This is a genomic window from Acinetobacter baumannii, from assembly GCF_009759685.1.
GTDB classification, from domain to species: Bacteria; Pseudomonadota; Gammaproteobacteria; order Pseudomonadales; family Moraxellaceae; genus Acinetobacter; species Acinetobacter baumannii.
The window spans coordinates 2,881,510-3,804,255 of sequence record NZ_CP046654.1 but is presented as its reverse complement, the minus strand read 5'-3'; the positions used below and the strand labels follow the sequence as shown (position 1 = coordinate 3,804,255).

General features: G+C 38.2%; 853 protein-coding genes, 1 tRNA gene, 1 other RNA gene, 17 pseudogenes and 1 riboswitch (1 of these 873 only partly in view). Of the genes and pseudogenes, 412 read left to right on the top strand and 460 right to left on the bottom strand.

Annotated elements, in window-relative coordinates:
• Positions 1 to 304: 304 nt before the first annotated feature.
• The 3 genes from GO593_RS18150 to GO593_RS18140 all read left to right on the top strand — a co-directional run bounded on the left by GO593_RS18150 (position 305) and on the right by GO593_RS18140 (position 1,803).
• Entirely contained in the window at positions 305 to 775 is a 471-nt protein-coding gene (locus GO593_RS18150) for a hypothetical protein (RefSeq protein ID WP_001123846.1), read from the top strand.
• A gap of 188 nt (positions 776 to 963) precedes the next feature.
• Complete coding sequence (locus GO593_RS18145) at positions 964 to 1,245, top strand: hypothetical protein (RefSeq protein WP_000650375.1); 282 nt, start codon at positions 964 to 966, stop codon at positions 1,243 to 1,245.
• Positions 1,246 to 1,419: 174 nt separating this feature from the next.
• The gene (locus GO593_RS18140; protein ID WP_000825555.1) at positions 1,420 to 1,803 is read left to right on the top strand and encodes a hypothetical protein; all 384 of its coding nucleotides are present in this window, start codon (positions 1,420 to 1,422) and stop codon (positions 1,801 to 1,803) included.
• Between the two features lie 32 nt (positions 1,804 to 1,835).
• On the opposite strand, the gene GO593_RS18135 is transcribed toward GO593_RS18140, so the two are convergent.
• Entirely contained in the window at positions 1,836 to 2,342 is a 507-nt protein-coding gene (locus tag GO593_RS18135; RefSeq protein ID WP_001019945.1) for a GNAT family N-acetyltransferase, read from the bottom strand.
• Between the two features lie 192 nt (positions 2,343 to 2,534).
• Between GO593_RS18135 and GO593_RS18130 the strand changes: the two genes are divergently transcribed.
• The 4 genes from GO593_RS18130 (at position 2,535) to GO593_RS18115 (ending at position 7,266) form a co-directional block, all read left to right on the top strand.
• Positions 2,535 to 4,691: a TonB-dependent siderophore receptor gene (locus tag GO593_RS18130; RefSeq protein ID WP_001189915.1), complete on the top strand. Its 2,157-nt coding sequence runs from the start codon at positions 2,535 to 2,537 to the stop codon at positions 4,689 to 4,691.
• 304 nt (positions 4,692 to 4,995) lie between these two features.
• Positions 4,996 to 6,108 carry an OmpW/AlkL family protein gene (locus tag GO593_RS18125; RefSeq protein WP_001983686.1) on the top strand — a complete coding sequence of 371 codons (1,113 nt, stop codon included), beginning with the start codon at positions 4,996 to 4,998 and terminating at the stop codon, positions 6,106 to 6,108.
• Between the two features lie 179 nt (positions 6,109 to 6,287).
• On the top strand, positions 6,288 to 6,419 hold the full coding sequence (locus tag GO593_RS18120) for a hypothetical protein (protein ID WP_000161254.1): 132 nt from the start codon (positions 6,288 to 6,290) through the stop codon (positions 6,417 to 6,419).
• 421 nt (positions 6,420 to 6,840) lie between these two features.
• Positions 6,841 to 7,266 carry a hypothetical protein gene (locus tag GO593_RS18115; RefSeq protein ID WP_000720291.1) on the top strand — a complete coding sequence of 142 codons (426 nt, stop codon included), beginning with the start codon at positions 6,841 to 6,843 and terminating at the stop codon, positions 7,264 to 7,266.
• A gap of 73 nt (positions 7,267 to 7,339) precedes the next feature.
• Here the strand turns inward: GO593_RS18115 and GO593_RS18110 are convergent, their stop codons facing one another.
• Positions 7,340 to 8,923 carry an ATP-binding cassette domain-containing protein gene (locus GO593_RS18110; protein ID WP_000194049.1) on the bottom strand — a complete coding sequence of 528 codons (1,584 nt, stop codon included), beginning with the start codon at positions 8,921 to 8,923 and terminating at the stop codon, positions 7,340 to 7,342.
• A 258-nt stretch (positions 8,924 to 9,181) separates the two neighbouring features.
• Entirely contained in the window at positions 9,182 to 9,625 is a 444-nt protein-coding gene (locus GO593_RS18105) for a universal stress protein (protein WP_001109442.1), read from the bottom strand.
• A 289-nt stretch (positions 9,626 to 9,914) separates the two neighbouring features.
• Between GO593_RS18105 and GO593_RS18100 the strand changes: the two genes are divergently transcribed.
• The 6 genes from GO593_RS18100 to GO593_RS18085 all read left to right on the top strand — a co-directional run bounded on the left by GO593_RS18100 (position 9,915) and on the right by GO593_RS18085 (position 15,264).
• Positions 9,915 to 10,142 carry a hypothetical protein gene (locus GO593_RS18100; RefSeq protein WP_000774579.1) on the top strand — a complete coding sequence of 76 codons (228 nt, stop codon included), beginning with the start codon at positions 9,915 to 9,917 and terminating at the stop codon, positions 10,140 to 10,142.
• Between the two features lie 178 nt (positions 10,143 to 10,320).
• Positions 10,321 to 10,494, top strand: coding sequence for a hypothetical protein (locus tag GO593_RS19115; RefSeq protein ID WP_001139332.1), 174 nt, complete (start codon positions 10,321 to 10,323; stop codon positions 10,492 to 10,494).
• Between the two features lie 271 nt (positions 10,495 to 10,765).
• Positions 10,766 to 11,209, top strand: coding sequence for an RDD family protein (locus tag GO593_RS18095; RefSeq protein ID WP_000221476.1), 444 nt, complete (start codon positions 10,766 to 10,768; stop codon positions 11,207 to 11,209).
• A 301-nt stretch (positions 11,210 to 11,510) separates the two neighbouring features.
• Positions 11,511 to 11,672: a hypothetical protein gene (locus GO593_RS19110; protein WP_001983688.1), complete on the top strand. Its 162-nt coding sequence runs from the start codon at positions 11,511 to 11,513 to the stop codon at positions 11,670 to 11,672.
• Positions 11,673 to 11,772: 100 nt separating this feature from the next.
• A complete protein-coding gene (gene mgtA / locus GO593_RS18090) occupies positions 11,773 to 14,529 on the top strand; it encodes a magnesium-translocating P-type ATPase (RefSeq protein ID WP_000675132.1) in 2,757 nt (918 codons plus the stop codon).
• A gap of 15 nt (positions 14,530 to 14,544) precedes the next feature.
• Positions 14,545 to 15,264: an MgtC/SapB family protein gene (locus GO593_RS18085; RefSeq protein ID WP_000775740.1), complete on the top strand. Its 720-nt coding sequence runs from the start codon at positions 14,545 to 14,547 to the stop codon at positions 15,262 to 15,264.
• Between the two features lie 73 nt (positions 15,265 to 15,337).
• On the opposite strand, the gene GO593_RS18080 is transcribed toward GO593_RS18085, so the two are convergent.
• Positions 15,338 to 16,510 (bottom strand): benzoate/H(+) symporter BenE family transporter, encoded by a 1,173-nt coding sequence (locus tag GO593_RS18080; protein ID WP_001169535.1) that lies wholly within the window; start codon positions 16,508 to 16,510, stop codon positions 15,338 to 15,340.
• 186 nt (positions 16,511 to 16,696) lie between these two features.
• Between GO593_RS18080 and GO593_RS18075 the strand changes: the two genes are divergently transcribed.
• A complete protein-coding gene (locus GO593_RS18075; protein WP_000344220.1) occupies positions 16,697 to 17,170 on the top strand; it encodes an Lrp/AsnC family transcriptional regulator in 474 nt (157 codons plus the stop codon).
• 36 nt (positions 17,171 to 17,206) lie between these two features.
• On the opposite strand, the gene leuE is transcribed toward GO593_RS18075, so the two are convergent.
• The 3 genes from leuE to aceR all read right to left on the bottom strand — a co-directional run bounded on the left by leuE (position 17,207) and on the right by aceR (position 19,943).
• Positions 17,207 to 17,857 (bottom strand): leucine efflux protein LeuE, encoded by a 651-nt coding sequence (gene leuE, locus GO593_RS18070; RefSeq protein ID WP_000467074.1) that lies wholly within the window; start codon positions 17,855 to 17,857, stop codon positions 17,207 to 17,209.
• A 72-nt stretch (positions 17,858 to 17,929) separates the two neighbouring features.
• Positions 17,930 to 18,919 (bottom strand): transaldolase, encoded by a 990-nt coding sequence (tal, locus tag GO593_RS18065; protein ID WP_000149851.1) that lies wholly within the window; start codon positions 18,917 to 18,919, stop codon positions 17,930 to 17,932.
• A gap of 130 nt (positions 18,920 to 19,049) precedes the next feature.
• On the bottom strand, positions 19,050 to 19,943 hold the full coding sequence (gene aceR / locus GO593_RS18060; RefSeq protein ID WP_001102208.1) for an HTH-type transcriptional regulator AceR: 894 nt from the start codon (positions 19,941 to 19,943) through the stop codon (positions 19,050 to 19,052).
• 90 nt (positions 19,944 to 20,033) lie between these two features.
• On the opposite strand from aceR, the gene aceI reads away from it, so the two are divergent.
• Positions 20,034 to 20,468, top strand: coding sequence for a chlorhexidine efflux PACE transporter AceI (aceI, locus tag GO593_RS18055; RefSeq protein ID WP_002010078.1), 435 nt, complete (start codon positions 20,034 to 20,036; stop codon positions 20,466 to 20,468).
• A 66-nt stretch (positions 20,469 to 20,534) separates the two neighbouring features.
• Here the strand turns inward: aceI and GO593_RS18050 are convergent, their stop codons facing one another.
• Complete coding sequence (locus tag GO593_RS18050; protein ID WP_000047938.1) at positions 20,535 to 22,103, bottom strand: acetyl-CoA C-acetyltransferase; 1,569 nt, start codon at positions 22,101 to 22,103, stop codon at positions 20,535 to 20,537.
• Positions 22,104 to 22,338: 235 nt separating this feature from the next.
• Between GO593_RS18050 and GO593_RS18045 the strand changes: the two genes are divergently transcribed.
• The 3 genes from GO593_RS18045 (at position 22,339) to GO593_RS18035 (ending at position 25,991) form a co-directional block, all read left to right on the top strand.
• Positions 22,339 to 23,730, top strand: a complete 1,392-nt coding sequence (locus tag GO593_RS18045; RefSeq protein WP_000132122.1) for a 3-oxoacyl-ACP reductase — start codon at positions 22,339 to 22,341, stop codon at positions 23,728 to 23,730.
• Positions 23,731 to 23,805: 75 nt separating this feature from the next.
• Entirely contained in the window at positions 23,806 to 24,660 is an 855-nt protein-coding gene (locus GO593_RS18040; RefSeq protein ID WP_001097356.1) for a MaoC family dehydratase, read from the top strand.
• A 71-nt stretch (positions 24,661 to 24,731) separates the two neighbouring features.
• A complete protein-coding gene (locus GO593_RS18035; RefSeq protein ID WP_000588770.1) occupies positions 24,732 to 25,991 on the top strand; it encodes a serine hydrolase domain-containing protein in 1,260 nt (419 codons plus the stop codon).
• 47 nt (positions 25,992 to 26,038) lie between these two features.
• On the opposite strand, the gene GO593_RS18030 is transcribed toward GO593_RS18035, so the two are convergent.
• A complete protein-coding gene (locus tag GO593_RS18030) occupies positions 26,039 to 26,617 on the bottom strand; it encodes a TetR family transcriptional regulator (protein ID WP_000323804.1) in 579 nt (192 codons plus the stop codon).
• Positions 26,618 to 26,741: 124 nt separating this feature from the next.
• Here GO593_RS18030 and amvA point away from each other — a divergent pair, with 124 nt between their 5' ends.
• From amvA to GO593_RS18015, 4 genes are all read left to right on the top strand, one after another.
• Positions 26,742 to 28,220: a multidrug efflux MFS transporter AmvA gene (amvA, locus tag GO593_RS18025; RefSeq protein WP_001170309.1), complete on the top strand. Its 1,479-nt coding sequence runs from the start codon at positions 26,742 to 26,744 to the stop codon at positions 28,218 to 28,220.
• 173 nt (positions 28,221 to 28,393) lie between these two features.
• Entirely contained in the window at positions 28,394 to 30,502 is a 2,109-nt protein-coding gene (locus GO593_RS18020; RefSeq protein WP_000285249.1) for a DNA polymerase III subunit gamma/tau, read from the top strand.
• Positions 30,503 to 30,646: 144 nt separating this feature from the next.
• Complete coding sequence (locus GO593_RS19105; RefSeq protein WP_002011867.1) at positions 30,647 to 30,799, top strand: hypothetical protein; 153 nt, start codon at positions 30,647 to 30,649, stop codon at positions 30,797 to 30,799.
• A gap of 26 nt (positions 30,800 to 30,825) precedes the next feature.
• Complete coding sequence (locus GO593_RS18015) at positions 30,826 to 33,054, top strand: phosphocholine-specific phospholipase C (protein ID WP_000632985.1); 2,229 nt, start codon at positions 30,826 to 30,828, stop codon at positions 33,052 to 33,054.
• A 48-nt stretch (positions 33,055 to 33,102) separates the two neighbouring features.
• On the opposite strand, the gene GO593_RS18010 is transcribed toward GO593_RS18015, so the two are convergent.
• Positions 33,103 to 33,537, bottom strand: coding sequence for an acyl-CoA thioesterase (locus GO593_RS18010; RefSeq protein ID WP_000165801.1), 435 nt, complete (start codon positions 33,535 to 33,537; stop codon positions 33,103 to 33,105).
• Positions 33,537 to 34,694, bottom strand: coding sequence for an iron-containing alcohol dehydrogenase (locus tag GO593_RS18005; RefSeq protein ID WP_000017875.1), 1,158 nt, complete (start codon positions 34,692 to 34,694; stop codon positions 33,537 to 33,539). Before GO593_RS18005 ends, GO593_RS18010 begins: the two co-directional genes overlap by 1 nt.
• Before the next feature lie 225 nt (positions 34,695 to 34,919).
• On the opposite strand from GO593_RS18005, the gene GO593_RS18000 reads away from it, so the two are divergent.
• From GO593_RS18000 to GO593_RS17980, 5 genes are all read left to right on the top strand, one after another.
• On the top strand, positions 34,920 to 36,164 hold the full coding sequence (locus GO593_RS18000) for a lactonase family protein (RefSeq protein WP_002134657.1): 1,245 nt from the start codon (positions 34,920 to 34,922) through the stop codon (positions 36,162 to 36,164).
• Positions 36,165 to 36,464: 300 nt separating this feature from the next.
• Positions 36,465 to 36,968 (top strand): low molecular weight protein-tyrosine-phosphatase, encoded by a 504-nt coding sequence (locus GO593_RS17995; protein WP_000388070.1) that lies wholly within the window; start codon positions 36,465 to 36,467, stop codon positions 36,966 to 36,968.
• Between the two features lie 19 nt (positions 36,969 to 36,987).
• A complete protein-coding gene (gene murB / locus GO593_RS17990; RefSeq protein ID WP_002134661.1) occupies positions 36,988 to 38,022 on the top strand; it encodes a UDP-N-acetylmuramate dehydrogenase in 1,035 nt (344 codons plus the stop codon).
• A 4-nt stretch (positions 38,023 to 38,026) separates the two neighbouring features.
• Entirely contained in the window at positions 38,027 to 39,157 is a 1,131-nt protein-coding gene (locus tag GO593_RS17985; protein ID WP_001127151.1) for a YdcF family protein, read from the top strand.
• Positions 39,157 to 40,185: an alpha/beta hydrolase gene (locus tag GO593_RS17980; RefSeq protein ID WP_001290023.1), complete on the top strand. Its 1,029-nt coding sequence runs from the start codon at positions 39,157 to 39,159 to the stop codon at positions 40,183 to 40,185. The genes GO593_RS17985 and GO593_RS17980 overlap by 1 nt, the downstream gene beginning before the upstream one ends.
• Positions 40,186 to 40,226: 41 nt before the next feature.
• Here the strand turns inward: GO593_RS17980 and GO593_RS17975 are convergent, their stop codons facing one another.
• The 3 genes from GO593_RS17975 to GO593_RS17965 all read right to left on the bottom strand — a co-directional run bounded on the left by GO593_RS17975 (position 40,227) and on the right by GO593_RS17965 (position 44,588).
• The gene (locus GO593_RS17975) at positions 40,227 to 41,900 is read right to left on the bottom strand and encodes an FMN-binding glutamate synthase family protein (protein ID WP_000157981.1); all 1,674 of its coding nucleotides are present in this window, start codon (positions 41,898 to 41,900) and stop codon (positions 40,227 to 40,229) included.
• A gap of 164 nt (positions 41,901 to 42,064) precedes the next feature.
• The gene (locus GO593_RS17970; protein WP_000075471.1) at positions 42,065 to 43,405 is read right to left on the bottom strand and encodes a PepSY-associated TM helix domain-containing protein; all 1,341 of its coding nucleotides are present in this window, start codon (positions 43,403 to 43,405) and stop codon (positions 42,065 to 42,067) included.
• Between the two features lie 610 nt (positions 43,406 to 44,015).
• Entirely contained in the window at positions 44,016 to 44,588 is a 573-nt protein-coding gene (locus GO593_RS17965) for a TetR/AcrR family transcriptional regulator (protein WP_000043929.1), read from the bottom strand.
• A 323-nt stretch (positions 44,589 to 44,911) separates the two neighbouring features.
• On the opposite strand from GO593_RS17965, the gene GO593_RS17960 reads away from it, so the two are divergent.
• The 3 genes from GO593_RS17960 to GO593_RS17950 all read left to right on the top strand — a co-directional run bounded on the left by GO593_RS17960 (position 44,912) and on the right by GO593_RS17950 (position 47,877).
• Complete coding sequence (locus GO593_RS17960) at positions 44,912 to 45,775, top strand: heme oxygenase-like domain-containing protein (protein ID WP_000037356.1); 864 nt, start codon at positions 44,912 to 44,914, stop codon at positions 45,773 to 45,775.
• A 284-nt stretch (positions 45,776 to 46,059) separates the two neighbouring features.
• Complete coding sequence (locus GO593_RS17955) at positions 46,060 to 47,226, top strand: MFS transporter (RefSeq protein WP_001983694.1); 1,167 nt, start codon at positions 46,060 to 46,062, stop codon at positions 47,224 to 47,226.
• 147 nt (positions 47,227 to 47,373) lie between these two features.
• Positions 47,374 to 47,877, top strand: coding sequence for a hypothetical protein (locus GO593_RS17950; protein WP_001238660.1), 504 nt, complete (start codon positions 47,374 to 47,376; stop codon positions 47,875 to 47,877).
• Positions 47,878 to 47,931: 54 nt separating this feature from the next.
• Here GO593_RS17950 and accC read toward each other — a convergent pair whose 3' ends face one another.
• The 4 genes from accC to GO593_RS17930 all read right to left on the bottom strand — a co-directional run bounded on the left by accC (position 47,932) and on the right by GO593_RS17930 (position 51,775).
• Positions 47,932 to 49,302 carry an acetyl-CoA carboxylase biotin carboxylase subunit gene (accC, locus tag GO593_RS17945; protein WP_000939648.1) on the bottom strand — a complete coding sequence of 457 codons (1,371 nt, stop codon included), beginning with the start codon at positions 49,300 to 49,302 and terminating at the stop codon, positions 47,932 to 47,934.
• A gap of 16 nt (positions 49,303 to 49,318) precedes the next feature.
• A complete protein-coding gene (gene accB / locus GO593_RS17940; RefSeq protein ID WP_000354610.1) occupies positions 49,319 to 49,738 on the bottom strand; it encodes an acetyl-CoA carboxylase biotin carboxyl carrier protein in 420 nt (139 codons plus the stop codon).
• 17 nt (positions 49,739 to 49,755) lie between these two features.
• On the bottom strand, positions 49,756 to 50,211 hold the full coding sequence (gene aroQ, locus GO593_RS17935) for a type II 3-dehydroquinate dehydratase (RefSeq protein ID WP_000099412.1): 456 nt from the start codon (positions 50,209 to 50,211) through the stop codon (positions 49,756 to 49,758).
• 235 nt (positions 50,212 to 50,446) lie between these two features.
• Positions 50,447 to 51,775 carry a Y-family DNA polymerase gene (locus GO593_RS17930; RefSeq protein ID WP_000652027.1) on the bottom strand — a complete coding sequence of 443 codons (1,329 nt, stop codon included), beginning with the start codon at positions 51,773 to 51,775 and terminating at the stop codon, positions 50,447 to 50,449.
• 216 nt (positions 51,776 to 51,991) lie between these two features.
• Between GO593_RS17930 and GO593_RS17925 the strand changes: the two are divergent.
• Positions 51,992 to 52,092: pseudogene (locus GO593_RS17925) on the top strand (hypothetical protein).
• 16 nt (positions 52,093 to 52,108) lie between these two features.
• On the opposite strand, the gene GO593_RS17920 reads toward GO593_RS17925, so the two are convergent.
• Positions 52,109 to 53,119, bottom strand: coding sequence for an ABC transporter substrate-binding protein (locus tag GO593_RS17920; protein WP_000039916.1), 1,011 nt, complete (start codon positions 53,117 to 53,119; stop codon positions 52,109 to 52,111).
• A complete protein-coding gene (locus GO593_RS17915) occupies positions 53,120 to 53,710 on the bottom strand; it encodes an ANTAR domain-containing response regulator (RefSeq protein WP_001125253.1) in 591 nt (196 codons plus the stop codon). It abuts the gene before it with no gap.
• 384 nt (positions 53,711 to 54,094) lie between these two features.
• Here GO593_RS17915 and GO593_RS17910 point away from each other — a divergent pair, with 384 nt between their 5' ends.
• The 12 genes and pseudogenes from GO593_RS17910 (at position 54,095) to GO593_RS17855 (ending at position 69,364) form a co-directional block, all read left to right on the top strand.
• Entirely contained in the window at positions 54,095 to 54,436 is a 342-nt protein-coding gene (locus tag GO593_RS17910; RefSeq protein ID WP_000114563.1) for a hypothetical protein, read from the top strand.
• A gap of 11 nt (positions 54,437 to 54,447) precedes the next feature.
• On the top strand, positions 54,448 to 56,994 hold the full coding sequence (gene nirB / locus GO593_RS17905) for a nitrite reductase large subunit NirB (RefSeq protein ID WP_000780171.1): 2,547 nt from the start codon (positions 54,448 to 54,450) through the stop codon (positions 56,992 to 56,994).
• A gap of 12 nt (positions 56,995 to 57,006) precedes the next feature.
• The gene (nirD, locus tag GO593_RS17900) at positions 57,007 to 58,629 is read left to right on the top strand and encodes a nitrite reductase small subunit NirD (protein ID WP_001028489.1); all 1,623 of its coding nucleotides are present in this window, start codon (positions 57,007 to 57,009) and stop codon (positions 58,627 to 58,629) included.
• Between the two features lie 18 nt (positions 58,630 to 58,647).
• On the top strand, positions 58,648 to 61,428 hold the full coding sequence (locus tag GO593_RS17895) for a nitrate reductase (RefSeq protein WP_001084808.1): 2,781 nt from the start codon (positions 58,648 to 58,650) through the stop codon (positions 61,426 to 61,428).
• Entirely contained in the window at positions 61,425 to 62,054 is a 630-nt protein-coding gene (mobA, locus tag GO593_RS17890) for a molybdenum cofactor guanylyltransferase (protein WP_001032654.1), read from the top strand. The genes GO593_RS17895 and mobA overlap by 4 nt, the downstream gene beginning before the upstream one ends.
• Positions 62,055 to 62,204: 150 nt before the next feature.
• Positions 62,205 to 64,477, top strand: a pseudogene (locus GO593_RS17885) (molybdopterin-dependent oxidoreductase).
• Positions 64,478 to 64,703: 226 nt separating this feature from the next.
• Positions 64,704 to 65,744, top strand: a complete 1,041-nt coding sequence (gene moaA, locus GO593_RS17880) for a GTP 3',8-cyclase MoaA (RefSeq protein ID WP_001983700.1) — start codon at positions 64,704 to 64,706, stop codon at positions 65,742 to 65,744.
• Entirely contained in the window at positions 65,745 to 65,999 is a 255-nt protein-coding gene (locus tag GO593_RS17875; RefSeq protein WP_001187658.1) for a MoaD/ThiS family protein, read from the top strand. It begins immediately after the preceding gene.
• Between the two features lie 3 nt (positions 66,000 to 66,002).
• Positions 66,003 to 66,491, top strand: a complete 489-nt coding sequence (locus GO593_RS17870) for a molybdenum cofactor biosynthesis protein MoaE (RefSeq protein ID WP_000657202.1) — start codon at positions 66,003 to 66,005, stop codon at positions 66,489 to 66,491.
• Positions 66,492 to 66,514: 23 nt separating this feature from the next.
• Positions 66,515 to 67,438, top strand: coding sequence for a bifunctional molybdenum cofactor biosynthesis protein MoaC/MoaB (gene moaCB / locus GO593_RS17865; protein WP_000799981.1), 924 nt, complete (start codon positions 66,515 to 66,517; stop codon positions 67,436 to 67,438).
• The gene (locus GO593_RS17860; RefSeq protein ID WP_000012059.1) at positions 67,438 to 68,673 is read left to right on the top strand and encodes a molybdopterin molybdotransferase MoeA; all 1,236 of its coding nucleotides are present in this window, start codon (positions 67,438 to 67,440) and stop codon (positions 68,671 to 68,673) included. Before moaCB ends, GO593_RS17860 begins: the two co-directional genes overlap by 1 nt.
• A gap of 208 nt (positions 68,674 to 68,881) precedes the next feature.
• Entirely contained in the window at positions 68,882 to 69,364 is a 483-nt protein-coding gene (locus GO593_RS17855) for a winged helix-turn-helix transcriptional regulator (RefSeq protein ID WP_000870673.1), read from the top strand.
• On the opposite strand, the gene GO593_RS17850 is transcribed toward GO593_RS17855, so the two are convergent.
• Entirely contained in the window at positions 69,361 to 70,764 is a 1,404-nt protein-coding gene (locus tag GO593_RS17850; RefSeq protein ID WP_001076965.1) for an aminotransferase-like domain-containing protein, read from the bottom strand. The two genes, GO593_RS17855 and GO593_RS17850, sit on opposite strands and share 4 nt — an antisense overlap.
• Positions 70,765 to 70,886: 122 nt before the next feature.
• Between GO593_RS17850 and GO593_RS17845 the strand changes: the two genes are divergently transcribed.
• Positions 70,887 to 71,750, top strand: coding sequence for a DMT family transporter (locus tag GO593_RS17845; RefSeq protein ID WP_001168995.1), 864 nt, complete (start codon positions 70,887 to 70,889; stop codon positions 71,748 to 71,750).
• A gap of 4 nt (positions 71,751 to 71,754) precedes the next feature.
• Here GO593_RS17845 and GO593_RS17840 read toward each other — a convergent pair whose 3' ends face one another.
• From GO593_RS17840 to tusD, 4 genes are read right to left on the bottom strand one after another with little or no spacing between them, the layout of a single operon-like run.
• Complete coding sequence (locus tag GO593_RS17840) at positions 71,755 to 72,066, bottom strand: TusE/DsrC/DsvC family sulfur relay protein (RefSeq protein ID WP_001047539.1); 312 nt, start codon at positions 72,064 to 72,066, stop codon at positions 71,755 to 71,757.
• A gap of 19 nt (positions 72,067 to 72,085) precedes the next feature.
• Positions 72,086 to 72,370 carry a hypothetical protein gene (locus GO593_RS17835; RefSeq protein ID WP_000194631.1) on the bottom strand — a complete coding sequence of 95 codons (285 nt, stop codon included), beginning with the start codon at positions 72,368 to 72,370 and terminating at the stop codon, positions 72,086 to 72,088.
• A 17-nt stretch (positions 72,371 to 72,387) separates the two neighbouring features.
• Positions 72,388 to 72,738, bottom strand: coding sequence for a hypothetical protein (locus GO593_RS17830; protein WP_000859770.1), 351 nt, complete (start codon positions 72,736 to 72,738; stop codon positions 72,388 to 72,390).
• Between the two features lie 44 nt (positions 72,739 to 72,782).
• Positions 72,783 to 73,151 (bottom strand): sulfurtransferase complex subunit TusD, encoded by a 369-nt coding sequence (gene tusD, locus GO593_RS17825; RefSeq protein WP_000105718.1) that lies wholly within the window; start codon positions 73,149 to 73,151, stop codon positions 72,783 to 72,785.
• A gap of 65 nt (positions 73,152 to 73,216) precedes the next feature.
• Here tusD and galE point away from each other — a divergent pair, with 65 nt between their 5' ends.
• Both galE and fumC read left to right on the top strand, forming a co-directional pair.
• A complete protein-coding gene (gene galE / locus GO593_RS17820; protein ID WP_000604788.1) occupies positions 73,217 to 74,224 on the top strand; it encodes a UDP-glucose 4-epimerase GalE in 1,008 nt (335 codons plus the stop codon).
• 114 nt (positions 74,225 to 74,338) lie between these two features.
• Positions 74,339 to 75,733 (top strand): class II fumarate hydratase, encoded by a 1,395-nt coding sequence (gene fumC / locus GO593_RS17815; RefSeq protein ID WP_001194770.1) that lies wholly within the window; start codon positions 74,339 to 74,341, stop codon positions 75,731 to 75,733.
• 133 nt (positions 75,734 to 75,866) lie between these two features.
• On the opposite strand, the gene GO593_RS17810 is transcribed toward fumC, so the two are convergent.
• Together GO593_RS17810 and GO593_RS17805 are read right to left on the bottom strand one after the other, a co-directional pair.
• The gene (locus GO593_RS17810) at positions 75,867 to 76,163 is read right to left on the bottom strand and encodes a hypothetical protein (RefSeq protein WP_000701849.1); all 297 of its coding nucleotides are present in this window, start codon (positions 76,161 to 76,163) and stop codon (positions 75,867 to 75,869) included.
• A 181-nt stretch (positions 76,164 to 76,344) separates the two neighbouring features.
• A complete protein-coding gene (locus GO593_RS17805; protein ID WP_001081038.1) occupies positions 76,345 to 76,806 on the bottom strand; it encodes a hypothetical protein in 462 nt (153 codons plus the stop codon).
• Between the two features lie 310 nt (positions 76,807 to 77,116).
• Here GO593_RS17805 and GO593_RS17800 point away from each other — a divergent pair, with 310 nt between their 5' ends.
• Both GO593_RS17800 and GO593_RS17795 read left to right on the top strand, forming a co-directional pair.
• Positions 77,117 to 77,608: a hypothetical protein gene (locus GO593_RS17800; protein ID WP_000949168.1), complete on the top strand. Its 492-nt coding sequence runs from the start codon at positions 77,117 to 77,119 to the stop codon at positions 77,606 to 77,608.
• A 145-nt stretch (positions 77,609 to 77,753) separates the two neighbouring features.
• Positions 77,754 to 77,841: riboswitch (glycine riboswitch) on the top strand.
• Between the two features lie 177 nt (positions 77,842 to 78,018).
• Positions 78,019 to 79,263: a D-amino acid dehydrogenase gene (locus GO593_RS17795; RefSeq protein ID WP_001120919.1), complete on the top strand. Its 1,245-nt coding sequence runs from the start codon at positions 78,019 to 78,021 to the stop codon at positions 79,261 to 79,263.
• A gap of 46 nt (positions 79,264 to 79,309) precedes the next feature.
• Here the strand turns inward: GO593_RS17795 and GO593_RS17790 are convergent, their stop codons facing one another.
• A complete protein-coding gene (locus GO593_RS17790) occupies positions 79,310 to 79,954 on the bottom strand; it encodes an A1S_1983 family putative colistin resistance protein (RefSeq protein WP_001139838.1) in 645 nt (214 codons plus the stop codon).
• Positions 79,955 to 80,057: 103 nt separating this feature from the next.
• Here GO593_RS17790 and ispF point away from each other — a divergent pair, with 103 nt between their 5' ends.
• The gene (ispF, locus tag GO593_RS17785; RefSeq protein ID WP_000226512.1) at positions 80,058 to 80,540 is read left to right on the top strand and encodes a 2-C-methyl-D-erythritol 2,4-cyclodiphosphate synthase; all 483 of its coding nucleotides are present in this window, start codon (positions 80,058 to 80,060) and stop codon (positions 80,538 to 80,540) included.
• Here ispF and GO593_RS17780 read toward each other — a convergent pair.
• From GO593_RS17780 to GO593_RS19380, 6 genes are all read right to left on the bottom strand, one after another.
• Complete coding sequence (locus GO593_RS17780; protein ID WP_000153730.1) at positions 80,537 to 81,061, bottom strand: protein tyrosine phosphatase family protein; 525 nt, start codon at positions 81,059 to 81,061, stop codon at positions 80,537 to 80,539. The genes ispF and GO593_RS17780 overlap by 4 nt on opposite strands.
• A gap of 193 nt (positions 81,062 to 81,254) precedes the next feature.
• Positions 81,255 to 82,175 carry an ornithine carbamoyltransferase gene (gene argF, locus GO593_RS17775; protein WP_001207983.1) on the bottom strand — a complete coding sequence of 307 codons (921 nt, stop codon included), beginning with the start codon at positions 82,173 to 82,175 and terminating at the stop codon, positions 81,255 to 81,257.
• Positions 82,176 to 82,287: 112 nt separating this feature from the next.
• Positions 82,288 to 82,941: a multidrug efflux transcriptional repressor AdeN gene (gene adeN, locus GO593_RS17770; protein WP_000543877.1), complete on the bottom strand. Its 654-nt coding sequence runs from the start codon at positions 82,939 to 82,941 to the stop codon at positions 82,288 to 82,290.
• Between the two features lie 275 nt (positions 82,942 to 83,216).
• Positions 83,217 to 84,710: a nitrogen regulation protein NR(I) gene (gene glnG / locus GO593_RS17765; RefSeq protein ID WP_000089273.1), complete on the bottom strand. Its 1,494-nt coding sequence runs from the start codon at positions 84,708 to 84,710 to the stop codon at positions 83,217 to 83,219.
• Entirely contained in the window at positions 84,697 to 85,806 is a 1,110-nt protein-coding gene (gene glnL, locus GO593_RS17760) for a nitrogen regulation protein NR(II) (RefSeq protein ID WP_000371970.1), read from the bottom strand. The genes glnG and glnL overlap by 14 nt, the downstream gene beginning before the upstream one ends.
• Positions 85,807 to 85,929: 123 nt before the next feature.
• The gene (locus GO593_RS19380) at positions 85,930 to 86,115 is read right to left on the bottom strand and encodes a hypothetical protein (protein WP_079377932.1); all 186 of its coding nucleotides are present in this window, start codon (positions 86,113 to 86,115) and stop codon (positions 85,930 to 85,932) included.
• Positions 86,116 to 86,147: 32 nt separating this feature from the next.
• Here GO593_RS19380 and rimO point away from each other — a divergent pair, with 32 nt between their 5' ends.
• The 12 genes from rimO to lpxA all read left to right on the top strand — a co-directional run bounded on the left by rimO (position 86,148) and on the right by lpxA (position 98,507).
• Positions 86,148 to 87,491 carry a 30S ribosomal protein S12 methylthiotransferase RimO gene (gene rimO / locus GO593_RS17750; protein ID WP_000856682.1) on the top strand — a complete coding sequence of 448 codons (1,344 nt, stop codon included), beginning with the start codon at positions 86,148 to 86,150 and terminating at the stop codon, positions 87,489 to 87,491.
• A 51-nt stretch (positions 87,492 to 87,542) separates the two neighbouring features.
• Entirely contained in the window at positions 87,543 to 88,271 is a 729-nt protein-coding gene (gene pyrH, locus GO593_RS17745; RefSeq protein WP_000852257.1) for a UMP kinase, read from the top strand.
• Positions 88,272 to 88,356: 85 nt separating this feature from the next.
• A complete protein-coding gene (gene frr, locus GO593_RS17740; RefSeq protein WP_000606428.1) occupies positions 88,357 to 88,911 on the top strand; it encodes a ribosome recycling factor in 555 nt (184 codons plus the stop codon).
• Between the two features lie 5 nt (positions 88,912 to 88,916).
• Positions 88,917 to 89,669 (top strand): polyprenyl diphosphate synthase, encoded by a 753-nt coding sequence (gene uppS, locus GO593_RS17735; RefSeq protein WP_000132219.1) that lies wholly within the window; start codon positions 88,917 to 88,919, stop codon positions 89,667 to 89,669.
• Entirely contained in the window at positions 89,669 to 90,493 is an 825-nt protein-coding gene (locus GO593_RS17730) for a phosphatidate cytidylyltransferase (protein WP_000893489.1), read from the top strand. Before uppS ends, GO593_RS17730 begins: the two co-directional genes overlap by 1 nt.
• Positions 90,494 to 91,690, top strand: a complete 1,197-nt coding sequence (gene ispC, locus GO593_RS17725) for a 1-deoxy-D-xylulose-5-phosphate reductoisomerase (protein ID WP_000194640.1) — start codon at positions 90,494 to 90,496, stop codon at positions 91,688 to 91,690.
• 1 nt (position 91,691) lies between these two features.
• Complete coding sequence (rseP, locus tag GO593_RS17720) at positions 91,692 to 93,047, top strand: RIP metalloprotease RseP (protein ID WP_000992580.1); 1,356 nt, start codon at positions 91,692 to 91,694, stop codon at positions 93,045 to 93,047.
• A 37-nt stretch (positions 93,048 to 93,084) separates the two neighbouring features.
• Entirely contained in the window at positions 93,085 to 95,610 is a 2,526-nt protein-coding gene (gene bamA, locus GO593_RS17715) for an outer membrane protein assembly factor BamA (protein ID WP_001983709.1), read from the top strand.
• A gap of 41 nt (positions 95,611 to 95,651) precedes the next feature.
• On the top strand, positions 95,652 to 96,155 hold the full coding sequence (locus GO593_RS17710; RefSeq protein WP_001037943.1) for an OmpH/Skp family outer membrane protein: 504 nt from the start codon (positions 95,652 to 95,654) through the stop codon (positions 96,153 to 96,155).
• Between the two features lie 4 nt (positions 96,156 to 96,159).
• Positions 96,160 to 97,230, top strand: coding sequence for a UDP-3-O-(3-hydroxymyristoyl)glucosamine N-acyltransferase (gene lpxD, locus GO593_RS17705; protein ID WP_000868103.1), 1,071 nt, complete (start codon positions 96,160 to 96,162; stop codon positions 97,228 to 97,230).
• A gap of 6 nt (positions 97,231 to 97,236) precedes the next feature.
• A complete protein-coding gene (fabZ, locus tag GO593_RS17700; protein WP_000140523.1) occupies positions 97,237 to 97,722 on the top strand; it encodes a 3-hydroxyacyl-ACP dehydratase FabZ in 486 nt (161 codons plus the stop codon).
• Positions 97,719 to 98,507 (top strand): acyl-ACP--UDP-N-acetylglucosamine O-acyltransferase, encoded by a 789-nt coding sequence (gene lpxA / locus GO593_RS17695; protein ID WP_000064875.1) that lies wholly within the window; start codon positions 97,719 to 97,721, stop codon positions 98,505 to 98,507. The genes fabZ and lpxA overlap by 4 nt, the downstream gene beginning before the upstream one ends.
• A gap of 56 nt (positions 98,508 to 98,563) precedes the next feature.
• On the opposite strand, the gene GO593_RS17690 is transcribed toward lpxA, so the two are convergent.
• Positions 98,564 to 99,448: a YbgF trimerization domain-containing protein gene (locus GO593_RS17690; RefSeq protein ID WP_001178075.1), complete on the bottom strand. Its 885-nt coding sequence runs from the start codon at positions 99,446 to 99,448 to the stop codon at positions 98,564 to 98,566.
• Between the two features lie 316 nt (positions 99,449 to 99,764).
• Here GO593_RS17690 and ffs point away from each other — a divergent pair.
• Positions 99,765 to 99,861, top strand: an RNA gene (gene ffs, locus GO593_RS17685) — signal recognition particle sRNA small type.
• Positions 99,862 to 99,875: 14 nt separating this feature from the next.
• Here ffs and GO593_RS17680 read toward each other — a convergent pair.
• The 4 genes from GO593_RS17680 to GO593_RS17665 form a co-directional block, all read right to left on the bottom strand.
• Positions 99,876 to 100,358 (bottom strand): regulatory protein RecX, encoded by a 483-nt coding sequence (locus GO593_RS17680; protein WP_000476756.1) that lies wholly within the window; start codon positions 100,356 to 100,358, stop codon positions 99,876 to 99,878.
• A gap of 53 nt (positions 100,359 to 100,411) precedes the next feature.
• Positions 100,412 to 101,461 carry a recombinase RecA gene (gene recA, locus GO593_RS17675; RefSeq protein WP_000344169.1) on the bottom strand — a complete coding sequence of 350 codons (1,050 nt, stop codon included), beginning with the start codon at positions 101,459 to 101,461 and terminating at the stop codon, positions 100,412 to 100,414.
• A 145-nt stretch (positions 101,462 to 101,606) separates the two neighbouring features.
• A complete protein-coding gene (locus tag GO593_RS17670) occupies positions 101,607 to 102,047 on the bottom strand; it encodes an RNA-binding S4 domain-containing protein (RefSeq protein ID WP_000040959.1) in 441 nt (146 codons plus the stop codon).
• Positions 102,031 to 102,717: an HAD-IA family hydrolase gene (locus GO593_RS17665; RefSeq protein WP_001045476.1), complete on the bottom strand. Its 687-nt coding sequence runs from the start codon at positions 102,715 to 102,717 to the stop codon at positions 102,031 to 102,033. The genes GO593_RS17670 and GO593_RS17665 overlap by 17 nt, the downstream gene beginning before the upstream one ends.
• Before the next feature lie 171 nt (positions 102,718 to 102,888).
• On the opposite strand from GO593_RS17665, the gene GO593_RS17660 reads away from it, so the two are divergent.
• From GO593_RS17660 to GO593_RS17650, 3 genes are all read left to right on the top strand, one after another.
• A complete protein-coding gene (locus GO593_RS17660; RefSeq protein ID WP_000798357.1) occupies positions 102,889 to 103,248 on the top strand; it encodes a YcgJ family protein in 360 nt (119 codons plus the stop codon).
• 98 nt (positions 103,249 to 103,346) lie between these two features.
• Positions 103,347 to 103,583, top strand: coding sequence for a hypothetical protein (locus GO593_RS17655; RefSeq protein WP_000525041.1), 237 nt, complete (start codon positions 103,347 to 103,349; stop codon positions 103,581 to 103,583).
• A 114-nt stretch (positions 103,584 to 103,697) separates the two neighbouring features.
• The gene (locus GO593_RS17650; RefSeq protein WP_000689661.1) at positions 103,698 to 103,991 is read left to right on the top strand and encodes a hypothetical protein; all 294 of its coding nucleotides are present in this window, start codon (positions 103,698 to 103,700) and stop codon (positions 103,989 to 103,991) included.
• Positions 103,992 to 104,042: 51 nt separating this feature from the next.
• On the opposite strand, the gene GO593_RS17645 is transcribed toward GO593_RS17650, so the two are convergent.
• Complete coding sequence (locus GO593_RS17645) at positions 104,043 to 104,579, bottom strand: GNAT family N-acetyltransferase (protein WP_000573220.1); 537 nt, start codon at positions 104,577 to 104,579, stop codon at positions 104,043 to 104,045.
• A gap of 45 nt (positions 104,580 to 104,624) precedes the next feature.
• Positions 104,625 to 105,074, bottom strand: a complete 450-nt coding sequence (gigD, locus tag GO593_RS17640; RefSeq protein ID WP_001099948.1) for an Lrp/AsnC family transcriptional regulator GigD — start codon at positions 105,072 to 105,074, stop codon at positions 104,625 to 104,627.
• A gap of 146 nt (positions 105,075 to 105,220) precedes the next feature.
• On the opposite strand from gigD, the gene kynU reads away from it, so the two are divergent.
• From kynU to GO593_RS17620, 5 genes are all read left to right on the top strand, one after another.
• The gene (gene kynU / locus GO593_RS17635) at positions 105,221 to 106,471 is read left to right on the top strand and encodes a kynureninase (protein WP_000632791.1); all 1,251 of its coding nucleotides are present in this window, start codon (positions 105,221 to 105,223) and stop codon (positions 106,469 to 106,471) included.
• Between the two features lie 40 nt (positions 106,472 to 106,511).
• Complete coding sequence (locus GO593_RS17630) at positions 106,512 to 107,918, top strand: amino acid permease (protein WP_000093790.1); 1,407 nt, start codon at positions 106,512 to 106,514, stop codon at positions 107,916 to 107,918.
• Between the two features lie 7 nt (positions 107,919 to 107,925).
• A complete protein-coding gene (locus GO593_RS17625) occupies positions 107,926 to 108,672 on the top strand; it encodes an alpha/beta hydrolase (protein ID WP_001983712.1) in 747 nt (248 codons plus the stop codon).
• A gap of 884 nt (positions 108,673 to 109,556) precedes the next feature.
• The gene (locus GO593_RS19290) at positions 109,557 to 109,670 is read left to right on the top strand and encodes a hypothetical protein (protein ID WP_085916944.1); all 114 of its coding nucleotides are present in this window, start codon (positions 109,557 to 109,559) and stop codon (positions 109,668 to 109,670) included.
• 232 nt (positions 109,671 to 109,902) lie between these two features.
• Positions 109,903 to 111,081, top strand: a complete 1,179-nt coding sequence (locus GO593_RS17620) for a S8 family peptidase (RefSeq protein WP_001026389.1) — start codon at positions 109,903 to 109,905, stop codon at positions 111,079 to 111,081.
• 47 nt (positions 111,082 to 111,128) lie between these two features.
• Here the strand turns inward: GO593_RS17620 and GO593_RS17615 are convergent, their stop codons facing one another.
• Together GO593_RS17615 and GO593_RS17610 are read right to left on the bottom strand one after the other, a co-directional pair.
• A complete protein-coding gene (locus GO593_RS17615) occupies positions 111,129 to 112,583 on the bottom strand; it encodes a SulP family inorganic anion transporter (protein WP_000957164.1) in 1,455 nt (484 codons plus the stop codon).
• Between the two features lie 246 nt (positions 112,584 to 112,829).
• A complete protein-coding gene (locus GO593_RS17610; RefSeq protein WP_000332533.1) occupies positions 112,830 to 113,459 on the bottom strand; it encodes an SOS response-associated peptidase family protein in 630 nt (209 codons plus the stop codon).
• A gap of 354 nt (positions 113,460 to 113,813) precedes the next feature.
• On the opposite strand from GO593_RS17610, the gene GO593_RS17605 reads away from it, so the two are divergent.
• The gene (locus GO593_RS17605) at positions 113,814 to 115,256 is read left to right on the top strand and encodes a glucose/sorbosone family PQQ-dependent dehydrogenase (RefSeq protein WP_001032867.1); all 1,443 of its coding nucleotides are present in this window, start codon (positions 113,814 to 113,816) and stop codon (positions 115,254 to 115,256) included.
• Positions 115,257 to 115,310: 54 nt separating this feature from the next.
• Here the strand turns inward: GO593_RS17605 and GO593_RS17600 are convergent, their stop codons facing one another.
• From GO593_RS17600 to GO593_RS17585, 4 genes are all read right to left on the bottom strand, one after another.
• A complete protein-coding gene (locus GO593_RS17600) occupies positions 115,311 to 115,754 on the bottom strand; it encodes a universal stress protein (RefSeq protein WP_000120225.1) in 444 nt (147 codons plus the stop codon).
• A 125-nt stretch (positions 115,755 to 115,879) separates the two neighbouring features.
• Complete coding sequence (locus GO593_RS17595; protein WP_000203152.1) at positions 115,880 to 117,973, bottom strand: GGDEF domain-containing protein; 2,094 nt, start codon at positions 117,971 to 117,973, stop codon at positions 115,880 to 115,882.
• 606 nt (positions 117,974 to 118,579) lie between these two features.
• Positions 118,580 to 118,795, bottom strand: a complete 216-nt coding sequence (locus GO593_RS17590) for a hypothetical protein (RefSeq protein ID WP_001129188.1) — start codon at positions 118,793 to 118,795, stop codon at positions 118,580 to 118,582.
• 190 nt (positions 118,796 to 118,985) lie between these two features.
• Entirely contained in the window at positions 118,986 to 119,450 is a 465-nt protein-coding gene (locus GO593_RS17585; RefSeq protein ID WP_000163427.1) for a MarR family winged helix-turn-helix transcriptional regulator, read from the bottom strand.
• Positions 119,451 to 120,081: 631 nt separating this feature from the next.
• Between GO593_RS17585 and GO593_RS17580 the strand changes: the two genes are divergently transcribed.
• Complete coding sequence (locus GO593_RS17580; protein ID WP_000734807.1) at positions 120,082 to 120,588, top strand: peptidase associated/transthyretin-like domain-containing protein; 507 nt, start codon at positions 120,082 to 120,084, stop codon at positions 120,586 to 120,588.
• Between the two features lie 45 nt (positions 120,589 to 120,633).
• Here the strand turns inward: GO593_RS17580 and GO593_RS17575 are convergent, their stop codons facing one another.
• The 4 genes from GO593_RS17575 to GO593_RS17560 form a co-directional block, all read right to left on the bottom strand.
• Positions 120,634 to 122,352 carry a fructose-specific PTS transporter subunit EIIC gene (locus GO593_RS17575; RefSeq protein ID WP_001192471.1) on the bottom strand — a complete coding sequence of 573 codons (1,719 nt, stop codon included), beginning with the start codon at positions 122,350 to 122,352 and terminating at the stop codon, positions 120,634 to 120,636.
• Positions 122,339 to 123,286, bottom strand: a complete 948-nt coding sequence (pfkB, locus tag GO593_RS17570) for a 1-phosphofructokinase (protein ID WP_001062804.1) — start codon at positions 123,284 to 123,286, stop codon at positions 122,339 to 122,341. Before pfkB ends, GO593_RS17575 begins: the two co-directional genes overlap by 14 nt.
• Positions 123,287 to 123,300: 14 nt before the next feature.
• Entirely contained in the window at positions 123,301 to 126,159 is a 2,859-nt protein-coding gene (gene ptsP / locus GO593_RS17565) for a phosphoenolpyruvate--protein phosphotransferase (RefSeq protein WP_000880352.1), read from the bottom strand.
• Between the two features lie 224 nt (positions 126,160 to 126,383).
• Positions 126,384 to 127,244 (bottom strand): alpha/beta hydrolase family protein, encoded by an 861-nt coding sequence (locus GO593_RS17560; protein ID WP_000361720.1) that lies wholly within the window; start codon positions 127,242 to 127,244, stop codon positions 126,384 to 126,386.
• 137 nt (positions 127,245 to 127,381) lie between these two features.
• Here GO593_RS17560 and GO593_RS17555 point away from each other — a divergent pair, with 137 nt between their 5' ends.
• A complete protein-coding gene (locus tag GO593_RS17555) occupies positions 127,382 to 127,837 on the top strand; it encodes a hypothetical protein (protein ID WP_000365974.1) in 456 nt (151 codons plus the stop codon).
• A gap of 33 nt (positions 127,838 to 127,870) precedes the next feature.
• Here GO593_RS17555 and GO593_RS17550 read toward each other — a convergent pair whose 3' ends face one another.
• The 3 genes from GO593_RS17550 to brnQ all read right to left on the bottom strand — a co-directional run bounded on the left by GO593_RS17550 (position 127,871) and on the right by brnQ (position 130,286).
• Positions 127,871 to 128,116 carry a hypothetical protein gene (locus GO593_RS17550; RefSeq protein ID WP_000949688.1) on the bottom strand — a complete coding sequence of 82 codons (246 nt, stop codon included), beginning with the start codon at positions 128,114 to 128,116 and terminating at the stop codon, positions 127,871 to 127,873.
• A gap of 257 nt (positions 128,117 to 128,373) precedes the next feature.
• A complete protein-coding gene (locus GO593_RS17545) occupies positions 128,374 to 128,793 on the bottom strand; it encodes a GlcG/HbpS family heme-binding protein (protein ID WP_000838064.1) in 420 nt (139 codons plus the stop codon).
• 191 nt (positions 128,794 to 128,984) lie between these two features.
• Positions 128,985 to 130,286 (bottom strand): branched-chain amino acid transport system II carrier protein, encoded by a 1,302-nt coding sequence (gene brnQ, locus GO593_RS17540; protein ID WP_001186685.1) that lies wholly within the window; start codon positions 130,284 to 130,286, stop codon positions 128,985 to 128,987.
• A gap of 352 nt (positions 130,287 to 130,638) precedes the next feature.
• Here brnQ and map point away from each other — a divergent pair, with 352 nt between their 5' ends.
• Complete coding sequence (map, locus tag GO593_RS17535; RefSeq protein WP_001202772.1) at positions 130,639 to 131,433, top strand: type I methionyl aminopeptidase; 795 nt, start codon at positions 130,639 to 130,641, stop codon at positions 131,431 to 131,433.
• Between the two features lie 53 nt (positions 131,434 to 131,486).
• Here the strand turns inward: map and GO593_RS17530 are convergent, their stop codons facing one another.
• Complete coding sequence (locus tag GO593_RS17530; protein ID WP_000954523.1) at positions 131,487 to 132,389, bottom strand: LysR family transcriptional regulator; 903 nt, start codon at positions 132,387 to 132,389, stop codon at positions 131,487 to 131,489.
• Positions 132,390 to 132,632: 243 nt separating this feature from the next.
• Between GO593_RS17530 and GO593_RS17525 the strand changes: the two genes are divergently transcribed.
• Positions 132,633 to 132,956, top strand: coding sequence for a hypothetical protein (locus tag GO593_RS17525; RefSeq protein WP_000121846.1), 324 nt, complete (start codon positions 132,633 to 132,635; stop codon positions 132,954 to 132,956).
• Positions 132,957 to 133,002: 46 nt separating this feature from the next.
• Here GO593_RS17525 and grxD read toward each other — a convergent pair whose 3' ends face one another.
• Complete coding sequence (grxD, locus tag GO593_RS17520; RefSeq protein WP_000138830.1) at positions 133,003 to 133,344, bottom strand: Grx4 family monothiol glutaredoxin; 342 nt, start codon at positions 133,342 to 133,344, stop codon at positions 133,003 to 133,005.
• A gap of 227 nt (positions 133,345 to 133,571) precedes the next feature.
• Between grxD and GO593_RS17515 the strand changes: the two genes are divergently transcribed.
• Positions 133,572 to 134,780, top strand: a complete 1,209-nt coding sequence (locus GO593_RS17515) for an aspartate aminotransferase family protein (protein ID WP_000129948.1) — start codon at positions 133,572 to 133,574, stop codon at positions 134,778 to 134,780.
• Between the two features lie 50 nt (positions 134,781 to 134,830).
• Here the strand turns inward: GO593_RS17515 and GO593_RS17510 are convergent, their stop codons facing one another.
• The 3 genes from GO593_RS17510 to GO593_RS17500 all read right to left on the bottom strand — a co-directional run bounded on the left by GO593_RS17510 (position 134,831) and on the right by GO593_RS17500 (position 136,248).
• Positions 134,831 to 135,262, bottom strand: a complete 432-nt coding sequence (locus tag GO593_RS17510; protein ID WP_000156920.1) for a CBS domain-containing protein — start codon at positions 135,260 to 135,262, stop codon at positions 134,831 to 134,833.
• Positions 135,263 to 135,402: 140 nt separating this feature from the next.
• Positions 135,403 to 135,777: a DUF2750 domain-containing protein gene (locus GO593_RS17505; protein ID WP_001087274.1), complete on the bottom strand. Its 375-nt coding sequence runs from the start codon at positions 135,775 to 135,777 to the stop codon at positions 135,403 to 135,405.
• A 237-nt stretch (positions 135,778 to 136,014) separates the two neighbouring features.
• Positions 136,015 to 136,248 (bottom strand): SEL1-like repeat protein, encoded by a 234-nt coding sequence (locus tag GO593_RS17500; RefSeq protein WP_000616034.1) that lies wholly within the window; start codon positions 136,246 to 136,248, stop codon positions 136,015 to 136,017.
• Between the two features lie 215 nt (positions 136,249 to 136,463).
• Between GO593_RS17500 and GO593_RS17495 the strand changes: the two genes are divergently transcribed.
• The 5 genes from GO593_RS17495 (at position 136,464) to GO593_RS17475 (ending at position 140,144) form a co-directional block, all read left to right on the top strand.
• Positions 136,464 to 136,823 (top strand): hypothetical protein, encoded by a 360-nt coding sequence (locus tag GO593_RS17495; RefSeq protein WP_000185571.1) that lies wholly within the window; start codon positions 136,464 to 136,466, stop codon positions 136,821 to 136,823.
• Positions 136,824 to 136,923: 100 nt separating this feature from the next.
• Positions 136,924 to 137,250 (top strand): hypothetical protein, encoded by a 327-nt coding sequence (locus tag GO593_RS17490; RefSeq protein WP_000955082.1) that lies wholly within the window; start codon positions 136,924 to 136,926, stop codon positions 137,248 to 137,250.
• A 107-nt stretch (positions 137,251 to 137,357) separates the two neighbouring features.
• Positions 137,358 to 138,464 (top strand): signal recognition particle-docking protein FtsY, encoded by a 1,107-nt coding sequence (gene ftsY, locus GO593_RS17485; protein ID WP_001187342.1) that lies wholly within the window; start codon positions 137,358 to 137,360, stop codon positions 138,462 to 138,464.
• A 188-nt stretch (positions 138,465 to 138,652) separates the two neighbouring features.
• On the top strand, positions 138,653 to 139,249 hold the full coding sequence (locus tag GO593_RS17480; RefSeq protein ID WP_000102943.1) for a nitroreductase family protein: 597 nt from the start codon (positions 138,653 to 138,655) through the stop codon (positions 139,247 to 139,249).
• 223 nt (positions 139,250 to 139,472) lie between these two features.
• Positions 139,473 to 140,144 carry a YccT family protein gene (locus GO593_RS17475; RefSeq protein ID WP_000175347.1) on the top strand — a complete coding sequence of 224 codons (672 nt, stop codon included), beginning with the start codon at positions 139,473 to 139,475 and terminating at the stop codon, positions 140,142 to 140,144.
• Positions 140,145 to 140,201: 57 nt separating this feature from the next.
• Here the strand turns inward: GO593_RS17475 and GO593_RS17470 are convergent, their stop codons facing one another.
• The 8 genes from GO593_RS17470 to GO593_RS17435 all read right to left on the bottom strand — a co-directional run bounded on the left by GO593_RS17470 (position 140,202) and on the right by GO593_RS17435 (position 145,885).
• Positions 140,202 to 140,501 carry a cyd operon YbgE family protein gene (locus GO593_RS17470; protein ID WP_086221468.1) on the bottom strand — a complete coding sequence of 100 codons (300 nt, stop codon included), beginning with the start codon at positions 140,499 to 140,501 and terminating at the stop codon, positions 140,202 to 140,204.
• A complete protein-coding gene (cydX, locus tag GO593_RS17465; protein ID WP_000270276.1) occupies positions 140,502 to 140,603 on the bottom strand; it encodes a cytochrome bd-I oxidase subunit CydX in 102 nt (33 codons plus the stop codon).
• 13 nt (positions 140,604 to 140,616) lie between these two features.
• Positions 140,617 to 141,762 carry a cytochrome d ubiquinol oxidase subunit II gene (cydB, locus tag GO593_RS17460; protein WP_000575167.1) on the bottom strand — a complete coding sequence of 382 codons (1,146 nt, stop codon included), beginning with the start codon at positions 141,760 to 141,762 and terminating at the stop codon, positions 140,617 to 140,619.
• The gene (locus GO593_RS17455) at positions 141,759 to 143,345 is read right to left on the bottom strand and encodes a cytochrome ubiquinol oxidase subunit I (protein ID WP_000622648.1); all 1,587 of its coding nucleotides are present in this window, start codon (positions 143,343 to 143,345) and stop codon (positions 141,759 to 141,761) included. The genes cydB (GO593_RS17460) and GO593_RS17455 overlap by 4 nt, the downstream gene beginning before the upstream one ends.
• Positions 143,345 to 143,539: a cytochrome oxidase putative small subunit CydP gene (cydP, locus tag GO593_RS17450; RefSeq protein WP_000053889.1), complete on the bottom strand. Its 195-nt coding sequence runs from the start codon at positions 143,537 to 143,539 to the stop codon at positions 143,345 to 143,347. The genes GO593_RS17455 and cydP overlap by 1 nt, the downstream gene beginning before the upstream one ends.
• 382 nt (positions 143,540 to 143,921) lie before the next feature.
• Complete coding sequence (locus GO593_RS17445) at positions 143,922 to 144,530, bottom strand: OB-fold-containig protein (RefSeq protein WP_000753032.1); 609 nt, start codon at positions 144,528 to 144,530, stop codon at positions 143,922 to 143,924.
• A 25-nt stretch (positions 144,531 to 144,555) separates the two neighbouring features.
• Positions 144,556 to 144,864: a Rieske (2Fe-2S) protein gene (locus GO593_RS17440; RefSeq protein WP_000134203.1), complete on the bottom strand. Its 309-nt coding sequence runs from the start codon at positions 144,862 to 144,864 to the stop codon at positions 144,556 to 144,558.
• A 16-nt stretch (positions 144,865 to 144,880) separates the two neighbouring features.
• Positions 144,881 to 145,885 carry an adenosine kinase gene (locus tag GO593_RS17435; protein WP_000246666.1) on the bottom strand — a complete coding sequence of 335 codons (1,005 nt, stop codon included), beginning with the start codon at positions 145,883 to 145,885 and terminating at the stop codon, positions 144,881 to 144,883.
• 237 nt (positions 145,886 to 146,122) lie between these two features.
• On the opposite strand from GO593_RS17435, the gene GO593_RS17430 reads away from it, so the two are divergent.
• The 3 genes from GO593_RS17430 (at position 146,123) to GO593_RS17420 (ending at position 152,583) form a co-directional block, all read left to right on the top strand.
• Positions 146,123 to 148,219 (top strand): TonB-dependent receptor, encoded by a 2,097-nt coding sequence (locus GO593_RS17430; RefSeq protein ID WP_000831231.1) that lies wholly within the window; start codon positions 146,123 to 146,125, stop codon positions 148,217 to 148,219.
• Positions 148,220 to 148,471: 252 nt separating this feature from the next.
• Entirely contained in the window at positions 148,472 to 151,411 is a 2,940-nt protein-coding gene (locus tag GO593_RS17425; protein WP_000215277.1) for an insulinase family protein, read from the top strand.
• Between the two features lie 20 nt (positions 151,412 to 151,431).
• A complete protein-coding gene (locus tag GO593_RS17420) occupies positions 151,432 to 152,583 on the top strand; it encodes a phospholipase A (RefSeq protein ID WP_000885657.1) in 1,152 nt (383 codons plus the stop codon).
• Between the two features lie 41 nt (positions 152,584 to 152,624).
• On the opposite strand, the gene GO593_RS17415 is transcribed toward GO593_RS17420, so the two are convergent.
• From GO593_RS17415 to ilvA, 3 genes are all read right to left on the bottom strand, one after another.
• Entirely contained in the window at positions 152,625 to 153,962 is a 1,338-nt protein-coding gene (locus GO593_RS17415; RefSeq protein WP_000053917.1) for a TrkH family potassium uptake protein, read from the bottom strand.
• A gap of 18 nt (positions 153,963 to 153,980) precedes the next feature.
• Positions 153,981 to 154,631 carry a potassium channel family protein gene (locus GO593_RS17410; protein WP_001983728.1) on the bottom strand — a complete coding sequence of 217 codons (651 nt, stop codon included), beginning with the start codon at positions 154,629 to 154,631 and terminating at the stop codon, positions 153,981 to 153,983.
• A gap of 144 nt (positions 154,632 to 154,775) precedes the next feature.
• Positions 154,776 to 156,323, bottom strand: a complete 1,548-nt coding sequence (ilvA, locus tag GO593_RS17405) for a threonine ammonia-lyase, biosynthetic (RefSeq protein WP_001983729.1) — start codon at positions 156,321 to 156,323, stop codon at positions 154,776 to 154,778.
• Positions 156,324 to 156,424: 101 nt separating this feature from the next.
• Here ilvA and rpiA point away from each other — a divergent pair, with 101 nt between their 5' ends.
• Positions 156,425 to 157,096: a ribose-5-phosphate isomerase RpiA gene (gene rpiA / locus GO593_RS17400; protein ID WP_000061056.1), complete on the top strand. Its 672-nt coding sequence runs from the start codon at positions 156,425 to 156,427 to the stop codon at positions 157,094 to 157,096.
• Complete coding sequence (locus tag GO593_RS17395) at positions 157,096 to 157,776, top strand: YgjP family zinc-dependent metalloprotease (RefSeq protein WP_000257634.1); 681 nt, start codon at positions 157,096 to 157,098, stop codon at positions 157,774 to 157,776. The genes rpiA and GO593_RS17395 overlap by 1 nt, the downstream gene beginning before the upstream one ends.
• On the opposite strand, the gene GO593_RS17390 is transcribed toward GO593_RS17395, so the two are convergent.
• Positions 157,773 to 159,293: a hypothetical protein gene (locus GO593_RS17390; RefSeq protein ID WP_000886860.1), complete on the bottom strand. Its 1,521-nt coding sequence runs from the start codon at positions 159,291 to 159,293 to the stop codon at positions 157,773 to 157,775. The two genes, GO593_RS17395 and GO593_RS17390, sit on opposite strands and share 4 nt — an antisense overlap.
• Positions 159,294 to 159,475: 182 nt before the next feature.
• Between GO593_RS17390 and argC the strand changes: the two genes are divergently transcribed.
• From argC to GO593_RS17360, 6 genes are all read left to right on the top strand, one after another.
• Complete coding sequence (gene argC, locus GO593_RS17385) at positions 159,476 to 160,531, top strand: N-acetyl-gamma-glutamyl-phosphate reductase (RefSeq protein WP_000558177.1); 1,056 nt, start codon at positions 159,476 to 159,478, stop codon at positions 160,529 to 160,531.
• Between the two features lie 75 nt (positions 160,532 to 160,606).
• Positions 160,607 to 161,365, top strand: coding sequence for a DUF6776 family protein (locus GO593_RS17380; RefSeq protein ID WP_085940527.1), 759 nt, complete (start codon positions 160,607 to 160,609; stop codon positions 161,363 to 161,365).
• Between the two features lie 9 nt (positions 161,366 to 161,374).
• Positions 161,375 to 161,788 (top strand): ATP-dependent Clp protease adapter ClpS, encoded by a 414-nt coding sequence (clpS, locus tag GO593_RS17375; RefSeq protein WP_001260033.1) that lies wholly within the window; start codon positions 161,375 to 161,377, stop codon positions 161,786 to 161,788.
• 9 nt (positions 161,789 to 161,797) lie between these two features.
• Positions 161,798 to 164,074 (top strand): ATP-dependent Clp protease ATP-binding subunit ClpA, encoded by a 2,277-nt coding sequence (gene clpA / locus GO593_RS17370; protein WP_000952702.1) that lies wholly within the window; start codon positions 161,798 to 161,800, stop codon positions 164,072 to 164,074.
• A 3-nt stretch (positions 164,075 to 164,077) separates the two neighbouring features.
• Positions 164,078 to 164,440, top strand: coding sequence for a YnfA family protein (locus tag GO593_RS17365; protein ID WP_001983733.1), 363 nt, complete (start codon positions 164,078 to 164,080; stop codon positions 164,438 to 164,440).
• 427 nt (positions 164,441 to 164,867) lie between these two features.
• Positions 164,868 to 165,923 (top strand): 3-deoxy-7-phosphoheptulonate synthase, encoded by a 1,056-nt coding sequence (locus GO593_RS17360; RefSeq protein ID WP_000993018.1) that lies wholly within the window; start codon positions 164,868 to 164,870, stop codon positions 165,921 to 165,923.
• Positions 165,924 to 165,970: 47 nt separating this feature from the next.
• Here the strand turns inward: GO593_RS17360 and GO593_RS17355 are convergent, their stop codons facing one another.
• On the bottom strand, positions 165,971 to 166,888 hold the full coding sequence (locus tag GO593_RS17355) for an alpha/beta fold hydrolase (RefSeq protein ID WP_001147226.1): 918 nt from the start codon (positions 166,886 to 166,888) through the stop codon (positions 165,971 to 165,973).
• Between the two features lie 2 nt (positions 166,889 to 166,890).
• Positions 166,891 to 167,451 (bottom strand): PadR family transcriptional regulator, encoded by a 561-nt coding sequence (locus GO593_RS17350; RefSeq protein ID WP_000056571.1) that lies wholly within the window; start codon positions 167,449 to 167,451, stop codon positions 166,891 to 166,893.
• Between the two features lie 135 nt (positions 167,452 to 167,586).
• On the opposite strand from GO593_RS17350, the gene GO593_RS17345 reads away from it, so the two are divergent.
• From GO593_RS17345 to GO593_RS17330, 4 genes are all read left to right on the top strand, one after another.
• Entirely contained in the window at positions 167,587 to 169,611 is a 2,025-nt protein-coding gene (locus GO593_RS17345; RefSeq protein ID WP_000061175.1) for an NADPH-dependent 2,4-dienoyl-CoA reductase, read from the top strand.
• Between the two features lie 70 nt (positions 169,612 to 169,681).
• A complete protein-coding gene (locus GO593_RS17340; protein WP_000171434.1) occupies positions 169,682 to 170,089 on the top strand; it encodes a nuclear transport factor 2 family protein in 408 nt (135 codons plus the stop codon).
• A 38-nt stretch (positions 170,090 to 170,127) separates the two neighbouring features.
• Positions 170,128 to 170,844, top strand: coding sequence for an SGNH/GDSL hydrolase family protein (locus GO593_RS17335; protein ID WP_000266303.1), 717 nt, complete (start codon positions 170,128 to 170,130; stop codon positions 170,842 to 170,844).
• Between the two features lie 19 nt (positions 170,845 to 170,863).
• Positions 170,864 to 171,958, top strand: coding sequence for a YheT family hydrolase (locus tag GO593_RS17330; protein ID WP_000513044.1), 1,095 nt, complete (start codon positions 170,864 to 170,866; stop codon positions 171,956 to 171,958).
• A 52-nt stretch (positions 171,959 to 172,010) separates the two neighbouring features.
• Here GO593_RS17330 and GO593_RS17325 read toward each other — a convergent pair whose 3' ends face one another.
• Together GO593_RS17325 and GO593_RS17320 are read right to left on the bottom strand one after the other, a co-directional pair.
• Positions 172,011 to 172,856, bottom strand: a complete 846-nt coding sequence (locus tag GO593_RS17325) for a metal-dependent hydrolase (protein WP_000844947.1) — start codon at positions 172,854 to 172,856, stop codon at positions 172,011 to 172,013.
• A 235-nt stretch (positions 172,857 to 173,091) separates the two neighbouring features.
• Entirely contained in the window at positions 173,092 to 173,580 is a 489-nt protein-coding gene (locus tag GO593_RS17320; RefSeq protein WP_001284535.1) for a hypothetical protein, read from the bottom strand.
• 223 nt (positions 173,581 to 173,803) lie between these two features.
• Here GO593_RS17320 and GO593_RS17315 point away from each other — a divergent pair, with 223 nt between their 5' ends.
• Genes GO593_RS17315 through eno form a run of 3 tightly spaced genes read left to right on the top strand, consistent with a single transcriptional unit; the run spans position 173,804 to position 177,665 of the window.
• Positions 173,804 to 175,441, top strand: coding sequence for a CTP synthase (locus GO593_RS17315; protein ID WP_000148660.1), 1,638 nt, complete (start codon positions 173,804 to 173,806; stop codon positions 175,439 to 175,441).
• Between the two features lie 31 nt (positions 175,442 to 175,472).
• Positions 175,473 to 176,330 carry a 3-deoxy-8-phosphooctulonate synthase gene (gene kdsA / locus GO593_RS17310; protein ID WP_000080538.1) on the top strand — a complete coding sequence of 286 codons (858 nt, stop codon included), beginning with the start codon at positions 175,473 to 175,475 and terminating at the stop codon, positions 176,328 to 176,330.
• Positions 176,331 to 176,375: 45 nt separating this feature from the next.
• Positions 176,376 to 177,665, top strand: a complete 1,290-nt coding sequence (eno, locus tag GO593_RS17305; RefSeq protein ID WP_000078452.1) for a phosphopyruvate hydratase — start codon at positions 176,376 to 176,378, stop codon at positions 177,663 to 177,665.
• Between the two features lie 96 nt (positions 177,666 to 177,761).
• Here the strand turns inward: eno and GO593_RS17300 are convergent, their stop codons facing one another.
• Positions 177,762 to 178,439 (bottom strand): DUF421 domain-containing protein, encoded by a 678-nt coding sequence (locus GO593_RS17300; protein ID WP_000366082.1) that lies wholly within the window; start codon positions 178,437 to 178,439, stop codon positions 177,762 to 177,764.
• Positions 178,440 to 179,065: 626 nt separating this feature from the next.
• Between GO593_RS17300 and ftsB the strand changes: the two genes are divergently transcribed.
• The 19 genes from ftsB (at position 179,066) to GO593_RS17205 (ending at position 197,608) form a co-directional block, all read left to right on the top strand.
• Positions 179,066 to 179,455: a cell division protein FtsB gene (gene ftsB / locus GO593_RS17295; protein WP_000895054.1), complete on the top strand. Its 390-nt coding sequence runs from the start codon at positions 179,066 to 179,068 to the stop codon at positions 179,453 to 179,455.
• Positions 179,421 to 180,137, top strand: a complete 717-nt coding sequence (ispD, locus tag GO593_RS17290) for a 2-C-methyl-D-erythritol 4-phosphate cytidylyltransferase (RefSeq protein ID WP_001216218.1) — start codon at positions 179,421 to 179,423, stop codon at positions 180,135 to 180,137. The genes ftsB and ispD overlap by 35 nt, the downstream gene beginning before the upstream one ends.
• 349 nt (positions 180,138 to 180,486) lie before the next feature.
• The gene (locus GO593_RS17285; protein WP_000566012.1) at positions 180,487 to 181,158 is read left to right on the top strand and encodes a 3-oxoacid CoA-transferase subunit A; all 672 of its coding nucleotides are present in this window, start codon (positions 180,487 to 180,489) and stop codon (positions 181,156 to 181,158) included.
• A gap of 18 nt (positions 181,159 to 181,176) precedes the next feature.
• Positions 181,177 to 181,830, top strand: coding sequence for a 3-oxoacid CoA-transferase subunit B (locus GO593_RS17280; protein ID WP_000121755.1), 654 nt, complete (start codon positions 181,177 to 181,179; stop codon positions 181,828 to 181,830).
• 12 nt (positions 181,831 to 181,842) lie between these two features.
• On the top strand, positions 181,843 to 183,054 hold the full coding sequence (pcaF, locus tag GO593_RS17275) for a 3-oxoadipyl-CoA thiolase (protein ID WP_000172911.1): 1,212 nt from the start codon (positions 181,843 to 181,845) through the stop codon (positions 183,052 to 183,054).
• A gap of 2 nt (positions 183,055 to 183,056) precedes the next feature.
• Entirely contained in the window at positions 183,057 to 184,412 is a 1,356-nt protein-coding gene (locus GO593_RS17270; RefSeq protein WP_000080990.1) for a 3-carboxy-cis,cis-muconate cycloisomerase, read from the top strand.
• A complete protein-coding gene (gene pcaD / locus GO593_RS17265) occupies positions 184,409 to 185,194 on the top strand; it encodes a 3-oxoadipate enol-lactonase (RefSeq protein ID WP_000814791.1) in 786 nt (261 codons plus the stop codon). Before GO593_RS17270 ends, pcaD (GO593_RS17265) begins: the two co-directional genes overlap by 4 nt.
• Before the next feature lie 42 nt (positions 185,195 to 185,236).
• Positions 185,237 to 186,592: an MFS transporter gene (locus GO593_RS17260; protein WP_000168126.1), complete on the top strand. Its 1,356-nt coding sequence runs from the start codon at positions 185,237 to 185,239 to the stop codon at positions 186,590 to 186,592.
• Between the two features lie 15 nt (positions 186,593 to 186,607).
• Positions 186,608 to 187,021 carry a 4-carboxymuconolactone decarboxylase gene (pcaC, locus tag GO593_RS17255; RefSeq protein ID WP_000997506.1) on the top strand — a complete coding sequence of 138 codons (414 nt, stop codon included), beginning with the start codon at positions 186,608 to 186,610 and terminating at the stop codon, positions 187,019 to 187,021.
• 10 nt (positions 187,022 to 187,031) lie between these two features.
• Positions 187,032 to 187,757, top strand: a complete 726-nt coding sequence (gene pcaH, locus GO593_RS17250) for a protocatechuate 3,4-dioxygenase subunit beta (protein WP_000077911.1) — start codon at positions 187,032 to 187,034, stop codon at positions 187,755 to 187,757.
• A gap of 14 nt (positions 187,758 to 187,771) precedes the next feature.
• On the top strand, positions 187,772 to 188,401 hold the full coding sequence (gene pcaG / locus GO593_RS17245) for a protocatechuate 3,4-dioxygenase subunit alpha (protein WP_001067206.1): 630 nt from the start codon (positions 187,772 to 187,774) through the stop codon (positions 188,399 to 188,401).
• A gap of 68 nt (positions 188,402 to 188,469) precedes the next feature.
• The gene (gene aroD / locus GO593_RS17240) at positions 188,470 to 189,297 is read left to right on the top strand and encodes a type I 3-dehydroquinate dehydratase (RefSeq protein WP_100223326.1); all 828 of its coding nucleotides are present in this window, start codon (positions 188,470 to 188,472) and stop codon (positions 189,295 to 189,297) included.
• Positions 189,298 to 189,316: 19 nt separating this feature from the next.
• Positions 189,317 to 190,771: a right-handed parallel beta-helix repeat-containing protein gene (locus tag GO593_RS17235; protein ID WP_001094694.1), complete on the top strand. Its 1,455-nt coding sequence runs from the start codon at positions 189,317 to 189,319 to the stop codon at positions 190,769 to 190,771.
• 69 nt (positions 190,772 to 190,840) lie between these two features.
• Positions 190,841 to 192,160 carry a carbohydrate porin gene (locus tag GO593_RS17230; protein ID WP_001133187.1) on the top strand — a complete coding sequence of 440 codons (1,320 nt, stop codon included), beginning with the start codon at positions 190,841 to 190,843 and terminating at the stop codon, positions 192,158 to 192,160.
• An 82-nt stretch (positions 192,161 to 192,242) separates the two neighbouring features.
• Positions 192,243 to 194,672 carry a glucose/quinate/shikimate family membrane-bound PQQ-dependent dehydrogenase gene (locus tag GO593_RS17225; protein ID WP_000004235.1) on the top strand — a complete coding sequence of 810 codons (2,430 nt, stop codon included), beginning with the start codon at positions 192,243 to 192,245 and terminating at the stop codon, positions 194,670 to 194,672.
• 630 nt (positions 194,673 to 195,302) lie between these two features.
• The gene (locus tag GO593_RS17220) at positions 195,303 to 195,770 is read left to right on the top strand and encodes a DUF6438 domain-containing protein (RefSeq protein WP_001211836.1); all 468 of its coding nucleotides are present in this window, start codon (positions 195,303 to 195,305) and stop codon (positions 195,768 to 195,770) included.
• 135 nt (positions 195,771 to 195,905) lie between these two features.
• Complete coding sequence (locus GO593_RS17215) at positions 195,906 to 196,319, top strand: YeeE/YedE family protein (protein ID WP_000095338.1); 414 nt, start codon at positions 195,906 to 195,908, stop codon at positions 196,317 to 196,319.
• Between the two features lie 4 nt (positions 196,320 to 196,323).
• Positions 196,324 to 196,737, top strand: coding sequence for a DUF6691 family protein (locus tag GO593_RS17210; protein WP_000789130.1), 414 nt, complete (start codon positions 196,324 to 196,326; stop codon positions 196,735 to 196,737).
• 4 nt (positions 196,738 to 196,741) lie between these two features.
• Positions 196,742 to 197,608: an MBL fold metallo-hydrolase gene (locus tag GO593_RS17205; RefSeq protein WP_001187029.1), complete on the top strand. Its 867-nt coding sequence runs from the start codon at positions 196,742 to 196,744 to the stop codon at positions 197,606 to 197,608.
• A 92-nt stretch (positions 197,609 to 197,700) separates the two neighbouring features.
• On the opposite strand, the gene pcaU is transcribed toward GO593_RS17205, so the two are convergent.
• Both pcaU and GO593_RS17195 read right to left on the bottom strand, forming a co-directional pair.
• Entirely contained in the window at positions 197,701 to 198,513 is an 813-nt protein-coding gene (gene pcaU, locus GO593_RS17200) for an IclR family transcriptional regulator PcaU (RefSeq protein ID WP_000030961.1), read from the bottom strand.
• A gap of 42 nt (positions 198,514 to 198,555) precedes the next feature.
• Positions 198,556 to 199,476, bottom strand: a complete 921-nt coding sequence (locus GO593_RS17195) for a LysR family transcriptional regulator (RefSeq protein WP_001059568.1) — start codon at positions 199,474 to 199,476, stop codon at positions 198,556 to 198,558.
• Between the two features lie 88 nt (positions 199,477 to 199,564).
• Between GO593_RS17195 and GO593_RS17190 the strand changes: the two genes are divergently transcribed.
• From GO593_RS17190 to GO593_RS17175, 4 genes are read left to right on the top strand one after another with little or no spacing between them, the layout of a single operon-like run.
• A complete protein-coding gene (locus GO593_RS17190) occupies positions 199,565 to 200,806 on the top strand; it encodes an acyl-CoA dehydrogenase family protein (RefSeq protein ID WP_000462456.1) in 1,242 nt (413 codons plus the stop codon).
• A gap of 17 nt (positions 200,807 to 200,823) precedes the next feature.
• Complete coding sequence (locus GO593_RS17185; protein ID WP_000110890.1) at positions 200,824 to 201,945, top strand: phosphotransferase family protein; 1,122 nt, start codon at positions 200,824 to 200,826, stop codon at positions 201,943 to 201,945.
• Positions 201,942 to 202,640, top strand: a complete 699-nt coding sequence (locus tag GO593_RS17180) for a histidine phosphatase family protein (protein ID WP_000208316.1) — start codon at positions 201,942 to 201,944, stop codon at positions 202,638 to 202,640. Before GO593_RS17185 ends, GO593_RS17180 begins: the two co-directional genes overlap by 4 nt.
• Positions 202,641 to 202,655: 15 nt before the next feature.
• Complete coding sequence (locus GO593_RS17175) at positions 202,656 to 203,399, top strand: SDR family oxidoreductase (RefSeq protein ID WP_001140449.1); 744 nt, start codon at positions 202,656 to 202,658, stop codon at positions 203,397 to 203,399.
• Between the two features lie 35 nt (positions 203,400 to 203,434).
• Here the strand turns inward: GO593_RS17175 and GO593_RS17170 are convergent, their stop codons facing one another.
• From GO593_RS17170 to GO593_RS17160, 3 genes are all read right to left on the bottom strand, one after another.
• Entirely contained in the window at positions 203,435 to 204,691 is a 1,257-nt protein-coding gene (locus GO593_RS17170; protein ID WP_000418528.1) for an OprD family outer membrane porin, read from the bottom strand.
• A gap of 116 nt (positions 204,692 to 204,807) precedes the next feature.
• A complete protein-coding gene (locus GO593_RS17165) occupies positions 204,808 to 206,157 on the bottom strand; it encodes a spinster family MFS transporter (protein ID WP_001076616.1) in 1,350 nt (449 codons plus the stop codon).
• Between the two features lie 412 nt (positions 206,158 to 206,569).
• The gene (locus GO593_RS17160; protein ID WP_002036546.1) at positions 206,570 to 207,037 is read right to left on the bottom strand and encodes a MarR family winged helix-turn-helix transcriptional regulator; all 468 of its coding nucleotides are present in this window, start codon (positions 207,035 to 207,037) and stop codon (positions 206,570 to 206,572) included.
• Positions 207,038 to 207,186: 149 nt separating this feature from the next.
• Here GO593_RS17160 and GO593_RS17155 point away from each other — a divergent pair, with 149 nt between their 5' ends.
• The 13 genes from GO593_RS17155 to GO593_RS17095 all read left to right on the top strand — a co-directional run bounded on the left by GO593_RS17155 (position 207,187) and on the right by GO593_RS17095 (position 221,466).
• Positions 207,187 to 208,296, top strand: a complete 1,110-nt coding sequence (locus GO593_RS17155; protein WP_001021603.1) for an amidase — start codon at positions 207,187 to 207,189, stop codon at positions 208,294 to 208,296.
• A 36-nt stretch (positions 208,297 to 208,332) separates the two neighbouring features.
• Positions 208,333 to 209,481: an acyl-CoA dehydrogenase family protein gene (locus GO593_RS17150; protein ID WP_100223325.1), complete on the top strand. Its 1,149-nt coding sequence runs from the start codon at positions 208,333 to 208,335 to the stop codon at positions 209,479 to 209,481.
• Between the two features lie 28 nt (positions 209,482 to 209,509).
• A complete protein-coding gene (locus GO593_RS17145) occupies positions 209,510 to 209,869 on the top strand; it encodes a hypothetical protein (RefSeq protein ID WP_000387550.1) in 360 nt (119 codons plus the stop codon).
• A 10-nt stretch (positions 209,870 to 209,879) separates the two neighbouring features.
• Positions 209,880 to 210,407 carry a nuclear transport factor 2 family protein gene (locus tag GO593_RS17140; RefSeq protein ID WP_000130500.1) on the top strand — a complete coding sequence of 176 codons (528 nt, stop codon included), beginning with the start codon at positions 209,880 to 209,882 and terminating at the stop codon, positions 210,405 to 210,407.
• A 29-nt stretch (positions 210,408 to 210,436) separates the two neighbouring features.
• Positions 210,437 to 211,714 (top strand): aromatic ring-hydroxylating oxygenase subunit alpha, encoded by a 1,278-nt coding sequence (locus GO593_RS17135; RefSeq protein WP_001084470.1) that lies wholly within the window; start codon positions 210,437 to 210,439, stop codon positions 211,712 to 211,714.
• 10 nt (positions 211,715 to 211,724) lie between these two features.
• Complete coding sequence (locus GO593_RS17130) at positions 211,725 to 212,210, top strand: aromatic-ring-hydroxylating dioxygenase subunit beta (RefSeq protein WP_001056936.1); 486 nt, start codon at positions 211,725 to 211,727, stop codon at positions 212,208 to 212,210.
• 10 nt (positions 212,211 to 212,220) lie between these two features.
• Positions 212,221 to 212,958, top strand: a complete 738-nt coding sequence (locus GO593_RS17125; RefSeq protein ID WP_000815907.1) for an SDR family NAD(P)-dependent oxidoreductase — start codon at positions 212,221 to 212,223, stop codon at positions 212,956 to 212,958.
• 34 nt (positions 212,959 to 212,992) lie between these two features.
• Positions 212,993 to 213,946 (top strand): PDR/VanB family oxidoreductase, encoded by a 954-nt coding sequence (locus GO593_RS17120; protein ID WP_000210290.1) that lies wholly within the window; start codon positions 212,993 to 212,995, stop codon positions 213,944 to 213,946.
• Positions 213,947 to 213,991: 45 nt separating this feature from the next.
• Positions 213,992 to 214,948 carry a p-hydroxyphenylacetate 3-hydroxylase reductase component gene (locus GO593_RS17115; protein ID WP_001983767.1) on the top strand — a complete coding sequence of 319 codons (957 nt, stop codon included), beginning with the start codon at positions 213,992 to 213,994 and terminating at the stop codon, positions 214,946 to 214,948.
• Positions 214,949 to 215,143: 195 nt separating this feature from the next.
• Positions 215,144 to 216,058 (top strand): transcriptional regulator FeaR, encoded by a 915-nt coding sequence (gene feaR / locus GO593_RS17110; protein ID WP_001077868.1) that lies wholly within the window; start codon positions 215,144 to 215,146, stop codon positions 216,056 to 216,058.
• 209 nt (positions 216,059 to 216,267) lie between these two features.
• Positions 216,268 to 218,583, top strand: coding sequence for a primary-amine oxidase (tynA, locus tag GO593_RS17105; protein WP_100223322.1), 2,316 nt, complete (start codon positions 216,268 to 216,270; stop codon positions 218,581 to 218,583).
• Positions 218,584 to 218,726: 143 nt separating this feature from the next.
• The gene (locus tag GO593_RS17100) at positions 218,727 to 219,944 is read left to right on the top strand and encodes a hypothetical protein (protein ID WP_100223324.1); all 1,218 of its coding nucleotides are present in this window, start codon (positions 218,727 to 218,729) and stop codon (positions 219,942 to 219,944) included.
• Positions 219,945 to 219,978: 34 nt separating this feature from the next.
• Positions 219,979 to 221,466, top strand: coding sequence for an NAD-dependent phenylacetaldehyde dehydrogenase (locus GO593_RS17095; protein WP_000005612.1), 1,488 nt, complete (start codon positions 219,979 to 219,981; stop codon positions 221,464 to 221,466).
• Positions 221,467 to 221,537: 71 nt separating this feature from the next.
• On the opposite strand, the pseudogene GO593_RS17090 reads toward GO593_RS17095, so the two are convergent.
• The 8 genes and pseudogenes from GO593_RS17090 to GO593_RS17055 all read right to left on the bottom strand — a co-directional run bounded on the left by GO593_RS17090 (position 221,538) and on the right by GO593_RS17055 (position 230,665).
• A pseudogene (locus GO593_RS17090) lies at positions 221,538 to 224,001 on the bottom strand (penicillin acylase family protein).
• A 260-nt stretch (positions 224,002 to 224,261) separates the two neighbouring features.
• On the bottom strand, positions 224,262 to 225,041 hold the full coding sequence (gene pcaD / locus GO593_RS17085; RefSeq protein WP_001138980.1) for a 3-oxoadipate enol-lactonase: 780 nt from the start codon (positions 225,039 to 225,041) through the stop codon (positions 224,262 to 224,264).
• A 10-nt stretch (positions 225,042 to 225,051) separates the two neighbouring features.
• On the bottom strand, positions 225,052 to 226,266 hold the full coding sequence (gene pcaF / locus GO593_RS17080; RefSeq protein ID WP_000786448.1) for a 3-oxoadipyl-CoA thiolase: 1,215 nt from the start codon (positions 226,264 to 226,266) through the stop codon (positions 225,052 to 225,054).
• 419 nt (positions 226,267 to 226,685) lie between these two features.
• The gene (locus GO593_RS17075) at positions 226,686 to 227,339 is read right to left on the bottom strand and encodes a 3-oxoacid CoA-transferase subunit B (protein WP_000121757.1); all 654 of its coding nucleotides are present in this window, start codon (positions 227,337 to 227,339) and stop codon (positions 226,686 to 226,688) included.
• 18 nt (positions 227,340 to 227,357) lie between these two features.
• Positions 227,358 to 228,029 (bottom strand): 3-oxoacid CoA-transferase subunit A, encoded by a 672-nt coding sequence (locus GO593_RS17070; RefSeq protein ID WP_000565989.1) that lies wholly within the window; start codon positions 228,027 to 228,029, stop codon positions 227,358 to 227,360.
• 134 nt (positions 228,030 to 228,163) lie between these two features.
• Positions 228,164 to 229,084, bottom strand: coding sequence for a catechol 1,2-dioxygenase (gene catA, locus GO593_RS17065; RefSeq protein WP_001081618.1), 921 nt, complete (start codon positions 229,082 to 229,084; stop codon positions 228,164 to 228,166).
• A 160-nt stretch (positions 229,085 to 229,244) separates the two neighbouring features.
• The gene (catC, locus tag GO593_RS17060) at positions 229,245 to 229,535 is read right to left on the bottom strand and encodes a muconolactone Delta-isomerase (protein WP_000897236.1); all 291 of its coding nucleotides are present in this window, start codon (positions 229,533 to 229,535) and stop codon (positions 229,245 to 229,247) included.
• Positions 229,536 to 229,558: 23 nt separating this feature from the next.
• The gene (locus GO593_RS17055; protein WP_001983775.1) at positions 229,559 to 230,665 is read right to left on the bottom strand and encodes a muconate/chloromuconate family cycloisomerase; all 1,107 of its coding nucleotides are present in this window, start codon (positions 230,663 to 230,665) and stop codon (positions 229,559 to 229,561) included.
• A gap of 100 nt (positions 230,666 to 230,765) precedes the next feature.
• On the opposite strand from GO593_RS17055, the gene GO593_RS17050 reads away from it, so the two are divergent.
• Both GO593_RS17050 and GO593_RS17045 read left to right on the top strand, forming a co-directional pair.
• A complete protein-coding gene (locus tag GO593_RS17050; RefSeq protein ID WP_000423293.1) occupies positions 230,766 to 231,680 on the top strand; it encodes a LysR family transcriptional regulator in 915 nt (304 codons plus the stop codon).
• A gap of 81 nt (positions 231,681 to 231,761) precedes the next feature.
• The gene (locus tag GO593_RS17045; RefSeq protein WP_001226561.1) at positions 231,762 to 232,556 is read left to right on the top strand and encodes a TorF family putative porin; all 795 of its coding nucleotides are present in this window, start codon (positions 231,762 to 231,764) and stop codon (positions 232,554 to 232,556) included.
• Between the two features lie 67 nt (positions 232,557 to 232,623).
• On the opposite strand, the gene GO593_RS17040 is transcribed toward GO593_RS17045, so the two are convergent.
• Both GO593_RS17040 and GO593_RS17035 read right to left on the bottom strand, forming a co-directional pair.
• Positions 232,624 to 233,340, bottom strand: coding sequence for a FadR/GntR family transcriptional regulator (locus GO593_RS17040; protein ID WP_000029959.1), 717 nt, complete (start codon positions 233,338 to 233,340; stop codon positions 232,624 to 232,626).
• 83 nt (positions 233,341 to 233,423) lie between these two features.
• On the bottom strand, positions 233,424 to 235,157 hold the full coding sequence (locus GO593_RS17035; protein WP_001058535.1) for an IlvD/Edd family dehydratase: 1,734 nt from the start codon (positions 235,155 to 235,157) through the stop codon (positions 233,424 to 233,426).
• A gap of 169 nt (positions 235,158 to 235,326) precedes the next feature.
• On the opposite strand from GO593_RS17035, the gene abaQ reads away from it, so the two are divergent.
• Genes abaQ through GO593_RS17020 form a run of 3 tightly spaced genes read left to right on the top strand, consistent with a single transcriptional unit; the run spans position 235,327 to position 239,226 of the window.
• Positions 235,327 to 236,631 carry a multidrug efflux MFS transporter AbaQ gene (abaQ, locus tag GO593_RS17030; protein WP_000345073.1) on the top strand — a complete coding sequence of 435 codons (1,305 nt, stop codon included), beginning with the start codon at positions 235,327 to 235,329 and terminating at the stop codon, positions 236,629 to 236,631.
• A gap of 10 nt (positions 236,632 to 236,641) precedes the next feature.
• Positions 236,642 to 237,640: an AraD1 family protein gene (gene araD1 / locus GO593_RS17025; RefSeq protein WP_001165791.1), complete on the top strand. Its 999-nt coding sequence runs from the start codon at positions 236,642 to 236,644 to the stop codon at positions 237,638 to 237,640.
• A gap of 11 nt (positions 237,641 to 237,651) precedes the next feature.
• Positions 237,652 to 239,226 carry an aldehyde dehydrogenase (NADP(+)) gene (locus GO593_RS17020; RefSeq protein WP_000234419.1) on the top strand — a complete coding sequence of 525 codons (1,575 nt, stop codon included), beginning with the start codon at positions 237,652 to 237,654 and terminating at the stop codon, positions 239,224 to 239,226.
• 51 nt (positions 239,227 to 239,277) lie between these two features.
• On the opposite strand, the gene GO593_RS17015 is transcribed toward GO593_RS17020, so the two are convergent.
• The gene (locus GO593_RS17015) at positions 239,278 to 240,174 is read right to left on the bottom strand and encodes a hypothetical protein (protein WP_001022500.1); all 897 of its coding nucleotides are present in this window, start codon (positions 240,172 to 240,174) and stop codon (positions 239,278 to 239,280) included.
• 329 nt (positions 240,175 to 240,503) lie between these two features.
• On the opposite strand from GO593_RS17015, the gene GO593_RS17010 reads away from it, so the two are divergent.
• The 3 genes from GO593_RS17010 (at position 240,504) to GO593_RS17000 (ending at position 243,814) form a co-directional block, all read left to right on the top strand.
• Positions 240,504 to 241,334, top strand: coding sequence for an alpha/beta fold hydrolase (locus GO593_RS17010; protein ID WP_000542611.1), 831 nt, complete (start codon positions 240,504 to 240,506; stop codon positions 241,332 to 241,334).
• A gap of 158 nt (positions 241,335 to 241,492) precedes the next feature.
• Positions 241,493 to 242,731 carry an NADH:flavin oxidoreductase/NADH oxidase family protein gene (locus tag GO593_RS17005; protein ID WP_000862288.1) on the top strand — a complete coding sequence of 413 codons (1,239 nt, stop codon included), beginning with the start codon at positions 241,493 to 241,495 and terminating at the stop codon, positions 242,729 to 242,731.
• A gap of 15 nt (positions 242,732 to 242,746) precedes the next feature.
• Positions 242,747 to 243,814, top strand: coding sequence for a saccharopine dehydrogenase family protein (locus GO593_RS17000; RefSeq protein WP_000184209.1), 1,068 nt, complete (start codon positions 242,747 to 242,749; stop codon positions 243,812 to 243,814).
• Positions 243,815 to 243,875: 61 nt separating this feature from the next.
• Here GO593_RS17000 and GO593_RS16995 read toward each other — a convergent pair whose 3' ends face one another.
• Positions 243,876 to 244,682, bottom strand: a complete 807-nt coding sequence (locus GO593_RS16995; protein WP_000477544.1) for a type 1 glutamine amidotransferase domain-containing protein — start codon at positions 244,680 to 244,682, stop codon at positions 243,876 to 243,878.
• 75 nt (positions 244,683 to 244,757) lie between these two features.
• Positions 244,758 to 245,174 (bottom strand): MerR family transcriptional regulator, encoded by a 417-nt coding sequence (locus GO593_RS16990; RefSeq protein ID WP_001026795.1) that lies wholly within the window; start codon positions 245,172 to 245,174, stop codon positions 244,758 to 244,760.
• 154 nt (positions 245,175 to 245,328) lie between these two features.
• Between GO593_RS16990 and GO593_RS16985 the strand changes: the two genes are divergently transcribed.
• Positions 245,329 to 246,021, top strand: coding sequence for a type 1 glutamine amidotransferase domain-containing protein (locus tag GO593_RS16985; protein WP_000044224.1), 693 nt, complete (start codon positions 245,329 to 245,331; stop codon positions 246,019 to 246,021).
• 93 nt (positions 246,022 to 246,114) lie between these two features.
• Here the strand turns inward: GO593_RS16985 and GO593_RS16980 are convergent, their stop codons facing one another.
• The 5 genes from GO593_RS16980 to GO593_RS16960 form a co-directional block, all read right to left on the bottom strand.
• Complete coding sequence (locus tag GO593_RS16980; RefSeq protein ID WP_000044144.1) at positions 246,115 to 247,320, bottom strand: NAD(P)/FAD-dependent oxidoreductase; 1,206 nt, start codon at positions 247,318 to 247,320, stop codon at positions 246,115 to 246,117.
• Between the two features lie 158 nt (positions 247,321 to 247,478).
• Positions 247,479 to 248,027, bottom strand: coding sequence for an RrF2 family transcriptional regulator (locus GO593_RS16975; RefSeq protein ID WP_000323486.1), 549 nt, complete (start codon positions 248,025 to 248,027; stop codon positions 247,479 to 247,481).
• A 198-nt stretch (positions 248,028 to 248,225) separates the two neighbouring features.
• A complete protein-coding gene (locus GO593_RS16970) occupies positions 248,226 to 249,245 on the bottom strand; it encodes an MBL fold metallo-hydrolase (RefSeq protein ID WP_000155956.1) in 1,020 nt (339 codons plus the stop codon).
• A 140-nt stretch (positions 249,246 to 249,385) separates the two neighbouring features.
• Positions 249,386 to 249,955 (bottom strand): TetR/AcrR family transcriptional regulator, encoded by a 570-nt coding sequence (locus GO593_RS16965; protein ID WP_000113707.1) that lies wholly within the window; start codon positions 249,953 to 249,955, stop codon positions 249,386 to 249,388.
• Between the two features lie 93 nt (positions 249,956 to 250,048).
• On the bottom strand, positions 250,049 to 250,984 hold the full coding sequence (locus GO593_RS16960; RefSeq protein ID WP_001004594.1) for a LysR family transcriptional regulator: 936 nt from the start codon (positions 250,982 to 250,984) through the stop codon (positions 250,049 to 250,051).
• A 178-nt stretch (positions 250,985 to 251,162) separates the two neighbouring features.
• On the opposite strand from GO593_RS16960, the gene GO593_RS16955 reads away from it, so the two are divergent.
• The 15 genes from GO593_RS16955 (at position 251,163) to GO593_RS16890 (ending at position 271,380) form a co-directional block, all read left to right on the top strand.
• On the top strand, positions 251,163 to 251,927 hold the full coding sequence (locus GO593_RS16955) for an SDR family oxidoreductase (RefSeq protein WP_000190710.1): 765 nt from the start codon (positions 251,163 to 251,165) through the stop codon (positions 251,925 to 251,927).
• A gap of 12 nt (positions 251,928 to 251,939) precedes the next feature.
• Complete coding sequence (locus GO593_RS16950; RefSeq protein WP_000272929.1) at positions 251,940 to 252,695, top strand: SDR family NAD(P)-dependent oxidoreductase; 756 nt, start codon at positions 251,940 to 251,942, stop codon at positions 252,693 to 252,695.
• A 44-nt stretch (positions 252,696 to 252,739) separates the two neighbouring features.
• On the top strand, positions 252,740 to 253,651 hold the full coding sequence (locus GO593_RS16945; protein ID WP_000154577.1) for an SDR family NAD(P)-dependent oxidoreductase: 912 nt from the start codon (positions 252,740 to 252,742) through the stop codon (positions 253,649 to 253,651).
• A gap of 2 nt (positions 253,652 to 253,653) precedes the next feature.
• A complete protein-coding gene (locus GO593_RS16940; RefSeq protein WP_000164988.1) occupies positions 253,654 to 254,115 on the top strand; it encodes a MaoC family dehydratase in 462 nt (153 codons plus the stop codon).
• A gap of 9 nt (positions 254,116 to 254,124) precedes the next feature.
• Positions 254,125 to 255,948, top strand: a complete 1,824-nt coding sequence (locus tag GO593_RS16935) for an acyl-CoA dehydrogenase (RefSeq protein ID WP_000064136.1) — start codon at positions 254,125 to 254,127, stop codon at positions 255,946 to 255,948.
• Positions 255,949 to 256,105: 157 nt separating this feature from the next.
• On the top strand, positions 256,106 to 257,479 hold the full coding sequence (locus tag GO593_RS16930) for an outer membrane protein transport protein (RefSeq protein ID WP_000730716.1): 1,374 nt from the start codon (positions 256,106 to 256,108) through the stop codon (positions 257,477 to 257,479).
• A 137-nt stretch (positions 257,480 to 257,616) separates the two neighbouring features.
• Positions 257,617 to 259,257, top strand: a complete 1,641-nt coding sequence (locus GO593_RS16925) for an AMP-binding protein (protein ID WP_000166093.1) — start codon at positions 257,617 to 257,619, stop codon at positions 259,255 to 259,257.
• A gap of 74 nt (positions 259,258 to 259,331) precedes the next feature.
• Positions 259,332 to 260,234 (top strand): bile acid:sodium symporter family protein, encoded by a 903-nt coding sequence (locus GO593_RS16920; RefSeq protein ID WP_000534578.1) that lies wholly within the window; start codon positions 259,332 to 259,334, stop codon positions 260,232 to 260,234.
• 365 nt (positions 260,235 to 260,599) lie between these two features.
• Positions 260,600 to 260,761, top strand: coding sequence for a hypothetical protein (locus GO593_RS19100; protein WP_153300538.1), 162 nt, complete (start codon positions 260,600 to 260,602; stop codon positions 260,759 to 260,761).
• A gap of 236 nt (positions 260,762 to 260,997) precedes the next feature.
• On the top strand, positions 260,998 to 261,546 hold the full coding sequence (locus GO593_RS16915) for a TetR/AcrR family transcriptional regulator (protein WP_001180453.1): 549 nt from the start codon (positions 260,998 to 261,000) through the stop codon (positions 261,544 to 261,546).
• A gap of 239 nt (positions 261,547 to 261,785) precedes the next feature.
• Complete coding sequence (locus GO593_RS16910) at positions 261,786 to 263,525, top strand: ShlB/FhaC/HecB family hemolysin secretion/activation protein (RefSeq protein ID WP_000956370.1); 1,740 nt, start codon at positions 261,786 to 261,788, stop codon at positions 263,523 to 263,525.
• 24 nt (positions 263,526 to 263,549) lie between these two features.
• Entirely contained in the window at positions 263,550 to 269,735 is a 6,186-nt protein-coding gene (locus GO593_RS16905) for a two-partner secretion domain-containing protein (protein ID WP_002134361.1), read from the top strand.
• Between the two features lie 11 nt (positions 269,736 to 269,746).
• The gene (locus GO593_RS16900) at positions 269,747 to 270,166 is read left to right on the top strand and encodes a DUF596 domain-containing protein (protein ID WP_000482554.1); all 420 of its coding nucleotides are present in this window, start codon (positions 269,747 to 269,749) and stop codon (positions 270,164 to 270,166) included.
• Positions 270,166 to 270,462: a hypothetical protein gene (locus tag GO593_RS16895; RefSeq protein ID WP_000608625.1), complete on the top strand. Its 297-nt coding sequence runs from the start codon at positions 270,166 to 270,168 to the stop codon at positions 270,460 to 270,462. Before GO593_RS16900 ends, GO593_RS16895 begins: the two co-directional genes overlap by 1 nt.
• Positions 270,463 to 271,239: 777 nt before the next feature.
• On the top strand, positions 271,240 to 271,380 hold the full coding sequence (locus GO593_RS16890; RefSeq protein ID WP_000770268.1) for a hypothetical protein: 141 nt from the start codon (positions 271,240 to 271,242) through the stop codon (positions 271,378 to 271,380).
• Positions 271,381 to 271,574: 194 nt separating this feature from the next.
• Here GO593_RS16890 and GO593_RS16885 read toward each other — a convergent pair whose 3' ends face one another.
• From GO593_RS16885 to GO593_RS16875, 3 genes are read right to left on the bottom strand one after another with little or no spacing between them, the layout of a single operon-like run.
• Positions 271,575 to 272,915, bottom strand: coding sequence for an MFS transporter (locus GO593_RS16885; protein ID WP_000786782.1), 1,341 nt, complete (start codon positions 272,913 to 272,915; stop codon positions 271,575 to 271,577).
• Between the two features lie 9 nt (positions 272,916 to 272,924).
• Positions 272,925 to 273,737 carry an amidohydrolase family protein gene (locus GO593_RS16880; RefSeq protein WP_000995631.1) on the bottom strand — a complete coding sequence of 271 codons (813 nt, stop codon included), beginning with the start codon at positions 273,735 to 273,737 and terminating at the stop codon, positions 272,925 to 272,927.
• A gap of 7 nt (positions 273,738 to 273,744) precedes the next feature.
• A complete protein-coding gene (locus GO593_RS16875) occupies positions 273,745 to 275,034 on the bottom strand; it encodes an SLC13 family permease (RefSeq protein WP_000126040.1) in 1,290 nt (429 codons plus the stop codon).
• Positions 275,035 to 275,145: 111 nt separating this feature from the next.
• Here GO593_RS16875 and GO593_RS16870 point away from each other — a divergent pair, with 111 nt between their 5' ends.
• Positions 275,146 to 275,877: a GntR family transcriptional regulator gene (locus tag GO593_RS16870; protein WP_000883501.1), complete on the top strand. Its 732-nt coding sequence runs from the start codon at positions 275,146 to 275,148 to the stop codon at positions 275,875 to 275,877.
• Between the two features lie 93 nt (positions 275,878 to 275,970).
• On the opposite strand, the gene GO593_RS16865 is transcribed toward GO593_RS16870, so the two are convergent.
• The gene (locus tag GO593_RS16865; RefSeq protein WP_000404165.1) at positions 275,971 to 276,849 is read right to left on the bottom strand and encodes an SMP-30/gluconolactonase/LRE family protein; all 879 of its coding nucleotides are present in this window, start codon (positions 276,847 to 276,849) and stop codon (positions 275,971 to 275,973) included.
• A 296-nt stretch (positions 276,850 to 277,145) separates the two neighbouring features.
• Between GO593_RS16865 and GO593_RS16860 the strand changes: the two genes are divergently transcribed.
• Positions 277,146 to 278,489, top strand: coding sequence for an MFS transporter (locus GO593_RS16860; RefSeq protein WP_000053789.1), 1,344 nt, complete (start codon positions 277,146 to 277,148; stop codon positions 278,487 to 278,489).
• A gap of 100 nt (positions 278,490 to 278,589) precedes the next feature.
• On the opposite strand, the gene GO593_RS16855 is transcribed toward GO593_RS16860, so the two are convergent.
• Positions 278,590 to 279,522 (bottom strand): LysR family transcriptional regulator, encoded by a 933-nt coding sequence (locus tag GO593_RS16855; protein ID WP_000366423.1) that lies wholly within the window; start codon positions 279,520 to 279,522, stop codon positions 278,590 to 278,592.
• A gap of 99 nt (positions 279,523 to 279,621) precedes the next feature.
• On the opposite strand from GO593_RS16855, the gene GO593_RS16850 reads away from it, so the two are divergent.
• Complete coding sequence (locus tag GO593_RS16850) at positions 279,622 to 280,056, top strand: DMT family transporter (RefSeq protein ID WP_001166491.1); 435 nt, start codon at positions 279,622 to 279,624, stop codon at positions 280,054 to 280,056.
• Positions 280,057 to 280,065: 9 nt separating this feature from the next.
• A complete protein-coding gene (locus GO593_RS16845) occupies positions 280,066 to 280,524 on the top strand; it encodes a DMT family transporter (RefSeq protein ID WP_000584779.1) in 459 nt (152 codons plus the stop codon).
• 99 nt (positions 280,525 to 280,623) lie between these two features.
• Here GO593_RS16845 and GO593_RS16840 read toward each other — a convergent pair whose 3' ends face one another.
• On the bottom strand, positions 280,624 to 281,709 hold the full coding sequence (locus GO593_RS16840; RefSeq protein ID WP_000105384.1) for an HlyD family secretion protein: 1,086 nt from the start codon (positions 281,707 to 281,709) through the stop codon (positions 280,624 to 280,626).
• A complete protein-coding gene (locus GO593_RS16835; RefSeq protein WP_001026286.1) occupies positions 281,706 to 283,283 on the bottom strand; it encodes an MFS transporter in 1,578 nt (525 codons plus the stop codon). The genes GO593_RS16840 and GO593_RS16835 overlap by 4 nt, the downstream gene beginning before the upstream one ends.
• A gap of 166 nt (positions 283,284 to 283,449) precedes the next feature.
• Here GO593_RS16835 and GO593_RS16830 point away from each other — a divergent pair, with 166 nt between their 5' ends.
• Positions 283,450 to 284,070 (top strand): TetR/AcrR family transcriptional regulator, encoded by a 621-nt coding sequence (locus GO593_RS16830; protein WP_001278399.1) that lies wholly within the window; start codon positions 283,450 to 283,452, stop codon positions 284,068 to 284,070.
• 77 nt (positions 284,071 to 284,147) lie between these two features.
• Here the strand turns inward: GO593_RS16830 and GO593_RS16825 are convergent, their stop codons facing one another.
• The 3 genes from GO593_RS16825 to GO593_RS16815 form a co-directional block, all read right to left on the bottom strand.
• Positions 284,148 to 285,725 (bottom strand): aldehyde dehydrogenase (NADP(+)), encoded by a 1,578-nt coding sequence (locus GO593_RS16825; RefSeq protein ID WP_000152487.1) that lies wholly within the window; start codon positions 285,723 to 285,725, stop codon positions 284,148 to 284,150.
• A gap of 16 nt (positions 285,726 to 285,741) precedes the next feature.
• The gene (locus GO593_RS16820) at positions 285,742 to 287,529 is read right to left on the bottom strand and encodes an IlvD/Edd family dehydratase (RefSeq protein ID WP_000999643.1); all 1,788 of its coding nucleotides are present in this window, start codon (positions 287,527 to 287,529) and stop codon (positions 285,742 to 285,744) included.
• A gap of 88 nt (positions 287,530 to 287,617) precedes the next feature.
• Entirely contained in the window at positions 287,618 to 288,793 is a 1,176-nt protein-coding gene (locus GO593_RS16815) for a fumarylacetoacetate hydrolase family protein (RefSeq protein WP_001011878.1), read from the bottom strand.
• A 111-nt stretch (positions 288,794 to 288,904) separates the two neighbouring features.
• On the opposite strand from GO593_RS16815, the gene GO593_RS16810 reads away from it, so the two are divergent.
• The 4 genes from GO593_RS16810 to GO593_RS16795 all read left to right on the top strand — a co-directional run bounded on the left by GO593_RS16810 (position 288,905) and on the right by GO593_RS16795 (position 293,304).
• On the top strand, positions 288,905 to 289,840 hold the full coding sequence (locus GO593_RS16810) for a LysR family transcriptional regulator (protein ID WP_000774594.1): 936 nt from the start codon (positions 288,905 to 288,907) through the stop codon (positions 289,838 to 289,840).
• Between the two features lie 210 nt (positions 289,841 to 290,050).
• Positions 290,051 to 291,022 (top strand): D-erythronate dehydrogenase, encoded by a 972-nt coding sequence (denD, locus tag GO593_RS16805; protein ID WP_001101643.1) that lies wholly within the window; start codon positions 290,051 to 290,053, stop codon positions 291,020 to 291,022.
• 33 nt (positions 291,023 to 291,055) lie between these two features.
• Positions 291,056 to 292,432: an MFS transporter gene (locus tag GO593_RS16800; protein ID WP_000389451.1), complete on the top strand. Its 1,377-nt coding sequence runs from the start codon at positions 291,056 to 291,058 to the stop codon at positions 292,430 to 292,432.
• Positions 292,432 to 293,304, top strand: coding sequence for an NAD(P)-dependent oxidoreductase (locus GO593_RS16795; protein ID WP_000090985.1), 873 nt, complete (start codon positions 292,432 to 292,434; stop codon positions 293,302 to 293,304). Before GO593_RS16800 ends, GO593_RS16795 begins: the two co-directional genes overlap by 1 nt.
• Positions 293,305 to 293,399: 95 nt before the next feature.
• On the opposite strand, the gene GO593_RS16790 is transcribed toward GO593_RS16795, so the two are convergent.
• Entirely contained in the window at positions 293,400 to 294,284 is an 885-nt protein-coding gene (locus GO593_RS16790) for an AraC family transcriptional regulator (RefSeq protein WP_000013631.1), read from the bottom strand.
• A 208-nt stretch (positions 294,285 to 294,492) separates the two neighbouring features.
• Here GO593_RS16790 and GO593_RS16785 point away from each other — a divergent pair, with 208 nt between their 5' ends.
• The 3 genes from GO593_RS16785 to GO593_RS16775 all read left to right on the top strand — a co-directional run bounded on the left by GO593_RS16785 (position 294,493) and on the right by GO593_RS16775 (position 296,846).
• Positions 294,493 to 294,987: a (R)-mandelonitrile lyase gene (locus GO593_RS16785; protein ID WP_001989396.1), complete on the top strand. Its 495-nt coding sequence runs from the start codon at positions 294,493 to 294,495 to the stop codon at positions 294,985 to 294,987.
• 112 nt (positions 294,988 to 295,099) lie between these two features.
• Entirely contained in the window at positions 295,100 to 295,738 is a 639-nt protein-coding gene (locus GO593_RS16780) for a carboxymuconolactone decarboxylase family protein (RefSeq protein ID WP_001181581.1), read from the top strand.
• Between the two features lie 55 nt (positions 295,739 to 295,793).
• Positions 295,794 to 296,846, top strand: a complete 1,053-nt coding sequence (locus tag GO593_RS16775) for an NAD(P)-dependent alcohol dehydrogenase (RefSeq protein WP_000206303.1) — start codon at positions 295,794 to 295,796, stop codon at positions 296,844 to 296,846.
• A gap of 71 nt (positions 296,847 to 296,917) precedes the next feature.
• Here the strand turns inward: GO593_RS16775 and GO593_RS19350 are convergent.
• Positions 296,918 to 297,019 (bottom strand): annotated as a pseudogene (locus GO593_RS19350) (hypothetical protein); the annotation flags it as partial.
• A 256-nt stretch (positions 297,020 to 297,275) separates the two neighbouring features.
• On the opposite strand from GO593_RS19350, the gene GO593_RS16770 reads away from it, so the two are divergent.
• From GO593_RS16770 to GO593_RS16755, 4 genes are read left to right on the top strand one after another with little or no spacing between them, the layout of a single operon-like run.
• Positions 297,276 to 298,295, top strand: a complete 1,020-nt coding sequence (locus GO593_RS16770; RefSeq protein WP_000770275.1) for an ABC transporter substrate-binding protein — start codon at positions 297,276 to 297,278, stop codon at positions 298,293 to 298,295.
• 2 nt (positions 298,296 to 298,297) lie between these two features.
• Positions 298,298 to 299,308 carry a FecCD family ABC transporter permease gene (locus GO593_RS16765; protein WP_000413224.1) on the top strand — a complete coding sequence of 337 codons (1,011 nt, stop codon included), beginning with the start codon at positions 298,298 to 298,300 and terminating at the stop codon, positions 299,306 to 299,308.
• On the top strand, positions 299,305 to 300,069 hold the full coding sequence (locus GO593_RS16760) for an ABC transporter ATP-binding protein (protein WP_000614439.1): 765 nt from the start codon (positions 299,305 to 299,307) through the stop codon (positions 300,067 to 300,069). The genes GO593_RS16765 and GO593_RS16760 overlap by 4 nt, the downstream gene beginning before the upstream one ends.
• On the top strand, positions 300,066 to 300,557 hold the full coding sequence (locus GO593_RS16755) for a GNAT family N-acetyltransferase (protein WP_001983797.1): 492 nt from the start codon (positions 300,066 to 300,068) through the stop codon (positions 300,555 to 300,557). Before GO593_RS16760 ends, GO593_RS16755 begins: the two co-directional genes overlap by 4 nt.
• On the opposite strand, the gene GO593_RS16750 is transcribed toward GO593_RS16755, so the two are convergent.
• Complete coding sequence (locus GO593_RS16750) at positions 300,552 to 301,340, bottom strand: AraC family transcriptional regulator (RefSeq protein WP_001244455.1); 789 nt, start codon at positions 301,338 to 301,340, stop codon at positions 300,552 to 300,554. The genes GO593_RS16755 and GO593_RS16750 overlap by 6 nt on opposite strands.
• A 98-nt stretch (positions 301,341 to 301,438) precedes the next feature.
• Here GO593_RS16750 and GO593_RS16745 point away from each other — a divergent pair, with 98 nt between their 5' ends.
• The 10 genes and pseudogenes from GO593_RS16745 to GO593_RS16705 all read left to right on the top strand — a co-directional run bounded on the left by GO593_RS16745 (position 301,439) and on the right by GO593_RS16705 (position 309,524).
• A complete protein-coding gene (locus GO593_RS16745; protein WP_000965116.1) occupies positions 301,439 to 302,242 on the top strand; it encodes a sulfite exporter TauE/SafE family protein in 804 nt (267 codons plus the stop codon).
• 181 nt (positions 302,243 to 302,423) lie between these two features.
• Positions 302,424 to 303,308: a phosphoribosyltransferase family protein gene (locus tag GO593_RS16740; protein WP_001007512.1), complete on the top strand. Its 885-nt coding sequence runs from the start codon at positions 302,424 to 302,426 to the stop codon at positions 303,306 to 303,308.
• An 11-nt stretch (positions 303,309 to 303,319) separates the two neighbouring features.
• Positions 303,320 to 304,813 (top strand): nicotinate phosphoribosyltransferase, encoded by a 1,494-nt coding sequence (locus GO593_RS16735; RefSeq protein ID WP_000152968.1) that lies wholly within the window; start codon positions 303,320 to 303,322, stop codon positions 304,811 to 304,813.
• Between the two features lie 60 nt (positions 304,814 to 304,873).
• Positions 304,874 to 305,641: an ADPR responsive transcriptional repressor NtrR gene (gene ntrR, locus GO593_RS16730; protein ID WP_000155309.1), complete on the top strand. Its 768-nt coding sequence runs from the start codon at positions 304,874 to 304,876 to the stop codon at positions 305,639 to 305,641.
• 73 nt (positions 305,642 to 305,714) lie between these two features.
• Entirely contained in the window at positions 305,715 to 307,109 is a 1,395-nt protein-coding gene (locus tag GO593_RS16725; protein WP_000020061.1) for a methylenetetrahydrofolate reductase C-terminal domain-containing protein, read from the top strand.
• A 167-nt stretch (positions 307,110 to 307,276) separates the two neighbouring features.
• The gene (locus tag GO593_RS19335) at positions 307,277 to 307,399 is read left to right on the top strand and encodes a hypothetical protein (RefSeq protein WP_000737386.1); all 123 of its coding nucleotides are present in this window, start codon (positions 307,277 to 307,279) and stop codon (positions 307,397 to 307,399) included.
• Between the two features lie 117 nt (positions 307,400 to 307,516).
• A pseudogene (locus GO593_RS16720) lies at positions 307,517 to 307,885 on the top strand (hypothetical protein); the annotation flags it as partial.
• A gap of 100 nt (positions 307,886 to 307,985) precedes the next feature.
• Positions 307,986 to 308,333 (top strand): hypothetical protein, encoded by a 348-nt coding sequence (locus GO593_RS16715; protein WP_223291474.1) that lies wholly within the window; start codon positions 307,986 to 307,988, stop codon positions 308,331 to 308,333.
• Positions 308,334 to 308,393: 60 nt separating this feature from the next.
• A complete protein-coding gene (locus GO593_RS16710) occupies positions 308,394 to 308,786 on the top strand; it encodes a hypothetical protein (RefSeq protein ID WP_000787582.1) in 393 nt (130 codons plus the stop codon).
• 126 nt (positions 308,787 to 308,912) lie between these two features.
• Complete coding sequence (locus GO593_RS16705) at positions 308,913 to 309,524, top strand: hypothetical protein (RefSeq protein ID WP_000021852.1); 612 nt, start codon at positions 308,913 to 308,915, stop codon at positions 309,522 to 309,524.
• Between the two features lie 4 nt (positions 309,525 to 309,528).
• On the opposite strand, the gene GO593_RS16700 is transcribed toward GO593_RS16705, so the two are convergent.
• The gene (locus GO593_RS16700; RefSeq protein WP_000858237.1) at positions 309,529 to 310,791 is read right to left on the bottom strand and encodes an LlaJI family restriction endonuclease; all 1,263 of its coding nucleotides are present in this window, start codon (positions 310,789 to 310,791) and stop codon (positions 309,529 to 309,531) included.
• Positions 310,781 to 312,454: an McrB family protein gene (locus tag GO593_RS16695; protein ID WP_000064438.1), complete on the bottom strand. Its 1,674-nt coding sequence runs from the start codon at positions 312,452 to 312,454 to the stop codon at positions 310,781 to 310,783. The genes GO593_RS16700 and GO593_RS16695 overlap by 11 nt, the downstream gene beginning before the upstream one ends.
• Positions 312,455 to 312,527: 73 nt before the next feature.
• Between GO593_RS16695 and dcm the strand changes: the two genes are divergently transcribed.
• Positions 312,528 to 313,820, top strand: a complete 1,293-nt coding sequence (gene dcm, locus GO593_RS16690; protein WP_002134917.1) for a DNA (cytosine-5-)-methyltransferase — start codon at positions 312,528 to 312,530, stop codon at positions 313,818 to 313,820.
• Here the strand turns inward: dcm and GO593_RS16685 are convergent, their stop codons facing one another.
• Positions 313,821 to 314,345 (bottom strand): very short patch repair endonuclease, encoded by a 525-nt coding sequence (locus GO593_RS16685; RefSeq protein ID WP_000227709.1) that lies wholly within the window; start codon positions 314,343 to 314,345, stop codon positions 313,821 to 313,823.
• Positions 314,346 to 314,699: 354 nt separating this feature from the next.
• On the opposite strand from GO593_RS16685, the gene GO593_RS16680 reads away from it, so the two are divergent.
• From GO593_RS16680 to GO593_RS16620, 13 genes and pseudogenes are all read left to right on the top strand, one after another.
• Entirely contained in the window at positions 314,700 to 315,932 is a 1,233-nt protein-coding gene (locus GO593_RS16680; protein ID WP_000392838.1) for a DUF262 domain-containing protein, read from the top strand.
• Complete coding sequence (locus GO593_RS16675; RefSeq protein ID WP_001983808.1) at positions 315,929 to 316,744, top strand: AAA family ATPase; 816 nt, start codon at positions 315,929 to 315,931, stop codon at positions 316,742 to 316,744. Before GO593_RS16680 ends, GO593_RS16675 begins: the two co-directional genes overlap by 4 nt.
• Positions 316,729 to 317,004 carry a DUF3696 domain-containing protein gene (locus GO593_RS16670; protein WP_002134912.1) on the top strand — a complete coding sequence of 92 codons (276 nt, stop codon included), beginning with the start codon at positions 316,729 to 316,731 and terminating at the stop codon, positions 317,002 to 317,004. Before GO593_RS16675 ends, GO593_RS16670 begins: the two co-directional genes overlap by 16 nt.
• Before the next feature lies 1 nt (position 317,005).
• Entirely contained in the window at positions 317,006 to 317,890 is an 885-nt protein-coding gene (locus GO593_RS16665) for a type II toxin-antitoxin system RelE/ParE family toxin (protein ID WP_000350112.1), read from the top strand.
• Between the two features lie 411 nt (positions 317,891 to 318,301).
• A pseudogene (locus GO593_RS16660) lies at positions 318,302 to 319,713 on the top strand (amidase family protein).
• Between the two features lie 680 nt (positions 319,714 to 320,393).
• A complete protein-coding gene (locus GO593_RS16655; protein WP_000370768.1) occupies positions 320,394 to 321,455 on the top strand; it encodes an HlyD family secretion protein in 1,062 nt (353 codons plus the stop codon).
• Positions 321,456 to 321,480: 25 nt separating this feature from the next.
• On the top strand, positions 321,481 to 323,028 hold the full coding sequence (locus GO593_RS16650) for a DHA2 family efflux MFS transporter permease subunit (protein ID WP_001032984.1): 1,548 nt from the start codon (positions 321,481 to 321,483) through the stop codon (positions 323,026 to 323,028).
• Positions 323,029 to 323,215: 187 nt separating this feature from the next.
• Positions 323,216 to 324,004: a hypothetical protein gene (locus tag GO593_RS16645; protein WP_075874782.1), complete on the top strand. Its 789-nt coding sequence runs from the start codon at positions 323,216 to 323,218 to the stop codon at positions 324,002 to 324,004.
• Positions 324,001 to 325,587 carry a GH3 family domain-containing protein gene (locus GO593_RS16640; RefSeq protein WP_000841514.1) on the top strand — a complete coding sequence of 529 codons (1,587 nt, stop codon included), beginning with the start codon at positions 324,001 to 324,003 and terminating at the stop codon, positions 325,585 to 325,587. Before GO593_RS16645 ends, GO593_RS16640 begins: the two co-directional genes overlap by 4 nt.
• Entirely contained in the window at positions 325,584 to 326,912 is a 1,329-nt protein-coding gene (locus GO593_RS16635; RefSeq protein ID WP_000677750.1) for a TolC family protein, read from the top strand. Before GO593_RS16640 ends, GO593_RS16635 begins: the two co-directional genes overlap by 4 nt.
• Positions 326,905 to 328,068 (top strand): hypothetical protein, encoded by a 1,164-nt coding sequence (locus GO593_RS16630; protein ID WP_001044483.1) that lies wholly within the window; start codon positions 326,905 to 326,907, stop codon positions 328,066 to 328,068. The genes GO593_RS16635 and GO593_RS16630 overlap by 8 nt, the downstream gene beginning before the upstream one ends.
• 126 nt (positions 328,069 to 328,194) lie before the next feature.
• On the top strand, positions 328,195 to 329,166 hold the full coding sequence (gene surE / locus GO593_RS16625) for a 5'/3'-nucleotidase SurE (RefSeq protein WP_100244294.1): 972 nt from the start codon (positions 328,195 to 328,197) through the stop codon (positions 329,164 to 329,166).
• An 11-nt stretch (positions 329,167 to 329,177) separates the two neighbouring features.
• A complete protein-coding gene (locus GO593_RS16620) occupies positions 329,178 to 329,822 on the top strand; it encodes a hypothetical protein (protein ID WP_000817317.1) in 645 nt (214 codons plus the stop codon).
• A gap of 34 nt (positions 329,823 to 329,856) precedes the next feature.
• Here GO593_RS16620 and GO593_RS16615 read toward each other — a convergent pair whose 3' ends face one another.
• Positions 329,857 to 330,297 carry an HD domain-containing protein gene (locus GO593_RS16615; RefSeq protein ID WP_000193134.1) on the bottom strand — a complete coding sequence of 147 codons (441 nt, stop codon included), beginning with the start codon at positions 330,295 to 330,297 and terminating at the stop codon, positions 329,857 to 329,859.
• A gap of 295 nt (positions 330,298 to 330,592) precedes the next feature.
• On the opposite strand from GO593_RS16615, the gene GO593_RS16610 reads away from it, so the two are divergent.
• Positions 330,593 to 330,904 carry a helix-turn-helix domain-containing protein gene (locus GO593_RS16610; RefSeq protein ID WP_000737064.1) on the top strand — a complete coding sequence of 104 codons (312 nt, stop codon included), beginning with the start codon at positions 330,593 to 330,595 and terminating at the stop codon, positions 330,902 to 330,904.
• A gap of 722 nt (positions 330,905 to 331,626) precedes the next feature.
• Positions 331,627 to 332,178 (top strand): TetR/AcrR family transcriptional regulator, encoded by a 552-nt coding sequence (locus GO593_RS16605; RefSeq protein WP_002134901.1) that lies wholly within the window; start codon positions 331,627 to 331,629, stop codon positions 332,176 to 332,178.
• A 55-nt stretch (positions 332,179 to 332,233) separates the two neighbouring features.
• Here GO593_RS16605 and GO593_RS16600 read toward each other — a convergent pair whose 3' ends face one another.
• Complete coding sequence (locus tag GO593_RS16600) at positions 332,234 to 332,491, bottom strand: hypothetical protein (protein WP_000733606.1); 258 nt, start codon at positions 332,489 to 332,491, stop codon at positions 332,234 to 332,236.
• Between the two features lie 199 nt (positions 332,492 to 332,690).
• Here GO593_RS16600 and GO593_RS16595 point away from each other — a divergent pair, with 199 nt between their 5' ends.
• From GO593_RS16595 to GO593_RS16585, 4 genes and pseudogenes are all read left to right on the top strand, one after another.
• Positions 332,691 to 335,768, top strand: a complete 3,078-nt coding sequence (locus GO593_RS16595; protein WP_000627233.1) for a DEAD/DEAH box helicase — start codon at positions 332,691 to 332,693, stop codon at positions 335,766 to 335,768.
• 108 nt (positions 335,769 to 335,876) lie between these two features.
• Positions 335,877 to 336,395, top strand: coding sequence for a GNAT family N-acetyltransferase (locus tag GO593_RS16590; RefSeq protein ID WP_000789095.1), 519 nt, complete (start codon positions 335,877 to 335,879; stop codon positions 336,393 to 336,395).
• A gap of 4 nt (positions 336,396 to 336,399) precedes the next feature.
• Positions 336,400 to 336,477: pseudogene (locus tag GO593_RS19190) on the top strand (TetR/AcrR family transcriptional regulator); the annotation flags it as partial.
• Positions 336,478 to 336,647: 170 nt separating this feature from the next.
• Positions 336,648 to 337,235 carry a hypothetical protein gene (locus GO593_RS16585; RefSeq protein WP_001133593.1) on the top strand — a complete coding sequence of 196 codons (588 nt, stop codon included), beginning with the start codon at positions 336,648 to 336,650 and terminating at the stop codon, positions 337,233 to 337,235.
• A gap of 24 nt (positions 337,236 to 337,259) precedes the next feature.
• On the opposite strand, the gene GO593_RS16580 is transcribed toward GO593_RS16585, so the two are convergent.
• Entirely contained in the window at positions 337,260 to 337,802 is a 543-nt protein-coding gene (locus tag GO593_RS16580; RefSeq protein ID WP_001002974.1) for an RNA 2'-phosphotransferase, read from the bottom strand.
• Between the two features lie 171 nt (positions 337,803 to 337,973).
• Between GO593_RS16580 and GO593_RS16575 the strand changes: the two genes are divergently transcribed.
• Positions 337,974 to 338,501: a hypothetical protein gene (locus GO593_RS16575; RefSeq protein WP_001016251.1), complete on the top strand. Its 528-nt coding sequence runs from the start codon at positions 337,974 to 337,976 to the stop codon at positions 338,499 to 338,501.
• A gap of 52 nt (positions 338,502 to 338,553) precedes the next feature.
• On the opposite strand, the gene GO593_RS16570 is transcribed toward GO593_RS16575, so the two are convergent.
• From GO593_RS16570 to GO593_RS16555, 4 genes are all read right to left on the bottom strand, one after another.
• On the bottom strand, positions 338,554 to 339,438 hold the full coding sequence (locus GO593_RS16570; RefSeq protein ID WP_000937049.1) for an alpha/beta hydrolase family protein: 885 nt from the start codon (positions 339,436 to 339,438) through the stop codon (positions 338,554 to 338,556).
• Between the two features lie 123 nt (positions 339,439 to 339,561).
• Positions 339,562 to 340,404 carry an SDR family NAD(P)-dependent oxidoreductase gene (locus GO593_RS16565; RefSeq protein ID WP_000049718.1) on the bottom strand — a complete coding sequence of 281 codons (843 nt, stop codon included), beginning with the start codon at positions 340,402 to 340,404 and terminating at the stop codon, positions 339,562 to 339,564.
• A gap of 45 nt (positions 340,405 to 340,449) precedes the next feature.
• Positions 340,450 to 341,310: an SDR family NAD(P)-dependent oxidoreductase gene (locus GO593_RS16560; RefSeq protein WP_000872847.1), complete on the bottom strand. Its 861-nt coding sequence runs from the start codon at positions 341,308 to 341,310 to the stop codon at positions 340,450 to 340,452.
• A gap of 30 nt (positions 341,311 to 341,340) precedes the next feature.
• Entirely contained in the window at positions 341,341 to 342,255 is a 915-nt protein-coding gene (locus tag GO593_RS16555) for an alpha/beta hydrolase (protein ID WP_025079730.1), read from the bottom strand.
• A gap of 191 nt (positions 342,256 to 342,446) precedes the next feature.
• On the opposite strand from GO593_RS16555, the gene GO593_RS16550 reads away from it, so the two are divergent.
• A complete protein-coding gene (locus GO593_RS16550) occupies positions 342,447 to 343,472 on the top strand; it encodes an AraC family transcriptional regulator (protein WP_001013802.1) in 1,026 nt (341 codons plus the stop codon).
• 73 nt (positions 343,473 to 343,545) lie between these two features.
• Here the strand turns inward: GO593_RS16550 and adeT1 are convergent, their stop codons facing one another.
• The 3 genes from adeT1 to adeR form a co-directional block, all read right to left on the bottom strand.
• Positions 343,546 to 344,541: a putative multidrug efflux protein AdeT1 gene (gene adeT1, locus GO593_RS16545; RefSeq protein ID WP_000373596.1), complete on the bottom strand. Its 996-nt coding sequence runs from the start codon at positions 344,539 to 344,541 to the stop codon at positions 343,546 to 343,548.
• Between the two features lie 123 nt (positions 344,542 to 344,664).
• Entirely contained in the window at positions 344,665 to 345,738 is a 1,074-nt protein-coding gene (gene adeS, locus GO593_RS16540) for a two-component sensor histidine kinase AdeS (RefSeq protein WP_000837455.1), read from the bottom strand.
• Between the two features lie 31 nt (positions 345,739 to 345,769).
• Positions 345,770 to 346,513, bottom strand: a complete 744-nt coding sequence (adeR, locus tag GO593_RS16535) for an efflux system response regulator transcription factor AdeR (RefSeq protein ID WP_000459547.1) — start codon at positions 346,511 to 346,513, stop codon at positions 345,770 to 345,772.
• Between the two features lie 145 nt (positions 346,514 to 346,658).
• On the opposite strand from adeR, the gene adeA reads away from it, so the two are divergent.
• Positions 346,659 to 347,849: a multidrug efflux RND transporter periplasmic adaptor subunit AdeA gene (gene adeA, locus GO593_RS16530; protein WP_001169091.1), complete on the top strand. Its 1,191-nt coding sequence runs from the start codon at positions 346,659 to 346,661 to the stop codon at positions 347,847 to 347,849.
• Positions 347,846 to 350,956: a multidrug efflux RND transporter permease subunit AdeB gene (gene adeB / locus GO593_RS16525; protein WP_000987607.1), complete on the top strand. Its 3,111-nt coding sequence runs from the start codon at positions 347,846 to 347,848 to the stop codon at positions 350,954 to 350,956. The genes adeA and adeB overlap by 4 nt, the downstream gene beginning before the upstream one ends.
• 147 nt (positions 350,957 to 351,103) lie before the next feature.
• Here adeB and GO593_RS16520 read toward each other — a convergent pair whose 3' ends face one another.
• A complete protein-coding gene (locus tag GO593_RS16520) occupies positions 351,104 to 353,365 on the bottom strand; it encodes an ATP-binding cassette domain-containing protein (protein WP_000166999.1) in 2,262 nt (753 codons plus the stop codon).
• Positions 353,366 to 354,673: 1,308 nt separating this feature from the next.
• Here GO593_RS16520 and GO593_RS16515 point away from each other — a divergent pair.
• From GO593_RS16515 to GO593_RS16490, 6 genes and pseudogenes are all read left to right on the top strand, one after another.
• Positions 354,674 to 354,964 (top strand): hypothetical protein, encoded by a 291-nt coding sequence (locus tag GO593_RS16515; RefSeq protein ID WP_000794351.1) that lies wholly within the window; start codon positions 354,674 to 354,676, stop codon positions 354,962 to 354,964.
• Positions 354,965 to 355,453: 489 nt separating this feature from the next.
• Positions 355,454 to 355,979 (top strand): annotated as a pseudogene (locus tag GO593_RS16510) (fimbrial protein).
• Positions 355,980 to 356,067: 88 nt separating this feature from the next.
• On the top strand, positions 356,068 to 356,802 hold the full coding sequence (locus tag GO593_RS16505; RefSeq protein ID WP_000774086.1) for a fimbrial biogenesis chaperone: 735 nt from the start codon (positions 356,068 to 356,070) through the stop codon (positions 356,800 to 356,802).
• A 57-nt stretch (positions 356,803 to 356,859) separates the two neighbouring features.
• Positions 356,860 to 359,418: a fimbria/pilus outer membrane usher protein gene (locus GO593_RS16500; protein ID WP_001124962.1), complete on the top strand. Its 2,559-nt coding sequence runs from the start codon at positions 356,860 to 356,862 to the stop codon at positions 359,416 to 359,418.
• Complete coding sequence (locus tag GO593_RS16495; protein WP_000821732.1) at positions 359,415 to 360,425, top strand: fimbrial protein; 1,011 nt, start codon at positions 359,415 to 359,417, stop codon at positions 360,423 to 360,425. The genes GO593_RS16500 and GO593_RS16495 overlap by 4 nt, the downstream gene beginning before the upstream one ends.
• A 112-nt stretch (positions 360,426 to 360,537) precedes the next feature.
• A complete protein-coding gene (locus GO593_RS16490; RefSeq protein ID WP_000821115.1) occupies positions 360,538 to 361,512 on the top strand; it encodes a DUF4882 family protein in 975 nt (324 codons plus the stop codon).
• Positions 361,513 to 361,568: 56 nt separating this feature from the next.
• On the opposite strand, the gene GO593_RS16485 is transcribed toward GO593_RS16490, so the two are convergent.
• A complete protein-coding gene (locus tag GO593_RS16485) occupies positions 361,569 to 362,678 on the bottom strand; it encodes an S-(hydroxymethyl)glutathione dehydrogenase/class III alcohol dehydrogenase (RefSeq protein WP_000842127.1) in 1,110 nt (369 codons plus the stop codon).
• Between the two features lie 229 nt (positions 362,679 to 362,907).
• Positions 362,908 to 364,779 (bottom strand): non-contractile tail sheath protein, encoded by a 1,872-nt coding sequence (locus tag GO593_RS16480; RefSeq protein WP_000632250.1) that lies wholly within the window; start codon positions 364,777 to 364,779, stop codon positions 362,908 to 362,910.
• 182 nt (positions 364,780 to 364,961) lie between these two features.
• Here GO593_RS16480 and GO593_RS16475 point away from each other — a divergent pair, with 182 nt between their 5' ends.
• Positions 364,962 to 366,125: a catalase family protein gene (locus tag GO593_RS16475; protein ID WP_000032771.1), complete on the top strand. Its 1,164-nt coding sequence runs from the start codon at positions 364,962 to 364,964 to the stop codon at positions 366,123 to 366,125.
• Positions 366,126 to 366,202: 77 nt separating this feature from the next.
• On the opposite strand, the gene GO593_RS16470 is transcribed toward GO593_RS16475, so the two are convergent.
• Positions 366,203 to 366,568, bottom strand: coding sequence for a hypothetical protein (locus GO593_RS16470; RefSeq protein WP_001127339.1), 366 nt, complete (start codon positions 366,566 to 366,568; stop codon positions 366,203 to 366,205).
• Between the two features lie 811 nt (positions 366,569 to 367,379).
• Positions 367,380 to 367,847, bottom strand: a complete 468-nt coding sequence (locus GO593_RS16465; RefSeq protein WP_001136791.1) for a hypothetical protein — start codon at positions 367,845 to 367,847, stop codon at positions 367,380 to 367,382.
• A 432-nt stretch (positions 367,848 to 368,279) separates the two neighbouring features.
• Here GO593_RS16465 and GO593_RS16460 point away from each other — a divergent pair, with 432 nt between their 5' ends.
• Positions 368,280 to 369,839, top strand: coding sequence for a phospholipase D family protein (locus tag GO593_RS16460; protein WP_031945367.1), 1,560 nt, complete (start codon positions 368,280 to 368,282; stop codon positions 369,837 to 369,839).
• A gap of 8 nt (positions 369,840 to 369,847) precedes the next feature.
• Here GO593_RS16460 and GO593_RS16455 read toward each other — a convergent pair whose 3' ends face one another.
• The 9 genes from GO593_RS16455 to ppk1 form a co-directional block, all read right to left on the bottom strand.
• A complete protein-coding gene (locus GO593_RS16455) occupies positions 369,848 to 370,435 on the bottom strand; it encodes a uracil-DNA glycosylase family protein (RefSeq protein WP_000582739.1) in 588 nt (195 codons plus the stop codon).
• Between the two features lie 166 nt (positions 370,436 to 370,601).
• Complete coding sequence (locus GO593_RS16450) at positions 370,602 to 370,838, bottom strand: hypothetical protein (RefSeq protein ID WP_000044010.1); 237 nt, start codon at positions 370,836 to 370,838, stop codon at positions 370,602 to 370,604.
• A gap of 1,010 nt (positions 370,839 to 371,848) precedes the next feature.
• Positions 371,849 to 372,901: a dipeptidase gene (locus tag GO593_RS16440; protein ID WP_001015437.1), complete on the bottom strand. Its 1,053-nt coding sequence runs from the start codon at positions 372,899 to 372,901 to the stop codon at positions 371,849 to 371,851.
• A gap of 16 nt (positions 372,902 to 372,917) precedes the next feature.
• Positions 372,918 to 374,072 carry a pyrroloquinoline quinone biosynthesis protein PqqE gene (pqqE, locus tag GO593_RS16435; RefSeq protein ID WP_000134716.1) on the bottom strand — a complete coding sequence of 385 codons (1,155 nt, stop codon included), beginning with the start codon at positions 374,070 to 374,072 and terminating at the stop codon, positions 372,918 to 372,920.
• A complete protein-coding gene (gene pqqD / locus GO593_RS16430; protein ID WP_001031358.1) occupies positions 374,069 to 374,353 on the bottom strand; it encodes a pyrroloquinoline quinone biosynthesis peptide chaperone PqqD in 285 nt (94 codons plus the stop codon). The genes pqqE and pqqD overlap by 4 nt, the downstream gene beginning before the upstream one ends.
• Positions 374,350 to 375,108 carry a pyrroloquinoline-quinone synthase PqqC gene (gene pqqC / locus GO593_RS16425; RefSeq protein WP_000195110.1) on the bottom strand — a complete coding sequence of 253 codons (759 nt, stop codon included), beginning with the start codon at positions 375,106 to 375,108 and terminating at the stop codon, positions 374,350 to 374,352. The genes pqqD and pqqC overlap by 4 nt, the downstream gene beginning before the upstream one ends.
• Before the next feature lie 8 nt (positions 375,109 to 375,116).
• Positions 375,117 to 376,028, bottom strand: coding sequence for a pyrroloquinoline quinone biosynthesis protein PqqB (pqqB, locus tag GO593_RS16420; RefSeq protein ID WP_000548477.1), 912 nt, complete (start codon positions 376,026 to 376,028; stop codon positions 375,117 to 375,119).
• Positions 376,029 to 376,103: 75 nt separating this feature from the next.
• The gene (gene pqqA, locus GO593_RS16415; RefSeq protein WP_001982218.1) at positions 376,104 to 376,178 is read right to left on the bottom strand and encodes a pyrroloquinoline quinone precursor peptide PqqA; all 75 of its coding nucleotides are present in this window, start codon (positions 376,176 to 376,178) and stop codon (positions 376,104 to 376,106) included.
• Between the two features lie 223 nt (positions 376,179 to 376,401).
• A complete protein-coding gene (gene ppk1 / locus GO593_RS16410; RefSeq protein ID WP_000202710.1) occupies positions 376,402 to 378,477 on the bottom strand; it encodes a polyphosphate kinase 1 in 2,076 nt (691 codons plus the stop codon).
• A 306-nt stretch (positions 378,478 to 378,783) separates the two neighbouring features.
• Here ppk1 and GO593_RS16405 point away from each other — a divergent pair, with 306 nt between their 5' ends.
• Entirely contained in the window at positions 378,784 to 380,574 is a 1,791-nt protein-coding gene (locus GO593_RS16405) for a bifunctional metallophosphatase/5'-nucleotidase (protein WP_031945368.1), read from the top strand.
• 67 nt (positions 380,575 to 380,641) lie between these two features.
• Here GO593_RS16405 and GO593_RS16400 read toward each other — a convergent pair whose 3' ends face one another.
• From GO593_RS16400 to GO593_RS16370, 7 genes are all read right to left on the bottom strand, one after another.
• Positions 380,642 to 381,043, bottom strand: coding sequence for a transcriptional repressor (locus GO593_RS16400; protein WP_000207884.1), 402 nt, complete (start codon positions 381,041 to 381,043; stop codon positions 380,642 to 380,644).
• Between the two features lie 527 nt (positions 381,044 to 381,570).
• On the bottom strand, positions 381,571 to 382,212 hold the full coding sequence (locus tag GO593_RS16395; protein WP_000026861.1) for an isochorismatase family protein: 642 nt from the start codon (positions 382,210 to 382,212) through the stop codon (positions 381,571 to 381,573).
• A gap of 72 nt (positions 382,213 to 382,284) precedes the next feature.
• A complete protein-coding gene (locus tag GO593_RS16390; protein ID WP_001257946.1) occupies positions 382,285 to 383,055 on the bottom strand; it encodes an SDR family oxidoreductase in 771 nt (256 codons plus the stop codon).
• Between the two features lie 359 nt (positions 383,056 to 383,414).
• Positions 383,415 to 384,035: an ATP-binding cassette domain-containing protein gene (locus tag GO593_RS16385; protein ID WP_000904332.1), complete on the bottom strand. Its 621-nt coding sequence runs from the start codon at positions 384,033 to 384,035 to the stop codon at positions 383,415 to 383,417.
• Between the two features lie 4 nt (positions 384,036 to 384,039).
• Positions 384,040 to 384,732 carry a molybdate ABC transporter permease subunit gene (gene modB / locus GO593_RS16380; protein ID WP_000971578.1) on the bottom strand — a complete coding sequence of 231 codons (693 nt, stop codon included), beginning with the start codon at positions 384,730 to 384,732 and terminating at the stop codon, positions 384,040 to 384,042.
• Entirely contained in the window at positions 384,729 to 385,514 is a 786-nt protein-coding gene (modA, locus tag GO593_RS16375) for a molybdate ABC transporter substrate-binding protein (RefSeq protein ID WP_000253147.1), read from the bottom strand. Before modA ends, modB begins: the two co-directional genes overlap by 4 nt.
• A 190-nt stretch (positions 385,515 to 385,704) precedes the next feature.
• Positions 385,705 to 386,055, bottom strand: coding sequence for a winged helix-turn-helix domain-containing protein (locus GO593_RS16370; protein ID WP_000664113.1), 351 nt, complete (start codon positions 386,053 to 386,055; stop codon positions 385,705 to 385,707).
• Positions 386,056 to 386,277: 222 nt separating this feature from the next.
• Between GO593_RS16370 and antA the strand changes: the two genes are divergently transcribed.
• The 4 genes from antA (at position 386,278) to GO593_RS16350 (ending at position 390,752) form a co-directional block, all read left to right on the top strand.
• Positions 386,278 to 387,693 carry an anthranilate 1,2-dioxygenase large subunit gene (gene antA, locus GO593_RS16365; RefSeq protein ID WP_000204401.1) on the top strand — a complete coding sequence of 472 codons (1,416 nt, stop codon included), beginning with the start codon at positions 386,278 to 386,280 and terminating at the stop codon, positions 387,691 to 387,693.
• Between the two features lie 2 nt (positions 387,694 to 387,695).
• On the top strand, positions 387,696 to 388,187 hold the full coding sequence (gene antB / locus GO593_RS16360; protein ID WP_000076809.1) for an anthranilate 1,2-dioxygenase small subunit: 492 nt from the start codon (positions 387,696 to 387,698) through the stop codon (positions 388,185 to 388,187).
• A 5-nt stretch (positions 388,188 to 388,192) separates the two neighbouring features.
• Positions 388,193 to 389,227 (top strand): anthranilate 1,2-dioxygenase electron transfer component AntC, encoded by a 1,035-nt coding sequence (gene antC / locus GO593_RS16355; RefSeq protein WP_100223321.1) that lies wholly within the window; start codon positions 388,193 to 388,195, stop codon positions 389,225 to 389,227.
• A 466-nt stretch (positions 389,228 to 389,693) separates the two neighbouring features.
• Complete coding sequence (locus tag GO593_RS16350) at positions 389,694 to 390,752, top strand: AraC family transcriptional regulator (RefSeq protein ID WP_001070629.1); 1,059 nt, start codon at positions 389,694 to 389,696, stop codon at positions 390,750 to 390,752.
• A gap of 57 nt (positions 390,753 to 390,809) precedes the next feature.
• Here the strand turns inward: GO593_RS16350 and GO593_RS16345 are convergent, their stop codons facing one another.
• From GO593_RS16345 to GO593_RS16325, 5 genes are read right to left on the bottom strand one after another with little or no spacing between them, the layout of a single operon-like run.
• Positions 390,810 to 391,757: a SphA family protein gene (locus GO593_RS16345; RefSeq protein WP_000843225.1), complete on the bottom strand. Its 948-nt coding sequence runs from the start codon at positions 391,755 to 391,757 to the stop codon at positions 390,810 to 390,812.
• 53 nt (positions 391,758 to 391,810) lie between these two features.
• Entirely contained in the window at positions 391,811 to 392,341 is a 531-nt protein-coding gene (locus GO593_RS16340; RefSeq protein ID WP_000379654.1) for a flavin reductase family protein, read from the bottom strand.
• Between the two features lie 28 nt (positions 392,342 to 392,369).
• Positions 392,370 to 393,608, bottom strand: coding sequence for a styrene monooxygenase/indole monooxygenase family protein (locus GO593_RS16335; RefSeq protein WP_001252590.1), 1,239 nt, complete (start codon positions 393,606 to 393,608; stop codon positions 392,370 to 392,372).
• A gap of 43 nt (positions 393,609 to 393,651) precedes the next feature.
• Positions 393,652 to 394,437 carry an SDR family oxidoreductase gene (locus GO593_RS16330; RefSeq protein ID WP_001024688.1) on the bottom strand — a complete coding sequence of 262 codons (786 nt, stop codon included), beginning with the start codon at positions 394,435 to 394,437 and terminating at the stop codon, positions 393,652 to 393,654.
• A gap of 12 nt (positions 394,438 to 394,449) precedes the next feature.
• Complete coding sequence (locus tag GO593_RS16325; protein WP_000918653.1) at positions 394,450 to 395,700, bottom strand: dienelactone hydrolase family protein; 1,251 nt, start codon at positions 395,698 to 395,700, stop codon at positions 394,450 to 394,452.
• Between the two features lie 327 nt (positions 395,701 to 396,027).
• Between GO593_RS16325 and GO593_RS16320 the strand changes: the two genes are divergently transcribed.
• Positions 396,028 to 397,371: an MFS transporter gene (locus GO593_RS16320; protein WP_000848252.1), complete on the top strand. Its 1,344-nt coding sequence runs from the start codon at positions 396,028 to 396,030 to the stop codon at positions 397,369 to 397,371.
• Between the two features lie 67 nt (positions 397,372 to 397,438).
• Here the strand turns inward: GO593_RS16320 and GO593_RS16315 are convergent, their stop codons facing one another.
• The 5 genes from GO593_RS16315 to GO593_RS16295 all read right to left on the bottom strand — a co-directional run bounded on the left by GO593_RS16315 (position 397,439) and on the right by GO593_RS16295 (position 402,587).
• Positions 397,439 to 398,425, bottom strand: coding sequence for an AraC family transcriptional regulator (locus GO593_RS16315; RefSeq protein ID WP_001983827.1), 987 nt, complete (start codon positions 398,423 to 398,425; stop codon positions 397,439 to 397,441).
• Positions 398,426 to 398,747: 322 nt separating this feature from the next.
• Complete coding sequence (locus GO593_RS16310) at positions 398,748 to 399,533, bottom strand: 3-hydroxybutyrate dehydrogenase (RefSeq protein WP_000163857.1); 786 nt, start codon at positions 399,531 to 399,533, stop codon at positions 398,748 to 398,750.
• A 33-nt stretch (positions 399,534 to 399,566) separates the two neighbouring features.
• On the bottom strand, positions 399,567 to 400,988 hold the full coding sequence (locus GO593_RS16305; RefSeq protein WP_000263722.1) for a GntP family permease: 1,422 nt from the start codon (positions 400,986 to 400,988) through the stop codon (positions 399,567 to 399,569).
• 466 nt (positions 400,989 to 401,454) lie between these two features.
• Complete coding sequence (locus GO593_RS16300; RefSeq protein ID WP_000739328.1) at positions 401,455 to 401,871, bottom strand: hypothetical protein; 417 nt, start codon at positions 401,869 to 401,871, stop codon at positions 401,455 to 401,457.
• A 101-nt stretch (positions 401,872 to 401,972) separates the two neighbouring features.
• Positions 401,973 to 402,587 (bottom strand): TetR/AcrR family transcriptional regulator, encoded by a 615-nt coding sequence (locus tag GO593_RS16295; RefSeq protein ID WP_000622632.1) that lies wholly within the window; start codon positions 402,585 to 402,587, stop codon positions 401,973 to 401,975.
• A gap of 109 nt (positions 402,588 to 402,696) precedes the next feature.
• Here GO593_RS16295 and GO593_RS16290 point away from each other — a divergent pair, with 109 nt between their 5' ends.
• On the top strand, positions 402,697 to 403,098 hold the full coding sequence (locus GO593_RS16290; RefSeq protein ID WP_000157576.1) for a DoxX family protein: 402 nt from the start codon (positions 402,697 to 402,699) through the stop codon (positions 403,096 to 403,098).
• Positions 403,099 to 403,300: 202 nt separating this feature from the next.
• On the opposite strand, the gene GO593_RS16285 is transcribed toward GO593_RS16290, so the two are convergent.
• Positions 403,301 to 404,128: an RsiV family protein gene (locus tag GO593_RS16285; RefSeq protein WP_001044076.1), complete on the bottom strand. Its 828-nt coding sequence runs from the start codon at positions 404,126 to 404,128 to the stop codon at positions 403,301 to 403,303.
• Between the two features lie 197 nt (positions 404,129 to 404,325).
• On the opposite strand from GO593_RS16285, the gene GO593_RS19185 reads away from it, so the two are divergent.
• The 6 genes from GO593_RS19185 (at position 404,326) to GO593_RS16255 (ending at position 410,101) form a co-directional block, all read left to right on the top strand.
• Positions 404,326 to 404,715, top strand: a complete 390-nt coding sequence (locus GO593_RS19185; protein WP_000989978.1) for a hypothetical protein — start codon at positions 404,326 to 404,328, stop codon at positions 404,713 to 404,715.
• Positions 404,716 to 404,862: 147 nt separating this feature from the next.
• On the top strand, positions 404,863 to 405,744 hold the full coding sequence (locus GO593_RS16275; protein WP_000172956.1) for a LysR family transcriptional regulator: 882 nt from the start codon (positions 404,863 to 404,865) through the stop codon (positions 405,742 to 405,744).
• A 245-nt stretch (positions 405,745 to 405,989) separates the two neighbouring features.
• On the top strand, positions 405,990 to 406,694 hold the full coding sequence (locus GO593_RS16270; RefSeq protein WP_001045563.1) for a CoA transferase subunit A: 705 nt from the start codon (positions 405,990 to 405,992) through the stop codon (positions 406,692 to 406,694).
• Between the two features lies 1 nt (position 406,695).
• Positions 406,696 to 407,337 (top strand): 3-oxoacid CoA-transferase subunit B, encoded by a 642-nt coding sequence (locus GO593_RS16265; RefSeq protein WP_000312583.1) that lies wholly within the window; start codon positions 406,696 to 406,698, stop codon positions 407,335 to 407,337.
• A 116-nt stretch (positions 407,338 to 407,453) separates the two neighbouring features.
• Positions 407,454 to 408,863, top strand: a complete 1,410-nt coding sequence (locus GO593_RS16260) for a short-chain fatty acid transporter (protein ID WP_000414929.1) — start codon at positions 407,454 to 407,456, stop codon at positions 408,861 to 408,863.
• Positions 408,864 to 408,928: 65 nt separating this feature from the next.
• On the top strand, positions 408,929 to 410,101 hold the full coding sequence (locus GO593_RS16255) for a thiolase family protein (protein WP_000095308.1): 1,173 nt from the start codon (positions 408,929 to 408,931) through the stop codon (positions 410,099 to 410,101).
• 60 nt (positions 410,102 to 410,161) lie between these two features.
• Here the strand turns inward: GO593_RS16255 and GO593_RS16250 are convergent, their stop codons facing one another.
• The 4 genes from GO593_RS16250 to GO593_RS16235 form a co-directional block, all read right to left on the bottom strand.
• Positions 410,162 to 411,058 carry a LysR family transcriptional regulator gene (locus GO593_RS16250; protein WP_001983834.1) on the bottom strand — a complete coding sequence of 299 codons (897 nt, stop codon included), beginning with the start codon at positions 411,056 to 411,058 and terminating at the stop codon, positions 410,162 to 410,164.
• 237 nt (positions 411,059 to 411,295) lie between these two features.
• Positions 411,296 to 412,192 carry a LysR substrate-binding domain-containing protein gene (locus tag GO593_RS16245; protein ID WP_001047848.1) on the bottom strand — a complete coding sequence of 299 codons (897 nt, stop codon included), beginning with the start codon at positions 412,190 to 412,192 and terminating at the stop codon, positions 411,296 to 411,298.
• A gap of 778 nt (positions 412,193 to 412,970) precedes the next feature.
• Entirely contained in the window at positions 412,971 to 413,192 is a 222-nt protein-coding gene (locus GO593_RS16240) for a hypothetical protein (RefSeq protein ID WP_000668585.1), read from the bottom strand.
• A gap of 91 nt (positions 413,193 to 413,283) precedes the next feature.
• Positions 413,284 to 413,469, bottom strand: coding sequence for a hypothetical protein (locus GO593_RS16235; RefSeq protein WP_000922092.1), 186 nt, complete (start codon positions 413,467 to 413,469; stop codon positions 413,284 to 413,286).
• 413 nt (positions 413,470 to 413,882) lie between these two features.
• Between GO593_RS16235 and GO593_RS16230 the strand changes: the two genes are divergently transcribed.
• Positions 413,883 to 415,301: an aspartate ammonia-lyase gene (locus tag GO593_RS16230; protein WP_000980438.1), complete on the top strand. Its 1,419-nt coding sequence runs from the start codon at positions 413,883 to 413,885 to the stop codon at positions 415,299 to 415,301.
• Between the two features lie 55 nt (positions 415,302 to 415,356).
• On the opposite strand, the gene GO593_RS16225 is transcribed toward GO593_RS16230, so the two are convergent.
• Positions 415,357 to 417,564 (bottom strand): TonB-dependent siderophore receptor, encoded by a 2,208-nt coding sequence (locus tag GO593_RS16225; protein ID WP_000546108.1) that lies wholly within the window; start codon positions 417,562 to 417,564, stop codon positions 415,357 to 415,359.
• A 518-nt stretch (positions 417,565 to 418,082) separates the two neighbouring features.
• Between GO593_RS16225 and GO593_RS16220 the strand changes: the two genes are divergently transcribed.
• A complete protein-coding gene (locus tag GO593_RS16220; protein ID WP_000222728.1) occupies positions 418,083 to 419,369 on the top strand; it encodes an MFS transporter in 1,287 nt (428 codons plus the stop codon).
• 39 nt (positions 419,370 to 419,408) lie between these two features.
• Here GO593_RS16220 and GO593_RS16215 read toward each other — a convergent pair whose 3' ends face one another.
• The 8 genes from GO593_RS16215 to GO593_RS16180 are packed head-to-tail and all read right to left on the bottom strand — an operon-like array spanning position 419,409 to position 426,620.
• Positions 419,409 to 419,690: a DUF971 domain-containing protein gene (locus GO593_RS16215; RefSeq protein WP_001167095.1), complete on the bottom strand. Its 282-nt coding sequence runs from the start codon at positions 419,688 to 419,690 to the stop codon at positions 419,409 to 419,411.
• Positions 419,674 to 420,672, bottom strand: a complete 999-nt coding sequence (locus GO593_RS16210; protein WP_000011855.1) for a HEAT repeat domain-containing protein — start codon at positions 420,670 to 420,672, stop codon at positions 419,674 to 419,676. The genes GO593_RS16215 and GO593_RS16210 overlap by 17 nt, the downstream gene beginning before the upstream one ends.
• Positions 420,669 to 421,508 carry an ABC transporter ATP-binding protein gene (locus GO593_RS16205; RefSeq protein WP_000029003.1) on the bottom strand — a complete coding sequence of 280 codons (840 nt, stop codon included), beginning with the start codon at positions 421,506 to 421,508 and terminating at the stop codon, positions 420,669 to 420,671. Before GO593_RS16205 ends, GO593_RS16210 begins: the two co-directional genes overlap by 4 nt.
• A 1-nt stretch (position 421,509) precedes the next feature.
• Entirely contained in the window at positions 421,510 to 422,364 is an 855-nt protein-coding gene (locus tag GO593_RS16200; RefSeq protein WP_000096307.1) for an ABC transporter permease, read from the bottom strand.
• A 34-nt stretch (positions 422,365 to 422,398) separates the two neighbouring features.
• Entirely contained in the window at positions 422,399 to 423,829 is a 1,431-nt protein-coding gene (locus tag GO593_RS16195; RefSeq protein WP_001249641.1) for an ABC transporter substrate-binding protein, read from the bottom strand.
• 19 nt (positions 423,830 to 423,848) lie between these two features.
• Positions 423,849 to 424,094: a 4Fe-4S dicluster domain-containing protein gene (locus GO593_RS16190; protein ID WP_000864073.1), complete on the bottom strand. Its 246-nt coding sequence runs from the start codon at positions 424,092 to 424,094 to the stop codon at positions 423,849 to 423,851.
• A gap of 20 nt (positions 424,095 to 424,114) precedes the next feature.
• Positions 424,115 to 425,848 carry a fumarate reductase/succinate dehydrogenase flavoprotein subunit gene (locus GO593_RS16185; RefSeq protein WP_000448784.1) on the bottom strand — a complete coding sequence of 578 codons (1,734 nt, stop codon included), beginning with the start codon at positions 425,846 to 425,848 and terminating at the stop codon, positions 424,115 to 424,117.
• A gap of 28 nt (positions 425,849 to 425,876) precedes the next feature.
• Positions 425,877 to 426,620 (bottom strand): GntR family transcriptional regulator, encoded by a 744-nt coding sequence (locus tag GO593_RS16180; protein WP_000080816.1) that lies wholly within the window; start codon positions 426,618 to 426,620, stop codon positions 425,877 to 425,879.
• A gap of 241 nt (positions 426,621 to 426,861) precedes the next feature.
• Here GO593_RS16180 and chrA point away from each other — a divergent pair, with 241 nt between their 5' ends.
• A complete protein-coding gene (gene chrA, locus GO593_RS16175) occupies positions 426,862 to 428,211 on the top strand; it encodes a chromate efflux transporter (RefSeq protein ID WP_001186384.1) in 1,350 nt (449 codons plus the stop codon).
• An 83-nt stretch (positions 428,212 to 428,294) separates the two neighbouring features.
• On the opposite strand, the gene GO593_RS16170 is transcribed toward chrA, so the two are convergent.
• A complete protein-coding gene (locus GO593_RS16170) occupies positions 428,295 to 428,903 on the bottom strand; it encodes an FMN-dependent NADH-azoreductase (protein ID WP_000771641.1) in 609 nt (202 codons plus the stop codon).
• Positions 428,904 to 428,998: 95 nt separating this feature from the next.
• Here GO593_RS16170 and GO593_RS16165 point away from each other — a divergent pair, with 95 nt between their 5' ends.
• Positions 428,999 to 429,394 carry a winged helix-turn-helix transcriptional regulator gene (locus GO593_RS16165; protein WP_001983845.1) on the top strand — a complete coding sequence of 132 codons (396 nt, stop codon included), beginning with the start codon at positions 428,999 to 429,001 and terminating at the stop codon, positions 429,392 to 429,394.
• On the opposite strand, the gene GO593_RS16160 is transcribed toward GO593_RS16165, so the two are convergent.
• Positions 429,391 to 430,245 (bottom strand): helix-turn-helix domain-containing protein, encoded by an 855-nt coding sequence (locus GO593_RS16160; RefSeq protein ID WP_000331402.1) that lies wholly within the window; start codon positions 430,243 to 430,245, stop codon positions 429,391 to 429,393. The genes GO593_RS16165 and GO593_RS16160 overlap by 4 nt on opposite strands.
• A 166-nt stretch (positions 430,246 to 430,411) precedes the next feature.
• On the opposite strand from GO593_RS16160, the gene GO593_RS16155 reads away from it, so the two are divergent.
• Positions 430,412 to 431,329 carry a DMT family transporter gene (locus GO593_RS16155; RefSeq protein ID WP_001023744.1) on the top strand — a complete coding sequence of 306 codons (918 nt, stop codon included), beginning with the start codon at positions 430,412 to 430,414 and terminating at the stop codon, positions 431,327 to 431,329.
• A gap of 31 nt (positions 431,330 to 431,360) precedes the next feature.
• On the opposite strand, the gene GO593_RS16150 is transcribed toward GO593_RS16155, so the two are convergent.
• From GO593_RS16150 to GO593_RS16135, 4 genes are all read right to left on the bottom strand, one after another.
• Positions 431,361 to 432,365 carry a homoserine dehydrogenase gene (locus tag GO593_RS16150; protein WP_000822392.1) on the bottom strand — a complete coding sequence of 335 codons (1,005 nt, stop codon included), beginning with the start codon at positions 432,363 to 432,365 and terminating at the stop codon, positions 431,361 to 431,363.
• Between the two features lie 109 nt (positions 432,366 to 432,474).
• A complete protein-coding gene (locus tag GO593_RS16145; RefSeq protein WP_000925660.1) occupies positions 432,475 to 433,266 on the bottom strand; it encodes a sulfite exporter TauE/SafE family protein in 792 nt (263 codons plus the stop codon).
• Between the two features lie 253 nt (positions 433,267 to 433,519).
• The gene (locus tag GO593_RS16140; protein WP_000421155.1) at positions 433,520 to 435,175 is read right to left on the bottom strand and encodes a bifunctional protein tyrosine phosphatase family protein/NAD(P)/FAD-dependent oxidoreductase; all 1,656 of its coding nucleotides are present in this window, start codon (positions 435,173 to 435,175) and stop codon (positions 433,520 to 433,522) included.
• 9 nt (positions 435,176 to 435,184) lie between these two features.
• Positions 435,185 to 435,880 (bottom strand): MBL fold metallo-hydrolase, encoded by a 696-nt coding sequence (locus tag GO593_RS16135; protein WP_000465439.1) that lies wholly within the window; start codon positions 435,878 to 435,880, stop codon positions 435,185 to 435,187.
• Positions 435,881 to 436,071: 191 nt separating this feature from the next.
• Between GO593_RS16135 and GO593_RS16130 the strand changes: the two genes are divergently transcribed.
• Together GO593_RS16130 and GO593_RS16125 are read left to right on the top strand one after the other, a co-directional pair.
• Entirely contained in the window at positions 436,072 to 437,343 is a 1,272-nt protein-coding gene (locus GO593_RS16130) for a sigma-54 interaction domain-containing protein (RefSeq protein WP_001096444.1), read from the top strand.
• A gap of 69 nt (positions 437,344 to 437,412) precedes the next feature.
• Positions 437,413 to 438,324, top strand: a complete 912-nt coding sequence (locus GO593_RS16125) for a bestrophin family protein (RefSeq protein ID WP_000636999.1) — start codon at positions 437,413 to 437,415, stop codon at positions 438,322 to 438,324.
• Positions 438,325 to 438,371: 47 nt separating this feature from the next.
• On the opposite strand, the gene GO593_RS16120 is transcribed toward GO593_RS16125, so the two are convergent.
• From GO593_RS16120 to GO593_RS16095, 6 genes are read right to left on the bottom strand one after another with little or no spacing between them, the layout of a single operon-like run.
• Entirely contained in the window at positions 438,372 to 439,430 is a 1,059-nt protein-coding gene (locus GO593_RS16120; protein ID WP_000642305.1) for a 2,3-butanediol dehydrogenase, read from the bottom strand.
• A gap of 29 nt (positions 439,431 to 439,459) precedes the next feature.
• Positions 439,460 to 440,245 (bottom strand): acetoin reductase, encoded by a 786-nt coding sequence (locus GO593_RS16115; protein ID WP_000238432.1) that lies wholly within the window; start codon positions 440,243 to 440,245, stop codon positions 439,460 to 439,462.
• 26 nt (positions 440,246 to 440,271) lie between these two features.
• Entirely contained in the window at positions 440,272 to 441,675 is a 1,404-nt protein-coding gene (gene lpdA, locus GO593_RS16110) for a dihydrolipoyl dehydrogenase (protein WP_001271396.1), read from the bottom strand.
• Positions 441,676 to 441,685: 10 nt separating this feature from the next.
• Positions 441,686 to 443,221, bottom strand: a complete 1,536-nt coding sequence (locus tag GO593_RS16105; protein WP_001289735.1) for a 2-oxo acid dehydrogenase subunit E2 — start codon at positions 443,219 to 443,221, stop codon at positions 441,686 to 441,688.
• A 1-nt stretch (position 443,222) separates the two neighbouring features.
• A complete protein-coding gene (locus GO593_RS16100) occupies positions 443,223 to 444,242 on the bottom strand; it encodes an alpha-ketoacid dehydrogenase subunit beta (RefSeq protein ID WP_001133053.1) in 1,020 nt (339 codons plus the stop codon).
• A 13-nt stretch (positions 444,243 to 444,255) separates the two neighbouring features.
• A complete protein-coding gene (locus GO593_RS16095; protein WP_001177517.1) occupies positions 444,256 to 445,218 on the bottom strand; it encodes a thiamine pyrophosphate-dependent dehydrogenase E1 component subunit alpha in 963 nt (320 codons plus the stop codon).
• A gap of 364 nt (positions 445,219 to 445,582) precedes the next feature.
• On the opposite strand from GO593_RS16095, the gene lipA reads away from it, so the two are divergent.
• Positions 445,583 to 446,569 (top strand): lipoyl synthase, encoded by a 987-nt coding sequence (gene lipA / locus GO593_RS16090; RefSeq protein WP_000364554.1) that lies wholly within the window; start codon positions 445,583 to 445,585, stop codon positions 446,567 to 446,569.
• A 157-nt stretch (positions 446,570 to 446,726) separates the two neighbouring features.
• Positions 446,727 to 447,866 carry a helix-turn-helix domain-containing protein gene (locus tag GO593_RS16085; protein WP_000367580.1) on the top strand — a complete coding sequence of 380 codons (1,140 nt, stop codon included), beginning with the start codon at positions 446,727 to 446,729 and terminating at the stop codon, positions 447,864 to 447,866.
• A 46-nt stretch (positions 447,867 to 447,912) separates the two neighbouring features.
• Here the strand turns inward: GO593_RS16085 and GO593_RS16080 are convergent, their stop codons facing one another.
• Positions 447,913 to 448,665: a TenA family transcriptional regulator gene (locus tag GO593_RS16080; RefSeq protein WP_000126110.1), complete on the bottom strand. Its 753-nt coding sequence runs from the start codon at positions 448,663 to 448,665 to the stop codon at positions 447,913 to 447,915.
• A 320-nt stretch (positions 448,666 to 448,985) separates the two neighbouring features.
• Between GO593_RS16080 and GO593_RS16075 the strand changes: the two genes are divergently transcribed.
• The gene (locus tag GO593_RS16075; RefSeq protein ID WP_000775755.1) at positions 448,986 to 450,215 is read left to right on the top strand and encodes a GGDEF domain-containing protein; all 1,230 of its coding nucleotides are present in this window, start codon (positions 448,986 to 448,988) and stop codon (positions 450,213 to 450,215) included.
• Between the two features lie 96 nt (positions 450,216 to 450,311).
• On the opposite strand, the gene aroC is transcribed toward GO593_RS16075, so the two are convergent.
• The 7 genes and pseudogenes from aroC to GO593_RS16040 all read right to left on the bottom strand — a co-directional run bounded on the left by aroC (position 450,312) and on the right by GO593_RS16040 (position 456,249).
• Positions 450,312 to 451,403, bottom strand: a complete 1,092-nt coding sequence (gene aroC / locus GO593_RS16070) for a chorismate synthase (RefSeq protein WP_000918444.1) — start codon at positions 451,401 to 451,403, stop codon at positions 450,312 to 450,314.
• A 12-nt stretch (positions 451,404 to 451,415) separates the two neighbouring features.
• Complete coding sequence (gene prmB, locus GO593_RS16065) at positions 451,416 to 452,420, bottom strand: 50S ribosomal protein L3 N(5)-glutamine methyltransferase (RefSeq protein ID WP_000441019.1); 1,005 nt, start codon at positions 452,418 to 452,420, stop codon at positions 451,416 to 451,418.
• Between the two features lie 13 nt (positions 452,421 to 452,433).
• Positions 452,434 to 453,141, bottom strand: a pseudogene (locus tag GO593_RS16060) (ribonuclease D); the annotation flags it as partial.
• 305 nt (positions 453,142 to 453,446) lie between these two features.
• Entirely contained in the window at positions 453,447 to 454,043 is a 597-nt protein-coding gene (recR, locus tag GO593_RS16055; RefSeq protein WP_000490551.1) for a recombination mediator RecR, read from the bottom strand.
• Positions 454,044 to 454,052: 9 nt separating this feature from the next.
• Positions 454,053 to 454,382 carry a YbaB/EbfC family nucleoid-associated protein gene (locus GO593_RS16050; RefSeq protein ID WP_001024697.1) on the bottom strand — a complete coding sequence of 110 codons (330 nt, stop codon included), beginning with the start codon at positions 454,380 to 454,382 and terminating at the stop codon, positions 454,053 to 454,055.
• A gap of 265 nt (positions 454,383 to 454,647) precedes the next feature.
• The gene (locus tag GO593_RS16045) at positions 454,648 to 454,884 is read right to left on the bottom strand and encodes a hypothetical protein (RefSeq protein WP_000917295.1); all 237 of its coding nucleotides are present in this window, start codon (positions 454,882 to 454,884) and stop codon (positions 454,648 to 454,650) included.
• 177 nt (positions 454,885 to 455,061) lie between these two features.
• Positions 455,062 to 456,249, bottom strand: a complete 1,188-nt coding sequence (locus tag GO593_RS16040) for an O-succinylhomoserine sulfhydrylase (protein WP_001076388.1) — start codon at positions 456,247 to 456,249, stop codon at positions 455,062 to 455,064.
• Positions 456,250 to 456,382: 133 nt separating this feature from the next.
• Here GO593_RS16040 and GO593_RS16035 point away from each other — a divergent pair, with 133 nt between their 5' ends.
• Positions 456,383 to 457,468: an alpha/beta fold hydrolase gene (locus GO593_RS16035; RefSeq protein ID WP_000825836.1), complete on the top strand. Its 1,086-nt coding sequence runs from the start codon at positions 456,383 to 456,385 to the stop codon at positions 457,466 to 457,468.
• Between the two features lie 80 nt (positions 457,469 to 457,548).
• Here GO593_RS16035 and GO593_RS16030 read toward each other — a convergent pair whose 3' ends face one another.
• The 5 genes from GO593_RS16030 to GO593_RS16010 all read right to left on the bottom strand — a co-directional run bounded on the left by GO593_RS16030 (position 457,549) and on the right by GO593_RS16010 (position 460,522).
• Positions 457,549 to 458,316: a class I SAM-dependent methyltransferase gene (locus GO593_RS16030; RefSeq protein ID WP_000934183.1), complete on the bottom strand. Its 768-nt coding sequence runs from the start codon at positions 458,314 to 458,316 to the stop codon at positions 457,549 to 457,551.
• A gap of 172 nt (positions 458,317 to 458,488) precedes the next feature.
• Positions 458,489 to 458,863 carry a TonB C-terminal domain-containing protein gene (locus GO593_RS16025; protein ID WP_000800035.1) on the bottom strand — a complete coding sequence of 125 codons (375 nt, stop codon included), beginning with the start codon at positions 458,861 to 458,863 and terminating at the stop codon, positions 458,489 to 458,491.
• A gap of 178 nt (positions 458,864 to 459,041) precedes the next feature.
• Positions 459,042 to 459,266, bottom strand: coding sequence for a hypothetical protein (locus GO593_RS16020; RefSeq protein WP_000826151.1), 225 nt, complete (start codon positions 459,264 to 459,266; stop codon positions 459,042 to 459,044).
• Positions 459,267 to 459,765: 499 nt separating this feature from the next.
• On the bottom strand, positions 459,766 to 459,966 hold the full coding sequence (locus GO593_RS16015; RefSeq protein ID WP_000564581.1) for a hypothetical protein: 201 nt from the start codon (positions 459,964 to 459,966) through the stop codon (positions 459,766 to 459,768).
• A gap of 130 nt (positions 459,967 to 460,096) precedes the next feature.
• Positions 460,097 to 460,522 (bottom strand): GFA family protein, encoded by a 426-nt coding sequence (locus GO593_RS16010; RefSeq protein ID WP_000608152.1) that lies wholly within the window; start codon positions 460,520 to 460,522, stop codon positions 460,097 to 460,099.
• Between the two features lie 264 nt (positions 460,523 to 460,786).
• Here GO593_RS16010 and GO593_RS16005 point away from each other — a divergent pair, with 264 nt between their 5' ends.
• The 3 genes from GO593_RS16005 (at position 460,787) to GO593_RS15995 (ending at position 462,850) form a co-directional block, all read left to right on the top strand.
• Positions 460,787 to 461,056, top strand: coding sequence for a YARHG domain-containing protein (locus GO593_RS16005; protein ID WP_001037927.1), 270 nt, complete (start codon positions 460,787 to 460,789; stop codon positions 461,054 to 461,056).
• An 18-nt stretch (positions 461,057 to 461,074) separates the two neighbouring features.
• A complete protein-coding gene (locus GO593_RS16000; protein WP_000312752.1) occupies positions 461,075 to 461,488 on the top strand; it encodes an HIT family protein in 414 nt (137 codons plus the stop codon).
• A gap of 255 nt (positions 461,489 to 461,743) precedes the next feature.
• Entirely contained in the window at positions 461,744 to 462,850 is a 1,107-nt protein-coding gene (locus GO593_RS15995; RefSeq protein WP_000734917.1) for a porin, read from the top strand.
• 109 nt (positions 462,851 to 462,959) lie between these two features.
• Here GO593_RS15995 and GO593_RS15990 read toward each other — a convergent pair whose 3' ends face one another.
• On the bottom strand, positions 462,960 to 463,550 hold the full coding sequence (locus tag GO593_RS15990) for a YidB family protein (RefSeq protein WP_000183448.1): 591 nt from the start codon (positions 463,548 to 463,550) through the stop codon (positions 462,960 to 462,962).
• A gap of 99 nt (positions 463,551 to 463,649) precedes the next feature.
• Positions 463,650 to 464,111, bottom strand: coding sequence for a DUF6231 family protein (locus GO593_RS15985; protein WP_000840536.1), 462 nt, complete (start codon positions 464,109 to 464,111; stop codon positions 463,650 to 463,652).
• 39 nt (positions 464,112 to 464,150) lie between these two features.
• On the opposite strand from GO593_RS15985, the gene GO593_RS15980 reads away from it, so the two are divergent.
• Positions 464,151 to 465,020, top strand: a complete 870-nt coding sequence (locus GO593_RS15980) for a DUF2797 domain-containing protein (protein ID WP_000422834.1) — start codon at positions 464,151 to 464,153, stop codon at positions 465,018 to 465,020.
• 50 nt (positions 465,021 to 465,070) lie between these two features.
• Here the strand turns inward: GO593_RS15980 and GO593_RS15975 are convergent, their stop codons facing one another.
• The 4 genes from GO593_RS15975 to GO593_RS15960 are packed head-to-tail and all read right to left on the bottom strand — an operon-like array spanning position 465,071 to position 470,101.
• On the bottom strand, positions 465,071 to 466,189 hold the full coding sequence (locus GO593_RS15975) for an ABC transporter permease (protein WP_000267841.1): 1,119 nt from the start codon (positions 466,187 to 466,189) through the stop codon (positions 465,071 to 465,073).
• Positions 466,190 to 466,193: 4 nt separating this feature from the next.
• Positions 466,194 to 467,318 (bottom strand): ABC transporter permease, encoded by a 1,125-nt coding sequence (locus tag GO593_RS15970; RefSeq protein ID WP_000006384.1) that lies wholly within the window; start codon positions 467,316 to 467,318, stop codon positions 466,194 to 466,196.
• Between the two features lie 10 nt (positions 467,319 to 467,328).
• Complete coding sequence (locus GO593_RS15965) at positions 467,329 to 469,086, bottom strand: ATP-binding cassette domain-containing protein (protein ID WP_000567301.1); 1,758 nt, start codon at positions 469,084 to 469,086, stop codon at positions 467,329 to 467,331.
• Complete coding sequence (locus GO593_RS15960; protein ID WP_001036884.1) at positions 469,079 to 470,101, bottom strand: HlyD family efflux transporter periplasmic adaptor subunit; 1,023 nt, start codon at positions 470,099 to 470,101, stop codon at positions 469,079 to 469,081. The genes GO593_RS15965 and GO593_RS15960 overlap by 8 nt, the downstream gene beginning before the upstream one ends.
• A 118-nt stretch (positions 470,102 to 470,219) precedes the next feature.
• Between GO593_RS15960 and GO593_RS15955 the strand changes: the two genes are divergently transcribed.
• Positions 470,220 to 470,867 carry an error-prone polymerase regulator EppR gene (locus GO593_RS15955; protein ID WP_000091623.1) on the top strand — a complete coding sequence of 216 codons (648 nt, stop codon included), beginning with the start codon at positions 470,220 to 470,222 and terminating at the stop codon, positions 470,865 to 470,867.
• Here GO593_RS15955 and lpxB read toward each other — a convergent pair.
• Positions 470,864 to 472,039: a lipid-A-disaccharide synthase gene (gene lpxB / locus GO593_RS15950; protein ID WP_000013436.1), complete on the bottom strand. Its 1,176-nt coding sequence runs from the start codon at positions 472,037 to 472,039 to the stop codon at positions 470,864 to 470,866. The two genes, GO593_RS15955 and lpxB, sit on opposite strands and share 4 nt — an antisense overlap.
• 220 nt (positions 472,040 to 472,259) lie before the next feature.
• Here lpxB and GO593_RS15945 point away from each other — a divergent pair, with 220 nt between their 5' ends.
• The 6 genes from GO593_RS15945 (at position 472,260) to GO593_RS15920 (ending at position 478,831) form a co-directional block, all read left to right on the top strand.
• Positions 472,260 to 474,395, top strand: a complete 2,136-nt coding sequence (locus GO593_RS15945; protein ID WP_001025140.1) for a TonB-dependent siderophore receptor — start codon at positions 472,260 to 472,262, stop codon at positions 474,393 to 474,395.
• 62 nt (positions 474,396 to 474,457) lie between these two features.
• On the top strand, positions 474,458 to 474,757 hold the full coding sequence (locus GO593_RS15940; RefSeq protein WP_000047695.1) for a hypothetical protein: 300 nt from the start codon (positions 474,458 to 474,460) through the stop codon (positions 474,755 to 474,757).
• A complete protein-coding gene (locus tag GO593_RS15935; protein ID WP_000548738.1) occupies positions 474,750 to 476,306 on the top strand; it encodes a PepSY-associated TM helix domain-containing protein in 1,557 nt (518 codons plus the stop codon). Before GO593_RS15940 ends, GO593_RS15935 begins: the two co-directional genes overlap by 8 nt.
• A complete protein-coding gene (locus GO593_RS15930; protein WP_000971118.1) occupies positions 476,303 to 476,599 on the top strand; it encodes a hypothetical protein in 297 nt (98 codons plus the stop codon). The genes GO593_RS15935 and GO593_RS15930 overlap by 4 nt, the downstream gene beginning before the upstream one ends.
• A gap of 138 nt (positions 476,600 to 476,737) precedes the next feature.
• Positions 476,738 to 477,625, top strand: coding sequence for a sulfite exporter TauE/SafE family protein (locus GO593_RS15925; RefSeq protein ID WP_000011876.1), 888 nt, complete (start codon positions 476,738 to 476,740; stop codon positions 477,623 to 477,625).
• 96 nt (positions 477,626 to 477,721) lie between these two features.
• Entirely contained in the window at positions 477,722 to 478,831 is a 1,110-nt protein-coding gene (locus GO593_RS15920) for a 3-deoxy-7-phosphoheptulonate synthase (RefSeq protein ID WP_000572396.1), read from the top strand.
• 76 nt (positions 478,832 to 478,907) lie between these two features.
• On the opposite strand, the gene GO593_RS15915 is transcribed toward GO593_RS15920, so the two are convergent.
• The 20 genes from GO593_RS15915 to ybaK all read right to left on the bottom strand — a co-directional run bounded on the left by GO593_RS15915 (position 478,908) and on the right by ybaK (position 502,881).
• Positions 478,908 to 479,651 carry an adenosylcobinamide-GDP ribazoletransferase gene (locus GO593_RS15915; RefSeq protein ID WP_000187515.1) on the bottom strand — a complete coding sequence of 248 codons (744 nt, stop codon included), beginning with the start codon at positions 479,649 to 479,651 and terminating at the stop codon, positions 478,908 to 478,910.
• A 106-nt stretch (positions 479,652 to 479,757) separates the two neighbouring features.
• Entirely contained in the window at positions 479,758 to 481,326 is a 1,569-nt protein-coding gene (locus GO593_RS15910) for a histidine-type phosphatase (protein WP_001023029.1), read from the bottom strand.
• Between the two features lie 124 nt (positions 481,327 to 481,450).
• Positions 481,451 to 482,050: a histidine phosphatase family protein gene (locus GO593_RS15905; protein ID WP_001051583.1), complete on the bottom strand. Its 600-nt coding sequence runs from the start codon at positions 482,048 to 482,050 to the stop codon at positions 481,451 to 481,453.
• Entirely contained in the window at positions 482,043 to 483,098 is a 1,056-nt protein-coding gene (gene cobT / locus GO593_RS15900) for a nicotinate-nucleotide--dimethylbenzimidazole phosphoribosyltransferase (RefSeq protein WP_001104733.1), read from the bottom strand. Before cobT ends, GO593_RS15905 begins: the two co-directional genes overlap by 8 nt.
• A 2-nt stretch (positions 483,099 to 483,100) precedes the next feature.
• Positions 483,101 to 483,619 (bottom strand): bifunctional adenosylcobinamide kinase/adenosylcobinamide-phosphate guanylyltransferase, encoded by a 519-nt coding sequence (gene cobU / locus GO593_RS15895; RefSeq protein WP_000939717.1) that lies wholly within the window; start codon positions 483,617 to 483,619, stop codon positions 483,101 to 483,103.
• On the bottom strand, positions 483,607 to 484,233 hold the full coding sequence (locus GO593_RS15890; protein ID WP_005144038.1) for a 2'-5' RNA ligase family protein: 627 nt from the start codon (positions 484,231 to 484,233) through the stop codon (positions 483,607 to 483,609). The genes cobU and GO593_RS15890 overlap by 13 nt, the downstream gene beginning before the upstream one ends.
• A gap of 104 nt (positions 484,234 to 484,337) precedes the next feature.
• Positions 484,338 to 486,485: a bifunctional mannitol-1-phosphate dehydrogenase/phosphatase gene (gene mtlD / locus GO593_RS15885; protein WP_001983874.1), complete on the bottom strand. Its 2,148-nt coding sequence runs from the start codon at positions 486,483 to 486,485 to the stop codon at positions 484,338 to 484,340.
• A gap of 331 nt (positions 486,486 to 486,816) precedes the next feature.
• Positions 486,817 to 487,437, bottom strand: coding sequence for a GNAT family N-acetyltransferase (locus GO593_RS15880; RefSeq protein WP_000956976.1), 621 nt, complete (start codon positions 487,435 to 487,437; stop codon positions 486,817 to 486,819).
• Between the two features lie 134 nt (positions 487,438 to 487,571).
• Positions 487,572 to 487,910, bottom strand: a complete 339-nt coding sequence (locus tag GO593_RS15875; RefSeq protein WP_000006577.1) for a hypothetical protein — start codon at positions 487,908 to 487,910, stop codon at positions 487,572 to 487,574.
• On the bottom strand, positions 487,907 to 489,430 hold the full coding sequence (locus tag GO593_RS15870) for a PepSY-associated TM helix domain-containing protein (RefSeq protein ID WP_001011335.1): 1,524 nt from the start codon (positions 489,428 to 489,430) through the stop codon (positions 487,907 to 487,909). The genes GO593_RS15875 and GO593_RS15870 overlap by 4 nt, the downstream gene beginning before the upstream one ends.
• Complete coding sequence (locus GO593_RS15865) at positions 489,431 to 489,724, bottom strand: hypothetical protein (protein ID WP_000018791.1); 294 nt, start codon at positions 489,722 to 489,724, stop codon at positions 489,431 to 489,433.
• Positions 489,725 to 489,808: 84 nt separating this feature from the next.
• Complete coding sequence (locus tag GO593_RS15860; RefSeq protein ID WP_000413999.1) at positions 489,809 to 492,127, bottom strand: TonB-dependent receptor; 2,319 nt, start codon at positions 492,125 to 492,127, stop codon at positions 489,809 to 489,811.
• Positions 492,128 to 492,212: 85 nt separating this feature from the next.
• Complete coding sequence (locus GO593_RS15855) at positions 492,213 to 492,830, bottom strand: RraA family protein (RefSeq protein WP_001071703.1); 618 nt, start codon at positions 492,828 to 492,830, stop codon at positions 492,213 to 492,215.
• Positions 492,817 to 493,587, bottom strand: coding sequence for a (2Fe-2S)-binding protein (locus GO593_RS15850; RefSeq protein WP_001057317.1), 771 nt, complete (start codon positions 493,585 to 493,587; stop codon positions 492,817 to 492,819). The genes GO593_RS15855 and GO593_RS15850 overlap by 14 nt, the downstream gene beginning before the upstream one ends.
• 12 nt (positions 493,588 to 493,599) lie before the next feature.
• Positions 493,600 to 495,510 (bottom strand): IucA/IucC family protein, encoded by a 1,911-nt coding sequence (locus tag GO593_RS15845; RefSeq protein WP_000993045.1) that lies wholly within the window; start codon positions 495,508 to 495,510, stop codon positions 493,600 to 493,602.
• 9 nt (positions 495,511 to 495,519) lie between these two features.
• A complete protein-coding gene (locus GO593_RS15840; protein WP_000531130.1) occupies positions 495,520 to 497,361 on the bottom strand; it encodes an IucA/IucC family protein in 1,842 nt (613 codons plus the stop codon).
• 11 nt (positions 497,362 to 497,372) lie between these two features.
• Positions 497,373 to 498,812, bottom strand: a complete 1,440-nt coding sequence (locus GO593_RS15835) for a DHA2 family efflux MFS transporter permease subunit (RefSeq protein ID WP_000442390.1) — start codon at positions 498,810 to 498,812, stop codon at positions 497,373 to 497,375.
• Positions 498,813 to 498,832: 20 nt separating this feature from the next.
• Positions 498,833 to 500,266 (bottom strand): lysine N(6)-hydroxylase/L-ornithine N(5)-oxygenase family protein, encoded by a 1,434-nt coding sequence (locus GO593_RS15830; RefSeq protein WP_000883669.1) that lies wholly within the window; start codon positions 500,264 to 500,266, stop codon positions 498,833 to 498,835.
• Positions 500,259 to 502,043: an IucA/IucC family protein gene (locus GO593_RS15825; RefSeq protein WP_001156893.1), complete on the bottom strand. Its 1,785-nt coding sequence runs from the start codon at positions 502,041 to 502,043 to the stop codon at positions 500,259 to 500,261. Before GO593_RS15825 ends, GO593_RS15830 begins: the two co-directional genes overlap by 8 nt.
• Before the next feature lie 373 nt (positions 502,044 to 502,416).
• Positions 502,417 to 502,881: a Cys-tRNA(Pro) deacylase gene (gene ybaK / locus GO593_RS15820; RefSeq protein ID WP_000186525.1), complete on the bottom strand. Its 465-nt coding sequence runs from the start codon at positions 502,879 to 502,881 to the stop codon at positions 502,417 to 502,419.
• A 190-nt stretch (positions 502,882 to 503,071) separates the two neighbouring features.
• On the opposite strand from ybaK, the gene GO593_RS15815 reads away from it, so the two are divergent.
• The 4 genes from GO593_RS15815 (at position 503,072) to GO593_RS15800 (ending at position 507,724) form a co-directional block, all read left to right on the top strand.
• Positions 503,072 to 503,374, top strand: a complete 303-nt coding sequence (locus GO593_RS15815) for a hypothetical protein (RefSeq protein ID WP_001983881.1) — start codon at positions 503,072 to 503,074, stop codon at positions 503,372 to 503,374.
• Between the two features lie 236 nt (positions 503,375 to 503,610).
• Positions 503,611 to 504,984 carry an ABC1 kinase family protein gene (locus tag GO593_RS15810; protein WP_000070798.1) on the top strand — a complete coding sequence of 458 codons (1,374 nt, stop codon included), beginning with the start codon at positions 503,611 to 503,613 and terminating at the stop codon, positions 504,982 to 504,984.
• A 229-nt stretch (positions 504,985 to 505,213) separates the two neighbouring features.
• Complete coding sequence (locus tag GO593_RS15805; protein WP_170825911.1) at positions 505,214 to 506,497, top strand: acyl-CoA dehydrogenase family protein; 1,284 nt, start codon at positions 505,214 to 505,216, stop codon at positions 506,495 to 506,497.
• 21 nt (positions 506,498 to 506,518) lie between these two features.
• Positions 506,519 to 507,724, top strand: coding sequence for an acyl-CoA dehydrogenase family protein (locus tag GO593_RS15800; protein ID WP_001053241.1), 1,206 nt, complete (start codon positions 506,519 to 506,521; stop codon positions 507,722 to 507,724).
• A 119-nt stretch (positions 507,725 to 507,843) separates the two neighbouring features.
• On the opposite strand, the gene GO593_RS15795 is transcribed toward GO593_RS15800, so the two are convergent.
• Positions 507,844 to 509,067: an alkane 1-monooxygenase gene (locus GO593_RS15795; RefSeq protein WP_000993539.1), complete on the bottom strand. Its 1,224-nt coding sequence runs from the start codon at positions 509,065 to 509,067 to the stop codon at positions 507,844 to 507,846.
• Between the two features lie 189 nt (positions 509,068 to 509,256).
• Here GO593_RS15795 and GO593_RS15790 point away from each other — a divergent pair, with 189 nt between their 5' ends.
• Positions 509,257 to 510,204, top strand: coding sequence for an AraC family transcriptional regulator (locus GO593_RS15790; protein ID WP_000339570.1), 948 nt, complete (start codon positions 509,257 to 509,259; stop codon positions 510,202 to 510,204).
• A gap of 39 nt (positions 510,205 to 510,243) precedes the next feature.
• Here GO593_RS15790 and GO593_RS15785 read toward each other — a convergent pair whose 3' ends face one another.
• The 3 genes from GO593_RS15785 to GO593_RS15775 all read right to left on the bottom strand — a co-directional run bounded on the left by GO593_RS15785 (position 510,244) and on the right by GO593_RS15775 (position 513,138).
• Positions 510,244 to 512,109: a SurA N-terminal domain-containing protein gene (locus GO593_RS15785; protein ID WP_000443428.1), complete on the bottom strand. Its 1,866-nt coding sequence runs from the start codon at positions 512,107 to 512,109 to the stop codon at positions 510,244 to 510,246.
• 131 nt (positions 512,110 to 512,240) lie between these two features.
• The gene (locus GO593_RS15780; protein WP_001043034.1) at positions 512,241 to 512,513 is read right to left on the bottom strand and encodes an HU family DNA-binding protein; all 273 of its coding nucleotides are present in this window, start codon (positions 512,511 to 512,513) and stop codon (positions 512,241 to 512,243) included.
• A 169-nt stretch (positions 512,514 to 512,682) separates the two neighbouring features.
• The gene (locus GO593_RS15775; protein ID WP_000368000.1) at positions 512,683 to 513,138 is read right to left on the bottom strand and encodes a phasin family protein; all 456 of its coding nucleotides are present in this window, start codon (positions 513,136 to 513,138) and stop codon (positions 512,683 to 512,685) included.
• A 210-nt stretch (positions 513,139 to 513,348) separates the two neighbouring features.
• Between GO593_RS15775 and GO593_RS15770 the strand changes: the two genes are divergently transcribed.
• From GO593_RS15770 to fdx, 8 genes are all read left to right on the top strand, one after another.
• Complete coding sequence (locus GO593_RS15770) at positions 513,349 to 513,996, top strand: hypothetical protein (RefSeq protein ID WP_000005343.1); 648 nt, start codon at positions 513,349 to 513,351, stop codon at positions 513,994 to 513,996.
• 110 nt (positions 513,997 to 514,106) lie between these two features.
• Positions 514,107 to 514,580, top strand: a complete 474-nt coding sequence (locus GO593_RS15765; protein WP_001241480.1) for an Rrf2 family transcriptional regulator — start codon at positions 514,107 to 514,109, stop codon at positions 514,578 to 514,580.
• Position 514,581: 1 nt separating this feature from the next.
• Complete coding sequence (locus GO593_RS15760; RefSeq protein WP_000828390.1) at positions 514,582 to 515,799, top strand: IscS subfamily cysteine desulfurase; 1,218 nt, start codon at positions 514,582 to 514,584, stop codon at positions 515,797 to 515,799.
• 66 nt (positions 515,800 to 515,865) lie between these two features.
• The gene (gene iscU, locus GO593_RS15755) at positions 515,866 to 516,252 is read left to right on the top strand and encodes a Fe-S cluster assembly scaffold IscU (RefSeq protein ID WP_000331712.1); all 387 of its coding nucleotides are present in this window, start codon (positions 515,866 to 515,868) and stop codon (positions 516,250 to 516,252) included.
• A 30-nt stretch (positions 516,253 to 516,282) separates the two neighbouring features.
• Positions 516,283 to 516,603 (top strand): iron-sulfur cluster assembly protein IscA, encoded by a 321-nt coding sequence (gene iscA / locus GO593_RS15750; protein WP_000581597.1) that lies wholly within the window; start codon positions 516,283 to 516,285, stop codon positions 516,601 to 516,603.
• 85 nt (positions 516,604 to 516,688) lie between these two features.
• On the top strand, positions 516,689 to 517,207 hold the full coding sequence (gene hscB, locus GO593_RS15745; protein WP_001015254.1) for a Fe-S protein assembly co-chaperone HscB: 519 nt from the start codon (positions 516,689 to 516,691) through the stop codon (positions 517,205 to 517,207).
• A gap of 38 nt (positions 517,208 to 517,245) precedes the next feature.
• On the top strand, positions 517,246 to 519,105 hold the full coding sequence (gene hscA / locus GO593_RS15740) for a Fe-S protein assembly chaperone HscA (protein ID WP_001196569.1): 1,860 nt from the start codon (positions 517,246 to 517,248) through the stop codon (positions 519,103 to 519,105).
• Positions 519,106 to 519,123: 18 nt separating this feature from the next.
• Positions 519,124 to 519,462, top strand: coding sequence for an ISC system 2Fe-2S type ferredoxin (gene fdx / locus GO593_RS15735; RefSeq protein WP_001137383.1), 339 nt, complete (start codon positions 519,124 to 519,126; stop codon positions 519,460 to 519,462).
• Between the two features lie 48 nt (positions 519,463 to 519,510).
• Here fdx and GO593_RS15730 read toward each other — a convergent pair whose 3' ends face one another.
• The 8 genes from GO593_RS15730 to GO593_RS15695 form a co-directional block, all read right to left on the bottom strand.
• Entirely contained in the window at positions 519,511 to 520,980 is a 1,470-nt protein-coding gene (locus GO593_RS15730) for an adenylate/guanylate cyclase domain-containing protein (RefSeq protein WP_001175677.1), read from the bottom strand.
• Between the two features lie 52 nt (positions 520,981 to 521,032).
• On the bottom strand, positions 521,033 to 521,467 hold the full coding sequence (locus GO593_RS15725) for an HIT domain-containing protein (RefSeq protein ID WP_000492048.1): 435 nt from the start codon (positions 521,465 to 521,467) through the stop codon (positions 521,033 to 521,035).
• Between the two features lie 200 nt (positions 521,468 to 521,667).
• Complete coding sequence (gene mfd / locus GO593_RS15720; protein ID WP_000487575.1) at positions 521,668 to 525,129, bottom strand: transcription-repair coupling factor; 3,462 nt, start codon at positions 525,127 to 525,129, stop codon at positions 521,668 to 521,670.
• Positions 525,130 to 525,263: 134 nt separating this feature from the next.
• Positions 525,264 to 525,620: a hypothetical protein gene (locus GO593_RS15715; RefSeq protein WP_000473795.1), complete on the bottom strand. Its 357-nt coding sequence runs from the start codon at positions 525,618 to 525,620 to the stop codon at positions 525,264 to 525,266.
• A 79-nt stretch (positions 525,621 to 525,699) separates the two neighbouring features.
• On the bottom strand, positions 525,700 to 526,632 hold the full coding sequence (locus tag GO593_RS15710) for a Dyp-type peroxidase (protein ID WP_001222570.1): 933 nt from the start codon (positions 526,630 to 526,632) through the stop codon (positions 525,700 to 525,702).
• A 153-nt stretch (positions 526,633 to 526,785) separates the two neighbouring features.
• Positions 526,786 to 527,568, bottom strand: a complete 783-nt coding sequence (locus GO593_RS15705) for a glutathione S-transferase N-terminal domain-containing protein (RefSeq protein ID WP_098713177.1) — start codon at positions 527,566 to 527,568, stop codon at positions 526,786 to 526,788.
• Between the two features lie 24 nt (positions 527,569 to 527,592).
• Positions 527,593 to 528,099, bottom strand: coding sequence for a ribonuclease E activity regulator RraA (gene rraA / locus GO593_RS15700; protein WP_000108827.1), 507 nt, complete (start codon positions 528,097 to 528,099; stop codon positions 527,593 to 527,595).
• Between the two features lie 12 nt (positions 528,100 to 528,111).
• On the bottom strand, positions 528,112 to 528,777 hold the full coding sequence (locus GO593_RS15695; protein WP_000156071.1) for a Rossmann-fold NAD(P)-binding domain-containing protein: 666 nt from the start codon (positions 528,775 to 528,777) through the stop codon (positions 528,112 to 528,114).
• Positions 528,778 to 528,989: 212 nt separating this feature from the next.
• Between GO593_RS15695 and rpsT the strand changes: the two genes are divergently transcribed.
• Positions 528,990 to 529,256 carry a 30S ribosomal protein S20 gene (gene rpsT / locus GO593_RS15690; protein ID WP_000013652.1) on the top strand — a complete coding sequence of 89 codons (267 nt, stop codon included), beginning with the start codon at positions 528,990 to 528,992 and terminating at the stop codon, positions 529,254 to 529,256.
• A gap of 56 nt (positions 529,257 to 529,312) precedes the next feature.
• Here the strand turns inward: rpsT and GO593_RS15685 are convergent, their stop codons facing one another.
• Complete coding sequence (locus tag GO593_RS15685) at positions 529,313 to 530,047, bottom strand: histidine phosphatase family protein (protein WP_001162376.1); 735 nt, start codon at positions 530,045 to 530,047, stop codon at positions 529,313 to 529,315.
• A gap of 57 nt (positions 530,048 to 530,104) precedes the next feature.
• Positions 530,105 to 530,962, bottom strand: a complete 858-nt coding sequence (locus GO593_RS15680) for a 3'(2'),5'-bisphosphate nucleotidase CysQ family protein (protein ID WP_000471052.1) — start codon at positions 530,960 to 530,962, stop codon at positions 530,105 to 530,107.
• 309 nt (positions 530,963 to 531,271) lie between these two features.
• On the opposite strand from GO593_RS15680, the gene GO593_RS15675 reads away from it, so the two are divergent.
• A complete protein-coding gene (locus GO593_RS15675) occupies positions 531,272 to 531,640 on the top strand; it encodes a hypothetical protein (protein ID WP_000979740.1) in 369 nt (122 codons plus the stop codon).
• A 53-nt stretch (positions 531,641 to 531,693) separates the two neighbouring features.
• On the opposite strand, the gene GO593_RS15670 is transcribed toward GO593_RS15675, so the two are convergent.
• From GO593_RS15670 to GO593_RS15640, 7 genes and pseudogenes are all read right to left on the bottom strand, one after another.
• The gene (locus tag GO593_RS15670; RefSeq protein ID WP_000332555.1) at positions 531,694 to 532,353 is read right to left on the bottom strand and encodes an SOS response-associated peptidase family protein; all 660 of its coding nucleotides are present in this window, start codon (positions 532,351 to 532,353) and stop codon (positions 531,694 to 531,696) included.
• A 107-nt stretch (positions 532,354 to 532,460) separates the two neighbouring features.
• Positions 532,461 to 534,190: pseudogene (locus GO593_RS15665) on the bottom strand (ABC transporter ATP-binding protein).
• Positions 534,191 to 534,202: 12 nt separating this feature from the next.
• Positions 534,203 to 535,345: an ABC transporter permease gene (locus GO593_RS15660; protein WP_000953842.1), complete on the bottom strand. Its 1,143-nt coding sequence runs from the start codon at positions 535,343 to 535,345 to the stop codon at positions 534,203 to 534,205.
• A 7-nt stretch (positions 535,346 to 535,352) separates the two neighbouring features.
• Positions 535,353 to 536,291 carry an ABC transporter permease gene (locus tag GO593_RS15655; protein WP_000881924.1) on the bottom strand — a complete coding sequence of 313 codons (939 nt, stop codon included), beginning with the start codon at positions 536,289 to 536,291 and terminating at the stop codon, positions 535,353 to 535,355.
• A gap of 12 nt (positions 536,292 to 536,303) precedes the next feature.
• On the bottom strand, positions 536,304 to 538,337 hold the full coding sequence (locus GO593_RS15650) for a M3 family metallopeptidase (RefSeq protein WP_001983894.1): 2,034 nt from the start codon (positions 538,335 to 538,337) through the stop codon (positions 536,304 to 536,306).
• Positions 538,338 to 540,161: an ABC transporter substrate-binding protein gene (locus tag GO593_RS15645; protein ID WP_085941292.1), complete on the bottom strand. Its 1,824-nt coding sequence runs from the start codon at positions 540,159 to 540,161 to the stop codon at positions 538,338 to 538,340.
• Between the two features lie 15 nt (positions 540,162 to 540,176).
• Positions 540,177 to 541,967: an ABC transporter substrate-binding protein gene (locus tag GO593_RS15640; RefSeq protein ID WP_001983896.1), complete on the bottom strand. Its 1,791-nt coding sequence runs from the start codon at positions 541,965 to 541,967 to the stop codon at positions 540,177 to 540,179.
• Between the two features lie 162 nt (positions 541,968 to 542,129).
• Here GO593_RS15640 and GO593_RS15635 point away from each other — a divergent pair.
• From GO593_RS15635 to GO593_RS15610, 6 genes and pseudogenes are all read left to right on the top strand, one after another.
• Positions 542,130 to 542,222, top strand: a pseudogene (locus GO593_RS15635) (hypothetical protein); the annotation flags it as partial.
• A 520-nt stretch (positions 542,223 to 542,742) separates the two neighbouring features.
• Positions 542,743 to 545,412: a TonB-dependent receptor gene (locus GO593_RS15630; RefSeq protein WP_000731488.1), complete on the top strand. Its 2,670-nt coding sequence runs from the start codon at positions 542,743 to 542,745 to the stop codon at positions 545,410 to 545,412.
• 109 nt (positions 545,413 to 545,521) lie between these two features.
• Complete coding sequence (locus GO593_RS15625) at positions 545,522 to 546,238, top strand: energy transducer TonB (RefSeq protein WP_000525879.1); 717 nt, start codon at positions 545,522 to 545,524, stop codon at positions 546,236 to 546,238.
• A 40-nt stretch (positions 546,239 to 546,278) separates the two neighbouring features.
• Positions 546,279 to 547,160 carry a MotA/TolQ/ExbB proton channel family protein gene (locus GO593_RS15620; RefSeq protein WP_001983904.1) on the top strand — a complete coding sequence of 294 codons (882 nt, stop codon included), beginning with the start codon at positions 546,279 to 546,281 and terminating at the stop codon, positions 547,158 to 547,160.
• Between the two features lie 15 nt (positions 547,161 to 547,175).
• Entirely contained in the window at positions 547,176 to 547,598 is a 423-nt protein-coding gene (locus GO593_RS15615) for an ExbD/TolR family protein (protein WP_000525862.1), read from the top strand.
• A 19-nt stretch (positions 547,599 to 547,617) separates the two neighbouring features.
• Positions 547,618 to 548,031 (top strand): ExbD/TolR family protein, encoded by a 414-nt coding sequence (locus tag GO593_RS15610; RefSeq protein WP_000525674.1) that lies wholly within the window; start codon positions 547,618 to 547,620, stop codon positions 548,029 to 548,031.
• A 69-nt stretch (positions 548,032 to 548,100) separates the two neighbouring features.
• Here the strand turns inward: GO593_RS15610 and GO593_RS15605 are convergent.
• The 4 genes and pseudogenes from GO593_RS15605 to GO593_RS15590 all read right to left on the bottom strand — a co-directional run.
• Positions 548,101 to 548,232: pseudogene (locus GO593_RS15605) on the bottom strand (GNAT family N-acetyltransferase); the annotation flags it as partial.
• Between the two features lie 102 nt (positions 548,233 to 548,334).
• Positions 548,335 to 550,500, bottom strand: coding sequence for a malate synthase G (locus GO593_RS15600; protein WP_000126961.1), 2,166 nt, complete (start codon positions 550,498 to 550,500; stop codon positions 548,335 to 548,337).
• Between the two features lie 370 nt (positions 550,501 to 550,870).
• A complete protein-coding gene (gene zapE, locus GO593_RS15595; protein ID WP_000933387.1) occupies positions 550,871 to 552,013 on the bottom strand; it encodes a cell division protein ZapE in 1,143 nt (380 codons plus the stop codon).
• Positions 552,014 to 552,096: 83 nt separating this feature from the next.
• Positions 552,097 to 553,116, bottom strand: a complete 1,020-nt coding sequence (locus tag GO593_RS15590; RefSeq protein ID WP_000830348.1) for a helix-turn-helix domain-containing protein — start codon at positions 553,114 to 553,116, stop codon at positions 552,097 to 552,099.
• 121 nt (positions 553,117 to 553,237) lie between these two features.
• Here GO593_RS15590 and GO593_RS15585 point away from each other — a divergent pair, with 121 nt between their 5' ends.
• The gene (locus tag GO593_RS15585) at positions 553,238 to 554,785 is read left to right on the top strand and encodes a flavin-containing monooxygenase (protein WP_100223320.1); all 1,548 of its coding nucleotides are present in this window, start codon (positions 553,238 to 553,240) and stop codon (positions 554,783 to 554,785) included.
• 49 nt (positions 554,786 to 554,834) lie between these two features.
• A complete protein-coding gene (locus tag GO593_RS15580; protein WP_001192280.1) occupies positions 554,835 to 555,746 on the top strand; it encodes a LysO family transporter in 912 nt (303 codons plus the stop codon).
• On the opposite strand, the gene pyrF is transcribed toward GO593_RS15580, so the two are convergent.
• From pyrF to GO593_RS15440, 28 genes are all read right to left on the bottom strand, one after another.
• The gene (gene pyrF, locus GO593_RS15575; protein ID WP_000392933.1) at positions 555,743 to 556,441 is read right to left on the bottom strand and encodes an orotidine-5'-phosphate decarboxylase; all 699 of its coding nucleotides are present in this window, start codon (positions 556,439 to 556,441) and stop codon (positions 555,743 to 555,745) included. The genes GO593_RS15580 and pyrF overlap by 4 nt on opposite strands.
• Positions 556,442 to 556,607: 166 nt before the next feature.
• Positions 556,608 to 556,973, bottom strand: coding sequence for a lipopolysaccharide assembly protein LapA domain-containing protein (locus GO593_RS15570; RefSeq protein WP_001269278.1), 366 nt, complete (start codon positions 556,971 to 556,973; stop codon positions 556,608 to 556,610).
• Between the two features lie 24 nt (positions 556,974 to 556,997).
• Positions 556,998 to 557,300, bottom strand: coding sequence for an integration host factor subunit beta (locus tag GO593_RS15565; protein WP_000205997.1), 303 nt, complete (start codon positions 557,298 to 557,300; stop codon positions 556,998 to 557,000).
• Positions 557,301 to 557,456: 156 nt separating this feature from the next.
• Positions 557,457 to 559,130, bottom strand: coding sequence for a 30S ribosomal protein S1 (gene rpsA / locus GO593_RS15560; protein WP_000140309.1), 1,674 nt, complete (start codon positions 559,128 to 559,130; stop codon positions 557,457 to 557,459).
• A gap of 104 nt (positions 559,131 to 559,234) precedes the next feature.
• Positions 559,235 to 559,921, bottom strand: coding sequence for a (d)CMP kinase (gene cmk / locus GO593_RS15555; protein WP_000218018.1), 687 nt, complete (start codon positions 559,919 to 559,921; stop codon positions 559,235 to 559,237).
• Between the two features lie 7 nt (positions 559,922 to 559,928).
• Positions 559,929 to 560,372 (bottom strand): SRPBCC family protein, encoded by a 444-nt coding sequence (locus GO593_RS15550; protein ID WP_001246675.1) that lies wholly within the window; start codon positions 560,370 to 560,372, stop codon positions 559,929 to 559,931.
• A gap of 69 nt (positions 560,373 to 560,441) precedes the next feature.
• Positions 560,442 to 560,945 (bottom strand): tRNA adenosine(34) deaminase TadA, encoded by a 504-nt coding sequence (gene tadA / locus GO593_RS15545; protein WP_000033177.1) that lies wholly within the window; start codon positions 560,943 to 560,945, stop codon positions 560,442 to 560,444.
• Positions 560,946 to 560,951: 6 nt separating this feature from the next.
• Positions 560,952 to 562,076 (bottom strand): enoyl-CoA hydratase/isomerase family protein, encoded by a 1,125-nt coding sequence (locus GO593_RS15540; RefSeq protein ID WP_001983908.1) that lies wholly within the window; start codon positions 562,074 to 562,076, stop codon positions 560,952 to 560,954.
• On the bottom strand, positions 562,073 to 562,786 hold the full coding sequence (gene ung / locus GO593_RS15535; protein ID WP_001177525.1) for a uracil-DNA glycosylase: 714 nt from the start codon (positions 562,784 to 562,786) through the stop codon (positions 562,073 to 562,075). Before ung ends, GO593_RS15540 begins: the two co-directional genes overlap by 4 nt.
• A gap of 50 nt (positions 562,787 to 562,836) precedes the next feature.
• Positions 562,837 to 563,433, bottom strand: a complete 597-nt coding sequence (locus GO593_RS15530; RefSeq protein ID WP_000908453.1) for a 6-pyruvoyl trahydropterin synthase family protein — start codon at positions 563,431 to 563,433, stop codon at positions 562,837 to 562,839.
• Between the two features lie 229 nt (positions 563,434 to 563,662).
• The gene (gene gspK, locus GO593_RS15525; RefSeq protein WP_000301461.1) at positions 563,663 to 564,622 is read right to left on the bottom strand and encodes a type II secretion system minor pseudopilin GspK; all 960 of its coding nucleotides are present in this window, start codon (positions 564,620 to 564,622) and stop codon (positions 563,663 to 563,665) included.
• A complete protein-coding gene (gene gspJ / locus GO593_RS15520) occupies positions 564,622 to 565,323 on the bottom strand; it encodes a type II secretion system minor pseudopilin GspJ (protein WP_000594572.1) in 702 nt (233 codons plus the stop codon). Before gspJ ends, gspK begins: the two co-directional genes overlap by 1 nt.
• Positions 565,323 to 565,703 (bottom strand): type II secretion system minor pseudopilin GspI, encoded by a 381-nt coding sequence (gene gspI, locus GO593_RS15515; RefSeq protein ID WP_000836911.1) that lies wholly within the window; start codon positions 565,701 to 565,703, stop codon positions 565,323 to 565,325. Before gspI ends, gspJ begins: the two co-directional genes overlap by 1 nt.
• On the bottom strand, positions 565,693 to 566,247 hold the full coding sequence (locus tag GO593_RS15510) for a type II secretion system protein (RefSeq protein WP_000841370.1): 555 nt from the start codon (positions 566,245 to 566,247) through the stop codon (positions 565,693 to 565,695). Before GO593_RS15510 ends, gspI begins: the two co-directional genes overlap by 11 nt.
• 9 nt (positions 566,248 to 566,256) lie before the next feature.
• Complete coding sequence (locus tag GO593_RS15505; protein ID WP_000375838.1) at positions 566,257 to 566,865, bottom strand: TetR/AcrR family transcriptional regulator; 609 nt, start codon at positions 566,863 to 566,865, stop codon at positions 566,257 to 566,259.
• A gap of 37 nt (positions 566,866 to 566,902) precedes the next feature.
• Positions 566,903 to 567,676 (bottom strand): TatD family hydrolase, encoded by a 774-nt coding sequence (locus GO593_RS15500; protein ID WP_000497298.1) that lies wholly within the window; start codon positions 567,674 to 567,676, stop codon positions 566,903 to 566,905.
• A gap of 17 nt (positions 567,677 to 567,693) precedes the next feature.
• Complete coding sequence (locus GO593_RS15495) at positions 567,694 to 568,035, bottom strand: PilZ domain-containing protein (RefSeq protein ID WP_001183024.1); 342 nt, start codon at positions 568,033 to 568,035, stop codon at positions 567,694 to 567,696.
• Positions 568,036 to 568,046: 11 nt separating this feature from the next.
• Complete coding sequence (locus GO593_RS15490; RefSeq protein ID WP_001075416.1) at positions 568,047 to 569,027, bottom strand: DNA polymerase III subunit delta'; 981 nt, start codon at positions 569,025 to 569,027, stop codon at positions 568,047 to 568,049.
• A gap of 11 nt (positions 569,028 to 569,038) precedes the next feature.
• Positions 569,039 to 569,800, bottom strand: coding sequence for a 3-deoxy-manno-octulosonate cytidylyltransferase (kdsB, locus tag GO593_RS15485; RefSeq protein WP_000680698.1), 762 nt, complete (start codon positions 569,798 to 569,800; stop codon positions 569,039 to 569,041).
• A gap of 9 nt (positions 569,801 to 569,809) precedes the next feature.
• Positions 569,810 to 570,820, bottom strand: coding sequence for a tetraacyldisaccharide 4'-kinase (gene lpxK, locus GO593_RS15480; RefSeq protein ID WP_000050456.1), 1,011 nt, complete (start codon positions 570,818 to 570,820; stop codon positions 569,810 to 569,812).
• A gap of 2 nt (positions 570,821 to 570,822) precedes the next feature.
• Complete coding sequence (gene msbA, locus GO593_RS15475; protein WP_001070730.1) at positions 570,823 to 572,550, bottom strand: lipid A export permease/ATP-binding protein MsbA; 1,728 nt, start codon at positions 572,548 to 572,550, stop codon at positions 570,823 to 570,825.
• A complete protein-coding gene (locus GO593_RS15470; protein WP_000669683.1) occupies positions 572,547 to 572,975 on the bottom strand; it encodes an ExbD/TolR family protein in 429 nt (142 codons plus the stop codon). The genes msbA and GO593_RS15470 overlap by 4 nt, the downstream gene beginning before the upstream one ends.
• Positions 572,976 to 572,990: 15 nt before the next feature.
• Positions 572,991 to 573,626 (bottom strand): MotA/TolQ/ExbB proton channel family protein, encoded by a 636-nt coding sequence (locus GO593_RS15465; RefSeq protein ID WP_000264037.1) that lies wholly within the window; start codon positions 573,624 to 573,626, stop codon positions 572,991 to 572,993.
• 49 nt (positions 573,627 to 573,675) lie between these two features.
• The gene (locus GO593_RS15460; RefSeq protein WP_000023429.1) at positions 573,676 to 574,563 is read right to left on the bottom strand and encodes a ParB/RepB/Spo0J family partition protein; all 888 of its coding nucleotides are present in this window, start codon (positions 574,561 to 574,563) and stop codon (positions 573,676 to 573,678) included.
• The gene (locus tag GO593_RS15455) at positions 574,560 to 575,342 is read right to left on the bottom strand and encodes a ParA family protein (RefSeq protein WP_000057216.1); all 783 of its coding nucleotides are present in this window, start codon (positions 575,340 to 575,342) and stop codon (positions 574,560 to 574,562) included. Before GO593_RS15455 ends, GO593_RS15460 begins: the two co-directional genes overlap by 4 nt.
• Before the next feature lie 21 nt (positions 575,343 to 575,363).
• Positions 575,364 to 575,996 (bottom strand): 16S rRNA (guanine(527)-N(7))-methyltransferase RsmG, encoded by a 633-nt coding sequence (gene rsmG, locus GO593_RS15450; protein WP_000553193.1) that lies wholly within the window; start codon positions 575,994 to 575,996, stop codon positions 575,364 to 575,366.
• An 87-nt stretch (positions 575,997 to 576,083) separates the two neighbouring features.
• Positions 576,084 to 576,773: an N-acetylmuramate alpha-1-phosphate uridylyltransferase MurU gene (gene murU / locus GO593_RS15445; RefSeq protein WP_000646456.1), complete on the bottom strand. Its 690-nt coding sequence runs from the start codon at positions 576,771 to 576,773 to the stop codon at positions 576,084 to 576,086.
• Positions 576,773 to 577,786 (bottom strand): aminoglycoside phosphotransferase family protein, encoded by a 1,014-nt coding sequence (locus tag GO593_RS15440; protein ID WP_001096107.1) that lies wholly within the window; start codon positions 577,784 to 577,786, stop codon positions 576,773 to 576,775. The genes murU and GO593_RS15440 overlap by 1 nt, the downstream gene beginning before the upstream one ends.
• A 120-nt stretch (positions 577,787 to 577,906) precedes the next feature.
• Here GO593_RS15440 and GO593_RS15435 point away from each other — a divergent pair, with 120 nt between their 5' ends.
• Positions 577,907 to 580,348: an LPS-assembly protein LptD gene (locus tag GO593_RS15435; protein ID WP_000682624.1), complete on the top strand. Its 2,442-nt coding sequence runs from the start codon at positions 577,907 to 577,909 to the stop codon at positions 580,346 to 580,348.
• A complete protein-coding gene (locus GO593_RS15430) occupies positions 580,348 to 581,658 on the top strand; it encodes a peptidylprolyl isomerase (protein WP_000850091.1) in 1,311 nt (436 codons plus the stop codon). The genes GO593_RS15435 and GO593_RS15430 overlap by 1 nt, the downstream gene beginning before the upstream one ends.
• Before the next feature lie 118 nt (positions 581,659 to 581,776).
• On the opposite strand, the gene fba is transcribed toward GO593_RS15430, so the two are convergent.
• The 3 genes from fba to GO593_RS15415 form a co-directional block, all read right to left on the bottom strand.
• On the bottom strand, positions 581,777 to 582,814 hold the full coding sequence (gene fba / locus GO593_RS15425) for a class II fructose-bisphosphate aldolase (protein WP_001174011.1): 1,038 nt from the start codon (positions 582,812 to 582,814) through the stop codon (positions 581,777 to 581,779).
• A gap of 121 nt (positions 582,815 to 582,935) precedes the next feature.
• Positions 582,936 to 583,178, bottom strand: coding sequence for a hypothetical protein (locus GO593_RS15420; protein WP_001049818.1), 243 nt, complete (start codon positions 583,176 to 583,178; stop codon positions 582,936 to 582,938).
• A gap of 124 nt (positions 583,179 to 583,302) precedes the next feature.
• Positions 583,303 to 584,490, bottom strand: a complete 1,188-nt coding sequence (locus GO593_RS15415) for a phosphoglycerate kinase (protein WP_001011093.1) — start codon at positions 584,488 to 584,490, stop codon at positions 583,303 to 583,305.
• Positions 584,491 to 584,628: 138 nt separating this feature from the next.
• Between GO593_RS15415 and GO593_RS15410 the strand changes: the two genes are divergently transcribed.
• The 14 genes from GO593_RS15410 to putP all read left to right on the top strand — a co-directional run bounded on the left by GO593_RS15410 (position 584,629) and on the right by putP (position 598,244).
• Positions 584,629 to 585,012, top strand: a complete 384-nt coding sequence (locus GO593_RS15410) for a DUF2237 family protein (protein WP_000022187.1) — start codon at positions 584,629 to 584,631, stop codon at positions 585,010 to 585,012.
• A complete protein-coding gene (locus GO593_RS15405; protein ID WP_000812866.1) occupies positions 585,012 to 585,605 on the top strand; it encodes a Maf family protein in 594 nt (197 codons plus the stop codon). Before GO593_RS15410 ends, GO593_RS15405 begins: the two co-directional genes overlap by 1 nt.
• 30 nt (positions 585,606 to 585,635) lie before the next feature.
• Positions 585,636 to 586,799, top strand: a complete 1,164-nt coding sequence (locus tag GO593_RS15400) for a ribosomal protein uL16 3-hydroxylase (protein ID WP_000133499.1) — start codon at positions 585,636 to 585,638, stop codon at positions 586,797 to 586,799.
• A gap of 337 nt (positions 586,800 to 587,136) precedes the next feature.
• Positions 587,137 to 587,703, top strand: a complete 567-nt coding sequence (locus tag GO593_RS15395; RefSeq protein ID WP_000037059.1) for a TetR/AcrR family transcriptional regulator — start codon at positions 587,137 to 587,139, stop codon at positions 587,701 to 587,703.
• 475 nt (positions 587,704 to 588,178) lie between these two features.
• Positions 588,179 to 588,487 carry an ArsR/SmtB family transcription factor gene (locus GO593_RS15390; RefSeq protein ID WP_000651464.1) on the top strand — a complete coding sequence of 103 codons (309 nt, stop codon included), beginning with the start codon at positions 588,179 to 588,181 and terminating at the stop codon, positions 588,485 to 588,487.
• 421 nt (positions 588,488 to 588,908) lie between these two features.
• Entirely contained in the window at positions 588,909 to 590,111 is a 1,203-nt protein-coding gene (gene sstT / locus GO593_RS15385; protein ID WP_000889007.1) for a serine/threonine transporter SstT, read from the top strand.
• 5 nt (positions 590,112 to 590,116) lie between these two features.
• The gene (locus GO593_RS15380) at positions 590,117 to 590,797 is read left to right on the top strand and encodes a YoaK family protein (protein WP_001116532.1); all 681 of its coding nucleotides are present in this window, start codon (positions 590,117 to 590,119) and stop codon (positions 590,795 to 590,797) included.
• Positions 590,798 to 590,800: 3 nt separating this feature from the next.
• Positions 590,801 to 591,337, top strand: a complete 537-nt coding sequence (locus GO593_RS15375; protein WP_000240310.1) for a DUF2058 domain-containing protein — start codon at positions 590,801 to 590,803, stop codon at positions 591,335 to 591,337.
• Positions 591,338 to 591,711: 374 nt separating this feature from the next.
• Entirely contained in the window at positions 591,712 to 593,559 is a 1,848-nt protein-coding gene (locus GO593_RS15370; RefSeq protein ID WP_000922244.1) for an ABC transporter ATP-binding protein, read from the top strand.
• On the top strand, positions 593,559 to 593,999 hold the full coding sequence (locus tag GO593_RS15365; RefSeq protein ID WP_000966086.1) for a MaoC family dehydratase: 441 nt from the start codon (positions 593,559 to 593,561) through the stop codon (positions 593,997 to 593,999). The genes GO593_RS15370 and GO593_RS15365 overlap by 1 nt, the downstream gene beginning before the upstream one ends.
• Positions 594,000 to 594,107: 108 nt before the next feature.
• A complete protein-coding gene (locus GO593_RS15360) occupies positions 594,108 to 595,133 on the top strand; it encodes an AraC family transcriptional regulator (RefSeq protein WP_000705523.1) in 1,026 nt (341 codons plus the stop codon).
• 38 nt (positions 595,134 to 595,171) lie between these two features.
• On the top strand, positions 595,172 to 595,546 hold the full coding sequence (gene gcvH, locus GO593_RS15355) for a glycine cleavage system protein GcvH (RefSeq protein ID WP_001016343.1): 375 nt from the start codon (positions 595,172 to 595,174) through the stop codon (positions 595,544 to 595,546).
• 93 nt (positions 595,547 to 595,639) lie between these two features.
• Positions 595,640 to 596,347, top strand: coding sequence for an SIR2 family NAD-dependent protein deacylase (locus tag GO593_RS15350; protein WP_100223319.1), 708 nt, complete (start codon positions 595,640 to 595,642; stop codon positions 596,345 to 596,347).
• Between the two features lie 406 nt (positions 596,348 to 596,753).
• Positions 596,754 to 598,244 (top strand): sodium/proline symporter PutP, encoded by a 1,491-nt coding sequence (gene putP / locus GO593_RS15345; protein WP_000119795.1) that lies wholly within the window; start codon positions 596,754 to 596,756, stop codon positions 598,242 to 598,244.
• 33 nt (positions 598,245 to 598,277) lie between these two features.
• Here putP and GO593_RS15340 read toward each other — a convergent pair whose 3' ends face one another.
• Positions 598,278 to 598,766, bottom strand: coding sequence for an Lrp/AsnC ligand binding domain-containing protein (locus tag GO593_RS15340; protein WP_001014233.1), 489 nt, complete (start codon positions 598,764 to 598,766; stop codon positions 598,278 to 598,280).
• 124 nt (positions 598,767 to 598,890) lie between these two features.
• Here GO593_RS15340 and putA point away from each other — a divergent pair, with 124 nt between their 5' ends.
• From putA to GO593_RS15320, 4 genes are all read left to right on the top strand, one after another.
• Complete coding sequence (putA, locus tag GO593_RS15335) at positions 598,891 to 602,643, top strand: trifunctional transcriptional regulator/proline dehydrogenase/L-glutamate gamma-semialdehyde dehydrogenase (RefSeq protein WP_001094965.1); 3,753 nt, start codon at positions 598,891 to 598,893, stop codon at positions 602,641 to 602,643.
• Between the two features lie 105 nt (positions 602,644 to 602,748).
• The gene (locus tag GO593_RS15330; protein ID WP_000575823.1) at positions 602,749 to 603,222 is read left to right on the top strand and encodes a GrpB family protein; all 474 of its coding nucleotides are present in this window, start codon (positions 602,749 to 602,751) and stop codon (positions 603,220 to 603,222) included.
• Between the two features lie 103 nt (positions 603,223 to 603,325).
• Complete coding sequence (trmA, locus tag GO593_RS15325) at positions 603,326 to 604,411, top strand: tRNA (uridine(54)-C5)-methyltransferase TrmA (protein ID WP_000204686.1); 1,086 nt, start codon at positions 603,326 to 603,328, stop codon at positions 604,409 to 604,411.
• 248 nt (positions 604,412 to 604,659) lie between these two features.
• The gene (locus tag GO593_RS15320; protein WP_000011679.1) at positions 604,660 to 604,890 is read left to right on the top strand and encodes a hypothetical protein; all 231 of its coding nucleotides are present in this window, start codon (positions 604,660 to 604,662) and stop codon (positions 604,888 to 604,890) included.
• A 35-nt stretch (positions 604,891 to 604,925) separates the two neighbouring features.
• Here the strand turns inward: GO593_RS15320 and GO593_RS15315 are convergent, their stop codons facing one another.
• Entirely contained in the window at positions 604,926 to 605,672 is a 747-nt protein-coding gene (locus tag GO593_RS15315; protein ID WP_000699313.1) for a phosphodiester glycosidase family protein, read from the bottom strand.
• Between the two features lie 185 nt (positions 605,673 to 605,857).
• Between GO593_RS15315 and GO593_RS15310 the strand changes: the two genes are divergently transcribed.
• Positions 605,858 to 606,448: a lecithin retinol acyltransferase family protein gene (locus GO593_RS15310; protein ID WP_001187976.1), complete on the top strand. Its 591-nt coding sequence runs from the start codon at positions 605,858 to 605,860 to the stop codon at positions 606,446 to 606,448.
• Between the two features lie 45 nt (positions 606,449 to 606,493).
• On the opposite strand, the gene GO593_RS15305 is transcribed toward GO593_RS15310, so the two are convergent.
• Entirely contained in the window at positions 606,494 to 607,084 is a 591-nt protein-coding gene (locus GO593_RS15305) for a YceI family protein (RefSeq protein WP_000550331.1), read from the bottom strand.
• Between the two features lie 214 nt (positions 607,085 to 607,298).
• Between GO593_RS15305 and GO593_RS15300 the strand changes: the two genes are divergently transcribed.
• Complete coding sequence (locus GO593_RS15300; protein WP_000248285.1) at positions 607,299 to 607,706, top strand: OsmC family protein; 408 nt, start codon at positions 607,299 to 607,301, stop codon at positions 607,704 to 607,706.
• 54 nt (positions 607,707 to 607,760) lie between these two features.
• Here the strand turns inward: GO593_RS15300 and tkt are convergent, their stop codons facing one another.
• A complete protein-coding gene (gene tkt / locus GO593_RS15295; RefSeq protein WP_000211068.1) occupies positions 607,761 to 609,749 on the bottom strand; it encodes a transketolase in 1,989 nt (662 codons plus the stop codon).
• A 524-nt stretch (positions 609,750 to 610,273) separates the two neighbouring features.
• On the opposite strand from tkt, the gene metK reads away from it, so the two are divergent.
• A complete protein-coding gene (metK, locus tag GO593_RS15290) occupies positions 610,274 to 611,440 on the top strand; it encodes a methionine adenosyltransferase (RefSeq protein ID WP_001209544.1) in 1,167 nt (388 codons plus the stop codon).
• A 123-nt stretch (positions 611,441 to 611,563) separates the two neighbouring features.
• On the opposite strand, the gene GO593_RS19180 is transcribed toward metK, so the two are convergent.
• Positions 611,564 to 611,812 (bottom strand): hypothetical protein, encoded by a 249-nt coding sequence (locus GO593_RS19180; protein ID WP_000966850.1) that lies wholly within the window; start codon positions 611,810 to 611,812, stop codon positions 611,564 to 611,566.
• 258 nt (positions 611,813 to 612,070) lie between these two features.
• On the opposite strand from GO593_RS19180, the gene GO593_RS15280 reads away from it, so the two are divergent.
• Positions 612,071 to 612,256, top strand: coding sequence for a hypothetical protein (locus GO593_RS15280; protein ID WP_000192619.1), 186 nt, complete (start codon positions 612,071 to 612,073; stop codon positions 612,254 to 612,256).
• 63 nt (positions 612,257 to 612,319) lie between these two features.
• Here the strand turns inward: GO593_RS15280 and GO593_RS15275 are convergent, their stop codons facing one another.
• The gene (locus GO593_RS15275) at positions 612,320 to 612,880 is read right to left on the bottom strand and encodes an FxsA family protein (protein ID WP_001050729.1); all 561 of its coding nucleotides are present in this window, start codon (positions 612,878 to 612,880) and stop codon (positions 612,320 to 612,322) included.
• Between the two features lie 398 nt (positions 612,881 to 613,278).
• On the opposite strand from GO593_RS15275, the gene GO593_RS15270 reads away from it, so the two are divergent.
• Entirely contained in the window at positions 613,279 to 614,103 is an 825-nt protein-coding gene (locus tag GO593_RS15270; protein WP_001021777.1) for an OXA-51 family carbapenem-hydrolyzing class D beta-lactamase OXA-98, read from the top strand.
• 69 nt (positions 614,104 to 614,172) lie between these two features.
• Here GO593_RS15270 and GO593_RS15265 read toward each other — a convergent pair whose 3' ends face one another.
• Both GO593_RS15265 and GO593_RS15260 read right to left on the bottom strand, forming a co-directional pair.
• Complete coding sequence (locus GO593_RS15265; protein ID WP_001109739.1) at positions 614,173 to 614,718, bottom strand: GNAT family N-acetyltransferase; 546 nt, start codon at positions 614,716 to 614,718, stop codon at positions 614,173 to 614,175.
• Positions 614,715 to 615,308, bottom strand: coding sequence for a helix-turn-helix domain-containing protein (locus GO593_RS15260; protein WP_000340962.1), 594 nt, complete (start codon positions 615,306 to 615,308; stop codon positions 614,715 to 614,717). The genes GO593_RS15265 and GO593_RS15260 overlap by 4 nt, the downstream gene beginning before the upstream one ends.
• A 229-nt stretch (positions 615,309 to 615,537) precedes the next feature.
• Between GO593_RS15260 and ruvC the strand changes: the two genes are divergently transcribed.
• Positions 615,538 to 616,083 (top strand): crossover junction endodeoxyribonuclease RuvC, encoded by a 546-nt coding sequence (gene ruvC, locus GO593_RS15255; protein ID WP_001128330.1) that lies wholly within the window; start codon positions 615,538 to 615,540, stop codon positions 616,081 to 616,083.
• Between the two features lie 4 nt (positions 616,084 to 616,087).
• Here ruvC and GO593_RS15250 read toward each other — a convergent pair whose 3' ends face one another.
• Positions 616,088 to 617,548, bottom strand: coding sequence for a bifunctional ADP-dependent NAD(P)H-hydrate dehydratase/NAD(P)H-hydrate epimerase (locus tag GO593_RS15250; RefSeq protein WP_001149476.1), 1,461 nt, complete (start codon positions 617,546 to 617,548; stop codon positions 616,088 to 616,090).
• A gap of 28 nt (positions 617,549 to 617,576) precedes the next feature.
• Between GO593_RS15250 and queG the strand changes: the two genes are divergently transcribed.
• Together queG and bioB are read left to right on the top strand one after the other, a co-directional pair.
• Complete coding sequence (queG, locus tag GO593_RS15245; RefSeq protein ID WP_000204457.1) at positions 617,577 to 618,665, top strand: tRNA epoxyqueuosine(34) reductase QueG; 1,089 nt, start codon at positions 617,577 to 617,579, stop codon at positions 618,663 to 618,665.
• Between the two features lie 99 nt (positions 618,666 to 618,764).
• Positions 618,765 to 619,754 carry a biotin synthase BioB gene (gene bioB, locus GO593_RS15240; protein WP_000175362.1) on the top strand — a complete coding sequence of 330 codons (990 nt, stop codon included), beginning with the start codon at positions 618,765 to 618,767 and terminating at the stop codon, positions 619,752 to 619,754.
• Between the two features lie 45 nt (positions 619,755 to 619,799).
• On the opposite strand, the gene GO593_RS15235 is transcribed toward bioB, so the two are convergent.
• Positions 619,800 to 620,012 carry a hypothetical protein gene (locus GO593_RS15235; protein ID WP_000030993.1) on the bottom strand — a complete coding sequence of 71 codons (213 nt, stop codon included), beginning with the start codon at positions 620,010 to 620,012 and terminating at the stop codon, positions 619,800 to 619,802.
• Positions 620,013 to 620,075: 63 nt separating this feature from the next.
• Positions 620,076 to 620,426: a hypothetical protein gene (locus tag GO593_RS15230; protein WP_001061891.1), complete on the bottom strand. Its 351-nt coding sequence runs from the start codon at positions 620,424 to 620,426 to the stop codon at positions 620,076 to 620,078.
• Positions 620,427 to 620,871: 445 nt separating this feature from the next.
• Between GO593_RS15230 and GO593_RS15225 the strand changes: the two genes are divergently transcribed.
• The 5 genes from GO593_RS15225 to GO593_RS15205 all read left to right on the top strand — a co-directional run bounded on the left by GO593_RS15225 (position 620,872) and on the right by GO593_RS15205 (position 626,580).
• Complete coding sequence (locus GO593_RS15225; protein ID WP_000713424.1) at positions 620,872 to 621,408, top strand: fimbrial protein; 537 nt, start codon at positions 620,872 to 620,874, stop codon at positions 621,406 to 621,408.
• A gap of 70 nt (positions 621,409 to 621,478) precedes the next feature.
• Entirely contained in the window at positions 621,479 to 622,219 is a 741-nt protein-coding gene (locus tag GO593_RS15220) for a fimbrial biogenesis chaperone (RefSeq protein WP_000898886.1), read from the top strand.
• Between the two features lie 51 nt (positions 622,220 to 622,270).
• On the top strand, positions 622,271 to 624,808 hold the full coding sequence (locus tag GO593_RS15215) for a fimbria/pilus outer membrane usher protein (protein WP_005144067.1): 2,538 nt from the start codon (positions 622,271 to 622,273) through the stop codon (positions 624,806 to 624,808).
• Positions 624,805 to 625,824: a fimbrial protein gene (locus GO593_RS15210; protein WP_000738483.1), complete on the top strand. Its 1,020-nt coding sequence runs from the start codon at positions 624,805 to 624,807 to the stop codon at positions 625,822 to 625,824. Before GO593_RS15215 ends, GO593_RS15210 begins: the two co-directional genes overlap by 4 nt.
• A 576-nt stretch (positions 625,825 to 626,400) precedes the next feature.
• On the top strand, positions 626,401 to 626,580 hold the full coding sequence (locus tag GO593_RS15205) for a hypothetical protein (protein ID WP_000905609.1): 180 nt from the start codon (positions 626,401 to 626,403) through the stop codon (positions 626,578 to 626,580).
• Between the two features lie 39 nt (positions 626,581 to 626,619).
• Here GO593_RS15205 and GO593_RS15200 read toward each other — a convergent pair whose 3' ends face one another.
• The gene (locus GO593_RS15200; RefSeq protein ID WP_000568098.1) at positions 626,620 to 627,471 is read right to left on the bottom strand and encodes a LysR family transcriptional regulator; all 852 of its coding nucleotides are present in this window, start codon (positions 627,469 to 627,471) and stop codon (positions 626,620 to 626,622) included.
• Positions 627,472 to 627,565: 94 nt separating this feature from the next.
• On the opposite strand from GO593_RS15200, the gene GO593_RS15195 reads away from it, so the two are divergent.
• The 3 genes from GO593_RS15195 to GO593_RS15185 all read left to right on the top strand — a co-directional run bounded on the left by GO593_RS15195 (position 627,566) and on the right by GO593_RS15185 (position 630,741).
• Positions 627,566 to 628,495, top strand: coding sequence for a DMT family transporter (locus tag GO593_RS15195; protein WP_001043465.1), 930 nt, complete (start codon positions 627,566 to 627,568; stop codon positions 628,493 to 628,495).
• Between the two features lie 112 nt (positions 628,496 to 628,607).
• Complete coding sequence (locus GO593_RS15190) at positions 628,608 to 629,072, top strand: hypothetical protein (RefSeq protein ID WP_001046931.1); 465 nt, start codon at positions 628,608 to 628,610, stop codon at positions 629,070 to 629,072.
• 253 nt (positions 629,073 to 629,325) lie between these two features.
• Positions 629,326 to 630,741: a purine-cytosine permease family protein gene (locus GO593_RS15185; RefSeq protein ID WP_000378375.1), complete on the top strand. Its 1,416-nt coding sequence runs from the start codon at positions 629,326 to 629,328 to the stop codon at positions 630,739 to 630,741.
• Positions 630,742 to 630,798: 57 nt separating this feature from the next.
• Here the strand turns inward: GO593_RS15185 and GO593_RS15180 are convergent, their stop codons facing one another.
• Positions 630,799 to 631,236, bottom strand: coding sequence for a PACE efflux transporter (locus tag GO593_RS15180; protein WP_001161759.1), 438 nt, complete (start codon positions 631,234 to 631,236; stop codon positions 630,799 to 630,801).
• An 89-nt stretch (positions 631,237 to 631,325) separates the two neighbouring features.
• On the opposite strand from GO593_RS15180, the gene GO593_RS15175 reads away from it, so the two are divergent.
• Positions 631,326 to 632,225: a LysR family transcriptional regulator gene (locus GO593_RS15175; RefSeq protein ID WP_001010546.1), complete on the top strand. Its 900-nt coding sequence runs from the start codon at positions 631,326 to 631,328 to the stop codon at positions 632,223 to 632,225.
• 583 nt (positions 632,226 to 632,808) lie between these two features.
• Here the strand turns inward: GO593_RS15175 and GO593_RS15170 are convergent.
• Entirely contained in the window at positions 632,809 to 634,041 is a 1,233-nt protein-coding gene (locus GO593_RS15170) for an integrase family protein (RefSeq protein ID WP_000108023.1), read from the bottom strand.
• Positions 634,042 to 634,198: 157 nt separating this feature from the next.
• On the opposite strand from GO593_RS15170, the gene GO593_RS15165 reads away from it, so the two are divergent.
• Positions 634,199 to 634,275 (top strand) — tRNA-Ile (locus tag GO593_RS15165).
• Positions 634,276 to 634,472: 197 nt separating this feature from the next.
• On the opposite strand, the pseudogene GO593_RS15160 reads toward GO593_RS15165, so the two are convergent.
• The 8 genes and pseudogenes from GO593_RS15160 to GO593_RS15125 form a co-directional block, all read right to left on the bottom strand.
• A pseudogene (locus tag GO593_RS15160) lies at positions 634,473 to 635,197 on the bottom strand (hypothetical protein); the annotation flags it as partial.
• 81 nt (positions 635,198 to 635,278) lie between these two features.
• Complete coding sequence (locus GO593_RS15155; RefSeq protein ID WP_002134405.1) at positions 635,279 to 637,354, bottom strand: ATP-binding protein; 2,076 nt, start codon at positions 637,352 to 637,354, stop codon at positions 635,279 to 635,281.
• 2 nt (positions 637,355 to 637,356) lie between these two features.
• Positions 637,357 to 638,712, bottom strand: coding sequence for an SIR2 family protein (locus tag GO593_RS15150; RefSeq protein WP_000608175.1), 1,356 nt, complete (start codon positions 638,710 to 638,712; stop codon positions 637,357 to 637,359).
• 21 nt (positions 638,713 to 638,733) lie between these two features.
• On the bottom strand, positions 638,734 to 639,648 hold the full coding sequence (locus tag GO593_RS15145) for a GIY-YIG nuclease family protein (protein ID WP_002134408.1): 915 nt from the start codon (positions 639,646 to 639,648) through the stop codon (positions 638,734 to 638,736).
• A gap of 4 nt (positions 639,649 to 639,652) precedes the next feature.
• Positions 639,653 to 639,940, bottom strand: coding sequence for a hypothetical protein (locus GO593_RS15140; protein WP_001983938.1), 288 nt, complete (start codon positions 639,938 to 639,940; stop codon positions 639,653 to 639,655).
• A gap of 3 nt (positions 639,941 to 639,943) precedes the next feature.
• Entirely contained in the window at positions 639,944 to 641,875 is a 1,932-nt protein-coding gene (locus GO593_RS15135; protein ID WP_000789362.1) for a DEAD/DEAH box helicase, read from the bottom strand.
• A gap of 1 nt (position 641,876) precedes the next feature.
• Positions 641,877 to 644,576 carry a class I SAM-dependent DNA methyltransferase gene (locus GO593_RS15130; RefSeq protein WP_002134412.1) on the bottom strand — a complete coding sequence of 900 codons (2,700 nt, stop codon included), beginning with the start codon at positions 644,574 to 644,576 and terminating at the stop codon, positions 641,877 to 641,879.
• A gap of 99 nt (positions 644,577 to 644,675) precedes the next feature.
• Positions 644,676 to 645,689 carry an Arc family DNA-binding protein gene (locus GO593_RS15125; protein WP_002134415.1) on the bottom strand — a complete coding sequence of 338 codons (1,014 nt, stop codon included), beginning with the start codon at positions 645,687 to 645,689 and terminating at the stop codon, positions 644,676 to 644,678.
• Positions 645,690 to 645,807: 118 nt separating this feature from the next.
• Here GO593_RS15125 and GO593_RS15120 point away from each other — a divergent pair, with 118 nt between their 5' ends.
• The 6 genes and pseudogenes from GO593_RS15120 to GO593_RS15090 all read left to right on the top strand — a co-directional run bounded on the left by GO593_RS15120 (position 645,808) and on the right by GO593_RS15090 (position 651,150).
• On the top strand, positions 645,808 to 645,960 hold the full coding sequence (locus GO593_RS15120; protein ID WP_001260886.1) for an Arc family DNA-binding protein: 153 nt from the start codon (positions 645,808 to 645,810) through the stop codon (positions 645,958 to 645,960).
• Between the two features lie 177 nt (positions 645,961 to 646,137).
• A complete protein-coding gene (gene istA, locus GO593_RS15115) occupies positions 646,138 to 647,682 on the top strand; it encodes an IS21 family transposase (protein ID WP_000701381.1) in 1,545 nt (514 codons plus the stop codon).
• Entirely contained in the window at positions 647,679 to 648,425 is a 747-nt protein-coding gene (locus tag GO593_RS15110; RefSeq protein ID WP_000208885.1) for an ATP-binding protein, read from the top strand. The genes istA and GO593_RS15110 overlap by 4 nt, the downstream gene beginning before the upstream one ends.
• A gap of 522 nt (positions 648,426 to 648,947) precedes the next feature.
• The gene (locus GO593_RS15100) at positions 648,948 to 649,508 is read left to right on the top strand and encodes a TetR/AcrR family transcriptional regulator (protein ID WP_000037166.1); all 561 of its coding nucleotides are present in this window, start codon (positions 648,948 to 648,950) and stop codon (positions 649,506 to 649,508) included.
• 185 nt (positions 649,509 to 649,693) lie between these two features.
• Positions 649,694 to 650,238 (top strand): annotated as a pseudogene (locus GO593_RS15095) (1-acyl-sn-glycerol-3-phosphate acyltransferase).
• Between the two features lie 162 nt (positions 650,239 to 650,400).
• Complete coding sequence (locus tag GO593_RS15090) at positions 650,401 to 651,150, top strand: YebC/PmpR family DNA-binding transcriptional regulator (RefSeq protein WP_000907230.1); 750 nt, start codon at positions 650,401 to 650,403, stop codon at positions 651,148 to 651,150.
• A gap of 30 nt (positions 651,151 to 651,180) precedes the next feature.
• Here the strand turns inward: GO593_RS15090 and GO593_RS15085 are convergent, their stop codons facing one another.
• Positions 651,181 to 651,651 (bottom strand): Lrp/AsnC family transcriptional regulator, encoded by a 471-nt coding sequence (locus GO593_RS15085; RefSeq protein ID WP_000418050.1) that lies wholly within the window; start codon positions 651,649 to 651,651, stop codon positions 651,181 to 651,183.
• A gap of 346 nt (positions 651,652 to 651,997) precedes the next feature.
• On the opposite strand from GO593_RS15085, the gene GO593_RS15080 reads away from it, so the two are divergent.
• Positions 651,998 to 653,314 carry a DcaP family trimeric outer membrane transporter gene (locus GO593_RS15080; RefSeq protein ID WP_185218769.1) on the top strand — a complete coding sequence of 439 codons (1,317 nt, stop codon included), beginning with the start codon at positions 651,998 to 652,000 and terminating at the stop codon, positions 653,312 to 653,314.
• Between the two features lie 51 nt (positions 653,315 to 653,365).
• Here the strand turns inward: GO593_RS15080 and GO593_RS15075 are convergent, their stop codons facing one another.
• From GO593_RS15075 to GO593_RS15055, 5 genes are all read right to left on the bottom strand, one after another.
• Positions 653,366 to 654,109 carry an amino acid ABC transporter ATP-binding protein gene (locus GO593_RS15075; protein WP_001132006.1) on the bottom strand — a complete coding sequence of 248 codons (744 nt, stop codon included), beginning with the start codon at positions 654,107 to 654,109 and terminating at the stop codon, positions 653,366 to 653,368.
• A 13-nt stretch (positions 654,110 to 654,122) separates the two neighbouring features.
• Complete coding sequence (locus GO593_RS15070; protein WP_000347804.1) at positions 654,123 to 654,800, bottom strand: amino acid ABC transporter permease; 678 nt, start codon at positions 654,798 to 654,800, stop codon at positions 654,123 to 654,125.
• Between the two features lie 2 nt (positions 654,801 to 654,802).
• Positions 654,803 to 655,645 carry an amino acid ABC transporter permease gene (locus tag GO593_RS15065; RefSeq protein ID WP_000110648.1) on the bottom strand — a complete coding sequence of 281 codons (843 nt, stop codon included), beginning with the start codon at positions 655,643 to 655,645 and terminating at the stop codon, positions 654,803 to 654,805.
• Positions 655,646 to 655,739: 94 nt separating this feature from the next.
• Complete coding sequence (locus tag GO593_RS15060; protein WP_000830363.1) at positions 655,740 to 656,633, bottom strand: amino acid ABC transporter substrate-binding protein; 894 nt, start codon at positions 656,631 to 656,633, stop codon at positions 655,740 to 655,742.
• A 536-nt stretch (positions 656,634 to 657,169) separates the two neighbouring features.
• The gene (locus tag GO593_RS15055) at positions 657,170 to 657,934 is read right to left on the bottom strand and encodes a glutathione S-transferase family protein (RefSeq protein WP_001265503.1); all 765 of its coding nucleotides are present in this window, start codon (positions 657,932 to 657,934) and stop codon (positions 657,170 to 657,172) included.
• Positions 657,935 to 658,279: 345 nt separating this feature from the next.
• Between GO593_RS15055 and GO593_RS15050 the strand changes: the two genes are divergently transcribed.
• From GO593_RS15050 to ychF, 8 genes are all read left to right on the top strand, one after another.
• On the top strand, positions 658,280 to 659,515 hold the full coding sequence (locus GO593_RS15050; RefSeq protein WP_002134419.1) for an SfnB family sulfur acquisition oxidoreductase: 1,236 nt from the start codon (positions 658,280 to 658,282) through the stop codon (positions 659,513 to 659,515).
• A gap of 12 nt (positions 659,516 to 659,527) precedes the next feature.
• Positions 659,528 to 660,751, top strand: a complete 1,224-nt coding sequence (locus GO593_RS15045) for an SfnB family sulfur acquisition oxidoreductase (RefSeq protein ID WP_000205193.1) — start codon at positions 659,528 to 659,530, stop codon at positions 660,749 to 660,751.
• A complete protein-coding gene (locus GO593_RS15040) occupies positions 660,751 to 662,163 on the top strand; it encodes an LLM class flavin-dependent oxidoreductase (RefSeq protein ID WP_000753098.1) in 1,413 nt (470 codons plus the stop codon). Before GO593_RS15045 ends, GO593_RS15040 begins: the two co-directional genes overlap by 1 nt.
• 14 nt (positions 662,164 to 662,177) lie before the next feature.
• Entirely contained in the window at positions 662,178 to 663,008 is an 831-nt protein-coding gene (locus tag GO593_RS15035; protein WP_000079421.1) for a MetQ/NlpA family ABC transporter substrate-binding protein, read from the top strand.
• A 13-nt stretch (positions 663,009 to 663,021) separates the two neighbouring features.
• Positions 663,022 to 663,855, top strand: a complete 834-nt coding sequence (locus tag GO593_RS15030) for a MetQ/NlpA family ABC transporter substrate-binding protein (RefSeq protein ID WP_001007366.1) — start codon at positions 663,022 to 663,024, stop codon at positions 663,853 to 663,855.
• Positions 663,856 to 663,860: 5 nt separating this feature from the next.
• Positions 663,861 to 664,937 (top strand): methionine ABC transporter ATP-binding protein, encoded by a 1,077-nt coding sequence (locus tag GO593_RS15025; protein WP_085941321.1) that lies wholly within the window; start codon positions 663,861 to 663,863, stop codon positions 664,935 to 664,937.
• On the top strand, positions 664,918 to 665,577 hold the full coding sequence (locus tag GO593_RS15020) for a methionine ABC transporter permease (protein ID WP_001153959.1): 660 nt from the start codon (positions 664,918 to 664,920) through the stop codon (positions 665,575 to 665,577). The genes GO593_RS15025 and GO593_RS15020 overlap by 20 nt, the downstream gene beginning before the upstream one ends.
• 93 nt (positions 665,578 to 665,670) lie before the next feature.
• The gene (gene ychF, locus GO593_RS15015; RefSeq protein WP_000506572.1) at positions 665,671 to 666,762 is read left to right on the top strand and encodes a redox-regulated ATPase YchF; all 1,092 of its coding nucleotides are present in this window, start codon (positions 665,671 to 665,673) and stop codon (positions 666,760 to 666,762) included.
• Positions 666,763 to 666,808: 46 nt separating this feature from the next.
• Here the strand turns inward: ychF and GO593_RS15010 are convergent, their stop codons facing one another.
• Positions 666,809 to 667,330, bottom strand: a complete 522-nt coding sequence (locus tag GO593_RS15010) for an Mpo1 family 2-hydroxy fatty acid dioxygenase (RefSeq protein WP_000067184.1) — start codon at positions 667,328 to 667,330, stop codon at positions 666,809 to 666,811.
• A gap of 92 nt (positions 667,331 to 667,422) precedes the next feature.
• On the opposite strand from GO593_RS15010, the gene GO593_RS15005 reads away from it, so the two are divergent.
• Together GO593_RS15005 and GO593_RS15000 are read left to right on the top strand one after the other, a co-directional pair.
• Entirely contained in the window at positions 667,423 to 668,130 is a 708-nt protein-coding gene (locus GO593_RS15005; protein WP_000342695.1) for a Crp/Fnr family transcriptional regulator, read from the top strand.
• Positions 668,131 to 668,302: 172 nt separating this feature from the next.
• Positions 668,303 to 668,638 (top strand): hypothetical protein, encoded by a 336-nt coding sequence (locus tag GO593_RS15000; protein WP_000736703.1) that lies wholly within the window; start codon positions 668,303 to 668,305, stop codon positions 668,636 to 668,638.
• A 72-nt stretch (positions 668,639 to 668,710) separates the two neighbouring features.
• Here the strand turns inward: GO593_RS15000 and GO593_RS14995 are convergent, their stop codons facing one another.
• Positions 668,711 to 669,181 (bottom strand): hypothetical protein, encoded by a 471-nt coding sequence (locus GO593_RS14995; RefSeq protein WP_000477056.1) that lies wholly within the window; start codon positions 669,179 to 669,181, stop codon positions 668,711 to 668,713.
• Between the two features lie 119 nt (positions 669,182 to 669,300).
• On the opposite strand from GO593_RS14995, the gene GO593_RS14990 reads away from it, so the two are divergent.
• The 6 genes from GO593_RS14990 to dapC all read left to right on the top strand — a co-directional run bounded on the left by GO593_RS14990 (position 669,301) and on the right by dapC (position 676,090).
• Positions 669,301 to 670,023, top strand: coding sequence for an AzlC family ABC transporter permease (locus GO593_RS14990; protein WP_085940569.1), 723 nt, complete (start codon positions 669,301 to 669,303; stop codon positions 670,021 to 670,023).
• 1 nt (position 670,024) lies between these two features.
• Entirely contained in the window at positions 670,025 to 670,366 is a 342-nt protein-coding gene (gene ygaH, locus GO593_RS14985; RefSeq protein WP_001047284.1) for an L-valine transporter subunit YgaH, read from the top strand.
• A gap of 128 nt (positions 670,367 to 670,494) precedes the next feature.
• On the top strand, positions 670,495 to 670,884 hold the full coding sequence (locus tag GO593_RS14980) for a tautomerase family protein (RefSeq protein WP_000084505.1): 390 nt from the start codon (positions 670,495 to 670,497) through the stop codon (positions 670,882 to 670,884).
• A gap of 102 nt (positions 670,885 to 670,986) precedes the next feature.
• Positions 670,987 to 672,204: a formate-dependent phosphoribosylglycinamide formyltransferase gene (gene purT, locus GO593_RS14975; protein ID WP_085940543.1), complete on the top strand. Its 1,218-nt coding sequence runs from the start codon at positions 670,987 to 670,989 to the stop codon at positions 672,202 to 672,204.
• A 27-nt stretch (positions 672,205 to 672,231) separates the two neighbouring features.
• On the top strand, positions 672,232 to 674,895 hold the full coding sequence (gene glnD / locus GO593_RS14970; protein ID WP_000611178.1) for a [protein-PII] uridylyltransferase: 2,664 nt from the start codon (positions 672,232 to 672,234) through the stop codon (positions 674,893 to 674,895).
• A gap of 25 nt (positions 674,896 to 674,920) precedes the next feature.
• Positions 674,921 to 676,090, top strand: a complete 1,170-nt coding sequence (gene dapC, locus GO593_RS14965) for a succinyldiaminopimelate transaminase (RefSeq protein WP_001983957.1) — start codon at positions 674,921 to 674,923, stop codon at positions 676,088 to 676,090.
• A gap of 57 nt (positions 676,091 to 676,147) precedes the next feature.
• Here dapC and GO593_RS14960 read toward each other — a convergent pair whose 3' ends face one another.
• From GO593_RS14960 to msrB, 4 genes are all read right to left on the bottom strand, one after another.
• The gene (locus GO593_RS14960; RefSeq protein WP_000451657.1) at positions 676,148 to 676,780 is read right to left on the bottom strand and encodes a LysE family translocator; all 633 of its coding nucleotides are present in this window, start codon (positions 676,778 to 676,780) and stop codon (positions 676,148 to 676,150) included.
• 64 nt (positions 676,781 to 676,844) lie between these two features.
• The gene (locus GO593_RS14955; RefSeq protein ID WP_000535301.1) at positions 676,845 to 677,690 is read right to left on the bottom strand and encodes an AraC family transcriptional regulator; all 846 of its coding nucleotides are present in this window, start codon (positions 677,688 to 677,690) and stop codon (positions 676,845 to 676,847) included.
• Positions 677,690 to 678,175: a glutathione peroxidase gene (locus tag GO593_RS14950; protein WP_000066032.1), complete on the bottom strand. Its 486-nt coding sequence runs from the start codon at positions 678,173 to 678,175 to the stop codon at positions 677,690 to 677,692. The genes GO593_RS14955 and GO593_RS14950 overlap by 1 nt, the downstream gene beginning before the upstream one ends.
• Positions 678,172 to 678,591, bottom strand: coding sequence for a peptide-methionine (R)-S-oxide reductase MsrB (gene msrB / locus GO593_RS14945; RefSeq protein ID WP_000521160.1), 420 nt, complete (start codon positions 678,589 to 678,591; stop codon positions 678,172 to 678,174). Before msrB ends, GO593_RS14950 begins: the two co-directional genes overlap by 4 nt.
• 240 nt (positions 678,592 to 678,831) lie before the next feature.
• Here msrB and GO593_RS14940 point away from each other — a divergent pair, with 240 nt between their 5' ends.
• The 8 genes from GO593_RS14940 to GO593_RS14905 all read left to right on the top strand — a co-directional run bounded on the left by GO593_RS14940 (position 678,832) and on the right by GO593_RS14905 (position 692,394).
• On the top strand, positions 678,832 to 680,262 hold the full coding sequence (locus GO593_RS14940; RefSeq protein WP_000078702.1) for a pyridoxal phosphate-dependent aminotransferase: 1,431 nt from the start codon (positions 678,832 to 678,834) through the stop codon (positions 680,260 to 680,262).
• A gap of 465 nt (positions 680,263 to 680,727) precedes the next feature.
• Positions 680,728 to 682,035, top strand: coding sequence for a dicarboxylate/amino acid:cation symporter (locus GO593_RS14935; protein WP_000810596.1), 1,308 nt, complete (start codon positions 680,728 to 680,730; stop codon positions 682,033 to 682,035).
• A 683-nt stretch (positions 682,036 to 682,718) separates the two neighbouring features.
• Complete coding sequence (locus GO593_RS14930) at positions 682,719 to 683,786, top strand: type II asparaginase (RefSeq protein ID WP_000956445.1); 1,068 nt, start codon at positions 682,719 to 682,721, stop codon at positions 683,784 to 683,786.
• A gap of 214 nt (positions 683,787 to 684,000) precedes the next feature.
• On the top strand, positions 684,001 to 687,564 hold the full coding sequence (dnaE, locus tag GO593_RS14925; RefSeq protein WP_001160984.1) for a DNA polymerase III subunit alpha: 3,564 nt from the start codon (positions 684,001 to 684,003) through the stop codon (positions 687,562 to 687,564).
• A gap of 14 nt (positions 687,565 to 687,578) precedes the next feature.
• Positions 687,579 to 688,418, top strand: coding sequence for an RNA methyltransferase (locus GO593_RS14920; protein ID WP_000051394.1), 840 nt, complete (start codon positions 687,579 to 687,581; stop codon positions 688,416 to 688,418).
• On the top strand, positions 688,411 to 689,226 hold the full coding sequence (cysE, locus tag GO593_RS14915) for a serine O-acetyltransferase (protein WP_000917698.1): 816 nt from the start codon (positions 688,411 to 688,413) through the stop codon (positions 689,224 to 689,226). Before GO593_RS14920 ends, cysE begins: the two co-directional genes overlap by 8 nt.
• Before the next feature lie 103 nt (positions 689,227 to 689,329).
• Entirely contained in the window at positions 689,330 to 690,271 is a 942-nt protein-coding gene (locus GO593_RS14910) for an ABUW_2363 family tetratricopeptide repeat lipoprotein (protein WP_001009738.1), read from the top strand.
• A gap of 116 nt (positions 690,272 to 690,387) precedes the next feature.
• On the top strand, positions 690,388 to 692,394 hold the full coding sequence (locus GO593_RS14905) for an esterase/lipase family protein (RefSeq protein WP_000498044.1): 2,007 nt from the start codon (positions 690,388 to 690,390) through the stop codon (positions 692,392 to 692,394).
• Positions 692,395 to 692,447: 53 nt separating this feature from the next.
• Here the strand turns inward: GO593_RS14905 and ahpF are convergent, their stop codons facing one another.
• From ahpF to GO593_RS14890, 3 genes are all read right to left on the bottom strand, one after another.
• The gene (gene ahpF / locus GO593_RS14900; protein ID WP_000886807.1) at positions 692,448 to 694,013 is read right to left on the bottom strand and encodes an alkyl hydroperoxide reductase subunit F; all 1,566 of its coding nucleotides are present in this window, start codon (positions 694,011 to 694,013) and stop codon (positions 692,448 to 692,450) included.
• 177 nt (positions 694,014 to 694,190) lie between these two features.
• Positions 694,191 to 694,712: a chromate transporter gene (locus GO593_RS14895; protein WP_000501457.1), complete on the bottom strand. Its 522-nt coding sequence runs from the start codon at positions 694,710 to 694,712 to the stop codon at positions 694,191 to 694,193.
• Positions 694,712 to 695,272, bottom strand: a complete 561-nt coding sequence (locus tag GO593_RS14890; protein ID WP_001017019.1) for a chromate transporter — start codon at positions 695,270 to 695,272, stop codon at positions 694,712 to 694,714. Before GO593_RS14890 ends, GO593_RS14895 begins: the two co-directional genes overlap by 1 nt.
• Before the next feature lie 101 nt (positions 695,273 to 695,373).
• Between GO593_RS14890 and GO593_RS14885 the strand changes: the two genes are divergently transcribed.
• Positions 695,374 to 696,276: a LysR family transcriptional regulator gene (locus tag GO593_RS14885; RefSeq protein ID WP_000886383.1), complete on the top strand. Its 903-nt coding sequence runs from the start codon at positions 695,374 to 695,376 to the stop codon at positions 696,274 to 696,276.
• Positions 696,277 to 696,367: 91 nt separating this feature from the next.
• Here the strand turns inward: GO593_RS14885 and arsB are convergent, their stop codons facing one another.
• Together arsB and GO593_RS14875 are read right to left on the bottom strand one after the other, a co-directional pair.
• Complete coding sequence (arsB, locus tag GO593_RS14880; RefSeq protein WP_001983963.1) at positions 696,368 to 697,402, bottom strand: ACR3 family arsenite efflux transporter; 1,035 nt, start codon at positions 697,400 to 697,402, stop codon at positions 696,368 to 696,370.
• A gap of 98 nt (positions 697,403 to 697,500) precedes the next feature.
• Entirely contained in the window at positions 697,501 to 697,830 is a 330-nt protein-coding gene (locus GO593_RS14875) for an ArsR/SmtB family transcription factor (RefSeq protein ID WP_000610149.1), read from the bottom strand.
• An 84-nt stretch (positions 697,831 to 697,914) separates the two neighbouring features.
• On the opposite strand from GO593_RS14875, the gene arsC reads away from it, so the two are divergent.
• A complete protein-coding gene (gene arsC / locus GO593_RS14870) occupies positions 697,915 to 698,343 on the top strand; it encodes an arsenate reductase (glutaredoxin) (RefSeq protein WP_000138016.1) in 429 nt (142 codons plus the stop codon).
• Between the two features lie 69 nt (positions 698,344 to 698,412).
• Here the strand turns inward: arsC and GO593_RS14865 are convergent, their stop codons facing one another.
• From GO593_RS14865 to GO593_RS14855, 3 genes are all read right to left on the bottom strand, one after another.
• Entirely contained in the window at positions 698,413 to 698,574 is a 162-nt protein-coding gene (locus GO593_RS14865; RefSeq protein WP_000784882.1) for a DUF1427 family protein, read from the bottom strand.
• Between the two features lie 56 nt (positions 698,575 to 698,630).
• On the bottom strand, positions 698,631 to 700,505 hold the full coding sequence (locus GO593_RS14860) for an amidohydrolase (protein ID WP_000129808.1): 1,875 nt from the start codon (positions 700,503 to 700,505) through the stop codon (positions 698,631 to 698,633).
• Positions 700,506 to 700,615: 110 nt separating this feature from the next.
• The gene (locus tag GO593_RS14855; RefSeq protein ID WP_001043290.1) at positions 700,616 to 701,302 is read right to left on the bottom strand and encodes a hydrolase; all 687 of its coding nucleotides are present in this window, start codon (positions 701,300 to 701,302) and stop codon (positions 700,616 to 700,618) included.
• Positions 701,303 to 701,497: 195 nt separating this feature from the next.
• Here GO593_RS14855 and GO593_RS14850 point away from each other — a divergent pair, with 195 nt between their 5' ends.
• Entirely contained in the window at positions 701,498 to 702,388 is an 891-nt protein-coding gene (locus tag GO593_RS14850; RefSeq protein ID WP_000375416.1) for a LysR family transcriptional regulator, read from the top strand.
• Positions 702,389 to 702,426: 38 nt separating this feature from the next.
• Here the strand turns inward: GO593_RS14850 and GO593_RS14845 are convergent, their stop codons facing one another.
• Positions 702,427 to 703,176, bottom strand: a complete 750-nt coding sequence (locus GO593_RS14845) for a GntR family transcriptional regulator (protein ID WP_001983966.1) — start codon at positions 703,174 to 703,176, stop codon at positions 702,427 to 702,429.
• A 397-nt stretch (positions 703,177 to 703,573) separates the two neighbouring features.
• Between GO593_RS14845 and GO593_RS14840 the strand changes: the two genes are divergently transcribed.
• Entirely contained in the window at positions 703,574 to 705,043 is a 1,470-nt protein-coding gene (locus GO593_RS14840) for an NCS1 family nucleobase:cation symporter-1 (RefSeq protein WP_001066257.1), read from the top strand.
• Positions 705,040 to 705,774: an aspartate/glutamate racemase family protein gene (locus GO593_RS14835; protein WP_000694020.1), complete on the top strand. Its 735-nt coding sequence runs from the start codon at positions 705,040 to 705,042 to the stop codon at positions 705,772 to 705,774. Before GO593_RS14840 ends, GO593_RS14835 begins: the two co-directional genes overlap by 4 nt.
• Before the next feature lie 67 nt (positions 705,775 to 705,841).
• Here the strand turns inward: GO593_RS14835 and tauD are convergent, their stop codons facing one another.
• From tauD to tauA, 4 genes are read right to left on the bottom strand one after another with little or no spacing between them, the layout of a single operon-like run.
• Positions 705,842 to 706,723 carry a taurine dioxygenase gene (tauD, locus tag GO593_RS14830; RefSeq protein WP_001099246.1) on the bottom strand — a complete coding sequence of 294 codons (882 nt, stop codon included), beginning with the start codon at positions 706,721 to 706,723 and terminating at the stop codon, positions 705,842 to 705,844.
• A gap of 8 nt (positions 706,724 to 706,731) precedes the next feature.
• Complete coding sequence (tauC, locus tag GO593_RS14825) at positions 706,732 to 707,601, bottom strand: taurine ABC transporter permease TauC (RefSeq protein WP_001092657.1); 870 nt, start codon at positions 707,599 to 707,601, stop codon at positions 706,732 to 706,734.
• Positions 707,598 to 708,392, bottom strand: coding sequence for a taurine ABC transporter ATP-binding protein (locus GO593_RS14820; protein WP_000114479.1), 795 nt, complete (start codon positions 708,390 to 708,392; stop codon positions 707,598 to 707,600). Before GO593_RS14820 ends, tauC begins: the two co-directional genes overlap by 4 nt.
• A 9-nt stretch (positions 708,393 to 708,401) precedes the next feature.
• Positions 708,402 to 709,442, bottom strand: coding sequence for a taurine ABC transporter substrate-binding protein (gene tauA / locus GO593_RS14815; protein ID WP_001983969.1), 1,041 nt, complete (start codon positions 709,440 to 709,442; stop codon positions 708,402 to 708,404).
• Positions 709,443 to 709,885: 443 nt separating this feature from the next.
• Here tauA and GO593_RS14810 point away from each other — a divergent pair, with 443 nt between their 5' ends.
• The gene (locus GO593_RS14810) at positions 709,886 to 711,070 is read left to right on the top strand and encodes a hypothetical protein (protein ID WP_000472503.1); all 1,185 of its coding nucleotides are present in this window, start codon (positions 709,886 to 709,888) and stop codon (positions 711,068 to 711,070) included.
• A gap of 61 nt (positions 711,071 to 711,131) precedes the next feature.
• On the opposite strand, the gene GO593_RS14805 is transcribed toward GO593_RS14810, so the two are convergent.
• The 4 genes from GO593_RS14805 to GO593_RS14790 form a co-directional block, all read right to left on the bottom strand.
• Positions 711,132 to 712,598, bottom strand: coding sequence for an MFS transporter (locus GO593_RS14805; protein ID WP_000107062.1), 1,467 nt, complete (start codon positions 712,596 to 712,598; stop codon positions 711,132 to 711,134).
• A gap of 193 nt (positions 712,599 to 712,791) precedes the next feature.
• Positions 712,792 to 714,183, bottom strand: a complete 1,392-nt coding sequence (locus GO593_RS14800; protein ID WP_002134432.1) for an LLM class flavin-dependent oxidoreductase — start codon at positions 714,181 to 714,183, stop codon at positions 712,792 to 712,794.
• 177 nt (positions 714,184 to 714,360) lie between these two features.
• Positions 714,361 to 715,656, bottom strand: a complete 1,296-nt coding sequence (locus GO593_RS14795; RefSeq protein ID WP_000183258.1) for an acyl-CoA dehydrogenase family protein — start codon at positions 715,654 to 715,656, stop codon at positions 714,361 to 714,363.
• Between the two features lie 118 nt (positions 715,657 to 715,774).
• Entirely contained in the window at positions 715,775 to 716,593 is an 819-nt protein-coding gene (locus tag GO593_RS14790; RefSeq protein ID WP_000471018.1) for a hypothetical protein, read from the bottom strand.
• Between the two features lie 653 nt (positions 716,594 to 717,246).
• Between GO593_RS14790 and GO593_RS14785 the strand changes: the two genes are divergently transcribed.
• The 5 genes from GO593_RS14785 to GO593_RS14765 all read left to right on the top strand — a co-directional run bounded on the left by GO593_RS14785 (position 717,247) and on the right by GO593_RS14765 (position 722,370).
• Positions 717,247 to 718,692 carry a cytochrome ubiquinol oxidase subunit I gene (locus GO593_RS14785; protein WP_000051999.1) on the top strand — a complete coding sequence of 482 codons (1,446 nt, stop codon included), beginning with the start codon at positions 717,247 to 717,249 and terminating at the stop codon, positions 718,690 to 718,692.
• Positions 718,685 to 719,689 carry a cytochrome d ubiquinol oxidase subunit II gene (gene cydB, locus GO593_RS14780; RefSeq protein ID WP_000566431.1) on the top strand — a complete coding sequence of 335 codons (1,005 nt, stop codon included), beginning with the start codon at positions 718,685 to 718,687 and terminating at the stop codon, positions 719,687 to 719,689. Before GO593_RS14785 ends, cydB (GO593_RS14780) begins: the two co-directional genes overlap by 8 nt.
• 14 nt (positions 719,690 to 719,703) lie before the next feature.
• Complete coding sequence (locus tag GO593_RS14775; protein ID WP_000749814.1) at positions 719,704 to 719,838, top strand: hypothetical protein; 135 nt, start codon at positions 719,704 to 719,706, stop codon at positions 719,836 to 719,838.
• Positions 719,839 to 719,936: 98 nt separating this feature from the next.
• Positions 719,937 to 721,355, top strand: coding sequence for an aminotransferase-like domain-containing protein (locus GO593_RS14770; RefSeq protein WP_000278276.1), 1,419 nt, complete (start codon positions 719,937 to 719,939; stop codon positions 721,353 to 721,355).
• A 97-nt stretch (positions 721,356 to 721,452) separates the two neighbouring features.
• Positions 721,453 to 722,370, top strand: a complete 918-nt coding sequence (locus tag GO593_RS14765; protein WP_000401807.1) for a LysR family transcriptional regulator — start codon at positions 721,453 to 721,455, stop codon at positions 722,368 to 722,370.
• 49 nt (positions 722,371 to 722,419) lie between these two features.
• Here the strand turns inward: GO593_RS14765 and madM are convergent, their stop codons facing one another.
• The 10 genes and pseudogenes from madM to gcvA form a co-directional block, all read right to left on the bottom strand.
• Entirely contained in the window at positions 722,420 to 723,184 is a 765-nt protein-coding gene (madM, locus tag GO593_RS14760) for a malonate transporter subunit MadM (RefSeq protein ID WP_000229914.1), read from the bottom strand.
• Positions 723,177 to 723,593, bottom strand: a complete 417-nt coding sequence (madL, locus tag GO593_RS14755; RefSeq protein ID WP_000587905.1) for a malonate transporter subunit MadL — start codon at positions 723,591 to 723,593, stop codon at positions 723,177 to 723,179. The genes madM and madL overlap by 8 nt, the downstream gene beginning before the upstream one ends.
• 48 nt (positions 723,594 to 723,641) lie before the next feature.
• Positions 723,642 to 724,580: a malonate decarboxylase subunit epsilon gene (gene mdcH / locus GO593_RS14750; RefSeq protein WP_000146915.1), complete on the bottom strand. Its 939-nt coding sequence runs from the start codon at positions 724,578 to 724,580 to the stop codon at positions 723,642 to 723,644.
• A 12-nt stretch (positions 724,581 to 724,592) separates the two neighbouring features.
• On the bottom strand, positions 724,593 to 725,201 hold the full coding sequence (locus tag GO593_RS14745; protein WP_000245151.1) for a malonate decarboxylase holo-ACP synthase: 609 nt from the start codon (positions 725,199 to 725,201) through the stop codon (positions 724,593 to 724,595).
• Positions 725,192 to 726,019: a biotin-independent malonate decarboxylase subunit gamma gene (gene mdcE / locus GO593_RS14740; protein WP_001017583.1), complete on the bottom strand. Its 828-nt coding sequence runs from the start codon at positions 726,017 to 726,019 to the stop codon at positions 725,192 to 725,194. Before mdcE ends, GO593_RS14745 begins: the two co-directional genes overlap by 10 nt.
• Positions 726,016 to 726,867, bottom strand: a complete 852-nt coding sequence (locus tag GO593_RS14735) for a biotin-independent malonate decarboxylase subunit beta (RefSeq protein ID WP_000129619.1) — start codon at positions 726,865 to 726,867, stop codon at positions 726,016 to 726,018. Before GO593_RS14735 ends, mdcE begins: the two co-directional genes overlap by 4 nt.
• Positions 726,860 to 727,159 (bottom strand): malonate decarboxylase subunit delta, encoded by a 300-nt coding sequence (locus GO593_RS14730; protein WP_000448951.1) that lies wholly within the window; start codon positions 727,157 to 727,159, stop codon positions 726,860 to 726,862. Before GO593_RS14730 ends, GO593_RS14735 begins: the two co-directional genes overlap by 8 nt.
• Before the next feature lie 2 nt (positions 727,160 to 727,161).
• Positions 727,162 to 728,047, bottom strand: a pseudogene (locus tag GO593_RS14725) (triphosphoribosyl-dephospho-CoA synthase).
• Positions 728,047 to 729,726 carry a malonate decarboxylase subunit alpha gene (gene mdcA / locus GO593_RS14720; protein ID WP_000399236.1) on the bottom strand — a complete coding sequence of 560 codons (1,680 nt, stop codon included), beginning with the start codon at positions 729,724 to 729,726 and terminating at the stop codon, positions 728,047 to 728,049. The pseudogene GO593_RS14725 and the gene mdcA overlap by 1 nt, the downstream one beginning before the upstream one ends.
• Before the next feature lie 109 nt (positions 729,727 to 729,835).
• A complete protein-coding gene (gcvA, locus tag GO593_RS14715) occupies positions 729,836 to 730,750 on the bottom strand; it encodes a transcriptional regulator GcvA (protein WP_001087992.1) in 915 nt (304 codons plus the stop codon).
• A 184-nt stretch (positions 730,751 to 730,934) separates the two neighbouring features.
• Here gcvA and GO593_RS14710 point away from each other — a divergent pair, with 184 nt between their 5' ends.
• Positions 730,935 to 731,609, top strand: coding sequence for a cupin domain-containing protein (locus tag GO593_RS14710; RefSeq protein WP_000905127.1), 675 nt, complete (start codon positions 730,935 to 730,937; stop codon positions 731,607 to 731,609).
• A 9-nt stretch (positions 731,610 to 731,618) separates the two neighbouring features.
• Positions 731,619 to 732,806 (top strand): MFS transporter, encoded by a 1,188-nt coding sequence (locus GO593_RS14705; protein ID WP_000941180.1) that lies wholly within the window; start codon positions 731,619 to 731,621, stop codon positions 732,804 to 732,806.
• Between the two features lie 7 nt (positions 732,807 to 732,813).
• On the opposite strand, the gene GO593_RS14700 is transcribed toward GO593_RS14705, so the two are convergent.
• Entirely contained in the window at positions 732,814 to 733,407 is a 594-nt protein-coding gene (locus tag GO593_RS14700) for a GNAT family N-acetyltransferase (RefSeq protein ID WP_000060345.1), read from the bottom strand.
• 42 nt (positions 733,408 to 733,449) lie between these two features.
• On the bottom strand, positions 733,450 to 734,085 hold the full coding sequence (locus GO593_RS14695) for an FMN-binding negative transcriptional regulator (RefSeq protein WP_000275754.1): 636 nt from the start codon (positions 734,083 to 734,085) through the stop codon (positions 733,450 to 733,452).
• A gap of 115 nt (positions 734,086 to 734,200) precedes the next feature.
• Here GO593_RS14695 and pdxR point away from each other — a divergent pair, with 115 nt between their 5' ends.
• Positions 734,201 to 735,691: a MocR-like pyridoxine biosynthesis transcription factor PdxR gene (gene pdxR, locus GO593_RS14690; RefSeq protein WP_000113400.1), complete on the top strand. Its 1,491-nt coding sequence runs from the start codon at positions 734,201 to 734,203 to the stop codon at positions 735,689 to 735,691.
• 7 nt (positions 735,692 to 735,698) lie between these two features.
• Here the strand turns inward: pdxR and GO593_RS14685 are convergent, their stop codons facing one another.
• On the bottom strand, positions 735,699 to 736,388 hold the full coding sequence (locus GO593_RS14685) for an LrgB family protein (RefSeq protein WP_001028715.1): 690 nt from the start codon (positions 736,386 to 736,388) through the stop codon (positions 735,699 to 735,701).
• Between the two features lie 13 nt (positions 736,389 to 736,401).
• Positions 736,402 to 736,833 carry a CidA/LrgA family protein gene (locus GO593_RS14680; protein WP_000102767.1) on the bottom strand — a complete coding sequence of 144 codons (432 nt, stop codon included), beginning with the start codon at positions 736,831 to 736,833 and terminating at the stop codon, positions 736,402 to 736,404.
• Between the two features lie 110 nt (positions 736,834 to 736,943).
• Here GO593_RS14680 and GO593_RS14675 point away from each other — a divergent pair, with 110 nt between their 5' ends.
• The 3 genes from GO593_RS14675 (at position 736,944) to yghU (ending at position 739,489) form a co-directional block, all read left to right on the top strand.
• Positions 736,944 to 737,849 carry a LysR family transcriptional regulator gene (locus GO593_RS14675; protein ID WP_000949923.1) on the top strand — a complete coding sequence of 302 codons (906 nt, stop codon included), beginning with the start codon at positions 736,944 to 736,946 and terminating at the stop codon, positions 737,847 to 737,849.
• Between the two features lie 119 nt (positions 737,850 to 737,968).
• Positions 737,969 to 738,595, top strand: a complete 627-nt coding sequence (gene yfcF, locus GO593_RS14670) for a glutathione transferase (RefSeq protein ID WP_001058349.1) — start codon at positions 737,969 to 737,971, stop codon at positions 738,593 to 738,595.
• A 33-nt stretch (positions 738,596 to 738,628) separates the two neighbouring features.
• Positions 738,629 to 739,489: a glutathione-dependent disulfide-bond oxidoreductase gene (gene yghU, locus GO593_RS14665; protein WP_001285216.1), complete on the top strand. Its 861-nt coding sequence runs from the start codon at positions 738,629 to 738,631 to the stop codon at positions 739,487 to 739,489.
• Between the two features lie 37 nt (positions 739,490 to 739,526).
• On the opposite strand, the gene GO593_RS14660 is transcribed toward yghU, so the two are convergent.
• Complete coding sequence (locus tag GO593_RS14660) at positions 739,527 to 740,447, bottom strand: LysR family transcriptional regulator (protein ID WP_000357083.1); 921 nt, start codon at positions 740,445 to 740,447, stop codon at positions 739,527 to 739,529.
• A gap of 125 nt (positions 740,448 to 740,572) precedes the next feature.
• Between GO593_RS14660 and GO593_RS14655 the strand changes: the two genes are divergently transcribed.
• The 5 genes from GO593_RS14655 to GO593_RS14635 all read left to right on the top strand — a co-directional run bounded on the left by GO593_RS14655 (position 740,573) and on the right by GO593_RS14635 (position 746,127).
• Entirely contained in the window at positions 740,573 to 741,310 is a 738-nt protein-coding gene (locus tag GO593_RS14655; RefSeq protein WP_001027017.1) for an SDR family oxidoreductase, read from the top strand.
• A 238-nt stretch (positions 741,311 to 741,548) separates the two neighbouring features.
• Positions 741,549 to 742,058 carry a rhodanese-like domain-containing protein gene (locus tag GO593_RS14650; protein WP_000992248.1) on the top strand — a complete coding sequence of 170 codons (510 nt, stop codon included), beginning with the start codon at positions 741,549 to 741,551 and terminating at the stop codon, positions 742,056 to 742,058.
• A gap of 18 nt (positions 742,059 to 742,076) precedes the next feature.
• Complete coding sequence (gene epsC / locus GO593_RS14645; RefSeq protein WP_100223331.1) at positions 742,077 to 743,018, top strand: serine O-acetyltransferase EpsC; 942 nt, start codon at positions 742,077 to 742,079, stop codon at positions 743,016 to 743,018.
• A 240-nt stretch (positions 743,019 to 743,258) separates the two neighbouring features.
• Entirely contained in the window at positions 743,259 to 744,191 is a 933-nt protein-coding gene (locus tag GO593_RS14640) for a family 2A encapsulin nanocompartment shell protein (RefSeq protein ID WP_001107596.1), read from the top strand.
• A complete protein-coding gene (locus tag GO593_RS14635; RefSeq protein WP_000211588.1) occupies positions 744,166 to 746,127 on the top strand; it encodes a family 2A encapsulin nanocompartment cargo protein cysteine desulfurase in 1,962 nt (653 codons plus the stop codon). Before GO593_RS14640 ends, GO593_RS14635 begins: the two co-directional genes overlap by 26 nt.
• Before the next feature lie 467 nt (positions 746,128 to 746,594).
• Here the strand turns inward: GO593_RS14635 and GO593_RS14630 are convergent, their stop codons facing one another.
• Complete coding sequence (locus GO593_RS14630; protein ID WP_000267775.1) at positions 746,595 to 747,233, bottom strand: LysE family translocator; 639 nt, start codon at positions 747,231 to 747,233, stop codon at positions 746,595 to 746,597.
• A gap of 91 nt (positions 747,234 to 747,324) precedes the next feature.
• On the opposite strand from GO593_RS14630, the gene GO593_RS14625 reads away from it, so the two are divergent.
• Positions 747,325 to 748,260 carry a LysR family transcriptional regulator gene (locus GO593_RS14625; RefSeq protein WP_001983985.1) on the top strand — a complete coding sequence of 312 codons (936 nt, stop codon included), beginning with the start codon at positions 747,325 to 747,327 and terminating at the stop codon, positions 748,258 to 748,260.
• A gap of 245 nt (positions 748,261 to 748,505) precedes the next feature.
• Here the strand turns inward: GO593_RS14625 and GO593_RS14615 are convergent, their stop codons facing one another.
• The 5 genes from GO593_RS14615 to GO593_RS14595 form a co-directional block, all read right to left on the bottom strand.
• On the bottom strand, positions 748,506 to 749,372 hold the full coding sequence (locus tag GO593_RS14615; protein WP_000209982.1) for a cysteine ABC transporter substrate-binding protein: 867 nt from the start codon (positions 749,370 to 749,372) through the stop codon (positions 748,506 to 748,508).
• An 83-nt stretch (positions 749,373 to 749,455) separates the two neighbouring features.
• Positions 749,456 to 750,316, bottom strand: a complete 861-nt coding sequence (locus GO593_RS14610; protein ID WP_000476779.1) for a transporter substrate-binding domain-containing protein — start codon at positions 750,314 to 750,316, stop codon at positions 749,456 to 749,458.
• A gap of 30 nt (positions 750,317 to 750,346) precedes the next feature.
• The gene (locus GO593_RS14605; protein ID WP_001130358.1) at positions 750,347 to 751,078 is read right to left on the bottom strand and encodes an amino acid ABC transporter ATP-binding protein; all 732 of its coding nucleotides are present in this window, start codon (positions 751,076 to 751,078) and stop codon (positions 750,347 to 750,349) included.
• Positions 751,079 to 751,080: 2 nt separating this feature from the next.
• The gene (locus GO593_RS14600; protein WP_000418073.1) at positions 751,081 to 751,746 is read right to left on the bottom strand and encodes an amino acid ABC transporter permease; all 666 of its coding nucleotides are present in this window, start codon (positions 751,744 to 751,746) and stop codon (positions 751,081 to 751,083) included.
• A complete protein-coding gene (locus GO593_RS14595) occupies positions 751,736 to 752,395 on the bottom strand; it encodes an amino acid ABC transporter permease (RefSeq protein WP_001104473.1) in 660 nt (219 codons plus the stop codon). Before GO593_RS14595 ends, GO593_RS14600 begins: the two co-directional genes overlap by 11 nt.
• A gap of 64 nt (positions 752,396 to 752,459) precedes the next feature.
• Here GO593_RS14595 and GO593_RS14590 point away from each other — a divergent pair, with 64 nt between their 5' ends.
• Positions 752,460 to 752,573: a hypothetical protein gene (locus GO593_RS14590; protein ID WP_002017921.1), complete on the top strand. Its 114-nt coding sequence runs from the start codon at positions 752,460 to 752,462 to the stop codon at positions 752,571 to 752,573.
• Positions 752,574 to 752,678: 105 nt separating this feature from the next.
• Here GO593_RS14590 and GO593_RS14585 read toward each other — a convergent pair whose 3' ends face one another.
• The 3 genes from GO593_RS14585 to GO593_RS14575 form a co-directional block, all read right to left on the bottom strand.
• Positions 752,679 to 752,963: a GNAT family N-acetyltransferase gene (locus GO593_RS14585; RefSeq protein WP_001025680.1), complete on the bottom strand. Its 285-nt coding sequence runs from the start codon at positions 752,961 to 752,963 to the stop codon at positions 752,679 to 752,681.
• 142 nt (positions 752,964 to 753,105) lie between these two features.
• Positions 753,106 to 754,065, bottom strand: coding sequence for a response regulator transcription factor (locus GO593_RS14580; RefSeq protein ID WP_000107129.1), 960 nt, complete (start codon positions 754,063 to 754,065; stop codon positions 753,106 to 753,108).
• Positions 754,062 to 757,535, bottom strand: coding sequence for a hybrid sensor histidine kinase/response regulator (locus GO593_RS14575; RefSeq protein WP_001983993.1), 3,474 nt, complete (start codon positions 757,533 to 757,535; stop codon positions 754,062 to 754,064). Before GO593_RS14575 ends, GO593_RS14580 begins: the two co-directional genes overlap by 4 nt.
• Before the next feature lie 195 nt (positions 757,536 to 757,730).
• Between GO593_RS14575 and GO593_RS14570 the strand changes: the two genes are divergently transcribed.
• A complete protein-coding gene (locus GO593_RS14570; protein WP_000116430.1) occupies positions 757,731 to 759,347 on the top strand; it encodes a purine-cytosine permease family protein in 1,617 nt (538 codons plus the stop codon).
• A gap of 56 nt (positions 759,348 to 759,403) precedes the next feature.
• On the opposite strand, the gene GO593_RS14565 is transcribed toward GO593_RS14570, so the two are convergent.
• Complete coding sequence (locus GO593_RS14565) at positions 759,404 to 759,859, bottom strand: Lrp/AsnC family transcriptional regulator (protein WP_000373858.1); 456 nt, start codon at positions 759,857 to 759,859, stop codon at positions 759,404 to 759,406.
• Between the two features lie 156 nt (positions 759,860 to 760,015).
• Here GO593_RS14565 and GO593_RS14560 point away from each other — a divergent pair, with 156 nt between their 5' ends.
• The gene (locus GO593_RS14560; RefSeq protein WP_000885238.1) at positions 760,016 to 760,627 is read left to right on the top strand and encodes a LysE family translocator; all 612 of its coding nucleotides are present in this window, start codon (positions 760,016 to 760,018) and stop codon (positions 760,625 to 760,627) included.
• 70 nt (positions 760,628 to 760,697) lie between these two features.
• Here GO593_RS14560 and GO593_RS14555 read toward each other — a convergent pair whose 3' ends face one another.
• Positions 760,698 to 761,309, bottom strand: a complete 612-nt coding sequence (locus GO593_RS14555) for a LexA family protein (protein ID WP_001124839.1) — start codon at positions 761,307 to 761,309, stop codon at positions 760,698 to 760,700.
• A gap of 282 nt (positions 761,310 to 761,591) precedes the next feature.
• On the opposite strand from GO593_RS14555, the gene GO593_RS14550 reads away from it, so the two are divergent.
• Positions 761,592 to 761,828 carry a hypothetical protein gene (locus GO593_RS14550; RefSeq protein WP_000795915.1) on the top strand — a complete coding sequence of 79 codons (237 nt, stop codon included), beginning with the start codon at positions 761,592 to 761,594 and terminating at the stop codon, positions 761,826 to 761,828.
• 60 nt (positions 761,829 to 761,888) lie between these two features.
• Here the strand turns inward: GO593_RS14550 and GO593_RS19330 are convergent, their stop codons facing one another.
• Positions 761,889 to 763,118: a KGG domain-containing protein gene (locus tag GO593_RS19330; protein ID WP_085762531.1), complete on the bottom strand. Its 1,230-nt coding sequence runs from the start codon at positions 763,116 to 763,118 to the stop codon at positions 761,889 to 761,891.
• 484 nt (positions 763,119 to 763,602) lie between these two features.
• Here GO593_RS19330 and GO593_RS14540 point away from each other — a divergent pair, with 484 nt between their 5' ends.
• Entirely contained in the window at positions 763,603 to 764,016 is a 414-nt protein-coding gene (locus GO593_RS14540) for a DUF6367 family protein (RefSeq protein ID WP_000983539.1), read from the top strand.
• A 141-nt stretch (positions 764,017 to 764,157) separates the two neighbouring features.
• Positions 764,158 to 765,036, top strand: coding sequence for an SDR family oxidoreductase (locus GO593_RS14535; RefSeq protein ID WP_000432325.1), 879 nt, complete (start codon positions 764,158 to 764,160; stop codon positions 765,034 to 765,036).
• Between the two features lie 55 nt (positions 765,037 to 765,091).
• Here GO593_RS14535 and katE read toward each other — a convergent pair whose 3' ends face one another.
• Together katE and GO593_RS14525 are read right to left on the bottom strand one after the other, a co-directional pair.
• On the bottom strand, positions 765,092 to 767,239 hold the full coding sequence (gene katE / locus GO593_RS14530) for a catalase HPII (RefSeq protein ID WP_100223334.1): 2,148 nt from the start codon (positions 767,237 to 767,239) through the stop codon (positions 765,092 to 765,094).
• A gap of 54 nt (positions 767,240 to 767,293) precedes the next feature.
• The gene (locus GO593_RS14525) at positions 767,294 to 768,703 is read right to left on the bottom strand and encodes an iron-containing redox enzyme family protein (protein WP_001145673.1); all 1,410 of its coding nucleotides are present in this window, start codon (positions 768,701 to 768,703) and stop codon (positions 767,294 to 767,296) included.
• 315 nt (positions 768,704 to 769,018) lie between these two features.
• On the opposite strand from GO593_RS14525, the gene GO593_RS14520 reads away from it, so the two are divergent.
• The 3 genes from GO593_RS14520 (at position 769,019) to surA1 (ending at position 770,427) form a co-directional block, all read left to right on the top strand.
• Entirely contained in the window at positions 769,019 to 769,498 is a 480-nt protein-coding gene (locus GO593_RS14520) for a CinA family protein (RefSeq protein ID WP_000482091.1), read from the top strand.
• Positions 769,499 to 769,782: 284 nt separating this feature from the next.
• Positions 769,783 to 770,004 (top strand): hypothetical protein, encoded by a 222-nt coding sequence (locus tag GO593_RS14515; RefSeq protein ID WP_000108365.1) that lies wholly within the window; start codon positions 769,783 to 769,785, stop codon positions 770,002 to 770,004.
• Between the two features lie 105 nt (positions 770,005 to 770,109).
• Positions 770,110 to 770,427 (top strand): surface antigen protein 1, encoded by a 318-nt coding sequence (gene surA1, locus GO593_RS14510; RefSeq protein WP_000132045.1) that lies wholly within the window; start codon positions 770,110 to 770,112, stop codon positions 770,425 to 770,427.
• Between the two features lie 84 nt (positions 770,428 to 770,511).
• Here surA1 and GO593_RS14505 read toward each other — a convergent pair whose 3' ends face one another.
• From GO593_RS14505 to GO593_RS19085, 3 genes are all read right to left on the bottom strand, one after another.
• Complete coding sequence (locus tag GO593_RS14505) at positions 770,512 to 770,733, bottom strand: hypothetical protein (RefSeq protein WP_000498477.1); 222 nt, start codon at positions 770,731 to 770,733, stop codon at positions 770,512 to 770,514.
• A gap of 86 nt (positions 770,734 to 770,819) precedes the next feature.
• Positions 770,820 to 771,248 (bottom strand): hypothetical protein, encoded by a 429-nt coding sequence (locus GO593_RS14500; protein WP_001136761.1) that lies wholly within the window; start codon positions 771,246 to 771,248, stop codon positions 770,820 to 770,822.
• A gap of 269 nt (positions 771,249 to 771,517) precedes the next feature.
• Positions 771,518 to 771,661: a hypothetical protein gene (locus GO593_RS19085; RefSeq protein WP_000251637.1), complete on the bottom strand. Its 144-nt coding sequence runs from the start codon at positions 771,659 to 771,661 to the stop codon at positions 771,518 to 771,520.
• Between the two features lie 968 nt (positions 771,662 to 772,629).
• Here GO593_RS19085 and GO593_RS14495 point away from each other — a divergent pair.
• Positions 772,630 to 772,920, top strand: a complete 291-nt coding sequence (locus tag GO593_RS14495; RefSeq protein WP_001984002.1) for a hypothetical protein — start codon at positions 772,630 to 772,632, stop codon at positions 772,918 to 772,920.
• A gap of 1 nt (position 772,921) precedes the next feature.
• Here the strand turns inward: GO593_RS14495 and GO593_RS14490 are convergent, their stop codons facing one another.
• The gene (locus GO593_RS14490; RefSeq protein ID WP_000119777.1) at positions 772,922 to 773,827 is read right to left on the bottom strand and encodes a LysR family transcriptional regulator; all 906 of its coding nucleotides are present in this window, start codon (positions 773,825 to 773,827) and stop codon (positions 772,922 to 772,924) included.
• A gap of 111 nt (positions 773,828 to 773,938) precedes the next feature.
• Between GO593_RS14490 and GO593_RS14485 the strand changes: the two genes are divergently transcribed.
• Entirely contained in the window at positions 773,939 to 775,177 is a 1,239-nt protein-coding gene (locus GO593_RS14485) for an SGNH/GDSL hydrolase family protein (protein WP_000781122.1), read from the top strand.
• A gap of 45 nt (positions 775,178 to 775,222) precedes the next feature.
• On the opposite strand, the gene GO593_RS14480 is transcribed toward GO593_RS14485, so the two are convergent.
• From GO593_RS14480 to GO593_RS14465, 4 genes are all read right to left on the bottom strand, one after another.
• Positions 775,223 to 776,506: a DcaP family trimeric outer membrane transporter gene (locus GO593_RS14480; RefSeq protein WP_100223337.1), complete on the bottom strand. Its 1,284-nt coding sequence runs from the start codon at positions 776,504 to 776,506 to the stop codon at positions 775,223 to 775,225.
• Positions 776,507 to 776,750: 244 nt separating this feature from the next.
• Positions 776,751 to 777,422, bottom strand: coding sequence for a class I SAM-dependent methyltransferase (locus tag GO593_RS14475; protein ID WP_001029913.1), 672 nt, complete (start codon positions 777,420 to 777,422; stop codon positions 776,751 to 776,753).
• A gap of 70 nt (positions 777,423 to 777,492) precedes the next feature.
• Positions 777,493 to 779,187 carry an AMP-binding protein gene (locus GO593_RS14470; RefSeq protein WP_001183739.1) on the bottom strand — a complete coding sequence of 565 codons (1,695 nt, stop codon included), beginning with the start codon at positions 779,185 to 779,187 and terminating at the stop codon, positions 777,493 to 777,495.
• Positions 779,188 to 779,298: 111 nt separating this feature from the next.
• Entirely contained in the window at positions 779,299 to 779,916 is a 618-nt protein-coding gene (locus tag GO593_RS14465) for a TetR/AcrR family transcriptional regulator (RefSeq protein ID WP_000120692.1), read from the bottom strand.
• A 144-nt stretch (positions 779,917 to 780,060) separates the two neighbouring features.
• On the opposite strand from GO593_RS14465, the gene GO593_RS14460 reads away from it, so the two are divergent.
• From GO593_RS14460 to GO593_RS14440, 5 genes are read left to right on the top strand one after another with little or no spacing between them, the layout of a single operon-like run.
• A complete protein-coding gene (locus GO593_RS14460; protein WP_001053637.1) occupies positions 780,061 to 781,233 on the top strand; it encodes an isovaleryl-CoA dehydrogenase in 1,173 nt (390 codons plus the stop codon).
• Positions 781,234 to 781,257: 24 nt separating this feature from the next.
• Positions 781,258 to 782,859, top strand: coding sequence for a carboxyl transferase domain-containing protein (locus GO593_RS14455; protein WP_001072760.1), 1,602 nt, complete (start codon positions 781,258 to 781,260; stop codon positions 782,857 to 782,859).
• 9 nt (positions 782,860 to 782,868) lie between these two features.
• Entirely contained in the window at positions 782,869 to 783,672 is an 804-nt protein-coding gene (locus GO593_RS14450) for an enoyl-CoA hydratase/isomerase family protein (RefSeq protein WP_000121724.1), read from the top strand.
• 11 nt (positions 783,673 to 783,683) lie between these two features.
• Positions 783,684 to 785,675, top strand: a complete 1,992-nt coding sequence (locus GO593_RS14445) for an acetyl/propionyl/methylcrotonyl-CoA carboxylase subunit alpha (protein WP_000461799.1) — start codon at positions 783,684 to 783,686, stop codon at positions 785,673 to 785,675.
• Entirely contained in the window at positions 785,672 to 786,574 is a 903-nt protein-coding gene (locus GO593_RS14440) for a hydroxymethylglutaryl-CoA lyase (RefSeq protein ID WP_001288898.1), read from the top strand. The genes GO593_RS14445 and GO593_RS14440 overlap by 4 nt, the downstream gene beginning before the upstream one ends.
• A gap of 250 nt (positions 786,575 to 786,824) precedes the next feature.
• Here the strand turns inward: GO593_RS14440 and GO593_RS14435 are convergent, their stop codons facing one another.
• Positions 786,825 to 787,766 carry a LysR family transcriptional regulator gene (locus GO593_RS14435; protein WP_001230727.1) on the bottom strand — a complete coding sequence of 314 codons (942 nt, stop codon included), beginning with the start codon at positions 787,764 to 787,766 and terminating at the stop codon, positions 786,825 to 786,827.
• 204 nt (positions 787,767 to 787,970) lie between these two features.
• On the opposite strand from GO593_RS14435, the gene GO593_RS14430 reads away from it, so the two are divergent.
• Complete coding sequence (locus tag GO593_RS14430) at positions 787,971 to 791,453, top strand: indolepyruvate ferredoxin oxidoreductase family protein (RefSeq protein ID WP_001017554.1); 3,483 nt, start codon at positions 787,971 to 787,973, stop codon at positions 791,451 to 791,453.
• 60 nt (positions 791,454 to 791,513) lie between these two features.
• Here GO593_RS14430 and GO593_RS14425 read toward each other — a convergent pair whose 3' ends face one another.
• Positions 791,514 to 792,317, bottom strand: a complete 804-nt coding sequence (locus GO593_RS14425; RefSeq protein WP_000995505.1) for a thioesterase family protein — start codon at positions 792,315 to 792,317, stop codon at positions 791,514 to 791,516.
• Positions 792,318 to 792,513: 196 nt separating this feature from the next.
• On the bottom strand, positions 792,514 to 794,316 hold the full coding sequence (locus GO593_RS14420) for an acyl-CoA dehydrogenase C-terminal domain-containing protein (protein WP_001131922.1): 1,803 nt from the start codon (positions 794,314 to 794,316) through the stop codon (positions 792,514 to 792,516).
• A gap of 305 nt (positions 794,317 to 794,621) precedes the next feature.
• On the opposite strand from GO593_RS14420, the gene GO593_RS14415 reads away from it, so the two are divergent.
• The gene (locus GO593_RS14415) at positions 794,622 to 795,071 is read left to right on the top strand and encodes a PaaI family thioesterase (protein ID WP_001984007.1); all 450 of its coding nucleotides are present in this window, start codon (positions 794,622 to 794,624) and stop codon (positions 795,069 to 795,071) included.
• 20 nt (positions 795,072 to 795,091) lie between these two features.
• On the opposite strand, the gene GO593_RS14410 is transcribed toward GO593_RS14415, so the two are convergent.
• Genes GO593_RS14410 through GO593_RS14385 form a run of 6 tightly spaced genes read right to left on the bottom strand, consistent with a single transcriptional unit; the run spans position 795,092 to position 801,546 of the window.
• Positions 795,092 to 796,309, bottom strand: a complete 1,218-nt coding sequence (locus GO593_RS14410) for an MFS transporter (RefSeq protein WP_000411826.1) — start codon at positions 796,307 to 796,309, stop codon at positions 795,092 to 795,094.
• A gap of 18 nt (positions 796,310 to 796,327) precedes the next feature.
• Positions 796,328 to 797,644, bottom strand: a complete 1,317-nt coding sequence (dcaP, locus tag GO593_RS14405; protein ID WP_000733488.1) for an outer membrane trimeric porin-like protein DcaP — start codon at positions 797,642 to 797,644, stop codon at positions 796,328 to 796,330.
• Between the two features lie 36 nt (positions 797,645 to 797,680).
• Complete coding sequence (locus GO593_RS14400; RefSeq protein ID WP_000116039.1) at positions 797,681 to 798,334, bottom strand: 3-oxoacid CoA-transferase subunit B; 654 nt, start codon at positions 798,332 to 798,334, stop codon at positions 797,681 to 797,683.
• The gene (locus tag GO593_RS14395; protein ID WP_000608703.1) at positions 798,334 to 799,002 is read right to left on the bottom strand and encodes a 3-oxoacid CoA-transferase subunit A; all 669 of its coding nucleotides are present in this window, start codon (positions 799,000 to 799,002) and stop codon (positions 798,334 to 798,336) included. Before GO593_RS14395 ends, GO593_RS14400 begins: the two co-directional genes overlap by 1 nt.
• A gap of 47 nt (positions 799,003 to 799,049) precedes the next feature.
• A complete protein-coding gene (locus GO593_RS14390; RefSeq protein ID WP_002060634.1) occupies positions 799,050 to 800,333 on the bottom strand; it encodes an MFS transporter in 1,284 nt (427 codons plus the stop codon).
• Between the two features lie 58 nt (positions 800,334 to 800,391).
• A complete protein-coding gene (locus GO593_RS14385) occupies positions 800,392 to 801,546 on the bottom strand; it encodes an acyl-CoA dehydrogenase family protein (protein ID WP_000617390.1) in 1,155 nt (384 codons plus the stop codon).
• Between the two features lie 311 nt (positions 801,547 to 801,857).
• On the opposite strand from GO593_RS14385, the gene GO593_RS14380 reads away from it, so the two are divergent.
• The 6 genes from GO593_RS14380 (at position 801,858) to GO593_RS14355 (ending at position 808,431) form a co-directional block, all read left to right on the top strand.
• Positions 801,858 to 802,646 (top strand): enoyl-CoA hydratase, encoded by a 789-nt coding sequence (locus GO593_RS14380; protein WP_000116913.1) that lies wholly within the window; start codon positions 801,858 to 801,860, stop codon positions 802,644 to 802,646.
• Positions 802,647 to 802,675: 29 nt separating this feature from the next.
• Positions 802,676 to 803,437, top strand: coding sequence for an SDR family oxidoreductase (locus GO593_RS14375; RefSeq protein WP_000101935.1), 762 nt, complete (start codon positions 802,676 to 802,678; stop codon positions 803,435 to 803,437).
• A 61-nt stretch (positions 803,438 to 803,498) separates the two neighbouring features.
• Positions 803,499 to 805,022: a 3-hydroxyacyl-CoA dehydrogenase gene (locus GO593_RS14370; protein ID WP_000220488.1), complete on the top strand. Its 1,524-nt coding sequence runs from the start codon at positions 803,499 to 803,501 to the stop codon at positions 805,020 to 805,022.
• 14 nt (positions 805,023 to 805,036) lie between these two features.
• Entirely contained in the window at positions 805,037 to 806,242 is a 1,206-nt protein-coding gene (locus GO593_RS14365; RefSeq protein ID WP_000930805.1) for a 3-oxoadipyl-CoA thiolase, read from the top strand.
• A 109-nt stretch (positions 806,243 to 806,351) separates the two neighbouring features.
• Positions 806,352 to 807,194 (top strand): IclR family transcriptional regulator, encoded by an 843-nt coding sequence (locus GO593_RS14360; RefSeq protein ID WP_000081480.1) that lies wholly within the window; start codon positions 806,352 to 806,354, stop codon positions 807,192 to 807,194.
• Between the two features lie 64 nt (positions 807,195 to 807,258).
• Complete coding sequence (locus GO593_RS14355) at positions 807,259 to 808,431, top strand: MFS transporter (RefSeq protein WP_000977188.1); 1,173 nt, start codon at positions 807,259 to 807,261, stop codon at positions 808,429 to 808,431.
• 38 nt (positions 808,432 to 808,469) lie between these two features.
• On the opposite strand, the gene GO593_RS14350 is transcribed toward GO593_RS14355, so the two are convergent.
• Positions 808,470 to 809,441 carry an NAD(P)H-dependent flavin oxidoreductase gene (locus GO593_RS14350; protein ID WP_000850357.1) on the bottom strand — a complete coding sequence of 324 codons (972 nt, stop codon included), beginning with the start codon at positions 809,439 to 809,441 and terminating at the stop codon, positions 808,470 to 808,472.
• Between the two features lie 221 nt (positions 809,442 to 809,662).
• On the opposite strand from GO593_RS14350, the gene GO593_RS14345 reads away from it, so the two are divergent.
• The gene (locus tag GO593_RS14345; protein WP_001186963.1) at positions 809,663 to 810,472 is read left to right on the top strand and encodes an enoyl-CoA hydratase; all 810 of its coding nucleotides are present in this window, start codon (positions 809,663 to 809,665) and stop codon (positions 810,470 to 810,472) included.
• A gap of 67 nt (positions 810,473 to 810,539) precedes the next feature.
• On the opposite strand, the gene GO593_RS14340 is transcribed toward GO593_RS14345, so the two are convergent.
• On the bottom strand, positions 810,540 to 811,385 hold the full coding sequence (locus GO593_RS14340) for an IclR family transcriptional regulator (RefSeq protein WP_000996083.1): 846 nt from the start codon (positions 811,383 to 811,385) through the stop codon (positions 810,540 to 810,542).
• A gap of 186 nt (positions 811,386 to 811,571) precedes the next feature.
• A complete protein-coding gene (locus tag GO593_RS14335; RefSeq protein ID WP_000501102.1) occupies positions 811,572 to 812,789 on the bottom strand; it encodes a CaiB/BaiF CoA transferase family protein in 1,218 nt (405 codons plus the stop codon).
• Positions 812,790 to 813,120: 331 nt separating this feature from the next.
• Between GO593_RS14335 and GO593_RS14330 the strand changes: the two genes are divergently transcribed.
• Together GO593_RS14330 and GO593_RS14325 are read left to right on the top strand one after the other, a co-directional pair.
• The gene (locus GO593_RS14330; RefSeq protein WP_000617414.1) at positions 813,121 to 814,272 is read left to right on the top strand and encodes an acyl-CoA dehydrogenase family protein; all 1,152 of its coding nucleotides are present in this window, start codon (positions 813,121 to 813,123) and stop codon (positions 814,270 to 814,272) included.
• A 61-nt stretch (positions 814,273 to 814,333) separates the two neighbouring features.
• Positions 814,334 to 815,584, top strand: a complete 1,251-nt coding sequence (locus GO593_RS14325; protein WP_000224811.1) for an MFS transporter — start codon at positions 814,334 to 814,336, stop codon at positions 815,582 to 815,584.
• 222 nt (positions 815,585 to 815,806) lie between these two features.
• On the opposite strand, the gene phnX is transcribed toward GO593_RS14325, so the two are convergent.
• The 8 genes from phnX to pobA form a co-directional block, all read right to left on the bottom strand.
• A complete protein-coding gene (gene phnX / locus GO593_RS14320; protein WP_000210530.1) occupies positions 815,807 to 816,622 on the bottom strand; it encodes a phosphonoacetaldehyde hydrolase in 816 nt (271 codons plus the stop codon).
• 26 nt (positions 816,623 to 816,648) lie between these two features.
• Positions 816,649 to 817,836, bottom strand: coding sequence for a 2-aminoethylphosphonate--pyruvate transaminase (gene phnW, locus GO593_RS14315; RefSeq protein WP_002134457.1), 1,188 nt, complete (start codon positions 817,834 to 817,836; stop codon positions 816,649 to 816,651).
• Positions 817,837 to 817,862: 26 nt separating this feature from the next.
• A complete protein-coding gene (locus tag GO593_RS14310) occupies positions 817,863 to 819,017 on the bottom strand; it encodes a TIGR03364 family FAD-dependent oxidoreductase (RefSeq protein WP_001057857.1) in 1,155 nt (384 codons plus the stop codon).
• Positions 819,018 to 819,118: 101 nt separating this feature from the next.
• Positions 819,119 to 820,828, bottom strand: a complete 1,710-nt coding sequence (locus tag GO593_RS14305; RefSeq protein WP_000930927.1) for a putative 2-aminoethylphosphonate ABC transporter permease subunit — start codon at positions 820,826 to 820,828, stop codon at positions 819,119 to 819,121.
• Positions 820,822 to 822,024, bottom strand: a complete 1,203-nt coding sequence (locus GO593_RS14300; RefSeq protein ID WP_001984018.1) for an ABC transporter ATP-binding protein — start codon at positions 822,022 to 822,024, stop codon at positions 820,822 to 820,824. The genes GO593_RS14305 and GO593_RS14300 overlap by 7 nt, the downstream gene beginning before the upstream one ends.
• 22 nt (positions 822,025 to 822,046) lie before the next feature.
• Positions 822,047 to 823,084: a putative 2-aminoethylphosphonate ABC transporter substrate-binding protein gene (locus GO593_RS14295; protein WP_000816408.1), complete on the bottom strand. Its 1,038-nt coding sequence runs from the start codon at positions 823,082 to 823,084 to the stop codon at positions 822,047 to 822,049.
• Positions 823,085 to 823,175: 91 nt separating this feature from the next.
• Positions 823,176 to 823,898 (bottom strand): UTRA domain-containing protein, encoded by a 723-nt coding sequence (locus GO593_RS14290; RefSeq protein WP_000434319.1) that lies wholly within the window; start codon positions 823,896 to 823,898, stop codon positions 823,176 to 823,178.
• Positions 823,899 to 824,073: 175 nt separating this feature from the next.
• Entirely contained in the window at positions 824,074 to 825,288 is a 1,215-nt protein-coding gene (pobA, locus tag GO593_RS14285; RefSeq protein ID WP_000353515.1) for a 4-hydroxybenzoate 3-monooxygenase, read from the bottom strand.
• A gap of 141 nt (positions 825,289 to 825,429) precedes the next feature.
• Here pobA and pobR point away from each other — a divergent pair, with 141 nt between their 5' ends.
• Positions 825,430 to 826,245, top strand: a complete 816-nt coding sequence (gene pobR, locus GO593_RS14280; RefSeq protein WP_001139490.1) for an IclR family transcriptional regulator PobR — start codon at positions 825,430 to 825,432, stop codon at positions 826,243 to 826,245.
• 56 nt (positions 826,246 to 826,301) lie between these two features.
• Here the strand turns inward: pobR and GO593_RS14275 are convergent, their stop codons facing one another.
• Positions 826,302 to 826,898, bottom strand: coding sequence for an NAD(P)H-dependent oxidoreductase (locus GO593_RS14275; RefSeq protein ID WP_001062890.1), 597 nt, complete (start codon positions 826,896 to 826,898; stop codon positions 826,302 to 826,304).
• Positions 826,899 to 826,996: 98 nt separating this feature from the next.
• Here GO593_RS14275 and GO593_RS14270 point away from each other — a divergent pair, with 98 nt between their 5' ends.
• The gene (locus GO593_RS14270; RefSeq protein ID WP_001163452.1) at positions 826,997 to 827,908 is read left to right on the top strand and encodes a LysR family transcriptional regulator; all 912 of its coding nucleotides are present in this window, start codon (positions 826,997 to 826,999) and stop codon (positions 827,906 to 827,908) included.
• A 56-nt stretch (positions 827,909 to 827,964) separates the two neighbouring features.
• Here the strand turns inward: GO593_RS14270 and GO593_RS14265 are convergent, their stop codons facing one another.
• The 10 genes from GO593_RS14265 to GO593_RS14220 all read right to left on the bottom strand — a co-directional run bounded on the left by GO593_RS14265 (position 827,965) and on the right by GO593_RS14220 (position 837,694).
• The gene (locus tag GO593_RS14265) at positions 827,965 to 828,348 is read right to left on the bottom strand and encodes a carboxymuconolactone decarboxylase family protein (protein WP_000064100.1); all 384 of its coding nucleotides are present in this window, start codon (positions 828,346 to 828,348) and stop codon (positions 827,965 to 827,967) included.
• Complete coding sequence (locus tag GO593_RS14260; RefSeq protein ID WP_001176547.1) at positions 828,345 to 829,802, bottom strand: NAD-dependent succinate-semialdehyde dehydrogenase; 1,458 nt, start codon at positions 829,800 to 829,802, stop codon at positions 828,345 to 828,347. The genes GO593_RS14265 and GO593_RS14260 overlap by 4 nt, the downstream gene beginning before the upstream one ends.
• Positions 829,803 to 829,941: 139 nt before the next feature.
• The gene (locus GO593_RS14255; RefSeq protein WP_000750380.1) at positions 829,942 to 831,111 is read right to left on the bottom strand and encodes a hypothetical protein; all 1,170 of its coding nucleotides are present in this window, start codon (positions 831,109 to 831,111) and stop codon (positions 829,942 to 829,944) included.
• Positions 831,112 to 831,136: 25 nt separating this feature from the next.
• Positions 831,137 to 832,543, bottom strand: a complete 1,407-nt coding sequence (locus tag GO593_RS14250) for a purine-cytosine permease family protein (RefSeq protein ID WP_000081159.1) — start codon at positions 832,541 to 832,543, stop codon at positions 831,137 to 831,139.
• Positions 832,544 to 832,581: 38 nt separating this feature from the next.
• Positions 832,582 to 832,725 (bottom strand): hypothetical protein, encoded by a 144-nt coding sequence (locus tag GO593_RS14245; RefSeq protein WP_000934372.1) that lies wholly within the window; start codon positions 832,723 to 832,725, stop codon positions 832,582 to 832,584.
• A 122-nt stretch (positions 832,726 to 832,847) separates the two neighbouring features.
• Positions 832,848 to 834,317: a (Z)-2-((N-methylformamido)methylene)-5-hydroxybutyrolactone dehydrogenase gene (gene tgnC, locus GO593_RS14240; protein WP_000123062.1), complete on the bottom strand. Its 1,470-nt coding sequence runs from the start codon at positions 834,315 to 834,317 to the stop codon at positions 832,848 to 832,850.
• 11 nt (positions 834,318 to 834,328) lie between these two features.
• Entirely contained in the window at positions 834,329 to 835,366 is a 1,038-nt protein-coding gene (gene tgnB, locus GO593_RS14235; RefSeq protein WP_001212558.1) for a flavin-dependent trigonelline monooxygenase oxygenase component, read from the bottom strand.
• Between the two features lie 2 nt (positions 835,367 to 835,368).
• Positions 835,369 to 836,301 (bottom strand): flavin-dependent trigonelline monooxygenase reductase component, encoded by a 933-nt coding sequence (tgnA, locus tag GO593_RS14230; RefSeq protein ID WP_001293249.1) that lies wholly within the window; start codon positions 836,299 to 836,301, stop codon positions 835,369 to 835,371.
• 30 nt (positions 836,302 to 836,331) lie between these two features.
• Positions 836,332 to 837,123, bottom strand: coding sequence for an alpha/beta fold hydrolase (locus tag GO593_RS14225; protein WP_000987209.1), 792 nt, complete (start codon positions 837,121 to 837,123; stop codon positions 836,332 to 836,334).
• Complete coding sequence (locus tag GO593_RS14220; protein ID WP_000420415.1) at positions 837,092 to 837,694, bottom strand: amino acid synthesis family protein; 603 nt, start codon at positions 837,692 to 837,694, stop codon at positions 837,092 to 837,094. The genes GO593_RS14225 and GO593_RS14220 overlap by 32 nt, the downstream gene beginning before the upstream one ends.
• Positions 837,695 to 837,846: 152 nt before the next feature.
• Here GO593_RS14220 and GO593_RS14215 point away from each other — a divergent pair, with 152 nt between their 5' ends.
• The gene (locus GO593_RS14215; RefSeq protein ID WP_001049495.1) at positions 837,847 to 838,509 is read left to right on the top strand and encodes a GntR family transcriptional regulator; all 663 of its coding nucleotides are present in this window, start codon (positions 837,847 to 837,849) and stop codon (positions 838,507 to 838,509) included.
• A gap of 62 nt (positions 838,510 to 838,571) precedes the next feature.
• Positions 838,572 to 838,856 (top strand): DUF1330 domain-containing protein, encoded by a 285-nt coding sequence (locus tag GO593_RS14210; protein ID WP_001277471.1) that lies wholly within the window; start codon positions 838,572 to 838,574, stop codon positions 838,854 to 838,856.
• Positions 838,857 to 838,995: 139 nt separating this feature from the next.
• Here GO593_RS14210 and GO593_RS14205 read toward each other — a convergent pair whose 3' ends face one another.
• The 7 genes from GO593_RS14205 to GO593_RS14175 form a co-directional block, all read right to left on the bottom strand.
• A complete protein-coding gene (locus GO593_RS14205) occupies positions 838,996 to 839,568 on the bottom strand; it encodes a cytochrome b (protein ID WP_001180301.1) in 573 nt (190 codons plus the stop codon).
• A 12-nt stretch (positions 839,569 to 839,580) separates the two neighbouring features.
• Positions 839,581 to 840,645 carry a catalase family peroxidase gene (locus tag GO593_RS14200; RefSeq protein WP_001061486.1) on the bottom strand — a complete coding sequence of 355 codons (1,065 nt, stop codon included), beginning with the start codon at positions 840,643 to 840,645 and terminating at the stop codon, positions 839,581 to 839,583.
• A 398-nt stretch (positions 840,646 to 841,043) separates the two neighbouring features.
• Positions 841,044 to 842,360 (bottom strand): MFS transporter, encoded by a 1,317-nt coding sequence (locus GO593_RS14195; RefSeq protein WP_000060068.1) that lies wholly within the window; start codon positions 842,358 to 842,360, stop codon positions 841,044 to 841,046.
• A gap of 113 nt (positions 842,361 to 842,473) precedes the next feature.
• Positions 842,474 to 843,412 carry a hydroxymethylglutaryl-CoA lyase gene (locus tag GO593_RS14190; RefSeq protein ID WP_000123656.1) on the bottom strand — a complete coding sequence of 313 codons (939 nt, stop codon included), beginning with the start codon at positions 843,410 to 843,412 and terminating at the stop codon, positions 842,474 to 842,476.
• Positions 843,409 to 844,602 carry a CaiB/BaiF CoA transferase family protein gene (locus GO593_RS14185; RefSeq protein ID WP_000050378.1) on the bottom strand — a complete coding sequence of 398 codons (1,194 nt, stop codon included), beginning with the start codon at positions 844,600 to 844,602 and terminating at the stop codon, positions 843,409 to 843,411. The genes GO593_RS14190 and GO593_RS14185 overlap by 4 nt, the downstream gene beginning before the upstream one ends.
• A gap of 111 nt (positions 844,603 to 844,713) precedes the next feature.
• Positions 844,714 to 845,640: a LysR family transcriptional regulator gene (locus GO593_RS14180; RefSeq protein WP_000546789.1), complete on the bottom strand. Its 927-nt coding sequence runs from the start codon at positions 845,638 to 845,640 to the stop codon at positions 844,714 to 844,716.
• 289 nt (positions 845,641 to 845,929) lie between these two features.
• Entirely contained in the window at positions 845,930 to 846,625 is a 696-nt protein-coding gene (locus tag GO593_RS14175; RefSeq protein WP_000066757.1) for an alpha/beta hydrolase, read from the bottom strand.
• Between the two features lie 199 nt (positions 846,626 to 846,824).
• Here GO593_RS14175 and GO593_RS14170 point away from each other — a divergent pair, with 199 nt between their 5' ends.
• Positions 846,825 to 847,712, top strand: a complete 888-nt coding sequence (locus GO593_RS14170; protein WP_000426820.1) for an AraC family transcriptional regulator — start codon at positions 846,825 to 846,827, stop codon at positions 847,710 to 847,712.
• 130 nt (positions 847,713 to 847,842) lie between these two features.
• Here GO593_RS14170 and GO593_RS14165 read toward each other — a convergent pair whose 3' ends face one another.
• The 3 genes from GO593_RS14165 to GO593_RS14155 all read right to left on the bottom strand — a co-directional run bounded on the left by GO593_RS14165 (position 847,843) and on the right by GO593_RS14155 (position 851,807).
• Positions 847,843 to 848,469 (bottom strand): hypothetical protein, encoded by a 627-nt coding sequence (locus GO593_RS14165; protein WP_000670322.1) that lies wholly within the window; start codon positions 848,467 to 848,469, stop codon positions 847,843 to 847,845.
• Positions 848,470 to 848,669: 200 nt separating this feature from the next.
• On the bottom strand, positions 848,670 to 849,272 hold the full coding sequence (locus GO593_RS14160) for a TetR/AcrR family transcriptional regulator (RefSeq protein ID WP_001133277.1): 603 nt from the start codon (positions 849,270 to 849,272) through the stop codon (positions 848,670 to 848,672).
• A 678-nt stretch (positions 849,273 to 849,950) separates the two neighbouring features.
• Positions 849,951 to 851,807 carry an ATP-dependent nuclease gene (locus GO593_RS14155; RefSeq protein ID WP_000948262.1) on the bottom strand — a complete coding sequence of 619 codons (1,857 nt, stop codon included), beginning with the start codon at positions 851,805 to 851,807 and terminating at the stop codon, positions 849,951 to 849,953.
• Between the two features lie 228 nt (positions 851,808 to 852,035).
• Between GO593_RS14155 and GO593_RS14150 the strand changes: the two genes are divergently transcribed.
• On the top strand, positions 852,036 to 852,458 hold the full coding sequence (locus GO593_RS14150) for a hypothetical protein (protein WP_000333042.1): 423 nt from the start codon (positions 852,036 to 852,038) through the stop codon (positions 852,456 to 852,458).
• A gap of 70 nt (positions 852,459 to 852,528) precedes the next feature.
• Here GO593_RS14150 and GO593_RS14145 read toward each other — a convergent pair whose 3' ends face one another.
• The 16 genes from GO593_RS14145 to paaA form a co-directional block, all read right to left on the bottom strand.
• On the bottom strand, positions 852,529 to 853,164 hold the full coding sequence (locus GO593_RS14145; RefSeq protein ID WP_000896282.1) for a tetratricopeptide repeat protein: 636 nt from the start codon (positions 853,162 to 853,164) through the stop codon (positions 852,529 to 852,531).
• Between the two features lie 208 nt (positions 853,165 to 853,372).
• Positions 853,373 to 854,161 carry a suppressor of fused domain protein gene (locus GO593_RS14140; RefSeq protein ID WP_000932817.1) on the bottom strand — a complete coding sequence of 263 codons (789 nt, stop codon included), beginning with the start codon at positions 854,159 to 854,161 and terminating at the stop codon, positions 853,373 to 853,375.
• Between the two features lie 260 nt (positions 854,162 to 854,421).
• Entirely contained in the window at positions 854,422 to 855,129 is a 708-nt protein-coding gene (locus GO593_RS14135) for a hypothetical protein (protein ID WP_001984035.1), read from the bottom strand.
• Between the two features lie 215 nt (positions 855,130 to 855,344).
• A complete protein-coding gene (locus GO593_RS14130; RefSeq protein ID WP_001984036.1) occupies positions 855,345 to 855,728 on the bottom strand; it encodes a PaaI family thioesterase in 384 nt (127 codons plus the stop codon).
• Positions 855,729 to 855,805: 77 nt separating this feature from the next.
• Positions 855,806 to 856,411: a DapH/DapD/GlmU-related protein gene (locus GO593_RS14125; protein WP_001112258.1), complete on the bottom strand. Its 606-nt coding sequence runs from the start codon at positions 856,409 to 856,411 to the stop codon at positions 855,806 to 855,808.
• Positions 856,398 to 857,363 (bottom strand): phenylacetic acid degradation operon negative regulatory protein PaaX, encoded by a 966-nt coding sequence (paaX, locus tag GO593_RS14120; RefSeq protein ID WP_000062822.1) that lies wholly within the window; start codon positions 857,361 to 857,363, stop codon positions 856,398 to 856,400. The genes GO593_RS14125 and paaX overlap by 14 nt, the downstream gene beginning before the upstream one ends.
• A 53-nt stretch (positions 857,364 to 857,416) precedes the next feature.
• Positions 857,417 to 858,706 (bottom strand): phenylacetate--CoA ligase PaaK, encoded by a 1,290-nt coding sequence (gene paaK, locus GO593_RS14115; protein ID WP_000377865.1) that lies wholly within the window; start codon positions 858,704 to 858,706, stop codon positions 857,417 to 857,419.
• 40 nt (positions 858,707 to 858,746) lie between these two features.
• On the bottom strand, positions 858,747 to 859,955 hold the full coding sequence (gene pcaF, locus GO593_RS14110) for a 3-oxoadipyl-CoA thiolase (RefSeq protein WP_000390396.1): 1,209 nt from the start codon (positions 859,953 to 859,955) through the stop codon (positions 858,747 to 858,749).
• Between the two features lie 12 nt (positions 859,956 to 859,967).
• The gene (locus GO593_RS14105; protein ID WP_000130573.1) at positions 859,968 to 861,506 is read right to left on the bottom strand and encodes a 3-hydroxyacyl-CoA dehydrogenase; all 1,539 of its coding nucleotides are present in this window, start codon (positions 861,504 to 861,506) and stop codon (positions 859,968 to 859,970) included.
• Between the two features lie 2 nt (positions 861,507 to 861,508).
• On the bottom strand, positions 861,509 to 862,300 hold the full coding sequence (paaG, locus tag GO593_RS14100; RefSeq protein ID WP_000386297.1) for a 2-(1,2-epoxy-1,2-dihydrophenyl)acetyl-CoA isomerase PaaG: 792 nt from the start codon (positions 862,298 to 862,300) through the stop codon (positions 861,509 to 861,511).
• Positions 862,300 to 863,073, bottom strand: coding sequence for an enoyl-CoA hydratase-related protein (locus tag GO593_RS14095; protein WP_001156945.1), 774 nt, complete (start codon positions 863,071 to 863,073; stop codon positions 862,300 to 862,302). Before GO593_RS14095 ends, paaG begins: the two co-directional genes overlap by 1 nt.
• Before the next feature lie 8 nt (positions 863,074 to 863,081).
• Positions 863,082 to 864,143 carry a 1,2-phenylacetyl-CoA epoxidase subunit PaaE gene (gene paaE / locus GO593_RS14090; protein ID WP_000077460.1) on the bottom strand — a complete coding sequence of 354 codons (1,062 nt, stop codon included), beginning with the start codon at positions 864,141 to 864,143 and terminating at the stop codon, positions 863,082 to 863,084.
• 23 nt (positions 864,144 to 864,166) lie between these two features.
• Positions 864,167 to 864,667, bottom strand: a complete 501-nt coding sequence (gene paaD, locus GO593_RS14085) for a 1,2-phenylacetyl-CoA epoxidase subunit PaaD (protein ID WP_001177938.1) — start codon at positions 864,665 to 864,667, stop codon at positions 864,167 to 864,169.
• A gap of 16 nt (positions 864,668 to 864,683) precedes the next feature.
• The gene (gene paaC / locus GO593_RS14080) at positions 864,684 to 865,439 is read right to left on the bottom strand and encodes a 1,2-phenylacetyl-CoA epoxidase subunit PaaC (RefSeq protein WP_001016793.1); all 756 of its coding nucleotides are present in this window, start codon (positions 865,437 to 865,439) and stop codon (positions 864,684 to 864,686) included.
• Between the two features lie 12 nt (positions 865,440 to 865,451).
• Positions 865,452 to 865,742, bottom strand: coding sequence for a 1,2-phenylacetyl-CoA epoxidase subunit PaaB (gene paaB, locus GO593_RS14075; protein ID WP_000389648.1), 291 nt, complete (start codon positions 865,740 to 865,742; stop codon positions 865,452 to 865,454).
• 32 nt (positions 865,743 to 865,774) lie between these two features.
• Positions 865,775 to 866,713, bottom strand: a complete 939-nt coding sequence (gene paaA / locus GO593_RS14070) for a 1,2-phenylacetyl-CoA epoxidase subunit PaaA (protein WP_000431128.1) — start codon at positions 866,711 to 866,713, stop codon at positions 865,775 to 865,777.
• A 265-nt stretch (positions 866,714 to 866,978) separates the two neighbouring features.
• Between paaA and paaZ the strand changes: the two genes are divergently transcribed.
• Positions 866,979 to 869,081: a phenylacetic acid degradation bifunctional protein PaaZ gene (gene paaZ / locus GO593_RS14065; protein ID WP_000892950.1), complete on the top strand. Its 2,103-nt coding sequence runs from the start codon at positions 866,979 to 866,981 to the stop codon at positions 869,079 to 869,081.
• A gap of 43 nt (positions 869,082 to 869,124) precedes the next feature.
• Here the strand turns inward: paaZ and GO593_RS14060 are convergent, their stop codons facing one another.
• On the bottom strand, positions 869,125 to 870,504 hold the full coding sequence (locus tag GO593_RS14060) for an L-serine ammonia-lyase (RefSeq protein WP_000470943.1): 1,380 nt from the start codon (positions 870,502 to 870,504) through the stop codon (positions 869,125 to 869,127).
• Positions 870,505 to 870,953: 449 nt separating this feature from the next.
• Between GO593_RS14060 and GO593_RS14055 the strand changes: the two genes are divergently transcribed.
• From GO593_RS14055 to abaF, 3 genes are all read left to right on the top strand, one after another.
• On the top strand, positions 870,954 to 872,525 hold the full coding sequence (locus GO593_RS14055) for an APC family permease (protein ID WP_000203771.1): 1,572 nt from the start codon (positions 870,954 to 870,956) through the stop codon (positions 872,523 to 872,525).
• A gap of 152 nt (positions 872,526 to 872,677) precedes the next feature.
• On the top strand, positions 872,678 to 874,258 hold the full coding sequence (locus GO593_RS14050) for an aldehyde dehydrogenase (NADP(+)) (RefSeq protein ID WP_000932301.1): 1,581 nt from the start codon (positions 872,678 to 872,680) through the stop codon (positions 874,256 to 874,258).
• A 157-nt stretch (positions 874,259 to 874,415) separates the two neighbouring features.
• On the top strand, positions 874,416 to 875,705 hold the full coding sequence (gene abaF / locus GO593_RS14045) for a fosfomycin efflux MFS transporter AbaF (RefSeq protein WP_000214022.1): 1,290 nt from the start codon (positions 874,416 to 874,418) through the stop codon (positions 875,703 to 875,705).
• 65 nt (positions 875,706 to 875,770) lie between these two features.
• On the opposite strand, the gene GO593_RS14040 is transcribed toward abaF, so the two are convergent.
• From GO593_RS14040 to GO593_RS14015, 6 genes are all read right to left on the bottom strand, one after another.
• On the bottom strand, positions 875,771 to 876,523 hold the full coding sequence (locus GO593_RS14040) for an AraC family transcriptional regulator (RefSeq protein WP_000177084.1): 753 nt from the start codon (positions 876,521 to 876,523) through the stop codon (positions 875,771 to 875,773).
• Positions 876,524 to 876,567: 44 nt separating this feature from the next.
• Positions 876,568 to 877,830, bottom strand: a complete 1,263-nt coding sequence (locus GO593_RS14035) for an NAD(P)/FAD-dependent oxidoreductase (RefSeq protein WP_000415232.1) — start codon at positions 877,828 to 877,830, stop codon at positions 876,568 to 876,570.
• A complete protein-coding gene (locus tag GO593_RS14030; protein ID WP_000615330.1) occupies positions 877,830 to 878,060 on the bottom strand; it encodes a (2Fe-2S)-binding protein in 231 nt (76 codons plus the stop codon). The genes GO593_RS14035 and GO593_RS14030 overlap by 1 nt, the downstream gene beginning before the upstream one ends.
• Complete coding sequence (locus GO593_RS14025) at positions 878,061 to 879,164, bottom strand: NAD(P)/FAD-dependent oxidoreductase (RefSeq protein ID WP_001258344.1); 1,104 nt, start codon at positions 879,162 to 879,164, stop codon at positions 878,061 to 878,063.
• Positions 879,161 to 880,093: a 4-hydroxyproline epimerase gene (locus GO593_RS14020; protein WP_000859583.1), complete on the bottom strand. Its 933-nt coding sequence runs from the start codon at positions 880,091 to 880,093 to the stop codon at positions 879,161 to 879,163. Before GO593_RS14020 ends, GO593_RS14025 begins: the two co-directional genes overlap by 4 nt.
• 168 nt (positions 880,094 to 880,261) lie before the next feature.
• Positions 880,262 to 880,945 (bottom strand): GntR family transcriptional regulator, encoded by a 684-nt coding sequence (locus tag GO593_RS14015; RefSeq protein ID WP_000174668.1) that lies wholly within the window; start codon positions 880,943 to 880,945, stop codon positions 880,262 to 880,264.
• 417 nt (positions 880,946 to 881,362) lie between these two features.
• Between GO593_RS14015 and GO593_RS14010 the strand changes: the two genes are divergently transcribed.
• Positions 881,363 to 882,271, top strand: coding sequence for a DMT family transporter (locus GO593_RS14010; RefSeq protein WP_000106979.1), 909 nt, complete (start codon positions 881,363 to 881,365; stop codon positions 882,269 to 882,271).
• Between the two features lie 56 nt (positions 882,272 to 882,327).
• On the opposite strand, the gene GO593_RS14005 is transcribed toward GO593_RS14010, so the two are convergent.
• From GO593_RS14005 to GO593_RS13990, 4 genes and pseudogenes are all read right to left on the bottom strand, one after another.
• A complete protein-coding gene (locus GO593_RS14005) occupies positions 882,328 to 883,263 on the bottom strand; it encodes a dihydrodipicolinate synthase family protein (RefSeq protein WP_001984060.1) in 936 nt (311 codons plus the stop codon).
• Between the two features lie 860 nt (positions 883,264 to 884,123).
• Positions 884,124 to 884,558 (bottom strand): I78 family peptidase inhibitor, encoded by a 435-nt coding sequence (locus GO593_RS14000; protein WP_000720060.1) that lies wholly within the window; start codon positions 884,556 to 884,558, stop codon positions 884,124 to 884,126.
• Positions 884,559 to 884,719: 161 nt separating this feature from the next.
• Positions 884,720 to 885,172 (bottom strand): annotated as a pseudogene (gene soxR / locus GO593_RS13995) (redox-sensitive transcriptional activator SoxR).
• A gap of 188 nt (positions 885,173 to 885,360) precedes the next feature.
• Positions 885,361 to 885,648: a hypothetical protein gene (locus GO593_RS13990; protein ID WP_000342965.1), complete on the bottom strand. Its 288-nt coding sequence runs from the start codon at positions 885,646 to 885,648 to the stop codon at positions 885,361 to 885,363.
• Positions 885,649 to 886,074: 426 nt separating this feature from the next.
• Here GO593_RS13990 and GO593_RS13985 point away from each other — a divergent pair, with 426 nt between their 5' ends.
• Positions 886,075 to 886,734: an epoxyqueuosine reductase QueH gene (locus GO593_RS13985; RefSeq protein WP_001007559.1), complete on the top strand. Its 660-nt coding sequence runs from the start codon at positions 886,075 to 886,077 to the stop codon at positions 886,732 to 886,734.
• Between the two features lie 311 nt (positions 886,735 to 887,045).
• On the top strand, positions 887,046 to 887,504 hold the full coding sequence (locus GO593_RS13980; RefSeq protein WP_000615572.1) for a GNAT family N-acetyltransferase: 459 nt from the start codon (positions 887,046 to 887,048) through the stop codon (positions 887,502 to 887,504).
• A gap of 78 nt (positions 887,505 to 887,582) precedes the next feature.
• Here GO593_RS13980 and GO593_RS13975 read toward each other — a convergent pair whose 3' ends face one another.
• The 4 genes from GO593_RS13975 to GO593_RS13960 all read right to left on the bottom strand — a co-directional run bounded on the left by GO593_RS13975 (position 887,583) and on the right by GO593_RS13960 (position 891,218).
• Positions 887,583 to 888,740 (bottom strand): winged helix-turn-helix domain-containing protein, encoded by a 1,158-nt coding sequence (locus GO593_RS13975; protein ID WP_000204296.1) that lies wholly within the window; start codon positions 888,738 to 888,740, stop codon positions 887,583 to 887,585.
• Positions 888,741 to 888,873: 133 nt separating this feature from the next.
• Positions 888,874 to 890,052 (bottom strand): cyanate transporter, encoded by a 1,179-nt coding sequence (locus GO593_RS13970; RefSeq protein ID WP_000814588.1) that lies wholly within the window; start codon positions 890,050 to 890,052, stop codon positions 888,874 to 888,876.
• Entirely contained in the window at positions 890,052 to 890,534 is a 483-nt protein-coding gene (locus tag GO593_RS13965; protein WP_000646730.1) for a nucleoside deaminase, read from the bottom strand. Before GO593_RS13965 ends, GO593_RS13970 begins: the two co-directional genes overlap by 1 nt.
• Positions 890,535 to 890,549: 15 nt before the next feature.
• Entirely contained in the window at positions 890,550 to 891,218 is a 669-nt protein-coding gene (locus tag GO593_RS13960; protein WP_001232204.1) for an ankyrin repeat domain-containing protein, read from the bottom strand.
• A 151-nt stretch (positions 891,219 to 891,369) separates the two neighbouring features.
• On the opposite strand from GO593_RS13960, the gene GO593_RS13955 reads away from it, so the two are divergent.
• Positions 891,370 to 892,221, top strand: coding sequence for a LysR family transcriptional regulator (locus GO593_RS13955; protein WP_000460191.1), 852 nt, complete (start codon positions 891,370 to 891,372; stop codon positions 892,219 to 892,221).
• A gap of 2 nt (positions 892,222 to 892,223) precedes the next feature.
• Here the strand turns inward: GO593_RS13955 and GO593_RS13950 are convergent, their stop codons facing one another.
• The 18 genes from GO593_RS13950 to GO593_RS13865 form a co-directional block, all read right to left on the bottom strand.
• Positions 892,224 to 893,177 carry a M15 family metallopeptidase gene (locus GO593_RS13950; protein WP_000972583.1) on the bottom strand — a complete coding sequence of 318 codons (954 nt, stop codon included), beginning with the start codon at positions 893,175 to 893,177 and terminating at the stop codon, positions 892,224 to 892,226.
• Between the two features lie 7 nt (positions 893,178 to 893,184).
• Entirely contained in the window at positions 893,185 to 893,787 is a 603-nt protein-coding gene (locus GO593_RS13945; protein WP_000046452.1) for a hypothetical protein, read from the bottom strand.
• Positions 893,788 to 893,799: 12 nt separating this feature from the next.
• Positions 893,800 to 894,606: a type IVB secretion system protein IcmH/DotU gene (icmH, locus tag GO593_RS13940; protein WP_000083629.1), complete on the bottom strand. Its 807-nt coding sequence runs from the start codon at positions 894,604 to 894,606 to the stop codon at positions 893,800 to 893,802.
• A gap of 17 nt (positions 894,607 to 894,623) precedes the next feature.
• Positions 894,624 to 895,988 carry a type VI secretion system baseplate subunit TssK gene (gene tssK / locus GO593_RS13935; RefSeq protein WP_000471448.1) on the bottom strand — a complete coding sequence of 455 codons (1,365 nt, stop codon included), beginning with the start codon at positions 895,986 to 895,988 and terminating at the stop codon, positions 894,624 to 894,626.
• 16 nt (positions 895,989 to 896,004) lie between these two features.
• Positions 896,005 to 897,099 carry a type VI secretion system protein TssA gene (gene tssA / locus GO593_RS13930; RefSeq protein WP_000020709.1) on the bottom strand — a complete coding sequence of 365 codons (1,095 nt, stop codon included), beginning with the start codon at positions 897,097 to 897,099 and terminating at the stop codon, positions 896,005 to 896,007.
• Positions 897,100 to 897,122: 23 nt separating this feature from the next.
• Complete coding sequence (gene tssH / locus GO593_RS13925; RefSeq protein WP_100223335.1) at positions 897,123 to 899,804, bottom strand: type VI secretion system ATPase TssH; 2,682 nt, start codon at positions 899,802 to 899,804, stop codon at positions 897,123 to 897,125.
• A gap of 219 nt (positions 899,805 to 900,023) precedes the next feature.
• Positions 900,024 to 900,287 carry a PAAR domain-containing protein gene (locus tag GO593_RS13920; RefSeq protein WP_000168111.1) on the bottom strand — a complete coding sequence of 88 codons (264 nt, stop codon included), beginning with the start codon at positions 900,285 to 900,287 and terminating at the stop codon, positions 900,024 to 900,026.
• 16 nt (positions 900,288 to 900,303) lie between these two features.
• Entirely contained in the window at positions 900,304 to 901,071 is a 768-nt protein-coding gene (locus GO593_RS13915) for an OmpA family protein (protein WP_001072402.1), read from the bottom strand.
• A 2-nt stretch (positions 901,072 to 901,073) separates the two neighbouring features.
• On the bottom strand, positions 901,074 to 902,033 hold the full coding sequence (gene tagF / locus GO593_RS13910) for a type VI secretion system-associated protein TagF (protein ID WP_000557241.1): 960 nt from the start codon (positions 902,031 to 902,033) through the stop codon (positions 901,074 to 901,076).
• 37 nt (positions 902,034 to 902,070) lie between these two features.
• Positions 902,071 to 905,895 (bottom strand): type VI secretion system membrane subunit TssM, encoded by a 3,825-nt coding sequence (gene tssM, locus GO593_RS13905; RefSeq protein ID WP_000556919.1) that lies wholly within the window; start codon positions 905,893 to 905,895, stop codon positions 902,071 to 902,073.
• A 30-nt stretch (positions 905,896 to 905,925) separates the two neighbouring features.
• The gene (locus tag GO593_RS13900) at positions 905,926 to 907,338 is read right to left on the bottom strand and encodes a hypothetical protein (RefSeq protein ID WP_000591866.1); all 1,413 of its coding nucleotides are present in this window, start codon (positions 907,336 to 907,338) and stop codon (positions 905,926 to 905,928) included.
• The gene (gene tssG, locus GO593_RS13895) at positions 907,335 to 908,333 is read right to left on the bottom strand and encodes a type VI secretion system baseplate subunit TssG (RefSeq protein ID WP_001190390.1); all 999 of its coding nucleotides are present in this window, start codon (positions 908,331 to 908,333) and stop codon (positions 907,335 to 907,337) included. The genes GO593_RS13900 and tssG overlap by 4 nt, the downstream gene beginning before the upstream one ends.
• Positions 908,297 to 910,108 (bottom strand): type VI secretion system baseplate subunit TssF, encoded by a 1,812-nt coding sequence (gene tssF / locus GO593_RS13890; RefSeq protein ID WP_000568820.1) that lies wholly within the window; start codon positions 910,106 to 910,108, stop codon positions 908,297 to 908,299. The genes tssG and tssF overlap by 37 nt, the downstream gene beginning before the upstream one ends.
• Positions 910,109 to 910,124: 16 nt before the next feature.
• Positions 910,125 to 910,601 carry a type VI secretion system baseplate subunit TssE gene (gene tssE, locus GO593_RS13885; protein WP_001047031.1) on the bottom strand — a complete coding sequence of 159 codons (477 nt, stop codon included), beginning with the start codon at positions 910,599 to 910,601 and terminating at the stop codon, positions 910,125 to 910,127.
• 79 nt (positions 910,602 to 910,680) lie between these two features.
• Entirely contained in the window at positions 910,681 to 911,184 is a 504-nt protein-coding gene (locus GO593_RS13880; protein ID WP_000653195.1) for an Hcp family type VI secretion system effector, read from the bottom strand.
• A 49-nt stretch (positions 911,185 to 911,233) separates the two neighbouring features.
• Positions 911,234 to 912,715, bottom strand: a complete 1,482-nt coding sequence (tssC, locus tag GO593_RS13875; RefSeq protein ID WP_001066523.1) for a type VI secretion system contractile sheath large subunit — start codon at positions 912,713 to 912,715, stop codon at positions 911,234 to 911,236.
• A complete protein-coding gene (gene tssB / locus GO593_RS13870; RefSeq protein WP_001119042.1) occupies positions 912,708 to 913,211 on the bottom strand; it encodes a type VI secretion system contractile sheath small subunit in 504 nt (167 codons plus the stop codon). Before tssB ends, tssC begins: the two co-directional genes overlap by 8 nt.
• A 16-nt stretch (positions 913,212 to 913,227) precedes the next feature.
• The gene (locus tag GO593_RS13865; protein ID WP_002135231.1) at positions 913,228 to 913,920 is read right to left on the bottom strand and encodes a hypothetical protein; all 693 of its coding nucleotides are present in this window, start codon (positions 913,918 to 913,920) and stop codon (positions 913,228 to 913,230) included.
• Positions 913,921 to 915,006: 1,086 nt separating this feature from the next.
• On the opposite strand from GO593_RS13865, the gene GO593_RS13860 reads away from it, so the two are divergent.
• The 3 genes from GO593_RS13860 to GO593_RS13850 all read left to right on the top strand — a co-directional run bounded on the left by GO593_RS13860 (position 915,007) and on the right by GO593_RS13850 (position 917,329).
• On the top strand, positions 915,007 to 915,408 hold the full coding sequence (locus GO593_RS13860) for a hypothetical protein (RefSeq protein ID WP_000043352.1): 402 nt from the start codon (positions 915,007 to 915,009) through the stop codon (positions 915,406 to 915,408).
• A gap of 95 nt (positions 915,409 to 915,503) precedes the next feature.
• Positions 915,504 to 916,448 (top strand): ABC transporter permease, encoded by a 945-nt coding sequence (locus GO593_RS13855; protein WP_000542522.1) that lies wholly within the window; start codon positions 915,504 to 915,506, stop codon positions 916,446 to 916,448.
• A complete protein-coding gene (locus GO593_RS13850) occupies positions 916,448 to 917,329 on the top strand; it encodes an ABC transporter ATP-binding protein (RefSeq protein ID WP_001000098.1) in 882 nt (293 codons plus the stop codon). Before GO593_RS13855 ends, GO593_RS13850 begins: the two co-directional genes overlap by 1 nt.
• 51 nt (positions 917,330 to 917,380) lie before the next feature.
• On the opposite strand, the gene GO593_RS13845 is transcribed toward GO593_RS13850, so the two are convergent.
• The 4 genes from GO593_RS13845 to GO593_RS13830 are packed head-to-tail and all read right to left on the bottom strand — an operon-like array spanning position 917,381 to position 920,788.
• Positions 917,381 to 918,403: an ABC transporter substrate-binding protein gene (locus GO593_RS13845; protein ID WP_000591245.1), complete on the bottom strand. Its 1,023-nt coding sequence runs from the start codon at positions 918,401 to 918,403 to the stop codon at positions 917,381 to 917,383.
• The gene (atzF, locus tag GO593_RS13840) at positions 918,400 to 920,211 is read right to left on the bottom strand and encodes an allophanate hydrolase (RefSeq protein ID WP_000916843.1); all 1,812 of its coding nucleotides are present in this window, start codon (positions 920,209 to 920,211) and stop codon (positions 918,400 to 918,402) included. Before atzF ends, GO593_RS13845 begins: the two co-directional genes overlap by 4 nt.
• Positions 920,212 to 920,223: 12 nt before the next feature.
• Positions 920,224 to 920,658 (bottom strand): CopG family ribbon-helix-helix protein, encoded by a 435-nt coding sequence (locus GO593_RS13835; protein ID WP_001126090.1) that lies wholly within the window; start codon positions 920,656 to 920,658, stop codon positions 920,224 to 920,226.
• 4 nt (positions 920,659 to 920,662) lie between these two features.
• The gene (locus GO593_RS13830) at positions 920,663 to 920,788 is read right to left on the bottom strand and encodes a hypothetical protein (protein WP_001000624.1); all 126 of its coding nucleotides are present in this window, start codon (positions 920,786 to 920,788) and stop codon (positions 920,663 to 920,665) included.
• 292 nt (positions 920,789 to 921,080) lie between these two features.
• Here GO593_RS13830 and GO593_RS13825 point away from each other — a divergent pair.
• Positions 921,081 to 922,746: pseudogene (locus tag GO593_RS13825) on the top strand (ATP-dependent nuclease); it runs 205 nt beyond the window's last position.

Here is a 922,746-nt window from a genome sequence, read left to right as displayed (position 1 = left end):
TAATTCAAATATTTCTATATTCTATTTTTTACTCAAAAAAAACCAAAAAATACCGGTCAAATAATATTATTGATGAGCTTAATTTTTTTAGAAAATTATTACTAACTATAAAAATTTTTCGGATTGAAAATGTGATGGATTTTACATTTTTATTCATTGCTGTGGTTCGTTATGGAAGTCAGTTTCAGAACACTCTTATAGATTACATTTGGTATTTCAACACTTACATATTGCAATAATATATTCATCATACTTCCCTAAAAGTCTGATCAATCGCGATGGTCAATATAAGAGGAAAGGAAATATGCCAAAATTTCTAATAATTGCCGAGAAGGTTTATAAAAAACTAGAAGAAGATAAATTGTTTTCAGATAACCTGATCGAACAACTAAATAACTTGGTCAGTATTATTCGTAAAGAGATAAAGGGAACTCCCTGTAAACTCAAATACAATTTTATCGATTTTGAAGAATGCCTAAGTAAACCCTTAAGTGAATGCACGATTAAACTCGACATGAGTTTAATGCCTAAATATAAGAATAAGGGTGAATATATTATGTGGCTAGCGAGCTTTATTGAAAGAATCACGGTTGGCGGGCAGCCAAAATTACCACCACTTTCAAGTATTGTGCCAGCCGACTTTAACGTAAAAAAAGAAGCTCAGACGGTAGTTGAAAATAAAAAAGCAGTATCGGAAGAAAATGCAAAGATGATTGTGAATTATTTTAATTCTGAAGAATATCAGAAAAATAATAAAAAAATAAATCTGGTTTAAAACCATATAAAAGTGTGTGTCCACCGCACTTTTATAATCGCTGGAAAATTTCAGCAACCGCCTTCTGGGGCGGTTTTCTTTTGCCATATACATACTTAAACAATTACATCATAAAAAATTCCATAACTTATCTGTATAGCATGTTAAGTTTTTCTACACATCTATAAAAATTACGGAAGGGTTTAAACATGAAATGTTCATATCAAGATCTAGATGGAAATATAGTCGAATTAACTTGTGAAAGTTATATACATATACCGTCAGGTGCCAGTGGAAACAAATTGGGAATAGATAATAGGGCGGAAGACTTAATACATATCACTGAAGATTTTAGTTTTTTTAAGAAAACAGAGGCAGATTCAATACCACTCTATCGATTCGCTGTAGATGCTAATTACAATGTTTTTAATAGTGATGAGCTACCAGCTTTGGCGCAAATTGGAACCGATTGGAAAGTGCTTAATGAATAACTTTGCGATTGTTAGGTAGCCTATAAGCTAATGCTTTAATATTTTGTAAAATTTATCGAATAGTAAATATTTAACTTATCTTAATACAGGTATTATAAATAGCGAACTGAAAATATAGTCTAAATATTTATAGGCAGTTTTAGACTAGATGTTGATTATATAGAGAGAAAGAACATGAAGCGCCTTATTATATTATTTCTATTAGCTTATGCTACAAGCTCCTTTGCTCAAGTGCCATTCGAAGTCAGTAAAAGTTGTTTTGTAGTGAATGGTAGAAATATTACTGAGCCTTGCTTACTTTCTTCTACAAATAACTCGACATCTAACTTTGAAAGATTAACTTTTGCTAATACAAAAGTTTTTATTAAAGAATCAAATATTTGTTCAAATAATGATTCATGTGTTTCTGTAGGAAGTAATTTGTCGAATTTAAAAGATGCGACTATTTATTATCGTGATTTAAAATCTAAAAAAATTATTGAAAAACCGGAAAAAGATTCATGGACCTGTTTTAAGCAACCAATTGATAAATTAGACTTTTGTATTTCTTATAATTAATAAAATCTATTTTTAATAAAGAAAATTCTAAATTAGTCTTGGGCATTAAATGCTTCATGGTAGCTTACATCACCTTTAGGAACATAATTTTGAAAACTTAAGGCTTGGAAGTATTCAGGGGGCACTCCAGCTAGTTTTAGGTCAGGGTATGCTTTAAAACCAAAGCGACTGTAATACTTTGGATCACCTAATAAAACACAACCTTTTGCGCCTAATTTTTTTAATTTTTCTAAAGAGCTATTCATAAGCAATGATCCAATGCCTTGTCCTTGCTTATTCGGCGCGACAGAAATAGGTCCTAAGCCATACCAATTCTTTTCACCTGATGAAATTTGCACTGGTGAAATTGCCACATGTCCAACAATAGTATTATCTTCAACCGCAACTAAAGAGACTGTAAGTTGTTTGTGCTTTCTTAAATTATTAACAATAAAGTGTTCAGTATGGCTCGTATGTTCAGCATTTAGAAATGCCGCTTTAGTCAATTCTTCAATTTCTTTAATATCTTCTTCTCGCTCATCGCGAATAAAAATATTCATCTTAAGTTTGATCCGTTTTTCTCAGCTACTCTTTTATTTTTAGCATCAATCGGCTTAGTTAGGCATAAATTTCAATCATAAAAACTTGTATAATTCATAAATAAAATAAATGAAAGTAATATTGATAATCAGTATCAAATGATAATTATTCTTTGTATTATTCATGTAATTTTTTAAAGCTACTTAAAGATTATGCAAAGGACTACGAAACACTTTCAAATTAATGCATTAGCACTTGCAATAGCAATGAGCACAATTTCAGCGCATGCAGAGACTGATCAGCAGACTTCGGAATATGGAACTCTTCCTACCATTAAAGTAAAAGCTGGAAGTGGCCAAGAAAATGAAAAAAGTTATATAGCAGGGAAAACAGATACAGCGGTTCCACTGGGTTTATCTGTTCGTGAGGTTCCACAATCTGTTTCTGTCATTACTCAACAGCGTTTACAAGACCAGCAATTGTCAACTTTGGTTGAGGTCGCCGAAAATGTTACAGGGGTAAGTGTCAACCGTTATGAAACCAACCGAGGTGGAATCTATTCACGTGGTTTTGTAGTAGATAACTATATTATTGATGGTATTCCCACCACATATAGCTTGCCTTGGTCTTCAGGTGAAATTTTCTCAAGTATGGCCTTATATGATCATATTGATGTAGTTCGAGGGGCAACAGGTCTTACATTTGGTGCTGGAAACCCATCTGCTGCGATTAATATGGTTCGTAAGCGTGCTACGAGTACAGAGCCAACAGCTAACGTAGAAGTGAGTGCAGGGAGTTGGGATAATTACCGTGTTATGGGTGATATTGCCAACTCCCTTAATCAATCAGGGACAGTACGTGGACGAGCAGTGGCCCAATATGAACAAGGCGACAGCTATACCGACTTGTTGTCTAAAGAAAAGCTATCTTTACTGTTAAGTGCTGAAGCGGATTTATCTGAAAATACCCTTTTATCGGGTGGGGTAACTTATCAGGAAGATGATCCGCGTGGACCAATGTGGGGAGGTTTACCTGTCTGGTTTAGTGATGGCACAAAAACGAACTGGTCTAAAAATACCACTACAAGTGCTGACTGGACACGCTGGAATGTTAAATATACCAACCTATTTGCAGATTTAACTCATAAATTTAATGACAACTGGTCAGCTAAACTATCTTATTTTCATGGTAAGCGTGATGCTAATTCTAAGCTTTTATATGTTTCAGGTAGTGTAGATAAAAATACTGGTCTAGGGCTATCTCCTTATGCATCAGCGTATGACCTTGAGGTAGAGCAAGATAATGCTTCTTTGCAGCTCAATGGTAGTTTTGATTTGTGGGGCTTAGAACAAAAGGTTGTTTTGGGTTATCAATATTCCAATCAGGACTTTACAGCATATGCTCGTTCAACTGATACAAAAATGGAAATTGGCAATTTCTTTGAATGGAACGGCAGCATGCCTGAGCCAGTGTGGAATGCACCTACACTCAATGAGAAATATAATATTGAACAAAATGCACTATTCGCTGCGACTTATTTAAATCCGATTGAGCCTCTAAAATTTATTTTAGGTGGACGTTTTACAAATTATGAAAAGAATATATATGGTCGTAGTTCATCCATAAAATATGACCACGAATTTGTTCCTTATGCAGGGGTTATCTATGATTTCAATGATGTTTATACTGCTTATGCAAGTTATACCAGTATTTTTCAGCCTCAAGATAATAAAGACTTTGATGGAAACTATTTAGACCCGGTTGAAGGAAACAGTACTGAAGTAGGCTTAAAATCTGCATGGTTTGATGGACGTTTGAATGGTACTTTAGCGCTTTATCATATTAAGCAAGACAATTTAGCTCAGGAAGCAGGACAAGTTACTCGTAACGGGGTAAAAGAAACCTATTATCGGGCAGCAAAAGGTGCGACGAGTGAAGGTTTCGAAGTTGAAGTAAGTGGACAAATCACACCAGACTGGAATATTACAGCAGGTTATAGCCAGTTCTCTGCCAAAGATGCAAATGATGCCGATGTTAATACCCAACTTCCTCGCAAGATGATTCAGTCATTTACCACCTATAAATTACCGGGCAAATTAGAAAACATAACCGTGGGTGGCGGGGTAAATTGGCAAAGCAGTACTTATGTTAATGCTAAGAATCCGAAGAAAGTTATTGAGAAAGTTGAGCAAGGAGGTTATGCACTTGTAAACCTTATGGCTCGTTATCAAATTACAAAAGATTTTTCGGCTCAGCTTAATATTAACAACGTATTTAATAAAAAATATTACGGTGTTTTCCCGGCGTATGGCCAAATTACTTTAGGTGCCCCTCGAAATGCGGCGCTAACACTACAATATAAGTTTTAATGAAGTTATTTTTTAAGAGCACCTACGGGTGCTTTTTTTATAATTCTAAAAAGAGCTAAGTATCAAAAGAGTACTGGTTTTTATCTCTATTTTTTACCATTTGATAAAATTATTTTTAACTAAAATTTTACCGTTCGTCTGCTAATTAAGATAACTAAGTCATGAATTTATATATGAAAATGTGATGAATTTAACTTAAATTTATTTGTTTAAAAATTATACTAATTGATAAAAAATATAACTTGGCTATATTCCAAGAACATATTGCAGAGTTAGCAATATGCATTTCTAGGATGGAATAAAAATGAAAATAAAATTATCGAAAATAGTAATAGCCAGCTCATTATTGATATTTGCAAATATGAGTTATGCAGAGGGAGTAAAACGGTTTTCTGTCTCGGCAGGTTGGTTACATGTAATGCCTCAAGGTAAAGCTAATCCATTTAATATCAATACAAGTGTTAAAAATGGAACAGTTGCTAAAGTTGGAAGCATTTCGCCGACCAGTTTCTTAAACTCCGTTGATCCTAATGCTACAGAGGTAGATGTAGGCGGTGAACCTTTTAATCAAAAAGAGTTTCTTGAACTCGCTTTAAATGATGACTTTTTAAAAGGGCTCTTACTTGATGAAGAAGGCAATATAAAACCTGAGGTAGCAGGTGAGGCAACGATTCAAGGGTTAGAGCAGTGGCATCAAAATGATGCCGGCCTTGAAGTAGATGACACAGACACATTAGGGCTTATGTTTAACTATTACCTCAATGACAATGTGTCTTTACAATTTATTGGAGGCATTCCCCCTAAAGTCGATATTAAAGGCCAAGGTGAAATCTTGGCACCATTAAGCGGTGTCGCGTTGTCACCAAATGAATTAGTTAAAATTCTTTTTCCGAACGGCATTACCTTAGGTCAAGCGGTCCCGATTACCAATTTAGGCAATAAACCTAAAGCAGCTAGTGTTCGTGCCTGGACACCTGCAATTGAAGCACAATATCAATTTGGGAAGAGTGGGGTGAACAAGTTTAGACCCTATTTAGGTGTGGGATTAATGTATGCTCATTTTAATGATATTAAGCTAAATGACGAAATTCGTTCTGACCTGATCTCTGCAGGCCATATGATTCAAAATGTGTTAGATGGTAAGGCTGGGGCTGCCTTGGATCGTAAAGAGTCGAGTGGAAATATGGTGGTTAAAGTAGATGCAGATGATGCGATTGCGCCTATATTTACTGCCGGTTTTACTTATGATTTTAATGATTCTTGGTATACGGTTGCCTCAATATCTTATGCAAAACTAAATAATCGAACACAAATTGATGTCATTAACCAAAATACGGGCGCTCGCTTAATTCATGGGTCAACTAAAGTTGATATTGACCCGATCATTACATATTTAGGGGTGGGCTACAGATTTTAATTTTTTAATCATTTGAAGCAGTATCCTGAAGATGAATTCAATAAATTAAAATCTTTGGGATACTTTCTCATTTTACATTTCTTTGTGAACACTACAAAAAAGTCTATAAATCTATGCTGATCGTAATATTGATAGCCAGTATTTATAAGCTAATCAATTAAAACTGTATGAGGTGAGATATGACTAAAATTATCGCTACCCTAGGTTTAGCAGCAATCGTTTCGCTTTCTGTGGCGGCTTGCCAAGGTGAGAATGATACTAAACAGCAAGATAAAACCACGACTCCACACTCAATGGATAAAGACTCCTAATTTTTATAAATTTTAAAGCCTATCGTTAGATGGGCTTTAAAATAACTTTGCTGTGTCTTGCTATTCCTAGCTATTGTTAGGGATCAAACTCATCTTGCGTTAATAAGACAGCCCTAAAGAAAAAATATGAATCTTCTTTTATATGTGCCACTTGGTTTCCATAACTTGCATTGAATTAAATACGGTTTTTATATGGCATGTACTTAAGCCACTTTTATAAAATGACTCATTATGGCCATTACCATAAATTTCGGCTGTAAAATTTAAAGGGCTGATAAGTTAAGTTTAATGATACTTACTTTTGAATAGCGATGAAATAACTTACAAATCCAAACGCTACTCATCAAATCTATACATAAAGTTAAATTTAATAAAAATTATCTTTCTTATAATAATTTAAAAATAATTTTGAGGGCTAAAAATGAAAAAAATCATTAAAATTTTATTATTATCTAGTTTGATTTTATCTATACCATTATCTGTAGTTGCTAAAAATGTTGAGACTAAAGTAAGCTTTTTAAAAGGTTCTTCTCAAACTACGTTAACCGGAAAGTTTCAAGGTTATGATGATGTAAGATATCGAGTTTTTGCAAAAAGTGGACAGATTTTAAAATTTAATATTAATAGTTATGGTAATTTAGCTTATATTAATATTTTCGCTCCAGGTCAAAAGCCTGGTAAAGATAAGCCATTATTCGTGGGTTCGACTGTAGGTTTTTCAGGTGAAGTAACGCTACCTGTTGATGGTGATTATATTGTTCAAGTTTATCAAATGAAAAAAAGCGCACAAAGAAATAGAGCAGTTTCTTTTAATCTAGATCTACAAATATTAGATAATAAAAAATAAAATGATAATTAAAAGATTTATATAAAAGCTCTAATAGTTAGAGCTTTTATATAGGCATAAAAATAGCGTAGTGTTAATTTAAATAAATTGAATCAACAATCCCGCATTTTTCAACAAAACTTAAATCATGTGAAACTAATAGCACAGCACCTTCATAACTAGAAATAGCATTTGCAAATAGATCTCTTGACTCGATATCTAAGTGGTTTTCTGGTTCATCAAGTAGTAAAAGTTCAGGCATAGGCTGAGCATGGCTCAAACCTAGTAAAGCAACTTTTAACTTCTCACCACCACTGAGTTGAGCTAAGGGATATGTGCTTTTATCACCACGAATCCGAAGCTGACCTAATAAATTTCTCCACTCTAACTCAGTAATATTTGGGTTAATATTTCTTAAGTTTTCAACAGCAGAGAGATGGTCTAATAAAAAGCTAAAGTTCTGATCGAGATAAAAGCAATTTACAAACAGTTTAATTTCATCTGTAGCAGTTACAGCTGATTGATCAATCTGTTTCAGCAAAGTTGATTTCCCAATACCATTTCGGCCAACCAAATGAATCTTTTGACAAGCTCTTAAGGCGAGATGAATTGGTTGTTGTGTCCCATAGTTGAGTTTTAAGTTCTCAATTCTAAGAATTTCTCCTGTTCTTTTGTTAAAAGAGGGGAATATAAATTGTTGGGGCTTAACAGTTTCTAGAAGTACTTTTTTACTCTTCAAGTCTTGCTGGTTTTGATCGATTTGACGCTGATGTTGAGAATGAATTGCTCCTAGGCTTTGCCCAGCCTGTTCTTTTTTAAAATCGAGCAAAATTTTAGCTTGCGAGTTTGAGTCACGAAGTTTGTTGCCAGCACGCTCACGTTTTTGGGCTTTCATTAAAACTTCATGCTGCTTTTGCTTCATGTGCTTAACTTCACGTTGATGCTGATGTACTGACTGTTCTAAAGCCTCGATTTGGGACTGATATTGCTCATAAAATTTTTCATAATTTCCTGTAGTATGCTGTAGGCCATGCTCATTTAAGTGATAAATATGGTCGACTTCATTTAGCAAAGTCAGATCATGACTAATAATCAGAGCGCCTACTGGATGTTTCTTTAACTGAGCAATTAACCACTGTCTAGCTTCTTGATCGAGATGGTTGCTTGGCTCATCAAGTAATAGGTAATGATCAGTTTTTAAAAATAATGCGGATAAGGCTAACTTGGTTTTTTGGCCTTCGCTCAACTGCTTAACAGGAAAGTCTAAATCGGTTGGTAGCTGAGCAGATCGTAGTAAAGCTTCCCAAATATTAGGAAGATCCCAATGTCCTTCTAACAAATCATAATCATCGTATTCAGCTTCGCCTTTTTCCACTCTTTGAAAAGCGTTGTAAAGATGGTTGACCTCTAAAGCTTCTGCAATTGTGTCTGATTGGAGACGAGTGAGCTGAGATAAATATGCATACTTGGTTTGCCAGTTTATTTGGCCACTGATATGCATTTCTGTAGTGGGTGAAATCTTGTGAAGCAATTGCATAAGTAAAGACTTACCTTGACCATTGCGGCCAATTAAGGCTGATACTTGATGATGCTCAAGTGAGAAATTCAATTCTTTAAACATCACTTTTGAAGGAAACTCCAAAGTGAGTTGTGATATTACACATACCTGCTGAGTCATAAGAACCTCATAAATACAGGATGTACAAAATAGGAATGTAAAGCTTTAAATAAAGACGCTAAGTCACTAAAGAATAGTCTATTTTGCACATCAAAAAAGAGAAAATTGATGAGAAAAAGACTTACTTCATTGGCGTGACTCACAAAATAGAGGGAAAGAGAACAATAGTGTATAACGGTTTTTAAGCTGTGTAAAACTTATGCATTTTTTACGATAAAAAGCCTAATCAATGGATTAGGCTTTTAGTCGACTCAGCAATTATTCTTTTACCACCAAAACTTGGATTTTAGTGCTGTTTAGAACATCTTGCGCAAAACTACCCAAAATAAGTTTTTGGAAACCTTTACGACCATGTGAACCAATAACAATCAGGTCTGAACCCAACTCTTCTACAGCTTTAAGAATGCCATCAGATGAGATTTCACCTTGAATAATTTGTGTTTCAATATCAACACCTTCTTCAGCGCATAGGGCTTTTACTTTCGCAAGTGTTTTTTCTGCATTAGCACGCGCTTCAACAAAATAATCTTTTACAACAGGAGAGATGTAATAGAAATCGACACCACTAAACGGGTCCACTGCAACCAGACTAATTGCTGTAAGTTTACTACCAAAAGCTTTAGCGATATGGGCCGCTTGTCGTGCTGCTGCCAAAGAAATCTCAGAACCATCTACAGGTACAATAATATGTCGGTAATTCATAATGTTATTCCTCTTATTTACAAGTTGTTATATGTATGAAGCTTTTCTTACTTAAAGATTAACACATTTGTTTAAAGGTAGAAATCAATTCAATTCACTTGTAGTTAAATTAAATGGTGTTTAATTATATATTTGATTTTTAATGATTTTATTGGAGGTTGATAAATAGGGAGTTGAGACTATGCCAAATTTAATTTTTTAGAAGAACTTTACAATAAATTACCTTTCATATTTTTGTCACACAGAAATCGTATAACCGAATCATATGTAAGGGGGGAAGTAGTAAGATATGGCCGATTTAACAGCAAAGAAAGTCAGTAAACTTATCGAGGAATTTCGCCAAACTGGTAAAGAGCCAGAAAAGCTAGTGATTGGATATAAAACTTATGCAAGACTCATGGCAGATGATAAGTTTGCAGAAAAAGTTGTTCCTTCGTTAGAAAACTCAAAAGATCGATTATATAAAAATCTAAAAATAAAACTTATTACTGAAAAACATTATTTTGAAGTTAATTAAAATATAAATGTGATATTTATCACATTTATATTTTTGTTGTTTACATTTAGTAGGAATTATTAACATATTGTTTTTAAGTTGATACAAATATGGGGTGTAATCAACATTTGAAAACAGCATTCCTTTACAGACTCGATAGAATAAATTGCTTTTATTTTTAAGTAGTGGAATAAATTGAATGCCAAGTATTAGTGTAATTTTATTTTATATTTTAGCTATTTTAGGCTTTTGCTCTGCTGTGGGAGGATTATTAAGTTTAAGTATGTTTTTAATCATCATCGGTATTGGGCTTATTTGTGCAGCTTTTTTGCTAAAAAAAGAATTTAAAATTGATGTTTTATTCTGGAAATAACCATTGGTTATAAATGATTAAATTAATAAATATAATTAGTTTTCACCTCATACAAATGAGGTGTAATCTAAATATTTTAATATGATATATATTATTTTAACTTAAATTGATATGGCTTTTATTTTCAAAAATCTTATTACAATTCTAAATAAAACCGGAAATTAAAAAATACATTAAGTATTTAAAAATAAAAAGATTTCAATTACGATGAAAGACGAATAAATTAGTTACTGTGGCATTAGGTAAAAAATAACAAAAGCGAGGTGAACACATGACCTATAAATATGAATATGCAGGGTTTTGGTTAAGATTTGGCGCAATGATCATTGATACTCTTATTCTTTTTTTAGCAATTATTCCAGCCGCATGGATCTTTTATCATGGAGATTACGATCTCATATTTGCTACAGGTATGAGTAGTAAACCGCAAAACTATTGGTTTGATATGATCGTAAATTATGCATTTCCATTTTTATATACTGTTTTGTGTTGGATCTACTTTGCAGGGACTCCAGGAAAACGTCTAATGCGTTTAAAAGTTCTCGATGAAAAGACAGGTAATAAGTTAACTTTCGTACAATCTCTCATTCGCTATATCGGATATATTCCATCTATTTTAGTGTTTTGTATCGGTCTTATTTGGGTCGCATTTGATGCTAAAAAACAAGGATGGCATGACAAGATGGCGAAAACAGTGGTGGTTAGAGAACTGTGATTTATAGTCACTGATGAATTAATAAAAAATTACAAAAAAAATCTTGTGCCTTGTAGAGTAAAACCTATACTTGCCGCGAGTTTATTTAACGGAGATCCTAAATGGGTAGTTGTTCGAGGTTCGAGTTTAATTATCAATTAAACCAAAGCCAATACTGAGCAAGGTAACCTTTAGGAGAGGCTATCTTGCAATGAGATAGCTTTGTTAAAAATTAGATTAAACCTATACAAATTACTTGATTTGTAATCATTCACTTCAGCATTTATCTGTTTAGTTTCTCGCTAGAAATGGGGAGAAGCCAATGTTTTTATACGCTTCCATACACGACCGTTATATCTACCAGATTTTAATCTTGGTAAACAATTCGTCTCATGCGATTCAAAGCATTCGGACCATGTTCAGTTATGTGACATTCCGTCAACGTTGGTCTGGCTTTGGGCTAATTTTCTCTTCTTCATCGTAAGTCTACGATCTCCTATTCCTTTCTAAATTAAAAAATTTAAAAGACTTTATTTTCAATAAGGTCGAGAGCTTTGTACGCCTAAAAAATGGAGGATTTCGTGATGAAATTCTGGCAACGACTCTTCACATCATTTTTACAAAGATTTCATTTGATGCGTTTTTTCGGTCGTAATCGATCTTTTAAAGAGCTACATCAATCTAGTTATGCTCAAGAAATTAGCAAAAATTTATCTAAGCGTTTGCTTAATGCATCAAGAGATCAAACGAATGATCTATTAAAACAATTCGATACTCATTTGACGGGGCTTACAGAAGAGCAAGCGCATAGCCAACAAATGACGGTGGGTCTTAATGAAGTTACTCATGAAAAGCCATTAACTTGGTGGCAACACCTTTGGTATTGCTACCGTAATCCGTTCAATATTTTACTTAGCCTGTTGGCATTGATTGCTTTTTTTACCGATGATCTAACAGGTTCAACCATTATTAGTGTGATGGTAATTCTTTCAACACTACTTCGTTACTGGCAAGAAGCAAAGTCAAATCAAGCTGCGGATGCCTTAAAGGCAATGGTGAGTAATAATGCTACTGTATTGCGCCATCAAGTCAGTGCAGAAGATTTAGAACTTATGCATGAGCGTTATAGCATTGATACTAAAAACCAAACCACTCACCAATTTGAGATACCAATTCAGTATTTAGTGCCGGGTGATGTAATTTTATTATCTGCGGGTGACATGATTCCTGCGGATTGTAGAATTTTGTCTGCTAAAGATTTGTTTGTCTCTCAAGCTGCAATGACTGGTGAATCAATGCCTGTCGAGAAATTTCCGTTGCAGAAAAATCTTGAAGAAACCAGCGCTTTAGAGCTAGATAATATTGTATTCATGGGGACCAATATTGTTTCTGGTTCAGCTCAGGCAGTGGTTTTAAGTACGGGTATTCAAACATATTTCGGTGCATTGGCTCATCGAGTTACGGCTACTGATCGGAGCACGACTGCATTTCAAATGGGTGTCAACAAAGTAAGTTGGTTGCTCATTCGCTTTATGTTGGTGATGGCACCTGTTGTACTTTTCATTAATGGCTTCACCAAAGGCGATTGGGCCGAAGCATTTTTATTCGCATTATCTGTAGCTGTCGGTCTTACTCCAGAAATGCTACCGATGATTGTGACTTCAACTTTGGCAAAGGGCGCGGTTTTCTTATCTAAAAAGAAAGTGATTGTTAAACGTCTAGATGCGATACAGAACTTTGGTGCCATGGATGTTCTATGTACCGATAAAACTGGAACTCTGACTCAAGACAAAATCTTTTTATCCCAACATATTGATGTTCAAGGTGAGAAATCAGACTTTGTACTCATGCAGGCATTTTTAAATAGTTATTATCAAACAGGCCTAAAAAATTTGCTTGATGTGGCTGTTTTAGAAGCTGTTGATGATCAGATCAAAATACAGAAGTTACGTTACAAGAAGTTAGATGAAGTTCCTTTTGATTTTGATCGCCGCCGTATGTCAGTCGTGGTACAAACGCCTCAACAAAAAGCCCGTATGATTACCAAAGGTGCAGTTGAGGAAATGTTAAAGGTTTGCCGTTATGTCGAGGTAAATGGCAAAGTAGAGCCTTTAACAAAGCAACGTGAAGTAGCAATTGAGGCATTAACTCAACGCTATAACCGAGATGGTTTAAGAGTGGTGGCAGTAGCGTATCGTGAGTTTAAAAATCATCAGGAAAATTATTCAGTTGTTGACGAAAGTGATCTGATTTTAATAGGTTATATTACTTTTCTTGATCCACCTAAAGAGTCTGCCAAAGAAGCTGTACAGAGTTTACATGCCCATGGTGTAACGGTAAAAGTGCTAACTGGGGATAATGAGTTTGTCACCCAAAAAGTGTGCCGAGAAATTGGCCTGAATTATGATCAAGTTTTATTGGGCGGTGTAATTGAAACCTTAACTGATCAACAACTCAAAAGAGCAGTAGAGCAATACCACATTTTTGCGAAATTAAGTCCGGTTCACAAAGAACGTATTGTTGAGCAGTTAAAAGCAAATGGTCACGTGGTTGGTTTCTTAGGAGACGGTATTAACGATGCCGCTGCTATACGTGCTGCCGATATTGGTATTTCAGTAGATACCGCAGTAGATATCGCTAAAGAGTCTGCAGATTTAATCTTGCTTGAAAAAAGCCTGATGGTTCTTGAAAAAGGTGTGATTGAAGGCCGTAGAACTTTTGCCAATATGCTGAAGTATATCAAAATGACGGCGAGTTCAAATTTTGGTAACGTTTTTTCGGTACTTATTGCGAGTGCTTTTATTCCATTTTTACCAATGCTGCCTATTCACTTACTCATTCAAAACTTACTTTATGATGTTTCACAAATTGTGATTCCTTTTGACAATGTGGATGAAGAGCTAATTGCAAAACCACAGCGTTGGCAACCTGAAGAAGTTGGCCGCTTTATGGTGGTGTTTGGACCGATTAGCTCCATTTTTGACATGATTACTTTTGGGTTAATGTGGTTTGTATTTTCAGCAAATACTCCTGAACATCAGACGCTATTCCAATCAGGCTGGTTTGTGGTGGGTTTACTTACCCAGACATTAATTGTCCATATGATCCGTACAGCTCAAATTCCATTTATTCAGAGTCGTGCCGCGACTCCATTATTAATAATGACAGCGGTGATTATGTGTATCGGGATTTTCTTACCAATGGGTCCTTTAGCAAGCTATTTAAAACTACAAGCTTTACCTTTAAGTTATTTCTTATATTTACCTTTAATTTTAGGTGCTTATATGTGTGTTACTCAATGGGTAAAGAAAATCTATATCCGCCGTTATGGCTGGCAATAAAACAATAGGTGCAAAATGAAATTGCAATTTCTACAACATACAGACTTATCAAATATTATTGATACTTTAATTAGTCTCTCGGCTGCTTTTATTTTAGGGGCGTTAATTGGGTTCGAACGTCAGTATAGGCAACGTACAGCTGGTCTTCGAACAAATGTTCTAGTTGCGGTAGGTGCAGCAATTTTTGTAGATATTGCAATTAATCTTACTGGAGCAGATGGAGCTGTTCGGGTAATTGCCTATGTTGTTTCGGGTATTGGTTTTTTGGGTGCGGGTGTCATTATGCGCCAAGAAGGCAACATCCACGGTTTAAATACCGCAGCGACTTTATGGTGTTCTGCGGCAGTAGGTGCTGCCGCGGGTGCTGATTTAATTATTGAAGCAATATTGGCGACAGCCTTTATTTTATCTGCCAATACACTATTAAGACCGATTGTCCATATCATTGACCGTCGTCCGTTAGACGATGACACAGAAGTTTTACATGTAATTTACATTATATGTGACCGAAGTCAGAGCAAGGTCGTTATGGATGAATTAAACCTAACCTTAAAGCATCATAATTATCCTGCTAAAGATATTGATGTCACACCTTTTGGAGAAAAAGAGGTTGAAATAGAAGTAACACTAATTGCAACTTCAATCGAAGCAGAAGAAGCACAACACATCATTAATCACTTAAATGCTATGCCACAAATACGGCAGGCTTTTTGGGATAAAAACACAATTAACTAATTTAACGAGAGTTTGCGCTTAATTTTTTATGAATTTCTCTAAATGATGAAGCGCAAACTCTTTCGTTTAAGCCTTATTTTTTAGCTTTAAATTTAAGGACTATAAATACAACAATACCGACAACCAGTCCCCAGAAAGCTGAACCAACACCGAAAAATTGGATACCTGACGCACTACATAAAAAGGTAAATAATGCCGCTTCGCGGTCTTCAACTGGACCAAACGCAAGCGCAATGTTGTGACTAATCGTACCAAGTAAGGCAATGCCTGCTAAAGCTACAATAAAAATATGAGGAAAAGACATCAGTAAGCTTGTGAGGGTTGCAGCAAATAGCCCCATCAACACATAAAAAAAGCCACAGCTTATACCCGCAATATAACGTTTGCTTGGGTCAGGATGAACTTGGTCGTCTAAGCTTACGGCAGCACTTATCGCAGCAATATTAACGCTGTAACATCCAAAAGGTGCAAGCACAACTTGGGTTAGACCTGTCCAGCCAATCAGTTGATTAACATGCGGTTTATAGCCATAACTCTTGATCATGGCTATACCGGGTAGATATTGCGATGCCATGCTAATCACAAAAAGTGGTAATGCTAAGCCTAAAAGTGCTGACCAGCTAAATTCAGGACTAATCCAAACGGGTTTAGCCAAGGACCACTCAAGAGTAGGCATATGAAAGTCTAAAAAGACAGGGCAGAGGGCAATACCAGCCAGTGCGGTAAATACAATGCTGTAACGCGGCCATAATCTTTTTGTAATGACATAAATAGCGAGTAAAGATAAAACAAATGTCCAATCATTTTGCAAGCTCGCGAAAAGCGAAATCCCAAACTTAAGCAAAACTCCGGCAAGCATGGCACTGGTTAAGCTTTGTGGTATATAGGAAAGCGCTTTTTGGAATATACCTGAAAAGCCTAAAATCGCAGTAAGTAAACCACCTACTAAAAAAGCGCCAATTGCTTCATTTAAACTATAGCCACTACCTGTTGCCATAATTAAAGCGAGGCCCGCAGTTGACCAAGCTGTTGCTACGGGATATTTAAATTTCCAAGAAAGGATGAGTCCTGATAAACCAATACCTAAGCCTAAAGCCCAAAACCATGAGGTGATTTGTTCAGATGACGCACCTAAAGCTTGAGCAGCCTGAATCACTAAAATAGCCGAAACACTAATACCAATAAGAAAGGTAATAAAACCAGCAAATACGGCTGGTATTGAGAAATCTTGAAGAATCTTTTGCATAGCTAAATGTTCTAAGTCCCTGAAAAATTAATATGTTTCTGCCTATGTTTTCAGCTAGGTAAATTTAACAATTTTTTTTAAGAAGGTGCTTTCTATTTTTGGCTTTAAAATGAAAGAATATTTTTTAAATAGCCAATAATGATATTATTTATTTCATAACAAACGGGGAATTTGGGATATTGTTTTATGGATGAACAGGCTGAAAATCTATCACCTCTTGAATTGAAAATTATGCGCTGTTTACAAGAGAATGGACGTTTAAGTAATGCTGAACTGGCAAAACTTGTTGGCATTAGTACTTCGTCATGTTGGAACCATACTCAGCGTCTTTTTAAGATTGGGGCCATCTTGGATGTGCGTGCTCGAATCAATCCGGGTATGGTGCAACGTGAGACCATTGTTTTGGTCGGAGTAGTGCTGGATCGCTCGACACCTGATAGCTTTCAGGCATTTGAACAAGCAGCAGGTGATTTGGAGAATGTTCTAGAATGTTACTTGGTTGCTGGAGAAGTCGATTACTTTCTAAAAATTCGTGTTAAAGATTTGGCTGCTTTTAACCGTTTTCATAGTGAAAAAATTATTGCCTTACCTGGGGTAAGACAGGTGAGGACATTTTTTGTGCTCAATGAAGTTAAAACAGATGGCATGCTGGCATTTTAACAACCTAATAGATTCAGACTTTCTTGACTCGGCAGCTTACATTGTTGAAGTTGCCAGCTTTAAGCCAAATCCGAAAAATAAAATGCCAACTAAGAAAATTCCGCTTGCTGCAATTTTATGGTTTTGTTTGAAAAAAGTTGAAAGTTTAATTCCAGAGAAAATAAGCGCAGTTAAATAACTGAAGCTAATAATTTGTAAAATCACCGCTAAAATTAAAAAGCTTAAAGCTGGATAGGCATAATCCGGTTCAACAAACTGCACAAAGAAAGACAGGAAAAATAAAATCGCTTTAGGGTTGAGTAAACTAATACTTAAGGCTGTTTTATAAGGGTGAACTTTATCTAAAGCAGGTAAATCAGCCATTTCTGCTTGGGGTTGATTACGTAATTTCCAACGCTGAATGCTGCCTTGTAAAAGCTTAAAACCTAAATAAGACAAGTAAAGTGCGCCGACGAGTTTAAGTACAATAAAAACCCAAGGGAATGCTTTTAGTAAAGAAGCTGCACCAAGTACGGTACAGAGCATTAAAATTAAGTCACCTGTAAAAATACCAAGTGCCCCCATATATCCGGTTTTAATACCATAGCGTGAAGCAATCGACATCACATAAAGAGAATTGGGCCCTGGCAATAACACAATTAGGAATGTACCAATAATATATGTTGTTAAGTCTGTTATGCCGAACACGAGAAACCCAATAAAAAACCGATTTTTGTCATGATAACAAAAATCGGTAATTTTGTATGAAAAGTGCAGTTTTTAAGATTTAATTTCTGCATCAATTCCAAAAGATTGACGTAATAAAAGACTTAATTGATCTCGCGCTTTAATAAAGCCATCAACACCACCTTGTAAAAGTTGGAATGCCATTAAGTCATGGTTAAGTTCATCTTTAAAACTTTGCTCATCTTGAGCTGGTCTAACAATCGCTTCTGCCTGTTTTGCTTTGTTTGCATCAAGTGCTGCATCGACTGTACGCGTATCTTGTTCAAGCTGTGTTAGCAAGCTTGGAGAGATCGTAAGCAAATCACATCCTGCAAGGCCTAGCACTTGGTCGATGCTACGGAAGCTCGCACCCATGACTTGAGTTGGAATATTTTGCTGCTTGTAGTAAGTGTAGATTTTCTTAACTGAAACCACACCTGGATCTTTCTCGATTGGGTAAGAATCTACACCTTCAGCTTTTTTGTACCAGTCTAAAATACGGCCTACAAAAGGTGAGATTAAAGTAACTTTGGCATCTGCACACGCTTGGGCTTGATGTAAACCGAAAAGGAGAGTGAGGTTGCAGGCAATACCTTCAGCTTCAAGCACTTTAGCCGCTTGAATACCTTCCCAAGTCGATGCAATTTTAATAAGAATACGTGACTGATCGATCCCATACCCTTTATAAAGCTCACATAATTCATGCGCTTTTTGAATGGTCGCTTCGGTGTCATATGAAAGTGCAGCATCGACTTCTGTAGAAACACGGCCTTCAATGAGTTTTAAAATTTCTACACCAAATTTTACGGTTAAAATATCAATGGTTCTTTCAATCAGTTCATCATTTTTATAGCCTTCTTCTTTAGCTTGATAATAAGCATCTTCAATGAGCTCTTTACTTTCTGGTTGTTCTGCCGCAGCGGTAATTAACGAAGGATTCGTTGTAGCATCTAAGGGACGAAATTTACGAATTGCTTCAAGGTCGCTACTGTCAGCAACAACGGTCGTTAATGTTTTTAATTGGTCAAGTGCTGTATGAGTCATTGATATTCAACATCTTCAATAAAAAATCTTATGTTTTCTTTATAGCACAAACTCTATCCATACTGTCGATATATCAATTGTTATGTTTCAAAGAAAAACGTTTAGGTTCTGCATCTAAATTGAAATGATTTTAAGGAGCCAGTTGCATTCGCTTATTACGAATATAGTCAATCAAAAACCGTGCAGCAGCACCGAGTTCACTTTCGCGGCTCCAGACCAAATCAACGTAATATTCAAATCGAGGCGTAAAATCAAATACATCTAATGCTTTAAGCTTGTTGTTTAACTCGGGATTTTCTTTAAACATCTCTTGTGGCAGTACACCCCAACCTAAATTACGTAAAATCATTAAGCAAGCAGAGTGGTGGTTATCTGTACGCCAGTAATGTTTTGAAAATAATAATTCGGGTTTTAATGTTTCATCTCGACTTGCCACCACAATTTGTCTTGTACCCAAAATCTGCTCATATGAGACATGCTCTTGGCTTGCGAGCGGATGGGTTTTTGAAATAACAGGAATTAAGGCTTCACGTTTGAGTTCAACAAACTGTTCTCTATTATCTAAATGCTCACGTTCAAACATAAGGGCCAGTTGGGCAGATCCATCTAACAACATTTGAAGCGCATCTTCTTGAGGGGCCGACACAATATTAATTTGTAGATCGGGAAAGCGACTTTCTAGCAGGCAAACATAGTCGGTCCAATTGGTATGTAGCAGCTCAGACACCACAACAATAGTAAGATTAGGTTCCAGCCCAGTACTTAATGCATGCGCGTGCTGTTTCCATTGATTCATTTCAATCAATAGTTGCGCCGTTTTTTCATATAGCACTCGTGCTTCGGCTGTAGGAGTAGGTTCGCGGCCTTTACGTTCAAATAAAGTCAGGTTCAAATCGATTTCTAAATTAGCAATCGACATACTCACAGCAGAGGGGACTTTACCGAGTTTCCTTGCTGCTGCTGAAAATGAACCTGTTTCCATAACGGCTTGGAACATGAGTAGTTGTTCTTGATTAACATTCATCTGTCAAAAAAATTGAAAGAACCTAATTGGATTAATCAAAATTATAAAAATAAAATGCACATTATCCAAGTTATTATTGAGTATTTAAAAATGTTGATTTCCAAGAGAAGACTCATTCATGCAATCAGTTATGAAGGAATTTTGTTGGTCATCATTGCGATTGCATTAAGTTTTATTTTTGACATGCCGATGGAAGTGACCGGAACACTTGGTGTGTTTATGGCAGTGGTTTCAGTTTTCTGGAATATGATTTTTAACCACTATTTCGAAAAAGTAGAGCATAAATTTAATTGGGAAAGAACGATCCCTGTGCGGATTTTACATGCGATTGGTTTTGAGGGTGGTTTGCTGATTGCGACTGTTCCAATGATTGCATATATGATGCAGATGACAGTGATTGATGCATTTATTTTAGATATAGGTTTGACCTTATGTATTTTGGTTTATACCTTTATTTTCCAGTGGTGTTATGACCATATTGAAGATAAGTTTTTCCCAAATGCTAAAGCAGCATCACTTCACTAATTCACATAGATTGAAATGAAATAAGCACCCAGATGGGTGCTTATTTTTTTGGTCGATAAATAGAAATTATTTTTCTACAATCGCAACCACACCTTCACCGCCTGCTGTACAGATCGAGATTAATGCGCGGCCTGAACCTTTTTCATTAATTAATTTAGCTGCAGTAGCCAAGATACGGCCACCAGTTGCAGCAAATGGGTGACCTGCACCTAAAGATGAACCATTTACGTTCAGTTTAGAGCGGTCAATTGAACCCAATGGTGCATCTAAGCCAAGACGTTCTTTACAGAATTTTTCATCTTCCCAAGCTTTTAAGGTAGAGAGTACTTGAGATGCAAATGCTTCATGGATTTCGTAGAAATCGAAGTCTTGAAGCTTAAGGTTAGCACGCTTAAGCATACGAGGTACTGCATAAGCAGGAGCCATCAATAAGCCTTCTTTAGGACCGTTCTTGCCAATGAAGTCAACAGCTGCTGTTTCAGAGAAAGAAAGATAAGCTAAAACTTCATGTCCGTTTTCTTTTGCCCATTCTTCAGAAGCAAGCAATACCACAGAAGCACCATCAGTCAACGGAGTTGAGTTACCCGCTGTCATTGTTGCAGTTTCGCCTTTACCGAAAACTGGTTTTAACTTAGCAAGTTTTTCAACTGTACTGTCAGGACGTAAGTTGTTGTCACGGTTAAGACCTAAGAATGGAGTCATTAAGTCATCAAAGAAACCACGCTCATAAGCAGCAGCAAGTTTTTGATGGCTGCTTGCAGCTAATTCGTCTTGTGCTTCGCGAGTGATACCCCATTCTAAAGCAGTGATTGCTTGGTGCTCACCCATTGAAAGGCCAGTACGCGGTTCACCATTGCTTGGTGCATCAAGAAGCTTTTTAAAATCAATTTTTGTGAGTGCTTTAAGGCGGTCTTTACCCGTTTTAGCAACATTAAGCTCAAGTAAAACCTTACGTAAACCATCACCTACAGCAATCGGTGCGTCAGAAGTTGTATCTACGCCACCTGCAATACCTACGTCGATTTGACCAAGCGCAATTTTGTTAGCAACAACAAAAGCTGCTTGTAAACCTGTACCACAAGCAATTTGAATGTCATAAGCAGGGGTTTCAGGAGCAAGATCTGTGCTCAATACAACTTCACGAGTCATATTAAAGTCACGGCTGTGTTTTAAAACAGCACCAGCAACGACTTCACCAATACGCTTACCTTGTAAGTTAAAGCGTTCAACCAAACCATTCAATGCTGCTGTCAGCATGTCAGAATTAGACGCTTTGAAATAAGCAGTATTTGAACGTGCAAATGGAATACGGTTGCCACCAATAATTGCAACGCGGCGAACAGTGTTTTGACTCATGGTTTTATCCTGTTGAACAGAAGTTTTGGTTTTTGTTGCTTTTGGTGCTGCAGCTACATTTGAAGATGTAGACGGGGTTGCTGAAGCAGCGCTCTTACTACGAGGGCTACGTGCAGGTGCAGTCGTTGAACGAGTACGTGTCGTTTTTGGTGTATTAGTTGCTGCTTTAGGAGTAGTGCTGTTACGCTTAGCCGTGTTAGAAGCCGACTTTGATGTATTTGACACTTTTTCCTGAGCAGAATTCTCGACTGCTGGATTTTCTTGAGTTGTTTTGCTCATAAGGCTTTTCCAAGCATAATAACGATATTCTTGTTAGCTACCTTAACACAATTCAAATAGACCTGTATTGACTAGAATGACATTGTAGATAGCATTCAGGTCAAGACATCCAAAGATGAACTCAAGTATGATTTGGAGTAACTCTAATGAACGACTGCTTTCATATTGTTTCTATCCATCTCATAACATAATGAAGCCTGTCGTAGAAAATTCATTTCTTTGAGAGATAATAATCATGACTGATCAATACCAAGCATTTACGCAATCTCCTATTGGTAAATTCGTTGTTAAAAATCTGGGTTTACCTTCGCCTGTTGTATTAGAGCGTTTTGAAAGTGCTCAGCCAGTAGTGAAAGGTGCAGTATTGGTTGGCGCGGCGCCGTCAAGCGTTTTGTCTGGTGTGATTGCACAAGTACTTAGCAATATTCATGCAGATAGCTATGTAGGCAATAATGTTGCATTACAACAAGAAGCTGCAAAAGTTGGTTTAAATTTACGTCCATTCAATGCAGGCGATAAAGAATCAAAATTTAAGGCTGTTGTATTTGATGCATCTGGTATTCAAAACTCAGAACAGTTAAACGAACTTTATAAATTCTTTAACCCGATTGCACGTCAAGTTGCGACTTCTGGTCGAGTGATTGTTATTGGTACAACGCCTGAAACTGCGAAAACTGTAAAACAAGCGATTGCTCAGCGTGCACTTGAAGGTTTTATCAAATCTGTAGGTAAAGAATTTAAAAAGGGTATTACTGCTCAAGTTGTGTATGTAGACGAAGGTGCTGCTGCAAACCTTGAATCAACATTACGTTTCTTGCTTTCACCACGTTCAGCTTATGTATCTGGTCAAGTGATTCGTGTTTCTAAAGCAGATGTGGTTGATGTTGATTGGGCAAAACCGCTTGCTGGAAAAACTGCGTTAGTAACTGGTGCAAGCCGTGGTATCGGTGAGGCAATTGCACATGTGTTGGCACGTGACGGTGCGCATGTTATTTGTTTAGACGTACCACAACAACAAGCTGATCTTGACCGTGTAGCTGCTGATATTGGCGGTTCTACATTGGCAATTGACATTACAGCTGCTGATGCGGGCGAAAAAATTAAAGCTGCTGCGACAAAACAAGGCGGTTTAGATATTATCGTTCATAACGCAGGTATTACACGTGACAAAACTTTGGCAAACATGAAGCCAGAGCTTTGGGACTTGGTCATTAACATTAATTTGTCTGCTGCTGAACGCGTAAACGACTACTTGTTAGAAAACGATGGTCTAAATGCAAATGGCCGTATTGTTTGTGTATCATCTATTAGTGGTATTGCTGGTAACCTTGGTCAAACCAACTATGCTGCATCTAAAGCTGGTGTGATTGGTCTAGTTAAATTTACTGCGCCTATTCTAAAAAATGGTATTACCATTAACGCAGTAGCACCTGGCTTTATCGAGACTCAAATGACTGCTGCGATTCCATTTGCAATTCGTGAAGCTGGTCGCCGTATGAACTCAATGCAACAAGGCGGTTTACCTGTTGATGTGGCAGAAACAATTGCATGGTTTGCATCAACTGCTTCTACAGGCGTAAATGGCAACGTTGTACGCGTGTGCGGTCAAAGCTTGTTGGGCGCTTAAGCACTTTTAGCTAAAGAGGGGGTGCTTGTGCATCCCTTTTTTATTCAAGAATCTATAAATTATAAAAGGTTAGGTATGAATACTCGTCATTTTAGCCAGCTACCAAAAGCGGCATTGGCTTATCCAAAAGTAGTACAAGGTTTAATTTTTAAAAAACCGAAAGGTCCAAAAATATTACCGCAAGTTGAATATGTGGTAGATACTTTAGAAATTGATCAGAACCATCTCAAAGCTTATAACGAAGTATGTGGCTTTCAAAATAATGGCTTTGTACCTGCAATTTATTTAGCGGTACTTTCTCAAAGCTTGCAAATGCACATGATGACAGCAGAAGCCTTCCCATTTCCAATTTTAGGTTTAGTGCATATTCGTAACCAGATTAAACAGACCAGACCGATTGGCGTAACTGAAAAACTCACTCTGTCATGTAAATTTGGGGAACTAAAACCACATGATAAAGGCGTTCAGTTTGACTTTATTACCACGGCAAAAGTTGGCAATGAAGTGGTGATGGAAGGCTTAACGACTTATTTATCTCGCCAAAAAGTCGAGAAAAGAGTGGGTGAGAAAGCCAAAGAAGAACAAGTACCAACTTATGTGCCAGAGGCAGAGTGGAATATTTTAGAAAACACTGGTCGCCGTTACGCGAAAGTGTCTGGTGATTTTAACTTAATTCATATTCATGCTATTACAGCAAAAGCTTTTGGCTTTAAACAAGCAATTGCGCATGGCATGTGGAGTAAAGCGAAAGCACTAGCGAACCTTGAATTACCAAATGCTTATGAAGCAGATGTGTGGTTTAAGCTGCCAATGTTCTTACCGTCAAAAGTTGAGTTTTTAACGGCAAATGCAGATAAAAAGACAGATTTCTTGATTCGTAATGCCAAATCACAAAAACCGCATGTTGCAGGAACTATAAAAGCATTATAAAAATAGCAGCAGCCTGAACAGAGGTTTGGGCTGCTTTTGAGCAAAATAACAAAAAATGCAAGGAACTTCATGTGATTAAAGAGATTTTACTGGCCGATACCCATAACTATCACGGTATTTTAGATGAACGTTTTATTGATTTAGCTCACCAGTTTAGCCGTCTTCAAGATGCTAGAACAGGACAAGGTGGAGCTGCTTTAGCGGTTTATTTTAGAGGCCAAAAAGTTGTAGATATCTACACCGGTCTAAAATCACAAAATGAAACTTGGCAACCTGATACCTTGGCTGTTTGCTACTCTACGGGTAAAGGTGTACTTGCAACTTTAGCGCATATTTTAGTAAGTGAAGGTTTTTTAGAATACGACAAACCGATTGCGACCTATTGGTCTGAGTTTGCTCAAAATGGAAAAGAGCAAATGACTTTGCGTCATGTGTTAAGCCATCAAAGCGGCATGTTTGATGTTCGAAATATCATCGAAAGTGCGAGAGAAATGCTCGACTGGTCACATATGTTAGATGTGGTCGCGGCGACTAAGCCAAGATTCCTTGCAGGAGAGGGTAATGCTTATCAAGCTTTAACATTTGGTTGGCTTGTCGGTGGCGTACTTGAAAAAGCAACTGGTCAATCTCTAGATCAGCTCATGCAAAAATATCTTGTTGAGCCATTACAGTTAGATGGTGCTTATTTTGGAACGCCTGCAAATGAGTTGGATCGTGTAGCACGTTTAATTATTCAACCAAAACCAGAAAAACCAGCATCTACTCAAGTTGAAAAACCTAAAAAGCCAAAGACGCGTAAGAGTTCACTCTCTGAAAAAGTGATTACATGGACGGGTCAAGACCCGCAAGACTTTCAGGATGCGATGATTCCAAAAGGAATGAAAAATTTTAGTTTTTTTAGTGATGAGGGACTGCAAGCAGTCATTCCGGCAGCGAACGGGACATTTACTGCAAATAGCCTTGCTAAAATTTATGCGATGCTAGCAAATCAAGGTGAATGGGATGGACAGCAATTGATTCGCCCAGAAGTATTTAAAGAACTTAGTACTATTCAAAGTTATGCACGTGATCGTGTCATGCCAATACCGATGAATTGGCGCTTAGGATATCACCGTATTATTACTATGGGTAAACGTGCAAAAAATGGCTTTGGACATATTGGTTACAATGGTTCAGGAGCGTGGTGTGATCCTGAGCGTGACCTCAGCTTTGCTTATACTCATAACTTCCAGATTGGTTCAATCACAGGCGATTATCGTTTGTGGGGGCTGACCCAAGAAGCTTTACGTTGCACAGACCAAATTTTAAAAGGCCGTAAAGGTTGGTTCTAATTTTAGTATTTTAAAGCTGGTATTTTTAAGCAATGCCAGCTCAACATTTATAATAATTCTAGGCGAATAATTGCTTCGGTATGACGCTTAAAATCTTCTTCAACTAAACCTTGTAAACCAAGTTTATAAATCCCTTCTAATCCACACACAAAGGCAATGAGTCGCCACGCAATATCTGTGGAATTAGACCTATTTTTAAATTCACCTTCTTTTTGACCGCATTCGATCGATTGCACAATAGCTTGATGCCAACTTTGCATGGCGAGGTTATACGCTTTTTGTATTTCAATATCTTGTTCAATCAAGAGTTCAGCTTCATTCCATAAACGTAAGTAGGGGTGAAGTCTGTCGATATTTTCTGCGCCTAATAAGATGAAAAGTCTTTGAAATTGGCTAGTTGTTTGGAGAGTTTGTTCAATTTCATCAAGCTGTTCCATCAGCTTTAAAAAAGCTTCAGCTTTTAAATGAGATGCCGAAGAAAAATGATGATGGACTTGTCCGGTAGAGGTTTGTGCTTCTGTTGCGATTCTACGTACCGTCATGGCTGTAAAACCTTCAGCCAAAGCAATTTGCATGGCAGCTTGCAGAATCATTTCTCTGCGTTGATCGCGATTAAGATAGGCCATGTTTTTTTACCTGACTGAATTCGACACAAATTACATTAAAACTAAAAGTTGGACAAGTGTCCAGTTGTGTATATAATAACCATGATTTGAACACATGTCCAAGTTTTGGATATTGAAGAGCGTTATGCAAAAAAAATGGTTAATCCTGACAATTATCGTCCTCATTTATTTACCAGTTACGATTGATGCAACGGTAATGCATGTTGCAACACCATCTTTAAGTGCAGCATTGAATTTAACTGCCAATCAGCTTTTATGGATTATTGATATTTATTCACTGATTATGGCGGGTTTGATTTTGCCGATGGGTGCACTTGGTGATCGTATTGGCTTTAAAAAATTATTATTTATTGGAACCGCAGTTTTTGGTGTGGGTTCGTTAGCTGCGGCTTTTTCTCCAACTGCCTATGCCTTAATTGCTTCTCGTGCTGTCTTAGGTCTAGGGGCAGCTATGCTTATTCCTGCCACTTTATCCGGTATCCGTAATGCCTTTACCGAAGAAAAGCAGAGAAATTTTGCACTTGGTCTTTGGTCTACAGTAGGGGGAGGCGGAGCAGCTTTTGGTCCATTAGTCGGTGGTTTTGTATTAGAGCATTTCCACTGGGGAGCTGTATTCCTCATTAATATCCCGATTATTTTAGCCGTTCTAGTTATGATCGTGATGATCATTCCTAAACAACAAGAGAAAACTGATCAGCCAATTAACTTAGGGCAAGCTTTAGTTTTGGTTGTAGCAATTTTAAGCCTCATCTATTCAATTAAATCGGCTATGTATAACTTCTCGGTGCTCACGGTTGTGATGTTTGTGGTGGGTATAAGCACATTAATTCACTTCATTCGAAGCCAAAAAAGAGCTACGACACCAATGATTGATCTGGAATTATTTAAACATCCAGTGATTTCTACCAGTATTGTTATGGCAGTTGTGTCCATGATTGCTTTGGTTGGCTTTGAATTACTTTTGTCTCAAGAGTTGCAGTTTGTACACGGGTTTTCTCCATTACAGGCGGCGATGTTTATTATTCCATTTATGATTGCAATTAGTTTAGGTGGTCCATTAGCAGGTATTTGTTTAAATAAATGGGGTTTACGTAGAGTATCGAGCCTAGGTATTTTAGTGAGCGCGCTCAGTTTATGGGGGCTTGCTCAGCTTAATTTTTCAACCGACCACTTTTTAGCATGGACATGTATGGTCTTTTTGGGCTTTAGCATTGAGATTGCCTTACTGGCCTCAACTGCTGCCATTATGTCATCTGTGCCCCCTCAAAAGGCGAGTGCAGCAGGTGCCATTGAGGGAATGGCCTATGAACTTGGCGCTGGCTTAGGTGTCGCTATTTTTGGTTTAATGTTGTCTTGGTTTTATAGCCGCTCAATTATTTTGCCAGCCGAGCTTCCGTCAGACTTAATTGAAAAAGCGAGTATCTCGATTGGAGAAACCATGCAATTAGCCTCTAATCTTGAAAATCCTTTAGGAGGGCAATTAGTTGTAGTGGCGCAGCAAGCTTTTAGCTATGCACATAGTTGGGTGCTTACCCTCTCAGCGATCTGTTTCTTCCTTTTAACTGTATTTGTCTGGTTTAGTTTTCCGAAGAAAGTAGATTAATATTTTTCACAGTATTTAAAGTTTCGGTAGAGAACCTTTTCTTCGAAACTTTAAAATTCACTGATAGTCCAGACAAATGATGTAGTTCGCAGTTTATCTGTACGGATATGAGCTTTATACGTTCACACTCTTTTAAAAACAAAGTATGCTTATGCCTGTAACAAGGAGCATACATGTATCAAGTACTTGCTAGAAAATACCGTCCACGTAATTTCAATGAGTTAGTGGGACAAAACCATGTTTCTCGTGCATTAAGTAGTGCATTGGAACGCGGTCGTCTTCACCATGCTTATTTATTTACAGGAACGCGTGGTGTAGGTAAAACTACAATTGCACGTATTTTAGCCAAGTGTTTGAACTGTGAAACAGGTGTGACTTCTACGCCATGTGAAGTTTGTGCCACTTGTAAGGCGGTAAATGAAGGCCGCTTTATTGACCTAATCGAAATCGATGCTGCTTCAAGAACAAAAGTAGAAGATACGCGTGAACTTTTAGACAACGTTCCTTATGCACCAACTCAAGGCCGTTTTAAAGTTTACCTGATTGACGAAGTACATATGCTCTCTACGCATTCTTTTAATGCGTTATTAAAAACACTAGAAGAACCACCAGAACACGTTAAGTTTTTGTTTGCTACGACAGACCCACAAAAGTTACCGATTACGGTCATTTCACGTTGTTTGCAATTTACTCTACGACCTTTAGCTGTCGATGAAATTACCAAGCACCTCGGTGCTATTCTTGAAAAAGAACAGATTGCTGCTGACCAAGATGCAATCTGGCAAATTGCTGAATCTGCACAAGGTTCATTACGTGATGCATTATCTTTAACTGACCAAGCGATTGCTTATGGGCAGGGTGCTGTACATCATCAAGATGTTAAAGAAATGCTTGGCTTGATTGACCGTACGATCATATATGATTTGATTTTAGCGGTTCATCAAAACCAACGTGAAAAAGTGAGCCAATTACTACTCCAATTTAGATATCAGGCCTTAGATGTCTCGTTAGTACTGGATCAGCTCATTTCAACATTGCATGAGTTGGCTTTATTACAATATTTACCAGAGCTCGGCTTAAAGTACAGTGAAGAAATTAATGCCAAAATTCTTCAGCTTTCTAAACTGATTTCGGCTCAAGATTTGCAGCTTTACTACCAAATCGCATGTAAAGGCCGTTCAGACTTGCAGCTTGCCGTAACGCAAGAGCAAGGTTTTGAAATGTGCGTTTTACGATTATTGGCATTCCGTCCTTTAGCACCAAATGAAATTTTAGTTTCAGAGCCTGTTCAACAAAATGGGCAAGCAGAAGTAGGCCTAAATTCACAAGCTCAAACAGCCCAAGTGATTGCTCCTGTAAGTGCTGTTCAGCCTATTGAAGTTATTAGCCAACCCGCTATGGTTGAACCTGAACCTGAACCTGAACCTGAACCTGAACCTGAACCTGAACCTGAACCTGAACCTGAACCTGAACCTGAACCTGAACCTGAACCTGAACCTCAGCCTAATCAGGACTTAATGGTATTTGACCCAAATCATCATGAGTTGATTGGACTTGAGTCAGCAGTTGTTCAAGAGACTGTTAGTGTTCTTGAGGAAGATTTCATTCCGGTACCAGAACAAAAGTTAGTACAAGTTCAGGCTGAAACCCAAGTCAAACAAATCGAACCTGAACCAGCTTCTACTGCTGAGCCTATAGGTTTATTTGAAGCATCGAGTGCTGAATTTTCACTTGCTCAAGATACGTCAGCTTATGACTTGGTTTCTGAACCTGTTATTGAACAACAGTCATTGGTGCAAGTTGAAATTGTTGAAACAGTTGCGGTGGTAAAAGAGCCTAACGCAACAGATAACAGCCAGCTGATGCCACAAGATATTTTAAAGTTGCCATCACAAACTTTGGAAGGTGAGTGGACACTTGAAAAGTGGGAGTTTTGGTTTAGAAATAGCCAGCTTTCTCCAGCCGTTCAAGAACTTGCTCAACATGGTGTGATGACTGGGGAAATTGGTGGCAACACGGTTTTCCATATTCCTCAAGAATATGAAAATATGTTGACTCAGCTACAACAAGCCCTAATTGAAGCTTTAAAGCAGCAGTGGCCAAATACACAATTTACGGTCGAGTATGGTGCAGTCAATACTGCTACACCGTATGTTATGCAAAGCGTTCGTAAAGAAAAAGCTTTCCATCGGGCTACAGAACTATTACAGCAACAACCCGTTATTAAAAGCCTCATAGAGACTTTTGATGGTGAGCTGCAAAATATTCAATTAAAGCCTTAAGTTCAATTGAGTTTTGATCTGGTGAGAAACTTGAAAAAATAGAATTTTCATAGTTTTCACTGGATTGAAATATTCAGGTCACGCCACTGTCATTGTACTTTTCTATGTTAGCCATTTTAGATTTTAAATGGACTATATATCGTCATGAAAAGGCAATACACAGGAACAATTTCCTTTAAATATTCTTATTTTTTATTAATCGGTGCCATTCTGCTGAGTGGTTGTAACGACTCGGCAAATGATAATTCGAATACACCCGACACAGGTAAAAAGCCTGTCATGCGCTGTGCTCCATAAACTTAAATAATAAAAAGAATTTGATCATGATTACACGTCGTAAATTTTTAAATTACTCTTTAAATATGGGCTTTGGCGCTGCAGCGTTGGCGGCTTTCCCATCGAGTATTCAAAAAGCTCTAGCAATTCCTGCAAATAATAAAACGGGTACTATTCAGGATGTTGAACATGTCATCATCTTAATGCAGGAAAACCGATCTTTTGACCATTATTTTGGTACGTTAAAGGGCGTTCGAGGCTTTGCTGACCGTTTTACGATCCCTCTGCCAAATGGTCGCCGTGTCTGGGAACAGCTGAGAAGTAATGGTCAGGTTTTAACGCCTTTTCATTTGGATGGGACGGCCAATAATGCACAGCGTGCAGATGGTACGCCTCATACGTGGGATGACAGTCAGTTGGCGTGGGACAATGGACGTATGGCAAACTGGCCAACTCATAAAACCGATATATCTATGGGCTATTTTAAAGAAAAAGAAATCCCATATCAGTTTGCACTTGCCAATGCCTTTACGATTTGTGATGCCTACCATTGTTCCATGCACACCGGAACAGATGCGAACCGCTCTTTTCATTTAACTGGTACCAATGGTGCAACACCGACCAAGCGTTCATTTGTAAATAATGAATGGGACTGGATTGATGGTAACCCAGCGACGGCAGACCGTGGTTACACTTGGAAAACCTATGCCGAAAGATTAGAAGAAGCAGGGATAAGCTGGATTTGTTATCAGAATATGCCAGATGAATGGGGCGATAATATGTTGGGTGCATTCCGTTCTTTTAGAAAGGCCAACATTGCATCCGGTTATCCCGTTTCAAGCGGTGGGGAGCCGAATAAACCATATGCCGATACGGGTCAAAAACTACCGTATAAAGCCTATGATGCGGCTACTGATAATGCCAAAAATCCACTCTATAAAGGCATTGCAAATACGCTACCGGGCAATAAACCAGAAGAGTATCTCGACGCTTTTAAAAGAGACATTCGTGAAGGTAAATTACCTCAAGTGTCTTGGATTAATGCACCATCAATTTATTGTGAACATCCGGACCCTTCAAGCCCAGTTCAAGGAGCTTGGTTTATCCAAGAAATTATTGATGCATTAACTGCTGTACCAGAGGTGTGGAGTAAAACGGCTCTGCTCATCAATTTTGATGAAAATGATGGTTACTTTGACCATATGCCATCGCCATCAGCACCATCTCGACTCAAAAACGGCCAGTACGCAGGTAAATCGACACTAAGCAATGCTGATATGCAAGATGAATATTTTGATCATGCTGCACCTGAGGGGAGCCATTCACAGCCTACACCTGATGGACGAGTTTATGGTCCGGGTCCTCGTGTTCCTTTATATGTGATTTCTCCATGGAGTCGTGGCGGTTGGGTCAACTCACAAGTTTTTGATCATACTTCCGTGCTCATGTTTTTAGAAAAACGTTTTGGTGTAAAAGAGCTGAATATCAGTCCATACCGCCGTGCAGTGTGTGGTGATTTAACCAGTGCATTTAACTTTAAAACACCAAATGCAGATGTTTTACCGCAGCTGAGTGGTAAACAAACACGTGTGCAGGCAGATGCGCTAAGGGAAAACCAAGAAGCTTTGCCAGCTGTTCCTGTACCCACGGATATTAAGTTACCCATTCAGCAAAGTGGGATCCGTCTATCACGGGCGCTACCTTATGAGTTGCATACTAGTGCGCGTTGTAAAGCAGATGGTAAGGTGCAATTGATTTTTTCTAATACGGGTAAGCAAGCAGCGGTTTTCCACGTATATGATAAGCTCAATTTAGACCGTATTCCAAAGCGTTATATTGTCGAGCCGAATAAAACTTTAGATGATGAGTGGGATACTTTAAACGATAACTTAGGCCGTTATGACCTATGGGTACTTGGTCCAAATGGCTACCATCGTCATTTTAAAGGGGATACTCAACGTATTATCGATAGTGGTGTTAAACCTGAAATTCGAGTGTGCTATGACATTGCTAATGGTGATGTTTATGTCGAACTCATGAATGAGGGAACCAAGGATACAATATTGACAGTAAAACCTTGTGCATATCGACAAGATGCGCCATTGCAACTGACCGTAAAAGCGGGACAAGTTGTTAAGCAACATTGGTCGTTGGCTGATGTTGGGCATTGGTATGATTTTGAAGTTGCGAGCCAGAGTGATCAGTATTATTACCGACGTTTTGCTGGCCGAGTCGAAACAGGTGAGGACTCCTTTAGTGATCCCGCAATGATCTAAGTTAGGATGAGGCAAAAAGAGGAACTTATTTTCTTTTTGCCTCATTTTTTATAATAAAAAATTCTCTAAAACTTCACGGACTGACTCGGATATTGGAACAGTCTTGCGTGTTTCACGATCAACAAACACATGCACAAAATGTCCTTGAGCTGATGCTTGGTCTTGACCTTGTTTAAAGATTGCCAATTCATAGCGTAAAGATGTCGTACCAATTTTACCAATCGCAACGCCTACCTGAATAACTTCTGGAAATGATAACTCTTGAAAAAAGCTACAAGCTGAGTCGACGACTAAACCAATTGATTTTGCTTCATGAATATCAAAACCTGTTTTCTGGATGAGCAAAGCATTGGCTGCCGTATCAAAATAGCTATAGTAGGTCACATTATTCACATGACCGTAAATATCGTTATCTGCCCAGCGCGTTTGAATATCTAAAAAGAATTTAAATTGATCACGAGTTTTTAAAACGGGTTTAGTCATTAATAAATCGCCTGATAAATTGCTAAAGCAGCTGCTTCTGTCATGTCACGTGGATTATTTTGTAGTAATCGAGTTTGCAACATGGCATCTTGAGCAAGTCTTGGTAAGCTAGACTCTTCAATACCTAAATCACTAAGTTTTAAAGTCAAACCACTACGGTCTAAGTGATTTTGCATATGGTCAATAAACAGATCACACAACCCATCGGTGCTGCCATTACTATATGGATCAAGCCATTGCATAAGTTCTGCATAGTATTGTTTGGCATAAGGCGCATTAAATTTCAGTACTTCAACGAGCACCAAAGCATTGGTATGTCCATGCGACAAGTGAAAATGCCCACCCAATGGATAGGCTAAAGCATGCACGGCAGCAACAGGTGAGTTTGCAAATGCCTGACCTGCAAGCATTGAGCCGAACAGCATGTTCTGACGTGCCTCTAAATCATTACCGTTTTTAAGAACTTTCGGTAAGTTATGGTTCAGCAGCTTCAAAGCGTGTTTCGCTAAAATATCGGTATAAATATTTTTCTTATGTTTAGAGGTATATGCCTCAATGGCATGGACCATCGCATCAATACCTGTGGCAGCCGTAATATGGGCAGGGAGATTTTGAGTAAAAGTTGCATCAAGAATTGCTGTATCGGCATAGAGTACCGGAGAGACAATTCCCATTTTTGTCGTTTCACCTGTAGTCACTATTGATATGGGCGTCACTTCCGAGCCAGTACCGGCTGTAGTGGGAATTAAAATAAGTGGAAGTCGGGCTGTTTTGACCTGATTTACCCCATACATTTCTTGTAGGTTTTGAGTTTGGTTAGGATGTGCGAGTAAGGCAATCACTTTGGCTACATCTAAAGAACTTCCGCCTCCAAAGCCGACAATAACATCTACATTTTGCTGTTTAGCATAATTCGCTGCATCTAATACCACTTGCTCTGGTGGGTCGGCCTGAACATCAGCATAAATGACATGTTCAATTTTAAGAGTATCTAAAATTTGAAGAATAGGCCGGTGTAACTGATTTTTAATCATACCTGCATCTGTTACCAGTAATAACTTGCGGTAAGTTTTTGATGCCAACACATTCTGTAATTCTTGTATAGAACCGAGTCCTGAAATAATGTTGGGAACGGTCTGAAACTGAAAATGGCTCATATACATTATTTCCTTATTTTTGAAAATTATTATAGATGCATTCTATAGGATTCATTCTGCAAATTCTCTTAAAAGTAGCTGTGCTTTTAAGCTGCATTTAGTTAAAGAAAATTCACTTGAAAATTGGCATTTTATAAACTAATTTTCAAAATCATTAAATGAAATTAGATTGTGAATACCTTATTGGTAAATGCAAATAAGGTAAATTTTTTTAAGGATATGCATGTGAAAATAGATACTGATGTCAAAACTGGATATGGCAAGGATACCGACAAAAATGGATATGCAAATATTAAGTATCGTGAGCTAATTCAAAAATTAACAGCAACATTATCATTGACGCTTTTGTCATTTGGATGGGGCTCTACAGTAAACGCAGCACAACAACAAATCGCTTTAGTAGGAACCTGGACATCTATCCCAGATGCACCGCTTGTGCAAAAACCAGAAAAAGCCAGTGAAGGTTTGTACCAGCTACAAGTTAATGCTGACGGGACCTTAACTCCTGTTAAGGTATTGCAAATGAAAAGTCCATCTTGGGTTGTAAAATCGAAAGATGGCCGTTTTGCATATACCACTAATGAAGAAAATGAAGGGGCGGTAACGGCATTATCGATTCAAAACGGAAAGGTAGAGGTATTGAACACGGTAAATAGTCATGGCGGGCATCCAACACATGCATCCATCAGTTTAGATGGTAAATTCCTATTTGTGTCGAATTATTCTGCATTTGATAAAGGACGTGGCGGTGTCGCTGTTTTGCCAATTTTACCAAATGGACATTTGGGTGAAATGGTACAAAATATTGTTTTTTCGGAGGGTTCTGGTCATGTTAAAGGACGTCAGGATAGTGGCCATGCCCATTCGACAACTTTTAGCCCAGATGGTAAGTATTTATATGCAAGTGATCTTGGAAATGACAAAGTCTATGCTTTTCGTTACAACCCAAGTAAGCCTCAACCACTTGAAGCGGACAAGAGCCGAGATGTGAGTTTTAAGCATGGTTCTGGTCCACGTCATATGGTCTTTTCACCAAATGGTAAACAGGCATACATTACCGCGGAAATGCGAAGTGAAATTGTGACGTTTAACGTACAAGATGGCCATTTGAAAAAAGTCGCTGAGCTAAAACTAGTTCACGAAGATAAAACACCTGAATTCAAGAGCGCAAGTGGAATTATTCTTAGTCCAAATGGTAAGTATGTGATCGCTGCAAATCGTGGTGCGGATAACAAACTTTTGGTATTTAAAATCCAACAGAATGGGCTGTTAGGTCAACCGCAAGTTTATAAGGCCAATGGTATTGAACCACGTGCTTTTTCATTTGATGAGTCAGGTAAATATCTGTATGTGACGAATGTTTATAGTAATAACATTAGCTTATTCCGTTTTGATACCAAAAATGGCTCATTAAAACCTTTAGGCGATGCAGCTAAAATATCGACTCCAACTGATATCAAATTCTTTTAATAATTTTTCCTCACACTGATCCTGCAATATTTATAAGCTATTAGATTTTTCAGTGTTCATTGCTACAGATACTCAATCTTGAAAGACAATCAAGATTGAGTTGAGGATTGAGCACATAGAAAATTCCTTTAAAATCTCTTATTTTACTTTTCAAGCCGCGTGAGTTTTGAGAAAATGAGAGCTTGTCACAATGGTCAATTCAAACCTGATAATAATGGATAATTTTGTCGGGTTTTTGCAGATTTTTGCGTGTAAAATACTTATTTATTTTTTAGTTTAAGTGGTTGGAATAAATTTCTAATGGAAGCACAGTATAAGGTGTTATGTGTCTGTTTAGGAAATATTTGCCGTTCTCCCACGGCTGAAGTGGTTTTTAGACATTATTGTGATCAGCATCAACTCAATATCATTGTCGATTCAGCTGGAACAAGTAACTATCATCCAAATAAAGCACCTGATCAGCGTAGCCAATTGCATGCAAAAAAAAGAGGTTATGACTTATCTTCTTTGCGGGCAAGACAACTTTCAACTCAAGACTTTTTAGATTTTGATTTGATTTTGGCAATGGATCATCAAAACTTTGATGATATTCACGACTTGCTACAAAGAGCTATCTTCCAATTTGGCAGTCATCAAATTCGGGCAAAAGTGGCATTAATGAGTGAACATGATCCTCAATATCCACAACAAGCTCTGCCTGACCCTTACTATGGTGGAGATGAGGGCTTTGAACGTGTACTCGACCAATGTGAATCAAGTGCGTTGGCGTGGATTAATATCCTAAAAAAACAATTGAATGTTTAAAAACAGGTTTTTCAATACAATGCAAATTCAAAATCAAGTACAGCTTAAGCCATTCAATACTTTAAGTTTAGATGTTACAGCTTCTCATTACACTAAGGTCAAATCTATTGAAGATATTGAAGAAGCTTTAGCTTTTGCTAAAGAGCATGAGCTAAATGTACTTGTATTATCTGGCGGTAGTAACATGCTATTACCGCAACAAATTAATGCTTTAGTTATTCATCTTGATATTCAGGGTATAGACGTTTTATCTGAAGATCAGGATTTTATTCGAGTTAAAGTCGGTGCAGGGCAGGTTTGGCACGATTTCGTTTTATATAGTACAAAGCAGAATTGGTTTGGCTTGCAGAACTTGGCACTTATTCCGGGCTTGGTTGGTGCTTCACCAGTGCAAAATATTGGTGCTTATGGTGTTGAGGTTGGTGAGTTTATTGAGTCGGTACAAGTCTATGACCGTCTATTAAAACAAACCAGATCAATTTCGGCAGCAGATTGTCATTTTTCTTACCGTCATAGCATTTTTAAAGATGACCCAGCTCGTTACATCATTACTCATGTCACCTTTAAGCTGCTTAAACAAGCCAATCTAAAGCTAAATTACGGCGATTTAAAACAGGCAGTAGGAGATAACCTGACTGCTGAAAATTTACAAAATCAGGTCATTCATATTCGTCAAAGTAAATTACCTGATCCAAAAGAATATCCGAATGTAGGAAGTTTCTTTAAAAATCCGATTGTAAATACTCAAGAATTTGAGCGATTAATCGCACAATTCTCAACAATTCCACATTATCCTCAGGCTAATGGTAACGTTAAAATTGCTGCTGGTTGGTTAATTGATCAGGCTGGATGGAAAGGTAAACAGCTCGGTGTAGTGGGAATGTTCCATAAGCAAGCCTTGGTTTTGGTGAATTATGCCAATGCATCTCTTGCGGATGTAAAGAAAACTTATCAAGCTGTACAACATGATGTTGAACAGCGTTTCCAAATTATGTTAGAACCAGAGCCTGTGCTTTATAACAATTTAGGTTTAATTGAAAATCATACGGAATAGTTTTATGCCAAAAGTACACTTGATGGTACGTTTTGTACAAGTAGTTACTGTACTATTTGTACTATTAGGCTGTTTCGTGATTTTTTTATATTCGCCGTTTTATTCAAAACTTATTGTAGCTGGACTTAACTATTTTGTTCCGGTAGATGTTAATGAGGTGGCTGCGGAAAGCCAGCGAAAAGCAGCATTAAGTGAACATGATAACTTAGAGCCAGGGTCAAATTTATGGATTGCTCGTCAGGCTTATTTGAAGTTAACAGAAGATGCTTTACGTGAAAATAAGACAGCAGATTTGGGTTACATACAAGAAAACTATAAGGCTTTGCAGCAAATTATTCTTTTAGAAGAAAAAGAACAAGAACTACAGGAAGAGAAAGAAACGACGGCTGTGAGTGTTCCTTTGGTTGCGAAAAACTCAGAAATTGATGCGGCCGATGAAGCAAGTAGTCCTATCGATGCAGCACTTTCTATTAATAGTTCTGAAAATAAAGCCCTTACAGAGCAATATACGGAGTTTTTAGCAAGAAAACCTGTAGTGCCAGAGCATCAAAAAGCGGCGAGTGAGCCTGAGCAGAAAGTTGAATATGTTCGTAAAAACCCTCTGCCTGCTCAACCTAAAAAGTTATCAGAACCTTATGCGATTGTAGTATTGGGCGGTGGTTTAACTTTAGATAAAAATGGCAAAGATATTGTAGTTAACAGCTATACGCGGTTAAGACTAGAAAAAACCTTAGAAGTTGAAAAGAAAAACCATCTACCTATCGTACTAAGTGGTGTTGAAGCTCCTTATATGCAAGCATGGTTGAAAGCGCGTGGGGTAGATGCAAAATTATTAGAAAAGCGCAGTATGAATACCTGTGAGAATACTCGCTTTAGTTCATTGTTACTTCAAAAGAAAGGTGGTGCGCCTACAGTTATGCTGGTCACAGATGAATATCATATGCCACGTACGCGCCGTTTATTTGCTTTAAATGGGATAGAAACTATTCCTGTTACTGCTCCAATGCCAACCCCGCTTACACGTTGGCAACCGAGTATACAAAACTACGATCATAGTCGTCGTGCAAATTATGAATTACTTGCGACAATTCGTGACATGTTATTTGGTTCAAGTGATTGTCGAGAGGTGCCTTAATGTCTGAGATTCCATTTCTCAATCCTGCCGTATTAAAACAATTAGATTTACCGGTTCCGAACCGTGAACTCACTCCGCAAGTTTTAAGCCCACTCAATTTAAATACCTTAGAAGAGCCTTCTCGCGAGCTTTTAGCATATCGTAAATTATACGGTTTACATTTACTGGACTGTGAGCATTGGCAAGGCTATGTCCAAATGCCTTTATTTCGTCTGCATGTTCAAGTTTTTAAACCTAAATTAGACAAAATCCAAGGAACCGTATGTTTATTGCATGGTTATCTGGAGCATAGCGGAATTTATCAACCCATTATTCGCGAAATACTCGAACAAGGTTTTAGTGTTATTACCTACGACTTACCTGGTCATGGTTTGAGTAATGGTTCACCTGCAAGTATTCAAAATTTTGACCATTATCAACAAGTTTTGATGGCGGTTTATCAATATGTCAAACATGCTGATCAATTACCGAAACCATGGGTAGGTATTGGTCAAAGTACGGGTGGGGCAATCTGGATGCATCACTTGCTTGAGTATGCAGAAAAAAGACAAGATCCAATCGTCGATAGGGTTTTATTGCTTTCACCATTAATTCGACCTGCTAAAACGGCATGGTGGCATAATCCGGTAGGTCTAGGCATTATTCGTCGTATTAAGCGTCAAGTGCCTCGACACTTTAGACGGAATAACCATAATCCTGAATTTTTAAGATTTATTCGTTTAAAAGATCCATTGCAGCCACGCATGATGGGCATGGACTGGATTTTGGCAATGTCAAAATGGATGCAGGAAATGGAAGAGCGACCTGCTTGTCGTATTCCTGTCTGGCTTGCACAAGGGGCATTAGATCAAACAGTAGACTGGCGTTACAACATCGAGTTTATTCGCCGTAAGTTTAGGCTTCAAACCTTATTGATGCTAGAAGAGGGTTCTCATCAATTAATTAACGAACGTGCAGATATTCGTGCGGCTTTAACAGGTTTAATTCCAGCCTTTTTGCATGCAAAGCCGAAACATTTTTATTATTAAAGTTTGAAGCTGCCTCTATAGGCAGCTCCAGTTTTAACTATTTAAAAATGATTGGCGTCAGCCATATTCCACATACGATAATAGAAATTATCATCATCATTTTTCAGTTCAGATTGTAAAAGCTCACCTTCTTTTAAGAAGAAGTGTAATTGAGCATAGTTTTTAATTTCACGGTCATTAATCCGTTGAGCTAAATGATGAGCTTTAATATCCGATGGATGACGTAAACCTGCCGCAGCAATCATTTCTGATAATGCATGTAATGTATTTTTATGGAAATTAAATACACGTTCTGCTTTGGTCGGTACATGAAGTGCTTTCTGGCGATCTTTATCTTGGGTTGCAACGCCTACAGGACATTGGTTTGTATGGCAACTTTGCGCTTGAATACATCCAACTGCAAACATAAAACCACGTGCTGAGTTCACCCAATCTGCACCGAGAGCAAATGTGCTGGCAATATCAAATGCACTAATAATTTTACCGCTTGCACCAATTTTAACTTGATCTCTTAGGCCAGCACCTACAAGTGTATTATGAACAAAACGTAGGCCTTCACGTAATGGTGTTCCGATATAGTCACTAAACTCAATAGGGGCTGCGCCAGTACCACCTTCAGAACCATCAACTACAATAAAATCAGGCACAATTTTTGTTTCAAGCATTGCTTTTACAATACTCATAAACTGCCAAGGTTGACCAATACACAGTTTGAAACCTACCGGTTTGCCACCAGATAAAGTCCGTAACTTCTGTAAGAAATGCATCATTTCAATTGGTGTCGAAAAGCTTGAATGCTTGGCAGGAGAGATACAATCATGGTCACGGGAAACACCACGGATTTCGGCAATTTCAGCAGTAATCTTATGTTTAGGTAAAATACCGCCATGGCCCGGTTTAGCCCCTTGCGAAAGCTTAAGCTCAATCATTTTGATTTGTGGCAATTGAGACTGCTTAGCAAACTTCTGTTCATCAAATTTTCCGTCTAAAGTTCGGCAGCCAAAATATCCACTGGCAATTTGCCAAACAATATCACCACCATTTTCTAAATGATAAGGGCTGAGACTACCTTCACCGGTATCGTGATAAAAACCGCCTAATTGTGCTCCTTTGTTTAATGCACGTATTGCATTCGCACTTAAACTACCAAAGCTCATGGCAGAGATATTCATAATGGATGCACTATAAGGTTGAAGGCATTGGGCATTACCAATTTGAATACGGAAACTCTTAGGATCCGCTGGTGGACATGGACTAATGGAATGAACAATAAAGCGATAATCTTCTTGGTAGACATCAATAATTGATCCAAAAGGTTTATCTGCATTCTCATTTTTAGCACGTTGATAAACCAAACTTCTTTGCATACGTGAGAAAGGAAGGGCATCTTGATCCGCTTCAATAAAGTATTGGCGAATTTCAGGGCGTATATCTTCAAATAAAAAACGGAAATGGCCCATAATCGGGTAATTTCTTAAGATTGAATGTCTATTTTGTAAGACATCATATAGACCTAATAAGCTTAATGCGCCACTGACGACCCATAAACCGTTGAGTAAAGTATCCGAAATAAAATAATAAATACTATGAGGTGTATATACGGTTCTAAACCACGTGATTGTGAGTGCAGTAAAAATACACAAGAACCAAATAGAGTGGCGTGAAAAGAATGTATTGAGAAATTTATGTCGAATGATTTGTGCCGGACTCGCCATATGTGAACAAATTCCTAATGTTTTACTGGCACATACCTTGCCAAGAAGCAGCCAAAACTACAAGTAGGGAATTGTTTAACCGGTATTTTATTCATTTAATCTTTTACCAACTGATCATCTCCCTAATACGAGAAGCTGATGAGTTGGCAAAGACCAGAGCTTTATTAAGCTTTAAGAGGGAGCTGTTTTTTTATGAGCAAAATAAATAAGGTGATGACTAAGCTAAATCCAAAAATAGGTAAACTCAGCCCTAGAGCAGCAAGCATTAATATCGTAATTATTCTTTGTTGTGTAGTTGCATGTTTCCATACGAACAAAGTTTGGTTAATAAAATGATGGGTCGTAAGTTTTACATTGGAGGTTTTAAACCAAGCTTTATACGCATAAACAATCATTACACATAGCCCGAGCGCATACAGAACCAGAATCAATTGATTGACCCAACCGAATAGTACCCCAATATGTGCATCAACTCCCCAGCGTGTAAGTTTTGCAACTAATGAATAATCTTTAAAAGCGAGTTTATCGATTACCTTGTGTTCATGCATATCAATCGCAATACTATCTGCTTGTGTGGGCCATTTACGCTGTATTTCCGCAACAGTCCAAGCTTGGTTCTCAGCAACTGGCGGTTTGATTTGTATTTCTGTTGAATTAATCCCATTTGCTCGAGCAATTGCTAATACAGCATCGAATTCAGCTGGCATGATGTCTAAATTTGGCGTTTCCATGATCATTTCGTGATGTTCATGATGAGCCATTTCTGGCAATGAAATCTGATTTAGTGAGGTGGTCAATGTTGGTGTTTGCCAGTTTAACCATTGACGGGCAATACGAATATTATCACCAGCCCATTGAGACCATGTAAGACCAGTAATCGCAATGAACAATAAAAGTGGTAGTAAAGCTAACCCAATAGAACTATGCCATTTTAATAAGTGATTTTTATTTGTTTGTCTGTTTTTGAAGTTTGAGCGACGCTTCCACCAACTGTATAGCCCACTTAAAGTTAAAAAACCAAGCCAACTTGCAGCAAGTTCACTATAAAAACGTCCCCATTTTCCTAATAATAAATTGCTGTGTAATTGATCTAAGAATGTACGTAACGGTAATACGCCACTGGTTCCATACACAGCAAGTTGTCCTTTTACAGAAAGCGTATAAGGATCAATAAAAATGGCTTCATTATTTAGATGGTGTGTATGATCGGAAAAAATAACCCGCGTAGTTTGCACAGGGCTTGGTGATGGTCTGACTTCTGTAATTTTTGCAGTTGCAGGCATGACCTCTCTTGCGCTTTCAATCTGCTGGCTTAGGGGGTGTATCTCCTTATTTAAAGGCTGAACGTATAATACATCTTTATAGATGAATTGCTCTAGCTGAGGCGTAATTGCATATAGTAAGCCAGTAAATGCGGCAACAAATATAAATGGGGCAATAAAAATACCAGCATAAATATGTATGAGACGGAAGAGACTACGCCAAAAGCTAGAAGTAGGGGACATTTTAAAGTGATATCGAGCAAACTTTGTCGTGAAGTATATCTACTTTAAATTGTATTTTGAAATTGCACTTTTCATTGGTTAGCTTGATTGTAGATTTTCTAAAGTATCATTGTGCTGAATTACTAGCAATGCTGTTGCTTGGTGTTATGAAATATCTCGTAAATTTTGCTCTCTAAATACACAGCTCATATGATCAATACAATATTTAGTATAGATATTTATGAAAAAGCACTTTATAGAAAAATTTTTATTGTTAAGTTTGTTTTAAATATTATTCTTTTAATTTATCTAGAGAAACTAAATTATCTATGATTTATTTGTTAGTATTATAATTCCGTAATTTATTCTAGTACCAATAGATTTATGATGTTGGTTTGAATGAGTGCAGCTAATGAGTAAGAACTCTTTTAGAGATATTAAGAGTGTATGTATAAGCTTTTTAATAAAATTTTATATTGTTACTAATTCTATTGGTTAATATTTTAAGAAAAATTATCTTATTAATTTTTATAATATTTAGTGCTTAATAAAATTTTTAAATGAAACTTCTAGACTAAAAAACAAAAGTATACTCACTTGCTTTTTAGTCTAGTATTTCAATATTATTAAATTAAATAGCGACTAATTCCTCAATTTTCTCAAGATCGATTATTTTTTTAATATAAGACCAAGTTTTTTCAGCATTAATTAAATTTTTATCAATTGTTCCATCATTAATAACCCCATCGAGGATATTAAGAAATAGATTGGTTAATGCAGCGGCGTCCTCTACCTGAATTTTAATTAAGATAGAAAAAACAAGCTCATAGAGCCATTCTCTATATTCATTAATAGGATTTTTAACGGATGGGTAAAGTTGTACTACTTCCATAGTTGCCTTTTTAAATAAGCATCCATTAAATTCTTCTGTGTAAATCCAGTCAATATACCAATTAAATAAGCTTCTGAGTTGAACTAAAGGTAGGTCATTGGTATTGATTCTTTCTAATATAGCAGACTGTATATCAGAGTTCCTTTTGTAAAGACATGATTCTATTAACTTTTCCTTTGAAGGAAAATACTTGTAGAATGTCATCTTTGCAACATTAGATTCAGCAATAATTCTGTCCACTCCAATAGAGTTATAGCTTTTTTCATTAAAAAGGGCAGTTGCTGTTTTTATAATAGTGTCTCTTTTTGACATCGATTTCCCCGTAGTAAATCTTTTGAAATCCGTTTCTTTTTTAAGGCTAGTGCTCTGGCAAAAGTCAGTTTAATCATATTGAAAACGCTAATGTAATACAACATGTGAGAGCCTAAAAAAATAGTATTTTTCGATATTAATTGTTATTTGATTCATTAAAAAAATTCATTAAATTATCCATTGATTTGTAGTAATAATAAACCTAATATCAAATTGTTTAGGGATGAGTATACAATTTTATTTAGTAGCAAATGAATGCACGATTAAAATAATGGGGAACTCATAACCTAACTATAAGAATTAATTTGTTATTGAGAATGATTATGTCAAAAAAATTTGAAGATTTCGATAATCCAAGACAAAAGGCATTACTGGGGATGAAGAATAGTATTCCTACAGAACAGTGGGAAGAAAATCTAAAATTTCTCAAACAATTAAGAGCGAGAATTGCTGAATTACCAGTATGTAAACATCCGGCGATCGAAGTTTTAAATAATGGATTGCTTGATAAATTCACTTTAACAAGAATTCATTTAGAATATCGTCATGCGATTGTTCAGATCTTTACTGATGCCTTATTAATGGCCCAGTTCCAGACAAAACAATTGGAGCCTAAACTCCATTCTGGAGCTAAAATGTTTCCACGCGTTTTATTAAGTTTAAATGTACTTGATGAATTTGGTTTTAGACCAGGAACAGACCCGGACAATTATTATCTAGGTAATCCGGAGTATGCACATTATCCTTTATATGAAGATTTATTGAATGATTATGGTTTGAGTGAGAAGGACCGTAGAGAGTATCAACCTTCAAAAATTGCAGATCAGGTAAGAAATTTTCTAGAATCATCTTATGATAGTTATATTAAAGTAGTTGCTTTACTTGCAGTGGCCGAAGAAGAAGTGATTCTTTTTAGCCCACCACTTCGTGAAGCGACTAAGGCTATTGGTGTAGATGTTGAAGGTGGCGGCTATTACCATGTTCATGGGGTATCTACTGACGAAACCTCAGAAGCAGCAGATGATGATCATGAAGATGATCTCTGGTTTGCGTTAGCGCAAGCAATAACTAAAGAAGACTATGAGAGCTTAACAACGCTTTGTATGGATTATTGTGCTTTATGGAATGAGTTTTGGGATGCACAAATTGCTGATATTCACTACTTAGAAGCAAAGAAGTTAGCATAACTTGTATTCATAGTAAGACGAATAATTGATAAAAACTAAAAAGCCTATTTACATATGAATAGGCTTTTTTAATACTTTAAATCCAGCCCATCTATAAACTAATAACCTGAAGTATTTCATTTAATACATTATTTGCATCTGTGGGAAATGATAGAATTACGAAAGTCAGTAAGTTGATATGTATGTGGTTTAAAAACATGCATCCTATAAGTGTGAGCAAATGAATACATTCATATACAGCTACCTGAAATTTTTAACCTATTGAAAGTACAAAGGTTTAAGTCTTGTTCCAACCATTTACAATCCAAACCAGATTAGGTGGATTCTACTTTTTCTATTATTCCATTGTTGGCACATTTATGCCGTATTGGAATTTATATCTCCAAGATCAGGGGTTTAATTATCAAGAGATAGGTATTTTATCTTCTATTGCTATTGTGACGCGCTTCTTTGCCCCTTTGGTTTGGGGCTGGATCGCCGATAAATCCGGTAAAAGAATGCTATTAGTGCGTATTGCCACATGGATGGAGGCATGTATATGGTTGGCTATTTTTATAATTCCTAATACTTTTCAGTCAGTTGCTTTACTGATGCTTATTTTTAGTTTTTTCCAAAATGCTATTTTAGCTCAATTTGAAGGAGTAACTTTATTTTGGTTAGGAGACCAAAGGGCGAAACTTTATGGCAAGATTCGAAAATGGGGATCAGTTGGGTTTATTGTAGGTGTATTTACAATAGGGGCAATTTTAGAAATCATTCCGATTTCAATGTTGCCTATATTATTGCTTATCATTGCCTCCTTAGCATTTATTTGGGCATTTACGATACGTGAACCAGAAGGGGCCCCAACTTCACAAAAGCATTTAGAACCTTTATTGCCTGTGCTGAAACGTCCTGAAGTTGCTGCTTTTTTCACAATTGAGTTTATTCTTCTTTTTTCACATGCACCTTTTTATAGCTTCTATAGCAATTTTCTGAAATCGTTAAATTTTAGTACAACGGAAATTGGTTTTTTATGGGCTATGGGCGTGGTTTCTGAAATTGTGATGTTTGCATATGCAACTACGTTTTTTAAATATTTTTCTTGGCGTAGCCTTGTAGCAGTATGTTTGATTTTGACAAGTATACGCTGGTTATTAGTTGCTATTTTCTCTCACTATTTCATAGGTCAGTTATTTGCACAGTGCCTACACGCTTTTAGTTTTGGCTTATTTCATCTCATCGCAATGCGGCTTATCTTTCAAAACTTTTCAATAGGGCAACAAGGTCGAGGTCAGGCTTTTTATAGCACCATGTGGGGGCTTGGAGTGGCGTTTGGGAGCATTTTGGCTGGTCATTACTGGAAAATTCTTACGGGTGAGTATATTTTTATGATCGCTGCTTTAGTGGTTCTATTTGGTTTGTGCTTTGTCTATTGGTTACCTAAACAAATCGAAAAGTCAGTTTCTTAGATTAAATAGTGATAAAAATTGTTAGGAATACCGAGTTAAAGATAGAAATTGTTTGATGAGAAGTATTGGTTCGTTACGGTTGAAAAATATTGTTTTTATATGGTTATGAAACAATGTTTTTCTAAAAAAATGTGCTAACTTAAACCCATGCGTTTAATGATTAATAAATCTATGAAAAATATTTATATTATGGGATTATTATTGGCTTGTTCTGGTTTTGCTATGGCTGAGACAGCGACTCAACAGCCAACAGCACAACCTGTTCGCACTGCAAGTAATCCTAATGCTATACGTATTGTTACGCGTCCTGAAATTATGGGATTATGGGGAATGGAGATTCCAAATAATAAAAAATGTGTAGAGTATTATAATTTCCGCAGTAGTAACGATGTGGTGATTAAAAGTGGTGAAGAGTGGTCATACGGTATTTATGAATATCAGCCATCTGATGACCCTAAAGAGCAGCTATCGGCTTTAGTAATGCAAATTAAGTTTGATAATAATAAAGTAGATTGTTCTGGTCAGAAGCAAGATCAGACAGGTGATATTTCTCAATATTTCGTGCAATGGAAAAATGACCATACTATTAATTTCTGCTCAACGGCTAAGGGTGAGCAATGTTTCGCAACTTTACGCCGAATGTTGCCATAAACAAGTAGATATAAAAAAGCCTCTTATTTAAGAGGCTTTTTTATATGAAGCATATTATGCAGTTTCAGCTTTCTTTTCTTCTTCCACTTGCTTTAACAAGTGTTTTTCAAGGTAATGGATGTCCATTGCTTGAGAACAGAAGTTTTTATCCTGCAAAATAAGATCTTTATGTAAAGGAATATTGGTTTTAATTCCTGTAAGAATCATTTCATCTAACGCTTGACGCATGCGGGCAAGTGAAGTTTCACGATCTTTACCATGAGCAATCAATTTTGCAATCATTGAATCGTAATATGGCGGAATGCTATATCCAGGATAGATATGAGAATCTAAACGAATACCCGCACCACCTGGTGCATAGAAACTTTCAATTTTACCTGGTGAAGGTAAGAATGTTGTTGGATCTTCGGCATTGATACGACATTCAATGGCATGACCACGAACTTCAATATCTTCTTGTTGAAGCTCTAAGCCTAAACCAGCTGCAATACGTAATTGCTGCTCAATAATGTCAACACCAGTCACCATTTCAGTTACAGGGTGCTCAACCTGAACACGAGTATTCATTTCAATGAAGAAGAATTCACCATCTTCAAATAAGAATTCAAACGTACCAGCACCACGATATTGCATTAACTGACATGCGTGTACACAGGCTTGTAAAATATCAGCACGTGCTTGTTCCGGTAGATTTGGCGCAGGAGCTTCTTCTAACACTTTTTGGTGACGACGTTGTAATGAACAGTCACGGTCATATAAATGAATCGCGTGACCATTACCATCACCCAAAACTTGAACTTCGACATGGCGAGGTTTTTGTAAGAAGCGTTCCATGTATACGGTATCATCGCCGAACCACATTTCTGCATCACGTTGAGCCGCTTGAACTGACTCAAGTAGTGTGTCTACACGTTCAACAATACGCATACCACGACCACCGCCACCAGCTGCCGCTTTAACAATAAGCGGGAAACCGATTTCTTTCGCTTCAGCTAATGCGTTATGGATAGTTACAGCATGGTCACAGCCAGGTACCGTAGGTACGCCAGCTTTTTTCATTGCAACAATTGCAGAAACCTTGTTACCCATTAAACGGATATGTTCTGGGCGAGGGCCAATAAATGTGAAACCTGAGCTTTCTACAATTTCAGCAAACTCGGCATTTTCCGAAAGGAAGCCATAACCTGGATGAATTGCATCGGCACCAGTAATTTCTGCAGCAGTAATAATTGCCGGGATGTTTAAATAGCTGTCACTACTTGCACCCGGACCAATACATACTGCTTCATCAACGAAACGTAAATGCATCAAATCTTTATCGGCATCTGAATAGATACCAACAGTTTTGATTCCTAATGTTTTGCAAGCCCGGGTAATTCGTAAAGCGATTTCACCACGGTTTGCAATTAAAACTTTTTGCAACATAGATGTCCCCGGGGTATTACGCGCGATAACGGAATAAAGGTTGACCGAATTGGATCACTTCACCATTTTTCACTAAAATTTCTTCAATCACACCGCTTTGAGTTGCTTCAATCGGGTTCATGATTTTCATTGCTTCAATAATACCCAAAGTCTCACCAGCAGATACTGTTTGACCTACTTTAACAAATGGTGCTTCGCCTGGGCTTGGAGCAGCATAGAACACACCAACCATAGGAGAAGTTTCAACTGCTCCACGTGGTGTTTTTGCAACAGGTGCTTCAGCAACAGGAGCTGCCGGATGTGCTACACCAGCCGCAGCAACGACAGGATTGCGACGAGTTAAAGCGATCGATTGATCACCTTCTTTAACTTCAATCGCTTGCAAGTCAGACTCAATCATTAAATCGATGAGTTTCTTAATTTTGCGGATATCCATGGGCGACTATTCCTGAACTAGTTTGGGTTAGATGGTTGAATTTTTTCAATAGCGTAATCGAGCGCAAAGCTATAACCTTTTGCGCCTAGACCACAAATCACGCCAATTGCTTTGTCTGATAAATAAGAATGATGTCTGAAAGCTTCACGTGCGTGAACATTTGATAAATGTACTTCAATAAAGGGAATGGCAACGCCAAGTAAGGCATCGCGTAAAGCAACTGAAGTGTGGGTGAGGGCAGCAGGGTTAATAATAATCAGTTTTACGCCTTCTGTTTGTGCCTGATGAATACGGTCAACAATGGCACCTTCCCAGTTGCTTTGAAAAGTATCTAGTGTAATTGAGGCTTGTTCAGCTTGAGCAATAAGTTGTTGGTTGATATTGTCTAGGGTAAGATGACCATATACTTCTGGTTCGCGTTTTCCCAGCAAATTCAAATTCGGTCCATGAATTACCAAAATGGTCGAACTCATTCAGATTGCTCCAGCTCTAAAGTTGCAAATAATCTTTGCAAGATGTCTGCAAAGTTTGCTTATTATGGCATATGTTTCTACAAGTTTTTTATAATTTCTTTTAATTGTCGCAGAAAGGGTACACCAAATTCGGCTTATATATTGTAAATTTTGCGACGAATTAGCAATGTTAAAAAATGACAAAATTTCAAGTAATTTAACGGAGCTTATTTTAAACCGAATTGACAAAAACAGTTCATGTATTTTGTGTAACGGGGGTATAAGCATCTTCAATCGTTAACATTTCATTCCAGCGAGTTAGGTAATTTTTTGAGCGATGACATTGTTTCATTTGCCAAGATGGATTACGTGAGTGATATCCAACTTGTAAATAGTGGCTACCAAAGCGCTTACGGACTGTACCTAAAGTTTCCATCAATTGTTGTCTTTGATGAATAAGTTCCAGAGGCTGCCATAAATCATCAATATGTTGCTGACGTGCGTGTAGAGCACAAAATAATACTCCAATTTTTATGTAACTTTTATTTTCTTTATATAAAACATCAATTTGCTGCATAGCTGCTTTAGTAAGTATGCATAAATCATCTGTTGCATAATGAAGACCAATTGCTTGAGATGTGGCTTTTTTATAGGGCGGTTTGTCGGTTTTTTCATAAAGCATAACTTGAACACAGGCACAAAGTTGTTCTTGTTTCATTAAACGGCGATGTGCCCGGTTAAGGTGAAAGATAAGTGCTTGTTTAATAATCTCAATACTGGATAAAGCTTGAGCAAAACTTCGTGATGCTAAAATCCGTTTCGTTGGAATAGCTGGATCATCAAGTTGAATACAGGATTGGCCTTTTAGCTCACGAATGGTGCGTGCCATGACCACAGAAAATGCCTTTGCCATATGGTGTTCATTGGCAAAAGTTAAGTCTAGGCATGTGTACACCTCATAACTTTGTAGCTGTTTGACTAATTGATAGCCGATTCCCCATACCTCTTTGACTGATGTCTGTTGCATGAGGTCTTCCATAATTAATGGATCTAAGGTGATGAAATTACATACTCCTTTAAAACTTTTAATTTTCTTAGCATAGTGATTGGCAAGTTTTGCTTGTGTCTTTGAATATCCAATTCCAATGCAACAAGGTAAGCCTAACCATTTTAGGAGAGTGTTTCTCACTTTGTTGCAGTAGTCAGAGATATCGATAGATTGGAGGTAAGGGGTGAGATGAATAAAGCATTCATCTATAGAGTAGGCTTCTAAATCATCTGGAGAAAAAAACTCACCGAGGACAGCAAAAAAACGACGGGACATCTCGGCATATAAAGTATAGTTGCTTGAATAGACGTGAACACCTGCTTGTAAAGCATCTTTTTCAATTTGGAACCACGGTACGCCCATTTTAATCCCTAAAACTTTTGCCTCTTCACTACGTGAGACCACACAGCCATCGTTATTAGATAAAACAACTACAGGTTTATCATTGAGTTTAGGGTTGAAAAGACGCTCACAGCTAACATAGCAATTATTAATATCAACCAGTGCATAAACTTCACGGTGTGAGATATCTTTCATGATTTCATCCCTTTACTCATTAACTGAAATCTGCATTTTGAATTTGTAACATAATCAAGTTAACAAAATTACGGGCTGATATCTAGGGGAGTTTCAGTTGTTCGTCGAAATTATAGGTAGGAGATAAAGTCTATGAAATGTCAGTTATTGATATGGAAATGTCTGAAAATGATAAGTTTTTATTGGTTATGATCGGAAACATAAGAGCTATATTTAATGGATGAGTTGAGTCTTTTAAATGTAGTAATGCGTATAACGCATTTGTCTTATGGGTCTTTCAAGCTGTCTTTGTTAATAAAGACAGCTTTTTTTTATAATGTGCTTAAGTATTTTTTAGAGTTTGGCTTGATTGTAGCAATCGAGATTAATGCATTGTGCACTCAGTTCTATGATTTGATCAGGGGCTAATTGAAGTTTTTCCCATTTTTGCATTTGCTGAAATAACCAATGGAAATCTTCAGGTTGGGGAGCCGCATTTTCTTTAACCAAGTGTTTTACAATATTTTGAATCATATAATATTTATCGACATGCACTTCTTCAGAACAGTGAAATCGGACAATCCCAAACTCGACCAATAACTTTAAGACAGGTGCAAAATCTTTTAAATTACTCAATTCTTTTTGAGCTTTCATAATTGCCGTTGTAAGGGCAACTAAGGTTTGAGGATGTTGTTCAGCCCATTCTTGAGTTACTGCGAGAACTTTATCTGCCACATTGGGAATAATGTCTTGACTTGAGCAGACGATTTTACTTAAACCTAAAAGTTCACCTTGAGTATTCCAAGGCTCTCCCACACAAAAACCATCAATCACATGGTTATCTAAAGCTTCGACCATATACGGTGGGGGAAGTGCTTTGAGTTTGAGCGTTTGAGCTATTCTAGAGTCTGCCAAAGCAAGCCATTCTCTTAAACAATAATGATGGATTGAATGTTTAAATACATGGGCTAGAGAAAGAGTATGATCTTGCTCAATGTATTGAATAACTTTTTGGGCGGTAGTTTGTGCATTATCGGTTTCTTTAATAGCTAGTTGATGAATTAATTTTTGGCTTAAGCTGATAAAAGCACGGTTTTTACTTAAAACGAGCGGGGTTTGCAGTGCAATACCAATTTGGTCTGCACCCATTGCTGCTGCAGGGAGCATCGCAGATAAACAATGTGCAGCATCTAATAAACCAAAAGCTAAACGGTCGCGTAGACTTGCCCATGATGCTTCTTTGACTAAGGTAACATCTAAATCGACTTCTTCGAAGAAACCTTGCTGCTTTGCCCAAAGTAAAGCGATGCAATCAAGTAAAGGAATATAGCCGAGTTGCAATTGAGTCTTTTCTAATTTGCTCATTTATTCATCCTTTAGTTGATCATTTAGTAATTTTTGAGCGTCAAGTAAACGCCGTGCCATTTCTCCAATCGTTATACGGTGACTCATGGCATTTTTTCTGAGTAATTGAAAAGCTGTGTCTTCAGGTAAGCCATGCAGTTGCATGAGTAGCACTTTGGCCTTTTCAACATCTTTACGATCGGCCAGTTTGGTTTGAGCTTCTTTTAAGTCACCTTCAAGCTTTTTATGTTTTTTATATTGCTCAATTGAAATCTCTAAAATGGTATGTAAGCGGGCGGGGTCTATGCCATCTACAATATAAGCCGTTACGCCTGCATCTATAGCTTGTTTGATGGTGTCTTTATCTGAATTTTTAGTGAATAGAACAGTTGGTAGGTCATAGCTACTCACACAACTTTCAATAATGTCACGATGGGGATGATCCATATCGAGCAAGATGACATCGGCTTGTAAATCTTCAAGACGAAAAATATTTAAGTGGTCCAAAGTAAGGCAGGCAACCACTTCAAAGTCATTTTCAAGCAGACTATTTTTTATATAGTCGGCCCGCGCATGATCATCATCGATAAGAGCTATTTTGAGTTTTGGCATAAGTTCAGAAAATCAGGCTAAGAAAATGCGCCAATTCGACGCGTTTTTTGTTATCAATTTTTAAGCAAGATTAGTGCCATCCAAATTTAAACAAAAAATCAGGCATGAGTGGTCCTTTACTATGCTAATGCATTGTTTTGATCAATATTGGTGCAAAAAAGCGATTCATTTTGTGGCAAGACTTATTTTTGTTTAAACCATATAAACGAGCAGCAATAGTGCAGGGAAAATTAAATATTCTTTTGGGATGAAAATGGGTTTTATTTTAAGTATTTGAAAATAATAATAAAAAATTATTAATATTAATTTTAAAAAGAATTGGCATGCAAAATGCTTGGTTAATTACAGGTCGAAGACGACCATAAGTTTTAAAGACGGCCAACGATGTCCGTTCTGATCGAATTTGTGAGTGCAACTGTACACACAGAAAATTTACGTTCAGTCGGAGTGAAGGTTATGTCTTTATTTTTATTGCATAAAAAAGTTACATCTAAATTAACTAATTTTTCAGTTTCAGCGATGCGAGCCTTCCGTATGAGGGGGCTCGCTTTTTTTATTTGTTTTTATAACTTTGCTATGCATTGGGTGTCGTCAACGAGTGGAAAAAATGGGTTCCAAGCAGCTATACGCTTTGTGATGTTGATACGTTTCTCGGTAGAGCACAAGGCAAAACAACAATGTCTATTTGAGAACGCAAGAACGCAGCTTAAAAGCAACGTGATTTGAGGAGAAACACTATGAAATTGGTAATGATTGGTCATGGTATGGTGGGCCACAAATTCATCGAAGCCATTTTAGAAAAAGCAGATGATGAACTGGAAATCACGATTCTTGCAGAAGAACCTCGTATCGCATATGACCGCGTACATTTGACTGAATACTTCTCAGGGAAATCGGCAAAAGATTTATCTTTAGCACGCTTTGATTTTGCTGATGCGTATGGCATTGACCTGCGTTTAAATACTAAAGCAGTGGCGATTGATACAGCTGCACAAACCGTAACAACCAATCATGGTGATGTGATTAGCTATGACAAGTTGGTGCTGGCGACTGGTTCATATGCATTTGTTCCGCCAATTCCGGGTAATGACCGCGAGAACTGTTTTGTTTACCGTACCATTGAAGATCTAGATGCCATTCGTGCAGCAAGTTTAAAGGCTAAAACAGGCGTAGTAATTGGCGGTGGTTTACTTGGACTTGAGGCAGCCAAAGCATTACGTGATTTAGATTTAGAAACACACGTTGTTGAGTTTGCACCACGTTTGATGGCAGTTCAAATTGATGACTTAGGGGGCAAGGTTTTACGCCGTAAAATTGAAGATTTAGGTGTAAAAGTCCATACACAAAAAGCGACTCAGTCTATTGAGTCTGGGGTAAATACCACTCATGTGATGAAGTTTGCCGACGGTAGTGAACTCGAAACTGATGTGATTTTATTCTCTGCGGGGATTCGCCCACGTGATGAGCTTGCGCGCAACAGTGGGCTTGCGATTGGTGAGCGTGGCGGTATTGTAATTAATGATTATTGCCAAACATCAGATCAAAACATTTATGCCATTGGTGAATGTGCGCTTTGGCAAAATAAAATTTATGGCTTGGTTGCACCGGGCTATGACATGGCGCGTATTGCAGCAAAACACATTTTAGATGAAGAGTGTCATTGCTTCGCTGGCGCAGACATGAGCACCAAGTTGAAGTTGATGGGCGTTGATGTTGCTTCTGTTGGTGATGCACATGCCATGACCCCAGGTGCATTAAGCTATTTCTATGCAGATGAACATGCACTGGTTTATAAAAAGATTGTTGTAAATGCCGACAAAACCAAATTGCTTGGCGCGGTTTTAGTGGGTGATGCCAAAGAATACAACGACCTTTTACAAATGATGTTGAATGGTCTGGCTTTACCGGAAGTGCCTGAAAGTTTAATCATGCCGGGTTTTGAGCAATCAGCAGCAAAATCTGGTGGTAGCGGAGTCGATTTGCTGCCAGACAGCGCGACTATTTGTTCATGTAACAATGTATCAAAAGCAGACATCTGCCAAGCAATTAGCGATGGTTCGACTTCTTTAGGTGCATTAAAGAAATGCACCAAAGCAGCAACAGCATGTGGTGGTTGTGCACCATTAGTGACTCAAGTATTGAAGTCAGAGTTACAACGTCAAGGTGTGACTGTTAACAATCACATTTGCGAACACTTCCCGTACTCGCGTCAAGAGTTGTATCACTTGGTTCGTGTCAATGAAATCAAGACATTTGATGATTTAATTCATCAACATGGTCATGGTTTAGGTTGTGATATTTGTAAACCGGCAGCAGCAAATATTTTGGCATCTTGCTGGAATGATTTCGTACTTAAGCCAAGTCATGCAGGCCTACAAGACAGTAACGATTACTACTTGGGTAACATTCAAAAAGATGGCTCTTACTCCATTGTACCGCGTATGGCAGGTGGGGAAGTCACTCCGGATGGCTTAATTGCGATTGGCCAAATTGCGAAGAAATATAACTTATACACCAAAATTACTGGTGGTCAACGTGTTGATATGTTTGGTGCGCAAGTTCATGAACTTCCATTTATTTGGGAAGAGTTAAATGCTGCGGGCTTCGAGTCTGGTCATGCCTATGGTAAGTCGTTACGTACAGTGAAATCTTGTGTGGGTAGCACTTGGTGTCGTTACGGAGTAGATAACTCGGTTGGTTTAGCGATTGAACTTGAAAACCGCTACAAAGGTTTGCGTTCACCGCATAAATTGAAAATGGCAGTGTCTGGCTGTACACGTGAGTGTGCGGAAGCGCAAGGTAAAGATGTAGGCGTGATTGCCACTGAAAAGGGTTGGAACCTTTATGTATGTGGTAACGGTGGTATGAAACCGCGTCATGCAGAATTACTTGCATCTGACCTCGATAAAGAAACACTTATTCGTTATATCGACCGTTTCTTTATGTTCTACATTCAAACGGCAGACCGTTTACAACGTACCAGTGTATGGCGTGACAACATGGAAGGCGGTCTAGACTACCTTAAATCTGTGATCGTTGATGACTCTCTTGGTTTAGCTGCCGAGCTTGAGCGCCGTATGGAACACATTATTGGTACATATCAAGACGAGTGGCGTACAGCTGTCGAAAACCCTGAGGTGCGTAAACGCTTCCAGACCTATATCAATGCAGGAGCGAATGAACAAGCTGATCCGCACATTCAATTTACAACTGAACGTGGTCAAATCCGTCCATTAACCGAAGCTGAACGTTCAGAAGACCGTATTCCAATGGTTGAAGCATAAAGGAGAACTTATATGAATATTGTACAAGACAAAAATATGCTTCCTGATGATCAGTGGATTGACGTTTGTGCCCTCGATGATTTAACCCCAAACACGGGTGCAGGAGCGCTAGTGGGCGGTCAAGCGGTTGCAATCTTCCGTGTGGGGCATGAAAAACGTGTTTATGTACTGAGCAATAAAGATCCGTTTAGCCAAGCGAATGTGATGAGCCGCGGGATTATTGGTGATTTACAAGGCGAACGCGTCGTTGCATCACCAATTTATAAACAACATTTCAGTTTAGCTACGGGCCGTTGTTTAGAAGATAAAGACCAAAAATTGGCGGTTTACCCGAGCAAAATTGTTGATGGCCGTGTTTGGGTCAATGCGGTGCCGCAAAAAACTTATATTACCAATACAGGTGTATCACAAGACAAACTTAAACTGGTGCTGATCGGAAATGGTTTGGCAGGGATGCGTTGTCTAGAAGATTTACTTGATATGGCGCCAGATCGTTATGAAGTTACGGTGATTGGTGAAGAACCATGGGGGAACTATAACCGTATTATGTTGTCTCCGGTTTTATCGGGTGAAAAAACCATTGAAGACATTATGTTGCATCCACCAAAGTGGTATGACGATAAAGGCATTAAATTTATTGCCGGTGATAAAGCCGTAAAAATTGATCGCCCACGTAAAGTGGTTTACACCGAAAAAGGTCAGACAGTTGATTATGATCGTTTGATTCTGGCAACAGGTTCGGCGCCATTTATTCCACCAGTTCAAGGTGTTGACTTAAAGGGTGTGTTAACTTTCCGCGATATTTATGACGTCAACACCATGATTGAATACTGCGATTCAAAAACCAATGCAGTGGTGATTGGTGGCGGTTTACTCGGTTTAGAGGCGGCGTACGGCCTAAAACAACGCGGTATGAATGTCACAGTATTGCATTTGATGGACCGTATTATGGAACGTCAACTTGATGGGCGTGCAAGTCAGTTACTTCGTCATAGTATTGAGCAAAAAGGCATTCATATTATTACCGAAGCCAATACAGAGGCGTTAATTGGTGATGAAAATGGTCATGTCAAACAAATCCGTTTGAAAGATGGCACAGTGTTAGATGCTGACCTTGTGGTGTTTGCTGTAGGTATCCGTCCGAATATTGCTTTGGCGCAAAGTGCAGGATTACGTTGTAACCGTGGTGTATTGGTGAATGACACCATGCAAACATTTGACCCAAGTATTTATGCCGTGGGTGAGTGTATCGAACACCGTGGTCAAACTTTCGGTTTGGTTGAACCACTGTGGGGCCAAGCTTTTATTTGCGCGACCCATTTAGCAGAGCACGGCAGCTTAACTTTTAAAGCGCCAACCGTACCGACTCAGTTAAAGGTGAGTGGAGTCGATGTATTCTCTGCGGGCAATTTTGAACCGAAAGATGATTATGAAGACATTATTCTGAACGATGAAAAACGCCAGATTTATAAACGCATTATCATTCAAAACGATCGGGTAATCGGTGCAGTACTGTTCGGTGATACTGAAGATGGCATGTGGTATGCAGAGTTAATTGCAGATCAAACTCCTGTTTCTTCATTTAGAAATAAGCTGCTATTTGGTCGAGATTTTGCATTAAAAAATGCAGGCTAAATAGGGAAAGGAGCAGTTATGAATAGTATTCCAAGCGTTGAAATCGATAGCTCCGACCATGTTGCAAAAACAACTAAAACAACATGTCCATATTGCGGTGTAGGTTGTGGTGTTAGTGTAAACGTTCAACAAAAACCTCAAGGACCTGTGGTGCAAGTTGAGGGGGATGCTGAGCACCCTTCCAACTTTGGGCGCTTATGTATTAAAGGTAGCCGACTTGCGGATACTTTGGGGTTAGAAACACGCGTACTTCAACCTATGTTTGGTCGTAAGCTACATCGGACTGTAACCACATGGGATGCAGCAATCAATAAAATTGCCGATAAATTCCAGTCTTGTATCGACAAATATGGTCGTGACAGCATTGCATTTTATGTTTCAGGTCAGCTTTTGACTGAAGACTATTATGTGGTGAACAAGTTTGTAAAAGGCTATTTGGGCACTGCAAATATCGATACCAACTCACGCCTTTGCATGTCATCTGCAGTGGCAGGTCACAAACGTAGTTTCGGTGAAGACCTTGTGCCAGCAAGTTATGAAGATTTTGAACATACAGATATGGTGGTTTTGGTCGGTTCCAATACCGCATGGTGCCATCCTGTGCTGTATCAGCGGATTATGCAGGCTAAAAGCCACAATCCAGATATGTTTGTTGTGGTGATTGACCCACGTTTTACCAGTACTTGTGAGCAAGCGGATTTACATTTACCGATTTTACCGGGCCAAGATGTCGCATTGTTTAACGGACTATTCCAATATCTATATCAAAATGGTCATGCCGATCAGGCCTTTGTGGATGCCTATACTGAAGGTTTGCAAGAGGTTTTGGTAAGTAGTCAGCAAGAAACGGATATTGCCTATGTTGCCAAACGCAGTGGTATTTCTTTAGACAAATTACAGCAATTCTTTGAGAAGTTTGCGCAGACTGAAAAGGTAATCACGCTATTTTCAATGGGTGTGAATCAATCAAGTCAGGGTGTGAATAAGGCCAACAGCATTATTAACTGTCATTTATTAACAGGCAAAATTGGAAAGCTCGGCGCTGCACCATTTTCAATGACAGGCCAGCCCAATGCTATGGGTGGTCGAGAGGTGGGTGGCTTAGCTAATATGCTGGCTGCCCATATGGATTTAGATAATCCCTTGCACCAAAAAGTAGTGCAAACCTTTTGGGACAGCCCATTTATTGCAACTCAAGCTGGCTTAAAAGCTGTTGATTTGTTCCGTGCTGTTGAAGCTGGAAAAATTAAAGCCATCTGGATTATGGCAACCAATCCGGTGGTAAGTTTACCAGATGCCGATCAGGTGAAACGTGCTTTAGAGAAATGTGAGTTGGTTGTGGTGTCAGATATCTGTGCCGATACCGATACTACAGCTTACGCCGATATTTTGCTTCCAGCTTTAGGTTGGGGTGAAAAAGATGGAACTGTTACTAACTCTGAGCGTCGTATTTCACGTCAACGTGCTTTTTTACCTGCGCCGGGTGAAGCAAAGGCGGATTGGTGGTCAGTGAGTCAAGTTGCGAAAAAATTAGGCTTTAAAGGTTTTGACTTTAATAGTGCTGTTGATATTTTCAATGAACATGCGGCTTTGTCAGCACAAGATAATGCGGACATCAATACACGTGAGCAAACTGATACGTTTCGTTATTTCAATTTAAAAGGTTTAATGAGCCTAAGTAATGCTGAGTACGACGCTCTGCAACCAGTACAATGGCCAGTCTGGAGTAAAAACCAAGACGCTAAAGCCGTTCAACAACTGTTTGGCAAGGGCCAGTTTAGTCACAAAAATGCTAAGGCAAAATTGATTCCTACTGTTGCAATTAATCCGGTACATGCAATTTCAGAAGATTATCCGCTCATTTTGAACACGGGGCGTATTCGTGATCAATGGCATACCATGACCCGTACTGGTTTGTCGCCAAATTTAACCAGTCATCGTGCTGAACCATTCTGTGAGATTCATCCGAGTGATGCATTGAAGTTTGGTGTGCGTGATCAAGGCTTGGTCGAAGTTCGTTCGAAATGGGGCAGTTGTGTACTGCGCGTGACATTCTCATCAGGTGTCCGTCGTGGGCAAATTTTTGCACCGATTCACTGGACTGAACAGGTCGCATCCGACGCCCGTATTGGTAAAGTCGTGAATCCGGAAGTTGATGCAATTTCAGGTGAGCCCGAGTTCAAACATACGCCTGTAGCTATTCAGCCGTTCTATACCACTTGGCAAGGTGTGCTCTATATTCGTGAAGGATACGATTCGCATATTCAAGAATCGCTACATCACTGTGCATGGTGGACTAAAGTCAAAATGGTGAAAACCAATCGCTATGAACTTGCAGACCGCCAAACTTTTCATGATACTCAAAAGAATCTGAAAAGCTTTTTGCCATTTGCCGATGAAACCTTTGAATGGTTAAGCATAGAAGATATTTCTTCACAACTGAGCCATAGTATTATTTTGAAAGATGGCATTGTAATTGCAAGTCTATATATTGCACCGCCAGATTTATTGCCAGACCGTGACTGGGTAGCAAGTCTGTTTAAAAGAGAACGTTTGAGCGCCTTGCACCGTAAAGCTTTACTAGCAGGTATGCCAATGTCGGCTACCAATAATGATGGGCCTTTGGTGTGTAGTTGTTTTAAAGTAGGTAAGAATAAAATTATCGAAGCAATAAAAACACAAAACATTACCCATGAAAAACAGGTCACTGCTTGTTTAAAAGCTGGTGGCAATTGTGGATCATGTTTACCTGAAATCCGTGGCTTAATTAAAGCTTGCCAGCAAGAGGTAGAAGTGTGAATAAGGGATATCCCATAACTGATCTGGTCATTCTGGCGGGTGGACAAGCCCGCCGTATGAATGGTTTAAATAAGCTGTTGCAGCAATTCGATGGCGATACGCAACTTCTTAAGATTCACCAAAAGCTAAAATCTTCAGTATCTGAAATTTGGGTGAATAGTCATCGAGACTATTCAATCTATCAAAGTATTGTGCCCGATATTAAATGTTTTCAAGATGATGCTTCAGGTTTTTTCGGCCCGCTTATGGGGATGAAAAGTGCATGGTCTCATGTACGAGCAGATTATGTTTTGTTTATTCCTTGTGATGTGACCTACATACCTACGCAAGTCGTTGCGAAATTACACAGTGCACTTCGCAAAAATAAACAGGCTCAGGCAGCTTACGTTTCAATTAACGGAGATGCTTTATACCCATTTTGTTTGTTAAAACGTGAAAGTCTAGAGGTTTTAGAGCAGCAAATTGATAAGCAACAATTGAGTTTAAAAAATTGCTTTAAACTTTTACATGCACAAGTAGCCATTTTTCAAAAGCAGAACTTATTTTTCCATAGCATTAATTCTTTAGATGAACTTCAACAATACAAACAAATTAAAGCATTTAAAGAGATTTTTTCGACAAATTAGAACTTCAATTATATCGATTTAAAATTTACATTGATAATCTGAAATCATTTTTTAAATTTTGAGTTATTGACTGTTTAGAATTTAAGTTCTATTTTGGAACTTGTTATTTTCATTCTAGCCAGATGTATAAAAATAAACGGAGCCAGAAAAATGATGGACGCAGCTCAGCAAAGTAAAACAGATGTGACCGCATGTATTTTATGTTCAAGAAACTGCGGTTTGAGCGTAGAAATTAAAGATAACCAATTTGTCAAAATTAAAGGTAATCCTGAGCATCCATTTTCTCAAGGTTACATTTGCCAAAAAGCCGCAAGATTACAGCATTACCAGAAACATGCAGACCGTTTGACCGCACCTTTAAAACGCCAACCAGATGGTTCATTTAAAGAAATTAGTTGGGATGTAGCGATACAAGAAATTGCCGATCAATTGGTTCAGATTAGAGATAAATTTGGTGGTACTGCTTTTGCTTCAGTTGGGGGCGGTGGTCAGGGTAACCACCTCGGCGCAGCTTATGGCCGACAACTTTTATTGGCTATGAAAAGTTATTATGCATATAACTCACTTGCCCAAGAAAAAACAGGCGATTTCTGGCTCAATGGACGTTTATTCGGTAGTCAGGCCTGCCATACTACAGAAGATGTTGAATACGCAGATTACGTACTTTTTATTGGAACGAACCCGTTTCAGGCACATGGTATTCCCAACGCACGAGACACGCTAAAACATATTAAGAAAGATCCGAACCGAACCATGGTGGTGTTCGACCCGCGTGTTACCGAAACGGCAAAACAAGCAGACATTCACTTGCAGCTAAAACCGGGAACAGATGCTTTTTTAATGTCGGCCATGATTGCAATCATTATTAAAGAAAAGCTTTATGATGCAGCGTTTATTGAGCAGCATACACATGGGTTTGAAGAAGTAAAAGCTGCATTTAATCATGTCCCGATTGAAGACTATATTGCTAAAGCTGATGTACCTGTCGATTTGATTTATCAGGTTGTTCGAGATTTTTCAAAGGCAAAAAGAGGCTGTGTACGTATCGATTTAGGTATTCAACATACTTTGAATACAACATTAAATGGTTATTTAGAAAAGCTTTTATACTTACTGACAGGGAACTTTGGAAAACAGGGTACCAATAATTTGCATACCATGTTTATTCCAATTTTGACCGATACGGATGAAAGAAAACCAAAATATCGACGTAGCGTTTATCATAAAATGTTCCCGATTTCCGGGTTTTTCCCACCTAATATTTTACCCGATGAAATCCTTAAAGCAGGGGAAAAGCGAATTCGTGCTGTGTTTGTAGATAGTTGTAATCCACTATTAACTTACCCTGACACACCTGCCTTTGAGGAAGCCTTTAAAGCCTTAGATTTGCTGGTGGTAGTTGATGTTGCGATGACAGAAACCGCGAGACTCGCCGACTATATTTTGCCTGCTCATACTCAGTTTGAAAAATGGGAATTTACTGGTTTTAACTTGGAATTTCCTAAGAATGGTTTTCACCTGCGTCATCCCGTATTGGCTGCTCAAGCAAACACTTTACCGGAAGCCGAAATTTATACTCGATTACTGGAAGCTATGAATGCTATTCCGAAGAATTTTCCAATTCTAGAAAAATAGCTGCGGTCGACTCGAAAAAAACAGCCTATTTACCGTACTTGTCGGCGCTAGGACTTACCTTGGCACGCCATAAAAAATATATCCCTTTTGCTGCCTCTATTATTTATCGAACTCTTGGCAAACGACTTGGCAATTCAGCAGATTCAGTTGCTTTTTTATTGCCGCTATCTATTCAATATGCTGTATTACATACCAAAGCAGTACGCCGTGCAGGTTATAAAGGTAATCCGTTAACACAAGGTGTCAAACTATTTGAGCAGATATTAAAGCAACGTTCAGGTATGGTTTTATCGCAACATGAATATGACGAAGTCTGGAAACTGGTAGCTTATAAAGATAAGAAAATACGTCTTGCAATTCCCGAGATGTTAAGTGAACTCGCAAGATTGAAAAGCCATAACGTTAATGTTGAAGAGTTTCCTTTCATCCTTTTGTCAGGTGAACGCCGTAGTTACAATGCCAACCAAATTTACCGTGACCCTGCTTGGCGAAAAGTAGATGCAGAAGGTGCACTGCGTATTCATCCTGAAGATGCAAGACACTTAAATGTAGATGCAGGAGGGCAGCTTAAATGTATCTCAGCGCATGGAGAAATTCAGGTAGCTATTGAGTTGGATGATGGGATGAGAAGAGGTGTCGTATCACTTCCACATGGCTATGGTATGCGATTTCAAAATGGTGAACCAATTGGACCACAATTAAACTTACTTATTTCTGCTGAACATTGTGATCCATTGTCGAAAACGCCGTACCATAAATATGTACCCATCCGTTTAGAAAAGTGTTAGAAATAGAATCAAGTAAAACATAGATTTTACCGCGCTAACTCGAGATTTATTTTTAAATTGTTCTCGAGAAGGCGCGGTGAAAAACCGATAAAAAGTTAAATATTATGGAAGATAAGTAGAGCTGGAACAAATTTTGCATAAAAAGCAAAGCACTATTTAGGCGCAATTTTTTGTATTTGATTGTTCATAATCGGTGCTCGCAATATTTGAACTGTTCTCGATATGAGTGCAAATGATGAAACAATATCACTCTGAAACTGCGCCAAGCCTTCTGCAAGATCAATATGGGCGTATCAAGCGTAAGTTACGAATTTCTGTAACTGATCGCTGTAATTTTAAGTGTGTATATTGCATGCCTGAGCATCCAGAATGGTTAAATAAACAAGATTTGCTTAGTTTTGAAGCGCTCTTTCAATTTTGTCATTTTATGGTGCAGCAAGGTATCGAAAGTATTCGCATTACGGGTGGTGAACCATTAATGCGTCAAGGTATTGTTCATTTCATTCGAGATCTACAGTCTTTAAAAAGTTTAGGTTTAAAACGTATATCGATGACTACCAATGGTCATTACCTTGCTAAACATGCCAAGCAGCTAAAAGACGCTGGATTAGATGATTTAAACATTAGTTTAGATAGTTTAGATCCTGTTCAGTTTAAAGAGTTGACCAAGAAAAAATTGGAGCCTGTTTTAGAGGGGATACAAGCTGCAAAAGAAGTAGGATTACCTTTTAAAATTAACTGCGTGTTAATGAAAGATAGAAATGATGATCAAATCTTACCTATGGTGAAATGGTCAATTGCTCATCATATTCCTTTGCGTTTTATCGAGTTTATGCCGCTTGATGGTGATGCACTTTGGTCAAATAAAGATGTGGTAAGTGAGGCTGAAATTTTACAGGTATTGCAACAGTATTATTCGGTACAAGTCATCGAGCAGCAACATGAGCCAGCGCGTCAATATCTAATTAACGGTAGCTACCATTTAGGAATTATTTCCACAATTACACATTCATTTTGCCACCAATGTGACCGTATACGGCTTACCGCAAAAGGCGAACTATATAACTGTTTATTTGCGCCACAAGGCTTAAATATTAAGCCTCAGCTTCAAACGCTAGTAAGCAAACAACATACTCCAGAATACGGTATGTATATCCAAAAATTAAAGAATCTGGTTCATCCTTATATCTGGCATAAAGCCAAAGGTTTCCATGCCTTACAACATCAACAAACCCGTAAAATCAGCATGCATATGCTTGGGGGATAAATGCAACAATCTATCCAAATTAAAGTCGAAGCATTTGGTGCAATTGAAAAATTGCTTCCTGAAAATCTTTTGTTAGTTTGTCCTAGCCATAGTCTAGTTAAAGATGTATTAGATGAAATTGTTTTATTACATCCGGAATCTACAAAAGCCATGGAAAAATGTGCATGTGCGATTGGTGATAATGTCATAACCAGACAAACTGTCTTAAGTGAGCCATGCACTTTGGTTTTATTATCACCCGTTGCCGGAGGATGAGTCATGAAAGAGTTCGCAAGAATACAAGAGCAGGCTTTAAGCTTGGATACTTTTGATCCGATTCAGTCTTTTCCTGAATGTGGCGGTATCGATATTTTTATGGGTACGGTTCGTAATCACCACGAAGGTAAAGCGGTAAAGGCGCTGAAATATACATCGTATAAACCGCTTGCAGAAAAAATGATACGTGAAATTGAACTAGAAATTGAGAAAAAGTATCAGGTATCTTATGTGCGAGTGGTTCATCGAATTGGATATCTGGATGTCGGTGAAACAGCCATTATTGCGATTGCGTATGCAGCCCATCGCCGTGAAGCTTTTCAGGCATGTGAGGAAGCGGTCGAACGGGTAAAGCATGAAGTACCTGTCTTTAAAGAAGAGTTTTTTACAGATGGCACAAGTCATTATGTAGAGGGCTGTTGTATTCGTAAGGATGCACCGCACGACCACAAACATCACCATCATCATGCCGGCCATGAGCACTCACACTGAAATATGTAATACTAGGATAAATAATGAAAAACGTAGGAATGAAGCCGGAAAGTTATCGTGTTGCTGAAGCACAAGCGATTTTATATGCACCACCGCACTGTATTGAACTATTAAGACAAGGAAACACGGAAAAAGGTGATGCATTAAAAACAGCACGTGTTGCAGGAATTTTGGCAGCAAAACGAACTGATGAGCTGATTCCACTATGTCATCCGCTACCGATTTATCGGGCAGATGTAGAATATGAATTGGAACATGACTTTGTAAAAATTATTGCTGTCGTTGAGACCATTGGACCAACTGGTGTAGAAATGGAAGCTTTAACGGCGGCAAGCCTTGCAGGTTTAACTATTTACGATATGTTAAAGCCTCATTGTGAACCAGAAGAACTCTGGATGGATCAATGTAAACTACTTAAGAAAAAAGGCGGAAAATCCCATTTTAAACGGGTATTGCGTCAACCTGTTTCGGCTGCTGTTATTGTCTTGTCAGACACCGTAGCAGCGGGTAGAAAGCCGGATACTGCCGGAAAATCTGTGGTTGAAACTTTAACTGAAGCTGGATTTGATCCGATCCATTATCAAATTTTGCCTGATGAAGCAGATGATCTCAAAGAATTGGTCCTAGAACTCACCAAATCGTATGCTTGTATTATGACCGTGGGTGGGACAGGAATTGGTAAGCGTGATATTACGGTTGATACGCTAGAGCCTCTTTTAGAACGTAAATTAGATGGCTTAATGGAAGCTGCTCGCTCATTTGGACAAAAACGCACGCCATACGCTGCTATGTCACGCGGAGTAGCAGGGTTTATTGACCGTTCGTTAGTAGTGACGTTACCGGGAAGCCGTGGTGGAGCAAGCGAATCAATGGCCGCTATTTTACCCGCATTAGTCCATATTTTTGATGTTTGCCGTGATTTACCACATCCGGGAGGCTATGAATAATGTCAGGTTGTGGTGCTGAGCGTGGATTAATCAGTATAGATGAAGCGCTAGATTTAGTTATTAATAAGCCTAAAAACTTAAGCTCTATTCAAAAGACTCTAATAAATAGCCTAAGTAGCTATGTTGCGAAAGAGATTTACTCTGAAATTAATTTACCAAGTTTTTCTCAAAGTGCGGTAGACGGTTATGCACTTTGTAGCCATGCAGAAGACTTAAATAATCAAAAGTTCCAAGTCACAGGTGAGATTCGTGCCGGAAGCGAGAGTCATGACATACTTGGTGAAGGTCAGGCGATTCGTATATTTACGGGCGGCAAAATTCCTGAAGGGACAACGCATGTAGCACGGCAAGAAATCGTATCGGTTATTTCGGCCCAAGAAATTTGTTTAACGGAACATATACGCCCTCAAGCCGATATCCGCTTTACCGGAGAAGAAATCCAGCAAGGGCAGTTACTTGCTCAAGTAGGTCAGTTTCTAAATATTGGAAGCTTGGCTGCTTTAAGTATGGCAGGTGTGCAAACCCTTGAAGTCTATCGTGCACCGAAAGTCGCTGTTTTGATCACGGGTGATGAAGTTGCCGAAACAGCAGAAGATTTAATCGATGGAAAAGTCTTTGATGCAAATGGCCCATTACTAAAAGCTTGGTTTGAAGATTATGGTTTAGATGTTGAACTCATTCATGTGGCAGATGAAGCAGAGCAGGTCACCCATTACTTTAACCAGCTAAAAGACAGCCATGATGTTGTTATAACGACTGGCGGAGTTTCGGTAGGAGACTACGACTTTGTTCGGCCCTGTGCTTTCGAAGTTGGATTTGAACAAATCTTTTGGAAAGTTAAACAAAAACCGGGTAAACCTTTATTCTTTGCCGAATACCATAATTCACAAGCTATCCATTCTTGCTATTTGCTAGGTTTGCCGGGCAATCCGGCTGCGGTATATGTCGCAATGCAAGTTTACGGTAAATCTTTGCTTGATGCATTGCAGGGCAATAGACAGGGACCAGAATGGTTTACCGCAATTTTAGAGCATGATTTAAAAGAAGATGCACGTGAGCGTTTTTTACGAATGTATGCTTATTTTGATGCAGGGCAACTTAAAGTAAAAAGTTTGGCCAAGCAGCAGTCCCATATGCTGAGTAACCTTATGCAAGCCAATAGTTTAGTCCGTATTCCTGCGAATACAAAACTAGCATCAGGAACGGTGCTAAAGGGACTCTTTATTTCAAATTAACTTATAAATAAGCTGTATATAATTAATCCATACTGATGGATTAATTATATTTTATAACTATTTTTAGTGACTGTTATTTTAAAAAATAACCTTTATAAATATACTAAAAACTTATTTCTAAGCTGAATATTGCATATAACATATTAAGTGGTTTAGGGTATAAATAATAAGGCAAGTAGGCCAGTTTTATATTGAGGAAAGCATAAAGATGAAATGGGATGACATCGGTGATCAGCCTTGTTCTGTTGCCCGTATGCTATCAGTGATTGGTGATCGATGGACGATGCTAATATTACGTAATGCTTTTATGGGAATTCGTCGTTTTGATGATTTTCAAAAATCATTAGGTGTCACTCGTCATGTCCTTTCTGATCGCTTAAAACGGTTGGTTGAATACGAAATTTTAGTGAAAGCGCCTTATTTTGACCGTCAGGAACGCTTTGAATATCGTCTCACGCATAAAGGCCTTGAGCTTTATCCAATTATCTTATCTATGGCGAACTGGGCAGATAAATGGATGGACCAAGGTTTAGGTAAACCTTTGGAATATCGACACAAAGCATGTGGACATAAGTTTGAACCTGTTATGGTGTGTTCAGTATGTCGTGAACCATTACATGCAAAACAAGTTCAGGTTTCGGCTGGGCCGGGCTATTTTGCTTATATGGAACAAAAGCAAAAACAGGCTTAAACTTGTTTCTCTAACGACCCTTGTAGAAGCGCTTCTGCAAGGGTCTTATAAATATAATCATGATTTGATTGTGTAATATTAAAACGGATAAATTGACCTGCCGATTGTGCTTGGCTAAAGGCATTACCCGGGGCGAGAATCACTTGCCGATTCAGGCAAAACTGAGCAATCTTCGCTGCATCTACACCTTCCGGTAGATGACACCACACAAAAATTCCAGCCTTGGGCTCAATCCACGGTTCTATCCCAATCGATTTAAGCTTCGCGATAGTTTCTTGCATGGCTTGAGCTAAACGAACTTTTAATAAATCTAGATGCTTACGATATGAACCATCGGTTAAAGCTGTGTGTAAAATCTTGGCTGAGAGTCCATTGTGAGAAAAACTGGTGGCTATTTTTAAATCGGTAATTTGATCAATCCATTCTGGTTTCGCAACAATATAGCCGCACCGAATAGAAGCAGAGAGCGTTTTAGAAAAACTTCCAATAAAAATCACGCGTGAAAGGTTGTCTAGGGCTGCAAGTCGTGGAGCGGGAGTATATTCAAAATCTGAGAAGATATCGTCTTCAATCACAATTAAATTAGACTGATCAATCAACTTTAATAATTGATGAGCTGTCGAGAGTGAGAGTGTTGCACCAGTTGGGTTGTGTATTCCGGAATTTGTAATATAAAGCCGAGGGTTATAGCTCTCGATAGCTTCTTTAAATGCCTCTAAGTCCGGGCCATTTGGAGTGTAGGGAATACCAACAACTTTAACTTGATGAACTTTAAGTAGAGCATGAAAGTTAAAGTAGCAAGGGTCATCAATTAGAACTACATCATCTGGTTTAAGTAAAAAACGACAAACCAGATCAATAGCTTGAGTGCCTGAATCGGTTAGAAGAACTTGATTAAGGTTTGCCTCTATACCTTTACTTTGTGCCCGTCTAGCCAGTAGATCTCTTAATGCGGGCAGCCCCAACGGTGAAGAATAACCCAATAAACTATCGTCTTCGCTACGTGTGGCTGACCTTAATGCTTTGCGGATACTTTCAAGTGGCATCCAATCATTTGGTAACCAACCACAACCGGGTTTAAACGCATTAGGTTCTGCTTCTAAAGACTGACGTGAAATCCATAACGGATCTATAGAGCGATCTAATTTGGGTCCTAATTCACTTAAGGCTAAAGGTGCAAGGGGTGCTACTACATAAAAGCCGGAACCACTACGTGATTCAATTTTACCTAGGGCAATTAATCGCTCATAAGCTTCGACAATAGTAGAAACAGAAAAACCTAAATCTTTGGCTAATTTACGTACAGAGGGAAGTCGGGTTCCTGGAGTTAAAGAACGATTCTTAATTTGTTGTTCAATCTGTGAAATAACAAACTCGATTTTTGTTTTGGTCTGGTTCACACTAATTATCTCTAACTGTACTGTTTGTTTATACATAACAGTTTTTTAAAATTGTACTGCTTTGTATCTGGTTTTGACACCATATCACAGCTTAAATTCTTCGTATAGTTGCGGAGAATAATATGCAAAAGTTTATGAACGGTTGGGTGAATGGTTTTATTGGGGTTGCAATTTTTGCCGGTTCATTACCGGCTACCCGTGTTGCGGTAACAGGTTTTGAGCCTGGTTTTCTAACAGCAGCAAGAGCTGTCATTGCAGGAGTTTTGGGTTTAATTCTTATCTTTTTGCTTAAGGAAAAAAAGCCTGCTAAACAAGATTGGTGGCCACTCGCTATTGTGGCTTTAGGCGTTGTAGTTGGGTTTCCCTTATTTACTGCGCTTGCTCTACAGTATATGAACGCAGCCCACTCGATTGTCTTTGTTAGCCTTCTACCGCTCGCTACTGCCATATTTGCAGTAGTGAGAGGTGGAGAAAAGCCAAATTTATTTTTTTGGATATTTGCAATTTTAGGCAGTTTGGTTGTTTTTACCTATATGTTTTTCTTATCGGGTGAAGCTTCTTTTGGCATCGGCGATTTATACATGCTTATTGCAATTATTCTATGTGGATTTGGTTATGCAGAAGGCGGAGTACTTTCGAAAAAAATAGGTGGATGGCAGGTGATCTGTTGGGCGCTTATTTTAGCTTTGCCGATTATGCTGCTTGCTACTCTTTTTTATATGCCCGTTTCCTTTCAAGATGTATCTACATCAGCGGTAGCAGGGCTGGTTTACGTATCTTTATTTAGTATGCTCATCGGGTTCTTTTTTTGGTACAAAGGGCTTGCACAAGGTGGTATTGCTGCAATTAGCCAGCTACAGCTTTTACAGCCCTTAATGGGACTTGCGATTGCCGCACTTTTATTACATGAACACGTAAGTTGGTCGATGTTAATGGTAACGGCAGTAACAATTTTATGTGTCGCTGCCGCTAAAAAATTCGCATAAAAACTTATAAACAATTTGCCGGTTTAGGAATACCTGCCAAGCGACTGAGATGGCGAGCAACTAAACCGGTATTAAATTTTTGCTGTAAAACAGCATTATTAATATCTGGACTGACGGTTTTCATTAAAAACTTAATCAAAGGACGTGTTGCAGGAGAATGCCCAAATTGCTGATAAAATTGGCGAACCGCAGCTAAAACTTCAAAATGCCAATCTGTTAATTCAAGATCGAGAGATTTGGCGAGTTCCTGTGCTACTTCGGGATTCCAAATCGTATAGTCGACTAAATGACCATCTTGATCTAATTCTAAATTCATAAAAATGAGCCTAACTATATTATTTCAAAGAAATGCAACGATTAAATTGTAAAACCAGATCCGCAAACTGGTCATAGTTCAATACCTTAACGTGAGCCAAGGTTTCTGCATCAATTAAATCTTTTTCATGAGACAAACAAGAAACTGAGCGAAACTGCTGACAAATATTTACCGAAAGTTGAGCAGTTGAGTCACCCATAAAAACAATTTGATCATCTTTATGAAATAGCTTTGCAAGTTCTTCAATAATGCGAGGAGTATGGTGATAAGAAGCTTGCACAAGATAAAGAGTTGATTGCGTCATTAAAATTACACCTTTATCTACCAATATAAGACATGATCGAAAGACTGGATGAGTTCAGTATCTAACTGAACAAATTCTAGTTCCTGCTCGCTGTTTTGAACAAATGGATGCTGTTTGTTTTTTGCTTCAATAAGGATTGGACTTAAGTCATAAAACTCAAAGCTATCCACCATGTTTGAAGCAATTTTAAAAGCATGCTGCAATTGGTCGAAGTTACCTTCATTTTGTAAAAGACTAAGAGCTGCATCTTTTAATAATACTTTGACTGGTGAGCCAAAGGTTGCTAAAACCATAGTAGCGGCGAGGCTTTCATTGACTTGTAGGCTGATTAAATTGGCTTGGGTCAAAATAACGAGTACAGTTTTCACACAATATACCTTTTAAAAGCAACAATCTAAGTTAACAAAGTAACTTAAAATTGAAGAAGACGAGAGGCTGACTGTACTGCATCAGCAAGTTCACCTAGACCAACCAACTCAAAGTTGTTCGCTAGGTTGTGATGACTAAGTTGATGGCGACTCGCATTTTCTGCATCGGTAATGCCGCGTGCAAGAGCAGCGCTAACGCAAACAGGAAGTCTGATCGCGAGCTTTTGCCATTCATGCGTTAAATTACGCTGGTCGTCAGGAACCCACTGAAAATCATTCGCAACTTGAACGCCATCTTGGTAAAAGAATACACGAAAGTCTTCATTTTTACTTTTGAGTGCCTGAGCTAGGCCCAGCGCATGCCAAGCATGGATCGAAGTAGGAGCAGAGGTTATTAGTAGTAATGTACTCATTGAGAATTCACTATGGTCATACGTCTAAATGGGCGTAGATACATTAAGAGAAAGGTAAGTATACAATGATTTTAGTGACAGGTGGTTTAGGCTTTATCGGTTCACATATTGCATTGAGTCTCATGGCTCAAGGCCAAGAAGTGGTTCTTGTCGATAATTTGGCTAACTCGACCTTGCAAACGCTTGAGCGGTTAGAATACATCTCTGGTATGTACGTTCCGTTTGTTAAACTTGATGTACGTAACACGCCTGCATTGAACAAAGTATTTGAACAGTACTCAATTGATGCAGTCATTCATACGGCTGGTTTTAAATCTATTGAAGAGTCTAATTTAAAACCGCTTGAATATTATAATGATAATGTCAGTTGTATCATGAGCCTATTGCGTGCAATGCAACGTACAGGCGTCCGTCATTTTATTCATTTATCTAGTTTGGCAGTCTATGGAAAATCTGGTTCACAGTTAAGCGAAACAGATGATTTCAACTATGCTTATCCTAACCCTTATATTAAGTCGCAACAGATGATTGAAGAAATCATCCGTGATACTTACAAAATTGATCATGAATGGAAAATTGCAATTTTACGTCTATCAAATATTGTAGGTGCTTTTGAGCATGGCGTATTAGGCGAGTATGTAGCACAGCTCCCTAAAAATATTGTACCGCTTGCCATGCAAGTTGCAGCGATGCAACGTGATTTAATTGAGTTACAAGATCAGTCTTCTACCGAGGACCATACCGTGGAACGTAGCTTTTTACATGTATTAGATGTATGTGAGGCAGTAAGCTCAACTTTACATTGGTTACGTGATCAAAGCCATTGCTGTGAAGCTTTTAATATTGCTCATGAGCAAGTGCATTCGATTCGTCAATTATTAGATGAAATTTCACAGGTTACCCAAGCCGAAATTCCGACACAATCTGCGATTTATAAGCATGAAGAGTTAGCACAGATTGGTGCAAATATAGGAAAAGCAAAAACTTTATTACAATGGGCACCTAAGCGAACTTTAAAACAAATGATTGAAGATGAATGGAGATTTTATCAAAATACATTAAATGGAAGATAAGATAATGATTCTTATTTACAATAATGGAATGCTTGAGTACGATACTAAAATTAACTAGCCAAAGCATAAATTGCTTCAGCCCGTGAGTTCTTTAACCAGATAACCGAGGTTTCTATGCAAACACGAATTGAACATGACACAATGGGTGAGATTGAAGTTCCGAATGAAGCGCTGTGGGGTGCACAAACCCAACGTAGCTTACAGAACTTTAAAATCGGGCAGGAGCGTTTACCCCGTGCCATGATTCGAGCGATGGGCTTGGTAAAAAAAGCAGCGGCAATAACCAATGCAGAGTTAGGCCAGTTACCACAAGATTTGAGCCAATATATTGTGGGGGCAGCCGAGGAAGTGATTGCAGGGAAATGGGACTCTCAGTTTCCACTTGTGGTTTGGCAAACAGGTTCTGGTACGCAAAGTAATATGAACTGTAATGAGGTGATTGCAAATATTGCAAATCAAAAGCTAGGCCAAACGCTTGGAGCACAAAAGCCGGTACATCCGAACGATCATGTTAACCGCGCACAATCTACTAATGACTCATTCCCAACGGCTATTCATGTTGCGGCAAGTTTGCAAATTAATGAATTACTGATTCCAGCCGTAGAACAGCTTAAAGCGACTTTGCAAAAAAAGTCGGACGAATTCCAAGATATTGTTAAAATTGGCCGTACCCATTTACAAGACGCGACGCCACTGACACTTGGCCAAGAGTTTAGCGGTTATGTTTCTCAGCTCGAGCATGGTTTAGTACGTTTACAGCAAGCTTTAAGTGGTCTGTATGAGTTACCATTAGGTGGCACAGCGGTAGGAACTGGGTTAAATGCTCATCCTGACTATGCTGTTAAGGCGGCAGCTCAGCTTGCAGCTTTAACGGGTTTGCCATTTGTTACCGCTCCTAATAAATTTGAAGCACTTGCAGGACGTGATGCTGCTGTTTTTGCATCAGGCGCATTAAAAACTCTAGCGGTAAGCTTGAACAAGATTGCCAATGATATTCGTTGGTTAGCAAGTGGCCCACGTTGTGGCTTCGGCGAAATCCGTATTCCTGAAAATGAACCTGGTTCAAGTATTATGCCAGGTAAAGTGAACCCGACTCAAAGTGAAGCAATGACCATGGTTGTTGCTCAAGTGCTTGGCAACGATACCACTATTAATGTCGCTGGTGCTTCGGGTAATTTCGAGCTCAATGTATTTATGCCAGTGATTGCTTATAACTTACTGCAATCTATTCAGTTGCTTGGTGATGCATGTAATAGTTTTAATGATCACTGTGCAGTAGGGATTGAGCCGAATCGTGAGAAAATTGATCATTTCTTGCATAATTCTCTTATGTTAGTTACGGCATTAAATCCGGTTATTGGTTATGAAAACTCTGCAAAAGTGGCGAAAACTGCTTATAAAGAGAATAAAACTTTAAAACAAGTTGCTGTAGAGCTAGGACTTGTTACAGCAGAGCAATTTGATGAAGTAGTTAAACCTGAAAAAATGGTTTCGCCAAATAGTAAATAAACGATTTAACAATAGCCATCAGCAGTATATTTTATATCGAGTTTACAAACTCTTAACTACTGATGGCTATTATGCTTAAGATGTTAAAGTTAGGGCCATTCATTTACCCTAAGTTATTTATTAAAAATAAGAGCTATACCAATAGATCTTCTATATATTCCCAGCCATTAGCTTTCATCTCTTCAAACTTTCTTTTTAATTCTTCTTTTGTATATTCATGTGAGTCTTTAGCTAAAAGAATATGATAAGAATTAGATGCTGGATCTATAGTGACCTCATTAATTTCTACTGGCTGAATCACACCATTTTCGGTCAAACCAAGATCAGTAAAGCACATTCCTTTTACCGGAATAACACTGCATTCATACTCTTTAGAAATAAAATAATTATTTGAATAAGTTGAATAGGTACGTGAAGCGCGAATCTTCATTGCTATCTCCTTTATTCGTAGAGAAGATTTGAGTAGTGTGGCGCGTTTTAAAAGCTAAAACTGTTTACTTTTTATTGTTTGTTTACTATGAATCTTTGTTATTTAAAATATTTTTAACAATCTATATCAAAATTAACTGTAGAAGCCTCCTTTTTAAAAGAAGGCTTCAATATAGATAAGCTTATCTTGAGATTTTGTAAACTTTATTTTTATATTCATCACGAGAAATGACACCTTTATCATATTGTTGTTTTAATGATCTATATTGTTGATAACGAACATCTCTTTGAAGGCCCATATTGTCATGATTTCTAATGTAATAGAGACTTCGTTCATGATCACTCATATTTACAGTATGGTCAGGAGAGTGAGAATAAGTGTTTTGTGGTTGCTCTTCTTGGTAGTGTTTTGCAATCTCAAAAAAATCTACGTTTTGTTTGTTTGAGTCAGAGCGGAAAGGATTGTGTTGTGATTCGTTAATTTTATGATCTGAACTATTATTTACCTCAAGCATACTCTTATGGCGTTTTGACTCTTGTCCATAAAATTCATATTTGGTTGGGGAGATAGTTGTTTCAGAAAATACAAAAGGAGAAAAAGTAGCAGTACTTAAAACTAATAAAATTAATTGTAATCTATTCATTTCTTTGGAAGCCCAGATGAAAGTGAGTAAATCACTGTATTATAACACTAAATTTAATAGTAAGCTAAAAAATAATATATCTAAAATATACATATTTTTAATTTTCAAAGTTGTATAAGGTTTATTTGCAAGTTTCTAGGTTGTAATTATTCCTTATTAAGCTTTATCAAACCAACTTGGTGTTGAATAAGCTGCCATAATTGTTAAAATGCCCACCTTATCCTGTTTTTATATTATTTTTTAATTGCTTTTGTTCTTGCAATTTTTAAATTAATTATGAAAAACAGTAGTTTAGCTAAGGATTTTTTGAATGCTCTCTATTTATTTAACAGATACTCAACAACATGTGCAATTTAATGATTACCCAAGTGATCAGCCTGTTAAATTTCTGTTAAATCTTAAAAAGATTTTTCCAAGTACTGGTGATTTATTATTGCCTGTTTTACCTGAAGATAATGATCTGGAAAATGTAACTTGGGAATCAACCTCAAAAGACTTTGAAATCTTCAAAAAGTTATTGGCAGGTTGGGGGGTGATTGAGCTTCGTTTAAATGCCATTACCGCTTATAAAGATAAAAATTTTGCAAACGAGTTGATCAAACAAGCTCAAGCGAAACGTAAAAAAGTAACACAAAAAAATCATCAACTTTCACTAGTTGCATTGGATTATATTTTTATGCACGAAATTCATGCACTCATTGATGCTGAACTGTTCACAATAGGCGAGAAATTTTATTTGCCAACCTTGCGGGAGCAATGGAAAGGTACCGTTTCGGACCAAGTGCTTAATGGAAAGCTCTAATGAATACCAAAAGGTGAATTCTTATAATTCACCTTTTTTATAATTAAATCAAAAATTTGCGTGTTTTTTTGGTGGGTTGTACAAAAGTTTACAAGAAAAGAATGCGTTTTTTTAAAAGTGGCAGATACATTGCTTATATAAATACAAAATTATTGCGGGAGAGAGGTTCTTAAGAACCCGCCGAAGGAGCAACAGGCCCGGAAACTCTCAGGCAAAAGGACTGTAATAATTAAAAAATCTGGAGAGCAGCTTAAGATTTATAAGCATGGAAAATAAAAACTTATAAGTCATAAACTCACCGAAGGGGAAGATCGAAATACTAAAAGGTAGTATTTAGGTCGAAACTCTCAGGTACAAATGACAGATGGGCTGTACTGATGAAATGTTTTTGCATTTCAGAGAAGTCTGTTATGCCACATGTTATTGTGATTGGTGCAGGAATCACAGGGGTTACTTCAGCCTATGAATTATCTCAATTAGGTTACCAAGTCACAGTGATTGATCGCCATCTTTATCCAGCCATGGAAACATCATTTGCAAATGGAGGGCAATTATCTGCTTGTAATGCAGAAGTCTGGAACCAGAAAGCGACCGTTATAAAAGGTTTTAAATGGATGAGGCAAAAAGATGCTCCTTTATTATTGAATCCTTCCTTTAGCCTACATAAATATAGTTGGTTGGTTGAGTTTTTGTCTCATATTAAAAATTATGAAGCCAATACAATAGAAACCGTTCGCTTGGCATTGCTTGCCCGTAAGCGCTTGTTTGACGTAGCTGAAAAAGAGCAGCTTCAATTTGATTTGGAGAAACGCGGTATTCTTCATATGTATCATACTAAGGATGATTATGACATCGCTAAGCGAGTTAATGATGTTTTAAATAAAGGGACTTTAGAACGTTACTCGGTTTCACCTGAGGAAATGAAATCAATTGAACCTTCTTTAACGGGTGAGTACTTTGGTGGCTATTACACACCAAGCGATGCAACCGGTGATATCCATAAATATTCAACCTCTTTAGCTGAAAAGACTAAACAATATGGGGTTCAGTATAAATTTGGACTGGAAGTCACTGATATTAAGTGTCATGCAGATAAAGTGGTACTGAATTGTCAGCCAAGTGCTGAGCATCCGCATCTTTCCCAAACAGACAGCTTTCAATTAGAAGGTGATGTTTTGGTGGTGTGTGGTGGTGTAGGAAGTTATCAGTTAGCTGATATGATTGGTGAACGTGTAAATGTTTATCCGGTCAAAGGTTATTCAATTACCGTCCAATTAAAAGATGAAAAAAGTATAAAAAATGCACCGTGGGTGAGTTTGTTGGATGAGAGCGCTAAAATTGTAACGTCTCGTTTAGGACCAGATCGTTTACGTGTAGCAGGTACGGCCGAGTTTAATGGTTATAATCGAGATATTCGAGCCGACCGTATTCAACCTTTGGTAAATTGGGTAAACCGCAATTTTGACATTTCAACTGAGCATGTTGTGCCTTGGGCGGGTTTAAGACCAATGATGCCTAATATGTTGCCAGTTGTGAAACAGTCTAAACAGTCTCGAGTTTTCTATAATACGGGGCATGGTCATCTAGGCTGGACTTTGTCAGCAGCTACAGCTGTTTTGGTGAGTCAGGATATTCAACAAAAGTATCCAGCATAAAAAGAAAAGCCAGTGTCTATGCACTGGCTTTTTTATTTTATATTCACTAGTCGTACAGGCGATAAATTCCTGTGAAGCGCTCACAACCTTTTTGCTGGGTTTTTACGATGAGCAGTGCTTTCTGAAAGTCAAATTTATATTTACAGTTATGTTCATTATCTAAAATTTCACTTTTCTGTTCAGGAGAGCTGTAAGCCATAAGTGAAACCGTTTGGGTTTCTTTTCGGTTATTCGGATTACGGTAAGCTAAACCTTCAATTTTGATTTTATCTTTAGCAAGTTGATGTATTTGTAAATGAACGGGCTGAGATGCAATATGTCCATTTTCAAATTTAAGATAATGCTGAGTTAGGGTTTGTTTAAGTGAAGCATAAAAATTTAAATCATCACCACGTACATCAAACTGTTGTTGAATACATGAATTGGTTTTGCATTGTTGTGTTTGTCTAAGCCACAATGTTTGAGTATCTTGTAGAAGCTGCAGGGGGGCATCTGTGACCAAGTATGCAGAAAGATATTTATTGTTGAGCTGCTTTCGTGCTTCGCTAAAGGTTTTTGAACAGATTTTTAGCTCTGCTTTTGAGTTGGAGCAGTCGATAGACTCTGCAAAAACAAGCGATGAGCATAAACAACTCAATGTCACGACAAAACTTAATCTTTTCAATTGATTCATATCAGTATTCGACGGCATGATCGCTTATACTTTCAGTCTACTTTGCTAAGTGTACTATAGCGAAACACGACGGTTGAATACAAGATTTCTTAAGCTTTTATAATAGAAGGGAAGAGTTTATATGGTTGCTCAAATTCGTATTGGACAAGGAATGGATGTGCATGCCTTTGAAGAGGGTAACTTCGTAACCTTAGCTGGCGTTCAAATTCCGCATACGCATGGTTTGAAGGCACATTCTGATGGCGATGTCGTGCTACATGCATTATGCGATGCCTTACTAGGTGCTCTAGCACTTGGTGATATTGGTCAGCATTTTCCGGATACAGATCCAGAATTTAAAGGAGCGGATAGCCGTGTTCTACTTAAACATGTTTATCAATTAATATTAGACCGAGGTTATCATTTAAATAATGCTGATATTACGGTAGCTTGTGAGCGTCCTAAATTAGCCAAATACAATTTGGAAATGCGTCAAAGCATTGCAGATGTTTTAAATGTAGATTTAAATCAAATTAGTATCAAAGCGACCACAACCGAAAAACTTGGATTTACTGGTCGCCAAGAAGGAATTTTAGCAACAGCGACGGTGTTAATATCTCATTAAACTAAATCATTGGTTTGTTGCAAAGACTGTTGAAGTTCTAAGGTAGCCTTACGGCCTTGAAGCTGTAAGGTAATACTATGAATGAGTCCTGTCCATGTTTCATTTGGCTCCCAAATCTCATGAAGCAAATCCTGACAGGTTGGCATATCCATATTCATATAAAATTGTCTGTAGACATACATAAGACAACTTACGCGTTTATTTTTGGCACAATGTAACCAAACAATTTCATTCTGCACTAAATGATCAATCAAATCTAAAACTAATAAGCATTGGTCAGAAGAGGGTGTTTCCCAGTCAATTGGAATATGAATATAATTTAAACCATATTCAAGACAGACCCGATCTTCATTTTTAATACTATCTGGTGAATTCGATAAAGCTAAATTTATAACAGTGCTACAACCATACTCTTTAATGAGCTTAAGTTGTTCGATAGAAGGTTGCGCTGAACTAAATAAATGTTCATGAATGATCGAAAATGCAGGGATTTCAGATAATGATTGTTCAAGGATTGTCATAATCGCACTCTACACGAGTAGGCTTGGCTTATTGTGTAGAATGTTATACACGATTATGTGTGACAGTTGAAATATAGACTGTTTATATATTGGGCAACATCATAAAAATTTTTAAAATAATAAATGAGGGGAATAGGGAACTTATAAAAATAAAAAAACAGCACCTTAACGATGCTGTTTTTTGAATTAGAAATTAAGCTTTTTTCAAATTTTCGTTGAGTAAAAATTCCATTAAAGCTTTTTGTGCATGCAGACGGTTTTCTGCTTCGTCCCATACTACGGCATTTTTATGGTCGAGCATGGTTTCAGAAATTTCTTCACCACGATGAGCAGGTAAGCAGTGCATGAATAAACAGTCCGGATGTGCAAGTCCCATTAATTTCTCGTTAACCTGAAAATCAGCAAAGGCTTTTTCACGAAGTTTCTGTTCTTCTTCTTGTCCCATGCTTGCCCATACATCTGTAACGATAAGATCAGCATTTACAGCCGCATCTTCCGCATTATCAAAAAGTTCAACACAATGCCCAAACTCTGCTAAAAACTCAGGTTTAGGTTCATAACCTTTTGGTGATGCAATCTTGAGTTTGAAACCCATCATGTGTGCAGCTTCAATGTATGAATTACACATATTATTGCCATCACCAATCCAAGCTACGGTTTTGCCTTCAATACTGCCGCGATGTTCAATATAAGTTTGTAAATCTGCAAGTAACTGACAAGGATGGTGATCATCAGTTAAGCCATTGATAACGGGAACTTTTGAATAAGATGCAAAACGTTCAACAATATCGTGACCAAAAGTACGAATCATTACGATATCAAGCATGCTTGAAATAACACGTGCTGAATCTTCAATCGGTTCACCACGGCCTAATTGAGTATCACGAGGTGATAAGAAGATGGCACTACCACCAAATTGATTAATACCGGCTTCAAAAGAAATACGAGTGCGTGTGCTCGATTTTTCAAAAATCATTCCCAATACTTTACCAACAAAAGGTTGATATACCTTATTGCTTTGCTGCATTTTCTTAAGTTCGCTTGCGCGTTCTAAAATGCGATTAAGTTCTAGAGTGGATAGATCACGTAAAGTCAGGAAATGTCTTAGAGCCATGTAGCTACTCCATAATAATTGTTTTGAATTACAACAATTATCTGTTGTTGGCTGGGTGGAAGTGGGAAAAAAGAAGTCTACTATACTATAAGCATTTCAAAATGCAAAAGAATTAGACTTTATGATGCCCCTTTAAGAAAATATCAACACAATAGTTAATATAATCAATAACTTCCATTTCATTGGGTGGAAGAGGCATTCCCATAATCATTCGCCATTCAATATCACGTAAAATTCCAAAATACATAAGAGAGGAATGATCAGGAGATGTACAGGTAATTTCACCTGATTGATGAGATATGAGTAAGGCTTGAGCAATTGTATTTTGGACATCCAGAGCACATTTTTCATATAAGTATTGGCTCAAAGTTGCATTACATTGAGTTTGTTCAATAACCAAACGTAAAAAGGCAATGTGTTCAGGTTGAATAATGTGCTTATAAAAACGGATGAGAGTTTGGATTAAATAATCTTTTAAAGAAGTTTGCTCTGGTTGAAATGCAATGCAGATATCTTTAAAAAACATTTCACGGCGATAATCGCAGATTGCAGTAAATAAGCCATCTTTATTACCAAAGTATTTATAAATAGAGGTTTTTGAACCACCAGCATGATTAACGATGTCGTCAAGAGAGACAGCATCATATCCTTTTTCCAAAAACAGCTCGGTTGCGCTTAGCAATAGAGCTAAACGACGTTCTATACCGCGGCGTGTTTGGGGTTTCTCACATACGAGATGATGTGACTCAAGGACTGGATCATGCATAAAATTTAATAACGACGGCTAACACTGCTTATCTAGTATAGCAAATCTATCTTTAACGATGGTCATTGGTATGTTTTTAGGTCATCTGGTAAACAATAAGTAGAGCATAGTTTCAGGTAAAATATATAAAATATAATGATTTATGTGGAAATTTAGAATTTTTTGATCATGTAACTGTATGTTCACATTTTAGTTTGGCAGTTAATTCCGATTTAAATAGTCATAAAGAAAAGCGGCTAAATTAAATTAGCCGCTTTTTGATTTTTGCTTCGGTTTTAAGCTTCTGACAAAGTTGCTTTATGTTCGTCTTCATCATCGTCATCAGCAGAATCCATGCCTAGCTCTTTTAACTTTCTGGTTAGGGTGTTACGACCCCAACCTAACAGTTCGGCTGCATGACGTTTGCGCCCACGAGTTTGCTGTAGTGCTGCATTAATTAAGGTGCGCTCAAACATTGGAGTAGCAATGTCTAAAATCTTCATTTCACCATTTTTAAGTTTTTGAATTGCCCATTGGCTTAGTAGCTCATCCCAATGGTGCAAAGAAATACGTTCAAAAGATGGTGCTGGTTGACTAGTCTCACTACTTTTTTGGAGTGGAACCTGTTTAAGCTCAGAAGGTAAATCTTCCGGATAAACCTCACGACCAGTAATCATGACGGTTAACCAACGGCAGGTATTTTCAAGCTGACGAACATTACCAGGCCATGGTAATTGTTGCATATAGTCCGTTGTTTCAGTGCGTAAAATTTTTGGACTTACGCCTAGCTCTTTACCCGCGCGAGCCAAGAAATGTTGAGCCAGCATCGGGATGTCTTCACTGCGATGTGCAAGCTTAGGAATATGAATGCGAATTACATTTAAGCGATGATATAAGTCTTCACGAAAACGACCTTCATTCACCAGTTTTTCTAAGTCTTGATGGGTTGCCGCGACAATTCTGACATCAACTTTAACTGGAATGTGTCCACCTACACGATAGAACTCACCATCAGCGAGTACGCGCAGTAGTCGAGTTTGCGTTTCAAAGGGCATGTCACCAATTTCATCAAGGAATAGTGTTCCGCCATTTGCTTGTTCAAAGCGGCCTTGATGTTGGGTGTTTGCACCCGTGAAAGCACCTTTTTCATGACCAAATAATTCCGTTTCGATTAAATCTTTAGGAATTGCTGCCATGTTTAAAGCAATAAAAGGCTTAGCGCGTCGTGGAGAATGTTTATGTAAAGCATGCGCAACCAGTTCTTTACCTGTGCCTGATTCACCATTAATTAAAACGGTAATATGCGACTGAGATAAACGACCAATCGCTCGGAAAACCTCTTGCATAGCAGGAGATTCGCCAATAATTTCTGTTGATTGTAGTGGTGAAGCTGTTTTTGTCGCTTCTTGCTGCTGCAACTTATTGATATGCAAAATTGCTCGATTGACTAAAGCTAAAGCTTCATCAATATCGAATGGTTTTGGTAAATACTCAAATGCACCAGTCTGGTAGCTTGATACAGCAGACTCTAAGTCCGAATGCGCTGTCATAATGATAACAGGCAAGTCGGGGTGAGAGTTTTTCACTTTAGATAAGAAAGTTAACCCATCAATACCTGGCATACGAATGTCAGTTAAGATGACATCGGGCGCATCATGATGTAAACGTTCAAGTGCTGTTTGAGCTTCTTCAAAATTGGTGACGTCAAATCCTTCTTCTTTAAAGGTCTTTTCAAGTACCCATCGCATGGCGCGATCGTCATCAATAACCCATATTTTATTTCGCGACACGGTCTGACTCCCAAGGTAAATATAAGCTAAACATTGTTTTTCCAGGAACTGATTGGCATTCAATCATTCCGTTATGTTGATGCATGATGTTCTGTGCAATACTCAGGCCAAGCCCTGTGCCTTTTGCTCGTCCTGTAACCAAAGGATAGAACACAGACTCTAAAATGCTTTCGGGAATACCCGGTCCATTGTCTTCAATATCGACTCGTACAGCAGAGCGGTTGAGTACTCCATTAATAGTGACTAGACGTTGAATACGGGTACGTAAAATTAATTCAGGCTCTTGATCTGTAAAAAATGATTTATTTTCTGTAATAGCTTGAATCGCATTAACGCTAATATTAAGCATGACCTGAATGAGCTGATCTCGATCGGCTTTTACATCGGGTAGAGACAAATCATAATCACGAGTAATTTTGATTTTTTTCTTGGTCTGATTTGCGATTAAAGAGCGTACCCGTTCTAGAGGTTCATGCACATTTACATTTTCATAACTTGGCAGTTGTCTTGAGCCCAACATGGTGTCGGCCAAATTGGTGAGACGATCTACCTCGTTAATAATGATATCCGTAAATTCAGCATAGCTCTCGTCATTTAAACTACGAGCAAGTAACTGAGTTGCCCCCCGAATACCAGCCAGAGGGTTTTTAATTTCGTGAGCAACGCCTCGAACCAGTTGTCTAGCCACTTGATGTTGTTGAATTAAGTTTTCTTCCTTAGAAATTTTCAACATACGATCAATAGGATTTAACTCAATAAGTAAGAGCGGGTGGTAGCTTTTACCTGCATTTAATTGCGAGACCGTATAATCCACATGTAAATCTTTAAAATTGACATTAATGATGGCTTCACGACGTGTATAAGGTTGTCCCGTTTTTAACGTGTTCAATAGGGCTTCATGCGTATTAAAGGTATCATCAGGTGCATGAAGTAAATTTAAAACCGGTTGTCCAGAAGCGCGAAGCAAACTAATGTCAAAAAGTGCTTCACAAGCGGAATTCAAATAAAAAATATTAAAGTTACTATCGATTAATAAAATCGCAGTAGTTAAATTGTCTACCAATAGGCGATAGTCGATAGGTGTGTGTTGATCCATTAGCGAATCGTTCCTGTCTTAAAATGGCGCAATGGCATCTTCATTGGTTATCGGTTTTCACCGTTATAGAACATGATTGATGCAAAATGTACGCCAACTTTGTTTATGGTTTATTTTAAGGTTTTAAGCGTAGTTAAAGCGCTCTAAAATCGTTCTTAATATCTTTTGGTCAAAAATATAGATGTATGCACCAATAATATCATGATCCAACTTGGTGCAATATTGAGTTTTGGTGCAAATATTGGTTGTATTTTGGTGCATTACACAAAGAGTAGGGTTTCCACCTATGCTTGAGACGAGAAAAGACATACAATACGCGCATTCAAGTGGAGCGCAGATTCATGAAGACCCCCAAAGTCGGTTTTGTTTCTTTAGGTTGTCCTAAGGCATTGGTAGATTCTGAACGAATTTTAACTCAGTTAAAGACTGAAGGTTATCAAGTTGCATCAGATTATGATGGTGCTGATTTAGTTGTTGTTAATACCTGTGGTTTTATTGAATCTGCAGTACAAGAATCTTTAGATGCAATTGGCGAAGCCATGAGTGAAAATGGCCGAGTTATTGTGACGGGCTGTTTAGGTAAAGACGAAGATAAAATTCGTCAAATGCACCCTAATGTTCTAAAAGTTACTGGTGCAGCAGCTTATCAAGACGTTATGGAAGCTGTACATGAATATGTGCCAGCACCGCCTAAACATAATCCGTTTATTGACCTTGTTCCTGAGCAAGGTATCCGTTTAACACCGAAACATTATGCTTATTTAAAAATATCTGAAGGCTGTAACCACCGTTGTACCTTCTGTATTATCCCGAGCATGCGCGGTGATTTAGTATCACGTCCGGTTGGAAGCGTATTAGAAGAAGCTGCTGCGTTAAAACGGGCAGGTGTAAAAGAAATCTTGGTCATTTCCCAAGATACCTCAGCTTATGGCGTAGATACCAAATATAAGCTCGATTTCTGGAACGGACAGCCCGTAAAAACCAAATTCTTTGACATGTGTGAAGCACTTGGTCAGCTTGGAATTTGGGTTCGCTTACATTATGTATATCCATATCCACATGTTGATGCAGTAATCGATTTGATGTCTCAAGGTAAAATCTTGCCATACCTCGATATTCCATTCCAACATGCAAGCCCACGCGTTCTTAAATTAATGAAACGTCCGGCGCATAGTGAAAATACACTAGAAAAAATTAAATTATGGCGCGAAAAATGCCCGGATCTTGTGATCCGTTCTACTTTTGTGGTTGGCTTTCCAGGCGAAACTGAAGAAGACTTCCAGATTTTGCTCGATTGGTTGGTTGAAGCTCAACTTGATCGTGTAGGCTGCTTTACCTATTCACCAGTAGAAGGCGCTACGGCAAATGATTTACCAGATCATGTGCCAGAAGAAATTAAGCAAGAGCGTTACGAGCGCTTTATGCAAGTGCAGCAACAAATCTCTGCTGCCAAATTACAAAAACGTATTGGTCAAACGATGACTGTATTGGTCGATAGTTTGGAAGATGAATATCCTGTTGCTGTTGCACGTTCTTATGCCGATGCTCCGGAAATTGACGGTAATGTCTTTGTAGAAGATATCGATAAGAGCACTATTCAACCAGGCGATATGTTGGAAGTCGAAATTACCGATGCGGATGAATACGACTTATTTGCAAAGTTAATTAAAATTAAATCGGTCTAATCGAATCACGATTCAAAAAGCATTCAGTTTAAGAGGTCTTGGAGCAAAATCATGGCGGAAACAATCAGCCCCCGTTATTCACGAATTTTATTAAAATTATCTGGTGAAGCTTTATCAGGTAATAAAGATATGGGTATTGATGCTCAAGTTTTAGATCAGATGTCACTTTCTATTGCACATTTGGTTGGCTTGGGTGTGCAAGTAGGTATCGTTGTGGGTGGCGGTAACTTATATCGTGGTAGCCAGTTACAAAAAGACGGTTTGGTTGGCCGTGTAACAGGTGATCAGATGGGGATGCTTGCAACTGTTATGAATGGTTTGGCAATGCGTGACGCATTGGTGCGCCGTAACATCAGAACTCGTCTTATGTCAGCGCTACCAATCGGTACTGTTGTAGAGTCTTACTCAAGTCGTGATGCGATTCGTCATTTAAGCCAAGGCGAAGTGTGTGTTTTCGTAGCAGGAACAGGAAATCCATTCTTTACAACTGATACAGCAGCTTGTTTACGTGGTATTGAAATTGAAGCGAATTTAATTTTGAAAGCGACCAAAGTAGACGGTGTTTATAATAAAGATCCGAGTAAATACGAAGATGCAGTGAAATATGACCATTTAACATTTGACCAAGTGTTAGATGAAAAACTGGGTGTTATGGATTTAACGGCAATTTGCTTATGTCGTGACCATAATGTTCCATTACAAGTATTTGATATGAATAAATCTGGTGCGCTATTGTCAGTGGTAATGGGTGAAAAAGAGGGTACACGCGTTACTAAATAATGTACGTGTGCCTTAAAGCTCTTTATACTAGCGCTAAATTAAATTTGTTATATACATCCTTGAATAAATAAGTAAGGAAGATCATATGATTAACGATCTGAAAAAAGACAGCGAACAGCGTATGTTAAAAACTCTTGAGTCTTTGGAACAAGGGTTTGCTAAAGTTCGTACCGGCCGTGCACACCCATCAATTTTAAATGGGGTAATGGTTCCTTACTATGGTTCTGATGTGCCTTTAAACCAAGTAGCGAACGTTGGTGTTGAAGATTCTCGTACGCTTATCGTTCAACCATTTGAACGTACGATGGTTGCTGCAATTGATAAAGCAATTCGTGAAAGTGATTTAGGTTTAAATCCTATTACTGCTGATTCAATCCGTGTACCATTACCAGCTTTAACTGAAGAAACACGTCGTGATATGCAGAAAATCGCTCGCAGTGAAGCTGAAAATGCGAAAGTTGCTATCCGTAATATTCGTCGTGATGTATTAGGTGATATCAAGGCATTGTTAAAAGAGAAAGAAATTTCTGAAGATGATGAGCGTCGTGCAGGCGATGATATCCAAAAAATCACTGATAAATATGTTGCAGAAGTAGACAAACGTCTAGCAGCGAAAGAAGCAGAATTGATGAAGGTCTAATTTTTATGACCGATTCAGAAGAGTATCATCTTCCTCAGCATGTTGCCATCATCATGGATGGCAACAATCGCTTTGCAAAGAAAAATCAAATGCAAAAAGGCGATGGGCACAGAGAGGGTAAAAATGTTCTTGACCCTATTGTTGAACATTGTGTTAAAACTGGCGTTCGTGCTTTAACTGTTTTTGCATTTTCGAGTGAAAATTGGAATCGACCACAATATGAAGTCGATCTGCTTATGAAGCTTCTTGAAGAAACGATTCATGAGCAAATACCTCGCATGAAGAAATTCAATATTGCTTTGCGCTTTATAGGGGATCGTTCCCGATTACCTTCACATTTAGTTGCCTTAATGGAAGATGCAGAGCAACAAACAGCACATCATGACGCCATGACATTAACTATTGCAGTAAGCTATGGTGGTATGTGGGATATTGCAAATGCAGCTAAGCAGGTTGCTCAAGCAGTTTCCCGTGGCGAAATTGACGCTGATCAAATAAATGTTGATTTGTTCGAAAAATATGTCAGTCTAAACGATCTGCCAGCTGTGGACTTGTTGATCCGTACAGGTGGAGATTTCCGTATATCTAACTTCTTGTTATGGCAAGCGGCTTATGCGGAGCTATATTTTACGGATACTTTGTGGCCGGAATTTACAGTGGAAGAATTCGACCATGCATTGAATGTCTTTTCAGGGCGTGAACGTCGTTTCGGTAAAACATCTGAACAAATTCAGCAAGAGAAAATCGAGAAATTATAATGTTAGAGCGGATTGTTACCGCATTGGTACTTGTTGCAGTTGTTTTGGGCTGTATGTTTGCTACGCAATCACATTATCCAATGTTGGTACTTATGATTGTAGCAGCAGGAGTTGCGGGGTATGAATGGTATAAGTTAATGCCTCGGGAAGTTGGTGCAGTAGTAAAACCTAAAGCTTGGGGTTATGGTCTACTTGTTGCTTTTGTTTCTGGCGTTGCCTTATTCTTTCATGACATTGCTTTACTGTTATGGTCTGCTTCAATTTTAACTTGGCTCGTTAGTGTTTATTGGGTCAAGTCTTTTCCTGAATTCGATGGGTGGTATAACGCGACCCTGTATGTCATTGGTTTGATTCTTATCTGTGCAGCAGTGACTGCAATCTTTGTAGTATGGCAAAGCTCACCATGGTGGTTGATGTATTTGTTCTTGCTTGTGTGGGGTGCAGATAGTGGAGCTTACTTTGTAGGCCGTAAATTCGGTAAAAGAAAATTGGCGCCTACAGTAAGTCCTAATAAATCAGTAGAAGGTTTATATGGCGGTATTCTCACTACAATTATTGTAATGCTTGTGGTGCAATATCAATATTTAAACCTAACTTGGGTTCAACAACTTCTATTCTTGATTTTGTCTTTAATTACAGTGTTCGGTTCAGTATTAGGTGATTTATTTGAATCAATGATCAAACGCCGTGCTGGTATTAAAGACTCTGGCCGTGTTTTGCCAGGTCATGGTGGTGTATTGGACCGTATTGATTCTTTACTCGCAGCAGCCCCGATTTTTGCAACGGGAATGTATATATTAAAGCTTATTGGTGTAGATTTATAGATGACACAATCTGTTTGCATATTGGGTGTAACCGGTTCTATTGGACGAAGTACCTTAAAAATTTTAGGTCAACATCCAGATAAGTATTCAGTCTTTGCAGTTTCGGCGCATAGTCGAATTTCTGAACTTGTTGAAATCTGCAAACAGTTTCGACCTAAAGTTGTTGTTGTTCCTGAACAGAAAATAGCTGAACTAAAAACACTATTTGCTCAGCAAAATATATCGGATATTGATGTTTTAGCTGGGCAAGAGGGTTTAGTCGATATCGCATCTCATACAGATGTGGATATTGTTATGGCTGCAATTGTAGGGGCAGCTGGGCTGTTGCCAACTTTAGCGGCTGTTAAGGCAGGTAAACGAGTACTACTTGCCAATAAAGAAGCATTAGTTATGTCTGGTGAAATCATGATGCAAGCTGCTCGTGATCATCAGGCATTGTTATTGCCAGTTGATTCTGAACATAATGCAATTTTCCAATCATTACCTCATAATTATTTACAAGCAGATAGAACAGGGCAACCACAGCTAGGTGTATCTAAAATATTGCTTACAGCATCTGGTGGTCCCTTTTTAAATCACTCCTTAGAACAATTGACTCATGTAACGCCGCAACAAGCATGTAAACATCCAAACTGGTCAATGGGACAAAAAATTTCGGTTGACTCAGCTACTCTTATGAATAAAGGGTTAGAGTTAATAGAGGCTTGTCATTTATTTTCAATATCTGAACATTTTGTTACAGTTGTTGTTCATCCACAAAGTATCATTCACTCTATGGTGCAGTATGTTGATGGTTCAACATTAGCACAAATGGGTAACCCGGATATGTGTACTCCGATTGCACATGCATTGGCATGGCCTGAGCGTTTACAAACTAATGTTCCTGCTTTAGATTTATTTGAGTATTCTCAACTTAATTTTCAGGCACCGGATACCCAAAAATTTCTTGCATTAAATTTGGCTAGACAAGCAATGCGTGCGGGAGGTTTGGCACCAACCATTTTGAATGCAGCTAATGAAATTGCAGTTGAAGCATTCTTAATGGAAAGGATTGGATTTACAAGTATTCCGCAAGTGGTAGAGCATACTTTGGAAAAATTAGAGAATGCAGCGGCTGAAAGCATCGAGTGCATTTTAGATAAAGATAAAGTGGCCCGATCTGTAGCTCAGCAATATATATCAAGTATTGGAGGCTGAAATGAATGCACTGTTTATGATTGCAGCGGCAGCTCTTTTACTTGGGCCTCTAATTGCAATCCATGAGTTTGGCCATTACTGGGTTGCGCGAAAACTTGGTGTTAAAGTTTTAGTTTACTCAATTGGGTTTGGACCAATTTTACTGAAATGGACGTCTAAGAAGTCTGGTATTAAATATCAGCTTTCTGCCTTACCTTTAGGCGGCTATGTCAAAATGTTGGACGAGCGAGAAGGTAATGTGGCAGAACAAGATCTACCATATGCTTTTAACCGGCAAAAACCGTGGAAACGTATAGCGATTGTTGCTGCTGGACCATTAATTAACTTGATTTTTGCCGTACTCCTCTTTTGGATTTTGTTTTTACCAGCCCAAGAACAATTAAATACTAAAATTGGCAAAATTATTCCAAACTCTCCAGCTGCAGCAGCCCAGTTACATGTAGGTGACAAAATTATTGCTGTTGATGGGAAAGAGACAACAACATGGGAAAAGCTAAACTTTGCTTTGATTGATCGAGTTGGGGAAACAGGTACTGTAAATATTGATGTGGACCGTGCTGGTTCCGAAAAAAATTTTGTATTACCAATTAAAGATTTTTTAAAAAATCAAAATGAATCTGCACTGGACGTATTAGGTTTCTTACCTTATCGACCTGTGATTCCTGCTGTTGTAACAGAGTTAACGGAAGATGGTGCGGCGATTCGTCAAGGGATGAAAGTGGGCGATCGTATTGTTGCGATTGATGGCCAGCCTATGAAAGATTGGTTCGACGTGGTAGAAGTTGTCCAGCGTTCCCCAGAAAAGTTACTTAAGATTGATGTCTTACGTCATGAACAACTAGTACATTTACAAGTTATGCCACAAGGTAAGCGTGATAGCATGGGGCAGGTAAATGGAGTACTTGGTGTAAAAAGTGATGCTGGAAAAATTACAATTCCTGACGAATATAAGCAAACAATTCAATATACTCCAATACAAGCTTTTGAAATGGCACTTGATAAAACTGGCCAAATCTCTAGCATGATTTTGAATTCAATAGTAAAAATGGTTAAGGGACTAATTGGATTAGAAAATCTTTCTGGGCCAATTACCATTGCAAAAGTAGCTGGCCAAAGTGCAGAAATGGGTTGGGAAACCTTTATCTCTTTTATGGCTTTAATGAGTGTAAGTCTTGGAATTTTAAACTTATTACCAATTCCAATGTTAGATGGTGGTCATCTAGTGTATTACATTATTGAAGCTATTCGTGGGAAGCCTGTTTCTGAACAAATACAAATGTTTGGTCTAAAAATTGGTATGGTACTGCTCGGTAGTATGATGCTTTTAGCTTTATTTAATGACTTTATGCGTTTGTAAACGTATATGGATTTATAACTTACTGGAAAAAACTGGCATGCGGCACACACATTTTTTAATGCCTTTGGCACTTGTTAGCGCTATGGCAGCGGTACAACAAGCATATGCAGCTGATGATTTCGTTGTTAGAGATATTCGTGTAAACGGGTTGGTCCGTCTTACCCCTGCAAATGTTTATACCATGTTGCCAATCAACAGTGGCGATCGCGTTAATGAACCGATGATCGCCGAAGCAATTCGAACATTGTATGCCACTGGACTTTTTGATGATATTAAAGCATCAAAAGAAAATGATACTTTGGTTTTTAATGTTATTGAGCGCCCAATTATTTCAAAGCTTGAATTTAAGGGTAATAAACTTATTCCCAAAGAGGCTTTAGAACAAGGCCTTAAAAAAATGGGTATTGCTGAGGGTGAGGTTTTTAAGAAATCTGCTTTGCAAACCATTGAGACAGAATTAGAGCAACAATATACTCAACAAGGCCGTTACGATGCTGATGTTACAGTTGATACAGTTGCTCGTCCAAATAACCGCGTTGAATTAAAAATTAATTTTAATGAAGGAACGCCGGCAAAAGTCTTTGATATTAATGTAATTGGTAATACTGTTTTTAAAGACAGTGAAATTAAACAAGCATTTGCAGTTAAAGAAAGTGGTTGGGCTTCTGTAGTCACACGTAATGACCGTTATGCACGTGAAAAAATGGCTGCAAGCCTTGAAGCTTTACGTGCCATGTACCTTAACAAAGGCTATATTAATTTTAATATTAATAATTCCCAACTCAATATTAGTGAAGATAAAAAGCATATCTTTATTGAGGTTGCTGTTGATGAAGGTAGCCAATTTAAATTTGGTCAAACTAAATTCTTAGGTGATGCACTTTATAAGCCTGAAGAATTACAAGCATTAAAAATTTATAAAGATGGTGATACCTATTCACAAGAAAAAGTAAATGCAGTTAAGCAATTACTTTTACGTAAGTATGGTAATGCAGGTTATTACTTTGCAGATGTAAATATTGTGCCGCAGATTAATAATGAAACTGGCGTTGTTGACTTAAATTATTATGTGAATCCAGGTCAACAAGTTACCGTACGTCGTATTAATTTTACTGGTAATAGCAAAACTTCTGATGAAGTATTACGTCGTGAAATGCGTCAGATGGAAGGTGCATTAGCGAGCAATGAAAAAATTGACTTATCTAAAGTTCGTTTAGAGCGTACAGGTTTCTTTAAAACCGTTGATATTAAACCTGCTCGTATTCCAAACTCTCCAGACCAAGTTGACTTAAACGTAAATGTTGAAGAACAACATTCAGGTACTACTACATTAGCGGTCGGTTATTCGCAAAGTGGTGGTATTACGTTCCAAGCAGGACTTAGTCAAACTAACTTTATGGGTACAGGTAACCGAGTTGCAATTGACTTATCTCGTTCTGAAACTCAAGACTATTATAACTTAAGTGTTACTGACCCTTACTTTACCATTGATGGAGTAAGCCGCGGTTATAACGTCTATTATCGTAAAACGAAGCTAAATGATGACTATAACGTTAACAACTATGTAACGGATAGTTTCGGTGGTAGTTTAAGTTTTGGTTACCCAATTGACGAAAATCAAAGTTTAAGTGCTTCGGTGGGCGTTGATAACACTAAAGTAACCACAGGTCCTTATGTTTCTACATATGTACGTGATTACTTATTGGCAAATGGTGGTAAGGCAACTAGTAAAGGTACATATTGCCCAACAGATGCAAATGGTGATTCTCAATATGATACCGAGAAGGGGGAATGTAAGGTCCCCGAAGAAACATATGATAATGCTTTTGAAGGGGAATTCTTTACTTATAACTTGAACTTGGGTTGGTCTTATAACACTTTAAACAGACCAATTTTCCCAACGTCAGGTATGTCTCATCGTGTAGGTCTTGAAATTGGTTTACCAGGTAGCGATGTTGATTATCAAAAAGTAACTTATGATACTCAAGCATTTTTCCCTATCGGCAGTACCGGCTTTGTACTTCGTGGTTATGGTAAGTTAGGTTATGGTAATGATTTGCCATTCTATAAAAACTTCTATGCAGGCGGTTACGGTTCTGTTCGAGGCTATGACAACAGTACCCTAGGACCTAAATATCCAAGTGTAAATCTACAAGAAACTAAGCAAAATGATAGTTCTCCTGAAGAAGTAGGTGGCAATGCTCTGGTCCAATTTGGTACAGAGTTGGTTTTACCAATGCCATTTAAAGGTGACTGGACTCGACAAGTACGTCCTGTTCTTTTTGCCGAAGGCGGTCAGGTTTTTGATACTAAATGTAATATTGATAACTCTGTTTATGGCAACAAAGGTATGAAGATTAATGGCCAGACCATTACGGATGTTAGAAAATATTGTGAAGATAATTATGGATTTGATTTAGGTAACTTACGTTATAGTGTGGGTGTTGGTGTAACCTGGATTACCATGATTGGTCCATTGTCACTTAGCTATGCATTCCCGTTAAATGATAAACCGGGTGATGAAACTAAAGAAATTCAGTTTGAAATTGGTCGTACTTTCTAAGTACGATCTTTTTGCATAACGAAATAAGGAAAGAGATTTACATGAATAAATTAAATAAATTAATGTTAGGGTTAGGCCTGACAGTAGCTTCAGTAGCAGCTAATGCAGCTGGTTATGGGGTAATTGATCTTGCTAAAGTTGTTGAAAGTAGTACTTATTTGAAACAGCAAAATGCAAGCTTAAACCAGTCTGTGAAACCAACTACAACTAAGCTTGAGCAATTAGGTAAAGAGTTAGAAGGACTTCAACGTCAAGCGCAGACTCAAGGCCAAAAAATGAAAGAAGATGAGATTAAAAAATTACAATCTCAGTATCAATCGAAATTAAATGAGTTTAATTCAACACAGCAAGGCTTACAGTCAAGAGTTCAAACGAGTTTACAAAGTATGAATACAACTTTTGAGACTAGAGTTAAGCAAGCTGCTGAGCAATTACGAAAAGAAAATAATCTTGACTTTATTTTGAATAAAAATTCGACTGTTGCCTATGACGCTAAGTATGATTTAACTGATAAAATGATACAAAAGGTTAATTCAATGAAATAAATTAATGAAAGTGCAACAATATCGTTTAGATGAATTAGCTCACCTTGTTAAAGGTGAGCTAATTGGTGAAGGTAGTCTTCAATTTTCAAACTTGGCGAGTTTGGAAAATGCAGAGGTTAACCATCTTACTTTTGTGAATGGTGAGAAACATCTTGATCAAGCTAAAGTAAGTCGTGCGGGCGCTTACATTGTTACCGCAGCTTTAAAAGAACATCTTCCTGAAAAAGATAATTTTATTATTGTTGATAATCCCTATCTTGCGTTTGCAATCCTTACCCATGTATTTGATAAAAAGATTAGCTCAACAGGCATAGAAAGCACTGCCCAAATTCATCCATCTGCTGTTATTTCCGAAACTGCTTATATTGGTCACTATGTGGTTATTGGTGAGAATTGTGTAGTTGGCGATAATACCGTCATTCAGTCACATACCAAACTTGATGATAATGTAGAAGTTGGAAAAGACTGTTTTATTGATTCTCATGTCACTATTACAGGTGGTTCTAAATTACGAGATCGCGTCCGTATTCATTCAAGTACTGTCATTGGTGGAGAAGGTTTTGGTTTTGCTCCATATCAAGGAAAGTGGCATCGTATTGCTCAATTAGGTTCAGTTTTAATTGGAAATGATGTCCGAATTGGATCAAATTGTAGTATTGATAGAGGCGCACTTGATAATACAATTTTGGAAGATGGGGTTATTATTGATAACCTTGTGCAAATTGCACATAACGTCCATATTGGTTCAAATACTGCTATTGCAGCGAAGTGCGGTATTGCCGGAAGTACAAAAATTGGCAAAAACTGTATTCTAGCTGGGGCGTGTGGAGTGGCAGGACACCTTTCAATTGCTGATAATGTGACTTTGACTGGAATGTCAATGGTCACAAAAAATATTTCTGAAGCTGGAACTTACTCTTCGGGAACCGGATTATTTGAAAATAATCATTGGAAAAAGACGATTGTACGCTTGCGACAATTAGCAGATGTGCCATTGACCCAAATCACTAAACGACTTGATCATATACAAGCTCAAATAGAGTCTCTTGAATCAACTTTTAATTTGCGTAAATAGAATATTATGACCGAGTCTACTACACCTAAATTTGCCATCCCTGAATTACCAATGCAGATTCAAACGATTCGTCAATATTTGCCGCATCGTTACCCATTCTTATTGGTTGATCGTGTGACTGAAGTTACTGACAATAGTATTGTTGGTTATAAAAATGTTTCTATCAATGAAGAGTTCCTACAAGGGCATTTCCCAGAATATCCAATTATGCCTGGTGTTCTCATTGTTGAAGCATTAGCTCAAGTTTCAGGCGTTCTTGGTTTTATTATGAACAATGAAACGCCAAAACCAGGTTCATTATTCCTGTTTGCTGGTGCAGAAAGAGTTAGATTTAAAAAACAAGTAGTTGCAGGTGATCAACTTGTATTAAAATCTGAGTTGGTAATGCAGAAGCGCGGTATCTACAAATACAATTGTACAGCTAGCGTTGACGGCATTGTAGCAGCAACCGCTGAGATTATGATTTCACACCAAAAAACAGAGCAGGCATGAGCAATCACGATTTAATCCATTCTACCGCCATTATTGATCCATCTGCAGTGATTGCTTCAGATGTTCAAATAGGACCTTATTGTATTATTGGTCCCCAAGTGACTATTGGTGCTGGTACTAAATTACATTCTCATGTGGTTGTAGGTGGTTTTACCAGAATTGGCCAAAATAACGAAATCTTTCAATTTGCAAGTGTTGGCGAAGTTTGCCAAGACCTCAAATATAAAGGTGAAGAAACGTGGCTTGAAATTGGTAACAATAATCTAATTCGCGAACATTGCAGCTTACATAGAGGTACGGTGCAAGATAATGCATTAACCAAGATAGGTAGTCATAACCTATTAATGGTAAATACACATATTGCACATGATTGTATCGTAGGTGACCATAATATCTTTGCTAATAATGTAGGTGTCGCTGGACATGTACATATTGGTGATCACGTTATTGTAGGTGGTAATTCTGGAATTCATCAATTCTGTAAGATCGATTCTTATAGCATGATTGGTGGGGCTTCTTTGATCCTTAAAGATGTTCCAGCCTATGTGATGGCGTCTGGTAACCCTGCACATGCGTTTGGTATAAATATTGAAGGTATGCGAAGAAAAGGTTGGTCTAAAAATACAATTCAAGGCTTAAGAGAAGCTTATAAATTGATATTTAAATCTGGATTAACTTCTGTTCAAGCTATTGACCAAATTAAAAGTGAAATTTTACCTTCAGTTCCAGAAGCTCAACTCTTGATTGATTCTCTTGAACAATCAGAGCGTGGAATTGTGCGCTAATCAAGAAGACATAAAAAAAGACACTGTTTTAACAGTGTCTTTTTTTTATGTCTAAATTATTTGTTAAAGAATTTTGCTTCTTCAGACTTTGAATATTGGCTAAGTAACTTATTCTTGTATTGATTTGCTGACACAGTATTCTTATCAACATCTTTAGCGATACTATAAAGTTGGTACAATGCTCGAGGTGCTTTACTTGAATTTGGGTATTGGTTCGCTACGACATTATAGTTTTTCTTTGCTTCATTATAATTTACTGGATCTGTGGCTAAATGAAACTCGGCTAACCAAAAATAAGCATTACCTGTATAGATACTATTAGGATGGTTTTTTATAAAGTTTTGCATTGGAGCAATTGCTTTTTTAGCACCACCTTGTTTATATGCATCTAAAGCTACAGTATAAGCAGCTTTTTCTAATTCGAGGGAATTTGACTGGTTTTGCGCAGCAGCTGGTGCTGGTTGAGTAGTGGTTGTTAGTGCGCTAGGCTGCTGCTCAGAAGTTTGTGTGGCTGGTACTGCAGCTACTTTATTACTCTCTGTGGTTTGAGGGGCTGGTGCACTAGCAGGAGTAGTGTTATCGGACGTTGTATTTGAACTATCGTCTTGTGTAGCACTGTCAGGGTCAACTTTTTGGTGTAATAATTCTAAACGTTGATCTAAATCGGTATATCGGTTTGCTAGATCTTTCTTTAATTGCTCAATATCATTAGCTTGTTCTTCAAGCTGACCTCTTAATGTACGAATATCATTTTCTAATTGTTGGTTTTTTTGCATGAGTTCCCAGTTTAAATTTGTAGGAACTGAAATATTGCTTGAAGAAGTATTAGATGCACTACCATCATTTTGACTTAAACCACGAGACTCGATAGGGATATTTGCGTATAGAGAAGTGGTGCTCATTAAGGCAATAAATAATAAAGAATGCTTCTTCATTTGCATGTGTATAAATCCATAATTTTATATAAAAGCCACCTTGACACAGGAATATAAAAAACAATTCTCTAAATATCTAAGGTTTTTCATTGATCAATGCAATTAAAGCAGTTAACAGTTTAAATGCAAGGATAGTTTACAATCTTCAAGCATATTTTATGCAAAATAAGAAAAGAGCATAAGCTCAAGAAATTACATTTTTGGGGTTTAAAGCTATTTTTGCTGAGGAATTAATCAATCGAAACAGAAACTTGCCGAAAAAGGCAGAGAAGGGTTGCAACTCTTTTAAAAATCTCTATACTTTGTTTTGCAATGGTAGCCCCGCTGGTGGCTTCGCAATTGTACTCTGTGAACCCCGCCAGGACCGGAAGGTAGCAACGGTAGCAGATCTATGATGTGCCGAAGTTTTGCTAGTGGGGTTGCCACCATTCTTTTAATCCAATTTTCTTTGGATTGCTTTTAAAATTACATCTAAATCAAATCCTCTATATTGTAAGAATCTGATCTGTTTTGCTTTAAGTTTTGGATCTTTCTCTACAGCTTCTCCAAATTTTTTAACTTTAAGTTGATAAGCCTGTTCTACCCAATCAATTTCTTGAATTTCATCTGCAATTAAATCATTTTCAATTTGTTTAGTTTTTAAAGCTTGTTGAATTCGTTTCGGCCCTTTACCTTTACGAATTTGGCTTGCTAGCATTTGCTCAGCAACACGTTGATCACTCTGGTAATTTTGTTCAGATAACTCCTCAACCAGTTGTTTTACTTCTTCTATATTTTGTGCATAACGAGCTAATTTCTCGATAAGCTCTGCTTTAGAGTAATCTCGGCGAGTGAGTAAAGCAAAAGCATATGAGCGTAAACGTTGGCCAGTAAGAGGAGGGCGCTGCTGAGATTGCTCATCGTTTCTTTTGAACATATAAAATTCCTTGTAAAAAACGCCCCGAAGGGCGTTTTATGACTCATGTATAATTACGATTCTAATAAAAGATCTGGCTCTTCTTCATCTTCAATTTGAACTGCACCATTTGTGCCTGTAGTCAGCAATTGTTCACGGATATTACGTTCAATTTCTTCAGCTATTTGAGTATTTTCTTCAAAATAGCGAATTACATTGTTTTTACCTTGGCCAATTTTATTGCCTTGATATGAATACCATGCACCAGCTTTTTGTACGATATCCTGTTGTACAGCTAAATCTACAAGTTCACCTAGTTGGTTAGTACCTTTACCGTATAGAATTTGGAAAATAGCTTCTTTAAACGGAGGAGCCATTTTGTTCTTAACGACTTTAACTTTAGTTTCTGAACCAACAATTTCATCGCCTTCTTTTACTTGACCGATACGACGAATATCTAAACGAACTGAAGCGTAGAATTTAAGAGCGTTACCACCAGTGGTAGTTTCTGGGCTACCAAACATAACACCAATTTTCATACGAATCTGGTTAATGAAGATAACCATACAGTTTGAACGTTTAGCATTACCCGTAATTTTACGAAGTGCCTGGCTCATAAGACGCGCTTGTAGACCCATATGAGAGTCACCCATCTCACCTTCGATTTCTGCTTTAGGTGTAAGTGCAGCCACCGAGTCCACAACGATTAAATCAATTGCGCCTGAACGGACAAGCATGTCAGCAATTTCAAGTGCTTGCTCACCATTGTCGGGTTGTGAAACAAGTAGGTTATCAATATCTACACCAAGTTTGCGTGCATATTGAGGGTCTAGGGCGTGCTCAGCATCAATGAAGGCACATGTACCACCAGATTTTTGACATTGAGCAATTGCTTGCAATGTCATTGTGGTTTTACCAGAAGATTCAGGACCATAAATCTCGATAATACGGCCTTTTGGTAAACCACCAATCCCCAATGCGATGTCTAAAGTTAAAGAACCTGTAGATACGGCTTCAACTGCTTGAACAGTGTTATCACCAAGACGCATAACCGTATTTTTACCAAATTGCTTCTCAATTTGGCTCAAAGCGGCTTGTAATGCTTTGCTTTTATTCTCATCCATCTCAAAAACCTCAATACTCTATGTTCATCACGTTTAACCCAAGTGGATGCATTGAATCTCAACTTGTTTCACAGGGCTAATAGTGACAGATTTTTTCTCTAGCTTCTATATATTGTATATGTGAGTGCGACACAACTCGACGTTTTTATTCATCATTATAAGACCAGTGATCTTCATAATGTTGATCATTATCCTGTTTAAACCGATTGATTTGTCGCCGATCTTTCTTGCTTGGTCTATGGTCAGGTCGTGCTAGATTATGCAATTTTCGTTGGGAAGCAATCAACTCCCGTCTTGCAATACTTACTTCTGTTTCTTCATAAAGTTGTTGTGCAACAGGGGCCGGTCCTCGGGTATTGGAGAGCGCTTTAACAACAACTGTTTTTTTATCGAAACCTTGTTGAACAACGAGCTCCATACCGACACGAATTTCTTTAGAAACTTTTACACGTTCATTATTGTGATGTACTTTACCCCCTTCAATTGCAGCTTTAGCAATAGAACGGGTTTTAAAAAAACGTGCTGCCCACAACCATTTGTCGACACGCATGGTTTCTACAGCATCGTCTTCACGCAATTTTGACATCATTATCCTTTCTATCAATTTGATTCAAAATAGACAGTAGCTCTGTAAGCTGACCTAGAGCTTTATACTCTAAATCTTGTGGCTGTCTTATACTCTTAAGACTTGAGGGCTGTAAGATAGTAAACAAGTGTCTTATACCAAATTTTTCTGCAGTTTTTAAAACAGGAAGAGTGTCATCTAAAAAAATAGTGCTTTCTGGCGCAAAATGATGCAAGCGTTGCAACTCTTTCCAGAATTGGATGTCTTCTTTTGCGTAACCAATTTGTTCGCTAGATACGATGACTTCAAAAAAATCTTGGATAGGAACGTTATCAAGCTTTAATTTTAGGCTTGCACAGTCAGCATTGGTGACTAGCCAACATTGATAATCTTGTGCTTTTAAAGCGCTGAGCAGCTCCATGCATCCTGGTCTCGCTTTAATTTTATGCTCAAATTCTTGCTGGAGCTTTAAAACATCCACGCCAGTTGTTTGTGTCCAGAAGTTTGATGAGTACCAAGCAAGCGTATGTTTATGGCTGCGATAAAACTGGTTTAATATTTCTTGACTCTCAGTTAAAGATAGATGATGTGTTTCAGAATGTCTTTTAGGTAAGCATTCGTTCCAGATAAAGTCATCAAAAGCTAAATCTAGTAAAGTTCCATCCATGTCAAACAGCACTACCTTATTCATGTTGCGAACGCTCCAGCTTTAAATATACATGGAAGAAATTAGCTTAAGATTATAAACATTAAAGCCTCAAAAACAGATTGATTTGTTGTTATCTCATCATTTTAAAGTTCTAAAGATATTTTACTTTTGATATATTATTTCCATAATTAATGATAATGAGTGAATTAAAAAATGAAAAATTCTAATTTCTTTGTTGTTTTTATCGGTTCTATTTGTTTTGCGTTTAGTGCAAATACATTGGCACAAAATACAGCTGCAGTTTTTTCACCTAAAAGAGGTGTAGTCTGTGATAAATATATTTGTGCAGATAAAAAGGGCGTTTCCAAATCCTTAACTAATCAATATTTAGGTGCAAAAAAAGCAAAACAAGCTTTTTCACAAGGTGACTTTGATACATCTGCTTTTACTTTTTCTAATGGTGTATTTTGTGATACCACTACTAAATTGTGCCATGTGAATAAATTTTTTGAAAATGGGCATAGAAGTAGAGTAGATAAAAAAATGACTGATAAAATTTTTAAAAATAGGTAGTTGTATGAGTTGTAAATTAGTTTTTTGATACTTTTTTGCGTTTCTATACTTTATATGAAATTATCATTATTTAAATATTATTAAAAGTTGGAATAAAAGTGGGATTATATACAATTAGATATGGTTATCGTAACAACAGTTTTTTTATTGCTTCAAACACGGCTGGGCAGTTTATTGTGATTGATGCATTAGGAGCAGATTTCCAAATTGGTCATCAAATTTCTTATGAAGGGAGCAAAATAATAAACGAAACATTAAATGATGAAACGGATGCAAAAGTTCATCTTGAGAGCAACGAAAAAGAAGCTTATGAGTATTTACGGACAATGAAATAATCATCTCGTTATTTTGATTTACATAGGATACGTATTGGCAAACATTTTATAAATTGAACTCTACTTATTTAAAGTTATATTAAAAATCATTTGAATAACAATTTAGAGTAGGCGATGAAAATTGGATTTATTGGAGGAGCCAATGATGGCATTGTTATCAATGCTGCCAATGGCATTGATACTTATAAACTTGAATGGCATTACAAGGCTGAGAAGCATTGTGAAGAACAGCCATCATTAGGGCTAAATGGCCCTGAATATGACTATTACAATTTATTAATTTTGAGAAAAAATAAAGAGGCAAAACTTTTCTACGTTTTAACTACCATGGACAAAGAAGATATAGCGAATAAGATTAATGAGTATTGGGAGCACTCCACCTCTGTAGGTTATGATTTTGATGAGTAGTAACCATTTTAACTCATTGAAATATTTTATTTATATCAGTATTTAACTGAATTATAACTCAAGCTTAGGATGATATATTTCATAAAGAACATGCTTTTGTAAGGCATGTTCATCTGGAAGCTTGGGATGATTAAAGTATTTAACTTTGCGCATTCCTAGTCTTTCCATCACGGCTTGAGATGGCTTATTCACTGTTGCTGTGAAAGAAACCACTTTATCTTTATTGAGAATATTAAAGGCATAGTCCAATGCTGCTTTTGCTCCTTCAGTGGCATAACCTTTTTTCCAGTGTTCTGTAGCAATTCTCCATCCAATTTCAATGCAGGGAGAAAAATCAAATTGTTCTGGTTGATTTTGTAAGCCAATAAAGCCTATAAATTCTTGAGTTTCTTTTAATTCTACCGCCCAAAATCCCCAGCCATTTTCATCAATAAGAGCTGATATTCTTTGAATTAAACTTATACTTTCAGTAGCAGATAAAAGCTTTGGGAAAAAACGCATAACATCTTCGTCTAAACCCATTTTGATAAATGGCTCTGAATCAGACTCTTTCCATTTTCTTAAGATTAAACGTTCAGTTTCGATCATAGTAAAAATTCTTTAACGAGAGTTTTTTAATTTTAGCTAAATATTCTACAGCGGCTTTTGTATAATTTTCTGTAAGATAATTTTTGAGTTAATGCTTACCACACCTTTAATTTTATTGAGTGTATTAATAACAAAATGAGAAAAAGAGTTTAGATCTTTAGTGGCAACGTGCAGTACATAATTAGATTCACCTGTAATGATATAGGCATTGATGACTTCATCAAAATTCTTGATTTGGCTTAAAAAAAAGTTGTGGTCATTTTCGGTGAGTTGAGCAAGTTTTATTTCAACTATCGCCTCAATTTTTATACCTAATTTTTCATAATTAACTTTTGCTTGATATTTTTCAATGATTCCATTGGTTTCTAAAATTTTGACGCGTCTGTGACAAGCAGATGCTGAAAGATTAACAAGATCAGCAAGTTCTTGGTTGCTTAAACGGGCATTGTCTTGTAAATACTTCAAAATTTTTAGATCGATTGCATCTACATTCATTTTCGAATTTCATCCATATTTTTTAATTTTAATTAGAATTTTATACGAAAATAGCTATTTTTGATCAAATATTATCGAATAAATCGTACAAATTGACGTGATAAAATTCAAATACAAAGGAAATGTAGAAATAGGAGCAATACCAAATGATTACTCGTGAACAGTGTTTGTATTGGGATCAGGAAGATGAACTCAAAAAATTTAAAGATGAATTTGCATTGCCAGAAGGCGTCATTTATTTAGATGGTAACTCTTTAGGTGCTAGACCAAAGAAATCTTTGGCTGTCGCTCAGCATATTATTTCCCAAGAATGGGGAGAAGATCTGATCAATAGCTGGAATAAGGCAGACTGGTGGGGGTTACCAACACGGCTGGGTGACAAAGTCGCTAAACTGATTGGTGCGGAACAAGGTGAAGTTGTTATTTCAGATTCAACTACACTGAACTTATTTAAAGTTTTATCTGCAGCGGTAAAAATTCAGGCTGATAAATTCCCTGAACACAAAATTATTGTGGCAGAAAAAGATGCTTTTCCAACAGATATTTACATTATTGAAGGTTTCATTGACTTAATTCAAAAGGGCTATCAGGTTGAATTAATTGATGGCGTAGAAGACTTATCTCGTGCTTTAGAGAAAGATGTTGCTGTAGTGGTACTTTCCCATGTGAATTACCGCACTGGTTATTTTTATGATATGGCATCTATTAATGAACAAATTCACTCTAAAGATGCTTTGGTGATTTGGGATTTATGTCACTCAGTTGGTGCGGTTCCTATGCACCTTAATCAAACTGATAGTGATTTTGCGATTGGTTGTACCTATAAATATTTAAATGGTGGTCCTGGTTCTCCTGCATTGCTCTGGGTCAATGAAAAGCACCGTGATCAGTTCTGGCAGCCTTTATCTGGTTGGTGGAGTCATAAAAAACCATTTGATATGGCACAGCATTATGAGCCAGCGAATAGTATCCGCCGATATTTATGTGGAACTCAGCCGGTTATTTCTATGAGTCTGATTGAATGCGGAGTGGATATTTTCCTGCATGCCGATATGCAAAAAATCCGTGAGAAATCGTTGAAATTAACTGATTTATTCATTCAATTGGTACAGCAAGAATGTTCTGAATTCGGATTTGAGTTAATTACGCCTTTAGGTCATAAGTATCGTGGTAGTCATGTTAGTTATCGTCATGAATTCGGTTATGAAATTATTCAGGCGCTTATCGCACGTGGTGTGATTGGTGATTATCGGGAACCTGCAGTCTTGAGATTTGGTATTACACCTTTGTATCTGGGCTTTGAAGATATTTGGAATGCAGTACAGCACTTAAAAGAAACCATGCTGAATAGTGAATGGAAAAACAAACAGTATTTAGTTCGCGGTGAAGTGACCTGATTTTAAGGAATCAAAATAAAACAAATGGCTAGGAGGGCCTATGAGTAGTTTTGATGAAATACAAAATAGAGAAGCTGGGCTGCATAAAAAGTTATCTGCAAAACAGATGGGGATGATTGCGATTGGTGGAGCAATTGGAACCGGATTGTTTATGGGAAGTAAATTTGCAATTAGTTTTGCAGGTCCCGCAGTCATAGTCAGCTATGCGATTGGTGGTTTAATTGCTTTTGCACTTATGGCTTGTTTGGCTGAAATGACAGTTCAGCATCCTACTTCAGGTTCATTTGGTGCATATGCAGAACATTATATAAGTCCACTTGCCGGCTTCTTAGTTCGCTACTGTTATTGGGCTTGTATTGTACTGGCGGTAGGTACAGAGATTACCGCCGTTGCTGATTATATGAAGCTCTGGTTCCCGAATGTAGGCTCTTGGGTCTGGATTGGATTTTTTTCACTGACCTTACTTGTTGTAAATGCCTATAGTGTTAAAGCTTTTGGACTAGTGGAATACTGGTTTTCCACAATTAAAGTTTTTGCCATTATCGTGTTTATTCTTTTGTCTATTGGTATCTTGACGCAAAGCAATCAGGGAATGACGCAAGTTGTAACTCATTTATCAGGACATGGGGGCTTTTTTCCAAATGGTTTTAGTGGGGTATGGATTGGTGTCATTATTTCAATATTTAGTTATTTAAGTATAGAAATGATTGCTGTCGCGGCTGGCGAAGCTAAAGACCCAGAAAAGGCAGTTAAAAAAGCATTCAAAAGCACAGCACTTCGACTCATTTTGTTTTATTTATTGTCCTTATTCCTAATCGTTACTTTGGTGCCGTGGACTGTTTTGATTGGAGCAGATGCAACAAGCCCTTTTGTTATGGTCATGAAGATTGTCGGTATCCAGTATGCGGATAGCATTTTAAACTTTATTGTAATTGTAGCTGCCTTATCAGCCATGAATAGCATGCTTTATATTTCAACTCGTATGCTGTTTAGCTTGTCACGTGCAGGTGATGCTCCAAAAGTCTTTGGTCGAATTAGTAGTAATGGTGTACCGGTAAATGCGCTGTTGTTATCTGCGGTAGGGATTGGTATTGCTAGTATTGTTTATACGATTAATCCAGCTTCCGCATTTCCAATTATGATTGCGCTATCCATGTTTGGTGCGTTGTTCACGTGGGGAAGTATATTTGTGACTCATATGTTTTTTAGAAGACATATGGTTCAGCAAAATATACAACTAAAATTTAAAATTCCTGCTAGTCGATTTATCTCTTTGTTTGGGTTTATTGCGATTTTAAGCATTACAGTGACTACCTGGTTTACCAGTGAATTTAAGTCTACTTTACAATTTGGCGTACCTTTAGTTCTGGTTCTTATATTTTTCTATTATTTGAAACGTTCTACCGTAAAGTTAAATCTCAACTCTAGTGAAGAAACATTGAAGTGATGGGTATATGAGAAGGTATGACAATGCTACAACGGTAGAGAATGAAGGTGAAATACTAGCAGGCTTCCAATACAGAAGCTTGCTGAGTTATCGGGCCTATCATCATATAAAAGATATAAAGTATGGTTCGAAGAACCGATCAACGCTGGATTTTTTTCCTTTAGAACATGCCAATAAAACCGTAATTTTTATACATGGGGGATATTGGCAGTGGTGTGATAAATCGGACTTTGCCTTTATAGCGCCGTACATATTAGCAAAAGGAGCACAGTGTGTACTTTTAGAATATGACTTGGCTCCTCAAAGTCATATTTCACAAATCGTTGCTCAAACTCAACAAGCGCTTGATTTTATCGCTGAACAAAATTGGAAAACAGACGAAGTAGTAGTGGTCGGCCATTCAGCAGGTGCTCATCTTGGTGCTTTATGTTTAAACCATCCGTTATTATCCAAGGCAACTTTATTAAGTGGGATTTATGATTTATTACCTATACAAGAGACTCATTTAAATCACGCTTTAAACTTATCGCAAGAGGATATTTTGAAATATGGTCCTATTCATCAGCAGGAACAGATCAATATTCCTTGTACGATTTTGTGTGGTGGGTTAGAACTTAGTGAATTAAAATGGCAAAGTCAAAATTATTTTGAGTATCGACTTAGTCAAGGTGACGATATGATTTCTTTTGAAATTATTCCTGAGATTAACCATTACTCTATTTTAGAGCACTATTTTAAATTTATATTTAAGTGAGAAATTAAGTTTGAGTTAGCCTTGGTAAACATAGGGTAAGTTGATTTAAATATTATAGAAACAATAGGTGGTGGGAAAATCATGAAAAGCTATCTTATTTATAATATTAAGTTCAGCTAATAAAATATTTCAGTACAAGAGCAATTAGTATGATAAATAACCAAGTTAAACAATATATAAATTGATATATTTTTTTATTAAAATTAAATAAATATATTGATTTTTGCTTAATCAATAAGAAAATGTAGAGCGCGTCACACTTCTTTGAGTTTTTTGCTGCTGTATACTATTTTAAGTTGACCTAAACTAATATCTCGATTAGATTAAAAAGATAGTGTTTTCTCTCTAATCGACAAACTGTTTAGCTGTTGCTTAGATGAGTTTATAGTCCGTAGCTTCCCAAGATGCGGACTTTTTTATTTTTGTACAATTCGTTAACGATACAAAGATCCGCGCATTAAAAAGACAGTTAATAGTAAATTCGGTTCAATTCAAGTGAAAAACTTAAAGAAGTATTGTAAATATATCTTTAAAGGTATATATTTATATATGCATATACTGCGTCTGTAAAGTTGTTTGTTTTTTAATACCCACATATTTTTAAGATATGTGGGTATTTTTTATTAAAAATGTTTATTTAAAAAATATTTTTAAACTGGCTAAGTTTTATATAAGGGATTTATTTTAGTTAGATAAAAAAATTCAAATAATTTGTTTTGCATAATTTATTTCTAATAAGCTTAATTAATAAAAAATAGGAAATATATATTTATACATTTATTGTACATATTAATCACAGTTAAAGAAATTGTTAATTTTTTATAGTTGTATGAACTTTTATATTTTGAAATAATTGTCTATAACCTGTTAATTATCATATTGTTATGGATATTTTGAAGTTTCTGAGAAGTTTTAATACTGTTGGTACTTACTTAGCAATGGCTACTATAGTTCTTATCATAATGGTTATTTTCTTTTATATTATTGAACCCAAATAGAGTGATATTTTAATTATAAAAAAATAAAATATTTAAATTATAAGTAGATGGATGTCACATTTTTCTATAAAAAAGTGGATTGATATTGTTTAACCTAAAAAATTATGAAAATATGGTTGGGGTTTAAAAGCAGATAAAACTCCTCAAAGTTCTCATCTAAAATTTTAATCCTGAAGTAAAAAAGTTATTAATTATCATAAAAATACCTGAAATATAATATATGGAGATAGTCATGAATATTCGCCAAGTGTCTGCTATTTGTCTTTCAATAGCAGCTACTCATTTTGTGTATGCCGCTTCAAATGTTGCAAATCCTGTAAATGATTCTTCCCAAGCAAAAGGAATTATTAAAAATCAATATATTGTTATATTAAATAAGGATGCAGGTCCTTCTAAAGATTTCGCACAAAATATTGCTAAACAACATGCTGGTAAAGTTTTACAAAGCTACGATACTGTTCTTAAAGGCTTTGCAATTTATTTACCTGATACAGCAGGGGTAGCCTTTATTGAAGCGATGAAAAAGAACCCTCATGTTCTTTCAGTAGAAAGCGATACAATAGTAAATATTGATGCAACTACTCAAAGTAATCCAGATTGGGGACTAGATCGTATAGACCAGAAAGCTTTACCATTAAATTCGACTTATTCTTATTTACAGACCGGTTCAGGTACTACGGCTTATATCGTGGATACTGGTATATTATCTAGCCACCAAGAGTTTTCAGGACGTGTGTTAAGCGGTTATACCGCAATATCTGATGGCAATGGTACAACCGACTGTAATGGACATGGGACCCATGTTGCTGGAACAGTAGGTGGTACGACCTATGGTGTTGCCAAAAATGTCAATTTAGTTCCAATCCGGATTTTGGGATGTGATGGGTCAGGGGCCTCAAGTAATGTTATTGCTGGTTTAGACTGGATATTGAAAAATGGTAAAAAACCTGCAGTTGTAAATATGTCTTTAGGTGGGGCAACAAGTTCTTCTTTAGATAGTGCAGTGGAAAATTTATATAATAATGGTTATGTCATGGTCGTAGCCGCTGGCAATTCAAATACAGATGCATGTACATCTTCTCCAGCAAGAGTAAGTAAGGCCATTACAGTGGCTGCGACAGATAATACCGATACTCGGGCAAGCTATTCTAATTATGGAAGCTGTGTTGATATTTTTGCACCGGGTAGCCAAATTAATTCTTCTTGGATTGGAAGTAATACAGCTACCAAGATATTAAATGGTACTTCAATGGCAACCCCGCATGTTGCTGGTGTAGTTGCTGAAATGCTTCAAAGTACACCTACGGCTTCACCTCAAACGATCTCTACCAATCTTTTAAATCAAGCGAGCAGTAACGTAGTAAAAAACCCTTCAGGTAGCCCAAACCGCTTGTTATATAAATCTCCTTAATAAAAATATAATTCTCTATGATTGAAAAGGTCCCGAAGGACCTTTTTTTAAATTTTTGCATGTGTACTATACTTGTCAATCATGATTGAACTGGCTTCATTTAAACCACGTACAGTAACGTGTATGCCATTCTTTTGGAACTTTTCTACTGCTGAATCAAGCATTGCAACCGAAGTGACATCCCATATATGTGAATGAGTCAGATCAATAATGACTTCTTTTACGTCTTCTTTAAAGTTAAAGCCTTGCATGAATCTATCTGAAGAACTAAAAAAGATTTGTCCTCTTAAATCATATAAACGAGCGTTGCCTTCTAATGAACTTATTACCTGTATATCATTTTCAAGTTTATTGGCTAAGAAAAGCGCGGAGAGTAGTACACCTGTCAATACGCCTAATGCTAGATTGTGAGTAGCTACAACTACAACAACCGTTGCAATCATAACGGTATTGCTACTTTTAGGATTAGTTTTAAATTGGGTAAGTGAACGCCACTCAAAAGTACTTATTGATACCATAATCATGACAGCAACAAGCGCAGCCATAGGAATAACTTTCAACCAATCACTTAAAAATACTACTAAAATCAGCAAGAATATGCCTGCGCATAAAGTAGATAAGCGTGTGCGACCACCTGATTTAACATTAATCATTGATTGCCCAATCATGGCACATCCAGCCATCCCACCCATAAAACCCGAGGCAATATTGGCAATACCTTGACCTTTACATTCCTTAAATTTATTACTCGGGCTATCCGTCATTTCATCAACAATTGTGGCTGTCATCATCGACTCAAGTAAGCCAACTGCAGCTAACGCCAATGAATAAGGAAGAATGATAAGAAGTGTATCTAAATTAAGAGGAATAGCTGGAATTAAAAAAATAGGTAGAGTATTTGGTAATGCTCCCATATCGCCAACTGTTCGCACATCAAGGCCTAAAAAGAAAGCAAGTAATGTGACTATAACAATACATATAAGGGGAGATGGAAAAATTTTTCCAAGCTTTGGTACATAAGGGAATAGATAAATAATTGCTAAACCAATAGCGACTAATAGATAGACGTACCAACTTACATTGACTAGTTCTGGAAGCTGGGCCATAAAAATGAGTATGGCGAGAGCATTTACAAAACCAATCACAACCGATTTAGAGACAAAGCGCATGAGCTTAGCAAGCTTAAGATATCCTACTATAATTTGTATGACACCCGTCAAAATAGTAGCTGCGAATAAATACTGAAGACCATGTTCTTTCACTAGGGTCGTCATGACTAAGGCCATAGCACCGGTTGCTGCCGAAATCATGGCAGGACGGCCACCTACAAAAGAAATAATAACCGCAATACAAAAAGACGCATATAAACCGATTTGGGGATCTACACCTGCAATAATTGAAAAGGCAATCGCTTCTGGAATTAAAGCCAGACCAACAACAAGCCCAGAAAGAATATCTGCACGGACATTAGAGAACCATTGTTCTCGAAGATTCGTTAACATGGAAATAGCCTAGAATTTTAAATTTTAGAAAGGCTAGTGATGTGATATACCAACACACAAGCGACTACACCACATCACTAGACAGTGATGAGTTATTTACAAAGGAGAAGGGTAAATAAACTTAAGGTGGCGTAAGTGTCATGGATAATGAAAATTTGAAGTTTTAAAGAGGTGCGAAGGATAACATAAGTTTTTAGGGGGAGCTATTTAAGCTTGCTACTTTCACTTATTAGGCATCTAACTATTTTATGATTTGTTCATTTCTGCTTTAGGCAGAGACGTAAATTCATTTAATGGCATATCTAAGAAAAAGTCAGGAGCGTCAGTGTGTTTGCAATTTAACCAATCGTTTCTAAGATGGTCAGGTATTACAATAATTGAACGTTTTTCATCGTCAGGTTTATGAAACTGTTTCATAAAAGAATGTCGATCTGCATTGATTGTTAATAGTGACATTGTTCTAACTTTCTGCTCATCAATTATGGTTTCTTCATAAATTGCTGCAAGCGTAAATGGCTTCCCATCTTGACGAAAGATGCCATACCAATGTGCTTTACCATTGATATATTTCGGTTCATAAATAGCTTCAACAGGAACTAGGCCAAATTGATCATTTGACCAGGCATGTTTAAATGAACGTTTGTGATCAACCGTTTCAGTTCTTGCATTATAAGTTGCATATTTAAATGAAATTTCTTTCGCATATGGTGGCAACATTCCAAATTTAACTTTTCGCCATTCCCATTCATTTTGATGAGATAAGATTATTGGGCAATCATCACTTGGATAGACATCTGATTTGTAATCAAAGGTGGGTTCAAGTAAGTCTAATTGATAAGAATGCTCTTTCTTAAGGGGTTTAAAATTTGCACACATAACGAAATTCGATTTGTAAGGATCCTTAACCTTTAGCTTGGATCTTTTAACTATGTGGTATGTATATTTTTATAGATTGAATTGTCTATTTGAGTATTAAATTTTACTTTTCAATTACTTTGTTAAAGCTTTCTTTCAATTTATTTATCTTAAAAATGAGATCAATGATTTATAAGGCAACTTATAAGATATTCACTTGTTTTGAATAGCTACTTTTATGCAACAGAGCCTTGCAGAAATTTGGATTTTAATAAATGAGCTAATCATCATAATACAAAAGATATAGAGAACGTATACAAACCAATGTTTTCAGCGGTTTAAGTAACTCTTTAGAAAACTTTATAAGGTGGAACTATGAATAAACATTTATTAGCAAAAATCACTCTTTTAGGTGCTGCACAACTATTTACGTTTCATACGGCATTTGCAGATATACCTCTGACACCTGCTCAGTTCGCAAAAGCGAAAACAGAAAATTTTGATAAAAAAGTGATTCTGTCCAATTTAAATAAACCACATGCTTTGTTATGGGGGCCAGATAATCAAATTTGGTTAACCGAACGTGCAACTGGCAAAATTTTAAGAGTAAATCCTGTATCTGGTAGCGCGAAAACAGTATTTCAGGTTCCTGAAATTGTGAGTGATGCTGATGGGCAAAATGGTTTGTTAGGTTTTGCTTTTCATCCTGACTTTAAACATAACCCTTATATCTATATTTCAGGCACTTTTAAAAATCCAAAATCTACAGATAAAGAGTTACCTAATCAGACAATTATTCGTAGATATACCTATAATAAAACTACAGATACATTTGAAAAGCCTATTGATTTGATTGCAGGTTTACCGTCATCAAAAGATCATCAGTCTGGTCGTCTCGTTATTGGTCCAGACCAAAAAATCTACTATACGATTGGTGACCAAGGTCGTAATCAGTTAGCTTATCTATTCTTATCGAATCAGGCACAGCATACTCCGACTCAGCAAGAGCTCAATAGTAAAGACTACCATACATATATGGGTAAAGTATTACGCTTAAATCTGGACGGCAGTATACCTAAAGACAACCCAAGCTTTAACGGCGTAGTGAGTCATATCTACACTTTAGGGCACCGTAATCCACAAGGTTTAGCATTTGCCCCAAATGGAAAGCTTTTACAATCTGAGCAAGGACCAAATTCTGATGATGAAATTAACCTTGTATTAAAAGGTGGTAACTATGGCTGGCCAAATGTAGCTGGTTATAAAGATGACAGTGGTTATGCCTATGCAAACTATTCGGCAGCAACCAATAAATCACAAATTAAAGATTTAGCTCAAAACGGGATAAAAGTAGCAACAGGTGTTCCTGTGACTAAAGAGTCTGAATGGACTGGTAAAAACTTTGTGCCACCTTTGAAAACTTTATATACGGTACAAGATACCTATAACTATAATGACCCTACTTGTGGTGAGATGGCATATATTTGCTGGCCAACGGTTGCACCGTCATCGGCATATGTATATACGGGAGGCAAAAAAGCGATTCCAGGGTGGGAAAATACATTATTGGTCCCATCTTTAAAACGTGGGGTGATTTTCCGTATTAAATTGGACCCGACATATAGCACGACTTTGGATGATGCTATCCCAATGTTTAAAAGCAATAACCGTTATCGTGATGTCATCGCTAGTCCAGAAGGTAATACCTTATATGTGCTGACTGATACAGCGGGAAATGTACAAAAAGATGATGGTTCAGTCACTCATACTTTAGAGAATCCCGGTTCTCTCATTAAATTTACATATAACGGTAAGTAACTTATTTCAAAAAACCCAGCTATATAGCTGGGTTTTTTATATAAAGGTTTAGATTTATTCAGTTACGACCAATACTGGCACATGAATTTCTCCTAAGAGTGCTTGAGTTACACTTCCTAAGAAGAACTTTTTAAAACCTTTTCGCCCATGAGAACCAATCACTAATAAATCAGCTTTTAGCTCAGTTGCTGCTTTGATGATTTCTGTATGAATTGTTTGACCTTCAACAATTTTGGTTTCAACAGAAATTCCATGTTGGCTAAATTGTTCTTTAGCTTGATCTAAAATGCTCTGAATCGAAGCTCTCGCTTTATTAAAATAATCTTGCGCAATTTCTGTACTATCAATAATTTCAACTGAAATAAATGGATCAATAGTGAGCGCATATACCAAAGTAACTTTACTACTAAAGGCTTTAGCAAGACTTGCAGCATGATTAACAGCAATAAGTGAAGTAGGAGAACCATCGACCGGAACTAAAATATGGTGATAACTCATATATTGCTCCTTATTGTCTTGTGACAATATTTATTGTTGAAGAACCTAAACTTGTTATCGTTATGGTTATATTATCGCCAATTTTATAATTTTTATTGTTTGTTTTTAGTGTGTAAGGTAAATGATTAATTCATAGAATAGTGACTTTCTAGATAAGCCTGACCCTGTTTAAGAATAGAGATCACCTGATTAGCATCAATAGCTGATTCAAATAAAAAACCTTGCCCTATGTTGTATCCAAATTGAAGAAGTAATTCTTCTTGTTCTGGTGTTTCAATACCTTCTGCAATTAATCCGAGTGAGAGATTTGGAGCAAGTAAGCCAATTGCCTGAACAATTGCATAAATGGATGGATCATGTTGCATCTTTTGTATAAAGCTACAATCAACTTTTAAGCAATCAATAGGATAGTCTCTTATATGTGTTAAAGAAGAGAAACCTGTTCCGAAGTCATCTAAAGCAATGCGTACCCCATGCTGTTTTAGTTTATTGAGCGCGCGAATAACATATTCAGAACCACGGTCACCCAGCATATGTTCAGTAACTTCTATTTCAATTAAATGGGTAGGAATTTCAAGTTGATTAATCTTTTTTAATAAACGTTCAGCATAGTTATCTCTTAAGAACTCAACTGGTGCGGCATTTAGAGAAACAGGAAGCGGCTCAAAACCTAATTTTATCCATTTAGCAATATCATGCAAAACTTGTTGTTGCATGATTTCACCAATTTTACTGGCTAAATCGTAGTCTTTAAAAGCTTCAGCAATCTGAGAAGGCAAACCTCTTTGGGCCGAAGTCGTATGCCAGCGGAGTAATGCTTCAAAGCCCACTACAGCATGAGTTTTTAGATCGACTTTGGGTTGATAGTAGGGCTGAATGGTATGATGACGAATAAGCTGGCGAGCAATGTTGAGTTGAGAGGCGATTGCCTCGGTTAACTGCATCATACTTGGGTTATACATACGTATGCCGCCACGACCACGGGCTTTTAAGTCATGTAATGCCATATCGGCACAACTTAATAAGCTCGATTGATCAACTGCATCTTGAGGATAAATGGCGCAGCCAATGCTCATGCCGCCGTTAAGCACATTCCCAGCATATGTAATGGGTTGATTGAGTTGTTGAAGCAATACTTCAGCAAGTTCACGAACATTATTCTCATTTTCTAAATGGCTAACAATAACTGCGAACTCATCGCCACCCAACCGAGCGACAGAACATCGTTCATGGTCTACGCACTGATTAAAACGTTTAGACAGGATTTTTAATAAGTGATCACCAGCACTATGACCTATAGTGTCATTAATATGCTTGAAATGATCTAGATCAATTAAAAGTAGCCCTACACTGGTTTGGGTTTCTCTTGAGTAGGCTAGGGTGCGTTTTAGTTGTAGCTTAAATGAACGTCTATTAAATAATCCTGTGAGTTCATCTCTCTCGCTAATATCCCTTAGACGGTTTTCGGTAAGATACTGTTGAGTGACATTACGCGAAACACACAATATCTGAATAATTTCGCCGTTTGTATGTTGAATTGGGGTGAGCATATTATCCCAATACTCAGGCTCTTGATTTGGTAAACAACTCATGCCGGCGAATCGGGCTACTTTACCTTGCAGGGCTTTTTTTAAAGCAACTCTTCCACGTTTACGAATATGAGGAGGTAAAAGATCTAACCATCTCATGCCAAATTTTTTTTCATCTACAGGTATGCCTAATGCAAGGCATCCTGATTTATTCATATGAGATACAGTGCCATCTGTATTTAAAACCTTAATACAATCGACACTGATATCGAGCATTTGATTTTGTATATCGATATCTTTTCGTAAGCTTTGCTGCTCTTGTATATCTTGGTCAATATCTAGAAAACTAATAAACCATTCATTTTCTTGAGAAGATTCATGGTATTTCGACAATTGAATAGAAATTTTGCACCATCGATAATAATGGGTTTTATGCAAAAGACGGCATTTAAATTCAATTCTTGATCGGAGTCGTATCGCATCTAACCATTTGTTTTTAACTTCTTCTAAATCGGCAGGGTACACGAAATCTAGCCATTGTTGAAACAATGGAGGAGAAGTATCGCGCCAGTACTTTGTACACTCCGTATTGCAGTATAAAATTAAGCCTTTTTCATCACTGACCCAAGTCGGTAAAGGAAACTGCTCAACAATAAAATGCTTTTGGGTAGTGTTCGACATTGAAGTCATAACATGCCTAAAACTGCTGAAGAGTTAAACTATTTATAAACTGTATTGTAATAGTTGTGTCGTCACCACAAAAGCTATAAAAAATTAATATTTGATGTTTTTTTCGTCTCGAATAAAGGTTTTTTTAAAATAAAAATTTTATTAATCATCTATGCATATGTTATTTATTAACTTTTAATCTCCTAAAGATTATGAAATGTAGAATTTTAACTTGAAAAAATTATGCGTATTTTTGTAAAAAACTTGTTAAAACAGTTGTTTATAAAATTCAAATAGCGTTTTTTATAAAAAACTCAAACATCAAAAACATTTTAACTCGTGAAGAGTTAATTAATTTAAATATTTATGAGAAAAAATTTATAAAGAAAAAGCATTTAAGTTATTAGAGGTTAATACAATAAATACTATTAACTTTACAAAAGTAATATAAAATAAGGTCTTATATTATCGTAGAATTCTTTTCATCAAAAAGGATATATAATTCCTTTTTGTGCATTTTATAGCCTACATTTTCCCCAAGATGTAGGTTTTTTTTATGTCAAAATTTTATTATTTTAATTTTATTTAACTTATTAAATTATAAATAAAAAAAGCCATGGAGGCTTTTTATACGGTTTCCGGTTTTTTCAACTGTTGTTGAATGTAGAGGTTCATATAATACTGCTCTATATAATCGTCAGCATAATTGTTAGCTAATGTCTTAGTAGCTACCTGTTCATGCTTGCTGTAACAGTTAGTTTCTAAATCTTTTTCAAGTACCCACCATTGACGGTTAATACGACGTACTTGAAACTTATCACTCTTATATTTTCTTTTAGCCATTTTTTCCTAAAATTACGTTAGAGATATTAAGAGAGAGTTTCTACTGGAGTTGAAGGAACAAGTCAACAAGCATAGTGTTTAATTGATTACTTTATGAAGTCTATATTCCTGTAAACATAAGAGAAAATAATAAAAAAGCTCTCATGAGAGAGCTTGAGAATTAATCGTTTTAAAATGTTGAAAACAACAATTATCGAGAAAGATTTTTTAAAAGCAATTTTAAGCTTTCCATCATTTTTTCTAGTTGAAGAGGGGTGATACCTTCGAATGATTGTTCAAGTACTACACTCGTTAGATCATTAATTTTATTAATCATTTCTGTACCACGTTCGGTAAGATATACACGTGTAATACGACCATCTGATTGACAAGAATAGGTTTCAACTAAGCCTTCATCTTTTAAGCGATAAACAATTTTAGTGGTAGTCGACATTTTTGAAATAATCATATCAGATAGCTCTGATACGCTAGCGTGAGGTTTACTACTTAGCGCAAGCATAATACGACGACGTGAATTATCTAGGCCATATTTTTTGAGGGCATTATCAATATTTTGTACATATTGAGCATGGACCTGAGTAATCCAATAATATGGAAAATCTTCAAGAGTGAAAGATTCTGTTGTAGGTAAAAAACGCGCATACTTCTTTGTCATTGACTTTTCCCCATACCTTGGTGGATCGCATTTTATGAAACTTATTTTAATAGTGGAAAAATATAGTTTCACTAAGCAAGTTATATCAGGACTTTAAGTCATGAGCAAAATTTATATTGTTTGATTAACAAGGACAAACTATAAATTTTCCTCTTCTAATAAAACTTATTCCTTACCGTTTATTTGAACTTGGCTACTCGCTTGGTCGTAAAATGAACGATATTTGTTAGCATGAGAATCGTAGAAAAAAAAACTCGTTTTGAACGTGACATTTCTATCAAAATTTTTTGTCTACAAAGTCATAACTTAAAAAAATAAATCCATTCAATAGGTAAATATTTAAATTAATCATATGTTTAATTGATTTTTTGAAGATGAAAATTTACCATATATTTAACATGATTGATCAAATATTAAAGAAAATTAACTAATAAATGGATTTATGTTATTGAATTTACTAAATTTTTAAATATTAATTTTACTGTTCAAAAGAATCATGATTTACGAATGTATTTTAATTAAGGAATTGTTTAATTGTTAATCTTTTGAATTGTATGTTAATTGTTATTTTTTGTTTATTTTAATATAGTGCATTTTCAAATAACGATAGATAAATTCTTCTGGATTAATGATGAAAAAATTACTAATTACTTCTATGGTAGCTTTAACGATAGGGTTAAATGGCTGTGCAAGCATCATTACAGGTTCTTCACAAACACTTACTTTTACAAGTGTGCCTGAGTCAGCAACTATTGAGATTAAAAATCGTAATGGGGTAAAAGTCCATACGGGGCAAACACCTGCTACCGTTAGCTTAAAAAAAGGTGCCGGTTATTTTAAACCAGAAAGTTATCAAGTATCTTTCAGTAAACCTGGTTATCAAACTAAAACGGTAGAAGTTACAGGTACTCTTAGTGGCTGGTATTTAGGTAATATTATTTTTGGTGGTTTAATTGGGCTTTTAATTGTGGATCCAGCTACTGGAGCAATGTATAAGTTGGCACCAAAAGATATAAATACAGTATTAGAAGCTCAAAATTTAGTAGGAGAAGCTAAGCAAAAGCCCACGCTAACAGTGATGCTGGCTCAAGATATTCCTGAGCAAATGATGGCCCGTGCAGTACAAATTAATAAATAAAAAATAGTAATAAAAAAGGGAGAATTTATATTCTCCCTTTTTAAATTATGAGTTTGTTAATAATTTTTCTTCTTGATTCTTTTTAATGATGGCATAACTTACTCCCGTTACGATACTTCCAGCCGCAATTGCTGCAAGATACAACCACGCATGATTGATTGCATTTGGAATCAGTAGTACAAATACACCGCCGTGTGGAGTCACAAGCTCACAGTGAAATAAAGCAACTAATGCACCAGTTACTGCGCCACCTAGAATACAGGTTGGAATAACGCGCATTGGATCTTTTGCTGCAAATGGAATTGCACCTTCTGAAATAAAGCATAAACCAAGCACAAACGCAGCTTTACCTGCATCTTTTTCACCAGTACTAAATTTATTTCTAGCGAGGAAGGTTGCAATTGCCATCCCAATTGCAGGAACCATACCGCCTGCCATCGTGGCTGCCATTGGCATATAGGTATTGGTGGTAAGTAGTCCAACTGTAAAAGCATAAGCAGCTTTATTAATTGGTCCGCCCAAATCAATACACATCATACTTGCCAGAATAATTCCCATTAATACAGCATTTGTTGTGCCCATGTTGTTGAGGAAATCTTTCATTAACTCAAAAATATGCGCTACAGGTTGACCTACCACATAGAACATAATCAGCCCAACAGATAATGTTCCTAGTAATGGAATAATCAAAATGGGCTTAAGGGACTCTAAGCTAGTTGGGAGCTTAACTTTTTTAGCAATAAATAATGCGATATAACCTGCAAGGAAGCCAGAAACAATACCGCCTAAAAATCCTGCTTGTAACTGTGCTGCCAATAAACCCCCGATTAAACCGGGTGCAAGACCAGGGCGATCTGCAATGGAATATGCAATATAACCCGACAGCATGGGTACCATGAGGGTAAATGCTGCTGCGCCAATCTGTTTTAATATGGCTGGCAGACTACCAGCTTGTTCTGCTGCATTTAGGCCAAAACATAAAGAAAGTGCAATTAGCAAGCCACCCGCAACAACCATAGGCAGCATATAAGAAACACCAGTTAATAAGTGTTTATATACACCAACTTTTTCAGTTTTATCCTTATTTTCCGTTGTTGCTTGCTGTTTACCTTGTTCTAAAACCTGAGCATTAGCAATTGCCTCAGCAAAAGCCTTGTCGGTTTGTTTTAAAGCAAAACCAGTGCTACATCTATAGACACGTTTACCTACAAAGCGGTCAGTGTTGACTTCAATGTCAGTAGCAAGAATAACAATATCGGCATCAGCAATCGCTTGAGGTGATAAAATATTCTTCGCACCTACAGAACCTTGAGTTTCTACATCGATTTGATACCCAAGTCTTTCTGCACCTTGTTGTAACGCTTCAGCTGCCATAAATGTATGGGCAACTCCAGTTGGGCAAGCAGTAATGGCAACAAAATGAGTTGCGGTATTTGAAGCTTGCTTAGGTTTTTGTTCCCACTTATTTGCTGGTTTTGAGTGTTCAAGTGCCGTTAAAAGTGCTTTGTCTGCATCATCTTTAATATCTTCAATAGAAACTAAAGATAAAGCGTTTTGACCAAAAATATTTAGATTTTTAGGTTGCTGTCCAATAATAATGACATGATCAAAATGATCGCTTGATTCAAACTCATCGAGTGAAATGACACTATGTTTATAGCCGTGTTGGGTTGCGACTAAAGCAAGTTTACGAGCCAAGATTAAAGCATTGACTTGCTGTTGCGGACCATTAGTGACAAATAATAAATGTTTAGCAGTTTGCATCAGATTCACTCAATGAATTGATAATAGTTTGTGCTTTTAATTGGTTTAGAACCTCAGAAGTAGGGATTCGAAAACCAATTTGTGTTACAGCATGGCTTGCAATGGCTGTCGCAGTTTTTAAAGTCTCTTCAGGAGGTAGTTGGTTAACAAGTCCATGGATCATGCCGGCTAAGAGTGAATCACCAGCGCCTACTGTACTTTTTACAATAACCTTTGGTGCTTGAGCGTGTAAGGGGTGAGTGGCGTGTAACCAATTTACGCCATCTTCACCCATTGAGATAACCACATGCTCAATATTGGTTAAGCTATCAAAAAGTTTTCTTTGTTCAGCATAGCTTGTTGCAGGACGTTGATAACTTTCAACCAACTCATCGGTATTCGGTTTGATCATCCAAGGTTGACACTCAATTGCAGCAACCAATGCTTTACCACTGGTATCTAGGGCAACTTTCTTATTATTTTTTTTGATCAGTTGAATAAGTTGTTGTAACTCATCAATACTAAAACCTTGCGGGAGGCTACCAGCTATTGCAACGACCTCGACTTGTGGTAACAGAGCTTCAATCTTATTAAATAGGCTTTGTTTGTCTGTTTCAGAAACAAAGAAACCTTTGCCGTTTAAATCGGTCATCCGCCCAGAATGCTCAGCAATTTTTATATTTTGACGGGTTTCACCATCAATATAAATAAACTCGGGTTGAAATTGAGCTTGTGCAAAATGTGTATCGAAAATTTGTCGATTATGCTCACCTAAAAAGCCGGTTACGATTACATCGTGACCTAAGTCTTTTAATACTTGAGCAACATTAAGGCCTTTGCCAGCCGCATGAATTTCTACCGACTCTTGTCGGTTCACTTCTCCTACTAATAACTCATTCAGTTGAATGGTTACATCAATTGCAGGGTTTAAAGTAATTGTTAAAATTTTAGCCATTACTATTCCCAATCTTATAAGTCTTGTTCAGATAGCTGGCGCACAGCAGGGGCGCTATCGCATAGTAAAGCTTGTTGCGCAAGCTTTTGAGCATGGCTATAGCTTAGTGTGCGGATTTGAGCTTTTACTAAAGGAATGCTATTTGGGGACATACTCAGTTCGTCTACGCCTAATCCCATGAGAATAGGGACAGCTTTCGGGTCTGCTGCAAGCTCACCACAGATTCCTACCCATTTGCCATGTTTGTGAGCAGCTTTCACTGTTTGATCAATCAAATTAAGAATACTTGGATGTAATCCGTCTGCTTCCGCTGAGAGTATTGGGTGGCCTCGGTCAATCGCTAAAGTATATTGGGTCAGGTCATTTGTACCGATACTGAAAAAGTCGACTTCTTGTGCAAGAACCGGTGCAAGTAAAGCAGCAGACGGAACCTCAATCATAATGCCAACTTGTAAATTGTCACATGGATGTTGGGCTCTTACTTCGTCAAGAATTGCTTTGGCTGCACGCCATTCTTCAACGCGTCCAATCATAGGGAACATAATTCGTAACGGACGATTATCAGATGCTTTTAGTAGAGCGGTTAATTGCTGTTTTAAAAGCTCAGGGCGTCTTAAAGTTAAACGGATTCCTCTTAAACCTAAGAATGGGTTTTCTTCTTCAGCAATTGGTAAGTAAGGTAAAGGTTTATCACCACCTACATCTAATGTACGTACCACAAGCGGGCGACCTGCAAGTGCATCTAATACAACTCGGTAATCAGCTTCTTGAACAGCCTCGTTAGGTGCACTGCTATGAGACATAAAAACAAGTTCGGTTCTAAGTAGGCCAATTGCTTCAGCACCACATTCTACTGCTTGTGCTGTCGCTTGAACTTTACCCAAATTGGCTGCAATTTCGATTTGATGTTGATCTAAGGTAATTGCTGGCTCGTGGCTATGACGTTCAGCTTCTTCACGAATTTGACGCTGTTGCTCACGCTCTTGCTTGGCTTGTTCGATTTGTGCCGCATCTGGATCTAAAACAAAAGTTCCCGTATCACCATTAATAAGTAAAGTGCTTTTCGGATCAATTTCTAGGACTTGTTCACCAGCACCAACAATAGCTGGAATGCCTAAAGCACGTGCGACAATTGCACTATGCGCACTTGCACCGCCTATAGCAGTTAAAATACCTGCGACACGGTCTTTGTTGAGACGAGCGACATCACTTGGCCCCACGTCATGCATGATTAGAATATAAGGCTCTTTAGGCTCTTCAATAACCACTTCACCACATAATTGGGTTAAAACTCTGTCACCAATGTCACGTAGATCTGTTGCGCGTTCAGCGAGTAAACGATCTGGTAGTGCTTCCTGTGCTTTAGCTGCAGCTTCAATATGTTCATGCCACGCAGCTGGTGCTGATAAATTTTGATAAATTTTTTGATATACACCATTAATTAAATCAGGATCATCAAGCATTTCTAGGTGAGCTCGAAAGATTTGTTTAATTTCAGAGGCATCAGCTTTGGCTATGACTTGGTGAATATTGTTTTTTACAGCATGTAGGGCAATATCTAAATTTTCTTTCTCGACTTTTACGCCTGAACCCATACGTTCATATTGATAAACCTTTGGTTTAATCACATGGACGGGTCCAAAAGCTAAGCCACTTGATGCTGCAATGCCCGTATTGTTACCTAATGTCGTAGCATTTGATATTGCAGTTTGAGCAGGGAGCTGGTCAGGAGTTTCACTGGTTACAGGTAGCGCTTCAACTTCTTCACCTAAGCCTTGCTGCACTGCCAAAATAACTTGATCTAAAGCCTCTACGGCATCGGTTTCTGGCTCAGCGATAAAACGTAGAGTTTGGCCACGCTTACAACCTAATGCTAAAAGACGAGTTAAACTTTTGGCAGAAACAAAGCTACCATCGTCTACTGCAACTTGGATGTCGCCTTGAAAGGTTTTTGTAAGATTGACAAGGTGTGTAGCTGGTCGGGCATGTAAGCCGTGTGCATTTGCCAGCACTACTGAACGTTGAGGCCAGTCAGGAACAACGTCAGCTCCAATAATTTTTGCAATTTCGTTTGGAGTTTGAGTTTTATCTAGCTCGGCAACTTGCTCAGGGTTAAATAAAATATCAATTAAACGATTAAATCTTTCATTATCGAGTTGGTCATTGGCTGCTATACAAACGAGGGTGTTCAGCTTTTTACCATTTAGCTCTAAAGCCTGTGATGGTTTAGTAATGCTAATAGCTGGTTGCTGAACAAAGTGATTGCTAGAAATGGACCAGATTTGATCTTGCAGTTGAATAGCTTGTTCTGGATCAAGTGAGCTTAGAAAACCACATTTTACAAAATTATGTTTTTTGAGTGTTTGAGAAGCTGCCCAAAATAAATCTTCGATATCTTGTGCATCGATTTCGGTTTGAATAAGATTTTCATGAAGTGCTAAAGATAATGGCTGAGCTTGTAGTAATTCGATAATCTGCTCAGGTTTGGAAGCATTCTTTACTTGTTCGCTGACGTCATGCATTAATGCACGAGTAAGAATTTGCAAAACTTGCAAATGTTCATCAGATTTTGCTGCAATCACTACAGCTAAATAAATTTTATTTTCTCCATCCCAGATCACACCTTCGGGGAAATGGGCTAAGCGGATACCTGTTTTTAAAATATATTCACGTGATTGAGGAGTACCGTGAGGAATGGCAATGCCTTGGCCTAAATAAGTCGCGCTTTGTTGTTCACGATTGATGAGTCCCGTTATATATTCAGGCGTAACTAACCCATCTTTTTCTAATATATCTACTAGACACTTTAATGCATGTGTTTTATCAACAGCATGTTGATTCATATGAATATGTTGAGGCTCTAGTGCTAGCATAATTATCCTTGAACAATTTCTTTGGCTTTAGCTAAAACAGAGAAAAAGAAGCTGTTTGCATTAAACAAGTAAATATACCTGTTTTTTGACAACAGCTTCAGATGAATTACCTTAGCAGAACTTTAACGGTATATCGACGCATTTAAGTAAAAAGCTGCTCGTTTTTAATACAAAAAAACCTCTAAGCCGGATTACTGACTTAGAGGCGAAAATAAAAGCAGTGATTAATGTTTAATTTCTTGTTCTAAAATAGACCAAAGTTTTTGATGTGATTTTTTAAATAACAGCATATGGCCAATTGATTTATAGCCTAAATCTTTTGGGCTAAGTTCAATCATTTTTTTATTCGCATTTGGATATAAACTTAATAATTCTTGTACGTTACGTTTGGTTGCAATCTCATCATCATCAGCCCAAATAGCAGTAATTGGACATTGAATATCTAAATGAAAATCATGAAAAATTGTCTTGCCTATGGCGTTTTTTACATATCCGGGACGGCTACAAAACTCTCGCCATTGTTGAGCAACTTTTTTAGGTAGGTTTTCTCCCATACCAATGAATTGAGTTGCTCCATAACCTTTAACAAGACTAGAAATAGGGAAGATAAGATTAAACATAACTGGCGCTAAAACCTTGGTTTTTCCTTTAAGGCCTTTAATATGTCCAGTTGAACCTGCAACCGTTATCACTTTTGCGACTTTATTATAGTTAGGTACGACTCCTAGTAGTTGTCCGCCAGCACTATGTCCAATAAGAATAACTTGATTTGCTTTCGTTTTTATTAATAAGGCATCAATTGCAGCAGGAATATCTAGTGTTCCCCAGTCGGTAATACTTGCGGTACTTTGTTTTAAAGCTCCATGTAGGGATTCGCCAATACCACGGAAGTCAAAACTCAATACATCATAGCCTTGTTGGCTTAACCACGTTGCGAAAGAGTGATAAAAGTTTTTAGTTATACCTGTTGCTGGACAAATCAGGATAGGGTATTCAGCTTTCTTTTCTTGAGCAGGATAAAATTGAGCTGCAAGCTGATAACCATCTTTACAGGTAATCCAAAAAGATTCAAAAGTCTTATCCATAGATTTAAAGTTAATTGGCTAATCATTTATCTTAATGTACATGAGTTCTGAAAAGGTACTTGATTAAAATGTGACTATAAAGTCAAGATTTATGTTATATAGCTCATCAAATTTTAATAAAACGAATAACGGAAATTATGGATTTATCAAAAGCTGTACAGCTGGCTATTGTTTTTAGTGGCGTCTTTTTATGGATAGGAATGTTAACTGGAGTATGGAAATATTGGCAAATTCGCCGTTCCGAATTAAGCCGCGCACATTATTATGTAGATATTGCACATAGAAGCAGTTTGCTTTATGCAGCAGCCACACTTATTCTGGCTGTATTGAGCTATTTCACGATTTTAAATGAAGATATTGCTTTATGGTGTGTATTGGCAAATATACTGTTTTTTAGTTTCTCAATTTTAGTTTATATCATCCACGGATTTTTGCAGGATACGACGAATCAGTTTAAACAACCTCATAGGTTAGGGCATTTTAGTTTACCTACATGGTTGATGACGTTTATGATGTTCGCTTTAATTATTACTGAGCTGTTAGCAACTGCTATTTTAGTGATGGGGACAATTTTATTGTTTTTAAGCAAATAAAAATGGATGATCGCTCATCCATTTTTAGAATTCTTATTTCTGTTGACTAAGTCGTCTTTTAGCTAATTTTCGCATTTTGTGGTCGACAAAGGCCCATACACAAAATACAAAAGAAACAACCATGGCATACATAAAGTATTCTGGTTTCAGATTCCCTTTAATCATACCTTGAAACAGTAAAGTCAGCATAAGAGCAAGCGTCGTTACTCCATAAACAACTGAATCTTTGCTGTTCAGAGTGTTAATGAAGACTTGTTTGTTGAAATGTAATGATAACATCTCCATCCCTCCTTGTGGTTGCGCTAAAACCGAATGTTTTAGTCAAGAATAAGTTTAATGTTGTACTTGTATTTTTAGCTTAATTCAATAGTCAATAGAAAATTTTTTGAACAGTTTTATAAAAACTTCTATGTTTATAAATGGTTAAGGTATTAAAAAAGTAAATATTAAACATTTTTGTATAAAATAATTACTTTTTTAGAAAAGAGAAATTATTTAAATGAAAAGTATAATAATTTCTCTTCTTTAAATTTGCTTTAGCTACTTTGTTTTTGTAAAAAAACATCAATAGCGTGTTGAGCAATTTCAGCATCTTCAAAAGATTGAACACCTGAAACACCAATCGCGCCTAAAATCTGGCCTTCATAAATAATCGCTTTTCCGCCTTCTAGCATACCTTTAGCACTTGGCATACTCAAGAAACCAAGACGACCATTTTGAAGAAGCTCTTCGTAAAATTTAGAAGGACGACCGCTCATTGATGAGCATTTAGCTTTTTCTAAGCAAAGATGTGTGGTGAGAGGAGAAGCGCCATCTAGACGTTTCATAAGTAATAAAGAGCTTGTTTCATCAACAATGGCTATACTGACTTTAAAGTTGTGTTCAATTGCATATTTCTGAGCTTCTTCCATTAAAAACTCAGCATCTGCTAATGTTAAATAATATTTACTTTTCATTTATGCTCTTCTTTCCTGAGTAAGCTAAAAATTATTTTAGTGTAATATTACAGTAAAAATTAATTATATCTATAGTTGAATTGTCACTAAATGCTGATGTTAGAAATAAAATGCTGGTTGGGTAAACGCAGCATTTTATTCAATATATAAAATCATGTTTGGGTAAAACTCGATTTCAAAAAAACATCAGATTAAATGCTTTTATGTTTAACTTTGTCGATAAGAGTGGTCACTACAAGAACAACTAAAGATGGGATCAACCATGCCAAGTTTTGTTCATTTAACGGTAAGTGTTGAAGGAAATTAGGAAGGTAATCACCAAAGCCTGCAACCTTAAGCCCGTCAATAATTCCGAAAATTAAAGCAATGCTTGTTACTGAGCCGACAATAAAAGAGGGTTTATGCCAAAATTTCCAGAAGAAACTGAGCATAATAACTACAATTGCAGGTGGATAAATTGCACTCAAGACAGGTACTGATACGGCAATTAGCTTAGTCAATCCAAGGTTGGAAATAATGAAAGAGAAACCAACTAAGATGAAAACTAAAAGCTTATATGGCAATTTGGTGAGTTGAGCGAAATATTCAGCACATGCACAAGTTAAGCCAATTGCAGTAACCATACATGCTAAGAAAATGAGGCCTGTTAAGAAGAGTGAACCCATATTCCCAAAAGCATGTTGAACATATGCATGTAGGATTACAGCACCATTTGCTGCATTAGGAGCGACCTCATGACTACCCAAACCTAATTTAAATAAGCTTAAGTAAACTAAAGTAAGCCCTACTCCAGAAATAAGGCTGGCAATAATTGCATACTTGGTCACTAGTTTGTTGTCAGTAACACCACGCGAGTAGATCGCTTGAATAATGACGATACCAAATACTAAGGCACCTAAAGTATCCATGGTGAGATAACCATTTACGAAACCTTCTGAAACAGGAGAGTTAACGTAATGATTAATTGGAGCAGGAACATAACCCGCAGGAATCATAACCGCTGCAATACCTAAAATTGCTAAAGCGATAATTTTCAGAGGAGCTAGAACATGTCCAACTGTGTCTAAAAGCTTGTTTGGATATAAAGAAACGACAGTTACAAATGCGAAGTAAATTGCACTGTAAATTAAAAGGCTACTGCTAGACGTTCCAAAATAAGATGAGAAACCAATTTCATAAGAAACTGTTGCGGTGCGTGGTGTAGCAAATAAAGGGCCAACTGATAGATAACAAACTACAGTTAAGATCAGACTTGCGATACGACCTAGCGGTGAACTAATAATTTCAATGGAACCCTGCATACGAGAGAGGGCCATAATGGTAATTACAGGTAAGCCAACGGCAGTAATCAAAAAACCTATGGCAGCTAGCCATACATGATCACCAGCTTGTTGAGCGACAATGGGAGGAAAGATAATATTACCAGCCCCAATAAAGAGGGCAAAGGTCATAAAACCTAAGGCAATAATATCTCCGGTACGAAGCTGTTGCATAAATTAAATTTAACAAAAAAGAAAGAATTTTAGAGCAAAAGAGATCATGATCAAGCGCTATTTTATGTGAAAAAGCTTTTTTTTAGGCCGTATCAATCATCCAGAGATATTAAAAATATCAACTGGTTAAGTTATCTACTTGAAAACTCATTGAAAGAAATAAAGAAAACATTTTTTAGGTCTGACTTTTTAAAGAAATTGTGTAAAAATGAAAATATAAATTTCTATTATGAATGTTGAATATTTGGACATTTAAAGCTTTCCGCCTATCCTATATCCATTCTAAAATATTCTAAATTAACTAACATTTTTGTAGGCGTGGTAAAAGCAGTGCCTACGAGGATAAAATTGAATGAGAGCTTCTACTGTTACAATTAAAACTGAACAAGATCTAGAAAAATTAAGAGTTTCTGGGCGTTTGGCTGCACAAGTTTTAGAAATGATAGGGGAGTATGTCAAGCCAGGTGTAACAACTGAATATTTAGACAATATTTGTAATGATTACATCGTAAATACTTTAAAAGTTATACCGGCTAATGTGGGTTATCATGGATTCACAAAAACAATATGTACTTCAGTCAATGAAGTGGTATGTCACGGTATCCCTTCTCAAAATAAAATTTTAAAAGATGGCGATATTATTAATATTGATGTAGCAATTATTAAAGATGGCTATTTTGGTGATACGAGCCGTATGTACTATGTCGGTAACGTAAATCCACATGCTAAAAAATTAGTTGAAACTACTTATGAAGCAATGGTCGCTGGTATACATGCAGTTAAACCAGGGGCGACTTTAGGGGATATTGGTTACGCTATTCAATCGGTCGCTCATCGCGAAGGATATAGCATTGTTCGTGAATATTGCGGGCATGGCATTGGTAAAGTTTATCATGAACAGCCTAATATTCTACATTATGGACAACGCGGCCAAGGTCTTGTTTTGAAAAAAGGGATGGTCTTTACAATTGAACCTATGGTTAATGCAGGCAAACCTCAGGTAAAAGAGCTAAATGACGGCTGGACCGTAATTGCCCAAGATCATTCGTTATCTGCTCAATGGGAACATATGGTTGCTGTTACAGATACAGGATTTGAATTATTAACGCCGTGGCCCGAAGGTGTGGGAAATTATCCAGAAATTTAATATGCATAAAAAAAGTTCGATAATCTATCGAACTTTTTTTATGCGGCTTTGATTTATGGATGTTCTGAAAGATGTTCTACCAAATAATCAATAAATACACGTACAGCTGGCAGTAAACCTCTTCGTGACGGATAAACAGCATGGAATATACCGTGGGCTGCTTTCCAGTCTGGCAAGATTTGTACAAGTTGACCTGATTTTACAAAATCCTCAGCTGCTGTGTCAGGTAGCAAGGCAATACCACAATTTTGACTTGCAAGTTGGGCAAGCATATAAATATTTGTTCCCATGATAGTTGGGCTAACTTTCACTTTCTTCAGTTGGTTGTCTGGGCCATGTAATATAAATTGTTGATCTAAATGTTCTTCAGACAAGCTTAAAATACGATGATCACTTAACTCATCAGGTGACTTAATATTACCAAACTCATTTAAATAAGCTTGGCTTGCAAAGAGACTTTGTTCTATGAGTGCAAACTGTCTTAGTACCAGACTAGGGTCATCATCTAGTTTAGATCTGACCCGTAGAGCAATATCAATCCCTTCATTAATTACATCAACGCGTCGATTACTTACAATAAGTTGTAAACGAATTTCAGGATATTTTTTTAAAAATGCCGGTAAAATTTTGGGTAGCTGATTTTGTGCTATGTCTACAGGAACGCTTACTTTGACTACCCCCCTAGGTTGAATACTTAAGTGATCAACCAAATCATGAGCTGCTTGTGCGGCATTCATCATGACTTGGGCGTGTCTATAAATATCCATACCAATATCGGTAACTGCAAAATGACGAGAACTGCGCTGAATTAAGCGAACCCCTAAATTTTCCTCTAAGTTATAAACACGACGACTTAATTTTGATTTTGGAATATCCGTAACACGTTCGGCGGCACTAAATCCACCATGCTCAACAACAAGGGCAAAACAATAAAAATCATCAAGATCTGTGAGCATTAAAATATCCTATTTATGCAACACTAAAGATTTTACATTATTACTTTTGCAACGATAAAGTTTGATTTTAATTTTTTGTAAAAAGCTTATAAATAAACCATAAAAGAGAGAACTAAATAATTTGAAATCTCATTGTAATTACATTGAAATTATTTTGTAATTTATTTTCTTAAATTAATAAGCAAATATGGCGCTTATAGGCTAATTCTCCTAAAATATATTTTTCTCAATTTTTTAAATAATATGTCTTACCAGTTAGTTGAATTAGAGAACGCAACCGCTAATATTATTTGCCCGATTTGTAAGCTTGCCGTTATTGATTGGACACAAGAGCAATATGTTCAACCTTGTGAACATACAGTATTTATTGCAATGGACTTAGGATTTGAGTTTGTTGCTGACCGTTTTGAAGAAGTTATGAATCAAAACGTAGATGAGTTACATGAAGATCCGAATATGAATATTTTTGATGCGATAACGACTACACCATATAAAAATTTAACTATTTTAAAAGCAGATCTTGGTGTAGATGGACTATTTCGTTATGTCGGTATAAGTGATTGTTAAATTTATAAGTATAAAAAAGCCAATCTTTCGATTGGCTTTTTTATTATTAAGCTTCTGGAGCTGCGCTGTATTGTTCGATTAATGGTTTTAATTCGCCATTTTGGAACATTTCAAGCATGATATCGCTACCACCAATAAGCTCGCCGTTTACCCATAATTGTGGGAAAGTAGGCCAGTTTGCAATTTTTGGTAAAGTTGCACGAATATCAGGGTTTTCTAAGATGTTCACATATGCAAATGGACGACCAATTTGACTGAGCGCCTCTACTGCACGTGCAGAGAAACCACATTGTGGAAACTGTGGAGTGCCTTTCATGTAAAGTAAAACGGGATGCTTCGCAATTTGATCGCGAATTAACGCTTCAGTATCACGTGCTTGTTCAGTCATAAATAGATCCTCAACTAATCTTGCAGCATTATAGGGGGTGTTCACATCGCTTTGCAAACCGCCTTGTTGCTTAAAGTTGCACAGAATATTCAATATTTTATTGTATAAACCGAAGCGATAGCAAAAAGCAGACGAAATTTTAGATAAATGAATGATGAGACTTTTCATCAGTGCAAGTTTTTGTTTATATAAACCCTTCTTAAAACCTCATACAGACAGAGTTCGTGATGACTGATATTACCCTAGCTCCAGTACAACCTGATCAACCAACACATTTAATGGCTACTTATGGTCGCCAAGCGATCAGTTTTGTTCGAGGCCGAGGGGCGTATCTTTATACACAAGATGGTACAGAATATTTAGATGCACTCACTGGTATTGCTGTATGTGGTTTAGGGCACGCTCATCCAGCTATTGCAGAAGCCATTGCAGAGCAAGCAGCTACACTCGTGCATACGAGTAATTTGTTTGAAATTCCTTGGCAAACTGCGGCTGCTCAAAAGCTTGCTCAAGTTTCAGGTATGGAAGAAATTTTCTTTTCAAACAGTGGCGCCGAGTCAAATGAAGGAGCAATTAAAATTGCTCGTAAATTTGGTACTCAACAAGGTATAAGCTTGCCAAAGATTATTGTTGCTGAGCAGTCATTTCATGGTCGTACTTTGGCGACACTGTCAGCAACTGGTAACAAGAAAGTACAAGACGGTTTTGCACCTTTAGTGGAAGGTTTTATTCGAGTGCCATTTGGTGATATTGAAGCGATTCAAGAGGCTGCCTTACAGCATCCAGATATCGTTGCTATTTTAATTGAACCAATTCAAGGTGAAGGTGGTATTAATACTGCACCACAAGGATTTAGCTATTTAGAAGAAGTTCGCCAAATTTGTAACCAACATAACTGGTTAATGATGCTAGATGAAATTCAAACTGGTAATGGCCGTACTGGTAAATACTTTGCGTATCAACATACGAATATTATTCCGGATGTTTTGACCACAGCAAAAGGTTTGGGTAACGGTTTTCCGGTGGGTGCTGTAATGACTCAAGGTAAAGCAGTAGGCTTGTTAGGGCCTGGCAGTCATGGTTCTACTTATGGTGGTACAGTATTGGGTTCTCGTGTGGTTTACACGGTAATTGATACGATCCAGAAGGAGAATGCAGTAGAGAATGCAGCAGTAGTGGGTAATTATATTGTTGACCAATTACGTGCTCAATTGTCGGATAAGAATGTGCAAGTACGTGGTTTCGGTATGATGATTGGTATCCAATTACCTAAAGATTGTGCTGAGCTCGTTGCGATTGCTCGTGATGAATACAAACTTATTATTAACGTTACGGCAGGTTCGGTGGTGCGTTTATTACCGCCAATTAACATAACACAAGCTCAAGCTGATATTTTGCTAGAGCGTTTAGTCGCATTAATTACGAATTATCTTTAAGTTTAAGGACAATAAAAATGGGCGTTAATCGCCCATTTTTATTTTTGTATTTAGCCTGAAATATATTGTTTTAATTGTTCAATCAAAACCTTCTGGTCTTCCATAGCGGCTTTAACCAAGTCACCAATTGAAATGAAACCAACCAATTTTCCATTATCTAATACAGGTAAGTGACGTAAATGACGATCGGTCATAAGCTGTAAACATTCTTCAACCGTATTATTTAAACCTACCGTAATCACTTTTGCTGTCATAATTTCAGCTACTGTAGTGCTATAAGATGAGCGCTCCATAAGCGTTACTTTTCGTGTGTAATCGCGTTCAGATAATATTCCAACAACTTGTTCACCTTCTGCTACGACTAAAGCACCAATACCTTTTTCGGCCATAATCGTAATTGCTTCGAGGACAGTTGCTTCGGGTGAAATTGTAAAAATGGCTTGTTCAGATTTGTTCTTAATTACTTGTGCAACGATAGTCATTTCTTCTGTCCTGTTGTTTTATCATTTTGATTTAAATTAGCTCGATTTTTGAAAAATGCAAAGACTTGCCAGTCATTCAAATATAAGTTTTATGTTCAAGCGTTCAAAAAGCACGCTATATTGGGTAGCTCAAAGAAACTTTAAGCTACCTGCCATTTTGGATGATTAAAAAAGAAATGATGCATTTGCTGTGTAGATAACTTCAACTTGCGATGAGATGAGTTAAATAAAGCAGGAGTGACTTTTAACCGTGTTAAAGTAGGTAATAAAGATTCATGAAAGTCTTTTGGGGTAATCTTTCTTGGCTTGTAATTGGGCCAGTGAGTTTTGGCGTATCGATGTGCTTGTACTCCATTTAGCCAGAACGGAAAAATAAAATCTTCCTGATCTGATTTAATGGCCCAGCCTTCATCAAATAGTCCCCACAGAACCCCGCAGTACATCATGGTTCTTAAAATATAAATCTTGATCATCAAGTCTTTAGAAACCGGTTGTAGATTACTTAAACTGTTCATTTTAAATTTAAAGGTTTTCAACTTGTCCTGCTTATTATAAGAGAACCACATGACATTTCAGTTTAAACAGGTGTCAAATCGTAAACAAATATTGATGAGTAGAAATATCTATACAAATAAATGCTGGATAAGGGGTACTTTCTAAGTCACGACTGAAGTGGCGAAGTAAAGCTTTAGGCAAATAGGTAATTTTGGTTTTGTATAGGTATAAAAAAACGCCACCTAAGTGACGTTTCTTTATGCTTGCATCGTGGCTAGCTTCTGCCAGTATTGTGCTTTCATGGAATCACGTTCAACACGGAAACCTTGGTAGTATAGTTCTGCTAAGAACAAAGCAGCTTTACCGTGACCAGCACGAGCAACTTCTTCTAACTGTGCAACTGCATCTTGGAAATTCATTTGAGACTGAATTGTGTTAACCGCAGTTGCGTATACATGTTCTAAATCATGATGAGAGATACGTTGAATCATATAAAACTCCTTATTGTAATTATGATTACTTTTTCTAAAGGCCACTGCCTTTGAACTAATTTAACTTAGAATTGTTAAACTAATATTACAAATTAATGGATTTGTCAACTATTAAGAAGCACCAATTAGTTCACTATTAGGATACATGATTAAACATTATTCACAAATAATTTTGAGTAAAATCAATATGAGAATAAAAGACAAGGAGAATAACTATGACAAATACTATTGATGGCTTTGTTTTTGATAATCCTCCTAAAGAGGAGCAAATCATAGAACTTGCCCATTACCATCGTAAATTATTAGACGAAGCAATTTTCCATCAAGAAATACATTTAGGGGATTATTGTCTAGCACAAAGGAAACGGGTTTTCGACTATGCTCGTCAATTAGACCCTAATCAAAAAGCTTGGTTCTATCAAGTTTATGATGGTGAACTTAGAAAAATTGCAGATGAAGATGAATTGCACCCAGCAGATGCAGAAGAAGGTTTAAGTATTTTTGCTATGCTATTAGTATTAGTTATTATTGCTGCAATTTTATACTTCTCTGTAATTCGTTCCTTAATGGGCTAGCAATTGTCATCCAGTAAGGTTAAAGAATAATAGCCTTACTGGATTTTGACCTTGTGCTGAAGTGCATTGAACCCTACACTACATTCATTAGAGGTAGGTCATGCTCACATTCAAAGAAAATTTTCTTAAATTAAAGTCTGAGTTAAAGGCAGATCAATGTTTTAATCTGGTTGTGATTATTATCATTGGCTGTATTTTTATGCTGTCTTATTTGGCATTACTACGTCCTGTGAATTCAGAACAGTATCAACGAATTGTGCAACTTTCTCGACAGGCTACTTATCCAAGAACTCAAGATATGGCCGAGTTGATTATGGCTCAATCAGAAATTCATAGAGCAGAGTATTTAAAGTTAATGCATGCTTATCAGTTTGAACATGATCACATCAAGCAATATCCTGCATTAGCGCAAGAAGATACTCAATAAGTATTGTCTTTATTTCAAAAAGGTTTTGCACGCTATTGAAGCAGGCAAAAATTTGAATTTATGCTAAACTTTCCGTTTTTTAACACGCTGCTTTTCAAGGAATCGGCATGCAACAACAATCGAATATGCAAAATAAATTCTTGATAGATGCTGAGATCGGGGATGACGATGTCACATTGCCTAATTTACCTGCTATCGATGTTCCTATCGTTGAGTCACCTGTTAAGCAAGAAGTAAAAGCTGAAGAAGTTGTCGAGGCTGCACCTTCTACAGAACCTGAGCAACCAAAATCTGGTTTCTTTGGACGAATGAAAGAAGGCTTGAGCAAAACTCGCCGTAATTTCACCGATGGGATGGTTAATATCTTAATTGGTGGGAAAGAAATTGATGATGAGTTGCTTGAAGAAGTCGAAGAGCAATTATTAGTTGCAGATATTGGTGTTGATGCAACAAAAACGATTATTACCAACTTAACTGAACGTACTGCTCGTGGTGATTTGATCTATTCACATTCACTTTATAAAGCTTTGCAAGAAGAGTTGGTTGCTTTGCTTGCTCCACGTGTGAAGCCTTTGCATATTGACCCTAATAAATCACCTTATGTGATTTTAATGGTTGGGGTAAATGGTGTTGGAAAAACAACAACAATTGGTAAATTAGCGAAGCGTTTACAAGGTGAAGGCAAAAAAGTGATGTTGGCGGCAGGTGATACATTCCGTGCTGCTGCTACTGAACAATTGCAAATCTGGGGTGAGCGTAACGATATTGCTGTAGTTGCTCAAGGTCATGGTGCCGATAGTGCATCAGTTATTTTTGATGCTTTTGAAAGTGCGCGAGCTAAAGGTATTGATGTACTGATTGCAGATACTGCGGGCCGTTTGCATAACAAAAGTAATTTGATGGAAGAGCTTAAGAAAGTTAAGCGTGTTATGCAAAAAATTGATGCAACAGCGCCTCATGAAATTATGTTGGTTGTAGATGCGGGTACTGGACAAAATGCAATCAACCAAGTACAAGAATTTGACCAGGCTGTTGGTTTAACAGGTATTACCATTACTAAGTTGGATGGTACAGCAAAAGGCGGAGTATTATTTAATATTGCTAGTCGTACTCATGTGCCAATTCGTTTCATTGGTGTGGGTGAAAAAATTGATGATTTAAGACCATTCTCGGCGAAATCGTTTGTTGCAGCACTATTTGAAACTGAAAAATAATTTTTAGCCAAGACTTAAAAAAACCTCACAAAATAGTGAGGTTTTTTTATATCCATATCTTTTTTTATTGTTGCGAAAATAAAACGAACTGTCATATTTTTAATGCTGATTATAAGAAATGAGTTCCATAGACTATATTCATTCCCAAACAACGGCCCATGGTCAATTAAATAGGTAGGAAATAAAAAATGTCTACTTTCTTAGATAAAATTAAAAACCGTCGTACTATTTATGCAATTGGTAAAAATGTTGCATTAGATCGCACAAAAATTGAAGAAACTATTCGTGAAGCGGTTAAACATAGCCCATCAGCGTTCAACTCTCAATCTTCACGTGTTGTTACTCTTTATGGTGAATCACATGCTAAATTCTGGAATTTAGTTCGTGAAGCATTACGTAAAATTGTTCCTGCAGATGCCTTTGCCGGTACAAATGCAAAGATTGATAGCTTCGTTGCTGGTGTTGGTACAGTACTATTTTATGAAGATCAAGCTGTTGTTAAAAGCTTACAAGAACAATTTGAGTTATATGCAGACAACTTCCCAGTTTGGTCTGAACATTCAAGTGCAATTGCTCAGTTTGCGACTTGGACTGCGCTTTCAGAACTTGGTTTAGGCGCATCGTTACAGCATTATAACCCGATTGTTGATGCTGATGCTGCTGAAGCATTTGATGTTCCAGCAACTTGGAAATTACGTGCTCAACTTGTATTTGGTTCTGTTGAAGCACCAGCTGGTGAAAAAGCATTTATTAGCGATGAAGATCGTTTTAAAACATTCAACTAAATTGAGTGGATGAAAAGAGTACCTAGAGGGTACTCTTTTTTATGCTTTTAAAGTTAGTTAGAAATTAATGATCAATAAAGTAGATGTTTATTAGAACTCAAAAAATATTTTAAAAGCTTGAGAGGCAGCTTCGTAAACAGGAGGTTGTCATAAAATCGTCATAATCATATTGCATATTGCTCATGTTTTTACAAACTATTAAATATTACAGAGACGTGAACAGATGACTTTAAGATTAAGTGTCGCTGCGATGGGTTTATTACTCAGCGGTTCAGTATTTTCAGCAGTTACAATTACAGCGCCAGAGGAAATCGTAATCCTTGCGGTGAATGGTCAGGAAGTCAACTCTGGATTATTCCGTTCTTCTAAAAATAATTATAAAGTCGATGCTGGTGAGACAAGCCTAAGTGTACGTTATCAAGAATATTTTGAGCATTTAAGTGGCGAACACGATATTGTTAAGTCAGGAGTGGTTACCATTCAAACTCCAGCGCTCAAAGATGGTCAAACTTATAAGCTTGCAATGGTAGATGCTCCAAAACAATTTGAACAAGCCAAAAAATATGCTGAGCAACCTACAGTGGCTTTATATAATTCAAATAATGAGTTAATTGTTCAACAAACTGGTGCTAATAATGAGGCAAGACCATGGTTTGCATCGGGATTGCTAGGGAAGGTTACTGATTTCACGACTAAATCATCTAAACAACAACCTGACGCTGTGTATGCTGCGGCAAAACCTACCACGACTCAAGCTAATGCGCCTGTTGCAACAACCATGCCTGCTACTGGTGTAGCACAAACTAATGATCAGCGTTTGGCAGAAATTTGGAAAAAATCTTCTAAAGCAGAACGTCAAAAGTTTATGGCTTGGTTAGCTGAGCAGTCGAATTAATTATTATCTATTAAACTAATTGAAATGAAAAAGGACCTCAAATGAGGTCCTTTTTGTTTAGGTTAGAAACCAGATGTAATAGCCTAAAAGCATGAGAGGCCAAGCTATCCATGGACTAAACAACCATTTCCATAACCAGAAGTGCGGCACAAAACCCACCCCATAAATGAAGCCCCCGGAAATACCCACCATCACCAGCATAAGCTGGCTATGATTGTAGTGTCCGTTTGCATCTAACATGAGGGAAGGATGCACCAGTAAAATTACAGCAAGCGGCAATGCCAACAGAAATGAAATGGCCATTGCGAATGCTTGAGCTTTTCGTTGACTTGATGCTGTCATTGCGGTTGCCATGATTTATTCCTCATCTAAATTTTGATGATGTTCGATATAAAGAGCGCTCAATACACCCGCGAAACATGCCATCAAAATTCCAAGAATCCATGCGAAATACCACATTTGCTTCTCCTTATTAGTACAGGCTATGCGAGTTTGACTCGATATGTTTATTAGTAATAACGCCCCACATTTTGTAATACGACCAACTGGTGTAGATCAAAATGATTGGAACGAATATGCATGCTGCAACAGTCATAACCCCTAAAGTACGATGACTTGATACAGCATCCCACATTGTTAAGCTAGAGTTTGGATTAACACTCGATGGCAATAAAAATGGGAAGAGTGCAAAACCGGCAGTTAAAATCGCACCTACAATCATTAAGCTTGTGCCAGCAAAACTTAAACCTGCTTTGGCTTTTGATGCTGTAAAGAAGGCAATAATTGCCCCTAAAATTGCCAGTACAGGAGCTACTTTTGTAATCGGATAGCTGCTGTAGTTATTCATCCAGCCTGGGTTGTTGTTTGTGACTACTTCTTTGGCTAAAGGGTTAAGTGCTGCGTTTGGATCAACTGCAGTAGCATAGCTATAACCTGGGACTTGGCCGAAGTACAACCATGCCCCAATTACAAGGAAACAAACTAAAAATATGGCTGCCATAATTTGAGTTGCTTTAGCAGAGCGTTGTTTCAAGGCACCGTCTGTGCGTAGCATAAGCCAAGCGCCGCCATGAGCACACAACATAGAAAGGCTGACAATACCGCAAACTAAAGCAAATGGGTTAAGAAGAGCAAAGAAGCTACCTGAATATTCCGAGCGTAATGTACTGTCTAAACTAAAAGGAATACCTAAGAATAAATTACCAAAGGCAACACCAAAAACAAGCGCTGGTACGGCACCACCAATACAAAGTCCCCAGTCCCAAGAGTTGCGCCATTGGGTATTTTCAAGTTTAGAACGATAGTCAAAACCTACAGGACGTAAGAACAGGGCAAATAGCACAAGTAATAAGGCCCAATACATTCCGGAAAATGCGACCGAGTATACCATTGGCCAAGCTGCAAATAGCGCGCCACCAGCAGTGATAAACCAGACCTGATTACCATCCCAATGGGGTGCGATCGTATTAATAGCAGCACGGCGTTCGTTATCAGTTTTACCAACAAAAGGCATGAGTGCCATTGAGCCCATATCGAAACCATCGGTTAGGGCAAATCCAATGAGTAGGACTCCAACTAACACCCACCATATGATTTTTAGGAGTTCATATTCAATCATGATAAAGCCTCCCCATTAACAGCTGTTTTTGGCTCTTGTTTTTCAAAATGGTATTTACCAGTGTGAAGTGAGCTTGGGCCTAAGCGAGCAAACTTAATCATTAAGTACATTTCAATAATCAAAAGTACGGTATAGAACGCTGCTAGAGCGAGAATTGAGCCCCACACATCGCCCGTACTTAAACTTGAAGCTGATAAGTGCGTAGGTAAAATTTCACCAATAGACCACGGCTGACGGCCGCCCTCTGCTACATACCAACCAGTTTGTGCAGCAATCCACGGAAGTGGTAAGGCAAATAATGCATATTTAAGTAGCCAAGGTTTATTCTCAGCATTTCTTTTCGCTACTGCCCAAGTTGCTAAAATGAAAAGAAGCAGCATTAAGAAGCCAGAAGCAACCATTGCACGGAAAGAGAAAAACAGAGCTGTAACATTCGGAATAGTATCTTTTACCGCCGCTTGAATGTGCTGCTCGCTTGCATCGACTACATTCGGAGCATATTTCTTAAGAAGTAGACCATAGCCTAAGTCTTTTTGATTTTTCTCAAATGAAGCTAATAACTCTGGTGAGCGATCACCAGCACGTAATTTTTCAAGCTCAGCATAAGCAAGCATACCGTTACGAATACGAACTTCGTGCTGTTGCATTAAGTCTTTCAAACCAGTGACTTCTTTCGTAGTTGAACGAGTGGCGATGAGGCCTAATGCGTATGGAATTTTAACTGCATAATCTGTTCGCATTTCTTCATGGTTTGGTACACCAAACAAAGTAAACGGAGCAGGAGCAGGATGAGTATCCCATTCGGCTTCAATTGCAGCGAGTTTAGTTTTTTGAACATCACCTAACTCATAACCCGACTCGTCACCTAGTAAAATTACAGAAAGTGTAGAAGCAAGGCCAAAAATGGCAGCAATTGCAAATGAACGACGTGCGAAAGGAAGGTCACGTTTTTTGAGTAGATAGTAACTTGAAATGGCGAGTACGAAAATCGCACCTGTTACATATCCGGCGGAAACAGTATGTACAAATTTAACCTGTGCAACCGGGTTGAAAATAAGTGCACCGAAATCAACAAGCTCCATACGCATGGTTTCGAAGTTAAATGCTGCACCTACAGGGTTTTGCATCCAGCCATTCGCAACTAAAATCCAGAGCGCTGACATGTTAGAACCTAGGGCAACTAACCAAGTTACTCCTAGATGTTGAACTTTACTTAAGCGGTCCCATCCAAAAAAGAATAGACCGATAAATGTAGACTCAAGGAAGAATGCCATTAAACCTTCAATTGCTAATGGCGCACCGAATATATCACCTACATAATGAGAGTAATATGCCCAGTTTGTTCCGAATTGGAACTCCATGGTTAAGCCTGTAGTTACGCCTAAGGCAAAGTTAATACCAAATAGTTTTCCCCAAAACTTAGTCATATCCTTGTAAATCTCTTTACCAGATATAACGTAAGTGGTTTCCATAATAGCCAGAATAAACGCAAGGCCTAGGGTCAAAGGTACGAAAAGAAAGTGATACATTGCGGTCATGGCAAATTGGAACCGCGAAAGATCAACCACGCTTTCAGAAATCATCAACGTGTCTCCTTAATGTGGGAAGAGTTATCGCCTGCAATATGCTCGGCGACCTGATTGTCAAAATTTTTGGGGATAGTGGGAGCGTCAAACCAAATATGTTTGATTGTTAAGAGAAGCGCGACTTTAATTATTAGAATAATTGCGATTTCTCTAATTAATCGGGAGTTAATATCTAGATTTTTAAGGCTCATAAAATAAACCTCGATACATATTAATTTTATTATTAATCAAAATATATTAAAAATAAACAATAAATATATTTTAAATTAAAACTTAATTATTTTTTCAATAAAAATCATGTGGTTAATAATTTAAAAATTATTGATAAAATATCTGACTAAAATAGTTTGAATTAATTATTAAATCCAACTAAAACACTTGTAAATAAATATATTAAGCTGATTAAAATATTTTGATTTATATTTAATTCTGATTAAAAAGGTTGGATATAATAAAGTGTTTTTTTATTTCTAACTAAAATGGTTGGTTTAATATTCAATTAAAATAACAGTAAAATAAAGGCAATAATAAAACTTTTTAAAAGCAATAAAAGACGAGAAGAATTATTAATAATTAATCAGGCGCGAAAAGGTCATTCGAAACAGAAATTTTCTTGGCAACATAATGGCTTTTATGCACTTTGATAAGAATGACTTGTGAATATAGTTCTAACTCACCATACTCAGGTTCAACTTGGACATAGTGCAGTTGTCCGAACTCATCACGTACACGAGCTTGCGCTGAAAAACCAGGTCTTGCACTACCACTGGAAATAGTTGCTAGACGCCCTAAAAGGTTATAGTTGGTATGTGTAAGCTTGGGTTTAATGACTTGATCAAGGCAGTGAATCATAAATACGGTAAAGAAAATTGCGATGACCAGTGCAGGGATGATTAAGTAAAACGGAGTGATAAAGTAATGCTGTATAGCAAAGAAAGAAAGCTGTAAAAAATAACCGGCAAAACTGAAATTGATGAGTAAAAAAACAAAAATTAGAGCTTTAGAAAATTTAACATTGAGCAAAGGGGAATTGGTAAGCCAAATTGGCGCAATTTTTTTTAATAGCTGGCTTGGTCGTAAACCAACATACATACCAATAGTTTCTACCACGCTGAGCAATATCAAAGCCACAACACTTAAATGAAATGGCATAAGATAATAATTAAAAAAGAAATCAGCCATGGTAGAAACTCTAATGTTGATGATCTCAGTCTACGATATAAATACCGCCATCTGAATGTACCTTAATCTCAACTTTATTTAGAAACTCACCTAAACAAGGACCTGAAATACATTCACCAGTCTCCACGTTAAATAAAGCACCGTGGGTTGAGCATTGGATATATTCTTGGTCTTGATCTAGAAATTGGTTTTCTAGATATTCAAGTTCGGTTTGCAAATGTGGGCATAAATTCTGATAGGCGTAGAAAGAGCCATCACGCTGTGTAATGAAAATAGTAGTTCCTTGTAAAGTGTCAAAAGCTCTAGCTTCACGCTCAGGAACTTCTTCCGTCATACAGATCCTTTCCATTTCAAGCACATTCCTTCTGAAAATTTTCGAGAAGTTTAGCATAGTCATTAATGGCTAAACGAGGACCAAATTGAGACACGACTTCACTTGAAATTAAGATGGCTAACTGTGCAGCAGCAGTTAAATCTTCATGATGGTTTAATGCGTAGAGGAAGGCACCTGCAAAAGCATCACCCGCACCATTTGTATCTACAGCTTCAACATGACGGCCTGCAACGTGAAAATGGTGAGTTGGATTTGCAACTAGAGCACCTTTTGCACTTTGTGTAATTACAACAGTATGGTTTTTAAAACGTAATTGAGTAAGTGCATCTTCAACAGTAGTGGTATTGGTATACATTAAGGCTTCTTGTTCATTACAGAACAATAAATCCACACCATCATCCATAAGCTCTTCTAGGCCTTCACGAGCGTATTGAACCATTGCAGGATCTGATAAAGATAGGGCAATTTTAACGCCGTGAGCTTTTGCAATTTCTCTAGCTTGTTTTACCGCTTTACGTGCTGTTTCACTTGTAGAAAGATAGCCTTCAATATAAAGCCATTTTGCTGTTTTTAATGGTTCAAAATCGATTTGGTCTTGAGAGAGCTCAGCGGTAATACCTAAATAGGTATGCATAGTACGCTCAGAATCTGGGCTAATCAGGACCATACAGGTACCGGTCACCCCTTCACTGATGGACTTTGGTGTAGTCTGGATGCCTGCATCATTTAACCCTTGCAGGTAAATTCCACCTAATTCATCATGACCAACGCGGCAACCATAAAATGCGCTACCACCTAATGCACTAAACGCTACAGTTGTATTTGCAGCAGAGCCGCCACTTGCTTGACCTTTGTAATCTTGAGTTTGTTTTAATTTTTCATAAAGGGCAGATTGTGTTTCACCATCAGACAACTGCATGGTGCCTTTTTGTAAGCCTTGCTGACTAAGAAAATCATCAGAAACTTTAAATTCTTGGTCGATTAATGCATTACCAATTGCAAAAAGATCTACAGTTGCCATATGTGTTGTCACAGAATAAAAAATCAGATCGATAAGTTTACACCATTGCTCACATTTGCTGTAGTTTGTTGAATAAAATTCAGGTTATTCAGCGGCTAGCAGAGTTTTATTGTTTGCCTAAGCAATTGAAATAATCTTTTTAATAAATATTATCAATTAATAATGATTCTTGCTAATATTTACAAATCTATACTGTTTCATTGAAACTTCGCCTGAAATTTTTCGTAGCGAACTTATATGAAGCGTTCAGTTTTATTTATTTCATCAGTTGGGGTTATGACAAGCCATGTATATGCTCTAGAAGCAGATCAACAGGCGGTAACCAACCTTCCAACAATTTCAGTTAAAGCTGATAAGGAAATCAGTTTAAAACAAGAAGTGGGGCAAGCATCAAGTGCAACTAAAGGACTTATGCAATTAAAAGATGTCCCTCAAATTGTAAACGTTGTACCCAAACAAGTTTTAAGAGAACAGACAGTTACCTCTATGCAAGGTGCCTTGCAAAATGTTGCAGGTTTAAGCTTTAGTGTAGGAGATGGACAACGTGATCAGGTCATGATTCGTGGTTTCTCTGCAATCACCGATAACTATGTAGATGGTATTCGCGATGACGCATTGTATTTTCGCGATATGTCGAATGTAGAGCGGATCGAAGTTTTAAAAGGACCTGCTTCGGTATTATATGGGCGTGGTTCGGCAGGTGGTTTAGTTAACAAGATTAATAAAAAACCAATCGATCAATCTTTGCGTGAAGTGAGCCTGATTGGTAGTACAACAGGACAACGCCGCGCAGAAGTCGATGTAAATGAAAAAGTCGCAGAGAATGTTAAGGTTCGTTTAACTGGTGCAGTTGAAGACTCAGATGGTTACCGTGATCAGGCTTTTTTAAAACGTCAAGCGGTTGCTCCATCTGTACAGTGGGATATTACTGATAAGACCAAACTTTTACTTCAGGCTGACTATTTGCATGATAACCGTTTGGCAGATCAAGGTTTCCCGACAGACCCGATTACAGGTAAACCTGTTAAAACAAATCCTAAAACTTTTTATGGCGCTTTAAATGGTAAAGAGGTTGGGGATGTTGATACTGAAATCTCAAGCCAAACTATCAGCTTAGACCATGAGTTTAATGATAATTTTAAGTATCATGGTGCAGTTCGCCACTATAACTACTCACTTGATCGTCAATATAGTGTAGATTCACATCCAGCTGCTGATAAGTCAAAAATTACTTTAACCCAGAATAAACGCTTACGTAATGAAGATGGTGTGTATGTTCAACAAGAGTTGAGCGCTTTATTTAATACAGGTTTTTTAAAGCACAATACCTTAATTGGTGCTGAATATAGCAAGCAGCATAAAGATGAGATACTTTGGCAAGGTGCTAAAACAACTACTGATTTATATAATCCTAAATTAGAGTATTGGGCGCCTATTAATACAGGAACTACAACTGCACGTAATAACAATAGCAATACTTTTGAAAACTACGGCGTGTATCTGCAAGATCTAATGACAGTGACAGATCAGCTTAAAGTTTTAGTGGGTTTACGTTATGACAATCTATCGCAAGATCGTGATGATAAAACGAGTACGAATTTAGATTTAAACCGTACTGACAATACTTATTCTCCACGAATTGGAGTGGTCTACCAGCCAGTAAATAATATCTCACTTTACACTTCTTATAACCGCTCTTTCCAACCTTTGGCTGATTCATTTGTTTTTTATCAAAACAGTGATGACTTAAGGCCCACAAAAACTGAAAACTATGAAATTGGTGCAAAGTGGGATGTAAATGATCAGTTGAATGTAACCTTGGCTTTGTTTGAGATGAGCCAAACTAATATTCAAAACCAAGATCCAGCAAACCCAAATCAAGCATTGTTGGCAGGTGAGCAAAAAACCAAAGGTGTTGAACTTTCATTAACAGGTCAGTTGACCGATCAATTGTCAGTATTGGCTGGTTATTCGTATATGGATGGTAAGATTGAAAAATCGACTATTGGTTTTACAGGCAATCATTCTGCGCTCACGCCAAACAATACTGCTAACTTATGGTTAAAATATCAAATTAATGATTATTGGTATGCAGCTGTGGGTGGTCGTGGTGAATCATCACGTTTTAGTGCGCCAGACAACAAAAACGTTTTACCGGGATATGCAGTTGTAAATGCGGCGTTAGGTTATCAAAGTGAACGTTATGATGTGAATTTAAACCTAAATAACTTGTTTGATCGCGATTATTTTGTGTCAGGTCATAGTGGAGCAAATGATTCGAACATGATGGGCGATCCTTTAAATGCTCAAGTTGCACTTCGCTATCGTTTTTAATTAAAAAAAACTCTAAAAAGCTCATCATTTCGATGAGCTTTTTTATTTGTCGTGTAGGATATAGATGGTATTAAAAGGTTTTGTTCTGATAGGATACAACGACGCGGGCTATGTGCTTGATATTAAAGCTATGGCTATGAAAACTAATACTTAACAAAAACATAGTGTTTTGCTTGGCTTTTATTCGCCATTCTCAAGCCGACTCAGGCTATAATGAGACTTATTCACTTATCCGATATGTTAGGAGATCACATGACTGTAGATGTCACTGAAACCATTTCTCAAACTGTTCACCCTGCGTTTCAGTTGCTACGTCAGCACCATGTTGAAGCATTAGATATTTTAGTGTCTGAATATAAGCATAAAGTCACAGGTGCGGTGCATTATCACTTGGCAACTGATTATGATGAAAATGTATTTCTTGTTGCGTTCAGAACACAACCTATGGACTCTAAAGGAACTGCACATATTTTAGAGCATACTGCTTTATGTGGTTCTGAAAAGTTTCCTGTTCGTGATCCATTCTTCTTAATGATACGCCGTTCATTAAATACTTTTATGAACGCGTTTACAGCAGCAGATTGGACTGCATATCCATTTGCAACTCAAAATAAGAAAGATTTCCAAAACTTATTATCTGTTTATCTTGATGCTGCTTTCTCGGCAAATTTGAATCCTCTGGATTTTGCTCAGGAAGGTATCCGTATTGAACTTGAAAATGGTCAGCCTGTATACAAAGGCGTAGTCTTCAATGAAATGAAAGGTGCAATGAGTGCGCCTTCTGATCAGCTTTATCATCAGTTGGCTCATCATCTATTCCCTGAAACCACTTATCACTACAACTCAGGCGGTGATCCAAAAGATATTCCTGACTTAACGTATGAACAATTGGTTGAATTTTATAAAACCCATTATCATCCGAGTAATGCGGTATTTATGACTTTTGGTAACCAAACCGCCTATGAATTACAAGAGCAATTTGAAAAATTGGCTCTACATAAGTTCACTGCTGGTACAACTTTATATTCGAAACCAGAAAAACGCTTAACGGCACCTGTTGAAGTTACTGAAACTTATGCTGTTGATGGCGATGAGTTAAAAGACAAAACTTACCATGTATTGTCGTGGTTATTACCTCAGGCGAGTGACATTAAACTTCGTCTGGGTATGCGATTAGTAGAAGGCGTTTTACTCGAAAACTCAGCTTCACCACTTCGTCATTATTTAGAAACTTGTGGCTATGCTCAGTCGACTGGTCCTTTAATGGGGGTAGACGATAGTAACTTTGAAATGACGTTCTATTGTGGTGTTCAAGGTTCAAATCCAGAGCATGCAGAGAGCTTTAGAGATGGTGTTTTAAACGTTTTACGTGAAGTAGCTGCAAAACCAATTGACTCATCGTTAGTTGATGCAATTTTGCATCAAATCGAGTTACACCAACGTGAAATTAATGGTGATGGTACACCATATGGCTTAAGCCTAATTTTAAATGGTTTAAGTGGTGCGATTCACCATAACGATCCGATTCAAATTTGGGATGTTGATAGTGCCATTGCTCAGGTTAAAGAAGAACTCCAAGACCCAATGTGGTTATCTAACCTGATTCAAACGCATTTATTAGATAATCCGCACCGCGTGCAAATGACTTTAGTACCGGATGCAACCAAGTCAGCGAAAGAGCAAGAAGCTGAAAAAGCACGTTTAGCTGCAATTGGTGAAAAGCTAACTGAAGAAGATAAAGCAGAGATCATCGCTAAAACCAAGGCATTGCAAGAGCGTCAAGATACACCAGATAATCTTGAACTGTTGCCAAAAGTAGGTCTAGAAGACGTACCGGCTGACTTGCATATTGTACAAGGTCAATTGCGTGAAATTATCTGTAATCGAATGGATACGCCGTTGAATTTGTATCATGCCGGAACCAATGGTATTTACTATCAACAAGTACTTATTCAAATTCCAGATGATGTGGTTAAATCACCATACTTCAATTTGCTCTCTATTTTAATGGGTGAAGTTGGTGCAGGTGAGTATGACTACCTTGAACTCCAGAACTTACAAACAGCTGTAAGTGGTGGTTTGGGAATGGGTGCTTCGTTACGCAGTAAGGTTGATGATAAAGACAAAATTAGTGCTTGGTTAACTTTAACAACTAAATCTTTAACTCAGAAGTTCGATGCGATTCATTTATTAAAATTAGCATTTGAACAACTTCGTTTTGATGAAAAAGAGCGAATCATTGAGTTATTGCAGCAACGTAAGACACGCTGGCAGTCTCGTTTATCTGGTGCTGGTCATAGTTATGCAATGCAGATTGCTTCTCGTAATATGAGTGCATTAGCTCAACGCGACTATCAAAACACTGGCTTAGGTGCGTTGAACTGGTTAGGCGAGCTTGTTAATAAAATTACCCAAGATGATGCTGCTTATGATGCGCTTATTGCTGAATTGAAGCATATTCATACAAAATTATTGCAAGCACCTAAACAGTTCCTGCTCGTATGTGAAGAGCATCAGTCAGAGCGTTTAGTTGAAGAAATACAAAATGTTTGGGATAAATTAAACGTTGATACAGCAGCGACTGAGTTAACCCAAGTTGAGCAAGAAAATGATAATGAACATGAAGCTTGGTTAATTCAAACCAATGTTCAGTTCTGTGCCTCTGCATATCAAGCTGTGGAAGTATCTCATCCAGATGCGGCACCTCTAATGGTATTGGCAGCTTACTTGCGTAATGGTTTCTTGCACAGTGCTATCCGTGAAAAAGGTGGTGCTTATGGTGGTGGTGCTAGTTATGACGGAAATGCATGTTCATTCCGTTTCTTTAGTTACCGTGACCCACGCTTAGCTGAGACTTTTAAAGATTTTGAAGCGAGCGTGCAATGGTTGTTAAACACAGAGCAACAACCTCATCAGCTTGAAGAAGCAATTCTTGGTCTGGTGGCAAGTATGGACAAACCTGGTTCACCAGCAGGTGAAGCAATAACAGCGTGTTATGCATTGTTGCATGCAAGAACTCCGACTTTCCGTCGTACATTACGTGAAAGATTATTGCATGTAACTTTAGAAGATTTAAAACGTGTTGCACGTCAATATTTAATTGAACAAACACCTGTAAAAGCTGTCGTTGCACCTTTTGCAAAACGTGATGAATTGCAACAACTGGGCTTTACGATCAAACAAGTTAATTAAAATAAAAATTGGAGATGAACATGGCGTTCAGACAATTTGAACGCACATCTTTACAGCTAAGTATGGGAACCCTGCTTAGCTGTTTATGTGCGTCGGTGGCATATGCCGACACCTTAGCCCCTGTAAAACCTGCGAGTGTAGATGCATGTGTTGCCCTTGCTTCGAATGCTGATCGCCTAGCTTGTTATGATGCTGTGTTTAAACCATCGGCCTTACCAGTAGTTCAAGCCGCAGTAGTACCAGAGCCTGTTAAAAAAATTGATAAACCTGTTGTTCAACCTGAAACATTTAAAGAAAAGGTTGTAGATAAGGTAAGTAATATCAAAGTAATTGGTAAGGCACCTACACTTGAACCTACTACATCTTTACTAGATCAACGTTGGGAGTTGTCTGAAAAAAGTAAACTGGGTGTTTGGAATATTCGTGCTTATCAACCTGTTTATTTGCTACCAGTTTTCTGGACGAGCGATAAAAATGAGCTACCTACTAGTCCAAACCCTAATAATGTAGAACATACAGCCCAGAATCTTAAATCAACTGAAAGTAAATTTCAGATTTCTTTGAAAACGAAAGCTTGGGAAAATATTTTTGGTAACAATGGTGACTTGTGGGTAGGTTATACTCAATCTTCACGTTGGCAGACCTTTAATGCTGAAGAGTCTCGACCATTCCGTGAAACGAACTATGAGCCAGAAGCAAGTTTAATGTTTAGAACAAACTATGAGTTGCTTGGCTTAGATGGTCGTTTGCTTGGGGTAACTTTAAATCACCAATCAAATGGACGTTCAGATCCTTTATCTCGTAGCTGGAACCGTGTCATCTTTAATGTGGGTTTAGAACGCGGTAACTTTGCTTTAATGCTTCGTCCATGGATACGCATTGAAGAAGACAGCAAAGATGATAACAATCCAGATATTGAAGATTATGTGGGGCGTGGTGATTTAACTGCTTTTTATAAGTGGAAGCAAAATGACTTCTCATTAATGCTACGTCACTCTTTAAAAGGTGGTGATGATTCTCATGGTGCTGTTCAGTTTGACTGGGCTTTCCCGATTAGTGGCAAGCTGCGCGGACACTTCCAATTATTTAATGGTTATGGTGAAAGCTTAATTGACTATAACCATCGTGCAACTTATGCCGGCTTGGGTGTTTCACTCATGAACTGGTACTAAGTTTGACCTATAAAAATGCCGCTTTTACAGCGGCTTTTTTATTAACCAATTTGAATATTGGCTTGAGGGTGTTTGAGACGGCTTTTTTTAGGAGTAGCAATTAAATAGGCGAGTGTTAAGGGGCCTAAACGGCCTGCAAACATAAGTAGGCTTAAAATAAATAAACTACCATTGTGTAAATCTGGCGTGATACCGCGAGAAAGGCCTACCGTACAGGCTGCTGAAACCACTTCAAATAATAAGTTCATAAAGTCTGCTTTAGGTTCTAAAAGTAAAAGTATAAAGAACCCGATAAATATGAGAATACTGGTAATTGCGGTGACAGCTAAGGCTTTATAAGTAGTTTCGTGAGAAACGGAGTGATTGAAAACCCTGATTTCATCGGTACGTCTTAAAAAGGAAAGTACACTTAAAACTAATATGACAAAGGTGCCGACTTTTATACCTCCAGCAGTACTGAGTGAACCTCCACCGATGAACATGAGTAGCATCATAAGTAAAGAACTACTGTTGGTCATTGCTCCAGTATCAATAGTATTGAACCCTGAAGAACGTGGAACAGTCGCTTGAAACCATGCATTTAAAGCTTGATCACCTACATTGAGCAGACCTAAGGTATGAGGATTTTGTGCTTCCAAAACCCAAATTAATACAAACGCAACCAAATTAATAATCGCAATAGTTGTTAGGATGAGTTTGCTATTTGGGCTGAGTTTTTTCCATTTTTTATTTTGTTTGATATCCATGAGGACTAAAAAACCCAGTCCACCTAATGTATAGAGCAAACTAATCGTAATACATATAAGGTAGTTGCTTTGGAAGTTAACTAAACTGTTGCTAAATAGTGAAAAACCCGCATTGTTAAATGATGAGATACTATAGAAAACTGCATAATACAGTCCCCGAGCAAAGCCATAAATGGGTGTAAATGCGGTAGTTAAGATCACTGTTCCAATCAGTTCAAAAAGAAGTGTGTAAGTAACAACACCTTTTGCCACAAAAGTAACCTTTGAAAGACTAGTCTGCCCAAGGCTATCTTGAGCCATCATTTGCTGTTTAAGGCCAACTTTAGGAGATAAACTTAATGCTGCCAAAATGGCAAAAGTCATAAAGCCTAAACCACCTGACTGAATCAATAATAAAATAATGACCTGTCCGAAAAGTGTAAAAGATTCATGAATATTTAAAACGGATAGACCTGTAATAGTGACTGCCGAGGTCGCCGTAAATAGAGCATCCATCCAACTAACATGTCCGTTATTGGCAATAGGAAGTTTAAGCAATAATGTGCCAAAGACAATAAAGCCCAGAAAGCCCAGTGCTAACAGAGAAGGTGGGCTTAAATTTAGTGTTTTATGCGGTTTAGGCTTAAGAGACATATTTTCTGGTTCGTTTTCTTATATGAAACAATTTGAGAGTTTTTTTAGCTGCTGTAAATGACCTTCTAAAATAAGAATATCATGCGTTTGTAAAGTAAAAGTCTCTTCGGTTTCAAATAAAATCTGCTGTTGTCTTTTTACAAGAAGCGTTTTTACTTGAGGGGCTTGCTGCATAATTCCGTACAAATTAATGCCGTTTAACTTCTCTGGAATATCAATTTTTACAATATAGTGCTCATCATCTAAAGACATATAACGGCTCACCATTGGGTAGTTTAGTGCTTGAGCAACACGTACCCCCATGTCTTCTTCAGGATGAATGATTTTATTGATATTTAGATGAGATAAGATTGTATGATGTGCTTTGGTTTTTGCTTTTACCCAAATTTTATCAATGCCCAGATTTTTTAAATTCAACACACATAAAATACTGGCTTCAATATCTTCACCAATTGCTACAACCACTGCATCACAATTTTGAATGTTTAATTCATCCAATACATGTTCATCTGTAGCATCAGCAATGACAGCATGAGTTAAAACATCGGCAAGGTTCTCAACATTCTTTTTGACTGTATCAATACCAATAACATCATGGTTTAATCTCGTAAGTTCCTGAGCAACAGTTGCCCCAAAACTTCCCAAGCCGATGACCGCGAACTGTGCCATAGTTGTCCTTTTATACTTAGTTAGGGCTTTATTTTTAATGATATTTTCTTTGAGATAAAGAGAAGCAATGTAAATATAAAAAATAATAAGCTTAAATGATAAAAAAGCCGACATATTTGCCGGCTTTTTTATCAAAATGAAAGGTTACTTCAAGAAACGTTTATAGCCCACATTGTCTGTAATTTCTGCATATGGATAGCTAATTTGCTCCAGAGTTTCAATTAAACCATCTGGGTTTTGTTTAGCATCTGTTGCTTGTAAGCCAACTAGTACACGACCTTCGGCAGCGCCGTGGTTACGATAATGGAATAGCGTAATATTGTGGGTTGGACCTAAACGAGTTAAGAAGGTGAGTAAGGCACCCGGACGTTCCGGAAACTCAACACGGAACAATCTTTCGTCATCCAGATTGGCATGACCACCAATCAAGTAACGAATATGCAATTTGGCAACTTCATCATCAGATAAATCATCTACAACATAATTTTGCTGTTTAAGTTGTTCTAAAATTTCATGACGTTCAGTGTCACCACCTTTTAAGCTAATACCCACAAATACTTGTGCTTCTTCTGTGTTATTTGCACGGTAGTTAAACTCGGTAATGTTACGGCCCTGTAGAGCACGGCAGAAGCCTAAGAATGCGCCTTTTTCTTCAGAAAGAGTAACTGCATAAATTGCTTCACGTTGTTCACCCAATTCGGTGCGCTCTGCAATGTAACGTAAGCGGTCAAAGTTCATGTTGGCGCCGCAAACAATCGATACCATGTTTTTGCCGCTAATTTTATGCTCGGCAACATATTTTTTGATACCAGCTAGGGCCATTGCACCTGACGGTTCAACGATGCTGCGGTTTTCATCAAAAGTATCTTTAATTGCAGCACAGATCTCATCTGTATTTACAGTAACAATGTCTGGTTCAACAATTGGTCCAGAGTTATCTGACTTGCGTAGACGAACGATATCAAAAGGTAAAGCACCAATTTGAGCGACTGCTGTACCATCAGCAAATAAGCCTACATGGGGTAGGACTACACGTTCATTTGCTTCTAGCGCTGCTTTTAAACAAGCTGACTCTTCATATTCAACACCGATGACTTTGACATGCGGTGCAACATCACCCAAGTAAGCTGCTACACCAGCAATTAAGCCACCACCACCAACAGCAACGAAAACATATTCTACATCACGCCATTGGCGTAAAATTTCATTCGCAATTGTGCCTTGGCCCGCAATAACCAACTCGTCGTCATAAGGTGGAATAAAAACTAATCCTTCAGCTTCGGCACGTTGCTGAGCGTATTTGTTTGCAATATCAAAACTATCGCCATGTAATACAACTTGGCCACCCAAACGCTTCACTGCCTGAACTTTAATGTCAGGGGTAGTACTTGGCATAACAATAATTGCAGGAATACCTAAACGTTGACCAGACAACGCTACACCTTGCGCATGGTTGCCGGCAGATGCGCAAATGACGCCACGTTCAAGTTGTTCTTTCGGTAATTGGCTAATACGGTTATAGGCACCGCGTAATTTAAAAGAAAAAACCGGTTGTAAATCTTCACGCTTAAAACGAATTGTGTTGTTTAATTTTTGACTAATTCGTGGAGCTGCTTCGAGAGGTGTTTCAATTGCAACATCATAAACCGTTGCTTGTAAAATTTGTCGTACCACACGAGACAGCATGTTCATCTTCCCTATAACAGTTTAAAATAGGAAATTATTGTAGCAAACCCTTGTGCATTTGCGCCGTTTATTGGCGCATAAATGTCAAAAAATAGTTGAGTGATGTAATGAGCCTATATGCAACCCAAGATGAAAAGAAACAAGCTGCTGCGAAAGCTGCTTTAAAACACTTACCCAAAGGTGGCATTTTGGGGGTAGGAACTGGAAGTACTGTAAATTTCCTGATTGATTTATTGCCTGAACTACAATTAGAAGCAGCAGTAGCAAGTTCTCAAGCAACAGCAGATCGTCTTAAAAAATTAGGCATAGAAGTGGTTGATATGAACCATGTGGGTAACCTTGATGCTTATGTTGATGGTGCAGATGAGATTGATCGTCATATGCATATGATTAAAGGCGGCGGCGCAGCATTAACTCGTGAAAAAATTGTAGCCTCAATTGCTAAAAAGTTTGTATGTATCGTTGATGATTCGAAATGGGTTGATCAACTTGGTCGTGATTTCCCATTACCAGTAGAAGTTATTCCAATGGCGCGTTCTGCTGTAGCTCGTAAATTGGTAAGCTTAGGGGGTGATCCGGTTTATCGTGAAGGTGTGGTAACAGATAACGGAAACGTTATTTTAGATGTATTTAATTTGAACATCTTAAATGCAATTGATTTGGAAAAGACAATTAATAATATTCCGGGCGTTGTGACTAACGGTATTTTTGCGTTAAATCCAGCAACGATTGCAATTGTTGCAACAAATGATGGTATTGAAGAGCGTACTGCACAGTAATGGCTGTGGAAATGCCAGAAATTAAAATTGTTCGTCACGTAAGGGCAAGAAAATTGCGCTTACGTGTTGAGCCTGCGTCTATACGACTTACTGTGCCGTTATTTTGTAGTAAGAAACAAATTCAGCAGTTTTTAGCTCAGTCTGAACAATGGTTAATCGAGACGTGGAATAAACAGCACCACGTTCGATCCACTTCGTTTGAAATTCCTTCAGAAATTTCTTTTTTTAATAGAGAACAGCCTTTTCAAATTGTTGTGCAGAAGCAACATCGCATTTTTCAATTTGATTGGGAAAATAGTTATTTATTTATTAAAGATCAACAACCCTATCAAGCTTTACAAAACGCTGTTATTGCTTATGCAAAACAAGAGTTACCAGTACTTTTGTCAGAGCTTAGCCAAAAAACTCGGCTGAGTTATGCAGAGTGTGCAATCCGGCGTCCTAAAACTCGTTGGGGAAGTTGCAGTAGTCAACATAATATTATGCTGCATGCAGGTCTGGTTCTTATGCCTGCTCAAATTACCCGTTATGTTTGCATTCATGAATTAGCACACACCAAACACTTCGACCATAGTCCTGCATTTTGGGCCGAAGTTGCAAAGTTCGACCCTAACTATATGCAGCATCGCAGACAATTAAAAGGTAATCCATTGCCTGCATGGTGGTATGTTACAGCTTAGCTAAAGCTACACTCTAATTGTGTTGTTTGTAAGACATCTGGTGCTTTGCGGCTATCAAGGCCTGCTTGAGCACTAACAATCTTGTTCGCTTTAATATGTAGCTGTATAAAATTATATTGCTGTGTTGAATTGTTAGGTTCGGATGAACTTGAGTTAAGTAAATAACTATAACTTGCAGCGTCGGTTTGCAATAAGTTATCTGTACTATCTGCGCTTAAGGCAGAGCGATAGCTTTGAGAGCCTTTAATTAATTCAATTTGACCATTAGCACGGAAGTTAAGTTGGCAGCCTGTTGTACTATCTTCATAATGGCCGACTAAATAGTCTGTAGCTGGTAGTTTTGGGTCAGAAATATTGATACTAGTTAAACCTTGTTTACACGGATAAGCCGAACCATTGCAGGTCGCTGTAATACCACTAAAGCCAACAGCACGTCGGTAATCTCCCGCACCATCTATACGGAAAAATTCAGACGTATTACCAGAAGGTATAATCCCCGAATATTGTTTCTTGTTCAGTAGATCATAACCTATTGGGTCTAGATGGGATTGATCTTGCAAATCTGCTAGTTTAAAGGTGGCTGCTCTTAGATTGGTGGCAAAATAATCACGTGTTACCTTTTGATTAGCTGCGATATCTAAAAGTGTATTTTTTGCTGGATCAATATTATCAGGGGCTGAGGTGAAGATAGGGGTAAAAGATGTTTTGTCCCCAATAAGTTTTTTGCCGTCTAAATATCCATCTTTTAAATCTGTAGCGAGACTTTGGGTAAGATCTTGATAAGGTGAATTCGTATTATGGATGCTTGACCAATATTGAAGATAACCAAAGCTTAGATAACTATCCACATAAGTACTTGGCTTTGTGGTTGAGTATTTCAATAAATTTAAAATTGTAAGCGTACTTGCCGGACTTAAACTTGGAATATTGGTATCTTTAAACGCATTAAGAAGAGATCTGTAGACATCTTGAGAGGCTAAGTCAACATGTAATTGTTCAATACTGGTTGGGATAATTGTCTCATTAGGCAACTGACCTGAACGAATCACAGCACGTTGATAAATTGCTTCTGAACTTGGGCTGATCAATTGTGTTTTATTGCTTATCGAGCTTGGGGTAATAAAAGCGTGATAAACACCAGAAATATTTTGATATTCAGATTTGGTTGGATCAAATACTTGAGATGAGCCTTGGGTCGTGACTTCAACACGATAAAGACGATTTAGTTTTGTGCTTGGAAGTTTAATATCGTAACTCGTTAAACTGGCAACTTGGGTATCAATCAAAATACTATTGTCGGTATTATCATATACCTTGAGTTGAACATTGCGCATTTCGACAGGGGTTTTAAGCGTAATATCCGTCATGACTTCAGGAGAGGGTTCAGATGGTTTAGGCGTGTTAGATGAACCTCCGCTACTGCTACCACCACCACACCCAACAAGGGCTACACTTAAAATTAAAGTGGTGAGGCCGAGATAAGTGCACACTTTTATTTCTTTTGATTGATCAAGCATCCTAGCTCTCCAAAAATAAATTTGGTATTTATTTACTGATATTTGTTTGGTACTGACAGGCCGGCAAGTGCTATGTAATTATCGTTTAAAATAAAAAAATTAAAATTACCAAGCATGAAATGGTTTTGTAAGCCTAGACATCCTGTCATACTACCGCAAGTATAGATTCAAAATTTGAGGTAATGCACGTGATTTCTGTCGGAATTGTTGGTGGAACTGGTTATACAGGCGTTGAACTATTACGTATTTTATTACGACATCCAAAAGCGCAGGTTCGAGTTCTGACTTCACGTACAGAAGCGGGCAAACCAGTTGCTGATATGTTCCCAAACTTACGTGGGCATACAGATCTTCAATTTTCAGATTTAAACATTGATGCATTAAAAGAGTGTGACGTCGTATTTTTTGCAACTCCTCATGGTGTTGCGATGCAACATGCGAAAGATTTGATTGCAGCAGGCACCAAAGTTATTGATTTAGCTGCTGACTTTCGTTTACAGAATCTTGAGCAATTTGAAAAGTGGTATGGTATGGAGCATGCTTGCCCAGATGTACTAAAAGATTCTGTTTATGGTTTAACCGAGTTAAATCGTGAAAAAATTAAGCAAGCTCAAGTCATTGGTAATCCGGGTTGTTACCCAACGACTGTTCAACTGGGCTTGGCTCCACTTTTAAAATCGGCACAAGCATTGATTGAAACAAAGAATATTATTATTGATGCAAAATCCGGTGTTTCTGGTGCTGGTCGTAAAGCAAGTTTGGGCATGATTTACAGTGAAAATGCGGATAACTTTAAAGCTTATGGTGTTGCAGGCCATCGCCACCATCCAGAGATTGTAGAGGCTTTGGAAAATATTGCAGGTAAGAAAGATGTTTTTGAAGGTCTTTTATTTGTTCCGCACCTAGTACCGATGATTCGCGGTATGTTAAGTACAATTTATGTAGACTTGACAGAAGCGGGTAAACAAACAGACTTACAAGCTTTGTATGAAAACTTCTATGCAAATGAAAAATTTGTAGATGTCATGCCTGCAAATAGTTCACCTGAAACTCGCAGCGTGCGTGGAGCAAATGAATTACGTATTGCTTTGTATAAACCACAACCAAATAAACTCATTATTTTGGCGGCTCAAGATAACCTTGTAAAAGGTGCATCTGGTCAGGCTGTACAAAATATGAACCTTATGTTTGGCTTTAGTGAAGATGAAGGCTTACAAGGGATTGGTTTATTACCATAAAAAACTCTTTTTTGCTTCACACACATTTAAATTTCGATTTAAATGTGTGTCTTGACTCTGATCTTAAACACTGAGATGACGATGCAAAACTCGGAACAGACGACTTCTGTAGAAAGTTCGTTGCAAAAGAAAAAATTTTTAAACACCAATAAACCATTATTTATTGGTGCCGCTATTTTAATGAGTGGTTGTTTTGCGCTCGGCTATACAATTGGGCACCGTCAAGGTTTAACTGTTGTTGGTTACGATGCAGATGCAGAGCAATTGGTTGAGGTAGTGCAAAAACAAAAAACAGCATTAGATGCAGTTAACAAAAGTTTGAATGCGGCTGTACAAGAGCGTGATGTTGCTGTTACAAATGCCAATGATTTGTTTGAAGCACTTAATCAAGCCAATGCTGATAAAACGCAGCAAGAAGGTATGAGTAACATCTACCGTGAAATTTTAAGACAACGTGGTGGTTTAAGCTTAACAATTCAGAATTTGGCGATAAAACCGTTACCGGAAAATGCTTATGAATATCAGCTTGATCTGGTACAAGTTAGCCCGAGTAAACGCCGTGCTGCAGGTTCAGTTGAAATAAGACTGATTAAAGATACAGAAGTTTTAGTGGTACCACTTGAAGATAAGAACTTTAACTTCACTGATTTTGAGCGTTTGACTGGCCGATGGACGATGCCTAAGGGGTTCACACCTCAATTTATTGAAGTGCGTCTAACAGGCGGTTCTGATACACCGGTTATTAAGCGTTTTAGTTGGCAGCGTGGTAAACCTGTCGAAACACCTTCTGCTTTTGTTGCAGAAATTCCTCAAGCTGAAGCAAATTCACAATAGTAACATCATATGCGAACAAATAAGCGTCAAACAAATTTAAAAGATATTAAGGCTTCTTTTCAGCAGTCTGGCTATGTCGATTGGCACTTCAATCCACGCTTAAGTGATTCGCAAAACGAAGATCATGACGGAGAGGTTGTTGTGCAAACAGCACCTCCCGAACTCAAGCGTCCTCCCTTGTATGCAGTGGTATTATTGAATGACGATTACACGCCAATGGACTTTGTAATTGAAATTTTACAACAATACTTTGCAATGAATCTTGACCAAGCAACTCAAGTAATGCTAACAGTACACTATGAAGGTAAAGGTACTGCCGGGGTATATCCAAGAGACATCGCGGAAACCAAGGCAAACCTTGTTAATAATTACGCTCGATCGCAAGGTCATCCATTACTTTGCCAGATTGAGCCTAAAGCATAAGGGGGTCACATGCTCAGTCGTCAATTAGAAGTATCATTACGTTTGGCTGTTAGCATGGCTCGTCAAAAGAGACATGAGTTTCTTACAGTTGAACATTTACTATTAGCCTTACTCGATAACGATTCGGCTGTGAATGCATTAAAAGCATGCGGAGCTGATATTGTTTCTTTACGTAAAGAATTAGAAGAATATGTAGAACAACATACTCCTAAGCTTGGCGAAAATAGCGAGCAAGCTCCACATCCAACAGAAAGTTTCGACCGCATTTTGCAACGTGCAATTTTCCACGTTCAATCGAGTGGTGGTGACCGTACTGTTGAAGGTGCGGATGTTTTGGTCGCAATGTATTCAGAGCGTGATTCTTTTGCTGTTTATCTGCTTAAACGTCATCAAATTAATCGATTGACTTTAACTCAATACTTGTCTCATGGGACACGTAAAGACGAAGTTCAGGTTGAAGAAGAAGTTGAAGACATTGAGGGTGAAAGCAATTCAGGCAATGCCGGACCATTAGAACTTTATACGCTCAATTTAAATGTTGAAGCGCAAAAAGGTAAAACTGATCCACTCATTGGTCGTGAGAAAGAAATTGAGCGTACAGCACAAATTCTTTGCCGTCGTCGTAAAAACAATCCATTGTTGGTAGGCGACCCGGGTGTAGGTAAAACTTCAATTGCAGAAGGCCTTGCATGGCTCATTGTAAATGGTAAAGCACCAAAACCGCTAAGCCATGCAGAAATTTACAGCCTTGATATTGGTGCATTGGTTGCGGGTACAAAATATCGTGGTGACTTTGAAAAACGTTTAAAACAATTGTTAAACGCTTTGAAGAAAAATCCGAATGCGATTTTATTCATTGATGAAATTCATATGATCATTGGTGCAGGCTCTAGTATGGGCAGTACGATGGATGCTTCGAATCTCATCAAACCAGCTTTAGCAAATGGTACTTTACGCTGCATTGGATCAACAACGTTCCAAGAATATCGTCAGGTATTTGAAAAGGATCATGCGTTATCTCGTCGTTTCCAAAAAATTGATGTAAATGAACCGAGCATTTCTGAAACTATTGATATTTTACGTGGCTTGAAAACGAAGTTTGAAGATTTCCACCATGTACAGTATGACGACAAAGCTTTGGTTTCTGCGGTTGAGCTTTCTGCGAAATTTATTAATGATCGTTTCTTGCCAGATAAAGCGATTGATGTCATTGATGAAGCAGGTGCACAGCGCCGTCTAAAAGCAGAAAGTGAAGACAGCTTAATTACTGTAGAGAACATCGAAGATATCGTTTCTAAGATTGCGCGTATTCCGCCTAAAACTGTATCTAAAGATGATAAATCTGTACTTGAAAATCTTGAGCGTGACCTAAAACGTGTTGTATTTGGTCAAGATGAAGCAATTACTGCACTAGCTTCTGCAATCAAGTTGTCACGTGCTGGTTTGAAATCGCCGGATAAACCAGTTGGTAGCTTTGTGTTTGCTGGTCCTACCGGTGTAGGTAAAACTGAGGTTACGAAGCAATTAGCAAAACTTTTAGGTGTAGAGCTTGTTCGTTTCGATATGTCTGAGTATATGGAGCGTCACGCTGTTTCTCGCTTAATTGGTGCTCCTCCAGGCTATGTAGGTTATGACCAAGGTGGCTTACTCACAGATGCGATTCATAAAAATCCACACTGTGTATTGTTACTGGATGAAATTGAGAAAGCACATCCTGATGTGTTTAACCTGTTGTTGCAAATCATGGATCATGGTGCATTAACAGACAATAATGGTCGTAAGTCAGACTTTAGAAATGTCATTATTGTGTTGACGACGAACATTGGTGCAGAAAGTATTTCTCGTGCAAGCATTGGATTTACAGAGCAAGACCATAGTTCGGACAACCAAGAAGCCATGAAACGTGCATTCTCACCTGAATTCCGTAACCGTCTAGATGGTGTTATTCAATTCAAAGCTTTACCAACCACAGTGATTGAATCTGTAGTTGATAAGTTCTTGACAGAATTGCAAGCGCAGCTAGATGAAAAACGCGTAGTTTTAGATGTCGATCAAAGTGCACGCGACTGGTTAGCGACAAATGGTTATGATCGTTTAATGGGCGCTCGACCAATGCAACGACTCATTCAAGAACACTTGAAGAAACCATTAGCTGAAATGATTTTGTTTGGTGAACTTGCAGATCATGGCGGTAATGTGGCGGTATCAGTGAAGAAAGAAGATGGTAAAGCAGTGGGTCTAAAACTTGAAGTGTTTGAAGATCACCATACGGCAGAACCAGCTTAATTTATGTTAATTGATAGTCTTTCTATAACCCGAATATTTAGTGTGTTCGGGTTATTTATTATTACTGCAATTGCTGAGATTTTGGGTTGTTACTTTCCTTATCTTATTTTAAAAGAAGGGAAGTCTGCGTGGCTATGGTTACCTGCAGCTCTGAGTTTGGCCGTGTTTGTCTGGTTACTGACATTGCATCCTGCAGCTTCTGGACGGATTTATGCAGCCTATGGCGGTATTTATATTTTTACTGCGCTTATGTGGCTTCGTTTTGTAGATCAAGTCGTTTTAACCAGATGGGATATCTTAGGTGGTTTAATCGTGCTTTGCGGAGCAGGTTTAATTATTTTACAGCCCCAAGGATTAATCCGTTAATTCTGAAAGTGTTCAATTAAATTTTAAGTGAAAAAATAAGCAATTTTTTTTGCAAAAAATACTTGTCAAAGTCATCAACAATGCGTATTTTAGATTTAAGGAACATTTTTTAATATTTGAGATAAAGATGTTAAATCAATCTGTGAATTCTAACGCTTACTTTTATTTCTGGCAATTTAGATAGTTGCCTGAGCGTATTCGGGCACGAGAGTTGCCCATCACAGTTAATACCTGATCGGCAACCCCGATCAGGTTTTTTTATGCTTTATCTTTTTCAAATCGAGGACTTCAAAATGAACAACATGACTTATTCATACTTTAGCAACTTTTATTGGTTTTACTTTTGCCTACCTTTGCCAACGAATAGATCCAAAACGCTCAAATAAATGATCGGACTGATTAGGTTTCAGTCCAAAGGAAAAGACCAATGAATGCCTTAAATACTTTACTAACTCAAAGCAATACAAAAGAAACACCAGTTAGTTTACCTGTTCAGTTAAAAGCTAAATACCCGCTTGTGCAGACCTTCGCACGACAAATTGCAGAACATCGTCAAATTATTCAAAATATTCTTGCTGGCAAAGATCAGCGCTTAATGGTTATTACAGGACCATGTTCAATTCATGACCCAGTTGCTGTACTTGAATACGCAGATAGATTGCAAAAATTACAAGAAAAAGTAAAAAATCAAATCTTCATTGTGATGCGTGCTTATATTGAAAAGCCGCGTACAACAGTAGGTTGGAAAGGGTTTATGTATGACCCAAATCTTGATGGTTCATCTAATCTACAATTAGGTTTAGAAAAATCGCGTGAGCTATATTTACAAATTATTGAAAAAGGCTTGCCGATTGCGAGCGAAATTTTAAGCCCAATGGCAACAGGCTATTTTGATGATTTATTGGCTTGGGGTGCAATTGGAGCTCGTACTAGTGAGTCCCAGATTCACCGTGAAATCTCAAGTCATATGCCATACAGTATTGGCTTCAAGAATGGTACGGATGGCTCAATTCAAATTGCTTTAGATGCTATTCAGTCTGCACAAAATGAGCATCAATTTTTAGGTATGAATCAGCAAGGTTTGCCTTCAGTGATTCAGAGTTCTGGAAATCCATTGCCACACTTGATTTTACGTGGAGCCAATCACGGTCCTAATTATGATTTGGCTTCAATTCAGGCAATTAGAGAAAAGCACAAACAAAACCTACCTGCCTTAGTTATTGACTGTAGTCATGGCAACAGTGGTAAAGATCCTTTACGTCAGCCAGAAGTTTTACAGCAAATCGTTGCTGAACGTCTAAAAACTCAGGTAAAGGGTGTCATGATTGAAAGCCATTTAGTTGATGGTAACCAGAAGATTTCATGTGAAATGACTTATGGACAGTCGGTAACGGACGGTTGTTTAGGGTGGGATAAAACTGAACAGCTTTTGTTAAATGTTGCTAAACAATTAAAAGCAAGTGAATTAGCTCATTCGGCTTAATGATGTAAACATTTAAAAAGGGATCTGTTTTAGCAGATCCCTTTTTTTTAAGAAGCATGTTTAAGTTCGGATAAAAAAGTAGTGATTTCATGCCCGAATTTTTTTGGCTCGGTTAATAATGGCGTGTGGCCTGAGCGTTCAAAATAAATTGTTTTTGCATGTTCGACACTATGTGCAATCAGGGTTTGGCCCGTTTCTGGATAGAGTGTCGAATTGCGTCCAATAAAGAAAGTTGTTGGGCACTGTAATTGCTGAAGTGCTTCACGATAATCCTCGTTGTGGAAAAGATAATTTTCGACATACCAAAATAAGTAGTCTAAACGTTGAATCGGAAGAAGATATTTTTGTAAAAAGGGCTGTTTTAATGCCGTTTTAAAAACAAAAGGGCTAAATGGATTGCTGCTTTGCAATTCAATAAAATCTACCCACAACCGCACCAACTTTTGACGGTCCGGAAGTGATAATTCATAAAGATATTTAGCATTTTTATGGATTGATAATAACTGATAAATATCATTGAGTAATTGTTTAAATTGGGCATGTAATGGCCCAAATAACCCATATTGCCATGTAGCATCTACTGAAATTTTAGGGGTTTGATCGATATGTAAATAGGCCTTTAACTGCTGAGCGAGATGAGCATGCTTCATGCCATGCATTGCAGTGGTGGCTCCCATTGAGTAGCCCATTAAAATAAATTTATCTAACTTTAATTGCTCAATTAAGTGAGCAACATCTTGCCAGTGGCTTGATATGGCATCTTGCTCGGGAATTGCACAGTTTTTTGAACCGCCAAAGCCCCGCCAGTCGGGAATAATAAACTCGTATTTTTTACGATTTGCATAGATAAAAGGTAGCCATTGCCAACTTTGCATACCTAAACCGGATAAAACTAATACCGGTTCACCACGACCAACACGGCGTACAAATAAACTTTCCTGATCGGGCATGGTGTAATAAGGCATGATTATTCTCCAGATACATTATCTTGAGCAAAGAGTTTTAATTGCGGGATGACTTGTTCCAACCATTTGATCCACTCAGTTTCCATAGTAATGCCGAGTTCTAAGATCATTTTATGAATATATAACACTCGATTATTCAAATCATCGCTATCTTTAAAATCTTTATCGTAAATAGTTTGGTAAAGCTTAAGCTTTTCTTGGTGTAGACCAAGATGTCGTAACAGTTCGGGTAATATTTGATTATTGCCCAATTGCGCCTCAGCGCGCAATCTTACCATTAGGTCATCTCTAAGCTGTGCCGGTTCGCTTTGCTGCGTCATCCATGAAGCGAGTTCAATACGGCCAAGCTGTTCGACTTGATAAGTTTTTTTTCGGCCACTATCCATCTCATTTTCTAAAGTGGAAACCCAGCCTTTTTTAAGCATGTTATTGAGTTCACGATAAATTTGCTGATGTGTGGCATTCCAGAAAAAGCCCATAGATCGGTCAAAACGGCGGGCGAGTTCAAAGCCCGTGCTTGGCCGTTCTAGTAAACTGGTCAATAAAACATGAGGAAGTGACATGGCAATCCGTTTGTAAGCAAAAGTAAAGTGTGACTCATTAGATTATGCAACATGTTGCATAAAAGTCAAAATTTGATTATAAATTTGTGCAACAAGTTGCATTAAGCAAGCAGATTAGCAAGCCAAGGAGTTGTTATGTCGTTATATCCACATTTATTAAAACCATTAGATTTAGGTTTTACGACATTAAAAAATCGCGTATTGATGGGGTCTATGCATGTTGGTCTAGAAGAAGCGCCTGGTGGTTATGAGCGTATGGCAGCTTTTTATGCAGAACGTGCTAAAGGTGATGTTGGGCTCATTGTTACTGGCGGTATTGCACCTAATCAGGCAGGTTTAACCTTTGCTCATGCTTCTAAGTTAGATAGCACAGAAGAAGCCGAAAAACATAAAGTCATTACCGAAGCTGTACATTCTGCTGGTGGGAAGATTGCATTACAAATATTACATACGGGCCGATATTCTTATCAGCCAGAGATTGTTGCGCCTTCGGCAATTCAGGCACCTATTAATCCGATTAAGCCTAAAGCAATGACTTCTGCTGAGGTTCAACAAACGATTGATGATTTTGCAAACTGTGCGAAGCTTGCTCAATACGCTGGATATGACGGCGTTGAGATTATGGGTTCAGAAGGTTATTTAATTAACGAGTTTATTGCAGCCAGAACAAACCATCGTGATGATGAATGGGGTGGTAGCTATGAAAACCGTATTCGTTTTCCTGTTGAGATCGTAAAACGCACACGTGAGATAGTGGGTGAAAACTTTATTATTATTTACCGTTTATCGATGCTTGATCTGGTTGAAGGTGGTTCTACTTTAGAAGAAGTTATTCAACTTGCTAAAGCGATTGAAAAAGCTGGGGCTACGATCATTAATACGGGTATTGGCTGGCATGAAGCTCGTATTCCAACAATTGCCACCAAAGTTCCAAGAGCTGCATTTACTTGGGTCACTGAAAAATTAAAAGGTGAAGTTTCAGTTCCATTAATTACATCGAACCGTATTAATACACCAGAAATGGCTGAACATGTATTAGCGTCGGGTCATGCGGATATGGTTTCAATGGCACGTCCAATGCTTGCAGATCCTGAGTTTGTTTTAAAAGCAAGTGAAGGCCGTAGCGATGAAATTAATACGTGTATTGGCTGTAACCAAGCTTGTCTCGACCACATTTTCTCTATGAAAATTGCAACATGTTTGGTTAATCCTCGAGCATGTTATGAAACAGAACTAATCTTTAAAGAAGCACATAATCAGAAAAATATTGCCGTCATTGGGGCCGGGCCAGCAGGTTTAAGTTTTGCTGTATATGCGGCAGATCGTGGACACCAAGTTAAAATCTTTGAAGCAAGTCATCAAATTGGTGGTCAGTTTAATATCGCTAAAACTGTGCCAGGCAAAGAAGAGTTCTACGAAACATTGCGTTATTTCAATCGTCAAATTGAATTACGCCCGAACATTGAACTTGTATTAAACCATCCAGCCACTTATGAAGAGTTAAGCCAATCAGACTTTGATGAAATCGTAGTTGCAACTGGTGTAACGCCTCGTCAATTGCAATTTGAAGGTATTGATCATCCAAAAGTGTTGAGCTACTTACAGGTGCTTAAAGAGCGTGTAGCAGTAGGTCAGCGTGTTGCCATTATTGGTGCGGGTGGTATTGGTTTTGATACGGCTGAGTACCTAACCCATGAAGGTGAAAGTGGCAGTTTAAATCCAGAAAAATTTTATGAAGAGTGGGGTATTGATACTCACTATGAACATGTCGGAGGTTTAAAGCAGCCAAAAGTTGAAGCTTCTGAACGAGAAATCTATTTGTTGCAGCGTAAAGCTTCCTCAGTAGGCGCAGGGCTGGGTAAAACGACTGGTTGGATTCACCGTACCGGGCTTAAGAACAGAAACGTGAAAATGTTAGCAGGTGTGCAATACGACAAAGTAGATGATCAAGGGCTTCATATTACTGTTGATGGCAAACCAACGGTACTTGAGGTTGATAATGTTGTGATTTGCGCGGGCCAAGAATCATTTACTGCGATGTATGACCAATTAAAAGCAGATGGTAAGAATGTTCATTTGATTGGTGGTGCTAAAGAAGCAGGTGAGTTGGACGCTAAACGTGCTATTCGTCAAGGTGCTGAACTAGCAGCGATTCTTTAATGACTTAAATGAGCATTGTCTTGGGTAAGAAAATGCTCATTACTAAAACCTATTTGAAGGAAAAATAAAAATGACACTCGAAATAACTAAACAGTCATTAGAAAAATGGCATTACATGATTCAGTCAAATGACTTATCGAACTTAAATGATTTGCTGGCAGATGAAGTCGTTTTCCGTTCACCGGTTGCTTATAAACCTTATGAGGGAAGACAAGTTGTTTTCTTTATTCTCACCAATGTAATTCAGGTATTTCAGAATTTTACCTATCATCGAGAATTTTACACGGAAGATGGTGAAAATGTAGTGCTAGAGTTTAGTGCGGATGTAGGAGATAAATCATTAAAAGGTATTGATATGATTCGTTTTAATGAGCAGGGTAAAATTGTTGATTTTGAAGTAATGATTCGTCCAATGAGCGGTTTAGCTGCATTAGCTGAGCAAATGGGCATACGAATAGCTCAATTTAAACCTCAATAATTTTGTTAAATAGCCTAAGAATATTGAGGTATATAAAAATGTGGTTAAAACTTTCAACATTGTTTTTATTACCAGTATTATTCATACAAGGCCATAAAGTTCGAAAGAACACACCACGTTTAGCAGAAGCTAAAGGTGAACGAGAAGGTAGAGCTGGTCAAGGTAAATCTTTATCTCTGCTTATTTTGGGGGATTCTGCCGCAGCAGGTGTTGGTGTAGAAAATCAGAAAGATGCCTTGTCTGGTGCTATTATTCAAGAACTGCAAAATGAATTTTCCCTACAGTGGAAACTTCATGCTAAAACTGGTGATACAACTCGACAAGTTTTTAATGCTTTGCAGCATTTAGAAGAGCAGAAGTATGATGTGATTGTGACATCTATTGGTGTAAATGATGTCACAAAGTTGACCTCTGCTAAATCATGGATTAAACAACAGAAGCAATTATTTGAGCATATACAGAAACGTTTTCAGCCAAAGTTGATTATCGTTTCTGGTGTGCCTCCAATGCAACATTTCCCGGCTTTACCGAATCCACTAGCTTGGTTGTTTGGGCAATATGCAGTGCAAATGAATCAAAAATTACAACAATGGTTAGCACCACAAAGCCATTTTAAGTTTCTTGAATATGATATTGAAACTTTTCAAGCCATGAACTTGCCTATGGCAAGCGACGGTTTTCATCCAAGTAAAGAAGTTTACGCAGTTTGGGGACGGCAGGTTGCAGCCTTAGTGCGGCAATCATTTAACTCATAGTCATAGGTAGTTATTGGATATGGGCATATCTGTTTTTAATAAAATTAAAGATTTCGGTTCGGAGCTGTTCGATTTAGTGTTGGGCGCTGAGCACCCAAAAGTCTATTATCATCCTCAAGGAAAAATAAAAGATATTTTGGATAAGTTGCCACAACTTAAACAGAAATATCGTCCTACGCCTTGGCTCACAAATAGTCATGTTCACTTACTTTATTTTGATCTTATTAGAAAACAGACCATAAAGTTGGCATATGATCGAATTGATCAACTCACTATGAGTGATGGTGGTATTACCGCAATTGCTTGGTATGGCTATAACTTACCGCCAGATACACCAACAGTTGTAATTATGCATACCATTACAGGTACACCTGAGAGTATGCGTGAATTGGTACGCGATTTAAATCAATACACAGGCTGGCGAATTGCATTATGCCTGCGCCGTGGTCACGCAGGTTTGCCAATGCCTGTGCCGCAAATTTCTCTTTTTGGTTCTACGAGTGATTTAAAGGAACAACTTAACCATATTCAAAGTTTATTTCCGGCATCGGATTTATATGCGGTAGGTTCTTCGGCCGGTACGGGGCTGCTAGTTCGTTATTTGGGTGAACAAGGCGAAGATACACCTTTTAAAGCTGCTTTTGCGATGTGTCCGGGCTATAACACAGAAATTGGTTTTAAAAATGTCCATCCTTTTTACAGTAAAATGATGACTAAGAAGCTCTTCAAGTATTTTATTTATCCGTACCAAAATACATGGAGTCAGATTGCATCTTTAGAGAAAGTTTTATCAGCAACCAATTTAGAAGAATTTGAAAAAGAATATTTCGAGATGGCGGGTTTTGAAGATTATGAAACTTACTGTAAATCTATTAACCCGATTTATGTGTTCGAAAATATTAAAATTCCTTTAATGATTTTGAATGCTGAAGATGACCCTGTATGTTCTATTAAAAATTTAGAGCCATATAAAGAGCCAATTCAGCAGATGAGCAATGTTGCTGTGGTGACAACGAAAAAAGGAAGTCATTGTGCATTTTATGAGGGATGGCGCAGTACATCGTGGGCAGCACGTCTCATGGCTGATTATTTTTTAATTGAACATAATAAATAGATAATCTTTGAATATAAATAAAGCCCAGATCTTGGGCTTTATTTTTTATACCTTAAGATAAGAGGAGTGATCTATCATTTATTCCAAGTTTTACTTTTGTAGCGGCAACTAAAGCTTTTTCATCTGTTTGATTAGGGTGAAAATCAAAACGGTAGTATTCAAGAAATTTAGGAATCAACACTTTATATTGTTTGCTCGCAAACTTAAAAAAGTTGCGCCAAGTTTTGAAATTGGTCAGTTGCTTATCTCGTTTCATTAAAACAATATGGTAAATAGTTGAAAAGGCTGTAATCAAAACTAAACTGAATGTAAAAATTCCAACACGTGGAATATATGCATCTAATCCGTTGCCATATAGATGTTGATATAAATCGAATGCAACAGCTTTATGCTCGGTTTCTTCTACACTGTGCCATAACCATAGGTTGCGAATAGTGTTGTCGGTCATAAGCTCATTTACGGATTGCATCATGCTGACTACCAGAACAGCTGTATAGTGTTCTAATCCAACAGTTACCAATAAATTCCATTTTTTACTAAAAACTTTCTCAATAGCTTTAAGAACAATACCTGTAGCTTTCTCTAGTGATTCTGGGTTTAAACCATATTGTTGTGCACTGACATGGAAAGCATGATGTTCTTTAGAATGCATTGCTTCTTGACCAATAAATGCGCCTATTTCTCTGTCTAGAATTTCATTCTCTTTAGCTTTAGCTCGTAAAGCACGGACAGATCTAACAAAGTATGATTCACCTTCAGGAAATAAAGTCGAAAGCCCCGTGAAATAGTGGGTGAGAGAAGGCTCATGATTGCACCAATAGCGCGGAGTATCTTCAAAATTGTAGTCCATGCGGCGGACAGGAAAAGAGGCTGGTGTACGGTTTAAAGCTGTTTTCATTTTCTTGCTCCAATCTTCTTTTAGATTAGGTTCCAAAAAGGAACTTGTTAATAAAAATTATAAGCAGACTAGATTGGAGTCAATAAATTTCGAATGATTGAAAATAGATTGTCCTAAAATGATAGACAGGAGAGCTTTAAAGACAAAAAGTAATAAAATTAAATTTATTTGTATTATGACTATTTATATAAATGCCCAAATTAAAAAAATAATTTGGGCATTCTTGAACAGAAGCTTAGTTCTTAAGTGCTGGTGTTGCAGCAGCAATAGCAGCAGCAACGGCATCATCTTCTGTGTTCGCAGGTTCAGTTGCCTTAGCAGCTGGTTTTGACTGAGCTTTTTCCGGTTTAGGTTCAGCTTTAGGCTCAGGTTTTTTTTCTGGTTTAGGTTCTACTTTTGGTGTCTCAGATTTAGGTTGTTCAGCAACTTGTGTCTGTGAAGATTCATCAGAACGCGCAGGACGAGTTTCACGGCGAATTTCAGTTGTCGTGTTAGCAGTTTCTTCACGATGAACTTCAACTTGTGGTTGCTCTTGAACTTGAGCTTCTTGAGTATCTACACTCTCTAAAGATTCAAATTTTGCAGGCTTCTGTGGTTGAGGTTCTGAAACAGCAGTTTCAACCTTGTCTTGCTCTTCTTCTTTCGGTGTCTCTTTTTTAACGCATGCGGTTAACAATAGTCCAGCCGCAATTGCAGCACAGATTAAAAGTTTTTTATTTGCCATTGCCCTAAACAACATTTAATTGAGGAATTGGCATTATAACAGTAAATAGCTATGAAAAAATCATGTCAGATTGAGCTAATTTTTTATTAAAAATGCTGATAGAATAACCAGTTGTTTATTGTTCTTTGAATTGATGCGGTTTGACTTTGCTTTATAGGGGCAGAGTACAGTAAAATTGCCAAACATTGTAGGCCGATTTCGGCTTGATTGTACGAGAAACTTAATGACCCATTTTATTTTTGTCACTGGTGGTGTGGTTTCATCGCTAGGTAAAGGTATTTCTGCTGCTTCTGTTGCTGCACTTTTGGAAGCTCGTGGCTTAAAAGTCACAATGGTTAAAATGGATCCTTATATTAATGTCGATCCAGGGACAATGAGCCCATTCCAGCATGGTGAAGTTTTTGTTACCGAAGATGGTGCAGAAACAGATCTGGATCTGGGTTATTACGAACGTTTCTTACGTCGCGCGAAAATGACCAAACTAAACAACTTTACGAGTGGTCGTGTATATCAAGACGTTTTAAATAAAGAGCGTCGTGGTGATTACTTAGGTGGTACAGTTCAGGTTATTCCTCATATTACCGACAATATTAAAGAACGTGTACTCCGCGCGGGCGAAGGTTATGATGTTGCTATTGTAGAGATCGGTGGTACCGTAGGTGATATCGAATCTTTACCGTTTATGGAGTCGGTTCGTCAGTTAATGGTTGAGCTGGGTCATAAACGTACCATGCTTATGCATTTAACTTTGTTGCCATATATTAAGTCAGCAGCGGAGTTAAAAACAAAACCAACTCAGCACTCTGTAAAAGAGTTACTTTCAATCGGTATTCAGCCAGATATTCTTATCTGTCGTACTGAGTATGATGTTGATGCTGACACTAAACGTAAGATCGCGTTATTCACGAACGTAGAAGCTCGTGCGGTTGTCGTGTGTAAAGATGCGAAAACGATCTATCAAATTCCACGTGGCTTCTATGAGCAAAATGTAGATGACCTGATTTGTGAACGTTTTGGTTTTACTGATTTGCCGGAAGCTGACTTAACTGATTGGGATAATGTTGTAGAAGCATTACTTAACCCAGAATATACAGTACGTGTAGCAATGGTCGGTAAGTATGTTGAATTACCGGATGCTTATAAGTCCGTAAACGAAGCATTGTTACATGCTGGTATTAAAAATCGCGTAAAAGTACAAATTGATTATGTCAATGCTGAAGAGCTTGAAAGTCAAGATGTTTCTATTTTGAAAACAGCTGATGCGATTTTAGTTCCTGGTGGTTTTGGTGAGCGTGGTACTGAAGGCAAAATGAAAGCTATTCAATACGCACGTGAAAATAGTATTCCTTTCTTGGGAATCTGTTTGGGTATGCAGTTGGCTGTTATTGAATATGCTCGCCATGTTGCAGGTATGCCAGAAGCTTCTTCTACAGAATTTAACCGTTCTACAAAATATCCATTGATTGGTTTAATTACCGAATGGTTAGATGAGCGCGGTGAATTACAACAGCGTAGCCTTGAGTCTGACTTAGGCGGAACAATGCGTTTAGGTGCACAAAAATCAGAATTGGTTGAAGGCACAAAAACTCGTGAAGTTTACGGAAAAGCTGAGATTACCGAACGTCATCGTCACCGTTATGAAATGAATAATCGTTTCATTGAAGCGATTGAACAAGCGGGCATGAAGATTTCTGGTTATTCTTCAGCGCAACATTTAGTTGAAACTGTAGAAATTCCTGAACATCCTTGGTTTATTGCTGTACAATTCCACCCGGAATTTACAAGTTCACCACGTGATGGACATCCATTATTTGCTAGTTTTATTGACGCTGCAAAAACACAGCATCAAAAAAGTAAGTAATGCGATTTTAAAATAAACTGGGAAAGTTTAAATGTCACAATTAAAACCACAAGAAGTTGTACGTTTAGGCGATATACAAATGGCAAATCATTTGCCATTTGTATTATTTGGCGGAATGAACGTACTCGAGTCAAAAGATTTAGCTTTTGAAATTGCTGAAACTTATATTGATATTTGTAAACGCCTGGATATTCCTTATGTATTTAAGGCGAGTTTTGATAAAGCAAACCGTTCTAGTTTGCATTCATTCCGTGGTCCTGGACTTGAAAAAGGTATTGAATGGTTAGGCGACATTAAAAAACATTTTAATGTACCAATTATTACCGACGTTCACGAACCATATCAGGCAGCGCCAGTTGCCGAAGTCGCTGATATTATCCAGCTTCCTGCTTTCTTAAGCCGTCAAACTGATCTTGTTGAAGCAATGGCGAAAACCCAAGCTATTATCAACATTAAAAAAGCACAGTTCTTGGCTCCTCATGAAATGCGCCATATTTTGCATAAATGTTTAGAAGCGGGAAATGACAAACTTATTCTTTGTGAGCGTGGCTCAGCATTTGGCTATAACAATTTAGTTGTAGACATGCTTGGCTTTGACATCATGAAAGAAATGAATGTACCTGTATTCTTTGACGTGACTCATGCTTTACAAACTCCAGGTGGTCGTTCAGATTCAGCTGGTGGCCGCCGTGCTCAAATTACAACTTTAGCGCGCGCAGGTATGGCAACAGGTTTAGCGGGATTATTCCTAGAGTCTCATCCAGATCCAGATAAAGCGAAATGTGATGGACCATCTGCATTGCGCTTGTCACAGCTTGAGCCATTCTTGGCACAACTAAAAGAATTGGATACTTTAGTTAAAGGATTCAAAAAGTTAGATACTCATTGATGCAGGAATTTGCATCGCGTTATTCATTCAACTGAGGAATTGTTCATGAGCCAAATCGTTGACATTCGTGCACGTGAAATTTTGGACTCTCGTGGTAACCCAACCATCGAAGCAGACGTCATCTTAGAATCTGGGGTGGTTGGTCGTGCATGTGCACCATCTGGTGCTTCAACTGGTTCTCGTGAAGCTTTAGAACTTCGTGACGGCGACAAATCTCGTTACTTAGGTAAAGGCGTTCGTACTGCTGTTCAGAATGTAAATAGCTCAATTCATGAATTGCTTGTTGGTCAAAGTGTTTTTGAACAAAAAGCGCTTGATGAAAAAATGATTGCTTTTGATGGCACTGAAAACAAATCTAAATTAGGTGCTAATGCAACTTTGGCGGTATCTTTAGCAGCAGCTCACGCAGCAGCAGCTGAACAAAAACTTCCATTGTTCCAATACATTGCTAACTTACGTGGTCAAACTACTTTGACTATGCCTGTACCAATGATGAACATTTTGAACGGTGGTGCTCACGCAGATAACACTGTTGATATTCAAGAGTTCATGATTGAGCCAGTTGGGTTCACTTCATTCGCTGAAGCATTACGTGCTGGTGCAGAAGTATTCCATTCTTTGAAATCAGTTCTTAAGAAACAAGGTTTGAACACAGCTGTAGGTGATGAAGGTGGTTTTGCGCCTAACCTTCGTTCAAATGAAGAAGCGATTACAGTAATTCTTCAAGCAATTGAGCAAACTGGTTATAAAGCTGGTTCAGATATTATGCTTGCACTTGACTGTGCATCTTCAGAATTCTACAAGAATGGTCAATATATTCTTGAAGGTGAAGGCAACAAGTCTTTTACAAGCAATCAATTTGCTGATTACTTAGCTGGTCTTGTTAAGCAGTATCCAATTATCTCTATTGAAGATGGTTTGGATGAGTCTGACTGGGAAGGCTGGAGTTACTTAACTTCAATTCTTGGTGATAAAATCCAATTGGTTGGTGACGATTTATTCGTAACTAATCCTAAGATTTTACAACGTGGTATTGATGAAAAAGTTGGTAACTCAATTTTGATCAAATATAACCAGATTGGTACATTGACTGAAACTTTAGATGCAATCTACCTTGCTAAAGCAAATGGTTACACTACTGTTATTTCTCACCGTTCTGGTGAAACAGAAGATTCAACTATTGCTGATTTAGCAGTAGGTACAGCAGCAGGTCAAATTAAGACTGGTTCACTTTGCCGTTCTGACCGTGTTTCTAAATATAACCAATTGCTTCGTATTGAAGAGTTAACTAAAGCGGTTTACCGCGGTAAAGCTGAATTCAAAGGTTTAAACTAATCTTTTGAATAAAGTTTTATTTATTTAAATATTGATGAAAAATTAATATTTAAATATAAGTGCTATTTCTAAGTGTTAGAAATAGCACTTTTTTATTTACCCTAAGCGCCGGGTTTTTAAAGATTCAGCCCAACTGTGGTGATGACAACGAGAGCATTCTTGATCTAGCTTATTTAAAATTTTAGTTTCGCCACATTTCATACAGGAATAAAAAGTATTAATTTTAAGAACTTCTGCTTTACGATAAGCATCAGGGAATAAGGGAAGTCCCCATTTGACATCTTCATCTTCATAATAAAGCAAGCTCAGAATACCATCCGATTCAAGTAGGGCTGTTCTGACTTGGCCTAAATGTTCAACGTTTTGTTGGCGCATTTCCGAAAAAAACTCATCATGAGAATAGGTCTGTTTTTGGAAATCTTTGTAGACTAAAAGGCCTTCTTTAACGACACAGAGCGCTTTTCCTTCTAATAAGTCTTCAATTTTTTTATGTTTTACCATACCCCAAGTGACAAGACGATATAGAGAAAGAATAGCGATAAAAGCTATCAATGCATGGGCAATCGGTAAATCTTTAGTAAACATAGGATCGCCAGCAGCAGAACCTAAACATAAAATAATGGCAAGTTCAAATAAGGAGAGTTGCCGAATACCACGTTTACCAGATAGCCTTAGAAAACTAATGATAATGATAAACATGATGGTACAACGGACCAAAATTTCTAAAACAAAGGACCACGTTGTGTCACCTATAAGAATATTAGAAAGATCCATCTTTTTCTCACTTGTTTAAATATGTATAAAAAATACATTTAAAATTCATATCAGAATAAAATTAAAAAAAATATACTTTTTAAGTGGTTATTGGTTAAAAAATTGATATATGTGTATTGTTATATGAAATTAAAAGATATAAATCTCATATATAGAATAGAAGGGCCGAGCTTGAAAAAATGATGATACAGCTATTAAATTTTAAAAAAATTCTGTTTTATTAATTTATCATCTTGAATAAAACTACGGCCGGAATCAAGCATTGTAAGTAATACAATATTTAAACTTTGCTCATTGGTAGTAAGAAGATAGTCTTTATATTCAGAGAATCTATTTCTCTATATCTTTCAGGAGAGCTTTTTTATATTTATTGAGACACTTTTTTTGTTAATTAGAAGTATTTTTATATGCATAGATTGATTTATAAGCAGTTGTGTTCATAAACATTATTTTCCTTTCCAATTGAGTTGAATTTTGACAAAATGAAACATGTCACAATGGTCAATTTAAAGTAATATGACCATTCATCGTTTTGCAGGAACTTTGCAGGAATTTTGCATGCTGCTTGTAAATTGTCATACAATACAAAAACTTAATCAAAGTTTTTAATTAAAGCTCTTAATGCTATGTTAGAAGTATTTCGTTCCACTTCAAGCAAACTTATATTGCTACTGGTTATTGTTTTAGTGGCTATATTGCAATATCAGTTTTGGTTAGGTGAGGGTGGTTATTTTCCTCATCAAGCGCTTATGCAGCAGATTCAACAACAAGCCGAAGTAAATGACGAGCTTAAAGAGCGAAACCGTATTTTGGCAGCTGAAGTTTTCGACCTAAAGAATGGTACGGAGGCGATAGAAGAGCATGCTCGCCTAGATCTAGGTTTGGTTAAGCCACATGAGACATTTGTTCAAATGAGTACAATTAGTACCCATTACAAACCTATTTATATTGACCCGAACGCTAAAGTAGATTTGGAAACTAATGAGACACCTCCATCACCAGACATCCCAGACTAAATTATGGGCAGTTATCCCTGCCGCTGGTTCAGGAAGTCGGTTTTCCAAAACTGAATTAAAGCAATACCAATATATTCAAGATGCTACTGTTATAGAACATACGGTTAAGCGTTTAAGTCAGCTTCCGCTGACGGGTTATGTCTTGGCAATTGGAAAACAGGATACTTTTGCCTCAACTTTATCTTTTCAAGATAAGCATAAAGCGCATTTTTGTAATGGTGGCGTTGAACGTGTGCATTCGGTATTAAATGCGCTGAATTATCTATCACAGATTGCGGATGAGGATGATTGGGTATTAGTACATGATGCAGCAAGGCCTTGCGTGACTTTCGAATGCTTGAATACTCTTGTTAAAAATGCAATTGAGACTAACCAGAGTGCTATTTTGGCAATTCCGGTACGCGATACGCTAAAACAAGTGAATCAGGAACAGCAAATTGACAAAACAGTGAGTCGAGAGCTGTTGTGGCAAGCTCAAACTCCTCAAATTGCTAAAATTGGAATTCTTAAAAAAGCGATAGAAACAGCGCTAAAAAATAATTTGACTATTACTGATGAGGCGAGTGCACTTGAATCTATAGGAGAGAGTGTACAGGTGGTCATGGGGCGTTCTGATAATATAAAAATTACTTACCCCGATGATTTAGAACTTGCTCGCTTGATTTTACAATCACAAAATTAAGATTTTATATACAGGATAGGTGGTAATTTTTACCTATAAAATAGCCTAAGTGAATATGGTATTTCTACATATCTATTCAAAATAATTAGTATTTTTTTACAACTTGTATTTGTAAGATTGAATAAGTAATTTACTTAGATAATGTTCGATAGTCGCACAAAAAAATCCTAAATCGAACAAAACTATATATAGCTGACTAGATCAAAATCTGAAAATTATCAAAAATGTTTAAAAGGGAAATCTAAGGGAAACACTCGGGATTGAGTGAAATATTTATCTATTCTTCTCACCTCAGTGTGCCTAAATCTCTTACCTCTCTCTTCTTCAATGAGCACAATGGAGTTGTCTAATGATTGACAAAAGTAAGTCCTCACTAAGCGAGGTTTTATCGCAGATTAAAGATGGTGCAACCATTCTGATTGGTGGTTTTGGTACCGCAGGACAACCCGCTGAACTCATTGACGGCCTGATTGAACTTGGCGTTAAGGACCTGACCATTGTGAGCAACAATGCCGGTAATGGGGATTATGGTCTGGCTAAACTGCTCAAAGCCGGTTCTATTAAAAAAGTGATTTGCTCTTTCCCACGTCAGTCGGACTCTTATGTGTTTGATGAACTGTACCGTGCCGGAAAGGTTGAACTTGAACTGGTACCGCAAGGCAATCTGGCGTGCCGTATTCAGGCAGCAGGTATGGGTCTCGGGGCGGTGTTTACCCCAACTGGCTTTGGAACACTTTTAGCCGAAGGCAAAGAAACCCGTCATATTGATGGTAAAGATTATGTGCTTGAGTATCCGATCAAGGCTGACTTTGCCCTGATTAAAGCCTACAAGGGCGACCGCTGGGGCAATCTGGTTTACCGTAAATCTGCACGTAACTTTGGCCCGATCATGGCCATGGCTGCTGATGTCACCATTGCCCAGGTTTCTGAAGTGGTTGAACTGGGTGGATTAGACCCGGAACACATCATTACCCCAGGTATCTTTGTACAGCACGTTGTACAAGTACAGCCCGCACAGTAAGCAATAAGGAGAAATAACATGAGCTACCAGAAACTCAGCCGTGACCAGATTGCAAAGCGTGTGGCACAAGATATTCCCGATGGCGCCTATGTGAACTTGGGTATTGGCTTACCGACCAAGATTGCCAGCTACTTACCTGCTGACAAAGATGTCTTCCTACATTCTGAAAATGGCCTGTTGGCTTTTGGCCCACCACCAGCTGCAGGTGAAGAAGACCCTGAACTGATTAATGCGGGTAAAGAGTTTGTGACCATGCTTGAAGGCGGCAGCTTTTTCCACCATGGCGATTCATTTGCGATGATGCGTGGTGGTCATCTTGATATTGCAGTGCTTGGGGCATTTCAGGTTGCTGCGAATGGTGACTTGGCCAACTGGCACACGGGTGCACCAGATGCAATTCCTGCTGTTGGTGGTGCGATGGATTTGGCGGTTGGTGCCAAGAAAGTATTTATCACTACAGACCACGTCACCAAGCAAGGTGAACCGAAGATTGTGGCTGAGCTAACTTATCCGGTAACGGGTAAGCACTGTGTGGATCGTATTTACACTGACCTGTGTGTGATTGATGTGACCAAAGATGGTTTAAAGGTGATTGAGAAAGTTGAAGGTCTTAGCTTTGATGAGTTACAGGCTTTAACGGGTGCAACTTTGATTGATGCGACTCAAGGGTAAGGAAGTAGGGAAATGACATTAAAAAACGCTTATATCATCGATGCCATCCGTACTCCATTTGGCCGTTACGCCGGTGGCCTTGCACCCGTCCGTGCCGATGACCTTGGCGCTGTGCCGATTAAAGCACTCATGCAGCGTAACCCAAATGTAGACTGGGAACAGGTCGATGATGTGATTTATGGCTGTGCGAATCAAGCCGGTGAAGATAACCGTAACGTCGGCCGTATGTCAGCATTACTTGCTGGTTTACCTTATCAAGTGCCAGCAACCACCATTAACCGTTTATGCGGTTCATCACTCGATGCCATTGCCATTGCTGCCCGTGCTATTAAAGCAGGTGAAGCGAATCTGGTGATTGCTGGTGGTGTGGAAAGCATGAGCCGTGCACCTTATGTAATGGGTAAGTCTGACTGTGCCTTTGGCCGTAGCCAGAAGATTGAAGACACCACCATGGGCTGGCGTTTCATTAACCCTAAACTTAAAGAATTGTATGGTGTAGACACCATGCCCCAGACTGCCGAAAACGTCGCTGAACAGTTCAACGTGAATCGTGCAGATCAGGACCAGTTTGCCTTGGTGAGCCAACAACGCACCGCAAGCGCGCAAGCCAAAGGCTTTTTTTCTAAAGAAATCGTGGCAGTTGAAATCCCTCAGCGTAAGGGTGATGCGGTGGTGATTGATACCGATGAGCATCCTCGTGCATCAACCACACTTGAAGGTTTAAGCAAACTTAAACCTGTGGTTAAAGCAGATGGCACAGTTACTGCGGGGAATGCTTCAGGCATTAACGATGGTGCAGCGGCTCTGCTGATAGCTTCTGATGATGCAGTTCAGGCTTACAACCTAAAACCACGTGCCAAGATCATTGCTTCGACAGCTGTAGGTGTAGAACCACGCATTATGGGTTTTGCTCCAGCACCAGCCATTAAAAAATTACTTAAACAAGCCAACCTGACTTTAGATCAGATGGATGTAATTGAGCTCAATGAAGCCTTTGCTGCACAGGCTTTGGCAGTGACCCGTGATTTAGGCTTACCAGACAACTCTGACAAGGTAAACCCAAATGGTGGTGCCATTGCTTTAGGTCATCCACTTGGTGCATCAGGTGCACGTCTTGTGACGACAGCTTTAAACCAGCTTGAACAAACAGGTGGCCGTTATGCCTTGTGTTCAATGTGTATTGGGGTAGGTCAAGGTATCGCATTGATTATTGAGAGAGTCTAATCATGAGCCAGTTATATGCCAGCTTGTTTTACCAAAAAGACGTCACTGAAATCTTTAGTGATTCATCTTTAATCACCTACATGATTCAGGTTGAAGTTGCGTTAGCCCAAGCGCAGGCACAAGTTGGCGTGATTCCTCAAAATGCAGCAAATACCATTGCCCAAGTAGCTGAACAGGCGTTAGAAAAGTTTGACTTTTCGGCTTTGGCGGTAGCAACTGGCTTAGCTGGGAATATCGCAATTCCATTTGTAAAACAGCTTACGGCAATTGTTAAAGATACTGATGAAGATGCTTCGCGTTATGTGCATTGGGGAGCAACCAGTCAGGATATTTTAGACACAGCTTGTATTTTGCAATGCCGTGATGCGTTGAATATTGTGGAAGGTCAACTTCAACAGTGCTACACCACAGCATTACAACAAGCTAAACAATATCGCCATCAAGTCATGATTGGGCGTACATGGTTACAGCAAGCTTTACCTATTACTTTAGGGCATAAGCTTGCTCGTTGGGCTTCTGCATTTAAACGTGATTTAGATCGTATACAAGCTATGAAGTCACGTGTGCTCACTGCTCAGTTAGGCGGTGCTGTGGGTTCGTTGGCTTCATTGCAAGACCAAGGTTCGCTTGTGGTCAGCGCATTTGCGAAGCAACTGAATCTGACTGTACCAACAAGTACATGGCATGGTGAGCGTGATCGTATTGTAGAAATTGCAAGTGTGCTTGGCATGATTGTCGGGAATACGGGCAAGATGGCACGGGATTGGTCACTCATGATGCAAACTGAAATTGCAGAGTTGTTTGAGCCAACCGCAAAGGGTCGTGGTGGTTCATCGACCATGCCTCATAAGCGTAATCCAGTTGCGGCAGCATCCGTATTGGCCGCGGCGAATCGTGTACCAGCACTGATGTCTAGCATTTATCAAAGTATGGTGCAGGAACATGAGCGTAGCTTAGGCGCATGGCATGCAGAATGGTTAGCAATCCCTGAAATTTTTCAGCTTTGTGCTGGATCATTAAGCCGTACTGGCGAAGTTCTACAAGGTTTCGAAGTGAATGCTGAACATATGCAACAGAATCTTGAGTGTACGAATGGATTGATTATGGCAGAAGCTGTGATGATGGCACTTGCTCCTAAAATTGGTCGTTTAAATGCTCATCATTTAGTTGAAGCTGCATGTAAAACAGCAGTAGCACAAAACCTGCATTTGTTTGATGTTGTTAGCCAATTAGACGAAGTGAAAGGGCAGTTTAGCCAACCAGAAATACAAGATATTTTTAAACCAAAAAACTATTTAGGCAATATTCAGCAACAGATTGATGCAGTTTTGCAAGAAGCACAAGGAGAGTCAAAGTGAAACAGACTATTAGCAATCGCCAAGGAAAACAGCTAGCTGTTTATACCGAAGGCTTAAAAGATGCTCCTGTGCTTATGTTTTCTAATTCATTAGGAACAGACCATGGTATGTGGCAACCTCAGCTGAATGAATTAAAAAGTCATTTTAATGTCATTACATACGACACACGTGGTCATGGCGAAAGTGATGTAATTAGTGACACCACATTGCAAAACTTAGCTGAAGATGTTGTTGATATTTTAGATGCCTTGAATATTGAAAAAGCTCATTTTTGCGGCATTTCAATGGGCGGAATTACAGGGCTGTGGTTGGGTATTCATCATCCAAATCGTTTTAATAGCATTACAGTTGCAAACTCAGCAGCCAAAATTGGTCAAACCGAGGCTTGGTTGAGTCGTGCTGAATCGGTAGAAAAAAATGGTTTAGCCGAGCTAGTTAAAACTACCCATACCCGCTGGTTCAGTGAAAAATTTGATTATCAGCATAATGTGGTTGCACAGACAACGATTCAAAGTCTCGCAAACACGCCAGCACAAGGTTATGCCAATGCATGTCGCGCTTTAGCGTATGCCGATTTGAGAGATGAAATTGCACAAATCCAAATTCCAGCGCTACTGATTGCAGGAACAGAAGATCCGGTAACCACAGTAGCAGATGCCGAATTTATGCAGAAGGCGATTAATAACAGTCAGCTTGCAAAACTCGAAGCATCTCATCTTTCTAATATTGAGCAACCACAAAGATTTACTCAGGAATTGACTAGATTTATTCAGCAAATCTAATCGCTTAGTAATTTAAAAGGAATTGGCCTTAAGGAGGCAAATATGGCGTCTCAGGATTACGCTACACCAAGCAAAAGCATCGATGCTCAAGCACTGATTAATGATGCTCCACTTAGTAAATATCAATGGATGATCGCAATCATCTGTTTCTTAATTATTTTTACTGATGGTATCGATACAGCTGCAATGGGTTTTATCGCTCCAGCATTGGCTCAGGACTGGGGCGTTGACCGTTCTCAGTTAGGACCAGTGATGAGTGCTGCACTTGGTGGGATGATTATTGGAGCTTTAGTTTCTGGCCCGACAGCTGACCGTTTTGGTCGCAAAATCGTTTTAGCTTTTTCGATGCTTGTATTTGGTGGGTTCACCTTGGCATCTGCTTATGCAACCAACTTAGATAGCCTTGTCGTTTTACGGTTTTTGACAGGTATTGGTTTGGGTGCAGCGATGCCAAATGCGACCACTTTATTTTCTGAATACTGTCCAACACGCATTCGTTCATTACTCGTGACATGTATGTTCTGTGGCTACAACTTGGGTATGGCGACAGGCGGTTTTATTAGTAGCTGGCTCATCCCGACCTACGGTTGGCACAGCCTATTTTTACTTGGTGGCTGGTCACCTTTGATCTTAATGGTTTTAGTGATTTTGGTATTACCTGAGTCTTACCGCTTTTTAATTGTGAAAGGTAAGAATCCTGAAAAAGTACGCAAAATCTTAAATCATATCGCGCCAGCTCAGATCGAAAATGCGACTGCATTTCACGTACCTGAAGAGAAAACTGAAACAGCTCAAAAGAAAAATGTCTTTGGAATTATGTTTTCTAAACCATATGCCAAAGGAACACTTTTACTTTGGTTGACCTATTTCATGGGACTCGTGGTTGTTTACTTGCTTACAAGCTGGTTACCAACGCTTATGCGTGAAACAGGGGCTTCCATGGAGCGTGCCGCATTTATTGGTGGATTGTTCCAGTTCGGTGGTGTAGTGAGTGCGCTGTTCATTGGTTGGGCGATGGACAAATTTAACCCGAACCGAGTCATCGCCATTTTCTACTTTGCCGCAGGTCTATTTGCAATTGCTGTCGGTCAAAGCTTAGGCAACTCAACCTTACTTGCAGTATTGGTGCTTTGTGCGGGTATCGCCATTAATGGTGCGCAATCTTCGATGCCGGCGTTAAGTGCACGCTTCTATCCAACTCAGTGCCGTGCAACAGGCGTGTCTTGGATGACGGGTATTGGGCGTTTTGGTGCTGTATTTGGTGCGTGGATTGGAGCTGTGTTACTCGGTAATGATTGGTCGTTTACCGCCATTCTTAGTTTATTACTCATTCCAGCGACCGCTGCTGCTGTTGCGGTATTTATTAAATCAATTGTTGCGCATACCGATGCAACTTAATAGAGGTCTATCACAATGAATGATGAACAACGCTATAAACAAGGCATTGAGGTGCGGACTGAAGTTTTGGGTGAAAAACATGTTGGTCGGTCTTTGCAGAACCTAAATGACTTTAACCAGGATTTCCAAAATTTTATTAGCCGTTATGCATGGGGCGAAGTGTGGTCTCGCCCAGGCTTACCACGTCATACCCGTAGTTTAGTGACTATCGCAATTTTATTGGCACTGGGCCGCGAAGATGAACTACGCATGCATTTACGTGCTTGTTTCAACAACAGTGTAACTAAAGAAGATTTAAAAGAGCTGATCTTACACAGTTCACTCTATGCGGGTTTACCTGCTGCAAACGCTGCAATGCATATGGCTGAAGAAGTCTTTAAAGAGTTGGGGATAGAAGTAAACCCAATTGCAGCGAAAGAACAGGATTAAGGAGATAAAGATGTCACAACATAGCTGGGGTGCTTACGCCCAACGTAATACAGATGATCATCCACCAGCGTATACGCCAGGTTATAAAACAAGTGTATTACGTTCGCCAAAAAATGCATTGATCTCAATTAATGAGACTTTAACTGAAGTCACTGCGCCGCATTTTTCTTCAAATTTGTTTGGCCCAAAAGATAACGATTTGATTTTGAACTATGCCAAAGATGGTTTGCCAATTGGTGAGCGTGTCATTGTTCATGGCTATGTTCGTGATCAATTTGGTCGTCCTGTAAAAAATGCACTTCTAGAAGTATGGCAAGCCAATGCTTCTGGTCGTTACCGCCATCCAAACGATAAGTTTATTGGTGCAATAGACCCTAACTTTGGTGGTTGTGGTCGTACCTTAACTGATGAAAACGGTTTTTATATTTTCCGTACCATTAAACCGGGTCCGTACCCATGGCGTAACCGTATTAATGAATGGCGTCCTGCTCATATTCATTTCTCTTTAATTGCTGATGGTTGGGCTCAGCGTCTGATTTCGCAGTTTTATTTTGAGGGCGATACGCTCATTGATACTTGCCCGATCTTAAAAACGATCCCTTCTGAAGATCAACGTCGTGCCTTGATTGCACTAGAAGATAAAAACAACTTTATCGAAGCAGATAGCCGTTGTTACCGTTTTGACATCACTTTACGTGGACGTCGAGCGACTTACTTCGAAAATGATTTGACTTAATCGGGAGCACGAGCATGAACAACTGGAATTTTCAGGAATTAAAAGAAACTCCATCTCAAACAGGTGGTCCTTACGTTCACATTGGCTTATTGCCACAACAGGCCGGTATTGAAGTTTTTGAAAACAACTTTAATAACCAGTTAGTTCAAGACCAGACAAAAGGTGAGCGTATTCGTCTTGAAGGTCAAGTGTTTGACGGATTAGGTTTACCGCTACGTGATGTACTCATTGAGATTTGGCAGGCTGATGCGAACGGTATTTATCCAAGTCAGGCAGATACGCGTGAGCAAAAAGCTGACCCGGCATTTCAGGGTTGGGGCCGTACAGGTGCCGATTTTGAAACAGGCGTTTGGAGTTTCAATACGATTAAACCGGGCGCGACAGCAGGTCGTAAGGGTTCAACTCAAGCTCCACATATTGCGTTAGTTATTTTCGCTCGCGGTATTAACTTGGGTCTTCATACACGTGTTTATTTTGAAGATGAAGCAGAGGCAAATGCTAACGATCCAATTCTAAATAGCATTGAATGGGCCCCACGTCGCCAAACTCTTATTGCAAAACGTTTTGAAGAAAATGGTGAAGTTGTTTACCGCTTTGATATTCGTATTCAAGGCGATGACGAAACTGTATTTTTTGATATTTAAGAAACACCTAAGGCTACACCTGATTATTCAAGGATGCGTGTAGCCTTTTTAAGGATGAACATATGAACATGAAAACATTATTAAGCCTAAGTTTGCTTGCACTCCCATTTTTTACTGCACAGGTAAATGCTGAACCTGTTGCTTTAGCTGCTCAGACACAACCTGCCGCTACAGCCGTTCAAACGATTGTTCCGATTACTGCAAAAACCAAAGAACAAGCTTTGGCACAAGCTCAAGTCATTGCAAATACAGCAGATGCTGATTTGGCAGAGTTTCGTATCGATTTACTTAGTTTTGCGAGTGATACAAAACAAGTGATTGCCTTGGGCCATGAGTTGAAAAAGATTTTGGGCAATAAGCCAATGATTGCCACCATTCGTACAAAAAACGAAGGCGGCCAGCTTGAAATTAGTGATGTGGATTATGGTAAAACTTATCAGGCTTACTTAAAGAATCCGTTCATGGACTGGTTAGATGTTGAAATGTTCCGTGATCAAAAAGTAGTTTCAGAAATTGTTCAAAAAGCACATCAAAAGAAAGTGCTAATTGTCATGTCTAACCATGACTTCCAAAAAACACCAAGCCAAGATGAAATTGAAAAACGCTTGTTAAAACAAGATCAAATGGGCGCAGATATTCTCAAAATTGCTGTAATGCCTAAATCTAAACAAGATGTTTTCACTTTAATGAACGCAACTTTAAAAGTAAGTCAGCAAACCACTAAGCCTTTATTAACGATGTCGATGGGGCAATTAGGTACGATTTCTCGTGTTGCGACTGCCAATATGGGCGGAAGTTATAGCTTTGGCATGATTGGTCAGGCTTCTGCACCGGGTCAAATTGATGTGACCAAGCTCAAACAGATTTTACAAACAGTTCAACCAACAAACCCATAAATCATAAGGATATGATGAAATGAATACATTACGTTTAACTACTCTTGCATTAGGTTTGATGGTTTCAGGCATAGCTGCGGCTCAAACTTATGTGGTTGACCGTTATCAAGACGATAGCAATAAAGGCTCTTTACGCTGGGCAATTGAACAAGCCAATGCAAACCCAAGCGAAGCTAGCGACATTTTGATTCAAGCAGTAGGTAAAGCGCCTTATGCGATTAAATTAAATAGTGCACTTCCTGAAATTAAAGCACCTGTCAAAATCATTGGTACAGAGTGGGATAAAACTGGCGAATACATCGCAATTGATGGTTCAAATTATATTAAAGGCGAAGGTGCAAAAGCTTGTCCTGGTGCAAACCCTGAACAGTACGGCACCAATGTACGTACGATGACTTTACCGGGATTGGTACTGCGTGACGTCAACAATGTCACTTTAAAAGGTTTAGACATTCATCGCTTCTGTATTGGGGTATTGATTAACCGTTCAAGCAATAACCTTATTCAACACAACCGTATTAGTAATAACTACGGTGGTGCTGGTGTTATGTTGACGGGTGATGATGGTCAAGGTAACCCAACTGCAACCACCACCAATAACAACAAAGTTTTAGACAACATTTTCCAAGACAATGGTGATGGTCTAGAGCTGACACGTGGTGCTGCGTTTAACTTAATTGCTAATAATCATTTTGTTTCAACCAAAGCAAATCCTGAACCATCACAAGGTATTGAAATCTTGTGGGGTAATGATAATGCCGTAGTTGGTAATAAATTCGAAAACTACTCCGATGGCTTACAGATTAACTGGGGTAAGCGTAACTATATCGCTTACAACGAAATGACCAATAACTCGATTGGTTTCAACATGACAGGCGATGGCAACATTCTTGATAGCAATAAAGTACATGGTAACCGTATTGGTGTAGCCATCCGTTCTGAAAAAGATGCAAATGCAAGAATTACATTGACTAAAAACCTGATTTGGGACAATGGTAAAGATATTAAACGCTGTGAAGCGGGTGGTTCATGTGTACCAGATCAGCGTTTGGGTGCAATTGTATTTGCTGTGCCTGCACTTGAGCATGCCGGATTTGTCGGTTCTCGTGGTGGTGGTGTGATTGTCGACCCATCTAAGCAACAAAAAACATGTACTCAGCCAAATGAACAAGGCTGTAATGCTCAACCTAATCAGGGCATTAAAGCGCCTAAATTAACTGCAAATAAAGGTTTAGTTGCGGTAGAAGTCAATGGCTTACCAAATCAACGCTATCAAGTTGAGTTTTTTGGCAACCAAAATGCGGCATCAAAAGAAGCTGAGCAATATTTAGGAGCAATAACTGTTGCTACAGATGCACAAGGGATCGCAAAAGCAAATTGGAAGCCGTCTGTAAAAGTTGCCTCAATTACAGCGAATATTACTGATCGTTTTGGAGCTACGTCTGAACTTAGTTCGGCCGTACAAACTAAATAATAACAATAAGGAAAGCGCCTCAAACCGAGGCACAGCATAGAAATATAGAAATGATAAAAGGGACTTGAAATGCCAAATTTAATGAAATTGAGTGCTTTAACGCTCGCTGTACTAGGTAGCCAATTTACGCTTGCGAATGAGCCGTGGTCACAAGACCGTCAATGGTTGCTAGGCGACTGGAATGGAAAACGCCAGCAATTAGAGCAGCAGGGCTATAAATTTACAGCTTCCATTATGAGCCAAAGTGCCACAAATTTAGACGGCGGTTATAACGACAGCAATACTTTTGAAAATGCTGCACAACTTTCTTTAGGTGCCAACTTCGATTTAGAAAAAATTGCTGGATGGAAAGATACAACAGCGAGCCTAGTCGTGACTAAACGTGACGGCAATGCACTAACTCTCGAGCGTATTAAAGACCCACGTTCTAGCCAATTGGGCAATGCTCAAGAAATTTACGGACGCGGTAAAATCTGGCGTCTGTCTCAAGCGTGGGTGAAGAAGGGCTTTGTTGATAATACTGTACAGGTCAAATTTGGTCGTATGGGAATGTCAGAGGACTTTAATAGTTCTCAATGTGAGTTTCAGAACTTATTGCTTTGCGGTGGGCAGTTAGGAAAATCAATTGGTTCAATTTGGTATAACTCACCAGTCGGTGTTTGGGCTACAAACGTTAAATATCAGTTTGCACCTGAGTGGACTTTAGGTGTTGGTGTGTATGAGGTCAATCCAGACAATATTAAAACCGAATCAAATAGTGATGGTTTTAATCTGGATATGAATAACGTCAAGGGTGCTACCATACCAGTTGAACTTGCATGGAAACCAAAACTTGCTGCTTTTAATGGTTTACCGGGTGAATATAAAGTAGGTGCGCTGTACTCAACCGCAGAAGCAAATGATATTAAAACTGCGGGTAAAGTGCATGACGGAAAACAAAGCTTCTGGATTAATGCACAGCAACAACTTAGCCATGCCGGCCAAGATCCGAAACGCGGTTTATATGTCAGTTTTAATGGCGTTGTAAATGATAAAGCAACGACTTTTGTTCAAAGTACGCAACAGCTTGCTCTTTGGTATAAGGGACCGTTTGATAGCCGTCCAAACGATTCGATTGGCTTTGGTATTGCCAATTATGTAGTCAATGATCGTGCTAAAGATAAACAGATCGCGACAAACGAAAGCCGCGGATACTATAGCTATGATCCGATTGCATCTGACTATATTCCAATTCAAGACGACGAGTTAAATGTCGAGTTGAACTATACCTATCAATGGTCTCCGGCCGTCATGTTACGTCCAAACATTCAATATATCCATCAACCTGCTGGTGTGAAAGAAGTCGATGATGCTTGGGTGGCAGGTCTGAGTGTAAAAGTTAATTTTTAATAATATTGATGGCTGGTTAGACATAGTTTAACTGGCCCAAATGCTTGAACTATTCGGGTTCAGTATATGTGGAGTAGGATCTATGTCTGAGTCAGATTCTAAGTTTCATATCTTATTCAAAATATGGTGTTTTATTTTAGGTTTAGCTTTATTGGCTACTGGTATTTTTTATATCGTGGGCGGTGGAAAGCTAGTATCTCTCGGTGGTTCTTGGTATTTCCTTATCTCAGGACTGTTTATAACCATTTCAGCAATTAGTATTTTCCGAAAAAAAGCGCTGGGCGTCTGGATTTTTGCGGCTGTTTTTGTTGGTACCGTAATTTGGTCACTCATTGATGCTGGATGGGAGTTTTGGCCGTTATTCTCGCGCTTAATGTTTCCTGCTGGTCTTTTTGCTGCGTTGTTATTTACCTTACCTTCAATTCGACGCTACCAATTTCAAACTAGTTTGGCATCTTCAGCCTATGCAGTAGGTGGCTTAGTCGTTGTGGGTATGTTGATTGCGCTCTATCAAATGTTCCAACCGCATCCAACAGTAGCAAGCTCAGGTGAAAAACTACCTTTAGTACCAGTTGACCCATCTAAAAAACAGGTGAATTGGGAAAATTATGGAAATGATGCGGGTGGTAGTCGCTTTGTTGCTCTCGATCAAATTAACCGAGATAACGTTCATAAACTAAAAGAAGCTTGGCGCTTTAGAACAGGTGATTTTACAACGGGTAGCGGTAATGGTGCCGAAGACCAAATGACGCCGCTACAAGTTGGAAATAAAGTCTTTTTATGTACGCCACATAACAACATTTTTGCAATAGATGCCGACTCGGGCAAACAACTCTGGAAAGCTGAGGTGAACTCTACAGCCGATGCTTGGGAACGCTGCCGTGGTGTTGCATACTTCGATTCAACTAAACCACTAGTGCAACCAACTTTAGCTGGTGCAACTCCGGTCACTACTGTTGCTAGCAACACAGCCTGTCCACGCCGTGTATATACCAATACGCCAGATGGCCGTTTAATTGCAGTTAATGCAGATAATGGTCAGCGCTGTGCAGACTTTGGTGTAAATGGAACAGTTGATCTACTCGAAGGCTTAGGCGGTGGGACTAAGGCTCCACGTTTTGAAGTGACTTCTGCACCAACTATTGCCGGAACAACTATTGTGGTGGGTAGCCGTATTGCAGACAACGTGGCAGCAGATATGCCGGGTGGTGTAATACGTGGTTATGACGTGATCACGGGTAAACTTCGCTGGGCATTTGACCCGCGTAATCCAGATCCTAACTATGTTCTTAAACCGGGTGAAACCTATAAACGTAGTTCGGCAAACTCTTGGGCTGCAATGTCATATGATCCACAAATGAATACGGTGTTTTTACCGATGGGTAGTTCATCTGTCGACATTTGGGGTGGTAACCGTAATCCGTTAGATCACAAATACAATACTTCTGTTTTGGCACTTGATGCGACAACGGGTAAAGAAAAGTGGGTATATCAAACTGTTCATAACGATTTATGGGACTTTGACTTACCAATGCAACCAAGTCTAGTCGACTTTCCATTAAAAGATGGTACGACTAAGCCAGCTGTTGTGATTGGAACCAAATCAGGTCAATTCTTTGTCCTTGACCGCATAACTGGTAAACCGCTAACTAAAGTAATTGAACAGCCAGTGAAAGCGGCAAATATTCCGGGTGAGCAATACAGTTTAACTCAACCACGTTCTGTTGAAATGCCTCAAATTGGTAATCAGACTTTAACTGAGTCAGATATGTGGGGTGCAACGCCGTTTGATCAGCTCATGTGTCGTATTAACTTTAAGTCAATGCGTTACGAAGGTTTATTTACTGCACCGGGTACTGATGTTTCATTAAGCTTCCCTGGTTCTTTAGGTGGCATGAACTGGGGTAGTATTGCTTTTGACCCGACACATCGTTACATGTTCGTAAACGATATGCGTCTTGGTTTATGGGTTCAACTCATTAAACAAACACCTGAAGATATTAAGATTCAGGCGAGTGGTGGCGAAAAAGTAAATACAGGTATGGGTGCTGTACCAATGAAAGGTACACCATATAAAGTGAATAAAAACCGCTTTATGTCCGCTTTAAGTATTCCTTGTCAAAAACCACCGTTTGGTACCATGACAGCAATTGACATGAAAACTCGTCAGATTGCATGGCAAGTACCACTTGGTACAGTTGAGGACACTGGACCACTTGGTATTAAGATGGGCTTGAAAGCACCGATTGGTATGCCAACTATTGGTGGGCCAATGGCAACTCAAGGTGGTTTAGTTTTCTTTGCTGCAACTCAAGATTATTACTTGCGTGCTTTTGATTCATCTACAGGTAAAGAGCTGTGGAAGTCACGTATGCCAGTAGGTAGTCAAGGTACACCAATCAGCTATGTTTCACCTAAAACAGGTAAACAATATGTAGTGGTTACCGCGGGTGGTGCACGACAGTCCCCAGACCATGGTGATTATGTGATCGCATATAGTTTAGAGAAATAATGAAAGAGGGCAAAAGGTTAAATTTTCTTTTGCCCTTATTTTTTTAATATCTTTTTTCTATTAGAGTGTTTGCGTAAATTCTGTAATTTTAGTGAGATAGCTTTACCAAATAGTAAAAAAGTGCTTGAAGTTATTGCTAAACTTAAAATATTCCTATAATTGATTCATCCTGAACACTAGATATAGCCGAACTATTAAGCATTTTTTTATAATGTTTTACCTATAAATAAAATTTCAAAATTTATTAAGTTTTGTTTAACTTAAAGTTGTGAATTTTAATTAAAAATAAACATTATTGAGTTTTTAACTCTAAAAAACAGGTTTTTTTTGTTGGAAAAACGAGCGTAAATATATACTTATATTATATTTAAATAATGTATTGCATTAAGATAGAATGGTCGGCGCAGGTTATTACTACCCAGTAATAATTTGTATTTCAGGAATTTAAGCTTTAATTGGCTTAAGGCTCATCTAACGATGGGCCTTTTTTTATGTGCTTTATATTTTAATTTTCTTAATAACTAAAAATAGCCTAAGTAATAGCAAATAATACTATGAAAAATGAGTCTTTAATGACAATTTGCATATGATTTGTTAGATTAATGCCACTTGATAATAATAGGTGATGTAATGAGATTTTTAGTTCTTGCAACTTTATCCGGTTTGGCTTTAATGGGTTGTGCTTCTGTTCAACAAGCACCTAATACACAAGAAACCATTCGTTATGCTTCTAGTCCATGTTTCGGCGCATGCCCAATTTACTCAGTAGAAGTAACACCTACAGGTTTAATTCGTTTTGAAGGTAAGCAATATACAAAAGCAATTGGTGTTAAAGAAATTCAAGGTAGCGTAAAAGATTATCAAAAACTTGCTGATGAATTAAAAACTTATCGTCCGCAAACAGGAACCCAATCTAAAACTGCAGGTTGTCAGCAAACTGCGACCGATATGTCTAGCTATTACATCACCTGGATTCAACCAAATGGTACAGAAACAAAATTAAGCCATTACACAGGTTGTATCTCTCCAGCAAATAATAGATTAAATAAAGTTATGGAAAAATTACCTGAACAATTAGGCATTAAAGATCTAATTTAATGATAAAAGCCCCAAAATCTTGGGGCTTTTTCTTGTTAAGAAGAATTATAAACTTAAAAGTTTTATATTAAGTATTTCTAAAAGAATCAGCGTATAATACAGATTATAAAAACATATATTGTTAAGAGTGCTTATATGTCAAGTATTGTCTATGCCTTTGTGGGTGGTTTATTACTCGGTATCGCAACAGTTGGGTATTTATATATAAATGGTCGTATAGCTGGAATTAGTGGTTTACTTGCTCAATTCATTAGCCCATCTAGAGATATATTTAAAAGTTCTGCATTCTGGTTCATTGCAGGACTCGTGATTACACCTTTCATATATGGTTATTTCTATCAGCCTGAAATCGAAATTAAAGCCAATTCATTTGTACTTATTCTAGCAGGGTTACTTGTTGGTTTTGGTACTCGACTTGGATCAGGCTGTACAAGTGGGCATGGTATTTGTGGTATGAGCAGGCTATCAAAACGCTCAATAATAGCGACCGCAATTTTTATGTTTGCTGGCATGCTGACTGTTTATATTATTCGCCATGTGTTGGGGTAATCTTATGAAAAATATCTTTGCTTTTATATTTGGTGGTTTGTTTTCATTGGGGTTAATGATTTCTGGTATGTCTAACCCTGCAAAGGTTTTAGGGTTTCTAGATATTTTTGGGCAATGGGATATTAGCTTAATGTTTGTGATGCTAGGTGCTATTGCTGTGGCATTTATTCCGTTTCAAAGGGCCATTAAAAAACCAAAAACGATTTTTAATGAACAAATTCAATTACCAACAAATACACAGATTGACCAAAGGTTAATTGTAGGCGCTTTTATTTTCGGTATAGGCTGGGGAATAGCAGGTATATGTCCAGCGCCCGCTTTAACTCTTATTGGATTAGGGTATTTTGAAGCACTTTATTTTATTGTCGCGATGTTAGTAGGAATGTTTATTTACCGAATTTTAAATAAAGGAAATTAAAGCTATGCAACAACCTCTAGTAAAAGATTTTTTTGATGAAAATACCAATACTTTTAGCTATGTTGTTGCGGATTTAGCGACTCGTCAATGCGCAATTATTGATAGTGTGCTTGACTATGATGCTGCTTCGGCCACTACAAAAACAACTAATGCTGATCTGATCGTCGATTATGTCTTGGCGCAAAACTTCAAAGTACAATGGATTTTAGAAACCCATGTACATGCGGACCATATGACTGCGGCTCAATATTTAAAATCTAAATTAGGCGGTACAATTGCGATTAGTCAAAAAATCTCGGTAGTACAAGAAACATTTTCGGCTATTTATAATTTTGATTTTAAGAAATTCAATGAAAATCAGTCTTTTGATTATTTATTTGGAGATTATGAACATTTCAAAATAGGGGAGGTAGAAGCCTATAACATTCCTACACCAGGGCATACACCTGCTTGCTTAAGCTATGTGATTGGTAATGCTGTTTTTGTAGGTGATACTTTATTTATGCCTGATTATGGTTCGGCCAGATGCGACTTTCCTAAAGGAAGTGCTGCTGAGCTTTATGATTCGGTACAAAAACTTTATACACTTCCTGACGACATGCGTATGTTCTTATGCCATGACTATAAGCCCGAAGGTCGTGATGAATATATCTGTCAAACAGATATAAAAACTCAAAAGCAAAGCAATATCCATTTAAATCGACGAGTTTCCAAAGAATCATTCATAAAAATGCGTCAAGAAAGAGATGCTACTTTGGCAATGCCAAAATTAATTCTGCCTTCAATTCAAATTAATATGAACGGTGGAAATTTTCCGGAACCTGAAGCGAATGGCATCCGCTATTTAAAAATCCCATTTAATTACTTTTAGAAATAGCCTAAGCGTATATTCCAACTATTTTATTTATTCAAATAGCCTAAGCAAAAATAAAATTAATCTTATGGAAATAGCCTAAGCAAGATTTAAAGAACTTGTCTTAAATCCCGCGCAGTCTCTTGCAATAGCGGCAAAATATGTTGAATTAAATATTCTTCAGTTGTTCTCATGGTTGGAGAAACAATGTTTAAAGCAGCAACCACTTTAAAGTCTTGTCCATAAATCGGTACGGCGAGCGCATGGACACCTAATTCGTGCTCTTCACGTGAATAACACCAATCTTGTTCTCGGATTTCTTTTAGTAACTCTAAAAATTTATCATTTTCGACATGCGTATATTTAGTTAAACGCTGAAGCGGATATTTTTGGAGCCAGTCCAATTGTTCTTCTTGGCTTAAATGTGCCAGTAAAATTTTACCCGCTGAAGTTGCATGAGCAGGTAAGCGATTACCCAAATGCAAACCATATGGATTTACACGGTCAGTTTGTTGGTGGGCAGCACTACGGGCAATCGTAATGGCTTCATAACCATCAAGTACCATCACCGAATAAATGAGAGAGGTTTGGTTAGTTAGAAGATTTAATAAAGGTTGAGATACTTTTGGAAGCTGAGCTGCACCTAAATAAGCTCCTGAAAATTTGAGTACTTTAGGGGTTAAATAGTAATAGTGGCCATCTGACTCAAGATACCCTAAATATTCTAAAGTTAATAAATGGCGTCTTGCTGCTGCTCGGGTGAGCCCGGTTTTTTCAGCCGCCATAGAAATGTTTAAACGATGTTGATTACTACTAAAGCTATCTAAAATCGCCATGCCTTTACCAATGCCAGCAATGTAATCTTCATGACGAATCGTTTTTTTGTTGTCCTGATTCTGGATTATCCGTTCATCTTTACTCATTACTGGTCCTTGTACGATAGAAGCTTAATAGATCAATTCGCTTTACTGAAAAAGTTTAATAATTTCATGTCGCAAAAATTGATGCCTTAAATTATCCCTTAAATCTTCGTGCCAAAACATACCCATTTTAATATTGGTCATTTCAAAGGGTAGAGAATGTAACCGAATCTTAGGGCTATAAGATAAATGCTGCAAAATCATACGGGGCATGGTGAGTATTGCGTCGGCTTGGGCTCCCAAAACTTGTAATGCCGTTGAGTAGTTTTGACAGCGCATAAATACATTTCTAGAGATTTTTTGGTGTTGGTTTAAATAAATATCTTCAAGTAAAGCGCCCGTACGGCGTGACGAAACACCAATGTGACGACCACTAATATAACTAGCTAAATCGACTTCTTTAAGTTGGCTGCAAATTACAAATTCATCTGTCACCAAATGATCAAAGGTAATTTTTGGAGATAAGTATTGTTCTAGGTCAATCACGAAATCGAGCTGCTGTGTCGCCAAGTCAGTCATAATATGTTTTCGATCGAGTTTCATACTCACAAACTGCAAATCTAAATTAAGATTTTGAAAGTGTTGAGCCAATCTTGGAAGAATAATTGGCTCAATTTCGTCATGCACGGCGATTTTTAAGCTTTTTAAACTTGTTGGGTCGAACACATGCTTCTGTTGGCTAATGGTTTGAATGGTTAAAAGTGCTTGCTTAACAGTTGGATAAATCTGCTCGGCAAAAGGAGTAGCAGACATTTTATTACCTACACGTATAAATACATCATCTTCAAGTTGCTGCCGTAAACGCTGCAAAGCATGACTTGCTGCTGACTGCGTAATATTGAGACTACTTGCCGCATTTGAAATACTTTTTTGCTCATAAATCGCGATAAAAAGCGGATATAAATTGATATCAATTCGGTGAAAAAAACTTAAGTCTAGGCCATGTAGGTTATGAATATTATTCATGATGCATTATTTAATAAAATCATTTCATTCATATTAAGTTTCAAGTTATGTTGATGTAAAGACCAGATAATGATGTAAAGGAAAAAGAATGTTTGAACTCTCCAAGAAAGCTCAAGATTTTGCTGAGCGAACTAAAAAATTTATTTTAGAAGAAATAGAACCTGTCGAAGCAAAATTTTGGGAAGAAGTTCATGAGTTAAATCCAGATGGAAACTGGAAAAAATGGCAGTGGCCCGAACTTTTAGAAACTCTAAAATCTAAAGCCAAACAGGCAGGTCTTTGGAATATGTTTTTACCCGATGAAAAACTCGGTGCAGGGTTAACTGTTCAAGAATATGCGCATATTGCTGAATTAACCGGTCGTAGTTTATTGGCGCCCACGGTTTTTAACTGTAATGCACCAGATACGGGAAATATGGAAGTGTTATGGCGCTATGGCAGTGAGCAGCAGAAACAGCAATGGTTAGAGCCTTTATTGGACGGAAAAATTCGTTCGGTTTTTTGCATGACTGAACCTGATGTTGCGTCAAGCGATGCAACCAACATGCAAGCAACTGCACTCATTGACGGTAATGAAATTGTTTTAAATGGCAAAAAATGGTGGTCGTCTGGTTTAGGTGATCCAAATGCTAAAGTCATTATTTTTATGGCCCATACTCCAGATGAAACTAAAGACCGCCACCATCAACACTCTATGGTTTTAGTACCGATTGATACGGCGGGTGTAGAAATTCAACGGATGTTACCTGTGTTTGGTGACTATGATGCGCCGCATGGACATGGTGAGGTTCATTTTAATAATGTTCGAGTACCTCTTGAAAACTTTATTGGTGGAGCGGGGCAAGGTTTTGAAATTGCACAAGGTCGTTTAGGGCCGGGGCGTATTCATCATTGTATGCGCTGTATCGGAGCTGCTGAAAAAGTACTAGAGCTTATGATTGATAGAGGTATGTCTAGAACGGCGTTTGGCAAAGAAATTCTAAAACTCGGTGGAAACCTAGAGCGTGTAGCCGATGCTCGAGTAGCCATAGATCAAGCTAGACTTTTAACCTTGTATGCTGCTTATAAAATGGATACTTTAGGAAACATGGCCGCTTTAACAGAAATATCTGCAATTAAAGTAGTCGCTCCAAGCGTATTAGAAAAAGTAGTCGACATGGCAATTCAGCTACATGGCGGTGCGGGCGTTTCAAGAGATACGCCATTAACGGGTTTCTTTGCCCAAGCACGCAGTTTACGTTTAGCTGATGGCCCAGATGAAGTACATAAAGGCATGATTGCCAAATTAGAGTTGGCCAAACGTGGTTATGGTCGTCATAAGAAAGTATAAGTTTAAAGGAAGTGAATATGTCGGTAATTGATGTAGGCGGTGAAGTACGTGAAGGTGAAGAGCTTGATATTGGGGCAGTTGAAAACTGGTTAAAAAGCCAAGGTGTTGAGTTGGTTGGCCCAGCGGTCGTTACTCAATATACGGGCGGAGCGTCGAATTGGACTTATCGTTTAAAATATGAAAATACCGATTTAATTTTACGGCGTCCCCCAAAAGGAACAAAAGCGAAGTCAGCCCACGATATGGCCCGTGAATATATGGTGCAGAAAAATCTTGCGCCTTATTATCCAGTACTCCCTAAAATGGTGGCACTTTGTCAGGATGAGTCGGTCATTGGCTGTGATTTTTATGTCATGGAACGCATTGAAGGTATTATTCCTCGTGCAAAACTACCGCCTGAGCTTGGCTTTACTGAAGAAGATGTCCATCAACTTTGTGTAAATGTTATTGATAAGCTGATTGAGTTACATCAAGTTCCTTATGAGAACACGCCTTTAGCTGAACTAGGTAAAGGTACAGGATATTGCCGTAGACAAGTTGAAGGTTGGGATAAACGCTATGAAAAAGTCCGCACAATCAATGTTCCTTCATTTAAATATGTTCGAAAATGGCTAAACGATAATATCCCTCAAGATTCTACAACTTGTATCATTCACAATGATTGGCGTTTTGATAACGTGATTTTAGATCCAAAACATCCAACTGAAGTGATTGGGGTGTTGGATTGGGAAATGGCGACCTTGGGTGATCCATTAATGGATTTGGGCAGTGCTTTGGCCTATTGGGTTGAGCCTACGGATAATATGATTTTTAGATCGACACGTCGTCAGCCTACTCACTTAAAGGGAATGTTCTCTCGCAAAGAAGTTGTTGACTATTATTTGCAAAAAACTGGTCTGGAGCCTCAAAACTGGACTTTTTATGAAGTGTTTGGTGTATTCCGTTTAGCAGTGATTGCCCAGCAAATCTATTATCGTTATTACCATAAACAAACCCGAAACCCTGCTTTTAAAGATTTCTGGATTGTCATTCATGCACTACATATCAGAGCTTTAAAACTTATCGCCCAGCAAAAATTGCAAGAATCGGAATTTGCTCAGCAATCTCTACAGAAAATACAGGGTATTTTAAGAAGATGACCACAATTTATCTGGTAAGGCATGGACAGGCATCGTTTGGTAAAAGTAACTATGATGAGTTGTCTGAAAATGGTGAAGCTCAAGCGACTTTATTAGGCCAATATTTTAAGAAAATATTGAAAGAACAACCTTATGTAGTTGCAGGAACTATGCAGCGCCATGAACAAACTGCACAGCTTGCACTAAAAGAATGTTTTCCAGATGCGGTAATTCATCATAATAATTTATGGAATGAGTTTAACCATCAACAGGTTTTTGCCCGTTATGAGCCACGTTTTGAACAGCCTGAACTGTTAAAAGCCGATGTCGCAAAAGAGCATAACCCTCGCGCGTATCTTGCCAAAATCTTTGAAGGTGCGATTGAACGATGGACCGATGGCGATTTTCATCATGAATATGATGAGTCTTGGCCGCATTTTAAAAATAGAGTCGAAACGGCGCTACAGCAACTTTGTGATGAGTTGGCAAAAACCAAACCTCGTTATGCAGTCGTTTTTACCTCGGGTGGTGTGATTTCGGTAGCAATTGGCAAGCTGCTTGAACTGAGCCCTAATCGAACTTTTGCTTTGAATTGGGCAATTACCAATACAAGCCTCACGACTTTACGTTTAGTTGGAAATGAAGCTCAGGTTTTAAGTTTAAATGAACACCATTTTATAAAAGCTGAGCGTCCAGATTTACTGACATGGATTTAAAATAAGGATAAAAGCATGGCGAAGACAATTTTAATTACAGGCGCAAGTTCTGGTTTAGGCGCAGGTATGGCGCATGAATTTGCAGCAAAAGGTTATAACTTGGCGATTTGTGCACGCCGTTTAGACCGATTAGAGACTTTAAAAACCGAACTAGAACATCAGTACGGTATTAAAGTCATTGCGAAAAGTCTGGACGTTACCAATTACGATCAGGTTTTTGAAGTTTTTCGTGCCTTTAAACAAGAATTTGGCTATTTAGACCGAATTATTGTAAATGCCGGAGTCGGAAATGGTCGCCGTATTGGTAAAGGTAATTTTGAAATTAACAGAGCCACGGCCGAAACAAACTTTATCTCTGCTTTAGCACAGTGTGAGGCAGCGATTGAAATTTTTAGAGCGCAAAATGCAGGTCATTTGGTGGTCATGTCGTCTATGAGTGCGATGCGCGGATTACCAAAACATTTATCGACCTATGCGGCAAGTAAAGCTGCAGTTGCTCACTTGGCCGAGGGTATTCGTGCTGAATTACTTGATACCCCAATTAAAGTCTCAACCATTTTCCCAGGTTACATCCGAACTGAAATGAATGAAGGTGCTAAACATTTACCTTTTGAAGTCGACGCCAAAACAGGGTGTAAAGCTTTAGTCAAAGCGATCGAAAAACAACCTGTAAAAGCTTATGTACCGCAGTGGCCGTGGTTACCAATGAGTATTGCCATGAAGGTTTTACCTTTGAGATTGGTTAATAAATTAGGATAAAAATTACCCCCTAAATTTTAGGGGGTAATTTTTATTTAGAATTTTTTGGTGTAATTGACGAATAAACGGTCTTCGCCAAAGTCATTGCCGTGTTTAACGTTGTAGTCAATACGAATATATTGCAGGGCAAAGCCTTTTAAGAAAGGCTGTTGAAACGTATAGTTTAAAATCACATTTGACTCAGTTTCGTGGTTTTTCTCACCATTAGCTGCTTTAAAGTCATGACCGTAAACATATTTCACCATTGCGTTTAAGCCTGGAACGTAATCTTTAAAGTCATAGCCATACATGACATGGTAAGACTTTTCATTTTCTTTGAAAAAGCCTGTGGCATTCCAGTTAATGAAATAAGTTTCTGGTAAGAAGCCATCTGGTAATGGGTAAGCCGACTCTCCAATAATTTGTTGGTAACCCAAACCAAAGGTATGGTTTTTTACTTTGACGGTTTCAAGTAAACCAATGTTCTGGGCATCAATATCAAAGGTATTACCGTCATCTTTCGCATTGAAGTATTTAAATTTGGAAGTTAGAGCAAAAGTTGGTTGTTTCCACGTATGCTCAAGCCCTACATAGTGTTTATTGTAGAGATCTTCTAAATTACCAAAATAATATTCGCCCTTCAAAGACGGCGTAAACTGATAGCGCAGGTCAATATAATTTAAGCCATCAGATTCTTTGGTAATTCCATTTGCTGTGAACGAAAACTTTTTAAAATCTTCTTCATTTCGTGGCGAGACTTTTTCAACTCGACCAATTTCGACATAAAGTTGATCTGAAAGTTGTGACTTAAGATTGGTCCCCCAATACGAAGTGAGTAACTGGCGGCTAGCATCAACAGCCGTTACAGGTAACTCTAGCCAGAGTTCACCGACACTTAAAAGTGTTTTGTCATAACCTAGTTTTAAAGTCGCGCCGTATTTTAGATAATCAGATGCTTGAGATTGCGTTTCTTTATTAAAAGGCAAAACAGTATCTGCGACATGTTTGTCTGAACTCAAACGTACGGCGTATTGAACGGAAGCGTCAGCTCCAATGGTGATAGGTTTATCTGCTATGACTAGTGGAGTGTCATGCATTTTCGATTTATAAAATAAAGATGCTGCCTGAGACCAACTACCGGTATCTTTAAGGGCGTCATTATCAAAATCACGATTGATATAGGCATTTTTTAAAGTGAATTTCCACTCATCTTCAGTTTGCTGATTTGGATTTGCAGCCCAAGAACTGCTGCACATAATAAATAAAGTGGCAAAAGCTAAAGTGTGTGGTTTAAAACGGTGAAATAATTCCATAATCCATTTCCAAGATATATGCCAGTCCTCGGCATTACGTATTGTGAAATATTGGTGTGGTGTTCCCTAAATTGTTTAAAGGGAACTCCTGTTTTTATAAGTGGCTGTTGCTTCAATTAACGTAATTTTTCAAGCTTCATGCTTTCACTAAAGGATTTACAGCCTTTGAAAAGTAGAGCCAAAGCCAGTACACAGGACAAACCACCCACAATAGATAAAGAAGACCCCACCATTAATGGATTGCCAAAAACCTTATCTGTAATAATTGCCACTAATGTTGTACCAACACCTAGTCCAATTAAGTTACTTGCCAAAAGGAATAGGGCAGAAAGGCGTGCTCTAAATTGGTTGGGTGCTAACATTTGCAATGCTGTTGCCGAAATCACAAGTGGGAAGGAGGCAAAGAACATTGCAGGAATGAGCAAAGTTACTGAAAGCCAGAGTTGATCTGTCTGGGTAAAAAATGCAATTGGAATAATCAGGCCAACAATACCAATCACACCCGTGAACATCGGTGCATCTTGGCGTCCTTTTTTAATAAACCAGTCGTTTAGCCATCCTGCGCAAAACACGCCTAAAGTATTTGCAACTAGCAATATAGTGCCGAGCATATAGCCTGTTTCAGTCGGAGCAAGTTGAAACTTTCGAATATAAAATGCAGGTGTCCAGCTAGTTAGGCTATAGAGTGCCATTGCATAAAAGGTAAAACCTAAATAATGACAAGCAAAAGTTTTTGCATGTTTCTTGATAAACTGAAGGCACTGCGTGAATTTAACTTGGTCAACTTGTCCGCTTTGGTTGAGCTGCTGTCCTTTACGTGCAGGATCTTTAACTGTCAAAATAAATAGCAAACCTATAATAATGCCGGGTAACCCCACCACTAAAAAGGCAATTTGCCATGCCTTGAGTGCACCTAATAAAGGAACTTCAATGAGTGTCACGCCTTTAAGCAGGTTAATCACGTAACCGCCAACTAAAAAGGCGATACCTCCACCTAAGAAAGCACCAATTGAATAGATCCCGACCGCGCGGCCTAGTTTGTCTTTACTGAACATGTCACTAAACATTGAATAGGCAGCTGGAGATAAAGCTGCTTCACCAACGCCCACAGCCATACGGCTTAGGAATAGTTGAATAAAGTTTTTACTTAAACCGCAAGTTGCTGTTGCTAAGCTCCAGACAATAATCCCGATTGAAATCAGTTTTGGTCGGGAAAAACGGTCGGCAATATAGGCTAATGGTAAGCCCATCACAGCGTAGAATAGTGAAAAGGCAAGGCCATGTAACAAGCTAAATTGAGTATCTGAAAGTTGAAGGTCTGCTTTGATGGGTTCAATCATCAAGGCCAGAATTTGACGGTCAATAAATGAAAAAATATAGGCCAACATACAAAGTATGACCACATACCATGCATATGCATTGGTTTTCTTTTGTGTCCTTTCAACAGCGATATTACTTTGGTTCATACACTTAATCCTTATGTATAAAACGCTTTAAAGAAATTGATCTCTAGCTTCTATTCATCCTCAAAATTTTTGATACGTCCCCATTTGAAATGAATTATGAAACGGCTAGAAATGATTGAATTTGGTTTGGTAAGGGGCCTTGAAGAAGGTGACTTAACACAAACAGAAATAGTAATGCTGACTAGATTATTGAATTATTATTTTCTTTTTATATGTAAAATTCCATTACTTGTTGAGTATGTTTAGATACCTAAAAAGTATGTTAAGTGAGCTATTAGGAGGGTTTAATTATTATAAATATTTGAATTTAATAAATTTTACTATTTGTGGCAGATTTTTTATAGTGAGCAGCTAAAGAAAGACTAGCTTTAACTGCTCTAGAGCCCAGTTAATTTAATGTCGATGGAAATAATTAACTTGATGGCATGAGATCAAATAACTTTTTTAACTGATGATTTAGATTATGCAGTTCATCTTCTGAAAAAGCATTGAGGATCCCCGCTAAGGTAACCACACTAATTTGGTTAATCTGCTCAACAAGCTCAACACCTTTGGCCGTTAATTTCACCATCGAAATCCGTTCATCAGTGGTGGAAGAGTAGACTTCCACAATGCCATCTTCTACCAATCGATATACAGCCTTTGTTGCTGTTGTGAGTTTTAAAGTAGAAAGATTGGCAATGTCAGTGATACTGGCTTCCCCAAGCGCATTGGTACTTAAAATAATTTTGCGGCGAGTATTATCAATGCCAAGTTTCTTTATAGATTTTTCAATAAGTTGTGAATATTTACCATTAACTTGGGAAATCCAGAAAAAGGGGAAGTTTTGAATACTCGACGGTTCTTTATTGGGAAGAAATTGTTCTAAATGATCAAGCATAGCTAAGCAATAACTTAGTAAAAAAAGGGTAATTCTATTATAAACAAAATTTTGCATATTTCCTTGAACGCACATTAGAAAAATTACTTGACAATTCCATTAAATTTTCTGATATTTTAATTAATGGATAAAAATACATGGAAAAGTGAATGAATATTATTAGCCAAAGTGTGCAAAAAGGAAGCGGCAAAATTAAGGTGATGGTGAAGGACACTATAGATATTCAAGGTCTAAAAACCATTGCTGGCAGTAGAGCTTTATTAGAAGTTGAACCCGCACATGATGATGCAGAGGTGGTTAAAAACATCTTAAAAGCTGATTGCGAAATTATTGGCAAGACAAATTTGCACGAATTGGCTTTTGGAATTACGGGCATTAACCATGCTTTTGGTACACCTATTAACCCTAAATATCCTGAACTTATTCCGGGTGGCTCTTCAAGTGGTTCAGCCGCAGCAGTTGCAGCTAAACAAGCTGACTTTACTCTAGGCACTGACACGGGTGGCTCTATCCGTATGCCCGCTGCGTGCTGCGGAGTTTTTGGTTTAAAACCGACTTTTGGTCGGGTAAGTCGCGAAGGCGTATACCCGCCGTCAAGTTCTTTAGATTGCGTTGGTCCTTTTGCAAATTCAGTCGAGATGATTGAAAAAGCTATGCAAATTATTGATCCAACTTTTAAGCCGGCTGAATGCACTCGTACACCAAAACTTGCGCTGCTCAATGTCAAAGCAGATGAGGTTGTTTGGAACTGTATTTATCAAGCACTTCAAAAAGCGAATTTAGAGACCGTTTTAGAAAAAGTTGAACATTTTGAAGCAGCTTATGATGCAGGCATGCAGATTATTAACTATGAAAACTGGCAAGCTTTTGGTGAGTTAACTCAAACAGGCTTAATTGGTTCTGATGTAAATAATCGTTTATTAAAAGCAGCCCACACCACTTTAGAGCAAGTAAAGCAAGCAGAAGTTGTGAAAGCGCAGTTGACCCAAGAACTCGATGCTTTATTAGAAAAATATGATGCATTGGTTCTACCGACACTTCCACAAATTCCACCAAAAGTTTCTGAAGCTGAAAACACAGTCGCTTTTTTGAACCTAACCGGTTTAGTTCGACCATTTAATTTATCAGGACATCCAGCTATTTCAGTGCCACTTGAAACCAGTGAAGGCTTGCCTGTGGGCTTACAGTTCGTATCAAAGCATCAAAAAGATGAGCAATTATGTGCAATAGCTAAATTTTGTGTTGATGCAATGCAATAAATTACAAGGAGTTAGATGATGAATAAGTTGTCTAAAATGGAGTTTGCTGCTCAAGACAAAGCAGTTGACTTAGATGCTTTGTGCCAAGAAATTCGTGAGCGTGCCTGTGCAGGTGAGTTTGATAATCAGGCCTATGTAAGCCAAGACATTATCGAAAAACTTAAAAAAATTGGTGTTTACCGTGCTTTGGTGCCTAAACGTTTTGGTGGTGAAGAATGGTCACCACGGCAATTTTGTGAGTTGATCGAGACTTTATCTAAAGCTGATGGTTCAGTGGGTTGGGTAGCAAGTTTCGGTATGAGTCCTGCGTATTTAGGAAGTTTGCCGGAAGAAACGCTGAAAGAGTTATACCAAAACGGGCCAGATGTCGTATTTGCCGGAGGTATTTTCCCACCTCAGCCTGCCGAAATTACCGATGAAGGTGTGGTGGTGCGCGGACGTTGGAAATTTTCAAGCGGCTGTATGGGCGCTGACATTGTTGGTGTGGGAATTTCACCCCTTAAAAATAATGAAATGCAAGGTTTACCACGTATGGCCGTGATGCCTGCCAACAAAGCCAAAATTGAAATGACATGGGACACTGTTGGCCTAAAAGGTACCGGAAGTCATGATTTGGTGGTTGAAGATGTATTGGTCGAAAAGAAATGGACCTTTGTACGTGGCGAACCTTCAAAACTTAGCGAGCCATTTTTTAAATATCCATCACTGTCTTTAGCGACTCAAGTATTAACCGTGGTGGGTATTGGGGTTGCAGCTGCCGCATTAGAAGAATTTGAAAAATTAGCACCAGGTAAAGCATCTATTACAGGTGGGTCAGAAATTGCAAACCGACCAGTGACTCAATATGAGTTTGCTCAAGCTGATGCAGAGTTTCAGGCGGCAAAGTCTTGGTTTTATCAAACCATGGATATTGTCTGGAATGAAATTATTGCTGGTCGTGAAGCAACTGCTGAACAGATTAGTGATATGCGTCTGGCATGTACACATGCAGCTCGCGTTTGCGCCAAAGTGACCCGAAAAATGCAAATGCTTGCGGGTATGACAGCGATTTATACCAACAATCCATTTAGCCGTTTTGTAAATGATACCAACGTGGTGACCCAGCATGCCTTTATGGGTGATGCAACTTTACAAAATGCAGGTTTAGTCAGTTTCGGGTTAAAGCCAGCCCCAGGTTATCTATAAGTTTAAATTTTAAAAAAGGAATATTGAGATGGAAGCTAAAAAACCATTACGCGTGTTGTTTTGCATGGGTATTAACCAGAACTTTTTTGATGCAGAACCTGCTGAAGCAAAAGCGGTTTGGGCAGCATTTGGTGAAATGTGGAATGGCATTCATGACCTACCTGGTGTGCATGTTTTTGGGAATCTTGATGATGACCAAAGCATGGTGGGTGCAAGTACGGGCTGGCCTTGGACCACTTATTTGCTTGCAGATGTTCCGGATATTGAGACAGTACATGCAGCTTGTAACTTATTTAGAACGACCGTGGTGGGTGAAGGGCCATACAAACTTTGGAAATATTGCAAAGTTGAAGCTCGTGTTGGGCGTGAATTGATTATTCAACGTTAAGGCGACCGCAATGACTGACAAAGTGAATATTGCAGAAATTATAGAACGGCTAGAACAGTTGGAAGCACACAATGCCATTCGTAACTGCATAAACCGTTATATGGAAATCTGCGACGAGCTCAATGCAAATACAGATCTTTATGAGTTGATGAATCTTTTTGATCAAGACTGTATTTGGGAAGGTATTGGTGAGAAATATGCCAAATCTTTTGGCCGTTATGATTCTTGGCAGTCGATTTACGACATGTTCAAACGCTATACACAAAAAGAATCTCACTTTGTCATGAATGCACACTTTGTAAATTCAGAACAAATTTATGTAAATCAAAATGATGCAAATGCTTCATGGCTGATGTTGCAAACTTCAACTTTTCAAGATGGCCGTAGTCATCTAAATGCAGCAAAGCTCAAGGTGAAGTTTCAGAAGCAAGCAGATGGAACATGGAAAATTAAACATTTCCAAACACAGAATATTTTCAGTCGTCCGGTATCGCATTGGCACAGTGAAGCCGAGTTGCCGGTACCTTCCCAGGAATGACCCAGGACATATTTAAAAGGACTATTGATATGAACAGTATTATCCCAACGCATAACATTGGCATTGATTATGATGCTTTAGTTAAAAGTGACCGTGCCCATACCTCTCTTTATAAAGATGAACGCATTTTTGATGAAGAGATGGAAAAAATCTTTTATAGCACTTGGGTGTGGGTTGCGCATGCCAGCGAAATTCCAGAAGGCGGAAGCTATAAAACCATTAATATCGGTAAACAGCCTGTTGTAGTGGTGCGTGACCGTAAAAAGAAAGTCCATGTACTTTTAAACCGTTGCCGTCACCGTGCAGCAACCGTATGTGAACATAAAAAAGGAAAAACTAACAGTTTTGTATGCCCATATCACGGTTGGAGTTATGCACTTGATGGCAGTTTACGTGGCGTGCCATCTCCGGAAAGTTACGGCGATTGTTTAGATAAGTCAGAATTACCGCTGGTGAGTCTACGGGTAGAAGAATATAACGGCATGATCTTCGCTTCATTTAAAGAAGACATTCAACCGCTTGAAGAGTTCCTTGGGCCAGCAAAAAAATGGATTGATCTGTTTATGAAACAAGGCGCGGGTTATCCAATTAAAGTGTTGGGTGAACACCGTTTCCGTTTCCCGGGTAACTGGAAAATCCAGCTTGAAAATACCACCGATGCATATCACTTCCCGTTGGTACACAAGTCATTCTTAAGTTCTGTCGATGAAAAAACCGAAGAACTCTTTAACTTCGAAAACCAGCCGGGCTTTGTTGAAGACTTAGGAAACGGTCACAGTGTCATGGTGATGATTCCTGAACTGGTCGATTTAGAAGAAGACTTAATGGAGCGACCAATTCAAGAGCGTTTCGAAGACTTGGCTCAAGCTTTGCGTGACGAAGGGCATGAAGAGTTAGAAGTACGCCGTATTGTTCGAGCAGTTGGTGGTTCTGGCTTTAACTTAAATTTATTTCCGAATATTGCATGCTCAATGGCGTTCTTCCGTGTGTTACAGCCAATTTCAGTTGCTGAAACAGAAATTCATCACTCGGTGATTACGATGGACGGCGGTCCACAAATTGCCAATCAATATCGCTTACGTTTACATGAACATTTCCAAGGCCCATTTGGTTTTGGTACGCCAGATGACTCCGAGGCTTGGGAACGCGTACAACATGGTGCCAATGCCGGTAATGACTTATGGATCATGCTCAACCGCGGTTTACCGGGTGAAGTTAAAACTGAAGATGGCTTAAAAAGTGATGTCAGTGCTGAAACAGGTATGCGTGCAGCATATCAGCAGTGGAAAAAGATGATGACAGCTTAAGGAGAGAGCAATGAATATGAATCTGCAATTATTAAATGAAGTCACTGCTTTCATCTGGGCTGAAGCAGATATGTTAGACCACAGTGAATACCGTGAATGGCTCAATTTATGGAATGAAAAGGGCATTTATATCATTCCGATTGACCCGAATCTCACAGACTACGAAAACAACTTAAATTATGCCTATGACGATAATCATATGCGTAAGTTACGGGTAGAGCGTCTTGAAAATGGTGAGGCAATTTCTACAGCACCAAAGGCGAATACGGTACGCAGTATTTCGCGAGTACGAGTGATTCAAGATCAAGATGATGAAATCGTTTTACGTTGTGCTCAAAATTTACGTGAATTCCGTAAAGAAAACCTCAAGCATTACACGGCCGATATTACATACCATCTAACTCGTGATGCTGATACTGGTTTTAAGATTAACCGTAAAATCATTAACTTGGTTAACTCAACCGATACCTTGGCTGGTATTAGCTACATTCTTTAGGAGCGGTAACATGAAACAGGTTGTTTTAGTGACAGGTGCTGCTTCTGGACTCGGTAATGTCATTGCTGAATATTTTGCGAGCCAAGGCCATCAAGTGATTTTGTCGGCAAGTACGCTTGAAAAAGCCGAAAATGCTAAGGCACAAAGTCAGTATGCCCAAAATATGTTTCCTTTAAAGCTGGATATTTCGGTTGAGGCAGATTTTCATGCAGCGGTGCAATGGATTGAAGAGAAATTTTCTAAACTTGATGTGTTGATTAACAATGCCACCGTCACCAAAGCAACACCTGTATTAGAAATTACCGCAGCCGATTTTGATTGGGTAACCCAAGTTAACCAACGCGGCACCTTTCAAGCTTGTCAAATTATTGGCCAATATATGGCGAATAAAGGTTATGGACGCATCATTAATATGGCGTCTTTAGCGGGACAAAACGGCGGTACTGCAACGGGTGCACACTACGCGGCAACCAAAGGGGCCATTGTGACGTTAACCAAAATTTTTGCCAAAGAGTTTGCGGCAAAAGGTGTTACGGTCAATGCGATTGCACCGGGACCGATGGAGTCACCGATCGTTCATAGTGTGGTGCCAGACGAAAAAATGGAACAGTTCATCCAGAATATTCCGGTTAAAGCCTTAGGAAGTATGCATTTTATTGCTGAAACTTGTGGGTTGCTTGCGAGTCCAAATGCGAGTTTTGTGACTGGTGCAACATGGGATATTAACGGTGGTTTATTCATGCGCTAAGCCACAAGCTTAGGCATGAAAAGGGAGTTAAATCATGACTACACTTTATGATGTTGTCGTTAAAAATCGCCATGTGGAAGGTGGAAATATTGCAGTTATGGAGTTTGAATCTGCAACTTCTGCTGCATTACCAAAGGTTGAACCCGGTGCACATATTGATGTGCACTTACCGAATGGTATGGTGCGCCAATATTCGCTTTGCCAAAATCCAAATGACGAAGGAAAGTTTCGCCTTGGAATCTTACGTGACCCTGAATCACGTGGTGGCTCGATTTCTGCATTTGATGAAATTAAAGATGGGATGCAAATTCAGGTCAGTGAGCCAAAAAATTTATTTCCACTTTTAAAAGCCAAGCACAGTGTATTGATTGGCGGTGGAATCGGGATTACGCCGTTAATTACGATGGCATATCAACTTGCACATGAAGGTGCATCATTTGAGCTTCACTACTGTGGTGCTAGCCCTGAAAAATGTGCTTTTGTTGATGAAATTAAAAATGGTGTGTTAGCACAATACACAACTTTCCATTTTAAATCCGAAGGCGCAAGCCACAGAGCATTTTTTGAATCTGCCATTAAAGATATTGATTCTGAAAGTCATATTTATACCTGTGGTCCAGTCGGTTTCATGGATTGGGTGATTAACCTCGCCACGACTCACGATTTTCCTGAGCAGCAAATCCACAAAGAGTATTTCCAAGTCGAAACCGACACATCGGGAGATTCATTTGAAGTGGTGGCTGAGCGTAGCGGAAAAATCATTATGGTCGAAGCTGGCGAAACCATTTTGCAGGCTTTGGCTAAAGAAGGCATCGAGATTGAAATGTCTTGCGAGCAAGGCGTATGTGGAACCTGCATGTGCGATGTGATTGAAGGTGAACCTGATCATCGAGATGTTTATTTTACTGATGAAGAAAAAGCCAGCAATGAACAAATATTGGTGTGCTGTTCGCGCTCTAAAACACCGAGACTAGTTTTAGATATCTAATGCTCTCGCGATTTATATGGATGTAAGTGAAGGTTTAGGAGAAAGATGATGAATGTATTACAACAAATAGATGAGTTTACGGTCGATCCACTACAGTTCCGACGAGCATTAGGAAATTTTGCAACAGGCGTTACCATTGTTACTGCACAAAATGCACAAGGTGAGAAAGTCGGTGTAACCGCAAATAGTTTTAACTCGGTGTCACTCGATCCACCACTTATTTTGTGGAGCATTGATAAAAAATCGTCAAGTTTTTCAGTATTTGAAGAAGCAACACATTTTGCAGTCAATATTTTATCGGGCACGCAAATTGAGCTGTCTAATAAGTTTTCGAGACGCAATATTGATAAATTTGCCGACACAAATTTTCAACTTGGCGCAGGACGCGCACCCATTTTAGAAAATTGTTCTGCGGTGTTTGAGTGCGAACGTTATCAGGTTATTGAAGGTGGGGACCACTGGATTATTATTGGTAAAGTGGTTCGTTTCCATGATCAAGGCCGAAGCCCACTGGTTTACCATCAAGGTGCATATTCTTGTGTCATGCCGCATCCAAGCCTTCAAGTTAAGCAAACTGAACAGAGCGGCGTAGACCAAACACATTATGGGCACTTATATAATAATGTCTGCTACTTAATGAGCCGTGCTTTCAAAGCTTATCAAACCGACTATATTCCAAAGCAAATGGCTTCGGGTTTTCGTACCAGTGAATCACGGCTCTTACTTGTTTTGGCGAGTGGTACTGCTTCTAGTAAAGAAGATTTACCGCGAGATATTGCTATGCCAATGCAAGAAGTGGAAAGATCGGCTGAAATCTTAAAATTTGAAGGGTTATTGGTCGATCACGATAATTTGTACGCCCTGACCGAGAAAGGTAAACAAACAGCGCAGTATTTGTTTGATATTGCCGATAGCCACCAAAATGAGGTGTTTAAAAAATATTCTGATGAGCAAAAGGATATTTTTATAACCATGCTGCGAGATTTTGCAGGAGTAGCATAAGCCCCATTAAGCTGATAAATTGAATTGATTTATCAGCTTTTTTACATCTAGCTGACTATCATCAAAACAATTCCACGGATAAGGAATTTTTGGCACACAATTTGTTTATCAATAAAACATGATTGCAAATATGCCAAGACAGTGCACCACAAACACAAAATTTTGAGCGGTGGCACATGTATAGAGAGGTAAGGGATGAACCAATATGTAAGTGATGCATTACTCACATGGACGCACCATATTAAAAATGTGTGCGGCAATTTTGAAACCGATTTTGATGGAACCCGTAATTTATTCATTGGTGAAGTTCAGTGCTTTTTATTGGGTGATACCGAAATTGCTTTTATTAAAAATAATGCCAATAAAATTGTCCGAAAAGCCGATGAAATTGATCGAGTAAATAATCGTTTTTGTTTTTTGATTTTACAGTATTCGGGAAAAATGCTGCTCGAGTATAAGAATGAAACCTTAAGCCTAAATGAAGGCGATATTGTGTTGGTGGACCCGGTCGAAACAATTTCAATGTATCCGCAAGGTTTGGTAAGTCAGATTTCCGTACACCTGTCGCGTGAAAAGTTACTTAAAGAAAATATTAGTACCGAATATTTTGGAAAACTGATTACGCAAAATATGAGTGGTTTTTTACTCAAGAATATTTTGAAAAATATGTCTGCTGAAAACATCAAACTTTGGTATGCAACGGAAGATGGTAATGCTTTTGAAGATGCGCTGATTGCTTTAATCAAACCCACAATCAATTATAAAAATGTTCATAGCTCCAATAACCTGATGGAAAAAGCCGAGCGTTTTATTATAGAGAACTTAGCAAAACCAGATTTAACACCTAAATTAATTGCAGAGCATATTGGGGTATCACTACGACATCTCTACCGTTTGTTCCTTCAAGAAAATTTATCTATTAACAAATATATACAGCTTAAGCGTCTAGAAAAAGTCAAAGCGGATTTACTTGATAAAAAGAACAAACAGAGTTCAATTACCCAAATTGCCTTGAAGTGGGGTTTCTGGGACGGTGCTCATTTTTCAAAGATCTTTAAAAAGACCTATGGTATCTCTCCTAAAGAGTTTAGAGAGGGTATGTCGGTTTAAATATTTCTTCTTTTAATGTCATTTTTAGACAAATCCGACGTCATTCTTGAACAAGCTAGCCCTATGTAACTGTGTTGAAATTAAATTCATTAGAGCAGGTTAGATAAGCTTAATAACCATAGAACTATTAAGTTAGTCTAATGAATTTCACTCACAGGAAAGTGCATTTTAACTGTCTGATTCAGATAGTTCAGGGATAGATGAAAAGGATGAAACCCATGCGTAAACAACGATTATTGAATGACATACAAAAAATACTGGCACTTAACCTATCAATCGCTGCAAGCTTTTGGGGACTCAATACTCAAGCGTTTGCTCATGGTGGAAAGGCCGACATGGTCTCACTTTATCAGAACATGAGTGAGCAAGGTGCTAAAGTTGTTAAAGATGACTTTACCAATACCTATACAATTACCAAAGGCTCTATAGTGGTGAGAGCCAAGCCAAACTCAAATCAGGTTTTAGTGAATGGCAAACCTTTAAAACTCAGTGTCCCGTTATTAATCAAAGAGGGTAAGCCTGTTATTGGAAAAGATTTTTTTAACGAAGTCTTCCAGTCGGGGTTAGATCAAACTTTCAAAATTGAAAATACCTTTCACCCGCTCAATAGCTTAAATTCTGACGAAATCAAAAAGACATTTGATGTGATTAACCGCTCGAAATACGCTTATAAAAATATGCGTTTTGCCGAGTTAAAGCTTAAAGAACCTGAAAAAGCCAAAGTATGGGATTACTTTATTAATCATAAAGATTTTAAAGAAGATCGTATTGCCTCATTTATTTTATTAAAGGGCAATCAAGCGATTGAAGGTGAAGTTAATCTTAATACTCAACAAGTCACAAAATGGAATGTACTTAAAGATACTCACGGTATGGTTTTGCTTGATAATTTTGAAGCCGTACAGCGCGTAATTGAGACGAGTAAAGAATATCAAGATGCGTTACGCAAACGCGGTATTACCGATGTGAAGAAAGTGATCGCTACTCCGCTAACTGTTGGATATTTTGGCGGTAAAGATGGTCTGGATAAACAACTCAATATATTAAAAGTCGTTGCTTACCTCGATGTTGGGGATGGTAACTACTGGGCGCATCCAATTGAAAATTTAGTTGCTGTAGTCGATTTAGATAAAGAAAAAATTATCAAGATTGAAGAAGGTGCGATCATTCCTGTGCCGATGGCAAATCGACCTTATATGTCGAATAAGCCCGTAGCAAGTAAGTTAAAACCACTCAATATTACTGAACCTGAGGGTAAGAACTTTAGCATTACCGGTCAAACCATACATTGGGGCAACTGGTGTTTGCATGTGGCGTTAGATTCTCGTGTTGGCTTACAGCTTTCAACAGTGACCTATAAAGATAAAGGTGTGAAGCGTAAAGTCATGTATGAAGGTAACTTAGGTGGAATGGTAGTTCCATATGGTGACCCTGATATCGGTTGGTACTTCAAATCTTATTTGGACTCTGGCGAATATGGTATGGGAACACTTACCTCATCTATTCTTTCGGGAACAGATGCACCCGACAATGCAGTTTTACTTGATGCCGTGATTGCAGACTACAAAGGCCAGCCACAAGTAATTCCAAATGCCATTGCTGTATTTGAACGTTATGCAGGACCTGAATATAAACATCACGAAATTTTTGGCAATCAGGATGCCAGTGAAGCCCGCCGTGAACTTGTCATCCGCTGGATTAGTACGGTTGGAAACTACGATTATATGTTTGACTGGGTATTTGCCCAAAATGGTGTAATTGGAATTAATGCGGGTGCAACGGGTATTGAGGCGGTTAAAGGTGTTAAATCACGCACTATGCATGACAGTACCGCTAAAGAAGACACCAAATATGGAACTTTAATTGACCATAATATTGTGGGTACAACGCATCAGCACATCTATAACTTCCGCTTAGATATGGATGTAGATGGGGAAAACAACAGCTTTATGCATATGGACCCTGTGGTGAAAGCCAATGACAAAGGTGGTGTTCGTACAAGCTCAATGCAAATCGATAGTAAAGTCATTACGAATGAGCAAAATGCAGCTGAAAAATTTGATCCATCCACTATTCGTTTACTCACGAATTTCAACAAGGAAAATAAATTAGGTAATCCGGTTTCTTATCAACTCATTCCTTTTGCAGGTGGAACACACCCTGTGGCGAAAGGAGCCAATTTTTCTAAAGATGAATGGTTATTTAAACGTTTGAACTTTATGGATAAACAAATTTGGGTGACTCAGTACAATCCAGACGAACGCTACCCTGAAGGGAAATATTCAAACCGTTCAACTCATGATACAGGGTTAGGACAATTCATTGGCAACAATGAAAATATTGAAAATAAAGACCTTGTGGTGTGGATGACAACAGGCACAACCCATGTGGCACGTGCTGAAGAGTGGCCAATCATGCCGACAGAGTGGGTGAATACACTCATCAAACCTTGGAACTTCTTTGACAACACCCCGACTTTAAACTTGGGTGAAGAAGAGCAAAACACGCAGCACGACCATCACTAAACGGGTGCATGATCTAGGGTGGGTAACGAATAGGTTACCCATATCTGAGCACGGTTAGGCCGTTCGCAAAAAGGAATTTCTCAATGAAAAATTTATTTTCTCAGGTTATGAGAGGGACTTTCTTTGTCTCATTTTTTTCAACTGTGCATGCTAGTGAGCTAGAAATTAAGCCAACATTTGAAGCAACTTTTGGAGCTTTTAGTAGTGGTAAAAGCTATAACGGCGAAAACCTACATGATGAAAGAATCAATTGGCAAGAAGGCCATCTTAAATATGGAGCGAAAGGACAATACACCTTTAAAAACAATCATCTCTATGCAAGCTTGAGCGGTATTAGTTCGGCAACATTTGGTGATGGTGATGCAGGCCAAAATAGTAATGGTAAAGAACGCAAAACAGATATAAATGAATGGGTCATTGGTTTTAAAGACGGTACAAACAAAGATGAGTTAACGACCTATGATTTAAGTATCGGTCGACAAAATATCATGATTGGTGATGGGTTCTTTATTGCGGGTGATGCGTTAAACCTCGGTAAAGCGCCTGCGGATGGCACACTAGATCGGGGTGGCGCATATTATCTGGCAGCTCGTCGAAGCTTTGATTTTACAAGTTTGCTTCAATATAAACCGCAAGAGAATACAACACTAAAGCTGGCTTATTTAAAATCAAATAACAAAGCACAATTTTACCCAGAACTCTTTGTGACTGATCTGATGTATCAGCTTAAAGATAAGGGCGTTGGGTTTACCTATTTAAATGTATTAGACCTTGAAGATGCTGAACACGTTTCAGGGCGCGAAGATCTTAAAAATTATGCTTTACGTTTGAATTATCAACCTTTACCAGAACTGCAAGTTAAAACTGAGTTTGTAGTTCAAGATAAAAAAGATGGCCAAGAAAATGCTGGCTACTTAGCGCTGAACTATAACTTTTTATCTTCAAAATATACGCCTTCATTAGGCTACCGTTTTAGTCATTTTTCAGACCAATACGACCCTATGTTTTATGGAAATACGGTCGGCTTTGGTACATGGTTTCAGGGTGAAGTTGCGGGAAACTATGCTGGACCATTCAATAAAAATGCAAATATTCATCAAGTTTCTTACATGATGAACTTGAAAGAAAATTTTATGTTGGGTGCTTTAGCCTATAAGTTCAAAACAGTAAATAAGTCTTTAACTAATGTAGATGGACATGAGCTGGATGTGTTTTCGGTCTGGTCAGTTAATAAAAAATTCAACGTGATTCCTTTGGTGGGGCTTTATAAACCAAAACACGATATCCATAGTGGCGGTACTCAAAACTACGATGACAAAACCAATGTCTATGCGCAGTTAATTTTGCAATACATCTATTAATAAATCCTTTTAAATGAATTGAGAGAAATAAAAAATGAGTGAAGTTAAGATTTTACAAAGCGTACAGCAATTTATGGCACGTCAACATGGACATTTTATTGATGGAAAGTTAGTTGTTGCCGAGCTTTTAGATAAAGTGGATATAGTGAATCCATCTACTGAACAAGTGGTTGCTCAAATTAGTATTGGTAGTCAACACGATGTCGAAAGCGCCGTCAAAAGTGCTGAACATGCTTTTCAAAATGCTTGGGCTGAAACTACACCGTATGAACGTGGCGTTAAACTAAATAAGTTGGCAGATTTAATTGAACAACATGGTGAAGAACTTGCACAGCTCGAGACGTTGTCTACCGGAAAACTCATTAATATTTCCCGCCATCTTGAAGTTGCACAATCCGTTATTTTCTTAAGATATTTTGCAGGGTGGGCAACCAAAATTAATGGTCAAACCATGCAACCCTCTATTCCTTCTATGCAAGGTGAAAAATATACGGCTTTTACTTTAAGGCAACCAGTAGGTGTAGTCGCAGGGATTGTGCCTTGGAATTTTTCACTCATGATTGGCGTTTGGAAAATTGGCTCAGCTTTAACAACTGGCTGTACCATTGTGCTTAAACCAAGTGAGTTTGCCAGCTTATCTTTATTACGTTTAGCTGAACTTGCAATTGAGGCAGGTATTCCAGCGGGTGTAATTAATGTGGTTACGGGTAAGGGGGAGACAGGGCAATATTTAATTGAGTCACCACTGGTTAAGAAAGTCTCGTTTACGGGTTCAGTACCAACAGGTATTGCCATCGGTAAACTTGCGATGAGCAGTGATTTAACTCGGGTAAGTCTGGAGCTGGGTGGTAAAAATGCCATAGCTGTTTTGGCAGATGCAAATATTGATGAGATTTTACCGACTTTATTGCAAGCAACTTTTGTGCATCAAGGTCAAGTTTGTGCATCCCCAGAGCGTTTTTTTGTACACCATACAAAACATGATGAACTAGTCGAGAAGCTCTCGAAAGCACTTTTGCAGTTTAAAATTGGATCAGCTATGGATGAAGGAAGTATGTTTGGTCCACTTTCTAACCAGCCACACTTTCATAAAGTGAAACATTATTTAGATATGGCTAAAGCCAACAACCAGATTATTGCTGGAGGTGAGGCTTTAGATCAGACCGGATATTTTGTACAACCGACTTTAATTTCCTTTAAAAATACGGATGATCCTTTATTTTCAGAAGAAACTTTTGGTCCAGTGGTTGGTGTAATGCCATTCGAAACTGATGAAGAGCTCATTCAACTGATGAATCAGTCACGCTTTGGTTTAACCGCAAGTATTTGGACAAATGATTTGTCTAAAGCTTTGCGTTTAATTCCTAAAATTGAAGCAGGTACCTTGTGGGTCAATATGCATACGTTCTTAGACCCATCAGTGCCATTTGGTGGGGTGAAAGCTTCAGGAATTGGCAGAGAGTTTTCAGATGCATTTATCGAAGATTACACCGAATTAAAATCGGTGATGATTCAGTATTAAACTAATAAAGAGGTTTGTCATTTTATAAATAACAAACCTCAGTCTTTTAACATAAAAATTGGGCTAAAAAGTTAGTAGTTTAAAGTGATGCTTTGTTGAGTTGATTGGTCGATTTCTTTTTGACTCACCGCATCATCTTTACATTTATAACTTTCAAATAAAGAGAGCTGATCTGCAAAGTGGGCATCAGGTTTTCCATTTTGATTGATAAAACCACTTTGTCCTGGGGCCAAAATCGAACACATGGTGACTTGATTTGGATTTAAGACCACTCTAAAAGTAGCACTTCCTGTATTTCCATAAGTACTAAGGTGTTGTTCATGTGATGGATCAGCCCAAGGAATGCCTACCGAATTTTTGCTGGAAAAACCCATGGTTGCCACCGGAATTTTCCAGTCGTTCGGGTCGGTAGAGTGATATTGATTTGAAAGTTCAGTCAGCGCATTTTCTAAAGCTTTTAATACGACTTCATCTGCTGTTTGTCCTTTTAAGAAATCAACATTCTGAGGAACGCTTGCCTGTTTTCCTTGCAGGGCATTCCAGATTAATTTCGATGCACTCGCTGGCTGTGCACTACGCGGATCATTATTTACCGGATAAAGCGTATCGGTATAACGCTTATAAATATTTTCTGAAAGGTTTGGTTTGAGTACCAGTTCAATCATTTGATTAAGCCATGTACGCGTAATTGCTGGTGCTGCACCTTGATAATATTTCGCCTCGCTATCAGGGCGTAATCTAAGATCCCAACTGGCAAGTAAGGGAGCGACTTTTTTAGCTAACGGTGTTGCCTTAGGACTTTGTGCAGCTTTGACCATATAAGGAACAAAATAACGCGCATTTAAATCAGACCATGCAGCCGTTTTATTAATTTCCCAAATTTCTTGCTGACTCAGTTTTGCTTGACTTTCTAAAGGTTCAATTAGTTCATTCACCCGATCTACATAAGAAAAGTTTGACGAATCTGAGCGTAAACCTGCATAGGCTTTGTTATTCCAGCTTGTGACATAACCTTTTTGCGGATTGTATTCTTTAGGGTTGTGTGAGAAGTCATAAAAACCTTGCCACTCCATTGAACCATCACCTTTAGCTGGAAGCTGAATATGCTGGTTTTCAGGGCGAATAGGTAAACGGCCTAAAGCAGCCACACCAATATTATCTTTAGTATCGGCATAGAACCAAGTGATAGAGGCCGCGACACGTTTGGCTTGAGCAAGAAACTCATCCCAATTTGAGGCTTTGGCTGCATTTGCCCATCCTAATAAGGTTTCAATTTCTACACCTTCCCAGCTACGTTTTTGTGCATATGCCGTATGGTTATTTTCATCCCATGTACTTACAAAGCCTTGTTTACTCTTATAAACATCTAAAAACATGGTCGGCCTGATTCTTAACTTTTATTTTTACTTGCTTGTGTTCAAATGGAATATAAATCCCTTTATATAAATATTCTTTTGAATTACTTGGATTTAGGGTGAGTTGATAAACATCGTTAGTATCGAGTGAACCTACCGTCGAACCCCATGCGATTTTGCCATTAGTTCCAAATAAAATTGCAGGCAAGCCAACTGGAGTTATACCTGTCAAATTATAGCCAGCCCCATGTAAACCAATACTGTAAGTAATTGCAGGTGTATACCATCCTTGCTGTGGGCCATTATATAAAACTGCTTGGCCTTCAATGGTCTTATCACCTTTTAAGACCCATGCATTACTGGCGGTAGGTACACCGTCTATCACACTTTTGCCTAAAGCAATGCGAGCTTGAGCTAAATAGGTTTTGGCTGCTTTGTTTGAAATAGGGCTAATGTCTTTAAGTATTTGCTGTTGATGCGCTATAAGCTGTGGTTTTTGTGCAGATTGAATAATAGTTGGGGCACTTGGGTCATCTAGCCAACGTAATTGTTGATAGACTTTAAGGCCTTCTTCTTGACCTTTTTCTTTTTGCAATTGCGTGAGTAAATCTAAATTTGATACTTCCGAACTTGCTGAAAAGAAGCGATTTAAAATTAAACCCACCCAAACCATAGCAATATCTTCTGGTTGCCATGTTGATGGTTTAAAACCATGATCTGTGAACTCTTTAGGCATAAGAGCTGGATCTGCTAAAACCTCTTTAACGCGCTTATTAAAACCTGCGGCATAACCTTCAAAAATTGCTCGGTCTTCTGGTGAGAGCGCGGCGAGTTGTTGCTTAATATTTTCTGGGTCAAAACGGCTATGTGTTGCAATATCATATTGAAGATAGTCGGGACCGAGCACATCGGCCACTGTACCTTGTCCTGTACGTTTCGACATTTCCATCTGGAATAATCGATCGGTCGCTACCGAATAGCCATAACCGTAGAAAAGTCCATAGGTATTATTTGCATATACATGTGGTGTACCGAATTTATCGCGCTTAATTGTGATCTGCTTTTGCGTCGGTGTGGGGTCTAAACTTGATGAGGAATTACAACCCGCTAAAAGCGCACCTAAAAGTAATGTTCCATATTTAATTAAAGGGCGTGTAGGGTGAGGCCGAGAGTTCAGCATAAATATATTCAATTTAGATATCCTTACTTTCATTATGAATAGAAGTGAACGATTTAAGAATCTTCTTAGATTCACGTCACGAATGAACAAGCCCTGTTCATTAATTTAAAATACTGTTATTTATCCATGTAATTTTCCATTACATTTGAGGTATATATTTATACCTTCTCGAACAAGTTATTTTCGATTTTTATTGTGAGTTAACAAAAAAGGCCGTTATAGGCCTTTTTTTGAAATGAATAATTTTATAGAAGACGAATTTAGCCCAATAAAAAATCTTTTAAGATTTTATTAAAAGCTTCGGGTTGCTCGACATTAGAAATATGAGAGGCATCTATTTCTTCAAGATGTGATTGTGGAATGCGCTGCTGCATAAATTGACTATCTGCAACGGTTGTTACAGGGTCTTGGGTTCCAGCAATCACTAATACTGGAATTTTGATGTCTTTTAACTGCTCACGGACATCCGCTTTAGCCAAAGCCTCACAACAATTGGCATAACCCATTGCGCTGCCAGCACTTAAGTCGTTACACAGGTTGTTGACAATAGAAGGATGACTTTGGATAAAGGGATCTGTAAACCATCGCGAAGCTGCTGTGGCTGCGATTGGCTTTAAACCTTGCTCACGTACTAATTTTGCACGGTCAAGCCATGCTTGTTCTTGTCCAATTTTAGCAGCAGTATTTGCCACAATGACATGACTAAAACGGTTAGGGTAGTGAATCGCAAGCCATTGACCTGTTAAACCACCCATTGAAATACCACAAAAAGCAGCTTTACTAATATTCAGATGATCCAGTAAACGGACTACATCTTCACCTAATTGCTCTACAGTGTATGGGCCGTTAGGCGTAGATGATGAACCGTGACCACGAGTGTCATAGCAGATCACAAAAAATTGATCTTTTAGCTCATTAAACTGTTTTTGCCACATACCATAATTGGTGCCCAAAGAGTTGGAAAACACCAGAGCAGGGGAAGATGGCTCACCAAAGGTTTGATAGTTAATTTGTGCATCGGCAGATTGAAAAGATGGCATTTCTTTCTCCTTAAAGTGCTTGAACACGTTCAATAATCAATGCGATGCCTTGACCCACACCAATACACATTGAACATAAGGCATAACGACCACCTGTTTCTTCAAGCTGGTTTAAAGCTGTCGTCACAAGGCGTGCACCTGATGCACCAAGCGGATGGCCTAAAGCAATGGCACCACCATTTGGATTTACCTTGTCAGAGTTGTCTGGTAAGCCTAAGTCACGGGTCACTGCCAAAGCTTGTGCAGCAAAGGCTTCATTGAGCTCAATCACATCCATCTGATCTAAAGTCAGGTTGGCTTGTTTAAGTAATTTTTTAATGGCTGGCGCTGGAGCAAAGCCCATAATGCGTGGTTCTACACCTACAGCTGTTGAAGCAATGATCTTGGCACGCGGTTTTAGGTTGTAAGCCTGAACTGCATCATCAGAAGCAATCAGTAGAGCCGCTGCACCATCATTAATGCCTGAAGCATTCCCCGCAGTGACTGTGCCATCTGCTTTCACAACAGGTTTAAGTTTGCTTAAGCCTTCAAGCGTAGTCGATGCACGTGGATGCTCATCGGTATCAATCACAACAGCATCACCCTTACGCTGAGGGATTTCAACTGCCACGATTTCTTTAGAAAAAAAGCCTTTAGCTTGCGCGCTTGCGGTGCGTTGTTGGCTCACCAAGGCAAACTGGTCCTGATCTGCACGATTCACGTTGAACTGTTCAGCGACGTTTTCGGCAGTCTGGGGCATGGTGTCTACACCATACAATTCTTTAAGTTTAGGGTTAATGAAACGCCAGCCCATGGTGGTGTCTTCAATCTTCTGGCTACGGCCAAAAGCACTGTCAGACTTACCCATCACATAGGGCGCACGGCTCATACTTTCCACACCACCAGCAATCACCAAGTTCGCTTCGCCGGCTTTAATGGCACGGGCAGCAATGGCAATGGCATCAAGTGAAGAACCACACAAACGGTTAATGGTGGTTGCCGGTACCTGATACGGCAAACCAGCAAGTAGTGCTGACATACGGCCGACGTTACGGTTATCTTCACCGGCTTGGTTGGCACAGCCGTAGATCACATCATCGACCTGTTCCCAATCTACATTTGGGTTACGCTGCATGAGTGCTTTAATCGGCACAGCGCCAAGGTCATCGGCACGGACAGGTGCAAGGCCACCGGCATAACGGCCGAATGGAGTACGGATGGCATCGATGATATAAGCGTTTTTCATTCTAACTTTTGTCCTTTACTTCAGGCCTTTTTAGCCATTCTCCGTAAGTATTTCGCAGTGGCGACATGGATGTCGCCTTGTTGCTCAGCACAACAGGGAGGTTGTGTCTGAGTAACAAAGGTTTTTGGTTACTTTTTTAAAAAAGTGACACGAATTAGCTGGTGGTACCTGTCTTAAACAGATAAGACTCCGTTGTGATGCTTTATAAATTTTCATATCAACGAATAACATCACAGCTGTAATTTATTGTGATATCCATAGGTCTGTTGTATAAGCGATACCTTACTTTTGAAAGGTCAAAAGTAACAAAAACCTTTGTTGAACAGAGGAGGCTTCCATGCCTCCCTGTCCAACGGGCGACATCCATGTCGCCTGTCACGATAGTGAATGCTGTGTAATAGGTGTTTGTTGTGTAAATCTTACCCTTGAGTCGCATCAATCAAAGTTGCACCGGTTAAAGCCTGTAACTCATCAAAGCTAAGACCTTCAACTTTCTCAATCACCTTTAAACCATCTTTGGTCACATCAATTACACACAGGTCAGTGTAAATACGGTCAACACAGTGTTTACCCGTTACCGGATAGGTCAGCTCAGCCACAATCTTCGGCTCACCTTGTTTGGTCACATGGTCTGTAGTGATAAATACTTTCTTGGCACCAACCGCCAAATCCATCGCACCACCTACGGCAGGAATCGCATTCGGTGCACCCGTGTGCCAGTTGGCCAAGTCACCATTGGCTGCAACCTGAAATGCACCAAGCACCGCAATATCAAGATGACCACCACGCATCATGGCAAATGAATCGCCATGGTGGAAAAAGCTGCCGCCTTCAAGCATGGTCACAAACTCTTTACCCGCATTAATCAGTTCAGGGTCTTCTTCACCTGCCGCTGGCGGAGGGCCAAAAGCCAACAGGCCATTTTCAGAATGTAGGAAGACATCTTTGTCAGCAGGTAAGTAGCTGGCAATCTTGGTCGGTAAGCCAATACCCAAGTTCACATAGGCGCCATCGGGAATATCTTGTGCCACACGCTTTGCAATCTGGTCACGGCTGAGTTTCTGGTAGCTCATGTTATTTCTCCTTATTGCTTACTGTGCGGGCTGTACTTGTACAACATGCTGTACAAAGATACCTGGGGTAATGATGTGTTCCGGGTCTAATCCACCCAGTTCAACCACTTCAGAGACCTGAGCAATGGTGACATCAGCAGCCATGGCCATGATCGGGCCAAAGTTACGTGCAGATTTACGGTAAACCAGATTGCCCCAGCGGTCGCCCTTATAGGCTTTAATCAGGGCAAAGTCAGCCTTGATCGGATACTCAAGCACGTAATCTTTACCATCAATATGACGGGTTTCTTTGCCTTCGGCCAAAAGTGTTCCAAAGCCCGTTGGGGTAAACACCGCCCCAAGGCCCATACCTGCTGCCTGAATACGGCACGCCAGATTGCCTTGCGGTACCAGTTCAAGTTCAACCTTTCCGGCACGGTACAGTTCATCAAACACATAAGAGTCCGACTGACGTGGGAAAGAGCAAATCACTTTTTTAATAGAACCGGCTTTGAGCAGTTTAGCCAGACCATAATCCCCATTACCGGCATTGTTGCTCACAATGGTCAGGTCCTTAACGCCAAGATCAATCAGACCGTCAATGAGTTCAGCGGGTTGTCCTGCGGTACCAAAACCACCAATCAGAATGGTTGCACCATCTTTAATTTGCGATAAAACCTCGCTTAGTGAGGACTTACTTTTGTCAATCATGTGAGAAACCTTAGAGCATGAGGTAACGTGATGTATTACTACCGCTAAAAATTTATTGAAATTCTTAATGGTAGTAATAAATGGAGTAAATTTTGTGAGTCAAAAGCGAACTTTTAACTCACATACATTTTCAATTAAGCACTAGCGCGACGGCGTTCAACTTCAGTTGAAGGAGCAGCAGCGGCTTCTTTAACCAGTTCAATGTTAAATGTGATGTGTTTGAAAGCGTGATCTAAACCACGGCGTTGAATTTCAGCAGGGTCTGTTACATCTACTGCTGTTGCCACTAAACCGTCACGAGTAGCGAAGGCAAAGTCATCCCATAAGTACTCATCACCCTCAATGTTGAATTGAGTAGTCAGCTTGCGGTAACCCGGTGCAGAAACGAAGTAGTGAACGTGAGATGGACGGTTACCATGACGGCCTAACTTGTTAAGAAGAGCCTGTGTTGTACCTTCAGGAGGGCATCCATAACCAACTGGCATAGTGGTTAACGCTACATATTTACCATCTGCATCAGTGAAAATGGTACGGCGTAAGTTAAAGTCAGATTGTGACTTATCAAAGAATGAATAGTTACCTAAACTGTTGGCATGCCATACTTCAACTTTGGCATTTTCAATAATATTGCCATCAGTGTCGGTTACCGTACCTTCAATAATTAAGGTATCGATTTTGCCAGTCTCAGTTCCGTCATCCATACGTGCAAAGCCAACTGATTCAGGTGCGCCAGCAACATAAAGTGGACCTTCGATGGTACGAGGTGTACCGCCTGTAATACCAGCTTTGGCATCTGCTTCATCTGCACGTAAGTCAAGGTAATGTTCAAGACCTAAGCCTGCTGCCAAAAGACCAAGTTCATTTGCTTGACCTGCATCGGTAAAATATTCCAAACCTTTCCAAACTTCAGAAGGTTGGATGTCTAAATCTTCGATGGCTTGAAATAAATCCCCAAGAAGGCGCACTACAATTTGTTGAACACGTGCATCAACTTCGCCTTTTGCAGTGTCGACATTCATTTGTTTTACAAGCGCATCAATTTGTTGACGGTTCATACTAAAACTCCTTAAGTATGCAATACGGTTTTGGGTGGCAGCGCTGCGGGCATTTTGTTTTGCTAGCGAATAATTGCCGCCACGTTCCTTGTTACCTTCTGAATAATCTGCTTGGTTTTTAAATGGACTTCAGAGATCGCATTTAAAAAATTCTTTCTATTTACGAATCATCATCACGGACAGAAGATGGATGACGGTTAAGTGCCATCACTTCAATGTTCATATATGGATAGAGAGGTAAACCTTGTAAAATGTTGTGCAATTCTTCATTGCTCTCTACATCAAAAATACTGATGTTCGAGTACTGACCTGTAATTCGCCAGATATGACGCCATTTACCTTGGCGTTGTAAGTCTTGCGAATAAGCCTTTTCAACGGCCTTAATTTCATTTGCTTTGTCGGCTGGCATATCAAGTGGAATATGCACATCCATACGTACATGAAATAACATGGGAAACTCCTTATCCTGTTGCCTTAACGACGTAATTTCTCAATCTTATCTTCATCAATTTCAATGCCTAGGCCCGGAGCTGTCGGCAAATGCAATTCAAAGTTTTCGTAACGTAGCGGCTCTTTTAAAATTTCTTCGGTAAGTAATAACGGACCAAATAATTCTGTGCCGAATGCTAACGTTTCAAAAGTTGCAAATACATGGGCCGATGCAATACTTCCTACAGGACCTTCAAGCATAGTGCCGCCATATAGGTCGATACCAGCCAAACCAGCAATTTTGCCAACTTCACATGCTTCGATCAGGCCACCAGATTGTTCAATTTTTACGGCAAATACATCTGCACCGTGATTTTTTGCAATACGGTATGCGCTGTCAGGTCCAGTTAAAGCCTCATCAGCCATAATGGCTACATCAAAACGTTGGGTGAGGCGAGCAAGTGCTTCGGTATTTTGAATGGCACATGGCTGTTCGATTAAATCGATTCCACCATCTTGGAGCTGTTGAATACCATGAATACACTCAAGTTCTGACCATGCACGGTTTACATCTACACGTACACTAACATCAGCACCTAATGCTTTTTTAATTGCAATCACATGATCAACATCGTGTTGCAAAGGGCGTGAGCCGATTTTGAGTTTGAACGTGTTATGACGTTTCAACTCAATCATTTTTCGAGCTTCAGCAATATCTTTTTCTGTGTCACCAGACGCGAGCGTCCAAAGTACAGGTAAACTATCACGCAAACGGCCACCTAAAACTTCACTTAATGGCACGCTTAAACGTTTTGCCTGAATATCAAGTAGAGCGGTCTGAATGGCACATTTCGCAAAACGGTTACCATTAATATTCTTACGAATCAGTTTTAGTGTTTGAGCCACATTTAAATCTTTAACTGATGCGAGTAATGGTGCAAAGTAAGTATCAATATTGGCTTTGACACTTTCAGGACTTTCTTCACCATAGTTCAGTCCACCAATGGTGGTCGCTTCACCCCAACCGACAATACCATCCGTGGTCGTAATTTTAACGAGCACCAAAGTCTGAGTACGCATGGTAGTCACAGACAACTGGTGAGGACGGATAGTTGGAATATCCACAAGTATGGTTTCTATGGTTCTATACATGAAGTTTCAACTATTTCAAACTTGTTTACATACCATAGAAGAATGTAATAGCCTAAAATAGATATAGAACGGTATTTTAAGATACTAAAAAGGTATATTAATGGAATTAAGACATCTACGTTATTTTGTTACCGTTGTTGAAGAACAGAGTCTGACGAAAGCTGCAGAAAAGCTTTTTATTGCTCAGCCACCTTTAACACGCCAAATCAAAAAACTAGAAGAAGAATTAGGGATCGATTTATTCGAAAAAGGCTCTCGTCCATTAAAAGTAACGGAAGCAGGGCTATTTTTTTACCAGCATGCGGTACAAATTTTGACGCATACCGCTCAAGCTGCTTCGATGGCTAAAAAAATGAAGCTGGTCGAGAATGTTGTTAAAGTTGGTTATGTGAGTTCGCTTCTTTATGGGCGATTACCGCAGGTCATTTATCTATTTAGGCAAAAAAATCCTGACATTCATGTCGAGCTTATTGAATGTGGTACACGAGATCAGGTGGAAGCATTAAAACTCGGTAAAATTGATTTAGGTTTTGGTCGATTACCAATTAGTGATCCAGCCATTAAGCGACTTTTACTCAGAAAAGAAAAATTAAAACTCGCAATCCATAAAAAACACCCATTAAGTGATTTCCAAGAGTCAGGAATTTATTTATCTCAAATTATCAATGAGACAATTTTCTCTTACCCAACTACACCTAAACCAAATTTTTCGACCACTATTCAAGCTTTATTTACCAAATTAGGTCTTGTTCCAGCCAAGCTGACTGAAGTACGAGAAATTCATATGGCACTTGGCTTAGTGGCATCCGGAGAGGGTATTTGTATTATTCCGGAAAGCGCCTGCGACATTGGAATGAAGAATCTAACTTATTTAAATATCTTAGACTTAGAAGCCTATAGTCCCATCTCTCTATCCATGCGCAACATGGACCAAAGTTCCTATATTCCTAAAATCTTAGATTGTATTGAAGAGATCTATAGCGAAGAAGAAGTATCCAGAAATTTGAATTTATAAATTTTTAATACGCTTTAAATTGAATTATCATGTTATTTTAAAACTTTAAACCTATAGGTAATATGTAAAAGGAATTATTAAATGAGAAAAATTTTAGGTGTAGCTTCTCTCATTATGTCTACAGGTGTTGTACATGCTGAACAATTAAATGAACAAGAACAAATTTCTCCGTATAGTGCGAATGTGACTTTTGCAAGTCAATATATTTCGCGTGGTTTTCAACAAACTTGGGGTAAGCCTGCACTACAAATTGGTTTCGACTATGCAAATCCGAATGGGCTATTTGTGGGTACTTGGGCATCCAATGTAAGTTCTAACTATCTCCGTGATGCTTCAGTTGAATGGGACTTTTATGCAGGTTATTTAAAAACCATCGATAAATTCTCAATTGGAATGTCTGTTTTTTATTATTATTACCCAGGTGCAAAAAGTACGGCTGAAACGGGGAGTACAAGCTATAACTATGGCGAAATTGTGCCTCAAATTGGCTATGGTCCTTTAAGTCTCAAATATTTTATTACTTATACCCCAGATTACGCAGGTTATAACTCAAATACGATGGGTGGACCGGAAGGTAAACGTTCACGAGGAACAACCTATTTAGACCTCAACTTTACACAGCCGATCAATGAAAGTTGGACTTTTGGTGCCCACTATGGCTATGAAAGAATTAAAAACTTCTCAGAAGCTAATTTTCAGGATATGAAAGTCGAACTTATTAAAGATTTAGGTGATGGCTGGACTACAGGGTTAGCTTATACCAAAGCATGGGACAAAGACGGATACTATAGAAATTATAGTAATGGTGAATCAGATGCACCAATTTCAAATCCGATTGATTCGACCTTTACAGTAGCTGTAAAAAAGGTGTTCTAATTTATACATAAAAAGCCTGATCACTTTAATTTGGAGTCAGCAGGCTTTTTCTAATACATAGAGAAAATTATTTTTTAATTAAATCATAAGCCATTTTAGTATCGTCTAGCTGAACCAGTGAAGCATGGCGAGCAGAGAGCGGATCTTTATTTTCAATTGCTGTTAAAATCGCTTTATGTCTTGGTAATGAATGACCTTGTAAATTTGGGCGTAGACTGGTGACTTGAATCGATTGCTGCAAAGGTAAAACCAGCATTTTTGACATATAAGCCAGCAAGTCATTATGCGTTGCTTTGGCAATTGCTAAGTGAAACTGAATATCGGGTTCTATAAACTCTTCAACTGTTGTTGCCTTTTCCATGCCTTCATAGGCTTGCTTAATACGCTCAATATCCTCTTCATTTGCTGTACTTGCCGCAATATAAGCTAACTCCGGTTCTAAAACTCGTCGTACAGTAGAAAGTGTTTTAAAAAACTCATGTTCAGGCGTCGTTTGAATTAGCCAAAACAGTACATCTGGGTCGAGTAAATGCCATTCGTCTTTAGGTCTAACCACCGTTCCGATTTTGGGTCTTGAGTAAGTTAAGCCTTTAGCGTTTAAAACACGGATTGCTTCGCGAAAGACCGGGCGGCTGACTTTATATTCCTCACATAAATCTACTTCACTTGGGAGCTTTTCATTTTCTGAAATTTCTCCAGAAACAATTTTTAATCCCAATTGTTGAACAATTAACGCATGTTGGCTTTTGCTTGGAATAGGATTTTTATAGTCAGCTTTACTCATATTTCACTATTACGACATGTTGAATATCCTATGGTATAGATGACCTTGTGTTTTAACAAGATCATCTTTTTCAAGAATAAATATTAATGAGAATGACGTGGGACTTCTGAGCCGCGGCAACCGACCAAGAAATCAAAATCACAACCCTCATCGGCTTGTAAAACATGTTCTACATAGAGCTTACGGTAACCGCCAATAAAACTTGGTGGAGCTGGTGGTGCTAAATTTTCAAGACGTTGCTTAAGTTCTTCATCACTCACTTCTAGGTGAAGTTTTCCAGCATAGGCATCAAGTTCGATAAAGTCACCATTTTGAACTACGGCCAAAGGCCCACCTGCCATAGCTTCAGGGGCAACATGTAAAACGACAGTGCCATACGCTGTTCCACTCATACGTGCGTCGGAAATACGAACCATGTCGGTAATGCCTTTGGCTAAAATTTTTGGTGGTAGGCCCATATTTCCAACCTCGGCCATGCCCGGATAGCCTTTAGGGCCAGCATTTTTCATCACAAGAATACAAGTTTCATCGACATCTAGATCTGGGTCATTAATGCGGGCTTTATAATCATCGAAGTTTTCAAATACGACTGCACGACCACGGTGTTTCATCAACTCCGGTGTGGCAGCAGATGGTTTAAGCACCGCACCTTTAGGCGCTAAATTTCCGCGCAAAATACACATACCGCCATCTTGTCGAATTGGGTTATCTATTTTTCGAATCACTTCATCGTTATAAATAGGTGATTGTTGGCAGTTTTCCCAAATGGTTTGACCGTTTACGGTTAAAGCTTGAGGATGTGGTAAGAGATTGGCTTCACCCATGCGACGAATCACGGCTGGCAAGCCGCCGCTATAATAGAACTCTTCCATTAAAAAACGACCCGAAGGCTGTAAGTCGACAATGGTTGGCATGCCGCGGCCAACACGGTTCCAGTCATCAAGTTGTAAATCAACCCCAATACGTCCGGCAATTGCTTTTAGGTGAATCACGGCATTGGTTGAACCACCAATAGCTGCATTGACTTTAATGGCATTTTCGAAAGCTTCTTTGGTTAAAATTTTAGAAAGGCGTAAATCTTCATGAACCATATCAACAATACGCATACCAGAAAGATGAGCCAACACATAACGTCGAGAATCTACCGCTGGAATGGCCGCATTGTGGGGTAAGGAAGTGCCTAGGGCTTCAGCCATACAGGCCATTGTAGAAGCAGTGCCCATGGTGTTACATGTACCAGCCGAGCGTGACATACCAGACTCGGCAGATAGAAATTCATTTAAATCAATTTTGCCTGCTTTTAACTCTTCATGCATTTGCCAAACGATGGTACCTGCACCAATGTCTTTACCTTTGTGTTTACCATTCAGCATTGGTCCACCAGTCACTACAATGGCTGGAATATCACAGCTTGCAGCTCCCATTAATAATGCAGGGGTGGTTTTATCACAACCTGTCAGTAACACCACACCGTCAATAGGGTTACCACGAATCGCTTCTTCGACATCCATACTGGCTAAGTTACGGGTAAACATGGCGGTAGGACGTAAATTCGACTCACCATTTGAAAATACAGGAAACTCAACAGGGTAGCCGCCCGCTTCTAAAATCCCTTTTTTTACGTGTTCGGCAATTTTTCGAAAATGCGCATTACATGGGGTGAGTTCAGACCACGTATTACAAATCCCAATGATAGGCTTGCCTTGAAACTCATGATCTGGAATTCCTTGGTTCTTCATCCAGCTACGATACATAAAGCCATTTTTATCCGTTGTACCAAACCAGGCAGCCGAACGAAGAACTTGTTCATTATTCATACAAATTTCCCTATATAGTATTACTATTAGAATTAATTAATTTAAAAATACACCATAAATTTTATTTTTAAAAGGTTTGAAATTTAAATAGTATTACTATATTTTAAATTGAAAGGATAATTTACGAGCAAGATGCTCTATAAGTAAATAATAGGAAATGGAGTCGAAGATGGATTTCGAAAAGGATGTAATACGGACGGTCACGTTTAAGCTGATACCTGCATTAGTCATACTATATCTGGTGGCATACATTGATCGGGCCGCTGTCGGGTTCGCTCATTTGCATATGGGGGCCGATGTAGGAATTGGTGATGCTGCCTATGGTCTAGGAGCTGGCTTATTTTTTATTGGATATTTTCTTTTTGAAGTTCCAAGTAATTTGCTTTTAGACAAATTTGGTGCTCGTAAATGGTTTACCCGCATTTTATTAACATGGGGCCTCATCACCATGGCCATGGCGCTTATTCAAGGCCCTAAAAGTTTTTATCTCTTACGGTTTTTACTCGGTGTAGCAGAGGCGGGTTTTTTCCCTGGTGTTTTATACCTAATTACGCAGTGGTATCCGGTGCGGCATCGCGGAAAAATCATGGGAATGTTTGTGCTTTCACAACCGATTGCCATGATGATTGCAGGGCCTTTAGCTGGTCTATTACTTGGAATGGATGGCATTGCAAATTTACACGGCTGGCAATGGTTGTTTGTTGCAGTTGGCTTGCCCGCAGTTTTATTGGCTTTACCTACATTTTTGTGGCTGCCCGATAACATTGAAAAAGTGAAATGGTTAAGCATTGAACAAAAACAATGGCTTAAAAATGAACTCGTTAAAGATGAAGCCGAATATGACCAAACCCGACATGCCAATCCACTACATGCTTTAAAAGACAAACGCGTACTTTTATTAGCACTTTACTACTTACCGGTAACTTTAAGTATTTATGGTTTAAATCTCTGGCTTCCTACCATTATTAAGCAATTTGGCGGAGGTAGTGATATTCAAATTGGGTTCTTATCTAGCATTCCCTATATTTTTGGAATTATTGGATTATTAATCATTCCACGTAGTACTGACCGTTTAAATGACCGCTATGGACATTTAAGTTTTCTCTACGCCCTAGGCGCTTGCGCAATGTTTTTGAGTGGTTGGCTAAATTCTCCAGCCATGCAATTAGCTGCTTTGGCCGTGGTTGCGTTCTGCCTATTTTCATCAACTGCTGTGTTTTGGACATTACCGGGCCGTTTCTTAACAGGCGCAAGTGCAGCGGCTGGCATTGCTTTAATTAATTCTGTCGGAAATTTAGGTGGCTATGTCGGGCCATTTGGCATCGGACTTTTAAAAGAATACACAGGAAATATGGCTGCTGGTTTGTATTTCTTATCTATCGTTATGCTTTTTGGCCTGATTTTGACTTACATCGTCTATGCCAAGCTCGAACGTCAAAAAACACAAACAGTGAATATTCAAAAGCCTTTGTAAGGAATAAAACATGCAAATTATTCAATTTGAAAATCGTGTAAATCAACGTGCTGTTGCCAAAGTAGAAGGCAACATGGCATATCCGGTTAAAAATATTCAATCGGTTCGTGATTTAGCACTTTTGGCAATCCGCAATAAAGTTTCGTTGGAGCAACAAGTTGAGGCGCTAGGGTTTGAAGCGGAGACTTATGATTATTCATCTTTATTAGCAGATTTAAAGGTACTGCCGCCTTTAGACCATCCAGATCCAACGCACTGTTTAGTTTCCGGTACAGGTTTAACTCATTTAGGTTCTGCATCTGCACGCGACAAAATGCATCAGCAAAATTTAAGCGATGACAGCTCAGTGACCGACACCATGCGAATATTTCAGTGGGGACTACAAAAGGGTCGTCCACCAGAAGGCCAGATCGGGGCACAGCCAGAATGGTTTTATAAAGGCGATGGTTCAATTGTGGTGAGACCGGGAGCAGAGTTGCCTTTACCTCCATTTGCCGAAGACGGCGGCGAAGAACCTGAAATCGCAGGACTCTATGTTATTGGAGAAGACCTAAAGCCTTACCGAATCGGGTTTGCGCTGGGCAATGAATATTCTGATCACGTGATGGAGCGCCGTAACTATTTATATCTGGCCCATTCAAAATTGCGTTTTTGCAGTTTTGGTCCAGCTTTACGGACAGGCGAGTTACCAAAACATTTAGTGGGAACCAGCCGCTTGCGCCGTAATGGACAAATCATTTGGGAAAAAGAGTTTTTGTCGGGTGAAGACAATATGTGTCATAGCTTGGCAAATCTGGAATATCACCACTTTAAGTATCAACAATTTTTAAAAGCAGGGGATGTTCATATCCATTATTTCGGTACAGCGACTCTATCTTTTGCCGATGGTATTCAAGCGCAAGTTAATGATGAGTTTGAAATAGAAATGAAAGAGTTCGGACATCCACTCAAAAACAAACTTGCTCATACACAACCAGAGCTACCGATTGGTTCAGTTATTACTCTCTAAGGAATATAAAAATGGTCATTGGACACAACTTTATTGGCGGTTCACGCAGCGCACAAGGTACAACCTTATTAAAAAGTATTCATGCTACGACTGGTGAAGCTTTGCCTTATGAGTTTCATCATGCAACCGAGCAAGAGATTAATCAGGCTTGTGAAGCCGCCAGTCAAGCGTTTAAGACTTACCGCCATACCACACCTGAACAGCGTGCTGTTTTTTTAGAAAATATTGCCGATGAGCTCGATGCTTTGGGTACAGATTTTCTTGAAATCGTCTCACAAGAAACCGCTTTGCCACTTGCACGCTTACAAGGTGAACGTGCCCGGACCAGTGGGCAAATGCGTTTATTTGCCAAAGTGCTGCGCCGTGGTGATTTTTTAGGTGCCCGTATTGATACCGCTTTGCCTGAGCGCCAGCCTTTACCTCGCCCAGACTTGCGTCAGATTAAAATCGGTGTTGGCCCTGTGGCAGTCTTTGGGGCAAGTAACTTTCCTTTAGCATTCTCAACTGCGGGTGGAGACACTGCTTCGGCACTGGCGGCTGGATGTTCGGTGGTAGTAAAAGCCCATAGTGGGCATATGGCGACAGCAGATTTTGTAGCTCAGGCAATTGAGCGTGCCGTAGAAAAATCAAATATGCCAAAAGGTGTATTTAACATGATCTACGGTAATGGTGTGGGCGAGCCTTTAGTGAAGCATCCTTTAATTCAGGCTGTGGGTTTTACAGGTTCATTACGTGGTGGTCGTGCTTTATGTGATATGGCCGCAGCCCGTCCACAACCGATTCCTGTGTTTGCTGAAATGAGCAGTATTAACCCGATGTTGATGTTGCCAGAAGCCTTAAAAAACCGTGGTGAAAAAATTGCACAGGACTTGGCTGATTCAGTGGTTTTAGGCTGTGGTCAGTTCTGTACTAATCCGGGTTTGATTTTGGGAATTAAATCAGCTGAATTTAGTCAGCTCATTAGCAACCTGACTGAAATTATGGGGGCTAAGCCTGCGCAGACTATGCTCAATGCTGGCACCTTAAAAAGTTATACCGCTGGTCTTGAGCACTTAACCCAGCATCAAGGCATCAAGCATTTGGCAGGTCAAACTCAACAAGGTAATCAGGCTCAGCCACAACTGTTTAAAGCTGATGTTGAATTATTGCTGGCAGGTGACCAGCTTTTACAAGAAGAAATCTTTGGGCCAACCACAGTCATCATTGAAGTTGAAGATAAAGCCCAACTCATTCAGGCCTTACAAAGTATGAATGGGCAACTGACTGCGACTTTAATTGCCGATGAAGCTGACTTAACCGAGTTTGCAGATGTGGTTCCTGTATTAGAAGAAAAAGCCGGTAGATTACTTATAAATGGCTACCCAACAGGTGTTGAGGTCTGTGATGCGATGGTGCACGGCGGGCCATACCCGGCAACTTCAGATGCACGAGGTACTTCAGTTGGAACCTTGGCCATTGACCGTTACTTGCGCCCTGTGTGTTACCAGAACTATCCGCAAAGTTTATTGCCAGAGGCTTTAAAAGATAGCAACCCGTTGCAGATTTTAAGACTGGTTAATGGTGAGATGACTAGAAACGCGATCTAAAAATAAAAAGAGACCACGAGTTGGTCTCTTTTTATATCTCGAAGAATAAATTTATAACGGAGTAGGCAAATTAAGCACGACTTGAGCATCTTCGATAACATCTAAGCGGAGAATTTTTGAAGCGCCAAGTTCATTTAGCAGCTTTGTCAAAGGCCCCTCATCTTTCTCGAGTTGAATATTCTTTGGAAAAAGTTTTTGCGCAAAAGAAAGAACGTTTGATTGAACGTCTGTTTGGTGCCATTTCCCGTCAACAATATGTAGCATGGTTGCTTTATTAATATGTGTTTCAGAATTGACACGTTTTAAAGTAGGAACAGCAGTTTTTAAACTTAAATCTAATTTTCCATTAACATCGAAAATTTTGGCTTGAACCTCTTTTGAACTAATACCGATATCAATTTTTGTTAACCATTTTGGTAACTGGTAACCATATACACCCCGTACTCGGGCGATTTCAGTATCGACAGGTAAAGCTAAAACATGTGCATGAAAGTGGCGTTGACGCATCGATTTCATTAACTCTACGATATGTGGCCCACGAGCCTTGGGTTTGCGTACAACAATCGCAATCGACACCTCGTTATACGGGTCATTGTCACAAACCGAATAGCTAAAGAACGTAACTGCGACCAATCCATAACCCGGAAATGGTTGTAAGGGCGTTAAAGCATCAGGAAGTTTTGCCTTAATATGTTGAATGGGAGCAAGCATTAATAGCTGAACATTTGCACTACGATAATAAAAGTTCGGTGCCCAAACAGGTCCAACTCTTGATTCAACTAATTTTTTAGGAATATGACGGAAAAAGTCGATATTGCCAGCAGCAGGGTCTTGAGCGACTTCATCTAAATCGGGATTCATTCTAAAACGGTCATAATAACCACCTTTGGGTACTTTGATTTTTTGTTGTCCAAATTCAACCTCAGTAAATTGTTGTTTTATATTCATTGGAGTTCACCTTTACATTAATTGACCGCGTAGCTACCGTTGTCTTTATCAAGACGTGTTAATTTATAGCCAATGTCGGCACTATAAGGTTAAAGTTCACTTTAAAGTCAAGACTTTAATTTCTAGCTGTAAAGTCTTTGACATTTAAAAGAAATAAAATAAAAAACAATTAAATATTAAAAAGATACAGAGTACAGTAGAGTCTTCATATAAATTTTATTTTAACAATAAGATTGAGACTATTGACCTTAAAGCTAACTTTAATCTTACGATAAATATTCATACCTTTATAACGAATCTAGAAGCAGATTTTCAGCAGGAGTACAAAGATGGGATATGTAACCACAAAAGATGGCGTAGACATTTTCTATAAAGACTGGGGGCCACGCGATGCCCAAGTTTTATTTTTTCATCACGGTTGGCCTTTAAGTTCAGATGATTGGGACACACAATTGCTTTTTTTCCTTAAAGAAGGTTTCCGCGTAGTTGCTCATGACAGACGTGGGCACGGGCGCTCAAGTCAAGTGTGGGATGGTCATGATATGGACCACTATGCAGATGACGTTGCAGAAGTGGTTAAACATCTGAACATTAAAAATGCAATTCATATTGGACACTCAACTGGTGGTGGCGAGGTAGTCCGCTATATTGCACGTCATGGTCAGGAAAACGTTGCAAAAGCAGTCCTTGTCAGTGCAGTACCCCCACTAATGGTTCAAACTGAAAATAATCCTGAAGGTTTACCAAAAGAAGTTTTTGATGACCTTCAAAATCAAGTACTCACAAACCGTGCGCAATTTTTCCGTGACCTGCCATCTGGTCCATTCTATGGTTTTAACCGTCCTGATGCGAAACCATCTGAAGGTATCATTTCGAACTGGTGGCGTCAGGGTATGACGGGTAGTGCAAAAGCACATTACGATGGTATCGTGGCATTCTCACAAACTGACTTCACCGAAGATTTAAAGAAAATCACGGTTCCTGTTTTGGTGTTGCATGGTGACGACGACCAGATCGTGCCGTATAAAACTTCTGGCGTAAAATCTGCTGAATTACTTCAAAATAGCCAACTCAAAATCTATCCAGGTTTTTCTCACGGCATGTTAACTGTAAACCATGAAGTGATTAATGCTGATTTATTGGCCTTTATACGTGAATAATTAAAAACATTCAAACTTTAAAAAAGAGGCGTTAAGTGCCTCTTTTTTATTTATAACCCAATGAAATTAAAAGTAATAAAGAGAGGAATAATAAAGGGTATTGACATTAAAGTTAGCTTTAACCTTAAAGTAAAGCCATACTGAATGAGGTCATTCCAATGAAAGTGTTCGAAAAATTAGTATTCCCAAATGGCTCATATGTTCCTAACCGTATTGCTAAAGCAGCAATGGAAGAAAACATGGCTGATTTAAACCATGCACCATCAGAAGAATTAATGCGTTTATATCAGGCTTGGGCAAATGGTGGCGTAGGTTTAATTATTACCGGAAATGTAATGGTAGACCGCCGAGCGATGACTGGACCGGGCGGCGTAGTGCTTGAAGATGAAAAGCATCTAGATACTTTTAAAAAATGGGCACAAATTGGGCGCTCAAAAGGCGCTCAGATGTGGCTTCAAATTAACCATCCGGGTCGCCAGATGCAAGCTAATCTTGGTCAGCAGACGTGGGCACCATCGGCTATTTCACTTGATCTTGGCAAAATGTCAAATCGCTTTAATACACCAATTGAAATGACTGAATCTATGATTGCAGAGGTGATTCAGCGTTTTGCAAACACGGCGCGTTTAGGTGAAAAAGCAGGATTTACAGGTGTAGAAATTCATGCAGCGCATGGTTATTTATTAAGCCAGTTTCTTTCTCCACTGAGTAATAAACGCCAAGATCAATGGGGTGGTTCTTTAGAAAACCGCGCTCGCATTTTAATTGAGATTGTGGAAGCCGTTCGTAAAGTGGTTTCGCCTCAGTTTACTGTTGCAGTGAAACTAAATTCAGCCGATTTCCAACGTGGTGGGTTTAGCGCTGAAGATGCCCAACAAGTGGTTAAAATGCTAAATGAACATGCAGTTGATTTGGTTGAACTTTCAGGCGGTAGCTATGAAGCGCCTGCAATGCAAGGTCAAGCGCGCGATGGCCGAACACTTGCTCGTGAAGGTTACTTTTTAGAATTTGCACAAGAAATTCGTAAAGTTGCCAAAATGCCTGTTATGGTGACAGGTGGCATACGCCGTAAACAAGTGGCAGAGCAAGTGGTTGAAAGTGGTGTAGATATGGTCGGTATTGCCACAGCTTTAGCAATTGAACCTAATTTGCCAAATGCTTGGAAACAAGGCCAGAATCTTACTCCTGAGTTAAAACCAATTACCTGGAAGAACAAAACACTTGCTTCACTTGCCAATATGGCTGTGGTCAAATTCCAGTTACGTAATTTAAGCGCAGGTAAAAAAACAAAACCAAATGTTTCACCAGCTTGGGCTTTAATTTTGCAACAATCAGCTATGTCATGCCGTACTCGCCAATACAAAAAAGGCATGCGTGACTATTCATTTGCTTCTTAATAAGTGAGTTGTGTTATGACAAATCCGAATGATTCAAACTGGATAATTTATGGAGCAAATGGTTACACGGGCGAGTTAATCGCTCGTGAAGCTGTACGCCTAGGTCTAAAACCAACTTTGGCTGGTCGTAACAGAGCTAAGGTTGAAGCACTTGCTCAAGAGTTGGGGCTTGGTTATAAGGCTTTTGGGCTAGATAACGTGGATGCGGTAAGTAAACAACTCCAAGGCTTTAAACTGGTCATGCACTGTGCAGGGCCATTTTCCGCGACATCGAAACCCATGATGGAAGCTTGTATAAAGGCAGGTGCTCACTATCTAGATATTACGGGCGAAATCGCCGTATTTGAATTGGCACAGTCACTTAACAGCCAAGCCGAAAAAGCCTATGTTGTGCTTTGTCCAGGTGTTGGTTTTGATGTGATTCCGACAGATTGCGTTGCCGCTGCGCTCAAAGAAGCACTGCCAGATGCGACCTATTTGGCGCTTGGTTTTGATTCAAAAACAGGGCTTTCACCGGGTACTGCAAAAACAAGTACAGAAGGTATGGCCGAAGATGGCAAAATTCGTAAAAACGGAAAAATTACCACTGTTCCATTAGCACATTATGTCCGGACCATTGATTTTGGTGATGGTAAAAAAAGTGCTATGAGCGTTCCATGGGGAGATGTATCTACAGCTTTCTATACAACAGGTATTCCAAATATTGAAGTATTTGTACCCGCATTTCCCAAAATGATTATGGGCGCCAAAATGATGAACTATTTACGCCCAGTATTAAAAATTAATGCTGTGCAGAAGTTTATTAAGTCGCGTATTGAAAAAACGGTTGTGGGACCAAATGAGGAACTTCGCGCGAAAGTACCTACCTATGTTTGGGGTGAAGTAAGAAACGCGCGTGGAGAAATAAAAACCGCCCGTATCCAAACGGAAAACGCTTATAGTCTCACGGTAAACGGTTCACTGACTGTAGTGAATTATTTACTCAAAAATACCGTTAAAGGTGGTACATATACACCTGCAAAACTGATGGGTTATAAGCTAGTGACTGAGCTGCCGGGTTCAGGTCCACTGGTTATTACTTAAAAGAAAAGCCAATTAGAGAGTTAATCTGTAATTGGCTTTTTAATATGAATATTTTATCAATTTATTGAATGCTACTTAAACGCTTAACGACTGCTTCTGCAATTTCTTTACTCGACTGTGGGTTTTGTCCAGTAATAATTCTGTCGTCTGAAACCACATACGAGGTAAATGGAATAAATGCTTGTTTGTAGTTTGCTCCACGTTCAATGAGTTCATTCTGTAAAGAAAAAGGAACTTGAGACTTAATACCAGATAAAGTTTCTTCGATATTTGCGAAACCAGTAACAGTTCTACCCGCAATTAGTGGTTTACCATTTTCATTCTGTAGAGGTAATAAACCACCTACGCCATGACAGACCGCTGAAACAACCCCACCTTGGCGATAGATCTGTTCGCTAATGTTTTGCAAAGCTTTATTGTTTGGGAAATCCCACATGGTACCGTGTCCACCCGTATAGTAAATGGCTTTGTACTGGGTAGGATTAATCGTGTTCGGAGCCAATGTCGTTTTCAACTTCTGCATAAATGCTGGGTCAGCTAAACGCTGACGAGCGGATTTGTCTAAGTAAATAGACTTTAAACTACGCTCATCTAACGGCACTTGACTGCCTAAAGGACTTACAAAATCCATTTCATAGCCAGCAGCTGATGCAACATCATAAAAATGGATGAGTTCAGTCAACCACAGCCCTGTTTTATCCGAACGAGAAGGGTAAGCCGAGTGATTAGTCATGACGACTAAAATTTTTCCATTTATTTTTGCAGGGCTTTGAGCTTTATCTGAACCTGCGGCATAAACCGCATTTGTAGATAAAAGAATGGCAAAAATAATGCTTAAACAACGTTGAAAGTTCCACACTTTAAACATGACAGGTCCTCATTTATCACCTGTAATCAATCGTATGTTTAAAGCACACTTTAAGGTCAATATACCTTTAAGGAATTACGGAGTTTTTGATTTATCGTAATAGAGATTCATGAGACGTTCGGCATTTTCTTCACAGGTAATTTCATCGGGTTTGTTATTAATTGCTTCAACCATAGTACGTAAGTTTTGCTTACTGACTTTTAGCTTTTGTTCTAAAAGCTCTATTTCCTGAATTTTAGATTCAAGTGTTTGGATGAGTGCGTCATGGTTCCAAGTAGTTACCTTTGACGGTAAAAATGATTTAATTTCTGCTAAAGAAAAGCCAACTTGCTGGGCTTGCTGAATTAAAGAAAGTTGTTTCAAATCATTATCAGTATATTCACGGTAGCCATTCGATTTCCTTTTTGCTTTAGGCAAGAGTTTGATTTGCTCATAATAACGAATTGTAGGGGTACTTAAACCACTTAGTTTTGATAACTCGCTAATATTCATAGCCACATACTCTATTGACATTAAAGTTAACTTTAGACTTATAGTAATGTAAAAGCAAGTTCATAACTTTACTAAGCGCACACTTTCAGTAACAGCTTTCTATGTTTTGATAGATAAAAGATAGAATTATAAATATGAAGAATGAGGTGAGAAAATGTCTAAACGCATATTACATGTCGTGACCAATGTTTCAAGCTATAAGAATGTCGATGAACCAACAGGGCTGTGGTTAGGGGAGCTCACCCATGCTTATGATGAGTTTGAAAAGCAAGGCTATATACAAGATATTGTGAGTCCAAATGGTGGAAAAACTCCGATTGAACCTAAATCGCTTGTGCCTTTAGTGGCAGATAAATCTGTTAAAGACCGAGAAAAAGATCAAGCTTTTATTACGCTGCTGGAAAATACTTTTAAGCCTTCCGACATTAATTGGCAAGATTATGACGTGATCTACTATACGGGTGGTCATGGTGTGATGTGGGATTTTCTAGATAACCCTGAACTGCAAGAAATCACCAAAAATATTTATGAAAAAGGCGGTATTGTTTCGAGTGTTTGTCATGGCTATTGTGGCTTGCTCAATGTCAGACTTTCCAATGGCGAAAGACTTATAAAAGGCAAAAAGTTAACAGGCTTTGCATGGAGTGAAGAAGTTTTGGCAGGGGTGGCAAAAAAAGTGCCATATAATGCCGAAGAGTTAGCGAAAGAATATGGCGCTCGTTATGAAAAGGCTTTTATTCCTTTTGCGCCGTATGTCGTTCAAGATGGCAACTTGATTACTGGTCAAAACCCGTTTTCAGCTAAGAAGACGGCTTTAGCGATAATAGAAGAGCTAGAAAAGTCATAATTTAATAATTCAAATATAAACCCTAAAAGTAGAACCAACGATGGTCTTACTTTTAGGGTTTTTAAATAAATGGATTGATCAAAAAAATTAAGCTTAAGGAACAATCACAAAATCAGGGTTTGCTATTGCAAAAACTGCTTCACGGTCAGCAACTGGTGGATAAATCCAAACAGTATTAATTTCCTGTTTAATTTTTTTCGCTTCTTCACGCACAAATTGAACTTGTCGATCCCAACCTTCGGTATAAAGTGCACCCCAAGGACCCAAGTCAACACACGTCACATACTTCGGTTGGCTGTATGGATGAAGTGGTAAATCAACCAATTCTGCCGCAGCGTTATAACCCGCCACACGGCCTAAGCTCATAGCATGCTGGCACGACATCACATTAAAATTGCCTAAATCATCGGTTGGAACTTTTACAGTGTCACCAGTCACAAAAATGTTTTTTGCTTCAGGTGCATGTAAATAAGTATCCCCAATCAAACGACCTAAATTATCTTTTTCACCAGCAATTTGAGAGGCAAGTGGATTAGCCCGCATACCGGCAGTCCAGATCACGGTCTCTGTTTCAATTTTTTCGCCGTTAGAAAGCGTTACGCCAGTGGCATCTAGCGCAGTAACTCTTAGCCCAGCTTTACCTTCAACACCGAGTTCGCTAAGGGCTTCTCGAATAACACTAGCAGCTTGGTCGCCCATTGCTGCACCAATTTCTGTTGAGGAGTCAACCAAAACCACACGGACATCAGTTTCACCTAAAATGCTACGCAAACGTTCAGGCATTTCGGTCACGGTTTCTAACCCAGTAAGACCACCACCAGCAACGACTACAGTATTACGAGCTGCATTTGCAGGTTTAGTGGCTAAGTTTTTAAGATGATGATCTAGTTTTCCAGCATCTTCTAATGTATTTACGCTAAATCCATATTCTTTTAGACCTGGTATAGGTGGCATAAAAGTGGTACTTCCGGTTGCCAGAATAAAACGGTCATAGCTTAAGTTTTGCTTGTTGCCATCGGTGGTTGCAACTTCGATGGTCTGTTGGTTTGAGTCAATTTTATTTACCCAACCTGCCAGAAATTTAACCCCAACCACGGTTAATAACTCTGAAATATCAGGGTTCATGTTTTCAAGCACGGCCTCATAAAGACGAGGACGAATCCCGACATTTGGACTAGGGGAAACCATCATCACTTCAATGTTTTGTTCTTGTGATGCTAAATGGATTGCTCTTTGTGCAGCGAGTGCAGCCCATAAACCTGCAAAGCCAGAACCAGCAATAATAATACGCTTACTCATTGGATTATCCTTTTGATCGATTTTTCGGACAACACGTTCCAGCTCATCATAAAATTTAGGGTGAGCGAATCCATTCTCTGATTGTCCGAAAAAATCTGAGAAGGCGTTTAAAACGGATTAGGGATGTTTTACTTTAGTATTTGAGGCTTATTAGCTCATTAGTCGGGAGTATCCCGCGATATTTTACTTTTCCGCATTTTTGCTGTTCTTCCTTCAATGCGCTCGTTGATCCAACCATTTACATCACTAAAAAATACGTCGGGGGCATAACGGCCAAAACGGTCTGCAATATCGCCAAGTGTATGAGCACCTAATGCGTCTCGCATAGCTTTTTCGGCTTGTAGCATGACAGCATGTACGGCACACACACCACTGGTTGCCCAATCTGGTGGGGCATTGTTAAAGACTGCACATTTACCACGCACTTCTTGGCACTCAAAAAGCGGTTTTTCACCTTCGATTGCATTCACGATATCTAAAAAGCTGATTTCGTGAGCAGATCGAGCCAGTAAATAGCCGCCGCGAACACCTTCTTGAGCAACAACCAGACCTGCCTTTTCAAGTTTAGGAAAAATCTTGGCCATAAAACTCGGAGAGACTCCTTGTAATTCAGCAAGATCCTTACTACTCAAAGGTTTATCTTCATTGTTCACAAGGAAAAGAAGACAGTGAATCGCATACTCGACGCTACTAGTGATATAAGCCATTTAATTTCATAATTGATCAACTATAAACACAGACTAATGTAGTCTGTGTTTATAGTCAATAATAAAACTAAGACAAAGTTTGTCCTAGTTTTATTTGGAAGTGGTATTGAGGCTAGATGTGTAGGGTATATAACTGAATTTAAATACCTTTAAATTGAAATTTAATAGGATAAATAATTTAAAAAATTATCGGAAAACTTACGAACGCCACCAATAATTTTCAATATTTGGTTCCTCTAAGTTCAATAATTCACCCATTTGCGGTGTGCTAATCGCTAAATTATTTTGTTGAGCCAAAGCGACGATACGTTCAAATGGGTCATCCCAAGCATGAAGCGCCAAGTCGAAAGTACCGTTATGGATAGGCAACAAATGACGTCCTTTTAAGTCGATATGTGCTTGTAAAGTTTGCTCTGGTTGCATATGAACATCGGGCCATTCGGGGTCGTAAGCACCAGTTTCTAACATGGTCAGATCGAAAGGACCGTAACGATGCCCAATCTCTTTAAAACCGTCAAAATATCCCGTGTCACCGCTAAAAAATACACGTAAGTCATTATCAATAATCACCCACGACGCCCAAAGCGTCGCATTGCTATCACCCATTCCACGGCCTGAAAAATGATGGGCAGGGGTAGCCACCAGTTCGAGTCCATCTACATGTGTAGTGTCCCACCAGTCGAGCTGCTGAACCTTCTCTGCTGGAATTCCCCATTTAATAAGGGTGTCGCCTACACCAAGTGGTGTTAAGAAATGCTCAACTTTATCGTTAAGCTGCATGACCGCATGGTAGTCTAGATGGTCGTAGTGATTATGCGACAAAATCACGCCTTTAATGGGTGGTAAGTTTGCAATGCTAATCGGTGGTTGGTGAAAACGTTTTGGACCAATCCATTGAAAAGGTGAGGCACGCTCCGAAAAAACAGGGTCGGTTAACCAAAACTCATTTTGCAGTTTTAATAAAATAGTTGAGTGGCCCAAACGAAATAGAGACCGGTCAGGCGCACTTAATAATTGTTCTTTCGACAAACTTAAAACAGGAATTGCTTTGTTTGGAACAGTGCCTTTGGGTTTGTTAAATAAAAACTTCCACATGAGTTGAAGCGTTTTGCCAAAAGAAGGCTTGTGTTGGTTTGGACGTGTATTTCTAAATTTGCCATTGTGTTGCTGAGATGGCATTAAGGGAGCAGGCAAGTCTGTTGTATTTGAAATAGTCATCTTATTTTTTCCTTATTGGAACAAACCTAATGTGCAAATAAGAACTTGAACTAAGTGCTTATTTTGATTTATTTAAATGAGTATTTACTCACTCATTAATTCATTAAAAGATAAGGATGCCGTGCATCCTTATCTTTTATCTATATTGAAACTGCATGCCAAAACGCTTCAAAACCAGATTTGCGATAACGCTCGGTTTGAGAAGGGTCTTGGGCAATAAAATTAAGTGTAACTTCGGCAAGCGCACCTAAAATTGAAGCAATAAATAACGGCGGGTAATCTTTTAACTTGCCGTCATTAATACATTCTTGAATGTTTTGAGTCAGGTCACAAAAGGTTTGCATACCAATTTGTTTACTTTGCTCGGTAATTTGTTCCGAGGTGGAAAGCTGCGCCATCACTTTACGTTTAAGAGGAGCTTCTAAACTCCAGTCCAAATAGCTTTGCCAAATGTGCGACATTTGTGTTTGCAAGTCAGCGTTAGTCGGGTAACCATGCATCATGACCTGACGTAACTCAGCTTTTAGCGAAAGATATAACTGGTTAAGCAGCTCTTCTTTATTACTAAAGTAGGTAAATAAAGTACCTTCTGCTACGCCAGCAACTTTGGCAATTTTTGAGGTAGACGCACGCTCGCCAAGCTCTGCCAATGTTTCGATAGCAGCACTTAAAATTGCATTACGTTTATCTTCACTTCGAGGACGAGCCATATACAAAAATATTAATTGAGTGATTACTCAATCATACATAAAAATATGAGCAGCGCAAGCATAATAGAATTTTACTGTCATAAATTTACTATTTTATAAACTATTCATAAGCTGCAATATTTGGCTCTTACACCATACGATTTGGTGTTCATGGGACTTTTGCTGATCCCAATATAAATTCATCTGATATCCAGCTATATCAATGGGTAGCGGATGCACCTTAATTTGAGGGTAAGTATCTTTAAAATGAGCAATTTGACATTGAGGAATTGTGAGTAAATGGTCCATTTGTGTAATTAATCGGATTGCCGTTTCATATTGTTGGCAGCGGAAACTAATCGTTCTTTTGATACCTTGTTTAGATAAGAAAAAATCTTCAAAGACACGACCTGTGGGACGAGAGGACACCGTAATGTGCTTAGCTTCTAAATAAATTTCTTTAGTTAAGTTTGTCTTTGATAATAAGGGATGCTGCTTGCGACTTATTACTACAAATTGATCTTTAGTAAGGCATTCATAACCAATGCTATCTTCAACTGAATGTTGAACATCAATCGCAAAATCAATTTTCCCCGTAGAAAGCTCATGTCTTAAGTTTTTACGATCAATGCGTACGCTATTTAACTGCAAATTAGGATTAAATTGAGTCAAGTGCTGAATAATAGAGGGTAAAAAAATTCCTTCATACTCATCATTCATAGCAATTGTGAGATGCTTTAAATCTCGTGCTGGCACAAAGTCATGTGTGCTCTGAATTGCTTGATGTATAAGTTGTAATGACTGTTCAATTTTAGGCCATAAACGTTTGGCTAAAGGTGATGGAACAACACCGTGTCCATCTCGAATAAATAATGGATCATTAAAATGATCACGTAAACGTGCCAAAGCATGGCTAACAGCAGGTTGACTTAGATAAAGTTGTTCACTGGCCCGTGTTAGATTTTTTTCTTTATAAATTGCCACAAATACACGAAATAAATTCAGGTCAATACGAGCAAGAGAGACAATATTATTATTCATTTCATTCATAGTTTGTTATTCAAACAATTCATTTTATTCATTGTAACAAGTTAGATATGGTCAGGAAATAGCGTAAGAAATAGAGTGATTAAAACCGTGAATTTTGAATGTAGCGCTTGTGGTAACCACATTTAGAAGCATTGATTACAACTAATTTTTATAAAACCTATGAACATAAGGAAATGATATGGCAACACATTTATTTGATTTGACTGGAAAAATAGCCTTAGTTACAGGTGCAAGCCGTGGTATTGGTGAGGAAATTGCCAAACTTTTAGCAGAACAAGGCGCACATGTAATTGTATCTAGTCGCAAGATTGAAGATTGCCAACGCGTTGCTAATGAAATTATTGCAGCAAATGGTAAAGCGGAGGCAGCCGCTTGTCATGTAGGTAAACTCGAAGATATTGCAGCAATTTTTGAATATATTCGTAAAGAACACGGTCGTTTAGATATTTTAGTCAATAATGCGGCTGCCAACCCTTATTTTGGTCATATTCTCGATACAGATATTGGGGCCTACAACAAAACGGTTGAAGTCAACATTCGTGGATATTTCTTCATGTCTGTTGAGGCAGGTAAATTAATGAAAGAACAGGGTGGCGGTGCAATTGTTAATACCGCATCTGTAAATGCCCTGCAACCCGGAGATCGACAAGGTATTTATTCTATTACCAAAGCTGCGGTGGTGAATATGACCAAAGCCTTTGCAAAAGAATGTGGACCATTGGGCATTCGAGTGAATGCTTTATTGCCGGGTCTTACCAAGACCAAATTTGCTTCGGCACTATTTGAAAATGAAGATATTTATAAAAGTTGGATGGACACAATTCCATTACGCCGTCACGCAGAACCACGTGAAATGGCAGGTACCGTATTGTATCTAGTGTCCGATGCTGCGAGTTACACCAATGGTGAATGTATTGTGGTTGATGGCGGTTTAACTATTTAGGGAGGAATAGCAATGTACGAACATTATTCAGGTCAAGTGGTCTTAATCACAGGTGCGGCGAGTGGATTTGGTGCATTGCTGGCAGAGCAACTGGCAAAGTATGGTGCAAAATTAGTGTTGGGTGACTTGAATATTGAAGGGTTAAATACCGTAGTTGAACCGCTACGCCAAGCAGGAGTGGAAGTGGTTGCGCAAGTGTGTGATGTCAGCTGTGAAGCAGATGTACAGGCTTTGGTGCAAAGTGCAGTTACTCAGTTTGGTAGAGTCGATGTCGGGATCAATAATGCAGGTATGAGTCCGCCTATGAAAAGCTTTATTGATACCGATGAAGCAGATCTGGATTTGAGTTTTGCCGTCAATGCCAAAGGTGTGTTCTTTGGAATGAAGCATCAAATTCGTCAGATGTTGCAACAAGGTGGGGGCATTATTCTGAATGTTGCTTCTGTTGCAGGTTTAGGCGCTGCTCCCAAATTGGCTGCCTATGCTGCGGCAAAGCATGCTGTGGTGGGATTAACCAAAACAGCAGCGGTTGAATATGCAAATAAAGGCATTCGAGTTAATGCAATTTGTCCATTTTATACAACCACCCCGATGGTGGTCGACAGTGAACTCAAAGAGAAACAAGACTTTTTAGGGCAAGCCTCGCCAATGAAGCGTCTTGGCCATCCAAGCGAAGTGGTGGCAATGATGCTGATGATGTGTGCCAAAGAAAACTCATATCTCACAGGTCAAGCCATTGCAATTGATGGCGGCGTGACAGCTTATTAAAACATTTATTAAATACATCTTATTCATATGTTTAGGAAAAAATCATGACAATTAATTTAAGCAATCGAGTGGCTATTGTTACAGGTGCAGGCGCAGGTCTAGGGCGGGAACATGCATTGTTACTGGCTCGTTTGGGTGCAAAAGTGGTCGTGAATGATCTTGGTAGCGATGTAAACGGAAAAGGTGGCTCAACCATGGCGGCCCAAAAAGTCGTGGATGAAATTATTGCGGCTGGTGGTGAGGCGATGGCAAATGGTGCTTCAGTCACTGATATTGAACAAGTTCAACAGATGGTAGATGAAACCATTGCCCGTTGGGGACGTGTAGATATTTTAATTAATAACGCTGGAATTCTTCGAGATAAAACTTTTAGCAAAATGTCACTAGATGACTTTCGTACCGTGATTGATGTCCACTTAATGGGGGCAGTAAATTGCACAAAAGCGGTATGGGATATCATGCGCGAGCAAAAATATGGTCGTATTGTTATGACGACTTCATCATCTGGTCTATATGGCAACTTTGGGCAGTCCAACTACAGTGCTGCAAAAATGGCATTGGTTGGACTCATGCAGACACTGGCTTTAGAGGGTGAAAAATCTAATGTTCGGGTGAATTGTTTAGCACCAACAGCTGCAACTCGTATGCTTGAAGGATTATTACCCGAAGAAGCCCTTAAAGCTCTTGCTCCAAGTGCGGTCAGTCCTGCAATCGCGACTTTGGTTAGCGAAGATGCACCTACCCGTATGATTCTTTGTGCTGGCGCAGGTAGTTTTGAAGCTGCCCACATTACCCTTACGCAAGGAATTTATTTAGGTACGGATGAACAAGTTCCGCATGTTTTAGCACAACGTTTAGCTGATGTTTCAGACCGAACAGATGAGTTTGTGCCTGTCAGAGGAGGCGCTCAGGGTGAGCTTGAGCTGAAAAAAGCTTCATTAATGGCAGGAGAGTAATTTTGACAAAAAATACATTAAGCATCGACCAACTGGTTGAGTTGCAAGGTCAAGCATTAGGTAGCTCGCAATGGATGACCATTGATCAAAGCATGATTAACACCTTTGCGGATGTCACACAAGATCATCAATTTATTCACGTGGATGAAGAAGCTGCTCGCCAGACACCTTTTGGTGGCACGATTGCCCACGGTTTTTTAACACTCTCTTTACTTTCAGCGATGGCCGCTCAAGTCTTGCCGACTGTACAGGGGCAGAAATCTGGCGTGAATTATGGCATCAATAATTTGCGTTTTATTAGTCCTGTATATAGCGGTAAGCGGGTGCGTGGAAATTTTCACTTAAAAAATGTTTCCCAAAAAAATGAGGGAAGTTATCAGTTGATCATGGAAGTCACGATTGAAATCGAAGATCAGGCAAAACCGGCACTTGTGGCCGAGTGGCTTACACTTGTAAATGTATAGGAATAAACCATGAGCAATGAATTAATTCTCTCTCGCCGTGATGTCGATTTTTTGCTATTCGACTGGCTAAAAGTCGAAGAACTCAGCCAACGCGATACTTTTGCAGGACAGGACCGTTTTGAATATACATCTGTTTTAAACGTTTACGAGGCTTTGGCAACCGATTTATTTGCTCCTCATAATAAAAAAAATGACAGTAACGAACCTGTTTTTGATGGTGAACGTGTAACTGTTAATCCTGAAGTCGGGGTCGCACTTAAGGCCTTTGCTGATGCAGGTTTGATGAGTGCAGCGTTTCCGTCAGATTGGAATGGAATGAACTTACCCAATACCATTGAGCGTGCAGGTATGGCATATCTACTCGGTGCCAATTCAGGAACAGCGGGCTATGCCTTTTTAACCATTGGTAATGCAAATTTATTAATGGCTCATGGTGAACCTGAAAAAGTTAAACCCTATGTCAACGCCATGATAGAAGGCAAATGTTTCGGAACGATGTGTTTATCGGAGCCGCAAGCAGGTTCAAGTCTGGCTGATATTCGTACACGTGCGATTAAAACAAAAGATGGTCGTTATCGTTTGTTTGGAAACAAAATGTGGATTTCAGGTGGCGAGCACGATATCTCTGACAATATTGTTCATTTGGTTTTGGCAAAAATTCCAGATGAAAATGGACAATTACCAGCAGGTGTGCAAGGCATTTCTCTGTTTACCGTACCGCGCAAATTACTCGATGAAAATGGACAGCCAAGTGAACGCAATGATGTGGTATTAGCTGGAATTAACCACAAGATGGGTTATCGGGGAACAGTGAATTGTGTGCTGAATTTTGGGGAAGGTCGTTTCACACCCGAAGGAGAAGCAGGCGCAATTGGTGAACTAGTCGGCGAAGCTGGTAAAGGGCTGGCCTATATGTTCCATATGATGAATGAAGCCCGAATTTCGGTTGGACTTGGGGCAGCAGCATTAGGATATACAGGTTATCTTCATGCTTTAGATTATGCAAAAACACGAGTACAAGGTCGCTCTCGTAGTGAACGCAATCCAAGTTCCCCACAAATCCCGCTCATTCAACATGCAGATGTACGCCGTATGCTCTTGGCGCAAAAAGCATATGTCTCAGGCGCATTAGCACTGTGCCTATATGCAGCCCGATTAACCGATGATATTCACTCCCTTGAAGATGCCGAGCAAAGCAATCAAGCCCATCAATTACTTGATCTATTAACACCAGTAGTGAAAAGCTGGTCTTCTGAATGGGGACTTGTGGCAAATGATTTAGCTATTCAAGTTCATGGCGGCTACGGTTATACCCGTGAATATAATGTTGAACAGTTTTATCGGGACAATCGACTTAACCCGATTCATGAAGGAACATTTGGCATTCAGGCACTCGATTTATTAGGGCGAAAAACTCGTCTTAATCAGGGGCTGTCGATGAAGCTATTACATGAAAAAATCATGAATACGATCGCACAAGCCAAAGCTGAGCCTTCTTTAAAAGATCATGCAGATCAATTAGACCAAAAGTGGCAACTCATCCGAAATGTAACAGAGAAATTGCATGCATTAACCGATGTAGAACTTCAACTGGCAAATGCCGCCAATTATCTGGAAGCTTTTGGGCATCTTGTAGTGGGGTGGTTATGGCTTGATCAAGCGGTAGTCATTCATAAACTCATGCCGAACTCAACAGATCCTGATTTTCTGTATGGGAAGCTTGCAGCGTGTGATTATTTCTTTGGCTGGGAAATGCCGAAAATTATAAGTTGGTTAGCGGTACTTGATCCGGTAGAGACGACTCCACTCAATATGTCAGAAGAATGGTTCTAGTAAGAACCATTCCTTAACCGCGCCGTTTGACAGAAAAGGAGAACAACCTGATTTTATAGAAAATACCTAATAAGAATCACTATGTAAAAACAAACATCAGGCGTTCAGTAAAGAGCGCCCTAATAAGTAAAAATAAAAATCTAGGACGGATTAAAAGATGAAAAAGAAAACATTAGTCATGGTCATGGCTTCATTTTGTACGAGCCCACTCTATGCAGCAGCATTTGATCGAACAGGACAATCAATTTCTGCATTTCTACAACCTGGTAATTATTTTGAGGCAAGTTTATCTGTTTCAGACACTTCATTAGAAGGACAAGAAGCGGGTACAAACCCAACACGTAATAGTATTTCTGATATTGCAAACTCTGATTATCGTCCCAGTGCAGCCTTGAAATTACAGTTAGCACCTCAGTTTTCATTTGGTTTTCTTTACGATCAGCCATTTACTTCCGACTCTGAATATTACGGAAATAACAGCTTTGTTGCTAAGCCGAGTGATACGATTTTAGTACCGGGCATTGATTCAGCAACACTTGCCCAAAAGACTGGTGGAGAAGCCGTAACAGGGAACACCAAATCGAATTTTGTTATGCAAAATTTTAGTCTGATATTCGGTTATCAACCGGATAAAAACTGGAATTTTTATGCAGGTCCTGTTTATCAGACATTTAAAAGTAACGTCAATTTAAGAGGTCAAGTTTTCAGTTTATATAATGGCTATGACTTTAATGCCAAAGAAGTTGGAGATTGGGGATGGCTGGCAGGATTTGGTTATCAAATTCCCGAAAAAGCCATTAAAGCCTCATTGACCTATCGTTCAGAAATTATGCATGAAGTGACTGCTAATGAAAATGCGCCACTGGTTGATATGTTGAGTACGCAGCAAGGCCGTGATTTTCTTGATCAGCATTTGGCGTATATGGTTTCTATAGGACAACTCACTGAATCGCGGAAGGAGGCACTCAATCGTATTGTTGCGGGTTTACCTGAAGCAGGCACATCAGGCTCAACTAAGTTTAGAGCGCCAGAGTCAGTGAATTTGGAATTTCAGACCGGATTACGCAAAGGTACTTTATTGTTCGGTAACGTGCGTTGGGTTCACTGGAATGATTTTGAGTTTAAACCGTATCGTTTCGGTGAAATCTCAGAAGTTGTTGGAGTTCTATCAATGCCAAGTCGTCCAAATGGTTTTAATCTGGTTCGTTATTATGATGATCAATGGTCTGCCAATCTTGGAATTGGACAACGCCTTAGCGATAAATGGTCAGGTTCAGTTTCTGTAGGCTGGGACTCGGGAGCAGGTGAGCGGGTGTCCACAGGTGGGCCAGCTAAAGGTTATTACAGTGTTGGTCTTGGTGCGCAATATAGTCCAACTTCAAAATACTTTATTTCAGGTGGAATGAAGTATCTATGGCTCGGTGATGCCAAAGGACAGCTTGGTGCTCAAGCAGGCAGTGAATATTATGTTGGTGAATATAAAAATAACTATTCAATCGGTTACGGTTTGAAAATTGGTTATAAATTTTAATTCAACTATTTGATGGATCGCTTAGTTATATAAACAGTTTAATTCTGCACGAGAGTAAGCAGATTAAGAGATTAAAGAAAATATAAAAAGTGGAGTAGGAACAGTTCCATTTCTCCCTCTCATAAAAGGACAATAAGATGACAAAACAGATCTGGTTAGACGAATATAAGCAATGGAATATAGAAAGCACCATTACATTGCCGGATGAACAAACTTCACTTCTCGATTTATGGGACAACAGTTTTAATAAGTTCCAGCAAAGAAAGGCTTTTATATTTGCAGATCAATCTTTTTCTTATGCTGAAATCGATTTATATAGTCGAAAAGTAGCAACATTCTTGCAAAGTTTAGGGCTAGAAAAAGGTACACGTGTTGCCGTGATGATGCCCAATATTATTCAGTACCCAATTATTTCACTTGCCGTCATTCGTGCAGGTTATATTCTGGTCAATATTAACCCCCTCTATACAGCACGCGAGTTAAAGCATCAATTAAATGATGCAGGCGCAAAAGTCTTATTTATATTAGAACAGTTTTTACCTGTTTATGATGCTGTCAAAGAACAAGTGTCGGTTGAACAAATTATTACCACTACCATGACTGAAATGTTAGTTGACCAACCTACTGAATTAGACACCTTAGATTCTAAAAAATACGCTTTTAAGCAAATCTTATTGAAGACAAATGCCCAAGACTATATACGTCCTAAGCTTATTCTTGAGGACACTGCGCTTTTACAATATACCGGCGGAACAACAGGTGTATCCAAGGGCGCAGAATTAACCCATAAAAATATTGTTGCCAACTTATTACAAAATAATGTGGTTTTCAAAAGCTACTTTGGTGACCGAGATGCTTTTGAAGATGAAATAGCGATCTGTGCCTTACCGCTTTATCATATTTTTGGTTTTACTGTCTGTTTATTACACAGTGCAATGAATAAAGGTTATGCCACTGTTTTAGTTCCAAACCCGCGTGATTTAGATGCTCTCGTGCATTGTTTTGAAAAATATCGTCCCACGGTTTTTCCTGCTGTAAATACATTATTTAATGCACTGATTAATCATGAAGCCTTTAATAAGTTGGACCATAGCCGTTTAGAAATTACCACGGGCGGCGGTATGGCAATTTTGAAATCCACTGCCGATGGATGGGAAAAACTGACAGGACGTATTATCCGTGAAGGGTATGGCTTATCAGAAACTTCTCCTGTGGCGACCTTTAACCCGCCAATCTCTAATACTTTTAGTGGTACGATCGGTATTCCTGTACCGAGCACGGATATTGCAATTTTGGATGATGAAGGTCACCAATTAGCGCCCGGTGAAACTGGTGAAATTGCAATTCGTGGCCCGCAGGTCATGAAAGGTTATTGGAATTTACCTGAAGAAACGAAAGCGGTCATGACTGCTGATGGTTTCTTTAGAACGGGTGATATTGGCTTTATGAATGAAAAAGGCTACACCAAAATTATTGACCGTAAAAAAGACATGATTTTAGTTTCAGGCTTTAATGTTTTTCCGAACGAAATTGAAGAAGTTTTAGCCCAACATCCAAAAATTTTAGAAGTCGCCGTGGTTGGCATTGCAGATGAAAAATCGGGTGAGGTGCCGAAAGCCTTTATTGTCAAAAAAGATGACTCTTTATCGGTTGAAGAAATCCAAATCTATGCAAAAGAAAACCTGACTGGCTACAAACAACCACGCTATATTCAATTTATCAATGAATTACCCAAGTCGAATGTGGGTAAAATTTTAAGAAAAGAACTAAAAGTTTAATAAGAACTTTTAATTAAAAACATAAGTGTATGGGGCTAGAAGCTCTATAAATAAATGAAAAAAGGAATGAGATTATGGGTTCAGGATTAATTACCGTATTTTTACCAATTGCACTTGCAATTATTATGGCTGGTTTGGGTCTGGAGTTGACCATAAATGACTTTAAACGCGTGCGACAACACCCAAAAGCCGTCTTTATCGCATTATTTTGCCAACTGGTTATTTTAGTCGGTATTGCATTTATTATTTGTAAGGTTCTTGCTTTACCACCCATGCTTGCTGTTGGATTAATGCTCCTTTCTGCGTCACCAGGCGGGCCAACAGCTAATTTATTTAGTTATCTCTATAAAGGAGATATCGCTTTAAATATTACTTTAACGGCTATAAATTCGGTCATTGCTGCTTTTACACTTCCGTTAATTGTGAATTTTGCAATACAACACTTTATGGAAAATGGACAAAATGTAGGTTTGCAATTCTCTAAAATCATACAAGTTTTTCTTATTATTTTAGTGCCCGTTGGGATCGGGATGTTAGTCCGTCATTTTGCGCCGCATACGGCTGAAAAGCTCAATAAACCTGTGCGTATCTTTGCTATCTTTTTTCTCGTATCGATCATCATATTAGCAGTTGCGCGAGATTACCAAAATCTGATGACATATATTGGACAAATTGGATTGGCAACTTTGCTGTTTTGCGTATGTAGTTTAATGGTTGGCTATTTTGTTCCACGATTATTGGGTGTAAATAGCTTTCAGGCAAAAGCTTGCGCGTTTGAAATTGGAATTCATAACAGTACCTTAGCCATGACCATTGCTTTTACAGTAATGGCAAGCAGTATGGCCGCTATGCCAGCAGCAGTTTATTCATTATTTATGTACATTGTTGCTGCAATATTTGGCACATTGTTAAATCGTCTAGAAAAGAAAGAGATCGTACAAATATCAACTAAAACGTACTCAAAGAATCTTCAGTAATACTGGCAGATAAAGGTATTTAATTACCACCAGATGTTGAGAGTTTGAATTAAAAGAGGAGGCTAATACCTCCTTTTTTAGTCTCAAAATTTAAAATATTTATGGCCGAGCAAGCGCAGTCATAATAAAAAGAAAGCGTTAGAGTGCTGTTATAAAAGCAAATTGTTAAGCCAATATTTAAGGTTTTCCTTAATTATGTAATTAAATGAAAAACAATAATTAATTAAATAATTTCTAGCCAATTTCACATTGACAGCTCAAATATTGAAGATTACCATTTGCGGGCTGGCCTACATTGCCAGTCGGTTTTGACGGACCGCTATTTCAACCACATCAGGATTATTTCTTCTGAGGAAGAGTCTTGTGTGCACACCTCGTTCCCTCCCGTAGCGGTAGGACGGGAGTGGGACACTTTCGAGTGTGCTGGAGTTGAAACCAGTCCGTCAACCCGCTTCCGTTCTGCCACCATAATTTATAATGTTTCGGCAGAACTCCCAAAAGAAGGAGTTGGCTATGCACATTCATAAATTATTGGCAGTCACTGTCAAAATCTATCTCGACACAACTTAAAACACTTTAAAGAAGCTTGATTGCCTATAGGCTTTTCAGGCTTTAAATCGTCACGACCAAAACTTAGCAACAATAAAACTTGAGATGTGCCAAGCACAGTCTTTACGGCTTTGCTGTGCCTTTTTTTCTCCCAGAAAAGGCACAGGCTTTTTAATCTCTTTTAGAAACAACAAGAATTTATAACGGTAAAACTATGCAAAATTTAAAAACTTCTTCCAAAAAATTACAGGTTATTCATACTGCCATACGTCTATTTGTTACTTACGGTTTTCACACGACGGGCGTAGACCTAATTATTAAAGAAGCCAAAATAACCAAGGCGACTTTTTATAATTACTTTCACTCAAAAGAACGGTTAATTGAAATGTGCATCGCTTTTCAAAAAAGCCTGCTGAAAGAAGAAGTACTTGCCATTATTTACTCAAGTCGTTACCGCACTTCAAAGTACAAACTCAAAGAAATTATAAACTTACATGTTAAGTTTAATAGCCTGTATTACCTTTTGCTTAAAGCCTTTTTTGAAATTAAACATATGTATGTGAGCGCTTACCGTATGGCGGTTGAGTATAGAAAATGGCTACTTCATGAGATTTTTGACCTCATTTTTAGTTTAGAGACCCATGCATTAAAACCCAATGCCAATTTGGTTTTAAACCTAATTGATGGCTTGATGTTCCAGATTTTAAGCTCAAAGAGTTTGGAAGAGAGGGATGTGGTGGTGGAGAGGTTTTTAAAAATTTAATTATTTGATTTTCATCTAAATTATTAAGTTATTATGTGGAATAATTGAAGACGAAGTTTCTTTACCAAATTTGTTCATAAGTTAGCAAAATCATTCCTAATACACACTTAAAATAGGCTCAAACAGTATAAATATTAATAATTACTAGGAATTTCATATTACATAAACATAGAGAAAAATTGAATAATATGTTTTTTTGTGTAAAATAAAGTTCTTATACGTACAATTCTGTATATGTGATGTTAACTAAGAACTTTATAACTTCTTCTATTATTTTTTTTGCGGGTTTTCATCAATATGTTTATGCGATTGAAGATGTCTCTTTACCCAGTCAGGTATTGCAAGATCAGCGTTTAAAAGAGCTTAACCAACAATTACAAGACCAGCTTGCTCAGCAAACTCATTATCAAAACACCAAGCCATTACAGGACTTTAAGCATCTGGTTGTTGAAGAAAGCCCATGCGTAACGGTTAAAGAAATTAGTCTTATCCCTTTAATTGGTCAGTCGGAATCTGACTTAAAGCAATTTAACTTTGTGATTAAGGCCATAAAAAAACACCCACAGGATATTCTGGGTAAATGTATTGGTACCCAAAGTTTGCATAACATTGTGAACTATGCCCAAAACGAACTTTTAAAAAAAGGTTTTATTACCAGTCAAATTGTCGTGAGTCCGCAAGACTTAAGTCAGGGGAATCTAAACCTGAGTATACAAATCGGACGCTTAAATAAGATTGTTATACAAGAAGGAAAAATTTCCTCATTACAGCTTAAGACTGGGTTGCCATTTAAAGCTGGCGACATTGTGAACCTAAAAAGGCTCGATCAGGGGCTGGAAAATCTAAAACGTGTCTATGCGGTAGATATGCAAATTACTCCCGCAACTGCTCAAGATAAAGAATTAACGGGCTATAGCGATTTAATACTCAAACTTCAAGCACTACAAAAAGTTAATTTCAATTTAAGTGTAGATGATTCGGGTAATCAGGACACTGGTACCTATATGGGGAATATTGGGATAGGTATCAATAACCCGTTTCATTTAAATGATATTTTATCGTTAAACGTGAGTCACTCATTAGATAACTTTCATGAAGATTTAAACCGAAGTTATTTCATTAGTTATCAGTTGCCTGTTGGTTATTATGATTTAGGTTTTAGCTACAATGACTATCAATATAAGCAAACAGTCTTAGGAGGGAATGGTCCACTGCTTTACCATGGCAACAGTCAGCAAGCCAACCTAAATTTATCTCGTGTGATTAGCCGTAGTGGGCAACATAAAACCAGCGTGTATGGAAAGCTTTATCATAAAGAAAGCCAAAGTTTTATTGACGATATTGAAATTAATGTTTTACACCGAAGAACCTCAGGCTGGAATTTAGGCGTTCAACACCGTCAATATTTAGGAAATGCGGTATTAGACGGCAGCATCGATTACCGTCGTGGGATGGGGGTGGGTGCCCGAACTGCACCAGAAGAAAATATTACCGATGTTTACGGAAACCATCTTCCTGTTGAAGGTTACTCCCGTGCTCCGCTTTGGAGTGCAGATCTGCGTTATATCACCCCATTTCTTTTGCTCGATAAACCTGCCCAGTACCGACTTAACTGGCGTGGGCAATATGCACCTAAAATTTTAGTACCCAATGACCGCTTTTATATTGGTGGGCGCTATAGCGTGCGTGGCTTCGATGGTGAACTCATGCTTTCAGGAGATAACGGCCAGTATCTACAGCAAGAAATCAGCTTGAATGCACCAATTCCAAATACCCAGTTTTACATGGCAGTTGATCAGGGCTGGGTAAATGGCCGCAATAGCATACCGGGTCAGCGTTATTTACTCGGGAGTGTTTTAGGTCTGCGCACCTATCAAAATAGTTTTTATCTGGATGCCTTTACAGGTCGCGGGCTGATTGCACCTGACAGCATAAAAAAAGACTGGATTACCGGTTTTAGTATCAATCTCTCTTATTAATTTACTTTAGAAAAGACTTAATTCATGAACAAGAATAGTTATCGCATTATTTATAGCAAAGCACGTCAAATGTTTGTGGCGGTGGCCGAAAATGTACGAAGCCAAACCAAGACTTCTGGTCAAAGTGAAGTAAGTACCCAGAGCAATATTGATAAAACTGAATCTCAGGCATTTCATCAACTCTGGCAAGTGAAAGCATTGGTTGCCAGTATTAGCCTGTGGATGCCTTTAGCACCTGTGTATGCGGGTATTGTAGCGGACAGTGCCGCAAATGCTGCGAATAGAGCAGTTATTGGTGCTGGAAAGAACTCAGCAGGTACAGTCGTTCCTGTCGTTAATATTCAAACTCCAAAAAATGGGATATCCCATAATATTTATAAACAGTTTGATGTGTTGGCTGAAGGTGCAGTACTCAATAACAGCCGTCAGGGTGCTACGACAAAAACAGTAGGAAACGTTGCAGCGAACCCATTTTTAGCTACAGGTGAAGCACGAGTTATTTTAAATGAAGTAAATTCATCAGCCGCTTCACGCTTTGAGGGGAACTTGGAAGTTGCAGGGCAAATGGCTGATGTGATTATTGCCAACCCGTCTGGTATTAGTATTAAAGGTGGTGGCTTTATTAATGCCAACAAGGCAATTTTCACCACAGGTAAACCTCAGTTAAATGCTGATGGCAGTATCAAGCAGTTTACGGTTGACCAAGGAAAAATTACGGTCTCAGCAAACCCTAATTCTAAATTTGGTTTGGGTGGAAATAATAACGATGCAAATTATGTGGATCTCTATGCGCGTGCATTAGAGCTTAGTGCTGAGCTACGTGCTAAAAATGATATTCAGGTGATTGCCGGGGCAAATAATGTCAGTGCAGATTTACAGGATGTTACAGCTAAAACAGGTACTGGAACAGCACCAACATTGGCTGTGGATGTTAAAGCACTGGGTGGGATGTATGCCAACAACATTTATTTGATGGGAACTGAAAAAGGTTTAGGTGTGACTAACGCTGGGACTATTCAAGCAGTAAACAATCTGGTAATTACCAGTGCCGGAAAGATTGAACACAGTGGTACAATCAGTTCGAACAGTAAAACTCAAGGTTTAGTGAACATACAAACAACGGGTACGGGTGCAGCTGCCGATATCAACTCATCAGGTAGTATTAATAGTAATAGCATGTTAAATATCGATTCAGGTAATAACCTGAATGTAAATGCTAAAGAAATTATTATTAATAACGGTAGCTTGGCTTCCTCTCCTTTAATGATCAATACTAAAGGTAATTTAAATTTAGCAGCTAATAGTCGAATTTTTAATGATGCGCAGAGCGGGGATGTATATGTTGATGCAGCGAACATCAATCTGGCAGCTAACGCAGGCATCACCAGTAACCGTGGTACAGCAAGCATACAGGTACAAAAAGACTTGGTTGCAGCCAAAGGCGCAAAACTGATTGCTGCCAAAGATTTAAATGTTTTAAGTAATGGTAAGTTATCACTTACTGAGAACCATATACAGGCATCTTTAGGTTCAATCAATCTACAAGCAAATTCAGCTAATACCCAAAACCTGATTGATCTTCAAGGCGGAACGATTTATGCGGGTAAAGATCTTAACCTTTATAGTTCAGGAGATTTAAACCTAAAGAATCTTGGATTTTCACTTGAAAACGCTGCAACAAGAGTTAAAAACATTAAAGCCTACAGTGGACGTGATCTGGTCTGGAACAATGCTGACAAGGCACTTCCCCTTATTACAGGCATGGTTCAGCTTGATGCAGCCAATAATTTAACCGTTACGGCAAAAGAAATCTCGAATAAAGATAGTATTCAACTACATGCCAATCAAATAGCACTCAATAGTGCATTGACCTCACAAAAGAATATTGATGTGAGTTCTGAAATTGCTGATCTTGTTTTAAGTCAGGCACTCAAGGCTCAAGGTGATATTAATCTAACCGCACTTGCTGGTGGAGTTACTGCAAATAGCTTAAAGGCCACATCTTCGGCTGGAAAGATTTCTATACTCGCGAATAAAAATATAAATTTAAACTCGACCCAGACAAGCAAGGCGATGCCTTCAGCTGATAAAGATGAATTAACAACTGATCAGACGGTTATTAGTGGCTTAAAAGGGGTAACACTTGGCTCGATTGGTGATGGCACCGTTAACTTGCAATCGGTACAAGTTAATGCAAGTCAGGGCGATATATTAGTTTCGAGTAATAATGGAATAAATTTAAAAGCTAATAATGATGTAGTTGTTACTGGGGATACGGGCCGATTTAAAACGGTAAATAATGTTTTAAAAGGACAAACTGTTTCGATAGAAAATAGCAAATCCGATATTAAAATCCAAAATACAGATCTAGGCTCTACGGTTGGTAAACTTGCGATCAATAGTAGAGCAGGCATGAGTACAATTATCGATAGCGTATTAACGTCAAAAGGTAATACTGAACTCTATGCAAAAGATTTACTGACTTTACAGGGCGTGAATGCTACTTCAGACCAGCATCTGGCAGTAAGCTCTGGCCGTACGGTTTATAGCAATGCTGAGTATACGCCAGCGACCAAATGGATTGCGAATAAAGTAACAAACTTAACATCTAAGGGTGTCACCTCTGTAACGGCTACAGGAAACCAAGTATTACAAAATACAAATTTAACCGGCGGAGCTGTTCTATTAGAAGCGGGTGGTTTTATTCTAGGTCAGACTGGATTGAACTTAAATGCGGTCGGAAGTGATTTACTTAAGAATGATACAAAGTTAAATAGTTTAAATGGTGACCTAACTATTCAAACAAATTCTAACTTAACGATTGACCCAAAAGTTTATAGCTTAAAGGCGGTAGGTGATATTGAACTTGTTTCTAAAACAGGCACTTTGACTTTAAAAGGCTATGGCGGTACTGCGGGGAATGGATCAGAACAAGTTGTTAAGTTGGATACAGCAAATGGTGGTATCAATTTAGAGGGTGCTAAAGTTGATATTCAAGGTTCACAATTAACCGCGCAAAAAGATATTAAGATCGTTTCAAGTAAAGATGAAGTGCTGATTGATGGGATAAAAAATAGTCTTAAAGAAGTTGTTAGTCTAAAATATACGAAAGAACTTAATGATGAGTTGAAAGATTTAAATAATAGTTTAATTAAAGAAGAGTCTGAGTTAATAAATAAAGCCAGATATAATGATTATAAGTCAGAATTAGATAGTATTCTTGAGAAAAGAAAAAAAATTGAACAAATGATGAAACTTCCTTTTACTAAAGGAGTAGGCCAAAAGTTATTGGATGAAATAACAATAATGCAAAATAATTTAGAGGAAAAATATCCAGAAATAAATGGTCCATCTAACAAACTTAAAGTAATTATTAAGGATGTGGAAGCTAACATAAGTTTTTTTAAAAATAGTATAAATGGTTCAGAGCATACTGAAACTAAATTAACTTCAAAATCAGGAAATATAAATATTACATCTGCTAAAGGACTATCTATTAGTGGAGGAAATATTTCTGCTCAAACGGGGCAGGTAAATTTAGAAGCAAGTGGTGTTTTAGCCGAACAGTATAAATCTACAACCACTACAGAGACTAATTCACAGCCAAGAATATTAAATACAAGTATTATTATTGATGGTCATACAGATTTCTATGATAAAGGAAATGAAAATGACGATAATTATAGTATGCGAACATTAGTTAGCCCTACCATTATTAATGGTGATAAAGGGGTTAACATAAGAACTGTAGGTAAAACTAAAGATGATAATCTAGTCTTACAAGCCACAGGTATTACATCAAAAAATAGTGACGTAAAAATAGAATCAAATAAAAGTATTTTATTTGATGCCGCAGTTGAACAAAGTTATGACCGTACAATAACTACTGAAAAGAAAAAATCTTGGGGTGGTTTAAAGAAAAAATATATTACGACTGTAGCTGAGAGTAATGATACTAATGCAGCTTCAGTTGATATTTCTGGAAAAAATATTTTTATTGAAACGAAAAAACTAGATCCATCTGTAGATGCTAAAAATCCAGATAATAATATTGATATTTATTCTGGGCGCTTTACTGCTGATGGTGGAAAAATTACGATTAATTCTGGGGGGAATCTTAACTTTTATACAGTCGAAGAGAGTTCTGATAGTAATGTAGATATTACAAAAAAATCATCGTTTGCTGGAATTAAATACAATACTTCTAAAACTAATGCAACTCGTACGCAGGTTACTGAATTACCTGCAATCTTAAAGGCAGATTACATTGGTACTAAATCAGGATTTGATACCCGACTTGTTGGAACCGAGTTTGAATATTTAAAAGACGCAACTATCGAAGCTGGTGGTAAGTTAGATCTCATTGCCGCGAAAACATCTATTACTGACCTAGTTAAAAAAGAAAAGAATTCTGTAGTCTGGCAGTCAATGCAAGATAAAGGCTCAATTACTGAAACTGCTCAGCTACCAAGTTTTAATGGGCCAGTTTTACCTACCTTTAAAGCCGCTGGTGGTTTGAGTGTGCAAGTTCCAATCAGTGAAAAAGACGCTAATAAAGTTGAGTTGCGGGATGAAATTCTAAAACTGGCTAATCAGCCAGGAAATGCATATCTTAAAGAATTAGTTAACCGAAAAGATGTTGATTGGCAAACAGTTTTATTAACCCAAAAAGATTGGGATTATAAATCACAAGGTTTAACAGGTGCTGGTGCAGCAATTATTGCAATTATTGTTGCCGTTTTAACTTATGGAGCAGGAACAGCATTGATTGGGACTACTGCCGCAGCTGGTGCAGGAACGACCACAGCAGCAGTGGGGACAACTACTGTAGCTGCAGCTGGAGGAGGAACAATTACAACATTTGGTGGAATGACTTTAGCAACTACTACAGCAGCAGGAGTAACGACTTATACCACCACAGGAATAATGGTTAATGCGGCTTTAACTTCTATAGCAACTCAAGCCTCTATCGGCTTAGTAAATAATCAGGGAAATGTTACACAGACGCTAAAAGATTTGGGTTCTAAAGATACAGTTAGGAATTTAGCAACAGCCGTGGTGACAGCTGGATTGTTAGATAAAGTTGGTGGTACAGCCACAATGCAATCTTTGAAAGCCTTGGGTAATACACCTGACGTATTAATGAATCTCGCAGCAAAAACAGCAACGGCAATTATTGAAACAACAATCAGGACAGGAATAAATTCAACTATTACAGGAGAAAGCTTCTCAGATGGTTTAGAGGATTTACTTTATCAGTCATTGGGGACAGCTATTCAAGGAACGATGGCGAATCAGATTCATTTGAATAAAGAAATTATTTCTGATGGATTAATGAAAAATATTTTAAGCCAAGTTGCTCATGCTACAGCAGGTTGTACTGGGGCTGCGATAGGAGGTGGTGAATGTATCGCTGGTGCAATTGGTGCTGCTGTTGGTGAAAGTGTTGCAGAATATATGAAACAATATTCTAGTGATCAAAAATTAATAACTAATATTAGTAATGCAATGGCTGTTACGATAGCGGCAGCAACAGGATATGATACTGCTATTGCACAGCAAGCCTCAGAAACAGCTGTTACTAATAATGCTTTTTGGGTGCCATTAATTGCTGCAGTAATGATTGCAGATAGAGCTTATAGTGCTTACCAAATTTATAGAGATGTACAAGATGTTGTTGATGGTAAAAAATCTTTAGAGCAATTAGCTATTGAAAAAGGTACGGCTTATGTTGAGCGTGCCATTCTTGGAAATTTAACCAGTAAAGGTCTAGGAATAGTTTCAGAAGGTGGCAAAAAAGTTATTAAACGTGTGACGTATATTGCCCCTGAAAAAGAAATTGCAGAGCTTTTTACAAAGACCAACTCAAGAAATACGTTAACAATTGCAGGGTTAGACATTAAAAAAGGCTACAATCCTGTAAATAGTCAGACAACTGTTATATTGGATAGCCAAAAATTAACATCTAATAATATTAAAGAGTATGCGCAGCAATTAGCTGGTACGGTTCCTCTTAAAGCGGTAGGTAATGGTGATAAACAAATTTATGTGGCAACTTTGGGTAATGGGCAACAAATCCGCTTACGAAGTGTTTCAAGCTCAGCAAGTCAGACTAGAGCTAGATGGACAATTGATATTCAGGGTAATCCAGGTATTAATAATTCGTTAGGGTTATCTCCTAAAGAAAAAATAGAAATTAAGTTTAGATAATGGAGTAGATAATGTTTAATTTAATTGATAAACATTTTAATGAATTAATGAAATCGCCTAAGTTTCAGGCATTAGATGGTATTTGGCTATCAATTAGTCGATTAGGTAATGATTTAGAATTTTATGAAATTGTGGACAATAACTTTGATTTAAAAAAAACAATATTTTTCTATATTTTAGAAAAGTTAATGAAAAATGGTGATTTATTACTTGCTAAAAGCGAAAATGATGAAATTTTATATGACATGCCTATCTCTGAGCAATTGGAATGGTTCAAACTATCATTCCCTCAATCAGAACGACATGCGGAGGAATTAGGTGTTGTTGATGTCGGAACTTGGCTTGTTGTTTATGATAAAGATTTTTGTCCATTAAGACCTGTCTGGGTCTATACACTTAAAAATGGTGAAAAACATTTAGAGTGGGCATAATGATTAATAAGTTTAATGTTGATCAAATTGACTATATGTTAAATTTTCAAGAAGCCAAATATCATCATTTAGGATGGCTGTGGGATGCAATTGACAGCTTAGAACGAAATATCGGTTTGCCAGTAAGTTTAATAAATAATTTTGCTTTGAAAAAAGAATTTTTTTTCAATATGTTGAGGAAGTTAATTTTAGAAAATAAACTAAAATTAGCTAGAAACAATAAAATACTAGATGATGAAATTTCAGGGGTTTTATCTGAATTTAGCTTAATTTTTCCTATATCCGAAGAGTCTTGAGAGGATCTTGGTGGTGTACATGTATGGTTTATGCTCAACAGTGAAGAATATTGCCCTTTTTGGCCAGTTTGGGTGGATATAGATGAAAACGGTAATGAAAAATTGTGGTGGGCAGAATAAAAGTAAGTCTAAATAGAAGAAAGTTTTATGTCGTACTTCTAGAAAACTAGTTACTTGATTCTATTCTTAAATAAGAATTCATATGTTTTATTCTTGTCTACAATGAATCAAGTATAGTGAAAAGAGACCATTAATTGGTCTCTTTTCAATTTTTGTATCAAAAAATAAACTAAGTTTTGAAACTTTCGGTAAAGTTGGTTTTCTTCCTTAATGCAACATAATCATGGAGTTCGTAGATGTAAAGTATACATAACGGTAAAAGAGAAATAGGGAAGCTCCCCGAATAATCTTTTACAATACCCGTAATACAGTTCTAAGCCCATTAGCAAGTAAAAGTGCTCCTTTAATTGTAATATTTAAAATAAGTTTTTATACTTTTTATAGGCAAGAATAATCAAATATTTCATCATTCTAGAAGATTCCTTTCTTTATCTTTTATTGAAATATTGATCCTGTACAGGAAAATACTAAATATAAGTTATATTGAAAAAAGTGTAAGTAAACTGCACTATTGTCCTTAAAGAAGTTTACAAAGATATAGGCTTTTTTATTACACATTGCTTAAAAAATATACAGAAATCTCTTTAAAACGAGTTAGAACGCTACAAACGCGAATGATACTTTAAACTCCACTCTTCCCAATAAGTGAGGTGAGCTATGAAATTGTTAGCTTTGGTTAGTATGGGAGTTGCAGCGAGTTATTGGTATAAAACTATAAAAGATAGCAAGCCAACTCTTCTGAAACCAAATTTTGATGAAATCGTAAAAAACTTTGTAATAGCAGAATTTAAAGTCTAATACATATTATGAAATTTAGTTAAATAAAAAGCTCATCGGAAGATGGGCTTTTTTGTTGGAGTAAAAACAGACAAGCTTATAGTTTTCATATAAAAATAAGAAAATATTGACCCATCTTAGCTTCTATATATTTGTTATGAATAAAAAAGAGACCATTAATGGTCTCTTTTAATTAAATCTTTTATTTCTAAAACCTAAACCAACTTTTGAACCTTTTGCGCTTTTGGCAATGTCGGTTTTCTTCCCAAATACAACGCAATCATGGCACCCGTAAATGTAAGCATACATAACGGTAAAAGAGAAATAGGGAAGCTTCCCGAATAATCTTTTACAATACCCATAATAGAGTTCATAAGCCCAGTACCAATATGCGCAATCGTATTCACCGCTGCAATACCTACAGCCACTAAAGTAGGTGGTAAGCGCTCAGAAACCAATGCCCAGAAAGGACCTTTAATGGCATAGTTACCCATCAAAACGAGTGAGAATAAAAGTAAGCTCAAAGTTAAAGACGAGGTAAAAATAGTAAGGAGCAAACCAAAACTGGTCACAAATAACGGAATAGCTGTGTTGAGACTCTTATTACCACTTTTATCGGCATGTACGCCCCAAACAATCATGAAAGCGGCAGCTAAACCAAACGGAATCATATTTAAAAGACCTGTCTGCATGGCAGTTAGATGAAAGGCTTTTAAAATCTGAGGCATCCATAACGATAAAATATTGCTGGTTGCTGAACTTCCTGCATAAATAATTGCAAAGAACCATAGATATTTATTGGTAATCAGCAGCTTGAACTTACTCTTTTTCTGTTCGGCACTGTCTTGTTTTTCAGAGTTCAACAATTGATTTTTTTCAAAAGTTAAAGTGCTTGATAACCAGTCCTTTTCTTCTTGATTTAACCATTTAACATTATTTGCGGTATTTGGCAGCCATACAAGGCATAACAAACCAAGAAGGATTGCAGGTAATGCTTCAAGTATTAAAAGCACTTGCCATCCACTTAAGCCCAGTAAACCATGCAAGCCTAACAATAAGGCAGATAATGGTGAACCAATAAAGTTAGATAAAGGAATCGCAACCATAAATACGGCAACAATTCGAGCCATATATCGTTTAGGGAACCATAGTGTTAAATACAGTAATACGCCTGGGAAAAATCCGGCTTCGGCAGCACCAAGTAAAAAGCGTGAAATTGCATATGAAATAGGGCCAGTAATGAAGGCAGTACAGCAACCGACAATGCCCCAAGTAATCATGATTCTGGCAATCCAGATACGTGCACCTAGCTTTTCCATAGCCATGTTACTTGGAATTTCAAATATGACATATGCAATAAAAAATAATGTCGCACCAAAACCAAAGGCAGTAGCAGTTAAACCAATTTCTTGGTTCATGGTTAAAGCGGCAAAACCAATATTCACCCGATCAATATATGCGATGAAATAACAAAGAATGAGGAAAGGAAGAATACGAAAAGAAAGTTTACGGATCGTTGACTTTTCTACTTCCGATATAGATATATCATTTTTCATACATACTCCTTATGTACGTGAGAAACCAAACAGCTCGGTAGGGTTCTGATTTAAAATTAAACATTGCTCGTGTTTATCAAACACAATATGTTTAAAAGCTTTAATCGCATCTTCATAAGTTATTAAAGATTCATGTTGGGTATGCGGCCAATCACTTCCCCAAATAAGTTTGTGTAAAAAACCTTTTTCTTTAACAATGTTATAGGCCTGTCGTGCCGTATTTATGTTGTTTGGAGTAGTGCCCAAACGGTAGAAACCGGACACTTTAATCCAGTGCTGTTTTACGTTAAGTAAGCTTAAAAACTTCTGATAATCTGGATCTTCAATCCCTTTAACAGGGTCAACTCGGCCAAAATGATCAATTACGACATCAAAGCTGTATTCATCCAATTGTGGCAAAAGCTGAACCAGATATTTCGGCGGTGCGTGTATCTCAATTTGCCAGTTGAGGCTTTCTACATTTCGTAAAAATTTTTGCCAGTCAGGCGTATTTAGCGCAGGAGGGTTAAGACCGAATAGATTTAAGCGAACACCAACGATGCCTTGTGCCTTGAGATTGACTAGCTCATCAAACGTCGTCGTATGTTGAACAACGGCGATCCCTTTTAAACGCTCAGGGTATTGCTGAATTGCGTTTAACATCGCTTGGTTGTTGGTGCCCAAAAAGCTGGGTTGAACCAAAACACCATGCGTGAAATTGTGTTCATCAAGATGAGAGATAAAACTTTGTACAGTTGCCTCATAATCAGGTGCATAACGTGCTGTTTCGATACTGTGGTCCTGTGTCGAAAAAACATGTGCATGTGTATCTATACAGTTCATTTTCATCTCACATTACAAATTTTAAAGCAAAAATAGCGATTAAAGCGGCAATGACTCCTACAGGAATTGCTTTAAATAACAGTTGATTAAAGAATTTGGTTTTGTCGATGTCTGCTGGTGCTGAAGCCATAATGAGGCTACCGCCAGACGAGAAAGGAGAAATCGCTGTAGACTGAGCGCCAACCACAATACAAATAAACAGCACTAGTGGGTTTAGGCCAGAGGTAAGTGCAAGCGCAGGAACAATTGGAAATAAGGTAGGAGCAACCACCCCTAGAGTGCTTGAAAATACAGACATAATGGCACTGATCAGACATAAAAGTACTGGAATGACCCACACAGGAACATTGTTTGCTAACCATTCAGATAGGGTAGTAATAATGCCAAGTTTCACACCTAATGCGATGAGCATACCGACACCGCAAATCATGATCAGTGTTCCCCAAGGCACAAGTGCAATGACCTTTTTCTCATCCGCAAGTTTCATAAGTAAACTAATGAGCGAGAAGGTAATCGCAAGGAAGGCAATATCAATTTTGGAGTTTAAAAAGCTAATTGTTTTTACATCGGGAAAAACAAGATGCAAGATTGGAAAAACTAAAACAATCGACATCATTAAAATAATAAGGAAGATGGATTGTTTCTGTTTTTTGTCGAATGGTTCAGGCTTTTGATCTTCAATCACAATTGAATTACTTTTTCTATTCCAGAGGGTATAAATTCCCAACACCGCAATTGGAATAATTAAAGTCAAGACAAAAATTCCACTGCTATATGAAAAAGCTGTTTGCGAGCTAATGCCAGTATTTTCCATTAAGCTTCGGAAAATAATGCCACTTTGCGATGTCATAAAATTTGCGCCAGCTAAAGCGCCGTAATTTGCAGCCATCCCACCAATAATCATATTCATATTGGTTTTTTTACACAGCAGCAGTGTAATGGGTGCCATAAAGGCAAGTACTGTATAAAAACCAGCACCTAGGCCAGCAATAATGGTTGCTGCGAAAAAAATCGCTAAAGGTAAAAACTGAGGAAACTTACGGCATTTATATAGAAGATGGCTGGCAAGTTTCTCTAAAGCACCATTTGCCAAAGCAAAGTTATAAAACAGAGTGACAGATAAAATAATAAAGAAAATTTTGACAGGCCATAATTCAATAACTTCGGAAGGTTTAAGACCCATGCCAAAGCAACCAATCAGGTAGGCAAACGCTATCGTAAAAAATCCGATATTAATTTTCGTTTTATAACCTAAACCTATCGATACGGCTAAAGCCATCAGCATCAATGCAGTCATATTATCTTCCTTGATAAATATATAAACATCTAAACATATATATGTTTGGTTTTTTGTATTACACAGAACTATGCTAATATTGTCAAATCGATTTCATAATGTTTAACGCAAATGCTTGATGAGACTGCATTTAAAAATTTTAAATTGCCAAGATATGAAAAGGTCCGTTGGGAACTTCAAAAACTACTGATCCAGTCAAAATGGACAGTCGAAGAGCCTATTCCAAGTGAACAAGAACTTGCGCAAATGTATAGCGTATCGGTAGGAACCGTTAGAAAGGCGGTTGAAGGACTGGTTGAAGAAGGCTTATTGGTTAAACAGCAAGGAAAAGGAACTTTCCTTAAACAACCTAATTTTGAAAATTCGCTCATTCGTTTTTTTAGATTACGTAATAAAAAGGGCGAGTTCATTCAGCCACAAGGACAAATCAAAAAAGTAGAAGTGTGTGATGCAATACCGGAAGTAAACGCCGAGTTAGGGCTTGAGCACATCGAAAAGTTGCTTTATATCGAGCGTGTCCGTAAGCATGAAGATGTCGTTGTTTTAAGCGAGAGAATCTGGCTACCTGAACGCTTATTTAAAAATCTGGAAGAAATTCCAATCGCTGAGTTTGGTAACTTACTTTATCCTTTTTATTATCAGCACTGTGGCCAATTTATTTCTTCTGCAACAGAACGGTTAACTTTTGAGAAAAATATTAAAGATAGCTATTTAAATAATCACCTTGAAGACCCTTTAGTGAAGGTATGCCGTATTGCAAAAAATCTTGAAGGTGTAGCGGTCGAATACCGTGAGTCTTATGGTTTGGCCGATAATTTTCATTATGAAATAACAATTAATTAATTCTTGATGCAGCTTAATAAAGATTTCCTTATTGAGCTGCAGAGCTGGTTTACTATCTTTTATAGTTAAGTATTTCTTGTAGGAAGTGAGTCATTACCCCATAAATCGAGCATCGGCTATTCCTTGGATGCCTAGCCCATAAATGGCAAAAACACTGCCCCGCAATTGGTTGTCATCAGGGAACCTCGGAAGAGGCGGTTGTGACATAGATGTAACAAACAAGACATCAAGATTTTTTCCGCCAAAAACTGCACTGGTAATTTTTTTTACAGGCATTTCAATAATACGATCGATTTTTCCATCAGGTCGATAACGTACTAACTGACCCGAATATACTTTTGCATTCCATAAATAACCTTCACGATCTACTGTCGAGCCGTCTGCTGAACCACCGTCTGAGGTATCTATCTTACAAAAAATGGTTTTATTTGAGATTTGGCCTGTTTCAAGATCATAATCATAAGACCAGATTTCACCTTGCCATGTGTCTGCAAAATAGAGCTTAGTACCATCAGGACTCCAGCAAATACTATTTGAAGTATTAATATTATTTTCTAATTTTTCTATTTTATAGTCTGCATCTAATCGATAAAGAGATGCGGTATTCCCATCCTCGAGGCGGTTCATAGAGCCAAAAACGAATCGACCTTGCCGATCAACACGACCATCATTTAATCTATTTTGAGGTAGGTCTGGTTCAGGGTTGCAAATAAATTTTAAGTTGCCTGTGTCAAAGTCGAGTTGATATAACCCATCTTCGAGCGCAACAATTGCGCCGTTATAATTTTCTTGTAAAGCAAAAGAACCTATTTTTTTATGAACTTCCCACGCCCGTATATTCCCACCGAATTCATCACAACAGAATAATCGTCCATCAACAATATCTACCCAAAATAGGCGTTGGCGAACAGCATCCCAAGTTGGGCATTCTCCAAGTTTTGTTTTTACATCTACCAGTACTTTAATTTCCATAATTCCTTTTTTAGTCCTTTTATTCAGTCATTCATCGAAGAAACTAAATTAATGAAAGCCAAATATAAAAACCAATGAAAATTTTTCTTTACCTAATAAGGGATTGTTATTGGTCCAGTGGATTAAAAATGTAGGGAAATAAATAGCTAAGAACTAAATTGATAAATATAAGTTATTACGTGGTGTAGAAATATCATTAGTAATTCTAAATCGACTTGATAGTTTAAGAGTGGACAAATGACATAGCGTTATACGTAAAAGCATGTGGATGCATTTTAATTAAAAAGGAATTAGAAATGAGCCTAAAAAAAGTTCATCGCCACTCTTGGGTATCATTAGTGATTTGCTGGATTATTTGGGTGGTTGTTGCATACGACCGAGAGTTGATTTTCCGCGCAGCCAATATGATTTGTAATGAATTTAATTTATCTCCGACGCAATGGGGATACACCATTGCTGCAATTACACTTTCTTTGGCCGTTCTTAGTATTCCGGTTGCTGCTTTAAGTGATAAACATGCGTCCGGTTGGAAGCGAGGAATTTTTCAGTGGCCCTTAGTAATCGGATTTACTTTTATTTCGTTGCTTTCAGGCATTACATCTTTAAGTTCAAGTTTTTATAAGTTCGTAACCTTACGTATTATGGTTTCTTTGGGTTGTGGGGTGGCAGAGCCAGTTGGGGTGAGTAATACTGCTGAATGGTGGCCCAAGGAACACCGTGGTTTTGCCATAGGTGCTCATCACTCAGGTTATCCGGTTGGAGCGCTACTTAGCGGTGTTGCAATGGCCACCATCATTACCTATTTTGGCCCGCAAAATTGGCGCTATGCCTTTTTTCTTGGAATTATATTTGCTGTACCGGCATTAACATTTTGGGCGATTTATTCCACTCGTAAACGTTATTCAGAGTTTCACCAATCTTGTGTAGATAATCAATTCACACCACCAACAGATTTTGTGCACGATGAAGGAGAAGAAAAAACAAGTACGCATAGTACATGGGAACGTTTAAAACAAACTCTAAGTTCTCGAGGAATTGTGTTTACCGCAGCCAGTACTTTAATTACCCATGTGGTGTATATTGGTTTTTTAACTATCTTTCCTGCATTTTTATACAATATTGTCGGGTTAGATCTGGCGAAATCGGCTGGCTTGAGCGCTGTATTTACAATTACCGGCATGATGGGGCAAATTATTTGGCCGACTTTGTCCGATAAGATTGGCAGACGACTCACATTGATTTTATGTGGTTGTTGGATGGCGGTCAGCATTGCAAGTTTTTGTTTAACCTCAGGCGTGGTTTCCGTCATTGCAATACAACTGTTTTTTGGTCTATCTGCCAACGCAATTTGGCCTATTTTCTATGCGACAGCATCAGATTATGCGCCAGCCGGAGCAATTGGAACTGCAAATAGTTTAATTACAGTTGCTCAGTATGTAGGTGGGGCAGTCGCACCGATTATTATGGGATATTTGCTTACGAGCTTTGGTGGCTGGCATAGTCATCAGGGGTATATCTGGTGTTTTCTCTTAATGTCATGTTGTGCGTTTATTGGCGTGATTTTGCAAATCATATTGGGTTATCTCATTAAAAAAGAAAAATCAGAACAAGTTGATAATTTAAGTTTGAGTGCAAATTAAATTCTTATCTATTTCAAGTTTTTAGTCTTATTTTCATCTCTGGTGAGACACCAGCAAAGTATGTCGATATTTGAATACTTTGCTGACCTTGAAAAGAAAACTAATTCTGCCAATACGGTGTGTCACCATAGATTTCTGCAAAATAATCGATCACTGCTCTAATGTTGAGCGGTGGATGGCGGACATTGGGATAAATGGCTGCGATATGCTGGGGGTGTGATTTAATCGCGACTTCATATTCAGGTAAAAGCTTTATTAAGTCACCTTTTTTTAAAGCTTCGCCAATCAGCCAATCAGGAAATAAAACAATCCCCATGCCATGAAGCGCGGCTGTCATTAAACTCTCGGCATTGTTTGAAGAAAGTAACGGGGTAATTGGATAATGTACCCATTCTTCATTGGGCTTTCTCACTAACCAGCGGTTAGGACCTTCAAAACCTTTATAGACTAGGCACTTGTGTTGATTAAGTTCTGTTGGGTGGTCGAGCGTACCGTATTTGGCAACATACTGAGGAGAGGCGGCTAAATGATATTTTTGTGTACCAAAAATACGGGCATGAAATGATGAATCAGTCAGTGCTCCAATACGAAATATTAAATCTGTGCTTTCGCGTAATGGGTCTATAAATTCATCGGTTTGAATTAGTTCTATTAGAAGCCTTGGATAACGCTCTGATAAACCCGCCAACCACGGCGCAATATGTCGTTGCCCAAAAAATACAGGGGCATTAATTCGGACGAGTCCAGATGGTTCTATGGTTTTATCTTGTAAAGCCTTTTGAGCTTCATCAAATTGTTCGGTAATTCTTTTTGCATATTCAAAAAATAATTTGCCCGATTCGGTCGGTGTGATAGCTCGTGTATTTCGGTAGAAAAGTTGCTGCCCCAACGCATCTTCAAGTTGTTGAATGGTTCGAGAAATCATGGAGGCAGACACATCTTCTTTACGTGCTACATTCGAGAAGTTTTGAGCATTGTAAACACTAATAAAGAAGCGAAGCGTGCGGATATCAATCGAATTTGTTAAATCCATTTGTGCAATTTCTGCAAAAGTGATTCATGAATTATGCTGTTTTTCTGATGAATTAGCTACCTTAGTATTCGTTGCCTAGATACAGATGAGGCAATGTAGATGCAAATTCTATTACTACTCCTAACCATTTTAGGGGGAATGGGGCTATCGGTCGAAGCTGGGCTTTTAGGGCCGTTAGGAAAGGAAGTAGGTGAGTTGTGGGCCACGTTTAGTATTTTTGGCGTGGGTGCAGCACTTACTTTTTTACTCATGTTGTTTTTTAGCCCACGTAATAGCCCTTCATTTTTTACACTTCCATCTTGGCAATTACTCGGTGGCGTTTTAGGTCCGGCTTACGTCATTATTTTGACCATTACCACTCCAATTATTGGCATTGCAATGACCATGATTGGGATTTTAGCGGGACAGGTATCAAAAAGTCTGATTATCGACCACTATGGTTTACTAGGAACTCCACATAGGAAAGTAGACCGTAAACGAGTAGTCGCACTCATCTTTATTGTTGCTGCACTTATACTTGTGGCAAAAGCGTAGGAGACAGCCATGATAATTTTAATGATTCTTCTCGCCGTCATTGGCGGTGCTTTGCTGAGTGTACAGGCTGCAATTAATGGTCAACTTGGAGCGAAAGTTGGTGTATTTCGTAGTGCTTTTTTGACTTTCTCAGTCGGTGCTCTAATTACGGCTCTCCTTATTTTTTATTTTGAACCTAAACAAGCCTTAACACTATTAGATGTTCCTAAATGGCAGTTATTAGGTGCCATGTGTGGCGTACCTTATATTGTCATTATGGTACTGGCTGTACAAAGAATTGGGGCTGCAGTTGCTACGGTGGCTGTGATTTTTGGGCAACTTTTGATGAGTATCTTGATTGATAACTTTGGTTGGTTCGGCAATGAAACGCTTCCTTTCTCACCGTATCGATTAGGGGCGCTAATTTGCTTAGGAATTGCTTTATATTTTATCTATTCAAGTAGTAAGGATAAAAAGGTAGAAGGGTAAAATACGGGCTTAATTTAATATTGAATTTGATGAGGCCTCATTAGGAGTAAGACTAACAATGAGGCTCATTTAAAGTTTGAAGTGCTCAGTTGATTCCGTTTATTTGGTCGTATCTACAGAAACCACAACAGATAGACCAGGACGCAACAATTTAATATCAGGTTGGTTCTCAAGGAGTTTGATGCGTAAAGGTAAACGCTGAACAATTTTAGTAAAGTTACCCGTCGCATTTGTTGCTGAAATTGGCGAGAAGAATGCACCAGTCGATGGTGAGAAACTATCTACCACACCTTTTAACTCAACATTGTAAGCGTCGACATAAACAGTGACAGGCTGGCCGATTTTAATTTGTTTTAGCTCAATTTCACGGAAGTTTGCTTCTACATACACTTGATCTAAAGGCACAACCACCATGAGTGGATTACCTGCGCCAACAAAGTTGCCCACATTTGCAGACTTTTGCCCAATCATGCCATCAATAGGTGCTCGAATTTCTGTATAGCTCAGATTCAGTTTTGCTTTATCAAGCGCAGCTTGGGCTTGTTTTAAAGCGGCTTGTTTAGCTTGAACCTGAATCTTATATTGGTTGAGCTGATACTGCGCATCAATGACTTTTTCTTTACTGCTGTCCAAGTCGGCATATTGCTCGGTCAATGTGGTTTTTGACTGTTGTGTAATCAATCTAGACTCAGCACCAAGTGCCTGTAATTGCTCATAGCGTGCGGTATTATCTTTAGTGAGTTTAATGCCGGCTTCTACTTTTCTAAGCTGGGCCTCTGTTTCTCGAATAACAGTTGGTTGTCTTTCTACTGCCAGCATTGCTTCATTTAAGTCAGCTTGTGCTTTGGCATAATTAGATTCAGCTTCAGCTAAAGCCGCCTGATAATCACGTGCATCAATCCGTGCCAAAAGCTGGCCTTTTTTTACGGTCTGGTGATCTTTAATATAAATTTCTTCAATATTACCTGACACTTTGGGAGCAATGGTTGAGTACTCGACATCTACCCGCGCATCGTCAGTTTTAACAATGGAAGAAGGTAAAAATATAACTTTTAAAATCCATAAAATGGAAACTAGAACGACTATAAATGCAATAACCATAACCCAGTGTTTCTTAAGATATTGCATCTTTGTTAACTTGGGTGGCTCGGTCATGGAGTGATCTTGGGCTTCGAGAGTACTCATAAAGATTTTCCTGAGTTATGACTATTCATTAACTTAATGAGAGCAATGCGTGGTGGATAAGTTCTAACTGGCAAAATCAGCATAACGATAAATAAAATTGCAGTAAGTCCCGCTAAAATCAGATATTGATCACTAATGACTAACACTGATTGCTGTGCCTGAATCGCAGAATTTAAGGCAGATAAACCACCGGAAACACGTTCGGTACCATCTGCACTCAGCACAGGCGGGGTAAGAGGATTAATAACAGGACCTTGAATATTTTGAAAAACATGTTGTGCGGTATTTTCAATCAGCCGTGTTGAATGGTATTCACCACGTACTCGATTGACCCAGTCCAAAAGGCACACACCAAGTACGCCGCTAATAGCACGCGGGGTGTTAATCATAGGTGAAGCATAGATTGCCATAGTTGGGTGGACACTATTTGTACCCATCATGAGGAGTGAAAGCACTACACAGGTTTGACCTAAACATGAGATTGCATGCCAAAAATAGAATTGGTCTTGGTTCCAAGTCGTATCAAGTTGACTTGCACCTAAGCAGCCAACCATAACCAAAAGCAAACCAAATCCATGTACATATCGGCTATCAACCCAAGCTTGGTTCAAAACTTTAATAACAATCGGGATATAGATAAATTGTAATGCGGCAATTTGTAAGCCAATCCACATGGTTTGAGTAGGCTTATAACCATGCACGGCGCTTAAGTAATTAAGGGGTAATGTACTGGTTGACATACCAATAACCACAAAGCAGAACAACGCAATAACAGCATAACCAAAATTTCGTATTTCGAGCATTTGCGGTTTAATTAATGGTGTTGGATAGCGCCATTCATGTATTAAAAATAAAGGGAGGGTAATGGCACTCATTAAAGCCAAAACACAAATCAATTTTGAATGGAACCAGTCCAAATGATTGCCATGCAAAAGCATGGTACTAAGGCTTGCCAAACCAATAATGGCTAGAATCGCGCCAGTCCAATCGTAAGTTTTTATTCTTGAGTAATTTAACGGATCTTGCGGAATACCGAAGTAAACTAACGCAGCACTTAAAGCACAAAAAGGAATGGTTTGGAAAAATATCATCTTCCAACCAATCACATCCAAATAAAAGGCAGCAAGCGCAGCGCTTAAGTTTGGGAAAAAAGTTGCTGTCAATGCATAGCAGGCCAAGCCCCATAGACGAATTTCAGGTCCTAGGAATCTAAGTGCACATGCCATTAATAAAGGAATAGTTAAGCCATTGGCGAGTCCTTGTAAGCCCCGTAATAAATAAAATATTTCGATATTTGGGCTAAAAGGAATTAAAACGCTAGAGAAGAGGCAAAGTCCTATCGCAAAAAGAAGAACCCGACGCATAGAAAAAATAACGGCCCAACTGGTGGACAGGATCATCCCAATAATCATGGCACTGGCATAAATACTGCTGACCCAATAACCAGAGTCGACACTAATACCCATCTCACCGCGAATATCGACCAAGGTAATGCTGCTAATTCGGTTATTAAATTCGACAGTCATGGCTGCAAAAATTGCACCTGCCAAACCGATGAGTGGTCGTATATTCATCTTTTACCTTAAATTTTAAAATGAGCTTAATGCTTATAGCGGTGATTAAGCTCAACTGTACCGATCGGTACTCTACTATCTTATTAAATTTACGTCAATTCTCGATTTTGAACTTTTCGATGAGTTACACTAAGAATGAAATTGCTAAATATGTTTGTAGGGTCGTATGTCTGATTGCACTAAAACGAATGAGAAAGATCAAAAAATTCTGGATGCAGCAACAAAGTTTTTTCTGATCCATGGTTTTAGTGGAACAACCACAGATATGATTCAAAAAGAAGCCGGCGTTTCAAAAGCGACTATGTATGGTTGTTTTAAAAATAAAGAAGCGATGTTTGCTGCGGTCATTGAACGTCAATGTACCAACATGCAAAAACAAATTATGTCGGTCGAGACAAAAGCCAAAAATTTACGTTCAGCCTTAACCGAAATTGGGAAAACTTATCTGTGCTTTATCTTATCGCATTCAGGTTTGGCTTTTTTTAGAGTCTGTATTGCAGAAGCTGTAAGGTTCCCGGAATTATCCGGAAAGTTCTTTGAAGTGGGACCACAACGTCTAGCAAATATTATTGCAGGTTATCTTGAAAAGTCGGTTAAACAAGGAGAAATTGAATTAACGTCTTCTTCGGAAGTCGCAGCACATATATTTTTATCGCTTTTAAGAAGTGATGCCCACCTAAAATGTTTGACTCATCCTGATTATTTAATCTCAGCTGATGAAATTAGTACTTGGGTTGAATACGCTGTTGATTTATTTTTAAAAAATATTAATTACAAACTAAATTGATTTTAAGGAGTTTATACCTCCTTAAAAACCCTAAATGTAGAAGTAAAAAGAGACCAACTTGTGGTCTCTTTTTATTCTTAGATCGCTTCTTTAGTCATCTCACCATTCACCAATCTTAAAATTTGCAACGGATTGCTGTCTTTTAAGGCTTCCGGCAATAAACTTTGCGGATAGTTCTGGTAACACACAGGTCTTAAGTAACGGTCAATGGCCAAGGTTCCGACTGAGGTGCCTCGTGCATCTGAAGTGGCTGGGTATGGCCCGCCGTGTACCATCGCATCACAGACCTCAACACCTGTTGGGTAGCCATTTATGAGTAATCGCCCAGCTTTTTCTTCTAATACAGGAACCACATCTGCAAACTCGGTTAAGTCAGCTTCATCGGCAATTAAAGTTGCAGTCAGTTGCCCATTCATGCTTTGTAGTGCCTGAATGAGTTGGGCTTTATCTTCAACTTCAATGATGACTGTGGTTGGCCCAAAGATTTCTTCTTGTAAAAGCTGGTCACCCGCCAGTAAAAGCTCAACATCAGCTTTAAACAGTTGTGGCTGCGCCTGATTACCTTGTTGAGTATTGCCAGCCAAATGCTTAATGCCTTGATGCTGGGTCAAGTGCTCAAGACCAGCGGTGTAACTTTTTAAGGTGCCGGCATTCAGCATAGTCTGCGCAGGCTTAGCCCCCATAATGTCGGTCAGGTTGCTAATGAGCTGACTAAATTCAGCTGATTTAATACCTAAAATTAAACCCGGATTAGTACAGAACTGACCACAGCCTAAAACTACTGAATCTGCCAAGTCCTGTGCAATTTTTTCTCCACGGTTTTTTAAGGCATCAGGCAACATCAACATCGGGTTAATACTACTCATTTCTGCAAACACCGGAATCGGTTGTGGACGGGCTGCGGCCATATCACATAGAGCACGACCACCACGTAGTGAACCGGTAAAACCCACAGCCTGAATTAAAGGATGTTTCACTAAAGGTTCACCCACGCCATTACCGTAGATCATGTTAAATACACCTTTTGGCATATTTGATTTTTCTACGGCACGTTCAATTGCCTGCGCTACAAAGTCTGCTGTCGCCATATGTCCACTATGGGCTTTCACCACTACAGAGCAACCTGCTGCCAGTGCCGAAGCAGTGTCACCACCCGCAGTTGAGAATGCTAAAGGAAAGTTACTTGCCCCAAAAACTGCCACAGGGCCAACACCGATTTTAATCTGGCGCAGGTCTGGGCGAGGTAAAGGCTGGCGCTCAGGTAAAGCAGTATCAATACGGGCACCTAAGAAATCACCACGGCGCAGCACTTTGGCAAATAAACGCATTTGTCCACTGGTACGGGCACGTTCACCTTGTAAACGTGCAAATGGCAAAGCAGTTTCCTGTGAGACAATTTCTAGGAAATCTGTACCCAAAGCATCGAGTTCATCTGCAATATTTTCTAGAAAAACAGCGCGCTGTTCAGGTGAGGTATGGCGGTAAGTCTTAAAGGCTTGACTGGCAGCTTCACAGGCCTGATTAACCTCTTGCTCGGTTGCATGGTGAAACTCATAAGGCAGAGCTTCGCCAGTGGTTGCATTAATACTTTTTAGTAAAGTGGAACTTTGTGCACTACGTGAACCACCAATAAAGTTGTGTCCGATAATGGTCATAACAAATATCCTGAAATTAATGAGAGTGTCTTGGAAGGTTGTCTTGGTTTACGACTCGCATATATAAAGTTGCGGGTTCCAAACAACCACCAGTAGATAATTGACCTACCATGTTGCGATACATTTCTTGCCAAGGTGTTTGAGATGGAGATACCGTCGGTTTCCATTCACGGCGGCGTTGTTCTAACTCTTCGTCAGAAATGAGCACGTTGACAGAACGTTTATTTAAATCAATACGTAAACGGTCATTAGTTTTAAGTAAGGCAATTCCACCGCCTACAGCCGCTTCGGGTGACATATTGAGAATAGATGGGCTGGCAGAAGTTCCACTTTGGCGGCCATCTCCTAAGCAAGGCAGTGAATCAATCCCTTTTTTAATTAACTCTGCTGGTGGAGCCATATTGACGACTTCAGCACTGCCCGGATAACCCACTGTACCTGCGCCACGAATGACTAAAATACAATGTTCATCAATGTTTAAGGCAGGGTCATTGATACGTGCGTGATAGTCTTCGGGACCTTCAAAAACGATTGCGCGTGCTTCGAAGCTATTTTCATTGTTTGGATCTGATAAATAGGTTTTTTTAAATGCTTCGCCCACTACAGACATTTTCATAATGGCACTGTCAAAGAAGTTGCCACTGAGCACAATAAAACCGGCACCATGTTTAAGAGGTTGTTCATAAGGGAAAATGACATCCGCATTTGAGGTTTTTGCATTTTTGGCAATTTCCCCAATTGTTTTACCGCTAACCGATGCACAATCTTCGTGTAATACACCAGCTTTTTGTAATTCGTGTAGAACGGCAGGAACACCACCCGCACGGTGAAAACCTTCACCCAAATATTTACCCGCCGGCATACAGTTCACAATAAGCGGAATGTTTTCACCCACACGTTGCCAGTCTTCTAAACTCAGCTCAATACCCATATGACGGGCAATCGCAATGAGGTGAGGAGGGCAGTTACTCGATGCGCCTAAAGCTGAGGCTACTGCGATTGCATTTTCAAAAGATTGTTTGGTCATAATTTTAGAAGGACGTAAATCTTCTAAAACCATTTCACATATTCTTTTGCCGGTCATATAGGCCATTTGCCCACGTTCACGATATGGTGCCGGAATACTTGCACATGTCGGTAAAGACATACCCAACGCTTCTGCCAAAGCATTCATGGAAAGTGCAGTGCCCATGGTGTTGCAATGCCCGACTGAAGGTGAAGCAGAAGTGGTCATTTCCATGAACCCTTCATAGTCAATTTCACCAGTGGCAAGTAAGTTTCTTGCATGCCAAAGCACAGTGCCGGAACCAATTAACTCACCTTTAAAATGACCATCTAGCATTGGCCCACCAGACAAAACAATTGCAGGTATATCTGTTGTGGCTGCTGCCATTAAACATGCAGGGGTAGTTTTGTCACAGCCAGTGGTCAGCACTACACCATCAAGCGGATAACCATGCAAGATTTCAACCAAACCTAAATAGGCCAAGTTGCGGTCAAGTGCAGCAGTTGGACGACGGGTTTGTTCTGCAATCGGGTGGACGGGGAATTCCATTGGAATACCACCCGCGTCTCGAATACCCGCTTTAACGCGTTCAGCAAGTTCTTTGTGATGACGGTTACATGGGGTCAAATCACTACCGGTTTGTGCAATTCCAATAATCGGGCGACCTGATTGTAACTCGGCACGGGTTAAACCATAGTTCATGTAGCGCTCAACATATAAAGCGGTCATGTCGGCATGTTCAGGATCATCAAACCATTCTTGGCTACGTAAAAAAATCCGTTTATTTTGATCATTCATTTTTTGATCCTTTCACTCATACTTTTTTGAAATTTAGTTTACTTACGAGATGAATCTTGCAATTCAACCGATCGATAATACGTGAAAATTATAGTAATTCACGCTGCTTCAAATTACGCATCAAAGCATTTATTCCAAAATTCCACGGTGTTGCTTTATCACTGGTCATAACCGTGTTGTACAAAGTACCAAGTTTAGGCGAATGAATACGGACGACATCTCCAACTTTATGGGTAAAGCCAGCCCCAGCTTGTTCTCGATCTTGAGTCGGTGCAAATAAAGTACCCAAGAACAAAACAAAACCGTCTGGATATTGATGGTTTTCATTAAAAGTTTGTTGAATTAAATCTTCAGGATCTCGGCTAATTTGCGACATAGAACTCACCCCATTTAACACAAAGTTATCGGTGCCTTGAATTTGCAGTTCAACATCGCAAGTACGAATATCATTTAAAGTAAAAGTATGGTCAAAAAGGCGAATAAATGGGCCAATCGCACAAGATGCGTTGTTATCTTTCGCTTTGCTTAACAAGAGAGCACTACGTCCTTCAAAGTCCCGTAAATTCACATCGTTACCTAAAGTCGCGCCTAAAATTTTACCTTGGCTGTTGGCAACTAATACGACTTCCGGCTCTGGATTATTCCACTCAGACTTTGGGTGAATACCAATATTTTGTCCTGTGCCTACAGCTGCTAAAACAGGGGCTTTAGTAAAAATCTCGGCATCTGTACCAATACCCACCTCAAGATATTGAGACCACATTTTTTGTTCGATTAAATATTCTTTGAGTTGTAGCGCTTTTTCAGAACCGGGTTCAATTGTTTTTAAATTATCACCGATTACGCCTTGTACAACTTCACGAATCGATTGAGCTTTTTGTGCATCGCCACCGGCTTGTTCTTCAATCACGCGTTCTAACATGCTTGCAGCAAAGGTAACACCTGCAGCTTTAATTACTTGTAAATCAATTGGAGCTAAAAAGTATGCCTTGTTGGTATCTGGCTCGGCGATAGTATTGGCAAATAATTCATCAATTGAACCAACTGGTCTTCCTTCAATTTCAGATAAAGCTTTTAAAGGATCGGCACTTTCAAGTAACTCGGAAATAGTATGAAATTTTTCCGAGATATCAAAAACTTGATTGCCTCTTAAAATAATAGGGGATGGACCCGAAATTTGATTTGGAATCCACGCACGGCCAATTAAGCATCCTTGAGTTGCATCATCTGGTAATGAGTTCTGGGAATTTAACGTAAAGTTCATTTAAAGCTTCCTTCTTTTATTTGAAATCATGATATGTTTCTTATTTAATAAACACCAATCGTAATAATTTAATTATTAATAACCAGTGGTTATCAAAAAGGAATTTTAAAAATGGCAGATTTGACTTACTCAAGTTTAAATAACTGGCTTAAATTCAAGCACTTGGTTTTGTTAGAGACGTTAGCTCGAACCAATAACATGCATTTAGCTGCCGAGCAGATGAATTTAAGTCAACCTGCCGTAAGTAAAATGCTAAAGGAAATTGAGGGCCTTCTTGGGTTTCAGGTCTTTGAGCGACTGCCCCGAAATATGCCTGTAACGGCATTGGGTGAACACGTCATTCGTTATGCCCAGCGGGTTTTGAATGACGCAAAGCATTTTGTCGAAGACATCGAGATTTTACGGTTGGGTGGACATGGGTTTTTAAAAGTAGGAGGAATATTTGCAGCAACCGCCGTGGTAATTCCAAACTCAATTATCGAAATTAAGAAACAATGGCCTCTACTTTCTATCGATGTTGTTGAACAGACCAGTGACCATTTAATGGAAATGTTGAGTGAACATACTCTAGATTTAGCTATAGGTCGCTTTACCGATGTGACGCAAAGTCAGTTTTTCGATTTCCAGCCGTTAGGCCCTGAACCGTTCTGCATTGTTGTCAATAATGCGCACCCATGTGCCCAGAAAAAGTTTTGTACATTAGAAGAATTATTAAAATGGCCGTGGGTACTTTATCCTAAAGGCACACCCATTCGGGAGCGTATGGAAGGTGCATTTGCCCGAGCTAAAGTCAAAATTCCTTTAAATACGGTAAATACCATGTCGATGCAGACCTTTTTACAGATCTTAAAAGGCGCACCTATGGTGGGTATGTTGCCAGAAGCAATGGTGATTGATCAGGTGAAAGAAGGACAACTACAGATTTTAGAAACAGACCTGATTTTAGATGCCCAAGATTATGGAATTTTGACACGTAAAGATGAACCAGTGTCTGATATAGCCGCAGCATTTATTAATATTTTACTTAAAAATGCAAAACGTAAGTAAAGTCCTCAGCCTCAAGTCATAGAAGACTTGGGGCTTTTAAATTAAAAGAAAGCCTATTTAATTTAGTCAAAGTTTCATCATAAAACTGATATTAAAAAGTTATCAATATTTAGAAATTATTCATTGGAAATTATTGCAGGGACTCCTTATCGTTTAATTCATGATGATTAAAAATCTTTAAGTGAATAAGAATTAGGAAAGGATCCCTGTATGAATGTGTTAATTACTGGTGGCACGGGTTTTATTGGAAAGCAAATCGCCAAAGAGATTTTAAAAACCGGAAGCCTGACTTTAGACGGTAAACAAGCTAAGCCCATCGATAAAATTATTTTGTTTGATGCGTTTGTTGGTGATGATTTGCCGCAAGACCCAAAAATTGAAGTGGTGATTGGCGATATTACCGACAAAACCACAGTGGCAAATATTACAGAAAAAATTGATGTTGTTTGGCATTTAGCCGCCGTGGTGAGTTCGGCAGCAGAGGCCGATTTTGACTTGGGAATGGATGTAAACCTTTATGGCCTTTTAAATTTATTAGAAGAATTAAGAAAAAAACAAACAATGCCTCGAGTCATTTTTGCGAGTGGCTGCGCTGTATTTGGTGGTCAATTACCGGAAGTTGTAACAGATGATACGGTGGTTACACCAAAGTCCTCTTACGGTATGCAAAAAGCAGTAGGAGAATTGCTCGTTTCAGATTATTCACGTAAAGGCTTTATTGATGGCCGTGTTTTAAGATTACCGACTATTGTGGTTCGTCCGGGTAAGCCTAATAAAGCCGCATCTACATTTTTTAGCTCAATTATCCGCGAGCCTTTAAAAGGTGAAACGGCAGTTTGTCCAGTCCCGCCAGATACTCCGGTTTTTATTACTTCACCACGACGCTGTGTTGAGTCAATGATTAAGGCTGCGTCAATTTCTTCAGAAGCACTCCAAGATAACCGAATTATTCCCTTACCGGGATTGACCGTTACCGTTAAACAAATGCTTGAGGCTCTTGAAAAAGTTGCCGGTAAACAAGCAACTGATTTAGTGCAGTGGCAAGAAGATAAAACGATTCAAAGGATTGTTCAAAGTTGGCCGGTTCAAGTGAAAGCTGAATATGCCGAATCTTTAGGTTTCCAAGCAGACGAGAATTTTGAAAGCATCATTCAGGCACATATAGAAGATACCCAAAATTAATGGCAGTGATCGCCAATTTATGTGAGAGTTATTATGGAAGATATCAAAAATGTCACTGCTCTCGAAGAGCAGACAATTAAACGTATTTCGAGTCGCATTATCCCGTTTCTTATTATTTTATTCATTATGGCTTTTCTAGACAGAACCAATATTGGTTTTGCTGCGCTACATATGAATGATGCGATTGGAATCACCCAAACTATTTTTGGTTTAGGGGCGGGTGTATTTTTCTTGGGTTACTTTATTGCAGAAGTACCGAGTAACGTTTTACTTCATCGGTTTGGTGCACGGATCTGGATTGCCCGAATCATGATTACTTGGGGAATTATTGCCGGGCTTATGGGATTTATCCATAGTGGGACTCAATTTATTATTTTACGGTTTTTACTGGGTATTGCAGAAGCGGGTTTCTTTCCGGGGGTTATTTTTTATTTAACCTTATGGTTTCCTGCTAAATATCGTGCACGTGTCTTTGCAACCTTTTATTTAGGGTTACCAATTGCTCAAATTATTGGAGCGCCAATTTCGGTCGGCCTTATGCAATGGGGCAATACCATTGGCTATGAAGGCTGGCGTTTGATGTATGTTTTAGAAGGGATTCCTTCCATTATTTTAGGATTAATCTGTCTAAAATATTTAACCAATAACCCGAAAGAAGCACAGTGGTTAACAGCTGAGCAGCGCCAATGGCTCATGAATACGCTAGAACGTGAAGAAAGAGAAAAAGAGCAATCTGCCGATGCTGCTTTAACAAAAGGTGAACTCATTAAACAAGTGTTTAAAAATCCTTTAGTGTGGATTATGGCAATTGTTTATTTTGGAATTACGTCTGGTTCAAATGCGATGTTCTTCTTCTTACCAAGTGTTTTAGAGTCGTTCCGTAACACCTTTGGTATGCAAATTAGCCTTATCCAAAATGGCTTACTCACCGCTATTCCATATGCATTTGCGGCGGTTGGTATGGTTTTATGGAGCCGCCGTTCTGACCGTAAACAAGAGCGTTATAAACACGGTGCTTGTGCAGCACTTATGGCGGCGTTAGCCATTGCGATTGCTTTAATTGTGAATCAACCGTGGGCAATTATTGTGGGCTTTATTTTGCTCGCAATTGGTGTATTTAGTGCGATTAACATCTTCTGGACTATTCCTGGGCAAACTTTAACAGGAGTGGGTGCCGCAGCCGGTATTGGCTTAATTAATTCTGTAGGTAATTTAAGTGGTTTTACTGGTCCATATTTAACAGGCTATTTATATACCAGCACGGGCACCTATACAGTAGCGTTCCTTGCTATTGCAGGATTTGTCGCCATGGGCGGTTTAGGGTTACTGCTTTTGGCAAAGTTAAAGTCTGATAGCCTAAAAGTAGAACAACAGCGACTTAAAGTGCGGACTGCTACGGAGATGAAATAATGGCTCGGATTGGTTTTGTTGGAACTGGCATTATGGGAATGCCAATGGCCATGAACTTATTAAAAGCTGGTCATCAAGTTAAGGTCTGGAATCGAACTTCATCTAAAGCAGAAAGTTTAAAAGAGGCGGGTGCTCATGTTTGTAGTGAACTTGAACAAGTCGGAAAAGATGTAGAGTTTCTGATTTGTATGCTCAGTGATGGAAAAACCTGTAATGAAATTTTATTTCAAGAACGTGGTGCAATTTCACAGCTAAAACCCGAAAGCACGGTCATAGTGATGAGTTCGATACCTGTTGAATTTGCAAAGACACAAAGTGAAAAATGTAAAGAAAGAGGACTTAGATATTTAGATGCACCTGTTTCTGGCGGTGAAAAAGGTGCTCAAAATGCAAGTCTGGCGATTATGGTTGGCGGCGATGCTCAAACATTTTCACATGCTGAATATGTGCTATCTGCCATGGGGCGGCCAATTTTAGTTGGAGATGCTGGCTGTGGAATGCTGGCAAAACTCGTCAATCAAATGATAGTCGCATCCACCATTGCAACCGTGAGTGAAGGTTTATTGCTTGCCAGTAAAGCAGGAGCAGACCCGATAAAACTCAAACAAGCATTAACAGGCGGTTTTGCAGATTCTCCGATTTTGCAACAGCATGGCGAACGTATGTTAAATCGAGATTTTAAACCGGGAGGTACAGCTCGAAACCAGCATAAAGATATTCATACAGCCGTTAGCTATGCTAAATCGCTTGAGTTGAATTTACCTATAGCCCAAAAAGTCAGTCAATTATTTGAAAATATGCTTGCTGCCGGAGATGGTGAGCTTGATCATTCTGGTTTAATTCGTGAGCTTGAACGAATGAATCATGTGTAATATTGCTTTAATTTTAGTGGTACTTGATGAATAGACATAATCAAGTACCGCTTTTTTTCTGGTACTAATTTTTTAATAGTCCACGTTTATTGCTTTTATATATTCTTAATATCTACTGACGGAGAAACCCCAAAAAAGCGTTTATATTCTCTGGAAAATTGGGACAAGCTTTCATAACCGACTTGCATGCTGGTAGATGAAATATCGTATTCTTCGGTCATTAATAAACGCCGTGCTTCGGTCAATCTCATTCTCTTTTGATATTGTAAGGGACTCATTGAGGTTATATCTCTAAAATGTTGATGAAAACTTGATGCACTCATCCCCATTGTGCTTGCCAGTTCTTCAATACTAAATGGTTTCGCAAAATTTGTTTTCAGCCATTCAATCGCCTTCACAATTCGATGACCTGTAGTGCCTGCCGCTACAATACGTTTAAGTCGATCGCCTTGCGGGCTCATCAATAAACGATAAAAAATTTCCTTAATAATAAGAGGAGACAAGATGGGAATGTCTTGTGGCGTATCTAGTAGTTTTATTAACCGTATAAAAGCATCATTCAGCTCTGAATTGACTACTCCAACAGCCATTCCTTTTTTCTCAGTATTTACATCTTTAAAGGGAATATGGGCCTCAAGCATGATTTGAGCAAGTAAATATGGGTCTAGCCTTAGCACAATTGAGAGATAGGGTTGTTCAACAGAAGCTTCAAGCACTTGAGCAATTACAGGTAGGTCAATTGCAGTAAAAAGAAAATGGTTAGAGTCATAAGTATAAGTTTCTTCGCTAAGAATCACCTGTTTTTTGCCTTGAGCAATCATACATAGACTCGCATCCATCATGCTGCTACTTGGTTTGGTCAATGTCTCTGCACGATATAAAGTCAGTCCCGTAATAGCTGTTTCGAATGTGCCTTTTTCTCGTGTCCATTGATCGACAAGTTGAGCCAATTCTTGATTATGGTTAGACCTATTCGCCATTCAGATTCTACCGATTACCCTCTGTATTTTTATTGTAGGCATTTCAAATAAGAAAAATAGTGAGAAGTGCAACAATTCGGAGGATTAGGCAAATCTGTGAGAGGAATAGAACAACACCTTACAACTTTCATTTTTATACTGTTTGAACAACGCTTAATCCTGCATCCCTCATTAAATTGAGGGCATTGGTATCAATCTAGGAAAAAAGATGAATGTTAAGGCAGTCACGTTTGTGACCAGTTTATTTATCTCAATGGGAGTACCCGCAATGGATAAAAAATCAGTCACAGCATTTCAAACCGTTAAAAAAGCCAACCAACAACAGGTAATTACCGGCCTAGATAATATTTTCACGGGTCAAGTTGCAATTAAACCATTAACTGATGTTACTGACAGTATAAATGCTTCCAGTGCTTATGTAAGTTTTAATGCCAATGCCCGTTCATTTTGGCATACCCATCCTAAAGGGCAATATCTCATTGTTACAGAAGGAGAGGGACTGGTGCAAGAATGGGGTAAACCTGCGGAAAAAATTTCTGTAGGAGATGTGATTTATTGTCCACCTGGAGTGAAACATTGGCATGGTGCAAGTGGAAATTCTGCGATGACACATCTTGCTTTAACTGCAACTGATGAACATGGCAAAAATGTGGACTGGTTAGAGCCTGTATCAGATGAGCAATATAAAGAGGCGGGCCACTGAAATTATAAAGTTCCTATTTCTAGCCATCAGTTTGTTGGCGCTGAATCAACAGATTTATGCAGCTACCCATATGGTCCAGCTTCCTTTATCTCAAAAGAAGGAAATAACACAAATGCAAAATTCTTTATCCGAACAGCAACAGGCAATCATACCGATTGCTGCCTATGCTGCAAATGGTGACCTAGCTAAACTCAGTCAATCATTAAAAGATGGTTTAGATTTAGGGTTAACCATTGCAGAAATTAAGGAAGTTTTAGTTCAAACCTATGCCTATGCAGGTTTTCCTCGAAGTTTGAATGCCCTTACAACATTTATGCAGGTGCTAGAGCAGCGTAAAGAAAGCGGTATTCGTGACATAGAGGGTAAGACTAACAGCACTCTACCGAAAGATTATCAGGCACTTTTACAAGGTACTCAGAATCAAACTCAGTTGGTGGGTCAACCTGTAAAAGGTGCACTTTTTGAGTTTGCTCCAGCTATAGATGAGTATTTAAAGGCTCATCTTTTTGGCGATATTTTTTCAAGGGATGTGCTGAATTGGCAAGATCGTGAGATTGCTACTTTGAGCATGCTTTCGGCTCTAGAAGGTGTAGATAGCCAACTTCAATCCCATCTTAATATTGCAAAGACTCAAGGTGTTAGTTCTCATCAATTTGAAAATATACAGAAAATACTTGCTGAAAAAGTAAGTCTGCAAGTGGGTCAAAGGTTCCAAAATGTATTGACCAGTTTTCACAATCAATCGCTCTAAATGAGCTCCCAGCGAAAAAATCGTCTTCATTTACATTAAGCATGAGAGAAAAAATATGACAACTGAAGTTTTAGGTTATGCCGCGCTGTCATCAGAAACTCCTTTAGTTCCGTTTAAATTTGAACGTAGAACCCCCCGTGAAGATGATGTTGTCATTCAAATTGAGTATTGTGGTGTTTGTCACTCTGATCTACATCAAGCTAAAAACGATTGGGGATTTAGTGCTTATCCATTAGTTCCGGGCCATGAAATTGTTGGACGTGTTACTTCAATTGGTCCTAAAGTCACAAAGTATAAAGTTGGTGATTTAGTGGGCATTGGCTGTATGGTCGATTCATGCCGTACTTGTTCTGCTTGTCATTCGGGACTCGAGCAATATTGTGAAGAAGGTAACATCCAGACTTATGGCGGCGTAGATCGCCATGACCAACGCCCAACTTATGGTGGATATTCACAAAGCATTACCTGTAGTCAAGATTTTGTATTAAAAGTACCTGAAAATCTGGATGCTCAAGCTGTACCACCACTACTTTGTGCGGGTATTACCACATGGTCACCGCTACGTCACTGGAATGTTGGAAAGGGCAGTAAAGTTGCTGTCGTTGGTTTAGGTGGTTTAGGACACATGGCAATTAAACTTGCCAATGCTCTAGGCGCTGAAGTGACATTATTTACTCGCTCAGCAAACAAAGAACAAGATGCAAAACAACTTGGCGCACATCATGTAGTGTTATCAACAGATGAGAATCAAATGAAGTCGGTATTAAATCAATTTGATTTAATTGTTGATACTGTGCCTTATAACCATGATTTGAAGCCTTATATTCCAACTTTAGCTTTAAATGGAACCATTGTATTAGTTGGATATTTAGGTGAAATTAGCGCAAATTCAGTACCTATGATTTTAGGTAGAAAATCAATTGCAGGCTCGGTTATTGGTGGAATTAAAGAAACACAAGAACTACTCGATTTTTGTGGTGAGCATAATATCGTTTCTGAAGTAGAGATGATTAATATGCAAAACATTAATGAAGCTTTTGAACGTATGCTAAAGAGCGACGTGAAGTATCGTTTTGTGATTGATATGAAAACACTGTCTGAAGATTAATTCAGACATTATTTGAGCTGTGCATACTATAGCTATGTGTGCACAGCCCATCAGGTTAATTGATGCGAGCGCTATGATTTAGAAGGTATATATTTACGCATAGCAAAGATAAATAGCTTAAATAAAATACTAAATCCAAAAACAGGTAAGCTGAGTCCTAACACGAGGCTCACCGCTATAAACATGATTAAATTATTTGACTCGCTTTTATAGACTTTTTGCCCAATCATTAAATAGTTTTTATTAGTTGGTAAATTTGGCGTTTTTTTTGCTTACTATCTAAGGTCTTATCTAACATACTTAATTTGATTGCTGTATAAATGATGATTCAAAACGTCTTGCTCTCTTATGGTGTTTTTTTCACATGAAAAATGCACTAAATAAACACATCTTTTTATTTTGCACTCTATTTGTGCACGGGGTGCCATAATGAAGTTATTGGCTTCATTACTCACTTTACTCATTCTATGTGCATGTTCCTCATCTGAGCAAAATAGAAAAACTCAAGAAAACTCAACCTCTCATTCAATATGTGTCTTTGATAGTACAAATATAAAAGTCTGTGTAGCCAAACCTGCCCAAAGAATTGTCTCTTTGTTTGAGTCGGGTTTAGATAGCCTCTATATGCTAGGGCAAGGCGACAAAGTAATTGGTATACCTGCCGAAGTATACATTCAACCTTTATTATTTAATGCCTATTCAAAAATAGATAAACGCATTGCTAATAAACAGCTTGCAGCACCTTCGCAAGGAGCCAATGCAACCAAAATTGAAAGTCTGGTGCTGTTAAAGCCTGATCTGGTAATTGTAGGAAGCGGGCAGACTCAAACGATTGAACTGTTACGGCAGTTTGGCATTGCTGTATATGTGATGGAGTCAGGCACCTATAAACAAGTGAAAGAAGAGCTGTCTGAAATTGCTATTCTGAGCGGTGCCCAAAAGCGAGCTCAGGAAATTTTAAATTTCTCTGATGAAATGGTGGCAGAAGTCGCAGCCAAAACGGCCCGTCAGCCAAATAAACAATCGATTTACTATGCTTGGTCTGGTGGACGAATTTTTTCTACCTCTGGACGAGAGTCGATTACCAATGACTTTATTGAACTCGCTGGTGCGTACAACATTGTTCAGACCGCTGCTAACCAGCCTAATGTAAATCCCGAGACTCTCATTGAATGGAACCCTGACAATATTGTGCTTTGGAATACCAATCCTAAATTGATTTATGAACGAAAAGAATTACAAGGTTTAAGCGCTGTACAAGACCGAAAGGTATTTAATTTGAGTCCTGCATTTATATATAACCCGCACACCATCAAAATCATTATTACGGCGATTTATCTAAATCACAGTATTTATCCTGAACAGTCTGATTTACCTGTAAGTGCTTTACAACAGCGTATTTTAACTAAGTTGTATGGTGAGCAACTTGCCGAAGCGTTGGTGCAATAAATATGGAAAAGCTGAAATATTACTGGTTTTACCCATTACCTTTCGTCATGATTTTTATCTCTTTGCTCATTGGGCCTACGCAAACATTGAGTGCATGGGATTATTTGCGGTGGGGTGTACAAGCGATCTTTGGTACACCATATTTTGACGCTGAACAATTTAGGCTGATGCAAAACATTTTAGTAAATGTCAGGCTGCCTAGAATTTTACTGACCTTTATGGTGGGAGCTGCATTGGCAACCGCAGGTAATGGCTTGCAGGCCTTGTTTCGTAATCCATTGGTTGATTCTTATGTACTTGGTATTTCATCTGGCGCTGCGTTCGGTGCAGCCTTGGCACTTTCTTTAAGTTGGCTTTCACCCAATCTATCAGCCTTTATTTTTGGCGTTTGTGCTGTTGGCTTAACGTATTTATTTGCACATCAAAAACATGAAAGCCAGACGTCTTTAGTGATGGTAATTTTATCGGGCATGATTGTTTCGGGACTGTTTTTAGCAGGGCTTACGGTTATTCAATACCTAAGCGATCCATTTAAATTACAAGCGATTGTGCAATGGACGATGGGCAACTTACATCAGGCGTCTTGGCAAAAGGTTCAATATGCCGTGCTGCCGATTTGTATTGGCCTTGCCGGATTGTTTGCGATGCGTTGGCGCTTAAACTTAATGGCACTTGGTGCTGAAGAAGCGCAGGCAGTTGGTGTTAATCCAAGGTGGGAACAACTTCTTTTAATTGCTCTGGTGACTGTATGTACGTCAACTTCTGTGGCTGCGGCAGGCATTATTAGTTTATATGGGCTGTTTATGCCACATATTGTGAGAATGTTGGTTGGACCAGATCATCGCTACAGTATTCCTGCCAATATGGTGTTGGGCGGCAGTTTTCTACTGTTGATTGATAACTTTTCTCGGGTTTTACTGACATTTGAAATACCAATTGGTATTTTTACCATGCTACTTGGCGCGCCATTTTTCTTATTATTAATGAAAACACAGAGGACTCATTGGGCATGATTCAAATTGATCAGTTAAATTATGCCTATGGGCACAAACAGGTTCTTAAAAATATTCATCTGGAGTTTCCCGAAAATCAGTTTTCAGTGATTTTAGGGCGTAATGGCTGCGGAAAATCGACACTGTTTAAATTGATGGCTGGCCTAGAACCTGTAAAAGATGGCTTGATTCGTTACTCTGGAAAACCACTATCGGACTTTAAAGGGAAAGATCGTGCTGCATTACTCGGTTTTTTACCGCAGTTTCATAAAACCGTATTTCCATTTTTGGTTAAAGATGTGGTGATTACGGGGCGTGCTGCTTTTAGTCGATATCGTCCTTCAAAGTCAGACTGGGAACGTGTAGACCAAGCTTTGTTTGATTTAGACATCGAGCATTTGCGTGACCGTCCTTATACCGAGCTATCGGGTGGCGAACGGCAATTGGTTATGATTGCGCGTATTTTAGTGCAAGCACCGAAAGTCATTTTGCTCGATGAGCCAACCAATCATCTCGATGTTTATTACCAGTCTTATTTAATGAAAAAGTTGCGTCAGTTGTCGCGGCAAAATTTTACGGTGATTGCAATTATGCATGATCCCAATTTAGCTTTTTTATTTGCAGACCATTTGTTTTTTATGCGCCAACACGAAGTGGTTAAGCCTGAGTCTAAAACACGAATAACCGATCCTAAGTTTTTAAAAAGTGTCTATGATGTTGAGTTTCATGAAGCCATGATTCAAGACAAAACCATTGTGATACCTGATCATTCTTGGCTATGAATATGTTGAATTATCAGTTAATAGACAAATCAGACTATGTGTCTGCGGTAGAATTTGCGCTTTATACAAGACAGCTCTTATTCCCAGAAATTTATCATGGGCAAGTCCCCAAAGATTTACAAAATTTTGAGCAGCATTATGTCCATGATCCACTGGGCTGCTTCATTACAGTAAAAGACCAAAACCGCATTATTGGCACGATTGCATATCGAGCGTATGACCATCGTTTTGATTTAAATTTGCCGTCCAATACGGTTGAGGTGGTTAAGTTATTTGTATTGCCTGAATACCGCCGTAAGGGCATCGCGACCCAGCTATGTGACATGTTGTTTAGCCATGCCAAAAACAGTGAAATTACGACTTTGTATTTGCATACCCATCCATTTTTACCGGCGGCTGAAGAGTTTTGGACTCTACAAGGTTTTGAGGTTATTCAACGCGAATGGATCGAGACCTATGACACCATTCATATGAGTAAATCTTTATAGCGTTTTATCATACGCATGGAATCTTTTTTGAAAATGGGTAGGTGGATAACCCATAATTTTACTGAACATTGCGGTAAAAGCTGCCGAGTGTTCATAGCCCAAACTAAAAGCAATTTCCGTAATCGAGATATTTTCTTTTAAGGCATTTAAAGCATAAATAATGCAGACTCGATTACGCCAAGCTTGAAAGGACATGCCAGTTTCAGACTTAAACCAACGATGAAAAGTTCGTTCACTTTTATTGTGGTCATTTGCCCAATCTTTAGGGCTGCTATGAATATCGGGACGCTCCATAAACTCAGCACACTGTTTAGATAATAATGTGTTGTTAGGCAGCGGAATAAACAGAGGCAGGGCTGGTGCAGCTTCTAATTCATATAACAATAAATCGATAAGAGCGCTGTCACGGCCTGAGCGCGAGTAATCAATGGATAACTTATTTGCCTGAATGAGCAATTGATGTAACAAAGGCGAGACTTGTATAACCTCGCAATAATTTGCTTGTCTTGGGGCATTACTCACTTCTATATACAAACTATAAGTACTGACTTTAGATAACCATACCTGATGTGGTTTGCCTGCCGGTATCCATACACCGCTGTACGGTAATACGAGCCATTGTCCATCTTCAGTTTCAACTTTCATGAGGCCTTCGGGTGCATATAAGAACTGTGCACGGCGATGGCTATGCGTATCTAACAAGGTATCAGCAGGATAATCTGACCCTAATGCTAGAACCGCTTGAGGTAGATGGTCTACCTCGTTAATTGGAATATTACGCATATATTTTTGGCTGAAACAAATAAAAATATGGCTTTTCTACGTTAGTTTGCCATAGAGCTATTTTATATCATGCCTCTATAAACGTGAGGAAGATAATCATGCTATATGAGCTATTTTTATTTGGACTACTTTCAGGCATAACGACTTGGTTATTTGGCTTTGGTGGCGGATTTGTGGCTGTACCTTTGCTTTATACAGTCATTATTCAAAAGTGGAGTAATGAAAGTAATATCGGCATACATGCCATGCAAATCGCCGTAGCTACATCAGCTTTTGTCATGCTGTGTTCGGCAAGTTTTGCAGTCTTTCGGCACTATCGGTCTGGACATATAGATTGGCAAAAAATCCGCTTTTTGTGGGGTGGTATTGCACTTGGTGGAATTGTCGGTGCGGTAATGGCCTCATTGTTTAATGGAAATTGGCTTCGCTGGATATTTATGGGCTATGTATTCATAACCATTCTAGATTGTTATTACCGACCAGGGTTTATAGTGACCTTAAGGCAAAAGCAACACTATGGACAAAACAGTGAACTCATTAAAGGGGGAATTATTGGTTGGGTTGCAGCACTTTTAGGTGTGGGTGGCAGTGTAATGACGGTTCCTTTATTACGGCGGCGGGGTAGTTCTATGGCAGAGGCTGCGGCTATTGCAAATATTCTCACGCTGCCTTTGTCTTTAACTGCAACACTGACCTATTGTGTATTGTCAATTTGGCAATCTACACCCAACGGATTTATCGGTCTCATCTGGTTTGAAGCTGCTTTATTCTTGGTTGCTGGAACATGGATTGGGCTATATTTTTCAGAAAAATTTATTTCAAAACTACCTGATTTATGGCGGGCAAAGTTATATCCGCTACTTTTAATAATAGTTCTACTCGTCATGCTTTTTGTAAATTAAATTTTTATTTCAATTAATTGAAGAATCATCTCTCTTAAATATCGAATTTCTAAATGCTCTAAAACTGCAAATTTTATGTCTTAAAGGGCTTTGAAAAAAGTTTAAAAATTAGACTTGAAATATATAGTGGCTTTGTGCCACTATATATTCATCGAAGGTCATCAAACAAAAAGAGGATGATATGGCTATCCAGCTTTTAGATGCGGCAAGAAATGAGATTCCAGTGAAATTTACGCAGTTTTCTGGTGGCGAGCGTCATGTTCAAATTGATGAGACAACCTTAGGTTCACTATCTGGCAAGGTATTGGTCCGTGCAAAGATGGCCTCAAGTCACGATGTGATGGACTATTTACTACTTGAAAATATATTGCTGACTCAGGGTTTAACCATTGACCTAGAAGTTCCGTATTTTCCATATGCACGTCAGGACCGTATTTGTGCAGTAGGCCAAGCGTTCTCGCTTGATGTGATGACCAGGTTACTCAACATCAATGCTGACAAAAAAGCGGGCAAACAAGGCAAGATCACTGTTTGGGACTGTCATAGTGAAGTAACGGCAGCCTTACTCGCCGCCAATACTTCTTTTAGCGAAGTTGTAAACATTAGTTCAGTAGACATCATCGCAAAGAGTGAAGCGCTAAGTACATTGTTAAAAGATGAAAAAACAGTACTGGTTTGCCCAGACAAGGGCGCAAAAGCACGCACACAAATGGTCGCAGATGCTTTTAATTCTGAGCGCAAACAACCAATCACTATTGTTCACTGCGATAAAAAACGTGATCCAATAACTGGCAAAATTTTAGGTACATATGTACATGCGACTGATTTATCAGGCCTCACAGCGGTCATTACCGATGACATTTGCGACGGCGGTGCAACCTTTATTGGTATTGCCAAAGAACTGCGTCGCCTCAATTGCCATAAGGTCGTTCTATATGTGACCCACGGTATTTTCAGTAAAGGAATAGAGGTTTTTGATGGGCTGCTTGACCAGCTATTTACCTCAGACAGCTTTCCACAACAACCATCAGACAAAATTTCAGTAATTGCTTTTGCAGCAGAATAAAGAGAACAAAGATGACGATTAAACTTAATCCATTAAACGCTATCGATTTTTATAAAGCGGATCACAGACGTCAGTATCCAGCAGGTACAGAGTACGTGTACGCAAATTTTACGCCGCGTTCATCTCGACTTGCTAAAATGTTGCCTGACTTCGATGATAAAGTTGTGTTCTTTGGTCTTCAGGGTTTTATCAAACATTTTTTAATTGATACATGGAATGAAGGCTTTTTTAAGCAACCTAAAGACAAAGTGGTAGCTGCTTATAAACGCCGTATGGATAGTTCATTAGGTGAAGGTGCTGTGCCGGTTGATCACATTGAAGCATTACATGACTTGGGCTATTTACCATTACGCATTAAAGCTTTGCCAGAAGGCAGTCGCGTCAATATGCGTGTACCCGTGCTTACCGTAATTAATACCGACCCGCGTTTCTTTTGGCTAACCAACTATATTGAAACTGTGTTAAGTGCTGAACTTTGGAAAAGCTGTACTACGGCTACAATTGCCTATGAGTACAAACGCTTGTTAACTCAATATGCCGTAAAAACTGGCGCACCACTCGATTTTGTACCTGTGCAAGGACATGATTTTAGTAGCCGTGGTATGAGTGGAATTTATGATGCTGCACAATCAGGAGTAGGCCACTTAATCAGTTTTATTGGAACAGACTCGGTTGCTTCTATTGACTACGCAGAAGAATATTACAATGCCACAGGTGTGATTGGGGTATCTGTACCAGCGACCGAACACAGTGTGATGTGTATGGGTACAGAAGACAGTGAGCTAGAAACATTTAAGCGTTTAATCTGTGAGCTTTATCCGTCGGGTGTTGTCAGTATTGTGTCTGATACTTGGGACTTTTGGCGAGTGATTACCGAGTTTACAGTAGCGTTAAAACCTGAAATTCTGGCAAGACAACCCAATGCTTTAGGTTTGGCTAAATTGGTTTTCCGTCCAGACTCTGGTGACCCAGTTAAAATTATTTGTGGTGACCCAGACGCCGAAGTCGGCAGCCCAGCATATAAAGGCGCAGTTGAATGTTTATGGGAAGTGTTTGGTGGTACAACCACGGACCAAGGCTATAAAGTGCTTAATGAACGTGTCGGTTTAATTTATGGTGACTCGATTACACTAGACCGTGCGCAGCGCATTTTAGAAGGGTTAGAAGCCAAAGGTTTTGCTTCAAACAATTTGGTGTTTGGTATAGGCAGCTTTACCTATAACTACTTAACTCGCGACACCTTTGGGTTTGCTGTGAAAGCGACTTGGGGGCAAGTAAATGGGGTAGGCCGTGAGTTGTTCAAAGACCCGATTACTGACTCAGGCGTTAAAAAATCTGCGAAAGGTCTATTACGCATTGAAGAAAGTGAAAATGGTTTTACCTTGTTTGATGAGCAAACAGCCGAACAAGAACAAGGTGGAGCACTAAAAACAGTCTTTGAAAATGGTAAACTTCAATATGAGTGTACTTTGGATCAAATACGTGAGCGTTTATCCATCGCATAACTGAGTTTAGATGAGCCGTTGCATGAGTATCGGCTCATCATTTTCATTGAGAGACTGAACGTGACTATTCAAACTGAACAAGAATTCCTTGCCAGTTATGATCGCCGAGATTATGACGCACCTTTACTCACGGTCGATATGGCTATTTTCTCGGTATTTAATGGTCAGTTGCAGGTATTACTCATTAAGCGACCCAACTTTCCAGCTAAAGGCCAATGGGCTTTACCGGGTGGTTTTGCCGATTTAAAGCACGATCAAGATTTGATGGCCACAGCTTATCGTAAGCTGGTCGAAAAAACAGGAATTAGTTCACCTTACTTGGAACAAGTTGCCTCTGTGGGTAATGCCAAACGTGACCCGCGTGGCTGGGCAGTAACCATTTTGTATTTTGCATTAATCGATTTTAATGCCTATCAACACCAAGCTTTGGCTGAGTACAGCGAATGGGTGCCTGTAGCAAAAGCACAAGATTTAGCATTGGCGTTTGATCATAATGAATTGCTCAGCTTAGCTTTAGAGCGTTTAACCAATAAAACTCGCTATACCGCTTTGCCAGCTAGTCTCATGCCCGAGTTATTTACATTGACCGAGCTACAGACTATTTATGAAATTATTCTTGGGCAATCTTTAGATAAAAAAGCGTTTAGACGCCGTATGATAGAAGCGGGCGCAGTTGAAGAAACCAACCACAGTAAAATTGTAGGCAAACGGCCAGCTCAGCTTTACCGCTATGCACTCGATTCTTTTGATTTTATATTTCCTCGTTCACTCGAATTACCTAGAAATAAAGAGGGTGAAGATAAGCAAAACAATGAGCTTTCTGACTAGCGCATCTTGATGCACTTTTGATTTATAATGCCGCGCTTATGATTGATGTCATGTTTTGATCAGCACTTTGCCTATGTCACACGTTTCTCCCTGCTTCCAGCAAAACCAGTTTTTTGTGTTGGTGGAGTACCTCACTTCACTACATGAAATTTATCCTGTAAGACATGAGTTTGCAGGATATCCGGCTGCAATGACATTGGCAGATCGAGTACATTCAGATCATGATATTGCGCCGCTTGAAGCCAGCAAAAGTTACCCAGACTCAATCGATAAAGTCTTACACTTTTCAGGTAAGGCGCGAGACATACAAGACTTTGAGCAATTTTTAGAACAAGCTCAAGCAGCCAATATTCAAAACTTGTTATTGCTTACAGGCGATAAACTCAAAGAACATCATAATGGTCGAGATGGGCAGCCTCGTAGTCGTTACTTAGAGTCAGTAAACGCCGTAATGGCTGCCAAGCAACACGGCGGATTTCGTATTGGGGTTGCTTTTAACCCATTTAAATATGTTGAAGCTGAGCGTGATGCACAGTACTTAAAACTGCATAAGAAGATTAAAGCAGGTGCCGACTTTATCATTACCCAATTGGGCTATGACATTGAAGCCTTAAAACAAACCAAATCATTTTTAACCAAGCATGATTATTCGCAGCAAATACTAGCTTGCGTCATGCCACTGACTTTAGGCCGTGCCAACTTCATGGTAAAGCATAAAGTTGCGGGTATTGTGATTACTCCACACATGCTAAAAGTCTTGGCAGGGGAAAAACAGGCAGGGCATACAGACCGTGTTTATTTGCGCTGCGCTTTACAGATTTTAATATGTAAACACTTAGGATTTGCGGGTATTCATTTATCTGCTTGTCATAAGCCAGAAGAGCAAATGCTGCTTGAAAGTTACATCGAGCAATACAGACATCTTAACCTTAAGGCCTTAGAAGAGCTTTGGAGTTCACTTTGGCAAGTCAAGACAGGCAAAGAGTTTACCCCTGAAATTGCTCGTTTTTCACGTCAGCCAACATCTAAACAAATCATTAAATATCGCCAACTACATGTGATGCATGAGGCCCTGTTCGGATCTAAAATTGCCAAAGGCGTTGGACGTTTTATTTTTAAAGCATCTTTTTGGGAAAATTCTGTGGTCGCTAAAGCATTACTCAAAACAGAAGTATTGAGTAAACATAGCCTAGTCGGCTGTGAAAGCTGTGGTCAGTGCCGTTTAGGTGACACTTTATATATTTGCCCTGAAACATGTCCAAAAGGCTTAGCCAATGGTCCTTGTGGTGGAACAAATTTAGACCGCTGTGAATTTGGTGATCGTGAATGTATTCATTCTGTCAAAGCAAGACTAGCCAAAGCGGTTAAACAAACTGAAATATTAAAAGAGAAACTGATTCCAACGGTGCCTCTTGAAACGAGAGGAACCAGTTCTTGGAAAAACTGGTATTTAGCGACTGAGGCTTAAGTTTTGTATTAACCCTTGATTTCAACTTGTTAAACAATCAAATGATAGGCTAAAGAACAGCAATAATTTAAAAATAACAATTAGTTGCCTTAATTATGTCCAGTCAAAGTGATCACCTAGGAGTATACTTAAAGCAAATCTTTTGCGTTAAAGGAAAGGCTGTCTCAATGAAAAAATTGGTTGCTGTACTTACTGTAATTGTTGTTTTAACTGGATGTGTTTATGACCCTGTTAATTACGACAAAATACACGACCAAGAGTTCCAAGATCACCTCAGGCAAAACGGTTAGCAATAAAAAAGCCCACTCAATGAGTGGGTTTTAGTGTTTAAAAAGCGCACTGCGCCATTTGAGTGACAAACAGATCCATATTTTCTAACAAAAACTCTAATAACATCTAGAGTTTGCCACCCAATTGCCTCAGCGATGGTTCAGATTGAAAAGCAGCGCCGTTTAAAACGGTTGGGTAAGAAGAAATAAAGAGAAATCATCGCCAATTACTTTGTGAGTGAATCAGATCCGTTTCGTAAAACTAAATCTAAAACCCAGTGCCAGATTGATGACAATGAAGCACGCGCAGTACAACGTTTAATATTGGACTTAATGGGGCAGAGTGAAGTGATGGATGAATGGATGGATGCGATTATTGATCGTTACTTTCGTGGGCAGTCATGGCCTGAGATGGTGAGAGAAGACCGTTCACAGTCAGATGCACGTAGCGATGTTAAGTGTGGGTTAGCGGTGTTGCATTGTCGATATGGGTTTATTGGGTATTAATTTAATAAAGGGAATTAAGTACATAAAATTTCTATTATTTATGTTAGGAATTAAAGTTATTCAGTATATAATTATTGTAAGTTTTGTTATGGGGATAGTAATGGAAAATAAAGACAAAACTTGGTCGTTTTTCAATGAAAGAATTAAATTTTTCTTTGACAGTTTACGAAATCTTGGTATCTCGATTAGTGTACTAATTGCTGCAGGATATGTTGAGAGAACAGGTACTCTCCCAAGTAGTGCTCCGAGTTTGGAATATATTGGTTGCGGATTAATTATAGTTTCTATAATAAATTTTATTGCTGGTACTTTTGTATATTTCCCTATACCAAAAGACTTAGGGATAAATAAAAAAATTTGGATGGTACAGATAGTTCTTTTATTTTATTATGTATTAATTTTATATATTTTATATAAATTTCAAATACATGTAAATGCTAAGTATTAGGTGGAATTTTAATTCTACTTGATTTTGGTTTATTATAAATCACTAATTCTAAGGTCTTTTATGAAAAATTTTGATTGGGATCGTTGGGTTGGAAAGAATAGTTTCAACAAGATATGGGAAAAGACGCCGTATCTTTCAACGATAAGAGCAATACCTACATGTTTTAATGATGAGAGAACATTGGTGTATCTATCATCCGTGGATTTAGATTGTGATGTTCAATCTATAAAAGATCTAGAGCAAATTTTGGAGCATATTGTAAGTGCATATAAAACGAAATCATCTCAGGTGAAAACGGCACAGTCAGCGCTTAAGTTGGCTTTATATCAATCTGACTTTAATGTAATTTGTTCACTCTTAAATGATATTAAAGTTACAGATGATTATGCTGTTTTTAGTAAAGATTATGATTATTCGTTTCCAGATGATTTATTTGAAAATTTAATAAAATGATTTAATTATAAAAAATATTGCATGAAGAAAGCTCAAAATTTAATCGGGCTTTCTTGGAATTATAAATAAATTTAATAGTTATAGAAAATATATTATGTTTATCTAGATTTTTAAAGGACAAGCTTTATGTCTATATTTTCTGAAAGTAAAATCTTGATTGAGATCATTAAAATAATTGCACCTTTTTTTCTGAAGACCCGACAGGACATAAATGTATATAAAGAACTTTATAGCGTTGAAGTAGAACCTTCAAAAAAGAAAAATATTGAAAATAAGACTAAAGACTTGATCGTGCAGGAAGCAACACAAAGTAATAAATTCGATTATGAATCAATTCTTAAATTTAATGAAAATTATCAAGCTGCAAAATTAGGAATGTATCATTTTAAATTTCTATCAGATCAGGATAAAAAAAGTGTTCTTATTACCTATGATGAAAATAATCATGTAGATATGATTATTGGAAGAATAACTCCACAAGAATTGAAAAAAAGAAATTTTAATGCATTGGTTTTTCTGTTAATGGGAGGCGCTTTTTGGTTTACACCTATTTTTGTGAACTTGTTTTTTCATAAAGTAATAACATTAAATAAAGAGGTTTTAATGTATTACATTCCCTTTTTATCCTTTATTATAGGTACTTTTTTTGGATACATATTCTTTATCAAAGTGAGAACTCTCCTTAATTACCAATATTTATTATCCCATGGCGTCATCAAAAATTTGCCATACATATGACAGTTTATGAGCGAAATAAGTCTTTTAGTTTTCCCGAGTTTTTATAGCTTTCCATTACATCAACTGGATCAATATATATACATTTGATGATAGGGAAGTCGGTATCCAGATAATTACCATTTTTTTGATTTTGCATATGAATCTTATCAAATGCGCTTTTTTGCCCTGGAAAGATCAGGGCATTTTCAAATTGATAGCCTGAAAATTCCGGCATTATTGAAATTGCTTTTTCATAGAAGAACTGTTTGACGAGATCTGCCCAGCCCGGAGCATTCTCTACAGTAGTTGCTTCATAATATTTGGCATCCAGAATAGTCAGTTTTTTAGCTGCTTTATCTTCAATCACGATATCAGTTCGCATACCTGATTTTTTCGCCGGTATTGCCGTTCCATCCGGCTTTATAAATACTGGTTTAGGTAACCGGCTATTAATATCAATGACATTATCAAGACATCTGGAAAGCATGTGTTCCCAAGCGACATGAAAGCGCGTAACGCCAATAATCTGGTTCTTCTGCTCGTTACCTTTATAGGCTTCAAGATACTCGATAAGTGTTTTTAGAAGAAGGGTCTGGCGATCGGCAAAGTGATTTCTTATTTCATTCTTTAATACAGAGATCTGGGCATCAGTAGACAGGGACGTTTCACCATACTGTTTTAATGAATATGGGACCTTGTTCTTGCCTGTAAAAATAAACCCGTAGTTTTTATATACCTGTTTAAGGATTCCGGCATGAATACGTGTAATTTCTGAATTGGTAGAAGTTCTCTGTTTCCCGTACACATCCAGATAAACAGGACGGCCAGAGCTGTCAGGGAAAGAAACCAACCGGTTAATGGTTTTTTTCCAGTCTGTTTTTCCGGAATTCTTCCGTAGAAGAACTTCTTCATTCTTGAAAATGCCGTGTTGCTGGAAATCATTAATTAGATATTTGAACATCTCCAGTTTTTCAAAACCGGTTTCGTCAGCTCCATCTTCAGGGCTGGTGACCTGTGTTTTTGAATCTTGGGCAAATTTAAAAAGTGCCTGCATTAGAAGAGCTGTGTACTGTTCCGGATCAGTTTTGATTTTTTCTATATCTGACTGCCGTGGGAAAAAGAAATAATTCTCTCCCTGATAGCAAACCAAGCCACAAAATGAGATCCCAAATCCATTGAATGAGCTTAGTAAGCCCTGACCCTGAATATAGTTTGCTATTGAAGAGGGTAATTCATTTATTAAACTTCTATCCAGAAGAAAATGATTCTTTTTTAAACTAGTTTTCACCAGTATCCTCTTCCTCAGTAATTTCCGGCTTTAAGTTCTCATTTTGAGTTTCAGCATTAGTTTTTTCGATTTCTTTTTCTAAAACCTTTAAAAAGTTTTCAGAAAAAATAATTTCATTATTCTCAATTTTTTTAACGAGAGACCCAAAGGTTTTAATATCTGTATTGAAGAGAGCTGATCGCTCACTATGTCGAAGTACATCATCCCAGATATACATAAGGACTTTGCCAGTCAGGGTTTTCTTGGCATTTTTTTGATCAAAAATTTCATTTTCATTTACAAACCATGGACCTAGATGTCGATCTTCCGGAATTGATAGGGTAGATAATATTAAGTTTACTACTTGGGCAAATTGTGACCAGCTAACAGTCTTTTCTCCACTTTCTGTATTGATTTTAAAGTAACCTGATGGTGAGGTTGAGAAATCAAGTGGCATGTATTCAAACTTCCAGCGTCGTTTAAATGCTGTATCAAGGGGCATAACAGCCTGATCACTACTGTTCATGGTCGCGTAGAGGCTAAGGTTATTTGGGATATAAAGTTTATTATCAGGGAAACCTCCCGGATGTTCTTTATTTAATAAATTCAGAAGATCCTTGTCATTAATATCGATCCGGTATTCACTTTCCCCATTACTATCTCTATCAAGTAACTGAAACAGCTCTCCGAAAACGGCTGCTGCAGGTGCGCGGTTGATTTCCTCAATAATTAGATAATAGTGATGTTCAGGGTCTTTAAGTGCCTTAAGAAGTGCTTCAATAAAAGGACCTTTTTTGAAGCTGTACTCAATACCATTGTCATCCATAGAAGGTCTTAGACATCCTACAAAATCACTATACTGAGTTTCAGGATGAAAAACGGTACGTATTGAAATATGCCCTTTGACTTTTTCTTCAATTGCAAAGCTTTTCCCTGTGCCAGGAGCACCGTAGAAAATGATATTTTCTACTGGTTTTCCCGAACTAGCTTTAACTGAATTTACGGCATTTATATTATTAATAATATTTTGTAGCTTATTAAGAATTAATGGCTCTTCTGCAACGGCATAAATAATTGTAGTTAGCTTGTCTGAAGTTGAGACAATAAACTGAGTCGCTGTTAATAGCGTACTTTTAAACAAATCCTTGTTTGTCCGCCAAAAATTCTTTCCAGATGATTTATCTTTTTTCGTAGATACTTCACCTTGATTCCACCAAGACCGTTCATAAATAAATTTTTTAAATAAATCAAAATTTTGAATGGCAGTTAATGGATCTTTAGAGGTTATAAATGAAAGAGCTTCTTTTTCAAAATCTAATTGCTCTTGAGTTTTAGATGAGGGTTCATGTTCAAAAGGATATTGTTTCAGAAAATCTTCATTATTAAATTCTGGTATTTTTTTTAGGTGTGCAAGAATCTCACTATATGGCTCATAAGCCTGCGCCAGTTTGTAAAAAACGGAAGCTACCCAAAACCATTTAGAAGGAAATATTCCATACTGATTTTTATCATTTGTGTATTCAATAGAATATTCTGAAATCTCCACACCGTTACCTAATTTTTTAATTAATAGGTTTTTCAGTTCGGGTGTGATAGGAATATCAATTTTAGTTGGTAAATTTTTATAATCAATTCTACATTGCTTAGTTAACTGGTCTAAATCCTCTAAAATAAAATTAGACATATAAGCCCCTATATATGGAACATCCTTTTGACATATGATATATTTAACCGGGTCAAAAAGCGGATAAGTTATTGTGAAGTACGTTGATCTTGATTCATCTTATATCAGACAAAAAAGAAATAACATGGGGTTATCCCTCAAAGAGTTCGCTTTGCTGCTTGATATGAAAGAGAATGGTGAAAGAACAGTCAGGGGCTGGGAAAGTGGCGAGCATGTTCCTACAAAAGCAAAATGGGAACAGATCATTGCCTTGCCAGATAAAGCTCCATACAGGGAACGTCCTGACCAGAAGCATAAATTCACGTTTATTGACCTTTTCGCCGGTATTGGCGGAATCCGTTTACCTTTCCAGCAATTAAAAGGGAAGTGCGTATTCAGTTCCGAGTGGGACAAGTTTGCGCAGAAGACCTATGCTGCGAATTTTGGTGAACTACCTTCAGGTGACATCACACAGATCAGGGCAGCTGATATTCCTGATCATGATATTCTTTTGGGTGGTTTCCCGTGTCAGGCGTTTTCACAGGCAGGTAAGCGTCAGGGCTTTCAGGATACTCGCGGTACCATGTTCTTTGAGATCCAGCGTATTCTTGTAGAGAAGCGCCCGAAAGCATTCCTGCTTGAAAACGTGAAGCAGCTACAGGGTCATGACAAGGGACGTACACTCAAAACAATTCTCGAGATTTTGCGTGGCGAGTTTGACCAAGAACTTGATCTTGAAGTTGAGCTTTCTGATGAAAGCAAAAAGGCGCTTTCGGAAAAACTGAATTACTGGGTTGATGTGAAGGTTCTTCGTGCAGCAGATTTTGGTGTACCACAGAACCGTGAGCGTATTTTCCTTGTGGGTTTTGACAAGAATTACTTTGGTGAAGAGTGTAACTTTGATCAGCTCTTCAGCTGGCCTGTTCCTCCTAAAAAGCAGACCCGACTTGGTGATATTCTTGAAGATGTGTCAAAACTCAAAAAGAGTGAAGATGTCTACACGATTTCGGATCGCCTCTGGCAAGGACACCAGCGCCGTAAGGAAGAACATGGGATAAAGGGTAACGGATTTGGATATACGCTTTATACCGGTGATAGTCCATATACCAATACCTTAAGTGCCCGGTATTACAAGGACGGCTCGGAGATCCTTATTTCGCAGGCTGAGCATGGCAAGAATCCGCGTAAACTGACTCCACGCGAGTGTGCACGTTTACAGGGATTTCCTGAGAACTATATAGTTGATGCTGTTTCCCATGGCCAGATCTATAAACAGTTCGGCAACTCTGTATGCGTCAAGGTTATTGAAGCTGTAGCAGGACAAATGGTTAGTTGTCTTGATAAGGCTGAAAAGATTGTCGCAGAGAAGCAGCTGAAATTATTCTAGTTAGTTGCTATCTGTAGAAGAAAGTCCGATTTCACAGGAAGAAGGGAGGGTTATCTCCCTTTTTTTGTTAATCATTGGTTCATCAATCTCAAGCAATTGTTCAGAACAAGATAACCATTTTGTCAGAATATTCATAAGTGCTACGGGGTCTTTTTTAGAACGACGTACCGCACACTCCCAGATAGTGCATATTCTCCAGCCGCTATTTAAAAGAAGTTCCTTGGTTTTCAGGTCATTGTCCTGATTCTTGGAAATTTTTGCTTCCCAGAATTCAGTACGGCTACCCGGTAACTTGAACAACCGGCAGTTCTGATGCCCATGCCAGAAACAGCCATGTATAAAAATGATAGCCTTATATTTTGGCAATACAATATCAGGTTTACCTGGCAGGTCCTTGCGGTGGATACGGAAGCGGAAACCCTGTGCATGAAGAAGGCTACGGATGAGCAATTCTGGTTTTGTATTCCGTCCTTTAATATTTGACATCATACGGCTACGAGTTGCGCTATCGACGATATCTACCATTAGTATTTATCCTTTTCATCACTAGCTGTCAGTTTACTAGCACTTGACCCTGTACAGGGTAAATGCTACGTCTGAGTTATAGTAGTCGGAGTTTAAATGCAGATCGCTCAAGATACTTGAAAGCTCATTATAAAATAGTTTTTTTTAGAATATTTTTATTTAAGAGGAATATTTAATACGAAAAAAATAAGATTTATTTTTAGCAAATTATCAAATTTAAATCAAGCCACTATTAGTTTGAGTATTAGTTAAGAAAAATTACTTATAATTTTGTTTTTAATTGGAAAAATTTCTTATACTGGTTATACTGTAGAGTAATTAATATTTATTATTTAAAGAGTTAGGATTCAAGGTATGGAAGAAAGTTTTCCGTTAGATCTAAAAGAAGAATTATCTGAATCTGGTGAGAAAATTGGTATCGAAGCGGAATTAGAAGAAGATACTATTCAACCATTTGATCCTCAAGAGATTTCAATCCAACAACGTAATGTTGCAATGGATGTAATTATACGCCGTTTAAGACAAGGTTCGATTCAACTAGCCCCTTCTTTTCAAAGAAAAGAAGTTTGGAATAGCACCAGAAAGTGCAGGTTAATTGAATCATTAATGTTAAAAATTCCTCTTCCAATGTTCTATGTGGCAGCAGATGAAGAAGGGAATTGGGAAGTTGTAGATGGTTTACAACGTTTATCAACCATACGAGATTTTATTATTGGTAACAAAGATGGAGTTAGACTTCAGCTCAAAAACCTAGAATTTTTAGGCTCAAAATATGATGGAAAAACTTTTGCAGCTATTGAAAATGATATTAATGAACAAAAATTGGTTAATGATATTTATGAAACCGAAATGCGTTTCACCGTGATTAATCCTGGGACTCCTGAAGCTGTAAAGAGAAATATCTTTAAAAGAATTAATACAGGAGGAATGCCCTTAACTTCGCAAGAAATTCGACATGCATTATATGAAGGGAAATCATCTCAATTACTCCAAGAGTTAACTAATTCTAAAGAATTCTTAAAAACAGTTGGTAGTAAAATAGATGATAGTCGGATGGGTGCTAGTGAATTAATATTAAGATTATTATCTTTTATGCTAATTGATCGAAGTTTTTATAAATCAGGAATGGATAACTGGCTTAGTGACACGATGAGAATAATTAACTTATTTCCAAACCCAAAGGATATACAGTTAATTAAAATCTTTCAAAACACCGAGATGCCTATTCTAAAATTGCAAACAATTGATGAAATAAAGTCTAAATTCGAACTTGCAATGCTTCGTAGTGCAATTATTTTCGATGGTCATGCTTTCCGAAAATCTTTACCAGGCGATACTAGAAAAAGCCCTATAAATAAATCTCTATTCGAAATTTGGGGAAATATACTTTCAGAACTTTCAAATGAAAGTTTTGTAAAATTAGAAATAAATAAAGAATTGTTGCTTAAAGAATATGCATTACTATTTAAAGATTTGGAGTTTAATAATGCAATTAGTAGACATTCCTCGTCATCTAAAGGGGTAATGGATGGCTTTAGCCGTATAAAAGTTTTGGTTGAAAAAATTATTAATGGGGAAGAAAGTTGATTAAGCAATTAGAAATCAAAGGATATAAGTCAATAGTTAATCAGAAAATCGATTTTTCTAATTTAACTTTACTTGCAGGATTAAATAATAGTGGTAAAAGTTCGATTATTCAGTCATTGAGAATGTATTCTGCAGCCTATAATGGAAGCTCTCCTTTACTTGGCGGACATGGAAATATATCGGATCTTCGTTCAGACTTTGTTAATGCCAATGATTCTATTGATATAAAATTATCTTTTGAAGAAAATATTATTAGCTCATTATGTCTAGGTGATCATGAAATACTAGAATCACCAATAAAATGTCCTGAGTTTTTTTATGTAGGTGCTGATCGTTTGGGGCCTCAACCATTCCTACCATTAAATGTTGCTCTTGATGCCAAACCTAAGGTTGGAGATAGAGGTGAGTATGTTTTTGATTTTATTAAAAAACTGGAGGAGAGTGGATATTTATTACCTGAGCAAATGATTCATTCTCTAGCACAGGGTAAAACATTTGAGTTTGTTCTGCAGGGCTGGCTTAATGAAATTTCACCAGGAGTTCAGTTTTCTTTTTCTACCAATAGAAAGGCTGACATTTCCCATGCTGAGATAGATAATTTTCGGCCAGCCAATGTGGGATTTGGTCTTAGTTATACTCTACCAATTATTGCAGCTACATTGGGAGCAACTGCATTAGCACCTAGTTATCTTTTGGATGATTGGCTTGTACAATGGGAAAAGCATAAAAAAGAAAACGGAGTGTTATTAGTTCTTGAAAATCCTGAGGCCATCTTCACCCACAAGGTCAAACGGCAATGGGGATATTATTAGCCTATGCAGCTTCTTGCGGTGTACAAGTTATAGTTGAAACTCATAGTGAACATGTGATGGATGGTATTCGTATTGCTGTCAAGGACCAGATTCTAAATAATAATAAAGTTAAATTTCATTATCTATCAAAAACAAATGAAGGACTAACGAAACTTGAAACTCCTACGATGGATGAAGAAGGTAAGATAAACTTCTGGCCCGATGGATTCTTCGATCAAACATTAAAAAATAGATCTAAATTAGCGAAAAGGAGTCGCTAACATGGATCATACAATATGTATAAATTCTAATAGTTTTCCGGCTAGTTGTTTAGACCAAGGTATGATTCTTTTTGAGGATGCTATTCAAGGTGTACTTCAATTATATAGAGATAAAGATAGATTCTTCTTTTTCTTAGATTCTAATAATGGGGGACTTTTTGATTTTAAAATATCTGAAGACTTAACTTATGAACAATTTATTGAAAAATGTGGTGATAATGATTTACAAACTTTTTTATATGAAATAGAAGATAAAAGTCCGGCATTAGATTATCTAAACGAAGAGCAATTGGATAAAATTGTAGAATATAAGTTTTTTGTTGACAATGAACCCTACCACGAACAACCTGATGTATTTGGTTTAGCATGGGTTATATCAGGTATTCTATTAAGTATTAATACAGATAAGTGTTGGAGCAACAGTGAAGTAATCATTCGTAGGTTAGATGAACAAACTGGTGTTCCAGTAGAGGACACACTTTCTTTAAAAAATATTTCTACATTAGATCATGGTATTGAACATTTTAATTTAATGAATGTGCAAGATATTGATGAGCTGGTTCAACCGAATATACTTTCTGAAATCTTAAAAAATTGGTATAACAATGATCTTAGTAGAGAGAATAAACATAGGGTGTTAGAAAAGCTTAAGTTAGCTTGCGAAAGGAATTTTCAGGGTGGAGAGCCTTTATTTAAATCTTTAGAAGATGGTTTTAGAGAAATTAGATTTGATGCACATAATGGTGGGGCTATTAGAATCTTATTCAAAAATATTAAAGATAATAGTCATGCATTATTAGTTGGATTTATTAAAAAAAGTGATTCAGAAGGTTATAAAACAGCTAAAATACAAGCTGCTGATATATTTTCTAGGATAAAACCTTAATTATAATTTATCTATTTAATTTCAAAAATATATTTTTTTGTGAGGTTTGGGTATTTATCTAAAAGATTATAAAAAACCACCAATTAGTGGTTTTTTATTGTTTAAATGAATTTAATTAATAACTAATTTTTTTATTTTAATAGATATATTTATGGTTATTAAATTTACATTATACCTTTTCTAAGCAAATTAAAATTTTTAAGTGATTATTGAAGAAGTTGGGGCAACTAGTACATACATTATTTATGAATTACGTCTATTAGAAATCTAGGCTTACTTTGCACATCAATGGCTTAAGAGTTTAAAGAGGCAAATATTCACAATGAAACAATTTAGACTATTTCCACCTAGGACTTTATTGTCCGAGCTGAGCAAGAGGAAGCAATCCGATTAATATCAGCACCAGACCTAATGAACTGGGGGAGCACAAACTTTTTAACTATTGGTGGACCACTATATAACCCTGATCATGATCATATTGCTGAGCTACTTCACGACAATGAAGAGTTCCTAGCCTGTACATGGGCTTCATCCGCGTGTAAAGCTTCAGCCATTCAACAAGCTCAATATTGGGATGAATATCTACTTAGTGGAAAACCATGTCCAGCTTTAATGGGCATTTTAATTGCGGTTAAAGATAAAATTCATGTTGTAGGTTTCACAAATAGTGCAGGCACACCAGCTTTAGCTGATTTTAAGCCTCAAAGTTCCGCACCGATTATTCAAAAGCTTATTGACCACGGCGCGATCATTGTTGGTAAAACCAATATGCATGAATTAGCCTTTGGGGTCACAGGCTATAATACTGCCATGCATATTGAAGGTGTTGTGGGTACACGAAATGCTGTAAACCCATTGCACATTGCTGGCGGGTCTTCTTCAGGTAGTGCTGCGGCTGTTGCAGCGGGCATGATTCCAATTGCGATTGGTACAGATACTGGTGCTTCTATTCGACTGCCAAGTGCCTTAAATGGTTGTGTGGGTTTTCGTCCAACGGTAGGACGATATTCACAAGAAGGTATTACCCCAATTTCACATACTCGCGATACTGCTGGCCCTATTGCACACACAGTATCTGACATTATCTTAATTGATCAGCTTATTACTCAAGAGCCAAAGAAAGAACCATTACAGCCTCATCAAATTAGACTCGGTATCAATCCATATTTTTGGAATCATTTAAACGAAGAGGTTCATGAGCAGGCACATATTGCACTTGGACTGTTAAAAGATGCGGGAGTCGAAATTATTCCTGTCGAGATGCCGAATTTAGAAGAACTTAATCATGTTATTTCATTTCCTGTGGCCATCTATGAAGGCAAATATGACCTGATTCAATATTTGAAAGATCATCATGTAAATTTGACCATAGAGACTGTAGTTGATCAGATCTCAAGCCCAGATGTACAGGCAATTTTTAAACTGAATATTCTTCCTGAGTTAACTCTAGATCAAACTGGTCAACTTGTTCCAGTTTTACCTTTGTATGAAAAAGCGATTAGTGAAGCTCGGCCACAATTGCTTGAACTCTACCAAAACACATTTAAGACGCATAACTTGCATGCTTTATTATTTCCGACGTCACCGATTGTTGCACCACTAGCAAACGAACAAGTCTATTCAATTGAAACTTTCCAGACACTCATGCGAAATACAGACCCCGGCAGTAATATTGGAATACCGGGCCTGAGTTTACCTATTGGAAAGGGTGCGAAATCAAAACTGCCAATTGGATTTGAAATAGATGGCTTAGCTCATCAAGATAGTGTATTGCCTGCGATTGGAATAGCTTTGAAGAAATTTTTAAGGATTTAAATCAATAAACAACACCACTTAAATCACTATTTTTAAAGGTTTGTTCACCTTTTAATAGTAGGTTTAAACTTATTTGTAAGATTGTTTTATCTAAAAATAATAAGCTATTTTACTTATTGTAATAGCTTATTTATTAAACAATCATTACTTATAAGATTTATACATTCTGTCAGCTTTACTGTTGTTAATTTAAAGAAATATAATATTTATAACTTATATATCTTATTCGTATAACTATAACAATTTAGATTGTTAACCAATTTTGAAATTACATATTATTTTAATTAATAATACTTAAATATTACATAATTAAACTTATATTTAATAATACTGCAATAAAAGGTTATTTAGTAAATTTAAAAAACCATGTCTACCAAGTGGTAATTTATTTGTAAAACAATTATTTATATTCGATTCTTTAAAATAAATTTATATAGAAAATTTAGACAAATTCGAATTACATAATTTTTAAACATAGTTTATATAATATGATTAATTGACATAAATAGAAAAAATATATGTCAAAGAGGTCAATGATATTTAATTCACTTAAGAACCATAATTTGCACCAAATTTTACGCTGTCACGATTCATTGAATAAAACCAAGTGAAAAGTTACGTAAAAAAGAAACCAATAATTTTATTGGCTTAAATAAAAAATCGAATATTACAAATAAGCGGAATGATTATGGATAACGTAGCTCAGCTAGAAACTGATACTAATTTCCAAAGCCGAAAGAAAATAACTTGGGGTGTTTTTAGTGTCCTGCTGTTATTTTTAGTTGCTGGCATCTTATATTATTTTTTTGTATACCGATTCTATCAATCTACTGATAATGCTTATGTACAAGCCGATGTCACTTGGGTGATGCCAAAGATTTCAGGCGAAGTGATGGAGTTATTAATTAACGATAACCAGTTTGTAAAAAAAGGGGAAACTTTAGCGGTATTAGACCATCGTGACTACCAAGCTCGTTATGACCAAGCCCGTTCTGTGGTCAGCTTAAAAGAAGCAGCGCTTGGTGTACAACAACAAAATGAAAAGTCTGCCAAGTCTTCAATTATTGAAGCAAATAGTGGTGTAGTGGCAGCGCAAGCAGACCTAGCGCGTTTGAAAAAAGAGTTCGAGCGTTATCAAGATTTATTAAAAGATGGCGTAATTACCCGACAAAATTTTGAAGGGATTCAGTCTCAATATTTAACGGCTCAGGCACAGCTCAGCAAAGCGCAAGCCGCCGTAAATGCAGCAGAAGCTCAGTTGGGGAGTTTACAAGCGAGTCGAGCGCAGCTTTTAGCAGATATTCAAAGTGCCAATGCAAACTTAAACCTGTATCAAGTCGATTTGGCTTCATCAAAAGTGGTTAGTCCTGTAAGCGGTAAAATCGGTAGTCTGGCAATTCAAAAAGGCTCACGTGTTTCTCCGCAAACCCGCTTAATGGCGATCATTCCTGAAAATAGTTTGTATGTACAGGCGAACTTCAAAGAAACTCAAATTGAAAAAATGCATATTGGTCAGAAAGTTAAATTAAAACTTGATGCCTATCCGAGCCTCAACTTTACCGGAAAAATTGAAAGCTTTTCACCAGCTTCAGGTGCGACTTTCTCACTTATGCCACCAGACAATGCCACAGGCAACTTTAACAAGGTTGTACAGCGTATTCCTGTACGTATTGCTATAGATTCAAGCCCACATATTGATTTGATAAAACCTGGAATGTCGGTGAGCGCCACCGTTGACCTAAGAACTTAATAATAAAAATTTTGGGTAATCATAAATGAATAAGCATGTTGAAGCCGAGTGGAGGTTTCCCGCAAAAACTGCATGGGCAATTTTTGCTGCCATGATTTTTGGCAACTTCATGGCGATTCTTGATATTCAGATTGTGGCGAGTTCTTTAAACGAAGTACAAGCTGGTATGAGTGCAAGTCGTTATGAAGTCACTTGGGTACAAACGGTTTATTTAATTGCCGAAATTATTGCAATTCCAATGTCGAGTATTGTCTCGCGAGTGCTTTCAACACGGGTGTATTACACCATGTGTGCAATCGGCTTTACGGTGAGTTCTTTACTTTGTGCTTTGTCATGGAACTTAGAAAGTTTACTGGTGTTCCGTGGCATTCAAGGCTTTATGGGTGGCGGGATGATTCCGACTTCCATGATGGCGTTGTATTTACTGTTTCCAGAACCAAAACGCTCATTACCTTTGGTCATGTTTGGCATGATCAGTACTTTAGGTCCAGCAATTGGCCCAACCATTGGCGGTTGGCTCACCAATAATTTCTCATGGCACTGGATGTTCCTGATCAATATTATTCCGGGCATTATCATTGCCACAGTCATTTACTCAGGTCCAAATATCGACCGTGCCAACTATTCACTCATCAAAAGCATGGACTGGCTCAGTCTAGTGGGTATGGCGATGTTTTTAGGTGGGCTTGAATATTTCCTCGATGAAGGCGCACGACATGACTGGCTTGCTGATACAGGCGTTCGGGTTGCTTTTATGGTCTGTGTTGTAGGCGGCATGATTTTCTTCTCTCGAAGTTTTACTCAGCCTAAACCTTTGCTCGATTTGTCCGTATTTAAAAATAAAAACTTTACCTTAAGTGCCATCACAACATTTGTGATTGGCATGGCGCTATATGGCTTGGGTTACATGATTCCTGTCTTTCTTGGGCAAGTCCGTGAAATGAACAGTAGCCAAATTGGTCACGTCATGATGGTGACAGGTATTGTCATGTTCTGCTTTGCGCCATTTCTTGCGTGGCTCATTCCCAATTTTGATACCCGCAAAACCGTATTTGTCGGAATGATTCTGGCGGGCTTTGGTGTCTGGCTCAATTCACATTTGAGCATTCATAGTGATTATGACTTTATGTTTTGGCCGCAAATTTACCGTGGTATTGGCCTCATGATTTGCCTGATTGTGGTGTCACATTTGGCTATGAGTACATTGCCACTCAGTAAAGTTGCCGATGCCAGTGGGATTTATAACCTGATGCGCAATATTGGCGGCGCGGTTGGACTGGCTCTTATTAACTCGTCCTTAGATTGGCTAACCGCCATGCATGTTACCCAGATTAATCAGTCGATGACACCACAAAACTGGATATTTACAGAAAGACTCGACCAGCTTACGGCGCAATATCAAGAAATCGGTGCAAATGCCCAGCAAATCGCGCTCAGCGTGATCTATCGTGACATTCATTTTCAAGCACTGACATCGAGTTTCAATGACTTATTACGCATGCTCGCAATCATCATGTTTGTGACCGCCTTTTTAACCATATTTATGGATCGGGGGAAGAAAATGAATATGTAGCGATTTAAAAATAAAAGGCAGCTTTCAAAGAATGAAAACAATAGGGCATATCAAAACATATCCCTTCATAGAAAAAGAACATTGATATGAGTTTCGAATATCGCTGTATGAGATAGGGGAACTCACAGATCTGGATGTGGGAGATTAAAGTATTATGATTAATACAACATATAAACTGATTTCAAAATTGAACCTGAAAAACGCAACTTATGGGCAATATTTTGAAAAAGAGCAAATCGATACTGAACGATTGAAAGTGATGTATTCCATTTACGAGCAGTATTATGAAAATACCAGATTTTCTATTTTCGTAGATGATTTTAAAAATAAAAGCGGTGCGATCTTAATTTTTGACTCAGAAACAGATGAGATTGTTGGTTTCTCGACGGTAGTTGTGCAGCATTTCTACTTAAACGGTAAAGATTACACCGTGCTCTTTAGCGGTGATACGGTCATTTTGAAAAAGTTTTGGGGCACGCGTACCTTGCAAAGTACCATGCTCAAACTCATGATCAAGCTTCGAATTAAATATCCTTTTAATGAACTTTATTGGCTTCTCATTTCTAAAGGCTATAAGACTTATCTCTTACTTGCCAATAACTACTATGTGTATTACCCAAATATCAAAGATGAAAACCAACATCTTTCGGAAGTGGTTGAACATTACTGTGAAAAATTCTTTGGCGAATACTACGACAAAGAAGCCGGCTTACTCAACTTTGGCGATGATTATCAACCATTAAAAGGCGAAGTCGCACCGATTACTGCCGAAATGAGAGAAAAGAACCCAAATATTCATTTCTTTGAGCAGAAAAATCCAACTTGGAGAGCCGGTACAGAACTGCCATGTATTGGTCGGCTCGGCTGGAAAGATATTGCCCGTTTCCCTGTAAAACTGATGACTAAACCGACAAGCAAAGGAAAATTTGAAGCGCAGTTAAGCCATAAAACAAAACGTAGAGAGGCTATCCAATGAAATCTAATCAATGGTTGACTCTCGGCTCGCATCTTATTTTAAAAAAATGGTGTGATGCATCTGACCGTAATTTCCAAAAACAGTTTAATGCCTTAGAGACTACGCAACGTCAAATTTTGCATTCGATTTTACAGACCTCTACTTTGGCCAAAGATAAACAGGTTCAAAACTATGAGCAGTTTGTAAAAGCATTTCCTGCAACTCGCTATAGTGCTTGGCGAGAAGACATTCAGCGCTACCGTGAACAAAAGCTTTCACTCTCGAGCAGTAAACTGGTTCGTTTCCAGCCGACCAGTGGTTCGAGTGAACAAATCAAGTTTATTCCATATACCAAGCTGTTTTTAGGTGAACTTGACCATGCGATTGCGCCGTGGATGGCAAGTTTATACCGCAAATGCCCACAGTTGAGTTCGGGTACGCATTATTGGTCGGTGTCGTGGTTGCCTGAAAGTCAGCGTGAAGTTTTAAAAGATAAAAATTTAAATGATGACAGTGCGCTACTTGGTATAGGTAAGCGAATTTTATCCAAGTTTACCCAAGCGGTTCCAAGTAACGTTGCATTTGCGGCCAATGCTGATGATGCACTGTTTGCCACCATTTGTTATTTGGTGGCAAACCGTAACTTAGCCATGATTTCGGTGTGGAGTCCAACGTTTGCGTTGCAATTACTTGAACGTTTGGAGTCTATGCAAAAAGACGTGATTGAGGTTTTACAAAGTGGTTCATGGAGTAACCGTCAGGCTTCACTAAAAGAAGTCACTGCACCGCATAGCCCTGAAAGTGCTCAAGCCTTAATTGCAAGTTCAAATGGCGAACAGATCGACTTTAAAAAGCTCTGGCCAAAGTTAAGTTTAGTGTCGAGTTGGGACACCGCTGGTTCAAAAGCTTGGGCCGAAAAATTAAAAGAAAAATTACCCAGTGTTCAGTTTGAAGGTAAAGGGTTATGGGCGACGGAAGGTGTAGTCACCATTCCCTATAATGATCAATACCCGCTCGCATACCAAAGTCACTTCTATGAGTTTGAATATTTAGAGGGTGAGAAACAAGGTCAAATCGTTCCTTCATGGCAGCTTAAACAAGGTGACGTGGTCAGCCCGCTGATTACTTCGGGTAATGGCTTACTGCGTTACTGTTTGGATGATTGCTTAAAAGTGACTGGCTTTATAGAGCAAATTCCGTGTTTTGAGTTCCAAGGCCGCCGTTTTGGGGTCGATCTGGTCGGTGAGAAGTTAGCACCTGAAACTGCTCAACAATTGTTGTCTCAGTTAAACGAAACGGAATCGAAAGCGATTTCTTTACTCGCAATTGATACGCAGCAACAGGTTAAACCATTTTATTGCGTGCTTTTTGAAGGTGAAATTCATCACAGCATTAGTAATGAATATATCGACAGTATCTTACGTCAAAACTTCCACTATGAACTTGCACGAAACTTGGGGCAGCTCGATCAGCCTCAAATTCGCCAAGCCAATAATGGCTGGAATGCCTATAAAAAACTGGTCATGTTTGATGGCATTATCGAAGGCAATATCAAACCTGAGCCACTCAAAAAAGTCACCCTGAATAGTTTGGAACAACTATGAAAGGGATGAAGCCATTTAATACTCGGTTTTTAACACTTCGACACGCCTTGTTTCTAGGCGTGTTGGTTGTGTCGAATACACATGCCATGACTTTAGATGAGGCTTTGTCAGCTAGTTTAAGGCATGAAAGCCAGCTTGAAGTGAGCCGTTTAAGTGTGAACCAGTCCACCGCTATGCTTGAACAGGCCAAGCAACGTGATGGACTCAAAGTTAATTTAGTCGGGCAACTTGACTATGAAAGAATAAATACGCCTTCACACGTCTTGTTTCCAACCGAAGGAAACCGTAAAGGCCGAAGTTTGCAATTGCAGGCAGATTATCCGATTTATACCTCTGGACGGCACCGTTTAGGGATAGATATTGCCGAAAGTCAGCTTTCTGCCCAACACCAAGGCTTATCAGATCAAAGATCGGAAACCATTTTAAATACCGTGATGGTTTATACCGATGTATTAAAAAAGAAAGCCATTTTAGAGCTTAGACAAAAGACTATGGCAAATCTGCAACGGTCTTTGTATGAATCAAAGCGCCGTTTTGATGTAGGTATGATTACCCGTGCAGACTTGGCTCAGGTGTTGGCACAAGTTGCACAAGGTCAAGCCGATATTACACAGGCGCAATCTAACTTGACTGTAAGCGAAGCGCAGTTTTATCAAGTGACAGGTATAACGCCTGACAACCTTGTTCCAATCAATCAATTACCTACTATTCCCGCTAACCTAGATGAAATATTGGCTCAAACCAAGAATCATCCGGCGTTAATGCGGGCTAAATATGAAAAGCAGGCTGCCGAAAAACAATACGCTTTAACTAAACGAGAACTCTGGCCAACGGTTATGCTGACCAGCCGTGCCGGAAAGCAAGATGAAGCGAGTTATATTGGCTCTGAAAGTAATAACTATATGGTTGGGGTGCAGCTCAATGTACCGCTTTATGATGATGGACTAAATCGGGCCAATGTTAAAAAAGCGCAGGCCGATATCGATTTGGCTGCGCAAAAAATTCGAAGTCTTGAGCTAGACTTGAACAAGCGTACCCGTACCACATATGCGCAGCTTCAAACCATTCGACAAAATAAAGATGCATTGGCAAATGCCATAGAGGCAGCGTCTATTGCTTTTGTCTATACCCGTAAAGAGTTCGATGTGGGCACCAAAACTACCTTTGATTTGCTTAATACCGAGCAGAAGTTACTCGATGCGCAAACCCAGAAAACCGTAAATGACCAAGACGAAGTGGTGTTTGTTTATCAGCTACTCGACCAAATGGGACGTTTAAACAATTTGGTTCCTATGCAGACCGCACAACGGGTGAATAATGAATAAAACAAATCCACCACTTACTGATAATACGCTTATTACCCGTGAAGCGACTTTGGCAGATGACGAGGCTTTACGAGAGTTAATTGCCGTACCCATGACCACCAAAGGCATACAAATCAGCTTTCAGCGCGAACCGAGTTATTTTAGGGCGTCCGACATCGTCTATCGGCATAAACTGCATGTCGTGATTGAAGATACCGAAAGCCAAAAGAAAGTTGCCTGTTATAGCAATGGTTACCGTCCGTGTTATATCAATCGGAACATTCAAAACTTACGCTATGCTGGGGACTTACGGGTAGATCACAGTTATCGGGGTAAATCACTGGTGAAGGTCTTAGGCAAGCATGTGAAAGATACCATGCATGAACCGAACTTTAGCCAAATGATTATTTTTGATGATAACCATGCCGCACGTGCTGCCATCCAAACAGGCAAAACGGGAATGCCCGATTATTATGATGAAGGGCTTATAGAGACACTCAGTCTGACGAGCACTGGCGCAAAACGGAAAATCACGGCTTTTCTAAAGCAGACTTCTCAGCAAAGTCATCTTCAAGAGATACGTACATGTGTCGCTGAAGCTCAGCATGTACCAGCCATGAACCAGTTTATTAGCGACATGGCAGAACACTATAACTTTATTCCAGCCTATAACTTTGAAGAACTTGCCCAAGGTCATCAGTATTTTTCAGGGATGAAACTCTCGGACTTTTCACTTTACTTTAAGGGTGAACAACTAGTGGGCATGTTTGGCTTATGGGATCAGCATAGTATTAAACAAACCAAGATTCTAAATTACAGCTCGGCCATAGCTGTGCTTAGACCCGTCTATAACTTATTGACGCCAATTACCAAAGGCATGCGTTTGCCTAAACTCGGTGACTCTATTCAGTACCATGTGCTACATACGCTTATGTGCCATCCTGAAGATTTGGCTTTGCATCATAAAATGCTCGAAGATGCCTATAACAAGTCAAAACAGCAGGGCGTTGGTGTGGTGAGTTTTACACTTTCACATAAAGATCCGCGCTATCAGTTAAACCAGTTTTATAAAGGTGAACGTTTAACGGGTATGCATGGTTTTATTAGCTTTGAAGGTGACCCTCGGCCAAGTTTTGATAAAAAGCTGATTCCATACTTAGAGGTTGGACGTATTTAACTTAAAACTTGAAGTAATTTTAATGAAGCCCACGAAAGTGGGTTTTTGTTATATTTATGCTTAGTCACTAAACATACATATACCGCCACTACCATACAAACCGAAATTTAATAACATGGTAGTTAAGTGATGAAAAAAAGTTTATTGGGCGGCCTTATTCTGTCTTTGTGTACGACTCCAGCTTTTGCATTAAATATTTTATTGGTTAACGATGACGGCCTAACCAGCAATATCAAAGCACTCTATGATGAATTAAAAGCAAATGGTCATAACGTGGTTGTGTCTGTACCGTGTTCACCACAAAGCGGTCGTGGTGGCGCGATTGTGATGTACAGCTCAACAACGATTACCGCGGATAATGATAAGCAAATTGCGGCTGAAAACGGTTGTCACAATGGCGCAGCACCAATTGGTGCACCTGCGGCTGGAACTTTTACCAAAGCGGGTTATACCAATGGCGACTGGAACTACACACATGGCACACCAGTCATGGCAACAGTTTATGGACTAGATGTGGTTGCACCAAAACGCTGGGGTAAAGCACCAGACTTAGTTTTATCTGGCCCGAATGAAGGTCAAAATGTCGGAAAAGTCGTTGTACACTCTGGCACCATTGGCAATGTACAGTTTTCGGCAGGACGTGGCATTCCGTCTATTGCATTAAGCGCCGATACGAACACGGTAGATGACAAAACTTTAAACAACCCTAACTCTGCAATTGTGGCAAAACAAACCGTAGCGTTATTAAAAGAATTACAAGCTAAGGCAGGTAAGGGCCAGTTGTTGCCAAAAGGCATTACGCTAAATGTGAATTTCCCTAAAAATTTAACAACCAGCACGCCGTTTGCATTTTCAAAAATTGGGACTTATGACTTATATAAACTGAAGTTCCAAGTGACCAAAGACAATAAAGGCAACAATCAATTTGGCCTTGGAATAGACGCGGCACCATCAGCACCAACTGCCGCTCAAATGTCGGATGAAAGCGCTGTAATGCAAAGCAAAATTGCTGTGACTGCAATGCAAGTTGCTTATGACCAACGACCAGCAGGTCAAGAATGGCTTAAAATCCGTTTAAAAAGCTTATTTAACAAGTAAGGAACAAGACCATGAAACGTTGTTTATTGGTTTTACTCCTTGGACTTGGATTGGCGGCTTGTAATGACAATGATCATGATGACCAAGTCTCGACTGAAAAACCTGCACTAGCACCGAGCTTAGATGTCGGAACTTATATTATTAGTACCGAAACCGATCAAGAATTACCTATGGCGGGTAAATACTATTCTGGTGCAGATGGGACTAAATTATTGGTTTTAGATGATGACGAAAACCGTGCCAAGATTGTGATGAGCTATGATACAAAAACCAAAGCTTGGCGAAGCAACCAGTCTAATCAGGCGATGACCGTTGAATTAGCACATTATGAAAAAATTGCTGATCAAAAACTTTTGCTTAATCAATTGGTCGGCACCTACGATTTATCGTTTCCTGATGGAACAACGGTCAATGCCGAGGTGAATGCACAAGGCAAAATTGTCTCGAAAGACCCGAATTGTGTGTTTACGGGTGTTATTACTGAAAGTGCATTAGCCAATACAGCAAACTATCAACTGACCGATAATCAGTGTGATGCGCTAAAAAATAACTCGAAAGGCTATGTTGTGGTAGATGAAGACTTAGAGCCTATGAGTTTTAGACTCGTATCTGACACGATTGCATCAAAAGACATTTGGGCATTTGCACAATCTTAAAAATAAAAAGGCAACGGATTTATTTCGTTGTCTTTCATTCCAACCTATCTTGCGCCGTTGAAACAATCAACATGGTTTGAAGATAATAATCTACTCGTGATTGATTACTTTCTTTATGTGAGTTGTGCGCATTAAACGCTGCATCATGAAGTTTCACGACTCGAGCGATCGGATTCGAACTACAACGAATTAAATATTCTTCGCGTGTTTCCGTTTCCCGTTTAGTTAATGCATCAACGGCATCACGGACTTCTTTTCCGAATAAACTTTCGATTTTGTCTAGGGTAAGAGGTGTGTCTTCAACACTATCGTGGAGAAGGGCTGTAATAATATAGACTTCTGAAAATTGATGCTCAATTAATGAGTTGACCACACCTTTAATATGGTAATCAAAGTAATCATGAGAACCATACTTTTGGCCTTGATGAGACTCTTTTGACAATTTCTCTGCTAATTCAACTTTATTTTGAGTCATTTTTTGCTCTTATTACTTTAAGTATATGACACGGCCTAATGGGCGAGATGGGTAGCTTAAGTCATAATTTTATACTGAATAAGCTATTTTGTTGTGAATACTCTCGTTTGTTTGGTGAATCTCCACAATGTAATGTTCAACATATGAAAACGGATAAATAAATTATTGCTATCTATAAATATGAGATGCGCAAAAATTTGCTCACTTTTATCTAAAATAAATCAAATTGAGCAAATATATTCACAAAAACTTATTTTTATAGTATTTTTGAGAAAATAATTGCTCATTTACACGAATGAAAAAATTAACAATACAAACCCAAGACCGTCAGCAGATTCTTATAGATTTATATAAACAATATTTGTTGAGTGAGATTACTTTGGGGCAATTGCTATCGTATTTACGCAAAAATGTGTTGGGTTTGTCTCAAGAACAATATGCTAATTTGGTGGGTATAAGCCGTCGGACTTTAACGGACATTGAGCAGGATAAAGGTAAACTCACTCAGTCTGTGTTAGATAAAGTGTTTAAGCCACTTGGTTTAAAAGCAGGGCTTGTACCTACGCATGAACATATTGTTAGCAAAATTATAAAGCCAAACGAGTAAGTAACTACTTAAACGTTCACAAGCATACGCTTGTGAACACTAAAATGATAATTTTTGAACCAATCTAATATATAAATTTTTGCAACTTTAAAATTTAACTTAATGATATAAAAGCAGATTGTAAATATTACTTAAGAATATCCTTAATTATGTAATTAAATGAAAAATAATAATTATTTAAATATTTTCTAGCCAATTTCACATTGACACTTCAAATATTGAAGATTACCATTTGCGGGCTGGCCTACATTGCCAGTCGGTTTTAGCAGACCGTTCACTCCGCATCAGAATTTATTCCTTCTGAGGAATAGTTTTGTGCGCAAACTCCCAGTTCCCTCCCGTAGCGGTAGGACGGGAGAGGGACACCTTCGGGTGTGCTAGTTGAGTGACTAGTCTGCTAACCCTCTTTCGTTCTGCCACCATAAATCTTATGCTCTGGCAGAACTCCATAAATAAGGAGTTAGCTTTGCGCATCCATCATTTCTTGGCAACCCTTGCCAAAAGCTATAACAACACAGCTTAAAACATTTAACGCAGCTTGATTGCCGTAAGGCTATTTCAGGCTTTAGCTCGTTATTACTTAAAACTTCGAACAACTAAAACTTGAGATGTGCTGGGCACAGTCTTTAGGGCTTTGCTATGCCTTTTTTCTCCCAAAAAAGGCAGCAGTTTTTTATATCTCATTTATATACAACAAAAATTTAATTTATAACGGTAAAAATATGCCAAATTTAGTTCTCCCAACACGTGCATTAAAAGTTGTAAATACATCAATTGAGTTATTTCACCGCCGCGGTTTTCATATTGCCGGCGTCGACAGACTTGTAAAAGAATCCGAAATTACCAAAGCAACTTTTTATAACTACTTTCACTCTAAAGAACGGTTAATTGAAATCTGCCTAATGGTGCAAAAAGAACGACTTCAAGAAAAAGTGGTTGCTATGGTCGAATACGACCACGACACAAACGCAATCGATAAACTCAAGAAACTCTACGTCTTACATACCGATGTAGACGGGCTGTATTACCTGTTATTTAAAGCTATTTTTGAAATCAAAAATACCTACCCAAACGCATATACAACCGCCGTGAGATATAGAACATGGCTCATCAATGAAATCTATAGTCAGCTTAGAGTACTTAAACCCGATGCTTCCTTTACCGATGCCAAATTATTTTTATATTTAATTGAAGGTGCCATTATGCAGCGTTTAAGCTCAGATGAAGTTGATGAAAGGATGGTTGAGGTGTTTTTGAGGGGGATTAACAAATGACACTTCGATAATTTATTATCAATGTGTCATTTGTTGCAGTAACTTCAGAATGACTTTATTTCTTGATATTACATTGGATAGGATATTGTTCGCACATCTCTTTTGCGAACTTTTCTCCATCTTTGTATTCCTGTTTTTGAATAATTTTTTCTTTGTTTTCTTTTGCAAAAGTGATTCCGTCTTCAAAAGCCTTTTGTTGCTTTGATTTTTGTTCTTGTTCTATTTGCTTAATATTATTTTGATTTGTCCTTGGTTGTTCATTAGCAAATACAGTGGTTGAAAAGATTGTTAGTATTAAAATTAATTTCTTCATAGTTTAACCTTTAATAAAGTGTTTATTTGTTGGCTAATTTATTAGGGGTTAGCATTTCATATTTCAAGAGGTTGAAGAAAATAAAAACTCTTAATAATTAATAAAATTACATTAGACTTTAGTTAATCGTTCGTTTTGTATACTATGCGTAAACGAAAATTTATGATAAAACTTAAAAAAAACATATTTTTAAGATGCCATGATTACAGAAATTAACGATTTGATAACTAATAATCTTAGACCTTGTCAATTAGAAAGTATTGGAACCATACAACGATATTTAGAGTCAATGTCCGAAAAATCTTGTCTCATTAGCCTTCCTACAGGTGCTGGAAAAAGTGGTGTAATTTGTACGGTTGGTCATTTTTCTACTTTCGATAAAATTTTAGTTGTAACTCATAGAAGAGCTGTATGTGATCAGCTATATAAACAATTGAAAGGAAAATTCTTTCAAAAAATTTTACAAGAAGATGTAGATTATAAGCAATTTTTGATAAAAAAAATCTTTAACCATATTAATAATACTGATAATAATGGTATTTATTGTACTACCTTCCAAAAAATTACAAGTCTAAGTGAACAAGAATTAACAGCTTTAGAAAATACATTTAGCCTTATATTAATTGATGAAGGACATGCTGAACCCTCACCTAAATGGGGGACTGCAATTAGAGAATTAAATGCAAGAAAAGTAATAATAACAGCAACACCTTATAGGAATGATCTTTTTAGTTTTGATATAGATGCAAAACATAGCTATATTTATACTTATAAACAAGCTGTAAAAGATAAGGTAATTGTAGCTCCTATATTTGAGACAATTACATTATCTAAAGCTTTAGAAAATATGGAATTAGATACCGATTTTTCAATTATTTATGAAAAAATAAATAAAATTAAAGAATCACAACCCGATGCTGTTTGCATCATTAAATGTAAAGAATTTCATGATATAGAAATATTTTTTTCAAAATTTAAAGAATTATATAGAACTGCCGCAATTCATGATCAATTTAAAGATAAAGAGATTGAAGATGTTTATCGTGAGGTTCCTGCAAATTTAGCAGAATTGAATTACGAAGTTTTAATTCATCAAAGAAAATTAGATGAGGGTATTGATCTACCTGAGGCTAAAATTTTGATCTTAACCTATCCTGTAGGTAGTGGAAAAGAGTTAGTACAAACTATCGGGCGGGTAGTAAGAATATATCAAAACTATCAGCCAACAGTATTCGAAATATCAACTCAAAGTAATAATAATTTATGGGGAAATTATCAAGAATTTGATGAGTATATTTCCAATCCTGAATCAGCAGAACGCTTTTTAAACACTCTCGATACTGCTCTTCTAGTAGAAAATTATCTAGATGTTTTTCCTGAACATAGCTATTTTGACTCTTGTTATCGGAAAAAATTTAATTTTAAAGAATTTAACCCTATTAATTCTTTAGAAATTCCGCTCGCCTCAGTCTGTTTTTATAATAAATTAGCTGATTTTAGTTTGAATGACTGTATAGATAAGCTTTATTGGGAGTTCCAGCGAGAAGGCGCATTGACTAAATATGATATTGAATCAGGAGTAATTACATCTGTTTGTTTTAATAATTCTAAATTTCTCAAAGATAGTTTGTTTTTTGAACCATCTTTAGAAATTATGATAATAAGAGAAATAGGAGATATTATTTCAATTTTTGATAGTAAAGGGAGAAAATTCAATAATAGAGATGATCTTAAAATTGGCAGAGTTATTGATCTCGATAAATTATTTAGTGTTGTAGCTAAAACAGAACAAACCCGAACAAAACAGGCTAATACACGAGCACTGCAATTTAGCGAAAGTCGGCCAGAAAGTATATCCCTAAAAGGTCCTGATTTAGAGGCGACTAATCATTCACAAACCAACTCCATGTATGCGGTTACAACTGCTGTAGTATCAAATATTAATGAAAATGATAAAATTGATTCTTCTTTTTATTTAGGGGTGGGGTCTGGGCGAATCTGCGATCAGAAAAAAAATAATTTTACTTATAAAGATTTTATTGAGTGGCTAGAACAGATAAATATAGCTTTTGATAAAAACGGACTAGTTAAAAGCCGTTTTCTAAATTCTTTCGCACAGACTATAGATGAAGCTCCTGAAGAAGAACCTATAGCTTGTATATTAGATTTCTCAGATATTTTGGGTATCTTGGAAATTACCTATAATGGTTTTAAACAGCAAATAGATAATACCTTTATCTATAAAAAATATTCGAAAGGAATTTCTTTTTTTAATTTTTATTATTTAACTACTAATAAGTATACTGTTTACTTACCAACTTATAATTTAAAAAGCCTTATAACTTTTAGTTTTGATGATAAAAAAGAGCTTGTAGCTCATTGTTATGAAGAGGTAAGTTTTTTTATTGATGGTTGTGAAGTAAATATTAATGAATTATTTAATAGGAAAAGTGTGAAATTATTATATAAAGATGGAACAAATTTTATCAATGGATTATTTTACAAGCACAAACTTCCTATGGAAAAAGGTGAGTTAAATCATAGTATTTTGAATGGAGTGATTCCATTAGATTGTTTGTTAAATGTTAATTTAACAGAAAAAGATGAAGATAATTTATCAATTGAAACTTTTGGAAATAATTCAATTTTTTATTTAATTGATCAGATGTCTAATGTGCAAAATCCGAGTGTCAGCCTAAATAATTTAGGGCAATTTTTCGAATATTTACCAAATATAGATCTAATGTTATGTACAGATATGGGAACTGAGCCAGCGGATTTTATTTTATCTTCAAAAGATAAGGTTGTATTCGTACATGTTAAATGTGGGAAAAGTCCGAAATCACCGGAATCCTCAGCAGGTGCAATATATGAAGTGGGAAGTCAAGCTCTAAAAAATCTACATTATTTATTAAATAATAGTCCTTCACGTTATGCCAATATTACAAATATTAAAGGGGCATGGCCTCGACCAAATGGTAACAGTAAAGGAATATGTTTAAATAATCGTATTCGGTTGTTTAATAAAAAATTTGATATGCATCATTCTTTAGAAGATGTTATTGAAGTGATTGATGATCGTCGAAAAAATCCTTTGGTGTCTAAAGAAATATGGTTGGTCATGGGTAATTCTTTTTCATATAAGCATTTTAAGGATCAGTTAAGTAGTCCAAGTATGGCTTGTGCTGAAACAGTTCAAGCTTATCAACTTTTAGACACATGGTATAGCCAAACATCTAATCAGAATGTTGAAATGAAAATATTTGTTTCTCCATAGAGAGGAACTTCTAATTTTATCATTAAGATGAAAACGGAAAATGGGCTACAAAAATGTAGTCCATTTATTATTTATATTAAAATTTTCCGAATAACTTTGAGCAGAAATATGAAAAATATTGAAATTTTAGAGATAAATGAAATTGGTGATTATGAAGAAAGCTTATCGCTACTGTTAGAAGATTCTGTAAATAACGGAGCTTCAATAGGTTTTCTGGCTCCGATAGAAAAGAACGAAGTCGTAAATTACTGGCGTGAGGTTAACAGTAAATTAGCAAATGGTAATAACCGTCTATGGATTGCCATTCAACAAGGAACGATTATAGGTAGTGTGCAGTTATCCTTAGTGAGTAAAAAGAACGGCGTTCATAGAGCAGAAGTTGAAAAACTCATGGTCCTGACAACAGCGAGAAAACAAGGAATAGCAACATTACTAATGAATGAACTCGAAAATTTTGCACGAGAAAAAAGTCTGCGCTTACTTGTTTTAGATACACGTGAAGGTGATGTATCCGAGCTTTTATATAGCAAAATTGGATTTGTTCGTGTGGGTGTAATTCCAAGTTTTGCCTTAAGTTCAAACGGCAGCTATGACGGCACAGCGATTTATTATAAAAGACTTGTTTGATTGCATGGTTCAGCTTCTAGATCCAAACAAACCAGATGAACGGAAGAGATTACTTGAGTATTTTTTATTACAGTTGTTGTGACATTTGGGAGGGTAATTGAGAGACACATGTCGACTTAAACTGCTATAAAATTCTGCTTGGTGATTTTATAATACATAGCAATAACGAAAGTTTAAGCGCTGTACTAATAAGTAAGATTCAATAAGTACAGTGATTTTATTAAACAATAAACATAGAAAATTGAGTATTGGATGCCAAATCAATTTGAAACACATACTTCAGATGTGGGAACTACGATTCATTTAAAAATGAATGGTGAGAATTTAGAAAATTTAATAATTTGGGACCGTGTAATAGTAATTACATATGACATTTTTTTTGTATGTATTGCTTTTGAAGCATATACAAAAAATGAAGGGATTCAAACATTTATTGTACTACTATTATTTTTATTATTTCTTTTCTACAAGCACTATGAATATAGAAAAAATAAACAATGGTCTAAGAATGCCGAGGAAACATTTTTTATTTCCAAAAATAATCTTCGCATTTCCAAAGACTGCCTTGGGAAAAATTTGTTAACAAAGGATATTAATACTCAGAAGATTATAGAGATTGTCTACAGACCTTGGAGTGGTGGAGCGTATCCACCTTTTTTGCCAGAGTTCCATCAAGGTACTATTCACTTAATTGGTTATGATGATGGTTGTTCATTTGGTATTAATCTTAACAAAGAAGAAGCAGAGGCATTTATTACTGAACTACGTTCTTTAATTATGCAATACCAAGAACCTCGTCATTTTATTTTCGCACCACATATGCACTTGGCAAAAGATTGAATAGTAAATAAGTGCGTTTTCTTGCTATTGAAAAGCAATAAATTCTATTGGTACATGTTTACTCAACCAAACACCATTTTCAGCTTGGAAAAATTCGAATCCACTATCGTGCATTTTTAAGGCATCAATAACAAGAATTTCAGGCTTACCATAGCGAGCACCAACGGTTAGAGCTGTATCTCTATTTTCAGTTAGATGGACATATTGACGATCTTTCGAAATTAAACCTTGCTCTTTTATGGAATCTATAAACCTTTGTGCCGTACCATGATAAAGATAAGTTGGCGGTTTAAGTTTGTTAAGAGTGATATCTACACTTGTAGTTGAATGACCCTGTACAGCACGAATAAGTTTTCCATCATCAGAAATTTGGAAGCGTTTTTTATCGCTATTGCTCACGATGTTTTTAATGATCTCTTCATCTAAAGCTACATTCTTGACTGGTTGTGATTTTGAAATTAACTCTTCAATATTTGCCCAACCTTCGCGATCTAATGTCAGACCAATTTCTTCTGGTTTGTGTCTAAGGATAAAACTTAAATATTGGCTAATTGCTTTTTCGTTCATTGTTTTAGATAAGTATTAGAGTTAATTATATTTTAGTGAATTTATTGGTTTAAGGATAGCTGTATAAATACAAGTAGAAATTTTAAAGAAATATTATTTCTTAAATCAAACTTGTTTTAATAGATAATAATGTAGATATAGAATATAAGTTCATTATAAATTGAGAAAAGAATGAATCACTTAGTGCCCGATTTGAGTAAAGATATACTTCCGTCGAAAGAAGCAGCAGGAATTTCTTTAGGAATGGATTTTGATGAGTTTCGAAATTCGGCGCTATTTCGAGATGTGGGAATGGAGGAATTTGAATCTGCTCAAGAGAAAAATATTTGGTTAGTTCTTCATAGATATGAATTATTGCCGTGGCAGGAGTGGATTAACGAAATTTATTGTTCATGGGAAAGTAGTGTTACGTTAACATTTGATGGAAATTCAAAGAAATTAATACGAATTTTTCTTGGTGAAGGATATAACGGAAAACTATTAGGTCTTTTAGGGATAGGTGATCGCTTAGATTTAGTGAAAGATGATTTTAATTTCTATTTTTCATGTGATGCGCACTATTTAGAATATAAACAAGATAGCGATATGTTTGGTGAAATTATTCCTGCAGAAATATCAACAAATTATAGGACTGCTTATTCAGAAGAATATTCGGACCAAATTATTGAAGGGATTATGATATATACAAATTCTCATTAATTAAATGTTTAAGATGCATTAGATGAGTAAATTAAAAAATGTATCTCATTTATTACTTAATTTCCATATTCAAAGTCTTTTCCAAAAATGAATCACTTTTAATTTTCCACACATTAGCAGGCACAGGATGTTTGGCATCTTGTATAAGTTCTACGGTGTTTGGAATACCTTTACTATCAAGTAATTGATGTAGCTGAATACTTTGCTTTGGGTCAACAATTGGGTCTTTGGTGCTAACTAATATAAGAGTAGGAGGATAATGAGATGAAATTGGTAATGATGATCTAGCTGCGGATGCAGTTTCTATATTCTTTTCAGTAGTAATAGATTCATTTATCTCATTCATAACATTTGACGGTAGTGTTCTAGTGTGAGAACTCCACTCGGCATACATACCTTTAAAATCATAAAATCCAGATACCAAAATCAAAGCGTTTATCTTTCCAGAATTTGCCACAACATTCGCTATGGAAGCCCCACAACTAATCCCAACCACTGCAACTTTGTTTGGATCAACATGAGGTTGTGATCGAGCAAAATTAATGGCTTGTACAAGATTAGTTTGTGAGGCTTTACCACAAAAATCTGATTTTCCAGATGACTCACCATATCCACTCATAGATACAGCAAAACTAAAAAAGTTCTTTTTACTATATTCATTTAACAAGCCAGAGCGTACAAAGGCTTTAGCACCTTGTTTGTCTTTTTGAATACCATGTAAAAAGATAATTGCTGGATACTTTTTATCGGCTAAGAGGTCTGGCTCTTTCCAATAAATCTCAGTTATTTGATTATTGGCTGTTAAAAGTTGATGCTGTGCTTGCTGGGTATAAATATAAGGAAGAATAGATAGACGCAAAAGGGCATAGAAGCCAATAACTAAAATTAAAGGAAGAATGTAGGAGAGGGCTATATTCTTGTTCTGCTTAGGAAGCATAAGAACTCTTATAGTTATGTATGATTGTGAGTGATTTTCTATCTGTTGAAATTTAAAATCAATATATAAATTTCTTAATTAAATAAACACGAATATCTCGACAACATCCGTGTTTTAAAAGATTTAAAATGAATTGTGACTTTTTTCTGCCAAAAGCATGGTCTGTTTAAGTTGTTTACGGTTGAAACCTAAAAACTCAATCACATTTCTAAACAATGCGGGTGCTTTAGCAATCGGAGTATTGATTTTAGGTATAACGGTCATATCTTTACGCCGTTCTATGCTTTCAACTGCACCCGAGACAACTTCATCAATAGAGATATATTTCCAAATACCCGAGTTACCTTTCCACACAGCTTTACCTGCTGGGTCATTTTGAATATTGTCCATTAATGGTGTTTTAAAGAAAGTTGGGTGAAGGCTACCAACACCTATATTTAAATATTTTAATTCTAGACGAAGGCTATCACATAAAGCCCAAACGCCTGCTTTACTCGAAGTATAGTGAGTGTTTAATGGGGAGTGTACGAAAGCTGCCATTGAAGATACAGCCAGTAAGTATCCCTGAGTTTGTTTTACATAGGGTATAGCTGCGCGGAAAGTACGAAATACTCCAGTCAGGTTAATATCGATGGTTCGCTCAAAGGTTTCAGGAGCCATATGTTCTAGTGCTTCCGTTGAGCCTATGCCAGCATTTGCAATCACCACGTCAATTTTACCGAAGTGTTGAGCTGCATTTGCCATAGCAGTTTCTAGGCTTTCCAAAGAACGTACATCTGCTACCCAACCTGCGGCAATGCTTTTTCCACCTAGCTGTTTTGCCTGACTTTCAACTTTGTTAAGGTCTAAATCTAGGAGTGCTAGTTTTGCGCCTTTGGCTTGTAATGCTTGAGCAATCGCAAGTCCTAGTCCACCTGTTGAACCTGTAATTACGACAACTTTATCTTTTAATTTGTATTTAGACATATCAGATTTCCAGACATTTTTATAAATGAGCTTTAAGGCAATGGATTATTTCTGGGCAGGTTTAGATTCACTTTCAAGTTGTTGAAGTAATCCCTGCAATTTCTTGTGGCGTATAACCATTGCATCACTAGCTGCATTAAACATTCCGCGTAATATCGAGAACGGAACCCAGCGCACTGGAGCAAAAATCCGTGGCTGTCGGCGCTGTACACCTTTTACAATTGTTTGCGCCATATATTCCGGAGAAATAGGCTTGCGTAACCATGCTGGAAATGCTGCTTCAATCATCTTCGTTACAGTTGCATTACCCCCAAAGGCAACCTTAGCGATTGGTGTTGCTGTCCAGCCCGGATAGACAACACTAGCTGTTGCGCCAGTATATGCAATCTCTGTACGGAGACAGCGTCCGAGCATTTCTACTGCTGCCTTTGAAGCCGCATATGGAGCGTTTGCCATTCCATTGACGAAGCAATAAACAGAAGAGGTTATGAGGATTTGTCCTTCGTTGCGAGTCACCTCTGGTAAGGCAGCACGAACTGTGCGCCAGACACCAAGTAAATCAACTTCAACAATCTTATCGAACTCAGCTTCATCACAGCTAGCAATTGTCGAAGCACCATCACGCCATGAGATACCTGCATTGGCGAAAGCTATATCAAGGTGTCCAAAGTGTTTTATTGTTTTCTGGACTACATCTTTTGTGGCTACTGCATCAGTAATGTCTAGCGCTAAAGGTAAAACACGAGACGCCTCAAATTCAGATGCAAGTTTATCTACAGCTTCCTGTTGCATATCGGTGAGTACCAAGTTTGCACCTAATGCATAAAATTCACGGGCTGTTGCTGCACCAATCCCTCCAGCGGCTCCTGTAATTAAAACAACTTTTTTGTTCAGGTCATATTTCATGGTCTTTCTCCAAATATTTTAAATTTACTGTTACTTGACTGGAACGATGCGTTTAAGAAAGTCGATCTGATCACGAACAACACGCTCAAAAGCTTCTCCAACGTAAATTTCAAAATGACCATCGGCGTAGTGCTTAATTTCATGATTGGGTGTATGGCTCGCATGACGCAATGTTGTTTTTGAGGGGGCCACCGAGTCGGTATCACAGACACAAAACAACACGGGCGCTTGAATACGTGATGTCTTACGGCCTGGGTAATAGCGTATGATGTCGAGTACAAAACGGGCAGCGACATGGTTTGGAATATTTGAACCTGAAGGCATGAGTGCGAGATAGCCTGAATAAGCATCAGGTGCATTCATTAATGCTGTATGTCCTGACGGACCTGCAAGAGGTACCATGACTGGCTTGGCGCCGAGTATTGATCCAATCTTGTCTTTTAAAGCGAGTGCCGTGAGCTTGAGAGTCGTTATTGGATTCATTGCCATGCTAGATGAGAAACCATCAGTAAAGGGGCATTGTGATATAACAGCAGCAAGTCGGTTATCGTCAGCAGCTGTTGCCAGCACATGGCCTCCACCGAAAGAAGTCCCCCATATAACTACGCGGTTTGGGTCAATTTTGTCTAGGCTACGTGCATAGGCAATGGCAGCTTTCCAGTCTTTGAGCTGACTTTTGATATCTAGTAATTGTCGAGGTTGTCCTTCGCTATCACCAAAATAGCGATAATCAAACACTAAACAAGCATAACCCTCTGCCACAAAGCGCTCTGCAAAAGCGGTTAAACGCATTCTACGAGTACCACCCAGACCGTGCGCCATCACAATAATTGGTGTAGTGGCCTCGGTCGCTGGACGATATAAATAGGCGCTGCATTTCATGCCATTTGAATCAAATTGAACATCTAGTGGCGCTTGGGGCACATTATTTAGACTTTTACCCATCGTATTTTTCTCAATATTGGCTATAACGCTATCTTCTGAAAAATAATGAGATAGGGCTTGATGAAAGCTGCCATATTGCTTGACACTTTGCGCCAAAATTTGGATTGAACAGGTATTTTTAGTCATTTGCTTTTGCTTGAAAGCTTTAAGTACACTAATTGATAATTGGCGCCAAATTAGAACTATACGGAATGAATGGATTGAATAAGCCGTTGTATAGAAGAAGGATTTCTGAAATCTATGTTCAGTTATTATTTGAATATCTGGAAAAACTAGGACATGACCCAGAAAAGGTGCTGGGTGAACCATGGCCTAAAGCAGATTCAAATCATTTAGAAGGCGTAGATATCGACCATTGGGAAAGTCTTCTCATTATTGCTAAAGATTATTTAAATGACCCTTTTATTGGTTTGCATGTGGGTCAAACCATTACAGCACAGCATCTAGGTGTTTTAGGGTCAGTCTTTCTTGCCTGTGAAAATCTGGGGGCGGTTTTAGAAAGGTTTGAACGATATCAGCGGCTTGTCTATGACGTTTATCCTGCCACTGTTCGCATTTATACTGAATATGTAGAACTTTCATGGGATACAAAAGGTGAGCAAGTCGGCCCTTTATCGGATGAAACTGGCCGTACCGTTATAGTTCAATTTTGCCGTAGTCTCATTAGAGGAAAAGAAAGACTTAAAGAAATACATTTTATTCATGAACGGCCTGAAAATGTTCAGCCTTATGAGGAGTATTTTGGTTGTCCTGTGCTTTTTGAGCAACCCGTGGCACTGATGCGTTTTGATAAGGAAATCTTAAGTCTACCGCTTAAAAACTCCGACGCCGCCTTAGTTGCCATACTTGAAAAACATGCCGACAAATTACTGGCAAGTCTGCCACATATTGATGAAATTACAGATCAAGTTCGTAAACAGATTGCTTACTTACTTCATCAAGGCGAACCCACTATTGAACAGCTTGCAGAGCGATTAAATTATTCACGTAGAACCTTGCAACGCCGTTTAACCGAGGCAGGTACGAATTTTCGGAAAGAATTAAATATTGTTCGTTACGAATTGGCAAAATCGTATTTAAAAGATCTAAGGCTACAAATTGTAGAAATAGCCTTACTGTTAGGTTATGCCGAGCACAGTCCATTTACACGGGCTTATAAAGAGTGGTCGGGTAAAACACCACAACAAGCTAGAGAAGAAATGAATGAGTTAAGGTAGAACTTATACTATAGGTTCTACCTGTTAGCTCTATACAAATGCTTTAAAAAAGATATGCAGATGTTTTGAGTGTTCATTCATCGTTTAATGCACATTCAAAATTACTTGGGTTCTCTTTACATCTTACTTTTTTCAAAAAGTTCATCATTTTGGGGTCGTAGATACCTGCTTTGGTTAGCTGTATACGAGCCTCGCGCATCATTTTCATATAGTTTAATTGTTCATTTTTCGGAATATCCATCCAATATTTTGAAGGAATATCACTTTCATATTTAGCAATGATGCCAAATGTTCTATTGAGTTGGCTGGCTACCCAAGTTCGAGACTTTTGCCCAAAACCTGCTGGAAATTGGTCTTTACGTATAATGAAGTTTGCTGAAATTTGAGTCAAAGGAAAACGAACAATTGCTCCTTTCTCACCTAAACCTTTGTAGAGTTCAAAAGGTTTAAACGCAACAATAGGAGCGGGCACAATATCAATTTCATGGTTATTAAATTTTGCACCGGCATTGGTAACGTCTACCGATACAGCCTGACCACCGACATGTTGAACAAGCTTTGGTTGCGCTTCATCGTATTTAAATACCCCAATTTTTTTACCGGCAGCTTTGGCGAGAGTATTTATACTTCGATCATTTACAAATAAATAGGCAGGACCAATTGTGCCTAAACCTGCAATTTCATAAGGACCTACCACCATGTTTTTTGCGGCCATTGGTGAGGACAATAGCTTATAGGCATTAATTGCCGTTTTCATATTTGTTAATGCACCAACAGCATCTAAAGATCCTGTATATTTATTAAACTGACGGCCACGTAAACCGCTAATAATAGCGCCATCACATTTTCCAACTTTCAAATCTTCAGCAGCTACACGTTCATCAACATATGCTTTTAAAGATAGATCAGCTCCCCAATTTTTGGCTTCAAGTGCATAATCTTTGGCTAAAGCGAAAGCGTCTCCCGATTTACCAATTGGGTCAAATACACAGACGACTTGTTGTTTGGCATAAAGAGTTGTTGTTAAACATGTACTTGTAATAAGTAAAATAGCTTTAAAACGATCCATATCTAGTTATCCATTATTTAAATTATAAAAATTATTTTATAAATCTTGGTAAGGTTAGATATGGCATTTCAATAAAAATTTTAAGGTAAAAAGTCAAAAGAGAACTTAGGGTCAGGAGGTTATTTAGTTATTCATAGAAATTTTTATGGTGAAAACACTTTTCGAGCCTTGATTGCTATATTGAATAGTGCCTTTCAGTGCCACAACAATTGCATGTACAACAGCAAGACCTAAACCTGTGCCGCCAAATTCTTTATTCCTTGATTCTTCTAATCTAAAGAAAGGCTTAAATAAATCGTCTTGGAACTCGGTTGCAATGCCGGGGCCTTCATCCTCAATTTTTAATATCCAGTTGTCTGCAACCACTTCTGAAGAGATTTTAAGTTTTCCTGCATTTGAATAACGAATTGAGTTATCAATTAAAGCAATTAAAACTTGCTCAATACGACGGCGGTCGCAATATACAGGAGTGGACGTTAGGTCAAGTTCTGGTACTAGCTTAGCTTGATCCAAACGATCTTCAAATGCTTTAAGAACTTTTTCAACTACCGCCTTCAAGTCAAACAATTCATAATTTAACCGGAGTTGCTGGTTCTCTACCAAGCTTAAAGTCCGTAAGTCTTCGACTAAGTGAGATAAACCTTCAACTTGATTTAAAAGGCTTTTAAATAGAACTTCATCAGGTTTAAAAACGCCGTCGATTATGCCTTGTAGGCGGCCTTGTAAAATTGTGATTGGAGCTCTTAATTCATGAGCGATGGCAGCATTCCAAACTTGCGCGTTTTTAACTGAAACCTCTAGCTTTTGAGCCATATCATTAAAATTATATAAAAGCTCCGACATTTCGGCGGAGTGAATTCGGTTATCGTAAGCTCTAGCAGAGAGGTCGCCGTGACTAATTTTTTTTGCTGCTTCGGCTAAGAAGTTAATTGGCACAATAAAACGCTTTGCAAGGCGCATGCCAATCACTAATGAAATAATACAGCCGCAAAAGATAACAGTGGCTAACCAGATCCAGTCTACAAAATGAAAACTGGTCCAATCTTCTTGTTGAAATGAGCTTAAACTAATCCAGCCTTTTTCAATCGCATAGTTATAAATGACATAACCCAGTACTACAGAAAATAGCGTAACGCTTAAATTTACAATAGTTAAGGCAATAAAAAGTTGCTTACTAATTCCTAACTTACTTTTCATAAAATATTCCCTAGCTATTTTTTAATATTATTTAGGCGTCATCTTTTACAGCTGGGGGATTATCTAGCCTATATCCCACGCCACGCACATTAATTAACATTTGAAATATGCCTTGTTCTTCTAGTTTTTTTCTCAGCTTACTTACATGGCTATCTACGGTTCGCTCTAGTGCATCGCTATCATTCATGCAGTGATTCATAAGTTCTCCGCGCGTAAAAACTTTATGAGGTTGGTCAATCATGAATGAAATAATTTTATATTCAGTTAGCGTCAGATTAAGCAAGATTTTCTTATTCTCAGAGTGTATATAAACGCTATGAGTGTCGGTATCAATTTCAATATTTTTATAGAGTTTATTTTTATTAGTTGCCTTATTTGCAAACTGAGTACGTCTTAAAACTGCCTGAACTCTAGCGACGACTTCATTTGGGTTAAAAGGCTTCACCACAAAGTCATCTGCACCTATGCGTAATGCCATAACTTTATCAATATCTTGATCTAGCGCCGTCAGCATGATCACGGGAGTCTGAGCTTTTTGGCGTATTTTATTTAATACTTCCCAACCGTTTAATTCGGGTAATTTAATATCAAGTAAGATTAAATCGATGGGTTGGCTAGCGTGCAATTCAATCGCTTGCTTTCCATTCATGGCCCGAATAACACTCATGCCTTCACGTTTTAAATAATTTTCAATAATGTCGCCAATATCGTAGTCATCTTCTACCACAAGAATAACTTTATCTTGGCAATCAAAAGAAAAAGAATGATCAAACATAGATAATCTGGCTATAGAAAGTGCTTCAACTCATCATACGCTAAATTATCCGTATTTCTCCACACTTACTCCACACTTTAGTGATTATCCCTACACACTCATCAAAAATAATACGAACATCAAAAACTCACTAGGTTTGGACAGTATGCAAAAGCATCTTTTACTTCCTTTATTTTTATCTATTGGGCTGATATTACAGGGGTGTGATTCAAAAGAAGTCGCTCAAGCTGAGCCACCACCGGCTAAAGTCAGTGTATTAAGCATTCAACCGCAATCGGTAAATTTTAGTGAAAATCTTCCTGCACGTGTACATGCATTCCGTACGGCGGAAATCCGTCCGCAAGTCGGAGGTATCATTGAAAAGGTTTTATTTAAACAGGGTAGTGAAGTTAGAGCAGGACAAGCTTTATATAAAATTAATTCCGAGACTTTTGAGGCAGATGTAAATAGCAATAGAGCTTCTCTCAATAAAGCTGAAGCTGAGGTAGCAAGACTCAAAGTTCAGCTAGAACGTTATGAGCAGCTATTACCAAGTAATGCAATTAGTAAGCAAGAAGTAAGTAATGCTCAAGCTCAGTATCGTCAGGCTCTAGCCGATGTCGCTCAAATGAAAGCATTGCTGGCCAGACAAAACTTGAATCTGCAATATGCAACAGTTCGAGCGCCTATTTCTGGGCGTATTGGGCAATCTTTTGTCACTGAAGGTGCATTGGTCGGTCAGGGCGATACCAATACGATGGCAACTATTCAACAGATTGATAAAGTCTATGTTGATGTAAAGCAATCAGTTAGTGAGTATGAGCGCCTACAAGCTGCGCTACAAAGCGGTGAATTATCAGCAAATAGTGATAAAACCGTTCGTATTACCAATAGCCACGGGCAACCTTATAACGTCACAGCAAAAATGTTGTTTGAAGATATTAATGTTGACCCGGAAACAGGCGATGTCACATTCCGTATTGAAGTTAATAACACTGAACGAAAATTACTTCCGGGCATGTATGTGCGTGTCAATATTGACCGTGCTTCTATTCCTCAAGCGCTATTGGTTCCGGCGCAAGCGATCCAACGTAATATCAGTGGCGAGCCTCAGGTATATGTCATCAATGCCCAAGGTACAGCGGAAATTCGTCCTATCGAAATTGGACAGCAATATGAGCAGTTCTATATCGCTAACAAAGGCTTGAAAGTCGGTGACAAAGTCGTTGTTGAAGGTATTGAGCGTATTAAGCCAAATCAAAAATTGGCATTGGCAGCATGGAAAGCACCAACCGTCGCAAATCATGCTTCAAGTGTAGAAACCAAAACTTCTATAGCTGAGGGAGCACAACCATGATGTCACAATTTTTTATTCGTCGCCCCGTTTTTGCTTGGGTTATCGCGATCTTTATTATTATATTTGGATTGCTGAGTATTCCTAAACTGCCAATTGCACGTTTTCCAAGTGTGGCCCCGCCACAGGTGAATATTAGTGCGACTTATCCTGGTGCTACAGCTAAAACCATTAACGATAGCGTTGTAACCTTAATTGAGCGCGAATTATCGGGTGTAAAAAATCTACTCTACTATAGTGCGACAACAGATACCTCCGGTACAGCAGAGATTACGGCTACGTTTAAACCAGGCACAGATGTGGAAATGGCTCAGGTTGACGTTCAAAATAAAATCAAGGCTGTAGAAGCTCGCTTACCGCAAGTTGTACGTCAGCAAGGTTTACAGGTTGAGGCTTCATCGTCCGGATTTTTAATGCTGGTCGGGATTAACTCTCCAAATAATCAATATTCCGAAGTTGATTTGAGTGATTATTTGGTTCGAAATGTTGTAGAAGAGCTAAAACGTGTCGAAGGTGTAGGGAAGGTTCAATCTTTCGGTGCCGAGAAAGCTATGCGTATTTGGGTCGACCCGAATAAGCTTGTTTCTTACGGTTTATCGATTAGTGATGTGAATAATGCCATTCGTGAAAATAATGTCGAAATTGCACCCGGCCGACTTGGTGATTTACCAGCTGAAAAAGGCCAGCTCATTACTATTCCATTGTCTGCTCAAGGGCAATTGTCTAGTCTCGAGCAATTTAAAAATATTAGCTTAAAAAGTAAAACTAACGGTAGCGTAATTAAGTTATCTGATGTTGCCAATGTAGAAATAGGCTCACAGGCATATAACTTTGCCATTTTGGAAAATGGTAAGCCTGCTACCGCGGCAGCAATTCAGTTAAGCCCGGGTGCTAACGCCGTGAAAACTGCCGAAGGTGTTCGAGCAAAAATTGAAGAATTGAAGCTAAATTTACCGGAAGGCATGGAGTTTAGTATTCCTTACGACACCGCGCCGTTTGTTAAAATTTCAATTGAAAAGGTAATTCATACATTACTTGAAGCCATGGTTCTGGTTTTCATTGTGATGTATCTATTTTTACATAATGTCCGCTATACGCTTATTCCAGCAATTGTGGCGCCTATTGCCTTACTCGGTACTTTTACCGTGATGTTGCTTGCCGGCTTTTCAATTAACGTACTCACCATGTTCGGTATGGTGCTTGCCATCGGGATTATTGTCGACGATGCCATTGTCGTGGTTGAAAACGTAGAAAGGATTATGGCGACAGAAGGATTATCGCCTAAAGATGCAACCTCTAAAGCAATGAAAGAGATTACCAGCCCGATTATTGGTATTACGCTGGTATTGGCGGCAGTATTTTTACCTATGGCATTTGCGAGTGGTTCTGTAGGGGTAATCTATAAACAGTTTACCTTGACCATGTCGGTATCTATTTTATTTTCAGCGCTATTGGCACTCATTTTAACACCGGCACTTTGTGCCACAATTTTAAAGCCAATCGATGGGCATCATCAGAAGAAGGGCTTCTTTGCATGGTTTGACCGTAGTTTCGATAAAGTCACTAAAAAGTATGAATTGATGCTGCTTAAAATCATCAAACATACAGTTCCAATGATGGTGATCTTTTTAGTAATTACCGGTATTACCTTTGCCGGAATGAAATATTGGCCAACAGCATTTATGCCAGAGGAAGATCAAGGTTGGTTCATGACTTCGTTCCAGCTACCTTCAGATGCAACCGCAGAGCGTACTCGGAATGTAGTCAATCAATTTGAAAATAATTTGAAAGATAATCCCGATGTAAAAAGTAATACCACCATTTTGGGATGGGGTTTCAGTGGCGCAGGCCAAAACGTAGCTGTGGCTTTTACAACACTTAAAGACTTCAAAGAGCGGACTAGCTCTGCATCTAAGATGACAAGCGACGTTAATACTTCCATGGCGAATAGCACAGAAGGTGAAACAATGGCGGTACTTCCACCTGCAATTGATGAACTGGGTACTTTCTCTGGCTTTAGTCTGCGTTTACAAGATCGAGCTAACTTAGGTATGCCTGCTTTACTGGCTGCTCAAGATGAACTTATGGCAATGGCAGCCAAGAATAAAAAGTTCTATATGGTTTGGAATGAAGGGTTGCCACAAGGTGACAATATTTCTTTAAAAATTGACCGTGAAAAGCTTAGTGCACTTGGTGTTAAGTTTTCTGATGTTTCAGACATCATTTCTACATCAATGGGTTCAATGTATATCAATGACTTCCCTAATCAAGGACGTATGCAACAAGTCATTGTACAAGTTGAGGCTAAATCACGTATGCAATTGAAAGATATCTTGAATCTGAAAGTCATGGGTTCAAGCGGTCAATTAGTCTCATTATCAGAAGTTGTAACGCCACAATGGAATAAGGCACCGCAACAATATAATCGTTACAACGGACGACCATCTTTGAGTATTGCTGGTATTCCTAACTTCGATACGTCATCGGGTGAAGCAATGCGTGAAATGGAACAACTGATTGCGAAATTACCGAAAGGTATTGGCTACGAGTGGACAGGTATTTCCTTACAGGAAAAGCAGTCTGAATCACAAATGGCCTTTTTACTTGGTTTATCCATGTTAGTGGTTTTCCTTGTCTTGGCTGCACTCTATGAAAGCTGGGCAATTCCACTTTCTGTGATGTTAGTTGTGCCACTCGGTATTTTTGGAGCAATCATTGCCATTATGTCTAGAGGGTTAATGAATGATGTGTTCTTCAAAATCGGGCTAATTACCATTATTGGTCTATCGGCAAAGAATGCAATTTTGATTGTTGAATTTGCGAAAATGCTGAAAGAAGAAGGCATGAGTTTGATTGAAGCCACTGTTGCCGCAGCCAAACTTCGCTTACGGCCAATTCTGATGACATCACTTGCATTTACGTGTGGTGTAATTCCTTTGGTGATTGCCTCAGGTGCAAGTTCAGAAACACAACATGCTTTAGGCACAGGGGTTTTTGGTGGCATGATTTCAGCCACCATTCTGGCTATTTTCTTTGTTCCCGTGTTTTTTATCTTCATTCTGGGGGCAGTAGAAAAGCTATTTTCCTCTAAGAAAAAAATCTCATCTTAAGTTCAATGCATCAGGGGAAATACTCAATTTCCTCTGATGCATTTTTACTGATCTGAATGAGAGAATATTACTAACTAATAAATGTCAGCCATTTATAGTCTTTGGGGTTTTAAATTTATATAAAAAGTCAGACTAGCCTATATTTTTTTACAGCTCTAAATATTTTTTCAAATAATAACCTGTTAAAGATTTTTCTGCTGAAAGCAAACCGCTAACAGTTCCTGAGAATACCAATTCACCACCTTTGTCACCCGCCAAAGGACCAATATCAACAATCCAGTCGGCTTGACTTATGATGTCTAAGTTGTGTTCAATCACAATGATTGTGTTGCCTTTCTCAACTAAGTTATTTAATAAACTAATTAGTTTTTCAGTATCAGAAGGGTGTAGACCTGTACTCGGTTCATCCAATACAAAAATATTATCTGTTTCATTAATTTGTTTTGTGAGTTTTAACCTTTGACGCTCACCACCCGAAAATGTATTTAAGCGTTGGCCGATTGCAATGTAGTCTAGCCCCAAACTCATCAAAGAATTAAATTGTTGCTGTAAAATTCGATCTTCAAAAAAGTTGCTTGCTTCTGCAACCGTCATTTTTAAAATTTCAGCAATATTTTTATCTTTATAAAGATATTTTAAAACTTCAGGTGCATATCCAGAACCATGACAAACATCACATGTCATTTCAATATCATCTAAAAATGCAAGTTCAACCCTTTCGATACCAGATCCCTTACATTGAGGGCAAGCACCTTCACTATTAAAACTAAAGAGCTTGGCACTTACTTTATTTGTTTTTGCAAATAGCTGACGAATCGGATCAAGAAGGTCAAGATAGGTCAATAAATTTGAGCGAATACTTGCAGTAATTGCAGATTGATCAACAACTTTTGTTTCAGGATATTGTTGTGGTAATACTTTACTTATTAATGTGCTTTTTCCTGAACCAGCGACTCCTGTAATAACGGTTAGACAGTTCTTAGGAATGTCGACATCAATATTTTTTAAATTGAATAAATGAGCATTTTTAATTGAAATCCATTCATTGCCCATACGTGGTTCTTTCTTATAGGTATTTGGCCTTCTAAAAAACGCTCCTGTTAAACCTGATGAATTTTTTAACTCTTCAAAAGTTCCTTGGTAAATAATTTCACCGCCGTTAATACCAGAAAGAGGCCCCATATCAACGACATGATCAGCTGTTCTAATAAGATCAGGATCATGTTCAACCAATAAAACACTATTTCCCTTATCTCTAATTTTTTGAATAATTTTAATAATATTATCTAAATCTTTGGGGTGCAGGCCAATACTTGGTTCATCAAAAATATAGAGTAGGTCAACCAGACTATTACCCAAATGTTTAACCATTTTAATTCGTTGTGATTCTCCTCCCGACAATGTATTGCTGACGCGGTTAAGGTTTAAATAGCTGAGTCCAACGAGATTTAAGTTATTGAGTTTATTTTTTATTTCGTGCAAAACGGTTTCAAATTTTTCACTTTTTATCGATTCGAGAAACTCTAAAAGACTTGATACGGATAGGGCCGTACATTCCGCAATATTTTTACCATTAATTTTACAAGATAAGGATTTTTGATTTAGCCGTTGTCCCTTACATAAGGAGCATTCTTTGATTGTAATAATTCGCTCAAGTTTATTTCTATAACGATTTCTTTCCTGTGCTTCACCTTTTAAAAAGTTACGCTCAAATCTGGGAATTAGTCCTTCATAAAGTGCGGTTTTTCTCCATTTACTTGTCGGGTTTAAAGGCTTGTGCTGAGGAGCATACAAAAATAAGTCCCATTCTTTTTCACTATAATCTTTTAATTTTTTATCTAAATCAAAGTAACCTGAATCTGCATATCGCGTCCAACGCCATGCTGTAGGTTGATAAGTAGGGAAGTCTATAGCACCTTCTTCATTTAAGGATTTATCTAAATCTAATATTTTGTAAATATCAATTGTTTGCTCGATTCCAATACCTTCGCATTGTGGACACATGCCATTTGGGTGATTAAAAGAAAAGACATTGGAGTATCCAACAAACGGCTCACCCATACGTGAAAATAACAAGCGAAGATTGGCATAAATATCTGTAATTGTTGCAACAGTTGAGCGAATATTGCCCGTTAAAGGTTTTTGATTAATAATCACAGGTACATTTAAATTTTCAATTTTATCAACGTCAGTAACACCAAAATGTTGCAAGCGATTACGTACAAAACTATCTTGAGTTTCATTAATTTGTCTTTGAGCTTCTGCGCCAATAGTCTCGAAAACTAAAGAAGATTTACCTGAACCAGAGACTCCAGTAAAGACAACGATTTTATGTTTAGGAATCTTCAATGAAATATTTTTAAGGTTATTTTGTCTGGCACCATAAATATTTATTGTTCTTTTAGTCATGTGTGATCACTTGAAATCAAAGATTTAGCGTAAAGATAAGGTAAAATTGATGAGAAGGATGTATATGTTTCTTAAGAAAATAGTTTAAATATTTAACTTATAAGCCTTTTCCATATATCAATAAGCAATAAGGGCACTGAAGAACAAGTTTTATGAATAAACACATTGTATAAAGTTCATGTTGTCAGATTTTGCTAACAGATTAAATTAGATTAATAGGGTTAAGGTTGACCCAAACAAGTAATAGAGAATTTCTTAAATTTGTTATGAATTAAATTAAATAAAGTTTTGCTGCATGTGTAGGAGTGAACTTATACCTAATCAATTTGTGGTGGATTACAGTAAAGGTCAAATGTAGCTAGAGCAACAACACAGAGTAAGCAAAGCCTTATATATGGTAGGTTTCCAAATCCTTTATTTAACATAATATACATTATACGAACAATTATATAGTTTAAACTAATCCCTAGTTATTTCTATCTTTCAGATCTAAAGCTCTCTTTACGTAGCTTTAAAGTTATTTGGCTAAACATCACTATCTGAGCATAAATATGACATTCATCTTTCTCTATTTAGCTTTACATAGCTAATATAATTTTATTGATCACTGTATAGCTTTTCTTAGAATCTTTGCTGCACTTAAATTTAGATGATCGTCTTTGGCTAAAGAATTAAAATTTAAATTAAATTTCAGATGAACCATGCTCCTTATACTACTCAATTAAATTCAAACAACTTTATCATTACAGAAATTTTAAAATAATCATTCTGATACTCAACTTTCTGTATTCCTTTTAAATACTTTAAAGATTAAATCTTCTAATTTAGTTCGCCTTATTATTACCTTAAGTTTTTAAGTAAAATTAAATAAATACGAGAATTATTTACAACCTATTCAAAAGTGATTTTATTTTTCATATTTTAATTCGTATAAATAAAAAATCTGAGCTAAAACATTACTTTTAATTTTCGTGAATATATATTATTTCAATAAATATTATAATTAATTAAATTATTTTTTAGCTTGGTATTTTAGGTTAAATTTTTTTAATTTTAATTAAAGCATTTATTATCAATAATTTAATTTTACAATAACTAAGATACATTAATATTTGTAAAGTGTGATTTAATTATCGTTTTAATAAAATAGATGTAGAAATAAAACCTATTTAAACAAATTAAATAATTAGTGAGATACGGGTCACATATTATTTTATGTTTTTTAATTGAAATTGATTTATATATTGTTTTTAAATAAAAAATATTGTATCACTTATATTAACTATTTAATAAATAGGTACTTATAAAATGAAAAATAATATATTTAAAATTTTGGTTTTGGCGGTATTTTCTACTTCCCCACTATTTTGTTATGCAAATAACACAATAATGATCAAAGGAAATATTGTTGAAGACACATGCTCAACAAAAAGTAATGAGATAGAATGTAACGAAGTCAATAATTTGAATATTAAACTTGATAGTGAATATTTAAATAAAGATAGTCTCTATAAATTAGCTCAACATACAGAGAAGATGGACACTAGCATTGAAAGTCTAGGTTCTAATCGAAAGATTATACTTATCAATTATCATTAAGCTCATTTCATCATATTTGATCTTATTACTATAGAAGCTGGCAAAAGAGTGATTCATACAATTCAACATAATTTTTTATGAATTGGGTATTGGGTCACTCTTTTTCTGCAAAAATGTCTATTTGTATCTTTTTTCTATATACATCTGCATAATTTATTCTATATAATTGTATTGTAAGAATTTAAGCTTATTCTTCACGTAAATTGTTTAATTCTTTTCTAATTACATAGTAGCCTTATGTAATTTTCTTATCTCTACGATTCCTTTCTTCTAAACAATAAAAACTATCTATAAAACAGTTATATAAGCTGTGTTAACTAGCTGTTAACTGAATCCTAAAAGTGTGACACAATTAAAACTATAAAAAAATAATGTGACATAGTTTGCATTTTGTTTAAAAAGTGTTAGCATTGTTACATTACTTTTCAAGATGTCAAACACTGGAAAAGTAAGGAATTAAACTTTTATCCAGACTTTTGAGAAAACACTATGAAAAAACTTGCTTTGATCGCTGCTCTTTCGGTTGTAGGGATTGCGAATGCTCAAGCTGCTGATGGTACAATTACAATTAATGGTTTAGTTACAGACAAAACTTGTGACATCGTTACTCCTGCTGGTAAAGATTTCACAGTGACTCTTCCTACTGTTTCTAAACAAACTTTAGCTGTTGCTGGGGATGTTGCTGGCCGTACTCCTTTCCAAATCAACTTAGCTAACTGTTCACAAGGTAAAGTAGCTACTTACTTTGAACCAGGTGCAACTGTTGACTTCAATACTGGTCGTTTACTTAACCAAGACGCTACTGGTGCTAAAAACGTTAACGTTCAACTTTTAGGTAGCAACAATAACTTCATCCCAGTACTTGCTGCTGGTGCAAACGGTGCTCAATCAATGGGTTGACGTAGCTGAAGGTGCAAGTGCTGACCTTAACTACTATGCTGAATACTATGCAACTGGTGCTTCTACTGCTGGTAAAGTAACTACTTCTGTTCAATACACAATTATCTATCAATAATTAATTGATAGCGGGGTTTCTATGTCCGCATGGAAACCCTGTTTTGTGTAGCACTTTCCTGAATCTTTCTTGGTTGAGAACTCGAAAAATGAAATTGAACAGTTATAATTTTTTGTTAGGTTTGGCGTTTGCTTCATCTGTTGCTGCTCCTGCCGCTCAAGCAGAAATTGTAATTCATGGCACCCGTGTAATTTATCCGTCGGATGCTAGAGAAGTTACGCTACAAGTTAGCAATAACGGTTCAAAACCAGCACTTGTCCAAGCTTGGATTGATGAAGGTGATCCAAAAAGTACTCCGGATCAATCAAAAGTTCCTTTTATGATTGCTCCTCCAATTTCTCGTGTTGAAGCGACAAAAAGTCAGACGCTTCGTATTACTGCCCTTCCAAATGCTTCTCAATTTAACCAGAAGCAAGAAACTGTTTTGTGGTTAAACGTTTTGGATATTCCACCAAGACCTACCTCAAAAAATGCAGATACGACACCTGATAACTTCTTACAACTTGCAATTCGTTCCCGGATCAAATTCTTCTATCGTCCGGCTTCAATTAAAGAAGATGCGAATTTAGCAGCAGATAAGCTTCAATGGGTTAAATCTGGTCAGAATTTAACGGTAAAAAATCCAACTCCTTTCCACATTACGATGACTTCTGTTTATCAAAAGGTTGGAGATAAAAAAGTTGATTTATTGCCTCAAGGGCTAATGGTTAAGCCTTTTTCTGAAGCTTCTATTCAGCTTAAGAATAGCAATCTTCAGGATATGAGTTTTATTAATGTCAACGACTATGGTGGTCGAGTCGAACACCAAATAAAACTTCAGTAATCAGATTATCTTTTTAATAAATTTAAGCACCTATTATGTGAGTAGGCGGACTTAGCTATGCCAAAAAAAAGGCAAGAATCTTATAAATTATTAAAACGCCATATTTGTTATTACTTGGCTTCTGGCGTTGTTACAATGACAATGCCTGTGTTCGTGCATGCTGAAGAAGCAGCTGCGAGTGCGCCTGTAGAAGCTGAATTTGATTCTGCTTTTTTAATTGGTGACGCTCAGAAAGTCGATATTTCTCGATTTAAGTACGGCAACCCTGTTTTACCAGGTGAATATAACGTTGACGTTTATGTAAATGGTCAATGGTTTGGTAAACGCCGCATGATTTTCAAGGCATTAGATCCAAATCAAAATGCCGTAACTTGTTTTACTGGAATGAACCTTCTTGAATACGGCGTAAAACAAGAAATTTTAACCAAGCACGCTCCCCTTCAAAAAGAAAATAATAGTTGTTATAAAATTGAAGAATGGGTAGAAAACGCATTTTATGAATTCGATACGTCTCGTTTACGTGTAGATATTTCAATTCCTCAAGTCGCATTACAAAAAAATGCTCAAGGCTATGTCGACCCAAGCGTATGGGATCGCGGGATTAATGCCGGCTTTTTGTCTTATAGTGGTAGTGCGTATAAAACTTTTAATCAGTCTGGTGACCGAAGCGAAACGACCAATGCTTTTATGGGGGTTACGGCTGGACTAAATTTAGCAGGTTGGCAATTACGTCATAATGGTCAGTGGCAATGGCAAGATACGCCTGCGGAAAATCAATCTAAATCAGACTATCAAGAAACAAGTACATACTTACAAAGAGCTTTCCCTAAATATCGTGGTGTTTTAACACTTGGGGATAGTTTTACAAACGGCGAAGTATTTGACTCATATGGTTATCGTGGTATCGATTTTTCAAGTGATGATCGAATGCTACCGAATAGTATGCTTGGTTATGCTCCACGTATCCGTGGTAATGCAAAAACCAATGCAAAAGTTGAAGTACGTCAACAGGGCCAATTGATTTACCAAACAACGGTTGCACCAGGTAATTTCGAAATTAATGACCTTTACCCTACCGGCTTTGGTGGTGAAATTGAAGTTTCTGTTATCGAAGCGAATGGTGAAATACAGAAATTTTCTGTGCCTTATGCCTCTGTTGTACAGATGTTACGCCCAGGCATGAACCGTTACTCATTAACTGTAGGTCAGTTCCGTGATCAAGACATTGATCTGGACCCTTGGATTATTCAGGGTAAATACCAACAAGGTATTAATAACTATTTAACCGGCTATACCGGAATTCAGGCATCTGAGAATTACGCTGCAATATTGCTTGGTGCTGCCGTTGCTACACCAATTGGAGCAATTGCATTCGACGTGACTCACTCCGAAGCTGAGTTTGAAAAACAGGCTTCACAATCAGGTCAAAGTTTCCGTTTAAGTTATAGTAAGTTAATTACCCCGACCAACACAAACTTAACACTTGCAGCTTACCGTTATTCAACCGAAAACTTCTATAAATTGCGCGATGCCCTGCTTATACGTGACCTGGAAGAAAAAGGTGTAAACACTTATGCTGCTGGTCGTCAACGTAGTGAGTTCCAGATTACTTTAAACCAAGGGTTACCTGAGGGTTGGGGTAACTTCTATGTGGTAGGTTCATGGGTAGATTACTGGAATCGTAGCGAGAGTACTAAACAGTATCAGATTGGTTATAGTAATAACTACCATGGTTTAACTTATGGTTTATCTGCAATTAACCGTAAGGTTGAGTACGGTTCAAATGATGCGTCGCATGATACTGAATATTTAATGACGCTTTCATTCCCAATTAACTTTAAGAAGAATTCAGTCAACGTCAACGTTACTGCTTCTGAAGACAGCCGTACTGTTGGTGCAAGTGGAATGGTGGGTGATCGCTTTAGTTACGGCGCTTCTGTGTCACATCAAGACTATGCGAACCCAACATTTAACGCAAATGGTCGTTACCGTACTAACTATGCAACTGTTGGCGGCTCTTATAGTATTGCTGATTCTTATCAACAAGCAATGGTAAGTTTAAGCGGTAGTGTTGTTGCACATTCTGACGGTATTTTATTTGGACCTGAGCAAGGCCAAACCATGGTACTTGTGCATGCACCTGATGCCGCTGGAGCAAAAGTGAATAACACGGTTGGTCTAAGTGTAAATAAAGCGGGTTATGCAGTAGTTCCTTATGTTACGCCATACCGCCTTAATGACATTACTCTTGACCCACAAGAAATGTCGAGCGAAGTTGAACTTGAAGAAACAAGTCAACGTATTGCCCCATTTGCTGGTGCAATTGCGAAAGTAGATTTTGCAACTAAAACAGGCTATGCAGTTTATATTAATAGTAAAACTGCAGATGGCAACAGTTTACCGTTTGCAGCGCAAGTCTTTAACCAGAAAGATGAAGCTGTAGGTATTGTTGCACAAGGTAGTATGATTTACTTACGTACCCCACTTGCTCAAGACCGTCTCTATGTGAAATGGGGTGATGAAAGTAATGAACGTTGTTCGGTTGAGTACAACATCAGTAATGAGTTGCGAAATAAACAACAAAGCATAGTTATGACCGAGGCTGTCTGCAAATGAAAAGAATATTATTAACGGGTGCTCTATTTACCGCGGGCTTTGGTATGTATGGTGAAGCGAATGCTTCATGTATTATAGTTAATTATCAACCAAATGATGTTCGCATGGCAGTAGGCCGTGTTGTTGTACGTCCTAGTGATCCAGTGGGTGCTGTTTTAAGGAAAGCAACTTTCCCTATCAGTAGTAGCGGTACACAAGCGATGTATTGTGATAGTAGAGATACTGTAGTTGCTCAATTAACACAAGCTTATCCATTAAGTTCCTTAGGCAATAGCATCTATACAACCAATATTCCTGGCATTGGTATTCGTTTATATCGTGAAGCAGAGAATAGCAGTAATTTTTCTGGTTATTACCCTTATGAACGTGGCGGTATTTCTGGTACTCGTTATTTGGCATCAGGTTATTTTGTTGTAGAAATCATTAAAATTGCTCCACAAACTGGTTCTGGAACATTAGTACCAGGCAGATATAGTAGTTATTACGTCCGTGGCTTTCCAAATCAGCCGTTTTTAACAAGTACTGTTGATGCTAATGCAATTACCATTGCTTCTTCTTCATGTGAGATTCAAGGTAATATTAATAAAGTTGTACAGTTGCCTACAGTCACAAAGGCAGGTTTTAAAGGCGTTGGCTCAACTCAAGGCGACCAAACTTTTGATATGAACATTCTCTGTAATGGTGGTATTAACCCTACTGGCTATGAAGAGAAAAACCTTATTAGTTTAACTTACGACTTTACCCAAGATGGAACAAACTCTCAGGTACTTGCAAATACTGCTCCGACATCTGAAAAAGCAAACGGAGTAGGTGTACAGTTACTCTGGAACTATCAAAATAAGAATCAGGTCATCAAAAAAGGTGACAAATTAGCATTAGGTACATTGTCTTCTAACCAGACAATTCAATATAACGTACCGATGACTGCCCGTTACTATCAAACAGCAACAAATGTGACTGCTGGTAAGGTCCGTGCAATGGCTACTGTAACTATTGAATATGATTAATCATATTCAATAGTTTTTAAACCTAATAATTTCAAATATTTAAATATTAATAATAAATTTTACTTTAACACTACTTTCTAAGAATTTCATACTTAACTTAATAGGAATATTTATGAAAAGAATAGGTATAGTTGCAGTTAGTGCAGTGACATTATGTTGGGCAATGTATGAGGTATCTTCTGAAAATACCAATACAGTAATGCGTGGCGAATCTAACCAAAAAGTTGTATCTAAAAGCATTCCATCCACTACAAAGAATGAAAAGTTAGCGTCTCAAACTCTCTTGGCTCAAACTACCTCCCTTAATTCCTCTGCCCCAGTCTGTAAATATAATTTTGATGCGACTCAAGAAGATTATGATCTTTGGAACAATGAACATACTGACTATTGGCCAATTAAAATATTCCCATTAATAATTGGCCAAAAATTTAGTCTTAAAGTAGAGCCTATGCCAGAAAATGAGTATGGTACTGTAGAGTATGTAGCTAGAAGTAAAGCTAGTCTTAATTCTACTAATGATATTGGTGATTTAATAATACCTCACACAGGTATTATTGCATTTGAAATAGAGCTTAAGATCCCAACCTCAGCTCTTGGGAGCTCATCACTTGGAAATTCTACTTATTACTCCTCTGGCATTGGTTTTAATGGTGTAACAAATAATGGCTATACCGTCAGATCCAATTTTAGGTTTAATATGGGTACTTATGATCCAGATTTTGGTGAGAATCCTGCTAGATTAAGCTATTCTGTAGCTTACCGACTTAGTGATGAGACTGGCCCTGACAGTCGATATTCTAAAGGTCAAAACATGACAAATAATGCAAATGGATACCAAAGATTAGGTATTTATATTAATCAGAACACTAAGCAAGTTGGCTTTATTATAAATGGTGTTGATCAAGGATATAAATCTACTTTGCCTGCGCCACTTGAGAATATACGCTTTTTTGTTTCAAGTGATATATCAATAGATGCCGAACAATTATTTGGACAAGAGTTGTCGAACGAACTGATTACTGACCGTAATGCGCTACAGTTTAACTACCCTCAGGGTACCACTGACATGTGTGGTAATACCATTTAAGATATAAAACTATAAGTGGTAAAAAAGGGCTGAATCACAGCCCTTTTTTACTTCATTTAGAAATGAATGACAGTACGAATTGATTTACCTTCATGCATTAAATCAAAAGCGGTATTAATGTCTTGTAGAGGCATGGTATGTGTTACAAAAGGTTCAAGTTGAATATCGCCTTTCATAGCATCTTCGACCATTTTAGGAAGTTGTGAGCGGCCTTTTACTCCACCAAACGCAGTACCTAACCATTTACGGCCCGTCACTAACTGGAATGGGCGTGTCGAAATTTCTTGGCCTGCACCAGCAACACCAATAATGACTGATTGTCCCCAACCACGATGTGCACACTCTAGAGCCGAGCGCATAACATTGACGTTACCAATACATTCAAATGAATGATCTACGCCCCAACCTGTCATTTCTACAATCACTTGCTGAATAGGTTGGTCATAATCTTTTGGATTTAAGAAATCTGTAGCGCCAAACTGTTTAGCAAGTTCAAATTTATCTGGGTTTGTATCTACGACAATAATGCGTCCTGCTTTCGCTTGACGTGCACCTTGTACAACAGCTAAACCAATACCTCCTAGACCAAATACAGCAACTGAATCACCTTCTTGTACTTTAGCTGTGTTATGCACGGCGCCAATACCGGTCGTTACACCACATCCAAGTAAACAAACTTGTTCGTGATTCGCTTCAGGATTGATTTTAGCTAAAGAGACCTCTGCAACTACAGTATATTCACTAAAGGTTGAACAGCCCATGTAGTGGTAAATCGGTTGACCATTATAAGAAAAACGCGTAGTGCCATCCGGCATTACACCTTTACCTTGCGTCGCACGTACCGCAACACACAAGTTAGTTTTTCCGGATTTACAGAATAAGCATTCTTTACATTCAGCTGTATAAAGTGGAATCACGTGGTCGCCAGGTTGAACACTTGTTACGCCCTCGCCTACTTCAACTACAACACCTGCACCTTCATGACCTAAAATCGCTGGGAAAACACCTTCTGGGTCATCGCCAGATAATGTAAAAGCATCGGTATGGCATACCCCTGTATGGGTAATTTTTATTAAAACCTCACCAGCCTTGGGTGGTGCAACATCAACTTCAACAATTTCTAAAGGTTTTCCTGGGGCAAAGGCGACAGCTGCACGAGATTTCATCTTTGGGTTTCCTTTATATCATTCGGTACTTATAGTCGAGCAAAATAGATTATGTAACCGTAATACAAGAGCTTAATTTTGCTTAAATTAAAATTGGCTTTCATGACAATCCATCACAGCATAGCCAGTCAGAAACATCTAAGCAAGCCTGTACTAAAAAAAGAAGAAAACCTCCTAGATGAAGAGGTTTTCTATCAGATTACTTCTCTTATAAACAGCTTATGTTTACTTAGAGGTAAATATCTGGTGGATACGGTGTGTTATCACTAATTGGTGAGTAAAGCGTATTTTCAACAAAGAAGCCATTTGGGGCTTGGGTCGTATCAATTGTAATTGAATCGAACATGACTTGCGGATAGGCCCAGATAAACTGCTTCATTAGGCCAAGAAATACGTTATTTTTCATATCGCCAAAAATCCTCTGCCAAATTGGAGTTCGATAAGGTTTGTTTTTGTCGAATCCATAGATATAAGCAATAGATGCATCTGGTACAAATCCAGATAAATAAGCAACTTTATTTGCCGGATAACCTAAATCTTGAGTTGGTATCTGAGAAACAGCTTGATGAGCTAAATCTAATTTAGCTTCTAAAAGCCAGTCATAAGCTTCAGTCATGATGTAATCAAAATTTGGATATGAGTAGTGCTGGCTTGGATAGTTGATATAGGTTGCTAGGGTTTGTATTGGAGAACGAATGGATGGGAAAAATATTAAAGGACACACTTGAGCATTTGCATATTTAGCTTTAATGGCTGCTCGAATATTTTGACAGGTCTGTCCTAACTTATTTCTTAACCAAGTTTTAAACTCATCATACGGCGTACCTGTTTTATTCATAGCCTCATAGATTGTGCCTAGGTCTGGCGCATATAGTCCTGTATCGGCATTAAAGGCTAATTTTGTTGGATAGTCATACACACAAGGTAGATTCGTGTCCGTGTTATACCACCACCAAGGTTCACCAATTTGCATGTTAACATTACAGCCGCCAGCAACCATTGTATCTGCGAACTCAATAAAAACTTTGTGCAAATAAGCCAAAGCATTTTGATCACTTAAGCTAAAGAAATAACTCGGTGGTTGGTAACCTGTTTTACCTAAATTACTATTCCAGTCACGCTGTGCCCAAAACTCATTTGCTCCAAGTGAATACATCTCAAAACTTACCCCAAAAATGGGTTGCATGTTTGCATTATGTAGAGCTTGGGCATATTTCTCATGCCATTTTCGGGTACATGCGTTGACGACTGCCTCACCTGTTACCAACGTATCTGGTATTTGCCATTTATTAATATCGCTTTTCCATGTCATTTCAGGATAATGCGACATTCCACAATAGTGGTTTACCAATCCCTGATATCCCAAAGCGACCATATTGTTGACTAGGCGCTGCGGGTTCAAGTCATAATGGTCATCATAGCTGGTACAGATTCCGTAATTGTGCTGGGGTACAACAACACGACTCAGATTTAACTTTGCATTTGTTCCAGTCACGACTGAATTGGTAATACGAATATAACCATCTTCCGGCTGGCTTAAAGGCGTAGCTGACTGGCCGTTATAATGGCTAGTAAAGCCTGAAAATGAGATACGTTGAATATTGGTTACCGGAAAGCTATCTGTAGCAGAAAAACCGGCTTTAACTGTATCCCAGTTAATATGAATATGCGCCGTTCGCGACGAAGGATTATTTGCATAATTAAATAAGACGATATATACAATTTTATCTACGCCATTGTCATGATAGTACACCGTTAAAGTTGGCGTTAAACCTGGATTATTAAGTACGGGCATAGAAGCCGATAATTCAATATCAAAATCCCAAACTACCCCTGCATAACTATATTTGGTTTCATATGCTAAAAGTTTATGATCTTTCGTATCATAAGAATCCCAGCTAATCCCTACCAAGTCATTTGTCATACGTGATCTAAAAGATGCTTCAAATCCATTTCCATAATTTGTAATGGCAAAAGACATGGTTTGTGGGCCGTCTATTCTCCAGTAAATAGGACTAAACCGATCAATAAGTGTATTTTGGGTAATTGGATGAGGTGATGTATTAGTATTATTTTGCACATTTTGTCGATTAGTTATCATGACGTCATTCTCTTAATGTATTAAGAAGTTTTATATTAAATAAGTATTCTTATTTTACTGTTCAGATAAGTAACAATGACGTTTAAATTATTTACAGTGAATAATTTTAAAAAGCTCAAAATAAACTTAAACAAAAAACTTAATATTATTCTAAAATATTTTTTCTACCGAGGAGACTATAAATGTCAAAATTTATACAGCCTATCAATTTTAAGGCTTTGTTTATATTTGCTCCTCTTCTGTTTGTATCAATAGGTTGTAGTGAAACGCTATATTCCCAAACAATCCCATCAGTAAAGTCTTCTTCAGAGAATATCGACTATCCAGAGATCGATACAGCATTAGGAGAAAAGTTACAACCAAATGAGGAAGTAATAGCTCATCAAATAAATCAAGTTATTGAGAAGTCGATTCGTGAACAGTATACGGCTGGAAATGCTTTACGTGATGCACACCCTAAAGCGCATGGATGTGTTCGTGGTGAATTTCATGTACTTAAAAATATACCAGCTCAACTTGCAAAAGGTATTTTTATTCCAGATAAAAACTATGAAGCATGGATTCGTTTTTCGAATGCTTCTAATGATGCTTCTAGAGCAGATATTGAAAAAGACGCACGTGGAATGGCAATAAAAATCTTAGGTGTATCAGGTCAGAAAATTTTAGAAAATGAAAAAGAGGCCACAACTCAAGACTTTATTATGATTAATCACCCCGTCTTTTTTGTAAATGACGGGCAAAGATATCTTTCTTTTATGAACGATCTAAATAGCCATAATATGATCAGAAAGCTTCATATGCCGTTTGCTTTAGGTTTTAAAGGTACCATGAATGCTTTAGGTGCGCGTAATTCTAAAATTGCAAATCCATTATATACACGGTATTGGTCTATGGTGCCCTATCAATTAGGTTTAGGTGTCGATCGTCAAGCGGTTAAATACTCCGTAAGAAATTGCTCTACAGTGTCTGCAACTCTACCTGATCACCCTAGCCATAATTTTTTACGAGATGCTTTAAAAGATACATTGCAAAAGCAAGACGTGTGTATGGAATTTCTTATACAGCCAAGAACTTCGACTAAAATGCTGGTTGAAGATACAATGACCGAGTGGAAAGAAAATGAAGCACCTTTTTATCAAGTTGCGACCATTCATATTCCAAAGCAAAGCTTTGATACACCTGAACAGAATCAATTTTGTGAAAATCTCTCTTTTACACCGTGGCATGCTTTACCTGAGCATAAACCGCTTGGCGCAATAAATAGAATGCGTAAAATTATTTATGAAAATATAAGCAGAGTTAGACTCGATATCAACTCAGCTCCCCGACAAGAACCCAAAAACTAATTTAAGTATAAAAGAACTGCCAATAACCAAAGCAGTTCTTTATAGTTCAGTATTTGATGAGGATGGCCATAGATTTTCTAATGTCTATAAATCAATTTCTCAGCAATAGAGCTTAGGTTGGCTAAATTCTTTTTTATTGGATAATCTCCTTTACTTGTATCTATGGTGATCCGATCAATGAAGTCTGCTAACCATAAAATAAATTCTTCTTCATTTTTATAGCTAGGAATCAAACTGCTATCAAATTTGAGCAATACTTCATCTTGAAGGTTAAGCAGCGAACCACTGAAATCTAAAAAATTATATAAAAATTTTAATTCTGTTCCTGTAATGGCTTTTTTTATTTCTATAATTAAATTATTTAAGTTTTCTAGATAATTATTTGAAGAATCTTGTTTAATGTTTTTAGAAATTTTTTCTGCTAATAGTAAGTATTTTGGCATTTCTATCTCCTTATCAATTTTTTTATAAAATATGAGTATAAAATTAAAGTTATAAATTTAAGTTTTCAGTTTTTATTGAAGTGTTATTTATTTTTTAAAATTAATAGAGTTTTATGTAAGTTGCAACTTTTTATTATTTTAAAGTGTGAACTACTTTGAATTATATTCTGAGTAAATTAATAGGTTTTATATGATTACTGAATTAAACTATGCTCTTCTTTAAAATAAATAAGCTCAATACTTTTAATTATTGAGCTTATCTTTAATTAGCTTAGTATGACTGAAGTATTTCACTTTAATCTTAAGTCATTTTATAGGGACTCTTCATTTTATGAATTTTCCCACACTTTCTGCATTCTCTGACTTCATCATGTGAAATATCAAAATCATATTCCCAGATGTGCATGCAGAAAAATTGTCTAATATTATGGAGCATAGACACCTCCTTAAAAAACCAACAATTATGGAAGTTTTTTAGAAATTCAGAATTCTTCTAGACTCAATTGTCTAAAAGGGAAATTTTTCACCATATCTTTTTTGAAAGGTATGTGAAAAAGCTTAAGTTGAAGCAAAAAGAAAATATTTCAAAATATCTTATCTCCTTACTCAATGAAGATAAGTAAAAGGTAGCACTAATCTATGTATCTGTTTTTATAGGGAACAAGTGATTTCTGTTTACAATGAAAACTTATGTGAAGAGAATGAGATAAAAAGGGATTAAGCCACAAAAAACCGCCCCAAAAGGCGGTTGCTGAATTTTAACAGCTATGAATAGAAGTACAGTAGAAACCCTTCTATATTTCTTATCACATTATTTTTCTTCGTTTATAATTTTCATAAAAGCTTCAGATTTAAAATAGTTAATAATCAGTTCACCTTCATCATCTGTATGTGAAGATTTTGCTGGTGTTTTAGCGTTATCAAATTCGCAATTAAACCTAAAATCGGGCGGGATAAATTTTGAGATAGGTGGAAGATGGGTTTCTCCGCCTGTCGTCATTCGTTCTATAAATCCAGCTAACCATAAAATATATTCATCTTTATTTTTATGACTAGGCATGAGGCTAATATCAATTTTGACGGCACATTCATCTAGTGGCTTTGTTAAACATTCGTCAAAGTCAATAAAATTATATTTAAGCTTAAACTTTGTACCTTTGATTTCCTTTCGAATCACACCTATTAAGTTATTTAAATGCTCGGTCGGAGTATCAGAGAAAAGATCATCTTCTTTAATTTTTTTATACACCTTTTCAGCAATCATTAAATATTGTGGCATTTCCTATCTCCTTCCTTCCTCTTTCTAGCTGGTTGCTTACTCAGCTTTTTAAGGAAGTATGATAGAAATCATGTGTTGTAATGTAGTTGTTGGTAACTTAATTGTAAGTAATGTAAAGTTATGAAATCTGAGTATCTAATAAAACGCATCTTATAACGACAAAGAGAACTACGTCACTGTTTTACTTATAAAAAACGTAAATGATCGAAATAATTGTTTGCAATAAAATACAGCTCACATAATTACGTTAATTACTCATATATAACTATAGAAAATTTAAAAAATAATTTATAAACTTCTGTTTTTATTATATTTTAAATTTTAACCTTCTTAGATTATAACGAAATCATACAGTTATTGTGAATTTTGACATATAAATTGAATATAAGAATGCTCTTATAGCTCTAACCTGGATGCAAATTAAATGCTTACATGATCAACCAGCTATATGAGCAGTACAGTACTATGGCCTTAAGTGCTTGGGGCTTTACTGATTTACCTTCTTATACAGATAAATATGATCCTAATGAGAAAGATATAGTGATAAAGACAAATAATTGGTTGAATGATGAGGCAGCAGAGGAAAAAACTCAGCAAGGTCTTACTGCCTTTGTAGCTCTTGATGACGCATTCATGAGTATTGCATCACGGATTTATTTAATTAGAAATTCCAAGGAAACGATTGATCTACAATACTACATTTGGACCAATGATTTTGTGGGGAACCTTATTTTACATGAGCTGCTCAAGGCAGCGGATCGTGGCATCAAAGTTCGCTTATTAATTGATGATCAAAACGGTATAAAGCTTGATGGCATATTAAGAAGCCTTTTACAGCATACCAACTTTGAAATTAGATTATTTAATCCTTATAAATTTCGTTACTTACGTATCTTCGATTATCTCTTCCGATTTAAAAAAGTAAATCATCGGATGCACAATAAGCTCATTATTGCAGATGCATCGATTGCAGTAACAGGCGGTAGAAATATTAGTAGTGAATATTTTGAAGCAAGTAGTAAGTTTCAATTTACAGATATGGATATCTTATTTTACGGGCATGCAGTACGCCATGCCGAAGCTGTATTTACTGATTTTTGGGAAAGTACCTTAAGTGTAAATGCAACTAAGATTATCGGAACTTGTGCTGAGCATCATTTAAAAGCTTTAAGAGAGCACTATGAACAACTCCACCACGAAGACCATAGCCTCACTGAAGATAAACTTTACGATGCACAGAGCTATTTAAAAGAGCTTTTAGAGCATAACCCTATTCAATGGTCTAAGGCCCATTTTGTTGCTGATTCTCCTAAGAAAATACTGGGCACTGCAACTGAACATGAAATGCTTTATGGCCAAGTCATATCTATTATGGGTAAACCTAAGCAACACTTAGAATTAGCTTCAGCTTATTTTGTACCTACCCAACGAGGCACTTATTACTTAAAGCAACTACGAGTTGAAGGCATAAAAGTCCGCGCTTTAACAAATTCTTTTGCTGCAAACGATGTTGCGATCGTACATGCCTTTTATAGCCAATACCGTGTAGAAATGCTTAAGGATGGTATTGAACTGTATGAGTTTAAACCTGTTCTGGAACGACGACGTAGAACGTGGTACGAAATCGTAACAGGCAGCGTTATACCAGCAAAAGGAAAAAATAAGTCGAGCTTGCATGCCAAGTTTTTTGATGTAGATGGCAAAGTCTTTATCGGATCATTTAACTTTGACCCCCGCTCTACCTATTTAAACACCGAAGTAGGTTTGGTGATTGAGTCCAGTCAATTACAAACTCAGATTTCTGTCATGTTAGATCAACATTTACCTCAAGTAGCATATCAACTTAAGCTAAATAGCCAAGGCCAAATTACTTGGCTAGATTACCAAGCAAACGGACAAGTCATTGAATATGATAAAGACCCGGGAACCAGCCGTTTTCAGAGAACAATGATTAAAGCTGTCTCTTATTTGCCAATTGAGTGGATGATGTAATTTTCTTATTACAAGAAACCGATTTCCTTAAAGAATTTCTGATAGGCTTCTGCTTTTTTCTCGAGAGCTAATGGATATGCTCTAGAAGATGACGGTAATCGATATAAATTAATATCGCGGTCTGCAAAATAAGTTGATATAGATGTCCCTATTAAAGGTTTTTCCGTGTTCTCAGGTAAAACTGAGATTAAGGTATCTGTGGCTTTATCGCCTGTAGTCATAATAGTGTGACATTGGGGAATCTGTTTCAATAAAACTGCTAAGTCTGTCGGAGTGACAATTTCAAGAAACTTATCTGAAGCATTGCCCTTTAGGCGTTTAATTTGATATGCCGTATCAAAAATAGCAATGCCTGTCTCAATCAGAAAACTGCGGATAGCTTCTTCATTAAAACTTTTTTGGTTCTCACTTAAAAAATAAGTTTTATCTTGAAAAAAGATTAAACCAAAAATTCTCCACATATCGTTTTGAAAGTTCGGATAGTAAAAGTCCATCTTCCATTTATTACGTGGTGGTGGAAAACTTCCTAACATTAATAAACGGGCATTTTCTGGCAAAAACGGTTGCAGTGGATGGGTCTCTATCTCAATTATCATAAAAAATCAGTATTTACTTCAAAATTTATAAATAACTTAACGTATTTTAAGGTTAATCACGAGTCAAGAAGTGCAAATTATCTTAATTAAATGTATTGAGGCGAAACGTTTTGTTGTTTCGCCTCAATCATTTCTAATTTTATATTCATGCTAAAAACCAAAATATTTAAGAATTTAAAACTTTAAAGACTTTCCCTGTTCTGGGATGAGCAAAGGTATTATCTTGATCTAAATTGATAACTTTATCTGAAATCACAATCTTGGAAAGCGGTAACCAGTTTTGTTCGATTTCAGCCGAAGCTAAATTTTTCTCCAATGTATTTTCAAAAATTTGCTCTACCACAATTTCCATCCCACACATACTTTTCGCATTAACTTCTTTTAAAATATGGCGCTTTGACATTCTAATCTCCATTTTTTTATTCTTAACATAAAAAATAGTAAAGGGTGTTTTGCTACAATGTGTAAAATTTAACATTTGAAGTGTTTTTTTTGTTTTAAACATATTTATTTAATAATTAAATGAATAGTGGAATATCTTTAAAAATAAGTTTTATTATTAAATTAACTTATTAAAGCTATCTTTATTTTAAGTAAAATTAATTTTATAAAAAATAATATTTAAAGGGCTCACGTATGAACCCTTGCATTTAACTTTAAACCTGGACAGCATTATCGAGTGAATTGTCATCTTTACTCTTATTATTATCCTTACTAATCAATGAGTCGGTATCACTATCAGTAGAGAAGCTCTTACTGTTCTTTTGCTTTTTCTTGTACATACACATGCCAATCGCAATACCTGTTCCTAATACTAAAATTGACTTTAACATTTTGCACCTCTTCAATTGACGGAGAAACTTCTGAGAAATCAACTTAAATTAATAGCATATTCTTTGTTATTTAAGGGCTTTCATTTGAGCCGCTTTTGTAAGGTATTTAATTTTTATGTTAATTAAAAAGTATAATATTTTGAGAAAATAAATTTTGATACAAAGCAAAAAGCCTATTCTCAAAACAGAATAGGCTTTCTACTGTATTTCAGGATTAAGCAGTATTATTAATTGCTTTAAGCAATCTTATTTATGTTTAAATACAATTCCAATGTATTTAATGCTGAACTTTTAGTCAAGATAGGAAAGCGATGATTTGCAATTAATTGGCTATTCTTGTGATGAGGTTCTCATTTTTTAATTAAGCAAAAGAAAACGCCCATTTCTACTTCTCAAAAAGAAATGAGCGTAAGTGAAAACCACTAAAGACCTGAAATACCAAATGTTCTTACATTTAGTAATGTTGATTCTAATTAACTTAGCAATTGGTTGACAATTAAACTAGTTGTACTTTTTTTAGTCATTTCGGCCAATAAAAAATGTAAAATAATTCGCTATTTTTAATATATTTAGCAATAAATTATTTACTTAGGATGCGATTGAGCACGGTTAGCCAGTTAGAAAAACAAATTTTTTCTATAATCTCATTCGAATAATGTCGCTTTTGCATTGCTTCAATCAGTAGGTGTAGTCCCCTTACATCTTCAATTTCATGACTAATCAGTGCTCCATCAAAGTCAGAACCAAAACCGACATGATTTTCTCCCATTTGATCTATTAAATATTCAAGATGTTCTAAAAGTACCTCAATGGATGTGTTTGCATCACGCTGTCCGTCTTTACGCAAAAATGCGACATCAAAATTTAACCCGACTATGCCTTTAGAGTCCTTAATTGCTTTAAGTTGGTTATCTGTTAAGTTTCTGGCTTGTGGACATAAAGTATGAACATTTGAGTGAGTTGCGACAATTGGCTGCTGAAGAATGTTAGCTGTATCCCAAAAAGCTCGTTCATTCATATGGGAAACATCAATCACCATTTTTTTATCAGCACAGCGCTTTATAAATGCTTTACCTTCTTTTGTAAGCCCTGCTCCGGTATCAGGTGAATGCGGAAACTTGGCATTTAAACCATGTCCAAAACGACTTGGTCTATTCCAAAGTGGACCGATGCTACGAAGCCCGGCATCATAAAATACATCGAGTAAATCTGGATTATGTTGTAATGCTTCAGCACCTTCCATATGCAATACAATGGCTAACTTTTGCTGTATTAGGCAGTGCTGGATATCCTGAACAGTTGTGCAAATTTGAATGTCGTTAGAGTACTCGGCAAGTTGTTTTGCTAAATCGAGCTGTGCCAAACAAATGTGTTCAATTTGCTGTTGTGTGAAGTCAGATGCGTCTTGGTCAAAGAGTTTGTTGGGATGATGCTGCTTAATATAATGAAAAGGCGGCAAGAAAATAGCAAATATACCGCCAACAAAACCAGCTTGTTGGCAACGTTTTAAATCGAGATGTCCTGCTAAACCATCTTGAATAAAAGCTTGAGCAGGATTTTTATGATCACTTAACCACAATCGGGTTAGTACATCATTATGGCCATCAAAAACAGGAAATGTGCCATGGTTCATATCGGTTTTCTCATAGCTAATCATCTACAATATTTTGAACCGGAATATTTTGTTGAACCGTAAATTGCTTTGAATTTCGGCTATTACGGAATACCAATTTTTCCAGAGAGGAATCAATTTCGCTCTCGGCACGTGCCTGCTCAATGAATTGATGATACGGCGATTTACCACAAACAGGATCCGCATTACTTGCGTCACCTGTTAACATATAAGCTTGACAACGACAGCCACCAAAATCGCGATCTTTATCTGGGCAACTACGGCATCCTTCTGGCATCCATGCATCACCACGGAAGTGGTTAAAACCGGTAGACTCATACCAGATTTTTGATAGGCTTTGTTCACGAACATTTGGGAAAGAAATCGGTAATTGTCTTGCTGCGTGACAAGGCAGCGCCATACCATCTGGAGCAACTGTAAAAAAAATTTTACCCCAGCCATTCATACAGGCTTTTGGCCTTTCTTCGTAATAATCAGGCACTACAAAAATAAGTTTGCAAGGATGATTTTGCGCTTTTAACTTTTCCCGATATTCATTGGTAATACGTTCAGCACGTATGAGTTGTTCTTGTGTCGGTAATAAACCCTGACGGTTTAAAAATGCCCATCCATAAAACTGACAAATTGCTAGCTCGACTGTATCTGCATTAAGTTCTAGGCAAAGCTCAATAATTTTATCGATCTGGTCAATGTTATGCCGATGAATTACAAAATTGAGGACCATCGGATAATCATATTTCTTAACAAGTCGGCACATTTCATACTTTTGTTCAAAAGCATGTTTCGACCCTGCCAAAGCATCATTAACGACCGGATCACTCGCTTGAAAGCTAATTTGAATATGGTCTAGGCCAGCTTGCTTTAAATGCGAAATACGCTGTTCGGTAAGTCCCATGCCTGAGGTAATCAGGTTGGTGTAGAAGCCAAGTTGGTGTGCATGCGCCACAAGTTGTTCCAGATCTTGACGCACCAAAGGTTCACCACCGGAAAAACCGAGTTGTACTGCCCCCATTTGACGCGCTTGATCAAAAACATCAAACCACTCTTGTGTGGTCAGTTCATTTTTATGCTGTGCGTAGTCTAAAGGGTTTGAGCAATATGGACATTGTAGCGGGCAACGATAAGTTAACTCCGCTAATAACCATAAAGGTAGGCCAACACCTTCTGTCATACTAAATCAATCCAGTGTTGTTGCTGGGCAACTAACATGTAATCAATAACATCGTTGTCAATTTCGGCTATATCACCAAATTGTTGCTTGAGCTGGGCAATAATTGCAGAAATATTATTTTTCCCATCAATATATTGTCCAATGGCCCCTGCACTTTCATTTAATTTGATCATGCCTTCAGGATATAAAATGACAAAGCCATTTTGAGCAGGCTCAAATTGAAAGCGATAACCTTGGCGCCAGGTAGGCACAAGATTTACATCAAATTGTTCTTTATTCATTTAAATAGTCCTTTGTGCCATACCCGTTCTTGAGTCACGCTATGATACGGTGCTTCATTGTGTACATATGCCAGTGTTAAAGCATCTAAAATGCTCCATAAAATATCCAGTTTAAACTGTAATATTTCCAGCATTCTTTGTTGTTGTTCATGAGTAGTAAATGAATCAAGCGTGATTGTTAAACCATGTTCAACATCACGGCGTGCTTGACTTAAACGAGAGCGGAAATATTCATAGCCCTTGTCATCAATCCAAGGGTAATGTTGTGGCCATGACTCAAGTCGAGACTGATGAATCTGAGGTGCAAATAGCTCAGTTAAAGAGCTGCTTGCTGCCTCACGCCATGACGCACGGCGTGCAAAATTTACATAGGCATCTACGGCGAATCGTACACCCGGCAAAACCAATTCTTCGGAAATCACTTGCTCACGACTCAAGCCTACAGCTTCGGCTAACCGTAACCATGCTTCTCGTCCACCGCCATCAGGATATTCACCATCTTGGTCAATCATGCGCTGAATCCATTCCTGACGCACACGTTGATCAGGACAATTTGCCATGATCGCGGCATCTTTGAGCGGAATATTGATTTGATAGTAGTAGCGGTTTGCAACCCAAGCCTGAATTTGTTGTTGAGTGGCTTTACCTTCATACATCATCACATGAAATGGATGATAGATATGATAATACTGACCTTTATCAATAATGGCCTGTTTAAATTGTTCGGTCGTTAAAGCTTCAGGTGTTTGAGTCATGTTTCACCTTAGAGTTCAATTTGCATGCCATCAAAGGCAACTTCTACACCATTTGCTTTTAGTTCAGCAAATTGAGTAGAGTCTTCATTTAAAATCGGATTGGTATTGTTAATATGAATTAGCACTTTCTTTGGTGTACTAAGTTGGTTTAAGTAAGATAACGAACCGCCTTCACCACTAATGTATAAATGCCCCATTTCACGGCCAGTTTTTTTCCCTACACCGGTTTGCTGCATTTCATCATCTGTCCATAGTGTGCCATCAATCATGACGCAGTCAGAATCTTGCATAATCTGCATGATTTGATCATCAATCTTTCCCAAACCCGGCGCATAGAACAACTGTTTTTGCGTTTTATGATCTTTAATAATCAAGGCAATATTATCGCCCTCATGCGGGTCATGGCGATGTGGAGAATATGGGGGTGCCGCGCTTTGAATAATTAAGGGTAAAAATTCTAAATTTTCGAAACCATCAATTTTAAAAGCTTGTTTAGGATCAATTTGATGATATTGAAGACCACCATTCCAGTGTTTCAGCATATTGAATACCGGAAAACCCGTGGTGAGATCTTGATAGACCATTTCAGTACACCACACATTCATTGGACAGCCTTCACGTAAAGTTAAAAGTCCAGTGGTATGGTCAAGTTGGCTATCCATTAAAATAACATTGGTAATACCAGTATCACGTAACTTTCGCGCTGGTTGAGCCGCTTTAAAATCAAATAATTGTTGACGGATATCTGGTGATGCGTTTAATAAAATCCAGTCTACGCCGTTTTCTGAAATTGCAATTGAAGATTGAGTACGCACTTTGGCATTAATCGTACCTGTACGAACACCATGACAATTAGGACAATTACAGTTCCACTGAGGGAAACCGCCTCCAGCTGCTGAACCTAAAATATAAATATGCATAAAATTAATATCTTATTAGAAAGACATAAGCCCTAGAACAAGACTAGGGCTTATGACAGATTTGAATAGAAATGATTAACGTGCTTCAAAGTACATTGTTACTTCAAAACCAATACGTAAATCAGTGAAAGCTGGTTTTGTCCATTGCATAAATTTTACTCCAGTCAGTATTAATCTCGTGAAATGAATCACTTGATTAAATCTCATAAGGCAATTAAAAATTTATTCTAATTAAAAATGCCACGTTTGTAGATAAGCTCGGAACAAGATATTGTTCGATAATTGTGTTTTTTGTCCAAATTTTAATAAATCCTGATCTTTCAAAAGCATTTGAAAAGTCATAACAGGTCAATGTTCTGTTATGACTTATGCCTTACCCAGCTAAGTTCATCAAGTGTTGCTGTGCAATATAAAGTTCTTCTTCCGGCTTAGGATGACATTGCACCCATGTTCCATCAGCCTGTAATTCCCATGCTTGACGATTGTCTTTTAAATAGTTATTTAGACCATCTTCAATGACTTGTTTCTTTAATTTTTTATTTTCAATTGGGAAGCAGGTTTCAATACGAGAGAACAAATTACGTTCCATCCAGTCTGCACTTGCACAATAAACTTTTGTATCGCCATCATTATAAAAATAGTAAACCCGCGTATGCTCCAAATAACGACCAACGATTGAACGTACTCGAATATTCTCTGAGAGCCCTGCAACTTGTGGTCTTAAGCAGCAAATTGAACGAATAATTAAATCAATTTTTACACCAGCTTGTGATGCTTTATAAAGCGCGCTAATGAGCTGTGGTTCAGTAAGCGCATTCACTTTAATGATGATGTGTGCTTTTTTACCAGCAAGGCTATTTTTAACTTCTTGTTCAATAAGTTCTAACAGTTGAGAATGTAAGGTAAATGGCGCATGAAAAAGTTTTTTAAGCTTTGCCATTTTGCCCATACCGGTCAGTTCTTGGAAAATTTTATGGACGTCTTCACAAATTTCCGCATCATTGGTCAGCAAACCAAAATCAGTATAGATTTTGGCATTCACTGCATGATAGTTACCTGTACCTAAATGCACATATCTTTTGATTTTGTCTTGTTCACGGCGAACCACTAAAATCATTTTAGCGTGAGTTTTATAGCCAACAATGCCATACACCACGACGGCGCCAGCTTCTTGCAAAACGTTAGCGACTTCAATATTTGATTCTTCATCAAAACGTGCCCGCAACTCAATAACCGCGGTCACTTCTTTACCATTACGCGCAGCTTCTGCAAGTAGCTGTACGATTTCCGAGTTGGCACCACTACGGTATAAGGTTTGTTTAATTGCTAAAACATTTGGATCTTGTGCAGCTTCCCGAAGGAACTTGATAACAGGTGCAAAAGAATCAAATGGATGATGAAGTAGAACATCTCCTGCTTTTAACACATCAAAAATCGGTTTTTTAGTGTATAAAAGCTGAGGCAAAACTTGTTGATATGGTTTATAGCGTAACTCTGGTAAATCAAAGTTTGAGATAAAACGGGCTAAATTAACAGGGCCATCGACGTAGTAAAGATGTTCTGCATCTAAATCGAATTGCTCTAATAAATAGTTAGCAATTTCTTCAGGACATTTTTTTGCTACTTCCAAACGAACTGCTTGGCCAAAACGGCGTGAAGATAATTCACCTTTTAAAGCAGCAGCCAAATCCTCTACATCTTCAGAAACGGTTAAATCGGCATTTCGAGTTACACGAAATTGATGACAGCCCGTCGCTTTCATGCCCGGAAATAAATCCGAAATGTGCTGATGGATAATAGCAGAGAGCAGAATGTAATGCTCTGCACCGCCAGAAATATGTTCTGGAATTTTAACAAGTCTTGGTAACGAACGCGGTGCCGGCACAATAGCTAAATCAATTTGACGCCCAAAAGCGTCTTTACCTTCTAAAGTTACAATGAAGTTTAGACTTTTATTGACCAGCCGTGGAAATGGATGTGCTGGATCTAGACTGATTGGCGTAACTACAGGTTGTACTTCTTTAAAAAAGTATTCTTTAATCCATTCTTTATGCTTTTCTAATATATCGCCGTGCTGAATAAAATGAACGCCATAGCCTTGGAGTTGCGGTAACAAAGTATAGTTTAAGATTTTATATTGCTCTTCAACCGCCTCATGAGCATTTTTGGAAATTTGCTTTAATACTTCTACTAACGGTAAACCTTCTGGTCCGGTTGCCTGACTCATCAAGCTAATTTTCTGGATTAAACTTGCCACACGAATTTCAAAAAACTCATCCAGATTACGTGAAAAAATAATTAAAAAATTCAAACGTTCCAGTAATGGGTGTTCAATATCTTTGGCTTGAGCAAGCACCCGTTTATGAAACTCTAATAAAGAGAGTTCTCTATTAAGATATGTTTCTAAATTGTGCTGGTTTGAGCTAGCTAAAGTGGGCAATGATGTCATTCTTGACTCTTATACTGGGTAAAAAAGTTAAAATGAATAAAAAAGATTAATTTATTAATATATAACCGATTTTATCCACCGGACATTTTGTAACTGCTTTATTGCAAATTCATGAATTTTTTATGAAAACCTTAAAATTAATATTTATTTTTGCCTTATTTACTTCCTTCTAGTTATCCATATCTACCATCATCTTAACATTAATTTTTTAAAGATCATTCTATTTTGATTCAGTTTCAATTTTCATCAAATATTCATACTCTATGCGTATTTTTTATGCATCTTAATTCATCAATTGATAAAAAAATGACGACTTTAAACATACTATTTAAAACAACATCTTTATGTCTGGCAATGGCCTTATTGGTAGGCTGTAATGATAACGATGACAATGATTCAAGCACACCAGCACTGCGAAGTAACCAAACCGTAAATATTTTAGCTTTCAATGACTTTCATGGAAATTTAGAACCACCTAAACGTTACGTTGAAGCAGCGAATCCAAATGATGCATCTCAAACTGTACGTATTCCTGTCGGTGGTGTGAGTTACTTTGCAGATGCAATTAAGAAACTTAAAGCTCAAAATCCCAATAATGCTGTTGTGTCAGCAGGTGACTTAATTAGTGCTTCCCCACTCACTTCTTCGTTATTTCTAGATGAGCCTACTATTGAAGTCATGAATGATATTCAAATTGACTTTAATGCGGTTGGAAATCATGAGTTTGACCGTGGTACAGATGAATTGCGTCGTTTACAAAATGGCGGTTGTCAACAATATACCAGCACTGCCCCATGCCAAATTAATAAAAACTTTAGCGGCGCAAAATTCAATTTCCTTGCAGCTAACGTGGCAATGAAAAATGATACAAGTAAAACGATTTTTCCTGCCTATAAAGTCAAAACTTATGGCGGGATTCCTGTAGCTTTTATTGGTTTAACACTCAAAGCGACTCCAAGTATTGTTTCAGCGGCGGGTATTAAGGATGTTGAATTCCGTGATGAAGCGGATACGGTAAATGCGTTAATTCCTGAACTTCAAAAACAAGGTATTGAAGCGATTGTCGTCGTTGTCCATGAAGGTGCAGCGCCAAGTACGAAACTCAATCAAAAAACATGTGATGGCTTAAGTGGGCCAATTTTAGGTATTTTAGATCGGTTAAATCCGGCAGTTGATATTGTTGTTTCGGGGCATACACATCAGTCTTATATTTGTGATTATGCAACCAAGAATCCAGCTAAACCATTTTTACTAACCTCAGCTGGCCAATATGGCACGCTTATTACCGATATTAAGGTGGAGTTGGATGGTAAAACTGGCGATATCATTAAAAAAGATGCTAAACAAATTCCGGTTCAAAGTGAGGCCTATACTTCGGGTACAACCACTGTAAGTCTGACAGACCTCTATCAAAAATTTAGTAAGACACCAAGTATCGAAGCGATTTTAGATAAATACCGTCAAGCAGTAACCACAATTTCTGGACGTGTTGTTGGAACTTCTACTGCCGTTGTGAGCCGTACACAAGTCGAAAGTGGTGAAAGCCCACTAGGTGATATGATTGCCGATGCACAGCAAGCCGCTGCTCTTCAAGCAAGTAATCAAGGTTCGGATTTTACGTTAATGAACCCGGGTGGTGTACGTGCTGATCTACTAATTAACAGCAATAACCAGATTACGTTTGGTGATATTTTTGCAGTTCAACCTTTCGGTAACTCGATTGTGACTTTGAGCTTAACCGGTAAACAGATTAGAGATGTGCTTGAACAGCAATGGTCTGGTGCAAATGCAAATTCACCTAGAATTTTACAGCCGTCTAAAGAGTTGAGTTACCAATATGCGGCAAATACATCTGTTTCACCACGAGCAAGTAACATCATGGTTGCTGGTTCACCATTAGTTGACACTAAAGTATACCGTGTGACGGTAAATAGCTTCTTGGCAGATGGTGGTGACAACTTCACGGTATTAAAAGAAGGTCAAAACCGTGTCGGTGGTGGTCAAGATATTGATGCGCTTGAAAGCTATGTTGCACAAAACTCTAAAGATTCACCGTTAATTATTCCGGCTACGACTCGTATTAAAGTCATTAAATAACTCATTTAAGAATGCATAAAGGACAGTATGAAGCTGTCCTTTACTTTTATAACAGTTTAAAAGATTTTTATTCGGTATAAAGATTAAGTTCAACACTACTAATGTCGACTCCGGTGTTTGCAAAAATAATATCCGTAACCTCATGAAGTAATTCTTTAACTTTCTCATTTTCAAAGTTCAAGGCTTCAGAGGTTTTGAGCGAAATGAGGTTACAGCTCATCTTGTCTTTTCTAAGCTTATAAATACTTTTACTTTTTCCTAAAAACACCCTTTTAATGATTTTACGGTTTTCAAACTCAGATAAAATTCGATAAATGGTACCTAACGTAATTTTATGTTCATTTTTAATTTGCGCATAGATACTTATCGCGCTTAAGCCTTGTGGGTTCTGATTTAAAATCTCAAAAACTTGTACCCTCGATTTTTTTATCGGTAATCCATTTAATAATGATTTTGATATTGTCGTCATCTTACTGAACCTTAATGTCTAGAAATATAGGAATTTTTTAAAATTATTTTGACTATATTTACCTGAAAATTATGGAAATGATTTGATCTATAAATTAGAACTTACTACCCTATAAATAAGCTCTGAGCTAATTATTAAGTTTTAAAATAACTCCCATATTATCCCTCTCTTTGCTTTTTACATGTACGCACTTTGCGACTAGATGCATTCTTGAACTGAACCATATGGCGACCCTCTTCATTAATGTCACTCTTCAACATTATTTTGTATAATGGTTAACATATGATAATTATTATCATTTGTGTTTAACGGTGTATCATATACACATAAGTTTTAATATTCAATATTAAGTAATTATCAAATACATAATGATAACCATTATATTTTATTGATTAAATAATGATAAATTGCATCCATCTTCTATTATAAGTATTCATTTCGACCCATATAAAAAGCAGATCAATGACCTGCTCTTTATATCTTAAATACAGAAAGTTAAATGATTTTTATTCTAGAGGTAGTGCATCTTATTCTTGTATCCATGCTTGGATTACTTGTTGTGTTGTCATGACTTGAGCACATCGTGTACTGGCATATTTTAATGCCATATCGTGCTCTTCTCTGCTAAAGTCAGCCAGCGCATCACCACATAAAAATGGCTGTATGTTTAGCATAAATGCTTCCGCAGCACTCATTAAACAACCAATATGTGCATATACCCCACAGATAATCAGTTGATCGCGACCAGAGTCACGCATGAGTTGTTCGAGCGGAGAAAATTTAAAAACACTATATCTCCACTTAGTAAGTACCGTATCATTTTTTTGAGGTGAAATTTTCGGAAAAATCTGTGTGATGTTTGGCTCATCCTTTAAACCAGGCCCCCAAAAGTCGGTTAATAACTGCCGATATTCTGGTGATTGGTTGCCAGGTTGTGCTGTATAGACAACGGGAATATTAGACTGGCGAGCAGCATCAATTAATGCCTTAGTGTTTTGAATTAGTTCTGGAATAGGTTCTTGGGTTAGATCATAGAAATCTAAAAAATATTGCTGCATATCATGAACCAATAAAACAGCTCGGCTGGTATGTAGTGGCCAATTTGTTTTGTTTGGAGTAAATTCGTGCGCTTGGGGCATGCTGTAACTTGCAATCTTTGGAATACTCATTGGTATTTTCCTTTTCTATCTTTAAAAATATTTGTTCTTTAATTTCAGTGTATTGTTGTGCTGAAGTAAGCTTTAAACCCCAAGTGTAGCTCCTCCATCTACCACTATTTCTTGCATCGTAATTTGGGCCGCTCGGTCCGAAAGTAAAAAGTTCACGGTATTGGCAATATCATCTGGTTGCGCGAGTTTTCTTAATGGAATTCCTGTTCGGTACTGGCTTAAATCACCATCAATTACTGCAGGTGGAGGTGCATTATCTGTCCAGAGTTGTTGCTGCATTTGAGTGAGAGTAGATCCAGGTGAAACGATATTCAGCCTGACTTGATAAGGGGCGATTTCAAGTGCCAGATTGCGACAAAAATGACTTAGTGCAGCCTTAGTGGTGGCGTACATACCAAGTTGCATACGTGGCATACGCGCACTATTTGAACTAATAGTGACAATGCTACCCCGCCTTTTTGCACAAAAATGTTTAGCAAATTGTTGGCTGATCGCGATAGGCGCCATGACATTGACCGCAAAAAGTGTTTCCCAATCTTCCGTTTTTGCTTCAAGCATGGAGCGCATAATTAATACTCCTGCTGCATTTACTAACCCCGTAATTTCGTATTTTTCTAACAGCTCTGAAATTAAAGTTTGTGTTTCTTGTTGATGGGTAATGTCTTGTGAGATGCCTTGCCATTGTGAAGATTGATCTGACGTCATTGTTTTACTGATATCCCATTGTTCAGGATTTTTTTGACAGTCAATACCAATAACATGGTACCCCTGATCTAGTAGTTGCTTGGCGATAGCCGCTCCTATCCCTCTTGCAGCACCTGTGACCACGATGGTAGAGCGCATGTGAATACTCCAATTTATATTATAAAGAAATCTATAAATATAATTGCAAATAATTATCATTCTTATCAATAGCAAATGGATATAAAAGTTCAAATTATGATCTGATACAAATGAGTTACAGCTTAAAATTACAACCTAAAATATTGTTTTATAATTAGTTTATAAAATTTAAAGGTCAAGAATATTTTGTTATTAATAATCATTTTCAATAAGACAGGTTTTGATTTATTCGACTAAAATCAGATTTATGGTTTATCAAACCTAGTAACTTTTTAGGCTTCAATCTCCCGCAGGCTCAGAATGAGTTCTCTATAACTCCGACTCTCGTAAGTTTGGAAATGCGTATAAAAAATGAAAAATTATAAAATCCACATTGTTTCGGTCAGTTGTTTAATCTCTTGAATATCATGACTTACATAAATCATCGGAATTTTAATTTCCTCTTTTACTTTCTGAAAAAAAGGAATAATTTCAGCTTTATGATTCGCATCTAATGCTGATAAAGGTTCATCAAGCAGTAACAGTTTAGGTGAATATAACAATGCTCGACCTAGTGCCACGCGCTGCTTTTCTCCACCAGAAAGTTTGATAGGCATACGTTGTAATAAATGATCTAACTTTAATAATTCAATAATGTAATCTGCTTCAAAGTGACGTTCTTGTTGGGAAAGATGCTGAAAACCAAATAATAAATTTTGCTTGACTGTTTTATGCGGAAAAAGCTGGGCATCTTGAAAAACCAATCCAACATGCCGCTTTTGCGTGCTGACATTAATTTTTTGATTTGAATCAAACCACGTTTGATCCTGTATTTTAATGAGCCCACTACGCGGAGTGTTCAGCCCTGCAATGGCATGTAAAATGGACGTTTTACCTGACCCAGAGGCACCAAATAGCCCAATAACAGAAGCATCTGACTGGAAACTAGGTTCAATATGAAACTGACCCATGTGTAGCTGAAAATGGCATTCAATCAACATAATTTTACCGTCCTAACCGCTTCTTTTGATAACGATGAAACCACTGCGCAAACCATAGCGCTAAAAAAGCTACACTTAACGATAAAACAATAAGCCTTTGAATAGCAGCTTCTGTATCGGGTTGTTGCATTAAGCTATACATGGCTAGAGGCAAAGTCCGTGTTTCATTTGAAATATTACCCACAAAGGTAATGGTGGCCCCAAACTCCCCTAAACTGCGGCAAAAACATAAAATAGCACCAATTAAAATGCCACTGCTGGCAAGAGGCAAAGTGACATGAAAAAATGCCCCTAAAGATGAAGCTCCTAATGTCTTTGCTGCCATTTCTAAACGCTGATCGACCAGTTCAATCGCTAATCGAATAGATTGCACCAATAGTGGAAAACCCATCACTGCCGAAGCAAGAACGGCGCCTTTCCAGTTAAATGCAAAATCAATTCCGAGTGGGGCCAAATATTGCCCAATAATGCCGCGGCTCCCAAAAACTTGTAAAAGCAAATAACCAGGAACTACTGGCGGTAGTACTAAAGGTAAAAACACCAATGTTTCAATGAATGACTTCCCCCAAAAGTCTTTACGTGCCAAAAACCATCCCACACAAATTGCAGGAATAATACTAACCACAAGACAACTCGCTGCCACCTTACAAGAAAGTTGCAGAACGCTGAGCTCTTCTGGGGTTAGAGAAAACATCATGGCTTGACTGGAGCCAACATACTAAAGCCATATTTTTTAAAGACTGCTTTGGCTTGATTGCTTTGTAAAAATTGATAGAACTTTGCTGAGTTTGAGTTCTTTTTAATCAACCCTAAAGGATAAATAATTGGTGAATGCGTATTTTCCGGAAATATGCCAGCTACCTTCACGTCTTTACTAATCGCAGCATCGGTTGCATAGACAATACCGACCTGACATTCACCTCGCGCAACAAAGTTTAATGCAACTCGAACATCTTCTGTTTCAACTAACTTTGGCTCAATACGATTCCACCAACCTAAATTAGTAAAAGCTTGTTTAGCATATTTGCCTACAGGCACACTTTTGGTATCTCCTGTACAAATCTTGCCTGTAAACACTTTATTAGGATCGGTGGCTTTATCTAATTTTATGTTTAATGACTGCCCTTTTGGGGTAATTAGCACCAAACGGTTACCTAATAAATTTATACGGTCATTTGCTGCAACTAATTTTTTGTTTTGTAGATAATCCATCCACTGGGTATCTGCTGAAATAAAAATATCAGCTGGTGCTCCAGCTTCAATTTGTTTAGCTAAGGTTGATGATCCTGCATACGAAGTTTTAACTTCTACTTTATTCTGTTTTTCGTAAATTTTTTCTAAATCGTTAATTGCATTCGTTAAGCTTGCTGCTGCATAAACAGTAACTGATTCAGCCTTGGCTGGAACATTAAAGACCAATCCTATGCTGAGGACTGAACAGGCGAAAGCCAAATTTTTTATCTTCGTATCACTTACCATTATGTTTACCTTTTTTGTGTTTTTTTGCAGCGATATATACCCAAGAATATAGCGCTACACGAAGATTATGAAAAGCATAATTCGTTAACTATAGATGACTGGAATGCAGCAGTGCTTTTTCGGCGTGCACTTGATATTAAGCAAAAGCTATACCAAATCAAAAGATTTCATCGTTATGCAATCTTTTATCTTAACCTTTTAAATAACTACTCATGATTTGGTAATCATGCTCTAAAGCTTGTCGGACATTGTTTTCCATTTGACGGTAATGCTGTAAGACTTTCTGGCCCAAAGCTGTGATAGCTGCCCCACCACCATGTGTTCCCCCCGTTTGTGTTTCCACTAAAGCTGTTTCAAAGCATTGATTCATGGTGTCGACCAACTGCCATGCACGGCGATAGCTCATATTCATAGATTTTGCAGCTTGTGAGATTGAACCAGTTCTCGCAATTGCTTCAAGTAAATCCGCCTTACCCGGACCAAATGCAATATTTTGCTCTAAAAGAATTCTAATTTGTAATTTTAAGTTTTGTTCTTTCATAGACTTAGTTCACAAAGTTTCATTTTTATGCTGCTTAACATTATAGAAAACTTTAATAGCTTAAAACACATACAAATTTAAATCTCTACTCTTTCTTCAAAAGAGTTCAATTAAAAAATCAAAACTGCACAAAGTGGATAAAGATCTGGAAAAAACGGATAGAGAGCAATGCTTAATCGCGGTTCAATCAGTTAAAAGCTGATTGATTGGAGGATTGAGTAAATGACCTCATCTAATTTAAAACAATGGAATGATTTTATAGATGGATGTATCGACTTCCGTCCTAACGATGGCGTGTTCCGTATTGCACGCGACATGTTTACCGAGCCAGAACTATTTGACTTGGAAATGGAATTTATTTTTGAAAAGGTTTGGATTTACGCATGTCACGAAAGTGAAATTCCAAACAATCATGATTTCCTAACCGTTCAAATTGGCCGCCAACCGATTATTGTAAGCCGTGATGGTAAAGGCGAACTACATGCCATGGTGAATGCTTGTGAACACCGCGGTGCGACCTTAACACGTGTTGCTAAAGGCAATCAATCTACATTTACCTGTCCGTTCCACGCATGGTGCTATAAGTCAGATGGCCGTTTGGTTAAAGTCAAAGCGCCTAGCGAATATTGTGAAGATTTTGATAAATCAAGCCGTGGTCTAAAACAAGGCCGTATTGCCAGCTATCGTGGATTTGTATTTGTAAGCCTTGATACTCAAGCAACAGATTCCCTAGAAGACTTTTTAGGCGATGCAAAACTGTTCCTTGATTTAATGGTTAACCAGTCGCCAACAGGTGAACTCGAAGTATTACAAGGTAAGTCATCTTATACCTTTGCAGGTAACTGGAAGCTACAAAATGAAAATGGTCTAGATGGTTATCATGTAAGTACCGTTCACTATAACTATGTCTCTACAGTTCAACACCGTCAGCAAGTCAATGCATCAAAAGGTGCCGAACTCGACACACTTGACTATAGCAAGTTGGGTGCAGGTGACTCAGAAACTGACGATGGCTGGTTTAGTTTTAAGAATGGCCACAGTGTTTTATTCAGTGACATGCCAAATCCGACAGTTCGTCCAGGCTACAGCACAGTTATGCCATATATGGTTGAAAAATATGGCGAAAAATATGCTGAATGGGCAATGCATCGTTTAAGAAATTTGAACTTGTACCCTAGCCTATTTTTTATGGATCAAATTAGCTCACAGCTTCGTATTGTTCGCCCTGTGGCATGGAATAAAACTGAAGTCATCAGCCAATGCATAGGGGTTAAAGGTGAATCTGCTGAAGCACGCCGTAACCGTATTCGCCAGTTTGAAGATTTCTTTAATGTGTCGGGCCTTGGTACACCAGACGATTTAGTTGAATTCCGTGAGCAACAAAAAGGTTTTCAGGCCCGACTTGAACGTTGGAGCGATATTTCGCGTGGTTGTCAGTCTTGGGAATATGGCGCGACCAAAAACTCACAAGATTTAGGCATTCAACCCGTTATTACTGGCCGTGAATTTACCCATGAAGGACTTTATGTAAATCAACATGGACACTGGCAACGTCTCATGCTCGACGGCTTAAACAAGAAAGCCTTGAAAATGCAGGATATTACTTTTGAAAACAATACTGTAATGGATGAGGTGTAACCATGTCACAAGAACTACATTTTGCTGTATCTCAGTTTTTGTACAAAAAGGCAGAGCTTTGTGATGCTTATGACTGGGATGCCTACCTAGAGCTTTACGATGAAGATAGTGAATATCATATTCCACAGTGGATTGATGACCATAACTATGTTCAAGATCCAAATCAGGGCTTGTCATATATTTATTATGCAGACCGTACAGGCCTTGAAGACCGTGTATTCCGTATTCGTACCGGAAAAGCGGCCTCTGCAACGCCATTACCACGTACTTTGCACAGCATAAACAACATCCGAGTTAAAACATTGGATGATGGATTAATTGAAGCAAAAGTTGCATGGCAAACGCTTTATAACCGTCAAGGATTAGAAGGTTGTTTTTACGGACACGCTACTTATCTTTTGCGTCAAACCGCAGATGGTTTCCGCATTCGTCGTCAGCACAGCATTTTGCTGAATGACAAAATTGATTCCGTTTTAGACTTCTATCACGTTTAAGGGGAATGAAAATGGGACATTCAGTTGCACTTAACTTTGCCGATGGCAAAACCTTTTTCATTTCGGTAAATAAAGATGAATTGCTGCTTGATGCAGCAGTTCGTCAAGGAATTAACTTGCCGTTAGACTGCCGCGAAGGTGTTTGTGGTACCTGTCAGGGACAGTGTGAAACCGGCATTTATGAACAAGAATATGTCGATGAAGATGCATTAAGTGAACGTGATTTGGCCGAGCGAAAAATGTTAGCTTGCCAGACGCGTGTAAAATCAGATGCAGCTTTTTATTTCGATCATGATTCTGCTATTTGCAATGCTGGTGATACCTTAAAAATTGAAACCAAAGTGACTGCGGTTGAGCTGGTTTCAGAAACAACAGCAATTTTACATCTTGATGCGAGCAGTCATGCTGAACAACTTCAGTTTTTACCGGGTCAATATGCTCGTTTGCAAATACCGGATACTGAAGATTGGCGCTCATATTCTTTTGCAAATAGACCAAATGCGACCAATCAATTACAATTTTTAATTCGTCTCTTACCAGACGGTGTGATGAGTAATTACCTGCGTGACCGTTGTCAGGTTGGACAAAGCCTACTTATTGAAGCACCGCTTGGTAGTTTCTATTTACGTGAAGTAGAACGACCATTGGTTTTTGTGGCAGGTGGAACTGGCTTATCAGCTTTCTTGGGAATGCTTGATAACTTGGTTGATCAGCCTAACTCACCTGCAATTCAGTTGTACTACGGCGTAAATAGAGAAACCGACTTGTGTGAACAACAGCGTTTACAGGCCTATGCAGAACAGCTACCCAACTTTAGCTATCACCCGATTGTGACTAAGGCAACGGAAACTTGGCAAGGTAAAGCCGGTTATATCCATGAGCACTTAAATAAAGATCAACTTGCCGAGCAAGCTTTTGATATGTATTTATGTGGCCCACCGCCAATGATTGAAGCCGTTAAAAATTGGTTAGATGAACAAGCTTTGCAAAACTACCGTATCTACAGCGAGAAATTTTTACAGAGCAATACCTCACGCTAAAAGTACAAATAGCTTCAGTACAAATAATTTAGAAACCACTCAAACCTGAAATGATTCAATATACTCTTATAAGGGGTATATTGAATTTTTGCATTTAAATTAAAAGCTTTTATATATCAATAATATACAATAATTAATTCCGACAAAATAAATTGACCAGCTCACTCGGATTTGCTATAAATTTTGATAGATCTTAAGGAATAAGATCATGATGAGATTAACTTATAGCACCTTTTATATCCCCCTATTCTATTTCTCGAATGTATTAAATTGATAGACAAAATCCGATGTAAAAGTTTGAGAAAATCACATTAATTAGCGGTTAGATTGGTCTATATCTTGCTTATATCTCATTGTAATTTGCGAGTAACTTAATTTTTTAAGTGCCGTATTTACTTGCTGTGCAGCGAAGTTTTAAAGCTTTCGCAATACAAGTAAATACAGGAGTGAGCCAAAAGGGATAAATATGAACCAAGCCAACTCCCACGAACTCAATGGACGTCATTTTCAAAATGAGCCGATCTTTACTGATCATAATTTGGTGTTCGATCACCACGATTTAAGCGAAACCTGCCGAAATGTAGGCCAAATTTTTAAACCGCATGATCTTAAAATCTCTCATCAGAAGCGAGATTTCAGTGCAACTATGCACCATGTTAAAACAGGCGCATTGTCTATTAGTCGCTTGGAATATGGCGCAGATGTCATTATTGAACCAGATCATCTGGATAACTTTTACTTAATTCAAATTCCAACTCAGGGCTATGCAGAAATCGAGTTTGGTTCACAAAAGTTTATTTCTTATTCTCAAGTTGCTTCTCTTATTTCTCCTCAGCAATCTTTACGTATGCGCTGGCATGCAAACTCACCACAGCTCATTCTAAAAGTGTCAAAGGATGATTTTACTTACCATTGCCGTCAACACATTGCGGATTCAGAGAATAACTTACTCATTTTTGACCCTAAATTAGATTTTTCTACCCAAGGTGGAGCCTATTTTTTACAGCTGGTTAGAACATTAATGGATGCTTTAGCATGTGATCAGCACCCGCTCCATCATCCATTAGCCTTTAAACAATTTGAGTCAAATTTGTTTAATGCGCTCATTTATGGTCAACCCAATAACGCATTACATAAGCTTGATCATTATAAAGAAAAAACAGTCTCTCCTTATTTCGTGAAGCGTACAGAAGCCTATATTAAAGAACATTTACATGAGCCGCTTAATGTCGAAATTTTGGCTGAACATGCAGGCGTGAGTGTGAGAACACTATTTACTGGTTTTAAAAACTATTTGGGTACTACCCCAATGTCTTATTTAAAAGAATTACGCTTTGAACAAGCTCATTTAGAGCTGATGCATAATGAAAATCTGTCGGTCACTGACGTTGCATTTAAATGGGGATTTACTCACTTAGGTCGTTTTTCTCAAGAATATAAACGCCGTTATGGTGAGTTACCTTCGTCTACTCGCCGATCTGGTCATAGTGAGAGTTCAAGCTTGATTAATTCAATTTTTTCTTAAGTTTAAAATAGATAAATGCCTTTTATATTTGTTGATATAAAAGGCATTTTTTATGACCTAGAAATGGTGAACATAGCGAACTTGCAGTCGTGTTCCCTCTGGGCGGTTTTCAGCATCTTGCTCAAAATAGGCATTTGCAACCAAGTGATCATTTTTAGAAAAACTATACATCGCACCCGGACCAATTGCCCACACTTGCTCACGTCTACCTTTAACTTTTTCACCATCGACTTCGGTGTCAGTGATTTGTTTTAGCCAATAGCCATTTAGTCCCAAGCGGAACTGTTCGGTAATAGCATAGTCTGTTGCGAAGTTTGCATGAATTGCTTGCCCAGCTTGCATATCATTTGCTCCAGCAAAGGCATAGCTTGGGTCATCATTTTTAAAGTTATAGAGATAATGGATACGTGTTGACGCAGTCCATTTGGGATTAAACCAATATGTGGCAGCCCAATACGGGTCAAATGAAACAGCGTTATTACTTGGTTTAATATCTTTTTGCTGGTCGTATTCGCCAGTAGGTAAATTCACCTGAAACTCAAAACGATGTACAAACTTCGGCCCTTGCGCACCCATGACTGGATCGAACTGAATAAAAGGTCCGATCATAATGTCCCCAAAGCCACTTTGGGCTTTAATTGCAGCATTATTCAAGCCATCATCCATGTCCATTTTACTGACAAAAGGAATTAAAAAATTTATGCCTAGACTGGCTTTATCTTTTACTCGGACATTCGATAAATAACTAATCTGCTCAACCAGTACTTGATAATTTAAATCTGTTTTAGGTAAACCGAGTTTTTGTCCATTGGCATCGACCAGTTTATTGCTATCGTAATTTTGAAAATAGGTTTGAGCATACCAGCCGGGCCCTGCAGGTAATCCACCATCGAGAAAGCTGGTCATGCCTAAATTTACGGTCGGTAAATCATAGGCATGTGTAACCAACGGCAAACCTAATAATGTCCCTGCTAAAAAGCCATGTTTAATTAAAGTACTTTTCATCTTCTTATTTCCTATAAAAAAATCACGACCGGATTGATCGTGATTGTGGTGAATTAATGTGCTAATTCTGGATGCTCAGCGGCAATTCGATACTTTCCTGCGTGGAATACCAATGGTTCACCTTGGCGCTGTTGGTATTGTTCAATTTGACCAATAAAAATCAGGTGATCTCCGCCTTCATACTGATTTACATTACGGCAAACCAAGGTTGCGAGTGCATCAGTCAAAATTGGAACGCCAGCATTGCATTGTTGATGGGCAATGCCTGCAAATTTGTCTTCGGCACCTCGAGCAAAATGCCCCGAAAGCTGATGATGCTCTTGTGCCAACATGTGAATGGCAAAATATTCTGCTTCTACAAAATCAGGCAAACTTGGCGCCGTTTTTGAAAGGCTCCACAAAATTAATGGCGGATCTAAAGACAGAGATGAAAATGAATTGGCTGTCATGCCTATTTTCCGGCCATCTTTACCACTAGTGGTAATCACGGTAACGCCAGTTGCAAACTGACCAAGCAAATTACGAATTTCTCTTGGGTTTTCGGCATTAATCGCTTGTAAAGCTAAAGTTTCAATTGTGTCCATTTTTAAATCTCCCTTTGATATTTTGACCTTAGGCCACTTTTGCTGTGTTTTTTGAAGCTAAGAATGCTTGAGCCTGATTTGCATCAAACCACCACGGAGCAAAGGCGCGCGGGTCATCAAAGTTATTGGCCATAATTGAAGCAATGCGCTGGTTCTGGCTTGCAGCTGCTAGGAGTTCAACGACATGAGGCTCTGGTGGTAATAACAAGCTATTGGTCCAAGCCACGACTTTTTCTGCGTAAGCCCAATAGCGTTCAAAAGTTTGAACCATCCATTGTTCGCTAAAGCTTTGATTATCATTGGCTAAAATGGCATCAAAATAGATCTTGCTACACTTAGCCGCATTATTTGAGCCTTGGCCGGTAATTGGATCATTGACCACTAAGGCATCTGCCATACCAAAAATTTTCTTGCCAGACGGTAAGGTTAAAACGGGTTTGCGTACGGTCGGTGGGAAACGCCCTGCCAAATAACCGCCAGCATCAGTTAATTCAACATTTGAGCAGCGTTCATATTCCCAAGGCACAAATTTCTTGAGTAAGTCCAGACTACATTGCATGTGCTGTTCTGGTGTTTTCACATCTTGCCAACAGTCCATTGGCCCATTTGGAATACCTTCGAACACCATAATGTCGCAAGGCCCATTGATGGTTAGTGCCGGAAATGAAAAGTATTCCCCGACTTCAGGAATAATGTTAAAAGTCACACGTGAATAAGGTGAAATTGGCTTCATGTTTTTGACGTAGGTCAAAGCCAAAGCGCGCTGCGGTTTATCAAAAACACTTCGTACATCATCACGTTCAAACTGTTTAACAACTTCACCTTTACCAGCCGCGAGCAATACAAGCTCGTAGTCGTTTGCGAGTTGTTCTAACCCTTCTATTCCTACATCTTGAATCACCAATCGACCGCCACGGCGTTCAAATTCTTCCATCCAATAGGGCATTTTGACGCGTTGATCGACCGATTGAGCGTAGCGCTCAAGACGAGCGCTCCATTCAAATGCTTTACCACCATTTTCAGGGTTCACTAAAGCTAGCCCAATGCCTTCTACGGCTGGACATTGTTCTTCCCAGAAATTTAGTCCCAAGTCACGTTCAGTTTGTAAAGCGGTATGAAACATACACTGGCTTGACATGACTTTACCTTGACGGATTTCATCGGCAGTACGGTTGGTGATCATGGTCACGTCATAGCCTGTATCTAATAAGCCTAAACCAAGCTGTAAACCAGACTGTCCTGCTCCAACAATTGCAATACGGCGCATAATATTCTCCATAATTTTCTAAATGTGCTTTTAAAACGCTGTGCTATTCGGCTAAACGTGGAATAGCGGGCTGTGATCCTTCAGGGCCCATTACTGAATAGCCACCGTCGACCGCATAATCTGCTCCGGTGACAAAACTCGCAGCGGATGACAATAAAAACAAAACAACATTGGCGACTTCTTCGGGATGACCCAATCGGCCTAGTAAGTGATAATCGGCTGCCACGCTATCGGCTTTTTCACGGTTATTACCGCTGACTTCTGCAATGACACGAGACCATGTCCAACCCGGAGAAACCGAATTGACGCGAATACCATCGGCAGCAAAATCCATTGCCATGCTTTGTGTGAGTTGACGTATCGCGGCCTTAGAAACCGGATATAACCAGCGCCCTGTTTGTGCCACTTTGGCTGAAATGGAAGTAAAGTTAACAATTGAACCTTGCTGCTTTTTTAGGTCATTGTATAAAGCACGGCTCAGCTCAATTGTAGAGACCAAATTAAGATCGAGTGCTTGTATCCAATCCTGACGTGAAGATTTAAAACCGTCATCTAAGTAGGTACATGCCAGATTGACCAAGTAACTCACTTCACCTAAATGTTGGTGAATATCCGCCACAGCTTGTTGAATAGCCGCATCGCTGGTTAAATCGGTTTGAATAAACATCACGCCATGGTTAAAGCTTTCGGCAATCGCCTTACCTTTGGCATCAATATCTAAGATAGCGACATGAGCACCTGCACTCACCAAGGCTTGTACAACAGCTTTACCAATCAGTGTTGCACCGCCGCTCACCACAGCAACTTTTCCTCTTAAATTTATATTCATTGCAAATACTCCTTAACTGACTGGCTTGCCTTCACTACTTGACCAAGATGGCATCAACGTATTGGAAGGAAGATCTTCATCAAGAAGTTTTCGCGCTGTCTCGACACCTGCAACTGGTAAGCCTGTTGGGTCTAATAAACCAATTTGAACGAGCACCGATGCTTGGTCCCAGTAAATATGCTCATGACACAGCTTTGAACCTCTGAACTGAATTACACCTAACATTGGAATTTCGACGTATTTACCAGTTGGTTTTACACCCGGTAATAACCAGTCAATTTCAGCGTCGTGTGTAAAGCTCATAATGAACTCGTCTACCACTTGCGTTGAGCCAACCGTACGAGAGATCGAAGTGATCTTCATATCTTTCGGGTTTTGATGAACAAAGTGATACTGATAAAAACGAGCAAGCTGGCTTTGGCCTACCCCACCAGTTAACGTTGGAATATGGTTGACATAAGGTTCTGCGACCATTGTTGCCATAGTTGCGGGGACGTCACGCGTATCGAATTCATGACGGATATGCTCTTCCCAGAGTGCGACTAGGTCATATTTCGGTCCAATCGTTTCATGTAGAGCTGTTACTGTACGCTCGTGAGCAAAGCGTGCTGAAGGTTTGTGGTAATGGTTGCTTTTTGGTCGTGCAAAGGCATGATCAACGCCTTCGTAAACATAAGCTTGTACATTTGAATATTGATTAGCTGCATCGACAATCGCTTGTCTCGCATCTGGCGGTGTAAATTGGTCCAGTTCTGCAATATGTAAAACCAAACGCCCTTTTACGTTAGCTAACTCATCTAACGCTTTTTCAATGCCTACACCGTAATAACCTATGGCACATGCCACTTCCGAAAGTCGACAGCCTGCCAAGTAAGCTAGCTTTCCACCTAAACAATAGCCCACCACGCCGAGACCTGTAGAGGTATCACATTCTGGTCGTGTCTTTAAAAAAGCTAAGCTGTCTTGAATATCTTCAACACCGAGGTTTTCGTCATATTGCTGATAAAGTTCAAAAGCTTTTTGAAAATCTTCTGGTGTGTAACCCAGTTCAATATTAGGTGCTACACGCCAAAATAAATCAGGTACTAAAACGGTATAGCCTTCTTCTGCAAGAAAATCTGCCTTTTCCCGCATTGCTGCATTCACCCCAAAGATTTCCTGACAAAGCACCACACCGGGACCTTTTCCTGTTTCTGGTGTCGCTAGATATGCACCGAACTGCTTTCCAGATGCAGTTTGAATTTGAATGGTTTGACCAGCCATAGTGTCAACTCCTGACATTGTTATGGCTTTATCTTCTATCTGAAAATTTTTTAGACTGTCCAAAAGCTGCAAGCACTATCCAATCTCTGCGCAATTATCAAAATCAATCAAACTGGATAAAAAATTAAAAATAAGAAACACCTATATTTCAAAAGATTAAATTAAAAGTGAAATGAATGCTTTTTATCTCATTTAGAAAAAATGGATGAAGATTAGGACTTATTGGATAGTGAAGGTTGGTTAAAAATAGTTCAATCAAAGACACAGGTTTTGTAACGAATACATTGAATTACTTAGGGAATGAAATAATTTTAAGAAGGAATACATATGAAAACGATAGATGCAAACACGATTATCAATCGCGAAAAACTGTCTCCACTACAGTGGATGGTTTTTATCCTAGGCTTTTTTGTCTTTTTCTGTGATGGTCTAGACACAGGAATTATTGGTTTTGTTGCACCAGCATTACTGGATGATTGGGGAATTACCAAGCCTCAACTTGCTCCCGTTTTAAGTGCTGCTTTAGTCGGTATGTCAATTGGTGCAATCATTTCTGGCCCCTTAGCCGATAAATTTGGCCGTAAAGGTGTTATTGTTTTTACAAGTCTTTTATTTTCTATATTTACGATTTTGTGTGGCTTTGCTAATTCAACTCAAGACTTAATGATTTATCGCTTTATTACTGGCGTAGGTTTAGGCGCAGCTATGCCAAACATTAGTACCATTGTCTCAGAATATATGCCTGTAAAACGTAAAGCATTTCTCACAGGGCTTGCTGGCTGTGGATTTATGCTGGGTATTTCTTGTGGCGGTGTGTTATCAGCTTATCTGTTAGAAAGCTATGGCTGGGCCAAAGTGATTATTATTGGCGGAAGTATTCCGCTAATTTTAGTGGTTGCTTTATTACTTAAATTACCTGAATCAACTCAATACTTAATTACACGTCATCAACAAGATAAAGCGCAGCGTATTTTAGAAAATATTCAAGGCCATTCCTTCCAAGAGCCAGTAAAACTTATTTTAGCTCAAGCAGAAAATCCTTCAGATGAAAATCCGGTTAAAGTGGTTTTAGGAAAATATTTGTGGGGTTCAAGCATGCTTTGGATCTGCTGTTTTTCCAGTCTTTTGGTGTTCTATCTTTTAACAAGCTGGATGCCAACGATTTTAAAAACAGCAGGTTTTAGTACCCAACAGTTTAGTTTAATTGCTGCGATTTTCCCTTTTGGCGGTGTAATTGGCGCAACCATTATGGGATGGTACATGGATAAACTAAACCCAACTACAGTGATTAAATATTCATATCTCATCGCTTTCAGCCTATTTATTGTTGCTGGTCTAGTGAGCTCAAATATTTTCTTATTAGGCCTTACTATCTTCTTAATTGGTGCATTACTGGCTGGTGCACAGTCCTCATTACTGCCACTTGCAGCTATGTTCTACCCAGCAGTGTGCCGCGCGGTTGGTGTTTCATGGATGCATGGTATTGGTCGTATCGGTGCAATTTTAGGTGCTTTCTTTGGCTCATTCATTTTCACCTTTAACTTAAGTTTAAGCGGTATTTTCTTTATTCTCGCTTTACCAACTTTCATCTCATTTACTGCACTTAGCCTGAAAGTGATCTATGAAAAATCTAAACACAAACAAGTGTTAAAACTTGAAGAAAGTCTATAAATATTAAGCAATAAATAAAAAACTGATTTAATTACTTAAATCAGTTTTTTATTGCGAAAGTTAAATATCAGAAAATTTTGCCTTTAGTCTCACTTGGATTTTCGCCAAACTCTTCACGATATTCTTGAGAAAAACGACTTAAGTGATTAAAGCCCCAGTCATAGGCAAGCTTTGAAATAGAAATCTTTCTATCTGCTCCTGTAGTGCTCAAGATTTTGTAAATTTGTTGAAGACGATATTTTTTCAAATACGACATTGGGCTGGTGCCGTAGTATTGTTGAAATTCATCATACAATTTTGATTTTGAAACCCCCGCCAAACGCTGCAAGTCTTCTGCACAGATTTCTTCGTGAGCATGTTCAATAATAAAATTACGAACCTTTCGAATATAAGCTGGCTCATCTTGATGTGAGAGTGACTTTAAAGCTTCAGAGTAGTTGTTTTCTTGAGATAATAGTAAGGCTTTAATTACAAAATTTTCATAGTCTTCAGATAACATCTGTAAACCATAAAAATTGCTATATTGCGATTTTAGCTGTAAAAAATTCTGAATATTCTTCCACCACGCTCCAATCAGTTGCTCAGAGTCTAAGTGCATTTCAGGGTTAAAAATGATAGGCGTTTCTATAGGTTTATTCAGTAAATCTGCAAGGACAATCTGCATACTTCGCTCAGGAATAACCACCTGAAATTTTCTACAGTCTTTATCGATAATCAGATCTTGTTGATCATTATTTGAAACAATTAGGCCTCTGTTTTCATCAGATTGATAATGTGCACCACGAATGTTAAGAGCTTGTCGCCCCTGTATAGGTAAACTAATGCTATAAGCTTTTAAATTTGAGATGTTGATAGCGACGTTTGCACCATAACTGATTGTGCCGATTGCCATTTTTTTATTGGGCAAACGCATTCCGTCATAGTGGAAATCGAGATTATTTTTGTAAATTGTGTCTAGACGGTGTTCACCACAAATTGTGGACATCAGATTCTGCGCAAATTCAGCTTTGCGTGAATAATGATTGAGTTCCATCTGTTGGCTGAGTGATATCATATCCTTTTCACCTAGCTAAAACTTATTGCTAAAAAAGCAACTTGTATGCCAATTAATACCCTTTAATTGACGAGTTTTCCTGAAAATATCTAATCAGGAAATAGCGTAAATATTACTTTCTCATACTCTATTAAATTTTAAAAATGGAAATAAGTTAAATACCTTTAAAGTATAAATTTATACCCTAACGAACTTATTTTCTTAGTTTTTTATAACAAGTTATAGTAGAGATAAAGCATTATTTTGAACAGCAGACTATCGTAAATTTTAACGAATAAAAAACCGCTTATATAGAATAAGCGGCTTTTATAAAACAATTAAATTATTGGGCCGTATAACCGCCATCCATCACGACAGCTTGGCTTGTTACCCCACCTGCTTTGCTACTCGCAAGGAAAATCGCATAGTCAGCAATTTCTTCAACAGAGAGTAAACGCTTTTGAGGAACCATTGCCAAAATTACATCTTCAAGTGCGCTGTCTAAACTCACATTACGGGTTTTAGCCAAATCTGCAATTTGCCCACGAACCAATGGTGTATCTACATAACCTGGGCATAGAGCATTTACCGTAATACCGTCACGTGCACATTCTAATGCGGCAACTTTTGTTAGGCCAATTACTCCATGTTTAGCGCTGTTATAACCTGCCTTCCCAGCGAAACCAATCAAGCCATTAATTGACGCCATATTAATAATACGACCATATTTTTGAGCTTTCATGATTGGAAAAACATGTTTAATACCAATAAATGCCCCAGTTAACATGACTTGAACTAGCTTTTGAAAAACAGCCGTTGGAAATTCTTCAATAGGCGCAACATGTTGGAAACCAGCATTATTAATTAAGATATCAACCGTACCAAAGGTCTTTTGAGTGAGCTCAATAGCTTGTTTATAAGCAACTTCATCGGTCACATCACATGGTGCAGATAAGGTATCAAAACCTTGCTCTTTAAGTGAGCTCGCCGTTTCTTGACACTTTTCGGCATTCATATCAGAAATAACAACTTTGGCACCTTCTTGAGCAAATTTCTTAGCAATCTCTAGACCGATACCACTTGCAGAACCTGTAATAAAAGCCACCTTACCGTCTAAAAGTTTTGTCATTTATTTACTCCTTAATACTTATAACGTGCTGATTTAAACAATACCTGTTACGGTAAAGACCGTAATGACCACAAATACCGCTAACGTTTTAATTACCGTGACTGCAAAAATATCTTTATACGATTGTTTATGGGTTAAGCCTGTAACAGCGAGTAAAGTGATAACGGCACCATTATGCGGAAGCGTATCCATACCGCCTGACGCCATCGCAACTACACGGTGCATGACTTCTGGTGGAATACCCGCAGCTAAAATCGCGGCGTTATATTGTTCAGCCATCGCACTTAAAGCGATACTCATACCCCCAGAAGCTGAACCAGTAATACCTGCTAAAACAGTTGTTGTCACAGCCCCATTGACTAATGGATTTGTAAAAGTACTGCTCATTGCATGACTAATCATGGCAAAACCCGGTAATGACGCAATAATTGCACCGAAACCATACTCAGAAGCTGTATTCATCACAGCTAAAAGTGAGCCACCAATACTGGCATTAATGCCTTCTTTGAAGTTCGTCACTACACGTTGATAATCAAACAAAATTGCAGTAATAATCCCGACAATCAGCGCAAGACCAACTGCCCAGATCGCACCAGTTTTTGCAACGTCTACGGTGTAATCCGCTAATCCAACTGCAGCAAAATCAAAACCATTTGGATACCACTCTTTGATTGCTTTAGACAAATATTTGTTCATTACGGCAACAAGAATGAGAGGCACAAACGCTAAAAACTGACGAGCCGTACTTCCATTATTTTGCAAGTTCATATCGGCTTCAATTTCTTGAGATGGCGTATTGTCTACGCCAAAACCCGAGAAGCCTTCGCCAGCTTTTGCAGCAGCTCGGCGACGCCATTCTAAGTAAGCCAAACCCATGCATAGAACAAAAATAGCACCAATAATTCCTAGAAATGGTGCGGCATAAATATTGGTGCCAAAGAATGTGGTTGGAATTACATTTTGAATTTGCGGTGTACCAGGCAAAGCATCCATAGTAAATGTAAATGCACCCAGCGCAATGGTTCCTGGAATTAAACGTTTTGGAATATTCGCTTGTCTAAATAGCTGGTTTGCAAAGGGATAAATTGCAAATACAGCAACGAATAAACTTACACCGCTATAGGTTAAAATAGCACCTAGTAATACAACCGTTAAAATTGCTTTTTTTGCCCCAATCCATCTTACAATGGTGCGAGCAATAGACTCAGCAATTCCTGACATTTCAACGACTTTACCGAAAATTGCCCCCAGCAAAAACACAAGAAAGTAATCTTTAATAAAGTTCACCATTTTGGGCATAAAAACACCCGAATAAAACGGTAAAACATTGGCTGGGTTAATGAGTAAAACTGCAAGTAAGGCACAAATTGGTGCCATGAGAATGACAGAAAAGCCCTTGTAAGCTGTATACATTAACAGCCCAAGCGAAAGTAGAATTACAAATAATTCCCACATATATTCTTTCTCCCTAAAGAATAGATATTAGGTTCAATAAAATTACCAAAAGATATTTAGGTTATCCCAAACCTATAATGATAAAAATCACAATATCTATGGATGGTAATAGGTAAATGAGCTTAAAAATAAAATATCACTAAAATATTTAAAAACAATGTAATTTATTGAAATTTTTAAATACCAATAAAATACAAGCGCTTATTTGGCTCTCTTGGTAAAATTTAATTATTAAAAAAATATTATTGTTTTATAAAACTTGTTAATTATTGAGTAAATTAAATTAATGTTTCTATATTATTTAATAAAGCCAATTGAATAATATATTTTATAAATTAATTTAATAAATATTTTGTTAGTTGAGATCAATAATCTATTAGCGAATAAGAAAAACCCACCTAATGACGAGTGAGTTTAATTAAAATCTGATATTGCTTGTTTGCTTTAGACAAAAGATCTTACTCTCTTATTTCATTCGAGTTAGTCTTAAATTAAAGTCAGATGGAAGTAAAATTCGATATTCTATCTCTGCCCCTGATTTGACTTCTGTTTCTTGAGAAGTGGCAATATTTGGGCACATTCCCCCACCAGTTTCTAATCTAAAGATATAATATGTAGGCTCAAGATAAATTGTAGCTATTTCGTTTGAGCGAATTGAAAATACTTTTTCGTTATTTACATACATATCATGAGTACAACCAGATCCTAGAAAACCTTTATCTCGTGAAAAAGTAACTTTTGCTTGTTCAGGAGACTGTTTCTTTAAATAGTTCTGATTGTACACTCTCTCATTAGGTATCGGTTTTGCTGTATTCGGAACAACTGGAGCTGTTGAGCACCCAACTAAGCCCAGAACTAAAGCTAAAAAAATGTTTTTTTTCATGATATTATCCACTTTAATAATGTGTAAAATTTAACATTTCAGATCTTGTTCATTAATTTTACGGATTTTGCGCAAGTGTATTCGCTCAGTTGAACCGAACTTTAGCTTTTTATACCATTTAGGAAAGTTAAAACTGCCATTTCAACACGTTCATCTATTTGACTATCAGTAACTATTTCACCAGATATAATTTTAAATTGTAGATCTGAGATGAGCATATCGCAAAATAAAGCACCCATGACTTTCGGTTTTGAAACTCTTATCTCCCCAACCTCAGCCCTTTTCATTAAAAGTTCTGCTGCTAAGTTATATGCACTAACTGGACCTAATTGTACAAATGTTTTTGCAAACTCTGGATAACGAGTCGCTTCTGAAAGTACCAGTTTCTGTAAAGCAATTACGCGAGAAGATAAAAGTACTGATAAAAATATTCTTCCAAAAGAAGTAAGAGCTTGCTCAATTGAGCCACCTTCTACTGGTAAGGCTTTTAGTGGATCAAGTACTTGCTGGCACACATCCGCAATCACACTCCTAAAAAGCCCCTCCTTATCACCAAACTGAGCATATAGATCTCTTTTAGACCCCCCGATCTTGGAAATAATTAAATTAATAGAAACTCTTGAGTAACCATACTCTAGAAAAAGATCACCTACTGTTTGAATTATAAGGCGATTTTTATTATCAATTTGATTGGTTTTGGTACTTTCACTTATCACAATTCTTTCCTACAAAATAAAAGGCGTGCCATGGTTCTTGACATTACCATGTACAAAAGTATGATGGTAACGATCATTACCATCAACTCTATATAGGAATAATCTTCTTATGGCATCCTTAATTCATAATACTTTATCAAGTAATTACACATTAGTTATTGGGCGAATAGTTTTATCTTCATTCTTTTTAATCGCTGGTATTTTTGGTGTGTTTAACTTTGATACTGTTGTTAATGAAATGATTGGAGCAAATTTACCACTTCCTGAATTATTTGCTTTTGCAACTATAGCCATTCAACTTATAGGATCAATTCTACTTATTTCAAATTTTGCAGGGCTTACATGGTTGGGTGCAGGAATACTAGCCATTTTCACTTTACTTTGTATTCCTATTGGACATCCTTTTTGGAAATTAGCTGAACCACAAAGAACTCAGGATTTCCAAATTGTATTAGAACATATTGCTTTAAGTGGAGGGCTTCTATTAGCAGCAATAGCCACCAAGAAATAAGTTGAGATAATCAAAAACTCAAAATCTTCTGTGTTACATAAATAGTGAGTTCTGTCTTCACAGGGCTCTTTAATAGAGACTCCAAATAATCCTCTTCCTCAAAAAATTCTGTGCCATTGTGACTATTACCATTTACTAGAGATTGTAAATTAATATAAAAATTTTGCTCTACTATCTTTATCGGATTAGGCAGGAGTTATTTTTACATTTCAGTTTTTAAAGTAGGCATTGGCGGTAAAAAATCTGATTTTATCAGTTGATCTGTATCAGAGAGTTCTAAACTCACAGGACCTGCAGCATATGGAGCCAATTCGTAAAGCTGAAAATCAAATGTAATCCCGCCTGATTGATTAATATAGAAATTTTCACTTACTTTAAAGTCTTCTTTACTAATATAAGGCTGCATATCTTTTTCTTGACACCAATATCCGTATTGTTTCCACAATTCTTCTTTAAGCGCATTCATCTTTCCATTGATAACAATATCTTTTAATTCAATGCGTTTTTTACTTTTTAAGTCAAAAATATAATCTTCAAAAGTTGCTATACCATGAGCCCCGCCAGAATATTCTGAACTTACTTTCGAAATTTGCACATATTGGCCAAACTGTCCATTAAAGCGATAAACCACACTCTGTGACCAGTTATTAAACCCTTCAGCTTGGGTTTGATTTAGTTGCTTTTGCTTTTCTGAAGGAGGTGTAAGAGCATCTGCATAATCTTTACGGATTTCCTTATCGATTACTTGATCAATCCATTCAATATTACTTTTAAGTGCAATCGCTTCTTTAGAGGTACATACAATTCCATCAACATCTGGATTTGGAGCACAAATTTTGGGTTGTTGAAACTTCACAAGAAAATTACGTACTAGCATAGCAGGAATTATATTTTCTTCTTTTGGAGGCTGTTCAGTTGCTTTTATAGTAGAGGTTTTTTCCGTTTTTTCTGTTGGTTTTTCCTCTGCTTTTTTTATACATCCACTCAATACAAGTGGTACTACCATTAAGCCAAGAATAGTTTTATTCATCAATTATACCCTTATATAACTTATTTATCTTTTACATTAAATTTTAAAGAATTTAAAAATTCATAGATATATTAATTGAAATTAGAATGACTTTATATCTTGATATTTTTGGAAAATAAATTTTGAAAAAATAATATTTATTTAATTTAAAATATTTAATACAATAGCGAAGTAAAATATTGATAAGAAAACAAAATATGATGTGGATTAAATTTATACTGTATCCTTTGGGGATGTTTGTACTGTGGCAAGCTATTTTTATAATTACGCAACTCTCTTTAACATCTCTAAATATGCCACAAGTCTTTGTAGGTATAATTTCATTGATCATAAATTGCGGGATGCAAATTCTTATTGGTTATAAAATCCCTCATCTAGCACCGAAATATAAATTTGTAGTGAGTACTACATACGTCATTCTCTTCACCTTTTTATTGGCAATCTATTCAACAACTGTTTTATTAGAAGGCTTGAAAGTTGCTCCTCAAGCAATTTGGCTAGGTTATTTGTTTTTCCATGTAATTGGCGTGTTTATATATTTTTCTAATAATAGAGACGAGTTTTGTTGGGACAATTTATTAAAGTAATTCAAGATTTTTACATTTATTTCTGGCTCTCTGTTAAATAAGTCCATGATTTTTATTTTTCATAATTTTTTGTCAAAAAACATCATATTAGGTAAATTTTCGTATAAATTACTCTTCTAGGTAAGTTGAGTAATTTAAAGGAAAGAAATGACGCTTAAACAACTAAAAGCTTTTTTGGCCCTTGCGCGTACACTCAACTATGCCAATGCTTCTTTAGAGTTACATCTCAGCCAGTCTGCTTTAAGTCTCACCATTAAAAGCTTAGAGGAAGAATTAGGCGGAAAGCTCTTTAACCGTAATACACGCCGTGTTGAGCTTACCCAAGAAGGCAAATCGCTCATTCCATATGCAAAAAAACTCCTTGCCAATTGGGATGAAATGGAGAACGATGTTAAACAACGGTTTAAGCTCAATCGTGGAACATTAAGTATTGCCTCAATGCCCTTTGTGACCCATGCAATTTTGCCAGAGGTGATTCATCAATTTTTAGCCGTCCATCCCAATCTTAATTTTTCAATTCACGATATTCCAAATGAGACCATTATAGAAAAAGTACAAGATGGTATTTTTGAGCTTGGTATTTGTTTTGAACCTGATCTCACCGAAGGTTTAGAGTTTAAACCGTTGTTTGAAGAAGACTTCTTAGCTCTATTACCTAAGAGTCACCCCCTCGCTCAATCATCTTCTATTACATGGCATGAGCTTTGTTCAAATCCATTTGTAACCTTGCAAAAACCCTCAATTGTTCGATATTTAGTTGAGCAAAATTGTTTGCGAAATAATATAACGCTCGATTTAAAAGTTGAATGCCACCAAATTTCATCTCTTTCAAGTTTCGTTGCTTATGGAATTGGGGTAAGTGCAATTCCAAGGCATTTTGCTAAACACATTGATAAAGAACATAACGTTCTGATTGATTTAAAAGATGAAGCCATTCATAAAACAGTAGGAATTGTTTATAAAAAGAACTTTGAAATTTCAAATATTTCTGCTCAATTTATTGAGGCACTGGTTCAATATAAATTTTAAAAAATTAAAGATTGTCTTTTAGTATAAGTTAAGCTTATGGATAAGTTAAATTCTTTAATTTTTATAAGTTTCAATATGTTGCAGAGTAATTTTTAAATTTTTTAGCTTGTATGCGTCTTAAGTTTTGTTCTTAATTTGATATTATTCATTGATTATACTTATTAATCATTTAAAAAAATTAACTTCTATAACACAAAATGTGATGCTAAAACTAGAAACACTAAGGGATATAGGAAAACAACAGAATGAATAAAGTTTATGCCAACGCAGAGGCAGCACTGAAAGATGTAATTGCAGACAATCAAACACTTGCTGTTGGTGGTTTTGGTTTGTGTGGAATTCCGGAAAAACTAATTGTTGCAGTTAAGCAAAGTGGTGTGACTGGTCTCACATGTATTTCGAATAACGCAGGTGTAGATGATTTTGGTTTAGGTATATTGCTTCAAACCAAACAGATCAAAAAAATGATCTCTTCTTATGTGGGTGAAAATAAAGAATTCGAGCGCCAATATTTAAATGGTGAATTAGAAGTTGAACTAACCCCACAAGGCACCTTAGCTGAAAAGTTACGTGCTGGAGGTGCTGGAATTCCAGCATTTTATACACAAACTGGTGTAGGTACACTCATTGCTGAAGGTAAAGAAGAACGTATTTTTAACGGCAAAAATTACATTTTAGAAGAATCTTTAACAGCCGATGTAGCTCTTGTTAAAGCATATAAGGCAGACAAGGCAGGTAATTTAGTATTTCGTAAAACTGCTCAGAATTTTAATCCCGAATGCGCAATGGCTGGAAAAATTACAATTGCAGAAGTTGAACAGGTGGTTGAAATTGGTGAATTGGATCCGGATGAAATCCATTTACCAGGTATATATGTGAACCGCATTGTATTAAACGCATCACCTGAAAAACGCATTGAGCATAAAACTTTAAGCACGGAGGCAGTATAAAATGGCTTGGTCACGTAATGAAATGGCACAACGTGCTGCAAAAGAACTTGAAGATGGTTTTTATGTCAATTTAGGTATTGGCTTACCTACCCTTGTTGCCAATTATATTCCTGAGAATATTAATGTTTGGCTTCAATCTGAAAATGGCTTATTAGGTATTGGTGAATTCCCGACTGAAGAAACTGTCGATGCCGATTTAATTAATGCCGGCAAACAAACGGTTACTGCTCGCCCTGGTGCAGCCTTTTTCTCAAGCTCAGAATCTTTTGCCATGATTCGTGGTGGCCATGTCAACATTGCAATTTTAGGTGCAATGGAAGTTTCTGAAAAAGGAGACTTAGCGAACTGGATGATTCCGGGTAAAAAAGTCAAAGGTATGGGCGGTGCAATGGACTTGGTTGTTGGTGTTCAAAAAGTTGTTGTTCTAATGGAACACTGCGCAAAAGACGGTACACCAAAAATCGTGAAAAACTGTAGTTTGCCTTTAACAGGTAAAGGTGTTGTTCACCGCGTGATTACAGACTTAGGCGTAATGGATATTACGCCACAAGGTGTAGAGCTCATTGAACTTGCTAAAGACGTAACGCTCGAACAAATTCAAGCTGCTACAGGTGTCGAGTTTTATAAAACCTTAGTCGCGTAAATTCTAAGGCTTAGTTAGCTGTACAAGACTCAAGTTAGTAAGTGAGCTTGAGTCTTAGCCCTATCAAGCACCGGATGTGCTGTCTATAAATAAGAATGAGAAGGATTTTTTCAGCTATGGAAAAACAGCAAGGAATTTTTGAAAGATTTGCTCTTCGGATTAGTGACTGGTCTGAAAAATGGTTTCCTGATTCATATATTTTTGCTCTGCTTGGCGTCATTATTGTCTCTGTTGCCGCCTTGGGTATTGGTGCTCCAATCCATGATGTAGCGACTTCATTTGGTAATGGCTTCTGGAGTCTTATTCCCTTTACCCTGCAAATGACTATGCTCATTATTGTAGGTTATGTCGTTTCTGTATCTAAGCCCGTAAAATTCCTGATCCAAAAAATGGCGCGTATTCCAAGTTCTGGACGTGGTGCTATTGTTTTGGTGGCAACCGTTAGTTTATTAATTTCACTAGTCAATTGGGCAATAAGTACGATTCTTACTGCACTTTTAGTGATTGCATTAGCAAAACGTAAAGAGCTGAATATGGATTATCGTGCTGCTGCGGCAGCCGCAATCATTGGTATGGGTGCAACTTGGGCTCTTGGAATTAGTTCATCAGCAGCACAGCTTCAGGCAAATAAAACCAGTTTACCTGAGTCAATTTATAACCTGACTGGTGTTATTCCATTTACCGAAACGATTTTCCTTTGGCAATCAATTGCAATGACCATTATTTTAGTGATTGTTTCAATCGCTATTGCATATTGGTCTGCCCCAAAAGGCAATAGCGTTAAAACCATTGATAGTTTTGATGTGCAATTTGAAGAAGAAAAAACAAATGAAGCAAAATCTACTCGTCCAGGTGACTGGTTAGAAAATTCGCCTATCTTAACGATTATTGTGGTGGTTTTAGGCTTAATCTGGATGTTTTTTGAATTTTCAAAAAGCAATCCCATCATTGCCATTTCAAGTCTCAACACCTACAACTTCGTGTTTTTAATGCTTGGGTTAGCTTTACATGGCACACCACGGAACTTTTTAAATGCTGTTGCAAAAGCAGTTCCGGCAGTATCGGGAATCTTAATCCAATTTCCACTGTACGGAAGCATCGCCTTTATTATGACCCAAGCTTTAAATAGCCAAGACTTATCGCTGTCACATTATATTGCCGAATTTTTCGTTTCAATCGCTTCAAAAGAAACCTTTGCAATTGTGATGGGAATTTACTCTGCGGTACTTGGATTTTTTGTACCTTCAGGTGGTGGAAAATGGATTATTGAAGCCCCATATGTTATGCAAGCAGCAAATGATTTAAAGGTTCATTTAGGCTGGTCTGTACAAATTTATAATGCAGCCGAAGCTTTACCAAACTTAATCAATCCATTCTTTATGCTTCCAATGTTAGGCATTTTAAAACTAAAAGCAAAAGATGTGATTGGTTTTACAGTGACACAGCTCGTTGTGCATTTTCCTTTAGTTTTATTCTTGCTGTGGTTCTTTGGTAGAACGCTCAGCTATACCCCTCCAACTTTTTAATTTAGTGGCGCCTTTAGTTTAGGCTAAAGGCAAATTTAGCAAATACACCAATAAGAGATATTAAGATGAGTTCAATTGTTATAGTTTCAGGTAGCCGTACTGCAATGGGTGGTTTTCAGGGTAGTTTATCTTCTCTAACTGCTCCAGAACTTGGCGCTGCTGTCATCCGCGAATCGATCCAACGTGCAGGTGTTAAGCCTGAACAAGTAGATGAAGTGATTTTCGGTTGTGTACTCAGTGCAGGTATTGGTCAAGGCCCTGCTCGTCAAGCCATGCGTAAAGCTGGCGTGCCTGATCATGTCGGAGCTGTGACCATTAATAAACTTTGCGGCTCTGCAATGAAAGCGGTGTTAATGGCATCAGATACCTTAAAAGCAGGCAGTGCCAATATTATTGTGGCTGGCGGCATGGAATCTATGACGAATGCACCTTATATTTTGCCTAAAGCTCGCGGTGGTTATCGTATGGGACACGGCGAAATTAAGGATCATATGTTTTTAGATGGCCTCGAAGATGCAGAAACAGGTCGTTTAATGGGGTCTTTTGCTCAAGACATGGCAAATACCAAAGGCTTTACCCGTGAGCAAATGGATGACTTTGCAATTTCTTCACTTAAAAAAGCGCAAACTGCGATTACGGAAGGTTATTTCAAAGAAGAGATTGTTCCTGTTGAAGTAAAAACCCGTAAAGGTGTCGAAGTTATTGATCAAGATGAGCAACCATTAAAAGCAAATCTTGAGAAAATTCCGACTTTACGCCCTGCTTTTAGCAAGGACGGCACAATTACAGCCGCTAACTCAAGCTCTATTTCTGATGGTGCTGCTGCATTAGTACTTACCACTGAAGAATATGCTCAAAGTCACGGGTTAAATACTTTAGCAAAAATTGTGGCAACTTCGACTCACTCTCAGCATCCAAGCGAATTCACAATTGCTCCAATTAGTGCAATTCAAAAAGTACTTGAGCGTGCTGGTTGGTCTGTTGATGAAGTAGATGCTTGGGAAATTAATGAGGCTTTTGCAATGGTGGCAATGGCACCAATTCATGAGCTAGGAATTGATGAAGCAAAAGTAAACGTCCATGGTGGTGCATGTGCATTGGGCCATCCAATTGGTGCTACAGGTTCAAGAATTATTCTTTCTCTTATTTATGCATTAAAACGCTTAGGTAAAAAGAAAGGTGTCGCTGCCCTTTGTATTGGTGGTGGTGAAGCAACAGCCGTTGCGATTGAAATTTAATTTAAAATTAAAAGAAGATGTAAGGATTTTCTTACATCTTCTTTTTTATAATTAAAACTCTTAAGCAGTTTTAAATAGTTCATAACAGGTTTGACGGAACCATTTATGGCTACTCTTGTGGTGACAAGACATATGCCAATGTTGCTTAACATCATAAGTTGGAAAATCAAGCGGTGCCGGTAAAATCTGTAAGTTCTCTCTAACCAATAAAACCTGACTTAAATAATATGGCACAGTGGCAATAGCATCTGTTTCCTGAACGACCAATCCCACACCTAAATAACTTGGTAAGCGAATTAAAATATTTCGGTCCAGCCCTTTATTCTGCAGCTCATTTTTAATGTGATAATGCCCAATACCCGCATCAATATCGATGTGAGATTCACGCATATAATCCTCTAAAGTGAAATTATTTGGGTCTAAACGTGGATGGCTTTTTGAGCTAATTACGACATAGTGTTGACGAAAAAACTTCTGCTGATAAAAACCTTCTTCTAACTGCGGTAAAAAACCTATGGCTAGATCAATTTCACCGTTTGCCATTTGATAGCTAGTTTCTGGTGTAATCGGCCTAATATTTAAACGAATCAAAGGAGCTTTTTCTTTTAAATAATTGGTCAGTTGCGGCAATAAAACCAAATGAGATACATCAGTCATCGCAATCGTAAACAACTGATCTGAGGTCAACGGATCAAAGTTCACATTAAAATTATTAATGCTTTCAACCTTATCAATAACTTCGCTAATGAGTGGAAAAATTTGCTTTGCCAGTTCAGTCGGAATCATTTCATTACCGACTCGAATAAACAAAGGATCATTAAAATGTTGGCGGATTTTGTTTAGACCATTACTAACGCTCGGCTGTGTCAAACCAATGGCATCTGCAGCCATTGAAACACTTTTGAACCGATAAATATGATAAAAAATATTTAATAATCTACTGTCTAGATCAAACAAAATTGTCTCCGCTTGGACTCAATAATCCATTGAAATAAGTTCAAAGTAGGTATGAAAGAGATAAATACTCCTATACTCTACTTTTGACTTATTGAAATTTACTCTAAATTATCAAAGAATTTAGACAAGGGGCAATGCTTTATACTGCCTTTCATCGTAAAGGCCAAAGCATAATCTACTTATTTGCTTAATTTATATATAAATATCGTGTACTTCATCATTTCAAATGAGTAGACGTTATTGGTCTTGCTGGCCTTTAAAACCATTCCATATTTTCTGTACCGACTTATTATCACTCAAATTATTTTTGAAGATGTAAATATCTTGAGCAAGGCAATATTCTTGTTGGTCTAAAATGACTAATTTTCCGGCTGCAAGGTCTTCTTCAACATTAATTTTTGGAATCCAAGCAACTCCTAGACCTTGTAAAACCAGCTCTTTTAAATTAGTGGCATTATCTGTTTCATATAACGTTTTATATACAAGCTTACCTTCAATCAGTTGATCTACCAATTTTCTTAAGTACGCGTGTTTACTATACGCTAGCAGAGCAAAATTACTTTGTATTGTATGTTTAGGACTGTGGTCAGGTTCAGTTGCAGAAACCGGTACAATAACCGTTTCAGCAATTTTGATACCACTTAAAATATCATCCCCAACTTTTCTAATATTGCTTTTATCTGCATAGCAAATCATAAAGTCACAAGCACCTTCTTTTAACAAAGACAGGCCTTCTCCACTATTCGTTGCGACAATTTCAATTTTTAAATCACGAATAAGTGTAGGAAATTTCTTTAAAAAAGTAGTTAAAAATCCAGAAGCTAAAGAATGAACAACGCAGAAACGAATGGTCGATTCAGTTTCATTTTTAATATTTTTAATGAGTTTTGCGGTCTCCTCTACCTGTTTTTCAATATTTTTAGACATCACTAATAAAATTCGACCAATGTCTGTAAATTCGATGTTGTTTTTGTTGTTCCTAATAATGACTTCAGCACCAATCATTTCTTCAATTTGTTGAATTCTTCGAGTAAATGCAGACTGGCTAATAAATCTTTTCTCTGCTGCTTTTGAGATTGAACGTTCACGTTCTAATGTGAGGAGATCCTCTACCCAACGGACTTCTAAATTCATCTTATCTATTCCCTTTTAGATTTGTAATTTTATTAATTGATATTTTTGGGAAGTAGCATAAATAAATTTAGTGATGAGAAAGAATGATAAAACATAGGGAGTACCTGCAAAAATGCGAGAAGTGAAAGGACAAAGCCAATCTATAAAATTAAGTATTTAATAATTCTGACATAGAAAAGAAGATAAGAAAATAATAGGTTTTGTTTTCACGAGACAAGAGATGAACATAAGTACAATTCAGCTAAAAAAAATTATTTAAATCAAACAATAAAAACCCATCATAAAAATAAATAAGCGATCTTAACAAGATAACTTTTAGAAATAAGCACGAACTTATATTTGTACATTTTTTGATAAAAAAAGTCCGCACCTTGGGGAAGAATGCGGACTGTAAACTGTTTCAATAACCAATCCTTATGTTATTGATTAAATTTTTCAGAATCTTAATTAAGATACTTTTCCACTATAAAAGGTAGTTAAAAAATCTATTTTCATACCCTTTTTACTTTGCCTAACCCAAAAAATATGAAAAATGATTTTTTTACTCACTCAATGGGTTGGTAAAGTAATAATTGATAAGAAAATGATTACCTTACCTCATTTCAGGATTTAAGCAGTCATAATAATTGATTGGATTTAAATACAATATTTGAAAAGAGTATAAGATAAAAAGATAATCCCGACTATTATACTAAAGTATCTATTTGGGTGTACTCAAACGTATTGAGTCCCCTTTAAAAGCGGTGACGATTTTCGCAGACGGGTTGATCAAAATGACCTAATATTCACCAATCAAGTAGTATAACTTTCTTGAAATTTCAACCATCATATTAGAAGTATATTGACTGATTTCAAATATCTGTTTTTTCTGTGGATTGAAAACCATATTGTCTTTTTCATCACTAAAAAAAACATAAGTTGTGTATTTATCCATGTGATGAATATGCTCTTTTAAGCTGAGTTTCTCACCAGAGTTAGGATCATATGCAATAAACTTCATTCTCATGCATTTGTCTCTTTACAGCGTGCTTACACCTTATAAAATTTCAGTCAAAAGATTATTTAACAGACAATAATCTTGAATGCCTAAATTATTGATACGATGCAGTAGGGATATTTTGTTTAGCTTTTTGAATAGATAACTCAGCATTCTTAATTGATTGCTCAGCTTCTTTAAGCATGTGCGAACTTTTAGTTTCAGCTTTTTCTTCATTACCCCAAAGGAGATAACAAGCAAAACTTCCCAATATTAATAAAGCAGCAGTTACTTTTAACATAAACTTAATAAATCAAAATTTTCTGTATTATAAATATTTTTATGTGAAATGCATCACAATTTTATTAAAATTTATTAAACAAAACTCATTATTTGCTTATATAAATTAACTTTCACATGAAAAATCAAATATTTTTTTGATTTTAATACACGGAAATGATTGCTTAGTTTTCTGTATAAATTTTGATTTACTTACATTTTCACACCTTTGACCAATCTATAAAATTAAATAAATATTTGAATATATTAAACTTTAGAACAAGTATTCATTCTATATACGCTCATATACCAACGATTATTTCTCGACTACCCTCTTTTTTGTTATGCAAAAAATGCATAATTGCTTTAATAAATGCATTAGAAGTGAAGCATTTCGAATTCTAAGATGAATCATCTTAACTAATTCGAAGTTTAATGATGAACGCTGATATTACTACCCGTATTGAGAAGGATCTTATTGGTCATCGAGAAATCAACAATGACCATTATTACGGAGTTCAAACATTACGTGCTTTAGAAAATTTCAACTTAACAAATAGCAAAGTTGGAAATTTCCCTAATTTAATTAAAGCATTAGCTATGGTTAAACTAGCTTGTGCTGAAGCAAACTATAATCTTAAAAACTTAGATCAAACTAAATTTGAAGCGATTGAATACAGCTGTAATCAGCTTATTCGTGGTAATTTCCATGACCAGTTCCCAATCGACATGATGCAAGGCGGTGCTGGCACTTCAACCAATATGAATGCAAATGAAGTATTGGCAAACGTTGCTTTAGAATATATGGGCCATTCTAAAGGTCAATATCAATACTTGCATCCAAATAACGACATTAATATGTCGCAGTCAACAAATGACGTATACCCTACTGCAATTCGTTTAGGTTTATTACTTAGCCTAGATGAGTTAAATCTTCCATTTAACAATTTGATTCTTAGCTTCTTGAATAAATCTCAAGAGTTTGCACACATTTTAAAAATGGGTCGTACTCAGTTACAAGACGCTGTGCCTATGACATTAGGTCAAGAGTTTGGTGCTTTTGCGGTAACTCTACAAAAAGACCTTGAGCAAATTAATACGCTTATTCCAAATGTTTTAGCTTATATGAATCTTGGCGGTACAGCGATTGGTACGGGAATTACCACTGAATATAGTTACCGTGAACTCGCGATTCAAGCACTTGGAAAAATCTCTGGTAAGAAAATTAAGTCAGCTCCAGATTTGATTGAAGCCACTTCTGATATGGGTGACTTTGTTCTTTTATCTGGTTTATTAAAACGTACTGCAACTAAACTTTCAAAAATTGCCAATGACTTGCGTTTACTTTCAAGTGGTCCACGTACTGGCATTAATGAAATTACCTTAGAAGCACGTCAACCAGGTAGCTCGATTATGCCAGGTAAAGTAAACCCAGTTATTCCTGAAGCAATGAACCTTGCTTGCTTCCAGATCATTGCAAATGATTTGGCTGTAACGTTAGCTGCTGAAGCTGGTCAATTACAGTTAAATGCAATGGAACCACTTATTGCATTCAAACTGTTTGAATCGATGGACTTGCTTGGTAAAGCAATGGCAATGTTCCAAACTAAGTGTATTGATACGATTACGGCGAACCCTGAACACTGTAAAGCTTTGGTTGAAAATTCAATTGGTATTGTGACTGCACTTAACCCATACCTAGGTTATGAAACTACAACTCGTATTGCTAAAACTGCAAACGAAACTGGGCAAAGCGTATTGGCTTTAGTTCAAAATGAAGGTTTATTATCAGCCCAAGTGCTTGATGATATCTTGTCGATTAATAATATGGTTAAACCAAAAATGTCGGCTTAATTCCTGAAATAAAAAAGGAGCTTTAAAAGCTCCTTTTTTATTTGTTCCATAACTTTTAAAAGCTAAAAGTTGTAGAAAATTGAGCTGTGCGAGGATTACCTAAGAACAGATAGTCATCTCCCATAAATGCCCCTACATCACGCCAATATTTCTTATTAAATAAGTTATCAATATTGAATCTAAAAGTTGTGTCATGCCCAGCAAAATTTGTTTTATAGGCAGCACCAATATTAAAGACGCTATAGCCGCCTACTTTTGCAGTTCCCTCTTTGTTTGCATATTTACTACTACTGTATTGCATACCACTCAATAATCTTAACCCTTCAACTGAAGGTACTTTATAAGATAACTGTGCAGTTGCGCGTACTTTCGGTACATTTTGAGTTTGATGACCTTTGTAGCTGTCATTATCAATATCAACAAGACGAGATTTGGTATAGGTAATGCCAGAGCTTACGTCGAGTGTATCGGTTAGGGCACCAGTTAAACCTAACTCAATACCTTGATTATGCTGTTCACCTTGCTCAACAAATTCTAATTCTCCTGCAGAATTTGTAGTCGTATATTGATTGTCTTGTTTTAAATCAAAAATAGCTGCTGTTACCAAGAAGTTGCGAATTTGTTGCTTAACACCAAGTTCATATTGTTCAGAATTTCTAGGTGATAGGACTTGATAAGCATTCGCTTCTGCATACCACGGAGCTTCGCCACCATCCGATAAACCTTTGGCATATGAAGCATAAAGATTAGTCGTAGCAGTTGGGCTATACATGAGCGCTAATTGCGGCAGAAACTTGTTTAAATCGGTATCACGGCTTTGCTGCCCATCTGAATTATAAGCTTGCTCATCAAGGTGAATCAGTTTTCCACCGAGTAGAGTTGACCATTGATCATTAAATTGAACTCGGTCAGATACAGTAAGTGCAGTCTGATCACTCTCTAGAGCTTTGTAACGATCGCCAGGGCTTTCCGATGAAGGACTGTAGTCGACCGTATCTTCATAGATATTGCCTGTTCCTACCGCTACATTCAGTGGTGTATGGTGCTTTAAGGTTTTATATGTACGTTGTAATTCGAAAGCGATTTGATGCTGAATGTTGCCAGTGTTGAATTGTCCATTTAACCCAGCTGCAAACTGATTAGTTATACGTGTGTCATCTGGACTACGAAAATCGTAAATATCATAATTACCGTGTTTATCAAAAGTATTGCCCAAACCGGTAACTTCACAAATGCTGCTATAACATCCCCATGGGAAAGCACTATTATCATCAATCACAACACGGCTTTGAGATGCACTTAAGCTACCATTCCATTGATCGTTAAATGCATATTGATATTTCAAACTCGCATTTAGACTGTTATTTACAACAGGTTTACTCCAAGACTGGTAACCCAATAAACGGTCTTGATCTACATTTGTTGGTACTTCTTGCCCATCAAGCAGTTGATAACCGGGTACTGAACGTTGACTTTGATGCTGAGCTTCAATATCAAACAGTAATTTAGAACGCTCATTAATTTTCCAGTCTAAAGCTACTGAACCAAACTCACGCTTACCATTTGCGTGATCAACATTTGGATGGATGCTTTCATGGGCTAAATTGATTCGATAACCAAAACTATCATTAACAAAGCCGCCTACATCCGTTGCCAGTGTATAACCACCTTCTGAATTTGCATCGACTGTAATGTTTTTAACATCGGCTGGTCTTTTGGTTACATAGTTAATCACACCACCTGGTGTCGACATTCCACTTTGAATTGCAGAAATGCCTTTTAAGATTTCAACTTGTTCTTTATTTTCTAAAGCTACATTTTGTTCGCCACGTATGGTATGGCCATTAATGAGATAGCTTGAGCCTAAATCAAGCGCAAAACCACGTGCTACAAAATTTGGATAGTAGCCAATTGCAGCATAACCATCGCCTAAGGATGAATCATTTTTAATCACATCGGTCAGTGTTTTTGCGTGTTGATCTGCTATGCGTTCAGATGTAATGGTGGTAATAGATGCAGGTACTTTCTTTACATCACCAGTTTGAAAACCAGATAAACTCACTTTTTTTGATGTGTATAGTGCATCACTATTTTGTGTAGCGTTCACAGTAATGGTTGGGAGCTGCGAAACCTCCGCTTCATTTGCATAAACGACAGATGTTATGAGTGCAATAGATGAAGCCAATGCTGTTTTAGAGCATGTCATAAAGTGAAGATTTAACGAACGTCTTTCCATTGAATAACTACCTGCCATACCGTGCATAATTTGAAGCGCTAGAAATAAGTGCTGAGCCGATTTTTAGCCACGCAAGAATACAGCTACATATATTGAGAAACAACATATTCTGTATTTTTTCGATTAAGTGAATTTAGTTCGACTTTTTCAACTTATCATTCTATGAATTTCCTTTATTTTCTTGGGAATTGATACTATAACTTTTTAAGTATTATCAAATATTCAAAATACACTTAAGCTCAAAATGGCACTTAAAAGGAGAAACAGAATAGAAAAATACTGGTATTAAATTAGCTTACTGATTTTAAAAACAATTAATTATTCAGTTAAATAAAAGGAAGTGTTCGATCATTGGTAAAAAAATCTTTAAATCGAACAAAAGGAAGTAATCTCACTAGAATCGAATTTTAAAATTAGAAAAAATGAATGGTTAGGAATTCTAAGGACGTGCTCAGGGTTGAGTGATTTTTAAAAAGTTCATTCTATTTTCTGTTTAGCCCACCTAAAAAGTTCCTAGTTTTTGTCTACAAAGTGATGGAAGTAATATGACATATACTCAGGAAGAAAAACATAGCAGGATACGTGGGATTGTAGGCGCAGCCTCTGGTAATTTAGTCGAATGGTTTGATTTTTATATTTATGCAGTATTTGCTGCTTACTTTACTCAAGCTTTAACCGCGCCAGATATGGATAGCACAACCAAGTCTATTTATGTTTGGGGGGTGTTTGCAGCAAGCTTCTTTATGCGTCCGATTGGAAGCTGGCTATTTGGTCGTATTGCAGATCGACATGGCCGAAAGAAGTCGATGATCATATCAATTTGTCTGATGGCTTTAAGCTCCTTTTTATTTGCAGCTTTGCCTACTTATGATCAAGTCGGTTTATTTGCCCCTTTTCTATTGCTCCTTGTTCGTTTACTTCAAGGCTTATCAGTGGGTGGTGAATATGGCGCCGTTGCCACTTATATGAGTGAATTAGGCTTAAAAGGTCAGCGTGGTTTTTACTCATCTTTCCAATATGTCACCCTCTCTGGTGGTCAATTGCTTGCAAGCTTACTGGGCGTTATTTTATTGACGTTCTTAAGTGAACAACAATTACATGATGGCGGTTGGCGTATTCCATTTGTTATTGGTGGTATCGCAGCAATCTTATCTTTGCTTGCACGTAGTCGTTTAGAAGAAACGCTTTCTCATCAAGACAGCGAACGAAAAGAGTCTGGTAGCTTAAGAGAACTCTTTAAAAAACACTGGAAAACCTTTTTATTGGTGGTTGGATACACTTCTGCTGGTTCATTAACATTTTATGTAGAGACTGTTTATTCAAAAACCTATTTAACCAACTTAGGGATGGACGGAAAAACAGTTGGTTATATCATGACCTTCGCCCTATTTGTCTATATGTGTGCTCAACCTATATTTGGTGCAATTTCCGACCGTATTGGGCGACGCTCCTCAATGTTGGCATTTAGCTTATTGTCCGCCATTTTTATTTATCCCGTCATGGTGATCGGGATGCGTGCCTATATAGATTCTCCGATCATCATTACCTTGCTACTCATCTTTATGATGATGTTACTCAGCTTCTATACTTCTATTAGTGGATTGGTAAAAGCTGAAATGTTCCCACCTCATGTGCGAGCTTTAGGCGTAGGTTTTTCGTATGCAGTAGGTAATGCGCTGTTTGGTGGTTCTGCACCTTCAGTTGCCTTACAGTTTAAAGCTGCAGGAATTGAAAATACCTTCTTTATATATGTTATTGTCATGCTGATTATCTGTTTCTTGTGTAGCCTTGCGCTTCCTAAAAAACCAGATTATTTAGAACATGATCATTAATTAAATAAGATGCCTTCTGTCCCAAGCAGAAGGCATCTTTTAGCTCTTAGCAAATTCTTTTAAAAAAGCCCACGGAAAAATCCCTTTATCATGCCCATCGCTAAAGCAAATTTGGGCACCATAACCTTGATCAAACATAGCTGTCACTTCAACATTTTGATGCTCTATTTTAATTTGTTTAATCCGCTTCGCTCGGCAAAAGCCACATGGGCAAATTTCCCTTAAACTTTGATGACTCAGACATATGCTTGAGCCATCGGTCCATATAAAGTGAACCTGCTTATTTATAGTGTCGACACGGATATCAGGTCTGATTTGCATACTTCACCTCACCAATTTGATTTAATCCAATACGAATCGCTTTTCGTACTTCAGGATCTGGATCATTTTGATGTTGTTCCAATAGCTTCTGAGCTTCTGCTGTACCAATTTCACCGAGTGCTAAAGCGACTTCTTTACGCAAGTTACTAATTTCATGCTTAAAGTTATCAGTCAAATGAGCAACTGCCAGATGTGATTTAAGTAGTCCCAAGCTCCGTACTGCTGCAATTCGTACTTGCCAATACAGGTCTGATACAGCATGAATTAAAGGAGCTTCGAGCTGAACAATACGTAATTTTCCAATCGTGAGTGCAGCTTCCACTCTTAGTTGCCAACTTTCCGAAGTTAATGAATGTTGAAGTGCTTGGATAACCTCAGCTGATATGCTCTGACTATAGGCCAAACCACCTGTTGCAATACGGCGAACCTCATCATCTATATCTGTTTCAGCAGTTTTTGCCAATATCTTAATCGCTTGGTCTTGTTGTAACCAACTTAATGCACTGACTGCCTCACGGCGCACAAGAACATCTTCATGATGTACTAAAGCAGATATCTCTTCAAATAATTGCTGTGGTCGTAAAGGTTTTAAAGCACGTAAAATTGCACTGAGAGCAAAAGTATCCGTATGCTTTAAATACGGTGCAAGTATCTGGGCCGATGCAGCATTTTTGACTTCACTTAAACTCTGGCTGGCAGCTTGTCTCACATTCAGATCAGCATCAAATAAGGCTTGAGCTAATACCTGCAAACTGGTTGGATCTTCCCAACTTTCTAGTTTTTTTGCTGCTTCTTCACGGACTAAAGCTGAAGAGTCGTGTTGTAGTGCTGTATGCAACCAAGGAAGTAAATCCGGACTTTCTTCATCGCCAATATTCATTAAAGCGACAAAGCGTATCTTTTCATCTGCATGATTGAGCTGTGTGAGAAATTCCTGATTATATTCATCGAGGTCATCTAAAGCTTGATAATAAAAACTCATTCGTATTCCTTAATTTGTGATTTCTTTCCAAGCCCTAATGGATTTAAACGTCTTAACTCTTCTTGTTGAGTGGCTTCTTTTAAAGTCTGGATGCAATGTTTTTTAATGGCTGTAAATTCACTACTTGTTACAAGCTCAACATCTCGTGGACATTCAAACTTAAGTGGAATTTCTTCAATAATTCGTCCTGGGCGATGGCTCATAATCAACACTCGATCGGCTAAAAAAAGTGCCTCATCAATATCGTGGGTAATAAATAAAACCGACGTTTGGATTTCTTGCCAAATTTCGAGTAATAGCATTTGCATTTTTAAACGAGTTTGAGCATCTAAGGCACCAAAAGGCTCATCCATTAATAAAATGCGAGGTTGATTAATCAGTACTCTCGCAATTTCAACCCGTTGCTGCATACCACCAGAAAGTTCGGCTGGAAATTTATGTTCAAAGCCTTTAAGTCCGACCAGATCAATCATTTTCTGAGCTTGTTCAATACGCTTTTGCTTAGCAATGCCCTTCATTTTCAAACCAAAAGCAATATTTTCAAGCACGCTTTTCCATGGAAATAAGGTATGTTGCTGGAACACCAAACCTCTGTCTGGATGCGGTTCAAATATCGATTCATCATCGACCTTTAAAGACCCAGAACTAATTGGTAAGTGCCCTGCCAATGCACCTAATAATGTTGATTTACCGCAACCCGACGGGCCAAGTAGACATATAAACTCGCCCGGTTGTATTTCGAAGTTAACTCGATCTAATGCCTGAAAACGATTTTTAGTTTGCCCTAAATGTAGAGATAGATTTTGAATACTTACATGGCCTTGTGTAATTGACATTTTAAGACTTCCTTAGTTGATACCATGGAGTAAATCGGTTTCCAATCACACGCACCAATGTACTGCTAAACATACCTAACGCTCCGATCAGCACCATGCCAACCACGATATTGCTATAGTTTTGCAAGGTGAAAGATTCCCATGTGAAGTAACCAATTCCATGTTGCCCCGAAATCATTTCGGCAGTCACTAAACAGAACCAGCAAGTACCCATTCCAATGGATAAACCAGTAATAATATTCGGTAATGCCCCCGGAATAATGACTTCATGAATAATGGCAAGATCAGAAGCACCTAAACTTTTTGCAGATGCAACGAGCCTTGGGTCAACTGCACCAACCCCATGTACCGTGTTTAATAAAATTGGAAATAAAGCCCCAATGAACGTAATAAAAATCATGGAAGCTTCTGATGAGGGAAAAATTAGAATTGCTAAAGGAATCCATGCAACTGCTGGTATTGGACGTAATACTTCTAATGGTGGCATTAGAAAGGCAGCCAGTTTTTGGTAACGTCCTGCCAACAAACCAATACCTACACCAATTAGAGCCGCAAGCACAAAACCAATCACTACACGAAACACACTAGATTCAACATGTTCAAATGCAGCGCTGAGTTGAAAAAAAGCCCATAGCGCATGAATGACATCTAAAGGTGTTGGTACATTGCCAAAGTTCACAAAGCCTAAATTTACTTTAAACTGAGCAAGTCCTTGCCAAATGACTATCCAAAAAGCTATGGATGTAAAAGCAATCACGTAGCTTTTTAAACGCGCCGGATATGATCTCAACTGCTGAAAAAATTTAGTCAAAAATGTACTTTGGTTATTAGGTTTTGTCTGGGCTAAACTACTCATTTGTCACCTCCTGCTCATTAGGTAAGACAACACATCAGCTCTGTGTTACAAGCTGAATAGCTTTAAAGTCATATACTTTTCCGCCCTGTTGTTTAGCCCATTTTTCAGCATCATCTTTTAATAAAAAAGCCTGAATTTGTCCTGTTTTGTCTGTGGCATACCATGCCAAATTGGCAAGTAACTTAATGTCGGACTGATGATCTTGGCTATAAACCACACGCACCTTTTTTCCATCGGCTTGTATTTTCTTTAAATCAGAAAAAGCATGCTCAGGCGTTTCATAGCTACGAACTTTTTCTTCACCCTTTACCCAAATTTGAGTTACCCGATCAAATGTCTTGATGGGTTGGCCCGTTAAAGCATCATTGGCAACCAAAGGTGATTTTGCATAGTCAGCAAGTTGCTGGCTGTAATTAAGTCCAGATGCCTGAAATGCATCCTTAATGTATTGATCATCAATAAATTTATTTACATCAAGCGTACCGTCGTTTTTGCCTAAAACTTTTAAGGTATCTATCGCAATTTGAGTCGCTTTTCGATATTCAGGTTTCCACGTTAAGTCACGAGTTTGCAGACCTAAAGGGCCATGAAATAGATAAACAACTTCGGCAGGAATACCTGTTTTTTCAGCAATAAGTTCACTATATTTTTCTGGTTGTTCCTGAATCAGACGATTCGCTTCAATAGTTGCTTGTAAATAAGCTTTTATGACTTCGGGATGCTGCTGTGCATAATCCTTGCTGGCAAGCGAACCATGAAATGTCGGTGATTTTGCTTGTGAACCATCATAGATTTTTTTGGCAAAACCTTGGTAAGCAAATAACTCTCCAAATGGTACGAAGTCAGCATGCGCAGCGATCTTATGACTTTTTAATGCAGGTCCCGCCACTTCTGGTGCCTGAGCTATCACTTTAATATCTTTATCAAGTTGCCAACCTTCAGCTTGAATTGCTCGTAGCAAAAGTCCATGAGCAGTTGAGGCAAAAGCTACAGAAATAGTCTGCCCCTTTAGCTCTTTAAGTGAAGTGACTTTTGAATCAATTGGAACAACAATCGCATTACCGCTACCATTAATACTGCCTGATAACGGTGCTAAAAATATGCTTTCTTTTCCAGCTTTTTTAAATGCTGCTAAATTATTAACAGCAGGAAAGTCTGCCATTGCTCCCAAATCTAGACGTCCAGCCACCATTTCACTGGTAAGTGGTGCACCAGAGGTAAAGTTTTTCCATTGAATGTCATATTTAACGTGTCTGTATTTACCATCTTTAGGCAAATATTTGGGTAATAAATTCAATTCACGAATCAGCAGCCCACCTGTTGCACAGTTAATGGTCGTGTCTTGTGTACCAATCGCTACACGAACAGTTTCTGTTTTACTGCCGCACCCCAAAGTGCCAAGTACCATGGCACCAATTAAGCTACTGAGTAATAGTTTTTTATTGATCAATTTATTTTGTCTCATGTTGAGTATTCCAAATTAATTATTTGAGTAGGTATGGGATATTTACTTTGACTGCATCTGTTGGGCAGTCCTTTTCACAAGGCATGCAGTACCAACATTCATCAAACTGCATGAAAGCTTTTTGAGTTGTTGGATCGATTGCCAATAAGTCCATTGGACAAACATCTACACAGACAGTGCATCCTTTATCAGCAATACATTTATCTTCATCGATAATGACGGGTGCGACAGTACGGTGCTGTACTTCTTTAAAAATAAAAGCCATGATTTGAATTCCAGATTTATTTAGTCTGCTAGAGCAACATCTTTTTGAATGCGTAAACGGTCATACGACACAGCTTCATCTTGATTAATCGGAACCACATAAGGCTCGATTGGCTTTTTGAAACTGACCATGTTGCCGTGTTCATCTTTTTTCAAATGCGCGTGACAGAACCAATCCGAGTTATTTTTTTGAGGGAAATCTGCTCTATAGTGGTACAGTCCCCAGCGGCTTTCTTCTCTAAACAGTGAAGCTCTTGCTGCCATTTCAGCACAGTCTCGAATAAAAGAAACTTCAGTGGCACGCATCAGCTCATGTGGGTTTCTTGCAGAAATTCGCTTAATATCCTGTTTAATTTCTTCAAAACGCTTGAGCCCAATTTCCATTTTTTGGCGAGTTTTAGGCGGTTGCAAATAGTCATTTACAAAACGGCGCAGCTTATATTCCACTTGTTCTGGAGGTAAACCTTCTGAGCAATCCAGTGGCGCAAATATTCGAGCTTTTTCTGCTTCTATTTCACTTTGGTTTAATTCGCTATCTTCAATTGCATTCACATATTGCGCGGCATTTACACCCGCAAACCATCCGTAGGTAAATGCACCAAGCATATAGTTATGAGGTACAGCCGCCATATCGCCAGCACTGTATAATCCTTTAACTGAAGTCTCAGCTTTTTCATTGACCCATACGCCAGAAGCGCTGTGCCCGCTACAGAAACCAATTTCTGAAATATGCATTTCCACCATATCTTGACGGTAATTGGTTCCTCGGCCCTCATGAAAACGTCCACGGCTTGGGCGCTCATTGGTATGCAAGATTTCTTCGATGGTTTGAATGGTTTCTTCGGCCAGATGATCTACTTTTAAATAAACAGGACCATTACCACTTTCCAGTTCTTGGTAAAACTCCCACATCATTTGACCACTCCAGTAGTCACATTCAATGAAACGTTCACCTTTACTGTTAGCGGTATAACCTCCTAAAGGACCAGTCACATAGGCACAAGCCGGACCGTTATAGTCTTTAATCAATGGATTAATCTGGAAGCATTCTAAGTTAGCAAGCTCAGCACCTGCATGGTATGCCATTGCATAGCCGTCACCTGCATTGGTTGGGTTTTCATAAGTGCCCATTAAATAGCCGGAAGCTGGCAAACCTAAACGCCCTGCGGCACCACAACATAAAATGGCAGCTTTCGTTTTAATGACATAAAAGTCACCACTACGACAATCAAAACCGAGTACACCATTGATTGCACCTTGTTCATTTTTTAAAAGCTTTGTAGTGACAATGCGATTATTAATTTTGACTTGAGCACGCTTTAACTGACGATATAAAACTTTTTTAACATCATGACCTTCGGGCATTGGTAAAACATATGCACCCATGTGATGTACTTTTTTTACTGCAAATTCGCCTGTCTCATCTTTTTCAAACTTAATACCCCATTGATCGAGCTGTTGAATGGTTTTGAAACTATGCTTCGCATATGCATATACAGTGGTTTGGTTAACTACCCCATCATTGGCAATCGTAATTTCTTTGGTGTACTGCTCAGGTGTTGCGTAGCCCGGAATGACAGCATTATTCAGTCCATCCATTCCCATTGAAATCGCCCCACTACGTTTTACATTCGCTTTTTCAATGAGCAAGACTTTTAAATTCGGGTTTTCTTGTTTGGCTTTAATCGCAGCCATTGGCCCAGCAGTTCCACCACCAATCACCACAATATCAAACTCAAGATATTTAGTTTCCATTGAATATTCCCTATTTTTATTTGAGTTATTAACGATGAATACGTAAACGGTACTGGAAGGTATCGCCCGAGAAATAGAGATATTCATAGTCAATCGGTTGGCCATTTGCGTCATGAGTCAAACGTTCGACCCGTAATACCGGAGTTCCGATTTCGACTTGTAACAAAGCCGCTAATTCTTCATCCGCTACCGTGGCATCAATACTTAAATCCGCATGTCCTAAAGGAATATCGCACTCTTGCTCTAATGCCTTGAAAATATCGGTTGTACGTAAATCAATCGCTTTCTCTTTAAGTTTCAAACCAATATGTTCAGGCAAATAAGTCAACTCATACGACACTGGCTGACGGTTGAGTAAACGGACACGTTGAATTTCATACACATTGGCTTTAACAGGTAACTTTAATTTGGGCACAACGTGCATCGGGATCTGCTTAAGCTCGGCCGATATGACACGGTTTAAAATTTCGTGACCAGCAGATGACATTGCTTCTGCAAAACCTTGCAAACTTGAGATGTTCTGGAACGTTTTTGGCTTACTTACAAAGGTCCCTTTACCTGGCACCTTAAAAATATAGCCTTCCAACTGTAATTGGTTAAGTGCTTGGCGAACTGTGATTCGGCTTACACCGAACTGTTCAGCAAACTCGTTTTCAGATGGAATTTGACTCAACACGGCATATTCACCATTTACAATTTTGTTAAGGATGAGTTCCCTTAACTGATCGTAAAGAGGCTTGTGATTTTTGGGATCTTGGGGTAGCTGGCTCACGGCTCACAACCTGTTATAACAACTTGAGCAAATAATGTTTAAAATGTTTCAGCTTTGGAAATAATTTAAAGCGATAACTTTAGTTAAAAAAATAATTTCATTTAATATCAATAAATTAATAAATAGTTATCTATAAAAGTTAAATGGTTATCATAAAAAATACATTTGTGTTTGTTATGCTATAAAACATACTCCGTTATGCCATAAACGTAAAAATTAATATTATTTTTTAGGGGATAATATGCAACAAAAACAATTAAATACCCCTGATGATTCAGTGGAACAAGTCACCTTCTGGCAAGCCTTCTTATTTTGGCTCAAGCTTGGTTTTATTAGCTTTGGGGGGCCAGCTGGACAAATCGCTGTGATGCATCAGGAACTGGTTGAACAAAAGCGCTGGATATCCGAAAAAAGATTTTTACATGCACTGAACTACTGCATGTTGTTACCCGGACCTGAAGCGCAGCAGTTAGCAACCTACATTGGTTGGCTTATGCATAGAACTGCGGGAGGATTAGTTGCAGGTATTCTATTTGTATTGCCCTCTTTATTTATTTTGATTGGACTATCTTGGGTTTATATAAAATTTGGAGATGTGCCTGTTATTGCAGGTATCTTTTACGGGATAAAGCCTGCCGTCACTGCAATTGTCTTTCATGCAACTTACCGCATAGGCAGTCGTTCGCTTAAAAATAAGTTTTTATGGGTCGTCGCAATTGCAGCGTTTTTTGCCATTTTTGTCTTAAAGCTTCCTTTCCCGCTTATCGTTTTATCAGCAGGTATTGCTGGCTATTTAGCGAGTAAAAAGTACCCAGAACTATTTTCCTCCGCGGGTGGGCATAAAGCTAGTCAAAAAGATTATGGTCCGGCATATATTGATGATGATACTCCGACACCAGAGCACGCTAAATTCCATTGGTCACGGTTAGCCAGACTTATTTTTGTGGCAATCGCTTTATGGCTATTGCCAATTTTAGCTTTAGGCGCATATTTTGGATGGCATCATTCCTATACCCAAATGGCTTGGTTTTTCACTAAAGCTGCGCTGCTTACGTTTGGGGGCGCTTACGCGGTTTTACCTTATGTCTATCAAGGGGCTGTCAATCATTTTGGATGGCTTTCACCTACACAAATGATTGATGGATTGGCACTTGGTGAAACTACACCCGGTCCACTAATTATGGTCGTTGCCTTTGTTGGTTTTTTAGGAGGCGTTAATCATTCATTACTTGGCTCTGAGCATTTATTTTTTGCTGGAGCACTCGGTGCTGTTATTGTGACTTGGTTTACCTTTCTATTTTCATTTGTCTTTATTTTTGCGGGTGCACCGATTATTGAATCTACACATAACGAAATTAAATTTACTGCACCCCTCACTGCAATTACCGCGGCTGTGGTCGGTGTCATTTTAAATTTAGCACTATTTTTTAGTTATCACGTGTTATGGCCACAGGGTTTTTCAGGCCATTTTGTTATTGTCGCGGCCCTCATTACTGTAGCTGCATTTATTGCTTTATTCCGATTTAACATTAACGTGCTGTATGTCATTTTTGCTTCGGCACTGGTTGGGCTCGCAGTCACTTTCTTTTAGTTATTTACTGATTGAATTAATTTCTTAAAATCATAATCTCAATAAGGCCGAACAGTTCCTTTACTGTTCGGCTATTTATATTTTTAACCCGCTAACTGGGCAATTTGCGCTGCTGCATTATCTAAGGCAGCTTGACGTGCCTCTGGTCCGAAAGCGATTCCTTCGGCGCGCACAAAAGTGATATCAGTCACCCCAATAAAATTGAAAAACGCTTTGATATAAGTTTCTTGATAGTCTAAAGCTTCGGCTGGTGAACCTTCTGAATACACACCACCACGCGAAGAAGCAATAATGACACGTTTCCCTTCTACTAAACCTTGAGGACCGTTTTCCGTGTAACGGAATGTTTTACCAGCAACAGATAGACGGTCAAGCCACGCTTTTAACTGTGATGGGAAGCTAAAGTTATACATAGGTGCGCCAATTACAATGATATCTGACGATAAGAACTCATCCAAATATTGGGTGTTTCTTGCAACACGTTGTTGCGCTATTTCATTATTAGGTTCAACACCTTGCCATGCTAAAAACTCAGCATCAGACAAATGAGGAATTGGCTCTAAAGCAAAATCGTGATGAATAATTTCTGCATCTGGATAAGCTGTGCTGAGCTGACGAATAACAGATGAGGTGAGTTGGCGGCTAACAGACTGCTCACCTAAAATACTTGTGTCAATTTGAAGTAGTTTCATCGCTTATACCTACAGTATAAAATTGTTACTTGAGCTAATTATGTTACTACTATTATTCTTATGCACAAGAAGGCACATTTAGGGAACCAAGTAATATGACTGTAACCATACCTCATGATATCCAGAGTTCAGATTGCCAAAGAGTCAGTCAAGTGTTGGCTAGAGTTGGAGAGAAATGGAGTATACTCATTGTAATGACACTTGCATCACATCCTCATCGCTTTTCTGAAATAAAGAGACGTATCAATGGAATATCGCAGCGTATGCTTACCTTATGTTTGCGTGGTTTAGAACGAGATGGGTTGGTTAAACGTACGGTTTATCCTGTAGTTCCACCTCATGTTGAATATGAATTAACTCCATTGGGCCATTCACTTACAGAGCCTGTAATTGCTTTAGGCCAATGGGCTCAGCAGCATATTGCGGATATTGATGCGGCAAGAGCTGCATTTGACGCAGCTCAGGAGAAACCAATTACATTAGACACTTAACGTAACTGCGAAGGACTCATACCATAAAATTGTTTAAAGCGATGACTTAAATGGCTTGCTGAACTAAACCCACATACTAGGGCAATATCTTGTAAGGAAAGCTGAGATGACTGAATTAGCCCCTTGGCCTTGGTTAAGCGTCTTTGCATAACATATTGGTGAGGCGCCATATTCATGGACTGTTTAAACATATGAGCAAAATGGTATTCGCTTAAATTCACAACATGTGCCAAATCAGACAAAGTGAGTGCCTGATCTAGATGATCTTCAATCCATTCCTGAATATATTTGAGTTTATGAGGTGCCAGCCCACCCTTGATAGTAGGCTGTTGCCATTGAACACTGCTATATTTTCGAATTAAGTGATTCAACAATAAACTTGCCGTTGTACTCATTTGCAAATGATTTGAAGAATCTTGCCAATCGCAATCTAACAAGAAGAATTGATATAACGCCCGAATCCGTTCATCATCATTAAATACAACTTCGTTTAGTTCAATTTGATTCGGCTCTTTGTCCCATATTTTTTCAGCAACATCACGCAAATGTTGGTCGGTGTAGTACAAGTGGACAAATTTAAGCCCCCCACGTATGTCCCAAGTTGACTCCTGATGTTCGGGCAATAGGCAAAAACGTCCCGGCCCACCACCATTTTTCCAGCCCACAGGTGTTTTTTGATAGCTTTCATAACCATCTTGAATATAAAGACTTAAAGTGTGGTGATCGCTACAGACACTTACACGATCTTGCTGATTAGACCAAAATGCAAGTTGCATATTTTCATCAAGCACCACAGTTTCGTGAAGCTTGGCTTTAGACTGCTGCAGCTGTTCTAAAGTTTGATAAGCCATGCAAAATTAAAACGAATATGATTGAGCTTAAGTTAACCATATTCAGCAAAATTCAGCTAGTTTAGATCTATAAAAAACGCAAGATCTTGCATGTACAACACAAGAATATATACGTGAAAAATGAAGCATTCCTAGATACTTAAGCTTGGTAATCGAGGATGAAGTTATGAATATTTTACTCTATGTTGCGGTGGTGTTGATTTGGGGAACAACATGGATTGGAATTGCCGTTCAAAGCCATTATGCAACACCCGTTGTCGCAATTTTATGGCGTTTTGCTATTTCAGCCTTATTACTTTGGGTTGTTTTACTATTTTCAGGAAAATTACAGCGAATTGCTTTAAAAGATCATTTGTTCTGTATGCTGCAAGGACTTTGTGTTTTTGGCCTAAACTTTATTTGTTTTTATACTGCGGTTAAATATGTAAATAGCGGTTTAGAGTCTGTCATTTTTTCGATGGCGGTTTTCTTTAATGCCATTAATGCGCTTATCTTTTTTAAGCAGAAACCTTCCCCAAACTTTGCACCAGCTGCACTTTTGGGTCTAAGTGGTATTGTTTTACTGTTTTGGCATGACCTGATTAATAGCCAGTTTAATGCACAGTTATTAATGGGTATTGGGCTATGTGCAATAGGCACTTACGGTTTTTCTTTAGGGAACATGATTAGTGTTAGACACCAAAAACGTGGTCTAAATATCTTTTCAACAAACTGTTATGCCATGACTTACGGCGCATTGGTGATGTTAATTCTGGCTTTATTTACAGGACAAGATTTAATGCCGCCGATGAATTTCCCATTCTTAAGCTCGGTACTATACTTAGCTGTATTTGGTACGGTTATTGGATTCTCTGCTTATTTTTCTCTAGTCGGACGAATTGGCGCAGCCAAAGCAGCCTATAGCACGTTGCTCTTTCCTTTAGTTGCTTTAACAGTTTCTACTTTCTTTGAAGGATATGAGTGGACTTTAAATGCCGTATTTGGAATTTTACTCATCTTACTTGGTAACTACTTAATGTTTAGTAAGTTTGAAATTGGAAAGAAGTTATTTAGCAGTCAAAAAAATTGTGAGAAGCAGGCATAAAAGCCTGCTTTTTTATAAATCATAATTAATTTTAGCAGCCCGTTTTTAGTATCAACTCGAAATCTTTTAAAGCTGCAGCGGCTGTGGCTAATGGCGCAGATGCCCCTCCACTGACAACAAATTCCCCCATTTCTCGCGTTAACACCCGAATACATTTATTAGAACCTTGCAGATGAGCAAACGGATGATTTGCTGGGACTAACCTTAATTCAACACCTGTTTGAATTTGCTGATTTTTAATATGGATAAAACCAACCAGACGAGGAATTATATTTTCTTTTTTCCAATCACGAATATGGTCGGCTGTGACATGACTAATTCCTTGTCGTGGAATATCTTGAATTTTTATATCAGCTCCCAAAACAGTATTGACTAGTATCGTAATTTTTGCAGCAGTATCCCATCCATCTACATCGAAAGAACTATTCGGTTCAGCAATACCTTTTGCTTGAGCTTTTTCAAGAGATTCTGTAAATGCGCATTCGTGTTGCAACATATTATTTAAAATAAAATTTGTGGTACCTGTAAACACACCTTCTATTTCTAAAATTTGGCAACCAGCCAAGTTATATTCAAACAAATCAACAGTCGGTAAAGCTGCAGCAGTGGCACCGCTAAAAAATAGTTTTTTATTGTGCTGATGCGCCAAGTTAATTAGTTTTTTACCTTCTACGACTAAAGCACCTTTAGATACCGCAATCGCATGCATGCTATGTGTTAAAGCATAATTTAAATAAAATAGGCCTTTCCCACCTGTCACATAATCACTTGGTCCAGTTTCAATAATGACATCTGCTTGAACCTGTTCTAAAAACTTTTGCTCAGTTAGGCCTGCTTGATATTGTGTTTTATCTAGCCACTTTGAAGCTTGTAAACCTTCTTGATCAATTAAGCCTGATGATGAGTTACAAACACCCACTAAACGGGCATCAATTTGATATTTTTGTTTATAGTATGTCGACCGATTTAAAAGAAGCTCTGCAATTTGTTGCCCAATCCGTCCAAAACCACAAATTGCCACGTTAATTCGCTTCATTTCACTTTCTCAAAGATTTAAATGGTTTAAATCAATTTTCCAAAGATAATTTTAATATCTCATCTTGGAAAAATTGCTATTTATAGAGAAGGTTAAAATACTATATTGCTCAGATATTTGTTAGATTAACAATCTTAATAACCATATAAATTGCAACAGCAAAAACCATTAAAGCAAAGACCTTTTGTACAATTGCAGACGGAATAAACCGAATAGCTCGGCGTCCTAATAACATACCAAATGCACATGCAAGCGCGAACGCACTAGTAATGGCGACTGGATAGTGAAAGCCCTCTGCAATATGCATCACAATACTCATGCCACTAATAAGGAAAATAATCATAAGTGAGGTTGCAACAATGCTATGCATATCCAAATTTGTGACTTTTCTAAGCGCGGGTACAATTACAAAGCCGCCTCCAACCCCTAACATACCAGTTAAAAGCCCAGCAATAATCCCGATGCTTGCAAGCACACCACCAGTTTTAAAATTCCAGATAAAGCGTCCCGTACTTGGGTTGACCTGACACGGCGGGTTATGAAAATCTGAAACTCGGTTACTGATAAGTCGATAGCCTACAGTAAACATGACCAAGCTAAACATTAACATGAGCCAAATAGATGAAATCGTGTTAGCTATTAAAATGCCGATATGTGCCATAGGAGCACCAATTAAGGCAATCCAGATCGCAGCACGATAACGAACAATCTTTTTAAATAAGCCTTCAATAGTTCCTATGAGAGTAGATAGCGCAACCGCCAATAATCCAATCGGTGCAGCTTGCGCCACGCTCCAGCCTTGACTGGTCATAAGCGCGGGTACAGCAAGAATGCCACCACCCGCACCGGTAAGACCAAGTAAAAAGCCAATCACAATGCCTTCAACGACAAGTAATAACATATTAAAAGCCTAAAATTGCATATACATCGTTTGCAGTAGACTGCTGGTTAATGAGTGAGTTGATCTCGTCTTCTTGCGAAGCTTTAGTCGCTTCTCACGGCAAAGCGTTGCTTTGTTTATCCTCTTCCACTCGAGCACAGCTCTCGTCTTCTTGCGAAGCTTTAGTCGCTTCTCAGGACAAAGCGTTGCTTTACTTATCCTCTTCCACTCGAACATAGTTCTCGTCTTGCGCTCGGGTAAAGCGTTGCTTTACTTATCCTCGCTCAGGTTTGACCATCCACTCACGGCCCTTGAGCATGCCTTGCCAGTAAATCGGCGGTAAAATTTGCTCTTTAAGTAGCCATGCCAAACGAGATGGTTTTTGTCCATCAATCACCCATTTTGGAAAACTTGGAAGTAATTTGCCGCCGTAGCCAAACTCAGCCAGAACGATTTTTCCTCGTTCTACCGTAAGTGGACATGAGCCATAGCCGTTGTACTCGCAGAAGTTTTGCTCACCTTTGAGCTGGGCTATAACATTAACCGCAACGATCGGAGCTTGTGCCCGTGCCGCAGCAGCAGTTTTGGCATTAGGCGCATTCATCACATCACCTAAAGCAAAAATATTGGCGTGCTGTGTGTGTTGTAGGGTTTGAGGATTCACACTCACCCAGCCGGCTTCATCAGTAAGAGTACTTGCACGAATAAAGTCGGGCGCTTGTTGTGGTGGAACAACATGCAACATATCGAAATCTGTTTCGACCAATGCTGCATTTTCATCATTCACCACTTTGAACCATGCTTTCTTTGCAGGCCCGTCTACTTTGACAAGTTGATGGTTAAAATGAAGTTCTGAACCATATTTTTCAACGTATTGCATTAGTGCAGGTACATATTCCTTCACACCAAATAAAACAGCACCAGTGTTATAAAAATGGATAGAGATATCTTTAAGTTTGCCTTGCTTTAACCAGTAGTCCGCTGAAAGGTACATTGCTTTTTGAGGAGCACCGGCACATTTAATCGGCATAGGTGGCTGGGTAAAGATTGCCTTTCCACCGTTTAGCTGTTGCACCAGTTCCCATGTATACGGCGCTAAATCATAACGATAGTTAGACGTCACCCCATTTTTACCTAAGGTTTCAACTAAGCCTTCAATGCCATGCCAATTGAGTTTTAAACCAGGACAGACGACCAAAGCTTTATATTGAATAGGTTGGCATCCTTCCAAAATAACCTGATTATGCTCTGGGTCGAATCCAGCAACCGCAGCTTTCATCCATTTTACTTTTGAAGGTATCACACTTGTCATTGAGCGTGCGGTTACTTGTGGTTTGAAAATACCGCCACCAACCATGGTCCAGCCCGGTTGATAATAATGTGTATCTGCGGGATCAATAATGACAATATCTAAATGAGGTTCACGACATAAAAGACTAGACGCTACAGAAATTCCTGCTGCCCCAGCGCCAACAATCACAACGCTATAACAAGGAATTGTGGCTGGTTCATGATCACGTTTTAAAATACGTGGCACTAAGCCTTTTAAGTTAAACCCAAGCTTATTACCCGACTCAACTAACAGTGCTGCATCTTGTGGAGCAACTTCAGCCAAAGCCCACAAACTGATTGCACGCATACCAGAGCGACAATATGCTAAAACGGGCTTCTGAGCATTCTGATAAAGCTGCTTAAACTCGGTAACTTGTTGATCGGTAATTTTGCCACTGATAACGGGCTGGTAGATTACGTTTAGGCCATGTCGCTGAGCTGCTTCTTCAATTTCAATCACATTGGGTTGATCTGCACCTTCTCCATCTGGACGGTTACATATCAGAGTTTTTATTCCTTGGTCTGCAATTTTCGCAATATCGTCGGCAGTAATCTGGCCAGCAACATAAAAATCTTGATTAATTCGTTTAAGTTCCATATTGCCACCTTATAATTGTGAAATTGAGCCGCAAGCCTGATTAGCAGGAAGTGCTTTATCGATTTGTTTTGGATATGGCAGATTTAAGTTATTCATTAATTCAATAAAATCTTCACGCGAGCGATTCTGACCTAGACGTGAATTATTTAAGCGTTCATAACCAATTGTTGAAGACAAACGACCTTTATAATCGTGTCCCGGATACACAATAGTCTCGTCAGGCAGGCTAAAAAGTTGTTTATGAATACTGTCATAAAGTGTACCTGCATTACCTTGCTGGAAGTCAGTTCGACCGCAACCGTCAATTAATAATGCATCACCAGTGAAAATCATGTTTCCAACTAGGTAACTCGTACAAGCATTGGTATGACCTGGTGTGTAACGCGCTTCAATACTGAGATTGCCAACTTTAAGCATGCAACCATCAGTAATTAAAATATCTCCGCAACTTACTTCTGAGTTTCGGTGTAAAACCGATTTGCAATGGAAACGTTCACGAAGTAAATTTGCAGCGGTAATATGGTCTGCATGAACATGAGTATCTAAGGTATAGATGAGCGTAAATTGATGCTGCTCTAATTCTTTTGCATAAATCTCTATATCTGATGCGACTGGATCAATTAAAACAGCCTCTCGTGTTTCTTCACATCCAAGCATATATGTATAAGTCGAACTTTCTTTTTCAAAAAACTGCTTAAAGAACATGATTTATACCCTAATAATTTATTTCTTTCCTATATTTTGCAAATAAGATGCCAATTATTTAAAATTAAATAATAAATATAAAAATCAAACACTTAAAACAATAATTAAAACTAAACTTAGAAAATGAACTCAGCTTGATGTTCCTATGAAACTCAAGTATGTTTCAATGAAACGATTGTGAAACATATGAAATGGCAAAGTTAAATTTTGAGTCAGAACAGGATTTTTTTATTTTATTTGAGCAGCTTAAAGCTCTATTCCCAAATGCGAGTCTGTTTTTAGCAGACACAACGACTCAAGCAATTCACTATAAATTTAATACAGACGATATTTCTGTAGAGAGTATGGCAGCGCTTACTCAAGACCATCACAATCAATATCTCGAAATTAATACTCCTAAAATGAGAAAGCGATTTATCTATCAAGAACATGATATTTACATCGCAGAGCATCGCATTATCGGGAAATTGCATATTCTACAGCCCGTTAGCATAGAGAATGATATTGCTAATCAAGTAGAGCTCACAGAACAATTGCAAGACTTGGCTAAAATTTTCAATAGTTGTTCACCAGAAATGACTCGTATGTTTTCAATTATTCAAAGAGTGGCAATTACTGAGTTTCCAGTGCTCGTCCGCGGCGAATCTGGTAGCGGTAAAGAACTTGTGGCAAAAGCAATTCATGATTATAGCCAACGTAAAAATAAGATTTTTGTAGCGATTAACTGTGCGGCCCTCAATGCCAATATTCTAGAAAGTGAACTATTTGGGCATGTGAAAGGTGCTTTCACCGGAGCAATTCGCGACCATAAAGGCGTGTTTGAACGTGCCGCAGGCGGAACGCTGTTTCTGGATGAAATTGCCGAGATTCCTTTAGAGCTTCAAGCTAAATTATTACGGGTGTTAGAAACAGGTGAATTTACGCCAGTTGGTGGTGAAAAACCGATTCAGGCCAATATCCGCATTATTACAGCAACACATAAAGCTTTACGCGAAGAGGCTAAGGCTGGGCGTTTCCGTCATGATCTACTCTACCGTCTACGCGTAATTCCAATTTTCATACCACCACTCAGAGAGAGAAAAGTCGATATTCCACTCATTGTCGATCAGATTTTAAAAGAAAGCTCAACTCAACTCGACACAATGCCCCGTCATGTCAATCAAAAAGCCATGCAAGTTTTATTGAATTATGACTGGCCAGGAAATGTTCGTGAGCTTAAAAACACTCTGCTTTATGCTTTAACCATGGCAAATGGTAAAGATGAAATTGAAGTTGAAGACTTACCAAATGAGCTCTTAAATGCAGATGATTACGTTAAATTACCCGAGACAAATGCAGAGCTTAGTCCAGAAAATGTACAAGCAGCTTTAGAAAAATATAACCATAACCTGAATATGGTCGCGAATATTTTTGGAATTAGCCGCACTACTCTTTGGCGATACAGACAAAAGCATAAGCTTTAGCTAGGTATTTAGCTCGTCTAAGGCGTATCATATTGCACTTGGTTAGGTTCGTTAGTTCAAAGGCTTTATATGATTGTTCGTGATAAAAGCAATGTATTTAAACTCTTATTTGCTTGGAAAGGAACAATTTTGCCGAAGGTTTTGCCTGCACTGAGTTTTGTTGTACTTATTTCAGCCTGTGTGGTCTGGCTCTCTTATTACCATTGGATTCAAATTCCCACCGTACCCGCGATCGGATTTACCATCTTTGGTGTGATTCTGTCCATTTGTACAGGCTTTAGAAATAACGCATGTTATGACCGTTGGTGGGAAGGCCGCAAGCTCTGGGGTGCTTTAATTGCCAATGCCAGACATATTGTTAGAGATAGCCATATTTTATCTAATGAACAACGTGAACATTTAATTCATCAGGTCTTAATTTTTAGTAACTTGTTGCGTGATCGACTGCGTCAACAAACAGTCGAACCCACCAAATTTCTTGAGCATGCCTATTTAAATAACTCTTCACTTAATTATTTAAATGAGCATATTAATGCACCTCAGTTTGTACTCGAAAATATTCAAAAAGATTTAGTTAAAATACTAAAAGACGGCGAAATTAGTGACATTATCTATAGCACCTTAAATCGACATATTGTTGAGCTAGGCAATATCCAAGCAGGTTGTGACCGAATTGCTGGTACGCCTTTGCCCTACTCATATTCAGTACTTTTGCACCGTGCTGTTTATTGTTTCTGTTTCATATTACCGTTTAGCCTTGAAGCAGCTTTAGGTATTTGGACACCGCTTATTGTCGGCTTAATCGCTTATATGTTTTTAGGTTTAGATGCTCTAAGTGCTCAAATTGAAGAGCCTTTCGGTTTGCAAGAAAATGATTTACCGCTCGATTCTATTGTTCGTTTAATTGAACGGGAGTCTCTAAGCTCTTTAGGGCAGCCATTACCCCCCATTATTGAAGCCCAAGACAACAATTTACTTTAATAAAAAAGAGCGAATCATCGCTCTTTTTTATAGGCTTAAGTGTCTATTTATGGATGTACAATAATCTTAACGGCTGATTCATTGTTATGAATTAAGGTTTCAAAACCTTGTGAAATCAAATCATCAAGTTGAATGCGCTGGGTAATAAAAGGTTCCAGATTTATTTTACCTTCTTCGACCAGTTTAATGGTTTCTTGATGGTCATTTACGTAGGCAATTGTGCCTCTTACATCGAGCTCTTTCATTACAACACTGTGCACATTAATTGATGCTGGGTGGCTCCAAATCGAAACAATAACTATAACGCCTGTTGGTTTCACTGCCGCGACCAAAGTATCTAACACCTTGTTAACGCTACTACATTCAAACGCAACATCAACACCATCGCCATTAGTAATTTTCATGACCTCAGAAACAACATCAACTTCTGACGGGTCTAAAATATAATCTGCAACACCCGACTCTTTGGCTTTTTCTTTACGTTTGGCACTTAGTTCGGTAATGATGACCTTAAGCCCTTTCGCTTTTAAAATTGCCGAAAGCAATAAACCAATTGGCCCCGCACCGCCAACCAAAGCAATATCTCCAGCTTTTGCACCACTACGTACGAAAGCATGATGACCCACCGATAAAGGTTCAATTAAGGCTGCCTGATCTAGCGGAATTTTATTGGAAATTGGATGCACCCAACGGCGTTTAACTGCAATTTTTTCCGATAAACCTCCGCCACGGCCACCTAAACCAATAAAGTTCATATTTTTGGAAAGATGATAATTATCGCCCGGTCCAGTCGGTACATCATCGGCCACAATATAAGGCTCTACGACGACATGCTGGCCAATTTCAATATCATCAACACCGTCACCTACAGCATAGACCACACCTGAAAATTCATGTCCCATAGTAATCGGTGCAGATTCACCTGAAATAGGATGTGGATGTCCACATGGTGGAATAAAAATTGGTCCTTCCATAAACTCATGCAAATCTGTACCACAGATTCCACACCAAGCCACCTTAATGCCTACAGTGCCGGGAGTGACTTCTGGTTCAGGAATATCTTCAATACGAATATCGCCTCTGTCATAAAAACGCGCTGCTTTCATTATTATCTCCCTCAAATCAGGATGTTGTTTTAGCGATAGACAATTCCGCCGTCCGTTAAAATGGATTGACCCGTTATATAGTCCGAATCTTCACTTGCCAGAAAAGCAACTAATGCAGCTACATCATCTGGTGTTTGGGCTCTACCTAAAGCAATGCCTTCCACATATTTTTTATAAGTTTCACCTATAGCGGCACCGGTAATTTCAGCAAAACGTTTATCAATTTCAACCCACATGTCAGTTCCGACAATTCCGGGACAATATCCATTTACGGTAATACCGTGACTGGCATATTCTTTTGCCGCAGCTTGGGTAAGTGCTCGTACCGCAAATTTGGTTGCCGAGTAAATACCGAGTAAAGCAAATCCATCGTGGCCTGCAATTGAGCAAGCATTAATGATTTTTCCTTTATGTTGCCGCTGCTTAAATTTTGCGGCAGCAGCCTGTATTCCCCACAGCACTCCACCAATATTAATATCAACAATTTTTTGGAATTCATCAGGTGTGATATCCGCAATCGCCTGAACTTGAGCTATTCCAGCATTATTAATCATGACATCAAACCCACCAAGAGTCTCTTCTGCATGATTTATAGCAGCATACACTTGCTCGCGGTCACTTACATCAGCAATAAATGTGCTAGCATTTACACCTAAAGCCTGAATTTCCTGCTGCACATCGTTCAGTCGATCTTGTTTCATATCAACTAATGCAATATGTGCCCCTTCTTGCGCTAAGCGCAGGGCAATCCCACGGCCAATGCCTTGAGCTGCCCCCGTCACTAAAGCGACTTTATTTTTTAATCCCTTAACCATGTTCAACTCCTGTAAATGTAGAATTTCTACATATGAATCGCTCGTTGCATTGAAGCCAAAATGGATTCATGCATGGCTTCTGATAATGTTGGATGCGGGAAAATCACTTGAGCTAAACTTTCATCAGTTGCTTCTAGATATTTCGCCATGGCAAATCCTTGGATATGTTCGGTCACTTCATGACCCACCATATGTGCACCAAGTAATTCACCCGTTTCTGCATGTACCACCGTTTTAACGAAACCTGACGCATCTCCAATTGCTAAAGCTTTACCATTTGCAGTTAAAGAAAACTTACCAATACGTATAGGTAGATTCTTAGCTTTTGCTGCATTTTCCGTTAAACCAATACTCGCCACTTGTGGATGTGTAAAAATACAACCAGGTATCTGGCTACGGTCGAGTGAATGGACGTTTGCCACACCAGCGATTTTCTCGACACATATTATGGCTTCATGGCTTGCTTTATGAGCGAGACAAGGTGCTCCAGCAACATCACCAATGGCATAAAGCCCTGCTACGTTGGTTTTACAATAGTCATCAATTGCCACAAAACCTTGTGGATTGAGTTCTACACCTAAACGTTCTAGTCCTATCCTTGTGGTATTCGGCTGTACACCAATTGCCGAAAGCACGCGATCAAAAACAAGCGTTTGAACATCATTTGCCGTTTCAACCACACAGTGGACTTGCTCATTTTCAATCTGAATACTTTGAACGACAGCATTGGTTATGACTTTCATACCTTTTTGTTCAAATTGTTTTCTAACAAATTGAGCAACTTCTGCATCTTCGGTCGGTAAAATTTGTTTAGCCAAATCAATAAGGGTCACCTGACAACCCAAGTCTTGATAAAGACTGGCAAACTCACTACCAATTGCACCTGAACCTACAACCAGTAAACTTTTCGGTAACTGCTCTGGAACAAGCGCTTCTTTATAGCTCCAGACATATGTTCCATCGACAGGAAGTTGAGGAACATGTCGAGCTTTAGCTCCAGTTGCCAAAATGATATGTGGTGCACTCAAATCCTGACTATTACCTTGAGCATCTGTCACTTCAAGTTTTTCTTTTGCCGTAAGCTGAGCACGACCATTAAACACGGTCACCTGATTCTTTTTCAGTAAGTAATCGATGCCTTGTACTAATTGAGCTGACACTTGTCGGCTATGTTGCACAAGCTTTTGAATATCAAAATCGAGTTGGGATACCTGAAAACCAAACTGTCCGGCATGTTTAAACTGGGTTGCAAGCTCTGCGCCTGCAAGCAAAGCTTTGGTTGGAATACAGCCCCAATTTAGACAAATTCCGCCTAAATGTCGCTCTTCTACAATTGCGGTTTTTAACCCGAGCTGGGCTGCACGAATTGCAGCCACATACCCACCTGGTCCCGCGCCAATCACAATTAAATCAAATTGAGCTGCTGACATGCGGGTTCTCCTACACCAAAATTAAAGCAGGGTTTTCAACAAACTGCTTAAAGCTGGCCAAGAATTTCGCCCCAACTGCGCCATCAATAACTCGGTGATCGCATGACAACGTCGCTGTGACAATCTCACGAACCACTACATTGCCATTTTCGACAACAGCGCGAGATTCCGAAGCACCTAATGCCATAATTGCACCTTGCGGTGGGTTAATAATGGCATCGAACTGTTTAATGCCTAACATTCCTAAATTTGAAATGCTAAAGCTGCCTCCCTGAAACTCGTCAGGTTGTAACTTGCCAGTCTTAGCACGAGTTGCCAAATCACGCATGTCATCGGAAATTTGTGCCAACGATTTTTGATTCGCAGCTTTCACAATGGGTGTAATTAAACCGTTTGGAATCGCTACGGCTACCGAAATGTCCGCTTGAGAGAACTGTAAAATTGATTGAGTCGCTTCATCAAATTGAACATTCACCTCAGGTACTTTAATCAGTGCGGCGGCAGCTGCCTTAATTAGCATGTCATTAATAGAAAGTTTCACTTGTGGAACAGTCTCATTAATCTGCTTACGTAATTTTTGCAAAGCCTCTACGTTGAGATCGACCACTAAGCGGAAATGCGGTGCGTTACGTTTTGCAGCCTGTAACCGTGAAGCAATCGCTTTACGCATTCCATTCATTGCCACCGTCGTAACGGTTGATTGTGGTTGAGTTGCACATTGCAAAGGTTGTTCATTTACTGGCGTTGGGTTATTACGATAGTAAACTGCCTCAACATCTTCTTTACAGACACGGCCACGAGTACCTGAAACACGGCAATCATTTAGGTTAATGCCCCACTGCTTTGCTAAACGACGTGCTACAGGCGTTGCTAAAACTTGGCTATCATCGGCCGTAGATTTAACCACTTTAGCTTGAGTTTGCTGCTTAACATCAGGCCACTGACCACCAGCAGCCTGTACAGCCTTCTGGATGTCTTGAACACTAATACGTCCTTCACGACCAGAACCTGTGACTTTTGCCAAGTTTACATTGTGTTTTTCTGCAAGCTTTAATGCATGCGGCGTTGCAAACAACTCATTAGATGTTTGATAGCCTTGTAATGACTCTGGTACAGCGTAGTCCTCTTTCGCTACCTTTGCAGGAGCTGAAGCACTAGCTGCTACAGTCTGTGGTTGTTCTGTTTTTTCAGCAACAGGTGCAGATGTTTCCGCTTTACTTTGCTCCGAAGGTGCTTCCGGGGCTTGAGCTGCTGAACCACCTAGTGATGCAATAAACTTTTCAATTTCTGCATCAGAAACTTCACTATCAGCACATACGGCAATAAGACCACCAACAGGTAAAGTATCACCATCTTTCGCTAAAATTTTACGGAGCGTTCCAGCAAAAGGCGCTTCTAACACATTGACGATTTTTGTGGTTTCAATTTCACAAATTTCATCGCCTTTATTAAAGCTATCACCCTCTTTAATCAACCATTGGGCGATCGTGCCTTCTTCCATGGATAATCCCCATTTCGGGATCTCCAGCGTTTTAATTTCGCTCATCCTAAGCCTCCAATGTTTTTCGCACAGCTTGCTCAATACGCTCTACACTTGGAATCCATTCTTTTTCTAAAACTGGAGAGAATGGAACAGGCGTATGTGGTGGCGTTACGAGTTCAACAGGTGCTTTCAAATAGTGGAAACCTTTTTGCGCGATCAGGGCAGCAACATCATGACCAAAGCCACAGCGTGCCGCTGATTCATCCACAATAACCACACGCCCAGTCGATGCAACAGATTCTAAAATTCCTTCTTCATCCAGAGGTGAAATTGTGCGAGGGTCGACCACTTCAACCGAAATGCCATCTTTTGCTAGTTTATCTGCTACTTCATTGGCACGGTGTACCATCAGGCCTAAAGCAATAATGGTCACGTCTGTTCCTTCACGGGTGTAATTTGCTACACCAAAAGGAATGGTATATGCATCATCTGGAACTTCGCCTTTAATGTCATAAAGCATTTTATGTTCACAGAACACTACAGGGTCATCATCACGAATAGCCTGAATTAATAGCCCTTTCACATCATATGGGCTAGATGGAACCACAACTTTTAAGCCCGGAACCGCAGCAAATACGTTGTACGGTGACTGAGAATGCTGAGCTGCCGCAGAGAAACCTGCGCCAATCATGCCACGTACAACCATTGGCGCTTTTGCTTTTCCGCCAAACATATAACGGAATTTAGCGGCTTGGTTATAGAGCATGTCATGACACACGCCATAGAAATCCATAAACATTAAATCGGCAACAGGACGTAAACCTGTTGCTGCAGCACCAGCAGCCATACCGATAATTGCAGACTCGGTAATTGGGGTATCAATAACACGTTCCGAACCAAATTCTGTCCATAAACCTTTGGTTACGCCCAATACACCACCGAAACCTTCTAACTGGTTTTCTTCAGTGTTTTTACCGCCGTGCCCACCACGAACATCTTCACCAACAACAAATACGGTTGGATCACGACGCATTTCTGATTCAATGGCTTCTTTAATTGCATTACGAAAACTTTTATTTGGCATCTTTACTATTCCTTTAGTAAGAGACATAGACGTCAGTAAGGAGTTGTTCTGGTTTCGGATATGCCGCAGCACGGGCTTTAGCAACGGCATCATCAACATTTGCCTTTGAAGCTGCATCAATCTCGTCTAGTTTGGCTTCATCAATTTTGCCTTTGACTTTTTCTCGGAAAATTTTCAAAGGATCTTTATTTTCTTTGATGAACTCGACTTCTTCTTTAGAACGAATCAAGCCAGGATCACCTTCGAAGTGGCCATAAAAACGGTTTGTGATGGTTTCAATCACGCTTGGACCTTCACCACGGCGCGCGCGTTCAATGGCAGTTTGAGCGGCTTCATAGACGGCAAAGAAGTCTGTACCATCAACTTTAACTGCCGGTAAACCAAAGCCTGCTGCACGACCAGCAATGTCTTTGCTTCCTACAGCGTAATCATGACCAGTCCCCTCACCAAAACCGTTATTTTCAAAAACGAAAATCACAGGAAGTTTAAGAACAACAGCCATGTTCATCGCTTCAAAAGTAAGGCCTTGGTTTGAACCACCATCACCTGTAAAAGACAGACCGACGCCACCAGTCTTTAAAGTTTTCGCTGTCAACGCTGCACCAATTGCTAAAGGAGGCCCACCACCCACAATCCCGTTGGCACCGAGCATACCTTTATCTAAATCGGCAATATGCATAGAACCGCCTTTTCCACGGCATAGCCCGTCATCTTTACCGAAAATTTCCAGCATCATGGCGTGAATATCACAACCTTTTGCAATACAGTGTCCATGTCCACGGTGTGTTGAAGTGATATAGTCTTTGTCGGTTAAGTTTTCGCAAATCCCGACTGCTACAGCTTCTTCTCCGCTATATAAGTGAATAAAGCCTGGAATATCACCATTGGTATTTTCTTCATGAAGTCGATCTTCAAATTCACGAATATCACGCATGCGTTTATACGCTGCGAGTAATTGCTCTTCCGTTAATTGCATATCCTTTTCCTTTATTATCTTGATTATTAAAAATCAACCAAGTTTCAGCGAGTGTTATATATTTCGCTATAAATAATAAAGCTCAATTTAATTTAATATGCTATTAGACTAAAAAGTTTTAAATAAGTTTTTTAGCTATTAATTTTTATTTATCACAAGCTTACACCGCAAAAATAAAATTAAAAAATTTTAATTAATTTCATATACTTGTAAAACAAACCTTTAACCAACCTTTATTAATTTATAATATTTGCTGTGCACTATACGCATTAATAAATTCTTTATTTCTTATTTATAGAAATAAGGTTTTTTATTATAACCAGTCTAGTTGCAAATTTATTTAATATAAAATGGAATTTTATATATGGACTTAAAAAGGCAAATAGAGACAGGTATTAAGTTAAGAGGAATAGATAAAGTTTCTCGTATTCCTATTAAAATTTTACCTACCGAAGAACTACCTAAAAAACCTGAATGGATTCGAGCAAAAATAACTGATTTCGAAGAAATTCAACGTATCAAAAATTTATTACGCCAACAAAAGCTACATAGTGTTTGTGAAGAAGCCGCATGTCCAAATCTACCTGAATGTTTTGGCGGTGGTACGGCAACATTTATGATTATGGGAGATATTTGTACAAGACGTTGCCCTTTCTGCGATGTAGCACATGGTCGTCCAATGCCTTTAGATGAAAATGAACCTAAACATCTAGCTGAGACGGTCGCTAACCTAAACTTAAAATATGTAGTCATTACCTCTGTAGACCGTGATGATCTACACGATGGTGGTGCAGCACATTTTGTGAAGTGTATTGAAGAAATCAGAAACCGTTGTCCAGATACGCTGATTGAAATTTTAGTTCCGGACTTTCGTGGCCGTTTAGAAACAGCACTCTCTACATTAAGCTTATCACCACCCGATGTGTTTAATCATAATATTGAGACAGTGCCGCGTTTATATAAAGCGATGCGCCCCGGTTCGGACTATCAGCATTCGTTAAATTTATTAAAACGTTTTAAAAAATACTGTCCTGATATCAAAACTAAATGCGGCCTAATGGTAGGGCTAGGAGAAATTGAAGCTGAGGTTATTGCTCTACTCAACGATTTAAAAGATCATGATGTAGATTTAGTGACTATTGGACAATATTTACAGCCCTCTAAATCACATGCCCCTATTCACCGGTTTGTGAATTTACAAGAATTTGAAAGATACACTCAGCATGGTCAGCGTTTAGGCTTTAAAAATATCTGGAGTGCGCCGATGGTCCGTTCTAGCTATTTTGCCGATCGGCAATATTTCGGAGAACCTGCCCCAAAGCCATTTTCAAGAGAGGATGTTTTGTCATAGGGCGAGGCGAAATAACAAAACTTACCCAATAGGATAATAGTCAAACCGTTTAAAATTATTTAAGGTAAATGAAATAACGAGGAAATAGTCACAATAAGAAAGCTAAACCTGTTGAGCGGCCACGGATACGCCATTTCAACGATAAAGGAACTTCGATATGGATATGTCAAAACAATTATTATTGCCTTCTACAGACAACCTTCCGTCTTTCTTTAGACCGGAAACAATCTCTGAAACACCTTGTTTAGGAAAAAAGCCGTCACTCGATCTAGATGCGGCTCCTATATTTGATCTAGATCATGAATGGCAACATTCCTTATTTGGTCGTTCAATCCAAGAGTGCCATAGAAATTTGATGCATATTGCTGAAGATGCGGATATGGCAATTGGGGTGACTGACCCTCACGGTACTTTACTCTGGACATGGAGTAGTACGCCTATGCGTTCATCTGCCGAACAAGTCCATTTTATTGAAGGTGGACAATGGTCAACCCAAGCAGTTGGTCAAAATGCAATTGGTCTTGCACTAAATACACATTCTGCAAGTTGTGTTTATTCACATGAAAATCAGATGAACAGCGTTAGAGACTGGGTATGTTATGCAGCGCCTATCACCGATGCAAACACAGGCCAGTTTTACGGCATTATGAACTTATCAACTAAATATCAAAAGCATAACTCACTTGGAATTTTAGCTGTTGAACGCTGTGCTGATATTGTAAAACAAGCCATTCAACTTCATCAAAAGAACATTTTATATATTAAGGCGCTAGGCACGCCTAAGGTTCAATACAATCAACATGGCTTGACACTCACGCAGCGCCAAATCGAAATTTTATGTATTCTTGCTTTATGTCCGGAAGGCATAAACTTAGAAGAGCTTCACTATGCCTTATATGGCGATCGACCAGTGAGTACCACTACACTAAAAGCTGAGCTCTCACAGCTTCGAAACCTGATTCCCGATGTGATCGAGTCACGACCATATAGACTTAACTGTGAAATTCAATGTGACTTTCTCATGGCTGAGCAAGCACTAAACTTAGGTTTTACTGCAACCACTTTAACGCTGTATAGAGGTAGTTTTTTAGCCAAGTCAGAAAGTCCGTTTTTGTGTGCTTGGAGAGATTGCTTTGACGCCCGCTTGAGTCATGTTATCTATCAAATTGATGATGTAGACCAACTATTACGTGTGGTTAGCCGTGTTCCCGACCGTGTTGATGCCGTTGAACGCTTACTTGAACTTCTGCCCGAAGAAACACCGTATCGGGCAAAGCTCTTAAAATTGCTCGAATAAAATAAAAGGGAGAATATGTAGAATATTCTCCCTTTTTAAGTTGAGATCAAGCAGAGGCTTGAAGCTGTACTCTATAGCAATCGTCTAAAGCTAATTCATAATACCGCAGCCCTTCTTCAGCAGCATGAAATGCTTTTTGCTGCCAGTCAGGACGGTCATTACATAAGCGCTTAATCAACTCCATAGCTTCATATGGATGAAGATCATCGTAATGTGCATGAGCGCGCAACCAAGCTAAAGAACGCTTATCAATGGTAACTTCCGGATGATCCGTATAAGCGTGTATGCCTTTATAGACTTGAATAGACCAGTCACCTGTCGCCCATTCAATTGCCAAATTAGTCGCAGCCAGACATTCAGCCAAGTTGCCACGGTGACTCATATTCCAAAGAAAATGATTCACCGCATTCATCGAAGCTGGCGGACGAACACTATCGAGTTGTTCTACCGTTAACCCAAAACCTTTAGCCCAATCCCGATACCACTGTAAATGGCGCTCTTCGACCTTAATATTTTGAATTAACCAATCTCTTGTTTCAGTAACGCCAGGTTCTGCAAAAGCAGTTGCTTTAGCTAACGCACCAGCCATATAGGACGGGAAATGCGCTACTAATGGATAGAAATTAAGTAAAGCATAACGGAAACTTTCTAGGCTCAATCCCCCATTGGCCATTTCAGTAAAAAACGGATGTTTACTCACCCGCTCCTTCACTGGTAAAAGATCCTCCCAAAACCGCTGAGACCATCCATTATGCGGCGTAATTTCTAAACTCATTCCATATTGATTTAGAGCAGTCATTGCTAATTTTCCTATTTATATGACAGCAATCATCTGTACTTCACGGCTATAAGTCTATCCGAAAATGATAAAGATACAATCTTTAATCGACCATTTGTAATTTTTTCTCAAAGGTTTCGAATCTTTAGATAATTGTGACGCTAATCATTGAAATGTCGTGATTTTTATCACAATTAGGGGGCGTAAAAATCATTACTTTTTTAAAAAATCTGTATTATTATTTTAAATAAACCACACATTATATAACCAATACTTTTAGATGGAACTTTAATAAAACAAGTCTCATTTTATGCCAACTTCCAATATAGAGAGCATTAATTATGAAGTTGCAAGGTTCCAATATATTGGGACAGGAACAAATAGATTTATTAACCACACGCGGATTAAATTTCGTATGGTTTCCAAAGCAACTTGAAACGATATATCGTTTTCAATATCAAAATGGTGCAGCCTATGAGTTTCGCTATAGAGCACCTATTATTTTAATATTATATTTATTTTTAAGCTTTGGTATATACCAAGTTTTACCAACCGAACAAGTTTTATCCTGGTTAAGCTATTATTCTTGGGTAGGCATAATTGTTTTAATCGCCTGGATTTTATCATTTATTAAAAAATTAAATCAGTGGTTTGATTATTATGTCGGAATTGGTTCTTCCGCTGCCGTTGCCATAACATTTATCTTAATTAACGTTTTAGAAAATGGCCAAGATAATGTACTTTTTCATGCAGCAATGATGTATGCCATTGTGATTATTTATGGTGCGGTAGGCATGCGTTTTTATACTGCCATTATTGCAGGATGGGTCGGCGGTCTTATTGGTATTTTGGTAAGTACCTATTTGAACGGAGACATAGACTGGACCTTCTTAAACCGTACATATACGTTTAGTAGTTTCTTAGGCATGACCCTTGCCTATGCTACGGATCGTCAGCACCGTGAAAACTATTTACAAAACTGTATGATTGAGCTCAACCGTATTGAACTCATGCAACAAGCTCAACAACTCTCACTGCTTTCTCAACAAGATGCTTTAACCGGGCTTGCTAACCGACGTTATCTTGATGAAACACTTGATAATGAATGGCGACGCGCATTACGCCATGAGACCCCTCTTACTATTATGATGGTTGATATTGACTTCTTTAAACCATATAACGATAGCTTAGGCCATCTCAAGGGTGATCAGTGTTTAAAAGATATTGCGACTGCAATTTCCTCAATTGCTGCTCGTAGTGGCGATTTGGTTGCCCGTTATGGCGGTGAAGAATTCTTACTTTTGTTCCCGATGACAAATGCACAACAAGCCAAAATTCAGGCCGAAAGATTAATGAATGCAATTAAGAAAATTGCTATTGTTCATCCATGTAGTAGTGTTTCACCATACGTAACTATTAGTGTTGGCGTGGCGACCACAATTCCACGTTTAAATGATTCAATTTCTGCTTTTGTTAGTCGTGCTGATCATGCGCTCTATCAGGCAAAAACAAATGGCCGCAATCAATATCAAATTGCTTTGAATGAAGAACAAATTGTAGATCTAACTTAATGATTTATTTTTAAGGTAATCATGTGATTTCAATAAAAATAGAAAAGCCACATAATTTTGCTTATGTGGCTTTTTTAATACGCTGATTAGAACTAACTATGGTTCAATTGGCGCAAATGGAGGAACAACATCCGCGTTTTGAGCACGGTGGCGTAAGAAATGATCCATTAGTACAATTGCCAACATTGCTTCCGCAATTGGAGTTGCTCGAACGCCTACGCACGGGTCATGACGGCCTTTAGTTAACACATCAGTATCTTCACGATTTAAGTTAATCGTTTTACCCGGAGTAGTAATACTTGCTGTTGGTTTTAGTGCAATCGCCACACGAATGGTCTGGCCACTTGAAATACCACCTAAAATACCACCAGCATGATTTGCTAGAAAACCATGACTAGTCAATTCGTCACGTGTTTCATGTCCGAACTGTCCTGCTACAGCAAAACCATCACCAATTTCAACGCCTTTAACTGCATTAATACTCATCATTGCATGTGCAATATCAGCATCTAAACGGTCAAAGACAGGCTCACCCCAACCTACAGGAACTTTTTCGGCTAAAATTTCTAACTTAGCACCGCAACTTGTACCTTGCTCACGTAAAGATGTAACTAATGCTTCAAAACGAGGAACAGCATCTACATCGCCACAGAAAAATGGATTATTTGGAACTTCATTCCAATCTAGTTTTTCAGCAACTTCATTACCAATTTGAGTCACATGACCGCGGATCAGAACACCAAATTTTTCTGCTAAATATTTCTTCGCAATAGCACCAGCTGCAACACGCATAGCAGTTTCACGAGCACTTGAACGGCCACCACCACGATAGTCGCGGAAACCATACTTTTGCGTATAAGTGTAATCTGCGTGACCCGGTCTAAAAGTTTGTGCAATATTTCCATAATCTTTCGATTTTTGGTCTGTATTGCGAATGAGTAAACCGATTGGCGTACCAGTAGTTTTACCCTCAAACACACCAGAAATGATTTCAACCTGATCAGGCTCTTTACGCTGAGTCGCAAATTTCGAGGTTCCCGGCTTACGGCGATCCAGATCTTTTTGCAAATCTTCTTCGGTTAATGCAAGGCCTGGTGGCACTCCATCAACAATTGCCATTAAACCAACCCCATGCGATTCACCGCATGTAGTCACACGAAAGAGTTGTCCAATACTGTTCCCTGCCATATGTCCAACTCCTTAAACTTGTTCTTCAAATAATTTTCTATAACGACGACATTGTTCAGCAGTCAAAGCAAAAATACCTGAACCACCTTTTTGGAAAGTAAGCCAGTTGAAATCAACTGTATTAAAGTTTTGGCGCATTGCCCATTCAGAGTTACCCACTTCAATGACAATTAAACCATCTTCAGTTAAATAATCTGCCGCTTGAGCAAGCATTTTACGCACGAGGTCTAAACCATCTTGGCCTGCTGCCAATGCAAGCTCAGGTTCGTGTAAAAACTCTTCCGGTAAGTCAGCCATATCTTCGGCATCAACATACGGAGGGTTACTTACAATTAAATCGTACTGGTTTTCAGCTGGAATTTTTTCAAATAAATCCGACTCAAGTAATGCAACTTGGTATTGTTTATTGTGATGTTCAACGTTAATTGATGCTACTTCTAAAGCTTCTTTAGAGATGTCTGTTGCATCTACTTCTGCATCTGGATAAGCATAAGCTAAAGCTACCGCAATACAGCCAGAACCTGTACACATATCTAAAATACGTTGTGGAGTTTTAGGCTTGGTATTTTCTGGTAAGTTATTAAGCGCTTCACGCATTTGGCCATTTTCATCTAAACAATATGGCGCAAAACGTTGCTCAATTAACTCTGCAATTGGTGAGCGAGGGATAAGTACGCGCTCATCCACATAAAATGGCTTATTAAAGAAATAAGCTAAATTTAATAAATAAGAAGTCGGAATACGCTCATTAATACGGCGTTCCAACAAGCTTAAGAATTCTGCTTTTTCACTTGGTAAAAGCTTCGCATCTAAAATCTCTGAATCTGCTGACCATTCAAGAGATAAGGTTTGTAAAACTAATGCAGAGCTTTCTGCGAAATAATCTTCAGTACCTTGTCCTAAATGTGCATCATATTGACGTAATGCTGACACCCCAAAACGAATAAAATCTCGAATTGTTGATAAATTTTCAGCAGCTTCCTGTAAATGTTCAGGGCTAATCGTCGGTCGCTCCACTTAGGCGTCTCCAAAGGATAAAACTACGTGGCTGGTTTGTTGCTCTAACCACCTCTTCACGCCACTCACTTAAATTTTGCAATTGCATTAATTGACGACGTGAATGACGATAATTGCCCACATCTGTATATAACAACGGGGTTGGTGTTTCACTAATAATTTCTTTGGTTAAACTACTACAATCCTCAAGAACATACTCATAAAGCCCTTTTTGTTTGAGCTGATCTTTAATATGGTTAGCCAATTGCATAAGGTATAAAACATCATTTGCCGCATAGCATAGCTGTTGCGGAGATAGAGGACGTGCTAACCAGTCTGATCGAGTCTGGTCCTTTTCAATATCAATCTCTAAACAAAGCTTTAATGCACCTTGATAACTTACTTGTAAACCATGTCCCAAAAAGGATAATCCAACTTGAGTATCAAAAACATTTAATAGGTTTTGTTCATCGGCATAGTGATAGATTAAATCAATATCTTCACCACATGCATGAAAAATATTTTGTTGAGCAAGAAAGATTTTTTTCCAAAACTCGCTTAAATCTAAAGACACTCCATCCAGCAAATATACATTTCCGTTGACATTGACTTGACATACTCCAAGTTTAGGCCAAAGGGTATCAACCTTAATAAATTCTGTATCAAGCCCATAAGTTGAACATTGATCCATTTGTTGAAGAACATCAACCAATTCGGTTTGCTGTTGGATAAACTGAAACATGCTTTCTCAAGTAAATGCAAAGAGTGCTTTAAACTCTGGTATATATAACATAGGATTAGAAAAATGCTACTGAATCCTTGATGAATAATCTATTTTTGAACAATTTTCCAAAAAAGAGATAATTTTTTGATCATTATTTTAAATTTTTCAAATTTAATGTCCTTCTAAATATTTATTTTTTACAAAAGCTTTTTTTAATTTATATATTCATTGAGTCGTTTTTAAAAATATGTTTTTGTCTTTTAAAAAGATTTTTTGATAATACGATATTATTCAAAAAATCTTTGAAATAAGCACCGAGGTACTTATTTCATACGCATACGGTTATGAACAGCCTGACTTAAGGTATGACTATCCACATATTCAAGCTCGCCACCTTGTGGTACGCCTTGAGCAATACGTGTCATGTGAATAGGTAAATGCTTCGTCGCTTCAACCAAATAATGCGCTGTCGCCTGACCTTCCACAGTAGCATTAGTTGCCAAAATGACTTCTTCGATCGTACCTTGGCTTAAACGTTGGATTAGATAAGGAATGCCTATTTCTTCTGGCCCGATTCCATCTAATGGAGAAAGGTGTCCACCCAACACATGGTATTTGCCACGAAAACTACCACTTTGCTCGATTGCCATAACATCTGCCGGAGACTCAACTACACAAAGCAATTGATCATCTCTTTCTGTTGAAGCGCAAATATCACAAATTTCATGCTCTGTTAAAGAGTGGCAAACACTACATTCATGAATATAACTTGATGCTTCATGTAGAGCATGTGCTAAAGCAAATGCACCTTCACGATTTTTCATCAAGAGATGTAAAGCCATACGTTGGGCCGACTTCGGTCCAACGCTAGGCAAAATACGTAAAGCTTGAACGAGTTGTTCAAATCTATCGCTAAACACTGATTTTCCTTAGAACATGCCTGCTAAACCAGGAGGTAAACCCATACCTGAGTTAGCTTTTTGCATTTTTTCTTCAGAAACTACTTCAGCTTGACGCACAGCATCATTCACCGCAGCTGCGATTAAGTCTTCAATCATGTCTGGTTCGTCTTGAAGTAATTCTGGATTAATTTCGATACGTTTTACGATATAACGGCCAGTCATTGTTACTTTAACTAAACCACCACCCGCTTCAGCGTGTACTTCAGTTTGAGCAAGCTCTTCTTTAGCCTTTTTTATATTTGATTCCATATCTTTTTGCATGCGCTGCGCTTGCTGCATGAGCATATTGATATTCATAAACCTAACTCCGTATCTCTATCAAATATTTCAAGTATTATTGATAGTCATATAACACTTCGGAACTTAAACTCTTTGAACGCCCCTATCGATCAGTAAGATCATTGAGGTCAGTACGTTTAAATCAAAATTAATCCGCAATTCTGACACAATAAATTAATGTTTTCTATTGGTATCTATGAAACTCTTTTAGGTAACTCATCCATTTAAAGCTTTCTATACGAAACTTTTTACTGCGAAGGCCAGTTCTAAAATGTAAGTTAAGCTACTGCGAGGCTTGGAGGGTGCTATTGTCGGGTTTATATTCATTTAAAGGAATTTTCTGAAAAGAGGCATTCGCTTTTTCTATTGTATGATCAGCTTCTTCAACTGATTTGTTTGCGTCATTAATCAATAGAACAGTTTCATTAATTTGAGTCGGTTCATCCTTTTGGGCAAATACTTTGTATCCAACCAAACCAATTGCCCCTATAGCAACTAAAATAATTATAGGCTTAAGCATGGTTAAAAACTCACTTTGTTATTTTTATTAAATTTAGAACTTTTATACGTTGTGATTTTTAATTCATTTACAACAAAATGTAGCTTTTTTATTTCAATCGTTGTTTGTGAGTAACTTACCTTAAAGTAAAGCCACACTAAAATGAGTGTGGCTTAATTCTTAAATATATAAATTTTATTAGATCAAATCTAATCCACGTGAGATATCACCAATAATATCGTTAATATCTTCTAAGCCAACCGAAACGCGGATTAAGCCTTCTTCAATACCAGCAGCTTGTTTTGCTTCAGCAGAAAGTTTGCCGTGTGTGGTTGTAGCAGGATGCGTAATTGTTGATTTCACATCACCTAAATTACCCGTGATAGAAATAAATTTGGTGTTATCAATAACCTTCCATGCGCCTTCACGCTCACCTTTAACTACAAAAGAAACAATCCCGCCAAAGCCATTTTGCTGTTTTGCTGCAAGTTCATGACCTTCATGAGTTGGAAGCCCGCCATAATAGACCTTTTCTACTTTTTCATGGGTAGACAACCACTCGGCAAGTTTTTGAGCATTTTCACAGTGCGCTTTCATACGTAAACGTAAAGTTTCTAATCCTTTTAAGAAAATCCATGCATTAAACGGACTCATAGATGGCCCTAAAGTACGCACTACGCTAAAAACTTCTTCTAGGAGTTGATGGTTACCTACCACTGCACCACCTAACGCACGGCCTTGGCCATCTAAATATTTAGTCGCAGAGTAAATCACGAGATCTGCACCCAACTTTAACGGTTGCTGTAAAACAGGTGTACAGAAACTATTGTCAACAGCAAGTAATGCGCCATTTGCATGCGCAATATCTGCAAGTGCTTGAATATCTGCGATTTCAGCTAATGGATTAGACGGTGACTCAACAAATAATAGTTTAGTTTCTGGACGTACTGCATTTTTCCATGCATCTAAATCGCGTAGATCCACAAATGTGATATCTACACCAAATTTGGCAATATATTTTTCAAATAAAGCGACAATAGAACCGAAAACTGCTCTTGAGCAAATAACATGATCACCTGCTTTTAGATACGCCATAGCAATCGATAGAATTGCTCCCATACCTGAGCTTGTAGCCACGGCACGTTCAGCCCCATCTAAAGCCGCTAAACGTTTTTCGAACATCGATACAGTCGGATTAGTAAAACGAGAATAGATATTTCCTTGAACCTGACCAGAAAATTTTGCAGCTGCTTCAGCAGCGTTTTCATATACAAAAGATGAAGTCAAAAAAATTGGTTCGCCATGTTCACCTTCAAAACTACGAGTGTGTCCGGTACGAATGGCTAAAGTATCAAGTTGGTATTCTAAATCATCAGACTGGTTCATTAAATGTTCGCCTTTACTGGTCATGTACTAAAAACTATCATCATTTTGAGTGCCTAAGGTATTTAAGGTCAAGGTAAACCTGAAAATTATCGCTTAGACTTCAATCAATCTTTAGTATAGTTGGTAAAACAAGATGAAACGCTTAAAGTCCCTTGTCTCAGAACAAAGTCAAATCAAGCACCTCTCTACCCGACTATTTCGTCCTCAAACATTAGTATTGTCACAAAGCACTCCGTTTGAAGTGATTGGTGAATTCAATCAAACCCGCGTTCGTTATTATGCAGCTACAGAAAAGAGCTTTAGAGAACCATTAGTATTTGTGGCACCTTTAGCTATTAATATGGCGATTTATGATTTATATCCATATCGTTCTCTTATCAAATACTTCCAAAATGCAGGTTTTGACGTATACCTTGTCGATTGGGGGCGTTTAGGCTTTAAAGATAGACATCTTAACTTTTTATCGTTTATTGAAGATTTTATTCCTAAAGCTATAGAGCTTGTTCGCACACATTCAGGCAGTGATCAAATTTCTCTACACGGATGGAGTATGGCTGGCATATTCGTTACTTTATATACAGCGCATAATCATCCAAATTATGTCAAGAACCTTATAGTTTTAGGTAGCCCAATCGATAGCTATGCTTCTGGTTATATTGGAAAACTCTACCGAACCATAAACAACACTATTGCCCGCAATAAAAAGCTTCAGGAACGTATTTACTCAGGTTTACCGAAGCGTTTGATTCATACTCCGGGCATTTTAAATTCTTTAGGCTTTAAAATTCTTGACCCTAAAGGCTGGTTCGATGGTCATATTCAATTACTTAAGAACCTTAATGACCTTCAGTTCGTACAAGAACATGCCACATTAAGTAGTTTTTTAAACAATATGATTGATTATCCGGGAGGTATTAATCAGGACATGTTATTTAATGTTTGGCTGCAAAATCCATTAAGACAAGGTTCTATTCAGTTAAAAGATAAAAAAATCGAATTAAAAAATATCGACTGTTCACTCTTAGTTGGAGCTGGTCGTAGTGATCAATTAGTGACGGCAGATGCAGCTCAGCCATTAAGTCAGTTAACCAGTAGCCAAGATGTTACATTTACTCTTATTCCTGGTGGTCATTTAGGTCTAATGTCAAGCCAAGCAAGTGCGCAGGAATTCTGGCCAAAGCTAGCAACATGGCTGAGTGAGCGTTCAACAAAAATCTAAATTTAGGCATAAAAAAGCCCTCTATATGAGGGCTTTTATCTAACGCTTTCTCTATGAAAACAAACCCAAGCTTAGACTCACTAGAAGGATAGTTTTTTAAATACAAAGTACCCGACCTTACTTTCAAAACTTCCATCTTTTTGAATATTAAAATACTTTTTAACAACATCTGCTGCATTTTCTTGGAGATACTTAAGCGTTTTTATTTGATCTTCAGGTGTCTTCATGCGCTGTACCCAACTATCAAAATCTAGTTTGAGGGTTTGTTTTTCTAAAATTGTTAATTCAAAACCAGCATCTTCAATAAAGTGAACCCAGTCTTTAATACTGTAATTTCTTACATGACTAGGGTCTCGAATCACTTCTATAGTCTGTAAAAATGTATCTAAAATAGGGAAACTTGAGCTAATAATATCAACAAAAATAACAGTGCCATTTGGCTTTAATACACGATTTATTTCTTTCATTGCTGTTGGGACATGCTGCCAATGATGGGCAGAATATCGACTAATGATTACATCAAATTGTTCATCAGTAAAAGGCATATCTTCAGCAATGCCTTGTTGTACAAAAATATTTTTTATTTTTCGAGCATTGGCAGCTTTTGACACTGTATCGAGCATTTCATGAGATAAATCATAAGCAAAAACCAGATCTGCATGGCGAGCAACGTTATAAGCTACATGACCACCACCGCAACCTAAATCTAAAACAACGGCATTTGGATATTCATCAATTTCTTTAATCAATTTATCAAACTCGACCCCTTCAGAATGAGCTGTGCTATTCAAATAACTTAAAGATTTATTTTGATACTGTTTTAAATTTATCTCATGTTGATTCAACATGGCTTATTCCTCTTCTTTGATGAGTTAACCATAAAAGAAAAAGTAGATAAAAAATAATGATTAGTTTTTCAATAATTAATAAAATAAAGTTATAATTTGTATCTCTATCAATTCTTAATAAAAAACCACCATATGGTGGTTTTTTAATGTAAGGCTAAGTTCATATTTAAAATTACTTTGCAGTAAATTTAATATTAAACTTTCTTACTTGTTTTCTAACTTCCGGATTAGAAGGTAAAACAAAGGGACTTGCACGCCATATCGCCTTTTCAATACTCGACTTAAACTTTTGGTCTTCTTTATCTAGAAAAATAATTTGCTCAATCTCACCAGTATCACTTAAAAAGACTTTAACGCTAGCACTCATTCCCACTGAAGAAGGCGGAACATTCCAAATTTTAAAGATCTTTTTTTGATATTGTTGCTTGTACTTTTCTGCTTCTACAATAATTTTGTCATCATCACTTTTTGCTGGTGATAATAACTTAGAATTAATTGTGCACCCACTTAATAACAATATAGAAGTTAAAATAATGACGTTTTTCATTTATAAAACCAATTTTTTCAACGATTAAAATTTAACATTTTATCTTTTTAAAAACCACCTAAATGGTGGTTTTATGCTAAATAGCTACTACTAAATATATTCTTAGCAAATTCTAGATTTTAGCTAATTTACGAGGATTATTTAGTTTAACTATTTAATTATAATTTTCAGCATCGTTTTAAAAAGATATTTTATAACGTGAATTTATACTTGAGTGTTCAGGCATATCAGCAATATCCTGCTCAGTAAAAATTCCATGTTCAAGTACTTTAGTGCCATTAAAGGCAGTATTGACCGGAGTAACAGGTGATTTAGTAATATAATTTTCATCTGCTTTTTGTGTTAACGATGCACACCCATCTAAACCAAATCCTGTAGCCAATACAAGTAACAATCTCTTCATCTGTCTCACCTGTTATTATAAAAATCAAACAATCTAACAAATTATCCACTGATTGTCACATTTTTAAAACGATTGAGACTAAGCCAATTCTTTACAAAAACTCAATGAAATGTAAAGTAATTTGCATAAAGTGTTAAATTGTGTAAAATACCTAAATAATTTAATGATATGTTTAACTTATGATCTTTTTACTTTTCTTATTTTTGTTATTTACCTTTGTACTCCTCTTAAATGCACATTACAAACACTAGGTATTTGTATCTGTTCTTCTCATCTGCTAAATATTTTTTGAAAAATTAATTATTTTCTTAAAAGCGTTTACTTACTTTCTTTAGTCTGGATTTTTATAAATACAAAAAAAGCCCGCTTTGTAAGCAGGCTTTACCCTTTTTGATTTTTTGCGCTGATCATTCAGGACTTTTTGCTGTTTGTGACAGCGCTCGGATATTACACTTATACTTAAAGATTAAAAAGACTAATCTTTTTTAAACTGATGCATTTACTCATCAATTTCAATCGGATCGCCGTCTTCAGGACGAATATGTCGTGTCCCATCATCAGCAGGATCGACACTAGAGCCATCCTTAGTAATCGAGTTATACATTTCGTCCTCTTTTTTATCGTCTATGAATTCTTCATCTTCAAAATCAAGAGGCTCGTCATCATCTTCAAAATTTAAAGGCTTTTCTTCATCTATCATGTGAACCATCCTTTTTTAAGCTATGTGATTTCATGCTCAAATAAATATCGGATATATTCAACAGTGAACACACATCATTTATGTAAAGAATACTTAAAAATTATTAAAATATATAAAAAGTTAAATAGTGTTATTCAAAATATTTTAAAAACTCTTCTAACTCAGGTAAATGTGCAAAGTTTTTATGAGCATCCCCTAACACAACCCAATCATGTTTTGACTCTATACAAAAATTAAGTTTTAAATCTGGTTTAAACGGTTGTTCGAGAAGCCCCAACGGTATCCACATATAGTTTGTACCATTAATTTTATTAGGGACAGGCGAACCACATCTATTACAAAATGATGAAGTAAAACCAGTTTCTTTTTTATAGGTAGCCACATATTCCTTACCCATCAACCAATTAAACTGATTTTCTTTTACTAAAGTAGCGGCATTCGCTCCAGTACCTGTTTGTTTTCGGCATAAGCTGCAATGGCAGTGATAAACCGTTTTGATTTCACAAGGTACAGAGAATTTTACTTTATGGCATAAACAAGAACCGATGTTAATCATATAACGTACTTATTTCATTACTATAAAAATTTTAATCATGACTTTAAATATTGGTTAAGTATATATTTTAATTGTTTAATATAAAATATATCTAATCTTTTGATTTAAAACAGATTATAAAAAAGATCTTGATATATAAAGCTTTTTTATATTATAAGGTGAAATGTGACTTTAAATAACACTTGAGTAATTAATAGTCATTGAAATATTGGGAATAAACCTTATATTGAGTACAGGTTCATACCTTTAACTGAGGAAAAGCTCATGAATAAATTAATGGTTGCGGTATTCGCTGGAATGGTGACCCTTGCCGGTTTCAGTGCCCAAGCTGCAACACCTGAGCAAGAATGTCAAAAATTGCAAGATGATTACAATTTGATTTATGCGTCAAAAGGCTTTTGTTTTAAAGACCAAGATGCTAAAGAAAAATATGGTAATGAAAACTGTCATACGACTAAGCCAAAATTCTCTGATAAAGAGCAGCAACGTCTAGACGCAATTAAAGAACGTCAAAAAGAATTGAAATGTAAATAGTATTTAAAGGAATAATACATGGCATATGATGATCAAAATATCTTCGCAAAAATTTTACGTGGTGAACTTCCAGCGATAAAACTCTATGAAGATGATCAAGTTCTAGCTTTTATGGATATTATGCCCCAAGCCGATGGTCATGCATTAGTTATTCCAAAAACTCCTGCAGTAACTTTACTTGATTTACCTCCTGAAGCGGCAGCTTATACCATCCAGATCGTGCAAAAAATTGCTAAGGCAATGGAAACTGCATTAAATTTGGATGGAATTGTGCTCATGCAGTTATCAGGAGCAGCTGCTGGACAAACTGTCCCTCATGTTCATTTTCATCTAATTCCGACAAATGTTCACCAACTTGGCAAACATGCGGCGCAATTAGGAGACCAAGATAAAATCAAAGATTTGGCTGAGAAAATTAAAGCAGCACTTTGATTTTAAGAGATAAAAGCGGAGTTTAAACTCCGCTTTTTTTATTTAAAAAGTGTAATAAAATCAAAAGAAAATAAAGTATTTCCAATTTTTAATTGTCATAAAACTGTCATTTCTTCTTCACTCCATTGTCACAAAGTTTACAGATACTTCTTAGCAAGTTGGTGAGCTTCTGTAACTTTTTGTACATAAGCCAACTAAAAAATAAAAGTTAGCTAGGCATACGCCATTTAAAAAATACCTTTTGGAGAAATCTCAATGAAGAAATTGCTTCTCGCTGCCGCAGTTGCAACTTTGAGCGTAAACGCGGTGCAAGCAGCGCCAACTTTGTACGGCAAACTAAACGTTTCCATTAACCAAGTTGACAACAAAAATTTCGATGGTAAAAGTGACGTTACCGAAGTTAACTCAAACTCTTCTCGTATTGGGGTAAAAGGTGAAGAGAAGTTGACTGATAAGCTATCTGCTGTTTATTTAGCTGAATGGGCAATTTCTACTGACGGTTCTGGTTCAGATACTGACCTTAGCGCCCGTAACCGTTTTATTGGTTTAAAAACTGAAGGCGTCGGTACGTTAAAAGTAGGTAAATATGACTCTTACTTCAAAACCTCTGCTGGTAGCAACCAAGACATCTTTAACGATGACACACGTTTAGATATTACAAATATTATGTACGGTGAAAACCGTTTAGATAACGTAGTTGGTTTTGAATTAGACCCTAAATTATTAGCTGGTTTAACATTCAATATCATGGCTCAAACTGGTGAAAGCACTTCTGATAGCAAAAAAGGCGAAACTGGTAAAGACAGCAAAAATGATAGCTTCGATTCAGTTTCAACTTCTCTAGGTTATGAAAATAAAGACTTAGGTTTAGCAATCGCTGCTGCTGGTGATTTCGGTATCAAAGGTAAATATGCTGCTTACGGTTTGAAAGATGTTTATACAGACGCTTACCGTGTAACTGGTTCTTATGACATTGCTAAATCTGGTTTTGTAGTAGGTGCTTTATGGCAACATGCTGAACCTACTGATGATTTGACTGCATATGGTCAAACATATAAATCAGATGGTTCAATCGATAAAGCTGGTAAAGCTTACCGTGGTTTAGAAGAAGAAGCATACGCGGTAACTGCTGCTTATAAAATTCCTAACACTAAACTTAAAGTAAAAGCAGAATATGCTTCTGCTGAAACACAAGTAAGTGGTCAGGCAGATCGTAAAATTGACTTGTATGGTTTAGGTCTTGATTATCAAATCAATAAACAAGCTCGCTTCTACGGTATCGTTGCTCAACAAAAACGTGACTGGTTGAACGACGACGACAAACAAACTGTTGTAGGTACTGGTATTGAATATAACTTCTAATCAGTTATGTTCGATTCAGATCTAAAATAAAAGGGCTTATGCCCTTTTATTTTGTTATGCCAACAAAAAAAGCCGATACAAAAATATCGGCTTTTAAAAAATTTATATTTTATTTTAAGAAACCACTTACAAGATTCATCACATTTTGAATATCTTGGTTAGCTTCTTGATGATCTGTACTCTCACCTTGAGGTGTTAAAGAATCAATGACCTGAGGTAAGACAGAAGCGATTGCACCATAAACTTGCTCTTTTGGTGCTTGAGCTTGCTGAGCAACTTGTTCAATGTCTGCTGGATTAAACAGACTTTGTAATTGCTGGGTCGGAACTTCACTATTACTTTGATTTGGATCAACCCAACTTTGAACTTGGCTACCTAAGCCAGCGCCTTTTAATTTCTCAAGAGCAGCTTGTAAGCCACCTTGTTGCTGAACCCAACCTAAGATTAAAGGTACCACTGCAATTAATAAACTTTGCACACCACCACCAGCTTGAGGTGTGTTGTTATTACCAGTGACTTGTCCTAATACAGAACCCAATACTCCACCAAGACCACCTTGGGCACCAGATGAAGTATTACCACCCATTTGTCCTAATACAGAACCTAAAATTCCACCTAAACCACCTTGACCTGACGCTTGCTGATTCCCACCTAAAGCTTGCTTAGCCAAAACTTCTACAATGTTGCTTAAATTTGTCATGAGTAACTCTTATGTATGGTTTATACATGAGCATACGCGTTTTTTTGTTAAGACAGCAAAAATCAAATTGTTAAATTTTGAAAGAGATTGCAAGGTCTTTTACCAACGGAATTTATTCCAATTTTCCGGATTTGCCCAAAATTTTGAATTAAACCAGTCTGGGACATGCTTATAGGTCAAAATATTAAATTGCCATAAAGCAAAATCACTATCATGTAAAGTCTTATCAATAAGTTGGGTAAAACCTAAAGAACGCAGAAGTTGTTCATCACTGCGTTTGCTCACGACAACAATTCGTTTTGCTAATAAATCTCTTAGCTTTACTAATAATTGTGATTTTTGCACATCGCTGATGTCCTGCATTTCGTCAGTATCAAACAATACAAAACCCAAATCATAACGCTGAGTAAAAGGCAGACTTAACAGCTCAGTTACGGTAAAATAGTGCCATTGAATTGCGTTATTCTGGTCAATTTTCTGGCCAATACAAAGTGCAGTATGAATAGGCTGTTCGTTTGATAAATCGTCTAGCATAGAAGTGATGACATTTTGTTCAGCCATAACTGCAACCCTTAATTGAAAGATGTGAGTTTAAACTTTATGGAACTACAAGGCATTTGCCATAAAATGCATGCAGGCCTAAAAGATGCTAGTGTAACTGATCAACAGACAACCAAGGCAAATGTTGAATACAAATTTGTATTAGACCGTTCAGAAATTGATCTTCCTTTTAATTTAGGACAAGAACTAGAAATCGAATGGACAGGTAATATTTATTGCACCTCTTGTGGTGCTAAAACACCAAAGTCTTACTCGCAAGGCCACTGCTTTAAATGCTTTAAAACAAAAGCGGAATGTGACCTTTGCATTATGAAACCTGAAACATGCCACTACCATTTGGGTACATGCCGTGAAGATGACTTTGCGCACAGCGTATGTTTTCAGCCTCATATTGTGTATTTGGCAAATTCAAGTGCTTTAAAAGTAGGTATTACTCGTGTTAGCCATATGCCTGGTCGTTGGTTAGATCAAGGGGCAACTCAAGCCTTACCTATTTTAAAAGTTGGTTCACGTCGTTTATCTGGTCAGCTTGAAACCATGTTTGGTTCCTTAATTGCGGATAAGACAGATTGGCGTAAACTTCTCAAAGGCGAAGCTGAGCCTCTAAATTTGATTGAACAACGTGATCAGTTAATTGAAGAATTCGCTCCTAAAATTCAAACTATTCGTGAAGAATTTAGCCAAGATCTTGAATTTAACGAAACGGTTGAATTACTAGAAAATGAATTGCCACGTGAGTTTGTTTACCCAGTTGAACAATATCCTGAAAAAATTAAGTCTTTAAACTTAGATAAAACACCAAAAATTCGTGGAGTATTGCAAGGTATTAAGGGCCAATATTTAATTTTTGATATTGGTGTTATTAATATCCGTAAATATACAGGTTACGAGCTGATTGTACGTGCATAAAAGTCGATTTAAAAAAGCCCCATAAAAATGGGGCTTTTTAATCAATATAATTAAGATAATCTATTTCTAAATAACCAAGCTGCTAAAGGTAAAGTTACTATCCCCAGCACAATCATTGGTAAAAAGTTCAATTTGACTTGTGCAAAGCTTGCACCTTCCAAATAAACCCGCTGTACTAAGTTAATTCCAAATCTTAATGGATTTGCATAAGTTGCTACTTGTAATGCTTTTGGCATGTTTTCTACAGGTGTCAGTAAGCCTGAAAGTAACATCAAAGGCATAATCAATAAAAATGTAAAAAGCATGGCTTGTTGCATATTTAATGATAAAGCTGAAATTGATAAACCCACACCAACTACAGCCACGTTAAAGCTTAATAATCCAAAATAAAGCAGTCCAATAGAGCCATTCATTGGAATTTTAAACCAGAACAAAATAATCAATAAAATAATGGTCGATTGCATCAAACCTACAAAAATCGGCGGCAAAGCCTTACCAATCATAATTTGTAATGGTGTATACGGTGTCACTAATAATTGATCAAACGTACCCTGCTCACGTTCACGCGCAACTGATAAAGCAGATAAAAGTAATGTCTGCATCATACTTAATGCTGCAATTAATGCAGGCATTAAGCTCCAACGAGATTCCTGATTTGGGTTGTACCATGTTCTTGTTTCAAGGCTAATCGGTAAAGCTGAATTAAACTTTTGCTGATTGAATTGACCAATAATTTTATTTAGATATGACCCTGCGACCATAGCTGTAGATGAATTCCTGCCATCAACAATGACCTGTATAGGAGCGCTTTGGTTATTGTTTAATTTACTCTCGAAATCATTGGGGATCGTAATTGCGAGCAATGCCTGACGGTTATCAATGACCTGTTTGATTTGTTCGGTATATTCCAGTGTTGCAACACGCTTAAAAATACCAGAGCCATCGAGCTTTGAGATCAGCTCATGTGAAATCTGTCCGCTACTCTGATCTAAAATTGCATAATCTACATGGTTAACATCATAAGTAGCCGCATAGCCAAATAAAAGTGCTTGCATCAGGGCAGGTACAAATAGAATAGCCCTATTTGCAGGATCACTAAAAATGGTTAAGAATTCTTTTTTGACTAAAAAACTTAAGTGTTTCAGCCACGTGATTAATTGCTGCCACATAACTTTATCTCAACCGTTTTTTTAGTGAAAAGTTCACAGCACATATCAAAACAACGATATATCCCAATAAAATACCGCACTCTTTAAACCATAGCCTCCAATCATCACCTCCCATAAATAAAGTTTTAATTAAAACCATAAAATGCGTCGCTGGAAGTAACTGGCTAATAATTTGTACAACCAAAGGCAAGTTGCGTGTATCAAAAACAAATCCGGAAAGCATCAGTGCTGGCATAAAACTTGCCAACAAAGCAATTTGACTCGCCTGAAACTGACTTTGAGCAAAGCCAGATATAGTTAAACCAAGTAATAATGAAACGATTAAATATAGAAATGAAGCAGATAAAATTGAGAATAATGAACCGCGCATGGGTACTTCAAAAATAAAATGTGCAGCAACAATACAAATAACGATATCAATCATGCCGACAACAACGTACGGAATGAGTTTTGCCAACACAATTTCAAATGGCCGTACTGGTGTGACAAATAAGGCTTCTAATGTTCCCCGTTCCCTTTCACGGGCAATAAGCAGACCCGTTAAAAAGGCGCCAATTAAAGTTAAAATGAGTACCATTAAACCCGGTACTAAAAACCAAGTACTGTTACCAGATTCGTTAAACCATATTCTTTGTTCAATTTTAACGGCGCTTGCAGATGCTAATATTGGGCTACGATCAATTTGTATTGATGGCGCGGTAGCCAAAGCACCCGCGACATACCCCTCTAAAGCAGTTGCTATGGTGGTCGATCTACCATTTAATAGCAATTGAACCTTTGCGTTACCTTGTTGGGCCTGACTTGCAAAATCTGAAGGCAAATGCAAAATCGCATCAATTTTGCCATTTCGAATAGCCTGTTTTGCTTCAGGCAAATTATGAAATTCTAGACTGGTTAAATATCGCGATCCATTTAAGCCAGCTAAGACCTGATTGACCTGCGGCGAGGACTGATCAACTACAACACCAACTTGTGCTTGGTTCAAGTCAAAAGAAAGTCCATAACCAAACAGTAAAATTAAGATAACAGGCAAAACTAGGCCAATTCCGAGACTGCTTTTGTCACGAAGAAGCTGTTTAGTTTCTTTCCGAACTAAGGCTTTCAAGCGACTCCAAAATGCAAAGCTCATTGTAGGTCTCCTAACCCGCATGCCTTAATGCACGTGCTTGTTCCACAATTGCAATAAAAGCCTCATTCATATCAACAATATGTTTATCTTTACTTGCCAATTCGCGGACCTGCTGAGGAGAACCTAGGGCTAGTAACTTTCCTGCATCTTGTATGGCAATGCGGTCACAATATTCTGCTTCCTCCATAAAATGGGTGGTAATAATGATGGTAATGCCTTGATTTGCTAGTTTACCAATGTTGTACCAAAATGAACGCCGTGCAAGCGGGTCTATTCCACTCGTAGGTTCGTCTAAAAATAAAATTTCTGGTTCATGTAATAATGCAGCCGCCATAGATAAGCGCTGTTTATAACCACCAGGTAAATCACCGCTTTTAATTTGCGGGTTTAAATCATATTGCTGTAAAGCTTTATCAATTTGTTGATCTAGTTTTTTGCCCGATAAGCCATAGGCTCCACCAAAAAACTTTAAGTTTTCCAACACAGTTAAATTGCTATACAGTGCAAATTTTTGAGAGACGTAGCCTACTTTAGCTCTTGCTTCAGCACGGGCCGTCCGTAAGTTTTTACCTGCAACTTCTAGGTAACCGCTACTTGCCGGTAGTAACCCACATAACATGCGAAATGTCGTGGTTTTACCAGCTCCATTTGGCCCGAGTAACCCAAAGATCTCTCCACGCTGTACAGTAAATGACGTATTGGCAACAGCAGTAAAATTTCCAAAAGTTCTGACTAAATCTTTAACTACAATGACCGCTTGGTCGGATTGCGAATTATTGTTTTGTTCTGATCGAAAAGTTTGCTGAGAAATAGAGATTTGTTGTTTTTGATTTTGTTGTAACAACATCATAAAAGCATCTTCGAGTTCAGGTGGTCGCCTATTTGCCACTAGCCCCAGAGGTAAAATATCTATTGATACTTCTTTTTGGCGACTAATAAAGTTTACTTGCTCTCCTCTTGGCACTGCATCAATAATCTTTCCAGAATTTCCAAGCAACTGGGCTTGTACAATCCGAGTCTTAATCTGCTCTGAAGGCTTTATTTGCCATGTTTGCTCATGTACTAACGCTTTTAATTGCTCAGGTGAACCTTGTCTTAAAATTTTGCCTTCATGCATGATATATACGTAAGCGCACTTTTCTGCTTCATCCATATAAGCGGTACTTATAATTACGCTTAAATTTTCTTCCTGAACAAGTTGTTCAATAATGATCCATAAATCCCGTCTTGATAAAGGATCTACTCCAACACTAGGTTCATCGAGCAACAGTAACTCTGGGGAACGAACTAGAGTACATGCCAATCCTAGTTTTTGCTTCATTCCACCAGAAAGTTGCCCTGCTAGACGTTGAGTAAACTGAGTAAGATCCGTTATTTCCAATAAACGTTTAAATCTTTGGTTACGTACATTTTTTGGAACGCCGTGTAAGTCGGCATATAAATTTAGATTCTCTTGTACACTTAAGTCTTCATAGAGTCCAAAACGTTGTGGCATATAACTAATACGGTCTTGGACAACTTGAGGATGTTTTTCAATATCAAACCCGAGCACATGAAGAGAACCTGAACTCGCTTTATATAGTCCTGCAATTAACCTTAATAAAGTTGTTTTACCCGCACCATCTGGACCGACTAAAACGGTAAGTTCTCCTTTTTTGATTTGCATATTCAAATCAACAATTGCGCTAATATCTGCTGAATTTTTATTTTCGGCTTTAAAAGTCATGAATAAATTACGGGCTTGAACCACTGCTTTACTATCAATCATGGGCTTTCTCACTTAAAGCAAGTGGGACTTTTACTGTCACAGGTTGACCCATTTTTAATTGATCATTCGGATCATGTACATACACCCGAACTTCGTAAACAAGTGTTGTTCTAATCTCTTCTGTCTGTACTGTTTTAGGTGTGAACTCAGCCACTGAAGATATATAGCCAATTTTTCCATTCATAGGCTGATTCGGATAAGCATCATGAATGATTTGAGCCGTGCCCCCCATTTTAATTGAACTTAAATCTTGTTCATTTACATACACACGAATCCATTTTGGATTGGTCAAGGCTAATGTATAAACGGCCTTTTGAGCAGTTGTCATGTCGCCAACTTCTTGCAACCGAGCTCGTACCACTGCATTTACAGGAGACCTTAGTTCTGCTTGAGTAAGGTTATACTTAATTAAATCTAAATTAGCCTTAGTCACTTCATATTGTGCTCTGGTCGCTTCACGGTCTTCTTTTCGTGCACCTTTAATTAATAATTCTAAATTGGCTTGTCTTTCACGGACCGCTGCCTCAGCACTATGTTGATTACTTTTGGCATAGTCGAGTTCTTGTTGGCTAATTGCTCGACCATCGGTACTACTTACCAAAATTTGTAAGCGTTGCAAGTTTTTATTGGTTTTATCAAGCTCAGCTTGGGCAGACGCAAGTTGAGCTTTTGCTTGGGTGATTTCTTCAGGGCGGGCTCCAATCTCTTGTTTAATAATTGCCTCTTGTTGAGCTTTAAGTTGTGCTTGAGCTTGCTTTGCCTGAATTTGTAATGCATTGGTATTAAGAGTCGCCAGTACTTGACCTGCTTGAACTTTATCGCCCTCTTGAACTAAAAGTTTCTGAATACGGCCAGACTGTTCAAATGCAAGTGAAACTTGGCGGATATCCACATTTCCATATAAAGTTAATACATCATTATCTAATTGTTTTTTATGATTATATCCCCATACCCAAAAGCCGATGGCAACTACAGCTATAACAACTAAAATGCCGGCAATCACTTTTTTATTCATCTTTTTGGCCTTCTTATTAAATTCAAATTTACATAGTTTAAATTCAATTTAAATTTAAATTACCTTAATCTTTGAATAAAAGATATACTTTTATGATGAAATAAAATTAGGTTTAAACATGTCCAGATCTAGACGAAGTGATGGTGATTTGACAAAGACTAAAATTATTGAGGCAGCAGGACCCTTAATCGCCCAATATGGTTTTGCAAAAACAGCAAACAAAACAATTGCCAAAGTAGCAAATGTCGATTTAGCGGCAATTAATTATCACTTTGATGGTCGAGATGGGCTATATCAAGCAGTGTTAATGGAAGCTCATGCCCATTACCTAGATGAACAATACTTACTAGAACTTGTTGAAAGTACTTACTCTCCCGAAGAAAAATTGAGTTTATTACTTGAAACTTTATTACATAAGTTGACGGAAAAAGATGTTTGGCATGGCAAAGTTTTTATTCGCGAACTGTTTTCACCGTCTGAGCATTTATTAAGTTTTATTGAATTAACTGGAATGAGAAAATTTTTTCTTATTCGAAAGTTGATTAGTCAAGTGGCGAACTTAGATGAAAATGATCCGGCCGTTTTACCTTGTATTTTAAGCGTGATGACCCCTTGCATGATGCTTATTATTGCCGGGCCTAATGCTCAAGCACCTGAGCCACTTAAAAATATTGCTCAGATGCCCTTACATGATTTAGTTGAACATTTTAAAAAATTTTCATTAGCTGGATTAAAAGCAATTAGCCAATCAAATCTTAAAAATTAGCTATTCAAACATTGCAAAATGGCTTGAACCGGATCTTCTGTATTTCCAGAAATAAGCTGTTTATGCATAGTTAAATGTTGCATTACTTGAATTTGAGCGGTTTCAACATTCATTAGTTTTTCTATTTCAGCCGCTAAATTTTCAGGTGTTGCATCAGCCTGAATCAGCTCTTCAATTACTTTTTTACCCGCGATGATATTTGGCAAAGAGTAATAAGGTATTTTCACCAAGAATTTAGCAATTAAATAAGTTAACCAATGCAGTTTATAGAAAGTGACCATTGGTCTATGCATGAGCATGGCTTCTAATGTCGCCGTTCCAGATGCTAAGGCAATAATGTCACTCGCGTTCATGACCATACGACCAATTTTCGATTCGCTATCCGTATTTTCTAAAATATGAATTTTTGCTTTTAACTGCGGTGCTAATTGTTCAACCCCCTGCTCAATCTGCTGTTTGCGCGCATCATTAATTGCCGGAATTAAAAACTGAATATCTGGATATTTTGTATGCAAAATATTGGCTGCCCCCAATAGCATAGGAAGAAGCCTTTCTACTTCACCTTTGCGGCTACCAGGCAACAAAGCAATATGTTTTTGATTTTCATCAACACCCAATTCTTGTTTAGCAATTTGAATAGGGTTCTCAAGCGGTAATTGTTTAGCTAATGGATGGCCTACAAATGCCGCTGGAACTTCATATTGTTCATAAAAAACTTTTTCAAAAGGAAATAAGCAAAGTACTAAATCTATACTTTGTTTGATGCCATGTACTCGCCCTTGACGCCATGCCCAAACTGATGGACTCACATATTGAACTGTTTTTATTGGAAGATTCTTTTCTTTGATACTTTTCGAAAGTCTGAGGTTAAAGTCTGGTGCATCAATACCAATAAAAATATCAACTGGATTTTGAGTCCATTGGTTAATTAAACCATCCCGCACGGCGAATAATTTTTTTAAGTCTTTTAATACCTCAACAATCCCCATCACAGACAGAGTTTCCATTGGGTAATAACTATTAAAACCTTCAGCAATCATTTGAGGACCACCGATTCCCTCAAATTCGGCATCGATTCCTTGTTCTCGAAAACTACGCATAAGTTTCACACCAAGCGTATCTCCAGAAACTTCCCCAACTACAATACCTATTTTAAGTTTTCGGTTTGCCAAGGCGATTTACCCAAGAATTTGAAATAATGCATTCTAGCATAGAGGTTTATCAATCTTGAACTTGATCTATATGTACTTACCAAGAGCGGCCACAGCACAAGCTATCTAAAATTACACTCATTCACCATCTTTTAATCTAAATTAACAATGCAATTTGAATTGTAGCTTACATTTACAAACAATAAAATAAATGAGAATTATTTACATTATCTTTAATCTTATGAATATCCCACCTCGATCATTTAAGCTTACCGTAATCGCCTGCGCGATTTGTTATGCAAACCTCACCTATGCCCAAGATGCACAGGTACAAGCTTTACAGACAATTCAAGTTAAAGCATCAAATGCTGAACAGTCTTCTGAACAAACTAAAGCATATAATGTTAAAAATTCGAGTAGTGCAACCAAGCTTAATATTGAGGCTAAAGAAACTCCTCAAACCATTAACGTCGTTACTCGTCAGCAAATAGAAGATTTTGGTCTTACTAGTACTCGCGATGTTTTAAAAAACACCCCTGGTGTAACAGTATCTAATCAAGAAACTGAGCGAACTACCTATATGGCTCGTGGCTTTGAGATTTCAAATATATTAACTGACGGCGTGGGTTTTCCCCTCTCAGGTTATAACTATAACAATACGAATCCTGATACTTATTTCTATGATCGTGTAGAAGTAGTTAAAGGAGCTGACTCGTTAACTAATGCCTTTGGCGATCCGAGTGCAACCATCAATAATATTCGAAAACGTCCAACACAAGAATTTCAAGCAAGCGGTGGTGTAAGTTACGGTTCATGGGATACGCAGCGCTATGAAGCTGACGTATCTGGCTCAATTCTACCAAGTGGAAAAGTACGTGGCCGTATTATGGGCTATGAACAAACTGGTGATTCTTACCTAGACCGATATTCTGCGGAAAAAAACGGCTTTGCTGGTATTGTTGAAGCCGATTTAACAGATAGCACTTTACTTACCGCAGGTTATAGCCAAGAACAAAATAAACCTAATGCAAACAACTGGGGTGCACTACCTTTATTAGATGCCAACGGTAAACAAATTTCCTATGACCGCTCATATAATCCAAACCCTGATTGGGCACATTGGGATAATGAGACACAAAATGCTTTTGTTGAATTAAAGCAAAAACTTAATGACCAATGGAATGCTAAACTGACTTACAACTATCTTGATACGAAGCATAATAGCCGTCTTCTCTATTACTATGGTTATCCAAAATCTGATGGGTCCGGTGTTTCTCTAACGCCTTGGGGTGGACAAGAACATCAAGAAAAACATGCTGTAGATTTTAATCTCGAAGGGACCTATAAGCTATTTAACCGAGAACATGAAGCAACTCTAGGCTACAGCTATGTACGTAATCATCAACAAGATAAACAATCTACAGGAACGATTAACGATAGTAACGTTATAAAGTCAACTACTACCGATTGGGCAAGTTGGACACCGCAATCTATAACTTGGTCAGATTTCACAGAAGCGGCCAACTATAAACAAAATATTAACTCAATTTATGCCGCGACACGTTTACATCTTAATGAAGATTTAAAACTTTTACTTGGTGCAAACTATGTTCAAGCTGAGAGTAAAGGCGAAAGTTATGGCTCACCAATGTCATATAGTGAAAGTAAAGTTTCTCCATATGTCGGACTAACCTATAATTTTACACCTGAATATACGGGTTACATGAGTTATACCTCTATTTTCCGTCCACAAACTGGTATTGATAAAGATACCAATCAAGCTTTAAAACCTATTGAGGGTAAAAGCTATGAAATGGGTGTAAAAAGCTCATGGCTAGATGACCGTTTAACAGGCACACTTTCAGTATTTAAAACTGAACAAAACAATTACCCTTTACGTAACTCGGATGGAAACCCACTTAACCGAAAAGTACCAACGAGTGATCTAGAATCGCAAGGTGTAGAAGTCGGTCTATCAGGTCAAATTACTGATAACGTAAATCTTTCTCTCGGCTATGCTCAATTTAGTATTAAAGATACTAAAAATGGTGGCGAAGCAAGAACATACAATCCAAACCAGACACTTAACTTGCTAACTACCTATACTCCGCCAGTTTTACCTAAGCTTAAAGTTGGTGCAGGTTTACAGTGGCAAGATGGGATAAAGTTATATGACTCAAATGTAAACGGTACGATCAAACAAGATGCATATGCTTTAGTCAATTTAATGGCAAGCTATGAAGTCAATGATCATATTACGCTTCAAGCAAATGGTAATAATATTTTTGACAAGAAATATTTAAATAGTTTCCCAGATGGGCAGGCTTTTTATGGTGCCCCAGCCAACTATACAGTTGCTGTAAAGTTTAAATATTAATAGCGTAGCCAATCCCAATTTGGGGTTGGCTTTCTTTTTTATTTTTTTATGTGTCAGTAAATATGTCCAAAACTTTAAATCTTCCCATGTTATATCGCATAAAAGTTTTCTATCGATTCTTAATTGTTTTCGGTATGGGTTATGCCTGTATGGCGTACTTAAGTCTTGGACTAACTGAAATTTTCCATTTGAACTTAGACAAGCCAGAAGCTATCTATTTGGCGGCCTTCATTTCTATTTTGTTTTATGTATTTTTCGCGATTGTTGGTTTCTGCATCCAATCATTATTGCGACTGACCATTTTATCAATCGCATTATTTGCCCTTTTCTTTATTGTGACACGGACGGTAAGTTATGCATAAAGGTATACGTCAATCTATGGCATGGCTCCACTCGTGGACTGGTTTAATTTTTGGATGGCTCGTATTTGCTATTTTTTTAATGGGAAGTTTGTCTTATTACCGCCATGAAATTAATTTGTGGATGCAACCACCCCTTGCACAATTTGAAATAAAACAAGATGTGGCAATTAAAACGGCATATCAATACTTACAAGAACACGCTTCAGATGCTAAATCTTGGTATTTAACTGTTGCTACACCTGAAAGTCCGGTGAATACGATGTATTGGGAAAAACCAGATGGTAGTTATGGAAATGCAACCCTCGATGCAAACACTGGTCAAGAATTAAAACTTTCTGCGACTGAAGGCGGTGACTTTTTCTACCGTTTCCATTATCAACTTTTTGGTGTCCCGATATTAATTGGGCGGTTGGTCGTATCTTTAGCAGCTTTTATTATGTTGATTGCGTTAATCTCAGGCATTATTACTCATAAAAAAATCTTCACCGATTTTTTTACCTTGCGCACCTTTAAGTCGCAGCGCTCATGGTTAGATTTTCATAATGTTTCATCTGTTATTGCACTGCCCTTCTTTTTAACAGTTACTTTTACTGGCTTGGCTATTTTCTTCTATTTATATTTACCTTGGGGAATGCAAAAACTCTATCCAGAGAATCCATATCAATATTTCAATGATATACGTACAAAAACAGTCACAGAAAGTACAACACCGCATCCTGCACAGAATTTACCAGTTGAAAAGCTATTAGCCCAACTTAAACAGCGTTGGGGAAATCAAACTTTAGCAACCATGAGTGTTAAAAACCCAAATACGAATCAGGCTCAAATTACGTTTATTCAGCAAGAAGACCATTCTATTACCCGTAATCAAGCACAAATCACATTAGATGCTACAACCGCTAAAGTCTTGGGTGATACACGTAATCATAGTCCTATTGCCACACTTTATGCAGGAGTATATGGTCTACATATGGCAACTTTTGCTCAGCCTCTACTTCGTTTAGGATTGTTTTTCTCTGGCATTTTAGGCTGTGTAATGATTGCCTCTGGCTTGTTGCTTTGGAGCCTTAAACGCCAACTTCAAAATAAAAATAGTAAGTTTCATTTCGGGCACTATTTAGTTGACCGTTTAAATGTTGCTACCTTTGTAGGTTTGCCTTGTGCAACTCTTGCTTATTTGTATGCGAATCGATTGTTTACTGTCACGGCCCCCACTGTTAATTATGAAATTTATAGTTTCTTCTTCGTGTGGCTCATGAGCTTTATTATTGCGCTCATCACTAAAAAACAATATTTATGGCAAACTCAGCTAGGTATTTTTATTCTGCTTAGTATTGCACTCCCTGTCTTGAATATAAGTTATTTACTAAAAAACAATTATATTCAAAACTTTAGTAGTTATTGGGATTTTGCACGTATAGATATATTTTTCTGGTTATTTGCAGCTCTAGCCCTTTTTATATTTCTTAAAATTAAGCCTATTCAACATAAAGCTTCAGATAAAATTCAAAAAAACCTGAGTAAGTTAAATATTGAGGTGAATTCATGATGTTCTTTGTGTTTGTCCTGACTTTACTAGGCATGTATTTACTATTCATATCGACTGAAAAATATCGCTCACCGAAATCAACTGGTCATTTCAAACCTTTAGCTCAAAAATATTATTCATTGTTGAGGATATTGGCCTTTTTACTATTTGCGTTGAGCGGATTTATTCTCATCAAAAAATATGGTTTTTCAATTGGTTTTGTCAGCTGGTGGATCTTTGCAACCCCCCTTACCTTTTTACTGATACTTTGGCTTAATCCATTGAGAGCTTTAAAATCATCATCCAAGTCATGAATTTGAATAAAATTTCATCAAAATAGGCTTTTTTTTGATTGCTTAGCGTTTTTTTGCATAAGTAAATCATTATTCATGACAACTGTTTATCTCTAAAAGGAATAAGATATCTGCGTTTCGTGATAAGTGGCGATAAAGATGTCTGGTGCTTTTGAATTTATCTTGGCAGGTATGTTAGTTGGCTTCTGTGTAGGTATTACAGGAGTTGGTGGTGGATCATTAATGACACCAATTTTAATTGGTCTTTTTAGGATTGAACCGCATATCGCAATTGGTACTGATCTACTTTACGCCGCGATCTCTAAGTTCTGTGGATCGATGGTTCACGCAAAAAAACTTAATATCGTGTGGCCGATTGTTTTATGGTTAGCGGTCGGTAGTATTCCGGCATCTTTTGGTACTGCGTGGGTACTTGAGCATTATTTAAGTCAGTCAACTCATTATAAAGCTGTATTAACCATGGTATTAGGCTTTATGTTGACCTTAACTGGTGTTTCTATCATTTTCCGTACTCGGATTGAAAAGTTCTTTAATAAATTCCGAAATAAAGAGAATACTCAAACTGAAAATGAGCAATTAGCTGTTCAAAATAAACGTACCTATATTGTGATTATGGGTATTATTTTGGGTGTATTCGTAACACTATCATCAGTCGGCGCTGGTGCCTTTGGAATTATGGCACTTGTAATCATGTTCCCTAACTTACCAATGATTCGTATTATTGGTTCCGATGTCGTACACGCTGTACTCTTAACCCTAGTCGCAGGTCTTGGGCATATGAGTGCCGGTAATGTCGACTTTGTGCTGCTTATGTGGTTATTAGTAGGTTCAATTCCGGCAATTATTATTGGAACATTAATTAGCTCACGTATGCCGGAACGTTTAATTCGTAAAATTTTGGGTATTACACTATTTGCTCTTGGTGTTAACTTTATGGTCCACCCAGTCAAAGCCAAACCAAAAGCAGCTGTGGTACAACAACAAGCAGTAGTTGCTGAAAAAACAGGCAACTCGACCGAAAGATAGTAAAATCAATGGGATTTTTCCAAACTGAATTGCCATGAGATGTAGTATTTTCATAATTATTTCATGGTATATTCAGTACACAAAACAACCTTTAGTATGATCGAACCAGTGACAGCAATGACTACACATTCAAATTCCGTTTCCAAGCCAGATATCGACGACGTTAACATTAAAAGCATCCAAACTCTTGTAACACCAGCTGAGCTTAAATCAGAACTTCCGTTATCTGATGTTGCTTCACAAACTGTTCTAAAAGGCCGCGAAACTATTCGTAATATTTTAGATGGTTCAGATAAACGTTTATTTGTCGTTATTGGTCCTTGCTCTATTCATGATCCAAAAGCTGCTCACGAATATGCTGATCGCCTAAAAGCGCTAAGCGAAAAGGTTAAAGATACTTTATATCTAGTTATGCGTGTTTATTTTGAAAAACCACGTACTACAATTGGCTGGAAAGGCTTAATTAATGATCCGGATATGAATGACTCATTTAACATCGAAAAAGGTTTACGTATTGGCCGTAAACTTTTGCTTGAGTTAAATGAAAAAGGTTTACCTTGTGCAACTGAAGCACTTGATCCTAACTCTCCACAGTACTATCAAGACTTAATTTCTTGGTCTGCGATTGGTGCACGTACAACCGAAAGCCAAACTCACCGCGAAATGTCTTCTGGTCTATCATCACCAGTAGGTTTTAAAAATGGTACAGACGGCGGTTTAACTGTCGCAACCAATGCCATGCAGTCTGTTAAATATGGTCATAGCTTCTTAGGTCTTAACGAAGACGGTCAGGTTTCAATCATTAATACAAAAGGTAACCCTTATGCACACGTGGTATTACGTGGCGGTAACGGTAAACCAAACTACGATGCTGGTTCTGTTGCAGAAGCGGAAAACGCTTTAGCGAAAGCAAAAGTGAGCAACAAAATTATGATTGATGCAAGCCACGCTAACTCGAATAAAGACCCGTACTTACAGCCGCTTGTTCTTAAAAACATTACTGAACAGATTTTAGACGGCAATAAGTCAATTGTAGGTATTATGGTTGAAAGTCATCTAAAAGGTGGTCGCCAAGATATTCCTGACAATCTTTGTGACCTTGAATATGGTAAATCAGTAACGGATGGTTGTATTGACTGGGAAACTACTGAAAAGACATTGCTTGAAATGCATGAAGCTTTAAAAGAAGTTTTACCAAAACGCTAATTCATCTTTTTAAGATTGAAAATTAAGTCCTCATTTTTTGAGGGCTTTTTTTATTTTATTGAGGTGGAATTTAACATCAAACTAAATAAAAATAACTTACGACAAAAGTAAACATCAGTACAGTTTCTCCTATTTCAATCGCTGCACCGACGGTATCCCCTGTAATACCGCCAATCCTTTTTATAAACACATGTCTTAAATAAACAAGACTGATTAAAAAACCAATGATGGCAATAAGCCCTTGCCACTCCCAATACAAAGGTAATAACAGAACGAACCCAGTTATTATCCATGAAGCAGTTTTGGGTAAATGGTCTGTCAAAGAACGGCCTAAGCCTTTTTCGCGGACATATGGTGTAGTTAAAAACATAATAGATGGCACCACACGCCCAAGGATAGGAATGCATATTAAAAATAAAGATTGATGCTGTTCAATCAACACATAAATCAGTGAAAATTTGAGCAAACATATGATAACTAAGCTGAGGACTCCAATTGGACCACAACTTGGATCCTTCATGATTTGTAAAGTACGTAGTTTATCTCCAAAACCACCTACCCACGCATCGGCAGTATCTGCTAGCCCATCTAAATGCAATCCGCCCGTTAGCCAGATCCATAAAGCGAGTACGATTGCAGCAAGTAAAAGAGCGGGTAATTTAACAAAAATACAGGTAACAAGAAAAAGTATGCCCCCAATAATCAGACCAACTAGAGGATAAAACAGAATAGCTCGACTATTTTGTTGCGCCGTTGGTATTGTTTTTAGCTCAATAGGCAGAACAGTTAAAAATTGCAATGCTATCCAAAAAGGTGTCATATCCAAGTCTCTAACTGGTCTATATTTAAAAACAAATTGAATTATGAAGAAATAAAAATGGGAATAGCAATCCCTATTCCCATTAAAGACTTCAAAAACTGAAAATCTATTGCATTTGATAGCACTGTTTCAATTTGATGTAGTCGTAGTAAAAACTGGTTGGTGTATAACGTGCATAGTTACATGCAGATTTGAACAAAGTTTCTTTTTCGTTATAAAGCATTTTTACCAAAGTATTGCCTTGGCTATTTTGGTAAATATCCCACTGTACATTTGCCGCCATAGGTGAAACTACTTCACCACGCCATGCACTTGTCGAGTAATTATAAGTCTGGCGTAGTGGTAACGGCTGCATCATATTATGCAAATCTAGGCTGGTTGCTAAAGGAATAATAATTTCAGCATGGGCAAACCGTAAAACTGCTTTATAAGGTTGGGCTTTATTCACCACAGCATCAACTTGTTGGAACAGATCTTGTTTAAGTCCTTGGGCGATTTCACTGGTGACTTGATTTGATTCTGTAAAGCTTGGGCCTTTTTCGTAAAAATCATTGGCGTCATTAAATTCAGCATAAAATTTTGCGGCTTCCAAAGGCATATATTTATCAAAATCAATACCTTTTAACTCATCTTTCATACCACCAGAAATTGAATAGAGTTCATAAATATAAGCCGCTGCATCAACTGCGCTGGCAATTGTATTTTTCCCCTTACCTTTTTCTGTAATTTGCTCACCTTTCGGCGAAGTTACTGTAAATGATCCGGCATTGCTAAAGCTATAACCAGTGGTATCGAGCTTTTTAATGAAGTCAGCTTTAAAAATTGGGCTGAGTACCAGTTGGGCAGTTTTTTCAGCCTGAGTATTTTTTGTTAACTCATCTAACTTTTGAGCTAAATCTTTATTATTTTCTTCAAAATCTTGATAAGCCTGACTTGCATCATAAATTTTTTGTTGGCTAACACTCAATGGTTGAGCTAAGTCTTCGTCTGCATTCAAGCTATGAAAATAAAGTTTAAAACGATCAACGCCGCCATCTTCAACACTCGGCACGTTTTCACTTGATAAATTGGTATAAGACAATGGAACAATTTTATCTTTCAGTTGGGGTTGTTGTTTAATGAGTTCAGCAGTGAAAAATTTAGCACTATCTACCGCACGGTCTACTCCAGAACTTTGTACCAATATAGACGCCTGCGCATTTAAAAGAGTTGGCAAGCGCTGTAATAATCGATCGGCAATACCGCGGTGTTCTAAAATACCTGTCATGGTTTCATTTCCATAACCGTACTGACGGATCCCTTCAACACCATAACCTAACAAAATATTCGCTTTCATCATTGCTTCTAAATCAGCACCTAATTGCTCACCTAGTGGCGTTAAGGCATTTTCAGCTTTCGCCTGTTTCCATAAATTATAAAGTGCTAAATCATATTTCAGACTTGATAAACCTCTCGAACCGTGACGTGCCACTAACTCTGTAAAAACTGGCTGGAACCCAGTCGGCGCTTGTTCATAGCTTTTTAAGTCTTGTTGAGGTTGGTAAGGCGTTTTCGTTTGATAATATTTTGATGGGTTTGTAGATGGTGCAGTTTGAGCTTCTTGATCATCATTGTTATTACAAGCCGCGAGCAATAATGATGCTGCAAGCACAGTTGTTTTAAATAAAATATTCATAAGCCAGATGTGTGATTAATAAGAAATGCCAATAGCTTAGATACTAGCAATGACAGTTATATTACACAGGCTAAAATAACATTTTAAAAATAATAACTTACAAGTGTATAAAAATATAAAACTACTATCTTAACTTAAAAGTTAATTGACCATCTGTTTCAAAAAATTCGAGTGAATATAATTTTCCAAGCTCTGCCGGCATTTTAAGTAAGTCATCTAGAGGCTGTTGTCTGGCTAAACAAGCCAATAGCTTAATGACACCTCCATGAGTAATAACTAAAGCATGCTGTAAGTTTTGCTTTTGCATCTGCTCCAGCAAATTCTGAAAACCTTTAAGAACCCTTGTTTGAAACTGGTTTAATGTTTCTGCGCGAGGTGGACAATATTGACTTGGTTTTTGCCAAAAGTTTGCCAATAATTCGGGTGAGGTTTCATAAATTTGCTGAGTTGAGACGCCTTCCCATTCACCAAAATACATTTCTTTTAAGTCATGATTTACAAGTAAAGGGAGTTCTGCTGTTTTGGCCAGTTGCTCAGCAAAACAAGCACAACGTTTTAATGAAGAGCTTACAATGACATCCCATGTCTGGTCTGTAACTTGCTCAATGGTTGCCTGCATTTGCTGCCAACCTTTTGCTGTTAACTTATCATCTAAATGGCCACGTAAGGTATGGCTATACTGGCTTTCTCCATGTCTGAGCAAATCAATCCTAAATTTAGCCAATTTTATTTCCGCTTACAGCCGCTTGAGCGAAGGTAGCCATTTGGTTATGTAAAGCGCAAGCCATTTTAACCAATGCCAAAGCAGCGCCAGCACCACTACCTTCACCCAAACGCAAATTCATATTTAAAATCGGCTCAGCATTGAGTTCTTGTAAAATACGGCGATGTCCATATTCAGCCGATTGATGACCAAAAAGCATCCAGTCACGCACTTGAGGATTCATCCGCACAGCACATAAAGCGGCTACAGAACTAATAAAACCGTCTACAATCACAGGTAAACCCACTTGCGCACAGCGGATATAAGCACCTGTAATTGCCGCAATTTCCAAACCACCTACAGCACATAGTGTTTTGAAGACATCACCAATGACATGTTTATGATGAAGTTCAATTGCTTTTTCAATTACTTCAATTTTATGTCTTAACTGATCAGCACCAATTCCTGTACCTACTCCAGTCAATTGCTCGGCAGTATCATTTAATAAAAGGCATGCTAAAGCAGAGGCAGAACAGGTATTTCCAATCCCCATTTCACCCGCAATATAAATATCTGCTCCATTCGCTTTAGCAGTATCTACACTTTTTTTCCCTAACTCTAAGGCAGCACGGCACTCGTCAGCATTCATTGCAGCTTGTTTGGCAAAATTTGCTGTGCCGGCACGAATACAATGACGTTCAACACCTGCATATTCGTATGCTTCGCCTGCTGTACCGCAGTCAATCACTTGCAAATGAGCTTGATGATATTTAGCAATGACACTAATTGCCGCACCGCCAGTTGTGAAGTTTTGCAACATTTGACGAGTAACAGCTTGAGGATATGCAGAGATATTTTCTTCAACTACGCCATGATCACCTGCAAAAATTGTAATCCATGGATGGTTAACTTGTGGATGCGTATTTGACTGTAAACTGGCAAGTGTGATTGCAATCTGCTCTAGATCCCCTAAAGCACCTGTAGGTTTGGTAAGTTGGAGTTGATGTTGCTCAGCTTGTTGTTTTGTATCTAAATTAGGTTGCTGCACAGATTGTAACCACCAGTTCATTTTTATTTCTCACCTTTTAAAATCATTGGAAAACCAGCCACACAAAACACAACTTTATCTGCAATTTGTCCTAAAGCCTGATGTAGCCTTCCTGCTTCATCGACAAAACGGCGGCTAATTTCACCTAGTGGCACAACGCCTAAACCCGTTTCATTACTTACTAAAATAATTTCTGACTGAAGTGTGGGTAAAACTCTTAACAGCTGCTCACACTCAAATTGTTGAATGTTTTGATCTTCTAAAAGTAACAAATTGGTTAGCCAAAGTGTTAAACAATCCACCAGAATAATTTGGTTCGGTCGATCAATTTCTTGCAGAGTTTTTGCTAAAAATAATGGTTCTTCAACTAAAGACCAGTGAGCAGGACGCTGATTTTGATGATGGACAATCCGGCTTTGCATTTCTGGATCAAGCGCTTGTGCCGTAGCCACATAAGTGACAGCTAATTGCATAGATATGGCCGTTTGTTCAGCCAATCGGCTTTTACCAGAACGGGCACCACCTAAAATCAATTGCAACATGAATCACCTAAAAACAAATGCTCATACGGATACAGCTGACCTTGTAAAGTTTGGGCTTGATAATAGCCAAAGATTAAATGCTCAACTTTAAGATCAAATTCAGCCTGTGTGTATTGTACAGGTAATTGAGAAATTTTTTGTAAAATCAAATTACTACTATAGTCTTTCTTATACAAACCCAATGTAATGTGCGGACAGTAATCTAAAGCGGCAATTTCATTAGAAACTGTGCCTAATTTTTGCCGTATGTGAGATAAGATATTTTCGGTGTCTTGGACTTCTACAAATAAAGCACTACTAAAGCTATCAACTGAACCAATTTTTAATTGGAATGGTGCAAAATTTTCTTGTTTTAGAACTTTCTTATGCTGCTCAAATTCAGTAAAACTAAAATCATCACCATGAACTTTATTTTCATGGGTCAAGAATCCACATATAAACAGAGTGACATGATATTGACGGTGATTAGGTTCTACTAGAAATTCTGAAAAATACGCACGCAATTGATCTAGATAATGAACTAATTTCTGATCATTAATTTCTAGATACCACAATGTGTAATTTTGACGCCCAAGGTGCCATTCGGGATAATCCCGTATAGGTGTTGGCACCATGAGTGTGGAGGGTTTTAACAGCACAGTTTTAATTCAAAATCATTCAAGTTTTGTATTAAAACATGTTTGCCTTTCAATTGTTGAGGTTAATTCAATAAGCAAGCTCAAACATATTGAGTTGATGTAGTTTTGGTATTGTTCGACTTAATGTCCAAAGGTTGTTTACCTTGTTCAGAAAACAAATATTGGATAAGTTGAACCAACTCAGCCTCAAGCTGTCTTCTTTGAGCTGTACTCAAGTCTAGGTTCTGAATTTGTTGCTGCAGATGTTCAACAGCTTTAGTCTCTTCAATTTCTAAAAATTGAATCGCATAGGCATAACCTAAAGCAGCACCTTTTAATAAGTTTTTATAAGGCAAATCATGACGAATATTCACAGCAATTGATGCCATGACACGTTCATTATGATTGAGTTTGCGTAGTGGATCTCTAGCTACGCGTTGACAAGGATCTTTAAATGCATATTCACATGAGTCTAGAAAACTTTGTGACATTCGATCTAGATCTTTTGCATAGTTAGGTAATACAATAGCAAGTCCCTGCTTCACTTCTGCAATTAAGTTCTCTGCAAATGCTTTAACTAAATGATCACCCATGGCAACACCAATAGATTCATAACCCATTAAAGATGCATACCAAGCAAGCATTGCATGTACACCATTCCATAAACGATTTTTAATGAGTTGAATGTCAGTAATTTGGTCAACCAATACCACCTGACGCAACTTTTCAAGTAAAGGACTGCCTTTCTCTACATAGATTGGCATATCAGTTTCGCTATGGAACAAGATTAAATCCATGCTTTGTAAGATATGTCCCGGCTGGAAATTACGGCGCATGTTATCAACATAGATAGAAGCCTGATTTAGTTGATCTGGAGTTAGTTTATTACAGTCTTCAATTTCGATTTGGTCTTCTTGCTCCACATCTTCTAAATGCTGTTCAAGAAAATTATGTTTAATACGAAGTTGACGATATAAATTCTGATTAGAAAGTTTTGAAACCATGCGATTAACTACGGTGTCGCAAAAGTAATGCTCTTTTAAAATATGCTCGGTTACATCTTCATCGTTGGTTAACTCTAGTAGAGCTTCTTTAAGATGCTTCATAACCAAATATTTCGCACCAACCTTATTTAAAATAATTAGAAAGGTTAAAGGTTCTATACATGTTTCAAGTTGCGAATTAAAACGCGCATATAACCCTTTTGCAATTATCTTTGATTCAGATTCGATCGCTTGCTCAGGCAAACATAATGCAATCAAACTTGAATGAGTATACATCTCTAACATTTGTTGTTCATTGTCAGAATCCACAATGCTCATATTCTCAATACGTTCATCATAAGAAAATTGCCCATAGCGAATACTATAGGTTCCAAACGCATTTACAGCTTCGCGGAAAAGACTATTTCGTGTTGACGCAATTATACGTTTTGGTTTCGTATAACCATCCCAATGTGACAAGATCTGCGCTATATAACCACCGCCAATAGCACCGAAACCATGTATTCCAACAGTAAGCTGATTCAGACTTTGCGGAAAAGGTTCCTGCATTTCTGGCATGTCCATAACAGGGATAAATTGATCAAGATCGGTTAAAAAGTCATACATCTGATCATAATAAAAATGCGCTTTTTCCAGCATTTCATCATTTGGTTCTTTAATATCTTTTAATAAAATCGTTAAACCTTTTGATGTATGTGCTGAAGTTAAACCATTTTCCGAATCTTCAAACATAAGACACTGGTTAGCGTCTAAATGAAGTTGACTAGCCGCTTTTAAAAAGATTTCTGGATGTGGCTTCCCTTGTTCTACTTCATCCCCACAAGTAATGACATCAAAAAATTTATAAACATTTGCATTAATTAAATATTCTTCGGCAATTGCTCTACGGCTTGAAGTAGCCACAGCCATTCTTAAACCAGATTTTCTTAAACGCTCTAGAACTTGAACCAAACCTTTTTTAATAGGCACGCCGTGTTTTCGAATATGTTCTAGTTCCATCTCATCGGCACGTTTTCGAATTTCCTTATATGGAACATCTACTCCGTATAAACGTTGTGCAAGCTTTTCCGCTGTAGTCGCACTTAACCCCAAACATTGCATTAAATATTCGTGTGAAAACTCCTGCCCAATGAGTTCTTGAGATGCCTGTTGCAATGTTTGAAACCGCAACCGTTCAGTATCAAACATTGTCCCATCCATATCGAAGATAGCTCCATGAACAGGTTTTCCATGAAAAATAAGCACGTTTTTACCTCTTTTTTGATCATGTTTTATTCAGGGTATACAAAAAATTGCTAAAAAAGGCAGGATGATAATAAATGAAACATTAGTGGTTATTTTTTAATCAAAAATATAAGCAATCTGTTACTGAGAAGAGTTAAAAACTCAAAAAGGTTGAACAATATAGATAATTCTGAAACTGAGTTTTAAGCACAAAAGTAGCAAGCCTTCCTCGCGTGCTACTTTTGCTTCTTCTTTTTATGCGCTGATCATGTTTATTTTTCTTAGGTCCATTTACTGCTAAACAGACCTGCATTGTTTTTATTATGTCTTGCAGGTCTACCCATACCAGAAATTAACTCGCTTTTTGCTGTAATTTTTGTTGCGATGCCTGGTATAACTCAAAAAATCTGTCATAGAACTTTTCACGGAAACAGTAATACAACATTGCCGTTTTTTCCGGCATTGGAATTAAGCCCTGCTCTTCATAGCACATGTCTTCTACTACAGCCGCATAAGGCTTCACTGTATGATCAGGTTCTCCTACAATTCTATTTGTTGGGGAATTTTCAAAAATATAGAAATTCAATAAACGAATTGTTGGGCGCAAAAAGCCTCGACCAAAAGCAGATTTCTCCCCAAATAGTAAATGCCAACCTAAATCATTGTCTTCACCTTTATAATAACGAGCTAGGCGATCACGCTTCCCTTCATAAATTTCGGCATAACCCACGTCTTGACCATTGATTCCTACAATCATTAAACGTTGATGATCATCAGCTAGCATTTTTTCAAAATAAACTTTGAGTTCTATTTCGCTTTTATTTAATTGCCACTGAGGAATAACGTGTGGCTCATGCATCCAGCGGTGTAATAGTGGTATATCTTGAGGATACTGAACCTGACGTAATGAGTAGCTAACATCATTTTCAATATATTCAAAATAATCTGGGAGCTTTTGTGAAAGCGTAAGCATTATAACGGTCCTTGCTATGACATAACCTATAATTGATAATGATAATCATTTTTATTTAAGATGCAAGCTTATTTTTACTATTTTTTTTATTGCATAAATTATGGACAAAAAATTCAGCTTTCCCCTGCTAATATTTAAGGTACCAACTCAACAATCGAGAAAATAATTGCAACGACGATTACCATTAACCAAATAGGAATAAAATATTTTCTAAAAAAATAAAAAACAATAATTTGCAAAAAGAAAGCGGTTGTGATGATGGCAAAAAACCATGATAAGACTCCTACTGAGCTTCCTTCAAAGGAGCAATTCAAAAACAATGAACTAAGCAAAAATAATATGGTTGTTCCATATAAAATTCGTCTAGATGTACTTTTAAGCCAGCTATATTGAAGCTTTTTCTGACCAAATTGGCTGAGCATACATGCTTGCATTATGGCAGCAATAGCCCAAAATAATGATGCAAAGCTCATTTGGCCTCTCCTAACGTAATAAATTTGGTTTGGTAGAAGCGTAGTACTACTAAATAGAATAGCCCGAGCAGTATGAGCGCCAGATCAACACCGACAAGAGACCAATGCACAGACTTTAGACTATTTAATAAAGAGGCTTCTGGCACCAGAACGACACTAATAACTGGAATAAGGAATAAAACAGCAGCCGTAATATATAGCATGATGATTATTCCCTTCCTTATTGAGCAGCTAAAGCTAATCAATAAGCTTAATAGCCATGCTATATAAAATGCTGAAACCTCGTATAGTTCCCTCGGCTCAAATGAAGCAGGTATAATCCGACTAACCATTAAATAAAAGGCTGAGGCAAAAGGCAGCCCTAAGAAAGTAAAAAAGTTCAAATGTCTTACTAATCTATATCCAAATTTCTTTTGTTCTTTGATGCGCTTTTTTTGCCATAGTAATGCGCCTGCAACCAACATGACACATCCGATTATTCCTAAACAAGCAAAAATAAAACGCATCCAGATAGAAGCAAAGTAACCTAAATGAATCCCATAACTTGATGAACCTAATTGTGCTATTGCACTTAAATTTCGTGGCTGATTGAGTCGTTCAGCCGTATTTGTTGCAAAAATATATTGAGGAGTATTTAAGGTAATAATATTTTTATAGTTATAGTCAAATGTAATCACGCCATCGGCTGTATTAGGCTTTTGAACTTCAAATTTATCTAAAATAGCTCCAGATTCTGTTCGCTTAGGCATTTGTGCCATGAATTGATTAAAAGGTTGCATCGCTTCTGTTAAGGAAGGTTCTCGAGGTTTTGCCACCTCGGTAAACTGCATTTCATTATAGAACTTAGGTATACCAGCTTTACCATATTGTTCCGATAACCCCCATGGTAAAACTAGATAAAATAAAATCAACAGTCCAGTAAAGGCCATCACCAAATAAAAAGGAAAAGTGATAACTCCTGTTATGTGATGAAGATCTAATAAAGAACGCTGTCCTTTAAAAGCCCTAAATGTAAAAAACTCTTTAATAATTTTCTTATGCGTAATCACACCTGTGATTAAACTAATTAATAGAATTAAGGCAACAACTGCTACAACTAAGCTACCGAACGTGCTTGGCAAAGGATAAAGCGTGTAATGTAGTTTGAAAAAGAAATCTCCACCCAAAGTCTTCCTTACAGGCCCCAATAGCTCTCCGGTATTAGGGTTTTGTAGCTCTTGATGTTTCCCCTTTTTATCCTGCCATTGAAGTAGGTTCACAGGCATCCGCTCATTGGCTACTGTGACTCGCCATCTTTTGGCATTTGGTGCATGTTGGTTGAGATAGTTAAACGCAATTTGCGCAGAATGTTGTGCAGAAGGGATTGTTTGAATATGGCTGATTGCTTCTGGCTGTGCCCAAACATTAATTTCCGTCCGAAAATAAGCAATAGAGCCCGTAAAAAAAATGAAAAAGATAACCCAAAGAACAATAATTCCAAACCAACTGTGTAGTATTGCCTGAATTTGACGAAAATTCATTTAAGCCACTCCCCATTTAGCTAATAGCCAATAGCTCACTAATAACACTACGCCTAAGCTATTGATCATCCAAAACCATAGTTTTGATAAAATGGAACTCGTAAAGACAATATAAAAAATAAAAAAGATAAAACTGATAAATACCGAAAAATAAACATTCTCTGCTTTAGCAAAAGGTAACCATTTGGCCAAAACAAGGCTGAGCCATGAACTGTAGCAATAAGCGGCTAAACAGATAAAAAAGATCCTGCTATAGGTAAAATTAAAATTTTCTTGTTTTTTTAGATGACTCATTTAAATGGCCTTAAAAATTTAAATATGCCAGATTTGATTGAAAGAAATACCTGCTCTATACAGGCATCTCTTTCGTTAGTTGCATTAATAGTTAAAAGTATAACTTAAACCATAAGTACGGCCTTCTGCAGGGATTGCTAACAACGGATTAGCATTAGAGACGGCTGCTTGCTGAGCAAATACTGTTCGATACTGACGGTTCCACACGTTATAAACACCAAAATCTACACGACCTTTCCAAGCCGGGAAATGTGCTAATACATCCATAGTGGTATAACCTTTGATTTGCGCAGCACTATTCGCATCATTCTTTACAGCGTTTTGGAAAGCTTCATCTTGAGTTGTTGCAAATGCGGCTAATTCACGGTCATCTTTATAAGCTTTATTTGTTCCTTTAATAGCTTGCATCTGAACACGAACACCATACCCTTCATTATTATCCCATTCAGCAAAAAGGGTTCCTTTCACTGGAGCAACCGTAAATGAGTTTAATTCATGCCATTTATTCGCCACGTCTTTATACTGACCACGGGTATATCCTAAAGTGCCACCGACCTTATAATTTTCCATAAATGGATAACTAATAGTTGCTTCCGCCCCGTATACTCTTTGATCTGTATCTACAACCTTTGCTGCACGATTGTTGAATTGGACAGTTTTATCCGAAGTATTGTAAAAACCAGTCAATCCCAGATTTAAGCCATCATCCTGATTCAAACGCCAACCTAGTTCATAACTATTTACTGTAATTGGCTGTAGATTTGCTGTTGAAACGGTATAAGTAGAAACGTCGCGCAACATACGTTGTACGTCGGGGAAACTGAAGCCCTGAGAGAAATTAGCATATAGCTGTTGTGCATCTGTAAGTTTATAAACTGCACCTAAATTAAATAACGGCTTATCATCATGTGTTGATCCTGCCGGAACCATTGTTGTCTCTCGGCTAGGAATATAAGCATCAGTATCCGCTTGAATATATTGATAACGAATACCTGCTTGCAAGTTCAATTTATCCGTAACTGCATAATCGCTTTGAACAAATGCTCCAATATTTTGAATTTCAGTGTTTGGTCCATAACCTTTACGTTGGCCTGTTGGCGTATACACTAAATAAGGATATTGAGTTGCCAAAATATCAACAAATTGCTTATCTTTTTCCCAATCATAATCAAGGCCATAGGTTATTTTCATATCCCGATTGGCGATATTAAGATCGGTTTGCATAGTTGAACGTAATCCAGCTACTTCAATTTCTGATTGAGACTGGTTTACAGAAGTCACGGATTTATTTGATAGGCCATATGGGAAGAAACGTGATTTTTCATTTCTATAATATGCTTCAACATTTAGTATTTGGCCCAAAAAGTCTTGATTTTGATACTGTGAATTAACAACATAACGCTCGGTAAATAATGGATTACTAAGCTTTAAACCTTTAATTGCCTTATAAGTTGGCGTTGTAGCATCATTACTCTTAGAGGTTGTCGGTAAATAAGAGTAATCAGGTCCGTAGTCAGTATCCTGCTTATCTTTATAGTACTGGGCACCAAAGCTCAATGTCTGAGTATCATTTAAATTGAAATTTAAACGCCCATTTACATCGATAGTATCAGTGTCCATCGTACTACCTTGCCAAGGGCTTAAGGAAATTCTATCGCCATTTCCATCAAATTGAGACCCTCTACTTGTAAAATTAGCCCCTAAGAAACCATCCATATTGCCTTTATTAAATGAGACAGATTGTCCGACTTCATAAGCTAAGCCGTCACTACGGAATGTATCCGAAGATGTAATGCCTACTTTTGTTTCAAAGCTAAGTGGTTTAGATGTATCTGCTCTTTTAGTAATAATATTAATAATACCGCCAGTAGCACCTGACCCATAAATACTAGTCGCACCCGAAATTACTTCAATGCGTTCAATCATACCAGGACTAATACTATTTAATTGACGAGAAACATCGCGAGAACCTGTTTGCGAAACACCGTCGATCATGACTAATACGTTTCGTCCACGCATTGTCTGGCCATAATTACTTGTTGTTCCACTACTTGATGCAAGAGATGGTACAAGTTGAGCAAGAATATCAGCAACTTTACGACCTGCCGTAGCTTGCTGGATAATTTGTTTCTGATCAATAGATTGAACTGTACCCGCAATCTCTGCAATATTTTTTGGTGTACGAGTCGCAGTTACTACAATCTTTTGCAATTGGGTTACTGGTTTTTGTGTTGCATTTTCACTTACCTCAGCCGTTTGAGTTACGGTTTCTGCATAAGCCTGCTGTGCAAAAATAGCCGATATGGCAAGACAACAAGGTGTCATCTTAAAAAGTACTTGTTTTGAACGTATGTGATTACGTGATTTAACCCCAATCTTATTGTTTACATTCATTTTTTCCATTTCTCCCTAGCCCAAATGTTACTCAACGATTTTTCAAGAGGCACGACATCATACTAAATACGAACATTAATGAGAATGATTTTTATTAAAAATAATAGTCATCTATGTTATTTTTTAAAAAGAATTCATTTTTCTTATTTTGTTCATTTTGCTCAAGCATTTGAAATTCTTCTAAATATTGCTGTGCCACATCCATTTTTATTATAAATATTCCATCTGCATCCCCTACAATCAGATCTCCAGTTTGTACAATGGTATGATTAATATGAATCTTGGCATCTATTTCAACGAGACTTTCCCCTTCATTGCGAGTGGTTAAACAACTGGTTGTATGAGCAAATATAGGAAGTTTGAGTTTAAGTAAAGCCTGCCGATCTGTAATAGCACCTAAGACCACAACGCCAGCCAGACCACAGTGTATAGCGGCTACGCTCCTTTGCTCTCCCCAGCAAGCACGTTGTAGATCATATCTTGCATCAATAACGAGAACTTCATTTGGTTGACAACTCATCAAGACTTGTCTTAAACCACTCGCATTGATCGACTCAATCCGAACCGTACGTACAATCCCTACCACCTTATCTTCAGGTCTTAAGGGAAATACCTGTGGAATATATCCCTGATCAAGTACATGACCAATAGTAGAGGTTGCTATTTCTTTATATGCTGTAACAAGTGCTTTAGAAGTATCAATTTGATTCATCTTTAAATTTTCCGATTTCTTTTAAACGTAAGGGACAATTACGGCATAAGGTCTGCTCAGCCTCTTCGAGCTGAAAATAGAAACAGCATTTTTGTCTCATAAAAGTATTAAATTCTGGATGCCATCCATTCCATAAACGCACAAATGGATTTTCAGTTAAATAAAAACTTTCGGCAGCTTTTGACTTAAAGAATTGTTTTTGCTGTTCTAACCGAGACTGTATATCCGGATTTAGATTTTGATTTGTAAAAGAATGATAAAACTGTACTACTCGAACAGCTACATTTTCCCAGAGTAATACATAAGGTACGCGACCTATTTTCGCTAACTGCTTAAATAGCACATTCAGTTGTTCTATCAAGTCATTAAACTCTTGCAAATGTATAATCTGAAAAGAATAAAAACTTGTTTGGTTTAACTGTAAAGTCCTATCCCAATACCATTGTTCCGGCAAGTCTATAACTAATGCTGAACTATCCCATTTTACAAATGGCAAAACAGCCGCATGGCAATATAAAAAAGGTAAGATCCAACTTGTACACCAATATTTGACAAACAATGAGGTCGCACAAGTTAGATTTTTAGCATGAATACGTGTTGCAAAATCCTGTAACACCTGTCGACATACATCATCATTCAACAGACAATCTAAGGTCGTTGAACTTTCAGGTAGTATTTGAACATTTAATTTCAGACGCTGTTGCAATATAGGCAGAGTTGCGCACTTCTCTGCCTGTATTTTAAAAGACATATTCATCGTCAGATATCACTAACAATTTAAGGCATACCAAAGGGGGTTTCGGGTTTTCCCAATTCCCGATGGCATACTACCAATCCGTGTATCTTGTTCTAGCAAAGGTCGAAGTAACTGCTTATATGGCCATTCAGGCACTTCAAATAGTAAATGTTGGAGCTGAGTCAAAATCTCTGGCTGGAAGTTTAGATTTTGAATAACTTGCTGTAACGCATGAGCAAGTACAGACCATAGATCCTTAACTTCAATTTGATAATGACTCGCTAAATTATCAACAATACACCCTAGATTAACCTGAATACCTAAAGTTTGAATATAAAATAACAGAGCCTCTACCGATTCATGATAAAGCGTATTTCTAAAATCATGGGGACTCAAATAATTAGGATCTTTCAATCCGCTTTGCTCTACCCAAGGTAAATAAATACGTAATGAATCATGATCACGGAACATCAATCCATCAAATTCGCCATTTTTCAACACAAGACATATGTTTTGCCCATGAATTTCACCCATAAGCCCTAAGCGGAATAATCGCAAATTTACATCAAAGAAACATGTACACAGTTTCTCAAACTCGATAAGTATCTGCTTGGAGTTTATGTCCTTGTGTTGAAGCTGCAAAATATAATCAAAAATGGCAGGCTCACCCATAATTGTATGTCCAAGACTTGCCATTGGTATAAGTTGATAAGGTTCTTGCAATAATTCAGCTGGAATATGACGGCGCTGAGCTGCCAAATGGGTAGGTTTCTCTACAAATAACCACTCATTGTCTGCTGTCCGATCATTTTGCTTCTCGGGTAAATATGACCACCATTGTGTTTCTTCACAAAGCCATAATTTTTGTTTTAAGACAGCATCTTTTGCCTTGGCTTGCTGTAATAATTTCTGATTTTTTTCACCATTAATCATTTTCACAATAGGCAAAAATCTTAATGAACCAAGAGCTTTAATTCCTATCGGTAATTTTAGACTTTCTTCTAAAACATTTTTTGATAAGAGGCTACGCATAGACGCGCTGGCATACATTCCTTTAGAGATAAAATTCAAAGGATGACAAATGCCGTCGGCAATATCATCCGCATAGAACTTGGGAAATAAATGCTCAAATTGCCAAGGATGAATTGGCATTGCAATGTGGGTTTCATTTAACCCACGTTGAAACATTTCCTGTTTTAATTGATATCGCTCAGCACGAGGAATAAAAATTTCGCTTGGCTGTTGTTTGAAAATATTTTCTACCCCATCACCAAACATCATTTTATCCTTATGTACAGCCACCCAATGAATAGATAATTCTTGAGCAAATTCCGGACAATATTGCATATACTCTTGCTGACTGAGACCTTCTTTTAATTTGGCTAAAGGATGATATGGGCGGTCCCGATAACCTGCATATTGCTCTAAAATGCGGAATCTATGTGCCAAGCTTTGATTCAATAAATCATGTGCATTTACCCGATGCTGTTGTAATAAATGATATTGCTTTAAACATTTTTGCAGCTGCTCATAAAAGGCTTGAACTTTATCAGCACTACAATGATTAAAAAGACCTATCGCTTGAATAAACTCAAAAAGTTCTATTATCCCAATCACATTGATCTGAACATGATCATTTGTGCGTTCCAATAGAAAAACTTCTGTTTCATTAGCAAGCTTCCAGGCTTGAGTAATACCTTTTTGTACCGCAAACATGACCAAGCCTTGCCGACTCTCTTCGTGTAATAGCACAAAAGAAAATTGTTCAGACGTGTTTTTAAATACTTCTTGAAGATTTTTGCCATGTTGATTTAGCGCAGTTTGGGCAGTCGCAAAATCAAAAATAAACTGTTCAGGGATAATCGTTTCAACCAGAAGACTATTGATAAAATCCTGTAAGATTCCTTGGTCCATTACTTGATAAACGGGCTGAAGTGCATTCATAGATAAATCTCACTTCACCTGCAATTTAAAAGGAGCTAACGGGTTATCGACAAATTTAATTTGTATACTACGATCGCCAAATAAACGCCGTTTAGTTAATGACTCAATGCGTAATTTTTCGGCAAAAACATCAAATAATTGGTAACGTGAAGCATGCTCTGGATGTTGCTGCTGGTAATTTTGGATGACTTCCGCAGCCCATTGCCAGAAACTTTTTTCTGGAAGATCAAAGTTTTGATTTAAAAATATTGCAATATCGGTTAAAGCGACAAAAAACAGACAGGCACAGCTAAAATCACGAATACCATTTAAATCATCTGTCAAAATAAATGACATACTGTTGGTTTTTGCATGCTCAGGCGGCAACTGATCGAGTTCAGGAGCCAATTCAGGGTGTGCTAAATGTGCTGGACTATAGCGCACACCATCATGGAAGTCCTTTAAAAGAACTCGCGTTGGCCAACCTTGTTTATGTACAAGAATAATATTTTGGCCATGTGATTCAGTTGCAATTCCCTCCGCAAAAAGTAAATGAATCAAAGGAGTAATCACAACTTTCAAAAGTTGACGTGTCCATGATTCAACACCATATTGCTGTAACCATGGCGCAATTAATGCTTGCCCATCTTTTTGGATATGACTCACGCCATTTAACGGTATTGCATCTTCACCTTCACGTAAATATTGATGCACACTCTCACGCCATAGACATCCAATTGTGCCATAGGCCTGTTGAGCATGTGATTTTGGCAATTTAGTAAAATCCACGCTTAAACCATACACTTCATGTAATACAGCAAAATCAAGCTCTTGGGCGGTTTTGCTCTGTTTAATTAAACGTTGCAACCAGTCTGTAATAATTGGCCCATTCATTACTGTATGTTTTGCCAGAACACGTGAGCTTGATGTGTTAGTTAGACTCATGGACAGTTTGATATAAGGCTTTTCCGGATGCTGCAAGTTAGTCATAGTGCGTAGAGATTGTTGGGCTAAATAGCGATCCTGACTTTGCCCTAAATAAACAATTTTGCCATTTAGAATTTCTTCAGCAAAAATAGAAATTAAATGGTTTTCCCATTGCCAAGGATGAACCGGAATCCAAATATATTCTTCAGCCTTCAAATCACGATCTGAGAGATGTTGCAGGAATAGCTCTTGGTCTTGTGAATTCAATTGCTCCTTAAAAAATAAATCTGGCTCTATATCTTCTGAATGTTTTTTTGCAACAATGTCCTGATGCACAGCCAACCAGACCAAGGCGATTGGTTGGGCGAACTCTACCCCATAGCGTACATTGTCTTGTAAACTAAAACCTACACGTGACTTGTAACACGGATGATATGGATGACCATCCATTAAATATGATTCTAAAATATCATATGGATATTGAATTGCCGGCAAAGCATAGTGATCAAAACATGCTTGAGACTGTAAATCATGAATAAATGTTCGTTTTAATTCAAAAATAAAATCTTCAACTTTTGCTGCATCGGTTATGGTTCTAAGAATTTCATCAATAACTAAATTTAAAGTAGCAATCTGATAATGACCGTTTTCATCTTGACGAAATACATCCTGATTGCGGACGAGACGTACCAGCTTGTAACTATATTGTCTTTGCCCTGCAGCGACATAACGAATGGTTTGGCCCTGACTATTTTGTACTTCTATAATAAAATTTTTTCCATCATATTCTGAATGAATAATATCTTCAAAAATTAAAGCTTGAAGTAATTGTTTAATAACACGTTGCTCAACATATTTTGCCTGATCCGAATTTGGATGCTGCCAAGCCTGTAAAGCATTTTGAATCACATGTGTATTTGATAAAACTGGATGTAATTGTCCCATTTTTATTAATCCTATTTCTTTAATTGGTCGATTCTGTACTGTTCAGGAAAACGCCATGCGAAAGGCAAAGTGCAAAGTATAAGAATTGCACAACACACAAAGATTTCCTGCATAGTGTGAAATGATGTAAATATTGCTTGAGTATTTAACGGCAATGATTGTTGTCTTAGCTGAAGATATAACGCGGCAATAACGACTGCCACTGCAGCAAAAATACGTCGGAATAAATTATTTAGAGCGGCCGCTTGAGTAACTAGATGCTGTTGCTGCTGGCGTAAGCTGTTCAAGCCTGCCGTAGTCGATGGCATATAAGAAAGTCCCATTCCTAAGCCATGTAATATCATACAAAACACAATAAACCAGACATTTTGTACAGGTGCCCAAGCAAGCAAAAGAAAAGAAGCCACAGTAATCATTAGTCCAAGAGACATGATTTTTGCAGCACCGTAACGATCTAGATATTTTCCGGCAGGTTGACTACAAATACCGGTAACTACTGCACTGCTCATTAGCGCAAAACCAGTCCAAAGCGGGCTTAACTTTAGAAGGTGCTGTATCCATAGTGGAATGAGCAACATGCCAATAAATAAGCCTACTGTTTGTGCCACACAAATGACTAAGCTGTAGCGGAAACCCTTCGTAGCAAACAAAGCTAGCTCGATTAATGGCATAGACTTATTCTTTTGTACAAAAATAAATCTTATAAAAAGCAGCACACTTAGAACTAAAAGCACACCATATAGAGGTTGAAGTAAGTCCTGAATTTGATGGATTTGGCTCAGTGTCCCAAGTAATAAAACTATGCTTGAACCGAGAAAAAAGAATCCTGCCCAGTCAAACTCTTGCTTATTGTCCCCTTGCTCTTTAGGTAGAAAAACATAGCCTAAAATTAATGCCAGACAAGCAACAGGTAAATTGATAAAAAATAAGGCCTTCCAATTAAGCCATACCAAAACCAGTGCTCCGAGCATAGGCCCAACTGCTAAGGTTAGCATGATCATGGCACCCCATAATCCTGTCGTACTTCCCCGTTGTTCACTTGGCGTAACTGAAAAAATTAGTCCAAGAGATAATGGAATCATTAATCCGCTACAAAAGCCTTGCAGAGCTCTAGCAATCAACACCGATTCAAACTGATTAAATAAACCACCTGCTGTAGAAGCCAAAGCAAACCCCAATAAGGCAATTAAATAAATTGACCGCTTACCAAAACGCTGGCTTAGGAAACCAGCTAAAGGCAAACTGATACTCATTGCTAATAAAAAGGCAACAACGACCCAACTTGCCCATACCTCACCTACCTGAAAATAGGACATTAAATGAGGTATTGCAGGGTTGAAACTACTGTTATTTAAACTAACCGTACCTGTACCAAGCATAACCGTCAGAAGTACGTAGCGTTGTAAACTTTGCTCATGAGGTTGAGCCGCGGACACAGAAGAACGTTCCATACACATATCCTCTGTTTAGCTTATTCAATATGCTCAGATAATTTACTTCGTGCATACGCTCCCAAAGCAGAATGATGCATTGGCCCTGATTTATTTAAGGGTCTTGAAAACTCAGTTATTTTTGAGGCTGCAATATTGCGAACAGAAACTTCTTCTTGCGCTGATGCATTCACTCCAAATTGTTGGAATGACTGAGAATGATCAAGTTTGAATAGCTCTTCACCAACCAATTGATTTGCAATTGTGGCTGCCCTATATGCTCCTAAGCCTAAATCAGGCGTACCTACGCCGTGGTGATAAACTTCCATATTTTGAATAAATATAGATCCCTCACCTTGATAATTGACTTTAAAGTTTGAACCCACCTGCCAATGGTCGGCCTGATCTCGTATGATTAAAGATTGTAAATTTTGTAGAAACTTAGGGTTTGGATAACGATAACCCGTTGCTGCAATAACACAATCAGCCTCCAGAATATAATTCTTATTTTGCTGACGGTGTTCAAAACACAACTTTGTTTTCTGGTTTTCTAAGAGCTCTGCATATTGCAGTTGATGATGTCCAGCCAACGTAACATCTGTAGGCATTCCACCGATACTACGATGATATAAACGCTCATAAATATCACGTATCGTTTTACTGCTAATACCTTTATATAAATTTGCTTGTTGCGCTGGTAACTCTGCCTTTAAACCTGAAGGTAAATGGTAAAAATAATGCATGTAATCCGGACTAAAATGTTCTAAACCGAATGGTGTATTTTCCATTGGAAAGAAACCAGCAGAACGGGTTAACCAATAAAGATGAAAGTCTGGTGTAGTTCGACCATTCATATACTGACGATCAAATAGATCTAAAAAAATTTCTGCTGCAGACTGTCCAGAACCAATTAAAACTACATTTCCTGATAACTTCTGGGAGCTGTACTGTAAATATTCTGATGAATGCAGGCAGGTTCCTGATTTTGAGTAAATCTGTTGTAAGCTTTCTGGTAAATGTGGAGTTGTACCCACTCCCAATACCAATTGTCGAGTACGATAATGTTGGTGGTGCCCATTACACACTACCTCCACATCAAATCCACCTTTAATCGGTTTAATATCCAGCACATGGCTACTAAACTCAATATGGTTAAGTTGTTCTACAACCCATTGACAATAATGATTATATTCCTGACGCGGTATATACAGATTTTCTCTAAAATAGAATTTATATAAACGTTGATGGTGTTTTAAATAATTTAAAAAACTAAAAGGGCTGGTTGGCTCAACCATACTAACCAAATCAGCCATAAAAGGAACTTGTAACATCGCATTGGGCAATTGCATACCAGCATGCCAGTCAAATTTCTCACGCTGATCAAAAAAGCGATATTGCAGCTCGCTTTTATCATGTAACAGACTAGCCAGACTTAAATTAAACGGCCCCAGTCCAATTCCAATAAAATCAAGCATAACTCACATCCTTCTGTTCAACGTACAGTGGATTTGGTAGCTGCACATACACAGACTGATGTTCTAATGGAGCAATAAGCTCATCTAATTCATGTAAACGTGTAAGTAAATTGCCTTTATACGGTAAAGAATCGTTAAACAATAAACCCTGTAATAATGTACTATCTGGGTATTGCTCTAATAATTGAAGTAAATTTTGTTGCAAATGGATTAACAGTTCATCTTCAGAGATATAGCCAGTTGCTCCAATTGCATTAATCAAACCAAATAAAGTGTTGCCAAAGAAATAATAACTAAAGCGTTCATCCACAAAATCTTTAGGACCAACCGCATGAGCTTTTTCTAGTAAATCTGGTAATGCTTCTACAATTTCAGTTGCAAACTCTTCAATATAATAAAAGCCTTGGTTGTCACGTAACCAGAGATTTTTCGGTAAACCATCTTCTAGCTCAAGCAATACATTTTGTTGATGCGATTCAAAAGCCATACCGTATTTATGATAAACATACATTAACGGAGCCAAGCCAATCTTCAAGAAATGATCAAACCAATCCAAAGCAATTTCTTTAAAATTCGTTTGTTGATTTTTCTGAGCAATTTGGTCAAATAAAGCATTAAAACGATTTAACTCTTTATTTGGATGGTCTTGACATAAAGATGCAATACAAGTGACTTGTTGCTGTACTGCAAATGGTTGATCACGGAAAATACAAATTGTCTCGTTAATAATCTCGCCGTCTATTTGCAGAGCTATCCAGGCTGGATCATTAACTGCTTTCAATGTTGGGCACTGTTTTAATATTTTTTTACCTAAATCACTGTGCCATAAACGATAAGAAATTTCGCCACGATGACACTCTTTTGCCAAATTCACTCGAATTGAATTAGTGATCATGACTGATAGTGAAGTTTTAACCATCCAAGGGGCGTTAAAACTTGCTAAGGTCCGAATTGATGTAGTCGGTGAAGATTGCCATCCACGTAAACCAATATCAATTAACTGTCCTGTTTGTTTTAATTGCTCAAACCAAGGTTTACCTTGTAAATAACGAGCTTGCCAAGGATGTAGTGGCAATAATTTAAATTCAACATGAGTCTTTAACAGGTTTAAATCGCTTTCGGACAAATACCAACGGATTGCGTCTTTAACTTGATCTGAAATTGGCTGCTCAGTTGCACAACCTTCAGCAATATAATTCTGATGAACAAGCCAATAATGTAACTGGGTTTTTCCAGCATGTTCAGGTGAAAACTTCAACCAATCTTCATGAACAAAACCATTCCGGCTTTTAGGCGCTGGGTGCATACTATGACCCAAAATTAATGCCTGTTCACTTTCAATAAAATTCTGCCCAGCCTTTACTAAATCATCGAAATCATTGTGGCGTTGTTTTAAGAATTGTAGTAGCGCGTCCCGGCTTTGTATCCATTTCTCTAACAATGAAGCAGCATCTAATTTGAATTGAGATTCAATAACCAACTCTTCAAGTAAAAGACTAACAATGGTTCCTGCACTGATTTTTTGCCATTGACCATCAATACACATTTTCGGTAAAGCAGCGAGACGATGGCGTCCTACACGACTTACATAAGATAAAGGTACAGAACATTCTGCTTGTATAGAAGGAAGAGGAAGAGTTAACAGCGTCAAACCAGAGCTAAACGCTTGTTGAGTTGAACTTTGTTGGTCAAAAGAAAGTAAATATCCTTTGCCAGTCTCTTGCATATAAGCGTTGACGAAATTTTGTATCGCCAATCGGTTGGCAAGTTCTTGCATCTGACTACATCCTATTCAGAATCTTAAGCTTTTGTTTTAAAAAAATTTCTTTTTAACAATTTGTTAAAAACAACTGCTTAATCATATTTAGTTTATGATTTTTCTACTCAGTCAATGTAAGGCTAAGAATAATATTAATGATAATTATTATCATTTCATTATTCAACATGCTGAATAATTTTTCTTTTTTTAATAACTTTTTGAAATTAAATATGTTTATTCTAAGAGTGACTACTTAATGTAAATTTCTTCACTAAATTTAACAATAGTATTAAATGATAATATTCTCATTTACAATAGGTTTTCATTATAAAACCCGATTTGAGCCAACCCACTCCTGCTTAAATTAATAAGTAGTCACCTTTTCATAAATTTAATCAAGTAGGTCTACAAATTGCGCCGTTAATATTTGTGCTAAATCTTTAGGATTTACACCAATATCTAACCCTCTCTTACCGCCACTTACATAAATTTTGCTGAGCTCTTGTGCAGAGGCATCAATTACTGTCTTCAAACGTTTCTTTTGGCCTAAAGGACTAATTCCACCCACTAAGTACCCTGTTAAACGTTCGGCATCTTTAGGATTTGCCATCTGTAGTTTTTTACACCCCACTGCCGTAGCTACTTTTTTTAAATTGAGTTGATAGTTAACTGGTATAACCGCAACAAAATAATTTTTCTCATCGGTAACCAGAAGTGTTTTAAACACCTCATTTACATTAAGGTTTAATTTTTCAGCAGCCTCTAAGCCAAAACTTTTAGCATTTGCGTCATGTTCATATTCATGGGTAGAAAATTCGATTTTGTTACTTTTTAACAGTCTACATGCAGGAGTCATAGGAGTTTAAAATTTAGTGAAATGATATTGATTATATTTATTTTAAGGAAAGTTTAAAATTTACTTAGGCTATTTACATCATTTACATGAAAAATCAAACGAACACCGAACAAAAAACAATCTAAACTTGATATTGAGTAGATGACTCCAATATATTTAGTTGAGATTTAAAGTCTGAACTGGCGAATTTATGAGTTACAAACACAATAATCTGATGGCAATGCGTCACCGTTTTTGGGATGAGTCTTCAGATCATGTATTAAATGAAAAGCAATTTTTACAGCAGACCTTAATCGAACAAGGCATTTTTAATAATGCGACTTTTGATGATGTTAAGTACTTTTTCTATACACTGCCTAGCATCATTATTGTAAAGGCTCATGCGCTTGGTTTTATGCATGATTCCGTCAAGCAAATGGTTATTCAACATATTCAAGCTAATCGTATACATTTAATGCAAAAGGCTGAATTGAAAATTCAATTTAAAATGTAATTTTACGGTTAGCATCTAATACGACGTTTTGTAGTGGTTTATTTTTCTGAGTGGTGGATATTTTAATTTTCTCTCTAACGCTTAGGCTATTTTTAGAAAATTAAAATCTAAAATGAGACTTTCAACTCACCATTCAGTCTGAGGGAACTATTTTAATACGTTCAAAACATGTAATATTCGTTACAATTTTAGATCACCAGCGTTTGGCTGCATGATGCGCATAGGATTCTATTTTCATGTCAAATCAGAACGATAAGCTTAAGAGTTTAAAAACTTCTTCCATGGATCGACGCTTATCAATCGCGAAAGCTTCTTTACTGGCAGGAACACGTTGGGCTACTGCAAGTGCCTCTTCCCTCTTTTCTAGTGAAGAAGAAAAAGAGAAGAAGCGTAAAAAGGCAATGAGCGAGCAAGCTAATTATCTTGTTTCTGAAATTGGCAAACTTAAAGGTTCTATTGTCAAGATTGGCCAAATGATGGCGCTTTATGGTGAACATTTTTTACCTGAAGAAATTACTCAAGCTTTAAATACCTTAAATAACCAAACTGTTGCTTTAGACTGGCCAGCAATTAAACCTCATTTACAAGAACAACTAGGTTCTAAGTTAAATGATCTAACAATTGACCATGAGCCTATCGGTACGGCTTCTCTGGCACAAGTTCATCGCGCAACACGTAAGTCAGACGGTTTAGAGTTAGTTTTAAAAATTCAATACCCTGGTGTTGCGAATGCAATTGACTCCGATATGAGTCTGTTTAAAAACATGCTTAAGCTTACACGTATGGTTCCTCAAACTCGTGAGTTTGATCAGTGGTTTGATGAAGTACGTGAAATGATGCATCGTGAAGTCAATTATCACGTAGAGGCAGCCACAACACGTCGCTTTGCTGAGCGTTTAAAAGATGATGAGCGCTATATCGTCCCTACAATTGTAGATGAATACTGTACCGATCAAGTCTTATGTATGACCTTTGAACGTGGCGTGCCAATTAATAGTCCAGTCATGCTTTCCCTTCCTCAAGAACGTCGCAATCAACTCGGTGAAGCTTCACTAGAGATTGCAGTTCGTGAGATTTTTGAATGGGGTGAAATGCAAACTGACCCTAACTTTGGTAACTACCTTGTTCGTTTAGGTAATGGCCAAGACATTCAGGATAAAATTGTACTATTAGACTTTGGTGCGATCCGTCAGTTCGATGAACATTTACTCTCAGTTGCGCGTAATCTTATACAAGCGGGTTATCAGCATGATAAACATGCGATGGTCCAAGCAATGACTGGATATGAGTTTTTCGATGCAATGCCTGAAAGTATTAAACCCGGCATGGCCGATGTGTTTTTACTTGCGACAGAAGCATTCAGTACGCCTGCAAATAATCCAGATATGCCAGCTGGCCTGATGGATGAACATGAACGTTATGACTGGAAAAAGAGCCAGTTACATAGTCGTGTTATGCAGCAAGCAAGCAAATCAATGGCGTCTCGATATTTCTCGGTTCCTCCAAAAGAATTTATGTTTATTAGCCGTAAGTTTATTGGCGCATATACATTTATGACTGTTATTGATGCCAAAACAAATGTACGACGTATGATTCGTAACTTTGCTTAATATTATTAAGACTAGAATGATTCCGTGTCATTCTAGTCAATCCAAACAAAATAGTTCTTTTTAAAAACTTATTTTATTTTATAAAATCAAAAATATAGAATAAAACCTTTTTTGCTTTTACCATTTATCTACTCATTTTTTGAATGTCAGCAACGACATAGTTTTTTCTTATACAGCGTGTCAGCATAAAACAATAACAATGTGTTAGGACACCATAATCATGACAAATATGATCAATAAAGCCCAAGGGTTGGGTTTATCGCTGATCACAAAACTAGCTGGAAGCGATGTACTTGATCAACTCAAACTACGTAAATTTCTTGAAAGGTCTCTTTACCAAGGTTCAAAAGCTGGTTTTAGAGCATTAAGTCAGACTCAGAAAGCATTTAAACCTAAGCAAATTCCCCAACAACGCCTGCCTCAACAGAAGAAAAACCTATTTGATTTAAGCCTAACTGAAGAACAACAAATGACTTCAGAGGCAATGTCTCAATTTGCTCAAGAAGTTTTATTGGGATTAGCTCATGATGCTGATCAGACAGCTCAATTTCCAGAAAGCCTTTGGCAATATGTAGAAGATTTAGGATTAAACTATTACGCTCTTCCAGAAGCACTAGGTGGTGTCGCCGCTGAACAAAATATTGTAAGTAACTTATTGATTGCTGAAAAACTAGCTGAAGGTGATTTTAGTCTTACAGCAGGGCTCTTAAGTACGTTTAGTGTTATTAATGCCATTACACGTTGGGGTTCTACTGAAGTTCAGTCAATGTATTTACCTTGCTTTGCAGAAGACTCCGACATTACCGCCACTTTCGCTGTACAAGAAGCTACTCCAGCATTTAACCCTTATGTTTTAAAAACAAAAGCTTCTCTTGAAAATGATCAATATTTTATAGAGGGCGAAAAAACATTGGTCATTTTAGGAGATTTGGCTGATGTGTTCTTGGTGAGTGCAGACTTTAATGGCAAGCCGGATGTATTTGTAGTACAAGCTGGCGATACCATTTCTATTAAAAGTACTCCTGCTATGGGTCTCAAAGCAGCAGAGACAGCTACATTAAAATTCAGTCATACACCTGCTCTACGACTAGGTGCAACAGATTTTGATTACACCGCCTTTTTAGATTTAGGCAACTTAATGTGGTGTGCAATGGCTGTAGGAACCTGTGAAGCAGTAAAAGCCTACTGTATTAAATATGCCAATGAGCGAACTGCTTTCGGAGAACCAATTTCACATCGTCAAAGTGTCGCATTCATGATTGCAGATATGGCAATTGAAATTGATGCTATGCGCATGCTAATTCTAAATGCCGCAAGTCTTGCCGAAGCAGGTAAACCTTTCCATCGTGAAGCATATTTAGCTCGTCTTCTTTGCGCAGAAAAATCCATGAAAATAGGAACAGATGGCGTACAAATTTTAGGTGGTCATGGGTTTACAAAAGAACACCCTGTTGAACGTTGGTATCGTGATTTACGCGCAACCGCAATTTTACATTCTGGCCTACATGCTTAAGATCAATCAGAGGATATTTTCATGAATTTACAAAATCCAAAAAAATTCAAAATGATGATTGATCAGGCACATGATGTTGCGATCAATGTATTACGCCCTATTTCCCGTAAATACGATAAAGCAGAACATGCTTATCCGAAAGAACTCGATATGCTCGCTTCACTCATTGATGGCATGAATGAAGGTGGTGAAGGAATTAATGCAGGGGCTGCCGGTGCAGGAAAACGTGGTGAAACTGATAATGAAGGAGTCCGTAATGGAACCAACATGTCAACAGCGTTAGGCATCATTGAAATGTGTTATGGCGATACTGGGCTATTACTCAGCATGCCACGTCAAGGTTTAGGAAACTCTGCAATTGCCGCGGTCGCAAATGATGAGCAACTAGAACGTTTTAAAGGTACTTGGGCGGCTATGGCGATTACTGAACCAGGCTGTGGTTCTGACTCTGCTGCGATCCGTACTACGGCAACTAAAGATGGCAATGACTATATTTTAAATGGTGAAAAGATTTTCGTAACTTCTGGTGAACGTGCGGACTCGGTAGTTGTATGGGCTACACTTGACCGAAAACTTGGACGAGCAGCAATCAAGTCATTCGTAGTGCCTAAGGGTACACCCGGAATGAAGGTTGAACGACTTGAACATAAGTTAGGTATCAAAGCTTCTGATACAGCCGTTATTAGTTTTACTGACTGTCGTGTTCCAGCTGAAAATCTTTTAGGTAATGCCGAAGTCGATGTTGCAAAAGGTTTTGCCGGAGTAATGGAAACTTTTGACAATACTCGCCCGTTAGTTGCAGCAATGGCAATCGGTTGTGCGAAAGCATCACTAGAGCGTATTAAAGAAATTTTTAAAGATCAGCTTGATCCTGACTACTCGACTCCATATTTGCAAACTTCCAACCTTGCTGCACAAATTTACCGAATGGAAGCCGAATGGGAAGCTGCACGGTTACTTATGCTGAAAGCCACCTGGATGGCAGACAACAAAAAACCAAACTCAAAAGAAGCTTCCATCGCTAAAGCAAAAGCAGGTCGTGTAGGCAATGAAATCACTTTGAAGTGTGTCGAGTTAGCAGCAAGTGTTGGCTATAACGAAGATGAACTACTTGAGAAGTGGGCACGTGATTCAAAAATTCTTGATATTTTTGAAGGTACTCAACAAATCCAGCAACTTATTATTGCGCGACGTGAGCTTGGAAAATCTTCAAGTGAACTAAAATAGAAATATTGCAAGGGAGTTTTTTAACTTCCTTGCTTTTTAGCACCATGATTTATCGGCAAAAATAAAACCCTCTAATCACATGATTAGAGGGTTCGGTATTTCAGGAATATATTTTTTAATTATTCAGCCTGTGTAGCTTCTAAGGACTTATCGACTACACCAAATTTTTTGAAGATTTTTGCACGACGTTTTGGTGAAATATTTGCTTTATTTAAATCCCCTTTGTAGTGATCAAATACACGCTTATCCATCATTTTAAACCACCATGAAGGAATCATGGCTGGTAGCAGCATACTTGCATAGCCACTTGGCAACTCTGGTGCTTCATCAAAATGACGTAACGCTTGGAATGGACGAGTTGGATAAGCATGATGATCTGAGTGACGCTGTAACTGATATAAGAATAAGTTGGTCACTACATTGTTATTATTCCAGCTATGCTCTGGCATTGTACGTTCATATTGGCCATTTTCTTTTTTCTGACGCAATAAGCCATAATGTTCAATATAGTTAATAATTTCGAATAGGCTAATCCCGTAAAATGCTTGTGTTGCTAAATAAGGAATTGTACGTTTACCAAAAATTCCTACCATAGAAGCATGGAAAGCAGCACTCATACCCCAGCCTTGCAGCAATTCATTATCGAGTGACCAAAACTCTTTACCTTTACGTTTTAAACGATTTTTCTCAATTTCAATTGCTGATTTAAAAGAACCGATAAGAGTACGTGGCCAAAATTCATAGAATGTTTCACCCATACGTGAAGATGCCGGATCTTCAGGAGTAGCTGCACGCTTATGATGGCCATATGGATGCTCAATACGGAAATGGTTGTAACCTGTAGGCACTAAAGCAAGATGAGATAAAATATGGTCTATACGATCATGTTTATGGCTTAATTCATGGGCTGTATTAATTGCAATACCATTAATGGCACCCATCGAAATACCAAGCAAAATTTTGTCAATAAATGAAGTATCTTTACGGCTTGTTAAATAACATGCATAAATATTTGCCGCATACTGCAATGGAATAAAACTTTTTACCAAACGCGAATAATATGGATCTTTCTCAAGAAGTTTAATTTCTTCATCGGTTGGATTACGCGCATCTTTACCAATAATTGTATCAATTGCAGGAATCACAACGTGTAATAAAAGTGGGCCACCTAAAGCAAATACTTTCTTTAATGGGCGTGGACCAAAATGGTATCCAGCTAAAATACCTAAACCAATTACAGGTAGAGCCGGACTAATCATCCATAAATAGCGCTTACGATCTATCTCACGCATAGACGCTGGCACTGGCATAAGTTCTTGCTGAACATTTACTGGTGCATTCATAGTCATATTTCCTTTTTCTATATATCTATATAGTTAAAGAAATACTATTTTCTTAACAGTTGTAACCGTCCAAAAAACCTATTTCAAAGTCTTTGGCATTTTCTTCCACTTTTTTGTCCTAAAAACACATGTTGATCTATTCTTATAGCTCACTATAATTTTATTAAAATAATGATTGATCACGTAAACATGGATGCACTAAGTAAATTTTTTGATGATATCCACTTAAATAAGTCTGAATATATTTATATAAAAGCACAAGGTGAATGGGCTTTTAAAACACAAGATCAATCTGCTTTACTGGCTTATATCGTTTTAACGGGTTCTGTATATATCCAATTAAATGTGTCAGAGAAAATAACAGCAAGAGCTGGAGATATTATTTTAATTCCTTCTGGAAAAGCGCATCATGCTACAGACTCAAAAGCTACTGCAAGTAAACTTGTAGATCCAGTCGATATTACTCCATTATTTAATGGACATCGCCACGATCCAATTGAATTAGGCTCATCAACATCTGAAAATACCCTATTACTCTGCTTGCGCTGTCAAGTCGATACTTATATGGCAGGGCCACTTATTAATGCATTACCCTCTATTATGCATATTCAACATGAGAATCAGGCCACTCCTCCTGAATGGTTGCAAATAGGTCTCTACTTTTTAGCGGTCGAAACACAAAAAATCCAACCAGGTCATGACAAAATTATTGATCACTTAGTCAGTATTCTTTTAATTGAATGTATTCGTGATCATATTCAACAAATGTCAGATCAACAAAATTGGTTAGGTGCCCTCACACATCCTGAATTAAGTAATGCTTTATCCGCAATTCATAGTCAACCTGAAATAAGCTGGACTGTTGAAACATTAGCTGAACAATGCTGCATGTCACGATCTAAGTTTGCCAATCTTTTTAATAGTATTATTGGTGAACCACCTCTTACTTATTTACAGCATTATCGCTTCCGCTTAGCTAGCCAATATCTACGCACAAGTAATTTATCAATACAACAAATTTCAAATAAAGTGGGCTATTCTTCCGAAACCGCATTTAGTCAGGCATTTAAAAGAGTATTTGATTTATCACCTAAACAATATAGACAAAATTATATTGGTACTAATCTCGAGGAATAATAAAAAAAGCGCCGAAGCGCTTTTTTTATTACATAGATTTTATTTGATTTTAGCGTGTGACTTTAAGTATTCGCTGTAATCTTCAAGTATCTGTTGACCACGAGATTGGCGGTAAAGCTGTTTTAATTGTTGCAACTGATCAGCAGGCATAGCGTTAACAGCAGCTGAATTTACATTAGAAACAGCCACAACCACTAACTCATTTGGTAAGTTCGCGGTAGTTACAGACCACATACCTGGTTTTGGCTCAGGAACACTAAATGCTGCACGCTCAATTGCACGTTTTAAACCTTGTGAACGAGTAAATACACCCGCTGATTCAAAAGCAACTTTATTTTTCGCGACAACTTGTTCAGCTGGCTGAGTTTTGAATTCTGTCAGCATTGTAGCGATTTTCGCTTGAGCTGCTTTACGTGCTTTCTCATCAATTACTTTAGCTTTTACTTCATTCATTGCTTGGGCAAGTGGTTTAACACCAGCCGCATGATAGTCACGTACTTTAACCCAAACAGTATCTCCGTTCGCTAATTGAATATTAGATGAAGCATTACGATCGCCATTTTTCACATCATCATTAAACAATTTAATTTTTACGTTAGGATCACTTAAATATGGATTTTGAGTAGCTAAAGTTACACCATTTAATGATTCGATTTTTGTACCTTTAACCTGCTGTACAACAGCATCTAAAGAATCATTACCAACAATCGTTTCATTCAAACTATTTACGGTATCTGAATAAACAGATGCAACTTTATTCTTTTCAACTTCTGCAATTAAACGTGATTTCTCAGCTTCAAATGAAGGAATTTGGTTGGCCTGAGTCTCCGCTTCAATAATATGATAGCCATATTGTGTTTTTACTGGCTGAGAAATTTGACCATTTTTCAAGCTTAAAACAGTTTTATCAAATGCATCAGAGAAAACACCAGGTGCATATGCTTCAACTAATCCACCTTTCGTCTTAGAAGTTGGATCTTCAGAGAACTGAGCTGCTGCTTGAGCAAATGAAAGTCCACCCTGAATTTTTGCATATACATCTTTAGCAAGTTTTTGAGCTGCCGCATCATCACGAGCGTCTGTCGTAATAAGGATATGTTTCACTATGCGTTTAGCATCTTTTTGCTGAGTTTCTACGAACTTTGCATAAGCTTGTTTAAGCTCGGCATCTGTGGCTGGAGCTGGCTTAGCCATTAAAGACGGAGATAAAACAACATAATCTACATCAACAGAAGCAGGCTGTTTAAACTCATTCTGATGTTTGTTGTAGTAATCAGTAGCCTCTTGGTTCGATGCAGTTAAACCAGCTTTATAAGGGTCTAACTTAATACTAGCCAAATGCAATGTACGCTGTTCAGTTTGCAAATTCGCAATTTGCATTAAATCAACTTTACTCACTAAAGAATAATCTGCAAAAGTTGAAGTCAACATTTTTAAAGCGTGATCTTGACGTAAGCTAGCGATTAAGCCTTCGCTTGTCATACCAATCGAACGCAAATAATTTTCATATAATTTTTGTGAAAACTGGCCATTTTCTTGCAAACTTGGCTGCTGAGCTAACATTTGCTCGATTTGAGCATCGCTTAAAGAAATACCTAATTTTTCAGCTTGTTGAATGAGCAAATTACGGGATACCAATATATCAAGAGCTTTGGCTTGAATTACCGGTAAATTAAGTAAACTTTCATCACCCTTTACAGCAGCTAAATATTGTTCTTTATACCTTTGCGTTAAAGTTTCAAGGTCTTTTTTTGATATGTCCTGTCCATTTACAGTTTTTGCGACATCTGCCTTGTTTCCCCTATTAAAATATCCTTCAATACCTACAAGCGCTAAAGGGGTCAAAAACAAAACTAAAAGGACTTTGCCGAGCCAACCCTTAATGACTGTACGAAACGATTCCATAAGTATTCCAATATTTTATTTCGAGGAGAATTTTAACTGAAAAACCACAATGAATGAATGAGCAATATTGGTCAATTCAGATTTTTAATAAAAAACGCGCCTATATTGGCGCGTTTAATCATCTTAAAAGATTAAGCAACTGAATCTTTAAGACCTTTACCAGCTTTAAAGCTAGGTACTTTTGTTGCTTTAATTTGAAGCTCTTCACCAGTTTTAGGGTTACGACCAGTACGTGCAGCACGTTCTTTAACACTGAAAGTACCAAAACCAACTAAAGTTACTGTGTCACCTTTTTTAAGTGCTTCAGTAATTGACGCAATTGTCGCATCGAGTGCCTTGCCTGCATCAGTCTTAGATACTCCCCCTTTTTCAGCAATTGCATCGATTAATTCTGATTTATTCATGAATAAAACATCCTCTTAATATCGTTTGTTTAAGGTCCAAGGCTATAGTTTAAAAGGCCATGACGCCTTTATAGCAATGCTTTGGGGGAAAACGCAATACTAGAGCAGAGCTTTTAGCAAAAATAAATGCTAAAAAACTGTTATATATTTGCTAAATCCCTACATTTTTTTACTTTTCATTCAATTTTGCCTTCAATTTCTGATTTTCTTCAATTAAAGCATCTACCTTTATATGCAGTTGAACTAGGAGTTGTTCAATGTGCTGTAAATCCTTCGGAGTGACCAAGCCAATTCTATTTAAAGAGTGGTTTACACTCGTATCTAAAATTTTCTCGACCTTGTCTTTTGTATCAGAAACCGACTCTTTTGCTTTTTCGGTTACTTTACCAACAGTTGTATCTGCTAAATCACCTGTTTTGGATTCTAACTCTTCCCCTACTTTGACTAATGAGTCAAATAGTTTGTTCCCTTCTTCTTCGGCACGTGAAAAAGCACCCAAACCTGCCAACCAGATTTGTTTCGTATACTTTCTAAAATCTAATGCAGATTTTCTAGAACTTTTTGATTTTGATTTATTTTTTTCTCCTTGCTCTTCTGCTTGTGTTTCTATGTTTGCATTATCCATTGATCTAAGCTCCTGATCGGATGAGAGAGACGAAGTGTTATTTAACCACAAAATATTCTTATAATAACAAAGTCAAGACTTGATACATTTATGAAACTGTTCTACAAAACAATCATGTCATGTAAATATATTTAACAGGACATTGTGTTAAGTTTGAGATAGGATGTCTCATTCTCTCAATTAATCTCTAATATTTAAGGATAAACTTTTATGAGTGAAACGCAACAAAGACAAAAACATCCACGTCTGTTGCTGAATATTGTTCTAATTATTTTAGAAACTTTTTTCTCATTTATTCTCACCCACGATGGTGTTCTTCGCTTACAAGCGAAAAAGTTTATCGCCAATAAAATAACAATCCGTATTAATAGCTATTTGCCATTTTTCGATTTCTATGTGCAGTTTACGGAAAAAGGATTGCTATTTGATATTCACTCATATGACCGTCGGATTGATTTAGAAATTAATAGTACTCTCGTTGACCTTATCAAAATTTTTGTTTTTTCAAATCAACGTAGCCTGAATAACATGCGAATTGATGGGGATGCAGAGACTAAAAAAGAACTTATCGATTTAATTTCGCATCTCACTTTACCTAAGCTTCTAGCAGACTGGAAACAGTGGTTCAACGCACCAGATGATGAAGCCGAAGCCCTAGCCTCTCGCAAAAAAATTGCTCCATTACTTGAAAAAATCGACCAACAACGCTCAGAAATAAATTCGTTGCATGTCGAAATTAAACAGTATCAAAACCGAATTGCACGTTTACAACAGCGCCAACGGAACATTAACTTGTGCTTTGGTATAATTAGCCTAATATTTATTGTTTATTTCATATATAATTTGTGGGTAGCTTAACTTATTTTTTCTAATTTGATCCTGCACTTGAATTAAAAATAAAAAAACTTGACTATTTTAGTCGGGATTCATAAAATCCTATTATCTAGTCTTAACATGTGTATCGAATCATGCGCCTTACAACTCGCGGTCGCTACGCAGTGACTGCTCTACTTGATTTAGCTTTGCAGCCAACTGAACAAACGATCACGCTCGCCGAAATTGCCGCACGTCAATCTATTTCAGTTGCTTATTTAGAGCAGTTGTTCGCAAAACTTAAGCGTCATGGGTTAGTTTCTAGTGTTCGCGGTGCAAATGGTGGTTACCATTTGGCTCGAAACGCTGATGAAATTACTGTGTTAGAAATCATTGAAGCCGTAAATGAAACCGTTGATGCAACGCGTTGTGACCATAAAGGCAACTGCCAAAATGGTGCAATGTGTCTTACTCACGATTTATGGCAAGAACTCTCTCATCATATTGCCGACTATTTAGCTAAAATCACTCTTGCCAACCTCATTAGCCGAGACAACGTTCAAACTGTTGCATTACGCCAAAATGTAACTGGCACAGATTCAGCTCTTTTATCGGGTACAGGTATTTGATATGAAACGTCCAATTTATCTTGATTACGCAGCAACCACTCCAGTAGATCCGCAAGTTGCAGAACGTATGATGGAGTGTTTAACTTTCGACGGTACCTTTGGTAATGCTGCATCTCGTTCCCACGCTTATGGCTGGCAGGCAGAAGAAAAAGTTGAATATGCACGTGAGCAAGTCGCAAACTTAATTAAAGCTGACCCACGTGAAATCGTTTGGACTTCTGGTGCAACTGAATCAGACAACCTTGCTCTAAAAGGTGTTGCTCAATTCTATGCATCTAAAGGCAAACATATCATTACAAGTAAAATTGAACATAAAGCTGTTCTAGATCCTTGCCGTGAATTGGAAGAACAAGGTTTTGAAATCACTTATTTAGAGCCAGAACCACAAACAGGTTTAATTACTCCTGAAATGGTTAAGGCTGCCCTTCGCCCAGATACTATTCTTGTTTCTCTTATGATGGTAAACAATGAAATTGGTACAGTTACAGATGTAGCAGCGATCGGTGAATTAACACGTGCAAATAAAACGTTTTTCCATGTAGATGCAGCACAAGCAGCTGGTAAAGTCGATATCGACTTATCTACTATGAAAATTGACCTAATGAGTTTCTCTGCTCATAAAATTTATGGTCCAAAAGGCATCGGCGCATTATATGTACGTCGTAGCCCACGTGTTCGTCTAAAAGCACAAATTCATGGCGGTGGACATGAACGTGGTATGCGTTCTGGTACTTTAGCGACTCACCAAATTGTTGGTATGGGTGAAGCTTTTGAACTTGCAGGCAAAACAATGCATGCAGAACAAGAACGTATTCGTAAACTTCGTGACAAACTTTGGAACGGTTTACAAGACCTTGAACAAGTATTCTTAAATGGCCACCCAACTCAAAACGTTGCTAACTATTTAAACGTCAGCTTCAACTTTGTTGAAGGTGAATCTTTAATGATGTCGCTTAAAGACGCTGCTGTATCAAGTGGTTCTGCTTGTACTTCTGCTACTTTAGAGCCTTCATATGTTCTTCGCGCATTAGGTTTATCTGATGAGCTAGCACACAGCTCAATTCGCTTTAGTTTTGGTAAATACACGACTGAAGAAGATATTGACCACGTGCTTACAATTACCAAAGCCGCTGTTGAGAAATTACGTGAACTTTCTCCGCTTTGGGATATGTACAAAGAAGGTATCGATCTTTCTACAGTTGAATGGGCAGAACACTAATTATTGAAATTAGTGTTTTAACCCTCATATTAATATTAGGCTGACCCCGAGGTTTGGAGAAGCGAAATGGCTTATAGCGAAAAGGTAATTGATCATTACGAAAACCCACGTAATGTTGGTGTTTTAGACAAAAACTCTGAAAATGTTGGTACAGGTATGGTGGGTGCACCTGCATGTGGCGACGTAATGCGTTTACAGATTCAAGTAAATGACAACGGTGTAATCGAAGAAGCACGTTTCAAGACTTATGGTTGCGGTTCTGCAATTGCATCAAGTTCACTTGTAACAGAATGGTTAAAAGGCAAGACTCTTGATGAAGCTCAAGCAATCAAAAATATTGATATTGCAACTGAGCTAGCTCTTCCGCCAGTAAAAGTTCACTGTTCTGTATTAGCTGAAGATGCAATTAAAGCTGCGATTGAAGATTATCGTAGTAAAAAATCAAAAGCTTAATTTGTTACCATTATAAACGTTGGAGTTTTCATGATTCATTTAACTGAAAATGCTGCGACTCATATTAGCAATTACCTTAAAAACCGAGGTAAGGGTGAAGGCATTCGCGTTGGTGTGAAAACTTCTGGTTGTTCTGGGTTGGCTTATGTTCTCGAATTTGTAGATGATATCGATGAACATGATCAAATTTTCGAACAATTCGGCGTTAAGGTTTTTGTAGATCCTAAAAGCTTAGTTTACTTAGACGGCTTAGAAATGGACTATGTTAAAAATGGCCTTAATGAAGGGTTCGAATTTAACAATCCTAATAAAAAGGGTGAATGTGGTTGTGGTGAGTCATTCACTGTTTAATTCTCTCCTTTCCTTTTTCTCATTAAAACAGTGCCTTTTAACAGCACTGTTTTAATGTATTTAATTAATGTGGACCTCATTTCTAATGAATCATTTTGAGTTGTTCAATTTACCTGTGGCACTCGATATCGATTTGGCAAGCTTGAAATCAAATTTCTTAAGTTTGCAACAACAATATCATCCAGATAAAGCCGCAGATAAAGATCAAGCATTGATCAAATCAAGTGAAATCAATCAAGCTTTTAAAACGCTTTCTCAAGTTGATAGCCGCGCTGCTTATCTTTTAGCTCTTAAAAAGCAAGATCATCATCTTGATCAATCTATTAGTGATTTCGAATTTCTACAATCCGCTTTAGAACTTCGTGAACAACTTGATGAAGCGACATCATCTGAACATTTACGTACTTTAAGATTAGAAGTACAACAATGGATTGATGGTTTGGTCCGTGAATTCAAAATTGATTACAGTGAAGAAGATTGGGCAGAAGCACGCGATACCGTACGTAAGTTACGTTTCTTTCAACGTGTTTTAAACGATATTGATAAAGCAGAAGATCAACTGTTAGATGATGAAGACAGTTTTGATTTAGACGACGATTTTTAATTTTGCTTTCTCTACTTTATTTTCAAGGGATTTAACTCATGGCACTTTTGCAAATTGCTGAACCGGGTCAATCCAGTGCCCCACACCAACATCGCATTGCGATTGGTATTGACCTAGGAACAACACACTCATTAGTTGCGACAGTGTTATCAGGCAAACCTAAAGTACTCAATGATGTTCAAAATAGAAGATTACTTCCTTCTATCGTTCATTATGGGGACAATACAACTCATTATGGTGAAGAAGCTAAACCGTTTATCATTGCAGATCCAAAAAATACAATTGTTTCTGTTAAACGATTTATGGGCCGTTCAAAGGCAGATATTAAATTTCAACACCCTTATGAGTTAGTAGGCTCAGAAAATGAAATGCCTGCTTTTGAAACTCGTGCTGGACGCAAAACACCAGTAGAAATCTCAGCTGAAATTTTAAAACAATTAAAAGCTCGCGCTGAAGACAGCTTACAAAATCCTGTTAATGGAGCAGTAATTACCGTTCCTGCATATTTCGATGAAGCTCAGCGTCAAGCAACTCGCGATGCAGCTCAACTTGCAGGTTTAAATGTATTACGTTTATTAAATGAGCCTACAGCTGCCGCTGTAGCTTATGGATTAGATCAAGAAAGTAATTTAGCGACCGACCGTAATTATGTAATTTATGACTTGGGTGGCGGTACTTTTGACGTATCTATCTTACGTTTTTCACAAGGCGTATTCGAAGTTTTAGCGACTGGTGGTCACACTGCTTTAGGTGGTGATGACTTAGACCGTCTAATCGTAAAATGGGCTAAAAAACAGCTTAATATTGATGTATTAAGCGATGAAGATTATGCCGTATTTATTGTGGCAGCACGTCAAGCTAAAGAACAATTATCAACTCAAGATTCAGTTGAATTAAAGTTACTCGAAGCAACTCTCACACTAGATCGCCCTACATTTGAAAGCATTATTCAAGTAGCATTAGACAAAACGATTAGTGTTTGTAAACGTGTACTGCGTGATGCAAAACTCGAGTTAACCGATATTCAAAATGTTGTTTTGGTAGGTGGTTCTACTCGCTCTTATGCTGTCCAAAAAGCAGTACGGGAAGTTTTTGCCCAAGAACCTCTTTGCACGATCAACCCAGATGAAGTGGTGGCAATTGGCGCTTCTATTACAGCCAACCAGTTAATCGGTAATAGCCAAGATGGTTCTCTTCTTTTAGATGTAACCCCTCTTTCTCTGGGTCTAGAGACAATGGGAGGACTCGTTGAGCGCCTGATATCTCGTAATACAGCTATTCCTGTTGCACGTCGTCAAGAGTTCACCACTTATCAAGATGGTCAAACTGCTATGTTAATTCATGTAGTTCAGGGCGAACGTGATTTAGTTGAACATTGCCGTTCATTAGGTAGATTTGTACTTCATGGCATTCCACCAATGACTGCAGGCCAAGCTCGTATTGAAGTCACTTTCCAAGTTGATGCAGATGGCTTACTCACCGTTTCTGCTCGTGAAGCAACTTCTGGCGTGCAAGCTCATATCGATATCAAACCATCTTATGGTTTATCTGAGGCAGATACGGAACGCTTATTAATTGAAGGTTTCCAACATGCCGAAGAGGACAAAAATCTTCGTCATTTAAAAGAAACTAAAGTTGAAGCAGAACGTGAGCTTGAGGCTCTTGAGCAAGCATTAAAAGTAGATGCAGATTTACTTGATGAAAAGCAACTTGAAGCACTCAACTCTGCTAAGGAATCATTAAAAGCTCAGCTTGAAGGCAGTGATATTCAAGCAATTGAGCAAGCAGTTCAACAACTTAAAGTACATAGTGATGCTTTTGCAGCACTACGGATGAATCGACATATTGACCATGCCTTAAAAGGCACGAAGCTCGATGATTGGTCAAAATCAAATTAAAAGGTATAGGTGATCAATATGCCACGTATTAAAGTACTTCCTCACGCTCAATTTTGCCCAGAAGGAGCAGAATTTGAGGTTGAACAAAATGCAAATCTTTGCCAAAGTTTGCTCAACAAAGGAATCAAAATTGAACATGCTTGTGATATGTCTTGCGCATGCACAACTTGTCATGTGATCGTTCGTAAAGGCTTTGATAGCTTAGAAGAAATGAATGATGTTGAAGCCGATCTTTTAGACCGTGCTTGGGGGTTGGAACCTGACTCACGTCTTTCATGTCAGGTGAAAGTTGTAGATGAAGATCTTGAAATTGAGATTCCGAAATACACAATTAACCACGCTTCGGAAAATCACTAATAAATAATAAAAAAAGCTGCTTAGGCAGCTTTTTTTATTTATATAAATTTATACCTGATCTTGTTCTTCATCGATATTTATAGGCTTAACTTCATCCTCAAGTCTAAGCTGAGCAACACCTTGAGTATTAACCAAAGTTTGTTGAACTTTAATGCGCTGAATCATTTTTTCAAGCACTTCAACCAACTCAGGGTATTCGTAGTTTTGTACTTCTTCTAAATTTAAAACTAAATGGAAACCTTTATATTCATAATCAAACCATTGTTGATGATCTGATTTATTTCCTGTGTATTTTTCCATGACTTGCCATGTTTTTACTGCCCCTTGAATACCCTTTAAATAAATTGGGGTCTTAGGCGCACATAGAAAATCACTTTTGATCAATTGATAAGTATCATCAGAAATGAGTATTTTATCAATTTCAGCAGCATACTGTAAACGTGCCGCTAAATTTACGTCGCGACCTACAATCGTATAAGCCATACGATGGGTTGCACCATAATTCCCTACGTGGCAATAACCTGTACTAATACCCATACGGATATGTAAGGCCGAATATCCCATTTTCTTCCATCGTTCGCGCAGCAGCTTCATTTGCTGACGCATAGCAATTGCCATTTCTACACACGATTTGGCATCTTGCTCAACCCCTTGTGAATTCGCATCTCCAAAAAATATGAGAATCGCATCTCCCATAAATTTATCGACCGTCGCTTCATATTGCTTTGCAATTTCAGTCATATGACTTAAATAATCGTTCAGCAAGAAAGCTAAGTCATCAGGAATTAAAGTTTCTGATAGTTCAGTAAATCCCTGAATATCAGAAAAGAATACGGTCATTTTTTTACGTTTATATTCAATTTTTGCTTCGGCTTCCCCTCGCATAATCGACTGCCATAATTGTAATGGAGCATAGCGACTTAACTGATTAGCAAAAGCAATATAACGTGTCATCTGGTCATAATAATGCTGACGTTGCTGACTAATTTTTTTAACCCAGCGGTGTTGGTAATAATTTCCGATAGTGATAAACATTACCAAACCAAGTAAGGTAATTACTGTTAATTCTTGGCTTGTGCCTTCGAAATATGGATGAAAACCAAATAGGAAAAATGTACTTAAATAAAAAATAATCGCCCCAAGCAGACTCGTTAAACAAATAACTGCAAAGGAAATACGACTATTAATTGCTGAGTAAAACAATGCAAAAAGTGCAATAAATGTTGGAACGAGATTAAGGTGCACTCCTGCTAGAGTAACAGCCACTACAATCGCATCTATTGCAAAAAAAACACTTTTTTGAGTTTTCTTATCAAACTGGTACTGCAACCAGTGTTCTAGTTTAGAACTGACAAAAAGTAAAAAAAGAAAAAAAGGAGGAATATAGATTTGATAATTAGTATTCGGTGAGGTAAAGGCATAGATCACTAAAATTAATGACAGAATTGAATATCCCATCAAACGATGAAAATATGCAAACTGCTTAGGTTCCCGATCTATAAACCTCTCTAATTGCACCCTATCCTCCACATTTCAATGTTGCCACATTGATATGTGGCATTACATTGATTTAATCCATGCGCCAATCAAAAGGCATATCACCTTGGCCACGTAGAGCAAGCATAAGAGTCTGACGCATATGAGCTAAAACATCACTTGTATATGGCACCGCTGGTGTACCCCATACAGGTTTCGGCCAAGCTACATCATTTTGATAGCGGACAACATGATGGAAATGCAATTGAGGCACCATATTACCTAAAGCTGCTACATTCATTTTATCAGCACGGAAAACGCGAGATAACTGGCTAGATAACCAGCTTGACTCACGTAGAAACTGTTCTTGGTCAGCTTGACTCAATTCGTATAGTTCCGTGATTCCTGGTACGCGTGGTACTAAAATCAACCAAGGAAATTGCATATCATTCATTAAACGACATGTTGAAAGCGGGAAATCGCCTACAAAAAAAGTATCTTGAGCAAGTTGTGGATGCAAACTAAACATATCTTTTATAAATGACAATAAACAATAATGGCTAATACTATCACATCAGTTTTGATGTGAATATTATTAGTAGCCCGTTTGCTTACAAATAACAATGATTTTATGCACTTATTCATATCTCAAGGTATAAATAGTGCATAAAATCCGATTACATCAAAACAAATGTCCTAATTAGCTAGCGCTGGTTAGAAAAACAGGTCTCAGGCATGTAGTTCACTCATCAATTTTTGCAATAAATCATTGATAAATTGAATTCGTTTTTCATACTCTTCAAGCTGCACCATCACCTTCAAACGTTGTCCGCCTTCCATACGGTAATAGGTCGGATTTTTTTGCATTAACTGAATAATACTAATGGCCTGAACTGGCGTATCTGGTGAAAACTCAATATTTCCACCTTGAGTATTAATATCAATTTTCGTAATACCTAAATGTTCTGCTTTCAAACGGATTTGATGCACGCTAAACAAGTGCTTAACCGACTGCGGTGGAATACCGAAACGGTCAATAAGCTCCATACGGATGTTATCTAGTTTTTCCTGTGTATCGGTATTACTAATACGTTTATAGAATAATAGACGTTGATGAACATCCCCCAGATAATCATCTGGAATAAGTGCAGGAATATGTAAGTTAATTTCGGCAGTTAACGACAATGGAGCATCAAAATTCGGGGTTTTACCTTGTTGAATTGCTTTAGTCGCTTTCTCAAGCATTTCCATATACAAGCTATATCCTATCGCCTGCATTGAGCCACTTTGTTGTTCGCCTAACAATTCGCCTGCTCCACGAATTTCCAAATCTTCCGTAGCGAGCATAAAGCCTGCACCTAATGTCGAAGCACGTTGAATCGCATCAAGGCGTTTTTCGGCATCACCTTTTAAGTGTTTAATCGAAGGTACTAATAAATACGCATATGCTTGGTGATGCGAACGACCTACACGGCCACGTAACTGGTGTAATTGCGCTAACCCAAGTTTATCCGCACGTTCAATTAAAATTGTATTTGCATTTGGAACATCGATACCTGTCTCAATAATGGTTGAGCACACCAGCACATTATATTCTTTGTGATAGAACTGCTGCATAACTTGCTCAAGTTCGCGTTCACGCATTTGTCCATGTGCTACCGCTACACGTGCTTCGGGTACAAGCACACGAATATTTTCGGCAGCTCGCTCAATGGTCTCTACTTCATTATGTAAGAAATAAACTTGTCCACCACGAAGTAACTCACGCAAAATCGCTTCCTTGATTGAAGCATCTGTATGCTCTTGCACAAAGGTTTTTACTGCTAATCGACGGGCTGGCGGAGTCGCAATAATCGACAAATCACGCATACCCGAAAAAGCCATATTAAGCGTACGAGGAATTGGCGTTGCTGTAAGTGTCAACATATCAACATCGGCACGTAAAGCTTTGATACGCTCCTTATCACGCACACCAAAGCGATGCTCCTCGTCTACAACCATTAAGCCTAAATCTTTAAACTGAACATTCTCTTGTAGAAGCTTATGTGTACCTACCACAATATCGACTTTACCATTTGCCAAGTCTTCAATATTTTTCAAATGTGTTTTGTTTGAACCAAAACGTGAGAGCACTTCAATACGTACTGGCCAATCAGCAAAACGGTCTTTAAAAGACTCATAATGTTGTTGAGCTAGTAAAGTCGTAGGAACTAAAACAGCGACCTGTTTGCCATTTTGTACCGCTACAAATGCTGCACGCATGGCCACTTCGGTTTTACCAAAACCTACGTCACCACACACCAACCTATCCATTGGTTTTGCTTGCTGCATATCATAGAGTGTGGCTTCAATTGCATTAGCCTGATCAAGGGTTTCTTCATACGCAAAACCGCTTGCAAATTGCATATAGAGCGACTGATCCAGTTCAAAAGCGAAGCCAGGTTTTGACTGACGACGTGCCTGAATATGTAAAAGCTCAGCTGCAACGTCATGAATTTGCTCTAATGCTTTACGCTTAGCTTTACTCCAAGCATCAGTTCCGATTTTATGTAACGGTGCTAAATCCGGGTCGCCACCACTATAACGGCTAATTAGATGCAAGTTCGTTACTGGAACATAGACTTTTGCATCTTCGGCATAATCTAGTTGTAAGAACTCATAGTCTTGTCCTTCAATCGCGAGTGTAATTAAACCAGCATAACGCCCCACACCATGATCGATATGTACAACAGGAGCACCAATGCTTAGCTCAGTTAAGCTTCGAATCAAAAACTCTTCTGAAACTTCCTGTTGACGCTTGCGACGACGCTGTACAACTCGGTGCTCGTAAAGCTGATTTTCTGAAATAACCGTTAATTGATCAGTTAAAAGTAAACCACGATCTAAAGGCGCATTAGTAATAGCAATTGCGAACTGACTAATTTGGAATTGCTCAAAATTCTCTACATTCGGAATCTCACCTAAACTTGAACGCAACGCATCTTTTAAGCTTTCGCGACGTCCTGCACTTTCCGCAACCAATAGAACAGGATGATTTGCTTCATCAATATATTTTTTTACGGCACTAAATGGTTTTTCTTTTTTCGGATCGACTGGCAACTTGGGTGGTTGTTCAGTTTTAAGATTAAGTGCACCAGCTTTTTCTTCAATAGTTTCTGCGCTTACAAGCATTCGTGGAAACTGGTTTAAAGCACTTAACAAATGATTTGGAGAAATAAATAGTTCTTCTGGAGCAAGAATAGGTTGATCCATATTATGGCGCCGGTCTTCATAACGACGCATAACTTCTTTCCAGAAGTTCGTTAAATCAATGTCAATATCATTAGTTGTAATTACAATGCAATTCTTTGGTAAGTATGTTGTAAACATACTTTGTGACTGCATTTGTTCTTTATCAAAAAATAGCGGTAAATAAAATTCAATGCCAGGCGATGCTATACCATCTAAAACGTCCTGATAAATTGGATTTTTCTTAGGATTGGCAGTAGGAAAAAACTCAGAATAACGGTCTCTAAAAACTGAACGTCCTTCTTTTAAAGGGAATTCTTTCGCGGGTAAAACCGTAAAACTTTTTAGTGTGGTTGTTGTTCTTTGAGTTTCAGGGTCAAAGAATTTTAAAGAATCAATTTCATCGTCAAATAAATCTATGCGGATCGGAGATTCTTGCCCAGATGCAAAAATATCCATAATACTACCGCGTACAGCAAACTCACCATGGTCATAAACTGTATCTACTAAGTGGTAGCCCGCCTGAACTAACCTTAATTTTTGTTGTTCTAAATCAAATTTTTGACCCACTTTTATATCAAAGTGTTCTCCTAATACCCATGAGTAAGGCGCAACCCGTTGAGCCAAGGTACTTGCTGAAATCAGTAATACGCCTTGCTGGGGCATATTAGATAAAATAGCAAGACGTTCTGACACAATATCTTGATGGGGAGATAAACGGTCATAAGGCAAAATTTCCCAATCCGGAAAAATTGTCGGCTTAACTCCATAAAACTCAAGTTCACTTTCTAATTGAGCAACATGTTGGTTGTTTCTAGCAACTAATACCAATAAAGAAGAATGCTGAGTGGCAATTTCTTTAAGCAATAAAGCTGCTGATGAACCTAATAATGACCCCACCCAACGCTTTTCACCGGCCTTGAGCTGTTGCAAATTCAATTGAGAGATTTCTTGTTGAAACATGTATATGGCTTTTATGAGCTAAAAAGATATGAGGTTAATAGTAGCATGATGTTTTTAGTGAATTGAGTTATTTTTCTGCAATCAAGCTACTACTTTGTGATACTTTTTTATAGTTCTTAAACAATCATTTGAAGTTATTTGTCTCGTAAAAACATCACATAATATTGGTTTAATACCTGTATGATTGCTTTAAGCTCAAGTAACTTTTCTTGTGTATTACCTAACCTTTCCACATATCGTTGTGTTGCAATCTCTAAATCAATCTTTTCATTAATTTGTGGTGTAATTTGAAATAGCTTAGGTAAGTTATCAAAATTCTGTAATTTACGATTTGAAAAATACTCAAGGTGCTCTGACCACTTTTCATTAATCACGACATCTTTAATAACTGGACCACGCTCTGAATCAAAACTGAGCTGATTCTCTTGTAAATAAATTTGTTCTGGTGTCTCTTTCGAACCTTGAAAAAGTTGGGTTAATTTTTTAAACATCTCATCACATCATATTAATTTCAATTTATATAGTAGAGGTAATCTACTCACCTCTACCATCTAAGTTTATTTTTAATGCCTACTCGTCACCCAAGCCATCTAGAAAATCTACTGTCGGTACGAAAAATAGAGTTCCTGTTTGGGCAGTACTAAAGTCAAGTAATCGGTCAAGATTACCTTGCTCATTTCCTAAGAACATATTTTCAAGCATTTGACGTGTCGTACTAAATTTACGTGAGTAACCAATAAAAAAAGTACCATATTCATTTTTGGATGGATTCGAAAAAGGCATATTTGCACGCATAATTTTTAGTTCATTGCCTTCTGCATCATGCGCTTTACTTACTACATTATGTGCTGTTAAAGGCTTCTCGTCATCATCAAGCTCAATATCGTTGAACTTTTTACGCCCGATAACTTTTTCTTGTTCCTCATCGCTTAATGCACGCCATTTTTCCATATCATGGGTATATTTTTGGATAAATGCATAACTTCCCCCAGTAAAGTCAGGATCTTCGTTACCCACTAATGCCCATTGTGCAGCAATTACAGGTTCAGGATTTTCTGTTCCATCTACAAAGCCAATAATCGCACGCCCATCGAAATAACGAAAACCATGCACTTCATCAATTGGGTAAGTTACTTTACCTAACTGTTCATTGATGATACTTCCTAACTCATAACATAAAGCTTGTCGATCAGCACGAATATGAAAGAATAAATCCCCGGGTGTTGAAACGGCTGTGTATTTTGGGCCTTTGATTTCTTGAAATGTTTCTAATTCTTGAGGCTTTGCTTGCTGTGGAAATAAAATATCCCACGCGTTTGAGCTAAAACCTAATATGGCATTAAATTTAGTTTCAGGATAACGGTTAGACAAACTTCTGGTTAACGCAGAGAATTTACCAGCAAAATCTTTTACTTTTTCTACAACAGAATCACCTTGAGCTAATCCTAATACAATAAATAAAGCATTTTCTCCAGGATGACTCGTTACAGGCTGAATTCTCATACATTCCATAAAACAGGCCTTATTTTGGTAATTTAAGGTAGTAATTTAGCATATTCATGTTTTTATCGTATGATTTCTTATTGTTATCGCTTCTTAAAAGAGACTGAGTTATCTCAATCTCTAGCGCTCTAGCGTGTTTTTCTCATTTATATTTTAACTGCCATATTGTTTTTTTAGGTACTTTACAATTTCCGCAGATTCAAACATTTTAACACCTGTATTTGGGTCCACTAAATAAGGCACTTGCATTTTACCTTGCATGACCGGCAACAATTTTTCTCGCTTTCCCTCTTTTAAAGGTTCATATTTGCCCGGTTTTAACCGAAGAATCGCAGGCCCCATATCTTGCCATCTTTCTTTGGCAACACTATGTAAAATGTAAGGTAGCTCAAGCTCACTTAATACACTTCGTACTACTCTTGAATACGGACTTGCTTCAAAGCTCCATAGTTCAAGTTTATGCTCAGGCGCAGCTCTATTTACTATTTTTTTATTAATCCAGACCCCACGAGCACCATTTAATAATGTTCCGGCAAACGCCAGATATGGCATTTTTGGATAATTTGAAAACTTATCAGGAGTTTGGCCTGTCTTACCATAGTATTTAAATAAATGATGAATAATATCTTGTGATTCGTATAATTTGTCACCTGTATTTTCATCAATAAAAAAAGGAAACTGTAATTTACCGCCAATTTCTTTAACGATGGGACGATATTTCAATCCACCTTTCGGGCATGGATAAATTTCGACATCCAAATTTAAAAGTGTAATCACTTCACGAACGCGGCGACAAAATGGTGAACCCTCAAATTCATAAAGTTTAAGAGCTCTAACAGGCTGTTTAGGAAATGCTGTACCTGTAACACCTCTACCACCTTCAGCAATTGCAGACGCTAATGCTTGCAGTACTTTAATTTGATGATTCACCATTATGCATTCCTTTATTTAATTGTGGAGCTAGACTAGTTTTTCTTTAGCAATCACAATTCCATTATTATCTGCATAGATAAAATTACCAGATTGAATTGTGACTCCACCAAAATACAAAGGAATATCTACTTCACCAATGCCCTTACGGTTACTTTTTTGCGGAATTGCAGCCAATGCATGTACACCTAAATCTAATGTTGCAAGTGCATCAACATCACGTACACAGCCATAAATAACCACACCATTCCAGTTATTTTTAACTGCCGATTCCGCAATCATATCTCCCATAAGTGCACAGCGCATTGAAGCACCACCATCCACAACCAATACCTTCCCTGTACCATCTGTAGCCAATAACTCTTTTACACGCGAGTTATCTTCAAAACACTTTACAGTCACAACTTGTCCGCCAAAAGTTTGACGTGCGCCATAGCTTTTAAAGAACTTACCGTCCATTGATGGCGTGACCACTTGCAAATCTTTTTCCGGATTGTCATCTAATAAATCACATGTCACAAATGGTACTGTCGACACTTTTATTCTCCCTTATCGAGTTTGTTGTATGCTGAGATTATCATATCGTTTAAATGCTTCAATTTGCGTTAGCGCCGCTACGACCATCGTATGAGCCAATTGCTCAGCTGTAACAGGTTTATATTTGAAAGGCTTAGTCCATTTATTTTCAATAAGTTTAAATAGACTTTGTCCTAAATCTTCAATAAAACGCACATCGCTACGCTTACCAATCAATAGAGAAGGTCTAAAAATAGATAATTTTTCGATTCCTAAACTTTGAATATAATTTTCTAATTCTCCTTTTACTTTATTGTAAAAAATTGGCGAATTAGCATTTGCCCCAAGTGCACTAACAATTAAAAAATGAATATGTTTATCTTGGATTAAATCTGCAAAGTGAGCATTTATCTCATAATCAACTGCATAAAAGCGTTGTTTTGAGCCTGCTATTTTTAAAGTTGTACCTAAGCAACTAAATGCATGAGTATGACCATTCACATCTTCATCATTGAGCAATAAAAAATCGTCTATAACGAGCTGAGTAACTTTCTTATATGTATTAAGTAGTTGTGATTCTTTTCTTACTACAACGGTAATGGCCTCAAATTCTGGTGTGTGCTCAAGTTGTTCAACAAGCGCTAAACCAACGAGTCCTGTAGCACCTACTACAATTGCTTTTTTCGTACTTATAGTCATTTTTTATCCAACCCTCTTTAAGTTTGTATCAAATTTAACCTTTTCTTACGGTTTTAGCAGCCCCTAAAACCGCTTAAAATGCTCTCAAGGCTTGACTTCACGGTATTGATTCATCACAATATGGCACTTGTTTACGGGCTGGTGATGGTTGCACCAGTTTACTGGATTGACCACAGCCCGCCCAGACCAACTTATTTTCAAGGAGTGCAAGAGTGGCAAACTCTGCTCAAGCTAAAAAACGTGCGCGCCAAAACGTTAAAGCGCGTAAACACAACGCAAGCTTGCGTTCTATGGTTCGTACTTACATCAAACGTACTTTAAGTGCAATCGCTGGTGGTGATTATGCTGTTGCTACAGAAGCTTACAAAAAAGCTGTTCCTGTAATCGACCGCATGGCTGATAAAGGCATCATCCACAAAAATAAAGCTGCTCGTCATAAGAGCCGTTTAAATGCTCAAGTTAAAGCTTTAGCTAACTAATTGAAGCATGTAAAAAAAGCCCAACAGGGCTTTTTTTATTGTCTATGTTTTTGTGTTTACTGTACTTTATGGAACTCAGAAACATCTAACTCGTAAGTTTTTCCTCTCCAAATCCACTTTAATTTACAATTTGGAAATTCATCACCTTCAAACCATACAAACAGCCCTTCCATCATGGCAGGCCAATCTGCTTTTTGTATTTGGTTATTGCCTGAAATTACCGCAACAATCGCTGCAATAATTGTGTCGTGACTTACAGCCAAACTTAGACCACTTTTTGTTTTAGGATGAGTTTGATAAATCAGCTCTAACACATCTAATACGCCAGTAATTGGATGTTTCATACCCGGTAAGGCATTGTTCACAAAGCTATTAATAAAACCAAGTGCCCCTTGTTTACGGAAATAAGGCGCCGCCTGTTGAATATCCAGTACAAAGCTACCAGGTTCAACCAACAAACCTTGTTCAACTATTTCAATTGTATGTGTATTCGGCTCAGGGCTCACTCCATCTGCTCCTTCAATCATAAGTGCAGCAGTGTCTACACAACGTTGAATTGGGCTAGAAATGCAATGTTGAATTACACGATCCGTATTTTTAATTAAATAGCTACCCCATTCCTGAGCAAGCTCACGTCCTTGCGGTGTAAGCTGAAGGTCATATCCTGCCAAGCCTTGCCCATCTACCAACTCTCTTAAGGAGTGACGTGTAAAAAGGGTTACAGGGGTCGAAGCATCAGGCAATAAATCAATTGCTTCAAACATGCTTTTAGGCAATAAATCGAGTGCCATTTTTATCTTGTCATCTTTTCTCAATATTTTGCCACTATAGCATGTCTACAATAACTCTCAATCCAAAATACCTGATTGAGCTAAAGCTTCAAATGCTATTTTTTTGCTTTCCTGATCACGAAATGCGATAAAGCCCCCATTTAATACGGTATCACGCTGGTTATATTCAAAGGGCTTACCTGTTAGAGTGAGTAAACCTCCACCTATACTTTCTAATAATCCTTGACCTGAGCTGGTATCCCATTCTGATGTCGGATGAAATCTAGGATAAATATCGATTTCTCCTTCTAACATCATACAAAACTTATAAGCGCTACCTGCTTCACGTCGAATTACGGTACGAATCTTTTCAATAGGTTCAATGAATTTCTGATATTTTGGATTTTTACTACTATGACTTAAACCGATTTGTACAGGTGCTTGTGTTGAATAAGGTGTTTTTTGATATTGATACCATTGTTGTTGGCTAAAGCTATATTTAAAAGGTAAATCTTTTAAATAACCTAAATAAACAACTTGCTCACATGGCACAACAATCACCGAAAAAATCGTTTCACGCCCTTCAATCAAACTCAAGTTTATCGTGAACTCATCTCGCTCATGTATAAACTCTTTCGTACCATCAAGTGGATCTAGCATCCAGCAAGAAGACCAAGCATGGCGAGCGCTATAGTCACTTTCTTCCGATAAAACCGGTAACTCAGGTGTAATTTCTGCAAGATGCTTTAATAAAAAACGATTTACCTTTAAATCTGCTTGCGTTACAGGTGAATCATCATGTTTTTCTTCAATCGTAAATTCATATCCAGCCGAATAATTTTGATATTCTTGTAATAAGATTTGGCTAGCTTCTTCCAAGATTGGTAGTAACTGTTCAATTAAAGCATCATTGGGGCGAGTTGTTGTTATAAACATAAATAAGCTCTATTTACTTTCCTTTTCATTATAAGTGAATTATGACAAATTCAATATTCACCAACAGTCTAGTATCCTTACAAAAAGACTTAACTTTTTATTAAAAACACTATTATTCCTTCAACAGCTGAATCTTTATATTTTAACTTGATTAGACGCTTATTACTCAAGAGAAAGCTCAGTTAATTTTTGTATAGAAAATATGCTATAACTTATGAAAAATAAACAACTTAAAGTAAATTCAACCATTTCTTTTTCACGCATTTCTTGCTATGTTCAATAGCACAATAACAAAATGGAAGACTAAATATGATGCTATATGGATATCACTTCTCAACAATTGAAAATAACTGGGAAGACTTAACTCCATTAAATGAGTTTTTACAAACATTTGCAGATGATGATGGTGATGTCTCCCAAAGAGATAAAGAATCGCTTAAAGAAATTATTGCTAAATCCGATACAGCTTTGGCCTTAGCTAAAGAAATGGGTTGGGATGGTAGCTATACAGGCTGTCCTTATTTATTTTGGTTACCAAGTAAAAATACGCAATCTTTTGAATATGGATTTGTTTTTAAACAAACCTCAGATAACTCAACTTTTGTAATCTCACCAATTGAATTGGCTTATCTGGCGCAAGATGAGCAGGTACAAACTTTAAGTAAGAATATTGATTAAATATCAAAGGTTATTGACTTAAAAATTAAGCCAATAACCTAACTCCAATGCAGTTATTCAAACATACTTAATTGAGGTGTAGGTTTTATAATCTTCTCTTTAGGAACATGTAAACATTCAAATTCCTCAACAGGAAAACCTTCAATAAAGCTTGAAATATCTGGTGTTTCTAAACTTAACCATTCATCTAAGCGGTCATGTGGAATCACAATGACTGATCTTTTAACATCACCCGGTTCATGGAAGTCTTTCATCATGGGATGATCAATCGCATCCATGGTTAACATACTCGCAGAACGGACAATCGTTTCATTCATTTTGCAAATTTCATAGATTGCTGCGATAAAAAAAGCCTGCCCATCTTTACGGCGTACGCCCCACCGCTCAGGTTTATCATTTATATATTTACTCTCATAAAACTCCGTGACGGGTATCACACCGAACTTACATTTAAGAGCAGCTTCTTGAAAACTCGGTTTTTGGAAAATCGTTTCATGACGGGCGTTATAAGTATGTTTTGCTATATTCGTATCTTCTGCCCATTTAGGAACCAAACCGAACATGACTTCACGCCATTCAAAACCTTGCGGTGATTTGAATAATAATGGCATTGTCCCACCCGGATAGACCTCATCGGCATAGCTAAAGCCGACCACAGGCAACTGAAGTTGCTGCAATTGGGCAAGAGTTAAAGGCTTAAAGTTGGCACACATAGCAGGAATAAAATACTGTACTTTTACATCTCTTATTTTATAAGTATTTATTCTATAAACCAAATAAAAAGGCACTCGAAAGTGCCTTTAACGACATAACTTTACGCTTACGAAACGTGCTGAATTCCTTGTGGAATGGCCTGCAATAGTCGTTTGGTGTAGTCATGTTGCGGATGTGCATAGAGCTCATCCGAGTTGGCGATTTCAACAACTTCACCATGATTCATGACCATAACCTGATCAGAGATATATTTCACAACTGACAAGTCATGTGAAATAAAAATATAACTAAGCCCAAACTCATCTTGTAAGTCTTGTAATAAATTAAGTACTTGTGCCTGAACTGAAACATCTAACGCCGAAACAGATTCATCACAAATTAGAATTTCAGGCTTTAGCGTTAAGCAGCGCGCAATCGCAATACGTTGGCGTTGACCGCCCGAGAACTCATGCGGATATCGATAATAAGCTTGTTCAGGCAGATTCACTCTCTCAAGTAAACCAAGCGCAATTTGCTTACGTTCCGCATCATCTTTACCAATTCCATGAATTTGCATAGGTTCTAATAAAATCTGCCCAATCGTAAAGCGTGGATTTAGTGAAGCATATGGATTTTGAAAGATGATTTGGATCTTCCTTTGATATTTGGCAAACTCTTTTTCAGTTAAAGAAAGAATATCTTTACCTTCAATTAAAGCCTGCCCCCAGAGGCTTGATGTAAGCGCATGAGTAATAGCCCGACAGTCGTTTTACCGGAGCCCGACTCTCCTACCAAACCAAGCGTTTTTCCTTTAGCCAGTTTAAAAGAAACACCTTTTACCGCCTGAAATTCTTCTTTGCCAAACAATCCTTTACGACTATAAAAACTTTTTTTCAGATCTTTTACTTCTAAAATAATTTGCTCATCGCCATTTAAACCACGTTTACGTTCAGGAATTTCTGAAACATCAAAGCTTTGCTCAACCAATATATTGTTTTCTTGTCGCATAAAATCACTGGTTACAGGCAAACGATAAGGTCTTTGTGACATTTGAGGACGACAGTAAAGTAAGGCTCGGGTATATACATCTTTAGGCTGTTCCAAAACTTGTTCAGCGGTACCTTGCTCTCTAATTTCACCATGTCGCATCACAATCACTTGATCTGCAATTTCACCAACCAAAGCCAAATCGTGAGTAATAAAAAGCATCGACATTTGACGGCGCTGACGTAGTGATTCAAGTAAATCAATAATTTGCTTTTGAATGGTGACATCAAGTGCCGTAGTCGGTTCATCGGCAATCAGTAGTTTGGGCTCACAAGCAATTGCCATTGCAATCATGACACGTTGCTGCTGTCCACCCGAAAGCTGGTTAGGATAAGCATCAATTTTCGTTTCTGGTGAAGGTATACCGACCTCTTTAAGCAACTCTAAAACACGTTGCCGAGCCTGTTTTCGGCTCATACCCATATGTAAACACAACACTTCTGCAATTTGATTGCCAACCGTAAAAACCGGATTTAATGATGACATCGGTTCCTGAAAAATCATGGCGATATCTTTACCACAGATTTTTCGCATCTCTGTACGCGATAAGCCAAGCAAGTCTTTACCTTCAAAAATAATCTTACTTTTTTCATCAATCTTGCTTTGACCTACAGGTAATAAACCCATAGTTGCTAAAGAAGTAACAGACTTACCACTACCTGATTCACCAACCAAAGCTACAGTCGTATTGGTCGGAATATCAAAGGAAATTCCTTTCACAGTTTCGATATATTGTTTATCTTCACCTTTAAAGCTTACACGTAAGTTTTCAATGTGGAGTAATGGGGTCTTTTTTTCTTGTTCTGTCATTTGGATTTCCTCTTATTTTAGTTTCGGGTCTAATGCATCGCGTAGCGCATCAGTAAACATTGAAAATGCCGTAACCAAAACCGCCATTGCGACAGAGGCTGCGACAAGCTGCCACCACTTACCTAAAAGAAGTTCACTTTGTGCTTCATTTAACATACTGCCCCAAGACACTACACCTACTGGCACACCGAACCCTAAGAAACTCAAAATCACTTCCGATTTAATAAAAGAAACCACCAAAATAGACATTTGGACCAATGCAATATGGCTGACGTTAGGAAAAATATGAATAAACATACGGCGAAAATGACCGACACCAATCGCTTTAGCTGCAAGTACATATTCGCGTGCGGTATGTTTCATATATTCAGCACGAATTAACCGATAGACACCTGTCCAGCCCGTTAAGCCTAAAATCAGAACAATAGATAAAATACCCTTTTGTTGTAGTACAGCAGCAATCGCAAGAACTAATAATAAATATGGAATGGAAGTAAAAATATTATAAAACCAGTTGAGAATATCATCGACCCAACCACCAAAATAACCTGAAACTGCCCCTAAAAGCGTTCCTAATGTGACTGCCAATAAGGCAGAGACAAGCCCTACGATAATTGAAGTTTCAGCGCCTTTAATGGTTTTTTTAAGGACGTCTTGTCCCCATTTGTCAGCACCAAAAATTAGGGTACTTTTTAGTTCACTTTGCTGATCAAGTAAATGTCCACCGAGTTGCTGATCAATTGCTTTCATATCATCAGCTAATGGATCAACTACACCATAATAATCAATTGCACTTCCAGAGCTCTTTTCTTGTTTGATTTCAGCCTTGAGTTGGTGAATTACATCTTTTAAGGGATCGACTGGATTTTCCGGCAATTCCTCATCTACAGCGGCTGTACTTTTCAAAGCTTCAGTTGTCTTATCTGCACCTATAAATGTTGGAGGCGCATAACTGACAGCAACTTCTTTATTCCAATCAGATGCAATCACACCCGTTAGAGATAGTATTAATACGATCAAATAGAACAACACAACAATGAGCGATGCCATTGCAATTTTATCGGCCCGAAGGCGACGCATGGCAAGTCGCCATAGCCCCGCTGAAGCAGGAGCGGTCTGGGTTTCTAACTTTCTTTTTGATAAAACACTCAGCATAACCCACCTACTTCAACTGTACACGTGGATCAACCACTTTGTAGACCAAGTCCGCAATCAAATTAAAAATCATGGTTGCAGCTGCAATATATACAGTAATGGCTTTGATGACAGGAAAATCACTACGCTCTACAGCAATAATCACTTCACGACCAATACCGGGAATACCAAAAAAGCGTTCAATTAAAAATGCACCTATCAATAATGCCGGTAAATTTGACATCACATCAGTAATAATCGGAATTGAGGCATTACGTAGAACATGCACACTTAAAATTCGGCTTTCCCCTACACCTTTAGCACGTGCGGTTCTCACATAATCCTGATTTACTTCATCAAGCACAAAGCTACGATATAAACGTAAAGTAGGTGCAATACTCACCACCAGCATGATTAGAATTGGTAGTAAGGAAAACTTAAATAAATTGTCGGTAAAACTATCGCTCCATCCCTGTACTGGGAACCAGCTCAGTTGATAAGCCAGAACATATTGAAAAACAATAATGTAAACCAAAATACTAATCGACATACCGATGGTACATAGCATCATGACCATACGATCAGTTAGAGAGCCACGTACTGCCGCTACAGCCAATGCTAAAATAATTGAAATAACTGTTTGTAAAATGGTGAGTGGAATTAAAAGTGTGAGCGACGGTCCTAATCGGGTTAAGATAATTTGTGAAACGGATTCACCTGTGCTCCAACTTGCGCCATAGTCAAAAGTAAGAATTTGCTTAATAAAAATCCAAAGTTGAACATAATAAGGTTGATCAACACCTAACTGTTTACGGATATTTTCAATCTGCTCAGGGTTAGACATCTTACCTGCCAAAATATAGGCAGGATCTCCACCGACCCAATTAAATAAGATAAAAATAAGCAGCACTACTCCCAACATGGTCGGAATCATCTGCCATAAACGCCGAATAACATATGCCAGCATAGTGATAATTCCTTATTTAACCCGTTGTCCGGTAATTTCGTTAAAGAATGCTTTATTGTCAGGATCACGACCAAGGAAATCTTTAACCAATTCAGCTGCCGGTTTTTGGCTACCCTGCGATAAAATCGTCTGACGATAACGTTGTCCCACTTGTGGGTTGTTCAGGTTGTCACCATAAGCAGAAAGCATGTCTAGCGCTAAAACCTCAGACCACATATAACCGTAATAACCTGCCTGATAACCACCCATTAAATGCCCGAATTGCCCGGGGAATTCAGTTGTTGGCACATATCCTAAGGCTGTAGCAGCTTCCATTTTTTGCCAAGTTTCTAAAGGTTTTACTTTTAAGGCATCTGCCGTATGAAGTGCCATGTCATATTGTGCATAAAGCGTCTGACGGGCATAACGCAAGCCACGGCCATAATTATGTACTGCTTTTAAACGGGCAATTAATTCATCGTCAACACGTGGACAAGCTGGATCACAATAATCGGCCACTTTAGATAAGGTTTCTTTACGGCGTGCCCACTCTTCATACATTTGAGAAGGTGCTTCTACAAAATCACGCTCTACAGAAGTTCCGGACTGACTGGTATAGCGGGTATTTGATAAGATGCCATGTAAAGCATGACCGAACTCATGTACAAAAGTTTCAAGCTCATCACTATTTAAACCTTTACGGTTAAAGTTGGTCACCAATACTGAAATCGGTAATCGGTTGGTTAAAGTGCTTCCACCATATACTCCCCAAACTGCTGCATGGCCATATTTCCCTTCACGAGGGAATTTATCCATATATAAGCCACCAAGGAGTTTTCCTGTCTTTTTATCAACTACATCGTAATATTCAACTTCATCCTGCCATGCTTTAACTTTGACAGGTTTAAAATCAATACCGTAAAGATCAGATGAAATGGCAAATAACCATTTTTGAGCAGCTAAAGTTGGAAAATAATCACGAAGCTTTTCCTGATCAATTTGATATTTACTCTTACGAAGTTTTTCACTCCAGTAAGCTTCACTCCAGCGCGTTATCTCGGTTTTATCTAGTGGTGTTTTTAAAGTTTGTGCTTTAAAGGCACGAAGCTCTTCTACTTCTTTACGTTCAAGTGGTGCTACAGTTTTTTGTACTTCTGCCAAAAACTTGTTTACAGCTTCTGGTGTTTTTGCCATTCGGTCTTTTAAAGCCCAATCTGCATAACTTGCTTTTCCAAATAACTGTGCAAGTTCATAACGTAAATCTATTGCCTGTTTGAGTAGTTTTAAATTTTGTTCAGTCCCACGTCGTGTAAAGGCAATCTGGTATTTTTTTCTGGCATCATCATTATCCGCTAGCTCCATGAAGGGGCGATACTCCGGATACTCAAAACCTAATAGATAATTTCCTTTCGTATTTTTCTTTAACCCCGAAATATAACTTTCCGGTAAGCCTTTCATCTCTTCAGGAGTAAATTCAAGTTTTTCCGGGTTATCACGAATATTACGGTTATATTCTTGTTCAAGTTTAGTCAACTCATCCAGAATAGCCTTCATTCTTGCGCGTTTTGCTGGTTCTAACTGAACCCCTGTGTCTTCAAATTGATCCAGAATATCTTGACGGTATTTCTGGTCAATTGGATCAGTCGCTTTTGTATTTTTAATTACGTTATACAGTTTAGAGTTTTGGAATATATCCGTATGAAACTGATTAATTTTGATTTCGCAGTCTTCTGCTGCCTTACGTAATTTCGCATCTGGGTCGACGTTACTATATAGACCTATGGGCCCCGAAAAATCTTCAAGATGAGCAAAAATTTTATCCCACTTGGCTAATATCGGAGCAGCGGCAGCATCATTTTTAACAGACGTTTTTTCAAAACTAGAAATCTCTTGCTGAATTTTTTTTAAATTAGAATCACACCATGTTGGGAGTTGCTCTGCTTTGAGTAATGGTAATGTCGCACGCGTCGCTTCAGCCGATGCAAATTGACTTATACCTATGGTCAACATACATAATGTAGTCATTTTCAGTGTATTATTTTTCATCGTATCTCCAATTTTTTTCATTTAATGATTAGATTTCGTATTTGTATCAATATCGAAGTACATCCATTCAGCATGTAAAATCGGATGCTTCTTATATCCAATAATTCGTGGTTGGGCCAACATATTGCGATAGCGTGCATAAGACATTTGCACAGGCATATAAACCTCTAACAAGCGCGTCATTTTTCGATATAACGCATCTCTTTCTGGGCCTGGCTTCACTTGTTGAGACTGGCGGTACAACTCATCAAACTCTGGTATCGAACCACAAGACCAGTTAGTCATATGAGTATTTGGGCCATAAAAATTCTGCATAAAATTATCCCCATCCGGATAATCAGCTATCCATGCAGAAGAACCAAACATTCCCTCACATTGTTTTTGTGATCGAAGTAAGTCTGAAAAAAGCATTGGCTTATACACCATGCGAATATGTAGGCTATCGAAGTTTTTCTTCCAAAGTTCAGCACTTTGTTGGCCAATACTGTCATTGCGCGCTTTATATTCGACCACGAGCGGCTTGCCGTTTGGTTGTGTACGCCAACCAGAAGCATCTTTTTTGTAGTGATATCGATCCAACAGCAGATTGGCTGCTTTTACTGAATATGGTGTACTACTTCTATACTGTGGGTCATATCCCACTACACCAGGTGGAACTGGGAAATGAAGACGTTCTGCATCACTATTCCTTACCAATTTAATCTCTTGATCTATTGAACGGGACATCGCAATAGCACGGCGTAAGGCAATTTTTTCTTTACTCATTCCTCCAACAACGGGATCTTTGAGATTCCAATAGATATAACTAATTTCTGGATCAACAATACGAGATAATTGCACACCTTCTTTTGCAAGCTCGGGTCTTAATTTACCGTCTTTAATCGCTTTTGAAACTAATTGCCCTTCAAGCTGAATGATATCTACCTCACCACGCTGGAATGCTAACCATCGTGACTGGTTTTCTTCCATGACCTGAATATCAATTGTGCCGATTTGAGGCATTTGTTTACCTTTAAGGCGCTTTACAATTGCTTCATCCCCGGGGCTACTGGCATTAAAGTTCCAGGTAAAACCTCGATATTCAGGATTTGCTTTTAAAACTATACGTGAGGCAGGTATCCACTTACTGAGCATATAAGGTCCGGTTCCTACCGGATGCCCCATAACAAAACCAGCTTTATCTTTATATTTCTCGATGACTTCGCGTGCCACCGCACCTGTCGGATCATGGGCCAGTAATAAAGGAAAGTTATAGTCTGGTTTTACTAACCGAATCACCAAAGTGTACTTATCAGGTGTTTGTAAACCACTTACATTTTGATCGTAATTAAATTTTCCGGATTTATTGGCTGCTTTGACTAAAGCATTCATACCTTCAATTTTATCTTCCAATAACCAACTATTGGGTGAGCGTAAATTCGGGTCTAATAACCGCTTAAAAGAATATGCATAATCGTAAGCTGTTAACTCTCTAGGTTTACCTTTAAACGCTGGGTCGGCTGTAAAGTAAATACCCTTCTTAATATGAATGGTATAAGTCAGTCCATCTGCACTCACTTCTGGCATAGCCGTAGCCACGTGTGGGATTAATTTTGCTGGTCTTGCCAAATAGTCATAGGTATATAAAGTTTCAAATATAGATGTGAGTACATGCGCTGAATATAAGTCATGTACATAAGCTGGGTCGAAGCCTGTTTCAGCTGTTGGGAATACATAACGCAAAACTTTATTTGGATCGGCTGGGCTTTTCGCAAAAATAGATATAGAACCCGTTAAAGCCATTCCGGCAAAGAATAGGCCGACACTACAGTGCTTAAGCTTTTGTTTTAAATTTTCGGTCATGATGATCTTTATCTAAAATTATTTTTTAATAGGGGTAATATCAAGATATTGCCAGTTTGTATTCATCATTGGGTGAGCTTTAAACCCCTGAACTTGAGGCTGTATCAACCAATTACGAATTCGTGTTACATGAATAATCCAAGGGTTATCAGCTTCTATCTGACGGTTAAGTTTTTCGTAATATGGGAGCCGTTGTTGAGGTGGTAAATGAATGGCCTGAGTATAAAGAGCATCATAGGTTTTAGACTGATAACAAGCATGGTTTCCCTGCCCAGCATTTGGTCCATATAGTAATTGTGCAAAATTATCTCCTTCAGGATAGTCAGCAATCCATGCACCGCTCCAGATCATATATTTACATTGAGTAGCGGCTTTTAAGTTATCTGCAAAGTTACTTACCTTAAAGTCAGCTCGAATGCCAATCGCATCTAGATTTTTTTTCCAGAGTTCTGAATGAATAACCGATGCTGAGCTATTTTCTGTATTGATTTTTAAAATTAAAGGTTTGCCATTTGGTAAGGTCCGGTAGCCATCAGCCGCTTTTTTATAACCATAATAATCAAGTAGTTTATTTGCTAACAGCGGATTATATCCTACGCTACTTTTATATTTAGGGTTATATCCGTTTACACCTTCAGGTATAAACATTTGTGATCTAACAGCCTGACTTTTATAAGCTTGTTGTATGCTTTCTTTTTGATTGTATGACAGAGTAATTGCTCTACGAAGCGCTATTTTTTCTAGGCTAAAACCACCAATCACCGGATCACGCATATTCATCATAGTATAGGTAATCTCAGGATCCTTATTTGGATAGTGCTTAATTCCTCTCTTCTTAAAAGAAGCTTTAAGCTGATTTCCATCTAAAGCTTGAGGAACAGCATTCGCTGTGAGTTTATCAAAGTCTAGTTGTCCAGACTGAAAAGCTAACCATCGTGACTGCTCTTCTTCAATAATACTGACCACCACCTTGCCAACTTGTGGCATTTTCTTTCCAGACATTTCCTTAACAAGTTGGTTATCCCAAGGTGTTCCTGTTGACTTAAAATTCCAGACAAAACCACGATAATCAGGATTAGCAACTAACTCGACCTTACTTCTCGGTACATATTTACTTAACATATAAGGACCAGTACCTACTGGATGCATGCCAATACGATCACCGTAATAATCAACAACCTCTTTAGCAACACCACCAAATGCAATATAGGCAAGAATATAAGGAAAATTAAAGTCTTGGCGAGTCAGAGTAAATTGTAGAGTATATCGATCAATCGCTTTAAGCCCTGCAATTGGAGCAGCATAATCAAATTTTCCAGTTTTCTTTGCTTGAGCTACAACCACATCGGCACCTTGTAACTTACCATCAATAAAAGAAACAGAAGGCGCTCTATTTTTAGGGTCTAAAATACGTTTAATTGTATAGACGTAGTCTTCAGCCACTAACTCACGGCGTTTACCTTTAAAAGCTGGATCATTGGTAAAATAGATACCCGGCTTAATTTTAAATATATAAACTTTACCGTCTTGTTCCACTTTGGGCAGGCTTTCTACAGTATTGGGAACTAACTGTAATGGACGTGCTAAATAGTCATATTTGAGTAAAGGCTCAAAAATTGCCTCAGCAATATTAGCGCTATAGAAATTGGTGGTTTTAACCATATCGAAGCCATCATCTGGGGCCTCATAGGCAACATGCAAAATTTTGTTTGGTTGCGCTGGCGTAATTGCGTAAGCACAAGGAACTGATGTAATAGCCAGACTTAAAATGGCGAGCTTAAAAAATTTTAATTTCAAGTTCATACCCACGTAATTAGTTTTTTTAAAAGATATTATCCTTTTGAGTAACATCTAAATCTGCATAAGAAAAGTTCTTTTTCAACAGATAGGCCTATTTAGGATTTAAAATTTGCTTTCCTTTATGCTCTTTCGATTTGATCAAATGGAAAAATAAACTCAAATACCTAGTGTTTTGTAACCATTGAATATAAAGCGAATTTCATGCCATTTATTAATATCCATCTTAAAATATTTAAAAATATTAAAAATTCATATTTTTATTAGATACTTAAAAACGTTTGAACTATATAAATAAAAGTAACTTTCTGCCAAATATTATATTCATATAAGTTAATCATATAACATCTTAAATGCACAAATAAAATACATTAAAAATTAATTATGATCCACATTAGATCATGTCTAACTTACAGATACTTTTAAAACAATCTATTGATTAATAATAAAAATATAATTTAACTATGTAGTAATAAATATTATAACATTACATATTAAAAGGCTCTAAAACGATACATTTTTATTTAATAAGCATGTGAAGAGTCCAGTGATGTATATTTTTTATACAAATAAATTTGAAACTTTTCGCCAACATCAAAAAATTTTCCAAATGGAAAATTTATTTTTATATCAAAAAAGCTAAAGCATCATACTCAAGCATAATAAAATCAATATTTATCAATATTTTGCATAAACTAAAAAAAGAAAAATATATAGTTGGCACTTGCTTTGCTTAAAAACTTTCCAGCAATATCGCTAACGACAACAAAAAGGGATCAAGTCCACGATGAAAAAAAAATACAATGTTCGATCTCAGGCAACCCCCAAGATTGGCAAAACAATTCTTAAATTAAGCACCCTTAGTTTAAGCATGATGTGTCTTACCATGGCACAAGCAGCAGAAACGGAACAATCAAGTACCGATGAAAAACCAACAAAAGTCGTAAAAGTTGCCGTTACAGGTTCTTCAATTAAAGGGGTTGCGGCACAAAGTGCTTCGCCAATTACCGTGGTGAAAGTTGATGAAATCTTAAAACAAGGGGTAACAACAACTGAAGAGGCTTTGGCAAAGATCAGCGCAAACCAGTCTAATTTTGTTACTGCCAGCAACGTAGGTACAAGTAAAACAGCTGGCTCGGCAGCAAACCTTAGAGCCTTGGGTGCCAATAAGACACTTGTTTTACTTAATGGCCGTCGATTAGCTGCAAATGCATATGACAGTGGCGTTACCAATTTAAATATTATTCCACTCGCAATGTTAGACCGTATTGAGGTTTTACGAGATGGCGCCTCTTCCATTTATGGTACCGATGCAATTGGCGGGGTAATTAACTTCATTACTAAAAAGCAGTTTACAGGACTTAATCTGACTGCCGGCTATCAAAAACCAGAACAAAAAGGCGGCGAGCAGCAAGACTACAGCATTTTTGGGGGTTTTGGTGATTTAGACGAAAATGGCTATAACTTTTTTGGTGTTGTAGACTATCGCAAAGGCGATGATGTCATGGCCAAAGACCGTAAAGTTAGTCGGCGTGGAGGAATATTACCCGAATTAGATGTCAATAGAACCAGTAGTGGTTCATTCCCTGCCAATGTCCCAGGTTTAGGTAACCCTTACGCATCCACTGGTTGTGGTAATAATCCTCTTAATAGTAACGATGATGGAACTTGTCGATACAACAGCCAAGCCGTGATTGGAATTGTTCCTAAAACAGAAGACATCTCAGCTATGGGCCGAGCAACTTTTAAATTAAATGATAATTTTAACGCGATTGCAGAATATTTATATGCAAGAAGTGAAGTCACTACTTCAGTTGCACCAGATGTTTTTTTTGATCTGACGCTTGATCCTAGTAGTAAATATTATCCAGGTAAAGGTATCACTCCAGCTTTAGCTGGCGCTACGGGAACTATCCCTCTGTATCTACGTTCACAATCGGGTAATCGTGTAAGTAATAGTATTAACCAATCACATAGATTATTTGCGGGTATCGAGGGTGAAACTCATGGTTGGGATATTAACTCCGGGGTTACCTATGCTCATAGTAGTGCATCGGATGCTATCGTAAGTGGCTATTTAAATTTTGATAAAACACAAGAAGCTTTAAACAATGGTATTTTAAACCCATTCGGACCACAAAACCCTGAAGATGCCAATGTATGGAATGAGTTAGGAGTTGAAGGCAAATACTTAAAAGCTAACCTAGATACAACTACTGTCGATTTCACGGCAAGCCGACCTATATTTAAATTACCAGCTGGAGACGTGGCTTTTGCAGTTGGAGCAAGCTATCGTTATGAAGATTGGACTTCAAAAGTCGTTACTGATGTTGCCCGAGTGGCACCTAGCACAGGTGTCGATCCTGATGAGCCAGTAAATACTGGCGATCGTAATATTAAATCGGTATTTACCGAATTTCATATCCCCCTTCATAAAACTTTAGAAGCTCAAATCGCTGCTCGTTATGATGACTACAACGATTTTGGTGATACTTTTAATCCGAAATTTGCACTTCGTTGGGAACCTATTAAACAGTTAATGTTCCGTACAACTTATAGCACAGGTTTCAGAGCACCAACACTTTGGGAAGTTAATGGTGCAAATTCGATAACTAATACAGGTGCATCATATAATGATCCTGTGCTTTGCCCTGGTGGAGTTGTACAACCAGGAGGAAAAAAAGAACGCGATTGTAATATGCAATTCGACAGACAAAATGGAGGTAATAAAACTCTAGATCCAGAAGAATCAAAATCTTTTACCGCTGGCTTAGTGTTTGAACCAATTAAAAATTTAGCTTTTACTCTCGATTACTTCAATATCGAAGTCGACAAGCAAATTGCTACACTTTCAGAAACTGCTATTTTTAATGACCCAGTGAAATATGCAGACAAATTTGTACGTAATCCTGATGGCTCATTAGATTATATTATTACAACCCAACAAAATTTAGGTGGAATTAAAACTTCTGGTTTTGACGTCGGCTTAAGTTGGGTTTCTCCAATGACTGTTACAGGTCGATTCGGTTTCAATATTGATGGTACATATATAACAGATTACAAATATCAAGCCGAACCAGATGGAGAATGGATAGGTGTTGCAGGGTCATATAGCGGCTTAGACTATCAATCCATTATTCTGCGGTGGAAACATACTGCAAACCTAAATTGGAATTATGAAAACTGGGCTTTAAACCTACAACAAAACTTCTCTCGTGGGTACCAAGATCAAAACTCTAACGGCCAAAACCATAGAGTCAGCGACTATACAACATACAATATTTCAGGCACTTATAAAGGCTTTAAAAATCTAGAAGTTACAGCAGGTATTAAGAATATCTTTGATGAAGACCCTCCTGCTTCTAATGTAATTGATAACTTCCAAATGGGGTATGACCCACGTTACGCAGATCCTTTAGGACGTACTTACTTTGTACGAGGTACATATAAGTTCTAAATGGTTGTTCTGCAAATGTAGCTCACAACAGTTAGTTTGCAGAACAAATACTCATTCTTAGCCAAACAGTCATTTTAAAAATTGTTTGTCTACAGTTTCAGGAGTAACTATGGGCATGACTTTTACAGACATAGAAAATAAATCTGCCAAACGCCTAATTGGTATTGCTGCAGTCATTTTTCTGCATCTTCTTGTTGCCTATATTCTGATGTCAGGTTTAGCAAACAATATTCAAAAACCAGCAGAAAAACCTGTGGAATTACAAATTATTCAGGATATTAAGCCACCTCCTCCACCAAAGCCGGAAGAGCCGAAACCAAAGGAAAAACCACCTGAGCCACCAAAAATGGTAGAAAAAGTTGCCAAGGTTCCTGAGCCACCAAAAGAAGTAGAGAAAGTAGCAACACCAGTACAAAAAACGACGCCAGTAGCTCAACCGACTAAAGTCGCTACTCCGGCTCCTGCTGCACCTAGTACTCCTTCTCCGAGCCCTGTTGCTGCACCAGCTCCAGTGGCAGCTGCTGCACCAGCACCTAAACCCGCTGGTGTAACACGTGGTGTTTCTGAAGGCTCTGCGGGCTGTGAAAAACCGGAATATCCACGCGAAGCACTCATGAACGAAGAGCAAGGAACGGTGCGTATACGTGTTTTGGTTGATACATCCGGCAAAGTCATTGATGCCAAAGTAAAAAAATCGAGTGGCAGCAAAATTTTAGATAAAGCAGCAACTAAAGCCTACAGCTTATGTACGTTCAAACCAGCAATGAAAGATGGCGTGCCTCAGCAAGACTGGTATGAAATTGAATATCCATTCGTAATTGAATAAACAATTGAATTAGCAAGAAATTAAAAAATATTGGAGATATATGATGAAAAAATCAACTCAACCACTAGTACATTTCGCTTCTGCAAGTTTAATCGCAGCTTGCTCGTTACTTCCATTAAGCTCAGTTTTCGCAGAAGAAACGAACAATGCTCCTGTGGCAACAGCAACTACTGAAGCTACTTCAAATACAAGTACTCCAACTCCACCACCAAAGCCAGCAACAAGTGAAACTGTTAAAAATCCATATGGTCTAGAAGCCCTTTGGCGTGAAGGTGACTTAGTCGCTAAGTCTACCTTATTTATTTTAGTACTCATGTCGATTGGTACTTGGTACATCATCATCTCTAAATTATTACAACAAGGTAAAGTCAAACGCCAAGGTAAAGAAGCTGAAAAACATTTCTGGGAGGCAACTTCGCTTGATAATGCTGCAGAAGGTTTAGAACAAAGTAGCGCGTACCGTTTTATTGCAGAAAAAGGCATTAACTCGACTAAATCACACGGCGGCTCTCTACTTGAACGCATTGACTTTAATACTTGGGTGAGCATTTCAATACAACGTGCCATCGAAAAAGTACAAAACCATTTAGGCGGCGGTCTCGCTTTTTTAGCAACAGTTGGCTCTACAGCACCTTTCGTAGGTCTTTTCGGAACAGTATGGGGAATCTATCACGCTTTAACTGCAATCGGGATTTCAGGTCAGGCATCTATTGATAAAGTTGCAGGCCCAGTTGGTGAAGCTCTCATTATGACAGCTATTGGTCTTGCGGTCGCAGTACCTGCTGTACTGGGTTACAACTGGTTGACTCGTCGTAATAAAGCAGTGATGGAAAATGTTCGTTCATTTGGTTCAGATCTACATGCAGTTTTATTAAGCGGAGAAATTAATACCAACAATTCAATTAATCGCAGCATTAAATAATTAGGAGCAGACATTATGGGTATGAGTGTTGGTTCTGAAGATGATGACGAAATGATTGGAACGATTAACACGACACCTCTCGTAGATGTCATGTTAGTTTTACTTATTATTTTTCTTATTACTATTCCGGTAGTTACACATACAGTTCCGGTGAAACTACCAGAAGAAAAAAATACTCCGTACGCGACCACGCCTGAAAATATTCAACTTTCAGTTAATAAGAAAGGCGATATTTTCTGGAACGAGAGTTATGTACCGAATAAAGAAATATTGTTAGCAAAATTACAAGCTGTGGCACAAAAAAGACCGCAGCCGGAGGTACATATTCGAGGAGATCAGCTTACCCATTTTGAAGCGATAGATCAGGTCATTAGTACGACCAAACAAGCTGGTATTGGCAAAATTGCCTTTGTTACTACCCCTCCAGCTTCCCCGTAATGATTTTAAGGAGAATTTTATGGGTATGAATGTTGGCTCAAATAATGATGACGATGTAATGCTAGAGGTGAACATGACACCGCTTATTGATGTCATGCTGGTACTCATTATTATGTTTATTATTACTATACCTGCACCAAACAATGCGATTAATATTAATTTGCCAAATGGCACACCGCCACCAACAAATGAAAAGCCATCTGAAATCATTGATGTAAGAATTGATGCAGCAGGCAAAGTATTTTGGAATAACCAACAGGTTTCTGACCGCAAGGCACTAGAGACTTTATTTCAAGGTGTTGTCGCCAAAAAAGATCAAGACCAAATCAAACTTAAACCAGACCAAATGGCTGAATATAAAAATGTAGCGATGGTCATGGCTACGGCGCAGCGTTTAGGTGTAACTAAAATTGGGATTGTGAGTAGCAATTAATATCGCTTTTAACTTTAGTTAATTCCATTTCCTTCAACGCTAACTTGAATTCTCAGTTAGCGTTTTTTTAAAGTGTTCCTCGACTTTAGACTCAGCAATAGAATATACATTTGGTGCGACATAGTCCTTTTGAGATTCATCTAATAATAATTTTGCGCATAGAAGCCAATTCTCACGATCAAGATTTTTTAAGTTAATCAAACTTGAAATCCTTTATTTATAAATTCACGCCTTATCTATAAGCACAAAATATACCGAAAATAAAAAAGCCTCCGAAGAGGCTTTTTTTATAACAGGTTAAAATTAGTCACCTGTATAACCTTTTAATTTTAAACGAGCCGCATGTAGTAATGGCTCAGTATAACCAGAAGGCTGTTCACAACCTTTAAAGATAAGATCTGAAGCTGCTTGGAAAGCAATATTAGTTTCAAAGTTAGCTGCCATTGGTTTATACAATGGATCATTCGCATTTTGTTCATCAACAATTTTTGCCATGCGTTTAAGCACTTCTTCAACTTGTTCACGAGTCACGATACCGTGACGTAACCAGTTGGCAACATGTTGAGAAGAAATACGTAATGTTGCACGGTCTTCCATTAAGCCCACATTGTTAATATCCGGAACTTTTGAACAACCTACACCTAAGTCCACCCAACGAACAACGTAACCTAAAATACCTTGGCAGTTATTTTCAAGTTCGTTATTAATTTCTTCTGCTGACCAGTTTGTATCAGTTGCAAATGGAGGAGTTAACAAGTCATCTAATGACAACATTTCTTCAGCTTTTAACTGATCTTGACGTGCTTTTACATTTACTTGATGGTAATGCATCGCATGAAGTACAGCACCAGTTGGTGATGGAACCCAAGCACATGAAGCACCAGCATTTGGATGAGCAGCTTTAGTTGCCAACATATCTTTCATGCTATCTGGTTTTGGCCACATGCCTTTACCAATTTGAGCTTTACCTTGTAAACCACATTTCAAACCAATTGCAACGTTACGGTTTTCGTATGCAGCAATCCATTTTTGTGTTTTAACCGCTTCTTTACGAACAACTGGAGCAGCTTCCATAGAAGTATGGATTTCATCACCAGTACGATCCATGAACCCAGTGTTAATAAAGATTGTGCGATCTTTAGCAGCAGCAATACAGTTTTTCAGGTTTACAGATGTACGGCGTTCTTCATCCATAATACCGATTTTTAAAGACTTCGCTGGTAATCCTAGGGCTTGCTCAGCACGCTCAAATAACTCAACAGCAAAAGCAACTTCTTCAGGACCATGCATTTTTGGTTTAACAATATACATAGACCCTTTACGAGAGTTTTTATTTTCGTTTTCACTACGGATGTCAGCAATTGATAACAATGGTGTTACCAACGCATCCATAATACCTTCGAAAATTTCTTCACCATCAACTAAAATCGCTGGATTCGTCATTAAATGGCCTACGTTACGAAGTAACATAAGTGAACGACCATGTAGTTTTGTTGTGCCGCCGATCAAATTTTTAATTTCACGGTCTTTATTCAAAGCGCGAACAATTGTTTTACCATTTTTTTCGATAGATTCTTGAAGAGTGCCCTTCATCAAACCTAACCAGTTACGATAACCTTCAACTTTTTCTTCTGCATCAACAGCTGCTACAGAGTCTTCAAGATCCTGAATTGTTGTAACCGCAGCTTCAAGTGTTAGATCTTTAACACCAGCTAAATCAGTTTGGCCAATTGGGCTATTCGCATCAATTTCAATAATGACATGTAGGCCATTACTCAAAAGAACAACTTCTGAAGGGTTCGCTTCTTCACCATTGAAACCCACAAACTGAGCTTCATGAGCTAAGCCAGTTTTAGTACCATCTTTTAAAGTCACAACGAGTTTATTCTGCTCGATTGCATATTTAGTTGCATCAGCATGTGAGCCTTGCGCAAGCGGGAAAATTTCATTTAAGAAGTTTTTAGCAAACTCAATAACTTTCGCACCACGTACAGGGTTATATCCTTTTCCTTTTTCTGCACCGCCTTCTTCTGAAATTACATCGAAGCCGTAAAGTGCATCATATAAAGAACCCCAACGCGCATTTGCTGCATTTAAGCAATAACGTGCATTACGTACAGGTACTACTAATTGTGGACCTGCTAACAATGCAATTTCTTCATCTACGTTTTCAGTAGTAATTTGGAAGTCTTCAACTTCTGGTAATAAATAACCAATTTCAGTTAAAAATGCTTTGTAAGCACCTAATTCAAATTTATTGTTGCGGTGCCATTCATCAATTTTTGCTTGTAATTCATCACGCTTAGCCAATAATGCTTTATTCTTTGGACTAAGGTCGACAACAACTTGCTCAAAGTTCTTCCAGTAAGTTTCACTATCTAAACCAGAACCTGGTAAAGCTTCATTTTCGATAAAATCGTAAAGTTCTTTAGCAATCGCTAACTTGCCTTTTTGAATACGTGCAGTCATTGTCTTTCCTGAAGTTGCTACTTTTTATACCAAGAGAATCCTAGTATACCGATTTAAATTAAGCTGAATACTAATATCACATTCCTAAATAGTAAGCATTTTCCCTTGCATAACTATTGACAAAGATAAATTTTTCTATATAGGAAAATATTAAAATTCCAACTAGGATTCCCAACAATTTATTCAATATTTAAAGATACTGAAACTAGACTTTTTGTTAACAAACAAAAAAATTTCACTATCTTGTTTTTTCTAAAGCGTATTTAGTTATATCAAACTTTGCACAATGAAAAAGTACTATTTCGCTAAATTTACCTTTTTTTGTTGTAAAAAAAGCGCTCAATTTAGAGCGCTCTTCATATCTGACTTCTTAAGAAGTTTTAGTCGCATCAATATGTCGATGTTCAGAATGCAAATACTCATCTGACTGCATTTCTAATAAACGTGAACGAGTACGCTCAATTTCAAAAGCCAATTTCTCGCCTTGATAGATATCAATAATACTATCTTGAGAGGTTAAAAGTAGTTTGACTCCACGATCATAAAATTCATCGACTAGATAAATAAAACGACGTGTGCCTTCAGACAAGAAGTCTGTTAAGTGAGGAACATTACTAACTAAAACCGTATTATAAATATTGGCAATTTCAATAAAGTCTGCTGGACTACGGGGCTTTAAGCAAAGTTCAGAAAACTCACACCATAAAACATCTTCCGTATGCCCTAGGGTTTCAACAACACGGTTATTGATCACAATCGGTTCATGAGAATTTGTTTGAGTATGAGTTAAAGCAGTATAACGCTCTGATATCCAGCTTTGAGCTTCATTACCTAATGGTGATTTAAACAATTGAGCCTGTTTTAAAACACGTAAACGGTAATCCACCCCTGCATCTACATTTAAAACGACACAGTTCTTTTTAACCATTTCAATTGTAGGAATAAAACGATCACGGTGAATCCCGTTTTTATATAAACCGTCTGGTGCAATGTTTGAAGTTGCAATGAGCGTTACACCACGAACAAATAACTTTTGGAATAAGTCACTCAAAATCATTGCATCAGTTACGTTCGAGACAAAAAACTCATCGAAACAAATAACGACAGCATCTTTATAAATTTGATCAGCTACGATATCGAGTGGATTACGTTGACCCGAAAGTTTATTTAACTCTTTATGAACATGTTGCATAAAGTGATGAAAATGCATACGTGTTTTACGGCGAAATGGTACAGACTCATAAAATTGGTCCATAAGCCAAGTTTTGCCACGTCCTACACCGCCCCACATATATACACCTTTTGGAGAAGTTTGGCGGCGGAAACGACGGAAAGCTTTTTTAGAAGCCTTATAACGATTTAAAAGTTCTTTCCATACACGATCTAATTCTTGCACTGCCTGTGCTTGTGCCTCATCTGCCATAAACTGGCCTGAAGCCAATGCCTCAGCATAGCGCTCTGCTGGGGAAGACGGAGTAAATGCAGTACTATGAGAAGATTTTAAATTTAACATATCATTTTATTTCAATTTTAACTGAAGAGAGTATAGCGAACATTTTGTCCGACCACATTAGCTTTTAGCATCAAGAGTTACACTCAGTAAAACTCTTTTCCATATTGCCGAGGACTCTGTCCAAACCATCTTTTAAATGCATGATTAAAAGCGGCAGGTTCAGAATAACCAAGTGCTTCTGCAATAACTTCTATTGAATACTCTTTATATTCCATAAGTTTAAGCGCCTTATTCTTAATAATCTGTTCACGAATTTGTTTATAACTCGTATTAAGCTGCTGCAATTGATGCCTTAATGTCCTTTCAGGCATTTTCAAAGCAAAAGCGGTTTCCGCCATGCTCGGGATAATTCCTTGTTGTAGCTCTAAATAATCTTGCACATATTGAATAATAGGCGGTATTTGATGATCTTGTTCATTTAATCTTTCTATTTCTTTAATACATTTAGCCTCATAGATACGATGAGTAATAATATCTGCTGAAGGAATTTTTATTTCCAGCACATTCTTACTTAGGCTAAATGCTGCATGTGTAGAATTAAAATGTAGATCATCTCCATAATATGCGTAATATTGAGCAACGGTATCTGGATCAGAGGGTTTCGGAAATGGTAAATCTATACGCATATCAGGCATTTTTAAGCCCATCATGGTATAAATATCCTGAATAAACTTATAAGTACCCGAAATTTCGCATTGGGCACGGAGTAAACCGATTTCTGTTTTTAAATCGACCGGTAAATAGTTCAAAATGATGTGTTTTTCAGTTTCTTGTAAGCTCAAAGTACCAAATAAATGAGTAAGCTTTTGATACTGTATGCCTTTTTCTAACGCCGTTTGTATGTCATGACTGGTCACAAGTAACATGAGTAAAGGACCATAACCTGCCAATGCGTAATGTTGTCCAATAAATAATCCTTTCTCTGGGTCAACATTCTCACTAATAATTTGCTGTATATCCCATTCCAAACTGTCATGAATTGTTGAGCTTGGGTCCAAGGAATCTACTTTAATACCTATATCTGCCAAACGTGAGTCGACATCAATGCCCGCATTGCGCATTCCTTGAATTAAATAGATTAAACCAAGTGCCGATCGTTTCATTCTTTTATCAATTTCCCTAGACTGAAATGTTTTACTATAAAGAAGTGATAAAATTAATTGCCGAATCTATCAATTTTCACGTCGATACAATCATGTTTAAACTGTTTAAAAAACGTTAGTCTTGCCTGCAATCCTCTTTACCGCATATGCAGGGTTTCCAATGCTAAACGCAAAACAACATGCTATTCAAAAAACTAAAATCGCAATTATTGGTGCTGGATTCGGTGGCCTTGCCATGGCTATTCGTCTGTTACAAAGCCAACAATCAGATTTTTTTATTTTAGAAAAATCTAATGATGTCGGTGGAACTTGGCGTGAAAACCGCTATCCAGGAGCTGCGTGTGATGTTCAATCACATATGTACTCTTTGTCTTTTGCACCTAAAACTGACTGGTCAAAACGTTATGCAGAAGCTCCTGAAATTTTCGATTATATCCAAGATATAACCAATCAATATCAAATTAAAAACTACTGTAAGTTTAACCATGAGGTTACTCATGTACAGTATGATGAAGTGCGCCATATATGGACACTAGATTTTGCAAACCAACCTTCTCTCGAAGCACAATTTGTAGTTTTTGCATCAGGTCCGCTACATATTCCACAAATCCCTCATATTCAAGGTATTGAAAAGTTCAAGGGTAAAGTTTTTCACTCTTCCCGATGGGAACATGACTACAGTCTAGAAGGTAAATCAGTTGCTTCCATTGGTACTGGTGGTAGTGCAATTCAATATATTCCAGAAATCGCAAAAGACGTTAAGCAATTATATGTATTCCAACGTACAGCAGCTTGGGTTATCCCACGAGATGAGCGTAAATACTCTAATTTGAGCAAAGCTCTATTTAAAAAATCAAACCTCTACCGACAAATTCATCGTAGTCGCCTTTATTGGAGTAATGAATCTCGCGTTGTTCCTATAGTTCAGCCGCAAATCATGAAATATGGGCAAAAATTAGCTGAGGCATTTATACGTTTCCAAGTTAAAGATAAAGGTTTAGCCAAGAAACTTACACCAGACTTTGTGATGGGCTGTAAACGCATTCTTATTTCAAATAAATACTTCCCTACTTTTAACCGTAAAAATGTTGAATTAGTGACCGAGGGTATTCAAGAAATTAAAGAGAACAGTATTATTACAAAGGATGGAAAAGAAAGACCAATTGACTGTTTAATCTATGGAACTGGTTTTGTTACCGATCCACGTATTTATTTAAAACATTTTACATGTATTGGTCGCAATCAAATTGAATTGAAACAGGCTTGGAAAAACGGTGCAGAAAGTTATTATGGAATTATGACCAAGAATTTTCCTAACCTATTTCAACTGGTCGGGCCAAATACCGTTTTAGGTCATAATTCGATTATATTTATGATTGAGTCACAAGTTAATTATATTTTACAGCTTATTGATCTAGTTGAAAAATCTGGACAGCACGCTATAGAAGTTAAACCGGAAGTTCAGGATTCCTTCAATGAAAGAATACAAACACAACTTCAAGGTACTGTATGGCAAGCTGGCGGATGTAGCAGCTGGTATCAAGCTGCCGATGGAAAGAACTTTTCTTTATGGCCAACTTATACATGGAAATATTGGCTAGACACTCGTAAAGTTAATCCTAAAGATTATTTGTTATTAAATAAATGCTCACAGAGCTATGCAGCATAATATGTTCAATACATAATAGATAGGTTGATAACAATCTATCTATTATTATATGCAGTCCGTTAGTCTCATTATTCAAATTTTTCTTGTATTAGCATTTGGTTATTTTCTAGGTCCTAAACTCTCACTAAATATTCGGCATTTTATTTTTAAAATCCTGCCTTATTTTTCTTATATTTTACTAACCAGTGTAGCTTTAGAACTAACACTCGCCCTTGACCAAATTGATAATCCTTCTACTATACTTCCACCTGCTCTATTAATTGCATTAACCACTTCTCTTGGTTCTTTTTTTACTTGCTTATTCGCCTATACAATTTTTGATAAAGAAAGTGTTAAAGGGAAAATTTCACTTCAACTGTTTATGAATGCATTAAAAAATATTGCCAAGGCATTTCTAGCTTTAACAATAGGCGTGATTTTAGGAATTCTTCTTACCCAATTACATACACATATTCCCTTTAATAGTTGGTATTTACTATTACTTTTTATTTTTTTAATCGGAATCGAACTTGCTTTTACTCATTTTAATCGCACATGGTTAAGCTGGAAAATTCTTATTGTACCTTTGGCCGCCTTTATAGGCTCGTGCTTAGCTGGGTTTCTCAACTATTCCTTACTTGGTCATGAGTTTACACTTAATGAAATATTAGCTTTGGGCCAAGGCTATGGTTGGTATTCAATGTCAGGTATTTTATTTACACAACTACATTCAGCTGAGTTAGGTGGGATTGCCTTGCTCACAGATCTATTTAGAGAGATAGTTGCAATTTTACTCATGTATACCATGGGTTGGCGGTTTCCACGTCCAGCAATTTCAAGTGCTGGCGCTACCTCAATGGATGTAACATTAGCAATGGTAAAACAGTCATGTGGTACACATTATGTACCACATGCCATGATGAGCGGCTTACTCTTAAGTCTACTCGCTCCACTTTTAATTACTGTGTTTTTAAACTTTTAAGCAATTGAAGCAAGAATTGACTTCAACATTTCAGTTGGATTTTCTGCTTTAGTAATCGGACGACCAATAACTAAATGTGTAGACCCATCAAGCATTGCCTGTTTCGGAGTTACAATACGTTTTTGGTCATCTGCATTACTACCCTCAGGACGTATTCCCGGAGTAACTAAAGAGAAATCTTGTCCGATTAACTCACGAAGAATTTTAGCTTCTTGAGCAGAACAAACTACACCATCTAAACCACTTTCTTTAGTAAGTTTCGCCAATCTTTTAACTTGTTCTACAGGTTCAATATCTAACCCGATATCTTTTAAATCTTCACGGCCCATTGAAGTTAAAACTGTTACCGCAATTAATTGTGTTTGATAATTACCTGCTTTTAAACGCTCCACACAGGTTTCCATCATTTTACGGCCACCTGATGCATGTACGTTAACCATCCATACACCTAAGTCTGCGGCAGCACATACAGCTTGAGCCGTCGTATTTGGAATATCATGGAATTTTAAATCTAGGAAAACTTCGAAACTTTCTTCTTGAAGTTTTTTTACAACAGATGGGCCTTCATGAGTAAAAAGCTCTTTACCTACTTTTACGCGACATAAAGTAGGATCAAGTTGTTCAACAATTTTTAAAGCGTCATATTGGCTTTTAGCGTCCAACGCAACAATGATACTCAAGAGACTTTCTTCCATCACATAAAATCAGCGCTATTATAATAGACAAGTCAGCCAGTAATAAAGAAATCTATTGAACCAAGTTCTTAAATGAGGAAATAGTGATTTTAAACTAGAAGGATAATGAGGAATATAGAAGGGAAAATACTACTCTTTATGACGAGATAAAGAGTAGTACCAAAAATTATAAAGGAGTAGAGTTTTTATCTTGGGGATAAATATCTACAACAGTTTTTTCATGTCTTACATTTGCAGCTGCTTCTGCTGCCGCCAATTGAGCACTTTGAATTTGTTCTTTTCTCAAATGATCAATATCTTTGCGGAGACGTTTAATTTCCCAGCTTTTTTGGAAAACTCGGAAAACTTGTACACCTAATAAAAGCCCAACCACAATTCCAAGCGCTAAGGTAAGCAACAATAATAAACCTAAACGCATTGCAGGAACTTGAGTAAATAATAAATCAACAGGAAGTTCTGTTGGGTTCTGCAAAACAAGTGCTAAAGAATAGCCAAATACAATAATGAGTAATGCAATTAGAATATAACGCATAGGCACCCCACTTATGAGTTTTATTTATTTTCCAGATTCATTCACTGCATCACGGAGTGCTTTACCTGGTTTAAAATGTGGAACAGCCTTCGCTGCAACATCTACTGACTTACCTGTTTTAGGGTTACGACCAACTCTAGGTTCACGGTGGTGTAATGCAAAGCTACCAAAACCACGGATTTCAATACGATTGTCAGACGAAAGAGCTTCGATCATTTGGTCAATCATAATCTTAACCGCTTCTTCCACCAATGGTTCAGCCAAGTGTGGATTTTTTAGCGCAATGCGTTCAATCAAATCAGACTTATTAAGAGCTTCAGTAGTCATCTACGACCTCGTTATTTATTACTACTCTAAGTCGTTTGATAATAACCTGTTTAAATACAAAACGGTAGCGCAGTATGTTGAATACTACGCTACCGTTTACAGTAATTTGTATAAAAAGTACAATTTCGTTACATGAAACTGTACTTTGTTAACTTATTACTTCATTTGTGCTTTGATCAAGTCACCAATAGTCTTAGGACCATTGTCTTGAGAAGCTGATGCTGTACGCAAGTTAGCAACTGCTTCTTTCTCTTCAGCTTCGTCTTTCGCTTTGATAGACAAGTTGATAGAACGAGATTTACGGTCAACGTTGATGATTTTCGCTTCAACTTCTTGACCAACTTCCAAGAATTTAGTTGCATCTTCAACGCGGTCACGGTTGATTTCAGAAGCTTTAAGAGTAGCTTCTACTTCGTCAGCTAACTTAACAGTTGCACCACGAGCATCAACTGCAGTTACAGTACCTTTAACTAAAGCACCACGTTCGTTAGCAGCTAAGAAATCATTGAACGGATCGCTATTCAATTGCTTGATACCAAGGCTGATACGGTTACCTTCAGCGTCTACAGACAAGATAACTGCTTCAACAGTGTCACCTTTCTTGTAACGACGGATAGCTTCTTCGCCTTGTTCGTTCCAAGAAATATCAGACAAGTGAACTAGACCGTCAATACCGCCATTTAAACCAATGAAGATACCAAAGTCAGTGATAGACTTGATTGTACCTGAAACTTTTTCGCCTTTCTCATGAGACTTAGCAAACTCTTCCCATGGGTTAGCACGAGTTTGTTTGATACCAAGGCTGATACGACGACGTTCTTCGTCAACTTCAAGAACCATAACATCAACTTCGTCACCGATCTGAACAACTTTAGATGGGTGGATGTTTTTGTTAGTGTGGTCCATTTCAGAAACGTGTACTAAACCTTCAACGCCTTCAGCGATTTCAGCGAAACAACCGTAGTCAGTTAAGTTAGTAACACGTGCTTTAACGATAGAACCTTTAGGGTAACGGCTCATGATCGCTAACCATGGATCTTCGCCTAATTGTTTAAGGCCTAAAGATACGCGGTTACGTTCACGGTCAAACTTAAGTACTTTAACAGTAACTTCTTGACCAACTTCAACAACTTCTGAAGGGTGCTTGATACGCTTCCAAGCCATATCTGTGATATGAAGAAGACCATCAATACCGCCAAGATCAACGAATGCACCGTAATCAGTAAGGTTTTTGATAGTACCTGTAACTGTTTGACCTTCTTCAAGTTGAGCAAGTAATGCTTCACGGTCAGCAGAAGATTCAGCTTCCATAACAGCACGACGAGATACAACAACGTTGTTACGTTTAGCATCAAGCTTGATTACTTTAAACTCTAACTCTTTACCTTCAAGGTGAGTTGTGTCACGGATAGGACGAGTGTCAACTAATGAGCCAGGTAAGAACGCACGAACAGGACCGATGTCAACAGTGAAACCGCCTTTAACTTTACCAGAGATAACACCAGTAACGATTTCGCCATCTTCAAAGATTTTTTCAAGTTTAGTCCAAGTTTCAGCACGTTTAGCTTTTTCACGTGATAAAACTGTTTGACCCATACCGTTGTCAAGAGCTTCAACAACTACGTCAACAGTATCGCCAACCTGAACTTCAAGTTCACGTTGTTCATTTAAAAATTCAGCACGGTCAACAATGCCTTCAGATTTAAGGCCAGTGTCAACAGTAACCCAGTCACTATCGATGTTTACAACAACACCTTGGATGACTGCACCCTTTTCAACGTTGAGGTTTAATTCACTTTCTTCAAAGAGGGCTGCAAAAGATTCGGTCATGATATACCTGATAAAGTCAGCGGTCTTGGATCAGACAAGGCCGGTTTAGTTAAGTATCAACATAGTCTTTATAGACTGATCAAGCTATGCGTCAACTGATAATCTTAGTTGCTAACAGTACGGCTATTGACGTAATCAACCATCAACTTAAATACTTGATCGATCGTTAATTCCGAACTATCAATAATATAAGCGTCTGCGGCTGGCTTGAGAGGAGCTACTTCTCGCTCCATATCTCTTTTGTCACGCGCTTGTATATTAGCTAAAATGTCGTTTATTTTAGCATCTAGCCCCATACCCTGCAACTGTTTTACTCTTCGCTCAGCACGCGACTCAGCTGAAGCAGTCAAATAAATTTTAGCATTAGCTTCCGGGAAAATTGATGTTGCCATATCTCGACCATCTGCAACTAATCCCGGAGTTTGTGCAAATGCTCTTTGGCGCTCAAAAAGTGCTTGTCTGAGCTCTGGTATTGCTGCAACTTTAGATGCGTATTCTCCAACACGCTCTGTACGGATAGTTTGGGTTACATCTTCCCCATCGAGGAAAACTAATGTTCCCTCTGCCGAGGTTTCAAACTTAATATTAAGCTGACGAGCATAGTTAACACACTCATCTAAATGGCTATCTAATTTTTCCAATAAATCATGTTTATGTAATGACAACCCTAACAAACGATATAAGGCACCCGAATCAAGTAAATGAAATTGATAATACGCAGCAAGTTTCGCCGCTAATGTTCCTTTACCCGAACCACTCGGACCATCAATAGTAATAATTTGAACTGTCATTGAACTCTCACGAAGAAGCAAATGCTTTAGCTAATCTCGAAAAGCCTAGTGTAATCGCTAGTTTTAGCTGTGCAAGAATTAATTTACTTACAACAGGAGCTTTTGCGGTTAATTCGATACGATACGTAACCAAAGTAATATAAGGGGTAATTTCTGAGAACTCGATTCGACCTAAATGGTGTTTCACTAGAGGATTATCAATCAGTTTATATTCAATACGTTTGTTTTCTTCGAGATGCGTGATTTCTTCTTTAAGTGGTTTAATCACGCCAAACCCCATACGACGAACAGAACCCACTCCATCAGGTCTTTCAGGATCTGCCGAATCTTTAACACGCACAACTTGTAGTGGAGCAAATGCAGTGTTGTAAGCTGCATGTTTAGAAAGCAGGTTAAAGACATCACTAAGAGGAGCATTAAATTCTTTTTGTATAGTAATTACATTACGCATGAAAGTTCCTTATTTAAATAAATCATGTCAATGAAACGGCGTTAGTGTGCCATAACCTCATGACATTTTTTAATCATTTAAGGACGTTTTTTGTTGTTTCTCTTGTTTCTTTTGTTCACGTCTTTGCTTAAAAAAAAGACTTAACTGTTGAGCACATTTTTCATGTAAACATCCATGCTCAAAAGTAAATTTATGGTTGTAATAACCATTTTCTAATAATTGACGTGCACTCACGAGTGAGCCAGCTTTAGGTTCTGTTGTTCCAAATACGACATGTTTAATTCTTGCATGTACTAATGCTCCCACACACATTGTGCACGGCTCAAGCGTAACATACAAAGTCGCATCTTCAGGTAAACGATAATTTTTCAATGACTCACAAGCCGCACGAATAGCTTGAATTTCTGCATGAGCTGTAGGATCAGATAAACCAATTGGAGCATTAAAACCAGCTCCAATTAACTTATTTTGACTCACGATTACAGCTCCTACAGGAATTTCCCCCTGCTCGGCTGCTAATTCAGCTTGCTCGTAAGCAAGCTGCATCCAATACTCATCACTAAATTTAGACATTATTGATTATGACACTACACCATATTGTCTAAGTAATGCATTCCAGCTATCAATCGTCGTGATCGGTGGATCATCGGCCAAAATACCTCGTAATGTAAGGTCTTCACATGCTTTCCATTCAGGTGATAAATCTTTATCAACTAAGCGTGCGCGAACACCTTCCACAAAGTCAGGATGGCGAATTTTCCATTCAGAGATTTGCGCTTCTAAATCAAAAACTTCATCCCAAGAATGAACTTGTTTACCCCATTGCCATAACAACCAAGTAATTGCTGCTGTACTAGGTGAGCCCTTTTGTAAGTTTTCACTCGCTTGACGCAACCAGTCACTGCTTGCATCTCGCAAGCTGACGATCGCTTGATAGTCTTGTTCAAAGCTTGAACCACGGCAAACACTATGTATAACGTCTAACGAATTTTGTAATGGCCCTGCGGCAACCGGGCGATGTAAACTATTTAAAGTATCATCGATCGCACGGAAATCACCTGCCGGATAGTGAGCCCAATTAATATTGAGTACTTTCTGTAGAACATTATCACGTTGTGCTTCACAAATATGCGTCGCCCAACCAATGCTATATGCCCCAGCAGCCGTCATAATAGAACCTGTCAAACCAGTAAATAAACCAATTTGCCCACGGTCAGCAAGGAAACGGCTTGCTCCAACATCAGGGTATAAACCAATATTAATTTCAGGCATAGCCAAACGTGAATATGGTGTAACCAAACGGAAAGGTGCAGCCATAAACAAGCCTAAACCACCACCCATTACATAGCCTTCGCCCCAAACAACAACCGGTTTAGCATAGTTATGTAACAATAAATCCAAAGCATATTCTTGCTGGAAAAATTTATTTGCGGTTTCTACTTCCTGATTAATTACCAGCTGACGTAATTTGCGTACATCTCCACCCGCACAAAATGCTTTTGGTGTAGTCGAGTCCAACCAAATTGCTTTTACTTGCTCATCATCACGGAAGTCTTCAAATACTCGTAATAGAGCTGTTACGATTGATTCATCTAAAGCGTGTAATGATTTAGGTCGATTCAAACGTACAATACGCCAACCATTTTTCGCTTCTTCAACTACCAAATCCGGATGATAGCTATTTACATTGGGAGAGTTCATCATGCGTCCAATTGCCAGTCTATGGGCTCAATGCCATGTTGTTTCAAATATTGATTTGTTTTGGAAAACACTTTACATCCAAAGAAACCACCACGATTAGCCGCAAGTGGCGATGGATGTGCAGCAGTTAAAACCAAGTGTTTTTCTCTATTTATACGTTGTCCTTTACGTTGTGCATAAGCACCCCATAAAATAAAAACAATGTGTTCACGTTGTTCATTTAAAACATCAATTACTGCGTCAGTAAACTCTTCCCAACCTTGTTTTTGATGTGATGTGGGTTGCCCTGCTTCTACAGTAAGTACACTGTTTAATAAAAGTACGCCTTGCTCAGCCCATTTGGTTAAATCACCATGACGAGAAACCGGCACACCCAAATCTGTATGTAGTTCATGAAAAATATTACGTAAAGATGGTGGCAATGCAACCCCTCTTTGAACGGAGAAACTTAAGCCATTTGCCTGATTTGGACCATGATATGGATCTTGTCCTAATATAACGACTTTCACATGGTCTAACGGCGTAATATTTAAAGCATTAAATATTTGTTTACTTGGTGGATATATTATTTTTTGAGCCTGTTTTTGTTGAAACAAAAAGTCTCTTAAACTATCCATATAAGGACTCAGTAAAAATGGAATTAATGATCTTTTCCAGCTTTCTTCTAATTGAACTTTACTGAGTTTGTCTTGCTGTTGCTCAGTTAATTGCATTAATGTCATCCTAGATGAATTTTCATTTCTACAAACAAAAGGAAGTTAACTTACACTTCTACTTGTAAGTTAACATGCGGATTATGAAACTTAATCCCTTGTTTTAAATTTTCATACATATTTGGATCAGCCCATTCGGATTGGACTTGTTCTGAAAAAATAATTCCCTCAAGGTTTAACAGCCCCATTTGTTCATTTTGAATATCTTCAAGAAAACTTTGGGCATAACCTGTATCGGTTTCATGAACAATCACTGAATAGACTTCAACATCACCTTCCCCATTTTGGGTAACAGTAGATTGTAATACTTGCTGAGCTAAATAGAAGAAGATTCGAGAAAATTGCTCAGCAGATGGCGAAACTGGTAAAGAGATCCAACGCGCGCTAAAAGTCTTACAAGCATCAATATATTGAGGATCATCTTTTTCCCAGAAACAAATCGCATGATCAAAGCTATCGAAAAGGTCCTTAATTACGCCTTTTAACAGCCCAAAATCATATACCATTTGTCCATGATCTAATTTCGAAGCTTTAAGTAATAACTCGACTTTATAACTATGCCCATGAATAGATCGCTTACAACGATCCGATGTACAGTTACGTACGACGTGTGCATTTTCAAACTTAAATAACTTACGAATTAACATGTGCCAAATCGATCATTCCTTCTAAGAACATTATTATAAAGCAAAAGATAAAAACTTCGCACCACTTTTCAAATAGAAACAATTAGCAAAAAGTATGATAAGAGATGTGAAGAAATTTTGAAGATATTGATTTTTACTTTAAATACTGTCTATACAGAAGTATGACCTCATCCCTTTTATTAATAAGTTTCAAGTATTACAGACTCAGAAAAAATATCAATAAATTTATTTAGTTAAATGGAGCCATGCTTCTTGAATAAACATATACTTGTTTATCTTTTCTCATTAAAGCACTAGTAAACTGTCGCTTCCTATTATTTAGAACAACTTCAATCTGAGCTTGAAAGAAGCTGGATTTAACATCAATAAGGCTATTTACTTGATTTTTCTTTTGACTATCAACCGCTGAAAAAGCATTCAATTGCCATAATTCATCTATATTTTGGAAGAACTTTAAATTTTGTTGACGTGTTTGCAATTCTTTTTCAATAGCTCCTATATCTAATTTTTCATCCATACTTGCTAAAACCAATGGCGAAGCAGTATTAATATTTAACTTCGAATTTTCTGGTAAAGCAGAAATATATGGAGCAATTAGATCAAATTTTTTTCCATCAAAGCCTCTCACTAGCTTTAACTCTTCAATACGGTGGAATTTAGTATTCGCAGCCATGTAACCTAGATCCAAACCTTCATAATAACTACTTTCTGCCCCCATTGGCCCAGTTGGCTCATCATTTCGATCTTGCCAATCAATCACAGCTTGGCTTAATTCGGCTGGTAATCCCACACGTACCAATAAACGTTCAAACCAACTTTTAGCATCTTCATTTACAATGCCTTCCCCATTAGTTAGATTATTTAAATTAAATTTACCAGACTCATCAAGCAAACGTCCGGATACCAAACCATCTTCAATAGGAAACGGAGGCATAGGTTGTGCCCATGTCTCTTTTAAATGATCTACTCCACCTGCATTATTTGCATCTTGAATTAATAATTCTGAAAAAAAGGCTTCTGCACTTTTTGCATAAAGCAAAGATTGATTTTGGCGTATTAAGTAGGCTGTATTTTCCATAGTATTATTTTGATGCTTGGCAATAGAAGCCGCTAAAATTGTAGCCAAGGCAACCATAATAAGTATTGTCAGTAAAGCGACACCCTGTTGGTGTTTGTAACTAACGGCCATTATGAATTACCTTCCTGTGAAAGCGATAAGTCACCCTGATTTAAGCTATAAATCCATTCATAATTTACACCAGCGACTGTAAGTTGGATTTTTATCCCTTTCGGTAGTTTTTTTAACTCATTAGGTTTCGTTGGATCAATATTAACCTCGGGCCATTTTGTGACTTCTTGCGGAGTCAAAACCATAATCTGATATTGGTCGACTTGACTTAACAAAGTACTCGATAAAGGTTGCTCTCTGTTCGAAGTATTTAAATTTGTATATTTAAGACGATATAGTTTTTTTTGATCTGCATCATAACGATATTCAATTCGTTCAAATGGTGATAAGCCTTGTTTTAAAGGATCCGTTACGCCTGCTTTACTAAAACGTAAAATTTGATTATCGATTTCTAAAGCTGGATGAAGTTGCCCACCTTGGTTTGCGGATAAAGGGATAATCTGCAAAGTATCACGAAGAATTTGTTGATAAGCATCTTGTAATTCAAATAAATGCACTTCATGTTCGGCATTACGATCACGAACTTTGAGCAAGTAATCGAAAATTTTCCACCCCAATAAAGATAAAACCGCAAAGATAGCGATCGCGACTAACAATTCAACCAAAGTAAATCCTGAGGCACGAGTTAATCGAGCACTGCTCGATCGTGCTGCAAGGCGAGCAGCAAAGCTTCGGATGTGAATATATTTATTTTTTATCATTATTTTGCTTTCACTGGATAATTAAAAAAGACCATATGTGTAATGCCATTTTGTACTTTTCCCTTATCCGGATCATACAAACTCACTTGTAAATCAATTTTTTGAACATTCGGGCTAATAGTAGATTGAGCTGACTTATCAATTTGCCAAGTTTCACCTTGGGAAGTTACTTGCTTACTCTGGGTTCCTTGCAACCATTCTTGATTAATCTCCATCATAGCAACTTCATTCATTGCTACAAATTGAGCTTTGGTTCGCAAAATTGCATTTGAAGTGGACTGCGTGTACTGCATTGCCACTTTAGTTAAAGCGACAGCTGCGACTGCAAAGATTGCCAAAGCAACCATAACTTCTAAGAGGGTAAAGCCTTTAGATTTCATTTATTTTACCCAAGTGATCTATTTGTATTTCCGAACCAATCGGTTTTTGTTCTAAATAAAATTGTATTTTAACGGTTTTAGCTTCTCCATTGCCAAACCAGATGAGTTGAGGCGTTTGTCCTCCAATCAAATCTGTATTTTTAGCTTTAGAATAATTCTGGTCATCCAAGGGTTGTACTGAAAAAGAAACATGGGCAGGAAGTTGCCGTGTTTTAAACTCAGTATATTTCTGCCAACGGTTTTTTATATCTTGTACTTGTAAAGTGCTTTGATCGTGATATTCATAAAGTTCATAAGAAAATGGTGAGACATCTCTCTCACCATGAGTTTCTAAAGCCAATACACGTGATTGATCGAGCGATTCTTTATTAATTTTCTGCAAATCGAGTAAAAATAACTCTCTCGCCTGCATTGCTTTTTTTTGGTCGACACCACCTATATTTAATACAACCAGAGAAGTCATAATTGTCATAATCACAATGACTACCATCACTTCTATGAGGGTAAAGCCTTTTTGTGATTGAAATGGTAGATTCGATTTCATATCGACCTATTAAGCGTACTGCTCAACTGCTTGTTTGGGTAAGGCTAATGCCTGGTCAATATAGGCTACTCGTAAAGTATCTCTTGAACCCAAATAACGTTGATAAAAGCTTGAATTCAGAATTGCAGCAGCTCCATGAGTGAGTGACCAGATTGAAGCTAAGTAATCTCGTGTAGTCATATGACTCTGGATTGACTCTAAATAATGATCAGTCATACGAATAATAATACGTAAGCGCTGCTTTCTCACTTGGTAAAGTTCATTAAAAAGATGGTGCACACCTTGGGCAGTAATTGAAAGCTTTTCTTCAATTTGGTGAAACAGCACTGTTCTTTCTGGATGGTGCAAATGATGCAACATAAAGAAAGCTAAATGTTCTGGGAAAGCCTTTTCAGTATCTTGAACCATTTCCAGTAACATGCGCTCATTACGAATAATTAACAGCATGTACAATTCATCTTTACTTTGAAAGTGCTTGTACAAAGTACCTTTTGCCAAATCAAGCTCAGCAGCCAGCACATCAAGTGTCATTCCGGCTTCGCCATTTTCTAACAACAACTGTTCCGCAACTTGAAATATTAATGCTTCTCTTGCTCGGAACTGAGCTTGACGGTCCATCTTCACGCAATTACTCTCTTTATATAGTTTCTATAAGTTAAATCGCTTTAAGTAAATTTTCAAAATTCTGCGAGGTGATTCTTGCAATTTCCTCAACCGGCTTATCATATACCTCACTTAGTGCTTTCGCTACATAAGGTACATATTTTGGTTCATTCGTTTTACCACGATATGGTACTGGAGCCAAATAAGGGCTATCTGTCTCAATCAAAAGCCGATCTAAAGGAACTTGCTTGGCTACATCTCGTAGATCTTGAGCATTTTTAAATGAAACAATTCCTGAAAAGGAAATATAGTAACCACAGTCCAATACAGCTTTTGCTGTTTCCCAGTCCTCAGTAAAACAGTGCAAAATACCATGTGTAGATTGTTCAGCTCGAATAATATCCACCGTATCATGTTTTGCTGAACGTGTATGAACAACTACTGGTTTTTTAACATTTTTAGAGGCTTGAATATGACGAGCAAAACAATCTTTTTGCTCGTTAATAAAGTCAGTGCTGTGGTAATAGTCTAAACCTGTTTCACCTAAAGCCCATACCTTTTCTGATTGAGCCAATTCAGTCAAATACTCAGTCGTTGCTCGAGCCATAGTATCAACATCCTCACACGGATGTACGCCTACCGTATACCCCACATCTTCATGACGCTTTGCGATTTCAGCTAAAGCAATATGATCATCAAGGTCAACTGAAATTGCCATAAACTTAGAAACACCTTCTGCTCGCGCAGCAGCAAGTGCGAGATCTAAATCACCGTTATAAGGCGTTAAATCTAACATTGTTAAATGGCAATGGGTATCAACAAACACTGTTCTTTCCTATCTGCTTACATGGTATAACTTGGGCGATCTAAAGACATACTACCAGCTAAAATCCGCTCAGCTTCAGCTTTATAGTAAATTCCTTTATCACCACTCAATTGAATTGCGAAACCTTGCGGTTTAAATCCACTTTGCTTATGTGAAATCCAAACTACTTTACCAGTTAAAGGAATTTTTTGTGATTGTTCTGGTAACGTAGCTAAAATAAAAATTTCCTGACCCATCTTCACTTTTTGCTTCGATGGTACAAACAAGCCCCCACCTTGTACATATCCCATATAACTTGCTTGTAATGTTGCTCTATCTGGAATATTGACCTGAATAATTCCACCCATTTGTGGTTGCATTAGTTTTCCCCTTAAACGTTCATTAATTTTATAAAAAGTTGATCTATGATGAGTTGTGTTTGTACATTCTGTTCAACCAATCTTTTAGATTGCTGTAATTCCTCATAAAGACTGAATAAACTTTCTAAATTATAGTTTTGCGCCAATTGATCGAACTGTAAATCTATATTTTTCTGTGGTTGATTGAGCTTGACACAAATTAAATCCCCTAACAAGTATTCGAGAAGCATCATAAAATCACTAAAGTTGAGTTCTTTTTGCCATTTAGCCGAATAAAATAAAGGCATATTTTTTTGATTTACAACTTTAGTCCAATCTTCTAAAAAAGACTGTCTTTTAGCAAACCAATCACTAGTCGCAATTTCAACTGCTTGCAAAGGCATATCATTAGAAAGGCCTAGCAATAATTCAGGTGGTACAGATGCTGTTTCCGCTAAATGTTCATTTAGATAAGATGTGGCTTCTGTATATGAAATACGGTCTAAAGCAAAATGCTGTAAGCGACTTCGAATGGTTGCCGGTAATTTCAAATAATGATCGGCCAACAAGATTAAAACGACGCGTTCACCTGGCTCTTCTAAGGTTTTTAGCAGCGCATTTGATGACGCAAGATTTAAAGCTTCAGCTGGCTCAATAACAACAACACGCCATCCCTCACCAGTTTGTTGTACAAATGGCAATAAATCTCGAATTTTTTCTATTTTAATTTTTGCATTCTGTTTTTTATTTTCTTCATCTGTCGTGATATGAACATAGTTTGGATGCGTATCTGATTTTAACCATTGACAGCTACTACATTCACCACAAGCACCTTGAGGTTGTTTATTTAAACAAAGTACCCACGCTAAGAAATGCTTAGCAAAAGCATGTTTACCACAACCTTGTTTACCATAAAATAATAAGCCATGCCCAATATTAGGAAAACGTGTTGTTAACGTTTCCCACATTGTCTGTTGCCACGGATAAACCTTAGAAGTCACATTCTGATTCATTAAATTAACGCTTACTCAAAAGACTCAACAGGCATATTATTTAAACGATCAAGATCTACTTGAGTGTCAACACCTGGTGGTAAATTCGCTTCTGCTACAGCAATAGCAATACGGTGTCCATTTTCTAAAACACGCAATTGCTCAAGACTCTCGAGCTTTTCAAGTTTACCCATTTCCCATGTAACATATTCTTGTAATAAGCTCACACGATAAGCATATAAACCTAAATGACGAAATGCTTGGCTATGTAAAGTTGGTTCAGCTTGTTTAGCACTATCTCGATCATAAGGAATAGTTGCACGACTAAAATATAATGCTTCATTTTGTTTAGACATGACTACTTTTACGATACTATCACGCTGAAATTCATCCAACGCATGAATAGGCTCACATAATGTAGACATTGAACAGTTTGGCTTATCAACCAAAAGCTTTGCAACTTGCTGAACAAGCTGGGCTGGCAGTAATGGCTCATCGCCTTGTACATTTACAATAATGTCATCAGCATCCCATCCTTTAATACGAGCAACTTCACTTAAACGATCTGTTCCTGATGGATGGTCTGCACTTGTTAAAACAACATCAACGCCCTCTGCACGACATATTTCAGCGATACGTTCATCGTCGGTTGCTACACATAGGTCATCGAAACCTTCAACTTTTTTTGCTTGATCCACCACTCGTAAAATCATAGGGCGATCATGAATAAGTAACAATGGCTTACCTGGCAAACGCGAACTTGAGAAGCGTGCTGGAATGACGATATGTTTCATTTTTTCTTCCTAAGATATCTGAATATCAAGCTTTTGCAATTGTTGATTTAAAACCTGATAGCACTCTGTAGACAAAACAGCTTTAACTGGCACGACCCAAATAGGTCGTTTAAATTCTGGATGCTTTTCAAGTAATGGTAACAACTTAACTGCATCTTTTTCAGTTGTAATGATAGGTTGGTCATCATTAAATAGAAGGTCATCAATACTGTAATCATGATGATCACGAAAAGCATGCTCTTGAAATTGTTTCACCCCTAAACCTTTAAGTGTTTGGTAAAAGCGCTGAGGAAAACCAATACCGACTACTGCATGGTAATTATTTTGAATATTGAATGATAATTCAGTTGCCGAAGAAGGATTCAATAAGTAAGGCTGCCCTGCATCAAGATGCATATGCAATGTAGTTGTTGGTGTGAAAGTATGCTCAATTACCGTACTAGTTTTTAAACGTTCCACAGGTTCACGTAAATATCCCTCTGGTAATAACTTTCTATTTCCAAGGCCACGATTTTGATCAAGTACGATCCATTCTATTTGGCGACCTAATGCCCAATGTTGCAACCCATCATCACTAATAATTAAATCTAGTTTAGTCGATGCTAATAATAACTCGATTGCAGCTTGTCTATTGGGTCCTACTGCCATAGGTACGCCAGTTGACTGAACAATCAAAGCAGGTTCATCTCCTGCTTCAGCTGCTTGACTGGCCGATGTTACCAACATAGGAAAAGGGCCAGATCCACCATAGCCTCTACTAATTACCCCTACCTTTACATTATGCTGCTTTAGATAATTGACGAGCTCTATTAATAATGGCGTTTTTCCACTTCCCCCCACCGTAATATTGCCAATTACCATGACTGGCACAGGTGCGGTATAAACTTTTTTAAAGCCTGAACTATAAAAACCACGATTTAGTAAAAACCCAGCACGATACAAGCAAGACAAAGGACGTAAAACAATCAACCAACTTGATTGCTTATTCCATGCATTTTGGATCAGCTGGGCTAAAGACATACTTATTGGTCCTCAAAATTACGCTGATGTAATTGATAATAAGCACCGTGCTTAGCAAGTAATTCTTGATGAGTACCTTGTTCAACAATTTGTCCGCGGTCCATCACAACAATACGATCCGCATTTTCAATGGTTGATAGACGGTGAGCAATCACAATCGTTGTACGATCTTGCATAGCTTCATCAAATGCTTGTTGAATAAAGTGTTCAGATTCATTATCAAGCGCACTTGTCGCCTCATCCAAAATCAGAATTGGGGCATTTTTCAAAATTGCACGAGCAATTGCAATACGTTGACGTTGACCACCCGATAAATTTAGACCTTGAGCACCCAAAACAGTATCGTAGCCATTTGGTAAGTTCATAATAAAGTCGTGGGCATAAGCAGCCTTTGCTGCAGCTATTACGTCTTCATCACTTGCATTATGTAACTGACCATAAGCAATGTTCTCACGTACAGTTCGGTTAAACAAAACAACTTGCTGATTTACCATTGCAATTTGTGTACGCAAACTTGAAAGCTCAATATCACGTATTGGCAAATCATCTAAATAAATTTGACCACTTGAGACTTCTTGGAAACGTACCAACATGTTCACTAAAGAAGTTTTACCAGCACCAGAGCGCCCTACCAATGCAACAGTTTCGCCTGGACGAATATCTAAAGAAAAGTCTTTAATCGCTTGCGTACCGTCAGCATAGTTAAGTACAACATGGTCAAAACGAATTGCACCTTGCAACTGCGGTTTAAGTTCACCACTATTTTGCTCTTCAGGTAAATCTAATAATTCAAAAACTGAGTGTGCAGCTGCTAAACCCCGCTGTAACTTTTCATTCACATCTGTCAAGTTTTTAACAGGCTTTGAAAGTAACCCTGCTGCCGTAATATATGCAACAAACTCACCAGCAGTTGTATTTCCTAAAATTTGTGGTCTTAATGCTAACCATACAATTAGAGCCATTGCACAAGCCATTACCACTTGAACAACAGGACTATTTAGGTTTTGCACAATCACCATTTTTAAACCACGTTTTAAGTTTTCTTCCGATGACTTATAGAAACGCTCTTGTTCTGACTCTTCACCAGCGAAACTTTTAACAACTGCATTACCATTAATACTTTCTTGCACTACATGGTTAACATCACCCATAGTGTCTTGAACTTGCATCGAGAGTTTGCGCATTCTTTTTGAAGCTTTACGCACCAAAATCCCAATTACAGGTAAGAACACCATAATACAAATTGTTAAACGCCAATTGGTATAGAACAAATAACCTAACAACCCCAACGTAATCATGCCATCTCGAACAATGGTTTTTAATGATTCAGATGAAGCAGCTGTAAGTTGCTCGACGTTATACATAATTTTGGCAGTAATATGACCCGAAGAGTTATCGAGATAATATTGAGCCGGCAGTCTTAGAAGTTTTGCATAAACTTCTTGGCGAATACTAAAAACCAAACTACGCGAGATCACAGCCGTATAGTACCCCCCCATAAATAGGCCAAGGCCACGGAAGAATACCAATAAAATGATTAATAAAGGGAACCAATCCAGATCCGCTCTACTCGCATTTTGAATTGCATCAATAATAAATTTAATGAGCTTAGCAACAGAAACCTCCGTTGCTGAGTTCATACCGAACCCGATAAGAACTAATAAGGCCACGCCCCAATAAGGTTTTAAATAGGATATGAGACGCAAATAAACCTTAAAATCTTGATTCACTCAGAAAAACCTCTAGAAGGAACTTTGGTACTAATATTGATGTTAACAAAACCGAGTTGTCCTGCTACATCCATAACACGAATAACATCCTGGTGGGACGCTTTTGCATCAGCAGCAATGATAAACATAAAGTCACGTCGCTCTTGAGCAATTTGCTTAATTGCAGTGCTCAAATCAGCCATATCTTTGGTAGATAGCGCCTGACCATTCACGGCGTAATGTCCGCTAGAGTCTACCACGACTTCAATTTTATGATCGTACTGTTTTGGTGGAACACCTTGTGCATCTGGTAAAGTTAAATTGATGCGACTTGGCTGATTAAAAGTGGTAGATAACAATAAAAACACTAGAATGAACAATAAACAGTCAATCATAGGTGTTAAATTGATATGAATGTCTTCAACTTGAGAACGTTTAAACTTCATATTGCGATCTACCCATCAACCAACGCGGCGATGTTCTTGCATGACTGAAGAACGTTTGTAAAACAATGAGGCATGAAATAGCGTAGATTGTTGCTCTAACTCAGCAATATAATCTTGCACTACTCTTTGAAAATATCGATAGGAAATAAGTGCAGGAATTGCAATGAGCATACCAACTGCTGTTGTGATCAAAGCCTTGGAAATACCGGGAATCATTAAACTAGGACTACCTGCCGAACCAAAATCAATAACCAAAAAAGACTCAATAATTCCCACAACTGTTCCAAGCAGCCCTAGTAGAGGCGCTATAGCACTTAAGGTCCCTAAGAAGTTAATATTTTTTTCTAAATAAGAAATTTCTTGAGAAGCCATAGCTTCCATTTGTGCTCGCGCAAATTGTTCGCCATGTTCCTGATGCTCAAAACCAGCTTTTAGAATATTGCCCAATGCCGTGCTTTGCGCATTAGTATCCTGCTCCAAATTTGTTATGACAACAGAAATATCTGCACTGCCATCATTCATTAGTACTTTAGGTAAAACTTGTGAACGTCTTAAACGTACAAAACGCTCAATACTAATTGCGACGGTTAAAATTGAACACAAAATTAAAGGCAGCATTAACCAGCCGCCCGCTTTCACAAGTTCCCACATATTTTCTTCCCCAAGAATATAAATTAGAAATATATGACCTAACTTAGAATTAATCTGGTAAACAAATATTCAAAATACCATCTAACTCATCGAGTGAATGATAGTGAATAACAAGCTTACCTTTACCTTTCTGGTTATGATCAATTTTAACATTGGCACCAAAACGTTCTGATAATTTCTGAGTTAGTTGCTCAATGTCTGGTGCAACAGGAGCTTTTTCCTTTTCCTGTTTAGGCTCGTTCCAATCGCGTACTAACTGCTCAGTCTGACGAACAGATAATCCTTTCTCAATTACAATTTTTGCAACTTCAAGTTGTTCTTTGCCCTTTAAAGTTAAGATGGCACGAGCATGCCCCATATCAAGCTGGCCTTGCTGCATAAATTCTTTAATGTCATCAGCCAAGCTCAACAGACGTAATAAATTACTTACAGTTGTTCTTGCTTTACCGACTGTATCAGCAATTTCTTGATGGCTTAAACCGAATTCATCATGGAATCGTTGTAGCGCCAACGCTTGATCAATCGGGTTTAAATCTTGACGTTGAATATTTTCAATAAGTGCTAAAGCAATAGCAACCTGATCATTTAAATCACGAACAATTGCAGGGATTTCCGTTAAGCCAGCAATTTGAGCTGCGCGCCAACGACGCTCACCTGCAATAATTTCGTAAGGATGAGCTTCATCATCTACAGGACGAATAACAATTGGCTGCATTACCCCATGTTTTTCAATAGAGGATGCCAACTCTTGCAAATCATGCTCATGGATAAAACGACGTGGTTGATATTCACCTCGTTTCAACAACTTCACGTCAATTTGCTTTAACTGACCATGATCAAGCGCTTGAGCTTCTAGTTGTAATTTTTCTTTTTGAATTGAACCAAGTAATGCATCTAAACCACGACCTTTCGCCAATCCGCGTTTTTTGATGCTCATACTTTACTTCCTTTCTTCACTTTACTTTTCTTTAACATCTCAGCCGCAAGATTTAAGTATGCAACTGCACCTTTCGAACTTTTTTCAAAATAAATCACTGGCAAACCATGCGCTGGAGCTTCAGCCAAACGAACATTACGTGGAATCACAGTATCGTAGAGTTTCTTACCAAAATATTGCTCTAACTCAGCAGATACATCACGAGTTAAGGCATTACGCGCATCATACATGGTGCGTAAAACACCAATAATTTCTAAATCAGGATTTAATGCTTTTTGAATACGATCGATAGTTTGGGTTAAATCAGCCAAACCTTCTAATGCATAGTACTCGCATTGCATCGGAATAATTACGCCATCTACTGCAGCTAAAGCATTCACTGTAATTAAACTTAAGCTAGGTGCACAATCAACAATAATGTAATCGAATGAGTCCCGAATTTCATTCAAAGCATTCTTTAAAATGAACTCACGACCTTCTTGCTCGGCAATGGCAAGCTCGACACCAGAAAGTTCACGGTTTGAACCCAAAACTTTATATCCAACCTCAGCTTTTTGAATTGCCGTTTCGATTGGCACTTCACCCAATAACACATCCGTAACTGAGTAAAGTAGATCATTCTTTTGAATACCAGACCCCATCGTAGCATTACCTTGCGAATCTATATCGACAAGTAGCACACGTTTTTTCAATACAGCTAGTGACGCTGCAAGATTTACTGCAGTCGTTGTTTTACCAACACCACCCTTTTGGTTTGCAATCGCAATAATTTGAGCCATGGTAACCCTAATACTTTTTATTTAAATTCGTTGAAGTAAAAGTAAATGACGTTGTTCATCAAGTCTCGGTACATGCAGTTCAATCACTTTACATGAAAATTCCTGCTTAAGCTCTTCCATTTCTTCAACTGGAATCAGTCCTTTCATCGCGGCAATTATACTCTGCTCATGTAAATATGGACGTGCAGCCTCAACAAAATCTGTTAATGATGCAAATGCACGACTTGTTATTACATCAAATTGGCCAAGTTCATCAATTGTATCTTGATTTTCAACACGCGTTTGCACAGCTATTACGTTTTTAAGCTTAAGGTCAGCAATAAACTGTTTCAAAAAACGAATTTTCTTACCATTTGAATCAAGCAATACACAAGAGCGTTCTGGCTGACATAAAGCAATGATCATGCCCGGCATGCCACCACCTGTACCTACATCGAGCAAACGACCTGCTGGCAAATCTTTCAAAATACTTAGGCTATCCAACAAATGCTTTACTAACATTTCTTTAGGATCACGAATCGCTGTTAGATTATAAGCTTTGTTCCAAAGTACCAAAGCATCTTGATACTTCAACAATAATGTCAAAGCTTCATCGCTAAGCGATAAACCTAATTTTTGACTACCCTGTTGTAACTCTTGAAAAAACGGATGCATAAACAGATAACATCTAAGTAAAATTTAAAACAAAGTATACCCATTTATGCATCGTGGAACACTAGTTAACGATTAGCGATTACGCAGTTAATCGTAGAAGCCTTCACGAATTTGCAAATCTAGCTCCATTAAACGCTCAGGCGTTCCCACATCTACCCATGCACCTTTAAGCTTTTCACCAGATATTTTTTGATTGTGCATCGCTTGCTTCAACAATGGGGCTAACGGACGTTTACCAGCTTCCAATCCATCAAAAAGCTTAGGATGGATAACAGATACACCACTAAAAGTGAGGTTCTCGCCCTTCACATCTTGATCAAATGTAAAAGCGCGTCCATTTAATAATGTAAAGTCGCCATCAGGATGCTGTTTAGGATTATCAACTAATACAAGATGTGCCAAATCATCATTTAACTTAATATGGCGTAGAGCTTCAAAATCCATTGTAGTCCATACATCTCCATTCACCAGAATGAAAGGATCGGTTCCAAGCAGTGGCAAAGCATTAATAATTCCACCAGCGGTTTCCAGCCCTTCTTCTTCTCGTGTCCAACGGATATCCACACCAAATTGAGAACCATCTCCCAAGCTACTGATGAGTTTGTCGGCTAACCACGCAGAATTGATGACTATTTCGGTCACACCAATTTTCTTAAGTTTTTCAATATGCCACACAATAAGTGGCTTACCACCTACCTCAAGCAGAGGCTTTGGTGTATATAGCGTGAGTGGACGCATACGATTGCCCAAGCCAGCAGCTAAAATCATTGCTTTCATTATGCTGCAACCTCATAAGGGCCATATTTTTCAATAAATTTAGGCATTACCGAACTGTGAATAAACGCCATGAAGTCATCAAGCTCATGATAGTCACGGCTCTCTTCAAGTAAATACCACATGACTCGTGGTAAATCCTTCAAATAACCAGACTTACCATCTCGCTCAAACAAACGGACAAAAATACCTAAAATTTTGATATGGCGTTGAATTGCCATTAAATCAGCATCACGTTTAAATTGGTCAAAGCTTCGGTTTTGTTTAGCAGATGCTGGTAAAAGCTCATAGAACACTTTAAACCATTGATAAACACGCTCAGCATTCCACTGCACGTATGCATCACGTGTAATCGAGATTAAATCATATGTATCAGCACCAATAACCGCGTCTTGGAAGTCAATTACTCCCAATTCTTCTTCATTAGCAATTTTCATTAAATTACGGCTATGAAAATCACGATGTACAATAACTTGCGGTTGAGCTAATGCTGCCTGAGCCAAGAAATCAAATGTATCATCAATAGTTTTCTTTTGCTCAGCTGTTGGATGGATATCGAGTGACGGTAACATCCAATCTGTTAACAACTGCATTTCCGATAAAAGCTTTTCATAAGAATAAGCCGGGAAATGTTCAGCCCCATTAATCGATTGCAAATGAATAAGCTGTTTAAAACTCTGTTCATAATATTGATCAACTGTTTCATCGTTTAACAATGTAGACAGCAGCACATCACCAAAGTCTTCTAACAATAAAAAACCTTGATTTAAATCTTTTGCAACGATCTGAGGTACCCGAACCCCATGCCCTGCAAAAAACTCGTCAATGGTCACAAACGGAACACAGTCTTCTTTTTCAGGAGGTGCATCCATAAGCATATACGTTTTATTTTGTAACTGGATGCGAGCATAACGTCGAAAGCTTGCATCCCCTGCTAAATAAGCGATCTGAAATTGATCATTTTCAAGAACAGATGTAAGCCATGTATGTATCAATTGTTCACGTTGTGTATTCATTTGCAATAAAATCTAAAACAAGCTGAGATTTTTGAAGGGTTAAGTGTAGCCACTTATAAACTTTTTCTCTATGATGCGACAATAATTAATTGTGAATTAGCATACTTGGTTAATGAGACAATGAAGCATCAGTTTAAATTTAATCCTTTAGCGACCGCTATTTTTACGCTCTTATGTAGTGGCTCCATACAATCAAGTTATGCTGAGTCAGCTGGTGTTGTCTCCAACATAGACAATAATCAACTTAAGGCGAGTATTAAGGAAGCCTATCCAGGGCAGGAATTCTTTCAACAATATTATGTTGATAAATCTGCCCCTGAGGCGCAATTGCGCAATAATAAATATTTGAGTTCAGCATTCTGCCAAGGAACTTGGATTACACCAATTAATCCTGAAACTAAAGCGTTAGATGCAGATAAGGCTACTTCAGTTGTAACGGCTGATTATGGGCACTACAACCCTGCCGGCGACTCTGTGTTGGAAGGAAACGTGGTGATAGATCAAGAAGGCCGTACAGTTCGTGCCGATAAAGTCACCATTGATAAAACTCAAACATTTGCACATGCACAAGGCCGAGTACAGTTAGCTCAAGGCGGCTTACTCTCTCAAAGTGATGAAATTGATTACAATCTAAAGACTCAAACCGGAAATTTAGATAATAGTTTTTATATTTCTGAACAACAACATGCCCATGGTCATGCTGGGAAGATCGAGAGAACCTCTCCGAATGTAATGGTTCTCAATGATGCGACTTACACAACCTGTCCGCCAGGCCAGAAACCAGGTTGGAAAATTCAAGCCAACAAAATTGAGTTGAACCAAGAAACTGGGCGCGGTGTTACGCGCGGAACAAAACTATATGTAAAAGATGTTCCAGTTCTAGCAGTTCCCTACTTTAACTTCCCGATCGATGACCGCCGTACTACAGGTATCCTCAACCCACAATTTGGTTTCTCAAACGATGGTGGTATTGAACTTTCGGTTCCTGTTTATTTAAACCTTGCGCCTAATTACGATGCAACAATTACGCCACGTTACTTAGCAGATCGTGGGGCAATGTTACAAGGTGAATTCCGATATTTGACGGATGGGTTTGGTGCCGGACAGATTTGGGGCGGCATTTTGCCATCTGATAAAGAATATGATGATAAAGACCGTAAAGATTTCCATTTTTTACATAATTGGGATATCAACGACCAATGGTCTACCAACCTTGAATATAACTACGCATCAGATAAAGACTACTTCTCTGATTTAGATAGTAGCCCTATCTCTAAAACAGATCTTAACTTACGTAGAGCTTGGGAACTTAACTATCAACATGGTATTCCGGGTTTAAAAGCACAGCTTAAAGTCGAAGATTTCCAGACCCTTGACCCAGAAGTAAAAGACGTCAATAAACCATACGCCCGCTTACCTCAATTTTTATTAAATTATGTCACTGGTAATCCACTAGGACTACAATACGAATTTAATAACGATACTGCTTATTTTAAGAAATCAATTAACGATGATTCTGCACAAGAAAGTAGCGGTACGCGTATTTATAACCAGTTTGCAACACGTTATAACTATCGAACACCAGCAGCCTTTGTAATTCCTGAGCTTTCCGTACGTTCTATTCAAACCTTCTATGACAAGGACAGTATCGCCTCTCAAGGTTTAGACGGCGGTTCTGAAAACAAATCAGTCGTTGTGCCACAATTTACATTGGACACTGGATTGAATTTTGAACGTGAGGGCAAATATTTACAAACACTTACACCACGCGCCTTCTATGCCTATGCGCCATACAAAAATCAAGATGGCTACCCAAACTTTGACTCAACCACTGCGTCAATTAGTTACGATCAGTTATTTAACCCTTACCGCTTCTATGGACATGACCGCCTTGAAGACAATAACTTTTTATCGTTAGGTGTAAGCTATAGTCTTTTTGACACAGTAGGCTTAGAGCGTTTACGCGCAAGTGTGGGCCAAAGCTATTATTTTGAAGATCGCCGCGTCACCTTGAAACAACAAGATGAAATTGATACTGAACGTAATACAGGTCCTGTTGTTAGCTTATCAAGTCAACTTAATCAAAACTTTACCATTGCTGCCAACTCGGCATGGATGTCAAATGGTGATAATGCACAGCGTGATTTTCAACTTTACTATACAGGCGATAAAGGAAATCTATATAACTTAGGCTATTTCTATCGTAAAGATATTCCAGGACGCCAAGATACATACGACCAAGTTGTTGCATCGTTTATACAACCAATTAAAGACAATTGGCGTATTATGGGGCACGTACAATATGACATGGACAATGATGTTGCCCGTGAATTATTACTAGGTGTTAATTATGAATCGTGTTGCTGGGGCATTTCTGTCTATGGCCGTTCATACTATAACGATCTAGACGATCCAAAATCTCCAGATGTTAGTGAAAAGCGCGCGATCATGGCCGAAATTACACTCAAAGGTTTAGGTGGTTTAAACAATAAACTCGCGTCTTTACTTGAAAATCGCGTTTTAGGTTTTAACAAAATTAATCAATCTTGGACACAACGTTAATGAAGACAAAACATCTTAAACAGTTTTTTAAAGCGACAACCCTTGCTGTATTAATATCTTCATCAATGCATAGTTTTGCCCAACCTACTGATGAAGTTGTGGCAATTGTGGACAATAGCGTAATTTTAAAAAGTGACCTTGAACAAGGAATGGCTGAAGCAGCTCACGAATTGCAAGCACAAAAAAAAGAAGTTCCACCTCAACAATACTTACAATTTCAAGTATTAGACCAACTCATCTTACGTCAAGCACAACTTGAACAAGTTAAAAAATATGGCATCAAACCTGATGAGAAAAGTCTAAATGAGGCTGTACTTAAAGTTGCAAGTCAATCGGGTAGCAAAAGCCTAGAAGCCTTTCAACAAAAATTAGATGCGATTGCACCTGGAACTTATGAAAACTTACGTAGCCGTATTGCTGAAGATTTAGCAATTAATCGTCTGCGTCAACAGCAAGTTATGTCTCGCATTAAAATCAGTGATCAAGATGTAGACAACTTCTTAAAGTCACCACAAGGGCAAGCTGCTTTAGGTAATCAAGCTCATGTGATTCATATGCGAATTTCCGGAGACAACCCTCAAGAAGTTCAAAATGTAGCAAAAGAAGTTCGTTCACAACTTGCTCAAAGCAATGATTTAAACGCTCTTAAAAAGCTTTCAACCGCGACTGTAAAAGTTGAAGGTGCAGATATGGGATTCCGCCCTCTTTCTGATATACCGGCTGAACTTGCTGCTCGTATTACTCCACTGCAAGATGGTCAAACAACTGACTTAATCTCTGTACGCGATGGCGTACATGTTCTAAAACTTTTAGAACGTAAGCAAAATGAACAGAAAGCATTAGTACCGCAATATCAAACACGCCATATTCTTATTCAACCTTCCGAAGTGGTAAGCCCTGAAAATGCGAAACAAATTATTGATAGCATTTACAAGCGATTAAAAGCGGGTGAAGATTTCGCTACTCTTGCTGCAACTTATTCAAATGATACAGGTTCAGCACGTGATGGCGGCAGCCTAGGTTGGGTTACGCCTGGCATGATGGTTCCTGAGTTTGATAAAAAAATGCAGGAAATTCCTGTAGGTGAAATTAGTGAACCTTTCCAAACTCAATTCGGCTGGCACATCTTACAAGTGACAGACAAACGCGAAAAAGATATGACGCATGAATATCAAGAGCGTATGGCACGTCAAATTTTAGGTGAGCGTCAATTTAACACTGAAATTGATAGCTGGTTACGTGAAGTCCGTGCAAATGCTTATGTAGAAATTAAAGATCCAAGCCTCGACAAAAAGAACTTACAAAAATAAGTTAATCTTTTGTCGTTAAAACCTGTGTTGATCACAGGTTTTTTTGTAAACAAAACCCAGCCATTAAAAAACCGGTTATATGAATAACCGGTTTCTATAAATCAGACCCTAACGGGAATTATTTATAACGATCAACCATTTTCTCTAAAGAAATTGGACGAATCTTGTCAGCATTGCCAGCTGTACCGAAAGCTTCATAACGATCGATACAAATTTGTTTCATTGAATCGACAGTTTTAGCGAAATACTTACGTGGGTCAAATTCAGCTGGGTTTTCCGCCATGAAACGACGAATTGCACCTGTTGAAGCTAAACGCAAGTCAGTATCGATATTGATTTTACGTACACCATGTTTAATCGCTTCTACAAGCTGCTCAACTGGTACACCATAAGTCTCACCAATATTACCACCAAACTCGTTAATTACTTTTAACCATTCTTGTGGTACAGAGCTTGAACCGTGCATTACAAGGTGAGTATTTGGCAAGGCCGCATGAATTTCTTTAATACGGTCAATTGCTAAAATATCCCCTGTAGGTGGACGTGTAAATTTATAAGCACCGTGTGAAGTACCTACAGCAATTGCTAAAGCATCAACATTTGTATCAGCAACGAATTGTTTTGCTTCTTCAACAGAGGTTAAAAGCTGAGAATGGTCAAGTACACCTTCTGCACCCACACCGTCTTCTTCTCCAGCCATACCTGTTTCAAGGCTACCTAAGCAACCGATCTCACCTTCAACAGATACACCACAAGCATGAGCCATTGCTACCACTTGACGAGTTACATCTACGTTGTAATCGTAAGTTGTAGGAGTTTTACCATCAGCGCCTAATGAACCGTCCATCATCACTGAGCTAAAACCAAGTTGAATAGAACGTTGGCATACATCAGGGCTTGTACCATGGTCTTGGTGCATTACCACTGGAATGTGTGGCCATTCTTCAATTGCAGCCAAAATAAGATGGCGTAAGAATGGAGCGCCTGCATATTTGCGAGCTCCAGCAGATGCCTGAACAATTACAGGTGAATTGGTAGCATCTGCGGCAAGCATAATTGCACGCATTTGTTCTAAGTTATTTACGTTAAATGCTGGTACGCCGTAGTTATGTTCCGCAGCGTGATCCAAGAGCTGGCGCATTGAAATGAGTGCCATAATATCCTCCCAGGTAGTGCGGCTTATTCTACCTTGTCATTTATTTCAATTCAGCAACAAATCACAGTATTTCAAAAAAAATCCCTGCATTTGCAGGGAATTTTTAACAAAAAACAACAAATTAATGCGTTTCTGAAGTAGCCGTCTCGCTAGATGCACTACCTTCAACCACATCTGTATTCTTTTCATCTAAAACTGGCTTATCAAGCGCATCGATTGCAGCTTGTTGTTCCGGAGTTACTTTGTCAGCAACAGCTGTAGATGCCGCATCCTGGCCTGCTTGAGCCGCCTCTTCTTTTTTCGCACAAGCAGTCAACATCATTGGGACAATTAACAAAGCAGCAAAGGTAAGTTTTAAATTCATCACTATTTTCCACAATTGGTGATTTAGTACTCATTATATTATTTCAGGAATATGACAATTTAATGACTTATCAATGAAAAAGGGATTGATAACTCAATCCCTTCTTATTTCAATATAACAGTTTTTAAGCACGTTCAAGTAAAACGGCAACTGCTGGCAATGTTTTTCCTTCAACAAATTCAAGGAATGCACCACCACCTGTTGAAATATAACCAATTTGATCAGCTACATTATATTTATCGATCGCAGCTAAAGTATCACCACCACCAGCAATTGAGAATGCATCAGATTGTGCAACTGCAAGAGAAAGTGCTTTAGTACCCTCACCAAATTGATCAACTTCAAATACACCAACAGGACCATTCCAAAGAATCGTTTTTGAAGTTGTTAAAATATTTGCAAATGCTTTAGCTGTTTCAGGGCCAACATCCAAAATCATATCATTTGCTGTTACATCTTCAACTTTCTTAATTACTGCTTGCGCTGCTGCCAAAGAACCTAAGAAATCTTCGAAGTTAATTTGTGAAGCATCAGCTACAACTACATCTGTAGGAAGTGGAACACTTACTTTAGCAGCAATTTGTTTTGCAGTTTCAACCAAGTCAGCTTCATATAAAGATTTACCAACATTGTAACCAGCAGCGGCCAAGAAAGTATTTGCAATACCACCGCCCACAATCAGTTGGTCACAAATACCAGATAATGAATTTAATACATCAAGTTTTGTTGAAACTTTAGAACCAGCGACAATTGCCACCATTGGTTTTTCAGGTGTTTGCATTGCACGGCCAAGTGCATCTAATTCAGCAGCCAATAATGGGCCTGCCGCTGCAACAGGTGCAAAACGTGCTACACCTTCTGTAGAAGCTTCTGCACGGTGAGCAGTACCAAAAGCATCCATTACAAACACATCACATAGAGCTGCATATTTTTGTGCAAGTTCAGGATTATTTTTCTTTTCACCCGGATTAAAACGAACATTTTCAAGCAAAACAACTTGTCCTGCTTCAACTTCAACACCATCTAAATAATCAGTAAATAATTTAACTTCTTGACCTAATGCTTCGGTTAAATATGCAGCCACTGGTGCAAGTGATTGTTCAGGCTTTGGCTCACCTTCCACAGGACGACCTAAATGTGAAAATACCATTACAGCAGCGCCTTTTTCTAAAGCAGCTTTTATTGTTGGAAGTGCGGCACGTAAACGAGCATCGCTGGTAATCACACCATTTTTAACAGGAACGTTTAAATCTTCACGAATAAGGACACGTTTACCTGCTAAATTAAGGTCAGTCATGCGCTGAAAATTCATGTAAAGCTCTCTTTATGATTTTAAAAACGCGCTAATTTTAAATGATTACATCAAAAAAGGTTAGTTTTTTTGCATAAAAGCTGTAGAAAGCCAAAGTTTTGATTATGATAGAGGTAGTCATCTAATATTTCATCCATTATGTCTATTCATCCAGATCCACAAATCAATCGTTTAAATGTTTTAGGTGAACCCTTAGCAAGCTGTTGTTTTGACCCTATTACTGGCTACTTCCGGAATGGTTTTTGCCATACAGCCGTAACAGATCTTGGTCAACATACGGTGTGCGCCCAAATGACTTCTGAGTTTTTAAATTTTTCACAAAAAGTCGGAAACGATCTGATCACTCCTCTACCTGAAGCAGGCTTCCCTGGCCTACAACCGGGAGACTTCTGGTGCATTTGTGTAACTCGTTGGGTAGAAGCTTATCAAGCTGGTCAAGCACCCCCTGTTAAACTTCATGCTTGTCATCAAGCTGTATTGAGCTATGTTCCATTAGATGTATTAATGGAATTTGCAGTGTAATGAAACAACCCAAAATTATTTTGGCATCAAGCAGTCAGACACGTAAAGATTTAATGAATCGTTTAGGAATCGAATATATCTGCATTAGTCCAGATATTGACGAGAGTCCTTGTGGTGAAATGCATGCCGATGATTTAGCAAAAAGACTGGCATTTACTAAAGCACAAGTAATTGCACAAAAAAATCGTGAAGCAATTGTAATTGGATCAGATCAGGTTGCATGGCGAGAGCATGCTCCTCATGATTTTATTGGCAAACCCTTAACAATTGAAAATGCCAAAGCTCAATTAGCAGCAAACTCTGGCCGAACAGTCTTTTTTAGTACTGCTTTAAGTGTGCAGTGCCTTGAAAAAAGTTTTGAACATACGCTTGTTGAGCATTATCAAGTTAAGTTTCGCAATTTAAGCGCACCTGAAATCGAAAGATACGTCGACTTAGATCTGCCCTTACAATGCGCAGGAAGTTTTAAGTGTGAAAGTCTCGGCATTAGTTTATTTGAAAAAATGATAGGCCAAGACCAAACCACGCTGATGGGTTTACCCATGATTCAGCTTTGTCAGATTTTAAGACAACTCAATCTCCAAATTCCTTAATATTTATTAGCTTATTTATAGGTTATTTCCATGACAGAAGCTTTAACCGTTTTAGGCGGTATTACTGCTGAACAGTTTTTAACAGAGTATTGGCAGAAAAAACCATTACTTGTACGTAATGCTATGCCTGAAATTGTGGGTATGTTAGAGCCGAATGATGTAAAAGAACTCGCTTTAGAAGACCATGTAACTGCTCGTCTTATCCGTCAAAAAGATAAAAATCCAAATGAATGGCATGTAAAATCGTCTCCCTTAACTAAAGGTGATTTTCAAAAACTACCAAAGTTATGGACACTTTTGGTTCAAGCAGTAGACCATTATTCATTTGATATAGCTGAATTGTGGAAGAAATTTCCTTTTATTCCGCAATGGCGCCGTGATGACATTATGGTCTCTTATGCCCCAAAAGGTGGTTCAGTAGGAAAACATTTTGACTTTTATGATGTTTTTCTTGTTCAAGGATATGGTCATCGTCACTGGCAACTCGGCCAAATGTGTGATGCAAGCACTGAATTTGTACCTAATCAACCTTTAAAGTTGCTACCAGAAATAGATGTTCATTTTGATGAAGTATTAGCTCCTGGCGACTTATTATATGTTCCACCTGGATTATCACATTATGGCGTTGCCGAAGATGATTGTTTAACTTTCTCCTTCGGTTTCCGTATGCCTAATATTTCAGGCATGATCGATAGAATTAGCGATCAATTTGCTACTGATGAATTACTTCAAAATCCTGTTGTCGATATTACCCGTAAGAATCCTCCTCAAATTGGGGAAATAAACACGGAAGAGTTGGCTTATTTAAGAGATTTAGTGCTAGCTCAATTGAAAAATTCAACAGTACTTGATGCTGCCCTCATGTCGTACATGAGCGAGCCTAAATATCCAGACAATATTCCAGAACCAGATGAAATAGAAGTTGAAGACCTAAATGCTATTTTGTCAGATGGCTATGAGCTGCTACTCGAACCTGCTTCGCGTCTACTTTATACAGAACAAAATGGCGTTTTAAAGTTTTGGGGTAATGGAGAAGAATTACCGATTGTGGAATCTTTTGCCACCCAACTCAAATCGATTGCCGATGGGAAAAGCATTCCTTTCAATAGTGAGCTTAACAATATAGATATTTTAGAAAACATTGTTCAATTATTGAATAATTCAATTCTTATGTTGTTACCTCCTGCAGAGTAATACTAACTAAATATATAAAAAGGAGAAATTATAAAATTTCTCCTTTTTTCTTTTATAAATACATGTTTAAATATACCAATCTTTAAATCAAAGTTATAAAGGCCCACTTATAGTAAAAACCACCTTACCAAATCAAAAAATTAACTACTAAACATAGCTATTCAATTATAAAAAAATTAATGCTTAGCATTGAGTTTTGTTCTTTTATTATTTTTAAAAAACCTATTTTTTTCTATCAATAACACTCAATACAATGTAAAATTTCGCGTTCGTGCTTTTTATTTGTACACTCGACCTTTAGGCTAATAGCAAAATATTTGTGTGAGGCTACTAAAATATGTCAAAAAAAGATGACATTATTACCACTGCTTTAAGACTTTTTAATTCATATAGTTATAATTCTATAGGGGTAGATCGTATCATCAGTGAATCTGGTGTAGCGAAAATGACATTTTATAAATACTTTCCTTCAAAAGAGAAACTTATTGAAGAGTGTTTATTATTAAGAAACTCACTTTTACAAAATTCTCTTACTGCGGCAATCTCTAAAGAAGACGAAACCAACCCACTAGCTCGTATTAAAGCCATCTTTTTATGGTATTCAGATTGGTTTAATAGTGAAGACTTTAATGGTTGCATGTTCCAAAAAGCCTTAGAAGAAGTATTAAAACAATACCCGTCAACACATCAACCAGCAACTTTATACAAAATCTGGTTAACACAATTAATGCAAGATCTTCTTATTCAATATGAAATTGAAGAGTCTCGACCTTTGGCATTGCTTTTAGTCAATATTTTAGAGGGTATGACCATTCAAGCTCAAGTTGAGCATGGTTCAGTAAAAATTGATGACTATTGGAAGCGTGTAGAGAAACTCATTGAATTTGAAAAAATTGCACATTAAAAAATAAAGCGTGATATTATTCTTCTTATCTTGTTGAATCTTCTTCTTATTCATCACGCTGCGTCTGAAAGTCATTCTAGCTTAGAGTTTGACATTTTTTTTAAATTATCATCCCAAACCAGAATATACAGACCTGTCTGTACATGGTCGATTATAACTTTAGAAAATAAAAACACAATCTTTTTTTCTTGCCCTTTTATATATAAATCAGATTTAACTATTGATAGAGAGAAAAATAGAATTTATTTTCTTTGACTTTGTTTCATTTATACTTAACAATTACGCTTCTCACACAAAGCAACACTTTTGACACAAAACAAATACAAATTCTTGTTTTACCTTAATAATGTTATATATTTATCAATTACACTTATAAACCTTTTCAACAAAAACAATTGGATTGATTAGTTTTGCTACATTCATTTTCTTAAGATCAATCTATACTATGCCGGCCATATTGATATAGGTATAAAGTATGAAAGATGGACTCCAAATTGAAGAAATGAAAAATGCGGCGGATTCAGTCGTAGGAACATTAAAATCTTTAGCTAACACTGACCGTTTATTAATTTTATGTCACTTAGCCCATGAGGAGTTAAATGTCTCTCAAATTGAAGAGAAAACACAAATCACCCAACCCACCCTTTCACAACAATTGATGATGCTACGTAAAAGTGATGTCGTTTCAACACGTCGTGATGGCAAGCAAATCTTCTATTCGATCAAGGATGATAAGATGCATTCAATTTTAAATATGCTTTACCAGTTATACTGCATAGAATAACTGCTCTAAACTTATAAAATTATAATAATATTAATGTATTCCTGAAATATGCGATTTTTCAACTTGGTAGCTGGTAATTATCCGAGCAAAGAGGATTGAAAATTCGCGTAGTTTTTCTAGCATTCCAATCTATTAAAAAACAAAAATAACCTCTCCTATTTCTTTTATATCTTTTCTCCCTCTTCACTAATTTTTATGGCAAATAATAAGAACTTAAGCGTTACTGGCTGTAATATAAGCAAAACATTAGATACTCCACTTTAAAAAATCAATTTTATTTATTTAAAAACAAAAACTTAATATTACCAAACTTTATAAAACTGATGACTTGATATAAAAAAGCTTAAGATTCACATCACTTACGTATAAAATACTCAGCTTGTTCAACCTTTAGCCATGAATAGGTTAATAAGGCCTTTATATGCTTGAATTCTTTTCTCGATTAAGCTTAGTCACTAAAATTATTATCGCCATTATTTTAGGGATAGGCGTCGCACTATTATTTCCAACCGTTACGCCGTACTTAAGCTTGTTTGGTGAACTATTTATTAAAGCATTAAAATCGGTTGCTCCTATTTTAGTCTTTGTACTGGTTCTCTCATCTATTGCCAACTTCCAAGTCGGTCATAGTGCAAATTTACGCCCAGTATTACTACTCTATGTAGTAGGTATGTTATTAGCTGCTTTTAGTGCTGTGATCGCTAGCTTATCTTTTCCTAGCACCCTTTATCTCAACACTGTTTCTCATAATAATTTGCAAGCGCCTGGTAGTCTCGCTGATATATTAAAAAATCTGCTTTTAAGTTTTATTGCAAACCCTGTTCAAGCAATCAGTGAAGCGAACTTTATTGGTATTCTTGCGTGGGCAATTGGTCTCGGCTTAGCAATGCGCCATAGCTCGGATACGACCAAACAAGTAATGCAGGATGTTTCACATGCTGTAAGCGCTATTATTCATAAAGTCATTGCGTTTGCACCTGTTGGTATTTTCGGTCTAGTTGCAGTAACTTTTGCAGATGCTGGACTAGCAACACTTGAAAGTTATGCACAATTACTTGCTGTTCTATTAGGAACAATGCTGTTTGTTGCTCTAGTGATTAACCCAATTCTGGTAGGTTTAACAATTCGCGGTAATCCCTACCCATTAGTATTTAAATGCTTAAAAGAAAGTGGTATCACAGCGTTCTTTACACGCAGCTCAGCAGCTAATATTCCTGTAAACCTTGATTTAGCTGAACGTTTAGGCGTAAATCCTTCAACTGCGAGCGTTTCAATTCCTTTAGGTGCTACTGTTAACATGGCTGGTGCAGCAGTTACGATTACTGTACTTACTTTAGCAACTGTGCATACGTTAGGAATTCATGTTGATTTGGCAACAATGATTATTTTATCTGTTGTAGCTACAATTTCAGCATGTGGTGCATCTGGTGTTGCAGGTGGTTCCCTACTTCTAATTCCAGTCGCATGTAGCTTATTTGGTATTTCATCAGAAATTGCAATGCAAGTTGTTGCAGTGGGTATGATTATTAGTGTATTACAAGATTCAACAGAAACGGCGCTTAACTCATCTACCGATGTTTTATTTACAGCCGCAGTTGATATTCGCTCAAGACAAAACTCATAGAGAACATGCCATTTCAAAGTTTACCAAACTGGTTCCAACTTGGCGCCTTTTTACTGGCAATAAATGCCGGAATGATTAATGTATTAGGGCTTATCACCCTTTTACATCAATCGGTGTCGCATATGACTGGTAATGTCAGTATGCTAGCCATGAGTTTGGTAAACTGGCAGTTTGAACACATCATATATTTAGTACTAGTTATACTATGTTATGTATGCGGGTCATTTTACAGTGGTTTTATTCTAGGCAATAGCCATTTCAAATTAGGCCGCCGGTATGGCCTTCCTTTAAGTCTAGTTTCACTATTTATTTTTCTCTGTTGGTTACTGCTGCCTTATTTTCCAAAATATGGACTATTATGGGCTTGTGTCGCCATGGGGCTACAAAATGCAATGGTAAGTCACTATAAAGGAACCATTATTAGGACTACTCACTTATCGGGTGTCTTAACAGATCTTGGGCTTGCACTTGGTTATATAGCACGAGGTTTAAAAGTAGAGAATCGCCGCATTATTTTGCATCTACTTATTTTTATAGGTTTTCTATCTGGCGGTATAATTGCTGCTTTAGTTCACCCTTATTTAAAATTGCAATCATTTTTGCTTCCAGCAATTTTAAGCTTAACTCTCAGTATTTCGTATTGGGCAGTTTACTTTCATAGTTCTTCCTCTTCAAATTCGGATTAAGTCATGGTTAAAAATGCCTTACAAGCTCAGTTACTCAAAGCTGGTTTAGTTGACAATAAAAAAGCGAAAAAACTTACCAAACAAGCTCAGCATGAGCAGCGTACTGGTCAAAGCAATGAAGCAGAAATTAAAGCTAATATTGAAAAAGCTCAAAAAGAGAAACAAGCAAAAGATCAAGCTTTGAATCTAGAAAAGCAGCAGCAACTCGAAGAAAAAGCATTAAAGGCTTCAATCATTCAAATGATCAAGCAACACAAAATTGTAGATTTTGCCGGAGATGTGGCTTATCAATTTATTGACGAGAATAAGATTAAAAAGGTTTACCTATCTCAGCAAGTTTATAATGCACTTGTTACAGGCAGTTTAGTGATTGCTAAAGATCAAGATCAATATGCTTACCTTCCTAAAGCCTTAGCTGAAAAAATTGATCAAAAAATGAAAGGATTTATTTTGATCAATAATGCTGAGAAAAATGAACAAACTACTGATGAAGAAGATCCATATGCAGCATATGTAATTCCGGATGACTTAATGTGGTAACTGTTATGAGCCTTTATCAATATTCGGATAAAGGCTCATACTGCTTAAAATAAATATTAATATTTTATCATTTATTAAAAAAATTTATAAAAATTACATTCAAGCCAAATTCATTCACCACTTCATCTATTATTATCGATATAATGAATAAAACATTTTTTGTCTTTACGATGCCTTTTAGGCTTCTTCCCGATTCCAAATTTATGTCTTGACTAAATCATGTCAGTTTTAGCCAAAGATATACAACATAAACTTTGACGTGTATCCACACACCCAACAGATCAATACCTTAATTAAGTTTGATCTAACTGACTTTATTGCAAATTAAATTGCGAAATTTTACTAAAGTAGCTGATGTATAAAGGTAGTCATTCATGCTGAAGTGGTTTGAAAAACTTGTAGATCCTTATCCAACCAAAGGCTTGGATGAGCCCTTACCAACACGCTTTTTCCCATTTGTTTGGCAAGCTACTGAAGGTGTGCGCCCATATTTATTGCTACTTATTATATGTACAGCTGGTGCAGCTAGCTTTGAAGCCCTGCTCTTTTCAAAAATTGGGCAACTTGTAGATTGGCTTAGTAATAGTCAGCCTGAAAGTTTCTTGAGCCAACATGCTTCAAACATCCTTATTCTCATTAGCGTGTTATTTGCTAATATTTTATTTGTTAATATTCAATCTATTATAAAACATCAAATTTTATATAGTACTTTTCCAATGCGCTTGCGTTGGCGCTTCCATAACCTTTTATTAAAACAAAGCCTAGACTTTTTCCATAATGATTTTGCTGGTCGACTTTCTGCAAAGGTCATGCAAACAGCTTTAGCAGTCCGTGAATTCTGGATTATTTTAGGCGACATGTTGGCTTACGTCAGCATTTACTTTATTACCGTAAGTATTGTTCTTGGTGCAATCTCACCCACATTACTTATTCCACTTATGGTTTGGTTAGGGTTATTTTTATTAAGCGCATGGTTCTTTATTCCACGTTTAAGCAAAGTATCACAACAACAAGCCGATGCACGCGCTGTAATGACTGGTCGTGTAACTGACGCCTACACTAATATTCAAACTGTAAAACTCTTTGCGCATGCTGGGCGTGAAAGCCAATATGCAAAAGCGTCAATGAAAGAGTTTATGACCACAGTCTATGCGCAAATGCGTCTAGGCACTCTTTTTGAAGTTAGCATTAATTTACTGTCTGCTGTTTTATTTGTTGGAGTAATTGGTACCGCAGTTTGGTTATGGACTCAAGGCTTAGCAGCGTTAGGTGTAATTGCAGCCACTACTGCCATGATTTTAAAACTTAATAGCATGGCTGAGTTTATGATGTGGCATATGTCAGCATTATTTGAAAATGTTGGTACCATTCAAGATGGCATGCAAACACTTGGTAAGAAAATCAATATTCAAGACAAGCCAGATGCAAAACCACTTGCAGTCACACAAGGTGAGATTGTATTTAAAGATGTGACCTTTGCTTATAACAATAAAAATGTCATCGATCACTTTAACTTACACATTAAAGCAGGTGAAAAGATTGGTATCGTTGGCCGTTCAGGTGCGGGTAAATCTACCCTCATCCAATTACTTCTACACTTTTACCATCTTAAAGAAGGTGCAATTTTAATTGATGGGCAGAATATTGAAGATGTTACACAAGATAGTTTGAGAGCAAATATTGCTTTAGTTACTCAAGACACTTCTCTACTACATCGCTCAGTTGCCGAAAATATTAAATATGGCCGTCCAGATGCAACTGATCAAGATATGCAAAGTGCCGTGCAAAAGGCAAAAGCAGCTGAATTTATTCCTCAACTTGTCGACTTAAAAGGACGTTCAGGTTATGAAGCACAAGTGGGTGAACGTGGTGTCAAACTGTCAGGTGGTCAAAGACAACGTATCGCTATTGCGCGTGTTTTCTTAAAAGATGCACCAATTTTAATCTTAGATGAAGCAACTAGCGCTTTAGACTCAGAAGTTGAATCAGCTATTCAGTCTAGTTTAAATGACCTAATGGTAGATAAAACAGTTATTGCAATTGCTCACCGTTTGTCTACCATTGCTCAAATGGACCGTTTAATTGTTCTTGATGAAGGTAAAATTGCAGAGCAAGGTACTCATGAAGAATTAATTGCTAAAAATGGTATATATGCACAATTATGGAAACGTCAAACGGGCGGTTTTCTTATTGAGCAAAAAGTAGTACAGGGTCAAGATTAATGCTTTATTTAGAAGATTTAAAAATTGGTGATCGTTTTATCAGTCGTGAGTATGAAATTACACTTGATGAAATTAAACAATTTGCAAGCCACTATGACCCTCAACCTTTCCATACAGATGAAGAGTTAGCCAAAGAAGATCCAATCTTTAAAGGTATTGCCGCTAGCGGATGGCATACCTCGGCAATTACTATGCGCTTATGGACTGAATGCATGCCGATTCATGGTGGACTAGTAGGCTCAGAATCTAGTCTACGTTGGCCACGCCCTACTCGGCCTGGTGACCGTATTCATGTTGAAGCTGAAATTTCCGCCATTACGCCATCCAAAACAAAATTGGATCGTGGTATTGTAAGCTACGTTACGCAAGCCTTAAATCAGCATGGGGATGTTTTACTTATTTCAACGACAAAAATCGTTGTCTTTAAAAAGAATGTTTAATGAATCGTTGATATGATTGTCTAACAGTTTTTATAAACTCAAATTATATTTCATGACAAGATGTGTAAGAAATGCACGTAGAAAATTGATGAGAGCAACGGAACGCATATGAAAATTACCTCAGCTCGTCAAGATCAAGGTATTCCAGGAGTCTATGGCTTATTGCTATTAGATGTAGTTTCACGTTGGGGATACAACGATGAAACATTATTTGCTCCTTTTCATCTTACTAGTGAGCAATTGGCTGATCCTGAATATCGTATTTCAACACCCGTAGCAAATGAGCTGGTTAAACATGCCTTAAATCTTACCGGTGAAAGTACACTGGGTTACCACATTGGCACTCAAATGCGTATTTCCATTCACGGATTTATTGGCTACGCGATAATGACAGCCAAAGATATTACAGAAGCGATTGCTCTCGCTGCCCGCTTTATCCAATTACGCTTACCTTTTTTACAATTATATTTTTCTACTTTCGGACCAAAAGCCACATTACAATTGCAATGTGATATTGAGTTAGAGCCTCTTCGTACTGAGATCGTTTTAGGTTTAACTATTGGTATTATGACCATGGCTAAAGCGATTACGGGTATTGAAGATTTAGCAGGCGATGTTGATTTAGACTTTCCAGAACCAGAAGGTTTTGATAAGTATAGAAGCAAGCTAAGCAGCACCATCCGCTTTAACCAGCCTCATCTAATCTCTAGTTTTGATAAAAAATATTTAGGTTTTAAGTTAGTTAATGCCGATCCAATCGCAAGTCAAATCGCTATTAACCAATGTGAAGCGGAACTATCTGCTTTAGGCGAACGCCGCCGTCTAGCCATGCGTGTACGTGATATTTTAAGTAATTCTGAACAACATTACTTAAGCATAGAAAATGTAGCAGAATATTTACATATGTCAGATCGTACCTTAAAGCGACAATTGGCAGCCGAAGGTACTTCATTTTCTACTTTAGTAGATGAAGTTCGATATCGTCATGCGACCTCTCTGCTTTCGCGTACAGATTATAGTCTTGAACAAATTGCAGATGAACTTGGTTACTCGGATGTCGCAAATTTCAGTCGCGCTTTTAAACGCTGGAGCGGTCGCAGTCCGAGCAACTGGCGCAAAGCCCCCTATTTATAATGTTATTAAAATATTGGACACAAGCTTAAGGAGTTGTCATGAACCATCCTTCAGAATTGAAGTATGCACGTACACATGAGTGGGTAAAAATTGAAGGAGACCTTGTTATTACAGGGATTACCGACCATGCACAAGATGAGCTTGGAGATTTGGTCTATGTTGAAACTCCTGAAGTGGGTAGCCAAGTAACAGCTGGCGAACAAGCCGGAGTTGTTGAATCAGTTAAAACTGCTTCTGATATTCATGCCCCTGTCTCTGGTACAGTAGTAGAAGTTAATACTGATCTTGAAGATGATCCGGATTTTGTAAATGAAGATCCATATGGCAAAGGCTGGATTTATAAAATCAAACCAGACAATATTGCAGATGTTGAAAAACTTTTAACAAATGCAGAGTATGAAGCTGGTCTATAATATAGATATAGTTTTAATAAAAAAACCAGTTTAGATTTAACTGGTTTTTTTATATATGTATAGATCAGATTTAAAAACCAAATTCATGAATGGATCATTCATATGACAAAACTTGTGGTATTTTCCGGCGCCGGTATGAGTGCAGAAAGTGGAATTAGTACTTTCCGCGATAGTAATGGTCTCTGGGAAAATTATGATATACAACAAGTTGCCACTCCCGAAGCGTGGGAAAGAAATCCAGCTTTAGTTCAACGCTTTTACAACGAACGTCGTAAAAATATTTTAGAAGCCCAGCCGAACGAAGCTCATCAATATATTGCTAAACTACAAGACTATTATGATGTACAAGTCATTACACAAAATATTGATGATTTACATGAGCGTGCTGGAAGCCAAAACGTCTTACATCTACATGGCAATATTCGACTAGCGAAAAGTTCTGGGCCAGATGCACAATATACAACTCAATTTTATGAAGTTAATGGTTGGAAGCTCGATTTAGAACAGGACTTTTGTCCAAATGGCTACCCGCTTCGACCTCATGTCGTTTGGTTTGGTGAAGCTGTACCTGCTTATGAAGAAGCAATTCATTTAGTACAAAGTGCTGATATTTTTATTGTAATCGGGTCGACATTAAGCGTATATCCAGTTGCCGCCTTGGTCCATGAGATTCCTCATTATACCAAAGCGTATTATATAGATCCCCAAGCAGATCATTCTCGTGTTCCACCTCAATATAAATTATTAAATATGACGGCGACAGAAGGTATGCACGAGTTATTTCATCAATTGACGAGTTAATATTTCCTCTTTTGATATTCTTTTTTTCTTATTAAAACCATTTTTTTGCGTAAAATTGATGAGAAATTATTCATCTAAATAATAACTTTTCTTAAAAGGCACCCTGTCATTACTATTTTTGTAACTAAAAAACTGAATTTAGCTCTTAGTTTTTTATATTATTAGTTTTTTAATAAGTTTTGATATTATTTTTAAATTGATAATTAATTGATTTTATTAAACTAAATATAACATGTAATCAAAGTTACACTTGTTTACACAAAGATACATAAAATACATCACAAAGATAACAGAGCAAAAAATTCTTTTATGGTTGAATCTCAACCTCTTGAAATGCCGTACAAGAAAACAGCGACCTGGATTAGGTTACAATCACGGATTATGGATATAAGGACACACATCCATTATGAGTTATTTTGATCCCACCCTCATCATGTTTATGGTGTACATCGTAGCAATGGTACTTATCGGCTTATTTGCCTACCGTGCTACAAGCGACTTCTCTGATTATATTCTTGGTGGTCGTAGTTTAGGCAGTTTCGTTACTGCATTATCCGCAGGCGCATCGGACATGAGTGGTTGGTTACTCATGGGCTTACCAGGAGCGATTTATCTTTCTGGTTTATCTGAAGCGTGGATTGCAATTGGTCTAATTATCGGTGCTTGGCTTAACTGGTTACTGGTTGCTGGTCGATTACGCGTTCATACTGAAATCCAAAATAATGCACTCACTCTGCCAGACTATTTTACAAGTCGATTTGATGACCAGAAAAAGATACTTCGTATTTTCTCTGCTGTTATTATCTTGGTTTTCTTCGCTATTTACTGTGCTTCAGGCATGGTAGCTGGTGCCCGTTTATTTGAAAATTTATTCGGTATGTCATATACCACCGCAATCTGGTTAAGTGCTATTGCAACAATCAGTTATGTTTGTATTGGTGGTTTCTTAGCAATTAGCTGGACTGATACTTTCCAAGCGGGCTTAATGATTTTTGCCCTCTTGCTCACCCCAATCGTGACTTACCTTGCAATTGGTGACACAACTCAGTTTGTGACGCTTATTGAAACTGCTCGTCCACATGCATTTAACATCATTTCTGATTTAAGTGTGGTGGCCGTTTTATCTTCCATGGCTTGGGGCTTAGGCTATTTTGGCCAACCGCATATCCTTGTACGTTTCATGGCTGCTGACTCTGTAAAATCAATTCCTGCTGCTCGCCGTATTGGCATGACCTGGATGATTTTATGTTTAGTGGGTGCCGTCGGTGCCGGTTTCTTTGGTATTGCTTACTTCCAGCAACACCCTGAACTTGCAGGTGTAGTAAGCAAAAACCCTGAAACTGTATTTATGGAATTGACTAAAATTTTATTCAATCCGTGGATTGTCGGTATCATTCTAGCTGCTATTTTAGCTGCGGTTATGAGTACATTAAGCTGTCAGCTTTTGGTATGTTCAAGTGCACTAACTGAAGATTTGTACAAAGGCTTCATTCGTAAAAATGCATCTCAAAAAGAGCTTGTATGGGTTGGGCGTATCATGGTTCTTGCAATTGCCGTTCTAGCAATTGTGCTTGCGGGTAACCCTGACAGTAAAGTTCTTGGCCTTGTTGCTTATGCTTGGGCTGGTTTTGGTGCTGCATTTGGACCATTAATCATCTTGTCATTGTTCTGGAAACGTATGACTTTAGAAGGCGCTTTAGCAGGTATGATCGTAGGTGCTGTTGTTGTAATCGGTTGGAAAAACCTTTTCGCAAGCACTGGGGTTTACGAAATTATTCCAGGCTTTATCTGTGCATTTATCAGTATCATCGTAGTAAGCTTGATCAGCAAAGCGCCAAACTCTGATGTGACTGGTCGCTTTGAGCAAGCAGATAAACTCTATAAAGAAAGTACATAACTCATTGAAATAAATAAAGGGGCTTCGGCTCCTTTATTTATTTTTAGTTTTGATTTTAATTTTTGAACTATCTTTCACAACTTGCATCACGGGATAACTACGAGTCTCTTTTACACCGGGTAATTGCCATAGCACTTGCCCTGCGATACGTCGAAACTCCTCCATACTTCCACTGCGTAATTTAATTAAAAAATCAAATCCCCCACTGACCATATGGCATTCAACGATTTCTGGATAGTGCACGACTGCATCAATAAACTCATCTAAAACATTGGGTGTGGTTTTATCAAGTAAGACTTCGACAAAAACCAAAAAATTTGCATTTAACTTAACCGGATTTAATTTAGCTTCATAACCTAAGATGAATTCATCTTTGGTGAGCTTCTGCACTCGTGCCATAACTGCTGTTGGAGACAAATTGACGAGTTCAGCTAATTTGCTGTTGGAAATACGCCCATCTGTTTGAAGAATATCCAAAATTTTTAAATCAGTACGATCAAGGCTTAATAATGGGCCATTCATCTGAATTTTCCTCTAAAAAATGGGCAAAATATAGTGAGTTATTCGGTGTTTCTTCTGTAATGATAAATTATCTAAACCTCTCTACTCAAGATGAGTTTACGAGAGCTGGTTGGCGGAAATAGATATGAACACAATGGATACTTTTCATCAAATGGATAAATCTCACCAAGGCTATATCACCGAATTCAACGATAAAAGTGAGTTTGAACAACGCATTAATACAGCTTGGCGACGTGCCGAACCTGAAGCTGTAGAAGAGCTATTACAAGCTGCTGCGGTATCTGATGATTTAGATCATAAAATTTATGACCTTGCATTTAACCTTGCCCATAATTTACGTGAACGTAAGACTTCTTCAGGTAAAGCAGGTATTGTTCAAGGGTTATTACAAGAATTTTCTCTTTCTTCACAAGAAGGCGTGGCGCTCATGTGTCTTGCTGAAGCTTTGCTTCGTATTCCAGACACAGCAACACGTGATTTGCTCATTCGCGATAAAATCAATCAAGGTAACTGGAAAGAACATGTTGGCCAAAGCAGCTTAATGTTTGTGAATGCTGCTGCATGGGGTCTCATGTTAACTGGTAAGCTTATGGAAACACCAAAGCAAACCAGTCTTTCAAGTGTACTTACTGGACTTTTAGCACGTAGTGGCCGTGGCATTATTCGTAAAGCAGTTGACGTTGCAATGCGTATGATGGGTGAACAGTTTGTGACTGGTGAAACCATCGAAGAAGCTGTCGACCATGCAAAAGTACTTGAGGATAAAGGTTTCCGCTATTCTTATGACATGTTAGGTGAAGCTGCCTTAACCGACCATGATGCTGAACGTTACTTTAATGATTACACACAAGCCATTCATGCAATTGGTAAAGCGTCTAATGGTAAAGGCGTATATGATGGCCCTGGTATCTCAATTAAGCTTTCAGCTTTACATCCACGTTACCAACGTGCGCAAATTGAACGTGTTCACAAAGAACTCTACGGCAAAGTATTTGAACTCGCTCGTTTAGCTAAACAGTACAATATTGGTTTAAATATCGATGCAGAAGAATCAGAGCGTTTAGAAATTTCTCTTGAGTTACTTGAGCGTCTTTGTTTTGAGCCAGAACTTGCTAACTGGAAAGGCATTGGTTTCGTAATTCAAGCTTATCAAAAACGTTGCTTCTTTGTGGTTGATTATATTATTGACCTTGCTAAGCGTAGCCAAAAGCGTCTGATGATCCGTCTTGTAAAAGGCGCATATTGGGATAGCGAAATTAAGAAAGCACAAATCGAAGGTATGGATGACTACCCTGTCTTTACACGTAAAGTTCATACTGACTTGTCTTATATCGCTTGTGCTAAAAAATTACTTGCAGCACCAGAATTTATTTATCCGCAATTTGCGACGCATAATGCTCAAACTTTAGCAACGATCTATCATTTAGCAGACCCAAGCAAATATTACGCTGGTCAATATGAGTTCCAATGCTTACATGGTATGGGCGAGCCGCTTTATGAACAAGTTGTTGGTCCACGTGAGCAAAATAAATTAGGCGTGCCATGCCGTATTTATGCTCCGGTTGGTAACCACGAAACATTGTTAGCTTATTTAGTCCGTCGTTTACTTGAAAATGGCGCGAATACTTCATTTGTTAACCGTATTGCCGATAAAACACTTAAAGTTGAAGATCTTATCCAGTCTCCAATTTATGATATTCGTAATGCAGCTAAGCTTGAAGGTTCAGTTGGTTTAAAACATCCATCAATTCCACTACCTTTAGATATGTACGGAACGCTTCGTAAAAACTCTAAAGGTTATGACTTAGCAAATGACACCCCACTTGCAGCTTTAGATAGCACAGCTCAAGAATTACGTAATCGTATTTGGCAAAGCCATCCGTTGTTGGCTAATACTGATTCTTTAGAACAAGGTCATTCTGTTGCAATTACAAACCCAGCACAAAATGATGAAATTGTTGGTTATGTACAAGAAGCTGATCTTAAGCATGTCGAAATCGCTCTTACTGCAGCTGAACAAACCCAATCAGAATGGTCAAATACGCCTAAGGATCAACGCGCTCAATACTTAAAACGCGCAGCTGACCTCATGGAAAGCCGTATTCAAGAGTTGATGGTATTACTTTGCCGTGAAAGTGGTAAAACTTATGCCAATGCGATTGCAGAAGTTCGTGAGGCTGTAGATTTCCTACGTTACTATGCAACTCAAGTTGAAAATCTTCCTGCAAATACAGTTATTCAGCCTTTAGGTACTGTACTTTGTATTAGCCCATGGAACTTCCCTCTTGCAATTTTCTCAGGTCAAATTGCTGCGGCATTAGTCAGTGGTAACTGTGTTATTGCTAAACCAGCTGAACAAACTCCATTGATCGCAGCCCAAGCAGTTCAGATTTTATGGGAAGCTGGTATTCCACATGGTGCTGTACAGCTACTTCCTGGCCGCGGTGAAACAGTAGGTGCCCAGCTCAGCCAAGATAGCCGTATCGATGGCATCATGTTTACTGGCTCGACTGAAGTTGCAAAAATTTTACAGAAGACCGTTGCAAAACGTTTATCTGAAAATGGTCAATCTATTCCGCTCATTGCAGAGACTGGCGGTCAAAATGCAATGATTGTTGACTCATCTGCTTTAACTGAACAAGTTGTATTAGATGTTGTAAGTTCTGCTTTTGATAGCGCAGGTCAACGCTGCTCTGCTTTACGTATTTTATGTGTACAAGAAGACAGCGCTGCAACCGTTATTAAAATGCTTAAAGGTGCAATGCAACAGTTGATCGTAGGTAACCCTGCAATTTTAAAAACTGACATTGGTCCTGTTATTGATAATGAAGCAAAACAGACGATTGACCAGCACATCCAGAAAATGAAATCGAAGGGTTATCCGGTACATCAACTGATGTTTGGTGCAACAAGCCAAACAGAATTAGATAAAGGAACTTTTGTTGTGCCAACAGCAATTGAACTTCCCAATCTTGATGACTTACAACGTGAAGTTTTTGGTCCGGTTTTACACATCATTACCTATAAGTATGGTGAACTTGAGCAACTCATCTCAAGAATTAATGCGAAAGGTTATGGTTTAACCATGGGTCTGCATACCCGTATTGATGAAACCATCCAAACCGTAATTCAACATGCTGAAGTGGGTAACCTTTATATCAACCGTAATATTGTTGGTGCTGTTGTTGGCGTACAACCATTCGGTGGTGAAGGTTTATCTGGTACAGGCCCTAAAGCGGGTGGCCCTCTTTATATGTATCGCTTAATGCAGCATTGTTCTAACAAAGTATTAGCAACTCCATTTGCGGTAAAAAATGAGCAAACCATTTTTGAAGGCTTTAACCGTGAGGTTTATCAAAGCTTACAAAACTGGGCGAAACAACATTTACCACAAGCAAACCGTGAAATTGAACCTTTTGGTGTTGGTAAGTTTTATGAGTTACAAGGCCCTACTGGGGAAAGTAACCAATATATTATTTTGCCGCGTCATCGTGTTCTTTCAATTGCTGATACAGAACAAGATCAATTGCATCAGTTACTTGCAATCTTTGCAGTTGGCAGCCAAGCTGCTGTAATGCCAAATAGTCCATTATTGGCAAAACATAAACAAACGTTGCCAAAAGATGTACTTGATGCGATTACTACCATTAAAAACATCACTACAGATGATTTTGATGCAGTTTTACATCACGGCAACCGTGAAGAGATCTTCTCATTACAGCAAGAAATTGCTAGCCGTTCTGGCGCAATTGTTGGTATTACTCATGTTGAACCAAATGAGTCGATTCCACTTGAACGTTTGGTAATTGAACGTGCAATTAGCGTAAATACAGCTGCGGCTGGCGGTAATGCAAGCTTAATGACAATGTCTGAATAATTAAGTAATTTTCTAAAAAGCCCAAATTACGATATTTGGGCTTTTTTGTTTAATAAAATAATCTATTCTTAAATATATAAATTTTATCAATTTGAGTTTTTAATAATGATTTTTTTTGAACCAGAACAATACCAAAAAAGATACACTCAGCTTTTTAACTTATACCGAAAACAAATTTCCGCTCTGCTACCATCTGCCCAAATTGAGCATATAGGTTCATCTGCAATACCTAATGCATTCTCAAAAGGTGATTTAGACATTTATATTGAGGTTCTACCCGATCAATTTGAGTTTGCAATAGAACAGTTAAAAACGCTTAATTTTATAGAAAAGCAAAATACATTAAGAACAAATGAGCTTTGCATGCTCGAGTCACTCAACAACGATAATGTTGCCTTTCAAGTTGTAGTAACCGGTTCAATATTCACATTTTTCTTAACCTTTAGAGATAAGCTTATAGCTTCTCCAACATTAGTTAATGAATATAATCAATTAAAGTTACAGTCCACCTACTTAGATCATGACCAATATAGAGCAGTAAAATCTAATTTTATTGAACGCGTTTTAAGTCACTCCTAGTGTAAGTATTTTTTCTTTATGAATAACTAACTAAAATTGGCTCCTTTAAGCTCAATTTTTTGGTACCATTCACCATTTGATTCTGTCTAAATTTTCTTTGTCTATGACTTCTTCTTATCGTCAACAACTTCAAGCTAAAATTGATCGCATTACTACTCAATTTTCTGAATTTACACCGCCTACATTAGAAGTGTTTGAATCGCCTGAACAACATTTCCGTATGCGTGCTGAATTTCGTATCTGGCATACAGAAAATGATATGTTTTATGCCATGTTTGAACGTAATGACGATGGCAAGCAAAAAACCGTTGTACGCATAGATGAGTTTCCTATTGCAGATAAAAGCATTAATGACTTAATGCCACTTCTTTTAGCAGAACTTAAAGCCAACTCTTTACTTTCTCAGCGTTTATTTGAAGTTGACTTTCTCGCAACTCTAAGCGGAGAAATGTTAGTTACCTTGATTTATCACCGCAAGCTTAATCAGGAATGGGAACAAGAAGCTAAAGCACTTGCTGAAAAATTAAATATTAAAATTATGGGTCGTAGCCGAGGCCAGAAAATTGTTATTGGTGATGACTTTGTGGTAGAAGAATTTGAACTTTTAAACCGTTCATTTAAATACAAACAAATCGAAAGTAGCTTTACGCAGCCTAATGCACAAGTTTGCAAAAAAATGCTGCAATGGGCATGTGATGCAGCTGAAGGATCAAAAAAACACCTGTTAGAACTTTATTGTGGTAATGGTAATTTCACACTTCCACTCTCTTTAAAATTTGAAAGAGTGCTTGCAACTGAACTTGCAAAATCATCAGTTTATGCGGCGCAGTGGAATATCGAACAGAACCAAATTGATAATATTCAAGTAGCTCGCCTCTCGGCTGAAGAGTTCACTCAAGCCTATCAAGGTGAACGTGAATTCCGCCGTCTACAAGAAGCAGATATTGATATTCAAAGCTACGACTTCGATACAGTATTCGTTGATCCTCCACGCGCAGGAATTGACGATGAAACTTTAAAACTATTGCAGAGCTTTGAACGTATTATCTACATTTCATGCAACCCCGACACTTTATATGAAAATTTAAAAACGCTCACTCAAACTCATCGCGTTACTAAGTTTGCTTTATTTGATCAGTTCCCTTATACGCATCATGTAGAGTCTGGTGTCTTACTTGAGAAGATTTAAACAAAATTTTTCAATGTAACCCTATTTTATAAGGAGATTAAATATCTCCTTATTTTTCAAGGTGTTTTAATTAAGTATTTAAATTTAAAAAAAATATCAAGTCATCTATTCGTCATAATTTCGTTTAACTCGACCATTACTATCGAAAATTCTCTAGTTCAACTGGTGGATTTATCACATATAGAGTCTTGTATTTTAATTTATATTGGCTATATTTCGAGCTATGTTAGGTTGTATATGAAGGCTCTATGAGTTTTTGGCAAAAGCTGTTCTTGGCAGATCAACAGCATAACGAGCATAAAAACCAAACTGCTTGTGTTGAAAATGACTGCTCATGTAAAACTAATGAACAACTTCTAAGTGCGCTTGCGCAAGCGACTGATGAAGATGTCATTAAGGGAATCAAGAAAGTTCTTATTTCCCGTGGTTATAGCCGAAAAGAGTTAAATGAACTCACTCAAAAACCATCTATTCATTAATTAAGAAGCCAGTCTTGTACTGGCTTTTTTATATTTTACTTGGGTCTACAATCTGCCTGATCCACCCATCCAATAATAGGCCCCATATTAAATTTTTTGTCATTTCGATTATTCTTATGCAAATATAAACTAGAGATAGAACCGTCAAGGTATAGAGCTTGCTCGACTTCAAGATTTTTTTGGAAGAACTGAGCAAAACTATAGAAATTCACTCTATTTTTAGATATCACAAAATACAATTTATTATTTTTTATACCTACCCCATTACGTATTTTCTTTGAATCGCTATTTGCCAAGAATAAGGGACTTATTTTGCCATTAATCACTAACATAGGGCCGGACTGCGTAGCATAATCGGGTTGAAAAACTTTTGCTTTGTATTGTTCAGTTGTCAATATAACAGCTTGTTTGTCATTCCATGCTAGAACTCCATTAGGCTGCAAAAAGAAGTTTCCCCAGCCTTTATCTTCATTTAAAGGTTGGCTCTCTCGTCCGTTTTCAATATATAGTCCTACTGGAGAAAAACCGGAATGGAACATGCCTCCATTCATCGCAAAAGTAAGCTGTTCACATGCTTTAAGTTGATATTGAATATTGTCGAAACTTTTATAATATTGATCAGTTTGCGGATTTTTCAGAAATAAGCGTAATTGTTCTAAATTAGAAATTTCAATTACTTCAAACTGATCATCAGTAGTATTTCTAATCTGCCGATACTCTAGTGCTAAAGCGGATTGTGTAAAGATTATGAAGTTCACGATACACAGTACTAGTATTTTCATTAATGCCAAACCTTAGATGTCATTTTATTTTCATAAAGACACTTTATTAAATAAAAATGTTTGAAGTGATATATACCCGAAAGTCGCTTATTCCACCTAATCAATACACTAGAACACAACTATATTCGTTATAATAGTCACAGCTTTGTATAAAAGTGATTAAACTTTATTGGATCAGCGTGAATATGCAACAAACAAATAAACGCTACCCTTTAGGGGCTCATCTTATTGTAAAACATCTCGGCTATAGCCATCATGGTATCTATGCTGGGAGAGGTCGAGTTATTCATTATTCAGGCCTCGCACATTTCATCAAAAAACGGCCCATTGAAATCACTTCCCTAGATGCCTTTTCTCATGGCAAAAAAATTCATGTACGTTCTTATGATGCACCACGCTACAGAGGAAAAGTTGTTGTACGACGTATGCGTTCACGTATGCATGAAAACCATTATCATTTGATTATTAATAATTGTGAGCATTTATGCAGTTGGGCGATTACTGGTATAGAAAGTAGTACTCAAGTTGAGCGAATGATGCATCGTTTAACCACCATTGGTTACGTGAGCTCAATCATGAGCTATATGAATGGCATGATGCTAACCGTAGCAACCACCTGCTTTGCTCTTGTTCTTTATATAAAAAAGAAATTACGTGATCAGGCAAAAATGAATATTCCGACTTATCAATTTCTAAGAGAAAAAGCCGAAAAAAGAAATATAGACCCAACCTCACCTTTAGTCTTTATAGAACCAGATAAAAAAGAAACTATCTAATTAAAAAAGTCCTCAAGTTGAGGACTTTTTTAGAAAACTTACAACTTATTTTTTAGCTGCACTAGCCGCAGTTGCTTCAGTTGTAATGTTTACAGTGATCTTATCACCTACATTCGGCACATAGTTACCTAAACCAAAGTCAGAGCGGTTGAACGAAGTTGTCGCGTTAAAACCAATCGCTGGAACTTTTGCCATTGGGTGCTCGCCTTGCTTATTTAAGACAGCATCAAGTACAACTGGCTTAGTAATACCTTTAACAGTCAAATCACCAGTAATTTTGAAATGCTTTTTGTCTTTCGTTTCTACTTTCGTACTTTTGAAAGTAATGTTTGGGTATTTAGCCGCATTAAACCAAGCTTCTTCTTGGAACTCTTTATCTAAAGCAGGTACGTTTGTATTCACACTGCTTAAAGGAATGGTCACATTTACAGATGAGTTTGCTGGTTTAGCATTATCAACTTTAATTACACCTTGGATGTCTGAGAAGTTAGCACTTGGAGTTGAAAAGCCGAAGTGATTCCACGAGAAAACAGTAGCTGTGTGTGTTGGATCAATTTTATAGTCCACTGGTGCAGCTAATGTAACTGTACTTGCCAATGCTACTGCTAAACCGAAGCTTAATGTTTTAAGATGCATTTTTCGTATCCTTTATTGATATAGTCGTTAGTGTATACATCAAGTAATTTAATTCACTATTCTTTATAAAACGATATGTTTCATCCATGCAACAATAAAAGCGTTACAGTTGTTATTCAAAAACCATATTATAAAGTATAGGTATTCTTCTATTCGAAGCTTTCAGATTTATTAATTTTTACTACGATTTTATTGATAAATAACAAGGTAAAACATGGTTAACACTGCCCAAGCACAAAGTACTTCAACTCCTTATCGAGTAACACTTACCGATCCTTCGGGTCATCAATGGTTTGCAGATGAACCCACCGATAAAGGTGGACAAGATACAGCTCCAAATCCGGTTCAGCTTTTATTATCGGCTTTAGGAGCTTGCACTACAATTACACTAGAGATGTATGCAAATCACAAAGGCATCAAAATTGAGCATGTACAAGTTGATTTAGCATTAAATCCAAATGGTGATCCAGAAGCAGGTCAAAATAATATTGAGCGTAAAATTACTCTAAAAGGTGAATTTACTGAGGATCAGCATAAAAGATTATTAAAAGTTGCTGGAAACTGCCCTATTCATAAGCTTTTAACTTCTAATATTACGATCCAAACTGAACTTAACATTTAAATAGCCCATAAAAAAAGCGCCCCAATCGGGACGCTTTTTATTCTGCTCAAAAGATTAAGCAGTTAACTCTTTCACCGCAGCAACTACAGCCTCAGTTGTAATACCGAAGAATTGGAACAAGTCTTTTGCTGGTGCTGACTCACCATAAGTTGTCATACCGATTACTTTGCCATCCAGACCAACAAACTTCCACCAGTAGTCAACGTGAGCAGCTTCTACAGCAACACGTGCACGAATATGAGCTGGTAATACTGCTTCACGATATGCAGCATCTTGTTTCATGAACTCTTCTGCACATGGCATAGAAACAACACGAACACCTTCAAGTTGAGCATAAGCTTCCATTGCCAAAGAAACTTCTGAACCAGTAGCAATAATAATTGCTTTCAACTCACCTTTCTCTTGAGCAAGAACATAACCACCTTTTGCCGCATTTTGGATTTGCTCTTCAGTACGCGTTTGGAATGGTAAGTTTTGACGAGAGAAAATAAGTGCTGTAGGGCCATCTTTACGCTCTAAAGCAGATTTCCACGCAATTGCTGTTTCTACAGTATCAGCAGGACGCCAAGTATTTAAGTTTGGTGTGCCACGTAAAGAAGCAATTTGTTCAATTGGTTGGTGTGTTGGACCATCTTCACCTAAACCGATTGAGTCATGTGTGTACACATGAATCACGCGCTGTTTCATTAATGCAGACATACGTACCGCATTACGTGCATATTCCATAAACATTAAGAACGTTGCAACGTAAGGAATGAAGCCGCCATGCAATGCAACACCGTTAGCGATTGCAGTCATACCGAACTCACGTACACCATAATATACGTAGTTACCAGCCGGGTTTTCTTGAACGCCTTGGCAACCTTTCCAAAGTGTTAAGTTAGAACCTGCCAAGTCCGCAGAACCACCTAATAATTCAGGTAATAAAGGACCAAATGCTTGTAATGTGTTTTGGCTCGCTTTACGAGTTGCTACAGTCTCAGCTTTAGCATTTGTTTCACGAATAAATGCATCTGCTTGAGCTGAAAATTCTGCTGGTAAGTCACCGCTAATACGACGAAGTAACTCAGCCGCTTCCGTTGGATATTTTGCTTGGTATTGAGCAAATACTTCATTCCAAGCTGCTTCAGCTTCATTACCTTTTGCTTTAGCATCCCATGCAGCATATACATCAGCAGGAATAACAAATGCTTCTTCAGTCCAACCTAAAGCTTCACGAGTTAAGGTAATTTCATCTTTACCCAGTGGTGCACCGTGACAGTCTTCTTTACCTTGCTTGTTTGGAGAACCTAAGCCAATAATTGTTTTACAAATAATAATCGTTGGTTTTTGAGTTTCTGCTTTAGCTTCAACTGTTGCTTGACGAATCGCATCAGCATCGTGGCCATCTACACGAAGAACTTGCCAACCATAAGACTTGAAACGCTCTTCAGTGTCATCACTGAACCAGCCTTCTACTTCACCATCAATCGAAATGCCGTTATCATCATAATAAGCAATCAATTTACCAAGCTGTAAAGTACCTGCTAAAGAACATACTTCATGAGAAATACCTTCCATTAAACAGCCATCACCTAAGAAACAATAGGTGAAGTGATCAACTACTTTTAAGTCATCTTTATTGAACTGAGCAGCTAAAGTTTTTTCTGCTAATGCAAAACCAACAGCGTTCGCAATACCTTGACCCAAAGGACCTGTCGTTGTTTCAATTCCTGGAGCGTAACCATATTCAGGATGACCAGGAGTTTTTGAGTGCAATTGACGGAATTGTTTTAAATCTTCAATTGAAAGATCATAACCTGTTAAATGAAGCAAAGCATATTGCAACATTGAACCATGGCCATTTGATAAAACAAAACGGTCACGGTTTGCCCATTGTGGATTATTTGGGTTGTGATTTAAAAACTCGCGCCAGACGACATCAGCAATATCTGCCATCCCCATTGGAGCACCCGGATGCCCTGAGTTTGCCTGTTGCACAGCATCCATTGCCAATACACGAATTGCGTTTGCAATACGACGTTCGTTTAAAGGGGTCGTCATAGATCAGAATCCAATTTTAATAGATTGATGAAAAGAAGAAGATGAATAACCATTCAATGCCGCTATATTGTCTTAAAAAAACGCCTAGGGGTAAACCCCAACACTGTATATTTCTTTATTTTTAACTATTTCTTGGTTACTCAAAAAACATTTAGATTCTTAAGCTGTGTAAAACAATAGTATTTATACTTATTTCCATGCTCAACGATTGTAAGCTTCTTCCTCTTAATCAACATATAGAGTTGTATTTATTTTCTTTATTTATAGCTTTTCACTTCATAGTCTAAATCTTCTTGATTAATATTTAACAAAATCAAATGTTTAAAATTTAAACATTTTATTAAAACTCTAATATAAAAATGATTAATTTTCATCTATCTATATCAATTTTCCTGATACACATATCAATTAAAACATAGTAGAAATGAAAGAAATTCATGCTTTTTAGTCAGTATGAACTGGTCCTCAAGCTCAAGTCGATGTAACATATTATGTCTTTTTGAAATAACCAAGATAGGACTTTCATGCGCGAGTACGCTGTTTTTACCTCGGAATCTGTAAGCGAAGGTCATCCCGATAAAATGGCCGACCAAATTAGCGACGCTATTTTGGATGCAATCTTAAAAGAAGACCCATACGCACGTGTTGCTTGTGAAACACTGGTAAAAACAGGCGCTGTTGTACTTGCAGGTGAAATCACAACAACTGCGAATATTGATGTAGAAGCTGTTGTTCGCCAAACTGTTAACGGTATCGGCTATCACCATTCAGATTTAGGCTTTGATGGTTCAACTTGTGCTGTAATCAACATGATTGGTAAACAATCACCAGAGATTGCACAAGGTGTAGACCGCCAAAAACCTGAAGACCAAGGTGCTGGAGACCAAGGTTTAATGTTTGGTTATGCAAGCCGTGAAACCGACGTGCTTATGCCAGCCCCTATTTCTTATGCTCACCGTTTAATGGAACGCCAAGCTGAACTTCGTCGTTCAGGCGCATTACCATGGTTACGTCCAGATGCAAAAAGTCAGGTAACTTTTGCTTATGAAAATGGCAAACCTGTACGTTTAGACGCAGTAGTACTTTCTACACAGCATGATCCTGAAATTACTCAAACTCAGCTTAAAGAAGCTGTAATTGAAGAAATCATTAAACCGATCATTCCTGCTGAAATGTTCCATGCAGCAACTAAATTCCACATTAACCCGACTGGTATGTTTGTTATCGGTGGACCTGTGGGTGACTGTGGTTTAACTGGCCGTAAAATCATCGTTGATACTTATGGCGGTATGGCTCGTCACGGCGGTGGTGCATTCTCTGGTAAAGATCCATCTAAAGTAGACCGTTCAGCTGCGTATGCTGGTCGTTATGTAGCTAAAAATATTGTTGCTGCTGGTCTTGCGGACAAATGTGAAATTCAGGTGAGTTATGCAATTGGTGTTGCAGAGCCAACTTCTATTTCAATCAATACTTTTGGTACTGCAAAAGTTTCTGATGAGTTAATTATCCAGTTAGTACGTGAACATTTCGATTTACGTCCGTTTGGTATTACTCGCATGCTTAACCTAATTCAACCTATGTATAAACAAACAGCTGCTTACGGCCACTTTGGTCGTGAAGGTTCAGATACTGCATTTACATGGGAAAAAACTGATAAAGTTGAAGCACTTAAAGATGCCGCAGGCCTTTAAGCTGATTATATTAAAAGCCCGCTCTTCAGCGGGCTTTTTTATTATTTTTGTATTTGATTAAAATTAAACAACAGCCCCTTCAACATACATTATTTAAAGGCATGTAGTGAGTATTAAGCAATATTATTGTTTTGTGCTCTTATCACCTTCATTTAATACATCTAACAGAGTCGATTGCACAGGTGTATCTTGATGATTCTGGATATAAAGATGAACAACTTTGAATACGACAACAACTGCTAGACAAGCCATCACACAAAACATCCATAGGCCATATGGACTACGAATATGGTGTGAACCGCAATATGGACATGATTTATCAGTTGATGCCACAACTTTGTCGCAACAAGCACAATGATATTGATATAGCATAGGTAACCCTCCTTCCCTCACTTCAACCGTTGTTGTTTTAATAGGTTTGCTACATTTTTAAATTTATACATCCTTTATATTTATCCTATGTGAAATGAAAAGATAATTCAATCTGAATGAACAATCCGTTCAAACTTCAAATATTTAATTTATACAAAGAGATAGACTAAATATTATTTTTTTAGCACTATTTTTCTTATTTTGATATTTTGTTGAATTTGTTAAAATAGGAATATATTTTATTTTCTAGGCGAATTTATGACACAGCTCATTAATAAAGGTGGCTTTCGTGAAAGAGCCAATAGAAGCCGAAAATATCAACAATCTGAAAACAAGCAAGTAGCTCTGCCTTCAAACAAGTATCAACCTCAAACTAAGCTCCAAGATAATCAAAACGAGATGATTCAAGCAAAAGCAGATATTTCTGAAACTTCAGATGATTAATTGTTATAAATTAAAAAGGGCCTAAATCTTTTAGATTTAGACCCTTTTTGTATAATAGATTAATTAATCTTTATTTTTATGCTCAATTTTCTTGTGGTCTGGAGTAACTTCTCTCGCTTCGCCATCAATAATACTAGAATCATGATATTGGCTACCACCACCTTGTTGATTCTGCATATCCTGCATTTGACGCATTAAATCTGCAAATGGGTTTTGACCAGCACCTGCACCACCCATGCCGCCCATCATTTTGTTCATCATGGCTTGCTGACGTTTTGCGAGTGTTCTCATTGCAATATTACGAAACGCAGTTTGCACGCCCGGAATAAGAATTAAGAGCGCTAATACATCCGATACCAAACCTGGCAACATTAATAAAAAACCAGCAAAAGCATAAGCTAATTTTTTAGTCACAGTCGGATCATTACCCAATTGTCCAGTCATCTGCATTTGTTGTAGTTGCGGCATAATACCAGCCGTACTATTACGAATAAGCGTTAGACCAATAAAGAAAGCAATAATGAACCAGAAAAACACATACCATCCACTGATGAACTGTGCTACGCCAATCCATACGGCAATTTCAACAATCGCGCCCAGAACCACAATAAGAAGTAAATTCATGTAAAACTTTATCTATCTCAAAAAGAAAATTCATTGCAGTTGTTACTACTTAACTAAACTTATCCATTTTTCATTTGAAATCATGGATTAAATTTAGTTGCGAAGCTTAGACAATGTTTTTGTTGTAACCTAAAATCATAGCTAAACTAAGGTTCTGCAATACTATAAATAAGACTGATTCTAACTTAATAAAACAGTCATACTCTATTATTAATGAGTGCTATATCAACTTTATCAAGTGTTTTTTCTACAAGATTGCAATTTTTTCATGAATTGGCCGATGCTTTTATCTATTAGCAGCTTTTCTATAAAATTTAACTTACATTTTTGATATCTAATAATTGATCTACTCAAGTTACATTAATTAGCTAAACTTCAAATTCAATCTTATAAGTCTTATGAACATTAAAGCACTCTTACTTATAACAAGCGCTATTTTTATTTCAGCCTGCTCACCTTATATAGTGTCTGCTAATCCAAATCACAGTGCTTCAAAATCTGATGAAAAAGCAGAGAAAATTAAAAATTTATTTAACGAAGCACACACTACGGGTGTTTTAGTTATCCAACAAGGCCAAACTCAACAAAGCTATGGTAATGATCTTGCTCGTGCTTCGACCGAGTATGTACCTGCTTCGACCTTCAAAATGCTTAATGCTTTGATCGGCCTTGAGCACCATAAGGCAACCACTACAGAAGTATTTAAGTGGGACGGGCAAAAAAGGCTATTCCCAGAATGGGAAAAGAACATGACCCTAGGCGATGCTATGAAAGCTTCCGCTATTCCGGTTTATCAAGATTTAGCTCGTCGTATTGGACTTGAACTCATGTCTAATGAAGTGAAGCGTGTTGGTTATGGCAATGCAGATATCGGTACCCAAGTCGATAATTTTTGGCTGGTGGGTCCTTTAAAAATTACTCCTCAGCAAGAGGCACAATTTGCTTACAAGCTAGCTAATAAAACGCTTCCATTTAGCCAAAAAGTCCAAGATGAAGTGCAATCCATGCTATTCATAGAAGAAAAGAATGGAAATAAAATATACGCAAAAAGTGGTTGGGGATGGGATGTAAACCCACAAGTAGGCTGGTTAACTGGATGGGTTGTTCAGCCTCAAGGGAATATTGTAGCGTTCTCCCTTAACTTAGAAATGAAAAAAGGAATACCTAGCTCTGTTCGAAAAGAGATTACTTATAAAAGCTTAGAACAATTAGGTATTTTATAGAGTTAGTTTATAGCCCAGTTCACTTTTACCATTTTGATCTGGGCCATTGCTATTTTAAAAACTGATAATCTATCCATCCATTGGTTCAAATGGAGTATTCAAAATTAGTTGGTAAAAAGCAGCGTCAAGCCATTGCCCAAATTTAAAGCCCACTTGTTTAAAAGTACCAGCGTGGGTAAAGCCCATTTTCTCATGAAGGCCTATACTGGCTTGATTTGTCGCATCAATACAACCAATGAGCACATGAAGTTGAGCCTGTTGAGCGCGTTGAATTAACGCTTGCATTAAAACTTTACTTAGACCACAGCCACGATGTTCATGATGAATATAGATACTATGCTCAACCGTATATTTATAAGCTGGAAAAGCTCTAAATGTTCCCCAACTGGCAAATCCTAATAACTTACCTGACTCATCTACTACCCCAATGACAGGGAAACCATTTTCTCTTTTTACCGAAAACCATGTTTTCATTGAATCAAGTGAACGGGGAACATAGTCATACAATGCGGTAGAGTTAACAATCGCATCATTTAGAATTTCTAATATTGCTGCCGCATGCTCTGCTTCATTACAATCAATTAAACGGAAATTAGAATCGAGGGAATAGTTCATAAAGATTCCTTAAAAGCGGGCACGAGTTGATTAGAAACGACTAAAATATAACGAGCAACTTGAGCTGAATGATTACTGTATATGACAGGTTGATCTAATTGCATTGCCAAGCAATCCCCTTGACCTAATGCATAAGAAGTTTCACCTAATTGAATTTCAATTTTCCCTTCAACGACCCAAAGCTGCTGCTGTACCACTCTAGAGCTTTCATTAGTTTCATAAGTAATTCGAGAATGAGGCGGAAATTCAATTTCAACAATCTGAAAGGGTAATTTTAAGTTCGGAGGTGAAACTGTACGGCGTATATAGCCAGTTTCCGGATCTCGCCACTCAGCTTGTTCATTCCGACGAATAAGCGGTTGAGATGATGAATTCCCCGCTTCATTCGTAAAAATTTGAGTTAAAGGTACTTCAAGACCATTCGCTAGTTTTTCAAGAACAACTGCCGTAGGGCTCGTTTCTCCTCTTTCAATTAAAGAAATAGCTGAACGGCTAACTTGGCAACGGGCAGCTAACACATCTAAAGTATATCCACGTGCTAAACGCAGCTCTCGTATTCGATGTGCAATCCTTATATTGATATCATCCATTAAAGAAGCTCAATTCCATCATTATAGATAAGTATTCCATTAAAATAGAATTACATCAAATGATTTCAAACTCTTCATTATGAATATATGGAAAATTGGGTGGACAATATAAATCTTTAGGCTTAAAAACCGAAAAATAACCATTCATAGCAGCATTCTTTAAATTACTCATGCAGAACCGATTTGGCTATGTAACAATACCCTCTAAACTATTTAAGTAAGTCTTCACATGCCATTGATTATTGGAATTGATCCAGGTTCACGCTTAACAGGTTACGGAATCATTGAAAAAGATGGTAGTAAACTACGTTTTGTTGATGCCGGTACAATCCGAACGGAAACTCAAGAGATGCCAGAGCGCTTGAAGCGTATTTTTGCTGGTGTTGAGCGAATTGTGAAATTTCATGGTCCTACTGAAGCTGCGGTTGAGCAAGTCTTTATGGCACAGAACCCCGACTCTGCCTTAAAACTTGGTCAAGCCCGTGGAGCTGCTATAGCCGCTTTAGTGAATTTAGATTTACAAGTTGCAGAATATACTGCACGCCAGATTAAACAATCTGTAGTGGGATATGGTGCTGCCGATAAAGAACAAGTCCAAATGATGGTAATGCGTTTACTTAACCTGACCATTAAACCTCAAGCCGATGCAGCCGATGCTCTTGCTGCTGCAATTTGTCATGCCCACGCTTCAGGAAGTATGAGCAAACTAACTGTTTTGAATGCCTTAGGTGGTATGGCTCGTGGACGAAGTCGCTCTAGTAGCCGTAGACGCTAAAGCTTTACTGGTTTACTACTTGAGTAATTGCTTGGTTCATCTCATAAGCTTGTAAACCGCGCATGCCTTGTTTGGCAAGTTGGTCACCTGCCTGAGCATGGAGGGTTACGATCTCATGTAGGGTAACTGCTTTATGGAACTGGGCTTTCAAGCTTGCAATCATTCCTGCTAAGACATCTCCCATTCCACCAGTTCCCATACCTGCATTACCTTGCTTACAAATATACAAGTTATCTTCTAAAATTAAGCTGCCTGCTCCTTTAAGCACCCACTGGCCTGCATATTTTTGCTGCAACGCATAAATCGCAGTAATTCTGTCATTTTCAATTTGCCAAGTAGAACAACCAAGTAATGTAGCGGCCTCCCCCGGATGAGGTGTTGCATAAATATGTAAACTCAATTTTTCAGGCTGCTTTGCGAGAAACCATAGGGCATCTGCATCTAATACAACTTCTAAATGTGAAGTCTGATTTAAATAATTAAACCACTGTTGATAGATTTGGTGTGCCCAGTCATCACGACCTAACCCCATTCCAAAACATACTGCATCAACCTGAGATAAAATTTCTTTAATACCGTTTTCATCGAAATCATTAATATCACGCAGCATAATATTAGGAGCTCGCGACAAAATAGCCTGATGATGGTTGCGATGACAAACTACCGTAACCTTGCCTGCCCCTGCATGAAAAGCAGCTTCAGCAGCCATAATGACGGCCCCGCCCATTTGCTCATGTCCACCTATCACCAAAACATGCCCATAACTTCCTTTATGTCCAAAAGCCAAACGTTTAGGAAGTTTGATATGTGTTGGCGTCAAGTAAGCAAGAGGTTTCAGCTCTTGGTCTATTGGTATTAAATTAATTAAATGAATTTGTCCTGCATATTCTTTACCTTGGCCTGTAAACAATCCTGCTTTAAGCCCTAAAACAGTAAATGTATGATCAGCCCGTATTGCGCAAGGTAAAGTAGAGCCAGTATTTGCATGTAAACCACTTGGTATATCAATCGAAATTTTTAGCCCTGCTTGCCCATTAAATTGTTGAATCGCGTGTTGCCAATAACCGTTTAATTCACGGTTTAAACCAATCCCAAACAATGCATCAATATGACAATCAAATGTCCCGTTGATCTCAAAACCTTGGTGTATTTGAACATGATTTTCTTTCGCAAAATGGACAGCGTGGTGTAAATCAGCTGACTCGCCCAACTCAGCCGCAAATATTTCAACCTGAAACCCAGCTTGTTTGAGATAGCTTGCTATAAAATAGCCATCACCAGCGTTATTACCCTGTCCGCACCAAACAGCAATATTCTTAAAATTTTGTTTTTGAAAAAGTACAATGAGTTGTTGAGTGATTGACCAAGCTGCTTGTTGCATTAGGCCTAATGAGGAGTTTTGCGCAGCAAACCAACGTTGCTCCCATGCCTGGATATCTTGGCTATGGTAAACTACCGCCTGCATATTCTTATCCTCTTGCATTTTTCGGTTTATGACATCTTCCAACACATCACGCATTGCAGTGCAACAAATTGATCCACATGAATTAAAAGCATGGATCAAAGCTCAAGCATTAGACTTGGGTTTTGCTGATTGTGTCATTGCCAAACCAGATGCTCAAGAGCAAATGCCACGTTTTTTAGATTACCTTGAACGTGGTTATCATGCAGATATGACCTATTTAGAAGAAAATCTGGAAAAGCGAGCAGATCCAACTTTATTGGTGCCAGGAACAAAAAGTATTATTTGCGTACGTATGAATTATTTGGTGGAATCGCCAAAACCGCGATATGTACCTTTTGAACCAAACTCTGCGATTATTGCCCGTTATGCTCGTGGTCGTGATTACCATAAGGTGATGCGTGGCAGATTAAAAACGTTAGCCACACGTATCCGTGAAAAAGTGGGAGATTTTGAATCTCGCCCTTTTGCAGACTCGGCACCTATTTTTGAGAAATCATTAGCTGAAAGTGCTGGGATGGGCTGGACAGGTAAACATACTTTACTCATTCATAAAAAGTCGGGTTCATTCTTTGTCTTAGGTGAACTATTTACATCACTCGACTTACCTTTTGATGAACCTGCTACTTCTCACTGCGGTTCTTGTAGTGCGTGTATTGATATTTGCCCGACACAAGCGATTGTCGAACCTTATATGTTAGATGCTAGACGCTGTATTGCTTATCTCACCATCGAATATAAAGGAATCATTGCAGAAGAATTACGTGCAGGCATTGGTAACCGGATATTTGGTTGTGATGACTGCCAATTAATTTGCCCGTGGAATAGTTTTGCTAAAACAGCGTCTATTCCCGATTTCAATCCTAGACATGGTTTAGATAATATTAGTCTGCTTGATATTTGGCAGTGGGACGAAGCTACTTTTTTAGCCAATACAGAAGGCAGCCCAATACGACGTACAGGTTATCAATCCTTCAAACGTAATATTGCTATCGGTTTAGGCAACGCACCGTACTCAAAAGAAATTGTAGATCAGCTAAACAAAGGCAAAAGTTTACATGACGAAATCGTCAATGTGCATATTGATTGGGCAATTGAACAGCAACTTAATCAACTTTAGCTATCAAATTAAAAAAATGATGTTTTTTGCCCTATAGCTTTAATACGAATTCTGTATGATTATGTACAGTGAATTAATGCCATCATCATGGATATGACAATGACTCTACGTAATGATTGGACTCGTGAAGAAATCCAAGCTCTATATGAACAACCTTTTTTGGATTTAGTTTTTAAGGCTCAACAAGTACACCGTGAGCACTTCACTGCCAATACAATTCAGGTCAGCACCCTTTTATCTATTAAAACGGGTAAATGTCCTGAAGATTGCAAATATTGCTCTCAATCTGCACATTACGATTCAAAATTAGAAGCAGAAAAACGTATTGCTGTTGAAAAAGTAATTAGCGAAGCAAAAGCTGCAAAAGATTCAGGTTCATCTCGTTTTTGTATGGGTGCTGCTTGGCGTAACCCTCATGAGCGCGATATGCCTTATGTTTTAGAAATGGTACGTGAAGTTAAAGCATTAGGTATGGAAACCTGTATGACTTTAGGTATGCTTAATCAATCACAAGCAGAACGCCTAAAAGATGCTGGTTTAGACTATTACAACCATAACCTTGATACTTCTCGCGAGTATTATTCCCACATCATCAGCACACGTACTTTTGATGATCGTTTGAATACTTTAGATTATGTACGTCAAGCTGGTATGAAAGTATGTAGTGGCGGTATTGTTGGTTTAGGTGAAAGCCGTGAAGATCGCATTGGTTTGTTACATGAGTTAGCAACCTTGCCTATTCATCCAGAATCTGTGCCAATCAACATGCTTGTTCCAATTGAAGGTACACCATTAGCTGATGTTGAAAAACTAGATGTTATTGAATGGATTCGTACTATTGCGGTAGCACGTATCATTATGCCGCATAGTTATATTCGTTTATCTGCTGGTCGTGAATCTTTAAGTGACTCAGATCAAGCTTTAGCATTTATGGCGGGTGCAAATTCTCTGTTCTCTGGTGATAAATTACTTACGACGCCAAATACAGGTGAAGGTAAAGACCAAGCGTTATTTAATAAATTAGGGTTAACAGCTGAAAAGCCAAAACCAACTGTTTCTGATTTATCAGTAGATGCGATGAGTGCTTAACCTCATCAAAATTGAAAAGCCCTGATCATTCAGGGCTTTTTTCATTTATACAGAAGTGACTAATATTCCATAAGTAGCATTCAGAAAGGTTCCAACTCGAATAATATCCCTACCTGCCGCATGTGTAACCGATAACTCTTGGCTCAATACATCAAAGTGAAAAGTTTCAAAAACATCTTGATGGTGTAAGAGCCAAGTCACTGTATCTGCTATATTATCATCCGCAATATAAGTTAAGGCTTTAAAGTCTTTACTCATAAATAACTCTTAAAAATAAATTTTATGAATTTTATATGAGTTCATTCTACCTTAAAAGAAAATCTAAGCAGCCTTCGGATTCACTAATGAACGCCCCGACAATAAGCTTGTTAACGCTTTAGGTGAAAACTCTAAAGAAAGTACATGATTCTTTAAATTGATTGAGTGGCTACTAATCAATGGTAAAAGGCCCTCTTCTGTTTCTAAAACATACTCATCCGCAATGTTTAGAATACCTTCTAGATTTGTTGTGCTAGAGGCTAGATCGTGGCTAAAGACATCATAAATTGTTTGTAAATTAAACGTCGTGTTCTGTTCAGTAGGATGTTTGAGTAAATAGTCTTTTAAAAACAAGACTAATTTATGAGCAAAGAAAAAATAATTCGGTTTATACGTGTATTTCATGTTGTTCATGGAACCAAACTCCAGATGATCTTTTATTGAATTACAACTAAAACACTAGGAATTAAACCTTAAAATTTTCTTAAAAAAATAAATATATTTACACGATATATAAAAATTAATTATAATAATAAAAATCAACCAGTTAATTTATCAAAAAATATATAATTTATATAAAATTACAATAAAAGAATCAATTCTTAAAAATTAAAAAACTTAAATGAAAATTATTATCAAATTAATTTAAATAAAATAATTTCATGATATTTTACCATATGGTATAAATTAAAATAAAAACCGCATTTATCAATAAAAAATAACCAATCAAAATACATAAAAATATAATGTTATTCTTGTTTTTTACTTGAAAGGTGCTATATTTCCACCGCATTACTTGATCAGAATAAAAGCACTGAAGAGTAATAAAGCGATATTTATTGAATATTCTGGGGATTTTATGAAAAAATTTATTTTTATTGCGGCTAGTTCTCTTTTTAATATTGCAGCAGCACAAGCAGCTGATGGTACGATCACTATTAATGGTTTAGTAACTGATAATACGTGTACGATTGATACTGGTGATAAAAATCTCACTGTAAATTTACCAACAGTATCATCTCAATCTTTGAAAAATGCGGGCGATGTTGCTGGTCGTACACCTTTTCAAATCAATTTAACGAATTGTGCTTCAGTTGGTAAAGTCGCGACTTATTTTGAACCAGGCGCAACAGTTGATTTTAATACTGGTCGACTATTGAACCAAGCTACCTCTGGTGCAGCTGCTAATGTCAACATCCAATTATTGGGTAGCAACAATGCAGTAATTCCTGTAATTGCGAAAGGTGCTTCTGGTGCACAAGATAACTCACAATGGGTAAATGTTTCTGCTGGGGGGAATGCCGATCTTAATTATTATGCTGAATATTATGCAACTGGAGCATCTACAGCAGGTACTGTAACGTCACAAGTGAAATACACGATTATTTATCAATAAATTAAAACCAGCTTCTATTTTTAAATAGAAGCTATATCTCATCTATTATTTATTATTGAGAATATGACTCATGCTTTTTCGTGGTCGTAAATTTTTTTGGGGAATGGCTTGTCTTCAAGCATTAATTGCTACTACAGGGCATGCCGAAATAGTACTTCATGGTACACGTGTAATCTATCTATCAGATGCTCGAGAAGTAAACTTACAACTCAGCAATAACGGTACAGCGCCTTCCTTGGTTCAAGCTTGGATTGATGATGGAAACGCTAAATCAACTCCCGATGAAGCGAATGTCCCTTTTATCATTACACCACCTATTTCAAGAGTAGAACCCTCTAAAGGGCAAACTTTACGAATTACTGCACTACCTAATGCTTCTCAATTAAACCAAAATAAAGAAAGTGTATTTTGGCTTAATGTATTAGATATACCACCAAGGCCGGAAGGTAAAAAACAAGAAAATAATGATGTATTAACCAATAATTTTCTTCAATTAGCGATACGTTCACGAATTAAGTTCTTTTATCGCCCAGTAAATTTAAAGGAAAATATTAATACATTAAGTGAAAAAATTCAGTGGGTAAAAAATGGTGAAAACTTGCTTATTAAAAACCCTACTCCCTTTTACATTACAATAAGCTCAATTTTTCAAGAAATAAATCATCAAAAAACAGATTTATTAAAACAGGGTTTAATGCTTTCTCCTTTTTCAGAAGATCAAATAAAACTTAAAAATAGCAATATAACAAATATGAGCTTTGTTTATATAAATGATTATGGTGGAAGAATTGAACAAGTAATAAGGTTCTAAGCTTACCTACTTTTTAATTTAAACACCTACACATGAACAGGCATAAAGACGATGTCAGAATGGTTCATATCCAGTATATGCTTTAAAAAGCGCACTACATATTATTTAGTATTGAGTCTCGCAATTAATATCCCTTTAACTGTATATGCATCAGACAATATGAATAGGGAAAATATTTTAAAAGCTGATTTTGATACTAATTTTTTAGTGGGAAATGCACAGAAAATTGATATTGGTCGATTTAAGTACGGCAATCCTATTTTACCGGGTGAATATAGTCTTGACGTCTATATTAATGGGCAGTGGTTAGGAAAACGAAAGTTTGTTTTTAAAAGTACTCGTTCGAATGAGAATGCAAAGACCTGTTTTACCCCAGATATGCTTTTAGAATATGGAGTTAAACCAGAAATTCTTCATCATGAAGTAAGTAGTACCTTTACCTGTAATGACTTGGACAAGTGGGTTAACGATGCTTTTTATCAATTTGATACTTCTCGTCTGAGACTTGATATTTCAATACCACAAGTTGCTTTACAAAAGAATGCTCAAGGGTATGTCGACCCACGTTTATGGGACCGCGGTATAAATGCAGCTTTTTTTGCATACAATGCTTCTGCCTATCGTATTGTAAATAATAACCATGAAAAAAATCATGCGTTTATGGGTACAAATGTTGGTCTAAATCTCTATGATTGGCAATTACGCCATACTGGGCAGTGGAAATGGCAAGATCATAATGAAATACAAGAAAAGGTTTCTTCCTACACATCAAATAATACATATGCCCAAAAGGCTTTTCCCAAGCTCAATAGTATTGTTACCTTAGGTGATTATTTTACCAATAATAATTTTTTTGATGCCCTACCTTATCGTGGGATTAACATATCAAGTGATGACCGCATGCTTCCTAACAGTATGCTCGGATATGCTCCCCAAATTCGAGGTTATGCTAAAACCAATGCAAAAGTAGAGGTACGTCAGCAAGGAAATTTAATTTATCAAACGACTGTTACACCCGGAAGTTTTGAAATTAATGATCTTTATCCCACAGGCTTCGGTGGCGAATTACAAGTCTCTATATATGAAACAAATGGAGAAATTCAAAAGTTTTCTATTCCTTATGCTTCTGTCATTGAGATGCTAAGACCTAAAATGAGCCGATATTCTTTTACTTTGGGACATTTTAGAGATGCCAATATCAATCTAAAACCATGGCTAGTGCAAGGTAAATATCAAAGAGGTATCAATAACTATTTAACAAGCTATACAGGCTTTCAGGCAACTGAAAACTACCAGTCTTTTTTAATAGGTAGCGCATTTGCAACCCCAATCGGTGCAATTTCATTTGATGCAACTCAGTCGTCAGCTGAGTTCGAACAAAAGCCCACCCTTAAAGGACGAAGTTATCGTTTAAGTTATAACCGACTATTTACTCCAACCAACACCAATTTAACTTTAGCTACGTATAAATATTCCACAGAAAATTATTTGAAATTACGCGATTCAATTTTAATTCGAGACTTGCAACAACAAGATATTGATAGCTTTTCCGTGGGGAAACAAAAAAGTGAATTTCAGATCACATTAAACCAAGGCCTCCCAAATCAATGGGGTAATTTTTATTTAGTAGGCTCGTGGATTAATTATTGGAACCAGCCTAATCGTAATCAACAATTCCAATTTGGATATAGCAATCAATTTAAAGATCTGACTTACAGTATTTCTGCAATTACTCATGAGCTTGACCAAGAAAATCAAAATTCTGGTCATGAAACGCAATATTTGTTGTCTTTATCTTTTCCACTTCAATTTAAAAAAAATACCGTTAATTTTAATAGTTCTATTTCAGAAGATAGCCGAACTTTAGGAATGAGTGGTTATATCGGAAACCGCTTTGATTATGGCTCATCAATTTCATATCAAGATCAAGGACAAACAAGCCTAAATATCAATGGCACCTACCGTACTAACTATACAACTATAGGCGCTTCTTTTGGTCAGTCCGATACATACCAACAAGAAATGATCAATTTAAATGGAAGCTTGGTCGCTCACTCACAAGGTATTTTATTTGGCCCAGACCAAGTACAGACCATGGTATTGGTATATGCGCCTCAAGCGACTGGTGCTCGAGTCGGCAATACCTCTGGTCTAAGCATTAATAAACAAGGTTATGCTGTCATTCCTTATGTAACCCCCTATCGCTTAAATGACATTAGCCTTGACCCTCAAGGGATGCCATCAACTGTTGAACTTACGGAAACAAGTCATCGTATTGCCCCATATGCAGGATCGATCACTAAAGTTAACTTTTCAACAAAAACGGGATATGCAGTTTTTATTAGCACCCAAACACCTAATGGCGGCCATTTGCCATTTGCAGCACAAGTTTTTAATCAAAACAATGAAATAGTCGGAATGGTAGCCCAAGGTAGCCGGATTTATTTACGTACTCCCCTAACTCAAGATCATCTTTATGTGAAATGGGGACAAAGTAATAGTGAAGAATGTCAACTTGATTATGACATCCAATCAAAAATCTTACAGGAAAAACAATCAATTATTATGACAGAGGCAGTCTGCAAATGAAAAAAATGCTTATAAAGAGCGGTTTACTCATCACTAGTTTTTTTATTTATAACCAAACCTATGCCAACTGTACTTTAAGCAAGGGCTTTACCACAGTCGATATTCCAATGACGATTGGAACTATTGTAGTACGCCCGACCGATCCAATCGGAACAGTTCTCCAAAAGAATACTTTTACTATTTCACCCAATAATTCGACTGCAACTTGCAACCGTGTCAGTGACCAAATTACAGCGGCACTTCCATTAAACTATCCTGTTAGCTCGATTGGAAATAATGTGTATGCAACCAATATTCCGGGTATAGGTATTCGACTTTATAGAGAGGCATTCGACTCTACAGATTTTTCTGGATATTACCCTTATAAACGCAGCTTGACTCCTAATACAACATATACGCTTTCACCAGGATATTTTGTTATGGAAGTGATTAAAACTGCTGCAACTACAGGTTCAGGTGCATTAGTTGCTGGTCGTTACAGTACCTATTATGTAACAGGACAACAAAATCGCCCTTTCTTAACAACTACAGTATTGAGCAGCTCCCCTATTCTTATTGCATCATCTTCTTGTGAAATTCAAAACGGCATAGATACGGTTGTTCAGCTTCCCACTGTGATGAAATCAGGTTTTAGAGCTATTGGATCAACTCAAGGTGAGAAAAACTTTAATTTATCGATTCTTTGTAATGGTGGGGAAAATAACTCAGGTGTACCAACGAGTAATACTCTGAGTTTAAGCTTTGACTACATTTCTGACACTTCAAATAGTCAGGTTATTAATAACAGTGCTGCTGAGTCAACTAAAGCGAACGGAGTTGGTGTGGAATTGTTATGGAATATGAATGGCGCGAACAATCCTATTCGAAAAGGAAACAAACTAGATATTGGTACAGTAAGTTCTAACCAGACAGTACAGTACGATATTCCTTTAACAGCGCGTTATTATCAAACTGCTTCGAATGTAACAGCCGGTGAAGTCAAAGCTAATGCAACAGTAACGATCCAATATGATTAGTATTTCTTCTGAGCGCTAGAGCTTAGTAGTAATTAGTCGGCTTTATAGAATGAATAATTTTTAATTAATACTAAAAAAGTCAAATGATCACACACATTATTTTTTAAATTTTACTAATAAATAAATTAAAAAAATGCTCATAAGCGAAAAAAGCTAATGAGCATTAGTGATAACCACTTAACCTGAAATACAAATTGTGGGAAATAGATCACAATTTGCATGACTATAATTTCAAAATTTAGCTTAAATATCAAGTCTTTTTTTTAACAAAAGTTTGATAAATTTATTTAACCCCTTAATTTTAAATAAAAATAAATTAAAAATAAAGTTTGCAATTTCTATTTTACAGGCTTTCTAAAGAATTATCATTCTATTAATTCAAAAAACATAAATTTTATATATACGAATGTATAGTAAAATTAAAAAGTGCTTAATTAGGAGGGTTTAGTTAGAAGTAAATATTATGTAATTCGATAAATTATAAAGCTTTACACAACCTATAAGAAAAAAAACAAACACATATCTGGAAATATTTTTCAATTACAGCCTAACTTCAAGTTTTTATTACAAAACCACATGCTCATTATTTGGAAAATATTTTGTATTTTATTATTAAGTTTAGGGGCTTTCGGAGTTGGTTTAGGTATTAGTTATTTAGATTTTTTCTTATTTTTTATTGGATTACTTTTCCTGCTGTGTTTTTTTCTAGCCTTGAAGCAAGCAAGAGAAGATGCAGGAAGTTTTCCTGATGAATAAAAATTAATTAAGCTAATTGAAGTCAAGGCTTAAGCAATATTAAACACGAAAAGGTTCAAAACAATCTAAAAGAAAATCCATCACTACCCTTACTGCAGGACTACTCCGCAGATCTTCATGAATTACTAACCAAATTTCAGCACTCATTGGGTCATCATCAGGTAATTTTACTAAATGACCTTGCTGGCCTAAAAAATCAGGTAGTACAGCTAAGCCAACTGCTCCACAAGTAGCCCGCCATTGAAGCTCAGGATGATTCGTAACCATAACAGGCTCTTTATAATTTAACCGTTGTTTTAGCTTTTGCTGTTTTTGTCCTTGAACTCCACCAACTTCAACGCTAATCCATCCATAGTTTTCTTCTTGTATAGCATCCAAATATTCTTGGGCTGCATATATACCAAAAGGAACTTCACCAGCTTTACGCGCAATTAGATAATCATCTTTAGGGCGTCCAAAGCGAACTGCGATATCTGCTTCACGATGCTGTAAGGAGGCATAATGAACATCACCGAGTATTCTCAATTGTAGCTCAGGATATTGACGATAAAACTTACCAAGATGAGGCATTACCAAATGTGCAGCCGTAGCTGGCGGTAGACTTACCGAAACTACTCCACTAATTTCCTGTTGTCCTGCCTGAGCCAGACGTTCAATAGAAAATGTTTCTTCCATCATACGTGTCACGATTTTGGCCAGACGCTCTCCCTCTGAAGTTAAAATATAAGTACGAGGTCTACGGTCCACTAATTTTAGTTTTAAATTATCTTCTAACTGGGCAATTCTTCTTGCAACAGTAGCATGGTCAACACCTAACTTTCTTGCAGCAGCTGAAAGTGTCTTCTCTTCAGAAAAAACTGAAAAGTAATGTAAATTTTCCCAATCAATCATTGTGCAAATTTTCACATCAGAGATGAATTAATATGGAATTGTACACCTTTATGTGATTACTCAGAATAAAGACATTCTTTTTCGGAGCCCAATCATGAATAAATCAATGGTGTATGCCTATACTGGTGTTGTAATCACAATGCTGTTTTGGGGCTCGGCATTTAATGCGATGTCTTATGTGATTCAATATATGCCACCTCTTTCAGCAGCAGCTGAACGTTTTACAATTGCAAGCCTTGGTCTATTTATTCTTTTTGCAGCTATAGGAAAGCTACGTTGGGCCGCATTACGGCAAAATTTAGCTATCTATCTTATTATTGGAATTATAGGTATTGCCGGTTTTAACCTAGGCTGTTTCTATGGTTTACAAACCACCTCAGCAGTCAATGGCGCTTTAATCATGGCCACAACACCTTTAATTACTTTATTGTTAACAATTTTACTTGATGGAGAAAAACTAACACTTAATAAGTCTATTGGTGTTGTATTTGGCTTAAGTGGTGTACTTTTTGTTATTAGTCATGGCCATATTTCAACGCTACTACATTTAAAAATAGCAATCGGTGACTTATTCATCTTACTAGGTGGTGTCAGTTTTTGTTTAGCGAATGTGCTATCACGCCGTTATGTAAAAAATGCTACACCTTTAGAGACCACAACATTTTCTATGATGTTCGGTGCTTTGACTTTAATCATATTAAGTGTAATTTTTGAGCACCCTTCTCAAGCAATTGCTATAGCGCCTATCACTGCACACTTAGCTATGGGATACGTCATTATTTGTTCTACCATGATTGCTTATTTATTTTGGTTTAATGGTATTCAAAAACTAGGTGCAGGCCGAGCATCAATCTTTTTTAACTTTGTTCCGGTTTTTAGTATGTTAGTTGCCTTGTTAGCTGGTCAATCACTTAATATCTGGCAACTTATAGGCACAGCTTTAGTCATGCTTGGCGTGATGAGTAGTGGAGGATTTATTCAGATTAAACGTCCTGCACTTATAGCTAAGCCTTGCACAAAGTAATGATCACACAAATTCATCTTAATTATTGCGTTGTAACAAAGAATGTATGTTTCTTTAAAACTTAACAAATGGTTGCCATATATAGTTTTAAAACACAACAAGGAGAATTAAGATGAATTTGGATTTTACAACTATCGAAAAACAGGCCAAATTGCTAAAAGAAGAGCAAGAGAAACTAGAACAGCAAGATCATGATTTTCAGTTAGCTTTAGACAAGCATAGAGAATCATTAAAAAATTTATTTAAAGAACTTTTTCATGATCGAGAAATTAAAACAGAAAATGGAGGACAGTTTTGTGTAGTATTTGGTGATTTTAAAATATCTCTACTCATTGAAACAGCCAAATTCGAGAACGGTGTTCCTGTTAAATTAAATTCCGTTAATCCAATTATTGTTAAATTTAAAAAGGATAAGCCCGTTGCAAAAGCCCAATTTTCTGATGCAACCCAATATCTTGATAGTGGTTTTGAAACACCCCACTATCAGTACTATTACAAACACGCTGATAAAACACAATTAGTTCAATTTTCGGAGTTACCTGTATTTTTTCAAGCAATCCTTGATGCAGAAGTCTGATTATCTGCCCTCAATGGAGGGCTTTTTTATAAACTGAATTTACGGATCAAACAGACTCATCTTTATAAAAATAGCCATAACATCAGTTTCGTTTTCTCAACTCATTTTAATTTAAAAACAAAAAAATTTTAAGGTATCGGCTCAAAAAACCATTTGCTTCTTTCTCAAATAACTTGTATATACATGTTTGTATTTGTTTATACATAAATGGATCTAATAATAGAAAAAGCTCTTAAAGGATAAGGAGAGTGTTATGGACTCATCAGCTGGGAAATCGAAAAGCGGATTTGTTGAAAACCGAAGTATTGACTTTATTCCTGAAAATGAAAGGCATGGCAATATATTTGCCCAATTTACGCTTTGGTTCGGGGCCAATTTACAGATTACAGCTATTGTTACAGGTGCATTAGCCGTCGTATTAGGTGGTGATGTATTTTGGTCAATCATTGGCCTCTTTATTGGACAATGCTTTGGTGCTGCCGTTATGGCTTTACACGCAGCTCAAGGTCCAAAACTTGGCCTCCCACAAATGATTTCGAGTCGAGTCCAATTTGGGGTATATGGTGCCTGTATCCCCATCATTCTTGTTTGTCTTATGTATATTGGCTTTACGGCCACTGGTGAGGTACTCGCTGGTAAAGCAATTGCTCATCTAGCACAGGTGAGTAATACAACAGGTATTTTAATCTATGCTTGTTTTATTATTATATTTGCGACAATTGGCTATCGTTTAATTCATTGGGTAGGCAAAGTTGCAAGTGTTATTGGTTTAATTGCTTTTGTTATTATTTTAACTCAAATTTTAGCTCTCTCTAATATTTCAGAATTGCTTGCTGTACGGCATTTTAGCTGGTCATCATTTTTATTAGCAGTTTCTCTTTCTGCTTCTTGGCAAATTTCATTTGGACCTTATGTAGCAGATTATTCTCGTTATCTTCCTACAAAAACCTCTTCAACACGTGTATTTTGGGCAGTTGGCCTTGGGTCTTTAATAGGTTCCCAAATTTCAATGATGCTCGGTGTATTCATTGCTCAAGTCTCGAATGGTGGTTTTGTTGGAAATGAAGTTCAGTACGTTGTAGGCATGAATCCAATCGCTCTTGTGATTACTTTTTTATATTTTAGTATTGCGTTCGGAAAGGTCACTTTATCTACACTTAATGCTTATGGCAGTTTTATGTGTATTGCGACCATTTGGAACAGTTTTAAGCCAAGTGCTCAAATTTCAAAATTAACGCGACTTACAATTGTTCTTGCAATGGTAATTATCTCAACATTTATTGCAGTTGTAGGTGAACATACTTTTTTAAGCGCATTCAAATCTTTTATTTTGTTCCTTCTTACATTTTTCATTCCTTGGAGTGCAATTAATTTAGTTGATTACTATTTTATTTCTAAAGAAGAATGCGATGTAAATGCCTTATATGACCCAAATGGTAAATATGGCCGCTGGAACACTATTGGAATCGCTTGTTATTGTATTGGTATCTTACTTCAGTTGCCCTTTATTGATAGTAAATTCTATAAAGGACAAATTGCCGAAATGTTGGGTGGAGTCGATTTATCTTGGCTAGTGGGATTGTTATCCACTGCAGTTTTATATTATGTACTTGCCAAAAGAGCTCAAATAAAAATTTCAAAAGCTCTTCAACTTGAACGAGTAAAATAATGTTAAGACGAGATATCAAAGTCTAAAATAACACTTTGATATCTCATTAATATTTTTCTACTGTTGAGCAGTACTTGGTTGTGCAGAGGCAGGTAATCCAAATAACTTGTCGAATGTCCAATTAAATATGAATGTATAAATTGGAATGATAATAATAAATGCAACATCTAACCAAAATGCGGCAACAAGAGAAATATTCATCCACCACGCAATAAGCGGAATTAAGAACATTACTAAAGTAATTTGAAATCCGATCGCATGCGCAATTCTTCGTTTAACCGTACGCGACTTACTTTCTTGGCGAGCCTCCCATTTTTCATAAAGAATGTTGTAGATAAAGTTCCACGTTACCGCAATAGTAGTAATCATCACTGAAAGTGGCCCAGTGTGCTCTACACTATCTCCGGCCAAAAGAGCCAAACCTACTGATGAAATCACCATTCCAATAATTTCATATGAAGAAACATAAACAATACGACGTTTTAAACCTTGCATAATCTTTCAACTTTTATCACTTCTTTTTATTTTAGTTTCAGTTAAAATCACATATAAAGTTAACAGCTTTCAGTTCTACTGATATCAAAATGAATTTTAATAGTGAAAATATCGAACTTTTCTTAACTGTATTAGATACTGGATCTTTCTCGGCCGCGGCACGAAAGTTAAATCGAGTGCCATCAGCAGTGAGTATGGCAATTGCCAATATTGAAGCAGAACTTGGTTACCACTTATTTGAACGTACACACCGCAAAGTTATTCCTATCGCGGCGGCTTTAGCATTGGAACCTCAAGCCCGTATTATTGCTGAACAGCTTAGGCTATTAGCTACGCATGCTTATGAACTTTCACTTGGTCTTGAAAGTAAATTAAAAATAGGTGTGGTTTCAGATGCGAATACTGAATTACTTTTTAAAGCCATAAAGCAACTAGCAGAGAAGTTTCCTCTTCTTAACCTAGAAATTATTACAGCTCCTCAAGATGATATTCTAAATTTACTTTATACAGAAAATATTAGCCTTTGCCTTGCAGGTTCAAACCTCAATATAAAAATGCGTGAAAGCTTACAATTAGTAATGACAGAAACAGTTATTGCTACGATCTCTGCTCATCATCCGTTTTTAAAAGAACAGAATAAGTTAAACACGATTGAAGAGTTAATTAATATTCGGCAAATTGTGGTCGCAAGTAGTGAGCTGGATATGGAAGACTCACGTTCAATCATTGGAGCAATGTACTGGAAAACGAATAGCTTACAAACAGCAATTAATATGGTCGAAGCTGGCTTAGGATGGGGAAATTTTCCCTTATCTTTGGTAAAAGAAAAGATTGAACAAGGCCACTTAGTTCAATTAGATTTTAAAAATACGAAAAATCATTTGCCTTTATCTATTTATCTCATTTGGCTTCAAGATAAACCGTTATCGAAAGCAGCCAGAGAGCTTGTCCAGATTGTTCAAGCAAACTTATCTCAAAATTGTCATTAAAAAACCGCCATTTAGACGGTTTTTTTAGGAGCTATTTAGATTTATTAGACTCTATAACTTTTTCATCATAATGCTTATAACAATAGCCAAACATCGCACCTGCACTGAAGAAAAACATTGCTTTAAACATGATGACACTCCTATGCCTTATTGATTGAACGTTAAACTTAGCATTTAGCCATGTTTCACTTTGAGTACTATTTAAATCAGTTTTGTTCATAATGAAAAATTACGTGACAATCTTTTTCAATTTATTAAAAACACTTATTTTATTGATTTTATTATATTAATTTTATAAAAAACGAGAACTCTATGATTAAATTAAAGAAAGCAAAAAGCCTATTCATGATGAATAGGCTTCTTACTGTATTTCAGGACTAAGCAATAATAATAATTATCAAAAATACTCTACTACTGTATAAATTCCAAGTGTTTTAGTCAAGTATAAAATTGATCAATTACAAAAGGTTGTAGAAAATGAGAAACAATCTTCATTCTAGGTTTTATCCATAAAACTTACTTTAAATTTATACTATTTTTGACCCTGTACGGGTTCTATTTCTAGCTTTGAAAGGACAAAATTTTATAGGTTAATATTGATAGATTTAATAAGTTCATCTCGATAGGGACCAAGAATAATTTGCTCAACCTTGTTCATTCTATTACGTATATCCTGAACATGAGCAATATTCTTAACGTCCAGCTTTTCTTCATACTGATCTGTTCTTTTGCTCGCTAATGGTTTATTAGTTAAATGATTTAACACAAAATAAAATGTTCTACGTAGATCTTGAAAAGTAAAAGAAAGATTACATCGCTCATTAATTTTTTTTCTAAATTTCGAAATATTAATAATATGACCAGATTCAGATTTTACAGATGGAAAAACCCACTCTCCTTTATTTTGTATTCTTCGTTTTTTCATCAGATGCCAAAGAAAGTTTCCCATATAAATTTTATAGCACACATTATTATATGGATTTATAAAAGAAAGAGTTCCTTCCTCTAAATCTATATTTTTCCAATGTAAAGATTCACACTCATTCCTAAAAAGCCCTGTTAATATAAGTGTTAATAAAAAATCCTTATTTGTTTCATTTTCCTGTCCCCTACCTTTATATTCAATAATTGCTTGCACCCACTTGGTTAGATTATCCACATCGATATAGTTTCTTCGAGGTGGAATTTCTTCCCAGAGCTGTTTCTTCTTTAACAAATTAACCGGGTTTATCCTTGGTATAATTACTTCACAATTTTTATTTTGGTAATACATAATTGAAAAACGATAGACCGCTCTAAGTACACGCATAGATAAATTAGCTTTTGCATAACTATACTGAGATAACTGAATATACTTTTCTTCAATCATCTGTTCAGTAATATCAATCAGTTTAAGTTCACTTAAGTCTATTAAATATTTTTCTATAACTTCTCTATAGTCGGCTAATGTCCTTTCTTTTAACTCGTGGTGATTTATATATACTTGGAAAGCTTCTTTGAGATAAGGCTGGTCAATTTTCTCATTTAAACTATTTTTTAATATTTTATTATTTTTAATGCTTAAAGAGTTTGAGTCAGTTAACTCTTTTAACTTCTGCTGTGCAAGTATACGGGCGTCTTCAAGAGTAATTTTTTCGTAATCCCCTAATTTACAACGAATTGATTTCCCTTTTACTTTCTTTTCCACAATGTAAGTTTTATAAGAGTTATTTACACGAATAGCAAAGCCAATAATCTCACTGTCACGATAAATAGCCGGTGTGAGTTCAAGTTGATCGATAAATGACTTAGTTAGCTTTACTCGTGAAGTGCTCATAAGCTAGAATCCCTATCGCTTGTGATAATTAACAATATAGCAAAATATTTTTCAGGTCTACTGCTGCTACTTTTGAAAAATACTTGTGTTTAATAAAAAAATTGATTAGTATTGCAGGCACTGAAAAGCCTTGAGATTAAAAGCTTTTCTGATTATAGGGCCTATAGCTCAGTCGGTTAGAGCAGCGGACTCATAATCCGTTGGTCCACAGTTCGAGTCTGTGTGGGCCCACCAAATACAAACCCCAAAAACTTTAAGTTTTTGGGGTTTTTTAACTTTAGATATTTTTAAAATATAGCCAAATATCACTTCATTATTCAAAAATTGTTCAATTAAACGTTAAAAGTCTTTTCCAATTTCCATATTGTTGAGCTTTCTTTTTCAACCTTTGGGACTGTTATATATGTTTGAGTTGATTATTTGACCTGTTCTTAAGCTAAATTTTGTTTCAGGATTGATTTTGAGCTTTCTATTTGAACATCCCAAAACTTTTCCCATAAATCACAATATTCGAGGCATAGGTTTTCTAAATAAGTGTAGTCTTCTTCTGTACAAGCTTGCATTAAAATAAACCATAGATCTTCTTCATGATCGTCATCTGCTGCCTCAGCAGTTTCATCTTCAGATACTCCATGCACATGGTAATAGCCACCACCCTCGACCGCTATACCTACAGCACTGGTTGCTTTTCGTAAAGGTGGACTGTACAAAATAACTTCTTCTTCAGCTACAGCTAATAAAGCAGAAACGGCTTTATAGTCTTTATAGGAATTTTCTAGAAACTCTCTCACCTGATGTGCAATTTCTGTTGGTTGATAACTCCGGCGCTCTTCCTCCGTCACTCCAAAATCATCAAGGACATCTTCAAATAAAGGATAATGTGCATATTCTGGGTTACCTTGATAATAACCGTCTTTGTCGGTCCCAGGCCGAAACCCAAACTCATCAAATATGTTAAGACTCAAAAGACAGCGCGGAAACATCTTTGCACCTGCATGCAACCTAGGTTCTAACTGCTTTGTCTGGTATTGAGCCATTATAAAGCGTCTGTAAATGTTTGTACGATTGCATGGCGATACTCTAAATGAATACGCTTTAAGTTTTCTTTATTAATTTCACCGTTATTTAAAGTTTGTATTGCAGGATGATGAGATACTGTGCATATTCTTATTTAAATGAACAGGCATTCTTACTTTAAGTTGGACACCTGTTCTTATTTTACTTGGACAACAAGAATCTAAACCTGCTGCCAATCATCAGCTACCTCTTTCCAATTTACTTCACGAGCAACTGGATTCCCATTCTGATCTTGTCCAGTCCAAACATTCCAGTAATCAGGATCATCTGATCTTGGTCTATGTTCAGCCGAAAGATGATTCATTTGGACTAATACAGGCAATTCCGAAGCCCAACCAAGTAGTATTGCATTTTTGGAAGGTAACGAGGGTAAATCTCTCAATAATCCACGGAGATTATCAGGCACCAATTTGTGTATCAGTTCTTGATCCCGTTCATTGCTAATCCGATGAAGTAAGAAACTATTACACTGAGAAAGAACAGTCGGTGAGAGTTCACTAGGTCTTTGTGACGAAAGCATCATACCTAATCCAAACTTTCGCCCTTCACGAGCTATTTTTTCAAAAACTTGACAACATATAGATGATGAATTGTGATATTCGGTATCATCCTTATACCGTTTCACAAAAGTATGAGCCTCCTCCATAACTAATACTGTAGGAAGTACTTGCCCTTGATTCATTCGACGATATCTTTGTAAGGATTCCAATGTCATTCGAGCTATAGTAGCTGCAATGATATGTGCAATTTCTGCTGGAACTAATGAAAGGTCGATAACTGTAACTGTTCCATTTGAAGCATTGTTATCCCCGATATAATCAGAAAGCCAACCATCCAAAGTCATTTCTTTTGCACCGTCAATCTGACTTGTTAAGACTTTCATTCGAGTATCTGAGAGAAGAGTCTTAATTCTCATTTGCATGGTATCAATATATTCTGAGACACCTAGCAATTCGGCATTTCCTTCAATACTTTTTAATAAATTTTCACCAGAAAATGGTCTTGGAATATCAGCATCTATTGGCAATGCATCCATTGCACTGCCACCAAATGAGGTATAGGCAGTTTTTAGTAATTGTAAGAAGTCATTAATCTCTGTTCTATCAAAGTCAAATATTGCGTATTGTGCTGAACGTGCTTGTTCAAAGTGGGTTATCTTATCTGTAATTGCTGTTAAACAAGTTTGTTGATTACTATCAAATACATCTTGATCAGTTAATCCAATTCTCCATTTTTTTAACTTTTCAAAAAAATTCTTCGCTTTGGGAAAGTTTCCCCAAGGTGAACCTGAGTTAATTTCGATTTGGGTAATGCTAATGAGTGTTCTTAAATATTGTTTCATTTCTTGATGGGCAGATTGCTCAATATTAAAAACACCTTCCCGAACCGAACGTAAAGCTTGAATTAATGTAGGACGTTGGGTCTTAAGGCTTGCTTGTGTAAAAGAAACCCACTCAGAACTATTCCAAAGCCATAAAGGAACTTGAAGTTGCTGTATGTCCTCATCTTTGGGTTCTACAGAAAAGATTCGAACGTTTACTTTGTCTTTAAAAGTTTCTGAATATTCGCCATTTGGATCTAATATGATAAATCGGGCATTTGGCTGACTATGTCTAACTTTTTCTGCTGCATCAAGTGACCAGCGAATCAAACCAGCTACAGAACAAGATTTACCACTTCCAGTATTGCCCAATACTGCTAAATGACGACCAAAAAGACGATCTGGATCAATCATCACTTTTGCACCATTTGCCAATGGACTGGTGCCAATACAAACTCTTCGATTATCACCAGATTCAACTATATCTTGTAATTGATGTTGAGTTGGCAAAATGACAGGTGCTCCCACTGTGGGGTAGCTTTCTACACCTCTTTGAAATTTATAATAAACTCTATCATTTTCTTCTTTATCATAAACCAGACAGCCCAATGGATTTAGGCTCATTTTACGCAAAGGATATGGTAAATCAACTAAACCAAAATCCTGCATTCCTTTTCTTTTTGGGTATTGTGAGCGTTCTATAGTAATCCATTCAACTTGTCCAACTAGATAACCAGCATCACTAGCAATAAGAACATATCCATTAACCCTTGGGAAAGATCTTGGTGTTCCTGTATTTAATGCAGTTCCTTCGGGGGCTTCAATATCGAGTAAAACTTTAATTTCGCTAGGTGAAACAAAATCAACAGTTCCTATTCTTAATGAATCTACATAAGCCAATGGTGAAATACTCATAATTAAATATCCCCATTAATTTTACTTGAGGCATCTGAAACAGAAGATTCTTGATTTGAAGGTAGTCTTTGTTTTAAAAGTTCACTCATCCGAGAAGTGGTTTTATCAATTGCGGCTTTAGGTAAATAATATTGTGTTAAGTTTGTTAGATCTGCTAGTGCAGGACCTATAAGTAAACTAATTTGAGAATGACGTCCCAACTCTTCATACAATTTCATGATTCTTCCCATATTGTCATCACGAGAAATAATGACCAAATGAGTCGATGGGATCGTTAACATATCTCGAATAACTCTATTGATATGATCATCACCAAAACTATAGCCATATGTAACTAGAGTGCTATTAGGACGACAAATAGCAGCAGCTAGATCACGAAATAGCTCAACATAAGGATAGTTTGCCGTTTCTTGATCTTTTGCTGAGTTTGGGTAAATCATTAATTTATGTGGTGTAATCTCTTCGTACCCAGCAACTTCAAGATATGGTTTTATTGACGTTGCTCCAAATGGTAAGCCAATTCGCCTAATATCCTTTCCAGCTTGAAGCCAATCTACAGAGCCATGAAGTTTTGTATATCGAACCACCCCTTCAAGATACCGAGGTTCTCCACGGATACCAGGAGGATTATAGTGCATGTCTAAATCTAAACGAGATGACCTAAAAATAGGCATTAAATTGCCTAAAAATCTATCAAGTAAGTGAATACCTGCTAATTCTGAACCAGCTTCGATAAGTCGATCATAGTTCGTTGTAAAAATATTTAACCTATCTCGTACACCAGTACGACTAGCAAAGCTCATTAGAAATGTAACTAAGATATTGAAAGCATTTTCTCTTTTTTCAAAGTTTGCTGTGGCAATACCATTTTCACTAACCAATATTGAATTAGCAAAGCCTTGCATTGCTGTTTCTAATTCTTTTTTAAGGGCAATAGCTTTATCATCATTCAAAATTTCTAGCCCACGAAGCAATTCATTTGCTACACGTAATTGATCTTCTAAGTTACCCTTTTTACGACCAGTCGCTTCAGAGGATTTTTTTGCTGCCTGATTTACTTCATTGTTAAAATTATTAAGTGTTAAAGCATTCATACCCGTAGCAGCTTTATCTGCTGCTAAATAATGAATTGCATGAGTTAAACCAGAACCCGCAAGCAAAGAAAGATGCTCCGATTGAAATAGAGCCGTTAACCATGGCTCAATTCTTGATCGAAGTTCTTTATAAGAAAATGATTCATTGGGATTGAGCCAAGCACACTCAACACCGTCACATAAAGAATATTTCGCAGAATCAGTAGAATCCTGTTTAAATTGAATAGGTGAGTGATCATCCCTAACTTTTATAATATTAATCATATATATCCCCCTTAAATTTAATTATCTCAACTCAATCTCTTTCTTAAGCTTATTGTATTGATAACTCATGATCTGCCCATTTACTAATAACTCAACGGCTTGCTGAATTACTTCTAAAGGTGCAATAAACCACTCTTTAGGTTGATGATTTTTACCATCTTTATCTGCCACTAATATATCAAGGCAAGATTCACCAAAAAAGGCATGTAGGTAATATTCAAATTTTTGAGGATTAATATTGAAAGCTTGATATTCAGCAATGACTTCAACATCAGCCATCAAATAAGTAGGCTCTTTTTTTGCATTCGCAATACGTTTTTCAACAGTTGTCGTGGCGAAACCAATTTTGTAAAGATGATCGTATGATTGGATACGTGGATCTGTACTTTTAGATTTTAAAATATAAATATAGCCTGTCGATGTATCATCATCAGTGATACCGCCAAAATTAGTGTAGAAATTGGAATTTGCTTGCTCATTGGTTTCTGAAACAATACGTCCATCTTTATATAATGCTTTAGCTAATGAACGGTACAGCATAGTTGATTCAGTACCATTCTCAAAGATAGTGCGTGTTCTACCATCTTTCCTAGTTCGGACATTATTTACTGTCTTGTCCTCCCTAGTAAATGTAAAGTCTGCTAAATAAATTAATAGACCATTTAATACATAGTAACTGCCTTTTTCGAGCTGATAACTTTTATCATGAAATGGTAATAGCTTACGCTTACCTTCACGAAGCTCTCTGTGAACACCTTTAAATAGGTGCTCAAATTGATCAAAATCCTTACAACGTTTACGTTTAGCAACTTCATCTGCTGCTGCACGTTGGACAGGCACATGCTTGATTTTAAAGATGTCCCCATCTTTACCATCATCAAGTAATCCTAGATCATCATCGTTAAAAATATCTTCAAGTGATTTAATATCTGACATATCTTTAATCCTGATGTTGTGGCAGCAAATTATGTTCATCATAATCTGCTAAAGCCATGTATTGCTCTGGATTGGCTTTCATCGCTTCTAGGCGGCTAGCGAGCATATATTCAGTGATATTTGCCATATTTTTCGCAGGTACACGCCCATGCTGTGTCACAAAATTATTAATTTCATTAAACTTAGAGACTAATTGTTCATCAGCCGTTAGAGCAGACGTCTTTTTCTTTACGTTTAAAAGACCTAAGTCATCATCAGCAATCATCTCTTGAAGCCAGCTAAAATCTTCCACGTTTTACACTCCAGCTCGTCTACGTTGCTCACGGATATAGATCAGGCATTCGGCTAATCGTTTCTCAATTAAGTTATTTGATTCTAGACTAGGCTCACGACCAAACTGAACTTTAAAAGCTTTTAACTTAGGCCATAGCTCAATGGCTTCTTCTTGAGTCATACTAATCTTAGTTGCTTCAATTGCTTCCTTAATCAATTTTAGTACATTGACTGTGACTTCTTTTGATAGGATTTCAAACGCTTTTTGGAATGGATTCACAGATTGAATTAAATCAATATTCAGGTCTTCGATATTGATAAATTTATCCGCCATACGAATAAATTTTTTATCACCAACTTCTTTGACTTCTGCTGTGCTAATCACTGAGTCAACGACTAAATATTGACTCACTTCTTCAAGTTCAGCTTTCGTTAAGTCAGGATATTTTGTTTGGATAATCTTAGGGATAAGGACTTTATTCACCACTTCAGGCTCAACCTTACCTGCTGAACCTGCAATCACTTTAGCATCTTGAAGAATCGCTGCTTTTAGGTCCACAAGATCATTTTCAATAATAGCCTTTGTTTTTGCTGTACTTGGTTCTTTAAAACCTTTGATCGTAAGCGTACCTGATGGAACAATATCCTCATCATCACGTTTGGTTTTAAATTTGAAGTTTGGTGCAAGTATTTGTTCCATTAACAAAGATGCAGTAATAGCTTTAAGCATATTGTTTACTGCAAATTTAACTTCAGTATCCTGTGCATCAGGTTGAGCAATAAGGTTGGTAAATTGCGCATGTGATTTGTTCGAGCTATCTCGTGTACAACGTCCCACAATTTGCACAATTTCAGTTAAAGAGCCACGATAACCAATCGTTAAAGCATGTTCACAGAATTGCCAGTCAAAGCCTTCCTTCGCCATGCCTAGGGCAATGATAAGATCAAGATCATCTACGGTTTTAATATTACGTAGATATTCAACAACTTTATCACGACCATCTTCTTCAACGAGGTCTGCTACTTTTAAGATCTTACCATCTGCACGCTTGACGGTGATAATTCCAGTATCAGGATCTTTAGCAACAAATTCACCAATGATTTCGAGGATCGCATCCACCTCATCATATTTATCTTTGGTTGATTCACCTGAATTTACGTTTGGAATATGAATGATGGTTTTTTTATCGGTATCTAGTACTTCTGCAATTGCAATAACGCCTTCATCATCTTTTGCAAAGTAACGTCCTTTATAGAAGTGATAGCCAATACCTAAAGACTTTAAATAGGTATAGCCATTAAGTTGTTCGTAATAGTTAAACGAAACTTTATCAAACTTCGCTTCATCTTCAGGCGTAAGTACAGGAACGCTATCGCCACGGAAGTATGAACCTGTCATCGCAACAATATGAGCCGAGGTATTGTCCATTAAAGATTTAAGAACAGTACCTAGAATATTGTCAGCATCGGCTGAAACATGATGAAATTCATCAATTGCCACTAATGTATTATCAAATACATGATCTTCAAGCTCTTCAAAGGCAAATCTTAGTGTTGCATGAGTACATACTAAAATTTGATCTGTACCTTCCATAAAGCGTTTAAAGGCTTTTACTTTGCTTTTATCACCACCAGCAGTACATAAGTTGTTTTCAGGTTTGATATTCCAATCTGCAAAAAAACCACTTTCGCTCAGCTTTGTGCTAGCAAATGAACCACCAATAGAGCGTTCAGGTACAGCTACAATAACTTTGCTCAACCCTTGGTTGTATATCTTGTCTAAACCCAAAAACATTAATGCACGAGATTTACCTGATGCGGGTGGGGCTTTTAAGAGTAAATACTGACTATTACGAGATTGAAAGGCACGAGCTTGCATAGCTCGCATCCCCATCTTATTAATTGAGGTACTTTCACCAGTCTGTTCATAATTAACTTCTATAATATTTTTCATCTTAGATTTTACCCACCAACTCTTTATACATACTCAATAAAACACGTAATCTTTGCTCATCTGTCAAAAATCTCTCTTTTTGATAAAGTGATTCAATAATATTATCTAAATCTTGATGTGCCTTTAATAAGTCATCGGGCATATAATCTTGATGATATAACTCTGCTAGAGTTTTAGTAGTGTATTTTTCCCTAATTGAAAGTATTTCTAAAGCCTTAATAGTTATTAATTCTTTAATATTTGATTTTATTTCTGGTAGAGGAAAAGTATTATAAGTTAACTTTACAGAGTAGGCATATCCACCACCTGCAGGTTTGCCACTAGTAATTTCCATCCAAACATGATGCATTTTTGATGAAAGTATTCCAAAAATAAATATATCTAACTCATATATAGCAAATCCTTTAGCACTAATAACAGTATCATCATTAGTAATACCTACGGGTAAATATATTCTTCTTTCTGTTGTGGTCTGCGGAACAATGATAGCGGATTTATCCTGATGAGTTTTATAACAAAATCTGTAAGGTTTATCAGCAACTTTTCTTGCATCTCTTCCTGCAGATAAACGGTACTCTTTGCATTGAGCAACTTTTTTAGCAATAAAAGAATAACTTAATGCTTCTTGATAACTTTCATCATCTATCCAAAGACAATATCTATATTTATTGTTCAGAAAATCTGCTCCCCCCATATATCTTCTGATAAACTTTTTTGCATTAGGATTTTCTGAGATAAAATTATCTTTTTCCTCGCTAGTAATTATGAGGTTTTTTCCATCTATCGCATTACTTCCCATAGTCATAATAGGACGAGGGCTTAAAGGCTTTGTACTTGAATGGACAAAAATGTTATCGGCATCTGTTAGATAAGCATTGATATAGTTAGCTTCTTTAATAATTCCATTTTCAATTATATATTTTTTGCTATTTAAACCTTTTTTCTGCAACCCTAAAACTACACACATAACTGAAGCGGGATCTTTAGCATTATTCTCCCAAAAAAATGGACGATATGCGAAGAATATTTCTATACCTTTAGAAAAAATAAGAGGCCATATTAATTCTACTTGCTCGCCCTGAATAATTGAGCTAGTAGTTACAAAAGCTATTTTTGCGTTACATTTTAAAACATATTCTGATGCTTTATATAACCAACAAGAAACATAATCTAATTTAAGAAAAGAGACATTTGAAGGAAAGACATTACACATATCTATTTTTTGTTGTGATGTTTGTTTATTAAAGCCTTTATAAGGTGGATTACCAAATATATATATACTGCCTAAAGAATCACTAGGACAAACTTCAAGCCAATCTACTTGAGTAGCATTCGCACACACTATCTGACCAGTATGCTTCAATGGTAGTAAAGCTGAAGTTGTTCCAAATTCCTCCTTAAAAATTATATTCATTTGATGTTCAGCTAACCATAATGACAAAATGGCTATTTCATGGGCAAAATCGTCAAGTTCAATACCATAAAATTGTGAGACCTGAATCACTGAAAATGGTTTTGAAAGCTGACCTGTTTTTTCTAGTTCTAGCTCTTGAACACGCTTTAAAAGCTCCATTTCAAATTTACGAAGCTCTTTATACGCAATAATAAGAAAGTTACCTGAACCACAAGCAGGGTCAAAAAATTTAAGTTGCCCCAAACGTTGCTGTAATTTTAATAGCTTATTAATGCTGTCTTGGTTTTTCTCTAATTCTTCGTACAAGTCATTTAAGAATAATGGTTCAATCACCTTCATAATGTTTGGCACAGAGGTGTAATGCTGTCCCATCGTGCTACGCTGTTCAGTATGAACAACCGCTTGGAACATAGAACCAAAAATATCAGGGTTAATATCAGACCAATCTAATTCAGCACCACACTCAATTAAAATCCGACGTGATTTGCGTGTGAATTTCGGAACTTGAATATCATCTTTAAACAAACCACCATTTACATAAGGAAAATCTGCTAAGTAATCAGGTAAATCTGTTTCACGATCTTCAGCCGATTGGTTTAACACTTTAAATAATCGACCAATTAAAGCTGATAAATCTGATCCATCTTCATTACTCTTTGATATTGCCGAAGTGAACTGTTTGTCCTTAAAAATTTCGGTATCTTCAGCAAAATAACAAAATAACAGGCGAGATAAGAAGATATTAAGGTGATGTAAGTTTTCTTTATTATTTAAGTCATCTTCATCGAAATTATCGGCTTTAATTTCGTCAAATAGTTTTGCTAATTTTTCAGCAGCCTTAACATCCGCAGGGTTTTCACCTTGATATACGGCTTTCTCCATCCCAGCCCATGGTAAGAAGAAATCAAATTTTTTAGCTAAATCGCCAAAAGGAACATCCAATGTATCTTGTGTTTTAGTATCTACGGCTAATAGAGTTTTAAAGTCAGTCACGATCAAGAAACGAATCTTATTACTCTCAGTTCGCTTTTCCTTTTTCATTTGATCAATCAAACCATGCAAATCATGCTGTTTTGCAATTTTGAAGTATATTTGGCGCTTCCAAAAAACGGTGTTTTCCTTATCTTCAGCTAAATTACGCTCACCATTACGCACTCGTCCAATAGTTTGGCTACGATGCCCATAAGCTAAAAGCAACTCATAGATAAAGTCTTGTTTATTTAGCTCATCTTGAGCAATTTTATGGATGAGCTGTTTAACATTTTCTTCGATTTGGACGATATTCATAAATGCTGATGACCGTATAAAAGCTAATAATTAGTTTAAAGAAACAATAAGTTAAATTGAATGAGACTTCTTGTGTATACGACACAAATTGACGTGGAATTAATCGAAGTTCATAGGGTGCTTAATATGGAATTCTGAATCATTCCAATGATGCTTAATGAATTCCTTTTCATTAAAATCTTTTATTAATCTTGATCTAAGCACATCAAACCCCTGCCAATAGAATTCATCTAATGAGCGATTAGGTAATGCATCTGCGAGATCATCCATCCAAGGTATATGACGCAGTTGATCAATCAGTGGCAAGGGATGTGTTTCTTCTGCCCATATTTTTTTCGCCATTTCTTCTGAAATCAAGAAGCTATATATATTCGGATGATGGTATGAACTATGGTATTTTTTTAAGGTTTTAAACAGTAAGCATAAATAAAGTAGAGAGTTATATCCACCGACACCAGTGATATCACTAATATGATAAGGGGTATGGAAACACTCTAAATATTGATTTGAATACAGCTTAGCTACAATTAGTGACCCTTCCGCATTAAGACAGCGAATAAATTTAACTTCTTTGACTGACTGATTTTTTAAGAACTCTTTTTCAGGATTAGGGGTCAATAACCATCTTATATCTTTATCTATATTCTCATCGAAACGGAAGCTCTCAACTTTGAATGGTCTTTCCTTTCCAAAGAGTAACCAATTTGAATTCGCAGATAAAAAATTTGCGATCTGTTCTAGTTGGTTAAAAGTTGGTTCCATTTCTGCTCTGAACCAAGATTCAGCACTATCTGCTGAGCTTTCCCCAATCTTATATGCTAATTCAGCAACTGTAAGGTCTTTGAAATGCAGACTTTTTTTAATCTCATTAAAAAGAAAGTTAAGTCTCTCAGCTACATCTTTTTTACGCTGGGTCGGTGTTCTTGCTTGTAGAAAATTTTCAATGACTTTAGCTGCTTCTAGATGAATATTATTATCCATAACAAAAGAATCATATAGACGAGACATCGTCTCGGCATTAATAGATCGTTGATTTACCTTAGCAGCTTCATCAATCTTTAACTTTAAATCCTCAGGAATCCGGAGGTTAAATTGAATGTCTTTTTTTTTCATAGATTCCACGAACAGTAGGAATAAGCAATAGTAGCATTATGATGCAAAAAAACTATTGCGCATATAGAATCATTTTAATACTATAGAATCAAAATGCTACTACTGGTCAATAATTAATATGCGAACAACCAAGCAATTAAATCTAAGGTTGCCTGAAGAGTTGGTTTTTTGGGTGAAAAAAATGGCTAAGAAAAGACATCAATCGATGAATTCTTATGTATTAACTGAACTTGAACGCATGAAGAAGGAGTCGAAAAATGAACTAAATTAATTTTTTATTTTATCTATGGAGAAAGATCAATGACTCATGCTCGAACATGAGCCATTGAAAAGTGTCTTTGAGTACCGACACGCTTAGTATTTTGTTCAATTACTTTTTTAAAGTCAATAAAGCAAAATGCTTGCTCTTTCTCCCTTTATCCATTTATTTGATTTTGGGAGTTTTCAAATGAAAATACCTGTTGTAGTACAAAGAAAAATTTGTGAGTTCTTGGCGCAAGGTAATACACATCGCCAAATTGCAAAAAGAGTTAATGTGTCTCCAACAACAGTTGGTGTTATTGCTAAAAAATTAAATGAAATTGAAATACCTATTGCTGAGGTGTTGAAAGCATCTAATCAAGAGTTTGTAGATGTTGTGCAAACAGGTGTTGCAAGAAATATCATGAAGTGCAAACCGCTACCAGACTTTACATATATCAATGATCAAATGAAGATCAGAGATATGACACTTAAGCAATTGTGGATTGAGTTCAAAGAAACAGAGCCAGAAGGTGTTTCTTATTCTCGATTTATGAAGTTGTATAAACAGTGGTTGAAAAAATTACACCCCTCTATGCGCCAACATTATACTGCTGGTCAGACATTGCTTGTCGACTTTTGTGGTAAAACAATGCCAATTCACGACATTAATTCAGGCCAGGTGAGGAATGTTCAAATCTTTGTAGGTGTATTGGGTGCTTCAAGTTTAATCACTGTGATTGCAGCCGAAACTCAACAAACACATGACTGGTTAAAATGTTTCACAGCCACTTTTAATCGTATAGGTGGTGTTCCTAGAGAAGTAATCACAGATAATCTGAAAGCGGCTGTTATTAAAACAGGGCGTAATGGAACGGTTTTCAATAAAACATTTGAACAATTTGCGGACTATCATGATTTTGCAATTCTGAATACTCGCCCACGTACTCCCAAGGACAAAGGGCTAGCAGAGGTTTGTGTTCAAATTATCCAACGTTCTGTCTTGGTTAAATTAAGAGAAAGAAAATTTTTCTCACTTGAAGAATTGCAAAAAGCTATCGATGTAGAAGTTGATAGAATCAACAATGGTGTCACTAAGCGTTTTCCTGAAAGTCGATCAGATCGTTTTCATCGATTTGAAAAAAATGAATTGCTTGCACTACCTAAACATCCATATCCTTTTTCAAAATGGATATTTCAACAAACCGTTTCAGAGTTTTATCAGTTCACCATTGATGGGAATATTTATTCTGTTCCCTATACTCTGATAGGTAAGAAGTTAGATATCGGTATTACAAGTCATGAAGTGCAATTCTATTATGAGAATGAATTAATTACTTCGCACAGTTTATTAGAAGGCTATGGTCAAGCAAGTATTCTAGACGAGCATATGCCAGCCAATCATAGGCTTTATAATACTTTAAGCCCAGCAAGTATTAGGCAGTGGGCTAAATCTCTTGGAAACTATGTTTATGAGTTTGTGGAAAAAATTCTAAATAAGTCCAAGCAACTCGCTCGTAATATTAAGTCTTTAAATAAGCTTAGAGATTATATTTTAGAAAATAAGCTTGATTCTGTCCTTAATCAGGCTTGTGAGTATGCATTAAAATATAATCTATTAGCAGTTACAGACCTCTTGTATGTACTCAAAAATAGAAAATATATCCAACCTCTAAACACCACTCAAACAATGAAACCCTATACACACGCGAACTTACGTGGTGCTAATTATTTCGGAGGGGATGCAAGATGACTACAAAGAGCGTTATTGCACAAAAAATGCAAGATTTAAAACTTAATGGTTGTTTGAATTGCTTTGTTGATCATTATGATGAAATGGTTAACAGTAAAAAGACCTCATTAGAAATTCTCAATGAATTACTAATCGCCGAGCAAAATGAAGTCAGCAATCGAAAAATCTTATCATTGCTAAATAAATCGAATATACGATATCCGACAAGTAGCCTGACAGAAATAGATTGTTCCAATAAAAAAGGGCTTACAAGTGATATTTTACAAAGCTTTGCTGATTGCGAGTGGATCAAGTCTAAACATAATCTAATTTTTACAGGTGCAACTGGTATAGGTAAGACATGGCTTGCCTCTGCATTTGGAACAAACGCATGTAAATTGGGTTTTAAAGTCATCTTTTATAATACAACTGAGTTGTTCGAAGATTTCAATACTGCGGTAAATTTGGGAACTATCTCGACTTTAAAGAAGAGATTACTTTCCTGTAAATTGCTCATTTTGGATGATTTTGGTTTATCACAGATCAATAATTCTTGGTTAGCTCATTTTATTAGTGTTATTGATAAACATAGTGACAATGGTTCACTACTAATCACAAGTCAATATGAAACCAATCTATGGCTAAACCACTTTGAGGACCAAACGGTTGGTGAGGCATTATTAGATCGTATTGTTCATAGGTCCCATATTTTCAATTTGGCAGGTGAATCTATGCGAAAAAAACGAGGTAAAAAAATCGAGTAATTTTTTTATTTTTGTCCAAGTAAAGCGACACTTTAATTTACGTATAAGTTTATTAAAGTGTCCAACTTGGATGAGAATGGGTGTTCAAGTAAGTGTTGATTTTGCAATACTGGATGTCTCGTGATCTTGGCTCTTAATTGAGTTAAAAAATTAAGATTTTTGTCCCAAAGTTCAGCTGAAATGCTTTGTTTCATCCCTGCAAGTGCTTTTTTCCTAGGATTATTAAAGTCCTCAAATTTTTTAGGCATAATCCACTCTCATTAAACTTATTAATTTTTTAAATTTCCGTATTCTGTTTTTAAAACAAATAGTTAAGATAAAAATAAGACTCTTTTGTTGAAAATTCATATTAGAATTAAAATTCTACTAAATCAAATAGAATATTTAAAAAATTTAAAAATAATCTTGATTAGCTTTTATAATATTCGCTTGAATAAAATTATGTTTTTGATTATGATTAATTTGATTAAAATTTTAAAATCTATATCAAGTAATAATTAGTTTCAATTATATGGAAATGTAATGTCAAAAAAAGAAGATATTATAAATACTGCTTTAGAACTTTTTAACCAAATTGGTTACAACGCTACAGGAGTAGACAAAATTATTGCTGAATCAAATGTAGCCAAGATGACTTTCTACAAATATTTTCCCTCTAAAGAAAGTTTAATCATGGAATGCCTACATCATCGAAATATTAATATACAAAATTCAATTTATGAAAAATTAAGCTTACATCCAGATGTGAGTCCAATTGAGAAAATACATCTAATTTTTAATTGGTATATTGACTGGATTAATAGTAAGAATTTTAATGGTTGCCTATTCAAAAAGGCTTTTATTGAAGTGTCTAAACAATACACCTCAATTCGTGAACCATTTCAAGAATATACAAACTGGCTTATAAATTTATTAAATAGTTTATTAGTAGAGCTAGATATTAAAGACCCTACTCCACTTACTCATATCATCATTTCAATTATTGATGGTATTATTATTGATGGGACAATTGATAAAGATCTGATTGATCCCTCTAAGAAATGGCAATATATTGAGTATTTGATTAAAACTGAAAATCCTTAATACTTCTAATATATACAATAATATTTTAAAAATTCAATTATATATTTTTCTATTATAAAATTAGAATATAATATTTAAAAATATTTTTAAATTAAAATAAATAAAATTTGTTTGGAAGATAATTTTCTACCTTTTTAGACAAACTCATATTAGAATTCTGCAACCTTATTGTCTCCCACATCTCTATGAAAAAGTTTTTAGGCAATTCTATCTTCAAAGCAGTTGGTTGGACCTATGATGCAGATCCTACAATTCTTGAGAAAAAACAAGTTATTATCGGTTTTGAACATACTTCTAACCTTGATGCGATCTTATCAATTGCTTTGTTTCAAATATTAGATTTAAAAATTCATACACTAATAAAAAAGAACTTTTCAAAGGTCCAATGAAGCCTATTCTTGAAAAGCTAGGTGGCATTCCCGTAGACCGAAAAGCAAGCAAAGATATCGTCTCTCAAATGGTCGAAAAATTCCAAAGTAGCGATACATTTAACCTAGTAATTGCACCTGAAGCAACGCGTGCCAAAGATGGATCGGAACGCAAACCTATTCGTACTGGTTTTTGGCATATTGCTAAGGCAGCAAATGTTCCAATTGTACTGATGTATGCAAATGCAAGAACCCAAAAAGGCGGTATTTTAGGTAAGATTTATCCTACCGACTTACAAAAAGATCTTGAAACGATTAAAGAACTTTATGCGCAATATGATATTGATGTGAAAATTAACTAGCTAACTCTCTCATGAAGTTTGAGCCTATATTTTTATGTAAATTTAGGCTCTCTGAGCTTATTTAATTGGCTAACAAAACGTAAGGCAACAGTTTTCAAGAAAACCATGCCTATGCTAATATTCTGTCACTTTTGCATTTTTTAATTTTTGGAGTTCACTTCCATGGCGGGTCATTCTAAATGGGCCAATATTAAGCATCGTAAAGCGAAACAAGATGCCAGTCGCGGTAAAGTTTTTACTAAATATATTCGTGAAATTGTCACTGCTGCAAAACTTGGTGGTGCAGATCCTGCCAGTAACCCTCGCCTTCGTGCTGTTGTCGAAAAAGCGCTTTCTGTCAACATGACACGAGATACCATTAACCGTGCAATTCAACGCGGTGTGGGTGGTGAAGATAATGATGATTTAAAAGAAGTAACCTACGAAGGTTATGGTGTAGGTGGTGTTGCTGTTCTTGTTGAAACAATGACAGACAACCTGAACCGTACAGTTCCAGATGTTCGCCATTGTTTCAGCAAAACTAATGGTAACTTAGGTACCGCAGGTTCTGTTGCTTACCTATTTACCAAACGTGGTGAGATTACTTTTGACGATGTTTCTTTAGAAGATAAGATCATGGACGTTGCTTTAGAAGCTGGTGCAGAAGATATTGAAGTTTCAGAAGATGAAATTTTAGTAATCACTTCTCCAGAGACTTTTGGTGAGGTTCAAGATGCTCTAGCAGCTGCTGGTTTAAAATCAGATAATGCTGAAGTAGTGATGAGCCCTTCTACTAAAGCAGAAATCACTGATATTGATCAAGCTAAACAAGTGATGAAACTCATTGATATGCTTGAAGATCTAGACGATGTACAAAACGTTTATACAAACGTTGAGTTTAGTGATGAAGTTTTAGCGCAACTTGATGCCTAAGACGAGAAAACGCACCAAATGGTGCGTTTTTTATACTTTATTTAATAAGTTATAACAGTTAAATACATTGTATTCTTTAATGACAAAGCTCGAATGCAGAGCAACGACATTATCAATTTTACCAATCCGTCTTAATAAAATTTCGCTGTAGTCGTCCATATTACGTGCAACTAATTCAAGAATAAAATCGGCGCTTTGACCAGTCACCAAAAAAGCATTTGTTACTTCAGGAATGGCTTCAATTTCAGAAAGAAATTTATCAAATGTCTCACTATCATGCTTGCTTAAAGAGACTTGTAGCAAAATATGCAAGGTAAAACCCAATTTGCTAAAGTTAATTTCTCTTTTGAGTTGCCCCATGATATTAGCTTCAATCAAGTGTTTAATTCGGCGATGAACAGAACTAACTGAAAGATTAATCCGTTCTGAAAGCTCATTCAAATTCAGGTCTTCATGAGACAAAATTTCCAGAATTTGTTTATCAAAACGGTCTAACTCCATTCTTTGCTCCAATTAACACGCTTTATAAATTACAGTATATCCTAAAGCTAAGCCTACTTTGGAAATCAAATACCATTAAAAGAGAGAATTAAGCTTTACCCCCCTCTTAACTTAAACTTTTGCTTGTTAACTGTGCAGTAGTATAACGTTCATAGCGCATTTTCAATTACTTATAGCCTATAACTCTTCAATGATTTAATTAGTATATGAATAAAAATATATTTAATTTTTAAAAATTTTATAATTTCTTAATTAAAATCAATGAGTTTAAATAATTTTAAAAAGTTGGCACTCTTTTTGTTATGCACATATTGGAAATCTTTTATATCCAATGTGGGGAATGCCTGTGAAAAATATCAAAACATTAATTCTTGCAATGAGCACTATCAGCTTAACTGGTGTAGTTATGCCAGCTCATGCTGCTACTGATGCGGAAGTAGATGCTTTACGCAAAGAAGTTAGTGAGTTAAAGCAACTGGTCCAGCAATTATCAAATCAGCAAAAAGCGGTAACTGGAGTAAATACTCCAACAGTGCCGCCAACTACAATTGCAGCAAGCTCACCCGTTCCTCAGAGCAAACCGGGTTGGATGCAAATGCCTGATGGCCAAACGCAAGTCAAGCTTTATGGGAATGTCCGTGTAGATGCAACCTATGACTTTAAGGGGTCAAATGGCAGCATTTCAAATGGTGCTAACTATCCTTTGAATAAAGATGACCCAAGACAGGACTCCTTAAATGTATCTGCAGCGACTACACGCATTGGGTTAGATCTTACTCGACCTACACAATACGGCGATTTAACAGGCAAAATTGAAGCCGATTTTATGGGAGGCAATGGCGATAATGGTAGTGGAACTTTCCGTGTACGCCATGCCTATATGTCTTTAGGCAAATGGTTAGCTGGTCAAACCACTTCACCTTTCGTCAATACAGATACTTCTCCGGAAACACTAGACTTTACCGGTGCAGTAGGTACAGGAACCACACGTACTGTACAGGTTCGCTATACTCAACCAATTAATGCTCAACAAAAAATATTAGTTGCTTTAGAAGGTGGTGATGTTGAAAAAGTGAGTAATGCTGCGGGAGGGAGCCGTTTCCCTGCTCTAACAACTCGTTATGATTTCAAAACCGCAGATAATAAAGGCTTATTACAGCTTCATGGTCTTGCCCATGAAAATCGAGTAGCGCCTAAAGATGGTTCATCTGAAGAAAAATTTGGCTGGGGTGTAGGCATCGGTGGCAAGTACGATATCACGCCTCAGGATAGTGTCGTTGCCAACTATTATCATGTTAAAGGTGATGGCCGCTATTTATCTTATAGCAACTCTGCATATGCATACGATACAACTACTCAAGATATCAACTTAGGTGAATTTGATAGTGCGGTGATCGGCTACCAACGGAAATGGAGCCCTATTCTCCGCTCTACTTTCGCAATAGGTGGTATTCAATATAAAGATGATAACGTCTATGCAAATAGCAATTTAACCAATACTAGCTATAACAAAGAAATTTATAACGCTTTGGTCAACTTAATCTGGAATCCGGTTAAAAATATTGATTTAGGTGCAGAATATACTTACGGCCAGCGTGAAACTTTTGCAGGTGATAAAGGTGATTACTCACGCATAAATTTATTGGCAAAATATAATTTCTAAAATTTAGATGTAAAAAAAAGAGCCACTCATGGCTCTTTTTTATTGTCACAATTAGTGCATTGCCTGAATTTTTTCCAAGAAAATTTTAGCGCGCTCATGACGTGCCTCTAAATTATCAAAGAATTCATGGGTTGGGCAATCTTCAAGAATTTTACCTTCATCCATAAAAATTAAACGGTTAGATACGCGTTTTGCAAAGCCCATTTCATGTGTTACACACATCATGGTCATACCTTCATGAGCAAGTTGCACCATCACTTCAAGAACCTCGCCTACCATTTCTGGGTCGAGTGCCGAAGTAGGTTCATCAAACAACATACAGATTGGGTCCATTGATAAGCCACGGGCAATAGCGACACGCTGTTGCTGACCACCAGAAAGTTGCCCTGGAAATTTATCCTTATGGGCAAGCAGACCTACACGTTCTAAATATTTAAGACCTTTTTCACGCGCTTCAGCAACTGAACGTTTTAAAACTTTTACTTGGGCAATGGTTAAATTTTCCAAAACAGTCATGTGAGGAAAAAGTTCAAAATGCTGGAACACCATTCCTACCCGAGAACGGAACTTTGCAAGATCAGTTTTCGGATCTTTTAATGAAACCCCATCAACAATAATGTCACCTTGCTGAAACGGCTCTAAAGCATTTACAGTTTTGATGAGCGTTGATTTGCCTGAACCGGATGGCCCACAAACAACAACGACATCACCTTTTTCAATACTCGTCGTGCAATCTGTTAAAACCTGAAAATCACCATACCATTTAGAGATATGTTGGATGTCTATCATTGGCATTTAAAATCTCCAATTAGCGAATGATGGCAATTTTTTTCTGCAAACGTTTGACTAATTGCGATAGCACAAACGAGCTACAGAAATACACCACAGCGACGATTAAATAGAATGTTGCTTTCGTTTCAGGACCATAGGTATTAGCCAAAGTATCTGCACGCCCCAAGAAGTCTGGTGCACTAATGACATAAACTAATGACACATCCTGAAATAGAATGATGGTTTGAGTAAGTAATACCGGAAGCATATTGCGAAAGGCCTGCGGTAACACCACATAACGCATGGATTGTCCGTAGGTAAAACCTAAAGCATAGCCTGCATTGACTTGCCCTTTTGAAATAGACTGAATACCCGAACGTACAATTTCCGAGAAAAACGCAGCTTCAAAAATGGCAAAGGTCACAACGCTGGAAAATAATGGCCCCCAATACGTATCTGATTGAAACTCAAATATCTTTGGCAACAAGAAATAAAAAATAAAAATAACCTGAATTAATGGAATACCACGGAATAAATCGACATAGAACTTCGCAAAGTTACTTGCAAGGGCGTTGTTGGATAAACGCATCATTGCCAAAGGAGTTCCGATGAGGATGCCCCCCATCATTGCAAGCACGGTTACGGTAAGTGTAAAAATAAATCCTTCTTTTAAAGCCGCAATAACATCAGGATTATGCAATAGAGAAAAATCCATAATTATTTTCCTCCCGAGCCTAAACCTGGTACAGCCATGCGTTTTTCAATCCATGCCATTATAAATTTAATGGTGTATGTAATGATTAAATAGACAGGTGTAGACAGAATAAGAATGATAATGTCCTGTGAAGTCTCTTCACGCATGGTTTTGGTATAAGCAAAGAAATTTAAAACACTTAAGGCATATAAAACTGCCGAGTTTTTAAAGACGTTCATTGCTTCTGACGTAATCGTTGGCCATACCGTACGGTATGCCACTGGCAAAATCACATAACGATAACTTTGAGCGGTGGTAAATCCCATAGCCGATGCCGCAAACTTTTGACCACGAGAAACCGTGTTAATTCCGGCTCTGACATGCTCCGAAACACGCGCCGCAGTATAAAGACCTAAAGCAAAAACACCGATAATAGCAGGTTGTTGATTTAAAATGTTTTTCCACCATCCCCCTGCTACAACATCTCCACTTCCTGCACTTAAACTGTCCGGTAAGAACTCCGGAAAAACAAAAGCCCAGAAGAATAACTGTACAATTAATGGAATATTACGGAATATTTCGACATAGCAGTTGCCGATAAAAGCAAGTGGTTTATTGGGTAAAGTACGAATTACCCCGAGGAGAGAACCTAATAAAAATGCGATAAGAAAGGCTACAATGGCAGTCCAAACCATAGTAAAGACACCAGAACCTAACATTTGTAACCATGTGGGCGCCTCAGCATAGGCATTGTAGCTAGAACTACCAATAACCTTACAAACTGATTCTGCCCATGCGGCTTTATCGACACCATATTCATTAGACTCCGCACAGAATATAGTCCAGTTTAGTGAGCCGACTGACATGTTTGCCCCTTAAATTAATATCTTTAGAAAATAGACCACTTGTGCAAATGAATTTTTACACCTGCACAAGTAAATTTAGGACAAAAAGATCCAGTTAGATTCCTGCATCTGTTGGGTGAGCTTTGAGTTTTTTATAAGATGAACTTTGTTGCATGTTCAAATTAGTATTTTTCGGTGGAATTGGTGATAAGAACCATTTTTTATATAAAGCATCCATTTGACCAGTTTTCCATAAGTTATTTACAGTACGGTCAGCAATTGCTTTAAATTTTGGATCATCTTTTGCAATCATAATGCCATAAGGTTCTGATGAAAGTACTGGACCAACAATTGCAAATGCTTTAGGTGTAGAAGACTTAGCAATTAAGCCTGCTAAAATATTATCATCCATTACAAATGCAGCAGCGCGTCCAGATGCCATCATGGCAAAAGAGTCAGCATGGTCTTTACCATAAATATTTTGTACATTAATTGCTTGGCCTTTTTCATTCATCTTAATGTACTTGTCAGATGTAGTACCTTGAGTCGTAACAACTGCTTTACCATTTAAGTCTGCCAAACTTTTAATACCAGAGTTTGCTTTAACAGCCATGCGTACTTCTGTTGCATAGTAGTTAGTTGAGAAACCCACTTGTTGCTGACGCTGTTTAGAGTTTGTGGTGGTACCACATTCCATATCAATATTGCCCGCTAAAAGCTCAGGAATACGTGTTGATGAAGTTACTGCCTTGTATTCAACTTTTAAACCCGGCATTTTCAATTCTTTTTTAATATCATTTGCAAACTGGTTACAAATGTCGACTGCATAACCTACTGGTTTACCTGCAACAACATATGAAATCGGGTCAGACGATTCTCGGTGGCCAATAACGATTTTCCCAGTACTTTTAATTTTAGCTAATGTATCTGCTGCCTGAATTTGAGAAGTAGCACCAACCGTACAAAGCATAACTGTTGAAACAATGAGAGAGGTTGCAGAACGTTTCATAAGAACTCCTTGATGATCATTCCCTCTATTTGTCTACAGAATCATTCATATAGAGAAATAGAGTGATTTATTATTAAATTGCAATTATCGAGCCAACTTTTCCAAGTAGGACACGTCCATTTGCTTCACTTATTATTTATCTGTTTCGCAGAATTAATACCTTTAAAACTGCTCACATGTTTCTACTTTAATCTATGTTTTAATCTTCTGTCTATTATTAAGCTCATCTATTTACACTTAAATGTGGCAATTATTGATTACAATGTAAACACATGCACAATAAAGTGGCTTAAATTTTTCTAAAAACTGTTTTTAGCAAAAGTAACTTTTATCCCCAAAATAAAAGATCAAATTTATTAGTAGCTTATACTTAAGTTGAATAAACAGTAATAAATATTAAATTAAGCATCAAAATAATGTACATAAATGTTTTATTAAAAATCATTTATAAAATTGATAGTAATATTTTTTAAGTATCTTTAAAGTTAAAAAATAAAAAAGCCCCGATTTTATCGGAGCTTTTTAAAAACTAAAATTTAAATTCCTCGCCAATCAACGCGTGCATTACGTTCAGTTTGATATATTCTTAAAACGTACTGTCCAAGCGGCAAATCAAGTAAATATTTCTGATAATTACTCCAATCGGGCGATACTTCCCCATCTTCTTCCCTTTCCCATGGTGTACCTTTTATTTCTAATAAAGGTGCAAGCATAGAACATACTGAAATATCAGCGAGGCTTAAGCGGTCACCAACCATATAACGTGCTTGGTTTTCAATTAAATAGTGGTTTAACTCATTAATAAGTTCATCCATGCGTCCTTTTGACTGACTTACGAGCTCTTCTTCAAGCTTATAGTTCTTCTTGACTAGAGTCTTGAGAAACGGTTTTGATATTTTCTCAAACTGTCGTAAGTAGCCTTGTTCGCCCATCATAATCTCTAGAGCATGATCACCTTGAGCTAAAGTATGAGCAAGTGCCCAACGACGTACATGCACCCCAAGTTCATCTGCCAAACTATCAATTTTAAGAGTTTGCTGTCTAAGTTGTTCATCACGGCGTAAAAGTGCATGTTCCGGATAAGTATCATCCAGATAAAGCGCAATTTTAGTCGACTCAGCAATCCAGCGATGGTCATCTTTTAAAATCGGCAACAAATTTTGACCTGTTTTAAGTTGTGCAAAAGCACGGTGAAATCCAGGAATCAAATTATGTGCAACGTAATCAAGTTCTTTATGGTCTAACAACCAGCGAGCTTTTTCACAATAATGAGACAAAGGAAACTGATACAAAACCCGCATAAAATCTCCACGTTTATTTTTATTTGACTATTCGTACAAAAATCGTCTTCGGTAAGTAGATACTTTAGAAGCTATTTTTAATGAAAACAATGGATATTGTGCTCATTTTTCGCTGACAGTTAGGTCTATATTTTTTATATCTTTTTTTACCGTACTTATAGCTGTTTTTCATATTAAAGTCCTTTTAGTTATTCATTTTACAAATAAAAAATATAATTTATTGATTTTTAATATATTTCTATATCTCTATTTATCTATTAAAAATCAAAAAAAGTGCTTTGCATTTTTATTCATAAGCTGAGCATAAGTCCTCGTTTAGTGGAAAAATATTTCTTTTGTAAGGTAATGACAGCAATACAAGGTGTCATTATGTCTAATTCTCTATCTAAAACGACGGCATACGTCCAAGTCATTCAAAATGATCAACAAGCAATTAATGCTGCTTATCAAGTGGCTGATTTTGCTTTAGAGGGTCGTAATACACGTGATCAACAACGCTTATTACCGCATGAGCAAATCGAAAGCTTTAGCCAAAAAGGTTTAGGCGGAATTCGCATTGCAAAAAAATATGGCGGCGCTTTTGTTTCCAATAAAACTTTGGCACAAGTTTTCCGTATTTTAAGTAAAGGCGATGCAAATGTTGGTCAGATTCCACAAAATCAGATTAGCCTGTTAAACCTGATTGAAATCATGGGTACAGAACAACAAAAACAATTTATCTTTTCAGAAATATTAGCCGGTAAACGTCTTGCCAACGGTGGTCCCGAACGAAATACCCATGACTCAAAAACCTTAAAAACCACGCTTACTATTGAAAACGGCAAATATTTTTTAAACGGCGAAAAGTTTTATTCGACAGGAACAAGTTTTGCGCATTGGCTTGCAATTAAAGCTGTTCATCCTGAAGGTCATGTCGTTTTAGTAATTGTTAACCGAGATGCTCAAGGCATTGAAGTTATTAATGACTGGAATGGGTTTGGTCAGCGTACTACAGCCAGTGGTACGGTTAAATTAAATAATGTTGAAGTTAATCCTGAACTTATTTTTGATGAGCGATTATTAACACAAGTTCCAACCTATCGCGGTGCGTATTCGCAGTTATTACAAGTGGCAATTGATGTCGGTATTGCGGAAGCTGCTTTTGAAGATACTTTATCGACCATACACAAAGCGCGCCCAATTATTGATGCAAATGTTGAAAAAGCCAGCTTTGAACATTACACCCTACAAGAGGTGGGTAAGTTAAATATTTTACTCGACGCAGCAATTTTACTGCTTGATGAAGCTGCTGAATATTTAGATGAACTTGATCAACTTCAAACGGTGACTGACGAACAAGTAGCAAAAGCTTCAATTTTAGTCGCAGAAGCAAAAGTCTATGCCAATGATGCTGCCCTACAAATCTCTGAAAAACTACTAGAGCTAGGCGGTAGCCGCTCAAGCTTAAGCCAACATAATTTAGATCAACATTGGCGAAATGCTCGTGTACATACCTTGCACGACCCTGTTCGCTGGAAATTACATGCCATTGGCAATTATTACCTTAATGGTCATTTCCCTGCCCGCCATGCCTGGATTTAAGGAGCAATTGTCATGACGTCATATCAGTCGGTTCAAACCAAACAAACATCGGCATCAGGCCAAGCACATATTATTCAAAATGATGCTGAAGCATTAGAAATTGCCGAACAATTTGCCGAACAATTTAAAAAAACCGCAGTTGAGCGAGACGCTAAACGAATTTTACCGTATACCGAAATTGATGCTTTGAGCCAGTCTGGACTTTGGGCAATTACAGTGCCAAAGCAATATGGCGGTGCCGAAGTTTCAAGTCATACTGTTGCTAAAGTGATTGCACTTTTAAGCGGTGCAGATGGTTCAATCGGGCAAATTCCACAAAACCACTTCTATGCATTAGAAGTGTTACGCAATACAGGTACAGAAACTCAGAAACAACGTTTATACGGCGAAGTGTTAAATGGCACCCGCTTTGGTAATGCACTTGCTGAGTTTAAAACTAAAACTTCAACCCATAAACAAACTAACATTCGTCCGCATGAAAATGGATATCTCATTCAGGGTGAAAAGTTTTACTGCACAGGAAGTTTATTTGCTCACCGTATTCCAACCTTAGTTTTAGATGATGCAGGTCGAGAGTATTTAGCCTTTGTAAAAAGTGGTTCACAAGGATTAAAACTTGTTGATGACTGGTCTGGATTTGGACAAAAAACTACAGGCAGCGGCACAGTTAAGTTTGATCAGGTTTTTGTCGATGCAGATGATGTTATTCCTTTTGATACAGCATTTTTACGACCAACCTTAGTCGGACCTTTTGCCCAAATCATGCATGCATCGATTGAGGTAGGCATTGCACGTGCAGCCTTTGAAGAAAGCTTGCAAAGAGTGCATCAAGCTCGCCCATGGATTGATTCAAATGTAGAAACAGCCAACCAAGATCCTTTAACGATTTATGAATTAGGACGCATTGCGGTAGATGTACGAGCTAGTGAAGTCCTATTAAAACAGGCAGCTCAATCAATTGATGCCGCAAAAATTGAAACCACACCTGAAAGCATTGCAAAAGCTTCAATTGATGTTGCCAAAGTACGTGCTCATAGTAGCGATACCGCACTAAAAGCATCGTCTAAGCTGATTGAACTTGCTGGTAGTCGTGGTAGTCAATCACAAGATGGTCTAGACCGTTTCTGGCGTAATGCCCGTGTACATACCTTACATGATGCCGCACGATGGAAATATTACTTTATTGGGAACTATGTGCTTAACGGTGTTCTACCACCTCGTCGGGGGACATTGTAATGGCAGATTTCAAAGCAAAAGAGATTTTATTAAACGCCTTTGACATGAACTGTGTTGGGCATATCAATCATGGCTTATGGACACATCCACGTGATGAATCACACCGCTTTAATGAACTGAGCTATTGGACAGAACAAGCTAAGACCTTAGAAAGTGGTTTATTTGACGGCTTGTTTATAGCCGATATTACTGGTGTGTATGACGTCTATCAAAATGGTATTGATCTGACTTTAAAAGAGTCCATTCAACTTCCGAGCCATGACCCATCTACACTCATTTCTGCTATGGCGGCAGTCACTCAAAACTTAAGTTTTGGGGTCACTGTGAACTTAAGCTATGAGCATCCATATCAATTTGCACGCCGCTTTGCGAGTCTCGACCATTTAACTCAAGGTCGTATTGGCTGGAATATCGTGACAGGTTATCTAGATAGTGCGGAACGCTTAATTGGTCAAAAAGGTTTAAAAGACCACGATGCTCGCTATGAACAAGCTGAAGAATTTTTAGAGCTTTGCTATAAATATTGGGAAGGTTCATGGGAAAACGACGCCGTTAAAAAAGATAAAGTACAGCGTGTTTTTACAGACCCGTCTAAAGTTCACACCATTCACCACCACGGAAAATATTACCAAAGCGAAGGTGTGTTTCAGGTGTCTCCTTCTGTGCAACGCACCCCGACACTGTTTCAAGCAGGTGCTTCACCAAAAGGCATGCAGTTTGCGACTCGCCATGCTGAATGTGTATTTATTGGAGGCGACAAACCCGAAAAAATTCGCGAACAAGTGAAAAAGATTCGTACTCTTGCCGAACAGCAAGGACGCTCAGCGAATGATATTAAAGTGTTTGTCGGCATAACTGTTGTTGTGGCCGAAACACATGATCTGGCTGTACAAAAACTTAATGAATATCGTCAGTATGCGAGCCCTGAAGCAGGCTTAGCGCATTATGCGAGTTCAACAGGCATTGACTTAAGTAAGTTTGCTGACGATGAAGCGATTCCTTACCAAAAAAGTAACAGCATTGTTTCGATTACCGAAAAATTTAAAGAGCAACAAATCACGAAAAATGACTTAAAAGCTCAGCATGTTTTAGGCGGTCGTTATCCCCTCATCGTGGGTAGTGGCGAAGAAGTTGCTGAATACTTAATTCATCTTTTAGATGAAACAGATATTGATGGCTTTAATTTGACACGTACTGTTGCACCAGAGTCTCACCACGACTTTATTCGCTTAGTCATTCCTGAGCTACAACAACGTGGTCGCTATAAAACTGCATATAAAACCGGTTCACTGCGGAACAAAATTTTTAATCGGGGTGATCAATTACCAAAACAACACCCTGTTCAAGCGTTCCGATGTAGTCCCTATAACAACAGCAAAAACTTAACAACAATTGAAGAAATAACCGCTTAAATTTGGAGATAGAAATGGCTCAAACAGCCTCAAAAAAATGGCTAGGCGTAGGCTTAGTCGTTGTAGTCCTCATTGTTGCTTTATTCTTTTGGAATAAACATCGCCAAAGTGGCTCAAATGAACTTGTGATTGGTATTAGCCCACCATTTGCAAAAACTTTACAAGCTGCTGCCGATGAAGCAAAGAAACAGGGTTTAAATGTAAAACTGGTCGAATTTTCTGACTGGAATACACCAAACATTACTTTAAATCACGGGGATATTGATGCGAACTTTTTCCAGCACCAACCTTTCTTAGACAATGCAATTAAAGAAACAGGCTTTAAGTTAAAGGCATTTGCAGTGGGTGCAGCATCACATGTGGGGCTTTATTCAAAGAAATATAAAAACCTTGATGAATTGCCGCAAAACGCACGTGTAGTCATTCCAAATGATCCAGTGAATCAAGGTCGTGCCCTACTACTCTTACAGCAAGCTAAATTAATTACGCTTAAAGATTCAAATAATCATTTATCTGCACTTAAAGATGTAGTTTCAAACCCTAAAAATTTGCAATTCGTAGAGGTTGAAGGACCACAGACTGCTCGTGCAATTGATGATGTTGACTTGGCTTTTGGCTATCCACATTACTTACGCTTAGCAAAAACAGCTGACCCTGAAAGTGCACTTTTACTTGATGACAATACCAATAAACGTTATGCAATTTTGTTTGTAGTGCGTGATGACTACCAAGATAAGGGCGACAAATTAAAGAAATTTGTTGAGATCTATCAAAACTCACCAAAAGTTAAAGCTGTGTTAGATGCCGAGATTGGGCCAACACTTTGGTTCCCTGGCTGGAAGTAATAACGGAAAGATTATGGCGATTCAGTTCAAACAGCATAAGCCTTGGTTACTCGGAATTACGGTTTTAATCGTAGTTCTGGGCCTCGTAGGTTACCGTTATATTAAAAATAAACAAGCCGATGATGTTTTAACGATCGGGATTAGCCCGCCTTATGCTGAGCTATTACAAAGCGTTGCCAATGAAGTAGAAAAGCAAGGTGTTCATGTCAAACTCGTTGAATTTTCTGATTGGCGAGCACCCAATGTTGCCGTACAAAACGGTGATATTGATGCAAACTTTTTCCAGCAAAGCGTATTTCTACGTAATGCTGTTAAAGAAACGGGTTATGACTTACATGCATTTGCCGTGGGCTCAGGAAGTCATGTGGGTTTATATTCAAAAAAATATAAATCACTTACAGACTTACCTACAAATGCACGTGTTGCTATTCCAAACGATCCGGTCAATTTAGCCCGTGCTTTAATTTTATTGCACCGTGCAGGTTTAATTCAGCTTAAAGACATTAATAATGAACTTTCAACCACTCAAGACATCATTGCTAATCCTAAACAGCTAAGCTTTGTTGAGGTTGAAGGCCCTCAAACCGCACATGCATATAACGATGTCGATTTAATTTTCGGCTTTCCTCACTACTTAAAGATGGCAAAGGTAACCGACCCACATAGCGCATTATTTTTAGATCCAATCGATAAAAAATATGCAATTTTGTTTGTGACCCGTCGCGATTACCAAGATAAAAACCAAAAACTTGCAACCTTTGTTAAAGCATTCCAGAACTCAAAACAAGCACAAGATATTCTGGATAAAGACTTTGGCCAAGGTATGTGGTTTCAAGGCTGGAAATAAGGAGAATGACCATGGTGAGTTTTGGATCACAAGTTGATTTTTCTCTACCTCACATCAAAATTCGTGGTTTAAATAAGTTTTACCAATCGCAGGGTCAAAAGCTGCATGCTTTAAAAGAGATTAACCTTGATATTCCTCAAGGTAAGATTTTAGGCATTATTGGTAAAAGTGGTGCGGGAAAATCTTCCTTACTCCGCACTTTAAATGGCTTAGAACAAGTAAATACTGGTAGCATTCATATTCATCAACAAAACATTGCTGAATTGAGCCATTCCGAGCTTATTCAAACCCGTCAACGAATTGGAATGATTTTTCAACATTTCAATTTAATGTCGGCAAAAACAGTTTGGGAAAACGTGGCATTGCCCTTAAAAGTTTCCAATTACAACAAAGCAGATATTGACCAACGCGTAAATGAGGTTCTAGCTCTCGTAGGTCTTGCAGATAAATCTAACTATTATCCATCACAACTTTCTGGCGGACAAAAGCAACGTGTTGGTATTGCACGCGCACTTGTTCACCACCCAGAAATTTTACTGTGTGACGAGGCAACCTCGGCACTTGATCCTGAAAGTACTGCCACTATTTTGGCTTTACTTAAAAAGATTAATCAGGAACTTGGTCTCACCATTGTATTAATTACTCATGAAATGCAAGTGATTCGAGAAATTTGTGATCAAGTCGTGGTGATTGACCAAGGTGAGATTGTAGAGGCTGGGCAAGTTTGGTCGGTATTTTCACGACCAGAGCAACAAATTACTCAAGAACTATTAAACCTTGAGCAGATCACTCTGCCTTTTAAAATCAGCCGTCTACCCGATGAAGATTCGACTCATATTATTGTAAAACTGAAATATGAGGCTGAAGCACATCAGGTTCCAGATATTCAAGAACTACTTGCCAAATTCAAAGCACCCGTCAATTTATACCAAAGTCAGGTCGATACCATTCAAGGGCACATTATTGGCTCACTTTTAGTCGGTATTCCTAACGTAGAAATTGATCTTTCATCTATACAACAAGATGCATTAACAGCAATCGCACAATTTGAGGTACTTGGCTATGCAAGACCAGCTCATTGATTTATTAATTACTGGAACTGTAGATACCTTGCTCATGGTAGGCGCATCTGCGTTCATTGCCTTTTTAATTGGCTTACCTATCGCTGTTATTTTAGTCAGCACTTCTGAACATGGCATTCATCCGTCGCAAAAGATTAATCAAGCTTTGGGTTGGGTCATCAATATCACTCGCTCAATACCCTTTCTAATTTTAATGGTTGCACTTATTCCGCTTACTCGCTGGATTGTGGGTACAAGTTATGGCGTATGGGCAGCGGTTGTTCCCTTAACGATTGCGGCCATTCCGTTTTTTGCCCGTATTGCAGAAGTCAGCTTACGTGAAGTCGATCAAGGCTTAATTGAAGCTGCACAAGCCATGGGTTGTAACCGCAAACAAATTATCTGGCACGTACTTTTACCAGAGGCTTTGCCAGGTATTGTGGCAGGCTTTACAGTGACTATTGTGACAATGATTAACTCATCTGCGATTGCTGGTGCTATTGGTGCAGGTGGCTTAGGAGACATTGCTTATCGATATGGTTATCAACGTTTTGATATGCAAATTATGTTGGCTGTTATTTTAGTATTGATTGTTTTAGTCATGTTAGTACAAGCGACTGGTGATGCATTAGCCCAGCAACTCGATAAACGTAAAGTTTAAACACAACAGAACCCTGCTCTAGCCATGACTTTGTCATGGCTTTCATGTAAAATCAGCCACAATTTTTAATTTACATATTTGTGAGTGGTTTTCATGGGTTTTAATTGCGGTATTGTTGGTCTGCCAAATGTAGGGAAATCTACCCTTTTCAATGCATTAACTAAAGCAGCGATTGCAGCGGAAAACTTCCCGTTCTGTACCATTGAGCCAAACACAGGTATTGTTCCTGTTCCAGATCCACGTTTAGATAAACTTGCTGCAATTGTTAACCCTCAGCGTGTTTTGCCGACCACTATGGAATTTGTGGACATTGCAGGTCTTGTTGCTGGTGCATCAAAAGGCGAAGGTTTGGGTAACCAGTTTCTTGCTAACATTCGTGAAACTGATGCAATTGCACACGTTGTACGTTGTTTCGAAGACGAAAACGTCATCCACGTAAATGGTAAAATTGATCCATTAGATGACATTGCAACTATCAATACTGAACTTGCACTTGCAGACCTTGAGACTGTTGCTAAAGCAATTTTACGTTTAACTAAAGTTGCTAAAGGCGGTGACAAAGAAGCTGTAGCAACTAAAGCAGTTTTAGAAAAAATCCAACCGTTACTTGACGAAGGTAAACCAGCTCGCGCGGCTGATTTGTCTGATGACGAACGCAAATTAATTCGTGGTTTTGGTTTAATGACTTTGAAACCAACCATGTACATTGCAAACGTTGCAGAAGACGGTTTTGAAAACAATCCACATTTAGAAGCTGTTAAAAAACTTGCTGCCGAAGAAAACGCAATTGTTGTGCCGCTTTGCAACCAAATCGAAGCTGAAATTTCATTATTAGAAGATGAAGATCGTGCTGAGTTCCTAGAAGCAATGGGCATGGAAGAACCAGGCTTAAACGTAGTTATTCGTGCAGGCTATAAACTTTTAGGTTTACAAACTTATTTCACTGCTGGTGTACAAGAAGTTCGTGCATGGACAGTAAAAGTTGGTGCGACGGCTCCTCAAGCAGCTGGTGTTATTCATACTGATTTCGAAAAAGGCTTTATCCGTGCTGAAGTTGTTGCATATGATGACTTCGTACAATACAACGGTGAAAACGGCGCTAAAGAAGCAGGTAAATGGCGTTTAGAAGGTAAAACTTACGTTGTTCAAGACGGCGATGTAATGCACTTCCGTTTTAACGTTTAAGTTAAAGCTTAAAAAAAGCCCCACTAGATTGGGGCTTTTTTTATATTTAATGGCTTAAATCCATCATCTCTCGTTTACTGCGCGCCTCGTGTAAAATTCGCTCATGCAAAGGCTTTCTAAAACCTAACATAAATATAAATTCAGCCAATACAAATAGTGGTCCAATTGCAAGTCCTATTACATCATCAACAAAAGCAGGCTTTTTCTTTTCAAAATAATGCCCCACAAACTGAAAGACCCACCCCACCACAAAGAAACCAATACTTGCAGCCAACCATTGTCCTAAAGGAAGTTCGGCAATTTGGCTCGCTAATGGATACACAGCCACCAATATCATGAGCATGATTAAGCCAAAAACTTTATCTAGAAATAAATAATAGATTGTACTGAATGCAATCAGTACCATAGCTAAAGTAACTTTAAAATTACCAATATCGATTCCTGCCCTCGCTGTTAAACATAAAATTGAAAACACGATGAGTGGAATGCCTATAAAATGCGTCAAAATATTTTGATGATTTAAATGATAAGCCGCATATTGGCTCAGTTTCTGCTCCAGATTTGACATGAGTTATTCCCTATTCACCTAACTATAGTCATACTGTACAAATAAGGAAAATTTAAAGTTGTCAGCTATTTGACAAAGTAATGAATTTTTTCATGGATGACCGAATATTGGACCTAATTTATATTAACCGATTAAAAGAAAACACATGGTTTAGTGTGCTTCCGGAAGCATTCCAAAAGTTTATTTTAGAACATGGCAAGCAAATTACTTTTGAGAAAAATAGCTACGTTTTCCATGCTCAAGATGAGTTTGATGGTATTTATACCGTCCTTGAAGGCTCAATTAGCTTGGGTTATGTCGATGTAAATGGTAATGAAGCACTTTCTGCAATTGCTGAGCCGATTATGTGGTTCGGTGAAATATCTTTAATTGATCATGAGCCACGGTCACACGACGCGATTGCTTTGAAAAAAAGTATAGTTCTGCATATTCCTGCAAAACCATTAAATGAGCTACTAAAAGAACATCCATATTATTGGTATTATTTTGCACGTTTAACTAGCCAAAAACTCAGGTACGTTTTCTTAGAACAGATTGCGATACAAACACGCAGTATTTCTCAAAGGCTTGCACAACGTCTTCTGTTCATTTTAGAAGGATACGGTAACCATATTCTTATTCAAGATCATCACATTCAGATTTCTCAAGAGCAATTAGCCAACATGTTGACTACATCTAGGCAGACGATCAACCATGAATTGAGCCTACTTGAAAAACAAAATATTATTAAAATTGCTTTTAGAAAAATTGAGATTTTAGATATTGAAAAACTAAAAGTAATTGCTCAAGTTCATTCATAATTGTACGAAACGCCGCTATATAATAAAAACTTAAAATTAAATTAAAAAATTAGATAACACTGCAAATCAAAACATTGTTCAAACTCTATTTCCACAAAATAAATGTTTTAAAGCAGAATTTTTCACCTTACACTCAAGCTGAGCAATAATACTCAACAAGGCGCTGATTAACATGAAAAAATTATCAACAATTCTTACAGCAGGCGTATTGGCTATGTTAAGTGTTTCGGCATTTGCATGTCCAAAAGGAACTCAACTACAAGGCGGTACTGGACCAAATCACAAAGGTGGAAAATGTGTAGCGGTAAATGGAAAAGCTACAGCTCAAAAAGCAAAGAAAGAGGCAACTAAAACTAAACAGGAAGTTAAAAAAGACTTAACCATGCAAAAGCATGATGCAATGACTAGTGCGACTCATGCACAACATGAATCACATCAAATGACTCACCAAATGAAGCAAGATGCTGTAAAAACTGCCAACACAGCTAAAGCTGCAACAAAACCGTAATTATCATTCACCCATTATCGTTTAAAGCAAAAAAGCGAGATTGATCATCTCGCTTTTTTATATGTATAGGCTTTATTTAGGAGATGTGTTTCCTAAATTCGGATTTTCAATCGCTTCCTTACACTGTTGTTTATCGCGCTCATAATCTGCCTGTTTTTGAGCAACCGAACTATTATTTTCAAGCGTTTCGCGCGCCCATACATCTAGACTCGTTAAAGCTTTACGGCAAAGCGCATATTTTCCTTCAGTGACCGAATCTGTCATTTTTACATTAATACGCCAGTCTGTACTGAGCTGACGTAGTGGTTTACGAACATTATCATTAATTTGACTGAGCTGTTTTTCATAAACTAAATGATCAACAGTATTGATTAATGTCCATGCCTTTTTTGCATAAACTGTCGCATCATTCGTTAATTTCGGCGCTGGTTTAATTTCTACTTTTTTATCTGAGCTCTGATTGCCATTATCACAACCTTGCAATATAAATACGCTCGCACTCAGGATGGCGATATAAACTAAACGAGTCTTTGATTTGAACATATCAAACTGCCGAATTAAACATTTCGGCACTATGCTATTAAATTCGGCTACAATACTCAATCTTTCAAGTTTTTATAATTGGTTTACTGCCAAGGTGTATTGTGTCAAATCAACAACAGATGGCTGCTCAAACAGCAACTTTTTGGCAAGGTGCCAAAGATAGTCAAGCCATCGTTCTCACCTACTTACCAGTTTCTTTTGCCTTTGGCGTTTCTGCATCTCAATTTGGTTTTAGCCCATGGGAAGCATTTTTTCTTTCTTGTTCCATGTATGCAGGTGCAAGCCAATTTTTAGTGGTCGCACTTTTAGCAAGTGGTTCTTCTATATGGTTAACCGCTTTAACAGTCATTGCACTTGATATACGACATGTACTTTATGGGCCTGCTCTTTATAATTTAATTCCCACTAAATTAAATTTAAAGAAGACAGCCGTTTGGGCTTGGGGTTTAACGGACGAAGTTTTTGCCAGTGGTATGATCCAACTTTCACAGCGCAGACAACAATGGTCCGAGTCTTGGATGTTGGGCTTAAGTCTATTTAGCTGGATGTCTTGGGCAAGTGGTTCATTATTAGGTGGTTTATTTGCAGATCAAGTCGCACACCTTCCAAAGTTTTTACAAGCAGCTTTAGACTTCTTATTACCTGCTTTATTTTTAAGTTTTTTATTAGCGGCATTTGAACGAAAGCATAGCCTTGTAGTTGCTGTATCGTTAGTGGTTTCAGCTTTGGCATGTTATTGGATTAACTTATCAGCAGCTATCTTTATTGGCATTCTTTCAGGCATTTTAGCAGGTCTATTTAAATATTATGTGCTGAAACAATTTGATGAGGTTGAAGCTTAATATGAACCTAGAAATTATTTTGGTCGGCATTATTGTGGGTATTGCTAATTTTGCTTCACGCTTCGGACCATTTTTCGTAATACAAAAACTACAGGGCAACCAACAAAGACGCGGCTCAATCTGGTTAAAAATCGCTTTGGGAAGTATTGGTATATCTGCGATTAGCGCCATGCTTGTGGTTGCAACCCTTCCACCTTTACTTGAAACCCCAAATAAGAGTTTAGCAATGCTTATCGGTTTTATGGTTCTAGCTGGTCTTTATTTTAAATTTAAGAAAATTGTTCCTGCCACCTTAACAGCCGCAATCGTTTATGGCCTTATCTATACTTATTTACCTTTATAAATAGATAAACTGATCAACCTTATATAATATATAAATGCTAGAAGTGATTAAGAATAATAACTTCTAGCATAAAAACTCATTTATGAAATTTATTAGAAGATAAATCCATCTAGCGATTAGAGATAAAAATGTCACAAGTTAAAATTTATGCAAATGAACAAACGATTATTCAGTATCGCGAACTGCTCTCTCATGCGATCCATCAAGCACTTATTGAAGAATTGAAGTATCCCATCGAGAAAAGATTTCAACGCTTCATTAGCCTTAAACCTGAGAATTTTATTTATCCATCTGATAGAAGCCAACATTACATTATCATCGAACTCTCAATGTTTGCAGGCCGCAGTCCAGCCACTAAAAAGCAACTTATTCAAACCTTATTTCGCAATATTGAAGAGCAATGCAAAATTGCACCTCAGGACATTGAAATTACCATTTTTGAAACACCTAAAGAAAATTGGGGCATCCGTGGTAAAAATGCAGATGAATTGCTTTTAAACTATCAGGTTAATATCTAAAAACTACATTTTTAATTGTCCGACAAAATTACTTTTTTTATGCATGATAAGGCTTAACTCCACCCTAAGTTCTGCTATGCTTAAAAAAATAATTTTGTCAGGATGATTCGCATGAGCGTGACACTCGGTACCCCACTTCAATCTTCTGCATTTAAAGTTTTATTGTTAGGTTCAGGAGAGCTTGGCAAAGAAGTTGTAATTTCCTTACAACGCCTTGGTGTAGAAGTACATGCAGCCGACCGTTATGATCATGCTCCAGCTATGCAAGTAGCACATTTTTCTTATGTGTTAAACATGGCAGATCCAGCCCAATTAAAACAACTCATTGAAAAAGTTAAACCAAATTTAATTGTTCCAGAAATTGAAGCGATTGCGACAGAAGTTTTACTGGAAATTGAAGCAAATAAAACTGCAACAGTCATCCCATCTGCTAAAGCTGTAAACCTGACCATGAACCGCGAAGGTATTCGCCGTCTTGCTGCTGAAGAACTTGGTTTACCAACATCTGCTTATCGTTTTGCTGATACGCTCGAAAGCTTCCGCGCTGCTTGTGATGATATTGGTTATCCAAACTTTGTAAAACCGGTCATGTCTTCTTCTGGTAAAGGACAGTCTCGTGTAAAAAGTTTCGATGAAGTCGATGCTGCATGGGAATATGCAATGCAAGGTGGCCGTGTTAACCAAGGCACTGTTATTATCGAGTCTCAAATTGATTTTGACTTTGAAATTACACTCCTTACCGTTCGCGCTAAAAACCCTGAAACAGGTGAAATTGAAACGCACTACTGTGACCCAATTGGTCACCGCCAAGATGCCGGTGATTATGTAGAAAGCTGGCAGCCACAACCAATGACTCCTGCAGCACTCGAGGAAGCCAAACGCATTGCAAATAAAGTGACTACAGCACTTGGTGGCTGTGGTATTTTTGGTGTAGAACTGTTTATTAAAGGCGACAAGGTTTGGTTTAGTGAGGTTTCACCTCGTCCACATGATACAGGCCTCGTCACTTTAGCATCTCAATTTCAAAGTGAATTTGAATTACATGCACGTGCAATTTTAGGCTTACCTGTAAATACAGCACGTCACAGTGTTGCCGCAAGTGCGGTAATTTATGCTGGAGTTGATGCTAACAATTTAAGTTATAGCAATCTAAATGTGGCTTTAGCTCATCCAGATACCGACTTACGTTTGTTTGGTAAACCGGAAGGTTTCAAACGTCGTCGTATGGGTGTGGCAACTGCTCGCGCTGAAAATACTGATCTTGCCCGTACTTTAGCGAAAGAAACCGCTGATCAAGTAAGCGTTCAAACTAACTCTTAATTTTTACTTATTGGTAGACCCATTTTCATGATCAATACATCGCCATTGCTGAACTATGTCTCAAGTCATCATGATATTAAAGCCATTAATCAGTGGCGAACGGATGTAGAAAAGCAATTGCAAGATTCATATGAAAATGGGCAATCTATTCGAGAAATCATTAAAGCTCGTTCAGATTTAGTAGATGAAGCGCTCGTCTTTTTATGGAAACATGCAGAACTTGACCAGTCAAAACTAGGTCTTTTTGCAGTAGGTGGTTACGGGCGCCGTGAAATGCTGCCCTATTCTGATGTAGATATCATGATTTTGTCTGAAGATGAAATCAGTGAAGAAAATGAAAAACGTATCTCTACATTTATTTCCTCTTTATGGGATGTAGGAAATTTCAAACCAGGTATTAGTGTTCGTACCATTCAAAGCTGTGTTGAACAAGCCGCTACCGATTTAACTGTTGCCACTACATTAATTGAAGCGCGTTTAATTACAGGTAATACACAACTTGCGAAATGGCCTCGCCGTATTGTTTCACAAACATGGACAGACAAAACATTTTATGACGCAAAAATGGCTGAACAAGCCAAGCGTTATCACCAACACAACAATACTGAAAGTAATTTAGAACCTGACATTAAAAATGCACCGGGCGGTATTCGTGACATTAATCAAATTGGTTGGATTGCCAAACGCCACTTCCGTGTGAACCGTATCTATGACTTAGTGCATTTAGGTTTCATTTCAGAGTTTGAATTGGCTGTTTTAGAAGAAGCTGAAAGCTTTCTTTGGGAAATTCGACATCATTTACACCGTTTAGCCAAACGTGATGAAAACCGTTTACTCTTTGACCACCAAAGAGAAATTGCTGCTAAATTTGGTTACGTTCGTCAAGAAGGCCAACCTGTAAATTACGGCGTTGAGCAATTCATGAAACGCTACTACCGTACGGCGCAGCAGGTTTCAACACTCAATGAAATGTTGCTGGCGTATTTTAGTGAGTCTGTCATTACTCCTCGACTCCCCAACTATGAACGCAAAATTGAAGTTGTGAACGATCACTTTAAGATTGTCGACAATAAACTTGCAGTACAGCATCATAAAATTTTTGCAGAGCATCCGAGCGCGATCTTAGAGTTGTTCTATATTTTAGCGAATCGACCAGATATTGAAGGTATTCGCGCTCGAACTTTGCGCTTACTCATTCTTGCTGCAAAACGAATTAACCAAAGTTATCGTGATAACCCAGAGCATCAAGCACTATTTATGTCGATTATTCGCTCACCATATCGACTATACGATACCTTGGTCGCGATGAAACGTTATGGTGTGTTAGGAAACTATATTCCTGCTTTTGGCCAAATTATGGGTCTTATGCAATATGACCTATTCCATATCTATACGGTTGATGCTCATACATTATTATTGCTGCGTAATTTAAATCGTTTTAGAGAACCTGAATTTGCCAAAGAATTCCCTGTGGTAAGTTCGGTTTTCCAACGTCTTGCTCGTCAAGATATTGTCTTTATTGCTGCTTTATTCCACGACATTGCAAAAGGCCGTGGTGGTGACCATAGTGAACTTGGCGCAGAAGACGCGATTGAGTTTGGACGTGCACATGGCTTTACTGAGCGTGAATGCAAATTAATTGCATGGCTTATTCAAAACCATTTGCTCATGTCACTTACAGCTCAGAAAAAAGATATTTCTGATCCAGATGTCGTGAAAGATTTTGCAGAAAAACTTGGCGACATGGAGCATCTTGATTATCTCTATACTTTAACAGTTGCAGATATTAACGCCACAAATCCAAAACTTTGGAACACATGGCGCGCATCGCTTATGCGTCAACTTTATACGCATGCCCGTGATGTAATCCGTACAGGTTTAGGTCGTCCTGTTGACTACCAAATGTTAATTGAAGACACCAAATTTGCAGCAAGTGAATTACTGGTAAATAACTTTGCATTGGCTGATGTCGAAAAAGTATGGCAAGAACTTGGTGATGAATACTTCATTAAAGAGTCGGCAGATGAAATTGCATGGCATACACAAGCAATTTTAAAACATGGTGATAATCCAGAGCCATTAGTCCTCTTGCGTGCTCACCGTAAAGCAGCTCAAGATGCGGTGCAAATCTTTATTTATACACGTGACCAACCTAACCTGTTTGCCACCACTGTTGCTGTTTTAGACCGAATGAACCTAGACGTTCAGGACGCAAAAATTATCACGGCCAGTACCGCATTTAGCTTAGACACTTATGTTGTACTCGATCGTTTCGGTACATTGCTTACCGACCCAGAACGTGAAGAAACCGTTAAAAATGCGTTAGTGAAGGCGCTTAGCCAACCAGACCAATACCCGGGACTCATGCAACGTCGTATTCCACGTCAATTACGTCACTTCGATATTGAAAATACAGTCGACGTAACATTAAATGAAGCCTTACAGCAAAATATGGTCGAAATTTCAACACTCGATCACCCTGGCCTACTTGCACGCGTGGGTGGTTTATTTATGATGCAAGGTTTAGACATCCATTCAGCCCGAATTGCAACTTTAGGTGAACGTGCCGAAGATATTTTCTTTGTCACCAAAAAAGATGGGAAACCGCTGAATAACGAAGAGGTCAAACTCTTCTCGGAAAAACTGAAAGCTGCATTAGATGAAGCATCTAATCAAATTTGTCAGCACTGAAACTCAACTACTTGGTAACTGTTTAATGAACTCTAGCTTGTCGTTATTACACCCGTATCCATTTGAAAAGTTAAACCAACTTTTTAAGGATATTACCCCAGCGAACCTTCCCTTGATTCCTCTATCAATTGGCGAACCTAAGCATCCAGCACCAGAGTTTGTTAAACAGGCTATTATTGATAACTTTAACCATTTATCAACTTATCCAAACAGCAAAGGCTTACCTGAGCTTCGCCAGAGTATTGCAGACTGGCTAACTAAACGCTTTAAACTTAACAGTATTAGCGCTGAAAACCACATTTTGCCAGTGTCTGGTACGCGTGAAGGAATTTTCTCTTTTGTTCAAGCATTAATTAACCGTGAAGATGCACCGTATGTGGTAATGCCGAACCCGTTTTATCAAATTTATGAAGGTGCTGCTTTACTCGCAGGTGCAAAGCCATACTTCATTAATTGCACAGAAGAAAATGGCTATTTAGGTGACTTTGATGCTGTGCCAGCAGAAGTTTGGGAAAAAACAGCCCTTCTTTTTGTATGTACACCGGGTAACCCAACAGGTACTGTGCTTTCTAAAGAACAATTTAAAAAGCTGATTGCCTTATCTGATCAATATAATTTCGTTATTGCGTCTGATGAATGCTATTCAGAACTTTGGTTTGACCAAGCTCCTACGGGTTTATTAGAAGTATGTGCGGAACTTGGCCGTGATGACTACAAAAACTGTATCGTTTTTCATTCACTTTCAAAACGCTCAAATTTACCAGGTATGCGTTCAGGTTTTGTAGCGGGCGATGCTGCTTTATTAAAGCCATATTTGCAATACCGTACCTATCACGGCGCAGCAATGCCAGTACAACATCAGCTTGCCTCAATTGCAGCATGGAATGATGAAAGCCATGTTGAAGAAAACCGTAAGCAATATCGTGCAAAATTTGACTTATTTCAATCTGAGCTAGGTCATTTGCTTCCATTACAAAAACCAGATGCTGGTTTTTACTATTGGTTAAAAGTGGATAATGATGAAACTTTTGCCAAAATGCTGATGGAAAAAGCACATATTAAAGTCTTACCGGGCCGTTATTTATCTCGTGATACCGAACAAGGTAACCCTGGAGCTAACCATGTACGTATGGCGTTAGTGGCAGATTTAGCTCAATGTGAAGAAGTAGTTAAGCGTTTAAAAGCGATTCTGTAAGCCTCTTCTTAGCAGTTGTACAGCCTTTTACTCAGGTTGTACAACTGGGCTATAACACTATTTATATGTAATCAAAAGCACAGCAAAAAGAATAAAAGCTACCGCAGAACAATAATATAAACCTGTTGCAGAGCGCTTAATTTTGACTAAGATTCGTTCATAGGCTAGCAGTTTAACCAATAAGATATTCCAGATTAACACCACACCGACCATCCATACACTCATAAGCAGTTTTTGAAATAAACTAAATTTATGTTGTATAAGCAGCATTAAGCTACTATAAAACATAATATTTTTTGGATTTAGAAGACTCGATTGCAAACCTAATACCAAGCTTTTAATTTTGTTGCGCTTATCTTCTGCTTGGTCACTTAAATTATTTACATCGGTTGAGAAATTTAGAACTGTAGATCGGGCTGCATTAAAACAAAGAAAACTCAAATAAGCCAAATACAAAGCGCCAAGCCATTTAAATATTAAAAGTAAGATACTACTTAGATTTCCAAGCAACATAAAACTAAACAGGCATCCAACCAGAATTAAAGCATTTCCCAAAGTGATTCCTAGAACAATACCATATGTATAACGGTGTCCTTTTTGTAGAAGACTAGTGAGAATAAGAAAGAAATCTGGACCCGGTGATAAGAGTGCTAAAAAATGAGTAAATGCAATAACTAAAAAAACTTCCATAACAGCTTCATCTGTAAAACAGTCTGGAAAATCTTAGAAATAGAGCTAAACAATTTCTTGTAAATTATTGCGCGGCTGCGAGCTGGAACTGCCGAGGAGTTACCCCTGTATGTGCTTTAAAAGCTTTATGGAAATGACTTTGATCACTAAAACCTAAATTTACAGCCAATTCGGCAAGTGGCACGCCTTGTTTGAGCTGCTCTCGAGCCTGATTAATTTTTAAATTAATTTGAAATGCATGTGGAGTTAAACCTACATTTGCTTTGAATAGACGTATGATTGCATATCTGCTTAAACCTACTCGTTGAGCAAGTTCTTCTAAAGAAATAAAACCCTCTGAGGATGAAATCACATCGATCAGGTTTAAAAAGTCTTTATATAAATATTGAGGCTTTTGTATTTCTTCTAAAATAAAATGAGGTAATAACAAATGAATCAGGCAATGGAGAAGAGACTGCTCTTTTTCAAAAATTAATTTTTGCGCATCAAATAATGTCTCATTCATTTCAGTAAAAGCTTCATATAAAGATTCGTCTTTTATAATGAGCGGCTTATGCTGAGGTATATGTAAATCAAGACCTTGCTCTTGAAATTCTGAATACAGTTGATTTAACCATGCTAGATCTAAATGAAGCATCTGGTAACTCCATGCCTGATTTGGCATAGGATTACATGAATGCTCAACATGTGCGGGCACAATGACTAATGTACCCGCCGAGATCTTTTGTGCAGTGCCAAAAGAACTTTGAAAAACACTATTCCCCTCATCTATAGCACCAATTGAAAATGTTGGATGGCTATGAGACTTATAACATGTTCTGCCAAAACATGACCTTCGGGTTTCCATATAAGGCATTCGCCGATCTTGCCAAAACTCGAAAGTTTGAGGAATAGCGTTCATTGAACCCATTAACTCGCTAATGCTTTTTCAATATCAGCTTCCAATGCTTCAGGCTTGGTTGTTGGTGCATAACGATTTAAAACCGAACCATCTTTACCAACTAAAAACTTGGTAAAGTTCCATTTAATAGTACTGCTTCCTAAAATTCCTTTTGCTTCACGGGTTAAATATCTAAAGATCACATGAGCTTCAGGACCTTTTACATCTACTTTGGCAAACATAGGGAATTTCACTCCATAGTTACGCTGGCAGAATGTACCTATCTCTTTATTGCTTCCGGGATCTTGCCCACCAAACTGATTGCAGGGAAAACCTAAAACTTCTAAACCTTGGTCTTTATATTTTTCATAAAGTTTTTCGAGGCCCGCAAACTGTGGAGTAAAACCACATTTACTTGCAGTATTTACAATTAATAAAACTTTACCTTTGTAATCAGCGAATTGTTTAATATCTCCCTCTAACAATTCAGCTTCAAACTGATAAATGTTACTCATGGATAGGTTTCCTCATCATTTTTTTCTTGTGTTTTCAGTTGTAATGATGCCGAGTTCACACAGTAGCGCAAACCTGTCGGCTGTGGTCCATCTTCAAAAACATGCCCAAGATGAGCTTCGCAATCATGACAAACAATTTCCGTTCTGACCATACCATGCGTTAAATCTTCATGTTCATCAATAACGCTTCCATTCAGAGGGCGAAAGAAACTTGGCCAACCACAACCACTATCATACTTTGCATCTGACGAAAACAATTCCGCGCCACAACAACGACAAACATAAGTGCCATGTTGCTTAGTATTCCAGTATTGCCCCGTAAATGCTGGTTCAGTGCCCTTTTGTCGCGTTATCCGATATTCTTCAGGTGATAACTCTCTTTGCCATTCTCGGTCTGTTTTATTAACTTTTCCCATGACCTGCACCTTTTATTCTGATGTAAACATAAATTGATAATCGTATTTTATATTTACGCCATTCATCAAAAAAACACTAGTCTCTGAACGTAAAATTTGTTGGATTTTAAACATCTAAGTAACAGAAAGCAAAAAGTAAGCAAAATACAAAAACAAAAGAAAGCATTTTTTTATTTTATTTCCTTTTAAGGAAGCAAAGATGGTGCTATTCTTGGGTGGCACGGTTGTATAGGACAAAACATGTCTCAGAAAAAAAGTGTGCTTTTCCAGCAACTATTACCAGTTATCAAACAATATCAGCAATCGGGCTTTACCCATGAAAAAATTGTTGAATTACTTAAAGATCAACATGATCTGAATTTGGTAACAGTCAAAACATTTAAAAGTTATTTATACCGATATGCAAAAGTGAATCCAGCTATGTCTAAAAATACTGCTACTCTCCAATCCATGCCAACTTCCCGAGAAATTAAAAAATCATCGAAGCTTGAGCATGTTTGTTATGACATTCGCGGACCAGTATTACGAGCCGCCAATGAAATGGAAGAGCAAGGACATAAAATCATTAAGCTGAATATCGGCAACCCTGCCCCATTTGGTTTTGAAGCACCACAAGAAATTATTAATGACGTTGCTTTAAACCTACCAAATGCAATTGGTTATGTAGATTCAAAAGGTATCTTTCCGGCACGTAAAGCAATCTGCCAGTACTACCAGCAAAAAGGCATCTTAAATATGCACGTTAATGACGTGTATATCGGTAATGGTGTATCTGAACTCATTGTCATGGCTATGCAAGGCCTACTCGATGATGGTGATGAAATGCTCATTCCGATGCCGGACTATCCGCTTTGGACAGCTGCCGTTAACCTGTCAGGCGGTACAGCCATTCACTATAAGTGTGATGAAGAAAACAGTTGGTATCCTGATATTGCCGATATTGAAAGTAAAATTACTTCAAACACACGTGGTATTGTCATTATCAATCCGAACAACCCAACTGGTTCGGTATATCCACGTCATGTGCTTGAGCAAATTGTGGCACTTGCAAAGAAACATGACCTGATTTTATTTGCTGACGAAATTTACGACAAAATCGTTTACGATGGCATTGAACATGTTGCTGTTGCTTCTTTAGCAGGCGACCAATTATGTATTTCTTTCAATGGGCTATCAAAAGCATATCGTATTGCTGGTTTCCGTTCAGGCTGGATGGCAATCACAGGCGATAAGAGCCGTGCAGCAGACTATATCGAAGGTCTGGATATGTTAGCTTCAATGCGTTTATGTGCAAACGTACAAGCTCAGTATGCAATTCAAACAGCGCTTGGTGGCTATCAGTCTATTAATGACTTGATCCGACCAGGGGGACGCTTATATGAACAGCGTAATATCGCATGGGAAATGTTAAATGAAATTCCTGGGGTAAGCTGTGTTAAACCAGAAGGTGCGATGTATTGCTTCCCGTGTCTTGACCCTAACATTTACCCAATCGAAGATGATGAAAAGTTAATGTTAGATTTACTTCGTGCTGAAAAAGTACTATTAGTTCAAGGAACAGGTTTTAACTGGCCAACACCAGACCATTTCCGTGTTGTTTTCTTACCGGCAGAAAACGAATTACGTGAAGCAATTGGCCGTTTAGGTCGTTTCTTGGCCAATCGCCGTTAAAAAATGCATAATAAAAAAGGTATCTTAAATTAGGTGCCTTTTTTTATTTTTACATCATTTAAATAATTATTTAATAACTAATATCACCTATTTTAATCAGATCAATAAACCAAATTAATATACTGAATAATATAAACTTTTAAAAATAATATATAAGAATTATTTTCTCAAAAAATCTCATCCATATTTTTTTACCAAACGTTTAAATTATTATATTTATCCCCTATTCCTCCTTTCGTTATTATGCAAAAAATGCATAAGTTGATATTTTTTTGCATTTCACACTGCTTCAAAATCGAGCAACAATCCCTTCCCATAACAACATCACCATATTCGATTCGGTTAATACTGATGCAAATTTAGGAAGATGAAATCAGTTACAGGACCGAACTGAACTACAAGGAAAGCTTTCAATCATCGTTATCCCATCTAAAAGATGATTGAACCCAAAGGATAGAGGTTCCTATGAAGCAAAAGAAATTGCTCAAGTATATTGTGGTTGCTATTTTACTAGGAGTATTGACGGGTTGGATCTGTCATCACTTCTTTAATGAAGGCGAGCAACTGAAGCAAATCGCTTCTTATTTCAACATCGTCACAGATATCTTTTTACGTCTCATCAAAATGATTATTGCCCCATTGGTATTTGCTACAATTGTGTGTGGCATTGTGTCAATGGGCAAATCAACTTCAATTGGTAGCATTACACTTAAGTCAATGACTTGGTTTATTACCGCTTCGTTTGTCTCACTTGCCATCGGTATGGGTTTAGCAAACTTTTTCCAACCTGGCGCGGCGCTAGACCTAGCATTACCAACAGCTCAACAACTTAGTAGTTCTTCTCTCCCAACAACTACTGGTTTTACCTTGCAATCATTCTTGAGTCACGTGTTCCCACGCAGCATTGCAGAAGCAATGGCGAACAATGATATTTTACAAGTCCTTGTTTTCTCTATTTTCTTTGGTTCAGCTCTTGCTTTTGTAAATCAGGGCAAAGAAAAAGACTCAGTTATCATTCGCTTAACTGATGAACTCAGTAAAATCATGTTTCGCATTACTGACTACGTAATGATGTTCGCACCTTTTGCAGTATTTGCTGCAATCGCTTCAGCAATTACAGTACAAGGCTTAGGCTTAATTGTTGATTATGGCATTTTAATCGCAGAATTCTACTTCGGTCTGCTATTACTTTGGGTCATTTTGTTCTCTGTTGGCGCAATCGTACTTAAAAAAGATATCTTCCGTTTAGGTAAATTGATTCGTGAACCTGTAACACTTGCTTTTGCTACAGCTTCAAGTGAATCAGCCTATCCTAAAGTTATGGATGCTTTAAATAAGTTCGGCGTGCCTAAAAAAGTAACTAGCTTCATTTTACCTTTGGGTTATTCATTTAACCTTGATGGTTCGATGATGTACACCACCTTTGCGGTACTCTTTATCGCCCAAGCTTACAATATTGATCTGAGCTTCACTCAACAAATCTTGATTTTGTTAACGCTTATGGTGACAAGTAAAGGTATTGCGGGTGTTTCAAGAGCTTCTATTGTGGTTATCTCGGCAACACTCACAATGTTCCATTTGCCTGAAGCCGGCATTCTATTATTACTTGGTATTGATCAGTTCCTTGATATGGGCCGTACTGCAACAAATGTAGTAGGTAACAGTATTGCGACCGCAGTTGTTGCCAAGCTTGAAGGCGATAAAGTGGCAGATACTGAAGAATTACCAGAGCCTGTATTAATTAAATCAACTCAAGAACAAACAATCGCTTAAGTTTCCTTTTTCTCCCACTCTCCCAACTTAAGAGCAATTTTATACGACCTTATAAAATTGCTCTTTTTTTCTTTCGAACTAAACAATAAAAAGTTATCAGTATTTCTATATTAAATAATAGGCCAAATTATGGATTTTAATTCCTATTAAATTTCTTAAAAGTAAACCTTAAAAACAGAATAAAAAACAATCATTCAAAAATTTATATACTTAGAAACATGCACTAACTGATTATTTTTTAATTCAATTTATGATTGATTCATTATATTAAACAATTAAGATTATTATTTAATTTGAACATGAAAAATTTTATTTTATATTCTTAATAAATATAGTTTTAAAAATCAATTCAATAAATCCACCAAATGTTAAATAAAGGCCCAACCCAACCTATTATTTTTTAATTTTATAAAGACTAAAAAATCATTTGCGTGAATTATATTAAAAAGTAAATAAATTCAGATAAATTAGAAAAACTTAATAGATTTTTTATTTTTTTCATGATATTTATTAGCGCTGAATAAAAGCAATGTTTAAATGATTGTTGTCGAAACAAAATGATATTCAAGGATGCTTTTATTCAAACAAGTTACGGATATGTTTTACATGGTATGTATTTTGCTTAGGAAAAGCAGGCGTATTCGGCAAACTTTATACTTCGTCACTTCATAAGGATATTTTCGATGTTGACTAAAACTGTTAAATCTTTCGGTTTAGCGATGGGCTTATTAGCCTGCTCTCTCCCACTTTACGCAAAAAACAATGTTGTTGTTGTCGCTACTGGCGGTACCATTGCTGGTGCTGGCGCAAGCTCAGCAAATAGTGCAACTTATACGGCGGCCAAAGTTCCAGTTGATGCTTTAATCAATGCAGTTCCTCAAATTCAAGATTTGGCGAATGTATCTGGTATCCAAGCATTACAAGTAGCTTCTGAAAGTATTACTGACAAGGAATTATTACAAATTGCTCGTCAAGTAAATGAACTTGTTAAAAAGCCAACTGTAAATGGCGTTGTGATTACACACGGTACAGATACTTTAGAAGAAACAGCATTTTTCTTAAATCTTGTTGTTCATACTGATAAACCAATCGTACTTGTTGGCTCAATGCGCCCATCAACTGCTCTTTCAGCAGATGGTCCACTTAACCTTTATAGTGCTGTTGCATTGGCCGCTTCTGATGATGCAAAAAATAAAGGTGTTATGGTTCTCATGAACGACTCTATTTTTGCTGCTCGTGATGTAACTAAAGGCATTAACATTCATACAAATGCTTTTGTAAGCCAATGGGGCGCTTTGGGTACACTTGTTGAAGGCAAACCATATTGGTTTAGACAATCTGTTAAACGTCATACCAATGCTTCAGAATTTAATATTGAAAATATTAAAGGTGATGCTCTTCCAACAGTACAAATCGTTTATGGTTCTGACTCTATGCTTCCTGACGCTTATGAAGCATATGCAAAAGCTGGCGCTAAAGCGATTATTCATGCAGGTACAGGTAATGGTTCTGTAGCGAAATATATCGTTCCAACATTACAAAATCTTCATGACAAAAACGGTATTCAAATTATCCGCTCATCACGCGTTCCACAAGGTTTTGTATTACGTGATGCAGAACAACCTGACTCTAAATATGGTTGGGTAGCAGCTCATGATTTGAATCCTCAAAAAGCACGTCTTCTTGCAGCGTTGGCACTTACAAAAACTAACGATGCGAAAGAAATTCAACGCATGTTCTGGCAGTACTAAAATTTCTAGCCAGCCCAAATCAATTTGGGCTGGTTCTTTTTATTCGCTTTAATTTTCTATTTAAAAATAAAAGAACAACTTTGATCAATCCTTCACTTTCGTGTTCTCAACCTTCTGTTTAAATACTAAAATCCATAACAGTTGCCAAAATATTAAGCATTTCGTTTGAACTTTGCGTGTTAAACTATGCTGCGGTCGCATTAAGGATTGGTTTATGCAGTTTGTTCATCTCGGTATTTACACAGAATTTTCGATTACAGAGTCGATTGTTCGCATACCCGACTTGGTCAAGACTGCGGTAAAGGATGAAATGCCTGCGCTGGCACTTACCGACTTATCTAACCTTCATGCTGCTGTAAAGTTTTATAATTCTTGCCTTAAGAAAGGCATTAAGCCAATTTTGGGTAGTACAATCCGTCTTAATGATGCCCAACATCGTGCAACTTTGCTTGCAATGAGTGATATTGGATGGAAAGGACTGACCGAAATTGTTTCGCGTGGCTTTATTGAAGGTCAACAACTCAGTATCCCTTGTGTACAAAAAGAATGGGTCCTAGAGCAGCATCAAGATATTATTGTTTTACTTGGCCAACATAGTGATGTTGGGCAAATGCTTTGCTCATCTAACCCGCAAAAAGCAGAACCTTTACTTGAAGAGTGGATCGAAAAGTTTGGTAATCGTGTTTATCTAGCCTTAACACGTACTGATCGTCCTGGCGAAGAAGACTTTATTCAAGAAGCAGCCAAACTTGCAGCCAAATATAATATTGGTGTTGTTGCACACAACGATGTGCACTTTATTGAAAAAGAAGATTTCGAAGCGCACGAAGCTCGTGTATGTATTGCAGATGGTTATGTTTTAGCAGATGATCGACGTCCGCGCTTATATAGCCCAGAGCAATATTTCAAAACTTCTGATGAAATGATTGAGCTGTTCTCAGATATTCCTAGTGCTATTGAAAACACCTATCAAATCGCTAAACGCTGTAATGTCACTTTAAAGCTCGGCACTTACTTTTTACCTGAGTACCCAATTCCTGATGGTTTTACCATCGATACCTATTTTGAGCACTTATCAAAAGAAGGTTTGGAAGAGCGCTTAAATTACCTTTACCCTGTCGAAAAGCGTGGTGAAGACTGGCCTGAAATTCGTAAACCATATGATGAACGAATAGATTATGAAGTCGGAATCATCCTGAAAATGGGATTCCCTGGTTACTTCCTGATTGTCATGGACTTCATTCAATGGGCGAAAAACAATGGTGTCCCTGTTGGACCGGGCCGTGGTTCAGGTGCAGGTTCATTAGTAGCTTATAGCTTAAAAATTACAGATCTTGATCCACTTCGTTATGACCTACTCTTCGAACGTTTCTTAAACCCGGAACGTGTATCGATGCCCGACTTTGACGTCGATTTCTGTATCGCAGGTCGTGACCGTGTGATCGATTATGTATCACGTACTTATGGCCGTGAAGCGGTGTCTCAGATTGCAACGTTCGGTACGATGGCTGCGAAAGGTGCGATTCGTGACGTTGCCCGCGTTTTAGGAAAGTCTTATGGTCTAGCTGACCGTATTTCAAAAATGGTTCCAACTAAGCCACTTGGTGTGGATTTGGCAACTGCGATTGAAATGGAACCTCAGCTTAAAGATATTGTTACCAACCCTTCCAACCCAGATAATGATGATGCCAGCGAAATTTGGGAAATGGCATTAAAGTTAGAAGGTATTACCAGAAATACAGGTAAACATGCCGGTGGTGTTGTTATTGCACCCGGTAAAATTACCGACTTCTCTGCTGTGCTTTGTGACGCAGACGGTACTAACCGCGTAGCACAGTATGATAAAGATGATGTAGAAGCTGCAGGTCTCGTAAAGTTCGACTTCTTGGGTCTACGTAACTTAACCGTTATTGAAGATGCTATTCAAAATATTAATAAAAACCGCGATAGCAATGACCCTTTAAACATTTCGCACGTCCCTCTTGACGACCCTAAAGCTTATTCTGTCTTTGCTGATGCAAATACAACCGCGGTATTCCAGTTTGAATCCGTCGGTATGAAACGAATGCTGAAAGAAGCACGTCCAAGTAAATTCGAAGAAATTATTGCGTTCGTATCTTTATATCGTCCGGGTCCGATGGATCTGATCCCAGACTTTATTCACCGTATGCATGGTGGAGAATTTGAGTATCTTCATCCATTGCTAGAAGGTGTATTAGAACCAACCTACGGGATTATGGTTTACCAAGAACAGGTAATGCAAACTGCACAGATTTGTGCAGGTTACACACTCGGTGGCGCTGACTTGCTCCGCCGTGCAATGGGTAAAAAGAAACCTGAAGAAATGGTGAAACAGCGCCAAATCTTCCTTGAGGGTGCTGGACAAAAAGGTATTGATGAAAGCACAGCTAACCATATCTTCGACTATATGGAAAAGTTCGCAGGCTATGGTTTTAACAAATCGCACGCCGCAGCCTATGCACTTGTTGCATACCATACAGCATGGTTAAAAGCCCACTATCCTGCCGAATTTATGGCAGCAGTAATGTCATCGGAAATGCAGAACACTGACAGTGTCGTATTTTTGATTGATGACTGCCGAAATAACGGGCTCGAGGTCTTACCGCCATCGGTCAATATGTCGACTTATCATTTCCATGCGAGCGATGATAAAACCATTGTTTATGGTTTAGGGGCAATTAAAGGTGTTGGTGAACAGGCAATGCAGTCTGTTATTGACTCACGTCGCCAACAAGGGCCTTATACTGACCTATTTGATTTCTGCCATCGTATTGATTTGAAAAAAATCAATAAACGAACCTTAGAAGCACTTATCCGTGCTGGTGCGCTTGATTGTTTAGGTATTGAACGTTCAAGTCTAATGGCTCAATTGCCAGAAGCTGTCCAAGCTGCCGAACAGGCACGTAGTAACCGTGAAAGCGGTATTATGGACTTATTTGGTGAAGTTGAAGAAGTTCAACGTAAACCAGCTAAACCTGTTAAGCCATGGAGTGATGAAGTTCGTCTCAAAGGCGAAAAAGATACACTTGGACTATATTTAACAGGTCACCCAATTGATGTTTATCGTCAAGAACTCAAAGCGTTTATTCCTGCAAAACTTAATGAAATTACTGCAACTCGTCGCGGTGTAACGACTGTTTATGCAGGACTTGTCCTTGATGTAGCGAATTTCCCAAACCGTGTTGTTATTGTGCTTGACGACGGAACAGCACGTATTGAAGTCAGCTGTAACCACGAACGTTTCCAACGCTTTAAAGATATTATTCAAGTTGAGCGCGTAGTCGTCTTTGAAGGCGAGATCTATGAGCGTGAAGGTTTTGATCGTCCAATGGGACGCTTGAACAAAGCGTTTAGCTTAAATGAAATCAGACAAAAACGCGCCAATAGCATTCAAATCAAGTTAACCCATGATCTATTGCAACCAAGTTTGGCAAAAGATCTACAAAATATATTATTGCCTTATTGTAATGTCGATATGCATCAGCATATTGCAATACAGTTACAGATTGACCAACCATATGCTCAGGCTGAGCTTCAGCTTGGCCCACAATGGAAAGTCGCTCCTTTAGATGAACTTCTTGCAAAATTAAGAGATTACTTTGGTAAGGATAATATTCATATTGAATATCAGGTAAAATCTAAGGCAGCTAAAGCAGCAGAACCTGTTCGTCCACAACCTGTTGCCTCACCTCCTGTGGACATGACTATTGATGATGCATTGGATTCATACCAAAGCGAAGTTTCTCAATATTCGTAATTTCTGGAAATCTTATGAGTTTGTTTGACGACACCGCCGTGTCAAAACAATTAGCACAAGTGCGTATTGTCATGGTCAATACCACTTTACCGGCTAATATTGGCAGTGCTTTACGCGCAATGAAAACGATGGGCTTGAGTAAGTTGGTTCTGGTTTCACCAAAAATGTATCCACATCCAGATATTCAGGCGCTTGCTGCTGGTGCACAAGATTTATTAGAACAGGTTGAAATTGTTGAAACACTCGAAGAAGCAATTAAAGATTGCCATTTAGTTTTCGGGACAAGTGCTCGAAGCCGTACTATTCCATGGCCTTTGTTAGATGTTCGCCCTGCTTCCAAAGAAGCAATCAAGGCGGCTGCTCAAGGACAACAAATTGCGATCGTTTTTGGACGTGAAGACCGCGGTTTAACCAATGAAGAATTGGCTTTGGCAAATTATCACCTTACTATTCCTGTAAACTCGGACTATGGTGTACTTAACGTTGCTCAAGCGATTCAAGTAGTTTGTTATGAACTTCGTATGTCGGTATTAGAGCAAAAAGAAGTTGCTTCTGATGCTGGGCAAATGCCGCTTACTCAAGGTCAAAGCATGCAATGGGATGAGCCGTTAGTGACTCAGCAGCAAATGGAAGAGTTCTACCCTCATTTGGAAAAAATGCTCACCGAAATTGAATTTTTAGATCCAGAAAATCCACGTTTACTACCTTTACGCTTGCGTCGTTTATTTGGTCGTATACAATTAGATCGTATGGAATATCATTTACTTCGCGGTATTTTTAGTCGAGTCCAAGCCCTCACAAGCGGCAAATGGAAAAAAGCATCATCGGACAAGGAGGATCAATCCAATGCTTAAACAGCTTAAAGAAGATATACAGGCTGTATTCGCGCGAGATCCTGCTGCACGAAATACACTCGAAGTACTTACCACTTACCCAGGTATACACGCTTTACTTTTGCATAGACTTGCACATGAATTGTGGAAAAAAGATTGCAAAGGTACCGCCCGTTTTGTTTCGTCATTTAGTCGTTTTGCAACGGGTATAGAAATTCACCCTGGAGCTAAAATCGGCAAACGCTTCTTTATCGATCATGGCATGGGCGTTGTAATTGGTGAAACTGCTGAAATTGGTGATGATGTAACGCTATACCACGGTGTTACCTTAGGTGGTACGACTTGGAATAAAGGTAAGCGTCACCCAACTTTAGAAGATGGCGTGGTTGTTGGTGCTGGTGCGAAAATCTTAGGTCCATTTACGGTAGGTAAAGGCGCCAAAGTTGGTTCAAATGCGGTAGTCACAAAAGCAGTTCCTGCTGGTGTAACAGCTGTTGGTAACCCTGCACGTTATATCTATAAAGATGCCGACAAAACTAAAGATAAAGATGAAGAACGTCGCCGTGATTATGCACAAAGTATTGGTTTTGCTCCGTATGCGACTACTGCTGATCAATCTGACCCAATTTTAGAAGGAATGCGTGTTTTACTTGACCGTATTCAGCACAATGAAACGCGTATGAATAATTTGTGCCAGCGTTTGTCCGAACTTGACCCAACTTTCAAAAAAGAAAGTCAAGATGAACAGCCTTTTAGTGATGAAGAGCTAAAAATTCTTGAAGAAGTTCGTCGTGAATGCGGTGCGCAAAACAAGACATCAAAAACGTAATATTCTTGATTCATAATGTAACACGCTTACCCTTGCATGTCGGTTTAGGTTTTCCTAGACTTGTTGTACCTTATTTAACTTTATAAAATGAACGGAAGATCCTATGAATTTTAAGCCTTTGGCATATATCCTTCTTGCGACCTCAAGTTTAACAGCGTGTACCATGGCACCTGTAAAAGAACAAAAAATTGAGCCGTTTGTTTTTAAGGAACCAGAGCTTACACCTCCATTTTATGCATTAAACCCATTTAATTATGATGCTCCACCTGCATTTGAAGTTGCTTTAAAAGAAGCTGCTGCACAGCCTGTAACCAAAATGGTTGTAACTCGTCAGGACGATCCAACCAAAACACTTACATTAGATACGAATAAATTGATCGTACCTACAGTCAACAACTCACAACGTTCAATGAAGTACGCAGTTTTAGCGGGCGATAATGAAATTGATGTAACTGAAATTGATGACTTCTTACAACTTGTTGAAGGTAAAGCGCGTCACTATCCACCTCGTTTTACTGACCGTCAAGAACGTAAAGGCTTTGAAAGCAAACTTAAGGAAGTGACTCAGCGCTTAGATACTTTAGCTGCTAATCCAGATGCTTCATTTGATATTCTTATTCGTGCTTTTAAAGCAAGTGTACTTGCCCGTAACCTTGATTTAGGTACTGCTCATACCACTAAGTCTTTAGAATATGCACAAAGACTTTTAAAAATTAATCCAGATGATGCTGAGGCGAATTTCTGGTTTGGTTTTGGTTTGTCTGAAGGTGGCGGTCAACGTGAGGCTATTCCGTATTTAGATAAAGCTATTAAAGGTAATGTTCAGGAAGCATATTTAGCCGCTGCAAATAACTATATTGCAATGGAACAAAAGAAAAATGCGATTCAGACTCTAAAAAATTACAAGGTTAAATACCCTGATGAAGCTGAAGTAGCAGACCGTTTAATTCAAGAAATTGAAAAACAAGGTCGCTGGAATGTATGGCAAGTTTTAACAAACCCTGCTATGTCTTCTGCTACCCCAAGCGCAGCTACAAAAAAGTAAGCACTTAAACTTTAAAAAAGGGCTGATTTGACAGCCCTTTTTTAAAGTTTGATCAATTGAAAAATACTTTAAAATTTGTATGATCAGCATATTACTGATCCACATATTTGACCATAATGTTTGTTAGAAAAAGAAACTCAGCGCTCTTCACGGTCATACTCCTCGGTTCAATCCTGAGTGGATGTCAGGTCGTCAATGTTAAGCAACAAGCTCTCAACGTTACTATTGCAAATGAGCGTAATAGTATTCTTACCCAAGATAAACTAAGTGAAGCAAGTCTTAATGTTTTGTCCATGTCAGGGCAAGAAGCTAAGGCCTGTACAGACTCCCCTGATACTTGTGTTAATCAACTTAAAAATCTGCCCCAAATTTTAGATGAACAGCTGTTATCGGCTGCGAGTGAAATGTATCTGGCGAAAGCAATGGCTTTGTCAGATTCTTCTGAATGTAAAATTAGTCGTTTCACTAAACATAAGCCAACTGAAGAACAAAAAGTTATTCAAAATAAATATGATGAATGCTTAGATCAACAGTTAAGTCTACTCGATAAGAGTATCCGTTATAGCTATGCTTATCTGTTTTCTACAAAACGTCAGCCGACTGATCGTATTTTTGATAATAGACAAGTTCAGATACGCGACTTCTATAATCAAGCGATTGCCAAAATGGTCAGTGTGTATGATTTAAGGTATCCACAAAAAAATGTGGTAGAGCCACAAATCCATATTGGTAAGAGTGTATATTCAATTGATTTTGAGTTTCATAGACAATTATCTGGCCAAAAATTAGAAAAATTAATTTCAAGTTATAACTTAAATTTCTCAGGTTTAAGAACAATCAACCGTCGTGATGGTTTCGGTTCCGAATTTGTGGCTGTCTTCCCAAGTTCAGGCAAAGAAGACATTAATGAATACATTTTAGATCCACTTAATTACAGCTATAAAAATGGTGTAAATCCTAATATTCACCATGCACGTTATTTAGCGGCAACTATTGTTGCGGAGCCTAAACATGCCAAAACCGTTCAAGAAATTATTAATGATCCAGAATTTGTAATTCGGGTTTATGATCCTTATCGAACCGATAATATTAATGTCGCTGGTAAGCAATATCCTTTAGCTGCAAACTTCTCAGCTCCTTATGGCCTGTGGTTAGCAGAAAACAACCTAGGTGTAGCGGCTTATTTGAGTTTGATTGATCGTGATCAGCACTTAACCATGCCGCATTTATATATGCTTGAACCTTATAACCCAAACAAAAAAATTATTGTGTTGGTCCATGGTTTGGCAAGTAGCCCCGAGGCATGGATTGCACTCACTAACGATGTCATGGGCGATACTGTTTTAAGAGATAACTATCAAGTTTGGCAAGTCTTCTACTCGACCAATATGCCAATTCTGGAAAGCCGGTTCCAGATTTATGCACTCTTAAAACAAGCGTTCGGTTCGTTAAACCCAAGTGATCCTGCTGCGCATGATGCGGTGCTTGTAGGTCATAGTATGGGAGGAATTATTAGCCGTTTACTTGTAAGTGATGCTGATATTACTAAACCTGCCTTGGAGATGATGACGATCCGTCAGCAAAACCGTTTTAAGAAACATCCTATGGTGACTGAACGGCTGCAAATGCATTCAATTAGTAACTTTGATCGTGCAATTTTCTTGGCATCGCCACACCGAGGTACTGATTATGCAGATCGTTGGTTTACCTTGGCAGCACGTAAAATTATCCGCTTACCGGGTGCTTTTTTATCAGCTGTTGCAACTTCGCTCACCACAGAAAATTTAGATATTAAAGATTTCTTGAATAATATTGATAATGGCCTGATTCAAAATGGACCAAGCGACTTAAGCCATCAATCTAAATTTATGGAACTCACTGAGAATATTAATCCACATCAAGGGTTAATCTTCCACTCAATTATGGGCAACATTACCAAAAGTGATGATCCAAATGTGATTACCGATGGTATTGTTCCTTATAAAAGTGCTCACTTAGAAGGTGCTAAATCTGAGAAAGTTCTACCGGGTGGACACTCTATTCAGTTAACACCACAAGCCGTATTAGAACTACGTCGTATTTTACGAGAGCATTTAGTTGAACATGGTTTGTATAAACCATAAAAAATAAAAAGAGCCAAAGGATATCCTTTGGCTCTTTTGTTTTAGGCTAGATTTTACTGCCCAGAACGAATGATGTAATCAAACGCAGAGAGTGATGCTTTAGCGCCTTCACCTGTAGCAATAATGATCTGCTTGTACGGTACAGTGGTACAGTCACCTGCAGCAAATACACCTTTTACATTGGTTTCGTTGCGGTCATTGACAATGATCTCGCCACGGTTGGTTAACTCAACCTCACTGTCTTTTAAGAAGTCAGTGTTTGGAAGTAAACCAATCTGTACAAAGATCCCTGCAAGCTCTACCACATGCTCTTCATCAGTTGCACGGTCTTTATATTTAAGACCGGTTACTTGTGAACCGTCGCCTAACACTTCTGTACTTAACGCATTCATAATCACTGTGGTGTTTGGCAAGCTATTTAACTTGTTTTGCAAGACTTGGTCAGCACGAAGTTTAGTGTCAAACTCAACCAGAGTTACATGCTCAACAATACCTGCAAGGTCAATCGCCGCTTCAACACCTGAGTTACCGCCACCAATCACGGCAACACGTTTGCCTTTGAACAATGGACCATCACAGTGTGGACAGTACGCTACACCACGGGTACGGTATTCAGCTTCACCCGGTACATTCATTTCTCTCCAACGTGCACCTGTTGAAAGGATCACAGTTTTCGATTCAAGTTTTGCACCGTTTTCAAGTTCAACTTCAACCAAGCCATTTGCTGTTTGGTCTGCACCAGTGATTTTGCTGACACGTTGCAGGTTCATGATATCCACATCGTATTCACGAACATGTGCTTCCATTTCAGCAGCAAACTTAGGACCTTGGGTCTTTTGCACAGAAGTGAAGTTTTCAATGTCCATGGTGTCCATGACCTGACCACCAAAGCGTTCAGCCACGATACCTGTGTTAATGCCTTTACGTGCCGCATAGATTGCAGCTGTTGCACCTGCAGGTCCACCACCAATCACCAATACATCAAACGCATCTTTGGCATTGAGTGCTGCTGCGTCTTTTTCAGCTGAATTGGTATCAAGTTTTGCCACAATCTCTTCAAGCGTCATACGACCTTGACCAATGTGCTCATTGTCCTGGAATACCATCGGTACAGCCATGATTTTGCGTTGTTCCACTTCGTCTTGGAAGAATGCACCATCAATCATGGTTGCTGTAGTGTTCGGATTATAAATAGCAATCAGGTTAAGCGCCTGTACCACGTCCGGACAGTTATGACAGCTAAGCGATACGAATACATCAAAGTTAGCTTTGAGGTTTAAGCCTTTAATCTGATTTAAAACTTCATCCGACACTTTAGGTGCATAGCCAGACACTTGTAACAGCGCCAAGATCAAAGACGTAAACTCATGACCCATTGGTAAGCCTGCGAAGAACACACGAGGTTGTTCACCTGCTTTAGCCACACCAAAGCTTGGACGACGTGTATTGTTACCGTCAAAACGGGCTGTTACCTTGTCAGAAAGCTCAGCGATTTCAGTTACTAATTCTTTAATTTGAGCAGCTTTGTCTGATTCATCTAAAGCAGCAACTAATTCGATTGGACTTTCTAAACGTTCTAGGTAAGCTTTTAATTGAGTTTTAATGTTTTGATCTAACATCTGTTTTTTACTCCAATGCATCCAAATTCTTTCAATAGATGCATAGTACGTTAAAACAATGAATAGGTAAAACAGTATGTTTTTATATATTTGATCGGTTTTTTAGATTTTATTATTTCTTCAATCAAAAAAAGCCAACCTGAACTCATCCCAGCGCAGGTCGGCAAACTGGTTAAACTAGAGTAAGACCACACCAAATACAGCCCCAGCAATCAAAACATGCAATGGATGAACTTTTTTAATTAAAGATAATAAAGTTGCAATGACTACCATAATGATAAGTAAAGTATTTATTGCCGCTGCTTCAGAAATAATCCATGCACTGGCAAGCACAGTCCCCACAGTGACAGGTTGTAAAGCAAGCTGTAAAACACGGCGCCATTTCTTATCTTTGAATTTTGACCAGCCTCTCATCACAAATACAGTAATAAGAGATGACGGTAAAAATTTAGCAGTAGACGTCACCAATAGACCAGACAACCCTGCTACATGCCACCCTACCAAAGGTACAATCATCATATTTGGACCAGGTGCAGCTTGTGCCATGGCAAACAGAGCACTAAATTCTTGCGCCGTCATCCAGTGATGGATATCGACTACTTGGCGTTGCATTTCGGGCAAAATCGTATTCCCACCACCAAATGCAATAAGAGACAACTGAGTAAAAATGATTGCTAAAGTAAGTAGTACGGCACCCATTACACACGTCTCCAAATGATGGCTGAATAAAACGCAAGTAAAATCAGCATAGTCAAAAGTAAAGGAATTTTTAGAAAGGCAATGCTGACAATTGCCGCTACCACAAGACAGATTGCTAATGGATTACGTAACAAAGGCTTAAGCATTTTCAGACCTGTGGCAACCAGAAGCCCTGCTGCTGCTGCTCCTAAACCTTCAAAAAGGTGTTTAACCATTAAGTTGTCTTGGAACTGCTCATAGACATAATGTAAAAGTACAACAATTACGGTAGGTGCGAAGATTAAACCAATGAGTGAGCTCACTGCTCCACGGACACCGCGAAACTCCATGCCAATCGCAACCGATAAATTAATAATATTGCCGCCCGGTAAAAATTGACACAGACCAAGTAACTCAGTGAATTTTTCAGGGCTTAACCAATGCCTTTGCTCTACAATAACTTTACGGGCTAAAGGCAGCACACCACCAAATCCAATTAAACCTAATGTTAAAAAACCTAAAAATAACTCTGTGCAAGTAGGAACGGTATCCTTCTGCACGGCAATCTCAACATGGTTCATTTTCGTTACTTTTCACTTTATCTGACCAAGATAGAATGATACTTTTATGATATATCTACAAATGCTTTTATTTTCATTAACCATACCCTAAAGGTATTCCTATGCTCGATTTATATAAGCTTCATGCCTTTGTAGTAGTGGTTGAAGAAAGAAATATTACTCACGCGGCAAACCGTTTGTTTATTCAACAGCCACCTTTAACGCGTTTACTTAAAAAACTTGAACAAGAACTCGGTACACAGTTACTTATTCGTCAACCGCGCGGGATTGAACCGACGGAAGCGGGTTTAGCATTATTTAAAGAAGCACAACTTTTATTAGAACATGCCCGCCATATTCCCCAATTGGTCCAAGATGTTAGCCAAGGTAAAACCGGACAACTCAATATTGGCTTTACAAGTTCCGCAGGTTTGCATCCGCTCATTTCACTCGTATTACGTTCATATCGAGAAATGTACCCTGCTGTGCAAACCAAACTTGAAGAAGCAGGCAGTCAAAAGCAACTGGACTGGTTAATTTCAGAAAAACTTGATATTGCTTTTTTAAGAGCGCCGATTAGCCGAGATATTGGTTTAAAGCATCTTCATATATTAGACGAGCCAATGGTGGTGGCCTTACCTATCGGCCATCCACTTACACAGAAGAAAAAAATTAGTTTAAGTAACTTGTCAGAGGAAAATTTTGTTTTATACCGTCGCTCTTCAGGGCAAGGCTTATATGACAATATTTTATATAGCTGCTATCAGGCAGGTTTTAGTCCGCGTATTATTCAAGAAGCGCCACGCCCTACTGCGACCCTCAATTTAGTGGCTGCCGGTATTGGAATTAGTATTGTGCCCGCTTCAATGCATAACTTTTGGGACCATGAAATCGTCTATCGCGAGTTTGATGATTCGATAAAACTAAATGCGCCTATTTACTTAATTACACGAGAAAATGAAAACTCAGCTAAAGTGTCAAACTTCATTGAACTCATGCAAAAACTATTACCAACAATGACCTAAGTGTAAAAGCTAGGCAATAAAAAGTGCCTATATAAAGGCACTTTGTTAAAGTCATTTTTAGCAAAAAATAGTTTAAATAAATTTTACGATTTTAAGAGTAATACTTTTTCTTTAACCAAAGCGAAACCGAAACCAGTGAGATCAACACTGGTACTTCAACCAATGGCCCGATCACTGTGGTAAATGCTACAGGTGATGCTAAACCAAAAGTTGCAATAGCTACAGCTAAAGCCAACTCAAAGTTATTACCTGCCGCGGTAAATGAAATAGCAGTGGTACGTGGGTAATTATTCCCCATACGTTTACTCATAAAGAAACTAATAAAGAACATTACGACAAAGTAAATCGTGAGTGGAATCGCAATACGTAATACATCTAAAGGTAAGCTCACCACATCGCCACCTTTTAAACTAAACATCGCCACAATGGTAAAAAGTAAAGCAATTAAACTAATCGGGCTGATCTTTGGTAAAAATTTAGTTTGATACCATTCCAACCCTTTCGACTTGACTAAAATCAAACGCGTCAAGAACCCCATTAAGAATGGAATACCTAAGTACACCAAAACAGCATGTGTGATGGTCCAGAAATTGACATCAATCACTTGTCCTGCCACACCAAAATATGGCGGCAAGAAAGTTAAGAACAACCATGCATAGGTACTAAAAAATAAAATCTGAAAAATACTGTTAAAGGCGACCAAAGCTGCAACATATTGGTTGTCACCACAAGCTAAGCCATTCCAGACCAATACCATTGCAATACAACGTGCTAAGCCTATCAAAATAAGGCCCGTCATATAATCCGGATAGCTATGCAAAAAAACAATCGCAAGGATAAACATTAAAACTGGAGCAATAATCCAGTTTTGTACCAAAGATAAAGTTAAGGTTTTCTTATCCTTAAATACTTCTGGTAAAGCCGCATAGTCCACTTTTGCCAATGGCGGATACATCATTAAAATCAAACCGATTGCGATTGGAATATTAACGTTATCTACACTTAACTCATTTAAAGACACAGATGCCTGAGGAAAAAAAACTCCAATCGCTAAACCTAAAGCCATTGCTATAAAAATCCATAGCGTTAGATTTCGATCTAAAAAGGAAAGCCCTTGTTTGGTCATGTTCTACTCGAAGAAGAAATTAATTGCGTTCAATACACAAGTGGCTCATACACTTATGCTAAATAATTCTGCATTTTCTAAGACAAAATTTAGGAAGATTAATCACAACACGTTGTCGTGATGAAAGGCTGATCTTGTTGTTTTATTCTTGTCCCACTCTCATCATTTTCTATCACCTTTAGAATATCTAAAGCCCAGACAGGTAAATCAGGATTTAAGCTGTAATAGACCCACTGGCCTTTTCTTTCATCCAGTAATACGCCATGAGTTCTTAATAAGGCCAAGTGTCTGGAGATTTTCGGTTGGCTCAACTCAAGCTGTTCTGTTAGCTCACAAACACAAATATTTTGTTTATTTAGAACTAATTTAAGAATATTTAACCGAGTTTGGTCAGATAGACATTTAAAGAAATCGACTTGGTTGATCATATCTTCAACACAATATATTCGTTATTGCAAATATACGGATATCCATATATAAATGCAATATCTTAATTTGACAATAAATTTACCATGACTGAGCTAGTGAAGATTTACCATAACCCTGCTTGCGGAACCTCACGCAATACATTGGCGCTTATTCGTCATGCAGGAATTGAACCTATCGTTATTGAATATTTGCAAACACCACCAAGTAAAGATGAACTAATCCAACTCATTAAGGATTCGAACCTAACTGTACGTGAAGCAATTCGTAAAAATGTTGAACCCTATAAAGATTTAGAGTTAGAACAAGACCATTGGACCGATGAACAGTTAATTGATTTTATGGTGCAATATCCAATTTTAATTAATCGCCCATTTGTGGTTACACCAAAAGGCACGCGACTTTGCCGCCCTTCTGAGATTGTACTGGACATTTTAGATTCACAAAACTTAGGCTATTTTGCAAAAGAAGATGGTGAAATCATTATTGATGAGCAAGGCCGTCGTATAAAGTAATTGAAGATACTTATTAATATAAAAAGCTAAATGGCATGGCACCGTTTAGCTTTTTTTGAATGAAACGGATTAAAAATAAGATTTGATAAAAGGAAGCAATTGCTCTCCTATTACCATGCCTAATAAACCGACTAATGCAACAAGAGGTGGAGCTGGTGACTTAACATTTAAAACATAATATAAGACACCAACAAGCACCCCTACAGCCAAAGATAACAAGTACATTTTCATCGTACATACCTTAAGGAAACAAACTATTTAATGAGGCAGGTCCTATACTGGTTTATTTAAAATGCAAAACACGAGCACCCAAGTGCGCCCCAGAAAGATTTTTTGTCCTTATCATTTACAGGCACGTCAAGCATCCAAGCGTGGCTGTGTCCATGCATGCCACAACTGCTAGCACATTCACACAATGCACTTTGTGACTGTAATGATTGATTCGAAGGTGCATTACGATTTTCAGATAAGCGCCACTGACCACCGAAGCGTTTTACTGGCGACCATGTTGGAGATGCTGGCGGTAACGGCGGATCGTCTTGCTTAAACTCTGCCCCTGCGTACACCACTTTTCCACCTAAAACAGTGAGTACAGACTCAATCCACTGGATATCTTCTGCTTCAACTTTAAAGTAGTCATCTGACAGCACAACCAAGTCAGCAAGTTCACCTGCTGTGAGTGAACCCTTAATATCTTTTTCACCTGAGAACCAAGCCGAACCTTTCGTCCAGAGTTTGAGGGCGGTTTGACGATCTAATAGATTTTTTTCATCATACAAAGGTAACCCACCAACTGTCTTACCTGTAGTCAGCCAATACAAACACACCCAAGGGTTATAAGAGGCCACACGAGTCGCATCCGTTCCCGCACCCACAGGAACACCGAGTTCTAACATTTTCTTAACGGGTGGCGTTGCTTGGGCAGCTTCGGCACCATAGCGTTTTACGAAAATCTCACCTTGATATGCCATACGATGCTGAATCGCGATACCACCACCCAACGCACCAATACGTTCGATATTACGCTCAGATACAGTTTCGGCATGGTCAATAATAAATCGTGTCGCAAATGGCTGTTTTGAATTGACGCGCTCAAATACATTGAGTAACCGACTAATACTTTCATCATAAGTTGCATGAATACGGAATGGCCATTTCTTTTCAGCCAAATGCTCTACAATAGCTTCGAGTTCACCTTCCATTTTTTCTGGTAAATCCGGACGTGGCTCATAGAAATCTTCAAAGTCACCCGCTGACCAAGTCAGGTTCTCACCTGCTCCATTCATTCTAAATAATTCATCACCATCACCCGGAAATGTCATTTCTGTCCAGCGACGATAATCATCAAGCTCTTGGCCTGCCTTTTGAGCAAATAGGTTATAAGCAATTCGCACAGTCATTTGATTTTGATCATGTAATTGCTTAATCACATCATAATCTTCAGGGTAGTTTTGACCTCCACCACCTGCATCAATTGCTGAAGTAATACCTAATCGGTTTAATTCACGCATGAAATGACGAGTTGAATTGACTTGATCTTCAACTGGCAATTTTGGTGCTTTCCCTAAGGTCGAATATAAAATCATAGCCGATGGCGTTGCGAGCAAGAGACCTGTTGGCTCACCTTTTTCATTTCGTACAATCTTGCCACCCAGCGGGTCTGGTGTGTCTTTGTTAAAGCCTAATACATCAAGGGCAGCTCGGTTCAACATGGCACTAGCGTATAGATGTAAAACGAATACTGGAGTATCTGGCGCAGCTTTATTAATTTCTTCTAAAGTCGGTAAACGCTTTTCAGCAAACTGGAATTCAGTCCAACCGCCTACGACACGAACCCACTGTGGAGCTGGCGTATTATCTGCTTGTTCTTTGAGTAAGCGTAACGCATCGGCAACGGATGGCACACCTTCCCAGCGCAGTTCCATATTGTAATTGAGGCCACCACGAATAATATGCAAATGACTGTCATTTAGACCCGGTATAACGCGACGACCATTTAAGTCTACAACTTTACTTGTTGGAGTTGCGAGTTTCATAACCTCATCAGTTGTACCCGTGCGGACGACTTTACCATCTGCAATCGCTATTGCTTGTACTTCGGGGTTCTGAGGATCTAGTGTTGTGATTTTACCGTTTTTAAGTATGAGGTTTATGTCGGTCATTCTGAACTCCATTCTTGTGAATTATCGTTCTAAAAAAATAAAGATATATCTGTATTAATATCACTTAAATATTGAATACTAGACATACCTTTACCTAAATCAGTACTGTTTTATTTTGCAGGAACTGGTGCAAGTACTTCATGTTTTGATGTTGTACGCTCAGGTGCCTTATGGACCATCGTATAGGCATAGTCCACACCCATACCATAAGCACCAGAATGCTCACGTACAATCGCCATAACTGCATCGTATGTATCACGGTGTGCCCAATCACGCTGCCATTCGAGTAATACTTGTTGCCAAGTTACCGGAACAACACCTGCCTGAATCATGCGTTGCATGGCGTAGTCATGTGCTTCTTTCGATGTACCGCCTGAAGCATCTGCGACCATATAAATCTCATAATCGCCTTCAAGCATGGCACCGAAAGCAAAGGTGTTGTTGCACACTTCAGTCCACAAACCAGAAACAATCACTTTTTTACGATTATTTTTTGCAAGCGAATCACGTACTTTTTGATCATCCCATGAGTTCATTGAAGTACGTTCTAGTAATGGAGCATCTGGAAATACGTCTAAAAGTTCTGGATAGGTATGACCAGAGAAGCTTTCAGTTTCAACTGTCGTAATCGTGACAGGAATATTGAATGTTTTAGCTGCTTTTGCTAACCCTACAGTATTATTCTTTAATACTTGGCGATCTATTGACTGTACCCCAAAAGCCATTTGCGGCTGATGATCAATAAAAATAACCTGACAATTGGTTGGTGATAGTTGTTCTAAAAGTGATTTATTCACGTCTAAACTCCATTATTCATTATATAAGGCTTTTAAAATTGCCTACTGGTTATTATCAAAACAGATAAAAATGTAAAAACATAGACAGCAAAACAGCTCGAATCTGTATCCTGTATGGATACAATCAAATCAATGATTGCTTTTTAATTTTTATAGTTTAATCATGGATATATATTTTTTAATTTTTAGTTATCCATGGATCGATTAGACTGTATTTCCACTTTTGTAAGTGTCGTAGAACATGGGAATTTTAGTAGCGCAGCTAGAGCACTCGATATTTCTCGTGATTTGGTAGCCAAACGTGTTTGCTATCTCGAAAATGATTTAAAAACAACGCTATTAAATCGAACAACCAGACAAATGAATCTGACCAGTTGTGGGGAAAAATTTTACCAACATTGCAAGGTTATATTGAGTGAATTTGAATGGGCAACTTACGAGATTAGCTATAACCAGCAATATCCTGAAGGCGAACTCAAGCTCAATACGCCCATGTCTTTTAGCAACATTTTCCTTCAACATATCATTTCAGACTTTATTGAGAAATATCCCAGTATTAAAATTGATTTATTTATGACAGATCAGCTATTAGATGTGAATCAACACAAATTTGATCTGACCATACGCTTAGATGGATCTGCGCCAAGTTTGGCAAATAGTAAAATTTTAAATACCTATCAACGTTATTTATATGCAACACCTGAATATTTCAATCAACATGGATTACCTACTTCTTTAGAAGAACTTAAAGAACATAAGTTTCTAATTTACTATCAAGATAGCCGACATAAAAAATTGATTTTTCAAAAAGATCAGAAAGAAGTGTCTTTTAATTGTTTCCCTGTGATGACGTGTAATAATGGTGAACTATTATTGGATATGTGTTTAAAAGATCACGGTATTGTTTTTCTTCCAGAGTTTATTGCAGAGCCTTATTACAAAGAAGGTAAGTTACAGAAATGTTTGGAAGATTATACCAGTCAGCCACTTCACTTATATGTCACATGGCCAAATCGTAAGATTTTATCGAAGAAAGTAAAACTATTTATTGATTTTTTAACACATCAAATCATTCCCATAAAATAACCAATCTGGGCCTTTTCCACAGGAATTGGCCCAGATTTTTAATTAGTTTGAGGTGTTTCAATTCTCTTATTTTTAAATAAATTTAATAAATTTTGCTCGGCAGATACTGTACTGTTTTCTTCAATAAATGTGGTTGCGTAGTGTTCTAAATGTTCTTCCATCAATTGCGTTGCTCGTTTTTCATCGCCTTGTTCAATGGCATCTAAAATTGCACGGTGTTCATCTGCCGAACAATTATTATGTTTTGGAATTTCATATAAGCCAATTAATAACGAAGTCCTCGCAATAAGTGTCTGCAAATAACTGGTCATGATCGAATTTTGATTAGCTTCGACAAGTTTTAGGTGAAATTGACCTGATAGCTTAATCCATTCGGCCCAATTTCCAGCTAAACGCTCATCCGACTCTTGTTCTACTAAAGTCCGAAGCTCACTAAAATCTAGGTGATGAGACTTTTGTGCTAGTTTTTTTACAGTGGCGATTTCAAGCATGCTGCGTGCTTCAAAGACTTCTTTTGTTTCATTTGCACTATGTTTTGCGATGAGTGCCCCACGATTGGGCTGAATTTCGATGACCTTATCATGTGCAAGTTTGACGAAAACACGTCTTAACACTCCTCGCGTTACACCAAATGCTTCACATAAAGGTGCTTCAACTAAACGTGCGCCCGGAGCGAGTTGTCGATTTAAAATAGCATCTACAATTGCGTTATATATATGGTCATCAATTTCATCATTGCTCATTTCTACGGCTTTTTTTGGTGCATTCGATGACATTGATTTCTCCATTTTTATTAATGTCTCCTCTTTTTAGAACTTCATCTATTTTGAATAGTGTAAGTTTAACTTAAGCGTTTGGAAATATTTCTCTCATTTTCACACTATCTATGCTGAGCTGAACAATTCAATATTAAATTTATAAATACCCACTTATATACCTAAATTTATTTGCTTTTTATAAAAATTAGGCACGTCTCAGTTTATAAATCTCTCTCTTTATATTCCCAAATTGTATCAAGCGAAATCACTCATCAATACTCCATCTCAAGTTTGGCATAACTTTTGCTCAATAAATTGTGCACAATCTAAATATAACATTGTGCACAATTTTAACTTCATTCTTTTAGTCAGTATTTCAAGCTGCTGAAGAACGTGCCCGCCCAACATAGGGAAGTGAGTGTTCAAGATGAATAATACCGAAGCGATAATTAAACCTTCTTATGATGCAAAACTAACAAATCAAGACTTAGCTCCTTTAAAAAAGCAAACTTGGGGCGCTTATAATATTTTTGCCTTCTGGATGTCGGATGTTCATAGCGTCGGCGGTTATGTCATGGCTGGAAGCCTTTTTGCACTCGGGCTCAATAGCTGGCAGGTACTTCTATCTTTACTCATCGGCATTGCCATAGTTCAGTTTTTTACAAATCTAATTGCCAAGTCTAGCCAACAAACAGGCACGCCCTATCCTGTGATTTGTCGTGCCACTTTCGGTGTGCTTGGTGCAAATATTCCTGCCGTTATCCGTGGTCTTATTGCTGTCGCATGGTATGGCATTCAAACATATTTGGCCTCCAGTGCCTTTTTATTGGTCATTTTAAAGTTCTTTCCAGACTGGTCAGCCTATGCTGATGTTTCAACTTACGGCTTTCTTGGGCTTTCCTATTTAGGATGGGTTGGCTTCATGCTGCTTTGGTTACTACAAGCGATTGTTTTTTGGTCTGGTATGGACAGCATTCGTAAGTTTATTGACTGGGCAGGTCCGGCTGTCTACGTTGTAATGTTTGCCATGGCAGTCTGGCTCATCTGGAAAGCTGGCTGGCAGAATATTGATTTAAATTTAAGTGGGGTTCAATACGACGGTTTTGCAGTTGTACCAGTCATGATTGGTGCTATTGCGCTTGTTGTCTCATATTTTTCAGGACCGATGCTGAATTTTGGCGACTTCTCTCGTTATGGCAAAAGCTTTAACGCGATTAAAATGGGCAACTTTCTTGGCTTACCAATTAACTTCTTAGGCTTTTCTTTACTTACTGTGGTGTGTATTGCAGCAACACTTCCAGTGTACGGCAAGCTCATTACAGACCCTGTCGAGATGGTTGGAAAACTGGATAACACATTTGTAGTCATTTTAGGTAGTTTGACCTTAATGATTGCCACTATCGGAATTAATATTGTTGCTAACTTTGTTTCACCTGCCTTTGATTTTTCTAATGTTTCACCAAGCAAAATTAGCTGGCGTATGGGTGGAATGATTGCAGCAGTAGGTTCAATTTTCATTACCCCATGGAATTTGTTCAATAACCCTCAAGTGATCCATTACACCATTGATATTTTAGGTGCATTTATCGGTCCACTTTTTGGTGTATTGCTAGCAGATTTTTATCTTGTTAAAAAACAAAAAATCGTGGTAGATGATTTATATACTTTAGATACTCAAGGCTCGTATTGGTACAAAAATGGTTATAACCACTCTGCCTTTTATGCGTTAATTCCAGCTTCATTAATTCCTATTCTCTGCGTACTTTTACCACAACTGTCTGGGCTGGCTAATTTCACATGGTTTATTGGGATGGGATTCGGTTTTGTCATTTACCGATTTCTTAACCAACCGCTTGCCCATGCTAAATCGGCAATGATTAAGGTAAAAATACAATGAAAATTAAAATTATTAATCCTAATACCACCCAAGGCATGACTGACAAAATTGCTGCATCAGCAAAGATAGTCGCAAATTCTGATACTCAAATTATTGCTGTGAGTCCTCAAATGGGCCCTGCAACAATTGAAAGTTATTATGATGAAGCCCTAAGTGCCGTAGGTGTGCTAGAGGAAATTCGCCAAGGTGAACTTCTAGATGTAGATGCTTATGTTATTGCCTGTTTTGGTGATCCTGCGCTTTATGCCGCCCGTGAAATGACGTCAGCACCTGTGATTGGGATTGCCGAAGCAGCTATGCGAACTGCAAGTTATGTCAGTACTGGTTTTAGTGTGGTCACGACCTTACAACGCACAGTGAATATGAGTTGGCATCTGGCTCATCGCTACGGGGCTACGCCATTTTGCAAAAATGTTCGAGCTTGTGACATTGCAGTTGAAGAGTTGGAGCTTCCTGACTCAGATGCTTATCGAACAATACGAGATGAGTGCAAAAAAGCACTCGCAGAAGATAAAAGCGATGCAATTGTTTTAGGCTGTGCAGGTATGAGTGATTTATGCCTAAAACTACAAAACGAATTGGAAGTGATTGTTATTGACGGCGTTGCAGCAGCAGTTAAACAAGCTGAAATGTTAGTTCAGTTAAATTTAAAAACAAGCAAAGTTGGTGATTGGGCCTCACCTCCTGTAAAGAACTACACAGGCATATTGTCAGGTTTTGGAGTACGCTAAAGAGTTAATATTTCAATTCCAGCTCAAAACTCAGAGTTGGAATTGAAATAAAGAATAATTAAAGGAATTAAGCCTCTGCTAACTCTGGTTGTTGTTCTTCTTTATAAAATGGCACATCGCCATTAATAGTTGCGCGGTGCATGATGCGATGAGCATCTCCGTAATCAAATAATGCTTTATGTTGTGTGCAACGGTTATCCCAAATCGCGACGTCACCGTCTTGCCATTTCCAGCGTAAATGAAATTGCTCTTGGGTCGCATGTTCAAACAAGAAATTAAGTAATTGCTCACTTTCTTGTTCGGGTAACTCATTAATGTGTGTGGTAAAACCCTCACTTACGAACAACAAAGGCTCACCTGTAACCGGATGAGTACGCACCACTGGGTGAACCACTGGTGGGTTACGCTTAAAGGTTTGCAAAAGCTTTTCACGTTCTTCTTCGTTATGGGCAAAACGCTCAAGCGGAAAAGACTTACGAATATCGTGGGTTGCAGTTAAGCCACGTAGTTTTCGCTGTAACTCAAGCGGAAGTCCTTTAAAAGCTGCTGTGTTGCTCGACCACAACGTGTCACCACCTACAGGTGGAATTTTAATAGCTTGCAACACACAACCTAAAGGTGGAGTTTTACTAAAAGTCACATCTGTATGCCAAAGTTCATTGTCACGCAAATCTTGTTTCCAGCTATCGAGCACCATCACCTCAGGTACATCTTCAATTGAAGGATAAATCGGGTGCACATGCAATGTGCCAAAACTACGTGCCAAGTCTGCTTGTGCTTGTGGTGCTAATTGTTGCTTTCGAAAAAAAATGACCTGATGATCAAGCAAAGCCTGCTGGATTTGTTGCGTTGTCTGTTCATTTAACGCATTCAAATCAATATCGTGAATAATTGCGCCAATGGTAGGCTTGATCACTTCTATATTTAAGTTTGCTACTACTGTATTCATCTTCTTTACTACAACTGCTGACCATACCAAGGAGAAAACTGTTTTTGTAACCAACGTAAAAACAGCTCAAAACTAACTGCGACAATCGCAATCACAATAATGCCCAGAATCACCGTATCGGTAATTAAGAACTGTGCTGCCGATTGCACTATAAAACCAATACCACGGTCCGCTGCAACCAACTCAGCTGCAACTAATGTTGACCAGCCCACCCCAAGACCAATACGAATACCGGTAATAATATGAGGCAAAGCCGTTGGTAAAATGACATACCAAAAGACTTGTGACTGGCTTGCTCCTAATGACAATGCCGCACGTTCACGATTTAGCTGATGGCTTAACACACCATGCGCACTACTAATAATGACAGGCGCCAAAATCGAGAAGAAAATCAAAAGTACTTTTGTGGTTTCACCAATACCGAACCAAATAACAAGTAACGGCAAATAAGCTAACGGTGGAATTGGACGTAATAATTCAACCAAAGGATCTAGAACAGCACGAACCCATTTGTTCAGCCCCATCCACAAACCCAGCGGAACACCAATCACCACGGCAGCAATCAAAGCTAAAAATACACGAGAAATGCTGGCTGCCAAATGTTGCCACAAAGTTGCTTTCATAAAGCCTTCTTGGCTGACCGATATAAATTTTTGCCAGACTGCCTGTGGACTCGGTAAAAACAGTTCAGGTACAACATGCAAAGCAGTAATGAGGAACCAGAGTGCAACTACACTTCCCACACTGATTATACTGACCGCCAAAGTACGATGCTTCTCAAAAAATGACGATAGAAATGAAGCATTTTCTGTTTGCACATTTAACTCAGGTTTAAGCTCTGCTTTGTCATATTCATAGACGTTATCTTTAGTGTTCATGTAGGTAACGCCTCCTTACCGCTTTGTTTTTGTGCCCTTAAACTTTCAAATAGCTGTTCTCTGAGCTGAATAAATTGAGAATCCGATTTAATTGAGCGAATAGACTCGCCCTGACGGTACCGTTGGGCAAAATCGAGGTGTAGAGTTTCTACAATTTTGCCTGGATGCGCCGTCATCAGAACTAACTGATTGCTGAGCAATAACGCTTCTTCAATGTCATGAGTAATCAAAAAGAAGCTTTTATTTTGTTGAATCCATAAATCGAGCACTAACTGCTGCATGTTTTCACGAGTAAAAGCATCCAATGCAGCAAAAGGTTCATCTAATAAAATAAACGGCGCGTGGCTGATCAAAGCTCTGGCAATACCAACACGTTGTTTCATACCACCGGAAAGTTCCCAGATATTGGCTTTTTCAACGTGACTTAAACCCACAATTTTTAAAATTGCACTCACTTGTTTCTCAATCTCTGCACGCTTTAAACCTTTTAACTGCAAAGCGAAGCCAACATTATCTGCAACATTCAACCAAGGAAGTAAGGCGTGATCTTGAAATACAACAGCACGAGTTACATCTGGTCCAGTTACGACTTCATGATTTACAAGCACATCACCAGAACTCGGCTTTTGAAACCCTGCCAAGATATTAAGCAAAGTTGTTTTGCCACAACCCGACTCACCTAAAATCACGGTTAAAGAACTTTCTTCAATGGTTAGGTTAATGTCTTGTAAAACTGGCTTTTGCTGTTTAGGAAAAGTCAGATGAATATGTTTGGCTTCAAGTACACTCATGACAACTCCTTAAGGCTGCAAAAATGAAGAATTCACATTGCCTTTATAATCGGCTTTAAGTTGATCGACTTTGCCCTGACCTTTTAAGAATTTCGCTGTATCAAAAATATTTTGCGCAAATTCACCATCTAATGTTTGTTTTTGCTGAGCGTGGTCAAGGTAAATATTTCCACTTAATAAAAGCGGGATATCTTTTGCATCAGAACCTGTGAGCTGCGCAATTTTTTGCACGTTATCGGCATCTTTAACGTAAGCGGCTGGGTCTTGGTTATATTTTTCGAGTTGCTCAAGTGTGGTTTGGACAAAAGCTTTCAAAAAGTCAGGATTTTTCTCTGCAAAGTCTTTACGTACAACCCATAAGTCATAAGTTGGAGCACCCCATTCACCGACTTGTTTTGAGTCAGTTAAAACCGTACCAGATGCTTTGGCTTTACTTAAAACAGGTTCCCACACATAGGCAGCATCAATATCACCACGTTCCCAAGCAGCTGAAATTTCAGGTGGACGCAAGTTAATAATTTTTACTTTGTCTTCTGGAATGTTCCAATGTTTAAGTGCAGACAAAAGGCTGTAATGGGTTGTCGAAACAAACGGTACAGCAATGGTTTTGCCAATTAAATCTTGAGGAGTTTTAATGCCTGATTTATTACTCACCACGAGTGCTTCAGATGCACCAAGTTTTGAAGTAATTAAGAATACTTCAATCGGTAAATTACGGCTTGCCGCGGCAGCAAGTGGGCTTGAACCAATATTACCAAGTACCACATCACCTGAAGCAAGTGCATTGACAACATCTGAACCCGCATCAAATTTTTTCCATTGAATAGTACGTTGACTATGTTTTTCATAGTCTCCATTCGCCTGTGCAACTTTGCTTGGGTCAACCCCAGTTTGATAAGCAATCACAACAGGTTTGTTGTCACGAACTGAAGCACTTGTATTATTGTCTTTTTTATTTTGCCATACGATAAATGCAATAATTGCGACTATAACAATTGCCGTGATAATCAACGGTTTGGTCTTCGTGCTCATAATTTCATGATCTTTCAATAATATAAGCTCATGGTATGCAGCTGGCCTTATAATGAAAAATAAAAAAATATGAGTTGCTTATCTGGTTTTTATAAATAACTTTTCTTCATAAGTTTTTATCTTTTGGTAAAAAGCAAATTTCAAGTAAACTTACAGATTAGTGGTAAAATTAAATTACTTATATATCAATAATTAAAAACGATATTCCCAAATCATATGATCAGAAGTCCCTGACATCCCCCTTTTAATTATTTTATCCTACTCATATTTCATCATTTTTATTTTTGTCTCTATACCCAGAGTTTTGCATCTAATTAATTTTCGAGATTTTTTATAACGCTCAGATTTTTATTATCTTTTTATCTTAAAACTTCTGCAAATATTGAGATTTGGACAAATCTTTTTCTGGTTTATACATGACGCAAATTTACTTTTTATTTTTTAAGAGGAGAAAAATTCTTTTGTTTAAGCATTCTCAAATTTTGACAAAAACATTAATTACAACGTCTTTGCTTACATTCAGCCTCTCAAGTCATGCAGCGCTTACCTTTGGCAATGTTGAAGAAGGTGAACTTAAAGTAAGTGGTACTGTTCGGGCTAAATATATTTATGATTTTGACTCTGATCCCACTACCAGTAAATTTTCTTTTAATGACGCGGTCTTATGGCTAGATTACAACTCCCCGAAATGGATTGGCCGCCTAGATTATCGGGTTTATGAATATTACGGGCATTTAGGAGATGCCAATTGGCTTACCAATGCGTGGTTAGGTTATAAAATTAATGACAACAGTAAAATTATTGCTGGCTTAAACCCAGTTCCTTTTGGCTTGGGCCGCTTTTGGGGAAATACTTATTATTTAGGCATTGCCAATAGTGCTGGTTGGGAAGATGTACACAACCTTGGGGTAAAATATGATTTCAATGATGGAATCAATGAAGCACAACTCGCCTTTTATCCTACAGATGGTGGCACCTATAGAGGTAAAAGCAAAGACTCGAGTCGTTTTAGTATCAACCCTGTCAATGCAGATGACTCTGTACCGCAAGGCACTAATACCAAAGAAAAGAACTCAATTGTTGTTCGCGGAGCTCATACCTTTAAGAATATCTTAGGCCAAGAAAATTTCTCTACTCAACTTGGCGCCTCCGCATGGTATTCCACCATTGAAAATAAGCGTTCAGGGCAAGATGGCGATCGCCAAGTTTATTCGGTTTTTAGCAATACCAATTACAACCAATGGAATTTACAGCTTTTGGCTGGTTATCAAGACATTGATAATGCCGACACCCAATATAAAGATCATCTGACCTTGGGCGGTTTCGATTATTCATTTAACTCGGCAACAAAAGGTCAGATTTATTCAGCCGAACTGAGCTATTTATTTCCTCAGCAGTTTGGCCCAATTACCTCTGTTCGTCCGTACTTGAACTATAGTTCTTATCGAAAAGAGCAAGATGGCTTTAAAGACTCCACCCGTTTTATTCCCGGCATTGCCTTTAACTATCAAAAATTGACAGTACAAGCCGAGTTGCTGATGGGTAAACATGATCCATATTTAGGCGATAGCGAAGGCCTTGCGGCTGGTGGAAGCAATGATAAATGGAATAAAAAAGCATTTGTAATTTTTGCTTATTACTTCTAATTCTTAAAATAAAGGCCAACAGATGTTGGCCTTTGTTTTTATTTAGATATTTATTTTTACTCTAATCGATTACTGGTGAATTATTGAGAGGAAGTTCTACTTTATCTTCATCGATAACATCGACATCTTGGGCGGTAGGCTCAAACTTAATCAGCAGTCCAATTACAATTAAAGGAATAAATGCAAAGATAGAAATAATCAGGTAAACATCAGTTTTATATCCCGCCATCCAGATCGGTAAAACAAACAAAGCAATTGCTTGAGCAACGCCCGTTACTGCACGGTTAAAGCCAACACCTACGCCACGAATCGAAGCTGGATAAGCCATAGTTGGATAAACCATCATTTGTGCACCTGGCCCAAAACCTTCAGCAAAAAGCCACAAACCGAGCATGCCAATTGCGGTATAGAGTAAAAAGCTATTACCGGGTTCACCAATGAATGCCAAAGCAATCAGGGCAATAAACTGGAGTAAAAAGCCTGTAAGCAATACATGACGAGATTTAAATCTACTAGCAACAAATACGCCTAACAGCCCGCCTGTAAATGCAAACAATAAATTAAGCCCAAGTGTGGTGGTAATGGTCGTCAAGACATCTGTATGAAAGAATCGCGTTAAAATAGAAGGTAAAAAGAAGGCAATGGTCGTGTACTGAAATGCCACCGAAATGTGAATCACAATTGCCACAATAGTTCTTGGCAAATAGGTTTTATTAAATAAAACCGCAAACCCCTCGCGCTTTTTCTTTTCAGCAGTTCTTTCTACTTTTTCAACTGTAGCAACTGCATGAATTGCATAGGATTCTTGTAGAACTTTAGCTGCGCCTTTTAAATCGCCTTGGTTTGCAAGCCAGATTGGTGACTCAGTTAAATATTTACCGCGAATAAAAATAATGAGTAACGCTGGCACTGCTCCAAAAATTAAAGATGCTCTCCATAACCAGTTGCTATGCTCAGGGGGTAAAAGAAAATAAAGCGCCAGAACTAGGCCAAAACACACCGAAGAAGCGGCATACCACATTGGGCACCATGCGGCTAAACGCGCTGCCTTATTGCTACTACCGTTAAATTTGGAAAACTCAGATAAGTATGACATTGCCACAGGCAAATCAATACCAACACTAATTCCCATAATAAATCTGGCTAAAATCAAAACCCAAACATTTGGTGCAAAGCCTGCGACAATTGCCGCAATGACAAACAGCACCATGTCAGTCATGAAGACCCGATAACGGCCAATTTTATCTGTCAGCCAACCACCAATCAGGTTACCCACAATGGTTCCGCAGACAATTGCTGAAGCCACCACACCAGTCATCACAGGGCTTAAAGAAAATTCTGAGATAACTTGTTCAATACCGAAAGAGAGCGTTGTTAGATCATAGGCATCAATAAATACGCCAATCAGTGCCAACCAAATAACTTTATTCGATTTACCCTTCCCTGCAAATTTGGAAATTAATTGTGAAACATCATCGGGAGATTTAATTTCATAACGATGGTTATGATCGAGTTCTTGTGTGCTCACTTAATAATTCCTGTATTTTAATCACAGGAACAAAATAATAATTATTCACACCATACAAAAACAAATTAATCTGATGTTTTAATCTAAATTATAGAATTATCTTTTCATTATTAACTCAGCAATAAAATCGATATAAAAATAAAAAATAAAAGCTGGCATTAACCAGCTATTTATTTAAAGTCTTTGCAAAATATCAACTCGCCTCAGCAAGTTTTAACTCTTTTAGATTACGATATTTTGCACCTCGGTGATTTTCAGGCAAATATGGCCCAGCACCAAATAGTTTTTCTCTTAATGTTCCTTGTGCATATGAGGTTTGATATACCCCTCGTTTTTGCAACTCTGGAACAATAAATTCGACCACATCGGCAAAGGTTTGATGCGCCAAAATATAGGCAAGGTTAAAGCCATCGACATCGGTATCTTCAACCCATTGCTCTAGAGCATCCGAAACGGTTTCTGCCGAACCTACAAGAACAGGTCCATTACCACCTAAACTATTCCAATTTGCAATTTCTTCAATGGTCCAAACACGTTCTGGGTCTGCATTTACATAAGAATCTAATAAAGATTGAATGGCATTGGTTTGAATATATTCAACTTTATCGGTCGGTTGATATTGTGAAAAATCGACACCAGACCAGCCAGACAGCAATGTTAATGCCCCATCGTAGCTTCCATAGCTTTGATATTCTTTAAACTTAGCCTGTGCTTTTGCATCGGTTTCATCAGTGACAATCGACAAAAGTGCATAAATTTTAACTGAGTACGGGTCGCGGCCTTCTTGAACCAATTTTTGACGAATACCCTGTACCACTTTTTTAGTGGCAATTTTAGACGGCGCCGCAATAAATACACACTCAGCATTTTGACTGGCAAACTTCTGCCCGCGTGAAGATGCGCCTGCTTGGTAAAGTACTGGCGTTCGCTGTGGTGATGGTTCACAAATATGGATGCCCGGTACAGTGAAGTATTTACCCTCATGCTGAATTGGATGCACTTTTTTATGGTCAGCAAAAATACCGCTTTCACGATCGCGCAGTACCGAACCTTCTTCCCAAGACCCTTCCCAAAGTTTGTAAAGGACTTCTAAGTACTCATCAGCAATATCATAACGATTGTCATGGTTAACCTGAGTTTTTAGGCCCAAGTTTTTCGAACCGCTTTCCAAATAAGAAGTCACGATATTCCAACCAACTCGCCCTTTGGTTAAATGGTCTAGCGTGCTAATACGTCTAGCAAAAGGATAAGGATGTTCAAAGGAAATAGAAGTCGTGACACCAAAACCCAAGTGCTTTGTGACTGCGGCCATCGCTGGCACAATCTGCAAAGGATCATTGACTGGAACTTGCACCGCTCCTGTTAAGGCATGTTCAGCACTTTGATGATAAACGTCATAAATACCAAGCACATCTGCAATAAAAATACCGTCAAAAAAACCACGCTCAAGAATTTGGGCTAAATCCGTCCAATATTCTAAATCTTTATATTCAACAGATCGATCTTGAGGATGTCGCCATAATCCAGGAGATTGATGGGCTATACAATTCATTTCAAAAGCGTTAAAACTAATTCTCTTAGTCATAAAATATCAACCAGCATTTTATTTAATTTTATACTAAAGCAATTTTTATATTTTCTTTATAATATATACCCCAAACAAAATATGATTTTATTCTAATAGTTTTTTTATAATTTATTTTAAAAAATATAAATAACGTTAAGCCGCTAAAAATAGCAGCTTAACATCTAAAACTATAATTTATTGTTTAGAAACTTCACCAATACGCCATTGATAAGGTGGTAATGTGCCGTTTACACTAAAATCACCAATAATTCGATTTTTAAATACTCTCGGGTTATGTGAAGCTAAAGTTCGTACGTTACGCCAGTATCGATCTAGGCCTAAATCTTTGTCAGTTGCAGAAGCACCTAAAGCGTCAAATAAAATCGTAGAAGCATTTAAAATTAGATCGGTAATGACCGTTTGAGACTGTGCACTTTCAAGCTCGGCAAGTGCATTTTGCTCTTCTTCAAGCTGCTCATTATTTTTAAATGCAGCCAAGTAAGCACGTTGTAAGCTTTGTGCAACTTTTTCAACAATCGCTCCTGCACTATAAGCCGCGCCACGAATTTGTCCTACTACTTGTAAAATTTGCGGATCCTGTTTTACAAATTGGGCATTTGCATGCGTGTAGTTTCGGGTACGTTTCGCAACAGCTTGAGAAACATCATAGGTTGCAGCACGCCCTAGACCTGTAATGATTGCCAGTTGGACCAGTTGATAGTAAGCCGCCGAATATTTAAAACGGTCATCGTCAGGTAAAATTTCAGCTTCATCGACCAATACATCGTGGAAATATGCCGTACCACTTGCAGTAAGCTGCTGACCAAAACCATTCCAGTCATCGACAATTTCAACGCCTTCATCTTCACGGCGAACAACAACTGAGCCAGACTCTCCTTTTAAATCTGTTACCCCAACATCCACCCAGTCTGCATATAGGCTCCCTGTGGTGTAGTATTTTTTACCTTTAACGCGAATTTTTCCGTCACTGTCTCGATATAAGTGAGTTTCAAACTGATCGATTGACTCTTTCCCGCCTTCAGACCATGCACTACCCACTGTTTCGCCATTTGCAATTCGATTAATCCAACGCTGCTGGAATGCCTTATCTTTACTCACCAAGACATCTTCAGTAAAACCAAAATGCACACGCAAAGCTTGCGGTAAGTTTGAGTCGGCCTCTGCAAGTTCAATGAGCAATGCAAATAGTTCAGGAATAGTTGCATCAAAACCACCATGAGCTTTAGGAAGTCGTAACCGTGTAAAACCAATATCTTTGAGCCACTGAAGTTGCTCATACGGCAAAATATGCTGCTGCTCACGGATTAAAGCCCCTTCTTTAATACGGGCAAAAGTCGGTCTGAAGTTACTTGCCAATTCATCATACCGTTCAGAAGGTCCTTCACCCCATACCCGCGAAATGATTGAAGCCTGACTCAGTGCAGCGTGAGTTAATGAACCGAGATGATGCTCAAAATTTAAATTTGTCATGTAAGTAAAACCAATATTGCTTTGCTTTTACCATAAAATATTTATTTCACATGAAAACGATTATTTTTTTATAACAGTATTCAATCTTGATATAACACCAATCAAAAGCATGGCATTGCTAAGCAATTTGTTTTTTGTGAAGACTATGCTGACTTTGCAATAAGGTTTGCATATATTCTGAATAGACAGAAAGTTTTTCGAAAATATGCTCTGAGTAAAACATGTCATCAATTAAGTGTGTCATTTGATTGACAGTAAAGGTATCGCATAGGCCGACCAGTGCTGCATTCATTTGAGCAAACAGAGCGCATAATTGAACATACACTTCATCTTTATTTTTAAATAATAATTTACGCATATCCAACTGATCCAAGTCTTTTAGACCCTCATCTTTTACGACTTTTACCCAATGAATTTTTATTTTTAAGAACTGTTCAAGTTGCTTTAACGCTTCTAAATCAAGCTCTAAATGGGTAATTAAAAAAACTGTAGAGATATCACTTCGACATAATGCTTTAATTAAATTTAAATAAATAAATTCAGCTTCTCCCATCTCTATTAATTCTAAATCTAGATATATTTTTAGGCTTTCTAAAACTTCGTCTACCTTAAATACGACCTTCTTGTCAGCTTGATAGTATTTATTAAGGATAGTTAGCACAGGTGGAGTCGCCGGTGTTGTATAAATGGCTGCTTTGTTTAAGTTCGCAAAAATAAATGGCGAGAATAGATAAGCCAAACTGCTTTGCTGTGGCTCAATGTGAGACTGAATTAAATACACGGTTTGAGTTTTAGAAAAATCCCTGAGTACTTTCGCTCTAAGTAAGGTTGCTTCAAGGTTCACATAAATCTGTTCCAACTGATCTATTACCAAGGTGGAAATAGACTGATTTTTAATAATTTTATGAATAATGTTCAGTTGAGAAGTGATAAACATTTTTTAACATCCAAGCTATTTTAGAAGCGCTACACTTACACTTAGGTCTTTAAGAAACACGCAACAACCAGGCCCTACACAAAACAACAATGGAACAAAAAAGAAGAACACTATCATGTACTTATATAAAATCTAAAACAGCGTTCACATTATGTCTTGAAAGTTGATTTAGGTTGGCGGTAAATCCTGTTCATTTTTATTTTGAACTTTAGAGGACTGGATATATAGCTACAGATGATTGAAAAAAAACTATAGCACGCTATCAAAACACGGTTTAACTGTTATAGTTTTATAAAAAATTTCTGTATCTACATATACAAATACAGTGAGTGCATGATTAAGAAAACTTCTTAAGGTAGGTAGTTTTCATGAAACGATCTATTGCATATCGCCAGATATTTCATCAATGTTTCAATGCAACATGTATTTTTACAAATGCAACATCAAGCCTAAACTTTGTTAACAGATTGAGAACAATCAATCGTTCTATTCTCTTGAAATATCAAGCAATTATGTTGCTTTACCCTGTTGGCACTTTACTTGCTAAGAACATTTATCACAGAAGTAAGCTTAATTGCCAAAGTACTTTTTTGCCTGAAATTAAGTATTTAAATCATTTAATCATCATCAGCTAGTTCACAGGGGGAAAGTTTATGAGCCTCGGTCTAACCGCTTTAGAATTAGCACGAATACAATTTGCTTTTACAGTATCCTTCCATATTATTTTTCCGGCCACCTCTATTGGACTTGCCTGTTTTTTGGCAGTTTTAGAATGGAAATGGTTAAGAACGCAAAACCCTATCTATAAAGATCTATTTAAATACTGGATTAAGATCTTTGCCGTTGCGTTTGGTATGGGAGTTGTTTCCGGTGTCGTGATGAGTTACCAGTTTGGTACCAACTGGAGTGAGTTTTCACGAGTAGCAGGAAGTATTACTGGTCCTTTACTTACCTATGAAGTCTTGAGTGCCTTCTTCTTAGAAGCGGGTTTCTTAGGAATCATGCTGTTTGGTTGGGGCCGTGTTGGTCCTAGAGCCCATTTCTTTGCAACGCTTATGGTTGCCATCGGAACATGTATTTCCATGTTCTGGATTCTATCTTCCAATAGCTGGATGCAAACGCCGCAAGGTTTTGCCATCGAAAATGGCATTATTGTGCCAAAAGACTGGCTAGCTATTGTCTTCAACCCGTCCTTCCCTTACCGCTTTGCACATATGGGTGCTGCTGCCTTCTTGGTTTCATCTTTATTGGTAGTGGGAACATCTGCTTGGCACTTGGTAAAAGGCCGTCGTGATGACTTGGTAAAAAAATCGTTCTCGATGGGTTTATGGATGGTGCTTGTGACTTCTTGTTTACAAGTGGTGATCGGCGATAACCACGGTTTAAATACTCGTGAGCATCAGCCTGCCAAACTTGCTGCAATGGAAGGTCACTGGGAAACCAATCATAACGAGCCTATGCCGCTACTGTTATTTGCCATTCCGGATATGAAAGAAGAACGAAATCACTTTGAAGTGGGCGTTCCATATTTGGGTAGTTTAATTTTGACTCACAGTTTAGATGGGCAAGTGACTGGCTTAAAAGAATTCGCACCTGAAGACCGTCCAAACTCGACCATTATTTTCTGGAGTTTCCGTGTCATGGTGGGTCTTGGCGTCCTTATGGTCACCTTATCACTCATTGCTCTTTGGTTACGTAAAAGAGGAAAACTCTATGAAACATCATGGTTTCATAAATTTGCTGTAGTGATGGGACCTGCAGGTTATGTGGCAATGCTGGCTGGGTGGATTACTACCGAAGTAGGCCGTCAACCTTGGGTGGTCTATGGCATTATGCGGACCAAAGATGGTTTATCGCATACTGTTTCAGCAGATCAGGTGGGTCTAAGTCTCTTTATTTTTGTGGTGGTGTATACAATCGTTTTTGGTAGTGGAATTTACTACACCTTAAAACTCATTAATAAAGGCCCTGTATTTATCGACACGCCAAATATGGAAGCAGGCGGCGTAGGACACTTTAAAACACCGATGCGTCCACTTAGTGCAGTTGATGAAAATATTGACAGCAAACAAAACTCTGGGGAGAACCGTCATGATTGATCTTTCTTTAATATGGGTCGGTATTATCGGTTTAGGTGTTTTAATTTACGTGGTCATGGATGGCTTTGACTTAGGAATCGGGATTATGTTCCCATTCATTAAGAATAGCCAAGAACGTGACGTGATGATGAATACCGTCGCTCCTGTCTGGGATGGTAATGAAACCTGGATGGTACTTGGGGGTGCTGGCCTGTATGCCGCCTTCCCGCTCGTCTATTCAACGGTTTTATCTGCGCTCTACCTGCCTATAATTTTCATGGTAATTGCCTTAATTTTCCGTGGGGTTGCTTTTGAATTCCGTTTTAAAGCTCATCGGACCAAACACCTTTGGGACTTAGCTTTTATTTGGGGTTCGGTTTTAACGAGCTTCCTCCAAGGGATTATTTTAGGGGCCTATATTCAAGGTATTAAAACCGAAAACGGTATTTTTGCCGGTGGCCCTTTTGACTGGCTTACTGCATTCTCCATTTTCACAGGTATTGGTGTAGTTGCCATGTATGCCACTTTAGGCTGTGGTTGGCTCATTTTAAAAACTGAAAAAGGCTTGCAGCAACGTATGTATGAGCTGATGCCAAAGTTAATTATTGCGCTGCTCATTATCTTTGGTGCCGTCAGTTTATATACGCCGTTAACACACCCCGAAATTGCAGATCGCTGGTTCTCTTTACCAAATCTGTTTTATTTTAGTCCAGTGCCTATTTTGGTCTTACTATTTGTTGGCCTGATTTTATCGGCATGTAAAAAACAGCAAGACCACAAACCATTTATATATACCTTGGCATTGGTCTTCCTTGCCTTTACTGGTTTTGTGATTAGTTTGTGGCCAAATATCATTCCACCATCAGTTACGATTTGGCAAGCGGCAGCGCCTCATTCCAGCCAAATGTTTGCTTTAGTGGGTGCGCTTATTTTGATTCCAATCATTATTACTTACACCATTGTGTCTTACTGGGTATTCCGTGACAAAGTTCGTGTAGGTGATGAAGGTTATCATTAAGGTACGGGGGTGTTATGAAAAAGTCGTCAGTTAAACTCAGTCAAACCCAATGGTTTATTCTGTTATGGCTTGGTGGTTTTTTAGCATTAGCTGTGATTGCGGGTTTGTTTAAAGTGATATTGATTTATGCTGCCCCTTACTTAAAGTAAACCCATCCTTATAAACAAATGCCGTTTGTAGATTCTGCAAGCGGCATTTATTATTGGTTCAGTGCATCTTTTATTTTGTTATTTCGTGCAGCCCATACATGTATAAATCAGAACAACTCGCCCATAGCATTCGCCAACTTATTGAAAGCGGCACTTTAAATGCACATGAGAAATTACCTTCATTAAGAGATCAGGTCCAACGTTCTGGTTTTAGTTTAATGACTGTGATGAATGCTTATCAGGAGCTTGAATCACAAGGTCTGATCTATTCAAAGGAAAAGTCTGGCTATTTTGTTGCCGAGCAAATTGCACTAAAACCACTGGAACAATATTCGGTCGTTTCACTTAATTCTAAAATTGAAATTAATTCTTTAGTTTTTAAATATCTTAAATCGATTCAACATGAGTCTGTTGTGCCTTTTGGTTCAGCTTTTCCTGATAGTCAACTTTTAGCTGCTCCCAAACTTATTCAAATTATGGGGCAACTTGCACGGCAAAGACAAAGCTATGACCAGACAGCAAGCCTACCTCCCGGTAATTTAGCGTTAAGAAAACTGATTGCTCAGCGCTATTGTATGCAAGGTATACAGACCGATCCAGATGACATTGTCATTACATCCGGAGGATTAGATGCACTCAATCTTTCTTTACAAGCAGTAGCCAAACCGGGTGACTATATTCTATTGCAACAAACCGTGTTTTACGGTGCTTGGCAGGCTGCTGAACGTTTAGGGCTTAAGGTCATTACCATTCCCGAACATCCACAACATGGTTTTGACCTAGAGGCTTTTGAACAGGTTATTCATACATATCCAATTAAAGTATGTTGGCTCATGTTAAATAGCCACAACCCGATCGGGTTTACGGTCAGTGATGAGATTAAATATAAAATTGCCAAACTGCTTCATGAACACCAAATTTACTTAATTGAAGATGATGTCTATGAAGAGCTTTATTATGGCGGGCAAAAACCACTTTCGATGAAGTACTTTGACCAACAAAATCTGGTACTGCACTGCTCTTCATTTTCTAAAACTTTAGGGGCAGGTTTTCGGGTAGGTTGGGTCTATGCGGGTAAATTTTCGGACCATATCCAACACTTGCAGCTCATGAGTACTATTTCAGTGAATGCACTTATCCAAAATGCCTTGGTTGAGTTCTTGTCTCATCATCATTATGAAAAGCATTTGCGCACACTTAGACTTTCACTTGAACGTTATAAAAAGCACTTTTACCACTATTTGAAGCAACATCTGCCCGCGACCTGCGAAATTTATTATTACCCAAGCGGTTATTTTCTATGGGTTAAATTGCCTCATAAACTCGATAGCATGCAAATTTATGAAGAACTCATCCAACAAGATATTGGTGTTGCGCCAAGCCCACTCTTTAGTGTTTTACCCGCACAGCAACATTATTTAAGAATCAATTGTTCTTTTGAGTGGAACGAAAAAATTCAAGCTGCTTTAGATCAAGTCATCAAAACTATTCAACAAAGGGTCAAAGCAAGCCTGTAAAGTGATGCTTCGACCTAAGCACAATTTTAAAGTATTTAATTTATGATAGTTTCATCTTAAAGCGCGATTTTAAGGGTAAGAATATCTGGATGTTAATATGGAAATAGATGAAGAACTGACTCTTAAAAAAATACAGATTTTTTTGGCCTTTATGCGCTGTGGCAACTTATCTAAAACCGCGGCAGAAATGCAACTGAGTAATGTCAGTGTTCATAAAGCACTACACTCTTTAGAAAGCGCTTTACGTTGCCCTCTTTTTAAAAATGAAGGCCGTAACCTCATTCCTTTAAAAAGTGCTTATGTATTTGAAGAACGGGCGCAAAAAATCGTACAAGACATTTTTATTACCGTAAATAAAACCAGAGAAGCCGCTGGTTTTGCAGCCAAGGTTTTACATTTAGGGTCTCTTTATTCTTTGACGGTAAACACAATTCCAAATGTGATTAGTGGTCTTAAACTCAGACGTAGTGAGCTTGATATTCAATTATTACTCAGTTCAAATCAGGATTTGGTGAAAAAGCTCAAAGCAACTGAGCTGGATGCAATCATTGTAGCTTTAAATGAAACCACTCAAGATGATGACTTTGAAATTTTGCCGATGTTTTCAGACGATATCTTTCTGGCAGTCAATAAAGATTCAAAATATGCTGAGTTTAAAGATATTGATTTAAGCCTTTTAAAAGAAGAAACTTTTTTAACTTTAACCAAGGGTTTTGCAACTCATAACGACAGCGACATCATTTTTAAAAAAGCCGGTTTTTCACCTAAAGTTGCTTTGCAGGTCAATGATATTTTTACCTTAATTAGTATGGTTAGCTCAGGTGTAGGTTTCGCACTATTACCTGGTCGTATTTCTGCGGTTTATGAAAGTTCGGTAAAACTTATTCCCTTAAAACAGCAATACCACATGCAACAAGAAATTGGTCTGGTCTTTTTAAAAAGTAAAGAACGCGACCCAAACTTACTTGCTCTGATTGCTGAATGTCGTATGTTTGCATCTAACTTTAAAAGATAGAAGCTGCTGCGAATAACAACAGCTCTTTTGCCTGATTATAAAATACGTATTAACCCACCAAAGCTTTAACCGCAAAGAACAGAATAGTTGGACCCATTAAACAGCCAAGGCCCGTGTGAAAAGTTGCTGTAAGTGCACCGTAAGGCACTAAACGGCGGTCTGTAGCAGCTAAACCAGCTGACACACCACTTACCGTTCCTGCCAAACCACCAAAAATCATCGCAGAACGTGGATTGTCTAATCCCATAAATTTCGCAGTGAGTGGTGTTGAGACCATTACACAGATTGCTTTCACCAAGCCCGTTGCAATTGATAACGCCATGACCTCAGAACTCGCACCAATGGCCGCACCCGTAACAGGCCCAACAATGTAAGTCACTGCACCTGCGCCAATTGTGGTAATACTTACCGCATCGCGATAGCCAAAAATCCACGCAAACATACAACCGACAATAAATGGCAAAATGGTCCCGAGAAATAAAGAGAAGGCACCAATAAATCCAGCTTTTTTGGCCTCAGTCGCTTGTACTTCAAATGCTGTAGCTACAATAGTAAAGTCACGAAGCATTGCACCGCCCATGAGTCCTACACCTGTAAAAAGTGCAAGGTCGGTCAAGCCTTTTTCACCACCTGTCATTTTTCCGCCAAACCATGCCAAAATCAAACCAATTACAATCGCAATTGCTGAAGCATGCACACGTCCATTAGTTAAATATTTAGAGAGCTTGGTCGACAGCCACATAATTAAGGCAATTAAAGCAAAAGCTGTAATTAAACCTAAATGTGTTAAGTCTTTTAATAATAATTCAACCATGAACTTTACCTCCGATTCGGTTTAAGGCTGTGTCCTCTTCTTTAGGTAAAGGGCTGGCTTTGTTATATCGGCTTAGACCAGCAATAGTGAGCGTACAAACTGCAACTGAGACTACAGCCGCAAAGAGTGCCATATGGCCACTAGATAATGCTGCCACTACATTTTGTTGGGCTGCCATAGCAACAACAACCGGGATATACATGGTGCCCCAGAATGAAACTCCTTTTTCAGTTTCAACTGTCATCATTCCACGTTTTTCCATCCATAACCGTATACAAATGAGTAAAATCATGGCGATACCCACGCCACCAACATTGGACTTTACACCCAATAAAACGCCTAATAGATCACCAGCAATTACACCAACCAAGGTGCAAAGTGCGAGTAAACCAACTCCATATATAATCATGACAATCCCTCATATCCTTGGATCATTTATGCTTTTGTAAAATCTGACTCAAAAAGAAAAACTATTTGCCTGTTCTTTTTGCATTGCCATCTGAATGCTGTCTAAACGTGTTCCCTGAAATGACAATACAGTTCCTTCTTTAAATGTTCGACGTGCAAGTGTAGTAAGCACCGTTCCCGGCAAAGCTTCGATCTGTAACCTCACACCTCGCTCCCATGCAGCTTGGATGGTATTTTCCCAATCTACAGTTCGACTCATATTAAAAGCCAAGTCATCACCAATCTGTTCTGGCCTGCTAAGCGTACGAGCCGTTGTACCACTTAAATAACGTATTTTAGGCTGCTTTAAAGTCACTCCCTCCATAGACGCTGCAAGTTGCTTTGCTTGCTGACTTAATAATTCACAGTGCGATGGCACCGATATATCTAATTTTTTTGCCACCACGCCTTGTTGCTTTGCCAAAACAGCAACTTGAGTCATGGCTTCAAAGCTTCCTGAAATAACAATCTGGTTATGTGCATTAATATTTGCGACAAACACCTCTGGCGTTATTTCATAAATTTGTTTGACCCATGTTTCAACAGCTGCACGGTCTGTACCAATCAGGGCCGTCATACCATAGCCAGTTGGATAGGCGTTTTGCATGAGTTCACCTCGATAGGCAACCAAACGAACAGCATCTTCATAGGCTAAAACTTCTGCTACAACCGCAGCCGACCATGCGCCAATTGATAGACCCGCTACATAATCAGGTGTTAAGTTTTCCGCTGTTAATAAAGCTGAACTCACCACACCTGAAATCAGTAAACAAAGCTGTACTGCACGTGTCGACTGCAATGCAGCCGGACTATCTAGCATCAAAACATCTGCTTTGAGTGCATCCGATGCACGCTCAAGGTATTCTTTAACCAGAGCGTTTTGAGGTAAGTCGTGCAGCATATTGCTTCGTTGCACACCTTGTCCCGGATATACCCAAATTGAAGCCATGATATCTATTCCCTAATTCCATGGGTTTTCTAATAAAACAGCACCATCAGGACGTTTTAATAGAACTTTTCTGCTATTCCTTGCCCATTCTTTTAATGCCAAACCGCCTTGTTGAAGTTGAAGCTGTATATCCACATTCAGCCCTGCTTGCTGAAAATTTTCGAGTAGCTCAACCGCCTGCTTTTTGGCAAAAGGCTGTTCAGCTCGAATCAACAAATCTATGTCACTTTGCTCGGTTACTGTTTCAATTCCCGTTGCTAGTTCAAAGCCGAAACTTCCTGTATATCCCCAACATTCTGAAAAGTTTTTCATAATGCTGGAAATGCTCTGTAAACGTTCTGCCAAGTGCTCAAACTGTTGCGTATCTACGCGAGTCAGCGCTTCTGGCTTAAGCTGTCTGCTAATTAAAGATCTTGGCATTTGAGCTGCATATCGTTGATAGCGAAGTTGTCCTCTTACACCCACAGCCACCTGATCTACAGGAGTAATTGCCCGTCGAACCACAACAGGATCACCACGTTGCAATACCTCTCTCACCCAATGCGGAGCATCATCAGCCAAGCAATCGACCGTCATACCCCACAACAAATCATGGGCTTCGAGCTTAAGTTTCATAACCATTGCTCACGCAATAATTCACGGACCTTTTTAGACATTTGACGGTTTTGGCCATGCAGTCTTTGTTCCAGTCCTCTCGATTGCTCAGCATTAATTTCTTTAAACGTTTGAGCAATTGCCTGTTTCGCTAACAAAAGATCATCGTTTGTCGGTTGTTCAGGGTTTTCAACAGATAACAGTTCAGATAACAAACCAAGCGTGGCATAACTTTCAATGTCATAAGCCATTGGTGGAATGCTTGAGGCCAATTGCTCTAACTCATCAACCGACCGTAAGGTAACGCGTGCAGCAGATTCCTTACCCATTGCATGCACCATAACACCTGAATCTTTTAAGGCAATAATACGATTGGCTTGGTATCCATGCGCCAAGAAAGCACCAGACATCGACTTACCAACCAATAAACTCACAATTGGATGACCTGCCAATCTGGCTCTAGCATAGCTATCTACTGCACCCGCTAAAGCTTGATGAATGCCTAATAATTCTTCACGACGCCCATAGGCCTGACTTGGAACATCAACCAGACATAAAATAGCGCGTTTAGTTTCAGCCTGTGCATCGGCTTGGATCACATCATCGACTACTTTTGCCAAACTCCAGCCTTCTAATAATCCAACTTCTCCTTGTTTTGCCCGTGGGAACAGATTATTGGTATCTTGCACAACGGTAATCACGCGCACCACTTGCTGATCAATCTGACCATCAGCCACCCAAATCGAAGCTGGAAAACCTTCAACTGTCTTAAAACCCTGCGTAAGTGCTTTAAACCAATGTGCACCACGAGTAGATGCTTTTAATGTATCAACGGCGATATTCATGCTTGCTCTCCTTGATACAAAGCTTGAACTTGTGCTGGGGTAATCTGCTCAGCAGTATCAACTTGTTGTAGCTTTTCTAAATAGAATGAGTAATTTGAACTACGATGCTGATGAGGTACGCCTTGAGTTAAATAAGCGATGACTTGCTGACGAATTTTCTGGCGATCATCGTCTACATAAGCATCTGCCAAACCACTAGTGAAGCGCTGATTACCACCCGTAATACTCCATATAAATGGACGATCTTTAGCGTTATATTCTTGTACACCAGCTTCTTGTTCTATCACTTGTGGGCCATTTAGACCTAAACGTCCTTCTTGTGTCATTACAATATAGCTACATAGTCCAGCTGCAATTGACATACCGCCGAAGCACCCTACACTGCCTGCGACCACAGCAATTACGGGTTGATACTGCCGTAAGTTCACAATTGCAGCCTGAATTTCAGCAATTGCAGCCAAACCCAGATTTGCTTCTTGTAAGCGAACGCCACCTGTTTCCAACAATAAAATTGCAGCTGTTGGAATGCCTTTTAGATTGTCTTCAACCGCAAGTTCTAAGGCACCCGCAATTTTGGCACCGCCCACCTCACCTAAACTGCCACCTTGAAATAAGCCTTCAATAGAAATTAAAACCACTGGGCGTTCTTGAATAGATCCTTTTGCAATCACCACGCCATCATCGGCTTGCGGCACAATATTCTGTTTAACGAGCCAAGGCGACATAACACGGGCAAATGGGTCGAGTAACTCTCGAAAAGTCCCTTCATCTAATAATGCTTTAGCACGCTCTCTTGCACTCAGCTCAATAAAATCTTGTTTATTTAACAAGCTCTCGATATCAGTCATGAGCAATCTCCTCCAATGCTTGTTCCAGACGTAAGCGAACGACACCGGGAGTTGCACCAAAGTCATGAATATCAATATTGACCGCTGGCGGTATTTGAGCAGTAAAAATCCGTTCAAAAAGATTGTGCCAACGTGCTGCACTGCCATCTACAGAGGTAACGACATGAATAGAGGCTTTTCCCTTTTCACCAGGTTCCATCAAAATTTCTAAATCGCCCGAGCCAACACATCCTACCAACGCTTTTTTTACAGGTGGCTCTGTCGCCACAAATTCAAAATGAAGTGTTTCCATAATCAAAATCCTTCTTTATTTTTTGACAGATGTCTGCTCAACACGATCTATAAATAGTGTTGCTGCTAATAAGTCTGCGGCACCACCAGCAGACGCCTTCATCCGAAGCAGGTCAATCTCTAAAAGATGCAAAGCACGTCGACCTTCTAAGCTTGAACTACCGCCCAAATCCAGTATTTGCTGAGCACCTTGTTGCATACGCTTTAAACCAGATGTGCCAGAGCGATAAAGCACACAGGTATCGGTCAGGTCAGTCATCATGGCAAGTAAGGCATCTAAGCGTGCGAACTCTTCTTTCATGGGTTTACTACGACTTTGATAAAGTTGCTTTAACCCAAAATTTACGATGGTTGGAAAACCTTGTTGTGCCTGTTCTTTGGCACCAAAGATCCCTAATTTCTTTTGGACTTGCTGACCATGACTCAATGCCTGCTCTGGAATAAAACGATCTTCAAGCTGAGCAATCTGACCTGCTAACTGGCATAGCTCAACAGCTGATAAATATTGTTGATTATTGCGTGCTAATGCTGCTGCCGTTACCATTAACCCTAATGCCCAAATTGCACCGCGATGTGTGTTTACACCATCTGTCGCCAACATCATAGTCTTTTCACCTTGGCGACCAATTTCTCCAATGTCTTCGCGTAAGGCCAGACAAACTTTTCCATGATGCTTTGCAGCTTGTGCCATCGCATCAAACATAGGCCCTAAACTTTTCGCAGAGCGCTCCATTAACTCCAAAGTCAGGTCATTGTGTGCACCACTGCCACGGCGATCGACCAAAGCTGGTTTCGGTGTCAGATTAACTTCATCAATTAACGCTTCGACTGCCATATCTGCCAAAAGCTGACTATCGCTGAGCGTTTGATATTGAACTTGTGCCATCATTACCAACTCCTGAATTTTGCAGGTGGTTGATATAAACCATCTGACCATGTCACCAAGTCGGCAATATTTTTCGCCGCTAAAAGTTCACGTGTGGCATCGGTACGGCGAATACCTAAATCTTCAGGGAATACCACCAGACCTTCACTTCTTAAACGTGCTGTTGTTTTTGGGTCTTGAGTTAAACCAATACTGGTCACACCTGCCACCGCAGCAATCATGGCTTGGCGCTCTTCTTGGCTGCTTGCTTTATATAGATAAGCAATGCCTTCTTCAGTCAGTAAATGGGTCACATCATCGCCATAAATCATGATCGGGGCTAAAGGCAAACCTGCGGTTTTAGCCACATCAATCGCATCGAGACGTTCTACAAAAGTTGGCTTGCCGCCCTCTTGGAAGGTTTCCACCATTTGTACAACTAACTTTTTACCACGTGCCAAATAAGTTTCGGTTTCATTGGCACCTTGCAAACGCATATCTAACCATGCTGGCGTATCATGACGACGTCCACGCGGATCATGCCCCATGTTTGGCGCTCCACCAAAACCAGCTAAACGCCCTTTGGTGACAGTTGAAGAATGCCCCATTCCATCAACTTGCAAAGTTGCGCCAATAAACAAGTCAACGGCGTACTGACCTGCGAGCTGACACATCATGCGGTTGGAACGTAAAGCGCCATCACGACCTGTAAAGAAAACGTCGGGACGAGCTGCAACATATTTTTCCATACCGAGTTCGGTACCAAAGCAATGCACGCTTTCAACCCAACCTGTTTCAATCGCTGGAATTAAGGTTGGATGCGGATTTAGTGTCCAGTTTCGGCAAATTTTTCCTTTTAAACCTAAAGACTCACCATAGGTCGGTAAAATCAGTTCAATTGCCGCAGTGTTAAAACCAATACCATGGTTTAACGATTGCACATTATGCTTTTCATAAATTCCGCGAATTGCCATCATGGCCATAAGCACATGCACTGGCTTGATATGTTTCGGGTCACGAGTAAATAACGGTTCGATATAAAATGGCTGATCTGCGACCACCACATAATCCACCCAAGAAGCAGGAATATCGACACGTGGTAAATCTGAAACGTCATCGACCAGCTCATTGACCTGAACAATCACAATACCGTCACTAAAAGCCGCAGGTTCAATAAGCGCCGGAGAGTCTTCAGTACTTGGGCCTGTATAGATATTGCCTTGACGGTCTGCCATAAAACCCGCTGAGAGCACCACATTTGGAATGAGGTCGACTACCAAACGTGAATATAGTTCGATATAGGTATGAATCGCACCAATCTCTAGTAAACCATCTTCAATTAACTGACTAATACGCAAACTTTGTGGGCCAGCAAAAGAAAAATCGAGCTTACGCGCAATGCCTTTTTCAAACAGATCAAGATGTTCCGAACGTCCCACGCTTGGCATGATCATATGTAAATCATACAAAACATCTGGATTGGTTTGTGCCAAAGAACGCGAAAGGAAATCTGCCTGCTTTTGGTTATTTCCTTCGAGTACAACCTTGTCACCCGGTGTAATTAAAGTTTCTAAAACTTTAATAATGTCTTGAGGTGGAATCACCACACCATCGGTATATTGGTTTGCCATCTCTAGTTTTAATTGTTTGGCATGACGCCGCTTTGTCCATAATCGTTCTTTATTCTGAACTGATCCTTCCATGTACTTACCTATAGATCGCAGTTTTGTTCTGAATCTATAAAAACGCTTTATGGAATTTCGATCAATCAACTTACTTCGTTAGTTATTAACTTCAGGTTAATGATTAATTTTATATTCGATGAATTTCTTCAAAAAACCAATCTAGACAGATTTTGACTTTGGGTAAATTTGCGTATTGTGGTCGGTACACCAAATAATAAGAAAAGGGCGATGAGAAGTGAATTTGAGGAAATAATCGTATCAAACGCCCGGTTTGTATATCTTTTTGCACCATAACACTACGCGCTAATGCAACACCATGTCCTTCCATTGCAGCCTGTAAAACTGCAGATGAACTGTTGATTTGCATACCACGGCTAATATTGATGTCATTCAAACCTACACTTTTTAGCCAAGATTGCCACCCCGGAAATTGTTGATGTTTTTCCATAGAAAGATCATGAATTAAAGTGATATTTTTCAGATCATTTGGGGTTAAGAGAAATGAATGTTCATTTAAAAATGCGGGCGAACATACGGGATAAACCTCTTCATCCATAAGTTTAACGGCTTCTAAACCTTGCCATTGTCCTTGACCATATCTGACACCCACATCGACTTTTTGTTCTAAAAAATCTACGGTTTTCAAGTTAATGTCTAAACGAATATCAATATCTGGATATTGTTTTTGAAAATGATCAATTCTTGGTAATAGCCATTTTTCGGCAAATGCTGGACTGACCGCAATATTAAGCATACCTGATAGAGAATCTTGTTTTAATTTCTCCAAAGCCAAAGTGAGCTTATCAAAACCCGCCCGAATATCCGGTAAAACCGATTCAGCCAGTTCAGTAGCGACCAGTCGATTTTTACCGTTAGTTTGCCGATGAAACAACGGAAAGCCTAACCAATCTTCAAGTGTACGTACCAATTGCCCCACCGCAGCAGGTGTCACATTCAACTCTTTTGCTGCAGCAGAAAAACTTTTGTGTCGTGCACTGGCTTCAAAAGCACGAAGTGCATTGAGATAAACTGGTGAATTCATAGCGCTAAAGTTTTTCTTTATTGGGTAAGTAGATTATCTCATTTGTACTTATAAGTCTTTATTTCTAAAATGCTCTGTAATCTATTCATAACGATTAAATTTTTACATCTTGAGTAGGCTTGCTCACTCACTTTATTTATTTTGTTATTGAATAAAGAGAATTGCCTTTAGGAGGAGAGTATTCATGTTGATCCATGCCGATTTTTCACAGGCTGTGATTATCAAACCTGAAGACTATCACTGGGTGAAATCTCCCCGTGGGGAAGTTGATCGTGTCATGCTCGATCGTATTGGCGATGAAATAGCTCGTGCAACCAGTTTGGTGAAATATGCGCCCCATACAACCTTCCCTGAACATCGACATCATCATGGTGAAGAAATCCTCGTACTTTCAGGCGTATTTACTGAAAATCAAAATCAGCACTACCCTGCTGGATGGTATTTACGGAGTCCCCATCAGTCAGTACACCAACCATCGAGTGAAGAAGGTACATTGATTTTTGTCAAACTTATGCAAATTCCTACGTCAGAAACTCAAGCTTTACGGATCAATACCAATGACCCAGCACAATGGCAAGAAATAGATTCGCGTTTAATTTTCACATTGGTTGACGCAAGTTATGAACACACCTATTTAGAAAAACTCAAGCCGCAGCAACTTTTTATTGAAGATGCCGAGGGTGGAATCGAAATTTTGATTACCCGAGGTCAATTGGTCGATAAAGAAGTGGCTTATGAAACTGGCACATGGATACGCCTACCACCGAAAACACATGTACATTTTCAAGCTGGTTTGTCTGGCGCTTCTATTTATGTAAAAACCGGACATCTAGCCTCAGCCATTGCGGAATATAATTAAAGGCTCTTTATGCTTCAAAATACCATGCACCGCCAAGTATTAATTTTGGCGAGTTCCCAATCACTTTTCCAAACCGTTTCTGTCATGGTCATGACCATTGGTGGCTTGGCTGGGGCAAATATTGCAAATACCCCAACACTTGCAACGCTGCCTATCGCCTCTATGTTTTTGGGTACGGCTTTAATGATGTTCCCTGCATCAATGCTCATGGCACGTGTAGGACGACGTAACGGTTTTCTATTTGGCGCTTTTTTAGGTGTGCTCGGTGGCATTATCGCAGCAATGGGTATTTTTTATAGCTCACTCATGCTTCTGGCTTTGGGTACGCTATGTGTCGGGGCCTATCAATCCTTTGCTCAGTTTTACCGTTTTGCTGCCAGTGAAGTGGCAAATGATGCGTTCCGCTCACGCGCTATTTCTTGGGTAATGGCAGGTGGAATTGTTGCAGCACTGATTGGCCCAACTTTAGCACGCTTCGGCGGACCTTTATTCCAGCATTTAGAATATATCGGTTCATTTTTAATTATTAGTATCATCTCACTTGTGGCAATGGGCATTTTATCTAACCTACATATTGCCGATACAGTTGAGCAGAAATCCAACTTTACTGCTGGTCGTCCATGGCAACAGATTGTCTTTCAACCGACCTATTTAGTTGCTCTGTTTGGTGCCGTCACAGGTTATGGCATTATGATTTTAGGTATGACCGCAACACCAATTGCTATGCGGCATTCACACCATGAACTTGGGTCAATTACGACAGTCATTCAACTACATGTACTTGGTATGTTTTTACCCTCATTCTTTACTGGAAACTTAATTGCTCGCTTTGGTGTGCTTAAAATCATGTTTGCAGGTCTTTTATTATTTGCTTGCTATATCGGATTTGCTCTCTCAGGTATTCAGTTCACATCTTTTGCAATATCTTTAATTTTATTGGGTGTGGGATGGAACTTTTTATTTATTGGCAGTACTTCTTTACTCACAGGAACTTATTCTGTGGCTGAAAAAGCCAAGGCCCAAGCCATTAACGATATGACCGTTTTTGTTGTCGGTTTGATTTGTTCGTTTAGTGCAGGTGCTTTACTGGATTTATTCGGCTGGAAAGCAATGAATATAGCGTTAATACCATGGTTGGTGATTGCCGCAGCTTCTCTCTTCTGGCTAAGCCAAAAAAGAGAAAAGCAGTTTGTTTAAATTCTTTTTAACGCGGTTTGCTCAATAGCCATTCTAGATTTTGACGGACCGCAGGCCACTCATGTTTTAAAATACTGTAAACATGAGTGTCCCGCAAAATATCATCTTTCACAATTTGATGACTTCTTAGCACACCATCGAGCTTTGCACCCAAGCGTACAATCGCGGCTTGGCTTTGAACATTTAATGAAGATGTGCGTAACTCAACCGCAATACAGTTTAAAGTCTCAAATGCATGAGTTAGCAATAGTTTTTTACATTCAGTATTTACAGGCGTACGCTGTGCAGACTTTCGGTACCATGTCGAACCAATTTCTACACGGCGATGCGCTTCTTCAATATGCATGAGTGTTGTCATGCCCAGCGCTCGTCCCGTTTTTCGGTCTTCAATATAAAAAGGCAACATAGAGCCGGATTTTTGCAAATCAAGACGTCTTTCAATTTCAGCAGTCATCTGTTCAGGTCTTGGCACACGGGTATACCAAAGATTATAGAGCTCCCCATCGCAAACGGCCTCTTTGAGCGCTTCAGCTTGAGTTACATCTAGCGGCTTTAAAATAACGTGCTCACCCACTAATTCAACAGGTGTAGTCAAAGACATCTTTATCTCCTCAATTGATATTAAGCTTTTATATTTTCAAAATTATTTATTTAACTCAGCCACACTGTACATGGCATTCGCTATAGTTTGATGACCAGATTTCGATAGGCCATCTGCCGCGCCTAAAATGTCTCGGCGTTCTTTGTTTTGCCCAAGTTTTGATTTTCCTTGCAGCTTGGTAATTTCAATCTCAATACCTACAATGGCTTTTAACATCGGTTCAAGATAATCCTTTGGTGCATCGGACATTTTCCATGGTTCAGGTTGAGATGCTTCATGAGTACGGGTTAAACGAGCCACAACACCGCGAACGTAACGTTCGTCATCTCGAATCGTCACTTTGCCATAAGCATGCACAACCCTATAGTTCCATGTAGGTACTTGTCTGTGCTGTTCATGTTTGGATGGGTACCAGTTTGGTGAAATATACGCATCGCCTGCTTGAAAAACGACCAATACCTCATCTCCATTTTTAATGTCCTGCCAAACAGAATTATTTCGTGACACATGGGCATGTAGCATGCCAAATTTCCCTTCATTTGTTTGCAACTCGAATGGAAGATGATTTGCATCTAAGCCATTACTTCCATGCGTAAAAAGCACCCCAAATGGATAGTCTGCAATAAGAGAATGCAATACATCCAAACGGTTTTCTGCAAAATCATCAGGGATATACATGGCTAAAAACCTCGCTGTAAATATCAGGGCTATTTATATTTTGTGTTGTAAATTTTCTGGTTTATGTGGTTTATTAAAAAGAACCACTTTGTATTTTTTTAAGTAGACCAGAATTATGGCAAGAATGGCAAAAGTTGTGGAACTTCCGTCTATTGCAAAGATTGATAAAAGCAAAGGAAAGATAAGTGCTCAACTGACTCAAGCTTTACGTGAAGCTGTACAAAGTGGTGATTTACAACCCGGCGATCCATTGCCTTCTTCTCGTGAACTAGCTTTAACCCTAGGTGTCGCTCGCGGAACCATTATTGAAGCTTATGATCAGCTTTTAGCTGAAGGTGTGTTTGACTCTCAACCACGAACTGGCACTTATGTGTCTCATGCTTTGATTAAAACATCTGTAATACAACACTCATCAAAAGAAAATAAACCTAACTCGATATCTTTGACCAAATCGGCACGTTCTTATGCCAAAGTGCTTGATGAATTTAAGCCACTTCCCCATGTTCCTTTTGCAGTATCTGTCCCCGTCGGTCGTACTCAACCAAGTGATATCTGGCGTAAATTTGGTAATAAATATAGATCACGGGGTGCAGGTGTTCCTTCAGGATATGGTGAACCTCAAGGTGTATTATCACTAAGAATTGCTATAGCAGACTATGTACGACGGTCACGTTCTGTCCACTGCGAACCTGAACAAATTGTGATTACGCCCGGCATTCAACAATCACTTTATATTTGCAGCCAAATTTTATTTGAGGCGAAAGATGAAGTTTGGGTTGAAGATCCTGCTTATCGCGGTACAACAGCCATTTTTGAGCATACTGTACAAAACATTCGAATGGTGCGTGTTCCTGTTGATGAAGAAGGCATTCAGGTTGAAACCGGAATTAAACTTTCTAAACATGCGCGTGCTGCTTTTGTAACACCCTCTCACCAATATCCACTTGGCATGCCGATGAGTCTAGCAAGACGCACGGCATTATTAGCTTGGGCAAAACAGCAAAATGCATGGATCATTGAAGATGATTATGACAGTGAACTTCGTTACAACGGTCAGCCCTTCCCATCTTTACAAGGCATGGCACCTGACCAAGTGATTTATCTTGGGACTTTCAGCAAAGTCTTATTTCCATCGCTTAGGCTTGGCTATGCAGTGTTGCCTACAGAACTGGTAGCTCCTTTTTGTGGGCTTAGAGTATTAATTGATAGACACCCGCCTGCTGCCGACCAACACGTTTTGGCTGCTTTTATTCAAGAGGGTTATTTAGAACGGCATATTCGACGTACTCGAAATGTCTATGCAGAAGTTCGAGAATACATTATTGGCTTGATTGAAAAATACATACCTCAAGAACTGGCTTGGTTACAACCGGGCGATCAAGGCATGCATATGGTGTTATGGCTTGCTCAACATATTAATGATATTGACGTTGCAAGCTCGGCAGTCGATGCAGGTATTGCCATCAAAGCAATTTCACCGACATTTTCAAAAGAGCGGCGACGTTCGGGTTTAATTGTCGGCTTAGGCGATTTTGAACCCGAACTAATGCAACAAGCTATCAAAAAATTATCAAAGATTATTCAACAGCACGCCAAATCAATGTAGGTAAACCTTACAACAGCAACCATAGATGAATCGCAAATGGTCCAATCAGCACCATTAAAATACCAGCAATAACCATGGTTAAACTGGCAATCACCCCTTCTTCACTATTTCTTTGCTGTGCTCTGACTGTACCAAAACCATGCGCTGCGTTACCCAAGGCGGCACCATTTGCCACATTAGAACGGATTTTAGTAATTGCCAAAATTGCATCGCCACAAATCATACCGACCAAACCGGTAATAACAGTAAATAGAGAAACCAATGCTGCCGAACCGTGAATATCTTCCGCTAAAATCATGGCAAATGGTGTTGAAATAGAACGGGCCATCAAACTATTGGTGACTTCAGGGCTAAAGTGGAACCACTGCGCCATTTTATAGGCAGTCATCACACCTACACTCATCCCCACAATAATCGCAATCGAAAGGACCCCAAGGTTTTTACGTATCGTTTCCCGATAACGATAAATCGGTACAGCAAACGCAACCGTTGCTGGTCCTAATAAATTAACAATCCACTGGGTATCTTCTGAATAAGTTTGGTATGAAATTCCAAAAATCGTCATCAAAATGATGGTAAGTACAGGCACACTAATTGCGGGTGATAACCAAAGTTTTGGATGTTTTTGATAGATTCGCTTTGCCACAACATAAGCGACCAAAGTCCAGATGAGACAAAGAATTGACCAGATATTCATGTCATTATGCTCTTTAGATATGCTTATGTTGAAGACGTTTTCTAGCCTGTAAGTAAGCCTTCAAACGATTGTAATAATGAATAGTCAGTGAAGTGCTTAACATGACTAAAATGGTTCCAACCGCAATACTTAAGACGATTTGCCATCCTTCGGTCATAAACAAGGTTTTATACTGGACAACGGCAACGACTACAGGCACAAAAAACAGTAATAGCTCACCTAAAACCACAGTTGCTCCCATTGCCACCTGATCCATTTTGATAATTTTAAAGAACAGGCATAAAAGCAATAAAAACATACCTAAAATACCTGCCGAGACAGGCACACCGAGTTTTTGGTGTAAGAGATATCCGATCCACCAAAATCCAGCCAAAATGAGAATTTGTTTAACTAACACGAACAGTGATGGTTGTGAGGGTGTTCCAGAAGCAGATTCAGTACTCATTTTTCGAAATTAAATGGTTAACTACACTATTATGCTAGCTTGGTTAAACCTGCTAAATATGAATTATTCATGTTAATATTATTCCAAAATGGAATAATCTATTCTTTATTATGCTTTCTCTAAAATCATTACAGTGCTTTGTTACTCTGGTTAAAACTAAAAGTTTTACCCGTACTGCTGAAGAGTTATATCTGACTCAGCCCACCATTAGTAAAATATTACAACAACTCGAAGAGCAGCTTCAGGTACAGCTTTTGGTTAAACCCGATCATGGACGAAAAAGACAAATTGAATTAACTGAAATTGGAGAGCGTATTTATCAACATGCGGTCGAGCTTCTTCAAGCAGAGCAAAACATCTTTCTTGAAATAGAAAACTATCAACAATTAAAAACAGGTACTTTAAAACTTGGCGTTCCACCTTTAGGTTCGCAGCTCCTAACGACTGCCCTATTTGACTTTCATCGTCAATGGCCAGATATTGAATTGGCTTTTATGGAAGTGGGTTCACGCGGTATTGAACAAGCTTTGCTTAACAATGAGTTAGACGTTGGCGTTTTATTGCAGCCTTTTGATACGCAAACTTTTAATAGCATCGAGTTATGTAACTACCCTTTAATGGTACTTTTACGTCGGGATGCGACTTGGGCAACACGTAAAAAAATAAATCTAGAAGAGCTACAACATCAATCGTTTTTAATGTTTCCTGAAAATTTCTCTTTAAACAGTATTATTCTCGATGCATGTAAGCAGCATGGTTTCTACCCCACCATTGCTTGCCGGACCAGCCAATGGCATCTCTTGGCAGACATGGTGTTACAACGTATGGGAATTGCGCTTCTCCCTCAATATTATACCGACATGCTTGACCCGACTTTATTTGCAGCAGTGCCACTCGAAAAACCAAATATTCAGTGGCACTTAGTCATGGCTTGGAAAAAGAATCTTCCTGTCTCACCAGCAGTACAAGCTTGGCTTAGCATTGTCCGTCAACATTTTCAGCACATTAAACCCTAACATTGACCACCGAAATAGCTTAGTTCAAAAACCGATAAAGCTTTTCCACAAAAAAGCTACCCAATCTTGGCTTAGCTCACTTAGACTAGACCCATCTGTTTATCACACGGACAATAACAATGAATAACGAGCATTTTAAGCTGTATACAGATTCACAATTTCTAAGTCCCTATGCATTTACAGTTTTTGTAGGACTACACGAAAAACAAATTCCATTTGAAATAGCAACCATCGACTTAGGCCAGCAAGGCCAGTTTGAAATATCTTTTGTAGAAAAGTCATTAACAGCTAAAGTGCCTGTACTTGAGCATAACGATTTTGCCTTATCAGAATCCTCCGCCATTTTGGAATATCTTGAAGAGCTTTATCCAGACACAGCTATTTATCCAAAAGATATTCAAGCTCGCGCAAGAGCAAGACAAATTCAAGCATGGCTCAGATCAGACTTGGTGGCACTAAGAACTGAGCGTCCAACCGATGTTATTTTTATTCAGCCCAAGTCCACTCCACTTTCAGAAGAAGGCAAAAAAGCAGCCGAGAAGTTTTTCTTTGTTGCAGAAAAACTTCTTGCGTCTGATGCCGAATTTCTTTTTGGTTCATGGAGTATTGTGGATGCTGAACTTGCCCTGATGTTGCAACGTCTTATTCAAAATGGTGATGCTGTACCAGAGCGCCTAAAAAATTATGCATTACAGCAATGGCAACGTCCGACCGTACAAAAATGGCTTGCCTTGCGACATAAATAAATCCTTATATTTACACCAAACATGAGATAAAAAATGAGTGATTCAAACTATATTCCTCCACAAGTTTGGCAATGGACTGGAGAAAAAACCGATTTAAACCAACCTACCTCAGGTGCGCGTTACGAGCATACACTTCCAGTAGGAAAACATCCGCTCCAACTCTACTCTTTAGCAACGCCTAATGGTCAAAAAGTTACTATTTTGCTTGAAGAGCTTTTAGCGTTAGGACATAAAGATGCTGAATATGATGCTTGGCTGATTAAAATCGGAGAAGGACAGCAATTTGGCAGTGGCTTTGTAGAAATTAATCCCAACTCTAAAATTCCAGCATTGGTTGACCATAGCCAAAACCCGCCATTAAGAGTATTTGAATCTGGCTCAATTTTGCTTTACTTGGCTGAAAAGTTTAAAGCGTTTATTCCGACTGATATTGCTGCACGTACTGAATGCCTCAATTGGTTATTCTGGCAAATGGGCAGTGCACCTTACTTAGGTGGTGGTTTTGGACATTTTTATGCTTATGCCCCTGTTAAAATTGAATATGCGATTAACCGCTTTGCAATGGAAACAAAACGCTTACTTGATGTATTAGATCAGCATCTGGCAAAAAACGAATATTTGGCTGGTTCTGAATATAGCATCGCTGATATTGCAGCGTTCCCTTGGTATGGCGGTCTTGTTAAAAACTGGGTGTATAACGGCGCGGAGTTTTTAGGTGTCGATCAATATAAAAATGTTCAACGTTGGGCAGATGCGATTTTAGCGCGCCCTGCGGTACAACGTGGCCGTATGCTCAATCGTACTTTTGGTGATTTAGCTACGCAGTTGCATGAACGCCATGATGCGAGTGATTTTGAGACCAAGACTCAAGATAAATTGCAGAATCAGTCTTAAAAATATCATTTAGTTTTTGACTTACCCGCAAGATATTTCATTTTTGCGGGTATTCAAAGTTGGCAAAATAGCCCGTGTATAACTCACTCAGCCAAGCGACAAAAACTCGTACGCGCGGCGAGAGCTGCCGATGCTGCGGATATAGTGCAGAAACTGACATCTTCGGGCTTTCCCATTCAGATAAAACCTCAACCAGTCGCTCATTTTTTAATTCATTTGCCACATGGTAGTGCGGTACTTGAATTAAGCCAGCCCCTTGTAAGGCAGATAATACATAGTTTTCAGCGTCATTTACCGCGATCCAGCTTTTCAAAAAATAATCTTGTTTTTTACCATTCACCATTAATTCAAATGGATAATTTCGCCCGCCTGATGTCGAGAAGAAATTAACACAATAATGTGATAACAAATCTTCTGGTTGCTCTGGCGTTCCATGTTTATTTAAATAGTCAGGACTTGCACAAATGACTTGTGGCATATCGACCAAATGTCTGGCAATTAAAGTGGAATCATCTAAACGCCCCGCCCTCACTACGCAGTCTATGCCTTCCCTGATCAGATCAACCAAGCGATCCCCCGTACTGATTACCAGTTCAATGTCGGGGTATAACTCGTGAAATTGATCTATATTGGGTAAAACAATTTTAGTTGCATGTGCGCCTGATAAATCGACACGTAATAAACCACGGGGCTGAGCAATTACATTGCGTAAAGATGATTCGGCATCATCGAGTTCCGATAATCTTTGTGTACAACGCTCATAAAATGCCTGTCCATCTAGGGATGGCCTTACATGCCGAGTCGTCCGCTCTAGTAAACGGCACTGTAAATTACTCTCTAACTCCTTAATGGCATTACTTGCTGTAGCACGTGGGATATTTAGCTGATCGGCTGCCTGACTAAAACTACCCAGCTCTACGATGCGGGTAAAAAGTTGCAAGGTATCAAATTTATCCATAGTGCTCGCTTTTAACCCTACCTATTATTAATTTATATGGAATTATCTTATCCAATTCTGATGATTTATCCCATATTTATATATTATTAAAATAAGCCATACTTACTCAAACAGGCAATCTAAAAATGAATATTTCAATAAAAACAGCTCTGGTTACTGGCGCATCACGTGGTATTGGCCGTGCTATTGCAGAACGTTTAGCTCAAGATGGTTTTTATGTGATTGTTAACTATGCTGGCAATAAAGTGCATGCCCAAGCCACTGTAGAACATATTATTGAGCAAGGTGGTCAAGCCTCAGCTATTCAGGCGGATGTTGCAAATGAACATGAGGTGAGCCGTTTGTTTCAAGAAGCTAAAGCGATTAACGGGCAATTAGACGTTGTGGTTCATAGTGCTGGTATTATGCCTATGGCAAAAATTACACCTGAAAGCCTGCCAGATTTCGATAAAGTGATTCATACCAATTTACGTGGCGCGTTTTTAATATTAGCGCATGCGGCCGAAACGGTGCCAGATGGTGGCCGGATTATTGCGCTTTCAACCAGTGTAATTGCCAAATCTTTTCCAGCTTATGGTCCTTATATTGCTTCAAAAGCAGGTGTTGAAGGTTTGGTACATGTGTTAGCAAATGAGTTACGCGGACGGAATATTACTGTAAATGCTGTTGCGCCCGGCCCGACAGGCACTGACCTTTTTTACAATGGAAAAACTGAAGAGCAAGTGGCAGCTATTGCAAAACTTGCTCCACTGGAACGAATCGGGACACCTGACGAAATTGCTGGCGTAATTGCCATGCTGGCCGGTCCAGATGGGGGCTGGGTAAATTCTCAAGTCATTCGTGTAAATGGTGGATTTGCTTAATTTTAAAAACCGTGCGGATTATTTTAATCTGTACGGTTTTTTACTAAATAATAAAATTTCTTAAATCTATTTTATTTTAATAACTTTATAAAATTAACTAATACTAATTTATATAAAATATTCACCGCTCTTATTTATCAAAATAATATATATAAATAGATATTCCTTATTTTTGCTTATATTTAAAACCGCGTAAATTGAACCTTAACAATCTGAATCAAAGATAAGGATATATTCAATGAACGCTAAATTAAATACTGAAACTCCACAAAGTTTTATCTCAAATGGTTCAAATACATCCTTTTCAGCCGAAGAAATTCTTTCTAAAGCACAGCAATATGCACAAGAACACGAATTAAATTTTAGTGGCAGTTTATCACCTGTTGACGCATGGCAACTCGTACAACAAGGAGAAGCTGTTTTAGTTGATGTGCGCACCAATGAAGAACGTAAATTTGTAGGTTATGTCCCTGAAAGTGTTCATGTTGCTTGGGCAACAGGCACATCGTTTAACCGTAATCCACGCTTTTTAAAAGAACTCGAATCAAAAGTTGGCAAAGATAAAACCATTCTTTTGTTATGTCGTAGTGGCAACCGTTCAGCACAAGCTGCCGAGGCCGCATTTAATGCAGGTTTTGAGCATATTTATAACGTTCTTGAAGGTTTCGAAGGTGATCTAAATGATCAGCAACAGCGTAATCAGAAAAATGGCTGGCGCATCCACCAACTTCCTTGGCAACAAGACTAATACTTCAATCAATTTTCAGTGAATCAAGGAAAGCTTGTGACTCAATGGAACATTAATGCGGTTGTACAAGATTTACAACAAGCAAGGCATGACTGGCGTCAGCAACAGCACAGAACAAAAGAATTTGGAGGCCGTGAACTTCCATCTAAAGAAGCTTTAAAGGCCATTTTAGATGACCTGTGCGGGATTTTATTTCCAATGCGTTTAGGCCCTGCCGACTTACGTCAGGAAACTGAAGATTCTTATATTGCCTATACTTTAAATCGGGTACTAACAGCTTTACATGCTCAAGTACAACTGGCTTTAAATTATGAAGCGAAACGACATTTGAGTCATTCAAACCCAGTGCAGCAGCCACAAGAACTTGCTCAAACTATTGTGCAGGATTTTGCCAACACTTTGCCCTCTATACGGCGCCTTTTAGACGGCGATGTGCGAGCGGCTTATGAAGGTGATCCGGCAGCACATAGTGTAGATGAAGTATTACTCTGCTATCCGGGCATATTTGCGATTATCTATCACCGAATTGCCCATCAGCTCTATGCTCAAGTGCCTTTATTGTCTCGCATTATTTCGGAGTTGGCTCACTCTGCAACAGGTATTGATATTCATCCGGGTGCGCAAATCGGTAAAGGATTTTTCATTGATCATGGTACGGGTGTGGTGATTGGCGAGACTTGTGTGATTGGGGAACGCGTTCGTATTTATCAGGCCGTGACCCTTGGAGCAAAACGCTTTGAAACCAATGATGATGGTGGTTTGAAAAAAGATTATATACGCCATCCGATTGTTGAAGATGATGTCGTGATCTATGCAGGTGCCACTATTTTAGGTCGTATTACCATTGGCCGAGGGTCAATTATTGGGGGGAATGTTTGGCTAACCCATAGTGTTGCTGCAGGTAGCCAGATTTTACAGTCACCGAATGAGTCTTATCAAAAAAATCATATTGCCGGTTAAAAACTATAGATGTGAAATAAATAGATAAGGAGATAAATAAACAAAGAACGTGCAGATTAATAAAATGCTTATTTCTAGTTTAAATATATTTTTATTTAGAAAATAGATAACTCATTAATAAGCTCAGTATTTAAAAAATTTATAACGCGATTTTAATTTTAAAACCAGAACTAATTCTAGTTTATATGCATCCTAGAATTTTTATTTTCAAAAAGCCAATGTAATAAGGAAAAATGATTCATGGCGAAAAATACAGACAAAGCCCAACTTGCACTTGGGGACCATGCGGCCCGTCAACTGGCCAATGCAACCAAGACAGCTCCCCAGCTTTCTACAATTACTCCCCGCTGGCTGACTCACTTACTTCAATGGATTCCTGTTGAAGCAGGTATTTATCGCCTAAACCGTGTCAATAATACCGATGATATTCAGGTGGCTTGCACACAACGTGATGAAGCAACTTTACCTCAAACTTTTGTTGATTATGACCCAGAGCCACGCGAATACTTTTTAAATGGTGTATCTACTGTTTTAGATGTACATACACGCGTTGCCGACCTTTACAGCAGCCCACATGACCAAATTAAAGAACAGCTTCGCTTAACCATTGAAACCATTAAAGAACGTCAAGAAAGTGAGCTTATCAATAACCCGGAATACGGTTTACTGGCAAGTGTGACAGATGACCAACGTATTTCGACTTTAAATGGCCCACCTACTCCTGATGATCTTGATGATTTGCTACGTAAAGTCTGGAAAGAACCGGGATTTTTCTTAGCACACCCTGATGCGATTGCAGCATTTGGCCGTGAATGTACACGCCGTGGTGTACCGCCTCCAACGGTTAGCTTATTTGGTTCGCAGTTCATTACATGGCGCGGAATTCCACTTATTCCATCAAATAAAATTCCTGTAGAAGATAGCAAAACTAAAATCTTGCTGCTTCGTGTTGGTGAAAAGCGTCAAGGGATTGTTGGTTTGTTCCAACCAGGTCTTGCTGGTGAACAATCACCGGGGCTTTCAGTACGTTTTATGGGCATTAACCGTAACGCAATTGCGTCATATCTGATCTCGTTATACTGCTCACTTGCAGTATTAACAGACGATGCTTTAGCAGTGTTAGATGATGTGGAGGTGGACAAATATCATGACTACCCAGTTAACTACAAGTAATCTGCAAGGTAGTTCAACGGGGCCTGAAGTGACTGGTGCTAACCCACCAGCCAACTTCCCCGATGAGTCCACCATTGCTCGACTTGCTAATGAGTTTTTTTCAGCAGTGCCAAGCTCAAGCAGTTCGACTTCTTCATCGGGCCTTAACTTGGACTTACCTGTCGGAGCGCCACCTCACCCACCGCAACCGGGTGAACCATTTTCTGCACTCAGTGGTCGTGCGCCCAATATCGCCTTTCAGAAAAGTCTCAATCCGGAATATCCTGAGCATATTCCAAATTTGCCAGACTACCCTGAACGTCGAATTGTAGCGTCTGCGCCTGTGGTGGGTGGAGCTAATTTGCCACGCCCACCATTTGAACCACATTTGCCAGAAGCTGCTCATAGTGAACCCAATGTGCCACGCATTGAACCAAGCTTGCCCACTGGTACAGGTGAATCACCTTATTATTTTTTAAATGATTTCTCTGCTCCGAATGCAATAGAACCATCTGTTAAAGGGGTTGAAGATAATTATTCGGTTGCACAGTCTTTTCAGTTGCCACATGGTGACCAGCTCAAGTCATTACTGACGGAAGATCGTTTTGCAACGAACACACCTACCCAAAGTTCGACAAGCTCTGCATTTTATTTTTTAGACTTGCCTCAAAGTGGACAAAGTTATAGTCACTATCAACCATCACAACCCACTTTTGTAGCTAGTAGTGCTCAACCACTCGATGTATATGCCATACGTCGTGATTTCCCAATTTTACAGGAACGCGTCAACGGTCGACCTTTGGTCTGGTTTGATAATGCAGCGACCACACAAAAACCGCAGCGCGTGATTGACCGGATTGCTTATTTTTATCAGCATGAAAACTCAAACATTCACCGTGCTGCCCATGAGTTAGCGGCTCGTGCAACCGACGCCTATGAGCATGCAAGAAATGTAGTTGCCCGATTTATTGGTGCACCCTCTTCTAAAGAAATTATCTTTGTTCGAGGAACAACCGAAGGGATTAACCTGATTGCAAAAACATGGGGTGAGCAAAATATTGGCGAAGGTGATGAAATTATTGTTTCTCACTTAGAACACCATGCCAATATTGTGCCTTGGTATCAACTCACTAAAAAAACTGGAGCGAAATTACGAGTCATTCCTGTGGATGACACGGGCCAGATTATTTTAGAAGAGTTACCAAAACTGATTAATGAACGTACTAAACTGTTGTCGATTACTCAAGTTTCGAATGCTTTAGGTACAGTCACACCTGTTGCTGAAGTCATTAAAATTGCCCATGCCAAAGGTGTACGCGTTTTAGTTGACGGTGCTCAATCTGTTTCGCACATCCCTACCAATGTACAAGCTCTCGATGCAGACTTTTTTGTGTTCTCTGGACATAAAGTGTTTGGGCCGACGGGCATTGGTGCGGTCTATGCAAAACCAGAGTTGCTAGAAAGCATGCCTGTTTGGGAAGGCGGCGGTAACATGATTCAGGATGTGACCTTCGAACAGGTAGTTTACCAACCTGCACCAAACAAGTTTGAAGCTGGAACTGGAAACATTGCCGATGCTGTTGGTTTAGGTGCTGCCCTTGAATATGTAGAAAGTCTAGGCATTCATAACATTGCTCGCTATGAACATGATCTACTCGAATATGGTCAAAATGCGCTGAGTAGTGTGTCTGGTTTACGCCTGATCGGAACGGCGCATCACAAAGCCAGTGTGATGTCCTTTACTTTACAAGGCTATTCAACTGAACAAGTCGGTAAAGCTTTAAATCAACATGGTATTGCTGTACGTTTTGGGCACCACTGTGCACAGCCAATTTTACGTCGTTTTGGTGTAGAACAGACCGTGCGTCCGTCTTTGGCTTTTTATAATACGACGGAAGAAATTGATTTATTGGTGTCGGTGTTACATCAACTGACACGTAATAGGCGTAGCAATTAAATCTATTTGTAGAAAAGACTGCTTTTGAGCGGTCTTTTTTATGGATTCTTTATTGAAGCTACTTTAGCTCTAAAGTCATATATAGATGTAATAAGTCAAAGTAGTTATCACGGCGGAATCTTATTATTTTAAATTCGATTTCTAAGTTAGCCTTCGGCTCGAGCTAAAAGTCATTAATAATCTAAAAAATTTAAAGTGCTTAACACGGCGGAGTCTTACCGTTTTCAAATCCAAAGAAAGTAGCTAATTCCATTACTTTTTTAAAAAAGTAACCAAAAACTTTCTCATCCACAGAACCTGTTCTCTGTTTTTATTTTTCAAAAAATATTGCAAATACATTATCTTTATAAATTATGGCAGGCTGTGGATGAAATTTAGCACTAGCAAATGCAAGTATAGACTCCGTTGTGCTAGTCTAAAAACTTGCAGATAACTTTAATCTGAGGAAATATCAATAGATATCCAACTTAATTAAACAATCCCCAAATCAATCTCAATGCAATCCCAATCAACAACACTCCCATCACCCTCTCAAAATAAACCCCAAACTCCAAAAATCTTTTACGTACGATAGGCTGTGCAAACAGTACACTCACCACCATAAACCAAATAGCGTTAACCATACACATCCATATCCCATAAAAAACCTGAACTTTCATTGGTGTGGTCGTACTTACAACCGTCGTAAAAATTGCCAGAAAAAAGATGGTGGCTTTGGGGTTCAATGCATTAGTGAGAAAACCCATTGTAAAAGCTTTAAATAAACTCGACGTATCACTGTCTGCTTGGCCATTAATATCAATAGTGGTATTCGGCTGGCTACGTAAACACTGCCATCCTAAATACACTAAGTAAGCTGCCCCCGCTGTTCTGATCAGTGACATGAGCCATTCGCTTTGCTGAATCAAAAAGCCAATACCAACAAGTGTATAAAACACATGTACTGAAATTCCGACACCAATACCAATTGCAGTCAGACATCCAATCAAATAACCATAACGTACACTTTGTCTTACCGTAATCACAAAATCTGGTCCCGGTAAAATCACCGCCATAAAGTGAATAAGAGCTAGCGTTAAAAACTCATGCCCATACAACTGCCACATAACAATTTAGTTTCCTGAAAATCACTTAAAAGATTGTATTGCGATTTTTTAGACGCGATAATCCAGTCAAAATCCAAATAACTTTTGCCTCATGAGCACAAATCAAAGTCTGGTTCTGTTAAATGAAATGGCGACTTTCGTTAAGGTTGTCGAGTCGGAAAGCTTTTCTGAAACTGCACGCCAGCTTGGTACAACACCTTCTGCTGTGAGCCGCGCGATTGCTCGATTAGAACGTGCTTTAGGCACCCGCTTACTCTATCGAACTACGCGGAAACTTCGCTTAAGTGAAAGCGGACAACAGGTCTATCAACGTTGCTTAGATATGGTGAATGCTGCACAAGCAGTCATGGAAAGTTCGGGCCAATTTCATGTCGAACCCGAAGGTATTATTCGTATGAGTGTTCCGAAAGCTGTGGGACATTTTATGATTCATCCGCATTTACCCGAATTTTTAGGACGTTATCCAAAAATTGATATTCAAATGCTTTTAGAAGATCGCTATGTAGATCTCATTGATGATGGCGTCGATTTAGCGCTTCGAATTACAGAGCAACCACCGGGTGGCCTTATGGGTCGAAAGCTGATTGATATTGATCACTTGGTTTGTGCCACACCTGAGTATTTGTCCAAGCATGGCACACCGAACCATCCTCATGATTTAAAGCAGCATGAATGCATTTACTTGGGTGAACAAGCCAGTGACTCAAAGTGGAAATTTCAACAAGGAAATAAATCGATAAGTGTTGCCGTGCGTGGTCGTTATGCTGCAAATCATACGGGTGTGCGTTTGAGTGCTGCATTACAGCATTTAGGTATTGCGAGCTTGCCGTACTTCGTTGCACGCCATGCTCTACAACAAGGCACCTTAGTTCAGGTTTTACCAGACTGGGATTTTAAAACCTATTACAGTGGTGGGCTGTGGTTACTATACCCACCGACACGGCATGTTCCGCCTAAATTGAGTGTGTTGATTCAATATTTGGCAGATAAATTAGCAGCAGAGCCGACTTTATTTAATTTAAAGTAATATAAAGTCAAAGAATTAGCACGATGGAATCCTACCTTTAATCTCTAAAGCAATCAGCTAATTCTGTTACTTTTTTTGAAAAAAGTAACCAAAAAACTTTCTCATCTACAGAACCTGACCACTGTTTACATCTATAAAAAATATTGCAAAAACATTATCTTTATAAATTATGGGCAGGCTGTAGATGAATCTTAGCTCGAGTAAATACTATCTAGAGTCCTGATCTTTAGAGGTTATTAGCACGATTACTCAACCAATAGGTCTTTTGGATTAATCGTATCGCCATAGACTGGTTTTAAGGTTTTTTCATAAGCCTGATGAATCACACCTTCTTTTGCCAGTTTCTCTAAGTCTTGGTTCAACCAGTCCAGTAACTCTTTATCGCCTTTTTTCACTGCTGGTGCAATTAAGTCCTGCTCACCTAAATTAGTAATGCCAACAGTGTAATTTGGATTTTCTTTGGCCCAAGCTAAAACCAGCAAGTTATCATGTGCAAGCGCAGCACCACGACCATCTTTTAAAGCATCAAAAGTTTCAGTGTTTTGCTCATACTTTTGTAGTTTAATCTCAGGATGAGTCTTGGTGAAGAATGAATCAGCCGTTGTACCTTTGTTTACCAGCAAGGTTTTATCTTTAAGTTGAGCCACATCGGTAATTGGATGGCTTTTAGGAGAAACCACACCGAGCGCCACTTTTAGGTAAGGCTTAGCAAAATCGACCACCTCTTTACGTTCTGGGGTAACAGTAAAGTTTGCAAAAATAATATCTACTTTATTGGCTTTTAAATATTCGACACGGTTAGCCGCTTCAGTTAAAACAAACTCAACTTTGTTTTCATCACCCAGCAGATCTTTAGCAACATGCTTGGCAATCTCTACATCAAAGCCTTGGTTTTTACCTTGAGCATCTAAATATCCAAACGGCGGTTTATCGCTAAATACGCCAATTCGTACCACACCATTCTTTTTGATCTGTTCAATACTTGACGTAGTTTGTGTGGTATCGGCCGTTTTTTCAGTAGATTGAGTTCCTTTGTCACATGCAACCAAACCTAAACTCAGTAAAGAGGCAGCTAAAATATGTTTCACGTTTTGAAATGTTAATGTTGTCATTATTTCACCCTATCGTTCTTGTAAAAATCTTATTTAAAAATAGCAGCGCCTACTTTCAGACACTGCTCTAGCGATATCGAAAATTATTGGCCTACATCTAAAAACACATTCGGATTGACCGAGTCACCGTAAATTGGCTTCAAGGTTTCATCATAAATTTTCTTAATTTCACCGCTTGTTCTTAGTTGCTTAATTTCAGTATTGAGCCAATTCAACAATTGGGTATTGCCCTTTTTAACTGCTGGTGCAATAAACTCTTGATCACCAATAGATTGAATACCTGCCACATAACTTGGGTTCTTCGCGGCCCATGCCAAAGCATAGGTACTATCTTGTGAAATCGCGTCACCACGACCGTCGGTTAAAGCTTTGAAAGCATCCGAGTTTCTTTCAAACTTGAGTAAATTTACTTTTGGATAATGCTTGGTAAAGTAGGTATCTGAACTTGTGCCTTTATTTACGATTAAGGTCTTACCTTCTAATTGGGCAATGTCAGTAATCGGTTTGGCTTTAGGCGAAACAATACCAAAAGCACCTTTTAAATAAGGCTCGGCAAAATCTACAACTTCCTTACGTTCAGGCGTTACTGTAAACGTCGCGAACACCACATCGGCACGATTTGATTTTAAAAACTCCACCCGATTTGAAGCTTCAGTCACAATAAACTCAACTTTCTTTTCATCACCAAGCAAATCTTTAGTCACCCGTTTTGCTAGAGCCACATCAAAGCCCTGATTATTCCCCGCACTATCTACATAACCAAACGGCGGATCATCAGCAAAAACAGCAACGCGTAGAACTCCATTTTTTTTGACTTGTTCTAAAGAATGGTCTTCTTGAGCATTACTTGCCTGTTCAGTTGATGGTGTTTTACTACATGCAGTTAATAAAACCCCAGCAACAGCAAAACTGCTTAATATTTTTATTGAATTACGTTTAAACATTCACTTCCTCATGATTCAAATAATAAAAATTTAGTACGACAAAATATTTAAGAAAGCTTTCGCTCGTTCTGTTTTCGGCTGTTCAAAAAATTCTTCTGGTGAAGCCTGTTCAATAATCTTGCCCTTATCCATAAAAATAATGCGGTCGGCAACCTTGCGTGCAAAGGACATCTCATGTGTCACAATCAACATGGTCATTCCTTCATTCGCCAATTTCAGTACTACATCGAGCACTTCCCTAACCATTTCCGGATCAAGCGCAGCGGTAATTTCATCAAGTAAAATCACTTGAGGTTGCATGACCAGTGAACGGACAATGGCTATACGCTGTTTTTGTCCACCAGAAAGTTGTCGTGGATAATCAAGTTTCCGCTCAAACAATCCCACTCGCTTTAGCAACTCATCTGCTACTTGTTCTGCTTCATCGCGATGGCGTTTTTGTACTTTGAGTGGTCCAAGCAAAATGTTGTCAATGACGTTCATATGCCCAAATAGCTCATAGTTCTGAAAAACCATGCCAATTTTTTGACGAGCATTAGTCCAGTCCATATCTTTACCGAGCACACCTGAGCCAGTTAAACGAATCTCGCCACCCTGAATCGGTTCTAAGCCGTTAATACAGCGCAATAAGGTACTTTTACCGCAGCCCGATGGGCCTAAAATAACAACCACCTCTCCTTGTTCTACATCCAGATCAATGCCCTGTAAAATATGACTTTGTGCAAATGATTTCTGTAATTGTTGTATCGATAACAAAGGCATAATTACCCCCAGACCTTTTCTAAATGTGCTGCCAAACGAGATAAGGGATAGCAAATCAGAAAATACAAAATAAAAATAAAGCCATAAATCCAAAGAGAAGCGCTCGGCACGGTCAACAGCGAATTTTCAATAATTTGCTGGCCAACTTTAATGACCTCAACCACACCAATCAGGACTGCCAAAGAGCTGGTTTTCACCATTCGAGTAAACAAATTAATCGCGCCTGGTGTTACTCGTTTTAGACTTTGCGGAAAAATGACATAGATCAAAGCTTGAACATGAGTTAGTCCAAGAGCATAGGCCGAATCGCGTTGATGCTGATCAATTGAAGTAATGGCTGCACGAACCAAATCGCCCATTTCTGCCGTACCCCATAAAACAAACACAACAACACACACCCACATTGCTGAAAACTGCCAGTTAAACCATGTCGCAAAGCCGAAATAAAACACGAACAGCAAAACTAAAATTGGAATGATTCGAATGGCTTCTAGATACAGGCGGCACAGCGATTTAACGACTATGTTTTTAGAAGTCATAATGACGCCGAAAACTGTGCCAAAAATTGCAGAAAAAAACACCGAAATAAAAGCAATTTTTGCCGTTGCCCAAAGTCCCCACATTAAACGTTCGAGGTGACTCGCTTGAAATAGATAATCAAGTTCCATGGCTCACCTTCCGACTTTTGTGCTCCAGATAACTGGTTAAAATAGACACGGGCAATAAAATAATCAGATAAGCCATGATGAGTAAAAACAAAGCTTCCGTAGTTTTATAGTCCATGCCAATTAAGTCTTTGGTGACAAAAAGCAGCTCAACGACAGCAATGGCACTCACCACAGAACTTTCTTTAATTAGAAATAGGCAATTTGCCCCTATTGCCGGAATTGAAATGGCAAGCGCTTGAGGGAAAATGACATATCTAAAAATTTGAGTCGGTTGTAGACCAATACTTTTTGCTGAGTCAATCTGCCCTTTGGCCACCGACTGCAAACCTGCTCGGAATGCTTCGGCCATATAGCTTCCGCCTAAAAAAGTCAATCCGATCACACCGCAAGTGAAACCATCGATTTTGATACCGAGCTTTGGCAAACCGTAATACAAAAAGAACAGTTGAATTAATAAAGGGGTATTTCGAGATAACTCAATATAGAACTGGGCAATTCTATTTAGCACCCGCACGCGATATGTGATTAAAATGCTGCAAATTAGCCCTACAATAATCGCCAAAATAATGCTGATAATTGAAATTTTCAGCGTGGTCAAAGTTGCAGAGAAAAATTGCGGCAACACACTATGGATATACTGCCAGTTCAAGGAAAATTCCAACAAATAATATTAAAACGTTATAAATATTTAGCTTTCGTCAGCCATTAAATATTTGTGTAACAAGTTTATTTTTTTCCCAATTGGTCTAAAACTATTTTTATTAGATAAGCTTTTCTATAAGTTTGATAAATTCGATTTGGCAATCGAAAACCTTCAAATCAGTTGAATACAACTGCTTAAAACATATTCACTAAAACAAAGATAAATAATAAAGCCAATAAAAATCGGACACCAAGGCCCGATTTTTATTAAATGATTTTTAAGCTATTGCTTATTTTCTAAGTACATCACCAATACTTGGGTCTTTATCAAAAACCGATTTAGCATATGGGCAAAGCGGAATTACTTTTACGTCTTTTTCACGAACAAAAGCCACCAAAGCATCAAGTAATTGGCGACCTACGCCTTGTCCACGATAATTTTCGTTTACATCTGTGGCATCAATAATTAGCATGCTTTCGCCTGCCCATGTATAAGTCATTTCGCCTGCAACGGTTTCACCATCAAGTAAGCTAAAGCTGCCGTGTTTTGTATCATCTTTTTGTTGAATATTCACAATGAATTCCTCATATTACAAATCGTATTTATTTAAAAATGACTTTATATATCTTTATCTATAAGAACAAATTTAACTGTAAAAAAATAGCCTATTTTTAGCATTGAGTCTGTATGCTTTTTAAATACAATCTTCACTTAAATTAGTGAAACTCTTGCACCAAGCTATTAATATGCGCCACCGCAGCAGTTCGGTTTTCAACACAAAGTTTTTCAAAAACATGCTCTAGATGCTTATTCACCGTCCGTGGACTCAGCTCCAAAATTTCTGCAATATCCTTATTGGTTTTCCCTAACAACAACCAGTGCATGACTTCTGCCTCACGTTGAGTCAACTGTGGGCAATATTTCAAAATATCATTCATTTCCAAGGCAGGTGTAGATGTCTTGATCTGGATGAGATAATTTTTTGCCACACTTGGCTCGGTCTCCCACGGTGTAAGTAATAAAAGCTGTAATTGCTGAGATGGTGTTGAATAAGAACAGCTGGTTAATTTTTTGGGGTCTTTTTCATGCTCTAAGTCTGAAAACCAAGCTTTTAAGCCTGCTTCAAAACCTTCTAATTCAGGTAAATATTGATTTAGTAGATCACTAGCCTTTTGAGTTTTCCAAACAATTTTACCGTGAACATCTAGCGCAAGAATGGCTGTTTCCGTTGCATCAATCACCTGTTTTTGTTGTTGCAATAGTTTGGCATGTGCCAAATGTGTTTTTACTCTTGCTAATACTTCTTCAATATTCAGTGGCTTGGTTACATAGTCCACCCCTCCGACCTGAAAACCACGCACAATATGCTCTGTTTCAGACAAGCCTGTCATAAAAATGACGGGAATAAACTGCGTAATTGGACTTGCTTTAAGCTGTATGCAACTTTCAAAACCATCCATATGTGGCATATTGCCATCAAGCAAAATCATATCTGGTAAGCATCGGTGGGCAATTTCAATAGCACTCAACCCATCAGTTGTGACAAGCACGCGATAACCTGCCTGATCCAGACTTTCATGTAGCAAGCCCAGATTTTCCGGCACATCATCCACAATCAGAATAACAGCCTGCTCATTTGGCGAAGCTTGCTGAAAAGAAACATGTTGCGTACTCATTGCTTATCCTGAATTAACCGTTGGGCGTGTTTTAAATCAAACTTTTGAATAGCCTGTTCAAGCTGTTCCCATAACTCATTATGCTCTGGAAAATTTTGACGACATTGCGTTAAAGTCTGTTGAATTCCTCGAATGTAACCCTGCCCAATCAAATCATTTAATTGTTGCAAGCTTTGCGGCAAATCGAGCAAATCGAGCAAATCATTATTTTCTGGTTGCTGGATTGGCGTATGAACAGTAGCTTGCTCTTGCTTAAACACTTTTACATCCAATGCTTGAACTTCATTATTTTCAAGGTTTACATCTGATTTGGAATCGATCCATATCAAACCTAACTTGTCCCCAATTTTACTGAGCAACAAATTGAGGTCGATTGGTTTTAACATAAAGTCTTCACTTAAGACTGCATCTTGTGGATTGACTTCGCGCTCGCCTGCATTCGCTGAAATAATTAAGATCGGCACATTGGTAATATTATTCTGACGTAATAATCGTGCTGTTTCCCACCCGCCCATCAAAGGCATATTTAAATCCATCAAAATCAGATTAGGTTGGAAAATAGGTACTCGTCTTAAACAGTCAATGCCTGACTCGGCTTCTTCAATTATAAACCCTAATGGTTTGAGAAAATTAGCAACTAAACCTCGGTCCACCGCTTCATTATCGACAACCAAAATTCGTTTTCGCTCGCCTTGATAACCCGTGATCTGGTTGGAATAAACATTAGAAATTGGATGAACTACTTCTTTTGAAGGTAAGTAAAACTTAATCTTAAATTGTGAACCCTGATTGAGCTGACTAGTCACAGATAGCTGGCCACCAAGTAAATCAATCAATAATTTTACAATTGGAAGTCCGAGCCCTGTTCCGGTAAATCCGCCTTGCACTACATTGCTGCCCCGTTCAAACGGATTAAAGATTCGCTCTAAATCTGCCTCGGCAATACCACAGCCCGTATCTCTAATTTCAAAATAAGCCGTTTGGAAACGGTACTCGACTTTCAAAGTAATTGTGCCGCTCGTTGTAAACTTTAAAGCATTGCCCAGCAAATTGATGAGCACTTGCTCTAAGCGTTTTTTGTCGGTACGAACATAGTGCGGTAAGTTCTCTCCAATTTCATAAACAAACTGTAAATTCTTCTGTTCAAACTGTGGCTGAAACATTTGAATAATCTGTTCAATAAAATTCGGGAAATGGACATCCACTACATTTAAAGAAATTTTACCTGTTTCGATTCGTGCTAAATCTAGTAAACCGTCAATCAGTGAAGTCAGATGTTGACCACTGCGGCTAATCACACCGAGCGCCATTTTTCCTTGTTCAGAGAGTTGCTCTTGTTTTTGAAGTAATTGGCTATAACCCAAAATACTATTTAGAGGTGTCCGTAGTTCGTGGCTAATGCCAATGACATAACGGCTTTTTGCATCATTGGCCCGTTCTGCTGCTGTTCTGGCATCTTGTAAGTCTTTTGAAGTGGCTTCATGGGCAGCAATTTCATCAATCAATAATGCTGTTTGTTGATGTGTCTCAATTTCAGCATTACGACGACTTTCATCGTTTAACACTAACCACCACGCAGCAACACTCATCAATAGAAATAAAATGGTGTAGATTTTTACAAACAGCGTAAATAACTGCGGAACGGCTGCCGCATTAATGGTTTCTAAATAGGTTTTTTCTTGGATATAAACCAGACTTAAACTCACTGCCAGAACAATAGACAGCCCTAAAGTCAGCAATAAATACAAACTGACCCTGCTGTTTAAACGGCTAGCCCAACGTTCTGGTAAATAGTGCCAAATGGCTTTTTTGAGTTGTACCGACCAACGCGCATCGGGTTTACATAAATCGTGACAGCGGGCTTCAAGTGAACAGCATAGAGAACAAATCGTACCGTTATAGGCTGGGCAACCCGCCAAATCGGCAAGTTCATAGTCCCGTTCACACACAACACAATTTGCAACCGAAGTCGCTTGAATTTTTTCAGGCTGGCGTGCAATGTAATATTTGCCTTTGGTTAAGTAAGCAATGACAGGAACACATAACACAGCACTTCCTAAAGCAATGAAACTCGCTAAGCCTTTCGCCATGAGTCCCAAAAAGCCCAAATAACTCAGCATCGATAGCACTGAAGCAATCAGTAAAGCACCCACACCTACAGGGTTAATGTCGTATAAATAAGCACGACGAAATTCAATTCCTTTCGGACTTAGACCTAAAGGCTTACAGATAATTAAATCGGCAACGACGGCACCAATCCATGCCAAAGCGATATTGCTATATAGTCCCAAAATACGTTCAACCGCATGGCTAATTCCCATTTCCATCAAAACAATGGCAATAAAAACGTTAAAAAGAAGCCAGACAATCCGCCCCGGATGGCTATGAGTCAAGCGGGCAAAAAAGTTTGACCATGCCAATGAGCCAGCATAAGCGTTGGTCATATTAATTTTAATTTGCGCCAAGCAAACCAGTGCTAAAGTCAGGATTAAAGCAAGCTGAGGGTTTGGAATAAACTGTTGGTAGGCGACCCAATACAAATAAGTCGGATTGTCTAGTTCAGAGACAGGAATAAACAGCTGAAAAGCCAACACCATCAGCAGCATGCCCATTAAAACTTTTAGAAATCCAAAAATAATCCAAGATGGGCCACCTAAAAAAACGGCAAAACGCCATGCGGTTCTGTTCTTTTCTTTTTGCGGTAAAAAACGTAAATAGTCGGCTTGCTCACCAATTTGGATCACAAATGAAAAAATAAGAGTGCACGCCGCACCAAAGTAATACAGATTAAAATCGGTCGAGTTTGAAACCGCTCCAACAAAATGCAAGCTATTACTTAAAATTTGTGGCTGTTTCCAAAGTACAAAAAACCATGGTAATAACAGCAATAAGAGCCAGATTGGCTGAGTGATGGTCTGAACTTTATTAATAAAACCAATGCCTTTGACCACTAAAGGCAAAATCACTAAGGCAGAAATTAAGTAACCAATAACTTGCGGAATGCCTAAGGCAAGCTCAAGTGCCATCGCCATAATGGCGGCTTCAAACGCAAGCAGAATAAAGGTAAAGCTGGCATAAATCAGAGACGTAATGGTCGAGCCAATGTAGCCGAAACCTGCACCACGAGTAAGCAAATCGACGTCTACATTATATTTTGCGGCGTAATAACTAATCGGCCAACTGGTTAAAAATATGATGGTACATACGACAATTGCTGCCCATACTGCATTGCTAAAGCCATACTGCCAAAGCATGGTTGCCCCAATTGCTTCCATAGCCAAAAAGCTGACTGTCGAAATTGCAGTATTAGTCACCGTCCAAGGTGACCACTTACGGACTGAGGTCGGTGCATATCGAAGCGCATAATCTTCAATACTTTCATCTGCCACCCAAATATTATATTCACGGCGTGTTTTGATCACACGTTGTGGCGCTTGTTGGGGGCGTGAAGAATCTGGCATAACACTCATGTTTGGCATATGGCTGCATTAAACCCAGCAATCCTTATGCCAAAAGTCATTTATCATGGCGATTTTTTCTAATACGCACATATACGCAAAATAACGTATTTTCAATTTTTCCCAAAAATCACACACTCAAAACCATCAAAAAGCAATGATCAATATTTGTGTTGATTGACCGAAAATGATTGGGAGATTGATGTTATGAGTGTATCTGAACATCCAAATCTGGACACTGTGCAAGGTACAGATTCACAAAAAGCAGTGAATGAAACCTTAGAAGATTATACTTTACGTTATGCTCCACACAGCTTTCGGCGCTGGAGTCCCAAAGTTGTTGCTATTACTGCACTTGGTGGTATTGCCTATCTTGCTGACTTTTCTATTGGCGCCAGTATTGGTATGTCTTACGGAACAACCAATGCTGTTTTCTCCATTTTATTTGCAGCAATTATTATCTTCTTAACCGGCATTCCTTTAGCCTACTACGCAGCGCGCTATAACATCGACCTTGACTTGATTACCCGCGGTGCAGGTTTTGGTTATATCGGTTCGGTCCTAACCAGTATCATTTTCGCCAGTTTCACCTTTATTTTCTTTGCCCTTGAAGGTTCAATCATGGCGCAAGGGTTATTACTCGGTTTAGGCATTCCGCTATGGGCTGGTTATCTCATCTCAACCATTATGGTCATTCCACTCGTCATTTATGGCATGAAAGCCTTAAGTAAATTACAAGTCTGGACTACCCCACTTTGGCTCGTTCTAATGATTGGTCCTGTGGCCTATCTGATTTACCAAGAACCTACCTTGGTTAGCCAGTTTGCAACGTTTACAGGTCATGAAGGTTTTGCACCTGCAGATATGGCAGCGATTATGCTTGGTGCGGGTATATGCTTATCTTTAATCATGCAAATCGGTGAGCAAATTGACTACCTACGCTTCATGCCTGCAAAAACAAAAGAAAATAGCAAAGCATGGTGGGCCGCGGTTATTTCAGCGGGTCCAGGCTGGGTAATTTTAGGAGCGATCAAACAAATTATTGGGGCATTTTTAGGTTTCTATTTACTTACTAAAATACCGGGCGTAAACAGCACTGAACCTGTTCAACAGTTTAATGCAGCGTTTCATGACATGCTTCCGGGTTGGGCTGCTTTAACACTCGCGGTTATTTTAGTGGTTATTTCTCAAATTAAAATTAATGTGACCAATGCTTACTCTGGTTCCCTTGCATGGACAAGTGCCTACACTCGTATTAGCAAACATTATCCGGGGCGTATTGTCTTTGTGATCGTAAACTTGGCAATTGCGCTTGCTTTGATGGAAGGCAACATGTTTGCGGTATTGGGTAAAATCTTAGGATTCTATTCAAACTTTGCGATTGCTTGGGTGGTGGTGGTTGCAACAGATATTTCGATCAACAAATATGTTTTAAAACTTTCACCAAAAGAACCGGAATACCGCCGTGACATGCTCTACAACGTAAACCCTGTTGGTATGGTTGCGTTCCTTGTATCAGCAGGCTTATCAATTGCAGCATTCTTCGGCTTACTGGGTAGTTTCCTAGCGCCTTACTCTCCAATTATTGCGCTTGTACTTGCCTTTGTATTAACACCAATCATGGGCCTACTAACCAAAGGAAAATACTACATCAAGTCACACGATGACGGCGTTAAAGAACCACGTTACGATGCTGAAGGTACACCAGTAGCAACTGTTTATCACTGCCGCGTATGTGAGCAAGGCTATGAGCGTCCAGATATTATGTTCTCTCACAAACATAACGGTACAATTTGTTCTTTGTGTAAAACACTCGATGCTTAGCCCCCTTTACCAATTAAAAAAAGAAGCTTTAAAGCTTCTTTTTTACATCTGATGATTTAGCCAATCGGAAATAAACGCTCAGGCACCACATCTTTCATCACAATGGTTGAGATGAGCCGTTGCACACTTGGAATAGCAGATAATTTTTCGTCATATAAACGCTGAAAAGCCGGTAAATCTTTAGCGACAACATGGAGTAAATAGTCAGGTTCACCAAACAAACGCTGCGCCTGAATAATTTGCGGAATCTCAATCACGGCATTTTCAAACTTCTCAACCGCCTGTTTATCGCCTTCTTTAAGCGTAATAAAAACAATTGCTGAAAACTCAAAACCGACTAAGTTTGGGTCGAGCTCTGCCCGATAGCCTTTGATAGCTCCCGACTCTTCTAAAGCCTTCACTCGTCTATGACAAGGTGAAATGCTCAAACCAACTTTTTCTGCCAACTCAGTGATAGATAATCGGCCATTTAATTGCAATTCAGCAAGAATCTTTTTATCTATGCGATCCATTTAGAAAAATTTACCCCAAATGTATGTGATATGAGCAAACATTTAAAAGCACATTCTAAATACATGAGCATATTATTTTCAACAAGCTCGAATAAATAGGGATTTTTTCTAAACCACGGGCGAAACCTTTGGAAAATAGTTTGCCGAGATAAGCATATGGCTTTTAACATTTTTATTGCATTTTGGAGTGTCTCCATTCTTTTTATTATTACGCCAGGGGCAGACTGGGCCTACGCCATTTCCGCAGGTATTAAGGGTAAAGTCGTCGTACCCGCTGTTGCAGGTATGCTATTTGGGCACTTTATTACGATTTTATTGGTAGCGGCTGGTGTTGGTATGCTTGTAGCAAATAACCCAACTGCTCTGATGATCCTTACTGTTGCGGGTTCTGCTTATTTATTATGGATGGGAATAAATTTATTACTCACCCCTCCAACTCCGAACGAGTCTGATTCTGAAAAGGCTCAGTCATGGTTAAGTTGGGCAACCAAAGGCGTTTACGTGAGTGGATTAAACCCGAAAGTTTTTTTGCTCTTTTTAGCCCTGCTTCCTCAATTTATTGACACGACTGCTTCATGGTCCGTAACTACACAGATTCTTGCCTTCGGTGTTGTGCACATGATTAGCTGCGCGATTATTTACTTAATGGTGGGTTATGGTTCAGAGGCTATTTTGAAAACCAGACCACAAGCAGCACAGTTAGTGGGCCGTTTTTCGGGCGGTTTGATGGTTGTTATCGCAACATGTTTATTGATTGGACAAATTTAAAAGTCATTTAGGAAAAAGTTACTGACTCACTTTTCGGGTCGGTAACTTAAATAATAAATATAAGAAAAATTTATCTCATTCGTTTGAGGTTATAGGTCACGACTCCCCAAATCACCAGTTCTTGCCCCTCTTCAATATAAATATTTTGATAATCAGGGTTTTCTGCTTTTAGCCACACTTTAGGGGGCTGAAATTGGGTATCAATCATTAAGCGCTTAACAGTGAAATCATTGTCGATAAGTGCAATCACAATATCGCCCGATTTAGCAGGAATACTACGGTCCACAATAAGCGGATCATCAATATCAATTCCGGCATCTAACATAGACAACGAATTGGCTTTGACAATAAAGGTGGCATTTTCATTTCTAATTAAATATTCATTTAAATCGAGTGCTTGCTCAATATCGTCTTGCGCTGGTGATGGGAAACCCGCAGCAACACGTTCTGTCGCCAAAGGAATATGGTAAATTTTATCGTTGTTCGGATGGACCTGCTGTATCTTTAGTTTTGAAGTGAAATCTGTCTGGTTATCGGTTTTGACATTATTCAGCAACCAATTTTTGATAAAGTTGACTTGAGATTCAGGAACACGAATCACTTTAGTGGGTTCATTGAACTGTGCTTTACGGCCGGCGTTTTCCCGTGCACCGCCATGCTCGAATTCTTTCTTCTTTGGCATATCGCCTCCATTTCACCGTTCAAATCCTACACAGACAATGTAACTTGAAAAAGTTACATTTTCAAGTTGACGAAATATTTTTTTTGCATAACAATAAATTTCATGATCAGATTTTAATCCATTTTGCTTTTAACAGGGATGTTAAAACGGAAATGGTAAGTTGAAGAGAATCAAAACCTATTGTGAAATAGTCCTTATTACTGACTGTTTTGATTTTTATCAATGAAATTCTGAACACTTAAATATGAGTTAGATTCAGTTTTTGGTATGGAGACATGCGAAATGAAAAATCAACGTGATGCAGTTTTAGGTTATGCAGATGAACAACATGCTTACTATATCCGTCTTATTGAAAATGATGCGGTATTAGGCGAAAGCTATGGAATTTTCTGTGAAAATCCGGAAAGTGAAGCAGCCGAAAGTATTATGACGACACTATTTTTAAAGAAATCATTTTGGTTAAATGGCTCAGAATTCACAGATATTGTAAAAGGCTTACATCCCCTTACCCATTCATAAGTTTAAAATAATAAAAATAAAGGAGGCATAATGCCTCCTTTATTCTCAAAAACTGTTTGCTTAAGACGTAAAGCGTCCATAAGCATCGCGTTTTTGATTACGAGAGTTCTGGCCACGACCATCTGAACGGCCACGGCGGTCATCATCGTCGTCATCGTCATCACGACGGCTGCGACCACGGCCTCGGCCACCTGAACGACCACGATCTTCATCTTCATCGTCATCATCATAACGACTGCGGCCACGGCCTCGACCACCTGAACGACCGCGATCATCATCTTCGTCATCATCATCACGACGGCTGCGACCACGGCCTCGGCCACCTGAACGGCCACGGTCATCATCTTCATCGTCGTCATCATAACGACTGCGACCACGGCCTCGGCCACCTGAACGGCCACGATCATCATCTTCGTCGTCATCGTCACGACGGCTGCGACCACGGCCTCGGCCACCTGAACGGCCACGATCATCATCTTCGTCGTCATCATAACGGCTGCGACCACGGCCTCGGCCACCTGAACGGCCACGATCATCATCTTCGTCGTCATCGTCACGACGGCTGCGACCACGACCTCGACCGCCCGAACGACCGCGATCATCATCTTCATCGTCGTCATCATAACGGCTGCGACCACGACCTCGGCCACCTGAGCGACCGCGATCATCATCTTCATCGTCATCATCACGGCGGCTGCGACCACGACCTCGACCGCCCGAACGACCGCGATCATCATCTTCATCGTCGTCATCACGACTGCGACCACGGCCTCGACCGCCCGAACGACCGCGATCATCATCTTCATCGTCGTCATCACGACTGCGACCACGGCCTCGACCGCCTGAGCGACCGCGATCATCATCTTCATCGTCGTCATCACGACTGCGGCCACGGCCTCGACCGCCTGAGCGACCGCGATCATCATCTTCGTCGTCATCATCATAACGACTGCGGCCACGGCCTCGACCGCTTGAACGGCCGCGGTCATCATCTTCGTCGTCATCATAACGGCTGCGACCACGACCATTACGATCATCGTTTTTATGACTTAAAGCACCAGCTTCACGAGCCTCTTCTGAGGTAAATTCATGTGCGTTACCACTGGCATGTGCAGCACGGCCAGCTTCACGAGCTTCTTCTGAAGTAAATTCATGCGCATTGCCACTGGCATGTGCAGCTCGCCCACCTTTACTGGCTATTTCTCTGACTCTTTCAGGATCCATACTTGCAAATCCACGATTTGAAGTACCTGAACTATTGTTATCATCTTCATATCTAGTATTAGCCATAGTTATATCTTCCTATATTAAAATTATAAGTCGCTACCGCTTTTATTGAACGGATAAATTTAAGATAAGAGATTTAAAATATTTTTATACCCATGCTATGTTTCAATCTTTTTAAATGTATATAATTTAAATTTCAAATAAAAACTCTAACATCATTATTTAAATGAAGATTTTCTTAGTTAAAATATTTATCAATTATTAGCTAATTTTACTTTTTAAATACTCACCATACTTATTATTACTCAAACCTACATAACAATATATTTTTACAAATGCATTTAAAAATTCAGGCTAAATAACACAAACTTTCATAACGTACAAATCAATAAAAAACAAAAACATCTTCACTATTGAAGAAACAAACCTAAAATATAATTAAAATTATTTAAAAACAATAACATAAACTATTACTTTTGCATAAAAACTTTACTTGAGTGATTAAAATCAAGATTTAAAATTAATATATAATATTTGTGAGAAAAGAATGATGCAACCTATTCATACACACTCAACGCTACAATATATTCATATTTCTGTACCTGAAATCTTACTCAGTAATATTCAAATAAAAAATTCTTGGCAAGATTATAACCAAGAATGGAGCTATAGATTAGACCCGCCTCACGCAAGCCATCCTTTTCAGAGAGACTTGTATATTATTAAATCAAAAAATATTGAAACGGAAGATATAAAAAAATTACTAGATAATACAGTTGTTAAAAACAGTAAAAATAAAGATGACTTAAAAAATATAGTCGAAGCGGAAACAGTAATAAAAGAAATTTTAGATTTATCTAATTATATACCTATAGAAAATTGGCTAAATGATACAGGTAATCGATCAATTGTTGAAAGTATGATTGATAAAAACAAGGTTAAGTTATTAGATATTATCTAACCTAACTTGATATGTTATATTTTTTTACATCCTTATATATAAAATAACAAAGACAACTTTTTAAAAAAGACTATTTACTCATATTCACGTGCAGATTAACCAATATAGAGGGACTGAAAATTAAATAGAGGTAGTCTAGACATGGAAAATACAACGAATCAGTATCCATCAGAAGTTCCTGCACAAGTTCAACCTCATCAACCAGGTGATCAGGAGAAAATGCATCCTGAACCAGAAATTATTAAAGCATCTCATAAAGGCAGTGAAAAACTAAAAGGCAAAGTTGCCGTCATTAGCGGTGGTGATAGCGGTATAGGCCGTTCAGTTGCCGTACTATTTGCCCGTGAAGGTGCCGATATTGCTGTACTGTACCTTGAAGAAGACCAAGATGCCGAAATTACTAAACAGCTTATTGAAAAGGAAGGACAACAATGTCTTTTATTAAAAGGTGATATTTCCGATCCAGACCTTGCAAAACAAAATATTGATAAGGTTCTACAGCATTTTGGTAAAATTAATATTTTAGTAAATAATGCGGGTGTGCAATATCAACAAAAAGAAATTGAAAGTATTAGTAATGAACAATTAGAAAAAACATTTAAAACAAATATTTTTGCCATGTTTTATTTAACCAAAGAAGCCATTCCTTATATGGAGGAAGGCGATAGCATTATTAACACCACCAGTATTACCAGTTACCAAGGTCATGATGAGTTGATTGACTATGCAAGTACTAAAGGTGCAATTACCTCTTTTACTCGTAGTCTATCGAACAATTTAATGAAGCAGAAAAAAGGTATTCGTGTAAATGGTGTTGCACCAGGCCCAATCTGGACTCCCCTTATTCCAAGTAGTTTCGATGCTGAAACTGTCGAAAAGTTTGGTAAAGATACCCCAATGGGTAGAATGGGTCAGCCAAGTGAAGTCGCACCTGCTTATCTTTTCCTTGCCTCAGATGATGCAAGTTATATTACAGGTCAGGTTATTCATGTAAATGGCGGTCAAATTGTTAATGGCTAATAACATAAGTTAGAAAAAGCCCTGAAAGCGTTTAAACTTTCAGGGCTTTTTTTATTTAAGCCGGTACATGTGCGGCTATTTGTTCTCGTGACCAAACACGGTGTGCTTTAATCAGGTTCTTAAATTTTTCCGCAACATGCTGGAACTCATCTTCAATTAAAGTTCCTTCATCCGCCACTAAACCTAATGGTTCAAGCAAATCAGATTTATTACCTAAAAATACGATTGGCTTTAAGTGCTTATAAGCTTCGAGTAAGTAATGGCGAGCTACCCCGTCTTGCATAACCGTATTTAGGTTATCGCCATCCGGAATAATTACCGCATCATAGGCAATTGAAGGCTCAGACATTTGCATGCCATCAGCCACAATAACGTTATCTTTATGATCTTTGACTGGAGCCAAGCTCGGCGCTAGTAAGTGAAGGATTACGCCTTCTTTAATTGCCCAGTTTTTAATAGCTTCTAATGCGTCAGACTTCACCATGTTATGGATAAGTACGGCAACTTTTCTACCTTGAATATCTTCAGGTGGGAAAGCTAAAAAAGATAACTTGGCAGATTTTTCAACTGCTGTTTTCTTATAGTTTAGGGTTAAGTCAGGCACTTCAATACCTAAATTTGCCCCTACTTGGCGTGCCAAATCTAAGTCGATATTAGCCAAAATTTGTTGAACTTGACGCTCACGAATATGCTTTCTTTGAACTTTACTTAATTCAAAAGTATAGGCATCGACCACATGTTTTTGTTCATGCGGTGCAAGGCTTTTGTAATATAGTCGCGGTTGAGAGAAATAATCAGAGAACGTCTCACTTCTTTGACGAAGTTTATGTCCACTAATTTTTTCAGGATAACTTTCAAAACCACCATTTGATGCCGCTGGCGGTGTTTCTACTGGCCAATTTCCATCAATTGAGTTTGGTTGATATGCAGCCTGTCCTTTATGAATGGTATGCTGATGAATACCATCACGTTGATTGTTATGGAATGGACACACAGGTTTGTTAATCGGAATTTGGTGGAAGTTTGGTCCGCCTAAACGGCTTAACTGGGTATCTGTGTATGAAAATAGACGGGCTTGTAAAAGTGGGTCATCTGTAAAATCAATACCAGGTACTACATGACCCGGACAGAAAGCTACCTGCTCTGTTTCAGCAAAGAAGTTGTCTACATTTCTATTTAAAACGAATCGACCAATTGGCGTAACAGGTACTAATTCTTCAGGAATAATTTTTGTTGGGTCCAGCAAATCGAAGTCAAAGTTCATTTCATCTTCTTCTTCGACAATCTGCACACCGAGTTCCCATTCTGGATAAAAACCTTGCTCAATTGCTTCATAAAGATCACGACGGTGGAAATCCGGATCTTTACCCGCAAGTTTTTGAGCTTCATCCCATACCAGCGCACTCAAACCTTGTTTTGGTGTCCAGTGAAATTTCACAAAATGTGATTTACCTTCAGCATTAATTAAACGGAACGTATGCACACCAAAACCTTGGATCGAACGTAAGTTACGAGGAATCGCACGGTCTGACATCGCCCAAATTACAGCATGTGCTGACTCGGGCACTAAAGATACAAAATCCCAGAAAGTATCATGCGCAGTTGCACCTGTTGGGATCTCTGTGTCCGGTTCAGGTTTTACCGCATGTACAAAGTCTGGAAATTTAATCCCGTCTTGCACAAAAAAGACAGGTGCGTTATTTCCTACCAAGTCGAAGTTACCTTCTTGGGTATAAAACTTAATGGCAAAACCGCGAATATCACGGACAGTATCGGCTGAACCACGAGGCCCTTGGACTGTTGAAAAACGTACAAAAATAGGCGTCTGAATAGTTGGGTCTGTCAAGAATCCAGCTTTGGTTAAACGTTCGTTTCCTTCATATGCCTGAAAATAACCATGTGCCCCTACACCACGCGCATGCACAATACGCTCAGGTATACGCTCATGGTCAAAGTGGGTGATTTTTTCTCTTAAAATGAAATCTTCCAATAAAGTCGAGCCACGAATACCCGCTCTTAAGCTATTTTGGTTATCCGCTATTTTAACCCCCTGATTTGTGGTTAAAGCTTCATTAGTTGCATCATCTCTAACTGTGTCTAACTGTTCAGTTTTCTGGGTAGTATTGGCTTTATTATTTGCTGCATCGGCACCAGCCATTTCACTTGTTTTATTGGTTGATTTAGTATTGTCGTTCATGTCCATTACCTATGTTTTTGAAAGTTAAACTTGGGGTTGAAGTAGAAAACGTTTATAAAACTAGTTTTTAAACGTACCTAAATAAGGAAAAAGGAGTTCTACGTATTTACGAGTACTCCAAAGACCAATACTTTTATGATGAGAATCTGGGGCAAGAAACGGAGTAAGTTTACAAATTTTTATGGCAAGGTCATTTGATTGTTGGACGCGCTCTTGTAGTGCATCAAGTTCGCCATCCGAGATATAACTAAATAAATAGTCCTGAATACGCTGGCTATTCTTTAGTTCTCTGCTGTATGCCAAGAAGCTAGAAGAATGATCACTACCAGCAATCCAGTCATGAATAATTTGGCGCTCTACAGGGTTAAACACCCCAAACATTTTTCCATTTTCTTCATTAATCATTCGCCAGAATACGCTCTGTTCAGGGTCGGTATTAAACTTAATCCATTTGTGATCAGTTAAATGAGTGATTAAACCTGCAATGTCATCGGGATTGGATAACCATTGATTAATGGTCTTGCACCCAAACTGTCTGGTTTCGTTATGAATTAACTGACCGACAAGCGCCTTTCTTTTGAAAATTCTATGGACAAAGTCTTCAGTATTTAAATTTTTTATAATGTTTGAAGAGGATACCCCATGATTATTAAGGGCAAAACCATGTTTTAGCTTGGTCAAGAATAGTTCTTTATCTCTATATTTATTATAAATATCTTCAATAACTTTAATGGCTTTATAGGCATGACCATTGTCAATATTGTCGATAGTGATATGAAGATTAAAGTATTTAGAATCAATACCTAATTCAGCAAGCTCATAATTGGAAATTAAAAGATGCAGTGGTAACTGCTCATAGCCTAAATTAAAACCCACAATCTCGGGAATAAACTCAGGAGGCGCATAACCCAGAGCAAGCTGCACAACTGCTTGATGATAATACTCGTCTTCTAAAAGCAGATCGAAACTGTCTAGCCCTAGACTGCGTAAAAGGTCATCATAGATACAGACATGGTTTGCTTTTGGCTCACCTAACCCAAGCTCTTCGAGATAAGTAATAATTAATTCATGAAAAATAGGATCATTCCAATAATGCACTGAGCTATATAGCCATGCACCGTCTACTTTTTTGGTTGGAGACACCTTTATTAAAAACTCAAATGCCTGAGCGACGTTCTTAAAATACTCTCTATCTTGACCAGATTGTCTACGATTTAAATACGCCTGAAATTCCTGACAATTTTTTTTATTATCGTTTTCACACCATGCCTTAATCAAATTGATATCCGAAGGAAAATCTATTTCCTTCATCTCTAGTTTATCTATCTCTTTAGCAAGAAAATCTCTAGCCTTTTTCTCTTTCTCAAAGCTAGAAACATCAGGATCAAGGAAAAAAACAAACAATTCATAATAATTTTGTTGATTATCTTGTAATAAGTCTAATAATCGTTTTTTCACTACAACAGGCATTTTCATTCTCCGTTTGTGAGATATCAATTACCATACGTCACCCTAACTATAATCGAGTTTTAAGTTTGTTATTTTGCGTTATTAAAAAACAAGGTAAATACAATAAATCTAAAAAATTCATAGACATATAAAATAACGCAAAATTACATTTAAACTTTTAGTATTATTTAAGCTGCTGTTTTTATATAAAATTTGCAAATCTTAATCCAATTTTACATTAACTTCACCATCAAAATTATAAACATTAAAAAAATAACAAAGCAAACAATTAAATAGTTTTATAACATTTTAAAAACAATTGTAGGGAGATTTAAAATGTTCAATAAATGTTGCGAATTATTAGCAAAGGAAAAAATTAAAATTGCATTTTTTGAAAGTGCCTCTGCGGGCTACCTTGCTTATCGTTTCTCTTTAAGTCCTTATTCAGGCGATATTCTGATTGGAAGCCTTGTGAGTTACGACCTTCGCGTAAAGGAAAATACCTTACATATTTCAGAAGAGCTTATTGAAAAATATACTGCAGAATCAATGCAAGTAACTGTTGAAATGATTAATAAAGGTAAAGAACTTTTACATGCTGACCTGTATGTTGCCTGCACAGGTCTTTTGAAAAAAGGCGGCTCTGAAACACCAGAAAAACCTGTAGGTACTTTCTTTTACTCAATATATTATAAAAATAATTTTTATAATTTTAGACGTGTTTTAAGGGGGCCTGCCTTTTTAAAACTAAGAAAGTTGATTTACTATGTTACTCAAGATATAAAACTTATTATATTAGAAGACAAAAGGCGTTAATTTTATATAAAAGTTAACAAATATACATTTAGAAATATTTATTATCTTTCTTAAATATTATGTGCTGAAATGTAATTTTTTAAATGTTCATATTAATAATGTTTATGACATAAAATTATATACATTAAAAATCAGCAAGTTATTTAAAATTTATAAATTTTAAGTTTACAGTTAAATATAGGGTAACACCCCTACCCTACACATTTAAAATCTACATGTTTTAATAACCCTATCTGAAGCTCTCAGATAAAACACATCGTCATAATTGATATGAGGTATTAAAAATGAGCACTACTAATAATCAAGCAAATCAACGCAATAATCAGCAGCAACAACAACAGCAAAATGACAACCGTAATCAACAGCAACACGGTAACCAACAGCAAAACGATCAACAGCAACAAAATAACCAGCAACAACAGCAAAATGATAACCGCGGCCAACAACAAGGATCTAACCAAAAAGATTCTGGCCAACAAAACTCAAATAACAACCAACAACGTTAATCGTTTGTAGTTGTTCTTTGATGCGGTCGATCATTTAGGAAGGTGACCTCACCTTCCTAAATCAAAATATAAGCATAAAATTCAATAAAATATGAGGGAATTCTGATGACAGATCAAAATACAGATCATGCTCAATTGGTAGCTGGCGATCATAACTATTCTGACTCTCGCTGGCGCGAAAGCTATCTTACTCGACCTTATTATCAAGAAGCGCAATTAACTACACCAGATCTAGATTATGATCGTGATTTCTCTGCAGCTTATGAACTTGGTCATCGAGCTCGTTCTGAATCTAAAGAAGGAACTCAGTTTGAAGATATGGAAGGCAGCTTGCAGCAAAAATGGGAAGAACTAAAAGCTGAGTCCCGCCTAAAATGGGAACACGCTAAACAAGCGATTAAAGATGCATGGGATGATATGTAACATCCTCAAAAGGTCCATAGCTATAAGCTTATTTCCTATTGGCCCTGGGAAATAGGCTTTTTTATTGTCGTAACATTATGAGCATTAAAAAAATGGTGGCATATTAAAATTATGACTAAGATATTGATTTGCTAAATTTGGATCATCAAAAACTTCTTTTTTAAATTGTACACTCGGTGTTGTAGCGAGTACATGTGTCGGTTTAATAGTGACTTCCACTACATACTTATTTTGCTCATACTTGGCTTTTACGCCATAAATCTCAGAATCATTAATGCAAGTTCCATCTGTAAAATATACAAACATACGTACTACCTTAAATATTACTCATCATAGCGGTCTTATCAAAAATAAAGCCTGACTAGATAATCAGGTCAGGCCTTTCATCAAAATTAACTTTGATTTTTCTTAAAATATTCAATTATTTCTTCCCCATTATTTACAGGCTTTTTCTGCGAAGGGTAAGTTTCTTCATAGGCATAGGCGGGTAAAGTAATTTTAGCTCGAATTGGAGGTAATTTTTCTTGTCCACCTGTGGTAATTCGCTCAATAAAACCAGCAAGCCAAAGGACAAACTCCTGAGTATTTTTACTTTTAGAAATAAGACTTAAATCCAATTTAATTTTTGACTCTTGCAAAGGTTTAATGAGTATTTCGGCAAAATCAATATAATTATATAAAAGCTTTAATTTTGTCCCCTTTATTTCTTGTCTGAGTTCAATCATCAAATTATTAAGATCTTCCATCGGATCATCCGTAAAGCCTTTTTTTTCTTTAACATTTTGATATATTTTCTCAGCTATTTTTAAATATTGGGGCATATCCTTACCTTTTATAGTTCGCTCTTACTAAAATGAATTTTGGATGAATATAAGTAAGCTATTGTGTTTGTTTTATTAACTTTTTGAAACGGTAACTTAAGATTGCAACAAAACGGTAACAACAAATTCTCCAAATTGTAAAAATAAAATAAATACTTGATTAATTTTATATTTTTATATATTTCATTATTATTAAATTATATTTTTTATATAAAATAACGATTAAAAAAGCCTACTAATAAAGTAGGCTTTTGAAAGAAGCTAATCTATTACGAGTTTTTATTCATGTCATGAGATGTAGCTGGATCACTTGCTTCATGCATGCCGTCATTTCTTGAATTACGATCTTGGCAAGCACTCATACCCATAGCAATTGCCAACACCATACTTACTGCACAAAAGATTCTTACCATTTAAATCACCTTTATAAATATTAAAATGTAGGTTTATGAATAACATTATCTTATGTTGGCCTACCGCAGTGGTTCTCTTAACTTTTGTAGATTATGCAAGCTTTTGTAAAAACCAAAAATTATGATTAATAAAATTATATTTCTTGCAATTGATATTTTGGTTATTTTTTGGCAAGCAATGTTTAGGAGACTCTGGTCATGTTATAAAATTCGAATTATTAAATAGTTTAGCCAAACAACACACCTAATTAGAGATATTGATATACTATACAAATAAACAATTAATAAATATTTGATATATAAGATTAAAAAATAATAGTGTGACTTATATTCAAATTATTTATACTCATATTATATTTTTTAATTTTTCTATTTTCTAAATAAAAACAGTGAAATATTTATATCAAGTTATATAAATCAATCTTTTATTTTTGCAATTGACCCACCCCAATGCTCAGCTTATGATGCTCGCGCTGACCAATTTTGTCAGTCGGTTTTAGCAGACCGTCTACCTAAGTGCACTAAAAACACGTTTTTTGGTGTGACGCCCCTCGTACCTTTGATGGAGGAACGGGAGTGGGACACCCTTGGGTGTGCTGGTTTCTTAGGTATCAGTCTGCTAACCCTCTTTCGTTTCGCCACCATAATAATGAGCAATGAGTGGGCATAACTTCTTTTAACCAAGGAGTCACTCATGACTATTATTCTATATTTTTTAAATTCTTTTATTAAACCTACTTACATTCAACCTCTTTTACTCAAGCAGTCATTTCTTAGAGTTCTTTCTCATCCTCTGTTTAAAAGAACTAGCTACTATAGAGTTCGAAAAATTTTTACTTAATCTTTTTGTGTACCCATCTTGACATACAAGATTGGGGCAGAAGTTTTATGTATTCAAAATCACATAAAGATTAAAACTTCTATCAACATCACTTAACGATAACAACAACCCATGAAGAGTAACAAGAATGTTTTTTCTCTATCGTTTTGTTTTGGTGAGCCTTCTGACAATAGGTGTTTTAAATTTGATGGGGTGCAGGCCAATGAGTAAAAATGAATTTAATACGCGTTGTGTATGGGCCGGACATGACCTTTCAGCGTGTAATTGTATTTATAATTCTTTAGAGCAGCATTATTCACCTCAATTTGTAGAAAGTTTACCAAAATTAAGTTTGCAAAATATTGATGCAAAAATGAACTTTGTAGAAACCATGAATCAAACAATGCAGCAGTGCCAATTGAGTGCGAGCAAACACTAAACTAATTTATAGAGGCATGCTCTACCAAAAAATCCAAGAATGTACGTACGCGATTAGGAACATACTTATCATGGCCAATCCAGACAGCATGAAATTCTTCAGAAGCATGAATATTCCAATCTTCAAGAATTTTGACGAGTTGTTTTTGCTGTAAAGCATTTCGAATCTGGAATTCATTTAGTTGAGCAATGCCAGCACCTGCCAGTGCCAACTGTAAAATTGCTTCGCCATGGTTTACTTTTAAAACTTTAGAGGGGGTAAGGCTGATTTCCTGAGTTGCTTTTTTAAATAACCAGGTTTTGTTCTGGCGTTGATAACTTACATCTAAAAGCTGATGTTCATGTAGTTCATCTGGATGTTCGGGGCGACCGTACTTTTCAATATATACAGGTGAGCAAACATACTGTTTATAAGTACTGCCAAGCGAGCGGGCCACCAAATTGGAGCTTTTCAAAGGTCCTGTTCGAATCGCAACATCAATTCTTTGTTCAACCAAATTAATTACTTCATCACTCAAATGAGCTTCTAATTCAATTTCCGGGTAACGTTGATTAAACAAACTAATGCATGGCAATAAAAAGTGTGTCCAATATGAAAAACTGGTATGGATTCTAATTCGCCCTTTCGGTATATGATTTGCAGTAACCGCTTGTTCCAGTTCGTCTAAGTCATTGAGTATTTGAATGCCTAGCTCATAAAACTGGCATCCTTCATTGGTAAGCTGAAACTGACGTGTTGAACGATTGAGTAACCTGACACCCAGTCTTTTTTCTAAACGAGAAATTAACTTGCTTACGGCAGAAGGCGTCATGTTACACGCTCTTGCTACCGCTGAAAAACTTCCAAGCTCGACCACCCGTATAAAAATTGCCAACTCGCCAGAACGATTGATATCAAAATAAGACATAGCGAAATTTATTTATGAATTGTATTCACAGATCTTATTCCGCTTAGACCGCTATAACAAGGCATCAATTTGTTTCAACATACCTTTAATTCGTTTTAAAGAGTTCTTGAGATGAAACTTTATCAAGCTACCCTATTTTCTTTGGTTTTATTTACGAGCTTTGCACAAGCTGATGCAGAAAACAGCCAATGGATTACCACTTGGTCTGCGAGCCCTCAAAAAGTCTGGAATAAAGACTTCGTTTTTCCAACACTCATTCCAGAGCAAGTATCTAATCAGACTATTAGACAAATGAGCAAAATTAGTTTGGGCGGTGAAGCTGTTCGGCTCGTTTTTACCAATCAATATGGTAAACAGCCACTTTATATCGATCAAACAACGATTGGTTTAGCGAATGCAGTAACTCTAAAATCTAAGAGTACCTATCCCGTTTATTTTTCTGGTCAACTTAAAGCAAGAATTTTACCTGGCAAACAACTCATAAGTGATCCAATTCAGTTGCCTGTACCCGATCATGCTCAATTAGTGGTGAATAGCTTTATTCAAAAGCCTACAATGTTTAAAACATTTCATTGGGATGCCAAACAAACCAGTTGGCTGATTAGTGGAAATCAGACAACAAATTTCACTACGCCAACCGATGCCAAAACAACGACGGCACGGTTATTACTGTCTGCAATAGAGGTAAAACCCAAACAAAAGGCTCATGTAGTTGCAGTTGTTGGAGACTCAATTACCGATGGGGCGACTGCAACCTTAGATGCAAATACAAGATGGACCGATTTTTTAGCGAAGCGTTTATCAGCACACCAAGTAGCAGTGATTAATAGTGGTATTTCAGGAAATCGATTACTTACCGATGGTATGGGTGATAGCGTTTTAAAACGTTTAAACAGTGAGATATTTCAATATTCAGGCGTTAAAACTTTAATTGTTTTGGTTGGTATCAATGACATTTCATGGCCCGGTACAGCTTTTGCACCTAAACAGCAAATACCCTATTTTGAGGCGCTCACTCAAGGTTATCGACGTGTTGTAAGTGAGGCCCATAAACATAATATTCAGGTGATTGGTGCAACCTTACTTCCGTTCTCTGGTGCTTTGCCTAATACCTCTTTAGATAATTATTATCAACCCAACAAAGATCAATTACGTCAGCGCATTAACCACTGGATAAGAACTAGCCATACCTTTGATGGTGTGCTTGATCTTGATGAAGGCTTAAAAGATCCAAAACATCCCAATCGATTAAATCCAATTTATGATTCTGGAGATCATTTACATCCTAATGATCGCGGCAATCAGCATATGGCAGAATTGGTAGATTTAGATCAAATTATTAAAAATTAATGATTCCCCCATCAGATGAAATCTTCACATGATGGGGCTACTTATTTAAAAATCATAACTTGCTATCATGTTGAAGCGGTTATCAATCCCGTTACGATTATCGAATGTTTCACGTTCCCCATAAACATATTCGATACCCAAAGTAATCGGCTTATATGGGTTATAAAGTGCATTCACCCAACCTTGCCAAAGCTGTTTGTTTTGGGTGGTACTCGTACGCTGTAATTCGGCAAAACGGTTATCATTTTTAGCCTTCATATAGCCATAGCCTAAAGTCGAGCGAATTTGCGGTGTAAATTGATGAGTGATACCCAAAGAAACCGTGTCAAATTCATTGCTATGTATATTGTTTTGATCGTCTATTGCATAACCACTGTTACTCCATAGCAAGAAACGTCCATCACCTTTGACATGGTAATAATCGGCTTTAAGTAATGTATCAGGGGTAATTTGATATTTACCGCCCAAGCCTACACCCCACGCCCACTCACTATCATGGTTAGTTCTTTTTTCTGCAACAAAACTACGGCCTGAAAGCATCGAACCATGGGCAAATTTATGATTTAAACGTCCGACTAAAGCAGGTAAACGCATTTTATTATCTGGATCTGTTGCAGCAGTATATTTCGGGTCTTCAACTGATACTGCAAAACTTGTATTTGCCGTTAAGTTATCGCTATAGCGAACAAGCGACGATCTTAATAATGCACTACCTACAAATGTACCCGCATCAATTGTTTCTGGGTAATATTCAGGGGCAATAAATGTCGACCATGTTTGGCCAATAAGCCATTTATCAAAAGTTAAATAGGCATGACGTATCCGAAACTGATCACGTGTAGCCGCCCCAAAAAAGTCCATTTCTAACTTTCCGCCCACATCACCAATGGCGGTAGGTGTTTTAAAATTCAATCCGAAGCGGGTCACATAAACCGTACTGTGCAACTGGTCTTTCTGTGCAGATTCTTCTGGCGTATTTTCAAGAGGAACGCCACTAATATTGTTATACATCGTAGATGCACCCTTAATTTGATAAGAAGCATCTGCTCGTATATAACCGTATAAGTTAAATTCTGCACCAGATTTAGTTAATGTTTGCTGTATAGGTTGTGGAGCTTGAGTAACTACAGGAGCAGCTTGTTCTACTCTTTTTTGAGCTAAAGATTTTTGAGCCTCCATATTAGTTTGTAGCATAGCTCGTAGTTCTTTTATTTCTTGGCGAAGTTGCTCTATTTCAGGGTTTACTTGGCCTGCAAAAGCAGAAGACATAAGCAGAGTCACAGAAACTGCCAACAAGCTTTTTTGAACCGTTGTATTTAAAATTTTCATCATGAAATTTTCCTTTAGACCTTTTAAGTAGTCTTAAAAGTCTCGACATCCTTTTTGTTATGTACCTATCTAAAATAGATCCTTGAAAATTTGCCTTTCTTTCACAAGAAAGACGTTCCCTTATATTTTTTAGATCCACCCTCCCTAGTGCAGCAAAAGCAACTTTTTAATTTTCCATTTTTTATATTCTCTTCCACATTGAGAATATTCAGTTTTAAACCCTTATTTATATTCCCCAATAGTATTATTTTTTTGCAATAAACCCTTGATAAGTCAAAATTTGCGTATATGGCTGTACGCTTTCAAAGCCTGTCTTTTCCAAAAGCTTTATATATCCTTCAGTCGTTAAACTAAAAAAGTCCTCCGCCATACGCTCCAACATTTTTTGACATTGTTCTTCTGTTAACCCTTGAGCCAAACACAAATAACGTAATGCTTGAAGCTGTTGTGGATTTACACAAGTCATGAGGTCATAGGTAAGTAAAGGCGCCTTTTCTTTTAAGCGATCATAAATATCCTTAAAGAAGGCTGGTTTTATGTCATCTGCAATAAAATGAGCCACGAGAATAGAAAGTGCAGCATCAAAGCAACTCTCGAGAGGTAAAGCTGAAGTTTCACCGTGAACAAAAGTGACTTGGGTAGATTTACCTAAAATCTCCACCTGCTCCTGAGCTTTTTGCAGCATGGTTAAAGATGGATCAACCGCTGTGAATTGCCAGTTTGGATGTCTTTTAAGTAAATATTCGAGTTCGTAACCCGTACCACAGCCCACAATTAAGATATGAGCATCTGGTGGCAACACCGACTGCAAAATGGCATCCACCTGTTGGTGGATCACTTCATAGCCCGGAATTAATTTACGAATATGCACATCATATCCTTCGACTACTTTAGGGCTATTAAAGTCTTTTGCCATTTTGCGTGTCCTCTATTTAAACCGTATTTCGATTTTCCTTTGTTGCACTTTGACCGAGCTTTTGACTTATTTAGTCAAAGACATTTCCCGTTAAATTAAGTTCAGCTCGCATAATTTCCTGCAATTTAAACTTTTGGGCTTTGCCAGAAGCAGTCATTGGAAACTCATTAAAGAATCGGACATAACGCGGCACTTTGTTGTGTGAAATGTGTTCTTTGCAAAATTGGCGGATGCTGTCTTCATCGACTTGGTGATGCTCATGCAGAATAATGCATGCACAAAGTTCCTCACCATATTTCGCATCTGGCAAGCCAATCACCTGTACATCGCTTACGTCTGGATGAGTATATAAAAAGTCTTCAATCTCTTTTGGAAAGAGGTTTTCCCCACCACGAATCACGACATCTTTAATACGGCCTTTAATTTTAATAAAACCGTCTTGATCCATCTCGGCAATGTCACCCGTATGCATCCAGCCAGCCGCATCAATCACTTCACGGGTCTTTTCCTCTTCACCCCAATAACCAGCCATCACTGAATAACCACGGACGCATAGCTCACCCAAAGTCCCTTGCGGAACAATTTGCCCTTCTAAATCGACAATTTTAATTTCAACATGTGGATGGACATGCCCAACTGTGCTTACTCGCTTATCAATCGAATCGTTTACCGAGCTTTGTACACTCACTGGCGAGGTTTCGGTCATGCCATAACAAATGGTGATTTCAGACATATGCATTCGGTCTATAACACGTTGCATAATTTCACGTGGACAAGGACTACCTGCCATAATGCCTGTTCTTAAGCTCGACAGATCAAAATCATTAAACTGTTCATGCTCTAAGGTTGCAATAAACATGGTTGGTACGCCATAAGCTGCCGTACAACGTTCTTGATGAATCGCTTTTAAAGTTTCCAAAGGATTAAATACAGCAGATGGATAGACCATGGTTGCCCCATGCGTCACACACGCCAGATTCCCCATCACCATGCCAAAACAATGGAACAATGGCACAGAAATACAGACTTTATCTTGAGGAGTTAAACGAATGCCTTCACCGACAAAATAACCATTATTTAAAATATTATGATGGGTTAACATGGTCCCTTTCGGGTTACCTGTTGTACCTGAGGTAAATTGGATATTAATAGTTTCATCAAACTGGAGCTGTCTGGCTAATTGTTTTAATTGTTCTAGCTGTTCAGAAGTTGGTGTGGTTAGTAAATCACTAAAACGATAAATACCGGTATGTTGTTGGTCATCAATTTTAATGACAAATTTTAAATGTGGCAGTCGCTCTGAACTGAGCACTTTATCTGTACAGGTGGTTAACTCAGGAGCAATTTTTGTGAGTAATTCTTGATAATCCGTCGTTTTAAATTGAGAAGCAATAATCAATCCTTTGCATGAGACCTTATTCAACACATATTCAAGCTCATGACTTTTATAAGCTGTATTTAGATTGACTAAAATAATCCCTGCTTTAAAAGCTGCAAACTGCGTGATGGTCCATTCCACACAGTTAGGTGACCAAATCGCTAATCGGTCTCCTTTTTTTAATCCCAATTTTAATAGGCTACAAGCAAAAGCGTTTACTTCATCCTGTAAAGCTTTATAGGTTAATCGTCTGTTTTGATGAAAACTGACAATCGCTTCCTTTTCAGCATATTGCTGACAGGCCTGATCAAATTGTTCACCAATGGTCATACCCAATAAGGGTTGTGTACTTGGTCCCGAGGCGTAGCTTAACCGTTCTTGTTGCATTGAATCATTCTCCTTGATTCTTTGTAATTCTCTTCTTACCTGATCTAATTGTTGTTACTGCAACTACTTTTCCACACTACTTATTTTGTGTTGTTTTATCCTTTATATGCCCTATTTTTTCTGCACAGCATCCACACAAAAGTCAGCAATCTGTTTTGAAAAATAGTCTTTATGCGCATGATCAAACTTTGTATTTTGAGCTGGGTCTAGGGGTTCAACCACCACATAAGTCATAGCACCGACTACACAAAGTGCTGCTGTGTTTAAATCATCCAAGACAAACTCACCACTTGCATTTCCATCCGCAAGTATTTTTTTAATACTTTGTTTAATCAATTGCTTCACACGAAAACGCTCATGTTCAACCGTTGAATCGACAGGTTCAAACATGAGTGAATATGCAAGCTGAGGACTATTGAGTGCCCGTTTTACAAAGGTTGCCACCGCCTTGTGTAATTTCTGCTTTGCCGATAAGTCACTTTCGGTAATCGATTCAATCACCAATAGTTCTGTATTAATGGCATCAGACAAAACTTCTATTAGCACTTGGCTTTTATTATCGAAGTAGCGATAAACCAGACCACTTGATACACCCGCTTGCTCTGCAATTGTTTGTATTTGTGCGTCTTTGAACCCTCCCTCTGAAATTATTTTTCTGGCTGAACTCAAAATCGATTTTCGATTTTGTTCCATCCGCTCTTGCATTAAAGATGATCGTTTATAGCTCATAATTTATTCTCTAACAAATAAAATGAATTGTAAATCATTTTATGAATCTGTATTCACTTTTTCAAAAAATCATTGTATGGTAATTATCAAATACCCACAAAATATTTTATGGACAACAAATATAACCAATAGGATGAAAATATCATGAACCTACGCAGCTTGAATTTCGGTCTAGATGAAACTTTAATTGCGCTTCAAGATTCGGTAGCCGCATTTTGTGCAAAGGAAATTGCACCAATTGCCCAACAAGTTGATCAAGACAACAAATTCCCTGCACATCTCTGGAAAAAATTCGGAGATATGGGCCTTTTAGGTATGACGGTTTCTGAAGAATATGGCGGTGCCAATATGGGTTATTTAGCTCATATTATTGCCATGCAAGAAATTTCCCGTGCTTCGGCAGCCATTGGTCTTTCTTATGGTGCTCATTCTAATTTATGTGTAAACCAGATTAACCGTAACGGTAACGAGCAGCAGAAACAAAAGTATTTACCAAAATTAATTTCCGGTGAATACGTTGGTGCCCTTGCCATGTCTGAGCCGAATGCCGGTTCCGATGTCGTCAGCATGAAATTACGCGCAGAGCAAAAAGGTGATCACTTTGTTTTAAACGGTTCAAAAATGTGGATTACTAACGGCGGTGATGCAGATGTACTGGTCGTTTACGCTAAAACTGATCCACAAGCTGGCCCGAAAGGCATGACCGCATTCTTGATTGAAAAAGACATGAAAGGCTTTAGTCACGGCAACCACTTAGACAAACTCGGTATGCGCGGCTCTAACACTTACCCCCTATTCTTTGACAATGTAGAAGTCCCTGCTGAAAACGTACTTGGTGGTGTGGGTAACGGGGTTAAAGTACTCATGAGTGGTTTGGACTATGAACGAGCAGTTTTAAGTGCCGGACCTTTAGGCATTATGGATGCTTGTTTAGATGTGGTAATCCCATACTTACATCAACGTGAACAGTTTGGTCAGGCTTTAGGTGAATTCCAGCTTATGCAAGGCAAACTTGCCGATATGTATTCAACTTGGTTGGCATGTAAAGCTCTCGTTTATGCGGTTGGTGCTGCCTGTGACAAAGCTGACCATGACCGCAGCCTACGTAAAGATGCTGCAAGTGCCATTTTATATGCTGCCGAAAAAGCAACATGGATGGCGGGTGAAGCAATTCAAACTTTAGGTGGCAACGGTTATATCAATGAATTCCCTGCTGGCCGTTTATGGCGTGATGCAAAACTTTATGAAATTGGTGCGGGAACTTCTGAAATTCGCCGTATGTTGATTGGCCGCGAACTCTTCAATGAAACCAAATAATAATTATAAATAAGGACGCATCTTATGAACCAATTACAAAGCAAGATTAATGTTCGAAGTGAAGACTTCAAAACAAACCAGCAAGCCATGCAAACATTGGTCACAGATCTCAAACAAGTTGCCCAGCGTATTGCTTTAGGCGGTGGTGAAAATGCCCGTCAAAAACATTTGGCTCGAGGTAAGCTTTTACCCCGTGAACGTATTGATCAACTGATTGATGTCGGCACGGCATTTTTAGAAATTGGTCAACTGGCAGCGTACAACGTTTATGAAGATGATGTTCCTGCTGCGGGTGTGATTGCGGGTATTGGTCAGGTCAACGGCATCACTTGCATGATCGTTGCAAACGATGCAACGGTTAAAGGTGGAACGTATTACCCACTTACGGTTAAAAAGCATTTACGCGCACAAGAAATTGCTGAACAAAATCACTTGCCTTGTATTTATTTAGTAGATTCAGGCGGTGCCTATTTACCAATGCAAGATGAAGTTTTCCCAGACCGTGATCACTTTGGGCGTATTTTCTATAATCAGGCACGCATGTCGAGCCTAGGTATTGCCCAAATTGCCGTGGTAATGGGTAGCTGTACCGCAGGTGGTGCGTATGTACCAGCGATGTCTGATGAAACCATTATTGTACGTAATCAAGGTACGATTTTCTTAGGTGGTCCTCCTCTGGTAAAAGCTGCAACTGGCGAAGTGGTAAGCAGTGAAGATTTAGGCGGTGGCGATGTACACACACGTCTTTCAGGTGTAGCTGACCACTTAGCTGAAAATGATGAACATGCCATTGCGATTGCACGAAACATTGTTGCTAACTTAAATAAAAAGCCAAATGAGTTAAATAAGCAAATTGATGAACCATTATTTGATGCATCAGAACTCTATGGCGTGGTGCCAAGTGATGCGCGTAAACCTTTCGATGTGCGTGAAGTCATTGCACGTATTGTAGACGGCTCTCGCTTTGACGAGTTTAAAGCCCGCTTTGGCTCAACACTTGTAACGGGTTTCGCTTCTCTCTACGGCATGCCAGTCGGGATTATTGCCAATAACGGAATTTTATTTTCCGAGTCTGCTCAAAAAGGCGCGCACTTTATTGAACTGTGCACACAGCGCAATATTCCATTGTTATTTATACAAAACATCACTGGCTTTATGGTTGGTCGCCAGTATGAAAATGAAGGGATTGCCAAACACGGCGCTAAACTGGTGATGGCAGTTGCCACTGCAAATGTACCAAAACTCACGCTGATTATTGGTGGTTCATTTGGTGCAGGTAACTACGGTATGTGTGGCCGCGCTTATTCACCACGCTTTTTATGGACATGGCCGAACTCTCGTATTTCAGTGATGGGCGGCGAACAAGCAGCAAGCGTACTCTCAACTTTAAAACGTGATCAAATTGAGCAAAAAGGTGCCGAGTGGTCAGCGCAAGAAGAAGACGAATTTAAACAACCAATTCGTGAACAATACGAGCGCCAAGGCCATCCATACTATGCTTCTGCCCGCCTTTGGGACGACGGTGTCATTGACCCAGCGCAAACTCGTCAGGTACTTGGTTTAAGTTTGGCTGCGGCCATGAATGCTCCAATCCAGCCAACCAAATTTGGCGTGTTCCGCATGTAAGAGGTGTATATGAGCTATCAATTTTTACAACTCGAACAACAAGGTCAGGTTGCCTATGTTTGGCTGAACCGCCCTGAATTGCACAATGCTTTTAATACGACAGTCATTGAAGAATTGCATACTTGCTTTAAGCAAATTAATACTCGTGATGACATTCGTGTTGTGGTTTTAGCTGGTCGCGGTAAAAGCTTTTCGGCAGGTGCCGACCTCAACTGGATGAAACAGGCAGGTCAAGCATCTTCAGCAGAAAATGAAGCAGATGCATTAAAACTTGCGCAAATGCTTGATGCACTTGCAACACTTAAACAACCGACTATTGCTCGCGTGCATGGCATTGCCTTTGGCGGCGGTATGGGCTTAGCATCGGCATGTGATATTTGCATTGCCAGCACTGATGCCAAGTTTGCAACTTCTGAGGTTCGTTTAGGACTTGCTCCATCTACCATTAGTCCCTATGTGATTCGTGCGATTGGTGCAAGACAAGCCTCTCGTTACTTTTTAACTGCCGAGCGGATTTCAGCACGTGAAGCCAAACAAATTGGTTTAGCACACGAAGTAGCAGATGCTGAAGACTTAGATAAAAAAGTTCAAGAAATTATTGATGCTCTATTACTCGGTGGCCCGCATGCCCAAGCGGCCTCAAAACAACTCATTCAAATGGTGAGCAACCAGACCATGAGCAATGACTTGCTGCAACAGACAGCACATCATATTGCTCAAGTTCGTCAAGGCAGTGAGGCAAAAGAAGGTCTAAGTGCCTTTTTAAATAAACAACAGCCTGCTTGGGTTTCTAACTCGAATAACAACAATTAAGGACGATCATCATGTTTGAAAAGATTTTAATTGCGAACCGTGGCGAGATTGCCTGCCGCGTAATTCGTACAGCTAAAAAATTAGGTATTAGAACGGTTGCCGTTTACTCAGATGCAGACGCAAATGCACAACACGTCAAACTTGCAGATGAAGCGGTTTATATTGGTCAGTCCCCTGCAACACAAAGTTATTTACAGGTTGACCGTATTATACAAGCAGCGATTGATACAGGCAGCCAAGCGGTTCATCCGGGCTATGGCTTCCTTTCTGAAAACGACCAGTTCGCACTCGCTTGCCAACAACACAACATTTGCTTTATTGGCCCGCCAGTGGATGCCATTTTAGCGATGGGCTTAAAAGCGACCTCGAAAGCTTTAATGGAAAAAGCAGGTGTTCCTTTAACACCGGGTTATCACGGAACCAACCAAGATGCCGACTTTTTAAAACAACAGGCAGACCGAATTGGCTATCCTGTTTTAATTAAAGCCAGTGCGGGCGGCGGTGGTAAAGGCATGAGTCTGGTTGAACGCAGTGAAGATTTTCTGCATGCCTTAGCCTCTTGTAAACGTGAAGCCAAATCCAGCTTTGGTAATGATGATGTCTTGATTGAGCGTTATGTGATTCAACCGCGCCATATTGAAGTGCAAGTGTTTGGCGATACACATGGCAACTATGTACATTTGTTTGAACGTGATTGTTCGGTACAACGCCGTCACCAAAAAGTGTTAGAAGAAGCCCCTGCTCCACAAATGCCAAGCGAGAAGCTCGATGCAATGCGCCAAGCTGCAATTGATGCTGCACGTGCGGTAAATTATGTCGGTGCTGGTACAGTTGAGTTTATTGTAGAACAAGATGGAACGGCGTATTTCATGGAAATGAATACCCGTTTACAAGTCGAACACCCTGTCACCGAAATGATTACAGGTGAAGACTTGGTCGAGTGGCAACTTCGTGTGGCTTATGGTGAACCTTTACCTAAACTACAAAACGAATTAAAAATTCACGGCCATGCGCTTGAAGCACGTATTTACGCCGAAGAACCTGAAAAAGGCTTTTTACCTGCAATCGGTAAAATTGACTATTTGCATTACCCAACGCAAAACCAATATGTGCGTGTAGACAGCGGTATTGTTGAAGGCGATGAAATCACAACCTATTACGACCCAATGATTGCCAAACTGATTGTATGGGGTAAAAATCGTGAAGCTGCACTTATTCAAATGCAAAATGCTTTAAGCCAATTCCATGTGGATGGCTTAGGTAACAACATTGCCTTTCTTGAAAAAATTGTACGCAGTGAGTCTTTTAAACAAGCCAAGCTTGATACCAACCTGATTCAACGTGAACAAAACTTCTTGTTTAGTCCTGAAGAAATTAAACCGGAACTGGTGGTAGCAGCGGCATTTATTGAGTTTTTAAGCAAACTGAATAACAACAGCTCAAGCCAAAAACAGCTTTGGCAAGCTCAGCCACTTTGGCGTTTAAATATTGCTTATCAGCACAGCATTAAACTGAATTATTTAAACCAAAATATTCAAATTAAATTTGCCTCAAATGAAGATGGCTTCACCGCAGAATATAACGGTCAAAGCTACCCAATTTCAGGTCAATTGCTTGATGCACATACTGCCTCTGTTCAAATTGGTGAGACTCAGCAAAAGCTACCTTTTAACCAAAGTCAGCAAGGCATTACCTTGTTCCAAAATGGTCAAAGCTATAAGTTTGCTTATATCCGCCAAGACTTTAATCAAGCAGATAGCCAAGCCGATGAAGGTCACTTAAAAGCCCCAATGCCGGGTGTGGTCACTCAAGTGCTAGTCAGTGCAAATCATAGCGTGAAGAAAGACGATATTTTAATGACGCTTGAAGCCATGAAAATGGAATATACCATCCGTGCCCCTAAAGATGGCGTGATTGTAGATTCCTATTTCCAAGTCGGTGATCAGGTCAAAGCTGGCGATGAGCTTGTGGAATTTCAGCCTGCACAGGAGGAAGTTGCATGAGTGAGTTTGTCAAAATCGTGGAGGTCGGTCCCAGAGACGGCCTCCAAAATGAAAAGCAGGCTTTAACTGTCGAACAACGCTTAAACTTCATTAACGATCTAATCAGTGCAGGCCTAAAATCAATTGAAGTCGGTTCATGCGTTTCGGCAAAATGGGTACCGCAAATGGCCCAAAGTGACGAGCTATTTAAGTTATTACCCCAAACAACCGATGTGCAATTTAGCCTGCTTACTCCAAATATTAAAGGTTTTGAAACTGCTCAAGCGGTAGGATGCAAAGAGGTTGCGGTGTTTACCGCAGCTTCTGAAAGTTTTACCCGTAAAAATATCAACTGTTCAATCGACGAAAGCTTTGAAAAGTTTAGCGATGTCCTGAACGCAGCAAAAGCACATAACATCCGTGTACGCGGCTATGTCTCTTGTATTGTCGATTGTCCTTATGAAGGCGCAATTGCACCTGAGCAAGTGGTGAAAGTGGTTAAACGACTCTATGACATGGGCTGCTATGAAGTGTCTTTAGGTGAAACCATTGGCACCGCAACACCAGATCGCGTTCAAAAGGTATGGCAAGCCTGCCTTGCTGAACTCGATAGCAAGGTATTAGCTGGGCATTTCCACAACACCTATGGCATGGCAATTGCCAATATTTATCAGTCTTTACAGCAAGGTATTCGTGTTTTTGATTCGTCTCTTGCAGGACTTGGAGGTTGCCCTTATGCCAAAGGCGCCTCTGGCAATGTATCAACCGAAGATTTGTTTTATTTGCTGTCACACATGGGTTTTGAAACTGGCATTAATTTAGAAAAATTGATGCAAGCCAGCCAAAATATTAGCAATGTATTAAACCGAAAAAGCTTGTCGAATTATGCAAATGCGTATTGGCAAACTAAGTGTGCATAGTCATAAATTAAAATAGCTCAGCATCTGGTATAAAGCTGAATATTAGGCCAAGTACCAGATCATCCTATCTCATCTTTATCTCATTCTGTTCAGGAATTGGGATTCAATCCCTCATGCAATTTTTTAAAATTTATCGTTCATCTCTGTATTAAATGCCTCTTTAAAAAGAAGCATTTTCTACCCTATTTTTATTCTAATCCGTATTATTCTTCACCCTTTTTCAATTGTAATCCTTAAAAAATTTATCTCATTATTTATAAAAATAAGATGCATCCATTTCAATTCTTGGAGAAATATATTCTTCTACCCAATCCAACCATGCGCGTGTTTTGGCATCAATAAAATGGCGTGAAGGCAATAAGGTATAAACTCCGATATCGGGCGAACGCCACTCTGGCAAGATATGACATAATCTTCCATTTTGAACCGCGTCTAAAGCCGAAAACATTGGCAATAACGCGACACCCATATCTTGTTGTACCACATCTAGTAATAACTCAGGGTTATCTGCAATGAGTTGCCCCCCAATGTCGATTTGATAAGACTCACCATTGGCATTTAACAAATGCCAATCTGGTGTAATAGACGGGTTTACCAAGCGTAAACAGGCATGATTTTTTAAGTCTTCTGGAGACTTAGGAACACCATGTTTTTCTAGATACGCAGGTGAAGCACATAAAACAGAAAAAATAGTGCCAATTCTACGTGCCACAAAACGAGAATCTGTTAATGATTCAGTGAGATAAAGACTGACATCCACCCCTTTTGCCAACAAGTCTGGAACGTATTGTGAGGTCGTATATTCCACGGTTAATTCGGGATAATGCTTACAAAACTCGGCCATGACAGGGAAAACATAATGATGCCCAAAGCTTCCCATACTTAATACACGTAAACGACCTTTGGGTTTAGATGCCGTTCCGGTGACTTCTGCCTCTGCTTCATCCACCATTGAAATAACTTGCCGACAACGCTCTGCATAAGTCGCACCAATATCGGTCAGTGCCTGCTGGCGCGTTGAGCGTTGTATTAATTTTGTACCTAAGCGTGTTTCTAGCTCGCTGATAAGACGTGAAACCTGTGCTGTGGTCAGATCCATCTGCTCAGCTGCTGCTGTGAAACTCCCGCTATCAATCACTTTCAGGAATGCATGCATTGCATGCAAAAGTCCACCATCGAGATTTTTGCGCATAACGTAAATATCTTTTCCTAAATTACGGATTGTTGCACCAGTTTAGATCAACCACAATGACTAAATGTACATACATTGGCACTAATTCTTTTTTAAGAAGAGGAACCGATCTTTTTTATTTCGTATGTCACTTGCTCCAAATATTCAACTGGATGTTGAAAAAAGAAAGTAGTCCGAGCTACTAAAAATTCTAAGGAGATATAAATGAATATAGCTACAAAAGTCACTCCAAATATTATTGCAACAAAGGATGTGTCACTTGAAGATAAATATGTAAGTGATAACGGTACAGCATTTATGACCGGCATTCAGGCACTTGTTCGGTTGCCTCTTGCCCAAACTCGCCGTGACGCGATCAATGGTTATCATACTGCTGGTTTTATTTCTGGTTATCGTGGCTCCCCTATTGGTAACTATGATAATTTCCTTTGGCAAGTTGAAGGGTTACTCAAATCCCATAATGTCGTATTTCAACCTGGTGTAAACGAAGACTTGGCTGCTACCGCAATCTGGGGTACACAACAAGCAAATCTTTCAGGTCAAGGCAAATATGATGGAGTGTCTTCATGGTGGTATGGTAAAGGCCCGGGTGTTGACCGTTCAGGCGATGTACTCCGCCATGCTAACTTAGCTGGTACCTCTGAACGTGGTGGTGTTGTTGCTTTATTTGGTGATGACCACTCATGCAAATCTTCTACAGTTCCCCACCAGTCTGAACATGTCATGATTGGTTGCGGTATTCCAATTTTCTACCCAACATCCGTTCAACAAATTTTAGACTTTGGTGTTCACGCCATCGCAGTTTCACGTTTTTCTGGTCTTTGGACTTCAATGAAGCTAGTCAGTGAAATTGTAGAAACTTCCGCTTCAGTTCATGTCGACTTAGACCGTGTCACTCCTGTTATACCAGAAGATGTTAATTTCCCAGAGGGTGGCGTTAACATTCGTTGGCCAGATCATGGCATCCAACAAGAAGAACGTCTTTATAAATATCGCTTACCTGCTGTTTTGGCCTATGCCCGTGCGAATAAAATCAATACCGTAACATGGCCTTGTGAAAATGCCCGTATTGGTATTGCTGCAAGTGGTAAAGGTTATTTAGATACCATTGAAGCCCTACGTATTTTAGGAATTGAAGATGAAACAGCCCAACAGCTTGGGCTACGTGTTTATCAAGTTGGTCTGATTTGGCCTTTAGAACCACAAGGTATTCGTGAATTTGCCAAAGGTTTAGAAGAGTTGATCGTTATTGAAGAAAAACGTCCAATTCTTGAAACACAAATTAAAGATGAGCTTTACTCACTTCCTGATGACCAACGTCCTCGTGTCATTGGTAAAGCAACTGACGGCAAAGGTGAATGGAGTACCTCTATTGAAGAAGCACCACTCATTGGTCACTATGAGTACCAGCCTGAACCGATTGCAAAAATGCTGGCTGCTCGCTTCTTAAAACTAGATATTCCAGAAAGCTTAAAAGTACAAATTCAAAGCAGAATCGACTTACTACTAAAAGCAGAGCAAGAATCAAAACGTGTTATTGACCTTGCTGAACGTAAACCTTATTTCTGCAGTGGTTGCCCACATAACTCATCAACAGTCGTTCCTGAAGGTAGCCGTGCATTAGGTGGTATTGGTTGTCACTATATTGCTGTTTCGCTTGACCGCGGTACCGAAACATTCTCTCAAATGGGTGGTGAAGGTGTAAGCTGGGTCGGTGCATCACCTTTTACCAATGAAAAACACATTTTTGCTAACCTTGGTGATGGGACTTACTTCCACTCAGGTTACTTGGCAATTCGTCAATCTATCGCCGCAAAAACCAATATCACCTACAAAATCCTTTACAACGACGCAGTCGCTATGACAGGCGGTCAGCATGTAGATGGTCATTTGAGCGTTGCACAATTAACTCGTCAGCTCGATGCCGAAGGTATTAAAAAACAAGTCATTGTGACTGATGAAATCAAACTGTTAAATGAAGAAGACGGTATTGCACCAGGTGTAGAAATTCGCCACCGTAATGAACTTGACGCAGTTCAACGTGAGCTACGTGAAATTTCAGGTGTAACTGCTTTAATTTATGTACAAACCTGTGCCAGTGAAAAACGCCGTCGCCGTAAACGCGATGCTTACCCTGACCCAGCTGAACGTTTATTCATTAATACCGATATTTGCGAAGGCTGTGGCGACTGTTCTAAAAAATCAAACTGTTTATCTATTGAGCCAGTAGAAACAGCTTTAGGCACTAAACGTCAAATTAACCAAAGTAGTTGTAATAAGGACTTCACTTGTGCTGAAGGGTTCTGCCCAAGCTTTGTGACTGTTCATACACGTGATATGAAACGTCCTGCTAAATTTGAAGGTATTAGCGCAGGATGGCCAACGTCCCCAATTATTCCTCAGTTATATGATGTTCCAAGTCGCATTATGGTCGGTGGTATTGGTGGTACGGGTGTTGTGACTATCGGTGCACTTCTTGGTATGGCAGCTCACCTAGAAGGCAAAGCAACACGTGTTATGGATATGGCAGGTCTTGCGCAAAAAGGTGGTACGGTTTATTCATACGTACAACTTGCAGCAAGTGATGAGCAAATTTCTTCGACCAAAATTCCAGCAGGTCAATGTGAATTACTCATTGGTGCAGATGCGGTAGTTGCTGGTAGTGGTGCAGCCCTTTCGCGCTTAAAAGAAGATGCTCTAGTCATTGTGAATGAAGACAGCACTCCTACTTCTGAGTTTATTAAATCTCGTGACTGGTATGCGCCTATTACCGATTTAATTGATCGTCTTCGTGGTCGTGTTCGTCAAGGTCAACTGGTTTCTCTACCAGCGGCTCGCATTGCCACACTACTCTTAGGTGATTCAATTTATACCAACCAGTTATTACTCGGTATGGCATGGCAATCTGGTCGCATTCCGCTATTACGTGAAAGCATTGAAAAAGCAATTCGCCTAAATGGTACGGCTGTTGAAAAGAACATCGAAGCTTTCCGCGTGGGTTGTCATCTTGCAAGTGACCCGACTTTAGCTGCTCGTTTACTTGCAGCAATGCCAAAAACTAAAACTCCGCAAACTTTGGCTGAACTTGTTGAAGACCGTTCTGCTCGTCTAACAGACTACTGGAATGAAGCTTATGCAGCTAAATACCGCACACTTGTAGAATTGGCAGCTAAAAAGTTACCAGAAGAGTTAACAGGTACGATTGCAACTCAGCTTTATAGAGTTATGGCTTATAAAGATGAATATGAAGTTGCACGTCTACTAACAGGTAAAAGCTTCAAAGAATCGATCGAAACCCAATTCGGTAAAGGCTTACGTTTAACGTATCATCTTGCTCCGCCAGCATTACTTGGTGGCCTGAAAAATGTCCGTAAACGTGCGTTTGGTTACTGGATGCGCTTCCCAATGATGATGCTTGCTCGTTTACAATGGCTTCGTGAAACTTTCCTTGACCCATTTGCACGTCAAGAAGAACGTCAACACGAACAAGCTTGGCGTGACCGTTACATCGCATTTGTTGAAGCACTTGTTGAAGCACCAGACAATCATAACTTGGCAGTTGCTGAACAAATTGCAAAACTACCGGCAGAAGTCCGCGGTTATGGACATATCAAAATGAAAGCAATGGACGCTGCAAAACAACGTTGGGATGAACTTACCCCAACACTACTAAAAGTCCGTAACTAAAAATTAAATCTCAAAATAAAAAAGTCATCCTTAGGGATGACTTTTTATTGGCTCAAAAATTTATTTAGTCATTTTACGTAAAGTCAAAATCTGCTCGCTTCGTCCAAATGGACCATACACATCATGTAAAACTGCACTGGTTAAACCAATGCCATCCGAACCATATTGCTGAACGGTTTCCAAACCTAGCCATTTCCCTTGCGGATAACGGTGCATGTGGATTTGTAAATCAAGATTTGGGAAGCCCCAAGTAAATTCTCCTTCTTGTCTTGGGACAATGCCGTTTGCCGCATCTACCATGCCAATTAAATGCGCAAAATCTGTGGTCGGCTGCCCTTCAACCATTTCTTTGTCATTGTTTAGCCAAACAATGCCTTTGCCCGCGCGATGCTGATCATTAGTTTTAGTGACTAATGTCTGGATAAAACCACCCGGCCATCTTTTCATGCCCGACCACTCAGTAAAGGTATCGGGATGATGAATTGGTTGATCTTCAAGCCCCGCAATCTCGGAACTGTCTTGAGTGCACATGCGCCACGCTCTAGCCACAATACAAGTTTTACCTTGTGCTTGTAGTTCTGCTTCAATCAATTCAATCGTTTTACCGGCACGAATGACATGGGTCTTAATCGTAAATTCACCAAATGCAATTAATCCAAAAATATCAAAACTAATTCGGCCAATTCGCATATCTTGTCGCGGTGAAAACTGTTCTAACTCTACTGCGATGACACCACTTGCAGGCGCCATATGCTGTTCATGAGGGTTCCAAGCACCTTGTGCATGAACAGTTGAGCAATAATGAGCAATCACTTCACCTTGAGGACCAATTGTTCTATTCAGTAATTGATAATAAGCATTCATGATTTTCTTTCCTTAGTCCTTATACAACTTCAATATTTGATGAAAATTCACGTTTTAATGCTTATGTTAACCCTCTATTTCTTTGGCTCAACTGGTTTTTCCTACCAAAAACTAATGAGTCTAAAATTACAAATTTAATCACTAGGTAAAATTTCGCATGTCAATTTCACCCAGCGATTCTAGAACTTACCATTCACTAAAAAGCAAAAGCATCTTGATCGAGCTCCATCACAGATTCAGCTCCAGACTCAATAGAAGCAGCATGACTCTGTGTACGATGCAAAAGCTTTTGATAGAAAAACTTAGCTGTCGTTAATTTTGCTTTATAAAAATCTTCCTCTTGTGTACCCGATTCTAATTTTTCATGGGCAACTTGTGCCATTCGAGCCCACAAATACGCGAACACAACGTAACTGGAAAAATAAAGATAATCTACTGAAGCGGCTCCTATTTCTTCAGGGTTGTGCTTGGCTTTCTCTGCAATCGATTTGGTCAGTGACAGCCATTGCTGCTTAAGCTCAGCTAATTTTTCTAGATAAGGTTTCAGCACTTCATTGAATTGGTGCTGGCTAATAAACTGCTCAATTAAATCAGTCATGTTCTTTAAAAGTTTGCCTTCCGACTTGAGGACTTTACGTGCCAGCAGATCTAGAGACTGAATCTCTGTTGTTCCTTCATACAAGGTTGAGATACGTGCATCACGTACAATTTGCTCCATACCATGCTCAACAATAAAGCCGTGGCCGCCAAATACTTGAACGCCATGCTTTGCAGACTCATTACCCGACTCTGTTAAAAAGGCCTTAGCAATTGGCGTTAAAAAAGCCAGTAATTCGTCGGAGTGTTTTTGCTGTTCCTGATCGTTTGAGCTTTCGACAATATCGACATGCTGAGCCAGAAAATAAGCCAGCGCACGACCACCTTCGGAAAAAGCTTTTTGTGTCATTAACATTGAACGTACAGCGGGATGCACAATAATTGGATCGGCATTTTTGTCAGGATATTTAGGACCGGATAACGAACGCATAGCGAGGCGCTCTTTGGCATAACTTAATGAGCCTTGAAATGAAATTTCAGAAGCAGCAAGCCCTTGTACTGCCGTTCCAATACGTGCGGTATTCATAAAGGTAAACATACTATTGAGCCCGCGATTTTCAGGGCCAATTAAGTAACCTTTTGCGCCATCAAAATTCAGTACACAGGTGGCATTGCCATGAATCCCCATTTTATGTTCAATCGCGCTACAGACGACTTTATTACGGTCCAGCACCTGACCGTCGTCACTCACATTAAATTTAGGCACAATAAATAAAGAAATACCTTTGGTCCCTGCAGGTGCGTGAGGCAAACGGGCTAAAACAATATGAATAATATTTTCAGAAAGATCATGCTCACCCGCCGAGATAAAAATCTTTTCACCTGTAATGGAGTAGCTACCGTCCGGATTTGGTTCTGCTTTCGTTCTAATTAACCCAAGGTCTGAGCCTGCATGTGATTCGGTTAAACACATCGTTCCGGTCCAAACACCGCTAATGAGTTTAGTCAAAAACTTTTGTTTTTGTTGCTCGGTCCCATGATGCTCAATCGTTCTCATTGCGCCATGTGACAATCCCGGATACATTGCCCAAGCCCAATTAGAACCACATAACATTTCAGAAATCGCAATCCGCAGCAATGTCGGCAAGCCCTGCCCACCATATTCCGGATCGGCTGTTAATGAAGTAAAACCAAGCTCGGCATATTTTTGGTAGGCTTCTTTAAACCCTTTCGGGGTTGTGACTACGCCTTGATTTAAATGACAGCCTTCCTGATCACCATTTTGGTTAATCGGTGCCAACTCATTTTCACAAAAATCTGCTGCTGCTTCTAAATATTGATCAATTAATTCTCGATTTACGCTTTCCTGATATTTTCTTAAACCTTGATAGTTTTGTTCTGTTTGAAGCATTTCATGCAGTACAAATTGCATATCACGTAATGGAGCTTTGTATAAAGGCATAGTTTTTTCCTTTCACTTCACTGCCTATGTCATGGGCAGATATCGTTTTTCCTTAAAATGGACTTTTTATTGTTTCAATCTCACCAAAATATCAAAAAATTTCTTATAGCAAAATATATTTTCACTAGTTTAATAAAATTATTCTAACTTAGCCATAGAGATAAAATATAAATATATGTTTTCAAAAAAAAATATAAGATAAAAATTAATTAGTCTTGTTTAACTAGAATAAATTTATATTTTGTATTGCAAAATTTTATTCCGTAAAAAATCAATTTATAGTATGGTGATTAGATTGCTTAATCATGCAAGGACGATTTATGGAAAGCCCGAAATACACAGGTCTTGAATTTTTAACCGCTTTAAAAAATGGTGAAGTTTCTCCATCACCTATGGCTCACACTATACCAATGGAACTCGTTGAAGTTTCTGAAGGTAAAGCAACTTATAAAGTTACTCCCCGCAAAGAACATAGAAATATTCAAGGTGGTGTACACGGCGGCTTTTGCGCCACAGCTTTAGATACAGCAACTGGCAGTGCAGCTCACACTTTACTTGAACATGGTGTCGGCTATGGAACCATTGATTTAAATGTAAAAATGATCCGCCCCATGCAGGTTGATACGTCTTACTATGCGACGGCCGAGTTGATCAATGCGGGCCGCAATATTATTAGTACCCAAGGTAAAATCGTAGATGAGAACGGCAAAGTGTATGCTTTTGCTTCGGCAACCTTAATGATTATTCGCAAATAATAAAATATCTAAGCTCCTATTTATGGAGCTTTTTCTTGCTTTGCTATCTTGTTCATTTCATAAAAATCTAAGCGATCAATCACGAAACTTAACATTGCCATCGCTAAACCTAAGGCTGCACATGCTTCCCATCCCCAATGTTTCCAAGCATACACCGCAATAAAAGAACCTAAGGCGGCTCCGCCAAAATATAAGGTCATATAAATTGAATTAATACGGGAGCGTGCCTCGGCCGAAATTCGATAGACCAAATTTTGGTTAAGCACATGAAATGCTGATAAACCGAAGTACGCCATAATCACACCAACAGCGTAGGCAACCAGAGACTGCTGCGCAAAAAATAGGGGTATCCATGCACTCATTAATAACCCCATGCAAATCACTGCAATTTTATTTTCAAGACCTGCTGCAATTTTCTTACCTGCCCATGGGGTCGCAAATACACCGGCCAAGCCCACTATTCCAAATAAACCAATCTGGAAATCGTTAAAGTGATAAGGCTCATTCGCCAAAATAAAAGTCATGGTAGTAAAAATAAGAGCCAAAATACCAAAGCCAATTCCCCCTGCCAAACCACGGCGTAGTAAATGAGGCTGATGAACAGCTAATGAAAATAGTGAACCATAAATCTGTAGAATATTAAGTTGGTGAGACTTACGCGCAACTGGTAACTTTACCCACATTACCCAAGCAAACACCAAAATGACAATTCCGCTAATTAAATAAACCGCATGCCAAGACCAAACTGTAGAAAGTAAGCCTGCAATAGAGCGTGCCAATAATATTCCCAAGAACAAACCACTCATGAGAGTGCCTACAACTTGAGGGCTTTTTTTCGGGCTGGCTAAACCTGCGGCAAAAGGAACCAAAACTTGAGTCGCAATCGAAAAGAATGTGGCTAAAAAGGTAAAGCCATATAAAGCTGGCAAGGTTTGACTTAAGGATAGTCCTACTTGTGCAAGCCCCGTACAACACATGAGCAAGCAAATATAACTACGCTTTTCAAAAAAGTCGCCTAAGGGAACCAATATAAAAAGGCCAACTGCATATGACAGTTGGCTAATCACAATAGTTAAAGCAACTTGGTCGGCATTAACTTTTAATGCTTCAGCAATCGAATAGATTAAGGGCTGGTTATAATAGTTTGAACCCGCACAAATTCCACATGTCATTGCCATGATAAAAATAAAGCTTTTTGACAGTATATTTTCTGCATTGGGCTCAACTATTTTTTCCATTTTTAACTACGCCCTATTTTAAAATTTATACATCGAAACAAAGTTTACACGTGATACATCAGCGGTTCTGCCGTCAAACACTTCTCGTTTGCCTTGGTGATATTCCATCCCAATATCCATTTGCTCAATCGGTGAATAAAAGACGTTAGCTGCGTAGTCCGTTAAGCGTTTATTAGCATCTGGGTTGAGTTTGGCATATGCCGTGTCGTCGTCATAATCAAACATTGAAGCCGATAAGTTTGCACGCCATTGCTCATTAAATTTATATGAATAACCAATATTGATGCTATTCAACTTATTCATAACCAAATCTGTTTTGTCTTCGTTTAATGAGAAATCACCCGCGGCATTTAAACTTGTTGAATTTGCCAACCCACTTTGGGTGGTATACGGCATAAATTTTTGATCACCGACAATATATTGATAATTTGCTTGTACTGATTGTTGTGGCGTGAGTTGATATTTTAAGCCGCCTCCAGCACCCCAACTTACTTTCTTCACCGTGGCAGTTGCGACATCTGTAGACTTTTCATTAATAAAGCCTTGAGCAAGTGCCGTTAAAGGACCTTGTTTAAAGGTATAGCGACCCGTTAAAGTTGGAAATGCCGATACTCTCGAACCTGTATATTCCAAAGCTACTTTTAAATCATTATTGGCATCAATTTTCCAGTCATAGCGAATTTGAGGAGTACGCGTATAAGAGGTTCCCACAAATTGGGTGTAATCAACAGCTTCTGTACGGGTTTCCATGTTAGACATGAGTGACCATGTTTGACCAAAGGTCCAGTCTTTATAGGTAAAAAATGCATGACGGATGCGGAATTTACCATCCCCCGTTCCCATGTTAGAACTATCAAAGAAATCGGCCTCGATATTCCCTGTAACCGCTTTATTTGGGCTATTAAAATAAACGCCTAATCGGCTTGCATTAATCATGGCATCAGAGCGTGCATGGTTTGAACGTTTTTCACTTTCAAAAGGTGTTCGGTACAGGCTGCTGGTCGTTCTACCACCCGAATCAGGCGATGATTTAAAATCGACCGCTGCATCAATACGGGCAATACCGTAAACCTTAACATTATCCGTCCAAGTGACCCATGAAGGAGCAACTGGCTTTTCTGTTACCGTTGCTTTAGTTTTTTCAATGTTCTCTTCGATCTTAACCTGTTTGACCTGTAAATTATTTTGAGTTTGTTTCTGAGCAGCAAGTTCTGCTTTTAATTTTTGCAGCTCAGTTTCTAGCAAATTAATTCTTTGTTCTGTCGTATCTGAAGAATTTGCAAAAATAGTCCCTGAAGCCGCAGCACAAGCTGCAGCTAAAATTAATTTTTTCATCTTTTAATCCTTAAAGAAGCGTTTTTCCGTGTGTATTTAGGCTACACGTGCATCGATTAATTCACAGTCAGTGACTGCCTGTAATTCATCAAAAGTTAAGCCGTCTACCATTTCCTTGACGTAAGCTTTTTGGTCTTTGAGTTCAATAATGCATAAATCGGTATAAATACGGTTTACACACTGCTCACCCGTTATTGGATAGCTCAGTTCTTTTACAATTTTGGGCTCACCTTTTTTAGTGACATGCTCCATATAGACATAAATCGTTTTTGCACCAACTGCCAAATCCATAGCACCGCCAACTGCCGGCACATCATCTGCCTTACCGGTATGCCAGTTTGCCAAGTCTCCATTTACCGCAACTTGGAATGCACCAATCACACAAATGTCCAGATGACCGCCACGCATAATGTCAAATGAGTCGCCATGATGCATAAAGCATCCACCGTCTAACAAAGTAACAAGTTCTTTTCCAGCATTAACCAAATCTTGATCTTCCTCACCCGGTTGTGGTGGTGGACCAAAAGCCAAAACTCCATTTTCCGAATGTAAAAAGATTTCTTTGTCTTTTGGCAAAAATTTAGCAACGTTGGTCGGTAAGCCAATCCCTAAATTGACATAAGAACCTTCCGGAATGTCATTGGCAATGAGCTTGGCAATATCTTCACGAGAACGCTTTTGAACTGACATTAGATATCTCCTACTTTTACAACGTGCTGTACAAAAATTCCCGGTGTAATAATGCACTCAGGGTCAAGCGTTCCTAGCTCTACGGTGTCATTCACTTGAACAATCGTGGTCTTGGCGGCTTTTGCCATAATTGGGCCAAAATTGCGGGCCGCTTTGCGGTAAGTTAAATTGCCCCAGCGGTCAGCTTTATCGGCATAAATCAGTGCAAAATCAGCTTCAAGTGGGTATTCAAGCACATAGTTTTTACCGTTAATGGTTCGGGTCTCTTTACCCTCGGCAACTTTAGTGCCATAACCAGTCGGAGTAAAAATAGCCCCGAGACCAGCACCTGCGGCCTGAATACGACAAGCCAAATTACCTTGTGGAACCAGTTCTAACTCAATTTTTCCCGCTCTATATAAGTCTTGAAAAACGGTTGATCCAGCAGATTTCGGAAAAGAACAAATCATTTTTTTGACACAGCCAGCAATAATCAGATTTGTTAAACCACGATCACCAGAAGCTGCATTGTTATTTACAATGGTGAGTTCTTTTTTTCCTAAATCGATTAAGGCTTCAATTAATTCAGCAGGTTGCCCCGTCACACCAAACCCGCCTGTCATGATGGTTGCCCCATCAGGAATAGCTTTTAAAATCGGTTCGATGTCACTGGTGATTTTATTTATCATCTCACTTGTCCCTTTTCATCCTTAATTTAAGGTGACAGATTGATCTGTCACTCTGCCTTTTGCGGGTTAAATAGTCGGTCTTTAATAAATAACAATGGAATTACACCGCAGATAAAATAAGCTGCAGCCATCACCAAGAGCCCTAAACCAATAGAACCGTTTTGCGATAGATAACCAATTGTTAATGGAGAGAAAATTGAAAGTACTTTGCCAATGTTATAAGCACCGCCCACTGCCGAGCCTCGAATAGAAGTCGGGAAGCTTTCTGTCATATAGGTGGCATTAATTGCGTAAGGTATACCGTAAAGGAAACCGAAGAACAGCATCATCCATAAAATGTTGGTTGGTGTATTTAAGTAGACAATGACCGGAATAAATAAGGCTGTACCAATGGTTCCAAAAGCGAATACAGCGCGGCGTCCTAATTTATCGGCAACGATCCCTGCGATTACTTTGGCAAACATCATAATTAGGAATGTACCGACCATATACATGGCCATTTCTTTAAACTTGATGCCAAGATCAGACTCTAAATAAGCAGGTAACCAGTTACTTACGCCGTAATAACCAAACTGCAATGCCCCAGTACTAATAATCCAAAGAATAAACATGGTGCCGTGTTTTTTATCTCTTAAAATCTCAAGATATGGATTTTGACGTTTTTTAGGTTGGTTACTTTGAGCGACATCTAGCGCTTTTAATTGACGAGCTTTTTTCCATGACTCAGGTTCAGGTACACAAAAATGCATCAAAACTGACAAAACCACAGGCGTAATTGCAATCCAGTATAGAAAACGCCAGCCATGTTCAGGAATAATATGACCTGCTAGTAATGTCGCTAATAAAGAACCTAGTGTATAACCTGTCATCAGCGTTGCTAAAACGGTAGAACGGTGTTTGGTTGGCACCATTTCAGACATAAGAATGTTACAGGCAATATAAAGTGCACCTAAGCCCATGGCGCCTATTGTTCTTAAAACTGCAAATTGCATATAAGAATGTGTAAAGCCGAGTGCGCAGGTTAATATCGAAGAAAAAGCAATAAAGAAAACAATAATGCGAACCCGACCAAAACGGTCGCAAGCCCAACCACCAATAAGACCACCCACGGCCGAACCAAATAGTGTCAAGCTTCCTAATGTTCCGGCTTGCACACCAGTTAAATGAAACTCTGCTTTAAGACTAGTGAGGCTTAATGCCAAAAAACCTAAATCGGCCCCGTCACATAAAAGTGTAAAAAAAGCGAATATAAAAGCTGTAATCCAAATCTTTTTTGGTGTTTGAATAGCTTCAGTGCTACTCATATTCTCTGTAACAGTCTTTGTTGTCATGTCCATATCCTCAGAAGGAACATGAGGCATCCCATGCCTCATGGCATTTGATTTTTTATTAGGCTGTAGCTTCCCTAATCATGTTTTTGGCAATAATAAGTTGTTGAATTTGCGTGGTTCCTTCATATAAACGGAACAAACGCACATCTCGATAAAAACGCTCGATGGCATATTCACTGATATAGCCCGCACCACCGTGAATCTGTACACAGCGGTCAGCAACACGACCACACATTTCGGTCGCAAACATTTTTGCGCAAGATGCTTCCGTACTAATGTTTTCACCATTGTCACGGCGGCGAGCTGCATCTAGGACCATACATTTAGCTGCATAAATCTCGGCTTTTGAGTCGGCAAGCATGGCTTGAATAAGCTGAAAGTTCGCAATAGGCTGACCAAACTGCTTACGCTCAATCGCATAGTGCAATGCGTCGTTTAACATGCGTTCGGCAACACCCACGCTATAGGCACCAATGTGCAAACGCCCTTTATCAAGCACTTTCATGGCCGTTTTAAAACCGACACCTTCTACGCCACCAATGAGTGCAGAAGCAGGTACACGGCAATTTTCAAAAATCACATCACAGGTATGTGAACCCTTTTGCCCCATTTTTTGGTCAATTTTGCCTAATGTAATGCCCGGTGTATTGGCCTCGACTAAAAAAGCTGAAATGCCACCCGACCCTTTAATTTCAGGATTCGTTCGAGCCATTACGGTAAAAGTTGCAGCATGGGGTGCATTGGTAATAAAACGTTTGGTGCCGTTTAATACATAAAAATCGCCGTCTTTTACAGCACTGGTTTTTAAAGAGGCAGCATCAGAACCAGATTCAGGCTCGGTTAAACAAAATGAACCAATAATTTCGCCACTTGCATAACGCGGTAAATATTTCTGCTTTTGCTCTTCTGTGCCATCAATCAAAATTGCACTTGAGCCAATCCCGTTATTGGTGCCAATTAAAGAGCGAAAAGCCGGTGAAGTTTGCCCAAGTTCAAATGCAACTCTGACTTCCTCTTCCATAGTGATACCTAAGCCACCATATTCTTCGGGAATTGTAAGACCAAACAAACCAAGCTCACGCATTTGCTGCACAATGTCATCCGGAATTTTGTCTTTCTCTACCACTTCGTTTTCACGAGGGATCAATTCATTTTTTACAAAATCTCGAATTGTTGAAAGTAACTGCTCCAACATCCCTTCATCACGGATCATCTGTGATCTCCCTTTTTATGTATTTCCATCGTACCCATCAGCCATCTCCAGCTAATCTGGATACCATATTTTAAATCTTGTTTACTGCGGATGTGTTTCATAGTACGAGAACAAAAATACAAATTTCAAGCTTTTTTGAAAATTAATTTCGTTTAACGAAATTTAAAATTAGACCACTACGTAATATCAATAACTTAGATCTTTTAAAAGATAACAACTACGCTCTTAAAAGAAATAAGACTTGAAATAAATTCCAAAATAAGCATCATAAAAGGAATATAGTTTTGATATGCGAAACAAGGAATTCAAAAATGAGTGTGTCAACAGGGAATAATTTCGTAGAAGTCGACTTTTCTATTCAAAAAATAGCGGTTGTTAAAATTAACCGCCCAGAAGCAAAAAATGCTTTAAACGGTGAAGTTCGTAAACAACTCGCACAAGCTTTTACCGAGTTAAGTTTTAACGATGAGATCAATGCGGTTGTGCTCACAGGCGGTGAAGAAGTCTTTGCTGCAGGTGCAGATCTAAAAGAAATGGCAACCGCAACTTCCACAGAAATGTTATTGCGTCATACAGAACGTTATTGGAATGCGATTGCCCAGTGCCCTAAACCCGTGATTGCTGCCGTAAATGGTTATGCATTAGGGGGTGGCTGCGAACTTGCAATGCATGCTGACATTATTATTGCAGGTAAAGGCGCAACCTTTGGCCAGCCGGAAATTAAAGTTGGTTTAATGCCTGGTGCTGGCGGTACACAACGTTTATTCCGTGCTGTGGGTAAATTCCATGCCATGCGCATGATTATGACGGGCGCCATGGTCAAAGCCGAAGAAGCTTATTTGATTGGTCTTGTTTCACAAGTCACAGAAGATGACCAAACTATTCCAACTGCAATTCAAATGGCACAAAGCCTCGCAAAAATGCCGCCGATTGCCCTGCAACAAATTAAAGAAGTTGCGTTGATGAGCGAGGATGTTCCATTAAATGCAGGCTTAACTCTAGAACGAAAAGCATTCCAGTTACTGTTTTCGACCGAAGATAAAAATGAAGGCGTTCAAGCTTTTATCGAAAAGCGCAAGCCGTCGTATCAAGGTAAATAATTTAAAACCATAATAACAAAGGAATGAAAATGGCCAGAAAAGTATTGATTAGTGCAGGTGGTTCAGGGATTGGACGATGCATTGCCGAGGTATTTTTAAACAATCAGGATGAAGTTTTTGTTTGTGATATTAATGCTAAAAGCCTAGAACAATTTCAACAAGATTATCCAAAGCTACATATATATACCTGTGATTTGGCTGATCATGAGCAAATTAAACTGATGTTTAGTCAAGCCATTCAGAAACTTGGCGGTATTGATATTTTAGTCAATAACACAGGCATCTCCGGCCCAACCGTTGCAGCAGATGAGCTAAGTTTTGAAGATTGGAACACGGTGATTAATTTAAACCTGAATAGCACTTTTTTAATTACCCAGTTAGCCATTCCCTATTTAAAGCAAGCACAGGCAGGCGTGATTATAAATATGTCATCTATTGCCGGACGCTTAGGCTATCCATATCGATTGGCCTATTCCACTTCAAAATGGGGACTGATTGGTTTTACCAAAACGCTTTCTATGGAACTCGGTGCAGATAATATTCGAGTTAACGCTATTCTTCCGGGTGCAGTCGATGGTGATCGGGTTCAACGCGTATTACAGGCCCGTGCCGATGTAGCGCAGACCTCACTTGAAGAAGTGACTCAAAATGCACTGAAAAATCAGTCGCTCAAATATTTTGTCAATCCAAAGCATATTGCAGATTTATGCCTATTTTTAGCGTCAGACAGTGGTCGCTCAATTTCAGGACAAATCTTACCAATTGATGGTGATAAACAATGCTTAAGCTAAATCACCCAACCCTATTTTTCCGTTTAATTTCAAATATAGATCAATAATCAGGATGATCGACATGACTTATGATATTAAAAGCATGGCTGTGATTGGTGTAGGTGTTATGGGCAGTGGTATTGCTCAAATTGCTGCACAGTCAGGTCATACCACTTATTTATATGATGCCAAAGCAGGTGCAGCAGAACAGGCTAAAGAAAAACTGGCTGCTACATTTCAAAAGTTAGTCGACAAAAATAAGATTACATCTGAGCAAGCAGCAGCGGCAAATAACCATTTAATTGTTGCTCATCAAATTGAAGATTTAAAAAATTGCGACCTCATTGTAGAAGCAATTGTTGAACGTCTTGATATCAAACAAAGCTTGATGCAGCAGCTTGAAGATATTGTTTCGGATAATACTATTTTAGCCTCAAACACTTCTTCTCTTTCTATTACAGCCATTGCTGCAAATTGCAAAAAGCCTGAGCGTGTTGTGGGTTATCACTTTTTTAACCCAGTTCCACTTATGAAAGTGGTCGAAGTCATTCGTGGTTTAAAAACAGACCCACTTATTATTGATGCTTTAAACGATCTGTCTCGTGCATTTGGTCATCGCCCTGTTGTAGCGAAGGACACCCCTGGATTTATTATTAATCACGCGGGCCGAGCTTATGGCACCGAAGCGCTCAAAATTTTAAATGAGAATGTCTGTGATATCAGTGAAATTGATCGAATTTTACGTGACGGCGTAGGATTTAGAATGGGTCCTTTTGAATTACTCGATTTAACAGGCCTTGATGTTTCGCATCCAGTTATGGAGTCGATTTATCATCAGTACTATGAAGAAGCCCGCTACAAACCAAACCCGCTCACCAAACAAATGCTAGATGCTAAACAACTTGGACGTAAAGTTAATCAGGGTTTTTATAACTATGAAACTGGTTCAAAAACAGGTGAACAACCTGCGAAGTTTGTAGAGCGTTTAGCAAAATATCCAAAAGTTTGGATCGCTGCCGATTTTTTAGATGATAAGAAACAGCTCGAAGATTATTTAACTCAGCAAAATATTACCCTAGACACCAATTCTGAACCACAAACAGATAGCTTATGTTTACTTGCTTGTTACGGTGAAGATACCACTCAAGCGGCTACTCGCCTTGGGGTTAATCCAGAACATGCTGTTGCTATAGACATGCTTTATGGCATTGCAAAGCACCGTACCTTAATGCCTTCACTCATTACCAAACCTGAATACCGACAAGCCTCTCACTCTATTTTCAATCTAGATGGAAATATGGTCAGCATGATTGCTGAAAGTATTGGCTTTGTTGCGCAGCGCGTTTTAGCAATGGTCATTAATTTAGGTTGCGATATTGCCCAGCAAAATATTGCAACGGTAGATGACATTAATGCTGCAGTACGTCTTGGCTTAGGCTACCCATTTGGTCCAATTGAATGGGGCGATCAAGTCGGCAGTGAAAAAATCTTACTTATTCTGAACCGTATAACAGCACTTACGCATGACCCGCGTTACCGCCCTAGCCCGTGGTTACAGCGTCGTGTCGCACTTCATTTACCTCTTACTTTTACTCACGAGTCTTGAAAAGGAATTTCTCAATGTTAAATGCATATATCTATGATGGTTTGCGTAGTCCATTTGGCCGTCATGCGGGTGAACTTGCCTCAATTCGTCCTGATGATTTAGCAGCAACGGTCATTCAAAAACTACTTGAAAAAACTGGTGTACCGGGCGCGGATATTGAAGATGTTATTTTAGGCGACACTAATCAAGCGGGTGAAGATAGTCGTAATGTGGCACGAAATGCATTATTACTTGCAGGTTTACCTGTCACTGTACCGGGCCAGACGGTAAACCGCCTATGTGCTAGTGGTTTAGGTGCCGTGATTGACTCAGCACGTGCCATTACTTGTGGTGAAGGCGAACTGTATATTGCAGGTGGTGTAGAAAGTATGTCACGTGCACCCTTTGTGATGGGTAAAGCAGAAAGTGCTTATAGCCGTGATGCAAAAATTTATGACACCACCATTGGTTCTCGCTTTCCCAATAAAAAAATTATTGCGCAGTACGGCGGTCATTCAATGCCTGAAACGGGCGATAACGTTGCAGCCGAGTTTGGGATTAGCCGTGAGCAAGCTGATTTATTTGCAGCTCAATCACAAGCCAAATATCAAAAAGCCAAAGAAGAAGGTTTCTTTGCCAATGAAATTACGCCAATTGAGGTTTTCCAAGGCAAAAAATTGCCACCTAAACTCGTTTCTGAAGATGAACACCCTCGCCCAAGTTCAACTGTTGAAGCACTTACAAAGTTAAAACCGCTCTTTGAAGGTGGCGTGGTCACTGCGGGTAATGCCTCAGGTATTAATGATGGTGCAGCAGCACTCTTGATTGGTTCAGAAGCAGCGGGTCAAAAATATGGCCTAAAACCAATGGCAAAAATCTTGTCTGCTGCGGCGGCTGGTATTGAACCACGCATTATGGGTGCAGGTCCGATCGAAGCCATTAAAAAAGCTGTTGCGCGTGCTGGTCTTACTTTAGATGACATGGACATTATTGAAATTAATGAAGCCTTTGCTTCACAAGTTTTATCTTGTTTAAAAGGTTTAAATGTTGATTTTAATGATCCACGTGTGAACCCGAACGGTGGTGCGATTGCTGTTGGTCATCCACTTGGTGCTTCAGGCGCTCGTCTTGCGTTAACAGTAGCGCGCGAGTTAATTCGCCGTAAGAAGAAATATGCCGTGGTGAGCCTATGTATTGGTGTAGGTCAAGGTCTTGCGATGGTGATTGAAAACGTTTCATAACCATTGAACCCGATATCCATTCATCACAACAGCGCAGTGATGAATGGATTTATTTTGCAGAGCGAAATATAATGGCAAAACTATTGCTTTAATTATATTTGAGGATCGAATGTCTCAAAACACGGAAACTGAAAAACCAATAAATTTTGATGAGATACGTTTAGATCCTATTTCGCATATACATCGGGAAAATAACCCGCAATTTATTGCTTCTTTAGCGCGCGGTTTAGAACTTTTAAGATGCTTTTCTGCAAATAATCAGGTGCTTGGCAACCAAGAATTAGCAAAAATGACAGGTTTACCTAAACCGACCATTGCACGTATTACCAATACCCTTGTTTCATTAGGTTATTTAAAACAATTGCCTAACTCGACCAAATACACACTAGATATTGGTGTCTTATCTTTAGGATATGCAGCTTTATCTAACATCTCGATTCGTAATATTGCTCATCAATATATGGAAGAGATGAGTCAGTATGTTCAAGCGCCTGTGGCGATGGCAACGCGTGACCGCTTAAATATGGTGTATATCGATGTTGTGCAAATTGAAACTGCATTGAATATGCGCCGTCCAATTGGTTCTACTTTGCCAATCCATAGTAGTTCAATGGGACGAGCATGCTTGGCTGCGACTCCTGAACGTGAGCGCAATTTTCTACTTGATGCGTTGAAACAAAAGAATCCAGAAAACTGGCCAGCCATAAAACGCTCATTAGAACGAGCTTTCCGTGATTATCAAGATTATGGATATTGTTTGTCGTTAGGTGAGTGGCATAAAGAAGTGAACTCAGTGGCTGTACCTTTAGTTAGTTCTAAACATGGTCTTTATGTTTTTAACTGTGGTGCGCCAAGTTTTCATTTAAATCCGGAAAAACTTGAAGGTGAAATTGGACCACGTTTAATCCACATGGTGCACAATATTCAAGATGCCTTGAATGAAACGCACTAATAACCGTACTTAAAAGAGTCATGGTTGTGTTGATTAAAGTTCCACTTTCATTATGACTATAGGCATGATGAAAAACGCACTCTATACCCCAACCATTATTTTAATGGCAATTGCCGCAGGCATTTGTACAGGTGGAAATTATTTTAGTCAGCCACTTATTCACTCAATTAGTGTAAGTCTAAATTTAACTGAAACAACTACAGCGTGGGTGCCAACTCTAGCCCAAATCACCTACGCATGTGGCTTACTCTTTTTAATGCCATTAGGGGACATAATAGAAAAGCGCAAACTGCTATTTATCTTTATGTTATTGGCTTCAAGTGGATTAATTATTAGCGGTTTTTCGCACAATATTTATCTTTTACTGCTTGGCACTATCATTACTGGTTTATTTTCCAGCGCAGCTCAACTTTTGTTACCACTTGCTGCAAGTCTGGTTCCAATTCAACAAAGCGGCCGTGTTGTAGGCTTTTTACTGAGTGGACTGATGATGGGGGTTTTACTCGCCCGCTCCCTTTCTGGACTGATGTCTACGCTTTTCGCTTGGAATATTATTTATCTGGTCAGTGGTTTTCTATTACTTGTTATTGCCTTTATTTTGCATCGTAATATCGGGTTATTTCCATCAACCAAATCTGAAAACTATGTAAAAACTATTCGCTCTTTACCGCAGATTTTTATTCAAAATTGGCGGTTAAGAACCAGAACTTATATTGGTGGTTTTACATTTGCTTGTGTAAGTTTAACCTTTACCACCATGTCGTTGCTTCTGGCTCCAGCACCTTATTTTTTTAGTGACTTTACCATTGGGCTTTTCAGTTTTGTTGGCGTGTTAGGAACGTTCGTTGCCAATTTTTCAGGTAAATTTATTGACCAAGGCTATATCCATAAAATTTCAATTTATTGCGGCATTGGGCTTATTGTAAGTTGGATTCTTTTTTCACTTTTACCCTACCATTTTGCTTTTTATATTATAGCCTTACTTATTCTCTACGCTTCTCTTTCTGCGGTACATGTCACCAATCAAAGTATTGTATTTAAACTTAATCAAGAACTACGTTCGCGGTTTAATGCCATTTATATGACAGGTTACTTTGCTGGCGGCGCTTTAGGCACAACGGCAGGAAGTTATGCTTGGAAACACTTCGGATGGACAGGTGTCTGTATTTTAGGCTTAATTTTTGCCGTGCTATGTCTTTATTATTGTGTGCTTGATGCAAAAAATCAGCACAATTAAAGCTTGTGCTGATCTTATATAAAGTAGGCAATAGTTCGTTATAGAACCCCTAATAACCGACCACGAATAATATCTTCTGCCTCTTTGACAATCCGGCTAACCAGTTCATCGCATGTCGGAATATCATGGATTAAGCTTGCGACTAAACCGCATGACCATGCACCTGCATTAACATCACCATTAATCATGACTTTTGGATAAACCCCTGCAACTTCTTCAATAATATCTTCAAATTTAATGTTATCGCCGAGTGCTTTTTCTTTTGCCACGATTTTTTCTACGGCCGCATTATTCATGACACGTTCAGTATTTCGCAAAGCACGCATAATTAAACGCGTATCTCGTTCGGTTGCATTTAAAATCGCCTGTTTCACATTTTCATGTACGGGAGCTTCCTGAGTCGCAATAAAACGCGTGCCCATATTAATTCCATCAGCTCCCATCGCTAAAGCAGCCGCGAGTGAGCGCCCATCTGCCATACCACCTGAGGCAACAAACGGGATGTCTAATGCATCGGCTGCTAAGGGCAATAAAATCATATTTGGCACGTCATCTTCACCAGGATGCCCACCACACTCAAAACCATCTACAGAAACCGCATCACATCCAATTTGCTGAGCTTTTAAGCTATGTCGAACCGAAGTACATTTGTGAATTACTTTAATACCAGCAGCCTTTAAATATGGCATCACCTGTTCAGGATTACGCCCTGCTGTTTCTACAATCTTTACGCCACCTTTAATAATTGCCTCTACAAAACCCGGATAATCAGGAGTATTTACGGTAGGTAAAAAGGTTAAATTTACCCCAAAAGGTTTATCGGTCATTTCTCGGCAACGTGCAATTTCTTTTGCCAGATTTTCAGGTGTACGCTGAGTCAGGCCAGTGATAATACCTAACCCGCCCGCGTTCGAAACCGCAGCAGCAAGCTCTGCAAAACCAACATAATGCATACCGCCTTGAATAATTGGATGCTCAATTTCAAATAGTTCTGTAATTTTGGTCTTCATATTCTTTCCACTCACTGTTCTATAGCCAGCCTCTTATTTCCCTAGCAGGGCTAGATGCTTATTTACACATAAATCCTATCAGTATTTAAAGTAATTTAAGTTAAAAATTTCACAATACAAAATTTTATACCACAATATAAAACAAAATAATTGATAACGGAATTATTTTTCGATAGCATCAGTTTAAATTTTAGACGGAAAATTATTTAAAGGAATGAACGATGCAGCAGAACAACAAAACCCAAAGCGAGCTTAAAACAGGCACAATTCATAAGTATTTTGATAGAAATATACTAACGCTCACCATGAGTAATGCCACTAAAAAGAATGCAATTAATTATGAAATGTATGCAGCTTTAAGTCAGGCATTAGATCAAGCTGCAACCAATCAAGACATTCATGTGGTTGTGCTTACTGGTGAAGACTCCGCATTTACCAGCGGCAATGATGTAAACGCATTTGAAAAACGAGATACCACCACTTCAGAACCACCCGCTTCGATTGTTTTCTTAAAAAGCTTAGCAACTTTTCCAAAACCGATTATTGCTAAAGTAAATGGTGTGGCAATTGGCATTGGCAGCACTATGCTTCTACATTGCGACCTTGTATATGCAAGCCAAAACTCTATTTTTCAGTTCCCCTTTGTGAATTTAGGGCTTGTACCTGAAGCGGGTTCAAGTTACATCTTGCCAAGATTATTGGGCTTTGCTCGAGCTTCGGAAATTATTTTACTCGGTGAAAAGTTTTCGGTGGAACAAGCAAAAAATTATGGTCTGGTAAATGAAATATTTGAAGCCAATGAGCTGGATCAAGTGGTTGAAGATGTGGCAATTAAACTTGCTCACAAACCAAGCCAAGCCTTACAGCTCAGTAAAAAGTTACTAAGAGATATGCCAATTGATGATCTACTCAATCGTATTGACCATGAGTCGACTATTTTCTCGCATTGTTTACAAGGTTCCGAGTTTAAAGAAGCATTAAGTGCTTTCAAAGAAAAACGGAAACCGAACTTTCATAAGCAAACAGCCTAAAGCTTACCCAATAAAAAGCCAGCCTTGAAAAAAACAAAGCTGGCTCTTATAAATGGATCAAATAGGTTTAGCTAATCTCGGTACGAATATTATTCACCATATGTAAAAGACGTGGTGCAATATCTTCTTCGAGTTTTTCACGGTTCATAATAAAGCTTGGACCACCACAGTTAAACACCAATAAACCATGTTGTTCATGAATGAGTGGAACCGCAACCGAATTGACATCTTTATGCCATTCGCCAATAGAAAAACAGTATCCAAAATCTTGGTAATCTTTAAAGGCTTTGTCTAAATCACGGTTAATTTTGATCCAGTCTTCTTTGTGCTTGTTACGAATGGCATTAAGTAAGAACTCTCTTTCATCTTCAGGCATTGCAGCTAAACACGCACGTCCCATCGAACTTAAATGAATCGGTAAATAGGTTCCAACTTGACGGCGCATGGTCATATTGCCTTTGCCTTGCACCACATCAAGATAAATCATGTTCAGTCGATCACGTGTTGCCATGGCTACAGCAGCGCCAGCATAGTCTGCCAAATTTTTCATATATGGATGAGCAATAGAGCGAATCGATACGTTAGACAGCATCGAATAACCAAACGCAAGAACTCCAACTGAAAGCTGAAATTTGCTTGAGTTAGGTACTTGTTTGATATAACCCAAACGCGACAAGGTATGTGTGAGGCGAGTAATGGTTGGTTTTGGCAAACCTGTCATCTGAGCAAGCTCTTGATTGCCCAAATGCTGATGTTTAGGCGTAAAACAACGTAATAGCTCTAAACCACGTGCTAATGCAGTAATAAATTGACGATCATTTTCATCCTGCATGTCTTCAATCGGATGTAATAATTCATGCCTTAAAGGCGCTAATAATTTTTCTGTCTGTTCTGCATCAACTGCATCATTCATTGTCATACCAATCCATATTTTGTTTCGCACTGCGAAAATTATAATCTATTTTTTCTATAAATAGCAAAAGAGCAAACATCCTAGTCTGCATTTTAAAGATAACTTCATTTAACTTATTAAAGCGAAAGATTAAATATTTTATTTTCTGATTTTAAATATAATTTTAATCTTCCGCTTCTAAGCCACCTACCCAATTACGCCCTTTTCTTTAAGCTCTGCTAGTTTTTCTGAAGAAACTATTCGCCCCAAAACGGCCTGCGTATGCTCACCCAACAGCGGAGGTGCTGTTTTGTACTCAACTGGCGTTCTAGAAAGTTTGATTGGTGACCCAATTACCTTCAGTTTTTCACGTTGAGGATGGTTCATCTCGACTAACATTTCACGGGCAATCACTTGCGGTTCTTGAAAAGCTTGTTCCAAGTTATTGATTACACCTACGGGAACTTTAGCAGCATAAATTGCATCTACCCATTCATCTGCTGTTTTTGTTAAAAAGTGAGTTTGTAAAATTCCGATAATTTCATCGCGATGCTTAATTCGGTCTGCATTTCGGGCAAAACGTACATCATTTGGTAAATCGGGTAAACCAATACTTCGACAGAGTTGAATAAACTGAGTGTCATTTCCACATGCAATAATAAAATCACGGTCAGAAGCTTTGAACACTTGATAAGGCACAATATTAGCGTGTGCATTGCCATAACGCTTAGGGATATTTCCTGATGACAAATAATTCATTCCCTGATTTGCCATTGTGGCAATTTGAACATCAAGCAAAGCCATATCAATATATTGGCCTAAACCCGTCACATGGCGGTTGAGTAAAGCAGCCTGTATGGCAATCGTAGAATAAAGTCCCGTGGCTAAGTCAGAAAATGCAACGCCTACTTTTTGTGGACCACCACCCGGCAAATCATCACGCTCACCTGTAACTGACATGAGTCCGCCCATGCCCTGAATAATAAAGTCATAACCGGGCTCTTCTGCTCTTGGGCCAGTTTGACCAAAACCAGTAATCGAGCAATACACCAGTTTAGGGTTAATCGCAGATAAAGACTCGTAATCCAAACCGTACTTCTTTAAAGAACCCGCTTTGTAGTTTTCAATCACGACATCGGTATCTTGAATAAGCGCTTTAATCAATTCTTGGCCATCAGGATTGGCAATGTCGATGGCAACCGATAGTTTATTGCGGTTGGTTGACTGATAATAAGCGGCTTCTTGAGTATCTTGGCCTGAGTCATCTTTCATCCAAGGTGGTCCCCAAGAACGGGTATCGTCACCAACTTTCGGCCGTTCAATCTTGATTACTTCTGCGCCTAAATCGGCAAGAATCTGCCCACACCAAGGCCCAGCCAATACCCGACTTAAGTCAAGCACCCGAATTCCATTTAAAGCACCCATCTTTATCCCACTATATTTTGTGACTTATTTCCTATAGGAAAACTTATCCATTTAAAATTTCGCATAGCGATATATATTTTTAATATACACACCTCTTTTGAAAAATCAAACTTTAATTTTCCACTAAAAATAATGATTTTTTACAAGAAAATATAGCTTAAATAAATCAACAAATTAGCCAAATATAAATCAACAACAGAGTATCGCATTGCGAAATTAATTTTCAAAATATATTGTTTTGCGTTCGTCCTTTGATTACTATCACTTCAAATATTGGTGATTTTACGAACATCACATTGATGTTTTCTGCATGTAGTAAAAGGACGAGACTATGATTCGAGATCAGGAAACCTTAGATCAACTTGTTGATATGATTCGACAATTTGTTGAAGGTGTATTAATTCCTCATGAGAATGAAGTCGCTGAAACGGATGAAATTCCTCAAGATATCGTTGAGCAAATGAAAGCGCTCGGTTTATTTGGTTTAACCATTCCAGAAGAATACGAAGGTCTTGGCCTGACGATGGAAGAAGAAGTCTATGTGGCTTTTGAATTAGGTCGTACCTCTCCTGCTTTTCGCTCTCTGATTGGAACCAATAATGGTATTGGTTCAAGTGGCCTGATTATTGATGGGACCGAAGCACAAAAATCATTTTTCTTGCCACGTTTAGCACGTGGTGAAGTGATCAGCTCTTTTTGCTTAACCGAACCGGACGCAGGTTCTGATGCGGCATCTTTAAAAACCAGTGCAGTAAAAGATGGCGATTTTTATGTGTTAAACGGCACTAAACGCTTTATTACCAATGCACCTCATGCTGGTGTATTTACAGTCATGGCACGCACAAACTTTGACATTAAAGGTGCTGGCGGCATTTCTGCCTTTATTGTTGATAGCCAAACTCCAGGCATTTCTCTTGGCAAACGCGATAAAAAAATGGGACAAAAAGGTGCCCATACCTGTGACGTTATTTTTGAAAATTGCCGCATCCCTGCTTCGGCACTCATTGGTGGTGTTGAAGGTGTTGGTTTTAAAACGGCCATGAAAGTACTCGATAAAGGCCGTTTGCATATTGCTGCCTTGAGTGTCGGCGCAGCAACACGAATGCTAGACGATTCTTTAAATTACGCCATCGAACGCAAGCAATTTGGACAACCGATTGCCGAATTCCAACTCATTCAAGCCATGCTTGCTGACTCGAAAGCCGAGATTTATGCCGCCAAATGTATGGTCTTAGACGCTGCACGCCTACGCGATGCAGGGCAAAACGTTAGCACGGAAGCATCTTGCGCAAAAATGTTTGCAACCGAAATGTGTGGCCGCGTTGCTGATCGCTGCGTACAAATTCACGGCGGTGCGGGCTATATCAGTGAATATGCCATTGAACGTTTTTATCGAGATGTTCGTTTGTTCCGTCTTTATGAAGGGACCACTCAAATTCAACAAGTGATTATTGCCCGAAACATGATTCGCGCTGCGTCTTAATCAAATTTTAAGCACTTTAAAACGACTTGAAGTGCTTTCAATCAAATGTAGGTAATGGATTATGGCTACAAATTACAAAGAAGGTCTTTCTCGTATACAGCCTCATACGTGGAAAATAGCATTTATTTTTGCATTTCTAGCACTATTGGTAGATGGTGCAGATTTGATGCTGCTGTCTTATAGCTTAAATAGTATTAAGGCAGATTTTGGATTAAGTTCAGTACAAGCAGGTATGCTTGGCAGTTTTACATTAGCAGGTATGGCTGTTGGTGGAATTTTTGGGGGATGGGCGTGCGATAAATTTGGTCGTGTGCGCATTGTTGTTATTTCTATTTTAACTTTCTCACTCCTCACCTGTGGCTTAGGTTTCACTCAAAGCTTTCTTCAGTTTGGTATTTTAAGATTTTTTGCATCACTGGGTTTGGGTTCACTTTATATTGCCTGTAATACCCTCATGGCCGAATATGTCCCAACCCGTTATCGCACCACAGTACTTGGAACCTTACAAGCTGGCTGGACCGTCGGCTATATTGTTGCGACCTTGCTTGCAGGCTGGATTATTCCTGATCATGGCTGGCGCATGTTGTTTTATGTTGCGATTATTCCGGTCATTATTGCTGTTCTCATGCATGTGCTTGTACCAGAACCAGAAGCATGGCAAAAGTCTCGACTACAACAACCAGTCATGGCTCAAAACGCATCGAAAACCTCGGCATTTAAGCTTATTTTCCAAGATAAACGAAACCGTAATATGTTTATCTTATGGGCTTTAACAGCTGGCTTCTTACAGTTTGGCTATTATGGCGTAAATAACTGGATGCCGTCATATCTAGAAAGTGAACTCGGTATGAAGTTTAAGGAAATGACCGCCTATATGGTAGGTACATATACCGCTATGATTTTAGGTAAAGTTCTTGCGGGCATGATGGCCGATAAATTAGGACGTCGTTTTACTTATGCCTTTGGTGCAATCGGCACTGCTATTTTCTTACCTCTGATTGTCTTTTATAACTCGCCAAGCAACATTCTATATTTACTGGTGACCTTTGGTTTCCTCTACGGCATCCCGTATGGCGTAAATGCAACCTACATGACCGAAAGCTTTGCGACAGCCATTCGCGGTACAGCCATTGGTGGTGCTTATAACGTCGGACGTTTAGGCGCTGCATTAGCCCCTGCAACGATTGGTTTCTTAGCCTCTGGCGGCTCAATTGGGTTAGGCTTTGTCGTCATGGGCGCTGCCTACCTCATTTGTGGTGTGATACCAGCCCTATTCATTAAAGAAAAAATATACGACCCTCAAAAGTCGTAAAAGATCCATCACAAAAAATCCTATAGGTCCTATGCCTATAGAATTGATGGTCTAACGATCTAAACATGTGTTTTAGATGGTTAGCAGGAAATAAGGAGTTTACTCCTCAAAGTTACTCCTTATTTCCACATATATAGAGTTTATTACTCTTCATTTTAATTTTTTAGGTAAGCTTAGCTCCCAAGGGAGCTAAGCTTAAAAATATATTGGCCTAAACTATCTTTAAGGTCGTTCACCCTGCCCCAAACGGCGTTCAATATCATCGAGTACATTTGGCAAATCAGCGACACTATCAATCACATAGTGAGCGCCCGACGCATTCATTTTTTGGTATGCCTTATCTTTTAGAACAATCTGTTCATCGGCCGATAATGCACTCCACTCTTCATAGCTTAAACCGACTTCATTGCCACTAATCGCAAGTCCGACGGTCCAGCATCCAGCATTTAAACCTTCATCGATACCCACCACGGTATCATCTACTTTTACAACAGTTTTGATGTCCGATACGTCGAGTTGAATTAAGTTCTTCCATAACATTTCAGGATATGGACGGCCATATTTCACGTCACTGGCAGTAACGATACAGTCTGGACGGTAGCCCTGATCGGCAGCATCTTTAACCAAACGACCAATCATCATGGATGCATAGCCCGTATTACTACCAATTTTTGCACCACGCTTTTTAATATTTTCAAACGTTTCCAATGCACCCGGAATTAAAGCAGAACATTTCGGAATAGAATTTAACTGGTACGGAATAAAGTCTTTATATAAACGGTCAATATCTGCTTCAGTTGCCGCCTGCCCGTATACTTCCTGCCATGCCGCTGCTACACGCGGCATTTTTAAAACAGCTGCAATATGGTCACGTTTTTCTAACCCCATTGGGGCACGCGCTTCTTCAACCGTAATTTCAACTTTATTGTCTTTAAATAAAGCCATAAAAGCTAAAATTGGTGCGCGTGAGCCAAAATCTACTGTTGTACCAGCCCAGTCAAAAACCACAGCCTGAATTTGTGTGTTGTTGGTTGTCATGATGTATCCCCTTAATTTAATAAAAATTATGCTGTTACAGCTTGGTTTAGGTGGTTTTCGCAGTAGCTCGCAATTGCAGCAAGAAGCCCTTCAATATCTTGAATATAAACTTCGCCAATATTGCCTATACGGAAGCAGTTGAGATCTGTGACTTTGCCCGGATAAATTACATAGCCTGATTTTTTTAGCGTTTCATAGAATGACTGAAAGCTAAATTTCTCGGCTGTTGGGTAAAGAAAAGTGGTAATGATGGGTGATTGTGGGCACTCTTCACCGAGCACCAATTCAAAGCCAAGTTGTTGCATACCTTTAGATAAGGTTTGTTGGTTTTGTAAATAACGTTGATAACGTGCAGCAACACCGCCTTCTGTCTCAAGCTCAAGTAATGCTTGATAAAATGCACGTACCACATGGGTTGGCGAGGTAAAACGCCATTTACCGTTATGCTGCTCCATCGTATTCCACTGGTCATACAAATCGAGACTGACCGAACGTGCCAAGCCTTTACATGCTTCTAGGCAATCACGCTTTGCCAAAATAAAGCCAAAGCCCGGAACACCTTGAATACATTTATTTGCACTTGAAATTAGAAAATCAATTTCAAGCTCAGCCATATCCATAGGTACTCCACCAAATGAACTCATGGCATCCACAATCCAGATTTTTCCTGCTGCTTTAACTAAACGGCCAATGTCTTGAATCGGATTTAAAATACCAGTGGTGGTTTCACAGTGCACACAAGCAACATGGCTAATGGTTTTATCTTCTAAAACGCGCTCAATCTCTTGTAAATCTGGTGTTTGAGTTTCTAAATAGTTCAGCTCTACAACTTCAATATTTAAGCAACGCGCCATTTGCACCATACGTGCACCATATGCGCCGTTATTAATGATCAAGATTTTGCCATCACGCGGAATAGCTGAACCAAGTACAGACTCCACAGCAAAACTTCCACTGCCTTGCATTAACACAGCCGTATATTTTTCAGGTTGACTGGTCGCCAAGTTGACTAGACGAGAGCGGATATCTTGTACCAGTGAGTTGTATTCTTGGTCCCAAGTACACCAGTCTTTTTGCATTGCACGGCGTACTGTTGCCGATGTTGATAATGGTCCTGGAGTAAGAAGCAAATACTTGTTCTCTAAATCCATATCGAGTTGGGGTTGCATGTTCATAATGTTACTCATTTCTTTCGCGTTCATTTCAATATACATCAATCTGGTTTAAACCAGATGACAAACTAGTAAATATTTTGTTCTAATATTTCTTTCATAAAGCCAGCCCCTGTAGTCATGCCTTTGCCAGCAATCGCACTCACCAGAAAGATATTTTTTTCAGCTTCAGTGACACAGGCCAACTCATGTTCATGGGTCAGGTAATAACCATTCCAACGTTTTTGAATTGGAGGTAAATTCAGCCCTAGTTTTTCATGGCAGTAAGCTTGGATAAATTCATTAATCTCTTCACGCTGCTCGAACTGAGGCGCTTCATTAATCGAATGATATTCATGACTATCGCCTACGATCAGTTCGCCAAATTCGTTTTGTTTAATCAGAATATGAATACCGAATTCTTTAATGAAACCCTGTTGTGACGCTTTAACCAGCTCGGCATGACTTGGGCAAATTTCAAAAGCCGGATAACGTGAAATAGATAAGCCTGAATAAAGAGAAGCATTTAATTTTTGGTGAAACCGTTGAGTCAGGGCCATTTGTAAGCCACAGCGTTTCAGATTCAAGCTTTGTAAGAGATCCGGATATAAAACATCGATGATTTCACCGTGGCAGATCAAAACTTTATTTGCCCGATATGCCTCGCCACTTGCAAAGCGAACCTGACAAATTTCATGTTGATATTGGGTTTGAACGACACAAGCATTGGTATAAATCTTTACGCCTTTTCTTTCGGCATATGCCAATAGTCGCTGCCCAACCACATGCGGTTCGACCGAATAATCTTCTTCAAAAACCAAACCGCCTTGAAACTGCTGCGAAGGATTTAAATAAGAAAATTGGGTGACCAATTCCTCATGGCTAAACAAATGAACTGGAATTTGGTAATTATTTGCACGCTCGGCAAACTCATTTAAAACCTGCCATTCAAGTGCCGTGTTTGCCAGATAGACACCTTGGCGTTGAGCAAACGAAATATCGGTTTCAGTTTGAATACGCTGATAAAAAGAACGCGTTTCAAGCGCGTACTTTCGCCACTGTTGCTCTGGATGGGTTAAGGTCGATGTTCCGACCATGCCGAAATTACGGCGAGTTGCGCCCACAGGCTTGGCATTTTTCTCGAAGATGCAAACTTTCAAGCCTTGTTCTTGTGCCTGTATTGCAGCGGACAAACCTAAAATACCGGCTCCGACAACAATTAAATCAAACTGTGCATTATTCATAAGACTTCCAATTTGCGAAATTTAGGATGAATAAACCCTTGCCTTGTTGAACAAAGCATTTCGTTTCAGTCGGTTAAATAAAAATTGTGTTTAGCTAAAACTTAGTGAGCGCTTTCACGCCATTGCTGACTTCTTGCCATAATTTTTCTGGTAAATAACCAATGAATGAGTTTTACAACACATGAAGTGGTTAAAATGAGAATGCTCATAGCAACAGCGGCAACCGTGTCTCCCGCATCATCCATATTTAAAACGGCCACCGCAGCTAAACTAGTGTCTGGTGAATAAAGGAAAATGGCAGCCGACACAGTGGTCATCGCATTAACAAAAACATAGACCGATACATCGCATAGCGCTGGAAAACACATTGGCAAATACACTTTCCAAAAGGTTTTCCACTTCGATGTTCCTAGAGTTTCCGCCGCCTGATCGAGCTGTAGCGGAATCTGTTTAATCGCATTGGTTAAAGTGAGATGTGGCACAGTGTAATAATGCACAATGGTTGAAATCACCAAAATGGTCATAGTTCCATACAGCACATTTAACGGGTTACTTTGCTGGTTAAAAAACAAAATATAAGCAATACCTAGAACCAGCCCCGGTACGGCAAGAGGTAATAAAACCAAAGCTTGCACATAGTTTTTAATGAGTGGATGTGCCTTAAAACGTTCGGTTAATAGTGCCACCATAAAAATGAGTGCCGTTCCAAAAACCGTACTAAAGAGTGCCATGCGAACCGAGTTAAAGTACGCTACCCAACCGCCACCATCGACATATTCAAAACTGTAATGTGCTAAGGTCAAAGACAAATCATAAGGCCAAGACTGAATAAAAGATGCGAGCACAGCCGTAAAGATAATCAGTAAAATCGCACCTGAAACTAATCCACAAAATATGCTCAGAACAACTTCAAGTTTTTTATTCGATGCTGAAACATAAGGTTTAGCCTGAAAGGCTTGAAACCGTGCATGCCGCTTGCTTTGTATTCGATCGAAAATAAATACAAACACTGCTGGTAGCAATAACAAGATGGAAATCACCGCACCCATGCTCATATTTTGCTGCCCAATAATCTGCTTATAGACATCAAGCGCCATCATGTTAAATGAACCGCCAATGACTTTCGGAATTCCGAAATCGGTCAGCACATAAATAAAAGCCACCAGACTTGCGCTGATGAGTCCATACCGAATTGCTGGTAGTGTGACATGGTAATGCGTCTTCCAGATATTTTTACCCAGTGACAAAGATGCCTCAATTAAACGCTGATCGACACTGCGAAAAGACACCATCATCAACATCAAAATTGCTGGAAATAGCCAAAAGCAGTAGCTGATTAAAATACCGATTGGACCATAAATTTGTATATCGCCCAGCAAAGGTTTAAACACACCTTGCTTACCAAATAAATAAACCAATGCCAAAGACGGTAAAAGTGACGGCGCTAAAATGGGTAAAAAAGCGACCACTTTAAAGAAGCCTTTGCCTTTCATATTGACGTTGGTAAGTGCAAAAGCATAAATACTGGCAAGCAACACTGTAATGACAGTGGCAGCACAAGCAACCCACACCGAGTTAAATACAGAGCTGAGTAAAGCTGGACTTGCAAAATAGTTATAAAAATTTTCAAGGCCAACAAAATTTTGATTTTCATCAAAAAATGCATTTTCAAACAGCATCATTAAAGGTGCAATAATCGCTAAAGTCAAAGCGATTGCGACCATAGCCAAAGCAATATTTGATCTTAATGAATATGCAGTTTTTCGACGCGGCTGTGTTTTTAAAACCGCTGAAGCAGCTTCATTTAACATAGTGCGTACCCTTGTTCGTCAAAGACATGAATGAGCTGATTAGGCACTTTTATAAACATGAGTTCTTGCAAAGATTTGAACTTGGTATTTTCAATTTCAATTTGCAACAGGTGTTTTGCCTGCTCAATTCCATCGATATGAATAGCGCAAAACAAACGACGCTTGGCGCCCAAAAATTCAGTGCTTAATACTTTAACTGGCAAATACAATGACTCTTTATCACTACCAAAATCATCAACCAACTCGACGGCTTCGGGTCTAAAACCAATGCTGTAGCTTTGCCCTGCTTTAAGTTTTTGCTGTTCCAAATTTAGAGGAATAAAACCTAAAACCTCGAGCTGATTAACAACCGAACAAGTGGCTGCCAAAAAGTTCATGGTGCCAATAAACTTTGCAACGAATTGGGTTTGTGGCTTGTAATAAATATTATGCGGCGTATCAATTTGTTCAATAACGCCATGATTCATTACCACAACACGATCAGAAATGCTTAATGCTTCTTCTTGGTCGTGTGTGACCATAATAGTTGGCAAATTAAGCTGCGATTGAATCGAACGGATCTTCTGTCTTAGGTTTAGACGTACCTGAGCATCAAGTGCAGAAAGCGGTTCATCGAGCAGTAAAATATCAGGATTCGGTGCAATTGCCCGAGCCAGCGCAACACGTTGCTGCTGCCCGCCTGACAATTGATTTGGATATTTTTTAGCAATATCGGGTAATTCAATCAGTTCTAATAACTGCTGAACCCTTTGGCTACGCTGTGCCTTATCCCACTTTTTTTTGTCTAAGCCAAACGCAATATTTTCTTCAACGTTTAAGTTTGGAAATAACGCATAGTTCTGAAACACAATGCCGCAGTGACGCTTTTCAGCACTCAACAAGGTAATGTCTGTGCCCTTTTTTATAACCTTTCCATAATCAGGTTTTTCTAGACCCGCAATTATGCGTAGCAGTGTGGTTTTACCACATCCTGAAGGCCCTAAAAAGCTCACGAACTCCCCAGCTTTCAGGTCTAAATTAATATGCGTTAGGACCTGAAAGTGTTGGAACTTTTTTTGGATATCCACCACTTCTAAAACCGAAGGGCTATGTTCAGGATATTTATAGGTCGTTAATGTCGACAATAAATGCCCTGCTAACTCACCCTTTTGGTTTTGTCCAAGCAGCGATGATTGCAACGACGAAGGAATTTGCATAATGAGGCCTTTATCCAAAAGATCACTTTTCAAAACGCTTTGACCATTCAGCCAAAATACGTTCACGCTGCTCGGCTGCCCAATAAAAATCATTTTTTACGAGCCTTTGAGAAAGATTTTTCGGGAAGTCCATAGTGGTATTTTCAATGCCTTTATAGGCCACCATTGAAAAGTTATGGGCATAGGCTTCGTTTGCCGCTTTGCTTACCGACCAATTTATAAATTTCTGTGCGCTGCTTAATTTTTTGGTTCCTTTCACAATTGCTGAGGCTTCCATTTCCCAGCCTAAACCTTCAGTTGGATAAACCACTTCTAAAGGTGCACCCTCTGCTTTTAATTTAAATGCCGGATAACCGAAAGAAACTCCAATTGGGATTTCGCCTTGTGCAGCCATCTTGCAAGGTTTTGAGCCAGAGTGCGGATATTGTGAAATGTTTTTATCTAAAGCCTGCATATAGTCCCATGCCTGCTTTTCGCCCCAAATCTGCATCCAAGCCGTGACATCTAAATAGCCTGTGCCACTCGAAGCTGGGTTTGGCATCACAATCAAGTTTTTATAAATCGGGTTGGTTAAATCTTTCCAAGTTTTTGGAATCGGTAACTTACGTTTTTCTAATTCGACTTTATTGACACAAATTGCAGATTCCCATGCATCCATACTCGTCCAAGTCGGTACAGTTTTTTGGCTTACAAATTCTGGTTTTAAATTTTGCACACCTTCAGGTTTGAAAGGCTCGAGCATGTCTTTTTTTTCCATGACCAGTAAGCTAGTTAAAGCCACACCAAAAACCACATCCGCTTGTGGGTTTTTCTGCTCTGCCAAAAGTTTAGCAGTGATTACACCAGTTGAATCACGTACCCATTTTACTTTGAGTTCAGGATAGGCTTTATGCAATTCTTCTTGGTATTGTTTAAGTTGGTCGGCTTCCACTGCCGTATAGACTGTAATTTCTTCTGATTGTTTTGATGTTGCTGATGAACATCCCATTTGAATAGTGACTACCACACCTAAAACTGATGCAGTACCGAGTTTAATTGTCTGTTGAACATACTGTTTCATCTGCAAACCATCGAATGCAATTATTTGATGATGGTATTTCAACAGCTTTATATGACAGTTTAATTAATCTGGTTTAAACCAGATTGCATTTTTATGCTCGCGCTTCGAAATGTAAATCTAAAACATCATGTAGCCAATATTCTTGGTCAACATCGGTAATCACACCTTCTTCATTTCTGTTGCTACGACAAATATATAAACCAAGCGCGCCAACATTCACATGCAGTGCTTTGACCTGCTGTTCCGATAAAGCTGTTGGATACAGATTAATATCAGCTCTGGTGATATGGCAGTTATATTGATTTGCCATCAGTAAAGTAATGGATTGCTTGAGATCATGAGTTAAAAACTCGGGAAAAAGCTCGGCATTTACCCGTAAATGCTCAACCAAAACAGGGCGACCATTAATACAACGACGTCGCCAAACTGAATAAATTGGATGCCCTTTTTCAACTTTTAAATGCTTGGCATCCCAAGAAGTGGCCTGAGTCAGTTCACTCGAAATCACTTCTGTAGAAGGTTCATAGCCTTGTTCAATCACAAACTGATTAAAGTTTTTTGTCGATTGCGGGTGATAAATAATACGAGGAGAACGAACATACCAACCACGGCGGTCTAGTCGATAAATCAGGCCATCAGTTTCCAAAGCCAGTAAAGCTTCACGTGCAGCCACGCGAGTGGTTTGAAATTGTTCAGAAAGCACTCTTTCCGAAGGGAGTTTTGCGTGGGCTTCTAATACGCCAGATTCAATATCATGGGCAATTGCATCGCGAATAGGAATATATTTAGGTATGCGTGCTTGGTCCTGTTCCATACAAACTTAGAATTTATAAATAAAGAAATTAATAGCAATATACTGAAAAAATATGACAAAAGCTTTTATTAATGCTGATCTTTTAAGCAAAACAATCTCTTAAGCTAGTACGGCCTACTTAAATTTTTCTATAAAAAAAGAGCATTTTCATGCCCTTTTTATTTTTACTTAGTCTTTAGCTTGCGTGCTTAAAACTATCAATTTGCTTAATTTCATAAGGCAAACCGACATAGTTTTCAGCCAATGTGGTTTTACCTGCAATCGAGCCAAGCACATAACTTAACTCGGCTTGTTTAATCTTATGATCAAACTCACTTTCAGTTTCAAAACGATGCAATAAATGAGTCATCCACCAAGAAAAACGCTCTGCTTTCCATACGCGTTGTAGGCATTTTTCAGAGTATTCATTTATCCCTTGTTCGGAACCTTCGGCATAATATTCAATGAGTGCGCTTGATAAATAAGCAATATCAGAGGCAGCGAGATTTAAGCCTTTTGCTCCAGTCGGTGGAACAATATGCGCAGCATCACCTGCTAAAAATAGTTTTCCGAAACGCATTGGTTCGGTCACAAAGCTACGTAACGGCGCGATACTTTTTTCAATAGAAGGTCCTGTCACTAACTTTTCACGGCTTTCAGGGTCTAGACGGTTTTTTAGCTCATCCCAGAACTTTTCATCTGACCAGTCTTCTACATGATCTGTTAAAGGCACTTGTAAATAATAACGGCTACGCGTTTCTGAACGCATACTACATAAAGCAAATCCACGTTCTGACTGTACGTAAATGAGTTCATCCGCTACAGGTGGAACATCGGCCAACACCCCTAACCAGCCAAACGGATAAACTTTTTCAAAGGTTTTAATTTTGTCTTCTGGGACACTGGCACGGCAGACACCGTGGTAACCATCACACCCTGCTATAAAGTCACACTGAATTTGAAAAGCTTTACCTTGGTACTCAAACTCAACTTTCGGTGCAGTGTAGAAATCTTTTACTTGTACATTTTGAGCTTCATAATATGAAGTGAGCTGTGCTGCTTCACGCGCAGTCATTAAATCTTTGGTGACTTCGGTCTGGCCATATACAGTCACTTGTTTACCACCTGTAAGTGCTGCCAAATCAACCCGATGCTTTTCACCATTGGTTAAGATTTCGATGCCCGAATGTGGTAATCCTTTTTCTTTTAAGTTTTGGTCAACGCCTGCTTGTTTAAGTAAATCGACCGAAACTTGCTCTAAAATTCCTGCGCGAATCCGTGAAGCCACATATTCAGCACTACGTTGCTCAACAATAATATGATCAATTCCAGCTTTATATAGAAGTTGCCCAAGCAATAACCCTGCTGGTCCAGAACCAATAATTGCAACCTGTGTCTTTAAAATATCCATAACTTCATCCTTGTTTCATCCTGACTTTTAAATTACTGGCTTTAAGTTTTGTTCACTATGTATCCAAGACGAAAATAACCGTTTATCATTTAGTTTGTCCGAATAGCGGACAGAAACAACCAAAATAACAGGAATGAAAGGATGCCTTCTCTCGATGCTTTTCTAGAGCACCCGAACTCGCATGAGAAAATTCGTCAAGATGACTACATTGCAGGATTAGCAAAAGGCTTGGCTTTATTGGAAGCTTTTGGAACAGATCGGCAACGGCTTAATGTCACTCAAGTGGCAGAACGAACAGGTATTAGTCGTACAGCGGCAAGGCGTTACCTAAAAACTTTAAAATACTTAGGCTATTTAGAAACCGATGAACATTACTTTTGGCTCACTCATCGCGTACTGCGCTTTTCGAGTTCTTATCTAAGCTCTGCCCACCTGCCTAAAGTTGCTCAATCATTTTTAAATCTTTTGTGTGCCCAGACATCTCTGACTTTTTCGATTGTGGTGTTAGACGATAACGAAGTGGTGCCGATTGCCCGTAGTTATTTACCACAGCAAGATAATTTGCGCGTTAGCCCTTATGGTATGCATTTAGGAAACCGTCTCCCTGCCCATGCCACTTCCACGGGTAAAGTATTGCTAGCAGCACTACCTGAAGAAGCGCAACATACGTGGGTAAAAAATTACGGTTTAAAACGCTTAACGCCTTTTACCATAGTAGATGAGTCAAAGTTTTTTGAAGTGCTTAAGGGTATTTCGTTATCGGATTATTGTCTTTCTAAAGAAGAACATGAACTTGGTGTAATTGCGATTGCCGTACCCGTATTTAACGCCCAAGGTCAAGCCATAGCAGCACTTAACTGCATGTCTCAAACCAACCGCATACAAGAAGATTATTTGGTTCAGCAAATTTTGCCATTGCTGCGTAACACGGCAAATGAACTTAGAAATGTAATTTAAATAGACTTAGAAACTCTTGTCATCAATTAGAGGTACAAGAGTTTCAACTCATAATTTTAAATAGCGAATTTTTTGACTTGTTGGCTTGCCAAATCTAAAGCATTGCTGCGATAGGCCTGCATGTCTAAGCCTTCTGCATATATAAAATCGACGTCATGAATGCCCATTAGCCCTAACACTGCTTTGAGATAAGGCGTGACTGCCTCAGTTTCTTGGCCGACATGAATACCACCCCGACTACTTACCACCACCGCTTTTACCCCTTCAACCAAACCTTGAGGATAAGTTTCGGTATAGCGGAATGTTTGTCTTACTCGTGCCACCAAATCAAACCAGTTTTTAAGTTGAGTCGGGACATTTAAGTTGTACATGGGTGCGCCAATGATCAATAAATCAGCGCTTTTTAATTCAGCAATTAATTCGTCCGACAAAGCAACGATTCGTTGAATGTCTTGATTTACATTTTCAGCCCCACGAAGCGCCTGAAAAATTTCTAGATCTAATACAGGCAGATTCATTTCAGCTAAATTGCGTATGGTAATGTCATCTTGCAAACCTTGGTCTTTTCGATATTCAAGCATGACATCAATTAGGCGATTGGTTTGTGAACCCTCACCCATAATGCTGGATTTTAATACCAATATTTTAGCCATGACCATCTCCACGTTTTTGATGAAGCCATATTAACTCCACAATAAATTCAACAGTGGTGATATTATTTCTTATCATTGGTTCCTTTTAGGCAACAATCATGCAACATGAGCTAAGTGCAATTTCTATATTTGTGACGGTGGTTGAAGCTGGAAGTTTTGTAAAAGCTGCCGAGCAATTGCATTTAACTCGCTCAGCCATAAGTAAAAATATTGCTCGGCTTGAAGAACAGCTTGGTGTGGTTCTATTTAAAAGAACAACACGTTCACTCAGCATGACTGACGAAGGTACTTTGTTTTATGAACATAGCCGTCGAGCATTAAGTGAAATACAAAATGCAGCAGCTTTATTAGACCAAAGGAAAATTAACGCAACAGGTCGATTAAGAATATCTGTGCCTGTACTTTTTGGACAACTCTTTGCTGCCCCGCTCATGGTTAAATTTGCTCATCAACATGCGGACTTACAGTTAGAAATTTCATTTAATGACCGAAATGTAGACTTGATCGAAGAAGGTTTTGATTTATGTATAAGAATCGGGGCATTGCCTGACACCACTCAGCTCGTTGCCAAACCGATTGGTGAGCATCGAATGCTACTTTGTGCCTCACCTGACTATTTAAATAAAGCTGGTCCCGTAGAACATATTGAAGACTTAGACCAGCACGCTACTATTGCCGATCCGCATTTTGGTCAAATGCAAAAATGGCGACTTCAAAAGGAAAATGACGAGCCTTTCTTTATTAAGCCCAAAGCAAAACTTCTTTTAAATGACTTACAAGCCATTAAAAATGCAGCGCTTGCTGGAGCTGGTATCGCTTGGCTACCCGACTGGCTCATTCAAAATGAATTACAGGACGGTAAGCTGGTACAAGTGTTAGACACCATGTCGAGCACTGCTTTTCCGATTCATTTGGTATGGCCTACATTGCCTTTTATGCCACTAAAAACCCGCCTTGCAATTGATTATTTGGCGCAGCATTTACCCCCTGAACTGAACAAACAAGCTTAAAATAAAAAAGGCCTCGTCCACTTGAACAAGGCTTTTTTAATATTCAAAGCCAACGTTTATTGCTCAGATTCAAACTCTTTAATTGCCTCTTTAGCAATTCGAAAACTATCTACAGCAGCAGGCACGCCACAGTAAATTGCAACCTGCAAAAGCACTTCACGAATTTTCTCTTTAGGTACACCATTTCGAAGTGCACCTTTAACATGTAGTTTTAATTCATGCGGACGATTTAAAGCTGAGATCATTGCCAAATTAATTAAACTGCGCTCAGGCTTACTTAATTCTTCACGCCCCCAAACAGCTCCCCAGCAATATTCAGTGACTAATTCTTGAAGAGGAAGGTTAAATTCATCGGCATTGTTGATTGAATTATTTACATATTCTTCACCAAGAACTTGTTTACGGATTGCTAAACCCTTTTCAAATTTTTCATTACTCATATATTCAATCCTCCAAACAAGGTGTATTTAATTTCCAGATAATCTTCAATACCGTATTTAGAACCTTCACGCCCCAAACCAGACTGTTTAATGCCACCAAAAGGCGCAACTTCATTTGAAATAAGGCCTTTATTAATTCCGACCATGCCATACTCAAGCTGTTCACTCATTCGCCAAGCACGGCCTAAATCTTTGGTATAACAATATGCGGCTAAACCAAATTCAGTTGCATTTGCCATTTCAACTGCTTGTTGCTCAGTTTCAAATTTAAATACAGCTGCTAGCGGACCAAACGTTTCTTGGGTTGCAACATCCATATCAGCGGTAACATCTGCAATTAGTGTCGGTTCAAAAAATAATTCACCCGCAGTATGCCTTTTACCACCAATCACAAGACGACCATTTTTATCTAATGCATCTTGAATATGAGCTTCAACTTTTTTCACCGCATTGGCATTAATTAATGGCCCAATGTCATGCCCAGCTTCTAATCCATTACCAATATTAAAGTTTTGGATTTTTTGGCTTATGGCAGCAATAAATTTTTCATAAATGCCCGCCTGCACTAAAAATCGATTGACACATACACAGGTTTGCCCTGCATTTCTAAATTTGGCAATGAGTGCTCCCTCAATTGCTGCATCTAAATCGGCATCATCAAATACAATGAACGGCGCATTGCCACCTAACTCTAAGGAAACTTTTTTTAAGGTTTTTGCTGAACGCTCAAGCAGCATTTTGCCAACTGGTGTTGAACCGGTAAAAGTAAACTTGCGTACGACATCACTTTCAAAAATCGCATCACCAATATGAACTGCATCACCTGTAATCACACTAAAAATTTCAGCAGGCACACCCGCTTGCAGAGCTAAGTCCACTAAGGCCAAAGCAGTAAAAGGTGTTTCTGGTGCTGGTTTTACAATACAAGGACAACCTGCCGCCAAGGCTGGAGCAACCTTACGCGTAATCATGGCAGCGGGAAAATTCCACGGCGTAATAGCTGCAACGACGCCAATAGGCTGTTTATTTACAACAATACGAGCATCTGGATATGGGCTTGGAATAATATCTCCATACACTCGTTTTGCTTCTTCGGCAAACCATTCAATAAAACTGGCAGCATATAAAATTTCACCTTTGGCTTCGGCTAAAGGCTTTCCTTGCTCACTCGTTAAAATAAAAGCCAATTCATCTGCATTTGAAATAATTAAATCGAACCATTTTTTTAAAATAATTGATCGATCTTTTGCTGTTTTATTTTTCCATAACGGCCAAGCATCTTTGGCAGCTTCAATGGCACGCTCGGCTTCAGCCTTGCCCATATTTGGGACAGTACCAATAATCTCTAATGTCGCCGGATTTAAAATTTTGGATGTTTGTTGATGGTCTGCATCGCACCACTTTCCAGCAATAAAAGCTTGCTGACGAAATAAAGCGAGTTCATTAAGCTGCATGATCATTATCCTGTTGAGATCTTCTGCATTGATAGTGGAGCGATACATAAATTAAATAGCTCACCATCAACTTTGTATTATGGCATACCAAAAATTAATTTAAAAAAAATTTTCGGTATGCCCGAATGTTTAAATGTCTTTAGAAATAATAAAACAGCGTTAAGTTAAGCAACTTATTCCACTGGTTATCATCCCCTTTTGCCAATGAATCTTGAGTCCCACCAATGAATGGGTCATTTTTACTCATGATGTATTCAGCCACCAAAGATAGCTGTTTATGGTCAATAGACACACCAATAATATTACGAATCGAATCTTTCATACTGTCCTGATCTTTATCGTAATGACTGTACATAAAGTACGGCGTAATGTTTCCGATTTGCTTAACATTTTTGAAAGAATACCCAACATCTGCAGTATAGAATGTTCCTTTGTTAGCTACATAATATTCGGTGTCGTAGGACCCCATGAGTGACTGATTAGGATTAAGCTGATCCTGATTAGTTACATCATTTTTACCGCCTGTAAGGGTCACATTAAAATTGCCATAATTGGCTTTACCAAAAAGTGCCCATGCATGACGGCGCCCATCACTTGAAGCAGTTTTATTTTCAATATCAGATGTCCAATAGGAGCCACCGAGCTGTGTGGTTAAACCATTAATTCCAAGATTTATATCTTGAGACACTCGGCCTACCCACATGTTCTTTTCTTGCAAATCGGTTTTATTCGGATCGTCTGAACTCACATAGTTTGCAGTGTAGCGACCTGAATCTTGGGTAGAGCCTGTGTAGTTTCCACCATCTACCGCAAAATACCCCACATCAAACTTGGTTGCTGTCGGCAATTCAAAATGATAATTCAAACCAAGATTATGAACATCTTCTAAACCTGCGGTTGTGCTCATACTTCCATATAGGCTATTTCCCCAAAAACGTCCCGGTCCAAATGGAATCGGCTGAACACCTGCCACCACTTGATCTGTTTTATTTAATTTGTACCCTACATAACCATCAATCAACGTAGAAAAATCACATAGACGGTCATATTGATAACAACGATATTCCGCATGACCAAATAACGGTCCACGCTCGTAGTCCAGTTTTAACTGCGCAGCATCAAAACGAATTTTTTGATCAGAACCAGACTCTCCATAGTGTTTATCTTGATAGTTAGCGCGAACATAGCCGGATACGGTGAGCTTGCCGTATTCATCATCGGTGTTTCCAAAACTTATACCTGCGTAACTCGGATAGATTACAGCCATTAATGCTGTGCTTAGAGCCACTTGTAAATAGCTTTTTTTCATTGTCGGATTCCTTTCACTACAATGCTTATTGAGGTAATTTTGCGTTTAATGCAGGTGCAGAACATTTAATCTTTCCTAGATTAAAGACGTAATACACCACCAGACTCACCACCAATCCAATAACCCATGAAATATCCGCATCCGGAATTACATCGGCCAGTGCACCTGTGAAAAACGCATTTTTTAAGAACGGAATTTGTACCGCAATCCCAATGAAATAAGCCGTAAGCGCTTTTGCATTAAATTTGCCGTAAATACCACCATCACGCGCAAAGATCGATTGAATGTCATAAGACTTTTTATTCACGACATAGAAATCTAGTAAATTAATAGACACCCATGGCACCAAAATAAATAACAAGGCAAAAATCACATTCAAGAAGAAACTAATAAAGTTACTTGATGCCCAAAGCGCCGTTAAAGTCGCTAGAACTAATACAATGATTGATAACACGACTCGGATATTTCGGCTTGGCATCCACTGCCCTGCAAAAGTCTGAATAGAGGTAATACAGGAAAGAACAGCACCGTAGAGGTTCATGGCATTATGACCAATGATATTGCATAAGAACAAAATCATAAGAACATAACCGAACAGCCCAGTGCCTGACTTTACCGCTTCCATAGCATCTGCCGTTGAGCCAATACTGACTGCAATCGTCCCAAATGCCATCGCAAAAATAGTTCCTAACGATGCGCCTAAATAGGTAAAGATAAATGGCTTATAAATACCAATCGACTTCGGTAAATATCGTGAATAATCTGAGGTATAAGGTGAAAAACTAATTTGCCATACCGCACACAAACCAAACATGGCAAACCAGCCTTTCATATTGAAAGAGCCTTTAGCAAGTACATCTGCATTAATATGCGGCACCATAATCATGAGGCCAATGAGCAACGAACCACCCATAAACCAAGTTCCAATTTTATTGAACTTATGAATAAAGTGGTAACCGATCACGCCTATTGTGGTTGCTGCAATCGCACCAATCACGGTCGCAGTCGGCACAGGAATAGCAGGAACAACGGTATGAAGGGTTTTGCCTGACAAAATAATGTTAGAGATGAAAAAACCTAAATAAATGAGGGTGGTAAACAGTACAACCAGCAATGCCCCATAACGCCCGAACTGCGCACGGCTCTGAATCATTTGAGGAATGCCGACCTGCGGGCCTTGTGCAGAAGTTAAAGCAAGAATCGCTGCACCAAAAAAATGTCCGCAGCAGATCGCAAGCAATGCACTTACAATATTGAGGTTAAAGGTTAAAATTGACATTGCACCCGTAATGACGGCGAGCGGTGCAATATTGGTACAAAACCATAATGTGAATAGATCGCGAACTTTCCCATTACGTTCAGAGGGAGCAACATAATCAATGGAATGACTTTCGATGGCGAAAGCATTATTGCTATTTTCGTTTTGGCTCATATCCTTAATCTCTCTTTGAGGAATTCATTTCCTCAACATCAAAAAATCTGCCCAGCCAAAGTCATTTCAATATGACTCGGCTTCATCTTTTTATTTCCTTTTACAAACAGCTCATATCTCTGTTTGTGTTGTTTTAGCCAAGAAAAAGGTAAAGCCAGTCCAATCAATACTTGATTAAGCATCGATACATCTAGTTTTACGTTTTCAACTATTTAAAGCTTTAGGCGATTGCTGGGTTTGACTGATTCATTTTTTCATCCTTGAAATTAAAATCCCGATATATTTTCATGCCTCAAGTCATGATTTATCTCATGACAAATGGGTCATCAATTGGCTCATCTGAGGTACGTAACCAAACTGTTTTGGTGGTGGTGTAATCTAAAACAGCATTTGCGCCACCTTCCCGCCCATGTCCCGAAAGCCCATGTCCACCAAAAGGCGCAAGTGGAGAAACCGCGCGGTAAGTATTTAACCAAACAATTCCCGACCCAATGACTTTGGTCATACGGTGAGCACGGCTTAAATTGGTGGTAAAAACGCCTGCCGCCAGCCCGTAAGGCGTGCTATTGGCTTTTTGCACAGCTTCCGCTTCATCTTTGAAACTATCTACCGATAACACCGGACCAAATAGTTCTGTGGTAATGCAATCTGCTTGAGGTGCATCGGTACAATCTAAAATGGTCGGTGGATAGTAATACCCTGCTCGCTCAAGGCTTTTCCCGCCAGTAAGAAGTTTTGCCCCTTGCTGGATTGAACTTGCAACGACTTGCTCAATTTTTTGGCGTTGGCGTAAGGTACAAAGCGGTCCAAACTCGGTTGCCATTTCATGAGGTAAACCAATTTTTATGGTTTGTACACGCTCAACCAAACGCTGAACAAATTCATCTTTAATGCTTTCTTCAACCAGTAAGCGTGAACCTGCTACACAACTCTGCCCTGTTGCAGCAAAAATAGCAGCGACCTGAGCGTTTACCGCACTTTGAATATCTGCATCAGCAAATACAATAAATGGTGATTTGCCACCTAATTCGAGTGAAACTTTTGCAAGATTTTCAGCCGAGTTACGCACAATGTGCCGTGCCGTTTCCGGACCACCTGTAAACGCAACATGGGTAACATCAGGATGACTACTCAACACGGCGCCACATTCAGGCCCGAAACCGGTAATCACATTGACCACTCCTGCCGGGAAACCCGCTTCATGGACTAATTTGGCAAAGGCTAACAATGGTCCAGGGCCGTCTTCAGAAGCTTTTAACACGACGGTACAACCTGCCGCTAAAGCAGGCCCTACCTTCACTGCCGATAGAAATAACTGACTGTTCCAAGGAACAATTGCAGCAACCACACCTACTGGTTCACGAACAATCCATGCTTGCATGTCTGCCTTATCAATTGGTAGAAAACTGCCCTCTAATTTGTCGGCAATACCTGCATAGTAGCGATAATATTCAGCGACATAGGCAATCTGGCTCGATGTTTCACGAATAATTTTGCCCGTGTCACTGGTTTCAATTTGAGCAAGTTGCGGTGCAGCTTTTTCAATTAAATCAGCCAATTTATAGAGCAATTTACCGCGCTGGGAGGCCGTTAAACCTGCCCACTCCGGTGCTTTTAATGCCTGAGATGCCGCTTGAACTGCTCGGTTGACTTCATCGGTTCGAGCTTCCGGCATGTGTGCCCAAACTTCACCTGTTGCAGGATTAATACTTTCAAACGTCGCTGCACCAGATTCAAACTGACCATTAATATAAAGCTGAAAGTCTGCTGTCATGATATTCGCCTCTATGCAAATGCCGGCATAACTTCATTGATCATACGTTCTAATGAGGCTTTTTTACGTTCAAAGCTCATGCCTGTATCAATCCAGAAAGAATATTCGTTATAGCCCATCGCTTCATAGGCTTTTAAGCGATCAATGACTTCTTGGGCTTGCCCAATCACGTTATTTTTGCGCATCGCCTCAGGTGTATAAAAAGGATGTGCAGCAATTTCTTCAGGGCTTAAAGGTGCAATTAAACCTTGTTTAATTTCACGCTCATTTTTAAACCAAGCGCCGAAGTAGTTATAGAAGGTATTGATTTCATCTGCTGCCAGTTGAGCATCTTCTTCACTATCTGCCACATAGGTATGGCGGAGCAACATAATTTCCGGACGCGGTACATCACTGAACTTTTCACAAGCTGCATTGAAATGTCCCATGAGTTTTTCAACTTCTTCATCACCTAAATGTAACGGCGTTACCTGTACATTACAGCCATTTTGCACAGCAAATTCGTGGCTATTTGGATCACGGGCAGCAACCCAAATTGGTGGATGCGGTTGTTGAAGCGGTTTAGGTGCTGAGGTGGTTTTTGGAAACTGCCAAAATTCACCGTTATGCTCATAATCGCCTTTCCAAAGGTTTTTAATTGCGGGAATCATTTCACGTAAACGCTGGCCTGCACTCCATGCATCCATGCCCGGAACCATACGTTCATATTCAAACGAATAAGCACCACGAGCAATACCAATATCTAAACGGCCATTGGTAATAATGTCGGTCATTGCAGCTTCACCTGCAAGTTTAATCGGATGCCAGAATGGCGCTACCACCGTACCTGTACCTAAACGAACATTTTTGGTTTTATTCGCTAAATCGACCAGATTTAAAAATGGGTTCGGTGCAATGGTAAAGTTCATGGCATGGTGTTCGCCTGTCCAAACCGCATGCATACCGCCACGGTCTGCAATTTGACAAAGCTCAATCATTTCATCATAAAGCTGCTTCTGGGTTTGCTGATCAGAAACACGTTCCATATGCACAAATAATGAAAAACGCATGATTAAACTTCCTCTTTAACGATTTGACGAACTGTACCTGTTGTCTGATTTCCGTAATAAACACCATAAGTTTTCAAATGGTTTTCTTTGCGATAGCGCATCAGCATACTTTCTAAAGCACTGTCTACAAACTCAAGTTTCTCAAGATCATTTAAATCGACAAACTGACCTTTGGTGGCTTGAGCTACGGGTGTGTTGCATAAAAATGAAATATATTGCTGCTGGTTTTCAACGTTTTCATATACAGAGTAAATGAAGTTGGCAGAAGCATCTGGCTGGTATTGTGCAAAGATTTTCTCAAGCGCTTTATCGGCACCGTCTTTATCTACCATGACATGGGGAATAGTCCATTTATGATCGGCAGTTTCTTCGAGTAAAATGGTATTTTCATGTCCGATAATGGCACTCATCACCACTTTAGGACCAGAGATGACCTCGGCAGAAAGTTTGGCCGGAGTGAAATATCCGCCACGATAATAACCAAGACCAGCAAAACCTGTCGAAGCAAAATCTTCAACTTTACCAATTAAAATGGCATGGTCACCTGCATCGACAACTTGGTAGGTTGTACAGTCAAACCATGCACTGACATGATCGATCAGCGGGTTCTGGCAAGCGCTTTTTGACCATGAAATATTTGCAAAACGATCTTCGCTTGGACGAGCAAAGGTATTTGAAACATCCTTTTGCTCTTCTGCCAAAATATTGATTGCGAAATGAGTGGTATTTGCAAAGTTATGATAATTGCTTGATGTCTTGGCAATACTCACGAGAAGTAAAGCTGGGTCCAAAGACACCGAAGCAAAAGAGTTCGCTGTAAAGCCAAGTGGCGTTCCATCTTCTTTACAGGTTGTGACCACCGTAACGCCTGTCATAAATGACCCGAAAGCATCACGAAGTTCACGCATTTTATTAATCGTATCCATTTCACTCATTGTTATATTCCTTCAGCAATGTGTAGCAAATTAAACGCTGGTTTCCAACCACGCTTGCATTGCATTATTCACTTTGTCAGGTGCAGTTAAGTTCACCATGTGACGTTCATTTTCAATGACAATTGCAGTGCCATGCTTTGCCTGTTTTGCCATCTGTAATGCCATTTCTGCAGTTGAATTCGGATCATCCGTACCGGTCAACACCAAAGCAGGACAAGTGATCTTTGACCAGTCATCTGCATAGGTTTCATCGCCTTGTGCAAACGCAGAATACGCAGTGGTATAACCAGACAAGTCGACATTTTCGAGCCAAGTTTTTACTTTGGCAGCAGCTATACGCTCGACTTCACTTTCGCCAAACCAGCGCTGTAGCGGAGTCTCAACATCAATACGGCCTGTTTTTAACTCTTCAGCTCTTTGGATGACTGCATGACGCGCCTGTGGTGTCCGTTTATACACACCATTGAGTACAGCCATCCGTTTAACTAAATCAGGACGGGTAACACTGACGCCTGTGGTAATTAGCGAGCCCATTGAATGCCCTGCTAAATTTACCGGGCCTAATTTTAAGGCTGTAATAAATTCGATGGTCCATTCAACAAAATCTTGTAATTTTGCGTCTGCCGGTAATTTGGTGCTTTGACCATGTCCCGGCATATCTACTGAAATCACATGATAATGTTTAGAAAAATATTCAATTTGTGGATACCATGCCGCAGCTTGCATTCCCACTCCATGGATCAGAACCAGAGGCTCTCCTTCGCCTTGCTCAAAATAGTGAGCAATACGGTTATTTGACAGCTGCAGGGTTTTTGACATCATGACCTAACTCTTCCAAATCTTTATAACGATCACCAATACGATGATGTGGCCGACCACCTGTTGCTGCACCAATCACAACAACCAGTTCGTCGGCAGCAGGTGCATCTGGAATTGCAAATTGCAATGTTAAGTAATGAGAACGGCGGCCTTCGTCATTTTTATCCATCATTGGAATTAAAATCGGCGCATTTGCTGGGCCACGGGTATTGTTAAATGCCAAATAAGATTTCGCACCGACAGCGCTACGGTAAGTATTACCAAAATGTAAGGTGTGAATTAAAGCTGATGCATGCTCAAGTTCACCATTTAAGCCCACCACTGCACTTTTACCAAAAGCTTCAACAGCCTCGCCCGAACCGACTTCATCAAGAATAAGCTTGGTTAAGTGCTCACTTAAGATCGGCGCAATGCGACGAATTTCCGGTGTTAGGTTTTCTACATAACCTTGCCCTGCCCACGGGTTTTTAATGACCGCTGCTGCTGCCACCATTTTTAAAGGCTTGGCTGCTTCTTTGCCGCCATCTACATAAGTGGTTTCTACATGAAGCACAGTTTTACGTATGAGTTCCATTGCTCTTCCTTGCAAGTAAATTATCTTGTCATTCGTATTATGGTATACCATAATACATACTGAAAAAAAAGCAAGAGTTTGCTATGCTAATTTTTATTGAAAAACATGTAATGAAACTCAACATGTTAAAAAACAGGAAAATTTAATTATCTATGAATCTTAAAATTGAAAACCCGCCCGTAACTTTACGAGAGCTGTGTTTAGATAAAGTGCGTAATGCCATTATTACGGGCTATTTCCCTTCAGGAAAAAGATTGGTTGAAAGAACCTTATGTGAAGAACTTGGCGTAAGCCGTTCTGTAGTTCGCGAAGTGATTCGTTATTTGGAAGCAGAAGGTTTAGTCGAGATTTTGCCAAATAAAGGCCCTATCGTTTCGCTACTTAACTGGGACATCGCTTCACAAATTTATGAAATTCGTCTTTTGTTAGAGCAAAGTGCTGTGGTCGACTGCACTAAAAATCTAGATGAAAAAACTGCTGAAAAATTAAAACTTCTATTAGAAGATCTTAAAGCTGCATTTGCCGCCGATGACATCAATCTCATTATTGCGACCTCTACCCGGCTTTATGAAACTATTTTTACTACAGCCAATCACCATATTGCTTGGGAAGTGGTTCAACGTTTAAACGGTCGAATTAGCCGTCTTCGTGCCATGACCATGAAATCAACAAAGCGTGAAATTTCAGGTTATCAACGTATTAAAAATATGTGTGAGGCCATCTATCTTCACAAAGACCCTGAAAAGGCAAAACAAGCTGTTGCTGAACATATTGCTGAAGCTGCTGCTGTCGCAAAAAATATTTTAGATGCGTGAAATCACAAATTTTAGGAAAAGGTAAATAGACCTTTATTGAATAAGTTATAGGGAAATACGATATGTCTGCGTACTGGATTGCTCATGTCACCATTCATGATATGGAACAATATAAACAATATATGGCCACTGCTCCGCAAGCTTTTCAAAAGTACGGCGCCAAGTTTCTTGCGCGTGGCGGTGCCTCTGAAGTCTTAGAAGGACAAGAGTTTGAACGCCACGTGGTGATTGAGTTTCCAGATATGGAAACTGCACGTGAATGTTATTTTTCACCTGAATATCAGCTTGCCAAAAGTAAACGCCAAGGCTGCTGTGATGTCATGGTGAGTTTTGTTGAAGGGATCTAAATAGCTGAATTGATTTCTCAACTTGAGAAATCAATTCTATTTTAAGTTGTTACATCAGCGAGCTTATTTATATGTTTTAAATAAACCCTATAAAAACCTCACCATTAACTCATCGTTCAATCGAAAACTTTCAAGCAAACTAATCAGCTTCTTCTTTTTTAGAAGAAGACCCCAAAGCCATACTCGAAAATACGCCATCGCGATAAATCCACGCATGTAATAATGCAGCAGACAGATGACCAATCACGACAGCAAATAATAGCCAAGCCAAAATTCCATGTAATGTACGGAACCAAGCGTAAAGCGTAGAGTTAGTGGGTGCTATAGGTGGAAGATCCCAACCCGGAAATAAAGTGACAGGCCAATTACCTGCCGATAGCGTTGCCCATCCGAGCAATGGCAAACTAAACATCAAAATATAAAGTAGCCAATGTGATGCATGAGCAAGAAACGCTTGCCAGCGTGGTACAGACGGCGGCAAAGGTGGAATTGGATAACAGAGTCGATTTATTAATCTTATGATGACCAATAGTAAGATTGCGATTCCTAAAGGACGGTGAATATCGATTAACCACGGACGCCAAGTCATTGAGGTGGTCATTCCTACCCCAATAAATAGCATAGCCAGAATTGCTGCCGCCATAAGCCAATGTAGTATTCGAGCAGTCATATTAAAATGACGTGGAGCAGTATCGTTAGATTTATTTTGCATTGTTCATCTCTCCTATTTGCCCACGGCATCCGTTGCTTTGCCAAATCCAATTTCACGTAATCGAGCATTGTAAGACTGTGAATAGATAGCCGCTCGTGCTGCGAGTACTGGGTCATCTGATAACTCAATTCCCGGTGGCACCAAAGTTGGGTCAAAGTTAATATCACGACAAGCGCCATTTACCTGATCAGTTACATTTTTGACTTCTAATGTTCCGGCTATAACTTCTTTACGGTCTTTTGGCCAAGGCTGAGATGGGTCATTCACCGGGTCTCCTGGCTCGGCAAGTTGCAAAACTAAGTCCCAATAGAGCGGCCCTTCAGCCAAACGTTTTTTGATGTCTTTAAATAAGAAATCATGATCAGCTTGATCACGTTGTTCTTTGGTCAGACTAATAAATTTTGAATGAGGACGCATAGACCAACGGACTGGCTGTTCTTGTCCATTGGCTGCCCGCAATATAAAGGCATTTACGACATAAAATTCTGCACCGCTGAAACTACCAGTTAATGGCATCTTGGCCTTTTGCTCAATAGACTTACGCGCTTCGGGATATTCTTTTAAAAATGCCTCAACAAGGACTGGATCAGGTTTACCAGTAGACGGAACCGGTTTAAATGCTTTTTGCTGCGCCAAAAAACCTTCAGCATTTCGAGTCGGGAAATAAGGAAAGTTGTTTAATTTCATGCGCCACTGCGAATGATCGGCTGGAGAAAGTAATAAAGCCATACTCACTGTTGCGGTAGAATTATCTGCCGCATGCGGGTTACCGCTTCCAATAGAAAATCGGCCAATTGCCGGTATATCAGACTTGGCAAATACAGTGGCTTTAGAGAGTGCTGCTGCCGCACCATTACTATGGTAAGTGCCATTAAAACAAATACCTTTACCGTGTGCACGTCGATATCCGGGATCAAAGTTTTTTAATGTGTCACCCAAAAAAGTTTTGGATGTTGTTCGATGTCCAAATAGACCAGCGGTCCAAGCAAATGCCAATACTAAAGCGCCTGCGATTACAGCAATACCCACGAATCGCAGCCAGTACTTCTTTAGAGTTTTAAAATTCAAATTATTCATTCTTCATCCTGTGTAAATTATATAGCTGCATTTATAAAGAAAAGTTTGATCCTATAAAAAGAGTATTACTTATATTGATGGAATTATGTTCATGATTAGCTAAGTAAATAAAATCCCGAAATTTCTGGATCCAATAGTGATAAACCTTAATATAATATTTGTTTGTGGACCATATAAGTTACGTACCGTGAGGTTATTATTAAGTTTATTAACATTTGAATGGAGATAAATAAAGCATGGGAACGAAAAAAGTAAAAGTTCCCACATTTTGAAAAGTCGCATTGGCTTTTAGTTTTATAAGTTGGCTATAAATTTTATTTTTTAACTATTAGATCATTTTCATATTAACTGCACTCATGCTCCAGCCAACCAACTGGCTTTGAGCATGAGTGAATCGTTTAACCTTTCTCTTTTAACCGTTTTGGCGTAGCCCATATTAGTAGTGCAATACACACAACACATAAGCTTGCAATAATATACAGCGCAGGCGTTGTACTACCTGTTATGTCTTTAATATGGCCAACCATAATAGGACTAACAATTCCCCCTACTTGCCCTAATGTATTAATGAGCGCTGTACCACCCGCAGCCCCCGCCCCAGCTCCGACCAAGACTTTAGGTGGTAAATTCCAGAAAGAAGGAATTGCAGCAACAATACCTGCCCCTAATAAAGCAAGCGAAATGACTACAACAACGGGGTTCGCATCAAAGAAACCTGCTGTAAAGAAACCAATAGCACCTAAAGAGAGTAAACCAGCAGTAAATTTTAAACGCTCCCCAGATTTATCTGCTAAACGTCCAACAATTACCATTGTAATTGCTCCCATGAGGTATGGAATGGCACTAAGAAAACCAATCATTTGGGTATCATCAATGCCTGAGCTTTTTATTAACTGAGGCCCCCAGAAATTTAAACCATAAGATGCAATCTGAATCAGAAAATAGATAGCACCTAAAATTAATAATCCCGGGGTTTTAATGGCAGCCCATAATGAATGAGAAGCCTTTTCTGGTTGTTTAGGTTCAACCAAACGTTTTAAGTGAACTTTTTCTGAGGATGATAGCCATTGCGCATCATCAATATGATCTTTTAAATAAGTAAGAACACAAAGACCCAGTAAAACGCAAGGCACGCCACCGACTAAAAATAACCAATGCCAGCCACGCATGTTCATCACACCATCAAGTGATGACAATAACACCCCTGAAATTGGTCCTCCAAAGATGCCTGAAAAAGCAGAAGCAAGGAAAAATAATGAAATAATTCGGCCACGATAGCTTTGAGGAAACCAAAGCGTCATGTAATACAGCACACCCGGAGCAAAGCCAGCCTCCATTGCACCAATCAAGAAACGTAATACATAAAATTGCCACTCTGTGGTCACAAATACCATTAAGGCCGTTGCAACACCCCAAGAAATCATGATGCGTGCAATCCATTTTCTCGCACCAAATTTATGTAGCAATAAATTACTGGGTACTTCAAATATTACATACCCAATTACAAACAAACTGGCACCAAGGCCATAAGCTGTATTGCTTAGAGATAAATCAGCTTGTAACTGAAACTTGGCGAAACTAATGTTGATACGATCAAAAAAAGCAAATAAGTAACACACCATAATTAATGGCATGATTTTCCATGCTACTTTTTTTATTAATTGCTTTTCGGCAATTGCTTCAGCCGATAATTCCATGCTTTGCGTTAAACTCATTTATTTTCTCCTGAAAATGAGCCTCAAGACGCGTCCTATCAAGTTTTTAAAGACGAGTTGACCGATGACGATACAAATATCGTCTCATTTCCAACTATCTTGAGTGACGTATCTTAATTAAGTGATTTGATATAATCCGGTATAGGATGCAAGTCTGTATTTCTCCCCGCCTTAGCAAGCTGGCTTGGCGTGTCATGTCCTAAAAGAGCTGGTAAGGTTCTCGAAAGTTGAATAAGAGCATCTAAATCAATCGTGGTGGGTATTCCAATTTCCTCACACATATTGACCAAATCTTCAGTACAGATATTTCCAGAAGCCCCTGGTGCAAACGGGCACCCACCTAAACCACCCAATGCAGCATCAAACCGTCTTGCTCCAACCGCATAAGCTGCAAGAACATTAGTTAATCCCAATCCACGTGTATTATGAAAATGTAGGGTTAACTGCTCAGGCGAAATTAACGATAAAACGCGAGAGACAATTCTTTTCACTTGCACTGGGTTCGCCATGCCAGTGGTATCTGCCAGTGTAATGTTATGAATACCCAGTTTTAGATAGTGCTCAACTAGGCTAAACACTTCCCTTTCACTAATCTTACCTTCAAATGGACAGCCAAACGTTGTCGCAACAGTTCCATTAAACTGTGTTTTACCCTGTAGCTGCTCCACAATTTCGGTAAATCCTGTAAATGATTGAGCTTTAGTCATACGCATATTGGCAAGGTTGTGGGTTTGGCTAGCAGAGAGGACAAGATTCAACTCATTTGCATTGGCTTCCACTGCCCGAAGCGCGCCTTTTAAATTTGGAATTAGCCCAACATAAATAATATCTTTATGGCGTGTAATTCCAGTAAAAACCTCCTCACCATCTCTCAAATTTGGAATCGCTTTTGGCGAGACAAAAGAGCCTGCTTCAATTCGAGAGAAACCCATTGTCGACAATTGATTAATCAAATCAATTTTCTTATCGGTAGGTACCCAAGTTGGCTCAATTTGCAAACCATCTCGTGGAGAAACTTCTTGTACAACAAGTAAGTCGGAAAATGCTGTCATTGCACTACTCCCGATACACGTAGGCTTTCAATTTCTTCAGCTTGATATCCGTATTGTTTTAAAACAGATTCGGTATGCTCACCCAGCTCAGGACCACGCCATTTGACCTGCCCCGGTGTTTCGGAAAGCTTCGGAACAATACCCGGCATTTTTACCACCTGACCATCAGGCAACTCGGTTGAAAGCAACATATCACGTGCATTAAAGTGCGGATCATTGACCATATCGGCTACAGAATAAATTCGCCCCGATGGAACCTCAGCTTGTTCAAGCTGTTGTAAGACTTCATCAATTGAATGCTGTCGACTCCATGATTCAATTGCAGCATCGAGCAAATCACTTTGCTGCGCACGCCCATCGTTGTGTTCAAACTCAGGTCGATTTGCCAAATCTTCACGACCAATTACATGCATTAAGCGTTTAAAAATTGGGTCACTGTTTCCTGCAATCACCACAAAAGCATTGTCTTTGGTTCGATAGGTATTTGAAGGTGCAATACCCGGTAATGAACCTCCAGAACGCTCCCGAATAAAACCATGCAAGTCGTATTCCGGGACAACACTTTCCATAATATTGAAGACACTCTCTGCGAGTGACACGTCAACAATCTGTCCGTTACCATTATTGGTTTTAATATTCACAATCGACATTAAAGCGCCAATCACCGCATGTAATGAAGCAAGTGAGTCACCCAAACTCACGCCAACTCGTGCAGGCGCAGAATCTTGAGAACCCGTTGTATAACGAATTCCACCCATTGCCTCACCAATTGCACCAAAGCCCGGCTTGTCTTTATAAGGGCCAGATTGACCATAACCAGATATGCGAACAAAAGTCAGTTTAGGATTAATTGATTTTAGGGTTTCCCAATCTAGGCCTAATTTTTCAAGCGCACCGGGACGCATGTTTTCGACCAGAATGTCGGTATCGACAATCATCTTTTTGATTAAAGCAATTGCTTCTGGTGACTTGAGATTAAGCGCTAAAGATTTCTTATTACGTGACTGTAAATACCACCACAAAGATGTTCCGTGATGTAACTTACGCCATTTACGAAGTGGATCGCCTTTGCCAATAGGTTCAATTTTTATGACTTCAGCACCGAACTCAGCAAGAATGCGTGTTGCAAAAGGAGCTGCAATTAGCGTTCCTATTTCTAGGACTTTTATTTTCTCAAGGGCTAGACTCATAACAATCCATATTATATCTACTTCCGATAGAATTAAATTTATGGCGCAATGAGCAGTAATACAATTCTTAAAAGATCAACAAGTCTTCGTGTTTTGCGAAACCTATAAAAATCATTTAGGTATAATTTCTTTATGTGGATGCATAAAATATTGTTTTAAAAGCAAAGTTACTGGATTTAAAAACTCATCACGCTTGGACACAAGATATAAGTCCCTTTTTGCCCAATCATCGGTTAACTCTACACTTGCCAGTCCTAATGGTTTACCAAAGATTTCAAAAACCTTATGTGGCAAAATTCCAATTCCCATACCCGCCTGTACCATACGGCAAACAGCATCGAAACTTGTCACCAATATTCTGAGTTTGAGCTGCTTTCCTAACGCTTCAGACTTTTGCTGCAAAATCCGGTTAATCGCACTTTGAGTATGTAAACCAATAAAGTCGTAATCTAATGCATCTTCAAAGGAAATGATTTTCTGTTCACTTAAATATTGCTGGTTTTGTATGACCGCGACCAGCCGATCGCTACGATAATGATAATAATCCAGATCTTCTGATAAATTCTCGGCAATACAGATGCCTAAGTCGGCAATTTTATTACTTACATTTTGAATAATTTCTATACTTGGGCGCTCTTCAAGCTCAATTTTAATTTGAGGGTTTTCAACAATAAAAGGATGTAGACTTTCGGGTAAAAACTGAATGATCGTTGATAAATTTGCCTGTAATCGTACAAAACCTTTAATACCTATTTTGTATTCTTCTAACTCAACCGAAGCTTTATAAACCGAGTCTAAGATGGTTCTGCAATGATAAAGCAGGCTTTCACCAGCAGGTGTAATTTGCATGCCCTTACCATCACGAATAAACAGTTTGGTACCAATCAAATGTTCTAAATCAGTCAAACGCTTACTTGCGGCAGACAGCGCAATCATATTTTTTTCAGCGGCCTTGCTCAGAGATTTTTCATCACAAACAGACTGGAAAATCGTTAAGGTGACCAAATCCAATTTACGAATAATATTTTCTATATGCACTACAGATGACCCATCTTATAACTTGAAACTCATAACGCTATAATAAATATATAGAATTATAAAAATTTTATATTTCTCGCCTATGATTCGGATAAATAAAATATTATAAAAAGCTTAAACTTACCAAGTTAAAATCAAATATAAATATGTTATAAACAAGTAAGGCTCTCCTCATTAATTTTCGCAACAATCCATATAAGTAGGATGAAATTATACTTAGAAAAAAAGAAGTTAAAAAAATTATTATTTTCTTAACTTCTTAATTTTTGTAGATTTAAATTAAATAACTTTATGAACTAAAGAAAGAAACAGCTTCATCTATTAAATCCGCAACTTCAACTGGCTTGGAAGCTAATGAAGCATGGCTCGCATCTAAAGAAATAACATTTTTAGCATTTAATCTAGATGACATAAATTCTTGATTTTCAGGACTAATCATTCGATCCTGAGTAGAAATTTGATACCACGAAGGTTTAGTTTTCCAAGCTGGTGAGGTAATGGTGTCGCCAAAGGTGCTTGCTAACGGAGCTTTTTGTGTTACTCCCATAACTAGACCTTCATCTTCTGTTAAATCTTGACAGAAACTTTCATGAAATTTATCTGCTTTAAGCCAAAGGTAACCATCACTATCTGGTGATAAATTAGGAGCAGCTACAGGTAGATGCTTTTGTGTAATCTCCCCTGGACTCTCATTTGTATCAGGAGCAAACGCTGCAATATAGACGAGGCCAACTACATTTGGAAGATTACCCGCTTCAGTAATAACCGCACCTCCATAAGAGTGCCCAACTAATATTACGTCACCATCAACCTGAGCTATCATTTTCTTTGTCCGTTCGACATCATCAGCTAGTGAGGTTAATGGCAATTCAACTGCTTGTAATGAGGTAAAACCTCTATGGGAAAGTTCAATAATAACTTTACTCCAGTGGGCTGCACCTCCCCAAAAGCCATGTACTAATATAATTGTTGGTTTATTACTCATTGTTTTCTCCTATCTTTTGCTATGACGTTGAATTTCATAAATTAAATTAAAAATATTTATCCATAAAGTTTCGATAACTTGATCAAATATCAAACTATAAAATCTTCTAAAATGATTATTTGTTATAAAACCACTTTCCACAATTACCAAAACAGCATATTTTTTTGCAGAAACATTTTTTTCGATGAGATGTAGTGAGATGGAAAATGAGCAAGATGTAAATAAATTAACTGATATTTTTTTTGATATTTACAAGAATGCAAAAATATCAGGACAAATTTATCAAGTCGAAAATTATAAAAATAAAAATATTGTTTTTCTGGATAGTGATTATTCGTATATTCATATATTTCAAGGAAGTAGTTTTAAAATTAAAAGTGATGAACAAAAAATAAATGAGATCGTAAACGACGGGGATGTTATCGTTATTCCTTCAAGATTTAAGCATTCTATCGAAATTATAGAAGATAAAGCTGCAGAACCAGTTGTTATTACATGTGTTTTTCAATTAAACGGTGTATATGGACAAACAATCGCTGAAGGATTGCCTAAATATATAGTCGTTCCTTCTCACCAAGATGGTAAAGTTGCTGAATGGATCCCAATGACAGTAGCTGCAATAAAATTAGAACTTGATCAACCTTCTTTAGGTAGTCAGGTTATGCTTTCAAGTGTTATCGATTTGCTGTTAGTGTGGTCAATAAGATTCTGGCTAAACAAAGAAACACTTAACCATAAAAGTTGGATTTCAGCTTTGCAGAGTCCTACTATTAGCAAGGCATTATTCTTAATGCATTCTAATCCTACTAAAGAGTGGACCGTAGAAATTCTTGCCAAAGAAACTAATCAATCTAAATCAAAGTTTTCAAAAAATTTTATACAATTGGTAGGTACTACCCCAATTAATTATCTCAAACATTGGCGAATGAAGTTAGCAAAACAATATTTAATGGAAACGAATAAAAGTATTTCACAAATTGCTGATTTAGTTGGTTATTCTTCACCAGCTGCTTTTACCAGATCTTTTATTCAAACATTTGGTTATAGCCCAAGAAAATTTAGAGAAATTTCAGAAACTAAAACTTAATAGAAAGGAAAATTTCTAACTTAAATAATAAAACACTAAAAACTATATCTTCATTTTCTCAATGAAACTCAGAATTATTTTGCTAAAAAATAAAAAATTCTACTAACATAAAAATAATTTTCGCTTAAGCTTATTTTTTTATAGGTAGTAGTAAAACAGGGTCTTCAATATCGTAACCAGTTTCTTCTGGAACCCCCAAATATTTAACGACAACCAACCTCTTATTTTGTTTAGGCACACTATAATTTTGGGAAATTTTTATTGCTTTGCTGTAATGAACCGCAACATGGGTCTTACTTTGTAAAGATGGCGATTTTACAACATATTCTGTTTTATATTGCGTGATCTTTCCTGAAGGATCAAACCAAGACAATACCTGATTCTGATGAGTTTTTAACGTTTGAATTTTTACAGTCTTACTATTACTTACGACTAAGGGGGTTAAATTCCTTTTAATTTTATTAAGTGCCTTATTAAACGCTGTACTATCTTGATCATAATCAATCTTATGTGTTTTTGGATTGATATAGAGAGATTTAACTTCAATCAGTTTATCAGGCGATTTACTATTTAATAGATAATAATATAGTTGTGGTAGGCGTCCTCGGCCATCTTCATAATGTCTTAATACATAAAGTTTCTTCTCTTTTTGCTGATAGCCCAATACTTCAATTTTTTGTTCACCACCCACTGTCGCATAGCTATGTGCGGATAAGGTAAGAATCGTGCTAAAAGTTAAAAATTTTAGAAATTTCATTAGTTCATATCCTTGTGATCTGATAACTATATTGTATAAATACCAATCAGTTTAAAATGACACTTGAGTAAGTGTTACTTGCTGTTTTTATATTCTTTTGTACACAAGCAATTTTTTAAGGGGGCTTTATTTATTATTTCTCTCCCCCCTTCAAAACAACTCGTCTAGCTTTTACATATAAACCCTCATAGAAGAACAGGCTAACACTTGCTAGCATCGACATGAGTAAACATACATGGACTAAAATTTCTAACAAAAGAGTTTAAAAAATAATCCAACATCTTTTCCCGCTCGAGTGCCCCATCTGAGCTTAAAAGCTGAATGATTGTGCCCTCCACCATATATACAAATAGCTTGGCATCGGTAAAAGAAGCATCTGCGTTTAGCACTCTAAGCTGGCTATAAATTTCATTTTTGAGCCATGTTCTATAGCGCATTGCAGTCTGATAGGCGATGGGATAACTATTTTTAATCTCAAAAATAGCTTTAAATAATAAGTAATACGGCCCTTCTAAATCGGTATGTAAATAATAAAGCTTTTTAAGTTTATCGATGGCAAGGGTACTTAAGTCATACTCGACCATTGCGACTACTTGCTCTTGGAGCTTTTCTTTTTGCACCATAAGGCAAATTTCAATAAGCCGCTCTTTTGATTGAAAGTAATTATAAAAAGTCGCTTTCGTAATTTCTGATTCTTTCACTATTCTGTCGACCCCAATAAGGTGAAAACCACGGTGGTGAAACAGATCAATTGCTTTATTTACAACGTATAGGGTACGTGTTGGGAGAACTAAATTTGGCATAGTTTTACCGTTATAAAAATTTTTGTTGTATGTAGAGATAAAAAAGCCTGTGCCCTTTTTGGGAGAAAAAAAGGCACAGCAAAGCCGTAAAGACTGTGCTTGGCACATCTCGAGTTTGTTATTGCTGAGTTTTAAGTAAAAATGACTTTAAGCCTGAAAACCTTGGGTTGTTCAAACTGCTTTAATTTTTAAGCTGTGTCGTTATAGCTTTTGGCATTGAGAGCCAAGAAATAATGGATGTGCAAAGCCAACTCCTTTTTATTGGGAGTTCTGCCGACATGAATAGAAATTATGGTGGCAGAACGAGAAAGGGTTCGCGGACTGGTTTCGACTCCAGCACACCCGAAGGTGTCCCTCTCCCGTCCTACCGCTACGGGAGGAGACTGGGAGTTTACACATAAGACTATTCCTCAGAAGAAATAATCCTGATGTGGTCGAAAAAATCGGTCCGCGACGACCGGCTGGCAATGTGGCCAGCAGGCAAAGAATAGTGCCCAACCCTATTGCAGTCAAGCACACAAAATGCCATTTGTTTTAAATTAAATCATTAGAAAAGTAAGGCTAAATAATGAAGGAGTTATTGTTAAGTGAAGAAATAAAAAACAGCCTTGGGAGGCTGTTTTTTACGATAGCTATTTAATAGAAAGTGTTTTGGAGAATAAAGTTAAATAAATCTACTTACTCCATCAATTTTTCTAATAAAGTGGAATTTAAGTTACAATCCTTATGAATTGTTAATGGAAATCCTGGAATATTTAATATTTTAGAATTCAAACTAACTACAATATTATCTTCATTTTTTTCGATATTAAATAAATTAGCTTTTTCTCCAATATTATTTCTTGCAATTGTATTTAGATCAAACATATTATTTTCATTTTTAACACCATCAATACAAGGCGCCAAAGCAGACAGTAATATTTGTCTAACAGCTTCTATCTCACTAATTTTAATATAAGCAGAAGCCATTTCTAAAAAGCGTATTATATCTGCATAACTTTCATTAATAGAAGATAAGTCACCACTATGTATATTATCAATTTGATTAAAAGCGACCTCTATTTTATCAGTATTAGTCACTTTATATTCTTCTGGATAGTAGGATTCTATGGCCCCTTTTCTTAATACAAATACTCCTATTTTTTCTAATACTCTTAGCAAAGTAATATATCTTGTTTTTAATTTACTCCAATTTTCAAAATTCGGAATTTCTTCGAACTCTGAATCCCTTAAATTAAACAATAAAGTAAAACAAGCTCTCTTCTTAGCCTTATTTTCATCATCTTTATGCCCCAAAATCCAATAGGATTGTTTCATTGCAAAACTTGAAATTGCATCCCATTCGTTATTGATTAATTGAATTAGCTCTTGATCTACTTTTCTCACTAAATCAAATGGATCGACTCCTATTTCTGTAACAATGATATCTAAAACACTTGGGTTCGCATTAAAAATTTTATTTAAAAAATCTGTAGTATCTACGATTGAATCAGCATCTGCTAAAATTAAAGGTTCTTTGCCCATAGCAACTAACAATTTATATACAATAGGTAATTGATCTTTTCCAATCACAGGTAAAAATTGGCACCCACTAGCCTCTAAATACATTTGAAGTTTAGCAGCTAGAGCATTACAAATTACAACATCAGATGGCCCTTCAACTAAAAGTGGTCTTTTACAAAAGAATGTCATCTTATGTTCTTGTCCTAGTCTGGAAACTAGAGATTTAATATTCCTACCTTGTAGTTCACCCATTTCATTTGTTAATTGTTTAAGAGGTTGATCCAAATCATCACAGAAAACCAATGAAAATAAGTCATTAACACTTTGAATGTTAATCATACTTGGTGAATGTGTTGCTATAATAACTATCTTATTACGTTTATTAATAGATACATCTAACATCTCTCCAAGAAGAAATGATTGTAATTGAGGATGTAAAGATACTTCAGGTTCATCTATAAGTAGAAATTTTACCTCATCATCATATAGCGCTGATAAAATTCCAACTAAGTGCATTAAACCAGAAGCCTCTCTACTTGAGGTATATTTTTTAGATCCATCAAGTTTTGAAAAATATACTTTTAATACTCCACCATCTGGAACTATCTCAATATCTCGTTTAAATAGCTTTCTCAATCGTTCTTGGACTTTAATTCTAATATCATGCCGAATTGATAATGTATGAATATCACCATTAATAGACTGCATATGATGGCGTCGAACTCCATCACTAACAGCACCGAAATTATCTGATTCAAAATTATAATGATCACCAGAATAATGTCCTAGTGCATCAGAACGATACTGTTCCGAAACCCCCATTCTTCCCGCTGAAATCAATCTAGTTTTGCCAAGCTGATTAAACTCATGGGAATTAGCAAAAAGACTTCTTAGACTACGTAATAAATGTGTCTTTCCAGCGCCATTGGGACCTAAAATACACGTAAAAGGTGAAACTAAAGTTAAACTTTTTTCTAAAGTTCCATTAGCACTATCAATATTACAGACTAGAGGGATAGGAAAACTTAACATTTAAATCCTTAGATATTAAAAATATTTTATTCTTTCATTTTTACTATTTTAAATAATAAATTGATAGATAGTAAAAGAATTAAAATTAAATTTTCCAAATTATCCTCTTGGAATTATAAAAAATATTTTAAACAGCCCAAGACAATCAACTCAATTCATTTCCATCTACATGTGCATTTCATATAAGCTTTATCGTAAATTCCAGCAAAACGTTAAAGAACAAAATCTATGTGTGAATGTCAAAATGTCGGTGAATTTTTTGTATGCCCTGACAGCTTTTCAAATATTTTCAGCAATAACTACGAAATGAAAAATAGGTTTTCTCACTACATCATTGAAGAAGCTCCATGCGAAGAAACTCGTCCAAAATTTAATTATAGTGAGTTTTATTATGTCTGCTCTGAGTGTGAGCAAGCATGGTATTTCGAGTGTTATCCAGATATACCAACAACACCTATTTTTGGAATTAAACTTTCAAATGTGAACCAAACATTAAGCCAAAATCGAATAAACAGTATTAAGCAATTCTTGGTTGTTTTAACTCATGAAGGCTTTTCAGAAAATAAGTGCATTCATAAAGGTTGTACTGACTACTCACTTAATGGAATTAACGTATGCCTTAATCATTTTGGTTATAAGTTTAGTACCTGATAAGTTTTCCTTTCAACTTAACAGGTACTAGGCGAAATACCCAAGGATAAAATAATCTGAATTTATAGACTTAAATTTTTTGATAATTTTCATCGATAGAAATCAAAAGATCCTGCGCTGGAAACCATCCATTTGCTTCTGCTTTTTGTAACCAATATTGAGCTAATGGAATGTTTTGATCCACAAGATCTCCATTGAAATAAAGCAATCCTAAACTCCACTCAGCAGCAGCAATACCTTGTTCAGCAGCAATGTTATAAAGTTCAACAGCTTTATTAATGTTCTGTTCAACACCAGAGCCGTTTTCATATATATCAGCTAAATTATTTATTGCTGGATAAAAATTTTCTTTTACCGCCTTTTGATAGTATTCAATAGCTAACATAGGATCAGGTTCTCTAAAATGAACACCTAGCATGTAAATCGCTGCCAAATTATTTTCATTTGCCAACATTTGTAATTCTTCTAAAGAAATATCTTTTTCAACTTTATAACAAGGCTTACTTGTCCATGTTAAAGCCCAATTATACTGAGCAATAAAAGACCGATAATATGTAGCTGCTATCCACAACCATGCTCGCCCCTCATTAATGTCTTGTTCATGTCCATTTAATCCTAAACAATAATTAATCCCTATAATCATTTGTTCGTGGACACTAAAATGCTGCGCTTTATCAGCTACTTCTTTTACAGATACAAAAGCCACTCTGAACCCTTAAATTAAAAAAATAATAAAATATAAGTAAATTTAGCTATTAAATATAATTCAATGTTCTATAAAACATAAGCACAATAAAGTTAAAAAGATGATTTAAGTCGAGGGAACTAGATAAAATAAAAGCAGCATACTGATGAGAAGCTGCTTTTATTTGGACATATGAGGTTATGTCACATAAAGTGGCTAAATATAAAAATTAATTACCTATGACAGATGGTCTATTTCGATCACTGAGTTGACCAACCCCTGCTTCCATGAGCTTACTAGCTAATTCATTTCGTCCATTTTTCATAGACCATTTCATTTCTTCATCCATAATAACTATTGCGACTAGAAACTCCATTTTCCCATTTGGAAGTTGTGTACCAAGAGGTAGAGGTTTTTGGGCTTTGGTGATTAAGACATTAATTTTGTCATTCTCATTTTCTCCAACTGATATGGCTTCTACAGTCAATCCATTATACTTTTCAACTCTTTTGAGAAAGCCTGCATCATTTAACAATTCAGCTTGTACTGCCCATTGTAAAAACCACAGTGGCCATTCAGCATTTTTATCTTTAGTCATTAATATTAATTCATATCCATAACCTGCTGCACCAGAGAGAGCCACGGTTTGTGTTTTTGATTTTACATTTGCTGAACTTGAAACAACTCGCCCTAAATTATCTTTCTCAACTTTTACATCTGAAACAGTTGCTTGAGCTGGCATATCAGAGTTTGTAAGTCCAAACGTAGAATAAACAGTAATATCTTTGCCAATTTTATCAGCTGGAATTACATATAAACCACCACCAGGCCAAACACCAGCCATGTGAGCTATTTTTAGAATATCATCCGGTAATTTACCTATATTTTCTTCATAATATTGAGTTCTAGTGTTATACACATTTTGCCAGATAGCTTCTTGATCTTGTTGAGCGCAACTTACTGTAGAAAGTGATGTTAAGCCGACAAGTCCTATTAACTTCTTTAATTTATTAAGCATTTAAAAATTTCTTTTAGCATTTTCTAGTTTTATTATTTTATTAGTCAATGTTAGATAAAGCAAAAAGAATCTATTTAATATAATGAAAATTATAAAGGAGTAAATAAAAACAGCCTAGAAAGACTGTTTTTGAAGATGACTGGCATAGGTATTCCTAGAATTTAGTGGCTATTTAAGATAATCAGACAGACATCAATAAAATAACGTAAGATGCAACACTAAACTAAAAGAATTAAAAATTCTTAATAAGAATATATAGTCTAGGGTAAATAACCTTGTAAAGATTGTAATAATGGCATTACACCAGAGGAAAGTGTAATAACAGTACTAAGATCTGTTAAATATTTTTTCCAATTTTCACTTTGGCTAGAATCACACATAAATTTTTCATAATTTTTATCAACAATTACATGACCAATTGATTTTTCTAAGATATCTATTAATTTTTCATGCCCATAAATTTGGTAGTTATCCAGAACATTTAAAACTTTTTTAAGCTGATCGATTAGATAAACTTTTACTTTTGCATCTACACTATCCAATTTGATAACTTCATCCAATAACTGACGAGTATTTTCTTTCAAGTTTGTGATTTCATCATCGGTTAAAGCTTTATTAATACTTGAAATATGATCCCACGCTCTAACATGAGATGCTAAAGAAATCTCTACGATTGGGTAAAGATCATTTAATTTAGCATTAAATTGACCTACTTGCTCAAATGGATGGGTCAATACGTTAACCAATTTAGTGACCCATGTCCTATCATTAAGTAATGGATTATCTGCTTCTAAATGACTAGCTACATCATAGGCCATTTGAGACAGATAGACTAAATGTTTTTTGATATCAGAATCCCTAGGAAGATCTAAAACCGCCCTAAAACATTCATATGGCCTAACATCTGGTTGATTATGATATTTTTTAAGATTTCTTACTAAATTAAAGAGGATTAATGGTTTATTCATAAGTATGCAATTAGTGTAATTAATTTATCGATTATAATTTATTTTACCTAATTATGAGAATCAAAGGCATGAGTTTAAACTATATAGGATGGTACTTCTTAATACAGTGCCCTTATGCATTAGCTCACAAAATTTATGATAAAGATGGAAACTTCGAACGTTGGTTTTGTACTGGCTAGTTATCTTTAAATCTCTAACCATCAAATAACCACCTATCACGGAGCAAGTCTGTAACATGTAGATGTAAATAAAGCGACTCTATTATTTAAACCGTCTGTTATCACAACTTCATAATGCGCGAATTTTTTACTACTGCCGACCTTGGTTGCCGTTGCAAATAACACCTTATCTTTCGCACCACTCATATAGCGAATATCCGCCTGTAGGCCAGTATATGGCGCATCTCCTGCATTACAAGCCATCGCAAAAGCAATATCGGCTAAAGAAAATATGACACCACCATGCACGCCGCCCAATGCATTCATGTGTTCGTCTTTTACATTAAGCTTGCAACGCGCTTCATCAAAACTGCGATGCAGCACTTGCACACCCAATAACTCGGCGAATTGATCAACCGCAGTATTTTCCATTTTTTGCACAAACGTCTCCCTACTCGTGCGAGTATTCCTTAAGTGTTATGAACTCATGTGTATTGAAATCGACTGATTAAAAGCCGTTAAACACTATCTTGTTTAATCTGATAGTTTGAAGAACTAAAGTCCTTATAGGTCAGACGGTCATCTGACTCTGAGCTTAAAGGCTGAACTTCTTGCATTGAGTTTAAGCAGCGCTGTGCAAGCTCCATGTATTCTTGCGTGCCTCTGGTTTTCCACTTTTTTTCTTGTTCTGATAAATCACGTGCAACCTTGGCAGGACTACCCATTGCCAATACATTTGCCGGAATAATATCTTTGGTTTTGACTAGACTATTTGCACCAATAATAGTGTTTTCACCAATTTCGGCATAGTCCAAAATTACGCTGTTCATGCCGACCAAAACATTTTTACCAATGCGGCAGCCATGCAAAATTGCCCCATGCCCGATGTGCCCCATTTCCTCAACTAAAGTCACGCTTTGCGGAAAGCCATGTACGGTGCAGCTATCTTGTATATTGGCATTTTGGTTAATATGGATACGACCAAAATCGGCACGCAATGAGGCAAATGGCCCTACATATACGCCCGCTTCAATAATCACATCACCAATTAAAACAGCGGTTGGATGTACAAAAGCGTCTGGGCTAACCACCGGAATAACACCGTCAATACTATAACAAGGCATGATTTAACCTCTCATTTGTTGCCACCAAACCTCCGAAACGGCGCCAATAATGTGCTGTGGCATTTGGCATTGGTCCTTCTGCTGTTGCGGCAACAGACAAGAAGTATTCATCGGCAGGTTCAAATACTTTTTTATAAATATTCATTGATAAAGTTCGTGCACTAATCGCAGGCCAGTCAGTTGGCAACAACTCAAGCGGTAATGCAGGGTCTTTCAACAAAATTCTTCGATAATAGTGAATCAGCAAAGTTCGAATTTGAAAGGCCTGAACTGGTTCGAGTTGTTCGTTTTCCTGCATCAGCAACACGCCAATTTCTCTAAAAATATCGAGAAACTGTAGATATCTTTGGCGTAATTCATCGATTGGCCAGTTGGTTCTGAGCATACGACCAATGGTATCGACCGAATTATTAAAGAGCTGCAATGTTTCGGCTTTAAACACCACCACTTGCTCACTCATATTTAAGTCAACCAACAAGCGTTGCAGTTCAATACGGTTACAACCCGGATAAGCCATTAAGTTTGTCGAAATATTGGCAAATCCTAACCATTCGAGTTCTTTCTTTAGCAACGCTTTATTTTCAGTATCGAGGCTAGACATCAGAATAAGATCCCAATAATGGTCCCACTCTTTCATCTGATCGTTATAAATACGTTGCTCGGCTTGCAAATAGGTCGAACGGCTTGAATCGGTAATTCGATAAAAACTGGTTCTGCCAATTTTGTCTGAACATAACCAATCATTTTTAACTAAACGAAAAACAGAGGTTCTTACAGCGCGGTCATTAAAACCAAATAGCTCTAATAACTGAATCAAGCTTGCGAGACTAATGTTTCCACCCCGATGAAGTACTGAATCTCCAAAAATTGTCGAAATAAGCGAAGTTCCACTTAAGGTTTCATTCTTTACAACAGAATCAATTATTTGCTGTATTTTTGCACTCATACTCATGTCTTGGCGTTTAGTTTCAGGGTATAGATTCTATACCCTGAATGATCTTGATGTTAAGCAATCTGACGCATATCGATTACCCGCTTTGCCTTACCTTCCGAACGAGGTAAGGTCGCTTCTGTCACAACTTCTACAGTAACGCTAATCCCAATCATGGTTTTAATGCGTTTCATCAACTCCTGAGCAAGTTGATTGGCCTGTATAGTACAGTTATGACACATCTCTGTACGAATATGCAAAGTATCCATATGGCCTTTTTTAGTCACCAAAATTTCATAATTTGGAACTAAATGCGGAACTTGCAAAATTTGCTCTTCAATTTGGGTCGGGAAAACGTTCACGCCGCGAATAATCAGCATGTCGTCACTACGACCCACAATTTTATCCATCTTACGCATCGCCAGATTTTCACCCGGTAGTAAGCGGGTCAAATCACGAGTACGGTAACGAATAATCGGTAAGCCTTCTTTGGTAATGGTTGTAAAGACTAGCTCGCCAAGTTCGCCATCTTTACAGACTTCACCTGTTTCAGGGTTAATAATTTCTGGGTAGAAATGATCTTCCCAAATGGTTAGTCCTTCGCCCTCACCTAAACACTGCATCGCAACGCCCGGCCCCATCACCTCAGACAAGCCATAAATATCGAGTGCTTTAATATTAAGGCGTTCTTCAATTTCACGGCGCAGTTCGTTGGTCCACGGCTCGGCACCAAAAATCCCGACTTTTAAAGAGGTATTACGTGCAGTACCAAATTGCTGTTCAAGCTTTTCAATAATACTCACGCAATACGATGGCGTAACCATAATTGCAGTCGGTTTAAAGTCTTGAATAAGCTGAACTTGCTTTTCAGTTTGCCCGCCAGACATTGGAATAACCGTTGCACCTAAGCGCTCGGCACCATAATGTGCACCTAGACCACCTGTAAATAGTCCATAGCCATAAGCCACCTGAACCATATCTTTCGCGGTTAATCCTGCCATGCGTAAGCAACGCGCAACAATGTCCGACCAAGTATTAATATCTTTTTGGGTATAACCCACCACAGTCGGTTTACCCGTTGTACCCGATGATGCATGTAAACGCACAATTTGCTCTTGCGGCACGGCAAACATCCCAAACGGATAGTTGTCTCTTAAATCCTGTTTGGTGGTAAATGGAAACTTCGCCAGATCGTCTAAAGTTACGAAGTCATCAGGATGTACACCTGCTTCATCGAACTTTTTCTTATAGACCGGACTATTTTCATATACAAAAGTCAGGGTTTGTTTTAACCGTTTAGTTTGCAGCTCTCGAAGCTCTGCAAGTGTTAATTGTTCAACATTATCCGTTGTAAGGCTGTCCATCGCCTCTCTCCTCATTATGTAATTTTAAAAACCGTCTGAATTAATTTAAGTTTTCCAAAATCAGTGCAACGCCTTGTCCAACACCTACACACATCGTGCAAAGTGCATAGCGTCCACCTCGTTTTTTTAGCTCACGTGTTGCCGTAATCACCAAGCGTGTACCACTCATACCGAGCGGATGTCCGAGTGCAATCGCACCGCCATTTGGGTTCACGCGTTCATCGTCATCTTTTAGACCAAGTTCACGCATACAAGCCAAAGATTGGGCTGCGAATGCTTCATTCAGCTCAATCACATCCATCTGATCTAGCGTTAAACCTGTTTGCTTTAAAATTTTCTGCACAGCCGGAACAGGACCTATACCCATATATTTGGGTTCAACTCCTGCACTTGCAATGCCTATCACGCGTGCTAAAGGTTTTAAACCATGTGTATCTGCAAATTCACGGTTGGTAATTAACACACACGCAGCACCGTCATTTACACCAGAGGCATTTCCGGCAGTCACTGATCCACCTTCTTTTTTAAATGGTGCTTTTAGTTTAGCGAGTGCTTCAAGTGTTGTTTCGCGCGGATGTTCATCACGGTTCACCACAACTACGTTTTTCTTACGGTCTACAATCTCGACAGGCAATATCTCATCGTTAAAGAAACCGTTTTGTTGTGCCGCAGCGGTTTTTTGTTGACTACGCAATGCAAACGCATCTTGGTCTTCACGACTAATCTGATATTTTTCAGCTACATTTTCAGCAGTTTCAGGCATGCTGTCGGTGCCGTATTGCGCTTTAAGTTGCTTATTTACAAAACGCCAGCCAATGGTGGTGTCATAAATTTCAGGTGTACGGCTAAAGGCTTCGGTCGGTTTAGCCTGTACAAATGGCGCACGGCTCATTGACTCAACACCACCTGCCAACACAAATTGTGCTTCACCAGCTTTAATTGAGCGTGCTGCAAGACCTACCGCATCTAAACCCGAAGCACACAAACGATTGACGGTCATGGCTGGCACTGTATCAGGTAAGCCTGCCAAGAGTGTTGCCATACGTGCAACGTTACGGTTGTCTTCACCTGCTTGGTTGGCACATCCTAAAAACACTTCGTCTACCGTATTCCACGGTAGGTTCGGGTGTTTATCTTTTAAATATTTGATGGGCAATGCAGCTAAATCATCTGCACGTACAGCACTTAGGGCACCTGCATATCGTCCAATTGGGGTACGAATAAAATCGCAAATTAAAACGTCTTCCATGTTGACTCCTGATTATGCAAATTCGGTCATATCACGTGAATATTGAGTAGCAATGTTTTGAGTTTTTGCTACATATTGCTTGAGATAGATACTCGCGCGATATTTTTCCTCTCCATACAGTGCATATAAGTTATTTAAGGTTTGGAGCACATAAGCGCCACCCATTTGTGTCAACCACTGGTAAGGGCCTTTAGGATAATTCACTCCATATTTCATGGCATTATCAATATCTTCCAGACTCGCAACTCCATGTAAACTTGCTTCGCAGGCTTCATTAATGAGTAAAGCGATGGTACGTAAGGTTAACAGTGCCGGATGGTCTTTAATCCACATCACGCTCATACCAAACTGTGCAAAGTAAGCCTCAACTTTAGCCAGATCATTTGTTTCACAAAGCTCGTTATGACTGAGTACTAAAGCCTCTGCGTGCTCAAAATCATGGTGCCAATCCATTAAAACCACTTTACGGCTTAGGTAATGAATATTGGCTGACTCACCTTGGCTTAAACGCAAGTCGATATCATCAATTTGAAGGATATTGTCATCACTTGCAGATCCGCTTTTTAAACCTAAACGGGTTAAAAACGCAGGTAGCTGAGACCAAGTCCCTTTTAGCTGAATATGGGCATCAACTGGTTTGGCAACCACAGCTTGAGGCTGAAATGCCTCATACTGATTTTTTTCGTTATAACTATAGAAACCCTGTTTTGACTTACGGCCCCAAGCTCCTGCATCGACCAATTCTTTTTGAATGAGGCTTGGGCGGTAGCGTGGCTCATAAAAAAACTCTTGATAAACGCTTTGCGTCACCGAAAAGTTAACATCTTGCCCAATGAGGTCGGTGAGTTCACACGGCCCCATCGCAAAACCGCCACATTGCTTTAAGGCATAATCTAGCTGGTCATAGCTGGTGACTTGTTCTTGCAGTGCTCTAAAGCCTTCTGCATAAAACGGACGTGCAATTCGGTTAACAATAAAACCCGGAGTCGACTTGGTGAGTACCGGAATTTTTTTCCAGTCCAACATTAAGTTTTTTAAAGCCAAACATAAGCTATTTGGTGTTTTTAAGCCTTGTACAATTTCAACCAGTTTCATGACTGGCGCAGGGTTAAAAAAGTGTAAACCCACTACGCGCTCAGGGTGAGCAATGCCCGCCGAAATTGCAGTCACTGAAATTGAAGATGTGTTACTTGCAAAAATAGTTTGCGCACTACAAATTTCAGCGAGCTGTTTAAATAAAGATTGTTTAACTTCTTTTTTCTCAACGACCGCTTCAATAACCAAGTCAGCATCACGCAGTGCTTCAACTTGATTCACCACAGTTAAACGCGCTAAAGCTTCATCAGCTTGCTGTTGTGTGAGCTTGCTCTTTTCAACCAGCTTTTTAAATGTCTGCCCTAAGCCTTGAGTGGCTTGTTGCGCTTTTTGAGCGTCTAGATCATATAAAACAGTCGAGTGCCCATTAACAATGGCTAACTGAGCAATGCCGATGCCCATAGTGCCAGAACCAATAACGGCAATTCGGGCACGAGATAAGTCTAAATCTGTCATACTTAGCGCCCTTTAAAATTTGGTTCACGTTTATTCATAAAGGCTTGTACACCTTCACGATAATCTTCGGAACGGCCTGCAATGCGTTGTAAATCTCGTTCTAACAGCATTTGCTCATCAAAAGTGTTATTGCTTGATTGATGAATGGCTTTTTTAATGAGAGATAGACCAAATGTAGGCTGTTTCGCTAAACGTTCAGCGAGTTCAGTCACTTTTGTTTTAAGCTCGGTGTCTTCAACCACATCCCAAATCATGCCCCATTCTTTTGCGGTTTCTGCCGGTAACTTGTCACCTAACAAAGCCAATCCCATCGCACGTGCATGGCCTACGGCACGTGGTAAAAACCATGTACCCGCAGAGTCTGGAACCAAACCTAAGCGACAAAATGCTTGTACGAAGTTTGCCGATTTAGCTGCAATCACCAAATCACATGCCAGTGCAATATTTGCCCCTGCACCTGCTGCTACACCATTTACCGCGCAAATCACAGGCTTTGGCATATTTACAATCGTTTTAATGAGCGGGTTATAGTAAGTTTCAATGGAATATCCTAAATCTGGAGCTTCAGCGTTTGGGTCAACTACACGGTCGCCTAAGTCTTGCCCTGCACAGAAGCCACGGCCTTCACCACTAATCACAACACAACGAACATCCGGATTTTTGGTCCACTGGTTTAAAACCTCAGCCACTTCACGGTGCATATCAACGTTAAAGCTATTCAGTGCTTTTGGGCGGTTAAATGTCAGGTAGCCAACACCATTTTTTTCTTCAGCAATAATATTTTGATAGTCCATCACTCACCTCTAAACACTGGCTTTCTTTTCTCAAAGAAAGCATTAATCCCTTCGTTTCGATCTTTTGTAGCCGCCAGCCAGACAAAGTTTTGACGTTCAAACTTGAGTCCCTGACTTAACGTTGTTTCATGAATACTTTTAATTGATTGTTTAATCACACGAATCGCTAAAGGCGCTTGTTTCGCAATTTTGGCTGCAAGCTGAACCGCATATTCAACGGTTAATTCGGTCGGAACCACTTGACTGCAAATGCCATGTTGCTCCGCCTGTTTTGCCGAAATCATTTCACCTGTCATGGCCCAGCGCATGGTAAGTTGTTGCCCAACCAAGCGTGCTAAACGCTGTGTTCCGCCTGCACCCGGCAACATACCAAGGCCAATTTCAGGTAAAGAGAATCGGGCATTTTCACCGCAAATCACCATATCTGAATGCAAAACCAACTCGAACCCAGCGCCTAAGGCATAGCCATTGACCGCGCTAATGAGTGGCTTACTAAACGCATCAATTTTTTGCCAAAGCTTCGGGCGAATATCGAGTTGCAAAGACACGGCATCCATTGCAGCCAACTCACTAAGATCTGCTCCAGCCGCAAAACATTGAGCGTTACCCGTTAAAACCACTGCTTTGACTTGAGCATTATGTTCAGCTTCTTCGAGCAACTCGCACAAACACTGCAATGTTGCATTGTTTAAAGCATTTCTTTTTTCCGGACGGTTTAGGGTTAATAACAAAACACCGTCAGCAGCTGTACTGGCTTTGATCAACTCTTGCATGACAGCCTCTATTCATCAAAACTCAAGCGAACATTTGAGCCTTTTGGTAAGGTCTGACAGCTCAGCACATAGCCCTTTTCAACTTCATCTTCTTCAAGACTATAGTTAAGGAACATGTCGACTTCGCCTGAAAGTACCTTACAGCGACAGGTCGCACACACCCCACCTTTACATGCATACGGTAAGTCGGCACCCGCACGTAAAGCCGCATCAAGAATACTTTCGTCGTCCTGAGCTACAGAAACAATCAGTTCACGGCCATCTAAAATGATGTTTACTTTTTCTTCTTTACGGTTTGCATCCGCTTCAACACTACGTTTACGCGCTTGTCCCGTATGGAAACGTTCGGTGTGAATGCGCTCTTTGGCAATACCAAAGTTCGGTAAAGTATTTTCTACGGCATTCATCATTTCGTCCGGGCCGCAGGCAAAAACATGGTCGAAATTTGTTTCAAGCACTTCAAAATCAAAAAGTTGCTTAAGCTTTTCTGCATCAATACGACCGTTCATTAGTTCACTATCGTTGAACTCACGAGAAAAAATATTGATGAGTTGAAAGCGTTCTTTAAACTGATCTTTCAAATCCATAATTTGCTCGGCAAACATGGTTTGTTTCCATGAGCGATTACCATAGAGCAAAGTAAAGTTAGCTTCAGGTTGTTCAAATAAAACTTGTTTAATAATTGATAAAATTGGCGTGATACCACTGCCCGCAGCAACACCTAAATAGTTTTGTCCGCCCATCTTGGCTGCTTTTTGAAAAAACACACCTTGTGGTGGCATGACTTCAAGCACATCGCCCACTTTTAAATGGTCATTTGCCCAGTTTGAAAATTGACCCTGATCAATTTTTTTAACCGCAATACTGATATCTTCTTTGCCCGCATAGCTACAAATTGAATAACAACGGCGGATTTCACCCGCTTCAGTTAAATGGCGAATGGTTAAATGTTGCCCCGGTTGAAATTGAAATTGTTCTTGTTGTTCAGGTACAACATCAAATGCAATACAAATTGCCTGATCGGTTTGGGGTGTAATACTTTTTACTTTTAATGGTACAAATTGGCTCATGGCTGATTTCCTTATCTAAAGACTTAAATACATTTGAAGTAATCAAAAGGCTCAAGACAGTCCTGACATTTATAAAGTGCTTTACAGGCAGTAGAACTAAACTCTGTTAACAGTCGGGTATGTCGGCTTTTGCAACGTGGGCACTCGACACCATCATTTAAATGAACGTGAGTTCCACACTGATGCGCCAACCCTTCAGGTGGTGCAATGCCATAAACTTGCAGTTTCTTTTTCCCTGCTTCAGACATCCAGTCCGTGGTCCATGCTTCTGATAAATCGACCATGACTTTGACCGGTGTCAAAGCTTCTGCGGTAAATGCCTCAACAATTTGTGCTTTGAGCATATCTGTTGCCGGGCAACCGCTATATGTTGGAGTTAGACGAACAATAATTTCTTGTTGATCGTTAATCTCTACACCGCGAATCATGCCCAAATCGACAACCGATAAAACCGGAATTTCAGGGTCACTTACCGTTTGTAGAACATCCCAACATTGGTCGATGCAATGACGAATCATTTGCATGGCTCACCTCCTTGTCTTACCAGGTCATTCCCGGATAAGTTCTTTGAATACATTGCATTTCAGCCAACAAATAACCTAAATGCTCGGTATGCAATCCTTGTTTCGCACCACGGCGATAAGCACCGTTCACAGCAACATTTAATTCAAAACGCTTAAGCTCATCTGCAATGGTTTGGTTCCATTGTTCTTTTTCATTTGAAAAATCTGGAATCACGCCTTCTGCAACTAGTGCTTGCTCGTCTGCACTCAGTTCAAATAATTCAGCGGTAAAGCGCCATAAATTATTTAAACCGTCTTGCACACGTTGATGCGCTTCATCTGTGCTTAAACTTAAACGTTCCATCCAGCTTGTCGAAAAGCGGATGTGATACTTCACTTCTTTTAAAGATTTCACAGCAAGGGCACTTAATTCGGGAAGTGAGCTTTGCGCTAAAGCCGTAAATAAATGAAGATGGTAATGGTCCATCAACCACTGGCGTACTATCGTTTGTGCAAAGTCACCATTGGGTTGTTCACACAACAATAGGTTTAAAAACTCACGTTCTGTACGGAAATACGCAAGTTGGTCTTCATCACGCTTAGCTTCATCATATTGACCAGCCAAAGTTAGAAAGTTTCTTGCTTGACCTAACAAGTCCAAGCCGATATTGGCTAAGGCAATATCAATTTCAAGCTCAGGTGCATGCCCGCACCATTCAGCCAAACGCTGAGATAAAACCAGTTGGCTGTCGCCAATATGTAATAAGAATTTAGATAAAACTGAATGATTCATTTGCCATTCCCCTTACATGTGCTCAATGCCATCTGGGATATGGTAAAAAGTCGGATGACGATAAACCTTGTCTAAAGAAGGATCGAAAAATTCAGCTTTTTCATCTGGCTGTGATGACTTAATCAGTTCTGAACGAACTACCCAAATGCTAATTCCTTCATTACGGCGCGTGTAAACATCACGAGCATGTTGCAGTGCAATTTCATCATCAGGTGCTCTTAAGCTGCCTACATGACGGTGGCTTAAGCCTTGTTTACTACGTACAAATACTTCGTAGAGCGACCAGTTATTTTTATCTTCCATTTTGATTTCCTCAAATTTTTCCATAAATCTTGTTAAGCCACTTTGTTCGCTTCAAGCTGCTGTTTTTTCGCGTAGACTACTGCTGCATCACGAACCCATTTGCCGTTTTCCCATGCTTTACGGCGTGCTTCGATACGCTCGTGATTACATGGTCCACGTCCGGCAATCACTTCATTAAATTCGTGCCAGTCAATCTCGCCAAACTCATAGTGGCCTGTTTCTTCATTGAACTTTAAATCTGGGTCCGGTACTTCCAAGCCAAGTTGCAACACTTGTGGTACGGTGTTATCGACAAACTTTTGACGTAATTCATCGTTACTAAAGCGTTTGATTTTCCACGCCATGCTTTGTGCACTGTTTGGAGAATGCTCATCACTTGGACCAAACATCATCAGTGCAGGCCACCAGAAACGGTTCACTGCATCTTGTGCCATCTGTTTTTGTTCCGGTGTACCGTTTGCCAAAGCCATCATGGCTTCAAAACCTTGACGTTGGTGGAAACTTTCTTCTTTACAAATACGTACCATCGCACGTGCATATGGCCCATATGAAGTACGGCAAAGCGCAACTTGGTTCACAATGGCTGCCCCATCGACAAGCCAACCAATTGCAGCGACATCTGCCCAAGTCAAAGTTGGATAGTTAAAGATTGATGAGTATTTCATTTTCCCATTAATCAACTTTTCCATCATGTCATCACGGTCAGCACCTAAGGTTTCTGCCGCGCTATACAGATATAAACCATGACCCGCTTCATCTTGTACTTTCGCGAGCAAAACCGCTTTACGTTTTAAAGTTGGTGCACGAGTAATCCAGTTTCCTTCAGGCAACATACCTACAATTTCAGAATGGCCATGTTGCCCGATTTGACGAATCAATGTTTTGCGGTAGGCATCAGGCATTTGATCCTTAGCCTCGATCGTAATTTCATTGGCAATATTTTGTTCAAATTTCTGGTAATTGTTTTCCATTCTTTCATTCCCTGTAGGTATCACCCTTAAATCTATTTTTCGATACACAAAAAACAAAGTCAACTAATTTTTTGGTATCAAATTTAATCTACAACAGCAAAACAATTCAAACTATTGAAATTTATAAAATTAAGTTAAATGTAAAAAACTTTTTTACTTTTAAAAATCAAAATAAAGTTGACTTTTATACAAATTAATCTGAAATTATGAATCATATTTTTGCAATTTTTATAATTGATGTATCAAATAAAAAAGGAGTTTGGTCATGCTTGAACAAGCACACCTAGAAGGAACCTCAACTGACACAGATTTTCAGCAGTCTGAGCATCAACTGCCTCATCTTGCTTCTTATGTCTATGGAACATGGCATTCGTCTGACGAAGAATTACGTACCGTTTATCATGCCATTACAGGTGAATCGATTTATGCCGTAAGTAGTCATGGCATAGATATGAAACGTGTTGTTCAGTATGCCAAACAGAATGGTTCAGAACTGGCTACCTGGACGTTTCACCAACGTGCCAATGCGTTAAAACAAATTGCCCAACATTTACTTGAACGTAAGGAAGACTTCTACAAACTTGCTTATGCGACAGGCGCAACTCGTAAAGATGCGTGGATTGATATTGAAGGCGGGATCCAGACATTATTTGCTTATTCAAGTCTGGTTCGCCGTGAACTCAATGATGAAAAAATTATTACTGAAGATAGCTGGATTCAATTATCTAAAAATGGGACTTTCGGCGCTAAACACATTTTAAGTCCTAAAGCAGGTGTTGCCGTTCACATTAATGCTTTTAACTTTCCAATTTGGGGAATGCTTGAAAAGATTGCACCGACGCTACTTGCAGGCGTGCCATGTATTGTGAAACCAGCAACCGATGGTGCTCAATTAACTCAAGCAGTTGTAAAAGCCATTGAAGAAACACATGTCTTACCCAAAGGCTCACTACAACTCATTTGCGGTCAGACTTATGACCTGTTAGAACAGTTAGGTCCACAAGACTGCGTGACTTTTACAGGTTCTGCCTACACAGGCCAAAAACTACGTAACCACCCTCACCTCAATAAATATTCGATTCCATTTAGCATGGAAGCCGACTCGGTAAACAGTGCAATTTTAAGCCCTGAGGCAAATGAAGAAACTGTCGATTTATTTGTGCGTGAAGTCTTCCGTGAAATGACCACAAAAGCAGGCCAAAAATGTACTGCCATTCGTCGTGCATTTGTTCCTGAAAATTTGTTAGCGACTGTACAAGAGAAGCTGACTGCCAAACTTGCTAAAGTTGTGGTGGGCGACCCTCAAAAAGAAGAAACCACCATGGGGGCTTTAGCGAGCATTAAACAAAAACATGACGTTGCAGAAAAAGTTGCTGAACTCAGCAAAGACGCAAAAATTGTTTTTGGTGGTAACGATAGTTTTACATTTAATGCAGACCATCCTGAAAAAGGTGCTTTTTTCGCTCCAACTTTATTGGTGTGCGAACAGCCTTTACAAGCGACGAATGTTCATACCACGGAAGCTTTCGGTCCGGTATGTACACTCATGCCATATCAAAACATTGAAGAACTAGCTGACCTTGTTTCACGTGGTGAAGGTAGCCTAGTGGCTTCTGTCGTTAAAAATAACGATGAGAATATTGAGCAGATTATTCAAAAAATTGCGCCTTGGCATGGTCGTGTGCATGTACTCGATGCAGAGTCAGCAAAAGAAAGTACAGGACATGGTTCACCACTTCCACATTTAGTACACGGCGGCCCTGGCCGTGCAGGTGGCGGTGAAGAGTTAGGTGGTATTCGCGCGGTTAAACATTATATGCAGCGCACTGCAATTCAAGGCTCTCCAAATAGCCTGACGCAAATTACTCACTCATGGACTGCTGGCTCAAAAGTTAATGAGGACCGTGTACATCCATTTAAAAAGTCTTTTGATGAGTTAGTGATTGGTGAACGCCTATTAACAGCGCGTCGTACAGTCACCGAAGCAGATATTGTTAATTTCGCGTGTTTAAGCGGTGACTACTTCTATGCACATACCGACAAAATCGCAGCGGCCGAGTCTTTCTTTGGTGAACGCGTTGCACATGGATATTTCATTGTGTCTGCCGCAGCAGGTCTATTTGTCGATGCAGCACAAGGCCCTGTGATTGCCAATTATGGTATGGACAACTTACGTTTTGTTGAACCGGTTAAAATTGGTGACTCAATCCAAGTTGAACTCACCTGTAAACAAAAAACACCTAAACCACAAAAAGACCCGTCTCAGCCTGCACATGGCGTTGTGGTATGGGATATTAAAGTCAAAAACCAACGCGGTGAACTTGTCGCAACTTACGACATTTTAACTTTAGTTGCTCGCGAGGCTTAATGTTTAAAATGAGATGGGGTCACCTCGTCCCCATCTCATTTTTTTAACACTCAATGGCGTTAACAGCGAGACCACCTTTTGAAGTCTCTTTATATTTCTCAGACATATCTTTACCTGTTTCCTTCATAGTCTGAATGACTTTATCTAGTGTGACAAAGTGTTCATCGTCATCATGAAGTGCCATTTGGGCTGCATTAATGGCTTTTACGGCTGCAATTGCATTTCGCTCAATACAAGGCACCTGAACCAAACCACCAATCGGGTCACACGTTAAACCTAAATTATGTTCAAGCCCAATTTCAGCCGCATGTTCCACCTGTTCAGGCGATGCTCCTAAAATCTCGGCTAAACCCGCCGAAGCCATTGCACATGCCGAACCGACTTCGCCCTGACACCCTACTTCTGCACCAGAAATAGAAGCATTGAGTTTACATAAAATACCGACGGCTGCCGCACTTAGAAAAAAGCGAACTACTTTATCTTCGGAAAAGTCTTTAGAAAAAGTCACGTAGTAATATAAAACCGCCGGAATAATTCCTGCTGCACCATTTGTAGGTGCCGTCACTACTCGACCGCCAGCAGCATTTTCTTCATTTACCGCTAAGGCAAATAAATTGACCCATTCCATCGCATGAAAGGTCGTCACAATCAGGTTTGAGTTTTTCTTATTTAATAACTTATCGTGAATTTTTTTAGCCCGACGTTTTACGTTTAAACCGCCCGGTAATATTCCTTCATTAATTAATCCATTGTGAATACATTGCTGCATCACTTTCCAGATTTCCATAATCTTGCTGCGAATCTCAGTTTCACTCCGCCAGCTTTTCTCGTTTTCAAGCATTAATTCACTCACTGATAAATGATGAGTTCTACATAAGCTTAAAAGTTCAGCCGCACTGTGAAATGGATATGGAACTTTAACGTCGTTGGTTTCAGTTTGGGTGTATGTTAATTGTCTTTCACTGACAATAAAGCCACCACCAATCGAATAGTAAGTTTCTGCATACAAAACTTCTTGTGCCCCGTTATACGCAATCAGTTCCATTGCGTTGGGGTGATAAGGCAAAGATTCATCTAAAAAAAGTACATCATGCTTATAGTCAAAAGAAATAGTCTTTTGCTGATTAAGTTGGATTGCTTTATTTTCAAGAACATCTTCAATCAGGCTTGTGCTTACTTGGGTATCAATATGTTCAGGGTCAAAACCCATTAAACCTAACAGAACAGCCTTATCTGTCGCATGACCGACACCGGTTGCCGACAGCGAACCGTATAACTTCACCTGAACTCTAACCGTGGCTTGTAAATCGTCTTGCTTCAATAAATCTTCCACAAAACTGTATGCCGCTCGCATGGGTCCAACTGTATGGGAGCTAGATGGGCCGATGCCAATTTTAAAAAGATCAAATACACTAATAAACACGTGGTCCTACCTTCGATTCATTATTATTCGTATGTTCGTCATTATTGTGTCCTTTCGGATAGCTCTAAAATTATCATTAAGCCATCTATAAAGCACTGAAAATAAATGGTTCATTGCCTAAAAACAACACAATCAATTGCTAATATAGCCTTTTTAAAAAATTGAATTTTCCATTAATTTAAATGGTAAATGACTCAACCAATATTGAAGAATTGTTCTTTTGAGCAAATAAAATCACAAACCTTTGCCAATTTTTTATAAAAAATATTTGGTTTTCAATTTATTTACTTGAAATTTAAACTATTTAAAATCAATTAAAAACAAACATTTACATAGTATTTAAATCATTCATTGCCCATAAATAGAATAAAAATCCCCCTATTTACCAATAACCATATATCGTATACGATATATGAAAGAACAATAGTTCTGTCGTTAAGGAAAACGTAATGACAAGTCAGTTTAAAAAACAGTTATCTCTAATGGATCTTACATTCATTGGCTTAGGCGCCATTTTCGGTTCAGGATGGTTATTTTCAGCAAGTCATGTGGCCTCTCAAGCCGGCCCTGCGGGTATATTGTCATGGATTATTGGGGGCTTTGCCGTTTTAATTCTGGGAATTATTTATTGTGAGTTAGGCGCAGCCTTACCCCGAGCAGGCGGTATTATCCGTTATCCCGTATTTTCACATGGCCCATTACAAGGATATTTATTGGGTTCTGTGACCGTCATTGCCTTTTCAAGTTTAATTGCAATTGAAGTCGTCGCTGCTCGTGAATATGCAGCAGCATGGTTCCCTTCTCTTACCGCCGTACATGATGGTGTTCGGTCTCCAACTACCATTGGATGGCTGTTTCAGTTTGCACTTTTATGCGTATTTTTTGCATTAAACTATTACAGCGTAAAGACCTTTGCAATTGCCAACAACCTGATTAGTGCATTGAAATTTGCTGTTCCGGTTTTAGTGATGGTCGCACTTCTATACCATTTTAAACCTGCAAACTTTTCAATGACCGAGTTTGCTCCAATGGGCGCTCACGGCGTACAAGGTGCCGTATCTGCTGGCGGTATTATTTTTGCGTATTTGGGTTTAACGCCGATTATTTCGGTAGCAAGTGAAGTAAAACGTCCTCAATTTACGATTCCTTTTGCACTCATCTTATCTGTCGTTTTGGCAACGATTATTTATGTAGTGCTTCAAGTTGCTTTCTTAGGTGCAGTACCTACCGATATGTTAGCAAATGGCTGGTCAGGACTTAGTGACAAGTTCCCATTACCTTACCGTGACATTGCCATGTTATTAGGTTTGGGATGGTTAGCACTCTTAGTTGTTTCAGATGCCATTATTTCTCCGTCTGGCTGCGGCAATATCTATATGGCTGCAACTCCACGTGTCATTTATGCATGGTCAAACAGTAATACATTCTTCCGTATTTTTACGCGTGTAGATCCAAAATCAGGTATTCCTCGTTATGCATTATGGTTAACGTTTGCACTTTCAGTATTTTGGACCATGCCGTTTCCATCTTGGGATAAATTAATTTCCGTAGTTTCAGCAGCGTTAGTTTTAAGTTATGCCCTTGCTCCTGTCACAGTGGGTGCTTTACGCCGTAATGCTCCTGAGCTTGAACGTCCATTCTATGTAAAAGGATTTACTGTTCTCGGGCCGCTCGCTTTTGTCATTGCGTCTTTTATTGTGTATTGGTCTGGCTGGAATGTCATTTCATGGCTATTAGGCGCACAAATCGTGTTGTTTGCACTCTACGTCATTTTTAAGCGCTACGTGCCAACCCAAGAAGTCAGCCTTGCCCAACAGTTAAAGTCATCAACATGGCTCCTTGTTTACTACATTTTAATGATTCTTGCCTCTTACCTTGGCAGCTTCGGTGATGGCGCATCACACCTATTGGCTGCGCCTTTCGACACCTTATTCGTCATGGTGATTTCTCTTGGTTGCTACTACTGGGGTATACGCTCAGGTTTACCAAAAGCACTGATTAAAAATGACGATGAAGCTTAGCGATCATTTGCTTAAACACATATAAGTTAAGGTTTTCTTTTGATTAATACCGTATACAAAATACAATATTTTCAAATGTAAAACCTTCGCTTTGATAACTCTCCAACGTCAGAAGAAGCACTTTTGACGTTCACTCTCAAGTGAGGTTGATAATGTTAAATATTACTGGTCAAAATTTTATTGCAGGTCAACGTTCAAGTGCAGGCAGTAAGTTTGTATTAAGCTACGATGCTGCAACAGATGAAGCATTACCCTATCAGTTTGCTCAAGCAACTCCTGAAGAAATTGATCAGGCAGCTCAAGCAGCTGCATTGGCTTATCCGGCTTTTAGACAAACTACGCCAGAACAACGCGCCGTTTTTCTAGAAACGATTGCCAGTGAAATTGATGCGCTTGATGACCAGTTTATTGCAACAGTCTGTCAAGAAACTGCTTTGCCGGAAGCGCGTATTCGCGGTGAACGTGGGCGAACTACAGGTCAATTACGTCTGTTTGCTCAAGTATTACGCCGTGGTGACTATTTAGGTGCCCGTATTGATTTGGCTTTACCTGAGCGTCAACCACTTCCACGTCCAGATTTACGTCAATATAAAATCGGTGTTGGACCAGTTGCTGTATTTGGCGCTAGTAATTTCCCTCTTGCCTTTTCTACTGCGGGTGGTGATACAGCTTCGGCACTTGCGGCTGGATGTCCAGTTATTGTGAAGGCTCATAGCGGTCACATGGCAACGGCCGAATCCATTGCAAATGCCATTTGTAGTGCGATTGAGAAATGCGCTATGCCAAAAGGCATCTTTAGCATGATTTATGGTCAAGGTGTCGGTGAGCCACTGGTAAAACATCCTGCAATTAAAGCCGTTGGATTTACAGGTTCACTTAAAGGTGGCCGCGCTCTATGCGATTTAGCTGCCGCACGTCCTGAACCTATTCCTGTTTTTGCCGAAATGTCGAGCATTAACCCAATGATTTTATTACCCGAAGCTCTAAAAGTGCGTGGTGATAAAATTGCGACCGAACTTAGTGGTTCAGTGGTTTTAGGCTGCGGTCAGTTTTGTACCAATCCGGGTTTAATTATTGGAATTAAATCACCGGAATTTAGCCAATTCCTTGAGCATTTCAAGGCTGCAATGGCTCAACAACCGCCACAAACTATGCTTAACAAAGGTACTTTAAGAAGCTACGAGCATGGTCTTAAAGAATTACTCGCACATGACAAAATTGAGCATTTAGCGGGTCAACCTCAACAAGGTCCGCAAGCCTATCCTCAGCTCTTTAAAGCCGATGTATCTCTTTTACTAGAGCATGATGAATTACTTCAAGAAGAAGTGTTCGGCCCAACGACGATTGTGATTGAAGTTGAATCGGCAGAGCAGCTTGCTCTCGCTTTAAATGGTCTACGTGGTCAACTTACAGCATCATTAATTGCCGAGCCACAAGATTTTGAGAACTTCGCGACACTTATTCCATTACTTGAAGAAAAAGCAGGACGTTTACTTCTAAATGGTTACCCAACAGGTGTGGAAGTCTGCGATGCCATGGTACACGGCGGGCCATATCCTGCAACTTCAGATGCACGTGGCACATCGGTAGGAACCTTAGCAATCGAACGTTATTTACGTCCAGTATGCTACCAAAACTATCCAGATCACTTATTGCCACTCGCCCTTCAAAATGCCAATCCGCTTGGTATTGCGCGCTTGGTCAATGGTGAAATGAGTAAAGCTGCTCTTTAATTTTTTTAAAGGAGTTTATCCAAGAGATGAACTCCTTTTTTAGTTCAAAGCCACCAGCATAACCGCACATTATTTAAATAAAAAAGTGCAAAAAATGAATATCACGATGCTCCATCAAATCAATGCGTAACATATTTTCAAATAAGGATATTGGTATATGACGACAACACTAAAAAAGGTTGTAGCGGCCTCCATGGTTGGCTCCGTAGCAGAATGGTATGAATTTTTCCTTTATGGAACCGCTTCTGCCCTCGTCTTTGGCGAACTTTTCTTTCAACAAACCGGCAATGCTATAGATGGAATTTTGGCGGCCTTTGCTCTGTATGCCGTTGGCTTTTTAGCAAGACCTCTCGGTGGCCTCGTGTTTGGTCACTACGGCGATAAAATTGGACGTAAGAAATTATTGCAAATTAGCCTGATTATTGTCGGTATCACTACTTTTTTAATGGGCTGTATTCCGACCTTTCATCAAATTGGCTATTGGGCACCTACACTCCTAGTGATACTGCGTTTAATTCAAGGTTTTGCTTTTGGTGGTGAATGGGGCGGCGCAGTTATTTTAGTTTCAGAGCACAGTCCAGATGATCGCAGAGGTTATTGGGCAAGCTGGCCACAAACTGGTGTACCGCTCGGGAATTTAGTAGCCACACTGGTTTTATTATTACTTTCAAAAAACCTCTCACCCGAACAATTCCTAGACTGGGGGTGGCGCTGTGCATTCTGGTTCTCAGCAGTCGTGGTACTGATTGGTTTATGGATTCGAAAAAATGTAGACGATGCCGAAGTGTTTAAAGAAGCACAGGCCAAACAACAGCTTCTTGAAAAACAACAACTCGGGATTATTGAGGTTTTAAAATATCATAAGAAATCTGTTATTGCGGGTATCGGTGCCAGATTTGCAGAAAACATTTTGTACTATATGGTGGTTACTTTTTCGATCAGTTATTTAAAGTTAGTCGTCCATAAAGATACTTCGCAGATCTTACTGCTCATGTTTGGTGCTCATCTGATCCATTTCTTTATTATTCCTTTTATGGGACATTTAAGCGATATATTTGGCCGCAAACCTATTTATCTTATTGGAGCTGTACTTACTGCTTTTTGGGGTTTTGTCGGCTTTCCTTTAATGGATACAGGCAATGACTGGCTCATTATGTTAGCAATTGTGCTTGGTTTATTTATTGAGTCCATGACCTATTCGCCTTACTCTGCCCTAATGACTGAGTTATTTCCTACTCATATTCGCTATACGGCGCTTTCATTTTGTTATCAAGTCGCACCAATTATGGCAGGTTCTCTCGCTCCATTAATTGCCTTAACCTTACTCAAAGAATTTAATAGCTCAATTCCGATTTCTTTATATTTGGTTGCCGCAAGCCTGATCTCTATTGTCTCGATTTTGCTAGTGAAAGAAACCAAAGGCCGATCATTGGCTTTTAAAGATTAATCTTTAATATACAAATTCAGCACTTAATAATGATTTGGGTTGTTTTATACAGCCCAATTTTTTATCTAAATATTTTTGATAGAGGCCCGATACAAAGTAGGTGACATGCCTGTATGCAACTTAAACTGACGACAAAAAGCACTATGGTCGGTATAACCACAGCGCAAACCAATTTGAGTGATTGGTAAATCTGTCGCCAATAGTTCAGTGGCGACTTGAAGACGAATTTTGCTAATCATTTGCCGAGGCGTTAAATGGTATATTTTTTTGCAATAACGTTCTAACTGAGCCACCGACACGCCAGCAATTGCGGTCAAATGCGCCAAAGTAATGGTTTCGGCATAATTCTTTTTAATATATTCCTCAACCTGAACCATTTTATAAAAAGCAGGATGTGTATTTTCAGGCACATTTAAATCATTAGATATACCCGCTATTCCTACTAAGTTTCCATCCACATCAAATAAAGGTTCTTTATAAGTTAAACACCAACCCGACTGATTTTTTGCATATAAATGTAGTTCTAATTGCTCTGTTAACTTTTTACCGCGGCGAATAACTTGCAAGTCTTGCGATGTATATATTTTTCCAAGTGAATGAGGAAAAACTTCAGAAGAGGTTTTTCCCAATATTGCAGTTTTATCTTTTAGACCGCAGCGGTTTACAAGCGTTTGATTGACAAAGACATAGCGTGCTTCGGTATTTTTGATGAAAAACACCACCGAAGATAAAGCATCAAATAATGGTTCTATACTTTCCAGATTTTTTAAAAAATCTTCCAAAGTTGTGGTTAGTTTGGGAATTTGAACCAAAGTCATGAGCTAGAGCGGACAAAGTAATAACTTGTCTACTCTAGAACATTTCATTTTTGATTTAAAGGAGAAGTAGACATCGCCATGAGGCTTTTTACACGGGTAGGAAGTAATGGTGGTCGAGAGTTAGGCAACTGCCAATCAAACAGGCAAGCCGCTGCTGTTGCACAAGTACTTCCCTGACATGCTCCCATTCCACAGCGTGTATGTAATTTTGCATCCATCCAGCTACTACGTTCGGCAACTTTGTCAAAAGTTACATCTTCACATCGACAAAAAATAGTGTCTGGACGTGCAAGTGTTTTTAACTCAGCACGTAATTTGAAGCTTTTCTCAAGGAGATGTGCAAATAAACGATACCGTTGTCTTTGAGCAAATAATTGTCTCGCTTTTTCATTTTGGCCTATAGCGGCATAACCTGCGATGCTACCTTCAACCATCGCCAGCTCACTTCCGCCAAAACCTGTACACTCACCTGCTGCCCACACCTGTGGCTGTGATGTACGTTGATAGTCATCGACCGTAATCGCATTGTCCTTAATTTGACAACCCATTAACTGCCCTAATTGAGTATTCGGGACTAAACCAAATCCGCACGCGAGTCGATCACACTCAATTTCAATGATTCCCTTCGGCGTTTGTAGCCTTACTCGTTCAAGACGCTCCTGACCAATCGCCTCAACCACATAACTGTCAGGTTGATATAAACGATAAGGCAAAGATAACGCCTGTATTATTTTCGAAGGCCAACGCCAAAGTTGTAGTGCAAACTTACGAACGGAAGATGAAGCCGCCTGTTCGGCAACATAGAGAACTTGAGCCTCTGCTTTTTTTGCCGTATCCGCACTTGCTAAAAGTAAGGGTCCAGAGCCCGCAATCACAATGCGTTCATTTTTGACAGGTGTGCCTGCTTTAATTAAGGCTTGCAAACCACCTGCCCATGTTACGCCAGGTAAAGTCCAACCGGGAAAAGGCAAAAACAGTTCTCTTGCTCCCGTACACAATATAAGCTGGCGATAAGACAAGTTTAGGCTGTCGTGAGGTCGCTCAACAAGCAATTGGCCTGCAAAAGGTGCGGCGACAATTTTCGCACCAAACATAAATTCAATATTAGAATGAGCCTTAATTTGTTGATATTTCTGCTGCGCCATTTCAGGTACAGGAAAAATCGGACCGGCCCGCCAGATTTGACCGCCCGCCTGTGGGTTATTATCCAATATTAAAATTCGCCCGCCACTTTCGGCGGCTGCAATAGCAGCTGACAACCCTGCAGGCCCAGCACCGACAACCACCACATCGTATTGTTTTTCCATTATTGTGTTTCCACCTTCATGTCTTGCTGGCACAGCGTCTGACAAGCAAGCACTCTGAGTCCATTAATATTGACACGACATTCCTGACACACTCCCATTCCACAAAATGGAGTGCGTTTTTCACCACAGACAGACAAACGACTATAAGACTTCGCTTGTGCTAAAGCAGCAGCAACACTGGTGCCCTCAATCACAGAAACCGATTGTCCGTTAATAAAAAGCTGAATCATCTATGCAGCTCCTATAAAGCGCTGAGGTAAAAAAGGTTCTGGATCTATATCAAAAGTTATTCCACATATGTGTGAGGCAATCAGTTTTGCTGTACCTGTTGCTGTGGTTACACCTAATCCTTCATGACCTACCGCTAAATAAACCGATTGAAATGTAGGATGTCGTCCAATTATCGGAATACCATCTGGTGTGGCTGCGCGAAAGCCAGTCCATGCCCGAATAACATTAAGGTCAGCCAAAGCTGGAAAATAATCCGCAGCCTCTTTAAGCACCCGTGTAAAGACTTCTGGCTCTACAGTCGGATCAACCGTATTGAACTGACGAGATGACCCAATAAAAAGCTGGCCCGTCGGTCTAGGCTGAATATTACAAGCCACCGAAATTCCACTTGTCGCTTGAGTACTGGCCGCATAAGCCAAAGCCACTAATGTATGTTTTACATTTAATTCAGGGTAACGGTCAGTAATCGCCAAATGACCTTTTTTAGGTTCAATCGGTAGCTCTGGAAAAAAATCTGTCGCATGAATACCGTTAGCCAAAACGATATGCGCAGCTTCTAACCATGTTCCATCACTTAGCTGAACCCGATTTTCTTCAATATGAATAACTTTAGCTTGTTGCACCTGAACCTTGTGGGGAATTTTTTTTAACAACCATTCGGCAGCACAGGGTGCATATAAAATTCCATCATCAAAAACTTCTAAACCACCATAAAGACCCTGCTTTAAGTGAGGTTCAAGCTGACGGATTTCCTCTGCGTTTCGAAGTTGGCAACGGACACCTTGTGCAGTGAGACGTTGATATTTTTCCTCAGCAATCTGCATTTCTTCTGGGCTACTTGCCAGCCATAAAGTTGGCGTTTGGCGATAGGCACATTCTTCCGAAAGCTCGTGCCCTAATTCATGCCATAGCTGAACTGACCAATGACTAAGTTTTAATTCAGCTTCCAAGTCATCCATAATGACCAAATGCCCCATGCCCGCGGCTGTTGCACCACCGATCCGAGCATCCAAAACTTGCACATTTAACCCTTGCCGAGCCAATTCATAAGCACATGCAGCACCTACAATGCCTGCCCCAATGACGATGGCATCGGTTCTCATAGCTGAATACCCCAAGCAAATGGGTCATTTTCATCCATAAATAAAGTTGCTTCAGCACTCATGTAAGCTTCTCCACGAATGGTTGGAATCACATATTCCCCTGCTTGCTCATACGAGGCAATAAACTGGCTACCAATAATGCTGGCTTGTTTCCATAACTTTCCTGACTCAAGTTTGCCATCTGCAGCCAAGCAAGCAATTTTCGCACTGGTTCCGGTTCCACATGGTGAACGGTCATAGGCCTTGCCTGGACAAAGCACGAAATTTTTACTATCTGCTTCGGTGTCACTTGCAAATAATTCGATATGGTCAATTTCTTGCCCATCTTTACCAGTTATTCCTTGTGCCGTAAGTGCTTGTCTAACAGTCCACGCATATTCAGTAAGTTGATCTAAATTATCACTTGAAACACGTTGACCATGATCATTAATCAAGAAGAACCAGTTACCGCCCCATGCAATATCACCAGTAACTTTTCCATATTTTTCAACATCAACTTCGACTGCTTTTTTATAACGATATGCCGGTACATTTCGCACACTCACTGAATGGTCTTCATGCAATGTCGCTTCAACATCACCTACTGGAGTTTCAATTAAGTGTGTACCAACTTGTATTTTTCCCAAGTGTGCTAACGAAGCCACTAAACCAATCGTGCCATGACCACACATGCCTAGGTAGCCCGTGTTATTAAAGAAAATAACACCCGCGCTCGCTTTGGGATTCACTGGCTTACACAATAATGCGCCAACCAACACATCATTACCGCGCGGCTCTAACATGGTTGCTCTACGGAAATGGTCATATTGTTCTGATAATATTTTTCGGCGGCTTTCCATATCTCCTGTGCCTAAATCAGGAAAACCTTCAAGCACTAATCGTGTTGGTTCACCACCAGTATGAGAGTCCAAAATTTTTACTGTTTTCATAGAAGTATCCTTACATTTTCCTTTAGGATGACTGATCTGAAAACAGCAAGCTTGATCGTTTTCTTATAAATCTATGACGAAATCAGCATAGTGAAAACTTACTCCAGCTAAAATAAAGACAAAAAAATTAGGCCATTGGCCTAATTGAAATGATAAAGAATGCAGCGCTTATTTTTTCACATTTTTATGGTGAGGTAAGTGCTCATAAAGTGATTGGCAAACACCATTAATATGCTCTTCAATTAACTTAACCGCCAAATCAACATCCTTGGCTTTACAGGCTTTCACAATTTCTTTGTGCTCATCATTTGCACGTGATTTGCCTTCGGAAACATTCATCTGCAATCTTAAATAGCGCTCAATTTTATCGTAAATAGAACGAATTAATCCGAGCATATAAGGTCGCTGTGCTGGTTCATAAAGGCACGCATGTAACTGCCAATTTAGTGTGGTCCAGCTTCCAATATCCATGTTATCGATAAAGGCATTACAAATTTCATCTGCCTTTTTATAAGTTTCTTCTGTCATATTCGGCACGGCGAGCTGAATCAACTTCGTTTCTAACATAACCCGTACTTCAAAAATCTGAGCTAATTCTTCTTCAGAGATTCGGGTCACAATTGCACCGCGATTTTTTATAAACTCTACTAAGCCTTCGGCTTCAAGTTGCTTTAAGGCTTCACGTACCGGAATTTTGCTGACATTAAATAGCTTGGCAATTTCATCCTGACGGATAGGCTCACCTTCAGCAATATGCCCTGCAATAATTGCTTCTCTAATATATTTGACAATAACTTCAGATACCGAAGGCATTGCACCAAGATTTGATACATTAAAAGATGGTAGCGTCACGAATATTCTCTTAACCTCAAAATATGACACAAACAAAAGGATGATAATTTTAGTCATCCACCATAATGAAATTATTGCTTTGAAAGCATCATTTTCGGTACGGCTTATCCTTCATATAAAGCTTTTAAAAACTATTTTTATATCACTATAAACCAATAATTTTTAAAATCATTCATATACAAAGTATACTTTATACCATTTAATTCACAAAACTATTATTAGACTATGCCGAAATCGTCATTATTTTAGTGTATTTAACCAAGCAAATCGTCATAAATACCAGCATACTACCCTGTTCTCTTGATGGGAAACTGTCAAAAATTCTTATCCATTGAGCTGATTATTCCTTACAAGGTAGAAATTATTATCTTGTAGAAATCTTGCTGCATAAAACTTTCAGAGTTTGAGTCACTTCATATGAGTACGCCAACAGAAGCAAAATTTTCCCTGACTTATTATACGGGTTTCTTATCTGTACTATTTGCTGCTTTTCTATGGGGTACGGCAGGCACAGCAGCATCTTTTGCAAAGGGCATCAGTCCACTTGTAATTGCTACTATTTCTGTGGGCTTCGGTGGTTTAATTCACACATTTTTAAGTTTAAAAGCTATTAAAAAAGATTACCGAAAGCTTTTTGACTATAAAACTAAAGTTTTGATTGCCGTCATTGTTTCTATTCTTTGTCCATTTGCTTTTTATTCCTCGGTCTCATTAGCTGGTGTTTCTATTGGTACTGTTATTTCAATTGGCTGCGCCCCTTTGTTCTCAGTTATGCTTGAGTGGCTATTAGATAAACGTAAGCTTTCTTTAAAATGGCTTATCAGTTTTATTCTTGGTTTTTTAGGAGTCGTTTTACTCTCATATGCAGGCGAACACAGTCACCAACATCAAGGCGTCCAATCCGAACGGCTATTAGGTGTATTTTTTGGCTTACTCTCAAGTCTGAGTTATGCAACATATTCGTGGATTATGAAAAACTTAATCCATAAAGGCATCAACTCAAGAGCTGCCATGGGCGTGATCTTTGGGATTTCAGCAGTTCTGTTATTACCTACTTTATTAATTACAGCAACTCACCTATTTAATTATCCAAATAATATTTGGGTAGCCCTTTATATCCCAATCGTACCTATGTTCTTAGGCTATTTATTTTTTAGCTTTGGTTTAAAACGTATTCCAGCCAGTCAAGCCATGACGTTAGCTTTGGTCGAAATTCCTGTTGCAGCTTTATTGGCAGTTGTTGTAGTAGGCGAAAGTTTAACAATGAATAGTTATTTAGGTTTAGTTTTAATATTCCTCTGCGTTATTGTCCTCACTAAAAAATAAATAATAGAAGTAAAAAAGAGGCTAAATCGTTAGCCTCTTTTTTTATAGATATTTGCTTAGATTCCAGCTGACCAGTTACGGTACCAAGTACGGAATAATTCATACTGAGTTTCAACGTATTTACGTTGTGATTCACTCAATGCATCCGTTTCGTTAAAATGTAAGGTATATTCTTTATCGCCATTAAGTACCATTAAGTACTTGTAATAAAGGACTAAATCAGTACCTTCATCAAAAGACGATAAAACTTCTAAAGCGCTTGATAATTCTTGTGCCAAACGACGAGCTTTCGCATCCCCTGCTGCAGCTTTCTTACTAAGGTCAACCAACTGCAAAACTTCTTTAGGCAAAGCATTACCAATGCCCGTAATTGCACCCGTTGCATTGCAGTTAACGAAACCATGGAAAACTTGAGTATCTACACCAGCCATTAATGTCACAGAGTCATCTTGGGAAGTGATGAACTCAGCTGCATAACGCATATCAGCAGCACCACCAAACTCTTTAAAACCAATTAAGTTTGGAAATTCACGGCGTAATTCAAAAAACAAATCTGCACGAGTCGCAAATCCATAATACGGGCTATTGTAAATTACCGCAGGTAAGCTAGGAGCAGCTTTTAAAATCGCAGAAAAGTGTGCCTTTTGTGCAGTTGGTGATGTACCACGTGATAATACACGTGGAATTACCATAAGCCCTTGTGCACCTACTTTTTCTGCATGAGCTGCATGAGAAACTGCTTCTTTTGAATTAACTGCCCCAGTACCCACAATTGTCGGAATACCAGCAGCTACAAGTCGTGCTACACCTTCTTGACGTTGAGCTTCGGTCAATAAAGGCCAATCGCCCATTGAACCACAATACACTACCGCACTCATTCCCGCTTCAATAAGTTCATGCCCTTTTTTCACAAGCGCATCAAAATCTGGCTCACGGTTAGGAGTACATGGGGTCATTAGCGCCGGGATACATCCTGTGAAGATATTACTCATAATTATTCCTCAGTAATATAGTTAAAACTATTGGTAGTTGTACTTTTGAGTTAATCCATCTCAAAAGTTATGGAATGGGTATCAATAGCTGTCCAATCATTCTTCATATATCGTATACGATATACATAAAAAAGAATAGTCTTTGTTCTAAAATTCTTTTCCTCTAAAAAAATGTATAAAAAACAAAGATAAAAACTGTAAAACTGATAAATAGGATATGTTTTAAAAGCTTTTTTCTGATTTATTAATAATAAAGATTCAAAAATTAAACGGGTCTGAAGAAAATTATTTACTTTTAAAATGGTTAAAAAAGATACAGGATACATTAGCCATTAGTCGCACATCCCTATTTTTACTCATTTTTACTGGTAAAGTGCTTTACATGGTTTGATACAACCTACTTAACTCAGATGCATAATTCACCTGTTACCTGCATCTGAAGTTTCTCTGCCTCTAGTCCGCTAGGGGCTTTTTTTATGATTACTTAAAATATGTTCTATTCAATAGTTTGGAATAATACAAAGAAAAAAGCCTACTCAAGAAGCAGGCTTTTTTAATCATTTATTTTGAATCATTGGCTTTTTTAACTTTAGCATCGTAATGACGATAGCAATAACCAAAAACTGCTCCAGCACTAAAGAAAAACATTGCTTGCATCATAGCTCGGTCCTACACATGATTTAAAAGGAACTTAAAACTTAACACCTATGTTTGTTTTTCTTTGAATGAGGTTTAACAGGTTTTTGTGCATTATGAAAATTTATGTGATTAAGCTTAACAATTTATTTGGCTGTCTAAAAAAAGCCTGTCTTTTGACAGGCCTTCTTGTTCGAACTTAAGCTAATTCTTTAATTAAAGAATTAACCACATGTTGCTTGAGTAATTTTTTTAGAAGTTGGATCAATTGTGACAGTTACTCGATTTGAACGATAATCCATTGTCATCGGTTGACCTGGAGCAACTTTACGAACAATTTCTGACTTCGTTTTTTGCTTAATTTGATCATCGGTTAAACCAGATAGCCCAACTAATTTTTGAGCTTCTTCTGAAACACAGTTCGCCTGATTATCACGGAATAATTTCCACTCTTCGACGACTTGTCCATTTGGCAAATGGCAATAACCTACCTGACCATTTGCTTCATTTCTAATTTCTAATTTCCCGCCTTGTTCAACGCAATATTGACTAGCAGGATTTGGTGAACCAATTTTTGGAGGAGTTGAATCTTTATGTTGTACTGATGAGCAAGCCGTTAACGAAACAAGCGCTAAACCAAGAAAGATAATTTTTTTCATAAATTTTGCTTCTTACTAAAAGAAATAAAGATATCAAAAAAATTTATGTTTTATATGACTTGTTTACAATAAAAAACCTTCATAGAGAGCAACTTACAAAATAATTCTCTATTGCAAATGTTAAATTATGATGCGTTATATCTAACAATAAAATTTATCTTCTATGGTCTTTCTAAAATACGCGGCCCGGCACCTTCTTGCCCCAACACATCATTGGGATTTCTTAATGGACATTGTTCTAATGACAAACAACCACATCCAATACACCAATCCATTTCGTCTCTGAGTCTTGTGAGTTTTTAAATACGCTCATCCAAATTCTTCCGCCAATCGAGAGATAGCTCTTTCCATTGTTGTGCAGTTAATTTAGAACCCATCGGATATTTACTTAGGGCTTGTTTTATTTCATCTAATGGAATACCAACTTTTTGAGCAATTTTAATGATCGCAATGTAACGTAACACCACTAGAGTAAAACGGCGTTGGTTACCATTGGTTCTTATACTTTTAATTAAACCTTTAGATTCGTAAAAATGAAGGGTTGAAACTGCAACACCGCTACGTTTTGCAACCTCACCAACCGTTAACAAACGACTTTGATTCCTTTCACTCATTTTTATTAATCTCAAGCTTAGTTGAGGTCTTATAAAAGGTTGCTAAAATTTTGTCAAATTGCAATCTAACTTTAACCCTTCAGCAATTTAAGCTATTTATAAAAATTAAAAACTATAATTTGCAAACTTGAATAAAAAATCATCAAAATTATTTAAATTCACTATTCATTTTAGATTCAATAAAAATATTATGGTCTGTTTTCACAACCACATATCCAGAACATATTATAAACAAATGGCATAGGTGCACCTAAAGGATAGACTTTAGCCTCCTCTATTTTATATGTCTTTTTTCTTGATTCGATATGTAAAATACTATCGCAACGTGCAATTACAGTTCCTTTTTTATATAGTTTTTTTCTTTCATTTTTTGCATCGAATTTATATACCAAAAAGTAAACTTTTTCCCCTACCTCTATCCTTGAATGATTAACCATAATGTAACCATTACAATACTTACATTGCCAATCGTCCATATCTTAAAATATCACATACTCAAATGAGAAAAATAGAATAACTGTTTTAGTATAAATTTATTAAAAATATAAATCTAAAAAAATATTTAAATTTAAAAAATAATACTTATTTGAGACGTTCATCACACAATTTTTCTAGCTAAAACTAAGTAGATAAATATATAAAAGACAAATAGTTACACAAATATAAAATTATTCCTATTTTCTATAGAGTGTACTTTTTTGACAATAGAAAGTTAAAATTATTTTTAATAATATTACACAAATATAATATATTATTTATTATATGTAATAAAATTAAAAAATACTTTATTATTCAGCACAAATAATAAAGATTAGATATTTTCATCATTAATTGAAAAAAATTCATTTTTATAAGCAGTTAAAAAATCTAAAATATATAAAAATATAACTTATTTTTTAATTATGGCTATTCAACGTCAAAAACTCGAACTCCCATCTGGACATAATAAATTATTACTCCATTCTTGCTGTGCTCCCTGCTCTGGAGAAGTAATGGAGTCATTAATTGAGTCTAATATAAACTTTTCTATATTCTTTTATAATCCTAATATTCATCCGGTAAAAGAATATCTCATTCGTAAAGAAGAAAATATCCGCTTCGCAGAAAAACATAATATTCCCTTTATCGATGCGGATTATGACACCGATAATTGGTTTGCCCGTGCTAAAGGTATGGAAAATGAACCTGAACGCGGTATCCGCTGTACCATGTGTTTTGATATGCGCTTCGAGCGTACCGCTTTATATGCTTATGAACATGGGTTTAGTCTAATCAGCAGCTCTTTAGGGATTTCAAGATGGAAAAATATGGCGCAAATCAATGATTGCGGGATTCGCGCTGCTTCACACTATCCCGATATTCAGTACTGGGACTACAACTGGCGAAAAAATGGTGGCTCTAGCCGCATGATTGAGATTAGTAAACGTGAAGAATTTTACCAACAAGAATATTGTGGCTGCGTGTATTCCCTACGTGATACGAATCGCTGGCGTATGAGTAATGGTCGAGATCGCATTAAAATAGGTGTTAAGTTTTATAGTAATGCAATGGAAAATGATTAAAAAACTTATAGAGATTCAAAAATAAATATTTAATCATATTTATTTACTTCTAGATTTTCTAACCGCAAATAAAAAGAGCCACATCTGGAGAATGTGGCTAAAAGGTGTACTTAGACGAGCTTTGTTTTATTAGAATAATAAAGCTAGCTTAAAATAAGATTAATAAAAAAATTTTATTTTAGAAAGTTATAAAAATAAGCAATTTCTTTTCTCATCAAATTTATTGTGTTAGTTTTTAATACTTTAATGTTTCTATAAAACATTCATATCCAATATATAATTTCATCAATTAGTCAGAATGAAGTGTAATTATGATTCAAAATGAAACGATCGAAGTCTCGCCAGTTCAACAACAAGACTATACTCAATGGTTAGAATATTGGGTTGCCTATCAAAATTTCTATCAGGTCAATTTACCTCCTCATATCACAAAAATGACTTGGGATCGTTTTTTCGATGAAAAAGAACCTATTTATTGTGCAGTTGCCAAAAATAAAGAACGTATCTTAGGTTTTGTCACTTATATGTTTCATCGGTCTACTTGGGCAGAAAATAACTACTGTTATTTAGAAGATCTGTATGTATCACCTGAAGTTCGTGGACGACAAATTGGTAAACAACTTATTGAGTATGTACAGAAGCAAGCCACCGAACATAGCTGTGAACGTTTATATTGGCATACTCAAGAAAGTAATCAAACAGCCCAAAAGCTCTATGATTGGATTGCACAAAAGCCCGGCGTTATTCAATACCGTATGTCTTTGAACTAAGCGAAGTTAAACACCAAAAATTTTCACTCTTTTGGTGTTTTAGCTTTAATCATTTTTGACATCCAATTAGATTGGTACTTAAAGCTTGCTGCGAATGAGTTTGACTACCTTATCATTCACATTTGAGCATTGATTAAATGCTGCAAAACGCTGGAGTTCTTGATCTAATTCAAAAAAGAAATGCTCTTTATCTTTTACCGTTTTTTCTAAATGTAGACTAATCACTTCTAGTTCTTTTACTGTCCGGTGTGCTTTACAGTCGACTCGTCCTACTAACTCATTTTGATAAAGAATAGGCAAACAAAAATATCCAAATACCCGTTTGGCCGCTGGCACATAGCATTCGATCCGATAATCAAATTCAAATAAGGAAGTTAAACGGTCACGATGAATAAGAGAGTTATCAAAAGGCGAAAGTATTTTTAGACCAAAATCAGTATCCAATTGTTGCTCTATTGCAGTTACATCAACATATAAATTTTGTCCGTCGGCAAGTTTAATCGCTGATACAACACCTGCATCAATCTGCTCTTTCAGCACGACACGCATGGTTTCTTTTAAATCATTTTTCTTTAAATGAACCAATTGTTTCCACGTAAATGCACCATGAGCTCGAAGCGTATTATTAAATAAATACTGAGCATATTCGTAAAGCGTAGGCAAACTTAAATCAATATTTTCAGGTAGGCAGCGTTCAGTTAAATCGTAAACTTTTTCCATACCATTACGTTCACAGATCATCAGGTCACCTTGCATATATAACTGCTCAAAAGCACGGCGGCCTGGACCGGTATTCCACCAATTCCCTAAACTCTCTTTATTTTTCTTATCAATATCCCTTAACCGAATTTTACCTTCGGCACGAACACGTGCCAGAATTTCATTCATAAGGCGTTGATCGCCTCTATTAAAATAGCGACTTTCCCCTTTTCTGACAGACATCATTGCCGGTAATGCATATCGATAATCTTTCATAGGAAGATAAGATGCCGCATGATACCAATATTCGAAAATCTGCCGCTCACGAACCAAACTGTTTAAATGGCTTAAATCATAATCTGGCACTCGACTCCACAATATATGGTGATGAGCACGTTCAACGACAGATATGGTATCAATCTGTACATAACCTAAATGCTCAATCGCCTCTAATGTTCCTTGCCTACCTGCTGCGAATGGACTATTTTTTCCTAAGCCCTGTTTTAATAAAGCTATTTTTTTCAAAGAAGATGTCATAAAAATCAAATATTGTTGTGTTCATTTAAAAACTAAAAGTTTCAATATTATCCTATCACTTTTCTTTAACCATCTTCCCTTCAAAATAGTATTTCTTTGGGTCCGTAATATTCTTTAATCACCTAAACTTTTATTAGTGAATTTTGTTATAACTTCTTGGAGCTAACCTTACCACTAACACAATAACCAATATCACACTACATAAATGAAAAATCCAACCTGCCTTATAAGTCCCTGTAAAGTCATGCAAAGCTGCTACAAACCAAGGCGGTATTGCAGCAAGTAAAAAACCGCCTCCTTGCATAAGTGCAGATAAAGCACCCGCATTGTTCGGCTCTTCAAAATGGTCTAATGCCACAATAAGTGTTAAGGCAAAACAACCTCCCAAGCCTATTCCTAAACAAATTGCCCATAACACAGATGCAAATTCAGGTATAAAAGCAAGTCCTGCAAAGCCAGCAAATTGCATGAATAGAGTAAACCACAACCACGGACGTCGATCTTTATATTTCCTAGCTAAAATAGGCAAAGACAGAGCCGAGGCTGCTTGACTCAAGGCAAGTAAGGCAAGCAATTTCCCACTTTGAGAAATACTCCAGCCATGATCTTGAAACGAAGGTGCCAACCACGCAACCACCGAAGAATAGCCACCATTGACCAAACCAAAACACAGCATTAACAACCATGTTCTAGGTTTCTTTAATAATGTTTTTACAGGTGACAGATGGGCAGTCGAACTTACAATGGAGGGTAAAAAAATAAATGTTGATACTAGTGCTAATACAGCGGGTATAGTAAAGAAAGCCAGCCCCAGTGACCATAGACCCGTTATATTGGAAATCACAGGTGCCAACCATGCGCCTAGTGCGCCACCACCCATAAGCATAGCTGAATAAAGCCCCATCATTGGCCCGATATGTTGACTAAACTCTCGTTTAATAATTCCTGGAAAAGCAGCCTGTATCAGCGCGACGCCTAAACCAATAATTATTGCACTAGCAATTAAACCCTCAGCTGTAGGAAATAAAAATCTAAGTGCGCATCCAATACAAATAGTCAGCAAAGCACCCAAAACAACTCTACGTTCTCCGACCATGCTCTGTACGATTGGACCAATAAAGGCAATAAGCCCCATCAACATCATGGGCAATAAAGTGAGTAGAGCTATTCCTTGTAGACTTAATCCAGTACCTGCTCGAATCTTTGAGACTAAAGGACCAATACTGGTCATAAAAGGTCTTAAATTGAGTCCAACCAGAGCGACTGTCAAAATAAGCATGGGACGAGCCAAGAAAGCTCCAGTCTGCTTCATTACTTTAGGCCCGATTGCTTAGCTTTATAATTTTTCCAAAACACATAAAGGTCGGTACGGTCTTCAAATCGAACAGGCACATATTCGATTTTCATGGACTGTTCAGCAAATGGTTTTACAAGATCGGCATATATTTCAGCTGTAGATAAACCAAACGGTGCGCCGTCTTCATTAGAGTAAGCATAGTTAACTGTCTTTATACCCGCTAAACGCATTGCAGCCATACACATAGGACATGGATGCCCGCTTGCAAATACCGAACAGCCTTCTAAATTCGCGGTTCCTAGAACTTGGCTGGCTGCCCGAATCGCCAATAGTTCAGCATGTGCAGTCGGATCATTGGTTGTCAAAATTTGATTAACACCTGAAGCAATTACTTTGCCATCTTTTACAATTACTGCGCCAAATGGTCGGCCACCTTTTTCTATATTGTTATAAGCAAGCTCAATGGCTTGACGTAAAAATTCCTGATTTGCTTTCATTTATTCTTCCTCCATCTACTTTGCACCAGCTACAAGAAGGAGTTTTTCAATTTCACGATATCCTCTTGTACGTGCATGTTGTAATGGTGTGATCCCATCTTTATCTGCCAAATTCGGATTGGCACCAGCTTTTAGCAAAAGTGCCACAATTTGCTGATAATTGGATTTGCCATTACCTAAAATGATTGCTTCTAGTAAAGCTGTCCAACCTAAATTATTGACATGATTTACGTTTACACCTGCAGCAATTAAAGTACGGACAGTTTCTACATGGCCCCGTTCTGCTGCTGGAATAAGCGCGGTTCCCCCATAACGGTTAGTACTCTTTAAATCGGCACCATGCATGAGTGTCATTCTTAAAATTTTTAAATAACCTTGTGCACCTGCATACAAATAAGGACTATCTTGTATATTATCTTTAGCATTTACATCTGCGCCGGCCTCAATCAACATATGAGCCGCATGTATATGGTTTGCTCTTGTTGCCACCATTAATGCTGTTGAACCTGTTTCATCACGTGCATCAATTAAGGTCTTTTGAGACAAAATATGTTTTATTAACTGAATATCGTCATTTGCAGCTGCCATGTGTAAAGGGTATTCATCCTTTGCATTTACCACATTTGTAAAACCCAAAGCACCCATCGCAATGATCAGATTGATCCATATGAGGGACTTACGCATGAAACACTCCAAATCAAAATGAATTGCATAATAATTTGGCACTAGAATAAGCACGCTTAAAAGTATTTGGAAATTAAATTATTTAATCGATTGTATTAAGATTATAAATACTCAAGTATCTTGTTCTCTGCGTTATTGATGGTATTCATTTATGTTTGACCCTCGTCTTCTTCGTGCATTTGTGACCATTTTTGAAAGTGGTAGTTTTACAGCCGCCGCTGATAAGTTGCATCTGACACAATCAACTATTAGTCAGCAGTTAGCACGCCTCGAAGAATCGGTTGGTCACTCCCTTATTGATCGCACAGCAAGACCATTACAATTAACAGCTTCAGGTGAATATTTAATTGGTTATGCTCAAAGAATTTTGACGCTTCAACAAGAGGCTGAGGCGGTCTTAAAAGATCCAGCTGGCAGCATCCCTATTCGAATTGGATTGCCAGAAGATATGATGAGTACTGCTATGGCAGAAGTTTTCGGTCTATTTACTCAAGAACATCGTACTATTCGGTTAGATGTCACTTCAGGCTTAAGCCGTAACCTGACAGAGCGCTATCGTAATGGTGAACTGGATATTGTTATTGTGAAAGAATCAGCAGCCAGCGCCGATTGTTATGCCTCTTTTCCTGAAGAAATGGCATGGTTTGAAAGTGAAAATGCGATTACGCCTTTGTCTGAACCAATTCGTTTAGTGACCTTTCCTCAAGGTGGACTTTACCGAGATGAAATGTTTGAGACATTAGAACGTGAACGACGACGTTGGTATATTGCTTTTACAGGAAGTAGTTTAGAAAGTGTTCTAGTAAGTGTCGAAACAGGTTTGGGAATATCTTTACTACCAGTTAGTACCACAAAAGGCCGTCGTGTACGTAGATATAAATCTTTAGGTGAAGCTTCACCTATGGTTGTTTCAATTTATACATGGGAAAAAGCTGGGTTGATTTCCCAGCTTGTCGATCACATGACTACCGTTTTACATGATCGCTTCCAATCAGGCTCCTAGGTTTAACTGATGTCATTTAAGCTTTCGGCAATCAGCTTTTCCGCCATTTCTTGAGTTTTCTTCAAGCCTGGCATTCTATATTCTGTATGGCCATAATCTTGTATAGATTTCCAGCGACCACCCCAGGTAAGCCCGACAGACTCAGCAACTTGCCCATATAGGCGGTAACCCTGCATAGCCCATGGGTCACGTTCAGAAATAACAACTTTACCGTTTCGCTTAAAGGCCACATCTGCCGCTAAACCAAATTGATGATAACTTTGATACCCTTTTGCTCTGGTTGTATTCGGATTGCCTGCCAACATATTTTGACGTGCTGGACTACGATAACCTTCAAGCAAAACAAGTTCATAACCATATTGTTCTTTCATAATTTTAAAGACCATAAGCAAACGCTGCTTATAGCGTGGGTTCATTTTATCCCACTTACGGTTGACTAAACTCGTATCTAAAATCGCACGGCCATCAAAACTTGTATTATCAATTGGTGAAGAATTTATAACACCACTTTCTTGAGAAGCATATTGCTGCTCTAACTGAGTTGCTTCAACAATTGCAGCTTCAATCAGGCTTTCATCTACTTCAGGTGGAGGCGATAATATTTCTCCATTTAATAATGCATAAATTTGCGGATCAGTTTTTTTAAGATACTCGGCTTCAATTCGTGTTGAACTGATTGGGCGAGTAAAAGCAAAAATTAAAATACTGGCAAATAAAAAAAATCCTGCGATTACAATCCACCATTGCTGTAAATGCCAATGTGATTGTAGTTTTTCAGGAGCCGCAGCCTGATTCATTGTTTGAGCAAATTGTCTAACTTGATTTAGCTGCCGACGCCCCTGAGGTAATAAAGATAGAACAAATGTTCTACCCTTATTTCTTAACTCATAAGACATCAAAAATGCTAACCCTATAGCAAGGCAAGCAAAACAAAAGAAAATTAGAAAAATCATCATGACTTAACTAATTCACAGCAAATGGACTTCGTGTAATCTTAATATCAACCGAAGCTTTAGGTGGTTCCACATCAGCCTCTTGTTCAACCGGAGCTTTATTTACCTCAGCGGGTTTGGCTTGAACCACTTTCGTCTGGGTAGCCGGTTTTTGCTGAACTACCTGTAGTTTTGGCTGTACAGGTTTAGCTACAGCCTGTTGCTTAGGTACAACCTGTTCACCTGTTAACTGTGCATCAAAAGGTGAAACACGTTGCGGGTTAGGTACTGCCTCTTTATGAGGAGCAGGCTTAAAAATGTTACTTAACTCATTCTCTTTAGGTTGCTCAAAACCATCATGGCTCATCGGATCAGTTTGCTCTTGCTGATCACTTACTGCTTGGTCATGTGCAGAAGAATTAGTCATCAAGACTTGGTCAAGCTCCTGATCTTGATTCGATTTGCTCTCAACACTTGTAGGGTCGGATGAATACGGTTGAGACAAGAACAGGAACAACGAGATACTTACAAAAACACCTGCAATAATACCAATGATGATATAGATTACGGGTGATCTCGACTTTTTTTTATTCGATTGCAAAACTCGAATAGAAGTTGGTTTTTCCTGAGCCATTTCTTTCCATCATCAAGGTAAGTAAATTGTAATATGTGCCTGCTCTTGTGGGGCAGAAATCACATTTTGATAATTAGATAATGCTTTATCATTTTGATTGTTAAGCATAAATCTTAAACCTGCAAAGGTAAGTAATGCAAAAATCAATAAGAAAATCAAAATCCAGAAAAAAGGTAACTCACGATGGATAATATTTCGTATCTGATCAGGAATTGCCGAGAATGGCGAAAAAGCCACTTTTTTCCCTTTCAGATAATCAATTTCATCGCCTACTCGTGCCACCAAATGGTTAAGGCTTTCAATTGACTCAATTCGGTATTTACCCTGAAAACCTAATAATAAGCAGTAATGGAAGACTTCAAGAGCAGCTAATCGCTCTTTTCCACGACTACGTAGTTGCTCTAAAATTTCGAAGAATTGATAACCCGCTAACTGTGAACCAAACAGGCTTAACTGTAATGGACTAATTAACCAAGAATTTTGTAAATTAAAATAGCTTGGGTCTTGCTGGGTTACGATCGTTTCATCAATCAGCGCACAAAACGCATATTTAGCATCATGAATATCATCAGCTGAAAATTGTAACTTTTTCGCTTGTTGCTCAAATCGATTAAGCAAATCTAGAATTTTTTCACGAAAGCGCTGTGGATCAGCTGGCACATACTGATTTCGAATTAAAAAGATTAAGTAAAAACCATCATGCAATAAATCAATCAGATTAATTGCCTGTAATTTTACTTGGGACTGGCTATTATTATTCCCCCCTGTCCCAATTTGCCCATCGTCAAATAAAGAAGGAGCACCTGTAGATTGTGACATTTTTCTCTCCTTTATCTCTAAGCGTTCATGACCGCAATCAGCTCAATACTGATATCTTGGAATCCAGCCGGAACATAAATACAAATCGTTTCTGAATCCAACATACGTTGATAGAGCTCATGATGCGGTTCGATTTCAAAATAGCTCACACCAGAACGTACTGGAATAGCAGTTGGAACTTGGATTAAGTGGTGTAATGGAATTGCTGGTAATGCTGCAACAACACGTTGTTCAACATCTAAAGTACTACCGATTTTAAAACGTAGAGGAACGATTTGAATCAACTCATGGGTCTGCATCGCGCTACTTGATACAGCAATATAAAGTCTGGTATCTCGAGTAATCTTATCGGTTTCGAGACTTCCCACCCAATATGAAGGGCGAATTTCTTTAAGGGCAATACTGATGTAACGACTCGAAATAATCGTATCGAGTAAATCACGTAAAATTGTGTCGAGTTGGGTGAAGCTCTCTTGCAAATTATGATGTTTATATCCAGGTAACTGATCAACTTCATAAGCTGTCGAGAAGGTTAATAACGAACCTGCTAAACGTAGCAATTCAAAGAATAATCGTTCCGGATGAATTTGCGGATATTGCAAGAAATGGCTCAGACCAGCATGAGCAGTATTTAAAGCATTTACCAACCAAAACGAAACGATATCACCTGAACGGAATTCAATTAATTTCTGCTCATTTTCTCGGTTATTGGTTTGAATCGTTTTAATTTTTGCCTTAATAACATTCAAGGTTCTTTTTAAATTTGAAACCAAGGTCTCAGATGCATCGACATGCAAAATGGGCGGAATAAATTTGCGGTCAATTTCAAAAGCACCTGAACTCTGACGTTTAATTTTGCCTATTGGCAAATACAGGAAACCATCTAAATTATGATCAGGATTACTATGTGCATCTAATAATTTAAACACAGCTCGACGACGTAATAAGCTGATATCAGCCTCTGTCGCGTTTGTGAACAGATCATGGGTCTCAACCAAATGTGATTGATAGCGCCCCTTTTGTGATTGATTTTGATCGATTAAATTTTGTTTATTGGCTTGTAATAATGGTAATGCCAAATAGATGACCATTTCACCACGTAAATTAAGCTCATCAAGCAAAATAGGTTCAGGTAATAAGTCATAAGCAGGCGCTTGATATATTTCACCGTCTTGCCAAATCATTTCTACTGATTCAAGTGCAAGAATATGCGTACTTAACTGTGCTTCATCAAAACTAAGTTTTTGAACGCCATAGGAAAATGGCACAACAGCACGAACCGTATGATTTAAACGTTGTTCATGATAGGTATCTTGAATCTGGAAATGTTGAGGTCTTAAAAATAAACCTTCGCCCCACAGGACTTTTTCAGCTTTAAACATATCTCTTTACCAATCTTTATTCATATTCATTTTTAGGTTGAACACCTAACATTTCCTGAACCATTTGCAATGGATGCTCATCTTTAATCACTTGTGCTAACCATTCATGCAGCGGCATTTGGCTCCATTTAATGGTCTTTTGGAGCATATAGCTCACAGGACTATGTGGCTCATTTGCTTGAAAATAATCAGCTATTTCTTGCAGCACTTTCATTGCTTGCTCGCGATTGGCCAAGTGAGTTTGTGCTTGTGGCTGAAACATAGGCTGGTCTGATACGATTTGTACAGGCACTTGATTTTCCATAGACGGTGTCGTGATGACAGCGGCCTGTTCTTGGCTCGGCGCAAGCCCAGTACCAAAAGCCTCTGCTTTGTAAATTTTACGTAAAGTGCTGTGTATTGTTTCAAATGCAGAATCAATTGCAGCAAAACTCGGTGAATCTAATCCCATTAAATGGTCGAGTGTCTGCTTTAAAACATTCCACTCCGTTAAAACCGAATTAAACTCTTGATAATTTGAGTATTGAAAGGTTTTAGAGGTATTAAAGATCGCTTGATCAAATTGTTCTAATTCAGATGGACCTGACTGACTCTCGTACTCTTCTGTTTGCTTACGGCGTATATTTTCGTGATATAGAAAATTATCGTAATCAAGCAAGTTATAATAAGGAGCTGTGTTGGTTAAAGGTACTTTCTTCAACAGCATTGGCAACTGATTAATAAGACCTTGTAATAAACCAATACGCTGATCCAAATCATCATCTTCAATAATCGGATGAATATCCTGCCAATATTGGTTCAGCATGGTATGAGTTAAAGTGATTCCCTTTACCATGCCTTCAAAACCATTTAGATGAGTCCAGGCTTCTATTACCCAAGTTAATAGACGGATATCTTTGGTTTTTTCAATGAGCAAAGCGCTTACACTCTTCGCAACAAAGTCCCAATCTGCCTGCTTCCGTTCAGCAACCCAATCCCCCTGATCTAATAATAGATCATCCTGTGTTCTGGCTTTCTTTATCTCGTGAAATTCATTAGAAAATGAATAATCCTCACCACAAAGCAAGCTGTCATTAATGGGTTTAAGTAGTTCAGAAATATCAATACTCATCTAATTTTGGCTCTATTAAATTTTTAAACTTCTGATTTCAACTTTTTACTAGTCCGTTTTTTAGCAGGCTTCGCCACAGGATCTAGTAAATATTGGATCTCGTCATCTTTTGCATCAATCATGATCAATTTCGGCAATTTTTGATCTGCCAAAGCCACTAAAATTTCAGTTGCCAAAGCAGGTAAAACTGTAGAATTTAAGATGTTATCAACATTACGGGCGCCACTATCCACTTCAGTACAACGGCTGAGTAGCAACTCAACCAAGTCATCTGAATATTGAACTTCCGTTCTATATTGTTTTTCAATTCGAGCAGTAATTTTGCCCAATTTGTGTTTAATAATTCGAACCAATAAATCATCATGCAATGGGAAATATGGCACAACTCTCATACGCCCTAAGAAGGCTGGCTTAAACTGTTTATATAAACTCGGTTTTAAATGTTCGATTAAATCTTCCGCGGTAGGCCATTCTTCTACAGGCTGATTTAAACATGCCTGCATAATTGCACTCGAGCCCGTATTTGAAGTTAATAAGATTGTCGTGTTTTTAAAATCAATAACGCGCCCTTCACCATCCTCTAAAGTACCTTTATCAAATACTTGATAGAACAACTCCTGAACATCGCTATGTGCTTTTTCAATTTCGTCGAGTAACACAACACTATAAGGATTACGGCGTACAGCTTCAGTTAAAACCCCACCCTGACCATAGCCAACATAGCCTGGAGGAGCACCTTTAAGCGAAGAGACAGTATGTGCTTCTTGATACTCAGACATATTAATCGTGATTAAATGCTGTTCACCGCCATATAACTCATTAGCCAAGGCTAAAGCAGTTTCAGTTTTACCAACCCCACTAGGCCCGACTAAAAGGAACACCCCTTGAGGTTTATTTGGATCTTCTAATTTAGCTTTTGAAGTTTTAATCCCTTGGACTAATTGTGTAAGTGCATAATCTTGCCCCATTACACGCTCACCTAATTTATCTTCAAGCGTTAAAATCTGCTTAATTTCATCATTGACCATTTTCCCAACAGGAATACCTGTCCAATCAGAAATAATTTCATTGATAATCTGAGAGTTTACTCGCTCAAAAACTAACGGCTGTTGTCCCTGAATATCAGCAAGGTCTTTGCGTATTAAATTAATCTGATCGTAGGCTTCAGACTCATTAGAATGGCTCTGCGCTTCTAATTCCTGAATTTTACGAACTAGCTCTAATTCTTTTTGCCATTGTTCCTGAGTCTCTTGGATCTCACTTTGTAATGACTCTAGTTGGTTTTTCAGATTTTCTAATCTTTCATGATGTATTGGAATTTGACGGTGTTCATTTTCCAAAATTTGTTGCTCAAGCTTTAAGTTATGTTCTTGTGCTTTCAATTGATCAAGTTTGACTGGTTGTGCATTTTGGGTCAAAGCTACACGCGCTGCTGCAGTATCAAGAACACTTACTGCTTTGTCTGGGAGTTGACGACCACTAATATAGCGATGAGAGGCATGTACAGCCGTTACAATTGCTTCATCATCAATTTGTAAATTAAAGTGCTTTTGCATTACGGGAATCATTGCACGTAGCATATCCACAGCAACTTCTTCGGCCGGTTCTTCAACCTTTACCACCTGAAAACGGCGGCTCAATGCAGCATCTTTCTCAAAATACTGTTTATATTCTGCCCATGTTGTTGCAGCAATAGTACGTAACTCGCCACGAGCAAGTGCAGGTTTTAAAAGATTGGCAGCATCGTTTTGCCCCGCTTGGCCACCTGCTCCAATAAGCGTATGCGCTTCATCAATAAATAAAATAATAGGATGAGCCGATGATTGGACTTCTTGAATAACTTGCTTTAAACGGTTTTCAAATTCACCTTTAACACTTGCCCCAGCTTGCAAAAGCCCCATATCTAAAACGTGCAAATGAACATTTTTTAATGCTTCAGGAACTAAACCTTGAGCAATTTTTAAAGCCAACCCTTCAACTACAGCTGTTTTACCTACACCTGGCTCACCAGTTAAAATTGGGTTGTTCTGACGTCTGCGCATTAAAATATCGAGCATCAAACGAATTTCATATTCACGCCCAATAACAGGGTCAATCCCGCCGTTCTTCGCTTTTTCAGTTAAATTAATTGTATATTGATCTAAAGCAGGTGTTTTTTGAGTTTTTGCAGTTGGAGTAGCGGCTTGTTCTAATTCATCTGCTTGTGAAGATGTTTTTGATTCTTCTTGTTGTTCTACACTTTTTTCACAAATTTCAAGAAACTTATGTTTCATTGAGTCTATCGGGAAAAGATCAAATAAACTCGAAGCTCTTGTTGCAATTTGATAGAGGTCTGGTGCAGTTAATAATGCAACCAATAAATGACCACTACGAATGACAGGATTTTGTTCTGCTGAAGCCAATAACCAAGCTTGTTCAAATAAACGAACAATTGATTTAGCAAAAATTGGAGTACGTGTATTACCTTTTGGTAATTGAGAAATTGTTTCTTTTAAATCATCTGCCAAAGCATCGGCTGAGATTTTATATTTTTTTAATAAAATTTTTAAATCGTTTTCTAAAGACTGATTAAGTAACTCTAAAAATAAATGTTCAATTTCAATTTCGTAGTTTTGCTGAAGAACACAAGCATTAGCAGATTTTTCTAAAGCAGTGCGTGCAGCTGTAGAAAGTTTTGTAATTAAAATTTTTAAACTACTCATCATTACTCTCAATATTTTTAAATAATTTAATACTTAAAATCATAATGCCCGTATATTACCAAAATTTAGCTTTATCCGACAAATAACCCAGCATTACAATCATTAATATGATTTATTCGATTTCTTATATCTAAATAAAAAATCTAATACCATTTAAGATCATTTAATTAGTACACATATCTTTTTAACTTAAACATTTAAGAAAAAAAGATATACCCTCTGCTATCCTTGATTAACCAAACTTTGTTTCGGTAATAATTTACAGCCACACGATAATGAATCATTTACTCTTGCAGCTGCTTTTCCCATCACTTGCATATTTGGGTCACCGGAAACAATCGTAGAAACCGTTTTATGCGCCGGACAAGTTGCTTTATCACCTACACATGCAATTGCGATTCCATCAATTAAAAATGCACTATTACCAGAAATGACTTGCCCTCCACCTGTCGTTGGGCATCCAATCGTAATGTAAGGGCTAGCCATATTCTTCTCCTTATCCCTATAAAACGGTGAACTCAATTCGGCGGTTTTTCTTTCTACCTTCCGCAGAAGTATTGTCCGCTACAGGCTTAGATGAACCTAAACCTTCGGTAGATAAATGATCAGCAGGAATATTCTTACTAATTAAATAATTTTTAACTGCTAAAGCTCGATCTTGGCTGAGTTTTAAGTTTTTGGTCGCATCACCAGAACTATCGGTATGCCCCACAATTTTGACTTTTTTCCCGCCCACTTTATTTAAAGCAACAGCCATTTCATCAAGAATTTTTTGCCCAGCTTCAGTTAATACTGCACTACCAGATTCAAATTCAATAATTCGATTTTTTAAAGCATCATCAATAATCTTCTGCTCAGCCTGATTTACAGAAAGCTGGGAAAATAATTGATATGGAGGCTGTACCAAATTCTGAAAAGACTGAATGGTTGGCTGTATTTCTGTCGGATTTAGCATTTTCCCGGTCAGTTCAAATCGGGTTCCATTAACACTTAACTTACCCTGAGAAACTTTTTTAAGATCAGGTGTAATCACTCGTGTGACAGAGTCACTCCATCCATTTGGAGCGGCAACTGGTCGAACTTGTATTTTATCAACAACTTGATCTGCACCATAAACAGACTGCATTTTCATTAAAATAGCCTGTTTACTTGCTTCATTTGGCACTACACCTTCTACAACTATAGGCTGTGCTAAAGCATAATTCGCAATTGCATATATAAAACAGCCTTTTATAAATTGTGAAAGTTTAATTTGATATTTTTGATTCATTGTTATTCACCCAAAAAAGTCTGTCTAAATAGTTTTAAACCTTGATTTAAACTTAATTGGCGTTGACATAAAGATTGTTCTAGCGTTGCTAAACCAGCATTCTGTTCCAAATAAGTATCAATCCATTGAGCTTGTATTAAAGAAACCCAATGTTTGCTATCCATATTCTGAGTAAAAATATCGCTAAGAGCTAAAATATCAGCACCCTGAAAACCAAAGAATAATACCGGCTGCTCCCGATGTAACAACCCAATTAATACTTCGGTATTATGCTGTTTTAAAAAACGACAAATAATACTGACCCAGAATGCCGCTATTTCATAACAATAAGCAGGATTATTAATCGGTAGAATCAAGACTTTATTTAAACGGCTAGTCCCATTTTGTAAAATTGGTTGTAGTAGTAATCCTAAACCAATCATGCTTTGAGCTAACTCATAAATACTTAGCTTCATTAACTGAGCAAATGAATGCATGGTATGATTTTCATAAAAACCTACACATTCACGTTCAGATAAAACCTGAATTTGATTTGGTAAATGATTTAGCTTACCAAATAATAAGTCAGAGTCTTTAATCCCTCTTAATGCGCGATTATTTTGAAATAAATCAACTAAGACATGCTTATAGCTATAAGGTGCATATAATAAATTTTCATATGGCAAATCAATCTCAAGTAAATGACTGAGTACCATCGGAAAAGCTCGGCCTGAACTGTCTTCGCTCGCCAACAAATTAGCAGCCAAGAACATGTTCTCTTGTGGATTTGCAATAAAGAAATCCAATGAAGGCAACTTGCTATATGCCTCTTTGAACATATTTGACTGCATTGCATATTCCAATGCTTCTGTTATCCACTGATCAAGTACCTGTATTAAGGCATATTGACCTTTTGTCTTTAAGAAGTCACCACGTGCAGGGCTTTTACCGTAATACAGAGGAGTTGTTTTTAATGTATGCATCAATGCTCCTCCTTGAATGTAGAGGTTAGTTTCCATGTCATGGCTTAACTCCCGCAGCAGGTTGTGCTAGTGCAGAAACTGGATTTTCAGTTTTGGCAGGAGCAGCAGCCTGAGCTGGTGCTTGCTGTGCGGATACAACGCGAGCAGCTTTATCCGCAGTCACTTTGTCCACCAGTTGCATACCAGAGTAGCCACGGCTTGAACCGATACTTCCTGAATTACTACTAATAAGACGGAAGTTCATTTTCACAAAGAGTGATGGATCTGTCTTACTGCGCCAAAGCATTTCAAAACCACCGTTTTGCTCTTTACGCTGTGCACTATCGATTAAACGGTTAATCCCGTATTCGCCTGGTTCATCAAAAATGGTATGTGTCTGACCTTGTAAATCTACAGCCGTAATACGAGCACCCGGAATACTGCCTTGATTTGGCCAAATAAAGTTAACCCATTGCTGCACCCCATTTTCATAAGTCATACGCTGACCATCAATATCAACGGTATATGAAAGTAACTGCGGGTTTTGAATTGGGTAGAACTGGAAGTTAGACTGATTGGTTGCCGGAGCAGCTGGTGCTTGGCTATTTAACTCACCTGTTGCCATTCCATTTGTAGGTGCAACATAGCGTTGGAAGTTCATAACAAATTGTGGGTTTAAACTAATCCCCAAATCTTTCCATGTTTTGGAGGTTAAGGTATAACCGCGGCGGATAACAAACGGGTCTAAACTCTCTTTAACAAAACGGGAAATACTGCCGTTCTCACCAAGAATTTGTCCAATTTCACTACTTGTTGCTTGTAAAGAAGCTGATGAGTTAAATGGATATTTCTTAGCAAGATTTGCAGTAAATGGTTGATAGGCTTGCATTACCCATAGCTTATTGATTTCATCTTGAGTAGGTGTAATTAAACTTTCAAAGGCTTGGGTAAGTGGACTCACCACTAATTTTTGTAGAAGTTGCTGATCAATTTCACTGAAACCAACCGCCATCTTTTCATCTACAATTTTTTGAGTCTGGTTAAATACCGATGTCTGCTCATTTAAAGTTTGCTTAACCAATGTCATCGCATTCGGTCCGATCTCACCCGCATTCTTAAGTTCATTAAACTTACTACGTACTAAGGCAAGATTCGTCATATATTCATCAAGCAAAGATTTACCTTGCTGATCATCACGTTTACGAACCAATTGATAGAACATTTGATATTCTTGAGAAATAGGCCCTTGAGCATTCGTTACAGCCTGATTTGCTAATTGTTTATCATCATGATTTAAAACCTTACGTTTAAACCATGCAATAAATCCTTTTTGAGGCGCTGCTAACTCTGCTTGAACAACCGGATTATCCCAATTTGTTTCAATGGCTACGCGTTCAATAAGTGTGCGAATTGGTGAATTTTGTGGTTCGCCCAATACATCAATATTTTTAACTTGCTGAGCAAACTGAGTTGCTTTTGCATAGTGAATACCGCTTAAGAATTTTCTCCACTCTGCAATATATTCTTGTTTATACAATGCAGTAAGCTGCTTTCTGATTTGCTCTGGACTACCAGAGAAAGTTAAATCATCAGATTGACGGCTATTAAGCACCCAGTCTTTAGTATCCGTAGGTTTGTCTGCTGCTTCCTCAATTGCTTTTTCTACATACTCGTTCCAAGCTTTTTGAGTAAATACCCCTGGTAATGCATAACTACCCAATACAATATTTTTATTTGCGTCACCAACAATCTGGCTCACAGTTAAAGCTGGGAAGCGCACAGCAGCACGCATTTTAATTTCGTTATAAACACGGTCACGCGCTGGCATACCTCTAATAACAGAGAGCAATACTTGACGTGTCTGATCTACGAGTTGAGAGTCAGCATCCAAAATCGGGAATTGTTTATCATTTGCCAATGTCATTGCGTAAGATAAGATCTGCTCAGCTTCTTGAATCATATCTGCACGTGGCATCTGCCCTTTATTGGCATCAAGCCAAGAACGCCAGAAACGCGTTACCTGATCACTTAAGTGACTCGCATCCATATACTGTGGATTGCTCATCATTAAATATGCTTTTAAAGCATTATAAGCATCTTGAGGATTGGTATCCGAAGGCTCCAAATATTGCTGAGTTTGAGCAGTTTGCTTGATCTCAACATTGGTATGATTTGCTTTTAAAGTTGCTTCGTTATTTTTTACACGCTGCAAATACTGAGCAATATTTTGCTGTGTAGGTATCAAAACAATTTGCTTAACACCTTTTAAATATTCAGCTTTTAGTTTTTCACGTAGCTCATTACCTTGATATAAACCAAAACTAAATTTTAGTGGTCTATTTTCATCAAATTCGTCTAACTGTTGTAGACGTCTTTGCAAGATAAGTAAGGCCTCTAATTGAGTCGACAATTGTTGACCTGAACTCTTTTCCAATTGAACAACTTTATTTAAATCAGCTTGAACTTCGGCAATAAGTTGTTGATTGTTACGATATGACCAAACCCACACACCCAGAATAATGGATACGCCAGCTAAAGCACCAATAAATGCAATATAACGCTGACGCTTTTTGCTTGTATTGACATGCTGTTTAACCAGATCTTTATCTTTTAAAATGACATCTGAAAACAAGCCTTTTAAGAAATAACCATGGTTAGGCGTTGTTTTTAGCTGATCTTTTACTTCACTTTGAGCAATTTGGGAAAGTTGGAATTCCTGTGCAATTTGCTCAGTCATTGGACTTTCTATTACGCCTTCTTGCAAAGCACTTGTGAAATAAAACCCGCGGAAAACTGGTTGGAACTGGTAAGGGTTATCTTCAAACAGTGTCGCAATAAAACTTTTTAATGCTGGTTTTAATGTCTTAAATTCTAATGGGAAAGTCATCACACTAGGTGAGATATTTTGAGAATGTCGACGGCTAAGATGAGTTGAACTGACCCCTTTTAAACCGTCATAAAGAATATTGTAGTGTTTCTCAAAAAGATCTACGGCATTATGAGAAGAGTTTTGCTCATATGGTAGTGTTGCGCCCCACGCCTGATTATATTCTTGCGCTTCATAGAATTCGAAAAATTCGGTAAAACCCGCGATCAAATCCATTTTTGAAAAGACTAGATATACGGGTACAACCACTTCTAAACGTTCGGTTAAATCCTGAATACGAGCGCGTAAATTTTTCGCAAGCTTTAATGAGTGTTCAGGACTCTGACTAACAAGCTCAGCAATACTAACAATAAGAATTAAACCATTTACTGGAGCCTTAGAACGGTTCTTCTTTAAGATATTTAAAAAGCCTAACCATTCAGAGTGATCTTCGCTATAGACTGAATAACGTCCAGCGGTGTCGAGTAAAATACCCTCAGTTGAAAAAAACCAGTCACAATTACGCGTACCGCTTAAACCAGCCGAAACCATTTTTTGATGGGTTTCTTCAAAAGGAAACTTTAAACCGGAATTATAGATCGCAGAACTTTTACCAGCAGCCGGGTTACCAATGACCATATACCATGGCAACTCATATAGTGCTGCGTTCCCCTTTTTATCGCCTAACTTTGACTTACGAATCAATTGAATAGATTCTTTCATTTGTTGGCTAATAAGTTGCAGCTCTTCTTTATCTTTATTTTTGCCGTACTCTGCTTGGGTATCCTTTTCAATCGCTTGCGCAAGCTCTTCACCTTGAACAGCATGCTTTTTACGCTGAATTAGCCAATAAATTCCATAAGCGATGAGCCCTAAAGCATATGCAGATGCTAAAGCCCAAAATATATGGCGAGGAATTGAAGTATAGGAAGACATCAATGCCACGAACAATGACAAGGCGATAATTGCTTTAGGATTCGTGATGTACTGCCACAAGTAGCCTAAAATTGTATGCATTCTATTCTCGTTCTAAGTTCAAAGTTTAAATTAGCTATTCAACACCATCGCATCATCTTCTGAATTTTCAGTGACACTCTGCACAAATGTATGTGCTGACACTGTATTTTCTCCAAAGACAAAAGGAACGATATGTTCAGGAAAATGCATACTGAGCATAAAGCCATAAATATCAACTAAATGCTGGGTATGCCCCAATGAAGATTTCACATAAATATAGTGATGTGTTTCAACAGATGTTTGTGCAAACTGCTGCTGTAATTGCTTCGCTGCTTTTATATCTGTCTGGTCTGAAAGAATAAGTACGTATGGCTCATCTCCCTCATACTGCGGTAATTCATTTAAGTTCAGCGTATGAAGAACTTTGGCTGCTTTTTCTTGGCCCACCACAATTTTTAAGTTTTTAGCCGGTTCGAGTTCTTCGATTTTTAATGATGGGTCCGCAAGGAGGCAGCTTGCAGCAAATTCAGCCGGAATATAATCTTTGACCATCCATGATTTTTCATCAATAAGATCTTGATCAATCTCTGAATCAACAGCCAGCATGAGAAATACCTCATGCTCTTTCTTTTGAATGCGTTTTAATAAATGAATAAATTCTTGATAAGCTACACGCTCACCCAAAAAGTGATATTCGATATGAACTTTTTGGGAAATAATGCCAATCTCATTAAAAAACTCTAAAATCAGATCATTACTTTGCTCATCATTCCAAACATGTAATAAATCTTCTGGAAGAAAAATATGCAAATTCAGTCGATTTAAACGGTGTACTTCAACTACTGGTGTTTCCGTATCTTCATATTCGCTATTTGGATCGACCCATGCAGGATGCATATGATATTCACGGATCTGATGAGATTCATAAAATAAAATTGAGCGCTTTAAATGTTCAGCCAAGCGATACAAATTCTCTATATTTTGTTCTAGTTGTTGCCTGATTAAAGACATGATACGAACTTGTCTTGGCGAAGCAGCGTATTGAATATCCTCATCATTTGTCTCAGCTAAATCTTTAATTCGATAAGATAAAAGAGGCAATCCATACGAATTCAACAATTGCTCATCAAGCTCCGGACTTTTAAAATTTTGTATTTCTTCAATAATAGTTTCATTCTCGCCTAGGGCATGTATGGCAAAAGCGGAATATACATTAAAATCCAGCTGTTCTAGAGGTTGTTCAATTGCAGCAGATGATTTTTGACTATCATCATTTTGGCTTTGATTTACAGCTTTCTCTTTCTTTTCTTTATAACTTTTATAAGCGCTATAAATCAGCCAAGGCGATAAGATCGCCAATGTAATAATTGCCGGTAATAAAAGAAAATAAAGGAAAAAATCCCCTTTATCAGGGTTATATTGAACATCTCGCCAGTAGAAAATAATCAATCCACTAACAATTGTAAAAATAGCGATGAATGAGAGTAATATTTTTTTAATCATATTTGCTCTCCAATAAGGCTATAACATGTTTCATGGCTATGGGTGCTAGGCTTGCGAGACATTAAAAAAGCACCTTGCCCTAAGCCATTGGCTTGGCTTTGAGTCAGGCGAACAGGTTGTATTTCCGACTCATCTAATATCAGTCTAAGATCGATTGAAAGTGTCGGACTGCACCATGTTTCTACAATTTTTTTAAGCTTTAAACTAAGCTCTTGATGAGGTAAAAATTTTAAATATTGCTGACGCTTAAGTGGACCTATCTGAATCTCAATTTTTCCATCAATTTGTTGAATCGTTTCCCCACAAAACGTGTTAATACCAAGTAAGCTAGGCTGGCTTCCACCTAAAGTTGTTAACTGATCACTTGCTAACTTAAATGATTCTTGTATGAACTCTTTAATTGTAATTTCATGCTTAAATATACAACTCAACATTGTTTTCAAAGCATGAACGGTATTATTTTGCCCCTGCATTAAGCCTGAAAATTCAGCAAAATATTCATCCAAATCTTGTTGTTGATGTTGTGATCGAACATAACCATTTAAAGCATGCAGGATATCCAAATAATCATTTTTATTTTCTATTTCATATCGCACAGGCAAGTGATAAGTAATACTTGACTCTACATACTGACCAGTTAACTTATGATTAAATAAACTCAAAAACTCTTTAGTTTCAGCTCGTTGCTGCCGTGGAGCCTGCTTAATTTTATTTGTATAAGTATAAGGTAATGCCCCTTGTATACCGGTAAGACCAACGATCAGGTTTGTTAAATGAACACGCTCATCTACTAATTCTAAACTTTCAATTTCAGTAGCCGGAAAGTTTAAGTTAAACGAGGTCTCAAATTTAAAATGATCAGTCCATGACGAACAGGCATCATTAGCTGGGCTATGACGCAATAACCGTGTTGCTTGAATAAATTCAAAAGATTTGGGGCGTTGAAACAACTCAGCCGTTATAGAAGAGTCTTGCCACCAACGTTCTGACTGCATTGGTATAACTCCTGCTGAGATGAATAATCCTTAACCACCAAATCAACAAAACTATTAATTTGAACCTTTAAATTAAAAACACGACTTAATAACTGACTAAAAATATATAAGCTATGCCCTCTAAATACAGATGAATCAATTTGTAATTCAGCTTTTACCCCTCTCACAAACATTGGAAATGGTTTGCCATCTACAAGTTTATGGGTAAGTGAAAATTCTAATTTTTTAATTGATTCAATAATTAAATAATTTTCTTTTGACTGCGGTAAGTTATATAAAGCCAACAGCTCTTTAACATGAGAAACAGCATCCCCTTTCATAAGCGCTAAGCTATTTAATGAAAGATGCGAAATCACACGCCATTGCTCACTTTGGCCTTGTTCAAATTTATAAGGTTTGGTTGGTCGCTTTAAGACAATCGCACGTCTCGCCAAGCTACTATCGTTTAAATTTAATACGTTATTAGACTGACCCAGCGCTTCATGAGGCAAGTCACGGTTTGAACATAATAATTTGGTGCTAATAAAATCTGAGCGTGTTGAAAATGGATTTAAATTTTTAGAAATAATCGAATAGCCCATTTCAACGAAATTGGACTGTAACTTTTGATAGTTTACTGAGTAAAAAAAGCGAGCTGTATCATTGTGGTAATGGCTCATCGCAAAAAAAGGCAAAACAGGAACATAGCTTTCTTCCTGATTTGTTTTTTCACGCACCATATTCATCTCAAGTATTGAATATACCTGATAAAACTCAGGATGATGTGCATCTGTAACTAAAGGATATTCTAACTGCTTGTGAACTATCTTCTGAGGTTCAGCATATTTTTCAAATAAATTAATTACTGGGGTAGTAAATAATTTAAAGTTTGCAATATTTAGCTCAGAATAGTTTCTAACAACGGCTTGATCATTTAAGTTTAATTTGAAATGAATTAAAAGCTCAAATTCGGATACATGCTGAGGTATTCGCTTTAAAAAATCCAAATCGAGCTTAAGATAACTAAACTTTTCCGGGAAACAAAAGTATTCCATCAACAAACGATAAGCATGATGGGTATGTTGATCAAGCGGTAATAAACTTTCTTGTTCTGCAAAACCAATCAATTCGAATGGATTCTTGCTCAATTCTACAATTGTTTGTCCATATTTAACCGCAAAACTGGTTCCTTTTTTGAAAATACTATCAAGGACCTGTAGAGGAAAATTAGAGATAGCATCCAAATAAATAGGAAGCTTCTCATCAGTTAAACAAGCATGAGCATTATTAAAAATTTCAAATTTAAGGCTCAACGTCGCATTTTGATTTAAGTGCATATGTGCACTAGGTGTAGTTTTAAAATCCAAACCACTTAAATGAATAGGCAGTAATTTAACATCTTGAGTTGTATTAAACTCACACTGTACTCCTTTGAAACTACGAGATTTCAAAACCGTATGATGAGGTACAAGATGAGGTTCTGTAAGCTGTTTAATCTTATTAATATCTTCAAAGCTAACAACTGAACACGCAGGAAAATGTCGTAAGTATTGAGGAAACATCACCTCAAATAAAGAACGAGTAAAAACATCGTAACTATCTGTTAGTTTTTTATCGATTCGAGCAGCAATCAGCGAAAAAGCCTGAATCAGACGTTCAATATGTGGGTCATCAATTTGCTCTTGATTTAAAGATAAGCGCTGAGCAATTTTTGGATATTTTTGGGCAAATTCCCGAGATTGTTGACCAAATTCTTGTAATTGTTTTTCATAAAACGGTAAAAGCTCTTCTATCACAACACACCCACTACGCTTAAGTTCTTGCTGAAATTACATATTGCTGCGTTGTTGGTTTTAACAATGCATCAAATACAACAGGTTCATATAAGGGGTGAATATTTAGATAAGCCTGAATACTTAAACATAATGCGCCCATATTATGTCCATCTAATAACATCTCTACCCGTATTTGTCTTAGCCGAGGTTCATGAGCTGCTATTGATTGCTCAATGGATTGGCAAATTTTATCCCGATCCAGAGGGTTGGCTGTAGAAAGCCCCACAAAATCAATAATCCCGAACTGAAGTATCGATTTTTTTACAAGTGGATAGTCATCAATCACATGATCTAACTTTGCTACCCGACTATTGAGCAAATCTTCTAAATCCTTTGCTACAGATTCTCTTAATTGCTGAATAGAAAGACCTTTTGCATAATCTTCACTTTCTGGAATTAAGCGATCAAATAAAGTTGAACGAAATCCGTATGGATAAAGCCGATCTAAGTTCATTCGAGTTCACAACAAAGTATATTTAAAGACAGCAGAGGCTAACTTTATGTCAGCCTCCACCAAATATTCACTTAAATAATTACGCTGCGTAAGAAGCTGTATTATTAGAAAGTGACCATTTCTTAGTAACAGCACCTTTAGCAGTACCGTTAATATCTTGTTGGTTATAAGTCCACTCAACAGCAGCATATTTCAAACCGAATGCTTCTGTAGGAACGCCTTCTTCGTTAACAGTTGGAGTTACACTAGAAACTAGAACGTGCTTCAATTTGATTTGTAAGTACTTGATACGTTTATCGCCATTTGCACGATAGAAGTCGATTTGTACTTCATCAAATGTATAACCAGCTGAACAAGCTTCCCATAATTTAGGGCTAGTTGCGTCTAAGTCTTTCACGAAAACCATGTCAGAATGTTCAACACGTTCAGCAGTGTGGCCGCCTACACTACTTGAAGTAGCAGATTTAGGTTGACGGATGTTATGAGACCAAGAGTTAACTTCTAACCAACCTTTGTGCTCAGAATCACGAGATTCTCCATCAACTTTATATTTACCGCGAAACTCAACGTATATATCCTTCATTTAGAACTTTCCTATTTTTAATTTAAAGTTATTCTTTAGCTGACCTTGATTAATTTGAGGACTGAGGTAACTCAGTGACAAGTCGTAAAGAAACCGACAACTCATCCAGCTGGAAATGTGGTCGCAAGAAAACCACAGATTTGTAGTGACCTGGTTGAGCAGGATCTTCTACAACTTTTACAGATGCTTCACGTAACGGGTATTGAGCTTTTGCTTCTTGAGAAGCACCATCGTCAAGTAAGACATACTGTGACAACCACTCATTTAAGAATGCTTCAACATTTCCAGCAGAAGCAAAGCTACCCACTTTATCTCGCATCATTGCTTTTAAGTAATGTGCAATACGTGAAACAGCCATGATGTACTGAATCTGACTTGATAAAGCCGAGTTTGCATTGGCTGTATCATTGTCATATTTTTTAGGTTTTTGAGTTGATTGCGCGCCAAAGAAAGCTGCGTAATCTGTATTTTTACAATGTACTAACGGAATGAAGCCTAGATCGCTTAACTCTTTTTCACGGCGATCCGTGATTGCAATTTCAGTTGGACACTTGAATACCACTTCGCCATCTTGTGTTTTAAAAGTATGTACTGGCAAGCCCTCAACTAAACCACCACCTTCAACACCGCGAATAGCAGCACACCAACCATGCATATCAAATGCATTTGTTAAGCGAGTACCAAAAGCATAAGCTGCATTCATCCACAAATATTCATTGTGGTTTTCACCAGAAACATCTTCAATAAAATTAAAGCCTTCTGTCGCAGTACCTTCTTTTGGATGATATGGGAGACGACCCAAGACATGAGGTAAAGTCAATGCAACATAACGTGAGTCTTCACTATCACGGAACGAACGCCATTGAACATATTCAGCGGTTTCAAAGATTTTTGAAACATCTCTAGGACGATCAATATCTGTAAATGATTCAAGGCCTAAAATGCTCGGACTAGCAGCTGAAATAAATGGTGCATGTGCTGCCGCTGCAACATGAGAGATTTGCTCAAGCAAATACATATCAGATGGAGTACGATCAAACTCAAAATCACCAATTAATGCTGAGTATGGTGCACCACCAAAAGAGCCGTATTCTTCTTCGTAGATTTTCTTAAACAAAGTGCTTTGATCAAAGTCTGTAGCACCTTGGAAATCTTTTACCAACTCTTTCTTAGTCGTATTGAGCATACGAATTTTAATGAGCGGATTTGAAGGCGTTTCCTGACAAAAGTAATAAAGACCACGCCAAGTTGACTCAATTTTTTGGAATTGTTCATTGTGCATGATCTGACTTAACTGCTTTGAAATCAGAGCATCAATTTCTGCAATACGCTTATCAATTGATAAAGTCATATTTTCAGAAACAGTAATGGTTCCTGCCATTACTTCTTTAGCAAGCTCACCAATTAAGCTTTTAGCACGAGAATGTTCTTCTTCATTTCGTGCAATACGACTTTGTTCAACAATCGAATCTAAAAGATTAACTTCTTCATTTTCAACAAGTGGCATTGCTGCTGATTGAGTATTATTCATGATCGGCCTCCGCACTTAATTTACGGATTTGATCAGTATTTTTAAGAACCTCATCAAGCAGATCTTCTAAACGCTCACTGTTTGAAATTTTGTTTCTTAAATCGGTTAAACGCTCACGCGCCTCAACCAATTTCTTTAATGGATCAACTTGCTGTACAACATTTTCCGGGCGAAAATCTTCCATTGATTTAAATGTTAAATCAACAGCCATTTTACCGCCTTCTTCTGTCAACGTATTGTCTACTTGAAAAGCAGCTCTTGGAGACAGAGATTCCATTACTTCATCAATATTATCTAAATCGACATTAATGAATTTTTTATCTTTTAATTTTGTACGCTCAAGCTCAGATGCAGCTGAAAAATCACCCATTACACCTACAACGAATGGTAGTTCTTTCGCTTCTTTCGCATCACCAATTTCGACATCATATGTAAGCTGAACACGTGGAGGTCGAATTCGCTGAAGCTTCTTTTGTACGCTTTCTCTCTTAGCCATAAGATTCTATTCCGGATTATTTAATTAAAGGGTCAAAAGGCGAACTTTTTGATTTATTGACAGTGGCTGCAGGTGCAGTTTTAGGTTTTACTGTGGTGGCCTTTGCTGGACTTACTACTCGTTTATTTGACGTTCTAGAAGCACTCACTTTATTACGCGTTGCGTACTGTTTTTTATAACTTCTTTTTTCATTATCAGTAGAACTGCTTTCCGAGTTGTTAGTTTTGAAACTCGATGGATCAGGAGCCGGCATTGCAGTATGAATATTTTCAACTAACTGCTTTGCAGGAGGATATGTTATGTCATTCGTTAAATATCGCATTTCCTGATTACGCATTTGTTGCAATGAATTATTTGCAATGCTCACACCAGATAAAAATAAGACATCAGTGATTAATGAACCGCGTATATTTTGACTTTGCAATTGACTTGCTAAATTCAATGCTTTAACTGGTTGATTGGTTTGATAAAACCGCATAGCAGCTTTAGCTAATAAATCATTTTTTTGAGTTGTATTATCACTATCACAAACTTGTTTAAAAATATTCAATAGCTCAGGGTCATTTTGGCCTTCTGCTAGAGGATTCTTCTTAATACAACTTTTTTTAAGTTTTACAGGCTCTAGTTCTGCTGCTTGAGCATATGATAGACCGATAATGTTTCCAGTCAAAAAAAGTATCAAAATACTTCGTTTCAACACAACTTTCATTCCTCTGTTTTCTTATTTATTCAAGGCCTTACCGAAAAGTTAATATTTTTAGAATATTAAAAAATCAGTATAAAAACCTTATATTCAAAAAATTTAGTCGCAGTTTAACATATAAATAAACATATTTTATATAAAAAACATATTAACTTAAACTAAAAGCTAATAGTTAAGATGCCTATAAAATATAGCTTAATAAAGTTTTTCTTATAAAAAAATAATATTGTTAATTTTTGTAAATAAAAATAAATTATTGATTTTTATTAGTTTATTTAAAAATTAAACTAAATTAAAAATTGATTTAAATATCATGAGATTAGGCATTATGAAACATTTTCTTAAGAATATTTAATCATAAATGGCATCTAAGTTAATCCTATTTGATTAGTATCGATACAGCCCACTTTACAAAAAGACAGGCTCTACATAAAGTCCATAAAGTTGTCAAGACTAATCTGTCTACCTATCATATTTTTTTAAAATTAATTTAATGCTTCCTTAGCACTAAAAAACATACTTCCCTACATAACCATAAATTTTCTATATTTTTTGCTTAAACATGGCTTTAGATAAAAATTACAAGTAATTATTTTTGGTTCTTGTAATGGCTCAGACCAAGAGAAGTTTATTCAACCTAAATTTTATTTTCTCAAAAATTGTAGTTCTTAACTTTATAGCTCATATGAATTACCAATTTTTTCAAAGAATTAATACTACCCACCAGTATCCAAAATATCTGGCTATTTTGGCTGATATAGATACCCTCATAGCTATAAAAAAAGTAATATTTTTAATCTGCGAATTAATCATGACTTGAATAACAAATAGATTGGTTCATTTATGCTGCTTTATACAAAAAGTACATTGTTGGCAATGATTAGCGGCAGCTTGAGCGCTAATATAAATCAAATCAATTCATCGATTGATTGCATAGGTTAAGATTGTTAGAAGAGAATATGGTCTGAAATATTAATCGATAAATTTTATTTAGTACCGTCTATACATCACAATTCCACTATTAACATACTTTTTTAATTGCAGCTTTGCTCTGCTTACTTTCACTCATTCCCGTTTTAAAGGAGAAAACCAATGTCTAAACAAATGGATCAGGCCATTCAAAGTGTCATTGATTTACATGTTTTGATCGAAAATGTTTTTACAGGTCAAAATGCAGAACAAAGTCTCACACCACTTTTAAACAGTTTTGATCAAAATTTTAAGATGGTTACGGTTCAAGGTCAGAGTATTGGTTTAGCTGAAGTTAAAAACTTACTTAGTCAAAATATTGGAAAGAAGCCCTCTTTAAAAATCACTATTCTTAAAAGCACAGCCTTATACGAATTTGAAAATTACTGTTGGGTGCAATATCAGGAACATCAGCAAACAAGTGAAACCGAAACAGTACGGACTTCCACAGCCTGCATTAAAGTAGAAGACGAAAAATGTTATTGGGTTTATTTGCATGAAACTTTAGTTCCCTCATCTTCTTAACTCATCTAGAGCACCTTAAAGATGGCACCTATTTTGCTTAACAATATTACGTTTTATGAAAATCGTAATACTGATCAAAATGGGGAGCTCTCGATATGGGTTATGTTGCAAAGGAATTTACGCAAAAGAACAAGCTGATTCTCAGTATTTGTTCTTTCGTTATTCCAATATGTCTTTGGTGCGCAATTAGTTACTTACCTTTTGTTTGGCATCCTCAAGTACAAATCACAAGTTCAGGCAGTGTTCCTTACTTACAAGTAGGAAGTCGCGTTGATAAAAATGTGTTCTATCTCGAAGCACAAAATGCAGTCAATCGAGATTCTGCACCACCACAAGGTATTTTAGTCAATCCAATTTATTTACCCGCTCCCCATGAAGTCGCTAAGGCTTTGGTCACCGCATTTACCACACCACCTGAACAACCTGATTCGCCATGGTTTCATCAAAGTTTATGGCACAGTATTAAACTGGTATTTTCAGCTTTTTTTATCTCTTCCTTAATTGGGATTCCACTGGGTATTTTGTGTGGTTTTTCTAAGCGGATATCCCTGTTAACAGAACCGTTTGTCGAGTTTTTCCGTTACTTACCTGCACCTGCATTTGGTGCGCTTGCAGTGGCAATTTTAGGGATTAATGACGCACCTAAAATTGCCATTATTGTGATCGGCACTCTTTTTCAGCAAATTCTCATTATTGCCAATACCACACGAATGGTTGATCGAAGCTTAATTGAAGCTGGTTATACGCTTGGCACCAATAAGCTCAAAAGTTTATTTCACGTGGTGATTCCTGCTGCGTTACCTGATATTTACCGTGACTTACGTGTGCTATTGGGCTGGGCATGGACCTATTTAATTGTTTCAGAGTTGATTGGTACGACCTCGGGTATTACATGGTTTATCACCCAACAGGCACGCTATCAAAACTTTGACAATGTCTATGCGGCTATTTTGATTATTGGCGTGATTGGGCTGGTCTGTGATTGGGTATTAATGAAATTAGGTGAGCGGATGTTCACTTGGAAAGTAGGAGCAAAATAATGAACGATTCAACATTTAACGCACATGAATACTTTCAAAAAATTTATGAACGTCCTGTGATTTTAGAAGCTAAACAACTGAGCCAAGTTTTTAAGCATGGTCAAACTGAACGCACTGTTTTAAATAAGCTCGATTTAAAAATTCATAAAAGAGAATTTATTTGTGTGATTGGCCCTTCTGGCTGCGGTAAATCGACGCTAAGCCGTGTTATTGCAGGTTTAGACCCCTACCGTAGTGGAGAAGTTTTAGTAGACGGCGAATGTATTACGGGGCCATGTCCTGAACGCGGCATGGTGTTTCAGGGCTATACCCTTTTCCCTTGGAAAACCGTAAAAGAAAACGTGATGTTTGGTCCGCAAATGCGCGGGGCTAGTCAAATGACAGCCGAAGCTCAAGCACGCGAATGGATCAATATTATTGGTTTAGAAAAATATGAAAATCAGTATCCGCACCAACTTTCTGGTGGCATGAAACAGCGCGTTGCGATTGCTAGAGCTTTGGTTAATCAACCTAAAATATTACTCATGGATGAGCCTTTTGGTGCACTCGACCCGCACACCCGTCAAAAAATGCAAAAGCACTTAATGGATTTATGGCAAAACATTGATATCACCATTATTTTTGTGACCCATGACATGGATGAAGCCATTTTGCTGGCAGACCGAATTGTGGCACTCAAAGCCAACCCGGGTGAAATTAAGGAAATTATTGAAGTTAATTTACCTCGCCCACGCTCACTCGATTTAATGAGCACACCTGAGTTTAAACAGCTCCGTTCACGGGTAGATTATCTGGTACATGCTGAAGAAGACGAGCTTGACCCTGCGTTGCAAAACTTACCAAAAATACCGCGTATGACTCAGGTCAGTACAGAAAAATAAGTAAGACATTAAAAAGCCCAAGTTCAACTTGGGCTTTTTGCTTTATGGAGCTTATTTGAGTTGTTCGATGAGTGTTGGATAAATCAACCCATCTACATTTTGTTCAGTTTTATAAATACCGTTTTCGACGTTAAATTTATTGACGTGATAGCTAGAGCCATAAATCGAGTCAAAGCCTTGAGATTTAGTAAATACTTTTTTATTGGCATTGATATCTAATAGATGCGTACCGCTGACCATCAACTCATATTGCTTTGGATCAACCCCTGAACGGTTTGCCATAATTTTAACCGCATCGGCATGGGTTGCAGGGTCATTAATATATTTAACTGTTTTATCCCACACTTGAATGATTTTTTTCCATTCGTCTTGATGAGCTGTTAAATGACTCATGTTGACTGTTAAGGTGTCGTAAATTAAACCCGGCTTGTCTTTAGAGGTATAGATAATTTTAGAGCCTGCCACTGCTTTTAATGCCTGACCTGCAACGGGTTGCCAAACAGCAATCGCGGAAATATCTGGGCTATTAAACACTTGAGGTAATTGGTTCGTCGCTGAATTTACCAGCTTCACCTCATTCGCTTTAATGTTATGGTCGGTTAAAGCTGTTGCTAATAAAAGATGGTCAACCAAGCCTTTTTCGACACCGATCGATTTTCCTTTTAAGTCTTGAATGGTATTAATGCCCTCTTTTGCAATAATGACATCATTGCCCGCGGAATAATCCGTTGCCATGATCATCATGCCTTGCGTACCACCCGAAGCTGTTACCAAGTTATCGCCATTGGTGACCAACACAGCGTCGAGCTGATTTGCCGAAAAGGCCGAAAGAGAAGCCGAATAATCAAACCATTTAAACTCTACATTTAACCCTGCTTCTTTTAACCAGCCTTTTTCAATAGCCACTTGCCAAGCCACCCAGCCCGGCCAATCACTATAGCCGATGGTAATTGGTTTTGTATTTGCGGCTGCCTGAGCATCTTGTTTAGCCTCGGGCACTTTAGCCGTATTGTCACATCCACCCAATACAACTGCCGATAAAATAGATACGGATAACAACGCTTTTTTAATCATATAGAAACTTCCCCAACATTTTTACTAACGACACTTTGAGCGGTTTGATTGAGTGACTGTATGTAAGCTCGCCAACCTCCAAAATGGCTAATATCGATTGCATCCTGAATGGCATACGCTTCGCAAATAAAGCCTTTAACCCATGTACCATCTTTTAGTTTCAGGTTCCCAATACCAAGTGGTGCAGGTACTTCAGCCACAATGGCTCCAAAATTTGCTAAAGGAACATCCCACACTTCGACTTCAATTGATGTCCCTTCTGCATCACATTGCAGGCCTGGCTTTGGTGGTGTGGTATTTTTTAAAGCAAAGAGTTTATAAGCATCTGTCGTCTGAGTTTTCTTGAGCAAAGTGGCATTACGGCTAGTGAGCTGAAAATTAAGGGGCATGCCTGTTAAATGTGCTCCCACAACGGCAAGCTGTACTGAATGATTCGAATGGATTTTTATACTTTTTTGATAATGTTGAGTTGATTTACCTAAACTCAGCGATGTCTCGGTTTGCCAAAGCTGCGCAAAATTGGCGAGTGCCTGATCGTGCCAAGCTGGTGCAATAAAGGTTACGCCGCTTGGTAGACCGTCTTCACGAAGTACATTAGGTAAAGCTAAAGCAGAAAGATCGGCAAAATTAACAAAGTTGGTATAGGCCCCCATGTGTGCATTTTTAGTCAACGGGTCGGCTTCAACTTCGGCAATGGTGTAAATGGTTGGCGCTGTCGGAACCATCAATGCATCAAAAGGTTGTAAAGCCAAATTAATTTTTCGAGCTAGTACGGCGCGGTTATATTCGGCTTGAAGTGCATCTGTTGCCTTGAATTTATCTGCCTGCGCAATAATCTGGGCAATGACTGGATGAGCCTTTTCACGTGTTGTCATGCGTTCAACGGCGACTGTTCTTTCCGCTACCCAAGCATCATTATATAGTGCGGCAGCAAGTTCATTGAATGCACTGAAATCAATACTCTCAACGTCATAGCCCAGTTTTTTTACACGCTCGACTGCAACTAAAAAGGCTTTTTCAGATTCCAGATCGCCATAAAACTCAAGCTGAGCCGGAATAGCTATTTTTCGTTTAGAAAACTGAGTTGGTACATTAGCTGGATGTACTCGTGAATATTCATCTGTTTCATCATAGCCCTGCATTAAATTCGCAATGGTCCACGCATCATCAATATTCAGTGCAAAAATAGAAATGACATCAATGGTTCGACATGCAGGAATTAGACCTGTGGTAGAAAACCAGCCTTTTGTCGGTTTAAGGCCCACAATATTGTTATGGCCCGCAGGAACACGCCCTGACCCTGCCGTATCTGTCCCTAAACTAAAAGGTACAATACCGTTGGCAACCACTACTGACGAACCAGAACTTGAACCACCACTAATATATTCGGGGTTAAAACTATTTTTTACTGCACCATAGGGCGAGCGAACGCCAACTAGTCCCGTTGCAAACTGATCGAGATTAGTTTTACCAACCACAATTGCCCCTGCTTTTTTTAGTTTGGCAACGACGGCAGCATCTTGGTTTGCTAAATATTGAACCTCTTTACAGGCAGCAGTAGTGTGAAAGCCAGCGACATCAATGTTGTCTTTAACTGCAAATGGCACACCATATAGAGGTAGGTCAGTAATATTCTGGTCTTTTAAAATATCAATTTGCGATTGAATCTGCTCGTTCGATGCAATTTCAATCCATGCATGATCATCATTTTTAATTTCTGCCACATAGCCAATCAGATCCTTAAGATGGATTTGCCCGTTTTGATATGCTGTTTTCCAGTCTTGGATGGTCCATAAATTTTTCAACACGCTACTCCTCATTTAGTCATTTTGTTGTATAGGCGGCATGACGGCATCCATCAGTTCTAGATGTCCTTTGATCACCCCTTTCAGCACAATAAATTGCTGGCTAATTTGTCTAAGCTCAGAACTCGCGCCCTGCATTAACATGACTTGTAATATCTTTTGTTGGTCGAGCTGAATATGAAGTGAACTAATCACCTGTGCTAAAAACTGTTGTTGCAAGTCAACCAATTGATTGCGCAAGGTCATTTGGCTAGCGTCATAAAGCAGCGTTAATGTGCCCACCATGACTTCATTGGCCTGTGCTTGCTCTGCAATCAGGTGTTTATTAATCATGTCGACAATGGCTTGCGAGCGACTTTCATAGTTCTGCTCGACAATTTTTTGGTCGAGCGCGTTGAGGGTCGATTCAGGTACGGTAATACTGATTCGAGCCAACTTTCGTTTCGGCACAGTCTTATCCTTTTGCTTTATTCGGATGATTGTTTTGTTTGATATATACGCCTGCGCGTACGCTAAGCAATTCGACTAAAAATGCTTTTAAAGTTTGCTTTGGTTTAACCACAGGTTTTACATCGTTCATATCGCACCTCTAGCTTGGTATTACCAAATTCAGTTTTTGTATTACTGATAAGAGATGCAGAAAATGTGCCAGTTTTTAAGTGTGTTTTGATGGATTAAACGGGTATTTATGAGTGTTTTTTGGGCAGAAACATTCAAGTTGTGCAAAATCAGGGCAACAAAATACATTTGCTATTTCGAAAAAAGCTAAACCAAGAAAGCATTAAGAAATATTAATTTAATTGAACAAATGAGTTTTAATTTAAAATTATTTTGTCATATCATATAGTTATTCAATATATTGTCATTAAAGTATGAACTATAAGCTATATTATTGGGCAGACGACCTAAATTTTTATTTTTCAGATAATCATATAGCTTCTGAACAAGCTATAGAAATAAAGCGTCTTAATTTTTTCATTGGTAAAAATAATGCAGGAAAAAGCCGCTTTTTACGCACCCTATACGCTTCTAATAAAAATATTCGTGATAATAATTTTTATGATGCTACATCAGAAATATCTACCTTAAAAGAATTAGTAGAAAATGAATCCAATAGTATTTGGATGGGTAATGGTAGCTCTAGTTCATACAGAGCAGACTTATTAAATTATATTAATGACATACTTGAAACTAAAGTATTTCCACGTGTTAGATATAAGGATTATTTTTTAAAAAACTTTGAGAAAATAAAATTATATCGTATAAAAGATAAAGAGATTTTTACTACTATCACTCAACAAATAAGCACAAAAATTGAGGAAAATGATTTATTAATCGCTAATGATAGTGGAAAAAAATATATTCCTATATTACGCGGTATGCGACCTGTTATAAACGAGAAAAATAAATTACCTTATCTAGAACGTACACAGAAAGACTATTTTAATAATCAACATGAATATAGTTCTACTAATATCATTACTGGTGAACTTTTATATGAAGACTTAAAAATTCATTTATTAGGTGAGCCAGAGCAACGTGATCTAATTAAAGATTATGAAGAAAAGCTTAGCCAATACTTCTTTGATAATGAACCAGTTTCACTTATTCCAAAGCATGATCAAGATGTTGTTAATATTAAAATAGGAAAGGATAAGCAATTCCCTATTTCACAATTAGGTGACGGTTTACAACAAGCTATTATTTTAACTTATGAAGCTTTCACTAAAAAAGATGAAATCTATTCCTTTTTTATAGAAGAACCTGAGTTGCATATGCATGCTGGCATGGTTCGCCAACTCATGAATTTTTATTTAAATGAAACTAACCATTATTATTTTTTTACTACACACTCGAATCATCTTTTAGATATGGCAGATGAGTCAGACCAAGTTATTATCCAAAAATTTGTTAAACAACCTAAATCTGAAAATCCAAAAGAATTTGAATTTAAAATTTACCGTTGTGATAGAGATCGTGACTTACTCGCTTCATTAGGCGTAAAACCCTCATCAGTCTATTTAGCCAACTGTACAATTTGGGTTGAAGGCATAACTGATCGTCTTTATATCACAAAATATATGGAAAAATATTTAAGTGAATTAGAAAATTCGGATCTTGAGCAATATAAGAAATATCGACGCTTCATGCCCAATTACCACTACACATTTGTAGAATATGCAGGAAGTAACTTAACACATTGGTCTTTTAGTGATGATTATGCGGATCATTTAGAAGATAAAGGCTTAAGTGCAAAAGCTGTTGCAAGTGAAATGCTATTAATCGCAGATGGCGATATTCAAGGAAAAGCTGATCGTGTGAGAATCTTAAAATCTGAATTAAACAAAGAAAATTATTATATTTTAGAATGTAAAGAAACAGAAAATACTTTGCCCAAATCATCAATAGTTCGAGTAGCAAAAGTCCGTTTTCCTCGCATGAAGCCTGAGACTAAAAAGAGTTATGATATTTCACTTATTGACAGTATTACTGATGAAAATTACTTTGATCATGCAAATTATGGAATTGGAAAATTAA

Excerpts from the sequence above, each read along its gene's own strand:
- GO593_RS18150 (WP_001123846.1), top strand. The coding sequence starts at position 305 with ATGCCAAAATTTCTAATAATTGCCGAGAAGGTTTATAAAAAACTAGAA.
- GO593_RS18145 (WP_000650375.1), top strand. The coding sequence starts at position 964 with ATGAAATGTTCATATCAAGATCTAGATGGAAATATAGTCGAATTAACT.
- GO593_RS18140 (WP_000825555.1), top strand. The coding sequence starts at position 1,420 with ATGAAGCGCCTTATTATATTATTTCTATTAGCTTATGCTACAAGCTCC.
- GO593_RS18135 (WP_001019945.1), bottom strand. The coding sequence starts at position 2,342 with ATGAATATTTTTATTCGCGATGAGCGAGAAGAAGATATTAAAGAAATT.
- GO593_RS18130 (WP_001189915.1), top strand. The coding sequence starts at position 2,535 with ATGCAAAGGACTACGAAACACTTTCAAATTAATGCATTAGCACTTGCA.
- GO593_RS18125 (WP_001983686.1), top strand. The coding sequence starts at position 4,996 with ATGAAAATAAAATTATCGAAAATAGTAATAGCCAGCTCATTATTGATA.
- GO593_RS18120 (WP_000161254.1), top strand. The coding sequence starts at position 6,288 with ATGACTAAAATTATCGCTACCCTAGGTTTAGCAGCAATCGTTTCGCTT.
- GO593_RS18115 (WP_000720291.1), top strand. The coding sequence starts at position 6,841 with ATGAAAAAAATCATTAAAATTTTATTATTATCTAGTTTGATTTTATCT.
- GO593_RS18110 (WP_000194049.1), bottom strand. The coding sequence starts at position 8,923 with ATGACTCAGCAGGTATGTGTAATATCACAACTCACTTTGGAGTTTCCT.
- GO593_RS18105 (WP_001109442.1), bottom strand. The coding sequence starts at position 9,625 with ATGAATTACCGACATATTATTGTACCTGTAGATGGTTCTGAGATTTCT.
- GO593_RS18100 (WP_000774579.1), top strand. The coding sequence starts at position 9,915 with ATGGCCGATTTAACAGCAAAGAAAGTCAGTAAACTTATCGAGGAATTT.
- GO593_RS19115 (WP_001139332.1), top strand. The coding sequence starts at position 10,321 with ATGCCAAGTATTAGTGTAATTTTATTTTATATTTTAGCTATTTTAGGC.
- GO593_RS18095 (WP_000221476.1), top strand. The coding sequence starts at position 10,766 with ATGACCTATAAATATGAATATGCAGGGTTTTGGTTAAGATTTGGCGCA.
- GO593_RS19110 (WP_001983688.1), top strand. The coding sequence starts at position 11,511 with ATGTTTTTATACGCTTCCATACACGACCGTTATATCTACCAGATTTTA.
- mgtA (WP_000675132.1), top strand. The coding sequence starts at position 11,773 with ATGAAATTCTGGCAACGACTCTTCACATCATTTTTACAAAGATTTCAT.
- GO593_RS18085 (WP_000775740.1), top strand. The coding sequence starts at position 14,545 with ATGAAATTGCAATTTCTACAACATACAGACTTATCAAATATTATTGAT.
- GO593_RS18080 (WP_001169535.1), bottom strand. The coding sequence starts at position 16,510 with ATGCAAAAGATTCTTCAAGATTTCTCAATACCAGCCGTATTTGCTGGT.
- GO593_RS18075 (WP_000344220.1), top strand. The coding sequence starts at position 16,697 with ATGGATGAACAGGCTGAAAATCTATCACCTCTTGAATTGAAAATTATG.
- tal (WP_000149851.1), bottom strand. The coding sequence starts at position 18,919 with ATGACTCATACAGCACTTGACCAATTAAAAACATTAACGACCGTTGTT.
- aceR (WP_001102208.1), bottom strand. The coding sequence starts at position 19,943 with ATGAATGTTAATCAAGAACAACTACTCATGTTCCAAGCCGTTATGGAA.
- aceI (WP_002010078.1), top strand. The coding sequence starts at position 20,034 with ATGTTGATTTCCAAGAGAAGACTCATTCATGCAATCAGTTATGAAGGA.
- GO593_RS18050 (WP_000047938.1), bottom strand. The coding sequence starts at position 22,103 with ATGAGCAAAACAACTCAAGAAAATCCAGCAGTCGAGAATTCTGCTCAG.
- GO593_RS18045 (WP_000132122.1), top strand. The coding sequence starts at position 22,339 with ATGACTGATCAATACCAAGCATTTACGCAATCTCCTATTGGTAAATTC.
- GO593_RS18040 (WP_001097356.1), top strand. The coding sequence starts at position 23,806 with ATGAATACTCGTCATTTTAGCCAGCTACCAAAAGCGGCATTGGCTTAT.
- GO593_RS18030 (WP_000323804.1), bottom strand. The coding sequence starts at position 26,617 with ATGGCCTATCTTAATCGCGATCAACGCAGAGAAATGATTCTGCAAGCT.
- amvA (WP_001170309.1), top strand. The coding sequence starts at position 26,742 with ATGCAAAAAAAATGGTTAATCCTGACAATTATCGTCCTCATTTATTTA.
- GO593_RS18020 (WP_000285249.1), top strand. The coding sequence starts at position 28,394 with ATGTATCAAGTACTTGCTAGAAAATACCGTCCACGTAATTTCAATGAG.
- GO593_RS19105 (WP_002011867.1), top strand. The coding sequence starts at position 30,647 with ATGAAAAGGCAATACACAGGAACAATTTCCTTTAAATATTCTTATTTT.
- GO593_RS18015 (WP_000632985.1), top strand. The coding sequence starts at position 30,826 with ATGATTACACGTCGTAAATTTTTAAATTACTCTTTAAATATGGGCTTT.
- GO593_RS18010 (WP_000165801.1), bottom strand. The coding sequence starts at position 33,537 with ATGACTAAACCCGTTTTAAAAACTCGTGATCAATTTAAATTCTTTTTA.
- GO593_RS18005 (WP_000017875.1), bottom strand. The coding sequence starts at position 34,694 with ATGAGCCATTTTCAGTTTCAGACCGTTCCCAACATTATTTCAGGACTC.
- GO593_RS17995 (WP_000388070.1), top strand. The coding sequence starts at position 36,465 with ATGGAAGCACAGTATAAGGTGTTATGTGTCTGTTTAGGAAATATTTGC.
- murB (WP_002134661.1), top strand. The coding sequence starts at position 36,988 with ATGCAAATTCAAAATCAAGTACAGCTTAAGCCATTCAATACTTTAAGT.
- GO593_RS17985 (WP_001127151.1), top strand. The coding sequence starts at position 38,027 with ATGCCAAAAGTACACTTGATGGTACGTTTTGTACAAGTAGTTACTGTA.
- GO593_RS17980 (WP_001290023.1), top strand. The coding sequence starts at position 39,157 with ATGTCTGAGATTCCATTTCTCAATCCTGCCGTATTAAAACAATTAGAT.
- GO593_RS17975 (WP_000157981.1), bottom strand. The coding sequence starts at position 41,900 with ATGGCGAGTCCGGCACAAATCATTCGACATAAATTTCTCAATACATTC.
- GO593_RS17970 (WP_000075471.1), bottom strand. The coding sequence starts at position 43,405 with ATGTCCCCTACTTCTAGCTTTTGGCGTAGTCTCTTCCGTCTCATACAT.
- GO593_RS17965 (WP_000043929.1), bottom strand. The coding sequence starts at position 44,588 with ATGTCAAAAAGAGACACTATTATAAAAACAGCAACTGCCCTTTTTAAT.
- GO593_RS17960 (WP_000037356.1), top strand. The coding sequence starts at position 44,912 with ATGTCAAAAAAATTTGAAGATTTCGATAATCCAAGACAAAAGGCATTA.
- GO593_RS17950 (WP_001238660.1), top strand. The coding sequence starts at position 47,374 with ATGCGTTTAATGATTAATAAATCTATGAAAAATATTTATATTATGGGA.
- accC (WP_000939648.1), bottom strand. The coding sequence starts at position 49,302 with ATGTTGCAAAAAGTTTTAATTGCAAACCGTGGTGAAATCGCTTTACGA.
- accB (WP_000354610.1), bottom strand. The coding sequence starts at position 49,738 with ATGGATATCCGCAAAATTAAGAAACTCATCGATTTAATGATTGAGTCT.
- aroQ (WP_000099412.1), bottom strand. The coding sequence starts at position 50,211 with ATGAGTTCGACCATTTTGGTAATTCATGGACCGAATTTGAATTTGCTG.
- GO593_RS17930 (WP_000652027.1), bottom strand. The coding sequence starts at position 51,775 with ATGAAAGATATCTCACACCGTGAAGTTTATGCACTGGTTGATATTAAT.
- GO593_RS17920 (WP_000039916.1), bottom strand. The coding sequence starts at position 53,119 with ATGAGCAAATTAGAAAAGACTCAATTGCAACTCGGCTATATTCCTTTA.
- GO593_RS17915 (WP_001125253.1), bottom strand. The coding sequence starts at position 53,710 with ATGCCAAAACTCAAAATAGCTCTTATCGATGATGATCATGCGCGGGCC.
- GO593_RS17910 (WP_000114563.1), top strand. The coding sequence starts at position 54,095 with ATGTCCGTTCTGATCGAATTTGTGAGTGCAACTGTACACACAGAAAAT.
- nirB (WP_000780171.1), top strand. The coding sequence starts at position 54,448 with ATGAAATTGGTAATGATTGGTCATGGTATGGTGGGCCACAAATTCATC.
- nirD (WP_001028489.1), top strand. The coding sequence starts at position 57,007 with ATGAATATTGTACAAGACAAAAATATGCTTCCTGATGATCAGTGGATT.
- GO593_RS17895 (WP_001084808.1), top strand. The coding sequence starts at position 58,648 with ATGAATAGTATTCCAAGCGTTGAAATCGATAGCTCCGACCATGTTGCA.
- GO593_RS17875 (WP_001187658.1), top strand. The coding sequence starts at position 65,745 with ATGCAACAATCTATCCAAATTAAAGTCGAAGCATTTGGTGCAATTGAA.
- GO593_RS17870 (WP_000657202.1), top strand. The coding sequence starts at position 66,003 with ATGAAAGAGTTCGCAAGAATACAAGAGCAGGCTTTAAGCTTGGATACT.
- moaCB (WP_000799981.1), top strand. The coding sequence starts at position 66,515 with ATGAAAAACGTAGGAATGAAGCCGGAAAGTTATCGTGTTGCTGAAGCA.
- GO593_RS17860 (WP_000012059.1), top strand. The coding sequence starts at position 67,438 with ATGTCAGGTTGTGGTGCTGAGCGTGGATTAATCAGTATAGATGAAGCG.
- GO593_RS17855 (WP_000870673.1), top strand. The coding sequence starts at position 68,882 with ATGAAATGGGATGACATCGGTGATCAGCCTTGTTCTGTTGCCCGTATG.
- GO593_RS17845 (WP_001168995.1), top strand. The coding sequence starts at position 70,887 with ATGCAAAAGTTTATGAACGGTTGGGTGAATGGTTTTATTGGGGTTGCA.
- GO593_RS17840 (WP_001047539.1), bottom strand. The coding sequence starts at position 72,066 with ATGAATTTAGAATTAGATCAAGATGGTCATTTAGTCGACTATACGATT.
- GO593_RS17835 (WP_000194631.1), bottom strand. The coding sequence starts at position 72,370 with ATGACGCAATCAACTCTTTATCTTGTGCAAGCTTCTTATCACCATACT.
- tusD (WP_000105718.1), bottom strand. The coding sequence starts at position 73,151 with ATGAGTACATTACTACTAATAACCTCTGCTCCTACTTCGATCCATGCT.
- galE (WP_000604788.1), top strand. The coding sequence starts at position 73,217 with ATGATTTTAGTGACAGGTGGTTTAGGCTTTATCGGTTCACATATTGCA.
- fumC (WP_001194770.1), top strand. The coding sequence starts at position 74,339 with ATGCAAACACGAATTGAACATGACACAATGGGTGAGATTGAAGTTCCG.
- GO593_RS17810 (WP_000701849.1), bottom strand. The coding sequence starts at position 76,163 with ATGAAGATTCGCGCTTCACGTACCTATTCAACTTATTCAAATAATTAT.
- GO593_RS17805 (WP_001081038.1), bottom strand. The coding sequence starts at position 76,806 with ATGAATAGATTACAATTAATTTTATTAGTTTTAAGTACTGCTACTTTT.
- GO593_RS17800 (WP_000949168.1), top strand. The coding sequence starts at position 77,117 with ATGCTCTCTATTTATTTAACAGATACTCAACAACATGTGCAATTTAAT.
- GO593_RS17795 (WP_001120919.1), top strand. The coding sequence starts at position 78,019 with ATGCCACATGTTATTGTGATTGGTGCAGGAATCACAGGGGTTACTTCA.
- GO593_RS17790 (WP_001139838.1), bottom strand. The coding sequence starts at position 79,954 with ATGCCGTCGAATACTGATATGAATCAATTGAAAAGATTAAGTTTTGTC.
- ispF (WP_000226512.1), top strand. The coding sequence starts at position 80,058 with ATGGTTGCTCAAATTCGTATTGGACAAGGAATGGATGTGCATGCCTTT.
- GO593_RS17780 (WP_000153730.1), bottom strand. The coding sequence starts at position 81,061 with ATGACAATCCTTGAACAATCATTATCTGAAATCCCTGCATTTTCGATC.
- argF (WP_001207983.1), bottom strand. The coding sequence starts at position 82,175 with ATGGCTCTAAGACATTTCCTGACTTTACGTGATCTATCCACTCTAGAA.
- adeN (WP_000543877.1), bottom strand. The coding sequence starts at position 82,941 with ATGCATGATCCAGTCCTTGAGTCACATCATCTCGTATGTGAGAAACCC.
- glnL (WP_000371970.1), bottom strand. The coding sequence starts at position 85,806 with ATGGATCAACACACACCTATCGACTATCGCCTATTGGTAGACAATTTA.
- GO593_RS19380 (WP_079377932.1), bottom strand. The coding sequence starts at position 86,115 with ATGTCTTTTCTCGTCTCAAGCATAGGTGGAAACCCTACTCTTTGTGTA.
- rimO (WP_000856682.1), top strand. The coding sequence starts at position 86,148 with ATGAAGACCCCCAAAGTCGGTTTTGTTTCTTTAGGTTGTCCTAAGGCA.
- pyrH (WP_000852257.1), top strand. The coding sequence starts at position 87,543 with ATGGCGGAAACAATCAGCCCCCGTTATTCACGAATTTTATTAAAATTA.
- frr (WP_000606428.1), top strand. The coding sequence starts at position 88,357 with ATGATTAACGATCTGAAAAAAGACAGCGAACAGCGTATGTTAAAAACT.
- uppS (WP_000132219.1), top strand. The coding sequence starts at position 88,917 with ATGACCGATTCAGAAGAGTATCATCTTCCTCAGCATGTTGCCATCATC.
- GO593_RS17730 (WP_000893489.1), top strand. The coding sequence starts at position 89,669 with ATGTTAGAGCGGATTGTTACCGCATTGGTACTTGTTGCAGTTGTTTTG.
- ispC (WP_000194640.1), top strand. The coding sequence starts at position 90,494 with ATGACACAATCTGTTTGCATATTGGGTGTAACCGGTTCTATTGGACGA.
- rseP (WP_000992580.1), top strand. The coding sequence starts at position 91,692 with ATGAATGCACTGTTTATGATTGCAGCGGCAGCTCTTTTACTTGGGCCT.
- bamA (WP_001983709.1), top strand. The coding sequence starts at position 93,085 with ATGCGGCACACACATTTTTTAATGCCTTTGGCACTTGTTAGCGCTATG.
- GO593_RS17710 (WP_001037943.1), top strand. The coding sequence starts at position 95,652 with ATGAATAAATTAAATAAATTAATGTTAGGGTTAGGCCTGACAGTAGCT.
- lpxD (WP_000868103.1), top strand. The coding sequence starts at position 96,160 with ATGAAAGTGCAACAATATCGTTTAGATGAATTAGCTCACCTTGTTAAA.
- fabZ (WP_000140523.1), top strand. The coding sequence starts at position 97,237 with ATGACCGAGTCTACTACACCTAAATTTGCCATCCCTGAATTACCAATG.
- lpxA (WP_000064875.1), top strand. The coding sequence starts at position 97,719 with ATGAGCAATCACGATTTAATCCATTCTACCGCCATTATTGATCCATCT.
- GO593_RS17690 (WP_001178075.1), bottom strand. The coding sequence starts at position 99,448 with ATGCAAATGAAGAAGCATTCTTTATTATTTATTGCCTTAATGAGCACC.
- GO593_RS17680 (WP_000476756.1), bottom strand. The coding sequence starts at position 100,358 with ATGTTCAAAAGAAACGATGAGCAATCTCAGCAGCGCCCTCCTCTTACT.
- recA (WP_000344169.1), bottom strand. The coding sequence starts at position 101,461 with ATGGATGAGAATAAAAGCAAAGCATTACAAGCCGCTTTGAGCCAAATT.
- GO593_RS17670 (WP_000040959.1), bottom strand. The coding sequence starts at position 102,047 with ATGTCAAAATTGCGTGAAGACGATGCTGTAGAAACCATGCGTGTCGAC.
- GO593_RS17665 (WP_001045476.1), bottom strand. The coding sequence starts at position 102,717 with ATGAATAAGGTAGTGCTGTTTGACATGGATGGAACTTTACTAGATTTA.
- GO593_RS17660 (WP_000798357.1), top strand. The coding sequence starts at position 102,889 with ATGAAAAATTCTAATTTCTTTGTTGTTTTTATCGGTTCTATTTGTTTT.
- GO593_RS17650 (WP_000689661.1), top strand. The coding sequence starts at position 103,698 with ATGAAAATTGGATTTATTGGAGGAGCCAATGATGGCATTGTTATCAAT.
- GO593_RS17645 (WP_000573220.1), bottom strand. The coding sequence starts at position 104,579 with ATGATCGAAACTGAACGTTTAATCTTAAGAAAATGGAAAGAGTCTGAT.
- gigD (WP_001099948.1), bottom strand. The coding sequence starts at position 105,074 with ATGAATGTAGATGCAATCGATCTAAAAATTTTGAAGTATTTACAAGAC.
- kynU (WP_000632791.1), top strand. The coding sequence starts at position 105,221 with ATGATTACTCGTGAACAGTGTTTGTATTGGGATCAGGAAGATGAACTC.
- GO593_RS17630 (WP_000093790.1), top strand. The coding sequence starts at position 106,512 with ATGAGTAGTTTTGATGAAATACAAAATAGAGAAGCTGGGCTGCATAAA.
- GO593_RS17625 (WP_001983712.1), top strand. The coding sequence starts at position 107,926 with ATGAGAAGGTATGACAATGCTACAACGGTAGAGAATGAAGGTGAAATA.
- GO593_RS19290 (WP_085916944.1), top strand. The coding sequence starts at position 109,557 with ATGGATATTTTGAAGTTTCTGAGAAGTTTTAATACTGTTGGTACTTAC.
- GO593_RS17620 (WP_001026389.1), top strand. The coding sequence starts at position 109,903 with ATGAATATTCGCCAAGTGTCTGCTATTTGTCTTTCAATAGCAGCTACT.
- GO593_RS17615 (WP_000957164.1), bottom strand. The coding sequence starts at position 112,583 with ATGTTAACGAATCTTCGAGAACAATGGTTCTCTAATGTCCGTGCAGAT.
- GO593_RS17610 (WP_000332533.1), bottom strand. The coding sequence starts at position 113,459 with ATGTGTGCAAATTTTAAACCCCTTAAGAAAGAGCATTCTTATCAATTA.
- GO593_RS17605 (WP_001032867.1), top strand. The coding sequence starts at position 113,814 with ATGAATAAACATTTATTAGCAAAAATCACTCTTTTAGGTGCTGCACAA.
- GO593_RS17600 (WP_000120225.1), bottom strand. The coding sequence starts at position 115,754 with ATGAGTTATCACCATATTTTAGTTCCGGTCGATGGTTCTCCTACTTCA.
- GO593_RS17595 (WP_000203152.1), bottom strand. The coding sequence starts at position 117,973 with ATGACTTCAATGTCGAACACTACCCAAAAGCATTTTATTGTTGAGCAG.
- GO593_RS17590 (WP_001129188.1), bottom strand. The coding sequence starts at position 118,795 with ATGGCTAAAAGAAAATATAAGAGTGATAAGTTTCAAGTACGTCGTATT.
- GO593_RS17585 (WP_000163427.1), bottom strand. The coding sequence starts at position 119,450 with ATGACAAAGAAGTATGCGCGTTTTTTACCTACAACAGAATCTTTCACT.
- GO593_RS17580 (WP_000734807.1), top strand. The coding sequence starts at position 120,082 with ATGAAAAAATTACTAATTACTTCTATGGTAGCTTTAACGATAGGGTTA.
- GO593_RS17575 (WP_001192471.1), bottom strand. The coding sequence starts at position 122,352 with ATGCAAACTGCTAAACATTTATTATTTGTCACTAATGGTCCGCAACAG.
- pfkB (WP_001062804.1), bottom strand. The coding sequence starts at position 123,286 with ATGGCTAAAATTTTAACAATTACTTTAAACCCTGCAATTGATGTAACC.
- ptsP (WP_000880352.1), bottom strand. The coding sequence starts at position 126,159 with ATGCTAGCACTAGAGCCTCAACATATTCATATGAATCAACATGCTGTT.
- GO593_RS17560 (WP_000361720.1), bottom strand. The coding sequence starts at position 127,244 with ATGGATAAGACTTTTGAATCTTTTTGGATTACCTGTAAAGATGGTTAT.
- GO593_RS17555 (WP_000365974.1), top strand. The coding sequence starts at position 127,382 with ATGGATTTATCAAAAGCTGTACAGCTGGCTATTGTTTTTAGTGGCGTC.
- GO593_RS17550 (WP_000949688.1), bottom strand. The coding sequence starts at position 128,116 with ATGTTATCATTACATTTCAACAAACAAGTCTTCATTAACACTCTGAAC.
- GO593_RS17545 (WP_000838064.1), bottom strand. The coding sequence starts at position 128,793 with ATGAAAAGTAAATATTATTTAACATTAGCAGATGCTGAGTTTTTAATG.
- brnQ (WP_001186685.1), bottom strand. The coding sequence starts at position 130,286 with ATGCAACAGCTTCGTACCGGAGATATTATTGCCTTAGGTTTTATGACC.
- map (WP_001202772.1), top strand. The coding sequence starts at position 130,639 with ATGAGAGCTTCTACTGTTACAATTAAAACTGAACAAGATCTAGAAAAA.
- GO593_RS17530 (WP_000954523.1), bottom strand. The coding sequence starts at position 132,389 with ATGCTCACAGATCTTGATGATTTTTATTGTTTTGCCCTTGTTGTTGAG.
- GO593_RS17525 (WP_000121846.1), top strand. The coding sequence starts at position 132,633 with ATGTCTTACCAGTTAGTTGAATTAGAGAACGCAACCGCTAATATTATT.
- grxD (WP_000138830.1), bottom strand. The coding sequence starts at position 133,344 with ATGACTGAACAAGCACGTGATACTGAAGCGTTAATTCGCGATCAAATT.
- GO593_RS17515 (WP_000129948.1), top strand. The coding sequence starts at position 133,572 with ATGACTGATATTACCCTAGCTCCAGTACAACCTGATCAACCAACACAT.
- GO593_RS17510 (WP_000156920.1), bottom strand. The coding sequence starts at position 135,262 with ATGACTATCGTTGCACAAGTAATTAAGAACAAATCTGAACAAGCCATT.
- GO593_RS17505 (WP_001087274.1), bottom strand. The coding sequence starts at position 135,777 with ATGAACAGTTTAAGTAATCTACAACCGGTTTCTAAAGACTTGATGATC.
- GO593_RS17500 (WP_000616034.1), bottom strand. The coding sequence starts at position 136,248 with ATGATTCAACGTATCTCTCATCATGATTTAGAACATGTATACGCAACT.
- GO593_RS17495 (WP_000185571.1), top strand. The coding sequence starts at position 136,464 with ATGACAAATACTATTGATGGCTTTGTTTTTGATAATCCTCCTAAAGAG.
- GO593_RS17490 (WP_000955082.1), top strand. The coding sequence starts at position 136,924 with ATGCTCACATTCAAAGAAAATTTTCTTAAATTAAAGTCTGAGTTAAAG.
- ftsY (WP_001187342.1), top strand. The coding sequence starts at position 137,358 with ATGCAACAACAATCGAATATGCAAAATAAATTCTTGATAGATGCTGAG.
- GO593_RS17480 (WP_000102943.1), top strand. The coding sequence starts at position 138,653 with ATGTCTACTTTCTTAGATAAAATTAAAAACCGTCGTACTATTTATGCA.
- GO593_RS17475 (WP_000175347.1), top strand. The coding sequence starts at position 139,473 with ATGACTTTAAGATTAAGTGTCGCTGCGATGGGTTTATTACTCAGCGGT.
- cydX (WP_000270276.1), bottom strand. The coding sequence starts at position 140,603 with ATGTGGTATTTCGCATGGATTCTTGGAATTTTGATGGCATGTTTCGCG.
- cydB (WP_000575167.1), bottom strand. The coding sequence starts at position 141,762 with ATGATTGAATATGAACTCCTAAAAATCATATGGTGGGTGTTAGTTGGA.
- GO593_RS17455 (WP_000622648.1), bottom strand. The coding sequence starts at position 143,345 with ATGATTTCTGAAAGCGTGGTTGATCTTTCGCGGTTCCAATTTGCCATG.
- cydP (WP_000053889.1), bottom strand. The coding sequence starts at position 143,539 with ATGAGCCTTAAAAATCTAGATATTAACTCCCGATTAATTAGAGAAATC.
- GO593_RS17445 (WP_000753032.1), bottom strand. The coding sequence starts at position 144,530 with ATGGCTGATTTCTTTTTTAATTATTATCTTATGCCATTTCATTTAAGT.
- GO593_RS17440 (WP_000134203.1), bottom strand. The coding sequence starts at position 144,864 with ATGACGGAAGAAGTTCCTGAGCGTGAAGCTAGAGCTTTTGACACTTTA.
- GO593_RS17435 (WP_000246666.1), bottom strand. The coding sequence starts at position 145,885 with ATGGCAACTGTAGATCTTTTTGCAATTGGTAATGCATTAATCGACCAA.
- GO593_RS17430 (WP_000831231.1), top strand. The coding sequence starts at position 146,123 with ATGAAGCGTTCAGTTTTATTTATTTCATCAGTTGGGGTTATGACAAGC.
- GO593_RS17425 (WP_000215277.1), top strand. The coding sequence starts at position 148,472 with ATGACTGTAGATGTCACTGAAACCATTTCTCAAACTGTTCACCCTGCG.
- GO593_RS17420 (WP_000885657.1), top strand. The coding sequence starts at position 151,432 with ATGGCGTTCAGACAATTTGAACGCACATCTTTACAGCTAAGTATGGGA.
- GO593_RS17415 (WP_000053917.1), bottom strand. The coding sequence starts at position 153,962 with ATGTCTCTTAAGCCTAAACCGCATAAAACACTAAATTTAAGCCCACCT.
- GO593_RS17410 (WP_001983728.1), bottom strand. The coding sequence starts at position 154,631 with ATGGCACAGTTCGCGGTCATCGGCTTGGGAAGTTTTGGGGCAACTGTT.
- ilvA (WP_001983729.1), bottom strand. The coding sequence starts at position 156,323 with ATGAACATGCTGTCTCGTGTGGTACGACAAATTTTACAAGCAACGGTT.
- rpiA (WP_000061056.1), top strand. The coding sequence starts at position 156,425 with ATGAGCCTATATGCAACCCAAGATGAAAAGAAACAAGCTGCTGCGAAA.
- GO593_RS17395 (WP_000257634.1), top strand. The coding sequence starts at position 157,096 with ATGGCTGTGGAAATGCCAGAAATTAAAATTGTTCGTCACGTAAGGGCA.
- GO593_RS17390 (WP_000886860.1), bottom strand. The coding sequence starts at position 159,293 with ATGCTTGATCAATCAAAAGAAATAAAAGTGTGCACTTATCTCGGCCTC.
- argC (WP_000558177.1), top strand. The coding sequence starts at position 159,476 with ATGCACGTGATTTCTGTCGGAATTGTTGGTGGAACTGGTTATACAGGC.
- GO593_RS17380 (WP_085940527.1), top strand. The coding sequence starts at position 160,607 with ATGACGATGCAAAACTCGGAACAGACGACTTCTGTAGAAAGTTCGTTG.
- clpS (WP_001260033.1), top strand. The coding sequence starts at position 161,375 with ATGCGAACAAATAAGCGTCAAACAAATTTAAAAGATATTAAGGCTTCT.
- clpA (WP_000952702.1), top strand. The coding sequence starts at position 161,798 with ATGCTCAGTCGTCAATTAGAAGTATCATTACGTTTGGCTGTTAGCATG.
- GO593_RS17365 (WP_001983733.1), top strand. The coding sequence starts at position 164,078 with ATGTTAATTGATAGTCTTTCTATAACCCGAATATTTAGTGTGTTCGGG.
- GO593_RS17360 (WP_000993018.1), top strand. The coding sequence starts at position 164,868 with ATGAATGCCTTAAATACTTTACTAACTCAAAGCAATACAAAAGAAACA.
- GO593_RS17355 (WP_001147226.1), bottom strand. The coding sequence starts at position 166,888 with ATGCCTTATTACACCATGCCCGATCAGGAAAGTTTATTTGTACGCCGT.
- GO593_RS17350 (WP_000056571.1), bottom strand. The coding sequence starts at position 167,451 with ATGTCACTTCCTCATGTTTTATTGACCAGTTTACTAGAACGGCCAAGC.
- GO593_RS17345 (WP_000061175.1), top strand. The coding sequence starts at position 167,587 with ATGTCGTTATATCCACATTTATTAAAACCATTAGATTTAGGTTTTACG.
- GO593_RS17340 (WP_000171434.1), top strand. The coding sequence starts at position 169,682 with ATGACACTCGAAATAACTAAACAGTCATTAGAAAAATGGCATTACATG.
- GO593_RS17335 (WP_000266303.1), top strand. The coding sequence starts at position 170,128 with ATGTGGTTAAAACTTTCAACATTGTTTTTATTACCAGTATTATTCATA.
- GO593_RS17330 (WP_000513044.1), top strand. The coding sequence starts at position 170,864 with ATGGGCATATCTGTTTTTAATAAAATTAAAGATTTCGGTTCGGAGCTG.
- GO593_RS17325 (WP_000844947.1), bottom strand. The coding sequence starts at position 172,856 with ATGAAAACAGCTTTAAACCGTACACCAGCCTCTTTTCCTGTCCGCCGC.
- GO593_RS17320 (WP_001284535.1), bottom strand. The coding sequence starts at position 173,580 with ATGGCAAATAAAAAACTTTTAATCTGTGCTGCAATTGCGGCTGGACTA.
- GO593_RS17315 (WP_000148660.1), top strand. The coding sequence starts at position 173,804 with ATGACCCATTTTATTTTTGTCACTGGTGGTGTGGTTTCATCGCTAGGT.
- kdsA (WP_000080538.1), top strand. The coding sequence starts at position 175,473 with ATGTCACAATTAAAACCACAAGAAGTTGTACGTTTAGGCGATATACAA.
- eno (WP_000078452.1), top strand. The coding sequence starts at position 176,376 with ATGAGCCAAATCGTTGACATTCGTGCACGTGAAATTTTGGACTCTCGT.
- GO593_RS17300 (WP_000366082.1), bottom strand. The coding sequence starts at position 178,439 with ATGGATCTTTCTAATATTCTTATAGGTGACACAACGTGGTCCTTTGTT.
- ftsB (WP_000895054.1), top strand. The coding sequence starts at position 179,066 with ATGTTAGAAGTATTTCGTTCCACTTCAAGCAAACTTATATTGCTACTG.
- ispD (WP_001216218.1), top strand. The coding sequence starts at position 179,421 with ATGAGACACCTCCATCACCAGACATCCCAGACTAAATTATGGGCAGTT.
- GO593_RS17285 (WP_000566012.1), top strand. The coding sequence starts at position 180,487 with ATGATTGACAAAAGTAAGTCCTCACTAAGCGAGGTTTTATCGCAGATT.
- GO593_RS17280 (WP_000121755.1), top strand. The coding sequence starts at position 181,177 with ATGAGCTACCAGAAACTCAGCCGTGACCAGATTGCAAAGCGTGTGGCA.
- pcaF (WP_000172911.1), top strand. The coding sequence starts at position 181,843 with ATGACATTAAAAAACGCTTATATCATCGATGCCATCCGTACTCCATTT.
- GO593_RS17270 (WP_000080990.1), top strand. The coding sequence starts at position 183,057 with ATGAGCCAGTTATATGCCAGCTTGTTTTACCAAAAAGACGTCACTGAA.
- GO593_RS17260 (WP_000168126.1), top strand. The coding sequence starts at position 185,237 with ATGGCGTCTCAGGATTACGCTACACCAAGCAAAAGCATCGATGCTCAA.
- pcaC (WP_000997506.1), top strand. The coding sequence starts at position 186,608 with ATGAATGATGAACAACGCTATAAACAAGGCATTGAGGTGCGGACTGAA.
- pcaH (WP_000077911.1), top strand. The coding sequence starts at position 187,032 with ATGTCACAACATAGCTGGGGTGCTTACGCCCAACGTAATACAGATGAT.
- pcaG (WP_001067206.1), top strand. The coding sequence starts at position 187,772 with ATGAACAACTGGAATTTTCAGGAATTAAAAGAAACTCCATCTCAAACA.
- aroD (WP_100223326.1), top strand. The coding sequence starts at position 188,470 with ATGAAAACATTATTAAGCCTAAGTTTGCTTGCACTCCCATTTTTTACT.
- GO593_RS17235 (WP_001094694.1), top strand. The coding sequence starts at position 189,317 with ATGAATACATTACGTTTAACTACTCTTGCATTAGGTTTGATGGTTTCA.
- GO593_RS17230 (WP_001133187.1), top strand. The coding sequence starts at position 190,841 with ATGCCAAATTTAATGAAATTGAGTGCTTTAACGCTCGCTGTACTAGGT.
- GO593_RS17225 (WP_000004235.1), top strand. The coding sequence starts at position 192,243 with ATGTCTGAGTCAGATTCTAAGTTTCATATCTTATTCAAAATATGGTGT.
- GO593_RS17220 (WP_001211836.1), top strand. The coding sequence starts at position 195,303 with ATGAGATTTTTAGTTCTTGCAACTTTATCCGGTTTGGCTTTAATGGGT.
- GO593_RS17215 (WP_000095338.1), top strand. The coding sequence starts at position 195,906 with ATGTCAAGTATTGTCTATGCCTTTGTGGGTGGTTTATTACTCGGTATC.
- GO593_RS17210 (WP_000789130.1), top strand. The coding sequence starts at position 196,324 with ATGAAAAATATCTTTGCTTTTATATTTGGTGGTTTGTTTTCATTGGGG.
- GO593_RS17205 (WP_001187029.1), top strand. The coding sequence starts at position 196,742 with ATGCAACAACCTCTAGTAAAAGATTTTTTTGATGAAAATACCAATACT.
- pcaU (WP_000030961.1), bottom strand. The coding sequence starts at position 198,513 with ATGAGTAAAGATGAACGGATAATCCAGAATCAGGACAACAAAAAAACG.
- GO593_RS17195 (WP_001059568.1), bottom strand. The coding sequence starts at position 199,476 with ATGAATAATATTCATAACCTACATGGCCTAGACTTAAGTTTTTTTCAC.
- GO593_RS17190 (WP_000462456.1), top strand. The coding sequence starts at position 199,565 with ATGTTTGAACTCTCCAAGAAAGCTCAAGATTTTGCTGAGCGAACTAAA.
- GO593_RS17185 (WP_000110890.1), top strand. The coding sequence starts at position 200,824 with ATGTCGGTAATTGATGTAGGCGGTGAAGTACGTGAAGGTGAAGAGCTT.
- GO593_RS17180 (WP_000208316.1), top strand. The coding sequence starts at position 201,942 with ATGACCACAATTTATCTGGTAAGGCATGGACAGGCATCGTTTGGTAAA.
- GO593_RS17175 (WP_001140449.1), top strand. The coding sequence starts at position 202,656 with ATGGCGAAGACAATTTTAATTACAGGCGCAAGTTCTGGTTTAGGCGCA.
- GO593_RS17170 (WP_000418528.1), bottom strand. The coding sequence starts at position 204,691 with ATGGAATTATTTCACCGTTTTAAACCACACACTTTAGCTTTTGCCACT.
- GO593_RS17165 (WP_001076616.1), bottom strand. The coding sequence starts at position 206,157 with ATGAACCAAAGTAATATCGCTGTTGAAAGGACACAAAAGAAAACCAAT.
- GO593_RS17160 (WP_002036546.1), bottom strand. The coding sequence starts at position 207,037 with ATGCTTGATCATTTAGAACAATTTCTTCCCAATAAAGAACCGTCGAGT.
- GO593_RS17155 (WP_001021603.1), top strand. The coding sequence starts at position 207,187 with ATGAATATTATTAGCCAAAGTGTGCAAAAAGGAAGCGGCAAAATTAAG.
- GO593_RS17150 (WP_100223325.1), top strand. The coding sequence starts at position 208,333 with ATGGAGTTTGCTGCTCAAGACAAAGCAGTTGACTTAGATGCTTTGTGC.
- GO593_RS17145 (WP_000387550.1), top strand. The coding sequence starts at position 209,510 with ATGGAAGCTAAAAAACCATTACGCGTGTTGTTTTGCATGGGTATTAAC.
- GO593_RS17140 (WP_000130500.1), top strand. The coding sequence starts at position 209,880 with ATGACTGACAAAGTGAATATTGCAGAAATTATAGAACGGCTAGAACAG.
- GO593_RS17135 (WP_001084470.1), top strand. The coding sequence starts at position 210,437 with ATGAACAGTATTATCCCAACGCATAACATTGGCATTGATTATGATGCT.
- GO593_RS17130 (WP_001056936.1), top strand. The coding sequence starts at position 211,725 with ATGAATATGAATCTGCAATTATTAAATGAAGTCACTGCTTTCATCTGG.
- GO593_RS17125 (WP_000815907.1), top strand. The coding sequence starts at position 212,221 with ATGAAACAGGTTGTTTTAGTGACAGGTGCTGCTTCTGGACTCGGTAAT.
- GO593_RS17120 (WP_000210290.1), top strand. The coding sequence starts at position 212,993 with ATGACTACACTTTATGATGTTGTCGTTAAAAATCGCCATGTGGAAGGT.
- GO593_RS17115 (WP_001983767.1), top strand. The coding sequence starts at position 213,992 with ATGATGAATGTATTACAACAAATAGATGAGTTTACGGTCGATCCACTA.
- feaR (WP_001077868.1), top strand. The coding sequence starts at position 215,144 with ATGAACCAATATGTAAGTGATGCATTACTCACATGGACGCACCATATT.
- tynA (WP_100223322.1), top strand. The coding sequence starts at position 216,268 with ATGAAACCCATGCGTAAACAACGATTATTGAATGACATACAAAAAATA.
- GO593_RS17095 (WP_000005612.1), top strand. The coding sequence starts at position 219,979 with ATGAGTGAAGTTAAGATTTTACAAAGCGTACAGCAATTTATGGCACGT.
- pcaD (WP_001138980.1), bottom strand. The coding sequence starts at position 225,041 with ATGCCATCTTTTCAATCTGCCGATGCACAAATTAACTATCAAACCTTT.
- pcaF (WP_000786448.1), bottom strand. The coding sequence starts at position 226,266 with ATGAAAAACGCTTATATCATCGATGCCATCCGTACTCCATTCGGCCGT.
- GO593_RS17075 (WP_000121757.1), bottom strand. The coding sequence starts at position 227,339 with ATGAGCTACCAGAAACTCAGCCGTGACCAGATTGCAAAGCGTGTGGCA.
- GO593_RS17070 (WP_000565989.1), bottom strand. The coding sequence starts at position 228,029 with ATGATTGACAAAAGTAAGTCCTCACTAAGCGAGGTTTTATCGCAAATT.
- catA (WP_001081618.1), bottom strand. The coding sequence starts at position 229,084 with ATGAACCGTCAACAAATTGATGCGCTTGTAAAACAAATGAATGTCGAC.
- catC (WP_000897236.1), bottom strand. The coding sequence starts at position 229,535 with ATGTTATTTCATGTACGTATGGATGTGCATATTCCACTTGATATGCCA.
- GO593_RS17055 (WP_001983775.1), bottom strand. The coding sequence starts at position 230,665 with ATGTATAGAACCATAGAAACCATACTTGTGGATATTCCAACTATCCGT.
- GO593_RS17050 (WP_000423293.1), top strand. The coding sequence starts at position 230,766 with ATGGAATTAAGACATCTACGTTATTTTGTTACCGTTGTTGAAGAACAG.
- GO593_RS17045 (WP_001226561.1), top strand. The coding sequence starts at position 231,762 with ATGAGAAAAATTTTAGGTGTAGCTTCTCTCATTATGTCTACAGGTGTT.
- GO593_RS17040 (WP_000029959.1), bottom strand. The coding sequence starts at position 233,340 with ATGAGTAAAGCTGACTATAAAAATCCTATTCCAAGCAAAAGCCAACAT.
- GO593_RS17035 (WP_001058535.1), bottom strand. The coding sequence starts at position 235,157 with ATGAATAATGAACAAGTTCTTCGTTCGGCTGCCTGGTTTGGTACAACG.
- abaQ (WP_000345073.1), top strand. The coding sequence starts at position 235,327 with ATGGATTTCGAAAAGGATGTAATACGGACGGTCACGTTTAAGCTGATA.
- araD1 (WP_001165791.1), top strand. The coding sequence starts at position 236,642 with ATGCAAATTATTCAATTTGAAAATCGTGTAAATCAACGTGCTGTTGCC.
- GO593_RS17020 (WP_000234419.1), top strand. The coding sequence starts at position 237,652 with ATGGTCATTGGACACAACTTTATTGGCGGTTCACGCAGCGCACAAGGT.
- GO593_RS17015 (WP_001022500.1), bottom strand. The coding sequence starts at position 240,174 with ATGAATATAAAACAACAATTTACTGAGGTTGAATTTGGACAACAAAAA.
- GO593_RS17010 (WP_000542611.1), top strand. The coding sequence starts at position 240,504 with ATGGGATATGTAACCACAAAAGATGGCGTAGACATTTTCTATAAAGAC.
- GO593_RS17005 (WP_000862288.1), top strand. The coding sequence starts at position 241,493 with ATGAAAGTGTTCGAAAAATTAGTATTCCCAAATGGCTCATATGTTCCT.
- GO593_RS17000 (WP_000184209.1), top strand. The coding sequence starts at position 242,747 with ATGACAAATCCGAATGATTCAAACTGGATAATTTATGGAGCAAATGGT.
- GO593_RS16995 (WP_000477544.1), bottom strand. The coding sequence starts at position 244,682 with ATGTTTAAAGTGTGGAACTTTCAACGTTGTTTAAGCATTATTTTTGCC.
- GO593_RS16990 (WP_001026795.1), bottom strand. The coding sequence starts at position 245,174 with ATGAATATTAGCGAGTTATCAAAACTAAGTGGTTTAAGTACCCCTACA.
- GO593_RS16985 (WP_000044224.1), top strand. The coding sequence starts at position 245,329 with ATGTCTAAACGCATATTACATGTCGTGACCAATGTTTCAAGCTATAAG.
- GO593_RS16980 (WP_000044144.1), bottom strand. The coding sequence starts at position 247,320 with ATGAGTAAGCGTATTATTATTGCTGGTTCTGGCTTTGCAGGTTTATGG.
- GO593_RS16975 (WP_000323486.1), bottom strand. The coding sequence starts at position 248,027 with ATGGCTTATATCACTAGTAGCGTCGAGTATGCGATTCACTGTCTTCTT.
- GO593_RS16970 (WP_000155956.1), bottom strand. The coding sequence starts at position 249,245 with ATGACTATTTCAAATACAACAGACTTGCCTGCTCCCTTAATGCCATCT.
- GO593_RS16965 (WP_000113707.1), bottom strand. The coding sequence starts at position 249,955 with ATGGCTCGTCCTCGAAGTGAAGATAAACGTAATGCAATTTTAAGTGCT.
- GO593_RS16960 (WP_001004594.1), bottom strand. The coding sequence starts at position 250,984 with ATGAATGAAATGAATAATAATATTGTCTCTCTTGCTCGTATTGACCTG.
- GO593_RS16955 (WP_000190710.1), top strand. The coding sequence starts at position 251,163 with ATGGCAACACATTTATTTGATTTGACTGGAAAAATAGCCTTAGTTACA.
- GO593_RS16950 (WP_000272929.1), top strand. The coding sequence starts at position 251,940 with ATGTACGAACATTATTCAGGTCAAGTGGTCTTAATCACAGGTGCGGCG.
- GO593_RS16945 (WP_000154577.1), top strand. The coding sequence starts at position 252,740 with ATGACAATTAATTTAAGCAATCGAGTGGCTATTGTTACAGGTGCAGGC.
- GO593_RS16935 (WP_000064136.1), top strand. The coding sequence starts at position 254,125 with ATGAGCAATGAATTAATTCTCTCTCGCCGTGATGTCGATTTTTTGCTA.
- GO593_RS16930 (WP_000730716.1), top strand. The coding sequence starts at position 256,106 with ATGAAAAAGAAAACATTAGTCATGGTCATGGCTTCATTTTGTACGAGC.
- GO593_RS16925 (WP_000166093.1), top strand. The coding sequence starts at position 257,617 with ATGACAAAACAGATCTGGTTAGACGAATATAAGCAATGGAATATAGAA.
- GO593_RS16920 (WP_000534578.1), top strand. The coding sequence starts at position 259,332 with ATGGGTTCAGGATTAATTACCGTATTTTTACCAATTGCACTTGCAATT.
- GO593_RS16915 (WP_001180453.1), top strand. The coding sequence starts at position 260,998 with ATGCAAAATTTAAAAACTTCTTCCAAAAAATTACAGGTTATTCATACT.
- GO593_RS16910 (WP_000956370.1), top strand. The coding sequence starts at position 261,786 with ATGTTAACTAAGAACTTTATAACTTCTTCTATTATTTTTTTTGCGGGT.
- GO593_RS16905 (WP_002134361.1), top strand. The coding sequence starts at position 263,550 with ATGAACAAGAATAGTTATCGCATTATTTATAGCAAAGCACGTCAAATG.
- GO593_RS16900 (WP_000482554.1), top strand. The coding sequence starts at position 269,747 with ATGTTTAATTTAATTGATAAACATTTTAATGAATTAATGAAATCGCCT.
- GO593_RS16895 (WP_000608625.1), top strand. The coding sequence starts at position 270,166 with ATGATTAATAAGTTTAATGTTGATCAAATTGACTATATGTTAAATTTT.
- GO593_RS16890 (WP_000770268.1), top strand. The coding sequence starts at position 271,240 with ATGAAATTGTTAGCTTTGGTTAGTATGGGAGTTGCAGCGAGTTATTGG.
- GO593_RS16885 (WP_000786782.1), bottom strand. The coding sequence starts at position 272,915 with ATGAAAAATGATATATCTATATCGGAAGTAGAAAAGTCAACGATCCGT.
- GO593_RS16880 (WP_000995631.1), bottom strand. The coding sequence starts at position 273,737 with ATGAACTGTATAGATACACATGCACATGTTTTTTCGACACAGGACCAC.
- GO593_RS16875 (WP_000126040.1), bottom strand. The coding sequence starts at position 275,034 with ATGACTGCATTGATGCTGATGGCTTTAGCCGTATCGATAGGTTTAGGT.
- GO593_RS16870 (WP_000883501.1), top strand. The coding sequence starts at position 275,146 with ATGCTTGATGAGACTGCATTTAAAAATTTTAAATTGCCAAGATATGAA.
- GO593_RS16865 (WP_000404165.1), bottom strand. The coding sequence starts at position 276,849 with ATGGAAATTAAAGTACTGGTAGATGTAAAAACAAAACTTGGAGAATGC.
- GO593_RS16860 (WP_000053789.1), top strand. The coding sequence starts at position 277,146 with ATGAGCCTAAAAAAAGTTCATCGCCACTCTTGGGTATCATTAGTGATT.
- GO593_RS16855 (WP_000366423.1), bottom strand. The coding sequence starts at position 279,522 with ATGGATTTAACAAATTCGATTGATATCCGCACGCTTCGCTTCTTTATT.
- GO593_RS16850 (WP_001166491.1), top strand. The coding sequence starts at position 279,622 with ATGCAAATTCTATTACTACTCCTAACCATTTTAGGGGGAATGGGGCTA.
- GO593_RS16845 (WP_000584779.1), top strand. The coding sequence starts at position 280,066 with ATGATAATTTTAATGATTCTTCTCGCCGTCATTGGCGGTGCTTTGCTG.
- GO593_RS16840 (WP_000105384.1), bottom strand. The coding sequence starts at position 281,709 with ATGAGTACTCTCGAAGCCCAAGATCACTCCATGACCGAGCCACCCAAG.
- GO593_RS16835 (WP_001026286.1), bottom strand. The coding sequence starts at position 283,283 with ATGAATATACGACCACTCATCGGTTTGGCAGGTGCAATTTTTGCAGCC.
- GO593_RS16830 (WP_001278399.1), top strand. The coding sequence starts at position 283,450 with ATGTCTGATTGCACTAAAACGAATGAGAAAGATCAAAAAATTCTGGAT.
- GO593_RS16825 (WP_000152487.1), bottom strand. The coding sequence starts at position 285,725 with ATGACCATTATCGGACACAACTTTATTGGTGGTTCACGTAGTGCACAA.
- GO593_RS16820 (WP_000999643.1), bottom strand. The coding sequence starts at position 287,529 with ATGAATGATCAAAATAAACGGATTTTTTTACGTAGCCAAGAATGGTTT.
- GO593_RS16815 (WP_001011878.1), bottom strand. The coding sequence starts at position 288,793 with ATGAACTTTACGTTAAATTCCCAGAACTCATTACCAGATGATGCAACT.
- GO593_RS16810 (WP_000774594.1), top strand. The coding sequence starts at position 288,905 with ATGGCAGATTTGACTTACTCAAGTTTAAATAACTGGCTTAAATTCAAG.
- denD (WP_001101643.1), top strand. The coding sequence starts at position 290,051 with ATGAATGTGTTAATTACTGGTGGCACGGGTTTTATTGGAAAGCAAATC.
- GO593_RS16800 (WP_000389451.1), top strand. The coding sequence starts at position 291,056 with ATGGAAGATATCAAAAATGTCACTGCTCTCGAAGAGCAGACAATTAAA.
- GO593_RS16795 (WP_000090985.1), top strand. The coding sequence starts at position 292,432 with ATGGCTCGGATTGGTTTTGTTGGAACTGGCATTATGGGAATGCCAATG.
- GO593_RS16790 (WP_000013631.1), bottom strand. The coding sequence starts at position 294,284 with ATGGCGAATAGGTCTAACCATAATCAAGAATTGGCTCAACTTGTCGAT.
- GO593_RS16785 (WP_001989396.1), top strand. The coding sequence starts at position 294,493 with ATGAATGTTAAGGCAGTCACGTTTGTGACCAGTTTATTTATCTCAATG.
- GO593_RS16780 (WP_001181581.1), top strand. The coding sequence starts at position 295,100 with ATGCAAAATTCTTTATCCGAACAGCAACAGGCAATCATACCGATTGCT.
- GO593_RS16775 (WP_000206303.1), top strand. The coding sequence starts at position 295,794 with ATGACAACTGAAGTTTTAGGTTATGCCGCGCTGTCATCAGAAACTCCT.
- GO593_RS16770 (WP_000770275.1), top strand. The coding sequence starts at position 297,276 with ATGAAGTTATTGGCTTCATTACTCACTTTACTCATTCTATGTGCATGT.
- GO593_RS16765 (WP_000413224.1), top strand. The coding sequence starts at position 298,298 with ATGGAAAAGCTGAAATATTACTGGTTTTACCCATTACCTTTCGTCATG.
- GO593_RS16760 (WP_000614439.1), top strand. The coding sequence starts at position 299,305 with ATGATTCAAATTGATCAGTTAAATTATGCCTATGGGCACAAACAGGTT.
- GO593_RS16755 (WP_001983797.1), top strand. The coding sequence starts at position 300,066 with ATGAATATGTTGAATTATCAGTTAATAGACAAATCAGACTATGTGTCT.
- GO593_RS16750 (WP_001244455.1), bottom strand. The coding sequence starts at position 301,340 with ATGCGTAATATTCCAATTAACGAGGTAGACCATCTACCTCAAGCGGTT.
- GO593_RS16745 (WP_000965116.1), top strand. The coding sequence starts at position 301,439 with ATGCTATATGAGCTATTTTTATTTGGACTACTTTCAGGCATAACGACT.
- GO593_RS16740 (WP_001007512.1), top strand. The coding sequence starts at position 302,424 with ATGGCTATCCAGCTTTTAGATGCGGCAAGAAATGAGATTCCAGTGAAA.
- GO593_RS16735 (WP_000152968.1), top strand. The coding sequence starts at position 303,320 with ATGACGATTAAACTTAATCCATTAAACGCTATCGATTTTTATAAAGCG.
- GO593_RS16725 (WP_000020061.1), top strand. The coding sequence starts at position 305,715 with ATGTCACACGTTTCTCCCTGCTTCCAGCAAAACCAGTTTTTTGTGTTG.
- GO593_RS19335 (WP_000737386.1), top strand. The coding sequence starts at position 307,277 with ATGAAAAAATTGGTTGCTGTACTTACTGTAATTGTTGTTTTAACTGGA.
- GO593_RS16715 (WP_223291474.1), top strand. The coding sequence starts at position 307,986 with ATGGAAAATAAAGACAAAACTTGGTCGTTTTTCAATGAAAGAATTAAA.
- GO593_RS16710 (WP_000787582.1), top strand. The coding sequence starts at position 308,394 with ATGAAAAATTTTGATTGGGATCGTTGGGTTGGAAAGAATAGTTTCAAC.
- GO593_RS16705 (WP_000021852.1), top strand. The coding sequence starts at position 308,913 with ATGTCTATATTTTCTGAAAGTAAAATCTTGATTGAGATCATTAAAATA.
- GO593_RS16695 (WP_000064438.1), bottom strand. The coding sequence starts at position 312,454 with ATGTCTAATTTTATTTTAGAGGATTTAGACCAGTTAACTAAGCAATGT.
- GO593_RS16685 (WP_000227709.1), bottom strand. The coding sequence starts at position 314,345 with ATGGTAGATATCGTCGATAGCGCAACTCGTAGCCGTATGATGTCAAAT.
- GO593_RS16680 (WP_000392838.1), top strand. The coding sequence starts at position 314,700 with ATGGAAGAAAGTTTTCCGTTAGATCTAAAAGAAGAATTATCTGAATCT.
- GO593_RS16670 (WP_002134912.1), top strand. The coding sequence starts at position 316,729 with ATGGGGATATTATTAGCCTATGCAGCTTCTTGCGGTGTACAAGTTATA.
- GO593_RS16665 (WP_000350112.1), top strand. The coding sequence starts at position 317,006 with ATGGATCATACAATATGTATAAATTCTAATAGTTTTCCGGCTAGTTGT.
- GO593_RS16655 (WP_000370768.1), top strand. The coding sequence starts at position 320,394 with ATGGATAACGTAGCTCAGCTAGAAACTGATACTAATTTCCAAAGCCGA.
- GO593_RS16650 (WP_001032984.1), top strand. The coding sequence starts at position 321,481 with ATGAATAAGCATGTTGAAGCCGAGTGGAGGTTTCCCGCAAAAACTGCA.
- GO593_RS16640 (WP_000841514.1), top strand. The coding sequence starts at position 324,001 with ATGAAATCTAATCAATGGTTGACTCTCGGCTCGCATCTTATTTTAAAA.
- GO593_RS16635 (WP_000677750.1), top strand. The coding sequence starts at position 325,584 with ATGAAAGGGATGAAGCCATTTAATACTCGGTTTTTAACACTTCGACAC.
- GO593_RS16630 (WP_001044483.1), top strand. The coding sequence starts at position 326,905 with ATGAATAAAACAAATCCACCACTTACTGATAATACGCTTATTACCCGT.
- GO593_RS16620 (WP_000817317.1), top strand. The coding sequence starts at position 329,178 with ATGAAACGTTGTTTATTGGTTTTACTCCTTGGACTTGGATTGGCGGCT.
- GO593_RS16615 (WP_000193134.1), bottom strand. The coding sequence starts at position 330,297 with ATGACTCAAAATAAAGTTGAATTAGCAGAGAAATTGTCAAAAGAGTCT.
- GO593_RS16610 (WP_000737064.1), top strand. The coding sequence starts at position 330,593 with ATGAAAAAATTAACAATACAAACCCAAGACCGTCAGCAGATTCTTATA.
- GO593_RS16605 (WP_002134901.1), top strand. The coding sequence starts at position 331,627 with ATGCCAAATTTAGTTCTCCCAACACGTGCATTAAAAGTTGTAAATACA.
- GO593_RS16600 (WP_000733606.1), bottom strand. The coding sequence starts at position 332,491 with ATGAAGAAATTAATTTTAATACTAACAATCTTTTCAACCACTGTATTT.
- GO593_RS16595 (WP_000627233.1), top strand. The coding sequence starts at position 332,691 with ATGATTACAGAAATTAACGATTTGATAACTAATAATCTTAGACCTTGT.
- GO593_RS16590 (WP_000789095.1), top strand. The coding sequence starts at position 335,877 with ATGAAAAATATTGAAATTTTAGAGATAAATGAAATTGGTGATTATGAA.
- GO593_RS16585 (WP_001133593.1), top strand. The coding sequence starts at position 336,648 with ATGCCAAATCAATTTGAAACACATACTTCAGATGTGGGAACTACGATT.
- GO593_RS16580 (WP_001002974.1), bottom strand. The coding sequence starts at position 337,802 with ATGAACGAAAAAGCAATTAGCCAATATTTAAGTTTTATCCTTAGACAC.
- GO593_RS16575 (WP_001016251.1), top strand. The coding sequence starts at position 337,974 with ATGAATCACTTAGTGCCCGATTTGAGTAAAGATATACTTCCGTCGAAA.
- GO593_RS16570 (WP_000937049.1), bottom strand. The coding sequence starts at position 339,438 with ATGCTTCCTAAGCAGAACAAGAATATAGCCCTCTCCTACATTCTTCCT.
- GO593_RS16565 (WP_000049718.1), bottom strand. The coding sequence starts at position 340,404 with ATGTCTAAATACAAATTAAAAGATAAAGTTGTCGTAATTACAGGTTCA.
- GO593_RS16560 (WP_000872847.1), bottom strand. The coding sequence starts at position 341,310 with ATGAAATATGACCTGAACAAAAAAGTTGTTTTAATTACAGGAGCCGCT.
- GO593_RS16555 (WP_025079730.1), bottom strand. The coding sequence starts at position 342,255 with ATGGGTAAAAGTCTAAATAATGTGCCCCAAGCGCCACTAGATGTTCAA.
- GO593_RS16550 (WP_001013802.1), top strand. The coding sequence starts at position 342,447 with ATGAATGGATTGAATAAGCCGTTGTATAGAAGAAGGATTTCTGAAATC.
- adeT1 (WP_000373596.1), bottom strand. The coding sequence starts at position 344,541 with ATGGATCGTTTTAAAGCTATTTTACTTATTACAAGTACATGTTTAACA.
- adeS (WP_000837455.1), bottom strand. The coding sequence starts at position 345,738 with ATGAAAAGTAAGTTAGGAATTAGTAAGCAACTTTTTATTGCCTTAACT.
- adeR (WP_000459547.1), bottom strand. The coding sequence starts at position 346,513 with ATGTTTGATCATTCTTTTTCTTTTGATTGCCAAGATAAAGTTATTCTT.
- adeA (WP_001169091.1), top strand. The coding sequence starts at position 346,659 with ATGCAAAAGCATCTTTTACTTCCTTTATTTTTATCTATTGGGCTGATA.
- adeB (WP_000987607.1), top strand. The coding sequence starts at position 347,846 with ATGATGTCACAATTTTTTATTCGTCGCCCCGTTTTTGCTTGGGTTATC.
- GO593_RS16520 (WP_000166999.1), bottom strand. The coding sequence starts at position 353,365 with ATGACTAAAAGAACAATAAATATTTATGGTGCCAGACAAAATAACCTT.
- GO593_RS16515 (WP_000794351.1), top strand. The coding sequence starts at position 354,674 with ATGAAAAATAATATATTTAAAATTTTGGTTTTGGCGGTATTTTCTACT.
- GO593_RS16505 (WP_000774086.1), top strand. The coding sequence starts at position 356,068 with ATGAAATTGAACAGTTATAATTTTTTGTTAGGTTTGGCGTTTGCTTCA.
- GO593_RS16500 (WP_001124962.1), top strand. The coding sequence starts at position 356,860 with ATGCCAAAAAAAAGGCAAGAATCTTATAAATTATTAAAACGCCATATT.
- GO593_RS16495 (WP_000821732.1), top strand. The coding sequence starts at position 359,415 with ATGAAAAGAATATTATTAACGGGTGCTCTATTTACCGCGGGCTTTGGT.
- GO593_RS16490 (WP_000821115.1), top strand. The coding sequence starts at position 360,538 with ATGAAAAGAATAGGTATAGTTGCAGTTAGTGCAGTGACATTATGTTGG.
- GO593_RS16485 (WP_000842127.1), bottom strand. The coding sequence starts at position 362,678 with ATGAAATCTCGTGCAGCTGTCGCCTTTGCCCCAGGAAAACCTTTAGAA.
- GO593_RS16480 (WP_000632250.1), bottom strand. The coding sequence starts at position 364,779 with ATGATAACTAATCGACAAAATGTGCAAAATAATACTAATACATCACCT.
- GO593_RS16475 (WP_000032771.1), top strand. The coding sequence starts at position 364,962 with ATGTCAAAATTTATACAGCCTATCAATTTTAAGGCTTTGTTTATATTT.
- GO593_RS16470 (WP_001127339.1), bottom strand. The coding sequence starts at position 366,568 with ATGCCAAAATACTTACTATTAGCAGAAAAAATTTCTAAAAACATTAAA.
- GO593_RS16465 (WP_001136791.1), bottom strand. The coding sequence starts at position 367,847 with ATGCCACAATATTTAATGATTGCTGAAAAGGTGTATAAAAAAATTAAA.
- GO593_RS16460 (WP_031945367.1), top strand. The coding sequence starts at position 368,280 with ATGATCAACCAGCTATATGAGCAGTACAGTACTATGGCCTTAAGTGCT.
- GO593_RS16455 (WP_000582739.1), bottom strand. The coding sequence starts at position 370,435 with ATGATAATTGAGATAGAGACCCATCCACTGCAACCGTTTTTGCCAGAA.
- GO593_RS16450 (WP_000044010.1), bottom strand. The coding sequence starts at position 370,838 with ATGTCAAAGCGCCATATTTTAAAAGAAGTTAATGCGAAAAGTATGTGT.
- GO593_RS16440 (WP_001015437.1), bottom strand. The coding sequence starts at position 372,901 with ATGAACCATGGCACATTTCCTGTTTTTGATGGCCATAATGATGTACTA.
- pqqE (WP_000134716.1), bottom strand. The coding sequence starts at position 374,072 with ATGACAGAAGGTGTTGGCCTACCTTTATGGTTATTAGCGGAGTTAACT.
- pqqD (WP_001031358.1), bottom strand. The coding sequence starts at position 374,353 with ATGAATAAAGAACAATTTGATGTAAATCTTGTGCCTACCTGGCGCCAA.
- pqqC (WP_000195110.1), bottom strand. The coding sequence starts at position 375,108 with ATGACTCAAACACCTGAAGCTTTAACGACCGAACAATTTAAACAGGCC.
- pqqB (WP_000548477.1), bottom strand. The coding sequence starts at position 376,028 with ATGCATATTTATATTTTAGGTTCAGCAGCTGGAGGCGGTTTCCCTCAG.
- ppk1 (WP_000202710.1), bottom strand. The coding sequence starts at position 378,477 with ATGACATCATTGCCCACTTTAGCTAGCTCAAACCAGCACAATTTAGAA.
- GO593_RS16405 (WP_031945368.1), top strand. The coding sequence starts at position 378,784 with ATGACGACTTTAAACATACTATTTAAAACAACATCTTTATGTCTGGCA.
- GO593_RS16400 (WP_000207884.1), bottom strand. The coding sequence starts at position 381,043 with ATGACGACAATATCAAAATCATTATTAAATGGATTACCGATAAAAAAA.
- GO593_RS16395 (WP_000026861.1), bottom strand. The coding sequence starts at position 382,212 with ATGAGTATTCCAAAGATTGCAAGTTACAGCATGCCCCAAGCGCACGAA.
- GO593_RS16390 (WP_001257946.1), bottom strand. The coding sequence starts at position 383,055 with ATGCGCTCTACCATCGTGGTCACAGGTGCTGCAAGAGGGATAGGAGCG.
- GO593_RS16385 (WP_000904332.1), bottom strand. The coding sequence starts at position 384,035 with ATGTTGATTGAATGCCATTTTCAGCTACACATGGGTCAGTTTCATATT.
- modB (WP_000971578.1), bottom strand. The coding sequence starts at position 384,732 with ATGATGTTTTCTCTAACCCCAGAAGAGCTCAGCGTTCTGCAACTTTCT.
- modA (WP_000253147.1), bottom strand. The coding sequence starts at position 385,514 with ATGGTAAGTGATACGAAGATAAAAAATTTGGCTTTCGCCTGTTCAGTC.
- GO593_RS16370 (WP_000664113.1), bottom strand. The coding sequence starts at position 386,055 with ATGAAAGAACAAAACTTAAAATTACAAATTAGAATTCTTTTAGAGCAA.
- antA (WP_000204401.1), top strand. The coding sequence starts at position 386,278 with ATGACCTCATCTAATTTAAAACAATGGAATGATTTTATAGATGGATGT.
- antB (WP_000076809.1), top strand. The coding sequence starts at position 387,696 with ATGTCACAAGAACTACATTTTGCTGTATCTCAGTTTTTGTACAAAAAG.
- antC (WP_100223321.1), top strand. The coding sequence starts at position 388,193 with ATGAAAATGGGACATTCAGTTGCACTTAACTTTGCCGATGGCAAAACC.
- GO593_RS16350 (WP_001070629.1), top strand. The coding sequence starts at position 389,694 with ATGAACCAAGCCAACTCCCACGAACTCAATGGACGTCATTTTCAAAAT.
- GO593_RS16345 (WP_000843225.1), bottom strand. The coding sequence starts at position 391,757 with ATGAAAAGTACTTTAATTAAACATGGCTTTTTAGCAGGGACATTATTA.
- GO593_RS16340 (WP_000379654.1), bottom strand. The coding sequence starts at position 392,341 with ATGGACACAATTGAAACTTTAGCTTTACAAGCGATTAATGCCGAAAAC.
- GO593_RS16335 (WP_001252590.1), bottom strand. The coding sequence starts at position 393,608 with ATGCGCCGTATTGCAATTGTTGGAGCAGGACAGTCTGGTTTACAGCTT.
- GO593_RS16330 (WP_001024688.1), bottom strand. The coding sequence starts at position 394,437 with ATGAATATAAATTTAAGAGGAAAAGTTGCTGTGGTGAGCGGCGGTGCA.
- GO593_RS16325 (WP_000918653.1), bottom strand. The coding sequence starts at position 395,700 with ATGGCTGGTCAAACCATTCAAATTCAAACTGCATCTGGAAAGCAGTTC.
- GO593_RS16320 (WP_000848252.1), top strand. The coding sequence starts at position 396,028 with ATGAAAACGATAGATGCAAACACGATTATCAATCGCGAAAAACTGTCT.
- GO593_RS16315 (WP_001983827.1), bottom strand. The coding sequence starts at position 398,425 with ATGATATCACTCAGCCAACAGATGGAACTCAATCATTATTCACGCAAA.
- GO593_RS16310 (WP_000163857.1), bottom strand. The coding sequence starts at position 399,533 with ATGACAAAACTTTTAGACGGTAAGGTGGCTTTTATTACAGGTTCTGCA.
- GO593_RS16305 (WP_000263722.1), bottom strand. The coding sequence starts at position 400,988 with ATGTGGGAATTATTTGTAATTCTACTTTCGCTTGGGCTGTTAATGTAT.
- GO593_RS16300 (WP_000739328.1), bottom strand. The coding sequence starts at position 401,871 with ATGAAAAAAAACATTTTTTTAGCTTTAGTTCTGGGCTTAGTTGGGTGC.
- GO593_RS16290 (WP_000157576.1), top strand. The coding sequence starts at position 402,697 with ATGGCATCCTTAATTCATAATACTTTATCAAGTAATTACACATTAGTT.
- GO593_RS16285 (WP_001044076.1), bottom strand. The coding sequence starts at position 404,128 with ATGAATAAAACTATTCTTGGCTTAATGGTAGTACCACTTGTATTGAGT.
- GO593_RS19185 (WP_000989978.1), top strand. The coding sequence starts at position 404,326 with ATGATGTGGATTAAATTTATACTGTATCCTTTGGGGATGTTTGTACTG.
- GO593_RS16275 (WP_000172956.1), top strand. The coding sequence starts at position 404,863 with ATGACGCTTAAACAACTAAAAGCTTTTTTGGCCCTTGCGCGTACACTC.
- GO593_RS16270 (WP_001045563.1), top strand. The coding sequence starts at position 405,990 with ATGAATAAAGTTTATGCCAACGCAGAGGCAGCACTGAAAGATGTAATT.
- GO593_RS16265 (WP_000312583.1), top strand. The coding sequence starts at position 406,696 with ATGGCTTGGTCACGTAATGAAATGGCACAACGTGCTGCAAAAGAACTT.
- GO593_RS16260 (WP_000414929.1), top strand. The coding sequence starts at position 407,454 with ATGGAAAAACAGCAAGGAATTTTTGAAAGATTTGCTCTTCGGATTAGT.
- GO593_RS16255 (WP_000095308.1), top strand. The coding sequence starts at position 408,929 with ATGAGTTCAATTGTTATAGTTTCAGGTAGCCGTACTGCAATGGGTGGT.
- GO593_RS16245 (WP_001047848.1), bottom strand. The coding sequence starts at position 412,192 with ATGAATTTAGAAGTCCGTTGGGTAGAGGATCTCCTCACATTAGAACGT.
- GO593_RS16240 (WP_000668585.1), bottom strand. The coding sequence starts at position 413,192 with ATGAAGTTTATTGCATATGATCCTAACTCTGGTGAGAAACTCAGCTTA.
- GO593_RS16235 (WP_000922092.1), bottom strand. The coding sequence starts at position 413,469 with ATGTTAAAAGTAACTGCTGCTTTATTAATATTGGGAAGTTTTGCTTGT.
- GO593_RS16230 (WP_000980438.1), top strand. The coding sequence starts at position 413,883 with ATGATGAACGCTGATATTACTACCCGTATTGAGAAGGATCTTATTGGT.
- GO593_RS16225 (WP_000546108.1), bottom strand. The coding sequence starts at position 417,564 with ATGCACGGTATGGCAGGTAGTTATTCAATGGAAAGACGTTCGTTAAAT.
- GO593_RS16220 (WP_000222728.1), top strand. The coding sequence starts at position 418,083 with ATGACATATACTCAGGAAGAAAAACATAGCAGGATACGTGGGATTGTA.
- GO593_RS16215 (WP_001167095.1), bottom strand. The coding sequence starts at position 419,690 with ATGCAAATCAGACCTGATATCCGTGTCGACACTATAAATAAGCAGGTT.
- GO593_RS16210 (WP_000011855.1), bottom strand. The coding sequence starts at position 420,672 with ATGAGTTTTTATTATCAAGCTTTAGATGACCTCGATGAATATAATCAG.
- GO593_RS16205 (WP_000029003.1), bottom strand. The coding sequence starts at position 421,508 with ATGTCAATTACACAAGGCCATGTAAGTATTCAAAATCTATCTCTACAT.
- GO593_RS16200 (WP_000096307.1), bottom strand. The coding sequence starts at position 422,364 with ATGAGTAGTTTAGCCCAGACAAAACCTAATAACCAAAGTACATTTTTG.
- GO593_RS16195 (WP_001249641.1), bottom strand. The coding sequence starts at position 423,829 with ATGAGACAAAATAAATTGATCAATAAAAAACTATTACTCAGTAGCTTA.
- GO593_RS16190 (WP_000864073.1), bottom strand. The coding sequence starts at position 424,094 with ATGGCTTTTATTTTTAAAGAAGTACAGCACCGTACTGTCGCACCCGTC.
- GO593_RS16185 (WP_000448784.1), bottom strand. The coding sequence starts at position 425,848 with ATGGAAACTAAATATCTTGAGTTTGATATTGTGGTGATTGGTGGTGGA.
- chrA (WP_001186384.1), top strand. The coding sequence starts at position 426,862 with ATGCAACAAAAACAATTAAATACCCCTGATGATTCAGTGGAACAAGTC.
- GO593_RS16170 (WP_000771641.1), bottom strand. The coding sequence starts at position 428,903 with ATGAAACTACTTCAAATTGACACAAGTATTTTAGGTGAGCAGTCTGTT.
- GO593_RS16165 (WP_001983845.1), top strand. The coding sequence starts at position 428,999 with ATGACTGTAACCATACCTCATGATATCCAGAGTTCAGATTGCCAAAGA.
- GO593_RS16160 (WP_000331402.1), bottom strand. The coding sequence starts at position 430,245 with ATGGCTTATCAAACTTTAGAACAGCTGCAGCAGTCTAAAGCCAAGCTT.
- GO593_RS16155 (WP_001023744.1), top strand. The coding sequence starts at position 430,412 with ATGAATATTTTACTCTATGTTGCGGTGGTGTTGATTTGGGGAACAACA.
- GO593_RS16150 (WP_000822392.1), bottom strand. The coding sequence starts at position 432,365 with ATGAAGCGAATTAACGTGGCAATTTGTGGTTTTGGACGGATTGGGCAA.
- GO593_RS16145 (WP_000925660.1), bottom strand. The coding sequence starts at position 433,266 with ATGTTATTACTTGTCGTTGAAGGCATTGTGATTGGCTTTTTACTTGGT.
- GO593_RS16140 (WP_000421155.1), bottom strand. The coding sequence starts at position 435,175 with ATGGAACTTAAACGAATTAATCAAGATTTTTATGTTGCTGGCCAGATT.
- GO593_RS16135 (WP_000465439.1), bottom strand. The coding sequence starts at position 435,880 with ATGTTCTTTAAGCAGTTTTTTGAAAAAGAAAGTTCGACTTATACATAT.
- GO593_RS16130 (WP_001096444.1), top strand. The coding sequence starts at position 436,072 with ATGGCAAAGTTAAATTTTGAGTCAGAACAGGATTTTTTTATTTTATTT.
- GO593_RS16125 (WP_000636999.1), top strand. The coding sequence starts at position 437,413 with ATGATTGTTCGTGATAAAAGCAATGTATTTAAACTCTTATTTGCTTGG.
- GO593_RS16120 (WP_000642305.1), bottom strand. The coding sequence starts at position 439,430 with ATGAAAGCAGCGCGTTTTTATGACAGAGGCGATATTCGTATTGAAGAT.
- GO593_RS16115 (WP_000238432.1), bottom strand. The coding sequence starts at position 440,245 with ATGGTTAAGGGATTAAAAAATAAAGTCGCTTTAGTGACGGGGGCAGCT.
- lpdA (WP_001271396.1), bottom strand. The coding sequence starts at position 441,675 with ATGTCAGCAGCTCAATTTGATTTAATTGTGATTGGCGCGGGACCAGGT.
- GO593_RS16105 (WP_001289735.1), bottom strand. The coding sequence starts at position 443,221 with ATGAGCGAAATTAAAACGCTGGAGATCCCGAAATGGGGATTATCCATG.
- GO593_RS16100 (WP_001133053.1), bottom strand. The coding sequence starts at position 444,242 with ATGCCAAATAAAAGTTTTCGTAATGCAATTAAAGAAGCCATTGAATCA.
- GO593_RS16095 (WP_001177517.1), bottom strand. The coding sequence starts at position 445,218 with ATGCAATTAACGGAAGAGCAATTACTCGCAGCGTATAAACGCATGCGT.
- lipA (WP_000364554.1), top strand. The coding sequence starts at position 445,583 with ATGGACTTAAAAAGGCAAATAGAGACAGGTATTAAGTTAAGAGGAATA.
- GO593_RS16085 (WP_000367580.1), top strand. The coding sequence starts at position 446,727 with ATGGATATGTCAAAACAATTATTATTGCCTTCTACAGACAACCTTCCG.
- GO593_RS16080 (WP_000126110.1), bottom strand. The coding sequence starts at position 448,665 with ATGACTGCTCTAAATCAATATGGAATGAGTTTAGAAATTACGCCGCAT.
- GO593_RS16075 (WP_000775755.1), top strand. The coding sequence starts at position 448,986 with ATGAAGTTGCAAGGTTCCAATATATTGGGACAGGAACAAATAGATTTA.
- aroC (WP_000918444.1), bottom strand. The coding sequence starts at position 451,403 with ATGGCAGGGAACAGTATTGGACAACTCTTTCGTGTGACTACATGCGGT.
- GO593_RS16050 (WP_001024697.1), bottom strand. The coding sequence starts at position 454,382 with ATGAATATCAATATGCTCATGCAGCAAGCGCAGCGCATGCAAAAAGAT.
- GO593_RS16045 (WP_000917295.1), bottom strand. The coding sequence starts at position 454,884 with ATGCTTAAGCCTATAATTATTTTAGTTGCTATAGGGGCAATTGGTTTG.
- GO593_RS16040 (WP_001076388.1), bottom strand. The coding sequence starts at position 456,249 with ATGAACCAGTCTGATGATTTAGAATACCAACTTGATACTTTAGCCATT.
- GO593_RS16035 (WP_000825836.1), top strand. The coding sequence starts at position 456,383 with ATGAAACGCTTAAAGTCCCTTGTCTCAGAACAAAGTCAAATCAAGCAC.
- GO593_RS16030 (WP_000934183.1), bottom strand. The coding sequence starts at position 458,316 with ATGTTGAATCAACATGAGATAAATTTAAAACAGTATCAAAATAAATCT.
- GO593_RS16025 (WP_000800035.1), bottom strand. The coding sequence starts at position 458,863 with ATGAAAAACGTCATTATTTTAACTTCTATATTGTTATTAAGTGGGTGC.
- GO593_RS16020 (WP_000826151.1), bottom strand. The coding sequence starts at position 459,266 with ATGAAGAGATTGTTACTTGTATTGGCTACAGGATTTGGTTTAGATGGG.
- GO593_RS16015 (WP_000564581.1), bottom strand. The coding sequence starts at position 459,966 with ATGATAGATGAAGAAAAGCCTTTAAATTTTGAAGATGATGACGAGCCT.
- GO593_RS16010 (WP_000608152.1), bottom strand. The coding sequence starts at position 460,522 with ATGATTAACATCGGTTCTTGTTTATGCCATAAAGTAAAATTCTCTGTA.
- GO593_RS16005 (WP_001037927.1), top strand. The coding sequence starts at position 460,787 with ATGAATAAATTAATGGTTGCGGTATTCGCTGGAATGGTGACCCTTGCC.
- GO593_RS16000 (WP_000312752.1), top strand. The coding sequence starts at position 461,075 with ATGGCATATGATGATCAAAATATCTTCGCAAAAATTTTACGTGGTGAA.
- GO593_RS15995 (WP_000734917.1), top strand. The coding sequence starts at position 461,744 with ATGAAGAAATTGCTTCTCGCTGCCGCAGTTGCAACTTTGAGCGTAAAC.
- GO593_RS15990 (WP_000183448.1), bottom strand. The coding sequence starts at position 463,550 with ATGACAAATTTAAGCAACATTGTAGAAGTTTTGGCTAAGCAAGCTTTA.
- GO593_RS15985 (WP_000840536.1), bottom strand. The coding sequence starts at position 464,111 with ATGGCTGAACAAAATGTCATCACTTCTATGCTAGACGATTTATCAAAC.
- GO593_RS15980 (WP_000422834.1), top strand. The coding sequence starts at position 464,151 with ATGGAACTACAAGGCATTTGCCATAAAATGCATGCAGGCCTAAAAGAT.
- GO593_RS15975 (WP_000267841.1), bottom strand. The coding sequence starts at position 466,189 with ATGTGGCAGCAATTAATCACGTGGCTGAAACACTTAAGTTTTTTAGTC.
- GO593_RS15970 (WP_000006384.1), bottom strand. The coding sequence starts at position 467,318 with ATGAGCTTTGCATTTTGGAGTCGCTTGAAAGCCTTAGTTCGGAAAGAA.
- GO593_RS15965 (WP_000567301.1), bottom strand. The coding sequence starts at position 469,086 with ATGATTGATAGTAAAGCAGTGGTTCAAGCCCGTAATTTATTCATGACT.
- GO593_RS15960 (WP_001036884.1), bottom strand. The coding sequence starts at position 470,101 with ATGAATAAAAAAGTGATTGCCGGCATTTTAGTTGTTATAGCTGTAGTT.
- GO593_RS15955 (WP_000091623.1), top strand. The coding sequence starts at position 470,220 with ATGTCCAGATCTAGACGAAGTGATGGTGATTTGACAAAGACTAAAATT.
- GO593_RS15945 (WP_001025140.1), top strand. The coding sequence starts at position 472,260 with ATGAATATCCCACCTCGATCATTTAAGCTTACCGTAATCGCCTGCGCG.
- GO593_RS15940 (WP_000047695.1), top strand. The coding sequence starts at position 474,458 with ATGTCCAAAACTTTAAATCTTCCCATGTTATATCGCATAAAAGTTTTC.
- GO593_RS15935 (WP_000548738.1), top strand. The coding sequence starts at position 474,750 with ATGCATAAAGGTATACGTCAATCTATGGCATGGCTCCACTCGTGGACT.
- GO593_RS15930 (WP_000971118.1), top strand. The coding sequence starts at position 476,303 with ATGATGTTCTTTGTGTTTGTCCTGACTTTACTAGGCATGTATTTACTA.
- GO593_RS15925 (WP_000011876.1), top strand. The coding sequence starts at position 476,738 with ATGTCTGGTGCTTTTGAATTTATCTTGGCAGGTATGTTAGTTGGCTTC.
- GO593_RS15920 (WP_000572396.1), top strand. The coding sequence starts at position 477,722 with ATGATCGAACCAGTGACAGCAATGACTACACATTCAAATTCCGTTTCC.
- GO593_RS15915 (WP_000187515.1), bottom strand. The coding sequence starts at position 479,651 with ATGACACCTTTTTGGATAGCATTGCAATTTTTAACTGTTCTGCCTATT.
- GO593_RS15910 (WP_001023029.1), bottom strand. The coding sequence starts at position 481,326 with ATGAATATTTTATTTAAAACAACTGTGCTTGCAGCATCATTATTGCTC.
- cobT (WP_001104733.1), bottom strand. The coding sequence starts at position 483,098 with ATGAACTGGTGGTTACAATCTGTGCAGCAACCTAATTTAGATACAAAA.
- cobU (WP_000939717.1), bottom strand. The coding sequence starts at position 483,619 with ATGTTGCAATTGATTTTAGGTGGTGCCCGTTCTGGTAAAAGCCGATTG.
- GO593_RS15890 (WP_005144038.1), bottom strand. The coding sequence starts at position 484,233 with ATGGTGCCAACACCTATACGGGATTATCCCGAATGGCACCTTGGGCGT.
- GO593_RS15880 (WP_000956976.1), bottom strand. The coding sequence starts at position 487,437 with ATGCTTACGCTTTCACAAAAGCTCCCAGATTATTTTGAATATATTGAA.
- GO593_RS15875 (WP_000006577.1), bottom strand. The coding sequence starts at position 487,910 with ATGAGCTTTGCATCATTATTTTGGGCTATTGCTGCCATAATGCAAGCA.
- GO593_RS15870 (WP_001011335.1), bottom strand. The coding sequence starts at position 489,430 with ATGAATTTTCGTCAAATTCAGGCAATACTACACAGTTGGTTTGGAATT.
- GO593_RS15865 (WP_000018791.1), bottom strand. The coding sequence starts at position 489,724 with ATGAGTCATCTAAAAAAACAAGAAAATTTTAATTTTACCTATAGCAGG.
- GO593_RS15860 (WP_000413999.1), bottom strand. The coding sequence starts at position 492,127 with ATGGAAAAAATGAATGTAAACAATAAGATTGGGGTTAAATCACGTAAT.
- GO593_RS15855 (WP_001071703.1), bottom strand. The coding sequence starts at position 492,830 with ATGAATCAAATTGATACTTCTAAAGCACTTGTTACAGCATATAAAGAA.
- GO593_RS15850 (WP_001057317.1), bottom strand. The coding sequence starts at position 493,587 with ATGAATATGTCTTTTAAAATACAGGCAGAGAAGTGCGCAACTCTGCCT.
- GO593_RS15845 (WP_000993045.1), bottom strand. The coding sequence starts at position 495,510 with ATGAATGCACTTCAGCCCGTTTATCAAGTAATGGACCAAGGAATCTTA.
- GO593_RS15840 (WP_000531130.1), bottom strand. The coding sequence starts at position 497,361 with ATGGGACAATTACATCCAGTTTTATCAAATACACATGTGATTCAAAAT.
- GO593_RS15835 (WP_000442390.1), bottom strand. The coding sequence starts at position 498,812 with ATGGAACGTTCTTCTGTGTCCGCGGCTCAACCTCATGAGCAAAGTTTA.
- GO593_RS15830 (WP_000883669.1), bottom strand. The coding sequence starts at position 500,266 with ATGCTTGATTTTATTGGAATTGGACTGGGGCCGTTTAATTTAAGTCTG.
- GO593_RS15825 (WP_001156893.1), bottom strand. The coding sequence starts at position 502,043 with ATGCAAGAACTTGCCAACCGATTGGCGATACAAAATTTCGTCAACGCT.
- ybaK (WP_000186525.1), bottom strand. The coding sequence starts at position 502,881 with ATGACTCCTGCATGTAGACTGTTAAAAAGTAACAAAATCGAATTTTCT.
- GO593_RS15815 (WP_001983881.1), top strand. The coding sequence starts at position 503,072 with ATGAGTTACAAACACAATAATCTGATGGCAATGCGTCACCGTTTTTGG.
- GO593_RS15810 (WP_000070798.1), top strand. The coding sequence starts at position 503,611 with ATGTCAAATCAGAACGATAAGCTTAAGAGTTTAAAAACTTCTTCCATG.
- GO593_RS15805 (WP_170825911.1), top strand. The coding sequence starts at position 505,214 with ATGATCAATAAAGCCCAAGGGTTGGGTTTATCGCTGATCACAAAACTA.
- GO593_RS15800 (WP_001053241.1), top strand. The coding sequence starts at position 506,519 with ATGAATTTACAAAATCCAAAAAAATTCAAAATGATGATTGATCAGGCA.
- GO593_RS15795 (WP_000993539.1), bottom strand. The coding sequence starts at position 509,067 with ATGAATGCACCAGTAAATGTTCAGCAAGAACTTATGCCAGTGCCAGCG.
- GO593_RS15790 (WP_000339570.1), top strand. The coding sequence starts at position 509,257 with ATGGATGCACTAAGTAAATTTTTTGATGATATCCACTTAAATAAGTCT.
- GO593_RS15785 (WP_000443428.1), bottom strand. The coding sequence starts at position 512,109 with ATGGAATCGTTTCGTACAGTCATTAAGGGTTGGCTCGGCAAAGTCCTT.
- GO593_RS15780 (WP_001043034.1), bottom strand. The coding sequence starts at position 512,513 with ATGAATAAATCAGAATTAATCGATGCAATTGCTGAAAAAGGGGGAGTA.
- GO593_RS15775 (WP_000368000.1), bottom strand. The coding sequence starts at position 513,138 with ATGGATAATGCAAACATAGAAACACAAGCAGAAGAGCAAGGAGAAAAA.
- GO593_RS15770 (WP_000005343.1), top strand. The coding sequence starts at position 513,349 with ATGAGTGAAACGCAACAAAGACAAAAACATCCACGTCTGTTGCTGAAT.
- GO593_RS15765 (WP_001241480.1), top strand. The coding sequence starts at position 514,107 with ATGCGCCTTACAACTCGCGGTCGCTACGCAGTGACTGCTCTACTTGAT.
- GO593_RS15760 (WP_000828390.1), top strand. The coding sequence starts at position 514,582 with ATGAAACGTCCAATTTATCTTGATTACGCAGCAACCACTCCAGTAGAT.
- iscU (WP_000331712.1), top strand. The coding sequence starts at position 515,866 with ATGGCTTATAGCGAAAAGGTAATTGATCATTACGAAAACCCACGTAAT.
- iscA (WP_000581597.1), top strand. The coding sequence starts at position 516,283 with ATGATTCATTTAACTGAAAATGCTGCGACTCATATTAGCAATTACCTT.
- hscB (WP_001015254.1), top strand. The coding sequence starts at position 516,689 with ATGAATCATTTTGAGTTGTTCAATTTACCTGTGGCACTCGATATCGAT.
- hscA (WP_001196569.1), top strand. The coding sequence starts at position 517,246 with ATGGCACTTTTGCAAATTGCTGAACCGGGTCAATCCAGTGCCCCACAC.
- fdx (WP_001137383.1), top strand. The coding sequence starts at position 519,124 with ATGCCACGTATTAAAGTACTTCCTCACGCTCAATTTTGCCCAGAAGGA.
- GO593_RS15725 (WP_000492048.1), bottom strand. The coding sequence starts at position 521,467 with ATGTTTAGTTTGCATCCACAACTTGCTCAAGATACTTTTTTTGTAGGC.
- mfd (WP_000487575.1), bottom strand. The coding sequence starts at position 525,129 with ATGTTTCAACAAGAAATCTCTCAATTGAATTTGCAACAGCTCAAGGCC.
- GO593_RS15715 (WP_000473795.1), bottom strand. The coding sequence starts at position 525,620 with ATGTTTAAAAAATTAACCCAACTTTTTCAAGGTTCGAAAGAGACACCA.
- GO593_RS15710 (WP_001222570.1), bottom strand. The coding sequence starts at position 526,632 with ATGAGAATTCAGCCTGTAACGAGTCATCCTGGAGAAAATGCTTTATTT.
- GO593_RS15695 (WP_000156071.1), bottom strand. The coding sequence starts at position 528,777 with ATGACTATAAGTACGAAAAAAGCAATTGTAGTAGGTGCTACAGGACTC.
- GO593_RS15685 (WP_001162376.1), bottom strand. The coding sequence starts at position 530,047 with ATGGCACTCGATTTATTGCCTAAAAGCATGTTTGAAGCAATTGATTTA.
- GO593_RS15680 (WP_000471052.1), bottom strand. The coding sequence starts at position 530,962 with ATGTTTATAACAACAACTCGCCCCAATGATGCTTTAATTGAACAGTTA.
- GO593_RS15675 (WP_000979740.1), top strand. The coding sequence starts at position 531,272 with ATGATGCTATATGGATATCACTTCTCAACAATTGAAAATAACTGGGAA.
- GO593_RS15670 (WP_000332555.1), bottom strand. The coding sequence starts at position 532,353 with ATGTGTGCCAACTTTAAGCCTTTAACTCTTGCCCAATTGCAGCAACTT.
- GO593_RS15660 (WP_000953842.1), bottom strand. The coding sequence starts at position 535,345 with ATGCTGAGTGTTTTATCAAAAAGAAAGTTAGAAACCCAGACCGCTCCT.
- GO593_RS15655 (WP_000881924.1), bottom strand. The coding sequence starts at position 536,291 with ATGCTGGCATATGTTATTCGGCGTTTATGGCAGATGATTCCGACCATG.
- GO593_RS15650 (WP_001983894.1), bottom strand. The coding sequence starts at position 538,337 with ATGAAAAAAATTGGAGATACGATGAAAAATAATACACTGAAAATGACT.
- GO593_RS15630 (WP_000731488.1), top strand. The coding sequence starts at position 542,743 with ATGAAAAAAAAATACAATGTTCGATCTCAGGCAACCCCCAAGATTGGC.
- GO593_RS15625 (WP_000525879.1), top strand. The coding sequence starts at position 545,522 with ATGGGCATGACTTTTACAGACATAGAAAATAAATCTGCCAAACGCCTA.
- GO593_RS15620 (WP_001983904.1), top strand. The coding sequence starts at position 546,279 with ATGATGAAAAAATCAACTCAACCACTAGTACATTTCGCTTCTGCAAGT.
- GO593_RS15615 (WP_000525862.1), top strand. The coding sequence starts at position 547,176 with ATGGGTATGAGTGTTGGTTCTGAAGATGATGACGAAATGATTGGAACG.
- GO593_RS15610 (WP_000525674.1), top strand. The coding sequence starts at position 547,618 with ATGGGTATGAATGTTGGCTCAAATAATGATGACGATGTAATGCTAGAG.
- GO593_RS15600 (WP_000126961.1), bottom strand. The coding sequence starts at position 550,500 with ATGACTGCACGTATTCAAAAAGGCAAGTTAGCGATTGCTAAAGAACTT.
- zapE (WP_000933387.1), bottom strand. The coding sequence starts at position 552,013 with ATGTTAAATTTAAAATCTTCTCATAGTACTGCATTTACTCCGTCTTCC.
- GO593_RS15590 (WP_000830348.1), bottom strand. The coding sequence starts at position 553,116 with ATGAAACGATCGGCACTTGGTTTAATCTATTTAATTCAAGGAATGCGC.
- GO593_RS15580 (WP_001192280.1), top strand. The coding sequence starts at position 554,835 with ATGCAGTCCGTTAGTCTCATTATTCAAATTTTTCTTGTATTAGCATTT.
- pyrF (WP_000392933.1), bottom strand. The coding sequence starts at position 556,441 with ATGGAAGAAAGTCTCTTGAGTATCATTGTTGCGTTGGACGCTAAAAGC.
- GO593_RS15570 (WP_001269278.1), bottom strand. The coding sequence starts at position 556,973 with ATGCGTTATATTCTAATTGCATTACTCATTATTGTATTTGGCTATTCT.
- GO593_RS15565 (WP_000205997.1), bottom strand. The coding sequence starts at position 557,300 with ATGACTACTGAAGCTCTTAATAAGTCTGATTTGATTGAACGCATTGCG.
- rpsA (WP_000140309.1), bottom strand. The coding sequence starts at position 559,130 with ATGACCGAATCTTTTGCAGCCCTCTTTGAAGAAAGTGAATTAAACCTC.
- cmk (WP_000218018.1), bottom strand. The coding sequence starts at position 559,921 with ATGACAGTTCAAATTATTACTATTGATGGTCCGAGTGGTTCGGGTAAA.
- GO593_RS15550 (WP_001246675.1), bottom strand. The coding sequence starts at position 560,372 with ATGCGTAATGTAATTACTATACAAAAAGAATTTAATGCTCCTCTTAGT.
- tadA (WP_000033177.1), bottom strand. The coding sequence starts at position 560,945 with ATGTCTAAATTTAGTGATGAGTATTGGATGCAGCTTGCTTACGAGCAA.
- GO593_RS15540 (WP_001983908.1), bottom strand. The coding sequence starts at position 562,076 with ATGATGAACTCTCCCAATGTAAATAGCTATCATCCGGATTTGGTAGTT.
- ung (WP_001177525.1), bottom strand. The coding sequence starts at position 562,786 with ATGCAATTAACTGAGCAACAGCAAGACAAACTCAGTAAAGTTCAATTA.
- GO593_RS15530 (WP_000908453.1), bottom strand. The coding sequence starts at position 563,433 with ATGTTAATTCGTAAGTTATTTAAGTTTGAAAATGCACACGTCGTACGT.
- gspK (WP_000301461.1), bottom strand. The coding sequence starts at position 564,622 with ATGGCCGTTAGTTACAAACACCAACAGGGTGTCGCTTTACTGACAATA.
- gspJ (WP_000594572.1), bottom strand. The coding sequence starts at position 565,323 with ATGATAAAAAATAAATATATTCACATCCGAAGCTTTGCTGCTCGCCTT.
- gspI (WP_000836911.1), bottom strand. The coding sequence starts at position 565,703 with ATGAAATCTAAAGGCTTTACCCTCTTAGAAGTTATGGTTGCTTTGGCA.
- GO593_RS15510 (WP_000841370.1), bottom strand. The coding sequence starts at position 566,247 with ATGAAATCGAATCTACCATTTCAATCACAAAAAGGCTTTACCCTCATA.
- GO593_RS15505 (WP_000375838.1), bottom strand. The coding sequence starts at position 566,865 with ATGGACCGTCAAGCTCAGTTCCGAGCAAGAGAAGCATTAATATTTCAA.
- GO593_RS15495 (WP_001183024.1), bottom strand. The coding sequence starts at position 568,035 with ATGCAACCACAAATGGGTGGAATTATTCAGGTCAATATTCCAGATAGA.
- GO593_RS15490 (WP_001075416.1), bottom strand. The coding sequence starts at position 569,027 with ATGAATCAGAATGTGACTTCTAAGGTTTATCCGTGGCAACAGACAATG.
- kdsB (WP_000680698.1), bottom strand. The coding sequence starts at position 569,800 with ATGAAACATATCGTCATTCCAGCACGCTTCTCAAGTTCGCGTTTGCCA.
- lpxK (WP_000050456.1), bottom strand. The coding sequence starts at position 570,820 with ATGTCTTTAGCCCAGCTGATCCAAAATGCATGGAATAAGCAATCAAGT.
- GO593_RS15470 (WP_000669683.1), bottom strand. The coding sequence starts at position 572,975 with ATGAAGTTTAAACGTTCTCAAGTTGAAGACATTCATATCAATTTAACA.
- GO593_RS15465 (WP_000264037.1), bottom strand. The coding sequence starts at position 573,626 with ATGTGGGAACTTGTGAAAGCGGGCGGCTGGTTAATGCTGCCTTTAATT.
- GO593_RS15460 (WP_000023429.1), bottom strand. The coding sequence starts at position 574,563 with ATGAGCATCAAAAAACGCGGATTGGCGAAAGGTCGTGGTTTAGATGCA.
- GO593_RS15455 (WP_000057216.1), bottom strand. The coding sequence starts at position 575,342 with ATGGCTCAAATTATTGCGATTGCAAACCAAAAGGGTGGTGTTGGTAAA.
- rsmG (WP_000553193.1), bottom strand. The coding sequence starts at position 575,996 with ATGCATCCGTTTTTTCAAGAGTTACAACAGGGTAGTCAAAAATTAGGT.
- murU (WP_000646456.1), bottom strand. The coding sequence starts at position 576,773 with ATGAAAGCAATGATTTTAGCTGCTGGCTTGGGCAATCGTATGCGTCCA.
- GO593_RS15440 (WP_001096107.1), bottom strand. The coding sequence starts at position 577,786 with ATGAATACACAACGTGAACAATTGATACATACATGGCTTACATCTGTT.
- GO593_RS15435 (WP_000682624.1), top strand. The coding sequence starts at position 577,907 with ATGAAGCATCAGTTTAAATTTAATCCTTTAGCGACCGCTATTTTTACG.
- GO593_RS15430 (WP_000850091.1), top strand. The coding sequence starts at position 580,348 with ATGAAGACAAAACATCTTAAACAGTTTTTTAAAGCGACAACCCTTGCT.
- fba (WP_001174011.1), bottom strand. The coding sequence starts at position 582,814 with ATGGCACTCATTTCAATGCGCCAGCTCTTGGATCACGCTGCGGAACAT.
- GO593_RS15420 (WP_001049818.1), bottom strand. The coding sequence starts at position 583,178 with ATGAATTTAAAACTTACCTTTGCTGCTTTGTTAATTGTCCCAATGATG.
- GO593_RS15415 (WP_001011093.1), bottom strand. The coding sequence starts at position 584,490 with ATGAATTTTCAGCGCATGACTGACCTTAATTTAGCAGGTAAACGTGTC.
- GO593_RS15410 (WP_000022187.1), top strand. The coding sequence starts at position 584,629 with ATGTCTATTCATCCAGATCCACAAATCAATCGTTTAAATGTTTTAGGT.
- GO593_RS15405 (WP_000812866.1), top strand. The coding sequence starts at position 585,012 with ATGAAACAACCCAAAATTATTTTGGCATCAAGCAGTCAGACACGTAAA.
- GO593_RS15400 (WP_000133499.1), top strand. The coding sequence starts at position 585,636 with ATGACAGAAGCTTTAACCGTTTTAGGCGGTATTACTGCTGAACAGTTT.
- GO593_RS15395 (WP_000037059.1), top strand. The coding sequence starts at position 587,137 with ATGTCAAAAAAAGATGACATTATTACCACTGCTTTAAGACTTTTTAAT.
- GO593_RS15390 (WP_000651464.1), top strand. The coding sequence starts at position 588,179 with ATGAAAGATGGACTCCAAATTGAAGAAATGAAAAATGCGGCGGATTCA.
- sstT (WP_000889007.1), top strand. The coding sequence starts at position 588,909 with ATGCTTGAATTCTTTTCTCGATTAAGCTTAGTCACTAAAATTATTATC.
- GO593_RS15380 (WP_001116532.1), top strand. The coding sequence starts at position 590,117 with ATGCCATTTCAAAGTTTACCAAACTGGTTCCAACTTGGCGCCTTTTTA.
- GO593_RS15375 (WP_000240310.1), top strand. The coding sequence starts at position 590,801 with ATGGTTAAAAATGCCTTACAAGCTCAGTTACTCAAAGCTGGTTTAGTT.
- GO593_RS15370 (WP_000922244.1), top strand. The coding sequence starts at position 591,712 with ATGCTGAAGTGGTTTGAAAAACTTGTAGATCCTTATCCAACCAAAGGC.
- GO593_RS15365 (WP_000966086.1), top strand. The coding sequence starts at position 593,559 with ATGCTTTATTTAGAAGATTTAAAAATTGGTGATCGTTTTATCAGTCGT.
- GO593_RS15360 (WP_000705523.1), top strand. The coding sequence starts at position 594,108 with ATGAAAATTACCTCAGCTCGTCAAGATCAAGGTATTCCAGGAGTCTAT.
- gcvH (WP_001016343.1), top strand. The coding sequence starts at position 595,172 with ATGAACCATCCTTCAGAATTGAAGTATGCACGTACACATGAGTGGGTA.
- putP (WP_000119795.1), top strand. The coding sequence starts at position 596,754 with ATGAGTTATTTTGATCCCACCCTCATCATGTTTATGGTGTACATCGTA.
- GO593_RS15340 (WP_001014233.1), bottom strand. The coding sequence starts at position 598,766 with ATGAATGGCCCATTATTAAGCCTTGATCGTACTGATTTAAAAATTTTG.
- putA (WP_001094965.1), top strand. The coding sequence starts at position 598,891 with ATGAACACAATGGATACTTTTCATCAAATGGATAAATCTCACCAAGGC.
- GO593_RS15330 (WP_000575823.1), top strand. The coding sequence starts at position 602,749 with ATGATTTTTTTTGAACCAGAACAATACCAAAAAAGATACACTCAGCTT.
- trmA (WP_000204686.1), top strand. The coding sequence starts at position 603,326 with ATGACTTCTTCTTATCGTCAACAACTTCAAGCTAAAATTGATCGCATT.
- GO593_RS15320 (WP_000011679.1), top strand. The coding sequence starts at position 604,660 with ATGAGTTTTTGGCAAAAGCTGTTCTTGGCAGATCAACAGCATAACGAG.
- GO593_RS15315 (WP_000699313.1), bottom strand. The coding sequence starts at position 605,672 with ATGAAAATACTAGTACTGTGTATCGTGAACTTCATAATCTTTACACAA.
- GO593_RS15310 (WP_001187976.1), top strand. The coding sequence starts at position 605,858 with ATGCAACAAACAAATAAACGCTACCCTTTAGGGGCTCATCTTATTGTA.
- GO593_RS15305 (WP_000550331.1), bottom strand. The coding sequence starts at position 607,084 with ATGCATCTTAAAACATTAAGCTTCGGTTTAGCAGTAGCATTGGCAAGT.
- GO593_RS15300 (WP_000248285.1), top strand. The coding sequence starts at position 607,299 with ATGGTTAACACTGCCCAAGCACAAAGTACTTCAACTCCTTATCGAGTA.
- tkt (WP_000211068.1), bottom strand. The coding sequence starts at position 609,749 with ATGACGACCCCTTTAAACGAACGTCGTATTGCAAACGCAATTCGTGTA.
- metK (WP_001209544.1), top strand. The coding sequence starts at position 610,274 with ATGCGCGAGTACGCTGTTTTTACCTCGGAATCTGTAAGCGAAGGTCAT.
- GO593_RS19180 (WP_000966850.1), bottom strand. The coding sequence starts at position 611,812 with ATGCTATATCAATATCATTGTGCTTGTTGCGACAAAGTTGTGGCATCA.
- GO593_RS15280 (WP_000192619.1), top strand. The coding sequence starts at position 612,071 with ATGACACAGCTCATTAATAAAGGTGGCTTTCGTGAAAGAGCCAATAGA.
- GO593_RS15275 (WP_001050729.1), bottom strand. The coding sequence starts at position 612,880 with ATGAATTTACTTCTTATTGTGGTTCTGGGCGCGATTGTTGAAATTGCC.
- GO593_RS15270 (WP_001021777.1), top strand. The coding sequence starts at position 613,279 with ATGAACATTAAAGCACTCTTACTTATAACAAGCGCTATTTTTATTTCA.
- GO593_RS15265 (WP_001109739.1), bottom strand. The coding sequence starts at position 614,718 with ATGAACTATTCCCTCGATTCTAATTTCCGTTTAATTGATTGTAATGAA.
- GO593_RS15260 (WP_000340962.1), bottom strand. The coding sequence starts at position 615,308 with ATGGATGATATCAATATAAGGATTGCACATCGAATACGAGAGCTGCGT.
- ruvC (WP_001128330.1), top strand. The coding sequence starts at position 615,538 with ATGCCATTGATTATTGGAATTGATCCAGGTTCACGCTTAACAGGTTAC.
- GO593_RS15250 (WP_001149476.1), bottom strand. The coding sequence starts at position 617,548 with ATGCAGGCGGTAGTTTACCATAGCCAAGATATCCAGGCATGGGAGCAA.
- queG (WP_000204457.1), top strand. The coding sequence starts at position 617,577 with ATGACATCTTCCAACACATCACGCATTGCAGTGCAACAAATTGATCCA.
- bioB (WP_000175362.1), top strand. The coding sequence starts at position 618,765 with ATGACTCTACGTAATGATTGGACTCGTGAAGAAATCCAAGCTCTATAT.
- GO593_RS15235 (WP_000030993.1), bottom strand. The coding sequence starts at position 620,012 with ATGAGTAAAGACTTTAAAGCCTTAACTTATATTGCGGATGATAATATA.
- GO593_RS15230 (WP_001061891.1), bottom strand. The coding sequence starts at position 620,426 with ATGAACAACATGAAATACACGTATAAACCGAATTATTTTTTCTTTGCT.
- GO593_RS15225 (WP_000713424.1), top strand. The coding sequence starts at position 620,872 with ATGAAAAAATTTATTTTTATTGCGGCTAGTTCTCTTTTTAATATTGCA.
- GO593_RS15220 (WP_000898886.1), top strand. The coding sequence starts at position 621,479 with ATGCTTTTTCGTGGTCGTAAATTTTTTTGGGGAATGGCTTGTCTTCAA.
- GO593_RS15215 (WP_005144067.1), top strand. The coding sequence starts at position 622,271 with ATGTCAGAATGGTTCATATCCAGTATATGCTTTAAAAAGCGCACTACA.
- GO593_RS15210 (WP_000738483.1), top strand. The coding sequence starts at position 624,805 with ATGAAAAAAATGCTTATAAAGAGCGGTTTACTCATCACTAGTTTTTTT.
- GO593_RS15205 (WP_000905609.1), top strand. The coding sequence starts at position 626,401 with ATGCTCATTATTTGGAAAATATTTTGTATTTTATTATTAAGTTTAGGG.
- GO593_RS15200 (WP_000568098.1), bottom strand. The coding sequence starts at position 627,471 with ATGATTGATTGGGAAAATTTACATTACTTTTCAGTTTTTTCTGAAGAG.
- GO593_RS15195 (WP_001043465.1), top strand. The coding sequence starts at position 627,566 with ATGAATAAATCAATGGTGTATGCCTATACTGGTGTTGTAATCACAATG.
- GO593_RS15190 (WP_001046931.1), top strand. The coding sequence starts at position 628,608 with ATGAATTTGGATTTTACAACTATCGAAAAACAGGCCAAATTGCTAAAA.
- GO593_RS15185 (WP_000378375.1), top strand. The coding sequence starts at position 629,326 with ATGGACTCATCAGCTGGGAAATCGAAAAGCGGATTTGTTGAAAACCGA.
- GO593_RS15180 (WP_001161759.1), bottom strand. The coding sequence starts at position 631,236 with ATGCAAGGTTTAAAACGTCGTATTGTTTATGTTTCTTCATATGAAATT.
- GO593_RS15175 (WP_001010546.1), top strand. The coding sequence starts at position 631,326 with ATGAATTTTAATAGTGAAAATATCGAACTTTTCTTAACTGTATTAGAT.
- GO593_RS15170 (WP_000108023.1), bottom strand. The coding sequence starts at position 634,041 with ATGAGCACTTCACGAGTAAAGCTAACTAAGTCATTTATCGATCAACTT.
- GO593_RS15155 (WP_002134405.1), bottom strand. The coding sequence starts at position 637,354 with ATGAGTATTTCACCATTGGCTTATGTAGATTCATTAAGAATAGGAACT.
- GO593_RS15150 (WP_000608175.1), bottom strand. The coding sequence starts at position 638,712 with ATGATTAATATTATAAAAGTTAGGGATGATCACTCACCTATTCAATTT.
- GO593_RS15145 (WP_002134408.1), bottom strand. The coding sequence starts at position 639,648 with ATGTCAGATATTAAATCACTTGAAGATATTTTTAACGATGATGATCTA.
- GO593_RS15135 (WP_000789362.1), bottom strand. The coding sequence starts at position 641,875 with ATGAAAAATATTATAGAAGTTAATTATGAACAGACTGGTGAAAGTACC.
- GO593_RS15130 (WP_002134412.1), bottom strand. The coding sequence starts at position 644,576 with ATGAATATCGTCCAAATCGAAGAAAATGTTAAACAGCTCATCCATAAA.
- GO593_RS15125 (WP_002134415.1), bottom strand. The coding sequence starts at position 645,689 with ATGAAAAAAAAAGACATTCAATTTAACCTCCGGATTCCTGAGGATTTA.
- GO593_RS15120 (WP_001260886.1), top strand. The coding sequence starts at position 645,808 with ATGCGAACAACCAAGCAATTAAATCTAAGGTTGCCTGAAGAGTTGGTT.
- istA (WP_000701381.1), top strand. The coding sequence starts at position 646,138 with ATGAAAATACCTGTTGTAGTACAAAGAAAAATTTGTGAGTTCTTGGCG.
- GO593_RS15110 (WP_000208885.1), top strand. The coding sequence starts at position 647,679 with ATGACTACAAAGAGCGTTATTGCACAAAAAATGCAAGATTTAAAACTT.
- GO593_RS15100 (WP_000037166.1), top strand. The coding sequence starts at position 648,948 with ATGTCAAAAAAAGAAGATATTATAAATACTGCTTTAGAACTTTTTAAC.
- GO593_RS15090 (WP_000907230.1), top strand. The coding sequence starts at position 650,401 with ATGGCGGGTCATTCTAAATGGGCCAATATTAAGCATCGTAAAGCGAAA.
- GO593_RS15085 (WP_000418050.1), bottom strand. The coding sequence starts at position 651,651 with ATGGAGTTAGACCGTTTTGATAAACAAATTCTGGAAATTTTGTCTCAT.
- GO593_RS15075 (WP_001132006.1), bottom strand. The coding sequence starts at position 654,109 with ATGCCAATGATAGACATCCAACATATCTCTAAATGGTATGGTGATTTT.
- GO593_RS15070 (WP_000347804.1), bottom strand. The coding sequence starts at position 654,800 with ATGGATTTTTCTCTATTGCATAATCCTGATGTTATTGCGGCTTTAAAA.
- GO593_RS15065 (WP_000110648.1), bottom strand. The coding sequence starts at position 655,645 with ATGTCAGTCGGCTCACTAAACTGGACTATATTCTGTGCGGAGTCTAAT.
- GO593_RS15060 (WP_000830363.1), bottom strand. The coding sequence starts at position 656,633 with ATGAAACGTTCTGCAACCTCTCTCATTGTTTCAACAGTTATGCTTTGT.
- GO593_RS15055 (WP_001265503.1), bottom strand. The coding sequence starts at position 657,934 with ATGCGGGTTTTGTATCAGTTTCCTTTGTCTCATTATTGTGAAAAAGCT.
- GO593_RS15050 (WP_002134419.1), top strand. The coding sequence starts at position 658,280 with ATGACAGCAATACAAGGTGTCATTATGTCTAATTCTCTATCTAAAACG.
- GO593_RS15045 (WP_000205193.1), top strand. The coding sequence starts at position 659,528 with ATGACGTCATATCAGTCGGTTCAAACCAAACAAACATCGGCATCAGGC.
- GO593_RS15040 (WP_000753098.1), top strand. The coding sequence starts at position 660,751 with ATGGCAGATTTCAAAGCAAAAGAGATTTTATTAAACGCCTTTGACATG.
- GO593_RS15035 (WP_000079421.1), top strand. The coding sequence starts at position 662,178 with ATGGCTCAAACAGCCTCAAAAAAATGGCTAGGCGTAGGCTTAGTCGTT.
- GO593_RS15030 (WP_001007366.1), top strand. The coding sequence starts at position 663,022 with ATGGCGATTCAGTTCAAACAGCATAAGCCTTGGTTACTCGGAATTACG.
- GO593_RS15025 (WP_085941321.1), top strand. The coding sequence starts at position 663,861 with ATGACCATGGTGAGTTTTGGATCACAAGTTGATTTTTCTCTACCTCAC.
- GO593_RS15020 (WP_001153959.1), top strand. The coding sequence starts at position 664,918 with ATGCAAGACCAGCTCATTGATTTATTAATTACTGGAACTGTAGATACC.
- ychF (WP_000506572.1), top strand. The coding sequence starts at position 665,671 with ATGGGTTTTAATTGCGGTATTGTTGGTCTGCCAAATGTAGGGAAATCT.
- GO593_RS15010 (WP_000067184.1), bottom strand. The coding sequence starts at position 667,330 with ATGTCAAATCTGGAGCAGAAACTGAGCCAATATGCGGCTTATCATTTA.
- GO593_RS15005 (WP_000342695.1), top strand. The coding sequence starts at position 667,423 with ATGGATGACCGAATATTGGACCTAATTTATATTAACCGATTAAAAGAA.
- GO593_RS15000 (WP_000736703.1), top strand. The coding sequence starts at position 668,303 with ATGAAAAAATTATCAACAATTCTTACAGCAGGCGTATTGGCTATGTTA.
- GO593_RS14995 (WP_000477056.1), bottom strand. The coding sequence starts at position 669,181 with ATGTTCAAATCAAAGACTCGTTTAGTTTATATCGCCATCCTGAGTGCG.
- GO593_RS14990 (WP_085940569.1), top strand. The coding sequence starts at position 669,301 with ATGGCTGCTCAAACAGCAACTTTTTGGCAAGGTGCCAAAGATAGTCAA.
- ygaH (WP_001047284.1), top strand. The coding sequence starts at position 670,025 with ATGAACCTAGAAATTATTTTGGTCGGCATTATTGTGGGTATTGCTAAT.
- GO593_RS14980 (WP_000084505.1), top strand. The coding sequence starts at position 670,495 with ATGTCACAAGTTAAAATTTATGCAAATGAACAAACGATTATTCAGTAT.
- purT (WP_085940543.1), top strand. The coding sequence starts at position 670,987 with ATGATTCGCATGAGCGTGACACTCGGTACCCCACTTCAATCTTCTGCA.
- glnD (WP_000611178.1), top strand. The coding sequence starts at position 672,232 with ATGATCAATACATCGCCATTGCTGAACTATGTCTCAAGTCATCATGAT.
- dapC (WP_001983957.1), top strand. The coding sequence starts at position 674,921 with ATGAACTCTAGCTTGTCGTTATTACACCCGTATCCATTTGAAAAGTTA.
- GO593_RS14960 (WP_000451657.1), bottom strand. The coding sequence starts at position 676,780 with ATGGAAGTTTTTTTAGTTATTGCATTTACTCATTTTTTAGCACTCTTA.
- GO593_RS14955 (WP_000535301.1), bottom strand. The coding sequence starts at position 677,690 with ATGGGTTCAATGAACGCTATTCCTCAAACTTTCGAGTTTTGGCAAGAT.
- GO593_RS14950 (WP_000066032.1), bottom strand. The coding sequence starts at position 678,175 with ATGAGTAACATTTATCAGTTTGAAGCTGAATTGTTAGAGGGAGATATT.
- msrB (WP_000521160.1), bottom strand. The coding sequence starts at position 678,591 with ATGGGAAAAGTTAATAAAACAGACCGAGAATGGCAAAGAGAGTTATCA.
- GO593_RS14940 (WP_000078702.1), top strand. The coding sequence starts at position 678,832 with ATGTCTCAGAAAAAAAGTGTGCTTTTCCAGCAACTATTACCAGTTATC.
- GO593_RS14935 (WP_000810596.1), top strand. The coding sequence starts at position 680,728 with ATGAAGCAAAAGAAATTGCTCAAGTATATTGTGGTTGCTATTTTACTA.
- GO593_RS14930 (WP_000956445.1), top strand. The coding sequence starts at position 682,719 with ATGTTGACTAAAACTGTTAAATCTTTCGGTTTAGCGATGGGCTTATTA.
- dnaE (WP_001160984.1), top strand. The coding sequence starts at position 684,001 with ATGCAGTTTGTTCATCTCGGTATTTACACAGAATTTTCGATTACAGAG.
- GO593_RS14920 (WP_000051394.1), top strand. The coding sequence starts at position 687,579 with ATGAGTTTGTTTGACGACACCGCCGTGTCAAAACAATTAGCACAAGTG.
- cysE (WP_000917698.1), top strand. The coding sequence starts at position 688,411 with ATGCTTAAACAGCTTAAAGAAGATATACAGGCTGTATTCGCGCGAGAT.
- GO593_RS14910 (WP_001009738.1), top strand. The coding sequence starts at position 689,330 with ATGAATTTTAAGCCTTTGGCATATATCCTTCTTGCGACCTCAAGTTTA.
- GO593_RS14905 (WP_000498044.1), top strand. The coding sequence starts at position 690,388 with ATGTTTGTTAGAAAAAGAAACTCAGCGCTCTTCACGGTCATACTCCTC.
- ahpF (WP_000886807.1), bottom strand. The coding sequence starts at position 694,013 with ATGTTAGATCAAAACATTAAAACTCAATTAAAAGCTTACCTAGAACGT.
- GO593_RS14895 (WP_000501457.1), bottom strand. The coding sequence starts at position 694,712 with ATGGGTGCCGTACTACTTACTTTAGCAATCATTTTTACTCAGTTGTCT.
- GO593_RS14890 (WP_001017019.1), bottom strand. The coding sequence starts at position 695,272 with ATGAACCATGTTGAGATTGCCGTGCAGAAGGATACCGTTCCTACTTGC.
- GO593_RS14885 (WP_000886383.1), top strand. The coding sequence starts at position 695,374 with ATGCTCGATTTATATAAGCTTCATGCCTTTGTAGTAGTGGTTGAAGAA.
- arsB (WP_001983963.1), bottom strand. The coding sequence starts at position 697,402 with ATGACCAAACAAGGGCTTTCCTTTTTAGATCGAAATCTAACGCTATGG.
- GO593_RS14875 (WP_000610149.1), bottom strand. The coding sequence starts at position 697,830 with ATGATCAACCAAGTCGATTTCTTTAAATGTCTATCTGACCAAACTCGG.
- arsC (WP_000138016.1), top strand. The coding sequence starts at position 697,915 with ATGACTGAGCTAGTGAAGATTTACCATAACCCTGCTTGCGGAACCTCA.
- GO593_RS14865 (WP_000784882.1), bottom strand. The coding sequence starts at position 698,574 with ATGAAAATGTACTTGTTATCTTTGGCTGTAGGGGTGCTTGTTGGTGTC.
- GO593_RS14860 (WP_000129808.1), bottom strand. The coding sequence starts at position 700,505 with ATGACCGACATAAACCTCATACTTAAAAACGGTAAAATCACAACACTA.
- GO593_RS14850 (WP_000375416.1), top strand. The coding sequence starts at position 701,498 with ATGGATCGATTAGACTGTATTTCCACTTTTGTAAGTGTCGTAGAACAT.
- GO593_RS14845 (WP_001983966.1), bottom strand. The coding sequence starts at position 703,176 with ATGGAGAAATCAATGTCATCGAATGCACCAAAAAAAGCCGTAGAAATG.
- GO593_RS14840 (WP_001066257.1), top strand. The coding sequence starts at position 703,574 with ATGAATAATACCGAAGCGATAATTAAACCTTCTTATGATGCAAAACTA.
- GO593_RS14835 (WP_000694020.1), top strand. The coding sequence starts at position 705,040 with ATGAAAATTAAAATTATTAATCCTAATACCACCCAAGGCATGACTGAC.
- tauD (WP_001099246.1), bottom strand. The coding sequence starts at position 706,723 with ATGAATACAGTAGTAGCAAACTTAAATATAGAAGTGATCAAGCCTACC.
- tauC (WP_001092657.1), bottom strand. The coding sequence starts at position 707,601 with ATGAACACTAAAGATAACGTCTATGAATATGACAAAGCAGAGCTTAAA.
- GO593_RS14820 (WP_000114479.1), bottom strand. The coding sequence starts at position 708,392 with ATGAGTGTACTTGAAGCCAAACATATTCATCTGACTTTTCCTAAACAG.
- GO593_RS14800 (WP_002134432.1), bottom strand. The coding sequence starts at position 714,183 with ATGACTAAGAGAATTAGTTTTAACGCTTTTGAAATGAATTGTATAGCC.
- GO593_RS14795 (WP_000183258.1), bottom strand. The coding sequence starts at position 715,656 with ATGACAAATTTAAATTTTGAGCATCATCTCGGTTCATTAACTCACGCT.
- GO593_RS14790 (WP_000471018.1), bottom strand. The coding sequence starts at position 716,593 with ATGTTTATCACTTCTCAACTGAACATTATTCATAAAATTATTAAAAAT.
- GO593_RS14785 (WP_000051999.1), top strand. The coding sequence starts at position 717,247 with ATGAGCCTCGGTCTAACCGCTTTAGAATTAGCACGAATACAATTTGCT.
- cydB (WP_000566431.1), top strand. The coding sequence starts at position 718,685 with ATGATTGATCTTTCTTTAATATGGGTCGGTATTATCGGTTTAGGTGTT.
- GO593_RS14775 (WP_000749814.1), top strand. The coding sequence starts at position 719,704 with ATGAAAAAGTCGTCAGTTAAACTCAGTCAAACCCAATGGTTTATTCTG.
- GO593_RS14770 (WP_000278276.1), top strand. The coding sequence starts at position 719,937 with ATGTATAAATCAGAACAACTCGCCCATAGCATTCGCCAACTTATTGAA.
- GO593_RS14765 (WP_000401807.1), top strand. The coding sequence starts at position 721,453 with ATGGAAATAGATGAAGAACTGACTCTTAAAAAAATACAGATTTTTTTG.
- madM (WP_000229914.1), bottom strand. The coding sequence starts at position 723,184 with ATGGTTGAATTATTATTAAAAGACTTAACACATTTAGGTTTAATTACA.
- madL (WP_000587905.1), bottom strand. The coding sequence starts at position 723,593 with ATGATTATATATGGAGTTGGTTTACTCGCACTTTGCACCTTGGTTGGT.
- mdcH (WP_000146915.1), bottom strand. The coding sequence starts at position 724,580 with ATGGCTTCAATTTGGGTATATCCGGGACAAGGTGTGCAACGAAGCAAT.
- GO593_RS14745 (WP_000245151.1), bottom strand. The coding sequence starts at position 725,201 with ATGGTTATGAAACTTAAGCTCGAAGCCCATGATTTGTTGTGGGGTATG.
- mdcE (WP_001017583.1), bottom strand. The coding sequence starts at position 726,019 with ATGAATATCGCCGTTGATACATTAAAAGCATCTACTCGTGGTGCACAT.
- GO593_RS14735 (WP_000129619.1), bottom strand. The coding sequence starts at position 726,867 with ATGACTGATATCGAGAGCTTGTTAAATAAACAAGATTTTATTGAGCTG.
- GO593_RS14730 (WP_000448951.1), bottom strand. The coding sequence starts at position 727,159 with ATGGAAACACTTCATTTTGAATTTGTGGCGACAGAGCCACCTGTAAAA.
- mdcA (WP_000399236.1), bottom strand. The coding sequence starts at position 729,726 with ATGGAAGGATCAGTTCAGAATAAAGAACGATTATGGACAAAGCGGCGT.
- gcvA (WP_001087992.1), bottom strand. The coding sequence starts at position 730,750 with ATGAATTCACCAGTTTATCTCAATGCACTTCGTGCTTTTGAAGCCAGT.
- GO593_RS14710 (WP_000905127.1), top strand. The coding sequence starts at position 730,935 with ATGTTGATCCATGCCGATTTTTCACAGGCTGTGATTATCAAACCTGAA.
- GO593_RS14705 (WP_000941180.1), top strand. The coding sequence starts at position 731,619 with ATGCTTCAAAATACCATGCACCGCCAAGTATTAATTTTGGCGAGTTCC.
- GO593_RS14700 (WP_000060345.1), bottom strand. The coding sequence starts at position 733,407 with ATGTCTTTGACTACACCTGTTGAATTAGTGGGTGAGCACGTTATTTTA.
- GO593_RS14695 (WP_000275754.1), bottom strand. The coding sequence starts at position 734,085 with ATGTATATCCCTGATGATTTTGCAGAAAACCGTTTGGATGTATTGCAT.
- pdxR (WP_000113400.1), top strand. The coding sequence starts at position 734,201 with ATGGCAAGAATGGCAAAAGTTGTGGAACTTCCGTCTATTGCAAAGATT.
- GO593_RS14685 (WP_001028715.1), bottom strand. The coding sequence starts at position 736,388 with ATGAATATCTGGTCAATTCTTTGTCTCATCTGGACTTTGGTCGCTTAT.
- GO593_RS14680 (WP_000102767.1), bottom strand. The coding sequence starts at position 736,833 with ATGAGTACTGAATCTGCTTCTGGAACACCCTCACAACCATCACTGTTC.
- GO593_RS14675 (WP_000949923.1), top strand. The coding sequence starts at position 736,944 with ATGCTTTCTCTAAAATCATTACAGTGCTTTGTTACTCTGGTTAAAACT.
- yfcF (WP_001058349.1), top strand. The coding sequence starts at position 737,969 with ATGAATAACGAGCATTTTAAGCTGTATACAGATTCACAATTTCTAAGT.
- yghU (WP_001285216.1), top strand. The coding sequence starts at position 738,629 with ATGAGTGATTCAAACTATATTCCTCCACAAGTTTGGCAATGGACTGGA.
- GO593_RS14660 (WP_000357083.1), bottom strand. The coding sequence starts at position 740,447 with ATGGATAAATTTGATACCTTGCAACTTTTTACCCGCATCGTAGAGCTG.
- GO593_RS14655 (WP_001027017.1), top strand. The coding sequence starts at position 740,573 with ATGAATATTTCAATAAAAACAGCTCTGGTTACTGGCGCATCACGTGGT.
- GO593_RS14650 (WP_000992248.1), top strand. The coding sequence starts at position 741,549 with ATGAACGCTAAATTAAATACTGAAACTCCACAAAGTTTTATCTCAAAT.
- GO593_RS14640 (WP_001107596.1), top strand. The coding sequence starts at position 743,259 with ATGGCGAAAAATACAGACAAAGCCCAACTTGCACTTGGGGACCATGCG.
- GO593_RS14635 (WP_000211588.1), top strand. The coding sequence starts at position 744,166 with ATGACTACCCAGTTAACTACAAGTAATCTGCAAGGTAGTTCAACGGGG.
- GO593_RS14630 (WP_000267775.1), bottom strand. The coding sequence starts at position 747,233 with ATGTGGCAGTTGTATGGGCATGAGTTTTTAACGCTAGCTCTTATTCAC.
- GO593_RS14625 (WP_001983985.1), top strand. The coding sequence starts at position 747,325 with ATGAGCACAAATCAAAGTCTGGTTCTGTTAAATGAAATGGCGACTTTC.
- GO593_RS14615 (WP_000209982.1), bottom strand. The coding sequence starts at position 749,372 with ATGACAACATTAACATTTCAAAACGTGAAACATATTTTAGCTGCCTCT.
- GO593_RS14610 (WP_000476779.1), bottom strand. The coding sequence starts at position 750,316 with ATGTTTAAACGTAATTCAATAAAAATATTAAGCAGTTTTGCTGTTGCT.
- GO593_RS14605 (WP_001130358.1), bottom strand. The coding sequence starts at position 751,078 with ATGCCTTTGTTATCGATACAACAATTACAGAAATCATTTGCACAAAGT.
- GO593_RS14600 (WP_000418073.1), bottom strand. The coding sequence starts at position 751,746 with ATGGAACTTGATTATCTATTTCAAGCGAGTCACCTCGAACGTTTAATG.
- GO593_RS14580 (WP_000107129.1), bottom strand. The coding sequence starts at position 754,065 with ATGAGTACGCAACATGTTTCTTTTCAGCAAGCTTCGCCAAATGAGCAG.
- GO593_RS14575 (WP_001983993.1), bottom strand. The coding sequence starts at position 757,535 with ATGAGTGTTATGCCAGATTCTTCACGCCCCCAACAAGCGCCACAACGT.
- GO593_RS14570 (WP_000116430.1), top strand. The coding sequence starts at position 757,731 with ATGAGTGTATCTGAACATCCAAATCTGGACACTGTGCAAGGTACAGAT.
- GO593_RS14565 (WP_000373858.1), bottom strand. The coding sequence starts at position 759,859 with ATGGATCGCATAGATAAAAAGATTCTTGCTGAATTGCAATTAAATGGC.
- GO593_RS14560 (WP_000885238.1), top strand. The coding sequence starts at position 760,016 with ATGGCTTTTAACATTTTTATTGCATTTTGGAGTGTCTCCATTCTTTTT.
- GO593_RS14555 (WP_001124839.1), bottom strand. The coding sequence starts at position 761,309 with ATGCCAAAGAAGAAAGAATTCGAGCATGGCGGTGCACGGGAAAACGCC.
- GO593_RS14550 (WP_000795915.1), top strand. The coding sequence starts at position 761,592 with ATGAAAAATCAACGTGATGCAGTTTTAGGTTATGCAGATGAACAACAT.
- GO593_RS19330 (WP_085762531.1), bottom strand. The coding sequence starts at position 763,118 with ATGGCTAATACTAGATATGAAGATGATAACAATAGTTCAGGTACTTCA.
- GO593_RS14540 (WP_000983539.1), top strand. The coding sequence starts at position 763,603 with ATGATGCAACCTATTCATACACACTCAACGCTACAATATATTCATATT.
- GO593_RS14535 (WP_000432325.1), top strand. The coding sequence starts at position 764,158 with ATGGAAAATACAACGAATCAGTATCCATCAGAAGTTCCTGCACAAGTT.
- katE (WP_100223334.1), bottom strand. The coding sequence starts at position 767,239 with ATGGACATGAACGACAATACTAAATCAACCAATAAAACAAGTGAAATG.
- GO593_RS14525 (WP_001145673.1), bottom strand. The coding sequence starts at position 768,703 with ATGCCTGTTGTAGTGAAAAAACGATTATTAGACTTATTACAAGATAAT.
- GO593_RS14520 (WP_000482091.1), top strand. The coding sequence starts at position 769,019 with ATGTTCAATAAATGTTGCGAATTATTAGCAAAGGAAAAAATTAAAATT.
- GO593_RS14515 (WP_000108365.1), top strand. The coding sequence starts at position 769,783 with ATGAGCACTACTAATAATCAAGCAAATCAACGCAATAATCAGCAGCAA.
- surA1 (WP_000132045.1), top strand. The coding sequence starts at position 770,110 with ATGACAGATCAAAATACAGATCATGCTCAATTGGTAGCTGGCGATCAT.
- GO593_RS14505 (WP_000498477.1), bottom strand. The coding sequence starts at position 770,733 with ATGTTTGTATATTTTACAGATGGAACTTGCATTAATGATTCTGAGATT.
- GO593_RS14500 (WP_001136761.1), bottom strand. The coding sequence starts at position 771,248 with ATGCCCCAATATTTAAAAATAGCTGAGAAAATATATCAAAATGTTAAA.
- GO593_RS19085 (WP_000251637.1), bottom strand. The coding sequence starts at position 771,661 with ATGGTAAGAATCTTTTGTGCAGTAAGTATGGTGTTGGCAATTGCTATG.
- GO593_RS14495 (WP_001984002.1), top strand. The coding sequence starts at position 772,630 with ATGTTTTTTCTCTATCGTTTTGTTTTGGTGAGCCTTCTGACAATAGGT.
- GO593_RS14490 (WP_000119777.1), bottom strand. The coding sequence starts at position 773,827 with ATGTCTTATTTTGATATCAATCGTTCTGGCGAGTTGGCAATTTTTATA.
- GO593_RS14485 (WP_000781122.1), top strand. The coding sequence starts at position 773,939 with ATGAAACTTTATCAAGCTACCCTATTTTCTTTGGTTTTATTTACGAGC.
- GO593_RS14480 (WP_100223337.1), bottom strand. The coding sequence starts at position 776,506 with ATGAAAATTTTAAATACAACGGTTCAAAAAAGCTTGTTGGCAGTTTCT.
- GO593_RS14475 (WP_001029913.1), bottom strand. The coding sequence starts at position 777,422 with ATGGCAAAAGACTTTAATAGCCCTAAAGTAGTCGAAGGATATGATGTG.
- GO593_RS14470 (WP_001183739.1), bottom strand. The coding sequence starts at position 779,187 with ATGCAACAAGAACGGTTAAGCTACGCCTCGGGACCAAGTACACAACCC.
- GO593_RS14465 (WP_000120692.1), bottom strand. The coding sequence starts at position 779,916 with ATGAGCTATAAACGATCATCTTTAATGCAAGAGCGGATGGAACAAAAT.
- GO593_RS14460 (WP_001053637.1), top strand. The coding sequence starts at position 780,061 with ATGAACCTACGCAGCTTGAATTTCGGTCTAGATGAAACTTTAATTGCG.
- GO593_RS14455 (WP_001072760.1), top strand. The coding sequence starts at position 781,258 with ATGAACCAATTACAAAGCAAGATTAATGTTCGAAGTGAAGACTTCAAA.
- GO593_RS14450 (WP_000121724.1), top strand. The coding sequence starts at position 782,869 with ATGAGCTATCAATTTTTACAACTCGAACAACAAGGTCAGGTTGCCTAT.
- GO593_RS14445 (WP_000461799.1), top strand. The coding sequence starts at position 783,684 with ATGTTTGAAAAGATTTTAATTGCGAACCGTGGCGAGATTGCCTGCCGC.
- GO593_RS14440 (WP_001288898.1), top strand. The coding sequence starts at position 785,672 with ATGAGTGAGTTTGTCAAAATCGTGGAGGTCGGTCCCAGAGACGGCCTC.
- GO593_RS14435 (WP_001230727.1), bottom strand. The coding sequence starts at position 787,766 with ATGCGCAAAAATCTCGATGGTGGACTTTTGCATGCAATGCATGCATTC.
- GO593_RS14430 (WP_001017554.1), top strand. The coding sequence starts at position 787,971 with ATGAATATAGCTACAAAAGTCACTCCAAATATTATTGCAACAAAGGAT.
- GO593_RS14425 (WP_000995505.1), bottom strand. The coding sequence starts at position 792,317 with ATGAATGCTTATTATCAATTACTGAATAGAACAATTGGTCCTCAAGGT.
- GO593_RS14420 (WP_001131922.1), bottom strand. The coding sequence starts at position 794,316 with ATGCCTTTATACAAAGCTCCATTACGTGATATGCAATTTGTACTGCAT.
- GO593_RS14415 (WP_001984007.1), top strand. The coding sequence starts at position 794,622 with ATGCAAGGACGATTTATGGAAAGCCCGAAATACACAGGTCTTGAATTT.
- GO593_RS14410 (WP_000411826.1), bottom strand. The coding sequence starts at position 796,309 with ATGGAAAAAATAGTTGAGCCCAATGCAGAAAATATACTGTCAAAAAGC.
- dcaP (WP_000733488.1), bottom strand. The coding sequence starts at position 797,644 with ATGAAAAAATTAATTTTAGCTGCAGCTTGTGCTGCGGCTTCAGGGACT.
- GO593_RS14400 (WP_000116039.1), bottom strand. The coding sequence starts at position 798,334 with ATGTCAGTTCAAAAGCGTTCTCGTGAAGATATTGCCAAGCTCATTGCC.
- GO593_RS14395 (WP_000608703.1), bottom strand. The coding sequence starts at position 799,002 with ATGATAAATAAAATCACCAGTGACATCGAACCGATTTTAAAAGCTATT.
- GO593_RS14390 (WP_002060634.1), bottom strand. The coding sequence starts at position 800,333 with ATGACAACAAAGACTGTTACAGAGAATATGAGTAGCACTGAAGCTATT.
- GO593_RS14385 (WP_000617390.1), bottom strand. The coding sequence starts at position 801,546 with ATGATCCGTGATGAAGGGATGTTGGAGCAGTTACTTTCAACAATTCGA.
- GO593_RS14380 (WP_000116913.1), top strand. The coding sequence starts at position 801,858 with ATGAGTGTGTCAACAGGGAATAATTTCGTAGAAGTCGACTTTTCTATT.
- GO593_RS14375 (WP_000101935.1), top strand. The coding sequence starts at position 802,676 with ATGGCCAGAAAAGTATTGATTAGTGCAGGTGGTTCAGGGATTGGACGA.
- GO593_RS14370 (WP_000220488.1), top strand. The coding sequence starts at position 803,499 with ATGACTTATGATATTAAAAGCATGGCTGTGATTGGTGTAGGTGTTATG.
- GO593_RS14365 (WP_000930805.1), top strand. The coding sequence starts at position 805,037 with ATGTTAAATGCATATATCTATGATGGTTTGCGTAGTCCATTTGGCCGT.
- GO593_RS14360 (WP_000081480.1), top strand. The coding sequence starts at position 806,352 with ATGTCTCAAAACACGGAAACTGAAAAACCAATAAATTTTGATGAGATA.
- GO593_RS14355 (WP_000977188.1), top strand. The coding sequence starts at position 807,259 with ATGATGAAAAACGCACTCTATACCCCAACCATTATTTTAATGGCAATT.
- GO593_RS14350 (WP_000850357.1), bottom strand. The coding sequence starts at position 809,441 with ATGAAGACCAAAATTACAGAACTATTTGAAATTGAGCATCCAATTATT.
- GO593_RS14345 (WP_001186963.1), top strand. The coding sequence starts at position 809,663 with ATGCAGCAGAACAACAAAACCCAAAGCGAGCTTAAAACAGGCACAATT.
- GO593_RS14340 (WP_000996083.1), bottom strand. The coding sequence starts at position 811,385 with ATGAATGATGCAGTTGATGCAGAACAGACAGAAAAATTATTAGCGCCT.
- GO593_RS14335 (WP_000501102.1), bottom strand. The coding sequence starts at position 812,789 with ATGGGTGCTTTAAATGGAATTCGGGTGCTTGACTTAAGTCGGGTATTG.
- GO593_RS14330 (WP_000617414.1), top strand. The coding sequence starts at position 813,121 with ATGATTCGAGATCAGGAAACCTTAGATCAACTTGTTGATATGATTCGA.
- GO593_RS14325 (WP_000224811.1), top strand. The coding sequence starts at position 814,334 with ATGGCTACAAATTACAAAGAAGGTCTTTCTCGTATACAGCCTCATACG.
- phnX (WP_000210530.1), bottom strand. The coding sequence starts at position 816,622 with ATGACAACCAACAACACACAAATTCAGGCTGTGGTTTTTGACTGGGCT.
- phnW (WP_002134457.1), bottom strand. The coding sequence starts at position 817,836 with ATGTATATTGAAATGAACGCGAAAGAAATGAGTAACATTATGAACATG.
- GO593_RS14310 (WP_001057857.1), bottom strand. The coding sequence starts at position 819,017 with ATGAATAATGCACAGTTTGATTTAATTGTTGTCGGAGCCGGTATTTTA.
- GO593_RS14305 (WP_000930927.1), bottom strand. The coding sequence starts at position 820,828 with ATGTTAAATGAAGCTGCTTCAGCGGTTTTAAAAACACAGCCGCGTCGA.
- GO593_RS14300 (WP_001984018.1), bottom strand. The coding sequence starts at position 822,024 with ATGCAAATTCCTTCGTCGTTGCAATCATCGCTGCTTGGACAAAACCAA.
- GO593_RS14295 (WP_000816408.1), bottom strand. The coding sequence starts at position 823,084 with ATGAAACAGTATGTTCAACAGACAATTAAACTCGGTACTGCATCAGTT.
- GO593_RS14290 (WP_000434319.1), bottom strand. The coding sequence starts at position 823,898 with ATGGAACAGGACCAAGCACGCATACCTAAATATATTCCTATTCGCGAT.
- pobA (WP_000353515.1), bottom strand. The coding sequence starts at position 825,288 with ATGGATATTTTAAAGACACAGGTTGCAATTATTGGTTCTGGACCAGCA.
- pobR (WP_001139490.1), top strand. The coding sequence starts at position 825,430 with ATGCCTTCTCTCGATGCTTTTCTAGAGCACCCGAACTCGCATGAGAAA.
- GO593_RS14275 (WP_001062890.1), bottom strand. The coding sequence starts at position 826,898 with ATGGCTAAAATATTGGTATTAAAATCCAGCATTATGGGTGAGGGTTCA.
- GO593_RS14270 (WP_001163452.1), top strand. The coding sequence starts at position 826,997 with ATGCAACATGAGCTAAGTGCAATTTCTATATTTGTGACGGTGGTTGAA.
- GO593_RS14265 (WP_000064100.1), bottom strand. The coding sequence starts at position 828,348 with ATGAGTAATGAAAAATTTGAAAAGGGTTTAGCAATCCGTAAACAAGTT.
- GO593_RS14260 (WP_001176547.1), bottom strand. The coding sequence starts at position 829,802 with ATGCAGCTTAATGAACTCGCTTTATTTCGTCAGCAAGCTTTTATTGCT.
- GO593_RS14255 (WP_000750380.1), bottom strand. The coding sequence starts at position 831,111 with ATGAAAAAAAGCTATTTACAAGTGGCTCTAAGCACAGCATTAATGGCT.
- GO593_RS14250 (WP_000081159.1), bottom strand. The coding sequence starts at position 832,543 with ATGAGCCAAAACGAAAATAGCAATAATGCTTTCGCCATCGAAAGTCAT.
- GO593_RS14245 (WP_000934372.1), bottom strand. The coding sequence starts at position 832,725 with ATGCTTAATCAAGTATTGATTGGACTGGCTTTACCTTTTTCTTGGCTA.
- tgnC (WP_000123062.1), bottom strand. The coding sequence starts at position 834,317 with ATGACAGCAGACTTTCAGCTTTATATTAATGGTCAGTTTGAATCTGGT.
- tgnB (WP_001212558.1), bottom strand. The coding sequence starts at position 835,366 with ATGCGTTTTTCATTATTTGTGCATATGGAACGTGTTTCTGATCAGCAA.
- tgnA (WP_001293249.1), bottom strand. The coding sequence starts at position 836,301 with ATGAGTGAAATGGATACGATTAATAAAATGCGTGAACTTCGTGATGCT.
- GO593_RS14225 (WP_000987209.1), bottom strand. The coding sequence starts at position 837,123 with ATGATGTCAAAAACCCTGCAGCTGTCAAATAACCGTATTGCTCACTAT.
- GO593_RS14220 (WP_000420415.1), bottom strand. The coding sequence starts at position 837,694 with ATGGAACTCATACGTAAAACTGTGCTTCATGTAGAAACCACTTATGTA.
- GO593_RS14215 (WP_001049495.1), top strand. The coding sequence starts at position 837,847 with ATGAATCTTAAAATTGAAAACCCGCCCGTAACTTTACGAGAGCTGTGT.
- GO593_RS14210 (WP_001277471.1), top strand. The coding sequence starts at position 838,572 with ATGTCTGCGTACTGGATTGCTCATGTCACCATTCATGATATGGAACAA.
- GO593_RS14205 (WP_001180301.1), bottom strand. The coding sequence starts at position 839,568 with ATGCAAAATAAATCTAACGATACTGCTCCACGTCATTTTAATATGACT.
- GO593_RS14200 (WP_001061486.1), bottom strand. The coding sequence starts at position 840,645 with ATGAATAATTTGAATTTTAAAACTCTAAAGAAGTACTGGCTGCGATTC.
- GO593_RS14195 (WP_000060068.1), bottom strand. The coding sequence starts at position 842,360 with ATGAGTTTAACGCAAAGCATGGAATTATCGGCTGAAGCAATTGCCGAA.
- GO593_RS14190 (WP_000123656.1), bottom strand. The coding sequence starts at position 843,412 with ATGACAGCATTTTCCGACTTACTTGTTGTACAAGAAGTTTCTCCACGA.
- GO593_RS14185 (WP_000050378.1), bottom strand. The coding sequence starts at position 844,602 with ATGAGTCTAGCCCTTGAGAAAATAAAAGTCCTAGAAATAGGAACGCTA.
- GO593_RS14175 (WP_000066757.1), bottom strand. The coding sequence starts at position 846,625 with ATGAGTAATAAACCAACAATTATATTAGTACATGGCTTTTGGGGAGGT.
- GO593_RS14170 (WP_000426820.1), top strand. The coding sequence starts at position 846,825 with ATGGAAAATGAGCAAGATGTAAATAAATTAACTGATATTTTTTTTGAT.
- GO593_RS14165 (WP_000670322.1), bottom strand. The coding sequence starts at position 848,469 with ATGAAATTTCTAAAATTTTTAACTTTTAGCACGATTCTTACCTTATCC.
- GO593_RS14160 (WP_001133277.1), bottom strand. The coding sequence starts at position 849,272 with ATGCCAAATTTAGTTCTCCCAACACGTACCCTATACGTTGTAAATAAA.
- GO593_RS14155 (WP_000948262.1), bottom strand. The coding sequence starts at position 851,807 with ATGTTAAGTTTTCCTATCCCTCTAGTCTGTAATATTGATAGTGCTAAT.
- GO593_RS14150 (WP_000333042.1), top strand. The coding sequence starts at position 852,036 with ATGTGTGAATGTCAAAATGTCGGTGAATTTTTTGTATGCCCTGACAGC.
- GO593_RS14140 (WP_000932817.1), bottom strand. The coding sequence starts at position 854,161 with ATGCTTAATAAATTAAAGAAGTTAATAGGACTTGTCGGCTTAACATCA.
- GO593_RS14135 (WP_001984035.1), bottom strand. The coding sequence starts at position 855,129 with ATGAATAAACCATTAATCCTCTTTAATTTAGTAAGAAATCTTAAAAAA.
- GO593_RS14125 (WP_001112258.1), bottom strand. The coding sequence starts at position 856,411 with ATGCCTTGTTATAGTATTGACGGTGTTATTCCGGTGGTTAGCCCAGAC.
- paaX (WP_000062822.1), bottom strand. The coding sequence starts at position 857,363 with ATGAGTATGAGTGCAAAAATACAGCAAATAATTGATTCTGTTGTAAAG.
- paaK (WP_000377865.1), bottom strand. The coding sequence starts at position 858,706 with ATGGACAGCCTTACAACGGATAATGTTGAACAATTAACACTTGCAGAG.
- pcaF (WP_000390396.1), bottom strand. The coding sequence starts at position 859,955 with ATGGAAGACGTTTTAATTTGCGATTTTATTCGTACCCCAATTGGACGA.
- GO593_RS14105 (WP_000130573.1), bottom strand. The coding sequence starts at position 861,506 with ATGACAGATTTAGACTTATCTCGTGCCCGAATTGCCGTTATTGGTTCT.
- paaG (WP_000386297.1), bottom strand. The coding sequence starts at position 862,300 with ATGGACTATCAAAATATTATTGCTGAAGAAAAAAATGGTGTTGGCTAC.
- GO593_RS14095 (WP_001156945.1), bottom strand. The coding sequence starts at position 863,073 with ATGCAAGAGTTGATCAAAGCCAGTACAGCTGCTGACGGTGTTTTGTTA.
- paaE (WP_000077460.1), bottom strand. The coding sequence starts at position 864,143 with ATGAGCCAATTTGTACCATTAAAAGTAAAAAGTATTACACCCCAAACC.
- paaD (WP_001177938.1), bottom strand. The coding sequence starts at position 864,667 with ATGCAAATGATTCGTCATTGCATCGACCAATGTTGGGATGTTCTACAA.
- paaC (WP_001016793.1), bottom strand. The coding sequence starts at position 865,439 with ATGAATCATTCAGTTTTATCTAAATTCTTATTACATATTGGCGACAGC.
- paaB (WP_000389648.1), bottom strand. The coding sequence starts at position 865,742 with ATGGAAGATAAAAATAACTGGTCGCTCTACGAAGTATTTGTACGTAGT.
- paaA (WP_000431128.1), bottom strand. The coding sequence starts at position 866,713 with ATGGAAAACAATTACCAGAAATTTGAACAAAATATTGCCAATGAAATT.
- paaZ (WP_000892950.1), top strand. The coding sequence starts at position 866,979 with ATGCTTGAACAAGCACACCTAGAAGGAACCTCAACTGACACAGATTTT.
- GO593_RS14055 (WP_000203771.1), top strand. The coding sequence starts at position 870,954 with ATGACAAGTCAGTTTAAAAAACAGTTATCTCTAATGGATCTTACATTC.
- GO593_RS14050 (WP_000932301.1), top strand. The coding sequence starts at position 872,678 with ATGTTAAATATTACTGGTCAAAATTTTATTGCAGGTCAACGTTCAAGT.
- abaF (WP_000214022.1), top strand. The coding sequence starts at position 874,416 with ATGACGACAACACTAAAAAAGGTTGTAGCGGCCTCCATGGTTGGCTCC.
- GO593_RS14040 (WP_000177084.1), bottom strand. The coding sequence starts at position 876,523 with ATGACTTTGGTTCAAATTCCCAAACTAACCACAACTTTGGAAGATTTT.
- GO593_RS14035 (WP_000415232.1), bottom strand. The coding sequence starts at position 877,830 with ATGGAAAAACAATACGATGTGGTGGTTGTCGGTGCTGGGCCTGCAGGG.
- GO593_RS14030 (WP_000615330.1), bottom strand. The coding sequence starts at position 878,060 with ATGATTCAGCTTTTTATTAACGGACAATCGGTTTCTGTGATTGAGGGC.
- GO593_RS14025 (WP_001258344.1), bottom strand. The coding sequence starts at position 879,164 with ATGAGAACCGATGCCATCGTCATTGGGGCAGGCATTGTAGGTGCTGCA.
- GO593_RS14020 (WP_000859583.1), bottom strand. The coding sequence starts at position 880,093 with ATGAAAACAGTAAAAATTTTGGACTCTCATACTGGTGGTGAACCAACA.
- GO593_RS14010 (WP_000106979.1), top strand. The coding sequence starts at position 881,363 with ATGAGTACGCCAACAGAAGCAAAATTTTCCCTGACTTATTATACGGGT.
- GO593_RS14005 (WP_001984060.1), bottom strand. The coding sequence starts at position 883,263 with ATGAGTAATATCTTCACAGGATGTATCCCGGCGCTAATGACCCCATGT.
- GO593_RS14000 (WP_000720060.1), bottom strand. The coding sequence starts at position 884,558 with ATGAAAAAAATTATCTTTCTTGGTTTAGCGCTTGTTTCGTTAACGGCT.
- GO593_RS13990 (WP_000342965.1), bottom strand. The coding sequence starts at position 885,648 with ATGGACGATTGGCAATGTAAGTATTGTAATGGTTACATTATGGTTAAT.
- GO593_RS13985 (WP_001007559.1), top strand. The coding sequence starts at position 886,075 with ATGGCTATTCAACGTCAAAAACTCGAACTCCCATCTGGACATAATAAA.
- GO593_RS13980 (WP_000615572.1), top strand. The coding sequence starts at position 887,046 with ATGATTCAAAATGAAACGATCGAAGTCTCGCCAGTTCAACAACAAGAC.
- GO593_RS13975 (WP_000204296.1), bottom strand. The coding sequence starts at position 888,740 with ATGACATCTTCTTTGAAAAAAATAGCTTTATTAAAACAGGGCTTAGGA.
- GO593_RS13970 (WP_000814588.1), bottom strand. The coding sequence starts at position 890,052 with ATGAAGCAGACTGGAGCTTTCTTGGCTCGTCCCATGCTTATTTTGACA.
- GO593_RS13965 (WP_000646730.1), bottom strand. The coding sequence starts at position 890,534 with ATGAAAGCAAATCAGGAATTTTTACGTCAAGCCATTGAGCTTGCTTAT.
- GO593_RS13960 (WP_001232204.1), bottom strand. The coding sequence starts at position 891,218 with ATGCGTAAGTCCCTCATATGGATCAATCTGATCATTGCGATGGGTGCT.
- GO593_RS13955 (WP_000460191.1), top strand. The coding sequence starts at position 891,370 with ATGTTTGACCCTCGTCTTCTTCGTGCATTTGTGACCATTTTTGAAAGT.
- GO593_RS13950 (WP_000972583.1), bottom strand. The coding sequence starts at position 893,177 with ATGATGATTTTTCTAATTTTCTTTTGTTTTGCTTGCCTTGCTATAGGG.
- GO593_RS13945 (WP_000046452.1), bottom strand. The coding sequence starts at position 893,787 with ATGGCTCAGGAAAAACCAACTTCTATTCGAGTTTTGCAATCGAATAAA.
- icmH (WP_000083629.1), bottom strand. The coding sequence starts at position 894,606 with ATGTCACAATCTACAGGTGCTCCTTCTTTATTTGACGATGGGCAAATT.
- tssK (WP_000471448.1), bottom strand. The coding sequence starts at position 895,988 with ATGTTTAAAGCTGAAAAAGTCCTGTGGGGCGAAGGTTTATTTTTAAGA.
- tssA (WP_000020709.1), bottom strand. The coding sequence starts at position 897,099 with ATGAGTATTGATATTTCTGAACTACTTAAACCCATTAATGACAGCTTG.
- tssH (WP_100223335.1), bottom strand. The coding sequence starts at position 899,804 with ATGATGAGTAGTTTAAAAATTTTAATTACAAAACTTTCTACAGCTGCA.
- GO593_RS13920 (WP_000168111.1), bottom strand. The coding sequence starts at position 900,287 with ATGGCTAGCCCTTACATTACGATTGGATGCCCAACGACAGGTGGAGGG.
- GO593_RS13915 (WP_001072402.1), bottom strand. The coding sequence starts at position 901,071 with ATGAATCAAAAATATCAAATTAAACTTTCACAATTTATAAAAGGCTGT.
- tagF (WP_000557241.1), bottom strand. The coding sequence starts at position 902,033 with ATGCATACATTAAAAACAACTCCTCTGTATTACGGTAAAAGCCCTGCA.
- tssM (WP_000556919.1), bottom strand. The coding sequence starts at position 905,895 with ATGCATACAATTTTAGGCTACTTGTGGCAGTACATCACGAATCCTAAA.
- GO593_RS13900 (WP_000591866.1), bottom strand. The coding sequence starts at position 907,338 with ATGATTAAAAAAATATTACTCTCATTCATCGCTATTTTTACAATTGTT.
- tssG (WP_001190390.1), bottom strand. The coding sequence starts at position 908,333 with ATGCAGTCAGAACGTTGGTGGCAAGACTCTTCTATAACGGCTGAGTTG.
- tssE (WP_001047031.1), bottom strand. The coding sequence starts at position 910,601 with ATGAACTTAGATCGGCTTTATCCATACGGATTTCGTTCAACTTTATTT.
- GO593_RS13880 (WP_000653195.1), bottom strand. The coding sequence starts at position 911,184 with ATGAAGGATATATACGTTGAGTTTCGCGGTAAATATAAAGTTGATGGA.
- tssC (WP_001066523.1), bottom strand. The coding sequence starts at position 912,715 with ATGAATAATACTCAATCAGCAGCAATGCCACTTGTTGAAAATGAAGAA.
- tssB (WP_001119042.1), bottom strand. The coding sequence starts at position 913,211 with ATGGCTAAGAGAGAAAGCGTACAAAAGAAGCTTCAGCGAATTCGACCT.
- GO593_RS13865 (WP_002135231.1), bottom strand. The coding sequence starts at position 913,920 with ATGAAAGTTGTGTTGAAACGAAGTATTTTGATACTTTTTTTGACTGGA.
- GO593_RS13860 (WP_000043352.1), top strand. The coding sequence starts at position 915,007 with ATGTCTAAACAAATGGATCAGGCCATTCAAAGTGTCATTGATTTACAT.
- GO593_RS13855 (WP_000542522.1), top strand. The coding sequence starts at position 915,504 with ATGGGTTATGTTGCAAAGGAATTTACGCAAAAGAACAAGCTGATTCTC.
- GO593_RS13850 (WP_001000098.1), top strand. The coding sequence starts at position 916,448 with ATGAACGATTCAACATTTAACGCACATGAATACTTTCAAAAAATTTAT.
- GO593_RS13845 (WP_000591245.1), bottom strand. The coding sequence starts at position 918,403 with ATGATTAAAAAAGCGTTGTTATCCGTATCTATTTTATCGGCAGTTGTA.
- GO593_RS13830 (WP_001000624.1), bottom strand. The coding sequence starts at position 920,788 with ATGAACGATGTAAAACCTGTGGTTAAACCAAAGCAAACTTTAAAAGCA.